The sequence below is a fragment of the Gammaproteobacteria bacterium (ex Lamellibrachia satsuma) genome (genome assembly GCA_019623805.1).
Taxonomy (GTDB): Bacteria; Pseudomonadota; Gammaproteobacteria; order Chromatiales; family Chromatiaceae; genus QGON01.
The window spans coordinates 1,647,037-2,569,782 of the sequence record CP053680.1 but is presented as its reverse complement, the minus strand read 5'-3'; the positions used below and the strand labels follow the sequence as shown (position 1 = coordinate 2,569,782).

The window sequence follows — 922,746 nt, the reverse complement described above, 5'->3', positions numbered from 1 at the left end:
GCGGGTAAAGGAACGCGGAGAAAGCGAATGCCGATCTGTAATCGATTGGATAGAGATTGAGCTGCGAGGCGACATCATCTCCCGCGAAAGCGGGCAGACTTCCGTATGGTCTTTCATTACAAGATAGTTTGGAGAACTTTTACAGGAGGGAATGCAAATGACTACGCAAGCAAGTTGCGCGGGTGCGCCCTTCGGCGAACCGATACATTGGCATGGCATTGATTGGGCCAAATGTCATCGGGAAGTCAGAAGGCTGCAAGCGCGTATTGTAAAGGCAACACAGGAAGGCCGCTGGGGCAAGGTGAAAGCCTTGCAATGGCTGCTGACCCACTCGTTTTCCGGCAAAGCACTCGCCGTGAAACGGGTGACCGAAAACAAAGGCAAGAACACTCCGGGAGTAGACAAAGCAACATGGTCTACCCCAGAGGCAAAATCTCAAGCTATGTTGTCTCTTAGCCGCCGCGACTACCAACCGCGTCCATTGCGTCGGGTGTACATACCGAAAAGCAATGGGAAGATGAGACCGCTGGGTATTCCAACGATGAAAGACAGGGCCATGCAGGCACTTTATCTGCTTGCCCTGGAACCCATCTCGGAAACGAAAGCAGATCCGAACTCATATGGGTTCCGCCCTCAACGGTGCACTGCGGATGCGATCGAGCACTGTTTCAAAGCACTTGCTCGTGGCAATTCAGCGCAGTGGATACTAGAGGGTGACATCAAAGGCTGCTTCGACAATATCAGTCATGACTGGATGCTAGCAAATATCCCACTGGATAAAGTAGTGCTCCATAAATGGCTGAAAGCTGGATATATGGAAAACCGCAAACTTTTCCCAACAGAGGCGGGAACACCGCAAGGTGGAATTATCTCGCCAACCTTGGCCAATATGACTCTAGATGGACTCCAAGCTGCGCTGGACAAAGCGTTCCCTTGGACAACCCGCCGTGGTCAGAAAGTCAAAGTAAATCTGGTGCGTTATGCAGATGACTTCATCATCACCAGTGTCTCGAAAGAGCTGCTGGAAGATGAAGTTAAACCGCTAGTCGAGGATTTTCTTACAGAACGGGGATTAACCCTTTCTGCTGAGAAAACCAAGATTACGCATATAGAGGAAGGAGTTGATTTTCTCGGGCAGAATATTCGTAAGTATGGTGGGAAGTTGTTGATCAAACCATCAACGAAGAACGTTTCGACGTTCTTAGATAAAGTCCGTGGAATTGTGAAAGGTAACAAACAGGCAAAACATATCAGTTTGATAAGACTACTCAATCCAGTAATTCGTGGTTGGGTCAACTATCATCGCCATGTCGTAGCCAAGGATACCTTTCAGCGCGTTGACCGTGAGATTTGGCGTAGTTTATGGCAATGGGCTAAACGCCGACATCCAAAGAAGAATCGTCACTGGATTAAGGATAAATACTTTAAGCATGTGGGGAATCGGACTTGGGTGTTCGCAGCAGAAACGGGTAATTTGAAGCCCAATGGGAAGCCAATATTGGTAAAGCTGGTGTATGCCGGTGAAACGCCAATTCGGCGCTACCGCAAGATCAGGGCGAAAGCCAATCCTCATGACCATCGTTGGGAGTCCTACTTCGAAGACCGTGTTGGGTCCAAGATGCAGAATAACCTCCGTGGTCGTCGAAAACTGGTAAAGCTCTGGCTCGATCAGGACGGACGATGTCCCGTTTGCCGACAACGCATCACCAAGGAATCAGGTTGGAATGTTCACCGACTGATTCAACGCGTTGACGGTGGTAAGGACAACATAACCAACTTGGTCATGCTGCATCCCAATTGTCATAAACAAGTTCACAGCCAAAAGTTGGACGTTGTGAAGCCGGTTCCCGTGAGGGGGCTATGAAAAGGCTTGAGCCGTATGAGGGGAAACTCTCACGTACGTTTCTTAGGGGAGGGAGTGGCGGTAACGCCACTTCCTTACCCGACAATCCGAAAAAGCTGCGCGTCTATCTCAAACAGAAAAAGATCCAACACCTAGTGGGAATCGATCGGCACGTTGACGGCGATGAAATCCCGGAAACCATGAAACGATACCGCACCCGCGGCACACCGGAGATGGCCATCATCGACAAGGAGGGACGTATCCGCTTCCAGCGATTCGGCAGTTTTGATCCAGCCAGCGGCGCACAACTGATCAACAAATTGCTGGCCGGGGATCCCGGGTAATCCATGATGAAACGACTTATCCCAACCCTGCTGCTCTGGCTCTTGCTCGGCAGCACGGCTTTCGCTGCAACCCACACCAGCTACACGGTCACGAGGCCTATGGAAATCGATCAACAACTTAAAGCCGCCTACGGGACCAAGGGAGAGGATTACAAACCCCGCACAGAACACTTAAACCCAGACGGCTCACCAATCTATATCAACCGCCTGATTCTGGAAGACTCCCCCTATCTGCTGCAACATGCCCACAATCCGGTGGACTGGCATGCCTGGGGGGAACAAGCCTTTGAAAAGGCAAAACGTGAGAACAAGCCGATCTTTCTCTCCATCGGCTACTCCACCTGTCACTGGTGCCATGTGATGGAGCGGGAGAGTTTCGAGAACCTCCAGCTGGCCAAAATACTGAATGAGCATTTCGTGGCCATCAAGGTGGACCGGGAGAGCCATCCCGACGTAGACGAAGTCTACATGACCGCTGTGATGCTGATGACCGGCCACGGTGGCTGGCCGATGTCGAGTTTTCTCACACCGGAGGGTAAACCCTTCTATGGCGGCACCTATTTCACACCCAACCAGTTCGGGCAGCTGCTCTCACAGATTCAGCAGGTCTGGCGCGACAAAAAGGCCAGCGTCCTCGACCAGGCGGATCGCATAGCTGAAGCAGTAGCCGCAGCCAACAACCACAAGGGCGTAGCCAAGGCACTCGACAAGACCGCAGTCGCTGATGCGCTCAAAACGATGCTCGGCAGTTTTGATGAACTGCAGGGTGGCTTCAGCGTGGCACCAAAATTCCCCCACGAACCCTGGTTATTGTTGTTGCTGCAACAGGCGGAACGCAGTAATGATTCAGCAGCACTGGAGGCTGCGGAGGTCACCCTCGATGCGATGGCCCGGGGGGGGATCTACGATCAGGTTGGGGGCGGTTTTCACCGCTACTCCACTGACAACGAATGGCTGGTGCCGCACTTCGAAAAGATGCTCTACAACCAGGCTCATCTTGCTCGCGCCTACCTGCATGCATGGCGGCTCACAGGCAAGGAGAAATACCGTCGCGTGGTCACCCAGACTCTCGATTACGTCATGCGCGAGATGACCTCACCCAACGGCGGTTTCTACTCAGCCACCGACGCCGACAGTGAGGGTGAAGAGGGGGCCTTCTTCATCTGGACACCCGCGCAGATTCGTGACGCTTTGGCGCCGGAAGATGCCAACCTGGCAATCGATCTCTATAACATAACAGACAGTGGCAACTTCGAAGGAAAGAATATCCTCCATCTGCAGTCAGACCTGGAGAGTTATGCCGAAGAAAACAAGCTGGATCCTGCCGCCCTGCTGATGCAGGTCGATCATATCAACACGGTATTACGCAAGGTACGCGAAGGCCGGGAACATCCGCTAAGGGACGACAAAGAGGTCACCGCCTGGAACGGCATGATGATCACCGCCTTTGCACAGGCCGCCGACCTTCTTGCTTCAAAGACTTACCAGGAGGCCGCAGAACAGGCGGGGGAGTTTATCTGGCAGCAAAATCGCAAAGCTGCCGGCAAACTTTGGAGGGTACACCTCGACGGAAAGTCCTCGGTTGCCGCGGCACAGGAGGATTACGCCTATCTGTCTGAAGCACTGCTTTATCTCTACGACCTGAGCGGAGATAAAAAGTTGCTGCAACGGGCACAAGAGACCGCCGATGCCATGGTCAGCCGGTTTAGCGACCAACAAAACGGCGGCTTCTTTATGAATGAAGAGGAGAGCAACTTCAGCGCAATGGGACGTCCCAAGGACAGCGGCACCGACAGCGCCATTCCATCTGGTAGTTCAGTGGCCCTTAAGTCGCTACAGATGCTCTGGGGGCGAACCGGCAAGCTGGACTATCGCACTCACGCCAACAACCTTATCGGCAGTTTCGCAGCCGCCATTGAACGGCATCCCAACGGCTACACCTACATGTTGAGCGCCATCGATGATCTACAGCATGGGGAGTTGAGTGCCCGCCGATATGCCGCACAAGGCGGTATCCGTCTCATGGGCGAGACCAGGATTCTCAAAAGTGACAAACAACTGTTAACCATCACCATCACCATTCCTGAGGGCTGGCACATCAATGCCAATCAGCCTCTGAGCACGAATTTGATCGCCACTGAGGTCAACCTGAACGACAGCACCGACCAATGGAGCATGGGCCCCGTCACCTATCCTGAACCTGCGCTACAGCAGCTGGCTTTTCAAAGTGACTCGCTTTCCGTTTATGCAGGCGTGATTACACTTCAGGCGATGCTGACACCCACATCTGACCCAGCAGCACTCAAGACAGCATCCATCGATGTGAAATTACAGGCCTGCAGCGATGAGGTCTGCCTGCCGCCGGAGACACTGCAACTCCATATTCCCACCATTCCTTCAATCTGAGTGGTGTCCCGGACTAATTAAGGGGAACTCCCCCCACGGGCTGCAACTTCGCCGCGTGGTTTCCCCTATGTCAAGGCCACACACCATTGGTTAGACTCTGACACGATTATGAACATGCAATCAGTGATTAAATTTTTCGCCCTGGCAGCCTTTCTCACACTGTCGCTGAGTCTCAGTGCACGCGACACGGAATCATACTCAGGACAGACTTGGAGCTATAGTGGTGAGACGGCCCCGGAACTATGGAGCACTCTCTCCAGCGCGTTCAGCGCATGTGGGGCTGGGAAATCGCAATCGCCAGTGGATATCCAGAACACCATAGAATCCGAGCACCTGCCACTCTCTTTTTTCTACCGCACCAGCATCCTGTCCATTCGACGATCCAACCACGGTATTTCACTGGATATGGAACCCGGTGGATTCATGAAGATGGGTGGTGAACGTATCCAGTTGCGCAGTATTGATCTGCATATACCTGGTGAACATACCTACCTGGGCAGTGCTGCGGACATGGAGATTCAACTCAACCATGTCGACAGTAACGGCAACCCTGTGATAGTCGCGATTCCGGTAAACGCGGGCAGGCGCAACAATCTGATGGTCAAGCGAATCGCCCACAACCTGCCACAGGAAAATGGTGGCCGAAGATACAATCGCCAGATCGGCATCAACGCAGTCTTTCTGCTGCCGACCAATCGAAGTCATATACTCTACAATGGATCACTGACAACACCTCCCTGTAAAGAACCTGCTCGTTGGGTCGTCTTCAAAAACCCGATTGAGATACCCGATCTGCAGCTGCGAAAATTTACGGATGCTATCGGCTACAATGCCCGTCCCGTACAACCGCTGAATGGGCGTATGATCTGGACGAGCATTCATTAGGAGAGCATCGAATTTAACCGTCACGACTCAACAGCGCCTCCAATTCTTTGTAACCCTCCAATTCCATTAACAGCCGCCCCTTCTCTTCTTTTGCTATCTTTTGCCAGTGCTTGTCTTCCAGCGCGCCTACCATTGCGTACAAAAAATTCAGACTTGGCTCGACACGGCATTCACTCCTCATTTTGAGAAACGCACCAACGGCTCCAATTTTTTCCAGATCCGTTCTTGTATAGACGCCGATTTCATTCAGGCACTGTTCTGACTTTTTCCCCAAACCTTTGAGGTCACACAATCTTTTGCCATAGTGCTGTCGGGCGCTCATAAACACCAAATCCACAGTAATTATTTCCTGGATCATGCAAGCCAACCCAGCCATTTTTTAATAGTGCTTTTGCGATAAAGAGGTTTAATAAACCTTGACCAATCAGGCTCACAGACTCATACCATAAGCGTGCAGGTTTATTACTATCAACTTTAATCCGTAACAAATAAATCTGTCACCTTTTCTCTCATAATGTGGCCCTATTCTTTTAAAATAGGACGCCAAATGCTCAGGAGTGTGAGTACGCAACCTGACAGGATCATAGTGTTTCAGATAGATTTCAACATATCGCACATACGTAAGATTACGCACGCTCTGAAATCTTATATTTTTCTAATGTTTTCTTGTAGTTACGCCAAAACAGCGTGACCTTATCGGTGTAATCAATCGCTGAAAGCTCATTCATTCCAGGCCCTCCAGGGCAAGGATTATATTTCTCTTTGAAATAACGCTAACCTATCGTCATGAAATATACAATATGACGCCACGACCTATCTCCCCAAACACTGCGACAGTGTTTACCGACATAGGCTGTGCCGCCTATTTCACTGTAGGTGAACAAAATTGCCGAGCCTTACCATGATTCATAATCACAATCTAAAAGGAAATCTTATGACCAAGGGTGTTTGGTTTTTATTACTGACAACTCAGTTTTTTGCAACTGCATTAGCAGGAGATGTTTCTAAATTCGACGTACAAGGAATTAAGTTAGGACAAACATATCGTGAAATAGAATCGAAATTGTACGAACTGTGCGGCGAGAAAGAGTCATGGAAAAATAATTCGAGAACGAGCATTGGGAGTAAATCCTGGAAAGATTTCATAAGTTGCAATAAATATGCAATTTGGCTGACACGCCATGAAAAAACACACTATGTAAGTAAAGAAATTAAATTTACAGGTGAGCCAAGTATTGAAGAAATCGAAAAGCAATTATATTCGAAATATGGAAAACCTGACGAAAAGGGATATGAATTTAGAGATAACTTCTCTAAGCCAGAAGAAAAGGAGTATATAAAAACATTTTGTTGGGGGGAATACTGCTCTGAATATCCTACATCTGAACGCGCCATGTGGAGGGGGACAACAAGCGGAGCTAAAAAAGGAATAAATCTTAATGTGAGATATTCTCATGATTCTATGAATAATATGTATAGCATTAGACTTGTGTTGCGCGATTTTGATATGGGTAGTTTAAATAGGGAGTGGATAAAAAATTACAAAAGCCAGCTTGAAGATGAACAGAAAAAGAAAACTTCAAATTTGGGTTTGTAACCAATAAAATATCATTACTTATTGAGTAGTTAAGAAATAGATGTCTTACCTTGATGGTTGCACTTTCACCTAACATTCAATTGGGGATCTCCCCCGATGTTGCACACATAGTTTGTTGAACTAAACCGCTTCGCGGTAGCTTTCCCCATCAACCTGTCCAGGTAACACCATCGACCATGCTTCCAGAAGACCACGTCGGTCTTTATGAGAGGAGCAAGACGTTGACCCCATTACGCCAACAGATGATCGATGCCATGCTGGTGCGTGGCTTTTCACCCCGAACGCATAAGAGTTACCTGGCAGCCGTGGCCGACCTGGCCAAGTACTATCACCGTCCCCCGGACCAGATCAGTCTGGAAGAAATCCAGGCCTATTTTCTCTATCTGGTGAAGGAGCGCCACCTCTCGGATGCCAGCTGTCGGCTGTACCTGAATGGTCTGCGTTTTCTCTATCTTCGCGTGCTGGACTGGCGCGACTTTGACGTGCCTATCCCCCATCCGAAGCGTGTCCAACGCATTCCGGAACTGCTAACCCATGTGGAGGTGGCCCGATTGATTGCGGCCTGTGACAATCCAAAACATCGGTTGCTGCTAATGACCTGTTACGGCTGTGGCCTGCGGGTCAGCGAGGTGGTGGCAGTAAAGATCCGGCATATCGATGGTGAACGACACTTGCTGCGGGTGGAACAGGGCAAAGGGGCGAAAGACCGGCATGTGATTTTGCCGCACGCACTGTTGACTCGACTGCGTGACTACTGGCGGCGTTACCATCCACCGAAGTGGCTGTTTCCAGGACAGTATCCCACTCAACCGCTCACCGTCTCCACCGCCCAACGCGTCTTCCTATCAGCCAAGCGGCGTGTCGGCATCCGTAAACAGGGGGGTATCCACAGCCTGCGTCACGCCTATGCCACTCATCAGCTGGCAGCTGGCTTGCCGGTACATCAGTTGCAGTACCAACTGGGTCACCGCAATATCCAATCCACCCTGCGCTACGTCCACTGGACGCCCAACTATCAGGAAGGCAAGGTCGCCACCGCCGATCTGATTGCCCGGCTGGAGGTGGACCATGGCTGAATCCGTGACCCTGCAAGGGCTATTCACTCGCTACCTGGCAGACTACACCCAGCAGCACCCCCTGGATGCCCGGCGTCGGCAAGTCTGCCACCACATCTCTGACTGCCGCACTGCCACCCTGGGCGGTCTGCAACTGCACTGTGATCACTGCGGGGATGACCCGATTCATTACTTCTCCTGCCGTGACCGGCATTGCCCCCAGTGTCAGCAACGCGCCAGTCAGCAGTGGAGCGAGAAACAGCAGCAACACCTGATAACGACAACCTACTTTCATCTGGTGTTCACCCTGCCCGAGGGCATTAATGGTTGGGTGCAGTTACATCCGGAGGTGATCTATCGGTTGCTGTTCCGCTCGGTCTGGAAGACGCTCAAGGCCTTTGGGGCGGATCCCAAACGACTGGGTGGTGAACTGGGCATGGTCGCTATCCTGCACACCTGGGGACAGAGTCTTATCCAACATGTTCACCTGCACTGCCTGGTACCCGGTGGCGTCTTGACTGGGGCCGGCGACTGGCAGGCGGCCAGGAGCAACTACCTGTTCCCCGTGCGCGCCTTGTCCCGGCGTTACCGGGGGTGCCTGGTAAGCTTGCTGCGTGAGGCCTATGTGGCAGGGGAACTGCCCAGAGTCAACGCTCCGGGTGAACCGACAATAACCCTGGACCGGTTGATGCAACAGGAGTGGGTGGTCTACAGCCGCCCGGGGTTGAGCGAACCCAAACAAGTGCTTGATTATCTGGCCCGTTATACCCACCGGACCGCCATCAGCAACCCTCGTTTGCTGTCGATGACGGACGGGGTCATCCGGTTCCGTTACAAGGACTATCGGGATCATGACCGAATGAAAGTCATGGCACTCCAGGTGGAGGAGTTTATCCGCCGGTTCCTGCTGCATGTACTGCCCAAGGGGCTGATGCGCATCCGCTATTATGGCTTTCTGGCCAACAGTTGCAGAACGCGCAAACTGTCACAGATCCGCACAGCCCTGGCGACGCCAGATGCAGCGCCCGACAAAGCGGAACAGAAGGAAGCCCCTGCTCTCTTTGATGGCTACCTCTGCTCCAAATGCCGCCAGGGCATGTTACGACCTATCGCAGAGCTGTCTCCCTTGAGATGGGAAGGAGGCTGATTGCCATTAACCGATAACCCCAACCACTTGCCGACCCACGGGAATCGCCCGCCAGTGCTTGAGGGGTGTATGCGGCATTACGAATGAAAATCGGCTAATATGGGATGAAATCGTGGATAAAGAGGCACAGGAATGGGCCAGGGACATGTCTTTGACGACCCGATCGATACGCTGTCGGTGGCGACCTCTCGCTGCCCAAACGCTATTTGCCCCGCCTCCAGCCTGTCTGCTGAAAACAATTTCCTATTAAATAAGCTTGGGCGGTCACTGCAGGGCGGCTCAGTCCAACAGGCATTTATCCACGCATGCTGCGCACAGCGGATAAATGCTTAGATGTTAGAATTCAACAACCAATAGAGAAACCATGAATAATAAATTGAAAATCTTATGCTTTATAATGTCACTTCTAGTGCCAAGCATTTCATCTGCTGACTGTTACTTTGGGTGCGATACTATTTATCGAAACTTAAGTACAGATTATGCAAAGTTAATAGAGGGGTTTAAAGGAAGCGGGTTTTCAGTAAAGCAAGACAATAGGAACAGTAAAACATTGTGCAACATAAATGATAAAAATGAATTGGAAATATTATATGTTGAGAGAAACACTGATAATGATGTGTTAATAACTACCTATAGTCAATTTTCTCCACCAAAAACGGTGGGTAGTACAAGCTGGGTACAAGTGTCTCCTGGACTCTGGAATATTATGAAAATACAGAAGACATTGAATTTCGGTGTCATGGGAATAACAAACAATCAGTCAGGCGATCAAAGATGTACAGGAGGAATGGTATCTGGTTCAAAAGGTGAATTTGGAGCTTTAGTATGTGTTTACGGAAAACACGAAAATTTGCCAGTTTCATTAACAAGAATGCGAAAAGAAATCGGTTTGAGTGTGTTTTATGCACTGACAGAAACCGCATGTGAATAATTAATTCTAACACGAAAATCCAGCGGACAGTTTAAAGCGTCATGCCTTTTGCAAAAAGACGCAAAAGACCTTCCCCTTTAAACTACGCGCTGATTTTGACGTTATATTTCGTGAAACCACATGGCAGAATATAATTACCAAATTACAACAAAAGCGCAGTATATTAATTTGCTGTTGCTAAAGGACGAGCTTTACTACTTTGATGGCATTCTTTCAGAGGTTATTTCTGATCTCGATAATTGGCTAATAAAATTACGAGCTACCAGAAGTGTTTTTTTAACACTCAATAATGTCAAGGATGCAGCTGACCGTATTCAGCTTAATGGAAACGAGAAATTTGTCGATAAAACGAGAGCACTCAGAAGAAATCTAATATTTGCAAACCACTTCCGTAACCGAGGGATCGGTCACCTAAATGATACATTGCTTCAAAGGGCTGTTCAGTGGAGCCCGCAGTTGTTTTATGAGAGCTCCAGAGGCAATGAGATTTTTCAAGTTGTAGAAGCACAAAGAACAATAATTGAATCTTGTATTAACTCATTTATCGATAAAGAAGGTGTTCAAAAGGTATTTGGAACAGAAATAGACTTAATTCTACTTTGTCAGATTAGATCTATAAGTAACTCACTGAATAATATAAAATATATGCTGTGAATTTCTTGGCAATCATCGTAAGGAAGAGCATCAAATGACAAGCACCAAGGTCATTTGAATTACCTGATACGCGCATAAGTAGAATCGATCGCATAGCGGAGCGATTCCAACGTTTCCAGTACCGCTTTGAATCCCATTTTCGAAGCAAGACGAGGTCGGTGTTTCAACCGGTCACACACTATCTCAAAGGCCTGATGCAAGCGCAGAGAAAGAACATGGAACGCATGGAAGAGGTGGTTGCAGGCGCAGATGATCAGCGTCTCCAGCATATGCTCACCGAGTCCCCGTGGGATCATCGTGCGGTGTTAGACCAAGTGGCGCTGGAAGCCGATCAATGGCTGGGTGGAACCGCGGATACCTGTCTGTTGCTCGATGAGAGTGGCCTTGCCAAGAAGGGTAAACATTCAGTGGGGGTTAAACGCCAATGGAATGGCCGCCAGGGCAAGGTGGATAACTGCCAGGTTGGTGTATTCGCAGCACTGGGTAAAGGGCACTTGTCCACGCTGATAGATGAACGTCTCTATCTACCCAAAGAGTGGGTATCGAACCCGGCTCGCTGTCGCAAGGCGGGTATCCCGGAAGTTGAACGGAAACATCAAAGCAAGTCAGAGTTGGCGCTGGAGATGGTGCGTCATCAGAGGACGCTTGGCCTGCGTTTTGCCTGGGTGGGTGCAGATGGGGGATACGGGAAGGATCCGGCTTTTCTGAGGGGTTTGGAGGCGATGGGTGAAACCTTTGTGGTGGACATCCACAAAGACCAACAGGTCTACCTGGAAGATCCACAGCCGTTCATACGATGGTAAGAGTGAATCAGGTCTTGCTGATTATCAGGCCCGTAAATGGAAATCCTGGCATCACCATATGGCCTTGGTCATGATGGCGATGTTATTCATGCTCGAAGAGCGAATTGTGCAAAAAGATGATCACCCCTTACTCAGTTGTTCAGACATCGAATCGCTATTGCGTGCCTTCCTGCCACGGCGAGATATTGAACGCGATGAAATACTACGGCAAATGACGAAACGGCATCGTAAACGACAAGCGGCTATCGACTCCCAATATCGAAAACAGCCTCCCCACACCACCTGGCATGCGGGTCCGCACCAGGCGGTTCATCAGGCATAGTGAAACTTAATCCATAGTTCTCTCACAGAGACGAGACCCTGTTTCTCCAACCACTTAAGGGTCATTCCAGATTGTGTCGCCAGCGTTCTGGCTAAACGGTAAGGGCCTTTAGAGCTTAACCAAAGACACACAGCTGTTCGTGACCTGGTGCCCAGCCGGATTAGATTGCGGATACGAGTGCGCGGTTTACGCCACTGCTTCAGATAGCACATGCGTATGCGTCGCCGTATCCATTCATCCAGCCCCGGTAAGGGCCGATAATATTCTGAAAGACCGAAGTAGTTGATCCACCCCCGGATATAGAAACGAAGTTCGCGGTAGCGACGTTGCATTGAGATTCCCCAGGAACGTTTCGTCAATCGACGAATGTTTCGCTTGAAGTCACTCAGCGCTTTGTCACTCCACCGAATCTTCTTCCCTCGGAAGGTAAAGCCAAGGAAGTGGAGGTCGTTGGTTTTCACCACCTTACTCTTCTCCTCATTGATCACCAGCTTTAGTTTGGTAGTCAGAAAACGCTTCAACCATTCCATCATACGGAATCCTGCCGATGTCGACTTTACGCTGATGACGAAGTCATCAGCATAGCGGGCAAAACGCACTCCGCGTGATTCCAGGAGTTTATCCAGATCATCCAACACCACGTTGGCCAGCAACGGTGAAAGCGGACCTCCTTGCGGAACCCCTTCTGGTGTGGGATGGAGATTGTCATCGATCACTACACCGGCACGTAGATAACGCCCAATCAATTTGAGTAGGCGTTTATCTTGGATATGCCGGGATAGCCGAGCCATGAGGATGTCGTGGTCCACTCTGTCAAAGAACTTAGAGAGATCGACATCCACGGCAACACGATACCCCTCTTCAATACAGGCCTTGATCTGTCTCACTGCACCGTGGGCGTTACGCCCAGGCCGGAAACCATGGCTGGAATCAGAGAAGGTGGGATCGATAATCGGTTGTAACACCTGGGCAATAGCCTGCTGTATCACACGGTCATTTACGCTCGGAATACCCAGCAGTCGGCTACCGCCATTTGGCTTGGGGATCTCTACGCATTTTACCGGCTGTGGGACATAGTAGCCACGTTCCAGGGCTCGACGGGTCGCGATCCAGTGTTGTCTGGCCCATTGAGGGTAATCCTCAATGGTAACCTCATCAACACCGGGAGCCCCTTTGTTCCTCCGCACCTGCTTCCATGCGGCGTGGAGGTTTTCCGGGGACAATACCCGTTCCAGTAGATTTTCGTTCAAGGCTGGTTGCTGCATCACACCGCCAGTCTGAGACTTTTCGTTTTGCACGAACTACGCCTCCGCTGAGATGAGTGAGACTCCTCCTTGGCTGATGTTCGGCCCTTCCCGATAGCTCCCTGCCTTGGGTTCATCAGTACTATGGCCTCGGCTGTCTTCTGCTCAATCACTCGGTGGATTGCCCCACAGGGCGCTATCGGTTTTCCATCTGATTCGCTCCTATCAGTCGATGGAGGCTGATAAGCCCAGGCTTGATCAACCAGTGGCCTGACTGGTGCTCTACCGATCGCATGTTGAGCAGATCTCCCCAGATAAGAGCATGAACTGTCACGGCACAACCGCGTCATTTACCTTATCCCCCGAACCACAGGGCTTTGCTGTCTTGTGCCAGCTCGCCCCAGGGAAGTAGGCCTTATATGACGTTTCTGTTCGTCGGCTCGCCGTTCTGCGCTTAGGCTTCCTCCAGACCCCACCTCGCGGTGGCGCCCTTGCCCTCGGCGGGTAGTTGGTGTCAAATGGACAAGAATGAAAGGAGTCACCCACAGAGAGGGAATCCTATGTATCTCATTTCCGATCATCGACAGTGGCTCTCCTACAGGGGACTTTCACCCCATAAGTTCATGCCCATGCTGGGCGTACACAAGTTGCTCCATCGGACAGCCAAATAAATCAATCGAGCACAAATGGCATCAACTAAAAAAGAGAGTATATGCAAATTGTTGAAAGGTATCGAAACTGGTGATCCAGAATCGGTATCAGTTGTTAATGAAGCTAAATATATTCAACATAACCCACAAACACATGAAGGAAGTGAAGGTTTAGCTACTTTATTTAAACGTTTATCTAAGACATCACCACGAGTAAACATTGTTAGAGTATTTGAAGATGGTGATTTTGTTTTTGCTCACACTGAGTATGATTTTGCTGAAAGGAATATAGGCTTTGAAATATTTCGTTTTGAAAACGGGCAGACTGTAGAGCATTGGGATAACATTCAGAAAAGAAAGGGTCCTAATGTTTCAGGTCACTCAATGGTTGATGGCGTTAACGAAGTAAAAGATCTCTCTAAAACAGAAGGGAATCGAAAGGTCATTCAATCCTTTGTCGAAGATATACTGATTAAAAGGGATATGACTAAATTTTATAATTATATTCATCGAGAAAACTACACTGAGCACAATCCAGATATAGGCGATAATTTGATAGAATTACAAAGTATTCTGTCTGGTGGTAAAAGTAATAATAATGACTTTATTTCTAGTCAGTATAAAAAATGTCATCGATTCTTAGCAGAAGGAAATTTCGTTCTCTCCGTATGTGAAGGGCACTCCAATAAACTTCATTCATCCTTCTTTGATCTTTATCGCCTTGAAGAAGGGAAGATTGTAGAACACTGGGATACAATAGAAGAAATTATCCCATGTAGTAAATGGAAAAATAATAACGGTAAATTCTAAATGTCTACAAGGCACCTAAGTTGGCGCCTTCATTTTTAGCACAAGTTTTCTTAAGCTAATAAAAAGCAGGGGTTTCAGTATGGAGAATACAAGCAATCATACAAATAAGTTCTTGCCTATTTGGGTATGGGTAATAGTGCTATTACAAATATTCTTAGTGCTCTTCTTTTCTGCTGGTACTGCTATGAACCCAGGGGATTTCATACCAGATGTAACTGAGTTAAATTATGTTACGCAACTATACATTACTAGAAACGTGACCGTGGCTTTAGGAATAATAGTTGCATTACTCATTAAATCTCATAAGGCGCTTTTATTAATACTCACTGTTAGGTTGCTAACAGACATATCCGATGTTATTACTGTTTATGCATTAAATGTAGAAGCAATTAAAGAAAGCGTACCAATGGTTTTAGTACTGCTAATTATTCCTGCACTCGTTGCTATTGGTTATTTATGGAAGCGAATTAACCAATAGGCATGTAATAGTGCTTACTTTGATGAAAAAACTGGCTAATCGGGTAAGGGAGGGTCTCTAACCCTCCCTCCCCACACCACCTGGCATGCGGGTCCGCACCAGGCGGTTCATCAAGCATAGTGAAACTTGATCCACAGTTCTCTCACTGAGACGAGCCCCTGTTTCTCCAACCACTTAAGGGTCATTCCAGACTGTGTCGCCAGCGTTCTGGCTAAACGGTAAGGGCCGATAATATTCTGAAAGACCGAAGTAGTTGATCCACCCCCGGATATAGAAACGAAGTTCGCGGTAGCGACGTTGCATTGAGATTCCCCAGGAACGTTTCGTCAATCGACGAATGTTTCGCTTGAAGTCACTCAGCGCTTTGTCACTCCACCGAATCTTCTTCCCTCGGAAGGTAAAGCCAAGGAAGTGGAGGTCGTTGGTTTTCACCACCTTACTCTTCTCCTCATTGATCACCAGCTTTAGTTTGGTAGTCAGAAAACGCTTCAACCATTCCATCATACGGAATCCTGCCGATATCGACTTTACGCTGATGACGAAGTCATCAGCATAGCGGGCAAAACGCACTCCGCGTGATTCCAGGAGTTTATCCAGATCATCCAACACCACGTTGGCCAGCAACGGTGAAAGCGGACCTCCTTGCGGAACCCCTTCTGGTGTGGGATGGAGATTGTCATCGATCACTACACCGGCACGTAGATAACGCCCAATCAATTTGAGTAGACGTTTATCTTGGATATGCCGGGATAGCCGAGCCATGAGGATGTCGTGGTCCACTCTGTCAAAGAACTTAGAGAGATCGACATCCACGGCAATACGATACCCCTCTTCAATACAGGCCTTGATCTGTCTCACTGCACCGTGGGCGTTACGCCCAGGCCGGAAACCATGGCTGGAATCAGAGAAGGTGGGATCGATAATCGATTGTAACACCTGGGCAATAGCCTGCTGTATCACACGGTCATTTACGCTCGGAATACCCAGCAGTCGGCTACCGCCATTTGGCTTGGGGATCTCTACGCGTTTTACCGGCTGTGGGACATAGTAGCCACGTTCCAGGGCTCGACGGGTCGCGATCCAGTGTTGTCTGGCCCATTGAGGGTAATCCTCAATGGTAACCTCATCAACACCGGGAGCCCCTTTGTTCCTCCGCACCTGCTTCCATGCGGCGTGGAGGTTTTCCGGGGACAATACCCGTTCCAGTAGATTTTCGTTCAAGGCTGGTTGCTGCATCACACCGCCAGTCTGAGACTTTTCGTTTTGCACGAACTACGCCTCCGCTGAGATGAGTGAGACTCCTCCTTGGCTGATGTTCGGCCCTTCCCGATAGCCCCCTGCCTTGGGTTCATCAGTACTATGGCCTCGGCTGTCTTGTGCCAGCTCGCCCCAGGGAAGTAGGCCTTATATGACGTTTCTGGTCGTCGGCTCGCCGTTTTGTGCTTAGGGTTATTGCTCGCTACAGCCGCTTTCTCCTACGGCTCATGGTCTCCGCTTCGCTCCGGCTCCTCCAGACCCCACCTCGCGGTGGCGCCCTTGCCCTCGGCAGGTAGTTGGTGTCAAATGGGCAGGAATGAAAGGAGTCACCCACAGAGAGGGAATCCTATGTATCTCATTTCCGATCATCGACAGTGGCTCTCCTACAGGGGACTTTCACCCCATAAGTTCATGCCCATGCTGGGCATACACAAGCACGTAATCGCCGACGCATATTTCATTCACGATGCTCACTACATATGCGCGGGTTACGCGTGGCGTTGGGCAGAACAAAACGAGGGAGCGTTGACGCTCGTTGGAAAATGAAAAAGATCGAATACTGCAAGCCGATCTACACGTATGAAATCGATGCCGGACAGCACGCAAGCAACATCGCGTACATTCAATGGATGGAAGTCGCTCGTCTCAAGTTGTTGGAGGAAGTCGGCTTACCGATCCATGAGATCAAGGAGAAAGGATTTGTACCGGCCCTAGTTCGAACGGAAATCAACTACAAAAAGCCGTTGATTATTGGAGATAAGGTTAGGGTTGTACTGTGGTTGTCCGAGTTGAGAAGCGTATCCGCGAATATGTGCTTCGAGTTCTACAACCAGCACAATGAACTGGTGGCAACGGGTGAGCAGGCCGGGCTGTTTATTGGCTTAGAAAAGCAGCGGCCGCACAAGCTGTCGGAACAAGATCGAAAGCGTTTTGAACCGTACGTGGGTGAGGCATCAGAGTGAGTGAGCATTCCAAGAGTGGGTAGTGTCGCGGTTCCATTTATTCGGATAAGTACCTCGTACTATTTCGCATCGAAGTATGCCCAACAAGGCGGTCAAGCCGTTCGCCACGCTCACTCGGACGCTCAGCACTGCTTACCTAGGCGGAGGAACTGCTGACCAAGTCCTGGCAGCTCGGAGAAATCGAAAAAGTTGAATGATGCTCCGATGCCTTCGAAGAGCTAATCGGGTAGCCGGAGGTTTCTAACCCCCAGCCCCCCACAACACCTTGCATACGGCTCCGCACCAGGCGTTTCACTTGGAATGGTGCGATTTCTGGGGAGACTGAATTAAGTATACTGCACCCAGAATTACAATGAGTATCAAAGAAAATTCACACGGTCAGTCAAAAGCGATGTTAGGAGCATGGATACAAATCAATTCAAGAAAAACATCGAAACAACATTTAATGATGTTTCGAGCAGATATGATGAAAACAAGTTCTTTTCAATTTCTGCATGTAGAATGGCTGAATTAGTACCGTTTTTTGACAATATGAATATCCTTGATGTTTCTACTGGAACAGGAGCTGTCGCTATTGAGGTGGCAAGAAAATATCGGCATGCAAATGTAGAGGGAATTGATTTATCGTTAGGAATGCTTAAGCAGGCTAAGAATAAGGCTCAAGAAGAAGGAATTGAAAACATCATCTTCAAACAGTGTGACGTAGATAATATTTCTTATGGTGATGAGGTATTTGATGTCGTTACTTGCGGCTATGCACTATTCTTTTACCCAGATATGGAAGCAGCATATTCGGCAATTTGCAGAACAATAAAACCTGGTGGAATATTTGTATTTTCTTCGTTTACAAAAGAGGCTTTCAATCCATATGCGGAACTCTTTCTAACGCGGCTCGAGATGAATTATAAAATAGAGGCTCCATCACGACTTAGAGAAAGACTCAAGACAAAACAGCAAATAGAAGAGTTGGCAGCAGTAAGCGATCATAAAAGCGTCAAGGTAGAAAATCATCCGATTCGCTATTCCATCACTATAAGCGAATGGTGGTCATTGCTTAACAATGCAGGCTACAAATCACTACTTGATCAATTGAGTCATGAACAATTGATAGAATTCAAACAAGAACATCTTGCTGAAATTGAGGCAATTTCTGTAGAGGGTGTCATAGAGCTTAATACAGATACACTGTTTGGAGTTGTGCATGTGTAGTAAGCTGTAGTAATTCAGACTTGATCTGACAGCTACCGATATTTCAGGAGTTATAACTGAATCTGGTGTTTGACTGATTTGAAAAAAGGCGGCGTATCTGGTTGATTTGTAGTTGCGACACGACAAACAACCTGAGGAGATACGCCACCATGAAGAAGAATACCGTTGTTGGCCTGGCAGGTCGAGATACGATTGCTGACCCGCTGACAGAGATGCTCAAGGCAGGGGCACGACAGTTGATCCAGCAGGCAGTCGAGGTTGAACTGCAAGAGATGCTTGAAGACTACTCAGGACGACGCACAGAGGATGGCAGGGCCGGTGTCGTGCGCAACGGCTACCTGCCTGAGCGAGAACTGCAGACAGGCATGGGGCCTGTAACAGTCCGGATACCCAAGGTTCGCGCCAAGACGGGCAAGCCGCTGACCTTCCGCTCTTCACTGGTACCTCCCTATGTGCGGAAAACGAAGTCACTGGAGGCAGCGATTCCCTGGTTGTATCTGAAAGGAGTATCCAGTGGTGAGATGGGAGAGGCCCTGAAGGTTCTGGTGGGGCCAGAAGCACAGGGGCTGTCAGCGAGCACTGTGTCACGGTTGAAGCAAGTCTGGGCTCAGGAGTATCGGGCCTGGTGCGATGAGCGGTTGGATAAGGATGCTTGGGTGTATGTCTGGGCAGATGGCGTTTACAGTGGATTAAGATCGGAACAGACCAAGCTGTGTTCGCTGGTGGTGATCGGCGTGAATGAGCGCGGCGAGAAGCGTTTCCTGGCGATTGAGGACGGTGTACGCGAATCAACACAGAGCTGGCGTGAAGTATTGCTGAAATTGAAATCACGGGGAATGAATGTGCCGGAGTTAGCGATTGGTGATGGTGCCATGGGGTTTTGGGCGGCACTCGAAGAGGTCTACAGTGAGACACGCCAACAACGCTGCTGGATGCACAAGACCATGAACGTGCTAAATTGTCTGCCAAAATCAGCTCAGGCGAAGGCAAAACAGGCACTGCATGCGATTTGGCAGGCGGAGACCAAAGCAGATGCCGAGAAAGCCTTTGATCTGTTCCTCAAGACCTATGAGCCAAAATATCCGAAGGCCGCAATCTGTTTGCAAAAAGATCGCGATGAACTGATGGCATTCTATGATTTCCCTGCACAGCACTGGCAGAGCATACGGACCAGCAATCCGATTGAATCAACGTTCGGCACGATCCGTCACCGGACCAAGCGTTCAAAGGGTTGCCTGTCTCGGGACGGCATGCTGCATATGATGTTCAAACTTGGACAGTGTGCCGAGAAGAGATGGAGGCGCCTACGTGGTTTCGATTACCTGGCGAAGGTGATAACCGGAATAAAATTTAAAGATGGTGTCGAAGTGACAGAAATCGGCCAGGCTGCCGCTTGATTCAGGTTGGCAAACACCACTTTTGACAATAACTCATATTTCAGAAGGTGTGTGTCAGGTCAAGTTCTGTTCACGAACTTTTCCTTCCAGATCATTTTTCCATCAAGAAGTGTTTAAGCCTTTGTAGTCACGCAATCTTTTATCATAGTGCTGACCGGCGCTCATAAACACCAAATCCCCAATAGTTTTTACCAGGATCAAGCGGGCCGGCCCAGCCACTTTTTAATAGTGCTTTTGCAATAGAGCGATTTAATAAACCATGACCAATCAGGATCACAGACCCATGCTTTTCTGCAATCGCTTCAAGCCTGCTTGCACCGGACAATGCCCTCAACCGGGCCTCCCGGAGTGATTCAGTATTTGCTGAGTACCCCAAAAACCATAACACTCGAAAAAATACAGCCCATATTTCGGGTTGCAGCTTTGGACTTGGCCAATTGGCAGAGGGCAGTTCCATCTCTCTGAAGATCGGCTCTGCAAAACCCACTTCATCGACCCCCAACATTTCTGCTGACTCAATGGAACGCGGCAGGTCGCTGCAAACAACAGCATTGCAGCCAACGGCTATTTCAACAGCTTTATCGGATGGCCTTTGTGATCTTTTCAACCCGGCAGAATTGTATAATTTGATCCAGTGACGGAGTTCACTCGCCCTCAAGCGACCCAAATCGGGAACGTCGGGTTTGCCGTGTCTCAACAGAACGATCCGCATTCACTAAAATCCTCAATCGGCCACGTCACTCATCAAGATAAAACGTAACTGTTCAGCAATCGTGGTGCGCACGGCGCACCCTACGTTTTCAATCAGCCACGTCGTTCGGCAAGAGAGAATATCCATTACCAAACATTTTAAGGCTCAGTTGGTCTGATCAGGCCAACAACTGATCCAATACGTCGATCACTCGTGCTGCCGGCATCTCTTGAAGGCAGGCGCTAAAACTCGCCTTGTGCCGGTCGCACCCCTCTTCGCGACAGGGCACACAATCCTGCTCATAGTGCGGCTGCAGCAATAGGACGTTGCCCTGCCGCTGGCATTCACTTGAGGCCATGGAGAATGGCGGTTTCTCCGAATCATAATCCTTGGGCCAGGGCCCCCACTTCACCGGATTACTTGGGCCATAGAGGGCCAGGGTGGGAATACCATTGGCAGCGGCCAGGTGGGTCATGGCGGTATCCGGACCGATAAAGCAACGGGCGCGGGAGAGCAACATGGAGAGTTCACCGAAACCGAAGCGAGCCGAAACATCAATCACCTTATCAGGATAGCCTGCAGCCAGCTCCCTGCAGAATGCCCGTTCCTCCGCCTCCGGTCCTCCGGTGATGACTATGCGCAGACCGCGTTGTGCGAGCGCATCCACCACGCTCTCCCAGCCTGCCTTTGTCCAGCGTTTGTAGTGCCACATGGGAAAGGGGTGGATAACGGCAAAAGGTTGGAGAGCCGGATCAAACCCCAGGGCTTCACCGAGCCGGGATTCGTCAACCGCCGCCCTTGGCGGCACCACTCTCCTCAGCGGTTCGATGCCGAGCACCCGAGCCAGCATCAGGTTCTGTTCCACCGTATGCGTGTAGACGTTGTCGAGCAGAACCCAACCCCGGTTGGTCCAGCGTTTCCAGGTGTTTTGTGACCGCAGGTCCGGTACCAGGCCAACCCGTTGCGGCGCCGCCAACAGCCCGTAGATATTGGGGCGGTCACCGGCCAAGGTGGAGACGGCGAGATCGTAGCGCCGGAAGATACGCCGCAGCAGTTGCCAATACTGTCCCCGATCCGGGTGCTCCTCAATCTCGATCATTTCGTCGAGATCCGGATTACCTTCCAGCATGTTCCCCTTGCGGGCATAGACCAACACATCGATGGTGGTTTCCGGCCAGGCACGACGCAGGCTACGCAGCAGAGGTGTGGCGAGCAGTACGTCACCGATCTGGCGGGTGGCGATAAGCAGCACCCGGCGGGGTACCCTGCGCTTGGCGGCGGGCAACAGCTGGCAGTACGGCAGTTCAACCATCTATTTGCTCCCCCTCATCCAGGTACTGGCTGACGCCTCGTTCCGCCACCGGAACACGCCGCCCGGCCAAGGCGTCTTCAAGCCGTTTCACGTTTTCGGGCTCCATGTCTCTGGAGTGTTCCCGGTGCCACAGGTGCAATACAGGTACAGCATAGTGACCATCCTTGCGTTGACAGCCCCTGGCCATCAGACGCACCACCAGATCCGCGTCTTCATGCCCCCAACCCTGATAGCTCTCATCGAATCCGTTGACCCGCAAAAAATCATCCTTCCAGATCCCCAGATTACAGGAGCGGGCTCCCTGCCATTTCCCGGCACGGCGTTTGCGCCAGAACGCATCCCCTACGCGCAGCAGGGGGAGAAGCCGGTTGACCTCGCCCCGGAATCGGGCACCCAACCAGTCGGACAGCCTCCAGCCAGCAGGTTCGGCTTTCCCATCAAGCACGCGGGTACTCAATGCCTGATTCATCAACACGCGATTACCCGCCAGGAACCAGCCAGATTCCGCCAACATCCAGTGGCGCGCGATGAAGTCGGGAAAGGCCAGACAATCCCCGTCCAGGAACAGAAGATAGTTTCCGCTTGCCCGCGCCGCCGCCCGGTTTCGAGCGGCAGCTGCACGAAAGCCGTTATCGGCCTGCCACACATGGTGTACAGGGAACGGCGCCAGACTCTGCCAGCTGCGCACTACATCTGCCGTCTCCGGCCCCGAACCGTCGTCGGCCACGATAACCTCCAGGGGCGGGACCTCCTGACGTGCCAGGGAAGCAAGCACATGTTCCAGCGCCTTCGGCCACTGGTAGGTGACGACTATGACGCTCACCGCTGGCGTCATGGAGGACTCACTCACCATCCGGAGTGCCGTGCGACTCATCGGCCCGGCGCTGCTGCAGGTAGTACAGCTTCACGTATTTGTAGTAGACCCCTTCCGCATTGGAGACTGCGAGCAGAAAACCCTCCCGCCCGTCGAGAAAACCGGCTTTGAAAAGCCAGGTACGGAGGAAGGCCCAACAGCCTCGCAGAACTGCCCGGCCAACGCTCCCCTTCCTGCCTTGTGCCAGCAGTCTCTCTGCCCCCGCAGTGGAGTAACGGTTGACCTTGTCCAGCACCTGCTCCAGCGAGTCGAAACTCTGATGTTGCAGGGGAAAACGCAAGCGCCCTGCCGTCCCCCTGAACAGCAGGCGTTCATGCACCAGGTCATTGCTGAACTCCGCGCTGCCCCGGCGAAACAGTCGCGCCACATAGTCGGGCCACCAGCCACTGTGTCGCATCTCCCGGCCACAGTAGGAGGAGAGCCGGGGCATCTCATAGACACTCTCTCCGCCTTTACCAAGGATCACCGTTTCAATCTCGGCACGCAACGATTCGCTGACCCGTTCATCGGCATCCAGAGAGAGCACCCAGTCGCTGGTGGCATAAGCCAGGACGCGATTTTTCTGCACACCGAAACCCTGCCAGTCGCTATCGACATATACCCTGTCGGTATACTCTCGGCAGATCTCAAGGGTCCCATCAGCACTGCCGGAATCAAGCACCACGATCTCATCCGCCCAGCTAACCGACTCCAGGCAGGGCCGGATTCGAGCCGCCTCGTCACGCACGATGATGACCACGCTCAATTTGTTCACTTCCGTATTCTCTTTCCAGATTGGACAAATCCAGTAGACAAGGGCCCCGTCGACATCCCGAAGTGGAGAAACAGCAGCATCAATTTTGCCGTCATATCGAGGTTTATTTCCTGACCAAGCGGTAGTGTTTCTTACTCAGTTCCATATTGAACCAGCCTTCCAGTTTCATCGCCAGACGGTGTTTACGCTCCTTGCGCGTGGGTTGGTGGCTGGGATCGGGGGCAAAGTGCTTCTCCGCCTCCGCAGCCAGCCAGGGTTGAACCACCGCAGGATGGCTGCCCTCAAAAGGCCTGACCGCCTGAGGATCAATGGAATAGGTCTCGAACTTCGGCGGCTCATGCCCCCAATAGCGGCTCACCTGCTGGATCTTCTCCCGCATGCGCGCCGCACTGCGGACATGTCCATAGTGGTAGATCGGTGTACCGGCCATGGCCGCCTTTGGATAACGCCCCTGCTTGTTCTTATCCATAACCACGAAGAAGAGACCGTCCGGGGAGTAGTTGCGAATCGTGTTGCGGATGATGCGCGGAGCCCGACGGTACCAACCGGGACTGATCGCCACCCAGTCGGGGCTGCCGTAAAAGTGGTGATAATCGAAGACCAGGGCCTCTACCTCCGAGTCGTCCAAATGGCGCTCCATGGTTGCGCGGATAGTTTCCAGATCCTGCTCATGCAGCACCTCGTCACCCTCCAGGTAGAAAGCCCAGTCGCCGCTGCAGTTGAACTGGGCGATCATCTTTTGCTGCGCGTAGACATAACCCCGGTCCTGCATGGCCTCATTCCAACGGGTATCGATGATACGGATTTTGTCGCTACCGATAGCCTCGATACGCTCTCGGGTACCATCGCTGCTTTCACCCAGTGCGATGACAAACTCATCGCAGATCGGCAATACCGAACGAATGCTCTCCTCGAACGGATATCCCAGAAGGACCCCGTTGCGCAAAAAGGTAAACCCGCTAATCTTCATAATGACTCCTGCTGCTGGTCTCCATCTGAGCATCCTCTGACATCAACTGCGCAAGACGGGAAAAGACCGTCTCGGGCGCCAACGAATCAAAACAGACCGGATCTCCCCCAGCCGCCTCAGCATAAACACATGTCCGTTTCAAACAGGGGGCGCAATCGAAATCGACTTCAAGATTTACCTGGGATTCTCCAACTACGCCCGTGAGTGAAGGTCGGGTGGGGCCGTAGAGAATGACAGCGGGAACACCAAGTGCGCCAGTCAGATGCGCCAGACCGGTATCCACTGCGGCGACACCACGCGCACCGGCAATCACACCGGCAAGCCCTGCAAGATCGAGTTTTGGCAGCAGTTCTGCATTGCCCATATCTTCAGAGAGCCGCTCTGCCCGTTGCCTTTCCACATCACTCCCCCAAGGCAGAAAGACCTTCAACCCGGCAATACCGGCAAGTCGGATCAGCGACCTCCAATCCTGCTCCGGATAGTGTTTGCTCTGCCAGGTCGTTCCATGCAGAAGCAGCAGATAGGGTTCATCCGTCAGCTGCTGTTGAAAACGCCCGCCGTCGATGCCGTAATCCGGATCAGACCCCGGCATGGGATAACCCAGCGCATGGGCGAACAGCTGGCGCACCCGGGTAATCGCATGTAATCCCTTGGGGATATAGAGCGGATGGGAGTAAGCTAGCGCCGCCAGTGGTTCCCGGGCCGAACTCTGATCCAGGCCAAACCTTGGGCCGTGAGTTTTTACCGAAATGAAGGCGCTCTTCAGCAGGCCCTGTGCATCGATCACCGCATCGTAACGCCGCGCCCTGACTGCCGATTTGAAGGCTCGCCACTCTCCGCTGCGCCAGGTCTTCACCACCGATCGACGCCAGCGGCGCATGGCCACGGACATCACTTTGTCCACCGCCGGATGCCATGCAGGAATTTCGGCAAAGGCCTCCTCCACCACCCAATCGAAGCGGATATCCGACAGTGCGGCCGCCGCATCCGTCAATGCAGGCAGTGTATGGACCACGTCTCCCAGAGAGGAGGTTTTGATTACCAGCACCCTCATTGGGGCAACCCGTCCAGCGCCTTGGAGACCATCTCCACCGGCATCTTCTGCAGACAATCAAGATGCCCCAGGGGACACTCCCGTTTGAAACAGGGGCTGCAGTCGAGTCCCAGACGAACGATCTGTGAGCGCCTGTTCAACGGCGGGGTAAAACCAGGATCAGTGGAACCATAGACCGCCACCAGCCGCCGGTTGAGCGCAGCGGCAACATGCATCAGGCCGGAGTCATTACTCACTACCGCATCAGCCAGTGAAAGCAGATCCACCGCCTGTGCAAGACGGGTGCGGCCACTCAGGTCGACACAGCGACCCTCCGCCACCCGGTTGACCGCTTCACACACCGGCCGGTCTTTTTCGGAACCGAACAGCCAGACATCCCAACCTGACTCGATCCGCTGCCTTGCCAGCTCACCATAATTACCCTCGGGCCAGCGCTTTGAGGGGCCGAACTCCGCCCCTGGGCAGAGTGCCAGCAGCGGGCGTGTGCCCTTCTGTAGACCGAGATCCAACATCGCCTGCCGGGCGTCCGCCTCCAGAACCTCCAGCGCCGGGGGAGGTATCTCCGGCAGAGCGGATTCATCTGCGGGAAAGGCCAGCGCAACAAACCGCTGCACGGTCATGGTCAGATGCTGCTTGTCGAGTTTGCGAAAATCATTCAGCAGACCGTAGCGCATCTCTCCCAACCAGCCGGTACGTTGCGGGATACGGGCAAAAAACGGCACCAGCGCGGATTTAAGTGAATTGGGCAACAGGATCGCCTGTCCATAGCGCCCACGCAAGACACGACCCAGGCGCCAGCGATCCATCAACCCCAGGCGTCCATGCCCGACGGGCATGTCGATCGCTTCATCGACCTCGGGCATACGCGAAAGCAGTGGACGGCTCCAGGCGGACGCAAGCACGTCGATCGCAACAGATGGGGAGCGCTGTTTCAGCGCCTTGAACAGGCTCTGCGCCATAACCATGTCGCCGGCCCAGGACGGGCCGACCACAAGTAAGCGGGCAGAGGGGGAGTGGGCTGAACCCAACGGAAACGCGGCGGGATCAGTCAGTCAATTGATAGTGCGCGCCACAATAGGGACAGACCGCACTACCGGTTTTTTCGATGGGCAGGAATACCTTTGGGTGCATGCTTGCAACAGCATCACTGGTACGGGGGCAGCTCAACGGCAGATCGTTGCGCGATACCTTGATCACTTCCTGTCCATAGGACTGGGTACTTGCTTGTGTCATGGGCTTACTCTCCTGCGGCCACCCTCGCGGGTCATTATAGATTGAGCGGAATTATACCAGTGACAGCCACTCCGGGTTCTGTTCCCGGCGGCCATGTACCTGGTCGAAATACATCGTCTGCAACTTCTCGGTAATCGGTCCGCGACTGCCGCTGCCGATGGCCCGGTTATCCACCTCCCGAATCGGCGTGACCTCCGCAGCCGTGCCGGTAAAGAAGGCCTCGTCGGCAATATAGACTTCATCGCGGGTAATACGCTTTTCGACCACCGGAATATCCAGCTCCTGCGCCAGACTCATCACCGTGCGACGGGTGATGCCATCCAGGGCGGAGGTCAGGTCCGGCGTGTAGATCACCCCGTCACGGACGATGAAGATGTTCTCGCCGCTTCCCTCCATGACAAAACCGTTGGCATCCAACAGCAATGCCTCATCGTAGCCGTCATGCAGCGCCTCCTGCAGTGCCATCATGGAGTTCATATAGTTGCCGTTGGCCTTGGCGCGGCACATGGTGGCGTTGACATGGTGACGGGTGAAGGAGCTGACGCGAATACGGATGCCCTTGTTGATGCCGTCATCCCCCAGATAGGCGCCCCACTCCCAGGCCGCCGCCATGACGTGAACCTTGAGATTGTCGGCGCGCAGCCCCATACCCTCGCAACCGTAAAAGCACATGGGCCGGAGGTAGGCAGAATCCAGATTGTTTTCACGCACCACTGCCCGCTGGGCCGCGTTGAGAGTGTCACGATCAAAGGGCATCGGCATGCCGAGGATATGGGCGGAGTTGAACAGCCGGTCGGTATGATCCTGCAAGCGGAATATCGACGTCCCCTGTTCGGCATGATAGGCGCGCACCCCTTCGAATACCCCCATCCCGTAGTGGAGGGTATGGGTGAGCACATGGATCTTGGCTTCGCGCCAGGGCACCATCTCGCCATCCAGCCAGATGACTCCGTCGTGATCCGCCATTGTCGACATCATTGTTCGTCTCTCAATTCAATTTAGTTTATTGGGGGCGGAGCGTCATGGTGCGCGCAGCGCACCCTACCTCTATTGGTTCCAGACCCCGCCGCCATCAATGCATTTGACTCAGCCCTGCATCAGGGAAAACCAGGTCTCCTTCACCAGCGCACGTTCACCCAGCAGCTCATCATCGGCAATCAGGGCGGGCTGATCCATCAATGCATTGCGGTGGTATCTGGCACGAAACATCCGGTAGGCCTCCGCCAGCTTTTCGGCAGCACCGCCCCCCAGCAAACCCAGCCGGGAGAGGCTCCCCAGCAGACGGACATTGTCCGTCCAGGCCAGCAGGTCCGGGTAGTCGCGCACCCATCGCAGGACCGCGTATTGAACCATAAATTCGATGTCGACGATACCGCCGACCCCCTGCTTCAGGTCGAAGCGACCCTTGCCACTTTTATCCAGATTATCCCGCATCTTCTCGCGCATCTTTACCACTTCGGCACGCAAAACCTCCATATCTTGCACCTGGTTGAGGATATCCCTTCGCACCGCCTCGAAACGCGCTTTCACCTTAACGTCCCCTGCAACCACCCGCGCCCGGATCAATGCCTGATGCTCCCAGACCCAGGCGCTCTCTTGCTGATAGGCCTCAAAGGTATTCATGGAGCTGACCATCATGCCGGAGTTACCATTCGGCCGCAGCCGCATATCCACCTCGTAGAGGATACCCAACGGTGTCAGGGTGGTGAAGAGTGAAATGATGCGCTGAGCCAGGCGGGCGAAGAAAAGATCCACCGAGATGGGACTCTCGCCGTCGGTCATGGCATGCGTATCATCGATGCCGTGCAGAAAGACCATATCCAGATCCGAGCCGTAACCCAGCTCGATGCCCCCCAGCTTGCCGTAACCCACCACGGCAAAACCAGTCTCATCGGCCTCCAGCCCCGCCGGGCGACCATACCGCTGCACCGTATAGTGCCAGGCCAGCTCGATCACCTTTGCCACCACGGTCTCGGCAATGGCACTCAGGTAGTCGCTGACCACCATCAGCGGAATACGGCCGGTGATATCCGCAGCCGCCACCCGCAGCTTATTACTCTGGGCAAACTGGCGCAGACGATCCATCTGCTGCTCCAAATCGTCCTCGTCCAACCCTCCTAGCAAGGTGTTGAGTTCGGTCATCAACTCCTGCTGTTTCAAAGGCGAGTAGAGACGGCGGGGATCGAGCAGTTCATCCAACAGGATGGGATGACGGGTCAGCAGCTTGGCGATCCAGGGACTGATTCCACTGAGATGCACCAGCTGGGAGAGCACGATAGGACTCTCGACCAGCAGGGCGATGTAGGCGGTCCGCCGCACGATCGATTCCAACAGGCCGAGCACAGGCTCCAGCGCCACGTCGGATTGATCGATACTTCCCACCGCTTCGAGCAGCAGCGGCATCAAACGATCGATGCGCTCCAACCCCCTGGCGCCCATGCTTCTGCAACCATGACAACCGCGAAACAGGGCGATCCTCTCCAGCGCCTTGCTTCCGTCCTCGAAACCGGCCTCCTCCAGCGCCGCGACAGCATCGGCCTCATCCAGCGTATCTTTCCAGACCCCAATCAACAGCTGCGCATCTTCGTCGCCATCCGTCTGAGGGGCGGCAAACACCATGTCGAAATGGCCCTGCACCCGCTGACGATGGCTGGAGAGTTCTGTCTCAAACGCTGCCCAGTCCGCAAAATTCATCGCCCGGGCCAAACGCAATCTGCCGGCATCATCTGTCGGCAGGAGATGGCTTTGTCGATCAGCCCAGGCCTGGATGCGATTCTCCACCAAACGCAGGAATTCATAGGCTTCCGCCAATTCACCCACCACATATTCGGGCAGATGGTCCCGCTCTGCCAGCAATTGCAGCACCGGCAGGATGGGGCGGATCTGTAGATCCACATCCCGGCCACCACGGATCAGCTGGAAGGCCTGGCCAATGAATTCGATCTCCCGGATACCCCCCTGACCGAGTTTGACATTGGCGTCCATCCCTTTCTTATGCAGTTCCCGGCTGATCAGTATCTTCATCTCGCGCAGGGATTCGATGACTCCGAAGTCCAGATAGCGCCGGTAGACGAAAGGACGCAACATCGCAATCAACCGCTCACCAGCCACAAGGTCACCTGCCACCACCCGTGCCTTGATCATGGCGTAACGCTCCCACTCCCGCGCCTGGGACTCGTAGTAACCCTCCAGGGCATCGAAACTCATGGCAAGGGGGCCGGCACTGCCGAAGGGGCGCAAACGGGTATCGACCCGAAAAACAAAACCATCCGCGTTGACGTTATCAAGCGCCTGTACCAGACGCTGGCAGAGACGGATAAAGAACTGCTCGTTGGTCTGGAAGCGGCCGCCATCGGTCTGCCCCATCTCCGGATAGCAGAAGATCAGGTCGATATCGGATGAGAGATTGAGTTCCCGCGCCCCCAGTTTGCCCATGCCGAGAACCACCAGCGGTTGAGCCTCGCCCGCTTCGTTGCGCGGCGTCCCCATCTCGGTGCAGGTCCATTCATAGAGCAGCGAGAGGGTAAGATCGATGGCGGCATCGGCAAGGGCCGACAGGTCTTCCAATGTCTCTGCAAGTGGCGCCCAGCCAGCGATATCGCGCCAGATGATGCGTACCATCTGAACACGGCGAAATAACCGCAGGCACTTGTGCAGGGTGGGTTCATCAGAAACATCCCGCAAGGCTTCACTGAGCTTGCCGGCCATCTCGCCATCGGCAAAACTGCGTGTCAGATCACCTTCGGTGTAGAGCGAGGACAGCAGATTCTCATCCCGCAAGCAGCTCTGTAAAACGTACTGGCTCGCCTCCCAGACCGACTTCAACGCGGCGAGAAACTCGGCATCCGCCGCAATCTCAGCCCCCTTCCCGCCAACCTGTTCCAGCCACCTCTGCCAGTCGGACTCGACCTGCTGCTGTAGTATTTCCGGGGAAGGCGCATCCATCGTAGACTCCTGGCTTTTCGATCACGGTCGCTATTGTAACGCCGCCGGGCACAAAGGCGAGAAGAGAGAAGGGTTAAGGAAGCGCAGAATGGATGTCATTTCGAGCATAGCGAGAAATCTCAGGCTACGTAGCTCATTGACATTGTGGTGGTTTGAGATCTCTCCCTGCGGTCGAGATGACAATAGTCGGCTTAATTCAGTAGTTCCTTAAGGAGACACTATAACGCCATGCCCCGACAGCCAGGCACGGTCCAACTCCCAGTGTACGCGTTTGATCTCAGGATCGGCAACGACCAGATCCCGCGCCCTGGTCTGCACCTTGGCCAGATTTTTCTGAGCCTTCTGAAATTCAGCACTGGCGGGGTTTTTTCCCGCCACCCGAGGAAAGAGGATACCCAGCACCCGCGCCACCGGCACCTCCGTGGATCTTGGTGAGCTCATCACCGCAATGCCATTGCTGATGCGCAACACACGAAAGGCATAAGGAAACGCTGTAATCTCCGCTTCTGCCTCCAGCAGATCATTCAGGTCGGAAGCCTTGGGATCCTCGTAAAGAAAAAGCACCAGTAACCCCAGCACAAAGATACCAAGACCTATCGCATAGTTTCTGGTTCCACGATCCATAATCAACGCCCTAATAGAAAACAGTGGCGATCAAGGCTACCAATCCGATGGGAACAGTGCCTTGCGAATTTTCAACGGCAATGCCTTACGCTCTATGCAGGATTCACCCCACCGATGTGTCCAGGAAGATCACTCCAGACCCATGACAAGGTCTAAGAAGAGTTGACTTCGCAGAACCCGGACCTGGTTGGCCATCAATAACCAACTGCGATATAGGCTGGTATGTTCAGTCCCAGAGCGCCAGGATCGTGGCCATCGCGCGGGTGAATTCGTCGAAGGAGTGGGGTTTTACAATGTAGTCGTCGACATCGTATTCGAACGCGGCGGCCCGGTCTTTCGGCTCATTGGACGACGTCAGAACGATGATGTGAAGTTCTTTGAGTTCGGGATCGCTACGCAGCTCACGTAAAAACTCAATGCCGCTCATCTTCGGAAGATTGAGATCCAGAAGGATAAGCGCCGGCGGTGGCGATATCTTTTCGAACCCGTCCTCTCCTCGTAGCATGCTGAGTGCTTCCAGGCCGGTTCGGGCGATATGCAGAGGGTTGCTGACTTTGTTCTTCTTCAGGGCACGCTGGACAGTCATGATATCGACCCTGTCGTCCTCGATCAGCAATATTGTCTCGTCTCTGTTCAACATAACTCGCTATTCCCGGTCTGATACCTTGTTTTCATTTCCGGCCCCACTACTCAGAAGAACGGTTCTTCGGCCAGGTGAAGTAGAAACACGCGCCCTCTCCGACAGCAGACTCCAATCTTATTGTGCCACCATGCTCTTCCACAATCTTCTTGACCAACGCCAAGCCGATACCGGTGCTGCTTTCGAAGTCACTCGACTCCAGAATCTGAAACATCATAAAAACTTTGTTGTGATATTCCGGCGCTATTCCCTTGCCGTCGTCGCACACGGAGAATTGATAGACATCTCCATAACTTTCACCCTTTAGCCGGATCTTTCCCTTATCTCCGCCATGGTGTTTCAGACTGTTACTGATCAGGTTGGAGAACACCTGGCCGAGCTGGAGCCGGTCAACGTACATGCTCGGCATTTCACCCTTGATCTTAATCGTGAACCCTTTGGGAGGGGAGAGTGAATCGATAATCTCGTCGACCAGCTCCCGGGTATCGACCTGATTCTCTGAGTCAGCTGTCTTCCCAACCCGGGAATACTCCAACAGTCCTTCGATCAGATCATGCATCCGCCGTACGCGGTCGCGGAGCAGGGCGAGCTGTTCCCTCGATGCATCATCCAGTTTGTCTGCAAGATCCTCCTGGATCCACTGAGCGAGGTTGCTCACCGCCCGCAAGGGGGCCTTAAGGTCATGAGATGTCACATAGGCGAACTGTTCGAGATACTGAGCCCTTCGTTCCGCCTCGGCCGTACGGTAGGCGACACGATGCTCCAGCGTCTCGTTCAGGTGCTGCAGTTCCTGCTCGGCGGATTTACGATCAACCACTTCCCGGTTCAGGGCCTGTACAGCCTCCCACAACTGTGACGTTCTCTCTTCGACCTCCAGTCGCACCTGCCTGGCCCGCCCCACCAGGGTTGTCACGTAGGTGATAAGCAGGACGGTAAAAGCGATACCTCCGAAAAGGATGATCCAGCTCCTCCAGGTTTCGGCCTGGAATTTTTCGGCGGCAGGATTGCACACCACCTCCCACTGTTGGGTCCCGACCGAGATCCTTTGACTGTAGGTTATATCAGAAGTATCGACCTCGGTGTCGGGCGCCCGGCCCTCTCTCATCCGGGAGAGATGGGTATAGATCAGTTGCCCATCCCCTGTCGAGGGTCCCTGGTAGAAGTGAAGATCAACCCCTCCAGACCGAAGACTCTCCAGAGCCCGCTCGACAATATCGCCGATACTGAAAATGCCGATCGCAAATCCTCTGACCCCAGGGGATGTCAGAGCCGGATCATCTTCCTGTTTTTCATTCTTGAAAAAGACAGGAACAGCAACCATGACGCCTGTCTTCTCACCGGTTTCGTCCATGAGAGGGACACCGGGAGAGACCTGGAGTGATCGGGTGATTTCCGCCTCCCCCAACAGGGTTGAAACGATCGGATTGGCGCCCACGTTGAAGCCCAATGCCTCTTTGTTGCTCTGGTAGGGCTGGATGTAGAGGACAGGATAGTATATGGGCCGATCGCGGCTCTCGATCAGCTTGCCTGAAAGGTCATCCTCCGTGATCCGGAAGGGGGGGAAACTTTGCTGAGCCTCCTTGATGAAGGCGGACCGGTTCTCGGCGAGCACCACGGGCACCCACTCCAGGGCCTTGATGCCTGCCTGGCGTTTCAGGGGCGGGCCCACGAATTTACGGAACTCCCGGCGGTCCACGACCTCCGACGCCTCAAAAAAGCTGGCGATATCCTGGACTATCCCGAGGGAGTGCTTGAGCTCCCTCTGGACTACCAATATACGATCCTGGGCTGCCTCGCGGAATGCGATTTCAACCTGGCTTCTCTCCCAGCCCAAGGATTGTATAAATGCGGCAAGCGTCAGCAACACGCCTATCATCGCAACCAGCGCAACGGGAAAGTAGCCCCACCAGATCGACTTTGCTACCTGCGTCTTCTCCAGAGACGGCCAGCTGGCCAACCTTGCGAGGACTCTCTCGGTCACGCGCCGTTTCATCTCAGGATTTGGCCGGAAAGTGGCGGGCGATTGTATTGCTGATGTGCATCAGGATCTCATCCATTGCCTCTTCGATTTCGCCGTTGATGATCAACGGGGTCTTATCCTTCTCCGATTCCAAAACCAGATAGGATTGCAGTGTCCATATCTGGTCGAGTTGTTTCAGGTAACGGGATGAGGCACGCTCGGGTTGCTCCCGCTCCCGGTGCTTAAGGCGTTTCGCAAGCGTCTTTTTGTGAGGAACAACCAGCATCAGGGGAATGACGATGGCCTGGTCCCGGGCGATGTCCAGTTCGAGTTTCGAAGGCAACACATAGACGCCATCGACGATCAGGTCGTGGCTCTCCTTGGCTGCCCGGTAAATCGTCGCTTCCAGTCCATGCTTGACTATCTTGAACTGGGAGAGAAAACCCCGGATCACCTCTATGTGGCCAGGTTCAGACGCTGGTTCGCTGTCTGTCGCCAACCCCCGCCAGGCCTCAAAACTTGAAAAGGAGAGGGTGGGGATCTCTGCTGGTGGAAGATAACAGCGAACGATCTCCCGCATCATATCGGTAGATTGGGTTCTGACAATATTCAACTGATAGGCCAGTTCCGTTGTCAGTGTGCTCTTTCCCGTGCCTGTTATGCCGCCAACCAGGACGATCAAAGGAAGACCACTATCCTTGAACCGTCGCCAGGAGAGAAACCGGTCAGCGGCCGCTTGGGAACAATGCGTCGCCAGTCGCTCATACACAATTTTCCTGAGGACGACATGATCGATAACCGTCTCTTCTCCCTTCTTCAGGGACTCGTGTACCTGCTTCGCAGTCTCCAGCGCGTCTACACGATCGATGGCACAGGCCTGCAGTGAACGAGAGAGTATGCCTGCTGAAAAAGGGACCTCATCAGTAGCGGTCTGAACCACAATCTGCAGTTCCCGGGATGACCCCAGATCGTAAGATTTCGCCAGCGATGATCCAAAGCGTTTCCGTACTTCAGCAGAGACCCGCTCTCTGAGTGTATCGGTTGTGATTTTTTCCTTATTCTCAATCTTGCTGCGAATAGACTGGGCAATCAGGTAGGCATCCTGAAATGAAAGACCGGCGCGCACAAGGGACTCCACCAGCACCCCCCGCAGGAAGGGAATACTCTCGCCGCTGGCACTCTCGATAATGAATAGTTTACTCACCTGCTCCTGCCGTCAAAAAGAACCGAGGCCCGGTCTGGGCCGATCCAGCCTTTCCAGGGGGATCGAGATAGCGCCGTCACGCACAAACCCCGACGGTTTACCGAGTTCGTCGTAACAGACACACTGATCCCCTTCAAACATGAAATCGCCGATATAGCGATGGGTGATCTTGCGCTTGAGGTTCTTTGCGTAGGGTAACCCGAGAAAGTGGCTGACAAATCCCCTGATCACGCCGGCGTGGACCACGACCAGGATAGTCTCATCCTGGTGCTTGGCGGTTAGTGACTCGAAAAAATCAACGCTGCGTGCCTGCATCTGCCTGAAACTCTCGCCGAGAGGATAGACGAAATCAGGGTTCTTCTTGTGCTGGGGAAAGTTTTTTTCCACCCAAGACTTGCTTTTGCGGTACAACGTACCGTAGTTAATCTCGTTCAGCGCCAGTGTATCGTGGATCAGAGGTATACCCCGCTTCCGCGCGTAGAACATCCCCGTCTGACGGGCCCGTTCCAGATAGCTGGTATAGACGGCAGAGAACTGGATGTTGCGTTCGTTCAGAATCGCATCCACATAGGTCAGATCTGCTTCCCAACCTTTGACCGGCGGCGCATCGCACCAACCCATAATCAGGCCTGACGCATTGATGAGAGTCTTATAGTGTCTGACGACGATGGCGCGCATGATTTTGTGTGAATCCGTTTCAGAGACAATGCTCTGATGTGATCATACCCCGCACGTTTCGCAAGACTCAACCTGTAGAGCACCTTTGCGAATGGCGGGATTGAATCGACAAGCGGGTTAGACCTTTAATCTCGTCCACGAAAATCCTCGCGGAGTTTCCATGGCATTTGTATTCTCTACCGGAAATGAAAACTATCGCTATATTGGGTTTTTCCCGAACTATGGCTTCGGCCAATAGCGATACCTGATTAAGACCTTCAGTGCGGGAATAATGGCAACAAGATACAATGGAATCGCCACCACTATGACCCACCTTGTTGTCTCACTGTTTGTCATATCCAGAAATTCATCGAGCGCCACACCCACGAACAAAAGGCCGATCGGAAAGTACATGATATAGACCCCGGAAAGCAGAGACGGAGTAAACGATTTCTTGCTTAGCCGGGTTGTGACCCAGATGGTGAATGCCAGCATAAAACCCACGCCTAATCCAACAATAGCTATCTCCTTGCCCTGGACATCCAGGACGAGAAACAGAGGCTGGAGTCCCCACACAAAGAGTCCCAAAACAAGCGCCACAATCACTCGACGTGCATCAAGATACTTGCCCAATAATGCCAAACCCACCACATACAAGGAAGCAACAGCCATGACCAAAATGATATCATTATTGTCATTACCGACTATCGAAAGATGGCCCGTCACGTACATCACCAGAAAGAGGACTAGCTGAGGGCAGATTACGGCGGTGAAATAGAGCAGTAGCACTGCCTGATTGGCCAGGATGGTGGTGGCCTTGACTGGCATCCTCGACTGTCGGATGGCCCAGATAGCAGGCAGAATGGTGAACGCGGTAATTATGCCGAGGATGCCAAAAACCCCACTATCGGCAGCCTTGTCCAACAGGTCTCCAATATCCTCTCCCCTCGTTACAAGATATGCAGCCCCAAATACGATTCCCAACATCAGGATTCCATAGAGCAAAAACAGCAAAAGGAATGAGTGCAACCCTGCAGACCATACCAGGGGTTTGCGGATCCGCAGATAACGGTCGACGCGCCCAATGAGCCGGGGGTAGGGTAAGCGAAGACGGGGCAACCCAAAGCGTCTCTCGCTCATTCCCAGCCGCCGATTTCGAATACTCAAAGGAAGCACCAACAAGGTGAGCATCCCGGCGACGAAGAAGCTGAGAAAAATATAAAAAGGAATAGACGCAAGAGTCCGTTCAAAATAGTCACCGCTTCCCGCTCTGAACGCCTTTGCTGCATAAATGCTCTTTAACACATCGCCCAGAGGCAGAGGAGGCGCCTCATCATCGTAGTACCCAACCTGCAGCAGACAGCCTCTATCGTAGCCACAAACTTTGACTCCGTAAGAGAAGCGAAACGCTTCGTCGATTCCGTAGCGCCTGAGGACACTGCGAATCTCCTGTTCGTTGCTCTGGACCACCTCTCTATCAAGCTCAGGATGACAGCACCAGAATCCGTACCGCTCATGAAAAGCGTACTCCTGGGCAAACTCTCCATCGGGAGTCACATCGGCGATCCGCTGCACCACAGGCAGCGCGAAGGAGAGCGGATTGAGCTGTATCATAAAAAAGCAGGCCATATAGAGGACTGCGGTCAACAGCGTCTTACGCCAACCAAACTCCCCCAGAGGTGAACGAAACTGCTGAAACACCCACAGGGCCAGGACCAGCCAGCCCATGATCTGAAACCAGCCCATCAGGCTTTCAAACTCCATGATGGTAGGCACTGATGTGCGGCTGACGGGATAGAGCCATCCCAGCACATAGAGCACCAGATTGGCCAGGATCAGGGAGAACCAAACGAAGTAGTGCACCCGGGTACGCCAGATAAGCGGGCGGTGCAACAGCAGCCGACGGTCCAGACTGCGCAGGAAAGAGGGGATCACCAGTCGAAGCAATGGCTGCAACAGGCGATTTAGGCCTTTGCGCCGTGGCTTGGGGCTGATGTCGTTCTGTGCCGCGGCCATGACCTGCTAATGGAACAATTGTTTGATGGAACGGCTGATATCGCGGAAATACTCCACTTCCACTCCCTCGCTCAGCAAGAGCTGCAACAGCTCGCGATGGGTTACCTCCAGCGGTACGGTAATGACGTAGGCGACACCACTGTGCTGGATCTGATGCAGATTCAAGCTGCGCAGGTAGCCGCGCAGTTCCTGCTCTTCACAGTCCGTGCCCAGTTCGTAGGTATTGAAGCGCCGTTGCTCCCCCATCTGTTCGACCAGTCCATTGAATTTCACCCGCCCCCGTTCCAGGAACAGGATGCGGTCGGCAATGGCCTCGACCTCGTGCAGGTGTTGGGAGGAGATCAGCACAGACATCGGGTATCGCAGCCCGTCGGCCAGGTTGCGCAGGTCCTTGAGCACCACCTGTTGGGCCTTGAAATCGAGATTGGCCAGCGGCTCATCGATGATCAGCAGTCTGGGCCGCCACACCAAGGCACGGGCAAGGGCGAAACGCAATTTAAAACCACCGGAGAGTTCGGACCAGCACTTCTCCAGATGCTCCCCCAGTCCCAGGCGTTCGACGATGAAACCCACCTCACGCAGGTTGTCTTCACCGAGAATCCCGTGGATGGCCGCCTCGTACTGGAGATTTTCCTCCAGGGTGCCATATACCTTGGGGAGTTCCTGAGGCACGTAGGCAATTTCCTCCTTGACCTTGACCCAGTCGATGCCTTTTTTCGTGTTACTCTCCTGCTTCAACAGCGGGAAGGCCATACTGCCCTGGTCGTGGAGCAGGTCCCCGGCGACCAGACGAAACAGGGTAGTCTTGCCGTTGCCGTTCTCCCCCACCACCCCGGTGATCTCGCCAAGCCGAAGCTTCAGCTCGATACCCCGCAGCCGGAACCCGGACTTGGGGTAGGCCTTACCCAGGTTCTCGCTGCCAAACACCACGTCCCGCTGCGGAGCCATATCCTGGTATCGCTGCTCGGCCTGCTCGATGGCCCGGTCCAGCGACTCGGCTCCGGTACCATTCCTGAAGTCCTCGACGATGTCGCCGACAAGGTCCAGCATCTCGTCGAGCACCCGCCTACGCTGCTCGTCGCCGGGGGCCTTGGTGTAATTCAGTCGGAGGATCAGCGCAGAGTGGCGCAACCTGCTATCGAGCGCGTATGTGTTAGCGAATCCCATCAGTAAGGTACTGCCCTCCTTCGGGTCCGCCTCAATACCCAAGCAGAGTTCCGCGGCGACCTGCTCAATCTCCTGGTTCATATCGTTATTACTCATGCGATGACGCCGTCCATGAGTGCAAGCGCCTGATAGAGCAGCTTGTTGCGGCGCTGTTCGATCTCGTCGAAGGCGGTCGTCCCACGCCGCTCAGCCTTGTTCAGCCGGTTATAGCTGGCACTAATAACAATCACTTCATTGAGGTCGTCCGCGTTGTCGCGGGAGAAGTCGCGCACGAAGTCCATCAGCCGCTTGATCGCCTCGCTGATGTTGTCGTCGGCGAACAACAGTTGGATCTGCTGGTGCCGTTGCGATAGGTCGTTTGTCGAAGCCATGTCCAGGATGCGTAACTCAGTGTTCCTGTTCTGTGTCTGTCAGATCCGGTATGCGCAACTGAAGGTGCGGGTCCACCGGCGGGATGCCCCGACTGGTGATCTTTCCCGTCCTCTGTTTTGGCATAACGGATTGGAACATATCAAACGCTCTCTTCCCCTTGCTCTCTGGCTTTGATGGCGGTGAGAAGCCGTGGCAGGTTTTCAGCCCACATCGGCTCCCGGAGATCGAGAACCAGCGAGTTACGCAGCCGGTCAAGAACCTTTCCAAGATTGTTCCTGAGCTCGAACAGTCGGGTTTTTTGCCGGTTAAGGTCACTGGTGTCGAGGTGCTTCTCGATGTAGACAGGAAAAAGGGCGTCGATCTCACCAATCTTGGCGTCGATCTGCTCAGTGGCGGTCACCCGGAAGCCGATATCCAGAAAGGCCTCATCAAGATAGCCTGCGATGAGCTTATGCCCCCCATTCAATGCCTCGCCGTAGAGACTGAGGACACTCTCCATACCGACCCAAGGAGAGAGCAGGCTATTGCCGGAGACGATGGACAACACCACATCGCTTTCTGCCACCACCCGAAGGATAAAGGCCTCGACATCCTCTCCCGGCCGGATGTTCTTGCTGTCGATACACACCGGGATACCCTCGGACTCCAGCGCGGCGCTGATCCTGCCTGCCACACCCAAGTCCGCGTGACTGTAGGAGATGAACACCGTGGGGACGGATGCCAAAGTCCGGTGCGCAGCCAAACCGGCCGGAGGTAATGGCTCGGACTGCTCCCCGGCGAACCATTCACCAAGCAGGTCGAGCAACGCATAGCGCACCCGGTTACGGGTTTGCTCCTCCCTGGAAGCATCGATCAAACCCCGCCGCCGCTCCTTAGTCACCTTGGCGAGCGCCGCCTGGTGCTGGATCAGCTCCTGCTCGACCTCAGCATCCGAGCCAGCCAACGCGCCCCGAAACTCACTCAATGCCGCCTCGACCTTGTCGGCCGCGATCAGTTTCTCGATTTGTTGGTGGGCGTCTTCCAATTTTGTAATCCTTTAAGGCGATATACACCTCTGCCATATAGCTCAGTCAGGAAGATTGTTTTCCCGAGTATAGGCAGCGAGCAGTAGCTGTACAAGGCAACAGTCACTTCCCTTAAACGGGACAGCGCATTCAAAACCCAAAAAAAGACCCAAGCAGTGATCCCTTTGAAAACACTCAAAAAAAAGAGGTATAACGCTGGCCTGACGGTCTATATCCCCATGAGATCGATCAACTCCTGGCTGGTGATAACGTGGCAGTAGATCATGTTGAGAATCTCCAACTCATGCCTGTGGAGTTCATCCGTCCCAGCTGCGCAACAGTCCTCAACCAGAATCACATTGAAGCTCTCATCCGCCAGACTGCGCACTGTTGAAGAGATACACTGATCGGTAAAGATCCCGGTAAGCACTACATTTCTGATCCCCATGTTTTGAAGTACCAGACGCAGGTTTGTCCCGGTAAGCGCACTGTCAGTGGTTTTGGTGACGACAATCTCTCCTTCATGTGGTGCCAGCTCGGGAACAATCTGGGAGTCGTCCCTACCCTTCGGCATCATCAGGTAGTTCCAGCCCGGTTTTTTCTGGCTTAGGGAACGGTCTCGCCCATCCTCCAGCAGACAGGCGATACGGGCATGGAGCACGTCTATTCCATGTTGCCGAAAACAGTTTTGCAGATTGGCTGTCGCTGGGATAACGATCTCATGCATACGCTTGAAGAAGGGCGCCCAGCGACGTTTCTCCTTCGGGTTATCCGACGGTGTCAGGTAGGCATTCTGAACATCGATACTCAGCAGTGCGGTTTCGGCTGCGGGAAGAGACAAATCCGGCGGCTCCGGCGCGCCATCGTAGTAGAAGGAACGGTAGGCGGTTTTCCAGTTCATTGGCATCTCCTACGGCCTGACCCTAGCATCAATTGTGCTTAATCAAGGCAGGCAACATCGATTACTGCAAGATAACAGGTCTTATCTTTAATGCTCAATAAAAACGATGGACGCAGCAATAACCGCCGATAGCGCTCAGATGGGCCGCAATACCGGTTCTCAGACTCTGCCCGCTCAAAGCCATGTGCCGGGAGGCTGGCCTATCTGGGTCGGCATTTTTTCGGAGATGACAGAGTTTGCGATGATGTTCGTCATCTACTTCATCGCCAAGTCGCACTATCCGGAACTGTTCAATGAAGGTCCCACAAAACTCAATACGCTGGCGGGCGTACTCAACACACTGGTTCTACTCACCAGCAGCTATTGTGTCGCCAAATCGATGCAGGCCATCAGGCGGGACGACACAACCGCCTGTGTGCGCTGGCTGTGGCTAGCGATCATCGCCGGCGCCGCCTATCTGCTGATAAAGACCTGGGAGTACCACTGGAACGAAACCATGGGTATCTCGAAAGATACCAACACCTTCTTCACCGTCTACTACTACACCACCTTCAACCATATGCTGCATGTCGGCTGGGGCAGCGCCGCGGTGTTATGGGCAATTTTCGGTGTGAAACGTGGCAGTTTCACAGCGCAGAGTCATGGGGGTCTGGAGGCGGTCGCCGTCTACTGGCATATGATCGATCTTGCCTGGATCGTCATCTTTCCACTGCTCTACGTCTTGCGCTAGGAGGGCTGTTCATGTTCGCCAACAAAAGCATCGACTTCATCTGGACACAGCTCATGCTACTGACGCTGCTCAGTGCCTTTATCGCGGAAACCGCCGATACGGGGCTGGCGGTTATTATCATCGTCGCAGTAACCATCGGCTACAAAGGACGCATGATCGTTGATCACTTCATGGAGCTCATCAACGCCAACCGCTATATCCGCATTTCCATGCGACTCTATTTCTATGTCATTCCGCTGATGATTGTGCTGGCCTATCTGTTTCCAGAGGCTATTGTTCGCATGACGACATTGCAGTAAGGAAGCGGAATGACTCGGTTATTGTCATTTCGACCGTAGGGAGAAATCTCATACCCCCGATAGCGAGTAAGCACTCCGCTGCTTGAGATCTCTCCCTACGGTCGAGATGACAGGTTTCTCTATTCGTTCAGAGGGTTCTTAAACGCCCCCGGTGTGGACCACTTCATAGTAGAGCTTTTCCAGCTCATGTTTGTGAATGGTCTCCTCCCGCGCCAGAAAAATAAACAGGTCGTGGATAACGCCGGATTCGGTGCTCTCTGCCAGGGCCGTATACTGATCCATCGCCGCCTGTTCTCTGCCTAACGCATATTGCAGCACTGTCTGATCATCCGGATTTTCACCGAGATCCGGCAGTTGGATGCAATCTGAAAAACGGCTGTCACTCACCGGCACGGCAACCGCACGCTCTATCTCATTCTCGATCGAAGGGTTTGCCGCCAGTTCATTGAACAAGTCAAAATGCCCCTGCTCCTCTGCCGCCAGCTCCTCCACCAGATAACGAATGCGCTTGCTCACATTGGGGATCAGCGCGGTATAAAAATCCCGGGCGGTGCGTTCGAACTCAGTCGCCACTTCAAGGATCTCTTTGAGACTCTTTTTCGACTGCAGACGATCGTAATCGCTTTGATGGCCCTCCCCTTCATGACTCATGATCTGTCTCCTGTTGGCCAAGAACAGCCTCTATGCTGGCCGCCACCCGATGGCCATCAGCCACCGCATGTACCACATCCGGACCGTTCACACAGTCACCTGCGGCCCAAAGCCAGGTCTCCGAGGTTCGGCCTGCCTCATCAACCTGGAGCCGGCCACGATTCCACTCAAGCCGCTCGGTCAATTCATCACCCAGCAGACTGACATCCGACATCTGGCCGATCGCCTCGATCACCATCTCCCCTTCGTGAAGCTGCTCGTCGCTTTCATCGTAGGATGGCGCAAAGCGGTGTTGTTCATCGAAGATTGATAATACCTTCCAGGTTCGCAGACCGATCAGCCTGCCCTTTTCATCGATTTCACAGGCCTGGGGACCGCGGCTGTCGAGAATCTCTACCCCCTCTTCGATCGACTCCTTTATCTCCACCGGGTCGGCGAGAAAATGATCCCGGTCCTCCAGCGCAGTCAGGGTAATTCTGCTCTCTCCATACTGCTGCCGTTGCAGCCGCACCAGGCTGCGGGCAATATCCATCGCGACATTACCGCCGCCGATCACCACCACTGAGCGGGGCACATCAAAAGCCTCATCCGCTGCAATCCTGCGCAACAGATCCACCGCCTTGGTAACCTGCCCATGTTCCGAACCGGGAATGCGGGTGGAGCGGCCGAGTTGCATGCCGAGCGCCAACAACACAGCATCATTATCCTGTTGCAGTTGTGACAACTCGATATCAACACCGATACGGGTGTTGTATTCGATGGTAACGCCCATCGCGGTAATGACGTCCACATCCTGGTCGAGTTTGTCGAAAGGCAGCCGGTACTCGGGAATACCATAGCGCGTCATGCCACCCGCCTCTGCCTGAGCCTCGTAGACGGTTACCTGATGTCCAAGTTTCACCAGATCGAAAGCTGCGGTAAGACCGGCGGGCCCAGCGCCAATGATGGCAATCTGCTTCCCGCTCAGGTAGTCCACCTTCTCCTGTGCCGCAATCGCCTTCACCGTTTCGTGATCGACAGAATCCATGGCAAACCGTTTGAGCCAGCGAATCGCTACAGGGTCACCGCGCCGACCTATCGAACAGGCCGTCTCGCAACGGTGGGTACAGATCCGTCCACAGACATGGGAGAAGGGATTGGTGCGATAGATCTGCCGCACCGCCTCCTCCATATCCTGCTGCCAGATGGCGCGAATATACTCAGGCGCATGCATGTGCGTCGGGCAGGCATCGTGGCACATGCCGCACTGCACACAACGGGAGGCCTCCGCCACCGCCTGCTCAAGGCTATATCCATCGACGATCTCATCGAAGTTATCACTGCGTTGATCCGCACTGCGCTCCTCCATCTCACCCCGATCCAAGTCAAGCAGATCGGAGTCGGCAACCTTGCGCCAGCCATAACCGTAGAATTTTTTATGGATTCCATTGGGATCGGGCAGAATAAAGTAGCTGTCGATCTCCTCCTGGGTGCAGGTATGCACATACTCTCTGGAGAGAGAGATGGAACCGGCGGGGCAGATGTCGACACAGAGGGCGCACCAGCAGCAGCGGCCATAGTCGATGGCTGGACGCTGGTTGCGCACCCCCTTGTCCGGATCAGAGGGTAGACCCGGGATTTCGATCATGCTGATGGCGGCGTTATCGCAGACCTTCTGACAGGAACTGCAACCTATGCAGAGTTCCCAGTCGTTGAGATGAAAACCGCGGTAACTGAGAGAGGCAAGACGCGGCTCCAGTGGTTCGGTGACCGCCTTGCGGGCGAAGAACTGCAGGCTCTTCAGCGGATTGAGAATACTGCCCTTCTCTTTGTAGTCGATGTCGCTCATCAGCGATCCACCTCCGGCGGACAGGCATCGAGTGAAAACATGATCTGCGCCACGTCCTCCAATCGCGCGCCCACCGCCAGTTGCTCCAGCACCTGCACGGCGTGCATCGATGACGGCCCACGCACATGTACCCGATGGGGCTTGTCGCCACCATCGGAGACCACGTAGTAACCCAACTCGCCTTTTGATGACTCGACCCGGGTATAGGTCTCGCCCGCAGGAACATTCCATGCCAGGGGATTGGGAATCTGAGTGCGAACAGGGCCGCCAACCGAAGGCAGTTTTTCCACCACCTGACGCACAATATGGATGCTCTGTTTCAACTCCTGACGCCGCACCAGGGTGCGCGCCCAGGCATCTCCCGGCGCCTCCGTTGGGATATCGAAATCTATCTGATCGTAGACAAGGTAGGGATCGTCGCGGCGCACATCGAAGGCCAGTCCGGTGGCGCGCAGATTCGGCCCGGTGACCCCCCACTCCAGTGCCTGCTGCTGATTCATCGGGCCGGTATCCCTGGCTCGGTCGACAAAGACCTGGTTGGTAAAGAAGAGGTTGTCGTAGTCAGGCAGGCGGGACTCGATATAGTCCATGGTGCGACTCACCCGGTCGAGGAACCCTGCCGGCATATCCCGACGCACCCCACCCGGGATATTGTAGATGTGGTAGACGCGCCCACCGGTCCACTCCTCGAAAAGGTCGAGTACCTGATCCCGGTCGGCCACCCCCCAATACATGGTGGTGTACATGCCGGTAGTCGCCGCGTGGCCACCGAAGGTGAACAGGTGTGCGGCGATACGCGACAGTTCAAGCTGCAACACCCGCAACCACTGCGCGCGCTCCGGCACCTCCATGTCAGTCAATGCCTCCACCGCCATGGAGTAACAGACCTCCATCGGTACGGGATCCGGGACACAGATGCGGGGCACCAGGGCAATATTCTGAATCCACAACCGCCCCTCCATCAGCTTTTCAAAACCGCGATGCAGGTAACCCCCATCGGCACGGGCGGCGACAACCACATCACCGTGCAGTTTTACCTTCAGGGCATAGTTGCCCTCGATGCCCGGATGGTTGGGTCCGAAGTTGAGTTCATACTCATTGCTTGGCGGATGACTTATCGCCTGATAGTTTTCCGGCCTCATGGTTTTTTCTGCCTCGCCTCTTCAGGCGTTTTGACGATCCCGCCCCCCTGCTCGGTGATCTCTTTCAACCAATCCGGCTGATAGTCTTTCCACTCGAAGGTCTCGTTCACCCAAGCCTCGGCATCGAACTCCTTGCGCATCGGCGGCGGGCCGTTCCACTCGGTAAGGATAAATTTGCTCATGTCCGGACTGCCTTCGAAGTAGACGCCAAACATCTCGTGGATGTCCCGTTCGAAGAAGGCGGCAGGTTGGTAGAGATCGAACACCGACACGTAGACGCCAGGTTCCCGTGCGATACGGATATGCGCCGAAACCAGTGACTGTGACTCGTAGGACCAGAGCTGATAGACCAGTTCGAACTGACCGTCATCGATCCAGTCGACGCAGGTAATGGCGGAAAGGTGCACATATCCGGCCCGTCCCCGCAGCAGTTCCAACAGGGTCGGCAGGGAGTCGGCAGCTATATCGATCCGCACGCGCCGGGAGTCCTTACGGCGAATCTCGACCCCTTCTATCTCCTGCAGCAGATTATCCAGCCAGGGGGTGACCTTTTTACTCATGAGACTCCCCCTTCTTCTCTAGAGAACCACCGATCTGAAAGAAGGTCTGCTGCGGCTCAAGCGGTTTCTGGCATTGTTGTAGCAGGCGGGTGTGTTCACCCTCTGTTCCCGGTTCGGCAAGATCGTAATGAGACGCTTCGCCGATCACATCGGCAGGGGTTTGCCAATCATCACCAAAGAGGTGCTGCTGATTGCCCAGATACCAATCGTAACGCCGATAGTAGTCTTTCCAGCCATCCGCCTCACCGCTGCGGATTCGATCCATCAGCTTACGCATTCCCTCCAACACCGCCTCCGGGCGCGGCATACAGCCCGCAATATAGAGATCCACCGGGAGGTACTGATCGAGCTGTTTGGCGGTGGCGTAACTCTGCCAGTACATGCCCCCATTGACGGTACAGGAGCAGATACCGATGACATATTTTGGCGAACCCATCTGCTCGTAGGTCAAAATCACCCGCTTCAGGGTCTTGATGGAGACATACCCGGTAATCAGCAGGATATCTGCCTGCCTCGGCGTCACCATCGGCTGGATACCCAACCGCTCCATATCGAAGCGGGATGTCATGGCAGGGGGCAGTTCGATGGCGCCACAACCGGTGCAGTAGTGCAGCATGAACATGGAGCGGGAACGACAGAAGCGCACCAGTTCATCGAACACCCTGGCGAGGGGATTCGTGCGACTCTGGTCTACCGGCGCTTCGATTGGATTATCTATCTCTTTCATACTTTTCATCCGAGCAACAACCCTAATGCGATTTTTTGTCGCGTTCGATGCGGTTCGTATCACTCACCACATCCTACGAGTTATGCACTTCTCCAAAACGGGTCTGGTATCTCCTGCTGTGGGCGTATGCGGCCATGGATGGCCGCATCGAGCTTACAGGGATGTATTCATAGCGTCCCACAGCAGGAGATACCAGACCCACACACGGGTTAACCGGGCGTTTATTTTCAATGCATCACAAACGCCAGTCCAAGCAAGCCGATCATCACCGGCCACTTCCACATCAGACGGATCATCTGTTCCGTCTTGTAACGGGGAAACAGAAACGCCACCGTCATGGGAATGGCCACCACCGCAAAAACCTTGATCAGGAAGAAGAGCCAATTCTCTCCGCCGCCGAGAAACAGCGACACATACAACACACCAGCGGTATAGAGCTGAAAGCACTGCATCACAAAAAGACCGCCCAGGTATTTACCGCTCATCTCCACCATTGGACCAGTGGCGATCTCCGCCGGGGCGATATAGATCTCAAAAGGCTGCTTGCCTAACATGCCCTGCAGGGCAAACAGTCCGGCTATAGCCAGCAGCGGCATCGCTATCGCCCCCCATCCCGCAACCCCACCTGCCTGTTGTATCGCAATGATGTCGACCAGATTGGTGGTGCCGAAATACCAGGCCACGCCGAAAACCACGATGACAAACGGCACATCGTAGGCAAGCATCGCCGTCAACGCCCGGGCAATACCGATGGAGCCGTTGGGATTGGCACACTGGCCCACGCCGAGCGCCAGACCCAGCGAGGGGATCATCATCACGTAGACCAGGGTCACCAGGCCGCCTTTGTCAGCGATGCCGTCCATGCCCGGCACCGGCAGCAGGGTCTCCGCCGCCACATATCCACCCACGGCCATGACAATACCGATATCGTGCATCCAGCCATGGGAGATCTGGGTCTTTTTGCCGTAGAGTTTTACGATGTCATAGAGCGGCTGCATCATAGGTGGACCAACCCGACGTTGCAGTTTGGCGCCAATCCTGCGCAGCATCAGCACCATAAAGAGACCGACAACAAAGGCTACCAACGGCATCAAAACCAGTTCCATCAGCAGGGTTTGAATACTCATCACAGCAATACCCAGGTCAGTGTTGCAACGACAGTGACCAGCAGATAGATGGAGGGATGCCGCGCGCCGTAAAGCCGTTGCATAAGACTCGCGGCGATTCCCAGCAGGGATCCCAGGGTCGACTCAAGCCAGACGAAACTCCCCCGATACCAGGGTCTTATCAGGTGCATCAGGCCAGCATAGAAATTGTCGCTGTAGTGGTAGCGGGTTTCGGCCGTCAGAAAGTGTCCACCCGCATAGTTGTCCAGTTGATGGACCTGCCGGGTGCGACCGCCGGAGTAGAAGAGCAGCGCACCAATACCGAAACCGGCAAACAACACCCCCACCACCCAGAGCATATCCAGGGAACCACTTGCCAGCTCGACACCGCCAAGCGTGTTCTCAACCACCGGCAGGCCGACAGCCGACTGCACCAGCGCCACCCAATCCAAAACCAGGCCCGGTGCCACGCCGGTCGCGAAGATCAGCAACATGAGAATAATCATCGGTGCCACCATGCTCCAGGGCGCCTCGCGCACTTCAACATGTTCCACCCGCAACTGTCCCAGAAACGTGTTATGAATCAGCTTGTAGACCGACAGGATAGTGCCCAGGGTGCCGATTATCGCCCCCAGGAAGAGCAGAGGCTCGCCTTCAATCATCAATGAGCGATAGACGAACCACTTGGAGACAAAGCCATTCATCGGCGGTAACCCGGCCAGCCCGATAATGCCCACCAACATGGCAAAAAAGGAGATCGGCATGCGGGTGATCAATCCACCAAGCTTGTTCAGGTCAGCAGTCCCCGTACGAAACATCACGGCAAATACCGCGAAAAAGAGCACGGCCTGATTGGTCGCATAGTTGAAGACGTGCAGCAACCCGCCGGCACTACCCAGGGCATCCCCCAACACCACCCCAAGCAGCATGTAGCCGCCCTGGCCGATGCCGTGCCAGGCAAGCAGGTAGCGGGCATCGGTCTGGCGCAGCGCGGTATAGGTCGGCAGGATAATGGTCAGCACTGCAATCCAGGCCCAGAGGTCGCGCATATCAAGAAAGGTGAAGGGGATCGTCAACTCACTCAACCGTGCCAAACCGATCAACTGCACCAGCACCAGGATGATGGCGTAGAGCCCCATGCGGGCAGAGATGGCGCCGAAGAAGGCAGCCCCCGGTCCCGGCGTCTCGGCATACGCCGCCGCCTGCCAAAGATGGAGCGGCAACAGTCCCATCTTGACCGCAAAACCTGAGCCAAACAGCGCCACCAGTAGCCAGACCTGTGCTTGGGATAATTGCGGCATCACATCGATGATCTGTGCGTACTGCAGGCCACCAGCATGGGACCAGAGCAGAACGATTCCCGCCAGGATCGCCATTGCGCCACTCATGGCGTAGGTGATGTAGCGCATAGCTGCCTGAATCGCGCGGCCACCCGCCACGGTCATCAAAAGAAAACTGGCCCAACTGACCAACTCCCAGCCGATGAATAGCGCCAGCAGATCACCGCTACCCAACAGGATCAGCATGGAAAAGACATTCGCTGCCAAGGCAACATGCAACAGCCAGAGATTGCCGCCACGCCGGCGAAAACGCTCTCCCCACTTACCGCTGGCGTACCAGCTGCTGAGAAGGCCTGCGCCCAGAGTGATAACTGCAAAAAACCAGGATAGGGCGTCGAAACGCCAACTCATCTGCAAGCCGAACAGCTCAACCTGCAACGAGAAAGTCACAATCGCGCCATCGGCGATCCGATCCGCCATCTTCGCCAGAAACAGCAACTGCCCACCGTAAAACACAGTGGCAACCTTGCCCGCGTAACTGAAGCGTCCCAATACCAGCATCAGCACCAGAGTCAGGCCGGAGAAGAGCAGCAGTTCATCCAATGGCGTCACAGCAAACCCCTCAGTGGATGGCCGAAACAGAAAAGACTGTGTCGAAATAGAGCACCGGGTCAGCCGCCTGTATCGCCACCTCTTCAAGCCAAGCCCCAAGCGGCCCCATAAACAGCATGCCCGCAATCAGCAATGCGGAGAGCAGAAAAGTCGTACCGAGATTCAACCAGCCGTGATCGCTGGTGACCGCCACACTATTATCCCCGGCCGGTTGGAACAGGTTCATCACCACCCGGAACAGATAGTTGGCTTCGATCACAATCGACAGCAACACCACCCCGAGGGCAACCTGGTAGATCACTGACTGCTGTGCCGCAAGACCGGTAAAGAGGAGAAACTTTGCCCAGAAGCCGGGCAGCGGAGGCATCCCCACCAGAGAGAGCGCAAGCAACACAAACATCCCGCCGGCAACGGGAGAGGCGAGTCCGGCTCCCCGCAAACCCGCCAGCGAGCCCCGCCAGCGCTCGGCCAGCAGGAACAGCGCGGGCTTGACCAGCAGGTGGTGCAGCGAGAGTGCCAGACCTGCAAACAGACCGGTTTCACCGGGAATGGAGAAGGCAATAAAGATGACCCCCAACTGTCCGATGGACGAGAAGGCCAGCATGCGATTCATATCCTTCGCCCGCCAGGCAGCCAATTCGCCACTGATCGTTCCCAACAGTCCCAGTATCAGCATCAGCTGCAACGCAGATTCCTGTTGAAACAGCAGCACCAGCAGGCGCACGATCACCAACACCGCCAGCTTGGAGACCAGTCCCGCCAATAATCCAGACACCCGGCTCGAAGCGGCAGCGTAGACCTCCGGCACCCAGCTGTTGACCGGAAAGAGTTCACCCTTCACCCCGACACCCAACAGAATCAAGGCAAAGGCAGACATTCCCAGGGGGGTATTCAGGGTCTCCGGAGCCAACTGGGAGAGTTGCGCCAGATTCAGGGTACCGCTCTGAAGATAGACAATTGCGATGCCGCAAAGCGCCAGTACGCTGCCCAGGCCACTGAGGATCAGGTAGCGCAGACTGGCGGCAAATGATGCGCCACTGCGGGTGGCCGCCGCCAGACCAAAGGAGGCAACCGAGATCAGCTCATAGAAGACATAGATATTGAACAGATCGCCGGAGAGCGCCAGACCGCAGGCGGATGCTGCGAGCAGCAGCGTCAAGGCGTATTGGCGCGGTTCCGTTTCATTCCGCCAGGGCCACAACAGCAGGCTCGTCACCAGCGTCAGAAAAGTGAACAGCAGGCTCAGCTGGTCCACATAGAAATTGATCCCCAGCGGTGGTTGAAAACCACCCAGCGCAACGGAGTAAGGCTTGCCCTCCATTCCCAGCCAAATCTGCAGGGTCAGCAGGATGGCATAGGCAAGGGTGAGCGGCCCCAGCAGCCGCCCAAGCAACGGAGAGACCCGCGACAAAGCCGGAACGACGAATGCTGCAAGCAGGGGCAACACCACGGTCAGCACAATCGTGTTCATCTGCCGTCACCCTCAGCCGCAGGCAGAGGCCGCCCGCCCACCGGTTCTTCCAGACTCAGCGGCAGCGGCGTTCCCGCCTCTCCTGCCAGATCGGCACTCATGCGCCGTTGCAGCTCCCTGATATCCAGGGTTTTATAGGCTCCGTAGGCGCGTAGCGTCAGACTCAACGCCAGTGCCTGTACGCCGACACCGATCACGATCGAGGTAAGCACCATCGCCTGAGGCACAGGATCAACCATGGTTGGCGTTGCACCACCGCCGCTAATAATCGGCGCAATGGCCTCCCAACGAAAACCGGAGAGCACCAGCAGAAGATTGGCGCCCGCCTCGGCAATCACCAACGCCAGGATGATGCGAAACAGATGGTGCGACAGCACAATGCCGGCAATCCCGATCACCACCAGACCGATGGCCCCGGCATACAGCACCGTTCCTATCTCGATCGGCATCATGGCTCATCAACCTCTACATCCGCGAGACGGGCCATCAATCCGGCCAGTTCCGCCCCCACCTTGAGACCCACCGCCAGATAGAGCAGCGGCAGGGTTCCGGCAGAGACCAGTTCACCCAATACGCCGTTATCCAGCAGTGGCTGGAGAAACTCGCCGCCCTGCAGCAGGGCTGCCAAACCCGTCAGGATAAAGACCGCTCCGGCCCCACCCTCCACAATGCTGAGTCCGGCATGATTGACCGGGGTCTCAGGACGCGCCAGAAGCGGCAGAAAAAATGCGGCCGCGAGTATTACGCCTCCCTGGAAACCACCACCAGGGGTAAGATGACCGTGCAGGATGATATAGAAACCCACCACCAACATCAGTGGGAAGAGCAGCGCGACACCACTGCGCAGTATAAAACCGCCGGGGGGATCGCGGCGTACATCGGTCCTGCGCCTGCCTAACACCAGACCCGCCGCAACCGAGGCGGCAAACAGTATCGATATCTCCCCCAGGGTATCGATGCCGCGATAGCCGAGCACCACCGCAGTCACGATGTTGGCCGCACCCACCCGGTCCGGCGCATCCGTCAGAATACCCTGCCCGACGATCATGGGTGCCTGGGCAAAATCAAACTGATTGAAGATGACCAACAGCAGAAAGGCCAGTCCGCCGACAAAGACCAGGGCTGCCAGATTACGCATCTTTCACTCGCCCCAGTCCAAGGCGACGCAAGGCCAGCGCCAGGATCACACTACTGAGACCTGCGCCAACTGCAGCCTCCGTCATCGCCACATCCGGCGCCCTCAACAATACGAACAGCACCGAGAGCAGCAGCGAGACCAGGGATGCAGCAGCCACCGCCGCAATATGATTACGCACCAGCAGCACTGTCACCGCTGCGACCAACATCATGATGACAATCAACGCAGCCACCCAGATCATGCCGACTTATCCTCTTGAGGGGCTTTCAGGGCCTGTGGATCCGAAGCGGCTCGCTGCCAGGACTGAATCCCTGCCAAGTGGATGGCACGGGCGATTGAGGACGAACCCACTGGATTGGTGAAAAGGATAAAACCGGCGATGACCAGCAGCTTGGCCCACCATTCAGGGTAGAGCAATCCTATTCCCAGAATGAATGATAGCGCGCCCAGTGTAACTGCCTTGGTACCTGCCTGGATGCGGTTATAGGTGTCCGGCATGCGCAGCAATCCCAACGCACTCAACAAGGCAAACGCCGCACCAATCAGAAGAAACAGATCCGCCAGCAATCTCATTGACGGCCTCCCTCAATTGTTCTTGCCAGCGCAACCACACCGACGAAGGCAAGAATGCCGTAGATCAGCGCCACATAGAGATAGAGGGCACTGCCGAACCAGGCCGCAAGACCAGTCAGACCGGCGGTGATGATTACGGAAATCGTATCGGCACTGACAATGCGGTCAGGCGCTGTGGGGCCGAGAACCAGACGCAACAGACCCAGCAGAACAGCAACACCAAGCATTGCTGCAACGATCAGTTCCAGTGAATTGAGTGTCATCGCAGAAAACCACCCAGGTGACGTTCAAATCCTGCCGCAATCTCTCGTGTCGCTGCCTCGAGATCAACACCGGGAGAGGCATCCACCCAATGGACCAGGATACGATTGCCTTTAACATCGACAGAGAGCGTACCGGGTGTCAGGGTGATGCTGTTGGCCAGCATCAGGCGGCCCAGGGTTGAGCGCAATCCGGTCTCTACCGCCACCATGCTGGGATTGATCGGCAGGGAGGGGGAGAGGATTCGGCGCGCCATATCCAGGTTGGCACGTATCAACGCAACAAAAAAATAGCCGAGATAGCGCAGCAGATGAAGCGGTGCATCGATACGCAGTTTCACCCCGCCGAAAATCAGCAGATGGGGCGCAGACACCAGCGTCACGACAAGAGAGACCAGGCCGCCTAATATCAGCTCATGTCGTGAAAGCTCACCCACCAGCAACAACCAGAGCAGATAGACCGTGGCAAATATGAACAGATAGTGCGGCAGAGTGAGAGGGGGTTCCCTGGAAATGTTATCCATTATCTATCTTTGCTGTAACTAAGCCCGACGACCGTGTACAAGAAACATAATAGCAGGTATAGATGAACACAAGATGACACAGATCAGCCGCAACACCTGAAACCTGCCCCGCCAGTTGCTCGATTATATCGGCGAACAGATTGAATACCTGCGCCACCCACCAGTCACTGCTCAATGCTTGTATAGCGACCTCCAGGAGAGATAATTTAGTTAGCGCAAAAAAAAGCCCCGCGCCTCACGGCGCAGGGCATTTCCAGCTCTATTGAGCAGGGAGGTTGGAGAGGCTTACATCATGCCGCCCATACCGCCCATACCACCCATACCGCCCATACCACCCATGTCGGGAGCAGGTGCAGCAGCATCCTGAGGCTCTTCGGCTACCATGCACTCGGTGGTGATCATGAGACCGGCCACGGAAGCGGCGTTCTGCAGTGCGGCACGGGTCACTTTGGTGGGATCCAGGATACCCATCTCGACGACGTCGCCGTACTCATCGGTCCCGGCATTGAAACCGAAGTTGCCTTCACCCTCTCGCACCCTGTTCAGTACAACAGAGGGCTCGCCACCGGCATTGGCCACGATCTGACGCAGCGGCTCCTCCATGGAACGGCGGCCGATGGTAATGCCGACATCCTGATCGTGGTTGGCCCCAGACAGATCGCCGAGCGCCTGCAAAGCGCGAACCAGGGCGACGCCGCCGCCGGGGACTATACCCTCTTCCACGGCAGCGCGAGTCGCATGCAGGGCATCTTCGACGCGGGCCTTCTTCTCTTTCATCTCGACTTCGGTGGCTGCACCAACCTTGATCACGGCCACACCGCCTGCCAGCTTGGCAACACGTTCCTGCAGCTTTTCACGATCATAATCAGAGGAGGTATCTTCAATCTGGGCGCGGACCTGCTCGACCCGGGCCTTGATGTCACTCTCGGACCCAGCCCCGTCGATGACAGTGGTCTCTTCCTTGGTGATAAGGATCTTCTTGGCGGAACCCAATTCCTCCAGACCGGCCTTCTCCAGGGAGAGACCAACCTCTTCAGAGATCACGGTGGCGCCGGTCAGGATGGCTATATCCTGCAGCATGGCCTTGCGGCGATCACCGAAGCCAGGCGCCTTAACTGCTGCAACCTTGACGATACCACGCAGATTGTTGACCACCAGAGTCGCCAGCGCCTCGCCTTCCACATCTTCAGCGATGATCAGCAGGGGTTTGCCGGACTTGGCAACCGCTTCCAATGCAGGCAGCAGATCACGGATATTTGAGATCTTTTTGTCGTGCAACAGGATGAAGGGCTCTTCCAGTTCAGCCGACATGTTCTGCTGATTGTTCACGAAGTAGGGGGAGAGGTAACCGCGATCAAACTGCATACCTTCGACCACATCCAGCTCGTTATCCAGGGCGGTGCCCTCTTCCACGGTGATAACGCCTTCCTTGCCGACCTTCTGCATCGCCTCGGCAATGATATCGCCGATATTGGTATCGGAATTGGCGGAGATGGTGCCGACCTGGGCGATCTCCTTGTCGTCGGAACAGGGGCGTGAGATCTCTTTCAACGCTACAACAGCCGCCGTCACGGACTTATCGATACCACGCTTCAGATCCATCGGATTCATACCGGCAGCAACGGCCTTCAGGCCTTCGCGCACCATGGCCTGAGCCAGCACGGTTGCAGTGGTGGTGCCGTCGCCGGCCACATCTGAGGTCTGGGAAGAGACCTCTTTCACCATCTGTGCACCCATATTCTCGAACTTGTCGGTAAGTTCGATCTCTTTGGCCACGGAGACGCCGTCCTTGGTGACGGTGGGAGCGCCGAAGGACTTCTCCAACACCACGTTGCGGCCTTTGGGACCCAGGGTGGTTTTAACAGCGTTGGCCAGGATGTTGACGCCGTTCATCATGCGCGAACGAGCGTCATCACCAAACTTAACTTCTTTTGCAGACATGTTTCTCTGTTCCTAAAAGTAGATATATTTCTAAGTAGCGATCGGTTCCGGCAGCTGGTGCGGATTAACCCTCGATCACACCCATGATGTCTTCTTCGCGCATGACGAGAACCTCGTCACCACCGATCTTGACCTCAGTGCCGGAGTACTTTCCGAACAACACCCTGTCACCAACCTTGACTTCAAGGGGGTACGCCTTGCCTTTTTTGTCGACCTTGCCTTTGCCAACTGCCAGTACCTCACCCTGCATGGGCTTCTCGGCAGCTGAGTCGGGGAGCACGATGCCACCGGGGCTGGTGCGTTCTTCTTCCATACGGCGGACGATCAGACGATCGTGCAGCGGACGAATATTCATCTACTGAATTCTCCTGAATTGGGGTGCAAAATGATTAATCTTCAATTTTCGGGATATGCTTTATTAGCACTCACCCGAACTGAGTGCTAATAATAGGGGCAAAAAACAGAGAGTCAAGGGGAGGCGCACAGGCCTCTAGTGTTTGAGAGCAACATAGGTTGGGTTACGATGCGTGCAAAGCTTCGCGGCAAAACGAAAGTTTGGAGTCATTCGCATCTAACTCAACCTACAAAAAAGGCACATATTCAGGGTCAAGCTGAATAGTTACGATACCTTTACATCCTTAATGGGGTTCCCATCACCCATTTTGATCCTGAAATCCAGCGTCAAAGCAGAAATATCTTATGCTGTAGATTTCCATCGTGAGGAGGATCCATGCCATTATCCCTACATAGAACCGGGTAGCGATATGTCTAAAAGAGAGAAAAAACCTTTTCGCTGGGGCAGATATCTACTGCTTGCCGTCCTCATCCTGACGCTGGCCGTGGTTTTTTTCGCCTATCGCGCCAGCGAGAACCAACCCCTGGTTATTGAGTCACAGCAACTGAATACAGATGCCGCCGTGAGGGTCAAAAAACTGGCTCAGGAGATACGGCATAAGATTCAGTCAGACGACGAAATTGCCAGCATCACTATCACCCAAAAGGATATAAACGGGCTGATCGCCCTGGCTACCCGTGGTATAGGCCGCCTGCACGGTCACGCCAACATCACCCCTTGGGAGGCCCAAGGCTCCTTCTCACTTTTCATACCGGAAAACCCGTTTGGGGACTATCTCAATCTGCAGATCGGGGTTGCTCCATCGGAATATGGCCTGCGCCTCTCACAAGTCAGCGTCGGCAATCTGAAGATTCCAGGCGGTATCGCCATGGGATTCGTGGAAAGCGCGCTCAACCAGTTTATGGGTGAAGCGCTGGGCAGCCGTTTTATCGAGGCAGTGCAGAGCGTGAAGACCGAAGGGGATAAGATCTCGGTCACTTTCAAACCCATTCCCGATATCAAGGCACGCCTGAAAACTGCCGCGCACCGGGTAGCGGAGGTGAGGGATAACCTGAAATTATTGGGCGATCCCAAGCGGGTAAGGGCTTACTACAGCAGACTCTGTGAACTGGATCGGCTCTATAGCCACGACCTAAAAATTTCCGCCATTCAGTACATCGCCCCCACTTTCGAGTTGGTGCATAAACGCACCCAACTCGGCATGTCGGCGCGAAAAGAGAACCGTGCAGCATTACTTGCGATTGGCATCTTTCTCGGCAGCAGCCGTTTTGAACCGCTGATCGGCGACATCCGATCGGTCACAAAGGAGAGTTGCCGCGATGAACCACCGAACGTGGTGTTGGGTGGGCGTCATGACCTGGTGCGGCATGTCTTCGTCAGCTCAACATTGAAGTTAATCACCGACAGCGGCATGAGCTTTGCACTAGGGGAGTACAAGGAGATTCTCGATGCCGACAACCTCGGCAGCGGATTCAGTTTCAGCGACCTGGCCGCCGACCAAGTCGGAATCAAACTCACCGACCAACTCCTCACCTCAAAAGAGAGCGCCCGCCACGCACAGTCTGTGCTGTCGAAAGCGACCGATGAACAGGCCTTCTTTCCGTCGATCGAGGGCCTTCAGGACGGAATCCCTCACACCCGTTTCGAAGCCGAATATGGCAGTCTCGACGACCCGCGCTACCACGCTATGCTTGAGATGATCGGCAAACGAATCGAGGCGCTGCCAGTCTATTCGAAACCGCTTTGATGTATTGATATTACAGACTGCGATCAGCGACGTTCTGGATCATCGTCTTCCCGACGGCATTCACCTTCGATGATCCGGTGAGCCTGCTCTCTATTTTCGGTTTTCGTAGTGGAAACCGGGCGCATGATACCGGCCCCTTTCAGTCCTGCAGTGAGCAGCCAGCGTCTGAGTGGCGGCACCAGAAAGAGGAAACCCACGGCATCGGTGATAAAACCCGGCAACAGCAGCAGAATCCCACACACCAGCAGTACCGCCCCCTCCATCATCTCCAGTGCCGGCACCTCATTGTGGTTCATTGCCTGCTGCACCTTGCCTAAAGTCGAGAATCCCTGCGCACGGACCATCCAACCCCCAAGCAGGGCGGTAAATACCGTCAGAAAGATCGTCGAAAAGGCGCCGATCTGCGAACCCACCTGAATCAGGAAGTAGAGTTCAACCAGAGGAATTCCGACAAACAGCAGGAGGAAAAGAAAGAGAGGATTCATGCCTGCTCCCCCGCTTTGCGTCTGGCGCGCTTAGCCTTGATCACGCGTACGGTATCCCCGATCATGCCACCCACCGAACCCCAGAAAGCACCCAACAGGGCGCTTAAAAAAAGCGGCTTTTCAGCTAGCTGGGCAAGCAGCGGGTAAGACCAGGACGCTGCAACTGACGGCAGACTGAGTCCCACCATCAAAGCCCCAAGAAACCCTGCCAACAACCCATGCAGAATTCCGGCCTCCTCTGCGTTGCGGGCAGTAACCAGCCCCACTGCTATCCAGAGCGAGGTGGCTGTAAGGATCTGCGGCCCTGTCGCAGTTTGGGCACCAACGAGGATACCCAGCAGAATCAGGCTGAAGGTGAGAACGACGAGCAGCAGAACGCCAAATAGAATTGCACTATATTTCATCCAGCGCAGCTTACCCTTAGGTGGCTATCGGATTCAACGCTGCAATAGAAGCCCTGATTAATTGTCATTGTCGAACTTAGTGAAAAATTTCATACCTCAAAACAGTTTTGGACTCTGTAGTTCGAGATCTCTCCTTACGGTCGAGATGACAATAACCCAATTAATCAGCGCTTCCATAAAGAGCCTCTGAATGCACATCTGGAGACTGATCCTCTAATGGAGTATCTTTCCCCAATGCCGACGAAACTGCTTCTGGTCCACTGCACCGTCCCCGACCACCAGACTGGTGTCCGGCTTGCCCAATCCCTGGTTTCCCAAGGTCTGGCAGCCTGCGTCAACATCACAGCACCTGTCACATCGGTCTACCGATGGGAGGACAAGCTGGAATCGGCGAATGAACACCTGCTGTTGATCAAGACCACAAAACAACATTATGACGCACTGGAAGCACAAATCCGGGCACAACATCCCTATGAACTTCCAGAGATCATTGCAGTCCCTGTAGAACAGGGCCTCAATGGTTACCTCGACTGGGTGGAAAAATGCACAACAACAAATTCCTGATTTCACTGTCTCTTTTATTTGCGAGCCTGGCACTTCTGCTGACCAATGCCAATGCAAATGAGGAGCCGCCGCCACCGGATCAGGTTTTCCCGATCCAGGTAACAACCGACGGCCCGGACCATCTGCTGGTGAAGTGGAACATCGCAGACGGTTACTACCTGTATCGGGACAAGATTCGCTTTGAAACCGACGCCGTCGGCATCGAACTCGATGAGCCGGAACTGCCTACGGCAAAACTCAAACACGACGAGTTCTTCGGCGACCTCCACGTCTATCGCGGCCCCGTCACTGTTCGCTTACCCATCAAACGCGGCCAGGGTTCTCCGGACACGCTCAATCTGCAAGCCCGCTCCCAGGGCTGCGCCGACCAGGGCATCTGCTACCCGCCACACCTCCAGGAGGTCCAGCTCAAGCTTGAACCGATGTTGATTGCCGGCGACCCCCTGACCACCAGCGCCAACCGCACTTCAAGTCTGATCGACAACAGCACCCCACTCTTTGCCAACGATGAAGGAGAGCTGCTCGCACCGGAAAAGGCCTATAAACTGGTGGTAACGGTGGAGGACGGCACTCATCTGCGCCTGCTATGGAGCATCGCCGACGGCACCTACCTCTATTACGACAAGATCAAGCTGCAACTGACCGACAATGACAATGTGGTGCTGGGAAGTTACACCCTGCCGGAACCGGAGATCAAAAAAGACACCATTACTCCAGAGGGCAAGATCGGCGATGTGCCGGTCTACCACGATGGCATCGACCTCTCCCTGCCGCTGATTCGCGGCAGTAGTACCGCCGAAAGCGTCACCCTTGAGGTTGCTTACCAGGGCTGTGCCGAAATCGGGGTCTGTTATCCGCCAATACGCAAAACTTTCGATCTCGCGCTGCCGACCCTCGCCTCAACCGCAGTAGCCACCCCGGTGCAGGCGGCAAGCATGTCGCCCCCAACCACCACAGCTGAGAACCAGCCGGTTTCTGAACTGGACGAGATAGCTGCCACCCTTGAGGGCAGCAGCACACTGGTGGTGGTCGGGGTCTTCTTCATGCTGGGGCTGGGACTCGCCTTTACTCCCTGCATCTTTCCCATGATCCCGATCCTCTCCGGCATCATCGCCGGACAGGGTAAGCACATCACCACCCGCAAGGCGCTCACCCTATCAGTGGTCTATGTGCTGGCCATGGCGCTCACCTATACTGCGGCCGGAGTGCTGGCCGGACTGTTTGGAGAAAATCTGCAGGCCGCTTTCCAGAATCCCTGGATCCTCAGCATCTTCGCTCTGGTCTTCGTCCTGCTCGCCCTCTCCATGTTCGGTTTCTATGAACTGCAGCTGCCCAGCAGCCTGCAGAGCAAACTCACCGACGTCAGCAACAAACAGCAGGGGGGCTCCCTCACCGGCGTCGCCATCATGGGTTTTCTCTCAGCCCTGATCGTCGGTCCCTGTGTTGCGCCGCCCCTGGCGGGTGCATTGATCTATATCGGTCAAACCGGCGACGCCGTACTCGGTGGCCTGGCCCTGTTCGCCCTGAGCCTCGGCATGGGCGCACCACTGATCGCCATCGGCGCCTCTGCAGGCAAGCTGCTGCCAAGAGCCGGAAGCTGGATGGATGCGGTCAAGGCGGTCTTTGGCGTCGCCATGTTGGGTGTCGCCATCATCATGCTGGAACGCATCATTCCAGCGGACATCGCCATGTTCCTCTGGGGCATGCTGCTGGTCGTCTCCGCCATCTACATGGGCGCCCTGCGTCACCTGGAGATCGAGGCGGGTGGCTGGCAAAAACTCTGGAAAGGGCTCGGCGTGGTCTTTTTGATCTACGGCGCACTGATGCTGGTCGGCGCCGCCGCCGGTGGCAAGGATACCCTGCAGCCACTACGCAACCTGGGCTTTGGCAGCAGCGGCGGGCAGGCAGCCCACGAACTGACCTTCAAACGCATCAAGAACCTGGACGATCTGCAACGGGAGGTCAGCGTCGCCAGCACCGCGGGCAAATCAGTGATGCTCGATTTCTACGCCGACTGGTGCATCTCATGCAAGGAGATGGAGAAGTACACCTTCTCCGACCCTGAGGTAATATCTGCGCTGAAGGATACCGTCCTGCTGCAGGCAGATGTCACCGCCAATGACGAACAGGACAAAGCGTTGCTGCAGGGACATTTCGGCCTGCCGGGACCACCGGCCATTTTCTTCTACGGCAGTGACGGCAGGGAACGCAAGGCCTATCGGGTCGTCGGCTATCAAGAGGCTGAGGTGTTTGCCGCCCACGTCAGGAATGCCGTCCGGTGATTAAAAGGGTCCTGCAGATCCTCCTGATCGGATCCCTGCTTGCTGGTGTCTGGTTCGCTGGTCACGTGATAAATTCAAAGCACAGCCATGCAGACAGGACCAGTACATCTTCACCGATTGCCAGTTTACCGGCATACAGACTGGTTGATCTGGCAGGCAAGGCCCACCACACCAGTCAATGGTCCGATAAGGTGGTGATTCTCAACTTTTGGGCTTCATGGTGCCCGCCCTGTCAAGCTGAGATGCCGGCCCTCTCCGATCTTCAGGATGAGTGGGGCCATCACGGCCTGCAGATACTGGGCATCGCCATCGACAAAGTGGATGACGCTAAGACATTTAGCGTTTCACACCCGGTCAGCTATCCGCTCTTCAGAGGCGGTATGACAGAGGCCAAACTCTCCAGGCGCATGGGCAACCGACTACTTGAACTCCCATTCACTGCCGCCTTCAGGCGTGATGGTCAACTCATCTTTGTCCAGGCAGGCGCAATTTCGGCCGCAAGCCTGCGCAAGCATATCGAGCCCCTACTCTAGTGAGACTGTCGGATTTAACACTGTTTGGCTGCAAATCCCTGGATGGCGATCAACTCAGCTTATCGAACTCGTTAAATAGGTCCACTATTCGCCTCGTTCGATAAACTGATTTGATTCGCCCCCAGTGATTTTCGCTTCAAACGGATAAACCCGACAGTCTCCTAGATCATTGGGACAGCCCCGCAAAAAATGTCAGCAGGAGAGAGAATTGCTCAAGTCTGCCACCTCAAATTGTAACGATCATGGCGAATTCTGCATTGAAACTGGACAAAACCCCCAGGATCTTGCAAAATCGGCTCGTCATTCACGGAACCATCCCGAACCACCGACTAGCGCGGTGGGCCATAGCTTCGGCGAGGTTCTTAAATCTCCGCCTTCCAGCCCCGGATTTTCAATACCATGGCGACCATTCTGGTACTCAACGGCCCCAACCTGAACCTGCTGGGTACTCGTGAGCCGGAGCACTATGGACGCGACACCCTCGATGATATCCGTACTCGACTGGAACAGCAGGCGGAAAGCGCCGGACACCGGCTGAACTTTCACCAAAGCAATGCAGAACATGAACTGGTGGATTGGATTCACGAGGCTTACAAGGAAGGGACCGAGTTCATCCTTATCAACCCAGCCGCGTTTACACACACCAGCATCGCCCTGCGGGACGCCTTTGCGGGCACCAGGATCCCTTTCATCGAAGTACATCTCTCGAACGTACATGCCAGGGAACCGTTCCGCACCCACTCCTACCTTTCAGATATTGCTGTCGGCACCATCGCCGGACTCGGCGCCCAGGGATATGAACTTGCCCTGCAGGCCGCCATCCACCGCTTAGACCACAGCGACAACTGACGAGATCGACAACCATGGATATCCGCAAAGTAAAGAAACTGATCGAACTGCTCGAAGAGTCCGATATCGCAGAAATTGAGATTCATGAGGGAGAGGAGTCGGTTCGCATCAGCCGCCAGAGCTCCTTTCCCGCAGCATTTGCACCTATGCCCGCCGCACAGCCGGCGGTTGCCGCAACACCAGCCCCTGCAGCAGCCCCGCCAGCTGAAGAAGCACCGGAAGAGATTCAGGGCCACGCCGTGAAGTCTCCCATGGTCGGCACTTTCTATCGCTCCCCCTCACCAGGCAGCAAATCCTTCGTGGAGGAGGGCCAGCAGGTGGCAGTCGGTGACACCCTCTGCATCATCGAGGCGATGAAGATCCTCAACCAGATAGAGTGTGACAAGGCCGGTACGGTCAAAAAGATCCTCGTTGAGAACGGCCAGCCGGTCGAATACAACGAACCCCTGTTCATCATAGACTGAGCGCAGCCATGATAGACAAGATCGTTATCGCCAATCGCGGCGAGATAGCACTGCGTATCCTGCGCGCCTGTAAAGAGCTGGACATCAAAACTGTTGCCGTGCACTCAGAGGCAGACCGGGATCTGAAACACGTCCTGCTGGCCGACGAGTCAGTCTGCATCGGTCCGGCGCCTTCGGCTGAGAGTTACCTCAACATCCCGGCACTGATCAGTGCCGCCGAGGTCACCGACTCCATGGCGATTCACCCCGGTTACGGTTTTCTCTCCGAGAATGCCGACTTCGCCGAGCGGGTGGAGAACTCCGGCTTCATCTTCATCGGCCCCACCGCCGACACCATCCGCATCATGGGAGACAAGGTGGCCGCCATCGCGGCGATGAAGAAGGCAGGGGTACCAACCGTACCCGGTTCCGACGGCCCGCTGGATGGCGATGCCGCCCGCACCAAACGACTGGCCAAAGAGATCGGCTACCCGGTGATCATCAAAGCCTCAGGTGGCGGTGGTGGGCGTGGCATGCGGGTGGTTCACTCCGAAGCAAGCCTGCTCAACTCGGTGGCCATGACCAAGGCAGAAGCTGTGGCGGCCTTCGGCAACGGCACGCTCTACATGGAGAAGTTCCTGGAAAACCCCCGTCATGTGGAGTTCCAGGTGCTGGCAGACACTCACGGCAACGCAGTGCATCTGGGGGAGCGCGACTGCTCCATGCAACGCCGCCATCAGAAGGTGGTTGAAGAGGCTCCCGCCCCCGGCATCACCCCTGAACAGCGCGCAGAAGTGGGGGGGCGCTGCGCCGAGGCCTGCCGCCAGATCGGTTATCGCGGTGCCGGCACCTTCGAGTTCCTTTTCGAGGACGGTGAGTTCTATTTCATCGAGATGAACACCCGCGTACAGGTTGAGCACCCGGTCACCGAAATGGTCACCGGTATCGACATCCTGCGGGAACAGATCAAGATCGCAGCCGGTGAACCCCTCAGTTTTACCCAGGATGACGTCACCATCAGAGGGCATGCAGTAGAGTGTCGGCTCAACGCGGAAGATCCGGTCAACTTCATGCCGAGTCCAGGCACCATCACCCAACTGCATATCCCCGGCGGCATGGGCGTACGTTTTGAAAGCCACATCTATAACGGTTACCGGGTGCCGCCCCACTACGATTCGATGATCGGCAAATTGATCACTCACGGTGATACCCGTGACTCGGCTATCGCCCGCATGCGCATTGCCCTGAGCGAGATGGTAATCGGCGGCATCAAGTGCAACATACCGTTACAGCAGGAGATCATGAAGGACGCCGCATTCCAGGCCGGTGGCGCCAACATCCACTACCTGGAAAAGAAGCTTGGGCTTTAAGGTGACAGGTGACAGGTGACAGGTGACAGGTGACAGGTGACAGCGGAATTATTTTGGGAGCATTTTTCGTGTCAAGAAGAAATTATCATATTTTTCATTACGCCACACGGGGAGAGGAACTCAAAACGATCCTGATACCTGTAACCTGGCACCTGTAACCTAAATACCCCTCATGTCCTCCTGGCTCCAACTCTCCATCGAAACCGACGCATCCAAAGCGCCTCTGCTGGAAATTCTCTTCGAGGCGCTTGGCGCACTCTCTGTTACCCTGGGTGACGCAGGTGATCAGCCGCTGCTGGAACCCAAACCCGGCGAAGAAAAATTGTGGAAAAACACCCGGGTCACTGCACTTTTCGAGGAAACTCATGATACCGATCAGCTGCGCGCTGAAATCAATCGAACGCTAAAGGAAGAGATCACCCGTAATCTACAGGTGGAACGATTGGAGGACAGGGCCTGGGAACGGGTCTGGCTCGATCAGTTTCGGCCGATGAAATTCGGTCACAGGCTCTGGGTATGCCCCGATGGACAACTGCCGGACGCCCCCGAAGCTGCCGTGGTGGAACTGGACCCTGGGCTTGCCTTCGGCACCGGCACCCACCCCACTACAGCGCTCTGCCTGGCCTGGCTTGATGGACAAGACCTCAAGGGCAAAACCATCATCGACTACGGCTGCGGCTCCGGCATCCTTGCCATTGCCGCCCTTCGTCTGGGGGCTGCGGCTGCCATCGCAATAGATTACGATCCGCAGGCACTGCAGGCGACAAAAGATAACGCACAAAAAAACAGCGTCGCAGACAGATTATCGATCCACCTGCCTGAAGATACCCCAGAGACACAGGCGGATCTGCTCATCGCCAACATCCTGGCCGGACCTCTTGTTGAACTCGCCCCTCAACTCGGCACATTGATGAAACCAAACACACCTTTTGCCCTCTCCGGCATTCTGCAGGAGCAGGCCGCAATGGTGAGCCAAGCCTACGCATCATTCGCAACGATGGACTCCCCTCAACAGAAAGAGGAGTGGATACTGCTTAGTTCTACTTTGTCAGATTCCATCACCCGGCAACCGACTGTTCCAGCGTCTGTTTTCGATATTGGGAGTCGATAGCCGCTTGTCGTTTACGATGCCGTTTCGTCATTTGCCGTAGTATTTCATCGCGTTCAATATCTCGCCGTGGCAGGAAGGCACGCAATAGCGATTCGATGTCTGAACAACTGAGTAAGGGGTGATCATCTTTTTGCACAATTCGCTCTTCGAGCATGAATAACATCGCCATCATGACCAAGGCCATATGGTGATGCCAGGATTTCCATTTACGGGCCTGATAATCAGCAAGACCTGATTCACTCTTACCATCCTGGAACGAACGCTCAACCCAGAACCGCTGCGCCTGCATCTTTGCAAGACAATGGGATGGCGTTTCTTCCGGTGCATTCGACAAGGTGTATTTAATCGTCTCCGGTGAATTGACCTCTCGTCGTACAATCAGGTGCCATTGATGTGCCTGGGCTTCTTTTCCATCCCAAAGCCAAACCCGATGATGCAGGATCTCGACGCGCAGTTTGCCCTTGCTGCTATCCCGTAATACCACTTGCTGCCACTCGCTGTCCCGTTGCTCATTGAGCCACTGGTCAACGCGCAGACGGGCTGCCTGGGCTTGCAGACGACTTCGACGACGACCGCGCGTTGTCGTGCTCTCCGGTATGAACGGCTGTGGATCTTCCAGGTAGACCTGTTGGTCTTTGTGGATGTCCACCACAAAGGTTTCACCCATCGCCTCCAAACCCCTCAGAAAAGCCGGATCCTTCCCGTATCCCCCATCTGCACCCACCCAGGCAAAACGCAGGCCAAGCGTCCTCTGATGACGCACCATCTCCAGCGCCAACTCTGACTTGCTTTGATGTTTCCGTTCAACTTCCGGGATACCCGCCTTGCGACAGCGAGCCGGGTTCGATACCCACTCTTTGGGTAGATAGAGACGTTCATCTATCAGCGTGGACAAGTGCCCTTTACCCAGTGCTGCGAATACACCAACCTGGCAGTTATCCACCTTGCCCTGGCGGCCATTCCATTGGCGTTTAACCCCCACTGAATGTTTACCCTTCTTGGCAAGGCCACTCTCATCGAGCAACAGACAGGTATCCGCGGTTCCACCCAGCCATTGATCGGCTTCCAGCGCCACTTGGTCTAACACCGCACGATGATCCCACGGGGACTCGGTGAGCATATGCTGGAGACGCTGATCATCTGCGCCTGCAACCACCTCTTCCATGCGTTCCATGTTCTTTCTCTGCGCTTGCATCAGGCCTTTGAGATAGTGTGTGACCGGTTGAAACACCGACCTCGTCTTGCTTCGAAAATGGGATTCAAAGCGGTACTGGAAACGTTGGAATCGCTCCGCTATGCGATCGATTCTACTTATGCGCGTATCAGGTAATTCAAATGACCTTGGTGCTTGTCATTTGATGCTCTTCCTTACGATGATTGCCAAGAAATTCACAGCATATATTTTATATTATTCAGTGAGTTACTTATAGATCTAATCTGACAAAGTAGAATTAGGGGTAGAAAAACTATTGCCTGAAACGCCGCTTGGGGCTAACGTTGTTCATATCTGAGTCCATTGACTGCCGTAATCCATGTATACCCAATGCCCCCATTGCCAGACACTGTTCCGCATCAGCGCCGCACAGTTGACCGTTGCCGCCGGCATGGCCCGTTGCTGCCAGTGCAAATCAGTCTTCAATGCGGAAGAAAATTTGCGGGAGCTGCCCTCCACCGCTGAAGAACCCACCTCTACAGAGACCAAAGAAACCACTTTGGCTGAAAGCAGCCAGGCTCCACCACTCACCGAAACAGAGATCGAAGAACAGAACGACGGACTAGCGGTCGAACCCGACTACTATGCATCGGGCGGTGAGTCGCAAATGATCGATCTGCTCGAAGGCGAACTGCCATCCGAGCACTTTCTGATCCCCGAGAAAAAAGATACGCCTCTCGTCGACAATGTCGAACATAAAAACAATTTTGTGCTGGAGGATATCGCTGACGAACCACTGGATGAGCTCGAGTCCGTGCTCATCTCTGAAACCGATGAGCTATCGATCACAAACGATTTGGATGAAATAACGGCAACGGAACAACAAACAGCCGCCAACTACCCAGAGGTGCAGTTTATCGAACCCCCCAAGCCCTTTTCAGGCATGCTCTGGGGGTCAGGTGCCATTGGACTTCTTCTGATCCTGGGACTGCAATTGATCTGGCAGTTCCGCAGCGAGGCCATTCACTACGAAAGTGGCAGGCAACTTCTCTCGGTGATGTGCCAGGCACTCAACTGTACACCACCGCAACGCCGTGACCTCTCCCGAATAGAGATAGAACATCGGGATCTGCGCCTCCACCCCGAGCATCCTCAGGCACTGTCATTACAGCTCAACATGACAAACAATGCCTCTTTCAAACAGCCCTATCCCCAACTTCAACTCAGTCTTTTCAATGACGCCGGAAAGCTACTTGCAACCCGTCTCTTCGAACCATCGGAATACCTGCCCGCCGGGATCTCCGCCAATTCACCCATGCCGCGCTTTCGCCTCATCGAGGTCATGATGGAGTTGGTTGATCCAGGTGAAGACGTCACCGGTTTCAAGTTCGATTTCCTATAGCGATCCTCAGCCATAATCCCAGGTGCGGTGGGGCGCTGCTGCTACGAACCGGGCTACCCACCCGATAGCATATCCAGAATTGTCAGCAGTTCTTTCCTTTTCACCTCCAACGAACCGAGTCGCTCCCGCAGGATCGCTTCGCTCTTGTGCATCATCTCGGCGTCCCGATCGAGGCGTTTCGTGTCGTCCTGCAGTTGACGGAACTTCTGCTCGAGATCGGCCAGTTTCTTTCGATCAGCCGTACCTTTTCTGCGCGCCAATTCCACCCGCGCCTGATAGGACGCTATGTCTTTCTCCAGGTTGCCGATGTCCTTGCGCAACTCGGCGATCTCGGCCTCCGTCGCCGTCAGGAGCGCCACATTCGTCTGTTTCTGACTCTCCTGCTGCTCGACCTGCAGCTTGGATTGACCGAGACGGGTTTTCTGATTGTCGATATACTTTTCGTGTCCGCCACCCGCGCCGGCTATCGCCGATACTATATTGTCCTCCCGGGGGTCGGTTGTTGCGCAACCGGCAAGGAACACGACAACGAATCCGACCGGCAATAACAACCTGGCGCTCTTACCATTGGGTATCGCCATCCTTATGCAATCACACATATGGACCTCCTCGTCCTAAAACAGGTAATTCAACCATAGGTCCCGATAACATCCCGTTGGTCGGCGATTTCGGCAACCATAGCCTCGAGATCGGAGACATGACTGTTGAGTGTATCGACTTCTGCCTGAAGATCCCGGATTCTCCCGGCATCGGCCTTGGGAGCAGGAACGGCACGCATCTCCTTCAACACTTCATTCTGGGTCTCAGCCTCCTTGCGGGCTAAGGCGAGCTCCTTCTCGGCGATTTCGGCATTCGCCTTGGTTCGCGCATGGCTCTCCTTCGCCTTCTTCTTCGCAGCGCTGGAACGCGTCTTCTGGCTCTTCAAACCTTTGATGATCCCCTTGTTGCGCACGATTTCCTTCTCGACCTCGTCGTTGAACTTCGCAAGGGATTCGTTGTTTTTCTCGCTCTGTTCAATCTGTGCATCGTAGAAATCGGCCTTATTCGCATACTCATCGCGACGCTGATTGAGCAACTCACCGGCAGCACAACCGACCAAGGTTCCTATACCAACTTTCAGCAACGGATTGCCGTCGCCGAGAAAGTCAAATTTATCCAAGAGTGCGGCTGTGACCCCTCCAGCGGCGCAACCCTGAAGCGTAGTCCGCGACAGGGTCGGCTCGCCACTCTCCGCGTTTCCGTCATTCCCACCATCGAAAGCGCCCTTCGCTGAATCGAACATATCGCCAGCACCTTTTGTGAGGTCGTCAAAGGACCAAGCTGCGGTCACCGCCGTCGGCCCCAAAAGGGAGGACGTCGCAATCAAGACTGCCATGGTTTTCGATATACCGCCCGTGAGCCGCGTCTTTTGTATCGTCATCTCTCAACTCCTTCTTCATTTTTGTTGGATAGCAATTATTTTGCACCGAAGCCGGTGCGTATGTCATCCTGCCAGCGATCCAGATCGACAGTCCCATTGAGGACATCCCCGACGTGGCGCGTCGATAGCTCGAGACCAAGCACAACGTAGCGCGTGTTCCGTGCTTTCGCCATGACGGCAAGGCGTTCCCCTGCAAAGTCGCGATAGCTGGCCAGCGTCTGGACCTGGTCGGAATAGGCCTTGAACAACGCGCTGTACTGTTCCTGTAAATAGGAGAGGCGACGTTCAAGCCGCCCGGCACTGGCCAGTGACTCTTTCGATTTCCTGATAAGCTTGAGGGAGCGCTTAGTCCTCCCCAACTCTGACAAGGTCCGGCCAACTTCGGCGGCAGCCTTGACCGTATTCTCCGTCAGTTGCTTAACGAGGTCCTCGGTCGTGCGGACCAGCTGGACACGCGCTTCAACCACCTGCGCGTTGATCCTCCGAACATCCTCCGCCAGACTGGGATTGCGGCGGACGAGATCTGGCAGAAGCGCCTCGATGCGGCGCAGTGGTTCATCAGCACCAAGCAGGCTCGCCTGGGTGCTGCGGCCCGATGCACTCTGCATTTTCGCCAGCGAACCACGCCATGTCTCGTACTCCCTTTCGATCTGATCGAAAACCACTCGGTCCGGGATGTTAGGACTGCCGATGGCAAGGCGGATCCCGACGCGCGGGCTGCGCGTTTCGACCAATCGATCCCCATCGGCCCGCCAAACCGGAATTTCCCGGCGCATGGACAACCGCAAGTCTTTCGCAGTGTCGGTGAAGTTACCGCCACGTCCGACCCGGGAGCCGGACTTTCCTCCGGCCAGTTCCGTCACGAAACGGTCATCGGACAACTCCTCGACATTGCCGAACAGGTCGTAGAAACCGTTGATCGCCCATTGTCGGCCGATGAGCGTGGTTTCCGAATGGATCCGCCGCCCTGACGAAATACGCCCGAATTCCGTGGTTTTTTCCAGGGGAAACGGCAACCTGTCGGAATACTGATCATCGTTGTTCCGGGCCGCGTATTCCCATTCGATCTCGGTCGGCAATCGAAAGAAACCCGGCATCGAGCCAAATTTCGGCATCGCAGCCCGGCAGACGGCATCGTCATAACACCAGGCGGTATAGGCTTCGATAAACGCCTGGTAGTCCCGCAACGGAATGCCGGAGACCGGCTTTGCGAGTAACCGTTCGCGATCGAACGGATCAATCCCCTGCTTCTGAAGGGCGGTATATTCTTCGAGTCCGCCGCTGGACCGCACGAGATAGGCGATCCCGACCGCGATATCCCCTTGACCGAGGACTGCGGCAAACTGAGCGGTCGTCACCTCATATTTACCGAGGACGATGCGCCAGGTTCCGTCTTCTGCCTTGAACGACCCGGCGACAGTGACCCCTTGCTGAGCTTCGAAAATCGGTGCCTCGGGATGGCCCAGGACGATGTTGCGATCGGCAGCCCCCCAATAATTCTTGCCAGGCACCGCCACCGTTCGAAATACCATCGACAGTCCACCCGGCATCGGCATGACCAGATCCCCCGCAGGATCGGGACAGGGATTGTCGAGGGCATTCGGCGTGGCCCCTTCGGCCAACTGGCCGTGGCAGCGATACTGCGCGATAGCCCCGGACATATCCAGCGCCCAACCGAAGCAGAGACCAAGACACAATAACAGTACGCGCCACACGGTCGGCGGTTGCAAGGACGTCACTTTGGCAGAGGTCTTCATTCGGGTCACTCCTGACGCATCGCATCGGCGGGATCGATTCGGGTCGCGCGCAAGGCCGCAAAGAATGACGAGGTGAAGGAGAGCCCCAGCGCAATCAGGCAGGCGTAGACGTGTGCGTCCAACGTGATCCGGCAGATATCCCCCTTTAATCCGAGTTGTTCAGCCTGGAACGTATTGATCAGTGCCGCGATGATATGAGCCGAAAGGGCCGCGGCGGCGACGGCAATCAGGGCCATGATCAAGGCCTGGTAAACAGGAAAAACGAAAATATCGCCTCTGCTGATACCGAGAATGCGGAGATGACCGAGGCTGGCCTGCTTGCGCTCGACCGCTGCATAGAGACTGGTCAAGAGCACCACCGAAGCACCTGCGCCACCAATGATCGCGATGATCAGAAAAAGGCGCATCAGCCCCTGATCGAGGAGCAGGATCCGCTCGATCGTACCGACCTGGGCCACCATATCAATCCCAAGCCCTTGCATATGACGCACGAGTGCCGGCACTTGATCGATGGTCTCGGTATAGAGACGAAAGCCCCGGAAACTGGTTCGTTCGACCCGCAGCCGATCTGTCAGAGAATCATACCGCACCCGTTGCTTCTGGCCGCGCCGCAGCATGCCGCCGAGTGCCGCCGAAAGCTCGACGAATTGCACCGACGGATTTTCCGACAGACCCGCAATCACTGCCGGCACCCTGACCGGATCCCCGTCGGTCGCCGCTATCAGCGTGATCGTCTCTCCAACCCGGTATCCGAGGCCGGCCGGAACCTGGATCCGGTTTATCTCAGCGACAGGCGACTCAAACAGGTGACGTAGATTGTCGGAGGTTCGGACAGGCAGCGCCGGGCTCATCTCCCCACCGGAACCTTCGATCGTAACCACCAGATGGTCGACATAGGGAAACACGTCGTAATTCTGCCCGCGAAGAACGCTGATCACCCGGCGCAACACCTCCGGACCCGCCAGGCGTTCGATCGCCGACAACCGGAACACCGATTGCTCTTCGGGAAAAGTCATGCCGAGACGTTTCTCGAAACCATCCGGTTCCCCGGGTTCGCCGATAAAAAAGCCTGTCAAGGTTTGCAGGCGGCTTTGCACGGTGGCTTTCAGCGGCCGCTCGGACAGGATATAGAGCCCGTCGAAGCCGGGAGCGACGTCGGGTGGCGACCCCGGCCAGTCCCGCTCCGACACCGCATATCCCTCGCGGTAGGTTTCGATGTCACGCACTAAAGCGAAGGGGAGGTAGATCCTGGGCAGCGGATCGGCCCTTGCCGGCAAAACGCCTTTCACCCACGCCTCGACGGTCTCGACCTCGCGGGCACTGGCGCGCTGACGCCCGATTTCCAGCGTCAATCGGTCATCCAGCTTCACCTTCAGTTGCACCGCTGCCTCGGCCGACAAAACCGCTCCCCCCGCAGCCGGGACCTGCGCGTCGTAAGAAGTCAGCAGCGGATCGCCGGGGGCGGTCGGCAGCATATCCAGTATGGTCTCGCTCTCCACCCTTGGGCGCGCTTCCGAACTTGCTGCGTCGCTGGCAGAAACAATGATCGAACTCGCTCCACGGGTGATTCCCTCCATGACGAAATCAACGTCGGATCGCGCCCTTAGGGCAGCGAAGAAGGTTTCGTCGTAGGGTCGTGTCTCGGCCGGGCGCACCTCGCGGAAGACGGGATCACCGACCAAGTCCTGGCGCAACGATTCCACGATTCCTGTCCGCAACCCGTCCAGGATGAGTAGCGGTGCGCCGATTGCCGCGAGCGACCCGATCAGACAGAAAGTCAATAATGTCTCGGCCCGGAGATCGGCAATCGCCAATCTCAGGATCTCCATCCTGGAAACAGGTGAAGTAGACCCGGTCACTGCACGAAGTCTCCTGCCGTCACATCGCTGATATAACGAATAGTGCCGGCGTGATCGGGTGTCGAGACACGATTGAAACGCACCACCATATCAGCGAGGCCCGACACCAGTTGCTCGTCATGGGTCACCATCACGATCGCGGTCCCTTGAGCTTGCGCCAGTTCACGAAAATGCTCGACCACATGCCGGGCCCGTTCCCGGTCAAGGGCGGCCGTCGGCTCATCGGCCAACACCATCGCAGGACCATGAGACAAGGCACGCAGGATCGCCACCCGTTGACGCTCGCCGCCGGAAAGCGTTGACGGCATCTTCTCTTCGTACCCCCCAAGGCCTAAGCGCTCAAGGGCTGCGGAGATCGTCCGGCCCTCGGGTTTCCGCCCAAGCAGGCGCAGCGGCAGCCCGATATTGTGGGACACATCCAGGAACGGGATCAGGCCCCCGGTTTGCAAAACGTAGCCGATAGAGCGTCGACGCAAGGCGGCCAGCGGATCGTCGTTACCCTGCCGCCAGGTTTCGACGATATCGACAGTGTCGACACCCTCTCCATCCGGCGAGAACAGGAACGTCCCGCCCGCGCTGGGCCTTAGGACGAGGCCCAACAGATCCAGGAGCGTACTCTTGCCCGAACCGCTCGCTCCGACCAGGGCCACGAAGCGGCCACGTTCGATACGCAGTTCTGGGACGACCAGCTCGAAGGTCCGCTCGCCGCCTCCCCGGTACCGTTTTACATCGCGAAGCCTGACGATGTCCGAAGTCATGGCCCCGTAATCACGGCAGTAATGTCAAGGGCAGGGCAGTCACCTTCTGAAGGTCATCTCCGCCTTCGTCCAGTTTGATCCAACGTCCGGAGTTATTGAAAATGTCCTGGTAACTCTTCAACTTGGATTTTAAACGCGCTTCGAACAGGTGTTTGTCCGTCTCCGACATTTCAGCCAATGCCCTGGGCTTCAAGCCGAGAACCTCGCTTCGATAGGGAAGAGCCGACACCCATTTAGGCAGAAAACCCTGTTCGCCGAGCGTGGCATCCGCAGTGACATCCTGCCCGAGCGCGGTTTGTGCCGACACAGATTGCAGCGCGGTGTAGAAATCCATCCGGGCTTGTTTCGCGGTGACCATCGCATCGTAGATGGTTTGTGTCTGCCGGATGATGTTGTCCATGATCTGCCGGGATACGAGGACGCGGATTTCAAGGCGTTGCGTGAACGAATCCTGAAGATCGAAGTCATGAACCCAAGCCATGAAATCCTTGCCGGGAGCACCATCGGACCCAAGATATTCGATCACAGCGGCCCGGAAGACATTCTCAATCACCGCAACGCCGGCCTCGGCTGAGTCCTTGTCGACGCCTTTGGGAACCTCGCTGCGGGGCAGCGTCTGGCCATCCTTGGCGAACCCCTTGGCGCCTCTGTTGTTGCCGGTGGCAACGAGTTTACCCAGCTCCTCGACGACTTTTGCAATGCTGTCGAACTGAAAGGAAAGCTCCCCTATCCGGGTGACCTCGATCTCGTGGGAGCCTAGCTTCCCGTCAGCCTCGCTTGACTGGTTGCGGCCCAGGATGGAGAACTGCTCGATTCCCACCGGCCAATCGGCAGCGGCTACACCGTCCTTGAGGTAGTAGGTCGATATCAGCGTGTTCGACTGGTTGGCAATTTGCCGAAGGTGTTCGGGCGTCATGCCTGTGGAACTCTTCGCAGAATCGGCTTCATGGCCGCTCGCGTCACCGATCAACACGACCACCCGGCGCACATTGCCGTCCTCGTTGGACTCGGTCGACCAAGGGCTTTGCAAGGCCAGCCGTACGCCCGCAAAAACATCCTCGCGCCATTCGTCGCTCGTCACATCGGCCGCCAGCGGTTGGCCTCCGTTTTTCAGCAAGTCGCGCAGCCCGCCCGCATCGACCAGTTCCGGGGTAAAGTTCTTGGTCGTCCACTTCAAACCAGGGCTTATCTCCACACTGTCCCGGAACCCGATCAGACCGAACTTGGCGAAGTCGCCGGGACTGCCATTCTCGATCCTACTCGCCAATTTGCCCGCTGCTTCGGCAACCTGATCGATATAAGGTTGCATACTGCCGGTCATATCGATCACAAACTTGATATCGACCCGCAGGTCCTTGATGTCGCGACCATCCCGGCGAAGAGGTTCTTTCAAGACCTCGGAATCTTCAAGGGTCCCTTCACCCGGCTCTGCGCGGCTGCCCGGCACAGCGTTCATGATACGAAGATAGTGGGAATCCTCATAGCGGGGTTCCGCCTCCCATTCCAGGATGGGCATGAGGTAGAACCTATCATCGATATCGATGAACTCAGGGGGCTCCGTGGCGATCACGCCGGCTGGTTTCTTCGACGCCGACAGAGTGTCGTAGAGCGCTTTGGCCCGGCCCACGCGGTCATTCGCCCGCACCACTCCTTCCTTGAGAGCCTCCCTGGTTTCGAATTGCAGGACCGGCATGCGGCGATCGGTCCCCGTGCCCGGATGCAGGAAGGCAACAAGCAGCGCCTGACGCCATTCCATAACGTCGGCCGCTTTCATCCAGCCGATCGGGGTTGTCGCAGTGTAGCCGACCCGATACCATCCCTTCGGCGCGACCGGATCGGAGAAATCGAGATCCTTGCGCTCAAAGACAAACGCCGGCTGGAAGGCCGCGACGGCGTCGGAGCGGATCGTCCCCTTCTCGTCCGCATCAGCATAAAGAGGCGTTGCGGTTCGCGTGATGATTCTCAGCGGCTGAGCCGTCTGATCGACGATGCAGGGCGTGCGTCCACCCGCGCAGGTAATGCCGGACGGCACGAAAGTCGGATCGTCGCCGGCCATGCGCTTCTGGCTCTCAGCCGCGTCACCACCGGTTTCGGGTTTCCGTTGCACATCCGTATCTCCAGGCGCCGCTTCCGCCCCGTCTTGTCCGGAGTTGGCGGTACCGCCAAGCGGGGGGACAGGCTCCTTCGGCGGGAGCTGCTCAGGTGCCGAGGCGCCGTTCTCCGGGGCTGTTTCGCTCGGTAGCGCCGGCTCCTTCAAAGTTTCCCCTGATTGCGGGGTCGACGGTGCAGTCTGCGCGCCCGCGTGGTCCTCCTTTTCCGCAGCAAGACTCGTCCCGCCAACGAAAAACACCAGGACGGCCGCGACGGCAACGGACCTCAGCCAGGCCACGCCCTTCCCCTCTGCTTTCGATATCCTTCGCATTGTATCTCCCCGATTTGAAATAATTTTGTAACGCGCATAAACCTCTAACCCCCTGATTCCAAACACCTGAATCATCCTGCCCCGACCAGCGGGTTTCACGGGACGAGGGAAAGAGTCATCTTTCGATCTTTGCGGCAAAGGACGACCGGAACCTCGAGCCGCCGGCCGTTCAAGCTCTTGTCCAGGGTCAGAAGATCGTTGATTCCTTTACTGTCCACGGCCGTGACGATATCCCCAACCTGAAGCCGGTTCTTCCCGACCGCCTTCTTTTCGTCGACGTAGGCGACCGAGACGCCCCTGCATGTATCACCTCCGTCGAAGCGTTTCGGTTGCTCGGTGAAGACTGCATGAAAGTGGTGGGCGAACTGGAGGTACTGTTTCGTCTTCCCTTTCGGTTTCAACTCGTGCCTGGCTGAAAACGAGAGGTATGCACGGTGGGGAGCGCCATCGCGCATGAAGACCAGCGGATAACGGTTGTCGACCTCGACCATAGACACGAAATTCACAATATCATGGAGCTTATCGATGCGCTCTTCCCCGGCTCCCGTGATGATATCGCCTTTTCGGATTCCCGCATTGAAGAACGGCGAGCCGGGCTTGATCTCCATGACTAAAACACCACTGTCGACGGACACCTTCAACTCTTTAAGCAGTATTTTGCGAACAGATTTATCAGCCATCAACTTGGCGAGGGAGGCGCCTTTCTCCAACCCATGGTAGGCCCGGCGCAGACGCCCGTTCTCGATCAAACGCTCAATCACCCGGACCACGATATCGGAGGGCACCGCAAAACCGATGCCATCGATAGTGCGTTTCCCTTTTTTCGCGAGCTCCAGTGTGTTGATCCCAACAATGCGACCAGCCGTATCCAGCAGCGGTCCCCCGCTGTTTCCCCCGTTGATTGCCGCGTCCGTTTGAATGAACGCCTCGACTCCGCCTTTTCCCAGGCTTCTCTGGGTCGCACTGACGATTCCCATGGAGTACGAGAAATCGAGTCCGACGGGTGAGCCGGCCGCGAACACCACATCGCCCGTCCTGACGGTCGAGGAATCGACGAAATTCAGCGCCTGCGCGGGGGACTCATTGAGTTGCACGACGGCGATATCCGTCATCTTGTCGGCACCGACCAGGTGTGCCGGAACCTCGCGTCCGTCGGATAGAAGCACGGTCAGCTTTTCGGCGCCTTCGACCACGTGGTGGTTGGTGACCGCCAGACGGCGCTTTGCATCGAAGAATGCCCCGGAGCCAAGACTCGTCGCTTCTAGACGATACTCTTTCTTCTTTGTCTTTTTATCTTTGTGTTCAACCTTCTGCCAATTGTTGATACGGACAATGGCGCCAACCGTTGCGTCCACAAGATCGGCATAGCTGTGAATTCCGCGACGCTTGTCGAACGGCGCGCGAAACTGCCCCGGTTTCGGTGCTTCGACGGTCAAGGCTCCCCAGGATGACATGCTCGGGAGAGTCCCGGCCATCAGTACCAAGAGACACAACAACGCTTTTACCGGATGCCGGGAGATGCGGACATTAACCATGAAGAACCTGCAAAAAGTTAAGTTACTGAATTGTTAGTTTTTCTATAGACACTATTTGGCAATCCCATTCGTGATGAAATGTACTGCATTTAATTCGTGCTTCTGTATATCAGCCATCACTGGTCCTCTTCGATTTTTCGTAACCGGCTTTTGCCAAATCCGGCGTGAATTTCCTAACCATTTTTGGTTTTCATAGGACCAATAAAATTAACTACGGTCTCGTGATTATTCAGCGAAACGCCTTGCCAGCTGCGCGTGATGTGGCAGAACAAGCGATGTTCGATCTTGTTCCACTTGACTGGTTTGGGGGGGATTGCAGCGCGACTCGATGAGTAATTTATGCTCCTTGCGCGCCCGCTGACGAAGCGCTTCATCCATTTCAATTGAGGGAAGAATGCTTCCCAGGTGTGTATTACATGACGCGGTTCAGAGTATGAATTTAACCCCTACATGTCAACCCGCTGCGGACAAAGAGCAGAGCTATCGCGCTAATAAACTACCGGGCATCCGTATAGTGTTAACAGGCCTGGTAAATTATGACGCAGAAAATCGATCACAGCCAACTTTGTTGCATTTTTACCACTGTAGCAATAATCAAAAAAATGAGCATGAACCTTTGATTCACCCTGAAAATGGCGTTATTATCTATCGCCTTTCCCCTCGATTTTCGGACTCGATCTCGTCGTCGATATGCGCATCGGACCCTACAGGCTGGAAAACAATCTCCTGTTGGCGCCGATGGCCGGAGTGACTGATCGACCCTTCCGCCAGCTTTGCCGGCGGCATGGCGCAGGGCTTGCTGTTTCCGAGATGGTTTCAGCCGACTCATCGCTCTGGGGCAGTCGTAAAACGCTGCGGCGACTCGATCACGAGGGGGAGACCGGCCCCATTGCGGTGCAGATCCTCGGATCTGACCCACAAACGATGGCAAAGGCGGCGCGGGCAAACGTCGCCAATGGCGCCCAGATCATCGATATCAACATGGGTTGCCCGGCAAAAAAGGTTTGTAAGGCGTCGGCGGGTTCGGCTCTGCTTCAGGATGAGGCCCTGGTCGATGACATACTGCAGGCAACGGTTGCTGCCGTCGAGGTGCCGGTAACGCTGAAGATCCGCACCGGATGGGATCAGCAGAACCGAAACGGGGTGCGCATTGCTCAGATCGCTGAAGCGGCGGGCATACAGGCGCTGGCGGTCCATGGCCGTACCAGGGCCTGCAAATTTTCGGGTGATGCGGAATATGAAACCATCCGCGCCATCAAAGAGTCAGTCACCATCCCGGTGATTGCGAATGGGGATATTAGAACACCGGAGAAAGCACATAAAGTGCTTGAGGCAACCGGTGCTGACGGAATCATGATCGGCCGGGCGGCTCAGGGAAGACCCTGGATCTTTCGCGAGATCGATCACTATTTGAAGACCGGCGAAAAGCTGGCCGAGCCCTCCCCCTCTTGGGTGAAGGCGTTACTGTTGGAACATCTGCAGACACTCTATGATTTCTATGGGGAACATCAGGGTGTTCGCATTGCCCGCAAGCATATTGCGTGGTACAGCAAAGCCCAAAGAGGCGGCGCGGAGTTCAGAAAAACGATAAATGACTCGGAATCAGCGGATGAGCAAATGCAGCTTATCCACGGTTTTTTCGATAGTAAGACAAGCACGGGGAGCTTGGCGGCATGAATATGGAAGCAGGTATGTTCCGGAGTGACGGTGATTCCACACTGACAGTCACGCACAGCAAAAAAAGCGAGCCTCTGCGTCAATGTGTGCAGGATGCGATGCAACGCTATTTCAGCCATCTTGACGGGCACGGCACAAGCAACCTCTACCGCATGGTAATGAATGAAGTCGAGGCGCCTCTGTTGGAGAGCGTCATGGAATATGCCGGTGGCAACCAGACCCGCGCAGCCGCTATTCTCGGTATCAGCCGCAGCACGTTACGCAAAAAACTCTCGCTCTACGACCTGGATTGAACCTGCTGTCGAAATCCGTCCCTAGACTATTTCACCACGGACGCTTTCGGCACTATATATTGTGCTCTAGCAAACATAACATCTCATTAATCCCTCCAAACAAACGGATAGACCTATCATGTCTTCGATTACCCGCGCCCTGATCAGCGTTTCCGATAAGACCGGCATCGTGGAGTTCGCCCGCAGCCTGGCCGAAAAAAACGTTGAAATCCTCTCCACCGGCGGCACTGCCAAGCTGCTTACCGACAACAATGTCCCAGTCATCGAGGTCTCCGAATACACCGGTTTCCCGGAGATGATGGATGGACGGGTCAAGACCCTGCACCCCAAGATTCACGGCGGCATTCTCGGCCGGCGGGGCACCGACGACCTGGTAATGAAAGAGAACGGTATCGGCAATATCGATCTGATCGTGGTCAACCTCTACCCCTTTGAGCAGACCGTGGCCAATCCCGACTGCGATCTGCCGACCGCAATCGAGAATATCGACATCGGTGGCCCCACCATGCTTCGTGCCGCAGCCAAGAACCACAAGGACGTCACCGTGGTGGTGGATGCCGCAGACTATGCGCGGGTTCTGGAGGAGATGGACGGCAACGACGGCGATATCTCCGCGGCCACCCGCTTTGATCTGGCGGTAAAAACCTTCGAACACACCGCCCGGTACGACGCGGCCATCGCCAACTATCTGGGCGCCCGCACCGGCGAAGAGGTGGCAGACTTTCCCCGCACCTTCTCCATGCAGTTCAAGCAGGTGCAGACCATGCGTTACGGCGAGAATCCGCACCAAAAGGCGGCCTTTTTCGTTGAACACAAGGTCGACGAGGCGTGTATCGCCACCGCCAAACAGATCCAGGGCAAGGAGCTCTCCTACAACAATATCGGTGATACCGATGCGGCCCTGGAGTGCGTAAAGAACTTTGACGAGGGCCCTGCCTGCGTCATCGTCAAGCACGCCAACCCCTGCGGCGTGGCCTTCGGCGACAATCTGCTCGAAGCCTATGATCGCGCCTACAGTACCGATCCGGAATCCGCCTTCGGCGGCATCATCGCCTTCAACGGTGAACTGGACGGCGAGACTGCCCAAGCCATCGTCGACCGGCAGTTCGTCGAGGTGATCATCGCGCCCAAACTCTCCGCCGCAGCCATCGAAGCGGTCAGCAGCAAGAAGAATGTGCGCCTGCTGGAGTGCGGTGAGTGGAATGTCGAAGCAATGCACCGCACCGAGTTCAAGCGCGTCAACGGCGGTCTTCTGGTACAGGATGCCGACCTGCAACTCACCAACGAGATCAAGGTCGTCACCGAACGCCAGCCCACCGATGAAGAGATGCGCGACCTGCTCTTTACCTGGCGCGTCGCCAAGTTCGTCAAGTCCAACGCCATCGTCTACGGCAGGGACGGTATGACCATCGGTGTCGGCGCCGGCCAGATGAGCCGCATCAACTCCGCCCGCATCGCCGGCATCAAAGCGGAACATGCAGGCCTGGAAGTGAAGGGTTCCGTGATGGCATCAGACGCCTTCTTCCCCTTCCGAGACGGCATCGACAGCGCAGCAGAGGCAGGTATCGCCGCAGTGATCCAACCCGGTGGCTCCATGCGCGATGACGAGGCGATCGCTGCCGCGAACGAACACGGCATGGCCATGGTCTTTACCGGCATGCGCCACTTCCGTCACTGATCGACTTTACCACGAAGGACATTAAGGATAGATGCCTTGGGTCTGATAGATTGTTTTCTTGTCATCTCGACCGTAGGGAGAGATCTCCATCCGCAGCGATAATAATAAGCTACGAGGTCGAGATTTCTCGCTACACTCGAAATGACAATGGCTCTGAGCTGCTTAATGCCTTTCGTGCCCTTCGTGGTTAAACATTGATTTCATGAAACAAATCCACCCCACCGCCATCATCGAGGATGGCGCAGAACTGCATAAATCGGTCACTGTCGGTCCCTTCTCCATCATCGAATCCGATGTAAAAATCGGCGAGGGCTGTGTCATCGACAGCAGTGTGCGTATCTTTCGCGGCACAAGTCTGGGCAGAAACAACCGGGTCGGTAGCGGCGCCATGCTGGGCTGCGAACCCCAGGATCTCACCTTCGATCCCGCCAACAGCAAGCCACTCGTCATTGGAGAAAACAATCACATCAAGGAGGGGGTGAACATCAGCCGCGGAGTGAAAACCGAAGAGGGAACCCTCATCGGCAACGGCAACTACTTCATGTGCGGATTCCATGCGGGACACGACTGCCGCTTCGGCAACAACAATATCTTCGGCCCCAACAGCACCATCGCAGGTCATGTCGGCATCGGTGACAAGGTATTCGTCTCCGGCCTGGTGGGGATCCACCAGTTCACCTTCATCGGGGACCATGCCATGCTCGGCGGCTGCTCAAAGGTTGTAAAGGATGTACCGCCCTACGCCACCTGCGACGGTAATCCAGCGCGACTGGTCGGTCTCAACGCAACCGGCCTAAAACGCAGTGGTTTCGACCCCAAGACACGGGCGGCAATCAAACAGGCCTACAAAACGCTGTTTCTCTCCGGCCTGAATATCTCACAAGCAGTGGAACAGCTTAAGGGAGAGGAATTAATTGAAGAGGTGGAAAAACTCGTCCGCTTCATTGAAAAAAGCGACCGGGGTGTGACCGGTCATAAATAGTGTCCATCCAGAAACACCGTCTTAAAGACCCATCCCCGCCGCTAGCGAACGGGGATAGGCATTCACTGCGACAGATAGTCGCCGGAACTCAGTCAATCAATAGGTCAGAAGTTTCGGCAGATCCTTGGCCTGGCCGACCCAGTCTTCGACCTTGCTCAGCGCCGGTGGCTGCTTGGTCAATCCCTCTTTGTCATTGGTCTCGACGATTTTCGCGTGCAGATTGTCCGGGCGGCGAGTCGCGAGTTCCTTCACCGTATCAACACCCGCCTTTTCGAGCAGATCACTGTAGACGCCGGAGACACCTTTAACGCGCGCCAGATCCGCACGATTTGCCAACTCCAGGATATCCCGGGTATCGCAGCCACAATGGGCCGCCAACTCTTTTCGTTGCGCAGGGGCAGCGGCCGCAGCAAGCAATGCCTCATTGCCCCCGATTCCCTTCTCTTTCAGCTTGGCGACCATTTCTGCCGTACTGCCCTGTAGATCTTTTACTGATGTCACCATGGCGCATCCTCCGGATAATTTGTTTTCAAATTTATTTAAACAACTCAACAGACCACGGGAAACACGATAAGCGCTTGCCTGAAGCCTGTTAGTCTTCTGATTAGATCGCGTAACTAATGACCGGGAAATAGCTGTTGACAATATTTAACAATTAAAACGATAACCACAGCCCAGGATTCACCCTTGCATCTTGCGGGTGAAAATTTACAATTCGATTCATCGGCATATTTATAAGCTATATCCCCCACCCCAACAGGATCACAGACATATCAGCATGAACATTCTTATTATCGGCTCCGGCGGCCGCGAACATGCGCTGGCCTGGAAAGCAGCCCAATCTCCGCTGGCAGAACGCATCTTCGTTGCCCCCGGCAACGCAGGCACTGCGCTGGAGCCCAAACTGGAGAATATTCCACTTGGGGTTAATGCCATTGATGAGTTGATCGCATTCGCACAAGAGAATGATATCGGACTCACCATCGTGGGCCCCGAGGCTCCGCTGGTGATCGGAGTGGTGGATGCCTTTACCGCAGCCGGACTCAACTGTTTCGGTCCAACTCGGGGTGCAGCCCAACTTGAGGGTTCCAAGACCTTCACCAAGGTCTTCCTCGCCCGTCACAATATTCCCACCGGAGAGTACCAAACCTTCACCGAGGTGGAACCGGCTCTCGCCTATGTTGCAGAGAAAGGCGCACCGATCGTAGTCAAGGCCGATGGCCTGGCCGCCGGCAAGGGGGTGATCGTAGCCATGACTGAAGCGGAAGCCAAAGCCGCCGTGTCCGACATGCTCGCCGGCAACGCTTTCGGCGAGGCGGGTCATCGGGTAGTGATCGAAGAGTTCCTGGAGGGTGAAGAGGCCAGCTTCATCGTCATGGCGGATGGGGAACACATCCTGCCGATGGCCACCAGCCAGGATCACAAACGCGTTGGGGATGGCGATACCGGTCTGAATACCGGCGGCATGGGGGCTTACTCTCCCGCCCCGGTTGTCGACGAACGGATTTATCAACGCATCATGGACGAGGTAATCAAACCCACCGTGTCCGGCATGGCGAAGGAAGGCCTGCCCTACACCGGTTTTCTCTACGCCGGCCTGATGATCGCAGCTGACGGCACACCAAAGGTGATCGAGTACAATTGTCGTTTCGGAGACCCTGAAACCCAGCCCATCATGATGCGCATGCAGTCGGATCTGGTTGCCCACTGCCTTGCCGCCATCGAGGGCAGACTGGACACCGAAACCACCGCCTGGGATCCCCGCGTCTCACTGGGGGTGGTACTGGCCGCCGGCGGTTATCCCGGGAGTTATACCGGCGGTGATGCCATATCCGGCCTGCCTGAAACAGAGACCGAAGGTGAAAAGGTCTTCCACGCAGGAACAGCCGAAAACGCGGGCCAGGTGGTTACCGCAGGCGGACGGGTGCTCTGCGCCACTGCACTTGGGGATACGGCCGCGCAGGCCCAGCGGAAAGCCTACGAATTGGCCAGACGCATCCACTGGGACAGGCTCTACTACCGCACCGACATCGGTTATCGCGCCGTGGCTCGTGAAGAAGCCTGACAACAAACAGAGACTGCTGCCAGCGGCCACTCTGCCGCTGACACAACTCTTTCGTTTCACCTTGGCGGTCACCCTGGTGATCATCACTCATCTGGCCACCACGACGCTGGATTACCCGGTGGTATCTGACCTTAACGACAAATGGGAACATTTCACCGCCTTTCTGGTGCTTGCCTTTCTTACCGACTTCGCTTTTCCCAACACCACCTGGAACTGGAAAAAATTCCTGCCCCTGCTGAGTTACGGCCTGGCCATTGAGATTATTCAGTACTTCCTGCCCCATCGGCTATTCTCCCTTTGGGATCTGGGTGCGGACGCCCTGGGCCTGGTCTGCTATCCACTGCTCCTGCCGATACTGAAACAGATACCCCTGCTGGCGCCACGCTGGCATACTGGGTGATAGCTTCCGCCGGAGAACGATAAAGGTATCCGCCATGAGCGACGGAAAAAAAAGCGCTTTCAAATACGACTATCTCGGCTCCGACCCCAAGGCGATCCAACGTTCGGTCTCAAATCATCTCGTCTACACCATTGGCAAGGATCCTTTCACCGCCACCGATCACGACTGGATGATGGCCTTCAGCCATGTGGTCCGGGACCGACTCATCGAGCGTTGGATGGAGACCCAGCGCAACTACTACCGTCACGATGCCAAACGGATCTACTATCTTTCGATGGAGTTCCTCATCGGTCGCAGCCTGGTCAACAGCCTGCTCAATATGGACATCCATGACGAGTGCAGCAAGGCACTGCATAAACTCGGCGTCGAACTGGAGAAGTTGCGCAGCCTGGAACACGACGCCGCCCTCGGCAATGGCGGACTGGGACGGCTGGCCGCCTGTTTTCTGGACTCCATGGCGACGCTCAACATTCCCGGTTACGGCTACGGGATCCGTTTCGAGTACGGCATGTTCCGGCAGAAACTGGAGGATGGGCGTCAGGTAGAGCTACCGGAAAACTGGCTTGCCCACGGAAATCCCTGGGAGTTCCCCCGCCCCGAAGTCTCCTACAGGATCCGCTTTGGCGGTCGTGTCATGGAATACCTTGGCCCGGACGGCCGCCGTCATTTTGACTGGATCGACGGGGATGTAGTCGTCGCCCAGGCATACGACACCCCAATCCCCGGCTACCACAACGACACCGTCAATAATCTGCGTCTCTGGAGCGCCAAGGCCTACGAGGATTTTGACCTGGCCTGTTTTAACATGGGGGAGTACACCCATGCGGTGGAGGAGAAGACCCAATCTGAAAACATCTCCAAGGTACTCTATCCGGACGACAGCAGCACCAGAAACCAGGCACTGCGTCTGAAGCAGCAGTATTTCTTCGTCAGCGCCTCCCTGAAGGATATCCTGCGCCGCTTCTCCATCGATCACGATGACCTGCAGGAGCTGCCGGATAAGGTCGCCATCCAACTCAACGACACCCACCCGTCCATCGCCATCCCCGAACTGATGCGCATCCTGCTCGACAAGGAGAAGTTGCAGTGGCAGTTGGCCTGGAACATCACCACCCAGGTCTTCTCCTATACCAACCACACCTTGTTGCCGGAAGCACTGGAGACCTGGCCGATACAGCTGTTCGAAAAACTGCTGCCGCGGCATCTGCAGATCATCTACGAAATCAACCGGCGCTTTCTGCTGATGGTGGGAAATCTGCATCCTGATGACCGCGAGATCCAACGACGCCTCTCCATCTTCGACGAAAAGGGGGAACGGCGCATACGCATGGCACATCTGGCGGTTATCGGCAGCCACAAGGTCAATGGCGTTTCGGCACTGCACTCCGAGCTGCTGCGAAGCGGAACCTGTAAAGACTTTCACGAATTCTATCCCGACAAACTCATCAATATCACCAACGGCATCACCCCCCGCCGCTGGCTGCTGCTTTCCAATCGGCCGCTCTCAAAATTGATCTGCGATGCGATCGGCCATGACTGGGTGCGGGATCTGGACAGACTCGAGGATCTCGTTCCGCTGGCGGACGACACGGCATTTCAGGAACGTTTTCGTGCCGCCAAACAGGCCAATAAAACGCGGCTTGCCGGGCTGGTGAAGCACTATCTCAATCAGGGGATCGATCCCCATACGCTGTTTGACGTGCAGGTGAAACGCATCCACGAATACAAACGCCAACTGCTCAATGTGATGCGGGTGATCACCCTCTATAATCGGCTGCTGGACGATCCGCATGCCGACTTCGTGCCGCGGACCGTCATCTTCGGCGGCAAGGCGGCGCCCGGTTATTTCATGGCAAAACTGATTATCCGCCTGATCAACGATGTTGCGGACGTCATCGATAACGATCCTGCGGTCAATGATCGGCTGAAGGTGGTGTTCATCCCAAACTACGATGTCACCACCGCCTCCGACATAATCCCGGCTGCGGAACTCTCCCAGCAGATATCCACAGCAGGCATGGAGGCCTCTGGCACAGGTAATATGAAGCTGGCCCTGAATGGTGCACTGACCATCGGCACCATGGATGGCGCCAATGTGGAGATTCGCGAGAAGGTCGGCGATGAGAATATCTTCATCTTTGGCATGACTACCGATGGCATCGAAAAGCTAAAGCGGAAAGGCTATCATCCCCGCCACTACTATGAGACCAACCCGGAGCTGAAACGGGTGGTGGATATGATCGGCAACGGCTTCTTTTCACCGACAAATCCAAACCGCTACAAAGTCATCTCGGAGACCCTGCTCAACAGCGACCCGTTCCTGGTGTTGGCCGATTTTCAGGACTATATCGAAACCAGTGACAATGCGGATACCTGCTATCGCACCCCGGAGATATGGAACCGCATGGCGGTGATGAACACCGCTATGATGGGACACTTCTCCAGTGACAGGACAATCAAAGAGTATGCCGAAAAAATATGGGGGGTCGAACCGGTGTCCCGTTGAACCTCTGACTAATTGAGTTACTGTCATCCCGACTGCAGGGAGAGATCTCGTGACCGTAACGCATTGATAGCACAGTGGCTTGAGATCTCTCCCACCTGTCAAGACGAGAATGACGCAACCGATCCTGGAAAGAGATGGATAAGGCAAAAGAGAGCATCGGCCTGGCCCTTGGCAGCGGCTCTTCACGAGGCTGGGCACATATCGGCATCATCAAGGAGCTGGCAAAAAACGGCATCGAGCCTGACATCATCTGTGGCTGCTCCATCGGTTCTATTGTCGGAGCATCCCATGCCGCCGGCAATCTGGAGGCACTCGAAACCTGGGTCAGGTCGCTCTCCAAGCGAACGGTCACCCGCTTCTTTGAGCTTAATCTCTCTCTCAACGGCTTTGTCAATGCCGAGCGGTTCCACGCTTTTCTCGACGAGTGCGTCTGCGATGAAGCGGTTCAGATCGAACAGCTACCCAAGACCTTCGCCTCTGTCTCCACCGATCTTAAGAGCGGGCGCGAAGTCTGGTTCACTGAAGGTCTCGCCCTCGATGCAGTCCGTGCATCGATTTCACTGCCGGGTCTGTTCCCGCCGGTGCGGCATCAGGGCAGCTGGCTGGTGGATGGAGGCCTGGTGAATCCTGTACCTGTCTCTATCTGCCGCGCCCTCGGCGCAGATATCGTGATTGCAGTCAATCTGAACGGCGACATCCTGGGCAAGCATCAGAGACAAAAAACCAGTGTGGAGCCACCAGAGGATGAAGGCCTGCTCGACAGTGTCTCCCGCAGTATCCGCGCCTACTCGGACACCCTCTTTCCCAGCAAAGACCCGGCGCCCAGTCTGTTTGACGCCATTGCCGGCTCCATCAATATCACTCAGGATCGAATCACCCGCAGCCGCATGGCCGGCGACCCGCCGGACATCATGCTCTCACCCAGGTTGTCCCACATCGAACTGTTGGAATTTCACCGGGGAAAAGAGGCGATCAAGGAGGGTAAAAACTGTGTAAAACGCATGCTCCCAGAGATTGAGTACAGGCTGAAGGGATAGGGACGTATCGATTTTCGTTCATCCTGGGAAACAGCACTCACTTTGCCGGTGCATTGATAATCTGACAGATCTCCCCGCCCAATCCCAGGACAAAAAGCTCGCCGTCGTGTGCCTCTGCAAAGCTGCTGATGTTCAAATCAGTCTTGAATAACTCCGAACCCACATAACCCGTTTCAGCGCTGGCTGAAAGTTGCCAGATCCTGCCGGAACCGTAATCGGCATAGAGATACTGTCCCTGCAGTCCCGTTATCTTCCGGCCCCGATAGACATACCCCCCGGTAACCGCAATCCCCTCGTTTCGGCCATACGCCTCTACCGGCATCTCCAAATCTTGTGTCCGGCAACCCGTAGCAGGTTCAAAGCAATGAGCCCCTTCCATTCTGTTCCAGCCATAGTTGCCGCCCTTGACCAGCAGGTTGATCTCCTCGTAACGGTTCTGTCCCACATCCCCAACCCACAGGTCACCGTTCTCCCGGTCGAAACTCCAGCGCCAGGGGTTGCGCAGACCCCAGGCAAAGATCTCTTCCCGGCCGCCACTTGCCGCAAAGGGGTTGTCCGTTGGAATAGTGTAACGCCCTGAACTGCCGTCACCCACATCGATCCGCAGCATTGCACCCAGCAGTGTCCCGACATTCTGACCATGGCCATGCGGGTCGCCACCTGCCCCACCATCACCCAGGCCGAAATAGAGATAACCATCCGGCCCAAAGGCAATCTGCCCACCATTGTGATTGCTGTAGGATTGTGAAACCGAGAGCAGAATTCGCTCAGACACGGGATCGACCATTCCTGCGCCAGATTTCAACTGAAAGCGGGAGATGCGGGAAACCAGCCCCTTCCGCTTGTCCCTGCCGGTATAGGAGAGGTAGAGATAACCATTGCGGGAATAATCGGGGTGAAAGGCCATACCCAACAGCCCCCGTTCATCCCCGCCATTTCTGCCGCCAGCCACCCGCTCACTGATATCGACAAACTCTGTCACACGATTGGCCCGGGAACTGTTTTCAAAGCGGACAACCTGTCCAGGCTGTTGCACCAGATACCAGCTGGAATCGTCACCGGGCGCCATCAACATGGCCACGGGGCGGTTCAGCTCAGGAAGAGAGGGGAAGGGTGCAGCAAGCCGCATACCCTTGGTTTCATTGGCGGCACAAACAGGTTTGCCACCGAACAGCGAGGCAAAACCCTGTACATCCGACAGTGCATCGCCACACCACAAGAGTACGGCCAGAAGAGAGAAAAACCTGTGCAGATTCATAATCGATTCGGCTTGGAACCCTGCAAGTGCAGAGTCAGTTCATTATAACCCGCCAGGGGAGCAACAGAATGCGTGAAGCCCACTCCCGCACGGACAGTCCAGCGGGTAATCAGATAATCCTGCGGATCAGCTTTGCCAGCCCCTCCAGCTCAGGATAGTCAGGTGCCACTTCAAGAATATAGTTGAGTGTGCGCGGAATATCCTGCAGATAGCCGGGTTTGCCGTCACGAATATTGAGACGTGCAAAGATCCCGCTGGCCTTCAGATGACGCTGCACTCCCATCAGGTCAAACCAGCGCAGGAATTGATCCTCATGCTCACTGCGCAAAACGCCTGACTGCACCGCCAGCTCATAGTAACCCATCACCCAAGCCTCGATGCGGGCCTTGGGCCAATGGATATAACAGTCCCGCAGCAGGGAAACCAGATCGTAGGTCACTGGCCCAACCACTGCGTCCTGAAAATCGATAATGCCTGGGTTCGACTGATCCGTCACCATCAGATTGCGGGAGTGGTAATCACGGTGTACACAGACTTGTGGCTGATCCAGCGCATTGCCGGCCAGGAAGTCAAAGGTGGCATCCAGCATGGACTGATCATCGTCGGTGAGGCTAAGACCGTGATGCCGCTCCAACAACCATTTACGAAACAGTTCCATCTCCTGCAGCAGCAGCGTTCGGTCATAGTCCGGAAGCCCCTCGACGGGGCCACAGGCCTGAATCACCACCAACGCCCCTAAGGCGTCGCCATAGAGTCGATCCACATTCGTCTCATCAAGCCGATCAAGATAGAGGGTCTTTCCCAAATCACTTAACAGCAGATAACCCTCCGCCTGATTGCGGGCAAAAATATGAGGCACCTTGAGCCCAATCGACTCAAGGGCCTCTGCCATCCGGATAAACGGTTTGGTATCCTCTTTCTCCGGTGGGGCATCCATAGCAATATAGCTCTTGTCACCGGTTTCGATACGAAAGTAGCGGCGAAAACTGGCATCACCAGAGGCTGGCGCGAAGGTGTAATTGTCGATTTCCGGCAAGGAAGAGAGCCAGTTTTTCAATTGTTCGATTCGTTGAGGCATTTTTTAGACACAGTGGTTGAGTGGTGGGACAGGCTGAAAAAGCGCAAAGTCCGCAGAGTATATTTTGATTTGGAAGGAAGGTGTAGGCCCGATCAAGCGCAGCGGATCAGGCGCGCTGGTATTGACATGACCCATGAGGCTGCCGGTTCCGCTACGCTTGAACCGGTCTACTCAGATCTGGTCAAGATAGTTGTCAGAGATCCTCAGGTGCCATCTCGATCTCAAATCGCTCCAACCCTTCAAGCACAAGCTCAAAAGTGGTATCGATATTGGCAGCGATATCCCCTTCCAACACACTCAGGCCATCAAGAATCTCCCTCGCCTCGGAAAAGCCCTGCTCGATTGCATCACGGATGATTTGCATGAACTCATCCAATGCCGCCTGAGGATCCTCATTTGCATGAGTGTCAAGAAAGACAGGGAGGAAACCGGTGGCAAAACCGACGATACGTTCCGCCGTGGCCTCCGGCGAAAAATCGATACCGGAGTCTGCAGCCTGTTGAACCGCATTTTCCCCCAATTCAGGAAGCAGCAATTCGTTGAGCTTTTCGATAGCAGAACGAAACAAGAGCGCCTGCGGCTGGCCCGCAGTGTCAGACTTGAACTCAGCCGACGCGGAGACGATCTGCGCGTTCAGCTGCATACGCTGCGCCTGGACGTTCAGCGACTGTGGCTGGTGTGAATCTGAGATCTTCACACCAGAGGAAGTGATGGGTGTCGTCATGGTACGAACCTCCACTCAAGGCTGTTACCTTTCAATTGAAGCTTAGCTCAAGTGGAGGAATACTGGTGATGGCAGGAATAAATCGCCCAATAAAATACTGCACAGAATGCATGGCAAGTGTGCGCTGATCTCTATAAAGCACACAGGACAGGCGAAATAGGAGTGGACTTGGTCCCTGTAGAAGCACTGCCGTGGGGCACATTTCTTACAGGCATCACCTAATCTTTGATCATCTCCTAGCACCTAAATCAAAACGCGAGATCTGATCGCAGTGCTATCAGTGAGAGAGCAGTCGAATATAACTGACCAGTGCCTCGACATTACTCTGACTGAGGATACCGCGCCAAGCCGGCATAAACCTCCCTTTTCCATCAAGGATGCTACTGACCAGTTCTATATTATCGAGAGGGTTGGTCACGTTGGGATTTGTATGATCCATCGGCATAATTCCCATGAGTTTCGTCATGATGCCATCACCATCACCCTCCACGCCGTGACAAACCTGGCAATACTCCTGATAGAGTTGCTGGCCCACCTTGGGATCTCCCATCAGATCATGCTTAGTGGTGCCCAGAAAGCGAAGGTATGCGATCAATGACTTGACCTGAGGCTCGCTGAATACATCCTTCCATTCCGGCATGGCATCACTAAGCAGATTGTGACGATCCCTGCCCGTTATGGTCTGCCGACCTTCCCCTGTAATAATCTTCATGAGGATGGTATCGCTCCTTGAGCGTACCGTTGTGGTCAGATCCGCCGGACTGATCTTCATCGCCTTTGCGAGAGGACCATCACCCTTGCCACCCGTCCCATGACACAACTGGCAGTAAGATACATAGAGTCCTCTCCCCTCATAAGCTGGGGGGGGGCTGGCTGACACTTCAGGGATGCACACTGCAAGGAGAGACAATAGCGCCACGGAATGGATGATGTTTTTCATGGATTCTCTTCAGCTTTGGAGCCAATGGTATATGATCTTGCCGTATTTTATACAGATCTCTAAGTGCATGCCTTATTCATTAGTATTCTGCAGCATTCTTAACTTGAATCCAGTCAGAAAAGTTTCTGCAAAACACAAAGTGCACAGCGATCATAGAGAATCAGATATTGTAAAATACATTAAGGCTTCTTGAATTAACAAACGCTAATCAGATGCTGCTTGAGTCGTTCAATATCGCTTTCCACATCTGGATCTTTCATGACATCGTAACAGGAAAAAGAAGGTAAGATTTCTGCGCCACAAAATTTATATGCGGCGGTATTACCAATAAATATATCGTCAACAGTTTTGCCTTCAAATAGATTTTGCCCTTTATTGCCAAAGGCTTGTGAAGGTGCATTCCATGTTAACGAAAGCATGTATTGTTTACCTTGCATTTTTCCGCCAGTTCCATACTGCTTATTAGGGTCTTTGCGCGTCCTTCCGTCGTCAACTACCAAGCTTTGCTGAACAAGGGCTGTGGTAAATACTTCATCGATATATTTTTTGTAAATCCATGGAGTACCGAACCAATAAACAGGAGATTGAGTGATGATAATATCAGCCCAAATATGCTTTTCCACTTCTTCGTTAATATCATAGCCTTTTTCAATATAAGTCAGCTTTACCGCACAGCCTTTTTGCTCCATTTCTTCTTTTATTACACCAACCATGGTTTTGTTCAGTTTGCCTTCAGCAAATCCTTCATAAAACTGATGCGCGTTGATTAGTAATACTTTTTTCATATAGACCTCATTTAGATTTTTCCTTAATGCTTAGACCGAGGAACCACTAAACAACTAAGCTTCGCGCCGGAAAGCTTAACCGGTTTCGACAATAAACACTCAGAAAGATTGTGACTGCAAAAGTGCATCACGTATTTGCATATAGGCAATCAAGAACTCAAAGAGCATTCTCCAAAACAACTCCATGAACAGAAAAAAAGTCATGGCTAACAGAACCAATTTCACTTGTTGCTTTTTATTTAACAAGCCCCAGATTTCTTCTTTTCCTTTGTTGTACGCATCATCAATAAACTTATATTTTTTTATTATCCAAATTGAAAAGAACCATATTCCGACAGGTAATATAACCGCTCCAATATAATAAAACGCAATAAGCGCCGTTGTACTGATAAAGCTTTTAAAGGTAAGGAAATCCATTAGGCTTGAGTACCAGTATTTCTCATGTTTACGCTAACACCATGCACAGGACAGAATAAACAGGGCGGCAATGAGCGCATGGGTTATAAGGCACGCTTGAGCTACACGTTAAATTATTCTTTCTTTGGCAATAATTCATATCCTGACAACTGCCTGTGGACTAAAATCATGCTCATGATTACTCCAAAACCAAATACAAAAAGACCCGTGTGGATTTGCACGCTGGCAAAAGCCCCAAGTTTTACAGTAGCTGCCATGACAGAAATTACAAATACATCTGCCATTGACCATTTTCCAATAATTGAAAGACGCTTTACTATTAACAATTTTTCCTTGATTGTAGGGATTTTGTTTTTTACAAGCTTATGAGTAAGGCTTAATTTGTAAACAGGAGTGACAATACTAAATAGCGTTATTATTAAAAACAGGAATAACTCACCTTCTCTAAATAAATACATGACTCCTGATAATAGGGAGAAGGTATCATTCAATATATAGAATTTCTGAAAAGAGAACATCGGCAAGATCATCCCAGCGATCAGAGAAACACAAGATACGGCCCATAATAGATAATCCGTTGGTACAATTTTATTGTTCATAATTAACCATTTACTAAACCACGGTCATAACCGAGGGCTTGAAATCTCTTTTGAACCTTAATCATCATCTCCGGAGCTCTTTGGTCATAGGTTTTAGCATCCTTCTCTTCGCTCAAATCAGAACAAGGCCGCAAAATCAATATATGAGCTAAAACACCTTTCCAATTCATAACACTTGCTTCTTCTCATACTTGAATTGGTTTGTACTCTAAACGAATATAGTCTCAAAGCTACCATCGCAATAGGAACAACGGCTAACGACGAAGACTTTTATCTCCTATCATGAATTTATGCAGGAGTTGAATTTTCACGACTGGCATCACTGCGAACCAACCTGGTGAATCCGCAACGCAGATCATCCGCGATCAGATAGAAACAGGGCAGCGCCAACAGGATGAGAACGGTGGCAAAGAGCAATCCGAACCCAAGACTGACTGCCATCGGTGAAAGAAAAGCAGTCTGCCCGGTTGCGAAGAAGATCAACGGCGAGATACCTAAAAAGGTAGTGATACTGGTGAGTAGGATCGGACGAATACGTACACGGCCCGCTTCCACCATTGCCGCTTTACGCTCCATGCCTTCCCGACGCATGCGTTTGGTAAAGTCGACCAGGATAAGGGAATCATTGACTACGATACCGGTCAGTGCCAGAAAGCCGATCAGGGAGAGGAACTGCAGATGGTAGTCGAACAGTAGATGTCCCACCACGACACCGATTAAACCAAACGGAATGGCGAACATCACCACCAGTGGATCGAGCAGTGATTTGAACAAGGCGGCAAGGATAACGAAGATAATCGCCAGGGCAATTATGGTCGCCCGTTTCATACCGGCAATCGACTCTTCAGTCTTCTTTTTTTCACCGAGAAAAAGCAACTCATAACCCTGCGGTAGGTCATCAAACGTCTGCTTTACTTTTTCGATCACATCATTCGGTGTGGTGATATCCGAATCAACCTCCGCTGTGATGGTAGCAAGCCGCTGCAGATCCCGCCGATTGATGCTGTTGAAGCCCCGCGCCTCCTGCACATGGGCGACATCCCCAAGATAGACTGTCTGACCATCCTCCAGGGTAATCGGCAGTCGTTCCAAAGCACCGGCATCGTGACGCAGTCGGTCAGGAAAGATCAGCCGCACCGGGATACGTTTATCCTGCCAACTGACATGCACCACTTCAAGACCCAGGAAACCGGTGCGCACCACGTCCGACAGTTGCATCTGGGTCAGACCAAGCTGACGCCCCCTTTCGTTAAGTTCATAGCGATACTCCAGCTTGCCGGGATCCATATCCTGACGCACGTCCGACGTACCCGGCAGGCGCTGCACGAACCCCCGTACCCTTTCCGCCTGTAAACGCAGTTGGTCCACAGAATCGCCAATAACGCCGATCTCGATATCCGCCCCCGCCGGTCCACCCTGGGGCCGCAGGATCGACAGCCGCTGGATCCCGGAGATGGGCGCCAACTGTTCCCTCAGTGCCTCTATCACCAGATCTGAACTGCGGTCACGGCTCCCTTCCCGGGCAAATTTGAGGCTTACAACCGGGGAGATCCAACGCTCGATAAACCCCTGGGGCCGCTGTTTCTTGAGATCGACGATCAACTGAATATAGCGACTGCCAAATCGCACCCGATGGAAATCGATGAACGTCACCCCGACATTTGTCAGCAGTGTGTCGAGCTCCTCCTCTTCCAGGGAACCGATAATCTCCTGTTCGATCTTTTTCGCCAGACGGGCACTCTCATCGATACTATAGGTGCTGGGCGTCTCGATATTGATAAAGAACTGCCCCACATCGACATGCCCGAAGAGCAGGAAGGGGACGCGGGTGGCGGCAAAAGTTAGGGTGATGAGCAGTACACCGACAGAGAGCATCGCCACGGGATAACGGTAATCGAGACTCCAGCGCAAAAGACGGGTGTAGTTCCGGTTCAGCGCCGTCCAGTCAATACGCCCCTGGCGCCGCTGCCGCGGCACCGTCAGCATCTCCTTGGCATGGGAGGGCAGTACGCCGAATGCCTCCAGTAACGAACCGGAAAGGGAAGCGCTCACCACCACCGGGATCACCGCGATAAACGTCCCCATGGTGCCGCCGATGGCGAACATCGGCATAAAGGCGGCAATGGTAGTGGCAGTCGAGGCCACCACCGGCCAGAAGACCTCTTTGGTGCCGATAAGGGCAGCACCTGCCGGATCCTCCCCCATCTCCAGGTGGCGGTAGATATTCTCATTGACGATGATTGCATCATCCACGATCAGACCCAGGGCGATGAGAAAGGCGAACAGCGAGACCATGTTGATGCTGTAATCCAGCATATAGAGGATGACCACCGCCACCAGGAAGGAGACCGGGATACCCAGCGCAGTGATGAAGGCGACACGGAAGTTGAGCATCAGATAGAGTGCCAGCAGCACAAGAGCCAAACCCACCATGCCTGAGGACTTCACCGTCTCCAGACGGGTTTTCACATAGACCGAGAGGTCACTGAAGAGTCCCAGCTCGACCCCTGCCGGGAGGGTGAGCTGACGCTCATCCACATAGGCCCGCACCTGTTTTGCCACCGTGATGGTGGATGCCTGACTGGTTTTGTTGATGGTGAGATTGACCGACGGCTTGCCGTTGAACCGCCCCAGGGTCTGCGCCTCCTCCAGGCGCAACTGCACCTCCGCCAGATCACCGAGCCGCAGGCGACCACCCGCAGCGTTGCTGCGCAGTACGATCGCCGCCATTTGCACAGGATCGGGCGGCACCCCCATACCCCGCAGGCGGATATCGCCCCCTGTCGACTTCAGAGTGCCACCGGGCAGATCCCGCAGATTTTCCCGTAACGCCTTACCCACCTGCTTCAGGGAGACTCCACGGGCCGCCAGCACCTGGGGATCGGCCACTACCCAGATCTCCCACTCCCGGTCACCGGCCACCCCCACCGACGCCACCCCCGGCAGCTTGATCATCTCATCCTTCAGATTCTCGGCAATCCTGTAGAGACGTCCCCTTGCGATATCGCCGTAAAGACTCACCGAGATGACCGGAAAGCGAGTCTCCAGACGGGAGAGCTCAGGCTCCTCCGCCTCGTCCGGCAGGTCATCCACCTGGTCCAGAGCAGTGTCGACCTTGCGCAGAAAGTCATCCACATCGGCACCACTCTTGAGTTCGATAAGGATGCTCGACGATCCTTCATTACTGGTGGAACTGATGACATCGATATCCGCCAGCCCATCCAGCTCCTGTTCGATCGGCAGGGTGATCTGTCGTTCAATCTCTTCCGGTGACGCCCCTTCAAAAGTGGTGCGGATATTTACCTTGTCCTGCTCCACCGTGGGAAACATCTCCTGGGGCATGGCATACCAGGAGAGCACTCCGGCCAGCAGAATGATCGCCAACAGCAGGTTGACGATCAGTGGGTTGCGAATGGAAAACTCGATCACCGACCGGACTCCACTATCTCGGCCGTTACCTTGATCCCGTCACTCAGCACCTCGACATCCCGTGCCACCAGCAGTTCCCCCTCAGCCAGGCCGGAGAGGATCACCTGCTGACCGTTGTAGCGAATGCCCGGCACCACCGCATGCCGCTGCAGCCGCCCTGCATCGACCACGAAGACATAGACCTGTCCCTCTTCGCGCAGCAGTGCCGCCGGCGGTACGACCAGTGCGCCGCTTCGGGGTTCCAGAGGCAGCAGCACCTCTCCCAGCATGCCTGGCAGCAGACCATCTGCGGGGAGACGGATCTGCAACGGGTGAGTATGTGTCTTGGCATCAGGATCCGGCTGCAGCGCAGTCAGTTCGCCCTCCTGCGCGGCACCGTCAAGCTTTACGATCAGCTTCTGACCAAGCGTCAGGGCTGCCGCCACGTCGCCACTCACCTCGACATAGAGTTCGAGGAATTCACCCTGAATCAGCTCCACCACACGGGTACTGGTCTGCAGATAGTCGCCCACCTCCGCCTCGACCTGGTTGACCAGGCCATCGAAAGGCGCGGACAACCGGGTTCGTTGCAGATTACGTTGCGCCCGCTTCAGGGCCGCCTCCTCCCGAACCAGCTTAGCCTGGCTGCTCTCGATGCTGAAGGCCAGCCGCGCCTCGTCACTCGACAGTTTGAGCAGTTGCTGGCGGGCGCTGTCGCGGGTGGAGGCGGAGGAGAGAGAACCCTCTCCCAGTTTTACCAGGCGCCGATACTCCTGCTCCGCCAGCTTGCGGTTCTCCTTGGCCAACTCCAGCAGGGATCTGTCACGCCGGATAGCCGCACGGGTCTCTGTGAGGCGGGCTTCGTTCTCGGTTACCGCATCCCGGTAGTCCGCATCGTCCAGCCGCAGCAGCAACTGACCGTGTTTTACCTTCTGCCCCGGCTCGACCAGCCGCTCCACCAGATCCCCTTTCACCTCGAATCTCAGAGATGCCACACGCCAGGGACGCAGCAGGCCGGTCTGCCGCACCAGGGGGTTGATATCCCGGGCCACCGCCTGCACCACCTCCACCCGTGTAACCTGAGGCTTTTTCATAACCACTTCCGGCTGTGGGCGGGTACGCCACAGTGTCATCACCACAAAAACAGTCAGCAGCAGTATCAAAAAGGTCAGCAAAGTACGGTGCAGAGAAGATGCCACAATGGTTTCCAGCAAGCAGAGGAATTGAAGATTAGACGATTCTATGCGATTTTATGCCGCGCGACAGCTCAGTCACCAACCAGAAGGCCTCACAACCCCAAAAACAACATGAATCGACTGAGTCTCCGACACCTTCTCATCTGGCCGGTTCCCCTCCTGCTGGTTGCCGCCCCGGCCCTGGCAGCCGACAATGACGTCCAGGACCTGCGTATCGACCGGGGATTGAACTGGGAATACTGCGATCCTGCCACCAGCCACGAACGCCCTGTCCTGCCACTGGATGCGGGCCAACCCGGCAGCACCCAAGTGGAAGCGGATGCAGCGGTGTTGGATCAGATCAACAACCACACCCATTTTTTCGGCGGCGTGCAGGTCAGACAGGACGAACACTATCTTGAGGCCGATCACGCCTATTATCAGCGGGACACCCGACAGATCGACCTCGACGACAACATTTATATCGAGAAACCGGGACTCAGGGTCAGCGGCAAAGCGGGGCAGGTGGAGCTGGACAAGAACAGGGGTTGGCTCACGGAAACGGAGTTCCGCCTGCCGGAACGTAACGCCAGAGGCAGTGCCAGCCGGGTGGACATAGCGTCGAAGACACTCTCCCATTACGATGATGTCTTCTACACCACCTGCCGCCCTGGCGCCAACGACTGGAATATCGAGGCCGAGACTCTCGATATCAATATGGACGAAGGCTGGGGCGTGGCGCGCAATGCCAAGCTGCGATTCGGCGGCGTCCCGGTCTTCTATACCCCCTACTTCAGCTTCCCGGTGGACGACCGGCGCAAATCGGGCTTCCTGCTGCCCTCTATAGGTTCATCCAGCCGCGGCGGCAGTGAGTTCTCCATCCCCTACTATCTGAACCTGGCGCCGGATTACGATGCAACCATCACCCCCCGCCTGATGAGCAAACGGGGTCTGATGCTGGGGGGAGAGTTCCGCTTTCTCAGCGAAAACCAGAAAGGCATATTCGCCGGTGAGATCCTGCCCAACGATGGAGACGCCGACATCGACCGCCCCTCCACCCGCGGCGCGTTCAATATCCGCCACGACAGTTGGCTGGCCCCGGGGCTGACCACCACCATCGACGCAGGTTATGTGAGCGACAAAGAGTATCTGACCGACTTCGGCAAGGGGCTCGCCATCACCAGCAGCCGGCATATCGAACAGCGGGGCGATATCAACTACACCATCGGCGACTGGTCGCTGTTGGGCCGCCTGCAGGATTTCCAGACCGTCGACAAGGATATCGCCCGCATCGACTATCCCTACAGTCGACTGCCGCAGCTACTGGCCGGCTATTTTCATAGTCTGGACGAGATGGGACTCGATCTGTCGCTGGAGGCTGAATATGTCTATTTCGACCACGTCGAACAGGTACGGGGACACCGGGTCGCCATCTCGCCCTACCTGAGTCTGCCACTGCGGCGCTCATGGGGCCATCTGACGCCCAGAGTTGGTCTCAACTACGCAAATTATCAGCTCAGTAATACGGACGCGGGGGATAATTCCGCCCCAAGCCGGATGGTGCCGACCCTAAGCCTGGACAGCGGCCTGATCCTGGAACGGGACAGCAACTGGTTCGGCAGTGCCGCCACCCACACGCTGGAGCCACGTCTCCACTACCTCTACGCCCCTTACGAGGATCAAAGCGACACCCCGAATTTCGACTCATCGGAGCTCGACTTCACCTTCTCCAGCCTGTTCCGGGACAACCGGTTCAGTGGCCGTGACCGCATCGGCGATGCCAATCAGATCACATTGGCACTCACCTCACGTTTGCTGGAGAGCGACAGCGGCCGGGAACGATTCCGCGCCAGTCTTGGTCAGATACTCTATTTCGAAGATCGCAAGGTGCAACTCAGCGACACCGACGTTACCGCAACATCGACCTCGTCCGTCGTGGCGGAACTCTCCTCCCGGCTGGACTCCAACTGGAGCAGTTCCGCCACCCTGCGTTGGGATCCGCATCTGGAAGGCGGGCGCATGGACAAAGGCAAGTTCGCACTGCGCTACAATACGCCTGCCGGGCAACTGCTCAATTTTGATTACAACTACACCCGCGAGAGCATTGAAGATATCAACGTCTCAGCCTATTGGCCCATCAGCCATAAATACACCCTGCTTGGTGTCTGGAAACATTCGATGCTGTTTGAACGGGACATGAACCAGATCCTGGGAATGGAGTATTCCGGACACTGTTGCTGGAAGCTGCGGGCACTGTTACAACGTTTTGTCACAGATGCCGATGCGGAAGCGGACACCAGTTTCATGATACAACTGGAACTCACTGGACTGGGCGCACTGGGTGACAACATTCAGGACACCCTGGAAGAATCCATTTATGGTTATCAATCGGGAAATTAGATTTCATGCAGTCATCCCTTAGACCCCTGCAACTACTGGCCATCCTGTTGTTGCTCTTAAGCACACTGCCACTCAGCGCCGCCGTCGAGGCACTCGACCAAATCGTGGCCGTGGTGAACGAAGACATTATCGCCCGCAGCGAACTCGACAGCAGCACTCACGAACTCGCTACCCAACTGCTGGAGAAAGGCACTGGCCTGCCGGCGCGGAATATCCTGGAGCGGCAGGTGTTGGAGCGCATGATAAGCAAGCGTCTGCAGATGCAGGCAGCAAAGCAACTCGGCGTCAGCGTTGATGACGCCACCCTGTCGAAAACCATTTCCAACATCGCCAAACGCAACAACATCACCCTGGGTGAACTCAGAGAGACCCTTGAGTCGGACGGCATCAATTTCACCCTTTTCCGCGAGAAACTGCGCCGAGACATCATCATCAACCGGCTGAAGCAGAAGGAGGTGATCAATCGTATCGTGGTCACCGACCAGGACATCCGCAACTTTCTGGCCCGCGAAGCCGGGGGAAACCGACAACGCTCCGCCCTGCTTCTGCAGCATATCCTTATTGCCACCCCGGAAGGCGCTGCACCGGAAGATGTCCAGGCGGCAAAAAAACGGTCGGAAGATCTGGTCGTTCAGCTGCGGGAAGGTGCCGACTTCGGCGAGGCGGCTGTGCGGGAATCCGATGGACGTCAGGCACTGGAAGGCGGTGACCTGGGCTGGATCGAAGCGGCCCGTGTTCCCTCCATCTTCACTCAGGTGGTGGATAATATGGAGTCGGGGGATATCAGTGATCCGATACGCAACGCCTCCGGTTTTCACATCGTCAAACTGGTGGAAACAAAAGGTGCCAAACGCCATCTGATCACCCAGACACACGCCCGCCACATCCTGGTCAATACCAATGAAATCGTCTCGGATTCCGAGGCGCGCCACAGCCTTGAGACCCTGCGAACCCGCCTGGAGAACGCGGAAGACTTCAGTACGCTGGCACGCTCTCATTCCGATGACAAGGCATCCGCCATCAAGGGCGGCGACCTGGGATGGACCAGCCCCGGTGACATGGTGCCGCAATTTGAACAGCAGATGGACACCCTGGAACCCGGCGGGATCAGCCACCCTTTTCAGACTCAATTCGGCTGGCACATAGTGCAGGTGTTGGAGCGTCGCGAACACGACAACACCGAAAAGGTGGTGCGCACCAACGCACGCAAGGCGATCCGCAAGCAAAAGGCGGAAGAGGCCACCGACCTCTGGTTACGCCGCCTTCGCGACGAGGCCTACGTAGAGATACATCTGGAGCAGGAACCGGGTTGACGGCGTTACGCATCGCCCTGACCCCCGGCGAACCCGCCGGGGTCGGGCCGGATCTATGCGTAATGTTGGCCCAGGGGCCGCTGGCTGCCCCGGTTGTCGTCATCGCCGATCCTGGACTGCTGGAGCGCCGCGCCGAACAACTGGAGCTGCCACTGACGCTGATCCCCTTTGATGCCGCAGAAGCCGAACCAGGCAGTCTCCGGATCCTGCCGGTTCCACTCGCTGCCGAAGCGCAGTGCGGCAGACTCAATCCCGCCAACGCCGATTATGTTCTCGACACCCTGCGCCAGGCAACCGAAGGGTGCCTGAACGGCAACTTCGATGCACTGGTCACCGGCCCGGTGCATAAAGGCATCATCAATGATGCCGGACACACATTCACCGGACATACTGAATTTCTCGCTGAACTCACCCAGGCACACCCGGTGATGATGCTTGCAACCAAAGGTCTGCGGGTAGCTCTCGTCACCACCCACCTGCCACTGAGCGAGGTCAGCCAACAGATCACTCCCCAACGGCTCGAGCGGGTCATCCGTATTCTGGATTACGACCTGCGCCGGCACTTTGACCTGACAGATCCCCGGATACAGGTCTGCGGCCTCAACCCCCATGCCGGGGAGGGCGGCCACCTTGGACGGGAGGAGATAGAGATCATCGAGCCGACCCTTGAGCGGCTGCGGCAGGGAGGCATAAACCTTACCGGACCGCTGCCCGCCGACACCCTCTTCACACCCAAGTATCTGCAACAGGCAGACGCCGTGCTCGCCATGTATCACGACCAGGGCCTGCCGGTGCTCAAACACCTGGGCTTCGGCAGGGCGGTCAACGTCACACTTGGCCTGCCCATCATCCGCACCTCCGTGGATCACGGCACTGCTCTCGATCTGGCGGGGAGCGGTCAGGCAGGTATCGGCAGCCTGCATGCGGCTGTTGCCATGGCCGGGAAGATGGTTGAGGCAAAACGCAGGGTGTAGGAGCCGTGCCCCAACTAATTAACTGTCATTTCGACCGTAGGGAGAAATCTCCTACTACGTAGTTCGTTGATTGCAAACCGGACTGGGATCTCTCCCTGCGGTCGAGATGACAAGACCTACTTCATTTGCGGATAACAATCACCGGCAAAACCAGAAACACAGCGTCTGCAAACAGGAGGATCACCCCGGCTGCAGAATCTTCGCCTTCACCTGCATCGCCACTTCCAGCGCCTTTTGGCCGACTTCCCCATCCACCAGCGGCGCTTCGTCACTGTTGATGCAATCGATAAAGGCCTGCAGCTCGGTGTCGAGCGGTTTCACCGGCTCCACCTGCAGACGCTCAGAGACAATCTCAGGCCACTCCTCGCCAGGCTGTGGTCGTGGATAGGCGGTATCGATGGTCTGCGCGATGAAGTCGAGAGATTCGTAACGGTTCTCCTCGAACACCCGGATACGGCGCGTCGTCTTATCTGAAACCCGACTGGCTATGATATTTGCGACGGTGCCGTTGGCAAACTCAAGCCGGGCGTTGGCTATATCCACATGGGATGTCAGTACCGGGGTGCCGACTGCTGCAATGGAGGTGATCTCCGATCCCACCAGCGAGAGGATGATGTCGATATCGTGAATCATCAGATCGGAGACCACATCGACATCGGTTGCACGAGCAACGAACTCACCCATGCGGTGGGCCTCGATGAAACGGGGCGTCTTGATCCGCTCCGCAAGCTTCATGACGCCTGCATTGAAACGCTCCAGATGGCCGATCTGCAGCACTGATCCAGAGGCCTTTGCCAAGGCCACAATTTTTTCTCCCGCCTCGACAGTAGATGCTATCGGCTTCTCCAACAACATGTGGATGCCTTTTTCAAGGAAGGGACGGGCAACGTCCAGGTGCAGGGAGGTGGGAACCACGATGCTGACCGCATCGACCTTATCCAGCAGCTCGTGAAAATCGGTATAGGCGGCACATCCGGCCTCTTGCGCCACCCGATCAGCCGTCTCCTGATCGGTATCCACCACGCCAACCAGTTCCACGTCACTCATTCTGGAGTAGATGAGGGCATGAAAACGCCCAAGATAACCCACCCCTACTACGCCAACACGTCTCTTTTCCGCCATCGTCTGTAACCCTGTTTTCCAAACAGGCGGCAATCTACCACATCAGAGAGAAAACTTGTCAGAAAACGGGGCTATCCCCGATTCAGGTTAAACCCGGACGCCACCGGTGCAGCCGTGATCTCCGGCGTATCCGCCGCACGCATCTGCACGGCGATGCTCGAAGTGACTCCGAGCAGGACCAACATGACCAGCACGAAGAAGAAATCGGGTTTTCGATGAGGATGTTGTATTTGCATGACGAAATTCCTGAAACACCATTTGCCTTGACCGAAGCATGGTTCAGTCTGTAGACAGCCGCTTTGAAATCGGTCACATTCACCATAGAACGGCGACAGTCTTTGTTTAAAGTGTGAAGTAAAAACAGTCGGTTATGGTTCCAGTTCACACTCCTGGAAGTCACAAGGGGTCTACTATTTCTCTTCACCCTTCTCTTCAGCGGCCTCGACGGCGCCAGCTGCGGTGAGCATCTTCACCATCTCCCCATGCCCCCCCCTGCCGGCAAGACTCAAAGCCGTATTTCCGCCCTGGTCCTTGGCATTCACATCCGATCCCGCCTGGATCAGCAGGGTAACCACCTTCGGGTGGTTGAAGGAGGCCGCCTGCATCAGTGCAGTGGCTCCCTTGGCGTCAACGAGATCGACATCCGCCCCCGCGCTCACGAGTGCACGGACACTGTGCAGGTTCCCGTTGAAAGCTGCCAACAGCAGGGCTGGCCGACCAGCTGCATTTTTGCTGTTGGCATCTGCGCCCTGCGCCAGCAGGTCACGCAGCGTCTCCACCCGGCCACTCATCGCGGCTGCCACCAGCTCTTGTGCCTGATCTACCGCAAAAACCGGGGACACCAGCAGAAAGAACAGGACAAAAAAAGTCGTTTTGCACATCACAAACACCCTGTAATCCATTTATAATAGGTAATCGGCCAGACGCCAATAATCTTGATTCCACTACTGTACACTGGCTGAATTACCCGCCTTTGTGCCCCAAATGAAACCAGCAGAATTGATGACTCAAAAGAATCCACACCAGATTGGCATCCAGGTTGAGACAGAGTATGTCGAGTCCCAATCCACCCCCAGGACAAACCGTTACGTCTTCTCCTACACTATTACCATCCGCAACGATGGTACCGAGACGGCACGTCTGCTGAACCGGCACTGGGTCATCAGCGATGCCAACGGCAAGGTGCAGGAGGTACGCGGTGAGGGAGTGGTTGGCGAACAGCCCCGTCTCGGCCCCGGCGAGTCTTTCCGCTACACCAGCGGCACCATACTCGACACTCCGGCAGGCAGTATGCAGGGCAGCTACGACATGGTGGATAGTCAGGGCAACCACTTCGATGCGACCATCCCCCCATTTTCTCTGGCCAGGCCTGGCAGTCTGCACTAGGAACCGCTTATGAGAACATCTTTCCAACACGAACCATTGGTGTTGGGAGCAGGCATTCTGCTGATCCTTTTCCTCAGCGGTCTTGATCCCGTTGCAGACCGTCTGACCTGGCTGCTGGAAACAGTGCCGGTAATGATCGGGCTGGTGCTGCTGACGATTACCTGGCAACGTTTTCCCCTCACGCCCCTGCTCTATCGTCTGCTTGCTCTGCACGCCGTCATTCTCATGATCGGTGGTTACTACACCTACGCAGAGGTTCCGCTTTTCAACACGCTGCGCGACAGCCTCGATCTCTCCCGCAACCACTATGATCGCATCGGCCACTTTGCACAGGGTTTTATTCCTGCCATCCTGGCCAGAGAGATCCTGCTGCGCCGCTCGTCGTTACAAGCAGGCCGTTGGCTCGCCTTCATAGTGATCAGTATCTGCCTCGCCTTCAGTGCATTCTATGAACTGATCGAATGGTGGGTGGCGTTGGCAAGCGGTGAGGCGGCGGAAGCCTTCCTCGGCACCCAGGGCGATCCCTGGGATACCCAGACAGATATGTTTCTGGCACTGATCGGCGCTATCATGGCGCTGCTGCTGTTGCAGCGGGTCCACGACCGGTCGCTGGCAAATCTGCTCAGCGTTAACAGGCAGTAGAATGGAGGTATCCTAATTGGCCACCTACGCCATTGGCGACATACAGGGTTGTTACGATGAACTGCAGCGCCTGCTGGAGTTCATCGAATTCAATCCATCCAAGGACAAACTCTGGCTGGCGGGAGACATCGTCAATCGCGGCCCAAAATCCCTGGAGGTGATGCGGTTCGTCAAATCCCTCGGCAAACGGGCCATCACAGTGCTGGGCAACCACGACCTGCACCTGCTGGCACTCTCCCAGGGTAATCGACGTCACTCCAAACACGGCACCCTCGACAAGATTCTGCAGGCTCCCGACAGCGATGAACTGCTTCACTGGCTGCGGCACCGGCCGGTGATGCACCATAGCCGCAAGCAGAACTTCAGCATGGTCCACGCCGGTCTGCCACCACAGTGGGACATCCCCACGGCCCTGGCCCTGGCCAGAGAGTTGGAAGCAGTAATACAGGGTCCTGGTTTCCGCAGATTCTGCCGGCAGATGTACGGCAATGAACCAGACCTCTGGTCCAATAAGCTGACCGGCATGGCGCGGCACCGTTTCATCACCAACAGCTTCACCCGTTTGCGCTTCTGCACCCCCGGCGGCAGACTCGCCCTGCAGGAGAAGGGTTCTCCCGATTCCCAGCATGGCAAGCTTTTGCCCTGGTATGAGCTGCCGAAGCGGGCAAGCCGAAACGACCGCATCCTTTTTGGCCACTGGTCGACACTGGGCTACCATGAGGCGCACCAGATCTGGTCTCTGGACACCGGCTGCCTCTGGGGTGGAGCACTGACCGCACTGCGCCTGCGCAAAAAGAAAAAGCCCAAACCTATCCACCTGCCATGCCCAGGCGCACTAAAACCCGGCAAAAACTGAGCAGTGCCGCAATGGCTGCCTATCCATGACACCCTGTTTGAAACACCTCGGGAGAAACCACCATGAAAGCCCACGAAATCGACTACAAAATCATCGGCCACGACATGCAGCTGGTGGAGATTGAACTCGACCCCGAAGAGACAGTCATTGCAGAGGCCGGCTCCATGACCTACATGGAGCAGCAGATCAGCTTCGAAACCAAGATGGGGGACGGCTCTGATCCGGATCAGGGCATCTTCGGCAAGATGTTCAGTGCGGGCAAGCGCATGATTACCGGCGAGTCCGTCTTTACCACCCATTTCACCAACAGCGGCAGCTCAGGCAAACAGCGCGTCGCTTTTTCAGCACCCTATCCCGGCACCGTCATGCCGCTTGATCTGTCCCAACTTGGGGGACGTATTATCTGTCAAAAAGATGCTTTTCTCTGCGCCGCATTGGGCACAAAACTGGGGATCGCCTTCAACAAGAAACTGGGCACCGGACTGTTCGGCGGCGAAGGTTTCATCCTGCAGAAACTGGAGGGAGACGGCCTTGCCTTCATCCAGGCCGGCGGCACGGTTGTGGAAAAGCAGCTCAACGGCGAAACCCTGCGTATCGACACCGGTTGCCTGGTAGGCTTCACTGATGGCATTGACTACAGCATTGAGATGTCCGGTGGACTCAAGTCGATGGTCTTTGGCGGGGAAGGGATATTTCTTGCCACCCTCACCGGCACCGGCACTGTCTGGATCCAAAGCCTGCCATTCTCCCGCATGGCAGACCGGATCCTGGAACACGCCCCACAAGGTGGCGGCAAGAACCAGGGTGAGGATTGATTAATTCATATCACCCTCCACGTCCGTATGCACCAAGGTAATATAGAGGAGACAGCTTCTCACCCGTAATCCCATCTTGCATTCAATCAATGACTCCATGACCCGAACCGGTGATCCGACCAGCATGGGAAAGGGGGGATCAGGACAGGTCCCATATGATGAGCTTGACCCATATCTCAGGCACAACAACCCGGCATTCTGTCGCACATATAGAGCCCATCCTGAGAAGCTCGCTTGAGGCTTTAAGGAATCTGCTACGATTACACAGGTACGGGAATTGCGATAATACCCTTAAAGGGTCTAACGCTGTTGTCGCTATAGTCAATAGGCGACACAGAGCAATAAAAGGCATCGTTAGTCCAGATGAAATCAGATAGCATGAATTCCAGCAACAACGCAATCCGACACCTTCCATTGAATACGGCGCCACTCAAGGCCCTGCTGCAAACGTGGCGCGCTGAATATCCACATTCAGGCATACTCGCCCTATTGCCGGAGAGCGAAAAAGATAATCTGCACCTACTCCAGAGCTGTTGCGGTGATCGGGGCATTCCCCTCGCAGGCGCTATTTTTCCTGCCCTGTTGATCGGTGACGAATTTCTCCAGGAGGGGGTATTACTGTTTCGCTTCGATGAGTGGGTACCCAGTTTTCTGATCCCCGAGATCAATGACGGCCAATCCCCGCCAGAGGAAAAAATCTCCCAAGCGCTCATTCCGACAATCGAGGATGAAGGTCCCGACACGACCAAACCGTCGCTATATATGATATTCGACGGTTTACTGCCGAATATCGCCAGCATTCTCGACGGACTCTACCTACAGCTATCTGATCGGGTGAGTTATGCCGGCGTCAACGCGGGAAGTGAGACTTTCCAACCCATGCCCTGCCTGTTCGACGAAAGCCGCGTTGTCGGCAACGGTGTTCTGTGTCTGCTTATTCCGGCTCACAATGCAACCGTGCTCGAACACGGTTACACGGCTCCCAAGCATGCCATGAGTGCAACCTCCACCAATGGAAACCAGATTCTCAGCATCGACTGGCGTCCGGCATTCGAAGTTTATCAGGAGATCATCAAGCAGGAGTACGGGATTGCCTTGACCCAAGAGAACTTCTATCACTATGCGGTGCATTTTCCCTTCGGCATCCCCCGAGCCAACGAGGATCTGGTAGTACGGATTCCGGTGGCCCTGAATGAAGACGGCTCCCTGTTCTGCGTCGGCGAAGTGCCGGAGAACGCCATGCTGGTTCTGTTGCGGGCGCCAGAAGCCGGTGAAGGAGACTGCATCAACCATCTTGCAGCCGGCCTGCAGTCAAACAACGGCTCCATGCGGGGCCGCAGTATACTGACCTTCTACTGTGCCGGTCGCCGTATGCACTTGGGCGAAAAATCGCTCCAGGAACTCACGAATCTCCTGAAGGAGACAGGTGCAGCACATCTTGCAGGCGCACTTTCCCTGGGCGAAATCGGCAGCACCGGCGAGTGGGACTATCCAATGTTCCATAACGCCACCCTGGTCTGTACCCCCTGGGGAACGAACTGATGGAGCGAGAGTACATCCTCTCGATCCTCTACGATCTAACCCTGACAATCGGGGGAGAGACTCAGCTTGGCACCCTGTTCAGGAAGGTCTTGCAACGCCTGCTCTACCACACCGCATTTCCAGCCGGCCTGGTATTGACTGACAACAAAACCGAGGGCGCAACCACATACGCTCGTATCGCCACAGTTATTGGCGACCACCTGCTGGAACAACGAAGGGGACAGATACTCGAACTGACCGCGACTCTGACCAGCAATTCAATCGAACTGCTCAACGTTGCAGCCTTGCCTGCCGACCTGAACATCAATGAAAAATACCACTACTGCCTGAAGCTCCCGATCGATGACACCAGTCTTATCCTGCTACTATCTTCACACAAGCCCACCAGCAAGCTGCCACTGACCCAGATCTTCAAGCCTGTACTGGCCAACCTCTCCAAGTCCATTCTGTTGTGTCGCAACAGTGAACAGCTCACCCACACCCTGGAGTCCGATCGCGATCAGGCGCGGTCAGACCTGGCCGTCGCGCTGGAAAGATCCGAACACGAGCGAACTCTCCTGCAGGCCAGTGAGCAACGCTTCGAATTGGCTATGCGTGCCGCCAACGATGGCCTGTGGGACTGGAATCTACAGACCAATGCGGTTTATTACTCACCGCGATGGAAATCCATGCTCGGGTACGAAGATCACGAACTGGATAATGCGTTCAGTACCTGGGAACAGTTGGTTAATGCGGATGATAAAAAAAAGACCCAGGGCCTGATCGAGGATTGTATTGCAGGTAAATCCGATGGCTTTGTAACCGAGTTCCGTATGCGTCACAAAGAGGGCCATTGGGTATTTATCCTCTCTCAGGCAGTCATGGTACGTGATGACAGAGGCCAGCCGGTACGCATGGCCGGCACCCATGTGGATATCTCCGAACGCAAGGCGGCTGAACGCGCCATAATGGAGAAGGAGAAGGCTGAAGCTACAGCACAGGCCAGGAGCCAGTTCCTGGCCAACATGAGCCACGAGATCCGCACGCCGCTGAATGGGGTGTTGGGTCTGGCGAAGATGGGGGAACGCGAAAACTCGCTGCAACAGTCACATGAACTCTTTCAGCGGATTGGCACTTCCGGGCAGCACCTGTTGAATGTAGTCAACGACATTCTCGATTTCTCCAAGATCGACGCGGGAAAGTTGGTGGTGGAAAATCAGCCCTTCATGCTGACGACCTCGGTGAACAATACAGCGAATATTATTAGAGGCCAGGCGGAAGAGAAACACCTGCTGTTTCATATGGACGTGGCAGATAATTTGCCGCCCTGGGTAAAAGGTGATGCATTGCGACTGGAACAAATCCTGGTCAATATGCTCTCAAATGCAGTGAAGTTCACGGAACAGGGTGAGGTCAATCTGCAAGTACTGGCACAGGAAAACAACTTGCTGTTCCGGGTAAGCGATACCGGTATAGGCATGTCGGAAAACCAATTGGCTCAGTTATTTAAACCCTTTGAACAGGCGGACAGCTCCACCACCCGCCGTTTTGGCGGAACCGGGCTGGGACTGGCCATCAGCATCAATCTGGCGAAGATTATGGGCGGAGATATACAGGCGACCAGCCGGGTGGGCGAAGGAAGTGAATTTATCCTGACCATGCCTTTAGTTCCAGCAGACCAGGTAGACGAGTCAAATGCACCTGTCACGCCAAACACCGGGGGTCGCCTGCAGGGAGTACGCCTTTTAGCGGCGGAGGATGTCGACATCAACCGCCTTATTTTGGAAGACATGCTGATGGAAGAGGGCGCCAAGGTGATCTTTGCCGAGAATGGCCAGCAAGCCCTGGAACAGTTGCAAGAACAAGGGGTGTCCAGCTTCGATCTGGTGTTGATGGATGTACAGATGCCTGTAATGGATGGTTACGAGGCGACTCGCCGGATCCAGGAGATGGCCTCTGGGCTGCCGGTGATTGGACTAACAGCCCATGCCCTTGAAAAGGAACGGGAGAGGTGTTTTGCCGCCGGCATGGCGGATCATGTAACCAAGCCAATCGATCCGGAGCGCCTCATAGCTACAATACAGCGCCATATTACGAGGCTCTCATACGCCCCTTAAGTGCTTGAGTGTGGGGATGACAATTTTGAGAATGGTCCAGCAGCATCTTCCTGAGCAGGCTATAGCTATTTTTCACGTTCGAGGGTAATAAAACTATAGGCGAAGCGGTTTTTTTCGTCAGCGGAATAATCCTCCCTCCCGACTTCCCGCCATTCTGACAGATCAAATTCTGGAAACCAGGCATCACCCTCCACCTGCGTATGCACCAAGGTGAGATAGAGCCGGTCCGCCCGCGGCAACATCTGAGCATAAAAGGCGCCGCCGCCGACAATCATAATCTCCCGTGCATCCCCCGCAGCTGCGACGGCCTCATCGATGGAGTGAACCACCAGGGCACCCTCCGCCCGATAGTTCCGATTGCCGGTGACCACGATATGTTGCCGCTTCGGCAGCAGTCCCGGCAGGGACTCCCAGGTCTTGCGCCCCATCACGATGGGCTTGCCCAGTGTGAGCCGCTTGAAGTGCTGTAGATCTGCGGAGAGATGCCAGGGCAGCTGGTTATTGCGCCCGATCACCCGGTTCTCCGCCATCGCCCAGATCAGGGAGATGGTAGGGCCATCTCCACTCATATCGCAACCTGCGCCTTGATGTGCGGGTGCGGATCGTACTCGACCAGCTCGAAGTCTTCGAAGCGAAACCCGAATATATCCTTCACCACCGGGTTGATGCGCATGCGGGGAAGATTGCGCGGCTCGCGGCTCAACTGCAGGTCCGTCTGCTCAAGATGGTTGGAGTAGAGATGGGCATCGCCGAAAGTATGCACAAAATCCCCCGGCTGCAGCTCTGTCACCTGGGCCATCATCATGGTCAGCAGGGCATAGGAGGCAATATTAAACGGCACGCCGAGAAAGATGTCCGCACTGCGCTGGTAGAGCTGGCAGGAGAGCCTGCCATCCGCCACGTAGAACTGGAACAGGCAGTGGCAGGGGGGCAATGCCATCTCGTCCACATCCGCCGGGTTCCAGGCGGTCACCATGAGGCGGCGGGAGTCCGGATTTCTGCGAATCTGCTCCACCAGTTGGCTGATCTGGTCGATACTGCGCCCACCCGGTGCAGGCCATGAACGCCACTGGTAGCCATAAACAGGACCCAGGTCGCCATTCCCGTCCGCCCATTCATCCCAGATGCGCACCCCATTCTCTTTCAGATAGCGGATATTGGTATCGCCCTGCAAAAACCAGAGCAGTTCGTGAATGATGGAGCGCAAATGCAGTTTTTTTGTCGTCAGCGCGGGAAAACCCTCCGACAGATCGAAGCGCATCTGATAACCGAAGACACTCTGTGTCCCGGTGCCGGTTCGGTCCCCTTTGAACGCGCCGGTATCCCGCACATGCCGCATCAGGTCAAGATACTGTTTCATGACGCCCCTCATCCATTGCTGATCTGTTTCTATAAGCCAGGATCAGCAGCAGAATACCGAACAGAATCATCGGAAGGCTCAGCAACTGCCCCATCGTCACCCAGTCGAATGCCAGGTAGCCGAGATGGGCATCAGGCATACGCACGAACTCCACCCCAAAGCGGAAGACACCGTAACAGAGAAGGAAGAGCCCCGAAACCGCCATACGCGGTCTGCCTCGGGCGGAAAAAAGCCATAACACCAGAAAGAGCACCACCCCTTCCAGCAGCACCTCATAGAGTTGATTCGGGTGCACCGGCAGTGAGTGGATGCCATCAACGGCAACCCCGGCCCGACTGCAGAGATCACCCGCCTCTACGCAGGGCACCTGCATGCCCCAAGGCAAGCGGGTCACTCCCCCCCAAAGCTCACCGTTGATAAAGTTACCCACACGTCCTGCACCAAGACCAATCGGTATCAGCGGGGCAATAAAGTCCGTGGCCTCAAAAAAGGTTCGCCCATACTTGCGGCCAAAGAGCCACATGGCCATCAACACCCCTAACAGACCGCCATGAAAAGACATTCCCCCTTCCCAAACTTTTAACAGGGTCACAGGATCTTCAATAAAACGGGGGAAACCGTAGAAAAGTGTGTACCCGAGCCTACCGCCCAGCACCACGCCTACTACTATATAGAAAACCAGGTCATCGATTTGCGTGGCCGTCCAGCCGCTACCCGGTTTTTTTGCGCGCACGCGGCCAAGCCACCAGCCGCACCAGAATCCAACCAGGTACATCACACCGTACCAGTGAATTTTGAGCGGTCCCAGTGCAATCAGAACAGGATCGATATCAGGATATGTCAACATTTGTGGATATAACCTCAGGAATAGAATTCATGAACTTTGCCGGAACTAATCGATTTAGCTATCGTCTACCCATAATGATGGTAAAATTATGTGACGTGGTTCCCATTTTTCAGGTTTTCTGGAATGAGATTCACAAAAAATGTGACGGCTTTTCGCAAAGTGTCAAGATTTTGATTCCCCGGCCGTTAAGTAAGTCAGACGATGCAGTACTCCACTTCATCCGAGACCAGGAAGGGATATGACTTACGCACATGCACAACACTTTGAGACTTATATACCAAGAAATATGGAAACACTAGGTTCAAGATTAAGAAGAAAGCGCCGTGAGCGCGGCTGGACCCAGGAAGAACTCGCCTTACGGGCAGGCACTAACCAAGCCGTGATCCAAAAGATTGAAAACGGCAAGAGCCTGCGGCCACGCAAGATCGACGAAATTGCTCAGGTACTGGACGTCAATCCAGCCTGGCTGATGTTCGGCGAGAAATCAGGCCCATCGCTCGACGACGATGCCGTAGAAATCGCAAAAGCCTGGCAGCGGCTTCCTGAACCCATCCGCACGCGGATCAAGCGTAACATTTTTGAGCAGGCGCTGCTCCACTCGTCCAAGAAATAGGGCTAGGTTATCGGGGCGCTTGTGCGCCCCGGCCCGTATTCAAAAGACCGGCAGCACTCTCAGAAAGTAACTCTTCAGGTAGGCTGTCTCCGGAATCGCCGGATGGATGGGGTGGTCCATTCCTTGCTGGCCGCTTTCCAGCAACTGCAAGCTGCGTTCCAGGTGGCGCGCACCCTGCTGTATTCTGCTCAACAGCTTTTCTCCTGACATATGATGCGAGCAGGAGGAGCTGACGAGTACGCCATCCCGCTCCAACACCTGCATGCCAGCCTGATTGAGGCGCCGGTAAGCCAGTTCACCCTCTTTCTGATCCTTGCGACGCTTGATGAATGCGGGCGGATCCAGCAGCACAACATCGAAACGCTCCCTTGCCTGTCGCAGGGCCTTCAACACAGCGAACGCCTCCCCCTGATGGACCTGAATCCGGTCTGCCACGCCATTGCGTTCAGCATTTTGCCCAACCTGCTCCAGTGCAGGCGCCGACAAATCGACACAATGCACTTCCCTGGCGCCATTCCTGGCTGCAGCAACCCCCCAGCTTCCTGTATAGCTACAGACGTCGAGCACCCTTTTGCCGGAAATATATTTAAGCATCCGGCGGCGATTCTCCCGCTGATCGTAAAACCAGCCGGTTTTTTGCCCTTTTTTCAAAGAGATCTGAAACTCTGTGCCGTTCTCCTCCAGAGTCAGCCATTCAGGCACGTCGCCAACCACTGTTTCGATAGTACTTTCCAGACCTTCCACTCCCCTGGTCGAGGTGTCGTTGCGTAACAGCACACCTGCCGGTCTCAGTACTTTCTCCACGGAAGCGACGATCTCGCTCTTGATACGCTCCATACCCGCAGTGGTGATCTGGATCACAACCTGATCGCCATATCTATCCACGATCAGGCCGGGCAGGCCGTCACTCTCACCAAAAACGAGCCGATAGAAGGGAGTGGAGTAGAGCCGTTCACGCAGTCCCAATGCAACTTTCAGACGATGCACCAATAACGACTGGCTCAATGGATGCTCGCGGTCGCGGCTGACGAGCCTTGCACAAATAAGTGAGTGAGCATTTACATACCCGGTGCCCAACCATTTCCCCCGGTGACTGATAATCTCCACCGGCTGGCCCGGCTCAAAATCAGTTAAAGGCGTTGCACTGATATCGACCTCATTGCTGAACACCCAGCAGTGACCAGAGTGCAGGCGGCGCTCACGGTCCTTCTTCAATTTCAGCGGGGCTGGTTTCATGGAATATCTCTTGATGATTGGCCACTTGAGGGGTCAGAGTCAAACCGCATAAAAGTGGGTGGTTAAAACGACCAGTTCAGGCGGTTTGACTCCGACCCCTGAAATAAACAGTAGGCCGGTTCAAGCATAGCGGAACCGGCAATCGCCTGTGCTGTAATGCCCGATCCGCTACGCTTGACCGGGCTTACGCTTACGTTTTAAGTTTCCAGCGCGCCTCGGCTTCATCATCGCTATGACGGGCATCCACCCAGCGACTGCCTTCCGGCGTTGACTCTTTTTTCCAGAATGGGGCACGGGTCTTGAGGAAGTCGATGATGAACTCACAGGCTTGAAACGCCTCTCCCCGATGCGTACTGGCCACAGCCACCAGCACGATAGGATCTGTGGGTTTCATCTCTCCAACCCGATGAACCACCCGACTGCCCAGCAGATCCCAGCGCTGATTCGCCTCATCGACAATCGTTTGCAGCGACTTCTCCGTCATACCCGGATAGTGTTCCAGGGTCATGGTGGAGACCGTTTCGCCTTCGTTGATATCGCGCATCAGGCCGATAAAGCTCACAACACCGCCGATAGCCGGGTTCCCGGCTCGCAGGATGTCGACCTCGATGTTGGGGTCGAAGGGTTCGGACTGGATTCGGATTTCGTTCATGGGCAACATTGACTCAATAGTTCAAAAAACTGTCATTTCGACCATAGGGAGAAATCTCGAGCTACGTAGCACACTGGTTGCAAACCCAACAGGGATCTCTCCCTGCGGTCGAGATGACAACTCCATGAAGAACCATTTCTCATCCTCCGGTCACGGGAGGAAAGAAGGCGACTTCATCACCATCCTGGACTGGCGTATCGGTACCCGTCATCTCCTGATTGAGCGCCATCATCACCGTTTGATCGGCTGCAAAAACATCGGCCCAGATACCGCCCCGCTCTCGAAGGCGCATCAAAACCGCCTCCAGGTCCGCAAGGCCCTCTGCCTCCATCTCCAGGGACGCTTCATCGAGCCGCTCCCGCAAACTGGCGAAAAAGAGCACCTTGATCATGACATCAGCTCATGAAAAGAGAGAAACTGCACCGGATCACCTTTTTTCAACAACTCCAGCTCCGGGATGATCGCCAGCCCGTTGGCCCATGCCACCGAGCTCAAAACCCCTGATGAACGGCTTGGATAGAGCGTGACCACCGCTTCGCCGGATTCGTTGAGTTCCATCCGTGCGCGGGCATATTCACGACGCTTGTCAGGCTTGTTCCAGTCGAAACCCGCCTTGGCGGTCATAGGCATGGGGATTGCACCGTCCATCACGCCCTGGGAGCGCAGGATATAGGGACGCGCAAACACATTGAAGGTCACAAACAGGGAGACCGGGTTGCCGGGTGTTCCGATGAAGGGCGTCTCGCCTATATGTCCAAATGCCAGCGGTTTGCCGGGACGTATCGCGATCTTCCACAGGTCCAACGACCCGAGTTTCTCCACGGCAGGTTTGACGTGATCCTCTTCACCGACGGAGACACCACCTGAGGCGACCACCAGGTCGGCTTGTTCTGCAGCGCGTGCCAAGGCATCACAGGTTGCCTCGAAGGTATCCTCGATGATGCCAAGTTGAATCACCTCGCAGCCCAGCGCCGCCAGCATGCCACCCAGGGTATACTGGTTGGAGTTGTAGATCTGACCGGGACCCAACTCTCTGCCGGGCATCACAAGTTCATCACCGCTGGAGAAGACCGCAACCTTGAGCCGACGAAAGACGGTCAGATCTGCCACTCCGACTGCGGCCGCAAGACCCAGATGCTGTGGACCCAGACGAGTACCGGCGGAGAGGATCTCCTCTCCCTCTTTGATGTCCTCTCCGGCAAGACGAATGTTGGCGCCTGCATTGGGAGCATCGTTGACGACAACGTCATCGCCATCCTGCTCGCAAACCTCTTGAATCACCACCGCATCGGCACCTGACGGCACCGGTGCGCCGGTAAAGATACGCGCCGCAGTACCCCGTTGCAGCGGCTCCCCGGTAGCCCCCGCCGGGATGCGCTGGGAGACCGGCAGGCGGGTGGAGTCATCCTGCAGATCAGCAGTATTAACCGCATACCCGTCCATCGCACTATTATCCCAGGGCGGTACCGTCACCAGACTGGCCACAGGTTCAGCCAACACCCGCCCCAAGGCATCCTCTGTTGCAACCTGTTCCGTTTCCGTCACGGAATGAACACGCGCCAGCAGGAAGTCGAGTGCCTCTTCGATGGGTTTCAGCGCAGGTCCGCTGTGGTGGGATCCGCAGTCACATCCACTCATGGTTCAAACTCCTTACACTTCAAGAAGACGGGGGAACATCTGGGCAAAATTACAGGGCCGCGTACGATGATCGAGTTGCGCCAGCAGGATCTTGTCCCAACCTGTACGACAGGCCCCGGTAGAGCCCGGCAGACAGAAGACCAGGCTACCGTTGGCAAGCCCGGAAATGGCCCTGGACTGAATAGCAGACGCGCCGATCTCCTCCAGAGAGATGGTGCGAAAGAGTTCACCAAACCCCTCGATCGCCTTGTCGAAGAGGGGCATCAGCGCCTCCGGGGTGCTGTCGCGGCCGGTGATGCCGGTACCGCCGGTGCTGATGACGATATGCACATCGGGGTCGGCGATCCAACGCGAGACGATGGCCCGCATCTGATAGACATCATCGGGCACGATGACTTTCTCAACCACATTGTGTCCCGCCTCGACGGCGCGATCCCGCAGGGTATCCCCCGATTTGTCGGTCTCTTCGGTGCGCGAATCCGAGACGGTCAACACCGCAATATTCAGGGGCACGAACCCGGTATCTTCAAAATGTCCACTCATGCTTTATCGGTTTCCTGTTACTGGAATGTGTAGCCGAACGCCTGCTTGAAACGCGCAGCAAACTCTTCGCGGGTAAAGATATGATTCTGGGTACCTGCCTGCTCGATCTTATAGGCCCCCATCAGCGCCGCGATCCGCGCGGTGGTCTCCCAGTCCATCCCGTTCATCAGACCATACAGCAGTCCGGCACGGTAGGCGTCACCACAGCCGGTGGGGTCATTGACCGCACTGACCGGGGCGACCGGGATATCGATACGCTGCTTCTTCGTATAGATGGATGAACCCTCGCCACCCCGGGTGACGATCAGCGCTTCCACCATCTCAGCAAGTTGCTCCGGTGTCTTGCCGGTACGCTCCTGCATCAACTGCAATTCATAGTCGTTGAAGGCGAGCCAGGTGGCCTGCTCGGCAAACCCAAGCAGATTATTGCCATCGAACATAGGCATACCTTGACCCGGATCAAAGATGAACGGTACATCCGCGTCGGCAAACTGTTCGGCGTGATCGATCATACCCTGGCGACCATCCGGAGAGACCATGCCGATGGTGCAGCCCTCGGCCTCAGTGACATCTATCTCATGGGCGTTGTTCATCGCTCCGGGATGGAATGCGGTGATCTGATTGTCATCCTTGTCTGTGGTGATATACGCCTGAGCGGTATAGGCATTCTCGATCACCTTGAGATGCTCACGGCTGATGCCGCACTCATCCATCCACTCTGCATAGGGACCGAAATCCTCACCCACGGTACCCGCCGGTTTTCCGTCTCCACCCAGCATCTTCAGATTGTAGGCGATATTCCCGGCACAACCGCCGAACTCACGGCGCATGTCAGGCACCAGAAAGGAGACATTCAGGATATGCACCTGCTCAGGCAGGATGTGATTTTTGAATTGATCATGGAAGACCATGATGGTGTCGTAGGCGAAAGAGCCACAGATCAGTGCAGACATAGGGTATTCCTGATTTTTGTTAGCCGAACGGGGGGCGTTTGAATAGAAGGCGCTAGTTTATGCGGCGGGGTTGTCAGGGGCAAGGTTGAGAAGGTGACAGGTCACAGGTCACAGGTAACGGGTAATTGGCGGCACGGCCACCTGTAACCTGTAACCTTCAATCATCCCGCCATGCCAAATCCAGATCCCGCGCAGCCCGCACATCATCAAGCCGTCTCACCGGCAGATCATGGGGGGCAGACTTCACCTTCTCAGGATCGTTCTGCGCCTCCTGCAGTATGGCTGTCATAATATCCACGAAGCGATCCAGCTCATCCTGCGCCTCGGTCTCGGTCGGTTCGATCAACAGACACTCAGGCACCAGCAGGGGAAAGTAGGTGGTGGGCGCATGCACACCGAAATCGAGCAGCCGTTTGGCAAAGTCCATGGTATTGACACCCAGCTCCCTGGCCTGCCGCTTCAGGGTTAGGATAAACTCATGGCTGGCTCGCCGCTGTGGATAAGCGGCATCGAAACCAACGTCGGTAAGACGTTTCAGCAGATAGTTGGCGTTGAGGGTGGAGAACTCCGCCACCCGATGCATACCGTCACGGCCTAACAAACGCGCATAGATATAGGCCCGCAGCAACACGCCTGCATTGCCGGCGAAGGCAGATAGCCGTCCAATACTCTCCGGCCGGTTATCTTCGGTCAGCCAGACATAATCCGCGCCATCCTGCGCCACCATCGGTACCGGCAAATAAGGTGCCAGCCGCTCGCTTACCCCCACCGGACCGGCACCTGGGCCACCGCCGCCGTGTGGCGTGGAGAAGGTCTTGTGCAGGTTCATGTGGATGACATCGAATCCCATATCACCAGGACGCACCTTACCGAGGATGGCATTGAGGTTGGCACCATCATAATAGAGCAGCCCGCCAGCCTCATGGACCAAACCGGCGATCTCTTTGATTCGACGTTCGAACACGCCCACGGTGGAGGGATTGGTGAGCATAATGCCTGCGGTCTGCGGTCCCAAAACACCTTTCAGTGCCTCGACATCGATATCACCGTCCGCACCGGTGGGGATCTCCCGCACCTTGTAACCGCACATCACCGCCGAGGCGGGATTGGTGCCGTGGGCCGCGTCCGGCGCCAGAATCTCGTTGCGGGCGTCATCGCCCCTGGCATCGTGATAGGCGCGGATCATCGCCACCCCGGCGAACTCTCCCTGGGCGCCTGCTGCGGGAGAGAGTGAAACCGCAGACATACCGGTCGCCTCTTTGAGCATCTCCTGCAGATCGTACATGCAACCCATGAAACCCTGGCTGTGGGTCTCCGGTGCCAAAGGGTGGCGCGCAAGGAAACCGGGCAGCGAGGCAAGGCTGTTGCTGGCCCGTGGGTTGTACTTCATGGTGCAGGAGCCCAGCGGGTAGAAGTGGGTGTCGATGGAGAAGTTCTTCTGCGAAAGCTGGGTGTAGTGACGCACCACCTGCATCTCGGAGACCTCGGGCATCAGCGCTGACTGGCGGCGGCGAAATTGCTGCGGGAGCCCCTCCATGTCATCCTGTTGCAGCGGTGCCTGGGCAGTTGCACGACGGCCCGTGCGGCTCTTTTCAAAGATCAACATAGTTGTATCACCAATCAGGTTTCAGCTGGCAGGGGGTCTGGATACGTGCGTTGATCACCCGCTCCAGCTTGCTGCGATACTGCTCGATATCCTCATCGCTGCGCATCTCGGTGGCGCACACCAGAACAGCATTGCCGAGCTCGGGATAGTCGGCACTCAAATCGTAACCGCCCAATACGTTGTGGGCCGCCAGGGAACGTAGCGCATCCTTCGTCTCCAGCGGCAGGCGCAGCACACGTTCATGGAAAACCGCTCCCTTAAATACCGGACCGACGCCAGGCAGCGCACTCAAGACTTTGACCAGCTTCGAAGTGTTGGCATGGCAGGCAGCCGCAACCCGCTCCAGGCCTTCCGCACCCAACAGCGACATATGGATGGTCGCCGCGGTGACCATCAGACCCTGATTGGTGCAGATATTGGAGGTCGCCTTGGAGCGGCGGATATGCTGCTCGCGGGCCTGCAGGGTCAGGGTGTAACCCGTCTTGCCGTCGAGGTCGACCGTGCGGCCAATGATGCGTCCCGGCATCTGGCGCACCAGCTTCTGGGTGCAGGTAAGAAAGCCGAAATAGGGACCACCCGACGCCAGGGGCGCTCCCAGGGGTTGTCCTTCACCGCAGCAGATATCCGCTCCCTTTCCCCCCCACTCGCCCGGCGGCTGCAACACCGCCAAAGCCACCGGGTTGGCCACCGCGATTGCCAGCATCCTGTTGGCGTGCGCCCAGTCGGTCAGCTCATCCACCGACTCCAGCACCCCGAAGAAGTTGCACTGGGGAATGACCAAGGCCGCAAAATCCTCACCGGCGTACTGCTCAAGTACCAATGAATCTGTCTGCCCGCTTTCCATATCGAAGGGCAGTTCCACCAACGTTATGCCCTGATTGCGCACGATGGAATGAACAACGCGCCGATAGGCGGGATGCAGTGAGCGGGGTATCAGGATGCGCTTCGACTTGGACTTGCGGTTCGCCCGCACTGCCATCAACACCGCTTCTGCCAGGGCGGAGGCCCCGTCGTAGAGGGAAGTATTGGAGACATCCATGACGGTGAGTGCCGTCATCATCGACTGGAACTCATAGAGCAGTTGCAGGGTGCCTTGACTCGCCTCCGCCTGATAGGGGGTGTAGGCAGTGTAGAACTCCCCCCGGGTGGCAAGCTGCCAGACCGCAGCCGGGATATGGTGGTCGTAGGCACCGGCACCGATAAAACAGAGCGGCTGCCCATCCTGGCGAGCGCGGGCGTTCATCAGACGCCCGACCTCCATCTCCGACATCCCCTGCGGGATCTTCTCCAGCTCGCCACAACGCAAGACTGGCGGAATTTCGTCGAAAAGGGCATCGATATCCGGCGCACCAATGGTCGCCAGCATAGCCTGAATATCAGCTTCGGTATGAGGGATGAACGGCATGGATCAGGACCTGTCTTTAAGTTTCTTCGGCAACCGTGGCATCATAACCCGCCGCATCGAGCAGACCATCCAGGTCCGCCGCGTCAGAAATCTTCACCTTAAAGATCCAACCTTCACCGAAGGCGTCGTCATTGATCGTCTCTGGGGCATCATCCAGTGCTTCGTTCACCGCGATGATCTCACCACTGACCGGACTATAGATATCGGAGGCTGCCTTCACCGACTCCACCACCGCGCACTCAGACCCAGCCTCGACGTTGTCGCCCACCTCGGGCATATCCACGAAGACCAAGTCTCCCAGCAACTCCTGGGCATGGTCGGTAATGCCGATGGTGACGGTGCCGTCACCCTCGTTCTTCACCCACTCGTGGGACTTCGCATAGCGCAGTTCGCTTGGTGTATCACTCATCTCTACTTCCCCGTTCAGTTTTGGAATGTCGTACCGGATTGGAATTCTATAACGAAATGCAGGCTTTGCCATTACGCACGAATGGCGCTTTCACCACTTGCGCCGCCACTCGCTTGCCACGGATCTCCACATCACAGGTTTCGCCGATCCCGGCACTCACCCTGGCAAAGGCGATGGATCGTCCGAGGGTCGGCGCAAAACCGCCGGAGGTGATCTCGCCGATTTCTGTATCTCCGGAGAAGATCTTCAGATGGTTACGCAGTACGCCCCGGCCAGTGAGCAGCAGGCCTACAAAACGACGTTTCTCTTTATCCTCGCGCTGGGCCTCCAGCACATCACGCCCGATAAAACCGCGCTCAGCAGGCTCCCAGGCCACGGTCCAGCCCAACCCGGACTCCAGCGGCGAGACGTTCTCGTCCATGTCGGAGCCGTAGAGATTCATCCCCGCCTCGAGTCGCAGAGTATCCCTCGCACCCAAGCCGCAGGGGGCGACGCCTGCATCCGCCAAGGCCTTCCAGAAACCGGCCGCTGCGTTCTCCGGCAGCATAATCTCGAAACCATCCTCGCCGGTATAACCGGTGCGGGCGATAAACCAGCCATCACTGGGGGCTGCATTGAAGGGCTTGAGTGCCGCGACGTTTTCGCGCATCTCCTCAGGAAACAGGGGCAGTGCCTTCTCCCGCGCATTCGGCCCCTGTACAGCAATCATCGCCAAATCGCGCCGTGGCTTTATCTGCAGATCGAAGTCCTCAGCCTGCTTACTCAACCAGGCCAGGTCCTTCTCCGTGGTGCCGGCATTGACCACCATCCGATACCAGTCGTCCCGCAGAAAGTAGACGATCAGGTCATCGACCACGCCGCCTTGCTCGTTCAACATGCAGGAGTAGAGCGCCTTGCCGGAATCCTTGAGCCGCTCGACATCGTTGGCAAGCAAACGCCGCAGATAGGGACGTGCGTCCGGCCCCTCCAGATCGACCACGGTCATGTGGGAGACATCGAACATGCCGGCATCCCGGCGCACCTGATGGTGCTCCTCTTTCTGTGAACCATAGTGCAGCGGCATCTCCCAGCCACCAAAAGGGACTAGGCGGGCGCCCATCGACTTGTGAGCCCCATGGAGGCAGGTCTGTTTGTCCATCGCGATCTCCAGATCATAAACGCAAAAGGGCGGCGCTGAACTGCTGTTCTGCGCCGCCCCTCTGTCCAAAACCTGAGAGTTTGCAGCCACTGGCCGCTGCCCCGTCGGTGGGTCTAATGACCGCTCTCCAGAGTCGACCCTAGTCCCCGCGGTCCTTTTGCCTGAGCGATTCCGGGCGGATTGCGCCTTCGGCGTCGGTGAAACCGATCTCTCCCACGGGGGTTGGTCGAGGGTTGAACTATACCGTCCTGCCTGATGAATTGCCAACCGCCAGCTCCACTGCACTCGAACCAACCGGTCTTTGTTGAGTCATCGCCTCCCCATATTTCAGCCACCGGCGCAAAAGCTGATAAATATCAGAAAATCACTCCATTTAGCAGTTTTTTACCCCGATTTACGAAAAACGCTCAAGAAACAGGACACGCCTCCGATAGCCCTCTTAAGTAGCCGGTGAGACCAGCAGGGATATCTATAGTCATACCGGATAAAGCGCGTCTTTATTCGAGGAAATCACGAAATGAAATTTATAGCCAACCTGAAACTCTCCCACAAACTGGCACTCATGGTGCTGGTCCCGCTGATTGTGATGATCGGATTTGCATCCACCCAATCGATCTCTGCCTTCTCGTTGCGCCAGACCACTGTCCAGCTGCAAACCATGAGCGAACTGAGTGTCAATATCAGCAACCTGGTGCATGAATTGCAGAAAGAGCGCGGCATGACCGCCGGCTTCATCGGTAGCGGAGGCAAAAAATTTGGCGACACCATCAAAGGTCAGCGCCAGGAGACGAACAATAAACTCGAAGTACTGAAACACTTCCTTTCCGGGTTCGACAGTTCCGCACTGGGAGCGCAGTTCCAGGACAACCTGGGAAAAACACTGGAGCGCCTGGGTCAGCTTGAGAATAAACGCAACGCGGTCGACGCTTTTACCCTCAAACTCGGTGACGCCCTGGGCTACTACACCGGCAACAATGCGGCATTGCTCGGACTGATCACCACACTGTCCACCCTCAGCCCCGAAGAGGAGCTGGCTATCATGACCGCAGCCTATGCAAACTACCTGCAGGGCAAGGAGCGGGCCGGCATAGAACGTGCGGTCCTCGCCAATGTATTCGGTAAAGGCCAGTTTAGCGGTGGCCTGTTCAATAAATTCATGTCTCTGATCACCGTACAGAACACCTACCGGGACGTCTTTCTCTCCCTCGCAAAAGAGGAGAACAGAGCGCTCTATGAGAACACCCTGCAGGGTGAATTCATCGATGAGACCGAGCGGATGCGCAAAACCGCCATCGATAACGCCTCGTCCGGCAGCTTTGGAATCGATGCGCTCTACTGGTTCAAGATGCAGACAGGCAAGATCAACCTTCTGAAAAAGGTAGAAGACCAGCTCGCGGTGGGATTGGGTATAAAAGCCGATGAACTCAAGGCCGGTGCAACCACGGAGTTGGCGATCTCTCTGCTGGCCGCACTACTGGGGCTTGTGGTATCCACTGGTCTTGGGATCTATGTCGGACGCGGCGTCCGGGAACAGTTGGGCGGAGAACCCGGCCATATCGAAGAGATCGCCAAGCGCATCGCGAACGGCAGCCTCGACATGAAACTGCCGTCTGCAGGGGCAACCGGCATATACGCCGCCATGATCACCATGCAACAGCGGCTGTCGGAAGTCATCGAAAGAGACATTCAGTCTATCGTCGACTCTGCACGCGCCGGCGATCTGAGCAGAAGGGTTCCACTGGAGGGCAAGCAGGGGTTTTATGAAAAACTCAGTTCCGGTGTCAACGACCTGGTGGAAGTCAGTGAGAATGTTATCGACGACACCCAGCGGGTATTTGGCGCGCTCTCCCGGGGGGATCTGAATGAACGTATCGAACGGGAATACAAAGGCTCTTTCGACCAGCTGAAACAGGATGCCAATGCAACCATCCTCAAGATCCAGGAGGTGATAGAGGGAGACATACAGTCACTCGTGGATGCGGCCCGCTCCGGTGACCTGAATCAGCGTATCCAGTTCGACAACAAGCAGGGTTTCTTTGCGACATTGAGTGGAGGCATCAACGAACTGATCGATTCCGTGGAAAATGTTTTCAGTGATATTGCCCAATCCATGCACGACATGGCCAAAGGTGACCTGACCAAACCGATCACGAGAAACTATCAGGGTACTTTCGATGACCTGAAGCAGGACATCAACAAAACCATGGCCAATCTGGAGCAGATAATTACCCAGTTACGTGAATCGGGCGAGGTGATCACCACCGCCTCGGGCGAGATCTCCTCCGGCAACAACAACCTCTCATCCCGTACCGAACAGCAAGCCAGTTCACTGGAGGAGACAGCCTCCAGCATGGAAGAGCTGACCAGCACGGTAAGGAACAATGCCGACAACGCACAACAGGCCAATCAACTGGCCGCCAACGCACGTCGTACCGCAGAGACAGGCGGTGAAGTGGTGAGACAGGCGGTTGAGGCCATGGACGCCATCAACCAATCAAGCAGCAAGATCGCTGAGATCATCGGCGTCATCGATGAGATCGCCTTTCAGACCAATCTGCTGGCCCTCAACGCCTCCGTCGAGGCAGCCAGAGCCGGTGAACAGGGGCGGGGTTTTGCTGTTGTTGCCACAGAGGTTCGCAACCTGGCTGGCCGGAGCGCAACGGCAGCCAAAGAGATCAAAGAGCTGATCCGGGACAGCGGAGAGAAGGTAAAAGTGGGCGCAGAACTGGTCGACCAGTCCGGTGAAAACCTGGATGAGATCGTCAATGGCGTAAAAAAGGTCGGGGACATTGTCTCCGAGATCGCCGCCGCAAGTCAGGAGCAGTCTGCCGGTATCGACCAGGTCAACATGGCGGTAACCAGCATGGACGAGGTGACCCAGCAGAATGCCGCACTTGCGGAAGAGACCTCCGCCGCAGCCGCCTCGATGAGCGAAAAAGCGCAGGAGATGGATCAGCTGATGGGTTTTTTCACAGTCTCCAGATAAACGGAGTTACCGGTTTATTAACTCGGGTTTATGGGTTCAAACCATCCTGAAAAGATGAAGTGTAGTAATGGTGCGCACAGCGCACCCTACGTTCTGCAACCAGTGTGAATCAGATTGCAGGATCTACATTCCCAAGCCCGTCATACTGTGCTTCCCTCACATTTCTTCTCAGTAGTTTTTCCGTAGACTGCCGCTAATTGATTAGATACCCAGCTGCATTTGGAGGTCTTAATGTACAAACGTATCGCGCTTTCCGGTCTCTCTTTTTCCCTTATACTCCTGCTGCTCGCAGGGTGTGGCGGCGGTGACACAGGCACCACAACCGCCAGCCGATTGGATCTTGGCATTACCGACGCGCCGGTAGATGGCGCCGACGCGGTGTGGGTCGAATTCAGCGAGATTGTCATTCAACCTGCCGACGGTGCACGCATCAACATTCTGATGGAGGATGTGGACGGCAACCCCACCCCCAAAAGCATCAACCTGCTCGACCTGCAGGGTGGGGTACGGGATATGCTGTTGGACGGTTATGAGCTTCCCGCAGGCCAATACAGCTGGATCCGTCTCATGGTCAACGCTGAAGCCGACGGTGTACTTGATTCCTATATCGAACTTCCCGGCCCATTGCAGTATGAACTCCAGGTACCCAGTGGATCTCAGACAGGGCTTAAGATAAACACCGGCTTCGAGATTTTAGAGGGTGATACCAACGATCACACCATCGATTTCGACCTGCGCAAATCAGTGCATCAGCCCAATGGGCAGGTGGGGCCTTTGGGACCGGTCTATTTCCTTCGCCCCACCCTACGCCTGGTGAAAACAGCTACCACCGGCACCATTTCAGGCACTGTCGATCCCGTCGTCTTTGCGGATGAGGCCTGTAACGGCAACACAGTGGGTTACGCTGTGTATGTCTTTAGCGGCGCCGGTGAAAACCCCGTTGATGTCAACGTCAACGATCAGACAATAAACAACCCGGTTACCACCGCTGCCATCTCCGACGACGGCAACTTCACCTACACTGCCGCCTACCTGAACGGGGGGACATACACGGTGGCTGCAACCTGTGCGGCTGACCAGGACGACCCGGAACTGGACAATCAACCGGGCAATCAGCAGGCCAATCTCGAGGTTACCTTTGTCGGCACTGCTGACGTCAACGTCACCGCAGGCGCTGAGACACTGCATCCTATTCCCTGATTCATGCGGATCGACTGCTGCAGGTCGGGTTAGATGCGCGTTGCTTCGAACCTGGATTTTACCACCAGACTTTGCGCGCATCGTAACCCGACAAATTGTCGTCGGGTTACATCGCGCACAGAATGTAATACCGGATTGAAGCTTTGTACCGCTGCGCGATTAACCCGACCTACGTTCTGTTGATCTGTCCCAATCGCGCTGTGCCAGCTTTGGCAACTCCCCCACCATCCCCATCGCCCGCCGCACTACGAGCTGTTTGAGCGGACCTGAGTTATCCACCAGACTCAACCCCAGGTTGCGAGCCAACTTGAGGGGCGATACTTCGTTGCTGAAGAAACGTTTGAAAAAATCCATGGCGCCGAGCATGCCCATGTTCGCCCCTTTACGCGCCCGCTCATAACGTCGCAGGGTAGCCAGCGAGCCGATTTGACGTCCAGCCTGCCTGGCCTCAATCAACACCTCCGCCAATTGTGCCGCATCGAGAAAGCCGAGATTCACACCCTGTCCAGCCAGAGGATGGATAGCGTGTGCGGCATCCCCCACCAGGGCCAGCCCTTCACGAATATAGGTCTCCGCATGCCCCAGGCGCAGGGGGAATGCCGCTCTTGGCCCCACCTCAAGCACATCACCCAGCATTCTCTCACTTGCCTGGGTCAGCTCCCGGCAGAAGTCCGCGTCGTCCAGCGCCATCAACTCCCTTGCCAGCAGGGGTGAGGTCGACCAGACGATGGAGCAACGGCCGTCATCGATGGGCAGAAACGCCAGAGGGCCGGTGGGCATGAAACGCTGCCAGGCGGTGTTCTGATGATGCAAGACGGGGCGCACGGTGGCGACAATGGCGTGCTGATCATAGTCCCAGCCACGGGTGCCGATCGCCGCCATCCTGCGGATCAGGGACTCCCGCCCGTCCGCGCCCACAACCAATTTTACCTGCAGAGAGGTGCCGTCCTTCAGTCTCACTGAAGGCCTCGGTCCCATTTCGAGGTCAGCCACTTCAGCCGGACAGAGCCGGGTGACATTGTCATAGGTTGCCAGCCGTTCCCAGAGCGCCCGCTGGGTGACCCTGTTCTCCACGATATGGCCGAGATTGGACTCCCCGACGTCGTGACAGCTGAAGTGGATGCTGCCGTTGCCCCCCGCGTCCCAGACATGCATGTCGGTATAGGGGGAGACGCGTTTTTCGCACATGCGATCCCAGGCGCCCAGGTTTTCCAGCACCTGCTGGGAGGCTCGCGTAAGGGCGGAGACCCGCAGATCAACCTCATCATCCGGCCAGTCGGTTTGCGGCTCACGCAACTCCAGCACGCAGACATCGAAACCGGCATCGGCCATGGCGCAACCAAGGGCGCTGCCCACCATGCCACCACCCACGACAATCAGATCAAAGCTGTCTCGTTGTTCAGACAAGGGGTATACCTCGCGCCAGTCGCGGCAGCCGCCCGTTTAACCCCATGAACTGACGCGCCACCAGATGTTTCAACCCTGGGGCGCTATCCAGCCCAAGCAGCGCGACATTGCGCGCCAGACGTAACGGGGTCAGAGGATTGGCAAACAGGCGGGCCAGAGTATCGGTAATCATAGCCACCGCATTCTGATCCCGCCGCCGCCAGTCGACATAACGCTGCAACAGATCCATGCCGCCGGGATCACCCTGCTCTGCGGACACGTCAGCCAGAAGATCGGCAAGGACAGCAACGTCGCGAATCCCAAGATTGAAACCCTGGCCGGTAACCGGGTGCACCGTATGCGCGGCATTGCCGATCAATGCTATACGGGGACGCACATGCTCATTGGCCTGTCGCAGCTTCAGAGGATAGGCAAAGCGTTTGCCACACTTTGTCAGATGTCCCAGACGATAACCAAAGCGAGCCTGCAAACGTTCCAGGAAAGCGGTTTCGTCCAGCGCCATCAGCTCAGTGACCTGATCATCTTTTGCCGTCCACACCAGAGAGCTACGCCCTTCAGTCATAGGCAACATCGCCAGGGGGCCGGTATCGGTAAACCGTTCATAGGCGACACCCTGGTGAGGCCGTTCGGTGGTAATATTGGCAATGATGGCAGTCTGGCCATAGGCCTGCTCTTTGGATGAAATCGCCAGGCGACCTCTTACCGCTGAATCGCCGCCATCCGCTGCGACCAACAGCGCTGTCCTCACGCGCCTCACCTCGCCTGCCTCCTCCAGATTCACCTCTACGAAATCATCAGAAACGGAAAAGCTTTTCAGACTCGCAGGACAGAGCAGATCGACATCAGGCTCCCGTTCCAGATCCTTGAGCAGGGCCTGTCCCAAAGCGCGGGCAGTGGCGACATAACCCAGCGCCTCCACAGCCTCACCGCGATTGTTGAGCCGGGCAAAACCGAAGTGGCCACGATCAGAGATATGGATATCGGAAATCGGTTCCGCCTCACCGGAGAGACCTTCCCAGACCCCCATACCCTGAAGTATCAATCGGGTCCCCCAGGAGAGGGCGATTACCCGGTCGTCATAGCTCGGCTGGAGATCGGAGTTGAAGGGCCAGGCCTCTACCACACCGATCTTCAACCCCAGCCCATTAATGGAACGGGCAAGACTGGCGCCCACCATTCCGCCACCGATAATAAGAATATCGTAGTCGTCAGCCATTCAAGATGCCATCAGGGTTTCGAGTTCGGCCACCGTCTTGGGCGTATCCTTTGTCAGCAGATCACAACCGTCCTTCGTCACCAACACATCGTCTTCAATCCTGATGCCGATGTTCCACCACTTCTTCGCCACGCCTTTGGTGCCGGATGGGATATACAATCCCGGCTCGATAGTCAGGACCATACCCGGTTCGAGCAGCCGCCAGGCTCCATCGACCTTGTAATCCCCCACATCGTGCACATCCATACCGATCCAGTGACCGGTGCGGTGCGGATAGAATTTCTTGTACTTCTCTTCACGGATCAGCTTGGGTACTGAACCTTTAAGAATGCCCAGCTTGGCCAGGCCCCGGGTCATGGTGCGCACTGCAGCCATGTGGGGATCGTTCCAGTGGTTACCCGGCTTCACCTTGGCGATGGCTGCCTCCTGCGCTGCTAACACCAGTTCATAGAGTTGCCGTTGGGGTTCTGTAAAAACGCCATTCACCGGATAGGTGCGGGTGATGTCGGAGGCGTAACACTCCAGCTCACAACCAGCGTCGATCAACAGCATGTCGCCGTCGCTCAATCGGTCCCGGTTATCGATATAGTGCAATACACAGGCGTTGCCACCGCTGCCAACGATAGGCGTATATGCCTGTTCACGTGTGCCGAGACGGCCACACTCGGCAAGGAACTCCGCCTCCAGCTGATACTCCCAGGCACCCGCACGACAACTCTTCATCACCCGTTTGTGCGCCTTGGCGGATATCTTCGCCGCCTGCCGCATCACCTTGATCTCGGAACGGCTTTTATAGAGCCGCATCTCATGCAGATAGTGATCGAGGGCGATGATCTCCATCGGCCCCTGGCCACCACTGCGGGATTCGCTTCGAATCTGATTGATCCACTCCAGCAGGCGCTTGTCCAGATCCGGACTGCAACCCATGGCATAAAAAACACGGTCGGTCTGCTCCAGCATGCGCGGCAGGATGTCATCGAGATCGCCGATAGGGAAAGAGTCGTCTGCATCGTAATTGTCGCAGGCGCCCTCCTGGCCGGCCCGCGGACCATCCCACTGTTCCATCTTGGGATCACGTTCGCGATTGAAGAGGATATACTCAGCCTGCTTTCTACCGGGAATCAGAACCGCAACTGCTTCCGGTTCAGGAAAACCGGTGAGATAGAAAAAATCACTGTCGGGACGGTAATGGTAGTGCACATCACGGTTGCGCACCTGTAGCGGTGAGGTCGGCAGGATTGCGATACTGCCCGGACCCATGATGCGCATTAATTCACGACGACGCCGCTTGAACTCACTCGCTATCATTACCCTTCTCCCGCTTGCCGGTCAGTGCCTCCCGGATCAGTAACACCGCCACCCGCAGAAACTCCTCCAGCTCGACATAGGCCAGTTCAGCCTCCTCACCCGGTTCAATATCTTCATGGTCGAGGCGGGTAAATTCAGTGAGATCCCGAATCGCTTCTCCTGCCTCATCTTTCAACTGGGCTTCAGTGATACCCGCCAGCCCCAATCCATAGAGATAGCCCTGACACCATTCACTCAATGCCTTGGCGCGCACCTCGATCTCCAGTTCGTCATCCGGCAGAAACGGTGTGAAATTCAGCTCTTCCCCTTCGATGTAACCCTGGGTCGACTGATAGAGCTGGCCCAGCAACTGCCTGGCTTCAACCACCAGAAGATCATCATCCGAGCGATCTTTGAACAGTTCGACAAACCAAGCGGCATGGGCATCAGAATGACCGGCACAGAGTATGCCGCTGATCACCCCATGAATCTCACTCGCGCCAACATCCAGGCCGATGGATTGCAGAACCTGATCAAAGCGTTCGAATTGGGGCATTGCCGGAGTATCGTTCATGCAGATTTTCTTTACTTAACCTAATATTGAAGAAGAATCATAACATGAGCTGTAAAGATTGACCGTTCCCTGAGCGCCCTCTATATTGGGCAGCATGATCGAAGATGAGATGAAAGAGAGCACAGAACTCGACCTCAGAAAGCTTGAGCTTCAGATTGAAGAACTCATCCGGGCCTGCGCCTATCTGAAAGATGAGAATAAATCCCTGCGCGCCCGCCAGGATAGCCTGGTGGCGGAACGCGCCTCTCTGATCGAGAAGACTGAACTCGCCCGCACTCGAGTCGAGGCGATGATCACCCGCCTGAAGTCCATGGAAGCCCCCCAGTGAGTGAGACACAGATCCCCGTCACCGTCCTGATTTTGGATAAGGAGTATCGCGTCACCTGCGAGCCAGTGGAACGTGAGTCTCTGATCGACACCGCACGCTTTCTCGATGACAAGATGCGAGACATCCGTAAAGCGGGACGGGTCATCGGCACCGAACGCATCGCTGTCATGGCCGCGCTCAATATTGCCCACGAACTACTGGAGCAGCGCAACAGCAAATCCAGCGATGTGCAGAATATCTCCCGCCGCATTCAAAATTTGCAGGAGAAGATAGAGATCGCGCTGAATTCAAGCAACCAACTGGAACTTTGACCCATTTAGGTTTAGCCTATAGGTAGATGACCCCTGCCGTGTTCGTTAGTGACCCGGGTATTTTCTTGAGCCTAATTAGTGCCCTGGGAACAAAATGCCGATGCCGGTGTGCATGTCCGCCTCGTAGCGGGAAGCCTGAAGCATCCCTGCTGTTCCCACTTGAACCTACCGGTTCAAGAACAATGGTTTGCGACGGCACATGTGGGGGTTGTCTCTTTCAAATCACTCCCCTGCTCCGATGAACACGAAAGCGCTGCGCCACCTGGCCCGCACCCGACGGCGCCAATTGAGCAATCAGACACGCAAAGCCCACAGCCTGCAGCTGAATCGCCTGGCTTCTGCATATACAGCATTCAGACACAGCCACCGCATCGCTTTCTATTTTGCTGCTGACGGAGAGATGGACCCAGCTCCTCTGGTGAAGCACGCACGCCATTCCGGTAAGCGTTGCTTCTTCCCCGTCCTGCGCAACCGCCCATCGAGCTCCCTTTGGTTCGCGGAACATAAAATAGAAGGCCGACTGAAAAACAATCGATTCGGAATCCCCGAACCAGCATCACACCATAAACATATTTCCATGCCCTGGGGGCTTGACCTGATCTTCGTTCCACTGGTTGCTTTTGACACCCAAGGTAACCGGCTTGGAATGGGGGGCGGCTTCTATGACCGCACACTCGCATTCAGAAAAAATCGTCATCACTGGCCCGGACCAAAACTGGTTGGACTTGCCCATGAGTGTCAAAGGGTCGATGGCCTTCAAGCGAAACCGTGGGACATACAGCTGGATGCGATCATTACCGAGCAGAAAGTTTATTCGTTTCGATAGCAAGAATATTTTCACTGAATGCACACTAAGTACAATCAACTATGCTAAATCATCCAACAAAACAATAAGACCTGCTTTAAGCACTCGACTTCATAAACATCATATCCAACTCACTCTTGTCTTCAGTGCTAAGTCACAAACAACATTCACCACCACTTATAACAGTCATCTTTAATTAACGCTAAAGCGTGTGATTTCACTCTCATCCTCAACTTAAACTCAAGCAACAGACTGTATTAAATAAGAAAAAACGTATTTATTCTGGATTTTTTTTCAAGCTGACTTATACTCAGTGCATCATATGGGGTAGATGTCTCTGGAGGACACATTATGGCGAAGAAAAAAACCGCCAAAAAGAAGACCGCTGTAAAGCGGAAAGTTTCCACCACCAAAAGAGTAGCAGCCAAGAAAAAAGCATCTACCAGGAAAAAGTCGGTAGCCAAAAAGAGCGCCTCAAAGAAAAAGGCAGTCACTAAGAAGAAGGTTGCTGCCAAAAAGAAGACAGTGAAAAAGAGAACCGCCAAGAAAAAGGTTGCTGCCAAAAAGAAGACGGTGAAGAAGCGAGCCGCCAAGAAAAAAGTTGCTGCCAAAAAGAAGACGGTGAAAAAGCGAGCCGCCAAGAAAAAGGTTGCAGCCAAAAAGAAAACGGTGAAAAAGCGAGCCGCTAAGAAAAAGGTTGCAGCCAAAAAGAAAACGGTGAAAAAGCGAGCCGCCAAGAAAAAGGTTGCAGCCAAAAAGAAAACGGTGAAAAAGCGAGCCGCCAAGAAAAAGGTTGCAGCCAAAAAGAAGACAGTGAAAAAGAGAGCAGCTCGGCCGCGCAAGGTCACACCGCGCAAAAAAACCACCAATAAATAGGGTCGATCTGATCACCACCTAAAAAAACGCCCCATGATTCATGGGGCGTTTTTTACATCCCTGCAAAAAAACGCGTCAATCAACACCCGCAAATAGTTGATATGCTGGATTATCACTCTCTTCCCAAAAAGTGTAACCCAGGTCTTTCAGCATTTTCCTGAAATCACCTTTTTCACCCGATGGAATCTGTATACCCATTAGTACACGTCCATAGGCTGAACCGTGATTTCGATAGTGAAACAAACTTATGTTCCAGCGTTTGCCAAGGTTGGCAAGAAAATAGAGTAAGGCACCAGGGCGCTCAGGAAATTCAAACCGCACCAGCATCTCGTTTTCAACACCCTTGGCATGTCCACCCACCATGTAGCGGATGTGTAGTTTTGCAGTTTCATTGTCGGTCATGTCGACAATGGGATAGGATTTCTTCTCAAACCTGGCAACCAACTCCTCCCTCTCCCGATCCCCGTCGCTCAATTCCACACCGACGAATATCTGTGCGGTTCGGTCACTGGCATAACGATAGTTGAACTCAGTGATACTGCGTTTGCCTATTACTTTGCAAAACCGATGAAAGCTTCCCGGCTGCTCAGGAATCTGCACCGCAAAAAGCGCCTCTCTGCGTTCGCCGAATTCCGCTCGCTCGGCAACATGGCGCAGACGATCAAAATTGATGTTGGCACCGCTCTCTATGGCGATCAGGTCAGTCCCTTTGATGCCTTCGCGCTTCACATATTTTTTCAACCCCGCAACCGACAGCGCACCAGCAGGCTCAGCTATAGTTCTCGTGTCGTCAAAAACGTCCTTTATCGCAGCACATATCTCATCTGCATTGACCAAAATCACCTCATCCACAAGCTTGCGGGCCACACGAAAACTCTCTTTTCCTATCTGCCTGACCGCCACGCCATCCGCAAATATTCCCACCTGCTTAAGTTTGACCCTGCGCCCAGCCTCCATCGCCCGATAAAGTGTCGGCGCATCATCCGGCTCAACTCCGATAATCTTCACCTCGGGCCGTACATATTTGACATAGGATGCAATCCCGGCAATCAACCCCCCACCGCCCACCGGAACAAAGATTGCCATCGGCGGCTCCGGATGCTGCCGCAACAACTCCATCCCGATCGTGCCCTGACCCGCAATCACCTCCGGATCATCAAAGGGGTGAATGTAGGTCAATCCCTTCTCCTCCGCTAACTTCTGGGAGTGGGCATAGGCTTCATCATAGGAATCCCCGGCCAATACGATTTTTGCTCCAAGGTTACGTACTGACTGCACTTTGATGGGCGGCGTCGTACGCGGCATGACAATAAGCGCCTGAATTTTCAGCTTGCGGGCCGACAGAGCAACACCCTGGGCATGATTTCCAGCCGATGCAGCAATGATCCCTTTCCCCCTCGCCTCCGGCGAAAGGCTCTGGATCTTGTTATAGGCGCCTCTCAATTTGAATGAGAAGACCGGCTGCAGATCCTCCCGCTTCAAAAAGACCCGGTTCTCCATCCTCGCAGAGAGCAGCGGAGCAAGATCCAGAGGCGTCTCATGTGCCACATCGTAGACCCGCGCACGGAGGATTTTTTCTATATATCGTTGAGGCATTATTCTATTCCAGTGTGAGATTGCCGCACCTGACATGTAACTGTTCAGCACAACTCAATGTAGCTCGGGTTAGTCGCACGTTCGCACAGGGTCCAAATACGGCACTGCAGATTGCGCGCGAAGTTTGGCAACAAAATGATAGTTTGCAGCAATGCGCATCTAACCCAACCTACAAAAAAGCACATTTTCAGGACCAAGCTGAATAGTTACCCTGACATCAATGAGGTGCATCGGTATGATAACCCCCAAAATCCGATAAACGTTAGATAATATCGACAAAGCAGTCAGCCGGGCTTCCAATCCGAATCCCACAACTTGCAGTCGTTAGTTAAGGAGTTAGCGCATGAATGCAGACGACATGAAAAAAATGGCCGCAGAGGCCGCATTGGAGTATGTCGATGGCGGCATCGTCGGGGTAGGTACCGGTTCAACAGTCAACCATTTCATCGACTACCTTGCCACCATCAAGCATAAAATTGATGGCGCAGTTTCAAGCTCCGAAGTTTCGACCGAGCGCATGAAGGGACACGGCATTCCGGTAATGGATCTTAACGCTGCAGGAGAACTCGATATCTATGTGGATGGCGCAGATGAATCCGATCACAATCTGGCCCTCATCAAGGGCGGTGGTGGCGCGTTGACCCGCGAGAAGATCGTCGCGGGCGCCAGCAGAAAGTTTGTCTGCATCGCAGACGGTAGCAAACTTGTGGACATACTGGGCAAGTTCCCCCTGCCGGTGGAGGTCATCCCCATGGCCCGCAGTCATGTGGCCCGCCAACTGGTCAAGCTTGGCGGCACCCCGGTCTGGCGCGAAGATTTCACCACCGACAACGGAAATGTCATCCTGGATGTTCACAATCTGGAGATCATGAAACCCATCGAGATGGAGAACCGCATCAACGCCATCGCCGGCGTAGTCACCACCGGTCTCTTTGCCATGCGCGGTGCAGACGTATTGATCCTTGGCACCGGGGACGGCGTCAAGACAGTGCTGCCCAAATAAGAGGGCCGAGGTTGATAGGGCCAAGGGCCGAGGATCGGAATCTTGATCCTCGGCCCTTTTTTCTTGGGGCAAAAAAAACGGGGCCCGAAGGCCCCGTCTTCAACCACTCACTAAGTAAGACTTAGAAGTTGTGGTTCAGCTGCAGAGAAAGAACGCTGCTGTCGGTGCTGGGTGCACCAGCTGCGTCGTCTACGTCACGAGCATTGTAGAGAACCTGTGCATCGGTACGCTTGCTGAAGCTGAACTGGTAGCCGATAGCATAAGTATCGAAGTCGGTACCTGCAGTGTTGTCGAAGTCAGCAGAACCGTACATGCCCTTGATGCGGTGCATGCCCATGTCGTACGCGCCAGACAGCTGGTAGGTCTTCTTGTCCTCATTGGCGCTACCACCGATGTCGGAACGCGTCTCGTAAACACCAGTCACGCTGATGTTGTTCCAACCCAAAACGCCGCCGCCGATGCGGAACTGAGTCTCGTTCTCAGCAGGTGCGCCGAAGTTATCTTCATCAAGCTGCTCGTAAGCGATGGCACCGTAGAAGGGGCCATTGCTGTACATACCAGCGATGGAGTAAGCATCCTGGAAGTCTTCGGTAGCCAGAGTCTGTACGACTGCACCGGCAACGGTGAAACCAGAGAAAGAGGGAGAGATGTATGCGATGGCGCCGTCAACGCGACGATCCATGAACAGGTTGGTGTGGTTGCCGCCCTGATCGTAGTCAGCTGCGGTATCTGCGAACAGATCCAGCTTGCCGGTGGACATCTTCAGAGGGGTGTCGTGACGACCGGCAACAGCGGTACCGAAACCACCAGCCAGACCAACGAAAGCGTTACGGCCGCTCCAGTTGAATGCAGAACCTGCAGCCATGCCGAACTCCATCTGGTAGATGGCCTTCAGACCGTTGCCCAGATCTTCGGAACCCTTGATGCCGAGACGGGAAGCCTGGTCCTGCATGCCCCATGCATCGATATCAGAATCGTGAGTCCACTTGTCAGAAGCAACACGAACCTTACCGTAGATGGTGGAATCAGCCATGGCAACCGCGGGGGCAACCAGAGCAGCAGCAATTGCGAAAGAAAGGATTTTCTTCATTTTTAAAAAACTCCAAGATGAGTTAGGAATAAATTCTGTACGTTCGCTGACAATATTAGATAAGCCCGCTCTGTATTGCAAGTCTTTTTTGTAAAAAAATCACATGTGGTAATTTTGTTGTAAAATAAACACATCACACCTAAGACAAGCAATTAAAATCCAATGATTCCGTGAGTTACCATCATTTCCTCGAATTCCCAATATAATTTATCCAACAACATCTTTCCGGCATCATGCTCACTTTTTCCTCAGGCACGCTAAAAACAAGCCTTGTGACCTAAATTGCAAATGGGAAAAATAGGGCCGAGGATCGCCACCTTGGCCCTTGGCCCTTGGCCCTTGGCCCTTGGCCCTTGGCCCTTGGCCCTTGGCCCTAAAATAAAAAAACCCGCCAAAGCGGGTTTATTTTATTGGCTGGGGATAGAGGACTCGAACCTCTACAAACGGAGTCAGAGTCCGTTGTCCTGCCATTAGACGAATCCCCAGTAAACTGGCGTTCCGGCGATATGCCTGAACAGAGTCGGATCAGCGCTTGGAGAACTGAGGACGCTTGCGCGCCTTGTGCAGACCGACTTTCTTACGCTCGACCTCACGGGCATCACGCGTCAGGAATCCGGCTTTGCGCAGACCAACATGAAGCGACTCGTCGAATAGATCAAGTGCACGCGCTATGCCATGACGAATGGCGCCCGCCTGGCCAGTAGTGCCACCGCCTTTTACGGTGACCATGATATCAACCTTGTCGAGTGTTGCGGTGACGTCCAGAGGTTGACGCACGACCATACGCGCTGTTTCACGACCAAAATATTCGTCCAGGGGACGACTATTGACAACGATGCTGCCGCTGCCGGAGGTCAGGAAGACCCGGGCTGCTGAACTTTTGCGGCGGCCGGTGCTGTAATGAATATCTGCCATCGGTTTTACCTGATGAAAATGGTGATCAGATGTCCAGCGGCTGTGGCTGCTGGGCCTGATGAGTGTGTTCGGGACCTACAAAGACGCGCAGCTTCTTGAACATGGCGCGGCCCAGAGGATTCTTAGGCATCATGCCCTTGACGGCATGCTGAATCACCCGCTCCGGCGCCTTGTCCAGCAGCTTTTCCAGGCTGATCGACTTAAGGTTGCCTATATAACCGGTGTGATGGTGATATATCTTGCCCGACATCTTGTTGCCGGTCACATGGATCTTCTCCGCGTTGATTACAACGACGTAATCCCCGGTGTCCACATGAGGGGTATATTCAGGCTTATGCTTACCGCGCAGGCGGCGAGCAATTTCAGTGGAGAGGCGACCGAGCGTCTTGTCGGTTGCGTCCACGAGGTACCAGGTGCGGCGTACCTCAGCCGGTTTTGCACTAACGGTTGTCATACCGAGTCGCTCCAATGGAGAACTATTATCGTCCGAAAAAGACGGCGAATAGTACCGGATGATCAGACAGGAAACAAGACCTCATTCGCCGCCGGCAAAAAAAAAGCGCAGCGGAGGACGTTGCGCTTAAATATAGCCACCATTTTAGGAGGATGGAGGAGTACTGACACTTGCCATCAGCAGGTAATCAGTATGTTAGAATTATCTGATATTATTATCGACATGTCAAGCTCAGCGAGCAACCTGGCCAACATCTCTTTGGACTTTCCCCTCCGGGTCTGAAAAAATTGCGCCCTTTCCCGACAACACAATAAACCTTATAAGAAAAGAGATGCTGATCGACTCACTTGCCATTCTCGTTGGACTTGCCATCCTGGTTTGGGGTGCCGATCGCTTTGTCATCGGCGCCGCCGCTCTGGCCAGCAACCTGGGTGTGTCTGCGATGCTGATCGGACTCACCATTGTCGGCTTCGGCACATCCGCACCGGAGATTCTGGTCTCGGTCGTCTCATCGCTCGATGGCAATCCCGGCCTCGCAATCGGTAACGCACTGGGTTCGAATATCGCCAACATCGGCCTGATCCTTGGCACTACCGCGCTTATCGTGCCTCTTACCGTCCACTCCAGCGTATTAAAGAGGGAGTACCCCCTGCTGCTGGGCGTGACCGGCCTCAGCCTGCTGCTCATGCTGGACGGAGATCTGAGCCGACTCGACGGTCTCATCCTGATTGTCGTCCTGATCGCCGTGCTCGGTTGGATGATCCGCATCGCAAAAACCGGCTCTCCAACCGACCCGATAGCCGACGAGTTCGATGCCGAAATCCCTCACGACATGCCCACCCGTCGCGCGATCTTCTGGCTGGTACTCGGGCTTATCTGCCTGCTGGTAAGTTCGCGCATGCTGGTCTGGGGGGCAGTCAATATCGCCACCACTTTCGGCATCAGCGATCTGGTGATCGGCCTGACCATCGTCGCCCTGGGCACCAGTCTGCCCGAGCTGGCGGCAAGCATTGCCAGCGCCCTCAAGGGGGAGGAGGACCTTGCCATCGGCAACATCATCGGTTCCAACCTCTATAATCTGTTGGCGGTCCTGAGCCTGCCGGGACTGATTGCGCCGGGAGTCTTTTCCGAAGCCGCACTCTACCGGGACCAACCCATGATGATCGGACTGACCCTTGCGCTCTTTGCCATGGGCTATGGTTTTGGGAAACTAAAGGGGCAGATCAACCGCATTGAAGGCTTTTTGCTGCTGCTCGCTTTTATCGGCTATCAGACACTGCTGTTTTTTACGTTAAGCTAGCGCATGGACACAGAGGTTCGCTGAAGACCGGTTCGAACTCGCGTAACCGACAAATACAGCCTGCTGTCTGATCCGCTACGCTTGATCATGCCTGCGAACGGCTGTTTTTCACGTTAAATCAAGAGAGATCAATGAGACAAGGCAAACCGATCACCCTGGAAGAGGCCGGCAGACTCCGGAGCCTGGGACTTGCAGTGATCGAAACCGAGGCTGCCGCCATCTCATCGCTGGCTGCACGCATCGACGACGATTTCGCCCGCGCCTGCAGCTATATGATCGAGTGTCCCGGCCGCATAGTGGTAATCGGCATGGGAAAATCAGGGCACATCGGCAGCAAGATCGCCGCTACCCTCGCCAGCACCGGCAGCCCCGCTTTTTTCGTCCATCCAGGTGAAGCCAGCCATGGCGATCTCGGCATGATCACCAGCGGCGATGTGGTGCTTGCACTCTCGAATTCAGGGGAGACCGGCGAACTGCTGACCATCCTGCCATTGATAAAGCGCCTCGGTGTGCCGCTCATCAGCATGACCGGCAACCCGAAATCCACACTGGCATGCGAAGCGGAAGTCAGCATCGATGTCAGCGTGGAGAAGGAAGCCTGTCCGTTGGGTCTCGCCCCCACCTCCAGTACAACCGCTGCACTGGTAATGGGTGACGCCATGGCGATCGCCCTGCTTGAGACGCGGGGTTTTACCGCCGAGGACTTCGCCCTCTCCCATCCTGGTGGCAGTCTAGGACGGCGTCTGCTGCTGCATATCGGTGATATCATGCACACCGGGGATGCGATTCCAAAGGTCTCCACCGATGCCAGCCTAAACGCAGCACTGATCGAGATGTCTTCCAAAAGCCTCGGCATGACTGCAGTCGTCGACGGGCAAGGAGATTTGGCAGGAATCTATACCGATGGGGATCTGCGCCGCACCCTCGACCACAGAGTGAACATTCACGAAGCGGGCGTGTCGGAGGTGATGACCGTGAACTGTAAAACGGTGGTGCCGGAGATGCTCGCTGCCGAAGCCCTGCAGTTGATGGAAGAGAACAAGATCAGCGGCCTGCTGGTGGTAAACGGACGAGGTGAACTGGTCGGCGCATTCAACATGCACGACCTGCTGCGCGCAGGCGTTATGTAGAACAGGGCCTAGGTTAATAGGGCCGAGGGCCTAGGAAGGGATAAGAGGTACAACTTACCCTTGGTCCTTGGCCCTTGGCCCTTGGCCCTATTAACCTCGGCCCTAACAAACCGGAGAGAGAAAGTGCAGGACATCCAGGAAAAGGCTCGCAACATCAAGCTGGTCATATTCGATGTCGACGGTGTACTCACCGACGGCAGTCTGTTCCTCGGCGATGACGGGCAGGAGTACAAGGCGTTCAACTCCCAGGATGGCCACGGCATGAAGATGCTGCAGGCCAGCGGTGTAGAGATCGGCATCATCACCGGCCGCTCCTCGGAAGTGGTGCGCATCCGCATGGATAGCCTGGGGATCAAACACGTCCACCAGGGCAAGCTGGATAAACTACCCACCTATCTCCAGTTGCGGGATCGGCTCGGCCTGAGAGACGAAGAGGTCGCCTATGTGGGGGACGACGTGGTCGATCTGCCCATCATGCGCCGCGTCGGTCTCGCCATTGCGGTCAATGACGCACACCCCTTCGTGCTCCAGCATGCCCACTGGCAAACCCCGCATGCGGGGGGTCGCAGCGCCGGACGGGATGTCTGCGAACTACTGATGGACGCCCAGGGCAATCTTCAGTCTGCGCTGGAAAGCTACCTTTAAGCCGTTACACTGGTGAATCGTCATACGCTCTCCATCGTCCTGTTCACTGCCGCCATCGCAGGATTGAGTTGGTGGCTGGCCGAGATAACAGAACCGAAACAGCAGCGCCAGCAGGTCGCGGGACACCACCCCGACTACTACGCCGAAGATCTCACGATCACCACCTATAGTGAGACAGGCAGCCCAAAACACCGTCTGGTAACGGAGCACCTGGTCCACTTCATGGACGATGACAGCGCAGAATTGGAACATCCGCATCTGTGGATGTTCGATCCAGTCACCCCGCCTTGGAAGCTGCGCGCTGAGCAGGCTCGTATCACCAACAATGGCGAAGACATCTTCCTTCCCGGCAAGGTATCCATTGACCGGGAGGGGCAGGGGAAAAACCGCCCCTATCACATCATCACCTTCGACCTGAAGGTGCAACCCAAACTCTCCTACGCCGAAACCGATGGCGCATTCCGTCTCGATAGTCGCCAGGACTGGGTCACCTCCATCGGCATGCGGGGCTGGTTCAAAGAACCCGCCAGAATCAAACTACTATCCGAGGTACGAAGCCGTTATGAAACCCAATAACCGGCTCTTGAGTCTGCTGCTCGTTCTCTCCCTGTCCATGCCGGCCATCAGCCTCGCACTCAGTACAGATAAAGATCAGCCGATGTATCTGGAGGCAGACAGCGTGGACATCGATGACGCCAAAGGCGTCAGCATCTACGAGGGCAACGTGGTCATCACCCAAGGCAGCACCAAACTGTGGGCCGACAAAATATGGGTCTATCGTGTTGACGGCGAAACAGAAAAGGTCTTCGCCATCGGCAAGCCGGTACGCTTTCAGCAGCGCATGGACGACAGCGACGAGACGGCTCGCGGACAGGCGCTACGGACCGAATACTATGCCAGGAAGGATGAGATCTACCTGATCGGGGAGGCGCTGCTGGAACAGGGCAAGGATCAGTTTCGCAGCGACCGCATCACCTACCTGCGCGGAAAATCCCAGGTCAAGGCAGGCGCCAGCGCCGAAGGCAAAAAGCGGGTCCGTGTGGTCATAGAACCCAAAAAAGATAAACCATGACCCAGTTGCTCGCCACCAACCTGGAGAAGCAGTACCGCGGCCGCAAGGTGGTTGACCGGATTTCCCTGGAGGTCGACAAGGGCGAGGTGGTCGGACTGCTCGGTCCCAACGGGGCAGGCAAGACCACCAGTTTTTACATGATCGTGGGTCTGATCCCGGCGGACGACGGTAGCGTCATGGTAGACGGACGTGAGGTCACCGACCTGCCGATGCACAGCCGCGCCCGGCTCGGTATCGGCTATCTTGCCCAAGAGCCTTCGATCTTTCGGCGGCTCTCTGTGGAAAACAACATCCTGGCCATCCTGGAGACCCGCAAATCGTTGAAAAAAGCGGGACGCCAGGAGATCTGCGACAGACTGCTCGATGAGTTCGGTATCGCCCATCTGCGGGATAATATGGCCATGAGCCTCTCCGGCGGCGAACGACGGAGACTTGAGATCGCCCGGGCACTCTCCATCGAACCCCGTTTCGTGCTACTGGACGAGCCCTTCGCCGGGGTTGATCCCATCGCGGTGCTGGAGATCAAAAAGATCATTCTGCATCTGAAAGAGCGTGGCATTGGCGTACTGATCACCGACCATAATGTGCGGGAGACCCTCGACATCTGTGATCGCGCCTACATCATAAACGCAGGCAGTGTGCTGGCAGAGGGGACGCCCCAGGATCTCCTGGCAAACCCTGAAGTTCGCTCTGTCTACCTGGGAGAGCATTTTTCCATGTAATGAAGAGAGGAATTTTTCCACAAAATTCAAGCGGTTACTCGTCTCGATTCAGATATCACGCCAGCTGCCGACAAGTTCAATAACGATTTCATGATCCAGAACAACTGAAAGCTGCGATAAAGTTTTCCGCACCTTCTGTTTTTGGCTAGAATGAAATCAGGAAATACATACAAATAACGTACCAGGTTTTATGGACCTAATCACCTGCAGATGAAGCAAACCCTTCAGCTCCGACTCGGACAGCACCTCACAATGACACCACAGCTGCAACAGGCTATCCGCCTGTTACAGCTGTCCACGCTCGACCTCTCCCAGGAGGTACAGGAGGCCCTGGAGACAAATCCGCTTCTGGAGACGGAAGAGGAGTTTGAGCGATTCAGCCAGAATAGTGACGAAACGGCGCAGAAACCTGAAAAACAGGAATCCACCGCCGAACAGCTCAATGACACAAACAACGAACGCGAGGTTCAGACAGAATCCCCGGAGATGCCGGAAGAACTGCCCGTGGACAGCGAATGGACCGATGTCTACGATAGCTATACGCCACCCTCCAACAACAGCTCTGCCGAGAGTATGGACAGCGATTTCCTGGCTCAGCGAGGGCAGGCACAAACTCTGCAGGACCATCTGCTCTGGCAGTTGAACCTCACCCCTTTCTGTCCTACCGATCGCGTCATCGCCACCATGATCATCGATGGCATCAATGAAGACGGCTATCTCGCCACCAGCCCCGAAGAGATCCTCGATGCGCTGGAGGACGAGGAGATGACTCTGGAGGATGTGGAAGCGGTGCTCCATCGAATTCAGGCATTCGATCCACCCGGGGTGGCCGCGCAGGACCCCCGTGAGTGCCTGCTGATTCAGCTGCGGCAGCTGCCAGAAGATACGCCATACCGGCAGCCGACCATCCGCCTCTGCGAGGACTTCTTCAAACTGCTCGCCGCTCAGGACCAGGCTCAGATCAAACGCCGCATGAAGGTTACGGACGACGAGCTCAGCAGCATGACCCAACTGATTCGTACCCTGCACCCCCATCCCGGCAGCCAGATCGCCGAGTCGGAACCTCAATATGTCATTCCCGACGTCTTTGTCACCCGGCACAACGGTACCTGGCGTGTGGCACTAAACCCGGAAGCTGCCCCCCGCCTGCGGGTCAATACAGACTATGCCAAGCTGATCCGCCGCGCCGACTCGGGTAAAGACAACACCTTCCTGAAAAATCACCTGCAGGAGGCCCGCTGGTTCATCAAGAGCCTGCTGAGCCGCAACGACACGATCCTGCGGGTTGCCTCCAGAATCGTCGAGGTCCAACAGGGCTACTTCGAACACGGCGCCGAGGCGATGAAACCCCTGGTGCTGCGAGATATCGCCGAAGCGCTGGAGATGCATGAGTCGACCATTTCACGGGTCACCACGCAGAAATATATGCACACACCCCGTGGCACCCTGGAGTTTAAATACTTCTTCTCCAGCCATGTCAGCACCAGCGCCGGCGGCGAGTGCTCAGCCACTGCAATCCGCGCTTTGATCAAAAAACTGATTGCCGCCGAAAAGCAGACAAAGCCGCTCAGCGACAATAAAATCGCCACTATACTGTCAGAACAGGGCATCAATGTTGCCCGCAGGACAGTGGCAAAATACCGCGAGTCGATGACGATTCCGCCATCGAACGAGCGTAAACGCCTGGTATGAATACAGGCAGAATGATGGAAAATCCCATCGGAAACAGGAGTTAACTATGCAAATTAGCCTGACCGGTCATCACATCGATATTACTGACTCTCTGAAAGACTACGTCGACATCAAACTAGAAAAACTGGAACGTCACTTCGACAACGTCACCAATGTGCATGTCATCCTCAGTGTGGAGAAACTGCGTCAGAAGGCGGAGGCGACACTGCACATCAACGGCGCGCATGTTTTCGCGGACTCCGTGCAGGAGGATATGTATGCAGCCATCGATTCCTTGATCGACAAACTCGACCGCCAGGTAATCAAACACAAGGAGAAACAGAAAAATCATCGTGGCAGTGGCGTGGATCTCAAATACGCTACCGAAGAATAGACGCGAAGCGAGGTCTGCATGTTTCCCGACGGCTTTATTGTTGAGGAACGCATCGGTTGTCAGATCGAAGCCAGCAGCAAGAAGCGAGTGCTGGAGGAACTCGGCCAACGTCTGGCCGGTGAGATTCCAGCGCTGACTCAGGACATGGTCTTCGACAGCCTGCTGCAGCGTGAGCGTCTGGGCAGTACCGGGCTGGGCCGGGGCATCGCCCTGCCCCACGCCCGCATGCCACAGGTAAGAAACGCGATCGGCGCTTTCATCCAGCTCCAGGGGGGAGTCGATTTCGACGCTGTGGATGGGCAGCCGGTCGACCTGGCCTTTGCCATGCTGGTGCCGGAAGAGGCGACTGAAGTGCACCTGCAGCTTCTGGCCAAATTGGCTGCCATGTTCAGCGACGCCGGTTTCTGTGACAAACTACGGAAAACTGAAACGGCAGAGGATATTTTCGAACTCATCCGTCTGCGGGATGGTGCCAGCACCGGTCAATGAACCCACCCGTCACCCTTTATGATCTGATCAGCCAGTACGGTACAGAGCTGGCGCTCAGCTGGTTCCGCGGCCGGCAGTCTGTTGATCGCCATATTCACCCGGTGGATGCGCAGGATGATACCCAGCCCCCGGTGGGTCCGATGAACATGATCCGGCCCAATCGGATACAGGTCATAGGCCCACAGGAGCAGCGGCACCTGCAGTCGCTTGACGAGGCCCACCACCGAAAAAGCCTCAAACGACTATTCGACGCCAATCCAGCAGCCATCATCTTTTCCAACGGCTGTACTCCCAGCAAAGATTGCTTCCAACTCGCCACAAAAAACGGCATCCCCCTCCTGATCACGCCGACGGAAGACCATGAGATCATCACTCGGTTGCAGCACCTGCTCAATCAACGCAAATCCGAAACCACTCTGGTACATGGTGTTTTCCTGGAAGTACTGGGCAAAGGTGTCCTGCTGAGCGGCGATGCAGCGGCAGGTAAAAGTGAGCTGGCCCTGGCACTGATCTCCAGGGGACATCGTCTGGTAGCCGACGATGCCACCGAGATCACCCGCATCGACAACAAAACGCTAAGCGGCAGCTGCCCTCCGGTATTGAAGGATTTTCTGGAGGTCCGGGGCCTCGGCATCCTCAATATCCGCGTCATGTTCGGAAACTGCGCCGTCAAACCCCGAAAGAACCTGCATCTGATCATTGATCTGCAGTGTCTCGACGACGATGAGGTAGCGGAGATGGACAGACTCCAGGGCAACCATTCATTGAAAAATCTGCTCGGCGTCGACATCCACCAGACAATGCTGCCGGTGGCGGCAGGGCGCAATCTGGCGATTTTGGTGGAAACCGCGGTCAGACAACACCTGCTACGTATCGATGGTTACAATGCGGCTGAGGATTTTGCCCAGCGGCAACGCCGTTTCATCGACCAGCAGCAGGATTAACCCAAATTTCAGTGCAAAATATCTGCTGCGGGATAGGCTTTTAATTTGTAATATGTCACTCCAGTTTTTTATCTGGCGACAGATTGCGCTACCCTACCCATATTGCAGCCTCCAAAATAATACCAACGTGCAGTAAACCATGACAGCTGGCACCAAACTTCTCATCCTTACCGGACTCTCGGGTTCAGGAAAATCCATCGCCTTGCACACCCTGGAAGACCTGGGTTACTACTGCATCGACAACCTGCCGGTCTGCCTCTTTGAGGCTTTCTCCAAGCATCTGATCGAAGCACCGGAAGCGGCATTTCAATCCTCCGCAGTCGGTATCGACGCCCGCAGCCAACCCGATAAACTGGGCAGACTGCCCAAGATGGTCGCCAAGATGCGTGAGCAAGGCATCAACTGCGAGATGATATTTCTCGAGGCGCAGAGCGACACCCTGATCAAACGCTTCAGTGAGACACGCCGGAAACACCCGCTCTCCACTGCGGACATCTCCCTGGATGAGGCCATCAAGCGTGAACGGGTTCTGCTCGAGCCCCTGATCAGCAACGCCGACCTCTGTATAGACACCACCCACACCAATCTACATGAACTGCGGGACCTGATTCGTGGCCGGGTGAGCGGAGACAAACAGCAGGTGTCACTGCTGGTTGAGTCCTTCGGCTTCAAACATGGCGTGCCTCGTGATATCGACTTCGTCTTCGACGTGCGTTGCCTGCCCAACCCGCATTGGCAAGCAGAGCTGAGGCCCTTCACAGGTCTCGACGGACCGGTAGCACAATTTCTGGAAAACAGCGAAGACACCAGGCAGATGCGAGATGACCTGATCCGTTTTCTGGAGGAGTGGATACCCCGTTTCGAGGCGGACGGGCGCAGCTATCTCACCATCGCCATCGGCTGCACCGGCGGTCAGCATCGATCGGTTTTCATTACCGACCAACTCTTTCGCCATTTCAAATCCCAGGGCCACAAGATACTGAGCCGTCACCGGGAGCTGTCATGAGTATCGGCCTGCTGATCATCACCCATAACCAGGTCGGACACACCCTGCTGCAGACAGCCGTCAACATGATGGGCGTCTGTCCACTCTCCACCGAGGCACTGGCGGTCACCACCGACTGCGATCCGGATGAATTGCGCACCACGACCCAGAAGCTGATCGCCCAGCTGGATCAGGGAGATGGTGTACTGGTACTCACCGACATGTACGGCTCCACCCCGAGTAATATCGCTTACGATCTGCTGGATGAGGGACGAATCAACGTGGTGGCAGGCATCAATCTTCCGATGCTGGTACGGGTACTGAACTATGCACCGCTCGACCTGAAAGAGCTCACCAGCAAGGCGATCAGTGGCGGCAAGGACGGCATTGTCTGTTGCCGCATACCGGAAACGGCATAGATCCTGAATAGACATCACCATTCAGCTCGACTGTGAAGCTGGGCTTGTTACTGTTGCAGGCGTAGGCCCGATCAGGCGTAGCGGATCGGGCGATCCAGGCTTGATAGAACACAAATAACGTTGCCGGTTCCGCTACGCTTGAACCGGCCTACTTCAGTATTTTCGATAACTCACTGGCCATGATCCTTAAAGAAGTCACCATCATCAACAAGCTGGGCCTGCACGCCAGGGCAGCCGCCAAACTGGTAAAATGCGCCAGCCGCTACGGCAGCGAAGTCCACCTGAAACGCAACGGTCAGCAGGTCAATGGAAAAAGTATCATGGGCGTCATGATGCTGGCGGCGAGCCAGGGTTCTACACTGAGCTTAACCATCTCAGGAGATGATGAGAACGAAGCATTTGATGCCATCGAGGCGCTGATAAACAACCGCTTTGGAGAGGATGAGTGACCCTCTCCTGCCACGGGATCGGCATCGCAGCCTCTCGGGAGGTGGCCATCGGCCAGGCCTTCCTACTGCAGCAAAGTTTTCTGGAGGTCGTTCCCCGCACCATCCCGGCTTCCGAGGTCGAAAATGAGACAGCCCGCTTCAATCATGCACTGGCGCATGCCAAAGAGGAGCTGCAGCGAGTCCATCAACACATCCCGTCCGACACTGCCCAAGACATAAGCTCCTTCATCGAAACACACCTCCTGATGATGGAGGATTCGGCAATCAGCAAGGCGCCGATCGCACTGATCCAGCAAAAATACTTTGCCGCCGAGTGGGCGCTACAGGTGCGCCGGGACGAACTGGTGCGGGTCTTCGATGAGATGGATGACCCCTACCTGCGCACGCGCAAGGACGATGTGGACCACGTCGTGGGGCAGATTCAGCGAGCCCTGCAGGGCGCCGGCCATCCAGACAAGCAAAGTCTGCGGGGGCGAATCATCGTCTCCCGGGATCTTACACCTTCCGACATCATCATGCTGAAACACCAAGGCGTCGCTGCCTTCGTCACCGAATACGGCGGACCACTCTCCCATACGGCCATTCTGGCCCGCAGTTTGGGTATTCCCGCCATACTGGGCATACGCCACGCCAGTCAACTGCTTCAACAGGATGAGATGTTGGTGGTGGACGGTAGCCAGGGCATTGTCTTAGCCGATCCTACCGGTCCCATTCTGCAACATTTCCATCAACGCATCAGCCAGCGGGAAGCGCGTGAAGCAGAGTTAAGACGTGGCATCGACCTTCCGGCGGTCACCCTCGACGGCACACAGATCAGTCTGCTGGCAAATATTGAACTGCCTGACGACATCGTCACCACGCTTGAAAATCGGGCAGATGGGGTCGGGCTTTTCCGTACAGAATTTCTCTACATGAACCGCACCGCTCCGCCGGAAGAGGAGGAGCAGCTCGATGCTTATCTCGACGCAGTGAGAGGACTTCAGGGCAGACTTCTCACTATTCGCACCTTTGATCTGGGAGCAGACAAGACTCTGGAATGCAACGGCATCGGCTACCTGCCCGCAGCAAACCCGGCCCTGGGTCTGCGTGCGGTCAGACTCTGCCTGAAAGAGCCGGGACTCTTCCTGCCCCAGCTGCGGGCCATCCTGCGTGCTTCCGCCGAAGGACCCGTGCGCCTCATGATCCCTATGCTCTCAAGTCTTGCTGAGGTGAATGAAGTTCTAACAATCATCGAACAGACAAAACAGACCCTGCAAAAGGAGGAGCTGGCCTTCGACCCGGAGATACCGGTCGGCGGCATGATCGAAATCCCGGCCGCAGCTATCTCTGCCCAGGCATTCGCCCGCAAACTGGACTTCCTCTCTATAGGCACCAACGATCTGATTCAATACACGCTTGCCGTCGACCGCATGGACGAGGAGGTCAACTACCTGTTCGACCCACTACACCCTGCTGTACTGCAACTGATTGCCCTCACTATCAGCGCTGCCAAGCAAAACAATATCCCGGTCAGCATGTGCGGCGAAATGGCTGGCGACCCGCTTTTTACCCGGCTGCTGTTGGGTATGGGGCTGACTGAGCTGAGCATGCAGCCCGGCGCCCTGCTTGAGAGCCGTGAGGTGGTGCGCAACAGTCATCTGCCGGAACTCTCAAAGCGCGCTGCCAGTTTCATAGAGCGTCTGGATCACGAGGCACCACTGACGCTATTCGAAGAACTGTTTAGCTAGGAGACTGTGGTGATGCTTGGCATGGTGGGGTAGGGCTTCGCTAAATGTGACGAGCGTAGGGTGCGCCATGCGCACCATGATTGCTATTGTCCCGCAATCATCATGTGGTCGATCAGCCAGGAACCGGTCTGTACGCTGGTACGGGTCTCCACATCACAACCAATATCCTGGAGTCCCAGCATCATCTCCTTCAAGTTGCCGGCGATAGTGATCTCCTCCACCGGATATTGGATCTCTCCACCCTCCACCCAAAAACCGGCGGCGCCACGGGAGTAGTCACCGGTTACCGTGTTGACACCCTTTCCCATCAGCTCGGTCACCAGCAAACCACGGCCCATATTATTCAGCAGCCCCTGACGATCCAGACTTCCGCTGCTAGTGCGCAGATTACGTACACCGCCGGCATTGCCTGTGCTCTGCATGCCCATCTTTCGAGCAGCATAACTATCCAGCAGATAACTGCGCAGGATACCGTCGCTGACAAAATCCTGCTCACGGGTCGCCACACCTTCACTGTCGAAAGCGGCGCTGCCCAAGCCGCGGGGCAGATAAGGCATCTCATGAATTCTGACGAATTCCGGAAAGACCCGCTGATCCAGATGGTCCAGCAGAAAGCTGGCTTTGCGATAGAGCGCCGACCCACGGATCGCACCCAGGAAACTGCGCAGCAAACCAACCGCCACATCGGCCTGGAACAGTACCGGCGCCTCACCGGTGGCGATCCGACGCGCACCCAGACGGGAGACCGTTCGCTCTGCCGCAATCCGGCCCACCGTCTCCGGTGTTTCCAGGTCTACATGACGGCGCGACTGACTGTACCAGTAGTCCCGCTGCATGCTGTCACCATCCTGTCCCACCACGGCACAGCTCATGCTGTGGCGGGAGGAGGGGTAGCCGCTGATGAAGCCGTGGCTGTTGCCATAGACATGCAGCCCTGCATGGCTGTCGACGCTGGCTCCCTCGGAATTGACGATGCGCGAATCCTGATCACGTGCCACCGCTTCACAGGTCTGAGCCAATTCGATGGCTTCATCGACACTCTGATTCCAGGGGTGATAGAGGTCAAGATCCGGCAGGTCAGTTGCCATAAGACCCGCGTCAGCCAGACCAGAGCAATCATCTTCCGATGTATAGCGGGCGAAATTACAGGCCGCCCGCACCGTCTCCCGCACCGCCTCGGGACTCAGGTCTGAGGTGTTGGCGGAGCCCTTGCGCTGCCCAAAATAGACCGTCACGCCAAGACCACTGTCCCTGGTGTGCTCGATGGTTTCCGGCTCACCCATACGCACGTTCAGGCTGAGTCCGGCGTCACTGCTCACCCCAGCCTCTGCCGCGCTGGCACCCTGAGCTTTCGCCTCCTGCAATATGTCGGCAACCAGCTGTTGCAGCCGCGCCTTGCGCTCTTTTATATCGTTCATAATCTCGCTTAGACCCCGGTGCCGCCGACGGTCAGTTCATCGATACGCAGGGTCGGTTGCCCAACGCCCACCGGCACACTCTGTCCCTCCTTGCCGCAGACGCCAACTCCTTGGTCTAGCGCCAGGTCGTTGCCCACCATACTGATCTGCATCATGGCTTCAGGGCCGTTGCCTATCAGTGTCGCCCCCTTTACCGGCGTAGTGACCTTGCCGTTCTCTATCAGGTAGGCCTCGCTGGCGGAGAAGACAAAGCGGCCGGAGGTGATATCCACCTGACCACCACCAAAATTGACGGCATATATCCCCTTGTCCACTGAGGCGATGATCTCTTGCGGGTCGTAGCTGCCGGGCAACATGTAGGTGTTGGTCATCCGCGGCAACGGCAGATGGGCATAGGATTCACGCCGCCCGTTGCCGGTGGACTCGACGCCCATCAAACGTGCGTTGTGTTTGTCCTGCAGGTACCCCTTGAGCACGCCATCCTCGATCAGCACCGTGTTCTGGCTCTCGGTCCCCTCATCATCGACACTGAGTGAGCCGCGGCGACCCGGCAGGGTGCCGTCATCAACCACCGTGCAGCAGGAAGATGCCACCTTCTCACTGATACGTCCGCTGAAAGCAGAAGTGCCCTTGCGATTAAAGTCCCCTTCGAGTCCATGCCCAACCGCCTCGTGCAGCAGAACACCGGGCCAGCCGGGGCCCAGCACCACCGGCATGGTACCTGCCGGTGCATCCACAGCCTCCAGGTTGACGAGTGCCTGGCGCACCGCCTCACGGGCAAAACCCAGCGCCCGCTCCTCATCGAGCAGAAACTGAAAACTGTCTCTGGCACCGCCTCCGCTGCTGCCTTGTTCCCGCCGCTCACCCTGTTCGACGATGACATGGACGTTCAGCCGCACCAGAGGCCTTACATCCGCACTCAGGGTGCCGTCTGTTGCCGCGACCATCATTACATCATGGGTGCCCACCAGACTGACCATAACCTGCTTCACTCGGCTATCCTGTTTTCGCGCCTCCGCATCCACCCGCCGCAGCAGTTCCACCTTTTCCGACTCAGTGAGACTGATCAACGGGTTGATCGGCTGGTAGAGTTGGCGGACCGGTGTCAACCCCACCACTTTCACCGTTCCGGCACCACCACTGCGCGTGATGGCGCGGGCTGCACGGGCGGCATCGATCAGGGAGGTGAGATGTAACTCATCCGAATAGGCAAATCCGGTCTTCTCCCCGCTGATGGCGCGAATTCCGGCACCCTGTTCAATGCTGTGAGAACCCTCCTTGATGATGCCGTCTTCCAGCACCCAGGACTCCAGCCGACTGGACTGGAAATAGATATCTGCGGCGTCGATACCACCTCCCAGGAGTTCTCCCAACATCCGGTCCAGATCGGACTCTCCCAAACCGGTTGGATCCAGCAGGGTTTCATGGGCTATTTGTATCAGATCGGACATAGCGACTCGGCCAATCCCGCAAGATTCAGGCTTGGCAATAGGATGAGTGAAAATTGGATAGTCAGTACCTCAAGTTTCGAAGTTCAAGCCATCCTGCAAAGATGAAGGGGAGACATATTGTAGGGTGTGTCGTGCGCACCATGATTGCTTGTTCCGGTGCGCACGGCACACCCTACGTTCGCCACTTTCAAGATTGTGTTGATGGCGTATCTGGCGATCAATCGAGTTTTATCCGACGATGGTCGATGGTGGGAAAAGTGCGGCGAATGGTTCGTTGGTACTCCCGGTCCAACTCGCAGCTGACAAAACCGGTTCCCCTGGGTACCTGTACCAGGACACTTCCCCAAGGGTCGACGATCATACTGTGACCGTGGGTTTCGCGTCCATTGACGTGATAGCCACCCTGGGCTGCCGCCACCACGAAGGCCAGATTTTCAATAGCGCGGGCGCGTACCAGTGTCTCCCAGTGCGCCTTGCCGGTAATTGCAGTGAAAGCAGAGGGCACCACAAAGACCTCCGCTCCCATGTCGAGCATCTTGCGGAAAAGTTCGGGAAAGCGGAGATCGTAGCAGACAGCCACACCGAGACGCCCGAAAGGGCTGTCGATCACCACCGCCTGCTCACCCGGCTCAATGGTATTGGACTCAACGTAACGTTCATCCGCTTCCACCAGATGCACATCGAACAGGTGAATCTTGTCGTAACGGGCCGCCTGTTCACCCTGATCATCATAGACCAGTGCAGCCGACTTCACCTTCGCGCCATCAACCGCCCGCATGGGGATGGTGCCCCCAACGAGCCAGACACCATAGCGACGCGACATCTGGGATATGAAGTTCTGCAGGGGTCCGTCGCCCACATCTTCGCACAGCGTACACATATCCGGGTCGCGCTCGCCCATGAAGGCGAAATTCTCCGGTAGCACGACCAATTCGGCGCCACTTTCGGCCGCCTCGCTGATATGCCGCTCCGCCTCTAACAGATTGGCACTGACGTTAGGACTGGTTGCCATCTGAATGGCAGCGACTTTTGTCTTCTCTTCCGACATCTTTTCCCTTTAACTGCAAACGAGCAGCGCACCTGCCTACCCTTGAAAAATGAGGTGCAGAATAGCATCAATAACAGTATTTGAGCTAGCCCAGACCCTTGGCTACTGCTCGAACAGCTCCAACCCCTCTTTTGGCGCGGCGCCCTCTTCCACTGATCCATCCGCAGCCAATTTGCGTGGAATCCGCTGCATTGTGGGGTTGTCCCAACCGCCCGACACCTTGTACTCGACCTGGGCGATGCGATCCATCTCACTGCCAAACAGTTGCTGCGCAAACACAAGCGCCACTCCGACCGTTGGGTTGATCGCCAATGCGCCCACCAGCGGCAGACTGGCAGAGAGCCTGGGAATCACTTTTACCGTCTGCTCGTAGTCCTGAGCCCTGAGGCCTGTACGTCCGTGCATCTCGATTGTTGCCTCCGGCCCCTTTAGCATGAAATTATCGGTATAGGCGTTGCCATCCCGCAGAGTGAAGGTGCCGGTGATACTGTCAAAATAGAGCCCTTTGCTGAAAACCCCGCTAAAATCAGACGAGAGACGTTTGCTCAGCGTATTGAGGCTGAAGAGAGAGATCACCTTTCCGACACCAAGCCCCACATCCGGCACCGCGCCTTCCCCAATCTGCAGGGAGAGATATCCATTCAACCGGTCCAAAGAGAAATTCATGGGGCTCTCCGGCCAGTTCAGATCGATCTCTGCATCCACAGCGGCCTTCTGCACGGCGGTTTTGAACCCAAGATCACGCAATACCTCCCCCAGGCTCTTCAGATGGCCCCGCAATTCCAGCGCCGTGCTGTCCTCAGACCCTATGCGGTACCAGTAGCCACTGCCTTCGAGACTGAGTGCATCACCGTTCAAGGATAGCTGGCTGATCCTGACGCCACGGGGCACATGATCCCAATGCAATAGCGCTGTCCCCAAGGGCTGGCCATTGACCTCCAACGACTCGATGGAGAGCTCCAGAGGCGGCAGATTGCGGGGGTCGATATCCAACCCTTTTGCGCTAGCTGTCGCCGCAGAGTGGGTAGCCTCCATCTCCAGCACCACACGATCGAACTCCCCTCGCAACGGCAGATTCTTCCCAGCTTGCGGGATCAGGAGCGCACCCTTGACCGTGTCGGAATCGATGGTCAAGCGCCAACCGCCAAAAAGTGGGGTTGCCGTTATCCTGGCATTCGGACAGACATTTCCCGCCAGCTGCATCTGTTCAACCGTGAGGTCCAGTGACTTGAGATGCGGATCCTCTCCCGTTCCCTCAAACCCCAGACTCTCCGCCCAACGCATCCAGGCATCCGCATCCAGCGCATCCAACGTGCCACGCAACCTGAAGCCCTCATATTGGGGAAGTGCAAGTGCGCCGCCACCCAACAGAAGATCACCCCGTTCAAAACCCCGGCTCGATTGCTGCAACAATGCGCTGAACAGCCCGGCATAGGCCAGATACACCGCTTGCCGGTCGTCCTGGAGAAAATCGATCTTCAACTCGAAGTCGCGGGCGACATCGGCAGTTTTTCCCAGCGGGGAGGGAAGCGGAATCGACACACCCTGCAGATCCGATGTCACCCGTAGTCGCAGTGGCGCCTCGGCGCCTGCGTCATGGGCGACATCGAGTTGCATGGTACCTTTGAGTGCCCCATCAAACATCCCCAAACCCAGGCCGGGATAACGGCGATCAAGGTCTTCAACAGAGGCCGCACCAGCCACGGTGATGGATGTCTCCGTGGCACCGCCCTGTCCGCCGGTCGCCAAGTCAATTTTCACCGGCTCGCCCAGCAGGGTTGCAGTGAGCGCTTTGGCCCGGATACTCCGATGATCAAAATCCAGTTGTCCCTGCAATCCTTCGAGGGCGACATCCCATGAGGGAATCTGCAGCCTGGCATCCTGCCAGCCGACATGGCCATCGAGACGGAAGGGATCTTTGTCCAGCAGGGGCACATTGAAATCGATCACAACATCACTCTCGCCCTGCCCCTCCATGAGCGAAACAAAGCGCCCAAACTGCGCCCGCAACGGCGTCTCGCCAAGGATACGCAGCGCATCGCTGAAATCTCCGCGCATCTCTCCTTTGATCTCTACCGGGGAGGCACCGGAGAGATTGCGGATCTTTGCTTGCGCACGTTTGACACGGCTCTCCAGCAACAGGCCGTCGAATACAGTGATATCCAGGCTGTTGTTGATAAAGTGGACCTCCGCCACTCCCTCCTCTATCCGGGGCCAGTCCGGCATATAGTCCAGCACCATATCCTCGACACCGAACACCACCTCAAAACGTCCGTCCTGCTGCTCGAACGGGAATTGTTCCACGGGTCCATAAAGAAGAAATGAACCGGCTGTTACATGTCCGGAAACCAGCGACCTATCGAGCCAATCCACCAGGGGAGCCGGCATCACGCCAACGGGAAGGTAGCGGCTCTTGTGGGCACCGTCGCCCTCCCAGAAATCGGTCTGGATATCGGTGACTGGAGTTGAGCCATCCACCGGCACGCGTAGATCCAGACGGCTCAGGGTACTTACATGGGAGTTTGAGACGTACAAGTCTTGTGTACTCAGCCGCACCTCCTGACCTGGAGTCCACCGCCAGTCAAAATATCCTTGAAGGTGGTCGGCGCTCAAGGGGTCACGAAACAGCACGGGGAATTCGGCGGTAAATGCATCCGAATCCAGCACTAACGAACCACCATCCTGGTCGCCATTGAAGTCGATCCTGAGCCCTTCCAGGCCTGGAATCGCCTGCCAGGGGCGGTTCTCAAATCGTGTCAGCCGCCCACTGACCCGCCAGCGAGGCTCCGCTTCCGGCGGCAACTCCAGCGCCAGTCGAAAATTGGTCAGATGCCCCTTGGGTGCGAGCGTCAAAATCGCCTTTCCCTCGTCGCTCTCGGCAAAAGGGGTCAAGGCGAATAACTGAACCAGCCTCTGCAACGACAGGTAATCGGCGCCTATACCCAGTTGAGCCGGGCCATCTGCTGCACTGATCCATTCAACACTGACACGTCCCGGCGGCCAAAGCTGATTCTTATCCAGCAGCACCAGCTGATGCAGGTCGAGACGCCCCCCCCCTTCACGCCAGGACCAGTCGAAACGGGTACTGAGGTTTTCGATGCTCAGTTCTCTGGCTGTCTTTTCATCCCTAAGCTGCAGATTCTGCAGACTCAGCCCACCCTGCAGTCGCGCCAATCGCCCCTTGCCAAGATCGACCCATAGTTCCAAGTCGAGCAATCCTGAGTCCAGTTTGGAGGGGCTGGGCAGGCGACTGGACAATAGATGCTGCAGCACCAATCCATCGGCTTTCAGGTAGATCTGACCAAACCAGTCGGGTTTATCCCCGGCCCGCTCCTGCAGATCTGCCTGCAGCCTAAAACGCCCCGAGTCGGTACCATCTATGCTCGCATTCGCGGTTATCTGGTGATGGTTGCCGTCATTCTGCAGCGTGACATCCACGTTGAGCAGTCGCAACGGTGGCCCTTTGTCGCCCTCATCCCGCCAATAGATTTCACTATCGACCAATCGCAGACGACTGCGGCGAAGGAAGAGTGAGGCGATGGAGGAGCCTCCCTCCTGGTGCTGGGTCTCAAATCCCTCCAGAGAGACCGAACCATCCTGGCGGTGTAGAAGCAACAGCTGCGTCCCATGCAGCTCTCCCGCCCCCAACCGCAGGGCGCCATCCCAGAGGCTATGAATAATTTCGATATCGACATGTGCCTTGCGGAGATGAAGTTTGACACCCCCCGTCTCGGGATCCTTCAAGGTTACATCGTGCAATACAAGCGCCAGGTGTGCCCCGTGCAGATCAGCATTCAGGCGCCCGATATGGATCGGCATTCCCGCCGTCTCGCTGATAAGCTCCGCGATGGTCTCCCGGTATTCATCCAGGTCCATCATGGGCATCAGCAGCCGCACCGCAGTTATCAACACTGCGATAATGATGATCGCTCTGTTGGTCAGGCGGTGCAGTCTTGCAGCCAGCGATTTGGTGAGGTGCCACATAAAAAATAGTGCTTCGCGTTATGCTTGGGCGTCAGATCAGCACCACGTCATAGTACTCTTGGCTATAGAGCGACTCCGCCTGCAGGCGGATGGGGCGTTTGATGAACTGTTCGAGTTCGGCGAGATTCGTGGCTTCCTCGTCCAGCAGACGGTCGATCACCTCCTGTGAGGCGAGTACCAACAGCGACTCGACATCGAACTGACGGGCTTCGCGCAAAATCTCCCGGAAAATCTCGTAGCAGATGGTCTCGGCAGTCTTCAATGACCCCCGGCCACCACAACAGGGACAGGTTTCACAGAGTATATGCTCCAGGGACTCACGTATTCTTTTGCGGGTCATCTCCACCAGCCCCAGAGAAGAGACTTCGGATATATGGGTTCGCGCATGATCCTTGGCCAGGCACTTCTCCAGCGCACGCAACACTTGGCGCCGATGCTCCACAACGCTCATATCGATAAAATCGATAATAATGATACCGCCCAGATTACGCAGTTTCAGATGACGGCAGATCGCCTGTGCGGCTTCCAGGTTGGTCTTGAAGATGGTCTCGTCCAGATTGCGATGTCCGACAAAAGCCCCGGTATTCACGTCGATGGTGGTCATCGCCTCGGTCTGATCGATCACCAGGTGGCCGCCGGACTTGAGCTGAACCTTACGCTCAAGGGATTTCTGAATCTCATCCTCCACGCCATACAGATCAAAAATCGGACGCTCACCGGGATAGTATTCGATACATTTCTTGATCTCAGGGATATAACGCTGGGCAAACTCGATAGCGCGCTGGTGGGTGGAACGGGAGTCGACCCGCACCTTCTCCACATCCGGTCCCACCAGATCTCTCAAGGCACGCAACGCCAACGGCAGATCTTCGTGTACCAATTCAATCTTGCCGGCGCCCTTACTGCGCTCCAGAATCGATTCCCACAGGCGTGCCAGAAAATGCATATCGGTCTTCATCGGTTCATTCGGCACCCCTTCCGCTGCTGTCCGGGCGATATAACCGCCACCGATGTCAGACTGCTCCAGAAAGCCGCCCAGCAGATCCCGCAGGCGCTGACGCTCATCCTCATCCTCGATCTTCTGCGAGATGCCCACATTGCCAAGCCCTGGCATGAAAACGAGATAGCGCGAAGGAATGGATATGTTGGTCGTCAGACGCGCGCCCTTGGTCCCCAGCGGGTCTTTGAACACCTGCACGGTAACCATCTGTCCCTCACGCAGGAGTTCACTGATATTGTCGTTGCGCTCCTCACCATTCGGGCTGGGGGAACCGATATCCGAGGCGTGAAGAAAGGCGGCCCGTCCCAGCCCCACATCCACAAAAGCTGCCTGCATGCCAGGCAGCACCCGGCAGACCTTGCCCCGATAGATATTCCCCACTAGGCCTCGATTGCCGCTCCGTTCGATGACAATCTCCTGTACGACACCGTTTTCAACCACTGCGACCCGTGTCTCGGGCGGGGTGACATTAATCAGGATCTCTTCACTCATGGATTCTTTTGTTCTCTGTCATTTATGTCGTGGTGCCAACAACTCGATACCGGCATCCTGCAGCAAACCCGCCGTCTCATACAAAGGTAGCCCCATCACTCCGGAATAGCTGCCGTGCAGTTCGCAAACAAACATGGCGCCCAATCCCTGAATGCCGTAACCACCCGCCTTATCCCGAGGCTCACCACTGGCCCAATAAGCTGTCGCCTCCTGCGGTGCAATCTGCCGGAAAACGACTTCGCTCCGGCTCAATCTGGCATCTTTGCGATTCCCGGCCAGTGCCACGCCGGTATAGACATGATGGGTGCGCCCGGAGAGCAGTGCCATCATCTCCAATGAATCCTGCCGATCCCGTGGTTTACCCAAAATCCGCTCATCCACCACGACCGCAGTATCTGCGGCGAGCACCGGCAGCGGACAACCTTCCGCCAACCGAGTACGGCCCGCCTGCGCCTTCTCAACGGCCAGACGCAATACATACGCCTCAGGACTCTCCTGATCACGGGGCGTCTCATCCACTTCGATATCCACTACTGAATAAGAGACCCCAATCTGCGCCAGCAGTTCAGCGCGGCGGGGTGAGCGGGAAGCGAGAAAGACCATCGGTTCCGACATTTTATCAGGCCCGATGATAGGGATGGTTGCGCAGCAGGCTCCAGGCCCGGTAGATCTGCTCCGCCACAACCACCCGCACCAGCGGGTGCGGCATGGTCAGGGGTGAAAGCGACCAGCGCCCTTCTGCGCACGCCAGGCAATCAGGCGCCAGCCCCTCGGGACCACCCACCAGCAGCGCCATATCCCGACCATTGCCCATCCAGGCACCCAGCTTTTGGGACAGTTTCTCTGTGCTCCAACAATTGCCCTGCACATCAAGCGCAATCACATGACAACCCTTCGGAATCGCCTTCATCATCCGCTCACCCTCATCACGCAAGGTGCGCTGTATGTCCGCATTTTTCCCGCGATGACCTGGAGTTATCTCCACCAGTTTCAGCCCACACTCCGCCGGCATGCGCCGCGCATACTCCTCGTACCCTTCGACCACCCAGCGTGGCATACGGTTTCCGACAGAGATGAGGTGGATTTTCATGGCGGATCATTCTACGCCATTGCACCGGGGGAGAAAGAGAAAGGCAGGAATTTTCATCCTTTTTCCGCTACGCACTTCCACAGCAATCATGGTGCGCAGCAAAAAAAACGGCCTGCAATCTTCCGACTGCAGGCCGTTTTCAGCCAGGTCAGCGCCAAAAAGTCAGTCAGCCGGAAGCGCCGGAGGGCGCCCTATAGCCAGATAACTCAATCCCGCCTGAGTGACGATCTCCGGCTCGAACAGGTTGCGGCCATCGAAGATGACAGGGCTCTTCAGCATCGATTTGACGGTATCGAAGTCGGGACTGCGGAACTGGGTCCACTCCGTCATGATCACCAGGGCATCGGCACCTTCGAGCGCGCCCATGGCGTCCTCAGCATAGACAAGGTCGTCGCGCTCACCGTAGATGCGCTGCGACTCTTCGACTGCCACCGGATCGAATGCCTGCACTCTCGCACCGGCATCCCAGAGCAGTTCCATCATCACCCGGCTGGAAGCTGCACGCATATCGTCGGTATTGGGCTTGAACGCCAACCCCCAAACCGCAAAGGTTTTGCCCTTGAGGTTCCCGTCGAAGTAGCTGTTGACCTTGTCGAACACCACGCGTTTCTGGGCATGGTTAGTCGCCTCAACCGCATTCAGAATGCGCGGTGTGTAACCAACGCTGAGCGCGGTCTTCTCCAACGCTTGAACATCCTTGGGAAAGCAGGAGCCGCCATAACCACAACCGGGGTAGATGAACTGGTAACCGATACGCGGATCGGAACCTATGCCCACCCGCACATGCTCGATATCCGCACCCAGGGCATCAGCGATGTTGGAGAGTTCATTCATAAAACTGATCTTGGTGGCCAAGAGTGAATTTGCCGCATACTTGGTCAACTCCGCAGAGCGGATATCCATCACCATCACCCGTTCGTGGTTGCGATTGAAAGGTGCGTAGAGCGCACGCAGCAATTCTCCGGTACGGGGATTGTCGGTACCCACCACGATACGGTCGGGACGCATGAAGTCATCGATCGCCGCCCCCTCCTTGAGAAATTCCGGATTGGAGACCACGTCGAACTCGATCTCCACACCCCGCCCGGCCTGCACCTCGCGCACGGCGGCCGCCACCTTGTCACCGGTCCCCACGGGAACGGTGGATTTATCGATGATGACCCGGTACTCGGTCATGTGCTCGGCGATGCTGCGCGCAACGGCGGTGACGTACTGCAGATCGGCGGAACCATCCTCGTCCGGCGGCGTACCGACGGCGATGAACTGGAACAGACCGTGTTCGACGCCCACTTTCGGATCCAGTGTAAATGTGAGGCGGCCCGCCTCCCGGTTGCGCTGCACCATGGCCTCGAGCCCAGGCTCATAGATCGGGATACCGCCACTATTGAGCAGATCGATCTTGGCGGGATCCACATCCACGCACACGACATCGTTACCCACCTCAGCCAGACAGGCTCCGGTCACCAGACCGACATATCCACTCCCAAAGATCGTGACTTTCATCTACCTTAAGACTCCATTTATCCATTTGTTCGGCACCGGCAACCCCGCAGGGAGCCATGCCTGTCATTTTGCTTACTGCCAGATATCGGTCGGCATGCTACCAAACTTGAACCAAATGTTGCACCGACAAGCACCAAATTCCCACATTTTCACTGAATATTGTTACTTTGATCATTTCCGGGCCGCTGCCAAAAGCCCCGAAAAAGCCTTTTCTGCAAGACAAACTTGAATTTAACCCCTTGATATAACAAAATTTCGCATTGGCCCTATAATCAAGACCTGCTCACAATTCAATGACAATACTCGCTCTGGGACTCAACCATAAGACCGCTCCGGTGGAGATCCGGGAGCGGCTCACCTTCGGGCCAGACATCATCGTCGGCGCCCTGCGCAACCTGAGCGAGCATCCTGCGGTGGACGAAGCGGTGATCCTTTCGACCTGTAACCGCACCGAACTCTACTGCACCATCGACGACGATGCCCAGGCCTCCGTAGCAGACTGGATCAGCGATTTTCACGGTCTGGAGCAGGGACGGGTCAGCCCCTACCTCTACAGCCACCTCGGCGATGCAGCAGTACAACATCTGTTGCGGGTCTCCTGCGGACTCGACTCCCTGGTACTCGGCGAACCGCAAATCCTGGGACAGGTAAAATCCGCCTTCCAGACCGCAAACGCAACCGGCACCACCCGCAAACTGCTCTGCCGTTTGTTTCAGCACGCCTTCTCCGTCGCCAAACAGATCCGCACCGACACTGCCATCGGCAACAGCCCGGTCTCGGTCGCCTTCGCAGCCGTCAGTCTGGCAAAACAGATATTCAGCGATCTTTCGGAGCAGACAGCCCTGCTCATCGGCGCCGGCGAAACCATTGAGCTTGCCGCCCGGCACCTGCACCAGAACGGCATCGGCCACATGATCGTCGCCAACCGAACCGTGGAGAAAGCGCACAATCTGGCGGCCCAGTTCGAAGGTTATGCCATCGCACTGACAGAACTCAGCGGACATCTTGCTGAGGCGGACATCGTTATCTCATCAACTGCCAGCCCCCTGCCGGTGCTGGGCAAAGGCACCGTGGAGAGTGCGCTCAAGGAGCGCAAGCACAGACCCATCTTCATGGTGGACATCGCGGTACCCCGTGATATCGAGCCAGAAGTATCGGATCTGAGCGACATCTACCTCTACACGGTCGATGACCTGGATGAGGTCATTCAGGAGAATATGCGTTCCCGCCAGGAAGCAGCAGAGCAGGCGGAAGAGATCATTGAACGCTACGTAGACGAATTTATCGGCTGGCTGCGTTCCCTCGACGCGGTTGAGCTGATCCAGGACTACCGCAATCAAGGGGAACTGCTGCGGGACGAAGTGCTGAAGAAGGCACTGCAGCAGCTCAACAAGGGCAAATCTCCGGAAGAGACACTGCAGTTCCTGGCCAGAACGCTCACCAACAAACTGCTCCACACCCCCAGCTCCCAGTTACGCCAAGCCGGTTTCGACGGCCAGACTGAGCTGCTTGAGGCCGCCAATACCCTGTTTCAGCTGAAACAACTCGACAGCACATCATGAAACCTTCACTGCGCGGCAAGCTGGATCAGATCGCCGAACGTTTTGAAGAGATCACCGCCCTACTGGCCGAACCGGATACTCAAGGCAACCAGAATCTATTCCGAGATCTGAGCCGGGAGTACGCCCAATTGGAGCCGGTAGTCGAAACCTATCGCAGCTACACAACAGCAGAAGAGGATATTGAAGTCGCCCGGGAGATGTTGAACGATCCCGAGATGGCGGAACTGGCCAAGGAGGAGCTGGAGGGTGCTGAGCAGGCCCGCAATTCACTGGAACCCGAATTGCAGCTGCTGCTGATACCTGCGGATCCAAATGACGGCCGCAATGTCTTTCTGGAGATCCGCGCCGGCACCGGCGGTGCCGAGGCGGCACTGTTTGCGGGCGACCTGCACCGCATGTATCTTCGCTACGCCGAGACACAGCGCTGGCAGGTGGAGACCATCAGCGAGAGTCCCGGCGAACACGGTGGCTTCAAGGAGATCATCTGCCGCATCAGCGGCAATGCAGTCTACTCCCGGCTGAAGTTTGAATCCGGCGCACACCGGGTGCAACGGGTGCCTGAAACCGAATCCCAGGGGCGGGTCCACACCTCCGCCTGCACCGTGGCCATCCTGCCGGAGGCGGAGGCAGTCGACGAAGTGGAGATCAACAGCGGCGATCTGCGCATCGACACCTACCGCGCCTCGGGTGCCGGGGGCCAGCACGTCAACAAGACGGATTCGGCGGTGCGTCTCACCCATCTTCCCACAGGCATAGTAGTCGAGTGCCAGGATGAACGCTCACAGCACAAAAACAAGGCCCGAGCCATGTCTCTGCTGTCGGCAAAACTGCTCTCCCAGATCCAGGATGTCGCCGCCAGCGAGCAGGCCAGCGCCCGCAAGCTGCAGGTCGGCAGCGGGGATCGCTCCGAGCGTATCCGCACCTACAATTTTCCCCAGAACCGGCTTACCGATCACCGTATCAACCTGACCCTCTACAAACTGGACGAGGTGATGACCGGGACGCTCGACCAGGTGGTGGATCCGTTACTGCGCGAACATCAAGCCGAGGCGCTGGCGGCGATGGGTGAATAGGCTGTAGGAGCGGGGCCTCGCCGGATTAACCTACCTGCGGAGTCATCGCGGCGAGGCGCCGTTCCTACCCCGTTCAAAGCTATTCCAATGCAGAAAAACATCAAACAGACCCTGGAGGAAGCGGCATCTATCCTGGGGGCGCAACCTGACGGTTCATCCCAACTGGAAGCGGCAGTACTGCTCTGCCATCTGCTCCAAAAACCCTGCAGCCATCTCTACGCCTGGCCTGAAAAAATGCTCGACATCGCCCTGTATCAGGCCTATCAGGCACTGCTTCAAAGGCGCCGCAAGGGTGAACCCATCGCCTATATCACCGGACGGCGGGAGTTCTGGTCCCTGGAGCTGGAGGTCACACCGGACACACTGATCCCCCGTCCCGACACAGAACTGCTGGTTGAGCAGGCGCTGGCCCATTTGCCGCAGGAGAATCATTGCCGCATTGCCGATCTGGGCACCGGCAGCGGTGCCATCGCCCTGGCAATCGCCAGCGAACGCCCTGACTGCGAGATCCACGCCACTGACCGCTCATCCGCAGCCCTTACCGTTGCCCGGAAAAATGGTGACAAGCTGGGGTTCAATAACGTGCACTTCCACTTGGGCAGTTGGTTTGAAGCACTGCCTGGCCACGGCCGCTTCAGACTCATCCTGAGCAATCCGCCCTATATCCCCAGTGATGACCCTCACCTCGCCCAAGGAGATCTCTCCAGCGAGCCCAGAGAGGCGCTGGCCGCAGGCCATGACGGGCTGGATGATATCCGCGAAATCACCACTGCAGCCCACAACCATCTGTTACCCGGTGGCTGGCTGTTGCTGGAACACGGTTTTGACCAGGCAGCAGCCGTGCAGGCGCTTTTGCTGGAGGCCGGACTGACAGGGGTTCAATCCCATCGCGACCTGGCCGGACATGAAAGGATCACTGAGGGCCGTATGCCACATGAAATAACCTCTGCCTGAAAAACCCGAATTTATCGCAGAACAGACAATTCCATGGGTTCTGCCACTTGAAAATTCCCCTACATTAGCTAGGATTGTCGACTATGGATATTGATGGTCACGAATTCATCAAACATCGAAGTATTCACTTCGTTGAGTTTCACCCGGATCCGAATCAGGCTCAGACCGCTGCGCTGCTGCTTGCCGATGTGGAAGGCGTAATGCGGGTCGATCCCATCGACGCTCATCATCTGCAGGTGACTTATCACATCATGGATATCACCCTGGAGCAGATCGAGGTGGGCCTGACCAGTATGGGACTGCACATCGACAACCGCCTGCTGTACCGGCTGATACGCGCGCTGCACTACTACACCGAAGAGAACCAGCGCGCCGTTCGGGGTTGCACCAAGGGCAATCCCAACTGCACCCGCAACATCTTCGCCAAACGCTATCAGAGCATCGACCATCATTGCCGGGATCACCGCCCCGAGCACTGGCGCAAATATCTCTAATTTATTATGGTTGCCTGTCAGACCTGACGGGATTCCAACTCCAATGAACGACGAACAACTGCTGCGCTACAGCCGCCAGATCATGCTGCCCTCCATCGGCATCGAGGGACAGCAACGGCTACTCGATGCCAGCGTACTGCTCATCGGTCTTGGTGGACTGGGCGCGCCGGTGGCGATGTATCTTGCAGCCGCCGGGATCGGACGGCTGACACTTGTCGATTTCGACCAGGTCGACCTGAGCAACCTGCAACGCCAGATCATCCACACCACCGACCGTATCGGCACACCAAAGGTTGAATCTGCAAAGCAGGCGCTTGCCGCACTCAATCCCGAGATCGAAATCGAGTGCATCGGACATCAGCTTGAAGGGGATGAGCTCTCCGCACAGATCCAGCGGGCAGACCTCGTGGTCGACGCCTGCGACAACTTCGCTACCCGCTTCGCCATCAATGCCGCCTGCCACGAGAACAGCACCCCCCTGGTATCCGGCGCGGCAATCCGCATGGAGGGACAGGTCAGCGTCTTTCCCGGTAAACCCGGCAGCCCCTGCTACCGCTGCCTCTACCCCGAAAACGGCCAGGTGGAGGACACCTGCACCGCCAACGGCGTGCTCGCGCCGGTGGTCGGCATCATCGGCAGCATCCAGGCCACGGAGGCCATCAAGTGCCTTACCGGCGCCGGATCGACACTCGAGGGACAACTGTTGATTCTGGATGCGCTGCACATGCAGTGGCGCAGTCTCAAGCTCAAGGCAGACCCGCACTGCCCGGTTTGCAGCTAGTGCTACTTCAATGTGATGATTGCGGGTTCAACCAGGAGGTAGAGTGCGCTGTGCGCACCATGATTTGCGTGAATAGCGTGATTACGGCTTGTTTTGGTGCGCATGGCGCACCCTGCACATCCTAAATGAAGGACGACTAGTGCCTTCGTTGCTTCAATGCAGGATCACCCCGCTCCTGCTCTCCTCGCTCTGTTTCCTGATCCTGCTGCTGCCTGATAGCTGGCAACAGGTGCTGCGTTACGAAAATGCAGCCATCGGAAACGGGCAACTCTGGCGTCTGATCACTGCCCACCTGGTACACCTGGGCTGGCCCCATCTGCTACTCAATCTATTGGCCTTCTGGCTCATCCTGGAACTTTTCTTCCTACCGGACATCCGGCTGAGATTGCTGCTGCTCACCCTGGGAACCTCGCTGGGACTTCTGCTCTTCAGCCCGGATGTAGGCTGGTATGCCGGTTTCTCCGGCGCCCTGCACGGCCTGCTGGCACTGGCGCTGCTGGACAGGGCGCTGACATCTCCCCAGTCTTCCGTGATCATGTTGGTTCTACTGGCGGGTAAGCTCTTGTGGGAACAACACCAGGGACCGCTACCGGGCAGTGTCTCCCTGACCCAGGGCAGCGTGATCGTCGACGCACACCTTTACGGCGCCATCTCCGGGGCAGTAATATGGGGGCTGGAGAGAGTGGCTCTCCGATTTAGAAATGAGGATCCTGAGTGAAACCTATTGCACTCTTGTCAATTTTGCTGTTTGGACTTTTTGGCTGTCAGGAGATAGATGTTTCCCAGATGTCACCGGAAGAACGAGAAGCGGTCACTTCCCTCGCCTGGCTGAAAAATGCCGATGCGACAAAAGACGCGGATACGGCGATCAAACGGGGAGACCACCGACTGATCGCGATGGCGACCCGCAGTCCGACCCTGCCGGGTGTGCCGGTGGAGTCCTCATCAAAGGCGAAATCGGTATGCGGCATTCGCTATCTTGAGGGATCCACCGATGCGGTCGTCAGTGATCTGCATCTGAAGCTGCTGCAAGAGGCTCAGAAGTATGCCGAGCAGTATAACCACGTCATGCTGAAGCGCTGCCTGGACCGTTCCAAATAGTCAGCAAACAGCGGCTTCCCGTGTACCAGGTCAGGCGTTGCATCTTCTTCGTAGCGTGTAACCTATACCGCCCAAACCGAGCAGTAGCGGCAGCCAGAGTGCCGCTCCGCCACCCCCCCCATCCGGAATAGTCACATTGCCACCGGCATCCACGAAGATGGTGCCGTGTTCAAGGGCGGTACCGTCTGTGGCCTTGCAGGCCGTTCCGGCGGCAGTGGTGCCTGTAACGCCGATATCCGCATCCGAGAGGCTGAAAAAGATATTGTTGCTGCAGGCCACCCGCACCCGGCCTCTGGCAACCAGACTGTTGGGCAGGATTGGCGACGCCGAACCGGTATTGGGAAATGTCCCAAGATTCAAAACCGCATCGTCATTGTGGTCGCAATAGGTTGAACCATCGGCACTGAATGAGAGAAGCGAGATTTCAACCTGAGGACAGCTGCCCCCGGTACCGCCCACTGCCCAGTTGATAGTCTGGGCGAATCCGCCTGGATAGTTGCCCGCGATATTCAGCACGCCACCATTTACATCAAAAGGGCCGGTACCCCCATCCACAGTCACCACCAGATCGGCCTCATCCACACCGGAGTTGCCGTCTCGGGCGGTAAGCCGAAATCTCATGGTTCTGCTCACCGTCGGCAGGATTTCGCCGATCTCCCCTGGAGCCCACGTCAACTGGTAACTGAGCCGGGGGAAGTTTCGGACCGGTGTATCTTTCGGCAGATAGGAGCGGAACAACGGGGAGCCTGGATCCATCTGGTCCCACTGATAGGAGAGGGTGTCCAGTTCTGGGTCAAGAGCAGAGCCGGTCAGGGCAAAAGGCGTACTTTTTGGAATAGTGAAAGCCGCCCCGGCATTTGCTGTGGGAGCCGTATTGCCGCTGGATGCGAGTGTCCCGCAACTGCTACCACCACCCAGAGTGGAAAAAGCCACCATCTGTCCAATACTCACCCCATGAAAGGTGGCATCCGAGTTGAGTTGCAGATTTTCCGGATTGCAGATACCCGCATAACTCATGATGGTAGAGCCACTGCCAGGCTCTACCGCCGTCACAGGTATCCTGTTTCCGGCACAAGCACCCGCGGTACCGTCGAAGGTATGATCTGCACCGAACTGGTGACCGATTTCATGGGAGACAAAATCGATATAGAAGGCGTCACCGATAGGCGCAGAACCACCAGTCACCCCACCACCTTTTAAATCGCTGTCACAGACACTATCCAAAAAAGCGACACCGCCACCGATCCAAGTACTGAACACATGCCCGATATCGTAGTTTGCACTACCGATAACGTTATCAAGATTAGTTCTATTCGGAGTTAGAAAATCTGAGAGGTCATTATTCGGATCGGGGTAGGGATCGGAAGCACCATCCGTGTAGATAATCCGGTCATTTCCGGCAACCAGTATGAACTGCACCGCGATATCCCGCCCATAGATCTGATTGACCCGGTTGATGGCGGTCACCATGGCAGAGAGCGCACTGATCTTGGTGCCACCGTGAAACTGGGTGTATTCGCCGGTGGCCGCCAGGGCCAGCCGATAATTACGACGCTGTCCACTGGTGCGTTGGGCTGTATCCCCATCGCTGCGCAAGGCCGTCTGCTGATCCCCGTCCACGGCGCAGGCAAATCCGCTTTCAGCCCCCATGCCGCGCTGCGCCAGGACGTAGTCACCTTTGTAGTAGGCGCGGTAACCGCCACTCCCATCCGGATCGATAAAGACAGTACCGGCGGTAGAGGTGATCATGCCGTGAAACCCCTGTGGGGTCATATCCAGCCGACCGCTGGCACCGGGATCATCGACACCATGAACCTGGTAGGTGGTTATCTCCGGATAGCGCGCTGCCAGTTCCGGCGCCAATATCGGTGAGAGTTCGAGTCGAAAGCGCTGCATCGTGCCGTTGGGCATGGGCAAGCTGAGTTCCGAGCCCTGACTGCTGGTAAACTCCAGAGGGGCAGCCGCCAGCGCCTGCCGCAAGGCGCCATCATCCGCTTGCAGGGATCGATAGTAGAGTGGTTCCGCAGTCATCCCGCGGGCAGCGGTATCCCCAGCCGGGACATCACTCCAGATGGCAGCCGATCCACTGCAGGGCAAACCAAAAAGTGCAACGACAAATAATAAAGGGGATATTCCAGCACGCATGCAACCCGTCTCCGGTTAGTTAATCCTTTTGAACATGATTCCCCACAGCCTGCTGCGAGGAGTATGCAGGAGCGGCGGGGCACCGCTCCTGCAATATCAGGGAAGCTCTGATTAATTGCGTTACTGTCATCTCGACCTCAGGGAGAGATCTCAACCTACAAAGCGCATAGCCAGGTTTCGAGGTATAAGATTTCTCACTGCGTTCGAATGACAATTATTCAGAGCTTCCTTATGTTTATTCTCGCTCTTAGCCCCTGAACCTTTCCTGAACAATCAGGCCTTGAGTTTTTTCAGCAGAAGCTCGTTGACCTGTTCAGGATTGGCCTTGCCTCTGGTCGCTTTCATGACCTGGCCGACAAAGAAACCCAACAGTTTCTCCTTGCCCGCGCGGAACTGTTCAACCTGCTTTGGATTGTTGGCAATGATGTCGTCGATAATCGGCTCCATCGCCCCTGTATCGGTAATCTGCTTGAGACCTTTAGCCTCGATCACCGTATCCGCGTCACCCTCGCCGTTCCAGATCGCCTCGAAGACCTGCTTTGCGATCTTGCCTGAGATGGTCTTGTCGGCGATGCGTTTCAGCAACCCACCCATCTGCTCAGGACTCACCGGGGAGTCGGCGAGATTCAGCCCCGCCTTGTTCAATGCACCACCCAGTTCCATGGTGACCCAGTTGGCAGCCATCTTGGTTTCGCCACCCGCCTCGACCACCACTTCGAAATAGTCCGCCAAGGGACGGCTGGCAGTCAGTGCCTTCGCCTCTTTTTCGCCCAGTGCATAGGTCTGAATAAAACGCTGCAGCTTGGCGGCAGGCAGTTCCGGCATCCCATCCCGGATCTGCTCCAGCAGCGACTCATCGATCTCCACCGGCAGCAGATCAGGATCGGGGAAGTAACGGTAGTCGTTCGCCTCCTCCTTGCTGCGCATGGAGCGGGTCTCATCCCTGTCGGCATCGTAGAGACGGGTCTCCTGCACGATCCTGCCGCCACCTTCAACCACGTCGATTTGGCGCTCCAACTCATAGTTGAGGGCGCGTTCCAGAAAACGGAAGGAGTTGATGTTCTTCAGCTCTGTACGGGTACCGAACGCTTCCTGACCATAGGGACGAATGGAGAGGTTCGCGTCCACCCGGAAAGAACCCTCCTGCATATTGCCGTCGCAGATGCCGAGATAGACTACCAGTTGGTGAATCTTGCGGGCATAGGCTACCGCCTCCTTGATGGAGCGCATATCCGGCTCGGAGACGATCTCCAGCAGCGGCGTACCGGCCCGGTTGAGGTCGATCCCGCTCAAACCGTGAAAGTCCTCATGCAGAGACTTGCCTGCATCCTCCTCCAGATGCGCACGGGTGATGCCGATCACTTTCGACTCGCCGTTTTCCAGCTCGATGGTCAATTCGCCCCTGCCCACAATAGGCAATTCAAACTGACTGATCTGATAACCCTTTGGCAAATCAGGATAGAAGTAGTTTTTTCGCGCAAACACTGAACGCTTACCTATTTCTGCGCCAACTGCGACACCGAATTTGAGGGCGCAGTTTACCGCCTCCCGGTTCAACACCGGCAACACGCCGGGGAAGGCCAGATCCACATTGCAGGCCTGGGTGTTGGGCGCTGCACCATAGGCCGTGGAGGCCCCGGAGAAGATCTTCGATTTGGTGGCCAATTGGGTATGAACTTCCAACCCGATGACGGTTTCCCACTGCATGGTCTTTACTCTTTAAATTTCAAAAACTGTAGGATGCGGTGAAGAATGAACCGCATCATTCACTACCGATGCGGTTCGCAAGCTCACCACATCCTGCATGTTCACCACTTGGAAAATTCAATAACCTTCCGGCGCCAACTTGTGCCAGTCCGTTGCCTGCTGGAGTTTATGGGCGACGTTCAGCAGCTTCGCCTCAGCAAAATAGTTGCCGATGAGCTGCAATCCGACCGGCATGCCCTCCACCGGTCCCACCGGCACCGACATGCCGGGCAGCCCTGCCAGATTGGCCGCAATGGTATAGATATCGTTGAGGTACATGGTCACCGGATCACCCGCCTTCTCCCCCAGGCCAAAGGCGGTACTGGGTGTGGAGGGTCCCAAAATCACATCGACCTGCTCGAAGGCAGCCTTGAAATCATCGGAGATCAGGTGACGGATCTTCTGCGCCTTCAGATAGTAGGCGTCGTAATACCCGGCCGAAAGGGCATAGGTTCCGATCATGATGCGCCGCTTTACCTCTTCACCAAACCCCTCGCCTCTGGAACGTTTATAGAGGTCCTCCAGATCCTTGGGGTCTTCGCAGCGATAGCCATATCGTACGCCGTCAAAACGGGAGAGATTGGAAGAGCACTCGGCAGGCGCGACCACGTAGTAGGTGGGCACCGCCAGATGCGTGTTGGGCAGGCTGATCTCCACCACCTCGGCGCCCAGTTTGCGGTACTCCTCGATGGCAGCCTCAACAGATGCCGCCACCCCGGCATCCAGACCTTCGCCGAAATACTCCTTCGGCAGGCCAATCTTCAACCCCTGCAGAGAGTCGTTCAGACCAGCGGAAAAATCGGGTAGTGGTTCCTCCGCACTGGTGGAATCTCTCGGATCGAAACCGGCCATGGCCTGCAGCATCAGCGCCGCATCCTCGGCGCTACGGGTCATCGGACCGCCCTGGTCGAGACTCGACGCAAAGGCGATCATGCCGTAACGGGAGACCCGGCCGTAGGTGGGTTTCAGTCCGGTAATGCCACAGAGCGCAGCGGGCTGGCGGATGGAACCACCGGTATCGGTGCCGGTTGCCGCGACCGCCAGACGCGCCGCGACGAGAGCAGCCGAACCACCGGATGAGCCGCCGGGCACACGCTCCCGGTCCCAGGGATTGCGCACCGGGCCGTAGAAACTGGTCTCATTGGAGGAGCCCATGGCGAACTCATCCATATTGGCCTTGCCGAGCATCACCACCCCGGCGGCATTGAGCCGCTCCACAACAGTAGCGTCGTAGGGCGAGATGAAACTGTCGAGCATGCGGGAGCCGCAACTGGTTTTCACACCCTGGGTGCAGAAAATATCCTTCTGCGCGATAGGAATGCCTGCGAGAGGTCCGGCATTGCCCGCACTGATCCGCTGATCAGCCGCTTCCGCAGCCTGAAGGGCGACATCCGGGGTTACCGTGATATAGCAGTTCAAGCCCTCATCCAGCGAATCGATGCGCGCCAGGAAATGACGAGTCAGTTCCACACTGGAAAATTCACCGGCACGCAGGCCCGCGCCCAGTTCCGCGATAGTTTTGTTATGCATAGTCAGTCAGTTATTCCTGCAAAGTCGAACTCATCCACTACTCGATCACCTTGGGCACCAGGTAGAGATCACTCTCAACCTTGGGCGCAATGGCCTGGAAGTCTTCCCGGCGGTTCACTTCAGTCACCTCGTCCACCCGCAGACGCTGAGCCATATGCAGCGGGTGGGCCATCGGTGTGACATCATCGGTTTCGACGTCATCCATCTGTGCAACCAAACCCAGAATATTGGAGAGGTCTGTGGCATAACCTTCGATCCGGTCCTCGTCCACCGCCATTCTGGCAAGGTGGGCAATTTTCTCTATGTCAGAGCGATCCAACGACATCCGTCTGATTCCTGTGGTGAAAAACGTGCAAAAAGTTACCACATTTAGGCGTTTCGATATACGGCGAAAAACGAAAACCACTCTGAAAATCCTCCCAGTAAGGCACCATTTGCCACTCGACTGCGTGAAACGGCGTTTTCTATTCCAGGCAATTTATTTGACGATTTAAAATATTGGGATATAATTCCCACTTATGGAGTCTGTCAGAGCTGACACTCAAGACAGGCAAGCAGACGCCCCCCGCATCAATCACAAGGAAACAGTCGATATGAAAAAATTACAACAAATAGCCATATCCACACTGCTGGTGCTGCTGATCAGCGCCTGTGGGGGCGGAGGAGATGACGCGACATTCGGAGGCTCTTCCGCAACACGCAGCGACGAAACCGTCCTTGGCCGGGTGACCGGCTTTGGCAGTGTATATGTCGATGGGGTCGAGTACGAAACAGACAACACTCAAATTACCATCAATGGCGTTCCTGCCGATGAGAGCGCATTGAAACTCGGCATGGTGGTGCTGCTGAAAGGCAACTCCGACGGTAGCCATGGAGAGGCCTTCAATATAGATTTCTCCGATGAGATTCACGGCTTTGTCGACGAGAATCTGACCGGCACCGGCGGCGCACTTCAGGTCATGGGGCAGACCGTTTACAGCGACCCTCTCACCGTTTTTGAGTCAGCTGTTGCCGGCATCACCACCATTGCAGCCATCCCCCAAGGCGCCATTGTCGAGATCAGTGGTTATCGCGATGCGGATGGCGCACTGTTCGCCACCCGCATTGAGCTGAAAAAACTCGCCTTGGATCCAGGGGATGAGGTCAGCGTAAAAGGCCGGATCGAGACCCTGGATGAAAACGCAAAACGACTCACCCTGGGAACTATGGGGGTCGACTACAGCCAGGCGGAGGTCAAGGACGTACTGATTGTCGGCAGGTTTTATGAGATCAGCAGCCGTCAGGGCACATCACCCATCAACGGTGACCTGATCGCTGACGAGATCGAAGCGGCGGAAGACGCAGCGGAACAGATCGATAGTGACACAGATGAACAGATCAAACTGGAAGGCAGAATCGACACACTCCTCACGGATGACCTGTTTACTCTCAATGGCCTGGAGATTCTGGTCAATCCGGAAACCGAATTTGAAGATGGCGATCAGCAGCAGCTTACTGAGAATGCACTGATAAAAGTCAGGGGACATCTCAACGAGCAGGGGCAGGTCAGCGCAGATGAGATCGAGTTTCGCTCCGAGACATACACTGAAATCGAAGGCATAGTAAGCCAGGTCGACAGCAATAACAGCACCTTGACCATCGGCAATAGTTTGGTCCACTACTCCAGTGAAACACTGGTAATAGACGAGTGGAACGAGGATCGCAGTTTCAACCTGCAGCAGATCAGGGTCGGCGATGAACTGGAGATAGACGTCACACAGGATGCTTCAGGTAATCTGTTTGCAGTCAAACTGGTCAGAAAATCAGGGACTGAGAGTGAGACCGATGATGAGGATCATGCTGAAGGCAGCGGGGACGAAGGCGCAGAGGGAGATGATACTGACGAAGAGGGCTCCTCTGAGAACGAAGATGACGACGGAAACACCGGCGTCCCAGGTATCACCGACACCCACCGTGTTCTCGCCTTCAACGATCTCGGCATGCACTGTGCTGACCTTGACTACACCACCTTCGTAGTCCTGCCGCCTTTCAATGTAATCCGCAGCCAGGTCATCGAGCGCGGCGCCACCCCCCGCATCCTCAGCAGCGCGGAAGTCGACGTCGCCTACAAGGCGCAGATGGATGCAGCAGGCTCGATCAACACCACCAGCCAGAACCTGCCGGGATCCGTGCAGAAAACCAACTTCTGGGACATCAACCCGGCTAGCGGCAACACCTACGTCTTCGATCTGTTCGGAGGCAACCCCCCGGCTGATGTTGGACTCCTGGGCCAGAGCATGCCCGGCGTCAACGCACCCTATGCCGCCAATGAGGATCAACCCTTCGGGCACTACGACGCAGACTTCGCCTGGTTCTCCGCGGACGGCGTTCCGATCCTGCCGGTGGATGACGCCGGACAGACCAATTCCTATCCGCTGATGCAGGTTACCGCCAGTGACAAGGCCAGTGGCCAGGCTCTCGCCAGTCTGGACGTCGTTTTGCCGGTCGCCTCCGAGGCGGACTGCCAGAACTGTCATGCCCTGGGGGAGATAGGCGCCGACAGCAACCGTCGCCCAGATGTCGATTTCATCTTCCCTGATGATATCAACGACCCCAACGATGTACTGCAGGCGGCAAAGGCCAATATCCTGCGTCTCCACGACAACAAGCACGGCACCAATATCGATAATCAGCGCCCGGTGCTCTGCGCCGGTTGCCACTATTCGGCAGCGCTGGACCTGGCTGGAAACGGCGGGCCTGTCGGCAAGCAGGTGGGCCATGCCATGATGTCCCAGGTGATGCACGGCCACCATGGTGAGCTGCGGGATCCCGCCACAGATGAGCTTATCTTCCCGGAAAACGGCACTCTGGAAGAGACCTGCTACCAGTGCCATCCCGGCAAGGTTACCAAGTGCCTGCGCGGCGCCATGGGCGGTGCCGGCATCACCTGCCAGAACTGCCACGGCGGTATGCTTGCAGTGGGCGGTGTACACGACCTTCCAGCCGGCGGCGGTCTCGACGGGGCCAATGACGGCACCACTCCGCGCCAGCCCTGGATCGACGAGCCACGCTGCGAATCCTGCCACACCGGTGATTCCAATGATCACTTGGGCGGCACCATTCGCCTCAGTCAGGCCTGGGAATCAGGGGATCCATCGGCAACTCCCCGCCGGGCAGAGAACAAGCGTTTTGCGGAAAACCCGGCCAAGCTCTATCGCAACAGCCTGGGACATGGCGGTGTTGCCTGCGAAGGCTGCCACGGCTCCACTCACGCCATCTGGCCCAATGCAGCGCAGGGATCCAACGACAATGTAGCCGCCGTACAGCTGCAGGGGCATGCCGGAACCATTAGTGAATGCAGTAGTTGCCATACCACCCTGGGTCTCACCCTGGATGGCCCCCACGGCATGCACAACGTCAACAACCCTGCCTGGACTGAGGGGCATGAGTCCTTCTACCAGCAGAATCCAGGGAGTTGCCGCGCATGCCACGGCCAGAACCTGGAAGGCACCGCACTCTCCCGTACCGCAGCGGACCGCGACCTTCAAACCGACGATAACGGCCCGATCCACCTCGTCAAGGGCACTGAGGTCAGTTGTGCGCTGTGCCATGAGAGGCCCTGATGCAGGATTTAATTAATGAGTATTACTTGACCTGGGCAAAAATGGGATTATAATCCCAACAAGGCCGTCTCCAAGCCAACCTTACAGAGGCTGGCCTGGACCTGAGCACTAACGAGATCAGCTACCAATGTGGATTTAATCAGTTCGATGTCCAACGAGATCCAGAAAACACTCACCGCCGCCATCCTGAAACTCCTGCGGCCACTGGTGCGCCTGCTGTTACGTAACGGCATGAGCTACGGTGACTTTGCAGATCTCAGCAGATGGGTATTTATGGATGTGGCGGAAAAAGAGTTCACTCTCCCGGGGCGCAAGCAGTCAGTATCGCGCATCTCGGTTATTACCGGCCTCACCCGCAAGGATGTAAGCCGCCTGCAGAAGATAGAGAGACCTGACGACTCCGCCATTGCCCAGCAGTACAACCGGGCAGCGAGGGTAATCGCCGGCTGGCTGCGGGACAGCCGCTTCCACACTTCGGAAGGCACCCCGGCTGAACTCTCTTTCGATTCCGGGGTCAACAGCTTCACTGCGCTGGCGAAAGAGCACAGCGGTGACATCCCGCCCAGGGCCATCCTCGATGAACTGCTCAGGGTGGGAACGGTCGAGCAGGATAGTAACGGCAACATCCATCTCCTGATGGAGGCCTTTGTTCCCCGCACCGGGGAAAAGGACAAGCTGCATATATTGGGCACCGACATCTACCTGCTGCTATCCACCATCGACCACAATCTGCGGCTGGGCGATTCCGATCCCCGCTACCAACGCAAGGTGGCCTATGACAACCTGCCAGAGGAGGCGCTACCCCGTTTCCGGGAAATGAGCGCAGAGAAGGCCCAGGCCCTGCTGATCGAGCTTGACCGCCATCTCTCTGCCCAGGACCGCGACCTTAACCCTGAGGTAAAAGGCAATGGTCGCAAACAGGCCGGTATCGGCATCTACTACTTCGAGCAGGACATGGCTACAGATGACTGACATGAAAATATTTCCGATCCTTTTTACCACCCTCATTCTTTCCGGCTGCGGCGGCGGCGAGACCCAGACCGCTGATGGCGGCATTGGCGGCACCGGCGTTGCCTGGGGTCGCGTCACGGGTTTTGGTTCCATCTATCTGAACGACATCAAATACGAAACCACAACCACAAGTTACCAGTTCGAGGAGCCGACACGGGTCGATCAGTCGGACCTTAAGGTCGGCATGGTGGTGCGGATCACCGGAAACAACGACGGCGTCACCGGCGAAGCGGAGACGGTGGAGTACACCGATCTGCTGGAAGGCACCGTCAGCGGCAATGACATTGCAGGCAGCAGCAGCCTGACTGTGATGGGTCAGACGGTGATCGTCGATCTTGACACCATCTATGACGACGGTGGCACCGGCATCCTGCTCGCCGACCTGGCTATCGATGCCGTCATCGAGGTCAGCGGCTTCTCCGATGGCCTTGGGGTCATCTATGCCACCCGCATCGAGGTGAAGTCCGCCGCCTGGAACGGCACAGATCAACTCGAAGTCAAAGGCATCGTACAGAATCTGACCGCCACCACATTTGAGCTTGGTAGCCTCACTGTCGATTTTGCCGTTATTCCAGCACTTCTGCCCGACGGCATACCCCAGGAAGGCAAGTACGTCGAAGCCAAAGGCGACAGCTTCAATGGCGCCACCTTCGAAGCGGACGAGGTTGAGACTGAAGGCGACGGCGATCTGGAGTGGGCCGAAGATGGCGAAGAGCTGGAGATCGAGGGGATCGTCACCACCGATTTCGATGGTGTCACGAATCAGTTCACCCTCAATGGCCAGACGGTTCAGATAACCGCATCCACTGAGTTCGAAGACGGAAACAGCGGCGATATCCTGGCCGGAACACCTCTGGAAGTTGAAGGAACAATGGAAGGTACGGTGCTGATGGCCAGTGAAATCGAATTTGGCACCGATAGTGCCGATAAACTGGAGATTGAAGATATCGTCGCCAGCGTGGATCCGGGCGCAAGCAGTTTCATGGTCCAGGGCGGGCAAACATTCGTAACGACCACTTCGACGATCTTCATCGACGAATTGAACAACGACCAATTCTTCAGCCTGGCCAGCCTGAATCCCGGCGAGAATGTCGATGTTACCTATGTCGATAATGGCGGTGTCCTGACAGCCACCAAGGTGGAACGGGAGTAAGTAGGAGCGGCGCCCCGCGGCGATTGCTCCGTTAGCGGGTAAATCGCGGCGGGGCACCGCCGCTCCTACACACCGTCAGGTTGCGACCAGCTGATCTATTCAGCCACAAGGATCAGCTTGAGCAGGTCGATGGAACTCAACTCGTAACATTCCCACAACTGCTCGAAGGCCTCCGCCTCTCCGGCATCCACGCCTATCTGCTTGCTGACTTCGGCGAGGCTATTGCGGCCAAGCCCGGCGCCCGAATACTTCGCCTCGATCGCTGCCTGGGCGAGATCCGACACGGGAGCCGCTTCCCCCACCAGACTGAAACTTCCGATCAACACTTCCCAAAGCTTCAGGATAGGTGCGCCGATGAAATCAAACTAATAATCGCCCCAATAGCACTGGATTTTACAAATAGTGCTGACGCATTACCCGCCCATGGCAACCCTGTGAGCATCCGTTTATGATGAGCACTGCCGAAACTACATCCCAGAAACCCGCAAGTGTGGTGACGGCAACCAGGTCGCCTACCTGGCGCTGGCTCTATGGGCGGGATGCTGATTACAACCAGATCATCAACTGCCGCTTCATTGGCGCTCACGATCCCAATGGCAGCTCCAAAACAGGCCTTTTCTTCGAGCAGGCGGACCACAACCACATTGTTAACAATCTGTTTGACGGCACCACCCAGGACAACCTTTCACTGGTGAAGTCGGACAGCAACCTGGTGCAGGGCAATCGCTTCCGCAACGGCAAACACACCCTCTGGAGCATCAAGTACGGCAACAAGAACATCATCAGGGGCAACGACCTCTCCCCATTGAAGTGACAGGGTGAATTTGACGCAATGTTTTCAGGTCTTCAGGATACCAGCCCCAGCATTCTGATCGTCGATGACGCGCCGGACAACCTGAACCTGTTGCAACGCCTGTTGGCTGACGAAGCCTACGAGATCCGAGTGGCGCCGAATGGGGAATTTGCACTGCGTGCCATGGAGGCCAGCCCCCCCGACCTGATCCTTCTCGATATCCATATGCCGGAACTGGATGGTTTTGAGGTGTGTAAACGTCTCAAGTCAAACGACCTCACAAGGGATATCCCTATCATTTTTCTTACTGCACTGAGTGATCCCGAGGACGAGGGCCGGGGGTTAAAACTCGGGGCGGTGGACTATATCACCAAGCCTTTCCAGGCTGAGATCATCAAGGCGCGCTTGCGTACTCATCTGAAATACGTACATCAACGCAATCTGCTGGAACAACTTGCAAAGCTCGATCCTTTAACCGAGATCCCCAATCGGCGGTTCTTAAACGAACAGCTTGAGAAAGAGTGGAGCCGTTCCCTGCGTATTGGTTCCCGGCCCCTTTCCGTCGCCATTCTGGACGTGGATTTTTTTAAAAAATACAACGACAGCATGGGGCATCCTATGGGGGATAAAGCACTGATCGCGATCGCCAGGACGATGACGCGAATACTCAGTCGTCCTGCCGATCTGGCGGCACGTTTTGGTGGCGAAGAGTTTTTCATCCTGCTCCCCGATACGGATCAAGCAGGCGCAGAGATGATCGCAGAACATATCCGCAAAGAGGTGGACGCACTCGCGCTTACTTATCCGATAGCCTCGGTCACACACCATCTTTCGGTGAGCATCGGGGGCACAACAGCTTTGCCCTCATCTGGAATTGTGTGCGACGAGCTAATTGAACGGGCCGACGCCAATCTCTATGAGGCCAAGAACTCTGGACGTAACCGAGTCGTATGGTCGGATTTTATAGGTGGCAAGGATGTATGAGATGACAATTATGCAGCGACTGAAAAAAATCATTCTTTCCTTATTCATGGTGGTTTTCACCGGCGCGGCTCCAGCGCAAGAGAGTAGCCCCGTCTATATAGGGCTGGATGGGGAATTCAGCCTGCTCAACAGCACCTCTGCCCAGGCGATCGAGCGGGGAATCCGTGTCGCACTTGATGAGATCAACGAAGCGGACGGCGTGCTGAACGGCCGACCGATGAAACTGCTGATCCGTGACAACCGCTCTGTCCCGGCCCGAGGGCGGGAGAATATACGGAGATTTGCCGAAGTTGAGGATCTGGTCGCCATAATGGGTGGGCGCTTCAGCCCCGTCCTTCTTGATGAACTCGACCTGGTTCACGAGTTGGGGATTGTATTACTGGACGCCTGGGGTTCAGCTGACGGCATTACCGAGCATGAATACCGCCCAAGCTATACCTTTCGCCTCTCTCTACGTGACCGGTACGCCATGCCAACCATGTTGCAGCATGCACTGGAGAAAGGGGCCGAACAGGTCGGGATCATAGTGCCGAATACCGGTTGGGGGCGAAGCAATGCCAAGGCAGCCCTGCGTTATCAGGAGCATGAGTCAGCGCCGAAGATCCTGAAACCAGTCTGGTACAACTGGGGTGAAAAAGACATGTTACGCCACTATCGCCTACTGCTGGAGGCGGGGGCGGATGTAGTCATTCTGGTGGCAAACGATATTGAGGGATCCCGACTGGTCCATCAACTGGCTGCGCTGGATGGCCACGAGATTCTTCCGATTATCAGTCACTGGGGGGTGACCGGCGGCAAAATGGTGGAAAAGAGTGGCGCAATGCTGCACAGACTCGATTTTTCCGTGGTTCAGACCTTCAGCCTGTTTACCGCTGATCCCCAGATCCGTGATCGGGTAATGAGCCGGGCCAAGCGGCTGTTGGCCATCCAGAGGATCGAAGATATAGAATCGCCCGTGGGTTTTGGGCACGCCTATGACCTGACGCACATCCTGGCCCGCGCTGTTGATATTGCCGGTACCACAAACCGGGCCAAGGTGCGGGAAGCCCTTGAACAGGTACACGGCTACCAGGGTCTGACCGGTTCCTACCCACGCCCTTTCACGCCAGAAAGACATGATGCTCTTAAGCAGGAACAGGTATTCATGGCCCGCTACCGTGAAGACGGTGTCATCGTGCCACTCTCCCCGGTGCATGAATAGACCGTCATGAAGCAGGGAATCTTCTCCACCATTCACTGGACCCTGTCGCAAAAGATTGCAGTGGGTGCTGGGGTGATGGCGTTGGTCACCGTCATCATTCTGGGTGGGATATCCTATCTGGCCATGCGGCAACAGATGATCGAAACCTTGCAGGCCGAGATCAAAGAGAGTGCCAAGGATATCTCTCAGCGTCTGGATGATAAATTGGCTGCAATGAACAGCACCCTGTCGTCGTTGTCGGAAAATACCCTGGTCGGAAATGCACTCGTGGATAACGTTGGCCGGGAGATCTATCTGCGCAGTTTTCTAGCCAATTTTCGCCAGATCAACGATATTCCCGTCACTGTTGTGGTGACCGACTTTCGTGGAATACCCTTTTCCCAAAACAATGAGACCGCACTTGTTGTGTCCAAAGAGTGGCTGGCAGCGGTCGTCGAATCGGGTGAGAAGCGTACTGCCATCGTGGGCGCTCATGAGTCCTGCTATTTCGTATTGGCCGCTCCCGTCATCTTTGCCAACACCGGCCGGCCGGAAGGGGTGCTGGTCATCCAGTTCACCGGCAAAGAGTTGTTTGGAGCACCGGACTTTCAGCCATCTTCCTACTCCCGCTACCTTGAAGATGCTTTAACCATTGGCTTCACCAATACGATCGATAAGCAGCGAAAGACAAAGACTCTTGGAAACGCCAGCCCCAATTTTATTACCGCGACTGCGGCGATTGGCAGATCGGGCATATTTGCACCGGCCGAGATGGAAATCAAAGTCTATTCGAACCCGGTAAATATTCCCGAGCGCATCGACCGTTTATTGTGGATCTATCTGATAACCGGACTGGTTACCCTGTTTATCCTGATCCTGGCCAGCCGTGCACTGGCTCACTCACTGACCCGGCGACTGCGGCTGCTGGAAAAGGCTACTGGGGAGATCTCTTTCGACACAGCCCGTCATAACCGTCTGCCGATGGATGGCTACGATGAGGTGTCACATCTGAGTAGGACTTTCAATTCAATGATCGAGCGCCTGGAGAGCGCCTACGTGGCACAGCGCGAGACGGGGGAGCATCTGAAGAAGGCTCTCACGTCCACGGAACAGGCCAAGCTGGCGGCAGAGGCTGCGAGCCAGGCAAAGACTGAGTTTCTTGCCAACATGAGCCATGAGTTGCGCACGCCTCTCAATGCCATCCTCGGTTTTTCCCAGGTGCTGGAAAAGAAGTGTCGACAATGCCCATCACAACAGGAAAACCTGGGTATTGTCCTTCGCAGCAGCGAACATCTGCTGACCTTGATCAACGACGTGCTGGACATGTCTCAGATCGAGGCCGGAAAGATAACGGTCGAGAACGAAGTCATCAATCTCCATGAGTTGCTGGAAGATGTGATCATGTTGATTCGGCCAAAGCTGGAAGAGAAGGGGCTCTGGTTACAACTCGAACAGGATCCGGAATTTGAACGCTATGTTCAGACCGATCCAGGCAAACTGCGCCAGATCCTGCTCAACCTGCTTGGTAATGCGGCAAAATATACCGATGAGGGGGGCATCATCTTTCGTGCCCGCTCCCATGAAATTGGACCTGATACGGTTCACCTGGAGTTTGAGATCGAGGATACAGGCAGAGGGATCGCGGAGCAGGAGCAGGCGCGGATCTTCGAAAAATTCACCCAGATCAAGCGTAATCGGGGACATAAAGAGGGTATTGGACTGGGGCTATCGATCTCCAAGAGCTACGCTGAACTCCTCGGTGGTGAAATAGATCTACGAAGTGAGTTGGGTAAAGGGTCTATTTTTACCCTGTCACTTTCTGTTTCGCGGGGTGAAATCGATACGGTAGCGAAACGCACCGACTACAGCAATGTTATCGGGCTGGAGCCGGGCCAAACGGAATTTCGAGTATTGATCGTCGAGGACAAGAAAATGAATCGTCTTCTTCTGCGCAGCATTCTGGAGCGTGTCGGCTTTCAGGTACGGGAGGCGGTCGACGGTGAGCAGGGGCTGAAAGAGTTTTTCGAATGGCTGCCCCAGTTGGTGCTGATGGACATCCGCATGCCCCTTATGAACGGTTATGAAGCCACCCGCAGCATCAAGGCGACTCCAGCCGGAGAGGCGTGTAAAGTGATAGCTGTCAGCGCAAGCGTTTTCAGGGAGGGAAAAGAGAGGTTATTCGCCGCTGGCTGTGATGATTTTCTGAGCAAACCTTTTTGGGAATCCGATATCCTTGCCCTGTTGGAAAAGCATTTAGGGGTGCGTTACCTCTATGAGGGGGCGGCTTCGAAAAAACAGGTTGTACCGCGAAAACTAGAACCGTCGGACCTCACCATGCTTTCCGGCGAATGGCGCAGACGCTTTCATGCCGCCATCGAGCAGGGACAGATGAAGGAGATGGAGTCGCTGCTGGAAGAGATAGCCCCCCATCACAAGGCGTTGTCGGAGCAGTTGCACCATCTGGTCTCAAGATATGCATTCGAACGTCTTCTAGCACTGACATCAGGAGATGGTTGAACCGCGTGCTAAACAGAATCCTCCCAGCAGCATCGATAGTGTGCTGCGCGGGAACGAAATGGGGTCAATTTTCTAACGCCTGATTGCATGAATTTCTGTGCCTATCAGACGGAATGCACAGAGCACAATTTGTTATCCCACTGAGGTATTTTTTGGCAGAAAAACCCTCAGGATCGTCCCTCCCTCCGCCGCATTCTCGGCCCGGATATCGCCGCCATGACCATTGACAATCTCCCTGCAGATGGCCAAACCAAGGCCGGTACCCCCTGCGTTGGTCTTGGTCTTGCTGCTCTGTACAAACTTGTCGAACACCGATTCAAGTTCCGTCTCAGGTATGCCGATTCCTTCGTCCCTGATGGTCAACTCGAAAGCAGGCACACTCCCCCCCTCTTCCCGGCTCAACACTGCCTGGTCGGTAAGGCTTACGAATATTCTGCCGCCTTCCGGAGTAAATTTGATGGCATTGGAGAGTAGATTGGTGACCACCTGGTGAATGAGGGCTGGGTCCATATTCCCAATACAGGGATCGCAGGGCAAGTCCGCCTCCAGCATAAGCCCTTGTTCCATCAACTGGGCCTCCAGCTCATGGATACAGCCCAGCACAATTTCCAGCAGGTTCCTCCGCCCCATTTCGAACAAGACCCTGCCCGCCTCCATCTTCGACAGATCCAACAGATCGTTCAACAGATTCAGAAGGCGATTGCCGCTGACGTTGATCCGATCGAAAAACAGCGCCAGTTTGTCCCGGGGGGCGGCATCCCATTTTTTCAGACCCAGGCTCGAGAAACTGAGTATGGCATGCATTGGGGTTCGCAGTTCGTGAGACATGTTGGCGAGAAACTCAGATTTTGCCTGGTTTGCCGCTTCAGCCGACTCTTTGGCCAATCGTAGATCACGCGTCTGCTCATCAACCTGCAACTGCAGGGTATCCCGGTGTTGCCGAAGTTTGTGCTCGGCTCTTTGCCGCAGCCGCACCTCAGACACCAACTGCACCTCCTTATCCAATTGGGCATCCCAAAGCCTGGCCAATGCATCTGCTGATTCGTTCAGATTATGGAGTTCATCCGCTGCAAATCTGTCCAGATGATAGTGATGCCGCTCAACCTCATCGTAGAGGTGGACCAGACTGTGATTGATGCCCTGGATCGGCCTGACCACGAGAAAATGGACCAGTAGGAAAGCGCTCATGCCAACCACGACCACCGACAGCAGCACGATCCAGCTAAGCTTCTCCACATGGCGTTCTATCTCTTCTATCAGAAGATCCGTTCGCCACTCCAGGTGGACGCTGCCAAACACCTCTCCCTCCAGCATGACATCCTCTTCCCAGCTCAGGAGGTCATCTTCCGCCACCTCAACCTGGCGCCGCCAAGAGGCCATCTCCTCCTCTGGATTGCGGATCGAGATCCAGATGATCCCTGGATTACTCAACCCTGTCTCGCGGACTATGGTCTCCAACTGGGGTATGTCTTCGGAAATAACAGCCTCTAGCGAACCCGCAGCCACCGTCGATACCGTACGTGCACCCTGCTCTTTCAGCACACCAATCAAGTAGGGCGTTTCAAAATATCGGATCATTTCCCGGGAACCGAAACCCAACAGGATGATGACCGCTGAAATGACCACCACCATCTGCCACACCAGGGGCCAACGGTAAGCCCCGGCGGTTTTCATCAACGGTAGATTCTGTACTGGCCCCGTCATAATGAACAACTATTGAAAAAATTCCGGATTCCGCAAAATAGCAGTTAGGGCATAGTCGTAATCCCCATCACTTCCGGGTTTGAAACCGGCACGTTTCATGGTTTTCAGCGCCTGTTTATCATCAAGGGAGAGGAGGCATGTCTGAAGGGCCAACCGCACATTTTCCGGCATACCCGCCCGCGCCAGCCAGGGCTTTTCCATATTGGGGAAGGTAGAGAGCACCCGATATTTCACCCCCTTCTTTTCCATTTTTCGCAAGGTTCCCTCCTTGAAAGCCCCCGCGTCAAATCCACCATTAGCCACCATGGCTGCCACCTTGTCGTGCCTTCCCAGATATTCGTAGCCGGCCAGATCCCTGGCTCGAATACCATTCTGTTGGAGATAGAGCTGGGAAAAGTAACGTCCCGTGGTGGAGTTGGGATTACCGAAGGCAAAACGTTTTCCCTTCAGGTCTGCCAGATGCCGGATGCCGCTGCCTTCCAAGGAGCAGATCACACCACTGAATGCTTTTATCTTGCGATTTTTTTCGTTTGCCAGGATGGAAATCCCCGGCTCCCGCTGTTTAGCCAACACGTATGAAGCGGGTCCAAAGCGGGCAAAGTCGACCTCTCCATCAACCAGCCTGTCGATCCCCTCGTCATAGGACTTGGAAACCTTCATCCGAATAGTGACTGGTTCCCCCAGCTCACCACTTAGCTTCTGTTCCAGGGAATTCAGCACCGGCCGGAACTGGCGCACCATATCGGTGGCCTTGTCCGAAGTGTAGATGCCAAACTTCAACTCGATATCAGCCAGGACTGCCGCCGAATTCAACCACAAAAAGGCGCTGATGATACCGAGCACAATCCTGATCATGCGCCTCATTTTCCCACTTCCACGATATAGAACCCTTTCAGTTGCAGCCGAAAATCAGCCGAACTTCCAACTAATCATGTTAGCGGACAAACTGACATAATCTTGAACATCCCTTTTGCCGTCTCCCCTCACCCCAAATCCATAGCAGGAGCCATGTAGTGTGGCATCGGAGACATTGCTGGCAGTGGACGAGACCTAGATAGTTTCAATACGCCGCCGGTAAAAGATCGAGTAGTAGCGCACACTGCCCGGTGCATGAGAGATCCAGCCCGAGAGCGCAATAATCATCAGCAGTAGCGGCATAGACAGATCTGGCCACAGGGTGATGGCATAGAGCAATAGCAGTTTGAGCATGATCACATGCCCGCGCAACTGCAGCAGCCAGATACCGTTGGCGTAGAAAAATAACAGCGACAACAACAGACCGCTAGCCAGACAAAGATCGAGATAGATACGCCAGGTTTCGTCCGCCGCCGCATAAAGATAACCGCCTCCCACACCGGCGATACCGATCAGGTGGAGTGTGCGCAGACCGATATTGATCCAACGGTGTCCTGGAAGATAACGTGACTGAGGGGGAAATAGAATCTGCTTGAGACGGGACATCGAATATTACCAGTTGATTTTAGCGTCACTCTTCACCATTCCGGCAAAATAGACAAGCCTGGTTGCAGTCCGGCTATTTTCGAAACTGCGCGATCCACGCAAACAGCTCGGAGAGTTTGAGAGACTATCTAGTGCCCGTCCGGAAACGCTGTTTTCACCACGAAGCGCACGAAGAAAATTCATGGCTAATCAATTTTTTACCTTCGTGTCCTTTATGGTTAGATGTGGGTTTCCGGATGGACACTATCCAGGGCCAGTACCTCATCACGAGGTTTCCAGTGGCAGGACGACCTCGACCCTGACCCCCCCCAGTTCAGGAGAACGCCTGAAAAGAATTGTGCCTTCGTAGAGCTTGACGATATCCCTGGCGATCGAGACGCCCAGACCATGGCCCTCTACCGTCTCATCAAGGCGTACGCCACGACGAGTCAGACCGGCAAACTCCTGTTCCGTTAAACCCGGGCCATCATCCTCGATGACCATGTGCACACCTCCATCCAGTGTCATTCTGCAGACCACCCTGGACTCTGCCCACTTGCAGGCATTGTCCAGCAGGTTTCCCAGCAGCTCGAACATATCCTCCCGATCACCGAACACGGGTATATCATCATCGGCCTGCAGTTGGATATCGAGCGCCCGGTCCTGATGAATCAGTTGCAGAGTCTTCGCCAGATCCGCCAGTTCCAGATGGGGATTGAAGTGCTGTCCCGATACCCCTTTTCCAGCCAGGCGCGCGCGTTTCAGCTCCCGTTCCATTAAGCTTCGGATACGCTCGATCTGCGCCCAGGCCTGGTCATTTTGCGGCGTTTGTTCACGGCCTTCGCTCACATCGAAATACCGCGTCAGCAGGTTGAGCGGCCCCTTCAGCGCATGGGCAAGATTGCCGACCGCATTGCGCGAACGCTCCATGCGCTGAGTCAACAGTGACAACAGATGGTTGAACTCCTGCACCAGAGGCAGTATCTCCAACGGCACATTTTCAGAGAGCTTTACTGTCTTGCCCTGCTCCAGACTACGGACGTCATCACGTACCGCTTCGAGAGAGTGGAAAGAGCGCCGCACCACCAGACGCTGCACCAGTAACAGCAGCAACAGCCCGACAAATGCCAACAGGGCAAAACCCAGTTTGAATCGGTCACGCCGCGCCTGTATCGGAGACATATCCTCCGCCACCGCCAGGGTGATATCGATGCCGTACTTATGGAATCCCTTGACCAGGATCAGCAGTTTCTGCCCCGCAGGCCCCACTTTGTAAAGACGCGCTGCATCGCCGGGAGATAGGGTGGGAATATCCAGAACATGGTCCCACAGAGAGCGGGATGTAAAGACATTCCCCTCACCTAAACGGACAATATAGTAGTGTCCGGAGAGCGGTTGGCTATAGACCTGATTCAAACGCCGCCAGCGCAGCTTTGTCCTGTCTGAATCCAGCACCAGCGCCGCCAACAGACTCTCTGCATCGTGCTCAAGGCGGGAGGCGACAAAATCTTCCGTGAGTCCGCGCACAGACTGATTGCCCACGACCCACAAAGCCCCGATCAACAGGACGAGACTGAGTCCCAGACCTATCTGCAGCCTGCGTTCCAGAGAGTTCATCCATCAACCGCCTTGAAGATGTAACCCTGGCCACGCCGGGTGACTATCCGCTCCCGGCCCAGTTTATCGCGCAAGCGCCGCACATAGACCTCGATCAGGTTACTGTCACGGTCGAAGTCCTGCTCATAAACATGTTCGGTAAGACGTGTCTTGGAAAGAATCTTTCCCGGATTGAGCATGAAATATCGCAGCAACCTGAACTCCGTACCCGTCAGATCCAACGCCTCTCCACCGGGCAGCGTTACACGCTGACGCTCCTCATCCAGTTCCAGCCCTGCACACTGCAACGATTCACCGGCCATGTCGTGACTGCGCCTCAAAAGCGCGAGAATTCGCACGATCAGCTCTTCCACATGAAATGGCTTGCCCAGATAGTCATCCGCACCGGCTTTAAAACCATCCACCCGTTCGTGCCATGCGTCCCTTGCGGTGAGGACGATCACAGGCACCCGGTTGTCATTGCGCCGCCAGTTGGAGAGCACCTCCAGGCCTGGACGCTGGGGAAGGCCAAGGTCCAATACCACCAGATCGTAGGGCACTTCGTTGCCCATGAACTCCGCATCCACGCCATTATCGGCAATGTCCACGGCAAAACCTCGATGCTCCAGGTCGGGTTTCAGAGACTCCACCAGCAACCCATCATCCTCGACCAGCAACAGACGCACGGCTCAATCCTCCTGTTCAGACTGAATGAGCTGCCCACTCACTGCGTCGACCTTGAGTTCCCAGACGACGCCCTTCTCATCCAACATCTCGATCTCGTAGATATAGCGGTCATCCTCATGCTCGAACTCAACTTCCAGAACCCGTCCGGAATAGTGCCTCCGCACAGTTTGCAGAATCGTCTCCAGCGGCTGTATCTGCCCCCCCTGGACAAGGCGACGGGCCTCCCGGTAGTCATCATCGGCACCGGCCCCGCTCACCAGCAGAGCGAGACAAACAGCAACAACCAGGGCCCGTCTACTCAACATGGTGCAATCTCTCAGTCATCCCAGTGCCCGTAACCGGGTATTTTTATCTCATGCTCATTGTATGAACCCTGCATCGCCCGGGCATGGCAGGTGTCGCAGTTACTGAAGGAGCGGACCTGTGGATTTTCCTGCACCAGTTTTTGCGGCAGTTCATTATGCTCGTGACGAAAGAAGCGTGTCTCAGTAATCCGCAACGAAAAATCTCTATCTCCCTGCGAACCCATAATTCTGTTGGGCAACCCGGCATGCACTCGTCCTGCAGCATTATCGAGGAGATATTTCCGAATGAACATCGCATCCTCGTTCGGCAGCTCAGCACTCTCACCAAAATGGTCGGCCAGTCCGGACATAATGCCCTCCCAGGGTTGGGCGGGCAACAGGCCCGGTTGATAGGGGAAGTGGCAACTCCCGCACTCCTCCACATATCGCTTTGATGCCTTTGAAGGCACACCCGACCTGGCTTCATTGGACCAGCGGGAAAAGTAGCCCTCGTCATCATCACCCATTACCTGCCCACAGCCACCCACCGCAACAGCAGCCAAGACTATGGCACTCAACTTGTAAAAATTTTTCATCGTTTTTCCTCACTCAATATTCGAGTACTAATGGTTCGATAAATAGAACGTAGGGTGCGCTGTGCGCACCAAAATACGCTCCATCTTCAGGTACTATTGACCCGATAAATAGACGAGCAGATCGCCCTTCTCCTGTGATGAGCACTCACGGCCCATCGTCCACTTGCAGTTTCTTGTGAACCACTTTTCCACTTTGCGCTGATCGGTGAACCGTTTTGGATTAACCGATGGCGCCAGCGGCTCGATCACCTTGCCGGTGCGAATATGTTTGCCCGGCAGTTTCAGGTTATTGCCATGGCAATCCACACAGGAGCGTTGCTGGCCACTTTGCCGGTGTTGCAAAATCTTATTCCACAACGCCTCACCCACCTCAAGATTGAAATCCTCAGCGCCTTGAGACTTGTAAAGCGCCTTTAGCGTCTCCACCGAATCAGCCTTTACGGCGGGCACCATCAAGAGGGCCAGTGAAGCGATCACTGCTATCGAAAAACCCTTCATCTCTCCAGCCTCCCACCGTGCAGTCCGGCATTGCCGGTTTTCCACTCTTCGATGGTGTCATCTTCCACCCGCTTCCAGCCGGTCACCATCGCACGCACAAGGTTTTCATTGTGAATAAGCGTACCGACCATTACTCCCGCAACATGCACTACCACCAACAACAGGGTGAAATTGGCGAAGAACTCGTGGACCTCCTCCAGCATCTTCCAACCAAACTGACCTACTCCTGAAAACCAGGTCGCCATCGGTCCTGCGCCTTCGACACCATAGGCACCCAAGCCGGTTATTACGGTTATCATGAGGCTCAACAACAGGGCAATGATCATTGCCCCACCTGCTGGGTTGTGTCCAATATGACGCTTTGCCTTCAGTAAGGACATCTCCTTGAGATAGGTCTTAACCTCTGCCGCAGGCCTGACAAAGTCACTAAAACGCGCAAAACGCGGACCGATAAATCCCCAAGCCAAACGAAACAGGAGCAAAACTCCAATCAGATACCCAGCCCAGGAATGGACCATCATCCAATCGTCTTCAGTTGAATATGCGATCACAAAGGCTGCCACCAGGCTCCAGTGAAACAACCGTATCAGCGGATCCCAAACTTTTATTTTTTTCTGTTCATTCATCTCCAAACCTCAGCTATTCTCATCTTGTAGGGTGATCCTAGATCAGCAAAATGAAATCAAACTGAATCTGAGCAACAAAATTCAGACAAAAAAAACACGGGCACAGGGCCCGTGTTATTCAGTAACTCCGCATGTACGGGGTCAGTGCATGCTCCCGCCCCCCTCCTAATGCATAACCCTATCCCGCTCCATCACCAGGCGGTTAGGGCTTCAGTTGAATCTGTTACCCATGACGATATCGTCTTACCGGCTACGGCGACCTTTGCGGGAGTCCCGTCCACGTTCCATGGGAGAATCGAGGATCATATCCACATCATCCTGCTCCATAATTTGGGATTCATAGGCCATGCCCAGGCTCTCTATCTGCCGTACGAATGCCCGCAGGTGGTTACGGGAACCCCGCATGAGATTTTCATAGACTTGGATCAAATCCGGGTGGGTCGACTCAGCGATAGCCCTCTGCAGATCGAGGATATCGATCTCCTCAATCTTGGCCCCAACAATGAGGGCGGCAATGAGTGACTCAGCCCCTTCGGCAGTCAAAGCTGTATAGAGCGCTGCGAGCTCAGGATTGACAAAAGCCCCCACAGAATCGTCTAAAACGGGATCGAGTAACGCATATCGGTTCAGCAGAACAGCCAGACTATCCATATGCTGCTGTTCCGCCGTTGAAATATTGATAAAGACCGGTTGCGACCACTGCTTCGAAAGCGTCCGGTAGACATCTCTGGCGAGCTTCTCCTCCTCCCGCATAAACAACAGACTGGCTGCTTCCGCATCACTCAGCTGTTCAATCACTTGAATCTGGGCATCATTTCCAACCTGAGACTGCGCCTTCCAGCCTGCCTGAATGGGCGCTGAAACGAGCAAGGAAACAATAGCGGCGGTAAGTATGGACTGTTTGGTATTCATGATTGGCACCTGCAAGTTGGCCACGTGGTCCAGAGACCTGGAGCGTTACGTCAGCATTAGTTTATGCCGATAAACTGAAATAAACCTGAATAAGAGTCGCTAATACGTCTATGCAATGCGTACTGGATCACATAAATAACAGTTAATTGAAAAAGGTGATTAGTTGCACAGGAAATGGGCGAACGTAGGGTGCGCTGTGCTCACCATGATTACTTGAGCTTGTAAAAAGCAGGTTTACCGGATTGAATTGAGTCCATCGCATTCATTCATAAATTCCTCCAGCGCCTCCTCGTCGATCATCAGTTCCTTAATGGAGTTATCCCGACAGGCCATGCTCTCCTCGGATTGTTCTGTCTCCAGCCCCAAATACCGGGTAAAGGTGATATATGAAGCGAGTTTAAGGGCACTGCATAATCCCTCTTGTTCCGTCGTCAGGCCGATCCCTTCAGTTACGGTATGATGAAAGTAGATGGCAGAACATACATTTTCCGGCAACTTCCAGTGTTTGGCCAGTAAAAAACTGATCGCAGCATGAGATGCTCCAAACCTCTCCCTCTCCAGATTCGGCAGAGAGATCACATGCAACCGGTTTTCTTCATAGAACGATTTATATTCAGGAAACCGCTGCATCAGGAATATGCTGCCCGCCTCGTGGAAAAGTCCAGCCATATAGGCTTCTGCGGGGTTTATGGTGTCAAAGTGGCCCGCGATCACGCTGGTGTTGGTTCCAATCGAGTGAGAGACTTCGGAGAGATATTCAAACTCTAACATACTTGATTCCAGGGCGTTGCGCAGCGCCACACGGATAATCGTGTCCTTCAGTTGTTTCAGGCCCATGAGTCGAATTGCATGCTCAATCGACATTATCTCGGCCCTGAGATTGAATGCAGGTGAGTTGATTGTCTTCAGTATATTGGAGGCCAATCCAATATCTTTGCGGATCAATTCAGCCACTTTATCGTCGTCCGGCCATAGACGGCTCAGTTCGTCGCTGATCTCCAACAACAGGTTGGGTGGTGTGGGTATTGAAAGTCCTTTTATTATTTTGCGAGCTTTGCGTAGCTCTTCAGTGTCGATAATTGGGGGCATGTGTGTAACTTCTCCACAATTTCATGTTTACAATTCAAAGTCCCGGCATATAGGAGGCTGGAAGCACTCTAACGTACGCCCTATATCATTTTCGGCTCGCTGCCTGATATCTTTAGACACTTCAAGGTTTTGATATAAAAGCACAGCGGAACCCATGCCTGTATTTAGGGGAGTGTTAGAGTGCGCTGGAGAGCAATAGGACTGGAATTAGGATTTGTGTTCCGCTACAGATTAGGGAGAAGCAGACGTGCCTTCAGACTCTAAGACTGTTGCAGGATGATATTCAATGGTCACTCAGGAATGGTTAAAGAAGTCATTCAGCCCGGCAATGAGAGGGTCAAGTTCAGTGGCTACCTTTTTCAATATATCAGAAATCCCATCGTCTGAATTATATTCACGACAAGCCATTTCCAGCTCCTGAGCTGCATCCCTGAGTGTGGTTGCGCCAATATTTGCTGCAGAACCTTTTAAGCTATGAGCTGCTCGGATAGCCCCATTCGGATCATCGCTCTGCTGTTCCATGAGGAAATCATTGAGGAAGTCATGCTGGCTATCACGAAACAGGGTCAGTAGCTTTATGTAGAACTCGGGCCTGTCTCTTGCAATTTCCAGACCTTTATCTATTTCAATACCTATAAGCTTATGAAAGGGATAGTTTTTCTCATACTCTTTTTTCTCAGAAGAAATTTTCATTTTTTGTAGTTTATTGGGAGATATCCATTTTGTCAGAACAGTGAATAACTCATTCACATCCAGCGGCTTGCCTATGTGGTCATCCATCCCTGCAGCCTTCGCCTTGGCTCTGTCACTTTCCATGATGTTGGCAGTCATGGCGATGATGGGAAGTTCTTTGAATTTAACCTGATTACGGATTATTCGAGTAGCAGTATAGCCGTCCATAACCGGCATCTGTATATCCATTAATATGCCATCGAAATGCTCCTTCTGTAAAATTTCAACGGCCTCTTTGCCATTCCAGACCGAGGTGATAATAAAACCCCTGTCACTGAGCAACTCTTTTGCTAACTCCTGATTGATCTCATTGTCCTCTACCAATAAAACCCTGGCGCCGGAAAAGTCACCGATCTGTTTGTTCTTTGTATCCAGATATATTTCCTTTTGTTGCTCAGGGTCACCGGCTCCCAGTTGCACTGTAAAGTGAAAATCTGAGCCTTTATCGGGTTGACTCACCACCCAGATCTTACCTCCCATCAATTCAGTCAACCTTTTACTGATAGTCAATCCAAGCCCCGTACCTCCGTATCGGCGACTGGTTGAACTGTCAGCCTGGTTAAAGGATTGAAACAATTTTTTCTGATGCTCCGGCGTAATACCGATACCGGTGTCACTGACACAAAAATGCAGTGTAAGTTGCCTGTCCTTTTGGTTCTCCAGTTTTGCACTAATGGATATACGTCCCTGTTGAGTAAACTTAACAGCGTTGTTACCCAAATTAATCAAAATTTGCCCAAGCCGTAACGGATCTCCAATGAGTTCATCCGGGATATCATCTGCGACCTCTATGATTAACTCCAGGTTCTGTTCGACTTCATCGATCCCGACAAGATTTGAAACATTATCCAGCACAGATTGTAATTGAAAATTTACTTTTTCTATTTCCAGCTTCCCAGCTTCTATCTTGGAGATATTGAGAACATCGTTGATGATGCCAAGCAGCAATTCGGCTGAGTAGTGTACTTTTCTAATGAAGTTATGCTGTTTTGGATTAAGATCAGTTCCCAGTGCCAGTTTTGACATGCCGATTATGGCATTCATCGGCGTGCGAATTTCGTGGCTCATATTGGCAAGGAAGTCACTCTTTGCCTGTGCAGAAGCTTCGGCGGCCTCTTTCGCTTCAGCCATAGCCAGTTCAGCCTGTTTTCGCTCGGTGGTATCACGAATGATGCCTACAAACATTTGCTTGCTTCCCACCAATAGCTCGCTGACCGATAGCTCCATTGGAAAGGTATCGCCGTCTTGCCGCAGACCTTGTACCTCAACTCTAGTTCTTATAACCCCTGACTCTCTCCCGGGGAGATAACGGGCCAGGTAGCTGTCATGTTTTGAGCGCGTAGGCTCGGGCATCAGCATATTGATGTTATTGCCGATAACCTCAGGTGCATCGTAACCAAATAAAATCTCTGCAGAAGGACTGAAAGTCTCTACAATGCCCTTACTGTCAATCACAATGATGCCGTCAGCGGCACTGTCGATGATGGCTCGCGTGCGTTCTTCACTCTGTTTTAGTTCACTGGTTCGTTGTTCCACCCGTTGTTCCAGCTGAGTTTGGGCATTTTGCAGTGAACGATTCGCCTTCTCAGCCTCCTCTTTAGCATTTTTCAACTCGCGCGTACGTTCTTCTACGCGATTTTCCAGCTCCCGGTTTTTCTTTTTAATATCGTTGATCAAGTCATTGAAATGGTACGCCAATGCGCCCACCTCATCTTTGGTTTTTATCTTTAGAGGTTCTTCATTTTGCTGTTCTGGAGCCTCATTGGTAAACAGAAACAGTCGATGCAGTGGTTCAAGCAGCTGTTGAGAAAAGCGCCAACCAAACAGTGCGATAAGAAAAAATAACAGCGCAAACAGCAGCTCGAATTCGTGTAAAAGCTCATCCTGTACCTTATCCAGCTGTCGCGCAGGAATGGTGAACAGAATTGAGCCCTCCTGAATCGGGTCCATCAATTTTAGTCTGCGCGCATAGGTGAAATAGGAGACATCATTAAACAGCAGCTTACCGATAGAATCAGGACGCTGGAGCATGGATTGATAATCGGTCCACTGCATGGGAATAGTCTTTAATCGTCTGCCTTCACGATTAAATGTTGAAGCCATAATGGCTCTGCGCCTGACCATGGTCAGACCAACATCCGCATCTTCGCTAAGATTATTTATGAGAGGATCATTGATCGCATAACCGACCAGAATAACAGCCTTGAGATGACCTTTATCGACGTCTGATAATAATCGACCTGAAGAATAGATTATAAAGTTATCCAGCTCCTGCAGGATGGAGGTACTGACATTCCCATCAAGAATGGCCTCACGCACTATAAGATGAGACATACGGGATTTACCAAACTGTAACGGGTCTTCCGAATGGTAGATAACCCGCCCGTGAGGATCCAGCAATACGGCAATATCGGCACTGGTTTCATTTACCAGTTTATTCATCTCAGCTGTGATAGAGATAGAGTCCTGCGCATCGATGGCAGCATGCAGGTCTGGGTGCAGTAAAAAGTGATTGGCGCCATTTAGACCCATTTGACCGATTTGAGTAAATGAATTTTCAGCCATGTTACCGGCAGTCTGGAACTGGCGGATCAGCAACTCACGAAAGTCCTGCTCTGCAACGTATCGGGCACCCAAAAGACCCACCAGTAAACCGAAGAAGAGTACTGTTGAGAACAGAACGACAATACGAAAATCGAGCCGCCGGTAAAATGGGACGTTTATCATGTGCTCATGGGTTGCTTATTTTACTTTGCCATAATAATCATCATAGGCATTAATGGCCCAGTCCAGTGTTCTGTCTGAATGACATCCTGCGTTCTGGCAGGAGTTGGGCATTTTGATCCCTTTTGATGATGCTGGTTTGACGACTTTAAAAGCATGGCTGCGTAAGCTGAAGAAGCCACCGGTTTTTACCATACGAGGCATATGGCAACTGGGGCAGCCAACCTGTTCGGAAGGACAGGGGAAATGACGCTCTTCACTTTGTGCCATTTGCATTACATGACAATTACCACATACCGTAGCCCCGTCTCCAAAGCCGGGCTGTTTTTTATCGTGTCCATGCGGCTCATGGCAGGAAACACAGGTAACACCAAAGCGGGCACTGATCAGGTCAGGTTTTTCGCCCTCACTGGCATGGCGATAATCTGTGGAATGGCATTGCAGGCACTCTTTTGTCAGGGGGCCACGCTTACTCTCTTCATGTTGGTGACTTTCCAGTAATTTCGTCAGGGCTTTGGAATGTTTGGATTTATTCCAGTCGCTGAATTCCTGATGACGGTTTTTCGAAAGTCCGTTACCCCACCAGTTTTTGCCCTTTTTATCGTTTTTGGGCGTCGATGGATCAAAAGTCGTTTTACTCAAGTCATCACCGGGAGTGAAACCGGTAGGGAAGTTGAACTGGGTGCCCTTGATGACATCACCACTGGCAGTAGTGCCTCGATTATGGCATTGACCGCAGACGGATGCAGATACAGAGCGGATAATATCCCCTGCCTCCTCGTCCTCATTTTCAGAACTCTCTTCCTCATGACAGATATTGCAGGGCTTTGTGTGTTCAGTGGTTTCATGCTGGACATGGCGGCTTCCGGGGCCATGACAGGCTTCACAGCCAATGCCGAATTCTGCAAATTCAAGGGTGTTCGGGTCAAAACCCGTGGTGTGACAGCCATTGCATTTATATGACATCGGCGTTTCATGCCAGTCATTGACTTTGTAAGGAACCCAGCGATTCTGCATGACATACCACTTGGCTGGAAACGGGTAATATTCACCGTCAATCATACGAGCGTAAACCTGCTCCCATTTGCTGCCGAGAACAAACTCAATATCCTCTTTTTTAAAGGTGACGGCAGGATCCCCACTTTCAAAGTCACCTAATATCTTGGCATCGGGAGAACTGACGGGAAGAAACATATAGGGGTGGAGCGTATTGTCACGCCATGAACTGTATTCACTGCTGTGGCACTCCTGACATTTTTCAGAAGTGACATAGCGCATCTCTTCTGAAACCTCGTAGTGCATATAAGCAAAGGCAGAAATCAAAACCAGCAGCACCAGTAGTGTTAATTGGAGAACTATTTTTTTGTTAACTTGAAACATAATTAAAGTATAGTAATTTGGTCTCTCAATGCGCAGCAGACTTAGCCCTGCCGTTCCCTACATATACCTGAAACGGGTGCATTCGAACCGATCAGTTTCGATATTCCCCTTTTTGCGAGCGGACATCTGCACCGATAAATGTGCCGCCGAAGCTGTTGGCAGGGTAACTGACCAGCCGGGGCTTCTCCTATCCCTCATCCAACATCGCCAGACCCTCCATGATCTCTTCAAAACTGGCACGAAATGCGGCCGTTTGAGCCACAGCCGTCTCCGGGTCATTCGCAGTGCAAGCCGCTTCTATGGCCGCAGCCTGTTCAGAAAGCCGTTTGGCACCAACATTTCCGCAAGTACCCTTGAGCCGGTGAGCCAGCAGCCTGGTCTCCTCAAACTCCCCCTGCTCCAGCAATGACGCCATCTTGTCCGCACTGGCACTGTGCTGCTGCTGGAACATCAGGAGCACCTTTTTATAGGAGGACCATCTGCCACGCAATCTCTGCAAGCCGTCGGCCAAATCGATCCCAGGCAGAGAGTCTGGCGGTGCTTCCTCCGCAGGCTTGGTTGCCTGTTTAGGTCCTGCCTTTTGTTCGAGTGTTGAATGCGCATCTGATAGCGTTGCTGGTTTCGGCCGCTTCATCTGTCGCAGTATCGCGGCAACCAGGTCATCGGCATCGAAGGGTTTGGTCACATGCTCCACCATGCCGGCGGCAAGACAGTGCTGCCGTTCCTCCCCCAGCGCGTGGGCAGTAAGCCCGATCACCGGTAGTGCTGAGGTGAGCTTATGGATGCGGCGAGTCGCCTCGTAACCGTCCATCAGGGGCATTTGCACATCCATCAATACGATATCAAAGGCGGTGACTCCCATCTCCTTCAGGCGCTCCAACGCCTGATAGCCATTTTCGGCGAAAACCACATGGGCACCTTCGTATTCGAGGGTATCCTTGAGGATGAGCCTGTTCATCTCCACATCTTCAGCCGCCAGCAAATGAATACCCTTGAGACGGTCGCCTGTTATCCCAGGATTCTGGATCTCACGTTCGGTATCGGGAGCCGCCTCCACCAATGGAATGCAAAGGGTGAAGGTACTGCCCTTGTTCGGCTCACTTTTTACGCTGATATGCCCATCCATCAGGTTAGCCAGATTATGGCTGATGGCAAGTCCAAGACCTGTGCCGCCAAAACGTCGCGTGGTGGATGTGTCACCCTGGTCGAAGGGCGTAAACAGGCGCGATATCTGTTCGCTGTTCATACCTATGCCTGTGTCAATCACGTTGAAACAGGTCTGCTCACCCTGGCGGCCAACCTGCAACTGCACCTCACCCTCCTCGGTGAATTTGACAGCATTGCTCAATAGGTTCAGCAGTACCTGGCGCAATCGCAATGAATCGCCCGCCACCCAGACTGGCAGAACAGGATCAATATGGAGAAAGAGGGTCAGCCCCTTCTCCCCGGCCTGATCGGCCACCAGACTGACAGCATCCTCCACGGTTGCAATCAGCTGGAAGGGTTGGATCTCCACGTTGACCTTACCGGACTCCAGCTTGGAGAGATCGAGGATGTCGTTGAGGATGCCAAGCAGGTGCTGCCCCGAGTTGAGGATATGATGAAATCTCTCCGAGTTCTCTGACTCCTTACTATCACGCTGCCCCATTCTGGCCAATCCCAGTACGGCATTCAGTGGGGTGCGGATCTCGTGGCTCATGTTGGCGAGAAACTCCGATTTCGCCCCTGCAGCCGCTTCAGCCCTCTCTTTCGCATCAGTCATCGCCTGTTCGGCAGCCTTGTGCTCGGTGATGTCCTGCACGGCACCATGGGCGGTAATGGGCTGTCCTTGCGCGTCGTAGACCATTTCGGCACGTTCCCGCACCCACTTGACTTTGCCATCCACGAGAATGCGATGCTCGATGTCGTAGGGGGCGCCTTTCAAGGCATCATGCCAGGCGGTCATAGTGCGATCACTATCATCCGGATGCACAAAACCGACAAAATCCGTCAGGCTCACCTGTGTGCCGACGGGAACCCCGAAGATGTGATAGGTCTCGCTGGACCAGGTCAGTTGACTGTCGGCCATATCCACGTGCCAGCTTCCCACATGGGCAATTGTCTCGGCGCGTGCCAGACTGGCTGAGCGCTCGGCCACCAGATCTTCCAGGTGCAGGCGGTGGTTCTCCAACTCCTGCTCCGCTCGCTTACGCTCTGTGATGTCTTCCGAGATTCCGAGTAGATATTTTGCTTCACCATTTTTACCTCGAATGACAGTCTTGCGGGTGTGCAGAATCCGTGCCCCGTGGGGTGTTTCAATGGGCTCTTCGGATATATCCAGCTGCTTCCCGGATTCCAACACCTCCCGGTCTTTTTCGGTGAAGAAATCGGCTTGTTCCTGTGGAAAAAAGTCGTAGTCATTCTTGCCGATAAGATCCTTGCGAGGCATCCCAATCATTGTTTCACCTGCCTGATTGAAACGGACAAACCGAAGTTCTTTCGCATCCTTGACAAAAAGCATGTTGGGAATGTTTTCAATGATTGTGTCGAGTTCCCGTTCGCGATCCTGAAGCGAGTGCTCTATTTTTTTGCGCTCGGTAACATCAATCAGCGTGCTTTGCATGCCAGTGACCTCACCGTCTGAATCAAACACTGGCCTGGAGTTGTTTAGTACAGTAATGATGCTCCCGTCTTTACGGACCAGTCTATGCTCGAAATTGACAATCCTTCCCCCGGCAAGGAGGTGCTCCTGAGCTGGCTGAACCGCACCCTGATCGGCATCAACTTCTGGAATACTCATGTTAAGCAGTTCGTTTCTGGAATACCCCAACAGTTCAACACCTGCCTCGTTTGTGTCGATGAAGTTTTTGTCCCTGTCAAAAACATATATTGCAGCTACAGATTCGTTGAATATCCCACGATAGTTACTCTCATTTTTTTCCAACTGCTCATTCAGTTCACGATAGCGCGCCTGGCTCTTCAGCAGATCCGTTTCAGCCTGTTTGCGCTCGGTTATATCTATACCCAAGGGTACCAGCCAAGCTACCTTACCCTGTGAATCGGTAACAGGTTGTAAGGAGAACTCGGCGATGCGTATTCCCCACTGTGTTTTGTAGGTTGTCTCAAATTGAATTGATTCTCCTTTTACCGCACGTTGCACCGCCTCGCGCATCTTCTCCTGGAGTTTTTCGCCATGGGAAAATACAGGGGCGTCCCACATGGGGCGGCCCAGAATCTCTTCGGGGCGTGTATTGTTCAGCTCCATGACCACATCGTTGGCTATCAACACAATGCCCTGATTATCTACCATGCCAATAAGCAGGGCTGGATTATTGAGCATGGCGCTCAACTTGGCCTCACTATCCTGTAACGCCGCAGTGCGTTCAGCCACGGCATCCGCCATGCTGTTGAAATCGCGAGCGAGCTGGGACAGCTCTTTCGGGCCGGACTCGGGTGCTCTCTCCGAGTAATTTCCTACCGCAAGGGCCTGGCTAGTCTGCATCAGCCGCCTAAGCCGGGTGTTGATACGCCTCTCGAATAAAATCAGCAGGATCAGGGCAATCCCCAACCCTCCCGCCTGTAAAAGCAACTGATCCCTCTGAATATTGGCATGCGTCTCCCTGATTGACGAGATATCCAGACCAAAATGCAGTGCACCGATCCTATTCCCTCCCAACAGGATTGGCTGAACCGCATGCACAATGGGTGCGTCGGGTAGCGGCCCGGATTCATCCCAAGCGGGGGACAAGGGGTCTGGCGTATCACGCGTCTGCAGCAGGACGCTATTTTTCTCGTCCAACAGGGCAAGATAGACGATTCCCTCTCCATCGCCCGTAACCAGCTCTTTCAGGTAAGCGCGCAGGGTCTGCATGCCCTCAGGCGTGGTATGCGGAACAACGACCAGGTTCAGCAACTTAGAGGTCTTCCACAGCTCATCACGCAGATGTTCCACGGCCTCCGACTCCATTGCGCGCCGAATACTGACAGTCTCCAGCGTGACCAGGGTCAATAGCACCAGGGCGACACCGGCAATCATCTGGTAGCGCAGAGATGTGGAACGGAAAAGAGACAAAGCTTAATACCTCAGAAGATGAAATCCAGACTCAGGGTGAACAGCCAATCGCTATCCGGATTGGCATAATCGTAGTCCGGTGCGTGATTGTAATAGAGGCCCCAGCTGTTTTTATCCGGCTGGATCCAGTCGGCCTGGAACTTGAGTGTTGTCTGTTCGGTGATTTCCCGTGACAGACCCAGCGCCAGGCTGTTTGCATCATAGCGGCTAGAGGCCAATAGCACGTCTACCTGCGGCTGCAGGAATCCTGCGCGACTGTCACTGTCCGGGCCGCGGGTCCAGCGCCGGGCGAGGGTTGAATAGGGCATCCAGGGGCCGAACCGTCTGCCCAGGGTGACATAAGCGCCATACTGATCGCGGAAGAAACCTTCGATGGAGCGGTAACCGAATTCAGCCATGGCCAGCCAGTCGTTCCGCTCATGGCTCATACCGAGACCAAACATATGTGTTGCGGCCTGGTCGATAGCCAGATCATCGGCCAATTGCGCGCCGTCCGGAAACACCAGGGTACTCAGCGCACCGAGAAGCGCCTCGATATCAGCGCTTGCAAAGCTTGTTTTACTATAGCCATAGCCGAGTTTTATCTGCGTATTGCGATCCTGCAGCGTCAGGTTCAGGAAAGCGCCATCCGCCTCGATGGGAGAGATTTCACTGCTGTTGGATGCCGCCACATCAAAGGCGATTCGGGTGATACCCCCGTGCCACTCTGTCTGCCAGCGGCCGAAGCTGCCCTCGTTTATGATCTCCAATCCATCCTGGGAAAAGGCCGGCACCAGACCATAGACCTCCAGCGGGGGTCGCACCCAAGGCATTGCGTAGCGCACCTGGCGGTTTTCGGCATGCAGGAAGGCGTTGGTGGGCATGCGTCCGAGTCGCAGAGTCAAAGCATCTGTAGCTCGCCATCGCAGCTGGGCCAAAGTGACATCTGGCTTGAAGTTGCGCTCCACGTTGCGGTCGGCAACGATTTGCAGACCGAAATCGAGCGATTCGCTCAAACCCAGATCAAGTTGCACGCCCAACGTGGAGTCGATTCCGGCATCACAATGCCTGGTTCGGCCTGGTCCCTCAGGCTGATCATTGATGACATAGTCGGCCTTATCGCTGCTGAAGCAGGAGAGACTTGCCGTACCGAAACCGCCTAAATAGGTTTCAATCGCAATACCGGAACGACTCAAGGTCAGCAGGATTGTAATGAGTGATAACCTGATCCATACCAATCGTCTGTTCATTCCTGCTCTTCCTGTTCCGTGGACAGCAATACCCTACCGTGAGCAGGCAGCTGGTCGATTGCAACATAGGTAACGGCGCCCGGTTTATCATTGAGCACCTGTGTTACGTCCGTTTTTGAGATACGAGCGGGGGGGCGGCCACGACCGGTAAATACCTGCTTGGCCCAGTGAGCACGGACACTGGCAGCCGACAGGCCGGTGACCTCACGATAAAAGCGCTCACGCAGCGACTGTTCACTCCGATCAATGGGGATCAGCCTGGAGTTGGTGGATCCCAGGCCCAGAAAGAGGTTGGCCGCTTCCTCCCGGGTCAATGTGGTTACTTCCGCATCCTGCTGCGCTACAACCAGAACCCCTTCTGCGGCAGCAACAGAAACAGATAGGAAGAAAAGAGCCAGCGTTCTGGATAAGCTTATCCAAAAAAGTCGCGCGCAGGGGGCAAAAAGCAGGTGGATTCTGCTCATTTTACTAGTCTAACTATTGATGCGCAGCCATGACTTTGCATGGCTATCTTTCCCTTCTTGAACTGATAGATTAATTTCATTTTTTACGGTTTCATCCGACAGAATTCCAACCAAATTTCAACCTGTGCGTCACAGTGTTTATAAAGATTGCCATTGTGATGCGAGCGCTTTTATACAGCAGTCACCTTGACTTGTTCGGCAAGTGCAGCCAACACATTTTCCAGGGCCGCTGCCAGTTCGTTGGCAACGGGATCTGTCGCAGTGCCGCCCTGTTTCGCATTGGTCTCGACCTGGGTAGCCAGTTGATACAATCTGTTTGCTTCCAGGTTGCCTGCGACACCTTTCAGGCCATGGGCGAGAAAACTCAATTGCATGCTGTCGTGAGCATGCATCGCCTGGCGCAGTTTTTCCGGTGTTTCCTTACAGCTGTTGAGCGCGGTTTGCGCCAGTTTCGTGATGAAGCCTTCTCGCCCGCGATAGCGTTTACGCAGCGCCTCCCAATCGACCGGGGGATTCTCATCCTGGTATATGGGTTGGTCAGAGAGATTCTCACTCAACGACGGATACCCCGCTGCGGTATGAGAAAGCAAATCTGAAACACTGCTTGAAACATGCTGCAGGATGGCATTGACTAATTCATCTGCATCTATGGGTTTCGCCACATGATCGACCATCCCGCATGCCATGCAGCGGGCCTTTTCTTCAGCCAGCGCATGTGCGGTCAATCCGATTACGGGTAATTTCGCTGACAATTCGCGTATCCGCTGCGTTGCCTCATAGCCGCCCATGACCGGCATCTGAATATCCATCAGCACAACATCAAAGGCATTTTCCCCCTGTTCCTGCAGCAGATCCAGCGCCTGCTGTCCGTGTTCTGCAAATACGACCTGGGCACCTTCCTGGTCGAACAGGTCGGCCAGTATCAGCCGATTGACCTCGATATCCTCTGCGGCCAGCAGGCGTATTCCCTTCAGACGTTGACCAGTTGCTGGCACTGCCTGCGCTGCAGCATCGGGTACAGCTGTGGCAGGTTCCAGAGGGAGATTCAGAATAAATTCACTGCCACTGCCCAAACGGCTTTTTACCTGGATATCACCCCCCATCATCCTGGCAAGATTGATACTGATCGACAGGCCCAGGCCGGTTCCACCAAAACGCCGGGTAGTGGAACTGTCTGCCTGCTCAAAGGGCTGGAACAACTGGGCCAGCTGGCTTTCTGCCATCCCGACCCCAGTGTCGCTCACCCGAAACAACAGGGTTTGATTCTGCGCCTCGACAATCAGTCTAATCTCACCCTGCTGCGTGAACTTCACGGCATTGGAGAGCAGATTGAGCAGGACCTGCTCCAACCGCAACGCATCGCTTTTCACCCATAATGGTAATCCATCGGCAAAATCGAGATGAAACGACAACCCCTTCTCCTGCATCTGGCTCTTTACCAAGCCGGCCGCTCTATCCACTGAGGCAATCAGTTTTAAGGGGCGTTTTTCAATCACCAGCTTGCCGGCCTCTATCTTGGAGAAATCGAGAATGTCGTTGACTACCTGCAAAAGGTGCCGGCCAGAGAGAGTGATCCGTGCAAATATCTCCTGTGCTTTCTCAGTGGTAACTCCCCGCTCACCCATCTTCGCCAGACCCAGCACCCCATTCAACGGGGTGCGAATCTCGTGACTCATGTTTGCCACGAAATCACTGCGAACCTTTGCCAGGCGTTGTGCCTCGGCCAGCGCCGCCTGAGTGGCGTGCTCCGCCAGCTTGAGACTGCTGATGTCCTGCACTGTACCTAGCGCAGAGATCGCCTTCCCCTGATCATTAAAGTGGATCTCTGCCCGTTCCCGCACCCATTTTTCTTTGCCGTCCGCAATAATACGGTGTTCGATATCGTAGGGGGCACCCAGCTGCGCGGCGTCCCATGCATCCAGTACCCGGTCGGTATCCTCAAGATGAAGGGCGGCCACAAAATTCCCCAGACTGACCGGAGAATCCACTTCCATGCCAAAGACCCGGTAGGTTTCCTTTGACCAGTTCAGCTGGTCGTTAAGGATATCCAGATGCCAGCTGCCCAGGTGTGCAATGGTCTGCGCCTGCGCAAGGTTTGCCTCACTCTCGCGCAGGTCATTTTCCATTCGCTTGCGTTGTGAAATGTCTTCCACTGAAGACCAGATGTATTGCCTGCCATGTTGCTCGATCAGCTGGCCACTGAGGCGTACCGGAACGCGTTTTCCACTCTTGTGCAGGTACTCCTTTTCATAGGGACCGTAGCGTCCGCTCTCCTGCAATGTCTGAAGTTGCAAGGCTTCCTCTTGCTCAAAATCATGCGGGGTGATATCCCAATACGAAAGCGTTTTGGCCTCGTTTTCGTCATAGCCGATGATTCTCAGGTAGGCAGGGTTGACGTCCACAAGTCTGCCATCCATGTCGCACAGGACCAGGCCAATGGGCGAGGTTTCAAATAGCGTGCGGTTATAGGCAGTAATCTCTTCCAGCTCGGCGGTACGCTCATTCACCAGATGCTCAAGTTTGTCTTTATGCAGGGCAAGTGCCTGCTGGGTTTTGCGTATATCGGTAATGTCGTAACCCTGTGATACCACATGAGTGACCTTGCCATCTGCCTCTTGCAGCACGGTGTTGCGCCAGTGGAACAGGCGGCGCGAACCATCCTTCATCAGCCATTCGTTTTCGTAGTTGCCGACAATGTTGCCGGCGGTAAGATTATTGAAGACACCTTCAACGTCCTCACGGATCTCATCGGGAATCAGGCTTTCCCAGATAGGCTGATTCTGCATCTCCCCAAAGGAATAACCTGTTATCTCTTCTGCGGCATGATTGAAACGAACGATTCTTCCATCCCTGTCCATTACAACGATTATCGAACCGGCCGCTTCCACCACCGCATCGACAAAATCTCTTTCGGCGCGCAGGCCTTCTTCGCTGGCACGTAGTGCCTTCTCATTGGCATGGTGTTCGATTGCAATACCTGCCAGATGTGCGAGCTGGGTGATGAGCTCGATCTCAGAGGCTTGTGGTACCCTCGGCTCATGGTAGTAGAGGGCAAAAGTGCCCAATATTTTACCCTGACGATCACGAATGGGCTCTGACCAACAGGCTGCCAGATTGGCCCGTGCTGCCAGTTCGGCATAGGGCTGCCAATAGGGATGCTGCTGGATATCCTCAACAATCACCTGGCGGTTTTCGTATGCGGCAGTCCCGCAGGAGCCGACACCACTGCCAATTTTGGTGCCATGAATTGCCTCATTGTAGAAATCCGGCAGACTGGGGGCGGCGCCATTGAGCAGGTGCTGTCCTGATTTGTCCAGCAGAAGGACAGAGCACAGAGCACCCGGCATTTCAGACTCAACCAGTTGTACCAGTGTCTCCAGCACCTGTTTCAGTGGCTCGTCCTGCGCCATCTTTTCCAGGATCTGCAGACGCAACCGCTCGCGCTGTTCGAGTTGCTTGCGCTCACTGATATTCCGGTCGGTACCACGATAGCCCTTGAATTCTCCGTCGGGTCCGAAAATCGGGGTGCCACTGGTCTCAAGCACTACACGGCGACCATCGCGATGAAGGTTGACGTTTTCGATGGCATTGAACGGGAGGTGGGCCTCTGCAATTTTACTGAACAGTTCGCTAACGCGTTCTGCCTCTTCGGCTGGCATCAGCTCAAACGGGGTGCGGCCGAGGATCTCTTCCGGCTCATAACCGAGGAAGTCTATGACCCTGGGGCTGACGTAGGTATAGCGGGCCAGTTCATCCACTTCCCAGATCCAGTCATGGGTATTTTCTACCAGATCCCGGTAGCGTGCCTGGCTCTCTGCCAAGGACAATTCGGCCTGTTTACGTTCGGTAATGTCCGTGGATATCCCGCATAGACCCTGAGTGTTACCTGCTGCGTCATAGAGAGGAAACTTGATCGAGAGGTAATCATGGTTACCATCATCGTGCGGTGCCTGTTCATCAAGTTCCAGAAGTTCCCCTGTCTCAAGTACCTTATTATCAACAGCCCTGAAAGCGTCGGCAGTTTCTTTGGGGAAGATTTCGTAATCGGTCTTGCCGGAGATTTCCTCGAGGGATATTTGAAACAGCTCTTCAAAGCGTCTGTTGATCAGCTGGTATTTTCCATCGCTATCTTTCAGATAGATAACCGAAGAGGTGTTATCCAGTATTGATTGCAGGCGTTCTTCGCTGACTTGTACCTTGTCCAGCAGCTTCCTGTTTCGGTCGTTTTCAAGCGAGACGTGATCCACCAGAGGGCGTACCAGGCGCAGGGTCAGGAAGATACCGATCAACACCAGAATAGATACGGAGAAACCGACATAGGCCGCGTGTGTTCGCGCAGGCGCATAAAAATCATTCGCCTGATTAATAAACAGCAAGACCCAGGATGAATTGCCGATCTTCTGGTGAACGATGATGCTGCCCCCGCGTGCAGTCTCAACGACATGCAAGCCTTCTGCGGTTCCAGCCAGAGCTTCATGTACTTCACTATCAAGAAAGCCTCTGATATCTGATTTTTCGACCTCGCCGGAAGCGAAATAATATTCCACACCCGCAGAACCAAGCGTACCAATCTGTACACTGCCACGACTTTGCTGGCGCCGGGTAAATTCCTGGATGGCATCGCTGATACGATGCGTATCGAATGCCACCAGATCTATCCCGACTTTGTTGCCTTTTGGATTGATGATGGGCGCACTGACAACCAGCCGCTGGCGGCCGTCGACTAGCCCAGGCATCCCGAGATGGATGGAGTCAGCGCGAAAATCCATCGGCCTGAGTGATTTCGGGATGGCCTCTCCAACCTCTATCAGCAACCGGCCATCGTTACCCAGACGACTGATGCCAACCATATCCGGCGCCAGACGCAGTGCATCCGCAAGCTTGGAACGGGAAAAGGCATTCAGTGCATCCAGTCCGATCAGACCATTTTGATATTTTTCCAATTCCTGACGGATGCGGCTGCGGCTGGTGATCTGTGCGGCAAGATTTTTGAGGCGGGTGATCTCTGATTTGATGGCTGTCTTCTGCAGCGCCACTTCGAACAGTATTGCAGTTTCCAGCTGTTCCGCCTGAGACTGGTAGAGCAGCAGTGTGGAAACCGTACCAATCAGGATGCTGGTGATCAGCATGCCCAGCACCACGCGCAGCTGCAACTGCTTGAGCCGCTTGCCAGCCAGCAGCCGATCTATGGGTGGAGTGGATGGGTTTTTTTCGGACAACTGCCTATTGTTCCTTTGCGCGCGGGTGCCAGCTATGGGTTATCAAATACGCCGTAGCTACCCATTATTAATGTCCGTGTTGATATGCACTGCCTCAGTAGTGAGGGATAAAATTCGGTCTGAATATCCTGCTTACAGATCACCTCTAGTCATCCTCGCAGCGTGAGAGGGTACGGCATTGTCTGCCAGCAAAAACCTGTGATCTGCTGCGAAATTGGTGCGATAACAGGCTGATAAAGTGGATATACATGGGTTGGGTATCGGCATTGGTTGGTGGAACTTTAATGCCTTGGGGAATTCACACATCAGCCACTACGACGTTGCGGCCAAAGCAATCATGGTGCGCATAGCGCACCCTACCAGATGAATTCAACATCGCCCTTCATCTTTTCAGGATGGCTTGAACTCCGAAACTTGAGGTACCCATTACCTTGAAAAAAGGGGAGACCATCCAGGACGATGGAGCTTTACTCGATATATGCCATTTTGGACTGGCAAATCGTTGGGAGAAGAAAACCTGACTGAAACTGATGAAAAAACCTGCAAGCCAAGTGCAAACATAGCCGGGTAGAGTACCCCGCCTGACAGGAGGCGATCACACAGCAAAAAGCGGACAGATAAATGCTTTATCTGCTCAAATCACTACTTTTTCTGCTTTTTCACCTCATTTTCAGCCTGTTTTGCATAAAACTCTGTACCGCAATAGTTCAGGATGTAATCGTCTGCTTCCGGCACTCCCATCTCCGAAAGGGGAATCTCACGCATGCAGATATCCTGGCTCAGTTTCTCTACTTTTGTTGGTTTAGGCATTGTCATAACAACCTCCCGCAAATGATTTTCGGCATGCACCAACCTAATACCCCAGTTTTTTACTTGGGATTTATATTAAGTATAGACCGTTTCCAGCAACTGCAACTTTTGCATCCCAAGTGAATTTTGCGACCCGGTTTTCTTGCTCAATACCCGTACCATTGATAGATTACCCGTTTTTACGGTTTCTTCTGGTCATTCGGATCAGGGTCAGGCATCCTGCCACCCTGTCGCCTCCGATAGCCCGATTTCTCATAACCCACTGCCATACGAAGAATATTTATGCTGTTCCGACGCATACGTGGAATGTTTTCCAACGATCTCTCCATCGACCTGGGTACCGCCAATACTCTGATCTACGCTCGCGGCCAGGGTATCGTGCTCAATGAACCCTCCGTTGTGGCCATCCGACAGGACCGCGGTCCCGGAGGGGCAAAATCCGTAGTTGCTGTCGGTGAGGACGCGAAAAAGATGCTGGGGCGCACACCGTCCAACATCACCGCCATTCGCCCTATGAAAGAGGGTGTGATCGCCGACTTTACCGTCACAGAGAAGATGCTGCAGTACTTCATTCACAAGGTGCATGAAACCCGCATCATCCGGCCCAGCCCACGGGTGCTGGTCTGTGTGCCCTGCGGTTCAACTCAAGTGGAACGGCGAGCCATCAAGGAGTCGGCAGCGGGAGCGGGAGCGCGCGAGGTCTATCTCATTGAAGAACCCATGTCCGCAGCTATCGGCGCTGGCCTGCCGGTGGATGAAGCGCGCGGCTCCATGGTGCTGGATATCGGTGGCGGCACCTCAGAGGTGGCCGTCATCTCTCTCAACGGCATCGTCTACGCCAACTCGGTGAGGGTCGGCGGCGACCGTTTCGACGAGGCGATCGTCAGCTATGTGCGGCGCAACTACGGCACCCTCATCGGCGATGCCACCTCCGAGAGGATCAAGATTGAGATCGGCTCTGCCTATCCCGGCAACGATGTGAAAGAGATTGAGGTCAAGGGACGCAATCTGGCTGAGGGCATTCCCCGCAGCTTCACCCTCAACAGCAACGAGATACTCGAAGCACTGCAGGAACCCCTTGCCGGTATTGTCGGCGCCGTTCGCACTGCCCTGGAACAGACCCCTCCCGAGTTGGGCGCAGACGTGGCGGAACGGGGCATAGTGCTTACCGGCGGCGGAGCACTGTTGAAGGATATCGATCGGTTGCTGCAGGAGGAGACCGGCCTGCCGGTGATAGTCGCGGAAGATCCGCTGACCTGCGTCGCACGTGGCGGTGGACGCGCCCTTGAGCTGATCGATGAACGTGGCGGAGACGTCTTCTCCGTCGAATAGACCGTTTCCCGCCGCCCGGCGGGAAGCCAGTCAGTCTCTATCATCCGCAGGAGCGGCGACCCGCCCGCAATCCTCGGCATGATCGCGCCGGGACCCCGCTCCTGCGCGCTGACTGAGTATTGATACTAATCTGGAAAAGGGTTTACCGGCAATCAAACCGATATTCACACAGGGACCATCGATCACCTCCCGCCTGTTCGGCGCGGCGATCCTCTCCATTGTCCTGATGGTACTGGACCATCGACAGAACCATTTGGAGACCCTGCGCTCGGCGCTCGCGGTCGCCCTCTATCCGATACAGTATCTCGCCACCCTTCCAGCCTCCCTGGTGGAAGAGATGGGTGATGCCTTCTCAACCAGGGGGCAGATCCAGACGGATCGGGAGCGCCTCTCCCGGGAGAACCTGGAGCTACGTGGCAGACTATTGAAATTCGAGGCCCTGGAGGCGGAAAACATGCGCCTGCGTGGGCTGCTCGACTCCACCTTCAAGATCGGCGAACGGGTGTTGATTGCCGAGTTGGTTGCAGTGGAGCAGAACCCATTCAGCCAGCAGGTGATCATCGACAAAGGCGACACCTCCGGCACCTTCAACGGCCAGCCGGTGGTGGACGCCAATGCTGTGGTTGGCCAGGTCATCCATACCGATCCCATCACCTCCACTGTGCTGTTGATCACCGATGCCCGGCACGCCCTGCCGGTACAGGTCAATCGCAACGGCTTGCGCACCATCGCCCTGGGCACCGGGCTGATCAACGAACTCGAACTGCCCCATCTACCGAACAATGCCGATATCCGGCCAGGAGACCTGCTGGTCACCTCCGGATTGGGCGGACGCTTTCCACCGGGTTATCCGGTCGCTGAAATCACCGATGTCCATCACGAACCGGGACAACATTTCGCCACGGTCTCTGCCCGCCCAACCGCCCATCTGGATCGTATCCGGGAGGTGCTGCTGGTCTGGACACTGAATCCCGATGACCTGTTGCAGGAAGCCGCAACGAGTCCCGAATCCTCTGCTGATCCTGATGAGGCAAGGCAATGATCGCCCAGCAGCCGAGACGAAGTTATATCGTCTACCTCACCCTCGCCGCCGGTTTTGTCCTTACGGTGATCCCCCTGCCTGAGTGGGCAATCAATTACCGTCCTCAGTGGGTCACGCTGATCCTGATCTACTGGTGCATGGCACTGCCGGAACGTTTCGGCGTGGGTGTCGGCTGGCTCACCGGCATTCTCCTCGACGTCCTCACCGGCACCCTGCTGGGGCAGCACGCCCTTGGACTCGCGCTGGTCGCCTATCTGACCCTCAAACTTCACCGTCGGGTGCGGGTGCTGCCTCTGCGCCAGCAGATATTCACAATCTTTGTGCTGCTGCTGGTGGAGCGGCTTCTGGCGATCTGGGCCACAGGAGCCGCGGGTTATCCAGCGCCCACTCTCTGGTACTGGGCGACGCCGGTGGTGGGCATGTTGCTCTGGCCCTGGATCTACATCGTCCTGCGCGACATCCGCCGCCGTTTCCGCATCCGCTGACCCTGCCCGTGCCCCAGTTATCGATAAAAAACCACCTCTTCGAAAGCCAGTTTTTCATGGGGCGGATCATTGTGGCTGCGATAATCGTCACACTGACACTGTTGTTGTTGCTCACCAGGATGCTCTATCTGCAGGTGTTGAACCATGAGCATTTCACCACACTCTCCCTGGATAACCGGGTCAAACTGGAACCTCGTCCACCTACCCGAGGATTGATCTACGACAGCCATGGCACCATCCTGGCACAGAATCTGCCTGCCTACAGTCTCGATATCACCCCAGAGAAGACCCCGGACATCGAAGCCACGATCCAGGCACTGTCGGAGATCATTCCCATCAACGAGGATGACCGGAAACGCTTCAAGCGACTGCGTCAGCAACGGCGGCGTTTCGACAGCATTCCCATCCGGGTGCGCCTGAGTGATGAGGAGGTGGCACGATTTGCGGTGAATCAGCACAGATTTCCGGGGGTCGTTGTGCATGCCAAACTGCTACGAGACTACCCGCTGCAAGAGCAGACCGCGCATGTATTGGGTTATGTGGGCCGCATCAACAAGCAGGAACTGCAGCAGATTGATGCCTCGAACTACAGCGGCACCACCCACATCGGAAAAAACGGTGTGGAGAAGACCTATGAAAACCAGTTACACGGCAGCGTCGGCCTGCAGCAGGTGGAGGTCAATGCCAAAGGGCGGGTACTTCGGGTACTGGAAAATCAGCCACCCAAGCCCGGTGAAAACCTGCACCTGTTTCTCGATATGGATCTGCAGGCGGCGGCTATGGAGGCCCTGAAAGACTACAACGGCGCGGTGGCCGCTATCGACACCCGCACCGGCGGGGTGCTGGCGCTGGTCAGCAAGCCCGGCTACGACCCCAATCTCTTCGTCGAGGGCATCAGCAGCAGGGCCTACAAGACGCTGCGTGACTCGCTGGACAAGCCCCTTTTCAACCGGGCGATCCGCGGCCAATATCCTCCAGGCTCAACGGTAAAACCCTTCATTGGTCTGGCCGGTCTGGAGAAAGGCGTCGTCAGTTTCAATCAGCAGACCTATTGCCCCGGCTTCTACCAGCTACCCGGGCACGATCATAAGTACCGGGATTGGAAAAAAACCGGCCACGGCCAGATGGCGATGGAGGATGCCATTATCCAGTCCTGCGACGTCTACTATTATGAACTTGCCAGAACTCTCGGCATCGACCGCCTGCACGATTTTCTCACCACATTCGGTTTTGGCAGCAGAAGTGGCATCGACCTGACAGGTGAAAGGTCCGGACTGTTGCCCAGCCGCGAATGGAAACGCAAAGCCCGACGGGAACCCTGGTACCCTGGCGAGACGCTGATCACCGGCATCGGGCAAGGTTACTTTCTCACCACCCCGCTGCAACTTGCCGCCGCCACCGTAAGTCTGGCCAACCGCGGCCAACGCATCCGTCCGCGGATGGTCGAGAGCATCGATCTTCCGGACGGCAGCCGCGAAACGACCCGGATGGAGAGCACCCAACTCTCACAGGTGGATCCGGAACATTGGGAGCAAGTCATCCAAGCTATGCAGCAGGTGATCGAGGGTCAACGCGGCACCGCCCGGCGCATTCGCTCGGATCACTACGGCATCGCAGGCAAGACCGGTACCGCACAAGTCTTCACCGTCAAGCAGGATGAAGAGTACGATGAAGAGACAGTGGAGAAACGCAAACGTGACCATGCCCTCTTCATCGCCTTCGCGCCGGTGGAAGAGCCCAGAATTGCGGTAGCGGTGATCGTCGAAAACGGCGGCCACGGCGGCTCTGTGGCCGCCCCTATCGCCCGCAAGGTAATGGATCGCTACCTGCTCAAGGAGGCCAGACCGTGACCGGCATATCCTTTACCCAGGAGTCGCAACCCGCCCGGCCTACAGGCCTGCTGGCCTGGCTTCACCTGGATCTGCCACTGCTTACCGGCCTGATGCTGCTCAGTGGAGTGGGGCTACTCATCCTCTACAGCGCGGGGGATCAGGAGTTGGCATTGATCCAACGCCAACTGGTCCGCCTGGGCATCGCTTTTGGTGTCATGATCATTTTGGCCCAGATACACATCACCCACCTGCGTCGCTGGTCGCCCTGGCTCTATATCGCAGGGGTACTGATGCTGGTGGCGGTCATCTTCTTCGGCCAGACCGGCAAGGGGGCTCAACGCTGGCTCGATCTCGGCTTCTTCCGCTTTCAACCCTCAGAGATGATGAAGCTGGCCCTGCCCATGATGATCGCCTGGTATCTGGCGGAGAAACGCCTGCCGCCGAAACGGCGGCGCCTGCTGGCCGCCGCTATCATGACCCTGATCCCGGTCCTGCTGATAGCCAAGCAGCCCGACTTGGGCACGGCCCTGCTGGTAGCCAGCGCGGGAGTCTTCATCCTCTTCCTCGCCGGCATCGGCTGGCAGCTGATCAGCATGTTTGCCGTCTCCATGGCGGCGCTGGGGCCGGTAATCTGGTTTTTCATGCACGAGTATCAGAAACGACGGGTGCTTACCTTCCTCAACCCGGAGAACGATCCACTAGGCGCGGGTTACCATATTATCCAGTCGAAGATAGCCATAGGCTCCGGCGGACTGACAGGCAAGGGCTGGCTCAACGGCACCCAGTCCCACCTGGAGTTCCTGCCCGAACGCCACACAGATTTCGTCTTCGCCGTCATCTCCGAAGAGTTCGGACTGATCGGCGTAGCCGCCCTGCTGGCCCTCTATTTTTTCATCATCCTGCGGGGACTCTATATCGCCACCCAGGCTCAGGACACCTTTAGCCGATTGTTGGGCGGCGCATTGACTCTGGTCTTTTTCGTCTATCTTTTCGTCAACATCGGCATGGTATCCGGCGTTCTTCCTGTGGTGGGTGTGCCGCTGCCACTGATCAGCTATGGAGGGACTTCACTGGTGACCATTCTCGCCGGGTTCGGTATCCTCATGTCCATCCACACTCATCGCAAACTTTTGCCGACCTGACACATGAAACAGACACTCAGAATACTCTGTACCAGCCTGCTGATTACTCTCGCCGTCTCCAGCGCCCAAGGCGCCGACAGCATCCCTCGCGGAACGTTTAAGGCGTTTGCTGCCGAGATGGCTGAGAAACACGGTTTTTCCGCTGAGAAACTGGAGGATCTGCTCGGCGGAACCCGCTTTCGGGAAGACATTATCAAGGCGATCACCCGTCCGGCGGAATCGAAGGAGTGGCGCGACTATCGTCCCATCTTTCTAAAAAAAGGCCGCATCGATGGCGGGGTGAAATTCTGGAAAGAACACCAAGCACTGCTTGAACGGGCAGAAAAGATCTATGGGGTACCGCCGGAGATCATGGTTGCCATCATTGGTGTGGAGACCCGTTACGGCGCGCACACCGGCCGTTACCGGGTAATTGACTCCCTCACCACCCTCGCCTTCGGTTATCCCAAGCGTGCCAAGTTCTTTCGCAGTGAACTGGTGGAGTTTCTTCTGCTCAGCCGGGAGGAGGATATCGATCCGGCAACCGCCAAGGGCTCCTACGCAGGCGCAATGGGTAAACCCCAGTTCATCTCCAGCAGCTATCGGAATTACGCAGTGGACTTCGACGGGGACGGCAAGCGCGATCTGCACAATAGCGATGCCGACGTGATCGGCAGTGTGGCCAACTATTTCAAACGCCACGGCTGGCGGCGGGGCGAGATGGTCACCCAGCAGGCCAGGAGCGAGGAGCACCATGAGAAATATGTTCAGGCGGGGATGAAACCCAGCATAGCGGTCTCTGAACTGATGGCATCCGGCCTGCGGCCAGACGGTTTGATGCTGCCTGAACCGGAGGCGCTGGCGAGCCTGATCCTGCTAAAAGGCAAACACGGGGACGAATATTGGTTCGGGCTGCATAACTTTTACGTCATTACCCGCTACAATCACAGCAATCTCTATGCAATGGCAGTCTACCAGCTCAGTCAGGAGATCAAGGCGGCCCGTCAGGCTGCCATGGGCGCACCCCCGCCAGCAACTTAGACGACAGGATGGGTATTGAATCATGAGGCGCACTCAGCACACGACCATCAACCTCGCTGGCCTCAGCCTGCTCGCGGCGCTGGGCGGCTGCTCCATCGGCCCCTCCATTATCGAGCAGGATATCGTCGACAGCGGCCCGTCGGCTGCCCCGCCGGTGGATATCGACAGCATTCCCGACGCGGTGCCGAAATTCGAAAGCCGCAGCCGCTACGGCAACCCCAGCTCCTATGTAGTACGCGGCAAGCGTTACTACACCAAGCAGAGCAGCAAGAACTATCAGGAACGGGGCATCGCCTCCTGGTACGGCAAAAAATTCCATGGCCGGCTCACCAGCAGCGGCGAAACCTATAATATGTACGGCATGACCGCAGCCCACAAAACCCTGCCGCTGCCAACCTATGCCCGTGTCACCAATCTGCGTAACAACCGCAGTGTCGTGCTCAAAATCAACGACCGGGGTCCTTTTCACGACAACCGGCTGATCGATCTCTCCTACACCGTAGCCCACAAGCTCGGCATCATTGGCAGTGGCACCGGTCTGGTGGAGGTGCGTGCGCTCACGCCGGGCGAACCGGAAACTTCACCGGCGTCACCGGTCGAATCCGTAGCATCAGAGGCAACTCGTCTCTATCTCCAGGTCGGGGCCTTCGGCAGCCGGGATAATGCCAACCGGCTGCAGTCCCGACTGCAAAACGATCTCGACACCAATGTACGGGTGCTGGAGGGCAGAAGCGCCGATCAACTGGTCTACCGGGTTCAGGTTGGCCCGATTTCCGGCGTGGATGGCGCCGACAGCCTGAGCAGACGTCTCGACGGGCTGGGCATCAGGGACACCCATGTGGTGATCCAGTAGATACATCCACCCGCATTGGTTTGCGTCCTGTTCCGCAGTCTATAAAATAGCGGATCAATTTATTGGCCAAATTTTCCATAGGGGTCGGAGTCAAATTTGATTGAAGCAACAAGGTTTCACCGCCGCAATACCCATCAAATTTGACTCCGACCCCTCCCAATTCACAAACCCGGAAACCCCATGTCTGCGAAGTTTTCAAGACTCTCCCTGTTCTATATCCTGATCCTCTGCTGGCTCATCCCGGCCAATGCCGCACTTGCCAAGCAGCCGATCCCAACACCGCCGAAGCTCACTGCCAGCGGCTATCTGCTGATCGACTTTGACTCCGGCAAAATATTGGCGAACAAAAACGCAGGGCAACGACTCGAACCCGCCAGTCTGACCAAGATCATGACAGCCTATGCTGTTTTCCGCGAACTCAAGGAGGGCAATATCCGCCTGGACGAGGAAGTATTGATCAGCGAAAAGGCCTGGCGCACCGGCGGTTCAAAGATGTTCATTGAAGTGGGCAAGCGAGTCAGTCTAGAGGACTTGATCATGGGCATGATCATCCAGTCCGGCAACGATGCCTGCGTGTCGCTGGCGGAACACATCGCCGGCAGTGAATCCACCTTTGCTGAAGTAATGAACAATCACGCCCAGCGCCTGGGCATGCTCGACAGCCATTTTGTCAATAGCACGGGCCTGCCGGACGATGATCACTACACAACCCCCGAGGACATCGCCAAGGTTGCCATTGCCACGATCAGGGAGTTTCCGGAATACTATGAGTGGTATGGAGAGAAATCCTTTCTCTTCAATAAGATCAAGCAGCACAATCGCAACAAACTGCTGTGGCGGGACAAGAGTGTGGACGGCATGAAAACCGGCTACACGAAAGCCGCCGGTTATTGTCTTGTTGCATCGGCCAAACGCGAAGAGATGCGCCTGGTCTCGGTGGTAATGGGTACCAACAGCATAAAAATCCGGGCCAGTGAAAGTCAGTCCCTGCTCAACTACGGCTTTCGCTTCTATGAGACACATAAACTTTATGGCACGGGGGATGTGCTCAACCGGGTACGCATCTGGAAAGGCGATCGCGAATCATTGCCCTTGGGACTGGGCAGCGACCTGAAAGTCACTATTCCCCGCAAGCAGTACAAAAACCTGAGCGCCCGTATGGAGGTGAATCCGAAGATTATGGCGCCGATCCACAAGGGGGCGGAACTTGGGCGGGTCAGCATCACGTTGGATAACGAAGAGGTTGCCAATGTTCCATTGATTGCACTTGACGAAATCCCGGAGGGCAGTCTCTGGCAGCAAGCCAAAGACAGCGCCCTGTTATGGCTGGAATGATGAATAACGAACAAGAGACAGAGACGCTGCTGGAGTTCCCCTGTGATTTTTCCATCAAGACTATGGGCCGGGCAGAACCCGGCTTCGACCTGCTGGTGGTTGAGATGATCAGGAACCACGTCCCCAACCTCCATGAGGGTGCGGTCAAATCACGTTCCAGCAAGGGGGGAAAGTGGGTTTCAGTCACCGTCACCATACAGGCCAGCAGCAAGGATCAACTGGATGCCATCTATCTCGACCTCAGCGCCCATGAAAAGGTCGTGATGGCGCTCTAACCTGTGAGCAAATCCCTCCTGATCCGCCAACTTGGCCTGCAGCCCTACGAAACCACCTGGCAGGCCATGAAGGACTACACCGACAGCCGGGATGCAAAAAGCCGCGATGAACTCTGGTTACTGCAACACCCGCCGGTATTCACCCTCGGCCAGGCCGGCAAACCGGAGCACCTGCTTCGCCCCGGCACCATCCCCATCATCAAAAGCGACCGTGGAGGGCAGGTTACCTATCACGCCCCCGGTCAGTTGATCGCCTACCTGATGCTCGATCTGCGGCGCGCCAAGATCGGGGTACGTGCCTTGGTATCACTGCTGGAACAGGGCGTTATCGATCTGCTGGCCACCCAGGGGATAGATGCTGCCGCCCGCTCAGATGCCCCCGGTGTCTACGTCGATGACAGCAAGATCGCCGCCCTTGGCCTGAGGGTAAGGCACGGCTGCAGCTTTCATGGGCTCAGTCTCAACGTGGATATGGATCTGGAGCCGTTCAGCCGCATCAACCCCTGCGGCCACCCCGGCCTGACGGTAACTCAACTGGCAGACTTGAACGGGACCACCGACATCCCCACCCTTGGCCGGGATTTGGCGAAACATCTGGCGTCAGGTTTAGGTTACACTGCGGATTTTTACGAACCAACACAATCCTGATGAGAGACCAGAAAGGGTACCAGCCCCCCTCCCGCTCTAAACCCGACAGCCACCAACGCGGCGAGGCAAAGCTCGCCCGCATTCCCGTCAAGGTGGAATCGCGGGACGAACTGCTGCGCAAACCGAAATGGATCCGCGCCAAAGCGCCGCTGGGCCGACAAGTCAGCAGGATCCGCCGTATCCTGCGGGAACGGGGCCTGAGCTCGGTCTGCGAGGAGGCGGCCTGCCCCAACCTGGGGGAGTGCTTCGAACACGGTACAGCCACCTTCATGATCATGGGGGACATCTGCACCCGGCGCTGTCCCTTTTGCGATGTGGCCCACGGCAAACCTCAGCCGTTGAACACCGATGAACCGGACCAACTGGCAGAGGCGATCGAAGCCATGGCCCTGAAGTATGTGGTCATCACCTCAGTGGACCGGGACGACCTGCGTGATGGCGGTGCAGGACACTACCGCGACTGCATAAAAGCGGTACGCGCGCGGATGCCTGAAACCCGTATCGAGGTGCTGGTGCCGGACTTCCGTGGGCGCATGGGAGTCGCGCTGGAGAGACTGACCCAGGTCCCGCCGGACGTCTTCAACCACAACCTGGAGACCGTTCCCCGCCTCTACCGCCAGGCCCGCCCCGGCGCCGATTACGCCGGATCCCTGAAACTGCTGCAGGCATTCAGGACTGCCTCTCCCGAGGTACCGACAAAATCCGGCATCATGCTCGGTCTGGGGGAGAAACCCGGTGAAGTGGAAGCCGTCATGCAGGATCTGCGCGACCACGGCTGCGAGATGCTGACCCTGGGACAATACCTGCAGCCCAGCCGGGACCATCTGCCGGTGGAGCGTTACGTCACCCCTGAAGAGTTCGATGAACTTCGTAAGACTGGAGAGGCCATGGGATTCACCAATGTCGCCAGCGGCCCGCTGGTGCGCTCCTCCTACCATGCGGACCTGCAAGCCGCCAACCCATTGCTGAACAGATAGCGGCACAACTATGGACGTAGTCACCACCAAGGCCATCGAACACCTGCTGCTGCCACCGGGCGGGCCGATATTACTCGGCTTTATCGGCCTGCTCTTCTGGCGCCTCGGCTGGGGCCGCAAACTGTTCGTGCTTGCCCTGCTCCTGCAGTGGCTGTTGAGTCTGCCGATCACTGCCAGCCTGCTCACAGCGGGACTGGAGAGCTATCCTGCACTGACCGACAAAGCGATCGCCAACAGCGGTGCAGAGGCGATCGTGGTACTTGGTGGCGGCCGCTATCTCGATGCGCCGGAGTATGGCGGCGACACCGCCAATCAGCGGGTACTCTTCCGCCTGCGCTACGCGGCCCGGCTCGCCCATAAAACCGGCCTGCCGGTGATCCCCAGTGGCGGCAATGCAGTCTACTCCGGCACTGCTGAAGCCAGGATTTCCGCCGAGATCCTGCGCGACGAGTTCGGCGTCACCGTGGAACATATCGAACCCCGCAGCCATACCACTTGGGAGAACGCCCGCTTCACCGCCCAGTTGCTCAAGAAGCTCGGCATCAAACGCATCCTGCTGGTGACCACGGCCTCACACATGCCCCGCTCAATGGATGCCTTTGCACGCAACGGCATCGATGCCATTGCCGCCCCCACCGGTTTCGTCTACAAACCGGACGGCAAAACCTCCTGGCTTAACGGCCTACCCAATGGCCGTGCAGTCCGGCAAACTGAAATGGCAATGCATGAGTATGTGGGCATGATCTGGTATCGGTTCAAATAGCCATTTCCCGCCATACCCCCCCTTTCACCAAAAGCACCTGCTTTTCCCTTCTCCCCTACCTGTCGGCTTTCCTTACACCCCTGCCAGCAACATAGAAAACCTAATAACGAACTGTTTTTGCTAATTAAAATGGGTAGTTAGCCCCATACCCCACCCATAAACACATTAATAAAGCACGATAGAATGAACAACAATCCTAATTCATGTCGGGCTTTCTTACACATTAATCACCCGGCCAATCCATCCCATATGGGCAGTAACCGCTGAAACAAAACCCACGCATTTTATTCCTGCTTCTTCGCGCAATAACAAACACCCTCTCATTAAGAAATTCTTCCCGGAAAAACAGGCATTTGTGACGCAGCTCACATTTTCACGCGATTGTTTTTTCCGTAACAAAAAGGCTAAACGCTCCACCAACAGGACCTTAATTACTGAATCAAAGAGAAAAAATCCTCTATGGCACGAAAATAGCGGGTTAATAAGCAGCGTAATCAAAACAACATACGGAGGACGCGCTTATGAAACGTTTACTAATTGGCATAATTGCTTTAGCGGGAATCGGCTTCAGCGGCTTGATCAATGCTACCCCCTGCAATCTTGGCGGGATCACCCCAGCTGCTGACTGCGCCAATGGCGATGGTGGTGCCGCAAGCGCCGACAAACTGAACGACGGGCTGTTTTTTGGCTTCGATGACTGGGCAGAGCTGGACAAGGTGGAGCCTGGTGACCCTGTCGATACCACCTACTGGAGTGGAGACTTCACCGGCCTGGACGGCGATTTTTCCCTGGTCGCCAACATCTGGAATGACTATGAGGATCTGATCGCTGTCCTGAAGGATGGTGCCACTGGCCCAAACAACGACAGAACCATCAAATGGTCTGCCTATCTCCTGGAGGACGGTGTGCTTAATTACGATTGGAACTACGATGGTTCATACCATGAAATTTCCAACATCATGCTCTTTGGCCGCGGCGGCGTAGGAGCACCGGAACCTGCAACGCTTGCATTGATGGGTATTGCGCTGGCAGGACTTTCATTTGCACGACGTCGAAAAGTCTGAACTGAAAAATCTGAAACAACCTGGCCCTACGAAATTTGTGGGGCCTTCTCTTTTATCTCAGAGAGATACTGAGAATTTCTTTTTCACGAATCCCTGCAATTCGCCCTCACTGCGCACTTTGTTAACTCAATTTTCGGAGTTCAACCATCCTGAAAAGATGATGTGCAGCGTTAAATTCATTTGGTAGGGTGTCACATTTAGAGAGGCCATCACCCCAATTCAAGAGGATCTGTAATGAAAATCACCGTTCCAGTCATCTTCTGGCCCACAGCAGCCGCATTCATAACAACCTTGGCAATTACCGGCTGTTCCGGTTCACAGGAGGACGTGCGTGTAACATTCTGCAAGGACCTCTCCTCTTCACTGCTCTATTCACAAGGGGATGTCATCTGGAGCGAGGGAGAGCACAAATTCAAACGACCTGAATATGCAGTGGTAAATATCCAGACTGAATCTGCAGATGGGCTGACAAAGTCAGCATGTTACTACAAATACGATGCGGTCGAAGATAACGCCATGGGACTCAGCGACCCCTTCTCATCTTATGCGACTCTACCCTACGAGGTGACCCTGAACGGAGAGACTGTGCGCCCTTCAGCGTTGAAAAATGCCATCAATGCTGTGGTAACCATGCAGAGCGATGGGGTTGTTCAAGATGTCAAAAAGCAAGCTGAAGAGACGGCCAGGCAATTGAAGAATAGTCTGAATTAAAGCATTCAGGGATTAAGTAATATCCAGCCCCATCGCTTTTGCACGCCGCTTCCAGAGCTGGCGTGCGAGTTTGCGCATATCGATATTCTTGTCCCCTTCATCGACGATCTCCATTCCAAGCAGGGTTTCTAGAATATCCTCAAGGGTGAGAACGCCCTCCATGCCACCATATTCATCCACAATCAACAGAATATGCGCACGCCGGTCGAGCAACTTATCAAAGGCATGGAGCAGCGATGTCGAATCGGGCAGTACCGGCAGTTCGCGGCAATAGTTGGCCAACCTGTTTTCGGAATTCCCCCTGGCTCGGGCCAACAACAAATCACTACGCAGGACAAAACCGCTAATATGCTCCCGATCTCTCTCATATAGGGGGATACGGGAAAATCGAACGCTGTCATGCTTCAGAAAAAAATCCTCTACGCTCATCGTTTCATCTAAAGCAAACACCACAGAGCGTGGCGTCATCACATCCGTTGCCTGCATATCCCGGAACAGAAACAGATTCTTCAGTATCAACGACTCCTTCTCTCCCAGCTGTCCCTCTTCGGCCCCAAGGTCAGCCATGACAGCGAACTCTTCACGGCTGAATCCCCGCAGGGTGGGTTCGGTGGCTATTCTTCCGGTCAACCACTCCGCCATCTTGACGAACGGGTAGAGTATGAATATCAGATATTTAAGCGCATGGGCGGTCAGCGGCGCCAATTGCCGCCAGTAATGGGCACCAAGTGTCTTGGGCACGATCTCGGAAAACACCAGAATCAACAACGTCAAAACTGCGGAGGCCACACCCACATAGGCATTGCCAAACACCACAGCCGCCTGGGCGCCCGCCCCGGCAGCGCCAATGGTATGTGCAGTTGTGTTCAGTGTCAGGATCGCCGCCAAAGGCGTGTTGATATCCTCCTTGAGTCTGCGCAGCATAGTACCGGAAGCTTTGCCCTCCTGCTCCAGCAGCGCAATATAGGGCGTGGTGACACTGAGAATCACCGCCTCTGCAACCGAACAGAAAAAGGAGAATCCCAGGGCGATAGAGATATAGATAACAAGCAGTAGCATCTCAGTAGTCTCTCCAGAAGGGCGGCTGCCCAGGTTACAGCCACCTTTAAGTCTTTATAACCTTATTTTCAATCCCGCTCATGCAGATGAGTGTCGTAACGCTCCATGAGATAACAGAGGCAATCCTGACGCACCACCGCTCTATTGGTGGTCAGCATGGAGGGCATCACCGGGGTGCGCAGTCGCAACTCCCCCTCCTCCACGACAAAGAAGCGTGCCGTCACATCCTCGCCGCGCTCATCCCGCACATCCAGAATCGGCCGGCGATCAACAAGCACCCGACCCAGACTGGTACCCCGGGGCAGCTCCCGGAAGTTCATGTGGTCGAGGTCCGGTGCAAAAAGGATATCTGCCTCCCAATCGCCAAAACTGAAACTCAGTGTCTCCGGCACCTTTACCTGAGCCACGGTATGGAAGAGATCGATATCCTGAGCGGCAACAGGATGGAGCGGAAGCTCCGACAGATGCAGACAGGCATCGAGATACTCCAGCGCATGATCCACTCCCCTGGCCTGTCCAACCTTACCGCACTCCAGCGTGACTGCGGGGCAGATCCCCGCCAGCGCCATCGACTGCACCCCTTTGGGTCGCAGGAAGTAGACCACGGTGCGGCCAAACAGATTGGCGAGATGGAGAAAACTGGCATCCAGCCGGTTGACGCACGCGTAGTGGGGATTGAGGCCCGTGTTGTTGTGCACATCGACGCTGGCAAACGGCTTGAGTCTGGCGATGGTCTCAGTCACCTGGCGCATCATAGTGTGCTCCGGCGTGCCATCTGTCTCGCTGCCGGGCCAGACCCGATTGTAGTCCGGCTGTCCCGGTAGTCGACGCAATCCCAGGGCCGCGGCGGAAACATTGCCGATAAAGAGGGAGATCGCGCGCGGTAGATCCCTGCCCCCTTCATAGCGTTTGAGCAGTCTGCGAACCGCCTCCCAACCCACCGTCTCGTTGCCGTGCATCAGCACAGAGAGGAAAAGAGGCGCCGGGCGTTTTCCCGGCAGATGAATCAGTGTCGGGCCGACAAGCACCGTTTCAAGCTGGTCCGCTGGAAGTTCAAGCAGCCCTTCTGGAATAGAGGTCAGTTCCTGCAACATCCCGACATTGTACCCGTTAAAGCCCCCATTCATGCACCGGCAGACCGCTCTCCTGCCGTTCAAGATAGGCCAGGCTCAGTGCCGCCATATCGTAACCATGGCGCGCCACCCAGGCACGTTGCCAGGCTGCCCCATTCATCTTCGTCCTGACTCTGGCCTCTATGATACCCAGCCAGTGATCAATCTCGGCCCGATCCACTCTGAGCAGCGCAAGCCCACGGCGGGCCTTGGGCAGCAACTGATGCAGAATCAGTTGATCAATAGACAATTGCTTCCGGTCAAGCCAGTGCACTTCCGCCTCCAGACCCAGACGGGCCGCCGCATAAAAATTACTGCGCGCCTGAATAAATCCCAGAAGATTCTCCAGCATCTCATCATTTTCAATCAATTCACTTATCATACCGAAGTAGAAAGCGGCATTGGCGATGGTGTCCTGCACGCTGGGTCCAGCCGGCACTACCCGGTGCTCAATACGCAGATGGGGGCCACCGGTTTTATCGAAGGCGATCAATGGGCGGTTCCAGCGCCAGATGGTGCCGTTGTGCAACCGCAGATGTGCAAGTTGCTCAACCGGCTCATCCATCAGCCGGGGCAGCAGTACCGGATAACGATCAAGGTTGGCGCTGAAGTTCTCCATCATCGACTCCCGCACATAACGGACGCCGAAGCTGACGCGCTTGGTCAGGTCTGAAGCCCCGACTGCGATCGCCTGTTCAAAAAGGGGTATGCGGGTTTCATCCCAGAGATCATAACCAAAGAGATAGGGGGAATTGGCGGTTGCCGCCACCATCGGGGCCGAGACTATCTTTGAAAGGTTATAGGCGCGGACAGCTTTGGCCGGGTCGACCTGCAGATGTATCTGAAACGAGGTAGTGGCGGACTCAAGCATGACATCGTCATGACTCAACTTCAGTCTGTCCCGACCCTCGATAGCCAATTCAACCGGCCGCCCTTCGCGTAACCTGAAGACCTGCTCATTGAGCGCCCGGTAGCGATTGAGGGGAGACATATTGGCCAGGGTCAGGTGCGACTGGCACAGACTGGGTAGAATTCCGATCATCCCAAGCCGCGTTTCAAGCGAGGCGGCAGTCTGGTTGCACACAGTCCAAAGCTGCCCCAACTCATCTGCCATGCGGGTAAAGACACTGCCTTCCAGATGGAGAGGTGTACTGTTGAGTTCCAGGTTGAAAGTGGCCAGTTCGGAGACCACCAGGGGATTATTCAAGCGCTGCAGGAGCACCTGATTCAGTGGCGCCGGTTCCGCATCGGGTCCGATCAGCCAGGCCTCCAGCTCAAAACCACCGGTCGGCGGCTCCTGGACAAAACGTCCCTCTTTGAACCAGCCCGCCAGCAGGCTTGTCTCTGCTTCCAGCCGCGCATGAAACTCAGCGAAGTCATCGGGGCCAAAGTGGCTTGATGAGATCTCCTGTCCCATATCCCTAGGGAACCTCTTGATAAGTCATGATTGTTCAGCGGTTTTCTGATTATCCAGACAAGGATTGCTCCAGCGCCGCCAACCGCTGCGGGGTACCCACATCGGACCAGCGCCCCAAAAAAGCCTCACCACTCACTTCTCCTGCCGCCATTGCGCTGCGCAACAAGGGTCCCAGAGGAAAGGCACCGGAATCACATCCGGCAAACAGTGCCGGAGCGTAGAGTCCGATACCGCTAAAGGTCAAACGCCCACTGCCGGCATCCACCAACGCATCACCCTCCAGCGAGAAATCCCCCGCCGGATGGTGCGATGGGTTCGGCACCATCACCAAGTGGGCCAGTCGGCCGGGGGGCAGAACCAGTCCCACAAAATCGATTTCGCACCAGACATCACCGTTCACCACCAGAAAAGGGGCCTCTCCCAATAAGGGTAGCGCACGAAAGATGCCTCCGCCGGTTTCCAGCGCAGGAGACTCGGGTGAGTAGTGGATTGTGACGCCCCAGCGGGAGCCGTCACCCAGTGCCACTTCGATCTGTTTTCCCAGGTGTGCGTGATTGATGACCAGTTCCCGGATACCTGCTCCCGCAAGCGCTTCGATGTGATATTCGATAAGTGGTTTGCCAGCCACCGGCAGCAACGGCTTGGGAGTGTGGTCGGTCAGGGGGCGCATACGCTCACCCCGACCGGCGGCCAGGATCATGGCTTTCATGGGGGCACCGGACTCGGATGGAGGGGTTGTCGGGAAGATGCTAGCGGAATTTTGGGGAAGGGGCTACTTGCTATTAAAGGTGACAGGTGACAGGTGACAGGTGACAGGTGACAGGTGACAGGTGACAGGTGACAGGTGACAGGTGACAGGTGACAGGTGACAGGTGACAGGTGACAGGTGACAGGTGACAGGTGACAGGTGACAGGTGACAGGTGACAGGTGACAGGTGACAGGTGACAGGTGACAGCAAAATTATGGCCGGTGTGTTTACAGCGTCAAGTCAATTCGTCAACTTTTTTCACTCCGCAGCCTAAAAGAGTGGCCCCCTCCCCTCAGGGGAGGGACGGGGAGGGGAATTGAGCAGTCCTGTAACCTGAAACCTGAAACCTGAAACCTGATACCTTTATCTACCTTTTCATCGAACTAAAAAACTCTTCATTCGTCTTGGTGGCCTTGAGCTTGTCGTAGAGAAACTCCATGGCAGCCAGCTCATCCATGGGGTGGAGGATCTTGCGCAGTATCCACATCTTCTGCAACTCGTCAGATTTCATCAGCAGCTCTTCACGGCGGGTGCCCGAGCGGTTGATATTAATCGACGGGAAGATGCGCTTCTCGGCGATGCGGCGATCCAGGTGAACCTCCATGTTGCCGGTACCCTTGAACTCTTCGTAGATCACATCATCCATGCGCGAACCGGTCTCGACCAGGGCGGTGGCGAGAATGGTCAGGGACCCTCCCTCCTCCACGTTACGCGCAGCGCCGAAGAAACGTTTCGGACGGTGCAGGGCATTGGCGTCCACACCACCGGTCAACACCTTGCCGGAAGAGGGAATCACAGTATTGTAGGCGCGGGCCAGACGGGTAATGGAGTCTAGAAGTATCACCACATCCTTCTTGTGTTCAACCAGGCGCTTGGCCTTGGCGATCACCATCTCGGCAACCTGTACGTGGCGGGTGGCCGGTTCGTCGAAGGTGGAGGAGATCACCTCGGCTCGGCTTACCGAGCGGGCCATCTCGGTCACCTCTTCAGGACGCTCATCGATGAGCAGTATGATGAGATGGCACTCTGGATGATTGTGGGCAATGGACTGGGCGATGTTTTGCAGCATCATCGTCTTACCGGCCTTGGGCGGGGAGACAATCAGGCCACGCTGCCCCTTACCGATCGGAGCACAAAGTTCGATGGTGCGGGCAGTGATATCCTCGGTACTGCCGTTACCCTGTTCGAGAGTAAACTTCTGATTGGCGAACAACGGTGTGAAGTTTTCAAACAGAATCTTGTTCTTTGCGTTCTCCGGCTTGTCGAAGTTGATCTCGGCAACCTTGAGCAGAGCAAAGTAGCGCTCACCATCCTTCGGCGGACGAATCTTACCGGAGATGGTGTCACCGGTACGCAGGCTGAAACGACGGATCTGGCTCGGGGAGACATAGATGTCATCAGGTCCGGCCAGATAGGAGCTGTCTGCGGAACGCAGAAACCCAAAACCATCCTGCAGAATCTCCAGCACCCCGTCACCATAGATATCCTCGCCCTTCTTCGCATGGGCCTTGAGGATGGCAAAGATCAGATCCTGTTTACGGGTGCGAGACATACCCTCGATTTTCATTTCTCGCGCCAGACTGGCCAGTTCAGGGACCGGCATCTTTTTGAGTTCAGTAAGATTCATAATGGTTTTTTGGGGTGTTGTTTATTCAGATAGGATAGGGGGAAAGGAAAATCGCACCCGCCTGGCAGGTGCATCAAATCGTTTGAAAACTGGAATCAGGCTTGAAAGGGCTGCATTCAGAGACGCGTTTTGATATTTATCAGAGTGTAGCAGACGCGCCGGGGACAGCCAGTTACAGATTGCTGTCGATGAAGGCAATCAGCTGGGATTTGGAAACTGCGCCCACCTTGGTTGCCTCTACCTGACCGTCCTTGAACAGCATCAGGGTGGGAATACCCCGGATGCCATAACGAGGTGGTGTATTTGGATTGTCATCGATATTCAGCTTGGCCACGGTCAGCCGATCACTGTACTCACCGGCGATATCATCAAGCACCGGCGCGATCATCTTGCAGGGACCACACCATTCGGCCCAATAGTCGATCAGTACCGGCTTGTCTGCCTGAAGCACGTCTGATTCGAATGAATCATCCGTTACATGAACAATCTGCTCACTCATTCTGGGAGTCTCTCCAATTATTTCTGCGGAAAATACACCGGCTCATGCAGAATTGCATCGGTGTCTCAAGCTATGGATCCAAACGCCGCTTGGTTCTTGTTTCGGCTGCAAATAGAGTGCTGCCCACGGCACAAAGCCCTATTTGATCGAAAAATTGTCTCTATTACAAGTCCCAAGAGCAAAAAAAATAATGTATCCTAGCCCGCCATGAGCGAAAAACACCTGACAGACACAAGATTTGACTCTTTCGATCTGGCCCCTGGAGTTCAACAGGGCATAGCGGAAGCCGGATTCACCTACTGTACTCCGATCCAGGCAGAGGCCCTGCCCATCGCCCTCACCGGGCAGGATCTTGCGGGGCAGGCCCAGACCGGCACCGGTAAAACAGCTGCCTTTCTGGTTGCGACCCTGCAGCATCTGACCATCCACCCAGCCGATGAGTCGCGTCGGGCCAATCAGCCCCGGGCATTGATGGTTGCGCCTACCCGCGAACTGGCAGTGCAGATCCATAACGATGCGGTGACCCTGACCAAACACACAAATTTCACCTCGGCGGTGGTCTTCGGCGGCACCGGTTATGAAGAGCAACGCAGGCAACTGCAAGAGGGTGTCGACATCCTCATCGGCACTCCCGGCCGGCTCATCGACTATCTCAAGCAGGGTGTTTACGATCTAAGGGCAATCCAGGTCATCGTGCTCGACGAGGCGGACCGCATGTTCGACCTCGGCTTCATCAAGGACATCCGCTTCATGCTGCGGCGCTGCCCCAAGCCGGAAAAACGTCTGGGGATGCTCTTCTCCGCCACCCTCTCCTACCGGGTGAAGGAACTGGCTTACGAGCACATGAACAACCCGCAGAACGTGGAGGTGGAACCGGAACAGGTGACTGCCGAGAATGTGCGCGAGGTCTGTTACATGACCGCCAACGAGGAGAAGATCCCGCTGCTGATCGGGCTGCTGCGCAGCCTGGAGAATGCCCGCACCATCGTCTTCATCAATACAAAGCGCACCGCCGACAAGGTCTGGGGTTTTCTTCAGGGCAACGGTATCGAGACGGCTGTACTCTCCGGCGATGTGCCACAGAGGAAACGTCTCAGCCTGTTGAAAAAGTTTCAGAACGGCGAGGTCTCGGTCCTGGTGGCCACCGATGTAGCCGCCAGGGGTCTGCACATCAGCGACGTCTCCCACGTGGTCAACTTCGACCTGCCAGAGGATGCAGAGGACTATGTCCACCGTATCGGCCGCACCGCCCGGGCCGGCGCCAGTGGCGATGCCGTCAGCTTCGCCTGCGAGACTCACGCCTTCTCCCTGCCTGACATCGAGACCTACGTAGGTCACCGCATCCCCCTGGAATCGGTCGATCAGGCTCTACTGGCGGAGATCGATCCAAAAAGCCGCATCTATCCTGAAAAGGGCAGCCGAAATCAGCGTCATCAGAAAGATGGCCGCAAGAGCCACGGTAAGGGCCATCACCACAGGGGCCGCAAAAGACCGGACGGCTCAGGCAAACCACACCACCGGCGCCGCTCCAAGCCATCTGAGGGTGGTGGAACACAGTAGCTGAAATGGACGGTAAATGCGGCCGCTGCACAAACACCAAATGCTGCACCTACATCACAGAGGCCTTGGGGGTCGCCCCCCGCGCGAAGACCGATTTTGAACATCTATTGTGGCAGGTCTCCCACCAGGGCGTAGAGATCTACAAGGATGAGGATGGCTGGTTCCTGATCTTTCAGGGGCGCTGCGAACACATCCAGCCCAATGGCGGCTGCGGCATCTACGACGAACGTCCGCAGATCTGCCGCGATTACGAAAACGACTGGTGTGAATTCGACGCTCCCGCCGAAGAGGGGTTCGAACTCTACTTCCGCAACTATGCTGAACTGCTGGGCTACTGCAAGAAACGATTCAAGACCTGGGGCAGATAGATGAAACCCTACGCGGAATCCTGCGATCAGAACAGGGAGCCCATCCTGGCCGTTATCGAACCCCTCTTCGGTGGCTGCTTAAGCGTACTGGAGATCGGCAGCGGCACCGGCCAGCACGCCGTTTTCTTTGCCCGTAAAATGCCCCACCTGACATGGCACACCAGCGACCAGGCAATCCATCACGAGGGCATCCACCTCTGGCTAGACGAAGCCGGTCTGCCCAACACCCGTCACCCTCTGCTGCTCAATGTGGGCCAGCCCGACTGGCCCTCACTGCAGGTCGACGCAGTCTTCTCCGCCAACACGGCCCACATCATGCACTGGCACGAGGTGGAGGCACTGTTCTCCGGGGTTGCTGAGCTGCTACCTGAAAATGGTCTGTTTGCACTCTACGGCCCCTTCAACTACAACGGCAGCTATTCCAGCAAAAGCAATGCCAGCTTCGACGACTGGCTCAAGGGGCGCGATCCGGAGAGCGGCATCCGGGATTTCGAGGCCCTCGACACCCTCGCACACAAAGGGGGAATGGTATTGCTCAATGACTATGAAATGCCGGCCAACAACCGGATACTCTGCTGGATAAAAAGCGGTTAGCGGCAGTATAACCCCTGTATCACTTCCGAGAAGTCATGAATCGCCGGAAAATGGCCCGCCTCCCGCAAGGGTCCTTTTGAGTCCGCCGCCACCACTGCCAACAGCCACTTGATGCCGTAGTTTTCTGCCGACTGAAGCACCGGGAAGCTATCGTCCACGAACAGGGTCCGCTCCCTGTCGAAGGGCTCCACCTTCTGCAGCTTGCCCCAGAACGCTGGATCCTCTTTCGGCAACCCCAAATCGTGAGCGCAGATGATCCGGTCAAAAAATCCCGCCAGATGGGTACGGTCCATCTTCAATGCCAGCGCCTTCTGATGGGCATTGGTCACCAGCACCCGGCGCTTACCGGCGCACATCAGTTGATCCAGGAAGTCGATCACATGGGGGTGGACGGCGATCAGATGGTCCACTTCAGCCTTCAACAGTGCGATGTCCAGCCCCAGCTCCCGGCTCCAGTGATCGACGCAGTACCACTCCAGCGTGCCCTCCATGTCTTTATAACGCCCCAGCAACTCCGCTTTTGACTCATCCAGAGAGAGTCCCCGCGCTTCGGCATAACGTTGCGGCACATACTCCATCCAGAAGTGGTTGTCGAAATGCAGATCCAGTAGGGTACCGTCCATGTCGAGCAAAACGGTATCGATTTGGTTCCAGTCGATCATCGGTGTGATGTGTCCTCAATGATTAAAATGCGGCCAGACGAGTTTTTCCGGGAGTGCCGTGCTGACATCGATTCGCCCCACGTTCAGTGATTCCGGTAAGATGGCAGCCTAAACAGACTGTCGAAGCAATATGCCGCAAAAACCAAAAATTCTGAAGCAGAAAATTGCAGCCCAATCCCGGATCTTCCGGGTCGAGGCACTCGACCTGGAGTTTTCCAACGGCGAGTTACGCAACTATGAACGACTGCTCGGCGGTAGTCGCGGCTCGGTGATGATAGTACCCATGTTGGATGACGAAACCGTACTGCTGATTCGTGAATATGCCGCCGGCAGCCACGACTACCAACTCGGCCTGCCCAAGGGCCGTATCGAGGAGGGGGAGGATCCGCTACAGGCCGCCGACCGTGAAATCCGCGAGGAGGTCGGCTACGGCGCCAATCGACTGGAACTGCTGCGTACGGTAAGCATTGCCCCGGCCTATATCCAGCACTTTACCCACATCATCCTGGCCCGGGATCTCTTCCCCGACAAACAGGAGGGTGACGAACCTGAACCCATCGAAGTCGTTCCCTGGAAACTTTCGGCCTGGCATGAACTGCTGGCACAACCCGACTTCACCGAGTCACGCTCCATTGCCGCCATCAGCCTGACACGCAAACAGTTTGGCTATTGATTTAACTCAAGTTTCGGAGTTCAAATCATCCTGAGAGATGAGGGCAATGTTTAATTCAATACATGGACATCTGGTAGGGTGCGCCGCGCGCACCGGAATAAGCAGTTACAGCAATTATGGTGCGCGCGGTGCATCCTGCGTTCTGCTTCGTCCAGAATAAATCAGAGGCCACTTAACATGTCCCTGCCTATTCCAGTCCAGACCCTGCTCGACCTTGCCAAACAAGCGGGCGATGCCATTCTGACTATCTACAATTCTGGGTTCAGCGTCACCGAAAAGACCGACCACACGCCACTCACCGAGGCAGATCTCGCCGCGCACCGGGTCATCGTCACGGCGCTCAAAGAGCTGACACCGGAGATCCCGGTACTCTCGGAGGAGTCACAGGCGATTCCTTTCGAGACCCGGCAAAAATGGTCGCGCTACTGGCTGGTCGACCCCCTTGACGGCACCAAAGAGTTCATCAAACGCAATGAGGAGTTCAGCGTCAACATTGCACTCATCGAACAACAGCGGCCGGTTGCCGGAGTGATCTATGCACCGATGCTCGACGTTGCCTACTACAGCACTGGCGACGGCAAGGCCTGGCGTATCCGGCAACAGCTATCCCCTGAAAATATTCATGTGACCCGGCAGTGCAGGCACCCGCCAATCATCGCCGGCAGTCGCTCTCACGCTGGCCCACAGTTGCAGGCATTTCTGCAACGAATCGGGGACCACAAACTGATCCCGATGGGCAGCTCCCTGAAATCCTGCCTGGTTGCAGAAGGCAGGGCCGATCTCTATGCCCGTCTCGGCCCCACCTCCGAGTGGGATACCGCCGCAGCCCAGGCAATTGTCGAGGCGGCTGGCGGACGCATCACCGATACCCACATGAGACCGCTTTTGTACAACACCAAACCTTCGCTATTGAATCCCCACTTTTTTGTCTTCGGCGATCTTTCGGAAGAATGGTCGGCCTATCTGTAGTGCGGTTAACCGCCATACGGATTAGACCAGCGCTGTACTTTTCCGCCGATACCATATAATTCAGTCAACGATAGCGACCTATCAAATAACAACTACCCGTTGCAGGCTCCGGGCTCCATCGTCGTCATAACCAGCGAAGGGCCAACATTTATGAGAACCTTCATCCAGCGCTTGCTGAGCAGCATCGTCATCCCGTTGCTCTGCCTGCAATCCACGCTCCTCTGGGCGGGCGCACAGGAGAACGATGTCTTCGAATTCGATGACTTCCCTCTTGAGGAGCCGATGGATCACCCTGACTGGTTCAAACACAGCTTTCTCGATCTGCAGGAGGATCTGCAGGAGGCCATCGAGCAGGACAAACAGGGCATCATCGTCTATTTCGGGCAACGGCGTTGCGCCTACTGCAAGATGCTGATGCAGGTTAACTTTGGCCTCTCTGACATCACCACCTATACCCGCAGCCACTTCGACATCATCCCCATCGATATCTGGGGCGTCGACGAGCTCACTGACCTCAAAGGTGTGACACTCTCTGAACGGGAATATGCGATCAGGGAGAACACCAACTTCACACCCTCCCTCATTTTCTACGGCCGGGAGGGCGATGAAGCATTGCGCCTTCGAGGGTACTACCCCCCCTACAAATTCCGCGCCGCCCTGGAATATGTTGCGGATGGCCACTACCGCAAGGAGTCTTTTCCCGACTATCTTGCAAGGGGTGACGAAGGGCAGGTTTTCGAGCCTGGGGATCTGAATGAAGAGGATTACTTCATCCCGCCGCCCCACAACCTTGATCGCACCCGATTCAAAGGCGAACGTCCATTGGTGGTCTTTTTCGAGCAGGGAGAGTGTCATGCCTGTGATGTTCTGCACGGTCAACCTCTACGGGATCCCGCCATCAACAAACTGTTCCGTAAATTCGACAACGTTCAGCTGGACATCTATTCTGAATCACCAGTCATCACTCCGGATGGACGGCAGACAACCGCAAAAGCCTGGGCACAAGACCTGGGGCTTTTCTACACCCCATCGCTGATCTTTTTCGATGAAGGGGGGAAAGAGATCATGCGGGTCGATTCCGTGGTTCGCTTCTATCGCCTGCGAAATGTCATCAACTACATCACCAGTCGGGGTTATCTCAGCCAACCCAGTTACCAGGATTGGCGTATTGAAAACCTGAGTAATTAGCGTCTGTAGGAGACCGCACACTGCCAAACCACGAATTCGCGCCGAGGCGGCGCTCCTACAGAAACCCGGAGTTTTTCTCAAGTTCCTGAGTTCATTGCGAATGTGACGAACGTAGGATGTGCTGTGCGCACCAGAACAAGCAAGCATAGCGCGTGTGGCGCACCCTACCAGATGAATTAAACGCTACCCTCCTTCTTTTCAGGATGGTTTGAACGCAGAAACATGAGTTTTATGTATTACAGAACTGCTTCAGATAATCCTCGTAGTCAGCCTGCTGACGATGCAACTTGTCGCTTTGACTCGCCTTATATCCGGCACGCAGGCGCTTTTCGACCTTTTCCAGCTTCTTCCGCTTTGCCCAGCAACGTTTCTCTTCACTGCGCTTGCGGCGGGGTTTCGTGGCTTTTGAGCGGCGTTTGGACGCCTTTTTCTGTTTTGTTCTTTGCAGCCTGAGGGCCGGTTTGGCGGGACTCAGGCCTGCACTCCGGTTCACTATGCGGGTCCGTTGCTGCTCACCCGAAACACAAGGGATCTGCTGAAACGTCACATCCCCCTCTGGCTGTTGACATCGATAGACCGTCACACCACCGCGGGAGGCAGCGAGAAGCTGTCCCACCGAACCTGCAAGAGTGAGCCCCAAGAGGACGCCAAAAACTGTTTTTCTGAATAAGTTCACTATCCAACCTCCCTGTCAGATCCACTTACTCAATCATAAAGGGAATAATATTCCCATTCAAGTTTTTCCGGGAACTGCCGATAGGCACTTAATCACTTGGGGAGAAAAACAGAAACGTCACCATGAGGAGTCTGGAACAGGAAAATCGGATGCTGCGCCAGCGACTGCTGGAACTGGGACGCGAGGCCCTGCACAACGAAAACACCTTCAAACGCTTTCACCAAAGAGAGCTGGAACTGCTCTCGGCCAACTCCCTGCCGGAACTGCTGAACAGCATGACCGATGGCCTGCAGGACTCCTTTCAGGTAAAAGCGATCCAGCTGATTATCGAAGATCAAGAGCACGATATCCGCCGCCTGCTCTATAATACGGGCATCCCGGAAGATGCCTTTCCTCTGGTTCGCTTTGTCGACCAGATCGATTCGGTCAACAGAGAGTATGCCACGCTGCAACGCCCCCGGTTAGGCCCCTTCCTCAGTCCCGACCATGATTCGCTCTTCTCTTCGAGAAGCGAGTTGCGCAGTATCGCGATATTACCGATATTCTGTCGCAACCGACTGATCGGCAGCCTAAACCTCGGCAGTACCGACAGCAAAAGGTTCACGCGCCACCATGGCAGTGATTTTCTGCACAGGCTGGCAGCGATCGGCGGCGTCTGCCTGGAAAATGCGGTAAACCGGGAGCGGTTGATCATCAGCGGCCTCACCGATGCGCTGACCGGGATGCACAACCGCCGCTATCTCGACCGGCGGCTCAAGGAGGAACTGGCCAGGGCCAACCGCTATCGCCAGCCCATGAGCTGCCTGTTTATCGACGCGGATCACTTCAAACAGGTCAACGACGGCCACGGTCACCAGGCGGGCGACACCGTATTACGGGAGTTGGCCAGCCGTATTCGTTCCCAACTGCGCGCCAGTGACGTGGCCACCCGCTACGGCGGAGAAGAGTTCACCCTGCTGCTGCCGCAAACCTCCCTCGACGAGGCCAAACTGCTGGCTGAACGCATTCGCCTGGAGATCTCAAACCACCCCATCACCCTTGATAGCGGTGAACAGATACCGCTCACCGTCTCCATCGGTATCAGTGAGGCCCTGCCAACGCTGGGCAAGGCATCACTGGAACAGGTCGGAGAACATCTGCTTGCCACTGCAGATGAAGCCGTTTATCGAGCCAAAAACAACGGCAGAAACCGGGTGGAGCACTGTCGCGAAGACGTCCGCCAACAACTGCCGGTAGATGAGGTCAGTTAGGGATAATCGGATTAATTTGTGTTCCTCCGGAAACCCATATCTAAGGAAACTCTGATCAATTGGATTATTGTCATCTCGACCGTAGGGAGAGATCTCAAACTACAGGGCACATAGCAGGTTTCGTGGTATGAGATTTCTCACTACGTTCGAGTAGTGCTACACGGATGTAGCGTTTACGAACCTAAGGATGGAAATGACAGTTGATCAGAGACTCCCTAACCGCAAAGAACGCGAAGAGCACGCTCCCTTTCTCTCCACGCAACAGGGTCTAAACTTACTTATTATGAGGTACCCTCCACTGAGTAAGCGCAACCTATGAACGTGCCCCCAAAAAACCTGGTCGAGCGTTTTTTTAACGAAATCAAAAACCGACCGCTGTTGGCCACCCTGATGGTGCTTGGCTCGCTGTTGATCGGTTTGAGCCAATTCACCACCGCCACGCAAAACCTGGTCAACCAGGCCAAAACCCTTCTGTTCACTCCCGAGTACCGGCTGGTGGCGACCGTGCCGGACGCCAACCTGCTGCTGCGCTGGAACTCACTGACTCAAAGCTGGCAGCATCCGAGGAAAGACATCTGGTTCGAGACGGAGATGAGGCTTCCTCTCTCCCTCAGAAACACAGGCGACAGGGTGGCCGGCATTGAGGGACTGAAGCTGTTGTCCCAGGGCGAGGGTCAGTCCATCACCTGGGAAGCGGTCTGGGTCGCACAGGATTTCGAGTGGGAACGCTGGGCCTCGATCGAACCCCAGATCCAGAAACAGCGGGATCGTCTGACTCCGATCATGCTCGAACCGGGCCAACCGTCACTGCTGGAAGATATCGACTTTGTGCCACTGGACTTTGCCGATGAACTAACCGCCGGTCGCTACACCGCCCAATTGCAGGCACGCGTGACCGGGACAGAAGGCTGGACCGAGCTGCTGCGTTTCTCCTTCACCATCCCGGAGGATTTTATCTTGGCTTCCGGCCGCGTCTCGCACTATCAGTACTGGCAACGTTTTACTGTAGAGGAGACAGCTGCATCGGCCCAATAGGGTGACCCCAGACAGTCAACCCACATTGAGATGCGAGTGGAGAATATACTCTCCTGTCTAATCAAATCTGAGTTTTATCCACAGCCCTTCATTCAAAGTCCAGCAAAGGAGAGATTACTTGAGGTTTCTCCTCACCCTTTGACTCATCCTTCTGCTTTTGTTCCAGGCCCAGAATCTTTTCCAATGGACTGAATACCTTTTTGATAGTCCGATCAAAACGATCCAGCTGATTAGTCAGGTCGGCCTCAACTTCTCCAGTCAAGCCACCCACTCCCTGCTTCGCTTTGGCCGCAACCTCCGTTTGACGGACAGCCGCCAGGCAGGGGTTCTCTTCACTCACACCGACATCACCGAAGGCAAGCAGTAGATAGGCAGGGTTGGCGACACCCGCAGCCACACCGGCAATAGTTTTCAATGTTCCCAGTTTTGTTGGTTTGATGGACGGGGCATGCAACCTGCCCTCCAGTTTCACCGGGTTGGTGAGTGAAACCAGAGTCAGTTCTTTTGGTCGGGGATTGAGGATCATATGGAGAGTCTCATCACGCAGATCAATCTCCCCAGCACCCGCAATAGTCAACTTCGCGGTATCGATCAACATGCTGCGGCTGTATCCAACCCCCTTGTTGAAATCGAGCCGGTCAACCAGACAGTTGAGATCAATCACCGGTTCATCTTTGAGTCCCATTTGAGGTAACAGGGTTCCCACAAAGTCTTTAAGTTTGAAGGGCAGATCCTGATTTTTTATACGCCCCTTACCACCAACCAGCACCAGGTGGCCATCCAACCCTGCCGCCACCTCACGCAGACTCCATCCCGACCCGGAAATATCCATCGCGAAATCGGCACTACCATCCACATCCTGTGTAACATCCAGCCTTTCCAACAGAACACCATAGTCAAACTCGCTGACTTTTAGTTGCAGAGCCAATTGCGGCGGTGTTGTAGCTGCATTGGCGCTTGCAGTGACATTTAAGCTACCTCCGCTATCCAGTTTTAAAACGACGGGGTTTAGGTGCAGTTCACCTGCACTGAGATCGACGGATGCATGCAGGCTACCCACTGGGGCGTTGCGATGTACCAGTTTTGGCAACTTCAGCTTCAGATTCATGTCGAAGTGAGTCAACAAAGAGAGCGGCAGCGAAAGCCCCGAAAACAGCCAATCGCTTTCCGACAAATCTTCCTGAGGTTGTGTCTCTCCCGCAAAAAATGGCTGTAGATCTGCAAGATCAATGACCTCGGCGCGTAACTCTCCCCGTATATCAGGCCTGTCGCCCTGCAATCCGATCTGCAGATCCCCGACTATCCTGCTCTTGCCGGCTTCTGCCCGGAGTTTGGAAAACACCACCCGCTCCTTCGAGGCCATCGCTTCACCTTCAAGCCGATAGGCCGGGGTTTCCGGCAGTGCCACTCCCATCAGCTTCGACAGTGTTTGCAACGAAGGGCAGTGGATCGAAAAAGACTGGGGCCCTTTGAGCTTGCCGGAGGCTCCGTCCAGATGCAGTGACAGCGCTCCTTCCGTTTTCCCCAAGGTGAGTTTTGTTGAAACCGGCAGAGAAGGTTTTCCCTGCACCAGCGTAGTCAATTCTGGGCCTGTCACCTGTAAATTGAAGGATTCACTCCGCAACCCGCCTTCGGCATTCAGCGTCACGTTTTTTCCATTCAGAGAAGCGAATTGCAAACGGCTGATTGCAAAATCCAAGGGAGTCGAACCGTCCGCCTTTCCAAAAACGATATGTCCCGCCGACGTTTCAACCCGAAGCTCCCCCTGCGCCAACAACTCTCCCAGGGTTCCACCGTTACCGGCAAAGCGCAGCTGGATCTGTTGCAGATCTCCGCCCAGGTTCTCATCCATCCCCAACCGGGAGGCGATTTTTTCAAGTGCAACGGGGCCACTGGTCAGATCAGCGGTCAGCCTCTCACCGTTTTTCATCTGCAGACCACCCCGGAGAGGCACACCGTCCAGGCGCAGCTGCAATCCCCCAATCCCGACTGTATTGCCATCAATCTTCAGATGCCCTTTGAGCTTTTGAAGTGGCAGATCCAGACCAGCGACCTGCTTGACCGAGAGCTTCAGATCCAGCGCCAACGACTCAGGCCAGGGCACCTCCAACGGCATGTCGAGCAGGCCTTTCTGAGGCGCCTTTTTCTCCCCGGCTTGCGCTTTTTGTGGTTTCGGCTTCGAGCTGATAAATGGCGCAAGATCGAGCCGTCTCGCCTGTAGACCGCCCTGAATGCGGGCGGCCACCTGATCCAGATGCAGGGTCAACGCCCCGGAGATATCACTGCCGCCAAACTTGGCGTTAATCCCTGTAAACGCCACTTGTGCCCCCTCCGCAAACACCTGGCCCTCAATTTGGAAGGCACCAGTCTTCGGCACTTTTCCCTTCAGCAACGGCAGATGCGACAACTCTTTGCCTTCAAGCCTGATAGTCAGGTTGGTGACCGTTTTGCCGCCCGGAATTATCGCCCCTGTCACCGTCAATCGATCACTGTCCGTCTGCGCCCCGGCCTCCAGTGGCCAGTTTGCCGCGTCAGCAAAAGTCTGTTGACTCTCTCCCAGAGAGAACTGCAGTCTGGTTTCACGCTGTTCGAGCAGACCGTCCAAGTCAACTTCGACCCGGCCACCTGCAACCTTCACACTGCCATCGGCAACAGTGAACTCATCGAAACCATAGAGGTTACGAAGCCAACCCTTCAAGTCGAGGAAGTGCAACCCCGACCCGGTCAAACGACTCGCACCCTGCAGGTCGGCAGAGGCGCCTTCCGGCAGGTAAGCGCCAATCAAGCGCGACAGTTCATCACTCGAGTTGGCAGTCACTTTCCATGTCACCTGCTCACCTTTCAGCTCGGCATGAAGCGCGTTCTGTTCAGTCTTCAAATCGAGACGGGTATTTGAGATACCTGCCGCAGTGATCAAACCGCTGAAACGCCCGAACAGATCTACCGAGTGATAATCAAACCCGGCGGTGGCCTGCAATTCCCCTGTTGCTGAGAGGCTGGCTTCGACGCGCTTCACCTGCACGATCTTGGGCATGGCTCCACCACTCTGGTATCCCAGCCGCAACTCCACCAGCTGCAGTTTCTCTATCACCGGCAGCTGCATTTCACTGGGAACATCGGAGGTTTCCGCCGCCTTTCCGGCGGCAAATACCCAGTTACCACCCTGTTTCTCAGCGGACTCCAGCATCAGGTCGCCACCCTGAAGCAGCAGTCGCTTGACCACCAGCTCACCATTCAACAATGGCAGCAGTGACAGTTGCAGCTCCAGCCTCTTCAGTTTCAGCAGATTAGCCCTGGATGCCCAGGCAGGATTGGCAATGAAGATATCTTCAGCCACCAGGGTGGGATGAAGGGATAGACCCAGTGCAAGTTCACCATTCAGGCTGACCTCACGCCCAAGGGTTTCACTGAGTCTGGCAGCAAGGAAGTCACGATTGGCATTCAGCCAGTAAGCGGCCGTCAGCATCAAACCCAAAACCAACAACAAAAGGATGGCCGCCACACCGACAGGCCAACGCCATACTCTTTTCATCTCAGTCATGTTTAAGACTGACACACTGCGCGGAAACATTTATATATTGTGTGATATATCTCATACGCCAATAATAGCCCTTAACCTTGCCGGATAAGGAATAGATGGCTCTCACGAGATTTTGCTTCATTTTGTTGCTCATGTTCTGCACTTCATCGCAGGCAGCAGTACAGACATTGCAACAGGAAGAGCTGCCAAACTACGCCTTCGCCCCCTTTATCGGCTCAGGAATCTATGCCACCCGGGACCGCACGGTCACGGTATTCAATATCCCCCTCTCCTGCGACCTGCGCACCATAGAGGAATATGGTTGGGGGCTGGAAGTCACCACACCAGTCACTATCGGTCTATTCAACTTTGATTTCAGAGACCTTGAGATCCCTAACCTGCAGGAGCAGCTTGGGACCCTGAGTTTCGTACCCGGCCTCCATTTCCATCTGCCGGTTTCAGAACAGTGGATTCTCACCCCGCTTGTCGACCTGGGCGTTGGCAAGGCCAGCAGTGGCAGCGACTTCGCCTGGATCTACTCCATCGGTCTGGAAAGCCGCTACAATTTTGACTGGCGCAGCTACGATCTTCTGTTTGGCAACCGCTTACGCTATGCGGGTTATCAGCTGCATGAAAGCGATATCCGGGATGACTACTACTCCTTTGAAACCGGCCTTGATGTTTTACTTCCGACCAATCTTAATCACTTTGGCTGGAAGGCCAGATTCAATGCCTATGCCATGAACCAGCTCTATTTCGGCGACCTGGATTTTGTCAATCCCCTTGGACAAACTCAAGAGGTGGATGTGTTATGGGAGGTCGGTTTCACGGTTGATCTGTCAACGAACACGGACACCGGTACATTCGAACTGCCCCGCATTGGGCTGGGTTATCGTTTTGGCGATGGCCTGGGTTTGATCCGACTGGTATTTGGCAGGATGTTCTGAATCCACACGAGGAAATATTCAATGGATGCACCACATAAAGTCTGCGACCTGGCGGAACTGGAGCCCGGACACGGTTTTCACGTCACGGTTCGCGGCAGACCCCTGGCCCTGTTCCTTGACCAGGGTCAGGTCTATGCGTTGGAGGATCGTTGCCCCCATCGGGAGGGGCAGATGTCCCGTGGGCATGTGGAAAACGGCGAGGCAATCTGCCCACTGCACCAGTGGAATTTTGATCTGAAGACCGGCGTCTCCCCCTACAATCCAAAGGACCGGATCGCCACCTATCCCGCAGAGATTCGTGACAATTCAGTCTACATTGATGCCGCTGCGGTCGATCCCCTGCCAGAGGCCAGTTTTGCGGGCTACCAGGGAGAGTGGCGACGCTGGCATCAGGACGCCCGTGGACACTACCTGATCAAGCGGCTGGCGAAAGGGCTAAAACCCGGTATTGAGGCGATGGGCGCCCCTACTCCGATGCTGCCTTCACTACCGGACTTCGACCATTTTCACCTGCGTGCAGGACAGCTCCAACGTCCCCCCAGACTCTCCGGGCAGACAGTAAACACCGCTGTTACCATCGGCCGGGGCGCCGGCAAACCACTGCACATCACACTACCGGCCTACGTCTCCCATATGTCCTTCGGCGCCCTCTCGAAGGAGGCCAAGGTCGCACTGGCTAGTGGTAGCCAACTCGCCGGCACCCTGACCTGCTCTGGTGAAGGAGGCATGCTGCCCGAAGAACGAGCGGCCGCCGCAATATATATCCTGGAAATGGCAAGCGGTTACTTCGGCTGGAATGAGCAGGCTATCGCCAAGGCAGATGCCATCGAGATCAAACTGGGACAATCCGCCAAACCCGGCCTGGGTGGTGAACTGCCTGGAGACAAAGTACAGGGGGATATCGCTGAAGTTCGGGGATTGGTGCCAGGTACCACTGCTCATTCACCAGCCCGTTTTCCCGACATCGAAAACTTGAAGCAGATGCAGCAGCGGATCAAACAGATCCGTGACCTGGATGGTGGCGACCGTCCCATCGGCATCAAATTCGCGGCTAACGAAGTGGCTGCCGACACCACATCCGCCCTCTCCCTGCTGCCGGACTTCATTACCATTGACGGTTTCGGCGGTGGCACCGGCGCTGCTCCCACCTATGTGCGCGACCAGTTCGGCATGCCACTGACAGAGGCGCTCCCTATCGCCCGTCACCTTATCGACAAGCATAACCTGGCCCATCCGCAACGGCCGGTCACCCTCATTGCCACTGGAGGCGTACGCACACCGGCTGACATCATGAAAGCCCTGGCCTTGGGTGCGGATGCCTGCGCCCTGGCCACCGCCGCCCTGTTTGCTCTCGGTTGCGAATACTATCGCGCCTGTGGCTCCTAATGAGTGTCCTGTGGGGATCACCACCCAGAAAGGGGAACTGCGTCAACGCATCGATATCGACAAGGGCGCACAGAGAATCGCCAACTTCTTTGGTGGGACTCGTGAGATGCTGCAGGACTACCTGCGCATCATGGGTTATGAGACGATCGACCAGGTCAATGCCGGGGACCTGATCCCTCTAAGCGATCAGGCCCGTAAGCAGCTGAAACCCCTTTGAGGGAAAAATGGATCCCTGTCATGTTCAAACTCAGGTTTCGGAATTCAAACCATCCTGAAAAGATGATGAGTGGCGTTTAATTCATCCGGTAGGGTGCGCCTCGCGCACCCTACGTTCACTCCAAAATCTGTGTTCAAACTATCCTCCGCCCTACTGAAACAGAGGCCAAAAGGATCAATCCGTCTCTTCGACAATATTCTCGTGACTGCCGTCACAATAGGGCGGATTGGCCGTCTGCTTACACATACAGAGCCAGGCTTCCCCTGATTTCTCCGCTCTGAACCCCAGTGGTGATATCTCCGTCCCCTGATGCGAGCCATCACAATACGGCTGATTTTTTGACCGCCCACAGGCACACCACCAGTACTCTTTACCCGCCTGCAACTCCACAGAAACCGGCTCTCTTGCTGCAACTTTTCCTTTTTCCATACACCTCACTCCCGAAAATTGATTCGTCACCTATGGCGTCATTGTAGCAACGCTCAATACAGAGAACGCGTGCCTCGTATAGGGATTAGGCACACCGTCAATATTTCCTTTGAAAAATACACGGTAATTTAGTAGGTTTGTTCACAGGGTGACATGCTTTTGATCTTAGTGATCAATTCAATAACAACATTAAAAATAATTCAAACAATCAATCAGTTACTAGCTATAACCATCGTAAATACCTTAACATCGCTTGTGGTAAAACATCATGGGAAGGCGTTCTGATCTCGAAAAGAGTGGTTTTGATGTAAAAAATGTGGCACGGTTCCAACACAGTATATTAGTTTATGATATATTACTGAATCATGAACATGCATAACCTAAAACTGAGGACACCGAACCAGATCCTGCAGCATAGAAAAGATCTGCAGCAGGTCTATTGCGGCCAGAAGCCTTTCCTCGCACCAGGTAAATCGCAACAGATCCTGGTGGACTATATGGACTATTTTGAGTCGGTACTCCTGCACCAGGCCCCCACGGCCAATATCAGCCAGATTCAGGAGATGCTGCTGGAACTCTCCTGCATTATCCGCAGCCGGAATACCCAACTGATTCCTGGAGAGTACAGTAATTTTCTGCAGCGACTGATTCGTATCTATGGAGAAGGTTTTTCTCAGAATTCCGGTGATGCATTTCTTGTTACCGCCGCTGACTACGCCGACGTCATTGAAGCAATGAGTAAAGCTTGCCCCAACTACGACTACAGTGAGGCCCTCGGCCAACTGTTGCGCTACATGAGCCAGCTGTACAAAGGACGGAAGAGTAGCTGGAAAACCGTTTACGAACATATTCTGTCAATGCCCGACTCCATTACAGCCGTGCAGATGGTGAAGACAGAGTATTTCACAGAGATCCAGCAGTGGGCCGAAGAGGGTGTCGGCAACCTGTTCCAGATCCGCAAGGATATCTATCAGCGCATCGAAGAACTGGAGCAGCAAGCCAATGCCATAGAGAAGCAGATAGACGCCGAAGGATCAATGCTGGCCACTGAAACCCCTGCCCCGAAGGTTTTCGGGCAGGCTCAGATAATCAATCTGGCAGAGAAAAGGGCGCAAAAGCGAATCGAGGCACTCAACGGGGACCTTGCTACAAATGCGCGGGATATCCTCAGCCAGGGAGAGCTGGTCGCACTGATCGAATCCAACATCCAGGAATTTGATGATAAGCTGCGGGAAGCCCGCCGCGCCTATTCCATCCGCCTGGTACATGCCGCCGAGTTAAACCTCTCTTAACCGAGACAGGCCCAAACCCAAAGGCTTGCTAATGCCCGCTTGTAGACGCAAAAGGGGAGAACCCTACAGCTCTCCAGTGGGCAGCTGTCCTGCACGTGCGACTATGGACGCCTCAATCTGATCAGCGATGGCCTGTTTTCGCTGCCGGTTTTCCTCCGACCGCGTCTCCACCCAAAGGCCGAAACGACCCTGTTTCAATCTGGAGACGTATACCTTCAGCGCACGCTGCCTGCGTTCACTCAGACTCGCCTCAGTCCTGCGGGCATCCGGCGTATTAACGACCAGATAAATACGCAGACGTTCGCTTGGGTAGTCCGGATGCTGGTACCAGTCGATATCATAACTCATGCGTCCGTATCCGGCATGGACCTGAGTCGTGGGCCATGAGGCGGTGAATTCCTCCACCGCAGCCAACAGCTGGGAGTCTATGTCTTGCCTGGAATGCTGCCTGCGCTCCGGCATTTGCGACTTCCTCGCCAAACGTTCTGCCGCCCGCGCCTGTTGCTTGCTATACGACTGCCAGGCTGCCTGCCCACCGATGGTTGCGGGCAGTAGCAATGCAGCTGCAACACAGCCCCACCCAAGGCGTCCAAGCCACCGGTTGAGTAGGTCGACAACCGTAATTTCCAACTGTTCCCCACCACCACCGCCTGCCGTTGGTACGCTTTCCCCTTTGTCTTGTGATCCGGTGAGGCGATCCCTCAGCTCCACCAGATCGCCCCAGAGATCGTCAGCGGCAGCCAGTGCGGCACGAACTGCAAAGATGACAACGCCCATACCAAGCAGGGCCAGACTGGCAAGCAGCATGCGGTTATCCAACTCCAGATCCACCTGCTGGCCCAGTGCCAGTAACCAAAACAGGTTCAGCTGGTCTCCCAAGACTTGCAAAGCCTCCCAAGCCGCCTGGTAGTTTGCCAGCACGGAATAGAGCAACAGACAAAGACTGATCAACGCCAGCCAGCCGGTATGCTTTTTACTTAGTGGTGCAAGCCACTGCCAAAGCCGGGGCACCAGCAGGCTAGCTCCCGTGATGACAACAAAAAGCGCGCACAGCCAATAGAGATCGAGTGGTGACTCAAGTGGCCACAACTGGAGCAGGACGACCAACACCAGTAACAGATAAAAAGCCCAGGCGTTCGACCACCAGGGGACGGTGCGATTTTCGAGTAGCGCTCGGATCTGTATCCCCAGGCTGCCAAAGCCGAACACATACAGAGGAGTGCTCAGCAAGATATAGGGTCTGAATTGTGACAGTTCGAAACCAGCCCGCATGCCACCTTCCAAACCCCACATAACCACAACGCCAGCCAGCAGTGCCACCAGTCCGGGGTAACCCAGATACCGACCGGCAATAAGCGCCGCCAGTGGTATGGCCTCTGCCACGCCAAACCAGCGCCAGTAGACAGGCAACTTCCAGAATCTGTGGTAATCGGGATCGACCAGGGCATTAACCAACCAGAGATTCAACTCGCGCCCAAGACCCAGAAGCAATAGCCCCAGCAGCACGGCGGCAAGGCCCGGGTTCAGAGTCTGCGGCATCGCCGCAGTCTGTGGCGGACGAAGCGTGCGTCCCAATAGCAGGTAGCCGGTGGCAGCCAGGAACTCTGCAGGCGTGTCCAGGATGAAGTCCAGCTTTAGATATTTCAGCTCAGTCAACCCCAACAAGGGCAGATCGGCCCGGATGGCACCCAGCCATACTGCGGCATCCCGCGGCAGCTGAAACCCATCCAGTAGTACGCCAAACAGGGTTACCCCGATCAGCGATCCCAGAGCCACACCCAGGGAGACGCGGGAGAGTCCCAGCGAGAATACAAACAGATAGAGTAATACCCGGAAGTGAAACACCGCCTGCAGCTTGATGTCGCCACTGTAGCGCTCTCCCCATAACCCCAGGCTCAGAGCCAGCAACCCCAGGATCAAGGGCAACACCCAAGCCGGGAGGGTACGGATTGCAAAGCGCTGCAGCGGTTCTGGTCTGCTCGGTAACCAAGCGAGAAACAGGGCAGCAAGATAGAGGTCCGGGTATGCCGGCAGACTGATAGCATCGTAGGAGATGGATAACGGCAACCCAAGACCGCCGAGCGCCACCACCGCCAACCCCATCTTGCCATACCTTTGGCCCAGCCACAGCGCCAAAGGCAGGATCAACCAGGGTGCCGACAATTTCACCATGTCCGCCAGCTGAACATGTAAGGATAGCAGCAGGATTAATGGCAACCAGGCCCAAGCCTGCAACCCGTCTCTCGCCCCGTCAGTTCCATGTTCGCTTGGCATGCTGCATCCCTCCCCCGATTGCCAGTGAAAAACCGCACCTGCCTCCCTAAGGTTAGCGCTTAAATAAACTTAGGGAACGGCCCTTGAGCGAAACGGGACCAAATTTCTAGAGCCTGCTAAAATACCCTCTGTGAGACGAAAAAGAGAAGTCGTAATGAAAAAGTTGGTTCTTACCCTAGTGATACTATTTTTCTCGGCGCCCTTGTTTGCCGATGAAGTCCAGTCAACGATAGGGAAGTTCAAAAAAGCCCCGGATACCCACACTTTCTTCAAGAACGCTTATGGTTATGCCGTTTTTCCCACCATCGGTAAAGGGGGAATCGGTATTGGTGCCGCCCATGGAAAGGGAAAGGTATTTCGTAAAGGAACCCATACCGGCAATTCCAGTATGACTCAGCTCAGTATCGGTTTTCAGCTGGGTGGGCAAGCATTCAGCCAGATAATTTTTCTACAGGACAAACGGGCCTACGATGAATTTACGGGCGGTAGTTTTGAGTTCAGCGCCCAGGCCTCCGCAGTCGCGCTTACTGCAGGAACCAATGCACAAACCAGTACTGCGGGTAATGCTGCAGGGGCAGGCGAGACCAAACAGAAAGCCAGCTATGTGGGTGGCATGGCCACGTTTACCATGGCTAAAGGCGGTCTCATGTATGAAGCTGCTATTGGCGGGCAGAAATTTAATTTCAAACCCAAATAATCATCACGGCGGCCACTGAAAGCCTCAACCAAGCACAGCAATGGATTCGCAGGAAAAGAGATTGCAGGCAGATCAAGATCTGTCTGCAAAAACACCTGCCAACGCCACTGCCGTCATCGGCTTGTGAAGGAAGAAACCCTGGGCCAGACATCCCATCTCCCGGGGCAGCAACTCCGTACAAAAGTGATTCAGCAAGCAGCGAGAAATACAAACACCATTGCCAGCAACAAAAGCAGGGTGCTTGCAAAGGTCCAGCGTTGCAAAGAATGTTCGACATTATCCAAGATTCCTTGCCAGGCACAGATCTGCCGGAGACAGCCCATTTTAGCCAGCCATGAAGAACGCAACCCGGGCAAGGTATAGAACCCTATTTTCGCTCCCCACCGCACGACAGCTCCAGGCCAACGTTCAAACCACGGGTTTGAGTCGGCTGTCTGCATCGCAGGCGTGGCAGGATATTCGCGCCTCGCCTGCAGCCACCCGATTGTGACGGCCAGAACCGCTAGCCCAAGTCCCAGAGAGACAATGTAATAAAGTGCCAAATTCCCGTACCCTTCCCATGCAGCAGGATCGGCCAGCCCAGTTCCCAGGGCGGTGACAAACAATCCTGTGGTTATGATGACAGCATAGGCGGGTAACAGCTTCAACTGCGCCCGTATCAGCCCGGCTAGAATGGCATAGAGCATGGCGGCCACGCCTATACCCTGGATGATTAATCCCAGTTTAGTCGAGGTAATTTCACCAAGGGGCAACCACCGCACCATTCCGAGCAGAGCAATGGCAACCGGAACACCGCCCAGCAGCAGGGCCACCACCGGCCGGGCAGAACGAAACGCCAGCGGTAACCAAAAGTGTAACGGCCAGATGCCTGCCTTCGCCGCAAAGCCGAAGACAACCATCGACAGATACAGACCCAGGGAAGGTGACTGTGCCATTGCGTGGTGCACTGCTTCAAAACCTAAATCCCCTGTCGTTGCAGCCGTGATCAACAGAACCTCAAATAACGCCAGATCAGCCAGGATCAGGAGACCAAGATAGGCGCGCCCAGCCCGCCGCGCCCCTGCGTTTCCTGTCGTCACCAACAGACCATAAAATCCGTAACCCATCAGCGTCGAAAAGGCAAAAAAACCGACCAACCCGGTCGCGAGAATCGTCCCCAGATTTCCCGCCATGGTCAGCAGAAAAAATGTAGCGGGGTGATTGTCCGTTGATCGACTGGTGGCTGTCCGCAGCAGGGTCGCAGCGGCCGCCCAAAGTACCACTGACATCGCTAACAATAATCGGGATGCCCCACCAACACCCAGCCCGGTGCCAAACAGCAGCCACGGCACATCAATAGAAACGACCGCCGGGAAGATCAACAGAATGGCGGCAGGCAAGATGGCCAGATGACAAGGCCAGGACAGGCGTGAGCGCAGCACTGGAAGCGCCAGCAACAGTGGTACCCCCGGTACCGACAGCAGCAGAATAACACTCAGGGTGGTATTCACGGCAAGTATTCCTGTGCCGTGATAAAACGCGCCCATTGCAGCGGGCTGAATGGTGCCGATGCCAGCAATCCCGCGGCCAGGGTCAGCAGGGCTGTCACTACCGGGGGAGCCAGTAGCAACCAGAACGTTTCACGCCGACCCCAGGTGCGCTCGGTGGGCCAGGCATCGGGAGGCGCCTTGAACCAGGCAGCGTACAGAATAGGCAGGAAATATCCCGCGTTGAGCAGGCTGCTGCCAGCCAGGACAAAAACCACCCAGCCCTGTCCGGCGTCCAGCGCCCCCAGCCCCAGGTACCACTTGCTGATAAAACCAGCCAGTGGCGGAACACCGATCATACCGAGGGCGCCGATAGTAAACGCCGCCATAGTCCAGGGCATGCGCCTCCCAACGCCGTTCATTTCGCTGATTTTGTGAATCCCTAAAGTCTCTGCGAGGTTGCCGGCGCAGAAAAACAGGGTGATTTTCATCACACCCTGGTGCACCAGATGGACCAGGGCGCCGATGGTCGCGGCCGGGCCGACGATCGCAATACCAAGGACGATATAGGAGACCTGGCTGACCGTAGAGAATGCCAGCCGGCGCTTCAGATCATCCTGGAATAGCGCCCGTAGCGAGCCGTAGATGATGGTCACTGCTGCCACTGCGGCAAGCGGCCCCGTAACGCCGAGATCTGCCGCCACCTCGACGCCGAAAACATCGTCGACCACCCGCACGATGCCAAAGGCGCCTGCTTTCACCACCGCCACTGCATGCAACAATGCGCTCACCGGGGCCGGCGCCACCATCGCTTGCGGGAGCCAACCGTGCAAGGGTACCAGTGCTGCCTTGACACCCAGTCCTGCAATCAACAATACAAAGATAACAATGAGTGCCGCCCGGTGCGTGTCGACCAACTCCGCCACAAATCCACGGTGGGTAAATTCCAGCGAACCAACCAAGCTATAGATCCACACCGTGCCTACCAGCAACAAGGCACCACCTGCGATGGTATAGGTGAGATAGGTGCGCCCGGCCTGGCGCGCCACCTCGGTTCCCCGGTGCACGATCAGCGGGTAAGTGGCCAGGGTCAGCAGTTCATAAAACAGCAGAAATGTTATCAAGTTTCCAGCCAATGCCACACCGATCGTTGCGGTCACACACAGGCTGAAGAAACCGAAAAAGCGGCTGCGATGGGGTGAGCCCTCCAGATAACCAATGGCGTAGATGGTAGTCACCAGCCAGAGCACAGTGGAAAGTGTGACGAACAGGACCGCCTCTGCATCGGCACGCAGCACCAGGTCCAGCCCAGGCAATAGGGGCAGGCGGATCTCGTAATGGTGCCCATGAGAAACACCCCAGATCATCACCCCAACCAGCACCAGCTTGAGCAACGCTCCACCCAGGTTCAAGGTGGTACGGGTTGCTACGCGCTCCTCGGGCAGAAAAAAAATCACCAGCCCGGGTAACAGGGAACTGAAGAGAATGAGCAGCGGCAACCCGGCGTCCCAGTTCATCCGGCGCTCTCCCTACCAAACGGCAAACCGATCTCCATCAGCGCCAGCGGCCAAGGCGCGCACAGACCCAACAGGATTGCCCCCAGCGCCAGCGCCAGCGCGACCAACTCCATGATAGTGGACACCGCCCTCGTTTCGTGGAGCACCCCGGCCTGGGTAAACGCATAGCCGATCACTTTAAAGATATAGGCGGCAGCCAGCAGCCCGCCAAGGATCAGGATGACCACCCACCACCATTGACCGGCGCGCAGCGCGGCATCAAGCAACAACCACTTGCCGATAAATCCGCCACTGGGCGGCAGACCTATGATGCTGATGCCTGCTAACGCAAACGCAGTCACAGTCAGGGGCAGGCGATGCGCCACTCGATCGAGATCTGCGATACGGTCATGCTCACCGAAACGCATGATGTTACCGGCCGCCATGAACATGGCCGCCTTGGCCAGAGCGTGGGATAGCAACAGATAAAGACTCCCCTTCCAGGCGGTACCGGTTTCCAGCGGAAAAGCCAGAAAAAAATAGCCCAGTTGCGCAACGGTGGAATAGGCGATCAGTAGTTTAAGCCGGGTCTGGCGCAGCGCCTGAATCCCACCCCAGAGGACAGCGGCCGCGCCGAGCAGACCCAACAGTTGTCCGAATGCCACATTGCCCAGCGGAAAGACCTCCAGCCACAGCCGCAGCAGAATATAAAATGATGCCTTCACAACCAGTGCCGACAAAAGCGCGCTCACCGGCGCCGGCGCACTGGCGTGGGCTGGCGGCAACCAGAAGTGCAGCGGAAATAGCGCAGTCTTCAGCAACAGGCCTGCACTCATCAGTCCCACGGCTGCCCACACTGTGGGCGACGGTTCCATCCGTTGCGCCAGTATCGCGATGTCGACGCTGCCAAAACTGTGATAGAGCAACGCAACGCCCAACAGGTAGAACAACGATCCCAGCAGACTGACCAGCAGGTACCGCATGGCCGAGGTTAAGGCATCCGCACCACCGGCCAATGCCACCAGCGCCACCGCCGCCAATCCCAGCAATTCCAGTGTGACGTATAGATTGAAGATGTCTGCGGACAGAAACAGGGCATTCAGCGCGGCCCACAGGAACAACCAAAGCGGCCAAAAGAGAGCGGATGATTTGCGTTCGAAATAGCCGGTGGAATAGGCGCTGATGCCCAGCCCTACCCCCGCTGTTACCATCAACATCAGCAGACTCAGACCATCAGCGTACAGATCAATACCTAATGGCGCGCCCCAGCCACCGACCGCGTAGCGTTGCGTCCCCAGCACCACCACTTGCCAGCCCAGTCCAGCCACGCAGGTGGCCACACCGATCGCGGTAACCAGGCCCAGCGGGACGCTGCGCCGCGGCCATAAAAAACAGACCAAAGCTCCGACCAGCGGCAGTAAAATGGCCATCACGCCCCAAGGCGTATTTACGACCGATGTTCCCAACAACACTATTCCAACCGCTCTTCAGGGATCCGGGCCCGACCGGTCACCGCTCGCACCCGCAGCATCAATGCAAGCGCCAGGGCTGTGGCGGAGACAGCAACCACGATGCCGGTAATCACCATGGCGTGAGGCACCGGGTCCGGTATCGCCCCCGGTGTACGCCCGCCTAAAGCCACCAGTACCAGGAACACCCCACTGCCCATCACATTGATGGCCAGGATCTTGCGCAGCAAATGCGCGCACACGATCAAGGTATACAGACCCAGGGTAAACAGCCCCACCCCGACCAGCGCATAGGGGAAAACATGATTCACCGCTGCGACCTCTCCGCTGGCCGACCACCCATGAACAGGGCAGCCAACGTAATGCCGATAGATAAGGTCGCCGCCGCTTCGATCAGCAGCATCAACGCTGCGGCAAATGGCGGAGGATATTCCAGCAGTCTCCTTCCCACCAGTATTAACACCATGCCTACCGTAACGAATGTCCCAAGGCCCGTCACCAGGGTAATGCGCAATGGCAGCCCGGATAATCTTGCGTCTGGACGCCAACCGACCAACAATAACAACACCCCCGCCGCCCCCAGCACCGCACCGGCCTGAAAGGCGCCGCCTGGCGTGCGGGCGCCCACCCACAGCAGATAGCCAGCGACCAGGATAAGTAATGGAACCAGCAGGCGTGACAACATATCCAGCACCGGCCCAGTGGATGCCTCACTCTGTTCCGGCACACGACTGAGTGACCAGACTCCAAGCAGGGCCAGCAGCAGCACACCCATTTCCAGCAAGGTGTCGTAACCACGGAAGTTAAGCAGCACGGCAGTCACCGGATTGCTCACACCGCTGGTTTCGATATTTTCCGTCACAAAGTCGCTCAAACCAGGAGTCTGCGCTGGAAGGGACAACACCGCATAGCCCAATCCCACTGCCAGAAGTGACAGGAGCGCCACAAGCAGCCAACGAAACAACGTCTGTTTTTCAACAAACCTGGTCATGAACTTCAGATTCGTCGTCTTTCTTATGGAGTTTCTTTATTTCATTCTTTGATTCGAGCCTTGCCAGTGCAGCCAGCAATAAGGCGCCGGTCAGACCCGCACCGATGGCCGCCTCGGCCAGTGCGATATCCGGCGCATCGAGCCGTACCCAAGCCAGTGCCATCAGCAGCCCAAAGGCGATGAACAGCACAATAGATCGGAACAGATCCGGACTCGCCAGTGTCCGCCAGGCCAGCCATAACAGGGCAAATCCCAGCATGGTATCGAACGCCGATTGCAACAGTGTCACTGCTTCCACAGCTTGATGCCTCTTAGACGCGCCGCTGCAGCCACCAGATGGGCAACACTGGCGCTGGCAAGCAACACCAATAACCAGATCAGCAGCAACTTGCCCACCACAGCCCAGGACTCAGCCTGCAAGGCGAGCCCGGCCACCACCAATCCCAGACCAACGTTGTCGGCCTTGGTCAATGCATGCAGGCGGGTATAGACATCAGGAAAGCGCAATAGACCGACGGTACCCGCCAAAAAGAACACCGCCCCGGAAAGCAACAGAAACATAGTGAGGTACTCAGTCACCCGCATCGCCATCTTCACGGACCGCCCAGGCGCGCCGCACGAAAGCAACGGCGGTTACCGCCGCCAGCAGTGCAAACACCAGTGCCACATCACGCAGCGGCGGGTGATCAAACGCCTGCGCCAACAGCAGCACACAGGCTACTGCAGTAGTGCCGAACAACTGCGCCGCAAGCATGCGGTCTGCCGCTGTCGGACCGCGCAGAACACGCCACAGCCCCGCCACCAGCGTCAACAGGAGGAACAGTGCCATACCCATGTATAGTGTATCCATTCGCGATCAATGCTCTAACATGACGGGCGTAATTGCAGCTGTTTGCGGTTTTGTTGCCAGACTTCTTCCACATAGGCATCAGCATCGGCCCCTTCTAACACAGCCTTCAGCTCTGGATCGACAACAGGAAGTAAGCTCTTGAATCGTTTCATATCACACCAACGCAAGTCCAAACACGCCGGCCACCTGCTTTTCCAACATGCTCAAATCCTGGGCAAAGGTACTGGTCTCGTAGAGCACATGGATACGCAGGTATTCTTCATCCAGCCCGGCACTCAAGGTGCCCGGCAACAAACTCACGGCATTCGCCATAAACACCCGCGGCAGGCCCGGCGGCAACCGCCATCGATGCTCATACATATCCGGCGAGATCGGTAGTCGGGGATGCAATGCTCGCCTGGCTACATCCGCGCCTCCGTATAGGGAGCGCCAGAAAAAGAATGGGACAAAACGAGCGATCCCGACCAAGGACCAGGAAAAAGGAGGCAGTAGCGCCACGCTGGCCAAGGTCGCAAACAGTACCACCGGCACGCCAACCAACCATGAATCCGTTGCACCATCAGTGAGTATCCACCACAGCAGGGCAAACAAAACGGCTCGAAAACACCCGGTCCGCAAATGAATCATCACCGGGTCGCGAGGCAAAAACTCTAAACGCCGTCTTTGATCATCTGTGTGCATAATCATTCCAACATGATCAATAAAGGGCTTTCATTCATTGTCCAGAAAACGACTTGCAGGATACTGACAGTATTCAGAGAAATGAATTTTTCGAAAGTACAGATGAGAGTGAAGAACCAACTTGCGGCACAGTCTATCCACGTCGAAACCCGATTTACTCCCGTTTGAGAAAATACTCAACAATCAAACCAACAGGCAATTCAGCCTCGGTGATATGAACTTCGCAGTGTCCTGTACGCTCCATTAGATAATCAAGAAAAACTAATCCGGGCAATATTTTTTCTGCTTTTGGCAGGGACGATTTCAAATTATCGTACTGAGTCGGCGAAAAGCCCTGGAGTTCTAACATTCTATCATTCAGGGCGTTTCTGGTAAGCGTTCTATTATTTCCGCCAGGCCTTTTCTCTCCGATAACAAAAGAGGTAATGGTATTCGCTGCCAGTGCGATAATTCGATCCGTATTTTCCGGTAATTCTTTGAAGTTACCGTCGAGAAACCTACTGAAATTTTCTTGTGTTTCGTCCAGCGTGGAAGCATGTTCCACAAAACTCTCATATGCGAGTTCGTAACCAACAGGAATTGAGCGTGATTGGACTTTATCGTTGTTCCACCAGGCGATCTGAATGCTCTTACTCCCGGAATCACTTACGAGCTTATTGGGCGCACCGCCAGTGGCGGCAAGATAACCCACCTCACCTTCTCTTTCACCTTCAGCGACTTCAATGGCTATGCCGATTTTACCAGCCAGATCGATAACCTGCTGGTGGTTTCTGGCGTTCCTTATGGCGCTGGTGGCAATAGCAAGAACTGTCGTCGCGCCTCTGTCCCTGCAATAGCTCACAAATTGAGAGAGTGTATCCTCTATCTGCCTGAATTTGCTCCGGCCGATAATCCCGTGATTTTCCGTAACCTCTTTTCCAATCTCCAGCTGTTCTTTCCTGATCAGTTCTGTAGTGACTCTACCATTAACTTTCTGCCCAAAGACAAATTTGAAGTTCTTGCTTCCCATGTCAATTGCACCAACCAGGATTGCTCCTTCTTTGGTTCCGGATAGTTGAGCAATGGTGCTTTCACTGGTCATGGGTGATTGGAGCAGAGTAAAAGCCAATGCAATCTAACCAGTATCTGGCTTGGCCGTTCTCTCCAGCTTAGACCAAATCTGAGGACCTGGTTTAGGTCTGGGCCTGTCCACAGCTCGCCCTTGACCGCTGAACAGGGAAGTCGAACCTCCAATGCTGGCGGCTTGATTGAGTTCATGGACATGCCCTGTCTTCTGGAGGACTCAATGATCTCTTTCTGACGTTCACTAACGTGTAGACCGCTGTAAAGCTTGGTTCTTTTATTTTCTCAGTAGTGCAGTAAAATGAAAAGTGCTGCCGACGCCTAATTCGCTCTCCACCCAAATCATGCCACCCATTATCTCGGTGAGTTTCTTGGCGAGCGACAACCCCAGACCTATACCGCCGTACTCACGAGTGCTGGTGCCGTCAATTTGGGTGAATGTCTGAAACAGGTTAGCCCTTAGCTCTGGCTTGATGCCGATGCCAGTATCATGCACTGAAAAATGCAGTAAAGCAGTAGTCACGCTCTCTTCCTCGATCTCAACGCTGATCTCAATCCTTCCACCCATCTTGGAAAATTTCGCTGCGTTATCTCCCAGGTTGAGAAGAACTTTGCCTAGACGCATTGGATCACCAACCAAGATTTCGGGAACACCAGGGGCAACGTCGATCAGCAACTCCAATCCCTTCTCCTCGGCTTTGAGAGCAATCAACTGGGATAAGTTATCCATGACATCACTGATGCGAAAACTTGTTGCCTCCACCACCAGCATACCCGACTCGATATCAGAAAAATCCAAGATGTCATTGACGATGTCAAGCAGATTATTAGTGGCACCGAGCGACTGTTCGATGTAGTTGCGCTGTTTAGGATTAAGCTCTGTTTTCAATGCCAATTGCGACATGCCCATGATGGCGTTCATCGGCGTGCGAATTTCGTGGGACATATTGACTAAAAACTGGGACTTGATTTGACTGGCAATTTCGGCTTGTTCTTTGGCTTTTCGTAGATCATAGGTACGCTCAATGATAGTCTTCTCAAGCATCTGCTGGTGCGTCTCCAGGGCCTCTTCTGCCTCAATATGCCCAATGGCTTCACCTAAGGTCTTTGCGATACCTTCGATAAGATTGCGTTCCTGTTTAAGAAAAGGGCCTTCATCAAATGCTGGAAATTTTTTGGTGTAATAAACTTCAACAGATCCTCTGCACTTGTTACCGATAACAAGGTTGCTGGACTGTTTCCAGTCAGTCAGTTCAAACGGCCTTTCAACAAACTCTCTTTCATCAAGAACAATTCTACCCTTTGTGTATTCAGGATAATGCCAGCCCGGCGGGATGACTTTGACAGCATGACAAAGAACCGCATCTAATTTATTGTATTTGCGAACAATTTCAGCAATTCCAAACATACACTTAAGCTCTTTCATTCTTTCACCCATATCATGAATGAGCTGAGCTTTTTCAACCTCCGCCTGCTTGCGTTTGGTGATGTTGTGAGACAGAGCAATAAACCTTTGAGGCGAAGAACCCTTGTCCTTCAGGCTGACTGACAGTTCGAAGCATTGCTCTCCCTCCGGGGTGACAAGTTGAATCTGTCGACCGTAAGAGTGCCCTTTTTCTTTGGCCTCCATCAGTGCCGCCATCCCTTGGGCTGCAGCATCGGCAGGCAGCATTTCAGACACCGTGCGGCCTAGAAGCAGCTCTTTGCTGGCCACCAATTCATTTGGGTTCTGTACCCATATATTGAGATACCGCCCCTCCTCATCCAACTCAAATAACAGATCAGGAATGGCAGAAAGAATAGCGTTTTGCGAAGCCAACGCCTCCTTGAGTGCCTCTGCCATACGCATGCGCTCTTCGACCTCTCTATGCAGATTCTGGCTCAACACCCGAATAGGTTCTTTGAGTGTGGAGCGAACAACAGCCTCGAAGAAGAGCCAAAAGGAGAAGAACTGAAAAATATGCCCCACCAGATTTGAGAGGCCATACACGCTCACGTAGAAGGTATAGGAGAAGCCTGAACAGATGGCCATGATGATGGAGGCCGTCATAAGGACGAGAACATGCTGGTCCAGCAACGCCCGACGCTTCCATAGATAGGCAATCGCAATGAGCAACATGGTGATGGTCAAGTATTCGCTGACGACCTTGAATAAAGTAAGACCCTGCCCATCGATAAAGGCGTCAGGGAAGTGTCCCGATGCGACCAGGGCGATGAAAACGGCCGCTGTGAAGCCATACAGGGAGATTGCCAGGTTTCGGCTGAAGGGCCTATCCAGAAAAAACGGCGCAGTGACCAATATCAGCGTCTGAAGATATCGACTCGCAATCCAGAATTGTGCGGGCGGGTTGGCTCCCAAATCGGGATAGATGGACATTCCCTTGTAGACTAAGGTGTGTGCAACGAACAGTGCAGCAACCCACAGATACCCACACCCCAGATACATCAGGTAGTAATTACGTGAATAGGAGAAGGTCTGCCATATCACCACAGAGGCAATGACGGCAACCAGGATACCTACCAATTCCACCAGGGTATGAAACAATAGATAGTTGTGGAAGCTGACAATGATCAGCAAGATGGCCAGAACAACGGGCAACATCCAACGGAGTCCCAATAGTGAACTCCAGTTCAAAGGGATTTCAGTTTCATGGGTAACTTGCATCAAATTCTCAAGGCTAGATTTTTCTGCTATCAAGGTTAGAGGTCCGTCCTGAATTGATCAATGAAGCCAGCCGTCAACCACCCTTGCACAACTCTAATAAAGCAGATTCATGTAGAGATCCCGCACGCCAGCCGAGTCGGCCTTCCTAAGATACTGGCATACGATAGAATATCGTGGCCGCACCACAAAGGAGATATACCGTTCAAGGTCGGATTTTAGTTCTCAAAAGTACGCCAAAACCCGCAAAGATCCGTTAGTGTCTACTGACTGGCCTCCAGGACGCTACTAGCCGCAAGATCTTGTGTAACCTTGACAAGGAGAGTCGCTTGCCGACACTTTGCTGACGCTCATGCAATCAGTAGTACATGGCAGGTCACATGTACAGCCAGTGGTAACAAAATATTTCATACAGGCTGTTTTCTGGCGTTTATCCATTTTGCCATCGTAATAAACATCAAATCAGGGCTGACCGGCTTGGCAATATGGTCATTCATGCCAACCGCCAAGACCTTCTCCCTGTCCCCTTTCATCGCATTGGCCGTCAACGCAATAATAGGCAAATCCTTGAATTTCTTCTGCTCTCGTATTTGGCGGGTCGCTTCATAGCCATCCATGACCGGCATCTGGCAATCCATTAGAACACCATCGAAGTCCTTCTTGGCCAGGAACTCCAGCGCTTCCTGTCCATCGAACGCCATTTCAACTGTCATCCCACTCATGGCGAGGATATCCAGCACGATTTCCCGGTTTATTTCATTGTCCTCAACCAACAGAATCCTGGCACCACGCATACGTACAATAGCCTGATCGACATCCATCTCAGTTTGATTCCCCAATGCCCTGTTTTGCGAAGACTCACTCTGTTGAGTCTTCAGGCTAACTGTGAATCTGAAGGTGCTGCCGGCGTCTTGTTCACTTTCCACCGCTATTTCACCATTCATCAACTGGACGATCTTCTTGGAAATGATTAAACCGAGGCCAGTCCCCCCATACTTACGGGTTGTCGAGCTGTCAGCCTGGCCAAAGGGTTGAAACAGTCCTTCCATCTGATCCTGGGACATGCCGATGCCAGTGTCCTCTATAGCAAACTGTAATACGACTTCATGATCACTCTCTTCTTTCAAGGCAACAATCAACGAAACACTATCGCCAGCATCGCCGAACTTCACTGCATTACTCCCCAAATTGATAAGAACCTGGCTTAGACGTAAGGGGTCACCATTCAGTGCCATAGGAACATCCCGTCCAATTCTGACCGAAAGCCGAATACTCTTTTCCTCGGCCTTGAACCGTAGCAGGCTAACAAAATTGTCGATGATATCCTTGAGATTAAAATCGACTTCTTCAAAATTTAGTTTACCTGCCTCGATCTTGGAAAAATCAAGGATGTCGTTTAGGATCCCAAGCAGGTTTTCAGCTGAGCGATGAGCCTTGCCTATATAATTTTTTTGCTTGTCGTCCAGCTCAGTTTGCAATGCGAGATGTGTCATGCCGATGATGCCATTCATCGGTGTGCGGATTTCGTGGCTCATGTTGGCCAAGAAGTCACTTTTCGAGCGATTAGCTGATTCAGCGGCCTCTTTTGCTTCAGCCAGCGTCTGCTCAGCCACCTTGCGTTCAGTGATGTCCTGAACAGTGCCTTCAGACCGAATGATCTCGCCTGAGTTGCTACGGTGATATTCGCACCTTTCCTGGACCCACCGAACATCATCATCTCCAAACCTCCGGACAATCCTGTATTCAAAGATATGAAGGACACCTTTTTTCTTAGAGTTCTCGTGCTGTTCCACTACATAATCGCGATCATCAGGATGAACAAGCCCCAGATACAGCTCATACTCCAAATCGAACGCCTCAGGATCAACACCAAAAATACGGAAAACCTCTTCCGACCAATACAGTTTGCCGGTAATTAAATCATGACTCCAGTTTCCAGTATGGGATATGCGCTGTGCCTCAGCCAATTTCTGCGCATATATGTCGGCATCCCTCTCTGCGAATTCAGCTGCCACAACGCGATCTTGCAGTTCCTGACTTAGCCGCCTGTAATTGGTAACGTCCTGACTTGTTCCGCGATAGCCTGAAAAAACACCATCCGTGAAATATGGCTTTGCCGTCACATTGAATTGAAGGGCCTGACCGAGGAAATTCTCTATCTTGCACAGAACCTTTTTGATGGGTTGTCGGGTTTCAATATTTTCAAGGAGGGCATCGATGCCAGGTTGATCGGAGTCAGGTGAAATCAACTCATAAATCTCTTTGCCGATATAGTCATTTGGATTAATACCGGTTATATCTTTCATCCGCAAAGAGATGTCAGTGAAACGCAATTGTGAATCCGTTTCCCACAACCAATCGGATGCAGTTTCCTTGAAATCGGCAAGTTTGTTTTTTGTTATATTCCAACCTTTCCGGGCAAGCCTGCTACCGGCAACTCCCCATGAGGCAAACGCCGATACAAGAATCAACAAAACGATAATGACAATGCTTTCGATATGACTCTTGAAAATTGCACTGTAGACTGATGCCAGGTTTATTTGAGAAGCGATTGTTAAATGATTATCACCGACAGTCACATTACTGAAGGTAAACAGATACTGATCACTCTCTATTTGACCATTTGAAGTCGAGACAATGTACTTAAACACCTTGAAAAATCCTGCAGGGAACGCAGCTTCTTTACCGAACATAAAACCCCATTCCGCCTCTTCTGTGGGGCCGATTAAATAGTGGCCGTTGTGGTCAAGAAGTAGTGGAAATCCAGATGATGTGGCAGGTATCATTTCGCGGATTGTCTTCAGCAGATAGTGACCGCGATAATTCATCACCAATACGCCAATCTTGCTGCCGGAAGGGGAAAACACAGGAGCAGACACTCGCAAAGTCGGTTTATAAGGTCGCTCTATTGCGCCTTTTTCCATATTTAGGTCAAATTGTGAAATGAAGTGCTGACCCTGTCCCTTGGCCACTGCCTTCTTGAAGTAGTAACGGCCAGATTTATCCTGGAGTTGCGCTTTGGAAACACTGATGGGTGCGCCGTCATTGTAATTGACGCGAACAACCTCCCTGCCATCTATATCCAGTATACGGATCTGATCGAAAACCTTTTTTTCCAGTGCGAAAACCAGGAGTTTATTTGACAGACTTATCCTGGCTTCAGGCATCTTCATTTCCAAGGCGTCGTCTAGATCCTGATCCTTGGATAGAATGCGAAGATCGCTGATCACATCCCCAAGTTCTTCTCTGAAAAACTCCGCCGCCAGTCTGACATTGCTTTTTGCGGAAGTATTCAATTCAACAATAGATACTTGTGCCTGGCTAAAGAAAACACCAAGTGCCAGCAACAAAATCACAACCACAGCAGGGAAAAATAGCTTCAGGGCTATATTTAGCTGTTCTTTTGTTGAGTCCTTCGGCATTTTTCTCACCCCCACTACTTAAACTTTCTACTATTGATTGATGGCTTTAACAGCTGCTTCGAAAAAGGTTTGAATGCCAATCGGTTCCTCTATGCAATGAGTCGCTCCAGCGACCAGTCCCGACTCCATTGCTACACGCTCCTCCCGCGCTGAAATCAGCAACACAGGGATACCTGCAAATGAACTACCCTTGATTTCACGTAATTTTTCTATAAATGGTATTGCTTCCTGGTCATCTTGTTTCCAACCATAAACAATGAGGTTAGGCTGGCGGCTTTCGAGTGACTGCATTGCATCATCTGCATGAGAATATTGCTGAATTCCCCTAACATCTGCAATTTCAAGGATGCAGGCGATGATGTTTCTAAAATTTCGGCTCTTACTGACAATCAGAATTGCGGTCTCATTCCAGTTGACGGACTTCGGAATCAAATCATCGGCGCCCAGCATTTCTAGCTGTTTTGAATCTGTTCGTAGGGTTTCAGTTATACCAAGAACCTCGGGGTTATTTTCCGCATACGGACTAAATCCCATGTCTTGTTTCAGGATGTGATTAATGAGCCAGTTTTTCAGGAAGTCCAGGAATTCGTCTTTAACGATATCTTCTTTTTTCTCGGAAAAACGGCGCGCGATATCAACAACCTGCTCGATGAGTTTTTCATGTCGCCGTTTGTGATCCTCGAATAAAGGGTATCTGCATGCCTTCATTACCCGTTCTTCGCGGGAAAAATGATAAAGGGTGTAATCAATCAACGTGTTAAGGGCACTACCAAGGGCCTTCCTATCCTCCACTACGCCGGCATGCTGATGAAGTTGATTGATCAGTTTGACAATGATTTTATGATCCTGATCGATCGAAGGATTGCCGACGCTCATAGACTCCGACCATTCGATAAAATCCACAGCCTTACCTCCATATTATTCATGGCTTATATAGCATTCTGCTCTTCCAATAAGGTGCAGGCAAGAACAAATAAGTGCCTGCTGTTATTGGAAGTGAACTGGGGAGCACTGTTTTTCGGCTCTGACTATCCGCTGCTGATACCCAGCCTACTATCGAAGTAACCCTACGCCTCGTCACATCCCTCAGACTTCAGAAATATTCCTTGCTTTGCCGCCACCACGCCTTCGACAATCACACATTGAGCTGTAGACTACAACTGTCTAAAACGTCCTGTGATCCAAGTAATCGTCAGGAGAGATCCTCCATTTAGCAGGATCCACAGCACTAACAATCGTGATCTTCTCCCCCTTTTGCCTGACTGAGAGATCTACGTCCTGGGGAGTGAGGAACTGACGTTTTATAGAGTCAAAAATGATCCTGATTTTTGGGGACAAAAGATCTTTCTTGCCCGATTCCACAACCACGGCAAGCCGTGCATCCGAGAGAGAAACCACAGAACCGATGGGATAAATCCCTACACAGTGGATGAAGTTCTGAAGCAGCTCCTGGTTGAAGTGCGAACTGCCCCAAGTAACCAGTTTTACCAGTGCGGTATTGGGGGGCATTCCTTCACGGTACACCCGGTCAGCCGTGAGGGCATCATAGACATCGACGATTGCCGCCATCTGCCCATAAATCGAAATCTCATCACCACGCTTCCCATCCAGATATCCAGTCCCGTCCAGACGTTCATGATTCTCTGTGGCAATATTCAGAATAATATCGGAAATACCAGGCACAGTCTCCAGAATCTCCTTGCTGTAGACCACATGCTTTTTCATGATGGCAAACTCCTGATCGGTCAGTTTGCCGGGTTTATTAAGGATGTTCTGTGGTGTCTTTATCTTACCAATATCATGAAGCAGTCCCCCAATTCCGATCTGCAGTAGATCCTCTTCAGGAAAGTTGAGATGCTTGGCGAAAGCGGTCAACAGGACGGACACACTGACTGAGTGTTCGAATGTGTATTTACCCATCTTCCGGATTCGGGTGAGACCGAGTAGCGCATCTTCATTCCTCATGACAGAGGAGACTATCCCCTCAACCACCGGATTGACCCGCTCCAGCTCAATCTGACGCCCCAGCCGCGCGTCTTCCATTATATCTGCGACGACCCTGGTCGCCTCCTTTTTCACCTTGGACGCATATACCAGCTCATCAGCCAGACTCTTGGTCCGGGTCGATTTCAGCTTAGTCTCTGAGTCCAACAGAACCTTTTCAGCAGACTGTTTTTTCACCTCATAAGCGGCATCATGCTTTTCTGTATCGATCCCTTTGTCAGTATCGATGTAAAGCTCACGGATTCCTGCATTTCGGATCGCACCGATCTGCATCTTGTTTCTGATTTCGAATTTGTTTACTGCAAAAGGATGTTTCATCCAGTTACAGCGAAGATCATGGACATACATCCCGATCATCAAACTGGATATATCGATTTTTTTTATCATTACGGCGCTCTACCTGATTGCATCCCAGATTCATCGTTTGAGCCACTGCTGATTGACTAAGAATCTCCCCTACAGAGATTCTCATTGCAGAGGTAACTAAACATCATGTCTTCTGACAAACCATGCTGGCAAAGGGACTGGAATTGGGCAGGAAAATAATTCACATTTAAACTGCAAGCGCCCTTTAAGGTACCGATTAAATTGATTCTAAAATAGCATTTTGGGGTAATTCTATCCCGTTGCAACGAGCTTTGGAGAATAAAATTTCTTTTACTTGTTGGTAATGACCAGCCACTTACTGTCTGTTGAACCATACTGCTCATGTCCGTTCAAGGATGACTGCTGTTAAGTCTGTAAGACTGGTGGCCAGATATTCGCCCAATATAGAAATTATGACAGAAGCCTACCTCATAAAGGATTATTGGACCGCCCAATCAGGCACGAAGATCGGTACTGGTGCATCCGGAAGTCCGTGCGCCCGCAGTACCTCGCGGGCATCTTCGGTGTCGATGAGCGCTAAAGCCCGAGCGGCCTGGAGTGAAAGGCGCTCGGAGAGGTTTGGCTGGCCGCCCCATAGCTCCGCGTACGGAAGAGATTCCGGGTCCAGCGAGTCTTCCCCCAAGGCCTTGGCGAGCAACGGAATCGCCTGCTTGGCGCGCAACCGGCCGAGCGCCTGAAAAGTATAGGCGCGCACAACATCCATATTGGCCATAGCCACGCTAAACGGAAGGAGTGTCTTGCTGAACTCCATGATGGGCTCTACGGCGCGAGGGCTGCCAATACGGCCAAGAATGTAAAGCAAGGCGGCCAAAGAATTGTCATTGTAATGAGACCGTTGACCCAAAGCGTCAATGCAAGACGGAACTCCGGCTTCGCCAAGTCGGATGAGCGCCTGTTCGGCAGAATCCGCAATTTGTGCAAAGATCTTGCGCCGCATGCTCGGTGGGCGCTGCGTCTTGTCGCCGTTGTCCCAGCCGCCCAACTGTGAGATCAAGGGTTGTGCGGCGGAAGCATCGCCGATTTCGGCGAGCGCGTCGCAGGCAGCGGCGATGATACCGGTGTTGTTGATTTCCAAAGCGCCGATGATCGGCTCGACCGCATCGACAGCACCGATCGCGCCCAAGGAGCGGATAGCCATCTCGGTTTCGACCGTATCGGGCGGCCATTCCCATGCAGGTAGCGCCGCCCCGAAGACCGCGACAAGCTTTTCGGTCAGCCTGAAGCGCACCGCATCACCAACCAGGATGCCACTGGCCACAGCCTCGGCAGCCAGGTACGGGTTGGTCTGCACGAGACCATCAACCAATTCGTCGGCATTGGGCAGTAGGCCCGCCTTCGCAATGATGACCTCATCCCACGGACCACGCGATAGGCCGACAACCCCATCGAAAGTGGCCGCCTCGACATGGGCAAGCAGGACATCGACTGGGCAGGCCTCCGCCGCAAAGTACTCCTGCATGAGCTGATGATAGAAGCGCGTACCCTGTTCGGTGTGCTCCAGTAAGCTCGCACGACATGCCACCTCCACGAGCTCAGAATCGGCGTGGGCCGTAACGACTTCTTCCGACAACTCAGTGGATAGGCCCTTTGTCAGTACCTCGCGCGCGAGTGCCGAGAGCCGGTCAACTATGTCGGCGTAGGGCACCCAGCCAGCCGTCTGGCGTCGATGCTCGCGCTCCCACAGCACCGCGACGAGCTTGCGGAACAACACACCGGGATTCGCGGGCAATGCACCTGTGGCCGACTCCCTGGACACAGCCATCAGGGCCACCAACAGGTAGGGGTTGCGGGCGAGGGTCACTAAACGCCGGGAGCCACCCGCAAAACCGCCTGTTAGAGCAAACTGCACTTCCTGCAGGCCGATGCGCTCGAGGAATTCTTCGGCGTCATTCTCCAGATAGGCGGTCGCGAAGCGACGCACACGCGCTTCGTCCATGGGTTGCACTTCGACGCACGGTAACTCAAGGTCGAGCTCAGCGCCGTAATCGCCGCTACGGCAAGTCACGACAACGCGGCAGTCTGGCTCACGCGCAAGAAAGCCCTTGAGCGCAGCTGCCTTTGTTGAACCGAAGGCCCCCATCTCGTTCAGACCATCAAGCAGCAGCAGGAGGCTGTCGACTGCATCCAGAGGATCGCTGTCGAAAGGCCAGTGAGCCCGCAGGAAATCCTCAAAAGTGCTTTCATTGGCCCAGGCTGGCAGTCGCAGCAGCAGGGGAAGCGGCGCAGAACGTTTGCTCAAGCGCTCGCGGGCCGCCTCCATCGCAACGCGACGAAGCGTGGTGGTCTTGCCAGCACCGGGCGCACCCAGCAGTATGAAGCGGCTGAAGTGATCCAGCGCCTCGGCGATGCTCTCAACATGTGCCGGCTGGACGATACCAATCGAACCGGACATATCGGGTGCGTCACCAATCAGCGCGAATTCACCCTCTAGCCCCCACGCCGCCATCACCCGAGGCGGCGGACGCACAGCCAAATGTCTTGTTGTGTCTTCTGCTTCACCTGCAAGGGCCACGAAATCGTGCACGCCCTTGATAGATTCCATCTCCGCGATCAAGTGGAGGAGGTAACTCGATACCGGGTCAAGACGCGGATCCAGTCCCTCCGTAGCCTCGATGTCATGAATTAGTTTCGCAAGGGCGGCGCTGTAACAGTTCGAGTCATTCGCACGGGTGAAGTCCACCCTCTGCGCGAGCTGAAGATCGAGCGGCGGTTGAGGCACAGGGCGAAGCAGGACCGGATAGATACGCTTCTTTCTGTCGGCAGCACGCGCCAGTTCCTTCAGGCAATAGTCCGACTCGACGTAGGCTGGGGACACGACGGCCAACATGCCGGCCGAGGCGTCGAGCGACTTCTCGATAGCGCGTCGCCAGTCCTCACCCGTGACCAGCGCGGCATCCAGACGATCCATCCACAATTGCACCCCGGCCTCCCGCAGGTCTGCGGCGAGACGAAGCGCAAAAGCATCCTCCAGATGACTGTAGCTGAGAAATAGATGGGCGTTTGGCATCGTCTCTGTATCTCACGCAACGGGGAATTGCGGGAACAAAACACTAACTTTAATTAACTCCACTGCGGATTTTGTCTACCGCCCCTGATTACACGGGCTTAGGGCGACACATAGGCGATCAGTCACACTATTGACGCGGAAACTGTCAGCCCAGATTCAGCAGCACAAAACCACCCACTCAGGTCACCAGACCGGTAACTGTGATGAATGCGCCTGCGGGTTGAGCCGACATTATGATCGCTCTGTTTCTTCCTCCGGCAACCACCATACCAGTCGATAATCCTCCGTTATTTGGACCAAAGGCCTAATAGCAATGTTAGCACTCACCTAGACATAGGGTAGTCAGATTTGAGATTCCTGGGATAGTGCACTAACTTCATTTCACTACAATGCGCTGAAGGCGCGTGCAATCTACAAAAACTAAACCCGGGGTTACAAGGAAGCGTTACATCGAGGATTGGGAGTGTCTCGCATTCCGTGAGTTTGCCGTACCCCTAATCGCCAGCCACATGGACTTCAAGCTGCTGGCTCACTTGGATTCACACACTACTGAACGGCATTACCGCCGCAAGGAGAAGGCAATAAAACCTTTATTTTGAGTTTTTTGGGGAAGCGAGCGCGTCTTTTGGAAACGCGAGAGGCGAAGAAATCTGTAACCTATTGAAAAATGGTGGCCAGGGACAGAATCGAACTGCCGACACGGGGATTTTCAGTCCCCTGCTCTACCGACTGAGCTACCTGGCCATAAATCAGAGCGCGTATTACAGCGATCTTGGGGCAGTTAGTCAAGCGGATACTGGATATTTCTCACCTTCCCCAAACAGTGCCAGTCCACTGCAGTTTCATGAGCCGGGTAGAGTGAACTCAGGCGGGTTTGCAACGCCTTCACCAAAAAAGTATTTTTCCATCTGATCTTCAAGAAATTTTCGCGCCTTCGGGTCTATGGGACTGAGTCGGTTTTCATTGATCAGCATGGTCTGAAACTTGAGCCACTCTGCCCATGCCTCTTTGGAGACGTTGTCGAAAATCCTCTGGCCCAGATCACCGGGATAGGGTGCGCGATCCAGCCCTTCGGCTTCACGATTCAGTTTGACGCAGTTTACGGTACGGCTCATGGAGACTCTCCTAGGGGGGATACTATTGGGAGAAATACCGCCGCCAGCCGGCCGATTATCCGACACTGCCAACAGTTGAATACTTCTCCAGCTCATTGATGATTCGTGAAACCGGCGCAGCCAGTCCCAGTCCAGAGGAAACCGAGGTTTTATACCAGATACGATCACCTGCATCCAAGACTGCGTTACTGGGGTTATTGGCGCACATCCGCAATGGCGTTATGTCGAGATGGAAGTGAGTGAAGGTGTGTCGCCTCAAAGGCATCTCCCGCAGTACACCTGCCTTGATCGCGAAGCGCTCCCGGCACCAGGCCGATGGTTCCCGGGATGCGGGACACTCCGGAAAACTCCAAAGTCCGCCCCAGATCCCCACCGGCGGCCTCCGCTCCAACAACACGGCACCCTCGCCATTTTGCACGACCAGCATCTGAGCCTGTTTCACCGGCAATGTTCTCTTTGGGCGGGGAGAGGGAAACGCCCGCTGAAGCCCGCTCGCATTGGCCATACATAACCGGCTCAGGGGACAGACCGCACAGTCCGGCTGTCCGCGCCGGCAAACAGTAGCACCCAGATCCATCATTGCCTGATTATAGGCCGCGACCCGCTTTTCCGGAGTATAGGTCTCCGACAGATGCCAGAGTTCCCTTGCAACCGCCGACTTGCCTGGCCAGCCCTCAACTGCAAAACAGCGAGCCAACACCCTTTTTACATTACCATCGAGGATCGGATGGGATTGACCCAACGCCAGAGAGAGGATTGCGCCGGCGGTGGAACGCCCAATCCCCGGTAGGGACTCAACCTGATCGATATCCTCGGGGAATTGGCCGGTATAACTATCCCGGATGACTGCTGCCGCCTTATGCAGGTTACGGGCGCGGGCATAGTATCCCAAACCCGACCAGTGGTGCAGTACCGCATCCTGGGAGGCATTTGCCAACTGTAGCACATCGGGAAAACTGGCTATGAAACGCTCAAAGTAGGGAATAACCGTGGCAACCTGGGTCTGCTGCAACATGATCTCGGAGACCCAGATCCGGTAAGGGTCCACGTCCCGTTGCCAGGGGAGGTCCTTGCGGCCAAATTGGTCGAACCACTCAAGAACGGCTTGGGAGAATTCACGGGCATGCATGGAGAGAACCGCAGCCTGGATGGCTCATGACGCCATCCGGGCCAATGGGATCAGAAGAGGCCTCTCAGGCCACCCGGCAACTTATCTTGCAGACCGCCGGGCAGTTTCTCCTTCAGCTTCTCATCCAGTTTCTCTTTGAGCTTGGCCTTCTGACTCTCCGCCAACACCTTGCCAAGATCGATATTCCACTGCGGATCGGCCCAGGAGCCTTGGAGATGCACCGGAATCGGCACGCCTTTGAGATCTTCCAAACCTTCACCACCCTGACCCTTGCCGGTGCCGACTATCACCGGCTTGACCGTATAGTCGAGTGACTCTGCCACGATGTTCACCTTGCCGGAACCTTCCACCCGGAGAAAGGGGGATTTGGCCAGCAGATCACGATTATCCAGCACACCATTGCGCACGACAGCACTGGCGCTCAACTCAGCGAAATCGGTCTGCTCCGGCTCATTACTCACGGCTGCCGCCTTACCCGAAAGTTTCGCTTTGGCATCCCGAATCATCTTTGCCAGATTGATCCCTTTGACAGCGCCATCACGAAAATCGAAATCCAGCTTGCCGTTGAGGGCCTTTTTGAGCTGACTGACCGTCTGACCTGCACTCGTCAGATTGGCATTGAAGCCCCCCTTACCTGCCAACCGATCCTGCCCTGACACATCCACCACCAAAGGACCGGCCTGAATACCGCTGGCACTCTGATTGATTTTGAGCTTCGGCGTCTTGCTGCGCACATCGAGATCCACCTTCCCCTTAAGGGCGCCATCGTAGAAGCGCCCCACCTTCTGGTCGACATTCAGTTTGCCGCCTTTGCTCTTCACCTTGACCTGAATCGCTTCGGCACGGATGTTGTTCGCCTTTACACTGCCCAGCCGCAGGGTGCCGTCTAGATCGAGCTTACGCAGCAGCTCCACCGGAAACAGGGGCTCCTCTTTGGCCGATTTGCCGCTGGAAGACTGACTGCCGCCTGCCTCACCCGCAGGCTTTTCAGATTTCGGCGGCAGATAACGGTCCAGGTCTATCTTGTCGATATCGAGGGTAAAGGCATAGGCCGGATTGGCAGGATCGATCTGTTCAAACTCACCTTTGATCAGGGTCTCATCCAGCGCCATCTGCAGATCCTTCAGCGCCACCCGCTTCTGATCCGCAGTAAAAGAGAGTGTCATGCCCAGCCGGTTCAATACCTTTGGATCGGCAGTCTCAGGCACCGGCAGTCCAAACTTCTCCATCCACTGTCGCAGACTGAACTCAGCCAGCTTGATCTCACCATTAAAGGCAGGCGAACTCTGGATCCCACGACCTTTAACAACGCCACTCATCTTGAGCTCCCCTGACTCCAACACAAGGTTCTTGACCTCCAGGGTTTCGGCCTTCTGCTCGACATAGAGATCAGCACGCAGTTCGGCCTCCACGCCCTCCTTGGGCAGACCCTCTCCGGTTACCTTCAACAACAACTTCAGGGTTTCTACCGCAATGCTCCCGGCTTTCGGGTCCGCATTGAGATTGCCGGACAGGTCGACCTTGCTGCGCAAGGCTGGCTGAGCGCTATCGAGCCCCAACCCCAAGGAGAATTCAACCGGCTGTCCTGGATTCATAGCCCCGGTTTTGACTTCCAGATCCTTGATTTCAAAACGATCACCGGTCGACTTGTCATCCCAGACGATGTGAGCACCACTGATTTCGATCCCACCGATGGAAACTTCACCCATTTCCTTGCCGGCGGGTTTTTTCTCCGCCACAGGCGCTTCAGCCGCGCTATCAGCCATCTCTTTCTGACCGGCTTGCGCAAGATCATCCCAGTTGGTGGCACCACTCTTGGATTTCGCCAGATTCAGCTCCAACCCCTCCACCTGCACCTTATCCACCTCAAGCGCCTGCTGCAGTATCAGCGGAACCAGGTTGACCCGCACCTGTACATGATCGAGGGCGGCAAAAGGTTGGTCACCAAAACCGGAGGCATTGCTGAGACTCAGTCCATTGAGTTCAAGACCGAGCCAGGGAAAGACCGAGAGGCCGATATCGCCGTCGATGGTCAGATCACGCCCGGTGGCTTTTTGCACTTCGGCAATGATCTCCTGTTTGTGGTCGTTGGGATCCACAACCATCGGCACAATGATCACTGCGGCAACTATGAGTACGACCAGCAATACCAGCAGCCCGAACAGTACTTTCAGGACCTTGCCCATCCGTCATCTCCTTATTTGTATTATCTTCTACGAGGTGTAGCACAATTCCAGCACAGATCGAAGCCTGCATCGACCTTTTCACCGCATTTTGGGCAGACCCATGCAGTTTCACCAACTGCCTGGGTCCGATTATTTGTGAAATTTTGTAACAGAATCTTCGCCCGCGGCAGATCTTCTTCATTCACCACCCAGAGCGCCGGAAAGACATTGGCCGCCAACTCTCCAGCGGCACCGGACAGGTAGTCTCCCAGCAGCACCGTTTCGATCCCTTGCTCAAGAAGGAAATCCTTGAGCATCTGGGCTTCGATGCGGTCAGCCGCCTCATAGAGCCTTTGCATATCGAACCACCACCGAGAAGTGATATCAGAAGCTGATCCGTACCTGGACTATTGGCGAGAGAAGTCGCTCGTTAACGCCGTCGATACCGAACTTATTATTCCAATGATAGTACTCGAAACCGGCATATATCATCTCTCCGTACCCGAAGAGCCTGCCTGCATCCAGTTTCAACTGGGGATTGAAATTGAGATCCGGCGCCACTCCGCCTTCGCTGCCGCGAATGTCAGTATAACCGTCAAATAGAAAGCCGATGGAACCAAGCTCAAACGGCATGACCCAAGCCGCGGTAAATTGCCAGGTGCTGCCGCTGAGATCGGGGTTGTCGCGGTAGTAGAGATTGGTCTCCATATGTGCAAAAGGCGGAAGGTCCCAAGTCAACCCCGGACCGATCAGATGCGCCTTGAAGCCGCCCAATCCCCGTTCGAAGGTTGTTGCGATCAACAGATCCTTGATCATTGGTGGCCTGGACTCAATCCCCAGCACTCCGAGGCTCAGACGCGGGGAGACTTCGAAGTAGTAGGAGGGGTCACCTCCCTCACGCCCTTCGGCACGGTCGTAGAAGGCGTACAGATCGCCCCAATTCCAGACGCTGGCGGACTCCAGGGTCAGGATCCGGCGACGGGAGTCTCCAACCTCGAAGCCATCACCTTGCTGTAGGGTAACAGCATTTACATTGAACAGATTATTGATCCCGGCAAACGCCGGCGTGGCGATGAATCCTGTGAGTAAAATGACGTCGAAAAGATAATCTCGGCTTTTGTGCATGGCCCCCTATACCTCATACGAAGCGCAGGCGGGTCAATCCCTCCTACAACCTACGAAACACTCAGCCGACCAGCGGCTGGGGACGATGTATGCCGTACCCCTGGCCAAAATCCACGCCTATGTCACAAAGCTTTTTCCGGATCGCCTCGTTCTCCACGAACTCAGCAATGGTTTTGATGCCCGCAACGTGTCCGATGCCGTTAATCGCCTCCACAATGGCTGCATCCATGGGATCACGGACCATGTTCTTCACAAATGTACCGTCGATTTTCAGGAAGTCGACCGGTATGGATCGCAGATAGGAGAAGGAACTCATCCCGCTGCCAAAATCATCCAGCGCAAAACGGCAGCCCGCTTTTTTGCACTCTCTAATGAACTCAATCGCACTACCGAGATTGGAGATCGCTGCCGTCTCCGTTACCTCAAAGCAGACTCTTTGGGGGTTGAGATGATGATCACGCAATTTTTTCCGGATAAAATCAAAGAAAGACTCATCACTGAGAGAGTTGCCTGACAGGTTGATGAAGGTAAGGGTGTCCCGGCCGCTACCTCGATGCTCCTGCTCCGCAAGATGGGAGAAAGCCCGTTGTACCACCCAACGATCCACCTGCGGCATCAGATTGTAGTGTTCAGCCGCGGGGATAAATGCGCCGGGTGCAATGATCTCTCCCTGCTCATCCAGCATACGCACCAGGAACTCTCGGGTCTGCATACCCCCTGCCGAGTCACTGAGGGGTTGTATAACCTGCTGGTATAGCTGGAACCGCCCAATCTCAAGGGCTTCCCGGATGCGATTCACCCACTGCATGTCACCGTATCGCCTGGCGGTTTCGATGTCGTTTTCTGAGTAGACATGGACACGGTCACGTCCCCTGTCTTTTGCTGTGTAGCAGGCGATGTCGGCCTTGCTCAACACATCCTCCACGCTGGCGCTTTCGGCGGTGATCATCGCCACCCCGATACTGACCCCGATGACAAAGGCCTGTTCGTCCCAGACAAAACGAAAACCGGCAATCGACAGACGGATGCCATCGGCGATTTGATTCGCCCGCTCCAGGGGACAGCCCTTCAACAAGACACCGAACTCATCACCACCGAGACGGGCCAAAATGTCGTTACCCCGAACATGGGACTGCAGAAGAATCGACAATTGGCGCAGCAGTTCGTCTCCAGCCATATGGCCGCAGGTATCGTTGATCAGTTTGAATTGGTCGAGATCGAGATAGAACAGCGCATGAACCAGTCCGTCCCGTTTCGCGCTCTCCAACACCTGATTGAGTTGGAGATCGAATTCATGGCGGTTGGCCAGCCCGGTCAGGACATCGTGAAATGCCAGATGGCGAATCTCCTCCTCCGCCCGTCGATGGGCACGCCGGGTATCCGCATCACGCAGTTCGCGTTCGACAGCCGGAATGAGCCGCTTGAGATTATCCTTCATCAGGTAGTCGTGGGCGCCGGCCTTCATCGCCTGCACAGCCACCTCTTCACCGATGCTACCCGAGACAATAATGATTGGGATATCGGGTTGGTGGGTCTTGGCCAGTCTCAGAGCATCAGTAGAGCTGAACTGCGGCATATTGTGGTCGGTGATCACCAGATCCCACTGATCTCTTTCCAGTGCGGCCTTGACCTCTTGCGGCGAATCGACTCGTTGAAATGAGGGTGTGTATCCACCTTTGCGAAGCTCGCGCACCAGCAGCAGGGCATCGTCTTCGGAATCCTCGATAATCAGTACCCTGATTTCGTCAGTCATCGGTCGGAGGTTAGATTCAACACCAGCCAGTAGAGTCCAAGTTGTCCGACTGCTTCCATGAACTGGGCAAAATCGACCGGTTTTCTGATATAGCTGTTGGCGCCGAGATCGTAGCTGTCCAGCAGATCTTTCTCTTCGTCGGATGCGGTCAGGATCACCACCGGCACCCGTTGGGTACGGGGATCCGCCCGCATGCGTTTCAACACATCCAACCCATTGAGCCTGGGCAGTTTGAGGTCCAGCAGAACAACCTGTGGCTGTTCACTGGTGTCACGTCCCGCATAATCTCCCGTCCCGAAGAGGTAGTCCAGCGCCTCAACGCCGTCTCGAGCCACAACCACCTCATTGGCGATGTTGTTTTTCCGCAGGGCGCGCAGGGTAAGTGCCTCGTCATCGGCATTATCCTCTACCAGAAGGATGATTTTTTCATCTGCGCTTGCCACAGTAGCACCTCTTGACGGTTACGATTATTGTCGGCAGCTCTCAGCCAAACACATTAAAATCCTATTTGCCTGGCAAATCCAACAAAAAAAGCCTCTGTCAGAGGCCCCGTTCCTAATATCCATAATAACCTTGACGTCATTCACAGAAAACCAATAACGCAAAACTCAGGAAACTATCGCCTTCAATTCGGTCACGACAAGGTGAAGAAGAACGCAGCGCCCTTACCCTCTACCCCATCGGCCCAAACCCGTCCGCCATGCCGGTGAATGATGCGCGCCACGGTGGCCAAGCCGATCCCAGTCCCTTCAAAGTCGCTCGACTTATGCAATCTTTGAAAGGCGCCGAACAGCTTGTCCGCATACTCCATATCGAAGCCGACTCCGTTATCTCGGATAAAATAGATCCTGTTCTCGCCGCCGGAGTCTCTGCCAAACTCAATCTCGGCTCGAGGTTCGCGGGCGGTGTACTTCCACGCATTGCCCAGCAGGTTGTCAAAAACCACCTGCATCAACTTGGCATCTGCCTGCGCAAACACACCTTTCTCGACCCGCAGTTCTACCGACCTTTCCGGCTCATCTTTGCTCAGCTGTCTGGCAGACTTTTCCGCCAGCTCACTAAGGTCAACCGTTTCACACTGCATATCACGCCGGGTAAGACGGGAGAGCATCAGCAGATCATCGATAAGAGCGCCCATACGCTGACTGGCCCGCCGCACGCGAAACAGATAGTCGCGCCCTGTCTCATCCAGGGATGCTTCATAATCCTCCAGCAGGGCCTGACTAAAGCCGTCGATAGAGCGTAGCGGTGCGCGCAGATCATGGGAGACAGAATAACTGAACGACTCGAGCTCTTTATTGATGATCTCCAACTCCTGTGTACGCTCTTTCACCCGCTCTTCCATCAACGTCATTAAATGCATATTTTCGATCGCAACGGAGGCTCGTTGCCCGAAGAGATTGATCAACTCCTCGTCAATCTCATCAAACGGCTCGCCCTTGCGGAAGGCGGAAAGTCCGCCGATGACCCTGCCGTCATGGGTAAGTGGCGTCAGGAGACCGGTGGTGACATCCAGGTTTTCCGCCAACTCCTGGATGACCCGCGGGTCCTGTTTCAAATCCGGCACACAGATCCCCTGACCTTTGCTGGCCACCCATCCACAGAGACCACCACCTTGAAGCGGCAGGGTCTGACCCAGCAGCATGCCGCCTTTGTTGCCTGACGCCGCATGGTAGGTAAAGGTGCTATCCGCCTCATTGATCAATGGCAGTGCGGCGAGGTCGGCAGACACCAACTCCATGATGCCGTCGCAGACACCCTCATAAAGCTGTTGATAATTTTCGGCGATGGTTCCAAGCTTGAGCATCCACCGGTCCAACCGTTCGAGACCCTGCTCACGACGGCGTCGTAATAGGGCTACCTGATAGCGTTCGGTGACATCCAGGGTGGTACCGAACATTCGCACCGGAATACCGGCATCATCAAACGTCGTGTTTCCACGCTCTTCGACTACGCGTTCAGTGCCATCCTTATGCACAATGCGATGTTCGATATAGTATGGCTCACTCTGTCCCGGCTGCATTGAACGTTTAATCTCGGCGGCAACCGCATCTCTGTCTTCTGGATGGATTGCCTGCATGAATGTTATTTTGGTTGCTTCGACCTCACCCTGCTCATATCCCAGCAGACGAAACTCTTCGTCTGACCAGATCGCACTCCCGCTAGTCAGATCCAGTTCCCAGTTGCCGAGATGAACCAGTTGCTGCGCCTCTTTCAGACGTCCTTCACTCTCCAGCAGCGAGGCCTGCTGCAATTCCAGCTGCTGTTGCATATTGATCAGTTTCCTAAGAAACAGAAAAAGGGAGATAAAGGCACTGATGAAGAGAAAAAAGAGGATATTGAGTAGCGTATTCTGAAAATTGAGATTGTTTGAGGTTTCCTGGTTCTGGTCCCGCTCCTCACCATAGCTCAGCATCATCTGGTCCCAAGCCTTCTGCTCTACCCGCGTCACCAACCGGTCGATACGGCTAGCCTTGACCAGCACCTGGGACACACCATCGCTGTCCGCACCCAGCCCAGAATGTCTGACAATTCCAACCACCTCACCAATCAGGGCCTTCAACTCATCCCGCTCAACACTGAATCCGGAATAGAACTCATTGGAGAGGAAACCCAAACTCGAATTCAGTATGTAAACCGACTTCATGAGCTGCCTTTCATCCTCCGCCTTGATCGCAGCCAGGTAATAGGCAACACCTTTATTGACCTGTTTACTAACCTTCAGGATATAACGCGAGGGGTTTTGTACGAGTTCTTCCTTAAAATCAGCCCCCTCTTCCGCGATATAAAAACGGGCGGAGAATATAGCGAGGAATGCGATCACCAGGACACCGGTGAAAATCAGAGAGAGATTCAGCGAAAACTTGGACATCCGTGCCTACTTGAGGAAAGTGATATCGGTAATCATCCAGATCCATTGCTGGATCTTTTCCATCTCATCCACATTCGAGGGATTATAAAACGGGTAGACAATTCTCACCGGCCCCTTGGATTGAAAATCAATGTGTTTACCGTTGGTTTTTGTCACCAGAAGAATCCTGTTTTCTGTCCAATCTGCTCTACTGATCGTGATCGTATAATCGTCGATCGCCACGAGCTCAAGCTTCAGAGTATCGGCTTTACCATAAGCGCGAATAAACTCATCAAGCCAGACACCACTGAAGTGGTAATCTTTCTTCTCATAGGGTTCGAGCACCTTGAGCGAAGGGGTGATGCCAAGCTTCTCTATCTCTTCTACTGAGACAAACCTTCCGCTGCCATCGATCAGATTTCCAGCAATCCTCACTCCCGCATGGTCCGCCATTGAAACGACAGGCAAGAGTCCGAGCAACAGAAAGAAAACCAGGAACCAGATAATTCTCACGTTGCCCATTATTTTCATCATTTACCACCAAGTATGCTGCATGTATCTCTTAAGGAGCCTCTGAATGAAACCGGATGAATTTCGAACGCTAAGATGGAAATTCACGATTCGCCCAGAGACTCCATATTTGTTTAGCTTAGATCCAACAGGCTTTCAAATACTTTATCGCCAAGCGGGAAATAAAAACAACTGGCGCTTAAAAATATCGCAGATAAACGTAGAAACTGCTCACCAGTATCGACATCAGCATCAATGGAAAAGCCATCAACATGAAAGGCAGGAAGCGTATCGGCTGCCCGGCACGTTCGGCAAATCCCGCCACGATAAGGTTGGCGCTTGCCCCGACCAGACTACCGTTACCGCCCAGGCAGGAGCCCAATGCGAGAGACCACCACAGAGGCATCAACTCATCGGAACCACCAAATGTTACCGCCATGTTCTCGATCAGGGGGATCATTGTGGCGACGAAGGGGATGTTGTCCACCACAGCTGATGCCACAGCTGAGACCCAGAGGATGGCGATGGCAGTGGTGGACTTGTCCCCCCCCGTGAGATCCAGCACCTGATGCGCCAGCATCTCCAGCAGGCCAGTGGTCTCCACACCATAAACCACGATAAACAGGCCGATAAAGAAGAATATGGTGGTCCACTCCACCTCGCAAAAAGCTTTATGCACCCGTTTGGACTGCTCACTGGAAGACAGCGGCAGGCTGATCAAAATCAGCAGCACTGCAGCACCGAACATGGCAATGGTAGCCGGCTGCTGGCCGATATCATGGGCCAGGATGAATCCGGCCATCACCAGAGCCAGCACGAACATCGACTGCTTGAGCAGGCGTGGATCGGTGATGGCATCCGCCTCCCGGTAGTTCATGACCTGCTGGCGGCTCTGTGGGTCAGCGACGAGTTTGCGCCCCCAGATGAGGTAGATGGGAATCAGGGTCAGGGGTAGAACAATCAGAGACAGGGGTGCGAGATTGAACAGAAAATCATTGAAGCTTAGCCCTACGGCAGAGCCGATCATAATATTGGGGGGATCGCCGATAAGAGTTGCCGTGCCGCCGATATTGGAGGCGAATATCTCGGCAAACAGATAGGGATAGGCACTGACCTTGAGCGCATCGGTGATAAGCAGGGTAACGGGGGCGATCAACAGTACGGTAGTGACATTGTCCAGCAGAGCGGAGAGTATCGCGGTAACCAGGACCAGGGTGATCAGGATGCCCCAGGGATCGGCATTGACCCGCTTGGCGGACCAGATAGCCAGATACTGAAACACCCCTGAATCCTTGGTAATTCCGACAATGATCATCATGCCGGTCAATAACCCCAGAGTGTTGAAATCCACACCCTGAAAGGCAGCTTCCTGAGTCAGTACTCCGCCAAGGATCATCAGGCAGGCCATAGTCAGAGAAACGATAGCGCGATTTAGGCGCTCGGTAAGTATCATCGCATAGGTGAATACGAATAACGCTCCAGCAAACCAGAGCGGGTCGAGCCCAAAAATAACGTCTGGCTGATGGATGTTATGCATGTGCGATCACCCGTCTGCTGAGAGGATCTTTTCGCCCACATCCCAGTAGGAAATCATGCCAAGCAGTTTATTGTTTTCAGGATCCACCACCGGGATACTAGTTCGGTTGCGGTAGAGAACCAACAGGGTCTCCACCAAGGGGGTGTCGGGTGTGACAATCTCGACATCCTGTTTCATGCAGATGGAGATCGGTTCATGCTCCATGTCTTTAAGACGCTGATGAAGATCACCCAACGACTCATAGACAAAAGAGAGACTGGTGAGCCCTTTTTCCATGACCGCGGCCTTGGGCAGAACCAGTTTCAGCAGGCAGTTGACTCCGAACACACCAAGAAAACCCCCGTCCTCTGTCACCACAGGTACCTGGCGATAGCGGTGTTGCATGATCTCCTGAACAGCAGTGCTGATAGTGTCGGTCGGTTTCAGCACAGTGGGACTTGGATCCATTAACGAAATTGCAGTCATGGGAAGCGCTTCCTAAGAGACATGTGATGGGAACTGGTATGTTGTTTTTGTCAGTACCATCATAGCTTCCAAATGAAATTATGCATGGAAAGATCAATCAACCACGGGAACATCGACACCCATTCCCCGATAAACCCAGACAGACAACGAGTATCCACTGATCCGGACAGACGAATTCACTTGAAGGGTATCAGTTTGCGGACGCTGCCTGGGAACCCAAACAGAAGCATGAAATGGAGCGGGTAGCGAGAGTCGAACTCGCCTCACTAGCTTGGGAAGCTAGGGTAATACCGATATACGATACCCGCACAGCAGAGACGATTCTAGCAAGCCAAAGTTGCTGTGTCAGCGACAGATCACCCTGCCGCAGGCCCACTCTCGTAGAGAACTTCCATTTCTTCTGCGCAGCATTCCAATACCATCGGACGCTTGACCTTCAGGGTCGGCGTCAACATGCCATTATCCACAGTCCAGGGTTCCAGCAGCAACGCCACCCGGCGAATCTTGGCGTAACCGGGAAAATCACCAAGGGCTGCCTTGATACGACTCAGTACCTCATGTTGGAGGCGACTCTCTTTCAGGCTCTCGGGGTCGGCGGCGTCCAGGCCATACTCATCCGCAAGACCGGGCCAGAGATCTGCATTCAACACCACCAGCGCACTCATGTAGGATTTGCCCTCCCCAACCACCATCACCTGCTCAATCACAGGATCGAGGGCAATCGCCAGTTCCATGTCTGCTGGAGGAATCTTCTCGCCATTGGAGAGCACCAGAATATCCTTGAGCCGACCGGTGATATAGATATGCCTATCCTCATCGATACGCACCTGATCACCGGTATGCAGCCAGCCATCCGCATCGATCATCTCAGCGGTCGCGGCATGATTATTCCAATAGCCAAGCATCATGCCCGGCGTTTTGACCAACAGTTCATCGTTTTCGCCAATCCTTGTTTGGATCCCCCGCAACGGGACGCCCACACTGCCAAGCCTGATGTCATCCAGCGGACTAACGCTGATCACCGGACTGGTCTCCGTGAGACCATAGCCCTGCACCATCGGCAGTCCGAGGCCAAGGAAGATACGGGCGATCTCGGGGGATAATGCCGCCCCTCCACTGACAGCACCGCGCAGGCGGCCACCCAATTTCTGCAAAACCTGCTCCGCTACCAACCGTCGCAGCAGCGGCATCATTAACATCGAAGGCGACCAGTGCCGACGCCCCATACGCCGCTCAAAATCCTTGAAACCAATAGTGACCGTCAGGTTGAACAGCAGACGGGCGATGGCCGGTTTTTTCTTCATCTGATCATGCAACTTGGCATAGACCCGTTCGAAGATGCGCGGCACCGCAATGATGATCGTTGGCTTGATGTTCTGCAGATCCTCCGCGAGTTGCGTAACGGAGCGGGCATAGGCCACCGAGGCACCCGCCATCATCGGCAGATAGTAACCGGCGGTCCGCTCCAGGGTATGGGAGAGCGGCAGAAAGGAGAGAAAACTGTCCTCCCGATAACAGTCCACCACAGTCAGCGAGGCGTGGGCGATGGAGAGCATGTTCATGTGGCTCAGCATCACGCCTTTGGGACGCCCAGTGGTGCCGGATGTGTAGACGATTGAGGCAAGACTGTCTGGGTCGGCATTCCGTTGGGTCAGCGGTTCGCCCTTCAGCGGCAGCCAGCTATCCGCTGTCAGGACCACATCGCCCTCTTCGCCCATCTGCACCGGCTCTTTATTCGCCTCCAGCACCACCACCCGCTGCAACTGCTGCAGATCCGCCAACGCCGGGGCCATGCGGTTCCAGCGGCCGGCGTCCTGCACCAGCAACAGCTTTACCGCTGCGTCCTCCATGATGTAGGCAATCGCTTCGGCGCGATCATCGGTATAGAGCGGTACCAGCACAAGTCCCAGAGACATGCTGGCCTGATCGAGCATCACCCACTCTGGGCAGTTGCGCAGCAGCACTGCCACCCGATCACCGGATTCGAGTTCTTCTCCGGCAAGCGCCTGACGCCAGCGCGCCACCTGATCGCCCATCTCGGCCCAGGTCAGGTCGTACCAACGCTTCTCTTTCCTGTCGTAACTGCGATAAGCGAGGGCATCCGGCGTACGCCGTACCCGCTGAAAAAACATCCCGTCAAGCGTACGCGCACGCTCAACGGGGATTAGATCTTCACTCCATTGTTCCAAAAGACCCGCTCCCCAAACCTTGAGACCAATACTTCCGTTGCGTCTCCATTTATTATGCGCCGCCGGATTGGTGTAAACTCGCCGCTTGGCTACATCCAACTAATTGATTGTCAGCGCAGAGACCTGAAGATGCAGATTTATATAAACGGCGCAGAAAAGCAAATCCCCGATAACACAGACATGGTAGGATTGATCGAACAACTTGAGCTCACAGAGCAGCGGATCGCCGTCGAGGTCAATGAGGAACTGATTCCCCGAAGCACCTTCAGCGGCCATCACCTGCACACCGGTGACAAGGTTGAGATCATCCACGCCGTAGGCGGCGGATAGAGCAGATCAACCGATATCATCCACGTCCAGTCACTCAAACTTCCGATAAAGAACATGTCTAACGAAAATACCGAAACCGACTCTTTTACTGTTGCCGGCCGCGAATTCACCTCCCGCCTACTGGTGGGTACCGGCAAATACAAAGACATGACCGAGACCCGTGCCGCCATTGATGCCAGCGGCGCCGAGATCGTCACCATCGCAGTGCGCCGTACCAACATGGGTCAGAACAGAGGCGAGCCGAATATCCTGGAGGTACTTCCGCCCAGTGAATTCACCTATCTGCCCAATACCGCCGGCTGCTTCGATGCCAAAACCGCAGTGCGCACCTGCCGCCTGGCCAGGGAACTGCTCGATGGCCACAACCTGGTGAAGCTGGAGGTTCTGGGTGATGAGAAGACGCTTTTCCCCGACGTCATTGCGACCCTGGGTGCCGCCGAAGAGCTGATCAAGGATGGCTTCGACGTCATGGTCTACACCAACGACGACCCTATAGTCGCCAAACAGTTGGAAGAACTCGGCTGCGTTGCGGTGATGCCGCTGGCCGCCCCTATCGGCTCCGGACTTGGCGTTCGCAACCGTCTGAACATCCGCACCATCGTGGAGAACGCCAATGTGCCGATCCTGGTGGACGCCGGCGTGGGCACCGCCTCCGACGCTGCGGTTGCCATGGAACTGGGTTGCGACGGTGTGCTGATGAATACCGCTATCGCCGCTGCCCAAAATCCGGTACTGATGGCCTCCGCCATGAAGAAAGGCATCCAGGCCGGGCGTGAAGCTTACCTCGCCGGACGCATGCCCGCCAAACGATTCGCCTCCGCCTCTTCGCCGATGGACGGGCTCTTTTTCTGATCTGCCACAGGGATGAAGGAAGAGTCATCGACAACCCATCGCCCGATCCGCAGCTTCGTGCTGCGCCAGGGCCGTGCCACCCCTGCCCAGAGGCGGGCCTTCGATGAACTCTGGCCCCGTTATGGACTGGAGCTTCCCGCAACAGGCCAGATCGACCCGGCCACCATTTTTGGCAACACTCACCCCCTGTTTCTTGAGATCGGCTGCGGCAACGGCGACACGCTGGCTGCACTGGCGGCTCGCCATCCGGAGCGGAACTACCTCGGCATCGAGGTGCACGGTCCCGGCGTCGGCAGCCTGATGCTGAAACTGGAAGAAAACGACAGCGACAATGCCCGGGTGCTGAGGTGCGATGCGATGGAGCTGTTGCGGCACCATCTGCCGACATCATGCCTGGACGGTCTCTACCTCTTTTTTCCCGATCCCTGGCCCAAGAAGAAACACCATAAGCGCCGCATCGTACAACCGGAGTTCACACAACTGGTGCACCGGGCGCTCAGGCCCGGCGGCTTTCTGCACATGGCCACCGACTGGGAGCACTATGCCGAACAGATGCTGCAGGTACTCAGCGAAGTCGAGGAATTTGAGAACAGCGCAGGCCGGGGAAACTTCTCCCCGCGTCCCCCGGATCGCCCCCTGACCCACTTCGAACAACGGGGCCAACGCCTTGGTCACGGTGTCTGGGATCTGATCTTCCGGCGTTGCGACTGAGCAATCCCTCATGGGCAGCCTGACCCTCAAAGCCTTCCAGACACCTCTGCTCGCTGCCTTCAATCTCGAACTGGCGGCCGGGGAGTGCATCACGCTTACCGGCCCTTCGGGTTGTGGCAAGTCGCTTCTGCTGCGAGCCATCGCAGATCTCGATGCGCAACATCAAGGGGAAGCCTTCGTCGACCAGACACCTCGCCGGTCTCTCACCGGGTCTGAATGGCGCAGACGGGTCGGACTGCTACCTGCCGAGAGCGCCTGGTGGGCTGAACGGATCAGCGACCATCTGCCGCGGCAGGATCCCTCCCTGCTGCAATCTCTCGGCCTTCCTCCCGAGAGCGAAAGCTGGAGTGTCTCCCGTCTCTCCAGTGGTGAAAAACAGCGTTTCGGCCTGACCCGGCTACTGCTCAACCACCCCAAGGTGCTGCTACTGGACGAACCCACAGCCAATCTGGATCAGACCAACAGGGAGCGGGTGGAAACGCTCATCGAGTCGTGGCGAAAAACCCAGAACAGCGCGGTGATCTGGGTCACCCACGACCCGGCGCAGCAACAGCGGGTTGCCCACCGGCATCTGCAGATTGTTCAGGGAAACCTGCAGGAGACGACATGGAACTGATCCGGCTCAGCGCCCTCGACCTTGGCCTGGCAGCCAGCCTGGTGCTGCTGTTGGCGATACTCAGCTTCCGCCTCTCTCTCGGGGTGGAACGAAAACTGCTGATCGCCGCCCTGCGCAGCATCGTGCAACTGACACTGCTGGGACTGGTATTGAAGAGCCTCTTCGCCCAGTCCCACCCTCTGTTTATTGCAGCTCTGGCACTCTTCATGCTCTTTATGGCGGGTTACGAGGTCATGGCCCGACAGGCGCGGCGCTTCAGCGGGGCCTGGGGCATGGGGGTGGGAACCCTCTCCATGTTCATCTCGTCCTTCAGCGTGACTATTCTGGCGCTCAACGTGATCATCCAGGTGGAACCCTGGTATTCGGTACAGTACCTGATACCGCTACTGGGGATGCTCTTGGGCAATACCATGTCCGGCATCGCCATCAGTCTCGATAACCTTACCCACAACGCCTGGCAACAGCGCCATCAGATAGAGGCTCGATTGATGTTGGGCCACGACTGGCACAACGCCATCGAAGAGATTCGCCGCAATGCCCTGCGCAGCGGCCTGATTCCCATCATTAATGCCATGGCCGCCGCCGGAGTGGTCAGCCTGCCTGGCATGATGACCGGCCAGATACTCGCCGGCAGCCCCCCCTTCGAAGCGGCCAAGTACCAGATCCTGATCCTGCTGTTGATCTCTGCCGGCACCGGCTTCGGCGCCACGGCGGCAGTCTGGCTCGGTTCACGGCGGCTATTTGACGAACGGCAACGGCTGCGGCTGGATCGACTAAACTCATAACATTGTCCGCTTCCCGAAGGAAGCACTGAATGACTCGGACTATTGTCATTTCGACCGCAGGGAGAAACCTCATACCTCCGACTGCGAGTAAATACTCCGTTGCTTGAGATCTCTCCCTGCGGTCGAGATGACAGGTTTCCTTATTCGTCAGAGTCACCCTAAGAAGTCTCTGTCGGAGGTTCTCTAAACAGCATGCACGAATACGTAAACCTGCTCATACTTGCGACGCTCTGGTTGCTCTATTTCCTGAGCCACTCGCTGCTTGCCTCTCTCACAGCCAAGCACTGGGTTGCGAAACGTTACCCCACTTTCATGCCCTGGTATCGCATCACTTTCAACGTGCTCGCTGTGCTGTTACTGCTGCCACCACTGGGATTGATGTGGCATTGGCACAGCTCACCTCTGTGGGAGTTCAACGCAGCCCTGACCTGGTTCACCTATGGCCTGACGCTGCTGGCGATCCTTGGTTTTCTGTGGTCGACCCGTTATTACGATAGCGGAGAGTTTATCGGCCTGCGCCAGCTGCGGCTGCGCATCCGGGAGGTTCACGACCAGGAGAATTTCCACATCTCCCCCCTGCACCGCTACGTCAGACACCCCTGGTACAGCCTGGGTCTGGTATTGATATGGAGCCGGGAAATGGACGCCGCGATGCTGGTCTCAGCGATTATGATGACGCTCTACTTCATCTACGGCTCACGTATCGAGGAGCGCAAACTGGTGGTCTATCATGGAGAGGTCTATCAGCGATACCAGTCACTGGTGCCCGGCTTGCTACCCAGACCCTGGCGCTACCTGAGCCGGGAGGCGGCAGAAGCGCTGGTGGCTGGCGCCAGGCGGCAATAAAGCGAAGTGAAGGCCGGTTCAAGCGTGCTGAACCAGCCTTCACAGGCTTTCTATTTCAAACCCGGGTGCCCGATCCGCTACGCTTGATCGGGCCTACATCTCATCAGCGAGCCGGATCCCAGAAGTTGCCTTGGGGACCATATCCAGCTCCCGGCCCCATCATACGGCCCGGACCAAATCCACGCCCAGGCATCGCCGGCATCTGAGGGTGCTGCATCATGCCGCGACCCGGTCCCATCTGCCGCATATGGCGACGATGCATTGCATGACAAGCGGCACGCTCTTCCGGTGTCATACCGTCGATCACGGCCTGCTGCCTGGCCCACTCATCATCCTGGCTCAATTCAGGTCTTGCAGGGCGATCTTTCCACGGGGGCTTCTCCGGCAGATCAAGTCCCACTTCGGCCGCACGTTCCCGCATCTCCTGATAACGCTCAAGACGATAGGCATCCCGCTCATCCGGATCCATGTTGCGGAGCGCCTTCATCCTCTCCATACGCTCTTCCATAGAGGGACGCAGATCTGCCACTCCAGGTTTTTCCATCCATGAGGGATGGTCCGGGAGCAGCACGCCTGACTCCAGAGCCCGTTTCTGCAGCGCCTCGTAGCGTTTTTCACGCGCTTTCATGCGCTCTTCCATGGATTGCATCGACCGGTGATGCTCCATCATCCCTCTGCCGGTGGGGGCTGCAACACTCTCCTCCGGCACAGGCTCAGCTGCCACAACCGGGGCAGCAACTGTCGGGTCTGCGACAACCTCTTGCTCGATAGCTGTTGCATCGGCAGCGGCATCCGGGGCGACGGTGGCATCGGCAAAAACCGTTGCACTTACGGGCAAAAGCGTCGCTATTGCGACAGTGATGAGTGTCTTTCTAAACATGAAGCTTCTCCTTCGGATGATTTTGTTATTGGGATAATCTGTGCTACCTGGAATCAATGGGGCTATCTTGAACAGCGCGGGTGTAGGTGCATTGGCTACACTACAGCAAGTGTAGCAGTCTCAGAAGAGGGTGTTTGCAAACCTCCGGGGCTATTGCACGGGTGGCTGCGTCGACTTTAATCTGGCAACCTTCTGCTGCAGTTGCTCAAGCAGACCATCCATCCCCTTCTGCTTGACCAGGTTGCGAAAGCTGGTTCTGTAGTTACTGATAAGACTGACACCATCCACAACAACATCATAGACGAACCAGTCATCCTGTTTCTGTCGCAGTTTGTAACTGACCGGTATCTCAGCGCTACTGGTAACGACAAATGTCTGTACTTGTGCCCGTTTGCCCTTCACCCGCTCCCTGCCCAAACGTGCGGTCTGGCCTGAATAGCTGTCCAGTGCGGAGAAATAGGTATTCTCCAGCAACTCCCGGAACAGTTCGACGAAACGCGCCCGTTGATTTGCGGATGCCTTTCTCCAGTTGGCCGCCAGAATAACCTGTGACATTGCCTGAAAATCGAAGGTTTCATCCACGATGGTGCTGACACGGTCCCGGCGTTCTGCGGATGTCAGACCCTTGTCGTTCAGAACCCCCACCACATCATTCATCGTATGCTGCACCATTTCGGAAGGTCCGATACTGGCACTGGCAATTGCGGGTAGAGCCCCGCTCATCAGCACTAAAAGCAGTGCGAGACGAATTAACATCTGTATAACTCCTTCTCCATCCCTGAAGTTCGCGCCTTCAACAACACCCATTCCCCCAAGTAAGCTCCCAGATTCAGAGACCTTTGTATGCAAATCCCTGTAAGGGTTTCTCTTCATTCGTAACCATCGAATCCGTGGATGTTAACATGCCCTGACCGTCCCGCCCCTCTCTGACCCGGGCCACACCAAGCAAACGGGCACCGCTGCCACCTGCATTTCGAACGAGCCGACCGCTATCAACCAACCACACGACCTCTCCACCCGGTTTGACGATCCTGTATTCGATGCGAAAATCGGCTCCACCCTGCAGCACCTTCTTGAAGGCTGCCACTACTGCTTCCCGATCATCAACATGGATTCGACCCAGGTAAGCATCAAATGTTCCATCGAAACTTCCCGGCCGAAAGCCGAATACCCGCTGCATATTGTCGTCCCATTTCAGCAGCTCTCTCCTTACATCCCACTCCCAGCCGCCAAACAGAACCGACAGCCCCAGCAGGCTGAGGTGATTTTGGGCCATCCCGCTGTCACGCTCTACCTGCGCCAATTGCAGCCTTAGTCGTTCGCGATCCTCCTTCAGCTCACCCTCAATCCGCCGCCGCCGATGGAGAGAGCGCTTCAACCCAGCAGTTCTGCGCGTCACCTTGCGATCCACCAGGCGCCTGAAACCCCAGATCCAAACACCGATCCAAAGCACCGCCAGCAGGATCAACAATATGGTCACCACTGAACTATTCTGCATCAGCGGCGGCTGATCGAGCACCTGCCAACGCTTACGGATCGCCAACTGCTCTTCGGGGGAGATGCTGTCCAGCCCTTTCTGCAGGATGTTGACAAGCATTTGATTATCCTTGCCAACCGAGAATGAAAAGTCTCTTGAACGCCCTGCTTGCGCCACCTCCATAACGCCAGGGGCAACCCCCTGTGCCAACTGGTGCCTGGCAGTCGCAGTATCACCAAGATAAGCATCAGAATCTCCCCTGGCAACACTCAACAAACCCTTGGCAACACCAGACACCTTCACCAAAGTGGTAGCTGGAAACTCCCGCATCAGCCAATCCTGCCAGACGCTCAGTTCCACTACTGCCACCCGCTTTCCAGGCAGTTCCTGCAGCGTCAGCTTAGGCATGCGCCCAGACGAATATAAAGCACCGGGCAGATTGATATAGGGACGGGTGAACAGCAGGAACTCAGCCCGTTCCGGGGTCCAGTCGTCCACGGCCGACAGGTCCAAATCCCCGGCCATCATCGCTGCATCAAGGGCCGACCTGTCTCCCAAAGGGACAAGTTTCAGTTCCAGACCCATCTTCCGGCTCACAAAGCGCAGATAGTCGGCAGCGATACCCAATGGCTGACCGTTTTTTTTGTATGAACTGATGGGCGCCATCCCATCGATCAACCCCACCCGAACCTGCACCTGCTGATCCAGCCATACCTTTTCCTGTACACTGAGCGGCACACTCCCCCCCACCGCATTTAACGACAGCAGCAACATAGCCAACAGTGTAATAAATTTAAATGGAGAGAAAACCATCCTGCAACTCTCTTTCGTCACACCTAACACCTAGACAGATCGATATTCCACGAATACTAATGATTTTCTCAATAAAAAGGGCATATTGAAACAAACTGATGAATCTATCGCCTCAATTGTAGTCGCCGCACCCAATTTCCGGTATCTTCAGCTATTTTCCACAGCACCATTGCAGGTTTGTTATGAGTACAGCGTTTGTCGCCGTTTTGATGGGTTCAGATTCCGACCTCCCGGTCATGCAGGCAACTCTGGAGGTCTTAGGCTCTCTCGGGATCCCATACGAAGTGAAGATCACCTCGGCCCATCGTACGCCCGAGGTCACCCACGACTACGTGAAAGATGCAGATGATCGAGGTTGCAATGCCTTCATTGCTGCCGCTGGACTGGCGGCCCATCTGGCCGGGGCCGTGGCAGCTGCCACCTTGAAACCGGTGATTGGCGTACCCCTCGATGCCGGACCATTGAAGGGTATGGACTCCCTGCTCTCCACCGTGCAGATGCCAGGCGGCATCCCGGTCGCAACCGTTGCAGTGGGCAAGGCTGGCGCCAAGAACGCAGCCTATCTCGCTGCCCAGATCCTCGCACTTGGCGATGAGGCGCTGGCGGTACGCATCCGTGAAGAGCGGCAGGCAAATGCCCAAGGCGTCATCGACAAGGACACCAAGCTCCAGGCCGATCTTGCCGGCTAAGCCTGTCATCCACCCCTGGCGCCTCCGGCTGGCCGTCCGGACGGTGCTTGGGGGCGGTCTTATCGCCTATCCCACCGAGTCGGTCTATGGACTGGGTTGCGACCCACTCAACCCACTGGCGGTGTTCCGCTTATTGGCGCTGAAAAAACGCTCCGCCGACAAGGGCCTGATCCTCATCTCGGACAGCTTCGAAAGACTGCGGCCCTACCTGGCTCAGATCCCGCAAACAAGACTCAAACCGGCGCTCGACAGTTGGCCCGGTCCCGTCACCTGGCTACTGCCCGCCGCCGCAGATCTGCCCGCCTGGATACGTGGAAAACATTCGACTGTGGCGGTCAGAGTCACCGACCACCCAGTTGCCGCAGCCCTTAGCCGCGCCTGCGGCAGGCCACTCATATCCACCAGCGCCAACCTCAGCTCACGTCCTCCAGCCCGCAACGCACTACAGGTACACAGCCGCTGCGGTAACACCATCGATCTGATTCTGCATGGTGAGACCGGCGACCTGAAGCGCCCAACCCCCATTCGTGATCTGTTTTCCGGCCGGACCAGCAGGAGGTAGGCAAAAAGAATTCCATTCCCTCCCGAACACCAAACTGGTCAAGAAACTGCACCATCGGCCGCTATGGGAATTTGAGTCAACAAATTACGTTATGCTGTCTGCATCGAAAAGGATCGCGACAAGGAACATGGAAAAACGGCAGGATCGCACTGCAGGTATCCCGGACAGGGCCTCTCCCTGGCGCCTCCCACTGGCGCCTGCACTGTTGCTCGCCTTCAGTCTGCTGTTTTTTCCATTCCGCCAGACTTTCGCGCTGCAACTAATCACCCATCCGAATACTGATACTGCAGAGATCAGCCGCAGCACCGCACGCGCCGTATTCAGCATGCGCCGCCAGATCTGGCCCGATGGCGCTGCAATTCGGGTCTTTGTCTTTCCCGACAAACACAAACTACACAAAGCATTCGCAAAACAGCTGCTGGGGGTATTTCCCCATCAGCTTCGCCGCGCATGGGACAGAAAAGTCTTTTCAGGGACCGGACAGGCCCCCGACACCGTCCAGTCAGAGGCGGAAATGATAGAGATGATAAAAAAGACTCCCGGCGCAATCGGTTATATTTCCGAGGACAACAGAGATGAATCGGTACAGATTCTGGAAGTGGAGTAGGCGACTCGTCCTGCTCGGCTGGCTGCTGCCGCCATTGGCGACGGCATCCTCCCTGTTTGGTGATGAAAACCTGCAGATCCACGGTTTTCTGAGCCAGGGTTACACACACACATCCGCCAACAGCTGGTTCGGTGACAGCAGCAACGGCAGCTGGGACTTTCGCGAACTCGGTCTCAACGCCTCCTATCGACTGACCCCGCAGCTGCAGATCTCCGGCCAGCTTCTTTCACTCACCGCTGGCGAGATGCAGGACGGCTCTCCGAGTCTTGACTACGGTCTGCTTGATTACAATTTCGCAAATTTCGATAACGGAAACCTTGGCCTGCGACTCGGCCGTGTCAAGACCCCTATCGGCCTATATAACGATACCCGCGATGTCGCCTTCACCCGGCCCACTAACTTCCTGCCCCAGTCGATCTATTTCGACAAGGTAAGAAATCTGGAGCTCTCCAATGACGGTTTTCAGATTTACGGCGACCTGCTGACAGATTGGGGGGATCTGCTGTTCCAGGGCGGCATGGGCAAGCCAGTGACGGATGAAAACGTGGAATACGCCTATCTTGGAAATGATTGGCAGGGCGAAATGAGTGCCGATTTCTTCTTTCTTGGACGGATCATCTACGAGCTGGAGGGTGGCCGCATCCGGCTTTCGGCCACCATTGCCGACGGGGACCTCGACTTCGAACCCGGTCCCACAGACCCCTTTACCAACGGTACTGTCGGCATACAGTTACGGGTACTCTCGTTCCAATACAATGCAGAGGCTTGGCACTTCACCACGGAATATATGCAGGAGGATGTGATAAACCAGGACTTGGGACCTATCCGACCTGATGGAAAAGGCACCGCCGAAGGCTACTATCTACAGCTGGCCCACGACCTCTTCAGTGACTGGGAGATCATCGTCCGCTATGACGTCAGCTATCTTGACCGTAACGACCGGGACGGCACCAAACAGGAGGCCGGCCCCTTCGGCATGCCTGCCCACAATATGTTTGCCAAAGATTGGGCCCTGGGATTACGTTGGGACATCACACCCGCCTTCATGGTTCGCGGTGAATATCACTGGATTGACGGTACTGCCTGGCTTTCATTAAGGGAAAACAACCCTTTCCAAACAGAACGCCATTGGCAGATGTTCAGCCTGCTCGCCTCCTATCGATTCTGATCCAGCAGATACGGGCGCATGACAAGCAAGCAGCAACGCAAACCTCATTTCATCAGTCTTAAGTGGAAGCTGTTGATTCTGCTCAGTCTCTTATTGGTCCTCATCAACGTCTCTTTAACGGCAATCGCTTATCTGAAGCAGAAGGATCAATTCGAAACACAACGCACAGAGGTCCGGGAACAACGCGCCAGGGAAGTTGACGGATTGGTGCAGGGAACCTATTCAAGGCTTCTCAGCATTGCCGGCCTGATACCCGAGCTTGACATCGATACAGAAGAGGACATGGGTCTTGCGCAGCACATAAGCGCTATTGTTCAGGAACACGGCTCCCTGCTGCAGATTGAGTGGGGAGTGGATACCATCCACTATTTTTCAAAGGCGGGTGCACCACTGTTCACCTGGGGAAGCAACATCGGCCCAACGCTGAGCCACACCCTGGTCGATCACGCCATCGAGAACGAAGAACCTGCCAGCGCACTCGCCTGCCGGCGCGAATGCCGACAGTATGTCTCCGTCCCGGTGTTGCAGGGCCACAGCATGGCCGGCGTATTGGTCGTCGGAGAACTGGTCGCAGGCACGGTGGTCAGACTGCAACGGATCACAGGTGCCGGTATTGCTGTCCTGGTCAGAGAGCAACCAGGCAAAGCAGCTTCCAAGGGCTTTCTCACTCCCTGGGAGATGAGGGTAACGGCACTCTCCGGCGCTCACGCCAGCCTGCAACGTCTGAGCAAGGCAGCAGAGCATCTGCAGTTTACCAACCTTTCCCAGAGCGAACAGCTGCTGCTGGAAGACAATACCCTCGAAATCACAGCCTTTCCGCTGGCCAATGATGAAACCGGCACGCCGGCCCACCTGCTGATCATCGAAGACATCTCCGGGCATATCCAGGCTATGGAGAGTGCCTTTCGCAACAGCATCACTGCCGGAGTCGCCGGGATTCTGCTCACCGAGCTGCTATTGCTGATGCTGTTATGGGGCCCAATGGCACGATTGCAACGAGTGTCAACCACCCTGCCGCTGCTTGCAAAGCAGGCCTACGGCCAAGCCCGTTCGTCACTGAAGTCAACCACAAATGAATCATTCTCTCACGATGAAATAGACCAGCTCGGAGAGACAACGGAAACACTTATCTTCCAACTGGAGGCCCTGCAGTCGGAGATCAACAGCCGCACCCACCACTTACTGCAGCGCACCAGTGAACTCGCACAACAGCGTGATTTCGTGCAGGGCCTGATGGATACTGCCCAAATCATTATCATCACCCAGCGCACAGACGGCCGGATAAACAGTATCAACCACTTTGCAAGTCAGTTAACCGCCTACGATCTGAAAACTCATCCGTCACTCCACTTCGACCAGCTGCTTCACCCCAAGAACCTTGATCCGGAGACCATCGTAAAGCTCTTTCAGCTGCGTAATGCCAGCCTGGACCACTACCACCACGACTGCGACATAGTTACCGCAGAGGGAGTAATCCGCACAATTTCCTGGTTCCATGCACGGCTTGATGTCGCGAGAGAGGACGATCCAGCAGTACTCTCCGCCGGCATCGATATTACCGAACGCCAACAGGCGGAGGAGAACCTGGCCTGGCTGGCCGACCATGACCCCATGACGGAACTGTTCAACCGGCGTCGTTTTCATATCGAGTTCGAAGCGATGCTGCAGGCGGCAAAGCGTTACGGCCACACCTCCGCACTGCTCTATTTCGACCTCGACCAGTTCAAGGATATCAACGATACCAGCGGCCATCAGGCAGGGGATGCCCTGCTCAGAGTGGTGGCTGAACGGCTGCATGCGGTGACCCGGGAATCCGATCTGCTGGCCCGGCTCGGCGGCGATGAGTTCGCGCTGGCCCTGCGGGAAACGAGTAAGGAAGAGGCCATCGGCGTGGCACACAAAATCCAGGAGGAACTCAGCAGAGTCGAGATGCCGGTTCGTGGCAACAGGCATAAGATCTCCGCCAGCATCGGCATCGTACTCTACCCACTTCACGGCATTACTGTGCACGATCTGATGGCCAATGCAGACCTCGCGATGTATCAGGCCAAGGATGCAGGACGTGACAGCTGGCACATCTTCTCAGTTGACGAAAACATCCGCGAGCAGATTGAAACCAAGATCCAAATCAAAGAGCAGCTCGAACAGGCACTGTTGCAAGAGAGCTTTATTCTCCACTTTCAACCGATCCAGCAGATCAGCGATGGCCGTATCTCACACTACGAGGTGCTGGTCCGCATGCAGGAGAAAGATGGCTCCCTGATCCCTCCGGGACTTTTCATTCCAATTGCTGAAACCACTGGGCTGATCCACAAGATCGACCGGCTGATTCTCAAGAAAGCCATCAAGCGGCTTGAGCAACTGCAGCAGTCACAACGCAACATCACCTTCTCCATCAACCTCTCAGGCATGGTGGTGGACGACCCCCGGCTGCTGCCCTATCTGAAGAAACAACTGGCGAAACACAAAGTCGACCCTGGCAGTCTGGTATTTGAAGTCACTGAAACCGCCGCAGTCTCCAGCATCACAGCGGCAAAACAGTTGATGGAGCAGATCAAGGCGCTCGGCTGCCGTTTTGCACTGGATGACTTCGGCGTCGGTTTCTCATCCTTCTTCTACCTGAAGCAGCTGCCGGTGGATTATGTGAAGATCGACGGCTCCTTTATCCAGCAACTCGCCTCCAATAAGGAGGACCAGATCTTCGTCAAGGCACTCTCCGAAGTTGCCAAAGGATTCGGCAAGCAGACTATCGCGGAGTTTGTCGAGGATGAAGCCACCCTGCAGCTGCTGGCGGATCTGGGAGTCGACTACGCACAAGGTTTCCATATCGGCAAACCTCTGCCGGAGCTCCTTCCGGAATAGACTTGTCTGTTCAAATTTCAGTCTTCGCAATGATGACCGGCATGGCGCGTGGCTTCTCAAAATATGACGACGTAGGGTGCGCCCAGCGCACCAGAATAAGCCCAGCCACTACCGGGAAAGAGATTTATCCGCAAATAATCACTGCCTGATCATAGCTGAACCTACGGGTAATCAAACATAAAAAAAGCCCACCCGGGGAAGGGGTGGGCCTAAACAGCGCATTTTTCAGCGCCGGAGGAGGATCGAATCCATTTGTCGTCCGTCACTTAATGTATCGACGCCCCTGCGGAATTCTTTAGATATTTTTTATCGATCATCCATTTGCCGCCAGAGCCACGCATCTATCTGTTTTTATTATATTTTTTCTGTAACAACCGCTCCATCCCGGCAGCAGGCCATCAAACATCATTCGTTTAATTCTTATTTTTTGGCTAATCGTACCTCCAAAACCCCGCAGGCCTGACCAAGCGCAGCGGATCAGGGCTACATTGTTACGCTTCCCGACTGGCCAGATAGTCGGGCAGATGCTCTTCTATCCACTCCCGTAACCAGTGGCTGGCGCGGGAACCATGAAAACGTCCCAACTCTTCCCCATGATGGAACAGGATCACCGTCGGGAATCCGCGTAGACGGTAGTGGCCTGCCAGACGCATATTGTCATCCACTTCCACCTTGGCCAGCTGCACAGCCCCATCCAGTTCTTCGATCACCCTTTCCAGCGCTGGCGCAAGGGATAGACAGGGCGAACACCACTCCGCCCAGAAATCCACCATGACAGGCAGTTCTGCAGAAGCCTGGATCACCTTCTTATCGAAGGTCGCCTCTTCCACGATAAAAATATGGGGGGATTTGTTCTGCTGTTCCATGACCGGTACTGCCTCACTGCGTATGGAAGAATCTCTCTTAACGGTGTTTTTCCGTCCTGAAAAACAGTCGCCGGGTTAAATCGATCCGAAGAATTGGTTAACTGCCCGCATGATAGGGTATCTTACAGGGTTTACCCAAGCACTCAGGAATCTATCCATGCCGAGCAACAGCAGCCGTTCGCCCTTTCCTGCCACCCGCATGCGCCGCATGCGCCGGGACGAATTCTCCCGCCGTCTGATGCGTGAAACGATCCTCACCCCCGCAGACCTGATCTATCCCGTTTTCGTGCTTGAAGGGAGCGGTGAAAGGGAAGCTGTCGAGTCCATGCCCGGCGTGGAGCGCATGAGCATCGACCTGCTGGTCGAGGAGGCGAAACAGGTGCACCGTCTCGGCGTTCCCATGATGGCGCTGTTCCCGGTCACCCCAATGTCTGTCAAGACAGAGGATGCCAGAGAGGCCTTCAACCCGGAGGGACTGGCCCAGCGGGCGGTGCGGGCACTGAAAGAGGCGGTGCCGGAACTTGGCGTCATGACCGATGTCGCCCTCGACCCTTTCACCACCCACGGTCAGGACGGTCTCATTGATGAAACCGGTTATGTATTGAACGACGAGACCAAAGTGGTTCTGGTCAAACAGGCCCTCTCCCACGCCAAAGCGGGGGCTGATGTGGTCGCCCCCTCCGATATGATGGATGGCCGCATCGGCGCCATTCGGGAGATACTCGAAAGCAACGAGCACATCCACACCCGCATCCTTGCCTACTCGGCAAAATATGCCTCCAGTTTCTATGGCCCGTTCCGGGATGCCGTCGGCTCTGCCGCCAATCTGGGAAGCGGCAACAAGTACAGCTATCAACAGGACCCCGCCAATACAGACGAGGCGCTGCACGAGGTTGCCCTCGATCTGCAGGAGGGGGCCGACATGGTGATGGTAAAACCGGGCATGCCCTATCTCGACGTGGTGCGCCGGGTGAAAGAGACCTTCAGGGTCCCGACCTACGCCTATCAGGTCAGTGGTGAATACGCCATGCTCATGGCCGCCGCGCAAAACGGCTGGCTCGACAAACAGGCGGTGGTGCTGGAATCCCTGCTCTGTTTCAAACGCGCCGGCGCCGACGGCATACTGACCTACTTCGCCAAAGAGGTGGCGCAGTGGTTGAATGAGTAATCACCCATGACCGACAGCTACGCCGTCATCGGCAACCCCATCGAACACAGCAAATCCCCGCTGATCCACACCGCTTTTGCGGAACAAACCGGGGAGTCCATCGAATACACCCGCCTTCTCGGCAACCTCGACGACTTCGAGGGTGACGTGGCACGTTTTCTCGGGGATGGTGGCCAGGGGCTCAATATTACCGTGCCGTTCAAAGAGGCGGCATGGCGTCTGGCGGATGAACTCAGCAAGCGGGCTCACACTGCAGGCGCGGTCAATACCCTGATCCGGCTCGAAAACGGCAAATTGAGGGGCGACAATACGGATGGCATAGGCCTGGTGCGCGACCTTACCATCAACCACGGTTTTCGCTTCAAGGGAAAGCGGATCCTGATACTCGGCGCCGGTGGCGCGGTCCGTGGCGTGGTGCGCCCCCTGCTCGAAGAACAGCCCAAGCGGCTCATCATCGCCAATCGTACCGCTGCCAAGGCCTACTCTTTGGCCACCGGTCTTAGCGGTTTCGGTCCGGTGGCAGGCTGTGGACTGGAGGAAATTGAAGGTATGCAGTTCGATCTGATCATCAACGGCACCGCCGCAGGTCTTGCTGGAGAGGTGCCGAAGATCCCCGAAGGCGTTCTGACAAAAGGCGGCTGGTGTTATGACATGATGTACGGGGATGGACCCACAGTATTTCAAAAATGGGCGCGTGAGCGTCATGCCGCCAGGGCACTGGATGGTCTCGGCATGCTGGTGGAGCAGGCGGCCGAATCCTTTCGCCTGTGGCGTGAGATCCTGCCTGATACCGTTCCGGTTATTCGGATGTTGCGCGGTTAAAGCGGCGCTCCCTGCGATCCCAATCCTGAGCCGGGGCATTACAATCGGCGCGCTTGATAAACTCGCGGGCGGTGAGGCGGCAGCCATCGAAGATTTTACCGTTCAGCGCCTCGATCAACGCCCTACCTTCATTGTCCGATGAGGTGAAGACGATGAAGTAGTGATAATCCTTGTCAAAGCAGTCGCGTCCCATGCGGCGCTCAAAGCGAGTATGCACTGACTGGCCGCCCAGCAGATCCTGTATCTCCAGCAACCTGGCTTCCGCCGGCAGATTCCCGATAAACACGTCCATTTCCCTTCCTTCGATTAATCGTCCGTAATTAGATAACTCAAGTTTCGGAGTTCGCGGTGATGGCTGGCATGACAAACGTAGGGTGCGCCACGCGCACCATGATTGCAGCTTATACTGGTGCGCACAACACACCCTACCAGATACTCATGTGATGAATTAAACGCCGCCACATCTTCTCGCAGGGGGCGGCGTCAACCGGTCATCTATATCCCCGCGTGTCTCTTCATCAACCGCACATAGTGTGCCGCAGAATAGTCGAGATACTCCAGCTCCTGATCACTGAGCGGACGCACCCGTCTGGCAGGCGTTCCCACCCAGAGATAGCCCCCCTCGAGGTGTTTTCCGGAGGTTACCAGTGAGCCGGCGCCCAGCATGGCGCGCGATTCCAACACGGCACCATCAAGAATAGTGCACCCCATGCCGATAAAACAACTATCGGCAATATTACAGCCGTGCAGCACCGCCTTGTGCCCCACCGTGACCCGGTCACCCAGGATCAATGGCGAGCCACCCGGCTGGTACTTGCTGTCGTGAGAGACATGCAGCACACAACCGTCCTGCACATTGCTCTCACTGCCGATGCGAATCGCATGCACATCGCCACGAATGACGGTCATGGGCCAGACTGAAGAGTGAGAACCGATGCTCACATTGCCGATCACAACGGCGGTTTCATCGATCCAGGCATCAGTGGCAACCTGTGGCATGCTAGATTCAAAGGGTCGGATATTGGACATAAGCGGAGTTGAATAATGGAAATTGTACTGTTTGTGCTTGCCGGCATGGCAATCGCCACGCTCATCTACGGAATAATGATCTACAACAATCTGGTGCGGCTCAAGCATAGCGTAACCCAGGCCTGGTCGAATATCGATGTACTGTTGAAGCAGCGCCATGACGAACTACCCAAACTGGTAGAGACCTGCAAGCAGTACATGAAGTTTGAACAGGAGACCCTGGAACGGGTGATGCTGGCCCGCTCCGCCGTTGCCAGCGCCCGCCAGCAGGGGGACATTGGGGCAGTCGGCAGCGCTGAGAGCTCGCTACGCCTCGGTCTCGGCAATCTCTTTGCCGTGGCGGAGAACTACCCCGACCTGAAAGCCAACGACAACTTTCTGCATCTCCAGTCCCGCATCACCGGCCTGGAGAACAGCATCGCCGACCGGCGGGAGTTCTACAATGAGAGCGTCAACAACAACAATGTACGCATCGAGCAGTTTCCCGACATCCTGCTGGCCAGTCGTTTCAATTTCAAGGCGGCGGAACTGCTTGAGTTTGACGAGGAGGAGACCAGGGACGTAAATGTCGGCACCCTGTTCGGCTGAACGGAATGTCCGCCGATCTGCTTGCCATGTCGACCCTGGAGTTCTCGGTCTGGGCCGGCACGCTCTCCCTGTTGAGCCTCGCTGCACTATTCTTCTCGTTCCGGAACCTGATACGCGCCCGGGTCATCGAGGACACCCCCACCTCTCGCATCCGTTCAGCCCATCAGGGTTATGTGGAACTAAACGGAAAAGCGGCGGCAATGAAAGGGGAGCCCATCATCACCCCACTCACCCACAGCCCATGCTGCTGGTTCCGTTTCAAGATCGAACGCAAGGGAGAGAAGGGGTGGCGCACCGTTCGCCAAGGTGGCAGCGAGGGACTGTTTCTGCTCAAGGATGACAGCGGCGAGTGTATCGTCAACCCAGATGGCGCCGATGTCATCCCCAGCGAAAAGAATGTCTGGTATGGCAGCAACAGTCTGCCTCAGGCCGGGCCTGCGACGGGAGGACTTGATTACAACAGTTCAACTACCCTCTTCGGACTTCAACTTAACATCCGCAGCAACAGCATGGGCAGCCACTACCGTTATACCGAGGAGACCATCTACCCTGGCGATCCGCTCTATGCCATCGGTCTGTTCAAATCCATAGGCGAAGCGAACTGGCTGGCCATGCGACAGGATATGGTGCGTGAACGCCTGCGTCAGTGGAAACAGGACCGCGCCGGATTGCTCGCACGTTTCGACCGGGACGGCAATGGCGAAATCGATTTGGATGAGTGGGAATCGGCCCGCGGCAAGGCAGAACTCGAGGTCGCCAGTGAACAGGTACAACAGGATCAACAATCCCTGCACACCCTGAGCCAGCCCGACTCCAACCGCCCCTTCCTGATCTCCTCCAGCGCAGAATTTACTCTCGTCAAACACTACCGCCGTTTTGCCTTCGGTTTCATCACGGGCTTTTTTCTCCTTGGCGGTATCAGCACCTGGATGCTGGCCACACGGTTTGCCGCATGATCCACCCGGCATGGTAGTATCCCCATCCGAGACTGTTTTGACCTGATCTTTACATCACCTTTCCAGGATCAATGGCCCCGAACCAAGCGCCAGATCTGCGGTCAAATCCGTGACAATGAACTCCAGGAAAACCATGCGTTACCGATACCTCCCACTACTGCTGCTCGCACTTCCCCTGTTGTTGAACGCGAAGGATCGTCCATTTATCGATCAACCCACCGACAGGCCCAACCTGAAGGTTGAAGAGTATGTCTGGGAGGAGGGCAAGGTCACCCTGCCGAAAGATCTGAACGAGGATCAACTGACCGAATTCCAGGTCACTGACAGCAGCGGCCGTTTCCGTTTTTTTATCGACCACAGCACCCTGCAACCCGGAGAGGACAATGCCATCCGCGTACTGCTCGCCATCCGCTCGAACCGTGGCGCTCTCAACACCTCTTACGAGGGATTCCGCTGCGGTGCCCGCGAATACAAAGTCTACGCGTACGGCAGCCACAAGGGCCTGAAGGCCCTGAAAAAACCGCTCTGGAAAAGGATTATCGTCAGCGGATCGGATAACTACCGGCATACGCTCTACAGCCATTATCTCTGCGACCTGAACAAGGGCGTTCCTCTTGAGCCGAGCAATATCATTCACTATATGAAACAGCCCACACGAGTGGAACAGACGCCTTTTTTCAACGATTAGGTGCTGTATCGACGCTTTTACCTGATCCTTGCGTTTGATCATGCCAACACCCCCCGATTTATCGGGGGGTTGGTTTTCACCGGGTCACCCCCATCTCCCCACTATCATTCGTTTTCTCAATCCCGGAGTTATCACAGATGAACAATCCCCTGCTGGAGATGGACGGCCTTCCGGTCTTTTCCCAGATCAAACCTGATCATGTGGAACCCGCCCTGGACCATCTGTTGTCCCACAACCGGGAACAGATCGAGGCACTGCTCAAGGGAGAGCAGCAGTTCACCTGGCACAATCTGGTGGAACCGATGGAGCGGCTCGACGACCGGCTCAGCCGCGCCTGGTCTCCGGTCAGCCACATGAATTCAGTGGTCAACAACGAAGCACTGCGAAGCGCCTACAACACCTGCCTGCCCAAACTGAGTGAATACGGCACCGAGATGGGGCAGAATGCCGAGCTCTTCGCCGCCTTTAAGGCTGTCGCAGAGCAACCGAACGACCTGAACCCCGTTCAGCGTAAGGTACTGGATGATGCCCTGTTGGACTTTCATCTCTCCGGTGTCGACCTCTCTGCCGATAAAAAAACCCGTTTCAAGGAGATCAGCCAGTCGCTGTCGACCCTCACCACCAAATTCGAAGAGAACCTGCTCGACGCCACCAATGAGTGGAACAAGCTGATCATCGATGAGACTGCACTTGCTGGAATGCCTGAGTCCGCCCTGGCGCTGGCACGGCAGACCGCAGAACAGCGTGACAAACAGGGTTGGCTGCTGACTCTGGAGTTCCCCTCCTATCTGCCGGTAATGACCTACGCCGACAACCGGGAACTGCGCCGCGAGGTCTACGAGGCCTTCTCCACCCGCGCCTCAGATCAGGGTCCCCATGCAGGCAGATGGGACAATAGCGAGGTAATGGAGCAGATCCTCGCACTGCGCCATGAACAGGCACAACTACTCGGTTTCGACAACTTTGCGGAACGCTCCCTGGCGCGCAAGATGGCCCGCTCCACCGACGAGGTGACGCAGTTTCTCACAGACCTGGCCCAGCGCGCCCACGCTCAGGCGGTAGAGGAGCTGAAAGCACTCCGCGCCTTTGCAGCAGAGCAGCACGGCATGACGGAACTCGAAGCCTGGGACATCGGTTACTACAGCGAAAAACTACGCCAACACCGTCACAACATCTCCCAGGAAGAGCTTAAGCCCTACTTCCCGGAGACGCGGGTGGTACCGGGTATGTTCGCCGTTGTAGAGCGCCTCTACGGCATCAATATCCAGGAGATTCAGGGCGTCGACAACTGGCACCCGGATGTCCGCTTCTTCGAGATTCGCGACGCCGGAGGAAAAGAGCGGGGGCAGTTCTACCTCGATCTCTATGCCCGCCCACACAAACGGGGCGGCGCCTGGATGGACGAGTGCGTCACCCGTTTCTTTACCGACACCGTCGACCAGCTGCCGGTCGCCTATCTCACCTGCAACTTTTCACCACCAGTTGGCGACAAACCGGCGCTCTTCACCCACGATGAGGTGGAGACCCTGTTCCACGAATTCGGCCACGGCCTGCACCATCTGCTCACCCGCATCGACTACCCGGCGGTGGCGGGCATCAACGGCGTGGCCTGGGATGCAGTGGAACTGCCTAGCCAGTTCATGGAGAACTTCTGCTGGGAAAAGGCGGCCCTTGATCTTATCTCTGGCCACTATGAGAGCGGCGAGCCGATTCCACAAGTCCTGTTTGAGCGCATGACCGGCGCCAAGAACTTTCAGTCCGCCATGATGATGGTGCGCCAGCTGGAATTTTCCCTCTTCGACTTTCGCATCCACCGGGAGTACGACCCAAAAAGGGGTGGGCGCATCTACAAGATCCTCAACGAGGTACGCAAACAGGTCTCGGTGCTGACTCCGCCAGAGTGGAACCGCTTTGCCCACGGCTTCTCCCACATATTCGCCGGTGGTTACGCAGCAGGTTACTACAGCTATAAATGGGCGGAGGTGCTGTCGGCAGACGCCTTCTCCCTCTTCGAGGAACAGGGCGTTTTCAATCCGGAAACCGGCAACGCCTTTCTGACTGGCATCCTTGAGCAGGGCGGTTCCAAGGACGCGATGGAGCTGTTTGTCGGTTTTCGTGGACGCGAGCCAAAGATCGATGCGCTGTTGCGGCACAACGGCATCACCGGTTAGTCAGGTAGGTTGGGTTAGCGATAGCTTAACCCTACGCTAGGGGCCGGAGTCAAACCGCCTCAACCTCGTCACTTTTACCACCATTGTTTGCGCGGTTTGACTCCGACCCCTTCCGCCTAAATCTGCAGCGCTTCCACCGTCCAGCCGACAGCGCCAACCTCTGCCTCTGGATGTAATCTGCGGATCTCACGCCCGATCTCCGTAACCCGCCAGCGGGGCACATCGACCATCAGGAGGATCTCCCCGTGTTTCAATGCGTTCCGGCACTCGTCCATATGGGCGTGCGGCACATGCCGAACGAAGTAGCTACCGGCCAGATAGGTGGCGGCCATAATCAGACCATTCAACAGCGCCCAACCCAGCAGACCGGCGAACAGGCTACCAACCAGTAGTATCAAAGCCAGAAAAAAGGTCAGAAGGTTCAGGTTCCATAAGACTCGTTCCAGGCGAGCCCCAAAATCCGTGCGCTGGCGTACGGATGCCTCGGGAAGTCCGGAGATATCAATACCCTCCCTGGCGACGGCATGCATGTGGCGCCTGTCGACGCCCAGCCTTTGCAGATCGGGCAGCACCTGTTCAACATGGCGCCGCTGCGGAAACATCAGATAGATTCGTCTCAACATGGCACCACCTCAACCTTCTGCAACGTAGTCGTCAGTATCGTTTCCCTGCACTATCTTGTGATCCTCAGTCTCCATCTCCATGTAGAGACGTTTGTTCTCCTCACTTTCGAAGTAGATCTCAAGACCGTCCTTGCCATCCCCCTCATAGAGGCAGGGGTGGTGTTCAGGATCAGAGACTTCGTGCAACGTGATGGGATCAGTTGTCGTACGAATATGCATGATTCTTCCCTCAGAAGTTGACTGTGTACTGGTTTTATAGAAATACCAAGCAATTTAGTCAAGTATAATGGCTCGCCAAATACTGACGCAGAAACCAAGGGTTTTCAGGCAGAGGGAATAAGATTGCTACTGCGCAAGGCGTAGGCCCGATCAAGCGCAGCGGATCGGGCAATCAGTGGTTGAAGCACAGGACCGCTGCCGGTTCGGCTGCGCTTGAACCGGCCTCCTTCAGTCACCAGGTGGTCATCTAAAGATATCGAAGAAGAGGGTATAGAACAGGCTGGCCAGAATCAGGCTGAAAAAGGTAGTCGGTATGCCGGTGCGCATCCAGACGGCAGGCGTGATGCGGGCACCGGGGATATTGGAGTGTTCAGATTCCGCCACCGCGATAATGTTCGCCGTGGCACCGATGTGGGTGCCGTTTCCACCCAGACCCACACCCAACGCCAGCGCCCACCAGAGGGGCGTGATATTGACTCCGCTGGACTCCAGCCCCAGGATGATGGGAATCATGGTGACGGTGAAGGGGATGTTATCCACCACCGCACTGAGAACGGCGGCAATCCACATCAGCATCAAACCTGCCAGCAATAGCTGGCCCGGTTCCCGCGCCATCTCGGCCAGTGAGTTGCCAAACAGGTTCAGCAGTCCCGAGGCCTCCACTCCACCGACAATCATGAAAAGCCCGGCAAAAAAGAACAGCACCGACCAGTTGACGCCGTTGAACAGTGTATCCATGTCGGGCTTCATCAGCGCCAAGGCCAGCGCCAATCCGATAAAGGCAGCGTAAGCGGGAAAAAAGTGGAAGTGGTGGTGAACGAAAAACAGTCCCACGACCAGCGCCAGAGACACAACTATTTTCTGTAATCCGGCCAAGTCCTTGATGGCGTGGGTGTCAACCAACTCCCGAACCTCTCCAGCGTCACGACGCAACTGTCTGCGGAAAAGAAAGAGCAGTAAGAGCACAGTCCCGGCCCAGACTACCACCACCGGCGGCCCCATATGGAACAGGAAATCATTGAAGCTGATATCTCCCGCGCTGCCGATCATCAGATTAGGCGGATCACCCACAAGGGTCGCCGCCCCGCCGATATTGGAGAGCATCGCCTCAGCCATCAGATAGGGCATAGGATTGAGTCTGAGCAGACGGCAGATCAATACCGTCAGGGGGGCAAATACGATGACCGTGGTGACATTATCCAGGATCATACTGATCAGGCTTACCGCAAGACTGAGGTAGACCAGCAGCAGACGCGCATCGCCCTTTGCCCAGCGGGTGATATGGACAGCCATATATTCGAAGGCGCCGGTGGGACGCAGCAGTGAGACCAGCATCATCATCGCTGCCAGCAGCAGAATGGTATTGGCGTCCACCGCCGCTATAGCCTCTTCCTGAGTATAGAAATCCATGCTCATGCCGACGCCGATCATCACCACCGCACCCAGAATTGCCGCACTGGTGCGGTGAAGTTTTTCCGAGAAGATCAGCGCGTAAGCCAGCACCAGAATCAGCGCGGAGGCCAGCATGGAATCACTGAGAGCGGTCATGCTTCAGCAGCAGCCCAGATTCAGCACCAGGCGGGCAATCCCCACCCGGGTAATAACCCCCTTGTACTCATCCCCGTCGGTCAGAAACAGATAACCGGTATTGAACTGCTCCATGATCGCCAGCGCCTTCATTACCTGCGCGCCGGGATTGAGCTGGATGGCATCATCCAGCACATAACCTTCGACAGGTAGCGGCAGAATCCTTTCCGCTTTCTCCTCAGCCATATCCATGTAGTCAAGATCATCACCCAGCAGGTGCGCGCCCTGAATATAGTCCCGCGGCACGCAAGTGAGGCGAAACGCATGCCGCAGGGAAAAACGGCCGACGATCCTGCCCTGTGCATCCACATAGGGAATGCCCGGCACATTCCGTTTTACGCACTCCGCCAGGGCGTCGCCGAAACTCATGCCGGTATGGGCCACTTCCGTCGGGATCAGGATCTCTTCCAGGTTCATGGGTCAGCTTGCTCCGGGCGCTCGTCCATCAGGGGTTTCATGGCATGCAACATATTGGCAAACAGATGTTTGTTCTGCCGCTCCTCTTTTGCCAGCAACTGCTTCATATAGGCGCGTTGGGTGGGTGCCGTAAAGCAGGCGGGGCAGCTGTCGGGGATCACGGGCAGTCCAGCCTCCAGGGCGAAGGCCCCGGTCTGACTCTCGCGGCAATAGACCAACGGGCGGATGATGCGGATATCGCCATCATTATTCTGATAGTGCGCCTTCATCGTACGTAACTGTCCGCCGTGGAAGATCGACATCATGAGACTCTCCGCCAGGTCATCGAGATGCTGAGCCAGTGCCAATACATTATAGCCCTCACGGCGACAGGTGGAGTACATGATGCCCCGCTTCATGCGGGCGCAGTAGGCACAGAATGAGTCGCCATCCAGACGGGTCCTGGCCTCTTCCATGATCGGCTGTTCTGCATAGATCCAGGATACGCCCAAGTTTTCATAATAGGCTTTCAGCGGCTCGGGATCGAAACCCTCCACCTCGGGGTCGACAGTGATGACGCCCAGCTCGAACTTAACCGGCGCATAGGTCTGCAGGTGACTCAGGATCTGCAGCAGGGAGAGGGAGTCCTTGCCGCCGGAGACGCCAAGGAGTATCCGGTCTCCCTCGCGAATCATGTCGTAATCGGCAATCGCGCGGCCGACTTTGCGCAGCAGGGATTTTGGGGGTTTGGCATAGTGTGTCATGGGGTTATTGTGACACGTGGAAAACCAAGGGTTCCAGCAGGATTGCCAGTGCCCAGGAAACCGGGACAGGAGTCAACTGGCACTAACATTAGGCAATATTATTCGTATTTCAATAATTTGCCAAATACCTAAAAACTGTAGGTCGTGTTAGCGCAGCGTAACACGACAAGAGTCGCGCACATTGCTGGGTTACGGCCAAAAAAATGGCCTAACCCAACCTACCCAAGCGGTTGATTATCAGTGCTTTTCGCGGCGGGGGCGCCGTTCCTACAGGATCTGCTGCAACGGCGGTTTCTGTAACACGGAACGAACCCCCAATACCCCGGAAGCTCCCATCAGCAACATGCCGCTAATCAGGCTGACGGGCCAGATCCAGAGGTTGCCCTGGTAGCTAAGGCCGAACAACTGGTCGGCGATAAGCGCGGCGATAAGCGTCGCACCCAGGGCAGCCAACAGACCGGCAATGGCACCCAGCACCATGAACTCCGTGACGATGGCGGTACGGATCTGCCCTTTCATTGCTCCCAAGGTGCGCAGGATCGCCGCCTCGCGGATACGCTCATCAAGGCTCGACTGGACTGCAGCCAGCAGCACCACCAGCCCCGCCAGCAAGGTGAAGAGGGAGACGAACTGCACCGACAGAATCACCCGGTCGATGATCGAGCGGACCCGTTGCATCAACGCCCCCACATCGATATCGGTAATGTTGGAAAAATGGCTGATCAGCCGAGCCAGGAACGGTTCATCGCCGGGAGGCAGGAAAAAGGCAGTGATATAACTCGCCTGGTTGACATCTAGCTGCCCCGGCGGTGCGATGACGAAAAAGTTCACCTCAAAAGAGTCCCAGGCTACCGTCCGCAAGCTGGTGACGAGCGCACTGACCGTCTGCCCGGCAATCTCGAAGGTGAGGCGATCGCCAAGCTGGATGCCCAGAGTGCGGGCGATACCCTTCTCCACCGACCAGCCACGTTCATCCGTCCGGTTCCACCAGTGACCTGAGACAAGCCGGTTGGAGGTCGGCATTCGTTCCATCCAGGAGAGATTGAACTCCCTCTGAATCAACTGTTTGGCACGGGGTTCAAAGTAGCTTTCTGCATCAACAGGGGTGCCGTTGAGGCTGTGCAGACGAGCACGGACCATCGGATAGATAACCGGGGTGGGGTGCTTTTGCCGGCGGAAGAACTTTTCCAAGGGTACCAACTGATCCGCCTGGACGTTGATCAGGAAGTGGTTAGGGGCTTCAAAGGGCAGTGTGGCGCGCCAGGCATCGAGCAGGTCGGTGCGGATCAGGATCAGCAGCAACACCACCATCATGCCGAGACCGACAGCGACCAGCTGAACGATGCTGACCTCTGGATGACGTGCAATATTGGCCAGTCCCAGCCGCCAGGGCTGGCCACCGGAGGGAGAAACACGCTGCAACATACGGGTCATCAGCCAGGCAACCAGAGTGAGCAGACTCAGGGTAGCCAACATACCGAGGCTGACCAGCAGGGTCAGCTGCCAGTCGGCGGCCTGCCAGGCCAACAATCCTGTGAGTACCACCAGTGCGGGGCCATAGATCGCCAGACGGCTGAGGCGTGGTAAGGGCATCTCCCGCCGCAACACCCGCAGGGGTGGCGTGTTACGCAGGGCCAGCAGGGGAGGCAGGGCGAAGCCGATGAGGGTGACCAGGCCGATCAACAGTCCCAGCAGCAGCGGCTGTAGCGTGGGAGGAGGCAGCTGCTGAATAAACAGACCGGCCAATAGTGCAGCAAGCAGATGCTGGACCAGGTAACCGAACAGCAGTCCGATCAGCGAGCCTCCCAGGCCGAGCAGCAGAAGCTGCCCCGTGAAGATGCGGGTGATGAGTTGGCGGCTGGCGCCCAGGCAGCGCAGCAGGGCTGCATTGTCGAGATGGCGGCGGGCGTAACGGTTCGCAGACATGGCAATCGCCACGGCCGCCAGCAGCAGACTGACCAGTGAAGCGAGGCCGAGAAAACGTTCGGCCCGCTCCAGGGCGGAGGTCAGTTCCCTGCGGCTGTCCCGAGGCCCAAGTAGACGTTGTCCGGCCTGCAGCCGGGGTTTGATCCAACCACGAAAAACCTCGAGGGCATCTGCGTCTCCCGCCAGCAACAGACGGTATTCTGCCCGGCTGCCGACAGTCAGCAGGCCAGTGGCCGGCAGATCGACCGGATTCATCATCAGGCGCGGTGCGATGCTGAACAGACTTCCGCCCCGGTCAGGCTCCTCGAAAATCAGGCCGCTGATGCGGAACCCGGACTCTCCCAGCTGTATGTCATCGCCCGGTTTCAGTCCCAGACGATCGAGCAGCTGGCGCTCCAACCAGACAGAGCCACTCTCCGGCGGGGCTTGGCGCTGTTGTTCCGAGTGCCCGGATGTTTCTGCCACCAGCAGCCGGCCCCGTAGCGGATAACCACGGGTCACAGCCTTCACCTCGGCCATCTGCAGCCGTTCACCCGCCAGGGACATGGAGCGAAAGCTGGTGGTTTCGGCCAGTTGCAGGCCCATCCCGAGAGCCGATTGCTTCCAGACTTCTGGCAGTGGACTGGAGGATTGAACCAGCAGATCGGCAGCCAACAGCTCACCGGCCTGATGGGTCATCGCCTGATGTACCCGCTCATTGAATAGTGCTACTGAGGTGAAAGCACCAACGCCGATGATCAAACCGAGCAGCAGCACCCGCAGTTCACCGGATGCAAGTTCCCGCCAGAGTGATCGCAGTATGAAGGCTAGCATCCTGATGCTTGCAGCAGACGGCCCTCTGCCAGCTCCAGCCTGCGACTGCACTGATCCGCCAGTGCGGCATCGTGGGTGACCAGAATCAGGGTGGTGTTGTGTTCACGGTTGAGTTCGAACAGCAGGTCGATCACCTTACGGCCAGTCTGCTGGTCGAGGTTGCCGGTGGGTTCATCAGCCAGCAACAGTTGCGGTGAAGCGGCAAAGGCGCGGGCAATGGCGACCCGTTGCTGCTCGCCGCCTGAGAGCTGATTGGGACGATGCAGACGCCGGGGTTGCAGGCCGACCCGCTGCAGCCACTCCTCCGCCAGTATGCGGGCATCACTGCGTCCGACCAACTCAAGGGGCACCATGACATTCTCCAGGGCGCTCAGAGAGGGCAGCAGGTGGAAAGACTGGAAAACGAAACCGAGCAGCTCCCGACGTAAACGGGCACGGCCATCCTCATCCAGACTGTTGAGATTTTGGCCATTCAGTTCGACTCGCCCCCGGCTGGGCAGGTCGAGGCCGGCGAGCAGACCCAGCAGGGTCGATTTGCCTGAACCCGAGGCACCGACCACGGCGAGGGTTTCGCTGTGTTGCAGGTCGAGGTTGACCCCCTGCAGAATATCCAGCGGGCCATCGGGACTGCTGACTTGTTTTGAGAGATCCTCTGCCCGCACAATGGGGCGGCTCTCTGCATGCTTCTGCTGACTCATGGATATGGTTTCTATGTTCCGACTGCTGCCAAGTTTACTGCTCTGTTCACTGCTGCTCCATCTTACGGCGATATTCGCAAATGACAGGCCGGTAATCCTGCTGTTGGGCGACAGCCTCAGCAGCGGTTATGGCATCGCCCTCTCGGAAAGATGGACAACCGCTTTGCAGGATCGTTTAACCGACCAGGGCTTTGAGCACCGCTTGGTCAACGCCAGCATTACTGGCGAGACCAGCCGTGGCGGCCTGAATCGACTGCCCGAACTGTTGCAACGCCATCGGCCCCGATGGGTGGTCATCGAACTGGGTGGCAATGACGGCCTGCGTGGTCTGGAATTGGCGCAGACCCGGCAGAATCTCCAGAAAGCGGTGCAGTTATCCCGTGCCGCAAAGGCCCGGGTACTGCTGATTGGTATGAAGATCCCCCCCAATCTGGGTCCGGTTTACAGCCGCAGGTTCGAGGCAATCTATACCGATATTGCCAATCAGGCGATTGTACCAAGCGTCCCCTTTCTGCTTGAAGGGGTGGCAGGAAATACCCCGTTGATGCAGACCGATGGCATCCATCCAAATGCAAAGGGGCAACCAGCTATTCTGGAGAACGTCTGGACAGTTCTGGGGCCGCTGTTGCAACTCCAGGGGTCGGAGTCAATACCTGCGACCTCAGCGAAATAAGGTATCGATGAGAAACAACGCTATGAAGGATTTGGGTCAGACACGGTCGCCGCTGACTCGGTCGAACTCTTCTGAAGACTGATCACCGGCGCCTCAAGCATCAGTGTTGCCAAAACAACATCACCCTCTTGCGCAACGGAGAGCCGAGCACCCCGGCCTGGCAACATGGATTTGACCAGTTCCAGCCCGGTACCAAAGCCGACACCAGTGGCAAAATCAAACGCCTCAGGCAGAGAGCCACGATTGCTGACCGAGAGTAACAAGCGATTCTCTTGCTGCCATTGGACCGTCACCTCAACCGGTGGCGAAATCGTCTTGTCGCAGTGTTTGACTGCATTGATCAGCAGTTCATTGATCACCAGGGCGATGGCAACCGATTTATCCTCGACCACCCGGCAATCCTGAACCGGTTCTGCAACTGAGCGGCGCTCAATCACTATACCCGCCAAAAACTCAACGGATGCCATGATACTCTCCAGCATCTCAGCAAAATCCAGTACCCGGTCCTGTTGCCTGCCCAGCAGGCCGTGAACCAACGCCACACTCTCGACCTGACTGATGGCATCGTTGAGGATATCGTGTACGTCGGGGTGTTGCTGGGAGCGCTCCCGCAACAGTCCGATAACCCCCTGCAGGTGATTTTTGATACGGTGATGAACCTCCCGCGTCACGGCATTTTGTTGCACCAGGCGCTGCTGCTCCGCACGCCGTTTCCCGGTGATATCCTGAAGCAGGGCGACGCCAGACGACTTCCCGCTCACATCATCGCGTATAAATCCTGTCGAGATCAGACACCAGATAGGTGAACCATCCTTCCGCTGAAAGCGTCTCTCGACTTGGTAGCCTGTGCTCTGCTTGCTTACCGCATGGGATATGCGCCTCTCGGCTGCTACCCGGTCATCCGGATGGATTACATCCAGAATCGCCTTCTTTAGCAGCTCCTTTTCACTGTATCCGAGCATACGGCAAAGCTCCGGATTGACCCGGGTAAACCGCCCTTCAGGAAAGTCTGCCATCGCCATGCCTGCCGCAGCGTTGCGGAACATGGAATTGAGCCGCGCCTCACTCTCACGCAGCGCCTGCTCCGCCTGCTGTTTGGCCGAGACATCCTTCATGGTAAGGACAAAACCGGACAGCTGATTGTCATCATCCCAGACGCCGAACACCCGGGCATCGTAGTATTCGGTCTGCCTCTTGCCCTCCCGGGTAATCGGGTAGTCGTAACTGCCCATACCCGGGACCAGTCTGGTACCGTGTTTGAAGATTCCCGCATCCATGCCGGAACGACTCAGAACCTCTGTCAGTTTCTGGCCATAGACGTCATCTTTACAGTGCTCCAGCAGGCAGTCCGCCAACTGGTTACAGAAGGTGATCCGGTAATCGAGGTCGGTAGAGATGACCGCGATATCGCTGGATGAGCGCAACAGATTGTCCAGCAGGTTTTTTTCACTGAGCTGCTTGCGAACCTGCTTCAGCGCCCCTGCCTGGGACGCAATCACCTCTTTGAGCAGCTCCACATATTTCCCGTGAACGCCCTTGACGACATCGTGCTCGGTGACAAGCCCCTCGAGTCTTCCCGCCTTGTCCACCACCACCAGACGGCGAATACCCAGTCTCTGCATCTGTACAGAGGCCTCATGGACGCCGACCCCCGCTTCCGCCGTATGCACAGGCGAAGTCATCACCTGCTCCAAAAGCACCGATGAAAAATCGACCCCGGCGTCCATCAGGCGTACCGCATCCCTCTCCGTGAGCATGCCCAGCGGGAAGCCATCCTCTTCCACCACGATGCAGCTGATCCGCGACGATGACATCCGTTCAAACGCCTGGTTCAGAGGCGCCTTGGTGTCAAGCGTCGCCACGCTACGGGTCATGACGTTAGAGAGTCCCGTGTACTGCAGGAAATGCTCCAACCCCATATGGCGCATGATATCCGTTTCAGTGACGATACCAGCAAGTCTGCCGCTATCATCCACCACAACCAGATGACGGATCTGGTTCTCAGCGAAGCACTCATACGCTTCGCGATAGTCCAGGGTTTGTAGAGCGGTCACCAGCCCTTTACTCATCACAGAACCAACCAGGTGACGTTGCATGTCGGCTACCGACGACGCATGCCGTACCAGATCACGTTCCGTAATGATGCCAATTGGCCGTTCGTCCTCCTTGACCACCAGGCAACTGATGCTCTTCTCCACCAGCATGTGCAGGGCAACGGCCAAGGAGGTATCTGGGCCGACTGTCACCACTGATGAGGTCAGCAGATCCGCCAGGGTCATAACCGGCTTCATTTTTTGCCTTTGCTGGATTTGTGATCCAATTCCCCATCAACAGCTGTTAACTGATGGAGTGAATCCCAGGCTTCCAGCAGTTCCGACGCCACATCACGCACCTTGCGGCGCTCCGAACGGGCACGTGAGCGAATCACCTCAAACGCCTCCTGCCGGTTGATACGCTGACGTTCCATGATCAACCCCACTGCGACATTGACCAGGTTACCGGTATCCAGCGCATGGTTCAGGCGCTCACCGACCAACTTCAGCTCTCCCAGTTCCTGGGCTCGTCCCAGCGCCGCCTCGATGGTGGGTATCATCCGTGGCACGTCGATGGGCTTCACCACATAACCGAGCGCCCCCTCCAGTACCGCTGATTCGACGATCTCCCGGTCGTCATAGGCGGATAGGAATATCACCGGAACACCGATTTTACGCATCTCCTGTGCCACCTCGACACCGGACAGACCCGGCATGCGCACATCCAGGATCGCCAAATCAGGCCAGTCATTTTGCGCCAAACCAATGGCCGCCTCCCCCGAATCGGCTTCCATCACCGCATAACCCGCGTCCCTGAGCCCTTTTCCGAAGGTTGCCAACACCACGCCGTCATCATCTGCCAACAGTAAGCGTGTCTCTTTCATTTCAAACTCATACCCATCAATTCTTCATCCAACACTCGGGAATAATCTCCCGTACAATCAACCCGACTCACAACATTTCTTTTTTTTCGCCTGGTACATGGCGCTATCGGCATGCCTTAACAAGGTTTCGCAATCGCCATGGTTTGGGTAGAGCGCATATCCGACACTCATGCCGATGGTCAGCTTCTCACCACTTTCAAGATAGAAAGGGGGAGCAATGAGGTCACTCAATTTTCTTGCGACCGTTGTCGCATCCTCCACTTCCGATATATCTTCCAGGATGACCGCAAACTCGTCACCACCAATACGGGCAACTGTATCCATCTCCCGCACCGCAAGATGAAGCCGCTTGGTCACTGATTGCAACAGCCGATCTCCGGCATGATGTCCATATTGGTCATTGATTGGTTTGAAATGGTCCAGGTCGATATAGAGTAGTGCCAATTTGGACTCTCTGCGCTTTGCCCTGGCGATGCCCGCCTCCAGCCGATCCATGAACAGTGTGCGGTTGGGCAACCCAGTCAGGTGATCATGCTCTGCAAGGTAGACCAGCTGCTGCTGCATCGACAGACGTTCGGTGATGTCGAAAAAGGTGACAGAAAGACCGACGATCTTTTCATCGTGGAAGATGGGATAACTGCGGTACTCCACCGGGAAGCTCTCTCCACCGGCACGCAGAAAGTGCCCATCGTCGAGACAAATCCCGCAACCTGAATCCAGGGGTTCGTAGATCCGTCCTCTATTATCTCCCTGACGGGAGCCTGCCCCGTTAACAGGCAGATGCAGGTTCATGCTGCTGCCAATCATCTGTGACGGATCTCTGTAACCGAGCAGATCTGCGGCAGAGGGGTTGGCAAAAGTGCAGCGTCCATCAAGGTCAAGCGCCACTATCGCCGCACCTGTGGATTCCAGTAGTCGCCTTAGCTGTACCTCGCTGTCACGCAGCGCGCTTTCCGCCCGCCGTCTCTCGGTAAAATCCCGGCTCACGATGTTGAGCAGTGGCTCCTCACCTGGCCCACTTCGCAGATAACGGATCCGCGTCCTCATCCAGCGAGGCTTGCCGTTCTTATGTATCTTGCGGCACTCAACCTCCGAATAGGGAATCTCCCGTTGAAAGATATCGGCCAGCATCCTACGCACCCGTTTCAGATCATCCCTGTGGAGCAGTCGCCAGACTGAAGATCCGATCAACTCCTCTCTGCTGTATCCCAACAGATCGACGACGGAAAGATTGATCTCTCGAATCGTCCCATCCTCTCTGACAGTGAGCAGGATATCCGGAGCATGGTCGAAAAAACCACGGCACACTGAATCGCCAGGCATAGAAGCCGAGGCCATTGTTGCAGTCTGGTTGTTGGGTTCGACCTGCTTCATTTCGTCAACAATACAACCTTCTTTAGACAGCCCCGACAGGACAGCCAACCAGAGCCCAGGGTTCACTTTTCAGCCAGGAGAAGTGGCTATATCGAACACTCAATCGTTGAGTGGAGGTGGCGGGAAGACGGCCGAAACAGTCACCGAACCGCTGCTATGCAATGGCAGCGGGCGGATCCGGAAAACGAGTCTATGCGACCCGGTCAGAATCGACCTTGCTTACTCAAACAAAGGACACGGCGATTCTCTAACACTTAGAATAAATCTAGCACATTCTGCGAAAAAATGCCCCGCATCATTTTCGTGACATTTGTCAGCATAAACCGAGTAAAATCTCACACTTATGCACGCCTCAAGCATTGAAATACCGTGACCAATGCCCCATTCTCTTTTAACCCGCTTTAATAAATCAAGGAGTTCCGTCATGGATGTATTTGTCATTGCCGCACTGGTTCTGGCCATCGCTATCGTGGTTATGGGCGCAAAGCGCGTACCACAGGGCATGGAGTACACGGTGGAGCGTTTTGGACGCTATACCAAAAGCCTGCGCCCCGGCCTCAACCTGATCGTGCCGGTCATCGACCAGATCGGCCAAAAAGTGAACATGATGGAGCAGGTGGTGGACGTACCCTCCCAGGAGGTCATCACCAAGGACAACGCCATGATCACCGCCGACGGCGTGATCTTCTTCCAGGTGCTGGATGCTGCCCAGGCCTCTTATGAGGTCAATGACCTCTACCGGGCGATTCTCAACCTGACCATGACCAACATCCGTACCGTCATGGGCTCCATGGACCTGGATGAACTGCTGTCACAGCGGGACGCGATCAATACCCGGCTGCTCAACGTGGTGGACGATGCCACCACCCCCTGGGGCCTCAAGGTGACCCGTATAGAGATCAAGGATATCTCCCCGCCCCGTGACCTCGTGGATTCGATGGCCCGGCAGATGAAGGCGGAGCGTGACAAACGTGCGGCAATTCTCGTGGCTGAGGGAGAGCGGCAGGCGGAGATTCTAAAGGCGGAAGGCGAGAAGCGGGGCGCCATTCTCAAGGCGGAGGGTGAGAAAGAGGCCGCCTTCCGTGAAGCCGAAGCGCGGGAAAGGCTGGCCCAGGCGGAGGCCAAGGCGACCGCCATGGTTTCAGAGGCCATCGCGCAAGGCGACGTCAAGGCCATCAACTATTTCGTGGCACAGAAATATACCGAAGCACTGGCCACTATCGCCTCCGCTGACAATCAGAAGGTTATTTTGATGCCGCTGGAGGCATCCAGCCTGATCGGCTCCATCGGCGGCATTGCCGAGATTGCCAAAGAGACTTTCTCCAAGAAGGATGGCTAATGGAATTTCTACCGCAGCTGGATTACTGGCACTGGTTCATCCTGGGTGTCGGCCTGATCATTCTGGAGATTTTCTCACCCGGTGTCTTTTTCATCTGGCTGGGTTTTGCCGCCGGTCTGGTGGGGCTCCTGCTACTGGCCATGCCGGAGATGGAGTGGCAATACCAGCTGCTCGCCTTCGCCGCGTTCAGCGTGATCAACATTCTCATCGCCCGCACCATCCTGCAGCGGCGGCCGATCAAGACGGACCAACCCAATCTCAATCGCCGGGGCGCACAGTACACAGGCCGGATTTTCACCCTGGACCATCCCATCATCAACGGCGAGGGCAAGATCCACGTCGACGACAGCACCTGGAAGATCCGGGGTGAGGACTGCCCTGCCGGCACTCAGGTAAAAGTCATCGGCGTTGAGGGGGTGGTGCTGTTGGTAGGGCCTGCCGACTGAAATAAGCCATCCCGACACAAGCGAACCGGATAGTAAATTGTAGGAGCGGCGCTCCTACAAAGAGTAAGGCAAAACCCAGTCGCCATCATGGCAGCAACACCAATTTACCCAGCAGGTGTCCGGCTTCGACCTGGCGATGCGCTTCTACCGCCTTCGACAGGGGCATGCGTTTCGCCACTTCGATGTGCAGACTGCCTGCGTCCACTAGCTCACCACAACGCTCCAGTATCTCTCCATGATGGGCGCGGGCCTCGGGCAGGTCACGCAACATCGGCGTCAGCATCAACGTAAAACCGATCCGCAGGTTGCGATTGCGAGCCTCCTTCCACTCCACATCCTGCCCCGGATCAAGCAGGGTCACCAGATCACCGTAGTGAGCCACCGCCGGTATAGAACCGCGAAAGATCGCTGGACCAACGGTGTCCAGCACCACGTCGGCACCCCGCCCACCGGTCAGATCATTTACTGCCTCGACGAAATCCACCTCTGGATAGAGAATGACCTCATCCGCGCCAATGGATTTAACGAACTCCGCTTTCTGGGTTGTACTCACCGTGGTCAATACCCGCGCCCCGGCCTGTTTTGCCAGCTGAATCGCCACGTGGCCCACACCACCCGCACCGGCGTGGATCAATACCGTCTGCCCGGCAGTGACGCGGGCGCGATCGAACAGCGCCTCCCAGGCAGTTATCAGCACCAGCGGCCCTGCTGCTGCTGTGGCGAAGTCGATGGAAGCGGGCTTTTTACGTGCCACGGAGGAATCAACCAGCACAAACTCCGCATAGTTTCCCTGCACGCCACCCAGACCACCACTGCAAAACCAGACCTCATCACCCGTCCTGAACTCACCGGCCTCAGCGCCTGTCTCCACCACCACACCAGCACCATCACAGCCCAATACCGCCGGTAGTCCAGCAGGCAGAAAAACACCCCGACCACGCAGCTTGGTATCGATGGGATTCACCCCCGCCGCCTCGATGCGCACCTTGAGCTGAGTCTCTGTCATCCGTTCAGGTTCCGGCAGATCCTGCAAAGAAAGCACCTCCGGCGCACCGGGTTCGTTCATCACAACCGCTTTCATGACGCCTTTTTCTCCAAGGGGGCCAACAGCGCGTAGAATATCCAGGCAAACCAGGAGACAAACAGCACCGCAAGCAGCCAGAACAACTTCTCTATACCAGAGGTTTTGTCAGAGCGCAGGATCAGCACAATAGGCAAAAACCAGACAAACAGGGCGATCAGCATGGCGCCGACTCCCATTCCCAAAATCATCTGCATCAATTCAGTTCCAATGTTCCACAGGTCGGGTTACGTCGCACTCAAAGTGTGGTGTCAAATTCAAGATGTTGTACTGTCGTGCGACTAACCCGACCCACATTCTCAATACGAAGGTACATTTTCTGTTAGTTTAACGCCTCATGACCACCCTTCAAGCCATCAAACAGCACCAATCGAACCTGCGAGCCTGTCGGCTCTGTCCCGATATGATTGGGCCAGTAGTCACCTGCCAGCCGGTCGTCTCTCCAATCATGCTGATAGGCCAGGCACCGGGCGACAGGGAAGGCCCCGCAGGAAAACCCTTTGCCTGGACCGCCGGAAAGACCTTGTTCAAATGGTTCGACGGCATTGGATTGGGTGAAACGCAGTTTCGCAGCCGGGTCTATATGGCTGCAGTCTGCCGCTGCTTTCCCGGGAAAAACCCGAAAGGCGGTGACCGGGTGCCAAGCAAGATTGAGATAGCGAACTGCAGCCGCTGGATCGAGGCGGAGATCGGACTGCTCAAACCCCGGCTGCTGATCCCCGTCGGCAAACTGGCCATGGCTCGTTTCATGAAGGTAAACAAACTGGTCGATATCGTGGGCAAAACCCATCAGATCGAAATCAATGGGCTAACCACGGACGTGATTCCCCTGCCCCACCCCTCCGGCCTCAGCACCTGGTTCCGCACCGAACCCGGCAAGACCCTGCTGCAGCAGGCCATGTCACAAATTGAGGCCCATCAAGCCTGGCAGTCGATTCTCGAGGAATAATTGAAACGGCTTATGCTACCGGCCATCTTTGGGTATCGTGTAACCTTTCAATGATCTAACTGGGAGATCGTTATGTCAGAAGTCGGCCGTTTTACTATCCACCTGGAGCAGGAAGAGGGTTACGCCTTCAAGGTCAAATTCGATCTCAAAAAAGCTGAGGACATTCTGCTGGATGAACCTCCACCACTGGGCGAACGAAACGGCCCCAACGCATCCCGCCTGCTGGCTGCGGCTACTGCCAACTGCCTCAGCGCCAGCCTGATGTTCTGCCTGGTAAAAGATGACGCTCCGGCACACAGCATCAAGGCCGAGGCTACCTGCACCATGGTGCGCAATGAGAAGAAACGCCTGCGGGTGGGCGGCATCGAGGTCAAAATCACCATCGACGACGAACTGGCAGAATCCGCAAAACTGAAACGCTGTACGGATCTGTTTGAGGATTTCTGCATCGTCACCGCCAGTATTCGTGAGGGCATCCCAGTGGGCGTCCAGGTAGTGGACAAGGAGGGTCAGCTTCTGCACCAGGCGGAGTAGGGAGTCGCTGTGAGTCAACGCAGGCCGGATCAAGCACAGCGGATCCGGCGCATCCCCCTATTCAGCCTCGATAAACGCCTCGACCACTGCGCACCAGGCGACGGCCAGATTTTGCAGATTGTAGCCACCGCCTCCCACCGCCAACAGCCTGCCGTCACAATGACGCTGTGCCAACAGACGAAGACGTGATGCGGCATGGCGATGAGCATCGCCTGAATAGTGCAGATCGGTAATGGGGTCGCCCGCCAGGCTGTCGGCACCGCACTGAAAAAGGATGAACTCGGGCTGCGCGCAATCTATGAATGACTCGGCAACCTCCCACGCCTTGAAAAACACCGTGTCATCCGCCTTCGGCGGCATCGGGATATTGAGCTTGGTCCCCTTCGCCACACCGCGTCCCGTCTCGGTCACCGAACCGGTACCGGGATAGAGATAGCGGCCATCTTCATGCAGGTCGACGAAGATGAGATCCGGGTCATCCTCGAACGCATAGAAGACCCCGTCTCCATGGTGGGCATCGATGTCCACGTAGGCCACGCGCCTTATCCCATGAACCCGGCGCAGGGTCTCGATGGCGACGCCGCAATCGTTGAAGACACAGAAACCGGCAGCACTGTCACGGCGTGCGTGATGCAGACCGGCAATGGGCACAAACGCCCGGCGGCAATTACCGGCAACGATGTCGTCCACCGCCTTGAGCACCGTGCCCACGACCCGGGCAGAGGCCTCCATCACGCCGGGAAAGGCCGGAGTATCACCTGCATCCAGCAGGCCCTGGCCATCCATCGAGGCCCGCTCCACCCGGTCGATATATTCGCTCGTATGAAATCTGGCAATCGCCTCCCGGTCAGCGAGGCGCGGCGCTTCCACATCGCAGCGCACCTCGAGCCCCCGCCGCATGAACTCGTCGAAAAAGGCATCGTGACGCGAGGGACCAAATGGGTGATCGGCACCGAAGTTGTACTCCCCCAGTTGCCCTCCTGCATAGATGGCAGTGTCTGACATTACGGAAAGCAGACGCCCGTTCCACCCAGACCACAGTAACCCCGCAGGTTTTTGGCCAGGTACTGCTGGTGGTAATCCTCGGCAAAATAGAACTCGGGGGCAGGTTGGATCTCGGTGGTGATCTCCGCACCCCCAGCGGCGGTCAGCGCAGCCTGGAACAGCGCCCGAGATTTTTCCGCCTCGGCCAACTGGGTATTGCTGTAGGTATAGATGCCGGAGCGATACTGCGTCCCTGCATCATTACCCTGTCGCATACCTTGGGTCGGGTCGTGAGACTCCCAGAAATGTTTCAATAGTGTCTCGTAACTCACCAGGTCCGGATCGAAAACCACCCGCACCACCTCATTGTGGCCGGTTTTGCCGGTGCAGACCTCGTCATAGGTCGGGTTCGGCGTGAACCCCGCTGCATAACCCACAGCGGTGGAGTAGACCCCCGGCAGCTCCCAGAAACGCCGCTCCGCTCCCCAGAAACACCCCAAACCGAACAGGGCAAATTCCATCCCATCCGGAAATGGGCCTGCCAGTGAATTGCCGTTAACAAAATGCTCCGACAACACGGGCATAGGCGTATCTCTGCCGGGCAAGGCCTCCGACGGCATCGGCATCTCTCTCTTTCTGCCCAATCCGAACATGGGTTCTCCCGAGGTCGATCTATTGAGGCTGAATGTCGATTTAATTATAGAAGACCAAACCAGCAGCCACCGCCAGCAACAACACCGTTATCCCCAGATAGAGTAGGGTTCGTTGCCCCCGCTTGCCGGCCTTGCTCTGTGCGCTGTCGGCCTCATCACTGAAACGCCGATCGATAAGTACTTCAGCAGTTTCGATCGCCGTATGGTGCGCCACTTCCTGTGAGATCCGGGTGGCCGTTTCTGTTGCCAACGCCTCCATGGAGCCCTCCGTAACCATACGGATATGTTCGATCATGTCGTTCTTTTCCGGCACCTGCCCCAAGACCTCGCTGCGGAACGCTTCAAGCTGTTGAGTTATCTGCCCGGAGACCTGCTGCCACTGTTCACGAAAATGGGTCTCTATCACCTCGGCCACAATGGAGTCGTTAACCTGTCTGACGATGCCTTCCAGCTCCCCGCTGACCTGCGTGGCGATCTCTTCACGCAGCTTGTCGACATCGATCTCCAGCGGCTGTTCTGCCAGCCGCTTCTCCACAGCAGCCTCCGCCAGCGTTCCTATGACCTCCCCGGCCGCCTGCATCGCTGCCTCCCTGGCAATCGTCCGCACCTCTTCCGCTGTAATGACAAATGCCGGAGCTGCCGGCTTGGCTCCCGCTCCAGTGGACGCCGCTGCCGGAACAGCCTCGCCTTCGACACCATCGATGAGTTTGATTATCTCCTTGAGACGCTGTGACGTCGGCGGCTTGGTAAGAATCCCCATCGCACCGTAGGATTGCGCCGCAGCAGCGTAGTCGGCCCCCTCGTTGGCGGTGCACATGAAGACCGGAACCTTAGCTAGCCGCTGATCTTTTTTGATGGCGGCTATTGTCTCCAAGCCATCCATGCCATCCATCTGATAATCGACAAATATGGCATCCGGCACCGTATCCTTGAGCAGTTCGAGGGCCTGTTCACCCGACTCGGCCATCGCCACCTCATCAAAGCCGTGCCGGCTCAGCAAACGACTGAGCACGATGCGCGCAGATTTGGAATCATCAACCAGAAAGGCTTGTCTCGCCACAATTCATTCTCCGTGTGGATAAGGAAGCGCCGTGATGCACAAATAATGGGATTCGCCTACATCAACGCAACGCCTTATAATTGTCGGTTCCGTACCAAATTCTGAGTTCCCTGAATGGCCGATCCGCACAGACAAAATAGTACCCCGGAAATCGAATCGATTCTACGCCAGCGCATCCTTATTCTGGATGGCGCCATGGGCACCATGATTCAACGCCACAAGCTCGACGAGGCCAACTACAGAGGTGAGCGTTTTGCCGACTGGCCGAGCGACCTGAAGGGAAACAACGACCTGCTGGTTCTGACCCAACCAGAGGTGATCCAGGGCATCCATGAAGAGTACATGGAAGCGGGGGCCGATATACTCGAGACCAATACTTTCGGCGCCAACCGGATCTCCATGGCCGATTACGGCATGGAGGCCCTGGCCTACGAGATGAACGTGGCTGCCGCCCGTCTGGCCCGCGCTGCGGCTGAAAAGCATACCACCGAAAACAAACCCCGCTTTGTCTCCGGGGTACTTGGCCCCACCAACCGCACTGCCTCCCTGTCACCGGACGTCAACGATCCCGGCGCGCGCAACATCACATTCGATCAGCTGGTGGAGGCCTATGCCGAGGCGGCACGAGGCCTGATCGAGGGCGGCGTCGACCTGCTGCTGATCGAGACCATCTTCGACACCCTCAACGCCAAGGCGGCTATTGTCGCCTGCGAGCAGGTCTTCGATGAGGACAGGATACGGCTGCCGATCATGATCTCCGGCACCATCACCGACGCTTCCGGCCGTACCCTATCCGGCCAGACCACCGAAGCCTTCTACAACAGCCTGCGCCACGCCAGACCGATCTCCATCGGCCTCAACTGCGCCCTCGGCCCCGAACTGATGCGCCAGTACGTGGAGGAGATGTCTCGCATCTCCGAGACATTCGTCTCCGCCCATCCCAATGCGGGCCTGCCCAACGAGTTCGGCGAATACGATCTCGACGCGGCCCACATGGCGGAGTATCTCAGCGAGTGGGCCGACGCCGGTTTTCTCAATATCATCGGCGGCTGCTGCGGCACGTCACCGTTGCACATCCGCGCAATTGCCAACGCGGTGGCCGACAAGGCCCCGCGACAACGGCCGGAGCTCCAACCCGAGTGCCGCCTATCCGGCCTGGAGCCGCTCAACATCGGCCCCGATTCACTGTTCGTCAACGTGGGCGAAAGGGCCAATGTCACCGGCTCCGCCAAGTTCAAGCGCCTGATCCTCAACGAAGAGTATGAAGAGGCGCTGGACATCTGTCGCGCCCAGGTGGAGAACGGTGCCCAAGTGGTGGACGTCAACATGGATGAGGCGATGCTCGACGGTATTGCCGCGATGCAGCGTTTTCTCAATCTCTGCGCCAGCGAGCCTGACATTTCTAAAGTGCCAGTGATGATCGACTCCTCCAAGTGGGAGATCATCGAGGCAGGGCTGAAGTGTGTGCAGGGCAAGTCCATCGTCAACTCCATCTCCATGAAAGAGGGGGTGGAAAAGTTTATACAACAGGCAAGACTCTGCCGCCGTTACGGCGCGGCGATTATCCTGATGGCTTTCGACGAGACGGGTCAGGCCGACACCCAGGCGCGAAAGGTGGAGATCTGCACCCGCGCCTATCAGATTCTGACCGAAGAGGTGGACTTTCCCGCAGAAGACATCATCTTCGACCCCAACATCTTCGCCGTCGCCACCGGCATCGATGAGCACAACAACTACGGCGTCGACTTCATAGAAGCAACCCGTGAGATAAAAGCGGCCTGCCCTCATGCGCTGATCTCCGGCGGAGTCTCCAACGTCTCCTTCTCCTTTCGTGGCAACAATCCGGTGCGCGAGGCGATCCACGCAGTCTTCCTCTACCACGCCATCCAGGCCGGCATGGACATGGGCATAGTCAACGCCGCCCAGCTGGCGGTCTATGATGATCTGCCTGCCGAGTTGCGCAACGCGGTGGCAGACGTAATTCTCAACAAAGATCCAGAGGCCGGTGACCGACTGGTGGAGATCGCTCCCAACTACGCGGGCGACGCAGTGGGTGGCAACAAGGAGGAAGACCTGGAGTGGCGTTCCTGGTCTGTCAGCAAGCGGCTTGAGCACGCGCTGGTGAAAGGCATTACCGAGTACATCGACGAGGACACCGAAGAGGCGCGCCAGGCAGTCGATAAGTCCCTGGAGGTGATCGAAGGCCCCCTGATGGACGGCATGAACGTGGTCGGCGATCTGTTCGGCGCAGGCAAGATGTTCCTGCCCCAGGTGGTGAAATCGGCCCGCGTGATGAAGAAATCGGTAGCCTACCTGGAGCCTTTCCTCGAAGCGGAAAAGGCTGAGTGCGGCATCCAGGCCCAGGGCAAGATCCTCATGGCCACGGTGAAGGGCGACGTACACGACATCGGCAAGAACATCGTCGGCGTGGTGTTGCAGTGCAACAACTACGAGGTGATCGACATCGGCGTGATGGTGCCCGCAGACACCATCCTCAAGGAGGCTCGGGAGCAGAACGTCGACATCATCGGTCTATCGGGACTGATCACTCCGTCCCTTGATGAGATGGTCCACGTCGCCAAAGAGATGAAACGACTCGGCATGGCACAACCCCTGCTGATCGGCGGCGCCACCACCTCCATCGCCCACACCGCAGTGAAGATCGAACCGGCCTGCGACCACCCGGTGGTCTACGTTCCAGACGCCAGTCGCGCCGTCGGCGTCGCCAGCAACCTGCTGTCGAATGAGCAGCGGGACGACTATTTGGCCAAAATCCGCGCCGAATACGAAGCCGTTCGCCAGCGCCGGGCCAATAAGAACGAGGCGCGCAACCTGATCCCTATCGAACAGGCCCGCGCCAATGCGACCCCAATCGACTGGTCTGCTTTTGAGCCGGTCGCACCCGCCAAATACGGTATTACAACCCTCAGCGACATCGACCTGAAGCAACTGATTCCCTACATCGACTGGACCTTCTTCTTCCACGCTTGGCAGATGAAGGGGCGCTATCCTCAGATCCTGGAGGATGCGGTCAAAGGAGAAGAGGCGCGCAAGCTGTTTTCCGACGCAGAGGCGATGCTGGCAAAGGTCGTCGAAGAGAAATGGCTGCAAGCCAACGCAGTTGTGGGGATCTTCCCCGCCAACGCCGTGGGCGATGACATAGAGATCTATTCTAACGACTCCCGTGATCAAACGATCACTAGGCTGCACAACCTTCGTAAACAGGGAAAACAGCCCGCCGGCAAGTACAATGAGTCACTGGCAGATTTTGTCGCACCCAAAGAGAGCAGCAAACTCGATGCCATCGGCGGTTTTGCCTGCACGGCCGGCATCGGCATCGACGAAAAAGTAGCCGAATTCGATGCCGATCACGACGACTACTCATCCCTGTTGCTGAAAGCACTGGCTGATCGCCTGGCCGAAGCACTGGCCGAGTGGCTGCACGAAAAGGTACGCAGGGAGTTCTGGGGTTATTCATCAGATGAGCAACTCAGCAACGCGGAGCGCATTGCAGAGAAGTACACCGGCATCCGCCCTGCAATGGGTTATCCGGCAAGCCCGGACCACTCCGAGAAGGATCTTCTCTGGACACTGTTGGATGCGGAGAAAAACACCGGCATCTGGCTCACAGAATCCAAGGCGATGGTGCCAACAGCCGCAGTCAGTGGTCTCTATTTCGCCCACCCGGAGACCCGTTACTTTGCCGTCGGCAAACTCAACAAGGACCAGGTGGCGGACTATGCCAAACGTAAAGGTATGGATCTGAACGAAGCAGAAAAGTGGCTGGCTCCCAATCTGGCCTATGAGCCGGAAGTGTAAAAAGAGGCCTTGGGGCCGCATTTCATTGCTGCGAGGCTCTGGTAGGCCAGGGTAGGCAATCTCTCTATATTTTCAGCATTGAGCCCTATCTCTGCCCCTATCTCAATTTTTTCCATTTCATGGAAAAATCTATTTTTTCTAATTTCTTATAACGTTACACATATCCTGGCATTCCAAATAAACACATTAATAAAATAAGGGTAGGGTTTTTTCCTCCCGATGGTAGTAGTTCTGCCCAAGGTCAAATCTCATAGATTTTATAAGGTTGGTTGTAGATTGCTGGCTTAAAGGAAAACTTAAGCCAGCAATCACAATATAACTAAATAAATTATGATTCTGGGGAGGAAACATGACCATAGGCATAAGCAAAATGCTTCAACGCATTTCCCTAACGAGCTTGGTACTATTAAGCGGCGTTTTCACGATACAAAAAGAAGCTTCGGCTGTTCCGGCCTTTGCACGACAAACGAGCATGCCCTGTACCGCATGCCACTTCCAACATTTTCCCGCACTCAATACGTTTGGCCGGGCTTTCCGCGCCGGCGGTTACACGATGACTGGCGGCCAAGGGCTGATTGAGGGTGACGATCTCTCCATGCCTGCAACACTCAATGCCTCAGTCATCGCAAAACTCCGTTATGTCAAAACCAACGGAAACTCAGATCAGGGAACAGACCGGGGTGAAATTCAGTGGCCTGATGAAGCCGCGCTGCTTATCGGCGGACGACTGGCAGAAAAAGCAGGATTTCTCATGGAGCTTGGCCTTGTCAGCGGCGTTGAAAATGAAACTGCCAACGCTTTCCTATCGACAAAGGTTCACTTCAATGTTGCGCAAGTAGGCAACACACAACTCAGCGCCATCCCCTTTTCCACCGACGGACTTGGCTCTGGTTATGGCTTTGAGCTTCTCAATACCGGCGCTCAACGCTCCCAGCGACCCATCGAAGATCGCAAGGGATTCAGTGCTGCCCAGGCACTTGGGCTTGCAAGCGGGGCCGCCACCGGTCTCGCTTTGGTGGCTTCCAGTAATAACTACTTTCTCAACTACTCGCCTTGGGTTCCTGGATGGGGTGGTACCGATATGGAGGTCGCACCATCCGGACTCGCCCACTACTTCAGGGCTGCCTATACGCCCTTTATCGGTAGCTGGGACACCGGTTTTGGCATTCAATATTGGACCGGCGATGCAGAAGTGGCAGATGGCCCTGTCGACAAGATCATAGCTACAGATGGTTGGGTCATCGACGGGCAGGCACAGGGCAATGTGGGCGGCATGCCGTTGGGAATCTATGCAAGTTACGGCGAGTGCTCGCATGATGCTGACCATTTTGTCGGTAATTGCAGCAATGCCAATGACGCAGATTCCTTTGCTATCCTGGGACAGCTCGGGGTGATACCCAACAAGGTTGACATCTATGCCGCCTACCGCATGCTGGACGATGGAGCGGCAACCGATTCGGAATTCAACTCGGTTACGCTCGGTGCAAACTACATGTTCGCTCAGAATGTCCGACTTGAATTCTACTACGTGACTGAAGACGGTTCCGGCGTGGATGCACGAGCCGATGGCCACGACAACAAGTTTACTCTGCAACTGTTTGCGGGTTTCTGAGGGTCAACCTCATTTGTTCAGGACAACTATCAATTGTTCGACCAGCCACCACACGTGCTAGTCGCAAATAATGTTGCAGGAGTTTGAGATGATTAAACGACATACCGCTATACTGGCATCGGCACTACTTGCCGGCGCGCTTTTCACTTCACCCGTTTTTTCCGCATCATCCAAGGCGTATGAAGGAAATAAACTGTTCAACACGACCTGTTTTCTTTGCCACGGAAAAAGCGGCAAAGGGGATGGACCACTGGCAGGAAAACTGGACACGCATGTCACGGATCTCACCAACGGCGGCCACGCCTCCCAGATGACGGATAGGGAGTTATTCCGAATTATTCAGGGAACCATGTCCCACGGAACAGTCAACAAGAGCATGCCAAGATGGGGTTTGGCAATATCCGAACCGCAGATACACTCCCTGGTTGCCTACATTCGATTTCTTCACCGGTCAAAACACCCGCTTGTCGGGGATCCGGAGCTTGGGAAGAAAGTATATGAAAAAAATTGCGCAACCTGCCATGGGAGCGGCGGCAAAGGGGATGGCGCTTTGACCAATGTCATTACAATGTCACCCGCAGACCACACTGATGGGGTTACAATGAACCAAATCAGTAACGAACAGATGCGCAAAAACATCACCATTGGAAGCACTGGAAAAGGTTTGATGCCTGGCTGGGAAGGCTTGTTATCTGATGCAGAGATTGACGGGCTCATCAGTTACATCAGGCTGCTATCCAACCATTAACATCCAACTCTAAGACACATTGGCACGTCCCGTTTACCAAGCCGGTAAGCGGGACGTTTTTTCTATTGTTCTCACAGTTCATTCAGAATGCGATTACGGATTGTTTGATACTCTTTCTCGGAAACAAGCCCTTCCTCATACAGGTCGTTCAAGCGGATAAGACGCTCTTTACTTGTCTTTGGCACAACCTGCTCTACAGCTTGCGCGGCCTGAGGCTGGGACGTCTTGACTGCCTCTGGCGGGACTTCCTTTTCCACTGAGGTTGCAACCGGCGCTGCAGCAGCGGCAGAAACAGCGCCTTTTGACTCGCCACACTTTAACCTGGCATCAACCCCACGACTGAGAACCCGCCCGCTAACGCGCTGGGAGAGTGGCTCGCATCCATCCATGTCCAATTGAATGGTTCCGTAGAGCTCTATCTTTTCCGGATCGTAGACCACCGGAAACACATCCTGCTGCTTCACATCAACCGGTGTATTCCCCATCGATTTACCCATGACATAAACCGCTGCCCCTGAAGGCTCGGAACGAACCGGTATCGTGTCAGCATTCGAAATAATCAGTGAACTACCACACCCCTGCAACAGCAGTGCCGAGAAAAGAATTGAATATTTTTTGAACATATCACTGACTCCTCGCCGTTATTCTTGTGTCCTGCATGGAATAGTCAGGGCAGGCTATCAAGCCATCACTCGCCCTCACAACCGATTTGTACCAGCTCCCGGTGGAAAAATCGACGATTGCCTCCCACCTCGCGTGATATAGATCATACCAACATCGTGTATCTTTGGGGACGATATATGGGAACCCCTTGAACCCGTTTTTTCGAACTTAACGGGGAGAATGAGAACTCTCTACCTGGCTGAGATGACGTAATCACTTTTTTTCAAAACAACTTTAGAACGCATCCACCCTGGAAGTGGTTTTCCATGACAAGAACTCTCCGGCTCACTCTCTTGTTACTGCTCGGCACCCTGCTCACCAGCCCCGCCTATTGCCTGCCATCCCTGCAGCTTTTTATCGACCTGACACCTCTCGGCACCACCCTGCGACCGCCCGCAGGCACCTATAGCGGCCCCATCGTCATTTCACGCCAGATTACCCTCGACGGTCAGGGAGAGGTCACCATCGATGGAGGCGGCAAGGGCACAGTCCTCACCGTAAAGGCCGATAACACGGTTATCCGAGGCCTGCATCTCACCAACTCAGGGGAGTCCCACAATGCCCTCGATGCGGGCCTGCAATTAAAAGCAGATAATGTGGTATTCGAAAATAATGCCCTCGACAATGTACTGTTCGGCATCAACATCCACCAGGGAAACGATAACACCATTCGAGGCAACCGAATCTCCTCCAAAGCTGTCGTGTCCAGCCTGCGCGGCGAAGGGATAAGGTTATGGTACAGCCGCAACAACCATATTGAAGAGAACGAGATTATCGGCGTGCGAGACCTTCTTCTGACCAACTCTGCTGAAAACCAAATCATCGGCAACAGACTGCAAAATAACCGCATCAGCATGGAGTTCATCTTCTCACCAAAGAATGAGATACGGGACAACCATATCAGCAACAACGACACCGGCATCGTCGCCATCTATTCTGATGAACTGGATATCCGCAACAACCGCATCGAACACATACGCAACACCGGCAGCTCAGCGATTGCCATCAAGGAGAGTTCCCAAGTCACCATAGCCAACAATGAGATCGTGCACAATGCCGTGGGACTCACGGCAAACTCACCGGTTCACCCGGAAAACATCCTCTATCTGCTCGGCAACCACTTCACCTACAACAACATCGCCATCTATTTCTATGGCGAAAAGGGGGGACACATCATTCACGATAACCACTTCGACAGTAACCTGACATCCGTTGCTGTAAGCGCCCCTATCAGCGCACGTTATAACGACTGGCGCAACAATCATTGGGATAACTATGAAGGCTTCGACCTGGACGGGAACAACATTGGAGACCTGCCGCACAATATCTATCTCTACGCCGACCGTATCTGGATGGACCGGCCAACGACGCAATTTTTCCGCAGTACACCCACTATGGAGTTCATCGATTTCATAGAACGCCTCGCTCCTTTTTCCCCACCCGCACTCATCCTCATAGATCCTGCACCAAGAACCCGCTGATATATTCGAGGGGCGATCAGGCCCTGTTGGCCTGGACCAACAACATCACTTCTCCACTATCTCCTGCGCCTTATGCTTCTATCTGCCGGCGTGACTGACACTTCATTGGATCTTTGACCCTCGACACCATTGCACACGCCATTTACAGCGTAGTAGTAAGTCGTACCGATACTGGCACCATTATCAAGATACATGCTGTAGTCAGATATATGGCCGGCTGCGGCCAATGTGAAAGGACCACCTGCCGCAAGGCTACGATAGATGTTGTAGGCATTTGCATCCACGTTGGACCATGTGAGGTAGACGTTTGTTGATTTGGCACGTGCTGCCAGGTCCGTGACCACAGGGCAGGAGCAGGCATTGCCGACACCGTCACCATTGGTATCAGCTTGGTTCGGATTGGGTGTGGTCGGGCAGTTGTCCACCAGATCAAGTACACCGTCGCTGTCCGAGTCGGCGCAATCCGGATCGGGCAGTCCTTCTTCCCGGCAATCCGGGTCGCAGATGCCGTCCGCCAGGCCGTCGCAGAAATCATCGACATCACCCGATGCACAGTCCGCCGGGCAGGTCGAATGGTTCTCGGAGGTGCCGCAGTTCCCGTCTCCGCAGATCGTCTCGTCAAAGCTCAACCCCATGAGCTGCGTGACCTCGACCTCCTCACCGCTGGGCAGTACGCAGGACGAACAGTCACCGCAAAACGTCGAATGCCTGCGCACCTTGGCCTCATAGTCCTTCTGGGCACAGTAGCTCCATTCCAGGCCGACCTCGCCAATGAGAAAATCCCAGCCATTGACAACATCCCCATCGGGCAGTTTACACATGCCGACCTCACCCTGCCGGGTGTTTACGACGAGATACTCGTAGCCGAGCGCCCGGCAATAGACAGCGGAGGGATTCAGCATCGCCCAGGCCGAAGCGAACGGCCACAGGACACCAATGGCGACCGACAGTCCCAGGAACGGAACTAACAGGTTTCGAATGTGTTTGCAGATAGTCATCATCTTCTCTCCCTTGGGTACTGGCAGTCGGCCCTACTGCCAGTCCGCGGGTGGCGCTACACTGTCGATGGACCTTGCGTTCTCCATCAGCTCTTCACTGAAGGCCTGGCCCTCAAAGGGGATATAGACGAACCCCTCCTCCTGGTAATAATCGAGGGTATTCAGAAAAGGAGTGGCGTTGATGCCGTGGCTGTTCTTGATGATCCAGCATCCCTCGGACATATCCGGATCAACGGTGCTGAAGTCGTATCGGCAGGAGTCTTCCCAGCCGATCAGGATTACGGCGTGTCCCCAGGATCTGCTTTGTGTCGGCAGCGGACCTTGGCAAAGAAGGGCAAGCTTGACGTCATTGATACTGTTCTTGACGTGATCGTGATCTGGTATATACCAGCGTCGGCTGGCTCGATCATCGATACCCGTATCCTGACAGGTCGTGGGGCAAACCCGTGGGTTGGCGCAGATAACCTCATTGGGCGGGAGTATCCACCAGCAATTGTTGGCGCATGCACCACCACCCAGCAAGCAGCTCTGGGACTGATAGGGGATGCAAGCCTCATCGACGATGCCCGAATCCTCGATGTGATTGAGCGCTTTTGTGACTCGACCGCCAAAACAGTCGCCATCATCGTATCCGCAGGGTGAGACCAGTTCCTGCTCGGACAGGTCCGGCCGCAGGTCTATCCACCACGGCGGCCATGACCAGTTGAATGCATCATTGGGATCTGACGGTGTGGTGTGATCCTTCATGTACCGGCACTCGATGGCGCCTGCAGCGGTGAAGGCCCAGCAGGAGCCGCAGTCCTCCTGATCCTTGATGGGGGTCACCCAGTCCTTGCCCTTCCAGTTCCGCCAGTCGAAACTGGCGGGCAGATCGTCTCCCTCGACGGTACAGAGATCGCAGGGCAGGCCGCAGGGACCACCGCAATCGATGCCGGCCTCGCCTTGGTTCTGCACGCCGTCACTGCATGAACTTGCGATACACTCCCCTTCGAAGCAGCTGCCGGTGCAAACCACCTCTACGCGTTTGGCCTGGCAGCCGGGCAGATCCGGGTCGGGCACCACTTCAGACAGCCGTTCCCGATCGATGCAGAAGTCAGCCTCTTCGCCCAGGTGGCCGAATGTCTCCGGACTATTACCGTCGTCGCTGTCGAGACAGAGGCACCTGCCGTTTAAACAACCGCCAGTAACACAGGGAATCCTGCTGAATTGTGCACCATCTGCATCGTACTGTTCGCCGCAGCTGACCTCCGTAAGGATATCCCCGGAGCACTGGTCGGCGAGGCCGTTGAGCTCACCTGCCACATAAGGATTATTGCCACCGTCGGTGTCGGGGCAGACACAGCTCCCGTTTACGCAGAACGGGAAGTCGTCAGGACAGCGAGCGGTTACGGTATCCATTCCGTTGGGGCCGCAGACCCGTTCGAGCACCGTCCTGTCATCCATGCATTGATCCTGCGTGGTCTGCTCGATGTAGCTTCTGTTTGGAACACAACGGATCTCTCCGCCAACAAACGTGCAATGGGTGTTGAACTCGTATGCTTCGCTTGCCTCTGTCATGACATAGCCGGCCTGAAAGGGATCCTCACCGTCGGAGTTAAGGCAACCACAACCGTTGCTGCTCACGCCGCCGTAGAGTTCACGCCAGTAATAGGTACCGCCCGGTGACTGGATATCATCCCGGCAGCTGGTGGCGGCTCCCGTTTGCGGATTGGAGAATCCGCAATAGATCACGCCGTCGGGAGAGGGGGCGCAGCCGGGGCAACAGTCGTCGCAGGCGTCTCCTACATGATCCCGATCGAGATCCTCCTGATCCGGGTTGGGCACGGTGAGGCAATTGTCACTGAGATCGTCCACCCCATCCTTGTCCTGGTCAAATTTTAACTGCCTCGGAAAATCCCGGTTTTTGACAAGATCGGGCCGAAGGTTGCCTGCCACGAGGTGGTCACCCTTCCCGCTGACCACCAATACACCGAAATCGGGCCTGGCCAAAATCGACTTTGTGGTGTAGTCACAGATAGGACCGAAACAGGTTTGCTTGAGGATGTCGTCCAGGTAGATCTCGATACGGGCAATCCTGCCCTCGGGTTCCTCCGCCTGGACCAGGAGGTGCATCCGGTCCCCCAGTATCGGGAATTCAGGGGTCTGGGTGACTTCGAGTTCCAGCATGGGACCATGCAGTGTGTAGGCTAGCGGAGCATGCCAGGTCTCATACCACTCTTTTCCTGAATATGTAAAACGGCCGTATACCTTGTCCAGAACGTCGTTGGCTTTGCTCATGTACCAGTTGTCGTACGGCGAGTCGTTGACGATGGAGAGCCAGTAAGGCCTGTCGGTGTTCAGAGTAAGCTGCGGTATCCTGGCCACATAGGCATAGATGCTGGAGCCGTATACGGTGTCGCCGGTTTCAGTACGCGTCACATGTCCGACCTGGAACTCCATTTCGGAATCGACGTTCTGTTTTGGTGTGCCCTCGTTATCCTGGTAGACCCGGATAGTGAAATTGTCCTGCTTCGGGGCAGTGGTGGGATTATAGTAGTGTCCCCACCAACTAACCTCGATGATGACGTTGTTGCCCTCGCTGAGCTGAAAGTCATCGGCATTCTCGTATCGAGAGCTGGCCAGCTGTTCACACAGAATGCCTGCCTGCCACCCGGGGCGGTATCCCTCACTGTCGAAAATGAGCTTTGACGCCAACAATCCCGTGGGGATAAACAACAGCCCCAGCGCGAAGATCACCTGTGCCTTGATTTTCATTAATCCGACTCCCTGGCATGATGGGATACCGTCCCACATCATCGACAGCGGACTGATTCTCCAGAGCTTGCTCCTATCGTTACAAGCCCCTGTATAAGGAGAATACCTTCGCGCCAGTCACTATTACCCGGCGTACTAGTTGTCTGTTTTGGATGAATAGTGGTGAATTGAACGCGCCAAGAACCCAGGGAAAGGCGCACACTTGCGTTACCCCGGTGCGAAAATGGAGATAATGTCCTACTGGTGACACTTCTGACCGGATTGTATGCCGGCACCTCAGCTCCCCAACGCAGGCGTCCCCTCCGTTCATATCCTTACGCCCTGATAATTAGTTTTTTCGTAATTAATTCTATTGCAAACCACCCAACTCTGCGGGAATCATATTCTTATTCAGACAAATTACTGACCTGAATCAATAGACCATAGATTATATGTGGTTTATTGCCTCGCTCAGTAATTTGAAGATGGTTCACCAGCGCGGTATCTTGCGTTAAATTACCAGCGCTATACTGGTATGTATCCGGCGTATCTATTCAGAACATGGTGGACACTGAGACAACCTGTAGGATGAGGTGAATACAATGAACCGCATCAGTCGCGACAGATGCGCATCGCCACGCTCAGCACATCCTACGATTCCGTGTTTTCCTCACTTTCATGGGATAGCTGAATAGTTACTATCCAGCAAGCGTTGAGGGAGTACCATGCAACAGCAGGAGCCGCCCATTCGTAAACCCTGCGTGGCCTGCAGGGAACCAATCCATCAGGACGCTGCCCTCTGTCCACACTGCGGCACCCCGCAACATCAGAGCAAATGGCACTATTTCACTCTCTCCCTGAAGTGGATCGGTGGCTTTACCGCCATCCTCTCCCTGGTGATCGTGGCCAACCAGACCCAGGAACTTCTCGGTCAGTGGCAAAACACCCAAGCAGCCGTCAGTGAACGGGTGGAGGGGGCAAAACTGCAGCGGGAGATCGGCGACTTCAACGGTGCATTTCAGCAGTTGAAGCAGGCGCTGAAACTCGATCCTTCATCCAGCGAAGCGCGCAAGTTTGAAGTTGAGCTGGCGATGGAGCAGTTGCGCATAATCATGGTGGTAGACCAACGTTTCCGCCATCTTGAACAGCCCGATCCGATCAAGGACAATCAACTCGGACTGGTGCTCTATCGCGGGGCCGTCTCCGGATCAGACAAGGAGCGAGCCACCATCATGGCCCATCTCGGTTGGCTCGACATACTCCGGCACCGCAGTGGAGTCGAAGGGCTGAATATCGACCTCCATTTCCGCAAGGCACTGGAACTGGATCCAAACAACCTCTACGCAAACGTCATGTGGGGGAGCTGGCTACCCAACCGATATAACCCGGCCAAATATACAGAGGATAAAATAGCACTCTCCCGCAAATATTTCGCCAAAGCTTTTCAGCAAAAAAAACAACGCCGCTATGTGCGGAAGCTGCAGATACTTGCCTACCAAAACCACGATCTTGAGCTTTTGCGTATCGGTCACGAGATGTCCCAATCGGGAGAATTTCCTGAACTCCAACCCTATCCCACACAGCCGTTTGTCGACCTGATATCCCAATCCGACCAGGGGCAGCATAGTTGGGATGCACTCACCCAGCAGTTTTCACTGGAGGAACTGCTCACACTCACCGCGTGGCTGCTGGCTGAATATCCCGAATTGGAGGATGAGAGCGGCGTCTATGCCAGCCAGCAACAGAAAGAGGCACTCTATTTCACCCGTGGAAAAGTGTTTGCTGACATGGGCAAACACAAACAGGCTCTGGACGCCTTTCTGAAATCCCAAAGCCTATTCATCGAACGGATCAAATTCACCAGCACCCGCTACGCGGAGAAGGAACTGCATAACCTCATCAATCCCCAACTTGAGGCACTGGCGAAGAAACTGGACATCCTCCTGAAACCCGCCCTGATCTCCTACGGGGGATATGCCAACGGCAGTGCCATGACCGCCGGCCTGGAAAATGGCGACTTGATCCTTTTCTTTGACGGAGTCCCTCTGCACTCACAATCACAACTCCCCGAAAGAAGCAGCGACCCGAAAACCGCTTCGATTGAGGCATTGCGATCAGGCAAGCTGCTGACGATCGAATTTCAGGCCAATCGCCACGGCATCAACACCCGGCAGATCCTCGTGCCTGCAGCGCTATGGGATAGGAAAACGACCGAGATGCAGGGACAGCAGTTGCACCAAACCTGGATCAACCCCCATGAGACTATTCCCCCTGACGCAGGATGAGGGTTTTGCCTTTCTGCACCAGTTCAAGATGTTTTAGAAAACTCATCCCCAACAGCACTTCATCACCTCCCATACCCGGCATGATGGTGGCACGCACATCCTGTCGGATTATGGAACCAAGCTGCACCTGATCCAGCCGCGTCAACCAGGTATTTACCCTGCCGTTTGCGGTCAAACTGATCGACTGGGCGCCACGCTTGAGAGCGAGTCGCTCCGCCAGCAAGGCGGGCACCGCGACATTGGTCGCACCAGTATCAAGCAGGAAAATCACGGGGGTACCGTTGATGGAACCGGGGGCGACATAGTGTCCGGCCCTGTTGCGCAACAGGACGATCTCTTTGGGACCGGCCTCCGTTGAGATGCTCAACAGGTCCCGGTTTGGATTGTACTGCTGCTCCAGCAGATTGGAGAAGAACATGGCCAACAAGCCAAGCAGCAGTGCCCAGGCGGCAAAGATCATCCAGCGGCCCATCTTTTCACCTGGACGCCTGGGGCCTCTGCCTGGTTGCAGTGGTGGTCTTTGTATCAACAGTTGGGCTCTCCAGCAAACGCGATGCCGGATCCGCTATGCTTGATCCGGCCTACACCGCTTCTAACTTTGAAGCCCTGCCGGGCCGCAAGTTCCTCTGGGCACAAAAAAGCCGGAGCCGTATCCGGCTCCGGCACTATTCACCCTGGTCAATCAGCCACGATAACCGGGGTTCTGGCCTCTACTCCGCTTCTGCTGCGAGAAGTGCTGCCGGTAGTAGGCGAGGGCGCTGGTGCCGTTGGCGGAGACATCAAACACCTTCCAGCCATCGTCTGCATGATAGAAACGGAAGTCTATCTTCGCCGGATAACCGCCGGAATTGAGGATACCGACGCTCACCTTCACCTCGTTTCGTCCCGCACGGCGGGGACGATAGAAGCGCACATCCTGGTCTTCGTAGTTGCTGAGGCGTTTGGTCAGCGTGCCCAACAGCATCTCTTTCACCTGCTGGCTCACAGCCTGACGCTGGCCCCCACTCATGTTGCGGTAGGCCGCTCCGGCCGCCCACTGCGCCATATAGTCAAAATCGAAATAGGGCGCGATCACTGCCTCGAGAAACGCCGTGATCTGCATGGGGTTGCGCTGTTCCTTGGTGCGCAGAAACTTCAACAACTGGGTCAAACCCTCGCGCACGATCGTATCGGGAGCGACTTCCTGCTGTTGTTGGGGTTGGGAGTGCGGATAACCATAACCCGGCATGGCGTGTGCCTGCGCTGCGGCGAAAAGCATCAATGCGCATACTGCAACCAGTCTTAACTTCATAATATCCTCCAGTGGTCAAAATAGCTTCGTCCCTCTTCGCGGCCGTTGTTTGTGCTCTTTAAGGGTGTGCAGGGAGGTTGCCTATGCCCCTGAAGAAAATCAAGCTGTATCAGCTCGTTATTCTTTTATAAATATCTGAAACTTTGAGAGGGAGTTTCTCCACATCCTTCACTACTGCGTAGTTTGCCGCGCCATACATATGGGGCAGATAGTCCTGCCCCTCTTCATCGATGGTAATGCAGAAGGCGTGGATCCCATCACGATGGGCTTCGTAGAGGGCCTGTCGCGTATCCTCAACGCCGTACTCGCCCCGATACTGATCAGGATAGTCCTCCGGTTTTCCGTCGGACAGGGTTATCAGCAGCTTGGTGCGCGCCTCAACCTCTCTCAGCAATTGGCTGAGGTGGCGGATCGCCGCCCCCATGCGAGTGTAGTCCCCCGCCTCGATACCGCTGATCCTCGCCTTTACTTCATCGTCGTAGGATTCGTCGAAGGTCTTGATCCGGTAGATTTCGCAGCGTTTTCGGCTCGAACCGGTGAAGCCATAGATGGCGTAGCGGTCCCCGAGGGTCTCCAGGGACTCCGCCATCAGCACCAACGCCTCACGCTCCGCCTCGTTGACCCAACCCTTGGTGGAACCCGACATATCCACCATGAACATGACTGCGATGTTGCGCTCATCCCTGTGCATGCGGGTAAACAGCCGGTCACTCATCTCCAGCCCGACATGAGCATCCGCCCAGGCCTCCACGAAGGCATCGATATCCACACCGTCGCCATAGACCTGGCGTTTTAGCAGCCGATCCTCGTCCCGCATTGCCTCGAAGGTCTTGCGCAGACTGCCCAGCAATCGCCGGTACTTGGTCACAACCCGGCCGGCAAATCCATCGTGGGAAGGCTTGACCGGCAACTCACGCACCACACACCAATTCTTGCGATAGTGTTTACGGCGAAAGTCCCACTCCTGATAGATGAACGCGCCTTCCTCATGGTAGGTGCCGCCCCAGACGTCTTCAGGGTCGAGCCGCTTCTCCTCATAATCCTTCAGCTCGTATTCACCGGCCCCGGCCGGGACGAGATACTCATCGGGGACATCACCAAGATCCTGCAGGATCGAGGTCATGGTGCCCTTCACATCGTCTGGAATAGGGATGGACTTGCCGTCCAGCATGAGTTCGATTTGAAACCCCTCCGGCACCGACATATCAGGCTTCTTGTCCACCTCAAATTTTCCAGGCGGGGCATCTTCATCTTCCCGCCCCTCATTCAGTTCATCCTCGATCAGCTTCAGGGCCACCCGCAGTTGTGCCTGCTCACGCTGCAGACGATTCTCCAAAACAGCCGCCACGTCTGCGAGTTTCAGGCGGCCCTGGTAACAGCTGAGCGCAGGCAATCGGCTACCGATGACTTTGCCGACCAGTCGCAGGGAATCCGCCGCCGAGGCCTCCTGACGAGTCAGCTCGGCGGTCACAGTGGACCAATCTTCCGGCACATCCGCATCCCCAAGCTTCTTCCGCAGTTCACCCATCTCCCGATACAGACCTGGCAGTTCACGGGCAATACAGGCGTCGAGGCGGACCGACTCCAGCGCATGAAAGCAGCGCAGCGCCAGTTTTGGCGTTGGATGTGCTGCGATGTATTGTTCGAGATCTATCCGAAAGGTGCCAAAACGGGCCTGCGCCCAGAGATGCGCCACTGCCGCCTTGTAGAGCTTGAAGTTGTCCTGCTTGTCCGGCAGATGGGCCATCACTGCCGGCAGAAAGATCGCTTCGCTGTCGGTATAAGTGTAGTCACCCTGCTCAACCTTCAGCTTGCGTCCGGAGAGACCCTGAACAAAGGGCAGCAACACCCCCACCTCCTCCTCGAAGACACAGCCAGAGGCCCGCTCCCGTCCCTGGCGCACGAAGAGATCGATCTCCCGAATCACCTTCAGACCGGGATAGAGACCTGAGCGGTCGTAGATATCCATGGCATGCAGCACCCAGGCCTCGATCATGTGCTCATCCATCAGACTCAAGGCACGGGTGGACTGCTCGACAAACTGAAAAGCGATCTCGACATGCGTGCTGGCAATACGCCGTGTCCAGTCGAGCACAAATGCCTGTTCGCCCGCCGACATCTGCGCGAGGGCAGCGGCGAGAACAGCGGTATTTCGGAAAGTGAATTCAACCTCGAACCAGTCGTCGAGGAGCGGGAGAATTTGGTCAGCGGTTAGTTGGGTAGGGCGTGTCATGGGAGAGTCGGGTTATTAGGTGACAGGTGACTTGTTGGCGATCCGTTTTCGGAGTCAAGAATAACCTCATCATTTTCTACTGGAGCCGAGGGAGGGGGATCTAGCAATCCTGAAACCTGTAACCTGAGACCTGTCACCTTTAAAAAAGCGAAGCGCTCAACTCATTCACCGCCGTCAACATATCCGTATCGTCGGTCAGTGCCTGAGCGATAGAGGCCCGGCAGGCGACCACCGGATCAACTCCATCATGGATCAGCTTGGCTGCGTGCACCAGCAGACGCGTCGATGCACCCTCATCCAGACCGCTGCCTTTGAGGTTGCGGGTCATATGGGCGAACTTCACCAATCGTTGAGCCATCTCCGGGACCACTTCAGCCTCGTTTTCGATGATCTTCTGCTCCAGCGCCACGTCAGGGTAATCGAACTCCAGGGCGACGAAACGCTGCCGGGTACTCTGCTTGAGATCCTTCAACACGCTCTGGTAACCGGGGTTATAGGAGATCGCGAGACAGAAGTCGGCGTTTGCCTCCAGCAATTCCCCGATCTTCTCCATCGGCAGCACCCTGCGGTCATCCGCCAGTGGGTGGATCACCACGGTGGTGTCCTTGCGCGCCTCGACCACCTCATCCAGATAGCAGATGGCACCGGCCCGCACTGCAGCGGCCAGGGGTCCGTCCACCCAGACCGTCTCACCACCTTTTACCAGGAAACGCCCCACCAGATCAGATGCAGTCAGATCATCATGACAGGAGACGGTGATCAGCGGCCGTTTGAGCCTCCACGCCATGTGCTCCATGAAGCGGGTTTTGCCGCAACCCGTGGGTCCCTTCAACAGAACAGGCAGTTGATTGCGATATGCGGCCTCGAAGACCTCTATCTCATCGCCTACCGGCTGATAGTAAGGCTCTTCATCTATAAAGTACTCTTCAGGTTTCAGGATGCGTGCTTCCAACTGGACTAACCTCTTCCACAAAATCAAAGTATGTATTGAAGTATCAATTCAGCGCATAGTGAACACTGAGTCTGGTAGGGTGCGTTGTGCGCACCATGATTGCTGTAACTGCTGACTCTGGTGCGCACGGCGCACCCTACGTTCGTCGCATATGTCGCATATAGAGAAGCCATACCCCATGCCAACCATCACCACAAACCCCGAAACTCAAGTTTACAAGAGAACTATCCAGCTTGAATCCCGGATAATCCGCGAGGCAGAACCTCACTTTTTCGATTCCATATTCCTGTAATACCCCATCTGAAGGTCAAGTATTAATTAGTGAATGCTAATAAACTATAACTGCTTTCTATCAAAGCATTGGAAAATTCGATGGGGAATTAGTGGCTTTTATATGGCGGGAAATCCCGAAGGCGGGTATCGTAGCGAGTCCAGAATCTGGGCGCAGTAACGCTGCCGCCAATCATGGAATAACCCAGCAGACAAATCAAGTATTATTGCGCTGCCGGTTATTTCGGACTTTGAAACGTCATTCCGCGACGGAGGAGATTCCATGACGGAAGTAATCGCAACCAATGAGACCATTCTGGTGGTCGGCGGCGGGATCAGCGGCATGACCGCTGCCCTTGAAGCTGCTGAAACCGGAAAAAAGGTCGTACTGGTTGAAAAGCGCCCCTATGTTGGCGGTCGCGTCACCCAGTTGTACAAATATTTCCCTAAACTCTGCCATCCCACCTGCGGTCTGGAGATCAACCAGCGCCGGGCCAAGATGAACCCCAATCTCACCATTATCACAATGGCTGAGGTCACGGACATCAAGGGTGAGGCAGGCAACTACACCGCCACGGTGAAGATCGCCCCCCGCTATATCAACGACAACTGCACCGGTTGCGGCGATTGCGGCAAGGCTGTCGAGGCCGAGTTCGACGATGAATACAACTACGGCATGGGCAAGCGCAAAGGCGCCTACCTGCCGCATCGCATGGCCATGCCCCAGCAGTACGTCATCGATCCTGCCATCATCGGCACCGACGATGCCCAGAAAGCCAAGGACGCCTGCAAAGTGAGCGCAGTCGACCTGGACATGCAGGAAGAGACCATCGAATTCAACGCCGGCGCAGTGGTCTGGGCCACCGGCTGGCAGCCTTACGATGCAAACAAGATCCAGCCCTACGGCTACGATCGTTTTGAGAACGTCATCACCAGCGTCGAGTTTGAGCGCCTGGCAGATCCTACCGGTCCTACCGGTGGCAAGATCCTGCGCCCCTCCGATGGCAAAGAGGTGAAGAACGTCGCCTTCATCCAGTGTGCCGGCTCCCGTGACAAGAACCATCTGCTGCACTGCTCGCGCATCTGCTGCATGGCGTCACTCAAACAGTGCACCTACCCGGCTGACGACGTGGACATCTCTGTCTACTACATCGACATCCGCGCCATCGACCGTTTCGAGGACTTCTATCAGAAGGTCAAGGCGCAGGAGAACGTCAGTTTCATCAAATCCAAGGTTGCCTCCATCGTCAAGGGCGAGGACGACAGTCCCGTACTGCACGGAGTGGACACCGAGGGTTACAACCGTTATGCCAACCAGCACGATCTGGTCGTACTGGCTGTCGGCATGGAGCCTAGCGTCGACAAAGAGAGCTTCCCGGTGGATATCGTCATCAACGAGGAGGGCTTCATTGAGCCTGCTTCCGAGAATGGCGGCATCTTCGCAGCGGGTTGCTCATCCGACGCACTGGACGTAAACAGGGCGGTACAACACGCCACCGGCGCTGCACTGCACGCTGTCCAGGTCATTAACCGCGTAGCTGGAACGGAGGGCTAAACAGTGGCTGAAGAAAAGAAAATGGCAGGCTTTGTCTGCACCGGCTGCGGCATCGGCGAGCGACTCGACGCTGGCCAGTTGGAAACCACCGCAACCCGCGACGGCAAGATGAACACCTGTGTCCAGCACGATATGCTGTGCAGCAAGGAAGGTGTGCAAGTGATCCGTGACGCCATCAATAATGACGGCGCCACCCATATCATGATCGCCGCATGCTCCCGTCGCGCCAAGGTTGAGGCTTTCCACTTCCCCGAAGTCGCCATGACCCGTGCCAATCTGCGCGAAGGCGTCATCTGGGTTCGCCCCGACACCGATGAGAACAAAGAAACCACCCAGGAAATGGCGGACGATTACATCCGCATGGCCTGTGCTGAAGCCAAGTTCTCCACCAAGCCGAGCAAATCCGGCGAGCAAGAGCTGGACAAGACCATCATGGTTGTCGGCGGTGGCATCACCGGCATGACCGCCGCGATGGAAGCCGCTGCTGCAGGTTATCCTGTGCAGTTGGTGGAAAAGAGCGGCGCACTGGGCGGACAGATCGCAGAATACTACAAGGTTCTGCCCACCCGCTCCCCTTATGCGGCGCCCCAGGAGAGCAGCATCGCCAAAATGGCTGCCGCTATCGAGGCCGATGACAAGATCACTGTTCACCTGAACAGCACACTCGCCCAGACTTCCGGCGCCCCCGGACGTTTCAGCGTGGATGTCGCCACCGAGTCAGGCTCCACCAGCAACTTCACCTGCGGAGCAATCGTTCAGGCTACCGGCTTCACACCATACGATGCCAACAAACTGCCTGAGTTCGGCTATGACAAGAGCGCCGACGTGGTCACCAACCACGAACTTGAAGCTCTGGCCAAGGCCGCCAACGGCGGGCCGATCAAACGTCCTTCCGATGGCAAAGAGATCACGTCTGTTGCCTTTGTTCAGAACGCAGGTCAGTGCTCCGATGAAGAGAACAAGCTGGCTTACTTCTCCGGCGTGACCGATCTGGTCTCCATCAAGCAGGCGATGTACTTCAAGGAGCTGAACGGCGACTGTGACACCACGATCCTGTTCAACAACCTGCGCACCCCTGGTGCAGCAGGCGAAGACTTCTACCGCGCCGGTCAGGAAGCGATGGTTCTCTTCTCCAAGGGCATCGTCTCTGAAGTGGTTCCCGGCGACAGCCTGACGGTCAAGTTCAAGGACATGATCCTGAACGAAGATGCCGAGATGGATTGTGATCTGGTGGTACTGGCGGTCGGCATGGAGCCCAACTCCGGTCCCGATCCCTACTACGCCACCGAAGGCGCAGGTGCACCCAAAGAGGGCGAAGAACTCACTGACGAAGAGGTGGAAGAACGGGCTGCTGCCGCTGCCACTGAAGTCAGCGTCGACTCTATCCTCAACCTCGACTACCGTCAGGGCACCGACCTGCCGCAGCTGAAGTACGGATTCAACGACTCCCACTTCATCTGCTTCCCCTACGAGACCCGTCGTACCGGCATCTACGCCGCCGGTCCCGTGCGTCGCCCCATGGATATACAGCAGGCGCGTGATGACGCAGCCGGCGCCACCATGAAGGCGATCCAGGCCGCGGAGAACGCAGGCAAGGGTATGGCTGCCCATCCCCGTGCCGGCGACCTCTCCTATCCGAGTTTCCGTAAGGAAGGCTGCACCCAGTGTAAGCGTTGTACGGTTGAGTGCCCCTTCGGCGCCATCAACGAAGACGAAAAGCGTTACCCACTGTTCAACGAAGCCCGCTGCCGACGCTGCGGTACCTGCATGGGTGCCTGCCCGGTGCGTGTTATCTCCTTCGAGAACTACAGCATCGACACCGTCGGCCAGCAGATCAAGAACGTCGAGATCCCTGAAGAGTGGGACGAGAAGCCCCGCATCCTGGTTCTGGCCTGCGAGAACGACGCCTACCCGGCGCTCGATCAGGCAGCCATGAACGGCGTTGAGATCAATCCCTGGGCACGCGTCATCCCGGTACGTTGCCTCGGTTCTGTGAGCCTCTCCTGGATCACCGACTCACTCAACAACGGCTACGACGGCATCGTTCTGATGGGTTGCCAGCGCGGAGAGGACTACCAGTGCCACTTCGTACGCGGTTCCGCCATGGCGAACGAGCGCATGAGCAAGGTTGGCGATACATTGCAGACCCTGAATCTCGAGCCTGAGCGCGTTGTGGTCCACGAGGTTGCGATCACCGATATCGAACGTGCGCCCAAGCTGATCAACGACATGGCTGAGACCGTGGAGAAGATCGGCATGAGCCCATTCAAGTTCTAAGGGAGCCTTCAATGAGCACAAATAGTCAAAAATACCGCAACAGCTTCCTGAAGGAAGTTGAGGCGAACGTCGAAGAGGGCGAATGGGTCAAGATGTGCATGCAGTGTGGTGTGTGTGCAGGCTCATGTCCTTTGGGCAAGCATTGGGATCACCCGCCGCAAGAGATCTTCATGATGATCCGTGCGGGCAAGCGTGAGGAGGTGCTGAGTTCCGACTCCATGTGGATGTGTACCTCCTGCTACAACTGTATCGCACGCTGTCCACGTGGCCTGCCGATCACCCACATTATGCATGGCCTGGCGGTCTACTCGAAACGCCTCGGCCTGATGCCTGACAATCAGCCAACCGCTGAGTTCGGCCAGATCTTCTGGGATAACCTGATGAAGAAGGGTCGCGTCAATGAGCTCAAGATGGGGCTCTCCATGTACTTCAAGGACGGCTTCTCCCAAGGCGTCAAGAACGCCATGGCCAATCAGAAGCTGGGACAGAACATGATGAAGGCAAAACGCATGAACGCCATGGAAATCATGGGTGGTCACGGCGTCAAGAGTCCTGGGGATCTTGCAAAGATCATCAAGAAGGCCCAGGAAATCGAGGATGGCAACATCCAGGACTTCAGCTGAGTGAGGACATACCCAAATGGCTAAGATAGAACTTTCATTCTACCCGGGCTGTTCCTCCCAGAAAGGAGCAACCTCATCCAACTACCTCGTCTCTGCGCAGACCATGTGTGAGGAGCTGGATATTACTCTGAACGAGATCCCCGACTGGAACTGCTGTGGCGCTTCCATCGGTTACGGCGGCGGCGGTGAGTTGCCTCGTCTGACCCTCTCTGCCCGTAACATTGCACTCTCGGAAGAGCACAATGCCGGTCAGGAGATCGTCTCTCCCTGTGCCGCCTGCTGGCTCAATACCCGCGAGGCCAAGGAGCGTCTGAACGAAGACGAAAAGATGATGCAGGACGCAAATACCGCCCTGGCTGAGGGTGGCCTGCGCTTCAAGGGCGAAGTCAATGTCCGTCACATGGTGGAAGTGCTGGTCGAAGACATCGGTTTTGACGCCATCAAGGATAAGGTTAAAAAGCCTCTTGAAGGTCTTAAGATCGCCGGTTACGTCGGCTGTCAGACCAACCGTCCCTTCGGTATCGCTGGTGAGTCTTTCGAAAACCCGCAATATCTCGACAAGATCGTCGAGGCTGTCGGCGCTGATTCGATTCCAACCTTCGAGAAGAAGGTGCAGTGCTGCGGCGGTGCCCTGGCATTTTCCGAGCCTGAAAAGTCTCAGGAGATGATCCACGGCATCATCGAGGCGGCCTATGACAACGGTGCAGACATGATCGTCACCCCCTGCCCGCTCTGCCAGGCTAACGTTGAGATCTATCAGGACCAGATCAACGAGACCTACGGTACAAAGTTCGACATGCCCGTGGTCTACTACTCCACCCTGATGAGCGTCGCCTTCGGCCGTAATGCCACAGACGCCGCACTGAACGGCCACATCATCAAGGCCAAAAAACTGGAAGAGATCGCGAGCAAGTAGCCGGTCTTCTCCAGTGCCCTTCTGTGGGGCAGATGAAAAGCCCGCTTCGGCGGGCTTTTTTTTGACTGATGCTCAAAACTCCGCACTCCATTACAAGGTTGAACGAAGCAATCATGGTGCGCACGGCGCACCCACAGATGGCTACCTCCATCTTTCAGATTACTTCAAGAAGGTAGGGGGCGCCACGCGCACCATGATTACTTGTGGGTAATCAGGAAGGGACATTTATACTCCATGCTATAGTGAACGCCACCTTCTCACAGGCGTCTCTTTATGGTCACTCCAAAGAGCCCCGCTCCCTGGGCAAAACTCATCGAACTGGCCCTTCTGTTTTCGCTTGTGGCGCTGCTCGTCACGCTTTATACCCAAGGCTACCTGGATCGCATTCTCGGCAATGTCCTGACCCTATGGTTCTTTTGTATCATTCTCGCCATCCTCTTGCTGGTTGAATCCTTCGCCTTCGCCGGGCGTGATGCCGATGACCACTTCTGGTCCTGGTTGACGACCGGGCTTGGCATGTTAGGCACGGTTCTCGGGTTTTCCATGGCGCTGGCCGGACTTGAAGTGGACGCCCTGCATGACCCGACCACCTTGTCGGCCGAGATCGGGCGATTCCTGAAAACCGTCTCATTCGCTATCGATACCACCATGATCGGTTTGTCTGCGGCCATGACGATGGAGGCAATGAACAAGGTTCGCAAGATGCTGTATGGCCAAAGAACTGCCGGATCCGACACACATGCGGTTGCCTCAGAGAGGGACTAAGCCATGACCCGCCAGCGCGAAGACAGCATGTCCATCGTTTTTCGTGACCTGCTGATGCTGCTGGCGCTCCTGATGCTTACCCTGGTGGTATTATTGATTCCGCTCATCGAAGTCAAGCAGGAGACCGTTCAGACCGAGATAGAGAAGGCAGCAGGGGATATGATCGCCGAGATCAGCTGGGCCTCTGACAGTCCTGCAGATATCGACCTGTGGACCGATGCACCAGGCGAAGAGAGGGTCGGTTACTCCATGCCCTTCGGCAAGATATTCAATCTGGTACGGGATGATCTCGGCCGCGACGTGGACTATTCCGGCCTGAACTACGAATTTTCCTTCTCCCGCGGAATCCCCGATGGCCGCTATCGCTTCTCCATCGTCTACTACACCGACAACGACCAAGGCGAAACGCCGGTGGATGTGCGCATCTCCATCCGGCACCGCCAGGGAAAGCTTATGATCCCGATATACGAGGATGTGATGACGCTGGACTACCCTGGACAGGAGAAGGGCATCGTGACCTTCACCATGGAAGATAAAAAACTGGTCCCGGAGAGCAGATCATTTGAGCCATTTGATATTTTTCACAGCACACTGAAGCAGAGCCAGACAAAGAGCAAATAGATGCTCACCGACCCGCTAACGCTGAAATATCTGCTGCTGGCTGTTTTCGCCATCTGGGGAAGCTTGGCTGTCATAGCAAGCAAGCGCAGCTTCGCCTCTTTTCTGCTGGGAGCCTGTGTGTTTCTCATTATCGCTTACATTGCGCTGGGGGCCGGTTTCTCCATCCGCCTGCCCTATCTGCACGAAAAGATGGAGGTTATCGTCTACACGGTTCACCATGACCGTGTTCATGCCCTCGCCCACCCCCTGAATCGTCCCGGCGAACCCATACATATCGTCTTCAGTATCGACCCCGACACCCGCGCTGGCGCCCGGATGCGCAAAAGCTTCTTCGATGCAGTCCGTGCCCGTGAGGGCAAGCCTCACCAAACAAAAATTGTTATCGACATGCGAGGCCACTTCACCGATCTGGGCGTCTACAAATATGAGATACCGCCAGCCATGCCACCGAAGATGCCGTAGCAGGTCGGCTCAAGCGTAGCGGAACCGGCAGTTTCCTCAGGCATCACTCTGCCACAAACAGTTTGATATCGATACGTTGGTTCTGGCTGGCAACCTGGTTCCAGACACCGACTTCCTGCACTGCATAGGGCTCAGGGTAGGGCGCCTTCGTCGCGTCAAAACCCGACGCCTCCAACTCGATGAATATATCTCCATTGATCAATGAAGGGGCATTATTCAGATAGTTGGAAAAACCGATCGTTGGAACCGCCTGCTTTTTTCCCTCGGTTTCTGCCAGATCACGGGCGAACACACAGTCTGCAAATGCCGTCTCTACGGAAGCAGGCACAAAGCGACTCTGATCGTTTCTGCTCAGACAATAATTACCATAGTTGGCCGTCAACCTAACGGTCCCGGTAAAACCTGCTGCAGCCAGATGGTCGATGATCTGGGACAGCCAGATGACCCGCTTATCACTAAACGGCCCTTCGCCATAGGGGAAACGCGAATCACGGTTAACCGCCCACTCAAGCAACGGTACCGCTTCTGTTCCAACCTGTTTACCTAAATCCTCCAAGCTGCTTTTCAGCGTCTCAATCGCTGTTTGCTGCTGCTGTATCAGCACATCCACTTGGGTGACTTTCTCTGTCAGCCTGTCACGCCCTGACTCCAGCAGCAGCAAATTTTCCGCCACATCCCTCTGTGTCCTATCGATGCTGTTATTCCAGAACCATACCGTTGCCGAGATCGCCATACAGGCGACGAACACCACCAGCAACCCCTTTGGGATACCCCGCTTTTTGGGAAGGCTCGCATCAATCGATCGCTGGGCATCATTCAGACGTTCATTCACCTCGGAAAATTGCTGCTCGATGGAACGCAAGGACCTTGACGCACTTTCATCCATGCTCTTTGAAAGCAGCTTATGCTGTTGCGCCAGCAGCAACGCCATCTGTTTGCGGCTACTCCCCTGTTTCAGCGATTGCTCCGCCTGTTCAACCAGGTCCTGAAATCGATCGATATATTCTGCGTCAGCACTGACTTCATCACTGCCATTCCCTGCCCCCACGACTGCGTGTGTATATCGCGCGACCAGTGAATCCTGACCAGGATTGAGATGAAGCACACGAATGACTTCGTCGAGGTCCTGCGTCTCCAACTCCTTCGGCAGGACCCCCAGCGCACCTAGTGCCCGCGCCTGGCCAATCGCCAACCCTCCTGCTCTGGAGGTATACATCATCACTGGGATCGCTGCCGTATTGGGATTCGACTTGATCGCTTTCAAGGCCTGAAAGCCATCCATACCAGGCATCTCATAATCCAGGAAAACTGCGTCCGGGATATGCTCGCTGAGATAGTCTATGGCGTCACCGGCTGATTCTACGGTATCGACCTCGATATCGTAGCCAGACAGGCGTTTCGCAAGCACCTCTCTGGCCGTTTGGGAGTCATCAACAATGAGCGCATGTTTGCGTGCCATATCGATTACCATCTGAATTCGACTATTCCATAAACAATAACAGTATTTATCTTCCAAGAACTATCGAATAATTCGCATCCTGAGAAGTCTCAAGATTAGAGGATCGATAAAAAATGTCCACGAATGAACTGACAAGCGTCCACTGCGAAGCCTGCAGGGCAGATGCACCCAGGGTTTCAGATGATGAACTCGCCAGTTTGATTAAAAAGATTCCGGATTGGAATATAGAGGTCAGAGACGGCATCATGCAGCTGGAAAAATCTTTTTCCTTCAATAACTTTGTTGATGCAGTCGCCTTCACGAACCGGGTCGGTGAACTGGCGGAGTCCGAAGGGCATCACCCTGCACTGCTGACAGAGTGGGGCAAAGTGACCGTGACCTGGTGGTCGCACAAAATCAAAGGGCTGCACCGCAACGATTTCATCATGTCTGCAAGGACAGACCAGATCGCAGCTTCCTAGAAACAAAAAAGCCGCACATCAGTGCGGCTTTTTTGGATTCATGGATTAATCAGGAGATCGCGTCTTTCATCTTCTCTGCTTCCCTCTGGCGATGAATCTCCGCCTCGGCCTCCTGGCGCATCTTCAGGATCTCCTCCCGCTCTTCCATGCGCTTCTCATATGCACCGTCTTTCTCCGGGATGGTTTTGTCGCCAAACAGTACCTGTTTGAGCAGACGTGCACCAAACAGCATTAAGGCAACGTCCTCTTTCTCGACAGTCTCGTAGAAAGTATCCTCAAGGTCGTAGGTAGCCCGGAAAGAGTCATTCAGTACATAGCGGCGCAGCCGATCGACATCGTAGGAACACATGAAGAAAAACTGCAGACTGGTGTCCGAAGGGCGACCGATACTGGGACCCGCCGAACGCTTTTTCAGCATCAACTGCAACCACTCACGGTTGATCTGGTCGTATTGTTCCACACCCTGCTCACGCCGGTAGGCATCGATAGAGATCTTTCGATCCTCGTTATGCCCCATACAGTGATCTTCTTTGATCATGAAGTACCGGGTTTCATCCTCAGTCGCTCCCGCCTCATGCATTGCCATATGGCCAAGCGGATAGTAACGGCAGGCGGTGGGGCGGTCAGCATAGACACTGCACCCCTCATCGGTGACAAAAAGGCAGGCACCCTCATCATCGGTGCGCAGCTTAACACCGGGTATGCCATCTTTATCCATCTCGAACGGCACCGTGTGTTTCTTCAATAACTCGGTTCCACTGATCCCCAGATTATCCTTCAGACGAAGGATGTCGTAGGGCGTCAACTGAATATCAGCACGACGGCAGCACTCGTTGAAACAGGATATGCCCTTGGAGCACTGAAACTGGATCTCAGTATCCGGATCCAGAATATTTGGCACCAGGTCACTTTTGAAAGGGATATCAAATTTTTCGCTCATTTTTCTCTCCGCTGGATCTATTCGGCAAAGGCGCCTGCCGAACACTAATCAGCCAGACTATATTGATTGACTATCGGATTATTTTAATCCGCAAATGAATAGCGATTACCCTACAATTCCAGGGCTAAAAAGCATCTTGGCAGGATTACCACCTTTCATTTGCAGACTAGCTTAAGACAAAAAAGTCCGGATGCCTTGCGACACCCGGACTTTTCACGCCATCAGGCTATCAAGTAAGACTTACTTGAACAGCTTGGACTTGTCGACCAGATCAACGTGGGCGCGCTTGAAGCAGGTCCACTCTTTGGTTTCTTTGTTGTAGACGGAGTTCACGAAGCAGTGCCAGTTCTCCTCGTCAACAAAGTTCTTGTCGGCGCGGTAGTAGAAGCCCGGGTAACGGGACTCCTGGCGGAACTGAATGTGCTTCATGTGAGCTTCAGCAGTCAGGATGCGGTGATAGTTCTCCCAAGCACGAAGCAGCTCGTGGAGATCTTTGGCGCGCATTCTCAGAGCGTCCTCTTTGAGGTCGTTCAGCTTGCCTTCGGCAACTTCCAGCATGTTGGCGTTGGTGGTGTAGTAGGTAGCAACACCGGCAACATACTCATCCATTAGCTTCTGCAGACGGAACTGCAGCATCTTGGGAGTGATGTAGTTGGGGTTAACATCGATCGCGGTGCTGTAATCCTTGAACTCAAGGAAGTTACGAACCGGACGGTAGATATCCTCAACCAGCTGTTCAACCGAAGTATCCAGCTCAGGCGTCCAATCCTTGTTGTCCATGACGAACTTGACCATGGACTTGGCGCACATGCGACCTTCAGCGTGAGAGCCGGAGGAGAACTTGTGACCAGAAGCGCCAACACCGTCAGCCGCTGTAAACAGACCGGTTACGGTGGTCATACCACGGTAGCCCCAGTTCCAGCCGGAAGGCAGATGCTCGGGAATACCTTCGCCCAGACCTTCTTCAGTCGGCGCGCCAACATCATCAGGACCAGAAACCCAGATACCGCAGCAACCGGAGTGAGAACCCAGCAGGTAGGGTTCGGTGGGCATCAGCTCAGAGTTCTTCTTCTCTGGCTCGATGTTCTCACCAGCCCAGATACCGCACTGGCCGATACACATGTCGAGGAAGTCTTCCCATGCCTCGGCTTCCAGATGCTTAACCTCACGAGGAGACAGAGTCTCACGCAGGTTGGCAAGGGCGGTAACGGTGTCCATCCAGATGGGACCGCGACCTTCCTTCATCTCTTTGAGCATCAGGTGGTTACGCAGGCAGGAAGCAGGAACTGCGGCCTGACCATAAGGAGGATAGTCGTTCAACATCTCCTTGTTGCGGGTCATGTAGGTCTCACCAAAGGCGTTGGTAGCCTGTGATTTGAACAGCAGGAACCATGCGCCAACAGGACCGTAACCGTCTTTGAAGCGGGTAGGTACGAAGCGATTTTCCATCAGGGTCAGCTCGGCACCAGCCTCAGCAGCCATGGTGTAGGTGGAACCAGCGTTCCATACGGGGTACCAGGCACGGCCCTGACCCTCACCCACAGAACGGGGACGGAAGATGTTCACACAACCACCGGCAACCAGCAGGCAGGCCTTGAACTTGTAGACTACAACCTTGTCTTCACGAACAGAGAAACCAACAGCACCGGCAACGCGGTTCTTGTCGTTCTTGTCGTTAACCAGCTTGACAACGAAGATACGCTCTTCAATGTTGTCCATGCCCAGTGCTTTCTTGGCAGCCTCAGCAACGATCCACTTGTAGGATTCGCCGTTGATCATGATCTGCCACTTACCGGAACGTACAGGCTTGCCACCGTCTTTCAGGGGGGTCATGCCTTTGGAGCCGTCGAAACGCTCGCCGTTCTCATCAGTTTTCCAAATGGGCAGGCCCCACTCTTCGAACAGATGTACGGATTCATCAACGTGACGACCCAGGTCATACGCCAGATCGTCGCGGGTGATGCCCATCAGGTCGTTGGAGACCATACGGGCGTAGTCTGCAGGATCCTGCTCAGCACCGATGTAGGTGTTGATAGCAGAGAGACCCTGCGCAACAGCACCGGAGCGATCCATAGCAGCCTTGTCGACCAACTTGATCTTGATGTCTGCACCAGCAGCCTCGACCCAGGGACCAAGCTCATAAGCGGCGCCACATGCACCCATGCCACCGCCGATGATGAGGATGTCTACCTCTTCTTCGACGACATCAGGATTACCGAATTCAGCCATTTCTAAATACCTCAGTTAATTCAAGTTCCGTAGATTCTGTCTGAATCCGACTTATTTACAGATCAGCTCGCTGGGATCGCCAGCGCGGTAGCCATTCTGCTCATTATGGTTGAAGAAGCCTACGTCGCCGATCTTCGCATAGTCAGCAGCAGGCTTATCACCATAGGGATCGATCGAACCTTCAGGCGTGGTACGGATCGGGAACTTGAAACGCTTCATGGTGCCGTTGCGGAACTTGATGGTCCACATGATGGAATCGGTACCGCGCAGAGGCTGTACAGAGCCACCCATGGGTACGATGTCGGCGTAGGGACGCGCTTCGATTGCCTGCTGAGGGCAGATCTTGATGCAGGAGTAGCACTCCCAGCACTGCTCAGGTTCCTGGTTGAAGGACTTCATGGCATGGCCGGTCTCAGAACCGTCCATATCCAGCTTCATCAGGTCATGTGGGCAGATGTACATGCAAGCGGTCTTGTCCTGGCCTTTGCAGCCATCGCACTTCTCAGTACGCACAAATGTTGGCATGGTTTTATTTCTCCTAGGTTTCACTGCAGTGATTTCTGCCGCCGCAAAATGCCACGGCTTAGAAGCACTTTTTAAGTCCAGTCTCCATCCTTATGCGGTCGAGACCTGCAATGCAGACTGGACTACTGAAGATGGTTTGATCCCCCACGTGGCCAGCCTTTTCGGGCAAAAATCACGCACACGCGGTCATCAGGGCGGTAAACAATACGGTTTTCCTCCCCGATACGCCAAACAATTTTCAATCTGGCATCATAAAATCCGCTTATTGAGCTAGCTTATTGAAATACCAACCAAAACAGTAGGATTAGTAAATGCTTATTTTCTCTGGAAAAACAGGCCGGTAAGCTGCACCAGCACAAACAACAATCCCGCAGCCACCACCATCGAAGGACCGGTCGGCGTATCCCATTGCAACGACCCCCAGAGTCCTGCAGCAACAGAAACAGCCCCGATAGCCGCCGCCAGCAGCGCCATCTGCTCTGGTCCCACAGCAAATCGCCGGGCCGCAGCAGGCGGTATGATCATCATGGAAGTAATCAGCAAAATACCCACAATCTTCATGGACACTGCAATCACCAGGGCGATCAATATCATAAACAGCAAGCGCACCTGGGTAACCGGCACACCCTCGACCCGAGCCAGCTCTTCATGCACGGTCAAAGCCAATAGTGGGCGCCAGATCAGCGACAGCACGATCAGCACCAGCAAACCGCCGCCATAGATCCAGTAGAGATCGAAAGTGGAAACCGCGAGGATATCCCCGAACAAGTAACCCATGAGATCGACACGCACCGTTTCCATAAAGGCCAGCAGCACCAGACCCAGGGAGAGTGCAGTATGCGCAAAGATACCCAGCAGGGTGTCGCTAGCCAGCTGCCGCTGCTGCTGCATCGCCACCAGCAATACCGCCAGCGTCACCGACACCAGCATTACCGACAGCTGGGTGCTGACGCCCAACAACAGCCCAAGCCCAACCCCCAACAGGGCCGTATGGGACATCGCCTCGCCGAAGTAGGCCATGCGCCGCCAGACCACAAAAGCCCCCAGTGGCCCAGCCAGACAGGCGACACCCAGCCCGGCCAGCAACGCACGCAGCAGGAATTCATCCATCGGTGTCACCTGTTTCGCAACGTGCTTCGTCCCCCGGGATCACATTGCCATGCAGATCATGTGCATGATCGTGATGGTGAGAATAGACAGCGAAGGCTGCGCCGCCGAAGAGATCCAAATAGGCAGGGTGACGCGTCACCACCTCGGGGGTACCCGAACAACAGACATGATGGTTGAGACAGAGCACACGATCCGTGGCAGCCATCACCAGATGGAGATCATGGGAGACCATCAGTATTCCACAGCCACGCTGGTCACGAATGCGGCCGATCAAGTTGTAGAGCGCGACCTGACCATTGACATCGACACCCTGCACCGGCTCATCCAGCACCAGCAGGTCCGGTTCCCGCAGCAAAGCCCGAGCCAGCAGGACACGCTGCAGCTCTCCTCCTGACACACTCTGCAGGGAATGGTCAGACACGTGATCGGCACCCACCTCTCGCAGAACCGCTGCCACCTTCCCCCTCGCATAGCGACCGGTGAGGGTCAGAAAACGGGCTACGGTGAGAGGCAGAACCTCATCAACCTGCAGCTTCTGCGGCATATAACCAATACGGAGTCCATCCGAACGACGCAGAGCACCCGCGGTTGGCGTGAGCAGACCCAGCAGCAGGCGCACCAAGGTACTCTTGCCGGAGCCATTAGGGCCGATCAGGGTAAGAATCTCACCCCGATGCAGAACCAGGCTCACATGACGCAGCACCTCACGGCTGCCAAAGGCCATGCAGACACTATCGGCCTCCAGTAACAGATCGCCCTCAGCCATCCATCATCTCCTGTGCCACTCCCGCTCCCAACTTTGGCATCAACTCAATCACTGTCCAAATTCCGCACTCTCCATAAACGAGGAGTGATAATATAGCGCCCCAGCCGGTCAATTACCTCCCTCCGCCAAACCGCAAACGATAATGACTCACGCCAGACTTTCCCTGCACTTCCTCCTTTTGCTGCTATTTTGCTGCTCTTCCTGGACCCAGGCTGCCGTGCTGGTGAGCATCAAACCGATCCATTCGCTGGTAGCGGGCATCATGCAGGGGGTAGAGGATCCACAACTGCTGCTATCCGGCGGCCAGTCACCACACCGCTACACACTTAAACCTTCTGATGCGCGAAACATCCAGCAAGCGGATCTGATCATCTGGATAGGGCCGGAAATGGAATCTTTTCTGCCAAGAATTCTGACCGCTTCAGAACGGCCCAATATCGTGCTGCTGGATCTGCTCAAGATTGAAAACAAAACAAGCCACAATCACGACCATGAAGATCATGCCGGGCGCGACCCCCATCTCTGGCTCGATCCTCTGCTGGCAAAACGGGTCGTACAGCTGATTGCGGATCGTCTCAGCCTGCTGGACCCAAAACACCACGGGTCATATGAAGAGAATGCACGGACACTACAACAGCGTCTGGACCGGCTACATCACGAGCTGGAGTCCCGCCTGGCGCCTGTGCGTCCTACCCCCTACATCGCTTTTCACGACGCCTACGGGTATCTGGAAGCGCGTTACCGGCTCAATTCAGTCGGCACGGTAATCCTCGACCCTGAACGCCTGAGTGGCGCCCGGCATATTCGCGATCTCCAGCAGAAGATCCGCCACACCGGGGTGGGCTGCATCTTCACCGAACCCCAATTTGAACCCCGGCTGGTGGAATCACTCATTGAGGACACGGCTACACGCCATGCGGAACTCGATCCATTGGGGAGTGATCTGCCAGCCGGCCCGGATGCCTATTTCCAACTGATGAGAAGGGTTGCGAACCAGTTGGTGCAGTGCCTGGCAAATAAGTAACTCAAGCAATCATGGTGCGTGCGGCACACCCTACGCTTGATCAGGCCTATGGCTCACCCAGGGTCACTCACCAAAATAGAGATTGGGTTTGATCTCCGGCGGCATCTGCAGATGAAATCCCAACTCGGAGAGGTTTGCCATTACCTTTGACACATCCTCCCGAGCCAGGACTCGGCCAGCATGCAACTCCAGCTCCATCACCAGTGCTGGCGTGCCGAAACGCTCCAGCAGTGGCGCAGGAACCAGCTCGAAGCACTCTTCCTCCCTTAGATAGAGGTACATCTGCTCGTTACGAGGGCTGCGATAGACCCAACAATTCAGCTTGCCTTCGGCCACGGTTAAGCCGGGGCAACCGGCGGCGCCGTCACGGGCTCCAGCCGCCAGATATCCCGGTTGTACTCTTCCATGGTCCTGTCGGTGGAGAAGTGACCGCTTTTCGCGGTATTCATGATGCTCATGCGCACCCACTCATCCTGATCGTGGTAGGCCAGGGCCGCCTGCTCCTGAGCATCGATATAACCACGAAAATCCGCAGCCGTCATCCAGGGATCATAGGGGCTGCGAATCGACTCGATGATAGTGTCGAAGAGTCCCAGTTCGAACTGATTGAAATAGCTGCTCTCCAACAGCTTCATCACCTCCAGAAATGCTGGATCCCTGTCGATGATGGCATTGGGGTCGTAGTGGCGCCGCTTCGCCTCCACATCGACGGTGGTAAGACCGAAGAGGAAGAAATTATCGATACCCACCTCTTCGAGGATCTCGATATTGGCGCCATCCAGGGTGCCGATGGTCACGGCGCCGTTCATCATAAATTTCATGTTGCCGGTGCCCGAGGCCTCCTTACCTGCAGTCGAAATCTGCTCCGACAGATCGGCAGCTGGCGCTATAACCTCCATCGCCGAGACCCGGTAGTTGGGCAGAAACGCAAGTTTCAGCCGATCACCCACATCCGGGTCATTGTTGACCACCCGAGCGACACTGCTGGCCAGTTTGATGATCAATTTTGCCATTTGGTAACCGGGCGCGGCTTTGCCACCGATCAACACACAGCGATTGGTCCAGTTCTCCGTATCGCCAGCCTTGATGCGATTGTAGAGGTGGATGACATGTAGAATATTGAGCAACTGACGCTTGTATTCGTGGATACGCTTGACCTGCACGTCGAACATGGCTTCGGTATTGAACTCCACATCGCAATCGGCCTTAACCATCTTGGCCAGCCGCGCCTTGTTCTCCTGCTTGATGTTGCGCCAGAGACGCCGAAAGGTGCGACTCTCGGCCTTTTCCGCCAACTGCTCCAGGTTTGGCAGGTGAGCGATCCAGCCATTACCGATGGTTTCATCGATCAGATCGCGCAGACCTGGATTACAGGCCGCCAGCCAGCGGCGGGGGGTCACACCGTTGGTCTTGTTATTGAAACGCTCAGGCCACATTTCATAGAAATCAAGAAACAGCCCCTCTTTCAACAATTGCGTATGGAGTGCGGCCACGCCATTCACCGAAAAACTTCCAACCAGCGCCAGATAGGCCATGCGCACCATCGGCTCATGACCCTCCTCGATGATCGACATACGGCGCAGACGGTCGGTATCCCCGGGCCAGTGCTGGGCCACCTGGGTAAGAAAACGGGCGTTGATCTCGTAGATGATCTCCAGAAGCCGGGGCAAAAGCTGTTCGAAGAGCCGCACCGGCCACCGCTCAAGAGCCTCCGGCAACAAAGTGTGGTTGGTATAGGCCATGGTGGACGAGACAATCGTCCAGGCCTCATCCCACAGCATCCCGTGTTCGTCCATCAACTGACGCATCAATTCGGCAACCGAGACACTGGGATGGGTGTCGTTGAGCTGGAAACAGTTCTTCTCGGCAAAGCTGGAGAGATCCTCATGGCTCTCACGCCACTCCCGCATCACGTCCTTGATGCTCGCCGAGGCGAGGAAATACTGCTGTCGCAGACGCAACTCCTTGCCATTTTCGCTCGCATCGTTGGGATAGAGCACCATGGTGATGTTTTCGGCAGAGTTCTTAGCCGCCACGGCTTCCGTGTAACCTCCGGCATTAAACTCCTCCAGGTCGAACTCATCGGTGGCCGCCGACTTCCAGAGGCGCAGGGTATTGACCGTACCATTGCGAAAACCGGGTATCGGGATGTCGTAGGGCACCGCCAGCACATCATGGGTATCGACCCAGCTGACCCGTACGTGGCCATTCGCATCCGTATGATGCTCCGTACGCCCACCGAACTGGACCCGTTGAAAATACTCGGGACGTTCCAGCTCCCAGGGGTTGCCGTCCCGCAGCCAGTGGTCCGGGTCCTCAACCTGCTGCCCGTTGGAGATATGCTGACGAAACATGCCGTATTCATAACGGAGGCCATAACCTCGCACCGGCAGCTGCAGGGTGGCACAGCTGTCGAGGAAACAGGCCGCCAAACGACCCAAACCACCGTTGCCGAGACCGGCATCCGGCTCACTCTCCCGAATATCCTCGAGTGTCAGGCCCAGGTCGTAGATTGCTGCACTGACTTCATCTGCGATCCCCAGATTGAGCATGGTATTGCTCAGAGCCCGTCCCATAAGAAACTCCAGGGAGAGATAGAAAGTACGCCTGCAGTCGGTATCCTCATAGACACGACGCGTGTTTTTCCAGCGCTCGATGAGGCGGTCGCGCATGGCAAAGGCCAGCGCCTTGTAGGGATAGTGGCTTGATGTGCAGTGATCGTCGCGCCCCAGAGTATGGGCGAAATAGCGCCTGAAATCGTCGGAGATCGATGCTTGATCCATTCCCAACGGAGGCAATTCAACCAGTTTTCTATTTTCTGGATCGCATTTATTCTTAGTAGCTTGCTGCTCGCTTCTCTTGGCAGTCATGGATCTGGCTCACCCGATTCTAATAGGGAAAAACCCCCATTATGCCGTTGTAGGGCTGTTCAATGCTAGTTAGTGTCCCCGGAAACCCACATCCAACCACAAATAGCATGAATCGCACGAAGACAAGAGATTGATTAACCGCAAGTTTTATTCATGCACTTCGTACGCTTCGTAGTGAAAACAGTGCCCCGTTATTATTGTTACCCATCAGAAAACATCATCACTCATCCCCATCGCCCCCGGCACATCGACATGACCGGTATCCGCCAAACGGATCTTCAACGAGAGATTATTTCGGGAATCGGCGTGGCTCAACGCCTCTTCCAGGGTGATATTGCCTTCCTGGTAGAGTTTGTAGAGTGACTGATCGAAGGTCTGCATGCCACGCTCATTACCCTGCTCCATCACCTCCTTGATGGCATGGATATCCCCTTTCTGGATCAATTCAGAGATATAGGTGGTCAACAGCAGAATCTCCACTGCAGGCAGCCGTTGACCATTTTTCCCTTTCACCAAGCGCTGTGAAATAACCGCCCTGAGATTGAGGGAGAGATCCATATAGAGCTGTCGCTGCGCAGTATCGGGGAAGAAATTGATAATGCGGTCCAGTGCCTGGTTGGCATTGTTGGCATGCAGCGTGGAAAGACACAGATGCCCGGTTTCAGCATAGGCAACGGCATGCTGCATGGTGTACATATCCCGAATCTCGCCAATGAGGATGACATCCGGCGCCTCACGCATGGCATTCTTCAGGGCATTTTCGTAGGAGAGGGTATCGATCCCCACCTCCCGCTGATCCACCACCGACTTTTTATGGGTGTAGAGATACTCTATGGGATCTTCGATGGTGAGTATATGACCGGTCCTGGTCTGATTTCGATGCTCTATCATCGATGCCAGCGTGGTGGACTTGCCCGATCCTGTGGAGCCCACCACCAGGATCAAACCACGGGGCTCCATGATCAGATCCTTCAAAATAGGCGGTAAATTAAGTTTTTCCACCGGCGGGATCACACCCTTGATGTAGCGAATCACCATCGCCGCATCGCCTCGCTGCTTGAAAACGTTGACGCGAAATCTCCCCAGCTTGCTGATGGAGATTGCCAGGTTACATTCGTAGGTTGCTTCAAACTCCTTGATCTGATCGTCACTCATGATTGCGTAGGCCAGCTTGCGCACCTGCCCCGGTTGAAGCGCCGACGAGCCAACCGGGCGGGTTTCACCCTCGGCCTTGAGATTGGGTGGTGCACCAGTACTGAAAAAGAGATCGGATGCATTTTTCTGCACCATCAATTTTAGATAGGGCACGATATCCATGGAGTTTTCCTCATTGCAGCGGACCATTTGGCAATTTGCCGGTGCGCCTTGATATAGTTGATCTAACCGGTTAGCGGCAGCTGCCGCCGGTAATTAAGGGCGGTAATGTTAAAAACAGAGGAATTTTGTTCTTTGTGATAAAAACTGTGAACGAAACAATCCTTTCAGGATTGATGATCTATCCGGTCAAATCACTGGCAGGTATCGAATTGAACCAGAGCGAAGTCGACCATTTTGGACTCCGGCACGACAGGCGCTGGATGGTGGTAAACGCTGCCGGAAAATTCCTGAGCCAGCGGGAACTACCGCAAATGGCCTTGATCCGGCAAACCCTAACTGCTGATGGATTGACGCTCTCCACCGACGGAAAACCCGACCTGCACCTGCCACTCACTCCCCTGGAGACAAATCGGATAGAGGTGGAGGTCTGGCACGACCACTGCCAGGCCATCCCCTGCGGCTCAAAGGCCGACACCTGGCTCAGTGATGCGCTGGGACAGCCCTGTCGACTGGTCTTTTTCCCGGACGGGGAGGAGCGCCCGGTCGATCTGGAATATGCTGAACCCCAGGACCGCACCGCCTTCTCCGATGGCTTTCCTCTGCTGTTGATATCTGAGGCATCTCTGGAAGACCTCAATGCACGCCTCGAACAGAAACTGCCGATGTCCCGCTTTCGGCCCAATCTAATCGTCCGCGGCTGCAACGCCTATGCCGAGGACAACTGGCACCGGATCCGCATCGGCGAACTCGATTGCCGGGTGGTCAAACCCTGCTCCCGCTGCACCATCACCACGGTGGATACGGAGACGGGACAACGGGGGCCGGAACCCCTAAAAACACTGGCAGGTTACCGCTGGCAGGGAAACAAGGTCTTCTTTGGCCAGAACCTGCTGCACAATGGGCCAGGATTTCTGGAAGCAGGCATGCCCGTCGAGATTCTGGATAAAACAGATGGATAGCACAGCGGTCATTCGCATCACGGAAAACTGGGTTCGTGACGTAGTGGTGGGACTCAACCTCTGCCCCTTTGCATCTGCGCCGTTACAGGCGGGGCTCATCCGCTTCAGCGTCTGCGCTGGGCAAACCCCCGAGGAGATCTACCGCGCCCTGCTGTCAGAGATGGATACGCTGGTAAACCTGCCCGAGACAGAAGTCGAGACCGGACTCTTCATCGCGCCGGAGGGGCTGGACGCCTTCGACGACTACCTGGAGCTGCTCTATTCGGCCGATGAAGCCATAGCGGAAGCAGGTCTTGGCGGTGTCCTGCAACTGGCCAGCTTCCATCCAGACTACCGCTTCGAGGAAGCAGAGGCAGACGATCCGGCCAACTATACCAATCGTTCACCCTTCCCCATGTTCCACCTGATCCGTGAAGAGCCCATGGCCCGTGCGCTAAAGCACTACCCCAGTCCTGAGCAGATCCCAAAGCGTAACGTAGAGAAGATGCGTGAACTGGGGCTGGATAAGGTGCGGGATCAGTTGCAGCACTGCCGGAAAGAATAGTCAGTCTCCGCTCATTGGAGCGTCTATTTAATTGTGGGAGCGGCGCCCCGCCGCGATTACTCCGTAGATGGATAAATCGCGGCGAGGGCACCGCTCCTACAAATACATCGCAGCTAGTTATAGATCGCCGTTACCCGCCAGCTCCAATTCTCCAGAGTGAGACGTGCGTGCACAGGATCGTCGCCCAAATCGCCAATGCGAAGCAACAGGCTGTCCGGGCCATCGAAGAAAGCGTAATCGAGCTGCTTCAGAAAACCACCTCTACGCTTGTCCGGATTGTGGGCGCGTAATTGCAATACCGCCCAGTCAAGATCGACCAGATGTTCCACCGCATTGCTGCCAAGCGTCTGGATACCGTTTTGCAGCCAGTCGACAAATTCATTGGAGACGTCCCCAACGCCACTCTCCAGGTCTTTATTCATCTTGCGCTTAATCTGCTCGCGGATGGAGCGGATATCCACCAGGCCGGCAAAGGCCTCACGATCGCTCTCCTGCATCGTCCGATCCAACTGATAGACCGTCGTATAAGGCCAGACGACGTAAGCGACAAGCAGCAGAAACAGGGAAAACAGCAGACTTTTCATATCGAGGATACCAGAAAAAAATAGTTATCAAGTGTGTCGCGACGCTCAGGATGCGAAACGGGACATCCCAGTCCCCCTTTCGCCCTCGCTTGTCACGACAGCCTATTGTGCCCCGGCCGCCCTGCGTCCGTGCCGCTTCGCCACACCATTGCTTCGCTCGGCGCTGGCTACGCAGCACTACCTCAAATGGCTAGACGGCGTGTCGGATGCGCTTGCATATGGCCTCCGCTGGCTGCAGAACTTCGTTCTTCCGCCACTCCGGCCATACGCCCGCGCCTACGCCTTCCGGGGACTACGCGCCCTCGCTTCGCTCTCCATGGCGCGCAGCGTTAGCAATCTATGGTGCGCACGGCGCACCCTACGCTCGGCAGATTCAGCCGATTTCAGACTGCGCAGTTTCGAGCGCCTCTCCTGCCTCCAGCCATGCCTCTTCGGTGTCTGATAACAACGCATCAATCGCCGCCTTCTCAGCCAGCCGTCTGCGCATCTCCTCTTTACGATCATCCTGATAGAGTCCCGTATCGGCCAGAATCTCTTCCAAATCCTGTTGTTGTTGCTGACAACGTTCCATCTCCGTTTCGAGTTTTTTCAGCCTGTTGCGCAAGGGCTTTAGCTGCCTGCGTAACTCCGCCTCCTGTCGCTTGCGGTCCCGGCGTGTTTTGGCGGTATGCTCGCCATCCGCCAACTGATTTTCACCGCCATTGGTCTGGCGTCGCTGTTCCACCAGCCAGGCCGGGTAGTCATCCAGATCACCGGCAAACTCCTCTACCCGTCCAGCATGCACCAGCCAAAGCTGATCGGTGGTGATGCGCAGCAGGTGGCGGTCATGGGAGACGATCACCATCGCCCCGGCAAATTCCTGCAGCGCCGAACCCAGGGCATGACGCATCTCCAGATCGAGATGGTTGGTCGGCTCATCGAGCAGCAGCAGATTGGGGCGCTGATAGACCAGCAATGCCAGTACCAGGCGCGCCTTCTCGCCGCCGGAAAAGGGCGCCACCTTCTCCTTGGCGCGATCTCCGCGAAAACCGAAACCGCCAACAAAATCCCGCAGACGCTGCTCAGATGCCAGGGGGTCGAGCCGTTCCAGGTGCAACAGTGGACTCGCCTCAGGATCTAGCTGTTCAATCTGGTGCTGGGCAAAATAGCCGATGCGCAAATCCTGGGCCGGATGCCTGAGCCCGGCCAGCGGCTCGAGTGATCCGGCTAGCAGTTTGATCAAGGTGGATTTACCTGCCCCATTGGGGCCCAGCAGGCCTACGCGGTCGCCCGGCTCGATCAACACGGTGGCCTTTCTGAATACCGGCGACTCATCATAACCCCCATCCACCTGCTCCAGCTGCAGCAGCGGATGCGGGTTCTTCTCCGGCTCAAGAAAGCTGAAATGGAACTGTGAATCCACATGGGCCGGCGCGATCAGTTCCATCCGCTCCAGTGCCTTCAGCCGACTCTGGGCCTGGCGGGCCTTGGTCGCTTTTGCCCGAAACCGGTCCACATAACTGCGGATATGCGCCACCTCCCGCTGCTGCTTTTCGTACTCCACCTGCTGGTTTGCCAGCCGGGCGGCCCGGGTCTGCTCAAAGGTGGCGTAGTTGCCTGTATAGAGTTCTGCCCGTTGCTGTTCAATGTGGGCGATGTGATCCGCCACCCGGTCGAGAAAATCCCGGTCATGGGAGATCAGCAGCAGGGTGCCGGGATAGCTGCGCAGCCACTCCTCCAACCAGATCACTGCATCCAGATCCAGGTGGTTGGTCGGCTCGTCCAGCAGCAGCAGATCCGAGCGGCACATCAACGCCTGCGCCAGATTGAGACGCATCCGCCATCCACCGGAGAAGCTGTTGACCGGCCGCTCCTCCTCGACAGCGGTGAAACCGAGTCCGTGCATCAACTGACCGGCGCGGCTGCGGGCGGTATATCCGCCTATCGTATGCAGCAGTTCATGCAGCCGGGCCTGGGCGCCACCATCGCCTGCTGATTCGGCCTCTGCCAATGCCTGCTCGCATTTGCGCAGCTCACTGTCTCCGTCGATGACATATTCGATGGCAGGCCGTGCCAAAGAGGGTGTCTCCTGGGCAACGTGCGCGATCTCAAGCTTGGGCGGCAGATGCAATTCACCCTCATCCGCCTGCAGTTGACCCAGGATCAGGCTGAACAGGCTCGATTTACCCGTGCCGTTACCACCCGTGATGCCGGTTTTCCATCCAGTGTGTAGCGTAAACGAAGCATTCTCAAACAACAGTTTGATACCGCGACGCAGACTCAGTTTTTCAAAGCGCAACATGGCTGCGGAGTTTACCAGTGCAGAGGAAAGCGCGCCTGGTTTTGTTGGGTTACGCTATCGCTAACCCATCCTACATTTTGCCCTCTTGCCATAAGGCTAGATCGGCGTAGTGCCAGGCAGGGTCCGGTCAAAACGCCGTAGTCCAATCGCTTCGCTCAGGTGAACCGACTGGATCTGCGCCTCACCCTCCAGATCTGCGATGGTGCGGGCCACTTTCAAAATCCTGTGGTAGGCCCGCATGGAGAGCCCCAATCGCTCCATTGCGCGCTGCAACAACTGCCGCCCCGCCTCGTCCGGCGGTGCAAAGCGATCCACATCCACTCCCTCCAGCGCCCGATTGGGTTTGCCTTGGCGCGCCTGTTGCAGCAACCGCGCCGCCGCCACTCTGCACCGCACTTGGGCACTCGATTCCGCCACAGACGACTGCGGTCGGGAGATCAGTTGAATATCCTGCCGGGGAACCTCCACATGCATATCGATGCGGTCGAGCAGAGGACCGGAGATACGCCCACGGTAACGGGCGATCTGTTCACTGGTGCAGCGACAGCGGCTGGTACCATCGCCAAGATGGCCGCAGGGGCAGGGGTTCATCGCCGCAATCAGTTGGAAATGGGCAGGATACTCCGCCTGGCGACTGGCCCGCGAGATGGTGATCTGCCCCGTCTCCATCGGCTCCCGCAGCACCTCCAGCACCCGCCGCTCAAACTCCGGCAGCTCATCCAGAAAGAGCACACCGTGATGGGCCAGGGAGATCTCCCCCGGCTTGGGATTGCCTCCGCCACCCACCAGAGCCACCGCAGATGCCGTGTGGTGAGGTGCGCGAAATGGGCGCTGCCGCCACCGGGCCACCTCCAGCGTCCGGCCTGCCACGGATCGAATGGCCGCACTCTCCAGCGCCTCGACCTCTGTCATCTCCGGCAGGATGCCAGGCAGGCGGGTCGCCAACATCGATTTGCCGGTTCCCGGAGGACCGAGATAGAGCAGCGAATGGGCGCCTGCCGCTGCGATCTCCAAGGCACGGCGAGCCTGGTGTTGTCCCTGGACATCCGCAAGGTCAGGCAGGCTGTCCACTATTGGCGTTTCATTACCGGCCTCCCAGTCCGGAATCTTCTCCCGCCCGTCCAGATGAGCGCAGACCTCCAGCAGGTGGGTTGCGGAGAGTGCCTGCCCACCCTGCACCAACGCCGCCTCAGCAATATTCTCCTGGGGCAGGATCAGGCTGCGCCCGGCATCTCTGGCGGCCAGCGCCACCGGCAACACCCCTTTTATCGGTCTTAGCGCCCCGGAAAGCGCCAATTCACCGACAAACTCGTAATTATCGAGCCCTTCCAGTCGCAACTGGCCCGAGGCTGCCAGGATCCCCAGCGCAATGGGTAAATCGAAACGCCCGCCCTCTTTGGGCAGATCAGCAGGGGCGAGATTGATAATGATACGTCGGGCCGGAAACTCGAAATGGCTGTTGAGCAGCGCCCCACGCACACGATCCTTGCTCTCCCGGACCGCCAGTTCAGGCAGGCCTACGATGGAGAGGCTGGGAAGACCGTTGGCGAGATGCACCTCGACGGTGACGAGCGGCGCCTTGATGCCCTCACGGGCGCGGCAATAGAGGATTGCGAGTGACATGGATACCTTCCCTGGCATACCGGTTTAATTAAATTAGGATGTGTGGGGTGCGCCATGCGCACCAAAACAAGCTGCAATCATGGTGCGCACGGCACACCCTACATCCTGGCGGAGCCGGCAACCACATTATCAGGCTGGCCATGCTAAAAATGCCCGATCCGCTACGCTTGATCGGGCCTACGCCCCTGGCGACTGTTTTGCCTCCAACTCCCGGATGATGGCTTCCAGCCGATCGAGTTTTTCTCTGGTACGGAGCAGCACAGCGCTCTGCACATCAAACTCCTCCCTTGTCACCAGGTCGAGTTTGGCGAGTCCGGCCTCCAGAGTCGCACGCAGGTTCTTCTCCAGATCATCCTGCAGGATCTGGATACCGCCCGGCACGCTTCCGGCAAGCCGTTCGGCCAAGTCATCAATGAGTTTCGGGTCAAGCATGAAAGCACCTTAACGGGCAGTCAGGCGCTTGTCCAGAGCCCCTTTCGCTAACATTTTAGCTACGCACCAAAACAGCGCACCAAGGTGGTGCCCTATACCGAATCTCATTTCATCCTGGTGCAAGATAGATGTTACGCATGAACAATGAATACCATAAAATCGTGCAACATACTGAAATAACTAATAAAAAAATAGATTGGCACGACTTCTGCTTTCCTATGCGTGAGATCCATAATTGCAGCTGCATCAGACACTGCACCGAATTGATTAATTTTAGAAACCTAGAGTGAGGAAACGAACATGAAGATGAATAAAATCGCCTTGGCCTGCGGTGCAGTTATGCTGAGCATGTCTGGCCTGTCCGTTGCGGACAATGAGTTCAGCATGAACATTGGCGTCACGAGTAACTATATCTGGCGCGGCGTGACTCAGACAGATGACGGCGCAGCTGTTTCCGGCGGCGTGGACTACGCTCACGGCAGCGGTTTCTACGCTGGCGCATGGGCTTCCAACGTTGACTGGAGCACAGTTGACGGTGCCGGTGCAACAACTCCCAGTCCAGTCAGTTATGAACTCGATCTCTATGGCGGTTATGCCGGTGAGATCGGCGACTTCGGCTACGACGCAGGCCTGATCTACTACACCTATGATGACACTGCAGACTCCAATTTCCTCGAACTCGGTTTGAGCGGTAGCTGGAAATTCCTCTCCGCAGGTCTGAACTACACTCTCAGCGGCCAAGCCGATGACGACACCGGCCTCTACGTCAGTGGCGACATGTACTACTACGCTGGCGTGAGTTTCGACCTGCCCCAGGATTTCAGCATCGGCGGTACTGTCGGCAAGTATGACTTCACCAACAGCAGCGATGATGACTACACCCACTACCAGGTCGACGTGAGCAAGACCGCCGGTGACTACGGTGATGTCAGCCTGAGCCTTGCGGATACAGACATGGATGGCTCCGACATTAAATTCTTTGTCTCCTGGAGTAAGTCCTTCTAATTCAGGCCTGCATCATAACCCACGGCCCGCCCACTGGCGGGCCGGACGAATTAAGGTGAAACACTCATGAAAATGATTTCCGCAATCATCAAGCCCTTCAAGCTCGATGACGTTCGAGAGGCACTCTCTGAGATCGGCATCGCCGGCATCACGGTAACCGAAGTCAAAGGTTTCGGGCGCCAGAAAGGTCACACAGAACTCTACCGCGGCGCTGAATACGTGGTGGATTTTCTGCCCAAGATCAAGATCGATATCGCCGTTGACGAGTCTGCGGTTGACCAAGTGGTCGATGCGGTCACCAAAGCCGCCAAAACAGGCAAGATCGGCGATGGCAAGATCTTTGTCATGCCCGTCGAGCAGGTGGTCCGTGTACGCACGGGCGAAACCGGCCCGGACGCACTCTAGGTCAATTGAGAGGTTAAGCAGATGGAAAATCAGATTTTCGAACTACAGTACGCCCTGGATACCTTTTACTTTCTGGTGATGGGTGCGCTGGTGATGTGGATGGCAGCAGGGTTTGCCATGCTTGAAGCGGGTCTGGTTCGGGCCAAGAATACGACCGAAATTTTGACCAAAAACGTGGCGCTTTTCGCCATCGCATGTACCGCCTACCTGGTTGTCGGTTACGACCTCATGTATGACGGCGGCCTCTTCCTGAACGCCATTGCGCTGGATGGAGCGGAGAGTGCGGATGCGTTGACCGCGACCGTGCTTAAAGAGTCAGCCGAAGCCGGTTTTGGTGGTGATTCGGTCTATTCAAATGCCTCCGATTTCTTCTTTCAGGTAGTGTTCGTGGCGACGGCTATGTCTATCGTCTCAGGCGCTGTGGCTGAACGGATGAAATTGTGGGCCTTCCTGCTCTTCGCCGTCGTGATGACCTCGGTCATCTATCCGATGGAAGGCGCATGGACCTGGGGCGGCCAGTCGGTCTTCGGCCTCTTCAGCCTGGGCGATGACTTTGGCTTCTCTGACTTTGCCGGCTCCGGCATCGTGCACCTGGCCGGTGCCTCTGCAGCCCTTGCAGGTGTGCTTTTGCTGGGCGCTCGAAAGGGCAAATACTCTGCCGATGGCCGAGTGAATCCGATCCCTGGCGCCAACATGCCGATGGCAACCCTGGGCACCTTCATCCTCTGGATGGGCTGGTTCGGTTTCAACGGTGGCTCTGTGCTCAAGCTGGGTGATGTTGCCAGCGCCAACTCTGTTGCCATGGTCTTCCTCAATACCAATGCGGCGGCTGCCGGTGGTGTGGTTGCAGCAATGCTCGTGGCACGCATGCTGTTTGGCAAGGCGGATCTCTCGATGATTCTGAATGGCGCCTTGGCTGGACTGGTTGCGATTACCGCAGAGCCCTCCACCCCGACTCCTTTGGTGGCAACACTGATTGGTGCAGTAGGTGGCGCGTTGGTGGTCTTCTCCATCATTACCCTGGACAAGCTGAAGATCGATGACCCGGTGGGTGCGATCTCCGTTCATGGTGCGGTGGGCATGTGGGGCCTGCTGGCTGTGCCGCTAACCAATGATGGCGCAACCTTTATAGGTCAGCTCGTCGGCCTGTTGACGATCTTTATCTGGGTATTCGGTGCGAGTTTTGTGGTTTGGATGATCATCAAGATCGTGATGGGTATCCGAGTCAGCGAGGAAGAGGAGTATGAAGGCGTGGATATCGGCGAGTGCGGTATGGAAGCCTATCCCGAGTTCACCGGCTCCCGCGGCTCAGGTTTGTAACGAATAATAACGATTATCTCTCTATTTCAGGGCGCCTCTGGCGCCCTTTTTTATGTCTCGAAAAAATACATTCGTGGTAATCTTGAGTATCAGGCAGATAGGGAAAGCGGCAAATGGGACATATCTCTCAGTGGACAGTCGGTTTTATTGTCGGTCTGCTGATCATCCCCTGCACCCAGGCTGGCATCTATAAATGGGTGGATGAGGCGGGGCGAACTCACTACAGCGACCGTCCCATAGCCGAAAACCGGCAGGAGATAGAGTTACGCACTTCACCCGGTAACGGCACCCCACCTCCGATCCGCAACGACAGGAAGGCGACCCGGCAGCGCATGCTCGACATCTATCGTGAAGAGCGGGCGGCACGCAAAGAGGCGAAGAAGAAAGCACAGCAGAAAAAAACCGAACGCACGGCTCGCTGCAAAGAAGCCCGTTCAAGGCTGGAGAGCTACACAACCGCCGGCAGCATTTACGATTACACCGAAGAGCATGGACGGCGCTATTTCAGCTATGAGGAGAGAGCCCGATTCATTGAGCAGTTAAAGGCTGATGTGGCGCAATGGTGCAGAAAGTAACCACCATCCGCCGCACCCCCTCGAACTGACTCAATGAATCAAGGTCTCGGTTTCGCTGACAATACGATTTCGACCACTCTCCTTGGCGTGATAGAGGGCCTGATCGGCCCGCTCAATAAGTGACTCCCGCGAATCACCCGGATGCAGACAGGAGGCACCCATCGAGACCGTAATACCGGGTAACTTCTCCTTCGTACTACGTCTGACCAACACCAACTTACTGATGGCCTCATGGAGCTTTTGCGCTACCTCCATCGCCTTATCCAGACCTGTACCCGGCAGTACCACGGTAAACTCCTCTCCGCCAAAACGCGCCGCGACATCCACGTTCCGCACGCCTTGTTGCAGGGCCATACTCACCCGCCGGATAACCTCATCCCCGATTAAATGGCCGAAATTGTCGTTAAAACGTTTAAAATGGTCGATATCCACCATCAACAGGCTGAGCGGAGCTTCCTTGCTGGCACCTCGTTCGATCATAGAGTCGAGCTGTTGCGACAGAGCGTTACGATTGTAAAGCCCGGTCAGAGAATCCCTGCTGGCCTGATCCTGCAGCTGTTTGACCTGGCTCTTGAGGTCAGAGGTATCCTTCTCAACGGATTCGAGCTGATCGCGCATCGATTGATTGGACGATATGGCCTTTTTTGTGGCTGTCAGCAAATTTCCGGCGATCTCCTTCAATCCGGCCATGTCGACATCCCCTTTCAACTCTTCTGTCTGAGCCTCAAGCACCTTGCCGAAATCAGCTGCACCTGAGCAGGCGCCGGAGACGCCCTCCAACACCTTATAGAGCAGATTGTGCAGATCGGCGATATGTTCACCCATCTTTTCATCCGACTGTCCCATAAAATGGGTATCAAAAAACTCCCTAAGGTAGTGCGCATCAAGATCCCTTCCTTTATCCAGATGCGATTCGATCTCCAGATTCAACTCCGGCTTGCGGCCGGCATCATACTCATAGGCAATCGCGTAACAAATTGGATTTGGCGAAATTCCATGTCGCTCGAGAAAATCAAGCGCTGCAGCATGATGCTGTTGCGCTTTGTCCGGCAGATCAATGTGAAAGCAGGGCATGAGTTCAGACATAGTGTTACCTAATATTTTTTTAATAGTGATGAAGGTATACGGCGAAACGCAGGCAACAGGGGGAGGGTAATATCCCGCGATCAAACATGGCATCGGCAGGGTTGTTGCTATCTTTAGCAATAAATCACAAAAATCCCATTTCGATCATACATCGCTGCTCCGCTCTCTTTGCAAAGGCCCGGCGACAAACAGGCGGCAGATCGGCTAACATCCCCTCTCTTCCCCACCACGACGACAAACCATGACATCCAGTAAACCCTTCATCCTGATCGACGGCTCCTCCTATCTGTTTCGTGCATTTCACGCACTGCCGCCGCTAGCTAATTCAAAGGGTGAACCCACCGGGGCAATCGTCGGCGTGCTCAATATGCTGCGTCGAATTATCGACGACTACAGCCCGGAATACATTGCCGTGGTCTTCGACGCCCCTGGCGGCAGTTTTCGTAACCAGCTCTACAGTGAGTACAAGGCGCACCGTCCACCGATGCCGGAAGACCTGCGTGTGCAGATCGAACCTCTGCACGACATCATCCGGGCCATGGGGCTACCGCTACTGATGATCGAAGGCGTGGAGGCGGACGATGTCATCGGCACCCTGGCGCAACAAGCCACTGACCTGGGCCTGGAGACGCTGATATCCACCGGCGACAAGGACATGGCCCAACTGGTCAACGCGCATGTCAGCCTGGTCAATACCATGTCTGAGACCTTCTCCGACCGTCAGGGCGTGATGGACAAATTTGGCGTCACACCGAAACAGATCATCGACTATCTGGCACTGGTGGGGGACAGCGCGGACAATATTCCCGGCGTGCCGAAGTGCGGTCCCAAAACCGCCGCCAAATGGCTTGCCGCCTACGGCGATCTCGACAATCTCATGGGCCACGCCGACGAGATCAAAGGCAAGATCGGCGAAAACCTGCGCAACAGCCTCGACTTCCTGCCCCTCTCGCGCACCCTCACCACCATCAAGCTGGACGTGCCGCTGGAACTTGGGCCGAAGCAGTATCTGCCGACCCCACCGGATACCGGGCGGTTGCGCGAACACTACACCCGCATGGAGTCCTCCCGGCTGCTCTCCACGCTGGAAAACCGTGACACGCCCGCGGAGGTGAAACCAGCCGTTATTGAACAGCACACCATCTTCGAGCAGCACTATGAGACCATCCTGACAAAGGCCGATTTCAACGATTGGCTAATACAACTTCAGCAAGCGGATCTTTTTGCCTTCGATACCGAAACCACCAGCCTCGACTATATGCTGGCGGAGATCGTCGGCGTCTCCTTTTCCATCGAACCGGGCCGGGCCGCTTATGTCCCGGTTGCCCATAGCTGCCCCGGCACACCACAACAGCTAGACCGTGAGTGGGTACTCACTCAGCTAAAGCCGCTGCTGGAAGACCCGACGCGAGCAAAGGTAGGTCAGAACCTGAAATATGATATGAGCGTGCTGGCCCGCTACGACATCGAACTGCGCGGCATCGCCTTCGATACCATGCTCGAATCCTACGTCTGGGACTCCACCGCCACCCGCCACGACATGGACTCGCTGGCAAAAAAGTATCTGGGGCATGAGACGATCCACTTCGAGGATATCGCCGGAAAGGGCAAGAAACAGCTGACGTTCGACCAGATTCCCCTCGAACAGGCGGCCCCCTACGCCGCAGAAGATGCAGACATCACGCTTCGATTGCATCAGAGACTCTGGCCAAAGATTGAAAGTGAGTCTTCACTAACACGCGTACTGCAGTCGATCGAAATTCCCCTGGTGCCGGTACTCTCCCGCATCGAACGCAATGGGGTTCTGATCGACAGGGAGATGCTTACGGCCCAGAGTCGGGAGCTCGCGGAAGGTATGCACAATCTTGAGCAGCAGGCCTATGAGGTCGCAGGGCGCCCCTTCAACATGGCTTCCCCCAAGCAGATAGGACAGATCTTCTTTGAAGAGCTGGAACTGCCGATCATCTCCAAGACCCCCAAAGGCGCCCCCTCAACCGCAGAATCCGTGCTTGTGGAACTTGCGGAGCAGGGCCATCAACTGCCAGCCCTGATCCTGGAGCATCGCGGCCTGTCGAAACTCAAATCGACCTACACTGACAAGCTTCCTGAGATGGTCAATCCCGTTACCGGACGGGTTCACACCTCCTACCACCAGGCAGTTGCCGCAACCGGCCGACTCTCATCCTCCGACCCCAATCTGCAGAACATCCCGGTGCGCAGCGAGGCTGGCCGCCGAATCCGCCAGGCATTCGTGCCCCAACCCGGCTGGAAGATGGTTGCCGCAGACTACTCCCAGATCGAACTGCGTATCATGGCCCACCTCTCTGGCGACGAAGGGCTGTTGCAGGCCTTTGCCGAAGGCAAGGATATCCATCGGGCCACCGCCGCCGAAGTGTTCGGCGAAACACTGGAAGCGGTGACCCCGGATCAGCGTCGTTCCGCAAAGGCGATCAACTTTGGTCTGATCTACGGAATGTCCGCCTTCGGACTGGCAAAACAGCTGGGAATAGAACGCAGTGCGGCGCAGGCGTATATCGACCTCTATTTCTCCCGCTATCCTGGCGTGCGGACGTTCATGGACCGCACCTGTGAGTCGGCCCATGAATTGGGATACGTCGAGACCCTCTTCGGACGCCGTCTCTACCTGCCGGAAATCAACGCCCGGGAACCGCGCAAGGCAGCCGCGGAGCGCACCGCAATCAATGCCCCGATGCAGGGCACAGCCGCAGATATCATCAAGCGCGCCATGCTCGACGTCGATGGCTGGATAGAGTCGCAGCACCCCCCGGTGAGACTGCTGATGCAGGTCCACGATGAACTGGTTGTGGAGGTAAAAGAGGATTACGTCGAAACCGCCAGCGTTATGCTGCGAGAGAAGATGGAGTCCGCCGCAGAACTTGCGGTTCCCCTGGTGGTTGATGTGGGAATCGGCAACAACTGGGATGAAGCCCACTAGTCGCCATGAAAGAACCCATCTGGAAACGCAGCCGACTGTTTCGCTATGGACTCTATTTCAGCCTTGGACTGCCCTTGCTCTGGTTCAGTCTCTATGAGGGCCTGGTTCTACTAGCACTGATCGGGTTTGTGGTGGAGTTTGCTTGTTTTCCTGGTAACGCACAAAAGCCCTGACTCCACACGAAGCCCTCTTCAGATCTACATGAACAGATTCACCTTGGAATTCTGCGCGATAGCCAGATAGGTGGCTGCACCAGCCCATTCGGAAATCTCGTCGATGAACTCATTTTTTGGCCAACCGAAGAGGTCAAACGTCATCTGGCAGGCAATAAGTTTGACGCCCTCTTCGATACAAACTTTTCGCAACTCGCTAATCGGTGCGACACCTTTGTCTGCCAGAGTCTTACTCATCATGGTTGTAGCCATGTTCTCGAATCCTGGGACATTGGCCATAACCAGGTTAGGTATCTTCCACTCTATTTCGCGAAACCACTCCGGTCCGTATGGCATTTTCATCGGCATAGCTGGATTGCCCAGTCCACTGAGTTGCAGATCCAATCGCTTTTTGAGTAGGCCCATGCCGTAGAAGGTAAAAAACATGGTGACATTCCAACCAAGTGCGCATGCCGTAGAAGCAATTATAAATGGGGGATAGGCCCAGTCCAGGGTCCCTTTTGTAACCATTATGCAAATAGAAGGGGGGTTATCAGATTCCCTGTCCGCCATCTTCTCTTCGAAGCGCACATCAAATAACGCATTGAATAGTTTGGTGTCTTTTTCAAGGAAGTTAGGTTTCTCATTTTGTGACTGTAATGACATAACAAAACCTCTCTTCTGCAAAGCAGATGAACCTCCTCCTCGGTAGCGAACACCGTATTGAACTCACTCTCCCATCTTGACGTGTTCTGTTTTACAGGCTACACACCATACATCAGAGACCGACTAACTCTCCATGTCCGTATTTTCCAGTCACGGCACTCAGCAAATCATGCGAATTGGCCTTTTCTGGACTATATCCCACGAGAAACAAATGAGCTGCCTCAACTGGATTGTGCACGCTTACAACACCATCGATATTTCGTAATACCTCTTCTATACCGGAACGCTCTTCTGCGCCTACATTTTTATCGACATGGATGGTGACATCAGCAAGTTGAATATCCATTATCAAACCTCCTTATCACATTTCTCACGATAGAATATCTTCATCATTCTTTCGTGATTACACAGTAATCAACTGTTAATCTAGCGACCTCTCTTCTACTATATTTATAGCAGAAAAACATGATTCACGGAGTTTGCAGAACCTGGAAACCAGAGGGTTCTGGCAATCTCCCAGGCCCTTCGAAGCCGTATGGAAAAGGAGTTTTAATTCTAGGAACAGTGCACTTAATTCAGCCTCTCTGCTAATTGAGCTCCCAGGAAATCCGACTGAATTTGCATTGTTCTGTGGCACTATTATCTCAAGAGTTCGTTACGCAATTACCTCAGGTAAGCCAAGCATTTCTTGGTACATTAATATATCCTTTTCAATACCATCATTACTCCAAGCTTTATATATCTTCACATTCTTTTTTTTATTCTTGTGGATTAGCCATATTGTGTAAACAATCTGGTCGAATGCACCTGAAGCTCTATTTAGTTCTTTTTTCCTTATTAATCCCTTATAGTTATTCATTGGCTCATTCCACTCACTATTCCCAAACAAATGCTTGTATTTACATAATACTGAATTCTTATTAATTATTAGCTTCCCCTTTATAAACATCTGATCCAAACCCAGCAGAAACAATATAAAACTGAAAATTACCCATGCCACGTCTACGTTTGATAAATTTGACAGCTGACTCTCCATAATTGCATTGATTGTTTCGACTATCGCTTCGAGTCCAAATATTAGTGAGAATATCATTAATGACCATGCAACCAACTTTGAGCCATGTATATTGTATTCAGCAAGAAGTTTCCTCTGATTACTTCCACCCTGTTGCCTGAGCGATATTGAATACCAGATCATTTATTTTCAAGCGCCCTTTGTTTATGGTCACATAACGTAATAATCAGCCGCCGATCAAGGAGACCGACTGAATTATCTAGCTTTTGAATATGTAGCCAATTCCAACAAACGGTTCAGATCGCGGCTTCGCGCGATCTGAACCTTATTCATTAGGTGCTTACTGGCCATCTGCACTAGTGGTTACCAATTTCAGAGCCAAACCCGCGAATACGGTGCCTGCAATTCGGTTCAGATAGACTTGGGCTTTCGGCGAGTTGTGCAACCATCCGCCCAAGGCACCCGCCAAAAAAGCTATTACGCAAAAAACCACCAAGGCGACGCAGATGAATATGCCACCTAAAAGAAATATCTGCGGCGCGATTGGGCCATGCCCAGGTGATGCGAACTGCGGTAAGAAAGCAAGGAAAAAAATCGATACCTTTGGATTGGTGATATTCATGATGATTCCGCGACGGTACAAAGCACCACTAGAACGCAGATTTGAGCTTGGTGCTTCGAGGATGCTGACCGATGCTTGGAATGCCTGCCAAGCCAAGTATGCCAAGTACAAGGCCCCCACTGCTTTCAGAACAGTAAATGCCACGACTGAAGTTTGGAATATTGCGGCGACACCCAGCGCCACAGCGATTGTATGAACGATTAACCCCGTACAAAGACCAAGCGTAACCAGAACACCTGATTTCTTACCATATAAAGCTGACTGAGTAAGTACGAAGATATTGTCCGGGCCTGGCGCAAGGCTTAGCAAAGCCGATGCGATGACAAACGCTACGATTGATTCGATTGGCATCATCTTTCCTCAGGATCTATATACACCTAACATCACATTTCAGCGGGATTTCTGAGAGCGCAGCGAAAAAATATTTCCGACTGAAAATGCCTTGTATGGTCAAATCCTTTCATTAATCTGATTAAATGGAGCCCGTAACTTGGGCAAACAAGTTACCGATCCAGTAGCCCGATGATGCCATGGTCTCACAGACCGTTAACAAGCGGGGGCACTTGTTATGTGATTGCTCCTTGACCAAGGTTTGTTTTGCGGCTTTAATGTGTAGCATAAGTTAATTTCATACACATTGGGTTTTGACATGCGTACAAACATTGTAATTGATGACGACCTCATGGCTAACGCCTTGAAAATGACTGGCTTAAGAACCAAACGCGAGGCTGTTGAGCTTGGCCTTAAGACTTTGATTAAACTAAAGAAACAAGAGAATATTCGCCGATTCAGAGGCAAGTTAACTTGGGAAGGAGATCTTGATGAGATGAGATCAGACGATTGATCTTTGTCGATTCTAGCGTTTGGATTGATTTTTTTAATGGTAATCTGTCTATTCAAACGAACAGACTTGATAGCCTGCTTGGCACGGAGCCAATAGGACTTGGTGATTTGGTTCTTATTGAAGTTCTGCAAGGCTTTAGACATGACCGCGATTATGAAACTGCAAAAGAATTATTAACTTCTCTTACCATTTTTGATTTAGGCGGCCAAGATATTGCTGTAAGGAGTGCAGATAACTTCCGCTTTCTACGAAAGCGCGGCGTGACCGTAAGAAAAACTATTGATGTAATGATTGCGACATATTGTATTAACAATAACCTTCCGTTACTCCATTCCGACAAGGATTTTGAGCCTTTTCACTTGCACCTAAACTTGCAGAATGCAATTTCTGACACATAACGCTTAGTTCAACGCTTCGCATCACCGGCAGCCAAAAGCGATGTGGCTGTAGCGTAGCAAAATTCCTGACGCTTTGCGCTATCCGCTGAATTTACTTTGTATGGTGATTGATACACATGATTACCGTTTATTCTTGCGTGATGCTGGATGCTTCATTTTCATATAAACACCGCCTACTTTTAGTTCATCGACCATTTGCTGGAGACGTTTTTCTTTTGTTTCTTGCCTTTTTGCTCTTTCTATCCAGCCAATGTAGTCATTTTGTTGGTATGCAGGACGCGATTCATAATCAGGTGCCACACCATTATTTTTCAATGCCTGCTTTATGTATTCTGGCATCTGGTATCTATCTCTTTTCAATTTGGTGAAATCTTGTGCCATATTTTTCCCTATTTTCATCCCTACGGCTAACGGTTGAACTCTGCTGCCGCCGAAGGAGCGACAGCGATGTAGGCGGGCAGCAGGAGTGACTTGTTATTTGTTCTATTCATACGCCCAGCATTGGCAGGTGTTTTCTACTATGATAGGTGAGAGATAAGCTAATGCAATGTTTTATCTCTTCAATAGGTATTTCATCATCCTCATGAAACACAATAGCTCTGTTGCCTTCAAACTTGAGTTTATCTTTGTAAAGTTCTTTGAATGTATCAACTAACTGAGTTTTACAATGAAAATACATTGCATATTGATTTGGCATTGATTCTTTCCAACCCATTCTGATTGTACTCCCGTTCCTCGTAATGTAACTTGGCTCTCCCCATTTCAGAGTTTCTTCCAATTTATTGACACCCTCTGTTACTGTTGCTGTGTCCAGAACCAGCTGACGAAGAAACAATAATCGTTCTCGAATGGATTGTGGATAATATTTGAATACTTTTGCAACATCAGGATTCTCAATTTTATCCATAACGGGCTCTATACCTTTCACATATAACGTTAAAATCAGCTACCAACGAAGGAGAGCGGCTGGCTATTTTTGTTATGTAGCATTTTTGTTTAAACGTTCGGTAACTTTCTTCATAACTTCTGTTGGTGCTATAACACCGGTCTTACTGAGTATGATTCCTCTTGATGTACCTTCGGCAACGATTTTGTTGTTTATGTGAAAAGAATGTAACATCTGAAATGATTTACCATCCAAATCGGCTACTTCCATTTTTACCTCATACTTTTGGAATGGCATCAATGGTTTTATGTACTTCATAGTGTGTTCAGTAATAATTGGCATCCACTTTTCTTTGATCATTGTTCTTGCAAGCCCAGTACGGATAAACATGTCCACTCTGGATAAATCACAGATTGTTAGATACCGACCATTATTCATATGCATATTGAGGTCGATATCATTTGGGAGAACTCGCAAGATCAATGAGTTTGTCGGCCTTTCTACTCGAAGCCTCGATTTGAAAAATGAAGCTATGAATAGTCTAAACAGTCGGAATATAAGGTTCATGAAAGATCTCTGAATTGTGTTGCACATAACGTCGCGTTTCAGCGGGATTTTGCGGCGCGCAGCAGAGCAAAATATCCGACTGGAAACGCCTTGTATGGTCAAATCGCTTGTTAGCCGACTTGTGCTTTGAGCTGCTGTTTTCTTTGCTCACCAATTTCATTCCAATGCTTGTCAGTCAAAGCGCCTTCAAATGAATATAGGTAGTAACAGACAGGCAATGCCTCATTCGGATGACTCTCCTTGATCAGACGATGTGCGCCAACAGCGCCAACTATCCTTAAATCATCTTCTGAAATAATCCCTACTTCCTTCAATCGACCGGCAATTTTCTTGCCGATATTTTTAAGGTTGGTAAGGTTTTTATTCCGATTCATAATCACTCTGATATTCTTCGGTTGGCTCAAAAGACTGAACAATGTCCAAATAAACCCCGTTCGGATCCTGGATACAGAAGTGTCGCTGCCCCCAGCCCTCAGACCGCAACTCGAGCGCGATATTAAGCGATTTCGATTTAGCTACTGCGAAAGCGGCATCTGCATCTTCTACTTCCAAGCTGAAAATGACGCCTTCGCTAATGTATGGTTTTTGAAATATTGGTGGTTGAGTGGGTTGATCCTGCAACATAAAACCAACCTGAACGCCTGACTTCGAAACTAGGTGAATATACCAATCACCCGAGAAGACAACATCAAAGCCAAGGTTCTCTGTGTAGAAGGATTTCGCTACATCGAGATCCTTAACGATAAATACGGGAAATGAGCTTTTTGGTTCGATCATGTGTGATACCTCCTTTTTTACGGCTAACGAGCTTGTCGAAAAACCAACATTTCACACGGCATCCTGCATGGAGTCGATTTTCGACAAGGCTTTTTCATTAATCGGTTAATTGATCCGTATTTTCAATCACTGCGTAGTTTCTGTCTAAATCCATCTCGTAACCGCCGCCATTTCCATCCACTAACCCCATGCCCATCCATAACGGTGAATCTTGAGGATGTTGTGTAGCATCATCATCAATTTCCATTGACCATCCACCTTGTGTTTGCCTCTAAGACTGAACCGCCGGATGCCGATGGCATCTGTGATATGACCAAACACCGGCTCCACGGTACCCAGCCTCTGGCTGTAGATATGGCGTCCTGCCACACTATCGATCTTGCGCTTCATGCGTTCGATGATGCCTGCCTTCTGCTCCTGTGTGATATCCAGTGTGACGTTGATCTGTCGGGGTGTGATCTGTTGGACGCTCCTTAGTTCTACTTTGTCAGATTCCATCACCCGGCAACCGACTGTTCCAGCGTCTGTTTTCGATATTGGGAGTCGATAGCCGCTTGTCGTTTACGATGCCGTTTCGTCATTTGCCGTAGTATTTCATCGCGTTCAATATCTCGCCGTGGCAGGAAGGCACGCAATAGCGATTCGATGTCTGAACAACTGAGTAAGGGGTGATCATCTTTTTGCACAATTCGCTCTTCGAGCATGAATAACATCGCCATCATGACCAAGGCCATATGGTGATGCCAGGATTTCCATTTACGGGCCTGATAATCAGCAAGACCTGATTCACTCTTACCATCCTGGAACGAACGCTCAACCCAGAACCGCTGCGCCTGCATCTTTGCAAGACAATGGGATGGCGTTTCTTCCGGTGCATTCGACAAGGTGTATTTAATCGTCTCCGGTGAATTGACCTCTCGTCGTACAATCAGGTGCCATTGATGTGCCTGGGCTTCTTTTCCATCCCAAAGCCAAACCCGATGATGCAGGATCTCGACGCGCAGTTTGCCCTTGCTGCTATCCCGTAATACCACTTGCTGCCACTCGCTGTCCCGTTGCTCATTGAGCCACTGGTCAACGCGCAGACGGGCTGCCTGGGCTTGCAGACGACTTCGACGACGACCGCGCGTTGTCGTGCTCTCCGGTATGAACGGCTGTGGATCTTCCAGGTAGACCTGTTGGTCTTTGTGGATGTCCACCACAAAGGTTTCACCCATCGCCTCCAAACCCCTCAGAAAAGCCGGATCCTTCCCGTATCCCCCATCTGCACCCACCCAGGCAAAACGCAGGCCAAGCGTCCTCTGATGACGCACCATCTCCAGCGCCAACTCTGACTTGCTTTGATGTTTCCGTTCAACTTCCGGGATACCCGCCTTGCGACAGCGAGCCGGGTTCGATACCCACTCTTTGGGTAGATAGAGACGTTCATCTATCAGCGTGGACAAGTGCCCTTTACCCAGTGCTGCGAATACACCAACCTGGCAGTTATCCACCTTGCCCTGGCGGCCATTCCATTGGCGTTTAACCCCCACTGAATGTTTACCCTTCTTGGCAAGGCCACTCTCATCGAGCAACAGACAGGTATCCGCGGTTCCACCCAGCCATTGATCGGCTTCCAGCGCCACTTGGTCTAACACCGCACGATGATCCCACGGGGACTCGGTGAGCATATGCTGGAGACGCTGATCATCTGCGCCTGCAACCACCTCTTCCATGCGTTCCATGTTCTTTCTCTGCGCTTGCATCAGGCCTTTGAGATAGTGTGTGACCGGTTGAAACACCGACCTCGTCTTGCTTCGAAAATGGGATTCAAAGCGGTACTGGAAACGTTGGAATCGCTCCGCTATGCGATCGATTCTACTTATGCGCGTATCAGGTAATTCAAATGACCTTGGTGCTTGTCATTTGATGCTCTTCCTTACGATGATTGCCAAGAAATTCACAGCATATATTTTATATTATTCAGTGAGTTACTTATAGATCTAATCTGACAAAGTAGAATTAGGCAGCGTACTTTCAGTGTGCAACCTGCGCAGTCCTTTTCATAGGCCTGGAACTGCATGAACAGATGGTGACCGATACGAGCCTGTTTCGCCTTGAGCCACATCGCGTGACCTGCCGGGCAGTGAGCAGTCTGTTGTTTGCGGTCGATACGAAAATCTGACTGAGTGAAGCGGGCCTGCACTTTGCGCCGGTTACGCTCAGGTTTTTCCTTGTGATCCTTGAAACGTGGGTCACGGGATCGAAAACCGGTGTCGGCCAGATAATCATCTATCCCTTCCGACTCCAGGTACTCCAGACTTTTTCTGTTGTGGTAACCGGAGTCCGCCGTGATCTTGGTCTCTCTGATCTTGGCTTGTGTCTTGGTATTTGTCTGGCTAAACGTATCGTGGATCGACTCAATGGCCGGTTTCAGCAGATCATGCTCCTGACCCTGCCCGAAGGCTTCAGCCTCAACGACAACCTGATATTGACTGTCTGCCGCTGCTACGCCGGTGTAGCCCTGGATCACACCATGCGAGGTTTTCATCTTGGCGCTTTCGTTATCAGTAATATTACTCTTCACCGCTTTGCCGCTGCTGCCTGTACGCTCGTTCTCCGATGCAAGAAAGGTCTTGATCTTGCGCGAGGCAGCGCGCAGCTTCTTGATCTGTGCCTGCTCTCTGGCGTGTATGTCCGGTAGCAGTTCCGCCACATCCTCTTCTCGATGCCGGTGTAACATGCGGCGAGCGGCACGATCAATCTTCTGCCGTTTCTTTTTTAACTCGGCATGGGTACCGCTCCACTCCTTGGAGGCATTGGAAGGCAGCTTGCAACCGTCTATGGCAAACATCTTCTTACCGATCAGGCCCAGGTCATCACACATCAGTACGACCTGACTGAAGAGATCGGCAATGGTGCTGAAATGGGGGCGCGTGTCTGCCGAAAGTGCCATGAAAATGATGTTCTCATGACAGAGTTTTTCAATCTGACGGCTGCTGGTAATGCCTTTGGAATAGGCCAGGATGACAATTTTCAGTAAGAGGCGGGGATCGTAAGCAGGACGACCGTTGTCATCGTTATGATAGTGGGACTCAAATGAAGAGAGATTGAGCTCCTGGTCGATCAACCAAGCGAGAGAATATTCAAAACTGCCAGCTAATATCTGACGATCAAAAGCCACAGGGATCATTTTCATCTGATCGTAGTTGTAGTCCTTGTACCTGGCTATGATCCAATTCCTTTAGCCTTTTACCGTGTCCCATATTTTACCGTTTTTTGGGTTTTTCTACAGCCTCAACGCCTACAATCACCCGACGCGAAGTGAGCGCAGCGACCGTAGCGGTCGGGTGTATTGTATTGATAGGCAATTGAAATAAGCCAGACATTATCTTTATAACAATGCGTTAAGTGTTACTGCTCATTGGGTTTAGGTATAAAAAGAACCGCACCACTGTTAAGTTTAATAGCATCGATATGACCGGAGTCTTTAGAAGACTCTGATATATAGTGCATATGAGTTCTCTTATTAGGGTGAGTATATACGCCTTCTCCTTTTGCGTCTGACCAAAAGCCAATTATCGTGTTGTCTTCATTTTTCTTGCTAAATTTAGCTTTTGAACGCTGATGCTCTTTTTTGTTATGAGGTTTACTATCTTGTTTATAGATAACATGGTATGTGATTGTTTCAGCCATTCCTTTAATTTTGAAGGGGAATGCCTTATCCAACGGCAGATTGTGCCTTACAGCGCGTTCTTTTATAAATTGTTCGATTTCATTCAGCGAATTTAATTCTTTACTAATTACAATTTCTTTCCATTCTTTAACACTCCCGTAAACCAAGAAAATTGCCTTATGCTTGAAGCTGGACACATCTTTTTGCTGTTTATCTTTGGTAAGTGTGCTTATTGATGGTTTACTATTGCTGATAGTTATTTCACCCTTTAAACCTTCAAGTGGGCCTACGGCAAATAGGTGATCTATATTTTCTAGATCTTGTAGGTCAATGGTTCCACTAAAATCTCCTTGTTTGATAATATTCATTCTATCGCCAGAGTGTTTAACCCAATAATTTGGACTGGCCTGTATATTGAAGGAGCAAGATAAAAGAAAACAAGAAAGTAACGATGGTATATATTTCATACTTATCTCTAAATGGTTAACGTTAATTCGAGGTGATATGCACCAAGCATAATGCCACTTATTCTCATAACTTGACGATTTCGGATGTACATCATTTTTTTGTTTGCCTAACTATATATAGGCGTCCTAAACGACGTGATAAAACACGTCAAAACTGATGACTAATCCGCCAGAATACTTTCAACCTATTGATTTTACTTCCCAACAGCATAATATAGATTACCTAAAGGATATAGGGAAATGCATCATGACTAAGGAAGGTAAACTCCGTCTGCTGGTTCGTGTTCGAAATATAATCCGAGTTAAACACTATAGTATTCGGACTGAGCAGGCATACGCCGAATGAATCCGTCGTTTTATCCTTTATCACGACAAACGCCACCCCGAGCAGATGGGCGCCAAAGAGATTGAAACCTTTCTGTCTCATCTTGCCGTCGACAGAAATGTTGCCACGTCGACTCATAATCAGGCGCTTAGTGCCATTCTCTTTCTCTACCAGGAGGTGCTCAAAAAGAACCTCCCTCGCTTGAAAGCGTCACTCGGGCAAAATAACCTCAAAGACTTCTGGCACTCCTTGGCACGATGAGATCCAATCGCTACTCTTACACCTTGAGGAAACTCATCTACTGATCGCACAAGAAAGGGGTTCATTTTTACAGAAGTGCAAAAAATAAACGCCTTCTCTCCATCTAGAAACGCTGGAGTTTTTCAGCATATTTCCCGATCTCGTCGGTGGACTTATTGCCTGGCAGGTTCAAAGCAAGATACGCGTTGAAATTATCATCAGCGGTGACTGGAAGCTGCCAGGTACCGGAGGTTTTTATGGCGGATTCGATTGCATCTGCCCTAAAATCATTGCCCGCCAATCGTGCAAAAACCCTGGCCGGGAAGAACCAGGTCTCACCGCCTCCCGGCGCCCCATCACTGAATACACCGACGACCGCGTTGTTATCGAGGACCTCGGCGAGCCGGTCAACGGCCTGCGCGAGCAATCGCCAGCCGGGGCGATAGTGTCCGCTCATGTTGTCGATGGCGATGATCTTGCCGTTGTTGGCCGTGATTCCCCCCGCTGCCTGGATGGACTTCTCGTCCACCAGGAAGGAGTGGAAGGATTTGTCCACCTTCGGATTGGGATCAAACAGTATCTCGTCGTGGCGCATTACGTATTTCAACGAATTCGGCATCTCGACCAGTTTTTGTTTGCGGTTTTTGGTGAGTACCCGTTCGCGACGGCTGATATATCTCACCTGTCGATTGTCGATCTCCAGGTTGATCTCCAGGGTATGGAAAGGGGTCAGGGTCGGCACGATACCTGGAAGCCCCGCTCCCGGGTAGGCGAAGCTGGGTTTGTTGGGGCGGTCTTTGATCTGGAAGAAGGCCTTTGCGATTCCCTGCTCGAAATGGATCGTTATGTTGTCGACGTCTAACACATCGGTCTTGTTGAAGCGGTTGTATCCACACTTCTCGATATAGGATTTGGTGGAAGGGGCTGCCTGCGGCGAGCGTGCCAGCGAATGCCTGAGCAGGAACACGGTGGCGAGCCAGGCCGTCGATTTTTCTTCCCTGAACTGCCGGTCCTGGTTCAGGAGCCATCGGGAATATTTCGTGTAGGCCGTACCCAACTCTTTCTCCATCAAGTTGCGGTTACGTCTCGCGAGGTCGTCGGAGCGCAACGGTTTTGACCACTGATAGGTATCCCCCTGCTTTATGAAGGCGGGTATCTTTCCCGAGGTCAATGCGACCTTGTCACAACGCGACGAGTTCTTCATGTAAAACTGATTTATTTCATTGAGGTCTTTGATGAACGGTGTCAGTACGCCCCAAGCGAATTGGGCCCAGCCGGCCTGGGTGACATGTCGCCGGGAGAACTGGTTACCTGGATTGGGATCGGGCGGATCTGCCAAGGCGTTGCTGTGGATAGCCTGGGAGAGAGGCACCAGGGCATTGGCCAGGGCGCCGATGCGCAGGCTCAACAGATCGGGCCGGAACTCGTCATGCTCCAGGAATCGAGTCAGATGACCGGAGACCGCCTGCAGGTGTTGTTTCGCTGCATTCAAGCCCGGGAGTTGCCCGGCCACACGATCCAGTACGAACCTTACGCCTTTGACATCATCGTTCATGCTCATGGCGTTTCCTCACTTCATGGAAGATCCCTGGGAACAGCGGAAACAGGGGGCGGAGAAAAAGATAATAATCCCTCCGCACCCTTAATCTTCCGCTTACCGAACACAAGCCCGCCCCAATAAGCTAATTACCATTAACTTAATAATAGCTTATCAGCTGATAGCTGCCCCCCTGCTGCAGACCGGTCGAGGCAATTGTGTTGACAGGCAATCTCCCACCAATTTCATCCACTTAATAAGCTGCAACGATATAGAATGTTACGCCATCAGTTAGAGAGAAATGGGTCTTTAGCGGTGATTGAACCGCACAATCAGAAAAGCATCTTTTTCGAAATATCCTGAAAAAAAGGCCTGAAGTTATTGCTCCAGGCCTTTTCCGTTTCGAGTGTTAGATCGAGATTACATTTGCACTGTCTATCAGGGAAATCGGTAGACCAGGCTCGCTGATCCAGTGTTTAGCTGGTATTGAGAATCATCCACCTCGTGACGTTCGAATTCGAACCGGTAGACGAAACGTTGTGGAAGTCCCACATCGTATTCCAAACCTGCACCGTAGCTGAGATCGCTACCGGAGCTTTCCTCCACCGAGATAAATCCGCTTTCATTCCACGTATTCTTCGACTTCCACCAGAGCAGGCCCAACTTGCCGAAGACAGTAATCCGGTCGGTCATCGGCCAGCTGCCAACTGCGGACAGGCCAAATCCAGAGGATTCGTTGACTCCGCTGACCTGCCCAGGCGCCCAGGAATCGCCACTCCCGTCAGAGGTGGCGGAGAATTCCGATTTGCCATAATCGCTGTAGGAGGCCTCTACCGCCACATTCGGAGTAACCTCGTACCCCACAAAAACCTTCGCACTCGCATCCGCTTTGTCTGTCGAGATAGACGAAACCGACCCGTCGTCCCAGTCGTCCGGCGCATCGTTGTTCGTCGCTCCCACACCGACACCCGCATAGACATCCTGACCCGCAGTTCCCTCAGGAAACAGCTCACGCGCGTGAGCACTCTGGGTGATGACGGCGGCTACAAGAAAAATAACCCAAACGGAAACCCCGCCAGCCTGGCGAAGGCGGCCTTGGACACTCTCTTTCATAAGATCCCCCAACAAAAATTTGTCACATGCCGACAACAGGCAACCCGGATAAACGGAAGACAACCAGAGCCCATGGACGACTAATAATAATTATCTGATGTCACGTCGATTCAGTATAGACCACATTCTTTATATGGCAATTTAAATCTTTTGAAAATTGATCGGCACACAGTTACCGGCGAATCGTCCTAAAGCCTGCCGGAAGTTTTCCAAATATAAAGCCGCATATTATGAACCCATCATGCGGACTTGCGCTTCTTCCATGTCACCTTATCTCCTCAATCGCAAACTTCTTCTCCATCACTTGAGGATAGATAAGGGCATAGCCCAACATCTGCCAGTGGGCAATCTCAGTCATGGCAGAAGGCACTACCTGCACAAAATCCTGGAAGTCCTGCGCCTGATAGCCGTAATCATGAGCGGCAAGGCCACAGATTTTGAACTCCACTCCCAGCTCTGAGTAATAGCGCATGCGCTCCACCAAGTCCTTGTATTTATCATAATTCCACTTCGCCAGCGTGACGATCTCCGCCCCATGGATGACTACCTTGAATGAGAGTTCTTCCGGTGAGTAGTCATAGGGTGCGGCCATCAGGGGATTCATTGTGGCACGTACCCAGTACAGCGCTGAGGCGAGATGTGCAGGATCGTTGTAATAGAATTCGAACAGAACCTTCTGGGCTGCGTAGGGTGTATTGACGACCTCCGCGCCATCCTCCTCATCTGCCATAAGCGGCAGAACAAACAGACATAAAAACAACATCAGGAATTTCTCCATGGCCGCCTCCGGAATGGAAATAGTTAACCACTCGATACTTTCATATTTAGCACCCTTTGCCCGAAAAACGACCCTTTCTATTGTCCGGTTTGTGCAAATGCTATGCGCTAATCTGGAAAGCACAGAGGTTTGAGATCTCTCCCTACGGTCGAGATGCCAGAGACGCTTTCACCCAGGCCTTGTTTAGCCCATCAGTTCATTGATGACTCCCAGCAGCACCGCATAACGCGCCGCCTTGCCAATCGATATGTAGACCAGCGCCGGCAGTATCCGCACACCACTCCAGCCCGCCGCCAGACAGAGTGGATCACCCACCACTGGCAGCCAGGAGAAGAGCAGGACGGGACCGCCGTACTTTGCTATCCGCGCCAGTGCCTTCTGTTGCCCGGCCTTCTTCAATCCCCGGCCTGGGAAGCGTTTCATCAGCCACCAGCCGATGAGCCAACTGCTGAGTCCTCCCAATGTATTTCCCAGGGTTGCCACTGTCCAAAATAGAAATGCCGAATCGGGAGTTTCGTACACCGCAAATAGCAGCATCGCCTCCGAACCACCGGGCAGTAGTGTGGAGGCGAGAAAACTTCCGATAAAAAGGGTGAGTGGCCCGGCTGGGTCCATCAGGCCTTGAACAGCCAGCAACGATGTGAGGTATGACGCTTGAAATCATCCGGAACGGTTTGGCGGGTGATATCTTCAGCATGCTCCGCAATCGCCGGATCAAGTTTGAACTTGCGCAGATTGTTGGAGAAGATAATCTCGCCGCCGGGATTAAGCAGTTGCACGCACCCCTCCAATAACTTGGGATGATCACGCTGCACATCCAGGACATCGCGCATCTTTTTTGAATTGGAGAAACTCGGCGGGTCGAGCATGATCATATCGAAACGCTCACGCTCTCTGGACAGATGCAGGTACTTGAAGACATCTTCGCGCACCAACTGATGCGATTTACCCCTGAAGCCGTTCAGTTGCAGATTGCGCTGACTCCAAGCCTGATAGGTATTGGAGAGGTCGACAGTGACCGAGCCCTCAGCACCACCCGCCGCTGCATAGACGGTAAAACTGCCGGTGTATGCAAACAGATTGAGGAAACGCCGCCCTGATGCACGCTCCCGCACCATGGCCCGTGTATTTCGGTGGTCAAGAAAGAGGCCGGTATCAAGATAGCTGTGCAGGTCGACCTCGAAGGCCAGTCCGCCCTCGTGCACAATTTTTGGCCTGCCCCAGATCCGGCTCTTCTCATACTGCGCTGCCCCTTTCTGCCGACGCCGGGTCTTGAACGCAAGCGCCTCGACCGGTAGTTCCAGCACCTCACAGATAACCCCCGCGATAGCCTTCTCCTGTACCTCGTCCAGATCATCTATTCCCTTGCGGGCAAACACCTGGGCATGCACCTGTCCCTCATACCAGTCGATGGCCAGGGGAAATTCTGGAATATCCCGATCGTAGATACGGTAACAGCTTACCTCCCGACGTTTGGCCCACTTGCTCCAGTGGCGAAAGTTTTTGCGCAGACGATTGGCAAAGGGGGTCAGATCTAAATGGCACTTACTTAAGCTTCTTGGGATGTCCATTTATCCTGACTTCCTCCCTCGCTGCATGCCTGGGTTTGACAAGTAGAGGAAAGGATTTCGCTCGTCGCTTGAGTGCCCTCGGTTCAATGCGTCCTGGTCGCTTCCCGACTTGCTGTTGTGCAATTAGGATGAACAAGCGGCCAAGTTTTTCATCATCGTAATTTCCAGGATCGCCCCGCCTCCAGGAAAGCCACAACTGCAAGGTGTGCTTGAAGCTGAGTTGGCGGGGTATCAGGTCGGCCAACAGAGCTGCCTGAGCCATCAAAAGTCTGATTAGGTTATAGGCCAACAGATAGATCCAGATCTCTTTTTCCGCCATAGCCGGAGTGCGACAACTCAATATCTCCATACCCAGGGTGGTCTTGATGTTACGCAGATCCAACTCGATCTGCCAGCGATCATGATAGAGTGTTTTCAGGGCTGTTTTGCTTGTTTGCTTCGAACAAAGCAGCGTTGTCACTAAAGTTTTTCCGCCGATATGCAGCTCCCGCACGTTCAGTGTGTCTGGTGCCTGGTCGTACGCTTCCCGGCTCATCCAGTCGGGCTTTTTCTTTGGCTTATGCAGTTCTATCAAGTGGTCACGCTGCCCCAGTCGCTGACCACGGCGAAAATCCGTACTACGTCTCCGTGCACCATGTTGTTCGAAAACACCATCCATGCCTTTTTCCTGCAATGCACACAACAGGAAATAGGTTGCGAAAAAGGCATCCCCTAATAGGATGTCACCCGCTTCCAGGGTATCCAGCATTGATCTAAGCAATGACTGCTCATCGCTTCCCTTTCCCCGGCAAGGTCCCATGGCTGTATCAAGTACTGCACCACTGGCAAGGCAAATGATGCTGACAAAGCGGCAAAGAGGAAAACCCAAACCAGGTTTTTGACTACGTGGCTGAGGATAGGCTTCCTGATTGTCCGTTGTATCAGGCAATGCAACGGTTGCCCCATCCACTAACCTGACAGGCCGTCCTCGCCAGTGCCAAGTCTCCGGGGTGGACTCGGTCATCATGCGTCCAGTGTAACGAGCCAATGTAGAAACCATTTCCATTGGTAGCCGTTTCCGTGCCCTGCAGTATGCACCCGTATGGGTGCTACAGGCTGAGAGTCCCCCCATCAATCGTTTGATTGCTGCATCATCTACCACGCTCTGACAAGAGCGATCGGCACTCATTGCCTGTGCCAGAAACATCGATAGCGTCTCAGTTGGGGGAAACAGGCGTTCCCGGTGGTCAGGTAGTAATGATTCCACTTTATCCAGGAATTCCGGGGCGGTCAGCAGGTTGAAGAACTCATAGGAGTCGCTGTTTGCAGCGTGGGCACTGATACGTTTTTGTTGATGTATACGGACGCGTTGGCTAGGATGCATTAAGGCTGGTTCCTGAATTGATTGGTGTGGGTTTGGCGATTTGCATCTTATCACCTGAACCAGCCTTTTTTTATTGTTATATCAATATGTTAGTTCTTAAGTAAGTGCCATTCGGGTCAGATCTGACATTAGCCGATACGTCGCGCCGCCAGGGCGAGTGATATCCAACCGACGATAAATGCAGTGCCGCCAATGGGGGTGACCATGCCCCACGGATTCACGCCTGTGAGGACGAGCAGATAGAGGTTGCCGGAGAAGAGCAGTATGCCGGTGATAAAAGACCAGCCGGAAATTGTTAGTGCCGTCGAACGTGTGTGAAGCGCCAGCAAGCCCACTGCCAACAGCGCCAGGCTGTGCACTCCCTGATAGTGGACACCCTTCTGGAAGACCAGCAGCATCTCTGGGGTGACCAGCTCTTTCAGACTGTGGGCGCCAAAGGCACCAATGACGACTGTCAGACAACCACTCACCGCGCCGATAAAAAGGAAATTGCGCGCCATCAATGCTGCTCCAACGACTTCAATTCCTCAAGGATGGCCAGCACCATCTTCTCAGTGGATTCGTCCAGCTTCCTGCAGAGCTTATCCGGATTCCTCTCGCCATTGATCAGCGGACGAATCACCGAAGCCAGTTGTGCCATGGGACCACCTGCCCTGCTCATCTGGTCCGCCATATCCGCGATCAGCTGCAGCGCCTGCACATTGCCGGTCGCAGCGGCATGGATCATGGATGCCAGTCCCGGCGCTGCCTGGGCCGGATCAGGTTTGGCGTTGGGATCGGGCAGGGTGGAGGGATCCTGCAACCCCCTCAGGATCGCTTCTGCGATGACCTGATCCTCCTCATCGAGGCCATTCAATATCTCTATATCCCGGCGACCGCCCATGATGCGCCGGATGGCCGCCACCAAGTCGGTCCACTCGTTATTTTCAGCCGCCTTCAGCAGCTGCTCAAATTCGACTTTGCGGTCCGGGTCAGTGCCGCTCTTTACCACTTCGTTGATAAAAAGGGCGTGCACGCTGAGTATCTGTTCGCGGCGATCCATAAAAATTCCTGATTTGTTTTCATCGTAAAAGCAGACGTAGGCCCGATCAAGCGTAGCGGATCGGGCACTCCTATGGAGAAAGCTCATTCAGAGAATCTGTTGCAATCTCTCTCACATCCGGGTGTTCATCCTGCTGTAATTTTCGCAGCACCGGAATAACCTCCGGGGTAGCAACCAGCCCAAGATAGTGGGCAATATCGGCGCGAATATTGGCCTTCGGGGAATCGGCCAATCGTACCAGGGCAGGCGCAGCAGAAGACAGCAACTCATTGCCCTGCAGATCTTCCATCACCACGCCGATGCCGATGCGTGCCGCCATCGGTGTGCCGCTATCTTCGAGCAGTGCCAACAGGCTGGTCAGGGATGCGGGATCACGCTCAATGACCTCCGCCACCTTGTGCGGGCGCTGGGTCTCAAGCAGATGAGTGAAATATTCACCAAAACCCTTGCCGCTGGCGGCCAGCTCGCACCAATGCGCCAGTTCAGACTGGCTGTGCAGCCCTTCCAACTCAAACGGCCCAATGCGGGTCCAGGGAACACTGCGCGTCCCCACCGCTTTAGCCGCTTCAGGGTGTTCCACGATATTGATCGCTTCCAGACGCCCCAGATGCCCCTCTTTGAGCAGACGACTCAGCGCTTCAAGGACCGCAGGGCAGTGTGCGCAGCCAGTGGCTAGCAGCAGCAGTGCATCAGGAGGTGTTTTGGACATGAGAACCCGGGGTGTGGAGCAAGTGAGCGCTGGCTCAGTAGTGTGGAGGCGGGGGCTCGTCGGTATGCCCTTCCAGTGGCGAAGGACTCAACGCCTGGAGACGCTGCCGCATATCCTCAATCTCCTGCTGCAGGCTGTCTATAATCTGTTGTTGATGCCCTACCGACTGGTTGAGCGACTGGATATTTTCCTCCTGAAACGCCAGCCGGGTCTCCAGTTCAATCAGCCGCGCATCCATCTTAGGACCTGGGGTAACGGTCATCGAGATTGGCGGGGCAGAGCACATTACGCATGATTCCGATGAGATCCAGCAACTGAGGATTGCGAATACGGTAGTAGATTCGATTCGCCTCCTTGCGGGAGACCACAATATTTTTGTTGCGCAGCTGCTCCAGATGCTGGGAGATATTGCTTTGGGATGTACCTGTCCTTTCAACGATCTCACCGACGGAGAGTTCACTCTCGCCCAGAGAGCAGAGTATCTTCCATCGCAGCGGGTGGGCCATCGCTTTCAAAGCGTTGGCGGTCAGGGCAGTATCTTCCTCGGTCACTTGCGGTTCGTTCGGCTCGCTCATAACTAACTCCTAAGCTGCATCCTCATCACGAATATATCCGGTCATATCTTTTGCGATGCAAATAATATGGCTGATCTTACCATCTTGATCTTTGACTGCGGTACGGGCAAAAAGTATCGGTACACGGCGCCCGTCCTTGGCGATGAAACGTGCTTCGATGCGGCTTATAGCCCCGGTACGAATGAGCGCCTCGAGCCAGGTACCGAAAAACGCCCCGGCCTGCTCCTCTTCCGCCTCTTCGAACACGTCGCTGATCCACAGGCTCCGCAGATCACTCTCTGTATAGTCGAGCATCCGGCAGGCGGCGGGATTGGCTGATTCGATCCCACCCTCGGGATTCAGCACCAGCAGGGCCTCGCCCATGTAGGTGATGATATTTTCCAGATGCAGTTTGGCGGCTGCCAGTTCTGCGGTGCGCTCCGCCACCTTCTGCTCCAGCACCCGGTTCATCTGGCGCTCTTTCTCGATGAGACGGAAGTAGGTACTGATCTTGTTGATCAGCTGGTTGTCGTCAATGGGCTTCAGTAAATAGTCCACGGCGCCCACCTCATAGCCTTTCTGCTGGAACTCTTCAGTCTTGAAGGCCGCAGTGAGAAAGATAATGGGAATGTCTTTGGTTTTTTTGCGAATCTTCAGCATCGATGCGGTCTGAAATCCGTCCATCTCCGGCATCTGCACATCCAGAATTATCAGATCGATACCCGGCACCTTGACCGCAATATCCAGGGCCTGCTGGCCGGAGGTTGCCTCAAAGATATCCACATCCATATGCCGCTCGACAAGGGTTCTGAGCGTAAACAGATTATGCTCATGATCATCGACAATCAGCAACTTGAACCCGGAGTAACGTTTCATCTCTCTTTATTATGGTCTGTCTGCTGGTGTGAAACTGGTCCGTTACAACGGCAGGTGCCGGGCAATCAACGCCTTCAACTCATCGGCATCGATCGGTTTTGGGATAAAGTCATCCGCACCTGCCTCTATACACCGCTCCCGGTCTAACGCCGTATTTTTTGCGGTGAGCGCGATTACGGCCAGATCTCTGAAACGGCCATCTTCGCGGATATGTCTGATCGTATCATAGCCATCCATCTCCGGCATCATGATGTCCATCAACACAATGGCAAATTCCGGGTCCTCTTCAAGGGTCTCCAACGCCTCCCGGCCATCCCCCGCTGCCGTGATCTCCAACCCCCAGCTTTCGAGCAGGGGCGTCAACGCCAGCAGATTGCGCAGGTCATCATCAACCAACAATACGCGCTTGCCATTGAAATCCGCCTCCCCGGTTGTTGCAGATTGCGGCAACACTGCATCCTCCGGCTCTGCCGACGGTTCCGGCTGATGTTCCTGCAATCCTGGTGCCTCGGGCTCTACATGCTCCAGCCGCGCCTCATCAATATCGGAGTGGTCGAACTCCAGCGGCAGGCAGAGGGTGAATACTGAACCCTCCCCCTCCTCACTCTCCAGCCTGATATTGCCGTCCATCAGATGGGCAAGTTCCCGGCTGATGCTCAGGCCCAGGCCGGTACCACCAAAACGACGGCTGGTGGAGCCATCAGCCTGCTTGAACGCCTCAAAGATCTCCCCGAGCTTGTCGCCAGGAATCCCGATGCCGCTATCCTCCACCCCAATACAGACTGGACAGGCGCTATCTTCGCCCTCATAGGCATGTATCGTCACTCCACCACTTTTGGTGAATTTGACCGCATTGGAGAGAAAATTCTTCAGTATCTGCCGTACCTTCTCATGATCTGAGACAAAGGATTCCGGGGCGTTCAGGGCGATATTTGCCGCTAAAGAGAGGGATTTTGCATCGAACTGGGGCTTCACAAGCTCCATCAACTCCTCGATCAAACGCCGCAGATCAATTCGTTCCAGGCTGAAACTGGCCTGCCCCGCCTCTATGCGCGAAAGATCGAGAATATTGTCGATCAGCGCTTTCAGATCTGCTCCTGCCTCATGGATCACCGAAACCTGTTTGCGCTGCGCTCCATGCAGCGCCTCCGGCCCCTCTGTAAGCATTTTGGAGAGCAGCAAAATGGAATTCAGCGGGGTGCGCAGCTCATGGCTGACATTAGCCAGAAACTCCGACTTATAGCGGTTCGACTCCTCCAGTTGACGGGCATGTTGCCGCTGCTCTTCCGAATGGTGAGTATGCGCCTCGGCCAGTACCGTCAACTGCTCACCCAGTTCGCTTACCTCCCTGGGTCCCCGCCAATGGAAGCGAACCGGCTCATCCTCACGCAATACCCGCCCGACGCCCTCCGTCAGGGTCTGGCCAAAACGGGAAACGGTCAAGGCGATCCACCTGGCTGATAACAGCACAAGCAGCGAGACGACAAAGACAATGGTAAGCACTCGCAGGACCAGCGTATTACGAAACTCGGAGAGCGGAGAAGGATCCACCGCCCGCCCAACCCAGAGCGGCCCCGAATCCTCTGTCATGAACAGCGGCACCCAGATAACCTGCTGACCGGCATCTCCCTTCCAGAGGGCCAGCTTGCCCGCCGTAAAGATCTCTTTCAGACCGGCAAAATCGGTGAAGGCGCGGGGCGTCTGGCCACCGGAGATCTGCTCCTCCAGATAGACACCGTCATTGTTGACCCAGAGTGTATTCAGGTACGCCCTGGCCATGCCGCCGACATCGATATTGGCAACCACTGCCCCAACCGTTTTGCCGAAACCTTGGGGGCCACTACCTTCGATCGGACTGATCATGCGCAGCGTCATGAAGCGCCTGGGGTCATCGTGTGCCGCTGCGGGGTTCAGGCTGATCAGACTTACCGCAACGGTTCCAAGCTCCTGCCGCATGCCCGCCTGTCTCATCTCCAGATTCGGCAGATCGGGCTGAGTGGCAGTGGGTTCCCACCGCTGAGTTCGAGAATTCCGCTCCAGCCAGAAATAGGGCCTTGCCTGATCGTCCAAAAAAAGGATCTGGATGATATCAAACTGGTCCCGCAGAACCTTGTTGATCCACCCGGTATAGTTCACTCGCGCCTTGTCGATGCGCGCCTCGCCTTCCACCCCGGATTCTCCCAACACGCCGCCCGGTTCTGGCAGTTTGGCCAGCAATCGCAACATTTCATGGCGACTGGCCAGGTGCTCATCAAGATCCCTGAAATCAGCCCGCAGATTCTGCAGATGCGCCTTATGGTAGAAGAGTTCCAGCCGGTCCAGGACAAATGGCAGATTGGAGACAACCATCACGGTCAGTGGAACCAGACCAAACAGGAAGAGAAACAGCAGAATCTGAGTGCGCAGTTTCATTCACACATCCTGCGCCAATCCAATGATGCCGGAGATCAGAGAGGGAGCATTCGCTGACCTGCACTGCATCAAAATCACGATCAGAGCGACTCGACCAACTGTAAAACCTGCCCGGCATGCCCCTTGGGTTTCACGTCATAGAGCGCTTCACGCACCACGCCCAATTTGTCAATGATGAACGTGGAACGCACGATTCCCATGCGTTTCTGGCCATGTGCCTCCTTCTCCTGCCAGACACCGAAGGCCTCACAAGCTTCCCCCTCGGGGTCCGCCAGCAAGCGCACCGTAAGCCCGTGCTTGTCGCGAAAAGAGGCGTGACTCCCGCAATTGTCACGACTGATGCCGAAAACCAGGGTATCCAGCCTTTCAAAATCCTCCATTAAATCGGACAGCTCCACTGCCTCGATCGTACAGCCCGTCGTGTCATCCTTGGGATAGAAATAGAGTACAAGGTTTTTCTTATCCAGATAATCACTGGAATCGACCATGTACATATCCGCATCAGGCAACTGAAAAGGGGGTGCCTTCTGACCAACTTGCAGCATAAATACTCCTTATTCTTCTCATTATGAAGCTGAAACTTAAGGAAGCCCTGTTTATTTGGGCCACTGTCATCCTGGCCATGGGGAGAGATCTCAAACTACAAGGCGCATAGCCAGGCTTCGGGGTATGAAATTTCTCACTGCATTCGAAATGACGTTTATCAGAGCTTCCTTTTAAGGTATAAAAAATCAGCGCGGATTATTTAGATGCCACTCAATATCCGTACTTTGCCAAACAGCGGCAGCGACTGATGCACTCTTTGTCTACCCATGAAGATAGTGAGCCAGCCATGGAACGTCAACTCCCCCACTTCTCCCAACCTTTCCGCATTTTGCTCATCTGTAACAGATGACCCCCCCCTCCCTCATCAAACAAGGTAGGCAAACTGTCGATTTCATTGCATAATCAGCCCTCTGAAAGGTCGCATCAACCTTTGTACTTGTATTCGACCAACTGAAAATTCATGGTTATTTCCACTTGTCGGGCAATTCTGGCCAGGGAATCACAGGCAACCAAACATGTATGACGATTTTTACAAACTGAAAGGCAAACCCTTTCAGCTGACACCCGACCACAAGTTCTTCTTCAACAGTAAGGGGCACAATCGGGCAATGGCCTACCTGCGTTACGGACTTGAGCAGGGTGAGGGGTTTATCGTGATCACCGGTGGCATAGGTACCGGCAAAACCACGCTGGTCAGAAACCTGTTTCAGGAGCTCTCCAACAAAAACGTCATGGCGGCCCAGCTGGTTACCACCCAGGTCGATCCAGACGACATGCTGCGCATGGTCTGTGCCTCTTTTGGCCTCGCCCATGAAGGCCTCAACAAAGCCACGTTATTACACAATCTCGAAGCCATCGCCCGCACCCGCCACGCCGAGGGCAAGCAGATACTGCTGGTGGTTGACGAAGCGCAGAACCTCCCTGCCCGGTCTGTAGAGGAGCTGCGCATGCTCTCCAACTTCCAGGTTGGGGAGAAAGCGCTGGTGCAGACCTTCCTGCTCGGCCAGGAGGAGTTCAAGCGCACGCTGCAGAGCCCTGGCATGGAACAGTTCCGCCAGCGCATCATCGCCTCTTACCATCTGGAGCCCTTGAGCGGCGACGAAACCGAAAAATATATCAAGCACCGTTTACAGCTCGTCGGCTGGGAAGACGATCCGGCGTTTGCCGATGAGGTATTCCAAAAAATCTACGACTTCACCGAGGGCGTGCCTCGCCGCATCAACTCCATGTGTGATCGCCTGATGCTGTACGGATGCCTGGAAGAGCTGCACGCCATGGACGAGAAAGCGGTGGACGCCGTGATCGAGGAGTTGGAGCAGGAAGTCAGCTATCAGAAGCCCGGCACCCAGGGACAACAGCAGCTCGCTTCCGTCTCACAACTGCCCTCTCGTGGCACTGGCGCACAGATGTCCACCTCAAATGCTGCGCCGGAGATGATGTCCAACGCCGATGAGTTTATCTATCGGATTCAAGAGCTGGAGAAAGAGATCAGCAGCCTGAAAAAGACCATGCGCAACGAACAGAAACTGCTGCGCAAAGCCATTTTGCTGCAGATGGACATGGATGAGTTCGACGACGTCGAATAGCAGACCTGTTTGACTCGATGGATTTGCAGTCGTAGGCCGGTTCAAGCTTGTGTAACCGGAAAAAGCCGCTCTTGATCCCAAGCCTTTGCCTGATCCGCTATGCTTGATCAGGCCTACGAGAACGCCATCCCCTGATCAATCCAGTTCAGGCCCCAGGATATGCGCCACCGGGTCAAAACCGCGCCCTTCCAGCGCCTCGGCAATATCCTCCCAGACATAGCCTGCTTTCGACTCTTCCGCCTGCGCGATGATACCCGTGGCAAACCGATAGGCTTCATTGGTATCCAGGTCGTCAGGAATCCGCACCACCCGAATGCGCTCGAATTGAGCACTGGGCAACAGCATCAGGGTTTCACTCATGTATACTCACCTTGCAGTGTTGGTTACTGCCATCAGATTGGGTTGATCCTGCATCACGTCCGGCAAGAAATTATCTTGAACAGGATTTGCGGATATCAGCTGTGATGATACCCCCCCTATCTGATTCATCAAACATAAAAACCTGCTAATCTCATACATACAATCCACCTTCCCGGCGATCAGGCCCAGACTCAAAGAATTACCTATCACTATGAAATCAAAGCCGCTTATCCTTGCACTACTTTTACTGCTCATTCTCAGTGCCTGTACTACGGACGATCCTCACCAACGGGCAAAAACCGGCGCTGCCATCGGTGCAGTAGTAGGCGCAGTTGCCGGACACCAGATGAACGATAAATCCGGGAAATTCGTCGGGGCAGCGGTTGGCGCCCTGGCAGGCGCTGCCATCGGTAACTATATGGACGATCAACAGAGAGAGTTTGAGGAGAGCCTTGCAGCGGAGCAGGAACGCCACGACGTGGAGATCGAGCGCCTGAAAGACGACACGCTGAAGCTCAGCGTCAACAATGAAGTCTCCTTCGCCTTCGATAGCGCCGACATCTCCCCAGCCTTCAAACCGACCCTGGGCAAGCTTGCCAGGCTACTGAACAAGTACAACAAGACCGTAGTGCATATCATAGGCCACACAGACAACAGGGGTTCTAATGAGTACAACGAAACCCTCTCCAGCCGACGCGCAGACCATGTCGCTTTCTATCTTGAGGACAGGGGCGTGCCTGGCGCCCGCATCCGCACCGAAGGGAGAGGCGAGTCGGAACCCCGCGCCACCAACGCAACAGAAGCCGGGCGCCAGCTGAATCGCCGGGTTGAAGTCTATGTCAAACCCATCGTAGAGGGTGATGAAGAGACGGCCTACGAATCGCCGAGATACTGACTTGTATCCGTCCAGAAACTCATAACCCAACGAACAGGTGGAAATATTGGGTTACGCTTCGCGAACCCAACCTGCACTTAAATGCGCAAAGCAAACGATAAAAATTGACCGTTTTCCCTGACTGAGAGTGACCAAAAGGAGACAGCGCCATGCCCAGCTATTTCCATATCGCCGAACTGGTTCCCCCAAGCATCTACGAAAGATTTGGAGACCAGCGATCCTGGAATTTTGTCAACCGTCGCGCCTACAAAAACCTCGTGAAGATCAGGCAGTATGTGGGCAAGCCTTTCATCATCAATAACTATCGTGACGGAGGCCAGCGTGAGTGGTCAGGATTCAGGACGCCGGAAAGCCCCTATTTCTCCCCAACCTCGCAGCATTCGATAGCCAACGCCTACGACATCATCTGTAGCGGCCTCACACCGCAGGAGCTGCAGGAAGTGGTGCAGACACACTACGCAAAATTCAATATCGGCGGAGTGGAACTCGCCCCCACATGGACTCACATCGACTGGCGTTTCAATCCGAACGGAGAACTCACGGTCTTTCATCTGACCTGACTGGCGCTCCAATAAAAAACGGGGGCTCCAGGCCCCCGTTTTCACTATCGCGTAAACCCGCAATCAGCGCGGCAAATCACTCGCCCCCATCAGGAACTCGTCTACTGCCTTCGCGCACTGGCGGCCTTCACGGATCGCCCAGACCACCAACGACTGGCCGCGGCGCATATCACCGGCGGCAAACACGCTGTCCAGGGAGGTCTTGTAGGCATCAACGCCATCGGTCTCCCCTTTGACGTTGCCGCGTCCATCACGCTCCACAGCCAACTCATCGAGCATGCCTTCATGGACCGGGTGTACAAAACCCATCGCCAGCGTCACCAGCTCGGCCTTGATTTCGAATTCAGAACCTTCGACCTCGGACATCTGCCACTGGCCGTTCTTATCCTGACTCCACTCCACCTTAACGCACTTTACGCCGGCCAGGTTGCCGTTACCATCATCGATAAACTCTTTCGACGCCACCGACCACATGCGCTCACAACCCTCCTCCTGAGAGGTGGAGGTACGCATCTTGTTGGGCCAGTCGGGCCAGGTGGTACCTTTGTCCTCTTTCTCGGGCGGCTGCGGCATCAGCTCCACCTGGGTCACCGAAAGCGCACCATGACGCACTGATGTCCCGACACAGTCGGAGCCAGTATCACCGCCACCGATCACCACGACGTGTTTACCGTCGGCGGAGATGAAATCTTCCACCTGGTCACCCTGTACCCGATGACTGTTTCTGCGCAGGAAGTCCATCGCGAACTCGACGCCTTTCAATTCGCGACCCGGAATCGGCAGATCACGCGGCTGCTCCGCCCCCCCCGCCAGCACAACCGCATCAAACACATTCATCAGCGGCCTGGCAGGCAGATCCACCCCAATATGGGTGTTGGTATGGAATTCGACACCCTCGGCGCGCATCTGCGCCATGCGGCGATCGATGATCTTCTTATCCAGCTTGAAATCGGGAATACCGTAACGCAATAGACCACCGATGCGGTTCTGCTTTTCATACAGATGCACCTCATGGCCAGCCCGCGCCAGCTGCTGCGCACATGCCATGCCGGCAGGACCGGAACCGACCACAGCCACCCGCTTGCCGCTCTTGTGCTCAGCAATCTGCGGCTTGATCCAACCCTCTTCCCAAGCCTTCTCGATAATGCTGTATTCAATATTCTTGATCGTTACCGGGACATCATCCAGATTCAGGGTGCAGGCCGCCTCGCAGGGAGCAGGGCAGACACGGCCGGTAAACTCTGGAAAGTTATTGGTACTGTGCAGCACCGAAATCGCCTCTTTCCAATCGTTCCGGTAGACCAGGTCATTCCAGTCAGGAATGATGTTGTTGACCGGGCAGCCGTTATGACAAAAGGGAATGCCGCAATCCATACAGCGCGCGCCCTGTTGACTGAGCACCTCATCGCCTGGGGCAATGGCAAACTCTTCAAAATGGGCCACGCGGTCAGCAACCGGCGCATAGGTGCGATCCTGACGGACATACTCTTTGAAACCTGTGGGCTTACCCATCTTAACGTTCCCCCTTGCTGCCGGCTTCTCTGATCTGTTGTGCCTGCATCTCTTTCAAGGCCCGGCGATACTCCACCGGCATAACCTTTACAAACTTCGGCAGAAAGTTCTCCCAGCTGTCGAGGATTTTCTTCGCCATCGCGCTGTTGGTGTAGTGCAGATGATTCTCGATCAGCTGCCGGAGACGGGTTGCATCAAAACGTGTCATATCGTGGCTGACATCAACCCTGCCCTGGGTTTCCAGATCACCACCCTGATGCTCCAGCTCTTCCAAGGCATCATCTTCCGCGGGTATCGGCTCCAACTCGACCTGCGCCATGTTGCAGCGATCCTCGAAACCGCCCTCCTCGTCGAGCACATAGGCGATACCGCCAGACATGCCTGCCGCGAAGTTGCGTCCTGTGGATCCAAGGCAGACCACGACGCCACCAGTCATATATTCACAGCCGTGGTCACCCACGCCCTCCACGACCGCGGTGGCACCGGAGTTGCGTACGCAGAAGCGCTCGCCCGCAACACCATTGAAATAACACTCGCCGGAGATCGCGCCGTAGAGCACGGTATTGCCGACGATGATGTTCTCTTCCGCCTTGCCGATCTTGGAGTGTGAAGGCGGATAGATCACCAGGCGTCCACCGGAAAGCCCCTTACCGACATAGTCGTTGCCTTCCCCGGACAGCTCAATCGTGACACCCTTGGTGACCCAGGCACCAAAGGATTGGCCTGCTGTACCTTTTACCTTGATGTAAACAGTGTCGTCCGGTAGTCCGGCAAAACCATGCTTCTCGGCTAAACGACCCGAGAGCATCGTGCCGAAGGTGCGGTTGTAGTTGTGTATATCGATCTCGATCTTCACCGCCTCGCCCCTTTCCAGGGCCGGTGCCGCCTGCCTGATCAACACATTATCGATCGCCTGATCAAGACCGTGGTCCTGAGCCTCGTTGTTGTAGACCTCATCACCATCGGCAGCAACCGGCTTGGTCAGCAATCGACTGTAATCGAGACCCCGTGCCTTCCAGTGGTCGATGGCGCTACGCATGTTGAGGCGGTCCATCTGGCCGATCATCTCCTGGAAATTGCGAAAACCGAGCCTGGCCATCAGGCGGCGAACCTCTTCCGCTACGAAGAAGAAGTAGTTCACCACATGTTCGGGTTTTCCGGTAAAGCGCTTGCGCAGCTCGGGATCCTGTGTTGCAACGCCCACGGGGCAGGTGTTGAGATGGCACTTGCGCATCATGATGCAGCCTTCGGCGATCAGGGGAGCAGTCGCAAAACCGACCTCATCGGCCCCCAGCAGCGCGGCAATCACCACGTCGCGTCCGGTACGCATACCACCATCGGCCTGCACCGCGATACGGCTGCGCAGACGGTTCAGCACCAGGGTCTGGTGGGTCTCGGCAAGACCAATCTCCCAGGGTGAACCCGCGTGTTTGATAGAGGTCAGAGGCGATGCGCCGGTGCCGCCGTCGTAACCGGAGATGGTGACGTGGTCGGCATGGGCCTTGGAGACGCCCGCGGCAACCGTACCCACACCCACCTCGGAGACCAGTTTCACGCTGATACGGGATTTCGGCTGTACGTTCTTCAGATCGTGGATCAACTGAGCCAGATCCTCGATGGAGTAGATGTCGTGGTGCGGCGGCGGCGAGATCAAACCAACACCGGGGGTTGAGTGGCGCACCCGGGCTATCTGCTGGTTAACCTTGTGGCCTGGCAACTGACCACCCTCGCCGGGTTTCGCGCCCTGGGCCATCTTGATCTGGATGTCATCGGAGTTGACCAGATACTCGGTGGTCACACCAAAACGTCCGGAGGCAACCTGCTTGATGGCAGAGCGTTCGGGATTTGGGGATCCGTCCGGCAGCGGGTCGAAGCGCTCGGACTCCTCACCACCTTCGCCGGTATTGGACTTGCCGCCGATGCGGTTCATTGCGACGGCCAGCGTCGAATGCGCCTCATAGGAGATGGAACCAAAGGACATGGCACCGGTAACAAAGCGCTTGACGATCTCCTTTGCCGGTTCCACTTCGTCCAGCGGGATCTCCTGATCGGCAAACTTGAACTCGAAGAGGCCACGCAGGGTCAGCAATGTCTCATTCTGCTCGTTGATCTGCCGGGCAAACGCTTCGTAGGTATTCCAGTCGTTACTGCGCACCGCATGCTGAATCTTGGCGATGCTGTCAGGGGACCAGTTATGCGCCTCGCCGCGGATACGGTAGGCGTAGTCGCCACCCACATCCAGATGCTTGCGATAGATCTCGGCGCCACCGTAGGCCGCCTCGTGCCAACGCTTTGCCTCTTCGGCGATCTGCGCCAGCCCGGCACCCTCGATGGTAGTACTGGTGCCGGTAAAATAGTCCGCCAGAAAACTGCTGTGCAGACCAACGGCATCGAATATCTGCGCGCCACAATAGGATTGATAGGTTGAGATGCCCATCTTCGACATCACCTTCTTCAGACCCTTGCCGATCGCCTTGATGTAACGGCTCTGGCCTTCGCTGAACGTCAACGGTTCAGGCAAATCGGGTAGCTGTGCATCGATAGTGTCGAAAGCCAGATAGGGATTGATCGCCTCTGCACCGTATCCCGCAAGGGTGGCAAAGTGGTGGACCTCCAGCGCGGCGCCGGTCTCGACCACCAGGCCCGACTCTGTGCGCAAGCCTTTGCGGATCAGATGATGGTGCACTGCGGAGGTCGCCAGCAGTGAAGGGATCGCTATGCGATCCGTATCGACCTTGCGATCGGAGAGGATCAGGATATTATAGCCCTCCCGAACCTTGGTCTCGGCCAGTTCGCAGAGTGCGGCCAGTGCCCCTTTCATCCCTTCCGCACCTTCGGTGATCCTGTAGGTCATATCCAGGGTCTTGGTGCGGAACGCACCTCCGGTATTATCCTCGATGTGCCTGATTCGTTCCAGGTCACCGTTGGTGAGGATCGGCTGCGGCACCTCCAGGCGCATGTTCTTACCCGCATCCGCCATTCCCAGCAGGTTGGGACGGGGGCCGATCAGGGAGACCAGGGACATGACGATCTCTTCGCGGATCGGGTCGATCGGCGGATTGGTCACCTGGGCAAAGTTCTGCTGAAAATAGCTGGAGAGGTGCTTCGACTTGTTGGAGAGCACGGACGGAGGCAGGTCGGTGCCCATGGAGCCAGTCGCCTCCATGCCGGTCATGACCATCGGAATCAGGAGAAACTTGATCTCTTCCTGGGTATAACCGAACGCCTGCTGACCATTCAGCAGCCTAGTCGCATCCGGCGCCATCGGCGCCACGTCGGTAGGCAGCTGATCCAGGTGAGTCTGGGTCTTGTCGAGCCAGTCCCGATAGGGCTGGGCGCCGGAGATATTGGCCTTCAGCTCAACGTCATCGATGATGCGGCCCTCTTCGGTATCGATGAGGAACATCTTACCCGGCTGCAGCCGCCATTTTTTGACGATCTTCTCTTCCGGAATATCGAGCACACCCATCTCGGACGCCATCACCACCAGATCATCATCGGTGATCAGATAGCGGGCGGGGCGCAGGCCATTGCGATCCAGGGTGGCGCCTATCTGGCGGCCATCGGTAAAGGCGACCGCAGCCGGACCGTCCCAGGGCTCCATCAGCGCGGCATGGTACTCATAGAAAGCACGGCGCTTCCGGTCCATCACTTTGTTGCCGGACCAGGCCTCTGGAATCAGCATCATCATCGCGTGGGAGAGGGAGTAGCCACCGGCCACCAGCAGCTCCAGCGCATTATCGAAACAGGCCGAATCGGACTGCCCTTCAGGAATCAACGGCCAGATCTTATCCAGATCTTCACCCAGAATCTCCGAAGCCATGGAACTCTTGCGCGCGGCCATCCAATTCACGTTGCCACGCAGGGTGTTGATCTCCCCGTTGTGAGCGATCATGCGAAACGGATGCGCCAGATCCCAGGTGGGGAAGGTGTTGGTGGAGAAACGCTGATGCACCAGCGCCAGGGCTGTGACCATTGTCTCGTCATTGAGATCGTTAAAATACTCACCCACCTGCCCCGAGAGCAGCATGCCTTTGTAGACGATGGTACGGGATGAGAAAGAGGTAAAATAGAAGGATTCGCCACCCTCCATCTCTGCTTCGCGAATCAGCTTCTCGATCTGTTTGCGGATGACGAAAAGCTTGCGCTCAAAGGCATCCTGATCGGCGCAGTTATCGCCACGACTGACGAATATCTGCCGTACGACCGGCTCGGTGGGCACAACGCTGTAACCCAGGCCACTGTTGTCCACAGGCACGTCGCGCCAACCGATTACCGACTGACCCTCGGCAGTGACCAGTTTTTCGACGGTCTCCTCGCACTCGTTCCGGCTCGCCTCGTTCTGCGGAAGAAAAAGCATACCAATGGCATAACCCCCCGCCTCGGGCAGATCAAAATCGACCTGGGCGCGGAAAAAGACATCGGGGATCTGCAGCAGGATACCTGCGCCGTCACCCGCCTTCGGATCTGCGCCGACCGCACCACGATGGGTCAGGCGATCCAGAATCTCCAGACCCTGCCGGACAATTTGATGACTTTTATTACCTTTGATGTTGGCGACAAAGCCGACACCACAGGCATCATGTTCGTTAGCGGGATCATAGAGTCCCTGCTTCGGTGGTAAAGCACCTTGGCTCATTGCAAACCTCGTTGCTGTCGGGCCCTGATAGCGGAGACTCTCCGCCAGAAGGACCTGTATGCACTAACCTGAAAAAAATCAATTGGCGGGAAAACCCTCTCGCGCACCCACCAACCCGCCCCGAAGTCGGGGCGCACAGAGCCGCGTAGGATACTTGAGATTGGCCGATCAGGCCAGTTTGTAACGATTTCACACAAAAAATACAGGGGTGTGCTGCCCCGGAAACATCGCCGAGCGACGACACAACTATTTGATTTTACAAGACTTATGAATCCAATTCACGGAAGCGATGCATTCAGTTCCTGCTGTAGCGAACCCACAGTACGCGCCCAAGCATCTCTACTCTTCAGAGAACGGGGCAGTTTTCGTTTCGCCTTCTGCGCCGCATCGCGTTCAGGATAGACACCCCAGAGCAACACATACCACGCCTTGCCCTTGCGCTTTGTCCTGATATATCCCGCCTGTTTTTCCAAGCCATGTCGCTTCACAAACCGCCGCAGCGAGGCGAGCTGCTCGACACCGATCAACTGCAATGTGTAGTGCTCAGGATTCTGTTCGAGCAACCAGTTGTTCCTGTCCAAGGGATCAGCCGGCACCTGCGGCTCAGGAACCACCTCCGGCAGCCGTGCCTTTTTCGGGAGAACTTCCGGCTCGATGGCTGGCTCCTCAATCTGCTCCCGTACGGTTTCGGTCTGAGCCACCTCAGACACCTCCTCTTCAGATTCAGAGACCGCAGCAGACTCCGCCAATGGTTTATCTGTTTCGGCAGACTGCAGCTCAGTCTGCGGCACCGGCTCTTCAGACTGCGGCGCCGCATCAATCGTCTCGCCCCCCTGTTCAATTTCCACGGGAACCTCGATTGGCGGCTCCTTGACATCTATCTCGGCGAGATATTGATCCTCGGCCGATGCAGAGTCGGCTTCCGGAATCACCTCCACTACAGGCGCCCTCTCCTGCACCGGCTCAATGGTGCGACGATCAAGGGTCAGCACCTCCTGCTGCGCCGGTATGGCCTGCTGCCTCTCCTCTACATTTGGCAGCGCTGATTTTCCTGTAACGAACAGACGATTGATCTCATCCTGAAACCACAGCACCCCGCCAACAATCAGCGCTGACGCAGCTATCAGCAACCAACGAAAGGTGGACTGGCCCGACTTCGCCCCCCCGGACCGGAGCGGTCTGGTGCTGATGGCTTCAAGGATCGACTCCCCGAGCGGCCCAATTCGTCCCTGAGTTTCACGAAGTATCCGACCGAGAAGGTCATCGTCCAGGGCAAGCGTTTCAGGCAACCCCTCGGCCTTGATCAGATAACCCATGAATGCATTGGCGGCTTCAAATCCCATTACCGGCATATCGATGATATGCAACGCATGGTGAGACATGGCCTGCAACTGGGGCGTCGCCAGGAGTAGATCAATCTGGGTGTTGGCAAAGAGGACAATACTGACCTGGGAGATTCCCTCCACCTGATGTTCAAACAGACGCAGCAGTGTAATCAGGCTGGCAGGCGGCAGCAGTTGTGCATCATCCAGGAGAACAACCGGCACACGCCCCTGCTGGTGTAGATGCTCAAAGTGATCAATCAGCAGATCCATCAGGCTTGGATGTTCATCTGCCAGCCCAAAACCACGGGCGATATGCGCAAGCATCAGCTCGGGCTGCAGTGTCGGGTCCGCATCGAAATGGCTGATCACCCAGGCGTCAGGCGCATGGAGCTGTATCTGTGCCGCCATGGCACTCTTTCCGATACCACCAGGACCACGCACCAAGGGCACGACTTCACTATTCTCGATCAGGTGGCGGATGAGATCCTGCCGCTGAGCAAGCTCCAACGTGCTGAAATAGTTATCGGAATTTGCCACTGTTCGCCCGCCCCCGCCGGCCAATCCGTGTGTCAGTTTGTCTGCTGGTCCAGGAGTCTGTCGGGTTTATCCGCTTGGAGCAAAAGCAGCCAAACAGTGTTAAACCAGACAGACTCCCAAGGATTCCTGCAACATCTCATGGTCAAAATCGTCGCTGACCACCGACTCTCCAATCCCACGCAAGAGCACCAGCCGCAGCTTTCCGTCCAATACTTTCTTGTCCACAGCCATCAGCGCCATGAACTGCTCGCTGGAGAGCGCCTTCGGCGGATCCGTCGGCAGTCCAGCCTGTTCAATAAGGCGACAGGTGCGCTCAAAATCTTTACCATCAATCCAGCCCAATCGACGCGAAAGGTCCGCTGCCATGCACATACCGGCGGCGACCGCCTCGCCATGCAGCCACTCACCGTAGCCCATGCCGGTCTCTATGGCATGGCCAAAAGTGTGTCCAAGATTCAGCAGAGCCCGCTGACCCGCCTCTTTCTCATCCGCCGCCACCACTTCCGCCTTGTCCCGGCAGGAGCGCTCTATGGCATAGGTCAGCGCTTCAGGTTCACGGGCCAGCAGGGCTTCCATATTGGCCTCCAGCCATTCGAAAAATGGGCGGTCGTTGATGAGTCCGTATTTGATCACTTCGGAGATACCCGATGCCAACTGCCTGTCATCCAGGGTATTGAGTGTCGTTATATCCGCCAGTACGGCTTTGGGCTGATAGAAGGCCCCAATCATGTTTTTGCCCAGCGGGTGGTTCACACCCGTCTTGCCACCCACCGAAGAGTCGACCTGGGAAAGCAGCGTGGTCGGCACCTGAATGAAGGGCACCCCCCGCTGGTAGGAGGCGGCGGCAAAACCGGTCATGTCACCAATCACACCTCCGCCGAGGGCAACCAGGGTGCATTTGCGGGTAAAGCGCTGTTCCAGCAGTGCGGTGTAGATCCGGCTGAGGACTTCCAGGGTCTTGAACTGCTCACCATCCGGCAGAATGACACTGGCAACCTCGAAGCCATCCAATGCCTGCAGGGCATTTTTCAGATAGAGCGGCGCGATGGTTTCATTGGTTACCACCATAACCTGCGTGCCACTGATATGAGGGCGGTAGTAATCTGCGTTGGCGTGGATACCGGCACCGATGTAGATAGGATATCCGCGTTCCCCCAGATCCACTTCAAGCCTGTTAACTACTGCGTTCAAGCTGATTCCTTCTCAATTATTGTTTGTGAGCCGTTAAGGAGCCTCTGAATAAGTCTGGGCCGTTCAGATTGTGAGATGAAATGCGCTGATTTGAGGCGGAAATCGCACGTAATAGCAGGCTATTGCGAAGATTTCCAACGAAGAAGCAGTGCATTTCAGCCGCAAGTTGTAGGTCCATGACTTGTTCAGAGGCTCCCTAATCCAACGATTCCAGTTTTTCCTGAACCTCGCGAGCCACGGATTGAGTGTTACGCTGTTCGGTAATCACCACCAGATCCGCAGTCTGTCGGTAGAGGGGGTCCCGCTGCTCCATCAAACTCTCCAGTTTGGCCAGAGGATTCTCGGTCTGCAACAACGGTCGATTGCGATCACGATAGGTCCGGTCGTACTGCTGCTCAGGCGTGCAGTAGAGATAGACCACTATGCCTCTGGAGGAGAGATTGCGCCGGTTGTCCGCATCCAGGATAGCGCCACCTCCGGTTGCCAGCACGACGCCTTCCTGCGCAGAGAGGTCGTCGATGACGGCCCGCTCCCTGTTACGAAAGCCCTCCTCACCCTCGAACTCGAAGATCGTGGGGATATCCACGCCGGTTCGACGCTGGATCTCCCGATCACTGTCCTCGAACGTCATACCCAGTGCTTCCGCCAGCTGTTTGCCAACGGTCGTCTTGCCGGCACCCATCGGTCCCACAAGAAAAAGATTCTGATTTCGTTTCATAATCAGCAGATATGCCAGATTTTACCGGCAGCGGCAAGTCATCCTTTCCAAAAAAACAAAAAGGCGCGCCAAATGGCGCGCCTTTAACCTAAACAGTGGTGACGTAATCAGCGAACCCGTAATGAATCTTTGAGAATCTTGGGCGTCACGAAGATCAGCAGCTCACCGTTCTCATCCTTCTGTTCATTTTTCCTGAACAACACACCCACGTAGGGAAGATCACCAAAGAAAGGAACCTGATCGACGTTCTTGGTCTTGGTGCGTTCAAAAACGCCACCCAGAACCACCGTTTCACCGTTATCAACCAACACGGTGGTTTCTATCTTTCGGGTTTGGAGCGGCGGCACACCCAAAACGCTATTTGAGAAGTCAGGATTATCTTTGTTGATCGCCAGATCCATCCGGATCCGGTCATCGGGCGTGATATGAGGTGTTACGTCCAACTTCAATAAAGCCTCCTTGAAGCTCACAGAAGTGGCGCCACTGGAGGTTTTCTCCTGATAGGGGATCTCGACACCCTGCTTGATGGAAGCCTTGCTCTGGTCGGAAGTGATCACCCGGGGACTGGAGATGACCTCGCCCTTGCCCTCATTCTGCATCGCGGAGATCTCCAGTTGCAGGAGGTATGAGCCCACCTTGCCCACCAGCAGGTTTAATGCCCCGGATGGCGCAGTCGCCGGTAGATTGACAATCAGCGACTCATTACCTGAACCCGCGGGATTCTCGATGCCGGTGACACCGGCACCGGGTGTGAGGTGGCCAGGCATACCGCCGGCAAACAACCCACCACTGTCACCGGAAGTCGCGTTAAACGTGGCGCCGAAACGAACACCCAGATCCTTGGCAAAGTCGTTGTTGGCAATCACAATCCTGGATTCGATCAATACCTGACGCACCGGGATATCCAGCTTCTGCAACAAACGGCGAATATCTTCCAGTTTTGCCGCTGTATCCTGCAGCAGCAGGGTATTGGTTCGCATGTCCACGGTCACATTACCACGCTCGGAAAGCAGACGATTCTCCGAGGACTTCAGCAGCGTCGCCAAGTCCTTAGCCTTGGCATAATTGACCTGTACAAATTCGGAACGCAGTGGGGCCAGCTCTTCGATCTTCTGTTGCGACTCCAACTCCAACTGCTCGCGTGCCGCGATCTCTTCCGTTGGCGCAACCATGATCACATTTTCATTGCTGCGCATGGAGAGACCTTTGGATTTCAGGATGATATCCAACGCCTGATCCCAGGGAACATTCTTCAAACGCAGTGTAATGCGGCCGCTGACCGTATCACTGGTAACCAGATTGAGTTCGGTGAAATCCGCCAGCAATTGCAGTACGGAACGCACCTCAATATCCTGAAAATTAAGTGAGAGACGCTCACCGGAGAAGACCATGCGCTCTTTCTGTTGCGCCTCTTTTTCCGCCTTGCTCAGGCCCCGTAACTCAACGGCAAAGACATTGCCTGTCTGATAGGCCATGTAATCGTATTCGCCGGTTACCGTGATCTCTATCACCACATTGTTTCCCTGTGGCCTGGTCTCGACAAGCGTCACCGGCGTTGCGAAATCCATCACGTCCAGGCTCTGGACCAGTTTTCCCGGAACCGTGGTGCCGAGGAACTCCATCACAACGCGGCTTCCCTCTTCCCGCACGTCGACCGGGATAGCGGAATCTGCGAGCGTGACAAGCACACGGCCTTCACCGGTTTCGCCACGACGAAAATCAACTCCGACGATCCCCTCACCCGCCTCTGTCTCCGTAGACACAGGGGTCTGCACCATATGTCCTGCAGTCTCTGCAACGGCCACCGGTTCGGCAGACTCCGCAGTAGCGCGGCCCCCAGCATCAAGGGTGATCACAATGTTACCGCCCTGAGCCTCAATACGGTGAGCCACTGAGCTCAACAGATTGACCACCACTCGCAGCCGGTTTCCCGCTTCCAGGATATTGACACTGTGTGCAGCGCCGATACCGATCTGCTTGCTTTTGTAAGCCAGACTACTGCTGACACCGGCAAAATCAAGGGAGATACGGGCCGGGGATTCAGTAATGAAACTGCTCGGCTCAGGCACATCGCCCGACATGGCCAGTGTGATCTGCACCCGATCTCCGGGAAGCGCCGAGAAATCAATATCCTCAAGTGAAACCCCACCCCAAACCAGCGCGGGAAGCGTCCACAACAGGAGCAAAAAGAGTACAGCGTGACCGCGTCTCTTTTGGTTAGCAGCGACTGAGGCATTCTCCCCTCTACGCCAGAATGCCATAGGCATAACGTTCATCTCGCAATTCCTCAGAACTATTCTGTCAACGCAAGCGATGCCGGGCGTTCACGATAGCCGCCCAACCCATCCTGCACAATTTCGGTCAAGCCGATCTTCTCTTCCGAAATTTGTGTTATCCGCCCGTAATTACGGCCCATGTGGTTACCACTACGCACCCTGTGAATAGTGCCCTCCCTCGTCTGCACCAAGGCCCAGGCAATCTCATTCTGCTCCAGGGTACCAACCATTCGAAGGGTATCGAGAGAGTAGGATTCAAGCTCCTCTTTGCGCCGATTGAAATCGGGAGCTATCCCGCTATCAACGACGGTTCGCTCTGCAGACGGCTGCTCCGAAGAGGGTGCAAAGGGATCGCGCCTGTCTTGATGATCGTAGAGAAAAGTCTCGATCTGGCGGATCTCTGGAATCGGCTCAATCTGCGACGGGCTTGCCGCTTTCTCTTTCGCCACAAACTTCTTCAGATCATTGATCTGTGGCTTGGCACAACCCACGACAAACAGCACCGGCAGCACACAGGCGAGCATCCAGAGCACTTTACTGATGCGACTCATTGCTCACCCTCCTCATCCAGGTAGCGATAGGTCTTGGCAGTCGCCTGCAACACCAGTCCATCGCTTTTGCCACGCTTGGATTTTTTCGGACTGATATTGATATCGTGAATGGTGACAATGCGCGGAAGTGCGGCAAGACCGCTGATAAAATCGCCAAACTCATGATACTGACCAGTGACGGTCAGCTTTATCGGCAGCTCCGCATAAAATTCTCTGGGGACTTCTCCCTGTGGTTTGAACAACTCAAATTCAAGACCGGAGGCCAAACCTGTTTGGGAAACATCAACCAGCAGCTCGGCCACTTCTGTCTTGTTGGGCAGTTGCCGAAGCATGGCGCCAAACGACTGCTTCATCTCTTCCAACTGCTTCTTATACGCATCCAGATTGGCGGCTTTTGCCTGTTTCTCCTGAAAGGTTCTGCGTAATTCAACCTCTTTCATCTCCACTCTTTCGAGTTGCTTAAACTGCTTTTCTGTATCCAGGTAGTAACCACCAACACCAACCAGCGCGCAGACAATGAGCATCAGCACAAACTTAACCGGTCCCGGCCAGACGCCGATGTTGTTAAAATCGAGTTCGTTCAGATCCTGCAGATTCACGGCGTCGCCTCCCCGCCACTCGCAAGCTGCTTCGCAGTGAGTTTGAAGTGACTCATCCCGGTACCGGTGGCCTCCTTGTTCTCGATAACATCGAGACGGGGATTACCCAGCCATTCCGAACGTTCAATGTTGCGCATATAAGCAGAAACCCGGGCGTTCGACTGAGCCCGTCCCGCTACCGACACCAACGCCCCACTTTGTTTAACGCTCGTTAAATGGACGCCATCGGGCAGCGTGGCAACAAGTTCATCGAACAGATGCACGATCTGGGGACGGCTGCTCTGCAACTGCTGAATGATATCCATGCGCGCCAACAGGCCGGCTTTGGTCTTGCCCAGATTCCTGATCTCTCTGATCTGCTGCTTGACCACATCGATCTCCTGCTGCAGATAGGCATTGCGGCGATTCTGCGCCGAGATCAGGCTCTCCATATGCATGTGCATGAAGAAGATGGCGGCGATAGTGACAATGACTCCGCCGAGAATCATAAAACCAAATTCGCGTTTGCGCTTTGTGCGTTCGGCTTCGCGCCATGGCAGAAGATTAATACGCGCCATCAGTCAAAGCTCCTCAAGGCCAGACCGCATGCAATCATCAACGCCGGTGCATCGGCACTCAGTGCCTGTGGTTTCACTTTGGATGACACCGACATATTGGCGAAGGGATTCGCCACAGACGCCGGCGTACCCAACTTCTCTTCGGTCAACTCGTCGACTCCAGGGATGGAGGAACTCCCCCCTGCCAACACGATGTGTTCAACACTGCTGAAGGCGCTGGAGGAGAAGAAAAACTGCAGGGAGCGACTGACCTGCTGGACCATCGCCTCTTTGAACGGCTCCAGCACTTCCGGCACATAATTATCCGGCAGGCCGCCCTGCCGCTTGGCCATACCTGCCTCTTCGAGAGAGAGTCCATAGCGACGCTGGATCTCCTCGGTCAGCTGACGGCCACCAAAATTCTGTTCACGGGTGTAGATGATCTTGTTGTTGTGCAAGACATTGAGGGTAGTGGTGGTGGCCCCGATATCCGCCACCGCAATGGTCTGGTCGACGCCCCGCTCCGGCAACTGGTCCACCAGCTGGGTGCAGGCGTTCTCCATCGCATAGGCCTCAACGTCGACGATTGCGGCATTCAGTCCTGCCAGCTCCATCGCCGCGACCCGGTCATCCACATTCTCGCTTCGAGAGGCTGCGAGCAGAACATCGACCAGCTCGGGGTTCTTGTCGGAAGGACCCAGCACCTCAAAGTCTATATTCACCTCTTCCAGTGGGTAGGGGATATATTGGTCCGCCTCAAGCTGGATCTGGCTCTCCATATCCTGGTCCGACAGGGCGGACGGCATGGAGATGACCTTGGTGATTACTGCAGAGCCGGAAACCGCAACCGCGACCTGTTTGGCACGGGTGCCCGAGCGATTGACCACTGCCCGGATAGCTTCCCCTACCGCATCGACATCAGCGATATTCTTTTCCACCACCGCATTCGGTGGCAGTGGCTCCACGCCATAGGCTTCCACCCGATACATCGCACCTGTGCGCCCGACATTCTTCGACAACTCAAGCAGCTTGATCGTTGTCGAACTGATGTCTATGCCTATCAGGGGCGGATTTTTTCGTCCGAAGAAAAACATGCGGTTTTCAGAACTCTCCTTTCATGCCGCAAAAAACGAGGAATCTCTTTAACTTGAGTAAGTAACTATATAGCAGTAAATGATTTTTTTGTGAAGCCATTTTTTGCAACCTGCTACAATAAACCTTCTCGTAAATTTGCTAATATAGGATCTCACACCGATTCATTCTGGTCCCTGAGGGCCAACCTTTTCTGTGAACCAGCGCATGAAGTTGTTGTCCCGACTCATAAAAATCTCTTTATTCCTGTTCATTGGGCTCTTTTTGCTCGGTTTGGGCGGCATTGGTGCCGCCTATCTCTACCTGGAACCCGACCTGCCATCCACCGATATTCTGCAGGATGTCAAACTCCAGGTTCCCTTGCACGTCTACAGTCGCGATCACAAGCTGATCGCCGAATTTGGCGAAAAACGCCGGGAGCCCCTCAAATACGACGAGATTCCCGAACGCATGATACAGGCCTTTCTCGCCGCCGAGGATGACCGATTTTTCGAACATCCCGGCGTCGACTATCAAGGCATCCTTCGTGCCGCCGGCCAACTGCTGCTTACCGGCAAACGCCGCCAGGGCGGCAGTACCATCACCATGCAGGTGGCGAGAAACTTCTTTCTCAGTAACAAAAAAACCTTCACACGCAAACTCAACGAAATCTTTCTTGCACTGAAGATCGAACGCGAACTCAGCAAAGAGGAGATACTGGAACTCTACCTCAACAAGATCTATCTCGGGCACCGTTCCTACGGTGTTGGTGCCGCCTCTTTAGTCTATTACGGCAGGCCGGTAGGAAAACTTGAGCTTTCTGAGATCGCAATGATCGCGGGCCTGCCAAAAGCCCCCTCCCGCTACAATCCTGTGACCAATCCGAGCCGCGCCCTGGTACGCCGAGATTACGTCCTGGGACGGATGCTGACGCTGGATGTTATCTCCCGCGCCGACCACGATGCCGCTAAAGCCACCCCTGTGACTGCGACCCTGCATCGGGCCATGAGTGAGGTCGAGGCGCCCTATATCGCCGAGATGGTGCGCGCAGAAGCGGTCAGGCGATTCGGCAACACCGCCTACACTGATGGCTATACCATCCATACCACCATCGACAGCCGACTGCAGGAGAGCGCCAATGCAGGCGTTCGCCAGGCACTGCATGCCTACGACAAGCGGCACGGCTACCGTGGTGCCGAGGCACATTTCGACCTGGGGGAAACCCCAGACCCAGCGCTCATGGACAAACTTCTCAGGGAGCAGAAGATTGTTCCAGATCTGCAGGGAGCCGTGGTGCTTAGCACCGATGGGCAAAACGCCGGGCTCTACCTGGGGCCTGAGCAGCAGATTACACTGACTTGGCAGGGCCTCTCCTGGGCCCGGCAGTTCAAGGACCCGGATCACCAGGGCCCTGAACCCAAAACCGCCGCCGATATTCTCCAAGCGGGAGATCTGATCAGAATCCACCGCGAAACACCAAAAGAGGGCGAACCCTACTGGCGCCTGGCGCAGATCCCCAAGGCAGCCGGAGCGCTGGTCTCGGTCGATCCTGACAACGGTGCCATTCTTGCGCTGGTCGGTGGCTACGACTTCTACCTCAGCAAGTTCAACCGCATCACCCAGGCCAAGCGTCAACCCGGCTCCGGCTTCAAGGCCTTCATCTACTCCGCCGCCCTGGAAGCCGGATACACGCCCGCCAGCCTGATCAACGACGCACCGGTGGTATTCGATGACCCGGCGCTGGAGGCATCCTGGCGTCCTGAGAACTACAGCGGCAAATTTTTCGGTCCCACCCGTCTGCGCTACGCCCTGACAAAATCCCGTAACCTGGTCTCCATTCGCCTCCTGCGGGCGATGGGCATCAAGCCAACCCTGGAGTATGTCACCCGTTTCGGTTTCGACAAGGGTAAACTGCCCCGCGATCTCTCACTGGCACTTGGCAGCGGCGCAATCGCCCCGCTACAGATGGCGGAGGGTTATTCAGTGCTGGCCAATGGTGGCTACCACATCGAGCCCTTCTTCATCGTTCGTATCGACGACGACCACCGCGAGACCATCTTTCAGGCCAACCCGCTGCAGGTTTGCGAAGAGCCGCCACCCTCCGCTGCGCCGGAAGAACCCACTGAAACAGCTGAAGTGGCTGCAGAGCCAACCGTCGAAGCGGAGATCCGCTGCGCAGAGCAAGTCATCACGCCACAAAACCACTACCTGATGAGCTCCATGATGCGCGACGTGGTCCAGCGTGGCACCGCCCGCAAGGCCCGCGCGCTCGGCCGCAAGGACATCGCGGGTAAAACCGGCACCACCAACGATCAGCGTGACGCCTGGTTCAACGGCTTCAACCGCAACCTGGTAGCCATCGCCTGGGTCGGATTCGATGATTTTCAGCCTCTTGGCAGAGGCGAAGTCGGGGGACGCGCCGCCCTGCCCGCCTGGATCCATTTCATGCGCACCGGACTGGAGGACACTGAAGAAGTGCCTCTGGAGATGCCTGAGGGCATGGTGACCATGCGCATCGACGAAAAGACCGGCAAGCCGGTGAACGCCGGTCACAAGGGTGCAATCTTTGAGGTCTTTCGCGAGAAATACGCCCCTGAGATCCCCAAGCAGGAGAACGGGGCATCCAGCCTTCCGGAAACGGAGAATCTGGATGCCCCCGCCCCGGAAGAGGATCCTTTCTAAGGCATTTTGGCCAGCCACTCCCTTGTCATCTCGAACGCAGGGAGAGATCTCAGACAGCAGAGTCCTCAATATGCCACAAAGCATGACGAACAGGGTATCAACTTGATTCTCATCGGCGCCACCAACCGCAATAGACATGAAAGCAAATAACCGGGAATCCCAGCGCCGTATCGCCTACGAAGCGGCCCGTATCCTCACCGAACTGCGTTCAGGAGATTACAACTACGCCTGCCAAAAGGCAGCCGACCGGCTTGGCCTAGGCGACAGACGCCTGATGCCCAATCGAGATGAGATCGAAAGCGCCTTGCGGGAGCAACAGCGTCTGTTTCGTGGAGAGGATCAGGCGACAGCACTGCAACATCTGCGCAGTCTCGCTATGGAAGCCATGGGCGCACTTGCCAGCTTCAAACCACTGCTGGTCGGCCCGGTTTTTGACGGCACTGCCGATCGGAACAGCCCAATCCGCCTGCACCTCTTTGCCGACACCCCGGAAGAGGTGATCTTTGCCCTCTCGGACCTGCACATCCCCTGGGATGAGAGCCAATGGAGAATGAAGTTTGGCGATGGCTCTAAGCAGACGATACCCGGTTTTCGTTTCCAGGCGGATGGAACCACCATCGAACTGGTGGTACTGCCGACCAAAGGACGCTTCAGCAAGCCTCTGGACCCCATCGACAACAGGGCAACCAAAGGGGCAACTCTGTCACAGCTGAAACAGCTCGACAGCCACGTTTCTCCCGTCTAGCCCCTTATCGCATGGAGGGCCGGAGTCAAATTTTACTTCGGCTCCGGCACGCCCCTAAACACGATCTTACGCCGCCTGCTTCTCCTCCATCGACTCGTGCATCATTACCGGCCCCAGTTCAGCAAAGGTAAAGAGACGGAATGCCCGTTCACCATTGTAGTCCAGCACCCTCAGATCATCGGTTTCGTGCAGATCATTGGCCACTACGGTGAAGTGACCACCGTAACGCGCCTTGGCCAGATCAAAAGGCACTTCATAGGCAAGAAACTTATCGATGCCTTTACTTGCGAGTTTTTCCAACATCTCAGGCTCTTCTATCGAGGTGTGAGAGGTGAGAATCATCAACGGACCGCTACCAGCCATTAACATAAAGACTTTCATGACAACCTCCTAAAAAGGTTCGACAAACCTCTCCGGTCTCGATGTAACGGCTGTGAGGAAACGAGACCGGGCAGGACATCGCTGTTATCAACGCCAACTCACTGGCTTTGGAGCAACCCCAAACCTCGGGGGTCTCCATCATCCCTACTTTAATTTTAGTTCATCTCCTGCAGGAAATTACCTTCCATGTAGGTTGGGTTAGCGCAGCGTAACCCAAAAAACACTCTGGCTGACGCCGCTCCTTGTCCGAGCATCTGTGCCAATAGCGAAACATCATATGCCCGGCAGATCACTCGATCCCGAAAGCCAGATATCCACCGCCCGCGCACACTGCCGCCCTTCGCGGATCGCCCACACCACTAAAGACTGTCCCCGGCGCACATCACCGCAGGCGAACACCCCCCTGACACTGGTCTGATAGTCCTGCTCATCCGCAGCCACGTTACCACGGTGATCGAATGCGACCCTTAAATACTCCAGCAGCCCCGCATGCACGGGATGGGCATACCCCATCGCCAGCAATACAAGTCCGGCCGACATCTGTTGCTGCTGATTTGGAAGCGGCTGCTTCGACCAACTGCCATCCGCCTGTTGAATCCACAACAGACGCTGCATCGATACACGGTTTATACCACCGCCACTCCCCTCAAAACTGCAGGTATCCCAACCCCAGATACGCTCCGCACCCTCTGCCTCTGTATCCGTTTCGCCCGCTTGCGGCACCGGTTGCGGCCAGTGCTCCAGCACATCCGCATCTTTTGAAGGGCGGTCATGGTACTGCACCTGAGTCACCACTTTCGCCCCCTGCCGAATTGCCGTACCCAGACAATCGCTGCCGGTATCTCCACCACCAATCACCACCACCGACTGGTCTCTGGCGTCAATCTCAGATGCCGGGGCTATTTCATCCCCCGCAACCCGCCGGTTCTGCTGTGAGAGAAAGTCGAGAGCATAGTGAATACCCCGCAACTCACGACCAGGAACAACCACCTCGCGAGGTTGAGCCGAACCACAAGCCAATACCATTGCATCCGACGACTGCTGCAGCTCCGGCACAGCCATCGAAACGCCAACATGGACCCCCGTGCGGAAAGAGACACCCTCGGCTTCGAGCTGTTGCAAACGACGATCCACGATCCGCTTGTCGAGCCGGAAATCGGGGATGCCGTAGCGCAACAGACCGCCGATGCGATCTGCCTTTTCAAAGACCGTCACCATGTAACCCGCACGCGCCAACTGCTGGGCACAGGCCAAGCCCGCAGGGCCTGAGCCGATGACCGACACCCGTTGATCCCGCTTATTTTCGCTGGGCTGCGGCTGCACCCAACCGGACGACCAGGCGCGCTCTGCAATCGCCAGCTCAATATTTTTTATCGTGACCGGGAATTGGGCGAGACTGAGGGTACAGGCGTTTTCACAGGGGGCGGGGCAGAGACGCCCGGTGATCTCAGGAAAGCTGTTGGTCGTATCCAACTGATCGTAGGCATGGCGCCAGTCCCGGCTCTCCACCAACGTGTTCCACTCGGGGATGATGTTATGCACCGGGCAGTAGTGGTGGCAGTAAGGTGTGCCGCAATCCATGCAACGGTTAGCCTGTCTTGCTGCCTGATTTTCAGGCATGACATCGACATATTCACCCCAGTGGCGAATACGGACCTTGGGTTGCTCTTTGGCCGCCTCCTCCCGCGGGCACCGCAGAAAACCATGGAGATCTTGCATGAATCTCTGACCAATGATGACCTAAGTAGAGTTTAGGTCATCTGGTCAGAGCCAGTTGGAAGGTCAGATTTATTGCTCGATTGTCATCTCGACCGTAAGGCGAGATCTCAAGCTACTGTGTTGGCAGCGAGTTACCAGACAGCAAAAAAACTGTGGTGCGTCCCCTATTGTTGTCTGTTGTTTTCGTATCCAAGCTATAGGTTATACTACTAAGTAGTATTTATTCTTACCACACCCCAGAGGCAACCCATGGCCACAGTCGAAAAACTCAGCATCGCCCTGACCCCAGAAATTGCCCAGGAAGTTCGTATGGCGGTCAAAAGTGGTGACTACGCTAGCAGTAGCGAAGTGATACGTTGACGTGGTCAAGGATTTTGTTACACCCAGTTAAGCCGCTTTTTTCTGCGCCATCATTTGCTGCTCAAAATCATTCGGACTCATATAATCCAGGTATGAATGCAGCCGCGTACTATTATAAAACATGGAAATATATTCCAATATGTCCTGCTGGGCTTCGTAACGTGTCTGGTAGCTTCTCCAATGCACCCGTTCCTGCTTGAGGCTGCCAAAGAAGCTTTCCACTACAGCATTATCCCAGCAGTCACCCTTCCTGCTCATACTGCCATTGATATCATGGGCTTTGAGTAACCGCCGAAAAGCCTTGCTGGCATATTGAGAACCACGATCTGAGTGGTGAATCAATCCGCCCTTCGGTCGACGTCGCCAGATCGCCATTTGCAATGCATCACAGACCAGCTTTGCCTTCATCCGGGAACTCATGCTCCAGCCGACCACTTTACGTGAATACAGGTCTATCACTACCGCCAGGTATAACCAGCCTTCCTGGGTCCATACATAAGTCACGTCCGCCGCATAGACATGATCGGGCTGGGCCACAGCAAACTCTCGCTTGAGCAGGTTGTTAAAAACCGACTGCTGGTGGTTACTGTTTGTCGTAACCTTATATTTCCTGCGCTGACGCGCCTGTACATTGGCTTCACGCATTAACTTCCTTGCCTTATTCCGACTCACCGGATAGCCCAGGACATTCAAGGCTTTTTTCATTCTGCGACTGCCATAAGTGTAGTCTGAACTCTTGGCGATATCCTCAACCCACTCCAGCATCTCCTGATGTATTCGGTCTGGCCTGTTACCCAAGCCCCTTTGATACTGGTAGTAACCATTACGACTCACACCCAAAACCTGACATTGCAAGCTGATTGGATAGGCATTCTTATGCTGGGTGATGAACGAATATTTCACTTCGTTTCTGCTGCAAAGAATACCGTTGCTTTTTTTAAGATTTCTTTCTCCATCTCAAGGCGTTTAACCTGAGCCTTGAGCTTCCTGATTTCTTCCTGTTCAGAACTCAACTTGCCATTGCCTCGAAATGCCTGCCCATCTTCTGCCTGATGTTCTTTCACCCAGCGCCCCAGCATTTGGGCATTGATGCCCAGACTGTTTGCTGCTTCCCTTCGAGTATATTCCTGCTCAAGAACCAGACTGACCGCGTCTAGCTTGAATTCCTTCGAATATTTCTTTCGTTCTTTCATTTTTCTACCTCAGTTAAGTCAATGATGCTTAACTGGGGTGTACCTGTCCATTGGACCACGTCAGTTGCTCAACGTCACTTCTAAGCTGAGTTTTTTCGGGAGTCGGAAGCATCCAGTCTTTCGGGTTGTTGTCATCATCCAGCTTTTGCAGGAGGCTCGTCAGACTGTCTATTGCATCCTCATAGTTTCCAGCACTGATCGCATTTGCTGCGGAATTAAGCTTATTGGAAAGTGCGTTTCGTCTTCCCTTCGCAGCGTTGTTGTTCTTTGCATCGATCACGCTGAGATCATACGCCAATGCGTCTGCGCTAATCATGCGTAGCCAATCTTCGGTGTACCCGCTGGTCACTCCGGGATCATTCGGAAGAGGGTCTACCGCGTCATCAACACCATCACTATCAGGGTTATTTGGGTTCGTACCCAAGCCATTGACTTCGTCCCCATCTGAGACGCCATCACCATCACTATCTGGATTCAACGGATCAGTTCCTGTAGCAGGATCAACTTCGGTACCGTCCAATAGACCGTCACCATCGGAGTCCGCATTGTTCGGATCAGTTCCTAGCAAGAGTTCCATGCCGTCTCCCAGGCCATCTCCATCAGCGTCATTAAAAGTGTTCGGATCTGGATCGGAGCCATCGGATAGACCGTCACCATCGGTATCCGGATTGAGCGGATCGGTACCCGCGCCCAACTCGTCCCCGTCATTTAGACCATCGTTATCTGAGTCCGCATTGTTAGGGTCGGTGCCGTAAATATTCGTTTCGTCATCATCTGAAATGCCATCTCCGTCTGTGTCGGTGATGATATTTGTTTGCAAAATCTGCATACCGGCGATTGTCGATGCCACACCGTAGAAGCCTCCAGGAACGGCATTTGCGGTAATGGTTATTATCCCGCTTCCATCCGATATAGCGCCACTAAGAACCCCGTAAGCTGCCATCGGGAACGGAGGTGCGCTTACAGCCCCAGCAGGCTTGACCTGTGCTATTAATCCCGGTTGCGCCGAAATTGTGAAATCCGCCCAATAAAAGCCGTCGTAGAATGCAATATCATAGGTTGAGTTTGCGGCGAGTCCGGAAATCGTAATCGTTTCCTGCAGATTAAAGGTGTAAATCCAATCAATAAGCAGAGGGTTCGGCTGTGAGCCGTTGGCAAAACTGGCCCCATGCGTCGTGGTAACTGAAATCCCGCTAGATCCCGATCCGTCTGCATAGAGCAGGTTGGTGCCACCACTGCCAGAAGGGCCGGCCGGGTTCCATAAAGTATCTGAGCCGCTGCCCAACACCCCCAATCCAGTGTAGGTGCTACCTCCAGACTGGAAGTCAATATTCACAATCGGCCCAGCGGCATATGCCGCCGAGACTCCGCCCACCATCACAGCAAGCCCCAACATGAGCCCGCAAAAGTTATTTTTTTGTTTTCATCGTTTTTCTCCTTATCGTTATCGTGACCGGTGTGCTTCTCATCGCGAGGCACACTATGAATGCTAGGCGTTCCCCACAGGCACCTCGTACTCGTTTCTCCCGTTGACTCTCTCTGGTTACGTAAAGTCAAAGCAAGTTGCAGGCCAAAGATGACATGATGGGTAATAACCTGGATAACGTTCTAATTTCGTTTGGTTTCTATCGGGAAGAGAAGCTCAGGGAGGCTGGTCGATGCGGGGGCGCAACCCACCCTATGGGGTGGATCCCACGCTATGGGGTGGTGGGTTTGCCGGAGTCTTACACCTGGCTCAGGGTTTTGGCGGGCGGTGAATACCGTGTTTTTGCATGCGTTTTCGTAGGGTACTGGGAGGGACACCCAAGGCCTTGGCGGCCCCGCTTTCCCCCTCGATCTTCCAGTGGGTCACTTCGAGCGCCCTGACGATGCAGCAGGCTTCGGACTCGGCGAGGGTCCGGGGACAGGGGGACACCTCGGGTACACCCAGCGTGTCCATCAGGCGAAGACGGGGACCTTGGGTGTTGATCACCGCCCGTTCGATCACGTTCTGCAGCTCGCGGACGTTGCCGGGCCAGGGGTAGCGTTGCAGGGCCTCCATCGCTCTGGTCGGTACGGTGTCAATGGATTTGCCCGATTTGTGGGCAAGCTTCTCGACAAAGGCGCCCACCAGCAGGGGGATGTCCTCCCGACGCTCCCTGAGTGGCGGCACGGTGATCGGAAACACCTGCAACCGGTAGTAGAGATCTTTCCGAAACCGGCCGCTGCGAACCTCTTCCTCCAGCTCTCGATTGGTCGCGGTGATGACCCGGACGTTCACCGGGATCGTCCGTGAACTGCCCAGCCGCTCGAACTCACCGTCCTGGAGCACCCGCAGCAGCTTGCTCTGGAGTTCCAGTGGCAGCTCGCCGATCTCGTCCAGAAACAGGGTTCCGCCGTCGGCCACTTCGAACCGCCCCGCCCGTTTGGCTTCGGCCCCGGTAAAAGCGCCTTTTTCGTGACCAAAGAGTTCGCTTTCGATCAGGTTCGCCGGCAAGGACGCGCAGTTCACTTTGACCAGGGGCCGGGCTTTGCGGGGACTCCACTGGTGAATGGCCCGGGCGACAAGCTCCTTGCCTACCCCGGTCTCACCGAGCAGCAGGACGGTCGTGTCGGAGGAGGCGACTTGCTCCGCCCGGAAGAGGACGGACTTGAGGACCTCACTTTGGCCGATGATCCCGTCGACGTTGTGCTCTCCCTTGACCTCTTCACGCAGATAGACGTTTTCCACCTGGAGTTGCTGCTGGAGCGTCTGGATCTCCAAAAACGCCTTCTGCAGCGACTCGTCGGCCTGCTTGCGGCTTAGTGCATTGGAAAATATCTCCCCTACCAGCCGCAATTGTTGAACCACCCCGTCGGCCCAGGGGCGCTCTGTGCGAAAGGAAGCAAAGGTGACCGCTCCGATAACGGAACCGGCCACCGCCAGCGGGATTGCCACCGCCGACTTGGGGCCGTACTTTCGTAGATACTCTTGGTCACGCGTTGCTTCGGCGGGCAGATCGTCACTTTTCGAAAACAGGATCATTTCGCCGAGGAGCATCTTCTCGGCAGCCCAGGGCAATTGGTTAGTCGCAACCCATGCCGGGGCTGGCTCGCACCCCGGGGCCGTCCACGTGTGGGTGGCGCGAAAGTGGGTTCTGCCTTCCGAGAACTCGAACAGGGCGCTTTGATCCACCTGCAAAGAGTCTGCGATGCATTTCAGCCCCTGCTCGATCTGTAGGTCCACCTCACCGGGCGGCAGATTCAGGAACCGAGTCGAGAGTTGAGAGAGCAGGGTTTCGAACCGAAGCTGCTCTTCAACTGCCGCTTCGGCCTGCTCCAGTTCTATGAGCTTCTTTCTCAAACGCTGGTTTGACGCTCTCAGCTCGACCACACACTCCATCCCCCTGAGTTCGAGCTCTTCGTTTTGCTGTCGCAGCTCCTCTTCGGCAGCATGCAATTTCTGGTGGGAGGTCAGCAAGGCCTTGAGGGTCTCGGTGGGTATCGCTTCCCCATTGCGTATTCCGGTGAAGATGAACACCGATTCCGGACGAACGTGAACACCTGATTTCTCAACGCATCACGAGTGTGGATTATTAGCTCAAGTGTTCATCATCAGTCAACAGGCCCATGCGTTTTCGCATCGACTCCCCCTTGAGCACAAGGCGATGGGCGTTATGCATTAAACGGTCGAGGATGGCATCAGCCAGCGTGTTATCGCCGATGCTGGCATACCACTGGTCGGTGGGTAGCTGACTGATCACCAATATGGAGGTAGTACCGTGACGATCATCCATAATTTCCATCAGATCGTTGCGGTGAGCCGGCTTCAACGGTTCCAGCCCCCAGTCATCGATGACCAGTAACTGGAGCTTGGCCAGCTGCTTGAGCTGTTTGTGGTAAGTGCCATCGGCCTTGGCCTGGGTCAGTTCCAGCAATAGCCGTGAGAGGCGGTAGTAGCGGACACTGTAACCATGTAAACAGGCATTGTGGCCCAGCGCACAGGCAAGGTAGGTCTTGCCGCTACCGCAGGGGCCGGTGATCAGCAGATTCTGGGCACGATTGATCCAGTCACTCTGTGCCAGTTGGGCGATCTGTGATCGAGTGATATTGCGTGGATGCTGATAGTCGATCTCCTGCACACTGGCCCTGAGCTTGAAGCGGGCCTGGCGGATGAGTCGTTCCTGTTTACGCTGGTCACGTGTCAGACTCTCCTGTTCAAGCAGCAGATCGAGTCGTTCAATAAAAGGCAGTCCCTCATAGGTGCCGACCTGTTCCAACTGGATTTGCAGGGCGTGGGCCATACCGCCGAGTTTGAGTTGACGCAGTTGCGTGAGTGTTTGTGTCGTCATTGCTGTTTTCTCTGGATTAATGGAAGTTGTGGGGGCCACGGATGTTTTCGTGGTCCTGGGGTAACTCAACCTGCAGGTCGAGCTGTTCTGGGAGTTTGTCGCGGTTGCTTTGCAGAATGGATTTGACCTGCTTGAGTCGTAGCAACCCTTCGCGGTTAGCGATGTTGCAAGCCGCGTTGAGCCGTTGGGCCGGGTAGTCCCGGCTGAGGTTGAGCAGGCCAAGGCAGACTCGGTAGGCCTGCTCAGGATGTGCCTTGGTGGTGAGCTGGGTATCCACCCAGACAAGCACCGCAGGACCCACATCTTTGGCCCAGTTCTTCAGACGTCCCGGTGTCCACTGCTGATGCTTCTGATGGCGCTTGGGCATGTGGCTTGCCTCGGTGGTTGTGCCGGGGCGATGTTTGCGTGGATGAGCAGCCACCTGGCGCTGTCGGAAGTAGAGCGTGACCAGGGTATCGCTGGCGTGCAGTTCCAGCGTCTCGCCGACATACTGATGGGGAACCGAGTAGTGGTGCTGATGATGCTGTACGTGATAGTCGATATTGACCTTTACCGACTTGATCTCGACATACCGATAGGGGTGTGCCGGCAACGGTTTCAATGCCGGTTTGTCGAGCTGTTCGAAGGCGTGTAGACGGTTACCCGGCAACTGCTTGAATGGCTTCTGATTCAGATCATCAAGCAGGGCGCGAATGCATTGATTCACCTCCGCCAGTGAGAAGAAACTATGGCGACGCAGGCGGGCCAGTATCCAACGCTCGACGATCTGAACGCCTACCTCTGCCTTGGACTTGTCTTTGGGTTTGTAGGGTCGTGCCGGCACCACAGCCACTTGGTAGTGTTCGGCCAGCTGCTGGTAACTCGCATTGAGATCCGGATCATAGCGACACGCTTTACTGACACCACTGCGAAGATTGTCCGGGATGACCATTTCACTACAGCCACCGAAGAATTCAAACATCCTTACATGACTGCCCAGCCAGTCGGGCAATGACTGTGTGAGTGTCGCCTCGGCATAGGTGTAATTGGAGGCGCCAAGTACACCGACAAATACCTGTGCATCGCGGCTCTCACCGGTGCAGGCATTGATGATCGGTACGGTCGGCCCACAGTAGTCGACAAAGTACTTCTCACCGGCTTTATGGGTCTGTCGCATAGAACGTTTTTGCTGACTACGCCAGTGACGGTAGCGGTCACAGAATTGTGAGTAGCTATAGCAACGGTTGGGGTACTGCCCTGTGTATTCCTCCCACAGCAGTTGCTTGGTCATACCTTTGCGTTTGAGCTCCTGGTGAACGACCGACCAGTCAGGCACCTGGAAGCGGGTGGATTTGCGGGTGTCGGCACCGGGGTAGAAAAGCTGAGCTAACCGAGTGTCATCCAGCTCATCGGACAGTGGCCAGGACAACTCCAACTCACCGGCTTTAACCAGTAGCTTCTGAATGGCGCCGACGCTGACCTTGGTGCTGTCTTTGATTTGCCGGATGGAGAGTCCAGCAGCGAATCGTAGTCGAAGAATATCGCGGATTTTGCGCATTGTGATCCTCTGTGCAGCCATGGTCTCTTCCCGAAAAGTGAGAGACCATAACAAAGAGATGAAAAAACAATGCGTTGGGAGGTATTCCGGAGCAACGTGAACAGTGATTCCGGGATGGTGAACACCGATTCCGGAAAATCCGTAAAAGTGTTCACGTTGAAACCAGAATCAGCGTTCATGTTCCGCCGGAATAGGTGTTCATGATGGGCCGGAATATGCACCCATTCACCCGCCGCCCACTGGGGGCTTGTCGCAGGCTTTCTACCCACTTGTGAAGCACCTTGATGTTGAGGGTTGATGAATCCGTACCCATTGTTTTTCTCACAGTGCAAAAATTCTGATTATCACATCTCAGCCCGACCCGATGTCGACATGCTATCTACATCGACAATGCAGGGGGGGGGTTCTGCACTCCCTTGCTTTCGCCCTCGGAGGAGATCCTCTCAACATCGATAGCCTGTGACCCCACTAAATTCAGGCTGAGTAGTTACTTAGCAAATCGATTAAAACGGCACAGACTAATCATTATTGTATTTATTGAGCCCTTTTTGCTTATATTTCAGCAGTATGCGCCTGCTTGAGATATAGGGTTAATACCTTAAATTATTTCACTTAGGGGTGTATTTGCAGATAGATCTAGAAGTTTTCACGGATAGATTTTTTGGTAAGGCACGAGATTATTTATTTTTGTCGTCGCGGCTTGCTGAAACGGTCGACAAACCGCGCTTACATGGTAAAGCGTACCGCAATCCATGCAGCGGTTAGCCTGTCTTGCCGCCTGATTTTCAGGCATGACATCGACATATTCACCCCAGTGGCGAATACGAACCTTGGGAAGTTCTTTGGCCGCCGCCTCCCGCGGGAGGCGGCAGAAAACCATGGAGATCTTGCATGAATCTCTGAGCGATGATGACCTAATGTAGAGTTTAGGTCATCTGGTCAGCGTCAGTTGGAAAGTCTGGTTTATCGAAAAAACTGTGGTGCGTCCTATTTTATACATTCAGACCACGCTGAAGAGCATCATCCGTGTTTCTGTAAATGGCTGTGCAGAGCCGGGTAACGTTCCTGTAACCCTGGCGCCAGCAATGGATCCTGGTCAGCTGGCAATGCCCCGCTGGCATAGTCGAAGTCATCCGAACCCAGCTGTTCGGCCAGCAACGGGAAGGCCTTCTCCTCTTCAAACGTCATGTGGCTGCGCTGATGGTCCAGGTAGTCTCGACCCAGCTTCTCCACTTCTTCAATCGAGAGACCATCCGGTTTACCCAACTGCTCAATGGCCAGCCTGAATTCACGCGTCATGTTCATAATCGCCTGGTGATGAACCAGCAATTGCTCCAGCGCCTCGCGCCCATCGTCTGTTCGCGCCAGGTTAATCTGGTAGAGGTGATCTTCAATCGGGTGATGAATGGTGTCGGAGTAGTCTCGCATGTAGTTCGCCACCTCCGTGATCAAATCGACCGAGGTCATGCCTCCCTGTTTCAGACGATCCAGTTCGGCTTCGAAAATATCCATCAATTTGAAAAAATGGACGTGGTCGCGGTAGAGCTTAAGTAGGGTTTCATGCATGACTACACCTGGTCGCAGCTTCTGTTTATCCGCAGTTTGCCCAATCACGCCCCAAAGTTCCAGTGGCAAATTTACCTAGACTTTTTATGGTTATTATCCAGCCCGTTTCTGAATAGGAGTCAGACCGCGATTTACTGACAATTGATCATAAGAAATCGCATGAGAAAGCGTGGTCTGTCCCCTATTATTCCCGTTGGAGGGATTGAGCTGGTGCGCGTGATGCATGGTATGCGAACGTAGGGTGCGCCGTGCGCACCATGATGGCTGTAACTGCTTATTCAGGTGCGCACAGCGCACCCTACCAAGTGCTCATGCAAAAAAGGGGACAGATCAAATAGTGGACAAAATCTTTCCCTTTCCCACACTATTCAAACCAGCCGAATCGAGCTTGGGGTCAGAGTAAAACTCAAAACTCCGAAGAGTATTGTTACTCTGACCCCAAACTCCTTTGAAAATCGGTTGGAAATTAGCGTGGCCACTTTTTTCTAAGATACGGATTCAGGAACAAGCCAATTATATCCCGTCCCAATGACTTGCTCCAGCACAACTGTTAGGAGAATCTTCACCAGCGCTTATGTTTATAGGAGTTTGTAGAAACTTCCCCCAATCTCTAGAATCAAATGATTCGAATATATTTAGTGACTCCAAACTATTCGCAATCGCTGTAGGTTTGTAAAGGCCAAAGTGTAGATGGCTAGGCATCTGATCCTTAGGATCCAAGTGATCATCAAGTGGTGTATTATTAGATACAGTGCCAAGGTATCTAGTAGCATCTCTATCAATGCTAGGCAATCCTCCTCCTTCTGTGTTACCTGTGTCTCTTACTTCCTCCAATTTTCCAAGTAAAACAGCATCAATCTCTAGATGCATATATCCAGTGTACCATTCACGTAGCCGTTTCCCAGACTCTAGTCGAATTGGGGTCATATGTTTTATGAGGATATATCCAAAGTCCTTATCGAAATCTACTATTATGCCCGGTGCAACTGCATACACGGCCTCACCACGATCATCGTTTGTGGCACCGTAGTTCAAATCAAGCGCGCAGCTTTCATCCAGAACATAGTCGCCAAAATAATCAAACGGGGTATGATTATCAACAGTGATTCCAGTCACATGATATTCACTTCCATATGTTGGACGCCAACCGCCGTCATTCTCTGGTAGCGGGGAAAAAACAAGCCCGTCACCGCGAGCCGTTAGAGCAAGCATTTGTGGGCTAATCTCTTTTTCTGCACTATATACTATTCCTTGTTGAATTCTGAGATAGAAATTCTGTGACCGGTCACCAGCAAACGGCGTTGAACTCCATATCCCGTCAGAAACACCGGCATTGGAAGCAGATGGAAACAGCGTAGGATTAATAGCACTTCCTTCTGAGTCAAACCAAGCTATAGACATAAGTTCAAAAATGTTTGGAATCTTCCAATCATTATGCTCGTCTTCTCTTGCTGTGTTCGATTCAGCAATTAGTGCATCTGCATCTCCGTAGGTTAGTAATGAAGGCAGGCCTTCGCAAATTCCATTTCTCCAAATAGTTCCAATCGCGCATCGCTTCCACACTCTGCCGGTGTCGAAATCTAGTATTTCTCCCTTTGTTCTGTCAAAGCATAAGCGTGTTGTATGTTCTAAGTGAGGCTGTCGACAATCCGGGGCTCCTGTCGCTCTTGGAAAAGACCCCAAGCCAATAGGCGTGTCTATGTCTTTTTCATTCGCGACGGCACGTATATGAACTTTACCGAACAGATTATGTGTTGTTAACAAGCTAGCAGAGTTGGTATTAATCACACCGCCACCAAAACTGACTGTATATATATCTGGGCCATTGCCGCCCTGTGCCGCTACTGCAATTTCACTTGTCCAGTAATGATACGTACCATCTGTATCAGGAAAGAAAGCAGAATCGATATCATTGACTGTGGATTGCAGACTCTTCAAAGAAGTCAGCTCATGCGTTGTAGGAAGTCGCCAGTTTGATTTTCCGCAGTGCTGGATTGCATTTAGATATTGTATGTACTCAGTTGTTGATCCGCACTCTATGCCGCTGCTCAAGCAATCCGCTTTTATAGAATCCATATTTGCTGCGACATATGCATCCATGTCTTGCTCATCCCAGATGTAAGCATTAGCCTTTCCACGTATTCCGCTGCTGCTTTTTACCTCCCAGATGAGATTTGTAGCGCTATCAGAAACGCAGCCCGGCGATATTGAGTCGTATTCCTTAGCTGCTTTTGCAGCAGCAGGCCCACCAGGATAGTTATCATAAGCGTCAATTCCGTGTTTTGAGTCATGACTAACGTAGTGACAACTCTCTTCTTCTGAATAACACGTCGTTACTCCAGTATCATTAATTACGCCAATGCTAGAAACATTTGGCTTTTTCAATGTAACATCTGTGAGATTAGACTCCTCTTCGGGAGTTGGACCCGAGCCAAGAATCAACCAAACACCTGCTATTAATACAAGGTAGTGATATAACCTTGGTATAACATAATCGTTCATTTTTCTATATCCTTATTTTTTATTACTGACTCAAACCAATACATAGTCAGAAGTGCAACCACACCACCGACACAAACCGCAATTATGTCCAGCCAATCGAAAGTACCGTTGGCCAAATATGATGAAATGCCGAACAGATCAGGAATCTTCTCAATGAAATTCGTTGGAATTGCTTGCCCTACTTCAAAAATGGCATTGATCAACAGCCATAGCATGATTGCGTAATACTTAGATTTAAACGCAAGTGCAGACCAAGTGAATAGTGACAACGCATAGATGTGGATGAATGAGGGAATCCAGCCATTTTCAATAAACCATGAAATTATTGAGACATACTCAGGGCCAACAGCAACATGGATACCAACTGAATTTCGCACCAGAAGATAGTATGCGAAGCCCAATATGAGGAGTGTTACCGCAAATAAATTGATCTCCTTTCTTTGACTTTCCATTTTGTCCCCTTGTTCCTGTGCAGGCGACATGCTTTCAAGACGGCGTTGTTTGCGTTGCCCAGCTCCTGAATAGGACTTAACATCGTCAAAGTGGCTGCAAAAAGAGCCCCGTCCCTTGTCCTGCGAATCCTGTGCGTTGGTTTTGCTTGGTATTGTTTACAATTCAACAGGAATTAAAGGCAACAATCAGGCCAGCATTACAAACCCTTACTACAACAATGGGTTACATACCCCAGCTTAATGTTCGGGTATTTTCTTACGTAAAAAGTGTAAATATTGTCGACATCACAGGCTGCCGCATAGGTAATAAAACTCCTGGAGCGTCGTGCTGTATTCATAATTATTGTTGAAATTTCCGAGAAAACAGCACCCTATGTCTACTCCACAGTTCTTTAGTCCATTTGCGATACTGTAAAGATTTTCGACAGGCCTAACTTTGGCGGCCAAACCAATATCTTTATAACCCGTCGATTTAATAAGCTAAACATCAAGTAAGACCCGTGTAGAAATGGCTCTCAAAAGACAGGTGTTCTGGCCGTCTTGCTACACATCCCAGGCTCACCTTCAATTGCTATCAATGATTGCACCGCCCTCTTCGCGCCGCTATCATTACTTTATCCGCATCAGATGGAGCAGGCTAATGGCGAGTCTCGTGGTGAGAAACCTGGATCAAGGCGTCGTGGACGCACTTAAACAGCGAGCCGCACGGCACGGCCGTAGCGCCGAAGCCGAACATCGCGCATTGCTCGAAGAGTTATTATTAATACAAAAGGGGAAGAGCTTTGCAGAAGCTGTCGCTACGATGCCCGACGTGGGACTGGATGAGGATTTTGAACGGGTAGAGGACGGGAACTGCAACAAGCATGTATTTAGTTGACACCAATGTCATCAGCGAGGCGCGTAAAAAAACAAAAGCCAACAGCGGAGTACAGGCGTTCTTCAGGCAGGCCACCGAAGACGAATCACGGATATTCATATCGGTTGTCACCGTCGGCGAATTGCGACGCGGCGTTGAATTAATCAGACACAGAAGCGATTCGCTGCAGGCAACTCAATTGGAGAACTGGCTTGATCTCTTGCTGAATGATTACCAGGATCACATTCTCGATATCAATCCGGATATCGCGCAACTTTGGGGTCGGCTCCGAGTACCTCATCCTGGAAAGGCACTGGACAAGCTCATTGCCGCAACCGCTCTAATCCATGATCTAACAGTCGTTACACGCAATCACAAGGATTTTAAAATAACGGGAGTTCGACTGTTGAATCCGTTCTGCTCGTAAATTAAACATCTTAATTTTCGGAGTTAGCGGTAATGGTTGGCATTGTGCGTGGCTTCCCTAAAGGTGACGAACGTAGGGTGCGCCGTGCGCACCTGATTGCTGTAACTGCTTATTCAGGTGCGCACGGCACACCCTACCAGGCGCTTATGCAGAAAAAGGTACAGATCAAATATTGGACAACATCTTTCCCTTTTCCCACACCAATTAAACCAGCCGAATAAAATAGGCGCGGCGAAGCTCCACCAGCTTCTCTTCAAATTCGCTGATATCGTCTTCGACAAGTTCCAGGATCATCTGCTTGGATTGCAGCTCTTCAATCAACCGTGCCTTCTGCGACAACATGGCTTTGAGCACTCTCTTTTTGCGCAGGCTGTCGAAGGCGATGACAGCTCGGTCTTTCTGCACCACCATTTCATCTTTCTGTACAGCAATCCGCTGCTCAAGCCCTGCCAGCTCGCACTCTGTCTTATCGATCATCTCTTTGTAATCCCGATTGATCTGAAAAAGATTGTCGACTCCCTGCTCCGTCCACTCCTGGATCTCCATAAATGCCTTTTGGTTCGACAAGGCGAGCGTATTGATGGATTCCGGCAGTAACAGCAGGTGTTCATAGACCATCATCCAGCTGCCCTTTCTGTTTCTGAAAAGCTGACTCATGTAGTAGAGCAACTGCCCCACCACCTCTCTGTAGTCGAAGGCCGGATACTCCTGGCTAATCGCTTCGATTACGTCCGCATAGTCGACAGAGGTGATAATGAAGGGGCACTTCATCTCTTCCGCCAGTCCCTTGGCGTAGATGCCGGTCAAGTGGCTGATGATATTCCGGTAGTCTTTGGCAGAGACGCCAGCCCTTCCAGAGCGGATAATCTGTGAAACTTCCAGCAGCATCTCCTGGATCTGACTGACATCGATACTCCTGCTGCCCTGCTCCGACAGCGCCGCATCGAGATAGTCGATGTAGTCATCCAGCAGTTCGCGGAGGCGATGAGGATCAGCGCCTTTCCCGTCCCGGGAACAGAGACTCATCAGCTCGACACGTAGATCCCGGATATCCGGACGCGTTTTCGCTATCGAGCGTCCATTGAGATTGTGTAACTTAGCCATGACCCTTCCAGTGCCAATAATCTGCTTTTCTTGATTAGGGTGGCGGCCACAGACGCCTAATCTGGAGGCGTGAAGAGGAAAAACATGAACTGGGTTCGTAAGTTACATCGGATGAGGGTTTGCTTCTGCCGATTTCCGCCCACACACCTGGGCGGAGCCTACAAAAAGGTCAGACGATGCTGTTTGGCGATGGCTCTAATGGTTGCCTTTTCCACCCCGGCAGCGCTGGCAAATTCCGGCCACCGACTCACGGCCTCAACAACCTCATCGACCCTCTCCGGAATGTTCGGCAGGCTGATCGACTCGCCCACTGCGAGTAGATCGGCCATGGAGAAACCATCCCGCTTGCCGTTGATCGTCATCTGGTGCTGATGGGTCCATCTGCCCGCTGGATTGTGGGCGTAGGTTACATCGAAGGCCGGGGAGAGGCGCCAGAGACCCGCTTCCCCCATAAGAAAGGCGATGTTTTTGGTGTGGTCGTCCTGATTCCGCGCCACCACGTTGAACAGCATGCGGCGAAACTGCTGCGCAGCCTCGGCTTTAGACAGCCTGAGCCGACGCATCACCGCGAAGGCCTGCTCGTAGCCATACTCCCCCGGCAGATTGAAATCGTAGTGACCCACACCGCACAGCGACTGCATATGCAGTTTTTTGCCCTGCAACCGATCGAAGCGGCGAGTAAGGAAGTGCGCCCTGCCCCCCTCTTCCAGGAGCCGACACTCGGTCATCCTGACGCCTGCAGCTTTCGCCATCAGATAGTAGGCATATTCGATGCGCCCGTAACCCTTTGGTTTGCCGAGTTCCAGATCATCGACTCCATCGAACTTCAACAGCCAGTAGTCGTAACCCGCAGGCGCCTCGACCTGCCCGGAGCGCACCTTGCCCGCCCCATTCATGGCGATTACCGCCTTCGGCCGGGCGCCACCCGCGGAGGTACCGACCCGCAAAATGTCGAGAATCCCCTCCTCCCCTTCGCGGCCAACACCATTCAGCTCCACATCCAGCAGCCCCCGCTCTGTGGTGATCTGCTGCGCCAAGATGACCAGCTCGGCAATTTCAACCGGCACCGATGTTTCCGTCTGCCGGGTGACCGGCGGCAGAAATTCCAATGCCCCCATACCGCGCCGACCTGTGTAACAGAGGCGCTCCACCGGCGAGAAACTCTTTTCATCCCGTCCATTGCGCGCCAGCCAGGTGTCGATAATCCGGTTACCGAACTTGTCCGGCAATGCATCTGCCAGCAGGCCGGGCAGACCCCTGAAGGTCTCACGATTCAGGGCGGGAAATGTGTAGATGCCATCCCCCTCTCGCGCCTCCTGCAGCCCCATGTGGACCGGCGAAAGGTCAAGCCCGAGGTTGAGAAAATCCCGGTCGAATTCAAAAACCGCATGTTCCTGCGCTTCTCGCCAGGAGACGGCCCCCACCCGGTGGCCCCAGAGCATCACCAGCGCAGTGTCGACCTTCGCTACCATTCGACTTCCTTATCATCCGGCCTGCCGCGACTGCCGGTGGCGCGCTGGCGTTTATGCCCACCCATTTCAAGCAGTTGCAGCGGGCTGATACCCGGGTCGGGAATAAAGTCACCGATACTCTCCAGCGCCCCCAACTCCCGCAGCACGGCAACAAGAGTGCTGAGCTTCGCCTTGCCAGCCTCCAGGGCCTTGATGGTGGAGAGGGAGAGCAGGGTCCGGTCTGCAAGCTGTTGTTGAGTGAGATTTTTTCTCAGCCGCAACTCGCGAAAACGTTTTCCAAGCTCGGCCAGAACAACTTTGTCGGTCAGCGAATAATAATCCATAACAGTCTTAATATAAGTTCTTATTTATAAATGATGCCGTTAATGGTCTGCTTATAAACTATAAATAGGAAATAATACGCGGAAAGTCAACCTCTTAATATAAAGATAGCTAAATAATCCATTAACAGTATATAAATTTGTTAGAAGCTTATTTCTAAACTGTTATATGATTAATTGCAGGATCGGCGCCTACACAATGCCCAGGGTTTTCATGTAGAGCCAAAGTTAGATAATCTGACTAAGTAGAACCAAGCCATTCCCTGAACCAGCCAAACTACCGGTAAAGACCATGCCAGCAACAATTCCCCCTATAAAAATAACCTTCGGCCTGCTACTTCTCCTTTTTGTCAGCGGCAATGCCGCCGCACTGGAAGTCAACATCACCAACACAGTCGACCAGTTTCAGGTGCACCACGGCGAACATGACATCTCCATCCTGCGCAACCAGGACACCGACGCTGTGATTGAATTCAACTTCGCCCGCACCTCCAGGCCCTGCCCCCCTTTCTGCGCCCAACCCATGCAGCTGGAAAAGAGTGTGGAGACCATCGGCGAGGTCGAGCTGGTGGCATTTATGCAGGGGCCGTTGGCCGATGGCTCTGGCCTGCTGATCGATGCTAGGACGGAGGAGTGGCATGAACGCGGCACCATTCCCGGCTCCATCAACATCCCTTTCAACCAACTGAATCCGGAACAGGGCGCTGACGAGCTGACCCTGGAAGAGGCCCTCGCCCGCCTGGGTGTGCGTGAAACAGAAAAAGGGCGGGATTTCTCAGCGGCAAAACAGCTCGCACTCTGGTGTAACGGCCCCTGGTGCGGTCAGTCGCCGAGCGCCATCAAGGGACTGCTGAGCGTTGGTTATCCCGCAGGCAAGATCAAATACTATCGGGGCGGCATGCAGCTTTGGCGAATCTTCGGCCTGCCTGTAGTCTCGCCGGATGGCAAATTGGTCGACGATTGATATTTATACCGCAGAACGTAGGGTGCGCTGCGCGCACCCTACCAGAAGTTACGGTGAGTGCGCCGCTCCTACAATCAACGCTCATCCAGCGGCACATACTGCCGCCGTTGATAGCCGTTATAGAGCTGCCGGGGCCGGCCGATCCGCTGTTGCGGGTCGTCCATCATCTCCAACCAGTGAGCCACCCAACCCACGGTGCGGGCAATGGAGAACATCACGGTGAACATATTGTTGGGAATGCCCAAGGCCCTGTAGATGATGCCGGAGTAGAAGTCGATGTTGGGGTAGAGTTTGCGTTCGATAAAATAGTCGTCACTGAGCGCAATCTCCTCAAGACGCATCGCCAGCTCGAACATTGGATTATTCTGATCCGCAAGGGCCTGCAGGCACTCATGACTGACCTTGCGGGTGAGGGTCGCCCGCGGATCGCGGTTTTTATAGACCCGATGACCAAAACCCATGAGGCGGAACTTGTCGTTCTTGTCCTTGGCGCGGGCGATATATTTGTCGATATTCGAGACATCGCCGATCTCCGTGAGCATATCCAGCACCGCCTCATTAGCCCCGCCGTGGGCCGGTCCCCAGAGCGATGCGATACCCGCCGCGATACAGGCAAAAGGATTGGCCTGGGAACTGCCGGCCAGACGCACCGTGGAGGTACTGGCATTCTGCTCATGATCGGCATGCAGGATAAAAAGCAGATTCAACGCCTTCACCGCCACAGGATCCGGTTCATAATCCTCACAGGGGGTGGCATACATCATGTGCAGCATGTTCTCGCAGTAGGAGAGGCTATTCCGTGGATACATGATCGGTTCACCGATACTGTGCTTGTAGCTGGCAGCAGCGATAGTGGGCATCTTGGAGATCAGCCGATGGGCGGAGACCTCCCGGTGACGCGGGTCGTTGATATCGAGGGAGTCGTGATAGAAGGCCGACAGCGACCCCACTACGCCGACCATGACCGCCATCGGATGGGCATTACTTTGAAAGCCTTTGAAAAAACCCTTCAGGCTCTCGTTGATCATCGTGTGGTGGGTGATGATTCCGTCAAACCGTTCCAACTCATCCTTATTGGGCAGTTCGCCGTTGAGCAGCAGGTAGGCCACTTCGATAAAATTGCCACTCTCCGCCAGCTGTTCGATGGGATAACCCCGGTATTCGAGTATCCCCTCTTCGCCGTCGATATAGGTAATGCCGCTGGTACAGCTGGCTGTGGACATAAAACCCGGATCGTAGGTAAAGACCCCCATCTTCCGGTAGAGACTGGTGACATCGACCGTCGGAGGGCCCTGCACTGATTCACGCACCATCAGTTTGACCGCATCACCAGCCTCATCGTTGGTAAGGGTAAAGGTCTTTTCTGCCATCTTTGAACTCCTCGGCACCAGCCTTTTCAGGCGGGACCATCGACCGTTGTTGTTAACTGGCTTTGCACAATAATACCAAAGGGGTCTCGCGGCGAATATTCAGATCCTTCGTGCAGCGCCATGTATTATTTATGGGTACTCAACTGAGCAGTGACGGATGCGCACTGCAATAAACAGAAATTTTTCACCCCTCAAAATATAGACCAGATTTTTTACCACCACCCCCCGGTTACGTTATGATTGGCCATTCAAAAATCGGATGAACAGGCTAAATTTCGCCTGGATGTGTGCAAACAGCGCAAAAAATATATAATAACCGATTGATTTAATAAGGATTGGCGACTTTGAGTCTTATGGGTCCAAAGTCGAGTTCTGATTTCCTCACAAGCTCCGCACGGACACAACGCCGCGAATATCTGCACAGCGTCCTGACAATCGATGTATTGAACAACAACTTTTCCAGAATTTATGAGTGAGACAAGCGAACAACTCGTCAACCTGACCATCAACAGCAAGCCGATCAACGCCCCGGGATCCCTTTCTGTTATCCAGGCGCTGTGGCATGCCGGTTATCCACGGGTAAAAAGTGTCGGCTGCCTTGAAGGCGTCTGCGGCTCCTGCCGGGTCATGGTGCGCCGCGCCGACAGCCACGAGCTCAAAATGGAGCTGGGTTGTCAGCTGCTGGTGGAGGAGGGGATGGAGGTCATCTTTCTGGTCTTCCCCAACCCAACCCATCACACATACCAACTGGAGGACATCAAGAACTCCTGGGAAGTGCAGGACCAGTTCCATCAGATCTTCCCGGAAGCCGACCACTGCCGGCACTGTGGCGGCTGCGACAAGTCCTGCCCCAAAGGCATAGAGATCGAGCGCGGCGTTGATCTTGCCAGCAAGGGGCGTTTCGGCGAAGCCGGGGAGCTGTTCATCGAGTGCGTGATGTGCAACTTCTGCATGACCGCCTGCCCGGAGCTCATTGCCCCCAACCATGTGGGACTCTTCTCCCGCCGCGTCACCGCCTATTTCCACATCCGCCCGTCAAACCTGATCAACCGCCTGGAAATGCTCCGCAAAGGCGATTTGCAGATCACGCAGTAACCCCCGACTGCCCGGCAATCTCAAATATAGACTGGTACCCATGACCAACGGAATCCCTTACAGCGAAGCACTCAGCAATTACACGCCAGAGCGCTTTCGCGAGCCCAGCGACGACAAAACGAAAACCCGGGATCTGCTTGAGCAGTTCCACCCCGATTATATGCCGGACTCCATGGCCACCCTCAAAGTCGGCCCCAATCTGGGGGATGACTGTCATAAACAACTGGCCGACGCCCTTCAATCGGATGCCCGTATTGAAGAGGCCGATCTGGCCGGCGCCAACACCGTGGAGACCGACATTCTGGTGGTGGGCGGCGGCGGGGCTGGATGCACCGCTGCGCTGACTGCCGCCCGCAAGGGCGCAAAGGTGATCCTGGCTACCAAGCTGCGGCTGGGTGACAGCAATACCGTGATGGCCGAAGGAGGCATCCAGACCTCAGTGGAAAAGGGGGACACCCCCCAGATGCACTATGACGACACCGTCAAGGGCGGCCATCACTACGTGGACAAACCACTGGCGGCGCAGATGGTGATGGACGGCCCGGATGTCATCCGCTGGCTGATCCAACAAGGCATGCAGTTCGACGTGGACAAGTACGGCGATCTGCTGACACGCCGTGCAGGCGGCACCTCCGCCCCCCGCGTCGTCTACTACCGGGACTACACAGGCCTGGAGATGATGCGTGTACTGCGTGAGGCGCTGACCAACGCCGGCATCGAAGTCTGGGACTACAATCCGACCGTTGAACTGCTCTCCAACGACCAGGGCCACTGCGCAGGCGCCGTTGTCTCTTCACTGAAAAACTGCTCTTACACCCTGGTAAAAGCGAAGGCAGTGATACTCGCCACCGGCGGCATCGGCCGCATGCACCTTAATGGCTTTCCCACATCGAACCACTTCGGCGCCACAGGCGACGGCTTGGTAATGGCCTATCGGATGGGGGCAAAACTCCGTGATCTCGACTCCTTCCAGTATCACCCCTCTGGTCTGGCCTATCCGCAACACCTTGCCGGAACCCTGATCACCGAAGGGGTACGCTCTGCCGGGGCCTACCTGCTGAATGGTCACGGCGACCGTTTCGTCGACGAACTCGGGCCGCGGGACCACGTCGCCGCCGCAATCCTGCGGGAGTGCGAAGAGGGCAGAGGCGTCCAGGTCAATGAAACGACCCGCGGTATCTGGCTCGACACCCCTGGCGTTGAGCTGCGCAATCCCGGCATCCTGAAGAGCCGCTTCCCCAAACTGCTGCATCTCGGCCGCAAATGCGGCACCGATCCGGCCCAGAAGCCACTGTTGATCTATCCGACGCTGCACTATCAGAACGGAGGCGTTGTGATTGACAACAACGGCTGCTCCACCGTGCGCGGGCTCTACTGCATCGGCGAAGTCTGTGGCGGTATCCATGGCAAAAACCGGCTGATGGGCAACTCCCTGCTCGACATCATCAGCTTCGGCCGCAGGGCCGGGGAGCATGCGGCCACAGAGGTTCACGGCCGCCCACATAGCAACGTCTCCACGGAGCATCTGAGCGAACTGCGCCGCCAGCTGACCCTGGCCGATATGCCGATGGAGAATCAGGGGCCGATACTGTTCCCCGACTATGCCAAGTTCGAGACCGACTCGGACTACGACGGCCTGCACAAAGCCAAATAGGATCTCATGGATAATCTCAATCAAGTACTGCTCAACGAGAGCCAACGGGTCGGCGCCGATTTTAAGGCATGGAAAGCCGTTGCCGACAGTGAAGGATTGCAGTTAGCCCTGCTCGAAGAGCCGGAAAACCTCATAGAAATAATCCGGGAAGCGGGTCTGCGTGGGCTGGGGGGCAGCGGCTTCCCAACCTATAAGAAATGGCAGTACATGGCCGCCCAAAAGGACGCCACCGAAAAATATCTGATCGTCAACGGCAACGAGGATGAACCCGGCACCTTCAAGGATCGCATCCTGCTGGAGGAGACACCGCATCAGGTGATCGAAGGGGCCTGCATCTGCGCCCTGGCCTGCGGCATCAACCGCATCATCTTCTACATCAACCCGGAACAGAAGGCGTCGCTGGAGAACATGCGCAACGCGGTTGCCCAGTGGGAGCAGTCGGAACTCTACTTCTCCCTCTCGAAGAAGACCGGGGAGCCCGTAGAGTTCGAGGTAATGGCCACCTCGGGACACTACATCGGCGGCGAAGAGACCGCCGCCATCGAATCGGTGGAGGGCAACTTCCCCTTTCCCCGGGGCAAACCGCCGTTTCCCGCGGAATCGGGCGTACACGGCCACCCCACACTCATCAACAACACCGAGACCATCGCCAATGTGGGCCACATCATCAAACATGGCGCGGCCTGGTACCAGGAGCAGGGACTCGGTGAAGCCAGCGGCACCAAGATCTACTGCCTCAGTGGCGATGTCCTCAAACCTGGTGCCTACGAACTGCCGATGGGCACACCACTTGCGGATCTGATCTTCGATTACGGCGGCGGCATGCTGGTGGGAAAACTGTTGAAGGCAGTGTTTACCGGCGGCCCTTCGAACACCATCCTGACCCCGATGGACCTGGACGTACCTCTCGACTTCGATTCAGTGGCGGCACGCCGCTCGGCGCTTGGCACCGGCGCCATGATCGTCGTCTCGGAGGGCACCGGTATCGTCAAGCGGGTCACCGAGTACGTCAACTTCTTTGCCGGCGCCTCCTGCGGTCAATGCCCGCCATGCAAGACCGGCACCTACTACATCTCCCGTCTGTTGAGCAAAATAGACACGGGGCAGGGCAGTCAGGCCGATCTGGATTCACTCTACAGTCTGTGCGAAATGTTGCCGGGCACCGGACGCTGCCATCTGCTGGACGGCGCGGTCAAGGTGGTGGAGAGCTCTCTCTACCATTTCAAGGAGGAGTATGAGGAGGCGATCATGCCTGCCACCCGCTTCGGTATGGAGAATTTTGGCGGCACCGACTGATCAAGCACAGCGGATCGGGTATTTTCGAATTACCGGGACACATGGATTGCAGGTTCCGCGGTGCTTGAACCGGCCTACTCATAACAGTCAGATCAAGAGGAAAAAGGCTACAGCCGCTGCCGTTACCAGGCTCACGGTGGTCAGCGGCGTCACCAGCATCACCCCGGTAACGAGCATGAGGTAGGCGGTCTCGACCACCAGAATCATCATCGCCAGCCCCAGTCCCCTGGATGCACTCATCCACTGGGTGATACTTGCCAGAGAGATCAACGCCAGACCGAGCAAAGCCCCACCCATCATACCGGCGAATGCATGATTCACCGGTTCATTGCTGAACATGTGGGTGATCTCTCCCGGCGCGATGATCAGGATCACACCCCAGACGCCCAGCATGATAATCGCCAATCCCAAGGCAAAATTTCTAAAAATATCCTTTGGCATGCCAACTCAAACCTTCATTAAAATTATTGATGTCACGCCAAGCCTAACAGATAAGCTGCTGCAGATAAAAATAACGGACTCAAGGACAATTGATTCCTGCGCCCAATCATTTGAATATCACCATATGCCCATCTTTTGACAGGGGCAGCGCATACAGCATAACTATTTGAATATTAAAATATTATTAATAAAACCCATGTTTCAACAGGACAAAAACATTGACCCAAACCGTTGGTTTTGAGATATTTTCCCCTTTTGAAATTGCGCGTTCCTGTCCGCTGGACTTGGGGCATCACATGTTTCCAGGCGCTGGTTCGCCTTCCATACCGGGCAGACGATAGAAACGCCGTGGTACGCCCGTCCCAAGCAGATCCTCGATCTGCCGGGACACAACCCCCAGGAAAGCTGACTGACTTGAACCGCTCGCGCCTTTCAGCAGGGCCTCCGGCCCGCGGCAACACGCAGCACAAAACAGGTGGTATATGACGCAACAGGCTGACAGCGGCGAGAGTGCCGTGCAGATTGGCGGGACAAAAACCGCCACCAAGGTAGACGAATATATTGTCGAGATCGTCTCCGACTCAGGTGAAGGCGCGCAGAAGTGCGGCCAGACCTTCGGCAATATCAGCGGCAAGATGGGCAACGGCGTCTGGACCGTTGAGATCATCCCCGCGGAGATCCAACCCCCGGCCCGCTCGCCCGCAGGCGCATCCGGCATCCGTATTCGCGTCGGCTCAAAGTACATTACGAATATGGGCAACGAGGCCGAACTTGTTGTCGCCTTCAATGAGCAGGTACTCTTCTCCCGCATCGCCAACGGCGCCTATAAAGAAGGCACCATCGTTCTGCTGGAAAACAAGTGGGAGTCCGATCCCGACGAGAAGATCCGCAATCAATACACCGCTGCGGTAAAGGAGTTTGCCGAGCACGGACTGATCGTGCACGAACTGCCGATAGAAGAGGCGTGCCTGAAGATCGTCTCCAATGCCCGCAAGGGCAAGAACATGTTCGTACTCGGCATGATCAGTTATATCTTCAGCCGCGAACCTGATCTGGGGCGTAAAGAGATTGCCAACACTTTCGCTCATAAAGGTGACAAGGTAATCCAGCCCAACATCGATCTGTTTGACTCCGGCTACGCCTTCGCTGCTGAACGTCTCGACTATCTGTGGGAAATCCCACCCTACACCACTGACACAACCAAACCGACCATCATCACCAATGGCAACCAGGCGGTTGGCCTGGGGGTCATGGCTGCGGGCATGGAGCTGATCTCCATGTACCCGATTACGCCGGCCACCTCCGCCACTCACTATGTTGCGGATGTTTTCGACAATGTTGGCGGTTTCGTCCATCAGGCGGAGGATGAGATCGCCGCGATGGGCTTTGCCCTCGGTGCCTCCTTCGCCGGCAAGACCGCCTGCACCATCACTTCGGGTCCCGGCATGGCGCTGAAGACCGAACTGATCGGTCTCGCCGTTATGGCTGAAGTACCCATGGTCATCGTCGATGTACAGCGTGGCGGCCCCTCCACCGGCCTGCCTACCAAGGTGGAGCAGGCTGACTTGCTCTCCTCCATATACGGCGAGCCGGGGGATGCCCCGAAGGTGGTCATCGCCGCCGCCACCATCGAGGAGTGTTTCCACTTCGTGATCTTGGCGCGCAAACTGGCGGAGGCCTTTCGTATTCCTGTCATTCTGCTCACCGATGCCAATCTGGCTACCGGCGTACAGCCCTTCACCCGTCCTGAACTCCAGGAGGAGTGGCTCTCCGCGCCGATCGATCAGTCCCCTTGGGATGACTCCGTACCGGCCTTCGACTGGGACGAAGGCACTGGTCTCTCCCAGCGTCCGATCCCTGGACAGCGCAATGGCGAATATGTATTGACCGGTCTCTCCCACACCGATCGCAGCAAGGTGGCCTACGACTCCGACACCAACCAGACTAGCATGGCCCACCGCAGCCGCAAACTCGCGGCCCTGCAGAAGACCCTCAAGCCACCGAAGGTTCTTGGCGATGAAGCGGGCGGCGATCTGCTCATCGTCGGCTGGGGTTCAACCATGGGCGCCATCGAAGAGTCGGTCGACATCCTGCGCGGGCAGGGCAAGAGCATCTCCGCCCTCCACCTGCGATTCCTGTCGCCGCTGGAGCCGGGACTGAAAGAGATCTTCAGCAAATTCAAGAAGGTCATGACAGTGGAGATCAACTACAGCGATGATCCAAACGGCCCGCAGATCACCGAAGAGAACCGCCGCTATGCGCAACTCGCCATGATGTTGCGTGCGCAGACCCTGATCGACATTGACTGCTGGTCTGTGGTCTACGGCCATCCGCTGCAACCCGGTATGCTGCAGGCAGAATTCAACCAGCGGCTCGATGCCCTGAACAACTGAGGAGATTAGCCAAATGTTTGGATTGAAAGCTGACTGGTCCGTCGACGTTTTTGAACGCTACTTCACCCTCGGTAACTACGCCGGCGGTGAAGCCCGCTGGTGCCCCGGTTGCGGCGACTTTGCCGTACTCAACACCGTTCACCGCGTGCTCCGCGATGCCCAGATGCCACCGGAGAAGAGTGTCGTGGTCTCTGGTATAGGCTGTTCCAGCCGCCTGCCCCACTATGTTGGCACCTACGGCCTGCACGGTCTGCACGGACGCGCCCTGCCACTTGCCAACGGCGTCAAGGCGCGCCGTCCCGACCTGGACGTCTGGGTCGGCACCGGCGACGGCGATTGCTTCTCCATCGGCGGGGGTCACTGGCTCCATGCCATGCGTTACAACATGGATATGGTCATATTGATCTTCGATAACGGCATCTACGGCCTAACCAAAAAGCAGACCTCGCCCACCACCCCCACCGGCGAACGCACCAATACCCACCCGGAAGGTTCGCTGCTGCCTGCAATGAACCCGCTCACGGTAACTCTGGGCATCACCAACGTCTCCTTCGTGGCACAGGTGCCGGATTGGAATCCTCCGCTGCTCTACGAAACGATCAAGGCCGCCCATAAACACAGGGGCACCAGCTTCGTGCGCATCATACAGCGCTGCCCCGTCTTCTCGGACAGCTTCTGCAAGCCTTATCAGGACCACCCTGAGAACATGCTGCTGCTGACCCACGAAAACGGCATCCCGGCTGCCGACAACGTGAAGAAGCTGTTCAAGGAGCAGATTGAACATGATCCTTCAGACTGGGTGGAGGCGATGAAGATCGCCCGTGACGAGTCGAAACTGCCGGTGGGACTGCTCTTTCAGGATCCAGATGCCGTAGTGTATGAGGATTTCTCCGCGAAAGGCCTCAACAAAACCAACGAAGAGAAGCTGGCTGCAATCAACACCGCTCTCGACGCCTTCGCGATCTAAGTCAGACAACGCCGGGAAAATCCTACGATGACAGCAGTACAGACAGGCGAAGCCACGCCGGCCATGCCCTCCGCCATCAAGGATGCGGAGGCCACCAAGACGATTTTGCACACCCTGCGCCATTTCCACCTTGGAAATCCCAGCGTCAGGGGTCAACTGGAGCCGCTTGGTGACGACTTTCTGCCCGCACTGATGGCCCCCTATCGGGACGCTTCCCGGCTGCGCTATGACTACCCGCTGTTTCTCTATCCCGCCGAGGGCGGCGACGAAGAGCGCCGGGGCGCCGAACTGGCAAAACCTCTGGGAGCCTTTCTGGCTGAAGCCACCGAAGCTGTCGCACCGGGGGAGGGTAGCGCCCGCATCCTGAAGGACAACCTGCCGCGTCTTGAGCAGGCTCTGCGCCTTGCTCTGCAGGAAAGCCAGACCCCCGTGCCCGCCAAGTCCCTGCTCAGCGAACTCTCCACCGGGATGGTGGAACAGCTGGGACTCGACAGTGACAGCACAGAAAAACTGCAGCGTGATCTGCACGGCCTGCTGGAATCGATCCCTGATGGTGGTCAGTTTCTGGCCTACGGACAACACCCGGCGCTGCACCTGATGATCCACGTCATCCGCAGCCAGGTGATCCCCCGTCACGCACATTTCCAGCGGGAGATCGAGAAGTATATCCGCGGGCTCAAGCTGTTGCTGGCGGTTGAAAAGGGAAAATCAGAGGAAGCCAAGGCACCGTCCGCACTGGAAGATGCTGTGGGCCACTCCTCTCACATGTTCGACGCCAACGCTCTTGCAGATGTGATGGATCACTCCCACGGCTCCATCGGCATGACGACGGTTCGCCGTGAGCGGGTGGAAGAGGCACTGAAGACGCTGGAGTCTCATCATCGGGAGTCTATTCTGGTACGGTTTGTCCATACCGACGACCTGGACGAGACACTGCTGGGTGATATCCCCGGCTTCGAGAGTGTCGTCTCCGACAACCCCTCTATTCGCGCCAAGGAGATCTTCGACGAACAGGCGGCGCGTCTTGCCAAAGTCTTTGCCGCAGCGCGTATTGCCAAACTGGAGATCGACGATCTCTATGACGAATCGATCCATGACCCCTGGTTTGAGACCTTCAACTGGGAAGCCTTCTCCCATGATGAACTGCTGTTGGTACCAGCGGTCATTGCCCTGGAGACCGCCCTGCGCGTAGCCGGCGAAGCGATGCCCGACTTCTCCCGCCTGCTCAATTCCGGTCGTCCCGTGCAGATCCTGGTACGGGTTCTGGGACACGCCAATCCCGGCCGCGACTCCGACAAAGACCCTTTCGCCCACTTCCGTACCGAACTGGGTTACCTCGGCATCAGTCATCGCCAGGCTTTCGTCTCCCAGACTTCGGCAGCAAGGCACGAGCACCTCCTGGATCAGTTCTCCACCGCACTCGACGCAACCCGCACCGGACTGCATTTAATCAACGTCGGCCTTCGCCCCACCGGACAGGATGCAGGACTCAATGGCTGGCTGGTGGCCGGCGCCGCGCTCGAAGGGCGGGTCCATCCTTTCTTTCAGATCAATCCCTCAGCCGGTGGCAGTTTTGCGGACCGGGTCGACTTCAGCGGCAACCCGCAACCGGAGATGGATTGGGCGGTTCACGAATTCTGCTACCGGGATGAAAACGGCGAGGCCGTGACCATCGAACAGGCCTTCACCTTTGCCGACTACGCACTGCTGATTCCCCGTCTGCACGGGCACTTCACCCCAGTACCTCTGATCTGCGAGACCGACTCTCTGCTGCCCGTCGCCGACTATCTGGCCATGCCTGAAGAGGAGTCGGCCCAGCACATTCCCTACATCCTGGCCCTCAACAGCAAGGGAGAGCTGCGCCAATTGGCAGTAAGCCGCACCCTAATCCAGGCCTGCCGTGACCGTCTCAATTTCTGGCACGCTCTGCAGGAGATGGCAGGCGTCCGCAGCCGTTACCTTGAAATAGGCATTGCCGAGGCCCGCGAAGAGATCAACGGCGCTGCCGAGGCGCGTATTGAGACCCTAACCGTTGAACAGGAGCAGAAGCTGGTCGAGGCACGCAGCGAAGCCGCCGGTGAGGTCATGTCCCGCCTCACCGAAGTACTGTTGGGCATGGACTTCACCAGTGGCGCACCTCGGATGCCAGCCGCACCAACGGCTGACGCAACCTCAACGCCTGCGGAAACTACTGCAGAACCATCAGCGGAAGCACCTGCGGCGCCTGCCGAAGAGGACGAAGACCTCGGCAGCGAAGAGCCCTGGATCGACAGTGTCCTCTGCACCACCTGCAACGACTGTCTGGCGATCAATCCCCAGGTATTTGTCTACAACGACGAGAACCAGGCCTACATCGCTGACGCCAGCGCCGGGACCTATGCCCAGATGGTGGAAGCGGCTGAGATCTGCCCCTCCAACTGCATTCATCCGGGGAAACCCATCAACGACTCCGAAGCGGGGTTGGATGAGTTGATTGAAAGGGCGGCGCAGTATAACTAGGTGACAGGTGACAGGTGACAGGTGACAGGTGACAGGTGACAGGTGACAGGTGACAGGTGACAGCAGGAGTGTAGTTAGTATCAATTTCAGGTCAAGGGAATGGCTAAACGATTTGAAGATCTTGAGGTATGGAAACGGTCTGCACGTCTAAGTGCTGAAATTTATGGAGCATTCATTGGATGTTCTGATTATGGATTTCGGGATCAGATAACTCGATCCGGGCTCTCGGTTCCCAGCAATGTTGCTGAAGGGTTTGAGCGTGAATCGCCCAAAGAGAGCATTAACTTTTTCTCATACGCCAGAGGCTCATGCGGCGAACTGAGAACGCAGATCTACATTGGCCGGAAAATTGGCTACATCGATAAAGCGACTGGTGGAAAATGGGTCACAGAAACCAAAGAAATTTCAGCTATGCTCACCGCGCTAATCAAAGCGAGGCGCAAATTCACCTCGAAATCACCCTAAGCAATCCTGCCACCTGCCACCTGTCACCTGCCACCTTCTTTCCCCAAGCACGAGCAGCATCCCGTGTCTGAAACTCTATCCAACTTCCTCCTCGCCCCAGCCATCATGACCGGCATCGCCCTGTTTTTCGGCGTGGTGCTGGCTGTCGCTTACAAGTTCCTCAAGGTGGATGAGGATCCCCGCATCGCCACCACTGAAGACCTGCTGCCCGGCACCAACTGCGGTGCCTGCGGAGAACCGGGCTGCCTGCCTTTTGCCGAGGCCCTGGTGGATGGCAGTGTGCAGCCGAGCGGCTGCACCGTGGCCGATGAGAACACCATCGATGCCATTGCCGATTTTCTCGGTGTCGATGCCGGTCAGGCCGACAAGCAGGTCGCCCGGCTTAAATGCGCCGGCGGCAAGTCACAGGCCTTCCAGATCGCTGAATATGACGGCTTCGAAAGCTGCAGCGCCGCCGCCACGGTCTCAGGAGGCGGCAAAGGCTGCTCCTGGGGCTGCCTCGGATTGGCTGACTGCGAGGTCTCCTGCGATTTCGATGCCATCCATATGAACGCCAACGGCCTGCCCACCGTCGAAGTCGATAAGTGCACCGCCTGCGAAGATTGCGTCGAGGCCTGCCCCAAGGACCTTTTCGAGATCATGCCTTTGAGCCAGAAGCTCTACGTCCAGTGCAATAACCCCTTGGAGGGCGAGGCGGTAACTGTGCTCTGCTCCGTGGGTTGTGATGCCTGCGGTAAATGCGCGGCTGATGCATCCCCCGGCCTGATCGAGATGCGTAACAACCTGCCGGCCATCGATCTCGACTCCGGCGCCCCCATGACCGAGATCGCCATCAAACGCTGCCCCACCAACGCTATCCAATGGCTGGAGGAGGGACAGTTTACCCGCCGGCCGTCTGAGCAAGCTGAGAGTGAAAAACGCTATGCCCAGCTCCATTGAGGTTTTCTATGTCCGCTAATATCGCAATCCGCCTCTATCGCCGACTCTTCGGCACACCGGCGGGACTTGGACCAAAGGATACGGGAATACATACCCTGCTTGACGGCAACAGCGCCATTGCAGTCACCGAGGCCTGTATCGCCGAGAACGCGGCACTCGCCAGCGCCTTTCCGGCCAATGGTGCAGACCTTGCATGGCAGTCTGAACAGACCCGCCAACAGCACAACGTCTTCGGCGAACTGCTTGGCACCCATCCGGTGGAGAGTCCCCGAGGCAGCGTCGCTGCCGCCAGCGGACTCGCAATGGCCGGACGGCGCGCCACCGCATTCCTCACCACGCCGGATCTGACCGCCGCACTGGACCTGCTCAACAGTGCCGCCACCAAACGACTGCCGCTGGTGCTGCATGCCAGCAACCGGGCACTGGGGGGCAGTGCCGGTACCTGTCACCAAGCCTTGCACCAGGTCTGCGATGCCGGTTTTTTTGTGCTGTTCGCCAGTAACGTCCAGCAAGCGGTCGACTTCACCCTGATTGCCCGGCGCGTCGCTGAAGAGACCCTGACCCCCGGGCTGGTGATTATCGATCAGGATGAAACCGCTGCTGCAATACAAAACGTCCATCTGCTTTCACCGGGTCTGATCCAACGCTACCTGGGCAGGGCCGATGAGCAGATTGAATGCGCCAGCGCCGCTGAAAAACTACTGTATGGCGAGACCCGGCGCCGCCTGCCACAACGACACAATCTTGATCGGCCGGTACTGCAGGACCCCCTGATGGACCGGCGCAGTCACGGCCTGAGCCGTGCCGCCCGCACGCCGTTCTTCAGCGGCCACATCAGTGCCGCCCTGCAGGACGCATGCGATACCTTTGCAGAGCTGACCGGCCGCAGCCAGCGGCTCATCACCACACTGAACACGGAAAAAGCCAAGCAGCTGATTCTGGTTCAGGGCGCGGCCACAGAGACCCTGCTCGCACTCTCCAGCCACCTGAAGAAACATGACAAGCAGCGGATTGGCATCGTCGGCATCCACGCCTTGCGCCCATTCCCCTCCGCGGAACTGCTGAATCTGTTGAAGGGTAAAAACTCCGTCACCGTTCTTGAGCGCGCAGAAACACCCTTGGCTGGAGACCCACCCCTGCTGCGGGAACTGCGCATGGCGTTAAGCCAGGCACTGGAAAACGGCCGCTTCGGGGAAGAGACTCATCCCGGTCTGCCGACACTGCGAGAAAGCGAACAGCCACGTCTTCGCCCGGTCATCTACGGCCTGGGCGGACTGGCGCTGAACAGCGCCGACCTCGTCACTCTCATCGGCCAGGCTGAGCCAAAAGGGCGCTATCTGGGCATCGACTTCACCCGTGCCAATGAAAAGCATCCCAAACGTCAGGTACTGCTCGACGCACTGCGCCGCGACTACCCGGAGATCAACCATCTCGGCATCTGTGCCATAACCCCCGCTCGGGACCTGCGTCCCGACGCGTCCCTGAGTTTCGCCATACAGCACCTCAGCGGAGAAGGGGATAGAGGGCTTGCCGCCGAAACCGCAACCTTTATCTACCAGCTCGTGGAAGGTGAGGCGCGCATCCGCTGCGACGAAAGCTGGAACGCCTGGGGTGACTGGCTGACCGACCGGGTGGTAATGGCCCCCGAAGGGTTGCGAGACTGCGGTAGTGAAATGCCCCTGGATCTGATCCTGCTCGACGGCCCGTTGAACCATCCGCAACTGGTCCCTGCAACCCAACTCCCCCAAGGCGGCTGCCTGCTGATGGCAGCAGAGGAAGCGGGCGCCGAATCTCCACTTTCGCCCGCACTGCGCCAGGCCATCCAGGGCCGGGGGCTCAAATGCTATCGCATGCCCTCCACCAGCGGAATGGATGAAACGACCCGTCGTGAGACCTGCCTCGGCGCACTTTGCAGCGTCCTGATTGCGGAAGAGAAATTGCCGCTGCAGCCCCGCAAGCTCATCAGTACACGCGAACAGCAACTTCAGCAGGGGATTCTGACCGAGGCCTTCCAAACAGGCATGGAACAGACCACTGCCGTCGACCTCAGCGCGGAAACAGGCACCCAAGATGAAGCTGCAGCCCCCAGGCCGACACCTATGGCCGTCCGTCATCTGGCAGGCAACAACGACAGTTACGACAGTCTGCCCCGTTTCTGGGACCAGACTGGCATACTCTATCGGGACGGCGACTTCGACAGCCTCACACCCGACCCCTATCTGGCGTCAGGTTTGGTGCCGCCGCTCTCCGCCACCTTCAAGGACCACAGCGGCAGCCGCACCCTGCTGCCGCTGTTCAACCCTCAGACCTGCACAGCCTGCGGCGACTGCTGGAGCGCATGCCCTGACGGCGCCATCGGCGTCACCGCACTCTCACCTGTCACTCTGATCAATGCCGGTATCGGCCTTGCCGGAGCCAGCGCCCTGCGCCCCCTGGCCTCCAAACTTGGTGGACGAATCAGCGCCCTCGGTCGGCAGAACGCCATACAAGGCGGTAGCGCAGCAGATCTGATCCGGGAGGCCTTCGACTGGCTGCAGGAGAAGGCGCCTCTGGCCGAAGATCGCAGGAACGCCGCAGAGAGTGGTATCAAAGATCTGGAAAAACTTTACGGCACACTGCCTCTGGCCGTCACCGAGCCTCTCTTCCAGGCCGGTGAACAGGCGAAGAAAGATGGCGGAGAGCTGCTGGCCCTGGCCATCAATCCCGACGCCTGCAAGGCCTGCGGGCTCTGCATCGCTGCATGCCAACCACAATCACTGAGCATCGCACCACAGACACCTGAACTGTTGCAGCAGAGCCACCAGATTTGGGCCGCTTGGGAAGTCACGCCTGACACTGCCTCCGAGACCATCGAGCGGGTTAGCGCCCATCCCGATGTGACGCCCATGGCGGCACAACTGCTCTCCCGCTACAGCCTGCTCTCGCTGGCCAGCGGCGACAGCGCCGAGCCCGGCTCCGGCGAGAAGATCGCGGTACGGCTGACACTGGCTACCGTCGAATATCGTCAGCAGCCTCTGCTGCACCGATTTGCCGGAGACGTCGGACAACTCAAGCAGCGGCTGAATGATGCCATCAAGGAGACCCTGGTGGACGCGCTGCCCACTGAGGATCTCGAACGTCTCGCAGGCAGACTGGCAGAGCTCGACGCCCGCCAGATCGACATCAACGAATTGACCCGGCAGCCCGAAGGCAGCCTGAAGAACAGCGGTGTCGATGCCGATCATCTGCGCCGTCTCACCACCCTGGCACAGCAGCTGTCAGAACAGCACTGGCGACTGACAGAGGGCCAACAGGGTCTCGGACGCGCCCGCTATGGACTCGCGCTGGCACCCGGCATTATGGCCGCCTGGGCGGCGTCATTTCCGCATAACCCCTTCCAGGTTCCCGTTGCGCTGGACAGCAGCGGCGAAACCGCCCAGCTCGCTGCCGGCCTGCTGGAAGGGCAGATAGAAGAGGCTCTCACCTCGATTCGGCTCGTCCGCAAGGCAAAGATCGAACTGGGGGAGGGTGGACGTAATGCCATCGACCCCGACCTGCTCAGCTGGCAGGATCTCTCCGATGAAGAGAAGGCACTCTGCCCACCGCTGCTTCTGGTGGGTAACGAGGAGACCCTTGGCGGGCGCAACTTCAGCCAGATTGCCTGGCTGCTTAATTCCGGCCTGCCGATCAAGATACTCACCCTCACAGAGCTCGACTTCGGACTCGATAACCGGGGCCTCGAAGACGCACCCCTGCAACGTCTCAGCGACCCCAAGGGCAACCTTGGACTGCTCGCCCTCTCCCAACGAAATGCCTTTGTGGCACAGACCAGCATCGCCGATCCCGCCCATCTGCAGGAGAGCGTCTCTGCGGCGCTGGCCTGCCAGGGTCCGGCGCTGCTGCGCATCCACACACCCAGCCCGGCGCGTCACGGCTTCGCCACCGACCGGACCCTGGAGCAGGCGAGATTGGCAGTACGCAGCCGGGCCTTTCCGCTATTCCAGTACGATCCCCTTGGGGAAGGCGTATTCGGCTCCCGCCTCAATCTTGCAGGCAATCCGGCGCGGGGCACCCTGCTGCACAACAGCAACGATCAGCAAGTCATCACCCTTGCTCACTGGGCACTGACCGAAGACCGCTTCGCCAGCCGCTTCCGGCCCTTGGCGGACGATGATTCCGCGCCCACCGCCCTGGAAGATTGGCTCGCCCTGGATGCGGCCAACCGCGCTAAAAAGACCCCGATTATCTCTGTACTCCGTAACGAGGAGAGTGCAGAGGTTTACCGTGTCGATCCGCAGCTGGGCCAAGTCGTGGTGGAACAACTCGATGCCTGGCGCACCCTGCAGGAACTGGCCGGGATAGTCACACCCTTCACCGCCCGTGTTGAGCAGGCTGCAGAGGTGCGTGTCGCAGCAGAACATGAGACAGAGATCAACGCCCTCCGGGCCGACTACGAGACGCAGCTCAACGCCTCTCGCAAAGGCGCGGAGGAAGAGATGACGGGACACATTCGCGAGCGGCTTATGGTGCTTGCGGGGTATAAATGAAGGTGACAGGTAGCAGGTGGCAGGTGGTGGGCTAAAGAGCCTGCAACCTGTTACCTGTCGCCTGTAGCCTGTAACCTTTTCCGAAGGAAAACAGATGAATCTACACGAATACCAAGCTAAGGCTCTCTTTTCCGAGTACGGTATCCCTGTCCCCGAGGGCAAGGCAGTCTCTGCACCGAGTGATGCACGGGCGGCGGCCCAAACGCTTGGCGGCGGGATCTGGGTGGTCAAGGCCCAGGCTCACACCGGCGGCCGTGGCAAGGCGGGCGGCGTGATACTGGCAAAGAGTCTGGATGAGGTTGAAGCCGCTGCGGAGGAGATCCTCGGCATGACCCTGGTCACCAAGCAGACCGGCCCTGAAGGTCTGCCGGTCAACCAGGTGTTGGTGGAGCAGGGCAGCAATATTGCCCGTGAACTCTACCTCGGCGCACTGTTGGACCGCGCCTGCTCCCGTATTACCTTCATGGCTTCTACAGAAGGTGGCATGAACATCGAAGAGGTTGCCGAAGCGACGCCGGAGAAGATTCTCACTACGGTGATCGACCCAGCTGCCGGCCTCCAGCCCTACCAGTGCCGCAAACTTGCCTTCGGCCTGGGACTTGAAGGCGACCAGATCAAACAGTTCGGCAAGATCATGATGGGCCTCTACCGGTTCTACATGGAGAAAGATGTCAGCCTGATCGAGATCAATCCATTGATCGTCACCAGCGAAGGCGACCTGATGGCGCTGGACGCCAAGATCAACATCGACAGCAACGCCCTCTACCGGCACCAGGATATCGTCGCCCTGCGCGATCCGAGCCAGGAGGATGAGAAGGAGGCGGCTGCCGCCAAGCACGATCTCAACTACATCACCCTCGACGGCAGCATCGGCTGCATGGTCAACGGCGCAGGTCTGGCGATGGCCACCATGGACATGGTCAAACTGCACGGTGGCGACCCGGCCAACTTCCTCGACGTGGGCGGTGGCGCCACAGCCGAGCGGGTCACAGAGGCCTTCAAGCTGATCCTCTCCGACAATAAGGTGAAGACCGTGCTGGTCAATATCTTCGGCGGCATCGTGCGTTGCGATCTGATCGCCGAGGGCGTCATCACCGCGGCTAAGAATGTCGGCGTGCAGGTGCCGGTTGTGGTGCGTTTGGAAGGCACCAATGCCGAACAGGGGCTGAAGATGTTGGAGGAGAGCGGACTCGACTTCATCACCGCTGCCGACTTCACCGAAGCTGCCAAAAAGGCTGTTGCGGCTGCTGCATAGTTTATTGGGGTCGGAGTCAAACCGCCCATCAGCGTTATTTTACATGACGACTGTTGCGCGGTTTGACTTCGACCCCGGACAATCTGGAAAATACTTATGAGCATACTCGTAGACAAGAACACCAAGGTCATCTGTCAGGGCTATACCGGCAAGCAGGGCACTTTTCACTCCGAACAGGCCATTGCCTACGGCACCAACCTGGTGGGCGGCGTGACCCCTGGTAAAGGTGGCCAGTCACATCTCGATCGTCCTGTCTTCAATACCGTTCACGATGCAGTGGCCGAGACCGGCGCTGACGCGACCATGATTTATGTACCTCCACCATTTGCCGCCGATGCAATCCTTGAGGCTGCCGACGCAGGTATCAGGGTCATCGCCTGCATCACAGAGGGCATCCCGGTATTGGATATGCTGAAGGTTAAGGAGGCATTGAAATCCACCGGCTCCCGCCTGATCGGTCCCAATTGCCCCGGCATCATCACTCCCGGTGAGTGCAAGATCGGCATTATGCCCGGCGTGATCCATCAGCCCGGCAAGGTTGGCGTTATGTCCCGCTCCGGAACCCTGACCTATGAGGCTGTTGGCCAGACCACCAACGCTGGTCTGGGTCAGAGCACCTGTGTCGGACTGGGCGGTGATCCCATCAATGGCACCAGCTTCATCGACTGTCTGGAACTGTTCGAGAAAGATGAGCAGACCGAAGGCATCATCATGGTGGGTGAAATCGGTGGTTCGGCCGAAGAGGAAGCCGCCGACTACATCAAAGCACACGTCTCCAAGCCGGTTGTCGCCTACATTGCCGGCGTCACCGCTCCCGCCGGTAAGCGTATGGGCCATGCCGGTGCCATTATCAGTGGCGGCAAAGGTACTGCCGATGCCAAGTTTGAGGCACTGGAAGGAGCGGGTGCCCATGTGGTCCGCTCTCCTGCTGAAATGGGTAAGCGTATGGCGGAATTGTTGGGTTAGATTCACTACCTGTAGGAGCAGCGTCTCGCGGCGAGACGCTGCTCCTACAGGCCAGCTATTTCCCTATTGGTCCCTGACCATGTCGACCTTTCGCTTTCAGCAGTTTTCCGTGCGCCAGGAAAGGTCGGCCATGAAGGTCTGTACCGACGCCACGCTTTTCGGTGCCATGGCGCCGGTCAAAGGGTGTGAGCGGGTCTTGGATATCGGCACCGGCACGGGATTATTGGCTTTGATGGCCGCTCAACTTGGCGCCTCCCATATCACTGGAGTTGAGCTGACTGAAGCGGCTTTTGATGATGCCCGATTCAACTTCCACAACAGCCTCTGGGACAGCCGGTTGGAAGCCGTTCACTGCTCCATCCAGCACTTCTCGGTCAACGCCCCGGACCGCTACGATCTCATCATCAGCAATCCACCCTTCTTTCATAACCACAGCAAAACTTCAGATCAACTCAAAAGGCAGGCCCGCCACACAGACCTGCTGCAATTTCCTGATCTGCTAGCCAGTGTGGATAGACTGCTCGCAGATAGCGGACACTTCTATCTGCTCCTGCCAAGCCATGCAGTAACAGGGTTTGCCAAAATGGCGCTGGAACACGACCTGCACCCCGTCAAACAGACCGATTTTCGCGGATACAGCCATAATCAGGCAAAGGTTTCCGCGCTGACTTTCTGCCATCAACAACAAGCCTGCAGGTCCAGACTATTGACCATCTATCAGTCGGATCGGATCTACTCACAGGAGAGCAGGCACTATCTTTCCCCTTTTCTGCTAAGGTTCTCCCAACAGAACTGAGTTTTCCATGTCAGACCGCATACGCTTCTTTTTGAACCTCGCTGCCGACAGCTACCTGAGCCACTACCAGGGGCATGTCAGAAATGTCTCGGTGATTGCAGAAGATGGTCGCCGGATCGAGTTTCCCGCCAACGCACTCCGGCCCTTTGTCACCAAGAGTGGTGTACAGGGCCGTTTTGAACTACTCATCGATGACAACAACCGCCTGCAACGGCTCCATCGACTCAGTCACTGATTTAATCACGGAGGTCACCTCATTGGATAACCGCATCAGCGCCCGCATCACATTCTCCTTCAAGGGTGAAACCCACACGCCATCGGCCAGTGTCGATCTCGATGAACTGATAAAGAGGGGCGACTCCCATGACACTCTCCACCCGCTGCTGGCCAGGACCAACGGCATCGACAGCTACTCCTATCTCTACGAGGTGATGGAATCCCACCCGATCGAATTCAGCAACCCCACAGGTTTTGCTGCGGACTATCTCTCCGGGACTGAGTTCGATTTCGTCGGCTTTGAAAAACGTTGGCATGAAGAGAAATACCTCTCCATCCTGGATGCCATCATTCAGCACCACTTCAAGGGAGAGGATTGTGCCCAACACCCGTCATTGAAAGCGGCCTTGCGCGAAGCCTTCCATGCAGGAAAAGCAGCAGCCAGCCGAGAGTAGTAAAGTAAAATGCTCGCCCTTGAATGCCGCCAGATCGGCTGCCCCTACTGCGGGGAAAAAATTGAGGTACAAATCGATTGCAGCCTCGACCAGCAGCAATATATCGAGGATTGCAGTGTCTGCTGTCAGCCCATCACCCTGTTGGTGGCTATCGATGGAGAGGAGATAAGCCTAAGTGCCAGGAGAGACGACGATTGCTGAGCGACAAGAATGCCCTCATCGCTCCTGCATAGCCAAATCGGTGTTTAATTTATCTGGTAGGGTGCGCTGTGCGCAGCATGATTACTTATTCTGGTGCGCACAGCGCACCCTACTTTCGGTCCTGTTCTTCCAAATAATCTCTATTAATAAATCACTGGGTGAATCTTTTGCCAAAGTTGTATCATCGATGGATCAGACCCACGCGGCGCAGCTAAAACAGTAAGGAGAGATCTTGTGAAGAATACTTTCAAACATACACTTCCCAACGAATCGGGATTTTTTGGAGAGTATGGCGGCAGCTTTATTCCCGAGCAGCTGCAGCAGATCATCGACGAGATCACCAGCGCCTATAAACGAATCACCCAGGACGATGAATTTCTGAACGAACTGGCGGACCTCTATGAACACTATGTCGGACGCCCCAGTCCGATCTTCCATGCAAAAAGCCTGTCGCCAAAATATGGGGCTGATATCTATATGAAGCGGGAGGATCTCAACCATACCGGCGCACATAAAATCAATCATTGTCTCGGAGAGGCGCTGCTCGCCAAACGGATGGGCAAAAAGAAACTGATCGCCGAGACAGGTGCGGGACAACATGGGGTGGCGCTGGCTACCGCCGCTGCACTGTTGGGACTTGAATGCGATATCTACATGGGCGAGGTCGATATCAAAAAAGAACACCCGAACGTGGTGCGCATGGAGATCCTCGGTGCCAAGGTTATTCCGGCCACCCATGGCAGAAGGACGCTGAAAGAGGCGGTGGATGCGGCCTTTGAAGGATATGTCAAAGATCCGGTCACGCAATTTTACGCCATCGGCTCAGTGGTCGGTCCCCACCCTTTTCCGATGATGGTGCGGGACTTTCAGTCCATCGTGGGTAACGAGGCAAAGATGCAGTTTCAGGAGATGACCGGCGGTAACCCCAACAACCTGGTTGCCTGCGTCGGCGGCGGCTCCAATGCGCTGGGACTGTTTGATGCCTTTCTCGATGACGAGTCTGTACGCATGTTTGGCGTAGAACCCGCCGGCCGCGACCTCAGTCAGGACGGCGAGCATGCCGCTACCCTGACCAAGGGTAAACCCGGCGTCATGCACGGTTTCAAATCCTACATGCTCCAGGACTCGGCAGGAGAACCTCAGGAGGTCTATTCAGTTGCCAGCGGACTGGATTATCCCTCCGTCGGCCCGCAACATAGCTATCTGAAAGATATCGAGCGGGTGGAGTACAAGACCATCAACGACAAAGAGGCGATCGACGCTTTTTTCGAACTCTCCCGGGTGGAAGGCATTATCCCTGCGGTGGAGTCCGCCCACGCAGTCGCCTACGCAATAAAAATGGCGCAGGAAGGAGAAAAAGGAACCATCCTGCTGAATCTTTCGGGCAGGGGAGACAAGGATATCGACTTCATCACCGAAATCTACGGCAGCGATTACGGGGTGAGCAATCTGCTGTAAGCCACACAGAGAACTGGAGTAGGCCGGTTCAAGCGTAGCGGAACCGGCAAGCTTTCGGCCAATTCGGATATTGCCCGATCCGCTACGCTTGATCAGGCCTACATCCTCAGCTGACTAAAAGAAAACCGCCTCGACCCCATCGGCATGGGCTTCATTCTTCGCCTGCCCCTGTTCATCATAACTAAAACCCAGGCGGGCGAAAGCAGGGATGCGACTCCGGTCCACCGTCGCCATCGGGTGCGCCGTACCTTCATAAGCCAGTATATTGGCCACCTGCACCAGATCCACATAGTCCACCGGCGCATCCCCCGGATTGCGCAGCAGATCATCATGCTCCGCAGCCACCGCCACCAACTGCGGGTCAAATTTCCAGAATTTCAGGATTTTGCCACCCAGTCCAGGATGTACCTTGCGCAGAACCTTATCAAGATATGCCGGATTCTCCGCCAACTCCACATGTTCTGTCGCTTTGATCAGCAGCGGGATTTTGCCCACATCGTGGGTCAATCCTGCCACTAGCGCCACATCAGGCTCGAGGCCTGGCTGCTCCTTCGCCAGTGTCGAAGCCAAGGCCCCGACCTTTACCGAGTGAGCCCAAAGCACTTCCATGCGCTTTTGAATGACGCTGATGTGGGTTGAGAAAACCTCTTTCATCGATACCGCATAGATGGCGTTTTTCACTTTCTGGAATCCGATCCGGGTCACTGCCAGTTTGATCACCTTGATGGGATCCCGCCCCCGATAGAGCGGACAGTTGGCGTAGCGAATCAGGCGAGCGGTGATAGCAGCATCCTTCTGGATCACTTTGGTCAGATCTTTCGCCGAACTATCCACATCGTTAATCACCAACAGAGCCTCGATGGAGAGAGCAGGCAGTGTCGGCAACGCCAGTCGGTTGGCGATCAAATCTTCACCCAGCTCCTTAACGAAGTCATTGATGGAGAATTTCTCAGCCGCTTCCTGCTCCAGCTCTTCTTTCGAGGGCTCCGGAACAAAGGCGGCACCATCTGACAGTGTAAAAACAGATTTGGACATTGGTGTTCAATTTCGGGGATTACAACAGTTCAAAGGCTATCGGCCAGCTTTACCAAATGTTTAGTCTTATTATGCCTGGCACAGAGCAAAATCCATCTTTTCCAAAAACTATTGATCTGGATCAAACAAAACACCACAACCACAACATATTGTGTAAAAAATATCATCCACCACAAGATGACGTATCTATAATGGAAATATCAGGAGGACCGAGATGTCCGTCAAACTCAAAAAAACACCACTATTTCTACCCATCAAGGTAGAAAAGCGGGATGGGTCACAAACAACATTCGACGCAGCCAAGATCAGGACCGCAATCCTGCAGGCAGGCCAGGCCACGGGAGAACTCGATAAGTCTGAGGCCCAGCTGCTCACCGCCCAGGTAGTTAAAGTGCTGGCCCACACGGGTTATCGACACCAGACCCCGGATATCGAGCGCATCCAGGATATCGTCGAGCAGGTGCTGATCAGCGCCAACCACCTGCAAACCGCCCGCGCCTACATCGTCTATCGCGAACAGCATAAAAAGCTGCGGCAGGACCGCCGCACCCTGGTGGATGTCTCGACTTCGGTCAATGAATATCTTGAACGGGCCGACTGGCGGGTGAGCGCCAATGCCAACCAGGGCTACTCCCTGGGCGGGCTGATTCTCAACACCTCCGGCAAGATGCTCGCCAACTACTGGCTGAGCCATGTCTATCCGCCCGAAGTGGGAGAGGCTCACCGGGTCGGCGACGTCCACATCCATGATCTGGACATGCTGGCAGGCTACTGCGCCGGCTGGTCTCTGCGCACCCTGCTGCATGAAGGACTCAACGGTGTGCCTGGAAAAGTGGAATCGGGTCCACCCAAACACATGTCCTCCGCCGTGGGACAGATCGTCAACTTCCTCGGCACACTGCAGAATGAGTGGGCCGGCGCCCAGGCCTTCAGCTCCTTCGACACCTATATGGCCCCCTATGTGCGCCAGGACGGTCTGAACTACGAGCAGGTCCGGCAGTACATCCAGGAGTTGATCTACAATCTCAATGTCCCCTCCCGGTGGGGCACCCAGACTCCCTTCACCAATCTGACCTTCGACTGGGTCTGCCCGGAGGATCTGCGCGAGCAGGTGCCGGTCATCGCCGGTGAAGAGATGAATTTCACCTACGGCGAACTGCAGCGGGAGATGGATCTCATCAATCGCGCCTATATCGAGGTGATGACTGAGGGGGATGCCAAAGGCCGGGTCTTCACCTTTCCCATCCCCACTTATAACATCACCCCCGACTTCCCCTGGGAGAGCGAAAATGCTGAGTTGTTATTCGCCATGACCGCCAAGTATGGTCTGCCCTACTTCCAGAATTTCCTCAACTCGGAACTCAAACCAAATATGGTTCGTTCCATGTGCTGCCGCCTACAGCTCGACCTGCGGGAACTGTTGAAACGCGGCAACGGTCTGTTCGGCTCTGCGGAGCAGACAGGCTCGTTGGGGGTGGTGACCATCAACTGCGCCCGCCTGGGGCATCTCTACCAAGGAGATGAAGCCGGATTGATGCAGCGGCTCGATGAACTGCTGCGCCTCGCCCGCACCAGTCTGGAGATCAAACGCAAGGTGATTCAGCGCCACATGGACGCGGGGCTCTTTCCCTATACAAAACGCTATCTCGGCACCCTGCGGAACCACTTCTCCACCATCGGAGTTAACGGCATCAATGAGATGGTTCGCAACTTCACTGCGGATGAGCAGGATATCACCGGTGAAGCCGGTGGCGCCCTTGCGATCCGCTTCCTCGACCATATCCGCGAGCGCATGGTCGAGTTCCAGAAACAGACCGGCAACATGTACAACCTGGAGGCGACGCCTGCAGAGGGCACTACCTACCGCTTCGCCAGGGAGGATCGCAAGCGTTGGCCCGAGATCCTCCAGGCCGGCACTTTGGAGAAACCTTACTACACCAACTCCTCACAACTACCTGTAGGTTTCACCGACGACCCCTTTGAGGCGCTGACACGCCAGGAGCCGCTGCAGCAAAAGTACACGGGCGGCACGGTGCTGCACCTCTATATGAACGAACGCATCAGCTCAACAGAGGCCTGCCGGCGGCTGGTGAAACGGTCACTGGAGCGTTTCCGTCTGCCCTATATCACCATCACCCCAACCTTCTCAATCTGTCCCAAACACGGATATCTTAGCGGCGAGCACGAGTTCTGCCCAAGCTGTGACGAGGAGTTGATCGCCCATAAACAACAGGAGTTACACAACCATGCAAACTGCCATTGAACTGAAAGAGGAAGAGCGTACCCGCTGCGAAGTCTGGACCCGGGTAATGGGTTACCACCGTCCCGTCTCGGCTTTCAACCCCGGTAAGCAGTCGGAACATAGCGACCGGCGCTGCTTCGAAGAGAGCCGGGCTCAACTTCACCAGGGCCAGGTTTAGCCTCTCTCCATGTCGAACCTGCAGCTGCAAGTAGGGGGTCTCACGCCAATGACCACCATCGACTTCCCCGGCGAACTGGCAGCGGTTATCTTCTGCCAGGGCTGCCCCTGGTTCTGCCGCTACTGCCACAATGGCCATCTGTTATCGCGTTCAGGTGACGACCTGATCGAATGGGCAAGCGTCATCGATTTTCTCGAACAGCGGCAGGGACTGCTGGATGCCGTGGTTTTCAGCGGAGGCGAACCCACTCTGCAACGCAACCTCAAAGCTGCAATCCAGCAGGTCAGGGCGATGGGGTTCAAAATCGGTCTGCACAGCGCCGGGGCCTACCCGGAAAGACTGGCCGAACTGCTACCCTTACTCGACTGGGTGGGGCTGGACATCAAGGCGATGCCAGGAGATTACGATACCCTGACCGGCGTCAGTGGCAGCGGAGAAAAGGCCTGGAAAAGCCTGCAACTGCTGGTTTCCAGCGGCGTGGCTTATGAGATCCGCACCACGGTTCATCCTGAATTGCTAACTCCGGCAGTCCTCAAGCAGCTCGATTCCCGACTGCAGGAGACAGGTGTCGTCAATCACCAACTGCAAAAGTGCAATACCGGTCATTGCCTCGATGCCACGCTCACCGCTTGAAACCCCGGGCAGGGGGGAATCAATCCCCAAAACTGGTACCGACGCGACGGGCGCTCTCCACCCAGGGGTGGTCCACAGGCACTAACTTCTTATTACCCGCCACCTCCTGTAACGGAACGGGAACCGCCAGTTCGCCGCGGGCCGCCACCATTACCCCGAACTGCCCCTGCTCAATCAGATCGGCACAGGCGGTACCCAGCCGGGTGGCGAGCAGACGGTCGGCAGCCGATGGGGTGCCTCCCCGCTGAAGATGGCCCAGTATGGTGACCCTGGACTCCAATCCTGTAAGCGCCTCCAGCTGCTGGGAAAGCATGACCGTGTGGTTGGCGTTGGCCGCCTGCAGCGCTTCCAACGCATTTTTCGCGCTCTTGCGCTCCTTTTTTTCGACCGCTGCCGCCTTGCGCGCCTCGGCGGCCCGGATCAAAACCGCCTGATCTTTGGGCAGCGCGCCCTCCGCCACAGCGACAATACTGAAGTTCTTTCCGCTGCGCACCCGGGTGCGAATTGCCTCGGATACATTCTCGATATCGTAGGGGATCTCCGGCAGCAGGATCACATCCGCCCCGCCCGCGATTCCGGCACCCAGCGCGAGCCAACCGGCCCGGTGTCCCATGATCTCCACCACAATGATCCGATGGTGACTGTGAGCGGTGCTGTGAAGCCGGTCGATGGCTTCAGTAGCTATGCCCAAAGCGGTATCGAAACCGAAGGTCGTATCAGTTTTGCCCACATCATTATCGATGGTTTTGGGCAGGGTGATAATATTCAGCCCCTTCTCCATCAGCTGCAGCGCGTTCTTCTGGGTCCCGCCGCCGCCAAGACAGACAAGCGCATCGAGGTGATTCGCCGCATAGTTCTCGACAATCACATCTGTCATGTCCTGCTTCTTACCCCCAAACATCATGCGGTGGGGCTTATCCCGGCTGGTGCCCAGGATGGTGCCGCCCTGAGTAAGGATGCCGGAGAGCACACCCCCGTCCAAACGTGTGGTGCGGTTATCCACCAGACCACGAAAGCCGTCCATGAAACCAATCATCTGCATGTCGTAATAACTTTGGGCCGCCTTGCCGACGCCACGGATCGCCGCATTGAGGCCGGGGCTATCGCCACCTGCGGTCAGTATCCCTATATGCTTGGTCATCTCCTCTCCAAACGGCCTCTGCCGCAGCGATTGATTCTAATGGTTAGTGGTGCCAGGAGACTGCCGGGTTTTACACTGTTTGGCTGCAAATCCCTGGATGACGATCAACTCAGCTTATCGAACTCGTTAAATAGGCCCACTATTCGCCTCGTTCGATAAGCTGAATTGATTCGCCCCCAGTGATTTTCGCATCAAACGGATAAATCCGGCAGCCTCCTAGAACGTCTACTACCCTGATTGAAAACGGGGTTAGTGTAACCTCCCTTCAGAGACGGCGCAGCAGATTCCTGGAAACTTATTTCGCTGTAATTTTGTAGGGGCAGGCAGGGACCATTTTTTGATAGACTATGCAACTTTGATGGCTATTATTTCCTCTGATTCTGAAGAATGTCTCTGCTCAACTCACTGCTGAATCTTCGCCCGACCTTCCGGCACGGAGTCCACCCTGATCCTCTCAAGGAGCAGACGGTTGACTTGCCGGTACAGCGCGTACCCTTTGTTTCCCGTTATGTAATGCCCCTGGGACAGCATATCGGCGTGCCGGCCAAGCTGGTAGTGAAAAAAGGTGATACGGTTACACGGGGTCAAATGATCGCCGAACCCGGTGCCTTCATGTCCACCGCCCTGCACAGCCCCGTCACTGGTAGAGTGGTTGGTATCGAGCCCCATCGCTATACGGACGGCTCTTTCAAACCAGCCATCGAGATCGAGGCCGACCCCTACGCCACCCAACAGTTTCAGCCTCGCCCGCCCATCGACTGGGAGTCCCTCTCCATGGACGGCTTCATCGCCGAGGTGCAGAAGGCAGGCATCGTGGGCATGGGCGGAGCCGCCTTCCCGGCCCATGTAAAGTACGCCATCCCGGAAGGACAGAAGATCAGCAATCTGCTGATCAACGGTGCCGAGTGCGAACCCTACCTGACCACCGACCACCGCCTGATGGTGGAGCGCCCCGAATCGGTGGTGCGGGGAGCAGAGATCATCCGCCGCAAACTCGGAGCGGAAAAGGCCACCATCGGGGTGGAGGACAACAAACCCGATGCCATCGAGATTCTCTCCCGCACCATCGGCAATGAGCCCATCGAAGTGGTCGGATTGCCGATGAAATACCCCCAGGGTGCCGAGAAGATGCTGATCAAGGCGACCTACGGCATCGAGATCCCTGCCGGGCAGCTGCCCCGGGATTGCGGTATTGTGGTCAACAATGTCGGCACTGCGGTAGCTGTCGCAGAATGGTTCGATTTGGGCCGCCCGCTGATGGAGCGGATCGTCACCGTCTCCGGCCCCGGCATTCACTACCCCGCAAACCTGACCGTTCCACTGGGCACTCCCATCCGAGAGGTATTGAAATTCTGTGGCGGACTGAGCGAAAACACCCGTGAGGTGATCTCCGGCGGACCCATGATGGGCGCGCCCATCGCCAGTCTGGATGTGCCGGTGCTGAAGGGTACCTCCGGCATCCTCGCCTTCACCGCAGCCGAAACCGGACGCCCCCACGAATACCCCTGTATCCACTGCGGACGCTGCCTGGAGGCTTGCCCCTATTTTCTCAACCCATCGCGTTTCGCACGCCTCGCCAAGGCCCGCTTGTTCGATGAGATGAACGCCCTGAACGTCTCCGACTGCGTGGAGTGCGGTGCCTGTACCTACGCCTGCCCCTCAGGGATACCGATCGTGCAGCATATCCGCACGGCAAAGAATAACTTAAGGCAGCAACATAAGAGGGCAAACGGCTAACAACAGGTAGGCCCGATCAAGCGCTGCGTATCGGGCATCCAGGCTTCGTCAGAACGAATCAGATTGCCGGTTCCGCTACGCTTGAACCGGCCTACGGCTAAAGGCTTTCGAATATGTGTCGGTGTTTGTTATGTGCAAGTATTATTTTATGAATTATAAAAACGACAACGTTTGGCTTATCCGGTGGCGCGGCCCCCTTTTGCTTTTCGCCTTTAACCTTTCGCCTTTTAACAAGCAATGAAGAAGAAAGATCCAAGTCTCCTGGTTCAACCTGCGCCACTACTGGTGCAGGGCATGACCACCCCCAAGGCGATGCGTGATGTCTGGTACGCACTGCTGCCCGCCACTCTGGCCGGTCTCTGGTTTTTCGGCCTCAGCGCCCTGCTGGTATTGCTCGCATCGATTATCGGCGCAGTTGCCACGGAGTGGGCGTTCACTCCGACACAGGAGCGCACCACTGCGCTGGGTGACGGTAGCGCCGCACTCACTGGCCTGCTGCTGGGACTGACTCTACCTCCAGCACTGCCGATCTGGATGGCTTTTCTCGGCGGCGTAGTGGCCATAGGTCTCGGCAAGGTGATCTGGGGCGGACTGGGTAACAACCTCTTCAATCCTGCCTTGGTGGGACGGGCCTTCCTGCTCGGCACCTTTCCCATCGCCATGACCACCTGGTATGCGGCGCAGGGCCCGGCGCACTTCTTCGATCTCTACTCAAGCACCCTGGCCGCCCCTTTCATGCAGGCGACCTGGGACAGCATGAGTGGCGCCAGCCCCCTCGGTTTGATGAAGTTTCAGCATGAGGGCACCGCCATCTCCAATCTCTTCATCGGCAACACCGCCGGTTCCCTGGGTGAAACCAGCGGCCTGCTGTTGCTGCTGGGCGGGCTCTGGCTCTGGTACCGCCGCGACCTTGACTGGCGCATCCCAGCCAGCATCTTTCTCACCGCCGGCATCTTCTCCGGCATCCTGTTTGCGGTGGATGCGGAACGCTTTCCCAGTCCTCTCTTCACCCTCTTTTCCGGCGGCATGATGCTTGGGGCGATCTACATGGCGACCGACCCGGTCACCTCACCGCTCACTCCCAGGGGCAGTTGGATCTTCGGTGCAGGCATCGGTTTTCTGGTGGTTCTGATCCGCGTCTACGGCGGCATGCCGGAGGGCATGATGTACGCTATTTTGCTGATGAATGCCGCTACGCCGCTCATCGATCGCTATACCCAACCCAGGGTGTTTGGACGGGGGGCAAACAAGGCATGACCATCGAACAGCAATCCCTGGAGCAGCAGGAGCCCAGCTCCACCAAACTGGCTCTCTCGTTGGCCTTTGCCGGCCTGATTTCCGGCATTATCATCATCAGCATCTTCGAGGCGACCCTGCCCACCATCACCGCCAACAAGGCCCGTGAGTTGAGAGAGGCGGTTTTCAAGGTGCTGCCAAACGTCACCACCATGCAAAAACTGCAGTTCGACAACGGAAAGCTGCGGGTGCGCACCGAAAAAGGGGCCGATGAGGATACGATCTATGGCGGTTATGGCAGTCAAGGCCAGTTCGTCGGCTATGCGGTGGAGGGTGTCGGTCCAGGTTTTCAGGACACCATCCGCGTGCTCTATGGCTACCTGCCGGAACAGCGCAAGATCGTCGGCATGGAGATCCTGGAGAGCCGGGAAACCCCTGGACTGGGGGATAAAATCTTCAAAGACATGGCCTTTGTCGCCAACTTTGACGATCTCTCCGTCGACCCCAAGATAAAGGCGGTGAAGAAGGGCACCAAATCCGCCCCCAATGAGATCGACTCCATCACCGGCGCCACCATCTCCGCCAAGGCGGTGGTAAGGATCATCAACGAGACCCGCGTACGCTGGGAGGATCGGCTCCCGGCCCCGGGCAATGAGCCGAAGTTGAAAGGTAAAAGGACAAAGGACGAAGGTTAAAGGAGACTCTCCTACCAACTCTGTCCCTCTTTTTGAGACATCGAATATGGCAATCAATATCAAAGACCCCTCCGCTGTACAGGAGATGATGAAAGGCCTCTGGCGGGACAATCCCGTCTTCGTGCAGGTACTCGGCATGTGTCCGATGCTTGCGGTGACCAACTCCGCCATCAATGCGCTGGCGATGGGACTCGCCACCCTGTTCGTGCTGGTGGGCTCCAGCGCGCTGGTCTCGGCCTTCAAGAACCTGATCCCGAAGCAGGTACGCATCTCCCTCTACATCGTCATCATCGCCACCTTCGTGACGGTGATCGACTACACCCTGCTGGCCCTGGTTCCCGCCATCCACAAGGAGCTGGGAGCTTTTATCCCCCTGATAGTGGCCAACTGCATGATCCTAGGCCGTCAGGAGGCGTTTGCCGCCAAGCACACGGTGGGTTTCGCAGTGATGGACGCCATCGGCATGTCCGCCGGCTTCCTCATCGCCCTCTTTGCGCTGGGCAGCGTCCGCGAGATCCTGGGCAACGGCAGCCTCTTCGGCATCGACCTGTTTGGCGCGGGGTTTGAACCCTGGGTCATCATGATCCTGCCGCCGGGCGGCTTCATCACCCTCGGTTTGATCCTGCTCTTCTTCAACTGGGTCACCGAGCGCAAAGCCCGGTTTCTGGAACAGGTTGTTGCCGCCGAACAGGCCAAGGGATAAGCACACATGGATAATCTGATCTGGATCTTCATCAGCGCCATGTTGGTCAACAACTTCGTGCTGGCCTATTTTCTTGGACTCTGCCCCTTTCTCGGCGTCTCCGGGAGACTCGAAACCTCATTCCGCCTGGGTCTGGCCACCACCTTCGTGCTGCTCATCACCGCGCTCTGTTCCTGGTTCCTCAACACCTATGTGCTGATCCACGCCCCCTACCTGCGACTGATCAGTTTCATCGTGGTCATCGCCTCCACGGTGCAGTTTATCGAGATGGCGATCAAGAAGCTCAGCCCCTCCCTGTTCAAGGCACTGGGCATCTTCCTGCCGTTGATCACCACCAACTGCGCCATTCTGGGACTCGCAATCTTCGCCACCAACCGGGGTTACGGCTTCGCCGAAGGCATGGTCTTCGCCCTCGGCGCCGGTGCCGGCTTCACCCTGGCAATGGTCCTGATGGCAGGACTGCGGGAGGAGACCGAAATCATCGACTTGCCCGTTCTGGTTCGCGGCACAGCCATGAACTTGATCATCGCCGGCATCCTCTCCATGGCGTTCATGGGGTTTGCCGGGCTGTTCAGCTCAACCTGAAGAGGGTTACCGATGCTCATCCATATACTTTCACTCCTGGGATTGATGCTGCTGTGCGGCGGCTGGGTGTTGTTTCAGGGCTGGCTGTCACGGCAGGATCCCGAATACAAGGGTTACAAGGTGGGTTGTGGGGCCTGCAAGCAGGGTAGCTGCTCCACCCAGGATGGTTGCAAACCAACCGTCCAGATTGATCTGCCATCCCCAAAGTAGGCCGGCTCAAGCGTAGCGGAACTGGCAAACCTGCGCCCGATCCGCTACGCTTGATCGGGCCTACCAGGCTACTTTGATGGCAGACGGATGCCGTACTCGTATACGCTGGCTGCCTTTATAACGCCGGATCCAGCCTCTTGTTTCAACATCCTGACCCACCAGGTCTTGCGGCTGCCAGTCCGTGAAGTGATCGAGGTCCGAGCGGTCGATACGCAACTTCACTCCGGCAATGTTCAGCCAGAGAGAACGGCGGCTCTGTTGCAACTTTTCAATCCGGCCCCGCAGCAATCGAAACCCTTCGACTGAGCGCGCCAGTCCAGCCGCATCGGCCACCAACTCATCGGCCCAAACACCCCGTCCCGCAGCACGTGCCCGGCCTTCTGCCGCACGATAACATTGCAGGTGGTCTAGATTAGGAGGAAAGACGATCTGGAAACCTGCACCATCCTGCAACAGTGCCTCAATGAGATTTTTTCCATTCTGGCTATATACGTGGGCCAGAATCCGTCGGTAGCGATCCTTTTGTTGATGCCCCTTCTCCAGACGAATCCGCTTACCGGAATCAGAGACCAGCCGCTCAAGCCGTCTCTTTGCAGCCTTGGCATGAGGTTCGTCGGGTTTATCCTCCCAACCTGTCTCCGGGGTATTGATGCCGATCAGGCGAATCCTGCGGCCATCGGACAGCAGCAGAGTATCTCCATCGAAAACCTCCGCCACTTCGAATAACTCGCCACTGCGCAGGGAAGGACAGGAAGCATAGGCAGCGCGGCTGAACAGCAGCGCCAGAAAGAGCAACAACAAAAAAGGCCCCGCACTGCGGAGCCTTTTTACTGTCATCTGCCTTGTTTGATCCACACGCTGCGCGGTCACAGACCACGAAGCGGGCAGGGCGGCGAGATTAACGGCTGTATTTCTTACGAAACTTATCGACACGACCGGCAGTATCGAGGATCTTCTGCTTGCCGGTGTAGAAAGGATGGCAGGCAGAACAGACTTCGACGTGCAGTTCGTCCTTACCCAAGGTGGAACGGGTAACGAACTCGCTACCGCAACTGCAAACGACCTTGACCTCATTGTACTTAGGATGGATATCCGCTTTCATGTCAGACCCGCTATCTAGAAACTATTAATTACCGCCATACTGGGCGGAGAAGGCGCGCAATCATATAAGAAACCGGCGCCATAGGCAAGCATTCTATTACCGCGCTGGACTTGCGATGCGGAAGAGGGGATTCAGTGCCCGCCGGATGCCCTGAAATCGATCACTTTGGCTGAGCAAGGCTCCTCCGTCGTGTCTGTCCAGGGTTTGTCTTTCAATCCACTGATTCTTGCGAGCAAACCAAACTCCCCATGAAGCTGTTCCCACATCATACGGGATATATGCAGGCAGGCGCTCAACGGGGTACGGTTGCGGCGCTCCTGATCAATACGCCACTGCAGACAACGCAGTCGCTGCCGGCGCTCCTCCGGGGCACTTTCGATGAATTCATCAATCGCCGCCAAGCGCAGGCGTTCGAAATCCTCCGGACGCTCCCTGGCCACGGCAAGCATGGAATCAAAGTCCATAGTGTCAAAATTATTCTTATTCATCCGAGTCGCACCTAAACGCCTGAGATGGTAAAAAACTACCACGGCTTCACTGCATTGTCGCAGAACCTGCTTCCCGGATTTAATGATAGCGCCGGTTACAAAAAGATAACCTTTTAAATATCATGGTGTTACTGCTCATTATTCTTGGCCGTCAGGTTTCCGGCACACCTGCCTGTCCCAGCCCTCGAAGGCCTCTCCACTGTCACTCCAGCGAGCTTCTCCGATCAGATCCAGGCGTACCTTCACCCTCTCATCCGACTCAGTAACCCCCTGTAGATACTCGGCCCCTGCTTGAGTATAGACGTCGGTTGGAAGCACCTTGCCGTGCACCTCCAACCCCATTTCATCCCGCCAAACCAACTCAAGCCAGGCCCTTTTGAGCACCGCATATTCAAACTGCTCATGCAGCAAACAAGCTATCGGCACATAGTCGTTTTTCATCCTGCCTTCCGCATCTTTTACCTTCAGATGAAAAGCTGCAACAGATCGTTGAGGTAACGCTGGCCCAGCTCAGTTGGCCTGATGCATCCTCCACCTCTCTCCAGCAAACCCCGTGATTCTGCCTTGTCGAGCGCGTGGTCCATGACCGACAAATCCAAGCCTGTACGGGCTTCAAACATCGCGATCTCAATACCTTCACACAGGCGCATCCCATTCATCATAAACTCCAGCACCCGCTCTTCCGTCGCCAACGTTTTCTCTCCCTGAGTAAACAGGCCTCCGGCACGTCCCTGCAGATAATCGCCGGGACTCCGCATCTTCCAGAAGCGGCTGATCCCGCCAGCCTTATCTGTCACCTTGGCATGGGCGCCGGCACCTATTCCCAGGTAGTCACCGAAAGACCAGTAGTTGAGGTTGTGGCGACACGCTTCTCCCTGCCGGGCATAGGCGGAGATCTCATACTGATCATACCCCCCAGCCGCCAGCTGGGCCTGTCCCTGCCGCTGTATCTCCCATATCAGATCGTCATCCGGCAGTTGCGGGGGCGCATGATGGAAACGGGTGTTGGGCTCAAGGGTCAATTGATAATAGGAGATGTGACCGGGATCGAGCTGTAGCGCCAGCTCCACGTCCCGCCTGGCTGCCTCTAGTGACTGCCCCGGCAGGCCGAACATCAGATCCAGGTTAATGCGCCTGAACCCGGCCGTCTTTGCGGACTCAACCGCCTTGGTCGCTTCGTCCGGGCCATGTATCCGCTCCAGGGCCCGCAGACTTTCAGCGTCAAAACTCTGCACACCGATGGAGAGACGGTTGACTCCAGCCGCACGAAAGCCGGTGTAATATTCAGCCTCCAGGGTTCCGGGGTTGGCCTCCAGGGTGACCTCCATGCCTTCAGGGCAATCGATTCGCTCCCGTACCCCGACCAACAACCGCTCAATCGCCGCTGTAGAGAAGAGACTGGGCGTGCCTCCACCGATAAAGATGCTCTGCAGCGGGCGATCTTTATGATTGGCTGCGTCGACACTCAGATCCGCCAGCAGCGCCTCCACATAGGCGGCTTCCTTCAGGCTTTCATCCACCGCATGGGAGTTGAAATCGCAGTAGGGGCATTTCCGCACACACCAGGGAATATGCACATAGAGGGAGAGGGGTGGGGGGATCATCTGTTGCTGAGAGTCCAAAACGTAGGGTGTGCCGTGCGCATCAGCAATCATGGTGCGCACGGCGCACCCTACGGTCGAGATGCTAATCAGCCCCGGTCGCGGGCGTCGAGATAGGCCATATCGGAGAGCGCACCCCATTCACGGGATCCCTTCAGAAAAGCGCTGTAGGAATCGTAGACCCGCTTGGTGAAATCGTCCTTGCCGGCCAGTTCCCGCACCACCTCTTCCGAGTATTTACGCAGGGTCGCTATGACGTCCTTCGGATAGCTGCGGATATCGACCTTATGTTTCTCCACCAGGGTCTTGAGTGCTGCCGGATTACGCGCGGTGTACTCCGCCAGCATATCCTGATTCACCACCTTGCAGGCGTTGAGCACGATGGACTGCAGATCCTTGGGCAGCTCATCGAAAGCCTTCTGATTGATGATCGCCTCCAGCGTGGTGCCGGGCTCATGGAAACCCGGATAGTAGTAGTACTTGGCCGCCTTGAAGAGACCGAATGCGAGGTCGTTGTAGGGATTCACCCACTCAGTGGCATCGATGGCGCCGGATTGGAGTGAGGTGAACAGCTCGCCACCAGGCAGATTGACCGGTGTGCCGCCCGCCCGCTTCAACACTTCGCCGCCCAGGCCTGGGATGCGCATCTTCAACCCTTTGAGATCATCCACGCTGTTGATCTCCTTGTTGAACCAGCCACCCATCTGCACACCGGTATTCCCAGCCGGGGCGGGGATCATGCCAAACTTTTTATAGAGTTCGCGCCACAGCTTGAGACCGCCACCGTAGTACATCCAGCCATTCATCTCCTGGGCCGTCATGCCGAAGGGCACCGTGGAGAAGAACTGCGCCGCCTCGCTCTTACCCTTCCAGTAGTAGGCCGCGCCATGACCCATCTCGGCGGTGCCGCGGGAGACTGCGTCGAATACCTCAAACGCCGGCACCAGCTCTTTTGCGCCATAGACCTTTACCTTGATGCGCCCACCGCTCATCTCGGTGATCAGTTGGGCCAGCTTGTTCGCCCCGGTGCCGAGGCCGGGAAAGTTCTTCGGCCAGGTGGTAACCATCTTCCATTTGAATTGCGCTTTTGCCTGCACCACCGGCGAAACAGCAAGGGATGCGCTTGCCACCAAAGAGCCGGCGCCCACTTTTTTTATAAATTCACGGCGTTTCATCAATTTCTCCAGGTTCTGCCCATTCGTCGGGCTGTTTCACTCAGTTTCAACAAGGCGAAAGATTCGCATAGGCGACCACCAGCCACTTGCTGCCCTCGGTTTCAAAATTGACCTGCACCCTGGCGCTACGCCCCTGACCCTCGGCATTCAGGACGACACCTTCACCAAACTTGGGGTGAATGACCCGCTGACCCAGACTGAAACCCACCGACTCATCGGTGTAGGCGCGAGCCGGTTTGCTGTAGAGGGGCTGGGTAACCTGAGGCCCGGAGCGGATCTCGCGTATCAATGACGAGGGGATCTCCCGCAGGAAGCGGGAGGGCCGGGGATAGTTCTCCTGCCCGTGCAGACGGCGACTTTCGGCATGGCTCATATAGAGCGTCTGCATGGCGCGGGTCACCCCCACATAACAGAGCCGCCGCTCCTCCTCCAGACGCTCCGGATCATCCGCCGACATACTGTGGGGAAAGAGCCCCTCTTCGACACCCACCAGGAAGACCAGGGGGAACTCCAGCCCCTTGGCGGAGTGCAGGGTCATCAGCTGCACGCAGTCCTCGAAGGGATCGCCCTGGGCCTCTCCCGCCTCCAACGCAGCGTGGGAGAGAAAGGCGGATAACTCGTCCATCTCCTCGTCTGCGTGGGCCTCGTAGCCAAACTGGCGGGTGGCGTTGACAAGTTCCTCCAGATTCTCCTTACGGTCCTGACCCTTCCCGTCCCGGCTCTTCTCGAAGTGTTCCGGCAGCCGGCTGGCGGCCAGCACCTGATCAACCTTTTCAGGCAGATCCAGGGCCGCAGTATCGATCCGCAGCTCCTCGACCAGATCAAGGAATCCCTGCAGTGAGTTGGCCGCCCGGCGGGGCATGGCGCCCCCCTTGAGCAGCTCCGCAGTCGCCACCCAGAGAGAGACGTTGAAATCCCTGGCGTGCGCCCGCACCGCATCGACGGTCTTGGGTCCGATCCCACGTGGCGGCATGTTCACCGCACGCTCAAAGGCGGCATCGTCATCCGGGTTGTTGAGCAGACGCAGATAGGCCAAGGCGTCCCTGATCTCTGCGCGCTCGAAGAAACGCAACCCACCATAGACCCGGTAGGGGATCGCCGACTGGATCAACGCCTCTTCAAAGATCCGCGACTGGGCAGAGGTACGGTAGAGAATCGCCGATTCGCTACGACTGTTACCATCGGAGATGAACTGGCGGATACGCTCGATGACAAACCGCGCCTCATCCACCTCGTTGAAGGCAGAGTAGAGGTTGATCGGATCACCCTCGCCGTCGGCGGTCCAGAGCTGCTTGCCCAGACGTGAGGGGTTGTTGCCGATCAGTGCATTGGCCGCGTTGAGGATATTGCCGGTAGAGCGGTAGTTCTGCTCCAGCTTGAACATACGGCTATTGGAGCAGTTTTGCTCAAAATTGCGGATATTCTCCACCTGCGCGCCACGCCAACCGTAGATCGACTGGTCATCATCGCCCACCACGAAGAGGTTGTCCTGACCCCTGGTCAACAGCCTCAGCCAGGCGTACTGGATTGCGTTGGTATCCTGAAACTCATCCACCAGCACATGACGGAAGCGCGCCTGGTAGTATTGCAGGATGTCGGCCCTGTCGCGCCACAACTCATGGGCGCGCAGCAGCAGCTCGGCAAAATCCACCATACCGCCACGCTCACAGGCCGCCTGGTATTCGGTGTAGATGCGGATCATCTGGTGCTGGTAGGGATCGCCGCCATCATCCAGATGCTGGGCACGCAGTCCTTCGTCCTTCTTGCCGTTGATAAACCACTGAACCTGCCGTGGCGGCCATTTGGCATCATCCAGGTCGAGGCTTTTAAGGATCCGCTTGATCATACGGAACTGGTCGTCGGAGTCGAGGATCTGGAAACTCTGGGGCAGACCCGCCTCCTTCCAGTGGGCTCGCAGCAGGCGGTGCGCCAGCCCATGAAAGGTGCCGACCCACATGCCACCGATGGGCTGACCCAACAGCTCCTCGATGCGCCCGCGCATCTCTTTGGCCGCCTTGTTGGTAAATGTCACCGCCAGCACCGACCAGGGCGTAGCCTCCTCCACCGTCAACAGCCAGGCGATACGATGCACCAGGACACGGGTCTTGCCGCTTCCGGCACCAGCGAGCACCAAAGTATTGCCAACCGAGGCGCTGACCGCGTCACGCTGTGCTTCATTCAGTGGATCGAGAATAGGGGAGACATCCATGCGCCTATCTTAATCAATTATTACCTTCGGAGCATCCGCCAAGAAACCCCATTTCACCACGAAGAACACGAAGGCACGAAGTCATCAAATTGATTGGCAATAATCCTTCTTCGTGCACTTTGCGCCCTTCGTGGTGAGTTATGGGTTTCCGAATAGAGACTAGGCTAGAATGGTCTTACCTCCTTTGAGACAAGGCATATCGGAATGGAAGTTTTGGCAGGCGACATCGGCGGCACAAACACACGTCTGGCGCTATACAGAATCGAACAGAACAGGCCGGGAGAGGCCCTGCTGGAATCCACCTATCCCAGCCGGAGTTTCGACTCGCTGGAAGCGATCCTCGACGATTTCAGCGAGCACTTCTCCTGGCGCATTCAACGGGCCTGTTTCGGTATCGCCGGCCCAGTGGTCAACCAGAGCTGTGAAACCACCAATCTCCCATGGAAGATCACCGCCCGCACCATCACCGACCGTTTCGGCTTTGATGAGACTTGGCTGATCAATGATCTTGAGGCCAACGCCTGGGGCATAGGCGCGCTCTCCCCCGATGACTTCCACCTGCTCAATCCCGGCAGAGTGGATCTGCCGGGAAACGCTTCCATCGTCTCCGCCGGTACCGGACTGGGAGAAGCAGGACTCTACTGGGACGGCAACGTCCATCGGCCCTTCTCATCAGAGGGCGGCCACACCGATTTCAGCCCCAGCAACGAACTGGAGTTCGCCCTCTGCCAAACCCTGGCGGAGAAGTATGGTCATGTCAGCTGGGAACGGTTGGTATCCGGTCCAGGACTGGAGGCCATCCACAGCTTTCTGCGTACCTACCGCCGCACTCCCACCCCCGGCTGGCTGAAACAGGAGATGAACAAACTCGGCGGCGCCCCGGCCATCTCCAATGCTGCCATGGCGAGAAAAGATCCAATCTGTGACGAGGCACTGAATCTTTTCATCCACCTCTACGGACGCGAGGCAGGCAATCACGCCCTAAAGATAATGGCGTCCGGCGGTGTCTACCTTGGCGGCGGCATCGCGCCGAGGATTCTGCAACGTCTCAAGCAACCGACCTTCCTCAAGGCCTTTTTCGACAAAGGCCGCATGCGCCATCTGATGGAGGCGATACCAGTAAAGGTAATCCTCAACGACCAGGCGGCCCTGCTGGGGGCGGCGCGCTATGCTGCAATTCAGTAATTGGAGATACCGCCTAACCCTCTGTCATTTCGAGCATAGCGAGAAACCTCTTCCTTATGGTTCTCCGTCAGCCGGAGATCTCTCCCTGCGGTCGAGATGACAAGACATCGCCTCATTCCAGTAATTGGTGACACCACCAACCCGTCGCTTTCCAACTTGTTAAACCATTGTTATCAAATCGTGATGGTTTAACGGGGATTCTTTTCTATCCTTGTATTCAAGGCACACCCGACCCTGTGTCATTTCGAACATAGCGAGAAATCTCTTCCCTATGGTTCTCCGTTAGCTGGAGATCTCTCCCTGCGGTCGAGATGACATAACCCTAATAATCAACAGACAGACGGAAAACCATGAACAGACACATATCCAGCATCGCAATGCTCACGCTACTTTTATCCCCACCGCTTCAAGCCCAGAGCACCCAATATGAGACAGCGATCCTCGCCGGAGGCTGTTTCTGGTGTGTCGAATCAGACTACGAAAAACTGGACGGAGTGGTGGATGCAATCTCCGGCTACACAGATGGGCATCTGGATATGCCGTCCTACGAAGAAGTCTCAATGGGCGACACCGGTCATATCGAGGCGGTTGAGGTGATCTATGACCCTAAGCGGGTGAGCTATGACGAAATCCTCGATTACTTCTGGCGCCATATCGACCCCACCCGCGACGATGGCCAGTTCTGTGATCGCGGCCCACAGTACCGGCCGGTTATTTTTTACCGGGGATCAGAACAAAAGGCAGCGGCATATCAGTCACTATCCAAGCTCAGACAGAACAAACCTTTTGAAGCGCCGATCAAAGTCGAACTGAAACCTGTTGCGACCTTCTATCCCGCCGAGGAGTACCACCAGGACTACTACCTCAAGAACCCTGTGCGCTATAAATATTACCGCTATGCCTGCCGGCGGGATCAGCGGGTGGAGTCACTTTGGGGAAGTCATTGACGATAATACAGCGGGCGCCATGAAGGGCGCCCGTTTGATTTTTCTCAATCCCCACCCTCCAGGCGCAGGGACTCAAGGTAGAAATCGTAGCACTTGTCCTTCAATTCCGGGTTGCCGCGCACTTTCATACCATCACGGGGATGCTGGTTAAGGTGGCCGCTGATGCCGTAGATGTCGTTGAAGCCCCATTCGATCTGTTCGCGCAGGGGGACGAAATCCTCCTGAATCACCTTGTAGATGGGGCGAACATGGAATTTCGGGTTCTTGAGAAAGTTCAACAGTAACTCGAGGTTGCAGTTACCGGCGCCACGCCCGATGCCGTTGATGGTGGCGTCCAGCAGGTTGACCCCGTCGATGATCGCCTGCTGGGTATTGGAAAAGGCCAGCTGCTGGTTGTTGTGGGCATGAAAACCCAGCTCCTTGCTCGGTGCGTATTTCTGGTACAGCTTGAGATAATAGGTCACCTGCTCGGAATAGAAGGCGCCAAAGCTATCCACCAGGTAGAGATAGTCCAGCTCAGTGGTCTGATCGACCTCCTGTAACCCCTCCACCAGTTCGGTTTCGATGGCGGCGGAGGCGGCCATGATGTTCATGGTGGTGAGATACCCCAAGTCTTTGCAGCGTTTCACCAACTCAAGGCCTGCATCTATCTGGTGCACATAGCAGGCGATGCGGACCATATCGATGGGGCTTTGATCCCTGGGCTGCAGTTTGTGGATATCCACCCGGCCCACGTCGTACATAACCGCCACCAGGGGTGGCTTTTCGCACTCGTGGGAGTCGATAACACGCCGCAGGTCGTCGTCGTCGCAGAAGTTCCAGGCACCGTATTTGTCCCGGGTGTACTCGTCGCTCTCGGTCAGTTTCTTGCCCAACTCCACGATATCGACGCCGGCATCGCAGGTCGCCCGCCATACCGCCTTCACGAAATCCAGCGAGAACTGGTAATTGTTGATCAGGCCCCCGTCCCGAATAGTGCAATCCAGGACCTTCAGCTCTTTACGAAACATCTTGCAGACTCCAGGTTGATATGGTCGTTACGCCTGCCCTGCAGCACGGCGGTGAATGGCAACTGTAAAGTATCCTCCACTTCACCGCCCAATGCCAAATCCAAACGAAGAGAGTGCTCAACAGCCTAAAGGCGGTAGAGCATTCACTGACCGAGGACGATTGAGGAAGGGGCAAGCAGCCGACTTTCGGGTTTCTACAATTCCCAAATGAGGGCTTAAGGCCAAAACCAGACCCTCAGGTTCGACCTAAACTGGAAGGAACAGTTCATACTAACAGCCGTGGTACGTCCCTTCCGCAGGGAGAAGGGATCTTCCATCTAACACTATGGCATAAGTCCTGTGTACCTACTCCACCGTCACCGACTTTGCCAAATTTCGCGGCTGATCCACATCGGTACCCTTTAGTACTGCCACATGATAGGAGAGCAGTTGCAGCGGGACGCTGTAGACGATGGGCGCAGTAGAAGGGTAGATGTCCGCCAGGGTCAAATTCTGGAAGCGATCCAGATCGATCTGAACGTCGTGATCACTGAAGAGGAAGAGCTCACCGCCTCGCGCCCGGACCTCCTGCAGATTGGAAATGACTTTTTCAAGCAACGGATCATTGGGCAGGGCGCAGACCACCGGCATTTCCGCATCAACCAGCGCCAGCGGACCATGTTTCAGTTCGCCGGCGGGATAGGCCTCCGCGTGGATATAGGAGATCTCCTTGAGTTTCAGCGCACCTTCCATGGCGATAGGATAGAAGGTACCCCGACCCAGGAAGAGGGCATGGTTCTTTTCCGAAAAGGCATTCGCCATCTCCTTTATCGCATCGCTGAGTTCCAGTACCACCTCCACCTGACGGGGCAGAGCATACAACTCGTTGACATAGACCTCCTCCTGCTCCGGGGTCATGCCGAAACGGCGTGCCAACGCCAGGGTGAGCAGGCGCAAAGCCACCAGCTGGGTGGTGAATGCCTTGGTGGAGGCGACACCAATCTCAGGACCGGCACGGGTCATCAGTGCGGCATTGGATTCCCGCACCAGGGAGCTTTCCGGCACATTGCAGACAGTGAGGCTGCCGATATAACCCATCTCTCTGGAACCGCGTAACGCGGCAAGGCTGTCCGCCGTCTCACCCGACTGCGAAATGGTGATGAAGAGGGTATCGTCCGGCACCACGACTTTGCGGTAGCGGAACTCGCTGGCTACCTCCACGCTGCAAGGGACACCGGCCTCTTCGAGCCAGTAACGTGCCACCATGCCTGCATGATATGAGGTGCCGCAGGCGATGATGTGGACACTCTTCGTCTTATCGAGCAGCGCCTTCGCTTCGTGGCCAAAACTGTCCTCGAGCAGATGTCCCTTATGAATACGGCCCTCCAAGGTCTCGGCAATCACTGAAGGCTGCTCGAAGATCTCCTTGAGCATGTAGTGGCGATAGGGACCTTTTTCTGCCGTGGAGGCGGAGAGCTCGGAGGTACGCTCCGGCCGTTCCACCGGGTTCCCTTCGTTATCGAAGATATGCACGCTTTCACGAGTTATCTCTGCAACATCACCCTCTTCGAGGAAGATAAATCGCTGGGTTACCGGCAACAGCGCAAAGACATCTGAGGCGATAAAGTGTTCGCCGACACCAATACCAATTACCAGCGGACTGCCGGCGCGGGCGACAACCATCTTGTTTGTGTCATTCGTGCTGACCACCGCCAGGCCATAGGCGCCAACCAGCCGGGTGATCGATTTCTGAACCGCTTTTAGCAGATTCTGTTCATCTTTCAGAATACTGCCCAGCAGGTGCGCGATAACCTCAGTATCTGTTTCGGAGGTGAAGCGGTAGCCCTGGCCTTCGAGTTCTTTACGCAGCAGGGCGTAATTTTCAATAATACCGTTGTGGACGATCGCCACCTGCTCCCCACTCATGTGAGGATGGGCATTTCGCTCTGCGGGCATTCCGTGGGTGGCCCAGCGGGTATGGGCAATCCCGAGATTGCCGCTGACATGGCCGCTGTCCACCATCTCCTGCAGCATTGCCACTTTTCCGACAGAGCGGATGCGCTGCATCTTTTCCGCCTGATCAAGCACCGCGATACCCGCCGAATCATAACCCCGATATTCGAGCCGGCTTAGGCCTTCCATCATAATCGGCACTACGTCCCGCTGTGCGATTCCTCCAACGATGCCACACATAACTCGTGCTCCTGCCAATTATTTTTTGGGTTGTTTGACCGGACGATGCCAGCTGTTCACTGTGATCTGCTTCGCACGGCTCAGGGTCAGGCTATTGGGTGCAGCATCCCGGGTGATGGTTGAACCAGCACCGACGGTTGCGCCGTCGCCAATGACCACCGGCGCAACCAGTTGGCTATCGGAGCCGATGAACGCGTTATCCCCGATAACGGTCTGATGTTTGTTGGCCCCATCGTAGTTGCAGGTGATGGTACCCGCACCAATGTTCACCGAATGACCAACCAGGCTATCGCCCACATAACTCAGGTGGTTGATCTTGCTGCCTCTGCCCACTGTCGATTTCTTGATCTCTACAAAATTGCCGACATTCACTTTCTCGGCAAGTTTCGTCTCCGGGCGCACCCGGGCGAAGGGACCGATGCGGGAACCTGCACCTATCTCCGCATCCTCGATGACGCAGTTGGGCAGAATCTCCACGCCTTCACCAATACGGGCGTTTTTTATTACCGCATTGGGGCCTATTTTCACGCCGTCCGCCAATTCGACCTGGCCTTCGAATATGGCATTGCAATCGATAAATACATCCTGACCGACAACCAGCTCGCCACGAATATCCACCCGGCCCGGGTCCACCAGGGAGGCGCCGGCAGCCATCAACTCATCGGCGCGCTGTCGCTGATAGTAGCGTTCCAGAAAGGCCAGCTGCGCACGGTCGTTGATGCCCATTACCTCCTCCTCGCTGGAGGGGTGTACCGACTGGACCTCTACGCCATCCTCAACCGCCAAGGCGATGATGTCCGTCAGGTAGTACTCCTGCTGGGCATTCTCGTTGTCAATACGGGCAAGCCAAACCTCGAGCCTTGCGCGGCTTACCGCCATGATGCCGGTATTGATCTCGTTGATTGCAAGTTCTGCCTCAGAGGCATCCTTCTGCTCAACGATACTGGCGATGTGATGGTCGCTATCTCGCACGATCCGCCCATAACCACTTGGATTTTCAAGCTTGACCGTCAGCAACGCTAGATCACTCTTTGCCAATCTAGCCATCAGCGCCTCAAGGGTCTTACCGCTGATCAGAGGCACATCCCCATAGAGGATGAGTACCTGATCGTCTGACTTGAGATGGGGTAAAGCTTCGATTACGGCGTGGCCCGTACCCAACTGCTCTTTCTGCTCACACCAATCGAGGCGTTGATCAGCCAGCGCCGACTTGACCTGCTCTCCACCATGCCCATAGATGACGGTGATTCTGTCGGGAGAAAAGGCCTGTGCTGTCTCAACCACATGGGATAGAAGCGGCTTGCCAGCTAATGGATGTAGTACCTTCGGAAGGTGGGATCGCATCCGGGTACCCTGACCGGCTGCGAGGATCAAAACACCGAGTTTCATGCATGCTCCATGATTGTCTGCTAGTTGGAATGTTCCATTTGTGGCCGTTCACCGAAACAAATCAATTCGGTTTCAGGATGTCCTGAAAAAGGATGTCGGCAAAAAACGCCATGACTTTAAATTCATCACAAATGAGAGCAAATTCAAAGCCCAACACTAATAAATTTTAATACGGTCTCAAAAATAAAGCGTGTCCATCTTCCAGATCTTCATCGCCTGGTACCAGGAGGTGCAAACAATCCCTTTTATTCGTCTTTCTGAGTATAACGGCAGGGGGCGCGGAGCGCACCCGTTGGCAGGGAGCAATAGTGAAATAAGTGTATCAGTTGATGGTTGGGGTCTGACCGGGAACACCAACACTCATGGCATCCTCTTTGGTTGCGTCACGCACTTCAACAATCTTGATGTTGACAGTGAGTGTCTTGCCGGCAAGTGGATGGTTACCATCAACCGTCAACTTGCCGTTTTCAATCCTGGTGACAAAAAAACTCTTGGCTTCACCTTGCTCATTCTGCATCTGAACTTCAGCGCCCAGCTTGCGGAATTCAGGGGGCACGTTTGCAATGTCATCGGTAAAAGTCAGATCCGGGTCATGATCCCCGAAACCTTGATCCGGGGAGAGGGTAAACGACACATTATCCCCAGGAGAGCGGCCCGTCACCGCAGCATCCATGCCACCGATCAGCTCAGTCTCACCACCGTGGATATAGTTGACTGGCAGATCGCTCTGCTCGAGAACATTGCCTTCCTCCTCGACAATGGAATAGGTCAGGGAGACAAATTTGCCTGTTTTGATCACTTCTTTGGACATAGCTTTAAAACCAAAAAGGGCCTCTCTTACAGAGAGGCCCTGTTAAACCGTGCAATCAGAGAACGGCTTAGCCGCGACCCTTTTTGCGAAGACTTTCGATGGTGCGAAGCTGCGCAACCGCTTCAGCCAGCTCGGACTGTGCCTTGGCATATTCAAATTCGGCAGACTTATCCACCATCGCCTCTTCAGCGCGTCGCTTGGCTGCCTGGGCTGCCACTTCATCGAGATCGGCGGCACGAGCGGCGGTATCCGCCAGAATGGTGATCACATGGGGCTGCACTTCCAGAATGCCGCCTGAGACAAAAAAGTGCTGCATCTCACCGCCACCGGTGTCGACTCGCACTTCACCCGGCTTCAGCCGGGTAACCAGCGGAGTATGACGTGGTGCAATGCCCACCTCACCCATTACCGCCGGCGCATAGACCATCTCCGCACTACCGGAATGGATCTCGCCTTCGGCGCTCACAATATCGACATGAATTGTCATTGCCATAGCTTAGCACTCCCTATAGTGGGATCAGACGTCACCGCCACGCTCGGCGGCTTCCTCAATGGAGCCAACCATGTAGAAAGCCTGCTCAGGCAGATGGTCATACTCACCCTCGACAATCGCCTTGAAACCGCCAATGGTGTCTTTCAGACCAACATACTTGCCCGGGCTACCGGTGAAGACCTCCGCCACGAAGAAGGGTTGGGAGAGGAAGCGCTGGATCTTACGAGCACGCTGTACCACCGTTTTGTCTTCCTCGGAAAGCTCATCCATACCGAGAATTGCAATGATGTCCTTCAGCTCCTTGTAGCGCTGCAGGGTACCCTGAACGGCGCGGGCGGTATCGTAATGCTCCTGACCCACAACGTTGGGATCAAGAATTCGAGAGGTGGAGTCCAATGGATCCACCGCCGGGTAGATACCCAGTTCGGCGATCTGACGGGAGAGCACCAAGGTCGCATCCAGATGCGCGAAGGTGGTTGCCGGAGAGGGATCCGTCAAGTCATCCGCAGGGACATAGACTGCCTGGAATGAGGTGATGGAACCGGTCTTGGTGGAAGTGATACGCTCCTGCAGCGTACCCATCTCTTCCGCCAGGGTCGGCTGGTAGCCCACTGCAGAAGGCATCCGGCCCAACAGAGCGGATACCTCGGTACCTGCCAGAGTATAACGGTAGATATTGTCGACAAACAACAACACGTCACGGCCTTCGTCACGGAAGTTTTCCGCGATTGTCAGACCGGTCAGGGCAACTCGCAGGCGGTTGCCCGGCGGTTCGTTCATCTGACCGTAAACCAGGGCAACCTTGTCTAGCACGCCACCTTCGGCCATCTCATGGTAGAAGTCGTTACCTTCACGAGTACGCTCACCCACACCGGCGAAAACAGAGAAACCGGAGTGCTCTACCGCGATATTGCGGATCAGTTCCATCAGGGTCACGGTCTTGCCTACCCCGGCGCCGCCGAACAGCCCGACCTTTCCACCCTTGACGATGGGCATGATCAGGTCGATAACCTTGATGCCGGTCTCGAGAACCTCTGTGGTGGCTGCCTGGTCTTCAAATGGCGGAGGATTGCGGTGGATCGGCATGCGCGTCTCGACCTTGACCTCGCCCGCGTCGTCGACCGGCTCACCCAACACATCCATGATACGCCCCAGGGTTCCCTGGCCGACCGGTACGGTGATAGGAGAGCCCGTGCTCTCGACCATCACACCCCGCCGCAAGCCATCGGTGGACCCCATCGCGATGGTACGCGCCACACCATCACCCAGCTGCTGCTGGACTTCCAGAGTGAGGTTGGCCTCTTCGATCTTGAGCGCTTCATAGACCTTTGGCATGTCACCGCTGCTGAACTGAACGTCCACCACGGCGCCGATGATTTCAACCACTTTGCCCGAACTCATTTCGGTTCCTCTTGCCGCTCCAGGCGACTCTCTAATTGTTAAAAACTAATTCTGTGGCAAGGCATGCGCGTCAGACCGCTGCAGCACCACTGACGATCTCGGAAATTTCCTGGGTAATCGCTGCCTGACGAGCCTTGTTGTAGATCAACTGCAACTCGTTGATGAGATCCCCAGCATTATCGGAGGCGGCCTTCATCGCAACCATTCGCGCAGACTGTTCGCAGGCACCATTCTCTACCACAGACTGGTAAACCAGGGACTCCACATATCTGCCAAGCAGGTTGTCCAGCACATCCTTGGAATCCGGCTCGTAGATATAGTCCCAGTGGTGCTGCAGGTCTTGATCTGCCTCGGCGCTGATTGGCACCAACTGTTCGACAGTCGGATCCTGCGTCATGGTGTTGACGAACCGATTGTAAGCCACATAGATACGATCAATTTCACCAGCGGCATAAGCATCCAGTAACACCTTCACCGTACCGATCAGATCCTCAATGTGCGGCGCATCCCCAAGGTGAGTCGCCTGCCCGGTCACATTACCGCCGAAACGCCCGAAAAAACCCAGTGCCTTGGTGCCTATGGTACAGAAATCCACCTCCACGCCAGCTTCGTTCTGAGACTGGATCTCTTTCGCCAGCCTGCGGAACAGATTACTGTTCAGACCACCACAAAGACCACGGTCGGACGAGACGATGATATAACCTACCCGTTTGACCTCACGGTCGATCATGAAGCTGTGGCGATACTCAGGATGAGCATGGGACAGGTGACTGATCACCATACGCATCTTCTCTGCGTAGGGACGGGTCGCGTCCATCCTGTTCTGGGCCTTACGCATCTTTGCGGCCGCCACCATCTCCATCGCTGAAGTAATCTTCTGCGTGTTTTTGATGCTGGCGATCTGGGTGCGTATCTCTTTTGCGCCTGCCATATCTCTAAAAACCCTATTTTGGCCCTATCGTGTGATCTTCCAATGCTCTTTGGTTACCAGGTATGGTTGGCCTTGAAATCCTTTAATGCCTCGTGCAACGCCTGCTCGATCTCGGGATTGTAGTCCGTTTTCTCGTTGATCAGGTCGACCAGTGCCTTTTGGTTGCTCTTCATATAGTCGTGCAACGCCGCTTCAAAATCCACGACCTTACTCGTCTCTATGTCGTTCAGATAACCTTCATTGGCAGAGAACAGGGTGGTTGCCATATCGGCCACACTGAGGGGAGAGTACTGACCCTGCTTCATCAGTTCGGTCACGCGCTCGCCAAGTTGCAGCTGGGCACGGGTCGCGTCATCGAGATCGGAGGCAAACTGGGAGAAGGCTGCCAGCTCACGATATTGCGCCAACGCCAGTCGCACACCACCACCCAATTTCTTGATGATCTTGGTCTGCGCAGCACCACCCACCCGCGATACGGAGAGACCGGCATTGATCGCCGGACGGATACCGGCATTGAACAGATCGGCCTCAAGGAAGATCTGGCCGTCAGTGATGGAGATAACGTTTGTCGGTACGAAAGCCGATACGTCACCTGCCTGAGTCTCGATGATCGGCAGAGCCGTCAGAGAACCCGTCTTGCCGGTAACTTTACCGTCGGTATTCTTTTCAACCTGCTCCGCGTTGATCCTGGCCGCGCGCTCCAGCAGACGGGAGTGAAGATAGAATACATCACCTGGATAGGCTTCTCGGCCCGGTGGACGACGCAGCAGCAAGGAGACCTGGCGGTAGGCCCAAGCCTGCTTGGTCAGGTCGTCATATACAATCAAGGCATCTTCGCCTTTATCGCGGAAATACTCACCCATGGAGCAACCGGCATAAGGGGCCAGGAACTGCATGGCGGCAGAGTCGGCAGCAGGGGCGGCGACGATGACGGTGTGCTCCATCGCGCCGTGCTCCTCCAGCTTACGCACAACCTGCGCGATGGTGGAATTCTTCTGGCCCACCGCGACATAGATACACTTAACGCCGGTGCCTTTCTGATTGATGATCGCATCGATCGCCAGGGCCGACTTACCGGTCTGACGGTCACCGATGATCAACTCTCGCTGGCCGCGGCCGACTGGCACCATGGCGTCGATGGCCTTGATACCTGTCTGCACCGGCTGATCAACCGATTTACGGGAGATAACACCGGGGGCTACCTTTTCGAGGGTCGCTGTTTCTGTGGTTTCCACAGCGCCCTTGCCGTCGACCGGACCGCCCAGAGCGTCAACCACTCGACCCAGCAGGCCTTCACCCACGGGTACTTCGAGTACGCGACCGGTACATTTGACCGCATCACCCTCGGAGAGATGTTTGTAGTCTCCCAATACCACGGCGCCGACCGAGTCGCGCTCCAGGTTGAGGGTCAGACCGAAAGTATTCCCCGGGAACTCCAGCATCTCGTAAGACATGGCGTCCTCGAGACCGTGGATGCGGGCGATACCGTCGGTAAGACTGATAATCGTGCCCTCGTTACGGGCCTCGGTCTTAAGATCGAATTTCTCGATCTTGCTTTTGATCAGTTCGCTGATCTCGGATGGATTGAGTTGCATGATGGCTTCTCGCTTAGATTCCCAATTCGTTCGCCAGTTGCTGCAGTTGTCCCCGGACGGATCCGTCGATAACCATGTCGCCAGCGCGGATGTGGATGCCGCCGATCAGATCGGTGTTCTTTTCGCTGGTGATGGTGACATCACGTCCGAGTTTGGCCTTCAGGGCATCGGCAATATGTTTTTGCTGGACAGAGCTGAGTGCAAAGGCCGAAGTGACATGCACCTTGAGTACTCGCTCGCGTTCAGCCTTCAGTAGTTCAAACACCTCGACGATTTCCGGCAGAACCGCAAGGCGGTCATTCTGCACCAGCAGCCTGGCCAGATTTGAACCCTCTTCGTTCAGACGTCCGCCACCGATCTCCAGCATCAATTCGGTCAACTGTTTACGATCAAACAGCGGGTCCTTGATGACTCCGGCCATGGTCGAATCCTGAACAACCGCTGCCAGCAACCCCAGCATTTCAGACCAGAGGTCGAGTTTATCGGTCTCTTCGGCACGGGCAAAAACCGCTTCCGCGTAAGGGCGGGCAATAGTGGTAGCTTCTCCTGCCATAGCGTTGCCTTAGATCTCTTTGGCCAGACCGTCGACGATATCTCTATGCGTCTCGGCGTTGATCTCTTTCTTCAGGATCTTTTCCGCACCGGCAATAGCCAGCTCGGCAACCTTCCCGCGCAGCTGTTCACGCGCACGATTGGTCTCCTGTTCGATCTCCGCCTGCGCAGCGGTAAGGATTCGCTCTCCTTCGGTACGGGCACTACCCTTCGCTTCGTCTACAATTTCAGCGCCTCGCTTCTGCGCCTGGGCAACGATCTCCGCCGCCTGGGCTTTCGCTTCGTGAAGCACGCCCTTGGCACGCTCTTTCGCAAGCTCCTGTTCATGCTGCCCACGTTCTGCTGCAGCAAGACCGTCGGCTATCCCTTTTTTACGCACTTCAAGCGCGCCCATGATCGGGGTCCAGACGAATTTCATCGTGAACCACACGAACACCATAAAAGAGAGTAGCTGACCAATAAGAGTCAGATTGATGTTCATCCCGGAATTACCTCGTATTTGACGAGATGATAGTCGGTTCGATTATCGGTCGGATCATCCGGCGACAGCGAACAGCACGTACATGGCCAGGCCCACAGCAATCATGGGTACCGCGTCGACCAGACCCATGACAATGAAGAACTGGGTACGCAGCATGGGAATCAGCTCAGGCTGACGTGCAGCACCTTCCAGAAAGCGGCCACCCAGAACGCCGATGCCTACAGCAGCACCCAAGGCACCCAGGCCCATCATCAGCGCGCCGGCAATATACAGCAGTGCATTTTCCATTTTGGTCTCCCGTTTAATGAACCAAATAGTAGTAAAAGATATTGTAAGAATCAGTGCTCGTTATGAGCCATATCCAGATATACGATTGTCAGGGTCATAAAAATGAACGCCTGCAGTGTAATAATCAGGATATGAAAAATCGCCCAACCCAACTGAAGGGCACCGCCAAACAGGCCGAGAACCAAGCCGGCATTGTACATGATGGCGATCAGGATAAAGATCATTTCGCCCGCGTACATGTTGCCGAAGAGTCGCAGGGCGAGAGAGATGGGTTTGGCGATCAGACTGACAAATTCGAGTATGAAGTTGATCGGAATGAACAGCGCGTTCACCAGGGGATTCTTTGAAGAGAATGGCTGTAGCGTCAATTCACCGACGAAGCCTCCGACACCCTTTATTTTGACGCTGTAGAAAAGAACAAGGGCGAAAACACCAATCGCCATACCGAAGGTGGCGTTGGGATCGGTGGAGGGCACCACTTTCATAAAGTGGATGCCAAGAAGACCCGATAGAGCAGGAATGACATCCACAGGCACCAGATCCATCAGATTCTGCAGGAAGATCCAGATGAAGATCGTCAATGCAAGCGGCGCCACCAGACTGTTTCTGCCGCTGAAAGAACCACGCACGCTGGTATCGATAAACTCAACTATCCATTCGGCAAAATTCACCAGACCATCGGGAACACCGGTAGTTGCACCTTTGGCCGCACGGGTAAAAAAGTAGAGAAAGGCGATGCCCAGCAGGATGGACCAAAACATGGTGTCCACGTGGATCGCCCAGAAACCCATTGCCTTGGCTTCTGCCGCATCGTGCGCAAAAGCCCAGGATCCATCCGGCGTCTTACCGAAGGTCAGGTTTGTCAGATGGTGTCTGATGTATTCGCTTGAGGTCAGGGTATCGCCGGCCATTATCTTCTTTTTAACCTGGACTTCATTTGATCAGTGTAGATTAGCACAAACAGTGGAGCCACGACCTGAACAAACAGGTAACTCCCCAGCATGGCACCGATGCTCAATGGCTTTATCCAGAAAACCACCACGCCGAACAGTATTCCTGTTAGCAGGATTTTCTGCAACTCTGAGCCGTACATTTTCGCAAGCATCCTGCCTGGCTCCTGTGCCCGGTAGGTTACAAAAATTCTGGCTGCCATAAAACCATTTGTGGCTGTGGATATTAGACCACCCAAGAGGCCGGACCAGACATATACCCACCCAAAAGCGCCGAGAATAATAGCCACGGCAATTGAGGACACGGTCTGAGTCAGAACTATGAGGCGAATCTGGTCGTTTCCGGCAAGCTGCATCCCAGTTTCCCGGCACCCCTTTAACCACGTTCACTTTAGACGGACAAGTATAAGTTTTTTTTAATATAGGGTCAAATGATGGGCGAACAAATTTAGAATGGCTATAAACCCCGCCTGTACCGGGAATGACTGGTATTTTGGCGCCACCGGACAACTCACGAAAAAAGCCAATTAACTATGATTGATGTGCATCAATGAAGGTCGATAATAGACTCGATTAAAAGTTGTTTTCTGGTACATATACAGGGGCACATTGGTAGTGCAACGTACAACATTAGGGAGAGAACTGTGAATTTCGCTGCAAAAAATCTGTCAATCCTGTTTCTGCTTGTCGTTACCGGCTGCGCATCTCCTGTCACAAGGGATCAAATAACACCAGAATTTTATTCAATTGGTGATAAGAATATATCTCTAGCAGTGATCGACAAAAGACCCTATGTTTTGACTGGCGATAAAAGCGAAAAGTTTGAAGGACTTGTGCGCGGTGCTTTTGGAATGCCCATGACCTTAGATAGACCAGAAAGGCCTAAAGAAGAACGTTTCGTAGACTTTCTGTCCAACATAATCAAGGAAGGTTTTTACGATTCAGGCATTGAGGTAAATATTATTAAAGTAGATATGGGAACGTCTGTGGACGATGCCATCGATCAAATGGCCGACCCTAGGTTTAACAAAGCGATTGTTGCGTCTGTATATGAATCGAAATGGGATGCTGGTGGTTTCAAGTTTAGATATCAATATGACTTTGATATTTGTATTGCTGATATACATGGAAAAGTAATTGATCACGAGCGTTTTTCTGGCAGCCAAGCAAACAAACCAAGTGAGAGCCATAACCTTTGGGATATGCACACGATCATATATAGGGGCAACTTGGAAACTATGTTCAAGAGTCCGGCAATTAAAAATGCCTTATTAAACTCGGGCCCATGACCTTGATGCAGGAGTTCAAATATACTGATATCGAAGCACAAGGTGCCAGGGCGAAGATGGACTACAAGCAGTACTACGACAACTTATGCCGATAGTGATCAAAGCCTCACTTGATGTGATCCAAAATCCCTTCCAACTCGTCTAGGCTGTTGTAGGCGATGACCAGCTTGCCTTTGCCTTTTGCATTCTGCTGCAGGTTGACCTTGGCACCCAGACGCTCTGAGAGATCGGTCAGCAGCCTGCGGATATCCGGGTCATCTTCGGTCTTGCTGACCACCTTCGCAGGTGCATCCTGCTCCCCCTGGATACGCCGAACCAGGCGCTCTGTTTCACGTACCGAGAGCCCGTCTGCGACAACTTTTGCCGCGGCATTGCTCTGGGCTCGGTCTTTCAGGCCAAGCAAGGCGCGAGCATGACCCATTTCAAGGCGGCCGCTCTCGATCAGGATTTTGACATCCTCGTTCAACTCCAACAGACGTAACAGGTTGGTGACCGTTGTACGGGACTTACCCACCGCCTTGGCCACAGCCTGGTGGGTCAGTTCAAATTCAAGCAGTAACCGGCTGAGGGCGTTGGCCTCTTCCAACGGATTGAGATCATCCCGTTGGATATTCTCGATCAACCCCATGGCCATGGCGGCCTGTTCGGTGACTTCTTTGATGACCACCGGGATGGTATCGAGGCCAGCCTGCTGCGCTGCACGCCAACGCCGTTCACCGGCGATCAATTCATAGCGGTTGTTTTCGATCTCCCGCACCACTACCGGCTGGATTACACCCTGTGCGGCTATGGAGTCGGCCAGTTCCCGCAGACTGTCCGGATCGAACTCCCGTCTGGGTTGATAGCGACCACGTTGAATCAGATCAACAGGCAGGTGCGCAAGATTGCCCCCCGTGCCTTTTTTACCCGCGGAGTTATCCGCTGCTGCACTCTCGTTATTGATTCCGCCGAGCAGTGCATCCAATCCTCTACCGAGGCCCCGTTTCTTCGCCGCCATCTCTCTGCGTACCGTAGCTGTTTAATATTTAATCAGGATGTCCGCTTGCGGTTCCGACGCACCACTTCACTCGCCAGAGCCAGATAGGCCGTCGCACCGCGGGAGGATCTATCATACAGTAAAACCGGTTTGCCATGACTCGGCGCTTCGGCGACCCGTACATTTCGCGGAATGATGGTGTTGAACACCTTATCCTTGAAATGGGTGATCAGCTGGGTGGATACATCAACCGCCAGGTTATTTCGGGGGTCGTGCATGGTACGCAGAATACCTTCGATCTCCAAATCACCATTGAGATGGGATTGAACCTGCTTCACCGTACCCATCAGCGCGGATAGCCCTTCCAGCGCATAGTATTCGGTCTGAATCGGTATCAATACTGCATCCGCTGCTACCAAGGCATTCAATGTCAGCATGTTCAAGGACGGTGGGCAGTCGATGATGATGAAATCATACTGGTCCTTTGTTGTCGCCAGCGCCAGGCTCAAACGCTTTTCCCGCAGGGTGGCATTCATCAATCCCACCTCCGCTGCAGTCAGATCCGCATTGGCAGGCAGAACATCAAACCCGGCCTCTGGGGTTTTCATCACAGCCTCGTGCAACTGTACGTCCCCCAACAACACATCACAGCTGGAACGCTCAAGCTGGTGCTTGTCCACACCGCACCCCATGCTCGCGTTACCCTGTGGATCGAGATCCACCATGAGAACGCGCTTCTTCAGCGTTGCCAGGGAAGCGGCCAGGTTAACGGCAGTAGTGGTTTTGCCCACGCCGCCTTTCTGATTCGCGACGGTAATGATATGTCCCATGAATTTCAGACCGGGTTGAGACTGGAGCCCGCTATGATAACGGGCAGGAGGCCGCTGCGATACCTGCTCTGTTGATGAAAGTCAGAATTTCATGGTTTTTCGCCAGCACCTGAAAAGGAAACAAGATCCTGAATAATTAAACTTTGCCCTGAAATGACCGCCTACCTCTATCAGTACAGATCGAATTTGAGGCATCAGTGTGACTTCAATGGGTAAATGGGCGGTTATCATGCTGCTCTTGTCAGCAGCCAGCGCCACACAGGCCGGCATTATCTCCCTTAACGACAGGGACACTTTTTCCAGCTGGCTGGGTAGTGTCACCACCATAGATTTCGAGGAAAATGAGCGGCGACGCTGGCGCTCCTACCGTGACCAGGCCCTTTTTGCCGATGTTGTTTTCCAGGGCAGCGGTGATCTCTATACCGTGGATCCCGACTACTACCGCAGATTCTACGACTGGGACTCCGGTGATGTGCTCTCTGACCAACACGCTGAAGGCCGCATCACCGCCTATCTGCCTCAGTCCATCTATGCCATCGGGGTGGACTTGATGACTTTCCGACCGTTCGCTTCGGACGTTCGGGTCGTTTTGTCCTCCGGGGATATCTTCGACATAGCAACCGCCAACCCTGGCAATAGAACCTTTGCCGGATTTATCTCGGATGAAGTCATCAGTTCCATTACCTTCGAATCCCTTTCCGGCCGTTTTCTGAATATCGATAACTTCGCCTACTCCACCCAAGTACCTGAACCACGAACCTATCTGTTGTTTGGGTCGGCTATTTTTGTACTCATCTTTTTTCGTCGCCGCTGGAAGCAGTTCGGTGAAGAAGATCACACAGACAAGTAGAAACGGCAAGGCGCCACTCTTACTCACTGCTCACAGCAAGATAAGAGATTATTCGATAATAATCAGGTGTCGCTCAGCATCAGTTAACGGCACTTGTAACCGTATCACTTCCTGTTTCATCCCTGCCGGAAGTCCGGCAATCTCATCTTCCGGCACCATTCCCTTCATCGCCAGCAACCGGCAACCGGGAGCTCGCAGATGACGGGTCAGTTCAACCATCCGGGGCAGGGCAGTAAAGGCCCTGGAGATCAAGGTATCGAAAGGGTGATTTGGCTGGTAGGTTTCAACCCTGGCATGTACGGGAAGAACATTCACTATTCCCAACTCAAGCACGACCTGACGAACAAAACGGATTTTTTTGTTGTTACTGTCGAGCAATACGAAGTGGGCATCTGGTAGTAGCAACGCCAAAGGGATGCCGGGAAGGCCCGGACCCGTTCCCATATCTAAAATTTCTTCGCCGTGAAGATAGGGAAGCACCGAAAGGCTGTCGAGCAAATGTCGATCCACCATCTCCAACGGATCGCGCACAGCGGTGAGATTGTAAGCCTTGTTCCACTTTATAAGCAGGCCATGGAAGCGGAGTAAGCGCTCACGTACATCTGCCGGGATCGACAGTGACATTCTTTCGAGGCCCAAATCAAGTCGTTCTCCCCATCGAGACTCCACTAAGTTCTTCGTCACTTTGCCGAAACCTGTTTCAGATGGATCATTAACATCGAAATAGCCGCAGGGGTGACCCCGGGAATGCGTCCCGCCTGACCCAGGGTGTCCGGCCGGTGGCGCTGAAACTTCTCCCTTATCTCCGCAGAGAGCCCACGTACTTTCTCAAAATCAAAATCATCGGGCAGAGACATGGATTCATTTGCCCGTTGCCGTTCAATCTCATCCCGCTGCCGATCGATATAACCGGCATATTTGGCCTGAACTTCGATCTGCCCTGCCACCTGCCAATCCGACTCACCCGGACCGATACCAGGCAGACTCATCAATCCGGCATAGCTTACTTCTGGTCGCACCAGCAGTTCCAGAGCACGCACCTCCCGTGCCAAAGGCGCACCCACCACCCGAGTTACCTCATCCTCCGAAAGATCCCTTGGTCGTATCCAGGTATCCCGCAGCCGTTGCTGCTCCCGTGCTATCGTCTCGCGCTTGTGATCAAAAGCGGCCCAGCGCTTTTCAGACACCAGACCGAGTTCGCGCCCTGTTTCGGTTAACCGCAGGTCGGCATTGTCTTCCCGCAGCAACAACCGGTACTCTGCCCGGCTGGTGAACATACGGTAGGGTTCAGCTGTACCCTGGGTAACCAGGTCATCAACCATCACGCCGAGATAGGCTTCATCCCGCCGGGGAGACCAGGCCTCCTTTTCCCTGCATAATCGCACCGCATTCAAACCTGCCAACAGACCTTGGGCCGCCGCCTCTTCATAGCCTGTGGTGCCATTGATCTGTCCGGCAAAAAAGAGCCCGGCCATATGCTGGGTCTGCAACGAAGACTTGAGGCCTCGGGGATCAAAAAAATCATACTCGATGGCATAACCCGGGCGGATGATGTGGGCCTGTGCAAATCCCTTCATAGAACGCGCAAGTTCATACTGCACATCAAAGGGCAGGCTGGTGGATATGCCATTAGGATAGACCTCGTTGGTATCCAGGCCCTCTGGTTCGATGAAGATCTGATGGGAGTTCTTATCGGCGAAGCGGACAATCTTGTCTTCTATGGAGGGACAGTATCTCGGTCCAACCCCCTCGATCACACCAGTGTACATTGGCGATCGGGACATACCGCCACGGATGATGTCATGGGTCTGTTCGTTGGTATGGGTGATGTAACAACTGACCTGTCGCGGGTGTTCCTCCCGCTGACCCAGAAAGGAGAAAACCGGTGTCGGCTCATCCCCCGGCTGCTCCTGCAGCACAGAATAATCTATGCTGCGCCCGTCGATGCGTGGCGGGGTACCGGTTTTGAGGCGTTCCACCTTAAAAGGCAACTCTCGAAGGCGGCGGGAGAGGGCATTGGACGGGGGATCGCCGGCGCGTCCCCCTTCATAGTTGGACAACCCGATATGGATGCGGCCTCCAAGGAAGGTACCCACCGTCAAAACCACTGCGCGGGCTCTGAACTTCAAACCCATTTGTGTCGTGACACCGATGACCCTATCCCCCTCAACCAACAGATCATCCACCGCCTGTTGAAAGAGATCGAGATTGGGTTGATTTTCCAGGGCAAATCTCACCGCAGCCTTATAACGAACCCGATCCGCCTGCGCCCGGGTGGCTCGCACTGCGGGACCCTTGCGGGAGTTGAGAATGCGGAACTGGATACCACCGAGGTCCGCTGCATGGGCCATGATGCCGCCCAGTGCGTCCACTTCTTTCACTAAATGGCCCTTACCGATGCCCCCAATGGCCGGGTTACAGCTCATCTGTCCAAGGGTCTCGATGTTGTGGGTCAGCAGCAAGGTTCGTGCACCCATACGCGCAGCGGCCAGCGCAGCCTCGGTGCCGGCATGGCCGCCCCCCACTACAATCACATCATAGGTGTCGGTGTAAAACATTAAACTCCGATGACTCTGTTATTTCAGTTCAATTGAAAAAGCCGGTGAATCCATCATGTGTCTTTTCACCGTACAGAGTTCCATCGCCCGGAGAATACCCTTTTGATATTTTTCGGGAAAATCCGCCGGCAGTGTGAGTCTCAAAACAATATGGGAGAAGAGTTTCTTCTTCTCATCCCGTTCACAATCCATGTGCAGCGCCATGCCGTCTGTTGATAGCTCCCGTATTTCACAAAAATTCCAGGCGAAGATGCCTGCACATGTGGCGATGGAGGCAAGAAACAGATCGAAAGGTTCCGGCGCCGACGCACTACCCCCATATTTTTCTGATTGATCTGTGTGGATGACAAAATTCCCAACCTTGGCATCGATTCGCTTTCCTCCCGGAAAGCTGACTTCTATCGTATCCATTGTTATCTCCAATTCATCTAAATTAATCTTAAAATACACCACTGCCTCTCCTTGAACTGCGGGAAATCTGTGGTTGAAATAGCGGGCCAAGGCCCCACCGCCAACACCAAGCAACAGTATCCGCTTTGATATAGGCACAAACAGTATTGGTGCCAACATTGCGTGTTGAACAGGAGAGACCAGTTGATCGGGATGATCAAGGTCGATAATCGACTGCACTGCACCATCGTCAAAATCCAGCCAGCGCAGGCGCTCTTGCTGCCACACGCTCACTGAACCTCTATTCAGCGGCTGCCTGGCAACCATAACTGGCGGCGGCGTTATCATTCAATAGGAAGAACGGTGGCTCAAGCAGTATCTATACCTGTCTGCGAAAACGATAGTAGCCAAAATCCTGAAGCTTCTCAGCCGGGGTAATATGTCTTTCATTACGCTGTTCTGTCAGCACAAATTCACTTCCCATAACCTTCTTCAGTTTTTCGGCATCGTACTGCACGATATCCAGACCACTGCACTTTGTCGGTCCGCCAATGGCAAACGCAGCGATGATCACAGTTCCATCCACTTTCAAGGAACGTCGCATGACGCCCAGATATTTCTCGCGCATTTCTGCATCGGTAAGAAAGTGGAATACCGCCCGGTCATGCCAAATATCGTACTGTTTCGGTGACTCAAATTCTGTGATATCAGACTCTATCCAGTTTACCAAAGTTGCCCTGTTACCAAGACGCACTTTGGCATATTCCATGCCCGTGGATGAGATATCCAATACCGTGAGATTGTTCAGCCCTTCCTGCAGCAGTCTGTCCACCAGTACCGAAGCACCACCACCCACATCAATGATAGCCGGTTGACCCTCAAGCCCACTATTTTCCATCATCTCAAAGGAGATGCTTGAGGCTTTTTGGTACCAACTGACATCAAATGGTGACTTTTCTCTATAGACCTTTTCCCAATGTGCCTTGCCGCTCATACCGCTTCTCACAAAAAATTTCTGCTGAAAAAATACCGTTTTACTTGCCGATACAAAAGGTGGAAAAGATGCGACCCAGCAGGTCGTCAGCAGTAAATTCCCCGGTTATCTCGTTGAGAGATTGCTGGGCGAGACGGAGGTCTTCCGCCAGCAGCTCGCCAGCGGCTGTTTCTTCCAGCATCCGCTTTCCCTGATAAAGAAGATTCATGGCGTTTGCCAGCGCATTCAAGTGACGACGACGGGCGATAAATTCTCCTTCCACACTGCCAGTGTAGCCCATGGCCTGTTTCAGATGATCCTTCAGCAGGTCAATCCCCAGCGAGGATTTGGCGGCGATGGAAATCTCAGTCAGTCCCTCATCGTCCACCAGGGCAGGGGAGGTGCCGCTCAGATCGATCTTGTTTCTGATCAGAGTTAGAGGAACCTGCTCAGGCAGGCTCTCCCGATCCAGCGTGAGGTGGTTGGGGTCATCCTTGTCATCGAAGACCCAGAGGATGCGATCTGCCTGATCGATCTCATTTCTCGCCCGCCGTATTCCTTCCTGTTCAACCGGATCGGTACTCTCGCGCATGCCTGCCGTATCGATGATGTGGATCGGCATTCCATCGATCTGTATCTGCTCCCGCAACAGGTCTCTTGTAGTGCCTGGGATCTCTGTCACTATCGCGGAATCCCTTTCTGCCAGCGCATTGAGCAGGCTCGACTTGCCTGCATTGGGACGACCGGCAATGACCAGTGTCATGCCATCACGCATCAGGCGTCCTGTATGGGCACTTTTCTGTACAGCTACGAGTTCATCGATGATTGACTGTAAGTTAGTGCTCACTTTTCCATCAGAGAGGAAGTCTATCTCCTCTTCAGGAAAGTCGATGGCCGATTCAACATAGAGCCTCAGGTTGATAAGCCCTTCAACCAGCTTGTGGATTCGCTCGGAGAAAACGCCCTGCAGGGTTCGGCTGGCCAGGCGGGCTGCAGATGTGGTCTCCGCATCTATCAGATCGGCAATCGCCTCAGCCTGGGCAAGGTCGAGTTTGCCATTGAGGAAGGCACGTTCACTGAATTCCCCTGGGCGGGCGGCACGAATGCCGGTCGCCAGCACCCGTTGCAGCATGAGATCGAGAATAAGCGGTCCACCATGCCCCTGCAGTTCGAGTACATCTTCACCGGTGAAGGAGTTGGGGGCGGGGAAATAGAGACAGATGCCTTCGTCAATGGTAGATCCATCAGCATCGGAAAAACTGCAGAAGTGCGCATGCCTGGGTTTCGGCAGTTTACCTGCCACCGCATTGGCCACATCGGCACAACGCGGACCGGAAATCCGGATGATGCCCACCCCGCCACGACCGGGCGGAGTGGCAACAGCAGCGATTGTATCTCGCGGCTGCACTTTGATTAGCCGATGCTAACTAACCCGCCTGCTCTATCTTGCGGGTGATGTAGTACTGCTGAGCAATGGAGATCAGATTGTTCACAACCCAGTAGAGCACCAGACCCGACGGGAAGAAGGCGAAGAAGATGGTAAAGACGAAGGGCAGACTCATCATGATCTTGGCCTGCATTGGATCCGGTGGTGCCGGATTGAGCTTCTGCTGCACGAACATGGAGACGCCCATGATCAGCGGCAGCACGAAGTAGGGATCTTTTGCAGACAGATTATCGATCCACAGAATAAAGGGTGCCTGGCGCATCTCAACGCTTTCCAGCAACACCCAATAGAGGGCAATAAAAACAGGGATTTGCACCAGAATCGGCAAACAACCGCCCAGGGGGTTGACCTTCTCCTTCTTGTACATCTCCATCATAGCCTGGTTCAGGCGTTGTTTGTCATCGCCGAAACGATCCTTCATGGCCTGAAGTCTCGGCGTCAGCTTGCGCATATTGGCCATCGACTTATAGCTGGTTTCCGACAGTTTATAGAAAAGCGCTTTGATAATGATGGTCAGAAGAATAATTGACCAGCCCCAATTGCCTACCCAACTGTGGATCTTTTTCAACAGCCAGAAGATCGGCTGTGCAATCACGGTCAGCCAGCCATAATCGACTGTCAGCTCCAATCCAGGTGCAACCGTCACCAGTTGGTCCTGAAGCTTCGGGCCAACGAAGAGCTGTTTATTGAAACTGTGGTTGCTGCCAGGGGCAACCGTCACGGACGGAGAGTAACTGCCAATAAGATATTTCGGTCCCGGCAGGCTGTTTGTGTAGTAGTGCTCCATCTGGGTTTTTGGTGGAATCCAGGCCCCCAGGAAATAGTGCTGGATCATGGCCAGCCAACCATCGGTGGAATCGACATTAAGCCCTTTTTCCGCCATCTCGTCGAAATCGACTTTTTCGTATTTCGCTTCAGGATTGTAGTAGACGCCACCTGTATAAGTGTAGGTGGTCAGCCGTGACTGATCCGTCGGTTCCGTACGCTGCAGTTGCGCATAATCTCTGGCTGCCCAAGGCTCCGCTGACTGGTTATCCACCTCGTGGGTAACATCTATCAGATAGCTGCCGCGGCTGAAGATAAAATGCTTGGTAACCTTGAGGCCATCACTACCAGCCCAAGTCATGACCACGTCGATTGTGTCCTGACCCTCTAACAAACGGTACTCACTCTGTTCGATCTGATATTCGGCCTCGTGTGTCGGGGCCTTGCCTTCTTCGCTTCCGATCATGCCTGACTGGGCGATGAACAGGTTCGGCATCGTAGGTGAGAAGAGTTGGAACTTTAACTCCGGTGTCTCCGGTGATACCTGATAATCGAGCAGATGTACGCTCTGCAGCGTTCCACCCAGTGTGGATATCTCCACTTTCAACAGATCGGTTTCGACCCTGACTGTCTTTCCACCTACAGCAGAGACGCCAACTGTCACGGGAACAGCCTGATTTCCACTAGCTGTGACCCCTGGTGCAACCGAGGCAGTTGGCACACCGGCCGATTCGGTTGCAGCAGGCACGACTTCAGCCGTCTGTTGCGGTGCCACAACTTGTGGTGATCCATAATCGGTCATCCATGCCTGATAAAGCAGCAGGCAGATGAAGGCAAAGGCAAACAGGAGAATCAGTCTTATATTATCCATGGGACTTCTTTTCAGTAGGTTCTGGAACCGGATCGATTCCACCTTCGTGCCAAGGGTGGCAATGAGAGACACGACGCAAGGAGAGCATCAGGCCACGAAAAAATCCATGTTTTTCGAGGGCTTCAACCGCGTAGGCAGAGCAGGTTGGGTAGAAGCGGCAGTGATTTCCCAGGAAAGGGCTTATAATAAGCTGGTATCCACGGACAAGGAAGATTAGGAAATGGCGCATCTTTCTGCCAGCCTCTTCCAGTGCCGCAATAATGAAGCCGCGTATCTGCCATTGTCCATAAGCAATTTACCACGCCGATTCAAAACCACGATATCAAGACCTGCCAACAATTCCTGATTTAACCTGAAACTTTCCCGAACCAATCGTTTCAATCGGTTACGATCCACTGCGCGGCGCGTGTTCTTTTTGGAAATTGCCAAACCCAGTCTCGCAAACTCCAAGCCATTCTCTCTCACAAGTACCAGAAAAAAATTATCTGTTGAACGTTCAGCCCGACTAAAAACCCGACGATATTCGTCGGGTTTCAATAATCTTAATCTGCGGGGAAAACTCCCCTGAACTGCCGTCAAGGACGGAATTTACGATGTCAGACAGGCGCGGCCCTTGGCACGACGTGATTTGATCACCTTGCGACCATTGCGTGTGGCCATGCGAGCACGAAAACCGTGGGTACGGACGCGTTTGAGATTACTGGGCTGAAAAGTTCTTTTCATAACTCTATACCGATATTGCCTGGGCGTTCCCGTAAAATACGGACGAAAAAAAGAGACGTACCATATACCTTACGGCCTTATTTTGTCAACAATTTTCCGGAACAAAAAATGGACACTCCAAGCCTTGAAACTGTGGATAAGTCTCTAATCGCAGAGTAGACTTGATGGCCAGAACAATTAGAAATTCCATCTCCATCTCAAACAACATAATTCTATCGGATCATCAGCAGATGGTTACGATGGCCAGCATTCGGAGACAATCAAGTTGGATCTTTGGCAACGTTGTAGCAAGCACCTCGAACAGGAGCTTTCACCTCAGCAGTTCAATACCTGGATTCGTCCGCTTCAGGTAGTAGAGGAAAACAACCGCCTCCGTCTATTGGCTCCCAACCGCTTTGTACTTGACTGGGTGCGCAACCACTATCTCGAATCCATAAATACCTATCTTGGCGCCCTCTCTCTGGATGAAACACCAATTATTTCCATTGATATCGGATCAAAGAAAAAACCTGCTGCCGTCAAACAGAGAAACAATCATCAGACCAACAGGACTGGTGTTCAGACCATTGTTCCATCAAAGGGAAGTCCGAACATTGAGAGCCATCTCAATCCTAACTTCACCTTCGAAACCTTCGTTGAAGGAAAATCCAATCAGATCGCCCGTGCCGCCTCGATGCAGATTGGCGAGAATCCAGGTAAGGCCTACAATCCTCTATTTATATACGGAGGGGTCGGACTTGGAAAAACCCACCTGATGCACGCAGTGGGTAACACGATCCTACAACATAATCCCAATGCCCGGGTCATATACCTCCACTCGGAACGTTTTGTTTCAGAAATGGTTAAGGCGCTGCAGCACAACACAATTGACCAGTTCAAACGTAAGTACCGTTCTGTCAATGCACTGCTGATAGATGATATTCAGTTTTTCGCAGGAAAGGAGCGGTCTCAGGAAGAGTTCTTCCACACTTTCAATGCACTCTTCGAATCTCAACAACAGATTATCTTATCCAGTGACCGATTTCCCAAAGAGGTTGGCGGCCTGGAGGAGCGTCTAAAATCAAGATTTGGCTGGGGGCTGACCGTCGCAATCGAACCTCCCGACCTGGAAACCCGCGTCGCTATTCTGCAGAGTAAGGCTTTGCAACTGAAAGCAGAACTTCCCAGCGAAGTTGCCTTTTTTATGGGTAAACGTATTCGCTCCAATATTCGCGAGCTTGAAGGAGCTTTGCGGCGTGTTATCGCCAATTCAACCTTTACTGGTACTAGTATCAATCTCGATTTTGCCAAAAATGCCTTGCGCGACATGATTGCTGCACAGGACAAACAGGTCACGATCGACAACATTCAAAAAACAGTTGCAGAGTATTTTCAGATACGCACTTCAGATCTACTTTCAGCAAAACGTAGTCGTTCCATCGCCAGGCCCAGACAGATCGCCATGACGCTGGCTAAAGAATTAACAAATCACAGCCTGCCCGAGATCGGAACTGCTTTCGGCGGCAGGGATCACACCACGGTCATTCATGCCAATAAAAAGATCAAGGAACTGCGGGATAGTGATGTTCGAATATCTGAGGACTACTCAAACCTGTTGAGGACATTAAGCAGTTGATGTGGATAAGATGTTGAGAAAAATGATAAAAAACAGAATGGTCATTTATCCACAAGAGATAGACAGGAAACCACAAACTTACACGACAGCTATCAACAGGCAAAAAAGCTATAAAAGCATTTAAAAACAGCGTGTTACATGACTTATCCTCATAAGTAGCACCCCCTAATAATAATAAGTAGATATATAAAATAAACTAACTATAACTACCTTGGGTAGAGAATATGAAAATAGTTACCAAACGAGAAGCGCTATTGGACCCACTACAAAGGATTGGTGGGGTTGTCGAAAGAAGACAAACACTACCAATATTGTCCAATATCCTTATTAACGCTAAATCCAGTGAGATCCAGCTAACAGCGACAGACCTGGAGGTAGAACTCAGGACGCAGGCTGTTGCTGAGTGTAGTGGAGAAGGTGACTTTACTGTCCCGGCAAGAAAAATTCTTGACATATGTAAAGCTCTACCCGAGGGAGCTGACATCATTCTTGAGGTAGATGGTGACAAGGCGAAAATACGTTCCGGGCGGAGTCGTTTCTCCCTAGGCATATTGCCGGCACAGGATTATCCAGTAATCGAGCCGACTGCAAGTAGCTCAGTGTTTACGCTTAAAGAGGCTGAACTCAAGCAGTTAATTGAGAAAACCCAATTTGCGATGGCTCAACAGGATGTTAGGTATTATCTTAACGGGATGCTACTGGAAATAAGAGATGGTGATGTTAGAACTGTTGCCACTGATGGCCATCGTCTAGCATTGAGTGAATGCAATAAATCGGTAGATACCGACTTATACGTTCAGGTCATACTACCTCGTAAAGCAGTGTTGGAATTGGGCAGATTGCTCAAAGATAGTGAAGATGAAATTAAACTTGAGCTAAGCGCCAATTATGTTCGAATTCTGATGGATGGGGCTGTTTTCACCTCAAAACTTATCGATGGTCGCTTTCCTGATTATCAGCGTGTTATGCCAAGCGGAACAAATAAAGAACTTCGCGCAGACAAGGCGCTTTTAAAACAGTCTTTATCCAGAGCATCCATCCTCTCAAATGAAAAGTACCGTGGAATCCGCTTTTCAGCCAATAACAACACGCTGCAGATCCAAGCGCATAATCCTGAGCAGGAAGAGGCCGAGGAAGAACTGGAAGTAGATTACAGTGGCGACGAAATCAAGATTGGTTTCAATGTTGGTTATTTTATAGATGTACTCTCAGCAATCAAAGAGGATGAAATTATTGTTGAACTCAAGGACTCTAACAGCAGTGCTTTGATATACGGGAAAGACAACAGTAGAAATAGATATGTTGTCATGCCCATGAGAATATAAATTAATATTTAGAGATGAGAAAAAAACCGGCAACTAAAATTATTGCCGGTTTTTTTTCGCCCGACCTTGAACATTAAAAAATTGCAAATCCAGAATCTCCGTATTATCGACTCTGTCGATCTAAGGCCAGAACCTGGGATGAACATATTCTGTGGTAATAACGGTGCTGGTAAAACGAGCTTACTTGAAGCAATATTTTTACTTGCCAGGGCAAAGAGCTTTAAGAAAACTAGAGGTAAAAATCTCATTCAGGAGGGTAAAGATAAACTCTCCGTTTACTCAGAAACTCAACATACAAACCATTCGATAGTTCGGATCGGTTTTGGTTTGGATAATAAAAAAAAGAGAATACAACTCAATGGGACAGCAGTTTCCCGTGTTTCAGAAGTCGCAACACTGCTCCCCATCGGGATAGTCACACCTATAATTCACCGCCTGATTGAAGAGGGTCCTGATAATAGAAGGCGATTCTTGAATTGGGGAGTGTTTCACGTGGAACACTCGTATGTCTCAATTATGAGGCACTATTCAACAACACTGCAGCAAAGAAACGCTTCATTGCGCGCTGGTGATTCACGCTGGAATGTTTGGGATACCCCATTAATTGATTATGGGGATCAGATTAACCAATTACGAGCAGATTATTTTAGTAGCTGGAAATCTGTGTTTCAGTCTCTTGCTGCATCGTTTCCTAATGTTCCAGTGATTAGCTTCAGTTTTTACAAAGGCTGGAATAAATTACTTTCCCTCGAAGATTCTCTTAAGGCACAAGTCAAAACGGATCTGTCAACGGGTTTTACAACCACTGGGCCTCATAGGGCTGATCTTCGAATAACAGTGAATTCTCTTCCTGCAAAGGAGATTCTTTCTCGTGGCCAACAAAAGATAGTTGCCACATTGATGGTTCTGTCTCAGCTTATAGCGCAAAAAGAACGCACAAATATCAATCCCATCCTTCTTATGGACGACTTTTCTGCCGAGCTAGATTTCAAAACCACTAATTCTTTACTCTCACTTATTGAATCCAGTGGCTTTCAAACTTTTCTCACAACAATAGACGCCAAATCAGTAGCCGGAAAATATAGTAATGAAGCAAAAATGTTTCACGTGGAACACGGAGCAGTAAAATAGTTAAAAGTCACGTAATTATCTCTGTATGTCGAGTCACGATGCTTTGTTAACGATTTTGTCGTTTTGATATCCATTCCCGTTGTATAATGAATTGCTATATACAGGGTCCGTGAAAAGGGATCTAAGAATCTGATTGACAGGTGGAAAATGTCCTACGAATCATCGAGTATTAAAGTTCTAAAAGGCTTGGATGCCGTGCGGAAGCGTCCGGGAATGTATATCGGTGATACTGATGATGGTACAGGTCTGCATCATTTGGTTTTTGAGGTGGTCGATAACTCAATTGATGAGGCTTTAGCGGGGTATTGTAATGAGATCAAGGTCCTGATCCATTCAGACCAATCTGTGACTGTTCAGGATAATGGGCGCGGTATTCCTGTAGACATGCATCCAGAGGAGAAAAGATCAGCTGCTGAAGTCATCATGACTGTACTGCATGCTGGTGGAAAGTTTGACGATAACTCATACAAGGTTTCTGGTGGGTTGCATGGTGTCGGTGTTTCCGTTGTCAATGCACTATCAGAACAGCTTAAATTGAGAATATATCGCCAAGGTAAAATATGGGAACAGGACTACTCACATGGTGTGCCTCAGGGAGAGATGAAGGCGGTAGGAGAGACGGATAAAACTGGAACCTCTGTAACCTTCATGCCAAGCGCAGAAACATTCACAAATATTGAGTTTCACTACGATATTCTTGCAAAACGCCTGAGAGAACTCTCTTTTCTCAATTCGGGTGTGCGTATTGTTCTAAAGGAAGAAGCGACAGACAAAGAGGATGTCTTTGAGTACAAGGGCGGAATACTCGCGTTTGTTGAGCACTTGAATCGGAACAAAACGCCTCTGCATCAGCAGGTATTTAGCTTCTCTGCAGAAAAGAATGATGTTGTCGTGGAGATAGCGATGCAGTGGAATGAGTCGTACCAGGAGAATATCTTCTGTTATACGAACAATATTCCACAGCGTGATGGGGGTACTCACCTGGCAGGTTTCAGAGGGGCATTAACGAGAACTCTTAATCAGTACATCGAGAACTCAGGTCTTTCCAAGAAACAGAAGGTGAGCACTGCAGGTGATGATGCCCGTGAGGGTTTGGTTGCAGTGCTTTCAGTGAAAGTACCCGATCCTAAATTCTCCTCACAGACCAAGGATAAATTGGTATCTTCCGAGGTGAAGGGAATCGTTGAAAATCTGCTATCTGAACACCTCACCGACTTTTTATTGGAAAATCCTGCCGAGGCAAAAACGATTGCAGGCAAGATGATTGATGCTGCCAGAGCAAGAGAAGCAGCAAGAAAGGCCAGAGAGATGACTCGGCGCAAAGGGGTTTTGGATATCGCTGGACTACCGGGCAAGCTGGCTGATTGCCAGGAAAAGGATCCTGCGCTGTCAGAGCTCTACCTGGTGGAGGGTGATTCAGCGGGAGGATCCGCGAAGCAGGGCAGGGATAGAAAACGCCAGGCGATTCTTCCTCTTAAAGGGAAAATTCTAAATGTGGAAAAGGCCCGGTTCGATAAGATGCTCTCATCAGTGGAAGTCGGCACTCTGATAACCGCGCTGGGCTGTGGTATTGGCCGAGAAGAGTTTAATCTTGGAAAACTACGATACCATCGAATCATCATAATGACGGATGCAGATGTTGACGGTGCCCATATAAGAACTTTGCTGCTGACTTTTTTCTATCGTCAAATGCCAGAGCTGATTGAAGAGGGTTACATCTATATTGCGCAACCCCCTCTCTATAAAGTGAAAAAAGGAAAACAGGAGCAGTACCTGAAAGATGACCAGGATTTAAACAACTATTTCCTGCAGTCTGCACTCGACAATGCTGCTCTCTATGTTACGGCAGGGGCTCCTCCGCTGGCAGGAGAGGGTCTTGAAGATTTGGCCCGCTCATTTCAGGTAGTCATAGCCGGGATTAGTCGCTTATCAAGGCGTTACGATGGGATGCTGCTGGAAAAGTTGATCTATATGCCCCAGGTCACAGCAGAAATGCGTGAAAATGAGGAGGATATGCTGGCTTGGGTAAAAGCGCTGGAGCCCAGATTGAACCTGGACCTTGGTGTTGCTGAATCCTGTAGCCTGAGACTGCTTGATGAAGATGATAGTGAAAACGGAGAAGCAGGCATCACGGTGAACCGAAAGGTTCATGGAATCGGCACTGATCGCTTTATTCCATTCAGTTTTTTCTCCACGGTGGAATATCGCAAGATCGTAGAGCTGGGACAGAAATTAACTGATTTGTTGAGTGACGACGCTTACATCAAACGAGGAGAGAAGAGCCTTCCTGTCAACAGTTTTCGTCAGGCACTCGACTGGTTGTTGGATGAGGCTAAACGGGGCCATCATGTTCAGCGCTATAAAGGCCTTGGTGAAATGAACCCAGAGCAGTTGTGGGAGACAACTATGGATGCTAGCGCAAGACGCCTTTTACAGGTCAGTATTGAGGATGCTGTTGCTGCGGATCAGATCTTCACAACCCTGATGGGTGATCAGGTAGAACCCAGAAGAGATTTCATTGAGAAGCATGCGTTATCGGTGGAAAATCTGGATGTATGATGAATTAAGGTGAAAGGCTAGAGGTCAAAGGAGGCTGTGATTGCGGAAAGGCCTGGCTTTGTCGTGGCTGCTAGGGCTAGAAAAAAGTACTTGTTTTGTATGGGTGCCCGATCGGCAACGTTTGATCGGGCCTACAAGTTTGGTACAAGATTCAGGCAAATCTTCGATTTTCCAACCTTTCACCTTTCACCTTTCACCTTTCTCTCCTGCGGCAAGGTCTCCAGCGCTCCCTCGATCCAGGCTTCTACCTTGGCGTTGATCTCGTTGGCATTGAGACCTTTGGTCACGATAAGAGGGCCTACTCTTACATCGATGGTACCAGGATGCTTGTTGATGCCTCTGCGTTTCCAGAACACCCCGGCGTTGTGTGAGACGGGCAATACAGGAAAACCGGATCTCTCTGCCAGTAGTGCACCACCAATTCCATAGCGTTTGTGAGTACCAGGTGCGACACGGGTGCCTTCGGGGAAGATGATTACCGAAAGCCCGGATTCGAGTCTTTCAGTGCCATCACGGATAAGTTGTACCACGGCCTTTCGACCTGCTTTTCGATCAAGAGCAATCGGTTGGAAGAGAAGTAATGCCCATCCAAATATAGGCACTCTGAGTAACTCCTGTTTCAGAACCCAGGCCTTGTTGAGCGGAATGACGCTGAGAAAGGCGATGGTTTCCCAGGCGGATTGGTGTTTTGAAAGAATGATGACACTCTTGTCATCAGGAATGTTATTCAGACCATCAATACGATAGTTGAGGCCACAGAGTAGCGAGAGTGCAGCCAGGTTGACTCTGCTCCAGGCGTTGCTGATGAAAAAGCGTTTTTGCAACGGGAGGAACCACCCAAAGATACTGCCAAAACCGGCAATGACAATAGTACTGAGAACAAGAAAGGCAAAAAAGAGAATAGAACGGATAAAGGTCATGGCATGTCAATCAGGTTAAAAGCGCATCAACGGCCTCAGAGAGGTTTTGGTAGATGGGAATATCTCTCAGCTCATCCGGACATGATGAGAGTGTCTTGTTACCCTTCCCGGTTCTAACCAGGATGGGATTTGCGCCTACGATAATAGCGGCCTGGAGGTCACGTAAAGAGTCACCGATGATGGGCACCTGATGCAACGGCGCCCGGGAACGCTGTGAAATCTGCTGGTAGAGACCAGGCTTGGGTTTGCGGCAGTCACAGTTGTCATCCGGTCCATGAGGACAGAAAAAAATACCATCGATATGGCCCCCATGCTTCTGTAGCAACGTCTGCATTTTGTTGTGCATCTTATTCAGGGTGTCGATGGAGAAGTAACCACGCGACACGCCTGACTGGTTGGTTGCGACGAAAACACGAAAACCGGCATGGTTGAGACGGGCGATCGCTTCAAGACTGCCGGGCAGAGGAATCCACTCGTCAGGTGATTTAATAAAATCATCTGAATCCTCGTTGATGACGCCGTCTCTGTCCAGGATAATGATTTTCATTGTGAGTGAGTACTTACTCTCAAAGAATATCAGTCGACATCACGGAATTCTGAGACCCTGATGCGGCCGTTGACCATGCGGGAATCCCGCTTGTTAAGCTTCTCCATCTTGTCCCAAAACGCCTGCTTGAGATCGAACTCCTGAGCGATGGCTGTTCCCATGACAAGAATCAGCAGATCGGCCACTTCCTCAGCAAGTGACTCCTTGCTCTTGCCTTTTGTGACACAGGAAGAGATCTCCCCCAACTCTTCAGCCATTAAAGATATGCGATAGGTCATCTCTTCGCCGCCGGTCTCCCTGAAACGGTGCTTATCGTGGAAGGATTGGACGGCGTCCAACATATCCTTGTATGAATCGGGGTTCATAATTAGTCTCGATTACTGAAGGCGTGAAAGGTCAGCGGCACTGAGAAAGAGTCCCTCAAGCCGTGAAAGCAGGGCAAGACGATTTCTCCGTAGATTTCCATCCTCCGTCATTACCATGACCTGGTCAAAAAAATCATCGACAGGATGACGCAGACTGGCGAGGATTTGCAGCCCTTCCGTATAACGGCCTTCACCAAATAGTGGAATGACCTTGGGCTGTAACTCATCGACCTTTGCCGCAAGGGCCCTCTCTGCGGTTTCCTGAAGAAGGTCGTTGGCCACCTGCACGGGGAAGGTCTCATCAGTCTTCCTGAGAATGTTGCGAATGCGTTTGTTGGCAGCGGCAAGACTTTCGGCTTCAGGCAGTTTACGGAATTCGGTGACTGCCCGGACCCGCAGATTGAAGTCTGCGGGACGGGTGGGGCGGCGGGCGAGCACCGCATCCACTGAATCGGCGGGTATGGATTGGTCTGCGTAGTACGCTTTCAGACGCTCCATCATGTATTCAAAGACCTGATCCAGGCTCTCCTCTGTATCAACCTGCTGGGCAAGACCCTCCGCTGCGGTGGAGAGTAACTGTTCAAGGTCGAGATCCATGGGGGTCTCGATGAGGATGCGGAGTACACCCAAGGCAGCGCGGCGAAGGCCGTAAGGGTCCTTTGCGCCGGTCGGTTTCTGACCAATAGCGAAGATGCCCGTCAGGGTATCGAGGCGATCAGCGATGGCAATGGCGCGACCGCAGTCGGTTTCCGGCAGGCGATCCCCTGCATGCCGGGGCATGTAGACCTCTTCCATTGCCTGAGCAACCTGGCCGTCCTCACCCGAGCGTACGGCATAGTAGCGCCCCATGGTGCCCTGCAGGCTGGCAAATTCACCTACCATTTCGGACATAAGGTCGCATTTGCAGAGCCAGGCGGCACGGAATGCGAGAGCCTTGTCGAGACCAATTTGATCGGCAATGGATTCTGCCAGCGAGGCGATACGCCCGCTCTTGTCGTGCAGCGTCCCCAGTTTTTTCTGAAACAGAATGCTTTTCAGCGACTCGATGTGATGGTCGAGAGGATTTTTCAGATCCTGCTCCCAGAAGAAAGCGGCATCGCTGAACCGGGGTCGTATGACTCGCTCATTGCCGGAACGAACCTGTTCAATATCCTTGCTGTCGATATTGCTTATAGTAATAAACCGGGGTTGGAGAGCACCTGTCTTGTCGACAACCGGAAAATATTTTTGATGATCCTGCATTGCCTGGACCAGGCATTCTGAGGGAACGTCGAGAAAGCGCGCATCGAAACTGCCAATCACAGGAATCGGCCACTCATTGAGGGCGGTGACCTCGTCCAGCAGATTGGAATCGATTGCTGCCTGGAGACCTTCGGCTTCTGCTGCCTCTCTGGCTTGCTGCTCGATTTTGGTTTTGCGCTCGGCAATGTCTGCGATGACATAACCTCTGTTTTTCAGCAGTTCTGAGTAGTTTGCAGGCGTATCGATTTCAATCGGTTCGGGATGGTGGAATCTATGGCCACGGGTTGAGCGGCCTGCGTTGCGTCCCATCACTTGGCCTGGAATGACCTCATCACCAAACAGCAGTACGACCCAATGTACCGGACGAACGAACTCTTCGCTGCGGCTGCCCCAGCGCATACGCTTGGGTATGGGAAGAGTGGCGAGAGACTTTTCCACGATCTCCGGTATCAGATCGATGGTGGAACGGCCCAATTCGATCTGCCGGTGGATCAGCCACGCGCCTTTTGGGGTGTCTTGAGTTTCCAGCTGATCGACGCTCACTCTGCAGGAGCGGGCAAAACCTTCAGCGGCCCTGGTTGGATTGCCGTCAGCATCGAATGCAGCTTTGACCGCAGGCCCTTTGCGTTCGATCTCTTTATCGGACTGGCTGGTTTGAAGAGCCTCGATGAATACTGCAAGCCTGCGAGGGGTGGCGTAGGGTCTGACTGAATTGTGTGGCAGTCCCAGCTGTTTAAGCTGTTCAACGATGCCGCGAAGAAATGCCGCGGAGAGTTTTGCCAAGGCCTTTGGGGGCAGCTCTTCTGTGCCGATCTCGATCAGCAGATCTTTGGAATCAGCCATTATTGACGACCTCCCTGTTCTCTTTCAGCATGGGGAATCCAAGGGCCTCGCGGCTCTCGTAATAGGCTTGGGCCACGGCGCGTGAGAGGGAGCGGACGCGCAGGATGTAGCGCTGCCGTTCAGTCACCGAGATGGCGTGACGTGCGTCCAGCAGGTTGAAGGTATGAGAGGCCTTGAGGACCTGTTCATAAGCGGGTAGCGGCAGACCGGTTTCGATCAGGCGCTGACTCTCTTTTTCACAGGTGTCGAACCAACCGAAGAGGGCATTCACTTCCGCGTGTTCGAAGTTGAAGGCCGACTGTTCAACCTCATTCTGGTGAAAGACGTCGCCGTAGGTTACCGGGCCGTCAGGGCTATTGGCCCAGACCAGGTCGTAGACGCTTTCGACGCCTTGCAGGTACATGGCGATGCGCTCAAGACCGTAGGTGATTTCACCGGTGACCGGGCGGCAGTCGAGGCCGCCAACTTGCTGAAAATAGGTGAACTGAGTCACCTCCATGCCGTTGAGCCAGACCTCCCAGCCGAGCCCCCAGGCGCCGAGAGTGGGGGACTCCCAGTTGTCCTCGACGAAACGAATATCATGTACCAGCAGGTCGAGACCCAGTGCCTTGAGTGATCCCAGATAGAGCTCCTGAATATCCATCGGGGAGGGTTTCAGGATGACCTGGAATTGATAGTAGTGTTGCAGGCGGTTGGGATTCTCGCCATAGCGCCCGTCGGTGGGGCGGCGTGAAGGCTGCACATAGGCGCAGCTCCAAGGCTCAGGGCCGATAGAGCGGAGGAAAGTGGCGGAGTGAAATGTGCCGGCACCCATCTCCATGTCGTAGGGTTGAAGGATTACGCAGCCCTGGTCTGCCCAGTACTGTTGCAACGCAAAGATCAGACCCTGAAAGGTCGACACATCATGATTGCTGGTGTCAGAAGCTCGGTTCACGTCCGGATTCCATAGTTTAAGGTGCAAAAATCGCGTCAGTATAACGATGCGCCAACAACTTGGCTAACTACGATGAGGTGCCGCATTTGGCGCAATTCCGTATAATCCACCGTTTTCCTTGCCTGACAATGAATCATTATATGACCGAACAGCGAAAAGCCGTGGCCCTGATCTCCGGTGGTCTCGACTCTCTCTTGGCCGCAAAGGTGATCCAGGAACAGGGCATCCACGTCGAGGGCATCAACTTCTACACCGGATTCTGTGTCGAAGGTCATACCCATGCCATCCGCAAAAAAGACCAGAAAAAGTCCAAGCGAAATAATGCCCTCTGGGTGGCGGAACAGCTTGGCATCAAGTTGCACATTGTCGATATTGTGGAGGAGTACAAGGATATCGTCTTCAATCCGAAGCACGGCTATGGCGCCAACCTGAATCCCTGTCTCGACTGCAAGATCTTTATGGTTAGCAAAGCCTTGGAGTGGATCAGAAAAATGGATTTCGATTTTATCATTACCGGCGAGGTGATCGGGCAACGCCCTATGTCCCAACGCAAGGAGACAATGCCGGTAGTGTCCGGCGAGTCGGGGGCAGAGGATCTGCTGCTACGGCCGCTCTGTGCAAAAAATCTGCCGCAAACCCTGCCGGAACGTGAGGGTTGGGTGGAGCGTGGGGGGCTTTACGATTTCAGCGGGAGAAGCCGTAAACCCCAGATGGCATTGGCGGCAAAATTCGGCTTCGAAGACTATGCCCAGCCGGCAGGAGGCTGCTGTTTTCTCACCGATGCCCAATATTCGGTCAAGCTCGCGGACCTCTGGCGCGCGCGAGGCAGCAAGCAGTACGAGATGGATGACATCATGCTGCTCAAGGTGGGACGCCATTTGCGCCCTGCACCCCACTATAAGGTGATCATTGCCAGAGAGGAGGGGGAGGGCAATTTCCTACAGGGTTACCGGAAGCAGTTTGTCAGCATCAAGACAATTAGCCACGCTGGTCCCTTGGCGTTGATAGACGGTGAACCCAGAGCAGCGGATATTGAGCTGGCCGCCCGCCTGGTTGCCCGCTACAGTCAGGGACGCGATGCTGATCTGGTGGAACTAGAAGTGATGGATCGGCAGGGCACGAGTCGCACCCTGAAGGTCGAACCGATTAAGCCACACGAAATCCCCCAGGAGTGGCACATTTGAGCAGGGTCACTCTTGATGCCCGGCGTTTGCTCTGCCCGATGCCGGTGATTCGGGTGCAGGATAAGATAGCAACGCTTGCGCCAGGCACTGTCCTGGAAGCGATTTGCACCGATCCGGGAGTGATGAATGACATCCCCGCCTGGTGCCGAATCAATGGCCATAAAGTCATTGAGACCCGCTCTGACAGGGCCGAATATATTGTTGTGATAGAAGTGGGGGAGTAGCTTATGCATCAGCATCAACACCTGCATCACGAGATGCAGGAGATGAGGTATAAAGAGACACGGTTGGCCGCCCTGGTCGGCGCTGTGGTCAACCTGGTCCTCGCTTTCGTCAAAATCCTGTTTGGCTGGCTTGGCCAGTCACAGTCTCTGTTGGCGGATGGGGTGCATTCGCTTTCGGATCTGCTGTCGGATGCGTTGGTCTGGTTCGCCGCACGGCATGCTAAAGAAGCGCCGGATGAGCAGCACCCATACGGCCACGGTCGCTTTGAGACGGCCGGTACCATGGCATTGGGAGCGCTGCTCGGGCTGGTAGGACTGGGTGTCATCTGGGATGCGGCGGAGCGGCTTTTTGCACCGGAGCAGCTGCTGACTCCGAGTTCCTTTACACTCTATGTTGCAGCATTCTCTATCCTTGCCAATGAAGGGCTCTACCACTACACCCAATATCTGGCACAACGGATCAATTCAAATCTGTTGCGGGCAAACGCATGGCACCATCGCTCTGACTCCATCTCTTCCGTGGTGGTGTTGGTCGGTATCGGGGGAACCTTGGCGGGTCTGCCCTACCTGGATGCCATTGCTGCAGTACTGGTCGGCGTGATGATCGTGCACATTGGCTGGAATCTAGGCTGGGGGGCGATGCAGGAACTGGTGGATGCGGGGCTGGATGAGGAGACAGTGGCGGAGATTCGCGGGATTATTGATTCCGTGAGCGGTGTCAATAGCATTCACATGCTGCGCACCCGCCGCATGGGGGGACACGCATCGGCGGATGTGCATGTGCAGGTTGACTCATGGTTGAGCGTTTCAGAAGGACACAGGATTGCGGAAGTGGTTCAAACGAGATTGATAAATGAGGTTGAAGAGCTGTTCGATGTGACGGTGCATATCGACCCGGAAGATGATGAAATCAACGCTCCCTGTGGCGAGCTCCCATTGCGGCAGGAAGCTGAACGTTTGCTCGATGCCACCTGCAGGGATGTTGCCTGTTATGCCCGCAGGCAACGCTTGGTGTTGCACTATCTTTCGGGTCGTATCGACGTTGATCTCTACCTGCCAGTCGATTGTTTTGAAGGTGAAAAGGAGCTGGCGCAACTGCGGCAGGCGTTTCAGAAGGTATTCAACCAGTCAGATGTGTTTGGAAAAATCCGACTCTGGTTCGGTGAATAGTTTGTGTCCATCCAGAAACAGAAAGAGAGGGGAGTAAACTGGTGCCGAAAGCTTGTGATTTAAAACGGGGCATTATCGTCGAAATCAACGGAATGCCCCATAGCGTGAAACAGGTCGAGGCCAAAAGCCCCTCTTCCCGGGGTGCGGCGACCCTCTATAAAATCCGCTTCATCAATTTGCAGACGGGTCAAAAACTGGACGAGTCGTTCAAGGGCGATGATTTTCTGAAGGATATCGACTGTCTGCGCCGGCAGGTCCAGTTCTCCTATATGGACGGGGAGATCTTCACCTTCATGGATACGGAGGACTATAGCCAGTATGGTCTGAACAGTGAAGATCTGGAGGGACAGACGGGCTTTCTGATCGAAGGCCTGGACGGCATAATTGCCCTGCTGGTGGATGGCGCCATCATCGGCATTGAACTTCCACAGTCCGTTGCCCTGACGATCTCGGAGACGACACCAGGTATCAAGGGTTCAACGGCCACAGGGCGAACCAAGCCGGCAATGCTCAACACAGGCATCGAGATACAGGTTCCGGAGTATCTGGAGAACGGTGAAGTGGTGAAGGTTAATACAACGACCGGAAAATTCATCTCCCGAGCTTAGAAGATATTGGCCGCACTATAATAGTGCCTTTGTCTTGCTGCATGCACCAAAATCGCGCGGACTTGTTGATGAGTCTCCCTGTTGCTCGATCTCAACCCCCCGTCAGCTTCAATTTACTGGATGAGCATGATACGAAAGGAAAGGTCTTCCAAACAGTGGTGCTCATCAGTCTCGTCGTATAAATTATATCTTATTAATTTTATTAGTATTTTTATACGTACAGAACCCGGTCGCCAGGGACCAGAGTCTGGGCGACGGTTTTGGCGACCCAGATGAAAAAGTCTGGATTCACCACACGAAGGCGTCTGAATTGATCAAGAGAAACAATCGTGGCATGAATAATGCTCATAAGCGTTACTCACTGTGTCTGGTATAGTCACGCCCCGACACTAAGGTTTAGCATAGCGGCGTTTAACCAGCCGTCCCGATAATAACCCTATATCCTGGAGATGAAGATGGCCTCTAAAGCTCTGAAGATGATGAAAGACAACGATGTGAAGTTTGTCGATCTGCGCTTCACCGATACCCGCGGAAAGGAACAGCACGTTACACTGCCAACCCATGAAGTTGGTGAAAGTATGTTCGCTGACGGAAAGATGTTCGACGGATCCTCCATCGCCGGTTGGAAGGGTATCAACGAGTCTGACATGATTCTGATGCCTGAAGACGCCACCGCTGTGATGGATCCCTTCTCGGACGAGAACACGCTGATCATCCGTTGCGATATCCTCGAGCCCGCCACCATGCAGGGTTACGAGCGCGATCCACGCTCCGTTGCCAAGCGTGCCGAGGCCTACTTGCAGTCCACCGGTATTGCCGACACCGCTTACTTCGGTCCTGAGCCTGAGTTCTTCGTGCTGGATGATGTTCGCTGGCGTGTCGACATGAGCGGCAGCATGGTGAAGATCGACTCAGATGAGGCTGAGTGGAACTCCGAGCGTGTCTATGAAGACGGCAACATCGGTCACCGCCCCAGTGTTAAGGGCGGTTACTTCCCCGTACCCCCTGTCGACTCCCTGCATGACCTGCGCGGGGCCATGTGCCTGGCTATGGAAGAGATGGGTGTACCTGTTGAGGTCCATCACCACGAGGTGGCAACCGCAGGACAGTGCGAAATCGGCACCCGTTACTCCACCCTGGTAGAGCGTGCTGACTGGGTTCAGATCCAGAAATACGCGACCTGGAATGTTGCCCACGCCTATGGCAAGACCGCCACTTTCATGCCCAAGCCTATTGTGGGTGACAACGGTTCCGGTATGCATGTGCACCAGTCCCTGGGTAAAGATGGCGAGAACATCTTCGCCGGTAACCAGTACGGTGGTCTGTCTGAAACCGCACTCTATTACATTGGCGGCATCATCAAACATGCCCGCGCACTGAATGCTTTCACCAACAGCTCCACCAACTCTTACAAGCGTCTGGTCCCCGGCTTCGAAGCCCCGGTGATGCTGGCTTACTCAGCCCGTAACCGCTCTGCCTCCATCCGTATCCCGTGGGATTCCAACCCCAAGGGCCGTCGCGTCGAGGTGCGTTTCCCCGATCCAACCGCCAATCCTTACCTGGCCTTCGCTGCCATGATGATGGCCGGCCTGGACGGAATTCAGAACAAGATCCACCCTGGCGATGCCATGGACAAGGATCTCTATGACCTGCCAGCCGAGGAAGCCATGGCGATCCCCACTGTCTGCCACAGCCTGGATCAGGCGCTGGAAGCACTGGATGCAGACCGTGAGTTTCTTACTGCCGGTGGCGTTTTTACCGACGATCTGATCGACGGCTTCATCGAGCTGAAGATGGAAGAGGTGACTCGCCTGCGTATGACCACCCATCCGGTGGAATTCGACCTGTACTACAGCCTCTAAGTCTGACGCCTGCGTCAGTCGGTTGAGAGAAGCGTCTCCCGGTTGCGGGAGGCGCTTTTTTTTGTGCCTAAGAAGCACAGGTAGGGTGCGCCATGCGCACCAAGATTGCTGCTTATTCTGGTGCGCACAGCGCACCCTACGTTCGGCACATTCAATAAGCCAACCGTTAGCATAAACGCTGAAACTTGAGCCCAAACACGCCTTTTGCGACATTGATCGCTTGTCCATCGCTACCGGCTTGTCTATGCTTGGTGCATGCGAATTCTGATATCAGTTCTTCTTGTGGTGCTGACACTTCCTGTGGCGGCAAAAGATGTCTATAAGTGGACCTCGCCCGACGGGGTTACCTACTATTCCGATCATTTCAGAGAAGGCGCAGAAAAGGTTTGGATACCGGGGCAGTCGGCAGCTCGTCCCAAGGCGGGCGAAACGAGTGAGCCATCTGAGGAGACGGATCTGCCGGGTGAATCGGGTTATGCTGTTTTCGAGATTGCGGAACCGGAGAATGACGCAACTATCCGCAATAACGAGGGCACAGTGGGCGTGGGGCTGAGTCTCTCTCCGGTGCTTATATCCGGCGACGCCATTCAGGTCTTTGTGGATGGCAATCGGATAGAAGGAGATATCGGCGGCGCAACCCAGTTCACACTGAATGATCTGAGCTTGGGAACCCATACACTGGAGGCACGGATTCTGGATGACACCGGGAAACTGTTGACTTCCACACCAACCATCAATTTCCATATCCGCAAGGCACCGGTTACAACACCCTGATGCTGATTTTGCCTCAGCTGTGCGCACCATAATGGTGCGGGCAGATCTGCGTTCCATTCCGTAATGTCCAAAAACAGGGAGAGCCACTCAACCTTGTTTAAGGCATATCGATCCTGGAAGCTCTGCACCCTGGCTGCAAACACCCGTGTATGCCCGGTCTGCTCGCTGTTACCTGGTGCAGGAACGAAATAGCACCCCTCTCTTTTTTATTTGGTTCGGTTATTGCTTATCATCCAGTTATGGATAAACAGCAGCAAAGAAGCACACTGGAAAGGCGGGTATTGGAGAATCTGAGCTCCTCGATTCTCCTATTCGACCAGGCTTTTATTTTGAAATACATCAATCCGGCTGGTGAGATGCTGTTTGCGGTAAGTACCAGACAGGTTATCGGCCAGCACGCGGCCGATCTGATCCACTGCCCAGGTGGGACGGTTGAATCGAACCTGAGACGGGCCAGCGAATCAGGACAGCCGTTCACTGAACGGGAAATTACCCTGCCGCTGGCTGATGGCAGGGAGATCACCGTCGATTGTACGGTGGTGCCGCTTCGGGATGACAATGGGGGGGAGGAGTTGCTCGTCGAACTGCAGCAGCTGGATCGTCAGCTGCGCATCAACAGGGAAGAGGAGTTGATCTCCCAGGGCCAGGTCTCCCGTGCCCTGGTAAGGGGTATGGCCCATGAGATAAAAAATCCTTTAGGAGGGTTGCGTGGTGCTGCGCAACTGCTGGAACGGGAGCTTCCCGATGAAGCGCTGAAAGAGTACACCCAGATCATCATCGCTGAGGCAGATCGTTTGCAGAATCTGGTGAACAGCATGCTGGGCCCCAATCGCCTGCCGCAAAAGAGAGCCTTCAGCATCCACCAGGTGCTGGAGCGAATCTGCAACTTGGTGCAGGTCGAGGCGGGAGATCGATTGAGGATTCAGAAAAATTACGATCCGAGTATTCCTGATGTCGTGGGGGATTTCGACCAGTTGATTCAGGCACTCCTGAACATCTTGCGCAACGCTGTTCGGGCGGTGGGCAATAAAGGGGTGGTCGGTCTGAAAACACGGGTGCTAAGACAGTTCACTATCGGTAACGAACGCCACCGACTGGTATTGAAAGTCGATATCTTCGACAACGGTCCCGGTATCCCCGAGTCCCTGCAAAACAGGATTTTTTTCCCAATGGTCTCCGGTAGCAGCGACGGTATGGGCGTGGGTCTTTCAATAGCGCAATCCCTGATCAATCAGCACCGTGGTTTGATTGAATTTGCCAGTCGTCCCGGCGAGACGATTTTCACCGTATTACTTCCTTTGGAATCGAGCTGATGGAAACAGAGTGCAGGGTTTGGGTAATCGATGATGACCGCTCCATCCGTTGGGTGTTGGAAAAGACGCTGCAGAAGGCGGATATGATGGTCACCAGTTTCGAAACAGGCAATGGTGTGCTCGACGCCTTGGAGGCTGAGCAGCCGGACGTCATCGTTTCCGACATACGCATGCCGGGGATCGACGGATTGGAGTTGCTGGAGAAGATCCAGGCCCGCTATCCATCGCTTCCGGTGATCATTATGACGGCACATTCAGATCTCGAAAGCGCTGTATCTGCTTATCATATGGGCGCCTTTGAGTATCTGCCGAAACCCTTCGATGTGGATGAGGCGGTCGATCAGATTCGCCGTGCCTGCCGGCAGCACCTTACGCATTCTCTAGCGGTGGATGAGGAGCAGATAGGGGGGCTTGAGATCATCGGCGAAGCACCGGCCATGCAGGAGGTATTCCGCGCCATAGGGCGGCTGGCCCGTTCGAATATCACAGTGCTCATCAATGGGGAATCGGGTACGGGTAAAGAGCTGGTAGCGCATGCCTTGCACCGCCACAGTCCTCGTGCTGAGGCGCCATTTATCGCCCTGAATATGGCGGCCATACCCAAGGACCTGATGGAGTCTGAACTGTTCGGCCATGAACGAGGCGCTTTCACTGGCGCACAGAGCCGCCGTGAAGGGCGCTTTGAACAGGCTGACGGCGGCACGCTCTTTCTGGATGAGATCGGTGACATGCCGGCGGAGCTGCAGACCCGGCTGCTGAGAGTATTGGCGGATGGCCAGTTCTACCGCGTCGGTGGTCACGAACCGGTGAAGGTCGATGTGCGGATCATCGCCGCCACGCACCAGAATTTGGAAGGGCTGGTGAAACGGGGCGAATTCAGGGAAGACCTGTTTCATCGGCTCAACGTGATAAGAATCCATATTCCCGCTATGCGGGAACGAAAGGAGGATATATCGCTCTTGATGCGCTACTTCCTTGCCAAGGCATCTGAAGAGTTGGAGGTCGAGGCGAAGATCTTGTTGCCGGAAACCACAGAATTTCTGCAACAACTCGACTGGCCAGGTAATGTCCGGCAGTTGGAAAATACCGCCCGCTGGCTTACTGTGATGGCCTCTGGACAGGAGATCCATGTCGAGGATCTGCCGCCGGAGCTGCAACAGGAAGAGTCGCGGAGTGAAATCTGTGGAGACTGGCGGCAACTGCTGCGGGCCTGGACGCGCAGCCGTCTGCAATCCGGCGCGGAAGCCCTGCTTGATGAAGCGGGCTCAGACTTTGAGACAGTGATGATAGAGACGGCGCTGGAGCATACCGCAGGGCGCCGCCAGGATGCCGCCCGCCTGCTTGGCTGGGGGCGAAATACCCTGACCCGCAAGATTAAAGAGTTGGGTCTGGATCATGAAAATTGAGCCAGTGGGGAGGACTCAAAACCTGAGTGCCCACGCTGTTTGAGAGGATAGTAGATGGAAACGACAAGCATTGATCTTCCGGGTTGTGAGATCGAATCAATCACTTTTGAGGTGGGGGTTCTCAGGGTGCGGTTCTCCCGTGCCTATATCGTCAAAACCCTGACAGGTTCGGAAGAGCGCACCCGTTGGTGGCAAGCAGGTGAGATGATATTGGAGGGTGCTGAAATGGAGGGTGAACTGCCCGCAGCGCCCTGTGTCTGCGACGGAGGAGATGTGGGTGAAAATGTCTATACCTACCGCGACATGGTGCCGCTGCCTCTGGAGAGCCGGGGTCGAGCCCACTGTGCCTTAAAGATCCGTGAAAGCGGGTTGGTGCTGAAGGCCCAGGCGGATGGGATAAAGTTGGTGATGGATGACAGGCCCCGTTATATTGAACATTTGAGGTAACAGGAGGCAGGATTAATTGATTCTCTTTCTCGACACCATCTTCTGTTTCTACGCAGTACCGTAGGTCGGCTCAAGCGTAGCGGAACCGGCAGCCTAAATCGATTTGCCAGCCTTTTGCCGTTAAAAATGTCAAGAGTATTGCAAATCCCTGGATTCAGAATGATATTTCTGTTATCTCTTTAAAGATTACGAATAATATCTATATGAGAAACGGCATTTAGGAGGAGCATCGGCCACAGAATATTCACGGCCGGTTGCTGCAAATAACGAAGAGATAACCGGTGGATGGCAACTGGAAGGCTTTGAATTGCCAACACTGGGGAGTAAAAAATTATGTCCGTCGAGCTTTACAATAAAAAAGACCACATCTGTGTTGCCTTTCGGGACTTGGTGACCGGAGATGCGGTGCAGGCCAATCAGTTCCTGATCTTTGACCACGGCCACGCCGCTTTACTCGACCCTGGTGGTGAGCTGACCTACTCCCGCCTCTTCATGGCGATCAGCGACTACATGAATGTGAAAAAGCTCGATTATGTCATCGCCTCCCACCAGGATCCCGATATCGTCGCCTCAGTAAACAAGTGGCTGGTGGGCACCGATTGCAAGGTGGTTGTCCCCTCGCTCTGGGAGCGTTTCATCCCCCATTTCACCCGCCCTGGCCGCCTGCAGGACCGGGTGGTTTCCATACCGGACCAGGGTATCAATCTCGAGCTGGGCAATATCCGGCTGAAAGCCCTGCCCGCCCACTTTCTGCATGCGGAAGGAAATTTCCAGTTTTACGATCCGATCAGCAAGATCCTCTTTTCCGGCGACCTCGGCGCTAACCTGCCGCCAGGTGATCTCGACAAACCGGTGAAAAAGCTGGCGGAAATCCTCCCCTATATGGACGGTTTCCATAAACGCTACATGAACTCCAACCGGGTTTGCCGCTACTGGGCTAATATGGTGAGCGCTCTGGAGATCGAAATGATTGTGCCCCAACATGGCAGATCATTCGTGGGTAAAAAGGCGGTCGCCGAATTTATCAATTGGGTCGCAAATCTCGAGTGTGGGATCGATCTGATGACCCAGAGTCACTACCAGGTACCGTGATCGTATAGAACAACCTCAAACCCGTTGCCCTTACCGGGCGACGGGGACTATCCGTCAGCCTTCGACCCTGCCAGCTCTCCAATCCAGAAACCCAGGTTTTTTTCCAGAAACTCATCCATGGGCATGTAGTGGGAACCGTCACAGGAGAAGGTGAGTCCGAGCATGCCATTCATGATATTCAGTGAGCTGCTGCGCAGATAGATGGTTTCGTCTGCAAACCGCAACGCCTTCAACTCATCGAGCACGGCCCGAATCTGCGCGGGTGTAACCTTGGCTTCCGCCGGGTAAGTGTGCAGAGGATAGACAAGGCTGAGATCGGGGTCGATGATCTCTTCCACGCCGTGTATCCGGTAACTGTATGGATCATCCAACAGCCAGAATGAACAGCGTCCGCTGGAGTAATGGATTTTTGTGTGGAAGATGCCGTGGGCGGTCATTAGAGCATGAACCGTGTCATGCACCGAATCGAGCTGATCATCCAGTCGGCTCTGAATCCGCTGTTGCATAAAAACTGTGCCACGCACTGCAGGATCGCCCTTGAACTGCTGCCAGCGTAACTCCGGGTTGTCCAACCTGTTGTCGGTAAGCAATTTGTCGAGGGAGAAATCAGCCGCAATGAATCCCACCAGAGCCTTATTTATGCGTACTGCCTGCAGGGCCGTAACGCATTCAGTACTGGAGTACATGCTGCGATAGACAGACGAGAGCATGATGCCTTTGAACGGCAGGTTGTTTTTCAGATAGGGGCGATTCGAAAGGTCACGTCCGCGCCAGGACCGATCGGCAACGCCAGCACTGATCAGGGACGAGACTTCGAGGCCATCGAGATCCCAAGCGTAGAGAAAGTCGCAACTGGAGATGCTGGATTGGTGATCCTGTAGCCGTTGGTCGAGATGATCAGGGTACTGCCACACCTCTGCGCAGTCTTTCGCAAGTGCTGAGAGGGGTTCACCGATTGCACCGGCAAGTGCGGCTTTTTTCTCCAGAATGTTCTGTTGGATCGATGACATGTGCACTGCGTTTGATAATTTTGGAAGTATCTTACACCGAAACAACAGAGTAAGTGTTTGATGTTTCACGTTGATGACAGTGAAAGGTTTAACGGTTTGGCACACTCAAGGGTTTAGGATTCAGATAGACTCTGATTCCCATTGATTATGGGCGAGAAAGACTGCGGGTATTTTACGCGCCGATGGAGAGGTTGGGTCAGCGATCCTGAGTGCTTTTAGACGGTTGGTTGGAGATTATTTCGCATGAGATTACAACGAAGAGTGATGCCAAACGTTGCGCCGTTTCTATTTGCACCAACTGTGTCCAGGCGAAAAGAGCCGGTGCTGCATGCTAGACAAGCGGTACTGACAGCGCTCGGTCGGGATGATTTCGCAGTCGCTGGCGCAGTGGTGGCTCGCAATGCCTATGCGTTTCGCCACCTTGACCGTGAGCATGCGCCAGGCCTGATGAGTGACTTGGAACGGGCACTGAAAAGAAGAGACATAAAGGGCATTCAGCTTACACTGCAACAGGCGGTGGCTGCAGAGCTGGTACGGTGTCTCTCGGCAGTGCAGGAGAATCTCTGCCACAGCCAAGATGCCAAACACCTGTTGATGAAGTGCAGCCGGTTATTCAGCATGTTGGAGAAGGATCTGGGAAAAAAGGCCTTGGATGAGGGGAGCTGGGCCCTGCAGGGTTGCCAGAAATCGATAGGAACAGTGGGTCTGTTTGGCGTTGGCTGCGTGGCGGTGGATCCCGAAAGGTTCTTGCGACACAAACAGATATTGATGGGGATTTTGCACTGCAAGGGCCTGATACGTTGATCTTCCGCTCCATGCCTTGATTCGGCAGTGGAGCGTTACCACGTTGATGACACCTCCCTCCGCGTTCACATTCCGTGTACAATTCGCGCAAATCTATAATGAAATGTACCAAAGGAATTTCGCGTGAGTATCCTGAAAAACGATAGACTGCTGCGTGCATTGCTGCGCGAACCGGTGGATGTGACTCCTGTGTGGATGATGCGACAGGCTGGGCGTTATCTGCCTGAATACAAGGCCACTCGTGCCCGTGCCGGCAGTTTCATGGATCTCTGCCGTAATCCCGAACTGGCCTGTGAAGTTACCCTCCAGCCCTTGGACCGCTACCCGCTGGATGCGGCGATCCTCTTCTCCGATATCCTTACTGTCCCGGATGCGATGGGCCTTGGGCTCTATTTCACGGAAGGGGAGGGTCCCAGATTTGAAAGGCCCGTGCAGGATGAGGCCGCGGTCAACGCCTTGGGTGTACCGGATATGGAGGATGACCTGGGTTACGTGATGGATGCGGTGCGCACCATTCGCCGGGAACTCGACGGCCGGGTCCCTCTGATCGGTTTCAGTGGCAGTCCTTGGACGCTTGCCACCTACATGGTGGAGGGGAGTGGCACCAAAAATTTTGCCAAGGTAAAGGGGATGATGTTCGATCGCCCCGAGCTGATGCACACCCTGCTGGGGAAAATCGCAGAATCGGTGACCGCCTATCTCAATGCCCAGATTGCAGCCGGTGCCCAAGCAGTCATGATCTTCGATACCTGGGGCGGTGCCTTGACCCCGCAGCACTACGACGCCTTCTCCCTGAAATATATGGAACAGATCATCCAGGGGCTGACCCGTGAATCCGAGGGACGCAAGGTGCCGGTGATCCTGTTCACCAAAGGCGGTGGACTTTGGTTGGAGCAGATGGCGGAAACCGGGTGTGATGCCCTGGGTGTCGACTGGACCCTCAGTCTGGCGGACGCCCGGCGCAGAGTTGGCGACAAGGTTGCACTGCAGGGCAACATGGATCCCTGCACGCTCTATGCCTCACCTGAACGCATTCGCGAAGAGGTAGGAAAGGTGCTGGCGAGTTACGGAAAAGGTTCAGGACATGTCTTCAATCTGGGACATGGTATCCACCCTGAGATAGATCCGGAGCATGCCGGTGCTTTTATTGAAGCGGTGCATGATCTGAGCAAACCTTATCACCAAGTCTGAAACTGTACAGTAGCTCAAGTGATACTGATGGGCGAAAATCGATGAAGATTACAGTACTGGGCCTGGGACTGATGGGACAGCCTATGGCCGAGCGCCTGCAACATTGCGGGCACGCTGTGGTGGCCTGGAATCGTTCCCCGGATCGCCTTGAGACAGCCAAAGAGGTCGGACTCGAGGTAGAGGCGGATCTACGCAAGGCAATTAAAGTGGCGGATGTCATTTGTCTCGCCTTGAGCGATGCCCCGGCAATCCGGGAAGTCTTGTTGCAGAGCAGTATCAGCGCGGAACTGGCGGGAAAACTGGTACTGCAGATGGGTACTGTGGCGCCTGAGGAGAGCCGTGAGATAGGCGCTGCCGTGGAGGCTGCGGGTGGCGACTACCTGGAGGCGCCGGTCCTGGGCAGCATCCCGGAAGCCCGCTCGGGTAACCTGATCGTCATGGCCGGAGGCTCTGACGAAAACTACCAGCGCGGACTGCTTCTGCTGCGTTGTTTGGGCAAACAGGTACAGCATGTCGGTTTCCTTGGACAGGGTGCGGCCATGAAGCTGGCTATGAACCAGCTTATTGCCTCATTGACCGCCGGTTTTTCACTCAGCCTGGGTCTGGTACGGTCGGAAGGGGTCGACGTGGAAGTCTTCATGGAACTGCTGCGCGAAAGCGCCCTCTATGCGCCGACCTTCGATAAAAAACTCTCCAAGATGCTGGAACACGACTACGCCAGTCCCAACTTTCCCCTCAAACACCTAATCAAGGATCTGGCCCTGTTTCAACAGGTGGCCGAGAAGACCGGTATCGACGCCGGGCTGCCGGAAGCTATGTTGCGGGTGTTTGAAAAGGGCCGCTCCAACGGTCATGCCGAGGATGACTACTCCTCCCTCTATGAGGCGATCAATCCTGAGATGGATATGGGCGTGGATCAGGGATGTTAGTACTTACACTATTTAACTGAGAAAGCTATGCAACTGCTGTTCAGTCAATTGCCGGGCCGACACGAGCGGCACCTGATGCGCAAACACGAAAATCTACTGTTTCCCAAGAGTGAGCGTTCACTAACCCCGGGGATCCTGGAAGAGGCGCAAAAACTCGATCATGAGGAGCTGGTGGCCTATATTGGCGACCTGCGCAAACTGGTGGGTGAAGCCATAGCCCTGGGACCTCATGAGCAGAGCGACGTAATACTCAGCCTTAAAGAGCGCCTGGACAAATCCTACGAAACGGCCTGTGGTCTCACCGACAATCAGTCGGACAACAAAGCGGCGATCAAAAAGTTGATCGCGGTGATCATGCAGGCGGTCTGGAAAGGCGCGGGCAATGACACGCTGGCACGCCAGGAGCTGGAGCAGGAGGAAGAGGCCCGCAAGTTGCACTACGGGGTGCTGGAGTTTCCCCTGGTTGCCGACCTCCTGTCACCGGATTCAGTGATAAAGGAGGAAGAGTTGATCGCCGTGTTGCTAAGCGAGGCACAGGATGATTTCGAAGCGGCGGTTACCCTCTTCGACCCGGTACATATTGAGACTCTCTGTGCCCAGGGCAAAGACTTGTTGCAAGCGAGGGAAGCCGAAGGTATCGAAATGCCGGATGCCCGGAGTCGTCTGAGGGAACTGGAAACCTTGCTGTCAGCGTAGGCCCGATCAGGCGCAGAAGATCGGACGTTCTCGAATTGACGGAGCACTTGGGCTACCGGTTCAGCTACGCTTGAACCAGCCTACGAAACCTCTTCCACCAAAACCGGCCTTTCATCCGCCAGCAGATCTTCCGCTGGTTTGCCGATGAAGTAACCCTGGGCGTAGTCAACGCCAAGGTTTTGGACCCTCTCAAATACAGCACGCGAGTGGACAAACTCCGCCACAGTGCTTTTGATACCGATCTCTCCGGCGACATCCACGATCGCCTTGACCAGCAGTTGGGCCTCACGGTCGCTATCGAGGTCCCTGATCAGGGAGGCATCGATCTTGAGCTGATCCACTTCCAGCTCCAGGATGTGTTTGAAAGAGGAGTAACCGGCGCCGAAATCGTCAATGGCGAGATGGCAGCCATGTGACCGGGCCTGGCTGAGGAAGGATTTCAGGGCGTCATAATCGGCCACCTCCTCGCTTTCGAGCAGTTCGATGGTCATGCGTTCACCCAGATCAGGATCGCTGCTCAGGCGGTCGAAGAGATACTCTCGAATCTCAGGATCCAGGATATCCTCCACGGCAAGATTAACCGAAAAAGCGTAGTGGCTCGATTGAAACCGGTCGAGGCACTTCTCCAGCATGATGCGGCTGAGCGCGGAGTAGATGCGGCTCTCCTTGGCGACTTGCATAAAGGCGAAGGGAGCGAGTAGCTGTCCCTTCTCATCCTGGATGCGCATCAGACATTCATAGTGTTCAATCCGTTTGCTCACATTGTTATAGAGTGGTTGAAAAAACGGTATGACGGCGTTTCGCCTCACCGCATTTTTCAGCAGACGGGTGATGCGCTGGTTTGTGGCGACCTTCTCTTCGATACCCAGTGATTCATCATATCGAACGACCTTGTTGCGTTGTTTTTTGGTTTGCTGCAGCGCCATGTTGGCCCTCTCCAACAAGGGGGGCTCACTTGCCAAACCTGCACGAAGACTGATCTGAACCTCATGTCCGTGGATGTCGAAACTGTTACGCTCGACAGAGTTGATCAGATCTTGCGCGAGTTTCAGCGGGCTCTCCTGAGTTTCAAGCGTGGAAATAAGCACGCCAAAGTCGTCGGCGCCGAATCGAAAAAGACGGCTGCCGGAGCGGGTATGCAGCAGAGTTTTCAGCTGCCTGGATAGCTGGGTAAGGATCTCGTCACCGCCCGCTGTCCCATAGAAGTCATTGATGTGTTTGAAGCCGTCAATATTGAGCATTACCAGCGTCGGATGATCGGCTGGTGTTTTCTGCGTGGCCTCGAACGCAAACCGGTTGGGTAGCTGCGTCAGTGTATCGGTGGCCGCGCTGGCCTCCAGTTTTCGATGCAGGGCGATGAGCTTTTTGTGCTCTCTGTCGGTGCCCATAAGGAGAAAGATGATAACGAAAATGGAGAGAATAAAGCCGAAACCCAGTAGGGTGGAGATGCCATTTATCTGGTCTGCTTTGTTCAGGCTCATCTCCAGGAAGAGGTGTTTTGCCTGGTGTAAGGTACCTCGGGTGTCGATCTCAAGTGCAGCCTGTAGGGTATCGCCGTAGAGGCTGAGATACTTCAGGAAGATCTTGGCATGGGAGAGGAATACCAGGTTAAAGCGGGCCTGGGCGTCATTCTCGAAATGGTACTCCTGAAGTATTTCCACACCTTGGCGCAACTCTGTAAGGAAGTCCTTGTCCAGGCTGCGAGAGGCAAGGAATACAGCAGAGGTGATGCGAGAGAGCTCATTGAAATATTGCCCGTCACTCTGCTCAAAAAGGTTGAGATAGCGGGCAGTAAGAGAGGGAATATGGGTGGTGGAGTTTTGTATCAATGAGTTGATGGTGGCAAAACGTAGAATCAACTCCTCTTTTTCTGCCAGCTTGGCTTCGTACTGCCCGAACCCGGCAAGTGTTTCAGCGAATGCCGGATCCTGCAGATAGGCGTTCTCCCGAATCTCTCCAATGCGTTTGCGGATCTTACGAAGCTGGCTGTGACTATGGTCAAAATTGTAATAGATGAAGAAAGAGGCTTTGAGCAGATGGAGATCCAACTGCTCTTCCAATCGTTCGATGTCACCTATGGTGTCATAGACTGTGGAGTGGAGCTGCAGCAGACGGCTGGTTTGGGAATCAGTGTAAAAGAATAGCGCACCGACGAAGAACGCGGCAAGGACGGCGGCATAGATATTTCCCGTGACAGTCATGGTGTATCGAGGATGGCAGGCATATCGCCAGTCAAAGTATTGAGAAAGGCCATCAACTGGGTGAGCTGATCCTCCGACAACTCAAAACCAAGATTGTGAAAGGCCATCTTTTTCAATACCTTGTTCAGGGACGTGGCACTGCCATCGTGCAGATAGGGACCCGTTAGTGCAATATTTCGCAGGCTGGGCACCTTGTAACGATTCTTGTCGAAAGGGTCGCCGGTGCGTTGATGCAGATCACCCTGATCCTTGCGCCATTCAACAGGAATGACGGCGCCCAGGTATTGATAAGAGTTGCCGCCGATATTGATACCGTTGTGGCAGGCGGCGCAGCCGATCTTTTTGAACAGCCGGTAACCGTCCAGCGCGGCTTTATCCAGTTCGAGTTCACCCCGCAGATAGCGGTCGAATTTTGCGTTGGGGGTATAGAGTGCCTTTTCGAATTCTGCAATGGCATCCGCCATATCGTCTATGTCGACGCGGGGTTTTCCGTAGATGGAATTAAACTGGCGAGGATATTCCGGGTGTTGATTGAGTCGCAGGTCCACCTCCTCCAGGGTCAGCCCCATCTCTACAGGGTTATGCAGTGGACCGGATACCTGAGAGGCCAGGTTGCTGGCACGGCCGTTCCAGAACTGGCGGAAATTGAAATAGGAGTTGAAAACTGTCGGTGAATTCATCTGCCCCGGCCGGTTGAAGATCCCTTCGGAAACGGTTCGGTAGTCCGCGCCACCGGTCTCAGGATCATGGCAAGTGGCACAAGAGACGGTCTGGTCTTTAGAAAGAATGGGATCGAAAAAGAGCTTTTTTCCTAAAGCAGCCTTCTGTTTGTCATACTCAATATGCTGTGGAATGGGTTGAATCGGTTCCATGGCAAATATCGTTGATCCAGGCAACAGGGATCCCCCGAGCAGGATGAATAATCTCCACGGGCGTCTCAGGCATTTGATGTTTGCCGGGTCATTATGTGATTTGGACATGCGTTATTTTTCCACAGCGGGTGCAGGGCTGGGTAACCTATAACAGGATTCGTTCAATACCACCGCTTTGTATTGTGCGCTGAAAGTTGTCATACCATGAGTCACCTTGCAAGCGGCGCACGGTCTCTACCACGATATATTCAACATTGAGTCCGGTCTCGTCGCTATAGCGGCTGAGTCCCTGCTGGCAGGCGGGGCAGGCAGTCAGCATTTTTACGTTGCATCCCCCCCCTTTTGGCAGCAGTGATTTGCCTTTGTGCAACTCGGCAGATTTACGAAAGCGCAGTTGGGTTGCGATATCGGGCCGACTGGTCCCCAGTGTGCCGGCTTCGCCGCAACAGCGGTCTGAAAGCAGAACCTCCTTGCCGGTCAGTGCAGAGGCTACTGCCACCGGATTGTAGGTCTTCATCGGGCTGTGGCAGGGATCGTGATATAGATAGTTTGTCGGCTGATCTCCGGATAGCTTAACCCCTTTCTCCATAAGGTATTCATGGATGTCGAGCAGGCGGCAACCGGGAAATATTTTTTCAAACTGATACTGTAACAGCTGATCCATGCAGGTGCCGCAGGAGAGAATCACCGTCTTGATATCCATGTAGTTAAGGGTGTTGGCAATTCGATGGAACAGCACCCGGTTTTCGGTGGTGATGGCCTGTCCTTTATCGGTCAGGCCAGCGGCGTTTTGCGGATAACCGCAGCAGAGGTAACCCGGTGGCAGTACCGTTTGGGTGCCGAGTTCGTAGAGCATCGCCAGAGTGGCCATGCCGATCTCACTGTAGAGACGTTCTGAGCCGCAGCCGGGAAAGTAGAAGACAGCATCGCTCTCCTCAGTGACTTTTGCGGGGTCACTTAAGATTGGGACAGTGGTCTTGTCCTCCAGATTCAAGGCGGCACGCAGGGTCTGTGTCTGCAGTTTCACCCGGATGGGGCGGCTGACAAGTTCTACCGCCAGGGTGCGGGGTGAGGGTTTGCCGGTGGAGCTGACGGGCAGCCTGTCGGGCTTGCCCAGCAGGCCAAAGTTGCCTGCAAGCCGGTGTCCGAGACTGAGCCCCTTGAAACCCCAGTCAGCCATGCCTTTGCGCATCCAGCGGATGGTGCGAGGGTCGGAAATATTGAGAAAGGTCATCGCGGCCTGGGCACCGAGATTGCGTTTTTTCTGCCCCTTATCCACCAGTATCTTACGAATCCGGGTGGTGACATCACCGAAATCGATGTTGACCGGGCAGGGTTTCTCGCACTTGTGACAGACGGTACAGTGATCCGCAATGTCGTTCATCTCGCCGAGATGCTGCAGGGAGACGCCGCGCCGGGTCTGCTCCTCGTAGAGGAAGGCCTCGATGATCAGCCCTGTGCCGAGAATCTTGTTGCGGGGCGAGTAGAGCAGGTTGGCGCGTGGGATATGGGTCATGCAGACCGGCTTGCATTTGCCGCAGCGCAGGCAGTGCTTGATCTCATCGTTGAGGGCGCCGAGTTCACTTGCCTCCAGGATAATCGCTTCCTGCTCCAGCAGGCGCAGGGATGGCGTATAGGCATTTTCCAGGTTGGCGTCTGCAGCGAGCTTGCCCCGGTTGAACCAGCCTTGGGGGTCGACCTGTTTTTTATAGGCCGCAAAGGCATCGAGTTTGTCTGTTTCGAGATACTGCAGTTTGGTAAGGCCGATGCCGTGTTCGCCGGAGATGGCGCCGCCCAGCGAGGTGGCGAGTTCCATGATGCGGTCGACGATCCGGTCGGCCTGGTGCAGCATCTCATAGTCGTCGGAGTGAACGGGGATGTTGGTGTGCACGTTTCCGTCACCGGCGTGCATGTGCAGGGCAACGAACAGGCGGGTACCACGAATGTCTTGATGGATCTCCCGCAGCGCATGGCGCAACGGCCTCATATCCTGGCCGGTAAATATCTCATCGAGACGGCTGGCGATGTCCCGACGGTAGGAGATCAGCAGGTCGCGGCGTAACAACAGGTCGATGATCCGGTCATCTTCCCGGATATGCTCCTTTTCGTCGCCGCTGAGCAGCTGGGCATGCTCTGCTGCCGGAGCATCCAGTTGTGCCAGGATCAATTCCCAGCGCCCCCGTGCCTGTTTCACTGCCTGCTGTGCAAGGTCGATCTTGTCTTGCAGGATCTTGTGGCTCTCTGCGCTCGGTTCGTTTTCGTCGGTCATCAGCCGCTGACCACAATCGCCGGTCAGACACTCAAGCACTGCATCGGCGATGCGAATCTTATTGCCGACCGACTCTTCGATATTGATCCGCTCCACACCCCGGCTGTAGTCCGCCAGCTGATCCAGGGGGATCACCACGTCCTCGTTTATCTTGAACGCATTGGTGTGGGCTGAGATGGCGGCTGTACGTGCCCGGTCCACCCAGAAACTGCGACGGGCCTCAGGACTGACGGCAATGAAGCCCTCCGCGTCCCGGGCGTTGGCAAGCCGCACCACTTGCGAGGCAGCCGCTTCCACCGCTGTTTCGTCGTCACTGGCGATGTCTGCGAGTAGTACCATCTTGGGACGTTCCCTGCGGGGTGCCTTGGTGGAGTACTTGACTGCCTTGAGGTAACGCTCGTCGAGATGCTCCAGCCCAACCAGCAGCACATCGGGCTGTTGGTCGAGATAATCCTTGATCTCGACGATGGACGGCACCGCCCGGCCGATGTCGCTGCCGAAGAATTCGAGACAGAGGGTGCGCGCCTGCACCGGCATACGGTGCAGTATGAAACGGGCGGAAGTGATCAGGCCATCGCAGCCCTCTTTCTGTACCCCCGGCAGACCGGAGAGAAACTTGTCGGTGACATCCTTGCCGAGCCCCGCCTTGCGGAACGCGGAGCCAGGTATCTCCAGGATCTCAGGATCGGCGGTGAGAGGGTTGTGATCGGCGTCGAAACGGGAGATACGGAAGCGCACCCGCGCCTGCTCGTGGATCTTGCCCAGATTGTGGTCGAGGCGCTCGACCTCCAGCCACTCCCCGTCAGGTGTGACCATGCGCCAGCTGGCCAGATTGTCGAGGGTGGTGCCCCAGAGCACCGCCTTTTTGCCGCCGGCATTCATGGCGATATTGCCGCCGATGGTGGAGGCGTCCTGGGAGGTGGGATCGACGGCGAAGGCGAGGCTGTCCGCCTCCGCCAGCTCCGAGACCCGGCGCGTGACAACTCCGGCACCGCTGGCGATGGTGGGTACCTTGCCGTTTACACCGGGCAGTGAGAGGGTCTCTATGGCGCCCAGTTGCTCAAGTTTTTCGGTATTGATCACCGCGCAGTGAGGGTCGAGGGGCACTGCACTGCCAGTGTAACCGGTGCCTCCGCCACGGGGAATGAGGGTGAGGCCTGAGTTTATGCAGGCGCGCACGACAGGGGCGACTTCCTCCTCCGTATCGGGGGTGATGACCACAAAGGGGATCTCGACGCGCCAGTCGGTGGCGTCGGTGGCGTGAGCGACCCGTGCCAGGCCGCTGAAATCGATATTGTCCTTGCGGGTCAGGCCGATCAGGTTGCGTTGGGTCCTGCGGCGCAGTTCGATTTGCTGCTCGAACAGACTGGAGAAGGTGCTGACGGCACTGCGCGCGGCCTCTAGCAGCGTAAGCGCCTGAGCATTGTCATTGGCCCGCGATTCGAACTGATCGAGCCGGTGAGTCAATGCGTTTATCAATGCCCGGCGGCGTTCCGGGTTTTGCAGCAGGTCGTCCTGCAGATAGGGGTTGCGAGTGATAACCCACATATCCCCAAGCACCTCGAACAGCATACGGGCGGAGCGACCGGTGCGGCGAGAGCCTCGCAGTGCCTCGATAATGCGCCACATCTCCTCGCCGAGAAAACGGATAACGATCTCACGGTCTGAAAAGGAGGTGTAGTTGTAGGGGATCTCGCGAATACGCTGAACTGGCTGTTCGTTCATCAGGCTGCCGATTGGGGTAAAAACAGTTCTCGAAAGCATCAATCTCTTCGAGGGAGTGGCCTATTGTAGCCCAATTCAAAAGGGGGACGCAGTGAGGGTTCTCAAGCAGATTCAGAGGTTATTCAAAGATGAAAAAGGTAGCAAGTGAAACGACCGGAAAATTTCGTTGAGGGGCAGGGAATTCTGCCCCCTGAATGGAAAATCTTTGGGGGAGGGGGAGGGTTTGCCGTACTCGATCAGGGGAAGTCGGCGTGGACTTCGTGATCCTTGAGAATGCGTTCAATGTTGCAGGCGATATTGAAGTTGCCCTCATCCGACGGATAGCTTCTTATGACGCATGCTTCGGCGGATAGCGGCGGCGTGATAGTCTTTCCCGGCATGATCTCCACTGCAAGCTGGGTGCCTGGCTCGAGTGATTGCTCAGACTCCAGCAGTATGCCGGTGCTGCTCAGATTCTTGACCACTGCAGCGGAGACATTTTTCCCTCCAACGATGCGGAAACGGGCCGGGCATTCGATGTTCATCCGCAAAAAGTCACGCTTTTCGGCATAGTCATTCATCCGCTCTACTCCTTATGTCTGTGACGACCGATTTGGGAAAATTGCAATTCGACAATTTTCCGACATTTCCGATTGAGAATAAATGTAGCAGCCTTTACAGATAACGAAAGTGCTTTTTCTGCCCGGAGAGGGTTTTTGTTCCTGGGTTTTTGTTACAGAGTCTCTTTCTGCTGACAGCGTCTTCAAGCGGAATCGCTCTGAACGGGGTAAACTTAAGACGTCTGTCCCCGAAACAGACGTAGGCCCGATCAAGCTTGCGGATCGGGCAATCAGCTAACCGTTTTGCACAGAATTTTGCAAGGGCCATGGTCATGATCAAACACTTACTGTTTTGTTTGCTGTTGTTGCCGGTTTTCTCGGTGGCATATGCGGAAACCGTCTATCGTTCGGTGGATGAGTCGGGGCAGGTGACCTATTCCGACGCGCCGGGAAAGGGTCGGTCGGATATGGTAAAGATGCCGTCCGGGCCATCCGAGGAAGCAAAGCGGGAGACCCAGGCTCGGGAGAAAGAGATCAGAGATGCCGCCAACAAGGCCGGGCGTCAACGGCAGTCAGGAGATCAGCAGCGTGCCGTCAATATCAGTGAAGCCGAACGGAATTTGCAGGCGGCGGAGGCCAGGTTGGGCGATGCTAAGATCCTGCGGGATGAGGATCGTCAATCCACGGCTGGCGGGGGTCGTCGTATCCGCCCCGAGTATTTCGAACGCATCAAGCAGGAAGAGGCAGCCGTTGAGGCGGCACGGAAAACACTGCAACAGGCACGAAACGGACGTTGATGGAGGTCTACCTTGTCGGCGGCGCCCTGCGTGACAGACTGCTCGGACTGCCGGTGGTTGAGCGGGACTATGTGGTAGTGGGTGCCACCCCGCAGATGATGCTGGAATGGGGCTTCAAACAGGTGGGCAAGGATTTCCCCGTTTTTCTCCATCCTCAGACCAGTGAAGAGTATGCGCTGGCCCGTACCCTGCGAAATCCTGTTTCAGGTAGCCGTTTTCCTGAACCTCACGCCGCCCCGGATGTCACCTTGAAAGAGGATCTGGCGCGTCGTGATCTCACCATCAATGCGATAGCCGAGAGTGAAACGGGGGAGATTTTCGACCCTTTTCAGGGGCGCCGTGATCTGCGGGCAAAGTGCTTGCGGCATGTCTCCCCGGCTTTCAGTGAAGACCCGGTCCGGGTCTTGCGGGTCGCCCGTTTCATGGCGAAATACTGTGGTCTCGGATTTCAGATCGCCCCTGAGACGTTGTCTCTGATGCGGGAGATCAGCGCGGCCGGCTCCCTTGAAACAGTGGCGCCGGAACGGGTTTGGCAGGAGTTGGAGAAAGCATTGCTGCTGCCGAATCCCAACCTTTTTATTGAAACCCTGCGGCAATGTGGTGCCCTTGCCGCGTTATTCCCTGAGCTCGATTGCCTCTGGGGTGTGCCGCAGCCGCCCAAATGGCATCCTGAGATCGATACCGGTCTGCATACGCTGATGGCCCTGGTGATGGCGGCCCGTCTGTCCGATGATCCCCTGGTGCGTTTTGCCGCGCTGACCCACGATCTGGGGAAAGGGAACACATCGGCGGAGATTCTGCCCAGCCATCACGGGCATGAAGGGCGCGGCGCGCGAATCATCCGGTTATTGTGTGAGCGGCTCAGAGTGCCGACTCACTACCGTCTTCTTGCTGAGCGTTGTGCAACCTACCATGGCCACATCCACCGCCTGGATGATTTGAGACCGGGTACAGTATTGAAGGTGCTGGAGGGACTGGACGCCTTTCGCCAGCCGGAGAACGTTGCGCGTTTTCTGCTGGTCTGCGAGGCGGATTATCGTGGACGAGGAGGGTTTGAGGAGCGGTCCTATCCCCAGGCGTCGCGTTTCAACGATCTGTTTCAGGCAGCGACACAGATTGATAAAGAGGAATTGAAGCGAATGAAACCGGGCAAGGCGGTGGGTGACGCGATCCGGGTATTGCGGCTGGAGGCGATCAAGGCTGTGATGTGACGCGTAGCCGGTAGGGTGCGCAGTGCGCACCAGAATGAGCAGATACAGCAATCATGGTGCGCGCGGCGCACCCTACGTTTTACGCAGTCCTAACCCGCCAACCGTTCAAATATCCGAAATCCCGCCAGATAGGTGCCGACTGCCGACCCCAGTGTGCTCAGGAAAAAGACCAGCAGAATGCGGGAGACCCGGTTGCGCCACCAGCCTTTGAGAGAAGTGGTATCGTTGCGCAGCGCGCCAAAATCGGCCACCGTGGGTTTGCGCAGAAAGATCTCCATGCCGGCGGTAACCATGCCTGCGCCGATGGTGGGGTTGAGAGAGGTGATCGGGGCTGCCAGAAATGCGGTGATCACCGTTATGGGGTGGGCAGCGGCCAATAGTGCGCCAAGGGCTGAGAGGCCGCCGTTGATGAGTACCCAGTCCATCACCAGCTGCCAGCCGAGTTCCGGACTGCGCATGAAGCCGATCAAAAAACCCACCATCACCAGGGCGACGATTGCCCAGGGGATCAGTTTTGGCCAGCGGCTTGGTTTGGGAATCCGTTCGAGGTTTTCGATGATCTTTTTTGGGGGATCCTGCTCTGTCTCCAAATATCCGGCGATGCCCTGCATGTGTCCTGCGCCGATGACCACCAGCAGGTTTTCATGTCCTGCCTGTTCGATCTCCTCACGTAGCCGGGCCGACATATAGCGATCCCGTTCGTCGATGAGTGGGAGGTAGAGGTCCTGCCGGTCTTCAGCAAACTCCGCGAAGGTGGTCTCCAGCATGTCGCCCTCTTTGAGACGTTCGATCTCGGCCTCATCCACCTCCTCTTTGGAGACGATAGTGGCGAGCAGCCCAGCGAAGAGGCCGAAGCGTTTCCACCAGGCCAGATTACGGGAGACCCGCTTCAGGGTGACGCCGATCTCCCGGTCGATGAGCAATAGTGGCAGGTTTGCCTCGCGGGCAATGCGGATCGCTTCACGCTGTTCTGCGCCGGGTTCTATGCCGAACTGGTCAGCCAGCCGTTGTTGATAGGCACCAAGGGCCAGGCTTGCCATCACCAGGGGTACCCGTCCCTCGCGCACGACTTTGAAGAGGTCCATCTTCGCAAGGGCGTCGGGGTTTAGCAGGGCGTTATAGCGACTGGGGCAGAGTTCCACTGCGACGGCATTGTACTCTCCGCTCTTGAGCAGCTCCGTTACCTTCTCTGCACTGGCGCGTGATACGTGCGCGGTGCCCAGCAGGGTAATCCGGCTGCCATCCAGCTCGATATCAATCTGTGGTTCCTGTTGCCCTGCAGTCATCTCTGTTTGCCAGGTGATTTCTGAAAGCGGCATCATACCAGTGATAAGGAGAATGCACAGGGTATCGCAGGGCCGTGGTTGGTGGTTTTTCGATCAAAATATGTCCAGGCGCGGATATCAATCGCCTGACGAATATGTAGTTGCTATGAGATGAATCGGGTAGTCTTATCTGACATCGCCGGAATCAGAGAGAAGCGGGGGTTGGAATGTTAAAAAGAGTGATTCAGCTGAGCTTGATATTACTGCTGGTGTTGGGCGGATGTAAGACCATGGATGAACACAAGCAGGTATCGGCGTTGGAGGATACGCTACGCCGGTATGAAGGTGCTATTCGCTGGGGCAGTGTGGACAGTGCCCAGGGTTTCCGCGCCCTAGATGCTGCAGGTGATCCACCCCCGCCGGTCAGCGCTGATCTGAGGGTTACGAGTTACGAGGTGGTTCAGGGGCCGACAATGCTCGATGAGACGACTGCGGTACAGATTGCCGATATTCAATACACTTTTGATGAGCGTCCAGTGGTCAGAACGATCGTCGATCAGCAGGTCTGGAAGTACGATGAATCGAAAAAACTCTGGCAGTTGCAGACTCCTGTGCCTCTATTTAAATAGTGTTTGACCGGAAATACCTTTTTTACCACGAAGTACACGAAGATATTTTATTGTTAATCAATCCTTTACCTTCGCGCTCTTCGTGTTCTTTGCGGTTAACTATGGATTTTCAGGCGGACACTAAGTAGCTCAAGTTGATGTGACGACCAAGGGTGCGAACCTGCGCACAATATGCGGTTAGAGTGGCTGAGTAGAGGAACACCAATGCAAGGAAATTCGCAATTATCTCCAACCTCACGCTTTCTGCTGCTGGCCGCCGCCTTTGTGGTGCTGGTAGCGGGAATGAAAGCCGCAGTTTCGCTGCTGGTGCCCTTTCTGCTGGCGCTCTTTATCTCCGTGATAGCCGCACCGCCCCTGTTTCTCCTCAAGCAGAGAGGCATTCCAACCGCACTGGCGTTGTTGATCGTGATCTTGGGCATTGTCGGCACAGGCTTGCTGTTGGGCTGGCTTGTGGGAGGTTCGCTGAACGACTTCATCAATAACCTGCCGAAATACCAGGAGCGGCTGGCGGCTCAAAGCCAAAGCTTTCTGGTCTGGATGGGTGAACAGGGTGTGGAGGTTGATGAGCGTACGCTGACTACCTATTTTGATACAGGAAAGGCCATGGCGATGGCCGGAAAAGTCCTGAGCAGTCTGGGTAATGTACTGACCGAAGCGCTTTTCATCCTTATCACGGTCATTTTTATCCTGGTCGAAGCTGCAGGATTCCGCCGCAAACTACATCTATTTATCAAAGACCCTGAAGTTGCGCTGAGCCATATCGAAAAGATTACTTCGGATATCAAGCGCTACATGTCGATCAAGACTTCAACCAGCCTGCTGACCGGCGTGATCATTGCTGTCTGGCTGCAGGTGTTGGGTGTGGATTATCCGATCCTTTGGGGAACCGTGGCTTTCCTCTTTAACTATATACCCAATATCGGCTCTATCATTGCAGCGATACCTGTGGTGTTGCTTGCCTTGATCCAGCTGGGTGTAGGGGCTGCACTCTGGGTCGCAGTTGGCTACCTGGTGGTCAACAATCTGGTTGGCAATGTGATCGAGCCCCGTTTCATGGGGCGTGGTCTGGGACTCTCCCCGCTGATCGTATTCCTCTCTCTGGTATTCTGGGGCTGGATCCTGGGTCCGGTGGGCATGTTCCTGTCGGTACCCCTGACCATGATCGTGAAGATCATTCTTAGTAGCAGCGATGAGACAAGGGTCGTTGCCGATTTCCTGGGGCCTGAACCGGAAAAATAGGGGTTGGACTTGCAAGGGGTGCTCCCAGAGCATACCCGGCAATGCCAGGCTTGTCGGAATTTTTTACAGTCCGTAATGGGTTTTTTACATTTTGAAGAGGAATATTATTTGTATTTTTAGGGCGGTTTTAAAAAACTTAATAAATACACTGGGTTAATGCTGGTTTTTCAGGAGTGTCAATAAATGTCACATGTCGGATAATTTTACAAAGAGTTGACGTTTGGTCTTCTGAGAAATTGTTTTCTATATGTAAATCATAGGCTTATATAAATTGGCACGTTGGGTGCATCTGTTTAGGCAAATTACGAATTTTCTCAACGGAGAGACACATGAACATTAAAAATATCATTACAGGCGTCATCTGCAGCACTGCGCTGATTGCCGGTTCCGCATCAGCGGCGCTCTACGAATTCAACCATGGTGAGCTGAGCACCTGGACAATCATCGATAACGATAGCGATCTGAATACCGATCCCAACGTTTGGATCTCCACCGGAGTCAACGCACAGGGCGAGTTTAACGCTTTTTGGGAAGAGGCTGCTGGCGGCGGACTGGCGATGGCTGACGAGTACTCCGTTGCCTACTTCGGTGCCGATGGCGGCAGCTTTGACCTGAGCGGTTTCGACGGTATCACGCTGAACTTTGAAAACAGCTCTGACATGACAGCGCATGGCGTTGACTTCAGCCTGTGGGTTCGCGATCAGGACGGCAACATCACTGAGAGTGCCTCCATTTCCGTAGGAAAAAATGACACCGAGTCCAACTCTTTGTCCTTCGCCAGCATTGCAGGTTTCGATGCTGCCAATATCCTGGGCATGGGTTTCAGCGTTGGTTACGACTTCAGCGATGACAATCGTATCCCCGGCCAGATCCACGGCATCGTGCCTGAGCCTGCCGCTCTCGCCCTGATGGGCCTGGGCCTGCTGGGTCTTGGTGCTACCCGTCGCCGTAAGAGCTAAGCAATAGCCACTTCGCTTCTAGCGATCTGAACAAACCCCGCTTCGGCGGGGTTTGTTTTGCCTGGAAGAAAAATTGAGGCGCGCGGTTTCGCCTCTGAGATGCAAGGACTGGAGAGAAACCAGCTTATTATCTTAGTGTTTTTTTGTTGGGAAATGCGAAACTAAAGCAAGCCTGATCAAGCCTACAGATCGCAGCACTTGGAAGGCAATGCAGAAAAGCTTTACCAAACCTCTAGATGCTGAACAGTGTCAGGACCAATAAATTTGGATGGTGGTTCGCCTGAAAGCTGCCTCTCCCGAGATAAACCCGGATGTTTATCGCTCAGCCAATGCTTCAGCGGCATAACAAAACCCTGCTTGTCACAACTGTCAATGTCGCCTTGCGCCAGCCCATTCAACGGCCGTTTCAACAGAGACGCTTTCACACCCTGTCCCAAATTTTGAATTCGGTCGGCAATCTGTTAGCAAACTCCACCAGATGGTGATCGCGAAAGTGGGCTTCTCACCTCAAGGCTGTCGACCATCGAATCACTCTCGACCTTCACCAGATACCTCCTGGTAAAAAGACTTCCTGACGGGTGGCCATTCTCAAGACCCAGAAGTCATCCAGTACCTTGGCATTGAGCGGTTTTCGATTTCCTAAGACACAATATGGCCTCTAATCCTAACTTCTGTAGCGGATCATGCCATCGTGTAGGGCAACAAATCGAGCTACTGCTCCGCTAGCATGAGCCTGTCACTTTGCTCACAGGCGAAGGAATTGTTTACTGCTAGCCGTTGGTAGAGAAGAGAATGTCGGCCAGATTGAGAGGGGGCGATTGAGGAGGGTCGGTGACCCATACGACAATTTTTCTTCCAGGCAAAACAAACCCCGCCGAAGCGGGGTTTGTTCAGATCGCTAGAAGCGAAGTGGCTATTGCTTAGCTCTTACGGCGACGGGTAGCACCAAGACCCAGCAGGCCCAGGCCCATCAGGGCGAGAGCGGCAGGCTCAGGCACGATGCCGTGGATCTGGCCGGGGATACGATTGTCATCGCTGAAGTCGTAACCAACGCTGAAACCCATGCCCAGGATATTGGCAGCATCGAAACCTGCAATGCTGGCGAAGGACAAAGAGTTGGACTCGGTGTCATTTTTTCCTACGGAAATGGAGGCACTCTCAGTGATGTTGCCGTCCTGATCGCGAACCCACAGGCTGAAGTCAACGCCATGCGCTGTCATGTCAGAGCTGTTTTCAAAGTTCAGCGTGATACCGTCGAAACCGCTCAGGTCAAAGCTGCCGCCATCGGCACCGAAGTAGGCAACGGAGTACTCGTCAGCCATCGCCAGTCCGCCGCCAGCAGCCTCTTCCCAAAAAGCGTTAAACTCGCCCTGTGCGTTGACTCCGGTGGAGATCCAAACGTTGGGATCGGTATTCAGATCGCTATCGTTATCGATGATTGTCCAGGTGCTCAGCTCACCATGGTTGAATTCGTAGAGCGCCGCTGATGCGGAACCGGCAATCAGCGCAGTGCTGCAGATGACGCCTGTAATGATGTTTTTAATGTTCATCTATAATCTCGCTTTATTTATTTTTGAGTAGTCACAAAAGGTTGCAAACGGTTAGATGCAGTTCCCGTGCCAGACTTTCTAACGCATTGTTTTCCAATAAAATTAAAGAATATTGTGAGTTTTTATTACAATTGACTGTAAAAAGACCCGACAGAACAGCACATTAACTCTATCCACCTGATGTTGCCCTATCTTATTGTTAATTAAGTGATTTATGCTGTTGATAGGCAGGCTGCTCTGGCGCAGTAACTATTTCTGTGAACCAGTTCCGTAACAGGGTGTTAAAAATTCCGACAGATAGAAAAATTCGGATCAGTTTTACTGATGCTGATGGGAATCAACTGTTAAGTAGCGCCTGAGCGCCGGCAATCTGGTCGGCGGCATTTTCCAGAATCTGGATGCTCAGTTCGGGGGTGAGATCGCCGATATCGAGTTTTTGAAATGCAGGTACCCTGTCGAGTGTCGGCAGGGTTTTCATTTCCGGGGTGCCAATGTAACTATGGAGTTGCGCCACAATCACCAGATCGGTGTAGTCAGCTTCTTCAGGGTGCTCTCTGGTCCACTCCTCCGCCTCTCGGGTAACGACAACCAGATCCTCAAGGAAACCCCATGCGGTCAGGATGTGGCATCCGATCACTCCGCGCATATCCTTCATCACCTGTTCCAGCTGCTGCCCGTTGTTGGCGATTTCGGGAAAATTCTCTGCATAACTCAGGATGGCCACTTCACCTATGTCGTGCAGAAGTCCCGCCAGCAATGCGTGTTCCGGATTGAAGCGTTGTGAAAGTTTGGCCAGTACGAAGCAGATGCCAGCCACCTGCGTACTGTGTTTCCATAGTTTACGCATCTCGTCCTGCAGCACTCTGGAGTGTGCTTTGAAGAGTTCGCGCAGGGCAAAGGTGAGAACCAGCTTGTGCGTGGTGGTGTTTCCCAGACGGATGATGGCGGCAGTACAGCTGGCGGAGGGCGACAGGCCGGCATAGAGTGCACTGTTCGCTGCGCGGATCAGTTTTGTGGTGATAACCGGATCGGACTGGATTATCCTGGCCAGGTGCTCGGCGTCGGTATCCTCGTCTTCGATGGCGCGCCCGACTTTGATGGCAACATCGGGCAGACTGGGAAGGATCAACCGGTCGTTTTGCAGATCCGCCAGCAATGCCTGGGAGAGACGGTTTTCTGTTTCGCCTTTTTCGTATTGGCCGTTGATTGAGGCGAGCTCTACACTTGCCAGGGTTTCAAGGCTGTCATTGGTCAAGCCGTCCAGGAGACGGTTGTCGATGAGAAAATATACAATAGGTGTAACTACCGTGACATCGTATTGTCTGGGAATCAGATGAGCGATCGGGTTCATCGCCTGAACTGAACCGGCTTCAATCTCAGAGGCGTGGCCATCGGCAGTTTCCAGTTTTACCCGGCCTTTTAGCAGATAGAGGCTGAAGGCGTCCCTGGACCCCATCGAAAGGAGTTTCTTGCCACGGATCTCCGTTCGCAGATGGAGCGCATGGGAGAGCAGCTTCAGCTGATCTTCACTTAGCCCCTCCAAGGGGTGGAGCTTGCCGAGAATTTCGGCTGGCGGATGTTGGCCGGTTACTGCCATGGCATCGTGTCGGCGGTTAAGCTCAGCAGCCGCACTTGGGTGCCGGTTGCTGGTGGAGTTGCAGGGTTCCGACCAGCCGGTCCACAGAGGGCAGTTCGTGCCGATTTAGATACGCCTCGATGCCGTTATTGATCTTGCTGCAGATCAGCGGATCGTAGAAGAGCGCTGTACCTATACCTATGGCGCTGGCCCCGGCGATGATGAATTCAATGGCATCTTCCGGCGTGGTGATACCGCCCTGTCCGATTATCGGGATATTGTGATCCCGGCAAACCTGATAGACCTGGTGAACCTTGAGCAGGGCAACCGGTTTGATGGCAGGGCCGGAGAGTCCACCCTGATTGTTGCCAATGACCGGTGTGCGGCTTTCGATGTCGATGGCCATGCCCATCAGGGTGTTGATCACCGAGAAGGCGTCGCTGCCGGCCTCGATGCAGCCCTTTGCGTTGCCGGCGATGTCGGTCTGATTGGGTGAGAGCTTGGTGATCAGTGGTTTGTTGGTGGCCTTGCGGCAGGCCTCCACGACCCGGGCTGACATGGCGGGATCGTTGCCGAAGGCGACGCCGCCCTCCTTTACGTTGGGGCAGGAGATGTTGATCTCCATGGCGTCTATGGGGGAGTCATCGAAGCGCCGCGTGACCTCGTGATACTCCTCCACCGAAGAGCCTGAGACATTGGCGATGAAGCGGGTTTCGCTGAAATCGAGGCTGGGCAGGATCTCATTCACCACCTTGTCCACCCCGGGATTTTGCAGGCCGATGGCGTTGAGCATACCTGCAGGCGTCTCGTAGACCCGGTGAGGCCGGTTGCCGAGGCGGGGCTCCAGGGTCGTCCCCTTGAGGCAGACTGCACCAGCGTCGCGGTTGCTAAAACCTTTGACTCGCGTGTACTCTTCGCCAAAACCGACACAGCCGGAGAGCAGCACGATTGGGGTGCTGAAGGGCATGCCGCAGAATTCTATCGCCAGGGGGGATGGGTCAGTTTGGGTCATCGTCACTTGCATCTGTTTCTAACTTGAGGTCACACGGAGCAGAATGTTCCACATTGTTCTATACGAACCGGAGATTCCACCAAATACCGGTAATATCATACGCCTCTGTGCAAATAGCGGTAGCCATTTGCACCTGATCCACCCGCTGGGTTTCGAACTCGACGACAAGCGCCTGCGCCGGGCCGGACTCGATTACCATGAATGGGCGGAGTTGCAGGAACACGCCTCGCTGCAGGCCTTCCTGCAGAAGGTTGCTCCAAGCCGTCTTTTTGCCTGTACAACCAAGGGTAGGCGTGCCTACGCCGATGTAGGGTTTGCACCGGGCGATGCCCTGCTCTTTGGGCCGGAAAGCCGAGGCCTGCCTCAGCCACTGCTGGATGAACTGGACGATTCAAACCTGTTGCGTATTCCGATGCAACCGCAAAATCGCAGTCTCAATCTCTCCAACGCCGTTGCCATTATTCTCTACGAGGCTTGGCGGCAGCAGGATTTTGTGGGTGCTGTTTAGTTATTCAGAGGATCTTGGTAGGGCGCACCCTACGCTCTAACCTTTACCGCGTTTTCAGGAGCGAACGGGCTAGTCCTCAGCCCTCTGTCGTCGATCGAGCAGGCTGTGAACCGCCTCCTTCGGCGGCAAGCCTTCATAGAGCACCTTGTAGACCTGCTCCGAGATCGGCATTTCAACGTCCATCTTGCGGGCAAGCTGGTAGACCTCGGAGGCGGTCTGTACACCCTCCACTTCCTGGCCGATCTCCTCTTTTGCCTGCGCGATTGTCAGGCCACGGGCGAGGGCAAGCCCCATGCGCCGATTGCGCGATTGGTTATCGGTGCAGGTGAGTACCAGGTCGCCGAGGCCAGCCAGTCCCATGAAGGTTTCCGTCTTGCCCCCGAGGGACTGGCCAAGCCGCATGACCTCTGCGAGACCACGGGTAATCAACGCGGCACGGGTGTTGGCGCCGAAACCGAGGCCGTCGGCAATGCCGGCGGCAATGGCCAATACATTCTTGCTGGCGCCGCCGACCTGTACGCCGGTGATGTCGTGACTGGTGTAGGCGCGAAACCAGGGTGCGTGCAGATAGGCGGCGACTCTCTCTGCGTGGGCGCTGGATTCCGAAGCGACGGTGACTGCTGTGGGCAGGCCGCGAGCGACTTCGCCGGCAAAGGTGGGGCCAGAGATGACCGCAAGTTCCGGACGTTGCAGGATGTCGGTGGCGACATCGGAGAGCAGACGCTGGGTGCCGGGCTCGAATCCCTTGGTTGCCCAGGAGACGCCGACGTCAGGCGCCAGCAGTGGTGCAATGGTCTGTACAACAGTACTAAAGGCATGGCTTGGCACAGCCACCAGCACTTCTGATACTCCGGACAGCGTCTTGTCGAGATCGGTTTCCGGTCTCAGAGATTCCGGAAATGGAATGTCGGGCAGAAACTGTTGGTTCTGGCGATCCTGCTGCAGGCGTTCGATCTCCTCGGGGATGTGTCCCCAGAGTCGCACATCGTACTGATTGTGGCTGAGCAGAATAGCCAGGGCTGTGCCCCAGGATCCAGCTCCCAGTACGGCGATGGCGATGTCAGATGGCTTAATGGGTCTGACCACTGTCGTTTTCCGCCACTTTTTTCGCCAGTTCCTGCTGGTGCTGGGCATAGAGGGCATCAAAATTGACAGGCTGCAGTATCATCTGCGGGAAACTGCCCTTGGTAACCATGTCGGAGATCGCTTCACGCACATAGGGGAAGAGCAGATTGGGGCAGTAAGAGCCGACAACCGCGCCCATCTCCTGATCCGAAAAGCCGCTGATGGAGAAGATGCCCGCTTGTTGCACTTCCGTGAGATAGGCTGTCTGCTCGCCGACCTTGGTGGTTACGGTAACATTGAGAACGACTTCATAGACGTTCTCGCTCAAGGTGTTGACCTCGGTATTCATGTTGACGTTGGTCTCGGGTTTCCACTCCTGCTGGAAGACAGACGGAGAGTTCGGAGTTTCAAAAGAGACGTCTTTCAGATAGATGCGTTGTATAGAGAGCTCTCGGTTCGGCTGCTCTTGTTTCGCTTCGGACATGGTGCTGATTCCTTCGTATTCGTGAATAAATTATTTTTTGCGCGTTACCGGCAGGTTGGCGCTTTGCCACGCCAGGATGCCGCCGCGCAGATTAAAAGCCTGTTCAAATCCCGCTTTGCGCAGTGTTTGGCACGCGCCTGCGGATTGGGCGCCGGAGCGGCAGCTGACGATGATCGGCTGGTTCTTGTGTTTTTCCAGAGAACCGAGTTGGTTGGCAAAACCGTTCATGGGAATGTTGATGGCGTTGATGATATGGCCTTTGTGGAAATCGGCGGAGGGACGAACGTCAAGCACCACAGCATCCTGATGGTTGATCATTACAGTGGCGCCGGTCGGATCAACGGCGCCCTTGTTGCCCTGCAGCAGGTTATGGACCAGTAGCCCGCCAACCGCCAACAGTGCCAGCACCAGGATCAGGTGGTTGGTGGAGAACTCGATGAGTTGTTGCAGCATTCAGGGGCCTCTAATAAACCAGAAAGAGTTTGGAAAGTGGGGAAGTGTATAACAGGAACAAGCTCCGGGGTAACCCGGAGCTGAAAAACTGCGTATGGCGAGAAGAATCAGGCGTGAGTGCAGAAGACTTCGCGCATCATGCCGATCAGCCGCAAAGTGCGAAAATCACTGACCCGGTAGTAGACCCGGTTGGCATCTTTTCGTGAGGCGAGAATGCCTTTGTCGCGCAGGATGGCAAGATGCTGCGAGATATTGCTCTGGGACGTGCCGACCTGATCGACGATCTCCTGGACGCTTATCTCCTGATCACCCAGGGTACAGAGGATCTTCAGTCGCAACGGATGGGACATGGCCTTCAGAGAGCGGGAGGCACGGTCGATGTCGTCGTCAGTGGCAAACAGGGTATCGAATTCGGCCGTCTCGGCATTCAGTACGGGTTTGTTGGGTTTACCGAATTTGTGTTCCATGGAAATAACCTTATTAATAACTAATACAATAATACGCTGTTTTAATAGGGCTTGAGAAGCCCCTGATTTGTTCGGGTTTTCCCTGATAAGCTGGTCGATGTCCGGATGGGCCATTCTGGCCTGAAAATTTGAAAAGTGTTTTAATGCAAAGGTTTATAAGCAATCTGATGGGGTAGACTTCCCGTTGCAGAGCGAAAGAGAAGTTAAGAGAGTTGTCATGACGGATAAGCCAAAACCTGTCGTCCTTCTCATATTGGACGGCTGGGGATATAGAGAAGACGAGAGTGCAAACGCAATAGTTGCGGCCAGCACACCGGTTTGGGACCGGCTGTGGAAAGAGTATCCCCATACCCTGATTCACACCTCCGGCGCCGCGGTCGGTCTGCCTGGCGGGCAGATGGGCAACTCCGAAGTGGGTCATCTGAACCTGGGAGCTGGCCGGGTGGTCTACCAGGAGTTTACCCGGGTCAGCCGCTCCATTCGCACCGGTTCCTTCTTCTCCAACCAGACTCTCACCAGCGCGGTGGACAAGGCTGTAGAGACGGACAAGGCGGTGCATATCCTCGGTCTGCTCTCGCCCGGTGGTGTGCACAGTCATGAAGAGCATATTCACGCGATGGTGAAACTGGCGGTTGAGCGGGGTGTAAAGAAGGTTTATCTGCATGCCTTCCTGGATGGGCGTGACAGGCCGCCAAAAAGCGCCGAGGCATCATTGAAGGCGATGAACGATGTCTTCGCCGAATTGGGCGCCGGCCGGACTGCCAGTATCGTGGGTCGATACTACGCGATGGACCGCGATAACCGCTGGTGCAGGACAGAGGTCGCTTATGATCTGCTGACCCAGGGAATGGCTGATTACAGCGCGACGGACGCCTGTGAAGGGTTGCTGCAAGCCTATGCACGTGGTGAAACCGATGAGTTCGTCAAACCCACTGCGATTGTGCCCGAGGGCGGATCCCCGGTGGGGATCGAAGAGGATGACGTGGTGTTCTTCCTCAACTACCGCTCAGATCGTGCGCGACAGTTGACGCGCCCGTTTATCGAGGAGGATTTTGCCGATTTTGAGCGCAAGGCCTGGGCGCCGCTTGGTGCTTTTGTCAGTCTGACGCAGTACCACAAAGGCTTCGAAATCCCCGTCGCCTTCCCACCCGAGCGGCTCAAGAACGGATTCGGCGAGTACATCGCAAAGCAGGGCATGCGCCAGTTGAGGTTGGCTGAGACGGAGAAATATGCTCATGTCACCTTCTTCTTCAATGGTGGCCGTGAAGAGCCGTTTGAAGGAGAGGACCGCATTCTGGTGCCCTCACCCAGAGTGGCGACCTATGACGAGAAGCCGGAGATGAGTGCGGAGGAGGTGACCGACCATCTGGTGGAGGCGATCAAAGGCGGCAAATATGACGTCATCATCTGTAACTTTGCCAACTCCGACATGGTGGGCCATACCGGTATTCAGGAGGCGGCGGAGCAGGCAATCGAGACCATCGATCACTGTCTTGGGCGTGTGAGGAAAGCCCTGCACAAAGCGGGCGGAGAGGTTCTGATTACGGCCGATCACGGCAATGCGGAGCAGATGGAGGATTTTGCCCACCACCAGCCCCATACCGCCCACACGCTCAATCCGGTGCCTTTGATCTATGTCGGCCGGGAGGGGACGCTGGACGAGAGTGGCGCCCTGTGCGACATCGCACCGACCCTGCTGAAACTGATGGGACTGGACCAGCCAGGTGAAATGAAGGGGCATGCGCTGATCAGATTTGAGGAAGAGGCGGAGTGATCCAGCGCGCCGGCGCCACGCTGCTGGCATTGGTGCTGTGCGCAGCGATACCTGGCGTCTCCGTAGCGGCTGAAAAAGCGCAACTGCAGCAAAAGAGTGAGGAGCTGGCCCGGGTCAAGGCCCGTATTAAGCAACTACAGACTCAGTTGCAGTCGGCGGAGGGTGAGCGCCAGGGGTATAACAGCGCACTGCGGGAGACCGAAGAGCGTATCGGCGATCTGGCCAGACGTGTCCGGGTCATCGCCGTGAGTCTCGATCGCCAGCGTCAGCGCATGGCGGAGTTGGAACAGGAGCGGGCCGATGCCCGACTGCAACTCGATTTTCACCGCCAGACGATGGAGCAGCAGATTCGGGCCGCCTACGTCATGGGAAGGCAGGAGAAGGTAAAGATCCTGTTGAATCAGCAGGATCCCGCCGTGGTCAGCCGGGTGATGGTGTATTACGATTACCTCAACGATGCGCGCCTGGCCCGCATGAACCTGATTCGCGACAGTCTGCAGCGTCTGGCCAAAATCGAGCAGGCACTCTCAGAAGAGGAGCAGCGACTGCAACAACTGCAGGCCAGGGAGGCGGCGGAGCGAGAGCAATTGGAGCGGACTCGGGTTGGCCGGGAGCGGGTGATAGCTGCGCTCAATGTGCGCCTTCGCAATAAGGGACAGGAGCTGGATCAGCTTAAGACCAATGAGAAGCAACTCTCATCTCTACTGGCGAATATTCAGGAGGCGTTGGCGGACATTCCGATGGAGCGCCTTGCGCATAAGCCGTTCGGTAAACTTAAAGGCCGCCTGCCCTGGCCCTCAAAAGGCAGATTGGCGGCCAGTTTCGGTTCTCCCAGGAAGGTTGGAAAATTACGCTGGGACGGTGTGCTGATATCTGCGCCCGAGGGGCGGGAGGTCAAGGCGGTGCACTATGGGCGCGTGGCCTTTGCTGATTGGCTGCGGGGTTTTGGACTGCTGCTGATTGTCGATCACGGTGACGGTTATATGAGCCTCTACGGTCACAACCAGAGTCTGTTTAAGGAGACGGGCGAGTGGGTAGAACCGGGAGAGGTGGTGGCGTTGGTGGGTAGCAGTGGTGGCCGCAGCACGTCAGGGGTCTACTTTGGCATTCGTCGTAATGGCGCGGCGGTGAACCCGAAGAAGTGGTGCAGGCGTACCAAAGGCAAGCGAGTCAGCGTGGTTCGCTCACACGCCGTAAACGATAGGGTGTAGGATGGGTTCGCAAGCTCACCACTTCCTACATGCTTACCACAAAGTCCAAAGTGCACTATGTTATGTGGAAGCGGTCTTAATCAGTCTGAACCGACTATTGAATTATTATCGCCAGAGGGCGATGTTTGCAGGAAAAATGGGATGAAGTTTTCGTTTCACAACTTTTTTGTACTAAGCTTCGGTGCTGTTTTCGGGATGGGGTTATCGGTGGCGGGATATGCTGCTGCTCAACCGGAAAAGGAGGCAGCCGAGTTGCCGCTGCAGGAGCTGCGCACCTTTGCCGACATCTTTGGCCGCATCAAGGCCAGCTACGTAGAGCCAGTGGAAGACAAGATACTGCTGGAGAGTGCGATACGCGGCATGCTCTCTGATCTTGATCCCCATTCAAGTTACCTCAATGAAGAGGAGTACAAAGAGCTGCGGGTCGGCACCAGTGGTGAATTCGGTGGTCTCGGCATAGAGGTGGGCATGGAGGATGGCTTCATCAAGGTTATCTCTCCCATCGACGATACCCCGGCACAGCGGGCGGGCGTGCTTGCCGGTGACCTGATTGTGCGACTGGATGATACGCCGGTGAAGGGGTTGTCCCTGAACGAGGCCGTCAACCTGATGCGCGGCAAACCCGGTAGCAGCCTTGTCCTGACAATTGCCCGGAAAGGGGCCGAAAAGCCCCTGAAGATCGCGGTGGTGCGTGCGGTCATCAAGGTGACCAGCGTCAAGAGCCGACTGCTGGATGAGCGCTTTGCTTATGTGCGCATCTCCCAGTTTCAGTCGCATACCACCGATGACATGCTGAAGGCGGTACGCAAGCTGGATGAGTCTGCCAAGGAAGGGTTGAAGGGATTGGTACTCGATCTGCGCAATAACCCCGGCGGTGTACTCAATGCGGCGGTGTCAGTAAGCGATGCTTTTCTGGAACAGGGGCTGATCGTCTATACCGAAGGCAGGGTGAGCGACTCGGCATTGCGCTTTGAGGCTGCGCCGGACGATGTGCTCAAGGGCGCACCCATCGTGGTCTTGGTCAACTCCGGATCTGCGTCGGCCTCGGAAATCGTTGCCGGTGCGCTGCAGGATCATAACCGTGCGGTAATCATGGGCAAGCAGACCTTTGGCAAGGGCTCGGTGCAGACCATTATCCCGATCAATCAACACACAGCAGTGAAAATGACCACTGCGCGATATTTTACCCCTTCAGGCCGATCCATCCAGGCGGAGGGCATCAAGCCCGACATCGAACTGGAGGATGTGGAGGTATCCGCGTCGAAAGGCAATGGTGTGAAACCGTTGAAAGAGGCGGACCTTTCCGGCCACCTGGAAAACGGCAATGGGAAAGCAACAAAACAGACAGGGGAGAATAAGGACGACAAAGAGAATAAGGGCTCTTTGGCGGCCCGGGACTACCAGCTTAGTGAAGCGCTCAACCTGTTGAAAGGGTTGACGATACTGCAAAAACGTAAGGCAGGCTGATGAGCGGTCTCCGGCAAACATGTTCACTCCTGTTGCTGGGGGTTGCCGCCATTCTCGTGCCGGGGGCTCAGGCGGATGATGCAGAGGGGATCGGGAGATCCCCCGCCTATATCGCGCTGATTATCGATGATATGGGCAACCGGCGTGAAGCCGGCGAGGCAGCACTGGCCTTGCCGGGCGCCATCACTTACTCGTTCCTGCCCCACACCCCGTTTGCCAAAGTGCAGGCCGGCATCGCCCACGCTACTGAGAGAGAGGTGATGCTTCATCTGCCGATGGAGTCGAACGAAAACTATCCGCTGGGCGCGGGTGGTCTGACGATGGATATGGAGCGTGATGCCTTTGTCCTGACACTCGCTGAGGACATAGCATCGATCCCGTATGTGGCCGGCATCAACAACCACATGGGCAGCCGAATGACCAGTGATGCGGAGACGATGCGTTGGCTGATGGCTGCGCTCAGAGATTCGGCGCTCTTTTTTGTCGACAGCCGCACCACCGACCAGACCCAGGCTGAAGCGGTGGCCAGGGAGAATCTGGTGGCCGTCACGCGGCGCAACGTCTTTCTCGACAACGAACGGGATCCGGAGGCGATCCGGATGCAGTTCCAAAACCTGATTCGTCTGGCAAAGAGAGACGGCAGTGCCGTCGGCATCGGTCATCCGCATCCGGAGACCCTGGAGATTCTGGCGGAGATGTTACCGTTGCTCGAACACGAGGGGGTACAGCTTGTGCCGGCCTCGCATCTGACAAACCAGGAGAGAAGATTATGGCACGCGTCCTCGTCCCCCTCGCCCAAGGCTGTGAAGAACTCGAAGCCGCCACCATCACCGATCTACTGACCCGTGCCGGGGTGGAAGTGGTGACGGCAGGCCTCGACGATCAACCGGTCAAGGCCTCTAAAGGCTTGACCCTCCTGCCTGACACCACCCTCGACGCCGTTGTGGATGAGTCGTTCGATATGATCGTACTGCCCGGCGGATTGCCCGGTGCAGACTATCTGGATCAGGATCCGCGTATTCACCGTCTGCTGCAGCGCCTTGCGGGGGAGGGGAGGTACACCGCGGCAATCTGCGCCGCCCCCAAGGTGTTGGCCAGTGCCGGACTGCTGGAGGGCCGTTCCGCCACCAGCTATCCCGGTGTGCTGGACGGGATGGATCTGCCGGGCGTGGATGTGAACCTGCGGCCGGTGATTGCGGACGGAAAGGTAATCACCTCCCGCGGGCCGGGTACGGCAATGGACTTCTCCCTTGCGCTGATCGAAGCACTTGAAGGCAAGGCCAAACGGGATGAGGTGGAGGCTGGCCTGGTTCGCTGATTTCACACATGGACGAGTTTCAGATCATTCACCACGGAGCGGTGACAGGCGTTACCGGTTCCTGCCACGAACTGTTTGTCGGTGCTGGAAACAGCGTACTCATCGACTGTGGCCTGTTTCAGGGGGAAGAGGCCTCCCCCGGTGGTGCCCACGCGGATCAGCTGGAGATTGACTTCGACATCCGCCAGGTGCGTGCGCTGCTGGTGACGCATTGCCACATCGACCATGTCGGGCGCATTCCCTGGCTGATCGGGGCAGGATTCGATGGGCCGATCTACTGCTCCGAACCCACCGCAGAACTGCTGCCCCTGGTGCTAGAAGATGCGTTGCGAATTGGTGTTACCCGTAACGAAGGGTTGATCCGCCGTTTCCTCAAACGCATCAAAAAGAGACTCAAACCCCTTGGATATGCTCAGTGGGTAGTGGTTCTGCCTGCCTCCACCGGGGTTTCCCTGAAGATTCGTTTCCAGCCTGCCGGACATATTCTTGGCTCCGCCTATATCGAATGTCTGGCCAAGGTTGCCGGCGAGCAAAAGAAGATCATCTTTTCAGGAGACCTGGGCGCCCCCTATGCACCTCTGCTGCCCGCCCCAAAGCCTCCCTATTCAGCCGATCTGCTGGTGCTGGAAAGCACCTATGGCGATCGTTTGCACGAGGGGCGCCGGGAGCGCCGTAATAGGCTGCAGGCGGTGGTGGAGCGCTGTTTTGAAAACCGGGGTGTGATCTTGTTTCCCGCCTTCAGCATTGGTCGTACCCAGGAGCTGCTCTATGAACTGGAAGCGACTTTCCACCAGTGTCGTGGCCGCAAGGTGGGTCGGAATATTGATTGGGATGATGTGGAGGTCATCGTTGACTCGCCGCTGGCCAGTGAATTCACCAAGGTCTACCGGCGTCTGCAACCGTTCTGGGATCGGGAGGCAAAACGCCGCCTCATGCAGGGCCGTCATCCCCTCAGTTTCGAGCAGATGACAACGATCAGAGAGCATCAGGACCATCTGGCCGCCGTCAACTATCTGAAAAAGACGGCCCGCCCGACTATCGTGCTGGCCGCCAGCGGCATGTGCAGCGGGGGACGAATCGTCAACTATCTCAAGGCGCTGATCGGTGATTCCCGTACCGATGTGGTGTTTGTAGGGTATCAGGCGGCAGGCACGCCGGGAAGAGCCATTCAGCGCTACGGGCCGGAAGGCGGTTATGTCTTTTTGGATGAGAAACGCTACACCATCAGGGCAGGTGTCTATACTCTGGACGGTTATTCGGCCCATGCCGACAGGGATTCACTGGTGCGATTTGTGAAAGGTATGCGCAGGCGACCCGCAGAGGTGCGTCTGGTGCATGGTGATGACGAGGCCAAGCGGGCGTTGAAAGAGGCGCTGCAGGTGGCGCTCCCGGAGACGAAGGTCGAGATCCCCTGAGCGGCGGCTATTTTTTCAGATAGATGATATCCGCTCCGTTGCTGCTGGACTGCCCGTTCGGTTGGGGGCCGTGCTCCGGCACCAGAGAGTGCAGTGCCTTGTCCAGTTGCAAGATGTCCATGGATTCACAGGCTTCTGTAACCGTTTTCATGGTCTCATTGAGACCGTCCCAGTCCACCTTGCGGTGGCGCGCCAGAAACACCTTTTCATGCCGGGTCTTGTCGAGCGCCTCTTTTTCGTGGAACAGCTCCTCGAACAGTTTCTCTCCCGGGCGCAGGCCAATATACTCGATTTCGATATCCTCTCCCGGCTTTTTACCGGATAGGTGGATCATCTGTTCAGCCAGATAGCTGATCTTCACCGGTTCGCCCATGTCCAACACAAAGATCTCACCGCCATCCCCAAGCACCACCGTCTGCATGATTAGCTGGCAGGCCTCAGGGATAGTCATGAAGTAACGCTCCATGCGGGGATCAGTCACCGTGACCGGCCCGCCCGCGGCAATCTGCTTGCGGAAGAGGGGAATCACGCTACCCGCTGAGCCGAGCACGTTACCGAAACGGGTGGTGATAAACCGGGTGTTGGAGTGTGCATTGAGATTTTGGCAGAAGATCTCTGCCGCGCGCTTGCTGGCGCCCATGATGTTGGCCGGGTTGACCGCCTTGTCGGTAGAGACCAGCACGAAGACGCTGCAGTTGAACTGGTCTGCCGCTTCAGCAACATTACGGGTGCCGAGCACATTATTACGCATCGCCTGACGAAGCTGGGGTTCGAGCATGGGAACGTGTTTGTAGGCGGCTGCGTGGAAGATGACATCGGGGCGGTGCCGGGTGAAAACATCATCGACATAGGGACGGTCGGTGACGTCGCCAAGGTGGCACTCCAGTTCCAGATCGGGAAAAGCCTTCTGCAGTTCCATCTCGATGGAGTAGAGATTGAATTCACTCTGCTCCAGGATCACCAGCCGAGTAGGTTTTAGCCGGGCCAGTTGACGGCAGAGTTCTGCGCCTATTGATCCGCCGCCGCCGGTGATCAACACGGTTTTGTTCGACAGGGCCCGATCGATGGCGGGCCAGTCCAGCGAGACCGGTTCGCGTCCCAGCAGATCCTCGATGGAGACCTCACGGAGGTCGTTGATCTGTACATTGCCGGACATTAGATCGTTGAGTTGCGGTACCGCCTGGAAGGGTATGTGGGCCTGTTCACAAAACTCGACCACCCGGCGCATTTGTGAGGAAGTGGCCGACGGCAGGGCGAGCATGATGATGTCGATTTCGTATTGCTCGGTTAATGCCGGGATGGCATCACAGCCACCGGCGACGGGTATGCCGTGGATGTCCCGTCCATGGTGTCGTGGGTTGTCGTCCGCAAATGCCATGGGCTGAAACGCGTCGTGGCGGTTGCGCAGAATGTCTCTGGCCAGCATCTCCCCCGCCTTTCCGGCGCCAACGATAAGTACGCGCTGACCGGAAGAGAGAGAGAGCCGGTTGTCCTTCAGCCAGCGGTAGATCATTCTTGGGCCGCTGAGCAGCAGCAGCAGCAGAAGAGTGTAGATGACGGGAACGGAGCGGGGTATCTCCTCTGCCCGTGTGATCACAAAAAGCAGGGCCATGCCGATGGCGCTGCCAACCGCAACCGCTTTGAGGATTCTGAGAAGGTCCGGCAGAGAGGCAAAACGCCAGATTCCCCGGTAGAGGCCGAAAGCGATAAATGCGCCAAGCTGTACCGGAAGAATGACCAGCAGGGCCTTTAAGCCCTCATCGAAAAATTCAACCGGCAGCACGCCAAGGTTGTACCTCAGCCAGAATGCAAGGGTCCAGGCGATGGGCACCATCAGAGTGTCGTGAATCAGAGCCGTGCCCTGGGACTGGAATCGAGCAGGAATGATGTTTTTTCGCATGTCCTTGTCTGGCGCTTCTCTTTATTGAGGAGTGATTCTATCATGGTCCATTTCGCGACCCCTACCAGGAGTGTTTGAACGAATCATGATGACTTGGCGTCAATGGCAGCAGCGGTTTGATCTGGCTGCCCGGGGCATGGCGGTGTTCGCCGCTTTTAGTGTGCCGATGCCCACCGCATGGCTCACCGTCGCGATGGGCCTGCTGCTGATTTTCTGGCTACTGGGCGGCGGCTACAGCAACAAATGGCGGGGGATGCGGGAAAATCCACTGACTCGCTGGTCGGTCCTGCTGCTGCTGGCTTTTGCTCTGGGGCTGCTCTACAGCAGTGCCGGGATGGATGAGGCGTTGGACAAATCGGGCAAGTATCTCAAACTGCTCTATATCCCCCTGTTGATTTCGCTACTCGACAGCCGCCGTTGGCAAACGCGTGCGGCCAACGCCTTTCTGCTGGCGATGCTGCTTACCCTGGTCGCCTCTTGGGGTATGTATGCTGACCTGATTCCCCAGGCTACAAAGTTGTTCCCCAACACAGTGTTCAGAGGGCGTATTGCACAGAATTTCTTTATGGCCTTCACCGCCTATCTACTGTTTGACCGGTTTATGAGGGAAAGCGGCCGATGGCGCTGGCTTTGGGGTTTGTTGCTTGGTCTGGCGCTGATCAATGTGCTGCTGCTGGTAGGTGGGCGCACCGGCCAACTGGTTCTGCTGGTGCTGATCCTGTTGGCCGCCGTGCAGTATCTGAACTGGCGCGGTCTGCTTGCTGGAGGGCTGGTTATTGTGTTGATCAGTCTGCTTTCCTACCAATTTTCAGAGAACTTCAGCAGCCGGGTTGATCTGACCTTGCAGCGTTTGGACGCGTTCAGTGACAATTCCCGTGATCACGAGCTGGTGGGTAATCGTTTGGAGATGTATGGCAACTCACTGGAGCTGATTGGCCGTCATCTGATGATCGGTACGGGCAGCGGCAGTTTTTCGGTTGAGTATGCCGAACTGGCACGGCAAAAGGGGTTAGGGTTGTTGTCCGATAATCCCCACAATGAATATCTGAATATCACCGTGCAGCTGGGGCTGGTGGGTCTGCTGCTCTTCCTGCTGCTGCTCTACAATCACTGGCGCCTCTCCGCGCAGGTTGATCCGCTCTTCCGTGGATCCTCCCAGGCTTTGGTGGTGGCGATGGCTGTAGGCTGTCTCTTCAACTCCTTCCTGATGGACAGGGGGGAAGGCAGCTTCTATGTCGTTCTGACGGCGGTCTATCTGGCTGGCTTTAGCCGCGCCCGTCTGCAGAAGATGGAAGGTTGATGCCCCGACTCTTCGTTGCAGTCTCCGCCCACGGCTATGGACACCTCTCACAGATCGCGCCGGTGATCAACGGACTGCAACGCGATCTACCCGTTCTTCAGGTTGTGATTCAGGGCGATCTGCCGGCGGAATTCATTCGCAGTAGAATTGACGGTCCCTTCGAATTGCTGGCCGAGGCCTGTGATGTGGGCATGGTGATGGAAAATCCATTGACCGCCGACTGGCAGGCCACCCATGAAGCCTATCGGTTTTTCCATCAGGATTCCGCTGAAAGGCTGATGCGGCAAAGGGCCTTACTGGAGTCGGCAGCGCCGGATCTTCTGCTCGCCGATGTGCCTTGGTTACCTCTGGTTGCGGCAAAGGAACTGGGCATCCACGCGGTGGGGCTCTGCTCGCTGACCTGGTTTGATATCCTCCATGAAGGCCCAATGACGGCTCTCCCCCTGGACGATTGCCTGCGAGATATGAAGCGGGCCTATCAGCAGGTTGATCTGTTTTTGCGGCCTGCGCCCTCGATGCCGATGGCGTGGCTGCCCAATAGCCATCCGATAGGTTCCTTGGCAATCAGGGGCAAGCCGCTTCGTGAAGAAATTATCGCGCGTCTCGGTCTGCCCAGTGAGAGTCGTATCGGCCTATTGCAGTTTGGGGGCGTGAGCGGGGTAGTCGCTGCCGACGCACTCCCTCTGCTTGAAGGGCTGGTCTGGCTGGTGCCCGAGGTTATTGAGGCGGCACGTTGTGATTTTTTTACCGTTCCCGAGGGGATAGCATTCATCGACCTGATGGCATCCTGCGACCTGATGATCACCAAGCCGGGTTACAACAGCTTTACCGAGGCGGCGGCGAATGGATTACCATTGCTTTCGGCGGCGAGAAATGAGTGGCCGGAGAGCCGCTGGCTGGTTGACTGGGTGGCTGAGCGGATTCCGTTCAGGCAATTGACGCAGGCAGAGTGGCGACCGGAACCGCTGAAATCGGCGATTGAGTCGATGCTGGCAGCGCCAAGACCAGAACCCGCTCCTGCTACCGGGGTGGAGGATGCGCTTGCCCTGTTGCGGCCCTGGTTCAACTAAGCTGAATTCTGTCATCTCGACCGCAGGGAGAGATCTCAGCCAACGGAGCACTTACTTGCAATTGAGGTATGAGATTTCTTCTTGCGGCTGAGTACGAACCTAAGAGCAGAAATGACAATCAACGGGCGCTTGCTTAAGATGGCGCCATTTTTTCGCGCCCACCCCAATAACAGGTTTTGATTGGATGAACAGAGACGATTTCCTGCCTTTTGCTCTGCCCAGCGTCAGTGAAGATGAGATCAAGGAGGTGGTGGACACCCTGCGCTCCGGCTGGTGGACCACGGGCGCTAAGACGAAGAGATTCGAGGCGGATTTTGCCGAATTTGTCGGTGCCCGCTACGCTATCGCGGTCAACTCCGCTACAGCCGGTCTGCACCTGGCCCTGGAGGCGATCGGCATAGGTACAGGCGATAAGGTGATTACCACCACCTTTACCTTTACCGCCACGGCCGAAGTGATCCGCTACCTGGGGGCTGATCCGCTGTTCGTCGATATCGATCCACAGACCCTCAATATCTCGGTGGATCAGGTGGAAGATGCCTTGAAAAACCACCCGGAGGTGAAGGCGATAATGCCGGTCCACTTTGCCGGCCAGGCCTGCGAGATGGATGAACTGCTGGCGCTGGCTGAACAGTATGGTGTCAGGCTGGTTGAGGATGCAGCCCATGCACTGCCGGCGACCTATAAAGGGCGCAGGATCGGCACCCTGGGGGATGCCACGGTCTATAGTTTCTACGTGACCAAGACCATAGCCACCGGTGAAGGCGGCATGGTGGTGACTGACGACGATGCCATCGCCGAGCGGGTGCAGGTGATGCGCCTGCACGGTATCAGCAAGGATGTCTTCGACCGTTATACCTCAGATAAACCCGCCTGGTATTACGAAGTGATTGCGCCCGGTTATAAATACAATATGACCGATATCGCCGCCTCTTTGGGATTGCATCAGCTGAGGCGGGCCGAGGCCTTCCGTCAGCGGCGAGAGCTGATGGCGCAGCGTTACGATGCTGCTTTTGCCGACCTGTCGGTGCGGTTACCGTTTGTTAAACGCCCCGATGATCTCCACGCCTGGCACCTCTATGTGCTGCGTCTGCAGATGGGGGAGCTGACCATCGACCGTGACCAGTTTATCGAACTGATGGCTGAGTGGGGCATAGGCACCAGCGTGCATTTTATCCCGCTCCATCGCCACCCCTATTGGCGCGATACTTACCAGCTTGATGCCGTCGACTTTCCCGTTGCTGAACAGGTCTTCGCTGAATGTGTCAGCCTGCCGTTATTCCCGGCCATGAGTGACGGGGACCAACAACGGGTGATCGAGGCGGCAACGGCAATTCTGCAGGATGCCTGCCGGTGATAGCCAAGCGTCTCTTCGATCTGCTACTGACTCTGCCGGGGCTGTTGTTGTTGCTGCCGTTGATGGCAGTGATCGCTCTTTGGGTGCGGCTCGATAGTCCAGGGCCGGTGCTGTTTCGCCAGCAGCGGGTGGGCCGTGGTGGTGTCTCTTTCGCACTGCTGAAATTTCGCAGCATGAGAGTCGATGCCGAGAAGCTGGGACCGAAGGTGACAGTGGGGGCCGATCCGCGCATCACCCGCAGCGGGCAGCTCCTGCGCAAGTCGAAGCTGGATGAACTGCCCCAGCTCTTCAATGTGGTGATGGGGCAGATGAGTCTGGTGGGGCCACGTCCCGAGGTGCCTGAGTATGTGGCCCACTACCCGGCAGAGATCCACGATAAGGTGCTCTCGGTACTCCCGGGTATTACCGATCTTGCGTCCATCGAGTTCCGTAATGAGAACGCCATGCTGGAGGGGGCGGACGATCCGGTTGCCACCTACCTCAACGAGATCATGCCGATCAAGCTTGACTACTATGTCTCTTACGTGGAGCAGCGCAGCTTATGGCTCGACCTGAAGATTATCTTCAGAACCTTCTGGGCGGTCGTTTCACATTGATGGATCGTTGGGGCTCCTGAGTCACTCCGGCCTCTTGTGATAATCACCCGCTGGTTGGGTACGTTTTGATTACCTCTATCACCCGCTTTTGGCTGGCCTCATCCATATCGGTATAGAAAGGCAGGCGCACCAGCCGGTCGGCCACATCCCGGGTAACCGGGCAGCCGAGGGGCGCACGTCCGTCGGCCTGTCCCATATCCGAGTCGTGCAGCGGCAGATAGTGGAAGACGGCGGAGATCTGCTGCGCCTTGAGATGCCGGATTAAGGCGCTGCGTGCTTCCAGCGACGGCATCAGCAGGTAGAACATATGGTAGGCCTGCTCGCAATGGGCGGGGATGGAGGGCATGCCGATCCGCCAGTCTGTAGCCCAGTCGGTCAGCCCTTCACGGTAGTTTTCCCAGACCTGCTTGCGGCGGGCCTGAATCGAATCGACGTGGGAGAGCTGGCCGAAGAGGAAGGCGCTCAGAATGTCGGAGATGACATAGCTCGACCCCCTGTCCACCCAAGTGTATTTATCGATCTGGCCACGGAAGAAACGCGCCCGGTTGGTGCCTTTCTCGCGGATGATCTCAGCCCGCTCGATATAGGTCGGATCGTTGATAATCAAGGCGCCACCCTCGCCGCAGGTGATGTTCTTGGTCTCATGGAAGCTCTGGGTCGCCATGTGACCGATGGTGCCCAGATGACGGCCCTTGTATTTGGCGTAGAGGCCGTGGGCGTTGTCCTCGATGACGATCAGGTTATGGGCCTTGGCGATGGCCATGATCTCATCCATCTCGCAGCCGACACCGGCGTAGTGGACCGGCACAATGGCGCGGGTGTTGTCGGTAATCAGTGCCTCCAGTTTGGTCTCGTCCATGTTCAGGGTGTCGGGACGGATGTCGGCAAACACGGGGATTGCGCCATGCATCAGGAAGGCCAGCGCGGTGGAGACGAAGGTATAGGAGGGCACGATGACCTCGTCGCCCGGCTGCAGATTGAGCAGGATCGCGGCGATCTCCAGCGCATGGGTGCAGGAGGTGGTCAGCAGCACCTTCTCGGTATCGATCAACTGCAGTTCCAGCATCGCCTGGACCCGCTTGGTGAAAGGGCCGTCTCCAGCCACCCAGCCGTTTTCAAAGGCTTCGGCGATCAGTTCGGTTTCGTTGCCGGCCCAGGCCGGGCGGTTGAAGGGAATGGGGTTATTCATAATGGTCCACTGCACTGCAGAATGGCGTGGCTGTAAGGGATACGCAGCAGGTCGGTACGGACTTCTAGATCGACCTGTTGGAAATTTTTCATTGCCAGTTGCCTATAGGCTTCGGGTTTACGAACATTCTGGCCCCGGTCCCTGGATATGACCCAATTGGCCAGCGGGTTACCGCCATCGAGGCAGCAAGGGTCGAGGGTGACGAGGCGGGTCTCGGGTTTTGCCACCGAGGCGATGCTGGCAAACAGGTCGTGGACCTCATCGTCTGAGAGGTGGTGCAGCAGCCCTTTGGCAACGACAATGTCGGGTTTGCCCAGTGCCTCGTAGTCCAGATCGGCGACATCGGCACAGACAAAATGGCCCTTCTCACCATGTTCGTTCCGGGCGGCGGTGATGTAGTCGCTGGAGAGGTCCATTCCCACATAGTTCACACCATCCGGTAGATAGTTGAGCAGATTGCCTGTGCCGCAACCGACATCCAGCAGCCGGTTGCCTGCCGTCGCCCGAATAAACTGATCAACAAAGATATGCCGGTTCTTTTTACCCAGCAGATCCTGCAGCCACTGGTAGACGCTGGCATGGGAGAGGATGGCGCGTAGTCCACTGGTTACTTGTGTCATCTTGACTGGAGTTGTTCGCTGCTTCGACTGAGATTGAGAATGATACCGCCAATCATACCGACCAGCACCTTGCTGAGATAGACCATGAAGGAGAAGAGGATGGCGGAGGAGGGATCTACGCCGAACAGTGCCAGCACACCAACCAGGGTGCCTTCCCGGACCCCAAGCCCCCCCAGAGAGATCGGCAACAGGGTGGTGATGAAGGCTATCGGCATGGCGATCAGCAGCCAGAAGAACGGGGTGTCCGGGAGCAGGTAGGAGAGAATCAGCCAGGAGAGCAGGGCATCGCTGCCCTGTGCCAGCAGACTGAGCAGAAAGGCGGCGATGGCGGCGTGCAGGGGCAGTCGAAATCTGCGGGAGGCAAAGATGATTATCAGGCTCAGCAGTGCAACCGCAACAATCAGCAGATGGATCTGATACTGGCCGAAATCGATATGGGGCAGGTCAGCGCCGCCTATCAGCAGACCGACAACAAACAGGCTTAACAGGGCACCGACCCCGAACAGCCGTTCCATGAAGATGATCAGCCCGGAGGTTTTCAGATTGATCCCTGTATGCGACATGGCGTGGTTGATGCGCATCAGGTCGCCGCCGATAGCACCGGGCATGAAGATGTTGAAAAAGGCACCGAACAGATAACCCTGGTAGGCTGTGCTCAGCGGCAGTCCTTGGACGCTTTTCTGCTTGAGTAGCAGTTGCCAACGAAACGCCAGAAACAGGTCGAGACCGAGAGTGCCGACCATGCCGATAAAGATATAGAGCAGCGCATAGAAATCGAGACTGGCCAAACGTTGCCAGTCGAGCAGGTAGAGCAGGCCGGCAAGCAGGGTGATCGAAACAGTGGCCTTGACGGATTTAGGCAGCTTAATCGGCTTCATGATGGGGTGGCTGGCAGAGTGCTTGCTGAGTTTAGTCCGTTAAGGAGGGGCAGCCCCTATAGTGAGAAGATGATCGAGTATCCAAAGATGCGGCAGTCTGGATTTGATTGTACCATTGTTCGCATCTGTCTCATGCTCTCTACAGGATGCTGAAAAACCCGGTTGTCTATGACAAAGATATCGCCCCATCTTTCTGTAGTCTCCCCCGTTTACGGTTGCGCGACGATTCTGCCTGCGCTCTGTGCCGAGCTGGCTGAAAGTCTTGCCGCCATTACCGAAGAGTATGAGATCATCTTCGTCAATGACGCTTCCCCCGATGGTGCCTGGGAGGTCATACAGCAGTTGGCGGAGGCTGACCCGCACATCCGTGGGGTCGATCTGTCGCGTAACTTTGGCCAGCACGCGGCTATACGCGCTGGCCTGGCGCTGGCCCGGGGTGACTGGGTGGTGGTGATGGATTGTGACCTGCAGGATCAGCCAGCAGAGATCTCCAAACTCTACACCAAGGCGATGGAGGGCTATGAAGTGGTTTTCGGCCGTCGGGAAAGTCGTCAGGATTCCTCAGCCAAGGTGTTATCGGCACGTCTTTATCGCAAGATTCAGGACTACTTTACCGACAGCAACAGTGACCCTGCAGTGGCGAACTTTGGTATCTACCAGCGCAAGGTGATCGAGGCCTTCAACAACATGCGGGAGCAGACCCGTACCCTGCAGCTGACCATCCGCTGGCTCGGTTTTCATGCGACCTCCATCAATATTGAACATGCGCCTCGTAGGGAGGGACGCTCCAGTTACAATTTCAGGCGCTTGCTGAGCATGGGCCTGAACATCATTGTCTCCGAGTCGAACAAACCCCTGAAGCTGTCGATCTCCTTCGGCTTTTTCATGGCCATGATCTCCCTGCTCTATGCCCTCTATCTGGTGGCCCGCTACTTTATCTTTGGAGTCACTGTGGCGGGCTGGACCAGCGTTATTGTCTCCATCTATTTTGTTGGCGGTCTGCTGTTTGCCAACCTGGGCATACTCGGGCTCTACCTAGGCAAGGTGTTTGATGAGACCAAAGCGCGTCCGATCTATGTGGTGAGGGAAGTTACCAGGGATTACAACAGGGGCTTGGTGGGCGAGTCAGATGATGGTTTCTCCTGATTCCTGCGTTGTCACGGGTTCAAACCGCATTGTCTGAGCCAACGGATTTTAATCGCCATATTGAAAATGCTCTGGTTAGTGATGTGTTAATCATCGGCTCAGGCGGGGCCGGTTGCGCGGCAGCCCATGAAGCCAGTCAGCGGATTAGCCGGGTGGTAATGTTGACCAGAGGCGGATTTCTGGAGTCGAAAACGGCTCGGGCGCAGGGCGGCATACAGGCGGCGGTGAGCGACGCGGACTCCACCTCCCGGCACTATGCAGATACCATGGCGGCCGGAGAAAATGCCAATGACCCCGAGCTGGTGCAGATCCTCACCTCCAGTGCATCCAACACCATCGACTGGCTGGAACAGCAGGGTGTCAGATTTGACCGGGAGGGGGCGGACTACCGGCTGCAGGGGGCAGGCGGCCTGAGCATGCCGAGGATTCTCTCTTGTGGTGACGCCAGCGGAAACCGCATTATGGCGCAGATGGCCGAGATGGTGAAGAAAGATGGGGTCAGAGTGGTGGAATATGCCGCAGTGCGGTCGATTCGACCCCAGAGAGGATTTTTTGAAGTCGATGTGCTGACCCTGCAGGACGGTGCAGGATACTGCCTGCGGACTGCTGCCATCATCATCGCTGCAGGTGGGGCGATTCCCAGCGAGAAGCGAGCGGGGTTGGAATTGCCCGGCGGGGCAGAGATTCCCGACGGTTTACAATTGGCTACGGCTGCCGGTGCCGAGGTGGCCAGTCCTGATCTGATGCAGTACCACCCCACCGGCATCGTGGTGCCGAAAGCGTTGCGGCGCAAACCGGTGCCCGAGGTGGTTCGAGCGGCAGGTGCGGAGCTTTTGAACAGCGAGATGAAACCCTTTGTCGATGCGCTGGCCACTCGCCGCAAGGTGTGTGATGCCATTGTCAATGAGTGTCAGCGAGGACGATGCGTGACTACAGAGGATGGTCGAAAGGGGGTCTGGCTGGATACACCGGCAATTGATCGGAAACAGGGAGCGGGGCATACAATGCGGTCGTTCCCGGCCTTCTATCGTGAGATGCTCGAGTTAGGTCACGACATTACCCGGCTGCCTGTGCTGGTCTACCCTTTAGCCCATTATAGCCTGGGCGGGATTCGTATCGATGCAAACACCCGTACGACGGTCAGCGGCTTGTTCGCTGCAGGTGAGGCCACTTGGGGAGTGCACGGCAAGGATCGTCTGATGGGCAACTCCCTACTTGATATTTTTGTCTTTGGTCGTATTGCCGGGCAGCAGGCGGCCTGTTATGCAGAGAAACATCCGGTGCCTGCCGGTTCAACAGAGAGATAGCGGATTACCAAGATGTCAGATTACTACGGAGAGGGTGGCAGACTGGCTGCCACACCCCAGGAGATATTGATCAACTCTGCCTATAAACATGATTGCGAGGATGCGGATATTCTGCTGCCGGGGCTGCACAAGGCGGATCTTGCTCACGCCATTATGCTCATCGAGCAGGGGATTATTCCCCAGGAGCCTGGTGCTGAATTGATCAGAGGATTGCAGGTCCTGGAGGCGATTTCGGTAGCGGAATTCCCCATAGACCCTGCGTACGGTGATGTTTATAACAGCAAGGATGTCGCTCTCAAAAAGGAGATTGGAGAGGTTGCTGGATGGCTGCATATTGGCCGTCCCCGCCGCGAAGCGGTAAATATCGGTTATCTGATCGCAGTCAGAGAAGGACTGTTAAAACTTGGTAGCGCCCTGATTCGCCTTGCGACTATTATGGTGGCAAAGGCAGGCCAGAATGCGGCAACGATCATTCCTGATTTTACCTACCTGCATCATGCCCAGGCGACCAGCTATGGTCATTATCTGTTGACCTTTCTCTATCCCCTGCTGCGTGACCAGCAGCGGCTGATGCAAGCCTTTGACAATATCAATCAGTCGCCGGCTGGTTCGGGTAGCGTCAATGGTTCACGGTTGCCACTGAATAGGGAAAGGCTGCGGGAGCTGCTTGGTTTTGCCGGCATCGCGACCCACACGCGGGATGCGATGTGGCAGATTGATACGCCGATAGAGACGATGAGTCTATTGTTAAGCATCATGACCAACCTCAGCCGTTTGGCGGAAGAGCTGCAGATCTGGAATACGGCGGAGTTCAGCATGGTTGATCTTCCCGACTCTCTCTGCCGGGCCAGCGTTATCATGCCGCAGAAGAAGAATCCCTATCCCCTGGCCTACATTCGCGGCGTCGCAAGCTCATTGCTGGGTAAACTGCCGAGTTTTGCCGCCTATGGAAAAATTGCCAGCGGCAACCCCGACAGCCGTATTTTTATCTATGGTGAGCTGCCTCGCAGCCTACAGAAGAGTATCGAGGCGGTCGACCTGATGTCTGCGGTTATAGAAGGTATGGAGATAAATGGCGAGACAACTCTGCAACGGGTTAAGGCCGGTTTCTCCTATGCGGCGGATGTGGCGGAGTTTATTGTCATGGAATACCGCCTCGATTACCGTACCGCACACAATGTTGTAGGCGCGGCAGTGCGCAGCATGATCGAGACGAGTCTGCCGGGCTCGGATTTGACTGCAGAGATTCTTGATAAGGCGGCTATGGCCGTCACCGGTAAAACTCTGAATATGGATGACAAGAGCCTCAGCGAGATGATCAAGCCAGAGAGTATCGTCGCTTCACGACAAACTGTCGGCGGTGCTGGAAATACACAGCTCAAGGAGATGCTCGCAGAGTGCGGAGTGCAATCCGAACAGTTCAGTGGCTGGATTGCCCACCAGGAGAAGAGCTGCAGTTTGGCAGTATTGGATGCGGCTGCGGCTGCTTTGATGGAGAGTAGCGAATGAGAGATCTGTTCAATTTGCCGAAGCGATCGGTCAAGCCCAGAAATGCCGGGATTACCATGATGTTGGACAGCGGCCTCTCCCCGCAGCAGGTGGAGAATACCCTTGATGGCTCCGTTGACTATATCGACTATGTAAAGCTGGGTTGGGGTACCTCCGTTATCACGCCTGGCCTGAAAGAGAAGTTGGCCCTCTATACCCGCTGGGGTATTCCTGTCTGCCTCGGGGGGACGCTGTTCGAGCTGGCTGTCCTGCAGAACAAAGTTGTTGAGCTGCTTGATCGTGCAGAGGCCCTTGGCATAAAGATGATCGAGGTCTCGGATGGTTCCATTGATATCGAGCATCAGGAGAAGCTGGATGCGATCAGCAGCATTGCCGAGCGTTTTATCGTGCTGTCTGAATTCGGCAGTAAGGATGACCTGACGGTTGTGGCGCCGAGGCTTTGGGTTAAGGCAATGAACGAGGAACTGGAAGCCGGGGCCTGGAAGGTGATTGCCGAGGGTCGAGAGTCGGGTACTGTGGGTCTCTACCGTCAGTCGAAGGAGATTCGCACCGGTCTTGTGGATGAACTGACCCTGGATATATCACCGGATGACATACTCTGGGAAGCACCGTTGAAAGATCAACAGGCGTGGTTTGTAGAGAAGTTTGGTGCAAATGTAAACTTGGGAAACATCTCGCCAGAGACGGTCATCGGCGTCGAAACCCTGCGCCTGGGCTTGAGGAGCGATACCATCAGCCATTTTCATGGCGTTGAAAGTTAGCGACCAATCATGTGCGGGTCGTCCGGCCAGAAGATCATTTCTTTGCCGGTATCGTCGTAGACATGGTGGTTCTCGTAGAGGGTTCTGGCCCGCTGCATCAGCGTCTCCCGGTCGGGGGCCGTGCAGATAAAATAACCGATCCGTCCGAGGGCGTTGACGATTGTCCTCTGCTCGTATCCTTCCCGATAGTAGTAGCCGTTCTCCACCAGTTCCTCGGTCGTATCGGGGTTGGGTAGTGACTGGGCTGTAATGCTGCCTGGCCGGGCGAGGATGAAGTTGACTAGGGCGTGGTGCTTCACCTTTTGCGGGTCAAAACTGTAATCCAAGGGAGCGGCCCTGCCAGTCAGTGCCAGGTCGATGAGGAGGTCGGTAATGTTGATGCCGGTGACGAGCGGGATCAGGCTGTCCTCGTGACCACCCCCTACCCGGCAGCTTCCCTCGACGAAATAGAGTTGCTCATGGCCGACGATCATCTGCACATATAGGGGGCCATGGCTGACACCGTAGGCGGCGCCCAAGTCGACCATCAATGTGCGTATCTCCCTGGTCAGCTGGGCCGCATGGTGGCTGGGAAATACGTGCTGAAAGCAGACGCCCACAGCCGGCGGGGCATTATAGGTCACCCGGTCCGTCACCGTCAGAAGGGTCGCATCTCCGTTGTGCAGCCAGGCGCAGACGGTGATCTCAGGACCGACGATGAACTCTTCGATAATGGCGTTGCCACAACGAGAGGCGTCGAGAGCGGCCTCAATCGCGCTGCTGAACCTGTCCGGTGTCTCTATGATGCTGGTGCCGCGCTGGCCCTGAGCATCAGTTGGTTTGATGACCACCGGGTAGTGAAGGTGCATGTCCTTGGCATGAATGGGCTTCTCTCGGCTGACGATCAGTGAGCGGGGACGAGGTAGTCCCGCTTGTTCCATCACTTGAGTCATTGCCTGTTTGTTGGTGCAGATGTTTGCTGCCTGAGGTGTGAGGTAGCAGGGGAGCTGCAGGGCATCTGCGGTTGACGCCATGGTATTCAATGCCTGATCGGTGCCTGAAGTGATGACCCCGGCGACTCCGAACTCGCGCCCCAGTGCGATGTTAGCATCGATATCCATCACATCGGTCATGGTTTGATAGCTGCAGAAGGCACGCCCCGGTGAATCTGTAAGATAATCCGATATTACGGTGCGGATACCTCGTTTTTCAGCTTGTTTGATTAAACGAAGCTGGTAGCGACCGGCGCCGAGGACTAGCAGTCTTTGTTCGGAATTCACAGTGTTACGGCCTTCGAAATAATTTGGGTGTGGCGACTAAAGAGTTGGTGTCTGCTAACATACATAAGGTTCAATCAATGTGGATTATGTGTCAAGCATAGTCAGTTGTCATCAGCATGCTGTTAACCGTCAGACCTGACAAGGTCCATCAGTGTAGGTCTTAACATTTAGATTAGAACTATTTATCGATAAAGGTCATGATGTTACAGGGACAGATTAATCAAAGGAAAGATTTGATACACCGGACAATATTCGCACTGATCACAGCGTCGGTCGTCTTATTTGTCAGTTACTATCTGTTTACCCCGTACTACATGACAAATGATGATATCTCCATGAGGCTGAATGCGAGTGGAAAATACTTCGCTTACAATTATGAACCCAACGAGTATCTGTTATTCATCAATTATCTTTATGGAGTAGTATTAAAGTGGCTGTACAGCCACTATCCGACAGTCCATTGGTATGATCTGCTTTTTACGACGCTTAACACGATTGCAATGATCGTGTTTATGGTTGTTAGTCAGGGTCGACATCACAGCTATCAGATCAAACTGGCGCTTTTCTTTTTCTCGCTTGCTTTTTTTCCCATACTTTTTTACCAGCCTCAATTTACAGTAACAGCCGTATTTCTCGCATCAAGTGGTCTTTTGGTACTTGCCTATCTATTGGCTTATACCTCTGGTAGCCGGAAGTGGTGTTATTTAGGATTGGTGTATTTTGTAATTTCAGTATTTATTGCAAGCCTGATAAGAATGAATTCAGCATTGTTGGTGCTTGTTTTTGGAATGCTACTGATTACTCCGATAGCTTTAAGGAGATATGCTGGAAGTGCAGATAAAAGAATATTACGCAGTGCGATTGTTTCAGTGCTGCTTCTGAGTGCAATTATATATTTTGGTGAGCGGGTAAACAAAGATTTCTATGCGAAAAGCCCTGGGCACAATGTAGCATTAAAAATAAACAAATTACGTTCAGGGATGCAGGATAATGCGCTTATCACCTTGCGTGAAGGAGAGAGAGAAAGGATTGATTCAGCCTTATCATCTGCCGCAGGTGATTATTGGAGCCTGAACGATTTCCTGATGTTTCGTAATTGGATGTTTGCAAACGAAGAGGTTTTTTCTCTAGCCAATATTGAAAAAAATAACAAAATATTTTTTCCGATAGTTTCAAAGAAGAAGAATTTGGCAAAGAGTATAAAAGAGGTCATTGCCGGGTTGTACCGATTACATGATCAATATTATAAATATGTTGTCTATTTGCTTGTGTTAGCTATGGTGTTTTCTGGCGGCCGTCTTTTCAACCACTCAATCTATTTGTTAAGTGCTTTTGCGCTGATATTTTTAATAATTTCATTTGTTATAAAGATTCCTCCATTTCGCGTATATCTTGGAATGTACATATTGATGGGAGGCATGGTATTTGTATTAAAGGACTATTATTCTGAGGAAAAAGGGGTGCAGATAAACAAGGCTGCACGAGGGCTATTCATCTTCTTTTCAATGGTGATGCTGATCTTTGGCTATGTAGGAAATCATATTAAGTCGTATAACCTGGAGCACTATATTCAGGATTATGATTTACTTGATGATCAACATGGCTATGTTTTTTTTGCAGGCTTTCCTAGCTATACGTCACTGGTATTGCCTTTTAGGAGCGAGAAGGATCTCTCTTCAATAAAGATGGTTAGCATTGGCTGGGCATCAAAGATGCCATACGTTCAGGATGCGCTTAAAGAGTACGGCATCAATAATTTCGAGTATTCAATGTGCACAAACGACGATGTTCTTATTTCAGGGTCAGCAGAAAGAATGGAGCGTTTGGTTATTTTTATGCGCGAACACTACCAAAAAGATGTAGAAATTCTTGAATATAAAAAAGGCGAAATATTTGATTTAAAGCGGTGTACGTTAAAATGAATGGAGGCAGTTATTCAAAACTATGCGAGTGTTGCTGCCAACCTATGGAAATCTTGAGATGTCCTCAACGGCGGCCAGTGTGATTGGCTATCTGGCAGGCTTAGGCTTCATCCAGGATTCATATGAAAAATCGAAGTGCCTTGAACGGATGATATAGATCTGAGTATGAGTAAAATAGGGGCAATTATCCAATCCAGTTACTTTCCATGGAAAGGATATTTTGACATGGTCCATGATGTGGATCTATTTGTTTTTATGGACGATGTGCAGTTCACTACTCGGGATTGGCGTAATCGTAACTTAATAAAAACGAAACGGGGGCCGCTGTGGTTGACTGTGCCTGTTGGTGCAAAGCGAAGTCGCCTCATTCAGGATGTCGAAATAAACCAGCGTCGCTGGCAAAAAGAGCACTATAAAAGCCTCAAGCATCACTATGGAAAAGCCCCATTCTTTCACTATGTTGAAGCCCTTATAAATGAAATATTTTTAGGGGAGGAGTGGGATAATCTATCTCAAGTGAATCAGCATGTTATCAAAATAATTGCACAACAGTATCTGGGTATTCGAACGGACTTTATAAATGCAGGCAGCTTGAATGTTACCGGAATAAAAACAGAACGTCTGATCGCAATATGCAAGGCAGCAGGAATCACTCATTATCTCTCTGGTCCTACTGCAAAAAACTATATCGAGCCTTCCTTGTTTGATGAGGCGGGAATAAAGCTGGTTTTCAAAGATTACTCTGATTACCCAGAGTACCAGCAGTTGCATCCACCGTTCAGCCATAATGTAAGCATTCTGGATCTGTTGGTTCATGCTGGCCCGGATGCGTCCCATTATATCTGGGGATTTCGTGATGCCAAAAACACTAGGTGCGGACGATGAAGAAACTCATTATTTTTGGTGCATCCTATTTCGATTTAATTAAATTAGTTGGAGCAATCAATCAAAAAGAGGCAACATGGGATCTACAGGGTTTTCTTGATGACACGCCTGAAAAGCAGGGGGCTTCCTACTTCGAAGTGCCTGTGCTGGGTGGTCGGGATATGTTGGAAAAATTGATTTCAGAAGGTTGTTTTGTATTTAATAATGTCTGCGGGCACTGGTCGAGAAGTGAGAAAATTACGGGGCTTTTACAAAATCAAGGGTGTCAATTTGCGAGCCTGATTCATCCGGATGTCGATTTGAATTATGTGCAAGTGGGTGAAAGCATTATTTTGCCTCAAGGGTGCCTGGTCGGTAGTGGCACTAAAATTGGTAACTTTGTATCGGCCAGATTGGGCGCCATTATCAGTCATGATGCTATTGTTGAAGACCATGTTTTTATCGGGCCGGGAGTAGTAATTGGTAGTGCAGTCCACTTAAAGAAAGGCGCTTTTATCGGTGCAGGCGCCACAATTATGCTGGGGCGTACTATTGGAGAAGGCGCGGTAGTGGGTGCAGGTTCAGTAGTGACAAAAGATGTCCCAGATTGTTGCACGGTTGTCGGTGTGCCGGCAGCCATTCTGAAAAAGAGGCGTACCTGAATTGAAAAAATTGATTATCAACCTGGCTCCAACAGGCATGATTCCAATAAAATCTCAAACGCCGCATGTGCCGATAGACCCGGATGAAATAGTAAGAGATGTTCTGGAATGTGTGCCTTTGGGTGTAAGTATGGTGCATTTGCACGCGCGGAACGAGGAAGGTTTGCCTACCTATAAGCATTCCTATTATGAAAAGATAATTCCTGCCATTCGTGAAAAGTATCCTGATCTGGTGATCGTTGCCACTACGAGTGGAAGAAATTTTAATGAATTTGAAAAACGATCTGAGGTACTAAATTTAACCGGTATTGCGAAACCTGATATGGGAAGTTTGACATTGAGTTCTGTTAATTTTAACAGGGAAGCCAGTGTCAACAGCCCAAATATGATTATGCGCTTGGCGGAAACCATGAAAGACAGGGGCATTAAGCCAGAAATGGAAATCTTTGACCTGGGTATGGTGAATTTCGCCCACTATTTAATCCGCAAAGAATTAATTGAGCCGCCATATTATTTCAATATTTTACTGGGAAATATAGCGGCAGCCCAAGCAAAATTACTGCATTTGGGATTGATAGTTTCCGAGCTGCCGGAGCAGTCTTTCTGGTCTGTTACCGGCATTGGAGATGCACAACTCAATATGAACGCTATCGGCGCTGTTGCAGCAGACGGCATTCGTATTGGTTTAGAGGATAACATCTGGTTCGATGAAAATCGTACCTGCTTGGCAACTAACGCGATGCTGGTAACGCGCATACGAAAAATCATTGATGCCTTGGGACGTCCGATAGCAACACCTGCCGAGGTGCGAAGTATGCTTAACCTGCCCGGCTAGTGTGCTGCATCATATGGACTGCAGCTTATTCTGCTCTTCTCTATCCCTTATAACTTTTTCAATGAATCAACTGGATATTTTATCCAGAGAAAGATGCATGGTGCCATCCTACGCTGCTCTAATGAATGCTGTCCGAACATTCTTCTGTCCGGCTTAGTAAGACAAATCTTTCCCCCAAGGGTGTGACGCTATAGGATTTAATTAAATGCGTGCGAATCTCGGGAGCGTAAACCCGTAAATTCGAACCCGTTTTCCCTCCTGCCATGAATTGTTTTCGCCTTGCGACAAAATAGTCTATGCAGTTGTTTTCTATTGCTTGCAGTACGGCCTGAGGTTCACCAGGTGCGCCGAATTCGGTGGTAAACAGGCGATAAAAGGTTGGGTTATTCAGGCCAGAAAGATAGGACATAGTCGTTGCTTCCGACATTGGGATGAGGGTTGCGGCCTTGTTCTCAGCGGTGAGTTCCATCATGCGTGTGATGTCTGCCTGTTGCCTGCTGTAGATATGCATTCCCTTCATGAGTGGATGATCCAGTTCGGTCGTTGGAAAAAAACGTACAGTCAGGCTTCCTGAGTAGATGTGAACACGGCAGAACCAGATAGCGAATAGGCTAACAGTGAAGATGCCGGCAATTGGCACCCATCTTGAAAGCCTGATACTTCCTGAATGTAAATATTTTAGGTGGATGTCAGACAGGATAATGCTCCAGACAATGTAGACTACAGCAAAGCTGGAGAGCATTCTGGAGTTCCAGACAAAGAGGTAGGTATAGGTCAGGGTTCCGATGGCAGTTACTGCAATGATAAGCCTGAGCTGGTCTTTTTCCTGGTTTGTATTCGAGAGAAAAAACTTGTATAGATGAATTAGAAAAAGAGTAAATGCGCCTACAACACCGAGTGCGTAAAACCACTGCTCTGCTTGCGGTCTGGTAAAAAGTGAAAATGGATTGAACCGTGAAATAATTCCCTGTTTTCCCATTACCTCTCTGCCATGATTTTGCCAGTAGTAGAGGTCTATATTGCTGATGAGGGCTTCCCATTTACCGACAAATATATATGCGAGTGCCATAGTGCCGAGTATGGCTACCAGAGTTGAAAGCATGAGGATCAGTTCTATGCTGAATGTAATCCAGATTTTCTTCTTGTTGCCCGTGGTCCCGCGATCAATTTTATTGGTGATGGCTTGGCTTAGGAGGGTGCCAATACCAAGTATGAGGGCGATGATGCCTGCTTGATGTCGCAGTAATAGTGCTATTCCAACCAGTAGGCCAATCAGGGCTGCGCGTTTACTGCTTGGCCGCCTAAGGTAATAGAGAAGGCTAGCCAGTACCCAGATGATTGAGGCGATAAAGATTACCTTGTACCAGGGGCCAGGAGCAAGGGTGTAGAGAATTACGGGTAGTGGTGCCCAGAGTGCAGGCAGGGCAGACTTGGAGATATAGAGCAATAGCTGTGCATTCAATAACAGTATTGATACAAGAAAAATCCGTTCTGTCAGTACGCCTTCGCCAAATAGCTGGTTAAAGCCCGCCAGCAGAAAATAACTCAATGGCGGGTAGGAGAAGAAATCTGCAATGGGCCAGGATCCCTCGGTGATTGATGAGGCTCCCATAAGTAAAAAACCTTCATCATCCAGAACAATGCCGTAATTGAAAAAGGTTAGGTAGTAGAGCAAGCCCCCAACAAATAACATGAGTTGGGGTTTCACCAGATAGAGATTGCGTAGATGCACGATTGATTGCCTATGAGTCAAACAAACATTTTCAGGAATGTTATTTTGGAGGTTGAGCTTTTTTCTTGAGAAATAGCCGGGCAAGAAAGAGGCAGAAAATGATGTTGATCAGTATGCTGACGTAATCCAATGTACGGGGCGAATTGACCTGGATGGACTCGATTTGATTTAGCCTGAAACCATATTGGTGTATGTTCGTTTCCTCCAGCGAAAACATCTCGCTAGAAAGGCATTTTATCTGTTCATTCAGGATGCTTTCCAGGGTTACATAGAAGCCTCTTGGTTTTGAAATCTCTGGTAGTGATAGATTGAGCTTACCTGCAAAGCTTGAGATGACGATTTGGTTTGAGGTTATGCTAGGGACATCTTTGATCAGGCGTTGCTTGAGTCGTCTTTGGATTTCTAAAGGAAAGCAGTTAGGGGGTAGGTGCTGATGGTACGTCACCCGTAGACGGTATGCGCCGTCTACCTGTAGATAAACCCAGGTTGACTGAAGTAAGGCCATACCAATCAGCAGTAATATCATCAGTTGTAACAGGTGGTGTTGAAGGCCTTTCATCTGAGTGCTCCCACGCGCTTCATCCAAGGCTTAGCTATCAGCGTGATGGCGAGAATTTGCAGCATGAGAGAGGGGAGAATGTCGATGAGCCCTCCCGTGTAACCACGCCAAATAGCCAGCCCAACCAAAAGTCCGATAGGAATCCCAACACGTTCTCCTGCCAGTGCCAGAAGAAAGAGAAACAGCACGGCTGAAACGATCCAAAAGAGAGGTGGAGTTGATGACCATGCGGCCCCTTCTCCAAAAAACAGGCTTGTTGTTTGACCTGCTGGGTGGCTGGGATAGATGGCATGATAGAGGTGTTCATTAAGGTTTGGCTGGTTGGATAGACGTAATTTTCTGGCAAGACCGTCCCATGCCGTTGGTGGTGAAACAGTGTCAGCAAGCTTCCTGGCCATGCTTGCATGGTAGAGTGGGGACATGATTCGCTGCAGAATCTGCCGCTCTCCCAAGCCTGTGGGCAGAAGGGGTTTTTGTGTGATGTTGGGATCAGGCGTTTGCAGAGAAGAGGTAGGCTGTCTGGCTGCAGAGGAGATGTCTGTTGTTGATTGCCCCGACAGGACATAGGCTTTTCTGGATGCCGAGTCAGTTATTACGGCAGGGATCAGAAGCAACGAAACAACAATGCCGATAATAAGTCGCTCTGTGAGAATTGGTCGGTAGCGTTTCCAGTGATTGCGTCGGTTCAGTGTGCGCCAGATGAACTCCAGTAAGTAGAATCCTATGCCGAAAATTAGTATTAAGAGTAGCGTGCCGCGAAAAAAGGCCAATGAAGCGATTACAAGCAGCAGTGTCAGCGCAAAATAGCGGCCAATCCTGGATCTATCCGTAACATACAGCTGGAGCAGTATGGGCCAGCATAGGTTTTCCAAAGACGTAAAGATTCCCTCTCGTTCGATCATGGCCAGACGCCCAAGCTGATCTTGTCCGGTGATACGGGTAAAAAAATGGGCGCAGAGAAGAGTGAGGACACCGATAATAAATAAACGGTAGAGGATGGAGCGTTCGAAGGTGTTGGGAGGTAGTGCCCAACGATTAACAGTTTGCCGCCCCTGCGGGAGGAGCAGCGTAGCGATTAGCATCAGGGCCGCCAGACAGAGTCCAGCGAGGGTTTCCCAGCCGACGGCGATAGTGTCCAGCCTGCATTGATCCAGCGGCGAGAGGGTCACCTGACAGGCCAGTGTGATATCGCCAAACCATTGCAGATCGGTCTGCCAGATGGCGATGCCAAGGGCGGCAGCCGTATAGAAAATGGCGAGAGCAAGGCCTCCGACGACGTAGATCAAATCCCCGGTCCTGTTGAGTTATTTTTTAATCCATTGTGAACGGGCGAGTATCTTGCTCTTGTCGCAACGATGGGCGTATTTTTTCGAGATCTCCATCACCTCATCCAGCAGTCCTTCGGCCAGCTTGGTGGGTTTGAGGCCAAGGTCAAGCAGACACTTGTTATCGACCACCAGTTCATTCTCGGCCGCCTCGTTGCGTGGGTTGTCGAGATTCTGCATCTCCACCCCGGTCATGTCAGCGACCAGTTTGGCCAGATCCCGGACCCGGTGGGTCTCAGTCAACTGGTTGAAAATCTGTACCGGCTGGCCCTTCTCCGGAGGGTTGTTGACCGCAAGTTCGATGCATTTCACGGTATCCTGAATGTGGATAAAGGCGCGCGTCTGGCCGCCGGTGCCGTGAATGGTCAATGGATAGTTGATGGTCGCCTGCATCAAAAAGCGATTGAGTACGGTGCCGTAGTCGCCGTCATAGTCAAAACGGTTGATCAGTCGTTCGTCCAGACGGGTCTCTTCGGTATTGGTACCCCAGACGACACCCTGATGCAGGTCGGTGATGCGGACAGCGTCATTCTTGTTGTAGAAATAGAAAACCAGCTGATCCATCGTCTTCGTCGTGTGATAGACACTGCCGGGGTCAGCCGGATGCAGAATTGTCGTTTCGAGGCGCTTCCCGTCGGGCAGCGGGATCTCTACGTCAAGATAACCTTCCGGAATCATCGCGCCATGATTTTTGTAGCCATAGACGCCCATGGTGCCGAGGTGGACGACATGAATGTCGAGTCCAGACTCGACGATTGCACAGAGCAGGTTATGCGTTGCACCCAGATTGTTATCCATCGTATAGCGTTTGTGCTTGGGGGATTTCATCGAATAAGGCGCGGCGCGCTGTTCGGCAAAATGTACAATGCAGTCTGGTTTGTACTCTTCGATCAGTCGTTCCAGCCGGTCGTATTCTACGGCAACATCCAGATCGATGAACTCAATGGTCTTGCCGCCGATCTCATTCCAGGCCGCAAGTCGGGTCGATATGGGGGCAATGGGTGTCAGGGAGTCCACCTCGAGTTCGACGTCGATCTTCCGTCGGGAGAGGTTATCTACAATCAGGACATCATGTCCCTGCTGAGACAGGTGGAGAGAGGTAGGCCAGCCGCAAAAACCGTCACCACCGAGAATCATTGTCTTCATGATGTGCGCTATCTTCCTGAAAATCCGATAATTTGTGCGGATCGGCAGCTATTTGTCGGCCGCTTGAAAAAAACGATAATGAGGTAAATTGTACAGTAGTTGGCCGTTTATTGTGTAGTTGCCCCAGGGCTATTTCTGCTGCGATGAGATGCCGGATTGATAGACGACAATCTGCTGGCCACGGAATGCTTTCCAAAGGCCGATGGAAAAACCGGTGTTTGCCAGAAAAAAACTGAATACAGCGCCAACAATAGGGATGTTGTGTTCTCTGCCTTCCAGGCGCCAGCCGATCATGCCTGCAAGGCAGAAAAGCAGTGCAACGACAGCGGCAGGGAGATAGGCATCGATTCTCAAACCCAGCCAGAGGCTTAATATCAGCAGCGCAAACAGGATTGGACCACCAAGCCACCGAAGCAGTTTATGAGACCAGAGGGTGAATGCGTATCCTGGATGACGAAAGGGGTTGAGAAGGTTTGGGCGCAACCAGGTGCCAACCCAGTTTCTCAGCGTCATGCGTACCCGAGTGTGGAACTCGCGACGGCTTTCATGCTCCATAATGTCATAGGCAATAGCTTTGTCGGCATGCTTTATCTTTGCATTCTGCAGTACTGCGTCGAGTGGAATGATGCAGTCGTCACCCACATTGAGAGGCAGATCAACAAAGTAATCTTTTCGGAAGGCCATGGCCTGTCCGCTGCAAACGGCGAGTAGACCCACTCTGCTTTCCAGCCTGCGGAGTTTGAGTTCATAGGACCAGTAGTATCCCTGACTTTGAGAGACGCCGCCGCCTACATCCTTGAACTGCAGATTGGCCGTAACACAGCCGACTTCGGGTATCAGAAAAGCCTCTCCAATATGGCGTAAATAATCCACTTCGAAGCGTGTATCGGCGTCGGTAAGGGCAACAATTCCATGTGCTATCGTGCCAATAGCCAGATTCTGAGTGCCGGATTTTCCAAGACGGCCACCAGACTGAAAGAGTCGTATGCAGGTGTGTTTCTCTGCGTATGCCTGAACAATTGGTTCAGTCCCGTCATCTGATCCATCGGAAGCGATTAGGATTTGAAGGCGGTCAGATGGATAATCCTGTGCCAGCAGATTATCAAGCCTGGCAGCGATCTTGCCCTCTTCATTGTAGACAGTCAGCAGCAAGGTAATGAAAGGTAGAGTGACCTCATCATCAGGAGACATCATACGTTTCTTTTCAGGCAGAATTGCCACAAGTGCGCCAAGTAGCCAGCCGTAACCCGCATAGACATATACCAACAGAAACAGAAACAGCCAGAAAAAAATTGCAGCAATCGTATCGAGCGGAGACATCTTCAGGGTTTCCGAATCAGCGCCAGATAGTGGGTTCGAAGAAGAGGGACACGTTCGAGCAGGCGACAGAGTGTAAACGAGAGTTTTGCTACGCGTCTTGTCAGAGGAGGCGCGAGCGTGACTGATTTTACTCTGCAGTCACCGCCGTCAAAGAGTTGCTTGATCTCCTTTTTTCCCACAGGCCAGACATCCTTGTTTTTCGGGTTGGGATAGCGAAAGTCGTACCAGAGAATAAGGCCGCCGGGTTTTAAGGTTCTCATCATTTCATTGGCAATGGCCTGTCGCAGGCCGCTATCGTTGATTGAGGTGAAAACCGTTTGTTGCACGACAATATCGAAGCTGTTGTCAGGATAAGGGATAGCGTCACCGCCACCGACAATCAGTTCTGCAGCAGGCAGGTAGGCTTTGGCTGAATCTATGAAAGCGGGCATTAGATCCAGACCTGTGAGGTTAACCTGTTGTGCGCCCCAGCGCAGCCAGTCGGCAAGACGTATGCCCCGCCCGCAGCCGACCTCGAGAATCCGGCTTTCACCTAAATCGGTACAGCCGGCAGATTGCAACATCGACAGAATATCCTCTTCCCTGTGTTGCAGCATGTAGAGTTCGCCGGGATAGAAGAGACTGTACTTGTCGAACAGCTTGTTATCGATTCGCTTTTGGTAAGTATCGAGGATGCGCTGGGTCTCTTTCCTGTTGCTTTCCATATCTGACACTCAGGCGATCCCCGTTGATTTTTTTAAATGAAAAAAACGCATTAATCGATGCCGCTGTTCAGGAAATATCCAGAGCAGTATGCCCCAAAAGAGAAAGGGCAGCGTAATGCCGCGAACCATTGCCAACAGGAGGTCCGTGCTGCCGGTCGTGGAGAGATAATGCCAGACATACGCAATTCCCGCACCTGTGAGAAAAAGCCAAATGGCCTCACGGAAGTCAGGCAGGACATCCGCTTCAGCAATACGATGGATAAAGAAAAAGACCGCGAGACTGGCGGCAAAAAAACTGATGGACAGAGTGAGAGAGGTGCTTTCCACTGTGCTATTGGTGCCTTGGATCTGCAAGGCAGCAAATAGAATGGTCAATGAGATCAGGCTGATGATGATGGGTATTTGGGGTCTGTGAAGGGCATAGAATATTCTGTAATAGACGACAAAGACGGCTTCAAAAACAATCGCGGGGGCAAAACCGCGCAGGGCGCTGGCAGTCAACGCTGAATCATCCGGGGTAAAGTTTTTTCTCTCAAGAAGCAGGCGCACAAGAATCTCGGCTTCAAAAAAGATCAGCATGCTAGCGGGGATCAAAAGCATGGCGCCCCAGAAAACGAGTTGGCGGGATAGCAGGGCGATCTTGTCCCAATCTTTATCAGCGTAGTATTTGACCATAATGGGCAATATCAGCGTACCGGCCACATGGGCTGCCAATGTCAAAGGGACTTCGTAGATGCGGAAAGCATAGGTCAGGGCCGAGACGGAGCCTGTCCCGTTGAAAGAGCCATATCCCCGTACGGCCAAGTGGGAGATCATCAGAAGACCAAGGCTGCTGCCAACCCCCAAAGACATAATGACAGGCCGCGCAAGTTTCCAGGCATGCTGAACGGGCGCTGCAGAAAGACTTACCAGGGAAGGTTTTATAGGAACCCGTCGCATAACGGTTATGCCCAACAGTGCTGCCATAAGCATGGGCCCGGTCATCACGCCAACCAGCAAAGACTTGTCTCCCAGTTGATCGGCGGTTGAAACGACAATAATGGTGAATATTACATTAATGCCCAGCCACGCAAGTCCAGGTGCGATAAAGCGATGTTCGGCATTGAGCGTGAGACTGAAAAGAAAATACAAGCTGTAAGCAGGCAGTAGCCAGACTAGCCAGCGGCCATGAAATGTTGCACTGGTAAGTTCTGCTTCCCCCAGTCCAGGGGCGAGTTTTGCAATGATCAGAGGGAAGAGTGTGCTTAGCAGCAGTGCAAGAAGGGCGGATGTAGAGATTACGACAGTCAATGCTGTGGAGAGGAGTTGACCCTGTTTTTTGAGTTGTTCGCCAAAGTGTCCAAGTGACGGGATGATGGCAGCTGTCAGGGCGGCGGTGATCAGGAGATCATTGACAGTCATGACAAATGCGTAGCTGCTGAAAAAAGCGTCAGTAACAGATCCCGCGCCAAACGATGCAGCGACAACTATTTCGCGCAGATAGCCTGCAATCGAGTTCAAGATGCTGAGTACAACCAGCACTATGGATGCTTTTTTTAAGCCTGGCATTATAGGTTTCAGTAAAAAGTGCCTGTTGCCGCCCTGCTTGGTCTAACAATCAAAGAAGAAGCGAGAAAAACGAATAGAAAAATCCGATGGATCATTTAAGAGACTCTGAATGAATCGGATATTGTCATTTCGACCGCAGGGAGAAATCTCATTCCTCGATAGTGAGTCAGTGCTCCGTTGCTTGAGATCCTCCCTGCGCTCGAGATGACGAGGTTTATTCAGAGTTTCCTTAAAAGATAGCATTCAGATGTCAGGGGTTCATTTGTATAGTTTATTCCAATTGGCCCTCTATCTCTTTTAGCGCCAGAGCGATTTTTTTCTGGTCGTCTGTCTCAAGGTAAGGATGCATTGGCAGGCTGATCACGCGTGCAGCGACTGCCTGGCTGACAGGCGTGTCTGCTGGATTGCAGTGCGTGGAGAATATCGGTTGTGCATTGAGCGGTACGGGATAGTGAATTGCCGTTGGTATTTCTGAATTAGACAGCATCGACTGGACCTTTTCCCGGTTTTTCACCTGAATCGTGTACTGTGCATAGACACTGCTATTCCCCTTCGAGATTGTCGGGGTGATGATGTTGCTGCAGTGCTCGTTGATGAGCGTTGTATATCTGTCCCCGATGGTCTGTCTAAGTTCAACCTCTTTATAGAATTGTTCCAGTTTTGCCAGCAATACTGCCGCCTGAAGGCTGTCCAATCGCCCGTTGATGCCCAGTCGTGGGTGATGATAGCGACGGTCTTGGCCGTGATCGCGGATCTCCCTGAGGGTCTTGGCCAATGCTTCATCGTTGGTGAAGAGTGCGCCGCCATCCCCGTAGCCCCCCAGGGGTTTGGAGGGGAAGAAGCTGGTGCAGCCAATGGTGGACAGGCCGCATGAGCGTTTGCCTTTATAGGTGGCGCCAAAGCTCTGTGCGCCGTCTTCGATTACCGGTAGTCCGTGGCGGTGGGCAATGTCGTTGATCGCGTCCATGTTGGCGCATTGCCCATAAAGGCTGACAGGCATGATGGCCCGGGTTTTAGGTGTGATCGCCTCCTCGATAAGATCCGGATCGATGTTGTAGGTGGCTGGATCGATATCAACAAAGACCGGGGTGGCGCCAAGCAGGGCAATGGTCTCTCCGGTTGCGATAAAGGTGAAAGGTGTGGTGATGACCTCGTCGCCAGGCAGGATATTGAGTGCCATCATTGCCATCAGCAGGGCGTCGGTGCCGCTGGAGACGCCGATACAGTGATTGACGCCGACGTAGGCGGCAAGTGCCTCCTCGAGTTCCGTCACCTCGGGCCCCATAATGTAACGGCCATGCTCGAGCACCTTCTGGATACGCCGGTTCACATCCTCTTGGATAAATCGGTACTGGGCTTTGAGATCAATAAATTGCATTGGTGTGCCTTGTTAATTAGGAGTTCAGTCGATGGATTTCAACCAGCTGCGCAGGATGACCAGGCCGCCGCCTATACCCAGGCCGCTGCCAATAAGCAGGGTTGCCGTGGCGGGAATGAGTGCGCCGCTGCCGAACACCAGCAGCAGTGAGCCGCTGAGCAGCATGGCGCTGCCTGAGATCACGGAGAGAGTACTGCGATGGTTGTGTCTCAGCACCTGCTGCATCTGCACCAGTTCATCCGATTTCCATTTGATTTCCAGGCGGCCGGCGGCGGCGTCTTCCACGATCTTGTTGATCTGTACCGGTAGGTCTGGCAGATGCTCGACGATGAGCGGCAGGTTTTCCTTCATCTTGCGCAGCAGCGCACGGTGGCCGATCTGCTCGCTCATCCAGCGTTCGAGAAAGGGCTTGGCGGTGGTCCACAGGTCGAGCTGCGGGTAGAGCATGCGCCCAAGACCTTCGATATTGAGCAGGGTTTTCTGCAGCAGCACGAGCTGGGGTTGCACCTCCATGTCGAAGCGGCGCGCGGTCTGAAACAGGCGCAGCAGGAAGTGGCCAAAAGAGATCTCGCTCAGGGGTCTCTCGAAGATCGGTTCGCAGACGGTGCGGATTGCCGCCTCGAACTCTTCGACCCGGGTGCTCTTCGGCACCCAGCCGGACTGAACGTGTAGTTCGGCAACACGCTTGTAGTCACGGTTGAAGAAGGCCAGCAGATTCTCTGCAAGGTAGCGTTTGTCGGCCTCGGTGAGGGTGCCCATGATGCCGAAATCGACAGCGATATAGCGGCCGCTGGGCTCCACGAAGATGTTGCCGGGATGCATGTCGGCATGGAAAAAGTTGTACTGGAAAACCTGGGTGAAGAAGATCTCAACTCCGCGTTCCCCCAGCAGTTTCATGCTGATGCCCTGACGTCGAAGTTCCTCCACGTTACCCACTGGTGTGCCGCTGATGCGTTCCATGACCAGTACATTCTGGCGCGCAAGATCCCAGTAGATCTCGGGCACATAGAGCGCCTTGCTGTCGAGAAAATTGCGTCTGAGCTGGGAGGCGTTGCCGGCCTCACGCATCAGGTCGAGTTCATCGAAGATGGTCTTCTCATACTCCTCGATCACCTCCACCGGCCGCAGGCGATGCCCCTCTTTCCAGTATTTCTCCGCCAGCCGGGCGATGGTGAAGAGCAGATCCACGTCGCGGCGGATGATCTTCTCGATCCCGGGGCGCAACACCTTTACCACCACTGGTGTGCCGTTTTTCAGCTGTGCGGTATGGACCTGGGCGACGGAGGCGGAGGCGAGTGGTTGTTCATCGAAGGCGTCGAGCAGTTCGTCAACGGGCTGGCCGTAGGCTTTCTCGATAATGGCCCGGGCCTGGTCTCCGGGAAACGGCGGCACACGGTCCTGCAATTTTGCCAGCTCATTGGCCAGATCGTCCGGCAGCAGGTCACGCCGGGTGGAGAGTATCTGCCCGAACTTGATGAAGATGGGGCCGAGGTCCTCCAGTGTGCGTCTGATGCGCTCCGGATAGGTGCCACGGTCGCGGCGAAGCCAGTACCAGGGTGATAGATAGATGAGGAAACGGAGCGGGCGAAAAAGGTGGGTGGCCAGCACCACCTCGTCGAGACCGTGACGCAACAGCACCAGATTGATATGTGCGAGCCGGAGTGCCTGAGAGGGGCGGATCATGAAACTGCCTTGGCGCGCAGGCGTTGCAGTCTGGCTGCCAGACGTTCCACATCATCTCGCAGGGTGTCGACGCCTGCCAGGAACGGCTCGATCTCGTAGCGGCTGGGCAGCAGACGCAGCTCCTCTTGCAGATACTCCTGCAGGTTCTGTCCGGAGGTTCGGCGCAGCTTCTTCCCCCAGCCAAACAGGCTGCGGGCGGCATTGCCGACTTCATGGGCGATGAGATCACCGGTGAGGTGGGAGAACTGCTCCTCCCAGTCGATATCGAGTGCGGAGAGGAAGTCGCCGAAACGGTGGGCCAGGGCGGAATCACCTTCGATCTCCACTGCGCCGCTGAAAAGCTGGTCGGCGCTTTTGCGGTTACCGCGCATGGCGGCCAGATCGAGGGGGGTGCCGCGCAGGGCGCAGTCCGGTTCTCCCTCGAAGTCACTCAGCAGCTGTATGCCTCCGGGTTCCGGGATCAGGTAGAGCGACAGGCCAAATCCCAGCAGATCGAGCCGGATGACCCGCCCAAACATGGGCTCCAGGCGCGCAGGTGCCTCAGGGTCGAGCCGGATAGCCTGGTTAATCAGCTGTTCAAGGGTGGCGAAGGCAGCGGCGCTAACAGTCATGTTTGATCAAAGCTTATAACCCCGATGGATCGCTACTACGCCGCCGGTTTCGTTGAAGTAGCCGCAACGCTCGAAACCGGCATGTTCCATCATCCCTTTCAGGGTCTCCTGGTCGGGGTGCATGCGAATTGACTCCGCCAGATAGCGGTAGCTATCCTCGTCGTTGGTTACCAGCTTGCCTATCTTGGGCAGTAGGGAGAAGGAGTAGAGGTCGTAGAGTTTCTCCAGCGGCTTGATGGTCGGTTTGGAGAACTCCAGCACCAACATGCGACCGCCGGGGCGGACAACTCTGAAGACGGCGTCCAGCGCCTTCTGTTTGTCGGTGACGTTGCGCAGTCCGAAAGCGATGGTAACGCAGTCGAAAGTGTTATCGGGAAATGGCAGATATTGGGCATCGACCTGGGCGTATTGCAGGTTGCCGACGCGCCCTTCGTCCAGCATGCGTTCACGGCCCTGTTCCAGCATGGCGGCATTGATGTCGGTAAAGACCACCTGTCCATCGGGTCCCACCAGGCCGCTGAAGCGGGCGGAGAGGTCGCCAGTGCCGGCTGCGAGATCAAGCACCCGCTGGCCGCGGCGTACACCGGAGATCTCTATTGTGTGGCGCTTCCACAGGCGGTGAACCCCGAACGACATCAGATCGTTCATCAGGTCATATTTGCTGGCAACCGAATCGAAGACGGCGCGCACCCGCCCCGCCTTCTCCTCGACGTTAACCTCTTCATAGCCGAAATGTGTGGTCTTGTCGTCACTCATGTTTCGTTTGCCTGCTGCGTAGGATGCGGTTCGTGCTTCACCATTTCCTGCGTGGTAGTTCACCTTAGGGAAGCTCTGATTAATTGGGTCACTGTCATCTCGATCGTAGGGAGAGATCTCAAACTACAAGGCGTATAACCAGGTTTCGGGGTATGAGATTTCTCACTGTGTTCGAAATGACAATCAATCAGAGCTTCCTTAGTTTGCCAGCTCTTTACGTTGATAACCGGCGGCTTCGAGCCGTGCCAGATAACTCTTCCAGTTGGCATTTTGGTTGGCCCCCAGTTTGTAGAGGGTCTCCCAGGAGTAGATGCCGGTGTTGTGTTCGTCGTCGAAATGGAGGCAGACGGCGTAATTTCCCACAGGATCGATATGGAGAATGTTCACCTCTTCCTTGCCGGTCTGCAATACCTCCTGACCCGGGCCGTGTCCCTGTACTTCGGCAGAAGGGGAGAATACCCGCAGGTACTCTGCCGGATAGGCAAATTTGTTGCCGTCGTCGAAGGTGATCTCGAGTACCTTGGATTGACGGTGCAGATGGATCTCGGTGGGATTGGGGTGTGACATCTCTCTTTTCTCTCTCAAACTTGATTCAAAGATGCAATTTTAAGCACTTGCCCGGCGGCAGAAACCCGGCAGCAAAGCGGGTTGGTGCTCTCTATCTAAAGAATGTACTGGCTCAGGTCCTCGTCGGCCGCAAGCTCAGCCAGGTGTTCATCAACATAGGCCGCGTCGACCGTGAAGCTCTCGCCTGTATGCTCGGTCGCTTCGAAGGAGACCGTCTCCAGCAGGCGCTCCATTACCGTGTGCAGGCGTCTTGCACCGATGTTCTCGGTGCGCTCATTGACCTGCCATGCGGTCTCGGCGATGCGTTGAATGCCATCCTGGGTAAATTCCAGCTTTACCTGCTCGGTGGCCATCAGCGCTTGGTATTGCTCGGTCAGTGAGGCGTCAGGTTCGGTGAGTATGCGGGTGAAATCTTCCGTGCTCAGCGCTCCCAGTTCCACGCGGATCGGCAGGCGTCCCTGCAGCTCCGGGATCAGGTCGGAGGGCTTGGAGAGGTGGAAGGCGCCAGAGGCGATAAAGAGGATGTGGTCGGTCTTCACCATGCCGTGCTTGGTGGAGACGGTGCATCCCTCCACCAGTGGCAGCAGGTCACGTTGCACTCCTTCACGGGAGACATCGGCGCCGCCATGGTCGGAGCGGCTTGCCACCTTGTCTAGTTCATCGAGAAAGACGATGCCCTGTTGTTCCACCATGTCGAGGGCGCGCAGTTTGAGATCCTCTTCGTTGATCCGCTTCTGCGCCTCTTCGTCCTGCAATATCTTGAAAGCGTCCTTGATGCGCAGTTTGCGCCGCCGGGTGCGCCCGGAACCCATGTTGGAGAACATGCCCTGCAGCTGATTGGTCATCTCCTCCATGCCGGGTGGAGCCATGATCTCAACCCCCATGGGCGAGGCGCTGACCTCGATCTCTATCTCCTTGTCATCCATTTCGCCGCTGCGGATCTTCTCCCGGAATCGTTCACGGGTGGCGCTGGAGACGCCGCTGTCGGAGTCGCTGTCATCACCCCAGTCACTCGACTTGGGAGCCGGCAGCAGGGCATCGAGAATGCGCTCTTCTGCGGCGTTGTGGGCGGCGTCCGCCTCTTTTTCCATCTCGGTTTCGCGTACCATTTTCACGGCGGAATCGGCAAGATCGCGAATGATGGAGTCGACTTCGCGTCCAACGTAACCAACTTCAGTGAATTTTGTCGCCTCGACCTTCATGAATGGGGCGTTTGCCAGTTTGGCCAGACGGCGGGCAATCTCAGTCTTGCCGACGCCGGTGGGGCCGATCATGAGGATATTTTTAGGGGTGATCTCGTTACGCAGATCCTCAGGCACTTGGGATCGCCGCCAGCGGTTACGCAGGGCAATGGCCACGGCCCGTTTGGCATCCGCCTGACCAATGATGTGTTTGTTGAGTTCAGCGACGATCTGCTGGGGAGTGATTTCCGACATGATAACGGTTATTGCTCGCAGTCGAGTTCTTCAAGAACGATGTTGTGGTTGGTATAGATGCAGATATCTGCCGCGATGGAGAGGCCTTTGTTGACCACCTCTGCCGCGCCTAGCTCGGTATTCTCCAGCAGGGCACGGGCAGCAGCCTGCGCAAAAGCGCCGCCGGAGCCGATCGCCATAAGACTGTTTTCCGGCTCGATTACATCGCCGGTGCCGGAGATGATCAGGGATGCCTTGGCGTCAGCGACACACAGCAGCGCTTCCAGACGCCGCAGGGAGCGTTCGGTGCGCCAGTCTTTTGCCAGCTCAACGGCCGCCCGGGTCAGGTGCCCATGATGTTTTTCCAGCTTGCCCTCGAAGCGCTCAAAGAGGGTGAATGCGTCTGCCGTGGCGCCTGCAAAACCTGCAATTACGCCACCTTTGTAGAGGCGGCGCACCTTGCGGGCGTTGCCTTTCATCACTGTGTTGCCGAGGGAGACCTGGCCGTCTCCACCGATCACCACCTTGCCGTTACGGCGCACTGAGAGGATTGTCGTGCCTTTAAACATTGTTACGGAGATCCGCACTATTACTGCAAAGGAGCGATTGTACCTGAGCGGAGGCGTTGTTAGAAATTGATGATTGAGATTGTTATTTCTTGCGGGCGCGGGGATGGGCTTTGTCATAGACTTCCGCAAGGTGCTGGAAGTCGAGATGGGTGTAGATTTGGGTGGTGCTGATGTCGGCGTGGCCGAGCAGCTCCTGTACCGCCCGCAGGTCGCCGGAGGATTCCAGCAGGTGGCTGGCGAAGGAGTGGCGCAGCAGGTGGGGGTGGACGTTTCTGGGTACCCCCTGCTCGATGGACCAGTGCCGCAGGCGCTGCTGGATGGTGGAGCGGCTGATGCGTTTGCCCCGTACACCAACAAACAGCGCGTTCTCCCCGGCCCCGGCAAGTTGGCATCGCACACTGAGCCAACGGTCGAGCGCCGCCAGCGCTTTTTGCCCGACGGGAACCCGACGGGTCTTGGCGCCCTTGCCGGTGACCTCCACCATGGCGTCGGCAATATCGATATCGCCGAGGTTGAGGCTGATCAGCTCTGCCAGACGCAGGCCGGAGGAGTAGAAGAGTTCCATGATTGTCAGATCCCGGATGGAAACGGGGTCGTCGTCCCGGATATCGAGTAGATGGTAAATCTGGTCCGCATCAAGGGTGACCGGCAGTTTGCGCCGAACCTTGGGGGCGCGGACACCCAATGCCGGATTGGCCGCGGCAACTCCTTCCCGTAACAGGTAACGAAACAGGCTGCGCAGGCTGGAGAGTTCCCGCTGCAGGCTCTTTGGGTCTAGCCCCTGGCGGTGGCGTCGGGCGATATAACTTCTGACCTGGTGTTGGTCAAGTAGTTGCCAGGCAGTGATCTTTTCTGTTTCCAGCCAATGGGTGGCTTGGTTGAGATCCCGGGCGTAGCTCTCCAGGGTGCGGGGGGAGAGGTGGCGTTCGAGACGCAGATGGCCGAGAAAACGCTCTACCCACTCCTGCGGATCGTCGGGTGGTGGCATGTGAGACATTCTGTAACCTGTCGCGATTGATGCGGTTCATACTTCACCACATCCTACACCCTGTTTTATTGCGGGCTAGATACCAGGCAGCGAGACTGCCTGCAGGGTGCGGCCAATGACTTCTCCGAGCCGCATCAGGAACTGTGTGCCCTGGTGGGCTGCGAACCGCTTGGGATCCCGGCTACCGATGGCGAGCAGACCCAGTACGCTATCATTTTTCAGTGGAATCAGCGCAGTGGAGGCGATCTCATCCCCTTCTGTGCCGAAGATGAAATTGAGCTGGGCGGGTTGCAGGGGACCGCAGACAGGTACGCTTTCGGCGAAAAACTGCTCGAAGGTAGCGATGTGTTCAGGTTTGTCGTCGAGCAGATGGTCTTCGAGGTGGTTGTTGGAGAAGAGCCTCAGTTCCACGGCGTCTGCCTTGAAGTCATCGTGCAGTTCATCTTCCAGGGCGTTCATGACTTCATCGAAAGAGGCGGCGTCGATAAGTGCCAGAGTGAGGCGATGCATACGCTCCTGCAGCGCCTCGTTCTCCCTGGCCACGTCCACCAAATCCTCCAGATGTGACTTGTAGTGATGCACCTGTTCCCGGAGGCTCTCCACCTGACGCTCGATGAGAGATATCGCAGCACCGCTTTCGTGGGGGATCAGCAGGTTATGCAACAGCGCTGGATGGCGCTCGAAGAAGTTAGGGTGATCGGTCAGGTGTCGGGCGATCTGCGCCTCCCGTTCCTCCAGGCTGGTATTGTCTGACTCTGAAGCATGTTGACTCATAGTTCGATTCTACCTTCGAAAACCGTGGCCGCCGGCCCGCTCATCAGTACCGGTTCACTCTCTTCCCGCCACTCTACCACAAGATCGCCACCGGGGAGGCCGACCCGCACCTGCGGATTCAGCAATCCCTGAATGCGTCCGGCCACCACTGCGGCACAGGCGCCGGTACCGCAGGCCAGGGTTTCGCCGGTGCCGCGCTCAAAAACCCGCAACTTGATGTGGTCCGGGTTGACGATCTCCATGAAACTGGCATTGACGCGGTTGGGGAAGCGGGCATGGTGCTCGATCAGGGGACCCAGCCTTTGAACCGGGGCCTGCGCCACTGAATCGACCTGGATTACCGCATGAGGGTTTCCCATGGAGACGGCTGCGATGGTGAGTCTCTCCCCCCCGACTTCGAGGTCGTAGGTGGCGGCCTGTCTCTCAGCTTGAAAAGGGATCTTGGCAGGAGTTAGCTGTGGCAGCCCCATGTTCACCTGCACCATTCCATCGGGCAGGTGTTTGAGCAGGATCCGCCCGGCGGCTGTGCCGACAGGGATTTCGTTCTTGGTGCTGAGCCCTTTGTCACGGACAAAGTGGGCGAAACAGCGGGCGCCATTGCCGCACTGTTCCACCTCTGATCCGTCGGGATTGAAGATGCGATAGTGGAAATCGGTCGCCGTGTCCCGGGGGGGTTCCACCAGCAGAATCTGGTCGCAGCCGATGCCGAAGCGCCGGTCGGCAACGAAGCGTAGTTGCTGCTGCGTGAATTCGACTGGCTGACTGATGGCGTCGATCACCACGAAGTCGTTGCCGAGGCCGTGCATTTTGGTGAACGCGAGTTGCATGAGAACGGGCTTATCGCTTCTTCTCGTTGTCCTGTTGTTCCATCGCCTCATCAGACGGTGGCAGATAGAGGGGGCCTTTCTGGCCGCAGGCGCTGAGCAGGTTGCCGCTGCCAAGCACGGCGATTACCAGCCACAGGAGATATCTAGGCCAACAGGTCATAGTAATGCTCAACAATTGAAGGGCAAGGAAAAGAGAGACGGAATTATAACTCAAGTTTCTGCGTTGGTGGTGATGGCTGGGATGGTGAACGTAGAATTGTAGGGTGCGCCATGCGCACCAAAACAAGCCGTATTCACGCTAATCATGGTGCGCACGGCGCACCCTGCATCCTGACTGAATCCGTGGCGAGTCAGGGAACGAGATCGAGCACACGGTTAAGGCGCTGTTCGACACGCTTTTTCAGCTGCAGCAGCTCCACCGTACGGGGCGGCTCGATCGTCTGTATCCCGGCAAGTCGCAGAGAGGTGAGATAGATAGGGTAGCGTTGGTTACCCTCTCGCAGGCCCTGTAGATGGATGGCGGTGGCAGTATAGATCTCTTCACCATACTCCAGGCGGCTGAACTCATGATCACCGCAGATCAGGGAGTGGGGACGGGCAGTGGCATCAAGGGAGTCGGTGACCAGGGAGAGTTCCATATAGTCGTCAGGCCGGGTCAGGGGTACACGGCGGGGTTCGACACTCCAGTCGCCGTTAGACGCCTGTTTCAGCTCGTAAAACCGGGGCTCTTCGAAGAGATTGATCTCACCGCCGGGCATCAGGCTGCGTAGTTGCTGCAGACTGTTGAGAAAACGTCGCTGCTGCCGCATGAGAAATCTGGGGCTGTCAGCGGGCAGGGTCTGTTGAAAGAGTGCGCCCTGCTCGTCGAGCAGATAGATATGCGTCTGCTGCCTGCCAACCTGGTAGAAGATCTGGATAAAGTCTCTTCTGCTATGTTGGAAGAGCGTCGGATAGGGGGAATTGGTAAGAATCCTCGGGTCGAACGTCAGGGGGCGGAACGTCTGTTGTGGTTGTTCCAACTCCTCCAGCAGGCTCTCGAAGGACTCCAGACTGCGCCACGCAAAGTCTTTGTCGTTCTGCTGTACCATGTAGAACTCGTGTCCCAGACGGAATGCGAAACGCCCCTCGTGGTTTTCGGACTGCTGAAAGTGGCCGATGATATGTTGAAAGAGTTCGGTGACCCGTGATGCGATCTGGCTGCCGCGAATGGAGGAGAAGCTGTAACTGGATATCCGACTGGAGGTTGTTTCGGCCTGTCCCTGCAGGTTGAGACTTTGACAAAGGGCATCGAGCAGGCCCTCTGTCCCCTCGCGGCGGGTGACCAGCAGTTCACCCCAGCTTGTCTCCACCAGCTCTTCGAGGTTGAGCACCAGGTTGTTGCGGGCGGCGCCAAAACTGAGCGGGTCATGGCGGTCGCTGGTAAGCTGTTTGCCCTCTTTCGCAAGGTGTTGCAGCGGGTCTGTGCCGAGATTGATGAAGAGTGTCAGGGAGCGCGCATACGCGGGTCGTGACAGTGTTTTCATGGAGGCAGTTGCCGGTTTTCCGCTGGGGAAAAGATTACGCAAGCTCTTGTGCAGGGCAAGCAGTTCATCTCTGCTGATGTGATCCTCTTCAGGATAGAGACTGATGATGGTGTCCTTGTCCCACACTTGGTTGATGTGGCTCCAAAGCAGAATCTCAATGAGGTTCAGGGTGATCTTTATCGGTTTGAACTCCAGAACCTCCTCTTCATCAACGGTGCCCCGGTAGAGCATCCAGGCGAGGCTGCCATCCCGTGAGCGCCGGTGGTGCAGCGAGAGGTGGGGCTCGGAGAGATCCTTGGAGATGCCGGGGTTGATGCTGTCGACCTTGCCGGGGTGATGGTCCAGCGCGGCATAGAGTTTGCGCCCTAGCAGATTGAGTTCCATGGGATCGATGCGGCTATGCTCTCCCTGAGTGCGGGCGAAGTCGGTGAGCAGCCGGTAACTGCGGGATAGCACCCCTACCAGCACGTTGCGCTCCCTGATCACCTGGTCGATCTTCCAGTCGGCGCGGGTGTCGAGTATCTGCAGCTGGGCCTGGCTCCAGCCCCACTCCCGCGTCAGCTTGAACAGCTCGGCGGCGCGCCAGTGCTGCAGGTTGCTGTCACGGCTCAGGGTTTCGCCGACCTTGAAGTAGAAGCAGCGCCGCGCCAGCTCGAGACGGTCTTCATCCTTGAGTTGGATGAGATACTCTTCAACCCGGCGGTAGAGCAGGATATAGGCGTCGAGTTTGTTGAGGTCGTCTTCTCCTGCATAGATGGCGGCCTTGGCCTGCTGCGCCAGCCATTGAGGATGGGGGAAGTCGCGGCTGTAAGCCTCCATGAGAAAAATCTTGAGGATCGACTTGTAGGGCGAGTCGATGCCTTTGTAGAGTTGCCACAACGCCGCGCCGAAGAATTCGTCCGCAGGTATCTGATCCAGACCGCCGAAGTCGAGCAGTTCCGCGTTGTTGACGAAACGGTGACTGATCAGGTTGTCGGCGTAGTTCCGATAGTCCAGTTCGCGGTCGGGGGGCACCAGCCACCAGAGTGGATAGCGTCCCGCCAGCAACACGGCGCTGCGATAGAACTCCTCCAGCAGCAAGCTGTGTTGAGTGGTGCCACTGCTCTCGCGGGAGAGGGCGGCCTTTTTGCCTGCCCTGAAACCTTCCGGATCGATAAGGAAGATGTGAAGTTCCAGATCCAGTTCGTCCGCAGCCTTTTCGATCAGTTCAGCCTTCTCCTGCAGGGTTCTGCGCTGATCGCCGGAGAGGGATGGGGTGTGGCAGAGCCAGACGTCAAAATCGCTGCCGGCTGACTGGCCGATGGTGCCGGTGCTGCCCATCAGGTAGATGCCCTCCAGCAAAAAGGTACGGTGTGCCCGTTTTTTATAGCTGAAACTGCGGCTGAGTTTGCGCGCAATGGTTAGGGCCTTCTGCGAGGGGCCATAATCGGGAATGCCGGCCGGGGATTCACTGTTGACGAAACCCGGCAGCATCGGATGGTTGATATGAAACAGCAGCGGTAGCAGAGTGATGAACTCATGCTGGCTGGGTCTGAGTTCTCCGAGGATGCGCCGCAGCCGCTCACGGTGCAGATTCATGAAGCGCCGCCGGATGGTCTTCAGATCTTTGCGGCTGATGCCCTCCTCAAAACTGATTTGCTGGGGTTCCGGCACTAACGACTCCCGGACGATGACTCCAAAGCCTCCATGGCGTGGCGAATCAGCAGATGCGGGTCGTTACCTCTTTCCCAGGTGACAACACCGATCCCAATATGGGGTGCGGTTTTGTCTCCCAGCAAGGTAAGGCTGCCATCCCGGCACTCCTGCTGGATCTGTTCCAGCAGGTTGCGGGCATCGGATTCGCTGGTTTCGGGCAGCACCAACATGAATAGATCTTCTTCGTAATGGCCAATGGTATCGGCCCATCGGAGCCGGTCACGCAGATACTGGGCGACTGCAATCACCCTGTCACTATCCAGGAGGGTGGATGGATCGTCCGGATCGCTGATGCGGACCACGGCAAGGGTTAGCGGATTGTTATAGCGGCGGCTGCGCGTTACCTGCGCCGCCAGGGCCTGCAAGGTTGCGCGTTGGTTCGCCAGTCCGGTCAAGGGGTCGGTTATGGTCAACTCCTCCACCTGTTTCTGCAGCGCCTCGCGTTCCATCTGCGCAGTCACCTGACCGCTGATATCCTGGTAGAAATGGAGTTTGAGTGGTGACTGTGCACCATCATTGATCTCCCGTACATCCCGCCGCAGCCAGCGTTCATCTGTACCGTCGACGGAGAGGTGGAGGATCTCCGTGGTTTCGAATAGTGCGTGCAGCCCTTCCGGGAGTGTTTGCTGATCCTTGCCTACCAGCTCGTTGGCGGACAGATCCAACATGGATTCAAGCGCTGGGTTGATCCAGCGGATGCGAATATTCTGGTCTACTGCCAAAACGCCTGTCGGGCAGGCCTCCAACAGCGCCTGGTTGAAACTGATTCCATCAGTCATTCTGATTCCCCACTCAATGATGGCGGCCCAATGTATTTCTCTTCGGACCGGTCTTTGTTTGTTCCTCTGATGGATGGAGAGAGGAACCCGCAAAAGCCTTAACGGCAGGGGAAGAAGAATCTTTAATCTTTATCGTATTCAGATGCCCGGCGGGCGTCGCCGTAGACTTTATCGGTGGGGTAGCGCGCTTCATTGATCCCTATCTTGCGGTAAGCAGCATCGACCAGGTTGATATCGAGGCGCTCGGCACAGCGGATCAGGTAGATCAGGATGTCGGCCATCTCCAGCGCCACCTCGTCGTGTTTCTCCGGCGGCAGATTCATGCTCTGCTCCGGCGTCAGCCACTGAAAATGCTCCACCAGTTCCGCGCACTCCGCGATCAACGCCATCGACAGGTTTTTAGGATCGTGGAACTGCTCCCAGTTGCGGGTCTGGGCGAAGATCTTGAGGCGGGTGTTCAGATTGTCGAGGGAATCTTTTGGCATGGTAGGCAAGGAGGGCAGTTAAACGAGGGTAAGAGTGCAAGATTATAGGCAAAAAGAAGCAGTCCCGGCGGAAAGGGCGGATCTTGTCCTGACTGCCGGTGCTGGAAATTAATTACAGGCTTGCCCTCTACTATTTGTAAACAAGTTAACCATATACCTAACATCTCCAATATTATATTTGCCGTCACCATTCAGATCGTAGATTGCATCAACGGATGATCGACCGAGAACTTCATTCATCAATTGACGTGCATCAGTTCGATCAACGCAGCCGTCCCCATTGACATCCCCCTCAAGGGGGAGCGCATATCCAATGGTAAACTGTGAATAATCCAAGGCTACATCATCAATAAATACCATATCAAATGTGCCGTCTGAGAGTTCCGCTCTAAGGTCCTGGTATCTCACCGCCTGAATACCTACATCGTTCTCTTCACGCACAGGAACCTGCGAGAAATCTATTGTTGCTGAGTAGGTATCATGCGCCTGAGGAACCTGGCCTATTAAATCCTCTAAAAGAATTATTGGGAATCCTGGCTGACTGAATAGAATTCCATCATTGTATGCCCCTGCCGCCGCCAGAAAGCTGAACTCGACACTGGCACTCACGATTGTAGCGTTTGCAGGCACTGTGAACTGGTGTGTAAGCCCTACAGGCCGGTTGATCCCCCCCTCGTCCAGATTAACATCCTGATCCTCAGGGGATCGTGATGATATTAGCGCCAGGGCAAGTTCAGACTGCGGCGGAATGTCAGCGGGGTCGCCAGGGTGAAAATCATCCTTGTCACCAATCAGGTAGCTGAGTTCACGCGGGGCTACAAGTCGATACACGCTCCTTCCATGAGTGAACGCATAAACATTTCCGATCTCGTTTTCCTTCAGTTTATAAACAGGTACACTCGGCATGCCCCTGTTAAGGTAGCTCCAGGACACACCACCGTCAGGGCTGGTCCATACACCTTTGTGGGTACCAAGATAGAGAAGTTCTCGGCCATAAGACGATACCAGAATCCCGTTAAGTGCCGTACTGACGATGTCATCTGTTAACGCTTGGGTAATCGCCGGAGGGGTGATGTCTTCCCAAGCTACCGTCCCGGATAGCACTCCGGTGCCTTTGATGAGCCTTTCAAAGCAGGTCACGTAAATCGTATCTGAATTGCGAGGATGAAATGCCATGTTAGAGGCGATACACCTAGGAAGAGGCGAAATGTCAATCCATGAATCGACTGACGAGCCACCAGTTGTCGTGACATATACCTTCCCTGTCGTTGTTGCGAAAGAATAGGTATTACAGGTATTGTCTGCACGTGCAAAAGCGAGCGCGTTAATGAACATTCCTATGTTTTCCTCATGCTCAATGAGTGGAGATCTGTTCCACAACCATGTGGGCCTGGTTACGTTTTCATCAAAAAAGTTATCTGTTCTCCATACTCGAGCAGTCCAGTATTCGCCAGATTTACTCAAAATTACACTCAGTACGACATTTTCATCATGCGGACAAATCTCATAACGGGACACTCTCCTCTTTCTCCCTTCGTATCTTGGATCGATCCCAGCATCAGATATTGTTGCCCCTGCATCGAATGTTCTGACTAAACGGCCATTTTGACTTGAATATGCCCAACGCTCATTCGGGTTTTGGTGGGATATCAGTGCGTCATAACCATCACCCGACAATATGTGTTTCCACCTGTCGTCAGTTTCTCTAAGTACAGTCCCGTTATCTTGGGTTCCACCAAGCAGCAAGCCCGGTTTGGTAGGATGAACCGTGCCGGAGTAAAACTGGGTAATAGAGAGGGTGTCATTGTGACTATTCCAGGTAAGCCCACGGTCTTCAGTGCTATATACCCCCCCATCGTTTCCCGCAATAAGCCGCATGCTGCTGCTGTTGTTTGTCCACTCCAAGGAATGAAAATCAGGATGGATGCCAGCACCATACCCCCCTATCCTGATCTCGGTCCCTTGATTATCTAACCATTTATAGAGATTTGCCCCGCCGACATAAAGGATATTTTCATCTTCCGGGTCTACAGAGATCACCGCGTTATAATAAATCGAGCCATAGAGCACATTGTCTGTAAATGGAAGCTTTCTCCATGTTGGTGAAACGTCCCAGGCATTCTCTGTTTTCCATACGCCTAATCCTTTTCCTGTTGTTGAATTTTGCATCAGTGTATAAACAACGTCAGGATTCGATGGAGCGATAGCCAACTCAATACGACCGACACCATCTTGTTCCGAGTCCCACGCATTGGAACCCGAAACCTCTTCCCAAGTGGCACCTGCATCTGTTGATCGATAGATCCCATTCGGTAAGTCTTCTGCCCGATCGCCTTCGTAGTTTCCAATAGCTGCATATTGAGCGGTAAAGTTGCCGGGATGCGCCTTTATATCGGTTGCTCTTCCGTCCAATACACGAACCCAATCGTGACCACCGTTAACTGACCTGTAAATTCCAGTGTCAACTAATTTCATAGGGGCACCGGCCAGCCCTGGTGATTTTCCTATTGTCGTTGCGATTAGCAGTACATTGGGGTCCGATGGGTCGACGATTATGTCGCTGGATGCCATGCGATCAAACTTATCATTGACCATTTCCCAATGAGTGCCACCATCAACAGACTTCATCAATCCCTTGCCCGCATATGCGAGCTCTGCGCCGGCAGCTTCTCCGGTGCCGGCATAGACGATTTTGGGATCACCGGGTGCAAATGCGATCGCGCCCATTGCGGATGTGATCTGATCATCGGTTCTTGGCGCCCAAGCGGCGCCCGCGTCATAGGTTTCCCATATTCCGCCGTATGCGGCTCCTATCAGCCAGTGCATTGGATCGTCAGGATCTACTGCTATGTCGGCTACTCGGCCGCTAGAGCTGACAAAGTAGTCCTTGATTGGTGTAGGACCCACATTCACCCACGATTTCCCATAGGCGAATCCTGAGTGAAGCATTAGTGCCGCGATTGCTACCAGTACAGTTCTGGCCAGAACTGCTTTACAGAAAGTGCTTCTATTCATGACCTACCCTCCATCCTGATCCAAAATGGCCCGATAGCGTCAGATGCGAGTGTCTAACGGTTATCTAACTTTCTTCCAAAATAAACCATACCCAATAGGCTTGAAGAAAAGATGAACAACGTTGATGGTTCAGGGACCGAAATCCCAGCCACCCTCAGTACAGGGTCTTGATATTCAGCAAACCAGGCATCATGAAGGAGAACATTATCGAAACGATTATTGTACCCACCTGGCTGTAATCCTTTAAAAGTTAATGTGGCAAGCGTGAGGCTTAGCTCATCTTTTTGCAGGTCAATTAAGTCGGATGGCAATAACCAGGATACTTCAAAAAATCTGATGATTCCCGTAACGGAATTATCGACATGCACCAATGTTTCAGAAGGGTCATTGGGATCTCCAAGAAACGTCCCTAATTCCCAAGATGTAAGGAGTAAACCAGGCGCGTGAAATAACACGTCCAAGTCAAAGTCACCTATTGCATTCCCTGAAGGGATACCAGAGGCGACAATGTCTAGAGAAGCAAACTCGCCAAGGGGAATTTCCTGGGAGTATGGTTCAAGAGAGAGAGTAATTGTCCTTGCTTGGAGGGAGACCAAAAACAACAAGTAAAAGAGAATAAAGCACATGACCTTTTTCATTTTCCGCTCCAAATAGTAAGCGATAGCCTCTTTCCAGCTACCTCATATTCCTGCCTGAAGGCGTTCAGAATTCTCTGTCAACACGCCTTAATAACAGCTTAGCTGATTCTAGATAAAGGATGATGATGTAGCTCAAAATTGTGTTTGTATTGGAATGACGGAAGAAATCTATCCTTGAGGGGGGCTGAGAAAGAAGGCCCCGAATATTCCGGTGGTTATGTTATCAGGGCGGAGTCGAATTGGTGGAAGGATATGCGGCACATGGTCATATTTACATGTAGCGTGATGATCCCGCCAAAGAAAAGTGTGGCGAATAGGTAGACTTTTTTGAAAAGTAAGTCGGCGATATGGATATACAGATTTTCTGCAAATGAAACGGATTTTACGGGTGGGTGAGGGTTCTAAGACATAGCTCTCTCTGAGGGTTTCCCGTCCGGTTGTTCGTCATGTTCATGCAGCGAAGGTTCGCAGGAACTTCGATCATGACCCACCTTCAGTACCACATCCCATTCCGATGCCAGCGCGGTCTGATCGGTCGTTGTGTAAACCTCCCCAGATTAGTGCCAGTCGTTGGATGCGCTCCCCGGTGGGAGGATGGGTTAGCAGCGGGGAGGGGGTGTAAAAGAGTACTGGGGCTTTTCAAGCCCAACCCGCTAGGCCAGATCGTCAACCAGGCGATAGAGGTCCGGCTCGCTGGCGGTGCTGATGCCGAAGGTGGAAATGATCAGTGCCGCGGCAAACAGTGCGAGCAGGGCACCCCGATATACTAGGCGAGCCAGGCACAGGGAGTTGCGGAGTTTGTGACGGAAGAGCCTCGCCTCATCCATGGCGATCGATCAGACTTGCAGCTGCGTTCTTGCCCGGGCGATGGCTGCCCGGACCTGGGCCGGGGCAGTGCCGCCGATGTGGTCCCGGGCAGCTACCGAACCTTCCAGGGTCAATACTTCGAAGACGTCGGCCTCGATGGTTTCGGAAAATCCCTGCAGTTCTCCCAGGCTCATGGCTGAGAGGTCCCGGCCCTCCGCCACGCCAAAAGCGACGGCGCGCCCCACCACATCGTGGGCATCCCGGAACGGCATGTCTTTGCCAACCAGGTAGTCCGCAAGGTCGGTGGCGGTGGCAAAACCCTTCATCGCCGCGTTGCGCATATTCCCCTTGCGGCAGGTAACGCCGGGCATCATCTCGGCGAAGACCTTGAGTGATCCCTGCAGGTTGTCGATGGTGTCGAACAGGGGCTCTTTGTCTTCCTGATTGTCCTTGTTGTAGGCCAGTGGCTGGCCCTTCATCAGGGTCAGCAGGCCGATCAGGTGGCCAAAGATACGTCCTGTTTTTCCGCGGATCAGTTCCGGCACGTCAGGATTTTTCTTCTGCGGCATGATGGATGAGCCGGTGCAGAAGCTGTCGGAGAGTTCGATAAATCCGAACTGGGCGGAGGACCAGATGATCAACTCCTCGGAGAAGCGCGACAGGTGCATCATCAGGATGCTGGCGTTGGCGGCGAATTCAATGGCGAAGTCGCGGTCCGAGACCGAATCCAGTGAGTTCTCGCTGGGGCGGTCGAAGCCGAGCAGTTGGGCGGTGTAGTGGCGATCGATGGGGTAGGTGGTACCGGCCAGGGCAGCGGCCCCCAGGGGCATTACGTTGAGCCGCCGGTTGCAGTCGGCGAAACGCTCCCGGTCACGTACCAGCATCTCGAACCAGGCCATCATGTGGTGGCCGAAGGTGATCGGCTGGGCGGTCTGCAGGTGGGTGAAACCGGGCAGGATGGTGTCGGCCTCCCGCTCGGCGAGGTCAAGCAGGGCCTGCTGCAGGCGTAAAATGCCGTCACGGACCACTTCGATCTCGTCGCGCAGCCAGAGGCGGATGTCGGTGGCTACCTGGTCGTTGCGGGAGCGTCCGGTGTGCAGCTTTTTACCGGCATCGCCGATGCTCTCGGTCAGAGCGGCCTCCAGGTTCATGTGGACATCCTCCTGGGCGATTGACCACTCGAAGTTTCCCTGGACGATAGACTCGCCAATCGCGTCCAGCCCGCGGATGATGTCATCCCGCTCCGTTGCAGTGAGTATGCCCTGTTTCTCCAGCATGGTGGCATGGGCAATGGAGCCCTGGATGTCATGCTGGTAGAGTCGTTGGTCAAACTCGACGGAGGCGGTGAAGGCCTCCACAAAGGCGTCGGTGGGCGCGTTCAGGCGGGCGGATGAAAGTTTCGCAGACGCGTTGTTTTCGCTCATGAAGGGCTATCCTGAAGATGAAAGCGGAAAAACGCGGATTATAGCAGGCGATCGAGAGATGCATCAGGCGGAAAAGGAACGGACGGAGATTGGCGATGGGGGCAGACAGGAGATCTTTCTGCCCGGCTTTTGCAGTATCCGTGCGGTCTTTGCCGTGGTGGTGACGACAGAGCTGTTGGCGATGGTGCTCACCCTGGCCGACGAGCGCCCGCTGGCGTTGTTCTGGCAGACTCTCAGCGTCAACTCTCTGCTGCTGCAGTGGATCGCCTTGGCCACGGCGGGGATGCTCTGTCTTTTGCGACGCCGGTTGCCGGGTCTGGGAAATCAGTGGGCCGGGCTGTTGGCCTGGGGTCTGCTGCTTTGCGCCACGGTGGTGGTTATCGAGTTGAGTCAGCTGTTTTCCGGTCAGGATCTGTCGCCGGAGCGACATCTGGAGTTGCTGGTCAAAAGTCTGGGCATCAGCGCCATCATCGGAGTGGTAGTGCTGCGTTATCTCTATCTGCAATATCTCTGGCGACAGCAGGTGGAGGCAGAGAACGACGCCCGGCTGCAGGCGCTGCAGTCCCGTATCCGTCCCCATTTCCTCTTCAACAGTATGAACACCATTGCCAGCCTTACCCGCAGTAATCCCAGGCTGGCCGAGGAACTGGTGGAGGATCTGGCTGACCTGTTCCGGGCCTCGTTGGGAGATGTGCGTCGCCTCTCTTCCCTCGGCAGAGAGCTGGAGTTGGCCCGCCAATACCTGAACGTGGAACGCCAACGACTCGGTGAACGTTTGCGCGTGGAGTGGGACCTGGAGGAGGTGCCGGAAAGTGCAATGCTGCCGTCGTTGATTCTACAGCCTCTGCTGGAGAATGCGGTCTATCACGGGATCGAACCTGCGGCCGAGGGGGGGGTGGTTCGCATCGTTGGTCGTTACCGGCGGCGACGGGTTAATCTCAGTATCCGTAATACCCTGCCGCAGTCGACGGTCACTTCCCAGCGCAAAGGCAACCGTCTGGCGTTGGAAAATGTCCGCCAACGGCTGGCCGGGCTATTTGATACAGAGGCGGGCCTGAGCGAGTCCAAGGTGGAGGGGGAGCACCAGGTGCGGCTGTTTTTCCCCCATCCCTGGAGGCTGGAGTGAGGATTCTGCTGGTGGATGACGAGGCGCTGGCCAGGGAACGACTGGCTGGGCTCATAGCCGAGTTGGGCGCGCCCTACCGGGTGGTGGGAGAGGCCGTCAATGGAGAGGATTCCCTGAAGTTTTGCGCCCAACAGGGTGTCGATCTGGTATTGATGGACATCCGCATGCCGGGCATGGACGGTCTGGAAGCCGCAGGCCGGCTTGCCGGATTTGAAACGCCTCCTGCAGTGATCTTCACCACTGCCTACGAAGAACATGCGCTGGAGGCTTTCGAACGGGAGGCGCAGGATTATCTACTGAAACCGGTGCGCCGGGAGCGCCTGCGCCAGGCGCTGGAGCGATCTTGCCGGATCACCCGGCCACAACGAGAAACGCTGGGACAGGTGGAGCGAGAGAAGATACCACAGCTAAGTGTTACCTATCGTGGCGGCGTATTGAGTCTCTCCCTCGATGAAGTGATCTACCTGCGGGCCGACAGTAAATATATTGCCGTGCGGCACGGTGCGGGAGAGGCGTTGTTGGAGGATACCCTGAAGTCTCTGGAGGATCGTTATGCCGACTGGTTGTTGCGCATCCATCGGAATGCACTGGTGGTGAGGCGGCGGCTGAAAGGGTTGGAAAGGGGGACGGATGGGAAGATGCAGGTGGTCTTGATCGGATGTGAGGAACGTCTGGAGGTGAGTCGCCGCCATCTGCCGGAGGTGCGGCGTTGGTTGAAAAGGGTGCCTGACGGATGACATTTCGTCTGTGTGCCGTTATCGCTGCACTGTTGCTGCTGACTGCCTGCAGTGTGCCCCCCAAAGAGGCGCAAAAGCCGTTGCCTGCTGTATCGCAAGCGAACACCGAAACCACTCCTGAACTGATGGAAGGGGCCGATGGAGAAACCCTCGCCGGTGGCTGCTTTGGCTGTCATGGCTTCGAGGGACGCAGTCTTGGTCCGGCTACCCCGTCGATTGCTGGGCTCTCCGAAAACTATTTCATCGAAGTGATGGAGGCCTATCGCCGGGGAGATCGCTTCGGCACTGTAATGGGCAGGATCCTGCCTGGATACACGCCGGATGAGGTACGCCGGATGGCTGGTTACTTCTCATCCAGGGAGCAGCGTCCGCCGAAGCAAAAAACCGACTGGCGGCTGGTGGACAGAGGGGCTGTATTGCATCGCCGCTATTGTGAAAAGTGTCACGGAGAGGCAGGCAGCGATCCGGAAGACGATGCCGGACGGCTTGCCGGTCAATGGAAACCCTACCTGCGCTGGACCTTGAAGGACTATCTGGTTGGCGTCAACCGTGCGGAACGGGGCATGTCGAAAAAGTTCACCCAAATGATGCAAAAACAGGGCGTCGAGAGCCTGGAAGCACTGGTCAATTACTATGCGAGACAACGCTGAACTTTATTGTAGCCAAGAAACGCAGGTTGGGCTGATCACATAATAAATTGCTTGCAGGCAAGGCAGGCTTTAGCATAGGCGCTGTATGGGCTGGATTTGGCTGCAAGCCTCTCCAGGATCAGATCTTTAGGAGGCTGTCGGGTTTAACACTGTTTGGCTGCAAATCCCTGGATGGTGATCAACTCAGCTTATCGAACTCGTTAAATAGGTCCACTATTTGCCTCGTTCGATAAACTGATTTGATTCGCCCCCAGTGATTTTATTACGGGCATCCTGCCCTTCACCCCTTCGGGGGCAGCAGAGCTGCTCAATCCGCTCCTGCGAATTAGTCGCTTCAAACGGATAAACCCGACAGTCTCCTGGAAAACAATAATACCGGCATTATTAATATCGAGGCCCCTTTAACATGCCCCAGAAAACCATCCGTATCGCCACCCGAGTCTCCCCCCTTGCCATGTGGCAGGCTGAACATGTGGCCGCAGAGCTTGGAAAAGTGCATCCCGGCATCAAGGTTGAACTGGTGGGTATGAAGACCCAGGGTGACAAGATACTGGACACCCCCCTGGCCAAGATCGGCGGTAAAGGGTTATTCGTCAAGGAGTTGGAACAGGGCATGCTGGAAGACCGGGCCGATATTGCGGTCCACTCCATGAAGGATGTACCGGTGGAGCTGCCGGAGGGACTGCATCTGCCGGTCATCATGCAGCGTGAGGACCCTCGGGACGCCTTCGTCTCCAATAACTTCAAGAGCTTCGATGAACTGCCGGAAGGCAGTTGCGTCGGCACCTCCAGTCTGCGCCGTCAGTGCCAGCTCGCCGAGTTGCGGCCGGATCTGGTGATCAAACCATTGCGGGGCAACGTCAACACCCGCCTGCGAAAACTCGACGAAGGGGAATACGATGCCATCATCCTCGCCTCGGCGGGATTGATTCGTCTCGGTTTCGATGATCGCATCACCGCCACCATCGGTCCGGAGCAGAGTCTTCCGGCGATCGGTCAAGGGGCTGTCGGGATCGAGTGCCGCAGCGACGATGAGCGGATCAACACCCTGCTTGCGCCCCTGCACCATCAGGAGACCGCCTATTGTGTTACCGCAGAAAGGGCGATGAACAATCGCCTGATGGGCGGCTGCCAGGTGCCCATTGCGGGGTACGCGATGTTGGAGAATGGGGTTCTCTGGTTGCGCGGTCTGGTGGGAGAGCCGGACGGCAGCCGTATTCTCCGGGGAGAAGTGGAGGGCACCACAGCCGAGGCGGAACAGATGGGGTTTGGGCTGGCGGAAAAATTGCTTGACTGGGGGGCTGATGAGATTCTGGCCACCCTCTATGAAGACTGACTGAATGTGAGTTGCGACCTGCGGGGCATCGGGGTGCTTGTCACCCGGCCTGAGCATCAGGCGGGGGGGCTGTGCGAACGGATAGAGGCCAGCGGCGGAATGGCGCTTCCTTTCCCGGCGATAAGGATAGAGCCGACGGAAGATGCGGGCGCCGCCGGGTTGTTGCAAGGCATGGAGGCAGGGGACACGCTGATCTTCGTCAGTCCCAATGCGGTCACCTTCGGGCTGCAGCTGCTGCATGGAGAGCGGTTACCCGATTGCATCCGGTTGGCATCGGTCGGCAAGGGAACGGCACGGGTATTGATGCAGGCAGGTTATCCGCCGGATGTGGTTCCGTCGACGCGCTTCGACAGCGAAGGGCTGCTGGCAACCTCAGAGCTGCAGCAGGTCGCTGGCAAGCGGATTGTCATTGTGCGGGGCGTGGGTGGCCGGGCTCTGCTGGGTGAGACCCTGAATCAACGGGGGGCCGAGGTGAGCTATGCCGAGGTCTATCGGCGGCAGCGGCCGGTGGTGGATGTTGCCCCCTTGCTGGCCGACTGGTCCCGGCGGGTTCAGGTGGTGACGGCCACGAGCAACGATATTCTCGCCAATCTGGCCGCACTGTTGGGAGATGCCGGTCGGCAGAGTTTGTGTTTAACCCCACTGCTGGTGATCAGTCCGCGTATGGTGGAAGAGGCGCGGCGGATGGGATTTGAACAGATAGTGCTTGCTGATGGCGCGGATGACGAGTCTATCGTCCGGCGGCTCTGTGAGTGGTGGATGGAGACCCATTAGTCTGCATCCAGAGTAAGATTCGTAGGCCTTATCAAACGCAGCGGATCAGACTAAAGGCTTGAATCTGCCTACATTTGATAGAGAAACAGAATCGAAAAGTGGCCTATGGCCGCATAACAAACGGTACCACTGAGTCATGACAGAACAGGAGAAAGCGGCAACTGAGCAGGAACGAGTCGATGAGCCCATCGAGCCGGTTGTCGGGGCCGATAGTGAAGCACAACCAACAGACTTGGGATCGCTCCCATCGTCAGGTTACATCCCGAAACTGGCTGTTGTGCTGGCAGTAGTTGCGCTGTTGGCTGTCTGCGTCGGGCTATTTACCGGTCACAACTATTGGCAGGAGATGCAGCAGTCGTTGCAGCGGATCGATGCAGATCTGACCCGGAGGGAGCAAGAGCAGTCGACCTTTTCCGCCGGTCTGGAAGAGACCCGCCGTGTCTTTGAACTGCAGCAGCAGCAGATTGAGTCCCAGCGCCAGGCACTGGCGGATCAACACCAGCAACTGCAGCAGTCTCATGATGCACTGCAGGCGCAACGCATTCAGATGGACGACTCCCTGTCGGATATGCAACGCAAGCTTGGCAGCGACCAAGGGCAGTGGCGTATCTCGGATGCGGAATATCTGATGCGGGTGGCGAACCACCGTCTCACCCTGGAGGGTGATGTGGCCACCAGTATCACCGCGCTGGAGGCAGCCGATTCACGCTTGCGCGATACTCTCGACCCTGCGTGGAACAGCGTGCGGGAAGAGGTGGCCCGCGAGATAGCTGTTTTGAAGATTGCGCCCACCGTAGATATGGCTGGCCTGAGTGCCCGTATTGGTGGGTTGATCAGGCAGGTGGATCAGCTGCCCTTGCGGGATCAGGGCGGTATACCGCCACGCCCGCCGCAGGCATCAGAGAGTATTGAGTCGCTGACAGCTGAAGGCTTCAGCCTGCGGAAGATTCTCGACGACCTCTGGGAGGGGTTTAAATCGATGATGGTGGTGCGGCATCATGATCGCCCCATTGCTGCCATGCTGCCACCCGAACAGCGCTATTTTCTCTATCAGAATCTGCAGTTGAAACTTGAAGGGGCGAAGGTGGCTTTGCTGGCGCGTGACGCGGGACTCTACCGCGACAGTCTGAAAACTGCAGCCGAATGGATCGAGGGCAATTTTGAGATGGAGGCGGGAGAGGTGCAGGCATTTCTGGCGCAACTCCAAGGTTTGGGCGGGGAGGTACTACTGCCCGATCTGCCGGATATCTCCGGTTCCCTGCGCACCCTGCATGCCCGCCGTGAGGCGCTTGAGAAACAGGGAGAGAGGCAGTGAAGTCCCTCATCGCCGGTTTTGTTGCCCTGCTGTTCGCCGCCACTTTGACCCTGTGGGTGAAAGAGGACAATGGTTATGTGCTCATCGGCTATGGACATTGGACGATAGAGGGCAGTCTGGCACTCTTCGTCCTGGCGGGAGCGCTGTTGTTTGTGCTTTTCTACCTGTTGCTGAGATCTCTCTCCCGACTCTGGGCCTTTCCTGGACAGGTGCACGATTGGCGGGGACACCGTCGGACACGCAAGGCTCAGCAGGCTCTGACTCAGGGGCTGGTGGAGCTATCCGAAGGACGCTGGGAACCGGCAGAGAAGCACTTGCTGCGTTACGCGAGCCAGTCTGAGACACCGTTGCTCAACTACCTGGCCGCAGCCAGGGCGGCGCAGTTGCAGGGCGCCCATGAGCGTCGGGACCACTACCTGAACCTGGCCCACGAAAGCATGCCTGCGGCAGATGTGGCGGTCGGTCTCACCCAGGCGGAGTTGCAGCTTGCCCATCAGCAATATGAACAGGCGCTGGCAACCCTCACGCATGTGCGCACTCTGGCGCCGAAACACGCCTATGTCCTGAAATTGCTGAAGAAGCTCTACGAAGACCTGGGTGAGTGGGACAAACTGGAGGGTCTCCTGCCCGAGTTGCGCCGCCGCAAAGTTATTTCTCAGGATGAGCAGCTTGAGTTGGAGAGCCGAGTCTACCTGGAGCGGCTGCGCAAGGCCGCCGGGGAGAGTGATCAACTCGTGCTGCTGAGAATATGGAATCACCTGCCCCGTTCGCTGCGAGGTAACCAGGCATTGGTGGAGGCCTACTGTGAACTGCAGACAGAGCGGGGTACGGGCGAACAGGCCGAAAGGATCATCACAGACTACCTGAGACACACCTGGAGTGACCGGCTTGTGACGTTGTTCGCTGCGATCGGGGGGGGCGACCCCGCTCAGCGTCTTGCGCTGGCCGAAAGCTGGTTGCCGGCGCATGCGGATGATCCTGTGTTGTTGTTGACGCTTGCCCGCCTCTGTCTTCACTGCAAACTCTGGGGTAAAGCGAGGAGTTATCTCGAAGCCAGGATCGGACTGGCGCCGTCACCTGAGGCTTACCGGGAACTCGGGGCGTTGCTGGAGCAGATGGACGAATCAGAGGCCGCGATGGATTGCTATCGCTCGGGATTATCATTATCGGCAGGTCCGGCAACGTTGCAGGATACGGTGAAAAAGTTGCCGGCCTCCGCAGGGACGAACCCTAAAGAGTCGCCAGAAATACTGTTGGGCGTGGAGAGTTCTTAGGCGGGAAGGACACTTTGCCTGCCCCGGTTATTGAAGGGAGTCCGCATGGGCAGGTTGGTTTAAGCCGTCATTTTGGCCGTAACCCAACAATATGCACCACTCGTCGTGTTGCGCTACGCTAACATGACCTACTGTTTTTGGGTTTAGGTCAGGCCATTGATAACACGAATATTGTTTCCTAAAGCCAGTGCCATTCCTCCCAGATCCGATTTGCTTCCCTATAACTTCATGATCAGAGCATACTTGTGAACAATAACGATATCTTGCGCCGTATCCGCTATATCTTCGACTTTAGCGATTCGAAAATGATTGCTCTATTTGCCTTGGCCGACTATCAGGTAACGAGGGGGCAGATCAGCGATTGGTTAAAAAAAGAGGATGATCCAGCCCACCAGAAATGCATCGATTCTCAATTGGCGATTTTTCTGAATGGTTTGATCAATGACAAACGGGGAAAAAAAGAGGGGGCACAACCTGAACCGGAGCAGCGTTTAACCAACAATATCGTTTTTAGAAAATTAAAAATCGCATTAAACTTGAAAAACGAAGATGTATTGGAGATTTTGGGTCTGACAGGGGTGCGCATAAGTAAACATGAATTAAGCGCGTTTTTTCGTAAACCAGGTCATAAACACTATCGTGATTGCAAAGACCAGGTCTTGCGTAATTTTCTAAAAGGGCTACAGCTTAAATACCGTCCTGGCGTTGAACAGGAAACCGCGTCTGTCTGGAAACCACTCAAAACGCCGAGACAGGTTTAAGCGGTTTAAAATGTAACAATCAACATGGTCCCCCCAGCATCAACACAGGACAAAATACATTGAGCCAAACAGCATTCTCAACGCTTAAGCTGCATGCCGCTCTGCTTAAAAACTTATCATCTCTTGGATATGAGGAGATGACCCCCATACAAGCACAGAGCCTGCCCCATATTCTGGCGGGAATAGATGTTATCGCCCAGGGAAAAACCGGCTCGGGAAAAACTGCAGCGTTCGGTCTTGGCCTGCTGGAAAAGCTCGATGTAAAGCGTTTTCGTGTGCAATCACTGGTGCTTTGTCCGACCCGTGAACTTGCCGATCAGGTTGCAAAAGAGATTCGGAGATTGGCTAGGGCTATCCACAATATCAAGGTCTTGACATTATGTGGCGGTATGTCGATCGGTCCTCAGATTGGCTCACTGGAACATGGTGCCCACATTATTGTGGGAACCCCCGGACGCATAGAGGATCATTTGAATAAAGGGACACTGCAGCTGAACAATGTGAATATGCTCATCCTCGATGAAGCCGATCGCATGCTTGACATGGGGTTTCAGGCAGCGCTGGATGCCATCATTGATCAGACCCCCGATCAACGTCAAACCCTGTTATTCAGTGCAACCTTTCCAGATCAAATTCAGTCTATCGCCAAGCGCATTATGGTTAAACCCGTCATGGTGCAAGTGGCTTCTATTCATGATAATGCCAGTATTCAGCAGCATTTTTTCAAGGTTGAGAATAATGAGCACCGTTTGACTGCTCTGTGCCTGCTGCTTTTGCAACATCGCCCTGAATCCGCCCTGGTATTTTGCAATACCAAACGGGAAACCCAGGAAGTGGCTAATGCGTTACTTCATTTTGGTTTTAGTGCGCTCGCCTTGCATGGTGATCTTGAACAGAGAGACCGTGATCAAACACTGGTGCGGTTTGCCAACAAAAGCGTCTCGATTCTTGTTGCTACCGATGTCGCTGCCCGTGGTCTGGATATTGATGCGCTGGATGCTGTAATTAATTACCACATAGCTCACGAGTCTGAAGGTCATGTTCACCGTATTGGTCGCACGGGTCGAGCTGGAAGCAAAGGAACTGCGTACTCTTTGTATAGTGAAAAAGAGAGTTACAAGGTCGCTTCGCTGGATGCAAATGTAGACCCGATTTTAGATAGCGAATCTTTGCCGCCGCTCAGTTTGTTGGAAGAACCGGCAATGAAACCCTTAATGGCAACGCTGCAAATTGACGGTGGAAAAAAGCAAAAAGTTCGCCCTGGGGATATCCTGGGCGCTTTAACCGGAAAAAACGGCATTTCAGGAAAACAGGTCGGAAAGATTCAAATTTTTGATAACTGGGCATATGTGGCCGTTAGTCAGGACGTTGTTCAACCGGCACTGAAAAAATTAGGTGAAGGAAAATTGAAGGGACGCTCGTTTCGGGTCAGGCTGATTCATGGCTAGTCGGCAGGGTATTGGCGGAGTGACCCAATCTCTCCTCAGGCGACCTTGATCCTTACCACATTCATCACTTCAAGCTCTATTCCGGCAACTATCTTGATTCCCGGGTAGTAGGTCAGGTTAACCTGTTGACCGGCGATGTTCTTGTATCTCCGTTTGCGTTTATAGCTGAAGGGAACCTCATGTCCCTCCACCATCAGCGTGTTGATAATCCACTCACCCTCATCCCGCTGTACATGAGAGACCACCTTGAGCATATCGGAATGAACGAGCTTTGCGTGCCGCTTGAGTAGTTTTTCCGGATCGGATTGCATGAGGTTTCTCCTCCATAGCCGGTAAAGCCGGGAACCGTTCACTATTATCCGCCCAGAAGCGCCCGAGTAACAGTGCGAAAGGCCGGGAAGTTCCGCATCGATTATTGCTTTGCCAGAAAGTGGATAGCCTGAATCTGCGCTGTTGTTGGACCTGCCCGCCGTGATATTTCCAACCGTTTCCTGAAATGTGGTTTATCCTGATATTAGGATATCTGAAGAATGGGAGGTACGCACGATGAGACCCACAGAGTCAGCAATCACAACCTCGCAGCAGTATTTCGATAAAGTCGTCCCGAAGATCACGGCGGATGGAAAGATGGACGACAAGGAACTGCTCTATTCGTTCAAGACAATCATCTGGAACCAGGCCGCTTTGGCTCGTGCGATTCGGGATGTGTACGACGTGGTGGCCCGGATTGAACAGACACTGAAACAACAGTCATCCAGAGGGCCGGTAGGGCGTTAGAGATCCTACAGTCTCCTGGGAGTTATATCTCACGAATTCAATTATGCTTGTGCGTGGGGGGTGTAGCGTGCCCCCCCGCAAGAAAAATCGTCAATCTTCCCGTTATTTAACCCCGTTACTCCTGCGTATCCGTATTAATAGATGGAATTAATCACACGGGCAGGAGAACCCTATGAAACTGAATCCATTTGCTATCGCCCTTACGGTGTCATTGTTAACGGGTTGCGGCCTGTATGAGTCGCGTTCGACCTCAGAGGTTGTCGACCCAGGACCGGGCCGCCCGGTTGTGGCTGAACAGACGGTTATGTTAGATCTATCCGCCCAACAAAAACATAAGCCAGTGGGGCTTATGAAGCGGGAGGCAGACTGGTCTGGGCAAGCCGTTGCTCCCTCTCAGGTGGCCGCTGTTTCAAGTGGAATTCGGCTGCCATCAGAACGGTTGGACCGGGAGTCTTATGCCCACATTGAGGATAATGCCGTCAAGCGTGTTCAGGAGGTTCCGGTCTCGACCTTCAGTATCGATGTGGATACTGGTAGTTATGCCAACCTGCGGCGAATACTCAAGGAGGGCAGGCTGCCGCCTAAGGATGCGGTACGGGTCGAGGAGATGATCAACTACTTCACCTACGACGATACGGTGCCGAAGGAAAAGAACCAGTCCTTCAGCATTACCACCGAACTGGGACCGAATCCCTGGAATCAGGAAACCCGGTTGTTGCGTGTCGGTCTTCGGTCATGGGTTCCCCAGGACGTTGAACGACCCTCCGCCAATCTTGTATTTCTGGTGGACGTGTCAGGTTCCATGCGCTCTCCGGACAAGTTGCCACTGCTCAAGCGCAGTCTGCGCCTGTTGACCGGACAGCTCGATGCCGATGACCGCGTTACCCTGGTGGTCTATGCAGGGGCATCTGGTGTGGTATTGGAGCCGACTGCCGGCAACCGCCGGGCAACTATCGAGCAGGCACTGGAACGTCTCCATGCGGGTGGCTCGACCAATGGTGCCTCGGGTATTCGTCTGGCCTATGGGAAGGCGCGGGAGGCTTTTATCGAAACTGGCGTGAACCGGGTCATTCTGGCTACCGATGGTGATTTCAATGTCGGTACGGTAAACCATCAGGCACTCATTGATCTGATCGAGGAAAATCGCAAGGACCGTATTGCTCTTACCACGCTGGGTTTTGGCGGTGGCAACTACAATGACCAACTGATGGAACAACTTGCCGACCACGGTAACGGCAACTACGCCTATATCGACACTCTGCTGGAGGCGCGCAAGGTGTTGGTCGAAGAGATGGGCGCCACCCTGCAGACTGTGGCGGGTGATGTGAAGATCCAGATCGAGTTCAACCCGGATCTGGTCGCGGAGTATCGGCTGATCGGATATGAGAACCGTCTTCTGGCACGGGAAGACTTCAACAACGACAAGGTGGATGCCGGTGAGATTGGTGCCGGTCATTCAGTCTCAGCGCTGTACGAGATCGCACTCGTCGGCGGTAAGGGCAACAGAATCGACCCGCTGCGATATGGCAGCGGCGAGACAAAGGGGAATGCCGACGGAGATGAGATCGCCTTTCTCAGGCTGCGCTATAAACGCCCGGGATCAGATATCAGTGAACTGATCGAACGACCTCTTCTGTCCAGTGAGATCAAACAGCGCCTTGATCAGACCAGCCACGACTACCGTTTTACCTCAGCGGTGGCTGCATTCGGGCAAGCGCTGAGAGGCGGTTCTTATCTGCAGAATTTCGGCTACGATGAGATCATTAAACTTGCCCGTGGGGCACGGGGCGAAGACAGTGGAGGCTATCGGAATGATCTGATTCGCCTGGTTGGTCTGGCTGACGACCTCTCTGTCAGTCAGACGCTAGCCATTTCCCAAAAACAATAAAGCGAAAGATGTTCGATGGATAACCCCAGCGACGAATCACTGATGCAACGTTATCGATTGGGTGAGACGGCGGCCTTCGATGCCCTCTATCAAAGGTATAGGGGGCCGCTCTATCGCTTTATTACCCGTCAGTGCAGTGATGCCGGGATTGTGGACGAGCTCTACCAGGACGTCTGGCTGCGGGTAATCAGTGCCAGGGAGCAGTGGAAAAAGGAGCTCACATTCCGGCCCTGGATATATCGTATCGCCCACAATCGTGTGGTCGATTACTGGAGGAGTCTTCGTCCCGTGGACCCCCTTGAACAACCTGATGAAGTGATTTCTCTGGAAGTCAGTGCCTGGCCGGATGCCTGGGTGATGATTCGACAGTGCGTGGAACGTCTCTACCAACTGCTTGGTGGTTTGAGCGAACCGCAGCGCAGCGCCTTTCTGCTGAAGGAGGAGGGTGGACTCAGTCTGGAACAGATTGCGAGGTGATGGATACCGGGCGCGAGACCATCAAGAGCCGCCTGCGTTATGCGCTGAAGCGACTGCGGCAGGGCCTGGAGGGATGCGATGAGTGATCAGAACGACATCCATGATGAACGCATCTCCCATCTCTACAAACAGGGTGGCTCAGAACAACCCTCCCCGGATCTGGATAGCCGGATCCGTGATGCCGCACAACAAGCGGTGAAGCGCCGCAAGCGGCCTTTTTATCTGGTTTTTTCACCCAAAGGGCATAAGTTTGGTTTGATCAGACGAGCTGATCAACTCAGCTTTATTGCAGCCGCTGCTGTGCTGATGCTCAGTTTCGGGCTGGTCATCCGACTCTTTGAGCCGGTCTCCATGCTTGAGCCTGAAGTTCCAGTGCCCATGCTGATGGAACAGGAAGAGGCCGGCCAGCCGATGGAATCTTCTTCATCTCCGGCGATGGATTTTGCCGGGCCGGCATTCTTGCCTTCCGCAGCGCCAAAAAAGAAGGCGGCTAAAAACAGCATGAAGCCAAGACGTGAGATCCAGTCAATGCAGGCAGAACGGGCAGGAAAAGAGGTTAGGACGCTGCCCAAGCTGGAGAAACACATGTCCAGGCAGGCCGTCCCGGCACAGATGCAGGATTTGGAGTGCGATGGGGTCTCACTTCCTGACAGTGATAGTAAAAAGATCTGGATTGAGCAGATGAACAGGCTGAAGGAAGATGGCGATCTTGAGGGGTATGAGTGCCTGCACCAGGCTTATCTTGAACGGTTTTGGGATATGTCGAAATAAACCTGGATCTGATCCTGTGCAGTTCTGTAGGTCGGGTTAGATGCGTACTGTGCCTAGCTTGAATTTCGCGGCCTGGCTTGCCGCGCATCGTAACCCGACGCTGTTTTATAGGATTACATCGCGCATAAATGTCGTGCCAAAGCCCGGCTTTGTGCCATTGTGCGTCTAATCCGACCTGCGACTGTTTCTCTCGCCTGGAATGGCACGGCCACTCTTTTCTTACTGCTTAAAATCGCCGTTATTTCGCTGCGGCGCCATACTCGAAAGAGTCTGAAAAGAGGTGCTCTTCACTCAGGCCGTGGGCGAGGAAGGTATCCTTGCCTGCTTTGATCATTGGCGGTGGGCCGCTCATGTAGACCTCGTGGCCGCTCAAGTCCGGATTGTCACTGATTACCTGGTCATGCACCCAGCCGTTTTTTCCTTCCCAGTCAGGATCAGGTTCAGAGAGGACTGGGGTGTAGCTGAAGTTGGCGTGTTCACGCGCCCAGGCTTCCGGCATCTCAGGCAGATAGAGATCCTGTTTGGCGCGAACCCCCCAGTAGAGGTGCATGGGGCGATCGATGCCGATCTCGAAGGCGTGTTCGATAATGCCTTTCAACGGCGCAAAGCCGGTACCGCCCCCCATGAAGATAATGGGTCGGGATGACTCCTCGCGCAGAAAGTAACTGCCCAGGGGTGCCTCCAGCCGCAGAATGGTCTTCTCCTCCATGCCGTCGAAGAGGAAATCCGTGAATGAGCCACCGGCAACATGGCGGATGTGCAGTTCGATATAGTCGTCGTTGTGGGGCGCATTGGCGATGGAGAATGCCCGCTTGCTTCCGTCTTCAAGAATGAAATTGAGATATTGCCCGGCCAGAAACTGCAGGCGCTCGCCTTCAGGAAGTTTAAGGTAGAGACGGATCACGTCATCGTTAAGATGCTCGATCTTATCCACTCGGCAGGGAAACTCGCGAATCTCGATATCCGCCGCCTCGACGATCTCTTTTGACTCCAGACGGATATCGGTGGAAGGTATCGCCTTGCAGGTCAGGCAGCTGTTTTCCGGCAACTCCTCCAGTGCGGGTGGGGTACCGTCTGCATAGCTCACGTCACCTCCGAGCAGCGTACTTTTGCACTCTCCGCAAAAACCATTGCGGCAGCCGTATGTGAGGTTGACCCCCTGTCTAACTGCTGCGTCCAGGATGCTTTCGTCAGCATCCACGCTGAATTCGTGACCGCTGGGTTCGACGTGAACTTTGAAACTCATGGGATTCCTTGGTATTGAGTAGAGCCTGAATCTACGAATCCAGGCAAGAAAACAGTGAACAAATAATTCTCGCCTATTTTAGTCAGGAATTAAACCGGGGAGTTGATTGGGTAATGCAGAGAGTCACTATTGTTGGTTGCGGAGACATTGGTCACCGGGTTGCGATGCGGCTGCCTGTGCAGGAATCGAGTGTCTCCTGTTGGGTAAGGAGCCATGCCAGTGCCCGAAAGCTTCAAGGGTTGGGATTGGCATCCGAGGAGGTTGATCTGGATGATTCTGCGATTTTCCTTCCTGTCGTTGCGGGCCATTCACTCTTCTATTTTGCCCCTCCGCCGGGTAGCGGTGTCGAAGATATGCGGGTGGCGGCCCTGATTAGGGCGATAGCTGAAACCGGGCATCCTTACCGGGTGGTCTACCTGAGCACCACAGGTGTTTATGGTGACTGTGATGGGGAATGGGTGGATGAACAGCGCCCACCCTCACCCAGGGCTGATCGGGCCTGGCGTAGACTGGATGCTGAGCGGCGCTGGCGTGAATGGAGTCTATCGAGTGGCGGCGAACTGGTGATTCTCCGGGTGGCCGGGATCTACGGTCCGGGCAAACTGCCGCTAAAGCGGTTGCAGTCAGGGGCGCCGATGGTGGCGGAAACTGACTCACCCATCACAAACCACATTCATTCCCTGGATCTGGTGGATGTCTGTCTGGCGGCAATGGCGCGGGGGCGTTCTGGTGAGGTCTACAATGTGAGTGATGGGCACCCCGGCACCATGACTGCCTACTTTAACCAGGTGGCGGACTTTCTTGGACTTGCCCGCCCCCCGGTTATCTCTCTGGCAGAGGCGAAGCGGCGGTTGTCCCCTGGCATGCTCTCCTATCTGGCAGAGTCCCGGCGGCTGAGTAATCGCAAAATGGTCGAGGAGTTGGAGGTCGGTCTGCGCTACCCAACTCTGGCAGAGGGGTTGCCTGCCTCGCTGGATGAAGAGCAGGGTGGCAATAATCAGGGCTGAAAAACAGTGTCAGGATATTTTACAGTCACTCGAATCCCGTGAGTTTACATTTGATTGCTCTAACGTATTAAAAAACAAGGACTTGAGGTTTTTGCCGTAGAAAGTCCACAAATCTGCTTTGTGGCTCCCCCCCCAATATACTGTCGGATTTTTTTACACGTTTGCTTGTCAGCCTAATGCTGAAATTTATAACAGTCTGAATAATAAAGAAAATAACTGGGTGGCATGGTGATTGCTAGTAGTTATGACAAGGCTTTTAGCCGAGGTTGGATAGACAATCTGAATTGTAGTCAAATGAAGTGACGGAAAGCATTAGGCCGCCGACCCGCCGTTTCAGATGGTTTGAATTGGAATTGTGCTTGAAAAAATAATAATCCGTCGGAGGACGGGATCTACGTAGTAAACTACAGCTATACGGTTTCCGTATAGCTTTTTTTTTGTCCGATTATTCGTTAGGAGTGGAAGCGCGATGTTAAACAAGTGGATCGCCACCGGCGTGTTGCTATTGGGGATGGTCCAATCCCAGGCATGGGCGGCTGATAGTGATGGGAAGTTTTCTGTCAGAAGCATGGGTTTGGCTACCTGCAGTCAATATGTAGAGGAGAAGGCCAAAGCCGAGGGTAAATACGCTGCGTTTTTGGGTTGGATGGAAGGGTATCTGACGGCGACCAGTCAATATGCCAAAGATACTTACGATGTCGTTCCCTGGGGCAACGCCGTCTATCTTGGCACGATGCTGGAGGTGCATTGCAAAGCTAATCCGGAGCAGCGTTTCTATGTGGCAGTAGCCAGCCTGGCCAGAGCCATGCAGAGTAACCGCATTGTCTCTCTGTCGCCGGTGGTGGAAGCCAAGAATGGCGAGCACAAGGCTTATCTTTATAAAGAGGTTTTGGAGAGGCTGCAGACTTGGCTGAAAGAGAACAAATACTACGATGGAGCCATTGATGGTGCCTACGGGAACAAGATGCGGGATGCAATCGTAAAGTTTCAGAAGACAGTGGGGCTGGATGAGACCGGCGTGCCGGATCAACTGCTGTTGCACCGAGCCTTACTGCAGAGCAAAGTGGAGAAGGCTAAATAGGTCTGCCTAGAAAGCCGTATCCAACCACAAAGAATACTAAGGAAATAGGTTGATTAACATGGATGTTAATAGGGAAATTCTGGATGACTCGGTTATTGTCATCTCGACGGTAGAGAGAGATCTCAAGCAACGGAGTACTGGCTCGCCGTTGGGGGTATGAGATTTCTCCCTGCGGCTGAAATGACAGGTTTCTCTATTAATTCAGAGCTTCCTTCGTGTTCTTTGTGGCGATATCAATATCCTAGGAGTCTGTCGGGTTTGATCCATTGAGCCAGGGATATTTTCCGGCCCACCGTGTTTTTCCCATAATCGCTGCCTCTGTAGGAATATAAGCCCTATGTAGGGCAGTGAATTATGAAAGACTGACCTATCCTTGTCGATATCTCAGCCTGCCAGCGCATGCATCCGCTTCAGGTTCCATGCCGTACATACCAGATTCCATTCACCTTGCGCTGAATCACTCCCTCGAAGGTGAAATTGCCGAAATCCCATTACTTCTTTGATAATGCCGAAGACGGTCTCAACTGTCGATTTCCGTGTGGCATACACGGCCTTGCCTTCCGGTGTACTGAGTCGATGCCTCATTCGGGTTAACATATCGGCATCTTCCGGGCAGGGCGGCACCTGTTTCAGCCGCTCTTCCAGCGGCAGGTTGTGCTGTTCGCGGCTATCGGAGAGGTAGGGGGTGATCTCCTGTGCTTCACAACGATTGACATTCTCTTCACTGAAGTAACCCGTATCCGCCAACAGACCTTGTGGTTTTCCCAGCTGCTCTTCTGCTGCCTTCAGTTGTGCAAGTGCAGGTTCTATTTCCTGTTTGTCATTGGGTTGCTGGGTAATATGGTTCTCCACGATCAGGTGGGTACCGGTATCAACTGCCGCTTGGGCGTTATAGGCCTGAACAAACCCTTCCGATGAGGGCATGATGCGTGACTCCTCATCCGTGAAATTGACTTGGTCTTTTTCCTGTGGACCTTCTTCTGGCGGCTTTGGCACTCTACCTCTGGCCTTCTTCCCTGTCTTTTCCTCTCGTTCCTTACGCCGCTTCACCTTCTCTTCGTATTCCGCCCGTTCTTTTTCAAAGCGCTCACGCGCTCTTCGTTCGATCTCTTTCTTAGCCTTGGCTATCGCAGCAAGCCGGTCCTCACGACGTTTGAGTTCCTCTGGAATATCCAGTTCCGGCTCTTCTTCTGCATCGGCCTGTTCGGCCTTTTTCAGCAACAGCTCGACTTCACGATGAAGCTGCTCTTCAAGCTTGTTGGCATACCCCCAACTCATCGCCTTGTGTTTGCTGGCATTGGCCTTGACCTTTGTCCCATCCAAACTCACATTGCCTATCTTCAAAAGACTCATCGCCTTGGCTATCACTAATATCTGGACAAAGAATCCCTTCAACTCCTTGAGAAAGCGTTTGCGAAAGGTGGCGATGGTGTCATGGTCTGGATGGCTGTCTGCCGTAATGAACCGGAAGGCCACGGAGTCGTAGGTGGCTTGCTCCAACTTTCGGCTGGAGAATACGCCGGTTGCGTAACCGTAGAACAGCAGTGAAAGCAAAATGGCTGGATGGTAGGGCGCTTTTCCTCCGCCACCGTATTGAGATTCCAGCTCTTTCAGATCCAGCTGTTCTACGATGTCCACGATAAATCGCGCCAAATGGTTCTCTGGTAGCCAGTCCTGTAATGAGGGCGGCAACAGATAGGGGGTGTCTCGATTAATCGTGCGGAATTTATCTGACATACTGACTTCGGTTCGTTATTCTTTGGCTTACAGTATTTTATCAAATGGGACTGGTTAAATCCGACAGACTCCTAGATCTTGATATTGAGCCAGTCGAACAACGCATCCCACAGAATGACATCCTGATAGACCTGTGAGGGCGCCAGCTCGAAAATGCCCAAACCCCGCTCTGCCGACTGGATGTAATTCTTGCTCTCTCTCAGATGGGTGATTACAGGCACTTTGAGGTGGCCGAGAAATTTTTCCAACTCGTGGTAGATGATTGTCTTTTCATGTACCCGGTTGGCGACGATGCCGATGCGGGTCTGGTGCCGGGAGACGCGCCCGCTACTCAGGAGCTCTTCCAGAAAGCGGCTGCAGGCCCGGATATCGATGGGCGAAGGCAGTACCGGCAGCACCAGGGTATCCACCCGCCTCAACATCTTGTTGATCGCCTTGCCATGGGTGCCGGCCGGGGCGTCCATGATCAGCAGGTCGGTTCCCTTCTTTGTCCTGATGGGTTCGCCGGTGGCATCGATCGCCTGGATGTCGGGGATGCCTTCATAGTCCTGGCGTGCCTCCAGCCAGTCCAGCGAGGATTTCTGAGGATCGAAATCGGCGAGGGCCACAATGAGTCCTTCGTCCGCATACCAGGTGGCAAGATTGGTTGCCAGTGTGGTTTTTCCGCATCCGCCCTTGGCATTCATCAGCAATATGGTGTGCATGGCGAGTTTCCTAATGGTCGTTGGACGGATTACCACTTCGAATTGTAGCTAATCCTGAGGAGGTCGGCATTCAGGGTGAGTCGATACCGAGTTCGTCCCAAATGTCGTCGACCCGCAGCTTGACCGCTTCTTTCATGAGAATGGGTGTGCCCCACTCCCGGTTTGTCTCTCCCGGCCATTTATTGGTGGCGTCGAAACCGATCTTTGAACCCAACCCTGAGACCGGTGAGGCGAAATCGAGATAGTCGATAGGCGTGTTTTCGATCAGCGTGGTGTCCCGTACTGGATCCATGCGGGTGGTCATGGCCCAGATGACGTCGTTCCAGTCGCGGGTATCGACATCATCGTCCACTACGATAACGAACTTGGTATACATGAACTGGCGCAGGAAGGACCAGATTCCCATCATCACCCGCTTGGCGTGCCCCGGATACTGCTTTTTCATGCTCACCACTGCCATGCGGTAGGAGCAGCCCTCCGGCGGCAGGTAGAAGTCGATAATCTCCGGGAACTGTTTCTGCAGGATCGGCACGAAGACCTCGTTCAGTGCCACCCCGAGAATCGCAGGTTCATCCGGTGGCCGCCCGGTATAGGTGCTGTGATAGATAGGATCCTCGCGGTGGGTAATGCGCTCGATGGTGAAGACCGGAAAGTGCTCCACCTCGTTGTAGTAACCGGTGTGATCGCCGAAAGGGCCTTCCGGCGCTATGTCATCCGGATGGATGTGGCCTTCCAGCACAAACTCTGCTGAGGCAGGTACCTGCAGGTCTGAGCCGATACACTTCACCACCTCAGTGCGGCTGCCCCGCAGCAGCCCGGCGAAGGCGTATTCTGAAAGTGTGTCTGGCACCGGCGTTACCGCAGCCAGAATGGTGGCAGGGTCTGCACCAAGTGCCACAGCAATAGGGAAGGACTCTCCCGGATGGCTCTCCTTCCACTCCCGAAAATCCAGAGCACCTCCCCGGTGGGCCAGCCAGCGCATAATGACACGATTGCGCCCGATAACCTGCATTCGGTAGATGCCCAGGTTCTGGCGTGACTTGTTGGGCCCCCGGGTCACCACCAGTCCCCAGGTGATCAGTGGGCCGGCATCCCCAGGCCAGCAGGTTTGCACTGGTAGATCGGCCAGGTCAACGCCATCGCCTTCAAGGATCTGCGCCTGGCAGGGGGCATTGCGTTGCTCCTTCGGCGCCATATCCAATACCTTCCGGAAGATCGGCAGTTTCTGCCAGGCGTCCTTCATCCCTTTTGGCGGATCGGGCTCTTTCAGAAAAGCCAGCAGTCTGCCGACCTCCCGTAGCGCCTCTACAGTTTCCTCGCCCATGCCCATGGCGACCCGTTGCGGGGTGCCGAAGAGATTGCCCAGCAGCGGATGGTCTGAACCCTTTACGTTTTCGAACAGCAGAGCAGGTCCACCAGCCCGCAGGGTACGGTCGCAGATTTCGGTGATTTCTAGGTTGGGGTCAACTTCCGTCTGAATGCGTTTCAGTTCACCCCGGGATTCAAGTTGCCGGATAAAGTCGCGCAGGTCCTGGTATTGCATGGGATATCGGTGTTTCCATTATTTTGATTGCAAACCTTACCAGAGCGGGTGGGTTGAGCGTTATTTTGTGACCAAAATTTATTTTATGGGGCATAAGAAACTTGAATTATCCTGATTTAGGTCTAATATAAGCAAAATCTAATATATCAATCGGGATAATCCCATGAAATTAAATACGCAAGTTTGGCGGCAGTGGCTTTTTGTCATGCTCAGCCTGTTCCCGCTGTTAGCATCTGCTGAATTGACCACAGTGGAGGCAGATTTCCGTGAGACTCCAAGGGAGTTTCGTCTCGATGGTGTGGTGGAAGCGATCAATCAGACTACGGTCTCCGCTCAGACTCAGGGTCAGGTGCAGGAGATACTCTTCGATGTGGATGACTATGTCGAAAATGGACAGTTACTCATCACCCTGAAAGATACCGAGCAGAAGGCGCGCCTGCAGCAGGCCGAAGCCGACCTGAAGGAGGCCCTGGCTCGATTGCAGGAGGCAAAAGATGAATATGTGCGCACCAAGGAGCTGTCAGGCAAAAAGCTGGTCTCTCAGTCGCAGCTGGATAAGGCGAATGCAAGCCTGAAGTCGGCCCGTGCCCGTCACGATGCCGCCAGTGCAGGCTTGGTACAGACCAGTGAGCAACTGGAGTACACAAAAATCCGTGCGCCCTATAGTGGCATTGTGACCCATCGCCTTATCGAGGTGGGTGAGATCGCCCAACCGGGACAGAAGCTGATGAGCGGCACCTCGCTGGATCAGCTACGGGTGTTGGTGGACGTACCACAGAGTCTTATCCCCATCATTCGCAAGACCGGCAAGGCACGGGTATTGCAGCCGGATAGTGTGTTCGTGGAAGCGACCAAGCTCACCATCTTCCCCTTTGCACACCACGGCAGCAATACTTTCAAGGTGCGGCTCGACCTGCCCGAAGGTATTCCTGACCTGTTTCCCGGGATGTTCGTGAAGACAGCATTTGTCACCGGCACCAAGCGGGAACTGGTAGTGCCGGTCGAGGCGGTGGTCTATCGCTCAGAAGTCACCGCTGTCTATGTGATGGAGGAGAGTGGGCGTGTCCGGTTCCGCCATATTCGTGCGGGTCATCGGTCGGAGGACGGCAAAATGGCGGTGATAGCCGGGCTTTCGGCGGGCGACCGGGTGGCGATCGATCCGATTGCGGCAGGTGTCCTGGTGAAGCAGCAGATGGCGGAGGCCGGTAATGAGTAAGCTGGCGATATCGGGACGCATCGCGGAGCGTTTCATGCTTACGGAGATTACTCCCTTGCTGGCCCTGGTGGGGCTGTTGCTGGGTGTTTTTGCGGTGTTTATTACGCCTCGTGAGGAGGAGCCGCAGATCAACGTCACTTTCGCAAACGTCTTCATTCCCTTTCCCGGTGCCACAGCAAAAGAGGTGGAGAGTCTGGTGGCAACGCCGGCGGAGCAGGTGTTGTCGGAGATAGACGGTGTAAAGCATGTCTACTCCACCTCCCGTCCCGGTATGGCGGTACTGACGGTGAGATTCGTGGTCGGAGAAAATCGTGAGGACGCAATCGTGCGACTCTTCAGCAAGGTCTACTCCAACCAGGACTGGTTGCCGCAAAATCTGGGAGTGGGGCTGCCGATTATCAAACCGAAGGGCATCGATGATGTGCCGATCGTTACCGCGACCCTGTGGACCGAAGATCCAGAGAAGGGAGGGTATGAGCTGGGACAGGTGGCGCACGCCATCGAGTCTGAGCTGAAACGGGTGCCAGGGACGCGGGATATCTACACCATCGGCAACCCCGACCGCGTGGTGCATGTGGAGCTGGACCCCCAGGCCCTGGCGGGTCACAACATCGACCTGAGTGACCTGCGCAATGCGCTGCAGGCGGGCAACCGGATTCGTGACAACATTACGATAACTGCACAAAATCATGAAGTGTTGGTACAGGCGGGGACCTTCCTCACCTCTGCCGAGGAGATCGACTCCCTGGTGGTCGGTGTCCAGGAGGGCAGGGCGATCTATCTGCGGGATGTGGCCAGAGTGAGCCACGAACCTGATTTGCCGAACCAGTATGTCTGGATGGGCGGTGGTGAACAGGGTGAGCTTAAGGGCGTCCCGTCCGGCGGGAAATATCCGGCGGTCACCATCGCGGTGGCGAAAAAGGCCGGCACCAATGCGGTGGATATTTCAAAGGCGGTGATCGAGCGTTTCGAACAGCTCCAGGGCACCTTCATTCCCGATGGGGTTAACGTCACCATCACCCGCAACTATGGTGAGACGGCTGAAGCAAAGGCGAACAAACTGATCACCAAGTTGGCGTTTGCAACCCTTTCGGTAATCGTACTGGTCTTTTTGGCTATCGGCTGGCGTGAGGCCTTTATCGTCGGCGCTGCTGTGGTGGTTACCCTGGCGATCACCCTGTTTGCCTCATGGGTCTGGGGATTCACCCTCAACCGGGTGTCGCTGTTCGCCCTTATCTTCTCCATCGGCATTCTTGTCGACGATGCCATAGTGGTGGTGGAGAACATTCATCGTCATCTGCAGATGGGCGCGAAAAATCTGCGGGAGGCAATCCCGAAAGCAGTGGATGAGGTGGGTGGCCCCACCATTCTGGCGACCTTTACCGTGATTGCGGCCCTGTTGCCTATGGCCTTTGTCACCGGCCTGATGGGACCCTACATGAGTCCGATCCCGATCAATGCCAGCACCGGCATGCTGATCTCCCTGTTGGTGGCCTTTATCTTCACCCCTTGGCTGACCAACCTTGTGTTGGCTAATCATGTTGAGAAGATAGCGGCCCATGCCCACGATGACCAGGCGGAGACCGGACTCAGTCGTTTCTTCGACAGGGTCATGCGTCCTTTTCTGTTGGGAGCACGGGGTAATCTGATGCGCTGGGTGTTGCTGGGCGGCATCCTGATTCTCATGGCTATCTCGGTCTCATTGGTGGTTACCCAATCAGTGGTATTGAAGATGCTGCCCTTCGACAACAAGTCAGAATTCCAGGTGATGCTCGATATGCCGGAGGGGACCAGTCTGGAGCAGACCACCCGTGTACTCGACGAGATGGGTGACTACCTCGCTGGCGTGGACGAGGTGACCGACTATCAGGTCTATTCAGGTACAGCGTCGCCGATCGGCTTCAACGCCCTGGTGCGCCAGTACTACCTGCGGGAGGGGGCTCACCTGGGCGATATCCAGGTCAACCTGGTGGACAAACATCTGCGTGAGCGTAAGAGCCACGAAATAGCACTTTCGGTGCGAGCACCGTTGCAGAAAATCGCCCGTGAGTATAACGGTAACGCCAAGATCGTCGAAGTGCCTCCCGGTCCGCCGGTGATGTCGCCGCTGGTGGCTGAGATTTATGGCCTTGACTACCAGGGACAGACGGAGGTGGCCTGGGAGACGCGCAGGGTTTTTGAAAATACCCCGGACATCATCGATGTGGATGACAGCGTCGAGTATCCATCAGTGAAGTTTGTCGTACAGGTCGATCGTGCCAAGGCGGCGCGTCTGGGTGTGGCCCAAAGCACGGTTGCTGAGGCGCTGGCCACGGTATTGGGCGGTGAAGACGTGAGCTTCCTTCACGGTGAGAACCTGAAGTATGCCGTGCCTATTCGCCTGGAATACTCGGATGCGGACAAGGCGGATCTGGAGCAGGTGCTCTCTCTGCGGGTGCGCGCACAGAGTGGCACGCTGGTGCCGCTCTCGGAGATTGTTCAGGTGGTGCCGCGTGTGCGGGAATACTCTATCCACCACAAGGATCTGATGCCGGTGGTCTATGTTACGGGTGACATGGCGGGTGAGACCGATAGCCCGCTCTATGGTCTGTTCGGGATTTCCGACCAGCTCAATGGCGACGGGGGTGTGGAGCAGTGGTTTCTCTCCCAGCCGGAAAACCCGTATGAATACAGTCTCAAGTGGGACGGCGAATGGCAGATCACCTACGAGACCTTCCGTGATATGGGTATCGCCTACTCGGTGGGTCTGTTGATGATCTATCTGCTGGTGGTGGCGCAGTTCCGTTCCTACCTGGTACCCCTGGTGATCATGGCGCCGATCCCGCTGACCATCATCGGCATCCTGCCGGGACATGCGCTGATGGGTGCCCAGTTCACTGCCACCTCCCTGATCGGCATGATAGCCCTGGCGGGTATCATCGTGCGCAACTCCATCCTGCTGGTGGATTTTATCAATCAGCAGGTGCGGGAAGGTTTGCGCTTTGAGGAGGCAGTTGTCAGTGCCGCCGCAGTGCGTGCAAAACCTATCGCTTTGACTGCGCTGGCTGCCATGGCAGGTGGTTTTTTCATCCTCGATGATCCGATATTCAGCGGTTTGGCGGTATCATTGATCTTTGGCTTGTTCGTTTCGACGGTATTGACCCTGATCGTGATTCCGGTGGTCTACTATGCCACGATGAGAAATCGCCTCGATGATATCCAGGCAGGGAGTGCTTCATGACAAGAGAGAACTGGCAGGGTCGTTGCTGGAATTGTGGACAGATCCTGAAGGCGGCAGATTTCAGCCGTGAAGCGCGTTGTCCGGATTGCAGCAGGGCGACCCATGCCTGTAAAAACTGCCGCTACTACAAACCCGGTTTGGCCAATGATTGCAGGGAACCTGTTGCCGAGCGGGTGACCGACAAAGAGCGGCCAAATTTCTGTGACTATTTTGAGCCTTGGGAAGCGGCTTATGGTGGCGTTACAGCAACTTCTGGAGATGACATGCTGAGTGCTGCGGAAGATCTTTTTAAATAGCGGGTTATCCTCGTCGGTGCCGCTCCTGCCTAGTGTCCGTCAGGAAACACTGTTTTCACCACGAAGCGCACGAAGAAAACTCATGGTTAATCGATCTTTTACCTTCGTGCTCTTCGTGTCCTTTGTGGGTAGATGTGGGTTTCCGGATGGGTGTTAAATTTGCCGGATTGATGAAAATCATCGGATGTTGAGCCTGTTTGCTGGATTATGTGGACAGAACCCAAGATGTAGGGTGTGCCGTGCGCACCATGAATAGCAGCAGGAACCCGCCCATGTGTTATGCCATCTATTTTTCCCTGATTGCCCTTTTGCTGATCTACAGCGATTCTGTGGTGGAACAGTTCGCCCTCTCCGAGAGTGCGGGCGAAGGACAGTGGGTTATGATGGCGACGGGATGGGAGTTGGTTCCGGCTATCTGGCCTCTGTTGCTCATGGCGATGGTATTTGCCAGTGCGCTGACCTTTTTTGTCGCGCGGGCCATATTCAAACCGTGATGAAACAGGCTACTTTTTGATCCGGCTCCAGGTGATGTTGAGCAGGGTGTCGATGGCGCTTTGATTATCGGGCAGGTGGATCTGGTAGGCGCTCTCCAAATTGTCCGGAGTGAGCACCTCTCCAGGTTTTCCAGCGGCAAGTGTGCATCCTTGCTGCAGAAGTTGCAGCCGCTGGCAGAAGTGGGCGGCAAGCCGTAAATCGTGCAATACCACGATCACAGCGTTGCCTTGCGAGCAGTGCACTGCAAGCATCTCCATGACATCGAGTTGATGGGCTGGATCGAGCGCGGCCACGGGTTCGTCGGCGAGCAGGATCTCAGGTTCTGATGCAAGTGCCCGGGCCAGCAGTACCCTGGCACGTTCTCCACCGGAGAGCGTGTTGAAGGGGCGGTGACGAAATGGCAGCAGATCAGCATCCGCAATGACGCCTTCGATTACTTGTTGATCCCGTTCGGAAAGTTTACCCCAGGGTTCCAGGTGGGGAATGCGGCCCAATTCGATGATGCGTTTCACCGAGAGCGGCCAGTGAACCTCGGTCTGCTGGGGCAGATAGGCGATACGTCTGGCCCGTTCAGTGTGTGGGATGTTTTCAAGGCGCTGTCCGTCAAGTTGAAGTACTCCATTATCAGTCCGGATCAGTCCGGCAAGACAACGCAGCAGGCTGCTTTTACCCGCACCGTTGGGGCCGATCAAGCCAAGCATCTCGCCCTTATCCAGCTCGATATCCACAGCCTCCAGGATTGGTTGATTTTCGAAAGCGAGAGAGAGTGCGGTTCCGCGAAGCAGGTTCATTGGCTATATCGCCTGCTTTTGATGATGAGGTAGAGAAAAAAGGGCGCCCCCACCAGTGCAGTGACGACGCCCACCTTGATCTCTGTCTGCGCGGGTAGCAGGCGTACCAGGATATCGGCCGCAAGCAGCAGGATGGCGCCCCCCAAGGCGCTGGCGGCAAGCAGTCTGCCAGGTTGATAGCCGACGAACGGACGCAGCATGTGAGGCACGACCAGGCCGATAAAACCGATGGCGCCGGTAACGGAAACCGCCGAGCCCACCGCCAGTGCCACGGCGAGAAAGATGCGCCAGCGCAGGCGGGGCAGGTCTATGCCCATGGACTGGGCTGTCTCCTCTCCCAGTGTCAGGGCATCCAGCGCCCGGCCGACACGCAACAGCAGCATCCAGCCCAGCAGGGTGCCGGGCAGCATGATCCAGAAATTATCCATGCTGCTGTTGCTCAGCGAGCCCATCATCCAAAGCACGATCTCCTGCACCGCATAGGGGCTGGGGGCGAGATTGAGCAGCAGGGAGATGAGGGCCAGGGTCAGCGAGTTGATCGCAACACCTGCGAGGATCAGAGTGAGGGTGCCGGCGTTGTGTCCCGCCAGCAGATAGACCAACAGGGTGGCGCCGAGTGATCCCAGGATGCCGCCGATGGGCAGGCTGAACTGGGAGAGTGCGGCACTGCCGAAGTAGAGCGCGATAACTGCTCCTAGGGCAGCACCGCTGGCACTGCCGATGAGTCCTGGGCTTGCCAGGGGATTGCGCAGCATGGCCTGCATGGCGGCGCCGCAAAGTCCCAGGGTGGCCCCGGCGAACAGCGCGATCAATGCCCGGGGCAGGCGCACTTCGGTCAGGATCAGTGCCAGTACGTTGCTGGTGTCGTCGAATGTCACCTGCAATGCCTGGAAAGCCGGGATCGCCTGGCTGCCGAAGAGCAGTGAGAATAGAAACAGGCTGCCCGCGATCGCACAAAGCAGTCCGAGCAGCCGGGATTGTCTTATCTCCCCCAACATTACGGTTTCATCGGAAGTGCGGCATGCAGTTCAGCCACCGCATCGGCAATCATTGGTCCGCCACAGATCCAATATTTGAAAGGGATCTCAATGATGGGGCGGTTGTGGGTGATGCGGCGCAGTGCAGGATGATGCAGTTGTCTCTGGGCCAGTGATCGGGTCTCCCCTGTGTAGGTTGAGGTGAAGATTTGATCGGGCTGCCCGAGCAGCAGACTCTCCAGATCGATGCTGCTGTAACCGCTGATGCCTAGTTTGGTGGCCAGGTTGGACCAGCCCGCCAGCGCCAGGGTCTCATTCTGCAAGGTGCCGCTACCGCTGGTATAACCCCGTGGCTGGTAGAAGAGGGCCTTGGGTCTCTGGTTGGCGGGTTGGAGGGGTATCTGCGACAGTGCTGATCGCATCTCATGGATGAGGGCCGCCCCGCGGGCAGGTTGTCCCAGCAATTCAGCCAAACGCAGGATATTGTTTTCGATACCGTTGATACTGGTGGGCATGGGAAGCTGCGCTATACGGTAGCCGAGCTTCTCAAGCAGTCCGAGCAGTCGCCTGTCGGTGAATTCAACGGTGAGGATCAGGTCGGGGTTGAGAGCCAGCAACTCCTCGGGGCGGGCGTGATTGACCGGGTATCGTTTTGCCTCCTCGGCAACAAATGAACTCTCTGGCTGCAGTGAAAGATAGCTGACCGAGGCGATCTGATCTGCATCGGCCAGCATCAACAGCAACTGGTCGGTGCAGAGGTTGATGGAAACGACTCTGGAGGGCGGCGTATCCGTCCCATGCACCCACCCTGCAACTGTCAGCAGTGAGAGGAGAAGGAGGATCGGGCGTAGCGGGGACATGGCGATAGCGTCGGTCAAAAAAGCCGGGAGCGCAATGGGAAGCCTGTATTCTGCTGTGAAGGCAAGAAAGACGCTGTTTTGTCGGATTACATCGCGCACAAAAGCAGGGAGCCGGATTCCAGTATAGTGCCAGAGCGCGTCTAATCCGACCTACATTAAGTGCAAGCCTGGATGCCCCTACTTTGGCGCATAGGCGATGGAGACAAAGAGCTCCCTGCCCAGCGAATTGTAATTTTTAACCGTTTCATACTCCTTGCCGAGCAGGTTTTTGATCTGCGCGCGTACAATCCACTCTTTGCTCAGGCGGTGGCTGGCGCGCAGGCCGACCAATGCATAACCCGCCAGATCCACCGTTTGGGCAGGCCAAGTGGAAAAATCCTGATCGGTGCGGCTGTCCTGGGCGATGAGGGACATGCCGACCCCGGTTGCGCCAAACTGACGGTCGGCATCCAGTCGCAGGGTCTTGCGTGCGCGGCGCAGCAGCACCTCATCGGTATCGCGGTCCCGTGGGTCGAGCAGGGTCAGGCTGCCGGAGAGATCCCAGTCGGCGAGGCGGGTATCAAGGCTGGTCTCCAGGCCGCGGATGCGGGCCTGCGCCACATTCTCAGGTTGCAGTAGAAAAGTGACCGGGTCGAAAACATTCTGGATCAGGTTTTCGATATCGTTCTGGAAGAGGTTGAACGACCAGCCTCCCCAGCCGTGGTTGCCTTTCAGACCCAGCTCAATGTTTTCCGACTCTTCAGGTTTCAGGTCAGGATTGCCCTGGAAGCCGAATGAGAAGGGCCAGTAGAGTTGGCTGAAGTCAGGGGCCTTGAAACCAGTGCCGAAAGCGGCAGTGGTGCGGATGCTGTCGGTGAGGTCGTAGCCGAGAGCGACATTGCCGGTGGTGTGGCTGCCGAAGGCTTCGTTATCGTCGCGGCGGGCACCCGCGGCCAGGCTGAAAGCGCCATAGGCGCCTTGGTACTGGGCGAAGGCCGCTTTGTTGTCGCGTCGGGTCTCGGCAAACTGGACGCTGCTCTCCAACTCGTCGCGCAGATAGTCGAGCCCGGCGGTGATGATTTGGTTTTCGACAAAATAGATGTCGTTCTGCCAGAAGGTTTGCAATCGTCGGGTATTGAACTCCCCGGCAGGCAGGTCGTTGGTGTAATTATCTGACTCGTCCCGGCTTTCACCGGCAGAGAGGGTCACGTCCCAGGCCTCCATCGGCATGAAAGTGAATTTGCCGTTCAGCGTCTGCTGGATGAAATCTTCACGGTAGTCCGCGGTGGGGTCAAAGCCATCGTAGGTGGTTTCACCCTGGGCGTGCATGAACTGGAGGTCAAGTTTCTGCCCGCCGGCAAAAGCATGGCTGAACGATCCGCCCAAGGAGTCGTTGCGATAGCCGTCACTATCGGGATTGTTTAGTTTGATGGCATTGATGCCGTCGGTTTTGAAGTGGCTGGCGTTCAGGTTGAAACGGGTATGCTCGCTGCCGCCTGAAAGGTTGGCGGATAGGTCGATGGTATTGTTGCTGCCGATCGCGGCGACGGCGCCGGGGTTGATGCCAGGCTCGCCCTGGCGGGTGAAAATCTGGATTACGCCGCCGATGGCATCGGCGCCATAGAGGCTGGATCTGGGGCCGCGTACAACCTCGATGCGCTCGATCTGCGCCAGGGGCAGCTTTTGCAGTGCTGGAATACTGGTGACAACCTCCCCGACCCTAACCCCGTCGATGAGCACCAGGGTCTGATTGGAACCTGTGCCCCGTAGGTAGAGGTTGGTGGTTTGGCCGTACCCGCCGGCGATGGGCAAGTCGAGGCCCGCGCTGCCTGTAAGCAGGCCAATCAGATCTTTCGCCTGGCTGCGCTCGATCTGCTGGCGGGTGAAAATCTCCACCGGGGCCAGGGTTTCATCGACGGTGCGGGCTGTGCGGGTGGCGGTGACATTGATGTCGTCGAGTTTCTGAATGCTCCCCGCCTGAGCGGCTGAGGTAATGGGGGAGCAACAGATGGCGAAGGATAGAAGAGTTTTTCTCTCCAATAGGCTAGGCATGAAAGATCTCCGTGGACTGTACCGATAAACGGGAGATGTGAGGCGGACGTCAATCCCGGGCAGAAACACCGGAAAAAGAGACTGCTTGTTTACACATCGACGATAGAAGCTTCAAACTTCTTGCGCCGACCAGCGGATTTCCGCCCCACTGAATGCCCCGTTCAGTGGTCATGCGACGCAGAAACGGCAGGTTTCCTGGCTTGTGGATCGATGCGCCTGCCCACCTTCCCGGATCTTCATCCAGTGGTATCGTCGGGAGACGCTCCTCACTTACAGTTGCGGGGACAGCCAGGGTTTTGCGATGGTTTGCTTACCCTGTTCCCTTTTAACCCTTCGCACTCTGGAGGCGAAGGGCACCGTTTCTGCGGCGTATTGTATGGATGGGCATGAGTATTTCAACTTTTGTTGCTACTCTGTGGAGATGGTGGGTGTGGATGAGTGGGCGTAGCGTGATTCTCTATCTTCATGGGCTCAACAGCGCAGGCAGTTCCGGCAAAGCGGCGGTATTCAGAGAGGGACTCTATCCGATTGTGGTGGTCAGCCCCACCTATCCCGCCCACCGGCCGGAGGCGGCGATTACAACCCTCTCAGTGGTGCTGGAGGGTATTCTGCGTCAGAAAAAGAGGGGTGAGCCGCTGCTGCTGATCGGCAGTTCCATGGGGGGGTTTTACAGCCAGTATCTGGCGAGGCAATTTCCGGTGGATCACCTGGTGATGATCAACCCGGCGTTGCGTCCCTGGGATCTGCTGCTGCAGGTTGCCGGTTGGCAATACAACGAAGCACTGGATGAGCGCTATTTACTCTCAGCAGAGGATATCGAGTCGACCCGGCAGTTTGAGGTGGAACGGGTGGATGACGGGATAGTGACTACCCTCCTGCTCGACCAGGGGGATGAGCTGATCGACTATCGAATCACCCAGTCAATCTATGCCGATATCGGCCGGGTTGAATTGTACGAGGGTGGCAGCCACACCTTCGAGCACATGGATGAGGCGGTGGAGATCGTTGCTGCAATCCATGACTCACTGCTGCGCAACGAGCAAGACGTAGGATGCCGGTGAGCTTGGTAGGGTGCGCTGTGCGCACCAGAAATAAGCAGCAATCATGGTGCGCACAGCGCACCCTACATGCTCCGAAATTTGAGTTAGGAATCAGACGGCGGATCGTACGGCTCGGCAAAGGAGCACTCCTTCTGCGGACAGACCTTTTCCGTGCCATTGCGCTTGGTGGTTTTGATGGTCAGTACCGGCCAGCCGCATTTGGGACAGGGTTCCGCCACCGGCAGGTTCCAGATCGCGTAGTCGCAGTCGGGGTAGGTGGAGCAGGAATAGAATATTTTACCGCGCCGTGATTTGCGCTTCAGCAGGTTGCCCTTGTGGCACTTGGGACAACTGACGCCGGTGTCTTCCGGTTTCTCCAACGGTTCGATATAGCGGCACTTGGGATAGCCTGAGCAGCCGATGAACTTGCCGTAGCGGCCTTTTTTAATGACCAGATCCGAGCTGCATTCGGGACACTGGCGCCCCTCCACGATCTCCGGTTCCTCACGCTCTTCAGCGTTGTCGTTGAGGTCGCGGGTGTAGTCGCAGGTAGGATAGTTGGTGCAACCGATGAATCGACCGTGGCGGCCGAGACGGATCGAGAGCTGTTCTCCACACTTCGGACACTTCTCGTCAAGAGCCTCATGGGTAACGTCGCTGCGTTTGACGTTCTCCTGGGTATGGTCGATACGCTCCTTGAAAGGCCCCCAAAATTTCTGCAGCAGCGGCACCCAGTCCTCTTCGCCTCGGGATACGGCATCGAGTTCGTCTTCAAGTTTCGCGGTGAAATCGTAGTCCACGTAGCGGGTGAAGTAGTCGGTCAGGAACTTGTTGACCACCCGGCCGACATCGGTTGGCTGGAAGCGCTTCTTCTCCAGGGTGACGTATTCGCGGTCCTGTAGTGTGGAGATGATCGAAGCATAGGTGGAGGGGCGGCCGATGCCATGCTCTTCCAGGGCCTTTACCAGGCTTGCCTCGCTGTATCTTGGCGGCGGTTCGGTAAAGTGCTGCTCCGGACGGATCGCTTTGAGTGGCAAGGTCTCACCCTCGTTGAGGGGCGGCAGCATCTTTTCGTCCCCGGCACCCTTGGCGGCGTCGTCTTTACCTTCAAGGTAGACCGCCATAAAGCCGGGTTTGGCAATGGTGGAGCCGGTGGCCCGAAAGATATTACCTTCACCACACTGCAGATCCGCCGCGACGGTGTGGATGGTTGCGTGGATCATCTGGCAGGCCACTGCCCGTTTCCAGATCAATTCATAGAGTCGTGCCTGATCTTTGCTCAGGTGGTTTTTGATCTCTTGAGGGACGCGTTCGACTGCGGTGGGGCGTATGGCCTCGTGGGCCTCCTGGGCGTTCTTTGCCTTGGTCTTGAAATGACGGGCCTCTTTGGGTAGCTGGTCATTGCCGTAGCGTTCTGCGATAAAGGTGCGGAAATCCTCCAACGCTTCATTCGCCAGATTTACCGAATCGGTACGCATATAGGTGATCAGGCCGACGGTGCCTTCCCCCACGTCGACACCCTCATAGAGTTGTTGGGCGACGCGCATGGTGCGCTGGGTAGTGAACCCGAGCTTGCGGGCCGCCTCCTGCTGCAGGGTGGAAGTGGTGAATGGCGGTGCCGGATTGCGGCGCCGTTGCTTCTTTTCGACCTTGGCAATCAGCAGGCAGTTCTTGCCAGCTGCCTGTAGAACCTGTTCTGTCTTGCTTGCATCGCCTTCGTTGGTGATGCTGAATTTATCCAGTTTCTCGCCCTGGAAATGGGTAAGCTTGGCGCTGAAGGGCTGATTGTCCTTTTCGGTATCGGCCTCGATGGTCCAGAACTCTTCCGCCTTGAAGGCCTCTATCTCCAGTTCCCGTTCCACGATCATGCGCAGGGCCGGGCTCTGTACACGACCGGCGGAGAGGCCCCGACGTATCTTTTTCCAGAGCAGTGGGGAGAGGTTGAAACCCACCAGATAATCGAGCGCGCGGCGTGCCTGCTGGGCATCGATCAGGTCGTGTGAGAGTTCCCGCGGGTTGGCGATGGCGTCGTTGACCGCCTTCTTCGTGATCTCGTTGAATACCACCCGGAGCACTGTCTTGTTCTTCAGCTTGCCCTTGGCCTTGAGCAGTTCCACAAGGTGCCAGGAGATGGCTTCACCCTCGCGGTCCGGATCGGTTGCGAGATAGAGTGTGTCGGCCTTTTTCAATGCCTTGGAAATCGCCTGAACGTGGCGCTCGTTCCTTTCGATCACCTGGTACTTCATGTCGAAGTTGTGATCGGTATCGACAGCGCCCTCCTTGGGGATCAGATCCCTGACGTGACCGTAGGAGGCGAGAACTGCAAAATCCTTTCCCAGATATTTTTCGATGGTTTTGGATTTTGCCGGTGATTCGACGATGACCAGATTCATGGGGTTATGTTGGCTTCAATAAAAAAACGCGGGACAGCAGGCGCCCCGCGTATGGATTGTTCAGTTAGGTTTAGTGCAGGTAGACAGGGGCTTCGTTGTAGACCATGTCTTCCATGCGGGCGAAGGCTGCTTCCTGGCCGGGCTGATTCATCAGGACCAGTAATACGATCCATTTCAGCTCCTCTTCCGTGATGAAAGGCGTATCCAGTGCCAGCGCCCGGTCGATGACCAGCTCCCGTGCAGTCTGGGTCAGGATGGAGTTTTGCTCCAGAAACATCAGCAGGCCACGGGAGTCTGCATCCAGGCGGGTGTGCTCCTCATCGGTGTAGATGCGCAGAGAGTGATCCCCGCAGGAGCTACCTGCCGGTGCCTGATAACTATCGGCAAGCTCGTCCAGCCAGCTGAAGGCCTTTTCCACCTCGCCGGAGGGAAAACCTGCTTGGGCAAGCTCGTCGCGCAGGTCATTATGATCTGCGGGGGGAGCCTGTTCACCATCCATGTAGTTCTCGTAGAGGTAGATCAGGATGTCGACCACGTTCTCGTTCATGCGCTCTCTCTCCCACTGTCGCGGGAATTACGATTTTTCGGTGCGGCAATAGTACCCGCCGGGTGCGGATGATACATATTCTTCCAGTTCGAGCAATAGCAGCATGGACGAAACTGCTTCTGGGGTCAAACCCGTCGTAGCGATCAGGGCATCGGCAGAGATGGGGTCATAGCCCATGGAGTCCAATAATTTACGGTAGTCTGGGTCGAGCTGAAAGCCGGGGTTCTCACTCTCAAGTGTGTGGGCCGGTGCGGGAATATCCATCGTGCCAAGCAGCGAGGATAACTCGTCAACGATGTCCTGGCCGGTCTCCACCAGCTTCGCGCCTTGGCGAATCAGGGCATGGCAGCCGCGGGCCTGAGGGTTGTGGATAGAGCCGGGGATGGCGAAAACCTCACGATCCTGCTCCACTGCGAGCCGGGCGGTGATTAGGGAGCCGCTCTGTAGGGCGGCCTCCACCACCAGGGTGCCTACAGACAGACCGCTGATAATCCGGTTGCGGCGGGGAAAGTTCTCCGGTCTGGGTGGGATCCCCGGCGGAAACTCGGAGACAAGGAGGCCGTTTTTGGCGATTTTGTGCGCCAGGTCACGGTGACTGGCCGGGTAGACGCGGTCAAGTCCCGTGCCGGTGACTGCGATAGTGGCGCCCTGTTGCAGTGCGCCCTCATGGGCAGCGCCATCGATTCCTACCGCCAGGCCGCTGGTGATCGTGATGCCTGCACCGGCAAGATAGGCAGCAAAGTTGCGTGCGTTGCTGAGACCGGCGGGAGAGGGGTTCCTGCTCCCGACAATAGCGAGTTGCGGCTGGCAGAGGTGTGCTGGATCGCCATGCACAAACAGCAGAGGTGGTGGATCCGTGATCGCGGCCAGCAGAGGGGGATAGCCAGTTTCCGTCAGAGTCAGCAGGTGGTTATCCGGCTGGCCCAGCCACTCCAGGGATAGCTGTATGCCATTGAGATTTCCGGCAAAGAGGTAGTCGATACTCTTTTGCTGCAGGCCGAGATCCTGCAGCTCGGCGCGAGTTGCAGCGAGGACTTTTTCAGGCGAGCCAAAAAAGTGTAACAGTTTGAGATAGGTGCGACAGCCGATCCCCGGTGTCTGAAGGATTAGTAGCCAGGAATCCGGGTCAGCCCGCAGGCTGCTTGCTTTGTCATCCATGACAATTTCTTTCCTCGTGGTGATTGGGCCGATATCAGCCTTCAGGTGAACGCACCCAGTCCAGCACATGAAGGGGTTGGGTGGCATGCATGATCAAGGCGAAGCTGACACGGTCGAAGATCCGAAAGACCATCAGCAAGCCGGCCTCTTCCAGGGGCAGCTTGACGGTCTTGCCGCCGCCAGCGACCACATCCCGGATCATCTCTCCACCTTGGAAGATCTTCATGACATGCCCCGGTTCCAGGCCGTCGCGACCTCCTCTGTTGAGCACGACAACATTATATGGACCAATCTGGGAGACGCCGTTGATCACTGAGATGATTCGGCCCTCCAGATTCGCCTCGGCTGCCCTGGGCTGAAAGCTGTTAAGTGGTACGCCTTTGGTGACTGGCAACAGTCGATCGCCGATCACCGATTCCATGGTTGTGGAAACCAGCTCAAGTTTGGCGGGGTCGCCGGTGCGTTGCAGATCGGCGGCGCCGATGTAAGCGGCTTCATAACCGAGCAGTTCGTCCGTCTCCGGATCCTTATAAGGTTTGCCAGGACGGATAACCTCGTATCTGAGTGGGTTTTCAGACTCGATGGAGCGGGCGTAGAATCGGATGCCGGCGCCGCCGACGATATGATCATCGAGGAAGTGGACCACATAGGGCGCCATTTCCATCTCCTCTTTCTCCATCACATAGGGGCGAGTCAGGAACTGGGCGATGGCGTCGATGGGGATCATCGGGATTGCCGTGTCCAGAGCGGTGGAGCGGATCCTGGGGGAGAGTTTGAGATGTTGGGAGCCCCGCTGCAGGCTCAGTATTGGCCTGCCATCCTTATAGGTGAGGACGATCAGGTCGCCAGGATAGATCAGATGGGGGTTGGCGATCTGGGGATTGACATACCACACGTCCGGCCACAGCCAGGGTTCGCGCAGGAAGCGGGCTGAAATATCCCACAGGGTATCGCCCTTCACCACCTCATAACTTTCCGGGTGCGCTGGGTTTAACTCCACGGCCGCAACGGTCAAGACCTGGCCGGAGATGAGAAGGCCGAGGATGACTCCCAGCAGTTTGTGGCTAAAATAAGGCATGATGATTCCTTTGGCTGAGATCCGAATCCGGTAGACTGTAAAAGGTTTTTTGTTGCCGGAAATTGCCCGCAGATTCCAATATGATCATAATGTTAGCGCAATTTCTTGCAACTGTTCTATAACTGGGTCTCGAAAAACCGCTCCAATAAGAGGTTTCGGCCGGTAAGATGGAAACTTGATAATCACACAGTGCCATGTTTATCGGCCTGTGTCTGTAAGCGACTGGATAACTTTTTACGCCGGGCATGATCCCGGCAGATTCTGGAAAACGAATGACCATTCTCGACATACTCCACTTCCCCGATCCCCGACTGCGCAACAAGGCCAAGCCCGTGCCGGAAGTGGATGACTCCGTTCGCCGCTTGGTGGATGACATGTTCGAAACCATGTATGAAGCCCCAGGAATCGGTTTGGCGGCCACCCAGGTCAATGTGGCGAAACGGGTGGTGGTGATCGACATCTCGGAAGAGAAGAATGAGCCGCTCTGTCTGATCAACCCGGAAATACTTGTGCGCGAGGGAGAAGAGAAGATGGATGAAGGCTGCCTTTCCGTGCCGGGTATCTATGAGCCGGTGACCCGTGCGGCCTGGGTGCGGTTCCGGGCACAGAGTCGCGACGGCAAAACCTTTGAGATGGAGAGTGACGACCTGTTGGCGGTTTGCGTTCAACACGAGATTGATCATCTGGATGGCAAGCTGTTTGTCGATTACCTCTCCAGTCTCAAACGCCAGCGCATCCGCAAACGGCTTGAGAAGGAGAGTCGCCAAAAGGCGGTGGATGCAGACGGCTCACATCAGGTGATCTGAACCGCTGCCCATTGGTCCAGATAATATTTATCCGCCATCATCCCGGCTGCTGAGACGCTGTTCTCAAAGTGGCCGGTTGTATGGCGATAGGAAATAACTCAGGAACAAAATGATGACAGATGCCCTGAAGATCATCTTTGCAGGCACCCCGGAGTTCGCAGCCGAGGCATTGCAGGCATTGTTGCAGACTGAGCACCAGGTAGTGGCAGTCTACACTCAGCCCGATCGGCCGGCGGGTCGCGGGCGCAAGCTGATGGCAAGCCCGGTAAAACAACTGGCCCTTGAGTATGGGATCGAGGTACGCCAGCCCAAGAGTCTCAGGAGCGAAGCGGAACAGGCCGAACTGGCTGATCTGCAAGCGGATCTGATGGTCGTGGTGGCCTACGGCCTGCTGTTACCCCAGGCAGTGCTGGATGCGCCACGACTCGGTTGTATCAACATCCACGCCTCCCTGCTGCCGCGCTGGCGTGGCGCAGCGCCGATTCAGCGCGCAATTTTGGCCGGCGACAGCGAGTCTGGGGTCACCATCATGCAGATGGAGGCGGGGCTCGATACCGGGCCCATGCTGCACATCCAACGCTGTCCGATCACGGAGAGTGATACCGGCGGAACCCTGCATGACCGGCTGGCTGGGTTGGGTGCGGAAGCGCTGCTCGTGGTGCTGCCTGGACTTGTCGACGGGAGTGTTGAGGCAGAGTCTCAGGATGACAGCCAGTCGAACTACGCAAAAAAACTCGACAAGCAGGAGGCGCGTGTCGACTGGTCGAAACCCGGAAAACAGATCGATCGACAGGTGCGGGCATTCAACCCCTGGCCGGTTGCCCAGGCAGATTTCAACGGCAAGGTGATGCGGATCTGGGAGTGTGAGTCTCTGGATGGTGATACTCAGGCTGAGCCGGGGACCATCGTCGCCAGCGGACGGGAGGGTTTCGATGTCGTCACAGGGAAGGGCCTGTTACGCATTACAAAACTTCAGATGCCGGGCAAGCGTGCCATGAGTGCCGCCGACTTTCTCAACGCACATCGGGTCGATGGCGTGGTGTTGGGCTAGTACTCCATAAATATGACTTTGCTGGAGTACTAAGAGTGGCAAAAAAACAAGATTCGCGGTCGGTCGCGGCCAGGGTTCTCAAAGATGTGCTGGGGGGACACTCCTTGTCGGAGGCAAGCGCACGTCTGCTGCCGCAACTGGAGGATGCCAAGGACCGGGGCCTGGCCCAGGAGCTTTGCTATGGGGTGATGCGTTGGCATCCTCAGCTGGAAGCGCTGACCCGGCAGTTGTTGAAGAAGCCTCTGAAACCGAAGGATTTCGATATTCAGGCACTGCTTTTCATCGGCCTCTATCAGTTGCTGTATTTGCGTGTGGCGGATCACGCTGCGGTGCATGAGAGTGCCGGTGCAGCGGAACGCTTGGGCAAGCGCTGGGCCGTAGGCCTGGTCAACGGCGTGTTGCGGGCTTTTCAACGGCAACAGGAGACGTTGCTGGCAAAGGTCGATGCCGATCCCGCAGTGCGTTACCGTATGCCGGCGTGGTTGCTGCAGCGCATTCAACAACACTGGCCGCAAAACTGGCAGGAGACCGTTGAGGCCCTCAACAGTCGGCCGCCCATGAGCCTACGGGTTAATCAGCAGCTTGGTAGCCGTGACGACTATCTGCAGAAACTTGCGGATAACGGGATTGGGGCTCAGATTATCGAAGCCACCCGCTCAGGGATTGTGCTCGATCAGCCGCTCGATGTGGGCAGTTTGCCCGGTTTCGACGATGGCCTGGTTTCGGTGCAGGATGGCGGTGCCCAATTGGCGGCGGAGCTGCTGGGTCCCAAGCCCGGAGAGATGGTGCTCGATGCCTGCGCCGCACCCGGCGGCAAGAGTGGACATCTGCTCGAATTGGCGCAAGAGTTGCGGTTGACAGCTCTCGATGTGGATGGGCGACGACTGCTGAGGGTGCAGGAGAATCTTGAGCGGCTGGGACTTTCAGCCACCCTGGCCGAAGGTGACGCTGCGGCGCCGTCCGGAGAGTGGTCAGCGCAGACCTACGACCGAATCCTGCTCGATGTGCCCTGTTCCGCCACCGGCGTCATTCGCCGCCATCCCGATATCAAGTATCTGCGCCGGGAGGAGGATATTGCGCCACTGGTGGTATTGCAGCGGTCTATCCTGACGGCTATCTGGTCACTGCTCAAGCCGGGTGGCCGTCTGCTCTATGCGACCTGTTCTATTCTGCCGGAGGAGAATGAACAGCAGGTCACCGCTTTTCTGGCTGCAGAGGAGAGCGCCAGAGAGTGCGGGATTGATGCGCCATGGGGTGAAGCCTGTGCTCCGGGACGTCAGATCAGACCGGGAGACTCCTCCATGGATGGTTTCTACTACGCCTGTCTGCAGAAGAGGGAGAAATGATCGGGGCACTCCGTCTATTGCTGTTTTGCCTCCTGCTCTCTTTGGGAACGTCAGCCTGGTCCGCCGACTTTACGGTCAAGGAGGTACAGATAGAGTTACAGGACCAGCGTTACCTGATGAGTGCCCAAATCGATTTTCAATTGAGCGAGCAGGCGCTGGAGGCACTCAGTAATGGAGTGCCGCTGACGCTGGAGGTACATCTCATCGTAGAGAAGACCTGGCACCGGTTTTGGGAGCCGCTGCCCTATGAAGGTTATCTGCGCTACCAGATCCGTTTTTTGGCGTTGACCGGACTCTACCGGGTGGTGGATCTGCAGAGTGGTGAGGAGCAGAGTTTCGTCACCCGTGATGCCGCACTGCGGGCGTTGGGAGAAATTGATGAGTTGGCGCTGGTGATGCAGGCAGAGTTGATAAATGGTGAGTCCTATCAGCTGCGGCTGCGGGCAGGGTTGGATATCGAATCCCTGCCGCTGCCGTTGCGTCCCATGGCCTATCTCGGCACAGGCTGGAAACTGACAACCGGGTGGACCCGATGGCCTCTACAACCCTGAAATCAATGCGTCTGGGCGGTCTGTCAGTGGCACTGCTGCTGCTGCTGCTGTTGGTGTCGCTGCATTTGATGAGCAGCGCGGTGCAGAATTCCGCTGAACTGAGTCGTTATTTCGTGCCTCTGCTGGTGGTCTCCATCACCGGCATGTTCATCTTGCTCGGGCTGATCTTTTACAACAGTATCCGCCTGATAAGACAATATGCACGGCAGCGGGCGGGATCCCGCCTGACCCTGCGCATGGTGGCGCTGTTCAGTTTTATCTCGCTGGGGCCTGTCGGGGTGGTCTACTACTACTCTTTCGGTTTTCTCCAGGCGGGCATCGACAGCTGGTTCGATGTGGATATCGACCGGGCGATGGAGGATGCCCGTGAGTTGGGCCAGTCCGCGTTGGGCCTGAATCAGCGGCTGCTGCTCAAATACACTGAGCAGTTGTTGAGCAGTATCGATGATCAGTCGGAGTCGGCCCTCTCCCTGGCGATTGCCGAACTGCGGCAGCAGTCAGGGGCAGTGGAGCTGGCGCTTACCGATCCGGGTGGACAGATCATCGCCTACGCCAATGTAGACCCGACCGTGCTTGCGCCGGGTGTCCCGGACAGTGAGATCCGCCAGCAGTTGCGCACGGGTAATGATTATGTGGCTTTGGAGCACGGAAAGGATGATTTGATGATTCGGGTCGCGGTGCGGGATCCGTTGAGTCGACCTTTTATCCTGCAGGGACTTTACCCGACATCAACCCGCATCAGCGGGCTTTCGGAGAAACTGGAGCTGGCCTACAACCGGTACAAGGAGTTGGGGTTTCTGCGGCAGTCGCTGAAGTGGAATTTCTCTCTGACCCTGTCGCTGGTGCTGCTGTTTGGTGTCTTGTCTGCGATCTGGGCCGCCTTCTTCACGGCGCGTCGCATGGTGGCGCCTATCGCTAATATAGCGGCGGGCACCCGGGCGGTAGCGGAAGGTGACTACGATCGTCAGCTGCCGGTGCCGCGCCGGGCTGACGAACTGGCCTTTCTGGTCGCCTCGTTTAACGCCATGACCCGACGCATCGCTCAGGCCAGGGATCAGGCGGATCGCAGTCAGCGCGAGGTGGAAGGGCAACGTGCCTACCTGGAAACTGTGCTTGGCAGCCTCTCCTCCGGTGTGTTGACCTTTGATGCCACGCGCAATCTACAGACTGCCAACCCGGCTGCGGGAAAGATCCTGGGGAGCGATCTTGGTAGCCTGATTGGGGCGCAGTTGCAGGAGTTGGCGCTGGGTTCCCCTGTGCTGCGCCAGTTTGTGGAGATCCTGCAGACACCGCTATTGAATCCAAACGAAGAGTGGAAGGGTGAGGTGACGCTCTTCGGCGGTGAGGGGAGAAAGGTTTTGATCTGCAGGAGCACACCCTTTGCGCAACCCAATGGACGTAACGGGCTCATCATCCTGTTCGATGATGTCACCGCCCTGATCCGCGCTCAGCGGGATGCGGCCTGGGGTGAAGTGGCGCGTCGTCTTGCCCATGAGATCAAGAACCCGTTGACGCCGATCCAGCTCTCGGCGGAACGCCTGCGGCACAAATATCTTCACACCATGCCGGAGCAGGATGCCAGGGTACTGGACCGTGCAACCCACACCATCGTACAGCAGGTGGAGGCGATGAAGGAGATGGTCAATGATTTCTCTGAATATGCGCGCCCCCCCCAGATGCAGGCTAAACCTTTGCAGGCCGATAGGCTGATCAGCGAGGTGGTGGATCTCTACAGGGGTATAGATAAGGAGGTCTGTCTCGATGTCTCTTTGCAGGCCGGTACCAGTCAGATTGAAGCAGATTCCCTGCGGCTGCGCCAGGTGGTGCATAATCTGGTGAAAAATGCCCAAGAGGCGGTTGCCAGCCAGGATAATGGTTGTGTATCGGTTTCCACTCAGATCATTGAACGGGCAGACCATGCCTTTTTTGAGATGCGGGTGCAGGACAACGGACCCGGTTTCAGTGAAGAGATGCTGCAACATCTGTTTGAACCCTATGTAACCTCAAAGCCAAAAGGTACCGGTTTGGGGCTGGCGATCGTAAAGAAGATTGTGGAGGAGCATGGCGGTATCATCTGGGCCGAGAACTGTTCAGACGGTGCCTGTCTGACCCTACAGCTGCCCATGCTGTGCAGTACGGAGGAAGAACAATAATGAGTGCATCCCATATTCTGGTGGTGGATGACGAGCCGGATATCCGCAATCTTGTCAAAGAGATCCTGGAGGATGAAGGCCACGAAGTGGTGGTCGCAGAGAACGGCGCGTCTGCCCGTCAGGCCTTGCGGGATCGTCGTCCCGACTTGGTACTGCTCGACATCTGGATGCCGGACGTGGACGGCATCACCCTGCTGAAAGAGTGGGGTGAGGATGAGGGCCTGCCCTGCCCGATCATCATGATGTCGGGGCATGGCACAGTGGAGACGGCTGTGGAGGCAACCCGACTTGGGGCCTATGATTTTCTGGAGAAACCCCTCTCACTGGCCAAGCTGCTGCTGACGGTGGAGCGTGCTCTGGAGGCCGAGCAGCTGAAGCAGGAGAATGTGGGGCTGCGCCGCCACTCCATGCCGGTACATGAGCCGACCGGCAAGAGCCCGATGATGCAGCGGCTGAAGGAGCAGGTGAAGCGGATTGCCCAGCACGATACCTGGGTGCTGATCACCGGTGAACCCGGCAGCGGCCGGGAGACGCTGGCCCGCTATCTCCATATGCAGAGCGTGCGCAGGGACCGTCCATTCGTCGATGTGGCGGTGACTTCCATCGCCAGCGAAAATTCTGCCAGGGAGTTGTTCGGTAGCGAGGAGGGGGGGCGTATCCACTATGGCCGCCTTGAGCAGGCTGCCGGTGGTACGCTGTTTCTGGATGAGGTGGCGGATATGGATCTGGAGGCGCAGTCCCAGCTGTTGGGCGCGCTGGATACCGGCGCCTTTCTGCGGGTGGGTGGCACCGACCCGGTGAGCATCGATGTGCGCATCATCGCCGCAACCCATAAAAACCTCGAAGAGTCGGTGCAGAGTGGGGATTTTCGGGAAGACCTGTTCTATCATCTGAACGTAGTTCCCCTGCGTGTGCCTCCCCTGCGGGAGCACCCGGAGGATGTGCCTGATCTGCTTAATTTCTACGTCGATCATTTCGTCGCACATGAAAAGCTGCCCTACCGGCGTTTCAATGTGGGTGCACAGAATTTTCTGCGTAACCACCCCTGGTACGGCAATGTACGAGAGCTTAAAAATCTGGTGCAGCGACTGCTGATTCTCGGTGCGGGAGACGAGGTCTCACAGGATGAAGTCGAGGCGGCGCTGGGAGCGCCGGAGCTCAGAAGCGGCGATGGTGGGGGCGATGTGGTCTCCTTCGATCTGCCGTTGAGGCAGGCCAGGGAGCAGTTTGAAAAGGCCTATCTGGAATACCAGTTGCAAAAACATGAAGGCAATATTTCCCGCATGGCAAAGGATGTGGGGATGGAGCGTACCCATCTCTATCGTAAGTTGCGTTCATTGGAAATTGAGATAAAGGATCGACGCTAGTCTTGAAGTCCGTAACTTCCCATAGTGTCCTTCGAGGTGAAAATGGTGTTTCTTAATGGACAGGAATCAGAATGTAGGGTGCGCATGGCGCACCCTACCAGATAAAAACATTGCAGCCCTTCATCATTTTAGGGCGGCGTGAACTCCGAAGCTTGAGCGAATAATGAAAATCATCATTCTTGGCGCCGGACAGGTGGGGCGCTCTGTTGCCAATGCCCTGGTGCATGAGGACAACGACATTACTGTGGTGGATCAGAACAACGACCTGCTGCTGGAGCTGCAGGATCGGCTGGATCTTGGGATTCTGCAGGGACATGCCGGGCAGCCGGATGTATTGCGTCGTGCCGGGGCCGAGGATGCCGATATGATCCTGGCGGTGACCAACAGTGATGAGACCAATATGGTTGCCTGCCAGGTTGCCTACACCCTGTTCCACACGCCCATGAAGATTGCCAGGGTCCGGTCGCAGGCGTATCTCGACTATCCTGAGATCTTTGCCAAAAAGTCATTTCCGGTTGATGTGCTGATCAGTCCGGAGCAGTTGGTCACAGAATATATTCTGCGCTTGGTGGAGTATCCTGGCGCCCTGCAGGTGCTCGACTTCGCGGGGGGACGTGTTCGCCTGGTAGCGGTCAAGGCTTACTATGACGGCCCTTTGGTCGGGCATAAGCTCCGTACACTCTATGACCATATTCCGAACACTGATGCCCGCGTGGCGGCGATCTACCGGGAAGGTGAGGTCATCCAGCCGATGGGCGATACGGTGATCGAGGCGGATGACGAGGTTTTTTTCATCGCCGCCACAGAAAACATTCGTGCCGTGATGAGTGAGTTGCGCAAGCAGGAGAATCGATATAAACGGCTGATCTTTGCCGGTGCCGGAAATATCGGCAGGCGGCTGGCACAGTCCCTTGAGTCGAAATACCGGGTCAAACTCATCGAATCCGACCAGGATCGGGCGCGTGAGATCGCGGAGCGTCTCGACAAGACAATCGTACTGCACGGCGATGCGGCGGACGAGGATCTGCTGCTGGAGGAGAACATTGAGAATACGGATGTTTTCTGCGCGGTCACCAACGACGATGAGGCCAATATTCTTTCGGCGATGCTGGCCAAGCGGCTCGGCGCCGGCAAGGTGATGGCGCTGATTAATCGGGCAGCTTATGTGGATCTGGTGCAGAGTGGTCCCATCGATATCGCCATCTCACCGGAACTGGCTACAATCGGCAGTCTCCTGACCCATGTGCGGCGGGGTGATGTCGTGGTAGTACACTCCCTGCGGCGGGGTGCTGCTGAGGCTATAGAGGCGGTGGCTCACGGTGATCGGGGTTCCTCCAAGGTAGTGGGGCGCACCATCGAAGAGATCAAACTGCCCAAAGGGGCCAGCATCGGCGCAGTGGTGCGGGGCGAAGAAGTGCTGATCGCTCATCATGACACCACCATCGAGAGCGGTGACCACGTGATCCTCTTTCTGGTTGATAAACGCCAAATCAGGGATGTGGAGAAGCTGTTCCAGGTTGGGGTCATTTTTCTTTAGAGAAAAGGTGAAAGGACAAAGACAGTGGTGATTTCATTACAGTCCAATGGCAGGCATCGTGTTCCGAAGCTTGCTCAAGATGGTTTTCCTTTAACCTTTAACCTTTAACCTTTAACCTTTCTTTCATGCACTTCTCCGTCGTCCAACGCATTCTCGGTGTCCTGCTCATGCTCTTTAGCCTGACCATGCTGCCGCCGATGCTGGCGTCGCTCTGGTTTGGCGATGGGGAGCTGATTGGTTTCGCCGATGGTTTTATCCTGACCTTGGGGTTGGGGCTGGCAATTTGGGCGCCGGTGCGCAGTCGGCATCAGGAGTTGCGGGTCCGGGACGGCTTCCTGGTGGTGGTGATGTTCTGGACCGTATTGGGTTTGACCGGTGCCTTGCCCTTCATGCTCTCAGAAAGTGCGGACATGACGATAACCGATGCGATTTTCGAGTCGGTCTCCGGACTTACCACTACTGGGGCAACAGTGATCATCGGGATCGATTACCTGCCTCCGTCGATCCTCTATTACCGGCAGCAACTGCAGTGGCTTGGTGGCATGGGTATCATCGTCCTGGCGGTGGCAGTGTTGCCGATGCTGGGCATTGGTGGCATGCAGCTCTATCGTGCGGAGACCCCAGGGCCGATGAAGGATAGTAAGCTGACGCCACGCATCACCGAGACGGCAAAGGCGCTCTGGTATATCTATCTTGGACTCACTGTCAGTTGTGCCCTGGCCTATTGGGGGGCGGGTATGACGCCCTTTGACGCGCTGGGTCATGCTTTTTCGACGGTGGCGATTGGCGGCTTTTCAACCCACGACGCAAGCATAGGGTATTTTGACAGTACTCTGATAGAGATGATTGCAGTCGTCTTCATGGTGCTCTCCGGGGTTAATTTTGCCCTCCACTTTCTCGTCGTCCGGCGCAGGTCGCTGAGTATCTATCTGGGGGATTCCGAATTCCGAGTCTATATCGCAACGCTTGGGTTAGTCACCCTGATGGTCGTTGTTGCGCTCTATGGCATGGGCATCTACTCCGATTGGAGTGAGGCGTTTACCCAGGGGCTGTTTCAGGCGGTCTCAATCGGCACAACCACCGGATTTACCACCACCGACTACTCTCTTTGGCCCGGGGTGATTTCGATTCTGCTGCTTTTTACCAGCTTTATTGGCGGCTGTGCCGGCTCCACTGGCGGAGGTATCAAGGTGATTCGCTTTCTGCTGCTGATCAAACAGGGGATGCGGGAGATCAATCGCCTGATCCACCCCAGTGCCCAGATCCCCATCCGGGTCGGAGACAAGACCATCCCCAGGCGGGTCGTTGAGGCGGTGTGGGGTTTTTTCGCCCTCTATGTGGCAAGTTTTACCGTCATGTACATGGCATTGGCATTCACCGGGCTGGACCTGATGACTGCCTTCTCTGCGGTGGGTGCGAGTATCAATAACCTGGGGCCGGGACTTGCTGGTGTTGGCGCCAACTATGCGAGTCTGAATGACACTGCAAAATTGATCCTCTGCTTTGCGATGCTTCTTGGTCGTTTGGAGATCTTTACTTTGCTGGTGCTGCTGACCCCTGCCTTCTGGCGCAAATAGCATGGATCAAAATCGTTTTAGGGGTTTTGGTCCTTTTTCTGCGATAGGATGCCGGTGGAATTTATTTTCAGTAAAAACAAATAGTTGAAGTTTTTTCGTGCCGATGAAGACTGTTTTTCCATCAGTTTTGAACTATCTTTGACGATATCGGTCTTATTTTACAAGTCGCGACGACTGATAGGGCTGCTTCCCTCCCTTGGCGGCCCGCCCTTCCCGGTGACCCCATCCGGGAAGATCGACCCCGGACGCCTTTCCCCTTTAGGTGCTCGGGGTCTTCTTTTTTGCCCTGTTGAATTCCTGTCACGAACTTCTTTGGGCTTATTTCGTTTCGTCCTGGTCCAGGTCAAACCAAATGTCGAGCAGGTGATGTACTTCGGTAATACCCTGGCGCTTTGGGGATGAAAAGAGCTGCACCGTAATCTCAGGGTACTCTTTCAGCGTTTCCCTGACATTCAAGAGTGCGCTGTTGGCTGCTCCCCGTTTCAACTTGTCCGCTTTCGTCAGCAGGATGTGAGTGGGAAGGCTCTGGTGGGTGTTCCATTCCAGCATCTGCCGGTCAAAATCCTTTAACGGGTGGCGCACATCCATTAACAATATCAGGCCGCGCAGAGAGTGCCGTTGTGCCAGATAGTCTGCGAGTGCTCCCTGCCACTGGCTTTTTACCGCCTCCGCTACTTTTGCGTAGCCGTATCCCGGCAGGTCGACGAGACGCCTGTTTTCATCCAGTGAAAAGAAGTTCAGCAGTTGGGTTCGCCCTGGAGTTTTGCTGGTGCGCGCCAGGCTTTTTTGCTGACATAGAGTATTGAGGGCGCTGGATTTTCCGGCATTTGAGCGGCCGGCAAATGCCACTTCGATACCTGTGTCGGTGGGGCTTTGAGAGAGCTTGGCCGCGCTGGTGAGAAACTGTGCGCGGTGGTAGAAGGGATTCATATACCTAGTGCTTTATCAATGTAATGATTCCGGCTTGTTTTGGTGCGCATGGCGCACCCTACGCATCCTGATTATATTTATTGAATGACCACTGGATCAGCTGCCCCAAAGACGCTTGATCCAGGATTTTTTGTTCAATTTAGGACTGGCGCCGGCGGCAAGAAAGAACCCGGTGTACTGCATGTCCTCTTCCATAATGTGCTTTGTGAGCCAGGTCTTGAGAAAATGCAACAATTCGAAACCGATGGCGGTTTTGCCTGACTCAACTTTTTGTATGAGCTCGACAACGTGGCCGAGCAACTCTTCATGGATCTCTTTGTGCTCTTCATAGCCAGGGTAGTTGAGAATGCGCATCAGGCTCTCTTCCACGGCAAAGTGAATACGGGTGTAGTCCGCGAGTTCTGCGAGAATGCCTTTAACAGCATCGCTGCCATGGCGCTCGTGGATTGCCTGATGCATGCGGTTTATCAGATCCACCAGAATTTTGTGCTGTTCGTCGATCTCTTCGATTCCAACACTTAGCGAATCTGACCACTCTACAAAGGCACCCATGGCGTATCTCCTCGGGTTGGCATATTGTTCAAAAGATGCAGGTAAGAAATATAAAAAACTCTCATGTTATTTTACATTATTTTGCATTTGTTAATATGATCGTAGTTACTCAGAACGCTTCCAGTGTCCCGATTTGCCGCCGGCTTTTTCCAGCAGCCGTACCTGATTGATAGTCATACCGCGATCTACAGCCTTACACATATCATAGATGGTCAATAGCGCTACCTGGGTTGCACAGAGTGCTTCCATCTCGACGCCGGTCTGACCACGGGTCTCTACCCTGCTTTGGCAGTAGACACTGTTGCCGTCTGGCTCAGGGATAAGATCGATATTGACCTTGGTCAGTGCCAGTGGGTGGCAGAGAGGTACCAGATCCGCGGTCTTTTTGGCGGCCATGATGCCGGCTACTCTGGCGATACCGAGAACATCGCCCTTCTTATGCCCTCCCTGCATGATCAGTTGGAGGGTGTCAGGCTCCATTTGGATACGACCTTCAGTGACGGCTACGCGGTGGGTAACGGTTTTATCACCCACATCGACCATATGAGCCTCTCCAATAGCATTGAAGTGGGTGAGTTCAGACATGTGTTTGTTACTCATCGTCCTCGTGTTCTATCTTCTTCGAGATCTCGCGGACCTCAAACTGCATACTTCCAAGATCGGCCATGACGTAGGTGGCTGCGGATTTTCCGACGCCACCGATAGTGCCGGGGTTTACCAGTAGTGTCTTGCCGCCCTTGATGTTGGGCAGATCTTCAAATTTGACTTTGTGGCTGTGGCCACAGCAGACCAGATCCCAGTTGCCGGTTGCAGCCATTGCGCGTGCATAATGGGGGTAGTGCACCAGAAAGATGCGTTTTCCCCCGAGTTCCACCCCGGCATCCATACCGTGATACTCAATCACGCTATCCTCATGATTGGTGAGACGCCCCAGTGTATAGAGGTCGCCGGTATTGTTGCCATGTATTACGTGTACTGGCAAACGGTGTTTATTCAGGCATTTCAGTGTGCTGGGAGCGACAACATCACCACAATGCAGGACGGCTTCGGCGCCCAGCGACTTGGCCTCGGCAACCGCAGCGTCGAGCAGGGGGATATGGTCATGGCTGTCGGATAAAATGCAGATCTTCATGGATTTTGGTTGCTTTGGAGGGGGCAGGCCATTATAGCCAGTTCGCCCCCGTTAGAAATTGGGTTTTTCAGGGGCATCCTGGAACATCTTGATGCTCGATAGAATCTCATCCTTCGCTTCATCGATTCCGTACCAGCCGTCAACGCGCACCCATTTCCCTTCGTCGAGGTCTTTGTAGTGTTCAAAGAAGTGGGAGATGCGGTTGAGTACGTCACCGGCTAAATCCCTGAAGCTTTGCACATGGCGGTAGGATTTGCAGGACTTGTCGATCGGCACAGCAAGAATCTTGGCATCATCGCCTGACTCATCCTTCATCTTTAGCACACCAACGGGGCGGCAGGAGATGACGGACCCGGGAATCAAGGGGTATGGGGTAAGCACCAGCACATCGACCGGGTCGCCGTCCGGAGAGAGAGTGTGGGGCACATAACCGTAGTTGCAGGGGTAGTGCATTGCCGTGGACATGAAACGGTCGACGAACATTGCGCCGGTTTCTTTATCCAGCTCATATTTGACAGGATCTGAATGAGCAGGAATCTCAATGATGACATTGATTTCATTGGGTACGTTGTTGCCGGAACTGACTCTGTCCAGATTCATAAATTGCTACCTTTATGGGCGCAAAAGGCCGGATAGATACCGGCCTAGTGTGTAAAGCGTATTTATTGATTGGCAGCATCGACCTGAAAGATAGATCTATTGCCATGAAATTTTGGGCTAGGTTAAGGGTATGGGCGGCGGGTGTCCAGCTTGTTGGGTATTTCCCCTTTTTATGGCATGGGAAAGTTTTTGTTGGGATGTCTGGTTGAGGGTCAGAAATAAACCCAACAAAAAAGGGGAGCCGAAGCCCCCCTTTTCAATCAAACCAAAGGTCTGAAATTACAGCAGCGGTACGATCAGCAGCGCAACGATGTTGATGATCTTGATCAACGGGTTGACTGCAGGACCGGCGGTGTCTTTGTAGGGGTCGCCTACGGTGTCACCAGTGACGGCCGCTTTATGTGCATCGGAGCCTTTGCCGCCGAAATTGCCATCCTCGATGTATTTCTTGGCGTTATCCCATGCGCCACCACCGGTGGTCATGGAGATGGCCACGAAGAGGCCGGTGACAATAGTTCCGATCAGCAAACCGCCCAATGCCTGAGCGCCGAGGGTCAGTCCAACGATCACCGGTACCGCAATCGGCAGCAGTGAAGGGATGATCATCTCCTTGATGGCGGCCTTGGTCAGCATGTCCACAGCCTTTGAATAGTCAGGCTTTTCGCTGTGATCCATGATGCCGGGCATCTCGCGGAACTGGCGGCGAACCTCGTTGACGATGCCGCCGGCTGCGCGGCCGACAGCTTCCATCGCCATGGCGCCGAACAGGAAGGGCACCAGACCGCCGATCAGTAGGCCGATCAGCACCATGTGGTTGGAGAGGTCGAAGGTGACATGAGTACCCAGGTGGGTGTCGAGGCTGTGAGTGTAGTCAGCGAACAGCACAAGGGCGGCCAGACCGGCGGAGCCGATGGCGTAACCTTTGGTCACTGCCTTGGTGGTATTGCCCACGGCATCCAGAGGATCGGTGATGTTGCGGATCTTCTCGTCCAGTTCAGCCATCTCGGCAATACCACCGGCGTTGTCGGTGATGGGGCCGTAGGCGTCCAGGGCCACGATGATGCCGGTCATGGAGAGCATGGAAGTGGCAGCGATGGCGATGCCGTAGAGGCCTGCCAGATCGTAGGCACCCCAGATGGAGGCACAGACTGCCAGCACCGGCGCAGCGGTGGACTTCATGGAGACGCCCAGACCAGCGATGACATTGGTGCCGTCACCGGTGGTGGATGCCTCGGCGATGTGTTTGACCGGAGCGAACTCGGTAGCGGTGTAGTACTCGGTGATCACTACCATCGCAGCAGTCAATACAAGCCCTATCATCGCGGCACCGAAGAGCGCCATGGTCGGATTGGTCACGCCTTCGATAACCACGTCCTTCATCATGTAGTCAGTGACGAAGTAGAAGGCCACCGCAGCGATAATACCGGATACTGCCAGCCCCTTGTAGAGGGCAATCATGATCTTGGTGTCGCCCTCTTTCGCCTGGACGAAGTAGGTGCCGATCACGGAGGCGATGATGGAAACGCCGCCAAGTACCAGTGGGTAGGTGATTGCAGCGCCACCGGAGACCAACAGACTGCCAAGCAGCATGGTGGCGACCACGGTTACCGCGTAGGTCTCGAACAGGTCAGCTGCCATGCCGGCGCAGTCGCCCACGTTGTCACCGACGTTGTCGGCGATAACCGCAGGATTGCGTGGGTCATCCTCGGGGATGCCTGCCTCAACCTTACCGACGATGTCGGCGCCCACATCCGCACCCTTGGTGAAGATGCCGCCGCCAAGACGGGCGAAGATGGAGATCAGTGAGCCGCCGAAGGCGAGGCCGACCAGTGCGTGCAGTGCGTCACCGTCGGAGACGCCCATCTGGCCGAGGATGGCATAGTAACCGGCAACACCCAGCAGACCCAGGCCGACCACCAGCATACCGGTGATGGCGCCGCCGCGGAAGGCGACCTGCAGTGCGGCGTTGATGCCGTGGTTGGCGGCCTCTGCTGTGCGCAGATTGGAACGCACCGAGATGTTCATGCCGATATAACCGGCAGCACCTGAGAAGACTGCGCCAATGGCGAAGCCGATGGCGGTGGTTGTGCCCAAGGCGGCAAAAAGGACCACGAACATGACAGCGCCGACGATGCCGATGGCAGTGTACTGGCGGTTTAGGTAGGCGGTGGCGCCTTCCTGTATGGCAGCGGCGATCTCTCTCATCCGCTCGTTGCCTTCCGGCTGTGCAATTATCCATTTGACGGAAACAAATCCATAAGCCAGTGCAGCAGCGGCACAGACCAGACTAAAAATTAGTTCGTTACTCACGTAGGAACCCTCCTCAACGTATTAATAGATCGGATAACGGTTTTTTGGTCGATATTTCTTCGGTCGCTGACTGCGCTTCCCCACGCGCAGACCTACTACTTTCTAATATTCCTAAATGCCAAATCTTTGACTCGAATCAAATCAGACGAAAATAAAGTGGGGGCGCTGAAACAGCCCCCCACGATTTTTGGCCTTAGATTTCGAATTTTTCCAACTTTTGCTGCACAGGGGCGCCCTTCATGGTGACGTACTTGGGCATGCCGTTGTCGTCATACTCGGGGTAGGCCTCGCCTTTGATCAGTGGGTAGAGGTACTCCTTGCATTTGTCTGTGATGCCGAAGCCATCCTCGGAGATGAAATCCATCGGCATCATCTTCTCGACATTGGCGACCTCGCTCAGTGGGGCTTCACCGATGCTCCACTTGTAGGGATTGGAAGACTCGCGAACAACGGTCGGCATGATGGAATTCTTGCCTTCCAGCGCCTTTTCAACAGCGGCCTGACCCAGGGCATAGGCCTGCTCGACGTCAGACTCAGAGGCCAGATGACGTGCTGCGCGTTGCAGATAATCGGCAACAGCCCAGTGAAACTTGTGGCCCAAGGCATCTTTGACCATGTTGGCGACGATCGGTGCTGCACCGCCCAACTGGGCGTGACCGAAGGAGTCGCGAGTGCCCTGTTCGGCCAGGAAAGTGCCGTCAGGGTAGTGGGCGCCTTCAGAGACGCAGATGGTGCAGTAGCCGTGCTCTTTCACCTTGGCATCGACAGCAGCGATGAATTTCTCCTTGTCGAACTCGATCTCAGGGAACAGAGTAACAACCGGAATGCCATAGTCCTCGACCAGCGCACCGGCGGCGGCGATCCAGCCTGCGTGGCGACCCATCACCTCGATCACGAAGATCTTGGTGGAGGTGGCGGCCATGGAGCGCACGTCGTAGGAGGCCTCCAGGGTGGAAACGGCGATATATTTGGCTACGGAGCCGAAACCAGGGCAGTTGTCGGTGATCGGCAGGTCGTTGTCCACGGTTTTCGGTACGTGGATGGCCTGAACCGGATAGCCCATCTTCTCGGAGAGCTGGGAGACCTTGTAGCAGGTGTCGGCGGAGTCGCCGCCGCCATTGTAGAAGAAGTAGCCGATGTTATGGGCCTTAAAGATCTCGATCAAACGCTCATATTCACGCTTGCTCTCCTCCAGGCCTTTCAGCTTGAAGCGGCAGGAACCGAAACCGCCGGAAGGGGTGGTCTTCAGTGCGGCGATATCATCAGCGGACTCCTGGGAGGTGTCGATCAGATCTTCGGTCAGTGCGCCGATGATGCCGTTGCGGCCGGCGTAGACGTTGGCGATCTTGTCGCTGTGCTTGCGGCAGGTCTCAATGACGCCACAGGCGGATGAGTTGATGACTGCGGTCACGCCGCCGGATTGGGCGTAGAAGGCATTCTTTGCTGTCATATCTGGCTAACTCCCTAATTTAATAGCGGAAAAAATGGATATTGTCTGGAACTGTTATTTCAGGTCGCCCCGCTCTTTGGCCGCATAATCGGCCTGTGTCTGCAGCAGGGAGACGATACATTCGGTCAAATCGTCATATTCATGGACGCCGGTGCCGTACTGCTGATATCCCCGGTAGAAAAATTGGCAGCGGTATTTACGGTCGCCCGTCTTGAACAGCACGAAGTTGCAGTCTTCCTCGTTCCAGTAGACGACCGGGCAGCTTGTGAGCACCCTGTCTGAGAGCATTAGGCGTATCTCAGCGTCTGCGAGCTGCAAAGGCACATCACGGTCGTAGCGCTCTTTGAGGGTGGTATCGATGATCCAGCGCTCTGAGTCGGTAATATCTGGAATTTCCGGCATGGGGGGAAGGTCTGCAGTCCGTCAATTTAATCAAGCCCAGAGTCGCCAGGCCACGGGGGTCGAAGCATAATCGATTGCCCCGGATGAGTACATAAACTTCGTTGACTTTAGGGGTATTCTGATATTAGCTTACCCAAGCTGATCAACGGCGGCCAATCCAAAACTTAGATGCAGTCATGGAATTTCCTAATTAGCTGATGGTGTAGGGCATGGGACAGCGTTTTTTTCCGCTACCAACAGTGTATGGGACATGGGTGTTTATCCAAAATTGGCTGCGGGTTGGCCACACATAAAATACCACTAACTTAAAGGGGAGTGGCGATGAGAATCGTTCTGCTTGGAGCGCCAGGATCGGGTAAGGGAACCCAGGCCAAAAAGATTGTGGGGAAATACGGGATTCCCCAGATCTCCACCGGGGATCTGCTGCGTGCCGCTGTGGCGGCGGAGTCTGAACTAGGCAGACAGGCCAAGGAGGCAATGGAGTCGGGACACCTGGTTTCCGATAATATTGTTCTTGCCATGATCCGGGAACGTCTGCAGGCCCAGGATGTGAAGGAGGGATATATTCTTGACGGGTTCCCGCGCAATCTTGAACAGTCCGAGACCCTTGATGCCATGCTCACTGAGTTGGGTCAGCCTTTGGATCTCGCGATACTCATCCATGTTGAAACCGATGCGCTGATGGAACGGCTCGTGGGGCGGCGCAATTGCGAGTCCTGCGGTCAGATGTACAACATCTACAGCAATCCCACTATCGTCGAAGGTGTGTGCGACAAGTGTGGCGGCAAGCTGCATCAGCGGGTGGATGATAACGAAGAGACCATCAGTCATCGCCTGCATGTCTATGACAACCTGACCGTGCCGCTGATCGAGCATTATGATGAGCAGGGCAAGCTACGTCGGATCGAAGGCGCAGGGGAGATCGAAGAGATCTTTGCAAACGTTTGTCAGATTCTGGATGGGGTTGCTGCATCTCCTGTAGTCGAGGCGGAAACGCTGCTGCCGGAAAAGGAAGATGAAGTGATGGAGCCGGAACAGACCGCAGTACCCGAGCTGGAGTTTGAACCTGAGGTTGTTGTTGTGGTCAAGTCTGAGCCGGTTGCAGTGATGGAGGAGGTGGTTGAGGAGAAAGTGTCTGAGAAAAGCACGGTGGCCGATGAGAAGGTTGTTACGGGGAAGAAGGTGGCGGCGAAGAAGAAAGCCTCTGCCAAGAAAAAGGTGACCTCAAAGAAGAAGGTCTCCACCAAGAAGAAGGCGACGGCGAAGAAGAAAGCCTCCGCCAAGAAGAAGGTAGCTGCCAAGAAGAAGGTAGCTGCCAAGAAGAAGGTCTCCAGCAAAAAGAAGACGACGGTGAAGAAAAAAGCCTCTGCCAAGAAAAAGGTGACCTCAAAGAAGAAGGCCTCCACCAAGAAGAAGGCGACGGCGAAGAAAAAAGCCTCCGCCAAGAAGAAGGTAGCTACCAAGAAGAAGGTCTCCAGCAAGAAGAAGGCGACGGCGAAGAAGAAAGCCTCCACCAAGAAAAAGGTGACCTCAAAGAAGAAGGTCTCCAGCAAGAAGAAGGCGACGGCGAAGAAAAAAGCCTCTGCCAAGAAAAAGGTGACTGCCAAGAAGAAGGGGTCTACCAAGAAGAAGGCGATGGCGAAGAAGAAAACCTCCGCCAGGAAAAAGGTGACCTCAAAGAAGAAGGTCTCCACCAAGAAGAAGGCATCGGCGAAGAAAAAAGCCTCAGCCAGGAAAAAGGTAGCCGCCAAGAAGAGGGTGTCCACCAAGAAGAAGGCAAGGGCGAAGAAAAAAGTCTCCGCCAGGAAAAAGGCAGTCGCTAGGAAGAAGGTGTCTACCAGGAAGAAGGCATCGGCGAAGAAGAAGGTCTCCAGCAAGAAGAAGGCGATGGCGAAGAAAAAAGTCTCCGCCAGGAAAAAAGTGGCCTCAAAGAAGAAGCTGTCTTCCAAAAAGAAGTCAACTGGGAAGAATAAAGTCTCTTCCAAGAAGAGGGTGGCTAGGAAGAAGAAAGCCTCAGCCAAGAAGAAAAAGGTTGGAAAGCGGCGGCGGTAGCCCCACTCAATCCATTGCCCGATGAGAAAGGGCTCCCTGAAATGGGGGCCCTTTTTTGTGGTGTGCCAAAAAGACTGGCCGCTCCCACAATTTTATTTATTACTCCCTCTCGTTTCGGAGGAGATATTTAATCCTTTTTTTCACCTGCCCGCCGGAATTCAGTACCGTGGCATCCAGAGCAGGGCGGGATGTGCCCGGTCTTTTTGAAATGCATCTCTTTGCCGCAGCTTGAACAGATCAGTGTGCCGGGTCCGGTGACCTCGCCGGTGTGGTATCGGGATGCCTCTTTTGCCCGTTCAGCGATCTTGTTCAGCTCCAGCTTGGTCTGATCCGCAACTCGGGAGAACATCTCGATCATTCGGTCTTCCACCTGCCGGACATCAAACTGCCACCACTCGGATAACTGTTCCCCTGTCTCAATAAGGTAGTGCGCAGCATCTTTTACATCCCGCTCAACATAACCTGCGACCTTATCCGCCTCCTCGCGGCTCAGTTCACCCAGTTCGACGACTTTCTCCTTGGCATCGTCAAAATAGTCCTTGAGACCCGGGATGGTATTCTCCTTTGCCGATTCAATGGCATCATGCACATGCTCAAGAATGTCCTCATAAGCGTCTGTAAGTCTGTCCAGTGGATTTTTGTTGTCGGGATCTGTCATGGTCTGCTCCTTACAGCGGCCTCACCGCCATTTTCTGGTTCTTCTATATAGTAATAATGGATGAAATTTACGCGTTGGCAAATGATCAGGACTAATTGAGATTGTCTTTGAGCCAGGAACGATGAATTTTTTTACCGTTTCGTGAGAAACTCTGTTATTACCCATTTACTGCAATGGTGCGCAGGCTGCACCCAAATTCGAGAGTCTTCGTGTCCACCACAATGAATGAAATCGACCGGAAACGTTTCCGTGAAAGTCTCAGACGCTCCACAGCGAACGATCAATTTATTGATCGTTTTTATGACCGCTTTGTTGGTCAATCCGATGAAGTTGCGGCTTTTTTCCATAACCGGGATATGCCGCAAATCAAGCAGAAGTTGCTGACCACCCTGGAGATGCTGGCTGACACAACAGAGGGTCAGCCGGGACTGGGTATGTACATGGAGATGCTGGGAAAGATACACCGGCGCCTGAATGTGGAACGCCGTTTTTTCGCTGGTTGGCGAAAGGCATTGGTCGAGACAGTGGCGGAATGTGATTCGGAGTTCAGTGAAGAGACTCGCCTCGCCTGGGAGCGGGCGATCGACCATGTGATTGAACGAATGCTCGACCTAACTTCCTGAAAGTCGGAGGTTAGGTTATCCTTCCGCGATTATCCGAACACATTTTCCCGAAGCCGGACCATGCAAAACACCTACGATCCCCGTCAGATAGAACAACAGGCCCAGACCTATTGGGAGGAAGAGAAGACCTTTAAGGTGGTTGAAGATCCATCTAAGGAAAAGTTTTACTGCCTCTCAATGTTTCCCTATCCCAGCGGTAAGCTGCATATGGGGCATGTGCGTAACTACACCATTGGGGACGTGATCGCCCGCTATCAGCGTATGCAGGGAAAAAATGTATTGCAGCCTATGGGTTGGGATGCTTTTGGGCTGCCGGCAGAGAACGCGGCGCGCAAGAACAAGGCTGCGCCTGCGGGCTGGACCTACGACAACATCGAATATATGAAGGGGCAGCTCAATAGCCTCGGTTTCGGTTATGACTGGGACCGGGAGCTGGCCACCTGTCGGCCCGACTACTACAAATGGGAACAGTGGTTCTTCACCGAGCTCTATAAAAAAGGGTTGGTCTACCGCAAGAACGCGGTGGTCAACTGGGATCCGGTGGATCAGACAGTGCTCGCCAACGAGCAGGTGATCGACGGCCGCGGCTGGCGCTCCGGGGCGCTGGTGGAGCGCCGCGAAATCCCCCAGTGGTTCATCAAGATTACCGATTACGCCGATGAGCTGCTTGATGAGATCGACAATCTGGAAGGCTGGCCCGACCAGGTCCGCACCATGCAGCGCAACTGGATCGGTCGCTCTTTCGGTGTGAAGATGGCGTTTGGTATCGAAGGTTCGGATGAGAGTCTGACCATCTTTACCACCCGTCCAGATACTCTCATGGGCGTTACCTATGTGGCGGTAGCTGGTGAGCACTCACTCGCACTGCAGGCTGCGGAGAGCAATACTGAAATCGCCGGGTTCGTTGATGAGTGCCGCCAGGGCGGCACCTCCGAGGCTGATCTGGAGACCATTGATAAGAAGGGCATTCCCCTGGGTATCAACGCGATCCATCCGGTGAGCGGCGAGCCTGTACCGATCTATGCCGCTAACTTCGTGCTCATGGGTTACGGGACCGGCGCAGTGATGGCAGTGCCCGGTCACGATGAGCGCGACCATGCCTTCGCCGGCAAATACGGCATCCCGATCAAACAAGTGATCCACCCGGCGGATGGCACAAATATCGACATCCAGGCCGCCGCCTATATCGAAAAGGGTGTGCTCAAGAATTCCGGCCCCTTCAACGATCTCACCTCAGAGGCGGCGTTCGACGCCGTCGCCGAGTGGCTTCAGGCGCGTAACAAGGGAGAGAAAACCAAGAACTTCCGCCTGCGCGACTGGGGTGTCTCCCGGCAGCGCTACTGGGGTACGCCGATCCCCATGATCCACTGCGACAAGTGCGGCACCGTGCCGGTCCCGATGGCGGATCTGCCGGTGGTGCTGCCGGAGGATATCGTCTACGACGAGGACACGATCAATCCGATCAAGGCAGATGGCGCATTTGCCAAATGCATCTGCCCCGAGTGTGGCGGTGCGGCTCAACGTGAGACCGATACCTTCGATACTTTCATGGAGTCGAGCTGGTACTACGCCCGCTACACCTGCCCCGGTGCCGAGACCATGCTTGATGAGCGGGCTGACTACTGGCTGCCGGTGGACCACTACGTTGGCGGTATCGAACATGCGGTGCTGCATCTGCTCTACGCCCGCTTTTTCCACAAGCTCATGCGCGATGTGGGGTTGGTGCAGAGCAGCGAGCCATTTACCCGCCTGTTGACCCAGGGCATGGTGGTGGCGGAAACCTACTACCGGGATCAGAGTGACGGCTCCATGCATTGGTACAATCCTGCTGAAGTGGCGGTGGAACAGGATGAAAAGGGTCGGCCGCTGAGCGCCAGCCTGTCCGCCGATAGTCAGCCGGTGAAAATCGGCGGTATAGAGAAGATGTCGAAGTCGAAGAACAACGGCATCGATCCCCAATCGCTGATCGACCGCTACGGTGCCGACACCGTGCGTCTCTACACCATGTTCACCTCGCCCCCGGATCAGTCACTGGAGTGGAACGATGAGGGTGTGGAGGGTGCATTTCGCTTTCTTAAGCGGCTTTGGGCGCTGGCGACAAAGGGAGCGGCAGAAAGGGGGACAGACCCCAAATCTGTCCCTCTTTCTGCATTGAAGGATACGCGGCGTGAGATCCATGAAGCGCTTAAGAAGGCACTTTTTGACTATGACAGGCAGCAGTTCAACACGGTGGTTTCAGCCTGCATGACCATTGTCAATACACTCTATAAATTGGGTGAAGAAGAGGTGGACCTCGTGGTGTTGCATGAAGGTCTGGGTATCGTCTTGCGCCTGCTGGGTCCTATTGCCCCTCACGTCAGTCACCATTTGTGGCGTGAGTTGGGTTATGGTGAAGATATTCTTGATGCAGGCTGGCCCCAACCCGACGAGAACGCGCTGAAGCAGGAGAGCATTCAGTACGTCATCCAGGTCAACGGCAAGGTGCGGGCCAAGATTCAGGTGCCGGTGGATGCAGATAAGTCGAAGGTTGAAGAGATCGCCCTCGGCAATGAGAATGTGCAGAAGTTTGTCGGTGATGCCACAGTGCGCAAGGTCATAGTCGTGCCCAAAAAATTGGTGAGCATTGTTGCCAAGTAGTGGTCGACCGGACCTACATCCATTCCCTCCCCGCGGGGGGAAGCCAAAATGTAGGTTGGGTTAGCGTAGCGTAACCCATCAACATCAGAAACATGTCGGGTTACGCTATTGCTAACCCGACCGACGGGAGCCCTGATTGGAAATGCTGAAAGGACGACACTGGCGTAGCGGCTTTTTATTGTCGATTTTGCTGATAGTTTCAGGCTGCGGGTTTCATCTGAAAGGCTATCAACAGGCCACACCCAACCTGAATGGCCTGTTTGTGGAGGATGCCGAAAACCGACAGAGTCTGGCCGGGGTTCTACAGCGGGATCTGCGGGCTTCCGGTGCACTCTTGGCTGCCAGTGCGGCGGAGGCGAAGTATCGCCTCTCACTCACCGAGATATTCAAATACCGGGTCCTCTCCGTCGATGAAAACGGCAAGGCGCTGGAGTATGAGTTGCGTTTGAAGAGTGACTTTTCCGTGGTAGACCGTGAGGGTAATACTGCGCTGCCCGAGCAGCATCTGGAACTTGTGCGTGAGTTGACCTATAGCGGTACGGACGAACTGGGTCGTCGTAACGAGGCTAAACTGGTGCGGGGTGATATGCGTACCGATATGGCGGATCAGATTGTCCGGCGCCTGCAAGCGCAGCTGGACTAGGCTTAGACGCATGCGCCTGCGCAACGACCAACTTGCCGTCAGTCTGAAAAAAAGCCTGGCGCCGCTCTATTTTCTTACCGGAGATGAGCCGTTGCAGATGGGTGAGGCCGCCGATCTGGTTCGGGCCAATGCCCGGGCGCAAGGTTACTCAGAGCGCGAGGTGCTGGATCACAGCCCTAATTTCGATTGGAACGCCCTCAGCGGTGCCGCAGACAGCCTCTCCCTATTCGGTGAACAGCGTATCCTTGATTTGCGTTTGAGCAGCGCCAAGGTGGGGGCTGAGGGTGCCAAGGCCTTAACCGCTTATGCTGCCAATCCGCCCCAGGATACGCTGTTGCTGATCACTGCGCCTAAACTGGAGCGCAGTCAGCAGAACAGTAAATGGGTGAAATCGCTGGATCAAGCCGGGGTGCTGGTGCAGATCTGGCCCGTGGAGGGCGCGCGCCTGCTACCCTGGATCGAGCAGCGTCTGCGTGGTGTCGGGTTGATCCCCGAGTCCGGTGTGGTGGAGATGCTGGCAGAGCGCATCGAAGGAAATCTGCTTGCCGCCTCCCAGGAGATTGAAAAGCTGCTGCTGCTTCAGGGGCCTGGAGTCATCAGTGCTGAGCAGTTGGCGGCGGTGGCCGACAGTGCAAGATTCGACGTTTTTGGTCTGGTGGACGCGCTGCTGAAGGGTGATACCGCGCGCGGGTTGCGCATGCTGGATGGACTGAAAGGTGAAGGAGTGGCGACACCTGTGGTGCTCTGGGCGTTGTCCCGGGAAATACGGCAACTGGCGGTCATGTCCCACGAGATTGAACAGGGCGGTTCGACAGAGCGGGTGCTGGGGGCGTACCGGATCTGGGAGAAGCGCAAGCCCCTGGTGCGTCAGGGCTTGAAGCAGCAGGCTGCCCACTGGCGGCGGCTGCTGATGCTCTGTGCAAAAGTGGATCGCACTATCAAGGGAATGGGCGATGGCGACCCCTGGCTGTTACTGCAGGATATTGCAGTGGGTATCTCCGGACGACGATTTAGATAAACGACAGAAGTAGGCCGGTTCAAGCATAGCGGAACCGGCAATCCCACGCGTTTTGCTGACCCTGGCACGCTCGATCTGCTACGCTTGATCGGGCCTGCAGTCGTAAATATTCGACATCGCCGCTATCCTGTCCGCTACCGATTTACGCAGTTCCGTGGGAGAAATTACCTCCACATCCGGTCCATACTTCAGAATATCCATGATCAGTTCCGCCGGATTGTGGTAGGGAATGCACAGCTGATAACGCCCATCCTCCAGCCAGCGGCTCTCCTGGCATGGGTGCCACTGCTCTTTTGCCACCCAGCGAGCCCGTTCGGCCGTGAAATGGAGCACGGCTGTGTTGTCGGATTGGCCGCTGAAGATGCCGTAAGCCGATTGATAGTGGTGATCAAGCTCGTCTTCGTTGATATCACGTGCTTTTTTCTCCAGCACAGCGCTCTCGATAATGGCGTCGAGGGCAAAGGTCCTCAGCCCCTTGCGCAGGTGGCACCAGGCATCCAGATACCAGTTGTCCCGATAGTGGGTGAGGCGTTGTGGGGAGACTTCCCGTACTGTGGACTGATCCAGTGAACGGCTGTAGTAGTCGAGTCGCAGTCGCTTTCTCAGGGCAATGGCAGTTGCCAGGTTGGAAAAATAATTTCCCGCAGATCTGGTGGCGGCTTGCAGGATGCGGATGCGCTTGGTTATCTGCTCCCCTCCGGCGTGTTGGCGGTTCAGCAGTTGCTCGATTTGGCGCCGAAAGGGTTGCAGGTGGCTCCCGAGCAGACCGGGTTGTACCTGTTCCAGCAACTGCTGCATGCTCAGCAGCGCATAGAGCTCCGAGGCATTGAACCAGAGTCCCGGCAGCTGATACATCTCCCCTTCGTCCTGCGCGTAACTATAGCCATTGAAGGTGCGGTCATAGATGATGGGGGCGTTGAGAAAGAGGCGCATCTCCTCGATAAGACGCTTGACCGTGGCGCGTGAGCACTCCAGTTCCTCCTCCAGCCGCCTGCGGGAAACCGGGTGGCGGGCCGCCTGTAGAATGCGGTTGAGTTCGAATATCCGGTCAAACCGGTCCATCGGTCGTTAGCATAATTTGTGGAATCTTCGGGCTTATTGTCAAGCCTCGTCAGCTTTGGAGTCGCTGGTGGGTTGATCCAGCGACCAGAGCCGTTCGAGGTGGTAGAAGTCCCGCACCTTGGGCAGCATGACGTGGACCACTACGCCATTGAGGTCGACCAGCGCCCACTCTCCATCTTCAAGCCCCTCTGAGCCCAGTGGGTTTTCGCCCGCCTGTTTGGCCTTGAAGGCGACGGTCTGTGCAATGGATTTTACGTGTCTGTCCGATGTGCCACTCGCCACTACCATGATGTCGGTAATGCTGGTTTTCCCCCTGACATCGAGTGTTACCACGTCTCTGGCCTTCATGTCTTCGAGGGTCTCAAGGACCAGATCTCTAAGCTCTTCTACCCGCATGTTGTTCCTGTAATTGATGGATTTTCGCCAATTGTAACCCAGTACCCCTACAATGTGATATTAACTCAAGTTTCGGAGCAATCACGGTGCGCATGGCACACCCTATCTAGATGAATTAAACGCCGTGCATCTCTCAACGATAGAGCTTTTCCTGTTCGATAATCTCCAATACGGCATCAGGGAGCAGGAAGCGGGGACTGTCTCCGTTGGCGACCATGGCCCGAATGTGAGTGGCTGAGATATCCAGCTGGGTAACGGTCTGGAAAAGGATGCGTCCCCCGGGTGTTGTGCGCAATTCGGCGGGGTCGGTAGCCTGTTGTGGCGCCAAAAACTGTTGCAGGAGCGGGTCGATTTTAGCCGGCTGTCCCGGCCGGGTCATGATGATGAGGTGGGCAAGCGTCGCAATGTCCAGCGGGCGATGCCAGGAGAGAAAGTCCTTAAATGCGTCGCTGCCCATGAGCAGACAGAGGGGTTCTTCTTCACCCAGCTCCTCACGCAGTGAGAGCAGCGTGTCGATGGTGTAGGAGGCGCTGTCGCGTCTCAGTTCTCGGTCATCGGTTTTGAATCCAGGGGTGCCGGAGATCGCGGCCTCGATCATCTGCAGACGCAGTTTGGCCGGGGTTTCCGGCTGGTCGCGATGTACCGCATGCCGTAGCGGGGTCAGGCGTATCTCATCCAGATTCAGGGCCAGCTTGACGTCCAGCGCAGTGCGCAGGTGGCCGAAGTGAATGGGATCGAAGGTGCCGCCGAGAATACCGATCATGGGTAAAAAAGCTTATCGGCGGATATGGCCATCGCCCAGCACGATATATTTGACCGAGGTAAGTCCTTCAAGCCCGACCGGCCCCCGTGCGTGAAACTTGTCGGTGGAGATGCCGATCTCGGCCCCGAGGCCGTATTCAAAACCGTCTGCAAAGCGGGTGGAAGCATTCACCATCACTGAGCTGGAGTCCACTTCGGCAAGAAAACGACGCGCCCGCGTGTAGTTTTCAGTGATGATGGAATCGGTGTGTTGGGAACTGTGGGTGTTGATATGGCCGATAGCTTCGTCCAGATCCTGCACCACTAGGATAGAGAGGATTGGTCCCAGATATTCGGTATCCCAGTCCTCGTCGGTGGCGTCAACCGCATTGTCGATGATCTCCAGGGTACGTGGACAGCCGCGCAACTCCACGCCCTTCTCCTGCAGCGGTGCGGCAAGCATCAGCAGTGCCTCTTCGGCGATCTCTTCAGCAACAAGCAGGGTTTCAAGGGTGTTGCAGGTACCGTAGCGCTGGGTCTTGGAATTCATGGTCACATCGAATGCCTTGCCGATGTCGGCGTGGTCGTCGATATAGACATGGCAGATGCCGTCGAGATGTTTGATCACCGGCACCCTGGCGTCATGGCTGATACGCTCGATGAGCCCCTTGCCGCCCCGGGGGATGATGACGTCGATCGACTCCGGCATGGTGATCATGCTGCCGACGGCTGCCCGGTCGGTGGTGGCCAAAACCTGTACCGCGTCGGCAGGCAGGCCTGCTTGCTCCAGGCCGCGCTGGATGCCGGCGGCAATGGCCTGGTTGGAGTGGAAGGCCTCTGAGCCGCCGCGCAGCACAGTGGCATTGCCGGACTTGAGGCAGAGGGCCGCCGCGTCTGCGGTCACATTGGGGCGGGATTCGTAGATGATGCCGACCACCCCGAGAGGCACCCGCATACGCCCGACCTGAATGCCGCTCGGGCGGTAGTTCATGTCGAAGATCTCACCGATGGGATCCGCCAGGCCGGCAATCTGCCGCAGCCCCTCGATCATGGAGTCGATACGCGCCGGGGTGAGCTCCAGGCGATCCAGCAGGGCGGCATCAAGCCCTTTGGCGGCGCCTGCCTCCAAGTCCTTTTTGTTCTCCGCCATCAAATAGTCGCGATTGATGTCGAGATCGTCGGCGATCGCATTCAGTGCGGCATTCTTTTCGCCGGTGGTCGCGGAAGCCAGACGACGGGAGGCGGTACGGGCCTTTGCGCCCAATCCGGCCATATATGCAGCGATATCGGTGATTTCAGTCATCAACTCATCTCTTTTTGAGGTAATCCAATCCTATCGGTATTGGTGCCGGGCCAAGCGACCCGTTGGTCTGGACAGGAGGAGATCCGGAAATTCTAACAGAAGTGGATAAAGTTTCCCCAAGTGCGCCAATTGTGACCCCACCCCCTGGAAAGGAGGGCGGGATTAGTTCTACTTTGTCAGATTAGATCTATAAGTAACTCACTGAATAATATAAAATATATGCTGTGAATTTCTTGGCAATCATCGTAAGGAAGAGCATCAAATGACAAGCACCAAGGTCATTTGAATTACCTGATACGCGCATAAGTAGAATCGATCGCATAGCGGAGCGATTCCAACGTTTCCAGTACCGCTTTGAATCCCATTTTCGAAGCAAGACGAGGTCGGTGTTTCAACCGGTCACACACTATCTCAAAGGCCTGATGCAAGCGCAGAGAAAGAACATGGAACGCATGGAAGAGGTGGTTGCAGGCGCAGATGATCAGCGTCTCCAGCATATGCTCACCGAGTCCCCGTGGGATCATCGTGCGGTGTTAGACCAAGTGGCGCTGGAAGCCGATCAATGGCTGGGTGGAACCGCGGATACCTGTCTGTTGCTCGATGAGAGTGGCCTTGCCAAGAAGGGTAAACATTCAGTGGGGGTTAAACGCCAATGGAATGGCCGCCAGGGCAAGGTGGATAACTGCCAGGTTGGTGTATTCGCAGCACTGGGTAAAGGGCACTTGTCCACGCTGATAGATGAACGTCTCTATCTACCCAAAGAGTGGGTATCGAACCCGGCTCGCTGTCGCAAGGCGGGTATCCCGGAAGTTGAACGGAAACATCAAAGCAAGTCAGAGTTGGCGCTGGAGATGGTGCGTCATCAGAGGACGCTTGGCCTGCGTTTTGCCTGGGTGGGTGCAGATGGGGGATACGGGAAGGATCCGGCTTTTCTGAGGGGTTTGGAGGCGATGGGTGAAACCTTTGTGGTGGACATCCACAAAGACCAACAGGTCTACCTGGAAGATCCACAGCCGTTCATACCGGAGAGCACGACAACGCGCGGTCGTCGTCGAAGTCGTCTGCAAGCCCAGGCAGCCCGTCTGCGCGTTGACCAGTGGCTCAATGAGCAACGGGACAGCGAGTGGCAGCAAGTGGTATTACGGGATAGCAGCAAGGGCAAACTGCGCGTCGAGATCCTGCATCATCGGGTTTGGCTTTGGGATGGAAAAGAAGCCCAGGCACATCAATGGCACCTGATTGTACGACGAGAGGTCAATTCACCGGAGACGATTAAATACACCTTGTCGAATGCACCGGAAGAAACGCCATCCCATTGTCTTGCAAAGATGCAGGCGCAGCGGTTCTGGGTTGAGCGTTCGTTCCAGGATGGTAAGAGTGAATCAGGTCTTGCTGATTATCAGGCCCGTAAATGGAAATCCTGGCATCACCATATGGCCTTGGTCATGATGGCGATGTTATTCATGCTCGAAGAGCGAATTGTGCAAAAAGATGATCACCCCTTACTCAGTTGTTCAGACATCGAATCGCTATTGCGTGCCTTCCTGCCACGGCGAGATATTGAACGCGATGAAATACTACGGCAAATGACGAAACGGCATCGTAAACGACAAGCGGCTATCGACTCCCAATATCGAAAACAGACGCTGGAACAGTCGGTTGCCGGGTGATGGAATCTGACAAAGTAGAATTAGCTGCCTTATTGGAAACTTCGCTGTTACTCAGACAGCAGTTTCTCGATAACGGCATTGGTTGCAGCGATTAGAAGATCGGCATCCGTGTCGGTGATTTTTTTGCCGCGCTGGGCCTCGATGGCGCTGATCAACGCATAGAGTCTGTTGACGGCTGAGACGTCATTGTCTGTGTTCATGTCATCCAGGGCCGCGATCGCGGAATCCAGTTTTGCGTCCAGGCTGCTGGTAAGACCTTCCTGGATATTGAGCGTCACAATCGCTTCGATCACATCGATGAGCATATTTGCAGGCGGAACGTCTGTGTGGAGGCTCTTTACATCCTCTTCTGATATTGCCTGGTCATAGATGCGAATGTCATCGATATTTCCACTCCAGAATCTCCGTTGATAGCCATCCGTCGAAAGGCTGTATCCAAACAACAGGCTGGTATTATTGTAGACGGTCTTTACATCATCAGCGGATTCAGACAATTCGCCGTCGACCCAGAGTTCACCATGACTGCCATCTTTAGTGATGACAACGTGATGCCATGAGTTATCTCTGAAATCCTTCGTGGAATCGATAAGGTACGTGCCGTCTGTGCCTACGGGGCCATAGCCTTCATGGGTCTTGAATCTGATCTCCCCATCTTGTCTTGTTGGGTTTATAGGCCCAAGACTCAAGTAAAAGTCGTGATAAGGAGTCGTTTTATCGATGATTTTCTGGCCATAGCTGTTACTCCAGTCTCCACCGCCGTCATTCAGGAACCAGAGACTGACCGAGTAGCTATACCAGGAGGGGAAATTCAAGTTCATCCCAATCTCGATATAGTCACCATCGCCATCGAAATAGTAGGCTCTGCCCGCATCGCCGAACCGGTCGAACGTCAATGCGGTATCTCCGTGAATCGTCCCGTCATAACCATGCATGGTTGTATCGTTTGCATTGCCGTTGAAGGGGTAATCTGCCACCAGATTAGCGGATATCCCCGCATTCGCCATGCCGGAAATCAGCAGTGCTGTAGCCAGTGCTGTAAATTTGGAGATCCTCATTGTTAACTCCTTGTCTCCGCATAGCGCGTGGATTGCACGAACTATCTTCGAGACATAGCTAATGAGTCAACGAGGGACAGTAGTTTGTTCGCCCGGGGTGCGTAAGGAGTTTTGGATAACCGGGAGGCTATCCAGCGCCCCCAGACAGCTCCGCTTCGATCTCACCCTACTCTCTCTCCCCTGACGTAACGTCGCTCTGCTCAAGCGTCTCCTGCGTGGGAGGTTTGCAATGAGCCGAATGGCATTCGCCTAATTAAATTATAGTCTGTGGATGCGCTTTTCGTAAAAGTCCTAGTGTTTTAGTGGGAATTAACTTTTATCAAAGCAGAGCAATACAGGCTCTGGTACATTGCTTCCCGTTTGATGATTGGAAAGTGTTAATTCATTAAGGAATACGCAGATGACAGCAGCAGTTGCAGTCGCAGAAAAACAGAATCGATACCCGCCCGGTGATCTGGTGATCTGGATCTTTATCCTCGCGGAGCTGCTGGTTTTCGCCGCTTTCTTTTCCGCCTATGCCTTTACGCGAATGAACAATGTTGAACTCTTCAATGAGTTTCAACAAAACCTGGACAGGCAGGCCGCGCTGATCAATACATTTGCACTGATCACCAGTTCCTATTTTGTGGTGCGTGCCGTCAGCGCAATCAGAGAAGGGAACAGCCAGCACTGCGTTCGCTGGCTGCTTGCCGCCCTGGTAATGGGCGTGGTGTTTCTGCTGGTAAAAGGGGGTGAGTATTCGCACCACTTCGGTGAGGGAATCAACCTCAGCACCAATACCTTCTACATGTTCTATATCTCCCTGACCTTTTTTCATTTTATGCATGTGATCATGGGCATGGTGATTCTGGCCGCTGTGGCGGTCAAGGCCCACAAAGGTGGCTACTCCGCCGAGGAGCACACGGGGGTGGAGACCGGCGCCTCATACTGGCATATGGTGGATCTGCTCTGGTTGATCCTCTTTCCCCTGGTTTATGTGATGCGGTGATGGCACGATGAGCAGACAAAAAAAATATGGTATTCGCCCCTGCACCTGGGTCTATCTTTTCCTCATGTTTTTCAGTTTCGTCACCTTTCTGATCGGTCAGGCAGGTCTGGGCGGACTGGAAGTGGCGTTGGCGGTGCTGTTTCTTGCCTTGATCAAAGGACAGCTGGTGGGACACTACTTCATGGGATTGGGATCAGTGCGGGGGTTTTGGCACTGGCCTGTCTTTATCTGGCTGTTTATTCCAGGTATTTTGATCGGTACGGCTTTTTACCTCTCTTACTCAACAGGTTGAACCACATTGACTGAGCTGCCATTTTACAAACCCCAGGGCAACGAGATAGCGCTTTTCGAACACGCCTACAAACACCAACTGCCGATGCTGATCAAAGGCCCGACAGGATGTGGAAAGACCCGTTTCATCAACTACATGGCGGCTAAACTGGGACGACCTGTCTATACAGTGGCCTGTCACGACGATCTTACGGCAGCAGATCTGGTAGGCCGTCACCTGATCGGTGACAGTGGCACCTTCTGGAGTGACGGACCCCTGACCCGGGCGGTGCGCGAAGGGGCGATATGTTATCTGGACGAGGTGGTAGAAGCGCGCAAGGACACCACGGTGGTGTTGCACCCGCTCACCGATGATCGGCGGATTCTGCCCATCGAGCGGACGGGTGAGACCCTGCATGCGCCGGCAGAGTTCATGTTGGTGGTCTCCTATAATCCCGGTTATCAGAACCTGCTGAAAGGCATGAAGCCGAGTACCCGGCAGCGCTTCCTGGCGGCCAGTTTCGATTTTCCGGAAGCTGAACTGGAACAGGAAGTTTTGATCGGAGAAACAGGGGCAGATGAGACGTTGGCAAAGCGCCTGGTCACCCTGGCCAATGCGCTAAGGTCACTCAAGGATCACGACCTTGAAGAGGCGGCCTCCACCCGTCTGCTGGTCTATACTGCGACCCTGATTCTGGGTGGATATAACCCGGTTGAGGCTTGTCGTGCTGCATTGGTCGAGCCCCTGACCGACGATGAAGAGACGGCAGCAGCACTGATGGAAGTTGTCGACATTACTTTTGGAATATAGGAACCGTCCAAATGAGTGACGAGAATCAGGGTAAGCCACTGGCAATCATCAGCGAAGGGCTCTATCTGCTGAATCTGCTCTTTCCCCTTTTGCCGATGATTGGGCTGGCCTGGATCAGATATCGCCATCGCAACAGTGAATTCGATCTTGTGCGGAACCACCTGCCCCAGGCTTTTATCGGAGCCTGCATCAGCAGCAGTATCTTCATTGCTGCCAATCTGTTGATCCTTGCTCTTGGTGGTTATGGCTCTATCGCCGCGCTGATTACCTTTGAGGTTTATTTTATTGCGGTCGTACCCTTGTTTCTGATTCCGGGTTTGATGGCGTTGATCAAAGCGATGTCAGGGCAGCAGTGCCGATATCCGCTGATCGGTAGTAAATATGCGCGTTGAGCGCCAGCGTCTGCGTTTCTGGTTTCAGGCGGGTTTCTTTATCCTGTTTGTGCTTGCGCCGCCGCTTGATCTGTTTCGCTTTGATCTGAACCTGAATAACTTCTTTTTTCTCGGCATGCACTGGACCCTTGGGCTGGATGCGCTGATTGCAGGAGAGATCAGTGGTATTGAAGCCGCTTTCAATATCCTGATCCGTGGGTTTGTTCCGCTGTTGCTGATCGGTGGTGGACTGATCTGGGTCGCCCGCTATTATGGTCGTCTCTACTGCGGCTGGCTCTGTCCGCACTTTTCCGTAGTCGAGGTCATCAATCGCCTGATGTTTCGTGCCAGCGGCAAACAGTCTATCTGGGAGAAGAGTCCGCAACCGGAGCAACAGCCGGATGGGGCAATCATCAAACCCGAGAAAAAATTCTGGCCGCTGACCTGGCTTGCGGCACTCGGTTTTGCCTTCCTCTGGGCGGTGGTGTTTCTGACATACCTGTTGCCACCGGCAGAAATCTATCACAATCTTTGGCACGGCTCTCTGACGTCTAACCAAGCACGATTTATTGGCGTTGGTACCCTTCTGCTGTTTGTCGAGTTCATGTTCGCGCGCCATCTGTTCTGTCGCTTTGGTTGTGCCGTCGGACTTTTTCAGAGTCTTGCCTGGATGGCCAACAATCGCGGCATGGTGGTGGGGTTTGACAGGAATCGCGCGCGCCTCTGCAGCGACTGTAACAATGCTTGTGACAACATCTGTCCGATGCGCCTGAAACCGCGCACCATCAAACGACGCATGTTTACCTGCACCGAGTGTGCTCAGTGCATCTCTGCCTGCGAGCAGGTTCAGGCGCCGCAGCGTCAGAAAACCCTGCTGCATTGGGTAGAGGATGAAGCGGCTATCCAGGTCGCGACGGGTCGCCCGGCAACTTCAGAAGCCGGTTCATCTGATAACGACCTGCAGGAAGTCTCATAAGTGGAAGAGAAAGTCGGTGAACTCTGGCATCGCTTGATTACCCGGATGGCACAGACCCGTCATCCAGAAGCAGCAGTGACGCTGAAAGAGGTCCATACCACCGTCGGTATTCTCTTTCGTGCCCTTGGGGGTGATGGTGGTCTGCAGGTCGAGGCGGCCCACGCCAGTGAGCACGGTGCGCGACGTAGTCTGCTGCACCGTATCGCTGGTGACAGCAAACGCGTGGAGCTCGCATGGCGGGATGAAAACTCCCTGCACCTGCCGGCGGTTATTGATTATTTTTCATCGACCAGTCTCAATCGTGATCTTTACATCTGGCTGGCGGCCCTGGCCGTGGGTGAGCATCAGGAGGAGGAGCCTTGGTTCAGTAAAAACCAGCGGCTGACGATTGAAGCCCTGTCTCGTTATCCTGGCTTGCGTACACGCTATCTGCGGTTGGTCGAGGCGCATCTGGAACAGCGGATTCATCCCGACAAGCGGCTCGTTGCGGAAACCGCGCAAGAGGTCGCAATCCGTCAGGCGCTGATCAAGCCCGGCAGTGTGGAGAGACTCCCGCAGGCGAAACGTCCTCCGCAGCCTGTCCCGCTCTGGTTGCACCCTTTCCCCCCAATTCCTGCGGCAGATATCGCCAAAGATGACAGTGAGCCAGGTAGTGCCGGTCGGGGCGAGATCAAGGATATGGAAGAGGAGGAGCGGCGTCAGGGTGAGCGGGCTAAAAAGCCTGAAGGAAAGGATCGTGGCCTGATCACCATTCGCATGGAGACCATCTTTACCTGGGGTGATTTCCTCAATCTGGACCGAAGTTCTGAAGAGAACGATGATCTGGAGAGTGCGGCAGATGCGGCAAAGGATATGGATGTAATGAGCGTCAGTCGTGACGCCAAGGCTTCCACCAGTAAACTGCGTTTCGATCTCGATCTTCCCGCTGCGTCTGAAGACGACCTGATATTAAATGAAGGGGTTCTGCTGCCTGAGTGGGACTATAAAAAAGGCCAGCTGTTGCCCGACCTCTGTCGCGTGCTTCCCATGGTTGCGGCAAATGCAGAGCCGATGGCGTTGCCGGACAATCTGCGAAGAACAGCGAGGAAACTGCGTGCCCAGTTTCAACAGCTCGCACCGGCACGCATCTGGTTTCGAAATCAGCAGGAGGGCAGCGAGATCGACCTGGATGCCTACCTGCGTTTCTCCACCGACCGGGAGATTGGACAGGCATCCACCAGCGACGGGCTATATAGGAGTCTGCGCGTCGGTTCCCGCGATCTTTCTTGTCTGCTGCTGGCGGATCTTTCTCTCTCTACAGACACTTGGGTAAATAACCATGCCCGTGTGATCGATGTCATTCGCGACAGTCTGTTCCTATTCGCAGAAAGCCTTGCCGCCACGGGAGATCGTTTTGCGATGTACGGATTCTCATCCCGCAAGCGTGATCCTATCCGTTTCCACCAGTTGAAGACCTTTGATGAAAACTACAGCGCCAATGTGCGTGGTCGAATCAATGCCATCAAGCCGGGTTACTATACTCGGCTTGGTGCGGCGATTCGTCAGAGCACAAAGCTTCTTGAAACACAGTCTTCGGAACGGCGGCTGTTATTGATTCTTACAGACGGAAAACCCAATGACCTGGATAAATATGAGGGTCGGTTTGGCGCTGAAGATACCCGCATGGCAGTATTGGAAGCGCGTAAAGCAGGTTTGCATCCCTTCTGTATCACCATCGACAAACAGGCGGGAGATTATCTTCCCCACCTCTTCGGTCAGGGAAATTTTGTGTTGATCCGGCAACCCTCGGACCTGCCGAAAGAGCTGCCACTGCTATACGTTCGCTTGACCTCCAATTGACTTATTCCACAAGAATGATGGCGGGGTTGGTCTGCTTGGCAGATAGGCTGCGCTTGAGGTTTTGGTATAGACTGACAGCCTCTCTTTAGCGTGCATATGGGAAGGAGATATGTCGGATCACCCGGACTCCAGAATGCTTCAGGCCCTGACGGGGCATATTCTTAGGCACAGACGAACATCCTATATTGCGATCACTGCCGCCCAGGTACTTATGCTGATCGGGCTTTGGTCAGCCTATTCGCATTTTATTCTGCTAATCTGGTTCTTCTCTATGCAGGCAGTGGCGCTGCCTCATTTCATCATTTCCCAAAGACACGCAGGCAGAGAACTCACACCAGGACAGATAGGATATATCAAGGTCGTTTTCATTGTTTACACACTCATTAGCAGTACGTTATGGGGGTCGCTTACCTGGCTGCTGACCGGCACTTGGGATATCCACGCCTTCATTGTCCTCATGCCGATGCTGGGTATCTTTGCAGGCGCCATTAATCTGGCCGCAATCTTACCCATCTACTTTTGTTTGGTGATCCCGATTCTAGTACAGTCGCTGGCTGTATTACTGTTCACCGAAGCGGCGAATCCTCTGCTGGCAGGATTATTTGCGATCTACTATGCAGGAATGATCAAGTTTGCCATCGAGCTGCACAAAATGCTGGTGCACACTTACAGTTTGCAGTTTGAACTTGAGTCGGCCAATAGCGAACTTGTTATTCAGAAACAGACTGCGGAAAAGGCAAACATCGATAAATCCAGGTTTCTTGCCGCCGCCAGCCACGATCTGCGCCAGCCACTCTATGCGATGGAGCTGTTTCTTGGTGGACTGGCGCAGGACAGGGGGAGGGATAACCGGGTCTATCTGCTTTCTCGTTTGAGGAATGCACTGGACAGCATGCAGGAGATGTTTTCGTCCCTGCTCGATATGTCACGCTTTGACGCAGGTGTGATCAGTCCGTTGAAGATAAACATATTTGCTAACCAGTTATTGCAGTCCCTTAAATATAAATTCGATGACGAGTGTATCAGGAAAGGCATTCGGTTAATCGTTCGCCCAAGTAACCACTGGATCCACAGTGATCCGATTTTAATCCAGAGGGTACTTGAAAACTATATTTCCAATGCTGTGAAATACACGGATTCCGGTGGGGTTCTGGTGGCTTGCAGGAGGCATGGGGAAGGTTTTCGATTCGAGGTATGGGATACAGGAAAAGGGATTAGGCAAGAGGAGGTGAATTCGATTTTTGACGCCTTTCATCAATTGGATAATCCGGAGCGGGATAGAAGAAAAGGAGTTGGTCTGGGGCTGTCCATTGTCGACCAGATTGCCAGCCTGCTGGAAACGCCGGTTTGTATGCGTTCACGCTACGGAAAAGGTTCCGTATTTTGCATTGATGTACCGAAGGGAGAAGCCGAACAGGAGCTATTGGCAGAACCGGATGACTATATGCCGGTTGATGATGGTGTTTTTGTGGATCTTGTGGTTTGGGTCGTGGATGACGATGTTGATATTCTGGAGGGACTTCAGTTTCAACTAGAGACTTGGGGTTGCATCACTCGAACCTTCGAGTCCCTCAAGCATGTTCAGACCGTGCTGGCAGAGCAAGATGATCCCCTCGATCTGTTGATTTGTGATTTAAGGCTGCGTGACCACATAAGCGGTATCGAGGTGATTGAGATCGTCCAGCAACACAGTAAAACAGCAGTCCCCGCGATTCTCATCACCGGTGATACCGGCCAGCGGGAGTTGCAGAAGATCAGTAAGGCCGGCGTTCCCCTGCTTCACAAACCGGTTACTGCAGAGAAGCTGCGACTGACAATGGCCAACTTGTTGAAATCAGTCAAAGATATTTCTGCTGTCGGCGATTAGTTGTGTGCGGTTTTTGGCGCCGACTTTTTCCAGTACTGTACTCACATGCATTTTTACCGTACTTAGGCTGATGTACAGTTCATCGGCAATCTCCTGATTTGTTTTCCCTTTAATAAGCTGCGCATAAACATCCTGTTGCCGTCGTGTCAGTTTGGAAGTCCTGGAGGGGGTGCTGTTGACGTCCATCAGCGCTTCCTGCGGCACATAGGGTGTTCCACCGAGGACCAGGTCGATGGCTCTCCTCATAGACTCAAAGCTGTGGGTCTTGGGGATATAGCCTGAAATACCGCATGCCAACGCGGTTTGGATGATATCTTTCTCACAATGCATGGAAACAATGATCAGGGGCGTGTCAGGATGCCGTTCACGTACTGTTTCAAGGCCTTGAAAGTCGACCATGCCCGGCATCTTGAGATCCATGAGAATCAGCCCGGCGTCAGGGTGATCCTGAAGCAGGTCGAGCATCTCAGGCAAGCTGGATGCTTCATAACAGACGGCGTCCGGTTCCAGCATGCTGCGCAAACCCTCCCGAAACAGGGAGTGATCATCAGCCAGGATAATCTTCATATTTTTCGCTCAGTTAGGAACGTCCCCAAGTCGAACTTATAGCACAAAAACCGTCCAAAGTACGTACTAAAGTCTGTATTGATTAGTACCTGCGACCAATACCTTTCAACTTATTCACTTTGTAAAATTGTGTGTAATTCCTTATCAGCCATGTATAGCAATTTAAGTCTATACGGTGAATTGGGATTAATAAATTTAAGCGTTTCCTAAAAGGTCTTTTTCTTTGATGGCGCGCGAACAATAACAAAGGGGAAAAGAGATGAATAAAAAAATCGTCTTTACACTGTCAATGGTCGCTCTGTTGTTCACTGCGTTCACGACACAGGCATCGCTTATCCGCGATGATTCGAATGGCTGGACGACAGATTCAGATACAGGACTTCAGTGGCTGCACCTGGATGAAACCGTGGGCCTCTCATGGGGTGAGGTGGAGAGCGGTGTCGGTGGCTGGTGGGGAGATAGTTGGCGCTATGCGAGCAACGATCAGATCACCGGGTTATGGGATCACGCCGATGTGACTTACCACGTATTGAACCAGTTGCACGGGCTTAACGTGGATGGCATGGAATGGTTTTTCGATAATGTCATGGATCTTACCTCAAGCGGGGCCAGCCGCTATGTACGTGGTGTTTCTGCCGACCAAGTGGTCGGTGATCCTACGCGAAGATACACCCCCTATGTCTACCACGCCATTATGAATGGCACAGGATCGTTCTACCTGACGGAAAGTGGCAGGCAGTTCAATTCAACAGATACAGCGCCTGACATGGGGCACTGGCTGGTGCGGTCAGCGAATGTCCCGGAGCCGTCAACCCTGGCGTTATTTATCCTGGGGGGACTGCTGTTTGCAGCTAGTGGCAGACGCAGTCGGCGGGGATAAACCGTCATCTGTTTATTAAGAGAGATGAAAAGCCTGCGCTTCACCTGACCATGAAAGGCAGGCTGAAAAATAAAGAACAAAAAAGAGAGATGTGAAGATGAAAAGCCAGATCCTTGGGCGCAATGGCGCCAAATTTGAACTGTCTAGCCTGCTCTTGCGGCTGATCTCATTCCGGGCAGCGAAAATACTGCCTGTCTGGCTCTTGCTAATTGCCTTTCTCTTTCCTGCTTACGTTTCGGCAGCCATCATCAGCACGGTGGCAGGGAATGGTGAAGGTGATGCGTCCTTTACTGATGTCTACAACGGTGCGCTGGCGACAGCGGTTGCCGCGAGGCAAGTGCAGGGACTCGTGACCGATGCCGATGGCAATCTCTATTACAATGCCAACACCCATGTGGTGAAGCGCGACGCCACAACCGGGTTGCTGACCCTCATTGCCGGCAACGGAACCTTCGGTTTTTCTGGTGATGGCGGACCGGCAACCAGTGCGGCATTGCAGGGTTTTGGTGTCTCAGGATTGGGCTTCGACCATACCGGCAATCTTCTTATCGCTGACTCCTTCAATCACCGTGTTCGTGTGATCGATGGCCTTGGAACAATACTGACACTATGGGGTGATCCCTCCGTCAGTGGCTTTGTTACCGATATGGAGTATGATGGAGGGGGCACCCTCTTCACCGTGGACAACACGAACAGCCAGATCTGGATTACTCCGCCAGGTGGTCCTACCTTCATCTTTGCCGGACTCTCCCCGGCCTCTCCCGGTTTCTCAGGTGATGGCGGGGATGCCACCCAGGCGCAATTGAATTCTCCTTCGGGGCTGGCGCTTGATGCGGCAGGAAATGTGTATGTTTCTGATACCAGAAACCATGTTATCCGGCGCATCGACCGCATCACCCGTGTTATTACCACCTTTGCCGGAACGCCAGGAGTCGCCGGTTACGCAGGAGATAGTCTTCCTGCAACCGGGGCGCAATTGAGTCAGCCTCGTGGCATCGACTTCGACAGCGCAGGCAATCTGTTTATAGCTGATAATGGGAACGGTCGCGTGCGCCGGGTTGATGCGGTCACCGGCATCATCGCCACAGTGGCGGGGAGTGGCGCTAAGGATCAGTATGGGAGATTCATCTCCTCCGGTGATGGCGGCGAAGCCACCAGCGCAGGCCTACGGACAGCGACCAACGTGGCGCTGGATGCCGACGATAATCTATTCATCTCCGATTACCACCGGGTGCGCAAGGTGGCCTATGCGGACACCACGCCTCCGGTCGGCACGGTATCGATCAATAATGGGGCCGATTTCAGCACCTCGAGTGTGGCGCTTGCGCTGACCTGCGATGACGGTGCGGGTTCCGGTTGCGCCAAGGTTCAGATCTCTAAGGACGGTGGCGCCTTTGGTCCGCTGCTACCCTTCGAAGATTCCATCCCTGCCCTTTTTAGCTCGGTGGAAGGTTTACACACCGTGACTGTGCGCTTCGAAGATGCTGATCGCAACCATAGCGATGCGTCCGACACCATCACTGTTGATCTCACCGATCCCGCCTTGCCGACTGTGACTGCACCTGTGAGTGGCGCAGTTTTCGACGTCAACAGCTTCACTGTGGCCGGTACTGCCGAGCCGTTCGTGACGGTGTTGATCAAGAAGGATAACAGCGCTGGTGCGTTGCTGGCGACTACCACGGCCGACGCCAGTGGCGACTGGAGCGCGGAGGTCGGGCCGTTTGCCGATGGCGGCATCGTGATTGAGGTGATCACTGTTGATCGGGCGGGCAATACTTTTAGCGTGGGCACGCGGGTGGGCACGCGGGTCGATACCACACCGCCAGAGGTACCGGTGATCACTTCGCCGGTCGATGGAACCACTACCACCGATGCTGCGCTGACCCTGCGCGGCACCTATTCGCGTACCGGTGAGATCGGGACAGTGATAAACATTACTTTGCGTGACGGCGACACGGTGGTGGGTTCCTCGACCTTCGGATCGCTCAACTGGTCATTCGCGCTCGATTCGTTGAGTGTTGGTACCCACCGATTTTCAGTCACTGCAACCGATGATGCCGGCAATGTCAGTGCCGCTTCGGATGTCGTGAACGTCACTATCGAGGGTCCTGATATCACGCAGCCAGTGGTGACTCCACCGGCCGATCTGTTGGCGCCCACTCTGAATGCCTATGGTTCCTTCCACAACCAGGCAGATATTGCTGCCTTCCTGGCCGGCGCCACAGCAGTAGACAACCTTGACGGCAACCTGCCGGTTACTCACGACATGCCCTCACAGATCCCGATGGGTGTCACCACCGTGACTTTCAGTGCTACCGATGCGGCAGGCAACACGGGCACCGCCACAGCGACCATCACCCTCACAGATCAAACGGCGCCCGTATTTATCACACCACCCATGGATCAGGCTGTGGCTGCCTCCGATGCCTCGGGCGTTTCGATCGGTGGTGTGATTGGCTATTTCAACAATGTATTCGCCAGCGACAATGTAGACAGCGGGAAGACCATTCTGAACGGCAGCATCACCCACGACGCCCCCAGTCACTTCCCGCTCGGCGTAACCACCATTACCTTTACCGCCACCGACGCGGCGGGCAACAGCACCACGGCTACGGCGGACGTCACTGTCACCTTTACCGATGTGACTCCCCCCCAGCTTGTGAATATGCATACCACACCGGTCACGGCGGAAGCCACCAGTGCCAGCGGCCGCCTCCTGACTGCCACCCTGAATCTCAGTTACATCTACGCGTGGGATGAAACCGACGGTCGGCTTCCCGTTACCCATGACGCACCGGCGATGCTGCCCATCGGCACGACGATTATTACCTTCAGTGCCACCGACGCCGGAGGCAACACCGTCACCGCAACCCGTAGCGTCACGATCACCCCAATGGGTGCCGACACCACCCCGCCGGTGGTGACTCCGCCCCAGTCGATCATCCTCGCCGCAGTAAATTCCAGTGGTACGCCACGAGCCAACGCCAGCGCCTTTTTGGACGCGGCATCCGCCATGGATGACGTGGACGGCGCGCTCGCGGTAAGCCACGACGCCCCCGACCCCCTGCCCCTGGGTATCACCACCGTTACCTTCAGTGCCACCGATAGCACAGGGAATACAGGAACAGCGACCGCAGTCGTAACGGTGACTGATCAGGCTGCGCCAGTGGTAACCCCCCCGGCAGCAGCAACTTTTGAAGCCTCTGATGCCAGCGGTACATCGGCTGCCAATGTCGCAGCCTTCCTCAATGGTGCGACTGCGGCGGACAATCTGGGTGGTGTTGTGGTGACCAACGATGCCCCTGACCCGTTGCCGCTGGGTGCTACCACCGTGACCTTCAGTGCCACGGATGCAGTGGGGAACACAGGCACTGCGTCTGCTGTGATCACAGTAAGCGATCGGACGCCGCCGGTGATCAATTCTCCTGCTTCCCTCACGCTTGACGCCGCCAATGCTGCAGGCGCGCCGGTGACGGATGCATCTGCCTTTCTGAATAGTGCAACAGCGATGGATAGCGTGAGCGGCGTCCGAGTGGTAACGCATAATGCACCAGATCCCTTGCCACTGGGTGACACCACAGTGACATTCACTGCTAGAGATGCTGCGGGTAACACAGGCACTGCTGCGGCTACGGTGACCGTCACAGACACTACCAAACCGGTGATTTCTGCCGACGTGGGTCTGGTTCTGCTTGGTAATGCAGCGCTGGGCGGTCTGAATGCAACTGCGGCGGAGATCCAAAATCTCCTTAATGGTGCAACTGCACAAGACAATGTGGATGGCGCTGTAGGTGTTACCGATAATGCACCTGCGCTCTTCCTGTTTGGCAGCACCACTTTTACCTTCACCGCAGTGGATGTAGCAGGAAATGCGACCAACCGCACAGCGACAGTCACAGTCAACGATCCTGATGCAACAGGCAATGATGCGCCAGCTGCATCCGGTACTGGGCTGACAGTCGGTCAGTCGAATGATATCGGACTCGATCCCAATGCAACCACAACGGATACTGACGGTGACGGCGTGGACGATAATCAGGAGGTCGGTGACCCGGCCAGTCCGTCTGATCAGGATGGCGACGGCGTGTTGGATGTTTTCGAAAGCGGGAACTCTGCCAGTGATGCCTCTCATGTAAATGGTCTGGCCGCAGAGACCGGTACTGTCGATCTTCAGAGCACAGGCCAGAATCTAAGCCAGGTATCGAGTAGCGCAACCGGCGAAGGTGCCCCAAGTGGTGTCGCCTTTCCGTTTGGCGTGATCAGTTATGAGACGACGGTTCCGTCGGCAGGTGCCAGCCAGACAGTGCGTCTTACCTTTAGCGAGCCGCTGCCTGATGATTTGGTGCTTTATAAAGTGGATCTGGGAGGGAATTATATAGAGATTCCCGCAGCTCAGTGGAATCAGGTTGATGCGAACAGTATAGATCTGACACTCTCTGATGGTGGTCCTTTTGATCTGGATGGTATTGCCGATGGGAAGATAGTAGACCCATTGGCACCAGGCAGTGCTCCGAAGAGTGCTGTAACCAGCAGCGGGGGTGGTGGTAGTGCTTCGCCATGGCTCATCCTGCTCTTTCTGCTGGCAATGGTGCGCCGTGTCAGAGGTTTTGGAATCCCTGCCAGACGCTAATGTAAACGCTTTACAACGCTGGCCAAATTGTAGGGGCCTGTATTACAGGCCCCTATGTCGGTTACCTTTCCCCTGAAATTCCCATACTTGTACATTGCATTCTGAATGTGCTGCCAATTAGCTACGCCCGCTTGCCTGACGTGCGCACAAGTGAAAAAGAAGCTTTATGAAACTTGAATAGATAAGCAGCTGAGTGAAGAGAATTCAGTAATTACACAGGTCAATTTCGATGATCGGCTGAGAATTTATTGAATGCAATTAGAGATGAAGTGCTTTAGTTGCATAAAAGAGATCATTTACAGTAGAGAGATTTAGCGCAATTAGTATAGAAATTGCGGTGTTGCCTAAAGTAATCGTTACTGATATCTGAAAGTGGAATGCATGGCTTTTATGGATGTCTGCCAAAATAAAGCAGGGAGAGTGTTTGTTTTCGGATGAAGTGATTGCAGCGGGGGGGGGGGTGAACGAGATGCCGCTATCGTCAGCAACGATAGCGGCAGAAGGTTTTAGTCGATCCGCTCTTTGAGAGCTTTGAGCGCAGTGAGTCTTACAATTTTGCGTGCAGGCTTTGCTGCGATCTTGATCGATTCGCCCGTTGCGGGGTTGCGGCCCATCCGCGCTTTTGTGCGAGGCTTTACGACCCGGCGCACCTTTACGCCAGTGTCTGGAACTGTGAATTCACCGGAGCCACGGCGTTGCAGATGACGGGTGAGCAGACTACTCATGGAGCCGAAAACTGCGGCCACCTCTTTGCGAGTGAGGCCGGTGTCCTCAGCAATCGCAGTGATAATCTGGGTTTTGGTCTGTTTGGTGGTGATGGCTTTCAGGCGGGGTGCTGCTACTGCCGCCGCTTTTTTAGCGACAACCTTTTTCTTCGCAGCCTTTTTGGTGGTTTTCTTTGCTACTTTCTTCTTTGCGACCATTGAAAAACTCCTGGGTGGACTGGCTATTCGAGAATAAAATAGCACATAATTATTTAGGGGATAGTAATGTATCAATGAATAGTACGGATTCAATCATGAATTGTAGCGCTATTTATTTATAAAACTTTAATTTTTTCTCGTTTTTTGTCTTTTCGCCGTTAACGCCGACCTGTTTTCATGGGAGATACGATTGTGAAATTACTTTTTAGCTTATTCATTTTATTGCTGTCAGTAACCGATGCATGGTCAAAAGATGTGGGAGGTATCACGCTCCCTGAGCAGGTAAATGTGGGTGGCAGTAGTGAAACATTGCAGCTGAATGGTGCGGGAATCAGGAAAAAGTTCTTCTTCTCCATCTATGTTGCCGCACTCTACATGCCGGAAAAGACAGGGGATGCGGAAAAAATCATCAATGCAGATGTAACCAAAAGAGTGCTGATGCATTTTGTCTATTCTGAGGTTGAAAAGGAGAAAATGCGTTCTGGATGGGACGAAGGTTTTTCTGGCAATCGAAGTGCGGATGAAATGAAGGTGTTGCGTGAGCGCCTCGATAATTTCAATGCGATGTTCGACACGCTGCACGAAGGGGATGTGGTGTTGCTCGATTACCTGCCAGGTGTCGGAACCAGAGTGACCGTTCGGGGTGAACAGAAAGGCATGATTCCCGGCGCTGATTTTAATCAGGCGCTGATGAGTGTCTGGTTGGGCGCCTCACCCGTGACCAGTAGTTTGAAATCGGCGCTTTTGGGTAATTGAAAGGCTATGTATAAGTTAGCTGTTGTGGAACCCTCCCGATAGCTTCGAGAAAACAGATATTGGGTGTTATCTCAACACGATACCGTTCAAGCATGCGACGCCAGCCAAGGTAGTTGGTGAGATATTTGGTGGCAACCCCATTGAAGCGCCGCAACCACGTCTTGAGGCGACTGTCATAGGCATTGACGTTCTGAATATGGAACGCGCCGCGAACACGAGGCCCTCGACTCGCCATGGCTTGGTGAGTTATGCCCTCAGCCTTGGCAAAGGTCGTGTAGACAGCGGCACCATCCGTACAGAGAACGGCATCAGGGTCCAGCAGCGGTTTAAGCACAGCCCTTACATGAATAGCATCCAGCTTATGTAGAATGAAATCCGCGGTTGCGCCACTTCGATCTCTGGTTACCAATACGGGGATGTGATCTGCTCCCGTCCCTCTGGTTCGACCCACGCCGCCTCGATGCCGTGCTGGGCGCGGGATCTGACGCTGTCCCTTGAAGGACTCAAGAAAGAAGGTTTCATCCGCTTCAACAATGCCATGCTCATGATGTGCCCGATGTCCGGAAGTCATTTGTAGAAAACGGTGACGCCACAAGAAAGCGGTATTGTTACTGATCCCACACAGGACTGCCGCACGGCGAACAGATAGCCCCTCAATCAGGGTTTGTGCATAACGAAACCACAGGTCACGGTGCCGCAAATGGGCCAGAGGGGTGCCTGTTAACGGATTACTGGTGTGGCCACAAGCACTGCAGCGGTACCGAGGCAGGCCATGACTTGAACCCCACGGTCGCAAACGGGTGGATTGGCAATGGGGGCAACAGTGAGGTGGGGTTGCATCGAGTAGCAGGTCAACTGCAGATGTCTCATGTCGTTGAAGATGGGCGTGGAGTCGCTGCCATTGACTGGGGGAGAGTGACTTCAATTCTCCAAGCAACCCTGTAAAGTCTTTCTTATTCATGGCATTACCTCCTAGTTGGAGTGCTCACTTATAAGAATAGAACTTCTGCAACAGTTAACTTAAACAGAGCCAATTGAAACGGCTGGATTTTGATGGTTTTGTAGTAATTTCATAGGGGGTTGGGGCCAAATTTGATTGAAGCAACAGGGCTTTCAGTGCTGTTATACCCATCGAGTTTGACTCCGGTCACAGCGTCTTAAGGTGTCTCGGTAGAGAGCCAGACGCCGCCGCGTCGTTCATCTCCTGCTCCTATGAGTCTGCCATCTGCCTCCAGCATTACCGTATGGGCGCCGCCAAAGAAGAGGTTTTTACTATCCCATTGCCGCAGCCGCGGGAATTCCGTGGCAAGACGGCTGGAGACATTCTGATCTACCCCAGGTTCCATGCTGAGCAGCCCTTCTTCAAAATGGATGCGTGGGAAAGCGACAGCCTGTTGCAGTGGCATGTCGAAATCGATCAGATTGGACAGCACTTGGAGGATTGCACTGCGAATCCGGTTTGAACCACCGGATCCCGTAACAACGATTCTCCCTTGATCAAGGAATGCCAGCGTCGGGGACATCATGGAAGCGATGCGTTCATCTTCAGGCCAGTTGTGAAATCCACAGGGATTGATGTCCTCTTCCCCTAACATATTGTTCATCATGATGCCGGTGCCGGGAATGACATAACCTGACCCCTCGCCATTGGATAGGGTCATGCTTGCCAGATTGTCCTGTCGGTCCAAAATGCTGATTTGGGTCGTGCCGCGAGTGCAGATGCCGCCTTTGTGAAGTCGTTGCCGGTACTCACGTAGAACATCTTCATTCAGCAGTTTTTCTATCTTCCTGCTTTGCGTTGTGCGCAGATGCTGTGTCAGGCAGATAGCCCGGATCAGTCTTCTCAGATGATCTGCACCGCCCGGTAAATGATTGTCCAGGGAGTGTGAATCCAATAATGCGAGAGTGAAAGCGATCAGTGTGCCGCCAAGGGCTGGTGTTGGATTGGTAAAGATGCGCGCCTGCCTGTAGCGCCGTTCAAGTGGTTTACGTTTTACAGCCTGATACTGTTTTAAGTCGTGTGGGCGTAAGTGTCCTCCGGATTCCCGGCAGGTATCGGTGAGTTGTTGACCCGCCTCTCCAAGATAGAAAAGCGCTTCCCCTTCCCGGCAAAGATGTTCGAAAAAAGCTGCCATCTCTGGTTGCTTGCGCGTCTCACCCACCTGCGCGAGCTGGTCGGTGCCGATGGCTGAGCTGTGCAACTGAAATGCGGCATTGCTGGATCGGAGAATCGGCTGCACGATTCCGGAGATCAGATGCTGGAACGGATTGATCCTGACGCCTCTGATTGCTGCATTTATGGCCGGCATTGCCAGCAGTTTGAGCGGCATGCTGCAGCGTTCCCGATGTATCGCAAACACCCCTTTGATGAATCCGGGTGTGGCGATGGAACCCATACCGATATGAAAAGTCTGGCTGGCGTTTCCGAAATCAGCCACAATGGGATGAAGATTGGTGGCGGCTTCAGGCTGCTTTCGAGAAGGTGTGTGGGCGAAAAAATCGTAGACCAACGGGTCGGCATTCACCGGGCGGGCGGTAAGGAAACCGCCGCCACCGAGCGACGCAAGCACTGGTTCCGCCACACACGCGGTAAACATGGCCGCAATGGCGGCATCAAATGCGTTGCCTCCCTCCTGCAGGATCTGTAGGGCTGCGCTGGCAGTTTCCTGATGTCCTGCGGCAACTACTCCTCCCGTTGTATTTTTTTTTCGCACGTTACTTTTAGTTCCAGGAATGAAAAGACTGTTTTTGATGGTCAGATTTCAGAACTGTGACCCGTTACGATACCTTATGCAAAGCGGATCATGCTTTGATAGGTATAGGGTTCCCCTTCTTATTCAGCTTTTCTGTATCTTGCCGCTATCAAGCATAGTAAATGCAAACAGAACAGGAACTTAACTCCTAGAGGCGAACGCATGGCGGTGGCGAAAACACAAAAAGATGATGCCCTGCTGAAAAATCTGGTCCCCCTGAATACCTTGTCGGACGAGCAACTCGGCCAGCTGCTGAGCCGGATTGTGGTTGAGAAGGCGGTGAAAGGTGAATATCTCTTTCACGAGGGTGATACGGATCATCAGAATGTCTACCTGCTATCCGGCAGCGTTGGACTGCTGTCCGGCAAACGGGAGGTTGATTCTGTCGCCAGTGGTACCCAAACGGCTCGTTTTGCCTTGGCTCATCAGCTCCCCCGTAAACATTCCGCCAGGGCGAAGAGTGTGACCACCTTCGTTCGCATCGACAGCCGAATGCTAAGCGACATGTTGGCGCGGAGTCAGAAAGCCAGTTACGAAGTCAATGATATCAAGGAGCAGAGCAGTGGGGACTGGATGACCCTGCTGTTGCAATCCACCATTTTTCAACAGATACCTCCCGCCAATCTCCAGCGCGTCATGATGCGTATGGAAGAAGTTCCAGTCACCACCGGCGATGTCATTATTCGGCAGGGGGAAGAGGGGGATTACTACTATCTGATCAGCAGTGGTCGTTGCAGTGTGGCGCGCCAGCCCGAACAGGACAGGCCACCAGTGGAATTGGCGCAACTTCGTGCCGGTGACAGTTTTGGCGAAGAGGCGCTCATCTCCGACGCCCCGCGTAGCAGTACTATTACCATGGTTACTGATGGTGTGCTGGTACGACTCAGCAAGGCGGACTTCGTTGATCTGGTAAAAAGCCCCCTCTCCAGAACACTCAAATATAAAAAGGCTAAAGCCAGAGTCAAGGACGGTGCGCTCTGGTTGGATGTACGTCCACCGGAGGAGTATGAGGCGGGGCATCTGCCCGAAAGTCTGAACATGCCCTTCTTCTCGCTACGTTTCCAGGCCTCCAGTCTGGCGAATGACAGAGAGTATGTCGTCCATGGCGCCGAAGTGGGACAGGCGGCTACCGCGGCTTATCTATTGGTGGAGAGAGGTTTTGAGGTCTACGTGCTGGATCAGGCATGGGATGTAGTGGCTCCGCTTGCCGGTATTCACGTTGCTGGGGAAAAAGTCGACAACGTCATCGACTTCAAGCGGGAAGCTGTCGAGGCGAATGGGTCTGAAAACGGTCAGCCTGATGAAGACTCCCATATGGCGGAGTTTTACGCCGAGCAGCAACGTGCCGACGAAATGCAGCAGCAGTTGGAGGATGCGAGCCAGGAGTATAAGGATGTTCTTAATCGTCGTCAGACTGAAATCAAGTTGCTGAAACAGGCGTTGGTGGTTGCGCGCCGCCGGTTGGATGAGCAGGAACAGCAGGTTCAGGAGACCAGGACGGCACATGAACAGGAGATCGGTGGTCTGCAGGAGGAGTCAGCCAGTGCAGAGCATGACCAGGTTGCGGCAGCAGAAGAGATAACCTCCCTGCGGGGAAAATTGACCCGCTTGGATGAACAGAATTCCCTGGATCAAGGTCGATTGAAAGAGGAGCTGACCGGGCTGCAGATACAGCTATCGGAAACGGAAGAGGCACTGCAGGAGACCAAGGCTGCAGCTCAGGTCCGGGTTGAAGAGAGTGTTGACAAGCAGACAACGCTAGAGCGGCAACTTCAATCCATGCAGCAGGCACTTGATCGTCTACGGGAGCAGTCGACGGACGAACAGGCCAGACTGACCCGCGAGCGCGATGAACTCTCGGGGCATCTGGAAACTTTGCAGCAGGAGCTGGATGAACTACGTGCGGGCGATCTGGCGCGGCAGAAGCAGGCAGAGGAGAAGCTTGCCGAAGTGACACAGCAGGTGTCTGCTGCTGAGGCGGCGAAACAGCAGCAGGAAAAAGAAAAACAGGCCCTGGATAGTGAGCGGAATGATTTGGCGTCCCGCTTGTCCGAGAGTCAGCGTGAGCAGGAGGCCCTGAAAAACGCGGGTGTTGAGCAGGATGAGGCCAGGCAGACAGCCCTGCAATCAATTACCGGGGAGCTGCAGCTGGTCAAGGATGAGTCGGCACGTTCCGCAGAACGTCATGCGCTGTTACTGGTGGAGATGGAAGAGGCCAGGGAGAGTCTGAAAATGGATCTTGCCGACAGGGATGCCCTGTTGGAAGAACAGACACTGACCGCAACCCAGCAGACAGTCAAAATTGAGCAGTTGGAACGCTCCCTGCAGGAGACGGAGACGAGGCAGCAGGATTTGGCTGGGGAGCAGTCTGAACTGGAAGCGCGTCTCACTGCGGAGCAGGAACGGGTTGCCGAGCTGAAATGCGCCCGGGAGGATCTAGAAGAGAGTCGAACTGAACTGCAGAAGACATTGACGAATCTGCAGCAGAGTGCAGCGGAAACTGAAGCCGGTCAACAGGCCGAGCTAGCCTCCTTGCGCGCCGGGCTGGATCAGGCGCAGGCCGAAGCGGGTGACAAACAGCGTCTGTACGAAGAAGTTACTGAGTCCTTGTCGACTGCTGAAGAAACCACGCGTTCGCTTGAGGGGCGTAAAGCAGAGCTCGAGGCCAGTGCCGCACAGCAGAAACAACTTGCAGATGAACTGCGTGAATCTTTTGAAACGGCGCAAGGCCGGGTAGAAACGCTGGAAAACGAACTGCGCGAAGTGCGTTTGGCAGGTGATGATGCCGATGCACAAAACCAGGGTGTTTTGGCAGCCCTGAAAGAAGAGCTGGAACAGACGCAGACGGAGTCTGCCCACCGGCATCAGGAAAATTTAAATGGTGAAGCGGCACGACAGCAGCTTTTCGAAAAACAGACGGAACTGAAAAACGCACTGGCAGTTTCCGAGGAACAGGCTGAAACCCTGCGCCATTCGTTCAGTGAACTGGAGACGAGAGCCACCTCTCTGGAGGAAGCGCTTTCCGTCGCCAAGCTGGCAGGAGAAGAGGCGGCAGCATCTTTTCAGGAACAGCAGGATAATCTGTTACAGACCCTGGAGCAGGTTCGCGCCAATGTCGTTGATAAACAGCATGCGCTGGAGCAGGCAGGTGAGACAAGCCAGCGTCTGATAGAGAAGAAGGCGCAGTTTAAGGCATCCTTGAAGGAAGAGCGCGGTGTGACAACAGCACTACGCGAATCTCTGGAGCAGGCGGAGGCCCGCGCCAGCGGACTTGAGCAGCAGCTGTCTGCCGCTCAATCGTCAGAGGATGAAACTGCGGCCCGGCAGCAGGAAGAGCTTACTGCTCTGCAGCAGGCGCTGGACGACGCCCACCATGAGATAAGCGGCAAACAGCAGCAGCTGGAATCGAAGGCCGAGTCGAATCAGGCCACGAGCGACAGGTTGCTCGAGCTTGAACGTGCACTGGAAACAGAGCAGGGAACAACCGGGGAAATCCGCCAGTCACTGGAAAACAGTGAGGCGCGGGCTGCAACGCTTGAAGGAGATCTCGCCACAGCGAAACTGTCTGTGGATGAGACTGCGAGCCGCTACCTTGAAGAGCGGGATAGCCTACAGAAGCACCTGGATGAGGTTCAGGGCGATCTGAATGACAAGCAGGACTTGCTGGAGGCAGAACAGCAGACTACAGCGGACCTCCAGGCAAGCCTGCAACAGTTGGAAAGCAGAGCGGCCACCTTGGAAGAGGATCTTACCACTGCGAGGGAGAGTGGTGATGAAGTGGCTGCACAGTATCGTGAAGAGCGTGATGCGCTACAGCACGCCCTTGGCGAAGTGCGGGATGAGATAGAGAACAAGCAGAAGCTGCTGGAGACGAAAGAACAGATCGTTGGTGAATTGGCCGACCGGCAGAGTGAACTTGAAGCAGCGCTTGAAGCTGAGCGACAGTCGGTGGTTGGTCTTCGGGAAGCGCAGGAGCGGATGGAAGCAAGATCCGCTTCACTGGAACAGGACCTTGCCGCGGCCAAGGCGTCCGGTGATGAAATTGCCGGACAACACAGTGAACAGCGGGATGCTTTGCAGCAATCCCTGGAGAACGCCCGCAACGAAATAGAGGATCAGCAGCAGCAGTTGGAGTCGGCTGTCGCCTCGATCGATGTATTGACTGAAGAACGGACTGCCCTGCAGAAGATGATCGAAGATGAGCGGGGGGCTGGCTCTGAGCTGGGGCAGGCATTGGAGCTTGCAGAAACCCGCATCGCCACCCTGGAGCAGGATCTGGCATCAACCAGAGAGGCGGATGATGAGACTGTGGCGCGTTATCGCGAGGAGCGGGACAAGCTGCAGCAGTCGGAGTCGGAGCTGCAGGCCCAGCTGGAGCGGGAGCAGGAATCCACAGCGACCTTGCAAAGGACGGTTGAGGAGACGCAACATCGGTCTGGAGAGATTGAAGGCGAATTGCAGGCCTTACGGGATGAGTCGGCTACTGAGGAGAGCGAGCGGCAGCGGGCGCTGAAGTTGTTACAAACCGAGAAAAAAGTGGTTGAGGAGCGGCTTGCGGCGATTGAAACGGAAAGCCAACAACAGCTGGCTTCACAAAAGGAAGCGTTGGCCCAAGCTGAAGAAACACTGGCATCTTCACGGCTGGCATGGAACGAAGAGAAGGAGCAACTCACCCAGACGCAAAATAGCGCCGAGCTGCTGACCGCAACGTTGCAGCAGCAGCTTGATGAGGCCAAAGAGGGTCTTGAGCAGGCGACAGCAGCCAGGGCTGCCGGTGAAGACAGGGATAGTGAGGTGTTGGGTCAGGCACAGAAACAGATCACAGAGCTAAAGCGGACTGTCGACGGGTTGCGTGAAGTGCAGCTGGAGATGGAGGCTCAGTTAGAAGATGATGTGGAGTCTGAGATTCAAAAGCTGCGCACAGCGCTCGAAAAGGAGGAGAAGCGGCGCAGAGATGCGGAACAGCAGGCGCAGCAGGTCGATTTCCTGCAACGGGAGCGGCAGGTTCAGGAGACGGCAGTAGAGATGCTCGAAGAGGATTTTGAGGGACTCACCAATGAAAAGATTGCCCTTGAAGAAGAGCGCGACACCCTTTCCAAACAGCTATCGGATCTGCGGGATCAATTCGCTGATTTGATGGGTGAAAATGATCAGCTGCACTCAGAACTGGTGGAAAACAAAAGCACAGCCGAAGACTCTGAGATAGCTGACACCCTGCTCGATCAAATGGAGCAGATGCGTCAACAGAAGGAGTCGGTGGAAGAGGCGCGGGATCAAGCCGAAGGACAGGCGAAGCGTCTGAAAAAAGAGGTAAATGAACTGCGCTCGGTGATGGAAGAGTATGTGGAACAGATCCAGACAGTGCAGTCCCTTGGCGCTGACGATGAGGTTGATGCGCTGCGTACGGAACTCAACATGGTGCGTAGCCGGGCGTCTGAGGATCTGGAGCAGATGCGTCAGGCATTGGATGCGGCAGAGACACAGGGTAAGCAGTCAGGGCGTGATATGAATGAGGTTGCGGCCCTGCAGGCGACACGGCAGGAGCTCGATTCGATCAAGAAGGCGTTACGTGAGAAAGAGCAGACCCTGCGTATGTCGCAGAGACAGTGCCGCACATTGGAGGACGCCATTGAAGATCGTGACGGCGAGGTGGATCGTCTGGGACGCAAGCTTGAGGTGTTGCTGAGGCAGACCGGCAGTAATTCCCGGATAGCTGATGAGTCTGAGCCGCTGAATGGCGATAATCTGCATACATCCGAATTGGAGTTCGATGACAGCGTCGGGGAGGCAGACCCCGCCTCGCTCGATGGCCAGGAGACCTCCGGTAAACGTCGCTATTCTCTGGGTGGTTTGTTCAAGAAAAAGAAAGATAGCTGATAATTCAGTCAAACCCTCATCTCAGTTAGACTCTGCCTGTTTACTGTAGATCAGCACCGGACGGTCTCTTCTCCATGCATATATTGTCGGTCGGTATTGCGACCCTGGATATCATCAACACGGTCGTCGCCTACCCCTCGGAAGATGAGGAGTTGCGTGCGCTTGAGCACAGGGTTGCACGTGGAGGCAATGCCACCAATACCCTGGTGGTCTTGAGCCAATTTGGTCATGCTTGCAGTTGGGCGGGCACTATCGCCGATGAGCCCGACAGCCGGTATATCCTGGACGACCTCACGCGCTATGGTATCGACCTCTCCCATCTTGTTCATCACGCCAGCAGCAAGGTTCCAACGTCCTATGTGGTGTTGAGCAGGGAAAACGCCTCCCGTTCCATCGTCCACTATCGCGACCTTCCTGAATACAGCGCGGCAGATTTCAATGCCGTCAATCCTGTCGAGTTTGATTGGATTCACTTCGAAGGCAGAAATCCAACCGAGACCCTGCAAATGCTGCAGCGAGTGAAGGAAGGCTTTCCACAGGTTGGCTGTTCTCTGGAAGTTGAGAAGCCGCGTGATGGCATCGACGCGTTGTTGGCGTTGCCGGATGTGCTGTTCTTTTCAAAGGTGTTTGCCGAGAGTCGTGGGCATGCTGATGCCGCTTCCCTTCTTATGGCCATGCGGGAGTGTAATCCGCGGGCGCTGCTGTTTTGCGCCTGGGGCGATGAGGGTGCCTGGATGCTTACGGCGGATGGTGGCATGCAGCATCAGCCGGCAGTACAGCCTGCAGAATTGGTGGATACGCTGGGGGCCGGTGATGTGTTCAATGCAGGTGTGATCGATGCTCTGCTAAGAGAAAACTGTTACGAGAAGGTGTTGATGCAGGCGGTTAGGCTTGCTGGAATCAAGTGCGGACAAGTAGGTTTTGACATGAAAAAAACCGGGGCATCATGATCCGGTATTCTAAGACAACGGACAGCGTGAGAGGCCAGTCAGAGAGGAGTATGAATTCCAGTGAAATTTCAGTTGTTTAAGAAACTGTGGCAAACTGAACCCTCTCTAAAATTGAACCTGATTCCTCTGCCCTGGCGTATGACTTCAGATTCAGTATGCGCCCCTTGCGGATTCTTCGGGTGAGTCTCAGGGTAATCAGGAAATACTAAACATGTTTAAAATTGTTTTATCAAATCAGACGCTCCTTAAAATTGCGTTCTCAAACAGAATAGGCAGAGCGCTTGTTCGAGGGAATCTTCTGAAACTTTCAAGCTATAGCGACAGAAGTGTAGCGGACCATATCTACACATCAATTAAACTGAACAATAGAACCTCTAAAGAGAGTAAGGCAAACAGATTTCAGGATATCGATCAACATACTGTAGATCTGCTCAAGGAGTTTGATAAACCCATTTTTCACGATGTTGGGGTGTCGAGCGGTATTACATCATTTGAACTTTATAGTCTGCTACAGGAGGAGGGTGTTAGTACCAAATTTATTGTTTCTGATAAATTCGCAAGATTCTACTATGAGAAAATGCCCCTCTATACAAAAATATACGATTCTGAAAAAAACTTCCTTAATGGGTATATTGGCCCCGTTTTCGCTGACCAGGAATCCAGCGGTAAATTCTTTATTACTCGATGGGTATTTCAGCTATTGAGCAAAAGGCCAGAGTCGAAAGAACTTGGCACCATACTTTTTTATGATCCGAACATTCTTTCCTGTATAGCTAAGAAAGAGATTTTTCATCAAAACTATGACATTTTTGCCGCACCAATGGATGAGAAATGTTCATATTTGCGCTGTATGAACCTATTGAATAAAGGTTATTTCCCGGATGAGTTAATTATAAAAGGGGTGGCCAATCTATTTCACTCAATATCGGAGGGCGGCGTATTACAGATCGGTCGTACTGTTGATGGGGTGAATTGCGTGACATTTTTCCGCAAAAAAAATCAACAGCTGGATGTGATTATGCATCTTAATGAAGGAACGGAAATACTCGACCTTATTGATTCTATCGACTTCAAAGCGCAGTAATTCAACAGGCCCTAGGAGACTGTCGGGTTTAACACTGTTTGGCTGCAAATCCCTGGATGACGATAAACTGATTTGATTCGCCCCCAGTGATTTTATTACGGGCATCCTGCCCTTCACCCCTTCGGGGGCAGCAGAGCTGCTCAATCCGCTCCTGCGGATTAGTCGCATCAAGCGGATAAACCCGACAGCCTCCTAGTGGAAGAAGGCGCTAATCTGTAGAGGGATCGGACATAAAAAAACCGGGACTCTATGTCCCGGTTTTAAACGTGGCGCAGGATCAGTCGAAATAACCTAAGAAAATCGCAGGATCCACGTCGGCCAGGTCGTGCGGCAACCGTTGTTCCTTAGTGGAAGTGGTCTGGACTTCCTGCAATCCCAGTTCCGCTGTGGGGGTATCTTCCACAGGGGGTGTCATTCGAGTTGCCGGTGCTTGAATGGCAGGCGAACACGATTCGACTAATCTACCCGTGGACATGTCATAAACTTTTTTCATGACGTACCTCCTTAAAATGTCGGAACGTTGCTTTCACTTAATGTGTCGGCGGGCCAGCTGATTTCTTTAGCCTGCGTAACTTTGTACCATATTTTTTGTTGGAAATGTGAACGCGTCGCCTTGAGGTTACATCAAGTATTTGAAGTCAGTCGCAAAATTCCCATCTATTCTTCATTATCCAGTTGGTCCAGCGGATTTATATGGGTATCTCCGGCGGGTTTGTCGAGATCGACGCCATAGTCATCCTTGCCGATGTCATAGGAACCGGCCCAATCCTCCGGCGGGGCGATGCTGCGGGCTTCCAGTGCCTCCCAGTCTTCAAAATCGTACTCTTCGATAGTACCGTCGTAGAACTGGACCTCGATGGAGCCATCTTCTGCATCGTAGGCCACGACCTCAAGGTTCTCCCCTTCGTTGGTTTTGAACCAGGCCCCCACTTTGAGTCTAGGGATGTTCATCTTCACCTCTCTCCCGGTTGTAACTTCTTACCTACTATCAATTATGGCACTGGAGATCGTTTCGGCCATTGCGCAAAGTCATTTAATCTATCCAGTTAAATGGGCTATTAAGGAGATATATGCGCAAAGTGTTCTCGTTGAATTAGAATGTCTAGATGGAAATTGATGGTAATCACTTCTCCGGTACCCTGCTCTGGTGGCTGGGATCCTTGTACGGCGTAGCGATTTTTTATGCGCTACGCATGTCGCCTTGGCGTCGCTTGACGCAGGAGGGGCAGTTGCATGTTTTTCTGGGCGCCATCGTGGTGTTGATCCTGTTGTGGCATATACGGGGGGAGATTCACCCCGGCCTCTCCTTCCACCTGTTGGGGGTGACCACGGTGACCCTGATGTTCGGCTGGTCTTTTGCGCTGATCATCGCCAGTATCGCCCTGTTGGCGGTGACGCTGAATGCCGGTTACGGCTGGGAAGGATATGTACTCAGTATCATCACTGTAGGTTTGCTGCCAATCACCCTGTCCCAGATATCCCTGGTGCTGGTGCGCTCCTGGTTTCCAAAAAACTTCTTTATCTATGTTCTGGGTAACGGTTTCATGACTGCATGGCTGGTGGCCTACATCAGTGGCTATGCGGCGGTGGGTCTACTGGTCTACAGCGGCACCTATACGCTGGAGGCGCTGCAGGTCACGATCATGCCTTTCTTCCCGCTGATGTTTTTTCCGGAGGCGATTCTCAACGGTTGGATCATTACCATTCTGGTGCTTTACTTCCCTGGATGGGTCTATTCATTCAGTGATGAACTCTACATCAAAGGCAAGTAGTTCCCGCCTCGGTGTTCGTATTAGAATGGCGTCCGATGTCTCTATTTCAGGAGTAAGGCTTTGAGTTGGTGGGGAAAACTGGTCGGTGGGGCTTTTGGCTTCATGCTTGGGGGCGCGTTGGGTGCCGTGTTGGGCGCTGCGTTGGGTCACAAGTTCGATAAGGGTCTCGAGGGAGTGCCCGGCGGTGGCGCCGAATGGGGTGCTGGAGGCCGTGAGCGGGTGCAGACCGCTTTCTTCACCGCCACATTCTCGGTGATGGGGCGCATTGCCAAGGCTGATGGCCATGTCTCACCGGACGAGATACGTCTGGCGCAGGCGGTGATGGAGCAGATGTCCCTGTCTGAGGAGATGCGCCAGACCGCAATCCGGCTTTTTAATGAAGGCAAGGCGGATGGTTTTCCTCTGGACGAAGTACTGGAGCAGTTCCGTGTCGAGTGTCATCGTCGCAGTACGCTGATCCAGATGTTCATGGAGATCCAGATCCAGGCAGCCTATGCGGATGGGCGCATGGATGCGAAGGAAGAGTCACTGCTGCTGCATATCTGTGCGCGGCTGCATATCTCTGAAGTCACCTTCCGCCAGTTGGAGAAGATGATCCGGGCGGAGCGCCATTATGCGGGAGCCGGTGAAGGACGGCGCCAGGCACCGCGGGAGCGTTTTTCCCTGGACGATGCCTACGCTATTCTCAATATCGGGGCTGATACAACGGACAAAGAGGTCAAACGGGCCTACCGGCGTCTGATGAGCCAGCACCATCCCGACAAGCTGGTTTCCAAAGGGTTACCCGAGGAGATGATGAAGATGGCCGCCGCGAAGACCGATGAGATCCGCAAGGCCTACGAGCGGGTGAAAGAGGCGCGCGGGATGAGATAAAAACAGGCAAAAGGTTACCTGATTACCCCTGAGACTCAGCCACTGAGGAGAGCTATGAGTGTAACTCTATGAAAAAAGCCATTACTTTGTGTTGCTGATTGTTGGGCAGCAGAACATACTGATTTCTCCGTCTTTTTGAATTTGAAAACCAATGTCGAATCAAACAGTTGCTGTCATTGCGCCACAATAGCTGAGTCTCAGGGGTAATCAGGAAAGGTTAAGGGAGGCCGTGCAAGCGGGAAGGCCGGACTTTGTCGTGACTGCTGGCGCTGGAAAAGAGGGAGGTAGGAACGTTAATCTTCCTAGGCCCTAGTAAGCGCTCTCTTGATTAATGGGATGGGTCCATACCATTAATCAAGTTGCCGTTTGCTGGAGATGGAAGGAGCAAAATGTCCATACTGCCCAATCTTCCGGTCTCCACCAATAAAACCCGTCAACTGGTGATATATTTTTCCAGCTGCTCGATCACGAACTGCTGGTCGGAGATGATGGCCTTTACCAGATCCCCGATAGAGACAATCCCCACCACCTGCTCCTCGTCGATGATCGGCAGATGCCTGACCCGCTTCTCGGTCATAACGGCCATGACCTCGTCGGCGGTCCGACTGAGCGTGGCGCAGACCACCTCTTGTGTCATGACTTCCCTGACCTTGGTCTCCAGCGAGGTACGTCCTTTCAAGATCACTTTGCGCGCATAGTCCCGCTCCGAAATCAGTCCTTTCAGTTTTCCTTCTTCCATTACGACCAGTGCGCCCAGCTCCTTTTCCGCCATGAGTTTCAGTGCCTCCAGCACCGTCTCCTCCGGTCCGATTGTAGAGACATCGTACCCTTTGGTATCCAGGATCTCTTTAATGGTATTCATCTGCGACTCCTCATCGATTGCGAAAATTCGGAAAACTGAACTCTTCATTGGAGCTAAACTTTATTTTTAGCCATGGTCGTCTCCTTGCTTCAGGTTCAAGTTTAGTATCCCCCAGTCGGTGGCTCAATAGCTGATCCTCAGGAAACTCTTTGTATGGTGTACAAGAGGGCAGAACACTTTAATGTGTTACGCTCTGCGCATCGCTTTATCCATAATTGGAAACTAAAGGGTTCTGACTCATTTTTCATTATGTATCAAGGGAGGGCACAGGTTGATGGGGTTGTGGTTCAGCAAGCTCGTTGGAGTATTCGGTATTACGCTGCTGTGTCTTGTTCTAACGGCAATCTGTGCGGCTGGCGCGGATACCTGGAGTAATTTAGCCGTTGCTGGATGTGAACCAAACGAGGAAGGGAATCCCTCGTTAAGGCGCGATTCCAAATTCTCGCTATTCGATGCCACTAACCTTCGGTTTTCATCCGGCTCTCTCTCGGTTTTTGTTGCAGGCGAGTCCGTCGATTCGTCGCCAATACTGGACCTCCAAGTCGTCGACCTGTCGATGGAGTCGCTGCTCTCGCACTTTTCGGGATTGATCGAGGACCTTGCCGAAGGGAAAAATCATGTAGATCAAAGGGACTATGAGTTCAGGGCACTACTCAAAGACCTGGCTTTCTCCGATACGGATGGCCGTTATATCTCTGAAAAGATGGGTGGAGACGCGGTAGTGCGTATCAACCACCATGACGATGTCTGGTTCTTTGAATTTGAGATGGAGTTGCATGCCGGGGCCGTATATTTGGATCCGATATACCTGGGGTTTGATGAATTCCCGGTCCGCCTGATGGCCACGGGCAGTTGGGATGATAGCGATCGGCGCGTTGTGTTGAAAAAGTTTGAATACATCCACCAGGATGTAGTGCGGTTTGTGGGTGATGGCAGCGCGATACTGGGAGATTGCATCCGTGCCGAGGCTTTTAATCTCGAAGCCCCTCGTTTTTCAATATCAAGAGGTTATAAGGTCTACCTGCTGCCGTTCCTGTCTGGTTTTGTATTGGAGGAGTCCGGTGCCGTTGGCAACTTATCCATGGCCGTGAATTGGAGGCGGGATAGAGGGTCCGCCATCCGAATCGATCTCGATGAGATAAGTTTCTCGGACGGTCGCGGGCAGCTTGAAATTACGGGCATGTCCGGCACTATCCACTGGGGGGATGCCGCCGCCGGCACCCCGTCAAGGTTGAAATGGGAACGACTGGCGTTGGGAGGCATGGTACTGGACGCTGGCAGTATCGAAGGCGATATCCGTGGTGACGGTTTCAGTAGCACGAAAACCGTGCGTGTTTCACTTCCCGGCGGCGAGATTCTTATACGCGATGTCAATTTGACCGGGCTGGGTTCGCCGGATTTTGGCTTGTCATTGAATATGGTGTTGAAATCAGTGGCTATAGGCCACCTTTTTCGTGATGTTATGTGGGTGCCTTCGACTGGTACTTTGTCGGCGGATTTCCTGGATGTCACCTACGAGAAAGGACAGTTGGTCGTTGATGGTGACATAAGGGCAACGATCTATGACGGATATATCGAGGCGAGCGCCTTGTCCGTCATCAATCCCTTCAGCATTTTTCCGATCGTCAATGTCGATCTTGAGGGCAATCTCTCGTTGAGCGCCCTTACAACAGAGAAACACCAATTGGGTGCGATGGAAGGTCGCATCGACATCCAGGGTCGTGGCCTGCAGTTTGAGGTTGGGAGTCTTGTAGCGGGTGAATTCGGTTTCCGATCATTGGAGCCTGATGCCGAGCCCCACCGGGTTTCGACTCGGGCACTGGAGAATCTGGCGTTCTTGTTTGGCACGGGCGGTGAGTTGGATCACTGGATGTTCAGGGTCTTTCCCATGTGGCGCTACGATCGTATCGGCATGAGTTTTAAATTGGATAACGGCCTCCTGGAACAAAGGGGCATTGAAACCCAGGGTGAAAATTTTCTGATAACCGATTCGGCTTTACCACCGACAATCAGCATGGCTTTCAACAATTCAAGGGTGGATTTCGGCCTGCTCGCCCGCCGTGTCTCGCTCAAGATGACGTCCTGGTTGACCGGTATAAATGTCGCTACACCGCATGTCTCGGATTTAACGACAAGCATCAGGGGGCGTTTCGCTGAGTATCTTTTGAAAGGATTTTGCAGCGGAGGATTGGGTTTTACACTGGATGGCGATATCGCGCTCATGGGCGAGGAAACGGGTTTTCCCAATATAAGCGCAGATCTGCCGCAACAAGTGGAATTGCATAACCGGGAAACCAGGGAACTATACACGGCCATTGCCTTTGCCAATGGTCAACCGAACTGGAAACAGGGAATCGGTGAGATCTTTTCCAAAGCGTGGAGGAATCTTGCGGGACCAGGCTGGTGGGTCGAGACAGGGCAGGGGTGGCGGCGAAATGAGGCAAAAACCGATATCGACCCATGTGATATCGCAACGAAGCGACAGCATACATCTGCCGTGATTGGAAAGGGAGGCGGTCATGGATGATGCCACGCGGTACGATTGTTTCATCAGCTACCATCGCTCAGACGCCGAGGTGATGGCCGCGGTGAGGCAGAAGTTGTCGGTTCGTGGCATTGATTCGTTTCTGGATCGCGAACACCTGGTGGCAGGAGTGCCATGGCCTGATGCATTGGAGCGTGCTTTACAGTCTGTCTCCGCTGTTGTCGTGTTTCTCGGTCCAGGTGGTATTGGAACATGGCAGAAGCGGGAAATTGGTTTTGCCTTGGATCGTCAGGCACAGGAAGAGAAGGCCGGCAGGGTCTTCCCGGTAATTCCAGTGATATTGCCAGGCGCCGACCCGAAGCCGGGATTCCTGTTCATGAATACTTGGGTGGATTTCCGGGCTGAGGGAGTCGATGCTGACGGTGTTCGTGCCTTGGTGCGTTCGATCCGGATCGAGGAAACGGACCGGATAGAAGACGACTTGGTTGAAATAGCACCATATCGTGGATTGGAAGTATTTCGTGAGGAACATGCAGCATTCTTTTGCGGCCGGGAGGTTTTCGCGGACCGGTTGCTGGATGCCGCCCTGAATCGTGACTTTGTTGCTGTTGTCGGCCCTTCCGGCAGCGGCAAGTCGTCGGTGTGCCAGGCTGGGTTGTTTCCTGCATTACGCCGTCAGCGGCCACCAATGCAGACATGGGATGTCTGTGTTTTTTCTCCGGGTGAAAAGCCGTTTCAGCGTCTGGCCGAGTCGCTGATTCCCCTTTTGGAACCGACTCTGACTGAGACAGATCGTTTGATTGAGGCGGCGAAACTGGGCGAGCATCTTGCGGTGGGAGATGTGGGCCTGGATTCGGTGGTCGGGCGAATTCTTGACAGGTCCGAGGGAACCAATCATTTGTTGATACTGGCTGATCAATTTGAGGAGATGTTCACCACCGTGCCCGGCACGGATAGAGTGCCTTTTGTTGATCTGCTTTTTGGGGCTTGTGATCGTGCGCCGGCGACCCTGGTAATTACCCTGCGGGCGGATTTTTTTGGTAATGCCTTGAGTTTGAGTCGGGAACTCAGTGACAGAATCGAGAATAGTCTCATCACCTTGGGAGCAATGCGGCGGACCGAGCTGGAACAGGCGGTGGTCGTGCCGGCACAAAGGGTCGGACTGAGTTTTGAGACAGGGCTGGTGCAACGCATTCTCGATGATATCGGTGATGAGCCCGGCCACCTGCCATTGCTGGAATTTGCTTTGACCGAGATGTGGGACCGAAAGCAGGGTCGTACGCTCACGCATGGTATCTATGACGATATCGGTGGCGTAAGCGGAGCGTTGGCTCAAAGAGCGGAAGCCGTATTCAATGGGCTTCAGCCACAATGGCAACAAGTGGCCCGCCAGGTTTTCACCCGGCTCACTCGGGTCGCCCGTCCGGAGGAAGGGAATGAGGATACGCGCAGACGAATACCTCTTGGGGAGTTCACCCCCGAGGCGAGGGATATCGTAAAACAGCTCTCGGAGGCGCGTCTGCTGGTAACAGGTAGCAGTTACCGGGACGAAGGGCTGGATCTGTCGGCACACCATGGGAGGGAGGGTCTGTCTTCTTCTGAGTTTCAGGAGACCGTGGAAGTGGCGCATGAAGCGCTGATCAGCGGTTGGTCACGTCTCAGGGGCTGGTTGTACCAGGATAGAGAATTTCTGTTGTGGCGGCAGCGATTACGCATTCATATAGTGGAGTGGGAACGTACCGGCAGAGACAGGGGGACCCTGTTGCGAGGTGAACCCCTGATGGAGGCTGAGCGCTGGTATCAGCAGCGACCGGTGGATCTTTCCGTACAGGAAGCCGAGTTCATCGGGGCCGGCTTGGAGGATCGTGATCAACAGGCTTCCCGGCGAAAAAAAGAGTTGAGATCGAAGAGGTTGCGTGGCGTCGTAATCGTTCTTACCTTGTCTGTGGCCGTGATTTTATCGGTCTTTATATTGAGTGCCAGAATGCGTATTGATGTCCGCCTGCCCGCAGCCGCGGCAGAAGATGCGGCCGAGGCAATCATAAAAGACTTAATACGTCCGCTCGATGAAGGTGACGGCCCCAGTTAGACGGTGGCCCAGACCTCTTTATTAATCCCCTTGATACTGTTCTTGTTGTTCCAGTGGTAGTAGTCGATGCCGTCGAAGCTTCCTTCTTGGGTGGTGGCGATGAGCATCTCCTTGACCGCTGGTGAGAGAGGGTGACTGCTGCGTCCTGAATGTGCGCTCCGCCTGACCGGGCTTGCATGCTTTCGCCCTTGCCTCCAGCTCCACTCCTGCCTATCCTTACCTGTCTGCTGTATCGCGGGACGAAGAAGCCCGCTTTGATTCAATTAAGCCGCCTGTCAATACCCTGTGGAGGGGAATTATGACCGATACCTTTGACCCTATTCTGCTCAACTTCATCTATGCCATCTTTGGTGGTCTGCTGACCATCTTTTTCATGTGGTTTGGTTGCAAGGTGTTCAGTCATATCGTCAATTTCAGCATTCCTGAGGAGTTGAAGAATGGCAATCTGGCGGTGGGCGTGATGATCATGGGAATCTTTATCGGGATCGGCACCGCTCTGGGGCTGGTTATCGGACTCGGCCTGAATTGATGGGCACGCGGGCTACATTGCGCTGGTTTTTGCTGCTGGTGCTGCTACCGGGACTGGCGCTTGCCGGGGTGGCCAAGCATGTCAAGCATAAGCACTGGACAGACGACTATGATCGCTACTTCCGTAAATACACCAAGCACTACTTCGGTCCCCACTTCGACTGGCATTGGTTCAAGGCGCAGGGGATTGCCGAGTCTGGGCTGAGGCCCAACGCGAGCAGTTCTGCCGGGGCTCGCGGATTGATGCAGATCCTGCCTTCAACTTATGAGGAGATTAAAGAAAAGAACCCTCATTTCACCAATATCGAGGATCCACGCTGGAATATTGCGGCGGGCATCTTTTATGATCGCATGCTCTATCGGAGGTGGAAAAAGGGGCTGCCCACAGAGCAGCGCCTCTCTTTTGCCCTGGCGAGTTACAATGCGGGATACGGCAACGTCAACAAGGCCTATCGACGCGCAAAAGGTAAACTCGGCGAGGTGAAAAGATGGAAACAAGTGGCGCCATATGCACCTAGTGAAACCCGCCACTATGTAAAGCGAATCAAGGGGTTGATGCAGACGGAATAGTCGTTTCGCCCTCTATCTCCATGCCGGCGGCCACGCGCCTGGTCCAGTTACTGACCCGCTGTAGCAGCAGTGACTCCATGCCGTGAAAAAAGTGATCCGCTCCGGCGATGCGACTCTGTCTGTAGTTCGGATGCGCGGCTTTATTGGCTGCGATACGGCGTTGCTTGGCGGTGGCGATAACACTCTCCAGATCCCGGCTGCCGTAGAGATCCAGCATCGGAATGGAGACTTTTCCAATGGCTTCCAGTACCGGATTTCCTTCTACTCGAGTTGGTGCGGGAAGGCCGATGGCGATATAGGCGCGCACTGCCTGCGGTTTTTCGCTGGCGAGAAACTCCAATCCCATGCGCGCGCCCAGACTGTGACCGATCATCACCAGATTGGTGTTCTGCTTCTGTTTGAAGAAGTCGATGGCGGCACGAATGCGAGGATAGGCCTCCGGAATCAGCGGTAGGTATTCACGGAACGGCGCATCGCTCGCCGCTACCGGCAACTGGATCGAGAGGGTTTCCCAGGCGTGTTCCGGCAGGAGGGTGCGCAGTGGTTGAATGACATCCTGCCAGTCCGGGTTGGCCCCCATGCCGTGCAGCAGGATTATCCCGCCCCGGGTCTCCTGAGCATCGGTCTCGGTGTGGATTGAGAGGAAACGGTGCCCGTCCGCTTCGAGCCAGACAGGTTCCCCGTCAAGGATGGCGTCGACGATCTGATCGGCGATGCGCTGCTCCCGCGCCAGGTCGGCAGCAAAGGCTGTCTGGCTCAGGAAAAGTAGCAGTAGTAGCAGAGATTGTCGCAGCATGGTTTAGGTTCCCAAACGATCCAGCCCTAAATTTAGACCAGATTTCCAACCTCGTCATGCAAATTGTCCGCCTTTGGGGTAAAGTGTCGCGGCAAAAAAAATTCGGGGCTGGGGGGCTGCGCCTTCCAGCCGGTGCCCGGTGCCGGTTGACGGCACTGGAGACCTAAAACTTCAGGAGAGAGAATCATGGCTCGTCAACCCGATCAGATCGCACCGTCCATCCTGTCGGCGGATTTCGCCAAGCTGGGCGAGGAAGTGGATAACGTACTGGCATCCGGTGCCGAGATCGTCCACTTCGACGTCATGGACAACCATTACGTACCCAACCTGACCATCGGTCCCCTGGTTTGCGATGCGCTGCGCAGCCACGGCGTTACCGCCGATATCGATGTACACATGATGGTCAAGCCGGTGGATCGCATCATCCCCGATTTCGCCAAGGCAGGTGCCACCTACATCACCTTTCACCCGGAGGCCTCTGAGCACATTGACCGCTCCCTGGCGCTGACCCGCGAGCATGGCTGTAAGTCCGGCCTGGTGTTCAACCCGGCCACACCGCTCTCTCATCTGGATTACGTGATGGACAAGGTCGACATGATCCTGCTGATGTCCGTTAACCCCGGTTTCGGCGGTCAGAGTTTTATCCCGGCCACCCTGGACAAGCTGCGCGCCGTGCGCAAGATGATCGACGATTCCGGTTATGACATTCGTCTGGAGATCGATGGTGGTGTAAAGGTCAATAATATCGCAGAGATAAAGGCTGCGGGTGCCGATACGTTCGTCGCCGGATCCGGCATCTTCGGCTTCCCGGGCGAAGCCGATGCCAATCGCTATGACACCATCGTCGGCGAGATGATGGCGGAACTGGCCAAGGTCTGATCCTGCCTGCTGCTGAAAAACGGGGTCTTGAGGGGCTCCGTTTTTTCTGGTCGGCCACGAACTTTGCCAATTTCCACAGGCAGAGCGTGCAAAATTTTATCGATCCTTCCGTATCCTTGGCCTTTTTGAATCACTAGGCAGGTAGCAGGTTATGAGTCTCAAACAACCCAAAATGATCCTTATCGATGTCGACGGCACCTTGGTTGACAGTGTGCCCGACCTGGCCTACTGCGTTGATGAGATGATGAAGCAGTTGGGCCGGCCTGTCTGGGGCGAGGAACGGGTGCGTGACTGGGTGGGCAACGGGGTGGAACGACTGACTCGGCGCGCACTGATCGGCCAGCTCGACGGTGAGCCTGACGAAGCGGATTTCGACAAGGCCTACCCGATATTTCTCGAACTCTATGCCGAGAACACCTCTAAGCGCTCGCTGCTCTATCCCGGTGTGCGTGAGGGCCTGGATTATTTGAAATCCGCCGGTTACCAGCTTGGCTGTGTCACCAACAAGGCAGCGCAGTTCACTATTCCACTGCTCAAGAGCCTGGGAGTGCACGACGAGTTCGATATCGTGATCTCCGGTGACACCCTGGCGAAAAAGAAACCTGATCCGATGCCGTTGCTGCATGGGGCGGAACACTTTGGTGTCGATGCCTCGGATGCGATGATGCTGGGTGACTCAGTGAGTGACGTGAAGGCAGCCCGCGCCGCTGGTTTTCAGATCGTCTGCATGAGCTACGGTTACAATCACGGGGTCGATATCCGCGAGGCCAATCCCGATGCGGTCATCGACTCCATGGCTGAGATTCAGGGTCTGCTTGAATCTGCCGCTTGAGCTGTATGGCCGTTATGGATTATCGTAGCCGTTCACTTTGAATTTGATTCAGTTGCCGAATCCATAAAAGAAGCTGATATGTACCTGCTTTCACACGACACGATCCTAAAGACCGGCACGCGATGGCGTTGGTGATTCCAACCAATCGTCCAACCGTTGTTTTGTCTGTTGTGTGGAGAGGATCATGACCCCTCAAGAATTCGATGCCCTGGCAGCCCAGGGTTTTAACCGTATACCTGTCGTTTGCGAGGTGCTTGCCGACCTCGATACCCCGCTGAGTGTCTATCTCAAGCTGGCGGACGCGCCTTACACCTATCTCTTCGAGTCTGTCCAGGGTGGCGAAAAATGGGGTCGTTACTCCATTATCGGCTTGCCGAGCCAAACCTTGGTGCGTGTCATGGGGCATCACATCGAGGTGGAGTGTGACGGCGAGATAATAGAGTCCGTCGAGGTCAGTGACCCCCTGGCGTGGATCGAACAGTTTCAGGGGCGCTACAAGGCGGCTGAACTGGAAGGGCTGCCCCGCTTCAACGGCGGCCTGGTGGGCTATTTCGGCTACGACATCATCCGTTATATCGAGCCGCGCCTGGGAGAGTGCCCCAATCCCGATCTATTGGAGGCCCCGGATATATTGTTGATGGTCTCCGACGAGGTGGTGGTATTCGACAACCTCAGCGGCCGCATGTACCTGATCGTGCACGTCGATCCATCTGTTGGTGGAACCTTGGAAAGCGCGCAACGACGTATCCGTGAATTGATCCTGGCGATGCAGCATGAGGCGCCCCGTGGGGGCTGTGAAGCTGGGCGGGAGATCAGCGAATCTGACTTCGTCTCGGGTTTTACCGAGTCAGGTTTCAAGTCGGCGGTGGATCGCGTCAAGGAGTACATCCTCGAAGGTGACTGCATGCAGGCGGTGATTTCACAGCGGCTGTCGATCCCGTTTCAGGCGCCGCCGCTCGATCTCTACCGGGCGTTGCGAGGCCTGAATCCATCGCCCTATATGTATTTCCTCAACCTTGGTGATTTCCACATTGTCGGCTCCTCGCCGGAGATTCTCACCCGGTTGGAGGATGGGGTGGTCACCGTGCGCCCGATCGCCGGCACCCGTCGCCGCGGTTATACCGAGGAGGAGGACAGGGCGCTGGAGGCCGAACTCCTGGCGGATCCCAAAGAGCTGGCCGAGCATCTGATGTTGATCGACCTGGGGCGTAACGATACTGGGCGGGTTGCCAAAATCGGCAGTGTGGAGCTGACCGACAAGATGATCGTGGAGCACTACTCCCATGTGATGCATATCGTCTCCAATGTCACCGGCGATCTGAAGGACGGCATGACGGCTATCGACGTGTTGCGGGCAACCTTCCCGGCAGGCACCGTGAGCGGAGCGCCGAAGATCCGGGCGATGGAGATCATCGACGAACTTGAGCCGGTGAAGCGGGGGGTCTACTCGGGTGCGGTGGGTTATCTGAGCTGGAACGGCAACATGGATACCGCCATCGCCATCCGTACGGCGGTAATCAAGGATAAAATGCTGCACATTCAGGCGGGTGCCGGTGTGGTGGCGGACTCCATTCCTGATTTGGAGTGGAAAGAGACCATGAACAAGGGACGAGCGGTGTTTCGAGCGGTTGCACTGGCGGAAGCTGGACTTGACCACCATGCCTGCGCGGAAGGGGAGGACTGATCATGCTGTTGATGATCGATAACTACGACTCCTTCACCTATAACCTGGTGCAGTATCTGGGTGAACTGGGTGCCGACGTGCAGGTCCATCGCAACGACGAGATCAGCATTAAAGAAATCGAGGCGCTGATGCCCGATCATATCGTCATCTCCCCCGGCCCTTGCACCCCTGCTGAAGCAGGTATCTCGGTGGAGGCGATCAAGGCCTTCGCCGGCCGCATCCCGCTGCTCGGCGTCTGTCTCGGACATCAGTCGATCGGCCAGGCTTTTGGGGGCAGGATCGTTCACGCCGGTGAGGTGATGCATGGCAAGACCTCTCCCATCCACCATGCGGACAGCGGTGTCTTTAACGGGCTGGATAATCCCTTCGAGGCGACTCGCTACCACTCTTTGGTGATCGAGCAGGCGAGTCTGCCTGACTGCCTCGAGATTACTGCCTGGACCGAAAAAGCGGGTGAGATGGATGAGATCATGGGTGTGCGCCACAAGACACTGGACGTACAGGGTGTACAGTTTCACCCTGAGTCGATACTGACTCAGCATGGTCACGATATGCTGCGAAATTTTATCGAGGGTAGATAGCCTGGGGATCTGGATCGCAGGTGGAAAAAAACCGTATCAGACCGCCGCTCCATCTGCTGATCGTCAACGCATTCGGCAGCCTTCTTTTTGGGTTGGGGCTGGCTGAATATATGGACGTTGCCAGCTTGGTGCCTGCCGCTTGGCAGTTCGAGCATTATGCGCTCGTCATGCTGTCGGCGGGAGCTGTAATGATGGTGCCTTTGACCCTGTTTTTGGTCAGGGCGGCGTTGGCGCATGTGGCTGATCTGGAGAGCAGGCGCTAAGTGATCGTGAATATCAGTAAAGGGGGAGTACCAATGGAGATGCAGAAGGCCATCAACAAAGTCCTGGTTCGTCAGGATCTCGACTCTGATGAGATGACGGGCGTCATGCGCACTATCATGACAGGTGGCGCCACTCCCGCGCAGATCGGCGGTTTTCTTATCGGTCTGCGTATGAAAGGTGAGACGGTGACGGAGATTGCCGCCGCTGCTTCGGTCATGCGTGAGCTCGCCAGCGGTGTCTCAGTAGGCGATCTGCCGAATACCGTGGATATTGTCGGTACAGGCGGAGATGCCTCCGGGACCTTCAACGTATCCACCGCCAGCATGTTCGTGGCGGCAGCAGCAGGCTGCCATGTCGCCAAGCATGGCAATCGGTCGGTCTCCAGCAAGTCGGGCAGTGCCGATGCACTTGAGGCTGCCGGTATTCGCCTGGACCTGACGCCTGAGCAGGTCGAGCAGTGTGTGCGGGAGGTGGGTGTGGGTTTTATGTTTGCTCCGGGCCACCACAGCGCGATGAAACACGCCATCGGTCCGCGCAAGGAGATGGGGGTGCGGACTGTTTTCAATGTGCTGGGGCCCCTGACCAATCCTGCCGGCGTGCCGAATCAACTGTTGGGGGTCTTCAGTGAAGAGCTGTTGCAGCCCCTGGCGGAAGTCCTTCAGAAGCTGGGCAGTCACCATGTTATGGTGGTTCACTCCCGCGACGGGCTGGACGAGATCAGCATTGGTGACGCCACCGATGTGGCAGAATTGAAAGATGGTCAGATCCGCCGCTATACCATTCAGCCGGAGGAGTTTGGCATCAGCCGCACGGCGATCAGTGAAATCACTGTGGAGGACGCGGCACAGAGTCTCGATATGATTCGTGGTGTGCTGGAAGACCGGTCGGGTCCCGCCCGGGATATTGTGCAGCTCAATGCCGGTGCGGCCATCTATACTGCGGGTTTGGCAGACACGCTGATGGACGGTATCAACAGGGCGGACCAGGCGATTGCCAGTGGCGAAGCCCGCAGCCGGTTGGATAAGCTGGTGATCCTGACCCAGAGCTTTGAGTAACCCCTGTCTATGGTAGAAACACAGGGTGCAACCTGCGCACCATTGTGGCTCCCCAAAAGGTAATCTTAATGAATATTGTTGTCGTGGACAGCGGCCGTCTGGCGGGTGAGCCGGACTTTCCGGAAGTCGACTACCCAAAATTTGGCTGGTTGCAATTTGTCGAACTTGACCCGGCCGGGTTAATTGAAGCCTGCTGGCGGGCGGATATCGTGGTCTCCGTCTCCACGCCGATCGACAAGGCGGTTTTGGATGAAGCCTTCAAGCTGCGACTGATCGTCGTTGCGGGGGAAGAGGCCGGACATATTGATTTCAAAACCGCAGGTAGTCGTGGCATCGAGGTCTGCAATGTGCCGGGGTTGAATCCTGACGACCCCGCCCAGTCACAGCAGATTTGTAATCAGGTGATAGCCAATATCGATGCCTTTCTGAAAGGCGATGTTTTGAACAGAGTGGTGCCGAATGAGGTCTGATGAAAGAAGCTCAATGAGCGATACCCCGGACATACTCAAGAAAATCGTCCTGCGCAAACAGGAAGAGATCTCAGATCATATGGTTCGCGCGCCTTTGCAGCAGCTGCAGACGATGGCAGGTGAAGCCGATTCCTGCCGGGGTTTTGCAGACGCTATTGCCGCGAGGATTGCAACGGGCCGGGCAGGCGTCATTGCCGAGATCAAACGAGCCTCGCCCAGCAAAGGGTTGTTGCGGGAGGACTTTCGTCCTGCGGAGATCGCCCGGAGTTATGCAAAGGGCGGGGCGGCCTGCCTGTCGGTTCTGACCGATATCGATTTTTTTCAGGGCAGTGACGAGTATCTGAAACAGGCCCGCTCTGCCTGTGCCCTGCCGGTCATCCGCAAAGACTTTTTTATCGATCCCTATCAGGTCTACGAGGCGCGCGCCATGGGGGCAGACTGCATCCTGTTGATCGTGGCCTGTCTGGAAGATGGGCAGATGCGGGCACTTAATGACCTGGCCCATGAGTTGGGAATGGATGTGCTGATCGAGGCACACGATGAGTCGGAACTGGAGCGGGCGCTGAAGGTTGAAAACCGGCTGATCGGCATCAACAACCGCAACCTGCGCACTTTTGAAGTGAGCCTGGATACCAGTCTGCGCATGTTGGAACGAATTCCTGATGATCGCATCCTGGTGACCGAAAGCGGGATCCACACCCGTGACGACGTGGCCCTGATGCGTTCAAACGGTGTGGATGCGTTTCTGGTGGGGGAGGCGTTTATGCGGGCCGAAAATCCTGGGGAGAAGTTGGCAGAACTGTTCTTTTAGGTGACAGGTGACAGGGCGAGTTTACAAAATTATTGTTAAATTAGGGTTTGACACGTTTCCGGGTTGACGCAAACTTTGGAAACCTGAAACCTGAAACCTGAAACCTGAAACCTGAAACCTGAAACCTGAAACCTGAAACCTGAAACCTGAAACCTGAAACCTGAAACCTGAAACCTGAAACCTGAAACCTGAAACCTGAAACCTGAAACCTGTCTTTATCTCGTCCCAAACACCACAATCGTCTTTCCCTTGACGTTGATAAGTTCCTGCTCTTCCAGGTTTTTCAGCACTCTTCCTGCCATCTCTCGTGAGCAGCCGACAATGCGTCCGATCTCCTGGCGGGTAATACGGATCTGCATGCCGTCCGGATGGGTCATGGCGTCAGGCTCTTTGCAGAGGTCCAGCAGGGTGCGGGCGATACGCCCGGTAACGTCGAGAAACGCCAGATGTCCAACTTTTGCGCTGGTCTGTACCAGCCGCTCGGAGAGCTGGGCGCCCATGGCGTAGAGAATCTCTTTGGTGTAGTCGTGCAGGTCGCCATCGAACAGCTGTTCCAAGCGTTTGTAACTGATCTCGGCAATCTGACAAGGGGTGCGGGTGCGTACCATGACGCTGCGCTTTGGAGCGGGAATAAAGAGCCCCATCTCGCCGATGAATTCACCTTTGTTGAGATAGGTGAGGATGATCTCCTTACCGTCGTCGTCTTCGATATAGACGGCAACCGAGCCTTCGATCAGGTAGTAGAGTACATCGGCAGGGTCGCCAATATGGATGATCTCGGTGTTTTTTGGATAACGCCGGCGGTGACAAAAGGAGAGGAATCGCTGAAGGTATTCCGGGTCCTGGGGTGGTGGTTGTATGATCGACATGATCTTTCTGCTCGACGTCCTGGTTAATGTTTCAATAGCTTAGTGGCAGCATAGGCGCCAAAGCAAGTTTAGCAAGTCCTGTTTGTTGTTGAAGGATAGCTGGTGTACCGTTCAATATCGATGATACGGACACTTCAATTCTCAAATGATTCATTGAATATCATATGAATGAAGTTTCGGTTCGTCGAGGTTAATAGGTGACTGAACTGTAAATTTATTGTCGAAATGTAATATTTTTTTCGGAGTTGTGATGAAGGCACGGGTTAAATGGGTGCAGGACGCCACCATGCTGGGTGAATCGGGTAGTGGTCATGCGGTAGTGATGGATGGTCCGCCGGAGCATGGTGGACGCAATCTGGGAGTGCGGCCAATGGAGATGCTGCTGCTGGGCATGGGGGGGTGTACCGAATTCGATGTCCTCAGTATCCTGCGTAAATCCCGCCAACAGGTGACCGATTGCGTGGTGGAGCTTGAGGCGGAACGTACCGAATCCGAGCCTAAGGTGTTTTCCCGCATTCATGCCCATTTTATCGTCACCGGAAAGGGGTTGAGCGAAAAGCATGTCTCCCGTGCAATCTCCCTGAGCGCCGAGAAATACTGTTCCGCCTCCATCATGCTTGGGCAGATGGCAGATATTACCCACGACTATGAGATCCGTGATGCCTGAGACTGCGAACTTCGATGCGCTCATCTCCGAATTCTACAAGGTTTGGTTCCGCTACCATCCCGTGGCGGCGATCTTCGCCGGTGTGCCTGGCTATGAGGGACTGTTGGCTGCCGATGGTGACGACGACGTCGGAGCGCTCTCCTCCTGGTTGAGCAATCTTCTACTGGGACTGGAAGAGTTGCAGTTCGAGGCGCTTGATCCGGACCGGCAACTCGATCTTCAATTGATTTTCGGGGCTGCGATGATAGAGCACCGCATGCTGCTGGAGCAGGATTGGCGTCACCGCGACCCTGCCCGTTACCTGCCGTTGCGCCCCCTGCAGGAGTTAATGGTGCGGCAACCTGCCTCCCTCTGTGAAGCGCTGCAAGGGATATTGGAACGCACCGGCAACTATCTGCGGGATGCGCGTACGCAGCTTGCGGAACTGCCGGAACTGGTCTCGACCCTCTGGTTGGCTGAGGCGCTGGAGATGTCGGAAGCAGGTCTTCCCTGGCTGCATCGGCTTCATGGCGAGCTGCCGCAGGCCCATCAATGTTGTGCAGAACAGGGGCGGCTGCAGGAGCTCGGTTCGAGTGCGGCAGAGGTGATCGAGGATTTCCGTCAGTTTCTGATCAACGACCTGGTCCCCGAGGCCGCAGGTGGTTCCGATTGTGGCTCTGAGCAGGTGGACCGGTTACTGAATCATCGGCACCAGCTGCCCCTGACAGGAGAACAGGCGCTGGCGCTGGTGCGACAGCAGCAGGCGCGTTATTTGCGCCATCTCGAAGAGTTGGGGATAGACCAGGAGTCGCTGGGCGAACAGTATGTTTCCGAAGCTGACCTCTCCGGGGATGCCAGGTGTCAGGCCTATCGCGAAGAGAGTGCCAGGTTCAAGGCCTTTGTCGAAGCGCAGGACCTGCTTGAGCTGCCGTCGCAGCCGCTGGAGTTTCGGGTTACCGATGGCTGTTTCAGCCGCCCCGACTGCGGCAGCTATCTGCGCAGCGAGAGCGGGGGGATCCTGCTGATCCCGGACGAAAAACGGCAGCTGGAGGGTGGTGAAACCCTTTCGGCTATTCGCCTGCGCTGCCTCTATGCTGGCTGGACCGGGCGTCACTACCTTGCTTGGGCCGGCGGTGTGCAGGCCCATAGTCTGGTGCGGCAGATCAACCCATCCGCCGCTTTCAAGCGTGGTTGGGCGCACTACATCAGCTGGTTGCTGGAGGCGCGAGGTTTTTTTACCCGCGAGGATATGGTGCTGCTGGCTCGCCGTCGCCTCGCGCTGGCGGAGCAGGCGTTGGTGGATCTCGAATTTCACATGGGACGTTTGGATAGCCATCAGGCACTGGAGCGGCTGCAATCCCTGCTCGATCATCCCGCCCCCGGTTTGGCCGAGTCGCGGCTGACCCATCTCTCCAGGCGGCCGACAGATGCCTTCATGGCGTTGATCGGCGTCGCAATGATCGAGCAGACAAGGGAAGTCGTACTGCGCCAGGAGCCTGAGCTGTCGCTCAAGGCGTTTCACAGTCGGTTGTTGGCGCATGGCGCCGTCAGTCTGCCGCTGGTGGTAAAGCGCGTTTTTGGGGAGGCGGTTTGGGAAGAGGTGTCAGGGGCGGTTTTGGGAAAAGGTGACAGGTGACAGGTGACAGGGCGAGTTTACAAAATTATTGTTAAATAGGGCTTGACGCGTTTCCGGGTCGACGCAAACTTTGGAAACCTGAAACCTGAAACCTGAAACCTGAAACCTGAAACCTGAAACCTGAAACCTGAAACCTGAAACCTGAAACCTGAAACCTGAAACCTGAAACCTGAAACCTGAAACCTGAAACCTGAAACCTGAAACCTGAAACCTGAAACCTGAAACCTTTATTTATAAATACCAAACCGATTTCGTCATCAGTTTTGAGGTGAATTTCATCGCCTGTTTGACGGGTTCCGGTAGTTCGGCACCGCCGGCTTCGAGGGCGACGGTGGCGTGGTGGATCTCGTCTTCTTTCATCTGTTCCAGGATGGCGCGGCTCTTTTCGTCCTGGGGCGGCAGGCGGTTCAGATGGTTGTTCAGGTGGGCTTCGACCTGATGTTCGGTCTCTGCAACGAAGCCGAGACTCCATTTGTCCCCCGCTAATCCTGCGGCAGCGCCCATAAGGAATGATCCGCCATACCAGAACGGGTTGAGCAGGCTTTTGCGATTGTCCAGTTCCAGTAACCGTTTTTCGCACCAGGCGAGGTGGTCGTTCTCCTCCTGGGCTGCGCGTTCCATGCTCTCCCGCACATGCGGCAGCTTCGCGGTCAACGCCTGCCCCTGATAGAGCGCCTGGGCACAGACCTCGCCGGTGTGGTTGATGCGCATCAGACGGGCGGTTTCGTCCTGCTCCTGGTCACTCATCTCCGACTCTGGGATGGTCTGGGCGGGGTTGCTGCGCTCGGTGACCTGGGGGCGCCCAAATAGGGTGCGCAGGACCTGGTCGATGCCGATCAGCAGATTATCAGCTGGGCTGTAGTTTCTCTGTCTCATAGGGAAAAGATAAGCCTGTCTGACTTACTGTTCAAGTCCAGTTGCCGTGTCAGCAGTTCAACGGGGTGCAGTACCTCGATATCGAGCCCGGCACGTTTGATCTGGCTGCGGAACTGCAGGGTGCAGCCGGTGCTGCTGGTGACCAGTATGTCGGCCTTTGTCTCTTTCAGCAGTGTGATCTTGTCCTCACCAAGCGACTGGGCGAGTGCTGGCTGGGTCAGTGGATAGCTGCCAGCGCCGCCGCAGCAGATGGCGTTTTCCGGCAGCAGGAAGGGGATGAGGCCGGGTATCCGCTGCAGCAGTGTCATGGGAGCGTCCTCTGATGCCGAGCATGGGCGGTGTACCGCCACCCTTGCCTTCAATGGGGTGAAAGGAAAGGTCTCCGGCCAGGGTGTATTGAGCAGAAACGCTGAAATCGTCTGCAGGCGTGGCGTGGACCGGGTTTGCTCCAGCAGCTCCTTGTGACAGGCATCGGCGAGGGTGATGAGGGTCGTGGGTTTGGGTGAGGTGAACACATCACTGTTTTGCTTGCTTAGCCGGTCGGCGGCTTGCGGGAAACCGTTGTGCCGATGCAGGGCGCCGCAGCAGACCTGTTGTCTGGGTACATTCACCGCAAAACCCATGTGTGTGAGCAGGCGGATAGTCGCATCGATCACCGGACGGTCCACCTGGCTGGATATGCAACCGATAAAGAGTTGCACACTGCCACCACCTGCCGTGACGGCAGGGGTGAGGCCAGAAGGAGGGGGTTGGTAAACCGGTATTTCCGATGCCAGATCTGCCAGCTGTCTGAGTGGCTTTGATGGCGCTTTTTTGAGCAGACGCAACACGCCGGTACGGGACAGCAGCGGCAGCAGACGGGTGGTTTGGCCGAAAAGTTTGCGTTCACTGAGCAGGTTCAGTAAAACCCGGCGCAGCGGCCTTTTGATGCCCGCTGACTGCTGCAGCATGGCGTGGGCGGCGTCTATCAGTTTGCCATAGGAGACTCCCGAGGGACAGGCAGTTTCGCAGGCGCGGCAGTTGAGGCAGCGTGCCAGATGCAGCCGTAGAGTGGGTGTCGGTGACAGTTCACCGCTGGCCAGTGCCTGCATCAGCGCGATTCGGCCCCGAGGTGAGTCCGCTTCATTCGCCAACTTGCGGTAGGTCGGGCAGTGAGGCAGACAGAGCCCACACTTGACGCAGCGGTCGGCTTCTTTCAGGAGTTGTTCAGGGGTCACGGATTGCTGAGGTATGGTAATCAGGGTTAGGGCAGGCACTATAATACCGGTTAATCGGATTGTAATCACAATGGCAGGCAGACATGGCCTACTATCGTCACCATCTTTTTTTCTGCACCAACCAGCGGGATGATGGCCGTAGCTGTTGCGCAAGGTTTGGTGCGGCAAAGATGCGGGGGTATCTGAAGGCGAAGGTCAAGGCACTGGGTCTGGCCGGGCCCGGTGGTGTTCGCATCAACACAGCGGGTTGCCTGGATCGCTGCGACAAAGGGCCGGTAATCGTGGTCTACCCGGAAGCTGTCTGGTACACCTACATCGATAGCGAGGACCTCGATGAGATTCTGCAGCGCCACCTGATCGACGGTGAGGTGGTGGAGCGGTTGAGGATCCGCTGACTGGTGCTGCTTAATAATAGAACTGGGAACGTAGGCCCGATCAAGCGTAGCGGATCGGGCATTCGGGCTAACGTGCTGCTGTACAGAAACAGAAAAAGCTCTACAGCGCCTTGATCCTGGTCGCCCCACACCGTTTGCAACGATAGCGCGTGACCAGTCGCCCCTGTTTTACGTCGAATGACTGTTCATCCACCACTTCCCATTTGTGGAAACCCTCCCGGCACAATCCTTTGCCTTTGTGCTTCTCGCTGAGTTTGGGGCGTTTGAAAGGTAGAATGTCCGCCATCTTCTGAACTCCGACTGAATCGACTTCGATTATGCCCGATAACCGTCCTGTCTTTCATATTCTCGCCGTGGGTTGGGATCATCCCGCCTGGCAAGGCAGTTTCTATCCTGATGACCTGCCGGAGGATTGGCGGCTGACCTACTATGCCAATGAGGTGCCAGGCGTGCTGATGCCGATGGTGCTCTGGTGCAAGGCGGACGAGGCGCAGGTGGAGAGTTGGATTGATGATGTAGAAGAGGGGTTTCGCTTCTATCTTGCATTGGAGGGTGGAGGCGGAGACTGTGACCCTGTCGCTGTTGCTAATCTGTTGGGGGATAATCTCGGCGGCGTTGTTGTCGATTCTGTTGTGGAGACAACACGGACAGATAATATTCCCCGGTTTACACTGGCGACGAAGGGGCAGCCGCTTTCCGAAAAGGTGTCTCCTGCCTACCGTGTGGCGGCAGAAAGCCTGGGTGATCTGCGTGTACAGCGGGCGTTGCTGGAGTCGTTGGCAGGGCAGGTGCCGGAGGGTGCCGATGTACTGCTGTTCATCGAGGGCGAGCGGATGGATATGGCGGTGTTGAAGGATCTGCGTCAGCTGGCACAACTGCTGGGTCTTGCTTGACCCCACCACAGCCCACCGACACAATGGCGGCTCTCATTCACGAAGGGATTGTATCTGGAAATGTCAGGCCACTCCGGCAGCGCTGAAACGCCGATCGTCAAAATACGCGGGCTCCATTTCGCTCATGGCAGTCGGGTGATCTTCGATGGCATCGATATCGACATCCCCCGCGGCCGGGTAACGGCGATCATGGGGCCGAGCGGTACGGGCAAAACCACGCTGCTGAAACTGATCGGTGGTCAATTGCGGCCCGATGCCGGTTCCATCGAGGTGGATGGCGTCGACGTGCACCGTCTCTCCCGGAGGGCGCTTTTCCAGCTGCGCATGCGCATGGGCATGCTATTTCAGAGTGGCGCGTTGCTCACCGATATCGATGTCTTTGAGAATGTCGCCTATCCCCTGCGGGAGCATACGGATCTGCCGGAGTCGATGATCCGCGTCCTTGTGCTGATGAAACTCGAAGCCGTGGGGCTGCGGGGCGCTCACGGTCTGATGCCGGCGGAACTCTCCGGCGGCATGGCGCGGCGGGTGGCGCTGGCACGGGCTATTGCGCTGGACCCGATGATGGTGATGTATGACGAGCCCTTCACCGGTCAGGATCCGATCTCCATGGGGGTGCTGGCAAAGCTGATCCGGCGTCTCAACGACGCGGTGCAGATCACCAGCGTCCTGGTCTCCCACGATGTGGAGGAGACGTCGGCCATCGCCGATCTGATCTATGTGATCTCAGGGGGTAAGGTGGTGGAACAGGGTACGCCGGATCAACTGTCGATATCCACATCCGATCAGGTGCGCCAGTTCATGCGGGGGTTGCCGGACGGACCCATGAGATTCCATTATGAGGCTCCGCCTCTGGTGGAGGAGCTGCTTGGATCCGGGAGGAAGCCCTGATGCTGGACGCGCTGGCCCGGTTTGGGCGCCATGGGATGGCGGCGCTGGAGCGCTTCGGACGTGCTCATCTGCTGTTCCTGCAGATTGTTGCCGGTATTACCAGCCTGCTGCCGCGACCAGGATTGCTGGTCACGCAGACCTATTCCGTCGGGGTGCGCACCCTCGTTATCGTCACCGTTTCAGGCCTGTTTGTGGGCATGGTGCTGGGTCTGCAGGGCTACTACGTGCTCTCCCAGTTCGCAGCCGAGGACAGTCTCGGGGTGATGGTTGCGGCCTCGCTGGTGCGGGAGCTGGGACCGGTGGTGACCGCGCTGCTGTTCGCCGGTCGGGCCGGTTCCGCGCTGACCGCCGAGATCGGTCTGATGAAGGCCACTGAGCAACTCTCCGGGCTGGAGATGATGGCGGTGGACCCGGTGCGCCGTATCCTCACGCCGCGCTTCGTTGCCGGTTTCATCTCCATGCCTGTGTTGGCGGCCCTGTTCAGCGCCATCGGTGCTCTGGGCGGCTATTTTGTCGGGGTGGGACTGCTGGGTGTGGATGACGGTGCCTTCTGGAGTCAGATGCAGGCCAAGATCGACTGGAATGAGGATGTGATCAACGGGGTGATCAAGAGCCTGGTTTTCGGCCTGGTCTGCACCTGGATTGCCCTGTTTCAGGGTTACGATTCGGTACCGACCTCGGAAGGTGTGAGCCGGGCCACCACCCGTACCGTGGTCCATTCGGCACTGGCGGTGCTGGTGCTCGATTTTGTTTTAACGGCGATGATGTTTGGAGAGTGAATGATGAAAATTAGACAGGTCGAGATCGCCGTCGGCGCCTTTATGGTGGCGGGGCTGATTGCGCTCTTTTTTCTGGCCATGCAGGTGAGCAATCTGAGTGCCTTCACCACGGGTGAGGGTTACGAAGTCAGTGCGCGTTTCGACAATATCGGCGGCCTGAAGGTGCGTTCGCCGGTGGCGATGGCGGGGGTTCGTCTCGGCCGGGTGGTGGAAATTCGTTATGACCAGAGCAGTTACGAAGCGTTGGTGACCATGCGTATTGAATCCCAATACGATCAAATTCCTGACGATACCTTCGCCAAGATCTATACTTCAGGTTTATTGGGTGAGCAATATATCGGACTTGACCCCGGCGGCAGCGAAGAGATGTTGGCGGACGGCGGCGAGATCAACATGACCCAGTCCGCCTTGGTGCTGGAGGAGATTGTTGGTCAGTTTCTTTTTAGCAAGGCGGAAGAGAAGGGTCTTGAATAGGATGGGATCTGTGAGCGAGGCGACCATTTTTCGTGAGGGCGCTTTCCACTTTCGGGTGGAGGGGGATTTGACCTTTTCCACTGCGCGGAGTCTGCTTGCCCAGTCGCAAGAGTTGTTTAACCCCTCTCAGGGGATCTCCATTGATCTTTCGCATACCAAGCGTACCGATAGCGCAGGTCTGGCGCTATTGCTGGAGTGGATGAAGTGTGCGCAGGATCATGGAGCGAGCCTGGAGGTCTCCGGCATGCCGCAGGCGCTGATTGCTATCGCAGGACTGTGTAATCTTGAAGATCTGCTGCTGACGGTGACCAAGACCCCTTGATGGAATGTTGCCCGACGTGGATCAGGACCCGCTCCTCCTTACCCTCTTTCTCATCTTTTCTGGCGCAGCAGTGCTCGCCACTATCGCCCTGCTGGTGCGTCAGGCGCTGTTGATCTCCTACCTCGTGCTGGGTGCGCTGCTTGGTCCCTGGGGGCTGCATCTGGTCAGTGACCCGGAAGTAGTGAAGGAGATAGCCCATATCGGCATCATCTTCCTGCTATTTCTGCTGGGCCTGGACCTGCAGCCGAAAGAGCTGTTGGGCATGGTGCGCAAGACTACCCTGGTTACCTTGCTCAGCTCCCTCGTCTTTGCCTTCATTGGGGCTGCTGTGGCCTTTGTATTCGGTTTTAATCTGATCGAATGCCTGGTGATCGGCGGCGCGGTAACCTTCTCCAGCACCATTATTGGTTTGAAGCTGCTGCCGACCACCGTACTGCACCATCAGCGTTCCGGTGAGATTATCGTCAGCATCCTGTTGCTGCAGGATCTGCTGGCGATTGCTATGCTGCTAATGTTGCAGGGTGGTAGCAGTGAGTTGAACCCTGTGCTGCATATCGTCCTGCTGTTGCTGGCATTGCCCTTGATGGTCGGTGGTGGCTGGTTGGCTGCCCGCTTTCTGCTCATACCGCTGATTCGGCGTTTTAGCAAGATCAAAGAGTATATCTTCCTGATGGCGATAGGCTGGTGCCTGGGCATGGCCGAGTTGGCGGGGGCGTTGGGACTGTCCCATGAAATAGGTGCCTTCATTGCAGGTATCTCTCTGGCGACCAGTCCGATTGCGATCTTCATTGCCGAAAGTCTGAAACCGCTCCGGGATTTTTTTCTGATTCTCTTCTTTTTCTCTCTTGGGGCCGGTTTCAATCTGGAGATGTTGCCTGCAGTGGTGTTGCCTGCGCTACTGTTGGCGGGGCTGCTGTTGTTGATCAAACCCTGGGTCTTTCGTCGTCTGCTCTATCATGCCGGCGAGGATAACGAGCGTAGTCGCGAAGTGGGCTTCCGCCTGGGGCAACTTAGTGAATTCTCCCTTCTGGTCGCGGTTCTGGCTTATGATCTGGGGGAGATCGGGGCAGAGGCTTCATACCTGATTCAGCTCAGCACCCTGTTTACTTTTCTGGTGTCGACCTATTTTATCGTGCTGCGATTTTATACACCGATGGCCATTTCAGACCGCTTGCGGCGGGATTGATGAATTTGATAGGGATGGGAAATTGAATGTGGGAGATCGTCGAACAGATCGACATCATATTAGGCCTGATCGCAGTGGCCCTGAGCCTGATATTTTGGTCCAGAAAAAAATCTGCCGACTGGCGGAACAAGAAGAACCGTGGCTATGTGGAGACAGATACCAGAAAAGGTCAGATAGGGCTTTCCGTGCCGGACTGTTTTAATGACAGATACAGATCAAGGATGGCTGTGAATGAAAGCGACATGGATAGGGTTCTGAAGTTAAGACTTGCCTCTTTCAACGGTAAGGTGATTGTGTCAGACGATGCCTATTGGGCTTGCCAGCGTCTTAATGCCTATGCCATGAAAATCGTTTTCGATTTCACCGGGACACCAATAGGGTATTGGGGTTTGGTGCCGGTGACAGAGAAGACCTACCGCAGCTTTCTCGACAATCAGATCACCCATGAAGAGATTCTGACCCGGGACGCGCTGAGCTGGAAATCAATTGATCGGGACAATGTCTATCTCTATATCATCGGTGTTGCGGTTCCGCCGAAGGGTGAAAAGCGGCATGATGAGGACCATCGAAATTCCAGTAAGGTGTTGGGTGACCTCGCGGAATTTGTTCTTTTTCTCCTGACCCGGCTGAATGTGAAGGGGATATTTGTCTACCCCAGTACGCTGGATGGACTCAGTACGCTGAAACACTTCAAGTCACTCAGCACAGGGGTAAATATTGGTGGCAATGAAAAACAGCCTCTGCATTTTGTTGAACAACAACATATCGATCTGTTAAGAAGAGAGCTTGAAAGCCTCCTGCCGAAGATCAAAAGCCTGCCCGTCTGGGATGAAGAGGATAAAAACAGTTTTCTGCAGCTGCTTGGGTCGACTCAGTCGGGATGATGGAAGCGACATTGTCCGGAGACTTTCAGGATGGAGAGGGAACTGATTTCTGAACTGAAATGCCCCGATCTCCCGTTTTGCTGTGAATTTCGTTATCATGCACGGTTTTTCCGCATAATCGAAAAATCCGGTAACCGAGTCGATGGATAAACTGATCATCAATGGTGGAGGTCCCCTGGACGGAGAAGTCCGTATCGCAGGGGCCAAGAACGCGGCGCTGCCTATTCTGGCGGCGACGCTGCTGGCCGATGGGCCGATGAGCGTCGGCAATGTACCGCATCTGCATGATATCACCACCACAATGGAGCTGCTGGGCGGCATGGGCATCACCCTGGTGGTGGATGAGAAGATGAGTATCGAGGTCGATACGAGCACCATCAAGGAGTTCTATGCGCCTTATGAGCTGGTAAAGACCATGCGCGCATCGATCCTTGTGCTGGGTCCCATGCTCAGTCGCTTTGGCCAGGCCGATGTCTCTCTGCCGGGAGGCTGCGCCATCGGGTCCCGTCCGGTAAATCTGCATATCGACGGCCTGCGAGCCATGGGTGCCGACATCGATGTCGAAGGGGGCTATATCCGTGCTCGGGCGAAACGCCTGCATGGCGCGCGTATCGTTATGGACATGGTTTCCGTAACCGGTACGGAGAACCTGATGATGGCGGCGGCGCTGGCCGACGGCACCTCGTTGATCGAGAATGCCGCGCGGGAACCGGAAGTGGTGGATCTGGCGGACTGCCTGAACAAGATGGGCGCCAAGGTGAGTGGTGCCGGCACCTCCACCATCACCATTGAGGGCGTGGAGAAGCTTATTGGCACCCACTACGATGTGCTACCGGATCGTATTGAAACCGGTACCTACCTGGTGGCGGCAGCGATGACCGGTGGACGGGTAAAGGTGCGGGACACCTGCCCCGATTTGTTGGATGCAGTGACTCAGAAATTGCGTGAAGCAGGCGCCAGCATCGAGGTTGGCAAGGACTGGATGACGCTGGATATGCAAGGCCGACGGCCCAAGGCGGTGGATGTGCATACCGCCCCCTATCCTGCGTTCCCCACCGATATGCAGGCCCAGTTCACAGCGCTGAATTCTGTGGCAGAAGGGGTGGGGACCGTCACCGAGACCGTTTTCGAGAATCGTTTCATGCACGTGCAGGAGCTGCAGCGCATGGGCGCCCGGATTCGCCTTGAAGGCAATACGGCCATCTGCACCGGGGTGGAACGCCTGACCGGTGCACCGGTGATGGCTACCGATCTGCGCGCTTCCGCCAGTCTGGTGCTGGCAGCGCTGGTGGCGGATGGCGAGACGCTGGTGGATCGCATCTACCATATTGATCGCGGTTACCAGAATATTGAAGAGAAACTCTCCGGGTTGGGTGGAAAGATTCGACGCATTCCTAGCTGACAGCGTCAGGCGAAAAACGATGAAAAACATGAAATTTGACGTACCTGTCACTATCGCGCTCTCCAAGGGACGTATCTTCAAACAGAGCCTGCCCTTGTTGGCGTATGCCGGTATTGAGCCGCTGGACGACCCTGAGACCAGCCGCAAACTGATCCTGGACACCAATCACGAAAAGGTGAAACTGGTGATTATCCGCGCCACCGACGTGCCGACCTATGTCCAGTACGGTGCGGCTGACTTGGGTGTGGCCGGCAAGGATGTCCTGCTGGAGCATGGTGGTGAGGGGCTATATGAACCCCTCGATCTGAAGATCGCCCGCTGCCGCATGATGACTGCCGGTTTCAAGGACGCAGTGGCCGACAGGCCGGGACGCCTGCGAGTCGCCACCAAATATGTGAAGAGTGCCCAGCGCTACTACGCCTCTCTGGGGCAGCAGGTGGAGATCATCAAACTCTATGGCTCCATGGAGCTTGCGCCCATCGTCGGGTTGGCGGACCTGATCGTCGACCTGGTTGAGAGCGGCAATACATTGAAGGCCAATGGCCTGGTGCCGCTGGAACATATCGCCGATATCAGTTCCCGCTTGATTATCAACAAGGCTGCCTGGAAGATGAAACACGCCACGATGACGTCGTTGAAAGAGGCGATGGCTGAGGTGGTGGAGCAGAATCAGGGGTGATTCCAATCTCCTGTATCAGGACGTAGGTCCGATCAAGCGCAACGGATCGGGCGTATCTGAAAGATATGTCGTACTGCGTTGCCGGTTCCGCTACGCTTGAACCGGCCTACTTCTTTAGTGATCCGAATAAATATGTGGGGATCAAATCCATGACCGACATTCGCATACTGAACACCGCCGATGAGGGTTTCCAGTCGCAGCTGGATGCGCTGCTGGCCTGGGAGTCGGTATCCGACAAGGCTGTGAACGACACCGTTAATAATATTATCGACGAGATTCGTGGGCGGGGTGATGCGGCGCTAGTCGATTTTACCAATCGCTTCGACCGCTGGCAGGCTGAGCGCGCGGTAGACCTGGAGATCCCGCTGGAACGGCTTGAACAGGCCTGGCAACGGATCCCGCAGTCGCAGCAGCAGGCGCTGAATGTTGCCGCAGGCCGGGTGCGCGCCTACGCCGAACATCAGAAGATGGAGTCTTGGTCCTATACCGAGGCGGACGGCACACTGTTGGGTCAGCAGGTGACTTCGCTGGATCGGGTCGGGCTCTATGTGCCCGGTGGCAAGGCGGCTTATCCCTCCTCGGTGCTGATGAACGCCATCCCCGCCAAGGTGGCCGGTGTGCCGGAGTTGATCATGGTGGTGCCGACGCCGGGTGGCGAGCTGAATGAGCTGGTGTTGGCGGCGGCCCACGTCTCCGGTGTGGACAGGGTCTTCGCCGTCGGCGGCGCCCAGGCAGTGGCTGCCCTGGCCTTCGGTACGGAGTCAGTGCCGCCGGTGGACAAGATTGTCGGCCCAGGCAACATCTATGTCGCTACCGCCAAACGGGCGGTATTCGGCCAGGTCGGCATCGATATGGTGGCCGGGCCTTCTGAAATTCTGGTGGTCTGCGACGGCAAGACCGATCCTGACTGGATCGCCATGGATCTCTTCTCCCAGGCGGAACACGATGAGGATGCACAGTCGATCCTGGTCTGCCCGGATGCCGACTATATCGCCCAAGTGGCGGCGAGTATCGACAAGCTTTTGCCCACCATGGAGCGCCGGGAGATCATCGCCACCGCACTGCGGGTGCGTGGTGCGCTGATCCAGACCCGTGATATGGATGAGGCAGTGGAGGTGGCGAATTTCATCGCACCTGAACATCTTGAGTTGTCGGTGGAGGATCCGGAAGCGATGGCAAAGCGGATACGCCATGCCGGGGCAATCTTCATGGGGCGCTATACTGCCGAGGCGATGGGTGACTACTGCGCCGGTCCCAACCATGTGCTTCCCACTTCCCGCACGGCGCGCTTCTCTTCTCCTTTGGGAGTGTATGACTTTCAGAAGCGCTCCAGCCTGATTTTTGCCTCGGCTGCAGGGGCGGATACCATGGCGGAGACCGCCTCGGTGCTGGCCCGTGGAGAAGGTCTCACGGCCCATGCGCGCTCCGCAGAGTATCGCGGGAAAACCTGATGCTATCGGTGCTCACTCGTTCGGTGATTACCTGTCCACAGTGCGGGCATCGTGCCGAAGAGGAGATGCCGACTGACGCCTGTCAGTGGTACTACGAATGTACTGGTTGCGGTGAACTGCTGCGGCCAAAGCCGGGGGATTGCTGTGTCTTCTGCTCCTATGGCAGCGTGCCCTGTCCGCCGGTTCAGCAAGAGGGCGGTTGCTGTGGAGCCGGATCCTAGAGGACCTGGGCCGGAGAAAATCCACTACTGCTGAACATCTCGACAGGGTAAGCGATGAGCGATAACGAAAAACTGAACCAGTGGGTGCGCCCCGAGATCCGTGCTCTCTCCGCCTATCATGTGCCGGACCCTGGTGACATGATCAAGCTCGATGCCATGGAGAATCCCTACACCTGGCCGGATGAGTTGCGCCGTGAATGGCTCGACTTGCTGGCGGCGGTGGATGTAAATCGATACCCCGACCCTCAGGCCACCGACCTGAAGGCGCGGTTGCGGGTCTCGATGTCGGTTCCCGAGGGCGCGGAGATCATCCTCGGCAACGGTTCCGATGAGCTGATCCAGATGCTGGCGATGAGTGTTGCGGCCCCCGGCCGGACAGTGTTGTCGGTGGATCCCGGTTTTGTCATGTACCGCATGATCGCCGCCTTCTGTGGTATGCGTTATGCGGGGGTGCCACTCAACGGGGATGACTTCAGCCTTGGTCTGGAAACCCTGCTGGCGGCTATCGAAAAAGAGCAGCCGGCGCTGATCTTTCTTGCCTATCCGAACAATCCTACAGGCAACCTGTTTGACAAAGACGCCATCCAGGATGTTATCGAGGCGGCCCCCGGTCTGGTGGTGATCGACGAAGCCTACGCACCTTTTACCGATGAGAGTTTCATGGATCGCTTGGGCGAGTTCGACAATCTTCTGGTAATGCGTACTGTCTCCAAGATGGGGTTGGCGGGTCTGCGGTTGGGACTGTTGGCGGGTCCGGCAGACTGGTTAGGAGAGGTGGAAAAGACTCGTCTGCCCTACAATATCAATGTGCTGACCCAGGTTAGTGCTGACTTTGCCTTGGCCCACCAGCCGGTGTTCGATGCGCAGACCTATGCCGTCCGTGAGGCGCGTGGGCAGCTGTTTGCCGAACTCGAAAGAGTGGTGGATGTGACCCCCTATCCATCCGACGCCAACTTCATCCTGCTACGCGTTCCGCAGGGCAGAGCGCTCTCCTTGTTTGAGGATCTGAAGGGGAAAGGCGTGTTGGTTAAGAATCTGCATGGTGCCCACCCCTTGTTGGAGGATTGCCTGCGCGTCACTGTAGGTACGCCAATGGAAAATTCGACTTTCATCTCTGCGCTTTCCGATTTACTTTGATTCACATCATTTGAGTCTTCATTGGTTCGGCGTAGTTTCCCTTGGTCGTCTAAGGGAAATTACTCCAGTCCGGATTGGACCGGCTCTATCGTCGGCAAAAAACAATAACTCCTGAAGTCCGTAGTTTGGAGGAGCCTCAAATGAAAAAATATGTCCTATCGCTTGCTCTATTGGTAAGTGTTTCTCTCTCAGTACCTGTCGAAGCGACCAACGGTTACTGGACCCACGGTTATGGGCCAAAATCAAAATCGATGGCCGGTGCCTGCGTCGCAATGGCCTTTGGTGCCATGTGCGCGGCAAGCAATCCGGCCTCCCTGGCGGTAGTCGGTAACCGCATCGAAGTTGGTGCCTCACTGTTTGCCCCCAAACGGGGTTATACCGCTGACGACAATCTCCCGCCGGGAATGGCCCCCATTGAGCCGGGCAAGGTTGAAAGTGAAAATGATCTCTTTCTTATTCCCCATTTCGCGGCCAATTATATGTTGGATGAAGTCAGCTCCATCGGTATTGCCATCGGTGGCAATGGCGGAATGAATACCGAGTATGACAGAGCGGTGTTTGCGCGTTTCAACCCGACGGGTGATCCCCAGTTTGATGCATCGAGTCCGACCGGCATCGATCTGAAGCAGATGTTTATCGGCATCACCTATTCACGCTTGCTGAATGAGCAACACTCCATCGGTATCACGCCTATTCTTTCAGTCCAGTCGTTTTCGGCTACCGGTCTGGAACCTTTTAAGCTGATGTCTGAATCGCCTGATAGCGTTACCGGTAATGGCACCGATGTCTCTTACGGCGGCGGGTTGCGAGTGGGCTGGCTGTGGCAATTCGACGAACAGCTGAAGATTGGCGCCTCCTACCAGACCAAGCTGTGGATGAGCGATTTCGACAAATACGAAGGTCTGTTTGCAGAACAGGGCAACTTTGATATTCCCGCTAATTTTGATCTGGGATTCTCCTATATATTTTTACCGGACTGGACCTTCTCCTTCGATTTTCAGCGCATCCTCTTCTCTGACGTCAACGCGATCGGCAACTCCTCGGTTGGTCCGGTTCCGCCGCTGATGGGGTCAGATGAGGGCTACGGATTCGGCTGGGATGACATGAACGTCTACAAATTTGGCCTGCAATGGCTCTACAGCCAGGATCTGACGCTCCGGGCCGGGTTCAGCCAGGCATCCAAGCCATTCGAGAACCAACAGGCGCTCTTCAACATCCTGGCGCCCGCCGTGGTTCGACAGCACTACACCGCTGGTTTTGGCTGGCGGCTGGAGAACGAGAGCGAGATCAATGTTGCCTTCATGTACGTGCCGGAAGAGAGTGTGGGCGGTACGAACCCGATGACCGGCCCCCAAACCGGTGAGATATGGATGAGTCAGTGGGAGATAGAGGTGGGTTGGGCTACCAGTTTCTAATGTCCATGGATGGTTTGGGCAATGTGGCTTTTTTCTCGGCTATGTATAAGTTAGCTGTTGCGGAGTCCTCCCTATAGCTTCGAGAAAACAGATATTGGGTGTTATCTCAATCAGCGTGTGGAGGGTGGGCGTTCCTGGGATATCACGTCGACCGTAAATTCAGCATTGCCTCTCCATCCGCTGACCTTCAATACCGATCCCGGTGGCTCGTTGGCGATAAGCTGCATCAGCTCATGAGAGTTGTGGGGCCTTACCCCGTTGACCTCGGTGATAACGTCGCCGGGACGCATATCGGCCAGGCTTCCAGGGCCATCCTCGAGTACGCCTGTGACCAGAATGCCTTCAACGGCATGCAGGCCAAACGCCTCGGCAAGCTTTTCGGTCACATCCTGTCCCTGTATGCCCAGCCAGCCACGCACCACCTGACCACTTGCGATCAGCTGGCGCATGATCCCTTCTGCCAAGTCGAAGGGGATGGCGAAACCTATGCCCTGAGAGCCGCCGCTCTTGGAGAAGATTGCAGTATTGACGCCGATCAGCTCGCCGCGGGCGTTGATCAAGGCGCCGCCTGAGTTGCCGGGGTTGATGGCCGCGTCTGTCTGGATAAAATTTTCGAAGGTATTGATGCCAAGATGGGTGCGACCGGTGGCGCTGACGATTCCCATGGTGACCGTCTGGCCGACGCCGAAGGGGTTGCCGATGGCGAGTACCACGTCACCCACCCGTTGTGTATCGGAGTTGCCGATGGGTATAGCCGGCAAGTTTGGCTCATCGTCTATCTTCAATACCGCCACATCCGACTCTTCATCGCTGCCGATCAGGCTGACGTTGACGCTGTGGCCATTGGCGAGCACGACTTTTATCTCATCGGCGCCGTCGATAACGTGATGGTTGGTCAGCAGATAGCCGTCCTTTGTTATGATGACGCCGGAGCCCAGGCTGGTATCGCGCCGCTGCCGGATCTTCTCCGGGAGAGAGTCGCCAAACAGGTGTTGCAGTATCGGATCCCTAAATCGCAATGTCTGGCGTTCAGTGGTAATCGTGGCCGTAAAGATATTGACCACGGAGGGTGCGGCAATGGAGACTGCGTCCGCATATGAGAAAGGACCCGGCTGCCTGGTTATCTGTTCTCCTGCGTCTGGTCTGTTGAGTTCCGGCTCTGGCAGCTTGTCATTGTACAACAGCCCGGGTACCAGGAAGAGAATGACGATAGCGGCTGCAATGCCGACAGTTACCGAGGTGAGCAGAAATGAGAGGAGTTTTCCGATTTGCATAGTGAGGGTAACCTAACATGCCACCAGTTCCACTGTCAGGACAGAATAATCATGATCAACATCCACTCGCTCGAAACCTACTGCAATGACTGCCTGAATGCCGACGGCTTCGATGACTACTGTCCCAATGGTTTGCAGGTGGAGGCAGTTTCGGAGGTGGAACGTTTGATGGTGGGTGTTACGGCAAGTCAGGCCCTGATCGATGCAGCTGTCGATTGGGGGGCTGATGCGTTGTTGGTGCATCATGGTTTTTTCTGGAAAGGAGAGGCTGCATCGATCAGGGGCATGAAGGGACGTCGAATCAGCGCCCTGATCAAGGGCGGGGTCAACCTGCTGGTTTATCACCTGCCGTTGGATGCGCATCCAGAATGGGGAAACAATCGACAGTTGGCGGAGCGGTTGGCCTTTCCAAGCCCAAGGGTGACTGAAGCGGGGAATGGCCTGCTATGGCGTTGCGACCTGAAGGCTCCTCTACATGCGGTAGAGTTACAGCGGCGTTTGCAGGAGGTACTGGGCCGGGCTCCGTTGCATATCGACTCAGGTGGTGGTGCAATTCAAAGCGTAGGTTGGTGTACCGGAGGCGCCCAGGGTTTCATCGAAGAGGCGGCAGATCTTAATCTCGATGCCTATATCTCAGGTGAAATATCGGAAGCCACAGTGCATGTTGCCAGAGAGCGGGGCATACACTATTTTGCTGCTGGACATCATGCCACAGAGCGTTATGGCGTACAGGCATTGGCTGAGCACCTGGCGGAAAGATTCTCACTGGATTGTCGTTTTGTCGATATCGATAATCCTGCTTAGAGACGGTTACTTTTGATCTAATGGGATAATGAGGAGAAAAACCCCTGCCAGTCTTGACCTGTTGATGAGCTTGGGGGAGAATGCGCGGTCAATTTAGGGGTTTTTAAGTATATTCTAATGTCCTGAACGGCTAGGGTCGTTGCACATGGATAGAATGTGTCGATCTGTCCAGAAAATCGGGGAGTCTGAAAGATATGAGCGCAGATGGCGTTGATTTGAAAAGGCGGCGTACTTTAACGCTAGCCACCAGTGCGGTCGGTGCGGTTGGCGCCGGATTCGTTGTGTACCCTTTCCTGGCGGCTTGGGCCCCCAGTGAAAAAGCCAAGGCAGCAGGTGCGCCGGTCGAGGCCGACATCGGCAAGCTGGAACCGGGGCAGATGATGCGCGTCAAATGGCGCGGCAAGCCGGTCTGGATCGTGCATCGCACGGAGCAGAATCTCAAGGATCTGTCCGCGCTGGATAGCATTCTCGCGGATCCCGCTTCAGACGTGCCCCAGCAGCCGACCTACTGCAAGAATCCCACCCGGGCCATCAAGGAGAAATACCTGGTGGCGGTTGGAATCTGCACCCACCTGGGTTGCTCTCCGACCTACCGTCCGGAGGTCGCTCCCGCCGACTTGGGCGCCGACTGGAAGGGCGGTTTTTTCTGCCCCTGTCACGGTTCCCGATTCGATCTTGCCGGTCGCGTCTACGCAGGCGTGCCGGCACCGACGAATCTGGAGATTCCCCCCTACCAATATCTTTCCGATACCAGGATACTGATTGGTACTGATGGAGGTGCTTCCTGATGAGCATGATGCAGAACTTCGTCGGCTGGATCGACGATCGCTTTCCGATGACCAAGGTGTGGAACGAGCACCTGGCACAATACTACGCCCCGAAGAACTTCAACTTCTGGTACTTCATGGGTTCACTGGCGATGCTGGTGCTGGTGCTGCAGATCTTCACCGGTGTCTGGCTGGCGATGAGCTACAAACCCGATGCAGAGATGGCCTTCGGTTCGGTCGAGTACATCATGCGCGACGTGGACTGGGGCTGGCTGATTCGCTACATGCACTCTACCGGCGCATCGGCATTCTTTATCGTTATCTACCTGCACATGTTCCGCGGGTTGATGTACGGTTCTCACCGGAAGCCGCGTGAGTTATTGTGGATCATCGGTGTAATCATCTATCTGGCGATGATGGCCACAGCCTTCATGGGTTATCTGCTTCCCTGGGGACAGATGTCCTACTGGGGGGCGCAGGTTATCGTCAATCTGTTTTCGGCAGTGCCGGTGATCGGGCCTGATCTGGGTGTCTGGATCCGTGGTGACTACGTCATCTCGGACGCCACCCTGAACCGCTTCTTTGCCTTGCACTTCCTGCTGCCGTTCATATTGGCCGCCCTGGTCTTCGTGCATATCGTTGCCCTGCATAAGGTGGGTTCCAACAATCCTGATGGTATCGAGATCAAAAAGGGACCCAAAGGCAACAGGTGGAGCGATACCGCGCCAGCTGATGGCATTCCCTTTCACCCCTATTACAGTGTGAAGGATATTGCCGGCATTGCGGGCTTCCTCTTTCTGTTCGCGGCAGTTGTCTTCTTCGCGCCGGAGATGGGGGGCTACTTCATCGAGCACCCCAACTTTGAGCCGGCCAATCCGCTGAAGACGCCTGACCACATTGCGCCGGTCTGGTATTTCACTCCCTTCTACGCGATTCTGCGCGCGGTGCCCTCCATTGCGGGCTCCGCCTTTCCAGGTGTTGTTGCCATGTTTGCCTCGATCCTGATCATGTTCTTCCTGCCTTGGCTGGACAAGAGCCCGGTCAAGTCGATCCGCTACAAGGGAACCCTCTACAAGGTGATTCTTGGGCTGTTCGTGGTCGATTTCATCGTCCTGGGTTACCTGGGTGTGCAGCCGACCACTGATCTGTACAAGCTGATGGCGCAGATCGGCACGTTCTACTACTTCGCGTTCTTCCTGTTGATGCCGATCTACAGCAAGATGGACAAGACCAAGCCTGTTCCTGAGAGGGTGACCGAATGAAAAAGCTGATTTCTGCATTTTTGTTGGCCCTGGTGCCTGCGCTGGGAATGGCCGCCGGTGGTGGAGCCCACCTGGACCACGCCGACGTCGACATGTCCGATCAGGCTTCGCTGCAGCGGGGTGCCAAGGTCTTCATGAACTACTGCCTGAGCTGTCACTCGGCCAAGTACCAGCGCTTCAACCGGATGGCGAAAGACCTGGGTCTGACCGAGCAGGAGGTGAAGGATAACCTGATGTTCACCACCGACAAGATCGGTGACACCATGAACATCGCAATGTCTGCCGATCAGGGCGGTGACTGGTTCGGTACCGTGCCGCCCGATCTGAGTGTGATCTCCCGGGCTCGTGGCGTGGACTGGCTCTACACCTACTTTCGCAGCTTCTATATTGATGAGTCACGCCCCTTCGGCGTAAACAACATTGTCTTTCCTGACGTCGGCATGCCTCATGTATTGTGGGAGCTGCAAGGCCCTCAGAAGGCCGTGTTCAAGACTGAGAAGGATGCTGCCGGCAATGATGTCCATGTGTTCGACCACTTCGAACAGATTACTCCGGGAACGATGAGTCCAGAAGAGTACGATGGCACTGCCCGTGACCTGACGGCTTTTCTGAGCTATGTCGGTGAGCCGATTCAGATGGAGCGCCAACGTTTGGGTAAGTGGGTACTGCTCTTTATTGCGGTATTCTTCGTGATCGCTTACATGCTCAAGAAAGAGTACTGGAAAGACGTCCATTGATACGGCGATAGCCAATATCTGAAACACAGGGCGCACAGTTGATGTATACTGTGCGCCTTTTTTCGTTCGTTATTTTTTTGTTTCCGGTTGATTCAAGTCCTGACGGGGCGGCTTCACCGGTCAAGTTTGGAGAGGTATCAATGGCGGCGGTTGCTAACAAGCGTTCAGTAATGACCCTCTATTCGGACCCGCAGAATCCCTACTGCCACAGAGTAAGGATGGTGTTGGCCGAGAAGAACATCACGTTCGAGGTAAACGACATCGATCCACTCAATATGCCTGAAGCTTTGATGGAGCTTAATCCCTATGGCACATTGCCAACCCTGGTGGACCGGGACCTAAAGCTTTATGAGTCGCGTATTATCATGGAGTATCTGGACGAGCGTTTTCCACATCCGCCCTTGCTGCCGGTGGATCCGGTCTCCAGGTCGACCTCGCGACTGCTGATGTATCGGGTCGATAACGATTGGTACAGTCAGTTGGATATCATCATGGCAGGCAAGAAGGATGCAGCAAAGGCGCGTAAGGAGTTGCGGGAGAGCCTGATTTCGACCGCGCCGGTGTTTGGCGCCAAGCCGTTCTTTATGAGCGATGACTTTACCCTGGTCGACTGCTCTATTGCCCCATTGCTTTGGCGTCTGCCGGTGTTGGGAATTGAGATTCCCCCATCCGCCAAGGGCCTGCACGAGTATGCAGCAAGATTGTTCGAGCGTGAGTCCTTCGTCCAGTGTCTCTCTGAAGCAGAGCGGGAGATGCGCGGTTAACATCGTTCAGCATTACTGCCAATGACTTCGAATAAGCCCTATATGATCCGGGCTCTCTACGATTGGCTGGTGGATAATGGAGAGACGCCCTATCTATTGGTCAATGCCGATTCTCCGCAGGTGATAGTTCCTCAGGATTTTGTGGATGAGGGGCGCATCGTGCTGAATCTGAGTCCGTCCGCAGTGGTTGGGCTTGAACTGGGAAATGAGTGGATCAGTTTCAGCGCCCGTTTCAACGGTAGCCCGGAGGATGTCCATGTGCCGCCGGCGGCAGTGCTGGGGATTTACGGCAAGGAGAGCAACCAGGGTATGTTGTTTCCCAGCGATATGGAAACTGCTGCCGAACACCCTGATGACGAGCCTGATCCGCCGGGTCCGGGTAGCCGGCCGGCTCTCAGAGTGGTGAAATAACCTAAGCAGCCTCTATTTCTAATCTGGATGACGAGCCTGTCCTGGCTAGTGCAACTCGCCACTCTCCTCGGTCTCGATATGCAGTAGCTCAAGCTGGTTGCCCAGCATTATGATGTAACCTGTCTGTCTGCCGCTCCCCTCCTGGCTGTAGTCGAACTCATAGAGTCGGCGGAATTTCAAACCTGCGCGTATCCATCTCACTCCGATTCGGCGTCGGGCGACGGTTTGATCGAGAAATTGCACACCTTGAGCATCGCAGGCGGCACGGCTGATGCGGGTGGCTTTCTCTCTGACCTTGAGACTGTCACGCCAGAACCAGATCAGCAGCATGACAACCAGTAGCAAATTGAGTGTGGACGTCGACATACCTGGGGATTATTACGATGGGCCAGATAGAGATTGTACAGGGAGATATCACCCGACTTGAAGTGGATGCCGTGGTCAATGCGGCAAACTCAACCCTGATGGGCGGTGGGGGTGTGGATGGTGCAATTCACAGGGCGGCTGGCCCCGATCTGCTTGCCGCATGTCGGCCTCTCGGCGGTTGTCCGGCAGGTGAGGCGCGTATTACGCCCGGGTTTCAATTGCCTGTAAAGTGGGTGGTCCACACAGTTGGGCCGGTCTGGCAGGGTGGCGAGAGGGGAGAGTCAGCGCTGCTGGCATCCTGCTACCGTAAATCATTTTCTGTGGCAAAGGCACATGGTGTTGCCTCGATTGCTTTTCCTGCGATCAGTACGGGTGTCTATGGCTACCCCAAGCAGCAGGCTGCCGAGATTGCCCTTGCAGCCATGAGAGAGTGGGTGGATGATTTTGAAAAGATCATCGTCTGTTGTTTCAGTGAGGCAGATGCAGATCGATACCGTGAGCTTTGCCGAGAATGTATTTAAAAGAGAGCCGTTTATGATGTCCTGGTTAGATAAGATACCACTCGAGATGATCGTATTGCCTGCGGTCTTGCTGGCGCTGGCCCCCTTCTATCCTGAACCCCATTTATGGGAAAAGCTCAAGATGCTGGTTGATGGCACGCTCTCCCGTCCCATCGATATCTTCGATCTGCTGATGCATGGTACGCCGTTACTGATTGTGGTGCTGAAGCTGATTCGAAGGACGCGGGGATCGGATGCGGCCGGTTGAGACGGCTTGAAACTTTTTAAGGTGGCCATAGTAAGCGGGTTCAAGCGTAGCGGAACCGGCACCAAATGCCCGATCCGCTGCGCTTGATCGGGCCTACAAACGACAGGCTTCGTAAGGAAGATGTGAGTTGCCATCACTGGCGAGGCATGGGCGGCTCTTTTCAACCCCCGGTCCGGACCTCCTGTCCGGCCGTTCGCCACGCTGCGTTTGTCCACTGGACAAACGGTCGTGGCTCACCCCACGAACTTTCCGCTCTGGAGGCGCTGGGCTTCCATCAGTTCCAGTTCACGGGAGCCGGAGATGACGACGTCGTGGCTCGGTACGAAGTCGAGCGTTGGATCCAGCCGCTCGTAAGGCACGGCGTTCAGGATCACTTTCATGGCATTGAGCCTGGCCTGGTGTTTGTTGATGGAGCGAATAATGGTCCAGGGTGAGTGGGTTGTATTGGTGCGTTTTAACATCTCATATTTTTGGTTTGTGAACTCGTCCCATCGATCCTGGGCCTGGACGTCGATCTCGGATAGTTTCCACTGCCGCAGAGAGTCGGTCTTGCGGCGTTCGAAACGGCGAGCTTGCTCTTCTTTGGTAACGGAAAAGTAGAGTTTCACCAGAATTGTGCCCTGACGCACCAAATCCTTCTCAAAACCGGTTACGCCGATCATAAAATTTTCGTACTCGTCAGGTGTACAGAACCCGAAGATGGGTTCAACGATGGCGCGGTTGTACCAGCTGCGGTCGAAGAGTACGACCTCACCTCCACGGGGGCATTGGGTTACATATTTCTGGAAAAACCACTGGGTCTTCTGTTCATCAGTCGGTTTTCCGAGGGCGACGATACGGTAGTGTTTCTCGTTCATGTAGCGGGCAACACGACGAATGGTGCCGCCCTTGCCAGCGGCGTCTCTTCCCTCGAACAGAATGACAAAACGCGTGCCGGTGGACTCAAGATACTGCTGCATCTTGATCAGTTCTGCCTGATAGGGCTTTAGCTGCTCTTCCCGGTTAAAGCGGCGGATGGCCTTCTTATTTCTCTTCTTTAAATTCGTGTTTTCTGATACTAGACGATCATGCTCCTGCAGTAGTTCATCCAGGCGGATAGACTGGTCATTGTAGATGATGTTTTCAGGATTCTGGCCGTCGCTCATGATCGTTGTCCTATAGTCGTCGTGTCCAAACAAGACGACTATAATATGCCTTTTCGCAGCGGCTTGCCGTACTATCGGCATCGTAGATGACCAGGGTCAAAAACGGTAGGCCGAGTCAATCTGTTCCCGGGTCAGGATACCCAAAATACGATATGCGCCACGATGTTTTTGCCGCTCCACGAAGAGTGCTTCCGCGCCGCTCTCCTGAAGTTTTTCGAGGGCTTCCTGCAGACTGGCCTGCATCGTCACGCCGGCAAGTTGATAACGCCGGGCAGGAATAGAGAGCAGGTCGATATTCTGCTCCCCGGACTCCTCCAGATACCGCGCAAGATCGAGGCCCCGCATCAGGATGGCGGGTTCATCCTCTTTGTTGATAACCAACCACTCAGTCGCCAGCTTTATAATATGGTTGGCGGAGTTGTGATCCATCTCCCTCTCACAGCGCAGGAAGTTGTTATTCATCACGCTGGCAACGCCGACACGCCGCAGTGACTGCATCACCGGGTCGGTACGATAATCGAGGCCGCTCGATTTGAGAATGGTGATAAAGAGGGACTGTTTGCGGAAGAGTTCGCTGCTGGTGAGACTGGCGACGACGATTACCAGCATACCGGGCATCACTATCTGCGGGCTGAAGGTAAGTTCGACGATGGCGGTCAGGGCGGCAAGCGGCGCCTGCAGACTGGCGCCCATCATGGCGCCCATGCCGATCAGTGCGTAGAGACCCGGGTCTGAAACCTCCCCATCGATCAGGAGCCCGGAGAGCGGTGCAAAAAAACCGCCGATGGCTGCGCCGATGAAGAGCGCCGGTCCGATCATGCCGCCAGGTATGCCCAGGCCGATACTTGCAGAGGTGGCGAGCACCTTGGCAAAAACCAGGACCAACAGCAGTTCAATAGCAAGCTCTCCAAGCAGGATATCGTTGACTGTGTCGTAGCCAATGCCCAGTACTTGGGGAACTATGACCCCCAAAAGACCGACGATAATGCCCCCCAGCAGGGTGCGTTGCCAGAATGCCAGGGGCTTGCTGTAGGTGGATGTAATCTGGATAAGCTGGTTGAAGCCAGCTGCTGCGGCACCTACAACGAGTCCGAGCAGCAGCAGAATCGGCAGCTCCTGCATCGATCCCAAGGTCAGCACCGACATATCGAAAGCGCGTTCGTCACCAAGAATGTAGATGGAGATGCTGTTGGCACTGACGGCCGCGAGGATGATGGGCATGAAGCTGGCCAGGGTGTATTCCATCATTATCACCTCCAGGGCGAAGATCACCCCGGCAAGTGGGGTGTCGAAAGAGGCGGCGATACCTGCGGCCGTGCCGCAGCCGACCAGCGTGCGGATGGTGTTGTTGGGGAGTGAGAGTTGCTGACCGAGCAGTGAGCCGCTGGCTGCGCCAAGAAAAACGTGGGGCCCCTCCCGGCCGACTGAATGCCCGCTGATGATGGCGATCGCCGCACCGACAAACTGCAGGATGAATTCGCGTAGTGTGAGGTAGCCCTGGTGGTAGGCGAGTCGTTCCATTACCCGGGCAATGCCGAGAACATAAAGACCCTGAGACCAATTGTGAAAAATGAATCCCAACAAAAGACTGCCGAAAACCGGTAACAGGAAACGCAATAATGGCGGCAGCGCCTCGTAATTTTCCGGCAGACCAGCAGGCAGCAGTCCGGCCTGGCTGCCTTCCACCGCCAATCTGAAGGCCACGATTACGCCGCCTGCCAGAAGGCCGGTGATCAGACCCAGGCCCGAGAGCTGTAACAGCGCATCCGGTCTGGAGAGGTGAATGCGAATGCGGTGCATCCAGTTTGCCAGTTGTTCGGACAGCAAGTTTTTGAGATCCCAGGCTTGAGACGGAGAGGGGGCGCGAACCGCTCTGCTCCATCTGTAGTAAAATGATACGTCCGCGAAATGAAATCGCATTTAATCAGACCTAAACCTTAACGGAGCCCGTGACTCTTGTCAGCCGAAACCATGCAACTTCACAAGCCGAATGCCTATGAAACCACTACAGAACAGGCGCTGATGGAGCGGCTCCTGCCTTTGGATAACGCCCGTATCCTGGAATTGGGATGCGGTGCTGCCTGGACTACCCGGCAGCTGGCGGCGCGCTATCCGGCATCCCGCTTTGTCGCCACGGAGGTCGATCGGGTGCAGCATGAGAAAAACCTGCAGTTGAACTTGCGAAACGTGGATTTTCGTATGGAAGGGGCGCAGGCGATCAGTGAAGCGGAAAACAGCATAGATATTGTGTGGATGCTGAAGTCGCTGCATCACGTACCTGCCGAGCTGATGCCGGCCGCGATGCGGGAGATCCACCGGGTATTGAAGCCAGGGGGGCTGGCCTACTTTTCTGAGCCGGTCTATACCGGCCCGTTCAATGCCTTGATGTCGCTCATCCACGATGAGAAAAATGTGCGTCAGATGGCCTTCAGCGCCATCGAGACCGAGGTGTCATCCGGTGCATTCGAGTTGCGGCAGGAACTCTTCTTCGAAGTGCCCGGCACCTATACCTGGGATGAGTTCGAATCGCGCTTTCTCAAAGTGACTCATACCAAGCTGGATATCGATGAGGCACGACATGAGCAGATCCGCAGTGCGTTCATGGCCCACATGAGCGCGGATGAGGCGCATTTTCTGAAGCCCCATCGGGTTGATCTGTTGATTAAGCCTATATAGTGCGCTACCAATGCGATAATTGCAGATGCGGCCAGGAGGTAGGGTGTGCTGTGCGCACCATGATTAGCGTACATACTATGATTCCGGCTTGTTTTGGTGCGCATGGCGCACCCTGCAAATCTTCAATATAGCCTGTGGTGAGTGGCAAGTTGATTGTTGTCATATCAGTTTTTGGTTAAATTATGTAATTCTTTCCTCTTGTTAGACAGGGATAAATCTGTTTAAATGAGAATCATAATTATTTAGGTGTTTTCATAGTGTCTGCGATGAGTCTGAGATCTGAATTTGTCACCGAAACCGTATCACTGGCTACCCTGCCGGTAGGCGCGCATGCCCGCATCCTTGAGGTGAAGGGAGGGCGTCAGATGACGCGGCGTCTGCTTAGCCTCGGCCTGCGTGTCGGCTCGGAGGTGGATGTGCTTCAGCACCGGGGCCGCGGGGTCGTGGTGGCAAATGGCGGCGTGCGCGTGGCCCTTGGGGGCGGCGTGGCCGAGAAGCTGCTGATGTCACCTCTGGACAACGGCACGACGTAGACACATAGATTCGAAAGGTAATCATGGGCTGTTGTGAAAACGACGAGCAGACGCCTGTCCGGTCGTCGGGCGACAAACCCCCGACGATCGCCCTGGCGGGAAATCCCAACTGTGGCAAGTCAGCACTCTTCAATGCCCTGACCGGCATCCGACAGCGAACCGGCAATTGGCCCGGTGTCACGGTGGACCGGAAAGAGGGCCATTTCGATCTTGAAGGTGACGATGTCACCGTCATCGACCTGCCCGGTATCTACTCCCTCGATGCCGCCTCCCTGGACGAGCAGGTGACCCGCGACTATCTGCTATCGCGGGATGCGGATCTGATCATCAATATCGTCGATGCAGGCAATCTGGAGCGTAATCTCTATCTCACGGTGCAGATGCTGGAGATGGGGGTGCCCCTGCTGATCGCCGTCAATATGATGGATGTGGCGCGCAAGCGCGGCATCGATATCGATTTTGCAAAGCTCAGTAGTGAAGTGGGTTGTCCCGTACTGCCCATCGTGGCGGTGACCGGTGAGGGCATCATCAAACTAAAAGGGGCGATTCAGGATCTTGCCTCCGGTTTTGCCAGCGGTGGCTTTGCTCTGGCACAGGAAGAGGTGGTGGAGCAAGCGATTACAGAGATGGAGCCGCTGCTGCAAGAGGAACCGGAGCGGGCCAAACGTCGTTGGCTGCTGCTGAAAATGCTGGAGGAGGATGCCTTTGCATTGAGCCATGCCAATGCAGTTCTCGAGACGAAAGTGAGTGAGTGGCAGCAAGCCATAGAGAATCGTGCAGGCGAAGAGGCGGATATCCACATCGCAGATGCCAGGTACGGTCATGCCCACGCCTTGGCGCAGACCGTGGTGCATGAGCGCGGCAAGGTGGGCAAAACTCTCAGTGACCGCATTGACAAAGTGGTATTGAATCGTATCTTCGGTATTCCGGTCTTTCTGGCGGTGATGTACCTGATGTTCATGTTCGCCATCAATATCGGCGGCGCCTTCATTGACTTTTTCGACGGTGTGGCCGGGGCTATCTTTGTCGACGGCTTTGGTCTGCTGCTCTCTGATATCGGCTTCCCAGACTGGGCGGTGGTGATGCTCGCCAATGGTGTGGGAGGCGGCGTTCAGGTGGTGGCAACCTTTATCCCTATCATCACCGCTCTCTATCTCTTTCTCTCGGTGGTGGAGGATACCGGCTACATGGCCCGTGCGGCCTTTGTGATGGATCGCTTCATGCGTTCCATAGGTCTGCCGGGCAAGGCGTTCGTGCCGATGATCGTGGGCTTTGGCTGCAATGTGCCGGCGGTGCTTGCAACCCGTACCCTGGAGAGTGTTCGTGAGCGCAAGCTGACGATCCTGATGAATCCTTTCATGTCCTGTGGGGCGCGACTGCCTGTTTATGCGCTCTTTGCCGCAGCATTCTTTCCCACCAATGGCCAGAACCTGGTTTTTGGGCTCTACATGATCGGTATCACGGTGGCGATTCTCACCGGAATGATCATGAAGCGGACACTGCTCTCGGGCGAAAGTACCGGTTTCATGATGGAACTTCCGCCTTACCACATGCCGACGGCAAAGGGGGTCGCCCTGCGCACCTGGGATCGGGTTCGACTCTTCATCAAGGAGGCCGGGCGGGTGATTATCCTCATGGTGTTGGCGATCAATGTGCTTAACTCCATCGGTACGGACGGCTCTTTCGGTAATGAGGATTCAGAGAAATCGGTACTCAGTGCGGCCAGTAAACTGCTGACACCCCTTTTTGCACCACTGGGTATCAAAGAGGACAACTGGCCTGCGACGGTGGGTATCTTTACCGGTATTTTGGCCAAAGAGGCGGTGGTCGGCACCCTGAACTCCATCTATACCGGGTTGGCCGCAGCAGAGAGCGGCGTGACGGAGGAGGCGCCATTCGACTTTTGGCAAGCGCTGATCGAGGCTTCAGCCACGGTACCCGAGAACCTTGTGGGGGTGAAAGATCTGGTGGGCGATCCTTTGGCTCTCAACGTAGGTGATGTCAGTTCAGCAGAGGCGGCCGCAGAGGCCCAGGCAGTCGATGTCGGTATCTTCGGCGCCATGGCAGCGCGTTTCGACGGACAGGCGGGTGCCTTCGCCTATCTGCTCTTTATCCTGCTCTATTTTCCCTGTGTTGCCACAATCGGCGCGATCAAGCGAGAGGCGGGCGGCGCTTGGGCCGCCTTTGTGGCAGCCTGGACCACTGGTGTCGCATTCATGGCGTCGAGTATCTTCTATCAGGCTGCTACCTACTCCCGACATCCGGAGAGCGCCATGGCATGGATCGTTGGGCTGTTGACCCTGTTGGTGATGGTCGTCATAGGATTGCGTTTCTGGTCACAGCGAGAGCAGCGGGAGATGCAGGGGGTGGAGATATGATTCTTGCAGATATCAAACGTTACCTGATGGCGCGTAAGCAGGCGAGCCTGGCTGATATCGCCGTGCACTTCGATGCTGACCCGGATGCGGTACGCGGTATGCTCGAACACTGGATTCGCAAGGGCCGGGTACAGAAGCACAGCGTCTATGCCTCCTGTGGTTCAAGCTGCGATAAATGCGATCCCGCGACCACCGAGGTCTACAGTTGGGGCGGGTCCGGTGAAGCTGTTCAGGTTGTGCCGGTTGAGTTCAATGCGGGTTGTCCGGGGGATTAAGGGCAAAGGTTTCAGGTTTCAGGTTTCAGGATCGTTTTGATTCCCCCTTCCCTGTTCCCTCCCCGTCGAGGAGGGAACAGGGAAGGGCTGAGTGAAAAGTATGATAATTTCTACTTGACTCGAAAAATGCTCCCGCAATAATTCACCTGTCACCTGTCACCTGTCACCTGTCACCTGTCACCTTCATCATCTCCTCAATCCTCTTCGCTTCCACCGGCTGACTGAACAGAAATCCCTGTACCTCCCGGCATCCCTCTTTTAGCAGGAAGTCGCGTTGGGCCTCGGTCTCCACCCCTTCAGCGATTACGCTGAGTTGCAGACTGTTGCCGAGTGCAATGGTGGCACGAATGATCGCCTCGTCGTTTGGGTCTTTGGTCACGTCGCGAACGAAGGACTTGTCGATCTTGAGTCTGTCCAGCGGGAAGAGCTTCAGGTTGGCGAGTGATGAGTAACCTGTCCCGAAATCGTCTATGGCGATGCTGCATCCCAGCGCGCGCAGTTTTTCCAGGCTGCTGCAGGCCTGCTCTTCTGTCTCCAACAGGGCGCTCTCGGTGATCTCCAGTTCCAGGCGTTCACCCGGCAGACCGGTAGTTTCAATAATCCGGCTCACGATATCGACCAGTCCGGGGTTGTTAAGCTGGCGCCGGGAGAGGTTCACGCTGACGGGAAAGGGCTTCAGTCCCGCCTTGTCCCACTGGGTCGCCTGAGTGGCAGCGGTTTGCAGCACCCATTCTCCGATGGGTTCGATAAGGCCGCTGACCTCTGCAATGGGGATGAAGCGGTTGGGGGAGATCATCCCCATACCGGGATGGTTCCACCGTATCAGGGCTTCGACACCGAGAAGTTCGCCGCTGATCAGATCGTATTGCGGCTGGTAGAGCAGAAAGAACTGATTGAGTTCCAGCGCCCTGCGCAGGCTGATCTCCAAATCAAAATACTCGAGGGCGGTTTCAGTCAACTTTTGGGTAAAAAAGCGGAAGGTGTTTCGACCTTGTTCCTTGGCGCTGTACATGGCGGAATCTGCCTGTTTGGTCAATTGGCTGATTTCATCGCCGTCATCGGGAAAGATGCTGATGCCTATGCTGGCGGAGATCTCCAGTTCATAGCCTTTTAGCGGGAAGGGTGCCGAAAAGGTATTCAACAGGTTTTGTGCAACCTTGGCTGCATCCTCCGGTCGATGCAGATTTTCGATGACCAGGGTGAACTCATCGCCGCCGATCCGGGCGATCATATCCTCTTCGCGGGCTGTCTGGCGCAGTCTCTCAGCAACTTGGAAGAGGAGGTCGTCGCCAACATGGTGCCCCAATGTGTCGTTGATGTTCTTGAAGCGGTCCAGATCAAGGAAGAAAACTGCGCCTTTGCGGTTGATTCGTTTCGAGCGGTGTATCGCCTGTTCCAACTGCTCGTGAAACAGCGTGCGATTCGGCAGGTGAGTCAAAGGATCGTGGGTGGCAATATATTCCAGCTCTTCCTGGGAACGCTTGAGTTCCGATATATCGCTCAGAACGAGGGCGTAGTGGGTTATTCTCTCATTGCTGTCTTTAACTGCATTGATGCTGAGCCAAAGGTGGTAGTTCTGACCATTGGCGCGGCGGCTCTGTAGCTCCCCGCGCCAACTGCCCTTGGCGTCGACGATAGACCAGATGATGCGAAGCTTTTCTTCGCTTGCGCCGCTTTGCAGAAAGCGCGGTTCTTGCCCGACAGCTTCTGCTTCCGAGCGGCCGGTAATATAGGTGAATGCACTGTTGACGAATGTAACCTGGTGACCCCGGTCGAGGATCGCCATGCCTTCGGTGACGGCCTCGAATACGGTGGATGAAAGCCGCCGACGAACCTCCGCCTGTTTCCTGTCGGTGATGTCCCTGACCAGGCTGATCACCGTTTTTTCGCCATTGAGCCGCAACATGGTCGGCGTCATGCGAGCCTCGAACCAGCGTCTGCCTGCCGGTACATCCAACTCATATTCGATGATCTGCACCTCCTGGGTATCCAGCGCTTTCTGCAGCAATGTCATGAAGGTGTATGCAATCTTTGGGGGGAAGATCTCTTTAGGATGTTTGTTGATGATCTCATTCTCGGGACGGAAGAGTTGGTCGTCCCTGGCCTCTGAGAAGATCTCATGATAGATGCCCTGCGCATCCTGCAGAAAAAGCAGATCCGGCAGTGCGTTGGCGATCGCTCCCCATCGTGCCTCGGTCGAGTCTTTGAGTCGCTTATAGAGTTCATGCATCTCGTCGGAGGAGATGGTCAGGGAGCGCTCTAGGGTATAGCGATCCTGGTCCGACTGCCCATAGGCACGGTTGATGTGCTGTAGTAATTTACGCCACTGATCCAGGGTGGGGGGGGACTCTGAAGCAGGGTTGAGGCCGATCTTTTTAAGCTGCCGGCGCAACAGGCGGTGCATTATTCATCTTCCCAGATCAGGGTCAGGGTCATGGTCTGATTGTGCAGGTCGCAGCGTCCGCTGCTTAAAGGGGAGAGTTCGCCGTAGGAGTAGAAACCGATCTGCCTGGTCTCGCCGGGCAATCCCTCCAGGGTTGCCTCTATCTCCTCTTCGGTGCGCTCACCGAGCACCAGCCTGCGTCCGACACAGCTGATGGCGATGCAGAGGACCGGGCCTCCGTGATAACGGCTGAGGTTGATCTCTTCGACAGCTGTGGCCGCGCCGTCGATCAGGCGGTCGAAATTGGCGCGCATGAGGCGGACGAAGCTGCCCTGTGGAATATCACCGGCGAAGGTGATCGATTGTTCGGTCTCGTCGACAGCCAGGATAGTGCGCACCTTGGGATCATCTGAGTTCTCCTGGTCTCGCATGGAGAGTGGAAACAACAGTCCAGTGGCCGGCAGACCGGATGCACGCTCTCCAAGATAACGCTTGTAGATATCAAGTGCGGGTTGCCCGTCCAGTTCGTAGAGTATGTTGTCGACTGAACGGGTAACCTCCCGTTCATGTCCCAGTAGATCCCATCCCCCTTTCGAGCCGTACCCGATAGAAATCTTGGAGCCGTACAGGCCCAATGCGCAGATCAGTTTGGTGCTGCGAAGCCCGTCATGCCAGACCCAGGTTCGCTCGAACCGGTCGTCGTCCCCAGCCAAGCCGCCGGTGACAGTGATGTGTTTCGGCAGTGCGCTATTGATACCTTCGATCAGCTGGCTGCCGTTGACGCCGAGGCCTTCGGATAATATCAGTATGCCCTGTAGATCGTTGTCCAACAGCTCGGATGAGATCTGATGTCCCACGCGAGATGAATCGTCGGTTTGCGCCAGCTCGGTGCAGGTAACCCTGAGGCGGGTCTCCAGAAATCGGAGTACCGCCACTACCAGACAGTCGAGGGAGAGTTCATCCCCGAATATCTCTCCGGCGGATGAGCAGCCGAGTATGACGCCTTTGGCGAAGTGCCCCTCCAGCCACGACACGGCATCTTCGATCAGCGAATAATCAGGCGCCCCGAAAAAAAGCACGAGGGTATTCGGGGAGTCTAGATTGTGGTCAGGTTCCCTGTCCCAGCCGTTGCCGGGAGTGAAACGGTAGGTTTCAAGTTCCATGGTGCAAGCCCAGATTAGACATAGATTGTTGAACAAGGGTACAGCTTTTATCGGCTCAAATCGCCGAAACATTAGGGCTTTCGTTCTTGTGCCGGATTCGTGTCGGTGATCAAGGTGTACCCGGAAAGATTATGGGCTATTTTTTTAGTTTTATCACCAGTGTGCTGATACGGTTCTCTTTGGCCAGTTTGAGTGCTCCGTTAAGCCGCTGATGGTTGTTGTAGGGGCCGCTGCGAACCCGGTGGTAGGTGTCCCGGTTATTGATGCTGACCTTTTGGATCTCCGCTTCGATGCCTATCAGGGCGAGCCTCGCCTTCATGCGGTCGGCGTCTGCATGTTTACGGAACGAGCCCATCTGCAGGATGTAGGAGACCCCCTGTATCGCAGCAGGCTTCTCGTCGGGCCGGGGCGGGGTGGCGGGTTTTGCAGGTGTCTCGCTCTCGATGATCTCATCCTCCGGGATCACCACTTCCATTTCCGGCAGGATGGAATAGAAATCAAAGCGTGGCTGAGGTGCCTCATGCTGTTCCGGTTCGATCTGCCTGGAATGTGTTGCCGTGGGTTTTGGCGGCGTAACCCCCGGGATGTGTCCCTCTGCCAGATCCTGGCCCAGCTTCAGCCATACCAGGCCCATGATAAATGCCCCGACGATGAATCCGGAAAAGAACCAGAGGCTGCAGTTGCCACTCTGTTTTTTGTTTTTGCGTTTTGGGGCGGCACGTCGCTTGTAGTCGACCATGGGTTACATGCTCTCCGGGGCGGAGACACCGAGCAGCTGCAGGCCATTGCGTAATACCTGACGGGTGGCCAGGATCAGTTTCAAACGGGCGTCACGCAGGGCAGTATCATCAATCAGGAATTTGTGTGCGTTGTAGTAGGTGTGGAAATCGTTGGCAAGGTCGCGCACATAGTGAGTGAGTTGATGTGGTTCCTCGTGGGTGGCGGCGGTTTCCACCACTTCAGGATACTTGGCCAGGGTGACCAGCAGTGCCTGTTCGTGGGTCTCGGTGAGACGCTCCAGGTTCTCCATGCCACTACTGGGCTGAACGTCGATCCCCTTGTCTGCGGCCTGGCGCAGCACGCTGCAGATACGCGCGTGGGCATACTGCACATAGTAGACCGGGTTGTCGCTGGACTGGGATTTTGCCAGATCCAGGTCGAAGTCGAGATGCTGTTCACACTTGCGCATCACGTAGAAAAAGCGTGCGGCATCGGCCCCAACCTCTTTGCGCAATTCGCGCAGGGTGACGAAGGAGCCTGAGCGGGTCGACATAGGTACCTTCTCGCCGCTCCGGAAGAGGATGGCGAACTGCACCAACAGCACGTCGAGCTTGCTGTCGTCATCGCCCAGGGCTTTCAGCGCGGCACGCACACGGGGCACATAGCCGTGATGGTCCGCGCCCCAGATATCGATAACCCGGTCGAAGCCGCGTTCCAGCTTGTCCATATGATAGGCGATGTCGGAAGCAAAATAGGTGGTCTGGCCGTTGTCACGCACTACCACCCGGTCCTTCTCGTCGCCGAAGGCGGTGGAGCGAAACCAGAGGGCGCCGCCATCTTCGTAGACGTAGTCCGACTTGCGCAGGCGCTCGACCATCTTGTTGACCTCGCCGCTCTCCATCAGGGTGCGCTCCGAGTACCACTCCTCAAAGTCGACGCCGAACAGGGAGAGGTCATCACGGATATCATCGAGAATGGTATTGAGTCCAAGCTCGAACACGAAACGGTAGCGGTTGTCGCCGAGCAGTTCCTTGGCGCGTTGGATCAGCGCATCGATGTGTTTTTCCTTGTCGCCGCCCGCTGGCTCGTCGGCAGGAATGCTGTTGAAAACCTCCTCCGTGCTGTGCCGGTAGCTGTCGCCGTGATCCCGGTGCAGGGTGGCGGCGATGTCCCATACATAGTCGCCCTTGTAGCCGTTGGCTGGGAAGGTCAGCGTCTCGTCGCACAGCTCCAGGTAACGCAGCCAGACCGAGGTGCCAAGGATATCCATCTGCCGTCCGGCATCATTGACGTAATATTCGCGATGCACCTCGTAGCCCACTGCCTCTAGCAGGTCGGCCACGGCGGAGCCGTAGGCCGCGCCACGTCCATGTCCCACGTGAAGCGGGCCGGTGGGGTTGGCGGAGACGAACTCCACCTGCACCCGTTTGCCTGTGCCTAAATTGCTGCGGCCGAATGCGGAACCCTGTTCCATGATCACAGGTATCAGCTGATGATAGGCGGCTGGTGCCAGGTAGAAGTTGATGAAGCCGGGGCCGGCGATCTCGGTGCGTTCCACCTGAGCGGAATCCGGCAGGGCGGCAACCAATTTCTCCGCCAGATCCCGGGGTTTGCATCGCGCGATCTTTGCCAACACCATCGCCACATTGGTGGCAAAGTCTCCGTGCTTGCTGTCGCGGGCACGGTCGATATTGGGAACGGGGATGGCGTCGGCGGGGAAAACGCCTTCATCGGCAAGGCGTTCAAGCGCCCTGGTGACCAGGGCCTGGATCTGAGTTTTCATCGTTTTTGTTCGATTTTGGACTACGGAAAACGACTAAGAATAACAGGATTGAGGGAATCAGTCTGCGCCGGTGCGGGCCTATGGGGTCAGGTATTATATTTAAATTGCGCGCCGGTTCCGCTGCGCTTGAACCTGCCTACATGTGCGGGGATCGCTTTGTAGGTCCGGTCAAGCGTAGCGGATCGGGCAAGGACGTTCGATTAAACTAAGGGTTTTCAAATGCCCCCCATATCCGGTGCTGTACCGTTGTATTTCAGGGCAACGCCCTGACCGGCATTCCAGCTCAACGCACGATCGAGGGTGATGGTGTGGTTGGCATAGTTGATCTCAACGATACGGGCGGTCTCGTTGCTGCCCTGTAACTGGATCTCATCGCCGGTCTCACCGGCAATCCCGAAACCGTCGTAGAAGTATCCGGCATCATCGACCACCAGGGTGGTGCCGCTGCCGCTGCCCACGGTGGCGGTGAGGAAACGTCCGGCATCGATCATCGGGCTTGTGGATTCGAGGGTAAAGTCGCGGTTGACTTCGTTCACGAATTGAGGGTCCTGTTCTATGTTGTTGACGTAGAAGTTCGGATTGTTGTGCTGCGCTTCGGCGAGTGTGATGCCGGAGCCGCCCCAGTATCCGATCACATCATCTCCCAGGTTGCCGGAGAAAAAGTTGTTGTTATCGAACTGATAACCCGACATGCCTTCACGATAGACGTGCTGGTATGGGGTGTTGGGTTCGTCGCACTCGTGGTTCTTATTGAGAATGTTGTTGACGAAGAGGTTGTCCTCGTAGTTGCCATATGACCTGTCTATTGTACTGATGCCACCACAGGCGTTATCGTGGAAGACGTTGTTGTAGACCCGGTTGTGCTTGACGTAAAGCGCCTCGGGACTGTAGTGCTGCAAGTTCAGTCCAGCGTTCATTTCATAGAAGACGTTTTGACGAATGATGCCGTTCTGCCCGGCGTACTGAATACCATTGCCGTTTGCGGGGCTGTAGTAGGACTCGCCCTTGGCAAAGATGTTGCCTTCGACCAGGTTGTATTTGGTCGCATCATGTTCAGTGAACTCGTGGTCGAAACCCACGCCGTCACAGTCGTAGATCTCACCGATCTTCTGGATCTCATTGTGGAGATAGTTGTTGCGGATTACGTTGAAGTTGCCGCACTTGATTGTCCAGAGCACATGGCTGCCACGTATGAAGGTATTGCCCTCGACCAAGTTGTAATCCGATTTGATCAAACCGAGATTGTCCTCATTTGAGTCTTCGATGGTGTTGTTGAGGATCTTGTTGTAGGTCGCCTCCTGGAAAAAGAGACCGGTTTTGGCGCTGCCGCTGGGATCCAGGGCACGCTGGAAGGTGTTGTGTTGCAGGATATTGTGATGGGCATTGACGGCATACATCCAGCGTCGGACATTGTGTACTCGCAGTCCCTGCAGAATAATATACTGGCGATTGGAGATATTGATCGCCGGCGTGAGGTCGGTACCGGTGATCGTCGCCTGCTCGGATTCGTAATTGCGATAGGTTATGTAGTTGTCGGGCGTGCCGGAGTTCTGAGGAATCAGCGCCTCATTGTAGTTACCCTCACGAATCAAAACGGTTTCACCGGCGACCGCGGCCGCGGCGGCCCCGCTTAGGTTGCGAAAGGCCGTTTCGGAACCTGTACCGCAGGCGCGGCTGCCGACATCGTAATCGTTGCAGCTTGACGCGCCGATGAGTGGGTCGACATAGAGGTTGTTACCCCCGCCCGGTTCGGGTGCGGTGACAGTGATCTGGAAGGCGTTCAGTGTTGCGCGCTCGGCACCGTCGGAGACAGAGATGCCGATATTGCTATAGCTGCCTGCCGTGCCTGTACCAGGCGTGCCGGAGAGCTGCCCGCTGGCAGTGTTGAAGCTGGCCCAGGCCGGCTTGTTAACGATACTGAAGGTCAGGTTATCGCCGTCCGGATCAGAGGCGCTGGGAGTGAAGCTGTAGGCCGAGCCTTCAGCGACACTACTGGCAGGAGACCCACTGATGACAGGTGCCTGGTTTGTTTTGCTGACGGTGATGGAAAAAACTGCCAGTGAGGCACTCTCCGCGCCGTCGGTCACGCTGATGATGATATTGCCATAGCTGCCTGCCGTGCCGGTGCCGGGCGTGCCGGATAGATTTCCAGTCGCAGTGTTGAAACTGGCCCAAGATGGCGGGTTGCTGATACTGAAGACCAGCGCATCGCCGTCCGCATCGGATGCGTTGGGTGTAAAGCTGTAGATCGAGCCTTCAGCAATATTACCGGCAGGTGATCCGGAGATCGCTGGTGCCTGGTTGGTAGTGCCGCCTCCATCGTTGATTGCCTGCAGTCCATTTTGGATGGCGTTGTCGAGGCGGGTGGCGCTGTCCGCAGGAAGTCCGTTACGGACGGTGATGACGTCACTGCCGGCAGTGAGGGCAGCAAGATCGCTGTCGATGTCGTCGAGTGTTGCTGTAGGATCGAAATTGCCTGCTGTTGCCAGCGCAAGGCGGGTCTGCTGTATCAGGTCGCCGGTGATAATCACTTGATCAGTGCCTGCCTGAGAGCCGGGCAGAATGGTCGCAATGGCGTTGTCCATGAACTGGGTGACAGCCAGTCCGTTGACTTGAAGTTGGTTGATCAAGGTCTCCAGCAGTACCGCACCGGAGATGACTTGGGCCATGTCTGCGATATGAGGTTGGCTGTTGCTGCCATCCAGTTGGCCGTCGACAAGATCATCCGACAGGTGGCCGATCAACACATCGACATCGATACCGGGATTTGTGCCTGCATCGAGGATGGCATCGCGGGTGCGGCGCAGCCACTCTCCCATCGCTTCCGATGCCTTGATGATCTGGGCGACATTGCTCTCCCTAATCTCGTTGTGCAGCAGATCGTTGACCTGCTGTGTGTCCAGGCCGAAGGCGAATCGAGTGAGGACGGTGTTCTGTGCAGTCTGCATGTTGGCAGTAGTGAGCCCGCCGGGTAATTTTTCCGCCAACGCCACGATCAGGCTGGAGTGAGGCGTCATGTTTGCCCTGGTTTCTCCATGCGCCAGGATGGTGCTGCGAAGATTGAACTCAGGTGCGCTTCCTGTGACCAGGTCGGTGCCGCCAGTTGCTTCGACTGTGAGGGGGTAATCTTCAGGCAGAACCTCAACAGAGAAGTGGTAATCTGCCAGGGAGTCGGAGCTGGTGGTAGCCAGTACCTGGCCGGCAGCATTGCGCAGTGTGACCTGAGCGTTGACTACCGGGCCGTCGCCCACGCTACCGACAAAAGTGGTTTTGGTGGCGGTTTGATCTATTCCTTCGTCGGTAGTACCGCCGCCACAGGCGGCAAGCAGGAGAACCAGTAGCGTGGTGAGGAAGGTCTTGGAAAAAGTATTGTTTAACATGACTGCACATCTTTTATAAAAAACTGGGTTGATGTCCATATTTAACGCCAGATCCGCCAGAAAATTTAGGGAGCAGCTTCCAGAAACAACGGGGGAAGCCTCCCAGTCATGCAAAATACGACCTTTTTCACATTTGGTCTGTGCGCCAGTTGGCCTTTTGCAGGGGTCATCTGGCGGCAGCCCTTAATCCTGGCCTGGTTTCATGGATTCCGTCAGATTGTCATCGTGGTGTAATAAATCCCCGCTTTAATTGGGTTCTGACTCATTTTCTGGAACCTGAGATGGTTGCCCCAAAGATATTAGCTGTTGATGACGAACCCGCAGTGCTGGAGATGCTTCGTTTCGTTCTGGAGCAGGAGGGGTTTTATGCCGTGGTGGCGGAGGATGCTACCGGTGCCATAAGACAGATACGGCATTCGCGACCGGATCTGATCCTGCTTGACTGGATGCTGCCGGGCATGAGCGGTATCGATTTGGCCTCCCGCCTGAAGTCGGATCAAAAGACCACATCGATCCCGATCATTATGCTCACCGCCAAAGGTGAGGACGATGATAAGGTCAAAGGTCTTGATAGCGGTGTCGAAGATTATGTAACCAAACCTTTCTCCGCCCGCGAGCTAATGGCGCGAACCCGATCCGTGCTGCGGCGTATCTCCCCGCAATTCAATGAGGACAAGGTTGAGTGCAGTGAACTCTGTCTCGATCCGGTAAGTCATCGTGTGTCAGTGCGGGGTAAGACCGTTGAACTGGGGCCCACGGAGTTTCGTTTGCTGCATTTCTTCATGATACATCGAGAGCGGGTCTACTCCCGCTCACAGCTGCTCGATCGGGTTTGGGGCACCAATGTTGATATTGAAGAGCGCACAGTCGATGTGCATATCCGCCGCCTGCGCAAGGCATTGGAGCCTTTTTCGTTGGAAATGATGGTGCAGACGGTGCGTGGTGTCGGTTACCGTTTTTCTCCTCAATCCTGATATGGCACTGCCCCATTTTTGGCTGTAATAATTCTGTCTTAAAAGAATCACTTATTCATCATATTTGAGAAATAATATTTTCATACCTCTTCGTCATACTGCTCCCAGTTATTTAAGTATCTATTAAATTCTTAAAGGAGTTTGCTTCGATGAAGAGACAAATCCCGGCGGCATTCGCTCTCTGCCTGGTGCTCTTCGTGGTCACGCTGGCGTTGAACATGATCGCACTGCATATCGTGCGCAAATACCGGGAACAGTATGAATAGTCCTGAACACGCAAAGACTATGGCGCGGGTCCAGAAAGGACTCGAACGGCGCTATCGAAAAGAGCGAAACTTCCGTCGATTGGGATTGGGGGCAGTGCTGCTTGGCCTGCTTTTCGTCTCTTTTCTTTTTGTCAGTATCTTTTTCAATGGCTATACGGCCTTCCAGCAGACCTTTGTCCAACAGGATGTGACGTTTGATCCGGAATATATCGCCAAGGCTGGTGAGACCGATCCGGAGGTGCTTTCTGCGGCCGATTACGGTGGGCTGGTCAAAGCGACCCTGCGCGAGATGTTTCAGGAGGTGAAAAACCGCCGCGAGAAGAAACGCCTCTACAGCATGGTCAGCACCGGTGCCGCTTTTCAGCTGCGTGAAATGGTGATGGCCGACCCGGCACTGGTCGGTACGAGCCAATCGATCTGGGTGCCCGCCGATGACGATGTGGATATGTTCATCAAGGGGCATATCGATGGCAGTGGTGATCAGGCCGACCGGCGCATCAAGGACAATCAACTTGCCTGGCTTGCCAAGCTGCAGGAGGCGGGACGGATCGAAAAACGTTTCAATACCACCTTTTCAGTGCAGGCGACTCCCGTGAGCCGGAGCTGGCCGGGATCAAGGGCGCTATGTTCGGGTCAATCTTCACTCTGCTGGTCTGCCTGGCGATCTCTTTCCCGGCGATCAGCAGCAGCGTCTCTGTATCGCGCGGGCGATCGCCGTGGGTCCGGAGGTGGTCCTGATGGACGAGCCCTGTTCAGCACTGGATCCCATCGCCACCGCCAAGGTGGAGGCGTTGATCGATGAGCTGAAGGAGAACTTCACCATCGCCATCGTGACCCACTCCATGCAGCAGGCAGCATGGGTCAGCCAGCGCACCGCCTATTTCCATCTCGGCAAGTTGATTGAGGTGGGGGATACCGATCAGATATTTACCCAGCCACGGCGCAAACTGACCGAAGACTATATTACCGGCCGGTTCGGCTGATTGGAGATCGACCTGATGCGCGTAAGATCGCCGGTTTGACGATTCATTTTTTCGACAATGACGGCAGCCCGCCCAATGCCCAGCTGCTGCACGACATCATATTCATGTCTTCGTTCGTGGACGAGATGCTGGTCACCGCCATCGACTCATTTGAAAGCCTGGACCTGGAGAAGGCTGCTCGGGTGATCCGCCAGGATGAGGAGCTGGACGATGAGTTTCGCTCCGCCCTGCGCCGTCTCTCAACCTTCCTCATGGAGGATGCGCGCAATGTCGGCCATGTGGTGGACATCGTGCTTGGCCTGCGGGCGCTGGAACGTATCGGCGGGCAGGCCAAGAATATCGCAGGCTATATGGTCTTTCTGGTGAAAGGGGTGGATGTGCGCCATGAAAACCTGGAACGTGTGATGAGGGAGATTGTCTCGGGCAAATAGGGTTATCAGGCCCTAGAACATCTCCTGAGGATCGACATCCACCGACCAGCGTACCTTGCGCCCGTTGGGCAGTTTCTCCAGCTGGGCGATCCACAGCCTGAGCCACTGCTGCAGATTGCCGCGGTCGTTGGCCTGGATCAGCAGATGAGCGCGTACTTTGCCCGCTCGTCGTTCCATGGGTGCAGGAACGGGTCCCCAGAAACTCAGCTTGTCAGCCCTGGGAATCTGTTTCCCGGCAGTTGCCGCCATCTCCAGAAAATCGTTCGGATCGGTTTTTCCTGTCGCTTCCGCACGTAGTAGCACCTGGTAGCTGAAGGGAGGAAGTTCTGCCAGGCGCCGTTCGGCTAACGCCTCTTGCGCAAAGGCCCCGTAGCCCCGGCTGATCAGGGTGTGCAGTAGTGGATGGTCCGGATGGCGGGTCTGGATCAGCACCCGCCCCGGTTTGTCGGCCCGGCCGGCGCGGCCCGCCACCTGCATGAGCAGTTGCGCCATACGTTCCGGGGCGCGGTAGTCGGTGCCGAAGAGTCCCTGGTCGATATCGATAATGCCCACCAGTGTGACGTCAGGAAAGTGGTGACCTTTGGCCAGCATCTGGGTGCCGATGAGCAGTGGAAAATGTCCGGCACGAATCCCTTTCAGCAATTGTTCCAGGCTGCCCTTGCGCCGGGTGGAGTCCCGGTCGATGCGGGCGATGGGCGTACCGGGAAAGTGCTGCTGTAGCGCGGTTTCGAGTCGCTCGGTGCCTTGTCCCAGCGGGCGCAGTTCAGGGCTGCCGCATTCCGGGCAGTGCGCCGGTTGGCGTCGTTGAAAGCCACAGTGGTGACACCAGAGCAGTTTGCCGCTGAGGTGTAGGGTCATACGCGCATCACAGCGGGGGCAGTCCGAGAGCCAGCCGCAGGCGTGGCAGGTGATGACCGGGGCAAATCCACGTCGGTTGAGAAAGAGCATCGCCTGCTCTCCGCGTTGCAGGGTTTTGCCGATGTTATTCAACAGTGCAGGGGATAGTCCGCCATCGAGCCTGACATTCCGGATATCCAGCAGGTCCATCTTCGGCAGGCTGGCCCCTCCTACCCGTTCCGGCAGTTCGATGTGCCGGTAACGTTGCAGTTCCACATTGCGCAGACTTTCGAGGGAAGGTGTTGCAGAGCCGAGCAGCACCGGACACCCTGCGCGACTGGCCCGCACCACCGCGAGATCCCGGGCGGAGTAACGAAACCCCTCCTGCTGTTTGAAGGAGATATCGTGCTCTTCGTCGACGATGATCAGTCCCAATTCCGGCATGGGAGTAAATACGGCGGAGCGGGTGCCCACCAACACCCTGGCCGTCCCATCGCGGACTGAGAGCCAGTTGCGTTCACGTTCTCCATCCGCGAGGCCCGAGTGGAGTAGTGAAACATTGCCACCGAGTCGCCGTTCGAAACGGCGAATCAGTTGCGGGGTGAGGCCGATTTCAGGCACCAGTACGAGAGCCTGCTCCCCACGCTGCAGGGCCGTCTCGATGAGCGAGAGGTAGACTTCGGTTTTGCCGCTACCGGTAACGCCTTCCAGCAGAAAGGGGGCAAAACCGCCGAAGTGGGAAACGACCTCCCCGATCACCGCATTCTGTGTCTTTGTCAGAGTGAGGCTGGCGGGTGTGACTTTGTCCAGATGATCAGCAGCTTGGGTCTCAAGCAAAACGGGTTCGATCCAGCCCTTTTGCCGCAAGGTTCGCAGTACGGCACTGCAGTCTCCGCACTGTTGTACTAGGTGGCTTGTGGCGAGTCCTTCTCTTGAGGTCGACAGGGCCTGCATGAGGCTCCGCTGTCTCGGGGCGCGCTTTAGACTGGCGGGTTCGACGGCCTGGCCCGCCTGCGTCTGCCGCCATCCTTTTTGGCCGCTGCCGGTGGGTAACGCGCACTTGCGCAGTTTGACCGGCAGGGCATGGAAAAGCACGTCCCCAAGGGGGTGTTGATAGTAGTCTGCGCTCCAGTGCAGCAGGGAGATGTCCGCTGCGCGGAGCAGGGCCTCCTGGTCGATGACCGTCTCAATCACTTTCAGACGGTCGATTGCCACTTCACTGTGGGAGGGGGTATCCCAGAGTATGCCGCAACGGCTGCCTCGGCCAAAGGGCACTTTGAGACGTATGCCGGGAGTGAGATCTGTCCCAATCTCCACTGTTGGAAGGTAATCGAACAAGGTGCGCAGGGGTCCCGGCAGGGCGACGCGGAGAATGCGGTGACTCGTCATGCCGGGACTCTAACACTAGGTGGCTGTCGGGTTTAACCGTTTACTGCGAAAATTACCGGGGATGAACCAAATCAGTTTTTTGAACGAGATGAAAAACTGAGTCTCTGCCAGAAAAATCACCGACTTAGAGGTGAACTTTAGGGGTTGCGAGGTTTTTCCACAGAACCTGTGGATAACTCTGTGGGGGAATTTCGGGTGTTTGCTTCCAGGCCTTGAAAGTAGTGGGGATTTGTTAATCTGTGCAATATTTACACTATTTTGTAAATTACAAGTAAAACAATGGCTTACATAATATTATCTGTTTCTTATTTGCAAAGTGTGTCGAGTGGGAGGAAATTTCTGTAGAGAAACAGTTAGTTGTGAATAAGCAAATCTATTTGACAGCGCGGGATGGTTATTTTGGCAGGTTGTCAACCCTTTTCTGGCTAAAGCGTTAGAAGGTATAGGGATAGGGCATCTGCGGCTTCTGGTGGCGGTTTCCACGTCCGTGCATAATCACAGTGTGAAGTGAGCGTGGGGAGGCCAGAGTGGAGACTCTGCTTTGAGGCGGGACCGAACGGAACAAAATCAGCAGGCGTTGGATGCATTTCTTGCCGGGGTCGAACGTCGGGCTTTTCTCATGGCACGGACCGCAACCGGGCAGCCAGAGGAAGCGTTGGATCTGGTGCAAGATGCCATGCTTGCCTTTGTCCGTGGCTATGGAAAACGGCCGGAAGAGGAGTGGGGGGCGCTGTTTCACCGTGTGATGCAGAATCGCATCCGCGACTGGTATCGCCGCCATAAAGTCCGCAGCCGCTGGCGGGTCTGGTTCGGCGGCGAAGCGGCGGATGATCGGCGGGAAGACCCGATCCAGATTGCACCGGACCCGGCGATGCCGGATCCAGCCCGTACACTGGAAAGCAGCGATGTGGGGGATGCCTTGATAGAGGCGGTTGAAGCCCTGCCGCTAAGGCAGCAGCAGGCATTTATTCTGCGCACCCTTGAGGGCCTTGATGTTGCGCAGACTGCGGCAGCGATGGGTTGTTCCGCAGGCAGTGTCAAGACCCATCTTTCCCGCGCCATGCAGGCGTTACGAAAAAAACTGAAAGATCATTGGCCATGAACAGAGAGCAGGACAAGGCATTTTCAGACTGGGCGAAATCCAGGCTCGATGAGCAGATGGAGACGCTCGATGGAGACACGCTCTCCCGTCTGCGGCAGATACGAGCCAATGCGGTGCAGGAGGCCCAGCTGCAGAGACGCACGCTGTGGAGTCGGGGTTTGGCCTTTGCCGGTGTGGATGGCGGGGTCAATGGCACATCTTGGGTGCCTGCTGGCGGCTTGGCGATGCTTTTGGTCGTTTCCGTGTTGTTCATGCAGTGGTCGGGTGATGGTATCTCTCCGGATATTTTGCCTGTCATGGAGATCATTGCCGCGGAGGATGAGATAGAGCTCTATGAGAACCTGGATTTCTATCGTTGGCTGGAGGCGGGTGCAACGGATGGTTCTGCATGAATTCGAAAAGGCGTATGCCGATGGCACTCATCTGCTTTGGAATCCTGACACAGAGCGCCGTGGCGGAAGAGGCGTTGTCCATGGAGATGTTGGAGTACCTGGCTGCATGGGGGGAGCAGGAAGGCGGCGAATTGGTGGATCCGGTGGAGTTGCTGGAATCATCGCCGGAGATGGAGCTGTTTATGCCGGAGGGCGCACAGCCGCCGGAGGGGGAGCGAAGATGAAGGGACGCTTTAGTCTCGTGGTGTTGTTTTGCTGCCTCTCTCTGTTGGCTGGGCCGCTGCTGGCTGAAGGTGTAGATTGGGAAGATCTGTCGCCTAAAGAGCAGAGGCTGCTGAAAGCGGTGGAGCCGAATTGGGAGGCGCTGCCGGAAGAGAAAAAGAATCTGTTGCGCAAAGGCGCTAACCGCTGGCACAAGATGACGCCTGAACAGAAGGCGAAGGCGAGGAAAAACCTGGCACGCTGGAAAATGTTGTCCGAGGGAGAGAAGCAGCAGCTGACCAACAAATATGAGTTGTTCCAAAAGCTGAGTCCGGAGCAGAAAAAAAAGCTGCGCAAACGCCGGGAGTGGTTCAAAAACCTGCCGCTGGAAAAGAAACGTAAGTTGCGGCAGCGATGGCAAAAGCTAAAACATGACCCGCAAGCGGAACAGAAGGTCAAACGCTGGCTGGATCGGCAGCCCTGATGCCCAACTGGCAGTCCATTGTTGATCATATCGGCGAGTCCATCGGTGAGCCTTTCTGTCCGGCCACCCCACGTTCCGTCGGCGGAGGATGTATCAACTCCGCAGTTAAACTCCAGGATGCCGAACGTACGGTTTTCGTGAAGTTCAATCGTGCGGCACTACTCGACATGTTCGAGGCCGAGTCGGCAGGGCTGGATGAGATGGCGGCCACCGGCACCGTTCGCATTCCACAACCCTACTGTTCCGGTGTGGTCGATGGTCAGGCCTACCTTGCCATGGAGTATCTGGAGTTGGGGTCCAGTGCTTCTGAGGGCGCTGTATTGGCCGGGCGTCAGTTGGCGGAGATGCACCGGACTGTACAGCCTGAGTTTGGCTGGTGGCGGGACAACACTATCGGTTCAACGTTTCAGTCGAACACACCAGACGAAAGCTGGCCGCTCTTCTGGCAGCGCCGGCGCCTCGGGTTCCAGCTTGAGCTTGCCGGGCGCAATGGCTACGGCGGGGCACTACAGCGCATGGGGGAACGGCTTCTGTCGGCGTGTCCTGCGTTGCTCGACCACAGTCCCAAGGCATCCCTGCTGCATGGAGATCTTTGGGGGGGGAATTTAGCCTACGATCTGCAGGGGAATCCGGTTATCTTCGATCCGGCGGTCTATTTTGGAGACCGTGAAGCGGATCTGGCGATGACTGAGCTGTTCGGTGGTTTCGGCGGTGACTTCTATGCAGCTTACCATGAGGCCTGGCCCTTGGATTCGGGTTACTCTACCCGCAAGACGCTCTACAATCTTTATCATATCCTCAATCACCTGAATCTTTTTGGTGGCGGGTACCTGGGGCAGGCAAGCGGAATGATGGAGCGACTGCTTGCCGAGTTGGGTTGAGGTTGCAGTCCGGTCGGGGTTGAAATCAAACCGCCATCCTCTATGCTCATTGCCCACCGCTCTGTCCGGTTTGACTCCGGTGCTTCTTAGCCATCCAAAACAACGCACTGTCGTATTTACGATACGGTGTGGCTTCAAATTCTATGGGAGTTAAGGTAATCCCTTATTGCATGGAGCGTATTCATTCATGTCTAATGCGGCGTAACGGTATAAATAGCCCTCGATTAGAAGTGGCTAACTCAATAATACTCAGGCGGTTTTCAGTTTGGAGGCCGTCCAACAGGAGGATGCATTAATGCAACTGCGCAAGCTTGTCGCCGCAATCGCGGTCGTTCCGGTACTTTTGTCCGCCGAGGCTTTTGCCGGCGTATCCAAGACTCTCCCCATGCCTACAGGCACACCGGATGCCAACGCCATCGCTGATCAGGTCTACTTCGTCAACCACTTCTATGCGCTGAAGAACTACGGCATCACCAAGAAGGGTAGAACGTTAACCGTGCTGGTCAACAAGTCGAAAGGCAAGAAGCCGACCACCATTGCACTGGAGCGGTATCTGAACAACGATTATGGCGATGGCGCGATTAACGCGATGGATCTGGCGATCTTCCGCTCCGGTAAGTTGAGAGGCACCGGTATGTTGATCACTGACTACACCGATGAAAACAAGAGCCAGGCCTACGCCATCTGGTTGCCTGCGCTGCGCAAGATCCGCCGTTTTGCCGAGCCGGCCCACGATGATGCCTGGGGCGGCACCGACTTCACCTTTGGTGATGTCACCCTGCGCAAGCCGAAGCATGAGAGCCACGAACTGCTGGGGACCGAAACGTTCAATGATTGCTTGGGAGCCATTGCCGATGTGAAGGTCAAGAATCTGAAAAATCCGCCGGATGCCGCTTGCGGGCATAAAGGCAAAGAGGTCTACAAGCTGAAGAGCACTACCAAGAAGCAAAACTGGTGGTACGACCATCGTGTTAGTTACGTCGATACCAAGACCTTTGCCGACTACCGTACCGAATTCTTCAAGGGTGGCGAGAAGATCAAGGTGATCGATCGCAACTGGGTCAGCCTTGGTCAGGATGACCCGCGTGCCCAGTCCTGGGCCTACTGGTACGGCAAGACTTTCGCTTCCGGCCATGAGACTTGGGCGGTGATTCCCGATGAGGTTGTGAAATTCAACCAGAATTGGAAGCAAAGTAAATGGTCGGAGAAGACGCTGCGTAAGATCAAGCGTTAATGACTGAGGCAGAAGCGCCGAAGACGGTGTTTCTGCCACAAATACAAAGACGGGCCGCCCAACAGAGGCGGCCCGCATCAAAAAATTAGTCGGCACACTATGGGGATCCTGCTGCTGGCTACCTGCAAGATTTTGGGAGGAAATATGTATAAGCGCTCCGTGTTCTATCGGTCCATGCTGGCTGCCATGCTGCTGCCTGGTGCCGCACTGGCTGAAGTCGAAGTCAGTGGTTATCTGAAAAATGAAACTGCAGTTTTTTCCAAGTCGGGTCAGCGGACCGGTCAAGCCAAGACCATGCTGGACACCGCAGAACACAATGCCGGCGACCTGTTGAAGTTTGAGAACTCCGCGCGCATCTTCTTCAATGGCGATATTGGTGAAGAGAGTTCATGGCACGGCGAGCTGAACCTGATCTATGACACCGAAGGTGTCGACGACTACAAAGGTCACGAGAACTATACCCAGAACGACTGGTTTCGGGAGCTCTATCTCGATACCACCGCATTTGGCTGGGACTTCCGTCTTGGTAAACAGCAGGTGGTTTGGGGAACAGCAGACGGTATCAAGCTGCTCGATATCATCAACCCCACCGACTATCGTGAGCTCAACCAGAACGCAATGGAAGATGCACGCATACCAATTTGGATGATCAATGCGGAAAAGAATATTGGTGAGAGCGGCAATATCCAGTTCATCGTTTCACAGGTGGAGCAGAACAAGATCCCGGGGTTGAATGCATCCGGTGATCCCGAGCAGCCATTTCTGATGAAAGGCGTTGACTCCATTTCCGGCGGCGTCAATGGTTTTCTTAATGTTACCCCGCGCCTGGCAGCGGTGGCACAGAGCTTCAACAATGCGGCACAAGCCGGCATGTTGACCGGCGGCACCCCGATTCCGAGCGGTCTGGTGGGTTTCGCCGGCTTGAGCGTGGACGGTTTTGCCAGCAACCCCGATCCGATTGGCGCTGGCGCGCCAGGTAGCATTCTGCTCAACCAGATCGCCCAGTTTGGTCTGAGCGATCCGACTGTAGCCATTGATCCCAATGGCAACTTCTGGGTTACCAATGTGACCAGTGTCACCGGATCGGCACCGTCTGATGTGAATTGGAGCGTAACTGAGGCCGCCTCCGCCTTCGAGTATATGGGCAATGCCACTTTCGCCACCTTCAACTCCTTTGCCGGGGCGGGCATGGCCGGCAGCAGCGCCGGTGCAGTCTACGAGCGCGACTATCCGGACACAGCGGATGCCAACTTTGGTACTCGTTATAAGGGCAGTACGGATGGTGGCTTAAACTTCTCCTTCAACTACTTCTATCATTATGACGCCAACCCCTTTGTGGATATGAGCTGGCGTGATGCGGTCACCAAGGAGACTTTGACTGTGCAGCGCGCCCAGTCGATGGACATCGGAGGCGGTGCAATGGCGCCCAACCCGGCAACCGATCTGACTGCGGATCAGATCCCCAACTCTTTTGCACCGGATGGTTCAAATTCGGTATCCATCCTGTTGCATAACGCTGCGGGAGAGTACTATGGTGCGATCGATCCAACCACCTTTGCAGCCAACACCAACACCCATACGGTGGAGATGGTGATGACGGAGAGGCTGAATCGTATCCACAGTCTTGGTGGTTCCCTTGACTATGCACTGGACACCGCAGCGCTTGGTTCCATCGTGTTTCGTGCTGAGGCCCTCTACAACAAGGATGAGATGCAGCCTGTGGTTGACAAGCGCCTGCTGGGTATTGGCGATCTCACCAGTTCGCTGCGCATGCAAGAGGCGGATATGTTCAAGTATGTGCTGGGCGCGGATATCACTGTAGCGACCAACATGCTGGTGAGCGCCCAGTTCATCCAGTTCTGGAACATGGACTTTATCGATGATAGTCGGACCTGTACCACGCAGGCAGGCAACAGCTACGACTGCTCTACTTACACCGGTGAAATGGCCACCATGCACATGAGCAACGGCCTATACAAGGCGCATGAGTTCAAGGAGTTCTATTCGCTCTTCTTCTCCAAGCCCTTCGGTGGTTCCCAGGAGCACCGCTGGAACAACATCGTTATGTTCGAAGAGGACGGCGGCTGGTGGAATCGTTTCGATGTGGAGTACAGCTTCACCGACGAGATCATCGGCGCCTTCGAGTGGAACAACTATTGGGGTGAAGAGAATACGACCTTCGGTCAGTTCGCCGACTCATCAAATGTACAGCTGGGACTCAAGTGGATCTTCGAATAAGTTTCCTATGAGATCTGTATTTTGATCTAAACTAAGGCAGGCAGCGGTAGACACCGCTGTCTGCCTTTTCATTTTTACCCTTCCGGTAGAGGTCTTCGCTATGAGCGATGCTGCAACCAATAACAAATCAAATAATACATTGGCCGAACGTTATGCGGCGTTTGTAGTCCGTCACCGCAAACCGCTGATGTTTCTGTTGTTGATAATGACGGTCATTACTGCATTACAGGTCAAGAATCTGGATATGCGTAACGATCCTGATACGCTGTTACCGCCCAGTAACCGCTATGTCGCCACCAACCTCTATGCGGAGCATAACTACGGCATGGGTAACCTGATGGTTGCCACGCTGCGGATCAAAGAGGGTGATGTCTACCAGGGCTGGTTCGTCAACAAGGTACAGGAGATCCATGAAATACTGGTCTCCCTGGAGACCTCCCGACCCTCCAACTTCATCGATATCGCGGCGAAGAAGATCAAGTTCATGGGCGCGGATGAAAATGGGCTCGTTTTCAAACGGCTGATTCCCACCGAAGGCATCAGCAGTGATCCTGCAACGGCAAAAGAACAGCTCGCCTTTCTTAAAGAGGGTATCGAGACCAACCCTGTAATGGGTCCGATGCTGGTGGGATTTGAAGATGCGGATGGCAATAAATGTGAATTCGAAGATCGTTATACAAAAAACTGTGTCGCCAAATCACTCTATATCATCGGTGACTACACTGATGACGTAAAAGAGATCTACCTGCCCTGGGTGCGTGAAGTACGGGCCATGATGGATGAGCATGGTGCGGATGACCGCTATGAATTGCTGGTAGCGGGTGAACCCTACTTTCTGGCCTGGATGCTTGCGGATCTTGTCAACAAATGGTGGCTCTTCGTCATCTCGTTGGCGATCGTGGTTGCGGCGCTCTGGTTTGAGTTCCGCAACTGGCGCGGGGCGCTTTTTCCGATGCTGGGCGTGGGCGCGACCATCATTTTGACCCTCGGTCTGATGGGTTTTACTGCATTCAAGCTGACGACCATGATGGTGCTGACCCCGATGCTGTTGTTGGCGATCGGAATAGGGCACTCGGTTCAGGTGACCCGCCGATTTATGCAGGAGCAGGCGAAGGGGGTTGGGTGTGAGACCGCCGCCAGAATTTCCATCTCCCACACTATCGTGCCGGCCACGCTCTCAATCGTGACCGATATGGTGGGTTTTGCCACTCTGGCAACGGTGGATATCTCATTCTACAAGGCCTACGCCTATTTCGGCATGTTCGGCATGCTTACCCTGCTGTTCACAACCACTACGTTGATTCCGTTGTTGATGGTCAGCGTTCCCTGTAATACGGCGGAAGCGAGTAGGGAAGAGGCCGAACTTGAAAGGGGGTGGGAGACCAAGGTGGGGAGTTTCATCTCTGGTCTGCTGGCAGGGCCGGGCAAATGGCTGCCGATTGGTTTTGTCGCGGTGATCATAGGTGTGTCGACCTACTATAGCGGTATTCTAAACGGCACTTCCGACGATCTGATGCCTGGTGTGGAGAAGGGTATCAACTACTCCCGGGCTGCGTTCAAGGAGCAGTCGATCACCATTCAGCAGCTGGAACGTCTGAATGAGATTATGCCCGGCGTCATCTCCGTGACCGTGCCGATTCGCGGCAAGGAGCCGGTGGCGGAATCCTGTGTCGACGAACCCTTTCCCGAAGAACTCTTCGATATCGAGGATATGGGCGAACGCCTGGTACAGTGCGACAAGTACAAGGAAAAACTTGGGTGTTGGGACCCTGATCCCTGCGGGGCACAGGGTATCTTCAACCAGGCTGATGTGCTGGCGGATATCGAGGCGATGGAAGAGTGGATGCGCGCCCATGAGTTTATCGGTTTCACCGGCTCCTACGCGCAGTACATTCGTCTCGTCAACATGCTGTTGACCGCAGAGCCGGGTACCAAGCCGGACATCAAGGACCTCTACATCCCGACCTCCGCCAAACTTCGTTCTATCGACCCGGAAGATGATCGTAGCGGTGACGATATCGTGCAGCTGTTCAATGGCTTGCTGGAGACCATGACCGACGATGGCGATATGGACTCTTTCGTCACCCGGGATTGGAACGACGGGGTGGTGATGGGGTTTGTCAACACCATGGATCCGAAAGAGACCCATAAGGTCACCATGGACATTCAGCAGTATATCGAGGAACACAAGAATGATCCCGGTTTCAGTAAGGTCAATTTTGGTCTGCGCTCGGGCCCGGTAGATGACCTGTCGAGTGATACCAATGAGCTGTCTGTTGAGGGTCCCGATTACATCAGGCCTGCGGTTGGCGGTTTCCTTGGCGCGACCGAAGCAACCCGGGAAGTGGCGGTTGCCAACTGGCTATCCGGTCCCATGCTGACGGCGGCGGCAATCTTCGTCATTGCGGCACTGATATTCCGTTCGGTGACGGTTTCGGTAATCCTGGTCGTGTTGCTGTTCATCACCCTGTATGCCCAGTACGGTCTTGGAGGCTACTTCACCAGTGTGAAGAACTGGTCCGGTAATCTCGCCTTCCATCTGCAAGTTGCTTTGAGTATCGCGATGGGACTGGGTATCGATTACGGTATCTATATGATCTCAAGGCTTCGTGAGGAGATGCAGGCCACTGCCGGGGACTGGACAAAGTCTCTGGAGAACACCCTGAACACGACCGGATCTGCGGTTATTATCTCCGTGCTGGTATTGCTGGGCTGTTTCATTCCGTTGCTGAATACCGATCTGGCAAACACCTGGGGATTGGGTGTCTACATCAGTGAGGCGCTTCTGATCGACGTGGTGACGGCGCTGTTGCTGCTACCGCTGATGGTGAAGTGGCTCAAACCGAAGTTTGTGTTTGGGGATAATTAGCCATTGAACAGATGACTCTCGATCCGCTGTAGGCTTGATTAAGCGCAGCGGATCGGGTGTTTGCGTATTGCAGACTGCAAGTGAAAGCCGGCCCGATTCAGGGCCGGCTTTTTTGTTTCCGTGTATGCGCCATCGGTTTTTTTATGAACGGCGTGGCGTCGGTCCCTTTTTGTCTGTTTTTGAAGGCCCTTTGCGCTTGTTGCGCAGGAACTGCCGTACTTTTTCGGCCAAGGGCAGATTCTTTATGGGACAGGCCTTACTGATTGGCGGTGGGGTAGGGGGGATCTTTTCCCAATTGCGCACCACCTGACCATCGGCGAGTTTGATGAGACGGCTGGCAGCATTTTTGACATCGGGGTCATGGGATGAGATCAGAAAGGTGGTGCCGAATTTATCGTTGAGCTGCTGTAGCAGGCACATCAGTCGCTGACCTGTCAGTGTATCGAGGTTTGCAGTGGGCTCGTCAGCCAGCACGATCTTTGGATTGGTTGCCAATGCCCTGGCTACGGCGACTCGCTGCTGTTGGCCGCCGGAGAGCTGGTCAGGTCTGCGGTAACCGAGATGTCCCATATCCACTTCATTCAGCCAGTGATCTGCGATCCCTTCACTCTCTTTTTTATCCATTCCCTGTAGTTGGCAGACATAGGCGATGTTCTCTCTGGCACTTAGCACCCTGATCAGGTTGTATGATTGAAAAACAAAACCGATATTATGCAGTCGAAAGAGGGTGCGCTCGGTGTGATTCATGCCGAGAATATTTTCGCCATTGACGATGACTTCGCCGTTATCGGCAGATTCAAGTGCGCCAATGACGTTCAGCAACGTGCTTTTTCCGGAGCCCGAGCGGCCGGCGAGAACAGCAAACTCTCCCCTGTCTATTGAAAGGTTGGCGCCGTTGAGCGCAGGGAAAGGCATGCTGCCGACCCAATAGCATTTATGCAGCTTCTTGACGGTGATGATAGCTGAACTGTTATCTGGCTGAATCATGGTCAGAAGGTTCGCAGGGATTGGCTGATTTCAATTTTTGTTGCCCTCCAGGCCGGATAGAGACCAGCGATCAGGGCAGCGACCAAGGTGGTGCCGAGTATCCGTGTGGCTGAATCAAGGGTCAGCAGCGGCAGTATGACAGGATCCATGTAGAAGAACTTGAAGGCATTGGCGAAGTAGGAGAGATCAATGCCGCCATCGGAAAGGTGCAAAACAAGTAGTCCACCCACCCCGTAGCCCAAGGCACCGCCGAGCAGGATCAGCATCACGGCTTCAATCAGCAGCATAAAGAATATCTGCGACTTTCGGGTGCCGATTGCGATCATTATGCCAAGCTCTTTCTGTCGCTCATGCAGGGAGATCAACATGGTATTAAGGATCTCGGTGAGTACCAGTGCCACGACAACAAGTATGATGATAAGGCCATAGGCATCGCTGAATTCCAGCCATTGGCGAACCATCGGGTCGAGATCCTGCCAGGCGAGAATTTCATAACCATCACCGCGGAGTTCCTGATTGAAGTGATGCTGAAGGCCGGCAGTGTTTTCATGGCTGCTGGCTCTTATGACGATGTCGGTGACGGATTCTCCCATCTCGAACCAGGCCTGCGCGGCATTCAGGGGTATCAGTGCCAGCGTACGGTCAATCTGAGGTGCGCCGGTCTCGAGAATACCGCGCAGAAAAAAAATCTCGGAGACCATCTCGCCGTTGGGGCGTTGCGCCATGAGCACGATCCTGTCGCCGATCTCAGCGCCTATGTTCTGGGCGACAGTTATACCAAGCAGGAGGTCGTGGGAAGTGCCGGGATTGAGCCAGCGGCCCTGTTTAAGCCCCCGGTGCATATGTGTTACCCAAGTCTCCTGTTCAGGGTCGGTGGCCATGATCTGGACGCCGGCACTGCTGCCTCCAAGAGAGACCAGCCCGGAGGTGCGAATGCGCTGTGTCCAGCCCTGGATCTCCGGGGAGTCCTGGAGCAGCAGGATTATCTTTCCGGGCGCTTTGATATGGTCATTGAGGTTCTGTGAAGACTCGAATCCGCTGGCATGTATCTGCACATGCCCGGTGAAACTGAGAATAAAGTTGTCCCTCATCTGCTCCAGCCAGCCATCATTGAGGGCACTGAGCAGGGTCAGTGTGGCGATACCGAAAATCATGGTTGCCAGTGTGATGCCGGTACGGCGCGGGTTCCGTAGCAGGTTTCGCAAGGCCAGTGAGAGATAGGCTGTCAGTGAGAGGCGCTTGGCATTAGACATTTCGCATCGCCTCAACCGGTTGCAGGCGACTGGCCTTCCAGGCTGGATAGAGACCGGCAATGATCGAGGCGATCAGGATTGCCCCCACAGTAGTGCCCAGATGGTCGAGATTGAGATGAGGATAGACCAGTGAGTCGACGTAAAACCGTGAGGTGGAACCCAACAGAATGGATAGATCGATACCGGTTGAGTGCGTCACGAGAACGATGCCGGTACCAAAGACAATTCCTAAAAGTGTACCGGCAAGACCAATAAACAAGGCTTCAAATACAAGCATTAAGCCTATTTCATACCGCTCGGTTCCAATGGCCATAAAGATGCCGAATTCACGGGTGCGTTCCAGCATCGAGAGCAGCATTGTATTGAGTTCGCCGGCTAAAACGATGAAGAGTACGACAGCGAGAAAAAGGTAGAGAAAGCCGTCGTGCAGTATGATCCACTCATTCATGACGGGAAACATGGTGCTCCATGGCATGACCTCGACATTCTCATCCGACAGCGCAAAAATCAATTCATCCGTCAGTTGTTGAATCCTCTCTTCCGGGGTGCGCAGCACTATATCAGTCACTCCGTCAGGCATATCGAGCATCTCCTGCAGGGATTTGATATTGGTCAGGGCCATGCCCCGATCCAGCCCCATCTCGCCGCTGGTGATGATGCCGACCAGTGTGAACTCTTCGGCCACAAGTGCGCCAAAACGATCATAACCAATCATCACGACAGGGTCGCCGAGACCAAGTTTGAGGTTGCGGGCGGTTGTGGCTCCGAGGATGCAGGCGTACGCATCGTCTTCCCGCAGGAAACGCCCGATGGAGATGCGTTTCTCAAGATCGGTGATGGCAGGCGCTCTGTCTGCTTCCATGCCGATCAGCATGACGCCTTCAGTGGTTTCATCGGAGGCGGCCAGGGCGAAGGCTTCGAGACGTCGGCTCCAACGCTTGACGCCAGCCTGTTCAACAGTCGTGATGATCTTGTCGGGGTTTCTAAGATGGCGGGAGAGTTCCGGTCGTTCGAAAAAACCCTCGTGATGGATCTGGATGCTGCCGATGATTGCGTCCTGAAAGTTCTGCAGCATGTTGCGGTGCAAGCCGTCATTGAAACTCCAGAGGAAGATCAATGCACTGAGTCCTACCGCGATGGCGCCAACCGTGAGCATGGTGCGGCGCAGATGTCCCAGAAGGTTGCGAAGTGCAACGGCGTAGATGACCGGTTTTATCACAGGGTCTCCGTATTGTGATTGTTTCTACTGTGTGTCCGCCTGTGTTTTCTTTTTCTTCATTGGCTCAAACAGATCAGGATTGAAGTTTGCATCGAATTTGACGGATTTGACGGTAATTGTCGTTTTTTTACCTTGTTTCTTTAGTGGTTCCATTACCAGGCGGGTGGGGATAACCCGTCCGTCCATCTCTTTGGGGGCTTCAAACAGCAGGCGGCGCCCGGGAACCTTGTCTTTGCAGATGTACCTGATTTCCAGCGGCATACCATCGCCGCGAATGCGCTGTACGAGCATATGCCAGGAGACAGTGGCATCTTCGTTAGGAAAGGATTCTATGGTGATAATTGCCTCCGGCCCCTCCCCTTCGCGCCGTGCAATCAGGTGAGTGTAGTCGCTGATCAATGAATCTGCCTCCAGAAGATCCTGATTGTTAAAGTCAGAACCCATCCAGGCGTCGTGCATCATGGCAGGAGAGATGGCGATCTGGCGCCGCAGTTTCGGCAGGTACATGGAGAGTTTATTGTCGACTTTCAGAAACACGGTCCCTCTGGTCTTGCGTGGCGAAAGAATCTCCATGCGAAAGCGGTTGTTCTCATAGTCGTCGTGACTGAGAAATTCCAGGGTGCGTTTCCAGTCGGGGCGAACTATATCCACTTGATATGTGACTTCCGTGGCCTTCGAGCGCATCAGGGATTCGCTCTTTTGCAAAAGGGCAACGGCCTCCGGGTTGCTCTCTGTGGCAGATGCAGAGTGGCATAGAATCACCAGCATCAGAAGCCCCGCGATGCGGAAGAGTAGTTTTTTCATCGATTTCCACCTTATAAGCAGCACAGCTGCCAGCCATCCCTTGATTATAAGAGATTGGTAATATAAGTCTAGTTTATTGGCCTAGGAGTCTGTCGGGTTTGATCCATTGAGCCAGGGATATTTTCCGGCCCACCGTGTTTTTCCCATAATCGCTGCCTCTGTAGGAATATAAGCCCTATGTAGGGCAGTGAATTATGAAAGACTGACCTATCCTTGTCGATATCTCAGCCTGCCAGCGCATGCATCCGCTTCAGGTTCCATGCCGTACATACCAGATTCCATTCACCTTGCGCTGAATCACTCCCTCGAAGGTGAAATTGCCGAAATCCCATTACTTCTTTGATAATGCCGAAGACGGTCTCAACTGTCGATTTCCGTGTGGCATACACGGCCTTGCCTTCCGGTGTACTGAGTCGATGCCTCATTCGGGTTAACATATCGGCATCTTCCGGGCAGGGCGGCACCTGTTTCAGCCGCTCTTCCAGCGGCAGGTTGTGCTGTTCGCGGCTATCGGAGAGGTAGGGGGTGATCTCCTGTGCTTCACAACGATTGACATTCTCTTCACTGAAGTAACCCGTATCCGCCAACAGACCTTGTGGTTTTCCCAGCTGCTCTTCTGCTGCCTTCAGTTGTGCAAGTGCAGGTTCTATTTCCTGTTTGTCATTGGGTTGCTGGGTAATATGGTTCTCCACGATCAGGTGGGTACCGGTATCAACTGCCGCTTGGGCGTTATAGGCCTGAACAAACCCTTCCGATGAGGGCATGATGCGTGACTCCTCATCCGTGAAATTGACTTGGTCTTTTTCCTGTGGACCTTCTTCTGGCGGCTTTGGCACTCTACCTCTGGCCTTCTTCCCTGTCTTTTCCTCTCGTTCCTTACGCCGCTTCACCTTCTCTTCGTATTCCGCCCGTTCTTTTTCAAAGCGCTCACGCGCTCTTCGTTCGATCTCTTTCTTAGCCTTGGCTATCGCAGCAAGCCGGTCCTCACGACGTTTGAGTTCCTCTGGAATATCCAGTTCCGGCTCTTCTTCTGCATCGGCCTGTTCGGCCTTTTTCAGCAACAGCTCGACTTCACGATGAAGCTGCTCTTCAAGCTTGTTGGCATACCCCCAACTCATCGCCTTGTGTTTGCTGGCATTGGCCTTGACCTTTGTCCCATCCAAACTCACATTGCCTATCTTCAAAAGACTCATCGCCTTGGCTATCACTAATATCTGGACAAAGAATCCCTTCAACTCCTTGAGAAAGCGTTTGCGAAAGGTGGCGATGGTGTCATGGTCTGGATGGCTGTCTGCCGTAATGAACCGGAAGGCCACGGAGTCGTAGGTGGCTTGCTCCAACTTTCGGCTGGAGAATACGCCGGTTGCGTAACCGTAGAACAGCAGTGAAAGCAAAATGGCTGGATGGTAGGGCGCTTTTCCTCCGCCACCGTATTGAGATTCCAGCTCTTTCAGATCCAGCTGTTCTACGATGTCCACGATAAATCGCGCCAAATGGTTCTCTGGTAGCCAGTCCTGTAATGAGGGCGGCAACAGATAGGGGGTGTCTCGATTAATCGTGCGGAATTTATCTGACATACTGACTTCGGTTCGTTATTCTTTGGCTTACAGTATTTTATCAAATGGGACTGGTTAAATCCGACAGACTCCTAGAGGGATTTTATCGACTGGAATGGAGCCGGTTCATCGCTTTTTGCAGTTCGCCATTCAGGATATCCGTAAGGCAGTCGGCCGCCTGGTCGAGGCTGTCGTCGATGGCATCCCTGTCAGCTTTTGAAGGCCGGCCCAGAACATAGTTGACCACTTCACGCCGATCGTTGGGGTGATCGATGCCGATGCGCAGGCGATGGAAGTCTTTGCTGCCGATGGCGCTCATGATATCCCGAAGTCCATTGTGTCCAGCGTGTCCCCCTCCCGTTTTGAGACGAATCTTGCCCGCAGGCAGGTCGAGTTCGTCGTGGGCGACCAGGATCTCCTGGGGCTGGATCTTGAAATAGTTAGCGAGACTGGAGACAGCCTGACCACTGCGATTCATGAAGGTTGTCGGTTTTAAGAGTCGGCAGTCGTGGCCGTTGACGTTGATTCGGCATGCCATGCAATGGTGCCGGGATTCGGATTTTAGCGGGGTGTTATGACGTTGAACCAGCAGGTCGACGAACCAGAAGCCAGTGTTGTGCCTGGTTCCTTCATAGTCACTGCCTGGGTTGCCGAGTCCGACGATGAGCTTGATGGGTTGAGATGACATGGGTGAGATGTTACGGGACAGGCCGTCGCCTGTCCCGTTGGTGCAATGTTTACTCAGGAGGTGGAATCTCGCCAACTGTCTCTTCAGCGCCATCTTCCTCGTCTTCGTCCTCACCAGTGTGACCGGTGTGTACCATTGCCACCAGCGAGTCTTCTCCGCCGGTGTGGGTGAGTTCAACGCCGTCAGGCAGTTGCAGGTCTGAGAGATGAACACTGTCGCCGATATCCATGTCAGCCATATCTACCTCGATGAACTCCGGCAGATCCTTGGGCAGGCAGATGATTTCCACGTCGGAGAGGCTGTGGGAGACGTTGCCGCCCATCTTCATTCCGGGCGAGGTCTCTTCGTTGAGGAAGTGCAACGGTGCGTGCATGCGGAGCTTCTCATTCATATCAACGCGCTGAAAATCGACATGTGTGATGAACGGCTTGGCCGGATGGCGCTGCAGATCCTTGATAACGACCTGTTCACTCTTTCCGTCCAGTTTCAGGTCCAGAATATGTGAGTAGAAGGCCTCATTTTCGAGGGCATGTGCAAGTTCATTGTGTACCATGGTGATCATGGACGGCTCTTTATCGGCACCATAGATGATGCCGGGAACCGCACCCTGGAGACGCAGGCGGCGGCTCGCACCTTTCCCTGCATCAGTCCGTGATTGCGCATTGATTTCAAAACTGACAGGCATGTCAATCTCCTAAATAATTAATCGATTGGGTGATTCCGGACTCTTGCGACCAGAGGCTGGAAATAACACGCCGACTGGCGGCGAGCGCGCGATTCTAACAGGAAATGGGTGAAAGGCAAAGGTGACAGGTGACAGGTCGAGTTTACAAAATTATTGTTAAATAGGGTTTGACGCGTTTCCGGGTCGACGCAAACTTCGGAAACCGGAAACCGGAAACCGGAAACCGGAAACCGGAAACCGGAAACCGGAAACCGGAAACCGGAAACCGGAAACCGGAAACCGGAAACCTCGTCAGTCAATAAACAACGAACTAACCGACTCCTCTGCGCTGATGCGGCGCATGGTCTCCGCCAGTAGTTCAGCAATGCTGACTTGGCGAATCTTTTGGCAGCCTCTGGCCGCGGGTGACAGAGGGATGGTGTTGGTAACGACCAACTCATCCAGCACTGAATTGTTGATGTTATCAACCGCGGGGCCGGAGAGTACCGGGTGGGTGCAGTAAGCCACGACCCTGGCTGCGCCATGTTCCTTCAGGGCGCTTGCCGCCTGGCAGAGGGTGCCTGCAGTGTCCACCAGGTCGTCGATCAGCACACAGCTGCGGTCCTCAACCTCGCCGATGATGTTCATTACCTTGGCCTCATTGGGACGGGGGCGGCGTTTGTCGATGATCGCGAGGTCGGCATCATCGAGCCGTTTGGCCAGGGCACGAGCCCGTACCACGCCGCCGACATCTGGAGAGACAACGATCAGGTTTGGGAGTTTCTGGCGCCAGACGTCGCCAAGCAACAGGGGCGAGGCGTAGACATTGTCGACCGGGATGTCGAAGAAACCCTGAATCTGGTCGGCATGCAGATCGATGGTTAAAACCCGGTCGGCGCCAGCGGTGGCGATCATCTTGGCGGCCAGTCGTGCGGTGATCGGCACACGGGCGGAGCGGGGGCGGCGATCCTGACGCGCATAGCCAAAATAGGGGGTGACGGCGGTGATGCGCTTGGCAGAGGAGAGGCGCACGGCATCGATCATCACCAGCAGTTCCATCAGGTTTTCATTGGTCGGCGCCGAAGTGGGCTGAACGATGAAGACATCGTGGCCGCGGACGTTTTCCTGTATTTCGGCCATGACCTCACCGTCACTGAAGCGACCAATCTGGGCCTTGCCCAAAGGGATGTTGAGATGGGAGACGATTTCGCTGGTAAGTTCCGGGTTTGAATTACCGGAAAATACGGTTATGGCAGTGACGGGCACGGAGGCATCCCCTTGGTTGACGGAAAATGGCTGGGGTACCAGGATTCGAACCTGGGAGTGACGGGATCAAAACCCGCTGCCTTACCGCTTGGCTATACCCCAATAATTCTTTATGCCACTCAACAGCTCGTTAAACGACCCGTGTCAGCAGCGGTGATCGGTTGATTCCGCGCGCCACAAAACCCACAAAGTCAGCGGGCAGGCGATTAAGAATCGCCTCTGCTGTTGATGCATCCGAAAATGCGGCAAATACACAGGCGCCGGAACCGGTCATCTGCGCCGGAGCAAACTGATCCAGCCAATCAAGTGCTGCTGCGACTTTATTATAACGTCGGCGCACCACGGATAGGCAGTCGTTTCTCCTGTCGCCCTCCAGAAAGTCGCGTATTCTGATGCGGGGGGAGTTGCGTGTCAAATCAGGTGCTGAGAATGTTTCTGCGGTGGAGACGTGGCAGTCCGGCGCAAGGACAAGGTACCAGGGCTGGGGAAGATCCAGATCAGTGAGTGTCTCACCGATGCCTTCCGCCCAGGCAGCCCGTCCGTGGATGAAGATTGGTACGTCGGCTCCCAAGGCGAGGCCAAGCTTTGCCAGCGTTGCATTGTCCAGTCCCGTCTCCCAGATTTGGTTGAGTGCTACAAGCGTGGTGGCGGCATCGGAACTGCCACCGCCCAAGCCGCCACCCATTGGCAGGCGCTTGTCGATAGAGATGGTGACGCCCTGTATGGGCTTTGTGCGCTGTTTCAGCAGGTTTGCTGCGCGTACCGTGAGGTCGGTTTCCGCAGCGACGCCAGGTAGTGGTGTGGCGAGAACGATGCGGCCATCACTGCGTGGCTGGAAGTGGAGTTCATCCTGCAGGTCGAGAAACTGAAAAACTGTCTGTATTTCGTGGTAGCCATCGGGGCGGCGCCCAACGATGCGCAACGTCAGATTCAATTTGGCGGGGGCGGGCCATGCAGTGCTTTCAGGCACGATGCTGGCTTAATTGCCGGAGAGTCGCTGTTTGGTGGGGCCGATATATCGATTCTTCGGTTCCCGCTTCATTGCTGCGTCCCAAACCGCACGGGCCTCCTGCTTTCTCCCCATCATCCAGAGAACCTCACCAAGGTGGGCGGCGATCTCGGCATCCGGTTCTTTATCGGCGGCTTGTTGCAGAAATTTCAGCGCCTGCTCCAGATTGCCGAGCCGGTACTCGACCCAGCCCATGCTGTCGAGGATGGCGACATTGCCGGGTTTCAGGTCGAGTGCTCTCTGGATATAGGCCTGGGCCTCCTGCAGGCGATCAGTCTGGTCGGCCAGGGTATAACCCAAGGCATTGAGAGAGTCGGCGTGATCCGGATTGTCTTTCAATATGCGTTTCAGGTCTGCTTCAAGGATGTCGATCCGGCCGATATCGGCACCGTTCAGGGCGCGGGCATAGCGCAAATCGATGTTGTCCGGGAATTTCTGCAGGGCAGAATCATAGATCTCCATCGCGATTTTGTATTCACCGGCATCGCGCATGAGATTGGCTTCAACGAGAAAGAGTTTGAGGGCGTTTGTGGGTGTGGATGAGCGCAATTGCTGCAATATTTCACGGGCGCCGTTCAGGTTGTCCAGAGAGACCAGAATGCCCGCCATGCGGATGCGTGCCTCAGCCCGTTCTTTGCCGTCGACCTTTTCATACCATTCGAAGGCCTTTTGAGGGTGTTTGTCGAGCTCTTCGATCTGTCCCAGATGCAGGGTGGACTGACTCCCCATTTTTCCCATCGACAGCAGGTGCTGAAAAAAGCCTCTCGCAGCTTTGAGTTCTTTGCGCTGAATGGAGAGCACTCCGAGCGCGTAGACGATATCGGCGTTATCGGGTTCCAGTTTGTAGAGTTTGCTGAACTCGTCGTGTGCATCGTCAAGCCGATGCAGATCCACCAGTGTGCGGGCGTATGTGATGCGGAGTTGAATATCTTTGGGTGATTGAAGGGCGGCCTTGGCAAGAACCTCAATGCTCTCATCCTTGCGGTCCTGTAACATCAATGAGCGACTTAGCAGTAACAGGCCTTTTGTCCAGTCCGGCCGGGTTTGAAGCGCGCGGTGAAGGTAGTCTTCAGCAACGGCATGTTCCTTGGCGTGGCTGGCGCTCAGAGCGAGGGCGTATAGTGCATCCGGATCAGACGTATCCTGAGGAATGACCAATTGCATCAGTTGCAGGGCGTTGTCTTTACTGGTGGATTTCTCAGCGATTGCGGCGGCCTGAATATAACCGGATTGGCCTGCCTGATTGGCGATCGCTGCAACCTTACTCAAATGCAAGACTGACGCCTGCCGGTTTTTAGCGCGAATATAGAGGATGGCGGCAATCTGATGGGCCTTAAGGGATTCTGGATCGATCTCAATCCAGAAGTTTACGCTCTGCAGCGCCTTATCTGTCTGATGGCTAAGCAGGGCAAGTCTCGTGGCGCGTTCAGCGGCGGCAGGCGCCCGGCTGATGTGGGCGGCATTGGAGGCGTGCTCATAGGCAGTGTCGTGCTGGCCGCGCTGGGCCGCGACTTCTGCTGCAAGGATGTCGTAGATAATGTCCGACATGCGGCCATCCAGCGGGGCTGCCGGGTTTGGTGTCGGCGTCTTTGGTGGGGTCGTGATGGCGGTTTGTGGATCTGTTGTCGGTATCCCGGTACAGCCGGTTATGATGAGAAACGAGGTGGCTGCAAAGGCAGCAAAGGTCTGATTTTTCATTTGGATCTGCTGTGGCTGTCGGTTTTTCCCTGTGGGGTAGTTAAAAGGTAATCAGGCCTGCCTGCAAGTCCGGTCGTTTGAATTGGATGAATCGAAGGGTTTTGAGAGAGCGTTGACTTGTGTCTGTGTATAATTCGCGACGCCCTGCGCCGGGTGATTTTGTTTGGTCTTTGTGTTGACTTTGTGTTTCCAAGGCGGCAGAATGCCCGGCTCGCGCTTGGAGGGGTTCCCGAGTGGCCAAAGGGATCAGACTGTAAATCTGACGGCTCAGCCTTCGGAGGTTCGAATCCTCCCCCCTCCACCAGATGTTATTGCGATGTGGGTGGAATTTGGTTTATATCGCGATGAGGCTCCTTACCCTGAAAAGGGGAGGATGAGGACCGAAAAAGGTTCGACAAATTCGTCGGGAACGAATTTGAACGGCCGCAGGCCGACCCTGGTGGGGTGGAGGGCAGGATGCCCGGAATCATCCTCCCCCCTCCACCAGATTTTGAAGTTGTAGCGGTTTTGGTGAACGAAGCGTCGCTTGGCTGCGCGGGTGTAGTTCAATGGTAGAACTTCAGCCTTCCAAGCTGAATACGTGGGTTCGATTCCCATCACCCGCTCCAATATAGTTGGGGGTCACATAACTCGGTGGTCGCCACGACGGCAGTGCCGCCGTTTAATTATGTTGTACCCCCGGCGGGACGGCAATAGAGAGTTTTGCCCAGATAGCTCAGTTGGTAGAGCACACCCTTGGTAAGGGTGAGGTCGGCAGTTCAAATCTGCTTCTGGGCTCCAGTTTGTCAAGGCGTGCGTAAGCGCGCGAATTTATCTTTGAAATAGTTAGAGAGACCTGGAGAGAAAACCAATGTCTAAGGAAAAATTCGAACGCACAAAACCGCACGTCAATGTGGGAACCATTGGTCACGTTGATCACGGCAAGACCACTTTGACGGCAGCGATCACGCTGGTGCAGGCAAAGAAGTTCGGCGGCGAGCAGAAGGCCTTCGATCAGATCGACAATGCTCCGGAAGAGCGTGAGCGTGGTATCACCATCGCCACCTCCCACGTCGAGTATGAGACTGAGAATCGTCACTACGCACACGTTGACTGCCCCGGACATGCTGACTACGTAAAGAACATGATCACCGGTGCGGCGCAGATGGACGGCGCAATCCTGGTGGTATCCGCGGCAGACGGCCCCATGCCTCAGACGCGTGAGCACATCCTGCTCTCCCGTCAGGTAGGCGTGCCCTACATCATCGTCTACATGAACAAAGCGGACATGGTGGACGACGAAGAGCTGCTGGAACTGGTTGAGATGGAGATTCGTGAGCTGCTCGACAGCTACGACTTCCCTGGCGACGACACGCCCGTAATCATCGGTTCCGCGCTGAAGGCGCTGGAAGGTGACGATTCTGATATCGGTGCCGGCTCCATTGCCAAGCTGGTTGAGGCCCTGGACACCTACATTCCTGAGCCGGTGCGTGCGGTAGACGGTGCCTTCCTGATGCCGATCGAGGATGTCTTCTCGATCTCCGGTCGCGGTACTGTGGTAACCGGTCGAGTAGAGCGCGGCGTGGTCAAGGTGGGTGAAGAGATCGAGATCGTCGGAATCAAAGAGACCGCGAAGACCACCTGTACCGGTGTCGAGATGTTCCGCAAGCTGCTGGATCAGGGCGAAGCGGGCGACAACGTGGGTGTGCTGCTGCGCGGCACCAAGCGTGAAGAGGTTGAGCGTGGACAGGTGCTGGCGCATCCGGGATCGATTACCCCGCACACTCACTTCGAGTGCGAAGTCTATGTATTGAGCAAGGACGAAGGTGGACGTCACACCCCGTTCTTTGCAAACTATCGTCCGCAGTTCTACTTTAGAACGACCGACGTGACCGGTGCTTGCGATCTGCCTGAGGGCGTAGAGATGGTAATGCCGGGGGATAACGTAAAAATGACGGTAAAACTGATTGCGCCGATTGCGATGGAAGAAGGCCTGCGATTTGCTATCCGTGAGGGTGGCCGTACCGTAGGTGCCGGCGTTGTATCCAAAGTCATCGAGTAATCGATGTATTGTTGTGCAGGGCCGGTTTGACCGGCCCTGTTGTTAAGCGTTTCTAGGCCAGTGGCTCAATTGGTAGAGCAGCGGTCTCCAAAACCGCAGGTTGGGGGTTCGAGTCCCTCCTGGCCTGCCATTTTCAATCTGGCGCATCCAGGCAATTTGAACCTATGAACGCGAAGTCACAAGTCGAAGTCTCCAGCATGGATACGGTGAAGCTGCTAGCTGCAGTTGTGCTTATCGTTGCTGCCATTCTCGGCTTTTACTATTTCGATGACTATTCCCAGTTGCTACGGGTGCTGGGATTGTTGTTTGTTATCGGTGTCGCGACTTTTGTCGCTTATCAAACAGTGGTTGGTCGTACTGTCTGGCAATTTGCGTCAGACGCCAAGATCGAAGTGCGAAAGGTGGTCTGGCCGAGTCGACAGGAGACGGTGCAGACAACTTTGATCGTCTTCGTGATGGTCTTGATTATGGGCATCGTACTCTGGCTGTTTGATATGATGTTGGGTGCGGTTTTGCGCGCGCTGACAGGATAAGAGGCGGGTTATATGTCCATGCGTTGGTATGTAGTACACGCCTATTCCGGCTTCGAGGCACGTGTGCAGGCTTCACTGGCGGAGCGCATTGAGCGTTTTGGCATGGAAGACAAGTTCGGTGAGGTTTTGGTGCCTACCGAAGAGGTCGTTGAGATGCGCGCCGGTCAACAGAGGAAGAGTGAGCGTAAGTTCTTCCCTGGTTACGTCCTGGTACAGATGGAAATGACCGACGAGACCTGGCATCTGGTAAAGGATTGTCCCAAAGTGCTGGGTTTCATCGGTGGCACCGGCGATCGTCCTGCGCCAATCACCGACAAAGAGGCTGATGCCATTCTGCAGCGTGTGCAGGAAGGCGTGGAGAAGCCGCGTCCAAAGGTTCTGTTCGAGCCCGGCGAAGTGGTGCGTGTCGTCGACGGGCCATTCAACGATTTCAGTGGCGTGGTCGAGGAAGTCGACTACGAGAAGAGTCGTCTGAAAGTTTCCGTCCTGATCTTCGGTCGTTCCACCCCGGTGGATCTGGAGTTCGGGCAGGTAGAGAAGGGATAAAAGTAAGGGCCGAGGAATCAGGGCCGAGGTCCGGGGCCCGAGGTAAGAAATCTTTCGCCTCGGCCCTATTTGTTTTAAGGGGAGTTCGGGTAACCAGTCCCAAACGTTTGCACCCACAGTGAGGTAAATCATGGCTAAGAAGATCGAGGCTTTTATCAAGCTTCAGGTTCCCGCAGGGGAAGCGAACCCGAGTCCGCCGGTTGGTCCCGCCCTGGGACAACATGGTGTGAACATCATGGAGTTCTGCAAGGCGTTCAACGCCAAGACCCAGAGCATGGAGAAGGGGATGCCCATCCCTGTGGTGATCACGGTCTATGCGGATCGTTCCTTCACCTTTATCACCAAAACACCGCCGGCATCCGTGTTGCTGAAAAAGGCAGCGGGCTTGAGCAAAGGCAGTCCCACTCCGAATACCGTCAAGGTGGGTACGGTGACCCGTGCGCAGCTTGAAGAGATAGCCACCACCAAAATGGCCGATCTGACTGCGGCGGATATGGATGCGGCAGTACGGACCATCGCCGGTAGTGCCCGTCAGATGGGTCTCGATGTAGAAGGGGTGGAGTAAGTCATGGCTAAGTTGAGCAAACGCGCGAAGGCGATTCGTGAAAAGGTTGAGGCCGGCAAGCTGTATGCTGCGGAAGAGGCTTTCGGTCTGCTGAAAGCGGTCTCTTCGGTGAAGTTTTCCGAGGCGGTTGATGTCTGCATAAACCTTGGCGTTGACCCCCGTAAGTCGGATCAGGTTGTACGTGGTTCCTCCGTATTGCCTCATGGTACCGGCAAGACTGTTCGTGTGGCGGTTTTCGCCCAAGGCGCGAACGCAGATGCGGCAACCGAAGCGGGTGCCGATATCGTGGGTTTTGAGGATCTTGCTGCCGACGTAAAAGCCGGCAAGATGGACTTCGATGTGGTTATTGCCAGCCCGGACGCAATGCGCGTTGTGGGTCAGTTGGGCCAGATCCTGGGCCCCCGTGGTCTGATGCCAAACCCGAAAGTGGGCACGGTTACGCCGAATGTGGCAGAGGCAGTGAAAAACGCCAAAGCAGGTCAGGTGCGCTATCGTACCGACAAGGCCGGAATCATCCACTGCTCCATCGGCAAGATTGATTTCGAGCCGCAGAAACTCAAAGAGAATCTGGAATTTTTGCTGGTGGACTTGGTCAAGGCCAAGCCCAGCGCAGCAAAGGGCGTCTACTTGAAGAAAATTACCGCCTCCTCGACCATGGGTCCGGGACTGGTGGTCGATCAGGCGACCCTTTCCATCTAAGTTTTGCATGACCAGGCGGTTCTGCCGCCGGGTCGATGCACAAAAGGCTTTGGGGCACCGGTTGTTGACCGGCGCCGTCAAAGACCGCAGGCGTCTCCATTCGTGGAGGCTTAATATTCGCCCGCGCAGACGGTGCACCCCGAATCAGGATTTTTTCCTGAAGACGGTGCACGTTGGGATTCGATACTGATGGTATCGAAAGTGTAAACAGGGGCGGATTTTCCGCTCCTCGTTGTCAATGAGGTGACGACTTTGGCACTCAATCTCGAGCAGAAGAAAGCCATCGTCGCCGAAGTCAGTGACGTTGCAAGCAGTGCACTTTCCGCTGTAGCCGCTGAGTACCGGGGATTGACCGTAGAGCAGATGACCGTGTTGCGCCGTGAAGCGCGCAGCAATGGCGTCTATCTTCGTGTGGTCAAGAACTCCCTGGCCAAGCGAGCAGTGGAAGGCACCGAATTTGCCTGCATGGCAGAAGGTTTTACGGGGCCTTTGGTCCTAGCCTTCTCGCAGGAAGATCCGGGTGCTGCAGCACGCGTTATTAAGGACTTTGCCAAGGGGCATGAGCAGCTCGTGGTGAGGTTGGTTTCCATCGGCGGCAAATTGCTGCAACCGACGGATATCGACACACTCGCGAAGATGCCGACTTACGACCAGGCTATCAGCATGCTGATGGCGGTCATGAAGGCTCCGGTAGAGAAGCTGGCACGCACCATGAAAGAGGTGCCTGGCAAGCTGGTCCGGACTGTGGCGGCAATCAAAGACGCCAAAGAGGCGGCTTGATTCGGTTTTTCATTTTAATCATTTACGTGCAATTTAATATTCAGGAGTTAACCAATGGCCGTATCTAAAGAAGATATCCTTGAGGCTATTGCCGCGATGTCCGTAATGGACGTTGTCGAGCTGATCGAGGCTATGGAAGAGAAGTTCGGTGTGACCGCCGCTGCCGCTGTTGCAGCTGCCCCCGCCGCTGGTGGTGGCGAAGCCGCTGCTGCAGAAGAGCAGACCGAGTTTAATGTCGTAATGACATCTTTTGGTGGCAACAAGATTGCTGTCATCAAGGCTGTTCGCAGTCTCACAGGTCTGGGTCTGAAGGAAGCGAAGGCAGCCGTTGAAGGTGTACCATCCGCCCTTAAGGAAGCTGTTTCCAAGGATGAGGCCGAAGAGGCCAAGAAGCTGCTTGAAGAGGCAGGCGCCGAAGTCGAGATCAAATAATTCTGTTCTCGACTGTTTGCAAGCAGTCATGGTCAGGGCTGGTGGCGTAACGTCACCGGCCCTTTCCCGCTTGTATGAAGTGAGGTCCATTTGGAGGGCCTCGACAGGATGTCGAATTAAACGAATTTTCGAGGTCCGGCCGGATGCCGGACTCTACAACGAACGCTTGAATCACCAAGCCTTTGACACTGAGGGACGGCAGCATGGCCTATTCTTTCACCGAGAAAAAGCGTATTCGTAAAGACTTTGGTAAGCGCCCCAGTATTCTGGATGTGCCCTTCCTGCTTGCGACACAGATCAACTCATACCGCGATTTTCTGCAGGACGGTGTGCCCGTCGCTGCGCGCAGTGATGTTGGTCTGCATGCGGCATTCAAGTCGGTACTGCCGATCACCAGTTATTCTGGTAACGCAATACTCGAATATGTGAACTATCGTCTCGGCGAGCCCGTCTTTGATGTGCGTGAGTGCCAGCTGCGGGGCACGACCTATGCAGCGCCACTGCGTGTATTGGTGCGGTTGGTTATCTATGACAAGGAGGCTCCTGCGGGCTCCAAGGTCGTCAAGGATATCCGCGAGCAGGAAGTCTACATGGGCGAACTGCCGCTCATGACCGACACCGGCACCTTTGTGATCAACGGTACCGAGCGTGTCATCGTCTCGCAGTTGCACCGTTCTCCCGGTGTCTTCTTCGATCATGACAAAGGCAAGACCCACTCTTCCGGAAAGCTGCTCTTTTCCGCACGGGTAATCCCCTATCGTGGCTCCTGGCTCGACTTCGAGTTCGATCCCAAGGACAACGTCTTTGTGCGTATCGATCGCCGCCGCAAGCTGCCGGCCACCATTCTGTTGCGAGCGCTGGGCTACGATAGCGATCAGATTCTCGAAATGTTTTTCGAGACCGATCGGTTCTCCATGACGAAGCGCACCCTGAAGGTGGATTTGGTGCCGGAGCGTCTGCGTGGCGAGGTGGTGACCTTCGATATCAAGAGCGGCGACGAGGTGATTGTTGAGGCGGGTCGCCGCATCACTGCGCGCCATATCCGCCAGTTGGAAAAAGCGGGTGTCAAAAAACTCGATGTGCCCCGCGAGTATCTCTACGGCAAAGTGCTGGCGCATAGCGTCGTGGATAAAGAGACCGGTGAACTGCTTGCTGAGGGGAATGCCGAGCTGACCGAAGAGCTGGTCGAGCTGCTTACCGAGAAAGGCGTGAAGAAATTCGCAACGCTCTTTACCAACGATCTCGATCACGGTCCCTTCCTCTCCGATACCTTGCGTATCGACGCTACGACCAATGAGCTGGAGGCGCAGGTGGAGATCTACCGCATGATGCGTCCGGGTGAGCCGCCTACCAAGGATGCGGCCCAGAACCTGTTCAATAACCTGTTTTTTACTTCCGACCGCTACGATCTTTCTGCGGTAGGTCGCATGAAATTCAATCGGCGTCTCAGACGCGAAGACGAGGTCGGTGAGGGAATTCTCTCGAAAGAGGATATTGTCGATGTCCTTAGAGAGCTGATCGATATTCGCAACGGCAACGGCATAGTTGACGACATCGACCACTTGGGCAATCGCCGTATTCGCTGTGTCGGTGAGATGGCGGAAAACCAGTTCCGCGTTGGCCTGGTGCGCGTCGAACGCGCTGTGAAGGAGCGCCTGACCCAGGCTGAGTCCGAAGGTTTGATGCCGCAAGAGCTGATCAATGCCAAACCGGTCTCTGCCGCCATCAAGGAGTTCTTTGGTTCAAGCCAGCTCTCTCAGTTCATGGATCAGAACAACCCGCTCTCCGAGATCACTCACAAGCGGCGTGTCTCTGCGCTCGGCCCGGGTGGTCTTGCCCGTGAACGTGCCGGTTTCGAGGTGCGTGACGTACATCCTACCCATTACGGTCGAGTCTGCCCCATCGAGACCCCTGAAGGGCCCAACATCGGCCTGATCAACTCGCTGGCGGTCTACTCCCGCACCAACCGTTTCGGCTTCCTTGAGACGCCTTACCGCAAGGTAACGGATGGCACGGTAACGGATCAGATCGACTACCTATCCGCAATCGAAGAGGGGCGTTATGTCATCGCCCAGGCAAGTGCCTCGACAGATGCCGATGGAAAACTGACCGATGAGCTGATCTCCTCCAGGTTTCAGAATGAGTTCACCCTCTCCTCGCCGGAGAAGGTGGAATACATCGACGTTTCGCCGAAACAGATCGTTTCAGTGGCAGCCTCCATGATCCCGTTCCTGGAGCATGATGATGCCAACCGCGCCCTGATGGGTTCCAACATGCAGCGCCAGGCCGTGCCGACCCTGCGGGCCGAGAAGCCTCTGGTGGGTACGGGCATGGAGCGCACTGTGGCGGTGGACTCCGGTGTGACCGTGGTGGCCAAGCGTGGTGGTGAAATTGAATCCGTGGATGCGGCCCGTATCGTGGTACGGGTCAACGATGATGAGACGGAAGCGGGCGAGCCGGGTGTGGATATCTACAACCTGACCAAGTACACCCGTTCCAACCAGAATACCTGTATCAATCAGCGGCCGCTGGCGAATGTGGGCGACGTTATCACGCGCGGCGACGTGCTGGCAGACGGTCCCTCCACCGACATGGGTGAGCTGGCGCTGGGCCAGAACCTGCGCATCGCCTTCATGCCATGGAACGGATATAACTTTGAGGATTCCATCCTCATCTCCGAGCGGGTGGTCGAGGAGGATCGTTTTACCTCCATTCACATCGAAGAGATGACCTGCATGGCCCGCGATACCAAGCTGGGTTCGGAGGAGATCACCGGGGATATTCCGAATGTTGGTGAGTCTGCGCTCTCCAAACTCGATGAGTCCGGTATTGTCTATATCGGTGCTGAGGTGAAAGAGGGCGACATCCTGGTGGGCAAGGTCACGCCAAAGGGCGAGACTCAGCTCACTCCGGAAGAGAAGTTGTTGCGCGCTATCTTTGGTGAGAAGGCTTCCGACGTAAAGGATACCTCTCTGCGCATTAAGTCAGGCGTTGTCGGAACGGTCATCGATGTCCAGGTCTTCACGCGCGACGGTGTTGATAAGGATGCCCGTGCGTTGCAGATCGAAGATGTCGAGATGGATCGTGTGCGCAAGGATTTGGACGACCAACTGCGCATAATGGAAGACGATACCTTCCAGCGTGTCGAGAAGATGCTGATCAGCAAGATTGCGGATGGCGGTCCAGGGGGCATCAAGGCCGGTGGCAAGATCACCAAGGCCTACCTCACCGACTTGGAGCGTGACAAGTGGTTGGAGATCCGTCTGCGCAAAGAGGAGGCTGCCACTCAACTGGAAGCCATCGCAGTTCAGATCAAACAGCAACGCGAGGCGTTCCGCGAAAAATTCGAGGAGAAGAAGCGCAAGCTGACCTCAGGTGACGACCTCGCTCCCGGTGTGCTCAAAATGGTCAAGGTCTATGTGGCAGTGAAGCGCCGCGTCCAGCCGGGTGACAAGATGGCCGGCCGCCACGGTAACAAGGGTGTTATCTCCATGATCGTGCCGGTCGAGGATATGCCATTTGATGAGCATGGCGAACCAGTGGATATCGTACTCAACCCGCTCGGCGTACCTTCACGTATGAATGTGGGACAGGTGCTGGAGACGCATCTGGGTTTTGCTGCCAAGGGTGTTGGGCGCAAAATTGGTGCGCTGTTACAGGCCAATTCGAAGGTTTCGGAACTACGGGGCTTTCTCGATAGAGTCTATAACACAAGTGGCAAGTCGGAAGATATTGACTCCCTCAACGACGACGAAGTGATCGAGCTGTGCAGGAATCTGCGCGGTGGCGTCCCCATGGCAACCCCGGTCTTTGATGGTGCCGAGGAGTCCGAGATCAAGCGCATGCTGGAGCTGGGTGGACTCTCTGATACCGGTCAGTGCTCCCTCTTTGATGGACGCACCGGGGAGAATTTCGAGCGCCCTGTGACCGTGGGTTACATGTACATGCTGAAACTGAATCACCTGGTCGACGACAAGATGCATGCCCGCTCCACTGGCCCTTACAGCCTGGTTACTCAGCAGCCGTTGGGTGGTAAGGCGCAGTTCGGTGGTCAGCGCTTCGGTGAGATGGAGGTCTGGGCGCTGGAGGCCTATGGCGCAGCCTACACCCTGCAGGAGATGCTCACCGTCAAGTCGGACGACGTCAACGGACGTACCCGTATGTACAAAAACATCGTCGATGGCGACCATCGCATGGAGGCCGGTATGCCCGAGTCCTTCAACGTGTTGGTCAAGGAGATTCGCTCTCTTGCCATCAATATCGAATTGGAACAGGAATAAAGGGGAGACAGTACCTTGAAAGATCTTCTGAACATTCTGAAGCAGCAGGGACAGTCCGAGGAATTCGATGCGATTCGCATCGGTCTGGCATCCCCCGACATGATTCGCTCCTGGTCCTACGGCGAGGTAAAGAAGCCTGAGACCATCAACTACCGTACCTTCAAGCCGGAACGGGATGGCCTCTTCTGCGCCAAGATTTTTGGCCCTACCAGTGACTACGAGTGTCTCTGCGGCAAATACAAGCGCCTCAAGCATCGTGGCGTGGTTTGCGAGAAGTGCGGCGTAGAAGTGACGCTGGCCAAGGTGCGCCGTGAGCGCATGGGCCACATCGAGCTGGCCAGCCCGGTGGCGCACATCTGGTTTCTGAAATCGCTGCCTTCCCGTATCGGCCTGTTGCTGGACATGACCCTGCGCTCCATTGAGCGGGTGCTCTATTTCGAGTCCTTCGTGGTGGTCGACCCGGGCATGACTCCCCTGGAGCGCAACCAGCTGCTCACCGATGAGCAGTACCTGGAGGCGATCGAGGAGAACGGTGACGAATTCGACGCCCGCATGGGGGCCGAAGCTGTTTACGAGCTGCTGAAAAGCATCGATATTCCGGAGGAGATCAAACGCCTGCGTGAAGATATCGAAGGCACAAACTCGGAAACCAAGATCAAGAAGTTCACCAAACGGCTGAAGCTGCTGGATTCCCTGAATAATTCCGGCAACCGTCCTGAGTGGATGGTGATGACCGTGCTGCCGGTATTGCCGCCGGAACTGCGGCCCCTGGTACCCCTGGATGGCGGTCGTTTCGCAACCTCCGATCTGAATGATCTCTACCGTCGGGTGATCAACCGCAATAACCGCCTCAAACGCCTGCTGGATCTCAACGCACCGGATATCATCGTGCGCAACGAAAAGCGCATGTTACAGGAAGCGGTGGATGCACTGCTGGACAATGGTCGTCGTGGGCGTGCCATTACCGGCACCAACCGCCGTCCGCTGAAGTCTCTGGCCGACATGATCAAAGGCAAGCAGGGCCGCTTCCGCCAGAATCTGTTGGGTAAGCGTGTCGACTACTCCGGTCGTTCCGTTATCGTTGTTGGCCCGACCCTGAAACTGCATCAGTGCGGTCTGCCGAAGAAGATGGCGCTGGAGCTGTTCAAGCCCTTCATCTTTTCCAAGCTGCAGTTGCGCGGTCTGGCAACGACGATCAAGGCGGCCAAGAAGCTGGTGGAGCGTGGTACCAGTGAAGTTTGGGATATCCTCGAAGAGGTCATCCGCGAGCATCCTGTGATGCTCAACCGCGCACCGACCCTGCATCGTCTCGGCATCCAGGCCTTTGAGCCTGTGTTGATCGAGGGTAAGGCGATCCAGCTCCATCCGTTGGTCTGTACCGCGTTCAACGCCGACTTCGATGGTGACCAGATGGCGGTGCATGTGCCGCTCTCCCTGGAAGCCCAGCTGGAAGCGCGCAGTCTGATGATGGCCACCAACAATATCCTCTCCCCGGCGAACGGTGATCCGATCATCGTGCCCTCCCAGGATGTGGTGTTGGGTCTCTACTTCATGACCCGTGACCGGGTCAACGCCAAGGGTGAAGGCATGGCCTTCTCTGACGTGGCTGAGGCGAAACGTGCCCACGAGTCCGGATTTGCGGATCTGCAGGCAAAGGTTAAGGTTCGCATCCGTGAAGTCATCAAGGGTGACGATGGCTCAATGACTGAGCAGATGCGTGTGGTGGATACTACAATAGGCCGCACCATCGTCTATGAGATCGTGCCGGATGGCCTGCCCTTCTCGCTGGTAGACCAGGCGATGGGTAAAAGGGTGATCTCCAGCCTGATCAATGCCTGTTATCGCAGGCTTGGGCTGAAGGATACGGTGGTCTTTGCCGACCAGTTGATGTATATGGGTTTTCGTTATGCCACCCGTGCTGCGGTCTCTTTCTGCTCCAACGACATGGTTGTGCCGGAAGAGAAGGGGCCGATCCTTGCCCGGGCGGAAGCCGAGGTCAAGGAGATCGAAAATCAGTATATCTCCGGTCTTGTCACCAATGGTGAGCGTTACAACAAGGTGGTGGATATCTGGTCGCACACCAACGATCAGGTTGCCAAGGCGATGATGTCGAAGCTGGGTAAGGAGGTCGTTACTGACCGCGACGGCAACGAGGTAAAACAGGACTCCTTCAACTCCGTTTATATGATGGCCGATTCCGGAGCGCGTGGTAGTGCTGCCCAGATTCGTCAGCTTGCCGGTATGCGTGGTCTGATGGCCAAGCCCGACGGCTCCATTATCGAAACGCCCATCACTGCAAACTTTCGCGAAGGTCTTGACGTACTGCAGTACTTCATCTCCACCCACGGTGCCCGCAAGGGTCTCGCGGATACGGCACTGAAGACTGCAAACTCCGGGTACCTGACCCGTCGCCTGGTGGATGTTGCCCAGGACATGGTGGTGCTGGAAGACGATTGCGGCACCGAAAACGGTCTGCTGATGCAGCCCATCATCGAAGGTGGTGATGTGGTTGAGCCGCTACGTGAACGCATCCTTGGTCGAGTGACGGCGCAGGATGTTCATAGGCCCGGCACCGATGAGGTGGTCTGCGAGGCAGGTACGCTGCTGGATGAGGATTGGGTTGACCAGTTGGAATCCGTTGGTGTCGACCTGGTGCATGTCCGCTCAGCGATTACCTGCGATGCCAAACAGGGTGTCTGCAAACGGTGTTACGGACGCGACCTGGCCCGAGGTCATGAGGTGAACGAGGGTGAGGCTGTGGGTGTTATTGCTGCGCAGTCGATCGGTGAACCCGGCACTCAGCTCACCATGCGTACCTTCCATATCGGTGGTGCGGCCTCTCGTTCCGCAGCGGTGAACAGTATTCAGGTGAAGGCGGGCGGTGTCGCTCATCTGCACAATATCAAGACCGTCAGGCACAGTGGTGGTCATCTGGTGGCCACTTCCCGTTCCGGTGAGTTGACGATAGTCGATGAAGTGGGCCGTGAGCGTGAGCGCTACAAGGTCCCATACGGCGCTACCCTGCAGGTTGAAGATGGGGTCGCGGTCGAGGGTGGCCAGGTCGTCGCCAACTGGGATCCCCACACCCACCCGGTTATTACCGAGGTGGAGGGTACCCTGGTATTCGTCGATTTCGTGGACGGCGTGACCGTGCAGAGCAAAGTGGACGAGGTGACCGGTCTCAGCTCGCTGGAGATTATCGATCCCAAGCAGCGTCCCGCTGCCGGTAAGGATATTCGTCCAATGGTGAAACTGGTGGATGCGGACGGTGGGGATCTGAATATCGCCGGTACCGACATCCCTGCTCACTACTTCCTGCCGTCGTTGGCGGTGGTCAACGTGGCGGATGGCGCCACTGTTGGTGTTGGTGACGTGGTGGCTCGTATCCCTCAGGAGTCTTCGAAGACTCGTGATATCACGGGTGGTCTGCCCCGCGTGGCTGACCTTTTCGAGGCGCGCAAGCCGAAAGATCCGGCGATTCTCGCCGAAGCGACCGGAACGGTCAGTTTTGGCAAAGACACCAAGGGCAAGCAGCGTCTGGTGATCACCGACTCTGAAGGTGAACACCATGAGGAACTGATACCCAAGTGGCGTCACGTCAATGTTTTCGAGGGCGAGCACGTCGAACGGGGTGAAATGATCTCCGATGGTGAGCTTAATTCCCACGACATCCTCAGGCTGATTGGTGTGACTGAGCTGGCAGAGTACCTGGTGAAGGAGATTCAGGATGTTTATCGTCTCCAGGGCGTGAAGATCAACGACAAGCACATCGAGGTGATCATCCGCCAGATGTTGCGTAAGGTTGAAGTCACCAATGCCGGGGACGGCAGCTTCCTTCGTGGTGAGCAGGCCGAAAAGGCGACGCTTCTTGAAGAGAATGAACGTCTGCGGGCCGAGGGCAAGCATCCGGCGCTCTATGTGCCTCTGTTGTTGGGTATTACCAAAGCCTCTCTTGCTACCGAGTCATTCATCTCTGCGGCCTCTTTCCAGGAAACCACGAGGGTACTGACGGAAGCGGCGGTTCGAGGGCTCTCCGATTCTCTGAACGGACTAAAAGAGAACGTTATCGTCGGTCGTTTGATTCCGGCAGGAACCGGTCTCTCCTACCACAATGAGCGTCGCCGCAAGCGTCAGGAAGAGCTGGCGGATGCGGACGGCAAAGTGGAACTGGTGGCGGAAGATGTCGAGCAGGCCTTCAAGGAGGCCCTGAACGCACCGGAGGGAGAGTGATCCCTAAAGTACGAAGGTGTTGAGATCGGCAGATACTCGGGCAGTTGCAGAGCGCATGGGTATTTGCCGGTTTTTATAAAGCTTTTCTTGACATCCTTATGTAGCGGGCATAGAATGCGCGCTCTTTGACACACCGGCACTTAGTTGGTCTGTCACTATCTGTTGCTCCGTACGGTCCATTACTGGGCAGGTGGAGCAAATGTATTGCCAGAGAAATCGACGCTTATCGGCGCAAGCTTTTGTCTTGTGGCATCCGGTTGGGTCTCGGCTTTTCTAAATTTTTATACGTTAGACAAACATCGCGTCTCTGGAGACGGAATAGATGGCAACGATTAACCAGCTGGTGCGTAAGCCCAGGAAGCGTAAACCTCAAAAGAGTAATGTGCCGGCGCTTGATGCCTGCCCGCAGAGGCGAGGCGTATGTACCCGTGTGTACACGACTACGCCGAAAAAGCCGAACTCGGCGCTGCGAAAGGTTGCCCGTGTCAGGCTGACAAATGGTTTTGAGGTTACCACCTATATTGGTGGTGAGGGCCATAACCTCCAGGAGCACTCGGTAATTCTGATTCGCGGTGGTCGCGTAAAGGATCTACCCGGTGTGCGTTACCACGTAGTGCGCGGCAGTCTGGACACCTCAGGTGTCGAGAGTCGACGTCAAGGTCGTTCCAAGTACGGCGCCAAGCGGCCCAAAAGCTAACAGCGCACAGGATTGAGATAGAGCTATGCCTAGAAGACGAGTAGCATCCCGCCGGGAAACCCTGCCGGATCCCAAGTTTGGAAGTGAACTGCTTGCCAAGTTCATCAATATGGTGATGGTTGACGGTAAGAAGTCCGTGGCCGAAAAGATCCTTTACGTTGCTTTGGATCAGATGTCACAGAAGCGTAGTGGTGAGCCTTTGGATATGCTTGAAACCGCGCTGGATAATGTTCGGCCGGTTGTTGAGGTTAAGTCCCGTCGTGTCGGCGGTGCAACCTATCAGGTTCCGGTTGAAGTGCGTCCGATTCGTCGTAACTCCCTGGCGATGCGCTGGTTGATCGAGGCTGCGCGCAAGCGGAGTGAGAAGTCGATGGCGCAGCGTCTGGCTGGCGAACTTCTGGATGCTTCTGAAAATAAAGGATCGGCAGTGAAGAAGCGCGATGATACTCATCGCATGGCTGAGGCGAACAAGGCTTTCTCCCACTACCGTTGGTAGGTGGCAGGTTATTCGGCTCTTTAGAAGCAGCTCTTTAAAATGGCACGCAAGACACCAATCGAGCGCTACCGGAATATCGGTATCATGGCGCACATTGATGCCGGTAAGACGACAACCACCGAACGCGTGCTCTATTACACAGGTGTTTCTCACAAGATCGGAGAGGTTCATGATGGTGCTGCCACCATGGACTGGATGGCGCAGGAGCAGGAGCGTGGTATAACCATCACATCCGCGGCGACTACCTGCTTCTGGAGCGGAATGGCGCAGCAGTTTGCTGAACACCGCTTGAATATTATTGATACACCTGGGCATGTTGATTTCACGATTGAAGTCGAACGTTCCCTGCGAGTGCTGGATGGTGCGGTGTTCGTGCTTTGTGCAGTTGGTGGTGTGGAGCCGCAGTCTGAGACTGTTTGGCGTCAGGCCAACAAGTACCACGTCCCACGGATGGCGTTCGTCAATAAGATGGATCGCATGGGGGCGGATTTCTTTCGGGTGGTCGAGCAGTTGCAGGAGCGCTTGGGCGCAAATGCAGTGCCGATCCAGGTGCCAGTAGGCGCCGAAGAGGGTTTTCAGGGAATTGTTGACCTCGTCAAGATGAAGTCAGTGGTTTGGTCGGAAGAAAACATGGGTGTTGATTTCATCTATGAGGATATCCCGGCTGATCTCGTTGATACTTGCAGCGAGTGGCGCGAGCGCATGCTTGAGGCTGCTGCGGAAGGCAGCGACGAGGCAATGGAGAAGTATCTCGAAGAGGGTGACCTCTCCGAGGAAGAGATACTGGAAGGGCTGCGAGTACGTACGCTGAGTCTTGAGATTGTTCCAGTGACCTGCGGGTCGGCCTTTAAGAATAAAGGTGTGCAGGCGGTACTGGACAAGGTTATTGAGTTGATGCCTTCGCCTGTCGATGTGCCGGCTATCACCGGTGTTTTGGGCGATGCGGATGGTAGCGAGGCTGAGCGTAAAGCGTCTGATGATGCGCCGTTTGCAGCGTTGGCATTCAAGATTGCCACCGACCCTTTTGTGGGTACGTTGACATTCTTCAGGGCCTACTCGGGTGTTTTGAAGTCCGGCGATACGATCTTTAATCCGGTAAAAGGCAAGAAGGAACGAATCGGCCGCATCTTGCAGATGCACTCCAACTCCAGGGAGGAGATCAAGGAGGTGCGTGCAGGCGATATTGCGGCGGCGGTCGGTCTCAAACAGGTCACGACGGGTGACACGCTCTGCTCGATGGGGCAGCCGATTACGCTGGAGCGCATGGAGTTCCCGGAGCCGGTTATAGCGGTTGCGGTTGAGCCGAGGACCAAGACCGATCAGGAAAGGATGGGTGTTGCTCTCTCCAAGCTGGCGCAGGAGGATCCCTCGTTTCGCGTGACGACGGACGAAGAGTCGGGGCAGACGATCATCGCCGGAATGGGCGAACTGCATCTGGATATCATCGTTGACCGGATGAAGCGGGAGTTTCATGTCGAAGCGAATGTAGGGGCGCCGCAGGTGGCCTACCGCGAGACCATCCGGGTTAAGGTCGAGCAGGAAGGAAAGTTTGTGCGTCAATCAGGTGGTCGCGGACAGTATGGTCACGTCTACCTGCGCATCGAGCCACAGGAGTCCGGTGCGGGTTACGAGTTTGTTAATGAGATTGTGGGCGGCGCAGTACCGCGTGAGTACATCCCTGCTGTGGACAAAGGTGTCCAGGAAGCGATGCAGGGTGGTGTAATTGCCGGCTATCCCATGGTGGATGTGAAGGTCACTCTGTATGACGGTTCATATCATGACGTCGACTCGAATGAGATGGCGTTCAAGGTCGCAGGGTCCATGTGTTTTAAAGAGGGCGCTTCGAAGGCCAGGCCGGTTCTGCTGGAACCGAAAATGAAGGTCGAGGTGGTTACGCCCGAAGAGTACATGGGTGATGTTATGGGTGATCTAAACAGTCGCCGTGGCATTGTGCAGGGGATGGATGATTCACCTGCAGGTAGACAGATTAAGGCTGAGGTTCCGCTATCCGAGATGTTCGGTTATGCAACAGACCTGCGTTCGGCGACGCAGGGTCGTGCCACCTACAGCATGGAATTCGCCAAGTATTCGGAAGTGCCGGCAAATATTGTCGACGCTATCAACAAGAAACAGTAATCGGGTATAGGGGTAGCTACTGTGTCCAAGGAAAAATTCGAACGCACAAAACCGCATGTCAATGTGGGAACCATTGGTCACGTTGATCACGGCAAGACCACTTTGACGGCTGCGATCACGCTGGTGCAGGCAAAGAAGTTCGGCGGCGAGCAGAAGGCCTTCGATCAGATCGACAATGCTCCGGAAGAGCGTGAGCGTGGTATCACCATCGCCACCTCCCACGTCGAGTATGAGACTGAGAATCGTCACTACGCACACGTTGACTGCCCCGGACATGCTGACTACGTAAAGAACATGATCACCGGTGCGGCGCAGATGGACGGCGCAATCCTGGTGGTATCCGCGGCAGACGGCCCCATGCCTCAGACGCGTGAGCACATCCTGCTCTCCCGTCAGGTAGGCGTGCCCTACATCATCGTCTACATGAACAAAGCGGACATGGTGGACGACGAAGAGCTGCTGGAATTGGTTGAGATGGAGATTCGTGAGCTGCTCGACAGCTACGACTTCCCTGGCGACGACACGCCCGTAATCATCGGTTCCGCGCTGAAGGCGCTGGAAGGTGACGATTCCGATATCGGTGCCGGCTCCATTGCCAAGCTGGTTGAGGCCCTGGACACCTACATTCCTGAGCCGGTGCGTGCGGTAGACGGTGCCTTCCTGATGCCGATCGAGGATGTCTTCTCGATCTCCGGTCGCGGTACTGTGGTAACCGGTCGAGTAGAGCGCGGCGTGGTCAAGGTGGGTGAAGAGATCGAGATCGTCGGAATCAAAGAGACCGCGAAGACCACCTGTACCGGTGTCGAGATGTTCCGCAAGCTGCTGGATCAGGGCGAAGCGGGCGACAACGTGGGTGTGCTGCTGCGCGGCACCAAGCGTGAAGAGGTTGAGCGTGGACAGGTGCTGGCGCATCCGGGATCGATTACCCCGCACACCCACTTCGAGTGCGAAGTCTATGTATTGAGCAAGGACGAAGGTGGACGTCACACCCCGTTCTTTGCAAACTATCGTCCGCAGTTCTACTTTAGAACGACCGACGTGACCGGTGCTTGTGATCTGCCTGAGGGCGTAGAGATGGTAATGCCGGGGGATAACGTAAAAATGACGGTAAAACTGATTGCGCCGATTGCGATGGAAGAAGGCCTGCGATTTGCTATCCGTGAGGGTGGCCGTACCGTAGGTGCCGGCGTTGTATCCAAGGTCATCGAGTAAAAGATAATGGCTAACCAGAGAATTCGTATCCGTCTGAAGGCGTTTGATCATCGACTGATTGATCAGTCTGCCAGCGAAATCGTGGAGACAGCAAAGCGCACTGGTGCGCAGGTGCTGGGACCGATTCCACTGCCGACGAAGAAAGAGCGGTTTACTGTGCTGATTTCACCGCACGTCAATAAAGATGCACGTGACCAGTACGAAATTCGCACCCATAAGCGTTTGATGGACATCGTCGATCCAACCGACAAGACGGTTGACGCATTGATGAAGCTCGATCTGGCTGCTGGCGTTGATGTCCAGATCAAGTTGAACTGAGGTTAAGAACAATGGCGATTGGAGTAGTCGGCCGGAAGGCCGGAATGACTCGGGTGTTCACCGAAGAGGGCGTGTCAGTTCCTGTGACCGTCATCGAGGTTGAGCCCAATCGGGTTGCTCAACTTAAAACGAAAGATACTGATGGTTATCGTGCTGTTCAGGTAACCACGGGTAACCGCAAGGCTTCTCGCGTGAGCAAGCCAGTGGCTGGCCATTTATCTAAGGCTGGTTTAGAAGGCGGTCGTGGTTTCTGGGAATTTTTCCTGGAAGATGGCGAAGGCGATGGCATCGAGGTCGGTTCTGAGATTAAGGCCGATATCTTTGAGGCCGGACAGCTGGTCGATGTACGTGGTCGCACTCAGGGTAAAGGTTTTCAGGGTGGCGTTAAACGACATCACTTCCATATGCAGGATGCCACGCACGGTAACTCGATTTCTCATCGTGCGCCAGGCTCCATTGGCCAATGCCAAACACCCGGTCGTGTCTTCAAAGGTAAGAAGATGGCGGGCCACATGGGTGACAAGCAGCGCTGCCAGCAGAATCTGGAAGTCGTTCGGGTCGATGGCGAGCGCAACCTGCTGTTGGTGAAGGGTTCCGTGCCCGGCTCCAAAGGTGGTGACGTTGTCATCGTGCCTGCGGTGAAGATGAAGAACAAAGGGTGAATCTGATGGATCTGAATGTAACTTCTGCTGGCGGCGACGCGCAGGCGATCCAGGTATCCGATGATGTATTCGGTGCTGCGTATAACGAGGGCCTGGTCCACCAGGTTGTCACTGCCCACATGGCAGCGGCTCGGGCTGGAACCAAGGCGCAGAAAAATCGCGCGGCAGTTCGTGGCGGCGGTGCCAAACCCTGGCGTCAGAAAGGTACGGGTCGTGCTCGAAGCGGCACCATTCGCAGCCCCATATGGCGCTCCGGTGGTGTGACGTTTGCATCCTCCCCGCGCAATTTTGCGCAGAAGGTCAACCGTAAGATGTATCGTGGTGCGATTCGCTCTATTTTGTCCGAACTGGTGCGCCAGGAGCGCTTCGTTACCGTCAATGAGTTCGCTGTTTCGGCGCCCAAGACTAAAGAGCTTGCCGGCAAACTGAAAGAGATGAATCTGAAAGATGTACTGGTTGTTGCAGAGAATCCTGATGAGAATCTCTATCTGGCTGCGCGCAACCTTTATGGTGTCGATGTTCGCGATGTGAATGAGATCGACCCGGTCAGCCTCGTCGCCTATGAAAAGGTTCTGATGACTGAAGGTGCAGTGAAAAAGATTGAGGAGCGCCTGGCATGAACAATGAACGTCTTATGAAGGTTCTGCTGAGCCCACTGGTTTCTGAGAAGAGTGCAAACGCGGCGGATGCAAATCGTCAGTTTACCTTCGAGGTTGCCACTGATGCGACCAAACGTGAAATCGCCAAGGCGGTTGAGAAGATGTTTGATGTCGAAGTCGAGCGGGTCCAGGTGGTTAATGTAAAAGGTAAGGCCAAGCGATTTGGTGCTATGCAGGGTCGCCGTTCCGATTGGAAGAAGGCCTACGTTAAGCTCAAGCCCGGCAGTGATATCGACTTCGCCGGCGGCGCCTGAGTTAATTAAACGGGATTGGAATAATGGCAATCGTTAAAACAAAACCGACCTCACCAGGTCGCCGCTTTGTTGTAAAAGTGGTCAATACGGAGCTGCATAAAGGCGCTCCCTATAGCCCGTTGCTCGCAAAGAAGAGCAAGACTGGCGGTCGTAACAATAACGGTCGCATCACTACGCGTCATCGTGGTGGTGGCCACAAGCAGCGCTATCGTATTATCGATTTCAAGCGCAATAAAGAGGGTGTTTCCGCCGTCGTTGAGCGTCTTGAGTATGATCCGAATCGTACCGCGCATATTGCTTTGATTCGCTATGTAGATGGTCAGCGTTCATATATCATCGCACCCCACGGTCTTAAGGCTGGTGACGAAGTGCGTTCCGGTGCTGATGCGCCGATTGGCTTAGGAAACTGCCTGCCGCTGCGCAACATGCCGATGGGTTCGGTGGTGCATTGTATTGAGATGAAGCCGGGCAAGGGTGCGCAGATGGCACGTTCTGCCGGTGCTTCAGTTCAGTTGATAGCCCGTGAAGGTGATTATGCGACCCTCCGTCTCCGCTCCGGTGAGATGCGAAAGGTTCCCGCTGACTGTCGGGCAGTGATGGGTGAAGTCTCCAATCCTGAACATAGTCTCCGTTCACTCGGAAAAGCCGGCGCAACGCGCTGGAGAGGTGTTCGTCCCACCGTTCGCGGTGTTGTGATGAATCCTGTGGATCACCCACATGGTGGTGGTGAGGGTCGTACATCAGGAGGCCGTCATCCGGTTTCACCCTGGGGTATGCCGACGAAGGGTTATAAAACCCGAACCAACAAGCGTACCGACAAGATGATTGTTCGTCGTCGGAACCGTAAGTAATTAAATTAGGGGTTAGTGTCGTGCCACGTTCAATTCGCAAAGGCCCGTTTGTCGATCATCACCTGGCGAAAAAGGTGGAAGAGGCAGTAGCGCAGAATAATAAGCGCCCAATCAAAACCTGGTCCCGCAGGTCCATGGTTTTGCCTGAGATGGTGGGGCTTACCATAGCAATACACAATGGTCGTCAACATGTTCCGGTCATCATTTCCGAGAACATGGTTGGACATAAACTCGGTGAGTTCGCACTGACCCGTACTTATCGGGGTCATACTGCCGATAAGGCGTCCAGGTAAGAGGAATTCATAATGCAGGCAACAGCAAAATTGCGTCATGCACGTATGTCGGCCCAGAAGGGACGTCTGGTTGCAGATCAGGTTCGAGGGCTCCCAGTCGAGCAGGCGCTGAACATTCTTGCTTTCAGCAAGAAGAAAGGTGCCGTCCTGGTGAAGAAGGTTCTCGAATCCGCTATCGCCAACGCAGAGCACAATGAAGGGGCGGATATCGACGAGCTCAAGGTTGCAGTGATTGGTGTGGACGAAGGTCCAACCATGAAACGCATCAGAGCACGGGCGAAAGGCCGTGCCTCCCGGATTCTAAAACGCACCAGTCACATTACCGTGACTGTCGCCGACAAGTAACAGGTTAGAGAGGCCGATATGGGTCAGAAAGTACATCCTACCGGAATACGTCTGGGCATCGTTAAGGACTGGACTTCCAAGTGGTACGCGGATTCAAAGCAGTTCCCTGATCTGCTGAATATGGACCTTAAGGTTCGTGCATTCCTGAAGAAACGCCTGGCGCAGTCTTCGGTCAGCAGGATCCAGGTCGATCGGCCAGCCAAGAATGCCCACATTACCGTTCACACAGCCCGTCCTGGCCTTGTGATTGGTAAGAAAGGCGAGGATATCGACAAGCTGCGCGCTGTGGTATCCGACATGATGGGAATTCCGGTGCATATCAGCATCGAAGAGATCCGCAAGCCGGAACTTGATGCCCAGTTGGTCGCCGAGGGCGTTGCACAGCAGCTGGAGCGCCGCGTCATGTTCCGTCGGGCGATGAAGCGCTCGGTTCAAAATGCCATGCGACTCGGTGCCGAAGGTATCAAGATAAACATCGGCGGTCGCCTGAATGGTGCAGAAATTGCCCGTAGTGAGTGGTACCGCGAAGGCCGTGTCCCGCTACACACATTGCGCGCGGATATCGACTATGGTTTCGCTGAGGCGAATACCACCTACGGTATCATCGGTGTCAAGGTATGGATTTTTAAGGGCGAGGTTTTTGGTGGTGGCGAACTTGCTGAAGCTGCACCAAAAACGAAACCCGGCGCGAAGAGGTCGTAATCGATGTTGCAGCCAAAACGAACTAAATTCCGTAAACAGCATAAGGGTCGAAACCGTGGCCTTGCGGTCACCGGTAGCAGCGTCTCTTTTGGTGAGTTCGGCCTGAAATCAACAGGTCGCGGGCGTATTACCGCACGCCAGATAGAGGCAGCGCGTCGAGCCATTTCCCGTCATGTAAAGCGTGGCGGAAATATGTGGATACGGGTGTTCCCTGACAAACCAATTACAAAGAAACCTTTGGAAGTTCGTCAGGGTAAAGGTAAAGGTAATGTGGAGTACTGGGTAGCGCAGATCCAGCCCGGCCGCATGCTCTATGAGATCGAAGGTATTTCAGAAGAGCTGGCTCGTGAGGCGTTTGCGTTGGCGTCAGCCAAGCTGCCGGTTCCCACTACATTCGTGAAACGGACGGTGATGTGATGAATGCGAACGAATTGCGTGAAAAGTCCTCTGAGGAGTTGAACGTTGCGCTTGAAGAATTGCAGAAAGAGCAGTTCAACCTGCGTATGCAGAAGGGCACCGGCCAGTTGGCGCGTCCCGATCGTATGAATACGGTTCGTAAGGATATTGCGCGTGTTAAAACAGTTATGAATGAACAGAAATCGGGCAGCGCATCATGAGCGAACAGGCAGCCAGTAACCGCACTCTAGTTGGCCAAGTTGTCAGCAGTGCAATGGATAAGTCCATTACCGTTTCGGTTGAGCGTCAGGTGAAACATCCGCTCTATGGAAAATACATCCGTCGTTCCACGAAAGTGCATGCGCACGATGAGAGCAACGAATGCAACCAGGGTGATATGGTGATGGTCGAACAGTGCCGACCCTTGTCAAAGACAAAGAAGTGGCGGCTGGTAAAGGTTATCGAGCGCGCGAGCTGATCGGTAGGCAAAATATTTTGCCGACAGAGATTAATACTATTTAGGGCAGAACCATGATTCAGATGCAGACAAGCCTGAATGTTGCCGATAACAGCGGCGCAAAGCGGGTTCAGTGCATAAAGGTACTGGGCGGTTCGCACCGTCGATACGCCGGAATTGGCGATATCATAAAGGTTAGCGTGAAGGATGCGATTCCTCGCGGCAAGGTTAAGAAAGGCGACGTCTACAATGCAGTTGTCGTGCGCACGAAAAAAGGTGTGCGTCGTCCTGACGGTTCCGTGATTCGATTTGATACCAATTCTGCTGTACTGCTGAATGCTCAGTTGCAGCCGATTGGTACTCGTATCTTCGGACCCGTTACCCGTGAATTACGGAGTGAGCGATTTATGAAGATCATTTCGCTTGCACCAGAGGTTTTGTGAGGCGGCAGACATGGCAAACAAGATTAAGAAGGGCGACGAGGTTATCGTCGTTGCGGGTAAAGACAAGGGCAAGCGCGGGACCGTCATTCGCATGATGGAAAACGAGCGCATCGTTGTCGAAAATATCAACATGGCGAAGAAGCACACCAAGGCAAACCCTAATAAGGGTGAGCCTGGTGGCATTCTCGATAAGGAGATGCCTTTGCATATCTCCAACGTTGCCCTGTTCAATCCCGCGAGCGGAAAAGGTGACCGTGCCGGCTTCAAGACGCTTGAAGACGGCAAAAAGGTTCGAGTGTTCAAATCCAGCGGCGAAGTCGTAGATATCTGAGGCAAGTCCGGCAATGGCAAGATTACAGCAACAGTACACTGACACTGTTGTCCAGCAGTTGATGGACAAGTTTCAGTTCCAGAGCATTATGCAGGTACCGCGCATCACCAAGATTACCCTTAATATGGGTGTTGGTGAGGCCATAGGCGATAAAAAAATCCTTGAGTTCGCAGTGAACGATATGGAGAAGATTGCCGGCCAGAAAGCGATTATCACTCATGCCCGTAAGTCCATCGCAGGTTTCAAGGTCCGTGAAGGCTGGCCGATTGGGTGTAAGGTGACTCTGCGCAAAGAGCGCATGTATGAGTTTCTTGACCGCCTGATCAATGTAGCAATTCCGCGTATTCGGGATTTCCGTGGTATGAACGGGAAATCCTTCGATGGTCGTGGAAACTACAGCATGGGCGTGGCAGAGCAGATCATGTTCCCGGAGATCGATTACGATAAAATCGATAAGCTGCGTGGGCTTGATATTACGATTACCACCACTGCACGTACCGATGAAGAGGGACGTGCGCTGCTGGAAGCCTTTAAGTTTCCCTTTAAGAACTGAGTTTCGTTATGGCAAAAAAGAGCATGATTGCACGTGAGAACAAGCGTGCCCGCACCGTAGCCAAGTATGCAGCCAGGCGTGAAGCGCTGAAGGCTGTCATAAAGAATGCTGACAGCACCTATGAAGAGGTTGAAGCAGCCGTTCTCAAGCTGCAGAAGATGCCTCGCGATGCCAGTGTTTCCCGGAAACACAACCGCTGCCGGGTCACCGGTCGTCCCCATGGATTCTATCGTAAGTTCGGTCTTAGCCGTAACAAGCTGCGGGAAGCGGCTATGCGCGGAGATGTTCCTGGACTTGTGAAAGCAAGCTGGTAGAATACGCGGCTTTCTCAGGGCATTTCTGCCAGGATTAACTATATTTGGGTATCGCGTCGCAAAGACGGACTGACCCCAGGAGCTCGAAATGAGTATGTCAGATCCCATTGCGGATTTGCTCACCCGTGTCCGTAACGGACAATCGGCAAATAAGACTTCAGTCAGACTGCCGGCATCCAAGCAGAAAATTGCAATCGCCAACCTCCTGAAAGACGAAGGTTACGTGCAGGATGTCAAAGTGGACGAGAGTGCATCCAAGCCGACAATGGTTGTGGATCTGCGCTATTTCGAAGGGCGTCCTGTTATCGACCTGATTAAACGGGTAAGTCGTCCTGGTCTGCGCATATATAAAGGTTGCGGTGATCTTCCCAAAGTGCGTAACGGTTTGGGTATCGCAATCATCTCCACCTCGAAAGGCATAATGACCGATCGTGCTGCCCGTGCTACGGGACAGGGCGGTGAAGTCATCGCTGTCGTCGCGTAAGGGGTGTAAGAAGATGTCTCGTATAGCAAAAAGTCCAATTTCCCTACCGTCTGGTGTTGAGGTCAAGCTGGATGGTCAGAGTGTCTCTGTCAAGGGCCCTAAAGGCTCGATGCAGTTACTCGTGAACGACCTGGTGGCAATCAATCAGAATGATGGAGTTGTCAACGTCACTCCCAAGCAGGAAGACAAGTCTTCCTGGGCGATGGCCGGCACGATGCGCGCGCTCATTAACAATCTTGTTACCGGTGTCACGCAAGGGTTTGAGCGTAAGCTTGAACTCGTCGGTGTTGGTTATCGTGCTCAGGCCAAGGGTAAAGTGCTCAATTTGAGTCTCGGTTTTTCCCATCCTGTGGAATATCCGGTGCCGGAGGGTATTGAAATAGCAACACCCTCACAAACTGAGATTGTTGTCTCGGGTTCAGATAAACAGCTGGTTGGTCAGGTTGCGGCTGAAGTTCGTGCGTACCGTCCGCCGGAGCCTTACAAAGGCAAAGGCGTCCGTTATTCTGACGAACATGTGGTTCGTAAAGAAGCCAAGAAGAAATAGGGTTAAACGATGGATAAGAAACAATCTCGTCTACGTCGTAGTCGTCGGACTCGCGCAAAGATTCGTGAACTGGGCGTCCATCGTCTGGCCATTCACCGTACGCCAAAGCATATCTATGCGCAGGTCATTGCGCCTACTGGCTCTGAAGTCCTGGTGAGCGCTTCCACACTGGATAAGGGTGTTCAAGGTGAACTCTCAGGTGCGAGCGGTAACGCGGCGGCTGCCTCTGTAGTTGGTAAACATATCGCTGAAAGGGCGAAAGAGGCAGGTATCGAGCAGGTTGCATTTGATCGCTCGGGTTTTCGTTATCATGGTCGCGTAAAGGCCTTGGCTGATGCGGCGCGCGAAGCCGGTCTGCAATTTTAAGGGTTCGAGGTTATGGCAAATTATAATGCAAAGCCGGAAGGCGATGATCTGCTTGAAAAGCTTATTAACGTCAACCGTGTCGCCAAGGTTGTCAAAGGCGGTCGCCAGTTCGGCTTCTCTGCTCTGACCGTGGTTGGCGACGGAGAGGGGCGTGTTGGTTTTGGTACCGGCAAGGCTCGCGAAGTGCCGATTGCCATCCAAAAGGCGATGGAAACTGCTCGCAAGAACATGGTTTCCGTCAAGATGAACGGCAACACGCTGCAGTATCCTATAGTCGGCCGACATGGCGCCGCCAAGGTCTATATGCAGCCTGCATCTGAAGGTACAGGTATCATCGCGGGTGGCGCCATGCGTGCTGTCTTCGAGGTGGTTGGTGTGCAAAATGTGTTGGCGAAATGTATCGGCACGAACAATCCGATGAATGTAGTCCGCGCGACGATCAATGGTCTGAAAGAGATGGCTGATGCTGAGTCGGCTGCAGCCAAGCGCGGCAAGACTGTCGAAGAGATTCTGGGGTAACTCATGTCTGACAAGAAAATGATGCAGGTCACTTTGGTGCGCAGCATGAACGGACGTCTGGCCAGCCACAAGGCTTGTGTGCGTGGCTTGGGATTGCGCCGTATGCACCAGACGGTCGAAGTTGAAGACACGCCTTGTACCCGCGGTATGGTGAACAAGGTTTCCTATATGGTTAAGGTCGAGGAGTCCTGAAATGCGACTTAATGGTTTACAGCCTGCCGAAGGCAGTAAGTCTGTCAAAAAACGCGTTGGACGCGGTATTGGCAGTGGTCTCGGCAAGACCTGTGGTCGCGGCCACAAGGGACAGAAATCCCGCAATGGCGGTTTCCACAAGGTTGGATTCGAAGGTGGTCAGATGCCATTGCAGCGTCGGCTTCCCAAGGTTGGATTTCGCTCCAGGATCGGCATGGTAACCGCCGAAGTGCGTCTGAGCGAGCTGGCCAAGATCGAGGGCGAATCTGTTGACCTGGAGGCGCTGAAGAAGGCCGGTGTTATCACTAAGGTGATTCGACGTGCCAAGATCGTTGCTTCCGGCTCGATCGAACGCGCCGTCACCGTGAAAGGCATTGGTGTAACCAAGGGTGCTCGTGCCGCTATCGAAGCGGCTGGCGGCAAGGTCGAGGACTAAATGGCTGGTCAAGGCGCTTCCATGATGAACTCGTTGGGCGGCATGGGCCGCCTGACGGAGTTGCGACAGCGACTGCTTTTTGTTGCTGGTGCGTTACTGGTTTTTCGTATTGGCACGTTCATTCCTGTGCCTGGCGTAAATCCTGTTGCGCTTGCTGCGCTGTTTGAGCAGGCCCAGGGTTCGATCCTGGATATGTTCAACATGTTCTCCGGTGGTGCACTTGAACGTGCGAGTCTCTTTGCGCTTGGTATCATGCCCTACATCTCTGCCTCTATTATTATGCAGCTGATGTCGGCTGTTATCCCCACGCTTGAGCAGTTGAAGAAAGAGGGTGAGGCGGGGCGTCGCAAGATTACCCAGTACACGCGCTACGGCACTGTAGTGCTGGCAACATTTCAAGCAGTTGGCATCTCAATCGCACTGCAGAGCCAGACGGTTGGTGGAGAATCCGTCGTTGCCCAGCAGGGCTTGGGCTTTATTGTTACTGCCGCCGTCTCTCTGGTCACAGGAACAATGTTTCTGATGTGGCTGGGTGAGCAGATCACGGAGCGTGGTATCGGTAATGGTATCTCCATGATCATTTTTGCCGGTATCGTCGCGGGCTTGCCTTCGGCGATAGGTGGTACGCTTGAATTGGCCCGTACCGGTGAGTTGAATGCTCTGACGATTCTTTTCCTGTTCGTTCTGGCAATCGCAGTGACGGGTTTTGTCGTCTTTGTTGAGCGTGGTCAACGCAGGATTACAGTCAACTACGCGAAACGTCAGCAGGGCCGGCGTTTGATGGCGGCGCAAAGTACGCACTTGCCACTAAAGCTCAATATGGCAGGCGTAATTCCGCCGATTTTCGCCTCCAGTATCATCTTGTTCCCGGCAACGCTCGGGCAGTGGTTTGGCAATAGTGAAGACACGCGTTGGATCCAGGATATTTTTTCCAAGCTTTCCCCTGGTGAGCCGGTATATGTGATGGCTTATGCGTCAGCGATAATTTTCTTCTGCTTCTTCTATACGGCTCTGGTTTTTAACTCCAGAGAGACAGCGGACAATCTGAAGCGATCCGGTGCCTTCATTCCTGGTATTCGTCCAGGGGAGCAGACTGCAAAATACATTGATGGCGTGATGTCGCGCTTGACCCTGGCAGGTGCGATTTATATTACGTCAGTCTGTCTGTTGCCTGAGTTTCTGATCGTTGGTTGGAATGTGCCCTTCTATTTCGGTGGTACATCTTTGTTGATTATCGTGGTGGTGGTAATGGATTTCATGGCGCAGGTACAAGCGCACTTGATGTCTCATCAATACGAAGGTTTGATGAAAAAAGCCAACCTCAAAGGTAGTGGTGGCGGTTTGGTCCGCTGACATCATTGATTACATAACTATCTGTCAGCGATTGGTGACGGTGGTTCGCAGTTTTTGTTTAAATTGGCAGGTTAGCCCCGCCAGGCATGTGCAGCTTGATTTTTCCAGCCTGCACTAATGGGATTTTGGAGACAGGTTCATGAAAGTACGTGCATCGGTAAAAAAGATCTGCCGTAATTGCAAGATCGTTCGTCGCAAAGGTGTCGTGCGGGTCATCTGCAAAGAAGGCCGCCACAAGCAGCGCCAAGGCTAAAATCATAAGGTATATTGGTATTTCTCGCTTGATTTATTTAGCGCGGATGGGTACCATTGACCGCTTACGCTCAACGAAAGTCGCTTGAGAAGTTCAGGAGAATAAAGAATGGCTCGAATCGCAGGAGTCAACATTCCAGATCGGAAGCACGCAGCTATTGCGCTGACATCGATCTATGGCATTGGTCATACTCGCGCCGCAGAGATCTGTAAAGAGGTTGGTATTGAGCCTTCCATCAAGATCCAGGAGTTGAGCGAGGATCAGGTTGATGCAATTCGTGCCATCATCGGCAAGATCACAGTAGAAGGTGATCTGCGTCGTGAGGTTTCGATGAATATCAAGCGTCTGATGGATCTAGGTTGTAATCGCGGCATCCGTCATCGTCGTGGTCTACCGCTGCGTGGTCAGCGTACCAAGACCAATGCGCGGACCCGCAAAGGTCCACGTCGTCCGATCAAGCGTTAAGATTTACGCATAAACGAGTTCGCAGGAACAGATAATGGCAAAACCAACTGGCCGTTCCAAGAAGAAGGTCAAAAAGACCGTTACTGATGGCATCGCGCATGTACATGCGTCGTTTAACAACACCATCATTACCATTACCGATCGTCAGGGCAACGCCCTGGGTTGGGCCACTGCCGGCGGTTCCGGTTTCCGTGGTTCACGCAAGAGCACTCCATTTGCTGCGCAGGTTGCAGCAGATCGTGCAGGTCAGATGGTCAAGGAATTTGGATTAAAAAATCTTGACGTCAACGTCAAAGGTCCTGGTCCTGGTCGCGAGTCTGCCGTGCGTGCTTTGAACAATGCTGGATTCAAGATTACCAGCATCTCCGACGTAACCCCTATACCGCATAACGGTTGCCGGCCTCCTAAGAAGCGCCGGGTCTGATTCTGGAGTCGTATCATGGCAAGGTACATTGGTCCCAAATGTAAATTGAGTCGCCGCGAAGGAACAGATCTGTTCCTGAAGAGCCGCGTCCGTTCCTTAGACTCCAAGTGTAACATGGAGAAGGTTCCGGGCCAGAGTGGCGACCGTCGTCGTCGTGTCTCTGACTACGGTCTGCAATTGCGCGAAAAACAGAAAGTACGTCGCATCTACGGTGTGATGGAGCGTCAGTTTCGCAACTATTATAAGGCTGCTGCGCAGCAGAAGGGTGCAACCGGTGAGAACCTGCTGCAACTTCTAGAGTGTCGTCTCGATAACGTCATCTACCGCATGGGCTTCGGCTCAACTCGCTCCGAAGCGCGTCAGCTCGTCAGCCATAAGGCGATTGAGGTTAATGGCAGGATCGTTAATGTTGCTTCCTACCAGGTAGCTGCCGACGACGAGATAACGATTCGTGAAAAGGCCAAAAAACAGGTACGCATCCAGGGTGCGCTCGCATTAGCGGAGCAGTATGGTTTTGCTGACTGGGTTGAGGTCGATCCGAAAGGGATGAAGGGAACCTTCAAACGAGTACCCGACCGTGCAGATCTGTCTGCAGAAATCAACGAACAACTCGTCGTTGAATTGTACTCCAAGTAAGGTCTGTCGAGAGGAAGATTCATGACTGAAAGCGTTACGGAGTTTCTCAAGCCGCGCATTGTGAATGTGCAGCCGATCAGCGAGACCCATGCAAAAGTGACTTTGGAGCCTTTGGAAAGAGGGTTTGGTCATACATTGGGTAATGCGCTGCGCCGGATCCTGCTCTCCTCTATGCCGGGCTCTGCGATTACTGACGTTGAGATCCAGGAGGTCCTGCACGAGTACACCACGATTGAAGGTGTGCAAGAAGATGTGCTGGATATCCTTCTGAATCTTAAGCAGGTTGCCCTGGTGATGCACACACGTGAAGAGGCTACCCTGAAACTTCAGAAAAAAGGCCCCGGACCTGTGTTGGCAAGCGACATTACGCTTGACCATGATGTTGAGGTTTCAAATCCGGATCATGTGATTGCTAACCTGACCAAGTCGGGCGAGATCAACATGACACTGCAGGTTAAGCGTGGTCGTGGCTATCAGCCCGCCGCCATCCGTCAGGGTGCCGCTGGAGATGATCGCCCTATCGGCATGTTACAGGTCGATGCCTCATTCAGTCCTGTGCGTAGTGTCGCCTATTCAGTTGAAGCTGCACGTGTAGAACAGCGTACCAATCTGGATCGTCTGGTTATCGAGCTGGAAACCAACGGTACAATCGATCCGGAAGAGGCGATTCGTCGTTCAGCAAACATCTTGCGCGACCAGCTTTCTGTGTTTGTTGACCTGCAGGCCGAAGCTGCCGAGGCGACTGCCGAACCTGAAGAGCCGGCAATCGATCCGATCCTGCTGCGTCCGGTGGATGATCTCGAACTCACCGTTCGTTCGGCAAATTGCTTGAAGGCTGAGAACATCTTCCTGATCGGCGATCTGATTCAGCGTACGGAAGTCGAGCTTCTCAAGACGCCAAATCTTGGCAAAAAATCTCTTACAGAGATCAAGGATGTCCTCGCCCGCCGCGGACTCTCTCTTGGCATGCGCCTCGAGCGTTGGCCGCCGGAAGGCATCGATGATCAGTTTGTACACTGATCAGCTAACACCGAATTCATTAACTTTTAGATTTTAGGGAAGTCGATCCATGCGTCATCGCAAATCCGGACGGCAATTGAACCGTAACAGCAGTCATCGCCAGGCGATGTTTCGCAACATGACTGTTTCATTGATCAACCAGGAGTTGATCAAAACCACTCTGCCCAAGGCAAAAGAATTGCGCCGTGTAGCCGAGCCTCTTATCACCATGTCCAAGAGTGATAGCGTTGCCAAACGCCGCCTTGCATTCGCGCGCCTGCGTGACGATGCTGCGGTAGGCAAACTGTTCACTGACCTTGGTCCGCGTTACAAGGATCGTCCAGGTGGTTATCTGCGTATCCTTAAATGTGGCTATCGTGATGGTGACAAAGCGCCGATGGCATTTGTCGAGCTTGTCGACAGGCCTGTTGAAGAAGAATCGAGCGAAAGCGAAGATTAATAAAAAAGCCGGGTTTAACCCGGCTTTTTTATTGCCTGCCGTCCCACAGTGCCTAAGCTTATTGCCACACTTACCGACTTTGGTGTGACCGGTCCCTATACCGGACAGATGCATGCCGCAATCCTGCAGCATTCAGAGCAATCCCGCATTGTCGATCTGATCTCCGACCTGCCACGGTTCACTCCTGAACTTTCAGCTTATCTCATCCCAAGATTAACGGATCACTTTCCCGTTGCAACGGTGTTTGTTTGTGTAGTCGATCCAGGAGTAGGTGGCAGTCGTCTGCCGCTCATGGTGGAGGCAGATGGAAAATGGTATGTGGGGCCGGATAATGGCCTGCTTGCGCTGGTTGTGCGCAGGGCATCCCAATGCAGAATCAGGTCGATAACCTGGCGACCAAAGGTGCTCTCCAATAGTTTCCATGGAAGAGACCTCTTTGCACCAGTGGCTGCGAAAATTGTCGATGGTGAATCAGTTCAGGGAGACTCCCTGACGAATACTCAGATAATGGGTTGCGGACTTCCGGACGACCTGCCAAAAATTATCTATATTGATGGCTTTGGTAACTTGGTTACCGGCATGCGTGCTGCTGCTGTCGACGAGGCTTCAGTTATTGTGCTGGAAAATCAGAGAATCAACGCTGGATCGATCTTTAGTGAATGCCCGCCGGGAGAGCTGTTCTGGTATGTGAATTCAATGGGATTAATTGAGATTGCGGTCAATCAAGGTAGTGCCCGGGAGCGCTTTAATGCTGGGCTTGGTGATCCGATAGCAATCACAGGCCCTAGTGGGACATGCGGTTAATTCTGTAATGATTTCTTTGCACGCCCAACAGCCGCCAGAATGTGGCTGGCAGGTTTAGTCCATTTAAAGGGTTTTGCGCTCTCCCTGTTATGAACCTTGATGAACCGCTCCAACTCAGTCTTTAGTTCTGGAACGCTGGTGAACACCCCTCGGTATAACGCACGTCGCTCAAGTTGCGAGAACCAGCCTTCCACGGCATTGAGCCATGATGAACTGGTTGGCGTAAAATGAAGGTGGATGCGCGGTCGGGAGGCCACCCATTCTCGAACAGCCTCTGTCTTGTGAGCACTCAGATTATCCATAATGATGTGCAATTCTCGGTCTGCACGCGTGCGTCTATCAAGTAGTTTCAGAAAAGATAGAAATTTTTTGCTGTTCGTTCGATCCGAAACTTTGCCAATCACTTTTCCAGTCAGTGTGTTAAATGCAGCATAAAGACTGGTGGTGCCGTGTCTTTTGTAATCATGAGTGCGACTGCCGATCCGGCTCGGATTCAATGGTAGTCCAGGTTGGGTACGATCCAATGCCTGAATCTGCGTCTTCTCATCCACGCTGAGAATAACTGCATTCTCAGGAGGATTCATATACAGACCGACAATATCAATGACTTTATCAGCGAACTCAGGATCATTACTGATCTTAAACGTTTTCAGCCGGTGTGGACGCAGATCTGCAGCCTTCCAGATCTGACGAACCTGCCAAGGTGTCACTTCTGCGTATCGAGACATTAACTCGATGCTCCAATGTGTAGATTCCTGTGGAATTCTTTTTGTGGTCAGAAATAGAACTTTGTCGACAGTCGCCTTGTCTATGACCGTAGGACGTCCGCAACGGACTCTTTCAAGTAGTCCATCAACGCCTTCGGCCTCAAATCGATTTCGCCAGCGGTGCACTGTCTTCGCTGATGTCCTTTGGGCAGTTGCAACTTCCATCGGTGTCATCCCTTCACTGAGTTGTAAAATAATCTTGGCTCTCATGATCTGGCCATGAGGAAGGGTTGTTGATCGGCACCACTCTTTTAAAATCCCAGCGGCTTTATCAGTAATCTGAAATGTCTTAGGTAAACGCATTCCATATTTTACACCGTTAACGTTTTAGTTACATTATTTTACGCATGGCCCACTAGTGTGCCTGATCAAGTGTAGCGGATCGGGCAAAAGTTGCCGGTTCGGTTGCACTTGAACCGGCCTACCGTTTTCGCTCAAGCAATGGTTTCAGATAGCGGCCGGTATGGGATGCGGCTATACTCGCCACGGATTCCGGGGTTCCGGTCGCAATAATCTCACCGCCTTTATCCCCCCCTTCCGGTCCCAAGTCGATAACCCAGTCGGCAGTCTTGATGACGTCGAGATTGTGTTCGATGACTATTACGGTGTTGCCGTGGTCACGTAGGCGGTGGAGCACTTCCAGCAGGTGTTTTACGTCATGAAAATGGAGCCCGGTTGTCGGTTCATCAAGGATGTAGAGCGTATTGCCGGTATCGCGTTTCGATAGCTCACGGGAGAGCTTGACCCGTTGTGCCTCACCGCCGGAGAGTGTGGTAGCGTTTTGTCCCAATGAGATATAAGAGAGGCCGACATCCATCAGAGTCTGCAATTTTCTCTTGAGGGACGGGACTGCGTCGAAGAACTCAAGTGCCATCTCCACAGTCATGTTCAACACTTGGTCGACAGTCTTTCCCTTGTATTTGACTTCAAGGGTCTCGCGGTTGTACCGCTTTCCTTTGCAGATATCACACTGCACATAGATATCGGGCAGAAAGTGCATCTCCACCTTGGTGACGCCATCGCCTCTGCAGGCTTCACAGCGCCCTCCTTTGACGTTGAAACTGAAGCGTCCTGGTGAATAGCCGCGCGCGCGGGATTCAGGAGTGCCGGCAAAGAGTTCACGGATCGGGGTGAAGAGGCCGGTGTAGGTGGCTGGATTAGAGCGGGGAGTGCGCCCAATAGGACTCTGGTCGATATCCACCACTTTGTCGAAGAGGTCTAGGCCAAGCACCTCGTCGTGTGGTGCCGGGGATGTGTTGGCCCCGTTTAAAACGGCAGCGCAGACAGGGTACAGGGTGTCGTTGACCAGGGTCGACTTGCCGGAGCCGGAGACCCCTGTGACACAACAAAAGGTGCCGACCGGGATGGAGAGATCGACCGACTTCAAGTTGTTACTGCGTGCTCCGGTTACCTGAAGTTGCCGCTCGGGATCGCTGGGTGTGCGTGAGTCAGGAATCGCTATCGACTTTACACCGGCAAGATATTGGCCGGTGAGTGATTCGGTGTTTTCTGTGATCTGTGCTGCCGTGCCTTCAGCAATGATTCGGCCTCCATGCACCCCGGCACCGGGTCCGATGTCTACCACGTGATCGGCCATGTGGATCGCCTCTTCGTCATGTTCAACAACGATGACGGTGTTGCCCAGATCACGCAGATAGTTGAGCGTTTTCAGCAGACGTTCATTGTCCCGCTGATGCAAGCCGATAGAGGGTTCATCCAAAACATACATGACACCCACGAGGCCTGCGCCGATCTGGCTTGCGAGACGGATGCGTTGCGCTTCCCCGCCGGAGAGCGTTTCTGCACTGCGGTCGAGGGTCAGATAGTCGAGGCCCACATTGGCCAGAAAACTGAGTCGTTGCTCTATCTCACTCACTATTTTGGAAGCGATCTTTCCTCGCTTGCCGGGAAGTTCCAGAGTAGAGAAGAAACCGAGAGCCTTGCCTATGGGTAGTGCTGTCAATCTCGGCAGATTTTGATCCAGGATAAAGATGTGACGGGCTGCTTCATTGAGACGCGTACCGCCACACTCAGGGCAGGATTGGCTTGATATATAGCGTGCAAGCTCCTCGCGCACCGCGTTGGATTCGGTCTCCCGATAGCGGCGTTCCATGTTGCGGATGATACCTTCGAAGGGGTGGGTCTTGGTGGTGGAGCGGCCCCGTTCATTGAAGTAGCTGAACTTGATGGACTCCCGCTTGCTGCCGTAGAGAATAACTCTGCGTGTCTTTTCCGGCAGCTCCTCCCAGGGTGTTTCGGGATCAAAATCGTAGTGGCGGCCCAGAGAGGTGATCATCTGGAAGTAGTAGGCGTTGCGGCGGTCCCAGCCCCGCACAGCACCGCCAGCCAGAGGGAGTTCGGGGTGGGCGACCGCCTTCTCCGGGTCAAAAAACTGCTCTACTCCCAGGCCGTCGCAGGTGGGACATGCCCCCACCGGGTTGTTGAAGGAGAAGAGACGGGGCTCCAGTTCCGGCAGGCTATAGCCGCACTGTGGGCAGGCGAAGCGGGAGGAGAAGACCAGTTCTTCGCCGCTCTCATCCATCCAGGCGATCCGGGCAAGGCCGTCGGAGAGATGGAGTGCGGTCTCAAAGGACTCTGCAAGCCGGTTTGCCAGATCGAGGCGCACTTTGAAACGATCCACTACGATTTCAATGTTGTGTTTCTTGTTGAGCTCCAGCACCGGTGGTTCATCAAGCTCAAAGATCTCGCCATCGATACGGGCGCGGATAAAACCCTGGGCATGCATCTCCTGCAGCAGCTTGTGGTGCTCCCCCTTGCGCTCGGAAATTACCGGAGCCAACAACAGCAGGCGGCTGCCTTCAGGCAGGGAAAGCGCCTGGTCCACCATCTGGCTGACCGTCTGTGCTTCGAGCACGCTATCGTGTTGCGGGCAGCGTGGGGTGCCGGCGCGGGCAAACAGCAGACGCAAATAGTCGTAGATCTCGGTAATGGTTCCGACGGTGGAGCGCGGGTTGTGAGAGGTGGTCTTCTGCTCGATGGAGATGGCCGGTGAAAGTCCCTCGATATGGTCCACATCGGGCTTTTCCATCAGCGACAGAAATTGCCGTGCGTAGGCAGAGAGTGATTCCACATAACGTCGTTGGCCCTCGGCGTAGATGGTATCGAAGGCCAGGGATGATTTACCGGAACCAGACAAACCGGTGATGACGATCAGCTTGTCACGGGGCAGATCGAGGTCGATATTCTGCAGGTTGTGGGTACGGGCCCCACGAATTCGGATTGTTTCCATCTTTTGTTTCGCGGCTCTGAGGCCCGTAAAACCGCATTTTCAGCGGTGTGCATCTATTTGGGCGAACCTGCTACTATACGCGCTCTTTTTAGTGAGTGGCAAAGTGGATCAGTTATGACAAAAGCAGGGGATGGTGCATCGGGCCTGAACCCGGTTGAGCGGCGTGCAGCCTTTTCTCTGGCAGGAATATTTTCCCTGCGCATGCTGGGTCTGTTTTTGATTCTGCCGGTTTTTGCCCTCTACGCCGAAGATTTGGCAGATGTGACCCCCTTGCTGGTTGGTGTGGCCATTGGTGTTTATGGTCTGACCCAGGCTGTGTTGCAGATTCCCTTCGGCATGCTTTCCGATCGCGTCGGTCGTAAACCTGTGATCATCGCCGGCCTGCTGATATTCGCGTTTGGCAGCGTGGTGGCTGCATCTGCCGATGATATTTGGGGCATCATTCTTGGACGCGCCCTGCAGGGTGGCGGGGCGATAGCTGCGGTTATCATGGCGCTGGCCGCTGATCTCAGCCGCGAGCAGCGGCGCCTGCGCATCATGGCGATTATCGGCATGAGCATCGGTTTCGCCTTTGCGGTATCCCTGGTGTTGGGACCCGTGCTCAACAGCTGGATCGGCGTCCCAGGTATCTTCTGGTTGACTGCCGGGCTTGCCCTGAGCGGGATTTTGGTGGTTTTGTTTGTGGTACCGACACCGGCGAAGAGCGTGTTTCATCGCGATGCAGAGGCCGTGCCGGGGCAGTTTGGCAAGGTGCTGGCGGAGCCGGAACTGTTACGCCTCGATTTTGGTATCTTTGCCCTCCATATGATTCTTACCGCGCTGTTCCTGGCCTATCCGCTGGTCCTGCGCGATCTTGGGTTGGTCAGTGAGAGTCACTGGATAGTCTATCTGCCGGTGATGTTGCTGGCCATGGGGGCGATGGTCCCCTTTATCATTGCCGCAGAGAGCAAGCAGCGGATGAAATCTGTATTCATCGGTGCCGTTGCGGCGCTGATGCTGTCCCTGTTCGGACTCTATCTTCTCAAGAGCAGTCTGATCGGCATGGCAGTGGGGCTGCTGGTCTTCTTTACCGCGTTCAACCTGCTGGAGGCGACGCTGCCATCTCTTATCGCCAAGATGGCGCCGGGTGAGCGCAAAGGCACGGCGATGGGTGTCTACTCCAGTTCCCAGTTCATCGGCGCTTTCGGTGGTGGCTTGCTGGGTGGCTGGGTGCATACTCGGTTCGGTATTGAAGGGGTCTTCCTCTTCTGTGGTGGGGTTGCCCTGCTCTGGCTATTGATCGCGCGGGGCATGAGCGACCCGAAGCAGCTCAGCAACTTCCTCCTGCCGGTCGGCAGTATGGATCTACAACAGGCCAGCCTGCTCGAAGGAAAGCTGACCGAGGTTGATGGCGTGTCTCAGGCAGTTGTCATCGTCGAGGATGGTATCGCCTATCTGAAAGTGGATTTGGCCTTATTTGATGAATCTACGCTGGATCCCTATTGTGTCTCTGAGGCATAAATCAGTTATTCTAGACCCCACCCCTGTTTTTTTGGAGCAGGGGAGTTGAACCCATCAAATTTATACAGCGCTCCACAGGCAGGGAAGCTGCAAATCTTGGAGTCTAAGGAGGAAAAATGGCAAGAGGAATCAACAAAGTAATCCTGATCGGCAATCTGGGTAAAGACCCCGAGACCCGTTACATGCCTAGTGGTGGAGCTGTTACCAATGTCACAGTGGCAACGTCCGAAAGCTGGAAAGACAAGAGTACAGGCCAGCAGCAGGAGAGAACCGAGTGGCATCGCGTGGTAGGCTTCAACCGCCTTGGTGAGATCATGGGCGAGTATCTGAAAAAGGGCTCCAAGGTCTATATCGAAGGCAGTCTGCGTACCCGTAAGTGGCAGGGGCAGGATGGTCAGGATCGCTATACCACAGAGATTGTGGCCAGCGAGATGCAGATGCTCGACAGCCGGGGTGGTGGCAGTGCCTCTTTCGATAGCGCACCTGCACCACAACGGTCGGCCCCGTCGCAGCCGCAAGCATCCGCGCCTGCAGCTGCGCCGATGCCCGATAATGATTTTGATGACGATATTCCGTTCTAAAACATAAACTGTCACAGGGCCCGCTTTTCGCGGGCTTTTGTTACTGGCGGCTTGCCCATTCGATAAAGCAGACCTGTCCGGGATGACAACCCGCCTGGGTAGGTTGGGTTAGGCTCTCTTTTGGGCCGCAACCCAACAATATGCGCTGTCCCCTTTTTGCTTGCTAAAAGGGTAACTGTATCTCTTTTGCCTTCTCCATGATTTCGATAGCCGTCTCCAGGTCAACCTGATCCGGGTTCTCTGGTGGCTGCGCTTGTAGTTGTTCATAGAGTTCAGCCTGTTCCCATGTCTGATGATTTCCATGTTCGTCCTGGACGTAAGCCGCCCATGGAATGAACTTTGTAAGGGGGAACACCCGTCCTTCCTGTGGTGAGATATCTACATTCAGCCCTGATATGAACAAGATCTTTTTATTATTGTAGGTGGGTTCCTGAAGGATGGTTCGAAAGGCCCGGTCAAACTCCACCTGGGTGTTTGCCTGTGCAGCCGTGAGTGCAGGCCATTGTGATGTAACAATATAGGGCATGACGTCGATAAGGTTTTTCTCCAGATGATCCCGTCCCTCACCATGCTGGCTGATTTCCCGTTTATAAAAGAAAAGGTCGGGATGCAGGCGGTCGCCGATCGATTCACCGTGGCTCGGTTTCCATTCATAATCTTCAAGATATTCGAGCAAAGTCGGCGAGGCGGAAAAAACCTTTGCGGTGCTTTTTGACATTTCCGGTATTGGATGACCTTGAGAGTCAACTTTTACAATTTTATCTAACTTGAGCAACAGGCCCTCGTTGCGATCTGCATGCAGCATCAGATTGTCTACAATAACTTTGTGTTTGCCGTTTTCTGGTAGAGAAAAATATTGTTGCTCGCGAACTCATACTCGCGAAGATACCAATCCAACGCCCCACAGATTTTTCCGCAGTTGGAGGTCTCACTTGTCTTTTCTGTCTGTAGTCTGCGATAGACCCCAAATTTTCCATTGCCATGATTAAATGGGAAGGAGCCGAAATGTTTTGCAATCAATATTATCGGATACCTCTGACATCTGATAGGCGCCTAAAAGACTTGAAATTAAGCCGGTGGTTCCGTACATGCTAGTACCCCAATTTAAATAATCATCAATTATCGTGAATGCCACAGTCTGTTGCAGGTGTGGTTTTTAACAACCCTGAATTGGATTGCTTACAACCAAAAGTCTGACTCCGACATTATATCGGAGATTATTGCTTCAAGACTCGCTCGCATCGCCCCGCAGTTTTCAGCGTAGTGATGCCGTTATTATTAACTTCCGCCAAAAAGCTAGGATCTATGCAAGAGCCTTGGCTGCAATCTCATACAGTAACAACGTACCCTCCTTCGCTTCGGTGTACCTGTATGGGCACCTTATCTGGTGACTAAAAAGTTCATTGGCCGGAAGATCCTTCCGGGAATTGGCTGGATCATGTAGGTGGGGGCTTTGGTGTGCAATTTCCAGCTGACGCTGAAAAATAACGTACTGGTTGAAAAAGGAGGGTCAATTACGGCTGTTTGACGATTCGATGGGTGATTATGGGGAAGGATTGCAGGCGTATGGCAATCAGCTGGCCAGCATTTACTATGGATTCCTGGAATCTGGCTTGAAGAAGATGTCGGTTTGGATTTATTGCAGGGTGGTGGAAAATAGAGGCCCTAAACGCACACAGGCGGACAAAATGTCCGCCTGTGTGGATTGGCACATGTGATGTGCCTTCGCTAACTGTCAGCGATCACCAAAGGTGATTACTTGGCAGGAGCGGCAGGTGCTACAGGAGCAGCAGGTGCAACAGGTGCGCCGTAAGGAGCGTAGCCGTAAGGAGCGCCGTAACCGTAAGGAGCGCCGTAACCGTAGTAGTCATTGTAACGGTTGTAGCCGCGGCCATAGCCAGAACCACGAGCACTTCCGCTCATACCGAAGCTGAAGTCACCAGAACCGTCGCCCCAGCCGTCACCGAAACCATTGTTGTCCCAACCACGGTTACCCCAAGGACCGCCCCACCAGGCAGAAGCAGAAGCGGAAGCAACGATCAGAGCAGCAGCTGCTGCGGCTTTAACAATCTTAGACATTTTTGTAATCCTCATGGATGTTTGTTTGAAAACCTTTTGAAAGCGGTGCTGCTGCCTTCTGGTACAAAAGAATATTAGTAATTTATTAAATAGTCAACAGTAAATAATTCTATCGAATGTGTGACTGCATAGTATTTAACTATAATCTTTATCGGCTAGCCCGGACGACCATCTATACGAGGCCTCAAAAGTACCGGCAGATAGAAGAGGATGAAGAGCAGGAAGCAGAGCACCCACAGCCCCCCTGAGAGCTGTATCCAGAGGCCGTATTGGTTCGGAGCAACATAGGGAGCGAAAACACGCAGCACAACCGCAAGGTTGATTGCAATGAAACTGAGTTCCACCAGTCTGGGTGGCTGCAATGAACGCCCCGTGTGTCCCAACGCTACCCTGGACATCATGCCAAGGGTCAATATCCCGACAGCACCGGTGGTGAGTGCATGAGTGGCAAGGTTCGCCGGGAACAGTTCCAGGCTGGCCAGCGAATTCAACAGGAAGCCCAGGGCAAACCAGGCAAGGCCGGTAAACAGCACCCAGAGAATCGGTACCTGCCAGATGCCGGGGTGGTACCAATCGATAAGGCGCCAGAGCTGTGAAAAGGCGACGGTGAGCGCCAGGATACCGAGCAGCCAGGGATTGGGGAAAAGCAGCTCGGCAAGTGTCCAGAGGATGATTGCGCCAAACGCCAGGCGCTCCCGGTTGCGATTAAATCGGGGTTGAGAGCCGGTTACGGCCTTCTCTGTGAAGAAGGGGAGCACCCGTCCGCTGACTAGAATCAACAGCAACAGCACCGTGTTAAGCATCAGGTCATTGCCCTGGGTTGCTGTCTCAAAGAGATGAAGTGACTGGGCGTGTACCAACAGATTAGCCAGAGTCATGACGCCGATCATTGGCAGAAAAACACGGTTGATCTTGTTTTGTGCCCGCATCAAGGGGCCGTAGAGCGCCACGGCAAAGAGCGGCAGAAACACGAGATCACTAATCGCAATCACGGGATTGGGCAGAATGGGGATGAAGGGCGCCAGCCGTCCAGCAAGCCAGACAAGAGCGAGTATGGCAAGGGGTTTGCCGATTAGCGTGTCGATGCCGGTCCAGTTGCGTACAGCGGTCAGCAGGAAACCTGCGATCACTGCACTGGTATAGCCGAACAGCATTTCATGACTGTGCCAGCTGATCATCCCATAGTAGCCGGGGGCCGGAATGTGGCCTGTCCAGATTCCGAGCCAAGAGCCAAGGATGAGCACGGCGCCAAGACCGGCGAGGATAAAAAATGGCCGGAATCCGAGTGCAAATGGGACGAGACTGTTGCTGTTGTCTGGTGTTGGCGGGCGTTCGCCGAGTTGAATAACTGCCATGATGCCTGTCGATTTTCAAAAGCCGAAGCATAAATGGCGCACTATAGGTTGGCATTGACGATTATCAAGCTGCCATTAATGGGGTTTCTGATATGTGTGGGTGTTCAGCTGAGAAGCGTGTAGGCACGATCAAGCGCAGCGGATCGGGCGCTATTGAATTGACAGAGCGGATGCGGTTGCCGGTTCCGCTGCGCTTGAACCAGCCTACACCTTACACCTAGTGCCCTATCAACCTGATAGAGCACTAGCTACCAAACAGCAGCGGCAACACGTCCTTGAAGCTGCAGACAAAATGGACTTTTAGCCCTTTGCGGATATGGTCGGGCACCTCTTCATAGTCGCTGCGGTTATCATCCGGCAGAATAAGCTCGCGGATGCCGGCCCGCCGGGCAGCGATCAGCTTTTCCCGGATGCCGCCAATGGGGAAGACCTGGCCGGTAAGGGTGAGTTCTCCGGTCATGGCGAGATGCCGCACTGGTTTGTCGAGGGCCAGAGAGAGCAGGGCGGATGCCATGGTGATGCCGGCGGAGGGGCCGTCTTTAGGCGTGGCGCCAGCCGGCACATGCAGATGGATGAAGGCTCTTTTAAAAAAACCGAGATCGGCGCCGAAGGCCTCTGCGTGACTGAGGATATAACCGTAGGCGATCTCAGCTGACTCCTGCATGACATCGCCTAACTGGCCGGTCAGCTTAAAGCCTCGATTGAAGGTGTGGGTACGCACAGCTTCAATATTAAGGGTGGCGCCACCCATGGCGGTCCAAGCCAGTCCGGTTACCAGGCCAGGTCCGCTCATATTGCGTTCATCACGGAAAACCGGACCACCGAGATAATCGTTCAAAACCTCGGGTGGCACATCGATGGGGGTTTCTTCTCCGCCAAGGATCTTGACCACAGATTTGCGCACGATCTTGCCGATCTGTTTCTCCAGTCGGCGCACGCCTGGATCCCGTGCATATCCTTCGATAATGGCACGAAGACTGGGGCTGTTGAGTTTTATGTCGCGGCGTTTAAGTCCTGCTTTATTGAGCTGGCGAGGAAGTAAGTACTTACGTGCAATCTGTAGTTTCTCACTGGCGATATATCCGGAAAGATGGATCATCTCCATACGGTCGAGCAGTGGCGCGGGAATCGTATCCAACTGATTGGCGGTACATATGAAAAGCACCTTGGAGAGGTCGAACCGCAGGTCGAGATAGTGGTCAAGAAAGTCTCTGTTCTGCTCCGGGTCGAGTACCTCCAGCAGCGCGGATGCGGGATCGCCGTGGTAAGAGGCGCCGATCTTGTCGATCTCATCGAGCATGATCACCGGGTTCTCAGTGCCTACTTCTTTCATTGTCTGGATGAATTTACCCGGCATGGCGCCGATGTAGGTGCGGCGATGCCCCTTGATCTCCGCCTCGTCACGGATGCCGCCGACGGAGAAGCGGAAAAACTCTCGCCCCAGTGCCTCTGCTATGGAGTGTCCGATGGAGGTTTTGCCCACGCCGGGCGGGCCCACCAGCAGAATGATGGAACCGGCAATCTGCCCTTTCATAATGCCGACGGCAAGGAATTCGAGGATGCGCTCTTTGACGTCATCCAGCCCATAGTGGTCTTTATCCAGGGCCTTGCGGGCAAATTCGAGATCGAGCTTGTCTTCTGAATCGACACCCCAGGGCAGCAGGGTGATCCAATCGAGATAGTTGCGGGTGACGGAATACTCCGGAGAGCCGGTTTCCAGCATGGCGAGTTTCTCCATCTCCTCGTCGATGCGGTTCTGTGCCTGTTCGGTCAGGGTCAGTCCGTTGAGGCGCTCGTGGAATCTCTCCAGTTCGGCGGTACGGTCATCTTTTTCGATGCCGAGTTCCTGCTGTATCGCCTTCAGCTGTTCTCGCAGAAAAAACTCACGCTGCTGGCCATCCATCTTCTCTTCGACACTTTTGCGGATCGATGCCTGTGCCTTGGCCAGTTCCAACTCCTTATGCAGCAGTTCCAGCACCTTCTCCATGCGCGGCAGAAGGTTGAGGGTTTCAAGCACGGCCTGCAACTGAACTTTGTCGGAGGTGGTCAGGCTGGCGGCAAAATCGGTCAAGTGCGAGGGATCCTCTGGTCCAAACCGGTCGAGAAACATGCGCAGCTCTTCCGCATAGAGAGGATTGAGCGGCAATAGCTCTTTGATGGTGTTGATCACCGCAATGGCATAGGCCTTGATCTCATCGGCCTGCTTGCGGCTGGGTTCGGGCAGATATTCGATTTGGGCGGTGAATGGCGGCGTGTCACCGATCATTCGCACGATGCGGAACCGTTGCAGACACTCCACAAGGACTTGCAGGCGGTCATCCGACTGCTGGACACGGTGTACCCGGCAGACAGTGCCGATTTTCATGAATTCGTTGGGTAGAGCGGTTTCTGCTGACTTGGAGTGGGTGAGCACGACACCAAGCATCTTCTGTTCGGTATCACCCACCGCTTCCATAGTGCTGATCCAGCTCTGCGACTCCATCAGCAGGGGAACGACTTGGCCGGGAAAGAAAGGACGGGCGGTGACAGGCAGCAGATGAATGACACTGGGCATGACCTCGTTTGAGCGGGTCAGAGGGTTTTCACTTGTAGCTTCGTCCTTATCCGGATGCTTTCCTTCCTCACTCATGTCCATTCGCCTTAATTTATTTTTTCTGCATTGATACGTTCCTGGAGTATCAATATATAGGGATTAGTCCAGGGCTTTGCAAGCCAGGTTTGTCAGTTCCGCAAAGGCCGCCAGCGGCAACTGTTCGGGGCGGATGGCGGGATCGATGCCTGCGCTCTGTATTATCTCCGGCGTAACGATTTTTGAGAGACTGTTGCGCAGGGTCTTGCGTCGCTGGGAGAAGGCCTGGGTCACAAGTTGTGCAAACAGAGTTTCATCATCGATTTGCACCGGAGGTTTAATATGAGGGATCAGGCGTACAAAAGCAGAGTCGACCTTTGGCGGCGGATTGAAGGCGCCAGGTCCGATGTGGAACAGCCGGGTGACCTCGCATTTCGCCTGCAGCATGATCGACAGTCTGCCGTAGATTTTTGAGCCGGGTCCGGCGGCCATGCGCTCCACCACCTCTTTCTGCAGCATGAAGTGCATGTCTTTGATGTTGTCGGCATATTGCAATAGATGAAAAAGAATTGGGGTTGAGATGTTGTAGGGCAGGTTGCCGACTACCCGTAGCGGGCGATCGGGTTGGGCCAGCGTCCCAAAATCAAACTTCAGTGCATCTGCGTTGTGGATCCTGATTTGACCAAGCGGGCCGCAACGACGTGCCAGCGGCTCGATCAGATCCCGGTCCAGCTCCACCACCTGCATTTTTCGAATGATCGGCAGAAGTTCAAGCGTTATTGCACCCTGTCCGGGGCCGATCTCAACCAGATTGTCGCCTATTTGGGGATCAATCGCGTGAACGATTCTATGGATGACAGAAGTGTCGTGAAGGAAATTCTGGCCAAACCTTTTCCTTGGGCGGTGAATCAAGGGGTTACCCATGCTTTTATCTGTAATATCAATTGCTTAAAAATGGTCAATGTGTGTATATCCACGTAAACCAAGCAGTTAGAACCATATAGGGTGCGATTTGGAGTCGCATCGGTCATTTTTCGAACGAATCTATTGCTGGTTCAATAATATCACTTGTTAGTAGTTGCTTGATCTTACAATTGAGCCTCACTATCTAAAATCAATCTACTAGTCACTAATGGATATCGAGTCATGATATTTTCTTAACGTGAAGATATATCTTGTCTAACAGCAAGGCTTGGGGATAGTAGGACTTTTCATTTGAACACCTGAGGATGGGAATATGCAGGTTGTTAAAGTCATTGAGCATATTACTAACTGGCTCGACACTTATGTGGAGAATTCAGGTACACAGGGCTTTGTTATCGGTGTTTCAGGCGGAATTGATTCCGCCGTTACTTCAGTACTTGGCGCAAGGACTGGACGTCAGCTTATTTGCGTCGAGATGCCTATCCATCAGAGTGCTAACCTGGTGGATCGCGCACAGCGTCACATTGAGTTTTTACAAACCAATTTCTCTAATATCACCTCTATTGAGGTGCCGTTGACAAATGTCTTTGATGGGCTAATCCATGTGCTACCTCCCGTGGAGGATGAGGCATTGCGTGATATGGCTTTGGTGAATGCCCGCGCTCGCCTGCGTATGACGACGCTCTACTATTTTGCAGCTTACAAACACCTCCTCGTGCTTGGTACTGGGAACAAGGTTGAAGACTTTGGAGTCGGTTTTTTTACCAAATATGGTGATGGTGGTGTCGATTTGAGCCCAATTGCTGATCTTACCAAGACCGAGGTTTATGCGCTGGGTCGAGAGCTTGGTGTAAATGACAAAATTCTCGAGGCACCGCCAACCGATGGTTTGTGGCACGATGACCGGACAGACGAGGATCAGATCGGTGCAAGTTATCCTAAACTTGAGTGGGCTATGCAGTTTAGCGGGGATGAAAACGCACTTTCTGAGCGGGAGCGTAAGGTGCTGACCATTTTTCGGAAGCTCAACAGCAGCAATAGACACAAGATGGAGCCCATTCCCGTCTGCCGGATCCCACATGCTGCGTATTCTGGCGAACGTGAACGCTGATTCTGGTGATCGTGAACACCCAACCTAACCACACATAGGGCTCGGTGTATTTTTACTTCAAGTGTTCACGATCAGTCAAGTTATGGCTTGCCGCTTCCGTAAAGATTCGCCTTTCAGCGTGATCCGGTGGGCGTTATGCATGAGCCGATCCAGAATGGCATCAGCCAACGTATTATCACCGATGGACTGATACCATTGATTCGTTGGCAACTGGCTGAGGATGGCCGTTGATGTGCTGCCATTTCGGTCATCCATTATTTCCATGAGATCATTTCGCTGTGCAGCGTTGAGCGGCTCCAGTCCCCAGTCATCAAGGATGAGCAAGTCGAGCCTGGCCAGTGTTTGCAGTGCTTTGCTGTAACTGCCATCGGCTTTTGTTTGTGCGAGTTCCAGCAGCAACCGGGATAGTCGATAGTATTTGACCCGGTAACCTTTCATGCAGGCAGCATAAGCCAGCGCACAGGCAATGTAAGTCTTTCCGCTGCCACAAGGACCGGTCAGCAGCAGATTTTGGTTTTTATTGATCCAGTCACATTGCAGTAGACTGGCCACCAGGGATTTCTTCAGCCCTCTGGGATGCTGGTAATCAACGTCTTGAGGGTTGGCTGCTATTTTGAGCTTGGCCGCTTTTAATAAACGCTGTTGCTTGCGATGCTCCCGGTCATTGAGTTCATTATCTGCCAGTATTTGCAGGCGCTCCTCGAAGGACAGGCCCTCGTAAGTGCCAGGCTGCTCCTGCTGAGTTACCAGTGCGTTGGCCATGCCACTGAGCTTGAGTTGTCGTAACTGTGTAATGGTTTGATCTAACATTATGGTTTCCTTTGGGTTTAGTGGAAGCTCTTCGGGCCACGGATGTTTTCATGTGACTGGGGTAATAAAGAGAGCTGCTCTTTTGATGCCGGCAGCAGTTGATCCTGATTGCTTTGCAGGATGGATTTGATCTGCTTTAAGCGATAAAGCTGGTGATGATTGGCAATCGCACATGCTTTATTCAGCCGGTCAGGTTCGTATTTTCTGGATAGATTCAGCAGACCCAGGCAGACACGGTATGCCTGCTGCTCATGTTGCTTTTGAGCCAGTATGCTTTTTACCCAGATGAGAACCTCATCACCCAGATCCTTGGCCCAGTTCATCAACCGTCCAGCAGACCATTGATGATGTTTCTCATGTTTTTTGGGCATGTGGTCAGGAACGGTGGTCATGCCATGGCAGTATTTTCGTACATGGCTGGTCACCCGCTTGTTGTGGAAGAAGATCTCTACCAGTTTGTCTTTGGTATGGATTTCCAACTGCTCACCAACCAGCTGATGGGGCACAGAGTACAGATGCTTTTCATACTGCACATGGTAATCCACGTTGACCTTCACCTTTTTAATATAGGTATATTCATAGGTGTGCTTCGGCAATGGAGACAGAGCAGTCTTGTCGATTGACTGGAACCATTCCTGACGTGAACCTTCCAGTTGTTTAAAAGGTTTTTTGTTAACGTCAGCCAACAAGGCAACGATACATTGGTTCAACTCGGCCAGGGAGAAGAAGGTATGGTGGCGTAAGCGAGCCAGTATCCAGCGTTCGATGATTTGCACACCCACTTCTGCCTTGGCTTTATCCTGTGGCTTTCTGGGGCGAGCCGGCATAATGGCGGTACCGTAATGTGCACCCAGTTGTTCGTAACTGGGGTTGAGGTCCGGATCGTGACGGCAGGCTTTGGTAACGCCGCTTTTTAAGTTATCCGGAACCACTAATTTTGGAACACCACCGATAAAAGCGAATGCTCTTGCATGACTGGCCAGCCAGTCTGGCAAGCCCTGTGTCCAGGTAGCTTCTGCAAAGGTGTAATTGGAGGCGCCTAGTACCGCGACAAAGATCTGGGCAAAGCGCACTTCACCGGTATCACCTTGAACAATTGGTACGGTCTGGCCTGCATAATCCACGAACAGTTTGTCACCGGCCTTATGGGTCTGGCGCATGGAGCGTTTTTGTTTTTTTAGCCACTCACTGTATAAGTGGCAATACTGCGGATAGCTGTAACTGCGGTTGGGGTATTGCTGGGCATATTCTTCCCAGAGCAGGTGCTTGGTGACATGTTTAAAATGCAGTTCCTTATAAACATCTTTCCAGTCTGGCAACTGTAACGATCCAGAGGTTCGTGTGTCTGATTCAGGATAAATGGCATTGGCTAACTGGCGATCATCCAGTTTTTCGATAGCCTCCCAGTCCAATCCCAGTTCATGAGCTTTGCAGGTGATTTTTTGCACTGCACCCAGGCTGAGGCGCAGACTGTCCCGGATTTGCCGCATGCTGAGCTGGGCAGACAACCGGAGTCTTAATATCTCTCTTAATTTACGCATTGATAGTCTCTTTGTTGGCATCGCCTTCCCCGGTCAAAACGGGCAAGGTTAGCAAGGCTTTATCAATGTGTGGAAAGGGTTTCTGGCATCGTGAACGGTGATTCTGGTGAAATGCCAAAAGCGTTCACGATCAATCAGAATGAGTGTTCACGTTCGTCCAGAATAGGTGTTCACGATGGATCAGAATCAGTGTTCATGATGGGCCAGAATATGCACACATGCTTTGCGTGAAGAATGATAGGCTACCAATGAAACGAAAGATGAATCTGCGAACAATAATGACAAATGCGATACGAAATCATCTCTCCGCCTCCTATTAAAAAGATGAGCTAAGAACTGCATATCAGGCAGGTTTTCGAGAGGCTGTTCCGATGACTAGGGTTTGATATTGAGTACAGGCGTATCAGGGAAGGCGTCGATATAGTCTATTTCAATAACGTTGCCATGAACGGAGATGACCCGGCAGCGGCTCAGGGCAATGAGATTGGGGCGAACTGGGGCACGGGTGGCAAAAACACCACGTAGCGGATTTTCTGGATTGCCACGTGGGTGAACCTGGAGGATCGAACGCAGTTCCGGGGTGTCGTTGCGATCGAACCAGTACAAAACCCAGATTGCGTCCAGTTCCTCGATACCGAGCAGGGCCGACTGGTATTGCTTATCCACTTCTATGATGGTCCTGTCGTTTGTCTTTCGTACCCAACCAATGGGTCTAACATCAAAATTTGGAGCCATCCCATTATTGGGTGTTTCCGCAGAGCTCGAAGTCACAACCAACCATAAGGCGAGAATAGTGAGGAAATGTTTCATGATAATCATGCCTGAGTGCCGAGCCTTCTTGGCCCATGAAGCGACTATGAATCAAGGATTACCCATGCTTTCATCTTTATTTCCTATTGTTTATAAAATATTTATATGGCTATACCTTAGTAAATCAAGCAGTTAGAGCCATATAGGGTGCGTTTACAACTCGCATCGATATTCGCATCGGTGCTTTTGGTGAAATCAAGCTTCCAAAACGGACATCAATGCTTGAACTCAGGCTTGAGAGCTTCTTTTCTTAGCATTTTTTTTGATCTATGGACGATTAAATTTCTTTCGTGCATTTTCAACTTATTAACCCGGCATCATAATAAGCCATATTAAGCGGCGTATTGAATACGCGGATGCTCAAAATACTTCCTAACCCTAGCCGGTTTCTTTTGCAGCATTTGCATATGACTCCTGACCTTGCTCTTTAACTGTTCCTTTGATCGGGTTGGCAGCCCACTGTGCACCCCATGCTTAAGATCACAGTTCAGATATTCATCTGGATTCATCTCAGGCGAATATGCAGGTAGATAAAAAACTTCAATCTGTTTTCCTTTGTCCTGCAGCCATTCCTTGACAACCTTGGCATGATGGACACGTAGATTGTCTAGTATAAGGAAGACTTTTCTCTTGGCTGCTTTGATCAGTCGCTTCATGAAATCGATCAGGATATCCGCATTCATGTTGCCTTCAAATATCTTGAAACGCACCTTACCCTGGTTGGTAATGGCAGAAAGCATATTGGTTGATGCTCGCTTGGCATTGAGATGGATAATGGGCGTTTTTCCCTTGGGTGCATAACCCCGTTCGTGCTGGCTATCATTGCGCATCCCAGTTTCGTCTCCCCAATAGATTTCCGCCTTCTCTGCCTTAGCCTGTGCTTTGATCTCAGGATAGGTCTCGTCCAGCCAGTGGGCAACTTTCTTGGGGTTTTGCTCATAGGCCCGCTTCAAGGGCTTCTGTGGGGTGAAGCCCCACAAAGACAGATATTTTCCTACCGTCCTAATTGCCAGTTTGATCTTGAATTCCTGAGCAATCAGTTCCTTCACGGCTTCTCTGGTCCACAGTGCATAAGCCATCTTGAGTTGATCAGGTGTCTTGTCAGAGATGAGCTTTTGGATCTGTTTTTCTTGCTCTGGCGTTAGGCATCTTCCCGCTCCCATCGGCCGGCCCTGCTTCTTTGCCTTCAGAGCCTTATCACCTTGGGTTTCATAAGTGCGGATCCAGCGGATCACAGTGCGCTCATGGACCCTTACTGATTCCCCTATCGCTTTGTAGGTCTGGCCTTGCTTGCGCATCCGTACTGCTTGTTTGCGTTTTTCTTCCTGGGCTAGTGCAGGAAGGCTTCTGGCATCTTCTTTGTTCATGACGGCAGTATATCATGATCTATTAACATGCCGGGTTAATAGCTTCTGATAATACAGCCCTTAGAATGATCATTGATAAGCCCCATTGCCTGAAGAAAGGCATACACTGTCGTAGGGCCTACAAATTTCCAACCCATCTTTTTCAGGGCTTTGGATAAGGCAACAGACTCGTCCGATGTTGAAACGGTTTGTGGTTCGGTCAGATTGTTTACGTTGGGTTCGTAGCGCCAGAAAAAGGCCGCCAAAGAATCCTCCTGTTTAACGAGTTCTTGCGCGAGCTTGGCATTGTTGATGACGGCTTCGATTTTACCTCGGTGACGTACGATACCATCATCCTTTAGCAGACGTTCGACATCATGTTCCTTAAAGTGAGCAACTTTATTGAAATCGAAATTGTGGAATGCTGCACGGAAGTTCTTACGTTTAGTGAGGATAGTGCGCTAGCTTAATCCCGACTGAAAACTTACAAGACATAGTTTTTCGAATAACCGCTGATTATTGCTTACCGGGAAGCCCCACTCGTTATCGTGATAATCGAGAAATTCAGGTGCATCACCACACCATCCGCAGCGTGATTTTCCGTCAGGGCCAACATACATGGAAATCATAGCTTTCCTCCTTGGTCATGTTCCTGATGGATTATCCTAGTGGGACATGCGGTTAATTCTGTAATGATTTCTTTGCACGCCCAACAGCCGCCAGAATGTGGCTGGCAGGTTTAGTCCATTTAAAGGGTTTTGCGCTCTCCCTGTTATGAACCTTGATGAACCGCTCCAACTCAGTCTTTAGTTCTGGAACGCTGGTGAACACCCCTCGGTATAACGCACGTCGCTCAAGTTGCGAGAACCAGCCTTCCACGGCATTGAGCCATGATGAACTGGTTGGCGTAAAATGAAGGTGGATGCGCGGTCGGGAGGCCACCCATTCTCGAACAGCCTCTGTCTTGTGAGCACTCAGATTATCCATAATGATGTGCAATTCTCGGTCTGCACGCGTGCGTCTATCAAGTAGTTTCAGAAAAGATAGAAATTTTTTGCTGTTCGTTCGATCCGAAACTTTGCCAATCACTTTTCCAGTCAGTGTGTTAAATGCAGCATAAAGACTGGTGGTGCCGTGTCTTTTGTAATCATGAGTGCGACTGCCGATCCGGCTCGGATTCAATGGTAGTCCAGGTTGGGTACGATCCAATGCCTGAATCTGCGTCTTCTCATCCACGCTGAGAATAACTGCATTCTCAGGAGGATTCATATACAGACCGACAATATCAATGACTTTATCAGCGAACTCAGGATCATTACTGATCTTAAACGTTTTCAGCCGGTGTGGACGCAGATCTGCAGCCTTCCAGGTCTGACGAACCTGCCAAGGTGTCACTTCTGCGTATCGAGACATTAACTCGATGCTCCAATGTGTAGATTCCTGTGGAATTCTTTTTGTGGTCAGAAATAGAACTTTGTCGACAGTCGCCTTGTCTATGACCGTAGGACGTCCGCAACGGACTCTTTCAAGTAGTCCATCAACGCCTTCGGCCTCAAATCGATTTCGCCAGCGGTGCACTGTCTTCGCTGATGTCCTTTGGGCAGTTGCAACTTCCATCGGTGTCATCCCTTCACTGAGTTGTAAAATAATCTTGGCTCTCATGATCTGGCCATGAGGAAGGGTTGTTGATCGGCACCACTCTTTTAAAATCCCAGCGGCTTTATCAGTAATCTGAAATGTCTTAGGTAAACGCATTCCATATTTTACACCGTTAACGTTTTAGTTACATTATTTTACGCATGGCCCACTAGGAGGTTGTCGGATTTAACACTGTTTGGCTGCAAACCTCTGGATGGTGATCAACTCAGCTTATCAAACTCGTTAAATAGGCCCACTATTCGCCTCGTTCGATAAACTGATTTGATTCGCCCCCAGTGATTTTCGCTTCAAACGGATAAACCCGACAGCCTCCTGGAAGAAAATTCAGACGTTCTCCGGTTTGGTTGGGTGAAATTTTATGAATTTCTGCTGTTATCACGTCTTCCACGACAAGGGGATCTTCTTTTACCCGTCCATCAGGAGATGCTGGTATGGGTCATAATACAACCGATCAGTCGCTCACTTCGCTCAGTGTAGTTGTTCTGCCAACTTGGCTGTCAGGAACAGCTGCGGGCTCGCCAGATTGAGCCGAGGATCTGTCCTTTGCGATCAGCAGATAAAGTGAAGGCAACACAAACAGTGTAAAGATTGTACCGATAGCCATGCCACCGACCAGCACCAGGCCGATGGAATTTCTGGCCGCTGCCCCGGCACCTGTTACCAACACCAGCGGAAAATGACCGGCGATGGTGGCCACGCTGGTCATCAGCACCGGCCGCAAGCGGATCATCGCTGCGTCATGTACCGCGTCAAGCTTGCTCACGCCTTGTTGCTGCAATTTGTTGGCGAATTCGACAATGAGGATACCGTTCTTGGCGATCAGCCCAACCAATGTGACCAGTCCAACCTCTGCATAGATGTTCATCGTCGTGGTCCAGCCATTGGTCCAGTACGGTATATTGGGGTCAGGCATTTTCAACACGGTAAAGATCAACGCTCCAAACATCGCCAGTGGCACCGAGCCAGCCAGAATCACGAATGGATCGCGGAAGGAATTGAACTGCACGGCTAGTACCAGAAAGATCATCAGCACGGCCAATGAGAAGGCGGGTAAAAATTTGTTCCCCTCCGTGCGTAGCTGGCGAGACTCACCTGTGTAGTCGAATCCATATCCGGGCGGCAGAATTTCTCTCGCAGTGTCCTCGAGTAAGGTCAGTGCATCATCCAACGTGCGCGTGCTCACACCGGAAATTTTGACTGCATTGAGTTGCTGGAAACGATTGAGCGAGCGCGCCACCACCGAGTGCTCGACATGTGCAAACGCGGACAAGGACACCATCTGTCCGTTGGGGGCAGCCACATAGATGTCACCGAGTTGTTCGCTGTTCAGGCGATCCGTGCGTTGAACCAATGGAATAACCTTGTAACTGCGACCATCCATGTTAAATCGGTTGACGAAGTTGCCCCCAGTGGCGACCGCTAAATCGGCACCCACTTGCGACAACCGCAGTCCCAGGGCGGCGAGCTTATCCCGGTCGAACACCACTGTGGCCTGTGGTTGATCGAGCTTCACATCGATGGTTGGAGGAAAGGCAAATAGCCCGCTCTGCTCCGCCTTTTTCTGGATGATTTGGGCGAATTCCAGCAGACGCTCCGTATTGGCCGTGGATGTTATGAGAAACTCAACCGGGAAGTTGCTGCCACCGGGTAGTGCCGGCGGAGTTGTCATAAACACCTGAATCCCCGGAATCATCGACACCTTGGCCTGCACCTCTGGCTGTATCTCGGTTACCGTTCGTTTGCGTTCGGCCCAGGGTTTCACCACCATGCCGCTAAAACCATCGGCACCTATTGTCGCACCCACCGACGGCGGAAACAGGAGCTGGAAGGTCAGCGCAGATTCTGGTGTGTCGAGCATGATCTTTTCGGCCGCCGCGCCATAGACCGCATTCTGGTCGGTGGTGGCGTTGGCGGCGGTGTTGATGATACCGAACAGTACACTTTGATCTTCCGTAGGCGCCAATTCACTGGGCGAGAAAGTGAACATAGGGATCGTACACAGGCTCACCACGATCCATACCAGATAAACCGCGGGTCTGGCATTTAGCGTCGCCCCGAGTGCTCGACCGTAAGCCTCGCGCAATCGATCGAAGCGGTGATTCAACCAGCCAGTCAGTCCGTGCTCCTCGTCCTGTGCGCTGCTCAAGAGTTTGGCCGCCATGGTTGGTGACAGCGTCAGTGCAACGACACCGGATATGGCAACGGCGCCGGCCAGAGTGAAGGCGAACTCACGGAACAATGCACCGGTCAGGCCGCCCTGCAGACCAATCGGAATGTACACGGCAACCAACGTCATGGTCATGGCAATAATTGGCGCGATCAGTTCCCGCGCCCCGAGCAATGCCGCCTCACGCGGAGTACGCCCTTCGCGCAGATGCCGTTCTACGTTTTCCACAACGACGATGGCGTCATCAACGACCAGACCGACAGAGAGCACGATGGCCAGCAGCGTGAGCAGGTTCAACGTGAATCCGAACAAGTACATCAGAAAAACACCACCGATCAACGAAACCGGAATCGCCATCACCGGCACCAGTACCGAGCGCACTGAGCCGAGAAACAGAAAAATCACCACGATCACGATCATCAGCGTGTCGGCGAGTGTACGTGTGACCTCCGTGATGGAGTTGCTGACATACTCGGATGCGTCATAACCAATGCTGGCATCGAGACCCGTGGGCATGTCGCGTCTAAGCTTGTCCAACTCGATCCGTACACCGTCGATCACCTCGATGATGTTGGCGTTCGGCTGTGGAAACACGCCTGCGAACACAGCGGTCTGACCTGAATATCGCACCACTGTGTCATAGTCTTCGGCACCCAGTTCAATATCGGAGATGTCCTGCAGTCGTATGATGGTGTCTTCTTTTTGATCAATGACGAGACGCCGGAAATCTTCCGCGCTATGCATATCGGTGTTTGCCGCAAGGTATGTCTGCACCAGTGCGCCTTTGGTACTGCCTATGGCGGCGAGATAGTTGTTGGCTGTCAGCGCTTCATTAACCTGAGACGGACTGATATGCAACGCAGCCATACGATCGGGTTTTAGCCAGATTCGCATGGCGAACGTGCGCGCGCCGAAGATTTCAATTCGTTGCACACTAGTAACCGCAGCCAGGCGAGGTTGTACCACGCGTGTCAGGTAGTCAGTGATCTGCTCCGGGGAAAGGATATCGGAGGAGAAGCTGAGGTAGGCTGCTGCAAACTCCGAATCGGCCGATTGCACGCTGATAGATGGTACCTCTGCCTCCATCGGCAGATCGTTGCGCACCTGATCGACCTTGGACGAGATATCGGCCAGGGCCTTGGTCGTGTCATAGTTGAGCTTGAGCCTTGCCGTGATGATCGAAATTCCCTGCAGGCTCTTTGATTCCACATAATCGATCCCTTCCGCCGCGCCGATGGCACGCTCCAGCGGCGTCGTGATAAAACCGCGGACCAGCTCCGCGCTGGCCCCAACATAGATAGTGGAAATCTGCACCGAGGCATTTTCACTGAGCGGATACTGGCGCACACTCAATGAATGCCAGGCATTGAAACCTGCAATAACGATCAGCAGATTGACCACAACGGCAAGTACAGGACGCCGGATGAAAAGATCAGTCAAGCCGTTCATGATGATGCGCCTCAGGAATCTCGAGGATTGGGCTCAAGCTTGGGTTCGGGCGCCAGTGTGTTATCGATCACCACCTTCATGCCAGTACGTAGTTTGAATACACCGCTGGTTACGACTATCTCACCGGAGGTCAGGCCATCCGTCACATCGACGAAATCGCCGTGTGCCCGCCCTAAGCGCACAAACTGTTGGCGTAACACCTGTTCGGTCTCACCCGATTGGTCATTCTTGTGCTTCTCAACTACGAACACCGAGTCACCGTAGGGCGCGTACAGCACTGCAGTGGCGGCAATCGGCAATACCTCCTGCCTGTCGGGTAGCACCACTTCTACGTTGGCGAACATGCCCGCGCGAAGCCTCCCATCAGGATTTGCCACCAGCGCGCGCACCCGGACATTGCGTGTGGCGGCATCCACTTCCGAGTTGACCGCAACGATTCGGCCCTCGAAGGTCTTTCCGGACGCTATGTCGGATGTAACTCGGACCTGCATGTTCTGACTCAGGTGCATGATCTGCTGCTGCGGGATCGAGAAGTCCACATGAATGGGGTCCAGCGTCTGCAAGGACACAATCGGATCCCCTTCTTGCAAGATCTGACCGAGATTGACCAAACGCAAACCAAGGCGGCCAGAGAAAGGGGCACGAACGGTCTTCTTGTCAATCAGCGCGCGTATAACACCGACTTGGGCAACGGTCTCTTTGACCTCGGCCTCAGCGCGATCGACAGTGTCCTCCGAGGCCAAGTCACGTTTCCCCAGTTTCCGCACACGCTTAAGATCTGCTTTGGCTAGAGAAGCGGCGGCATCGGCGGACGCAAGTTGCGCGGCCTCGCTGGACGTATCCAGTAGTAGTAGTACATCGCCCTCCTTGACCGCCGCACCGGATTTGAACAGGATCTCTGACACCCTGCCTCCGAGTTCAGCACCGATTGTCACCCCCTGCACGGCCGATACGGTGGCAGTGGTGGCTATCACCTGCTCCCACTGCTCTTCGTTTAACGTCATGGCAGTTACGGTTTCCGGCGGCAGAGCCATATTTTCTGCCGCCTCGCTCATTGCCTTGAACTGCCCAAGCTTGGCATATGAGATGGCGCCGATAATGATAGTGACGCCAATGGCTGTTAAGGTCAGTTTTTTCAGCATGAAGAATCCAGCCGATAACGTTTATAGAACTTGAAACCTGGCAATGAGAATTGTGGTAGTAGCGGTATTCTTAGGAATACGCCACTGATGATAGCTTGTAGAATAGCGCAGATTAGCCACCATAACCTTTAGCCTAGGCGAGGGCCAGCTTCAATGACCTGCCCCACTATACTTAAAAAATCGCTATCAGAAGTGGCTTCGAACAGCTTATCCTGACATGTAACTAATTGAGAAACATGGATAATCCATACCGAGTAGTGGTCTTGACAAAACCTTTTCCTTGGGCGGTGATTCAAGGGGTTACCCTACCATTATTCTGAATATTCAATGACTTATAATGCTGCATAAAGGATATATCCACTAAAAACACCCAGTTATAGGACCATATACGGTGCTATTACAACTCTCATCGATATTCGCATCGATAGAAATGATGCGGAATGATTGCCTGGTAGATGATATCAAATGGACGCGGTGGATTGGCCTGATGAACCAATCATATAAATCAGAAGAGGTTAAAATAGACCGAATCGCTTTTAGCCAATAAAACGATGGTCATGGATTAGAGGCTATATCGCATCATGATGAAATAATACGGGGCAGGCCACGATTTCAGGTGCGAACATCGACCTCCATTAATCGTTAAGCAAAAAAGCCCGCTGTAAGCCAGTCAATCAGTTAGTCACGAGGATTTTATGCACGTCTCAATCAAATCCGTTAAGGAATATCCCTGATTTATTCGCTTGTTCTTCTGGAACCAAAAGCGTCGTTACGGAAAAATGATTGAGCCGGCGATGTTGTGAGGGCGCTCGCCGTGGGTTTTCGCGACATTAGCTTTGCTGTACGGTGCGCTGGACCGGAAAAGCTCGCCGCTCTCGCCGGCATTAAGATCCCTTATCACCGTCCGGGTCTCCCAGATCAATCACTGTGAGTTCTGCGTTGATATCAACTCGGCGATGCTAATGAAACGCGGGATCCCAGAGGACAAGATTGAAGCTCTTTGGAAATGGCAGGAAAGTCTGCTTTTCGACCAGAAGGAGCGCGTCGCTCTGGAGTTTGCCGAGGCGGTTACTCACTCGGAGCGGAATGTAGATGATGAATTAATCGCTCAGGTTAAAGAGCACTTTGACGATGATACAGTGGTTGACGTGGTCAAGGATTTTGTTACACCCAGTTAAGCCGCTTTTTTCTGCGCCATCATTTGCTGCTCAAAATCATTCGGACTCATATAATCCAGGTATGAATGCAGCCGCGTACTATTATAAAACATGGAAATATATTCCAATATGTCCTGCTGGGCTTCGTAACGTGTCTGGTAGCTTCTCCAATGCACCCGTTCCTGCTTGAGGCTGCCAAAGAAGCTTTCCACTACAGCATTATCCCAGCAGTCACCCTTCCTGCTCATACTGCCATTGATATCATGGGCTTTGAGTAACCGCCGAAAAGCCTTGCTGGCATATTGAGAACCACGATCTGAGTGGTGAATCAATCCGCCCTTCGGTCGACGTCGCCAGATCGCCATTTGCAATGCATCACAGACCAGCTTTGCCTTCATCCGGGAACTCATGCTCCAGCCGACCACTTTACGTGAATACAGGTCTATCACTACCGCCAGGTATAACCAGCCTTCCTGGGTCCATACATAAGTCACGTCCGCCGCATAGACATGATCGGGCTGGGCCACAGCAAACTCTCGCTTGAGCAGGTTGTTAAAAACCGACTGCTGGTGGTTACTGTTTGTCGTAACCTTATATTTCCTGCGCTGACGCGCCTGTACATTGGCTTCACGCATTAACTTCCTTGCCTTATTCCGACTCACCGGATAGCCCAGGACATTCAAGGCTTTTTTCATTCTGCGACTGCCATAAGTGTAGTCTGAACTCTTGGCGATATCCTCAACCCACTCCAGCATCTCCTGATGTATTCGGTCTGGCCTGTTACCCAAGCCCCTTTGATACTGGTAGTAACCATTACGACTCACACCCAAAACCTGACATTGCAAGCTGATTGGATAGGCATTCTTATGCTGGGTGATGAACGAATATTTCACTTCGTTTCTGCTGCAAAGAATACCGTTGCTTTTTTTAAGATTTCTTTCTCCATCTCAAGGCGTTTAACCTGAGCCTTGAGCTTCCTGATTTCTTCCTGTTCAGAACTCAACTTGCCATTGCCTCGAAATGCCTGCCCATCTTCTGCCTGATGTTCTTTCACCCAGCGCCCCAGCATTTGGGCATTGATGCCCAGACTGTTTGCTGCTTCCCTTCGAGTATATTCCTGCTCAAGAACCAGACTGACCGCGTCTAGCTTGAATTCCTTCGAATATTTCTTTCGTTCTTTCATTTTTCTACCTCAGTTAAGTCAATGATGCTTAACTGGGGTGTACCTGTCCATTGGACCACGTCAGTTTGATGATACTTACTCCAAGAACGATCTGCGATGGTTCTTTCCAGGATCAACATAGGCACTCCGCGCGCCTTCTCACTTCTGCTGTAACAGTTGCGCTGCTGATTTTCTGGTTGGTAGTTTTCTCTCCGTCCTCTGCAGCGCAAACCGCAGAGAAGACCCCAGGCGATGTCTATCATCAGGTGCAACTGCTGACCGAGGCGGTGCGCCAGCTGCGTAGAGAAAACAACATAACTACACCTTGGCCCTATGTGGATGTGAAAGCAGTTCGGGCACCCAGGCATGTATTTCAAAAGGCGCTGGAGATCCTGGGCAAGATAAGCAGGTATCGGGCCAATATTGCCAAGACCGGGGCAATCACTGTACCCCGCTTTCCCGGGCGGGATATTACACCCAATGAGGTTTTTAGTACGGTCGTCCGCCTGCGCCAGGAATTGACCCTGCTGTTGAAGGACAAGACGCAGGAAAAGCAGGGAAAGCAGCATCTCACCAACAAGACACCAAGCCATGTCTACTCAGCACTGTCCGAGATCTCCATCGCCTTGGAAGAGACCCTTGGATTACGCAGTATCACCCCCTCTGAGGTCTATACGCGTAGCCTGCAGGTCGTTGAGCTGGCCCTGTTTCTGCGCAGGAGCCAAGGCCTGCCGATGGAAGTGGCTAAACCGCCACGTGGCCAGGGGAAGATGCCCAATCATGCGTTGAAATCTGTAAACGATCTGCAGGCCAGGATTCAGCATGCCGAGCGGAATCTCTGGATGAAACCGCTCACTCTGACGCAGCAGCCCAGACGTGTGATTGCGCCAAGTGATGTTTTTGACGCCATGGGGGTAACCATGGCGGAACTGCAGCGCATCCAGTTCCGCCTGGGGTTGGAACGGCAGTTCCCTGATCCGGAACCGCATGAAGGTAAGACTCCGGATGATGTCATACAGAACACCCGCTGGGCTGCCGTCTTGCTGCCCGAGTTCAATCTGGGCAGACCGCTGCAGCAGTATGACCGGTCGGCACTGCAAAAGAGCTCCAACCAGGTCTTTTCCGTCAGCGAGCATATCCTGGGACGACTCATGCAGTACCGTCGCCTGCGGGGTATTCAGACGCCACCGCTCAAGGCCCGGATGATTCCGGGCCTCAAGCCACAGCATGTCTATGGCAAGGCATTGGAGATCATGGAGAAAGTGGATGTGTTGCGGCAGCGTCAGAACCTGGGACCGATGGCCGTACCGCGCTACCCGTTGAGGACCATCACACCCTCTGAGGTATTTGAACTGGCCCTGCGCCTGGACAACGAACTGGCCCTTATCCATCGACAGGGGGACAGTGAAGCGAAGCTGTGGGTGACGTCTACTCAAGTGCGTGAATATGAAGACAAGCGGCCCAGCGATGTATTCCTCCTTATGCAGCGGATCTCGAATCTGCTGGACACAATTCTCGGTTTGGAAGGTTTTACCCCTAACGATGTTTATCGTGAGGTGCTGGTCACGAAACAGGATGTGCAGTTGATTGCCCGGGCCCTGGGCGAAACCATCCCGCCAGAGACCTGGAGTGCACCGGACCTCAAATCAGGCACGGAACCCCGTGCTGTACTGGATAAGGCCAAAGAGGTGGTGGATCTGATCGCGATGGCCAAACGGCGGGCCGGCATGTTCGGGGGGCGCAACATTGCCGTCCCCACCGGTGAAACGGTCACCCCTTCAGACGTGTTTAACCAGGTTCGCCTGATCGATACAGAGCTGACAGAATTCAAGGTCTTTCTTGGTATTTCGGTGATTCCCGACCGGATACAGGCTCAGAAAGGCAAGGTGCCAGCGCATGTTTTACAGGTTCTTGAAGGTATATCCGCTGCACTGAGGAGTCTTCTGCACATGGAAAGTGAGAAGGCGTGAGGTTCTTCTCACTCACCGCAAGGTTTGCACTGTTGGCCTTTGTGATCGCAGGCATCGGCATCCTCGGCATCTCAGCCTACAGCTACCGGGATGCAGGTACCCTGCTGCACCAGCAGAGTATCGAGCGCGTGGCGGGGGAGCTGCTGCGGCTCAGCGGCCGTTTTCAGGAAAACATCGACAGTATGCGCCGGGATGTGCAGCGCATAGCAACCTCCGGCCCAGTCATCGGCTACCATCGGGCGGTTGCAGGCGGTGGCTATGATGATGAGCGTAACATGACGCAGGCGCTCTGGAAACAGCGTCTGGCGATCGATTTCAAACTGTTGATGGAGCAGCGCCAGGACTATCTACAGGTTCGATATATCGGCATCGCCGACAGGGGGCGGGAGATCGTTCGCGTGGAGCGGGTGGGCGGTAACATCGCTGTCGTTCCTGATGGAGATCTCCAGCGCAAAGGCCAGCGTGATTATGTAAGGGAAACTATCCGTTTACAACCAAACCAGCAGTATCTCTCCAGGGTGGAACTGAACAAGGAGCATGACAGTATCGTCTTTCCACTGCAGCCGGTAATGCGGGTGGCTGCACCCATCCATACAAAGAACGGCACTGTTTTTGGTGTGGTGGTTATCAATGCCGATTTCAATGCCTTGGTCGATCCCTTTGATGCACCTCCAGCCAATGTCTCTTTCATCATGGCCGATCATATGGGCGACTATCTCCTTCATCCTGACAAGGATCGGCAGTTTAGCCATGCTCTGGGCGGCAGTCCCGGACTAGAGAAGGATTATTCAACATTCAAACAGATGCTGCGTTTCCACGAAGGTTATGAATTCCAGGATTTTGCGGAACATTCGGCAAGCTTAATTGAGACCCATCTCCGTTACAATCCGCTGGATCAGACACAGCAAATTATGATAGCGGCCCTTGTATCTCACGATGTGATCAATGAACTTTCGCAAGGGTTTGGGGGGCGTTTGATATTTGGCGTAGTGATAACGGTCTTTCTTATCAGTATAGGGATGGCCCTGCTGGCCTGGCGTCTGACAAGACCGATCAACCAGCTCACCATCGCGGCTGATAGAATTGCCAAAGGTGATGAGGTAAGCATTCCAGCCATTGGTCGCCGGGACGAACTGGGTCTGATGGCAAACTCCTTCCAAACCATGCTTAATCATCTGCATGCCACGCAGCGGGAACTCGAGCACCTGGCAACCCACGACGCCTTAACCGGGTTGTATAACCGCAAGGTACTGGAGAATCGAATAGAAGAGGAGCTGCAAAGAGCGGCTCGATATAACCGCGATCTTTCGGTATTCCTGCTGGATATAGATCATTTTAAGTCTATCAACGATACGTATGGCCATCTATCAGGGGATAAAGCACTTCAATGTCTGGCAGAGGTATTGGAGGATTCGATTCGAAAAACAGATTATGTGGCCCGTTATGGCGGCGAGGAATTTATCGTTGTCCTGCCGGAAACCCCACTTCAAGAAGCGATGGGGCTGGCGGAACGACTGCGGAGCAGTATTGCAGAGCATTCTGTTCCACTTGAGACGGACAAAAAAATCAAGCTGACTGTCAGCATAGGTGTTGCTGCCTTTCCGGTACATGGTCAATCCTGGCAGGATTTACTGGGAGCGGCGGACGCTGCCATGTATGCAGCGAAAAACGCCGGGCGTGATCAAATAAAAACACCTTGAATCAGTGATTTAGAGCGGGATTGTCACTCACTGCGGTCCGAGACTTAAATTCCTGCCTGTTTAGTCAGCAGTAAGCGTGAATCATAAATTCCCCACTTTTTCTAAAGTTTACATCTCGTCAGTCGATAGTTTTTTTGTGAATAAATAATTTCAAATCAAGATATTGTAAAATTTAAGGAAGAAACTAATGATTAAATCTATTCTCCGTTTCGGATTCATTACTGCCTTGTTGACCATAGGAATCCTTCCGGCAATGGCTGCCGATATAACGCTCTCCGGCTCCACCACTGTCCAGAAACGTGTGCTCGAGCCGGCGGCTGGAGCCATCCAGGCAGCGACCGGGGTCAAAGTTCGTGTACGTGGAACCTCTTCCGGTAAGGGGTTTAAAGAGATTCTTGACGGCAAGACCATGGCATCAGTTGCCTCAAGCCCGTTGGCCAGCTTACTCAGTAAATACAAAGTGGAAGACGATGGAACCTATCAGGAACACGTAATCACCCGTGATGTCATCGTGCCAATAGTCCATCCCGCGAACTCAGTATCTGAATTGACCTTTCAGCAGTTGTCAGACATCAATACCGGCAAGATAACCAACTGGAAGGATGTTGGCGGCCCGGATATGAAGATCGTTGTCATCACCTCCAGCAAGGGATCGGCCACCCGTTCTGTATTCCAGAAACTCGTGATGAAGAAACAGCCCTATCTAAAAGGGGCTCGTGAAGTCAAATCGACTCGTAAGGAAGTTGATTTGGTCTCTAAGTTCAAAGGTGGAATAGGTGCTGTCTCCCAGGGTTTTGTGGATGCCAATCCGGGTAAGGTAAATGTGGTAAAAACCGGTGAGATTTCCCGCCCCCTGTGTGTTATCACAAAAGGCAATCCGGATAATGAGCTTGGTAAGGTCATTGCTTATCTGAAAACAGACCAGGCAAAGAAGCACTTCAAGTAAGTAATTCCGGCCTGCGACTCTCTGGAAATGGAGAATATCCGTTCTCCAGTGAGTTGAGGTATCAAGGTGTAAAAAATGAAACTAATAACAAAGACATTATGGATTCCAATTGCAATCTTAGTGTTAACATTCTTTGTAATGGGTTCCATATTCTCATGGGTAATAAATACCGAAACCGAGCAGCAAACGAGTGATGCAATCACCCGTCTGTTGAACAGTGAGAAGGCAACGTTGGCTAACGGATTGATTCTTGTGACTGCCGGCCAGGCACCCTATGATGCCATTCTTGGCTTGGAAGCCGATGACAAGTCGTTGGCGGAGGACTTGGTAAAACAAGTGTCCGGCATGGGATTGGATGTAATATACGTCACTGACTTGAGCGGTAAGCAGCTGTATTCATCGGCTGACAAGGTGCCGGCTGAACTGACCAAAGAAATAAAAGACAACAGTCTTAAGCAAGGTGTTGTTAACCATCTGGCGGCTGCGAATATGATGATCGCCTATGCCCCGATTTTTGACGTAGAGACACCTGTCGGATATCTTGGATTTTCTGTCGAATTAGATGGAATGCTTTATGAAAATCTTCAGCAGATGCCCGGTCTGGAAAATGATGGAGGTGCTGTAGTTCCTTCGGTATCTGAGAGTCTCGCGAATGCAGAAATTGAGTTCAAGCAACAGTCGGCTGCATTTTTAAATAAATTTTTAGTAACTATGGTCATTACCCTGTTAGTCGCTCTTGGAGCGATCATTGCGCTGCTAGGTACCACATCGCGTAACATCATTCGCCCAATACGAGAGCTTTTGACGCTATTGAATAAGATGGCTGGCGGAGACTTTACCGTAATGGCCAACCCCAAAGGCAACGACGAAGTGGCAGAGCTTCAACGAGCTGCCAACAGCACATCTGAGCAATTGAAGGGCATGATATCGCACTTGATAAGCTCTACTCAGGAGTTGAATTCCACGGTGACTCAGATCTCCTCTGCTATAGATGCATCCAATGAAAGTATGACAACGCAGCGTATAGAAACAGAGCAGGTCGCTACCGCAATGAATCAGATGACAGCGACAATTCGGGGAATTGCACAGACGACCAGCGCCGCCGCAGAGTCCGCTACTGAGGCGGATAATGAGGCGAAGGAGGGTCAGGGCGTTGTTACAGAAACCATAGGGTCGATAGAAGGGCTTTCTCGGGAAATCGAACAGGCGACTACCGTTATTGCTCAACTGCGACAGCAAAGCACTGATATTGGTGGCGTACTGGATGTTATCCGGGGTATCGCTGAGCAGACTAACCTGCTGGCACTGAATGCAGCAATTGAAGCGGCCCGTGCGGGTGAGCAGGGTCGTGGATTTGCAGTTGTCGCAGATGAGGTGCGTACACTGGCAGGGCGCACGCAGGAGTCAACGGAAGAGATCCAGGCTATGATCGAACGCCTCCAAAATGGTGCTCAGGATGCAGTGAATGCGATGGAGCGGAGTGGTGAGCACGTGCAGCAAACCACGGTACGATCCAAGAAAGGTGGTGAATCTCTGGAGATGATTACTTCTTCCGTTGAAAAAATCCGTGACATGAGTATGCAGATCGCCACTGCTGCTGAGCAGCAAGGCGCGGTTTCTGAAAATGTAAATGAGAAGGTTGCGAACATCAATCAATTGTCTGAGCGAACGAAAGATAGCTCTGATGAAGTACAGGCAGCAAACGGAAGACTTATTTCATTGGGGGCCGAACTGCGGAAGATGACTGATCGTTTCGCGCTATAATCGCAACTGCATTTTCTGATCCGGAAGATCAATAGCTCACTTGAGCTGCTCATTGTTCACGAATGCTGCATAAACCGGCTCAGCAAGTTGTCCGCCCCTTGCTGAGCCTTCAATCGTTTTTATACTCATCCTGGTTCTCCTTGGCCCACTTTTTTGTTAGATCCAGCAGATAATGCCAATTATCTCTTATACCATAAACTTGAGTATGCTGGGATGCAGTGAAAATGATCAGACTCTTGCCAGCTTGGGCCACAGAAATCCGGTACTTTTCCTGTAGTCTTCGTATTCCACCAGGGTTCTCATAAACTTCCGTTCTTCAATCTTGGCTCGTATGATCTGTAACAAGACCGCACCCACAAAGAGATAAAGTCCAACTGGTGTTCCTGACAGAATGGCGATCCCAAAGATGTGTACGATCTCACCCAAATAGAGGGGATGTCGTATTCTGGCATATGGGCCTGTAGTTACTAGTGTGCGGACGGCGGCACGCAGACCAAAGGAGCGTTTCAGGTGGCTGATCGCCCATATGCTGAAAGCCGCCCCAAAGAAACCTGTTATGAAACCTGTCATGGTGAAATAGAAACTGAACAGTGGCGTGATGCTTCTGAAAACCTCCAGTGTTTCCGGTGAATAACCGGGCAAAAATTGCCGGACTTGTGGAAAAAATAACAGTGTGAAGCTAATGACGGGGACGAATACGGTCAATAGTGGAAACAGGTTTTCCCAAAATCCCTGGGGTTTGCTTTTGGCCTTTCCGCGCACAATAAAGCTGTAAAATGCAAGAAAATCAAAGGCCAGGGCCGTGATAAAGTAGAGGATGTAGGTTAACTCGTTAGTAAGATAATAGGTGCCATCTTGCCCCATGCTGCTAATGTTTTTCAGCACCATCCAAAGATTCGGTTTGTCAGCCAGATAGCTCCAGAGGGCAAAAGTCTTACTCCCGACGATCAGGGCAAAGAGCAGGATGGGAGCGCCATCCAATTTGATTTTTTCGTTTAACGTCATGTGTAGCCATCCTTAGTGGGGTTTCCTGATGGACCTGTCTGCATCGAGATAAGAATAAACCTTGTTTGGATTGATAACTGTCATAGTATTTTACTGTGGTATTTGTAGATACTAACAGTAAGCCTGATGGGCTGGGGGTATTTTGAATTTTGTAGCAGGCTGATGGAGTGGTGTCTATGAAATGGCAATCTGTCATCAGGTCTTTTGGATTTCTGGGCCTTCTTGTGTTTTTATCGCCTGCATTCTCTGCAGAGGGTAATGCATTCACCGAATCCGTGGTTATATTCAACACCATCTGCGCAAAATGCCATGAAGCTCAATGTAGCGGTCGATTGAGTTTCGACGAGGCCTTTGAGAAATCAACCAGTCATGTCCTGAGGCACTACGGGCAGGCATCCGGGAAGCAATGGCTGCAAAAAGAGCTGTTCGATATTCTCAACTACATGAAAGGAAAATGCGCCTATTACCCGACACAGACTCTTATACCTTCAAAGAGGGTCTGGGATAGAGCTATTTTGGAAAAATTTACGACTTTGATGGAGAGGAACTACTTCATCCCTGTCGGTCACTTTGCTCCGGGGTATTATCGTATTGAACTGGAGCTTGAGAGAGATGCAAAGGTAATCACACATCTCATATCCGGCGAGTTTGAAATGGCGCTGGAGGATTGCTTTCGATCAACTGATCGAAGGGTGAATATTCCGGTTCGCATTGAAGAGCCGGGAGACTACTATTTTCGCATGTATCCGAAAACACCCGTTAGGATTATCAGGTTTTCAATCCTTCCAAATGAAAGCAAAGTTCAACAGGATTAAAAACTCCCATGTGACTGATCCTCTTTGCGCCCAAAATGAAATTCCCAGTACGACACATAGCCACTGCATTCACGATCTCAAAGCCCATGGCATGCGGTCGTCCTTGCTCGCTGCATTCCTCTAAAGCCGGGCAGTAAAGATCCCCATGCTGCCCTTGATGGTGCACTACTTCGGTACCCTCTATACTGGACTTTATGTGGTTAATATCTTGCTGTTCTCGGTTTTGAGCGGTGTCATAATGGAGCGCTTGGAGAGAGGAACGCCTCAAGGCCTCGACGATAACGATTGATGAAAAACAAGTCCGATACAGGGCTCGCTATATAGTGATTTTGAGTGATATTTCATGAAACTTATTTTTGCTGAAAACCTGGAAAAGACCTATAGCACCGGCGAGATCGATGTTACAGCCATCACGAGTGCGGATTTCAGCATCGATTCCAGCTCCTTTGTCTCCTTTGTCGGCCCATCAGGCAGTGGTAAGAGCACGCTGCTGAATATGATCGGCTGTCTGGACCGGCCCAGCGGAGGAAAACTCAGGGTGCTCGATACGGATGTAAACACACTGGATCGAAAGCGAGGGGCAGCCTTTCGCGCCAAGCATATAGGTTTCATCTTTCAGGACTTCAATCTCATTCCGGTGCTAACCGTATCCGAGAATATTGAATACCCCCTCATCATGGTGCAAAAGTGGTCTGCCGAGAAACGCAGAAAGCGTGTGAATGAGATGTTGGAAGCTGTGGATATGACCGATCAGGCATACAAGTTGCCCTCTGAGCTTTCCGGTGGGCAAAAGCAGCGGGTGGCCATCGCGCGTGCTTTGGCCACACATGCCAAATTGATATTGGCGGATGAACCCACCGCAAATCTCGATCATGCCACCGCCTACCGCATCATCAATCTCATGAAACAGATGCGTGATGAGTTCGGCTCCACCTTTATCTTCTCAACCCACGACCCCAAGATCATGGAGGCAGCAGAGATTATCTATACCCTGGAGGATGGCGTGGTTAATCTGACGAAGGGAGAGAACCAATGATGCGGATTCTGGCTATCGCCCTGCGCAACCTGATGCGCTACCGTCGACGGACCCTGCTCACCACGCTGCTGATCACCATCGGTGTGGTAGCTGTATTGCTGTTTATTGCTGTTTCAAGCTCCTTCAAGAGCATGATGATCGGTCAAATTACCGACTCTATGTTGGGACATCTTCAAATCCATAAAAAGGGTTATGTCTCTTCAATTGATAACCTGCCTTTACATCTGAACATGCCGCCTAAGATGGTCGATAAAGTGTCTGAGGCACTTGCGGAAATCGATGAGGTAGAGGCTTGGTCACCACGAGTCAAGCTTGGCGCCATGTTCAGTAATTTTACCGAGACCACCAATATCCGCCTGAATGGTGTGGATCCTGTGAGGGAGTCACAGGTCAGTCCCGACCTGCGTAAGCGGTTTATTTCCGGCGGTGGAGATGTCCTGGTGGAAAAAGGCAGGATCCTGGTGCCTGAGCTCATCGCCAAGGGTATGAAAGTCAAGGTAGGTGACCCTGTCGTGCTGGTGGCGAATAATAAAGATGGCTCGGTGAACGGAATGAACTTCGTCGTACAGGGCCTGTTGGAAGGTATATCCGGCCCCGGCGGGCGTGACGGTTACATTCATTTGGATGATGCGCGGACACTGCTGCGCATGGATGACCACGAGGTCAGTGAGATTGCCATACGCCTCAAGGGTCTCGATCATATCGAGGCTGCCCAACGCCAATTAAAAGCATCCATTGGCATATTGAAAAATAAGAAGGGCAGACCCGCCTTCGAGATTCACCCTTGGGAGAAACTCTCTCCCTTTTCAAATATCGCCAAGATGATTGATCTGATGACGCTCTTCATAAAGATCATGCTGGTATCCATTGTGTTGATCAGCGTGATGAATGTCATGATCATGGCTGTCTACGAGCGCATTCGCGAGATCGGCACCATTGCCGCCATGGGTACGTCGCCGGGCAGTATCCGCTCGTTGTTTATTGCGGAGGGGTTTCTTCTGGGGCTGTTGGGTGCTGTGATCGGTGTCATCCTTAGTCTGGGTCTGGTAGCCGGGTTCCGATATGCCGGTATCACCTTTGATTTTGGTCGGCAAAAGGGGCTGCTGTTACAGCCGGAAATCGCACTGGGTGATGTCACCCTGGCTGCAGTAATGGTCATCATTGTCGCCATACTTGCCAGTCTGCAGCCTGCCTGGAAGGCCTCGCGTTTGGACCCCATCGATGCCTTGCGGCATGTCTGATCCTTTACCTTCAAGGAATACCCGATGAGATACGTCTTTCTATTGCTCTGGCTACTCCTGGCAGCTGTCCCGCTGCATGCCCAGGACGCCCAACAGTTGCTCCAGGAGGTGGATCGGCATCTGCAGCCAGAGTCTTATGAGATGTACCGCAAGCTGATTAATATCGAACCCGATGGCGATAAGAAGGCTTTCGTGCTCTATACCGTTAAGAAGGGTAATGACAAGATGCTTGCCCTGTTTCTCGATCCGCCCAGCGAGAAGGGACGCGCCACCTTGCGGATGGCTGATAATATGTGGCTCTATATTCCCGATGTCGGCAGGCCGCTGCGTATCACCAGCCTGCAGTCGGTGGTTGGTGGCGTGTTCAACAACTCCGATATCATGCGGCTCGACTTCAGTGCCGAATACCATGCCGAATCGGTGAAAAGCGAAGATGGAGTGTACCTGCTGGAGCTCAAGGCAAAGAGCAATAGCGTCGCCTATGACCGTCTCAAAATGTGGGTGGATAAAGAGGCTCGTGTACCGATCAGGATAGAGGCCTATGCCGCCAGTGGGTTGCTGATCAAAACCCTGCATTACAGCAAGATAAAAGATTTTGGTAACGGCATCATCCGACCTGCGATGCTGGAGACAGACAGTCCACTTCACAAAGGTTATAAATCGGTGATGTTGTTTTCAGGCGTTAAACCGCGCGATTTTTCTGATGAGGTATTCAGCCTCAGTTTTATGTCGAAGGCGGGCGAACTGCGGGAATGAGTCGATGGCTTACGGGACTGCTCCTCATTCCGCTCCTGATGCCGGTTCAGGCGGAAGAGTTTGATTTCGATATCTCCCGGTATGAGAAGAAGCCGTTCGAGTTTAGCGGGCATCTGGAGATAAAGCCGGAGCACCGGTACTTTGACCAGGATAGCACGCTCTTCCGGCTTAACTTCCCGACAGCAGATGAGCAGCCCTCCTCAGATGACCGGTATAGCGGTGTACTGGAACTGGAAGGCCTCTACCGATCCGGTGCTTCTTCTCTTAATTTCCATGCCCAGGCCGCAGCGCAGCATGATATCTATGGTGGTAGTGGTAATGCGGACGTTTTTCAGCTCTATTACCGCTATTCTACCGACACGCTGACCTTTGAACTCGGCAAGCGAGCCCTGAAATGGGGTACGGGTTACGCGTGGAACCCGGTGGGTTTCATCCAACGAGTCAAAGATCCCAGTGATCCGGAGTTGAGTCGTGAAGGTTTTGTCATTGCCTCGATAGACTATGTGAGAAGCTTTGATGCGCCTTTGAAGGCGATTGCTTTCACTCCGGTATTATTGCCTGTCACCAATCGCATCAATGAGGATTTTTCACCTGAAGAGGATATCAACCTGGCAGGCCGGTTCTACCTCCTCTATCGTGATACGGATATCGATCTTCTTTTCTTGACCGACGGAAGCCGTAGTGGGCGGATCGGGATGGATTTTTCCCGCAACCTGGCGACGAACCTTGAAATACACGGTGAACTGGCCTGGATCCATGACCAGGCAAGATTCATATTGGATGAGGGGGAAGCAATAAATATACGCAGGCAAGATAGCACGAGTTATCTGTTGGGGATACGCTATCTATCCGCCCAGGATATGACCTATATCCTTGAGTATTATCACAACGGCTCCGGCCTGAGTAAAAATGAGGCCGATCGATTTTTTAATCTGCTTGATTCAGCAGAGTCGACTGGTGAGGTTGCAGCGTTTGAAAATGCGCGAAATATTGCTGGCCAGGCAGGTTTCTTCACACCCAATTACATGCGGGACTATTTACACTTGAGAGTTTCCCAGAAAGAACCCTTCGATATCGTCTATCTCAGTGCAGATCTTACATCGATTATAAACCTTCAGGATCACAGCTACTCCCTCGTCCCGGGAGTGAATTATACGGGATTTAATAACATCGAATTACGCCTCCGTGCAGCCCTGAATCAGGGTGCTCCTCACTCTGAATTTGGAGAAAAGCTGGTTGAAAATCGCATTGAGTTACGGGTGAGATATTTTTTCTAGGACCTGTAAAAGGCAGCCATATAAAATTCAGAAATGCCAATATTCTGTAGAATCTTTGTGTTGAGTGGTCTTGCGGCTCAATTTTCACTGTCGTTGTGACGGTTTGCAGGATGAACGTAGGGTGCGCCGCGCGCACCTTAGTTTAGAGTTCTGACGTGGTCTTCTGGGCAGGGAAGATCAGCTGCGTGACACCAGTTACCTCCTCATCGACTTTCTGGGAAGCTTCCCGGCAACGGTCAGCGGATAGACCGGTCACCTGCCAGGCCAGTGGCGAAACTCTGATGAGTGCGTCATCGAGTTGTTCGCCCCGATCGGTGGCCTCAGTCATCATGGCTGCAATATGTACCAGGCTGGCGGAAAACTGGTACTGCCTGGCTTTCTCAAGCTCGAGCTGAAACTCGATGGGTCCCCATAAACTCTGGGGCAGTTTCCAGTGGCGCATCAATGCGGCACTGACTTGGGCATAGTCGACGCCCAGCAGGGCACGTTCAGCTTTATACAGGTTCTCCTGCTGCGCCTTGCCAGGCTCCATCTGGTAGATGACTAACTAGGTGTCCAATATCGTGCAACAGGCCGCACACAAACAAACGTTCGCCGTCCGATGAACTGCAAAGGGAAGCGAGTTCTCTACTGGTAATGGCGCAGACTACGCTTGTACGCCAGAATCGCTCCATATCCATCACTTCGTTGGATATGTTTGTAAAACTTTGTGCCACCGATGCAGCGAGAACCAGATCATGAACTCCCTGGGCGCCAAGCAGGTTGACTGCGCGGCTGACAGAATCGATCTGTGTGGCCAGGCCAAAATAGGCGCTATTTACGATACGGAGCAGGCGGACGGTGATTGCGGGGTCGTGGTTTATTGCCCAAGCCACGCTTTCCATAGTGTAGTTCGGATCCTCCAATACAGATTTCAGTCGAAGATAGATGTCCGGCAATGAGATAAGTTTAATGCTTTTTGAGATCTCTTCCCAAACGCTCGACATGATGGTTTCCTTCGAAAATGGCTCTTATGCTGGATCGGCAAATGGTCCAAAAACCTGAGAGTTAGTAGTGAATTTCACACTTGTGAGAGTGTGAGTGCAATCAGTTGTCCTCAATCTGCCGCTTTGCGGACCTTCATGAAAATTGAGTAAAACCAATCTTTTTTTGAACAAACCTCCCCTCTGTGCCCACATTGAAGCAATCCCAGCTTAAAAACTATCAAATTCATAAGGTTAAGAGTTCCTGTAAATTCTTATATAAAGTTTTTTTTCTTATTGCCGACAAGTCAAGACAGTAGCGTATTTGTTGCTATTGCCTCAATGAGAGTTGGGGCTGATCTTCATCAACTGCGTTCAGGTTATCGGATAACAAAAATACTAAATCTCTAAGGAAGTAGTTATGAACCGCAAAAGAACTTTTTCTATTCGAAAAACCACGATTTTTACAGTGTTGGCCTGTGCCATGGGTATAACCAGTGTCCAGGCCGCAGAGATAAAAGTGGGCATGTCCACGGCCTTGAGTGGCCCTGCACAGGCCTTGGGTCAGGGGATGAAAATGGGTGTCGAAGCCTATTTTAACCAGGTCAATCAATCTGGAATCAATGGAAATACATTGAAGCTGGTGGCGCTGGATGATGGCTATGAACCGGCCAGGGCTGCGCCCAATATGCGTAAACTGATTGATGAGGAAAATGTACTTGCCGTCATGGGCAATGTGGGAACACCTACTGCCATCGTCAGTGTACCCATTGCCAACGAGAAAAAGACCCTGCTGTTTGGTGCCTTCACCGGCGCGGGTGTACTGCGTCAAACCCCGCCTGATCGATACATCATCAATTACCGTGCGAGCTACGCTGAAGAGACAGCAGCCATGATCGATGGTCTTCTCAGCTCGGGTATCAAGCCTGAAGAGGTCGCCTTCTTCACCCAGAATGACGGCTATGGCGATGCCGGTTACAAAGGTGCCATGAAGGCCCTAAAGGCGAAGGGTGTGGCAAATCCGGAAAAGCTGGCCCATGGCCGTTATACCCGCAATACACTGAATGTGGAAGATGGCCTGGGCACCATCCTGGATGCGGAAGTCGAGCCTAAAGCTGTGATCATGGTGGGTGCCTACGGTCCTTGCGCCAAGTTCATTAAGATGGCCAAAGAGGATTTGCCGGACACCAAGTTTCTAAATGTCTCCTTTGTCGGCAGTACTGCACTGGCCAAGGCCTTGGGCGACAAGGGCGATGGTGTGATCGTGACCCAGGTGGTCCCCCATTTCGAGGTAGACCTCGCAACCGTGAAAGAGTATCAGGAAGCGCTCAAGTCCTATGATGCCACTGCCGAACCCGGCTTTGTCTCCCTCGAAGGCTATCTGGTCGCCAAGTTATTCGTGGAAGGTTTGAAGAAAGCGGGTGCATCGCCAAATCGCGAGAGCCTCATTGATGCACTGGAGTCTTTGAGCTCCCCCAATGTTGATATCGGCACCAAGGTGGGATTTAGCAAAACAGAGCATCAGGCAAGCCACAAGTTATGGCCGACCATGCTGAAACAGGGAAAGTTCGTCGCCTTTAACTGGTCTGAGATCTAAAGTTGGAAAAACGGGAGGGGGAACCCTCCCGCACAAACGTCGATGATAGTTGGAAGCATCAAGGCTAAAGAATAATGAATAAAATCAATCTTACAATCAAAGGGCTATTGATCGTTTGGGTCGCGACTGCGGTAACGGCTGTTTTGATTCAGGTCATCATCTCTCTGAATTCCTATCAGAATATCTCTGAGAATCAGCAGGCCGTTTCTAATAAGGCTTTGCCTCTCCAGGCAGCAAACCGCGAATTCAAACAGAGCATCATGGGAATTCTGGCTCGCCAAGCCGGCATCCTCAGCGCAGATTCAACCGGCAAACTCAAAGACCTGAATGCCCGGGAAGGATTGGAGCAGACATTCACCGCAGCGATGAACCGGGCGCAAGTGGTAGCGGGGAACGATGAAAGCATCAAGCAACCACTTGTGACGCTCAACGAGGCCTTCATCAATTTTCTAAGCATGGATACGGCGCTACTTGAGAAAAAGAAGGCTACTCTTCATATCGATGAGGAGCAGGCAAAGTACGCTGTGGAGATGGAAGCGGTAACAAAAAATATTCAAGAGTCATCGGAGGCCATTGCAGGAAAAATCACCTTCGAGAAAAAACGTGCAACCCGCCGGATTCGTAAGCTGCATAAGAAAATCAAGGGTATTGAGTACATAGATGATATAGATGATCCGCAGATCATCTGGCGTTTTCGCGACCAGGTTGGAGAGCATCTATTAAGTCGTACCTCCAATCTTCAGAAGGAGAGCGAGAATATCCGCACCGGCGTTGCATTGACGGCCTCGTTAGGGCAGCGAATGATGTTGGCGCAATCTCCAGATACATTGAACAGCATCAAGGATAATCAGCTTGCCCAGGTTTTTCAGTCCGTTACGAGCTCTATGGAAAAGATAAAAGCGAAAATCGCCGATAATGCTGAGCTGAAACAACCTATTGATAATTTGTACCGCGAATTCAGTTCATTGAAAGAGATGATGTACGGAGATCACTCTATTCTGAATCTTCAGAGAGAGAGCATTAAGTTATCTGATGAGATGCAAGCGCTGTTAATAGATGTGCAATCCAGCAGTGATGCTATGAATGAAGCGATTAAAGCTGTGGTCAGTGCGGTTGATCGGATTTATACAGCGGCTGAAGCAGAGGCAAAGCAGGTTTTCAACCAGAGTCAGACTATCCAGTTGAGTACTGCCGTAACGGCATTGATAGTTTTATTGTTTTTCAGTGTGATCGCTTTAAGGCGGGTAAACCGTCCTCTCGCCATGGCCACTCGGGCCATGCGCAGCTTTGCTGAAGGCGACCTGTCAAATCGCATGGCCTACCAGGGAAAAGATGAGTTTGCTGCATTGGCCAATGACTTTAATGAATTGGCGGAAAAAATCGGCGGCCTAATCGCTGATATTCACAGCTCCAGCAACAATCTGACTTCAGGCGCTGAAGGCCTCTCGGTTGTGTCAACACAAACCAATCAGGGGATGGAGAGGCAGCAGAATGAAACTGCACAAGTTGCAACGGCCATGACTGAAATGTCTGTCAGCGTGCAGGATGTTGCGAGAAATGCGGCCGAAGCCGAGCAAGTGGCACAACTCGCCAATAACGAAGCAGCTAAAGGACGCCTGGTGGTAAATGAGGCTGTGGCTGCTACATCGGATATGGCTGGTGAAGTACGGAATGTCTCTTCTGTCATCCATAAGCTGGAAGAGGAAAGTGATGCCATCGGGACAGTCGTGGATGTGATTCGTGGTATTGCCGAGCAGACAAATCTGCTTGCGCTAAATGCTGCCATCGAAGCGGCCAGGGCAGGTGAACAAGGCCGTGGGTTTGCTGTTGTTGCGGACGAGGTACGAACACTCGCAGGTCGAACCCAGGAGTCGACCCAAGAGATCCAGAAAATCATTGAAAGACTTCAGCAAGGAGCCAAGAACGCGGTTGCTGTAATGGATCAAGGTCAGGAAAAGGCCAAAGACAGCCAAGACAAAGTGGAAAATGCAGGTCGCACATTAACCGAGATCATCCAGGCTGTGGAAAAGATCAAAGAGATGAATGTGCATATTGCCACCGCTGTTGAACAACAGGGTGCAGTTGCTGAGGAGGTCAATCAGAGCGTGGTTTCCATCAGTAACCTCGCTTCTCAAACTGCTGAAGGCGCGAAACATACGGCCTCTGCCAGTCAGGAGCAGACACGATTGGCTATGGAGCTTCAAAAGATGGCATCAAAATTCTCTGTTTAAATCTGTCACTATCAGATATTTCAGTCGGTGATACATTGGCTAGTGGGCCATGCGGAAAGTAAGGAAACAGATTTCATTCATTTGTGGTGCCTGGCAAGGCGCAAGACCGCCGCTGTAGCCATTCTACAGCATGCATCTTGCAATGACGGCAGACGCCGCGAAGGGATAAAGCTGTGAACTTATTTTCCGCATGGCCTACTAGGTGGATATATCCACGTAAAACGTCACGTTAGGTTCCGTCATCGGATTGACAGCCCACGCCTTGGCCAAAGAGAAAGCGCGCTGTCTGGCCAGTGGGATGGTGGAACATGTGACAAAGCCCATCGATGTGGATATTCTGGTCGAAGCGATTCAGCAAAGCGTCAATTCAAGCGGTCCGATGCCATTCAGATAATCGGCTGGCCCACTTGATGCGGGGCTTTTTTGTCGGTGATATCCTACTGTTCCCTGTATTGAGTGGTGTCATAATGTAGCAAGTCGAGGGTGGAATTTTCACTGTTCCGACAATGGTGATTGATGAAGGACAAAGCTGTTTCAGGACTCATTGGAAATCACATTTTTGCATTGCAATCTGAATAGTTATCATGGATTTTGAATGGGTCGCCGTTGCGCTGGGAGATGTTGCCTGGATCTCACTGGCTTTTTGTCTGGGTTTTCTGGCAAGACAGATTGGGCTGCCACCGCTGGTGGGGTTTCTGGCGACAGGTTTCGTGCTCAATTACCTGGGTATCGTAAGCGGCGAGATGCTACAGAAGCTTGCGGATCTGGGTATCACCCTGCTGCTGTTCACCGTTGGCCTTAAGCTGAATCTTAAGGTCCTGATAAGACCTCAGGTCTGGTCGGTGACACTCCTGCATATCGCCCTCATTATTGTCCTCTTCGGGGCGGCAATATTTGTGCTTGCCTTGATGAGTGTGCCGCTCTTCTCCGGTCTGGATCTCAAGCTTTCGTTGATGCTTGCCTTTGCATTGAGTTTTTCCAGTACGGTATTCGTCGTCAAGGTGCTGGAGGAGAAAGGGGAGATGAAGTCCCTGCATGGCCGGATCGCTATCGGCATCCTGGTGATGCAGGATCTGGCTGCAGTCATCTTTCTGGCGGCATCCACAGGGAAGCTCCCGTCACTCTGGGCACTGTCGCTGTTTCTGCTTATCCCGCTACGACCGGTGTTGCACCATCTGTTACAGAAAACGGGACATGGTGAACTGTTAATTCTGTATGGTCTGGTGCTGGCATTGGGTGGTGCTGAACTCTTTGAGTTGGCTGGAGTGAAGGATGATTTGGGAGCGCTCATCGTGGGGGTGTTGATTTCAGCCCACCCCAAATCGGTGGAGATGGCCAAATCGATGCTGGGTTTCAAGGACCTGTTTCTGGTGGGTTTCTTTCTCTCCATCGGCATGTCAGGTCAGCTTTCGTTGGAGGCGTTGATCATAGGAGCCCTATTGGTGCCTTTTGTTTTCGTTAAATCCGCGATCTTTTTTGCGCTGATGACCCGTTTCAAACTTCGGGCGCGGACCTCCCTGCTGGCAACGCTTAACCTGACCAACTACAGTGAATTCGGCTTGATCGTTGCGGCGATTGGCGTATCGAGTGGTTGGCTGGATGGTGAGTGGCTGGTGGTTATCGCTATTGCACTCTCCCTCTCGTATGTCGTGGCGGCCCCATTAAACAGCAGGGATGACAAAATCTACAGCACATTCAGAGATTTTTTATGGAAGTTTCAGCGCAGGGAGAGGCTTCCGGATGATACGATTCTGGATACGCTCGGTGCGACCATCGCCATCTTCGGCATGGGCAGGGTAGGCAGTGGCGCTTACGAGAAGATGCGTGCACTTCATGGTGAAACTGTCGTCGGTATCGATTTTGATGCCGATTTGGTCAAGGGACACCAATCGATGGGACGCAAAGCGCTACATGGCGACCCAAGCGATGCGGACTTCTGGGATAAAATAGAGCAAGGACACAGTATCGAACTCATCATGCTGGCGCTGCCGAATCTTCAGGCTAATCTGGATGCCCTGGAGCAACTGCAGGAGATATCTTTCTCCGGACGTATTGCTGCAACGGCAAGATTTTCAGATGAGGTGGAAGTGTTGCGACAGTCTGGTGCGACCGCTGTTTTCAATATCTACACTGAAGCTGGCGCCGGCTTTGCTGAACATGTTGAGGATCTAGGTCATGCCCAATGAAACAAGGTCGCTGGAATGGTCTTTGACTGGATTTCCAGTGTTCTCCAGTAGAGTTATTTGATTTGATGAAAAAAACGACGAAAAAAGAGTTTGTCGCTCCCTGGGAAAAGGCCTTTGATCGGGTATTAACCCCTCTGGACGAGTTTATCCACCGACAGACTACCAGCGGTGTTCTGCTGATGTTGTGTGCGGTTGTGGCGCTCTATGTTGCCAACAGCCAATGGAATGAGGCCTACCATCACCTGCTGGAGCTGCCGTTTACGATTGGCATGCCGGGGTTCCAACTATCCAAGTCGCTGCATCACTGGATCAACGACGGTTTGATGGCGATGTTCTTTTTTGTGGTCGGATTGGAACTCAAACGTGAGATTCTGGTGGGGGAACTTGCCGACCCGAAACAGGCGGTGCTGCCGATAGTTGCAGCCATTGGCGGCATGCTGGTGCCGGTTTTTTTCTACATCAGTTTCAATCCGGAGGGGCACACCTTAAATGGCTGGGGTGTGCCTATGGCCACCGATATTGCTTTTGCTCTGGGCGCCTTGGCATTGCTGGGCAAGCGGGTCCCCAAGAACCTGCTGACATTTCTGGTGGCACTGGCGATTGTCGACGATCTGGGCGCCGTTTTGGTCATTGCGCTGTTCTATACAGAGACTATCAATATTCCTGCCCTGGTCATTGCCGCTGCCATGCTGGCACTGCTGGTTTCATTGAACCTCGGTGGAATACGCCGCCCTTTACCCTATATTCTGCTGGGTATTGTGCTCTGGATAGCGATGCTGAAGAGTGGCGTTCATGCAACGCTTGCAGGCATCTTTCTGGCCTTCACCATTCCCATGCGTCCAAAGTATGATCCGGAGCGTTTTCTGTCGCAGATCAATGGGATGGTTGAACAGATCAAACGGGCCTACCGGCGTGAAGAGAATATCGTCATCAATGACGAAATGCGGTCACGGGTTCGGGCCTTGGGAGAGGGTGTGCTGCTGGTGCAGGCGCCCGCTCAGATTCTGGAACGCAAGATGCACCTGCCGTCTGCCTATCTGGTAATCCCCATCTTTTCTCTGGCAAATGCAGGTATCCCAATCGACTGGTCCTCTTTGGGCAGTATCGTTGCTCACCCGGTTTCTATGGGCATAGCTGTTGGTTTGGTTCTGGGGAAATTGATTGGCATTGCAGGTTTCTCCTGGGTTGCCGTGAAACTCGGTTTGACCTCGCTGCCACACGGCTTGAACTTCAAGCACATTGTCGGTGTAGCCCTGATGGGTGGGATCGGTTTTACCATGTCGATATTCATTGCGGAACTGGGTTTTGCTCACCATGCTGAAGATCTACTGATGGCAAAAACCGGGATTCTGTTTGCCTCGGCGCTGGCTGGGGTTTCGGGTTTTCTATGGCTCTATTTTACGTATGAGAAGAGTGCCGATTAGCTTTCCATCCGTCGAGGCTCACTGAAGGTGGTTTCTAACCCAGTTAGGCAATTGTCCGCCCGGCATCGGTTTTGCAATGAAGTAACCTTGAGCGACGTCGCAGCCTAGGTCTGACAGAAGATCCCATGTCTCCTGGCTCTCTATGCCTTCGGCAACCACCTTCATACCCAGTTCGTGTCCCAGCAGGATAGTCATCTTCACGATAGCCAGCGCCTCCTTGTCGGAGGTGGCCCGCATGACAAAGGACTTGTCGATCTTCATCTCGGAAAATGGGATGCGGTGTAACTGCTGCAGAGATGAGTAACCCGTACCAAAATCATCGATTGAGAGTTTGATCTGTTTCATTCTAAGGCGGGTTAGAATGTCGAGGGATTTGATCAGCTCCTGCATGAGGGTGGTTTCAGTCACTTCAAGGGTGACCTGGTCAGGCCCCAGGCCATACTGCCCAATCTTCACGTCAATCAATTCCGGCAGATTGAGGTCTTTGAAATTACACGGCGCCATGTTGATGGCGACGCGTGTCTTCAGGCCCGCAGCCATCCACTCGCTGACTTGTTTGAATGCTTGCTGAAGCACCTCTGCGGAGAGCCTGTCCATCAATCCGGATTGTTCCGCCAACGGGATGATGATATCCGGCATAAGCAGACCGTGGGCCGGGTGGCGCCAGCGAATCAGGGCCTCCACGCCAACAAGTGAATTATCGGAAAAATTCACTTGTGGTTGAAAATGGGGTTCCAGTTCGCCATTGTCGATCGCCTGTTGCAGCTCCTGTTCAGAGGGAAACTCAAGGAATTCGATTGCATCGCGTGGTCTGTTTTTAGATGGGTAAACAATCGCGTTGAGCATATCCTCCAGTTCTCTGTAGCGGATCGGTTTGGTCAATGTACCGACGACGTGGAGACCCTGTTCTGAGGCGAGTTTTTGTGCGGAGTGGAGCACGCCGGTGTCATAGCCACTGATCAGTATGATAGAGGCAGTTGAAGAGCGCTCAGCCATAGTGCGCAGGAGTTCCACTCCATCGCGTCCAGGCATGATCAGGTCGAGTACGACCAGGTCAATGTCGTCCGAGAAGAATGCTTCGAAGCTGTCCGGGCGGTGAATGGAGATCGCTTCATAACCTAAATCCAGCGCGACATCACGCACAAACACGCCGATATCCGGTTCATCATCGATTACCAGCAATTTTCTCTTGTCAGCCATGATTTGTGTTGCCTATTGCTTTACGCAACAGCGCTTCAACCTCCTCCAGGCGAAAAGGTTTGGCGAGTGTGCCCAGTAGATTGAGTCCATGTGCCGTGGCGATCTGGCCAGCGCCTCTGAGCAGGGCCTTGTCATAACCGCTGACCATAATGATGGCGGCTTTGCACCCCTGCTCGGCCAGTGTGTTGATCAACTCAAATCCATCGGTATCCGGCATGAAAAGGTCGATCACCATCACATCATGGCGGGATTGGGTTTCTGCTTCCAGAAGTGCTTTTGCGCTGATGGATACTTCTGACTCAAAGCCGGTCATCTCGCCGACATCCGCGATCAGTGCGGCCATTTCCGGATCGTCATCAACGACAATAAGGCGTGGTTTACTCACGACTCCTCTCCATCCAGGGTCTCTCGAATGCGTTTCATCAGATCCTCTCTGCTATAGGGTTTTGTCAGGAGATTGGCGGCAACGCGCGCCTGATAATTTCTGGCGGCCGCCTTTTTGGTGAAGCCTGATGTGAACAATACCTTGAGGCCGGGGTTGAGTTCATTAGCCTGTTCCGCCAGTTCATAACCGTTCATACCACCGGGCATCACCACATCGCTGAACAGCAGCTTGATATCGTCTTTGGATTTGAGGATCGCAAGGGCTTCCGGCCCTCTGGTCGCAGTATAGATTCTGTAACCTGCCTCTTCCAGGTAGTCTCTGGCCAGATCCAGCAGGTCGTTTTCGTCGTCGACCACCAGAATTGTCTCATGGCCTTGAGAGACGAGGATTTCCTTAGTGTTTGTCTGTGGAGCCTGCTTCGCTGCTTCAATAGTACGAGGCAGATAGAGCCGGATGGTGGTGCCGACCCCGGCCTCCGAATAGGCTTTGACGTAACCGTAGGATCGCTGGGCAAATCCGTACACCATGCTCAGTCCCAGGCCGGTACCCCTATCTGGTGGTTTGGTGGTAAAGAAGGGGTCGAATATTTGCTCCATGATCTCCACCGGGATACCGCTGCCGTTATCGCTCACCGCCAATTGCAGATAGTCGCCGGGGGCAATGGTGGGATTCAGCTCGGTATATGCCGCGTCCAGCTGCCTGTTGGCGGTCTCAATAGTGAGTTTTCCTCCCTGCGGCATGGCGTCGCGGGCGTTGAGGATCAGGTTCAGCAGGGCATCCTCGAGATCGCCGGGGTCGATATGGGTTCGCCAGGGGGCGTCGGTCAGCTGCAGTTCCACCTCCACCTCCGGGGTCACCGAACGGGCAATCAAACTCTCCATGCCCCGTATCACCTGGTTGATGTCGGTGGGACGTGTCTCCTGTGACTGCTTGCGGGAAAATCCCAACAGCTGCCGGGTCAGATCGGCGGCGCGCAGGGCTGCCTTTGATGCGGAGTCCACCCGCTTGAGAGATTTGTCGTTGTCTTCAACCAGACGTTTGAGAAAGTCGAGGTTGCCGATAATGATGCCCAGCAGATTGTTGAAGTCGTGGGCGATGCCGCCGGTGAGCTGACCGATGGCGTCCATCTTCTGGGCGCGGCGCAAGACTTGTTCAGCGGCTTTCTGACCGGTCAGGTCGGTCACAAATGCCACTGCCGCCAAAGTTGCGCCTGTGTCTGTGTGTAAGGTGATAGCGTTGAAATAGACCGGGATGTTATGGCCATCACAGTGGCGTAGCTCGACCTCATAGTTGCGTCTGCTGGTTGTATCTATCCGTCCCATTTGTGTCCGGAAAATTTTCTGGTTCACTTCATCAGAGAAATCCAGGGGGGATCTTCCTGTCATTTCATCTGCCTGATAACCCAGCATCTCGCACAAGCGCTGATTCACTTCCAGAGTCTGGTGGTCAGGCCCAATCAACCAAACGCCTTCAGGCGCACCTTCAAAGATGGTGCGGTAACGCTCTTCACTGTTTTTCAGGGCCACCTCGGCCTGTTTGCGTCCTGTAATATCCCGCACAACGGCGATGAACTGTGGGCTGTCGGGTAACCTGCTGAGGCGGGCTTCGTACTGCCTGGGGCCTTGTGGCACTTCAAGACTATATTCGTATGTGGCCAGTCCTCCCTGTGTACTTACCTTAGCCAGATTATCATCAAACTGGGTGGCGATTGCGGGTGGAAGTACATCCTGCATGCGTTTGTCGAGGAAGGTCTCCGGCGGTACGTACAGGGCAGATGTTTGTTGGGCACGGTAGTCTCTTATAGTGCCGTCCCTGTCCATCAGGAAGAACAGGTCAGGCAGGGCCTGGAATACGGAATTCAATACCAGTTCGCCCTTACGCACCTTGGCTTCGGCCTGTTTGAGCTCGGTAAGGTCTACATCGATACTATACATCTCCGGTTCATTGTTTTTGTTCCGGAACATAACGTGGCTTGAAAAAACCTCTACCTGCGAACCGTCAGCCCTGCGAAGGGTCAGTTCCGAGGAAGGGATCTCTTCCTCCTCTTCCACCCAGGCATCGATGGCCGAAATTACCTGCTCACGCATTTCGTCTGGAATAATGAGGTCTTCCAACTGCTGACCGATGGCTTCATCTTCCGGATAACCATAGAGGGATTCGCTGGCTGGATTCCAGTAGATTATGCGGCGATTTTTGTCGCAGCCCTGCACGGCTATCGCATCGGTATGTTCGAACAGGCGGCTCAATCGTTCGTTGCTTTCCTGCATTTGGAACTCATCGAGCTTGCGTTTCGTAATGTCCTGGATGACTCCACTTAGCCCCAATACCTTCCCGCTTTCGTCCTGCAACTGCCTGGCCAGACAGTTGATCCAGCGGATTTCACCATCAGGACGGACAATGCGGTATTCCATGTCGTGTGCACGGCCATCCTCTACCGCGCACTGCAGGGATGAGAGCACAGGATTCCGGTCTTCCGGATGGAGCAGGCCAGTGAGAAATTCAGGGCCAACATTATCGGTGGCATCGATGCCAAAGATGCGAAAGATCTCATCCGACCAGGCAGCCTTCATTGTGCCGGCGTCGAGCGTCCAGTTTCCTATGTGGGCAAATGCCTGGGCTTCTTTCAGCAACTTCTGCTCACGGCCAAGTTGTTCCCTGCTCTCCAACAGCAAATCGTAATGAGCGTTGCGCCGTCGCTCGAAAAGGAAAAACAGAGTGCCCCCTGCCAGTCCAACCAGTACTACCACCACTCCAAGGATGTAAACCAGACGCTCAAACTGCCTGACTTGAGCAGCCATGTTCTGCTGAACGGCTGTTTCGGCCGCATCGGCGATGGTGATGACCTCCACAAAAACCTTGTCGAAGCGCTGATCCTCTCCCGATCCAGCTAGACTGCTTTGGGCTGTTTCAAGACGATTTAGTCCGACACTTTCAAAACGATCCATGTGATCCAGTGTCTTGAGGATCATGGCGCGGGGGATGGGATCATCGAGCGCCTGAAATTGCCCTTCCCGATTTTCTCCCCCCTCCAGCATTGCGTTGGCATACCAGCGTGCCTGGTTGAGATGCTGCCAAACCTGCTCCCGGTCCACCGTTGGGTCCTGTTGCACCAGCTCCTCGAACCAGAGGTGGTAGAGACTCAATTCATACTTGACCTCCATGGCAGCATCGATCAGGGGCGCGCTCTGCTTGGCGATTCTGAGCGCAATGCCTGAAGATGAGATGAGGATGGCCATGGCGGCCACCACGGCCAGGGTCACGATGACTATCACGCGTAGCGGTGAACTGCCTGTTGTCGTCATTTCTGTATGGCTCCTGCGATGCCATGGTTCGTATTACGAATGAACGGATCAATCATCAAGTGCCTCCCGCACCCGCCGGGCCAATTCAGCCTTGCCATAGGGTTTGCTTAACAGGGAAGCGGAGAAGCGTGCCTGACCATTTTGCGCCACTGCTTTTTTGGTGAAACCTGATGCAAGCAGTACCTTAAGTTTCGGATTTTTGGCGGTTGCCTGCTGGGCCAGTTCATAACCGCTCATGCCCGGCATCACCACGTCACTGAAAAGCAGATCTATCTGCCTGGATTTGTCCAGTATTTGCAGTGCTTGCCGGCCACTTCCCGCAACGACTGTTTGGTAACCGAGTGATTCCAGATGATTGCTGGCTATTTCTACCAGATCCGTCTCATCATCCACCACCAGGATGCTCTCGGTTCCTTTGGGTAATATTGCTTCGTTGTCGGCCGAGTGTGCGGAATTCTGAGGCTGGTCTCCTGAGCGGGGTAGGTAGAGATGAATGGTGGTGCCGATGCCAGGCTCGGAGTAGGCCTTGATATAGCCTTTGGAGCGTTGCACGAAACCATACACCATGCTCAAGCCCAGGCCGGTGCCTCTGCCCTCGGGTTTAGTGGTGAAGAAGGGTTCGAAGATGTGCTCCAGCGCCTTGGCGGGGATGCCGCTGCCGCTGTCACTGACAGCCAGTTGGACATAGTCACCCTTATCGACGATGGGATTTTGCCCCTCATAGATGGCATCGAGCACCCGGTTGGCGGTCTCGATGGTCAGGCTGCCACCGTTGGGCATGGCGTCCCGGGCATTGAGGACCAGGTTCAGCAGGGCGTCCTGCAAGTCGCCCTGGTCGATCTCGGTCAGCCAGAGTCCCTCCGCCAGCAGCAGTTCTACCTCTACTTCAGGGGTGACCGAGCGGGCGATCAGGCTCTCCATTCCCCAGATGACCTGGTTCAGATCTGTGGCGGTGATGTTTTTTGACTCGCGCCTTGAGAAACCGAGCAGTTGCTTGGTCAGATCTGCAGCACGCAAGGCTGCCTTGGTTGTGGTCTGCACCCGTTCACCGGCCTTTTTGTTATCCGCTACCAGCTGCTGGAGAAAGTCGAGATTGCCGAGCATGATGCCCAGCAGGTTGTTGAAGTCGTGGGCGATGCCGCCGGTGAGCTGTCCCACCGCCTCCATTTTTTGCGCCCGCTGCAGGCTCTCTTCGCTCTTCAGTCGATCGGTGATGTCGAGGAAAGTCGCCACTGCCCCCACGACTTCACCGTCTCGCCGGATCGGATAGGCGGAGAACTCCACCGGAAAACTGCTGCCATCCCGGCGCCAGAAGATGTCCTTGGCTGTGAGTGTCGCCTGACCGTCTCGCCAGGCGCCGGCGATGAGACACTCATCCAGTGAACGGGTTGTGCCGTCCGCCTTGCTATGGTGCATCATGGGGTGCATCTCTCTGCCGACCAATTCGCCGGCATGCTGATAACCCAGCATCCGAAGACAGGCCGGATTGACAATAGTGCAGCGCCCTTTTGCATCCAGGCCATAGATCGCCTCGGCGGTGGAATCGAGCAGATCCCGTACTTGCTGTTCACTCTCCCGGCGTGACGACTCGGCTGTCCGGCGCTGTTCCGCCATGTCGTTGAAGGCTGAGGCGAGGTCACACAACTCATCGTGTCCCTGAACCGGCACCCGGGCATCGTAATCACCCCTGGCCAGATCGCCCGCAACAGACTGGATCAGCGTCAGCCTGCGGGTGACCCATCTGCGCAGCAGCCAGGCGCCGAAGGCAAAGGCGAAGGCAAAGGCGAACAGGTGACCCCACATTTCAGTAATGCGTTGGGCCAACACCTCGTTCTCGATGAAATGGGCGGGTAGCTTGATACTCATCAGGCCGCGCAGATCACCCAGCTGGTAGTCATACGATGCGGCGTATGTTTCGCGGATGGTTTGTGGCGCTTCGTCACGTCCACCATGGCATTTCAGACAGTACTCCTCGGTCCAGATGGGGCTCGAGAAGTGGAAATAGGATTGCCCCTGTGAGTTCTTGAAGGGAACCAGGCGTTCTTTCTCCTTGGGGTTGGCGCGAAACCAAACCAATGCCTCCAGTTCGACTTCGTCGGCCTGATTGTCAGGGTTACGGGGGCGGTCGGAGACGTTGTTGAAGCTTAGTCCGCTGTCGCTCCAGTTCAGGAAGTCGTTGGAGATCCGGTTCATGGCGTGGGCCGGTAGAAAACCGAGGGTTTTCTTGTTCAGCGGCAGGCCGCTGTTGATGAATTGATGGTGATAGACCCGGCGGGTGGCCATCAGGACCCCTCGGATCTCCAACGCATCCTGGCGCAGGTTTGCCAGCATCTGCTCATGGGTCTGTCGGTAGCCGATGATCTCCACCAGGATAAAGGTGGCGATCAGCACCGAACCGAAAGCGAAAAGTAGTTTTGACTGAAGCTTCATTGCTTACAATATGTTGTCCTTAGTCATCTGAAAATAATAGAAGCACAGCTGGCTTTGGGCAACAGCTATCAGAATGTGGTGATGTCGTATTTTACTGATATTCCTCAACCTTCTTCCTGCTGGAAGGGGATTGGCGCTGGTGCGGCGGTTTGTGAATCAGACCATTGGATATGGGTAGATTGCCAAGGTTAAAGAGTCGTTGATATCTGCCGATAGTCTCATGCAAGAGGGGAGATTTTGGATGTCCCCATGGAAATGATGCTTTTCAAGGAGCGGGGAACGTGACTTTTTCCATTAAGCAGAAACTATTGGGGATTGTTGGGCTGTTGGTAGCGGCTTTAAGTGCCACCGGTCTCTACTGGGGATTTGTGCCGGCAATGGTCGATAATCGGCATAGTCAGGGCCTGGAGATAGCCAACCAACTTGCCGATCGTATTTTGGGAGCAGCGTCTCATCAGGCGCTTGAACGTGGACTTACCAACACCCTTATTGCGCAATTCAATCTCACGGGAAGTTTTGACTCCGCACTGATGGGCAAAGTCCGGGTGCAGCGGGAGCGAGCCGGGAAGGAGGTGCAGGTGGCCCTGGGATTGGCCGACTCGATCAGTCAGGAGGATTGGGTCAGCGGTTCATTTCTGAGGCAACTTTCAGCGTTTCGTCATGGCCGGGCTGCGGCCAATAAAGCCAGATCCGCCGTCGATGCCATGTTGTCTGGAGCCGGTGCGGGGATTGATTCCTCCCGCTGGATTGAGGTGATGACAGAGTATATCCGTTCGGGAGCCAGGTTACGGCTTGAGGCTTTTTTGGCGCAAGCGCCTGAAGAGATGGCCGTACAGATCAATCGATCGATCAAGCACTCAATCTGGTTGATTTCAGAACATGCGGGTTTGGAGCGGGCGCAGCTTGGCCGGGCCACGTCCCATCGCCAGCCTCTATCAGAGGACGAACTTGCGGCCCTTAACGCCAATCGTGCCATCGTCGATGAGCATTTCGGATTGTTGGATGAAGGCATCGAGCAGTTGCTTTATCAAATAGGGGATGTCGATCAGCAGGCCGCGGATGATGTGTCCAAGGCGCTGCAAAAGGCGAAAAGCGTTTTCCTCGGCGGGTATCAACAACTCAGAGAGCGGATATATGCACAGCGGGAGACGGGCGAGTATCCCGTCACCTCTCAAGAGTGGCTGAAGGCCTCAACCCAGGCTATAGATACCGTGCTTGATCTGAACCGGGCCGTCAGTCGCTTGGCGGCCTATGGCCTTGGGCTTGCGAAGAGTCGCTCAGAAGTTCAACTTTGGCTGACCTCGGTGCTTATGTTGCTGGGGTTGCTGCTTGCCGCGTCTGGTATAGCCGGTGTACTTTCAATTACCCGCCGGATTGAACACTTTGAAACAACCCTTGTAGATGGAATCAAGACTAAAGATCTGACTCTGCGGCTGCCTGCGGACAAGATGGATGAGTTGGGTCATATGGCCAAGGCATACAATCAGCTTTCGGCGCAGATCGAAACGCTTGTCACTCAGTCGATGAAGGCGGCTGTCTCGGTTGCAAATGCCGCCACAAAGATGGGGGATGTGGCCAAGCAGACCCTAAACGGCATTCAAATACAGCAGCTCGAAACAGGAGAGGTTACGGACAATATTGACCAGATGGTGGTCAGTATCAGGGAGGTGGCGGCGAACTCCAATCAGGCTTCCGAGTCGGCTAATCAAGCCAGGCAGCTGGCGGCGGAAGGTATGGGCGTAACCCAGGACAGTATCTCGGCCATCAATGCGCTGGCCAAGGATATTCAACAGGCTGAAGGGGTGATGCACCAGCTGGAAACCCATAATCAGGAGATCGGCGGTATCGTGGCAGTGATTCGCGGTATCGCCGAGCAGACCAACCTGTTGGCCCTGAATGCAGCGATTGAAGCGGCCAGGGCAGGTGATTCGGGACGGGGGTTCGCCGTTGTTGCGGATGAAGTGCGGAATCTTGCCCAGAGCACGCAGGAGTCCACCCAGGAGATTGAAAGTATTATTGACCGGCTCAAAGGCTCAACGGACGAGGCGGTAGTGGTTATGAAGCGGAGCAGTGAACAGGCCGTGGAGAGTGTTTCCCGGGCTGATGAAACCGGTGTGGCATTGAATGCTATCAGTGAATCGGTCAACACTATTACTGACATCAATGCCTTGATTGCAGAGTCTACGGAGGGGCAAGTCACAATCTTTTCCGGTTTGTCGCAGAATATGCAGTCCAACATTCAGCAGTTCTCCCAGCTCTCGTCCATGAGCGCGGATCAAACCCGTGACTCAAGTGTGCAGTTGGGCGATGCGGTGGGGGAGCTGCAGTTGTTTGTCAACGAGTACACGGTTAGCGGGCAGATCCACAGTAAGCTTCAGGCCTCCAAGTACACCCACCTTGCCTGGAAGACCCGCATAAGGGGTTTTCTGGACGGCACCTCCACAGTGACTCAGGATGAAGTGGTTTCCCATCTCCATTGTGACTTCGGGAAGTGGTATCACTCAGCTGATGCCAGTGAATACATGAATATCCCGGAAATGGTAGCTATTGACAGGCCACATGAAGAACTTCATCAAGCGATAACCGAGGTCGTCAAGCTCAAGGACCAGGGCAGAACAGAGGCAGCAGAGTCCCTTTTCCAGAAAATCGATCTACTCTCCAGCGAGGTCGTCTCTCTTATCGAGCAAGTGGAGCAGCATTTGGGTATTGCTGTAGCGCCTTCCAAGAGCAATCGGGAAGATGCTTTCACGAAAGCCGTGGATGATGTGTTGTTCTAACTCGGATTTCGGCGTTCAATTTACCTGGTAGGGTGCGCCATGCGCACCGGAAAAAGCAGCAATCATGGTGCGCGGGTTGCATCCTACGTTCGTCACCCCATGCGGACCAGGCAGTAGGCTGCGGGCGTGGAAGTTTGAGGCTGGTTCGTATACCATGAGAAGTTCCCTGTGCGGTTCAGTCCGCTTTGTTACCCGGAGTGAAAGTAAAGATGGCTCGCGTTACCGTTGAAGATTGTCTCGATTACGTGGATAACCGGTTTGATCTGGTCCTGCTGGCGACCAAGCGTGCCCGGCAGCTGGTCAATGGCGTGGAGCCGCTGATACCTTGGGAAAATGACAAACCGACGGTGGTGGCGCTGCGGGAGATTGCCGACGGTCTGATCACTCACCAGGACGTGGATGCCGCAAATATGGCGAAACAGGATGTTGTGGTTGATGACGGTGCTGCGTTCGATGCCTCTCCAATGGTACAGCCTGGCGCATAATTCTCCCTGTTTACGCCGCAGGCCAAATCCCCCTTGGATTTGATCTTGCATATCGGAGGGAAATCGGCACAGAATCCATCATAGGTATGATGGAGTGCTGAATGAGCAACCTGCTTAATCAAACCGGCCACCGGCAGGACGCTGATCAGGAAAAACCCCGTTTTCTGATCAGTGATCTCTGCGCCTATCTGGAAAGTTATCTCGACTCCGATCAGGTGCGCGAGGTCTATCGCGCCTATCTGTTCGGTGCCGAAGTCCACTCCGGCCAACACCGCAAAACCGGTGAGCCCTATATCTATCACCCGGTCGCCGTGGCGCGCATACTCGCTGAGATGCGTATGGACCACAACTGCCTGATGGCGGCGATTCTGCATGATGTCATTGAGGATACCCCCACCGCCAAGGAGCAGTTAGCCGATACCTTCGGTGTTGAGATTGCCGAGTTGGTGGATGGCGTCAGCAAGCTTTCCAAGATCGATTTTCAATCCCAGGCCGAGGCGCAGGCCGCCAGTCTGCGTAAGATGCTGCTGGCGATGACCAAGGATATCCGGGTCATCATGATCAAACTCGCTGACCGTCTGCACAATATGCGCACCCTGGGGGTGATGCGTCCGGAGAAGGCGCGCCGTATCGCGCGCGAAACCCTGGATACCTATGCGCCAATCGCCAACCGTTTGGGCATCAACAGCGTCCGCCTGGAGCTTGAGGATTTGGGGTTTGCCGCGTATTGGCCAATGCGCTACAGGGCGCTCAGGCAGGCGGTGAGCGAATCGCGCGGGCAGCATAAGGAGTTGGTCGCGAATGTGGAGGCTGCGCTGCTCAACCGTCTTGTGCAGGAAGGGATGGATGGGCAGGTCTACGGGCGGCAAAAACATCTCTATAGCATCTACCGCAAGATGCAGGAGAAAAACATCACCTTCTCTGATGTGGTGGATGTTTTTGCTTTTCGCATCATCGTCGACCGGCTCGATACCTGCTACCGTGTTCTTGGCGCTATACACAATCTCTACAAACCGATGCCGGGCCGCTTCAAGGATTATATTGCCATCCCCAAGGCCAATGGCTACCAGTCGTTGCACACCGTGTTGTTCGGACCGCAGGGCATTCCCATCGAGATACAGATCCGTACCGAAGAGATGGACCGGCTTTCAGAGTCTGGCATTGCTGCCCACTGGATGTATAAGTCAGGGGACTCCGGTGGCATTGTGATGAGTACCCGTGCCTCAGACTGGTTGCAGAACCTGCTTGAGATGCAGCAGGGTGTCGGTGATTCGGTGGAGTTTCTTGAGCATGTCAAGGTAGATCTATTCCCGGATGAAGTCTATGTCTTCACCCCTCGTGGCCGTATTTTGGTATTGCCGAAAGGTGCTACGGTGGTCGATTTTGCCTATACAGTCCATACGGATGTAGGTAATACCTGCGTAGCTGCGCGGGTCGACCGGCGTCTGGTTCCGCTGCGTACCCGGCTGCGCAATGGTCAGACTGTCGAGATCATCAATGCCGAAAATGCCACCCCGAGTCCTGCCTGGCTCAACTATGTGGTGACAGGCAAAGCCAGGGCCAACATCCGGGCATTTCTGAAGAATCTTCAGGGCCAGGTTGCGGTTGATCTGGGTCGGCGACTACTTGAAAGAGAGCTTAAACGGTTCCAGATCAGCCTGGATGCGCTGGGAGAAGAGAAGATACAGCAGGTGCTTGAAGAGTACCGCCTGGAGAGCCAGGATGATCTGTTGGCGGAGATCGCCCTGGGCAACCGAATGCCTTTGCTGATAGCAAGACGTTTGGCAGGGGAGGATTTGGCAACGCCGGTTGAAACGGCGGATACCCCAGGAGCGGAGTCGGCTGGAGGACTCTCCATCGAGGGCACCGAAGGCATGGTGGTCAGCTTTGCCAATTGTTGTCGGCCGATCCCCGGCGATCCTGTAATGGGGGTATTCAATCCGGGAAAGGGTATTGTTATCCACAGGCATGGGTGTCGAAACCTGGGTGAATTCAACAAACAGGGCCACAACTGGATCGAGGCACAGTGGGGATCGGATATTGAGACCGAGTTTGCCACGGAGATCCGGGTTGAGGCGGGCAATCGCCGGGGTGTGTTGGGTACGGTGGCCGCGACGATTTCGGAACAGGGATCCAATATAGAAAATGTGACTTCCCAGGAGCGGGATGGCCTCTTCTCCACGCTGGTCTTTGTCATTACAGTGAAAGACCGGGTGCATCTGGCCAAAATCATGCGCAGTCTTCGGGTTATTCCCTCCGTATTGAAGATATCGAGACAGAGTATTTAGGTAACTATCCACTCTGTCTTTGCAGGCACGTTATAGGGTTTCTGCGTACCTGGACGGGAGCAGAGGCCAATCGATCTGAATCGTTATATGTTTAGAACCTTATCCAACCTTGTCAGGAGTTGTTCCAATGAGTCGAGAGATTATTCGCACCGATCAGGCGCCCCAGGCTATCGGGACCTATTCACAGGCAGTGAAGTGCGGCACTACGGTCTACCTCTCTGGACAGATCCCGCTGGTGCCTGAAACCATGGAGATGGTGGGAGGGGATGTCGAAATGCAGATCCGCCGGGTATTTGATAATCTGCAGGCGGTGGCGCGTGCGGCAGGCGGCACACTTGCCGACGTGGCAAAATTGAATGTTTTTCTCACGGATCTCAGCCATTTTCCCGTGGTGAATCAGGTGATGGCTGAATATTTCAGTGAACCCTATCCAGCGCGCGCCGCCATTGGTGTTGCCGCCCTGCCGAAGGATGCCGCTGTGGAGATGGACGCGGTGATGGAGTTGTAACCGTTCAGCAGGGATGCCGGTTCAGCTACGCTTGAACCGGCCTACAATGGTAACTTAGCGTAGCGGAATTCGTAAAGACAAGGTGTAGGCCTGATCAAGCGTAGCGGATCGGGCAGTGATCGTTAGATATAGACAATAGCCAGTCAATTGCACAGGAGATAACACTAATGAAGATTCGTCGGTTATTTATCAAGAGCGGCATTGCCGCATTGGTTTTCTCTCTGGGTCTGTCCGCGCCAGTGAGCGCAGCAAAACGGTATGTGTTCAGCGGGGGGCCTGCAGGCGGTACATTTCAGGTGGTTGCCAATGCGGTTCAGGTCTACGGTCCGGTAAAAAACAACAAGACCTACAAGGTCAAGGCCCAGTCCTCCGCAGGTTCAGTGGAGAACCTTCGCAAGGTGAATAAAGGACGGGCGCACTTTGGCGTGGTCTATTCTGGACATGTCTACCTTGGTCGTGAAGGCCGGCTGAAGAATGACGAAAATAAGTATGAAAACGTCCTGGCACTCTCCTATCTTTATGGTGCCCCTGCCCAGTTGGTGGTGCGCAAGGGTTCCGGTATCAAAAGCATCAAGGATCTTGAGGGCAAGAAGGTGGGCGTGGGTAATGCGGGCTCAGGTGCATTCGCCAACTGCGAACTCTTTTTCAGCCATCTGGGAGTGTGGGATAAGGTCGAACGAAACGCCATGGGTTATAATGACGCCGCTTCGGCGTTTGGCAATAATCAGCTGGATGCCTTCTGGCTTTTTACCGCTTTTCCCAGTGGTGCGGTGATCATGGCGGCACAAACCAATGACATCGATCTCATTGATCTCAGAGCCGATGCGAATTCGAGCGGTTTCTTCAAACGTTATCCCTACTTTTCAGAACTCTCGGTGCCTGCGGGTACCTACAAAGGGGTGGATTACGAGACACCCTCCTTTCAGGATTCATCGCTTTGGGTAGCCAATGCCAAGGTGCCGGAAGATGTCGTGTATGACATGTTGTCAAAAGTCTATACCGATGAGGGGCTGGCACACATGCGGAGTCAGAAAAAAACCTTCAAGGAGATGAGCATCTCTACCGGCGTCAACGGTATCGTCACACCGATGCATCCGGGGGCAGAGAAGTTCTGGAAAGAGAAGGGCATGTTGTAAATGTCAGCGTGTAGGTTGGGTTACGCTGCGCTAACCCAACCTACACCGACTCATTTACGGAAGAAGTACCGATATGTTTGAAAAACTGCACAAGATTGAGCAATGGCTGTTCGATATCCTGGCTGTTTTTCTGGTGCTTTTCTACTCCTACTCTGCAGTATTGGAGCCGGCGGCCACTCAGTATCACCGTGGTATCTACATTATTATTACCTATGTCCTGGTGTTCCTGCTTTATCAATCGAAGAGCCGGATCGGAAGGGGTATCGACTATCTGTTGATCCTTCTATCCATTGCCACTATCGGCTACTGGATGTTCAATTTTGAAGCGATCAATTATCGTGCAGGTGCGGAGACGGAACTCGATAAAATAATCGCAATGGTCGGTGTGCTGCTGGGCGTCGAGTTGGCGCGCAGAGTGGTGGGCAATGTCTTCGTTATTATAGGCAGCATCATGCTCTTGTACGGGGTCTATGGCGACTATATGCCGGACCTTATCTCCCATGCCGGAGATACCTTTCCCGATCTCTGTTCCAGTATCTTCTATAAGAGCGATGGTGTCTTCGGCATCATGGCTAACGTTCTGGCCACCTATATCCTGCTGTTCGTGGTGTTCGGCGCCTTTCTGGAGAAGAGTGGCGCACAGCGTTTCTTCATCGATTTTCCCCTGGCTGCAGTGGGCCATAAACTGGGTGGACCCGCCAAGGTGTCGGTCATTGCCAGCGGTCTGTTCGGGTCCATCTCCGGCAGCGCCATCGCCAACACGGTATCCACCGGTGCCTTCACTATCCCGATGATGAAGAAGGCAGGTTTTAAACCCCATGTGGCGGGGGCGATTGAGCCGGCTGCCTCCATCGGTGGAATGTTCATGCCGCCCATCATGGGTGCGGGCGGTTTTATCATGGCCGAGATGACAGGCCTGCCCTATTCGCAGATCATGCTGGTGGCTCTGTTTCCCGCCTTGATGTACTTCTTCAGTGTCTTTGTCATGGTTCACTATGAAGCGAAAAAGTACGATATCGTGGGTGAGCGTTCCGCCGAGAGCGCGATGGAGATTCTCAAGAAGGAGTGGTTCTATATACTGCCTCTGGCAGTGATCACTGTCCTGATGCTGATGGGTTACTCTCCGGGTTATGCGGCGATTATCGGTATCGTTACCTCTATTGCCGTCAGCTGGTTCAGGAAGGAGACCCGCATCGGGCCAAAGGGGTTTGTGACGGCGGCGCGAGCCGGAGCGGAGAACAGTCTCAAGATCGGCGCCACTGTGGGTGTTATCGGTATTATCATTGGTGTGCTGACTTACAGTGGACTGGTACTTACCTTTGCCGACATAGTCATCGAGCTGGCGGATGGAAAACTGTTTCTCACCATTCTGCTGATTGCCCTGGCTTCGCTGGTGTTGGGTATGGGCGTACCGGTGACGGCGGCCTATCTGATTACTGCGGTGGTGGCGGTGCCTGCCTTGACACATCTGGGAGTGAATGAGCTTGCAGCCCATATGATCGTCTACTGGCTCTCTCAGGACTCCAACATTACACCGCCGGTCTGTATCGCCGCGTTCGCCGGTGCCACTATCGCCAAGGCCAACATGTGGAAGACAGCATTCACCGCATTCAGGTTCGCCAAGTTTCTCTATCTGGCGCCTTTTCTGTTTGGTTACGTGCCGGCATTTTCTCTGGATGGCAGTGCCATGGATATCGTCCTCGTCTTCATGCTTATCATTGTCGGTACCTACGCTTATGCCTGGTTCCTGAGTGGAATCTGGCTGCAGTACTTCAGAAAAGCCGAAGATCAATGAGTCGCCTGAATTAAGCTGCAAATCAGCTATCATTGGGCAAACAGCTCAAATAACAGATAGATATAGAGTGGATAGAGACTTACAACAACTTATCGAAGTCAACGCCAAGGGGCGGGTGTTCGTCACCTGTAGTTCCTGTGGGATTACCGATCCGTCGATAATTCAGTACTACGGTGATGTGATCAGACAGGCGATAGAGGCGGGTATAAGTGGCGATCCCTCTCCATTGGCATTCAATAAACTGCTGGATGAACAGATCGCGTGGTTGGAAGCGGAACTGGCCCGCGAGAGTGATGCCCGTGAAGAACAGGCAAATCAAGTGGTAAAGGATGGTGACTCGCCTCAAAAGAGCGTGAGGAAAGAGAGTGGCTACGTTCCTGAAGCTAAATCGATGCCAGAAAAACTTGCCGACCGCCGTGCAAATATGGACACCTTGCTCAAAAATGAGTGTGTCACGCTGAAACTGATAACGCCAGGGCAGGCCAAAAAGATGACCAGAAGGTTTCTCGGTAAGGATCCAAAGGTTGCCGAAGAGGAAGTGGTTGTGGAGTTGCGCAACACGCTCTATTCCCAGATACGCCAGTTCATTCGCAGTCACGAAGGTGGGCCTTGGTCGTCCCATAGCGCCCAGAGTGATCTGCGCATGGATATTGCTTCGACCAAAAGTGTCAGGGCAGTGGTAACCCTGACCCAGCATATTTTCAATGAGCGGGATGAGTGGTTACAGGAGAATAAAGGCGGTCTGGCCGGGCGTTTTTTCGGTGGCCGTTTCTGGACCAAACGTTGATTGCGAGACGCACTAAAATCAGTCGGGAAAAACATGGGCAAACAATACGATTCGATCAATGACAAGCTGGTGGACTTCATTATTCGGCAGCAGATCTTTTTTGTTGCTACCGCAGCGGCGGATGGACGCGTCAATCTATCACCCAAGGGGATGGACAGTCTGCGTGTGGTCAGTCCGAACCAGGTGGTTTGGCTCAATCTGACCGGCAGTGGCAACGAAACAGCAGCCCACCTGCTGGAGAGTGACCGCATGACCCTGATGTTTTGTGCCTTTGACGCTGATCCGAAGATCCTGCGGTTGTATGGTCATGCAGCGGTTCATCATGAGGGAAGTGCTGAGTGGGATGCCCATATCGGACGATTTCCCAGTCTGCCGGGGGCGCGTCAGATCGTGGTGATGGACGTGGATCTGGCGCAGACATCCTGCGGATTCGGGGTTCCCCTGTTCGAATACCAGGGTGACCGGGATACCTTGAAGGAGTGGGCGAACAACAAAGGTGAAGAGGGGATCAGGGAGTATTGGCAGAAGCGCAACAGTGTCAGTCTGGATGGGAAGCCGACGGGGATGGGGAAAAGTGACAGGTGAAAGATGACAGGTGACAGGTGACAGGGCGAGTTTAAAAAGTTATTGTTAAATAAGGGCTTGACGCATTTCTGGGCCGACGCCAACTTTGGAAACCTGAAACCTGAAACCTGAAACCTGAAACCTGAAACCTGAAACCTGAAACCTGAAACCTGAAACCTGAAACCTTTCCTTTCACTCTCCGCAAACCGTCACTGTAACCCGTCGCCGATGAGGATGGGTGCGATGCTCCCAAAGATAGATGCCCTGCCAGACCCCCAATCCCGGACGTCCATCGATAACCGGAAAGCTCATGTCCATGTTGGTCAGGATGGAGCGGATATGCGCCGACATGTCATCAGGTCCCTCATCCCTGTGATCGAATATCGGGTCGCCGTCCACCACCAGGCGCGACATGAACTTTTCCAGATCGGATCGAACATCAGGGTCTGCATTTTCGCAAAGGATCAGTGAGGCGCTGGTATGCTGAATGAATAACTGGCAGATGCCGGTTTTGATAGCGGAATGCCGGACGATCTCGTGAACCTGGCTGGATATGTCATAGGTGCTGCGTCCCCGGGTTTCGATCTGTATCGTCTCCTGTACCACCATTTTTTATTCCTCATACTATCTGGCATGCTATGGGCACGAAGTGTAACTGGAACCCACCGCGATTGAAAAAGGATCACTCACCGATAAACCTGGAATCCTGCCCCATCACCTCCCTCAAGCGGGTGGGACCGAAGGTTGCCGAAAAGCTGGCGCGTCTGCGTATCCACACTATTCAGGATCAGCTCTTCCATCTGCCTTTGCGCTATCAGGATCGTACCCGGGTTCAATCCATCGGCTCGTTACGCCATGGGGATCAAGCGGTTATCGAAGGGGAGGTGGATCTGGCCGATATCAAGTTTGGCCGTCGGCGTTCATTGCTGGTGCAGATATCGGATGGGACAGGCTCTCTTCTCCTGCGTTTCTTCTATTTCAGCAATGCCCAGAAGAGCAATCTGAGCCGGGGCGTCCGGTTGCGCTGCTTCGGCGAGGTGCGTAACGGCCCGAACAGTCTGGAGATGGTGCATCCTGAATACCAACAGATTAATGCCGAAACGCCATTGGCGGTGGATGAGTGCCTGACACCGATCTATCCGACCACTGAAGGGGTGCATCAACTCACCTTACGAAACCTCAGTGACCAGGCGTTGGCATGGCTCGAAGAGGCGCCTTCCACACTGCAGGAATTGTTGCCGGATCAACTGCTGCAGCGGTTCAGACTGCCCGATCTGGCAGCAGCAGTTCGTTATCTGCATCGACCGCCTCCGGATGCACCCCAGCATCAGTTGGCGGAGGGTATCCACCCTGCCCAACAGCGATTGACATTCGAGGAGTTGCTGGCCCACCAGATCAGTCTGCGTGAACTGCGACAGCGCCATCAAGAGACGTCGGCACCAACCCTGCCGGGGGATGGACATCTGCGTGACAGCTTATTGGATAGGCTGCCCTTCCAGCTGACAAGCGCGCAACAGCGGGTGGTGGCGGAGATAGCAGCGGATCTCGCCCGGCCTCACCCGATGCAGCGACTGGTGCAGGGGGATGTGGGTTCCGGCAAAACCATCGTCAGTGCATTGGCTGCGCTGCAGGCGGTGGAGTCAGTCTATCAGGTCGTCATGATGGCCCCCACCGAACTGCTGGCGGAGCAGCACCTGCGTAACTTTGCCGATTGGCTGACACCGCTGGGGGTGGAGATGGCCTGGCTCACCGGTCGTCTGAAGGGCAAGCAGCGGGAGCAGGCTTTGGCGCGGGTGGCAGATGGTAGCGCCAAGGTTGTGGTGGGGACCCACGCTCTCTTTCAGGGGGATGTGAGTTTCTTCGACCTGGGTTTGGTGATCATCGATGAACAGCACAGATTCGGCGTCCACCAGCGTCTGGCCCTGCGGGAGAAGGGGATAAAGCGGGGGCGCTGGCCACATCAGCTGATCATGACAGCCACCCCCATTCCCAGGACCCTGGCGATGACCGCCTACGCCGATCTCGATATCTCCATCATCGATGAGTTGCCGCCGGGCAGAAAACCGGTGACCACGGTTGCCATCCCGGACAACCGCCGCGACGAGGTGGTGGCGCGTGTTCGGGCCGCCTGCGCCGAAGGCCGTCAGGCCTATTGGGTCTGCACCCTGATCGAGGAGTCGGATGTGCTGCAGTGCCAGGCGGCGGAAGATACCGAGCGCCTGCTGGCGGAGGTACTGCCAGAACTGCAGGTGGGTCTGGTGCATGGCCGGGTGAAGCAGGAGGAGAAGGAGGCGGTCATGGCCCGCTTCAAAACAGGTGAGTTGGATCTGCTGGTGGCGACAACGGTGATCGAGGTGGGGGTGGATGTGCCTAACGCCAGTCTGATGATTGTAGAAAATCCGGAGCGACTGGGTCTGGCCCAACTGCATCAGCTGCGGGGGCGAATCGGACGGGGTAGCACGGAGAGTCACTGCGTACTGATGTATCATGCGCCCCTGTCGCAGAATGCCAGGCAGCGGTTGGCTATTCTGCGTGACTCCAATGACGGTTTTGTGATTGCCAATAAGGATCTGGAGATGCGTGGCCCCGGTGAGGTACTGGGTACCCGGCAGACCGGGGAGATGCAGTTGCGTATCGCCGACCTGGTGCGGGACCAGGACCTTCTGGACGACGTGCGGGAGGCTGCCGATCTGATGCTGGCATCTCATCCCGAAAATGCGGCGGCACTGGTGCGGCGCTGGCTGGGTGAACGGGCTGAGTATGGTAAAGTTTAATGATTTTTCAGTAGATCGGGTTAGATGCGCGTGAAATAATGTGCTTAATTCCAGCTTTGTAGCACTGCGCATTTAATCCGGCCTACTGAAAACTATGGAGTATCTGAGTTAATTGTCATTTCGAGCATAGCGAGAAATCTCAACCTACGTAGCCTATTGATCGCAAGGTGGTTTGAGATCTCTCCCTGCGGTCGAGATGACAATAATCCAGTTAATCAGAAGTTCCCTATCGTTTAGGTGAGGCATAGCTCCCACAATTTAATGTCCCGGCATGAGAAAAAGAGTGGTCACCCCCAGAGCAGTTCTCCGACAATTGTTGCTGATCACGGCGCTGAGTCTGTCATCGATTGGCGCGCAGGCTGCGGAGATCCGGGTGGCAGTCGCCTCGAATTTCAGTGGGACGATCAAGGAGATCGCTCAGCGGTTCGAGATCCAATCCGGTCACAAGGTGATCCTGAGTGTTGGTTCCACCGGCAAGCACTATGCGCAGATCCGCAACGGCGCCCCTTTTGACCTTTTTTTTGCAGCGGATACCCGTCGCCCCAAACTGCTGGATGAATCAGGTCTGATTATTTCCGGCAGCCGTTTCACCTATGCCGTCGGGCGGGTCGTATTGTGGAGTCCCAAAGCGGGTTATGTGGATAAGCAGGGGTTGGTACTTGAGCAAGGAGATTTTCGTTTCCTTGCTGTCGCAAACCCAAAGCTTGCCCCCTACGGCAGAGCGGCAAAGGAGGTGCTGCAGACCCGTGGTCTGTGGAAAAAGCTGCGCGGGCGTATGGTGCGGGGTGAGAACATCGGCCAGGCCTTCCAATTCGTGAAGAGCGGCAATGCAGAACTGGGATTCGTCGCCTACTCCCAGATAAAACAGCCGCATAGCGAGCCTTCCGGATCGCTCTGGGAGGTGCCCCAGTCGCTCTATCGGCCCATCGAACAACAAGCGGTATTGTTGCGGGACAGGCCTGCTGCCAGAGCCTTGCTGGAATTCGTCAGGGGAGATGAGGCGGTAACAATCATCAGAGGCTACGGTTATGGAACAGAGAGCGATAGCTGATGTTGGATGAGGGCGATCTCGCCGCACTCTGGATAACGCTGCGATTGGCGGGGCTGACCGTGGTGATTCTGCTGCTGCTCGGTACGCCGCTCGCCTGGTGGTTGTCCAGAACCCAGCGGCGTTTCAAAGCGGTGGTGGAGGCTGTGGTGGCGCTGCCGCTGGTGTTGCCGCCAACGGTGCTGGGATTCTATCTGCTGGTGGCTTTGGGACCCAACGGACCGGTGGGTGGTCTGATGATGACGCTGGGGGGGGAGCCACTTGCTTTCACCTTTGCCGGGCTGGTGATAGGTTCTGTTTTTTACTCACTCCCTTTTGTGGTGCAGCCCCTGCAGGGGGCGTTTGCTGCCATTGGACGCAGGCCGATGGAGGTCGCCGCTACTCTTGGCGCCTCACCCCTGGATCGGTTCTTCACGGTTGCGGTGCCGCTTGCCCGTCCCGGTTTCCTCACTGCGGTGGTACTCGGTTTTGCACATACTGTAGGCGAGTTCGGCGTGGTGTTGATGATAGGCGGAAACATCCCCGGCGAGACCCAGGTGCTCTCCATTGCGATCTACGACCATGTTGAAGCGCTGGAGTATGGTCATGCCCACTGGCTGGCCGGAGGCCTGCTGCTGCTCTCTTTCCTGTTGCTGCTGGCGGTGTATGTCCTGAATCGCCGCTTCAAGGTGGTGTGACGGTGACGATCGAGGCCCGCTTTCTGATCGAACGGGACGACTTTACCCTGGATGCTGATTTTACAGTGCCCGCTCAGGGGATCAGCGCAATTTTCGGGGCTTCTGGCTGCGGCAAGACGACCCTGTTGCGGGCCATTGCAGGCCTTGAGCTGCCGGCCAGAGGTTATCTGAAGATAGCCGGAGAGGTCTGGCAGGATGGTGAGCGTTTTTTGCCGCCCCATCAGCGGCCCCTGGGTTATGTTTTTCAGGAGGCGAGCCTTTTTCCACACCTTTCGGTGCTGGGGAATCTCAAGTATGGCTACAAAAGGCTCCCGCCGGAGGCGCGGCGGGTCGATTTCGACCAGGCGGTCACCCTGCTTGGTATCGCTCCCCTGTTGGCCCGTCGTCCCGAAGGGCTCTCCGGAGGCGAACGCCAGCGGGTGGCGATTGCCCGGGCGTTGCTCACCAGTCCCCGGCTGCTATTGATGGATGAGCCACTGGCGGCCCTTGATCGTCAGAGCAAGACAGAAATCCTGCCCTTCCTCGAACGGCTGCATGAGGAGCTGTCGATCCCGGTACTCTATGTCAGTCATGCGCCGGATGAAGTGGCCCGGCTTGCGGATCAACTGGTGCTGTTGGAACGGGGCAGGGTGAGGGCATCCGGTCCGATTGGTGAGATGTTAACCCGTGTTGACCTGCCACTTGCTCATGGTGATGAGGCAGAGGCGGTCGTCGAGGCGAGGGTTGCAGAGCATGACGAGACGTTCCATCTCACCCACCTTGAATTTCCCGGCGGCCGTTTCACCGTGGCGAGAAAAGATCTGCCCCTGGGGCAGCCGGTGCGTCTGCGTCTGCTCGCCCGGGATGTCAGTTTGAGCCTCGAACGGCACGAGGGCACCAGCATCCTGAATATCTTCCCGGCAAAGGTTGAAACCCTGGTCGGTGAAAATCCTGCCCAGTTGATGGTGCGCCTGGATGCCGGGGGCGTACCGATTCTCTCCCGTATCACCCGCAAGTCAGCAACTATTCTTGCCCTAGAACCAGGAAAATCGGTCTATGTGCAGGTCAAGACAGTTGCGCTGTTGGGCTGATTGGCGGCATGATTTGTCCCGGATTTAACGATTTGGGAAACATCGATGGGTAATTCACTGCAGGATCAGTTCCTGAAAACGGGCTTGGTGGACAAACAGCAGGCGAACAAGGCTAAAAAAAACGTCCGCAAAAAGAGTAATCAGCAACGCAACAGCAAAGAAAAGATCGTCGATGAGAACAAGCTGCGGGTGCAAGAGGCCCAAGCGAAAAAAGCAGCGCGGGATCGGGAACTCAATCGGCAGCAGAAAGCGCAGGCTGAGCAACGGGCGATTGCCGCTCAGGTTAAACAGTTGATCGAGATGAACCGTCTGCCAAGGAACAAGGCTGAGGTTCCCTACAACTTCACCGAAGAGACCAGAATCAAAAAGATCTACGTGACCGACACCCAACACGACCAGTTGAGTCGTGGGCTACTGGCAATCGTCCGGCTTGGTGAGACCTATGAACTGGTACCCGCAGTGGTGGCAGAGAAGATACGGCTCAGGGACGAGGCAAGCATAATCCTTATCAACGAGTCGCAGAAGAGCAGTGAAGAGGATGATCTCTATGCTGACTATAAGGTGCCCGACGACCTGATGTGGTAGCGGGTAGGGTGCGCTGTGCGCACCTTACAGTCGTATTTCCGAAGCTGGTGAGAAAACCGTCCAAGCTATGCGATAATCCCCCTTTTTTACAGGTCGCAGGTCTTGCAGAAACACGTTCCGGAAAAGTCAGTGTTGGAACCCAACTGGTCCAGTTGGAAGCGGTTGCGCTTTTCGTCCGTTCCGAAGGATGTGCTTGGCTGGCTGCGGGATGAAGGTTCTCTGACGCGGCGGGTGATACAGGCCTGCGCCGGTGATTTCCGGGTGCGGGTATTGCACCAGGGTTGGGGAGCGCCGCTCTACAGCGAGGGACAGGTACTCAGATTGAGGCGGGGGGAGACCACCCTGGTGCGGGAGGTCGAACTGCTTTGCGATGAAACCCCCTGGGTTTTTGCCAGAACCCTGATTCCCGCGACCAGTCTTAAGGGCCCGGCCAGACGCCTGACCCTGCTCGGAGACAAGCCGTTGGGGGCGGTGCTGTTTTCAGATCCTCAAGTGCACCGGGGGATCACTCAGGTAGCCCGGTTGCAGCCCCGCCATCCCCTGTTTGCCGCAGCTACCCCGCATCTGGCGCGCATACCGGCTGAACTCTGGGGGCGACGGACCCTGTTCTATATCGCAGGGCGTCCTTTGCTGGTGAATGAGATATTCCTGCCGGATATCCCTCAGGACGAAGGTTGATGAGCGGGCCAGAAGTCAAACTTGAGTCGCTACAATCCGGTCCGGTCTCCTGGCAGGAGCGACTGCGTCGATACGCGCTGTTGATCCGCCTCAATCGTCCCATCGGCATCCTGCTGCTGCTTTGGCCGACACTCTGGGCGCTCTGGGTGGCGGGCGATGGCCAGCCCCCCTGGCAGATCGTGCTGGTTTTTATTTGTGGCGTGGCGCTGATGCGTTCTGCCGGCTGCGCCATCAACGACTATGCCGACCGCCATATCGATGGCCGGGTGGAACGTACCCGACTAAGACCGATCGCGGCGGGACTGGTCACTCCCAAGGAGGCGCTGGGGGTATTTGTCATCCTCTGTCTGATCGCCTTTCTGCTGCTATTCTTTCTCAACTGGCAGACCAAACTGCTCTCGGTGGGAGCGGTGATTCTCGCCGCTGTCTATCCCTTCATGAAGCGCTACACCCATTTGCCCCAAGTGGTATTGGGTGCCGCCTTTGGCTGGGCGGTGCCGATGTCGTTCATGGCAGTGGGCGAGTCTCTGCCCCTGGTCGCCTGGGTGCTGTTTGCCGCCACCCTGTTGTGGGCGCTGATCTACGATACCCAATACGCCATGGTTGACCGGGATGACGATCTCAAGATCGGCGTGAAATCCACCGCGATCCTGTTTGGTCGCCACGATATTCTGATCATCGGCCTCCTGCAGCTGATAATGTTGGGGCTGATGGTCTGGGTGGGTGTATTGGTCGAACGCGGTTTGCTCTACTATCTTGGCTTGTCGGCAGGCGCCGTCCTGTTTGTCCATCAACAACTTCTTACCCGCGAGCGGGAACCCAAGGCCTGCTTCGATGCTTTTCTCAACAACAACAACTTCGGGTTGTTGGTGTTTTTGGGACTGATGCTGGATTATCTTTTTTCTGCCTGAATGTGATTATATGTAGGTCGAATTAGCGCAGCGTAACCCGACAAGCCACTGTTTATCAGGGTTTGAATCGTTCCAGGTCCTGATTGGCGATACGCCCCTGCCCCGACCGGATTTGGCCCCGTGTCTGTTGAATCAGCTGATCTCGCTCCTGCTGGGTGCCGTATTGGGGTTCCTGGTAGATATCCCGCCAGATTGAATCGTTGCTGGGTGAACCCACCTCACGTCTGATCTGCTGCACGTCGGCATTGAGTTCCCCCCGAATCAGATTGACGACGATTCTGCGTTGCAGATCGGCGGGCTGGGTATTGTTCAGCTGCGATCTGACATTGTTGATAAAACCTGTCGGGGAGCGTCCATAGGTTCGACCGCGCACATGCCGATAGTGGTGCAGGTTGATGGCATAGCCCTGGGCGGTTCGGCCCGCGGCATGGCGCTGCATATTTTGGGCGCCGGAGGAGTTAGGATTCAGATTCGTCCTGAAGCAGGGCAACGAGGCTGCGTGGGTGAACACGGTGTTCTGCGGCTGGTGGTCCGGGGTAATCCGGTCGCTCACGGCCCTGGGCATGGAGGCGTAGGTGCCGACCATGCCTTCGAGCCGGTATTTTTCCCGCACCCTGCCCCAGTTTCTCTCACCGGAGAGCAGTTGCCGCAGCAGGTTGGTCAACTGGACCTCCTGCTGCATCATCCGTTGTCTGAGTTGCTCCTTTTGTGCGGCGGTGGCGTTGTTCCGTTGCGCCTGCTGGATCTCTCTTGCCAGTGGCACGATATTGTTTTGCACATGATCGCGTGCCTGGTTCCACTTCTGCAGCTTGGTTTGCTGCCCGGTTCCTGAAAGATTGTTCCGCGCCGCCTTGTATTCGTTCAGAAACTGCATGGCAGGTCGCGGGACGCTGGCGATTAACAACTGCTGCTGGCTGCCTTGGCGCCGAAAGTAGACTGAATGGCTCGCCCCATCGGCACTGAATCTGCGCCGGAATCCAGCCCAGTTGATCACACCGGCAACTGCCGCCCGTGCACGTCCCGCCGCTGCGCGTCCCCCGGCCAGCAGTCGCCGTCCCTGCCGGGCAATCCAATCCACCACCCGGTCGATGGCACTGTCCACCCTGGCCTGGATGCGTTGGATAATCGAGCGGATACGTCCGGCAATGCCGCCGAGTCCCATCAGGCGGGCGAGGAAACTGATCACCACCGGGATGGTGCGTGCCATAGTCTGTTCGACGTAGTTGGCTGCCTGATCAAGGCGTCCGGCGGCGATGTTGCTGACCGAGTCGATCACGGAGTTCACCACCGCCATGATCTGGTTGATTCTCTCGATCAGGAACATGATGGTGTTGTAGATAGCCAGGATCGCCTGGATTACCGCCCCGGCCGGATTGAACATGGTGGCCAGGCGGGTGATGGCGGCTGTGACCACCCGGGTGATCACCCAGTTGCGGATGGCGCCCATCACGATCTCACGCAGATTGCCCTGGATGAACTCCACGATCTGCTGCCAGGCGGCCCCCGGCCCCTGTGTGACCAGGGTGCGCAGGAATCCGAAGAGGGTCTCCAGTCGTGAGACATTGGCCTCACCCAACAGTCGTACAAGCCGTGGACGAATGCGGGTGTAGGTGATGCCGAGGATCTGCAGCACCAGGGAGATGATGCCCTGCAGGTTGAAGGTCTGGGGCAGTTGCAGACCAGCACCCTCCAGTGCACCCAGCAGCCAGCCCACCAGTCCGTTGCGCAGGTGGGTCAGGATGTTGCCTGCAAATTGACGGAAGCCCCGCACCATCGCCTGGATCAGGTTGCGGATAAAGGCCACTGGATCGTTGATGATGGTCATGAAGGTGTCACGGCCGCGTTTGAGGATCGCCAGCACCCGTGCGCCACCGGCCCCCATCACCCCTTCAAAAATGAATTCCAGGATCTTCTCCGCCACAGCTGCGGCAAAGCGGATGATGCGGCGCACCGGTGCCCGGAACAGTGCGACGATGCGCTGGAATGCCGCCACCGGGTCGAGCAGGTCGGTAATGGAAAAGCTGTTCCAGGCTTGTGTGAAGAGCGCACGGATCATGGTCCAGGTCAGATTCAGCCGCGCGATCTGTACGTTGAGCCAGGCCATAGCCCGTTCGATGGCGCCGGACTGTTGCAGATTCCGGAACTTCTCCTCACCACCCGGCACGAAACTGAGGAACCCGCGGATGAAGTTGCTGGCAGTACGTGGTACCGGCTGCTGTGTGAACGGATTCCGGCCGATGATTACCGTAAACAGGTGGAATCCAGGCACGCTGCTGGCGTGACGTGAAAGCCAATCGAGCAGGGCATCCTTGATGAAGCTCAGGACTGTCGTGGCAACGTTGTGGGCAAAGCGGAATGCCCGGCTGATGAACGGTGCGAAGATATTGAGTACGCGGTTGAAGGCGGCCACCGGATTGAATACATCCTGGATCGAAAAGCTGTTCCAGGCAGTGGTAAAGAGTGCGGAGATCTCGGCGATGTTGAAATTGAGCAGGGCCAACTGCAGGTCGATCCAGGCTGCAGTGCGTTCCAGCGCACCATGCTCCCGCATCTTTTCCAGTTCCTGGGTGGCGCCGATCAGGGTCAGGAACTCGGCGATGATCTGTGCCGTGGTGGCGATCACTTGTGCATCGGTTAACGGATCGCTACCGATGATCATGGTTATCAGCCGGTAGCCGGGCAGCGCCGAGGCGAGACTGCGCAGGGTGTTGAGCAGGGCGTTTTTGATCAGCTCCACCACCTTGTCGACCAACTGTCCGGCGAAACGGCGGACGTCACTGACCAGGGGTGAGAATGTGTTGACCAGCACACGCCGGTTATAGGCAATGGGGTCGAGGCGGAGAAAATCCATTCGGTCGTAGGCTTGCCGAATCAGTCCTTCTACCCGATCTATATTGAGCCTGAGTGTCTGCAGACGGGCATTGACCCAGTTGAATGCGTCGTCGACGATGCCAAGTTCAGTCAGCTTGTCGAAGAGCCGGGTGCCTAGTACAGAGGCCAGCCCCATGAAACCTTGCAGCAGGTTTCGTGGGGTGCGGGCAACCAGTTGGCCAAGTAGCGGGTTATAGCCGATGAGGACGGTAAGCAGGGTATATCCGGGGATGTAGCGGGCGTAGCTGTTGAGCCGTCTGCCGATGAAGTCGGGCAGACGCTGGATGGAAGGTGGTGCGCGGGTGATTCTACCGCCGGAACGTGTCGCCTTTCTCTGAATGCCTGGAGTAGCCGGACGGCGTTGCACAGCACCGCCCTGCTGCACGACATGGGTCAGCTCATGGGCGAGCAGATGTTTGCCTGCGCTCGATTCCGGCGCATAACGACCCTGTCCAAAGTAGATGTGGCTACCGTGGGTGAATGCCTGGGCATTGATCTGTCCGCTCATCGAGGCGGCGCGCTGGCCGGTATGCAGGCGCACACGACTGAAGTCTGCCTGGAAGGCGGACTCCATCGGTTGGCGCAGCGTCGATGGCATCGAGTGTCCGGCACCCTTTGAGTTTTGCAGGTGCGAGCGAAAACCCGGACCTGGCTCCGGTGGGCCGCGGGCTGCCGCTGATCGATGCAGGGCACGTCTGGGCGACCGGTAACGTCGCTGGTGGTTAACTGCCACACCAGCAGACAGGTGAATTTTTGCCGGTGCCTGACGGAATCTGTGGATTGGGTCGCCGCCGAAAGTGCGGGCAGCCCGTGGAAAGGGTGGCGGCACGCCGGATCGGTAACGATAGTGTTTGGGAGTGCGGTCCACGGCCTCTTCATCTTCTTCAGGCTGTGCCTGCAACTCTTCTTCTTCGGGCTGCCGTCGGAGTGTCTGCAACGCCTCCTCTTCCTCTTCGGGCTGTCGCCGGAGTGTCTGCAACTCCTCTTCTTCTTCTTCGGGTTGTCGTTGGAGTGTCTGAAGCTCCTCTTCCTCCTCTTCGAGGGGTTGGCGCATGAGAGGTTGAAGCGCTTCTTCCTCTTCTTCGAGGGGCTGTCGCATGAGGGGCTGAAGCGTCTCTTCCTCCTCTTCGAGGGGTTGGCGCATGAGTGGCTGAAGCGCTTCTTCCTCCTCTTCGAGAGGCTGCCGCATGAGGGGCTGAAGTGCTTCTTCCTCCTCTGCTTCCGGCTGACGATTCAGCTGGCTGCCGGGAGCCTGGTCGCTATGAAAGAAGGCGGGGGTAGCCAGCCGTGCAACGACATGATCCGCCATCGCCTCTGCCTCAACTTCGTGGGGATCGTTGGGTTTGCTGACCTTGAGTTTTGCCTGCACCGGATTGGTGGAGATAAAGCTTTTTTCCGGTTTTGCACCCTGATGGTTAAAGAAGGATTGCCGACTGATTCGGTTTGATCGCTGCTGTTTGTCGGCGTGGGTCGACATGACTCAGCCCCACTCCACGTGCAGACGTTGATCCATCCAGGGCAGTTTGATGATGCTGTAGCTCCATGGCAGACGTTGCAGCAGCATATCCTGGGGCATCGGGTTGACCCTGAGCCTGGGTGGGTTCGCTTTGGGTTCCAGACGGCCTTCACGCTGCAGAAATGCCTCCCGCAAGCCGTCCGGACTGGTGGATTTCAAGGCCTTCCAGTGATCGATGGTCGCCTTAAGCAGTATGTTGCACTCACCCTTTTGTTCGTCAGTGGGCGAATTAGAAATCAGTGGTACTTCAGTGGGAATGCCGCAAAGGCATTTTTCCAGTGCCAGATCGTACTCGACGTGTTGGTTTTCTTCCCAGACAAGATACTCCAGCAGATAGACCGCCTGATGACGGGCTTGAGCGTTGACAAAGGATTTATCGACGACCAGTCCTGTGCCCTCGAACAGTGGCAGCAGGAAAGGCGACAGCAGGATGATTCCTGCGCTCTCGACATAGACTTGGGTATCGCTGGCTTTATTAGTGTCGCCACTCTCCTGGATGGTCTCATCGATGCGGTCTGTCAGTTGGATTAACGCTATTGCTTCAGACTCGTCTGGGGTTTTGGATGGTCTCCGAAGTTTGAAATCAGCGTGGGATTCAGTCCGCTTGTGACCGGCTTTGCTGCGATTTTCGGCGTTTGCTTCAGGTGCTGGCGGTTTGGGTTTGCCGGTATCACTCTGGCTGCCGGTTGCCTGCTGTAGAAGTGTGGCCAGTGACTGCTGCCAGTGAGGTGTTGTTTCTGTCGCTCGTCTACCGATTCGCCTGACGAGTGTTTCATACAGACCAAGCAGAGCCTGTCGGGAAAAGTGCCGGGCGATAATAGCCGCTGCCGTCTCCCTGTTTTCTGCACGGGAACGGCTCAGTGCAATGAGAAAAAGCAACTTCTCTGTATCGCCGCTTGTCCAGGTCGCTTTTGCTGCCAGTTTTCGGATGGATTGAGCCTCTCCTGCGGGGACCCCATGCTCGATGATCCCGGCGATCAATGCAGGCGGGATGTGCTGCATCAGCCGTTCGAGCGCGGGCGGGCTTTCATTGATCACGACTGAGAGTGTCTTGATCAAAGTGTCTGGCCTCTGCAGCAGTTGCGCCAGATGTTGAGACTCCATCCAGGGCGGCGGTTTTTCAGACCACCAGGGCAAGACACCGTGTTTCAGATAGTATTGCAGGCTTTCAAGAGAGCGCTGCTGGAGAGAGAGCCTTTCTGTTGGCTGGTCGCTCTTCTGGCCGGATCTCTCTTGTGACTGTCGATATTTTTCAAGCGCTTTTGTCAGTTTGCGGCGTATGCTCTCTGTGAGTTGGGACTCCAGCGCCTTTTCCGAGAGATGGCCGAGGTCGATCTCCAGACGGTCGATACGCCAGGCACGGTCAGTACCCGCTGTCTGTTTCTCAAAAATCTCATCGAGGATGATCGGCAGCTTGTGATTACCAAAGGTGGAGAGGCGATCCTGCAGACTCCGGGCATCCTCCTGGCGGGGAACCCGGATTTCGAAGGTCTGTTTCTGCACCTGATGTCTGGACATGGCCTGTCTTCAATCCGGCTAAAAGGCACCGGATATCTGGCCCAGTTTTCCTTTCATCATAGTATTCATCTCACTGGTACCTGTACCCTCTTGGATGGTCGAAAATTCCTCGCCGACCATCTGGCGTGCTTCAGAACCCGACAGATCGAGGGCGGCATCGCGCACACTACTCATGAACTGCTTGTCGGCAGCGGTGGGTGTGGCGTTTGTGTCATTGACACGGGAGGTTTTTGAAGCCTTTACGATCAGTTCCGCGAGACGTTGCTCCGTGTCCATGAATTTTTCCTCGTCACCGCTCACAGCGAGGCCCTTATCCATACGTTCTTCGATGGCACTTTTCTCTCTTTGCGCCCTGAGTATCTCTGCTATCACCAGAGTCTGTTCCCGATCGAAACCATATTGTCCTGCAATTCCGGGCGTCTGCCCCCACGAACCGTAATCAGGGGTTTGCGCAGCGGCGTAGAAACCACTGCCGACATTGAATCCTGTGAACTGAGATTCGATGATCTGGGTTTGGTAGGAAATCTCCATTTGAAGATCTTCCTTCGCGGTGGTTATCCGTGTATCCACCAGGTTCAGCGTGTCCTTGAGCTGAATGCCCTGGATGGTGAAGATGGGCATGTCTATCTTGTCTATCCACCAGACAGGCGGTTTGAAGACCGGCAGGTCTAATTCCGGTGCCGGCTCATCCTCGGGTTCCAGGATCGATGGATCGAAGTAGCTGTAATAGGGCAGACAGAAATCCGCCAGCACCCGACTCCCGGATGCGTCGTACACCAGCACAAACGTTCCGCCTCTGGGTACGCCGCCCTGATGCTCCAGGCCGGGGTGGTGTTTCAGAAAACGATCGAAGATCGACTCCTTGCGCACCTTCTTTTTGCGTCTTTCCCAGAGATCAAGAAGCTTTTCGAGGTTGAGAAATTTGCTTCCATCCAGCAGTGATCCTGCCGGTGTGGGCAGGATCGGCCGGGCGACCTTTTTGATGTCGGTACTCACCGCCTTGGCCTGAACAGCGCAGATGTTCACTTTTTCGTGAAACGCCGTGACCTTCGCTTTGTTGAACTCTGCATCCACCAGTTTTTTCGGCATGAAGGGGATGGCTTCGGCGACATTTAGCTGCAACTGGCCTGCTCTCTGCCGGGGCGCGGAGAAAAGTGCTTTGGGAGTGGTCGGCTCCAGTTCATCGACGCGACTGTCCTGCAAAACAGTCTGCTGCAGATCGGTGCCGAACCGACCGGCCTGTTTGAGGGTGTGGCGTATATCCGCCTTCTGCAGATTGAACAGGATATCGATGTCGGGAAAGTGAAAAGGACGAATGAATACCGGGTCGGCATCTTCCAGCTGAATGGCTTCCACCTTGAAGGCCAGATTGTGCCTGCGGGCCATGGTTTCCAACTCAGTCTGCACATCCTTGACCTTCCTGCCCTGATGACCCTCGATGCGGATGAAGTCGTAATCATCGATGGATTGGCGGTAGAACGAGTCGTGGGTGTGGTTGCTGTAGTCGTTCATGCCATAACCTGGAATCCGGTCGCTGCGTTGTTTACGGCTCAGGTCGAAGTTCCATAGCTCGTTGATTCGGGGTTGACTGTTGGTGTCGAAATAGGCGGGGATGGCACGCTCTCCCAGCGAGGCAATGGCTTTGCGGGAGGGTGAGAGGCGGATCTCGCCAGACGGTTTTTTGAAGTGGCGCAGCATGGCGTCCATGCGGCGTAGCAGAAACACGAATCGTCCCTTTTTTTCATTTTCGGCACGCAGTATTGGGGTTGCCTGGAAGCGGTAGCGATAGGCATCATCCACCTCCCCCCTTTTGTGGGCCAGGCCAAGCACCAGATGTTTGGAGAAACTGGTGGGGTCGCCCATGCAGTTATCGTCCAGTTCGAACAGCGCTTCCCTGCACTCGTGATAGGCTTCGATCAGATCCTTGAAGAAGCTGTAGACATACTGGATGCCCTGGCTGTTGGTGGTGACCTGGAAACGCGCCTGGTTCAGGCGCTGACTCCACTTGCCGCTGCTGTAGAGTTGCTGCATGGTCGAGGTGAACAGGCCACTGGCGGGGGCGTCATCAAACGCTTTGCCCAGATCGAGCTTCATCTTGTCGATGGCGGTGATGTAACGCTTGGCCAGACCGTTGTTGCCGTCGTATTGATTGATCGTGCCGATGTCGAGATCGAGGCGGGGGGCGTCCACCTCATTCATTGCCAGATACTCATCCTTTGGTGTCAGCGGGAGCTTCGACAGCAGGTCCTTAGGCGCCAGCAACAGTTTGAGGTTGGCAGTGCGGGTCGGGCCACGGTTGTCGCAGTCACTGGCGTTACAGAGATCGTTCTCCTTGATATAGGTCTCCTGATAGAGCACCAATACCAGTTGAGCGAGCTGAGCCCTTGTCAGGCTCAGTGGCTGTGCATCCGCTTCACTTCCATCCTGCAACAGTTCGATCAGTTGGCTGCCGGGCTTGAGCGGTTGAATGTCCAGAATCGGTTCAATCGGCTGGATGCCTGGTCTGAGTGGCTGAACTTCCAGGCGCGGTTGTACCAGCAGTCGACTGCCGCCTATCACGGCTTTTTTCCTGACAATCCTTCTGGTGTGGAAAGGCGGGTATTTCGCTGAATCGTCCGTGAAGATCCGATAGTGGGTAAAGCCTTGTGTCTCGGGTATCTGCAGCAGATCCCCCTCGCTGGTAACGCCGACTCCCGCTTCAAGCGCCACCCGGTTTGCCGTAGCCTGGAATGTGAGTCCACAGACAATACCCTGGCCCAGCAAACGGGCGCGGGTGAGTCGATGCTGGCCATCGAGAAAATCGACTGCCCGGTTGAGTTGGCCGGCGGTGAGTACCTGGTTGTCGGCAAAGTAGTCGAAGTCCGGCACAGGTTCATTCAGTGAGGTGAGTTCGATTTTGTCGTTCATGGCAGCTACCTGTAGCTAGTTCCCTGGTTCATTGCCCAGATGGGTCCGGTTCAGGAGGATCGGCCTTTCACCCTCATCTTCCTGGCAGTCGTGCAGTTCACCGGTCGGGTAGACGCTGTGTATCTGCTGCAGGACTGCGATTAATCTGTTCAGATGCCGGCTGCTTTTTACCTCTCCGGCGGGGTGGCGTGCCCGATAGTCGAGCCAGGCGCGGTAATGCTCTTCGAAATTGGCCATCTGTTCGGCGTCCACGAAACAGATGCGTGGCAGGATGTGGGCGGGCATCTCCATGCGAATGGTGCGTTCGACGAAATGGCGGAAGTTGATATCGTGCATGCGCGGCGCATAGGCCGGGACTAAAATCTGGACCTGGCAGGAGTAAGGGTCGATCGGTTCTCCTGCTGTCCCGCAATCGCTGTCGGGGCAGACCGAGATGAAGTTGTCCCCGACCAGGGCCGAATCAGCCGGTGTTCTGAATTTGCGTGGGCGCAACAGCAGATTTTCGACGACGTGCATTCCTTCGGCGTCGTAGACCCGGTTGATCGCCTCTCTCGTCCCGGCAAGGGCGGCGTCCCGCGACTCCGTTGTGTCGAAATACTCGATGCGCCGGGCGATGATCTCCTGTTTATCATCCACCAGATTGAAATAGTGTCTGCCGTTTTTTGCAGTCTCTGGCTGGTAGGACGCTTCGAATCGGCCGAAGTCCAGCGCGATGCGAAGCTCTCTGACAGCATCTTCCAGTGTCTTGTATTTGGTGCTGCTGCTGAGCAGGATCTTGTTGCTCAGGTTGTCCTTTATGCGGAAGCGGAAGTCGTTGTCACTATCCTGATCGATCTGTTCGTAGAGGTCGGTGTCGAGCAGGGACAGATTGCGGCGACGGATGCTGCGGAAGCCGAGCAGGCGCCCCACCCGATGCTGTATCCCGGGGATATTCGTGCAGCTGCCCCAGATCTGATCCCGGTCGGTGATGTCGAAAGCACTGCCGCGACGGCGGCTCAAGAGCGCATACTCCTGCAGGAAACGCGCCTTCTCCTGGATCAGCCGCAGGCCGTTGTTCTCCAATCGCAGACGCTGCATCTGCAGAGCGTATTCAGTAAATCGTTCACCAAAACGGGCCAGCAGATGATCGAGGAACTGGTTGCGGCGTCTGCTGTCCGGCTCCGACTGCCGGTCCAGTGCCTCCAGCAATGTCGCATAGTCTCCGTGGCTCTTGGGATCGACCAGTTCACTCACCTCGCCGACACCGGGGACTACCTGGGAAAAGTAGGTGTGGCGCAGCGCAGGGTCGGCGGAGAATAGGCTGCCGATCTGGCGTAACTGAGTGAGATAGTTGGCCAATAGCTGATCGAAGTGCAGGAGAAATCCCTGCAGTTGTCGGGCCTGACTCTGCCGGGTCTTGGTAGCGTGACTCGGTAGTCCGGTGGGCTCGACGCCGTAAGCCGGTGGCAGTTCGTGTTGGATGGAGAGATAGCTCTCTACCGCGACGGAACGGCTGTCCGGGGTCGGCAGGTCACTGGTTGTGGCCCGCTGTTGCCGGGCCTCTTGCTGTAGCTGCAGTAGTGCCTTTGCGACTTCGTCCGGATCCACCCGGTAGGGCAGCAGATCCTTGAAGAAGTGCAGCGCGCTCTGTTCGATGTCGAAAACCGGTCTGCGGTTACTCTCCAGCTCGATATTCCAGGGATCGCCGGATGGTTTGGTGGCTGCGCCCGATTGCAGGACCAGCTTACGCACCGCCGTCACGCCCGCTGTTTTGACTATTGCATCAATAAGGTCGGCGGCATTGACCTGGGTTGGCAACTCGGCCTGTTGCAGATCATCATCCAGCAGGAAACCGTGGTCGAGTTGTGGGCCGGAGTAGATCTCATCCGGTGCCAAACCCTTTTTCAGCAGCTGCTGCAGGGTGTAGCGGGGAACCGGTGGTGACAGGCGCTGCTGCATGGCGTGGATGATGCGGGCGCAGGTCAGATCGATATCGGCCTCTTCGGTCAGTTCAATGTCGGCGCAGACCCGGATAGCCTGCTCGCGGATCAGATCGATCCCTGCCAGGTCTTCGCAAAGGTTGCGGTGCTGGTGGAAGACTTTGGCGACGTCGGTGGTGACCTGTTTTGTCAGCTTCTTGGTGATGCGGTCGTGAGGCTCCACCCGCAGCCGGTAGAGGCCGTTGAGTCTGTATTCGGTCTGGTTGTGATCCTCTGGTGGCGCAATTGTCGACTGGGTGCCTTTGCTGCAGTCAACGAAGTAATTGACGCTGTTGTCCTGCTCGATCCAGACATTGCGCACCATCGGCACCTGGTCGATGATCAGTTTGCGCAGGTCGGTGGCGCTGACCGGTTCTGTGGGCAGGATCTCCAGTGCAGAGAGCAGGGTACTGTGCTGCTGCAGGGCCTGATGCCTCCGTTGCGTTTCAGCGTCTGCATCAGCCGGGACTGCCAGCAGATCGGCCATCGGCAGGCGGGTGCGGTAGCTCAGGTCTGTGATGGCGTAGCAGAGCAGTTCCAGGATGGTGAAGCCAGGGTCGTGGGCATTGTAGTCGGTCCACAAGTCGTGGCTCAGCGCCTCGATATGCTCCAGGCCTGATTGGCGCAGCTGGGCATAATCGAGTGCTTCTGCCCTGCTCGGATCGCGGCGAATGGTGAGGGACTCTTTCATGCGCTTCCCCCGCTGGCCGCATCGCGGATGGTGTGTTGGTGATGGCTGGTCAGTATCGCCTTCGGATTCTGTGAAACCACTTCATCCCGGTCGACCTCGGGAGTCTCTTCGGTGGTTAGATGGTAGAGCTTCAGCTGCTGCACATAGTCGATGGAGGGTTGGTCCATAATGAAGGCCAGCAGCATGCTTTTGTGGATGTGTCCGCCAAACGCGGGCATCCTCGTTTCGTCGCCGGTCCAGGGGGCAAGGTGCTTTTGCAGTGCTTTCTGCAGTGCCTGGCTGGCAGCGCCAAACGGGTACTCCGGTTTGAAGGCGACCGCGATGTCGAGGCGAATTTTTTCGTAGTCCGGATTAAAAACCTTGGCGCTGGCAAAGGGGCTGTTGAGTGCCGCCAGCAGTTGGTCGATTCTGCTTTCAGTGTCCTTGTCGATACGAGGCTGCAGCGGGTCGTAGGCCTTGCGCTGACGGATGTCGGGAATGACCACCAGAGAGACATGTCCCGGGCCCGGCAGGTGGGGCAGGCATTTTACCCGAAAGAGTTCGGGAAATGCCTGCAGTACGAGTCGCTCATAGTCCCAGAGCGTGACTGCCCGCTGTTTGTGGCGCAGACGTTCACTGACCCGGGTATAGAAGGTTTGGTCGCTCTCCTTCGCCTGGCCGCAGATCGAAGCATAGGGTTGGTTGGCCCCTTTGATGCCATCCAGAGGTTTTACGGGTTTGCCGATCGACTTCGGTGGCAGCGATGAAGTCAGATGCGGGGGATTTTTCTCTGCATCCAGCAGGTGTGCGGAGGCTGCCTGAGGGTGCAGATCGATCAGGTGGCAGACCGCATCGCTGTTGTCCTCTACCCTGGCTCGCAGCCAGGTTAGCCCCTCCGGCATCCAGGTGTTGGTCTGCGGGGGGCGGGCAGGAATATTGACACGCAGAATTCCGGAGGTGAGCAGGCCGTTGCTTTCGTCAAAGAGGATCTCCTCAGCGGTCAGGTCACGCCAGTGATCCGCCTCCAGCAGACTCCAGGTAACATATTCGATCTCTTTCAGTGGGTTTGCGCTGCCCTCGTCCACCTGAATCAGCAGATCCAGAAAGGCGGCGTCCGGCTGCTCCTTGAGGCCGATGAAGAGCTGTCCTTCGGGGCTTGAGTCCGGCAAAAGACGAATCTTGTCGTTTATGGAAGCGTCGAGCTGTGATTTCAGGAAGCCGTGAACCTCCCGCTGCCCGAACGGTGTGGTTTGGTAGAGCCGGATCTCGGCGCCGATATAGGCGGTGGCATTTTCATCGGTTGGATCGACCCAGCCGGTTTGTGCCTCATAGGTGAGTTGGACCGATTCCAGTTCCGGGGTATAGGGTGGGTTGGGGATGGCCATCCCGGAATCCTGCGCCATGCTTTTCGCCAGCACGATGGGGTAGTCCTGGTGCAGAAAATCCCGATCGAGGCGCAGTTTGATATAACCGGGACGGTTGACGCCCTGCAACGCTTTAATAAAGGGCGTTGCTGCTTTTCTGGCAATCAGGCTCAGTGGTAGCAGCGAGAAGCTGCTGGTCATGTTGAAACCGGCCCACGGGAGGGGGCTGAAGGAACTGCGGGTCTGAAGCGGCATGTAGAAATAGGTTAGCCCTGTCAGTGGGAAGAGCCTGGCGGGTGGCTCGTCGCTGTTGAGGGTTTGTGGCCGGGTTGCATCGGAGTTGTCGAAGAGTTTTACTTTACGTTCGATACGGCTGCTGTCTTCCCGCTCCAGGATCATCTGCGCACTGAAGTCATCATTGTTGTTGATCCGCCGTATACAGTCACTCGTGCCACAAGGCTGCCCGCTGCTGTTGAAACGGTAGGTGCTGTAGTGGTCAGACAGCCGTTTTGCCGGGACACCCTTCCAGTTGAGATTAAGGGAGAAACTTGTCACCTGCTTGTTGAGCATCTCGGGGCTGGCGACGGCAAAGGTGCTGCCGGTCTTGGGCTGTGGCCCAAAAGGCAGGAATGGCTTGCCGGTGTCGAGTCTCCCGAGATCGTTTTCTGCCACCAGTTCCCCGGCATTTTCCACCTTTGTCTGGAGTTGCATGTCGATGAGATTGTGCTCTTCGAGCCACTCCCGCAGTGACGGAGTCTCGGGGCTGACGCTTACTTTCATCAAAGGCAGCGTGGTGACGAATCCACCGTCGAGGAGTTCAGAGTCGTAGGCGGTTACCGCCTCTGTCTCTGCGTCCAACACCACCACGAACTGCAACAGCCAGTTGTCGCTGGATTCGGTGATCTCCACACTTTGCGGAGAGAAGGGTCCCAGCCAACCCTTTTCGCCACTGAATTCAATCAGCAGCGACTTGGCTGCTTCGCTGAGAGGCGGATCTTCATCGCCAAGTTCCAGCCGGAGTGAGGCGGTGATCGTCCGCTTGCCGGAACTGAGTTGTAAAAGGGGAGAGGCCAAGGCAAATCCCACTGTGGCTTTGGGTATGCCGGTGTGGCCGAAGGCTGGCCAGGTGGGTTGCTCTTTGGGCAGTGCGGCCCCCAGACCATCCAGTGAGTTGCTCTGCAGTGCAAAGTGGAGCTGGCCGGATGCCGGCTCCCGATAGAGCGAGCAGAGGTGTTCGATGGTTGTGCGGTTGATCCAGACATTACGGTCCGTGGCGTAGCGCAGATCCCCCGCTGTGAACACAGTGCCTGCAGCCACTGATACCTGATCCCGTTTGGGCCTGGCCTCGAAGAGCAGGTTGACATGGTCGGCCTGCGCCGGCTTGGGCGCAAGTTGCAACAGTTCCCGGTAGTAGTAATCGAGGTGGCTTTTACTCAGACGATTCAATTCGCCCTGGGCCTTTTCGAAGAGTTTGATGAAAGCCAGAAAGAGCGCCGCCTGAGGTGGTGCATCATGTTGCTCAGCGAAGCTGTCAGGATTTTTCAGTAGTTCGAAGAGTGGTGACCAGTTACCCTCATTCCCGAAAGGGGTGGCGAAACGGATATGCGCCGCGAGACGGCGGCCGAAGGCGATGAGCTGATCGCGGTCCCGGCCATCGATGGCCAGCTTGTGCGGAGGCAGTGCCGGGGCCTGCCGTTCCGACTGGCTGGTGCCGGAATGCTCCAGGGGATAGGGTTTCTGAAACGGGCGTTTCATCGCAGGTCAGTCCCCTCCTGTTTGTAGAAGGGATAAAACATATTTCGGCGGGCATTGGTGGCGCGGACGCGAAACTCGATCTCGATCAACACCAGCCCCTCGTTGTCGTCGGAGCCTGCGAGTGAGATGCGCTCCACATCGATGCGGGGTTCATGGTAGAGGATTGCCGTCGCGATCAGATCGGTCATAAAGGTTTTCAGTCCGGTATCGAGAGGCTCGAAGAGCATGCGATCCAGGTTGCAGCCAAAATCGGGACGCAGCAGCCGCTCGCCGGGACGTGTGGAGAGCAGGACTTCAAGGCTGCTCTCGATGTCCGCCTCGTCACTCAGCATGTGCAGGGTCTTACCGCCCTCCCCGAAGGTGGGTGGGAAGCCCCAACCCCTGCCCAGAAAATCCCTGTCGTCGTCCATTGTGTGTGTCCTATCCGATCATCACTGTTGGCGCGCCCAGCACAATGCTGCCGCCGTGGGCGGTGGAGTCTCCCTGACGTGCCGCTGGAGCGCCGCCGATAAACACCGTGGCCGAGCCTGCAGCGATGGTATCCGGCGGCCCAACGCACACTGCCATGTCTCCCACCCGTGCTGCCGGTAAACCCGCGATCATCACGGTGGGCGCCCCCGCCGGCAGGATGGGGCCGCCGACATGTGGCACGGTCCCGGTCACCAGGGGACAGACGTGCATATCGCTGACTCTTGCGGCTGGGGGCATTGGGTAACTTCGCCTCAATGTAGGTCGGGTTAGCGCAGCGTAACCCGACGGGTTTATTGATCTTGCCGGGTTACGCTGCGCTAACCCGACCTACACACTGTTTAATTGATCATGACCATGGAGCCTTGCACCTTGGCAGTGCCGCTGCTGGTCAGTTCCGCCCCGGCACTACCCTCGGCCTTCATCTCGGCGCTGGCCTTGATATTGATGTTGGTGCCCTCCAGGGTGATGTCACCGGAGGCCTTGATCTGGATATCACTGGCGGATTCGAGCAGGATGCCGTCGCTGCTGAAGGTTGTTTTGTTGTCGCTTTCATCGACGATCTCGATAACGCCGTTTTCATCATCGATGAAAATTTTGTTGCCGTTCGGTGTCTCCAGCAGGATCGACTTTTTGTCGTCGTCAAAGACCAGTTTCAATCCCTCTCGTGAGTGGTAGCCCTTGAGTTTGTTCTCCTCCTCCGCCTCTTCCGGGGGGGGCTTGGCGCTGGAGTGGAGCATGCCGAGGATCACCGGGTGCCGTGGGTCGTCGTTGAGAAATCCCACCAGTACCTCGTCATCGACTTCGGGGCGAAAAAAGGTGCCGCGGGTATCACCTGCATCCAGGGTGGCCTGACGTGCCCACACACCGGCTGCCTGGCCGTCCATGACCGGCAGTCGCACCTGAATACGGTGCTCATCGAGTGGGTCATCCGCGATTTGTGAGACCACGCCGATCTGCAGGCCGCTGACTGCGGGCGTCAGCCCTGCTGCGGGAGGGACATCCATTTTGAAGGCTTGGCTGAAGGCCTGGCTGTCGAGCCCGAACTGGAAGTCGGTGATCCAGCTGCCTTCGCTCACCCGGTGGCGTACCCCGGAGACAAATACGGGGCCGTTGAATCTTGCCCCCAATCCCTGCAGGTCGATGAGTGCCGTGGGTTTCACCTGTGCGTGTCCCTGGCAGCTTGCCCGGCCACGGATCTTGGCCAGCCGGTGGCGCAGCAGACGGGCGTCGCTGAAGGCCTGCAGTTCTTCCTGACTCACGGCGCCGCTGTGTTCGTTGTGGCGGCCCTGCTCAAGAATTCCGGCCAGTTCATCTCCGCTGAGGTTGCCGGGTTCGGTGAAACTGGCCGCTTCGCTGGTGATTTCAAGGCGTTCCTGACCGGCAGCGTCCCAGCCTGTGGCGGTGACCTCGGTGGCCTGTTCGCGGGCGTCGATCTCCGCATCGAAATCCAACAGCGTGGCGCCGTAAAGGAGCTCGGTTTCGGGGGAGCCTGTCAGCGCAGGTTTGGCCGCCGTGAGCGTTCCCGCTTCAAGCGTGCAGAGCAGGCCGTTGGCCTCCAAGCGGTTGAGCAGAAAATCCCAGTCGGTGGCCTGATACTGCACAAGATGGGGATGGGTGATGCTGGTCGTCTCGATATTGGACTCGATGTCGTGATCCCCCAGCAGCTCGGCGGCAACATCACTGTCGCTCATCTCCTCGAAATAGCGGCTGCGCCTTTCCAGGGTCATGCGGATGGCGGTATCACGGCACTCCAGGATCAGGTTGCTGCCGCCGTTGGTACGGCCGCGGATCGAATGTTTCACCACGATCCCCTGGAATACGCTTTCCTGTTCGGAACGGTAGCCGAGCTGGATCTCGATGGTCTGTCCTGGAACAAAGTGTTCCGATTCACTGAGGGCGAAGGTCTCGCTGGCCGGGTCGCCATCCGCCAGGGTGATACGCGCTGTGGGGATGCGGTTGATCTCGCTGCTGACCAGGACGGAGAGCACTTGAAATTGACGCGGCAAAACCTCACCGCCCGCCTTTACGGTAGTGGTGACCAGGTCTGATGCGCGGGGCAGTGGCAGTTGTCGTTCGCGGGGCATCGGCTATTTCTCCAACTTCGGGAAACTCAGCCGCTGGCCGGTTTGCAGTTGTCGGAAATCAACCAGGTTGTTGGCGTCGGCCACCTCCAGGTAGAGGCTGGAATCCCCGTATATTTCGTGGCAGAGGCGGGGCAGGGTGTCGCCGTCACGCACGATGCGCAGATGGGTGAGGTCGGGTGATTGGGCATTCTCCCGGGCGGCCCGCAGGTCGTCCTCCACGAAACCTTTGAACTTTGCCCTTGCCACGGCGCGGATCGGTGTGCCGTCGGGTTTGAACAGCTTGAAGGTGATCTCCATCTCACTGAGGCTGCCCTTGAAGAGCAGGGTGCCCCAGCTGAGTTTGATGTGGCGTGGCTGGTGGGTGTCACCGTCGTAGTTGAGCACCACCTCCTTGAAGTGCTCGATCGCATCCACCACGCCGTCGCCCTTCAGGTAGCGGTTGCTGAAAGACTCTGAGAGGCTGCTGGGAATGGCTCCGGTGCTGTCGAAGAGAAACTCAAAATCCATCTCTTCCGGCAGGATCTTGTTGAAACGGGGGGGAGTGGCGCTGGTGCCCGAGGCCTGCTGCTCGTCGCGCTCGATCTTGTATTTGAAAGAGTAGCTCTCCGGGTTGATCTGCACCACAAAGGTGCCGTCCGCCACCTCTTCCGAGAATTGCGGATCGCTGTAGGCGATGAGACGCATTTTTTCCAGTTGTCCCACGCTAACGCTCCTCCCGTTCCTGCAGTATCTGCATGATCCGTTCGATGCACTCGGCGATCAGTGCTTCCTTATCCTCGGGGGCCGGCCGGGTGCTGCTACTGCTGCCCTCCCGGCGCGGCGCCTCTCCACCGACCTCGGCACGAATCACCAGTTCTCTGATCTCTACCGGCATCAGTCTCTCGTAAAGTAGAGATACTGGAGGTCCAGTGTCTCGATGGTCAGTTCATTGTTCATGGCGTTGAAATCCGAGACGGACCACTTCTTCGGCCAGGCGTGGAAGATGTTCCAACTCATCACCGCCTCGTGTTTTTCGTTGAGCAGGGTGATCAGTATGTCGACCGGCTTGATCTCCAGGGTCTGCATGGTCCGGTTGCACCAGTCGATGAGATCGGAGTTACGCATCATGCCCCGTTTCAGACTCAGCGTGCCGTAGCTGGTCTTGGTGGGCAGGATGTACTCGAAGCGGTTTTCACCGCCCTCTTTGATGGTCTCCGTCTCCATGCTGACCTCCAGGCCACCGATGGTTTGGAAGCGGCTGTCATTAGTGCCGAAATCAGCACTAATGAATTCGACCTGGAAGTGGAATCCGGGATAAAAGTCGTACTCCGACATATTGGTTTGTCCCGGATTACTCGTTCTCGATCACCAGCCCTTCGTGGACAAGTTCCATGGTTTCGATCGCCACTTCGTTGCCGTCAGCCTTCAGGTCGGTGGCCGTCACCTTGGATGGCCATGCATTCTTCACCTTCCACACCACCACCGGTTCATGGTTTTCGTTGAGCAGGCTGATCACCAGATCCCGACGCTCCACGGTCTGCAACTTGGCGGTCTCTTTCCACCAGTTGAAGAACTCGTTGTCACTGGCGAAGGTGCCTCTTTTCAGGGTGATGTTGCTGTACTTTTTCAGACCCGGCATGCGGATCTTGCTGAACTCAGGACTCATGCCGTGCCGGTATTCGATCATCTCTGTCTCGACCTCAAGGCCGGAGACCTCGCTGAAACCGACGCTGGAACCGCCCCACTCGACCACGAAGTGGAATTTTGCGAGAGGATAATTTGCCATGACTGTACCTCGTATCCGTTAGCGGGCGCAGGCCGCGGGCCTGCGCATCTCTGTTTCCCTGTAAAAAATCATTTGTCAGGAGACCTGCATCTTGTGGGAGAAACGCAGGATGATGAACTCTGCGGGCCGAACCGCTGCCATGCCGATCTCAACGATCAATTTGCCTTCATTGATATCCTGCGCCGTCATGGTCTGTCCCAGTCCCACGTTGACGAAGAAGGCGTCGTCGGGCACCGCGCCGGCGAGGGCGCCATTGCGCCACTGAATCAACAGAAAGTTCTCGATCATGCCCCTGACCTTGACCCAGGTGTTCTTGTCGTTGGGCTCAAAGACGAAACGGGATGAGGCCTTCTTGACCGACTCCTCGACCATGTTGAAGAAGCGCCGTACATTGACGTAACGCCACTCGTTGCTGTTGCCGTCGAGGGTGCGGGCGCCCCAGACCAGGGTCCCCTTGCCGATGAAGGGGCGGATGATGTTGACCGATTTGCCGGCTACCGTGTCCACGTTGTAGTCGGCCTGCTCCGCATGGGTGACGACCTCGGAAACGCCCTTGACGCTGGAGAGGCTGACGTTGGCAGGGGCCTTGTGAACACCGCGGTTGGCATCAACCGCCGCATAGGCACCGGCGATAGCTGCGCTTGGGGGTAGCTCGGTTACCGCATTGGAGACCCGGCTGATCAGGTTGCGCAGTAGCGGAAAACCGTCCACCAGGGTTTCGTGATAGCTGTTTTCCAGGGCGCGGGCCTCGGCCTTGATGCCGGCAACCGCTTCATCCACCGATTTGAACACCTTACTCACCAGGCGTGCGCCGCTCTCCATGTTTTTCGCACGCTTTTTATTCGCCTCCTCATCGACAGCCGGTCCGGCAGCACCTTCCAGGTAGATGGAGGTGAGTTCAAAGGCAGGCAGATCGGCTTTGGTAAAGGCGTTGTCTCCGCCCTGCGTCCATGCGGCAGCAGTCATCCCGGCACTATGGGCTGCAAAGTAGTCTTCATGCTCGTCGACATTGCCGTCTGCGTCGGCATCCTCGCCTGTGGCGATGAATAGACCGGCGCCTCTAGTGTAGTTATTGAGCGTCTGCATCTGGTAAAAGAGGCTGTTTTAAATCAGCGTCTGTGCGTAGTCCGTAAGGAAGGTGGTGCCGTCCGGATCGAAGGGGGCACCAGGGTCGCCTGGATCTGCTGCTATGCGCTGGCTGAAATCGGTGTCGGCCTTGGCAACCTCATCCAGCATGGCGTTCACCAGGATATAGATGTAGTCGAACAGCGCCTGATAGGCATCCTGTACCGGGCCGATCGGGTTGGCTGCTGTGTCAGTGTTAAAGGTAGCGAGTGCATTACGAAAGTCGTTGTATTTTGCCTGATAGCCGGCATCCACTGATTCTGCATCGGTGGTATTGTCGGCGAGAAATTTCTTTAATCCTGCAGTGGCATCGTCGAGCAGGCGATCTGTGTCGGCAGAGGCGCGGGTCAGACGGCTGATAGCCTGCTGGGTGTCCCCGTCCTCGGTCAGATTGCTGAGGCTGACGGGATTGCCGAGTTTGAAGAGGTGCCCCGTCAACTGACGGACTTTTACCGTCTTGCTCAGGTTGGTCTTCAACCAGGGTCCGTAGGCGGCGCCATACTTGAGATTCTGCATGCCGACCTTGTTGCGGAAGTCGGCGATGCTGTCGCGTAGATCCATACTGACACCGTTCTCCTGCAGCAGATCGAGAATGGCGAAACGGTCCTTCAGGTCGCCGCTCTGTTTCAGCGCCTCCTGCTGCAGGGTGTAGAACTTGTCGTCCTTCAGTTGCACCGCATCGGGTATTACCAGAAGGGTCGGTTCATCCTCGCGGGCGACGGCGGCGAGCCCGGCGCTGAGACGATCCTTATTGATGGTGTCGTTGTAGTCGCCGACCGAGACGATGTAGCACTTGCTGCCGCCGTTGGCGAAGAAGAGCCGCATGCTGTCGTAGAGTAGAAATGTGGCTGTGAGGCTGGCGCTGGTGATGCTGTTGTTGGCGTCCAGGTTCACCTGGTCAACCGTGACATCGGGGGCACCACCGAACAGTTCCTCAAAGTCGGCCAGAGAACGGATGAGCTCGGGTATATCGTGCAGGGATTCCCCCCGCTTTTCCGCCAACTGTGTGTAGCCGATGAAGGCGGGGACAGCGGTCTCCACTTGAGCGACAGAGGGTGGGAAGAGGGATATCTCTTCTGTGTAGACGCCGGGGGTTTTGACTACGAGTGCCATGGTGGTCTCTCCCTGATGGTTAACTGGTCAAATAGATGTCCGAAAAGATTCGGCCGTCTTCGGGATGGATCGAATGGGTGTCAGTAGGATTTGGCAGATACTGACTGGTGTCGTTGCGGAGCAGGGGGATGAATCCTCTGGTCAGCGGTTGTGTCTTGCTGGTGATTAACCGGCTGGGCGTTGTGCCTGCTTCCACGGCGAGGCCATCACCGGGAGCCGCAATCAGGTCGTCACTCAGTGGTTTGGGGAACTGGTAGCGCCAGTAGGTGGCGCGGTTGATGAAGTTAACGAGGTATTCGGGTGACTGCAGAACCCCGTCGCTATCCAGTAATCGATAATCATCGGCGGTGGCTTCCAGTTCGATCAGGCCGAACAGGCGGCGGCCGGCAAGATCGTTATCCAGATAGAAGAACCGTTCACTGTTTGCCAATGGCAAGCCGTCGGCACCGAAAAGCTGCAGACGGTAGCGGCCGGATTTGAGACCGGCCAGGTCGACGGTAATTTCGTTTTGTTCGCTCTCTCCATCGTAGGTTTCCTCTAACAGCATCTGTGCGTCGAGGTCGAATACCCGAAGTTTCAGGTAGTGCAGCGGATTGTCCAGGGCAATGGAGAGGTGGTTGGGGTAAAGCGCTAGCCAATCGTTGCGGCTCACGCCTTGCAGCAGGGGGCTGTACTGGCGTAACCAGTGAGTCGGGTTGGAAAAATTGCCGCTGGGATCGTCGATTTGTGACTCGTAGACGCTGCCGTTGTGGATAACGTGATCTCCCGTGGCCACTTCGCCCGCCGGGATTGGACCACTCTCATAGATCTTATAGGGGGGGGAAGTCTGCCAGTCTTCGATGTCGAAAGTATCACCGGCTTCGATCTTGTCGGGCGCGCTGAGCCGCTGTTGCGGATCGAGTGGGTCGTCAATCAGCAGGTCACCCGGCTGGTACCGAACGGCATCACTGAAACCCTGCAACGAACGGGACAGGTGCAGGCTGTTCTGTTCGGGGTTATTGGCACTGTTTGAGAAGTGGTAGATCCCCCCCTGCAGTTTGTCGAGGGGCAGGTTGGTGATGTCGAGGAAATGGGGGTTTCTCAGTTGCAGGGAGAAACGCAGCTTGAAGCCCGGTTCCAGTCCTGCTGCGAAAACCGGCTCACCGCTGCCGGGATCCCGGCTGACCGGTGCGGCGACGAGAAAGCCGTCTCCAGTCTGGCGGTAGACCAACCGGTAACGGTTGATCAGCAGCCGACAGTCGGCGGTGGGTTGGATCTCCAGATCCTGATGGATGTCAGTCTGATCCAGGATTTTCTGTTGTGCATTCGGGGCGAGAGATTCAAAACACGCCTGGCCGCGATCAAAGTAGTAACCGTGGCGAAAGCGGACGGTGCAGAGCGGACGATATTCGATGCCTACCGTCTCACTCATGGCCCTAGTTCCGCTGTCCGTGAATGAGGTCGATGGCCGTGATCGGTTGTGCCGGTTCTCCGCTACTCTCCGCCTCCAGGCGCAGTAACCGTGCCTTGTACATCACGAATGGCACCTGCTTGCCGCCGAGACTGCCCCACAGATCGTTGATCTCCTGAAAACTGAGCGTATGTAGATCAAGTTGAACATTGAACGCCTCGGGTAGCTGTTTTTCCGGTTGATTGTGGCGATGGAAATCGAAGCCGCGATGGGACTGGAAAAAAAGCAGGATCTGGGAGAGTCGCTCCAGCGCCAGGTCGTAGTGGGTCAGGTTGGCGCTGAAGAGCAGAAACATATTGAGGTGGACGGGGCGTTCCGCAAGCTCCTTGCGGCCGTTGTGTAATTTGTGTATCGGGCCGTTCTTCATGGTCTTCTCCTCTTCGAGGTTGACCAGGCTGAGCACGACCTTGTCCTTGATAGAAGCTTCCGTGGGGAGGCTGTCCTGATTTTCCAGTTGCGCGATATTACCCAGGGTGACGGGCTTGCTGCCAACGTCGCCGAGGTGAAGATTGAGTTGGGTAACCAACAATTCCAATGCGGCTTTAATCATCTTCCCTAGACTGTCTTTGCCCTTGGACTGGGGCTATTGTTTCAGCATCAGATCCGGTGCTGATCTCCTCTCTCTTCTGTTAGAGTAGACCACGAATCTGGTGAAGTAAATGATTGTCAGGCCCCAGTGGAATTGTTGTGAATACGGTCATGAAACAGGGAAAAAACGTCACGTGGAAACAAGGCTGAAAAATCTGAGTGAGGGCCTGACTGCACTGGAGCAGTGGGTCCGCTACAGGCTTGCGGAACTGCTCGGGCAGGAGCATAAGATTGAGGTGGAAGCGGTTCAATCCCGTCTGGCCGGACTTGAACTACTGCCGGGTCAACGCCTTCCGTTCGAGGAAAGCCTGGCGCTGATCACAGTCTTGGCACCACATCTGCAATCCGATTTTTTTGACCGGATATTTGGCGAAGTGCTACCGCAAAATGGTGATTACCCTTCGCTGGGGGGGCTCCGTGGGACGCAGTTCCGGGGATTTATACCCACGGGAGAGACGTTGATGTTTCTACTGGCCGGGAGGGACCTGAAACAGCGTTTGTATCTCAAACAGCTGTTTGAAGAGAGCCACCTGTTCAGCCGGGAGGGGCTGCTCTATCTGGACCCGGCTCCGCCGGGTGAGCCGACCCTTAGCGGCCGTCTGAGTATGCCCAGTGAAATCGTCTCTCTGCTGACAAGCGGGGTGGCTGAGGGACCCAGGTTCGGTATCGACTTTCCGGCCCAGCACCTTACGACGGATCGAGAGTGGGATGAGCTGGTTTTGCGTCCGGCGACGCGGGATCAACTTGCGGAACTGTGCAACTGGTTGACCCATCGGGATCATCTGTTGAACGAGTGGGGCATGGGACGGGTCTTTCGCCCCGGATACCGGGCGCTGTTTCATGGACCGCCGGGAACCGGCAAGACCTTCACTGCGACCCTGCTTGGCAAGGTGACCGGACGGGATCTGTTTCGTATCGATCTGTCGATGGTGATCTCCAAATATATCGGTGAGACGGAAAAAAACCTGGAGAAGGTCTTCTCCCGCGCCGAGCATCGTGACTGGATCCTCTTTTTCGATGAGGCCGATGCCCTGTTCGGCAAGCGCACCGGGGTGCGGGACGCCCACGACCGTTATGCGAATCAGGAGGTCTCCTATCTGTTGCAGCGGATCGAGCAGTTTTCCGGGCTGGTGATTCTTGCTTCAAACCTGAAAAGCAATATCGACACCGCATTTATGCGGCGCTTTCAGTCGGTGGTTCATTTCCCTGCGCCGGGTCCGGAAGAGCGCTATCAGATCTGGCGGCGGCTGCTTCCGAGCCAGGTCCGGTTGGAGCATGGATTGGATATGCGGGCGTTGTGCCGGCGCTATGAGCTGACCGGTTCCAATATCGCCAATATCATGCAGTATGCATTATTGCAGACGCTCTCCCGTCAATCCGATATTCTGCAAAAAGCGGATCTGTTGGAGGCAATCGAGCGGGAGTATCAGAAGGAGGGGCGTTCTCTATAACTCACGTTTCGGAGTTTAATTCATCTGGTAGGGTGCGCTGTGCGCACCATGATTGCTGTAACTGCTTGTTCTGGCGCGCTCGGCGCACCCTACTTCCGTCACTACGGAGTCATTGTGGTGGGGGCGCCGCTCCTGCATTTGAAATATCCCATCTGTTTGCAGCGGTAGCTCGTTGAAAGGCAGCGCCCTGGGGCGCTGCCAAACAGTGCCAAGTCCTATGACATGGTCGTGAAGCCAATCGCAACCAGTGTCAGCAGCGTCAATCCAAAGAAGATCAGGATCGTGCCAATGATATTGGAGCCTCTCTGCATTCCCTTCGACGGCTTGTTCACCAGATATTTCTCCAGCTCCCCACTCGCTTCCAGACGCTCGTACTCCCGCTTATGCTCATGCATGAACTCATCAAGTGGCACAGCCCCGGTAAAAATGGAGGTGCTCATCGGGAATTTGTCCGGGCGGAAGTGGGCATTGAAGAAGTGCACCGAGAACAGGAATATGGTGGCCAACAGGGCCTCTTCCGCATGGACGATTGTCGCAATATTAAAGACAAAGCCTGGCAGTATTATTGCTGTCTTGGTCGGCAAGAAGAGCATCAGGCCACTCAAGCCGATAACGCCTGCACCCCAGAAGGGGGCCCAGTAATCAAACTTCTGCCAGTAGGACCAGCGGTCAAAGCTGGGCCGCTCTGCCTTGCCGAAGAACCAGCGGAACATCGCTTTCAGATCGTGCCAGTCCTGCCAGTTGGGTATCATCGATGTGGGTCCGAACCAGCGGAACGTCTTGCGCTCAGCGATGAAGACGTTGTAACTGGCGATGGCGACGTGCACCAGGAACACCGACAACCAAACAGTCGCCGCAGTACGGTGAATGATGGCCTCAATCTGTGGTCCGCCGAGTATGTTGATTACGAATGGCGCCCATTCGGTATGAGAGAAGAGCAGGGTGGAGCCGGTCAATACCAGTGTCATGGTGCTCATGGCGAACAGCAAGTGGATGATGCGCCAGGCAACGCTGAAACGACGGAAATAGACCGTCTCTTCTCCCGCAGGGGGGATGTATCCCTTGCCCTGCTGGCGATCACGAAACTCCCTGTAGAACCAGAGCAGGACATGGGTCCAGAAGAAGAGGAACACGCCGATAATCAGCGCCTCCATGAATTTTGCGGTTATCCAGATACCGGGATAACGCTCGAAATCATCGGCATTACCATGAGCATGGAAACCCAGGAACCCTTCAGGGGCATCCTCATGACACTGCTGGCAGGTCTCCAGGCGATTATCGATATGTATGCTGGAAGTCGGGTCATCAATCTTCTTCAGCTCGTGACCACCATGGCAATCGTAACATTTCGCGGTATTAGTATAACCCAGTCGGTTGACCTGGCCATGGTAGGAAGCGAGATAGGTCTTCAATGAATCCTCATGGCAGCTACCGCAGTTCTGAGTGATGGCCAGCTTCATTGAATCGGCTTCCGGCGATTCAATGTTGTGCGTGGTATGGCAATCCGAGCAGACAGCAGCATCGCTGTTCTTTTTCTCCGCCACTTCCTTGCCGTGGATGGATGTCAGGTAGGCCTGTTTCTGCTCCTCATGGCACTTACCGCACACATCAGGATTCTTCAGACGATGTTCAGCCCGCTGCTCACTGCCCAGGGTGCCGATGTTATGGGCATCGTGGCAGTCGTGGCAGGTGGCATTGGTT

At 54.9% G+C, this 922,746-nt stretch carries 830 protein-coding genes, 8 tRNA genes, 1 other RNA gene, 13 pseudogenes and 2 riboswitches (2 of these 854 cut by a window edge); of the genes and pseudogenes, 416 read left to right on the top strand and 436 right to left on the bottom strand.

The annotated features are described in order from the left end of the window. The 5 genes and pseudogenes from HPY30_11210 to HPY30_11190 all read left to right on the top strand — a co-directional run. Positions 1–127, top strand: a pseudogene (locus HPY30_11210) (hypothetical protein); it begins 79 nt to the left of the window's first position. Positions 128–157: 30 nt separating this feature from the next. Next, positions 158–1,864, top strand: coding sequence for a group II intron reverse transcriptase/maturase (gene ltrA / locus HPY30_11205; GenBank protein QYZ66504.1), 1,707 nt, complete (start codon positions 158–160; stop codon positions 1,862–1,864). A 179-nt stretch (positions 1,865–2,043) separates the two neighbouring features. Beyond that, positions 2,044–2,187 (top strand): 1,6-anhydro-N-acetylmuramyl-L-alanine amidase, encoded by a 144-nt coding sequence (locus HPY30_11200; protein ID QYZ68013.1) that lies wholly within the window; start codon positions 2,044–2,046, stop codon positions 2,185–2,187. 3 nt (positions 2,188–2,190) lie between these two features. Then, on the top strand, positions 2,191–4,593 hold the full coding sequence (locus HPY30_11195) for a thioredoxin domain-containing protein (GenBank protein ID QYZ66503.1): 2,403 nt from the start codon (positions 2,191–2,193) through the stop codon (positions 4,591–4,593). Between the two features lie 108 nt (positions 4,594–4,701). Then, positions 4,702–5,478: a carbonic anhydrase family protein gene (locus HPY30_11190; protein ID QYZ66502.1), complete on the top strand. Its 777-nt coding sequence runs from the start codon at positions 4,702–4,704 to the stop codon at positions 5,476–5,478. A gap of 13 nt (positions 5,479–5,491) precedes the next feature. Here the strand turns inward: HPY30_11190 and HPY30_11185 are convergent, their stop codons facing one another. After that, positions 5,492–5,800, bottom strand: a complete 309-nt coding sequence (locus HPY30_11185) for a TfoX/Sxy family protein (GenBank protein QYZ68012.1) — start codon at positions 5,798–5,800, stop codon at positions 5,492–5,494. Between the two features lie 612 nt (positions 5,801–6,412). On the opposite strand from HPY30_11185, the gene HPY30_11180 reads away from it, so the two are divergent. The 7 genes and pseudogenes from HPY30_11180 to HPY30_11150 all read left to right on the top strand — a co-directional run bounded on the left by HPY30_11180 (position 6,413) and on the right by HPY30_11150 (position 11,987). After that, entirely contained in the window at positions 6,413–7,075 is a 663-nt protein-coding gene (locus HPY30_11180) for a hypothetical protein (GenBank protein QYZ66501.1), read from the top strand. A gap of 221 nt (positions 7,076–7,296) precedes the next feature. Further along, complete coding sequence (locus HPY30_11175; GenBank protein ID QYZ68011.1) at positions 7,297–8,151, top strand: site-specific integrase; 855 nt, start codon at positions 7,297–7,299, stop codon at positions 8,149–8,151. Continuing rightward, complete coding sequence (locus HPY30_11170) at positions 8,144–9,277, top strand: IS91 family transposase (protein QYZ66500.1); 1,134 nt, start codon at positions 8,144–8,146, stop codon at positions 9,275–9,277. The genes HPY30_11175 and HPY30_11170 overlap by 8 nt, the downstream gene beginning before the upstream one ends. 364 nt (positions 9,278–9,641) lie before the next feature. Further along, positions 9,642–10,208 (top strand): hypothetical protein, encoded by a 567-nt coding sequence (locus HPY30_11165; protein ID QYZ66499.1) that lies wholly within the window; start codon positions 9,642–9,644, stop codon positions 10,206–10,208. A 120-nt stretch (positions 10,209–10,328) separates the two neighbouring features. Further along, positions 10,329–10,802: pseudogene (locus HPY30_11160) on the top strand (hypothetical protein). A 218-nt stretch (positions 10,803–11,020) separates the two neighbouring features. Then, complete coding sequence (locus tag HPY30_11155; GenBank protein ID QYZ66498.1) at positions 11,021–11,665, top strand: IS701 family transposase; 645 nt, start codon at positions 11,021–11,023, stop codon at positions 11,663–11,665. After that, positions 11,589–11,987 carry a hypothetical protein gene (locus tag HPY30_11150; protein QYZ64512.1) on the top strand — a complete coding sequence of 133 codons (399 nt, stop codon included), beginning with the start codon at positions 11,589–11,591 and terminating at the stop codon, positions 11,985–11,987. The genes HPY30_11155 and HPY30_11150 overlap by 77 nt, the downstream gene beginning before the upstream one ends. Here the strand turns inward: HPY30_11150 and ltrA (HPY30_11145) are convergent. Next, on the bottom strand, positions 11,978–13,252 hold the full coding sequence (gene ltrA / locus HPY30_11145) for a group II intron reverse transcriptase/maturase (GenBank protein ID QYZ68010.1): 1,275 nt from the start codon (positions 13,250–13,252) through the stop codon (positions 11,978–11,980). The genes HPY30_11150 and ltrA (HPY30_11145) overlap by 10 nt on opposite strands. Positions 13,253–13,917: 665 nt before the next feature. Here ltrA (HPY30_11145) and HPY30_11140 point away from each other — a divergent pair. Both HPY30_11140 and HPY30_11135 read left to right on the top strand, forming a co-directional pair. After that, positions 13,918–14,691 (top strand): SnoaL-like domain-containing protein, encoded by a 774-nt coding sequence (locus HPY30_11140; protein QYZ66497.1) that lies wholly within the window; start codon positions 13,918–13,920, stop codon positions 14,689–14,691. A 79-nt stretch (positions 14,692–14,770) separates the two neighbouring features. After that, positions 14,771–15,169: a hypothetical protein gene (locus HPY30_11135; GenBank protein QYZ66496.1), complete on the top strand. Its 399-nt coding sequence runs from the start codon at positions 14,771–14,773 to the stop codon at positions 15,167–15,169. Between the two features lie 110 nt (positions 15,170–15,279). Here the strand turns inward: HPY30_11135 and ltrA (HPY30_11130) are convergent. Beyond that, positions 15,280–16,405, bottom strand: a pseudogene (gene ltrA / locus HPY30_11130) (group II intron reverse transcriptase/maturase). A 563-nt stretch (positions 16,406–16,968) separates the two neighbouring features. Between ltrA (HPY30_11130) and HPY30_11125 the strand changes: the two are divergent. The 3 genes from HPY30_11125 to HPY30_11115 all read left to right on the top strand — a co-directional run bounded on the left by HPY30_11125 (position 16,969) and on the right by HPY30_11115 (position 19,994). Further along, positions 16,969–17,388: an acyl-CoA thioesterase gene (locus HPY30_11125; GenBank protein QYZ66495.1), complete on the top strand. Its 420-nt coding sequence runs from the start codon at positions 16,969–16,971 to the stop codon at positions 17,386–17,388. 402 nt (positions 17,389–17,790) lie between these two features. Further along, on the top strand, positions 17,791–18,597 hold the full coding sequence (locus HPY30_11120; GenBank protein ID QYZ66494.1) for a methyltransferase domain-containing protein: 807 nt from the start codon (positions 17,791–17,793) through the stop codon (positions 18,595–18,597). Positions 18,598–18,746: 149 nt separating this feature from the next. Continuing rightward, entirely contained in the window at positions 18,747–19,994 is a 1,248-nt protein-coding gene (locus HPY30_11115) for an IS256 family transposase (protein QYZ66493.1), read from the top strand. Between the two features lie 142 nt (positions 19,995–20,136). On the opposite strand, the gene HPY30_11110 is transcribed toward HPY30_11115, so the two are convergent. The 20 genes from HPY30_11110 to HPY30_11015 form a co-directional block, all read right to left on the bottom strand. Next, positions 20,137–20,706, bottom strand: coding sequence for a histidine phosphatase family protein (locus HPY30_11110; protein ID QYZ66492.1), 570 nt, complete (start codon positions 20,704–20,706; stop codon positions 20,137–20,139). A gap of 157 nt (positions 20,707–20,863) precedes the next feature. Continuing rightward, entirely contained in the window at positions 20,864–21,997 is a 1,134-nt protein-coding gene (locus HPY30_11105; protein ID QYZ66491.1) for a glycosyltransferase family 9 protein, read from the bottom strand. Next, positions 21,990–22,832, bottom strand: a complete 843-nt coding sequence (locus HPY30_11100; GenBank protein ID QYZ68009.1) for a glycosyltransferase family 2 protein — start codon at positions 22,830–22,832, stop codon at positions 21,990–21,992. The genes HPY30_11105 and HPY30_11100 overlap by 8 nt, the downstream gene beginning before the upstream one ends. A gap of 7 nt (positions 22,833–22,839) precedes the next feature. Next, positions 22,840–23,655, bottom strand: coding sequence for a glycosyltransferase family 2 protein (locus HPY30_11095; GenBank protein QYZ68008.1), 816 nt, complete (start codon positions 23,653–23,655; stop codon positions 22,840–22,842). A gap of 73 nt (positions 23,656–23,728) precedes the next feature. Then, the gene (locus HPY30_11090; GenBank protein QYZ66490.1) at positions 23,729–24,595 is read right to left on the bottom strand and encodes a glycosyltransferase; all 867 of its coding nucleotides are present in this window, start codon (positions 24,593–24,595) and stop codon (positions 23,729–23,731) included. Next, positions 24,585–25,649 carry a lipopolysaccharide heptosyltransferase I gene (gene waaC, locus HPY30_11085; GenBank protein QYZ68007.1) on the bottom strand — a complete coding sequence of 355 codons (1,065 nt, stop codon included), beginning with the start codon at positions 25,647–25,649 and terminating at the stop codon, positions 24,585–24,587. The genes HPY30_11090 and waaC overlap by 11 nt, the downstream gene beginning before the upstream one ends. Beyond that, positions 25,646–26,677: a lipopolysaccharide heptosyltransferase II gene (gene waaF, locus HPY30_11080; protein QYZ66489.1), complete on the bottom strand. Its 1,032-nt coding sequence runs from the start codon at positions 26,675–26,677 to the stop codon at positions 25,646–25,648. Before waaF ends, waaC begins: the two co-directional genes overlap by 4 nt. A gap of 16 nt (positions 26,678–26,693) precedes the next feature. Then, a complete protein-coding gene (locus HPY30_11075) occupies positions 26,694–26,882 on the bottom strand; it encodes a zinc-finger domain-containing protein (GenBank protein QYZ66488.1) in 189 nt (62 codons plus the stop codon). Positions 26,883–26,933: 51 nt separating this feature from the next. Continuing rightward, positions 26,934–27,857, bottom strand: coding sequence for a branched-chain amino acid transaminase (locus HPY30_11070; GenBank protein QYZ68006.1), 924 nt, complete (start codon positions 27,855–27,857; stop codon positions 26,934–26,936). A 111-nt stretch (positions 27,858–27,968) separates the two neighbouring features. Further along, positions 27,969–30,827, bottom strand: coding sequence for a bifunctional [glutamate--ammonia ligase]-adenylyl-L-tyrosine phosphorylase/[glutamate--ammonia-ligase] adenylyltransferase (glnE, locus tag HPY30_11065; GenBank protein QYZ66487.1), 2,859 nt, complete (start codon positions 30,825–30,827; stop codon positions 27,969–27,971). A gap of 207 nt (positions 30,828–31,034) precedes the next feature. After that, positions 31,035–31,451 (bottom strand): glutamate-ammonia-ligase adenylyltransferase, encoded by a 417-nt coding sequence (locus tag HPY30_11060; GenBank protein QYZ66486.1) that lies wholly within the window; start codon positions 31,449–31,451, stop codon positions 31,035–31,037. A 226-nt stretch (positions 31,452–31,677) separates the two neighbouring features. Continuing rightward, a complete protein-coding gene (locus tag HPY30_11055) occupies positions 31,678–32,091 on the bottom strand; it encodes a response regulator (GenBank protein ID QYZ66485.1) in 414 nt (137 codons plus the stop codon). A gap of 46 nt (positions 32,092–32,137) precedes the next feature. Then, entirely contained in the window at positions 32,138–34,072 is a 1,935-nt protein-coding gene (locus tag HPY30_11050) for a hypothetical protein (GenBank protein ID QYZ66484.1), read from the bottom strand. Positions 34,073–34,085: 13 nt separating this feature from the next. Beyond that, complete coding sequence (locus tag HPY30_11045) at positions 34,086–35,255, bottom strand: AAA family ATPase (GenBank protein ID QYZ66483.1); 1,170 nt, start codon at positions 35,253–35,255, stop codon at positions 34,086–34,088. 12 nt (positions 35,256–35,267) lie between these two features. Further along, positions 35,268–35,933, bottom strand: coding sequence for a histidine phosphatase family protein (locus HPY30_11040; GenBank protein ID QYZ66482.1), 666 nt, complete (start codon positions 35,931–35,933; stop codon positions 35,268–35,270). Positions 35,934–36,152: 219 nt separating this feature from the next. Continuing rightward, positions 36,153–37,928 (bottom strand): hypothetical protein, encoded by a 1,776-nt coding sequence (locus HPY30_11035; GenBank protein QYZ66481.1) that lies wholly within the window; start codon positions 37,926–37,928, stop codon positions 36,153–36,155. A gap of 6 nt (positions 37,929–37,934) precedes the next feature. Beyond that, entirely contained in the window at positions 37,935–39,191 is a 1,257-nt protein-coding gene (locus HPY30_11030; protein ID QYZ66480.1) for an ABC transporter ATP-binding protein, read from the bottom strand. Beyond that, on the bottom strand, positions 39,188–39,418 hold the full coding sequence (locus HPY30_11025) for a hypothetical protein (protein ID QYZ66479.1): 231 nt from the start codon (positions 39,416–39,418) through the stop codon (positions 39,188–39,190). Before HPY30_11025 ends, HPY30_11030 begins: the two co-directional genes overlap by 4 nt. Before the next feature lie 188 nt (positions 39,419–39,606). Continuing rightward, positions 39,607–40,491, bottom strand: a complete 885-nt coding sequence (locus HPY30_11020) for a toll/interleukin-1 receptor domain-containing protein (protein ID QYZ66478.1) — start codon at positions 40,489–40,491, stop codon at positions 39,607–39,609. A 209-nt stretch (positions 40,492–40,700) separates the two neighbouring features. Further along, positions 40,701–41,372, bottom strand: a complete 672-nt coding sequence (locus HPY30_11015) for a cysteine hydrolase (protein QYZ66477.1) — start codon at positions 41,370–41,372, stop codon at positions 40,701–40,703. Between the two features lie 139 nt (positions 41,373–41,511). Here HPY30_11015 and HPY30_11010 point away from each other — a divergent pair, with 139 nt between their 5' ends. After that, on the top strand, positions 41,512–42,102 hold the full coding sequence (locus tag HPY30_11010; GenBank protein QYZ68005.1) for a cytochrome c oxidase subunit 3 family protein: 591 nt from the start codon (positions 41,512–41,514) through the stop codon (positions 42,100–42,102). Positions 42,103–42,113: 11 nt separating this feature from the next. Then, a complete protein-coding gene (locus HPY30_11005) occupies positions 42,114–42,401 on the top strand; it encodes a cytochrome C oxidase subunit IV family protein (protein QYZ66476.1) in 288 nt (95 codons plus the stop codon). 138 nt (positions 42,402–42,539) lie between these two features. Here HPY30_11005 and HPY30_11000 read toward each other — a convergent pair whose 3' ends face one another. From HPY30_11000 to HPY30_10925, 16 genes are all read right to left on the bottom strand, one after another. After that, positions 42,540–43,052: a ferritin family protein gene (locus HPY30_11000; protein ID QYZ66475.1), complete on the bottom strand. Its 513-nt coding sequence runs from the start codon at positions 43,050–43,052 to the stop codon at positions 42,540–42,542. Continuing rightward, entirely contained in the window at positions 43,042–44,880 is a 1,839-nt protein-coding gene (locus tag HPY30_10995) for an FAD-dependent oxidoreductase (protein QYZ66474.1), read from the bottom strand. Before HPY30_10995 ends, HPY30_11000 begins: the two co-directional genes overlap by 11 nt. After that, positions 44,880–46,022, bottom strand: coding sequence for an NADH-quinone oxidoreductase subunit D (locus HPY30_10990; GenBank protein QYZ66473.1), 1,143 nt, complete (start codon positions 46,020–46,022; stop codon positions 44,880–44,882). Before HPY30_10990 ends, HPY30_10995 begins: the two co-directional genes overlap by 1 nt. Further along, entirely contained in the window at positions 46,019–46,582 is a 564-nt protein-coding gene (locus tag HPY30_10985) for an NADH-quinone oxidoreductase subunit C (protein QYZ66472.1), read from the bottom strand. Before HPY30_10985 ends, HPY30_10990 begins: the two co-directional genes overlap by 4 nt. After that, positions 46,575–47,309 carry an NADH-quinone oxidoreductase subunit NuoB gene (gene nuoB / locus HPY30_10980; protein QYZ66471.1) on the bottom strand — a complete coding sequence of 245 codons (735 nt, stop codon included), beginning with the start codon at positions 47,307–47,309 and terminating at the stop codon, positions 46,575–46,577. Before nuoB ends, HPY30_10985 begins: the two co-directional genes overlap by 8 nt. Before the next feature lie 227 nt (positions 47,310–47,536). Continuing rightward, the gene (locus tag HPY30_10975; protein QYZ66470.1) at positions 47,537–48,436 is read right to left on the bottom strand and encodes an NADH-quinone oxidoreductase subunit H; all 900 of its coding nucleotides are present in this window, start codon (positions 48,434–48,436) and stop codon (positions 47,537–47,539) included. Further along, positions 48,436–50,256 (bottom strand): NADH dehydrogenase subunit, encoded by a 1,821-nt coding sequence (locus HPY30_10970; GenBank protein ID QYZ68004.1) that lies wholly within the window; start codon positions 50,254–50,256, stop codon positions 48,436–48,438. The genes HPY30_10975 and HPY30_10970 overlap by 1 nt, the downstream gene beginning before the upstream one ends. A gap of 61 nt (positions 50,257–50,317) precedes the next feature. Next, on the bottom strand, positions 50,318–51,778 hold the full coding sequence (locus tag HPY30_10965) for an NADH-quinone oxidoreductase subunit J (GenBank protein QYZ66469.1): 1,461 nt from the start codon (positions 51,776–51,778) through the stop codon (positions 50,318–50,320). Then, entirely contained in the window at positions 51,775–52,230 is a 456-nt protein-coding gene (locus HPY30_10960) for a Na+/H+ antiporter subunit C (protein QYZ66468.1), read from the bottom strand. Before HPY30_10960 ends, HPY30_10965 begins: the two co-directional genes overlap by 4 nt. Then, positions 52,227–52,916: a sodium:proton antiporter gene (locus HPY30_10955; GenBank protein ID QYZ66467.1), complete on the bottom strand. Its 690-nt coding sequence runs from the start codon at positions 52,914–52,916 to the stop codon at positions 52,227–52,229. Before HPY30_10955 ends, HPY30_10960 begins: the two co-directional genes overlap by 4 nt. Further along, the gene (locus tag HPY30_10950; GenBank protein ID QYZ66466.1) at positions 52,909–53,157 is read right to left on the bottom strand and encodes a DUF4040 domain-containing protein; all 249 of its coding nucleotides are present in this window, start codon (positions 53,155–53,157) and stop codon (positions 52,909–52,911) included. The genes HPY30_10955 and HPY30_10950 overlap by 8 nt, the downstream gene beginning before the upstream one ends. Further along, positions 53,154–53,489, bottom strand: a complete 336-nt coding sequence (locus HPY30_10945; protein ID QYZ66465.1) for a Na+/H+ antiporter subunit G — start codon at positions 53,487–53,489, stop codon at positions 53,154–53,156. The genes HPY30_10950 and HPY30_10945 overlap by 4 nt, the downstream gene beginning before the upstream one ends. Continuing rightward, positions 53,486–53,752, bottom strand: coding sequence for a cation:proton antiporter (locus tag HPY30_10940; GenBank protein ID QYZ66464.1), 267 nt, complete (start codon positions 53,750–53,752; stop codon positions 53,486–53,488). Before HPY30_10940 ends, HPY30_10945 begins: the two co-directional genes overlap by 4 nt. Next, positions 53,749–54,273 carry a Na+/H+ antiporter subunit E gene (locus HPY30_10935; GenBank protein ID QYZ66463.1) on the bottom strand — a complete coding sequence of 175 codons (525 nt, stop codon included), beginning with the start codon at positions 54,271–54,273 and terminating at the stop codon, positions 53,749–53,751. Before HPY30_10935 ends, HPY30_10940 begins: the two co-directional genes overlap by 4 nt. Positions 54,274–54,558: 285 nt before the next feature. Continuing rightward, a complete protein-coding gene (gene groL, locus HPY30_10930) occupies positions 54,559–56,214 on the bottom strand; it encodes a chaperonin GroEL (protein ID QYZ66462.1) in 1,656 nt (551 codons plus the stop codon). 64 nt (positions 56,215–56,278) lie between these two features. Further along, positions 56,279–56,569: a co-chaperone GroES gene (locus tag HPY30_10925; protein QYZ66461.1), complete on the bottom strand. Its 291-nt coding sequence runs from the start codon at positions 56,567–56,569 to the stop codon at positions 56,279–56,281. 409 nt (positions 56,570–56,978) lie between these two features. Here HPY30_10925 and HPY30_10920 point away from each other — a divergent pair, with 409 nt between their 5' ends. Beyond that, the gene (locus tag HPY30_10920; protein QYZ66460.1) at positions 56,979–58,316 is read left to right on the top strand and encodes a hypothetical protein; all 1,338 of its coding nucleotides are present in this window, start codon (positions 56,979–56,981) and stop codon (positions 58,314–58,316) included. Positions 58,317–58,339: 23 nt separating this feature from the next. Here HPY30_10920 and HPY30_10915 read toward each other — a convergent pair whose 3' ends face one another. Then, positions 58,340–58,801, bottom strand: a complete 462-nt coding sequence (locus tag HPY30_10915) for an FxsA family protein (protein ID QYZ66459.1) — start codon at positions 58,799–58,801, stop codon at positions 58,340–58,342. Beyond that, entirely contained in the window at positions 58,798–59,205 is a 408-nt protein-coding gene (locus HPY30_10910; GenBank protein ID QYZ66458.1) for a glyoxalase, read from the bottom strand. The genes HPY30_10915 and HPY30_10910 overlap by 4 nt, the downstream gene beginning before the upstream one ends. Positions 59,206–59,439: 234 nt before the next feature. On the opposite strand from HPY30_10910, the gene HPY30_10905 reads away from it, so the two are divergent. The 7 genes from HPY30_10905 to prmA all read left to right on the top strand — a co-directional run bounded on the left by HPY30_10905 (position 59,440) and on the right by prmA (position 66,357). Continuing rightward, positions 59,440–59,769, top strand: coding sequence for a divalent-cation tolerance protein CutA (locus HPY30_10905; protein QYZ66457.1), 330 nt, complete (start codon positions 59,440–59,442; stop codon positions 59,767–59,769). Further along, entirely contained in the window at positions 59,748–62,051 is a 2,304-nt protein-coding gene (locus HPY30_10900; GenBank protein ID QYZ66456.1) for a protein-disulfide reductase DsbD, read from the top strand. The genes HPY30_10905 and HPY30_10900 overlap by 22 nt, the downstream gene beginning before the upstream one ends. Next, complete coding sequence (locus HPY30_10895) at positions 62,048–62,584, top strand: TlpA family protein disulfide reductase (protein ID QYZ66455.1); 537 nt, start codon at positions 62,048–62,050, stop codon at positions 62,582–62,584. The genes HPY30_10900 and HPY30_10895 overlap by 4 nt, the downstream gene beginning before the upstream one ends. Before the next feature lie 399 nt (positions 62,585–62,983). Further along, a complete protein-coding gene (gene aroQ, locus HPY30_10890; GenBank protein QYZ66454.1) occupies positions 62,984–63,433 on the top strand; it encodes a type II 3-dehydroquinate dehydratase in 450 nt (149 codons plus the stop codon). A gap of 14 nt (positions 63,434–63,447) precedes the next feature. Next, positions 63,448–63,897, top strand: coding sequence for an acetyl-CoA carboxylase biotin carboxyl carrier protein (locus HPY30_10885; protein QYZ66453.1), 450 nt, complete (start codon positions 63,448–63,450; stop codon positions 63,895–63,897). An 8-nt stretch (positions 63,898–63,905) separates the two neighbouring features. Beyond that, the gene (gene accC / locus HPY30_10880) at positions 63,906–65,246 is read left to right on the top strand and encodes an acetyl-CoA carboxylase biotin carboxylase subunit (protein ID QYZ66452.1); all 1,341 of its coding nucleotides are present in this window, start codon (positions 63,906–63,908) and stop codon (positions 65,244–65,246) included. 172 nt (positions 65,247–65,418) lie between these two features. Further along, positions 65,419–66,357, top strand: a complete 939-nt coding sequence (gene prmA, locus HPY30_10875) for a 50S ribosomal protein L11 methyltransferase (protein ID QYZ66451.1) — start codon at positions 65,419–65,421, stop codon at positions 66,355–66,357. On the opposite strand, the gene HPY30_10870 is transcribed toward prmA, so the two are convergent. Further along, complete coding sequence (locus tag HPY30_10870; GenBank protein ID QYZ66450.1) at positions 66,305–67,552, bottom strand: IS701 family transposase; 1,248 nt, start codon at positions 67,550–67,552, stop codon at positions 66,305–66,307. The two genes, prmA and HPY30_10870, sit on opposite strands and share 53 nt — an antisense overlap. Positions 67,553–67,889: 337 nt before the next feature. On the opposite strand from HPY30_10870, the gene HPY30_10865 reads away from it, so the two are divergent. After that, on the top strand, positions 67,890–68,912 hold the full coding sequence (locus tag HPY30_10865) for a DUF3426 domain-containing protein (GenBank protein QYZ68003.1): 1,023 nt from the start codon (positions 67,890–67,892) through the stop codon (positions 68,910–68,912). A gap of 53 nt (positions 68,913–68,965) precedes the next feature. Here HPY30_10865 and HPY30_10860 read toward each other — a convergent pair whose 3' ends face one another. From HPY30_10860 to HPY30_10825, 8 genes and pseudogenes are all read right to left on the bottom strand, one after another. Further along, on the bottom strand, positions 68,966–69,511 hold the full coding sequence (locus tag HPY30_10860) for a hypothetical protein (protein QYZ66449.1): 546 nt from the start codon (positions 69,509–69,511) through the stop codon (positions 68,966–68,968). A gap of 29 nt (positions 69,512–69,540) precedes the next feature. Beyond that, a complete protein-coding gene (locus HPY30_10855; protein ID QYZ66448.1) occupies positions 69,541–70,332 on the bottom strand; it encodes a hypothetical protein in 792 nt (263 codons plus the stop codon). A 35-nt stretch (positions 70,333–70,367) separates the two neighbouring features. After that, positions 70,368–72,089 (bottom strand): SUMF1/EgtB/PvdO family nonheme iron enzyme, encoded by a 1,722-nt coding sequence (locus HPY30_10850; GenBank protein ID QYZ66447.1) that lies wholly within the window; start codon positions 72,087–72,089, stop codon positions 70,368–70,370. Positions 72,090–72,094: 5 nt separating this feature from the next. Beyond that, complete coding sequence (locus HPY30_10845; protein QYZ66446.1) at positions 72,095–73,903, bottom strand: hypothetical protein; 1,809 nt, start codon at positions 73,901–73,903, stop codon at positions 72,095–72,097. A gap of 41 nt (positions 73,904–73,944) precedes the next feature. Then, on the bottom strand, positions 73,945–74,706 hold the full coding sequence (locus HPY30_10840) for an ATP-binding cassette domain-containing protein (protein QYZ66445.1): 762 nt from the start codon (positions 74,704–74,706) through the stop codon (positions 73,945–73,947). Between the two features lie 10 nt (positions 74,707–74,716). Then, on the bottom strand, positions 74,717–77,095 hold the full coding sequence (locus HPY30_10835; GenBank protein ID QYZ66444.1) for a hypothetical protein: 2,379 nt from the start codon (positions 77,093–77,095) through the stop codon (positions 74,717–74,719). A 128-nt stretch (positions 77,096–77,223) separates the two neighbouring features. Then, entirely contained in the window at positions 77,224–78,663 is a 1,440-nt protein-coding gene (locus HPY30_10830) for a PDZ domain-containing protein (GenBank protein QYZ66443.1), read from the bottom strand. Positions 78,664–78,863: 200 nt separating this feature from the next. Then, positions 78,864–78,959: pseudogene (locus tag HPY30_10825) on the bottom strand (hypothetical protein). Between the two features lie 394 nt (positions 78,960–79,353). Here HPY30_10825 and dusB point away from each other — a divergent pair. The 4 genes from dusB to lpxA all read left to right on the top strand — a co-directional run bounded on the left by dusB (position 79,354) and on the right by lpxA (position 83,293). After that, positions 79,354–80,340 carry a tRNA dihydrouridine synthase DusB gene (gene dusB / locus HPY30_10820; protein QYZ66442.1) on the top strand — a complete coding sequence of 329 codons (987 nt, stop codon included), beginning with the start codon at positions 79,354–79,356 and terminating at the stop codon, positions 80,338–80,340. After that, on the top strand, positions 80,337–80,633 hold the full coding sequence (fis, locus tag HPY30_10815; protein ID QYZ66441.1) for a DNA-binding transcriptional regulator Fis: 297 nt from the start codon (positions 80,337–80,339) through the stop codon (positions 80,631–80,633). The genes dusB and fis overlap by 4 nt, the downstream gene beginning before the upstream one ends. 118 nt (positions 80,634–80,751) lie before the next feature. Then, complete coding sequence (gene purH, locus HPY30_10810; protein ID QYZ66440.1) at positions 80,752–82,311, top strand: bifunctional phosphoribosylaminoimidazolecarboxamide formyltransferase/IMP cyclohydrolase; 1,560 nt, start codon at positions 80,752–80,754, stop codon at positions 82,309–82,311. A gap of 202 nt (positions 82,312–82,513) precedes the next feature. Further along, positions 82,514–83,293, top strand: a complete 780-nt coding sequence (gene lpxA, locus HPY30_10805) for an acyl-ACP--UDP-N-acetylglucosamine O-acyltransferase (protein ID QYZ66439.1) — start codon at positions 82,514–82,516, stop codon at positions 83,291–83,293. Between the two features lie 96 nt (positions 83,294–83,389). On the opposite strand, the gene HPY30_10800 is transcribed toward lpxA, so the two are convergent. Further along, positions 83,390–83,797: a DUF4332 domain-containing protein gene (locus tag HPY30_10800; GenBank protein QYZ66438.1), complete on the bottom strand. Its 408-nt coding sequence runs from the start codon at positions 83,795–83,797 to the stop codon at positions 83,390–83,392. 274 nt (positions 83,798–84,071) lie between these two features. Here HPY30_10800 and purD point away from each other — a divergent pair, with 274 nt between their 5' ends. From purD to rssA, 4 genes are all read left to right on the top strand, one after another. Next, a complete protein-coding gene (gene purD / locus HPY30_10795) occupies positions 84,072–85,358 on the top strand; it encodes a phosphoribosylamine--glycine ligase (protein ID QYZ66437.1) in 1,287 nt (428 codons plus the stop codon). Between the two features lie 16 nt (positions 85,359–85,374). Further along, a complete protein-coding gene (locus tag HPY30_10790; GenBank protein ID QYZ68002.1) occupies positions 85,375–85,758 on the top strand; it encodes a VanZ family protein in 384 nt (127 codons plus the stop codon). A 34-nt stretch (positions 85,759–85,792) separates the two neighbouring features. Beyond that, on the top strand, positions 85,793–88,264 hold the full coding sequence (locus HPY30_10785; GenBank protein QYZ66436.1) for a glycogen/starch/alpha-glucan phosphorylase: 2,472 nt from the start codon (positions 85,793–85,795) through the stop codon (positions 88,262–88,264). Between the two features lie 134 nt (positions 88,265–88,398). Next, positions 88,399–89,301 (top strand): patatin-like phospholipase RssA, encoded by a 903-nt coding sequence (gene rssA, locus HPY30_10780; GenBank protein QYZ66435.1) that lies wholly within the window; start codon positions 88,399–88,401, stop codon positions 89,299–89,301. 37 nt (positions 89,302–89,338) lie between these two features. On the opposite strand, the gene HPY30_10775 is transcribed toward rssA, so the two are convergent. The 10 genes from HPY30_10775 to HPY30_10730 all read right to left on the bottom strand — a co-directional run bounded on the left by HPY30_10775 (position 89,339) and on the right by HPY30_10730 (position 99,709). Further along, on the bottom strand, positions 89,339–90,559 hold the full coding sequence (locus HPY30_10775; protein QYZ66434.1) for a glucose sorbosone dehydrogenase: 1,221 nt from the start codon (positions 90,557–90,559) through the stop codon (positions 89,339–89,341). 109 nt (positions 90,560–90,668) lie between these two features. Beyond that, complete coding sequence (locus HPY30_10770; protein QYZ66433.1) at positions 90,669–91,637, bottom strand: phosphotransferase; 969 nt, start codon at positions 91,635–91,637, stop codon at positions 90,669–90,671. A 193-nt stretch (positions 91,638–91,830) separates the two neighbouring features. Next, complete coding sequence (locus HPY30_10765) at positions 91,831–92,361, bottom strand: DUF5610 domain-containing protein (GenBank protein ID QYZ66432.1); 531 nt, start codon at positions 92,359–92,361, stop codon at positions 91,831–91,833. A gap of 277 nt (positions 92,362–92,638) precedes the next feature. Beyond that, entirely contained in the window at positions 92,639–93,301 is a 663-nt protein-coding gene (locus HPY30_10760) for a c-type cytochrome (protein QYZ66431.1), read from the bottom strand. A gap of 194 nt (positions 93,302–93,495) precedes the next feature. Beyond that, positions 93,496–94,086: an NAD(P)H-dependent oxidoreductase gene (locus HPY30_10755; GenBank protein QYZ66430.1), complete on the bottom strand. Its 591-nt coding sequence runs from the start codon at positions 94,084–94,086 to the stop codon at positions 93,496–93,498. 99 nt (positions 94,087–94,185) lie between these two features. Then, complete coding sequence (locus tag HPY30_10750) at positions 94,186–94,503, bottom strand: DUF4282 domain-containing protein (protein QYZ66429.1); 318 nt, start codon at positions 94,501–94,503, stop codon at positions 94,186–94,188. A 113-nt stretch (positions 94,504–94,616) separates the two neighbouring features. Next, complete coding sequence (locus HPY30_10745) at positions 94,617–95,102, bottom strand: hypothetical protein (protein QYZ66428.1); 486 nt, start codon at positions 95,100–95,102, stop codon at positions 94,617–94,619. 2 nt (positions 95,103–95,104) lie between these two features. Beyond that, the gene (locus HPY30_10740) at positions 95,105–95,272 is read right to left on the bottom strand and encodes a hypothetical protein (GenBank protein ID QYZ66427.1); all 168 of its coding nucleotides are present in this window, start codon (positions 95,270–95,272) and stop codon (positions 95,105–95,107) included. Positions 95,273–95,390: 118 nt separating this feature from the next. After that, positions 95,391–98,531, bottom strand: a complete 3,141-nt coding sequence (locus HPY30_10735; GenBank protein ID QYZ66426.1) for an efflux RND transporter permease subunit — start codon at positions 98,529–98,531, stop codon at positions 95,391–95,393. Then, on the bottom strand, positions 98,528–99,709 hold the full coding sequence (locus tag HPY30_10730) for an efflux RND transporter periplasmic adaptor subunit (protein QYZ66425.1): 1,182 nt from the start codon (positions 99,707–99,709) through the stop codon (positions 98,528–98,530). Before HPY30_10730 ends, HPY30_10735 begins: the two co-directional genes overlap by 4 nt. Before the next feature lie 108 nt (positions 99,710–99,817). Between HPY30_10730 and lptD the strand changes: the two genes are divergently transcribed. From lptD to pdxA, 3 genes are read left to right on the top strand one after another with little or no spacing between them, the layout of a single operon-like run. Further along, positions 99,818–102,085: an LPS assembly protein LptD gene (gene lptD, locus HPY30_10725; protein QYZ66424.1), complete on the top strand. Its 2,268-nt coding sequence runs from the start codon at positions 99,818–99,820 to the stop codon at positions 102,083–102,085. A 5-nt stretch (positions 102,086–102,090) separates the two neighbouring features. Further along, a complete protein-coding gene (locus HPY30_10720; protein ID QYZ66423.1) occupies positions 102,091–103,398 on the top strand; it encodes a molecular chaperone SurA in 1,308 nt (435 codons plus the stop codon). Continuing rightward, positions 103,395–104,372, top strand: a complete 978-nt coding sequence (gene pdxA, locus HPY30_10715; GenBank protein QYZ66422.1) for a 4-hydroxythreonine-4-phosphate dehydrogenase PdxA — start codon at positions 103,395–103,397, stop codon at positions 104,370–104,372. Before HPY30_10720 ends, pdxA begins: the two co-directional genes overlap by 4 nt. Before the next feature lie 180 nt (positions 104,373–104,552). On the opposite strand, the gene HPY30_10710 is transcribed toward pdxA, so the two are convergent. From HPY30_10710 to HPY30_10700, 3 genes are all read right to left on the bottom strand, one after another. After that, on the bottom strand, positions 104,553–105,494 hold the full coding sequence (locus HPY30_10710; protein QYZ66421.1) for a Gfo/Idh/MocA family oxidoreductase: 942 nt from the start codon (positions 105,492–105,494) through the stop codon (positions 104,553–104,555). 71 nt (positions 105,495–105,565) lie between these two features. Next, a complete protein-coding gene (locus tag HPY30_10705) occupies positions 105,566–105,730 on the bottom strand; it encodes a hypothetical protein (protein QYZ66420.1) in 165 nt (54 codons plus the stop codon). Positions 105,731–105,904: 174 nt separating this feature from the next. Continuing rightward, complete coding sequence (locus HPY30_10700; GenBank protein ID QYZ68001.1) at positions 105,905–106,342, bottom strand: ankyrin repeat domain-containing protein; 438 nt, start codon at positions 106,340–106,342, stop codon at positions 105,905–105,907. Positions 106,343–106,496: 154 nt separating this feature from the next. Here HPY30_10700 and apaG point away from each other — a divergent pair, with 154 nt between their 5' ends. The 6 genes from apaG to HPY30_10670 all read left to right on the top strand — a co-directional run bounded on the left by apaG (position 106,497) and on the right by HPY30_10670 (position 112,831). Then, positions 106,497–106,880, top strand: a complete 384-nt coding sequence (apaG, locus tag HPY30_10695; GenBank protein QYZ66419.1) for a Co2+/Mg2+ efflux protein ApaG — start codon at positions 106,497–106,499, stop codon at positions 106,878–106,880. 9 nt (positions 106,881–106,889) lie between these two features. After that, positions 106,890–107,522, top strand: coding sequence for a DUF2238 domain-containing protein (locus HPY30_10690; GenBank protein QYZ66418.1), 633 nt, complete (start codon positions 106,890–106,892; stop codon positions 107,520–107,522). Positions 107,523–107,538: 16 nt separating this feature from the next. Next, complete coding sequence (locus HPY30_10685; GenBank protein ID QYZ66417.1) at positions 107,539–108,378, top strand: symmetrical bis(5'-nucleosyl)-tetraphosphatase; 840 nt, start codon at positions 107,539–107,541, stop codon at positions 108,376–108,378. Between the two features lie 62 nt (positions 108,379–108,440). Beyond that, positions 108,441–109,193, top strand: a complete 753-nt coding sequence (locus HPY30_10680) for a TIGR00266 family protein (protein ID QYZ66416.1) — start codon at positions 108,441–108,443, stop codon at positions 109,191–109,193. Positions 109,194–109,571: 378 nt separating this feature from the next. Continuing rightward, a complete protein-coding gene (locus HPY30_10675) occupies positions 109,572–110,735 on the top strand; it encodes a histidine kinase (protein ID QYZ66415.1) in 1,164 nt (387 codons plus the stop codon). Next, the gene (locus HPY30_10670; GenBank protein ID QYZ66414.1) at positions 110,735–112,831 is read left to right on the top strand and encodes a response regulator; all 2,097 of its coding nucleotides are present in this window, start codon (positions 110,735–110,737) and stop codon (positions 112,829–112,831) included. Before HPY30_10675 ends, HPY30_10670 begins: the two co-directional genes overlap by 1 nt. Positions 112,832–112,896: 65 nt before the next feature. Here HPY30_10670 and folA read toward each other — a convergent pair whose 3' ends face one another. Genes folA through HPY30_10655 form a run of 3 tightly spaced genes read right to left on the bottom strand, consistent with a single transcriptional unit; the run spans position 112,897 to position 115,038 of the window. Further along, positions 112,897–113,400: a type 3 dihydrofolate reductase gene (folA, locus tag HPY30_10665; protein QYZ66413.1), complete on the bottom strand. Its 504-nt coding sequence runs from the start codon at positions 113,398–113,400 to the stop codon at positions 112,897–112,899. Then, positions 113,397–114,191, bottom strand: coding sequence for a thymidylate synthase (locus HPY30_10660; protein ID QYZ66412.1), 795 nt, complete (start codon positions 114,189–114,191; stop codon positions 113,397–113,399). The genes folA and HPY30_10660 overlap by 4 nt, the downstream gene beginning before the upstream one ends. Beyond that, positions 114,175–115,038 (bottom strand): prolipoprotein diacylglyceryl transferase, encoded by an 864-nt coding sequence (locus tag HPY30_10655; GenBank protein ID QYZ66411.1) that lies wholly within the window; start codon positions 115,036–115,038, stop codon positions 114,175–114,177. The genes HPY30_10660 and HPY30_10655 overlap by 17 nt, the downstream gene beginning before the upstream one ends. 286 nt (positions 115,039–115,324) lie before the next feature. Here HPY30_10655 and HPY30_10650 point away from each other — a divergent pair, with 286 nt between their 5' ends. Next, the gene (locus HPY30_10650) at positions 115,325–115,651 is read left to right on the top strand and encodes a helix-turn-helix transcriptional regulator (protein QYZ68000.1); all 327 of its coding nucleotides are present in this window, start codon (positions 115,325–115,327) and stop codon (positions 115,649–115,651) included. A gap of 39 nt (positions 115,652–115,690) precedes the next feature. Here the strand turns inward: HPY30_10650 and HPY30_10645 are convergent, their stop codons facing one another. The 10 genes from HPY30_10645 to gcvT form a co-directional block, all read right to left on the bottom strand. After that, the gene (locus HPY30_10645) at positions 115,691–116,887 is read right to left on the bottom strand and encodes a class I SAM-dependent rRNA methyltransferase (protein QYZ66410.1); all 1,197 of its coding nucleotides are present in this window, start codon (positions 116,885–116,887) and stop codon (positions 115,691–115,693) included. A gap of 190 nt (positions 116,888–117,077) precedes the next feature. Further along, positions 117,078–117,539: a molybdopterin synthase catalytic subunit MoaE gene (moaE, locus tag HPY30_10640; protein ID QYZ66409.1), complete on the bottom strand. Its 462-nt coding sequence runs from the start codon at positions 117,537–117,539 to the stop codon at positions 117,078–117,080. Positions 117,540–117,678: 139 nt separating this feature from the next. Next, positions 117,679–117,930: a molybdopterin converting factor subunit 1 gene (gene moaD / locus HPY30_10635; protein ID QYZ66408.1), complete on the bottom strand. Its 252-nt coding sequence runs from the start codon at positions 117,928–117,930 to the stop codon at positions 117,679–117,681. Next, positions 117,927–119,177, bottom strand: coding sequence for a molybdopterin molybdotransferase MoeA (locus tag HPY30_10630; GenBank protein ID QYZ66407.1), 1,251 nt, complete (start codon positions 119,175–119,177; stop codon positions 117,927–117,929). Before HPY30_10630 ends, moaD begins: the two co-directional genes overlap by 4 nt. A gap of 12 nt (positions 119,178–119,189) precedes the next feature. Further along, positions 119,190–119,720 (bottom strand): molybdenum cofactor biosynthesis protein B, encoded by a 531-nt coding sequence (gene moaB, locus HPY30_10625; protein QYZ66406.1) that lies wholly within the window; start codon positions 119,718–119,720, stop codon positions 119,190–119,192. Between the two features lie 17 nt (positions 119,721–119,737). Further along, entirely contained in the window at positions 119,738–120,673 is a 936-nt protein-coding gene (locus HPY30_10620; protein QYZ66405.1) for a carbohydrate kinase family protein, read from the bottom strand. A gap of 157 nt (positions 120,674–120,830) precedes the next feature. Beyond that, positions 120,831–122,279, bottom strand: coding sequence for an aminomethyl-transferring glycine dehydrogenase subunit GcvPB (gene gcvPB / locus HPY30_10615; GenBank protein ID QYZ66404.1), 1,449 nt, complete (start codon positions 122,277–122,279; stop codon positions 120,831–120,833). Between the two features lie 7 nt (positions 122,280–122,286). After that, positions 122,287–123,684, bottom strand: a complete 1,398-nt coding sequence (gcvPA, locus tag HPY30_10610; GenBank protein QYZ66403.1) for an aminomethyl-transferring glycine dehydrogenase subunit GcvPA — start codon at positions 123,682–123,684, stop codon at positions 122,287–122,289. A 16-nt stretch (positions 123,685–123,700) separates the two neighbouring features. Continuing rightward, positions 123,701–124,093 carry a glycine cleavage system protein GcvH gene (gene gcvH, locus HPY30_10605; GenBank protein QYZ66402.1) on the bottom strand — a complete coding sequence of 131 codons (393 nt, stop codon included), beginning with the start codon at positions 124,091–124,093 and terminating at the stop codon, positions 123,701–123,703. A 46-nt stretch (positions 124,094–124,139) separates the two neighbouring features. After that, positions 124,140–125,231 (bottom strand): glycine cleavage system aminomethyltransferase GcvT, encoded by a 1,092-nt coding sequence (gcvT, locus tag HPY30_10600; GenBank protein QYZ66401.1) that lies wholly within the window; start codon positions 125,229–125,231, stop codon positions 124,140–124,142. 139 nt (positions 125,232–125,370) lie between these two features. Beyond that, positions 125,371–125,457: riboswitch (glycine riboswitch) on the bottom strand. Between the two features lie 1,050 nt (positions 125,458–126,507). On the opposite strand from gcvT, the gene HPY30_10595 reads away from it, so the two are divergent. Both HPY30_10595 and HPY30_10590 read left to right on the top strand, forming a co-directional pair. Then, on the top strand, positions 126,508–128,217 hold the full coding sequence (locus HPY30_10595; protein ID QYZ67999.1) for a methyl-accepting chemotaxis protein: 1,710 nt from the start codon (positions 126,508–126,510) through the stop codon (positions 128,215–128,217). 231 nt (positions 128,218–128,448) lie between these two features. After that, on the top strand, positions 128,449–129,417 hold the full coding sequence (locus tag HPY30_10590; GenBank protein ID QYZ66400.1) for a DUF4382 domain-containing protein: 969 nt from the start codon (positions 128,449–128,451) through the stop codon (positions 129,415–129,417). Positions 129,418–129,576: 159 nt separating this feature from the next. Here HPY30_10590 and HPY30_10585 read toward each other — a convergent pair whose 3' ends face one another. The 4 genes from HPY30_10585 to HPY30_10570 are packed head-to-tail and all read right to left on the bottom strand — an operon-like array spanning position 129,577 to position 133,901. After that, positions 129,577–130,824: a UbiH/UbiF/VisC/COQ6 family ubiquinone biosynthesis hydroxylase gene (locus HPY30_10585; GenBank protein ID QYZ66399.1), complete on the bottom strand. Its 1,248-nt coding sequence runs from the start codon at positions 130,822–130,824 to the stop codon at positions 129,577–129,579. Continuing rightward, the gene (ubiH, locus tag HPY30_10580) at positions 130,817–132,040 is read right to left on the bottom strand and encodes a 2-octaprenyl-6-methoxyphenyl hydroxylase (GenBank protein QYZ66398.1); all 1,224 of its coding nucleotides are present in this window, start codon (positions 132,038–132,040) and stop codon (positions 130,817–130,819) included. Before ubiH ends, HPY30_10585 begins: the two co-directional genes overlap by 8 nt. Continuing rightward, on the bottom strand, positions 132,041–133,348 hold the full coding sequence (locus HPY30_10575; GenBank protein QYZ66397.1) for a M24 family metallopeptidase: 1,308 nt from the start codon (positions 133,346–133,348) through the stop codon (positions 132,041–132,043). Next, positions 133,335–133,901: a UPF0149 family protein gene (locus HPY30_10570; GenBank protein QYZ66396.1), complete on the bottom strand. Its 567-nt coding sequence runs from the start codon at positions 133,899–133,901 to the stop codon at positions 133,335–133,337. The genes HPY30_10575 and HPY30_10570 overlap by 14 nt, the downstream gene beginning before the upstream one ends. A 109-nt stretch (positions 133,902–134,010) precedes the next feature. Between HPY30_10570 and HPY30_10565 the strand changes: the two genes are divergently transcribed. From HPY30_10565 to HPY30_10545, 5 genes are all read left to right on the top strand, one after another. Continuing rightward, positions 134,011–134,229, top strand: coding sequence for a TIGR02449 family protein (locus HPY30_10565; GenBank protein ID QYZ66395.1), 219 nt, complete (start codon positions 134,011–134,013; stop codon positions 134,227–134,229). Then, positions 134,226–134,540 (top strand): cell division protein ZapA, encoded by a 315-nt coding sequence (locus HPY30_10560; GenBank protein ID QYZ66394.1) that lies wholly within the window; start codon positions 134,226–134,228, stop codon positions 134,538–134,540. The genes HPY30_10565 and HPY30_10560 overlap by 4 nt, the downstream gene beginning before the upstream one ends. A gap of 27 nt (positions 134,541–134,567) precedes the next feature. Further along, positions 134,568–134,752: non-coding RNA, 6S RNA (gene ssrS, locus HPY30_10555), on the top strand. A gap of 26 nt (positions 134,753–134,778) precedes the next feature. Further along, positions 134,779–135,366, top strand: a complete 588-nt coding sequence (locus HPY30_10550; protein ID QYZ66393.1) for a 5-formyltetrahydrofolate cyclo-ligase — start codon at positions 134,779–134,781, stop codon at positions 135,364–135,366. 330 nt (positions 135,367–135,696) lie between these two features. Then, positions 135,697–136,221 carry a histidine biosynthesis protein HisIE gene (locus HPY30_10545; protein ID QYZ66392.1) on the top strand — a complete coding sequence of 175 codons (525 nt, stop codon included), beginning with the start codon at positions 135,697–135,699 and terminating at the stop codon, positions 136,219–136,221. A gap of 75 nt (positions 136,222–136,296) precedes the next feature. Here the strand turns inward: HPY30_10545 and ilvA are convergent, their stop codons facing one another. Then, positions 136,297–137,817: a threonine ammonia-lyase, biosynthetic gene (gene ilvA / locus HPY30_10540; GenBank protein ID QYZ66391.1), complete on the bottom strand. Its 1,521-nt coding sequence runs from the start codon at positions 137,815–137,817 to the stop codon at positions 136,297–136,299. A gap of 343 nt (positions 137,818–138,160) precedes the next feature. Here ilvA and rpiA point away from each other — a divergent pair, with 343 nt between their 5' ends. Next, positions 138,161–138,820 (top strand): ribose-5-phosphate isomerase RpiA, encoded by a 660-nt coding sequence (rpiA, locus tag HPY30_10535; GenBank protein QYZ66390.1) that lies wholly within the window; start codon positions 138,161–138,163, stop codon positions 138,818–138,820. Positions 138,821–138,941: 121 nt separating this feature from the next. Here the strand turns inward: rpiA and HPY30_10530 are convergent, their stop codons facing one another. The 4 genes from HPY30_10530 to rplM all read right to left on the bottom strand — a co-directional run bounded on the left by HPY30_10530 (position 138,942) and on the right by rplM (position 141,279). Beyond that, a complete protein-coding gene (locus HPY30_10530; protein QYZ66389.1) occupies positions 138,942–139,910 on the bottom strand; it encodes a porin in 969 nt (322 codons plus the stop codon). A gap of 411 nt (positions 139,911–140,321) precedes the next feature. Next, positions 140,322–140,395: transfer RNA gene (locus tag HPY30_10525), tRNA-Gln, on the bottom strand. A gap of 40 nt (positions 140,396–140,435) precedes the next feature. Continuing rightward, the gene (rpsI, locus tag HPY30_10520; protein QYZ66388.1) at positions 140,436–140,825 is read right to left on the bottom strand and encodes a 30S ribosomal protein S9; all 390 of its coding nucleotides are present in this window, start codon (positions 140,823–140,825) and stop codon (positions 140,436–140,438) included. A 25-nt stretch (positions 140,826–140,850) separates the two neighbouring features. Further along, a complete protein-coding gene (gene rplM, locus HPY30_10515) occupies positions 140,851–141,279 on the bottom strand; it encodes a 50S ribosomal protein L13 (GenBank protein ID QYZ66387.1) in 429 nt (142 codons plus the stop codon). 331 nt (positions 141,280–141,610) lie between these two features. On the opposite strand from rplM, the gene HPY30_10510 reads away from it, so the two are divergent. The 14 genes from HPY30_10510 (at position 141,611) to ptsP (ending at position 153,226) form a co-directional block, all read left to right on the top strand. After that, a complete protein-coding gene (locus tag HPY30_10510) occupies positions 141,611–142,579 on the top strand; it encodes a calcium/sodium antiporter (protein ID QYZ66386.1) in 969 nt (322 codons plus the stop codon). Between the two features lie 131 nt (positions 142,580–142,710). Further along, positions 142,711–143,709: a KpsF/GutQ family sugar-phosphate isomerase gene (locus HPY30_10505; protein ID QYZ66385.1), complete on the top strand. Its 999-nt coding sequence runs from the start codon at positions 142,711–142,713 to the stop codon at positions 143,707–143,709. Positions 143,710–143,832: 123 nt separating this feature from the next. After that, positions 143,833–144,354, top strand: a complete 522-nt coding sequence (kdsC, locus tag HPY30_10500; protein ID QYZ66384.1) for a 3-deoxy-manno-octulosonate-8-phosphatase KdsC — start codon at positions 143,833–143,835, stop codon at positions 144,352–144,354. Positions 144,355–144,366: 12 nt separating this feature from the next. Next, positions 144,367–144,930: an LPS export ABC transporter periplasmic protein LptC gene (lptC, locus tag HPY30_10495; protein QYZ66383.1), complete on the top strand. Its 564-nt coding sequence runs from the start codon at positions 144,367–144,369 to the stop codon at positions 144,928–144,930. Positions 144,931–144,937: 7 nt separating this feature from the next. After that, positions 144,938–145,426 (top strand): lipopolysaccharide transport periplasmic protein LptA, encoded by a 489-nt coding sequence (gene lptA, locus HPY30_10490; GenBank protein QYZ67998.1) that lies wholly within the window; start codon positions 144,938–144,940, stop codon positions 145,424–145,426. After that, positions 145,423–146,148 (top strand): LPS export ABC transporter ATP-binding protein, encoded by a 726-nt coding sequence (gene lptB, locus HPY30_10485; GenBank protein QYZ66382.1) that lies wholly within the window; start codon positions 145,423–145,425, stop codon positions 146,146–146,148. Before lptA ends, lptB begins: the two co-directional genes overlap by 4 nt. Before the next feature lie 210 nt (positions 146,149–146,358). Further along, complete coding sequence (locus HPY30_10480) at positions 146,359–147,840, top strand: RNA polymerase factor sigma-54 (protein ID QYZ66381.1); 1,482 nt, start codon at positions 146,359–146,361, stop codon at positions 147,838–147,840. Positions 147,841–147,886: 46 nt separating this feature from the next. Beyond that, complete coding sequence (raiA, locus tag HPY30_10475) at positions 147,887–148,213, top strand: ribosome-associated translation inhibitor RaiA (protein ID QYZ66380.1); 327 nt, start codon at positions 147,887–147,889, stop codon at positions 148,211–148,213. A gap of 18 nt (positions 148,214–148,231) precedes the next feature. After that, positions 148,232–148,702 (top strand): PTS IIA-like nitrogen regulatory protein PtsN, encoded by a 471-nt coding sequence (ptsN, locus tag HPY30_10470; GenBank protein ID QYZ66379.1) that lies wholly within the window; start codon positions 148,232–148,234, stop codon positions 148,700–148,702. After that, on the top strand, positions 148,699–149,646 hold the full coding sequence (gene hprK / locus HPY30_10465; protein QYZ66378.1) for an HPr(Ser) kinase/phosphatase: 948 nt from the start codon (positions 148,699–148,701) through the stop codon (positions 149,644–149,646). The genes ptsN and hprK overlap by 4 nt, the downstream gene beginning before the upstream one ends. Before the next feature lie 139 nt (positions 149,647–149,785). Then, positions 149,786–150,652, top strand: a complete 867-nt coding sequence (rapZ, locus tag HPY30_10460) for an RNase adapter RapZ (protein ID QYZ66377.1) — start codon at positions 149,786–149,788, stop codon at positions 150,650–150,652. Continuing rightward, positions 150,649–151,050 carry a PTS fructose transporter subunit IIA gene (locus tag HPY30_10455; protein ID QYZ66376.1) on the top strand — a complete coding sequence of 134 codons (402 nt, stop codon included), beginning with the start codon at positions 150,649–150,651 and terminating at the stop codon, positions 151,048–151,050. Before rapZ ends, HPY30_10455 begins: the two co-directional genes overlap by 4 nt. 179 nt (positions 151,051–151,229) lie before the next feature. After that, the gene (locus HPY30_10450) at positions 151,230–151,499 is read left to right on the top strand and encodes an HPr family phosphocarrier protein (GenBank protein ID QYZ66375.1); all 270 of its coding nucleotides are present in this window, start codon (positions 151,230–151,232) and stop codon (positions 151,497–151,499) included. Further along, positions 151,496–153,226, top strand: a complete 1,731-nt coding sequence (gene ptsP / locus HPY30_10445; protein QYZ66374.1) for a phosphoenolpyruvate--protein phosphotransferase — start codon at positions 151,496–151,498, stop codon at positions 153,224–153,226. The genes HPY30_10450 and ptsP overlap by 4 nt, the downstream gene beginning before the upstream one ends. Positions 153,227–153,309: 83 nt before the next feature. Here the strand turns inward: ptsP and pmbA are convergent, their stop codons facing one another. From pmbA to HPY30_10405, 8 genes are all read right to left on the bottom strand, one after another. Then, positions 153,310–154,644 (bottom strand): metalloprotease PmbA, encoded by a 1,335-nt coding sequence (pmbA, locus tag HPY30_10440; protein QYZ66373.1) that lies wholly within the window; start codon positions 154,642–154,644, stop codon positions 153,310–153,312. A gap of 8 nt (positions 154,645–154,652) precedes the next feature. Then, a complete protein-coding gene (gene tldD / locus HPY30_10435) occupies positions 154,653–156,095 on the bottom strand; it encodes a metalloprotease TldD (protein QYZ66372.1) in 1,443 nt (480 codons plus the stop codon). Between the two features lie 217 nt (positions 156,096–156,312). Continuing rightward, positions 156,313–157,143, bottom strand: a complete 831-nt coding sequence (locus tag HPY30_10430) for a carbon-nitrogen hydrolase family protein (GenBank protein QYZ66371.1) — start codon at positions 157,141–157,143, stop codon at positions 156,313–156,315. Positions 157,144–157,245: 102 nt separating this feature from the next. After that, positions 157,246–161,127: a TIGR02099 family protein gene (locus HPY30_10425; GenBank protein QYZ66370.1), complete on the bottom strand. Its 3,882-nt coding sequence runs from the start codon at positions 161,125–161,127 to the stop codon at positions 157,246–157,248. A gap of 31 nt (positions 161,128–161,158) precedes the next feature. Further along, complete coding sequence (rng, locus tag HPY30_10420) at positions 161,159–162,619, bottom strand: ribonuclease G (GenBank protein QYZ66369.1); 1,461 nt, start codon at positions 162,617–162,619, stop codon at positions 161,159–161,161. An 18-nt stretch (positions 162,620–162,637) separates the two neighbouring features. Continuing rightward, positions 162,638–163,234, bottom strand: coding sequence for a septum formation inhibitor Maf (maf, locus tag HPY30_10415; protein ID QYZ66368.1), 597 nt, complete (start codon positions 163,232–163,234; stop codon positions 162,638–162,640). Between the two features lie 4 nt (positions 163,235–163,238). Beyond that, a complete protein-coding gene (rlmH, locus tag HPY30_10410) occupies positions 163,239–163,709 on the bottom strand; it encodes a 23S rRNA (pseudouridine(1915)-N(3))-methyltransferase RlmH (GenBank protein QYZ66367.1) in 471 nt (156 codons plus the stop codon). Between the two features lie 162 nt (positions 163,710–163,871). Beyond that, entirely contained in the window at positions 163,872–165,212 is a 1,341-nt protein-coding gene (locus HPY30_10405) for a UDP-glucose/GDP-mannose dehydrogenase family protein (GenBank protein ID QYZ66366.1), read from the bottom strand. A 293-nt stretch (positions 165,213–165,505) separates the two neighbouring features. Between HPY30_10405 and HPY30_10400 the strand changes: the two genes are divergently transcribed. The 7 genes from HPY30_10400 (at position 165,506) to HPY30_10370 (ending at position 171,177) form a co-directional block, all read left to right on the top strand. Then, entirely contained in the window at positions 165,506–166,774 is a 1,269-nt protein-coding gene (locus tag HPY30_10400) for a glutamyl-tRNA reductase (protein QYZ66365.1), read from the top strand. After that, complete coding sequence (gene prfA, locus HPY30_10395; protein QYZ66364.1) at positions 166,771–167,847, top strand: peptide chain release factor 1; 1,077 nt, start codon at positions 166,771–166,773, stop codon at positions 167,845–167,847. The genes HPY30_10400 and prfA overlap by 4 nt, the downstream gene beginning before the upstream one ends. Positions 167,848–167,934: 87 nt before the next feature. Next, the gene (prmC, locus tag HPY30_10390) at positions 167,935–168,801 is read left to right on the top strand and encodes a peptide chain release factor N(5)-glutamine methyltransferase (GenBank protein ID QYZ66363.1); all 867 of its coding nucleotides are present in this window, start codon (positions 167,935–167,937) and stop codon (positions 168,799–168,801) included. 83 nt (positions 168,802–168,884) lie between these two features. Next, a complete protein-coding gene (locus HPY30_10385) occupies positions 168,885–169,295 on the top strand; it encodes a hypothetical protein (protein QYZ66362.1) in 411 nt (136 codons plus the stop codon). Between the two features lie 43 nt (positions 169,296–169,338). Then, complete coding sequence (gene moeB, locus HPY30_10380; protein ID QYZ66361.1) at positions 169,339–170,076, top strand: molybdopterin-synthase adenylyltransferase MoeB; 738 nt, start codon at positions 169,339–169,341, stop codon at positions 170,074–170,076. 139 nt (positions 170,077–170,215) lie between these two features. Continuing rightward, on the top strand, positions 170,216–170,794 hold the full coding sequence (gene rrtA, locus HPY30_10375; protein QYZ66360.1) for a rhombosortase: 579 nt from the start codon (positions 170,216–170,218) through the stop codon (positions 170,792–170,794). Continuing rightward, positions 170,791–171,177, top strand: a complete 387-nt coding sequence (locus HPY30_10370) for a glutamyl-tRNA amidotransferase (protein QYZ66359.1) — start codon at positions 170,791–170,793, stop codon at positions 171,175–171,177. The genes rrtA and HPY30_10370 overlap by 4 nt, the downstream gene beginning before the upstream one ends. A 30-nt stretch (positions 171,178–171,207) precedes the next feature. Here HPY30_10370 and HPY30_10365 read toward each other — a convergent pair whose 3' ends face one another. The 4 genes from HPY30_10365 to gatC form a co-directional block, all read right to left on the bottom strand. Continuing rightward, complete coding sequence (locus tag HPY30_10365) at positions 171,208–173,322, bottom strand: hypothetical protein (GenBank protein ID QYZ66358.1); 2,115 nt, start codon at positions 173,320–173,322, stop codon at positions 171,208–171,210. 273 nt (positions 173,323–173,595) lie between these two features. Next, a complete protein-coding gene (gatB, locus tag HPY30_10360; GenBank protein ID QYZ66357.1) occupies positions 173,596–175,029 on the bottom strand; it encodes an Asp-tRNA(Asn)/Glu-tRNA(Gln) amidotransferase subunit GatB in 1,434 nt (477 codons plus the stop codon). 117 nt (positions 175,030–175,146) lie between these two features. Beyond that, positions 175,147–176,598, bottom strand: coding sequence for an Asp-tRNA(Asn)/Glu-tRNA(Gln) amidotransferase subunit GatA (gene gatA / locus HPY30_10355; protein ID QYZ66356.1), 1,452 nt, complete (start codon positions 176,596–176,598; stop codon positions 175,147–175,149). 37 nt (positions 176,599–176,635) lie between these two features. Next, on the bottom strand, positions 176,636–176,923 hold the full coding sequence (gene gatC, locus HPY30_10350; GenBank protein ID QYZ66355.1) for an Asp-tRNA(Asn)/Glu-tRNA(Gln) amidotransferase subunit GatC: 288 nt from the start codon (positions 176,921–176,923) through the stop codon (positions 176,636–176,638). 1,792 nt (positions 176,924–178,715) lie between these two features. Here gatC and HPY30_10345 point away from each other — a divergent pair. The 3 genes from HPY30_10345 (at position 178,716) to HPY30_10335 (ending at position 182,364) form a co-directional block, all read left to right on the top strand. Then, positions 178,716–180,200: a cytochrome C gene (locus HPY30_10345; GenBank protein ID QYZ67997.1), complete on the top strand. Its 1,485-nt coding sequence runs from the start codon at positions 178,716–178,718 to the stop codon at positions 180,198–180,200. 147 nt (positions 180,201–180,347) lie between these two features. Then, positions 180,348–181,172: a hypothetical protein gene (locus HPY30_10340; GenBank protein QYZ66354.1), complete on the top strand. Its 825-nt coding sequence runs from the start codon at positions 180,348–180,350 to the stop codon at positions 181,170–181,172. Further along, entirely contained in the window at positions 181,165–182,364 is a 1,200-nt protein-coding gene (locus HPY30_10335) for a hypothetical protein (protein QYZ66353.1), read from the top strand. Before HPY30_10340 ends, HPY30_10335 begins: the two co-directional genes overlap by 8 nt. Before the next feature lie 95 nt (positions 182,365–182,459). On the opposite strand, the gene HPY30_10330 is transcribed toward HPY30_10335, so the two are convergent. Next, the gene (locus HPY30_10330) at positions 182,460–182,690 is read right to left on the bottom strand and encodes a hypothetical protein (GenBank protein QYZ66352.1); all 231 of its coding nucleotides are present in this window, start codon (positions 182,688–182,690) and stop codon (positions 182,460–182,462) included. A gap of 122 nt (positions 182,691–182,812) precedes the next feature. On the opposite strand from HPY30_10330, the gene HPY30_10325 reads away from it, so the two are divergent. The 4 genes from HPY30_10325 to HPY30_10310 are packed head-to-tail and all read left to right on the top strand — an operon-like array spanning position 182,813 to position 187,838. Then, complete coding sequence (locus HPY30_10325) at positions 182,813–183,178, top strand: right-handed parallel beta-helix repeat-containing protein (protein ID QYZ66351.1); 366 nt, start codon at positions 182,813–182,815, stop codon at positions 183,176–183,178. A gap of 18 nt (positions 183,179–183,196) precedes the next feature. Further along, on the top strand, positions 183,197–184,141 hold the full coding sequence (locus HPY30_10320; GenBank protein ID QYZ66350.1) for a diguanylate cyclase: 945 nt from the start codon (positions 183,197–183,199) through the stop codon (positions 184,139–184,141). A 46-nt stretch (positions 184,142–184,187) separates the two neighbouring features. Next, the gene (locus tag HPY30_10315; protein QYZ67996.1) at positions 184,188–185,342 is read left to right on the top strand and encodes an ABC transporter substrate-binding protein; all 1,155 of its coding nucleotides are present in this window, start codon (positions 184,188–184,190) and stop codon (positions 185,340–185,342) included. 6 nt (positions 185,343–185,348) lie between these two features. Then, a complete protein-coding gene (locus HPY30_10310; protein ID QYZ66349.1) occupies positions 185,349–187,838 on the top strand; it encodes a response regulator in 2,490 nt (829 codons plus the stop codon). Between the two features lie 132 nt (positions 187,839–187,970). Here HPY30_10310 and HPY30_10305 read toward each other — a convergent pair whose 3' ends face one another. The 18 genes from HPY30_10305 to HPY30_10220 form a co-directional block, all read right to left on the bottom strand. Next, complete coding sequence (locus HPY30_10305) at positions 187,971–189,542, bottom strand: hypothetical protein (GenBank protein ID QYZ66348.1); 1,572 nt, start codon at positions 189,540–189,542, stop codon at positions 187,971–187,973. Positions 189,543–189,551: 9 nt separating this feature from the next. Then, complete coding sequence (locus HPY30_10300; GenBank protein QYZ67995.1) at positions 189,552–190,397, bottom strand: PhnD/SsuA/transferrin family substrate-binding protein; 846 nt, start codon at positions 190,395–190,397, stop codon at positions 189,552–189,554. Positions 190,398–190,592: 195 nt separating this feature from the next. After that, positions 190,593–191,003, bottom strand: coding sequence for a hypothetical protein (locus HPY30_10295; protein QYZ66347.1), 411 nt, complete (start codon positions 191,001–191,003; stop codon positions 190,593–190,595). A 264-nt stretch (positions 191,004–191,267) separates the two neighbouring features. Then, positions 191,268–192,599 carry a sensor histidine kinase gene (locus HPY30_10290; GenBank protein QYZ66346.1) on the bottom strand — a complete coding sequence of 444 codons (1,332 nt, stop codon included), beginning with the start codon at positions 192,597–192,599 and terminating at the stop codon, positions 191,268–191,270. Further along, on the bottom strand, positions 192,596–193,264 hold the full coding sequence (locus tag HPY30_10285) for a response regulator transcription factor (protein QYZ66345.1): 669 nt from the start codon (positions 193,262–193,264) through the stop codon (positions 192,596–192,598). Before HPY30_10285 ends, HPY30_10290 begins: the two co-directional genes overlap by 4 nt. Before the next feature lie 3 nt (positions 193,265–193,267). Beyond that, positions 193,268–193,570, bottom strand: a complete 303-nt coding sequence (locus tag HPY30_10280; protein ID QYZ66344.1) for a peptidase — start codon at positions 193,568–193,570, stop codon at positions 193,268–193,270. A gap of 11 nt (positions 193,571–193,581) precedes the next feature. Then, positions 193,582–194,076: a cytochrome C gene (locus HPY30_10275; GenBank protein ID QYZ67994.1), complete on the bottom strand. Its 495-nt coding sequence runs from the start codon at positions 194,074–194,076 to the stop codon at positions 193,582–193,584. A gap of 162 nt (positions 194,077–194,238) precedes the next feature. Then, the gene (locus HPY30_10270) at positions 194,239–194,643 is read right to left on the bottom strand and encodes a DUF1924 domain-containing protein (GenBank protein QYZ66343.1); all 405 of its coding nucleotides are present in this window, start codon (positions 194,641–194,643) and stop codon (positions 194,239–194,241) included. Beyond that, positions 194,640–195,269 carry a cytochrome B gene (locus HPY30_10265; protein ID QYZ66342.1) on the bottom strand — a complete coding sequence of 210 codons (630 nt, stop codon included), beginning with the start codon at positions 195,267–195,269 and terminating at the stop codon, positions 194,640–194,642. The genes HPY30_10270 and HPY30_10265 overlap by 4 nt, the downstream gene beginning before the upstream one ends. A 243-nt stretch (positions 195,270–195,512) precedes the next feature. Continuing rightward, positions 195,513–196,181, bottom strand: a complete 669-nt coding sequence (locus tag HPY30_10260) for a DUF2202 domain-containing protein (protein QYZ66341.1) — start codon at positions 196,179–196,181, stop codon at positions 195,513–195,515. Between the two features lie 234 nt (positions 196,182–196,415). After that, complete coding sequence (locus HPY30_10255; GenBank protein QYZ66340.1) at positions 196,416–197,270, bottom strand: HDOD domain-containing protein; 855 nt, start codon at positions 197,268–197,270, stop codon at positions 196,416–196,418. Between the two features lie 294 nt (positions 197,271–197,564). Continuing rightward, a complete protein-coding gene (locus HPY30_10250; GenBank protein ID QYZ66339.1) occupies positions 197,565–200,729 on the bottom strand; it encodes a PAS domain S-box protein in 3,165 nt (1,054 codons plus the stop codon). Between the two features lie 15 nt (positions 200,730–200,744). Continuing rightward, positions 200,745–202,106 carry a cytochrome C gene (locus HPY30_10245; protein QYZ66338.1) on the bottom strand — a complete coding sequence of 454 codons (1,362 nt, stop codon included), beginning with the start codon at positions 202,104–202,106 and terminating at the stop codon, positions 200,745–200,747. Between the two features lie 187 nt (positions 202,107–202,293). Continuing rightward, positions 202,294–206,157, bottom strand: a complete 3,864-nt coding sequence (locus HPY30_10240; protein QYZ66337.1) for a PAS domain S-box protein — start codon at positions 206,155–206,157, stop codon at positions 202,294–202,296. Positions 206,158–206,168: 11 nt separating this feature from the next. Further along, positions 206,169–207,386: a hypothetical protein gene (locus tag HPY30_10235; GenBank protein ID QYZ66336.1), complete on the bottom strand. Its 1,218-nt coding sequence runs from the start codon at positions 207,384–207,386 to the stop codon at positions 206,169–206,171. Further along, complete coding sequence (locus tag HPY30_10230) at positions 207,383–207,850, bottom strand: phosphate ABC transporter substrate-binding protein (protein ID QYZ66335.1); 468 nt, start codon at positions 207,848–207,850, stop codon at positions 207,383–207,385. The genes HPY30_10235 and HPY30_10230 overlap by 4 nt, the downstream gene beginning before the upstream one ends. Positions 207,851–208,020: 170 nt before the next feature. Beyond that, positions 208,021–213,069 (bottom strand): PAS domain S-box protein, encoded by a 5,049-nt coding sequence (locus HPY30_10225; GenBank protein QYZ66334.1) that lies wholly within the window; start codon positions 213,067–213,069, stop codon positions 208,021–208,023. A gap of 642 nt (positions 213,070–213,711) precedes the next feature. Then, positions 213,712–213,885 carry a DUF3330 domain-containing protein gene (locus HPY30_10220; GenBank protein ID QYZ66333.1) on the bottom strand — a complete coding sequence of 58 codons (174 nt, stop codon included), beginning with the start codon at positions 213,883–213,885 and terminating at the stop codon, positions 213,712–213,714. Positions 213,886–214,164: 279 nt separating this feature from the next. Between HPY30_10220 and HPY30_10215 the strand changes: the two genes are divergently transcribed. The 14 genes from HPY30_10215 to HPY30_10150 all read left to right on the top strand — a co-directional run bounded on the left by HPY30_10215 (position 214,165) and on the right by HPY30_10150 (position 227,358). Continuing rightward, positions 214,165–215,211 carry a rod shape-determining protein gene (locus HPY30_10215; GenBank protein QYZ67993.1) on the top strand — a complete coding sequence of 349 codons (1,047 nt, stop codon included), beginning with the start codon at positions 214,165–214,167 and terminating at the stop codon, positions 215,209–215,211. Positions 215,212–215,362: 151 nt separating this feature from the next. After that, positions 215,363–216,253, top strand: a complete 891-nt coding sequence (gene mreC, locus HPY30_10210) for a rod shape-determining protein MreC (GenBank protein QYZ67992.1) — start codon at positions 215,363–215,365, stop codon at positions 216,251–216,253. Then, on the top strand, positions 216,250–216,738 hold the full coding sequence (gene mreD, locus HPY30_10205) for a rod shape-determining protein MreD (GenBank protein QYZ66332.1): 489 nt from the start codon (positions 216,250–216,252) through the stop codon (positions 216,736–216,738). Before mreC ends, mreD begins: the two co-directional genes overlap by 4 nt. A gap of 56 nt (positions 216,739–216,794) precedes the next feature. Next, complete coding sequence (gene mrdA / locus HPY30_10200) at positions 216,795–218,588, top strand: penicillin-binding protein 2 (GenBank protein QYZ67991.1); 1,794 nt, start codon at positions 216,795–216,797, stop codon at positions 218,586–218,588. After that, the gene (gene rodA, locus HPY30_10195) at positions 218,585–219,712 is read left to right on the top strand and encodes a rod shape-determining protein RodA (protein ID QYZ66331.1); all 1,128 of its coding nucleotides are present in this window, start codon (positions 218,585–218,587) and stop codon (positions 219,710–219,712) included. Before mrdA ends, rodA begins: the two co-directional genes overlap by 4 nt. A gap of 3 nt (positions 219,713–219,715) precedes the next feature. After that, entirely contained in the window at positions 219,716–220,732 is a 1,017-nt protein-coding gene (gene mltB / locus HPY30_10190) for a lytic murein transglycosylase B (GenBank protein QYZ66330.1), read from the top strand. Positions 220,733–220,754: 22 nt separating this feature from the next. Continuing rightward, positions 220,755–221,585 (top strand): septal ring lytic transglycosylase RlpA family protein, encoded by an 831-nt coding sequence (locus tag HPY30_10185; protein QYZ66329.1) that lies wholly within the window; start codon positions 220,755–220,757, stop codon positions 221,583–221,585. A 180-nt stretch (positions 221,586–221,765) separates the two neighbouring features. After that, a complete protein-coding gene (locus HPY30_10180; protein ID QYZ66328.1) occupies positions 221,766–222,920 on the top strand; it encodes a D-alanyl-D-alanine carboxypeptidase in 1,155 nt (384 codons plus the stop codon). Further along, positions 222,920–223,195, top strand: coding sequence for a DUF493 domain-containing protein (locus HPY30_10175; protein ID QYZ67990.1), 276 nt, complete (start codon positions 222,920–222,922; stop codon positions 223,193–223,195). Before HPY30_10180 ends, HPY30_10175 begins: the two co-directional genes overlap by 1 nt. Positions 223,196–223,198: 3 nt before the next feature. Next, positions 223,199–223,843, top strand: a complete 645-nt coding sequence (gene lipB / locus HPY30_10170) for a lipoyl(octanoyl) transferase LipB (protein QYZ66327.1) — start codon at positions 223,199–223,201, stop codon at positions 223,841–223,843. After that, a complete protein-coding gene (gene lipA / locus HPY30_10165) occupies positions 223,843–224,820 on the top strand; it encodes a lipoyl synthase (GenBank protein ID QYZ66326.1) in 978 nt (325 codons plus the stop codon). The genes lipB and lipA overlap by 1 nt, the downstream gene beginning before the upstream one ends. A 10-nt stretch (positions 224,821–224,830) precedes the next feature. After that, on the top strand, positions 224,831–225,583 hold the full coding sequence (locus tag HPY30_10160) for a YdcF family protein (protein QYZ66325.1): 753 nt from the start codon (positions 224,831–224,833) through the stop codon (positions 225,581–225,583). A 521-nt stretch (positions 225,584–226,104) separates the two neighbouring features. Beyond that, positions 226,105–226,647 (top strand): PEP-CTERM sorting domain-containing protein, encoded by a 543-nt coding sequence (locus tag HPY30_10155; protein ID QYZ66324.1) that lies wholly within the window; start codon positions 226,105–226,107, stop codon positions 226,645–226,647. Positions 226,648–226,881: 234 nt separating this feature from the next. Further along, positions 226,882–227,358: a hypothetical protein gene (locus HPY30_10150; protein QYZ66323.1), complete on the top strand. Its 477-nt coding sequence runs from the start codon at positions 226,882–226,884 to the stop codon at positions 227,356–227,358. 12 nt (positions 227,359–227,370) lie between these two features. On the opposite strand, the gene HPY30_10145 is transcribed toward HPY30_10150, so the two are convergent. The 6 genes from HPY30_10145 to trxA all read right to left on the bottom strand — a co-directional run bounded on the left by HPY30_10145 (position 227,371) and on the right by trxA (position 233,821). Beyond that, positions 227,371–228,417 (bottom strand): HlyC/CorC family transporter, encoded by a 1,047-nt coding sequence (locus HPY30_10145; GenBank protein QYZ66322.1) that lies wholly within the window; start codon positions 228,415–228,417, stop codon positions 227,371–227,373. Positions 228,418–228,485: 68 nt separating this feature from the next. Beyond that, complete coding sequence (locus tag HPY30_10140) at positions 228,486–229,511, bottom strand: peptidase M14 (GenBank protein ID QYZ66321.1); 1,026 nt, start codon at positions 229,509–229,511, stop codon at positions 228,486–228,488. A gap of 16 nt (positions 229,512–229,527) precedes the next feature. Further along, on the bottom strand, positions 229,528–230,946 hold the full coding sequence (locus HPY30_10135) for a glutamate--cysteine ligase (GenBank protein QYZ66320.1): 1,419 nt from the start codon (positions 230,944–230,946) through the stop codon (positions 229,528–229,530). 49 nt (positions 230,947–230,995) lie between these two features. Then, positions 230,996–231,655, bottom strand: coding sequence for a nucleotidyltransferase family protein (locus tag HPY30_10130; protein QYZ66319.1), 660 nt, complete (start codon positions 231,653–231,655; stop codon positions 230,996–230,998). A 407-nt stretch (positions 231,656–232,062) separates the two neighbouring features. After that, the gene (gene rho, locus HPY30_10125) at positions 232,063–233,322 is read right to left on the bottom strand and encodes a transcription termination factor Rho (protein ID QYZ66318.1); all 1,260 of its coding nucleotides are present in this window, start codon (positions 233,320–233,322) and stop codon (positions 232,063–232,065) included. A gap of 172 nt (positions 233,323–233,494) precedes the next feature. After that, complete coding sequence (gene trxA, locus HPY30_10120) at positions 233,495–233,821, bottom strand: thioredoxin TrxA (GenBank protein ID QYZ66317.1); 327 nt, start codon at positions 233,819–233,821, stop codon at positions 233,495–233,497. Positions 233,822–234,028: 207 nt separating this feature from the next. Here trxA and rhlB point away from each other — a divergent pair, with 207 nt between their 5' ends. Genes rhlB through HPY30_10105 form a run of 3 tightly spaced genes read left to right on the top strand, consistent with a single transcriptional unit; the run spans position 234,029 to position 236,343 of the window. After that, a complete protein-coding gene (gene rhlB, locus HPY30_10115; GenBank protein ID QYZ66316.1) occupies positions 234,029–235,381 on the top strand; it encodes an ATP-dependent RNA helicase RhlB in 1,353 nt (450 codons plus the stop codon). A gap of 5 nt (positions 235,382–235,386) precedes the next feature. Then, positions 235,387–235,749, top strand: a complete 363-nt coding sequence (locus HPY30_10110; protein ID QYZ66315.1) for a YkgJ family cysteine cluster protein — start codon at positions 235,387–235,389, stop codon at positions 235,747–235,749. Next, the gene (locus tag HPY30_10105) at positions 235,750–236,343 is read left to right on the top strand and encodes a DUF938 domain-containing protein (protein QYZ66314.1); all 594 of its coding nucleotides are present in this window, start codon (positions 235,750–235,752) and stop codon (positions 236,341–236,343) included. On the opposite strand, the gene yrfG is transcribed toward HPY30_10105, so the two are convergent. Beyond that, the gene (yrfG, locus tag HPY30_10100; GenBank protein ID QYZ66313.1) at positions 236,340–237,005 is read right to left on the bottom strand and encodes a GMP/IMP nucleotidase; all 666 of its coding nucleotides are present in this window, start codon (positions 237,003–237,005) and stop codon (positions 236,340–236,342) included. The two genes, HPY30_10105 and yrfG, sit on opposite strands and share 4 nt — an antisense overlap. A 130-nt stretch (positions 237,006–237,135) precedes the next feature. On the opposite strand from yrfG, the gene nudE reads away from it, so the two are divergent. The 3 genes from nudE to HPY30_10085 all read left to right on the top strand — a co-directional run bounded on the left by nudE (position 237,136) and on the right by HPY30_10085 (position 239,835). Next, positions 237,136–237,678 carry an ADP compounds hydrolase NudE gene (gene nudE / locus HPY30_10095; protein ID QYZ66312.1) on the top strand — a complete coding sequence of 181 codons (543 nt, stop codon included), beginning with the start codon at positions 237,136–237,138 and terminating at the stop codon, positions 237,676–237,678. A gap of 177 nt (positions 237,679–237,855) precedes the next feature. Beyond that, on the top strand, positions 237,856–238,647 hold the full coding sequence (gene cysQ / locus HPY30_10090; GenBank protein ID QYZ66311.1) for a 3'(2'),5'-bisphosphate nucleotidase CysQ: 792 nt from the start codon (positions 237,856–237,858) through the stop codon (positions 238,645–238,647). A 150-nt stretch (positions 238,648–238,797) separates the two neighbouring features. Continuing rightward, entirely contained in the window at positions 238,798–239,835 is a 1,038-nt protein-coding gene (locus HPY30_10085; protein QYZ66310.1) for a thioredoxin fold domain-containing protein, read from the top strand. A 229-nt stretch (positions 239,836–240,064) separates the two neighbouring features. Here HPY30_10085 and HPY30_10080 read toward each other — a convergent pair whose 3' ends face one another. Continuing rightward, positions 240,065–240,511, bottom strand: coding sequence for a thioredoxin (locus HPY30_10080; GenBank protein QYZ66309.1), 447 nt, complete (start codon positions 240,509–240,511; stop codon positions 240,065–240,067). 122 nt (positions 240,512–240,633) lie between these two features. On the opposite strand from HPY30_10080, the gene HPY30_10075 reads away from it, so the two are divergent. Together HPY30_10075 and HPY30_10070 are read left to right on the top strand one after the other, a co-directional pair. Next, positions 240,634–241,761: a sensor domain-containing diguanylate cyclase gene (locus HPY30_10075; protein ID QYZ66308.1), complete on the top strand. Its 1,128-nt coding sequence runs from the start codon at positions 240,634–240,636 to the stop codon at positions 241,759–241,761. A gap of 315 nt (positions 241,762–242,076) precedes the next feature. Next, complete coding sequence (locus HPY30_10070) at positions 242,077–242,796, top strand: hypothetical protein (protein QYZ66307.1); 720 nt, start codon at positions 242,077–242,079, stop codon at positions 242,794–242,796. A gap of 88 nt (positions 242,797–242,884) precedes the next feature. Here the strand turns inward: HPY30_10070 and HPY30_10065 are convergent, their stop codons facing one another. After that, on the bottom strand, positions 242,885–246,328 hold the full coding sequence (locus HPY30_10065; protein QYZ66306.1) for an AsmA family protein: 3,444 nt from the start codon (positions 246,326–246,328) through the stop codon (positions 242,885–242,887). A gap of 104 nt (positions 246,329–246,432) precedes the next feature. Between HPY30_10065 and HPY30_10060 the strand changes: the two genes are divergently transcribed. The 3 genes from HPY30_10060 to HPY30_10050 are packed head-to-tail and all read left to right on the top strand — an operon-like array spanning position 246,433 to position 248,866. Next, positions 246,433–247,263 carry an AsmA family protein gene (locus HPY30_10060; GenBank protein ID QYZ66305.1) on the top strand — a complete coding sequence of 277 codons (831 nt, stop codon included), beginning with the start codon at positions 246,433–246,435 and terminating at the stop codon, positions 247,261–247,263. A gap of 21 nt (positions 247,264–247,284) precedes the next feature. Continuing rightward, on the top strand, positions 247,285–248,649 hold the full coding sequence (locus HPY30_10055; protein QYZ66304.1) for a Rieske 2Fe-2S domain-containing protein: 1,365 nt from the start codon (positions 247,285–247,287) through the stop codon (positions 248,647–248,649). Positions 248,650–248,659: 10 nt separating this feature from the next. Continuing rightward, positions 248,660–248,866, top strand: a complete 207-nt coding sequence (locus tag HPY30_10050) for a hypothetical protein (GenBank protein QYZ66303.1) — start codon at positions 248,660–248,662, stop codon at positions 248,864–248,866. A 174-nt stretch (positions 248,867–249,040) separates the two neighbouring features. Here HPY30_10050 and HPY30_10045 read toward each other — a convergent pair whose 3' ends face one another. Continuing rightward, entirely contained in the window at positions 249,041–249,295 is a 255-nt protein-coding gene (locus HPY30_10045) for a CDGSH iron-sulfur domain-containing protein (GenBank protein QYZ66302.1), read from the bottom strand. A 371-nt stretch (positions 249,296–249,666) separates the two neighbouring features. On the opposite strand from HPY30_10045, the gene HPY30_10040 reads away from it, so the two are divergent. Further along, entirely contained in the window at positions 249,667–250,587 is a 921-nt protein-coding gene (locus tag HPY30_10040) for a hypothetical protein (GenBank protein ID QYZ66301.1), read from the top strand. Positions 250,588–250,650: 63 nt separating this feature from the next. Here the strand turns inward: HPY30_10040 and HPY30_10035 are convergent, their stop codons facing one another. Beyond that, positions 250,651–252,861 (bottom strand): hypothetical protein, encoded by a 2,211-nt coding sequence (locus tag HPY30_10035; GenBank protein QYZ66300.1) that lies wholly within the window; start codon positions 252,859–252,861, stop codon positions 250,651–250,653. Between the two features lie 154 nt (positions 252,862–253,015). Between HPY30_10035 and HPY30_10030 the strand changes: the two genes are divergently transcribed. Continuing rightward, positions 253,016–253,558 (top strand): lipid-binding SYLF domain-containing protein, encoded by a 543-nt coding sequence (locus HPY30_10030; protein ID QYZ66299.1) that lies wholly within the window; start codon positions 253,016–253,018, stop codon positions 253,556–253,558. A gap of 188 nt (positions 253,559–253,746) precedes the next feature. On the opposite strand, the gene HPY30_10025 is transcribed toward HPY30_10030, so the two are convergent. The 29 genes and pseudogenes from HPY30_10025 to HPY30_09885 form a co-directional block, all read right to left on the bottom strand. Further along, complete coding sequence (locus HPY30_10025; GenBank protein ID QYZ66298.1) at positions 253,747–255,048, bottom strand: formate hydrogenlyase; 1,302 nt, start codon at positions 255,046–255,048, stop codon at positions 253,747–253,749. Next, the gene (locus HPY30_10020; GenBank protein ID QYZ66297.1) at positions 255,045–256,541 is read right to left on the bottom strand and encodes a monovalent cation/H+ antiporter subunit D family protein; all 1,497 of its coding nucleotides are present in this window, start codon (positions 256,539–256,541) and stop codon (positions 255,045–255,047) included. Before HPY30_10020 ends, HPY30_10025 begins: the two co-directional genes overlap by 4 nt. Further along, entirely contained in the window at positions 256,538–257,950 is a 1,413-nt protein-coding gene (locus tag HPY30_10015; GenBank protein ID QYZ67989.1) for an oxidoreductase, read from the bottom strand. Before HPY30_10015 ends, HPY30_10020 begins: the two co-directional genes overlap by 4 nt. A gap of 41 nt (positions 257,951–257,991) precedes the next feature. Next, positions 257,992–258,300 carry a Na+/H+ antiporter subunit C gene (locus tag HPY30_10010; protein QYZ66296.1) on the bottom strand — a complete coding sequence of 103 codons (309 nt, stop codon included), beginning with the start codon at positions 258,298–258,300 and terminating at the stop codon, positions 257,992–257,994. Then, positions 258,297–259,239, bottom strand: a pseudogene (locus HPY30_10005) (DUF4040 domain-containing protein). Before HPY30_10005 ends, HPY30_10010 begins: the two are co-directional and overlap by 4 nt. Before the next feature lie 26 nt (positions 259,240–259,265). Continuing rightward, positions 259,266–259,565 carry a monovalent cation/H(+) antiporter subunit G gene (locus HPY30_10000; GenBank protein ID QYZ66295.1) on the bottom strand — a complete coding sequence of 100 codons (300 nt, stop codon included), beginning with the start codon at positions 259,563–259,565 and terminating at the stop codon, positions 259,266–259,268. Continuing rightward, positions 259,552–259,830, bottom strand: a complete 279-nt coding sequence (locus tag HPY30_09995; protein ID QYZ66294.1) for a pH regulation protein F — start codon at positions 259,828–259,830, stop codon at positions 259,552–259,554. Before HPY30_09995 ends, HPY30_10000 begins: the two co-directional genes overlap by 14 nt. 14 nt (positions 259,831–259,844) lie before the next feature. After that, a complete protein-coding gene (locus tag HPY30_09990) occupies positions 259,845–259,982 on the bottom strand; it encodes a hypothetical protein (GenBank protein ID QYZ66293.1) in 138 nt (45 codons plus the stop codon). Between the two features lies 1 nt (position 259,983). Next, the gene (locus HPY30_09985; GenBank protein QYZ66292.1) at positions 259,984–260,511 is read right to left on the bottom strand and encodes a Na+/H+ antiporter subunit E; all 528 of its coding nucleotides are present in this window, start codon (positions 260,509–260,511) and stop codon (positions 259,984–259,986) included. A 154-nt stretch (positions 260,512–260,665) separates the two neighbouring features. Next, a complete protein-coding gene (locus HPY30_09980) occupies positions 260,666–261,592 on the bottom strand; it encodes a hypothetical protein (protein QYZ66291.1) in 927 nt (308 codons plus the stop codon). 258 nt (positions 261,593–261,850) lie between these two features. Next, the gene (locus HPY30_09975; GenBank protein QYZ66290.1) at positions 261,851–264,271 is read right to left on the bottom strand and encodes a PAS domain-containing protein; all 2,421 of its coding nucleotides are present in this window, start codon (positions 264,269–264,271) and stop codon (positions 261,851–261,853) included. Positions 264,272–264,642: 371 nt separating this feature from the next. Next, entirely contained in the window at positions 264,643–267,657 is a 3,015-nt protein-coding gene (locus HPY30_09970; GenBank protein ID QYZ66289.1) for a response regulator, read from the bottom strand. Positions 267,658–267,687: 30 nt separating this feature from the next. Next, entirely contained in the window at positions 267,688–268,560 is an 873-nt protein-coding gene (locus HPY30_09965) for a bacteriohemerythrin (protein ID QYZ66288.1), read from the bottom strand. A gap of 261 nt (positions 268,561–268,821) precedes the next feature. Beyond that, a complete protein-coding gene (locus HPY30_09960) occupies positions 268,822–270,048 on the bottom strand; it encodes an HD-GYP domain-containing protein (GenBank protein ID QYZ66287.1) in 1,227 nt (408 codons plus the stop codon). Positions 270,049–270,466: 418 nt separating this feature from the next. Next, entirely contained in the window at positions 270,467–273,055 is a 2,589-nt protein-coding gene (locus HPY30_09955) for a TIR domain-containing protein (GenBank protein ID QYZ66286.1), read from the bottom strand. Between the two features lie 668 nt (positions 273,056–273,723). Further along, positions 273,724–273,799: transfer RNA gene (locus HPY30_09950), tRNA-Phe, on the bottom strand. A 98-nt stretch (positions 273,800–273,897) separates the two neighbouring features. Further along, on the bottom strand, positions 273,898–274,170 hold the full coding sequence (locus HPY30_09945; GenBank protein QYZ66285.1) for an oxidative damage protection protein: 273 nt from the start codon (positions 274,168–274,170) through the stop codon (positions 273,898–273,900). Positions 274,171–274,225: 55 nt separating this feature from the next. Beyond that, positions 274,226–275,299, bottom strand: a complete 1,074-nt coding sequence (mutY, locus tag HPY30_09940; GenBank protein ID QYZ66284.1) for an A/G-specific adenine glycosylase — start codon at positions 275,297–275,299, stop codon at positions 274,226–274,228. Positions 275,300–275,349: 50 nt separating this feature from the next. Further along, complete coding sequence (locus HPY30_09935; protein QYZ66283.1) at positions 275,350–277,485, bottom strand: AsmA family protein; 2,136 nt, start codon at positions 277,483–277,485, stop codon at positions 275,350–275,352. A 20-nt stretch (positions 277,486–277,505) separates the two neighbouring features. Continuing rightward, the gene (locus HPY30_09930) at positions 277,506–277,823 is read right to left on the bottom strand and encodes a DUF2007 domain-containing protein (protein ID QYZ66282.1); all 318 of its coding nucleotides are present in this window, start codon (positions 277,821–277,823) and stop codon (positions 277,506–277,508) included. Positions 277,824–277,848: 25 nt separating this feature from the next. Further along, positions 277,849–278,589 carry an ion channel protein Tsx gene (locus tag HPY30_09925; GenBank protein ID QYZ66281.1) on the bottom strand — a complete coding sequence of 247 codons (741 nt, stop codon included), beginning with the start codon at positions 278,587–278,589 and terminating at the stop codon, positions 277,849–277,851. 61 nt (positions 278,590–278,650) lie between these two features. Then, positions 278,651–280,342, bottom strand: coding sequence for an EAL domain-containing protein (locus HPY30_09920; protein QYZ66280.1), 1,692 nt, complete (start codon positions 280,340–280,342; stop codon positions 278,651–278,653). Next, the gene (locus tag HPY30_09915; GenBank protein QYZ66279.1) at positions 280,339–280,785 is read right to left on the bottom strand and encodes a response regulator; all 447 of its coding nucleotides are present in this window, start codon (positions 280,783–280,785) and stop codon (positions 280,339–280,341) included. The genes HPY30_09920 and HPY30_09915 overlap by 4 nt, the downstream gene beginning before the upstream one ends. A 191-nt stretch (positions 280,786–280,976) precedes the next feature. Beyond that, positions 280,977–283,214: a PAS domain-containing protein gene (locus HPY30_09910; GenBank protein QYZ66278.1), complete on the bottom strand. Its 2,238-nt coding sequence runs from the start codon at positions 283,212–283,214 to the stop codon at positions 280,977–280,979. Positions 283,215–283,220: 6 nt separating this feature from the next. Next, complete coding sequence (locus tag HPY30_09905; GenBank protein QYZ66277.1) at positions 283,221–283,715, bottom strand: hypothetical protein; 495 nt, start codon at positions 283,713–283,715, stop codon at positions 283,221–283,223. A gap of 187 nt (positions 283,716–283,902) precedes the next feature. Beyond that, positions 283,903–285,240, bottom strand: a complete 1,338-nt coding sequence (locus HPY30_09900) for an ArsB/NhaD family transporter (protein QYZ66276.1) — start codon at positions 285,238–285,240, stop codon at positions 283,903–283,905. A 6-nt stretch (positions 285,241–285,246) separates the two neighbouring features. Then, complete coding sequence (locus HPY30_09895) at positions 285,247–285,705, bottom strand: CBS domain-containing protein (protein QYZ66275.1); 459 nt, start codon at positions 285,703–285,705, stop codon at positions 285,247–285,249. Positions 285,706–285,939: 234 nt separating this feature from the next. Then, positions 285,940–286,013: transfer RNA gene (locus HPY30_09890), tRNA-Gly, on the bottom strand. 48 nt (positions 286,014–286,061) lie between these two features. Next, positions 286,062–287,894, bottom strand: coding sequence for a long-chain fatty acid--CoA ligase (locus HPY30_09885; protein ID QYZ67988.1), 1,833 nt, complete (start codon positions 287,892–287,894; stop codon positions 286,062–286,064). A 129-nt stretch (positions 287,895–288,023) separates the two neighbouring features. On the opposite strand from HPY30_09885, the gene thiS reads away from it, so the two are divergent. The 6 genes from thiS to HPY30_09855 all read left to right on the top strand — a co-directional run bounded on the left by thiS (position 288,024) and on the right by HPY30_09855 (position 292,034). Beyond that, entirely contained in the window at positions 288,024–288,224 is a 201-nt protein-coding gene (gene thiS / locus HPY30_09880) for a sulfur carrier protein ThiS (GenBank protein ID QYZ66274.1), read from the top strand. Positions 288,225–288,278: 54 nt separating this feature from the next. Further along, positions 288,279–289,076, top strand: a complete 798-nt coding sequence (locus HPY30_09875; GenBank protein ID QYZ66273.1) for a thiazole synthase — start codon at positions 288,279–288,281, stop codon at positions 289,074–289,076. 12 nt (positions 289,077–289,088) lie between these two features. Further along, positions 289,089–289,787, top strand: a complete 699-nt coding sequence (trmB, locus tag HPY30_09870) for a tRNA (guanosine(46)-N7)-methyltransferase TrmB (GenBank protein ID QYZ66272.1) — start codon at positions 289,089–289,091, stop codon at positions 289,785–289,787. A 10-nt stretch (positions 289,788–289,797) separates the two neighbouring features. Beyond that, positions 289,798–290,403, top strand: a complete 606-nt coding sequence (locus HPY30_09865; GenBank protein ID QYZ66271.1) for an ATP-binding cassette domain-containing protein — start codon at positions 289,798–289,800, stop codon at positions 290,401–290,403. Further along, entirely contained in the window at positions 290,394–291,188 is a 795-nt protein-coding gene (fetB, locus tag HPY30_09860; GenBank protein QYZ66270.1) for an iron export ABC transporter permease subunit FetB, read from the top strand. The genes HPY30_09865 and fetB overlap by 10 nt, the downstream gene beginning before the upstream one ends. 192 nt (positions 291,189–291,380) lie before the next feature. After that, complete coding sequence (locus HPY30_09855) at positions 291,381–292,034, top strand: hypothetical protein (protein ID QYZ66269.1); 654 nt, start codon at positions 291,381–291,383, stop codon at positions 292,032–292,034. Positions 292,035–292,137: 103 nt separating this feature from the next. On the opposite strand, the gene HPY30_09850 is transcribed toward HPY30_09855, so the two are convergent. The 3 genes from HPY30_09850 to HPY30_09840 form a co-directional block, all read right to left on the bottom strand. Then, positions 292,138–292,632 (bottom strand): cell division protein, encoded by a 495-nt coding sequence (locus HPY30_09850; protein ID QYZ67987.1) that lies wholly within the window; start codon positions 292,630–292,632, stop codon positions 292,138–292,140. 432 nt (positions 292,633–293,064) lie between these two features. Then, complete coding sequence (locus HPY30_09845) at positions 293,065–293,571, bottom strand: ABC transporter substrate-binding protein (GenBank protein ID QYZ67986.1); 507 nt, start codon at positions 293,569–293,571, stop codon at positions 293,065–293,067. Positions 293,572–293,743: 172 nt separating this feature from the next. Further along, the gene (locus tag HPY30_09840) at positions 293,744–295,225 is read right to left on the bottom strand and encodes a transporter substrate-binding domain-containing protein (protein QYZ66268.1); all 1,482 of its coding nucleotides are present in this window, start codon (positions 295,223–295,225) and stop codon (positions 293,744–293,746) included. Between the two features lie 161 nt (positions 295,226–295,386). On the opposite strand from HPY30_09840, the gene purE reads away from it, so the two are divergent. The 5 genes from purE to HPY30_09815 all read left to right on the top strand — a co-directional run bounded on the left by purE (position 295,387) and on the right by HPY30_09815 (position 301,092). Next, a complete protein-coding gene (gene purE, locus HPY30_09835; protein ID QYZ66267.1) occupies positions 295,387–295,893 on the top strand; it encodes a 5-(carboxyamino)imidazole ribonucleotide mutase in 507 nt (168 codons plus the stop codon). Beyond that, positions 295,838–296,455 (top strand): threonylcarbamoyl-AMP synthase, encoded by a 618-nt coding sequence (locus HPY30_09830; GenBank protein QYZ66266.1) that lies wholly within the window; start codon positions 295,838–295,840, stop codon positions 296,453–296,455. Before purE ends, HPY30_09830 begins: the two co-directional genes overlap by 56 nt. Positions 296,456–296,657: 202 nt before the next feature. After that, positions 296,658–297,062 (top strand): hypothetical protein, encoded by a 405-nt coding sequence (locus HPY30_09825; GenBank protein QYZ67985.1) that lies wholly within the window; start codon positions 296,658–296,660, stop codon positions 297,060–297,062. Further along, positions 297,031–298,230: a hypothetical protein gene (locus HPY30_09820; protein QYZ66265.1), complete on the top strand. Its 1,200-nt coding sequence runs from the start codon at positions 297,031–297,033 to the stop codon at positions 298,228–298,230. The genes HPY30_09825 and HPY30_09820 overlap by 32 nt, the downstream gene beginning before the upstream one ends. Before the next feature lie 18 nt (positions 298,231–298,248). Continuing rightward, positions 298,249–301,092, top strand: coding sequence for an EAL domain-containing protein (locus tag HPY30_09815; protein QYZ66264.1), 2,844 nt, complete (start codon positions 298,249–298,251; stop codon positions 301,090–301,092). Between the two features lie 491 nt (positions 301,093–301,583). On the opposite strand, the gene HPY30_09810 is transcribed toward HPY30_09815, so the two are convergent. Next, positions 301,584–301,958, bottom strand: coding sequence for a thioredoxin (locus tag HPY30_09810; protein ID QYZ66263.1), 375 nt, complete (start codon positions 301,956–301,958; stop codon positions 301,584–301,586). A 157-nt stretch (positions 301,959–302,115) separates the two neighbouring features. On the opposite strand from HPY30_09810, the gene hemB reads away from it, so the two are divergent. Both hemB and aroE read left to right on the top strand, forming a co-directional pair. Continuing rightward, complete coding sequence (hemB, locus tag HPY30_09805) at positions 302,116–303,126, top strand: porphobilinogen synthase (protein ID QYZ66262.1); 1,011 nt, start codon at positions 302,116–302,118, stop codon at positions 303,124–303,126. Between the two features lie 6 nt (positions 303,127–303,132). Next, positions 303,133–303,948 (top strand): shikimate dehydrogenase, encoded by an 816-nt coding sequence (gene aroE / locus HPY30_09800; GenBank protein QYZ66261.1) that lies wholly within the window; start codon positions 303,133–303,135, stop codon positions 303,946–303,948. Here the strand turns inward: aroE and HPY30_09795 are convergent. Together HPY30_09795 and HPY30_09790 are read right to left on the bottom strand one after the other, a co-directional pair. Continuing rightward, positions 303,926–304,240, bottom strand: coding sequence for an RNA-binding protein (locus HPY30_09795; protein QYZ66260.1), 315 nt, complete (start codon positions 304,238–304,240; stop codon positions 303,926–303,928). The two genes, aroE and HPY30_09795, sit on opposite strands and share 23 nt — an antisense overlap. 203 nt (positions 304,241–304,443) lie before the next feature. Continuing rightward, entirely contained in the window at positions 304,444–304,977 is a 534-nt protein-coding gene (locus HPY30_09790; GenBank protein ID QYZ66259.1) for a gamma carbonic anhydrase family protein, read from the bottom strand. Between the two features lie 15 nt (positions 304,978–304,992). Here HPY30_09790 and HPY30_09785 point away from each other — a divergent pair, with 15 nt between their 5' ends. The 4 genes from HPY30_09785 to prlC all read left to right on the top strand — a co-directional run bounded on the left by HPY30_09785 (position 304,993) and on the right by prlC (position 309,380). Beyond that, entirely contained in the window at positions 304,993–305,565 is a 573-nt protein-coding gene (locus HPY30_09785) for a LemA family protein (GenBank protein QYZ66258.1), read from the top strand. Positions 305,566–305,570: 5 nt separating this feature from the next. After that, complete coding sequence (locus HPY30_09780) at positions 305,571–306,521, top strand: hypothetical protein (GenBank protein ID QYZ66257.1); 951 nt, start codon at positions 305,571–305,573, stop codon at positions 306,519–306,521. Between the two features lie 133 nt (positions 306,522–306,654). Then, the gene (locus HPY30_09775) at positions 306,655–307,209 is read left to right on the top strand and encodes a hypothetical protein (protein ID QYZ66256.1); all 555 of its coding nucleotides are present in this window, start codon (positions 306,655–306,657) and stop codon (positions 307,207–307,209) included. Positions 307,210–307,346: 137 nt separating this feature from the next. Next, positions 307,347–309,380 carry an oligopeptidase A gene (prlC, locus tag HPY30_09770; protein ID QYZ66255.1) on the top strand — a complete coding sequence of 678 codons (2,034 nt, stop codon included), beginning with the start codon at positions 307,347–307,349 and terminating at the stop codon, positions 309,378–309,380. A 116-nt stretch (positions 309,381–309,496) separates the two neighbouring features. On the opposite strand, the gene HPY30_09765 is transcribed toward prlC, so the two are convergent. From HPY30_09765 to HPY30_09735, 7 genes are all read right to left on the bottom strand, one after another. Continuing rightward, positions 309,497–310,003, bottom strand: a complete 507-nt coding sequence (locus HPY30_09765; GenBank protein QYZ66254.1) for a hypothetical protein — start codon at positions 310,001–310,003, stop codon at positions 309,497–309,499. 9 nt (positions 310,004–310,012) lie between these two features. Next, entirely contained in the window at positions 310,013–310,222 is a 210-nt protein-coding gene (locus HPY30_09760) for a hypothetical protein (GenBank protein ID QYZ66253.1), read from the bottom strand. A 243-nt stretch (positions 310,223–310,465) separates the two neighbouring features. Further along, on the bottom strand, positions 310,466–311,770 hold the full coding sequence (locus HPY30_09755; protein ID QYZ66252.1) for an ArsB/NhaD family transporter: 1,305 nt from the start codon (positions 311,768–311,770) through the stop codon (positions 310,466–310,468). 3 nt (positions 311,771–311,773) lie between these two features. After that, positions 311,774–312,226 (bottom strand): CBS domain-containing protein, encoded by a 453-nt coding sequence (locus tag HPY30_09750; GenBank protein QYZ66251.1) that lies wholly within the window; start codon positions 312,224–312,226, stop codon positions 311,774–311,776. Continuing rightward, the gene (locus HPY30_09745) at positions 312,223–312,969 is read right to left on the bottom strand and encodes a tRNA 2-thiocytidine biosynthesis protein TtcA (GenBank protein ID QYZ66250.1); all 747 of its coding nucleotides are present in this window, start codon (positions 312,967–312,969) and stop codon (positions 312,223–312,225) included. The genes HPY30_09750 and HPY30_09745 overlap by 4 nt, the downstream gene beginning before the upstream one ends. Before the next feature lie 267 nt (positions 312,970–313,236). After that, positions 313,237–315,708 (bottom strand): FtsX-like permease family protein, encoded by a 2,472-nt coding sequence (locus HPY30_09740; protein QYZ66249.1) that lies wholly within the window; start codon positions 315,706–315,708, stop codon positions 313,237–313,239. Beyond that, a complete protein-coding gene (locus HPY30_09735; GenBank protein QYZ66248.1) occupies positions 315,702–316,406 on the bottom strand; it encodes an ATP-binding cassette domain-containing protein in 705 nt (234 codons plus the stop codon). Before HPY30_09735 ends, HPY30_09740 begins: the two co-directional genes overlap by 7 nt. Before the next feature lie 13 nt (positions 316,407–316,419). Here HPY30_09735 and HPY30_09730 point away from each other — a divergent pair, with 13 nt between their 5' ends. Next, positions 316,420–317,079 (top strand): arylesterase, encoded by a 660-nt coding sequence (locus HPY30_09730; GenBank protein QYZ66247.1) that lies wholly within the window; start codon positions 316,420–316,422, stop codon positions 317,077–317,079. A 20-nt stretch (positions 317,080–317,099) separates the two neighbouring features. Here the strand turns inward: HPY30_09730 and HPY30_09725 are convergent, their stop codons facing one another. From HPY30_09725 to HPY30_09715, 3 genes are read right to left on the bottom strand one after another with little or no spacing between them, the layout of a single operon-like run. Then, positions 317,100–319,370: a CBS domain-containing protein gene (locus tag HPY30_09725; GenBank protein ID QYZ66246.1), complete on the bottom strand. Its 2,271-nt coding sequence runs from the start codon at positions 319,368–319,370 to the stop codon at positions 317,100–317,102. Then, the gene (locus HPY30_09720; GenBank protein ID QYZ66245.1) at positions 319,367–319,996 is read right to left on the bottom strand and encodes a response regulator; all 630 of its coding nucleotides are present in this window, start codon (positions 319,994–319,996) and stop codon (positions 319,367–319,369) included. Before HPY30_09720 ends, HPY30_09725 begins: the two co-directional genes overlap by 4 nt. Positions 319,997–320,053: 57 nt before the next feature. Continuing rightward, on the bottom strand, positions 320,054–321,370 hold the full coding sequence (locus tag HPY30_09715; GenBank protein QYZ66244.1) for a diguanylate cyclase: 1,317 nt from the start codon (positions 321,368–321,370) through the stop codon (positions 320,054–320,056). Positions 321,371–321,794: 424 nt separating this feature from the next. Here HPY30_09715 and HPY30_09710 point away from each other — a divergent pair, with 424 nt between their 5' ends. Together HPY30_09710 and HPY30_09705 are read left to right on the top strand one after the other, a co-directional pair. Further along, positions 321,795–322,709 carry an SPFH/Band 7/PHB domain protein gene (locus HPY30_09710; GenBank protein QYZ66243.1) on the top strand — a complete coding sequence of 305 codons (915 nt, stop codon included), beginning with the start codon at positions 321,795–321,797 and terminating at the stop codon, positions 322,707–322,709. After that, entirely contained in the window at positions 322,709–323,155 is a 447-nt protein-coding gene (locus tag HPY30_09705; protein QYZ66242.1) for an NfeD family protein, read from the top strand. The genes HPY30_09710 and HPY30_09705 overlap by 1 nt, the downstream gene beginning before the upstream one ends. A gap of 85 nt (positions 323,156–323,240) precedes the next feature. On the opposite strand, the gene HPY30_09700 is transcribed toward HPY30_09705, so the two are convergent. Beyond that, on the bottom strand, positions 323,241–324,236 hold the full coding sequence (locus tag HPY30_09700) for a zinc-dependent alcohol dehydrogenase family protein (protein ID QYZ66241.1): 996 nt from the start codon (positions 324,234–324,236) through the stop codon (positions 323,241–323,243). Beyond that, a complete protein-coding gene (locus HPY30_09695) occupies positions 324,233–324,433 on the bottom strand; it encodes a hypothetical protein (GenBank protein ID QYZ64511.1) in 201 nt (66 codons plus the stop codon). Before HPY30_09695 ends, HPY30_09700 begins: the two co-directional genes overlap by 4 nt. Before the next feature lie 140 nt (positions 324,434–324,573). On the opposite strand from HPY30_09695, the gene HPY30_09690 reads away from it, so the two are divergent. Then, a complete protein-coding gene (locus tag HPY30_09690; protein ID QYZ66240.1) occupies positions 324,574–325,185 on the top strand; it encodes a uracil-DNA glycosylase family protein in 612 nt (203 codons plus the stop codon). A gap of 72 nt (positions 325,186–325,257) precedes the next feature. Then, positions 325,258–325,719, top strand: coding sequence for an OsmC family protein (locus tag HPY30_09685; GenBank protein ID QYZ66239.1), 462 nt, complete (start codon positions 325,258–325,260; stop codon positions 325,717–325,719). A 57-nt stretch (positions 325,720–325,776) separates the two neighbouring features. Here the strand turns inward: HPY30_09685 and HPY30_09680 are convergent, their stop codons facing one another. Genes HPY30_09680 through HPY30_09670 form a run of 3 tightly spaced genes read right to left on the bottom strand, consistent with a single transcriptional unit; the run spans position 325,777 to position 328,419 of the window. Next, positions 325,777–326,724, bottom strand: a complete 948-nt coding sequence (locus HPY30_09680) for an acetoin utilization protein AcuC (GenBank protein QYZ66238.1) — start codon at positions 326,722–326,724, stop codon at positions 325,777–325,779. Continuing rightward, a complete protein-coding gene (gene msrA / locus HPY30_09675; GenBank protein QYZ66237.1) occupies positions 326,724–327,356 on the bottom strand; it encodes a peptide-methionine (S)-S-oxide reductase MsrA in 633 nt (210 codons plus the stop codon). Before msrA (HPY30_09675) ends, HPY30_09680 begins: the two co-directional genes overlap by 1 nt. Before the next feature lie 40 nt (positions 327,357–327,396). Then, positions 327,397–328,419: a response regulator gene (locus tag HPY30_09670; protein ID QYZ67984.1), complete on the bottom strand. Its 1,023-nt coding sequence runs from the start codon at positions 328,417–328,419 to the stop codon at positions 327,397–327,399. 111 nt (positions 328,420–328,530) lie between these two features. Between HPY30_09670 and metH the strand changes: the two genes are divergently transcribed. From metH to HPY30_09655, 3 genes are all read left to right on the top strand, one after another. After that, positions 328,531–332,235 carry a methionine synthase gene (metH, locus tag HPY30_09665; protein QYZ66236.1) on the top strand — a complete coding sequence of 1,235 codons (3,705 nt, stop codon included), beginning with the start codon at positions 328,531–328,533 and terminating at the stop codon, positions 332,233–332,235. A gap of 472 nt (positions 332,236–332,707) precedes the next feature. Further along, positions 332,708–333,847 carry a hypothetical protein gene (locus tag HPY30_09660; protein QYZ66235.1) on the top strand — a complete coding sequence of 380 codons (1,140 nt, stop codon included), beginning with the start codon at positions 332,708–332,710 and terminating at the stop codon, positions 333,845–333,847. Between the two features lie 88 nt (positions 333,848–333,935). Then, positions 333,936–334,595: a c-type cytochrome gene (locus tag HPY30_09655; protein ID QYZ66234.1), complete on the top strand. Its 660-nt coding sequence runs from the start codon at positions 333,936–333,938 to the stop codon at positions 334,593–334,595. Positions 334,596–334,666: 71 nt separating this feature from the next. Here the strand turns inward: HPY30_09655 and HPY30_09650 are convergent, their stop codons facing one another. Further along, entirely contained in the window at positions 334,667–335,218 is a 552-nt protein-coding gene (locus HPY30_09650; GenBank protein ID QYZ66233.1) for a PEGA domain-containing protein, read from the bottom strand. Positions 335,219–335,524: 306 nt separating this feature from the next. On the opposite strand from HPY30_09650, the gene nosD reads away from it, so the two are divergent. After that, the gene (gene nosD, locus HPY30_09645; protein QYZ66232.1) at positions 335,525–336,739 is read left to right on the top strand and encodes a nitrous oxide reductase family maturation protein NosD; all 1,215 of its coding nucleotides are present in this window, start codon (positions 335,525–335,527) and stop codon (positions 336,737–336,739) included. Positions 336,740–336,795: 56 nt separating this feature from the next. Here nosD and HPY30_09640 read toward each other — a convergent pair whose 3' ends face one another. Next, positions 336,796–337,740 carry a DUF333 domain-containing protein gene (locus HPY30_09640; GenBank protein QYZ66231.1) on the bottom strand — a complete coding sequence of 315 codons (945 nt, stop codon included), beginning with the start codon at positions 337,738–337,740 and terminating at the stop codon, positions 336,796–336,798. A gap of 30 nt (positions 337,741–337,770) precedes the next feature. Continuing rightward, complete coding sequence (locus HPY30_09635; protein QYZ66230.1) at positions 337,771–340,491, bottom strand: hypothetical protein; 2,721 nt, start codon at positions 340,489–340,491, stop codon at positions 337,771–337,773. Positions 340,492–341,195: 704 nt separating this feature from the next. Here HPY30_09635 and HPY30_09630 point away from each other — a divergent pair. Beyond that, positions 341,196–342,755: a hypothetical protein gene (locus tag HPY30_09630; protein ID QYZ66229.1), complete on the top strand. Its 1,560-nt coding sequence runs from the start codon at positions 341,196–341,198 to the stop codon at positions 342,753–342,755. Here HPY30_09630 and HPY30_09625 read toward each other — a convergent pair. The 4 genes from HPY30_09625 to HPY30_09610 form a co-directional block, all read right to left on the bottom strand. Next, positions 342,733–343,215 carry a TIGR02281 family clan AA aspartic protease gene (locus HPY30_09625; GenBank protein QYZ67983.1) on the bottom strand — a complete coding sequence of 161 codons (483 nt, stop codon included), beginning with the start codon at positions 343,213–343,215 and terminating at the stop codon, positions 342,733–342,735. The genes HPY30_09630 and HPY30_09625 overlap by 23 nt on opposite strands. Before the next feature lie 222 nt (positions 343,216–343,437). Next, positions 343,438–344,046, bottom strand: coding sequence for an ABC transporter substrate-binding protein (locus HPY30_09620; protein ID QYZ66228.1), 609 nt, complete (start codon positions 344,044–344,046; stop codon positions 343,438–343,440). A 109-nt stretch (positions 344,047–344,155) separates the two neighbouring features. Then, positions 344,156–346,279: a VWA domain-containing protein gene (locus tag HPY30_09615; GenBank protein QYZ66227.1), complete on the bottom strand. Its 2,124-nt coding sequence runs from the start codon at positions 346,277–346,279 to the stop codon at positions 344,156–344,158. A 139-nt stretch (positions 346,280–346,418) separates the two neighbouring features. Then, positions 346,419–347,231, bottom strand: a complete 813-nt coding sequence (locus HPY30_09610; protein QYZ66226.1) for a CbbQ/NirQ/NorQ/GpvN family protein — start codon at positions 347,229–347,231, stop codon at positions 346,419–346,421. Between the two features lie 553 nt (positions 347,232–347,784). On the opposite strand from HPY30_09610, the gene HPY30_09605 reads away from it, so the two are divergent. The 7 genes from HPY30_09605 (at position 347,785) to HPY30_09575 (ending at position 354,720) form a co-directional block, all read left to right on the top strand. Continuing rightward, positions 347,785–349,056 (top strand): CoB--CoM heterodisulfide reductase iron-sulfur subunit A family protein, encoded by a 1,272-nt coding sequence (locus HPY30_09605; protein ID QYZ66225.1) that lies wholly within the window; start codon positions 347,785–347,787, stop codon positions 349,054–349,056. Positions 349,057–349,077: 21 nt separating this feature from the next. Then, positions 349,078–351,333, top strand: a complete 2,256-nt coding sequence (locus tag HPY30_09600; GenBank protein ID QYZ67982.1) for a hydrogenase iron-sulfur subunit — start codon at positions 349,078–349,080, stop codon at positions 351,331–351,333. Between the two features lie 11 nt (positions 351,334–351,344). Continuing rightward, the gene (locus HPY30_09595; protein QYZ66224.1) at positions 351,345–351,956 is read left to right on the top strand and encodes a 4Fe-4S dicluster domain-containing protein; all 612 of its coding nucleotides are present in this window, start codon (positions 351,345–351,347) and stop codon (positions 351,954–351,956) included. A 16-nt stretch (positions 351,957–351,972) separates the two neighbouring features. Further along, positions 351,973–352,872, top strand: coding sequence for a CoB--CoM heterodisulfide reductase iron-sulfur subunit B family protein (locus HPY30_09590; GenBank protein ID QYZ66223.1), 900 nt, complete (start codon positions 351,973–351,975; stop codon positions 352,870–352,872). A gap of 273 nt (positions 352,873–353,145) precedes the next feature. Then, on the top strand, positions 353,146–353,637 hold the full coding sequence (locus HPY30_09585) for a hypothetical protein (protein QYZ66222.1): 492 nt from the start codon (positions 353,146–353,148) through the stop codon (positions 353,635–353,637). A gap of 3 nt (positions 353,638–353,640) precedes the next feature. Then, positions 353,641–354,258, top strand: coding sequence for a hypothetical protein (locus tag HPY30_09580; GenBank protein QYZ66221.1), 618 nt, complete (start codon positions 353,641–353,643; stop codon positions 354,256–354,258). Beyond that, positions 354,259–354,720 carry a hypothetical protein gene (locus HPY30_09575; protein ID QYZ66220.1) on the top strand — a complete coding sequence of 154 codons (462 nt, stop codon included), beginning with the start codon at positions 354,259–354,261 and terminating at the stop codon, positions 354,718–354,720. 43 nt (positions 354,721–354,763) lie between these two features. Here HPY30_09575 and HPY30_09570 read toward each other — a convergent pair whose 3' ends face one another. Beyond that, positions 354,764–356,179 (bottom strand): response regulator, encoded by a 1,416-nt coding sequence (locus tag HPY30_09570; GenBank protein ID QYZ66219.1) that lies wholly within the window; start codon positions 356,177–356,179, stop codon positions 354,764–354,766. A gap of 113 nt (positions 356,180–356,292) precedes the next feature. Between HPY30_09570 and HPY30_09565 the strand changes: the two genes are divergently transcribed. Then, on the top strand, positions 356,293–356,640 hold the full coding sequence (locus HPY30_09565) for a 4a-hydroxytetrahydrobiopterin dehydratase (GenBank protein ID QYZ66218.1): 348 nt from the start codon (positions 356,293–356,295) through the stop codon (positions 356,638–356,640). Positions 356,641–356,689: 49 nt separating this feature from the next. Here the strand turns inward: HPY30_09565 and HPY30_09560 are convergent, their stop codons facing one another. The 5 genes from HPY30_09560 to znuC all read right to left on the bottom strand — a co-directional run bounded on the left by HPY30_09560 (position 356,690) and on the right by znuC (position 362,210). Continuing rightward, positions 356,690–357,580, bottom strand: a complete 891-nt coding sequence (locus HPY30_09560) for a YkgJ family cysteine cluster protein (protein QYZ66217.1) — start codon at positions 357,578–357,580, stop codon at positions 356,690–356,692. A 240-nt stretch (positions 357,581–357,820) separates the two neighbouring features. After that, on the bottom strand, positions 357,821–359,809 hold the full coding sequence (locus tag HPY30_09555) for an adenylyl-sulfate reductase subunit alpha (GenBank protein ID QYZ66216.1): 1,989 nt from the start codon (positions 359,807–359,809) through the stop codon (positions 357,821–357,823). A 51-nt stretch (positions 359,810–359,860) separates the two neighbouring features. After that, positions 359,861–360,334: an adenylyl-sulfate reductase subunit beta gene (gene aprB / locus HPY30_09550; protein ID QYZ66215.1), complete on the bottom strand. Its 474-nt coding sequence runs from the start codon at positions 360,332–360,334 to the stop codon at positions 359,861–359,863. A 315-nt stretch (positions 360,335–360,649) separates the two neighbouring features. Further along, entirely contained in the window at positions 360,650–361,444 is a 795-nt protein-coding gene (gene znuB, locus HPY30_09545; protein QYZ66214.1) for a zinc ABC transporter permease subunit ZnuB, read from the bottom strand. Continuing rightward, positions 361,437–362,210 (bottom strand): zinc ABC transporter ATP-binding protein ZnuC, encoded by a 774-nt coding sequence (gene znuC, locus HPY30_09540; GenBank protein QYZ66213.1) that lies wholly within the window; start codon positions 362,208–362,210, stop codon positions 361,437–361,439. The genes znuB and znuC overlap by 8 nt, the downstream gene beginning before the upstream one ends. A 142-nt stretch (positions 362,211–362,352) precedes the next feature. On the opposite strand from znuC, the gene HPY30_09535 reads away from it, so the two are divergent. Further along, on the top strand, positions 362,353–363,234 hold the full coding sequence (locus HPY30_09535) for a zinc ABC transporter solute-binding protein (GenBank protein ID QYZ66212.1): 882 nt from the start codon (positions 362,353–362,355) through the stop codon (positions 363,232–363,234). 63 nt (positions 363,235–363,297) lie between these two features. On the opposite strand, the gene HPY30_09530 is transcribed toward HPY30_09535, so the two are convergent. The 3 genes from HPY30_09530 to HPY30_09520 form a co-directional block, all read right to left on the bottom strand. Next, positions 363,298–363,570, bottom strand: a complete 273-nt coding sequence (locus HPY30_09530) for a YcgL domain-containing protein (GenBank protein QYZ66211.1) — start codon at positions 363,568–363,570, stop codon at positions 363,298–363,300. 2 nt (positions 363,571–363,572) lie between these two features. Then, positions 363,573–366,104 (bottom strand): glycogen/starch/alpha-glucan phosphorylase, encoded by a 2,532-nt coding sequence (locus HPY30_09525; GenBank protein QYZ66210.1) that lies wholly within the window; start codon positions 366,102–366,104, stop codon positions 363,573–363,575. A gap of 207 nt (positions 366,105–366,311) precedes the next feature. Further along, a complete protein-coding gene (locus tag HPY30_09520) occupies positions 366,312–367,421 on the bottom strand; it encodes a PilT/PilU family type 4a pilus ATPase (protein ID QYZ66209.1) in 1,110 nt (369 codons plus the stop codon). Positions 367,422–367,567: 146 nt separating this feature from the next. On the opposite strand from HPY30_09520, the gene HPY30_09515 reads away from it, so the two are divergent. Both HPY30_09515 and HPY30_09510 read left to right on the top strand, forming a co-directional pair. Beyond that, positions 367,568–368,380 carry an MOSC domain-containing protein gene (locus HPY30_09515; protein QYZ66208.1) on the top strand — a complete coding sequence of 271 codons (813 nt, stop codon included), beginning with the start codon at positions 367,568–367,570 and terminating at the stop codon, positions 368,378–368,380. Further along, complete coding sequence (locus tag HPY30_09510) at positions 368,373–368,924, top strand: DUF1415 domain-containing protein (protein QYZ66207.1); 552 nt, start codon at positions 368,373–368,375, stop codon at positions 368,922–368,924. Before HPY30_09515 ends, HPY30_09510 begins: the two co-directional genes overlap by 8 nt. Before the next feature lie 113 nt (positions 368,925–369,037). On the opposite strand, the gene HPY30_09505 is transcribed toward HPY30_09510, so the two are convergent. From HPY30_09505 to HPY30_09490, 4 genes are all read right to left on the bottom strand, one after another. After that, positions 369,038–369,508 carry a DUF2939 domain-containing protein gene (locus tag HPY30_09505; protein QYZ66206.1) on the bottom strand — a complete coding sequence of 157 codons (471 nt, stop codon included), beginning with the start codon at positions 369,506–369,508 and terminating at the stop codon, positions 369,038–369,040. A 373-nt stretch (positions 369,509–369,881) separates the two neighbouring features. Then, positions 369,882–371,789, bottom strand: coding sequence for an ATP-binding cassette domain-containing protein (locus HPY30_09500; protein QYZ66205.1), 1,908 nt, complete (start codon positions 371,787–371,789; stop codon positions 369,882–369,884). Between the two features lie 96 nt (positions 371,790–371,885). Then, positions 371,886–373,412, bottom strand: a complete 1,527-nt coding sequence (locus HPY30_09495) for a YifB family Mg chelatase-like AAA ATPase (protein ID QYZ66204.1) — start codon at positions 373,410–373,412, stop codon at positions 371,886–371,888. 177 nt (positions 373,413–373,589) lie between these two features. Continuing rightward, on the bottom strand, positions 373,590–373,844 hold the full coding sequence (locus tag HPY30_09490; GenBank protein ID QYZ66203.1) for an accessory factor UbiK family protein: 255 nt from the start codon (positions 373,842–373,844) through the stop codon (positions 373,590–373,592). Between the two features lie 300 nt (positions 373,845–374,144). Here HPY30_09490 and HPY30_09485 point away from each other — a divergent pair, with 300 nt between their 5' ends. From HPY30_09485 to HPY30_09470, 4 genes are all read left to right on the top strand, one after another. Beyond that, positions 374,145–374,849 (top strand): hypothetical protein, encoded by a 705-nt coding sequence (locus HPY30_09485; protein QYZ66202.1) that lies wholly within the window; start codon positions 374,145–374,147, stop codon positions 374,847–374,849. Between the two features lie 66 nt (positions 374,850–374,915). Further along, the gene (locus tag HPY30_09480) at positions 374,916–375,254 is read left to right on the top strand and encodes a P-II family nitrogen regulator (protein QYZ66201.1); all 339 of its coding nucleotides are present in this window, start codon (positions 374,916–374,918) and stop codon (positions 375,252–375,254) included. 21 nt (positions 375,255–375,275) lie between these two features. Beyond that, positions 375,276–376,574, top strand: coding sequence for an ammonium transporter (locus HPY30_09475; protein ID QYZ66200.1), 1,299 nt, complete (start codon positions 375,276–375,278; stop codon positions 376,572–376,574). Between the two features lie 113 nt (positions 376,575–376,687). Then, entirely contained in the window at positions 376,688–377,149 is a 462-nt protein-coding gene (locus tag HPY30_09470) for a DUF4124 domain-containing protein (GenBank protein ID QYZ66199.1), read from the top strand. Positions 377,150–377,179: 30 nt separating this feature from the next. On the opposite strand, the gene HPY30_09465 is transcribed toward HPY30_09470, so the two are convergent. Further along, positions 377,180–378,235 carry a GGDEF domain-containing protein gene (locus tag HPY30_09465; GenBank protein ID QYZ66198.1) on the bottom strand — a complete coding sequence of 352 codons (1,056 nt, stop codon included), beginning with the start codon at positions 378,233–378,235 and terminating at the stop codon, positions 377,180–377,182. A gap of 241 nt (positions 378,236–378,476) precedes the next feature. On the opposite strand from HPY30_09465, the gene polA reads away from it, so the two are divergent. Both polA and HPY30_09455 read left to right on the top strand, forming a co-directional pair. After that, positions 378,477–381,191 carry a DNA polymerase I gene (gene polA, locus HPY30_09460; protein ID QYZ66197.1) on the top strand — a complete coding sequence of 905 codons (2,715 nt, stop codon included), beginning with the start codon at positions 378,477–378,479 and terminating at the stop codon, positions 381,189–381,191. A 5-nt stretch (positions 381,192–381,196) separates the two neighbouring features. Then, complete coding sequence (locus HPY30_09455) at positions 381,197–381,364, top strand: hypothetical protein (GenBank protein ID QYZ66196.1); 168 nt, start codon at positions 381,197–381,199, stop codon at positions 381,362–381,364. 24 nt (positions 381,365–381,388) lie between these two features. Here the strand turns inward: HPY30_09455 and HPY30_09450 are convergent, their stop codons facing one another. From HPY30_09450 to HPY30_09435, 4 genes are all read right to left on the bottom strand, one after another. Continuing rightward, positions 381,389–382,009 carry an NADH-quinone oxidoreductase subunit F gene (locus HPY30_09450; protein QYZ66195.1) on the bottom strand — a complete coding sequence of 207 codons (621 nt, stop codon included), beginning with the start codon at positions 382,007–382,009 and terminating at the stop codon, positions 381,389–381,391. Positions 382,010–382,121: 112 nt separating this feature from the next. After that, positions 382,122–382,355: an ATP-binding protein gene (locus tag HPY30_09445; GenBank protein ID QYZ66194.1), complete on the bottom strand. Its 234-nt coding sequence runs from the start codon at positions 382,353–382,355 to the stop codon at positions 382,122–382,124. Between the two features lie 309 nt (positions 382,356–382,664). After that, positions 382,665–383,207, bottom strand: coding sequence for a hypothetical protein (locus HPY30_09440; GenBank protein ID QYZ66193.1), 543 nt, complete (start codon positions 383,205–383,207; stop codon positions 382,665–382,667). Positions 383,208–383,364: 157 nt separating this feature from the next. After that, positions 383,365–384,000 (bottom strand): LysE family translocator, encoded by a 636-nt coding sequence (locus tag HPY30_09435; protein ID QYZ66192.1) that lies wholly within the window; start codon positions 383,998–384,000, stop codon positions 383,365–383,367. 295 nt (positions 384,001–384,295) lie between these two features. Between HPY30_09435 and HPY30_09430 the strand changes: the two genes are divergently transcribed. Together HPY30_09430 and HPY30_09425 are read left to right on the top strand one after the other, a co-directional pair. After that, positions 384,296–384,490, top strand: a complete 195-nt coding sequence (locus HPY30_09430; protein QYZ66191.1) for a type II toxin-antitoxin system VapB family antitoxin — start codon at positions 384,296–384,298, stop codon at positions 384,488–384,490. Continuing rightward, positions 384,487–384,888 carry a PIN domain nuclease gene (locus HPY30_09425; protein ID QYZ66190.1) on the top strand — a complete coding sequence of 134 codons (402 nt, stop codon included), beginning with the start codon at positions 384,487–384,489 and terminating at the stop codon, positions 384,886–384,888. The genes HPY30_09430 and HPY30_09425 overlap by 4 nt, the downstream gene beginning before the upstream one ends. A gap of 120 nt (positions 384,889–385,008) precedes the next feature. Here HPY30_09425 and HPY30_09420 read toward each other — a convergent pair whose 3' ends face one another. The 9 genes and pseudogenes from HPY30_09420 to HPY30_09380 form a co-directional block, all read right to left on the bottom strand. Next, complete coding sequence (locus HPY30_09420) at positions 385,009–385,269, bottom strand: YdeI/OmpD-associated family protein (GenBank protein ID QYZ67981.1); 261 nt, start codon at positions 385,267–385,269, stop codon at positions 385,009–385,011. Between the two features lie 106 nt (positions 385,270–385,375). Then, positions 385,376–385,795: a DUF1801 domain-containing protein gene (locus tag HPY30_09415; protein ID QYZ66189.1), complete on the bottom strand. Its 420-nt coding sequence runs from the start codon at positions 385,793–385,795 to the stop codon at positions 385,376–385,378. Between the two features lie 72 nt (positions 385,796–385,867). After that, the gene (locus HPY30_09410) at positions 385,868–386,341 is read right to left on the bottom strand and encodes an acyl-CoA thioesterase (GenBank protein QYZ66188.1); all 474 of its coding nucleotides are present in this window, start codon (positions 386,339–386,341) and stop codon (positions 385,868–385,870) included. Between the two features lie 110 nt (positions 386,342–386,451). After that, on the bottom strand, positions 386,452–386,715 hold the full coding sequence (locus tag HPY30_09405) for a TfoX/Sxy family protein (protein QYZ66187.1): 264 nt from the start codon (positions 386,713–386,715) through the stop codon (positions 386,452–386,454). Beyond that, positions 386,702–387,118 (bottom strand): glyoxalase, encoded by a 417-nt coding sequence (locus HPY30_09400; GenBank protein ID QYZ66186.1) that lies wholly within the window; start codon positions 387,116–387,118, stop codon positions 386,702–386,704. The genes HPY30_09405 and HPY30_09400 overlap by 14 nt, the downstream gene beginning before the upstream one ends. A 180-nt stretch (positions 387,119–387,298) precedes the next feature. Beyond that, positions 387,299–387,595: pseudogene (locus HPY30_09395) on the bottom strand (IS1182 family transposase). A gap of 20 nt (positions 387,596–387,615) precedes the next feature. Next, complete coding sequence (locus tag HPY30_09390; protein ID QYZ66185.1) at positions 387,616–388,863, bottom strand: IS701 family transposase; 1,248 nt, start codon at positions 388,861–388,863, stop codon at positions 387,616–387,618. Positions 388,864–389,120: 257 nt separating this feature from the next. Next, positions 389,121–390,329 (bottom strand): annotated as a pseudogene (locus HPY30_09385) (transposase). A gap of 182 nt (positions 390,330–390,511) precedes the next feature. Then, positions 390,512–391,141 (bottom strand): hypothetical protein, encoded by a 630-nt coding sequence (locus HPY30_09380; protein QYZ66184.1) that lies wholly within the window; start codon positions 391,139–391,141, stop codon positions 390,512–390,514. 346 nt (positions 391,142–391,487) lie between these two features. On the opposite strand from HPY30_09380, the pseudogene HPY30_09375 reads away from it, so the two are divergent. Further along, positions 391,488–391,826: pseudogene (locus HPY30_09375) on the top strand (site-specific integrase). A 103-nt stretch (positions 391,827–391,929) separates the two neighbouring features. Here HPY30_09375 and HPY30_09370 read toward each other — a convergent pair. From HPY30_09370 to HPY30_09305, 14 genes are all read right to left on the bottom strand, one after another. Then, positions 391,930–393,366 (bottom strand): hypothetical protein, encoded by a 1,437-nt coding sequence (locus HPY30_09370; GenBank protein ID QYZ66183.1) that lies wholly within the window; start codon positions 393,364–393,366, stop codon positions 391,930–391,932. Between the two features lie 414 nt (positions 393,367–393,780). Continuing rightward, a complete protein-coding gene (locus HPY30_09365; GenBank protein QYZ66182.1) occupies positions 393,781–394,455 on the bottom strand; it encodes an outer membrane beta-barrel protein in 675 nt (224 codons plus the stop codon). Between the two features lie 265 nt (positions 394,456–394,720). After that, entirely contained in the window at positions 394,721–395,233 is a 513-nt protein-coding gene (locus tag HPY30_09360; GenBank protein QYZ66181.1) for a hypothetical protein, read from the bottom strand. A gap of 183 nt (positions 395,234–395,416) precedes the next feature. After that, on the bottom strand, positions 395,417–395,869 hold the full coding sequence (locus HPY30_09355) for a DedA family protein (GenBank protein ID QYZ66180.1): 453 nt from the start codon (positions 395,867–395,869) through the stop codon (positions 395,417–395,419). Next, positions 395,848–396,804, bottom strand: coding sequence for an oxidoreductase (locus HPY30_09350; protein QYZ66179.1), 957 nt, complete (start codon positions 396,802–396,804; stop codon positions 395,848–395,850). Before HPY30_09350 ends, HPY30_09355 begins: the two co-directional genes overlap by 22 nt. Then, complete coding sequence (locus HPY30_09345; GenBank protein ID QYZ66178.1) at positions 396,779–398,167, bottom strand: IS4 family transposase; 1,389 nt, start codon at positions 398,165–398,167, stop codon at positions 396,779–396,781. Before HPY30_09345 ends, HPY30_09350 begins: the two co-directional genes overlap by 26 nt. Positions 398,168–398,295: 128 nt before the next feature. Then, on the bottom strand, positions 398,296–398,667 hold the full coding sequence (locus tag HPY30_09340; protein QYZ66177.1) for a DUF423 domain-containing protein: 372 nt from the start codon (positions 398,665–398,667) through the stop codon (positions 398,296–398,298). After that, the gene (locus tag HPY30_09335; protein QYZ66176.1) at positions 398,667–399,209 is read right to left on the bottom strand and encodes a hypothetical protein; all 543 of its coding nucleotides are present in this window, start codon (positions 399,207–399,209) and stop codon (positions 398,667–398,669) included. The genes HPY30_09340 and HPY30_09335 overlap by 1 nt, the downstream gene beginning before the upstream one ends. 70 nt (positions 399,210–399,279) lie before the next feature. Continuing rightward, the gene (locus tag HPY30_09330) at positions 399,280–399,918 is read right to left on the bottom strand and encodes a HEAT repeat domain-containing protein (protein ID QYZ66175.1); all 639 of its coding nucleotides are present in this window, start codon (positions 399,916–399,918) and stop codon (positions 399,280–399,282) included. 34 nt (positions 399,919–399,952) lie between these two features. Continuing rightward, positions 399,953–400,156 carry a SlyX family protein gene (locus tag HPY30_09325; GenBank protein QYZ66174.1) on the bottom strand — a complete coding sequence of 68 codons (204 nt, stop codon included), beginning with the start codon at positions 400,154–400,156 and terminating at the stop codon, positions 399,953–399,955. A 1-nt stretch (position 400,157) separates the two neighbouring features. Next, the gene (locus HPY30_09320) at positions 400,158–400,493 is read right to left on the bottom strand and encodes a helix-turn-helix transcriptional regulator (GenBank protein QYZ66173.1); all 336 of its coding nucleotides are present in this window, start codon (positions 400,491–400,493) and stop codon (positions 400,158–400,160) included. A 9-nt stretch (positions 400,494–400,502) separates the two neighbouring features. Next, entirely contained in the window at positions 400,503–401,348 is an 846-nt protein-coding gene (locus tag HPY30_09315) for a response regulator (protein ID QYZ66172.1), read from the bottom strand. Between the two features lie 42 nt (positions 401,349–401,390). Next, a complete protein-coding gene (locus tag HPY30_09310; GenBank protein QYZ66171.1) occupies positions 401,391–403,760 on the bottom strand; it encodes a response regulator in 2,370 nt (789 codons plus the stop codon). Positions 403,761–403,840: 80 nt separating this feature from the next. Beyond that, on the bottom strand, positions 403,841–404,305 hold the full coding sequence (locus HPY30_09305; protein ID QYZ66170.1) for a peroxiredoxin: 465 nt from the start codon (positions 404,303–404,305) through the stop codon (positions 403,841–403,843). Between the two features lie 516 nt (positions 404,306–404,821). Here HPY30_09305 and HPY30_09300 point away from each other — a divergent pair. Further along, positions 404,822–405,892, top strand: coding sequence for an AAA family ATPase (locus HPY30_09300; protein QYZ66169.1), 1,071 nt, complete (start codon positions 404,822–404,824; stop codon positions 405,890–405,892). A gap of 135 nt (positions 405,893–406,027) precedes the next feature. Here HPY30_09300 and HPY30_09295 read toward each other — a convergent pair whose 3' ends face one another. Continuing rightward, the gene (locus HPY30_09295) at positions 406,028–406,252 is read right to left on the bottom strand and encodes a hypothetical protein (protein QYZ66168.1); all 225 of its coding nucleotides are present in this window, start codon (positions 406,250–406,252) and stop codon (positions 406,028–406,030) included. Between the two features lie 211 nt (positions 406,253–406,463). Between HPY30_09295 and HPY30_09290 the strand changes: the two genes are divergently transcribed. Together HPY30_09290 and HPY30_09285 are read left to right on the top strand one after the other, a co-directional pair. Continuing rightward, positions 406,464–407,147: an OmpA family protein gene (locus HPY30_09290; GenBank protein QYZ66167.1), complete on the top strand. Its 684-nt coding sequence runs from the start codon at positions 406,464–406,466 to the stop codon at positions 407,145–407,147. Positions 407,148–407,296: 149 nt separating this feature from the next. Further along, positions 407,297–407,707: a hypothetical protein gene (locus tag HPY30_09285; protein QYZ66166.1), complete on the top strand. Its 411-nt coding sequence runs from the start codon at positions 407,297–407,299 to the stop codon at positions 407,705–407,707. Between the two features lie 63 nt (positions 407,708–407,770). Here the strand turns inward: HPY30_09285 and HPY30_09280 are convergent, their stop codons facing one another. The 10 genes from HPY30_09280 to HPY30_09235 form a co-directional block, all read right to left on the bottom strand. Continuing rightward, positions 407,771–409,219 carry a glutamate synthase subunit beta gene (locus HPY30_09280; GenBank protein QYZ66165.1) on the bottom strand — a complete coding sequence of 483 codons (1,449 nt, stop codon included), beginning with the start codon at positions 409,217–409,219 and terminating at the stop codon, positions 407,771–407,773. A 1-nt stretch (position 409,220) separates the two neighbouring features. Continuing rightward, on the bottom strand, positions 409,221–413,858 hold the full coding sequence (gene gltB, locus HPY30_09275) for a glutamate synthase large subunit (protein QYZ66164.1): 4,638 nt from the start codon (positions 413,856–413,858) through the stop codon (positions 409,221–409,223). A 278-nt stretch (positions 413,859–414,136) separates the two neighbouring features. Beyond that, a complete protein-coding gene (locus HPY30_09270) occupies positions 414,137–415,720 on the bottom strand; it encodes an AAA family ATPase (GenBank protein QYZ66163.1) in 1,584 nt (527 codons plus the stop codon). Positions 415,721–415,819: 99 nt separating this feature from the next. Continuing rightward, positions 415,820–416,911, bottom strand: a complete 1,092-nt coding sequence (gene aroB, locus HPY30_09265; GenBank protein ID QYZ66162.1) for a 3-dehydroquinate synthase — start codon at positions 416,909–416,911, stop codon at positions 415,820–415,822. A gap of 196 nt (positions 416,912–417,107) precedes the next feature. Further along, positions 417,108–417,629: a shikimate kinase AroK gene (aroK, locus tag HPY30_09260; GenBank protein QYZ66161.1), complete on the bottom strand. Its 522-nt coding sequence runs from the start codon at positions 417,627–417,629 to the stop codon at positions 417,108–417,110. Positions 417,630–417,736: 107 nt separating this feature from the next. Continuing rightward, the gene (locus tag HPY30_09255; protein QYZ66160.1) at positions 417,737–419,905 is read right to left on the bottom strand and encodes a type IV pilus secretin PilQ family protein; all 2,169 of its coding nucleotides are present in this window, start codon (positions 419,903–419,905) and stop codon (positions 417,737–417,739) included. A gap of 17 nt (positions 419,906–419,922) precedes the next feature. Continuing rightward, positions 419,923–420,456 carry a pilus assembly protein PilP gene (locus HPY30_09250; protein ID QYZ66159.1) on the bottom strand — a complete coding sequence of 178 codons (534 nt, stop codon included), beginning with the start codon at positions 420,454–420,456 and terminating at the stop codon, positions 419,923–419,925. Beyond that, positions 420,453–421,055 (bottom strand): type 4a pilus biogenesis protein PilO, encoded by a 603-nt coding sequence (locus HPY30_09245; GenBank protein QYZ66158.1) that lies wholly within the window; start codon positions 421,053–421,055, stop codon positions 420,453–420,455. Before HPY30_09245 ends, HPY30_09250 begins: the two co-directional genes overlap by 4 nt. Next, positions 421,052–421,612: a PilN domain-containing protein gene (locus HPY30_09240; protein QYZ66157.1), complete on the bottom strand. Its 561-nt coding sequence runs from the start codon at positions 421,610–421,612 to the stop codon at positions 421,052–421,054. Before HPY30_09240 ends, HPY30_09245 begins: the two co-directional genes overlap by 4 nt. Continuing rightward, positions 421,612–422,685, bottom strand: a complete 1,074-nt coding sequence (locus HPY30_09235) for a pilus assembly protein PilM (protein ID QYZ66156.1) — start codon at positions 422,683–422,685, stop codon at positions 421,612–421,614. The genes HPY30_09240 and HPY30_09235 overlap by 1 nt, the downstream gene beginning before the upstream one ends. Before the next feature lie 205 nt (positions 422,686–422,890). Here HPY30_09235 and HPY30_09230 point away from each other — a divergent pair, with 205 nt between their 5' ends. Together HPY30_09230 and HPY30_09225 are read left to right on the top strand one after the other, a co-directional pair. After that, entirely contained in the window at positions 422,891–425,344 is a 2,454-nt protein-coding gene (locus tag HPY30_09230) for a penicillin-binding protein 1A (GenBank protein ID QYZ66155.1), read from the top strand. Positions 425,345–425,480: 136 nt separating this feature from the next. Next, the gene (locus tag HPY30_09225) at positions 425,481–426,089 is read left to right on the top strand and encodes a hypothetical protein (GenBank protein QYZ66154.1); all 609 of its coding nucleotides are present in this window, start codon (positions 425,481–425,483) and stop codon (positions 426,087–426,089) included. 66 nt (positions 426,090–426,155) lie between these two features. Here the strand turns inward: HPY30_09225 and HPY30_09220 are convergent, their stop codons facing one another. Together HPY30_09220 and HPY30_09215 are read right to left on the bottom strand one after the other, a co-directional pair. After that, positions 426,156–426,470: a hypothetical protein gene (locus tag HPY30_09220; GenBank protein ID QYZ66153.1), complete on the bottom strand. Its 315-nt coding sequence runs from the start codon at positions 426,468–426,470 to the stop codon at positions 426,156–426,158. 273 nt (positions 426,471–426,743) lie between these two features. Further along, positions 426,744–428,189, bottom strand: a complete 1,446-nt coding sequence (locus HPY30_09215; GenBank protein ID QYZ66152.1) for a glutamate synthase subunit beta — start codon at positions 428,187–428,189, stop codon at positions 426,744–426,746. A 249-nt stretch (positions 428,190–428,438) separates the two neighbouring features. Here HPY30_09215 and HPY30_09210 point away from each other — a divergent pair. Then, positions 428,439–428,546, top strand: a pseudogene (locus HPY30_09210) (type II toxin-antitoxin system ParD family antitoxin). Positions 428,547–428,576: 30 nt separating this feature from the next. Here the strand turns inward: HPY30_09210 and HPY30_09205 are convergent. The 9 genes from HPY30_09205 to HPY30_09165 form a co-directional block, all read right to left on the bottom strand. Then, a protein-coding gene (locus HPY30_09205; protein ID QYZ66151.1) for an IS3 family transposase occupies positions 428,577–429,742 on the bottom strand; the annotation gives its coding sequence in 2 pieces (ribosomal slippage) (positions 428,577–429,481 and positions 429,481–429,742; 1,167 coding nt in all). A 28-nt stretch (positions 429,743–429,770) separates the two neighbouring features. Next, positions 429,771–431,138: a hypothetical protein gene (locus tag HPY30_09200; protein QYZ66150.1), complete on the bottom strand. Its 1,368-nt coding sequence runs from the start codon at positions 431,136–431,138 to the stop codon at positions 429,771–429,773. A gap of 339 nt (positions 431,139–431,477) precedes the next feature. Next, positions 431,478–432,647, bottom strand: a complete 1,170-nt coding sequence (locus tag HPY30_09195; protein ID QYZ67980.1) for a sigma 54-interacting transcriptional regulator — start codon at positions 432,645–432,647, stop codon at positions 431,478–431,480. A gap of 649 nt (positions 432,648–433,296) precedes the next feature. Next, entirely contained in the window at positions 433,297–434,052 is a 756-nt protein-coding gene (locus HPY30_09190) for an ATP-binding protein (GenBank protein QYZ66149.1), read from the bottom strand. A 16-nt stretch (positions 434,053–434,068) separates the two neighbouring features. Next, positions 434,069–435,610: an IS21 family transposase gene (locus HPY30_09185; protein ID QYZ66148.1), complete on the bottom strand. Its 1,542-nt coding sequence runs from the start codon at positions 435,608–435,610 to the stop codon at positions 434,069–434,071. A gap of 625 nt (positions 435,611–436,235) precedes the next feature. Then, complete coding sequence (locus HPY30_09180; protein ID QYZ66147.1) at positions 436,236–436,469, bottom strand: hypothetical protein; 234 nt, start codon at positions 436,467–436,469, stop codon at positions 436,236–436,238. 140 nt (positions 436,470–436,609) lie between these two features. After that, entirely contained in the window at positions 436,610–437,155 is a 546-nt protein-coding gene (locus HPY30_09175; protein ID QYZ66146.1) for a hypothetical protein, read from the bottom strand. A gap of 513 nt (positions 437,156–437,668) precedes the next feature. Further along, entirely contained in the window at positions 437,669–439,657 is a 1,989-nt protein-coding gene (locus HPY30_09170) for a DUF1566 domain-containing protein (protein QYZ66145.1), read from the bottom strand. Further along, positions 439,654–440,109, bottom strand: coding sequence for a hypothetical protein (locus HPY30_09165; protein ID QYZ66144.1), 456 nt, complete (start codon positions 440,107–440,109; stop codon positions 439,654–439,656). Before HPY30_09165 ends, HPY30_09170 begins: the two co-directional genes overlap by 4 nt. Before the next feature lie 640 nt (positions 440,110–440,749). Between HPY30_09165 and HPY30_09160 the strand changes: the two genes are divergently transcribed. After that, a complete protein-coding gene (locus tag HPY30_09160; GenBank protein QYZ66143.1) occupies positions 440,750–440,986 on the top strand; it encodes a DNA-binding protein in 237 nt (78 codons plus the stop codon). Beyond that, entirely contained in the window at positions 440,973–441,392 is a 420-nt protein-coding gene (locus HPY30_09155) for a type II toxin-antitoxin system VapC family toxin (protein QYZ66142.1), read from the top strand. Before HPY30_09160 ends, HPY30_09155 begins: the two co-directional genes overlap by 14 nt. Before the next feature lie 204 nt (positions 441,393–441,596). Here the strand turns inward: HPY30_09155 and HPY30_09150 are convergent, their stop codons facing one another. From HPY30_09150 to HPY30_09140, 3 genes are all read right to left on the bottom strand, one after another. After that, the gene (locus HPY30_09150) at positions 441,597–442,496 is read right to left on the bottom strand and encodes a hypothetical protein (GenBank protein QYZ66141.1); all 900 of its coding nucleotides are present in this window, start codon (positions 442,494–442,496) and stop codon (positions 441,597–441,599) included. A 158-nt stretch (positions 442,497–442,654) separates the two neighbouring features. Further along, positions 442,655–443,968 (bottom strand): type II toxin-antitoxin system HipA family toxin, encoded by a 1,314-nt coding sequence (locus tag HPY30_09145; GenBank protein QYZ66140.1) that lies wholly within the window; start codon positions 443,966–443,968, stop codon positions 442,655–442,657. Then, on the bottom strand, positions 443,962–444,291 hold the full coding sequence (locus HPY30_09140; GenBank protein QYZ66139.1) for a helix-turn-helix transcriptional regulator: 330 nt from the start codon (positions 444,289–444,291) through the stop codon (positions 443,962–443,964). The genes HPY30_09145 and HPY30_09140 overlap by 7 nt, the downstream gene beginning before the upstream one ends. A 289-nt stretch (positions 444,292–444,580) precedes the next feature. Between HPY30_09140 and HPY30_09135 the strand changes: the two genes are divergently transcribed. Beyond that, positions 444,581–445,252, top strand: coding sequence for a rhodanese-like domain-containing protein (locus HPY30_09135; GenBank protein QYZ66138.1), 672 nt, complete (start codon positions 444,581–444,583; stop codon positions 445,250–445,252). 74 nt (positions 445,253–445,326) lie between these two features. On the opposite strand, the gene HPY30_09130 is transcribed toward HPY30_09135, so the two are convergent. Beyond that, entirely contained in the window at positions 445,327–446,622 is a 1,296-nt protein-coding gene (locus tag HPY30_09130; protein ID QYZ66137.1) for a citrate synthase, read from the bottom strand. Positions 446,623–447,090: 468 nt separating this feature from the next. Between HPY30_09130 and HPY30_09125 the strand changes: the two genes are divergently transcribed. The 3 genes from HPY30_09125 to HPY30_09115 are packed head-to-tail and all read left to right on the top strand — an operon-like array spanning position 447,091 to position 450,667. Then, a complete protein-coding gene (locus tag HPY30_09125) occupies positions 447,091–447,717 on the top strand; it encodes a ferredoxin (protein QYZ66136.1) in 627 nt (208 codons plus the stop codon). Between the two features lie 40 nt (positions 447,718–447,757). Then, the gene (locus HPY30_09120; GenBank protein ID QYZ66135.1) at positions 447,758–449,371 is read left to right on the top strand and encodes an FAD-binding protein; all 1,614 of its coding nucleotides are present in this window, start codon (positions 447,758–447,760) and stop codon (positions 449,369–449,371) included. A gap of 6 nt (positions 449,372–449,377) precedes the next feature. Beyond that, a complete protein-coding gene (locus HPY30_09115; GenBank protein QYZ66134.1) occupies positions 449,378–450,667 on the top strand; it encodes an NADH-quinone oxidoreductase subunit F in 1,290 nt (429 codons plus the stop codon). 87 nt (positions 450,668–450,754) lie between these two features. On the opposite strand, the gene HPY30_09110 is transcribed toward HPY30_09115, so the two are convergent. After that, positions 450,755–451,108, bottom strand: a complete 354-nt coding sequence (locus HPY30_09110; protein ID QYZ66133.1) for a hypothetical protein — start codon at positions 451,106–451,108, stop codon at positions 450,755–450,757. Between the two features lie 482 nt (positions 451,109–451,590). Here HPY30_09110 and HPY30_09105 point away from each other — a divergent pair, with 482 nt between their 5' ends. From HPY30_09105 to trpB, 13 genes are all read left to right on the top strand, one after another. Next, positions 451,591–453,501 (top strand): 2-oxoacid:acceptor oxidoreductase subunit alpha, encoded by a 1,911-nt coding sequence (locus HPY30_09105; protein ID QYZ66132.1) that lies wholly within the window; start codon positions 451,591–451,593, stop codon positions 453,499–453,501. Positions 453,502–453,514: 13 nt separating this feature from the next. After that, positions 453,515–454,468 carry a 2-oxoglutarate oxidoreductase gene (locus tag HPY30_09100; GenBank protein ID QYZ66131.1) on the top strand — a complete coding sequence of 318 codons (954 nt, stop codon included), beginning with the start codon at positions 453,515–453,517 and terminating at the stop codon, positions 454,466–454,468. A gap of 27 nt (positions 454,469–454,495) precedes the next feature. Continuing rightward, positions 454,496–456,967 carry a ferredoxin gene (locus HPY30_09095; GenBank protein QYZ66130.1) on the top strand — a complete coding sequence of 824 codons (2,472 nt, stop codon included), beginning with the start codon at positions 454,496–454,498 and terminating at the stop codon, positions 456,965–456,967. A gap of 99 nt (positions 456,968–457,066) precedes the next feature. Beyond that, positions 457,067–457,432 carry a four helix bundle protein gene (locus HPY30_09090; GenBank protein QYZ66129.1) on the top strand — a complete coding sequence of 122 codons (366 nt, stop codon included), beginning with the start codon at positions 457,067–457,069 and terminating at the stop codon, positions 457,430–457,432. Between the two features lie 105 nt (positions 457,433–457,537). Further along, positions 457,538–458,371: an RnfABCDGE type electron transport complex subunit B gene (locus HPY30_09085; protein QYZ67979.1), complete on the top strand. Its 834-nt coding sequence runs from the start codon at positions 457,538–457,540 to the stop codon at positions 458,369–458,371. An 8-nt stretch (positions 458,372–458,379) separates the two neighbouring features. Beyond that, entirely contained in the window at positions 458,380–462,897 is a 4,518-nt protein-coding gene (locus tag HPY30_09080) for a 4Fe-4S binding protein (protein QYZ66128.1), read from the top strand. 94 nt (positions 462,898–462,991) lie between these two features. Further along, entirely contained in the window at positions 462,992–464,152 is a 1,161-nt protein-coding gene (gene sucC / locus HPY30_09075) for an ADP-forming succinate--CoA ligase subunit beta (protein QYZ66127.1), read from the top strand. A gap of 96 nt (positions 464,153–464,248) precedes the next feature. Further along, the gene (gene sucD / locus HPY30_09070) at positions 464,249–465,118 is read left to right on the top strand and encodes a succinate--CoA ligase subunit alpha (GenBank protein ID QYZ66126.1); all 870 of its coding nucleotides are present in this window, start codon (positions 464,249–464,251) and stop codon (positions 465,116–465,118) included. 79 nt (positions 465,119–465,197) lie between these two features. Then, positions 465,198–465,914: a methyltransferase gene (locus tag HPY30_09065; protein QYZ66125.1), complete on the top strand. Its 717-nt coding sequence runs from the start codon at positions 465,198–465,200 to the stop codon at positions 465,912–465,914. Between the two features lie 7 nt (positions 465,915–465,921). Then, positions 465,922–466,149, top strand: a complete 228-nt coding sequence (locus HPY30_09060; protein ID QYZ66124.1) for a DUF2835 domain-containing protein — start codon at positions 465,922–465,924, stop codon at positions 466,147–466,149. Positions 466,150–466,171: 22 nt separating this feature from the next. Then, the gene (locus tag HPY30_09055) at positions 466,172–466,585 is read left to right on the top strand and encodes a hypothetical protein (protein QYZ67978.1); all 414 of its coding nucleotides are present in this window, start codon (positions 466,172–466,174) and stop codon (positions 466,583–466,585) included. A gap of 9 nt (positions 466,586–466,594) precedes the next feature. Next, positions 466,595–466,786 carry a CPXCG motif-containing cysteine-rich protein gene (locus HPY30_09050; GenBank protein QYZ66123.1) on the top strand — a complete coding sequence of 64 codons (192 nt, stop codon included), beginning with the start codon at positions 466,595–466,597 and terminating at the stop codon, positions 466,784–466,786. Between the two features lie 234 nt (positions 466,787–467,020). Further along, on the top strand, positions 467,021–468,244 hold the full coding sequence (gene trpB, locus HPY30_09045) for a tryptophan synthase subunit beta (protein ID QYZ66122.1): 1,224 nt from the start codon (positions 467,021–467,023) through the stop codon (positions 468,242–468,244). Positions 468,245–468,358: 114 nt separating this feature from the next. Here the strand turns inward: trpB and HPY30_09040 are convergent, their stop codons facing one another. Further along, positions 468,359–469,279: an HDOD domain-containing protein gene (locus HPY30_09040; protein ID QYZ66121.1), complete on the bottom strand. Its 921-nt coding sequence runs from the start codon at positions 469,277–469,279 to the stop codon at positions 468,359–468,361. A 214-nt stretch (positions 469,280–469,493) separates the two neighbouring features. Between HPY30_09040 and HPY30_09035 the strand changes: the two genes are divergently transcribed. Genes HPY30_09035 through HPY30_09025 form a run of 3 tightly spaced genes read left to right on the top strand, consistent with a single transcriptional unit; the run spans position 469,494 to position 472,332 of the window. Next, complete coding sequence (locus tag HPY30_09035) at positions 469,494–471,542, top strand: ribonucleoside triphosphate reductase (protein QYZ66120.1); 2,049 nt, start codon at positions 469,494–469,496, stop codon at positions 471,540–471,542. Next, entirely contained in the window at positions 471,526–471,699 is a 174-nt protein-coding gene (locus tag HPY30_09030) for a hypothetical protein (GenBank protein ID QYZ66119.1), read from the top strand. Before HPY30_09035 ends, HPY30_09030 begins: the two co-directional genes overlap by 17 nt. Positions 471,700–471,708: 9 nt before the next feature. Continuing rightward, positions 471,709–472,332 (top strand): anaerobic ribonucleoside-triphosphate reductase activating protein, encoded by a 624-nt coding sequence (locus tag HPY30_09025; protein ID QYZ66118.1) that lies wholly within the window; start codon positions 471,709–471,711, stop codon positions 472,330–472,332. Positions 472,333–472,351: 19 nt separating this feature from the next. Here the strand turns inward: HPY30_09025 and HPY30_09020 are convergent, their stop codons facing one another. Continuing rightward, complete coding sequence (locus tag HPY30_09020) at positions 472,352–473,473, bottom strand: 6-phosphofructokinase (protein ID QYZ66117.1); 1,122 nt, start codon at positions 473,471–473,473, stop codon at positions 472,352–472,354. Positions 473,474–473,860: 387 nt separating this feature from the next. Between HPY30_09020 and rsxC the strand changes: the two genes are divergently transcribed. The 6 genes from rsxC (at position 473,861) to HPY30_08990 (ending at position 478,639) form a co-directional block, all read left to right on the top strand. Beyond that, entirely contained in the window at positions 473,861–475,210 is a 1,350-nt protein-coding gene (gene rsxC, locus HPY30_09015; GenBank protein ID QYZ66116.1) for an electron transport complex subunit RsxC, read from the top strand. 237 nt (positions 475,211–475,447) lie between these two features. Next, positions 475,448–476,467, top strand: coding sequence for an RnfABCDGE type electron transport complex subunit D (locus HPY30_09010; protein QYZ66115.1), 1,020 nt, complete (start codon positions 475,448–475,450; stop codon positions 476,465–476,467). Beyond that, complete coding sequence (locus tag HPY30_09005; GenBank protein ID QYZ66114.1) at positions 476,464–477,141, top strand: FMN-binding protein; 678 nt, start codon at positions 476,464–476,466, stop codon at positions 477,139–477,141. The genes HPY30_09010 and HPY30_09005 overlap by 4 nt, the downstream gene beginning before the upstream one ends. Positions 477,142–477,187: 46 nt before the next feature. Then, on the top strand, positions 477,188–477,844 hold the full coding sequence (locus HPY30_09000; protein QYZ66113.1) for an electron transport complex subunit E: 657 nt from the start codon (positions 477,188–477,190) through the stop codon (positions 477,842–477,844). 6 nt (positions 477,845–477,850) lie between these two features. After that, positions 477,851–478,429: an RnfABCDGE type electron transport complex subunit A gene (locus HPY30_08995; protein ID QYZ66112.1), complete on the top strand. Its 579-nt coding sequence runs from the start codon at positions 477,851–477,853 to the stop codon at positions 478,427–478,429. Positions 478,430–478,441: 12 nt separating this feature from the next. Then, entirely contained in the window at positions 478,442–478,639 is a 198-nt protein-coding gene (locus HPY30_08990; protein QYZ66111.1) for a hypothetical protein, read from the top strand. 60 nt (positions 478,640–478,699) lie between these two features. Here HPY30_08990 and HPY30_08985 read toward each other — a convergent pair whose 3' ends face one another. The 7 genes from HPY30_08985 to uvrD form a co-directional block, all read right to left on the bottom strand. Next, positions 478,700–479,476, bottom strand: coding sequence for a thermonuclease family protein (locus tag HPY30_08985; protein ID QYZ66110.1), 777 nt, complete (start codon positions 479,474–479,476; stop codon positions 478,700–478,702). A 61-nt stretch (positions 479,477–479,537) separates the two neighbouring features. After that, complete coding sequence (gene rpmE, locus HPY30_08980) at positions 479,538–479,741, bottom strand: 50S ribosomal protein L31 (GenBank protein QYZ66109.1); 204 nt, start codon at positions 479,739–479,741, stop codon at positions 479,538–479,540. Between the two features lie 131 nt (positions 479,742–479,872). Further along, positions 479,873–480,229 (bottom strand): DUF3135 domain-containing protein, encoded by a 357-nt coding sequence (locus HPY30_08975; GenBank protein ID QYZ66108.1) that lies wholly within the window; start codon positions 480,227–480,229, stop codon positions 479,873–479,875. A gap of 138 nt (positions 480,230–480,367) precedes the next feature. Beyond that, the gene (locus tag HPY30_08970; protein QYZ66107.1) at positions 480,368–480,670 is read right to left on the bottom strand and encodes a hypothetical protein; all 303 of its coding nucleotides are present in this window, start codon (positions 480,668–480,670) and stop codon (positions 480,368–480,370) included. 23 nt (positions 480,671–480,693) lie between these two features. Beyond that, complete coding sequence (gene hemW / locus HPY30_08965; GenBank protein QYZ67977.1) at positions 480,694–481,833, bottom strand: radical SAM family heme chaperone HemW; 1,140 nt, start codon at positions 481,831–481,833, stop codon at positions 480,694–480,696. Between the two features lie 86 nt (positions 481,834–481,919). Further along, complete coding sequence (locus HPY30_08960; protein QYZ66106.1) at positions 481,920–483,005, bottom strand: TRAP transporter substrate-binding protein; 1,086 nt, start codon at positions 483,003–483,005, stop codon at positions 481,920–481,922. 46 nt (positions 483,006–483,051) lie between these two features. Then, complete coding sequence (uvrD, locus tag HPY30_08955; GenBank protein QYZ66105.1) at positions 483,052–485,214, bottom strand: DNA helicase II; 2,163 nt, start codon at positions 485,212–485,214, stop codon at positions 483,052–483,054. A 204-nt stretch (positions 485,215–485,418) separates the two neighbouring features. Here uvrD and glk point away from each other — a divergent pair, with 204 nt between their 5' ends. Together glk and msrA (HPY30_08945) are read left to right on the top strand one after the other, a co-directional pair. After that, a complete protein-coding gene (gene glk, locus HPY30_08950) occupies positions 485,419–486,399 on the top strand; it encodes a glucokinase (protein QYZ66104.1) in 981 nt (326 codons plus the stop codon). 350 nt (positions 486,400–486,749) lie between these two features. After that, entirely contained in the window at positions 486,750–487,346 is a 597-nt protein-coding gene (msrA, locus tag HPY30_08945; protein ID QYZ66103.1) for a peptide-methionine (S)-S-oxide reductase MsrA, read from the top strand. Between the two features lie 44 nt (positions 487,347–487,390). On the opposite strand, the gene HPY30_08940 is transcribed toward msrA (HPY30_08945), so the two are convergent. From HPY30_08940 to HPY30_08880, 13 genes are all read right to left on the bottom strand, one after another. Continuing rightward, on the bottom strand, positions 487,391–488,356 hold the full coding sequence (locus HPY30_08940; GenBank protein ID QYZ66102.1) for a nucleoid-structuring protein H-NS: 966 nt from the start codon (positions 488,354–488,356) through the stop codon (positions 487,391–487,393). A 345-nt stretch (positions 488,357–488,701) separates the two neighbouring features. Then, on the bottom strand, positions 488,702–490,528 hold the full coding sequence (glmS, locus tag HPY30_08935; protein ID QYZ66101.1) for a glutamine--fructose-6-phosphate transaminase (isomerizing): 1,827 nt from the start codon (positions 490,526–490,528) through the stop codon (positions 488,702–488,704). A gap of 18 nt (positions 490,529–490,546) precedes the next feature. Further along, positions 490,547–491,917: a bifunctional UDP-N-acetylglucosamine diphosphorylase/glucosamine-1-phosphate N-acetyltransferase GlmU gene (gene glmU / locus HPY30_08930; GenBank protein ID QYZ66100.1), complete on the bottom strand. Its 1,371-nt coding sequence runs from the start codon at positions 491,915–491,917 to the stop codon at positions 490,547–490,549. A 322-nt stretch (positions 491,918–492,239) separates the two neighbouring features. Continuing rightward, complete coding sequence (locus tag HPY30_08925) at positions 492,240–492,728, bottom strand: peptidylprolyl isomerase (GenBank protein ID QYZ66099.1); 489 nt, start codon at positions 492,726–492,728, stop codon at positions 492,240–492,242. A 67-nt stretch (positions 492,729–492,795) separates the two neighbouring features. After that, positions 492,796–493,221, bottom strand: coding sequence for a F0F1 ATP synthase subunit epsilon (locus tag HPY30_08920; GenBank protein ID QYZ66098.1), 426 nt, complete (start codon positions 493,219–493,221; stop codon positions 492,796–492,798). Between the two features lie 24 nt (positions 493,222–493,245). Continuing rightward, positions 493,246–494,622, bottom strand: a complete 1,377-nt coding sequence (gene atpD / locus HPY30_08915; protein QYZ66097.1) for a F0F1 ATP synthase subunit beta — start codon at positions 494,620–494,622, stop codon at positions 493,246–493,248. Between the two features lie 70 nt (positions 494,623–494,692). Further along, positions 494,693–495,553 carry a F0F1 ATP synthase subunit gamma gene (gene atpG, locus HPY30_08910; protein ID QYZ66096.1) on the bottom strand — a complete coding sequence of 287 codons (861 nt, stop codon included), beginning with the start codon at positions 495,551–495,553 and terminating at the stop codon, positions 494,693–494,695. Between the two features lie 53 nt (positions 495,554–495,606). After that, positions 495,607–497,148, bottom strand: a complete 1,542-nt coding sequence (locus HPY30_08905) for a F0F1 ATP synthase subunit alpha (protein ID QYZ66095.1) — start codon at positions 497,146–497,148, stop codon at positions 495,607–495,609. Between the two features lie 13 nt (positions 497,149–497,161). Next, positions 497,162–497,701 carry a F0F1 ATP synthase subunit delta gene (locus HPY30_08900; GenBank protein QYZ66094.1) on the bottom strand — a complete coding sequence of 180 codons (540 nt, stop codon included), beginning with the start codon at positions 497,699–497,701 and terminating at the stop codon, positions 497,162–497,164. A 9-nt stretch (positions 497,702–497,710) separates the two neighbouring features. Next, positions 497,711–498,181 carry a F0F1 ATP synthase subunit B gene (locus HPY30_08895; GenBank protein QYZ66093.1) on the bottom strand — a complete coding sequence of 157 codons (471 nt, stop codon included), beginning with the start codon at positions 498,179–498,181 and terminating at the stop codon, positions 497,711–497,713. A 54-nt stretch (positions 498,182–498,235) separates the two neighbouring features. Continuing rightward, positions 498,236–498,469, bottom strand: a complete 234-nt coding sequence (atpE, locus tag HPY30_08890) for a F0F1 ATP synthase subunit C (GenBank protein ID QYZ66092.1) — start codon at positions 498,467–498,469, stop codon at positions 498,236–498,238. 50 nt (positions 498,470–498,519) lie between these two features. Then, complete coding sequence (gene atpB / locus HPY30_08885) at positions 498,520–499,380, bottom strand: F0F1 ATP synthase subunit A (protein ID QYZ66091.1); 861 nt, start codon at positions 499,378–499,380, stop codon at positions 498,520–498,522. Next, a complete protein-coding gene (locus HPY30_08880) occupies positions 499,380–499,775 on the bottom strand; it encodes a hypothetical protein (GenBank protein QYZ66090.1) in 396 nt (131 codons plus the stop codon). The genes atpB and HPY30_08880 overlap by 1 nt, the downstream gene beginning before the upstream one ends. 288 nt (positions 499,776–500,063) lie before the next feature. On the opposite strand from HPY30_08880, the gene HPY30_08875 reads away from it, so the two are divergent. Next, complete coding sequence (locus HPY30_08875; protein ID QYZ66089.1) at positions 500,064–500,708, top strand: hypothetical protein; 645 nt, start codon at positions 500,064–500,066, stop codon at positions 500,706–500,708. A 106-nt stretch (positions 500,709–500,814) separates the two neighbouring features. Here HPY30_08875 and HPY30_08870 read toward each other — a convergent pair whose 3' ends face one another. Further along, entirely contained in the window at positions 500,815–501,705 is an 891-nt protein-coding gene (locus tag HPY30_08870; protein ID QYZ66088.1) for a ParB/RepB/Spo0J family partition protein, read from the bottom strand. Between the two features lie 32 nt (positions 501,706–501,737). Then, the gene (locus HPY30_08865) at positions 501,738–502,514 is read right to left on the bottom strand and encodes a ParA family protein (GenBank protein ID QYZ66087.1); all 777 of its coding nucleotides are present in this window, start codon (positions 502,512–502,514) and stop codon (positions 501,738–501,740) included. Positions 502,515–502,722: 208 nt separating this feature from the next. Between HPY30_08865 and HPY30_08860 the strand changes: the two genes are divergently transcribed. Further along, positions 502,723–503,364 (top strand): PEP-CTERM sorting domain-containing protein, encoded by a 642-nt coding sequence (locus HPY30_08860; protein QYZ66086.1) that lies wholly within the window; start codon positions 502,723–502,725, stop codon positions 503,362–503,364. A 48-nt stretch (positions 503,365–503,412) separates the two neighbouring features. Here HPY30_08860 and rsmG read toward each other — a convergent pair whose 3' ends face one another. From rsmG to rpmH, 9 genes are all read right to left on the bottom strand, one after another. Then, positions 503,413–503,988 carry a 16S rRNA (guanine(527)-N(7))-methyltransferase RsmG gene (gene rsmG, locus HPY30_08855; GenBank protein ID QYZ67976.1) on the bottom strand — a complete coding sequence of 192 codons (576 nt, stop codon included), beginning with the start codon at positions 503,986–503,988 and terminating at the stop codon, positions 503,413–503,415. Positions 503,989–504,044: 56 nt separating this feature from the next. After that, positions 504,045–505,922, bottom strand: a complete 1,878-nt coding sequence (gene mnmG / locus HPY30_08850) for a tRNA uridine-5-carboxymethylaminomethyl(34) synthesis enzyme MnmG (protein ID QYZ66085.1) — start codon at positions 505,920–505,922, stop codon at positions 504,045–504,047. 18 nt (positions 505,923–505,940) lie between these two features. Then, the gene (locus tag HPY30_08845; protein QYZ67975.1) at positions 505,941–506,333 is read right to left on the bottom strand and encodes an osmotically inducible protein OsmC; all 393 of its coding nucleotides are present in this window, start codon (positions 506,331–506,333) and stop codon (positions 505,941–505,943) included. Positions 506,334–506,691: 358 nt separating this feature from the next. After that, the gene (locus HPY30_08840; GenBank protein QYZ66084.1) at positions 506,692–507,306 is read right to left on the bottom strand and encodes a class I SAM-dependent methyltransferase; all 615 of its coding nucleotides are present in this window, start codon (positions 507,304–507,306) and stop codon (positions 506,692–506,694) included. 40 nt (positions 507,307–507,346) lie between these two features. Next, positions 507,347–508,693 (bottom strand): tRNA uridine-5-carboxymethylaminomethyl(34) synthesis GTPase MnmE, encoded by a 1,347-nt coding sequence (mnmE, locus tag HPY30_08835; protein ID QYZ66083.1) that lies wholly within the window; start codon positions 508,691–508,693, stop codon positions 507,347–507,349. A 19-nt stretch (positions 508,694–508,712) separates the two neighbouring features. Continuing rightward, the gene (yidC, locus tag HPY30_08830) at positions 508,713–510,368 is read right to left on the bottom strand and encodes a membrane protein insertase YidC (GenBank protein QYZ66082.1); all 1,656 of its coding nucleotides are present in this window, start codon (positions 510,366–510,368) and stop codon (positions 508,713–508,715) included. After that, entirely contained in the window at positions 510,361–510,597 is a 237-nt protein-coding gene (yidD, locus tag HPY30_08825; GenBank protein QYZ66081.1) for a membrane protein insertion efficiency factor YidD, read from the bottom strand. Before yidD ends, yidC begins: the two co-directional genes overlap by 8 nt. Beyond that, positions 510,582–510,956, bottom strand: coding sequence for a ribonuclease P protein component (gene rnpA, locus HPY30_08820; GenBank protein ID QYZ67974.1), 375 nt, complete (start codon positions 510,954–510,956; stop codon positions 510,582–510,584). Before rnpA ends, yidD begins: the two co-directional genes overlap by 16 nt. Next, positions 510,957–511,091, bottom strand: a complete 135-nt coding sequence (gene rpmH, locus HPY30_08815; GenBank protein QYZ66080.1) for a 50S ribosomal protein L34 — start codon at positions 511,089–511,091, stop codon at positions 510,957–510,959. 259 nt (positions 511,092–511,350) lie between these two features. On the opposite strand from rpmH, the gene dnaA reads away from it, so the two are divergent. From dnaA to gyrB, 4 genes are all read left to right on the top strand, one after another. Beyond that, a complete protein-coding gene (dnaA, locus tag HPY30_08810) occupies positions 511,351–512,706 on the top strand; it encodes a chromosomal replication initiator protein DnaA (protein ID QYZ67973.1) in 1,356 nt (451 codons plus the stop codon). Positions 512,707–512,930: 224 nt separating this feature from the next. Further along, positions 512,931–514,031, top strand: coding sequence for a DNA polymerase III subunit beta (gene dnaN / locus HPY30_08805; protein ID QYZ66079.1), 1,101 nt, complete (start codon positions 512,931–512,933; stop codon positions 514,029–514,031). 66 nt (positions 514,032–514,097) lie between these two features. Continuing rightward, positions 514,098–515,162: a DNA replication/repair protein RecF gene (gene recF, locus HPY30_08800; protein QYZ66078.1), complete on the top strand. Its 1,065-nt coding sequence runs from the start codon at positions 514,098–514,100 to the stop codon at positions 515,160–515,162. 147 nt (positions 515,163–515,309) lie between these two features. Further along, on the top strand, positions 515,310–517,721 hold the full coding sequence (gyrB, locus tag HPY30_08795) for a DNA topoisomerase (ATP-hydrolyzing) subunit B (GenBank protein QYZ66077.1): 2,412 nt from the start codon (positions 515,310–515,312) through the stop codon (positions 517,719–517,721). Positions 517,722–517,900: 179 nt separating this feature from the next. Here gyrB and HPY30_08790 read toward each other — a convergent pair whose 3' ends face one another. The 5 genes from HPY30_08790 to glyQ are packed head-to-tail and all read right to left on the bottom strand — an operon-like array spanning position 517,901 to position 522,572. Beyond that, positions 517,901–518,641 (bottom strand): 1-acyl-sn-glycerol-3-phosphate acyltransferase, encoded by a 741-nt coding sequence (locus HPY30_08790; protein QYZ66076.1) that lies wholly within the window; start codon positions 518,639–518,641, stop codon positions 517,901–517,903. A 10-nt stretch (positions 518,642–518,651) separates the two neighbouring features. Beyond that, complete coding sequence (gene gmhB / locus HPY30_08785; GenBank protein ID QYZ66075.1) at positions 518,652–519,188, bottom strand: D-glycero-beta-D-manno-heptose 1,7-bisphosphate 7-phosphatase; 537 nt, start codon at positions 519,186–519,188, stop codon at positions 518,652–518,654. A 29-nt stretch (positions 519,189–519,217) separates the two neighbouring features. Continuing rightward, positions 519,218–519,553 (bottom strand): nucleoside triphosphate pyrophosphohydrolase family protein, encoded by a 336-nt coding sequence (locus tag HPY30_08780; GenBank protein QYZ66074.1) that lies wholly within the window; start codon positions 519,551–519,553, stop codon positions 519,218–519,220. Between the two features lie 12 nt (positions 519,554–519,565). Next, a complete protein-coding gene (locus HPY30_08775; protein QYZ66073.1) occupies positions 519,566–521,638 on the bottom strand; it encodes a glycine--tRNA ligase subunit beta in 2,073 nt (690 codons plus the stop codon). Next, on the bottom strand, positions 521,631–522,572 hold the full coding sequence (glyQ, locus tag HPY30_08770) for a glycine--tRNA ligase subunit alpha (GenBank protein ID QYZ66072.1): 942 nt from the start codon (positions 522,570–522,572) through the stop codon (positions 521,631–521,633). The genes HPY30_08775 and glyQ overlap by 8 nt, the downstream gene beginning before the upstream one ends. 140 nt (positions 522,573–522,712) lie before the next feature. Here glyQ and HPY30_08765 point away from each other — a divergent pair, with 140 nt between their 5' ends. The 10 genes from HPY30_08765 to HPY30_08720 all read left to right on the top strand — a co-directional run bounded on the left by HPY30_08765 (position 522,713) and on the right by HPY30_08720 (position 532,652). After that, a complete protein-coding gene (locus tag HPY30_08765; GenBank protein QYZ66071.1) occupies positions 522,713–523,756 on the top strand; it encodes a tRNA (5-methylaminomethyl-2-thiouridylate)-methyltransferase in 1,044 nt (347 codons plus the stop codon). Then, complete coding sequence (locus HPY30_08760) at positions 523,753–523,980, top strand: sulfurtransferase TusA family protein (protein QYZ66070.1); 228 nt, start codon at positions 523,753–523,755, stop codon at positions 523,978–523,980. The genes HPY30_08765 and HPY30_08760 overlap by 4 nt, the downstream gene beginning before the upstream one ends. A gap of 3 nt (positions 523,981–523,983) precedes the next feature. After that, a complete protein-coding gene (locus HPY30_08755; GenBank protein ID QYZ66069.1) occupies positions 523,984–525,150 on the top strand; it encodes a cation transporter in 1,167 nt (388 codons plus the stop codon). Positions 525,151–525,191: 41 nt separating this feature from the next. Beyond that, positions 525,192–525,758 (top strand): elongation factor P-like protein YeiP, encoded by a 567-nt coding sequence (gene yeiP, locus HPY30_08750; GenBank protein QYZ66068.1) that lies wholly within the window; start codon positions 525,192–525,194, stop codon positions 525,756–525,758. Between the two features lie 455 nt (positions 525,759–526,213). After that, on the top strand, positions 526,214–527,620 hold the full coding sequence (gene glnA, locus HPY30_08745) for a glutamate--ammonia ligase (protein ID QYZ66067.1): 1,407 nt from the start codon (positions 526,214–526,216) through the stop codon (positions 527,618–527,620). Positions 527,621–527,875: 255 nt separating this feature from the next. Continuing rightward, positions 527,876–528,394, top strand: a complete 519-nt coding sequence (locus HPY30_08740; GenBank protein QYZ66066.1) for a DUF4124 domain-containing protein — start codon at positions 527,876–527,878, stop codon at positions 528,392–528,394. Positions 528,395–528,633: 239 nt separating this feature from the next. Then, positions 528,634–529,707, top strand: a complete 1,074-nt coding sequence (gene glnL / locus HPY30_08735) for a nitrogen regulation protein NR(II) (protein ID QYZ66065.1) — start codon at positions 528,634–528,636, stop codon at positions 529,705–529,707. Further along, positions 529,707–531,113: a nitrogen regulation protein NR(I) gene (gene ntrC, locus HPY30_08730; protein QYZ66064.1), complete on the top strand. Its 1,407-nt coding sequence runs from the start codon at positions 529,707–529,709 to the stop codon at positions 531,111–531,113. Before glnL ends, ntrC begins: the two co-directional genes overlap by 1 nt. Before the next feature lie 54 nt (positions 531,114–531,167). Then, complete coding sequence (locus HPY30_08725; protein ID QYZ66063.1) at positions 531,168–531,560, top strand: hypothetical protein; 393 nt, start codon at positions 531,168–531,170, stop codon at positions 531,558–531,560. Positions 531,561–531,893: 333 nt separating this feature from the next. Beyond that, positions 531,894–532,652 carry an FprA family A-type flavoprotein gene (locus HPY30_08720; protein QYZ66062.1) on the top strand — a complete coding sequence of 253 codons (759 nt, stop codon included), beginning with the start codon at positions 531,894–531,896 and terminating at the stop codon, positions 532,650–532,652. Positions 532,653–532,699: 47 nt separating this feature from the next. Here the strand turns inward: HPY30_08720 and HPY30_08715 are convergent, their stop codons facing one another. Continuing rightward, entirely contained in the window at positions 532,700–533,662 is a 963-nt protein-coding gene (locus HPY30_08715; GenBank protein ID QYZ66061.1) for a hypothetical protein, read from the bottom strand. A 243-nt stretch (positions 533,663–533,905) separates the two neighbouring features. Here HPY30_08715 and HPY30_08710 point away from each other — a divergent pair, with 243 nt between their 5' ends. The 4 genes from HPY30_08710 (at position 533,906) to HPY30_08695 (ending at position 537,282) form a co-directional block, all read left to right on the top strand. Next, positions 533,906–534,466, top strand: a complete 561-nt coding sequence (locus tag HPY30_08710) for a hypothetical protein (GenBank protein ID QYZ66060.1) — start codon at positions 533,906–533,908, stop codon at positions 534,464–534,466. 123 nt (positions 534,467–534,589) lie between these two features. Further along, the gene (hemE, locus tag HPY30_08705) at positions 534,590–535,657 is read left to right on the top strand and encodes a uroporphyrinogen decarboxylase (GenBank protein ID QYZ66059.1); all 1,068 of its coding nucleotides are present in this window, start codon (positions 534,590–534,592) and stop codon (positions 535,655–535,657) included. 41 nt (positions 535,658–535,698) lie between these two features. Next, a complete protein-coding gene (locus HPY30_08700; GenBank protein QYZ66058.1) occupies positions 535,699–536,586 on the top strand; it encodes an NAD(P)-dependent oxidoreductase in 888 nt (295 codons plus the stop codon). A gap of 75 nt (positions 536,587–536,661) precedes the next feature. Beyond that, a complete protein-coding gene (locus HPY30_08695; protein ID QYZ67972.1) occupies positions 536,662–537,282 on the top strand; it encodes a hypothetical protein in 621 nt (206 codons plus the stop codon). 80 nt (positions 537,283–537,362) lie between these two features. Here the strand turns inward: HPY30_08695 and HPY30_08690 are convergent, their stop codons facing one another. The 4 genes from HPY30_08690 to HPY30_08675 all read right to left on the bottom strand — a co-directional run bounded on the left by HPY30_08690 (position 537,363) and on the right by HPY30_08675 (position 544,909). Next, on the bottom strand, positions 537,363–539,483 hold the full coding sequence (locus HPY30_08690) for an EAL domain-containing protein (GenBank protein QYZ66057.1): 2,121 nt from the start codon (positions 539,481–539,483) through the stop codon (positions 537,363–537,365). Then, positions 539,480–540,463, bottom strand: a complete 984-nt coding sequence (locus HPY30_08685; GenBank protein QYZ66056.1) for a c-type cytochrome — start codon at positions 540,461–540,463, stop codon at positions 539,480–539,482. The genes HPY30_08690 and HPY30_08685 overlap by 4 nt, the downstream gene beginning before the upstream one ends. A 37-nt stretch (positions 540,464–540,500) precedes the next feature. Beyond that, positions 540,501–544,349, bottom strand: a complete 3,849-nt coding sequence (locus tag HPY30_08680) for a DUF3683 domain-containing protein (GenBank protein QYZ67971.1) — start codon at positions 544,347–544,349, stop codon at positions 540,501–540,503. Between the two features lie 236 nt (positions 544,350–544,585). Beyond that, complete coding sequence (locus HPY30_08675) at positions 544,586–544,909, bottom strand: PilZ domain-containing protein (GenBank protein QYZ66055.1); 324 nt, start codon at positions 544,907–544,909, stop codon at positions 544,586–544,588. A gap of 305 nt (positions 544,910–545,214) precedes the next feature. Between HPY30_08675 and HPY30_08670 the strand changes: the two genes are divergently transcribed. Together HPY30_08670 and HPY30_08665 are read left to right on the top strand one after the other, a co-directional pair. Further along, positions 545,215–545,685, top strand: coding sequence for a DUF4124 domain-containing protein (locus tag HPY30_08670; GenBank protein QYZ66054.1), 471 nt, complete (start codon positions 545,215–545,217; stop codon positions 545,683–545,685). Beyond that, on the top strand, positions 545,685–546,896 hold the full coding sequence (locus tag HPY30_08665; GenBank protein QYZ67970.1) for a multifunctional CCA addition/repair protein: 1,212 nt from the start codon (positions 545,685–545,687) through the stop codon (positions 546,894–546,896). The genes HPY30_08670 and HPY30_08665 overlap by 1 nt, the downstream gene beginning before the upstream one ends. An 89-nt stretch (positions 546,897–546,985) precedes the next feature. Here the strand turns inward: HPY30_08665 and HPY30_08660 are convergent, their stop codons facing one another. Continuing rightward, positions 546,986–548,182: a TraB/GumN family protein gene (locus HPY30_08660; GenBank protein QYZ66053.1), complete on the bottom strand. Its 1,197-nt coding sequence runs from the start codon at positions 548,180–548,182 to the stop codon at positions 546,986–546,988. A gap of 206 nt (positions 548,183–548,388) precedes the next feature. Here HPY30_08660 and HPY30_08655 point away from each other — a divergent pair, with 206 nt between their 5' ends. The 3 genes from HPY30_08655 to HPY30_08645 all read left to right on the top strand — a co-directional run bounded on the left by HPY30_08655 (position 548,389) and on the right by HPY30_08645 (position 550,988). Continuing rightward, positions 548,389–548,790 carry an asparagine synthetase gene (locus tag HPY30_08655; GenBank protein QYZ66052.1) on the top strand — a complete coding sequence of 134 codons (402 nt, stop codon included), beginning with the start codon at positions 548,389–548,391 and terminating at the stop codon, positions 548,788–548,790. Between the two features lie 204 nt (positions 548,791–548,994). Further along, on the top strand, positions 548,995–550,029 hold the full coding sequence (locus HPY30_08650) for an AI-2E family transporter (protein ID QYZ66051.1): 1,035 nt from the start codon (positions 548,995–548,997) through the stop codon (positions 550,027–550,029). Positions 550,030–550,358: 329 nt separating this feature from the next. Beyond that, on the top strand, positions 550,359–550,988 hold the full coding sequence (locus HPY30_08645) for a PEP-CTERM sorting domain-containing protein (GenBank protein ID QYZ66050.1): 630 nt from the start codon (positions 550,359–550,361) through the stop codon (positions 550,986–550,988). Between the two features lie 920 nt (positions 550,989–551,908). On the opposite strand, the gene HPY30_08640 is transcribed toward HPY30_08645, so the two are convergent. From HPY30_08640 to HPY30_08630, 3 genes are all read right to left on the bottom strand, one after another. After that, positions 551,909–552,538 (bottom strand): PEP-CTERM sorting domain-containing protein, encoded by a 630-nt coding sequence (locus HPY30_08640; GenBank protein ID QYZ66049.1) that lies wholly within the window; start codon positions 552,536–552,538, stop codon positions 551,909–551,911. Between the two features lie 337 nt (positions 552,539–552,875). Then, complete coding sequence (locus HPY30_08635) at positions 552,876–554,135, bottom strand: HDOD domain-containing protein (protein QYZ66048.1); 1,260 nt, start codon at positions 554,133–554,135, stop codon at positions 552,876–552,878. A gap of 22 nt (positions 554,136–554,157) precedes the next feature. Then, complete coding sequence (locus tag HPY30_08630) at positions 554,158–555,132, bottom strand: dihydroorotate dehydrogenase (protein ID QYZ66047.1); 975 nt, start codon at positions 555,130–555,132, stop codon at positions 554,158–554,160. Positions 555,133–555,169: 37 nt separating this feature from the next. Between HPY30_08630 and trmL the strand changes: the two genes are divergently transcribed. Then, complete coding sequence (gene trmL, locus HPY30_08625; GenBank protein QYZ66046.1) at positions 555,170–555,634, top strand: tRNA (uridine(34)/cytosine(34)/5-carboxymethylaminomethyluridine(34)-2'-O)-methyltransferase TrmL; 465 nt, start codon at positions 555,170–555,172, stop codon at positions 555,632–555,634. A gap of 69 nt (positions 555,635–555,703) precedes the next feature. Here trmL and HPY30_08620 read toward each other — a convergent pair whose 3' ends face one another. The 4 genes from HPY30_08620 to HPY30_08605 form a co-directional block, all read right to left on the bottom strand. Next, a complete protein-coding gene (locus tag HPY30_08620; protein ID QYZ66045.1) occupies positions 555,704–556,768 on the bottom strand; it encodes an NAD(P)-dependent glycerol-3-phosphate dehydrogenase in 1,065 nt (354 codons plus the stop codon). Next, a complete protein-coding gene (gene secB / locus HPY30_08615; protein QYZ66044.1) occupies positions 556,704–557,183 on the bottom strand; it encodes a protein-export chaperone SecB in 480 nt (159 codons plus the stop codon). The genes HPY30_08620 and secB overlap by 65 nt, the downstream gene beginning before the upstream one ends. 30 nt (positions 557,184–557,213) lie before the next feature. After that, on the bottom strand, positions 557,214–557,633 hold the full coding sequence (locus HPY30_08610) for a rhodanese-like domain-containing protein (GenBank protein ID QYZ67969.1): 420 nt from the start codon (positions 557,631–557,633) through the stop codon (positions 557,214–557,216). A gap of 110 nt (positions 557,634–557,743) precedes the next feature. Further along, entirely contained in the window at positions 557,744–558,067 is a 324-nt protein-coding gene (locus HPY30_08605; GenBank protein ID QYZ67968.1) for a winged helix-turn-helix transcriptional regulator, read from the bottom strand. Between the two features lie 253 nt (positions 558,068–558,320). Between HPY30_08605 and HPY30_08600 the strand changes: the two genes are divergently transcribed. The 6 genes from HPY30_08600 (at position 558,321) to HPY30_08575 (ending at position 565,288) form a co-directional block, all read left to right on the top strand. Continuing rightward, positions 558,321–559,877 (top strand): 2,3-bisphosphoglycerate-independent phosphoglycerate mutase, encoded by a 1,557-nt coding sequence (locus tag HPY30_08600; GenBank protein ID QYZ66043.1) that lies wholly within the window; start codon positions 558,321–558,323, stop codon positions 559,875–559,877. Then, positions 559,874–561,088 (top strand): peptidoglycan DD-metalloendopeptidase family protein, encoded by a 1,215-nt coding sequence (locus tag HPY30_08595; GenBank protein QYZ66042.1) that lies wholly within the window; start codon positions 559,874–559,876, stop codon positions 561,086–561,088. Before HPY30_08600 ends, HPY30_08595 begins: the two co-directional genes overlap by 4 nt. 141 nt (positions 561,089–561,229) lie before the next feature. Continuing rightward, entirely contained in the window at positions 561,230–562,555 is a 1,326-nt protein-coding gene (locus HPY30_08590) for a S41 family peptidase (protein ID QYZ66041.1), read from the top strand. Beyond that, positions 562,555–563,397 carry a divergent polysaccharide deacetylase family protein gene (locus HPY30_08585; protein ID QYZ66040.1) on the top strand — a complete coding sequence of 281 codons (843 nt, stop codon included), beginning with the start codon at positions 562,555–562,557 and terminating at the stop codon, positions 563,395–563,397. Before HPY30_08590 ends, HPY30_08585 begins: the two co-directional genes overlap by 1 nt. Further along, positions 563,325–563,873, top strand: a complete 549-nt coding sequence (locus HPY30_08580) for a DJ-1/PfpI family protein (GenBank protein QYZ66039.1) — start codon at positions 563,325–563,327, stop codon at positions 563,871–563,873. The genes HPY30_08585 and HPY30_08580 overlap by 73 nt, the downstream gene beginning before the upstream one ends. 8 nt (positions 563,874–563,881) lie before the next feature. Continuing rightward, the gene (locus HPY30_08575; protein QYZ66038.1) at positions 563,882–565,288 is read left to right on the top strand and encodes an MBL fold metallo-hydrolase; all 1,407 of its coding nucleotides are present in this window, start codon (positions 563,882–563,884) and stop codon (positions 565,286–565,288) included. A 7-nt stretch (positions 565,289–565,295) separates the two neighbouring features. On the opposite strand, the gene HPY30_08570 is transcribed toward HPY30_08575, so the two are convergent. Then, complete coding sequence (locus HPY30_08570) at positions 565,296–567,188, bottom strand: polysaccharide biosynthesis protein (protein ID QYZ66037.1); 1,893 nt, start codon at positions 567,186–567,188, stop codon at positions 565,296–565,298. Between the two features lie 85 nt (positions 567,189–567,273). On the opposite strand from HPY30_08570, the gene HPY30_08565 reads away from it, so the two are divergent. The 4 genes from HPY30_08565 (at position 567,274) to HPY30_08550 (ending at position 571,511) form a co-directional block, all read left to right on the top strand. Continuing rightward, complete coding sequence (locus tag HPY30_08565) at positions 567,274–568,488, top strand: O-antigen ligase family protein (GenBank protein ID QYZ66036.1); 1,215 nt, start codon at positions 567,274–567,276, stop codon at positions 568,486–568,488. After that, the gene (locus HPY30_08560; protein ID QYZ66035.1) at positions 568,488–569,558 is read left to right on the top strand and encodes a hypothetical protein; all 1,071 of its coding nucleotides are present in this window, start codon (positions 568,488–568,490) and stop codon (positions 569,556–569,558) included. Before HPY30_08565 ends, HPY30_08560 begins: the two co-directional genes overlap by 1 nt. A 184-nt stretch (positions 569,559–569,742) precedes the next feature. Continuing rightward, positions 569,743–570,915 (top strand): DegT/DnrJ/EryC1/StrS family aminotransferase, encoded by a 1,173-nt coding sequence (locus HPY30_08555; protein ID QYZ66034.1) that lies wholly within the window; start codon positions 569,743–569,745, stop codon positions 570,913–570,915. Next, positions 570,915–571,511 carry a sugar transferase gene (locus tag HPY30_08550; protein QYZ67967.1) on the top strand — a complete coding sequence of 199 codons (597 nt, stop codon included), beginning with the start codon at positions 570,915–570,917 and terminating at the stop codon, positions 571,509–571,511. The genes HPY30_08555 and HPY30_08550 overlap by 1 nt, the downstream gene beginning before the upstream one ends. A 43-nt stretch (positions 571,512–571,554) precedes the next feature. Here HPY30_08550 and rffA read toward each other — a convergent pair whose 3' ends face one another. From rffA to HPY30_08535, 3 genes are read right to left on the bottom strand one after another with little or no spacing between them, the layout of a single operon-like run. After that, positions 571,555–572,700: a dTDP-4-amino-4,6-dideoxygalactose transaminase gene (gene rffA / locus HPY30_08545; GenBank protein ID QYZ66033.1), complete on the bottom strand. Its 1,146-nt coding sequence runs from the start codon at positions 572,698–572,700 to the stop codon at positions 571,555–571,557. Beyond that, on the bottom strand, positions 572,697–573,320 hold the full coding sequence (locus tag HPY30_08540) for a class I SAM-dependent methyltransferase (protein ID QYZ66032.1): 624 nt from the start codon (positions 573,318–573,320) through the stop codon (positions 572,697–572,699). Before HPY30_08540 ends, rffA begins: the two co-directional genes overlap by 4 nt. Beyond that, positions 573,317–574,198: a flippase-like domain-containing protein gene (locus HPY30_08535; GenBank protein QYZ66031.1), complete on the bottom strand. Its 882-nt coding sequence runs from the start codon at positions 574,196–574,198 to the stop codon at positions 573,317–573,319. The genes HPY30_08540 and HPY30_08535 overlap by 4 nt, the downstream gene beginning before the upstream one ends. A gap of 168 nt (positions 574,199–574,366) precedes the next feature. Between HPY30_08535 and HPY30_08530 the strand changes: the two genes are divergently transcribed. The 4 genes from HPY30_08530 (at position 574,367) to HPY30_08515 (ending at position 578,921) form a co-directional block, all read left to right on the top strand. Then, positions 574,367–575,344, top strand: a complete 978-nt coding sequence (locus tag HPY30_08530; GenBank protein ID QYZ66030.1) for a glycosyltransferase family 2 protein — start codon at positions 574,367–574,369, stop codon at positions 575,342–575,344. 83 nt (positions 575,345–575,427) lie between these two features. After that, complete coding sequence (locus HPY30_08525; GenBank protein ID QYZ66029.1) at positions 575,428–576,651, top strand: FAD-dependent oxidoreductase; 1,224 nt, start codon at positions 575,428–575,430, stop codon at positions 576,649–576,651. Between the two features lie 12 nt (positions 576,652–576,663). Next, the gene (gene argH / locus HPY30_08520) at positions 576,664–578,160 is read left to right on the top strand and encodes an argininosuccinate lyase (GenBank protein QYZ66028.1); all 1,497 of its coding nucleotides are present in this window, start codon (positions 576,664–576,666) and stop codon (positions 578,158–578,160) included. Continuing rightward, positions 578,157–578,921 carry a phosphosulfolactate synthase gene (locus HPY30_08515; GenBank protein QYZ66027.1) on the top strand — a complete coding sequence of 255 codons (765 nt, stop codon included), beginning with the start codon at positions 578,157–578,159 and terminating at the stop codon, positions 578,919–578,921. The genes argH (HPY30_08520) and HPY30_08515 overlap by 4 nt, the downstream gene beginning before the upstream one ends. Here HPY30_08515 and HPY30_08510 read toward each other — a convergent pair. Further along, entirely contained in the window at positions 578,918–580,180 is a 1,263-nt protein-coding gene (locus HPY30_08510) for an ATP-grasp domain-containing protein (GenBank protein ID QYZ66026.1), read from the bottom strand. The two genes, HPY30_08515 and HPY30_08510, sit on opposite strands and share 4 nt — an antisense overlap. Positions 580,181–580,515: 335 nt before the next feature. Here HPY30_08510 and HPY30_08505 point away from each other — a divergent pair, with 335 nt between their 5' ends. The 4 genes from HPY30_08505 to HPY30_08490 all read left to right on the top strand — a co-directional run bounded on the left by HPY30_08505 (position 580,516) and on the right by HPY30_08490 (position 584,463). Beyond that, positions 580,516–582,102: a hypothetical protein gene (locus tag HPY30_08505; protein ID QYZ66025.1), complete on the top strand. Its 1,587-nt coding sequence runs from the start codon at positions 580,516–580,518 to the stop codon at positions 582,100–582,102. A gap of 165 nt (positions 582,103–582,267) precedes the next feature. Beyond that, positions 582,268–582,987, top strand: coding sequence for a WbqC family protein (locus HPY30_08500; GenBank protein QYZ66024.1), 720 nt, complete (start codon positions 582,268–582,270; stop codon positions 582,985–582,987). Then, positions 582,984–583,628 carry a NeuD/PglB/VioB family sugar acetyltransferase gene (locus HPY30_08495; protein QYZ66023.1) on the top strand — a complete coding sequence of 215 codons (645 nt, stop codon included), beginning with the start codon at positions 582,984–582,986 and terminating at the stop codon, positions 583,626–583,628. The genes HPY30_08500 and HPY30_08495 overlap by 4 nt, the downstream gene beginning before the upstream one ends. 37 nt (positions 583,629–583,665) lie before the next feature. Further along, positions 583,666–584,463, top strand: coding sequence for a 3-keto-5-aminohexanoate cleavage protein (locus HPY30_08490; protein ID QYZ67966.1), 798 nt, complete (start codon positions 583,666–583,668; stop codon positions 584,461–584,463). A 118-nt stretch (positions 584,464–584,581) separates the two neighbouring features. On the opposite strand, the gene HPY30_08485 is transcribed toward HPY30_08490, so the two are convergent. The 25 genes from HPY30_08485 to argH (HPY30_08365) all read right to left on the bottom strand — a co-directional run bounded on the left by HPY30_08485 (position 584,582) and on the right by argH (HPY30_08365) (position 612,731). Next, positions 584,582–586,195 (bottom strand): hypothetical protein, encoded by a 1,614-nt coding sequence (locus tag HPY30_08485; protein ID QYZ66022.1) that lies wholly within the window; start codon positions 586,193–586,195, stop codon positions 584,582–584,584. A 40-nt stretch (positions 586,196–586,235) separates the two neighbouring features. Then, positions 586,236–586,754 (bottom strand): hypothetical protein, encoded by a 519-nt coding sequence (locus tag HPY30_08480; protein ID QYZ66021.1) that lies wholly within the window; start codon positions 586,752–586,754, stop codon positions 586,236–586,238. After that, entirely contained in the window at positions 586,751–588,040 is a 1,290-nt protein-coding gene (locus HPY30_08475) for a hypothetical protein (protein QYZ66020.1), read from the bottom strand. The genes HPY30_08480 and HPY30_08475 overlap by 4 nt, the downstream gene beginning before the upstream one ends. An 18-nt stretch (positions 588,041–588,058) precedes the next feature. Beyond that, entirely contained in the window at positions 588,059–589,225 is a 1,167-nt protein-coding gene (locus HPY30_08470) for an NAD-dependent epimerase/dehydratase family protein (protein QYZ66019.1), read from the bottom strand. 129 nt (positions 589,226–589,354) lie between these two features. Continuing rightward, positions 589,355–590,545 (bottom strand): glycosyltransferase, encoded by a 1,191-nt coding sequence (locus HPY30_08465; protein QYZ66018.1) that lies wholly within the window; start codon positions 590,543–590,545, stop codon positions 589,355–589,357. A gap of 2 nt (positions 590,546–590,547) precedes the next feature. Further along, on the bottom strand, positions 590,548–591,249 hold the full coding sequence (locus HPY30_08460) for a class I SAM-dependent methyltransferase (protein QYZ66017.1): 702 nt from the start codon (positions 591,247–591,249) through the stop codon (positions 590,548–590,550). Positions 591,250–591,258: 9 nt separating this feature from the next. Beyond that, entirely contained in the window at positions 591,259–592,797 is a 1,539-nt protein-coding gene (locus tag HPY30_08455) for a hypothetical protein (protein QYZ66016.1), read from the bottom strand. A 271-nt stretch (positions 592,798–593,068) separates the two neighbouring features. Continuing rightward, a complete protein-coding gene (locus HPY30_08450) occupies positions 593,069–594,175 on the bottom strand; it encodes a DegT/DnrJ/EryC1/StrS family aminotransferase (GenBank protein ID QYZ66015.1) in 1,107 nt (368 codons plus the stop codon). A gap of 24 nt (positions 594,176–594,199) precedes the next feature. Continuing rightward, entirely contained in the window at positions 594,200–595,858 is a 1,659-nt protein-coding gene (gene ubiB, locus HPY30_08445) for a ubiquinone biosynthesis regulatory protein kinase UbiB (GenBank protein QYZ66014.1), read from the bottom strand. Next, the gene (locus HPY30_08440) at positions 595,855–596,469 is read right to left on the bottom strand and encodes a sterol-binding protein (GenBank protein ID QYZ66013.1); all 615 of its coding nucleotides are present in this window, start codon (positions 596,467–596,469) and stop codon (positions 595,855–595,857) included. Before HPY30_08440 ends, ubiB begins: the two co-directional genes overlap by 4 nt. Positions 596,470–596,475: 6 nt before the next feature. Further along, complete coding sequence (ubiE, locus tag HPY30_08435; protein QYZ66012.1) at positions 596,476–597,225, bottom strand: bifunctional demethylmenaquinone methyltransferase/2-methoxy-6-polyprenyl-1,4-benzoquinol methylase UbiE; 750 nt, start codon at positions 597,223–597,225, stop codon at positions 596,476–596,478. A gap of 198 nt (positions 597,226–597,423) precedes the next feature. Continuing rightward, positions 597,424–597,792, bottom strand: coding sequence for a DUF971 domain-containing protein (locus HPY30_08430; GenBank protein QYZ66011.1), 369 nt, complete (start codon positions 597,790–597,792; stop codon positions 597,424–597,426). 95 nt (positions 597,793–597,887) lie between these two features. Beyond that, positions 597,888–599,228 carry an ATP-dependent protease ATPase subunit HslU gene (hslU, locus tag HPY30_08425; protein ID QYZ66010.1) on the bottom strand — a complete coding sequence of 447 codons (1,341 nt, stop codon included), beginning with the start codon at positions 599,226–599,228 and terminating at the stop codon, positions 597,888–597,890. Between the two features lie 8 nt (positions 599,229–599,236). Beyond that, the gene (gene hslV / locus HPY30_08420; GenBank protein QYZ66009.1) at positions 599,237–599,776 is read right to left on the bottom strand and encodes an ATP-dependent protease subunit HslV; all 540 of its coding nucleotides are present in this window, start codon (positions 599,774–599,776) and stop codon (positions 599,237–599,239) included. Between the two features lie 82 nt (positions 599,777–599,858). After that, positions 599,859–600,773: a tyrosine recombinase XerC gene (gene xerC, locus HPY30_08415; protein ID QYZ66008.1), complete on the bottom strand. Its 915-nt coding sequence runs from the start codon at positions 600,771–600,773 to the stop codon at positions 599,859–599,861. Between the two features lie 66 nt (positions 600,774–600,839). Beyond that, on the bottom strand, positions 600,840–601,538 hold the full coding sequence (locus tag HPY30_08410) for a DUF484 family protein (GenBank protein ID QYZ66007.1): 699 nt from the start codon (positions 601,536–601,538) through the stop codon (positions 600,840–600,842). Next, complete coding sequence (gene dapF / locus HPY30_08405; protein ID QYZ66006.1) at positions 601,535–602,365, bottom strand: diaminopimelate epimerase; 831 nt, start codon at positions 602,363–602,365, stop codon at positions 601,535–601,537. Before dapF ends, HPY30_08410 begins: the two co-directional genes overlap by 4 nt. Positions 602,366–602,375: 10 nt before the next feature. Next, positions 602,376–602,525 (bottom strand): hypothetical protein, encoded by a 150-nt coding sequence (locus HPY30_08400; protein QYZ66005.1) that lies wholly within the window; start codon positions 602,523–602,525, stop codon positions 602,376–602,378. A 190-nt stretch (positions 602,526–602,715) separates the two neighbouring features. Next, complete coding sequence (locus tag HPY30_08395) at positions 602,716–605,541, bottom strand: class I adenylate cyclase (GenBank protein QYZ66004.1); 2,826 nt, start codon at positions 605,539–605,541, stop codon at positions 602,716–602,718. Next, a complete protein-coding gene (locus tag HPY30_08390) occupies positions 605,541–606,362 on the bottom strand; it encodes a diguanylate cyclase (GenBank protein QYZ66003.1) in 822 nt (273 codons plus the stop codon). Before HPY30_08390 ends, HPY30_08395 begins: the two co-directional genes overlap by 1 nt. A gap of 122 nt (positions 606,363–606,484) precedes the next feature. Then, the gene (locus tag HPY30_08385) at positions 606,485–606,847 is read right to left on the bottom strand and encodes a nucleotide pyrophosphohydrolase (protein ID QYZ66002.1); all 363 of its coding nucleotides are present in this window, start codon (positions 606,845–606,847) and stop codon (positions 606,485–606,487) included. A 108-nt stretch (positions 606,848–606,955) separates the two neighbouring features. Continuing rightward, positions 606,956–609,862, bottom strand: a complete 2,907-nt coding sequence (locus HPY30_08380; protein ID QYZ66001.1) for a hypothetical protein — start codon at positions 609,860–609,862, stop codon at positions 606,956–606,958. 53 nt (positions 609,863–609,915) lie between these two features. After that, positions 609,916–610,500, bottom strand: a complete 585-nt coding sequence (locus tag HPY30_08375) for a PEP-CTERM sorting domain-containing protein (GenBank protein QYZ66000.1) — start codon at positions 610,498–610,500, stop codon at positions 609,916–609,918. A 653-nt stretch (positions 610,501–611,153) separates the two neighbouring features. Beyond that, positions 611,154–611,327: a hypothetical protein gene (locus HPY30_08370; protein ID QYZ65999.1), complete on the bottom strand. Its 174-nt coding sequence runs from the start codon at positions 611,325–611,327 to the stop codon at positions 611,154–611,156. 9 nt (positions 611,328–611,336) lie between these two features. After that, on the bottom strand, positions 611,337–612,731 hold the full coding sequence (argH, locus tag HPY30_08365; protein ID QYZ65998.1) for an argininosuccinate lyase: 1,395 nt from the start codon (positions 612,729–612,731) through the stop codon (positions 611,337–611,339). Here argH (HPY30_08365) and HPY30_08360 point away from each other — a divergent pair. The 9 genes from HPY30_08360 to dbpA all read left to right on the top strand — a co-directional run bounded on the left by HPY30_08360 (position 612,730) and on the right by dbpA (position 622,152). Continuing rightward, on the top strand, positions 612,730–613,857 hold the full coding sequence (locus HPY30_08360; GenBank protein QYZ65997.1) for a histidine kinase: 1,128 nt from the start codon (positions 612,730–612,732) through the stop codon (positions 613,855–613,857). The genes argH (HPY30_08365) and HPY30_08360 overlap by 2 nt on opposite strands. Continuing rightward, a complete protein-coding gene (locus HPY30_08355) occupies positions 613,854–614,594 on the top strand; it encodes a response regulator transcription factor (protein QYZ65996.1) in 741 nt (246 codons plus the stop codon). Before HPY30_08360 ends, HPY30_08355 begins: the two co-directional genes overlap by 4 nt. Positions 614,595–614,719: 125 nt before the next feature. After that, a complete protein-coding gene (locus tag HPY30_08350; GenBank protein QYZ67965.1) occupies positions 614,720–615,244 on the top strand; it encodes a cytochrome c4 in 525 nt (174 codons plus the stop codon). A gap of 406 nt (positions 615,245–615,650) precedes the next feature. Then, a complete protein-coding gene (gene hemC / locus HPY30_08345) occupies positions 615,651–616,580 on the top strand; it encodes a hydroxymethylbilane synthase (GenBank protein QYZ65995.1) in 930 nt (309 codons plus the stop codon). Then, entirely contained in the window at positions 616,581–617,354 is a 774-nt protein-coding gene (locus HPY30_08340) for a uroporphyrinogen-III synthase (GenBank protein ID QYZ67964.1), read from the top strand. A gap of 136 nt (positions 617,355–617,490) precedes the next feature. Further along, positions 617,491–618,669, top strand: coding sequence for a HemX protein (locus tag HPY30_08335; GenBank protein QYZ65994.1), 1,179 nt, complete (start codon positions 617,491–617,493; stop codon positions 618,667–618,669). Further along, positions 618,666–619,943: a heme biosynthesis protein HemY gene (locus HPY30_08330; protein QYZ65993.1), complete on the top strand. Its 1,278-nt coding sequence runs from the start codon at positions 618,666–618,668 to the stop codon at positions 619,941–619,943. The genes HPY30_08335 and HPY30_08330 overlap by 4 nt, the downstream gene beginning before the upstream one ends. Positions 619,944–620,188: 245 nt before the next feature. Next, positions 620,189–620,704, top strand: a complete 516-nt coding sequence (locus tag HPY30_08325; protein QYZ65992.1) for a DUF1456 family protein — start codon at positions 620,189–620,191, stop codon at positions 620,702–620,704. A 59-nt stretch (positions 620,705–620,763) separates the two neighbouring features. Further along, positions 620,764–622,152 (top strand): ATP-dependent RNA helicase DbpA, encoded by a 1,389-nt coding sequence (gene dbpA / locus HPY30_08320; GenBank protein QYZ65991.1) that lies wholly within the window; start codon positions 620,764–620,766, stop codon positions 622,150–622,152. Positions 622,153–622,187: 35 nt separating this feature from the next. On the opposite strand, the gene HPY30_08315 is transcribed toward dbpA, so the two are convergent. Further along, complete coding sequence (locus HPY30_08315; GenBank protein ID QYZ65990.1) at positions 622,188–622,463, bottom strand: hypothetical protein; 276 nt, start codon at positions 622,461–622,463, stop codon at positions 622,188–622,190. A 235-nt stretch (positions 622,464–622,698) separates the two neighbouring features. Here HPY30_08315 and HPY30_08310 point away from each other — a divergent pair, with 235 nt between their 5' ends. From HPY30_08310 to HPY30_08295, 4 genes are all read left to right on the top strand, one after another. Beyond that, positions 622,699–622,929, top strand: a complete 231-nt coding sequence (locus HPY30_08310; GenBank protein ID QYZ65989.1) for a hypothetical protein — start codon at positions 622,699–622,701, stop codon at positions 622,927–622,929. A 172-nt stretch (positions 622,930–623,101) separates the two neighbouring features. Then, positions 623,102–624,817, top strand: a complete 1,716-nt coding sequence (locus HPY30_08305; GenBank protein QYZ65988.1) for a VWA domain-containing protein — start codon at positions 623,102–623,104, stop codon at positions 624,815–624,817. A gap of 15 nt (positions 624,818–624,832) precedes the next feature. Continuing rightward, positions 624,833–625,294: a sigma-70 family RNA polymerase sigma factor gene (locus HPY30_08300; protein QYZ65987.1), complete on the top strand. Its 462-nt coding sequence runs from the start codon at positions 624,833–624,835 to the stop codon at positions 625,292–625,294. 78 nt (positions 625,295–625,372) lie between these two features. Then, on the top strand, positions 625,373–626,065 hold the full coding sequence (locus HPY30_08295) for a hypothetical protein (GenBank protein QYZ65986.1): 693 nt from the start codon (positions 625,373–625,375) through the stop codon (positions 626,063–626,065). A 238-nt stretch (positions 626,066–626,303) separates the two neighbouring features. On the opposite strand, the gene HPY30_08290 is transcribed toward HPY30_08295, so the two are convergent. After that, on the bottom strand, positions 626,304–627,311 hold the full coding sequence (locus HPY30_08290; GenBank protein ID QYZ65985.1) for a CDP-6-deoxy-delta-3,4-glucoseen reductase: 1,008 nt from the start codon (positions 627,309–627,311) through the stop codon (positions 626,304–626,306). Positions 627,312–627,424: 113 nt separating this feature from the next. Between HPY30_08290 and HPY30_08285 the strand changes: the two genes are divergently transcribed. Beyond that, entirely contained in the window at positions 627,425–628,318 is an 894-nt protein-coding gene (locus HPY30_08285) for an SDR family oxidoreductase (protein QYZ65984.1), read from the top strand. 469 nt (positions 628,319–628,787) lie between these two features. Then, a complete protein-coding gene (locus HPY30_08280; GenBank protein QYZ65983.1) occupies positions 628,788–629,399 on the top strand; it encodes a peptidoglycan-binding protein in 612 nt (203 codons plus the stop codon). A gap of 384 nt (positions 629,400–629,783) precedes the next feature. Here HPY30_08280 and HPY30_08275 read toward each other — a convergent pair whose 3' ends face one another. From HPY30_08275 to ubiD, 3 genes are all read right to left on the bottom strand, one after another. After that, entirely contained in the window at positions 629,784–631,136 is a 1,353-nt protein-coding gene (locus tag HPY30_08275) for an IS1182 family transposase (protein ID QYZ65982.1), read from the bottom strand. A gap of 71 nt (positions 631,137–631,207) precedes the next feature. Then, complete coding sequence (locus HPY30_08270) at positions 631,208–631,840, bottom strand: AAA family ATPase (protein ID QYZ65981.1); 633 nt, start codon at positions 631,838–631,840, stop codon at positions 631,208–631,210. 70 nt (positions 631,841–631,910) lie between these two features. Next, positions 631,911–633,383: a 4-hydroxy-3-polyprenylbenzoate decarboxylase gene (gene ubiD, locus HPY30_08265; protein ID QYZ65980.1), complete on the bottom strand. Its 1,473-nt coding sequence runs from the start codon at positions 633,381–633,383 to the stop codon at positions 631,911–631,913. Between the two features lie 163 nt (positions 633,384–633,546). Here ubiD and HPY30_08260 point away from each other — a divergent pair, with 163 nt between their 5' ends. The 4 genes from HPY30_08260 to HPY30_08245 all read left to right on the top strand — a co-directional run bounded on the left by HPY30_08260 (position 633,547) and on the right by HPY30_08245 (position 638,609). Beyond that, positions 633,547–634,599, top strand: a complete 1,053-nt coding sequence (locus tag HPY30_08260; protein QYZ65979.1) for an efflux RND transporter periplasmic adaptor subunit — start codon at positions 633,547–633,549, stop codon at positions 634,597–634,599. Then, positions 634,592–637,819: an efflux RND transporter permease subunit gene (locus tag HPY30_08255; GenBank protein QYZ65978.1), complete on the top strand. Its 3,228-nt coding sequence runs from the start codon at positions 634,592–634,594 to the stop codon at positions 637,817–637,819. The genes HPY30_08260 and HPY30_08255 overlap by 8 nt, the downstream gene beginning before the upstream one ends. Further along, positions 637,816–638,115 carry a hypothetical protein gene (locus HPY30_08250; protein QYZ65977.1) on the top strand — a complete coding sequence of 100 codons (300 nt, stop codon included), beginning with the start codon at positions 637,816–637,818 and terminating at the stop codon, positions 638,113–638,115. Before HPY30_08255 ends, HPY30_08250 begins: the two co-directional genes overlap by 4 nt. 272 nt (positions 638,116–638,387) lie before the next feature. Continuing rightward, the gene (locus HPY30_08245) at positions 638,388–638,609 is read left to right on the top strand and encodes a hypothetical protein (GenBank protein QYZ65976.1); all 222 of its coding nucleotides are present in this window, start codon (positions 638,388–638,390) and stop codon (positions 638,607–638,609) included. 9 nt (positions 638,610–638,618) lie between these two features. Here the strand turns inward: HPY30_08245 and HPY30_08240 are convergent, their stop codons facing one another. The 4 genes from HPY30_08240 to HPY30_08225 form a co-directional block, all read right to left on the bottom strand. Then, positions 638,619–639,401, bottom strand: a complete 783-nt coding sequence (locus HPY30_08240) for an ABC transporter ATP-binding protein (protein QYZ65975.1) — start codon at positions 639,399–639,401, stop codon at positions 638,619–638,621. Further along, positions 639,398–640,399, bottom strand: a complete 1,002-nt coding sequence (locus HPY30_08235) for an iron ABC transporter permease (GenBank protein ID QYZ65974.1) — start codon at positions 640,397–640,399, stop codon at positions 639,398–639,400. Before HPY30_08235 ends, HPY30_08240 begins: the two co-directional genes overlap by 4 nt. Continuing rightward, a complete protein-coding gene (locus tag HPY30_08230; GenBank protein QYZ65973.1) occupies positions 640,399–641,337 on the bottom strand; it encodes an ABC transporter substrate-binding protein in 939 nt (312 codons plus the stop codon). The genes HPY30_08235 and HPY30_08230 overlap by 1 nt, the downstream gene beginning before the upstream one ends. A gap of 78 nt (positions 641,338–641,415) precedes the next feature. After that, on the bottom strand, positions 641,416–643,269 hold the full coding sequence (locus HPY30_08225; GenBank protein QYZ65972.1) for a TonB-dependent receptor: 1,854 nt from the start codon (positions 643,267–643,269) through the stop codon (positions 641,416–641,418). A 167-nt stretch (positions 643,270–643,436) separates the two neighbouring features. After that, a riboswitch (cobalamin riboswitch) is annotated at positions 643,437–643,645 on the bottom strand. Positions 643,646–643,718: 73 nt separating this feature from the next. Between HPY30_08225 and HPY30_08220 the strand changes: the two genes are divergently transcribed. Next, positions 643,719–644,330 (top strand): alpha/beta fold hydrolase, encoded by a 612-nt coding sequence (locus HPY30_08220; protein QYZ67963.1) that lies wholly within the window; start codon positions 643,719–643,721, stop codon positions 644,328–644,330. Between the two features lie 83 nt (positions 644,331–644,413). On the opposite strand, the gene topA is transcribed toward HPY30_08220, so the two are convergent. The 4 genes from topA to HPY30_08200 all read right to left on the bottom strand — a co-directional run bounded on the left by topA (position 644,414) and on the right by HPY30_08200 (position 649,485). Then, positions 644,414–646,702, bottom strand: a complete 2,289-nt coding sequence (gene topA, locus HPY30_08215) for a type I DNA topoisomerase (protein ID QYZ65971.1) — start codon at positions 646,700–646,702, stop codon at positions 644,414–644,416. 70 nt (positions 646,703–646,772) lie between these two features. Beyond that, complete coding sequence (locus tag HPY30_08210; protein ID QYZ65970.1) at positions 646,773–647,249, bottom strand: DUF494 domain-containing protein; 477 nt, start codon at positions 647,247–647,249, stop codon at positions 646,773–646,775. A 27-nt stretch (positions 647,250–647,276) separates the two neighbouring features. Beyond that, positions 647,277–648,407 carry a DNA-protecting protein DprA gene (gene dprA, locus HPY30_08205; protein ID QYZ65969.1) on the bottom strand — a complete coding sequence of 377 codons (1,131 nt, stop codon included), beginning with the start codon at positions 648,405–648,407 and terminating at the stop codon, positions 647,277–647,279. Between the two features lie 34 nt (positions 648,408–648,441). Then, entirely contained in the window at positions 648,442–649,485 is a 1,044-nt protein-coding gene (locus HPY30_08200; GenBank protein ID QYZ65968.1) for a LysM peptidoglycan-binding domain-containing protein, read from the bottom strand. A gap of 272 nt (positions 649,486–649,757) precedes the next feature. Between HPY30_08200 and HPY30_08195 the strand changes: the two genes are divergently transcribed. The 8 genes from HPY30_08195 (at position 649,758) to HPY30_08160 (ending at position 659,873) form a co-directional block, all read left to right on the top strand. Next, positions 649,758–650,291 (top strand): peptide deformylase, encoded by a 534-nt coding sequence (locus tag HPY30_08195; protein QYZ65967.1) that lies wholly within the window; start codon positions 649,758–649,760, stop codon positions 650,289–650,291. Positions 650,292–650,403: 112 nt separating this feature from the next. Then, positions 650,404–651,342 (top strand): methionyl-tRNA formyltransferase, encoded by a 939-nt coding sequence (gene fmt / locus HPY30_08190; protein QYZ67962.1) that lies wholly within the window; start codon positions 650,404–650,406, stop codon positions 651,340–651,342. A gap of 35 nt (positions 651,343–651,377) precedes the next feature. Beyond that, positions 651,378–652,688 carry a 16S rRNA (cytosine(967)-C(5))-methyltransferase RsmB gene (gene rsmB, locus HPY30_08185; protein ID QYZ65966.1) on the top strand — a complete coding sequence of 437 codons (1,311 nt, stop codon included), beginning with the start codon at positions 651,378–651,380 and terminating at the stop codon, positions 652,686–652,688. Next, positions 652,685–653,239 (top strand): DUF4390 domain-containing protein, encoded by a 555-nt coding sequence (locus HPY30_08180; GenBank protein QYZ65965.1) that lies wholly within the window; start codon positions 652,685–652,687, stop codon positions 653,237–653,239. The genes rsmB and HPY30_08180 overlap by 4 nt, the downstream gene beginning before the upstream one ends. Continuing rightward, on the top strand, positions 653,221–655,392 hold the full coding sequence (locus HPY30_08175) for a HAMP domain-containing protein (GenBank protein QYZ65964.1): 2,172 nt from the start codon (positions 653,221–653,223) through the stop codon (positions 655,390–655,392). Before HPY30_08180 ends, HPY30_08175 begins: the two co-directional genes overlap by 19 nt. Beyond that, positions 655,392–656,759, top strand: coding sequence for a sigma-54-dependent Fis family transcriptional regulator (locus tag HPY30_08170; GenBank protein ID QYZ65963.1), 1,368 nt, complete (start codon positions 655,392–655,394; stop codon positions 656,757–656,759). Before HPY30_08175 ends, HPY30_08170 begins: the two co-directional genes overlap by 1 nt. A 163-nt stretch (positions 656,760–656,922) precedes the next feature. Further along, positions 656,923–658,296, top strand: coding sequence for a Trk system potassium transporter TrkA (gene trkA / locus HPY30_08165; GenBank protein ID QYZ65962.1), 1,374 nt, complete (start codon positions 656,923–656,925; stop codon positions 658,294–658,296). 125 nt (positions 658,297–658,421) lie between these two features. Further along, positions 658,422–659,873, top strand: a complete 1,452-nt coding sequence (locus tag HPY30_08160) for a potassium transporter (protein QYZ65961.1) — start codon at positions 658,422–658,424, stop codon at positions 659,871–659,873. Positions 659,874–660,191: 318 nt separating this feature from the next. Here the strand turns inward: HPY30_08160 and HPY30_08155 are convergent, their stop codons facing one another. From HPY30_08155 to HPY30_08120, 8 genes are all read right to left on the bottom strand, one after another. Continuing rightward, complete coding sequence (locus tag HPY30_08155; protein QYZ65960.1) at positions 660,192–660,803, bottom strand: YihA family ribosome biogenesis GTP-binding protein; 612 nt, start codon at positions 660,801–660,803, stop codon at positions 660,192–660,194. Between the two features lie 96 nt (positions 660,804–660,899). Further along, a complete protein-coding gene (locus HPY30_08150; protein ID QYZ65959.1) occupies positions 660,900–661,355 on the bottom strand; it encodes a hemerythrin family protein in 456 nt (151 codons plus the stop codon). 105 nt (positions 661,356–661,460) lie between these two features. Next, a complete protein-coding gene (moaC, locus tag HPY30_08145) occupies positions 661,461–661,940 on the bottom strand; it encodes a cyclic pyranopterin monophosphate synthase MoaC (protein QYZ67961.1) in 480 nt (159 codons plus the stop codon). Positions 661,941–661,947: 7 nt separating this feature from the next. Further along, a complete protein-coding gene (locus HPY30_08140) occupies positions 661,948–662,487 on the bottom strand; it encodes a YfcE family phosphodiesterase (GenBank protein QYZ65958.1) in 540 nt (179 codons plus the stop codon). Between the two features lie 51 nt (positions 662,488–662,538). Then, positions 662,539–663,087, bottom strand: a complete 549-nt coding sequence (gene ppa / locus HPY30_08135; protein ID QYZ65957.1) for an inorganic diphosphatase — start codon at positions 663,085–663,087, stop codon at positions 662,539–662,541. Positions 663,088–663,366: 279 nt separating this feature from the next. Then, positions 663,367–665,397 (bottom strand): sodium-translocating pyrophosphatase, encoded by a 2,031-nt coding sequence (locus HPY30_08130; GenBank protein ID QYZ65956.1) that lies wholly within the window; start codon positions 665,395–665,397, stop codon positions 663,367–663,369. 193 nt (positions 665,398–665,590) lie between these two features. After that, positions 665,591–666,847, bottom strand: a complete 1,257-nt coding sequence (locus tag HPY30_08125; protein QYZ65955.1) for a 6-phosphofructokinase — start codon at positions 666,845–666,847, stop codon at positions 665,591–665,593. A 54-nt stretch (positions 666,848–666,901) separates the two neighbouring features. Continuing rightward, complete coding sequence (locus HPY30_08120; protein QYZ65954.1) at positions 666,902–667,249, bottom strand: hypothetical protein; 348 nt, start codon at positions 667,247–667,249, stop codon at positions 666,902–666,904. A 321-nt stretch (positions 667,250–667,570) separates the two neighbouring features. On the opposite strand from HPY30_08120, the gene HPY30_08115 reads away from it, so the two are divergent. Next, complete coding sequence (locus HPY30_08115; protein ID QYZ65953.1) at positions 667,571–669,301, top strand: adenylate kinase; 1,731 nt, start codon at positions 667,571–667,573, stop codon at positions 669,299–669,301. Between the two features lie 127 nt (positions 669,302–669,428). Here the strand turns inward: HPY30_08115 and HPY30_08110 are convergent, their stop codons facing one another. Next, entirely contained in the window at positions 669,429–669,959 is a 531-nt protein-coding gene (locus tag HPY30_08110; GenBank protein ID QYZ65952.1) for a zinc ribbon-containing protein, read from the bottom strand. A gap of 221 nt (positions 669,960–670,180) precedes the next feature. On the opposite strand from HPY30_08110, the gene HPY30_08105 reads away from it, so the two are divergent. The 4 genes from HPY30_08105 (at position 670,181) to HPY30_08090 (ending at position 674,880) form a co-directional block, all read left to right on the top strand. Continuing rightward, a complete protein-coding gene (locus HPY30_08105) occupies positions 670,181–670,582 on the top strand; it encodes a globin (GenBank protein ID QYZ67960.1) in 402 nt (133 codons plus the stop codon). 60 nt (positions 670,583–670,642) lie between these two features. After that, the gene (locus tag HPY30_08100) at positions 670,643–673,219 is read left to right on the top strand and encodes a leucine--tRNA ligase (GenBank protein QYZ65951.1); all 2,577 of its coding nucleotides are present in this window, start codon (positions 670,643–670,645) and stop codon (positions 673,217–673,219) included. Positions 673,220–673,361: 142 nt separating this feature from the next. Continuing rightward, positions 673,362–673,862 (top strand): hypothetical protein, encoded by a 501-nt coding sequence (locus HPY30_08095; protein ID QYZ65950.1) that lies wholly within the window; start codon positions 673,362–673,364, stop codon positions 673,860–673,862. 10 nt (positions 673,863–673,872) lie between these two features. After that, positions 673,873–674,880 (top strand): DNA polymerase III subunit delta, encoded by a 1,008-nt coding sequence (locus HPY30_08090; protein ID QYZ65949.1) that lies wholly within the window; start codon positions 673,873–673,875, stop codon positions 674,878–674,880. 78 nt (positions 674,881–674,958) lie between these two features. Here the strand turns inward: HPY30_08090 and HPY30_08085 are convergent, their stop codons facing one another. From HPY30_08085 to HPY30_08070, 4 genes are all read right to left on the bottom strand, one after another. Then, entirely contained in the window at positions 674,959–675,942 is a 984-nt protein-coding gene (locus tag HPY30_08085; protein ID QYZ65948.1) for a WYL domain-containing protein, read from the bottom strand. Between the two features lie 39 nt (positions 675,943–675,981). Next, positions 675,982–676,338, bottom strand: a complete 357-nt coding sequence (gene rsfS / locus HPY30_08080) for a ribosome silencing factor (protein QYZ65947.1) — start codon at positions 676,336–676,338, stop codon at positions 675,982–675,984. A gap of 133 nt (positions 676,339–676,471) precedes the next feature. Next, complete coding sequence (nadD, locus tag HPY30_08075) at positions 676,472–677,101, bottom strand: nicotinate-nucleotide adenylyltransferase (protein QYZ65946.1); 630 nt, start codon at positions 677,099–677,101, stop codon at positions 676,472–676,474. A gap of 12 nt (positions 677,102–677,113) precedes the next feature. Beyond that, the gene (locus HPY30_08070; GenBank protein ID QYZ65945.1) at positions 677,114–678,382 is read right to left on the bottom strand and encodes a glutamate-5-semialdehyde dehydrogenase; all 1,269 of its coding nucleotides are present in this window, start codon (positions 678,380–678,382) and stop codon (positions 677,114–677,116) included. Positions 678,383–678,804: 422 nt separating this feature from the next. Between HPY30_08070 and HPY30_08065 the strand changes: the two genes are divergently transcribed. Further along, on the top strand, positions 678,805–680,052 hold the full coding sequence (locus HPY30_08065; protein QYZ65944.1) for an IS701 family transposase: 1,248 nt from the start codon (positions 678,805–678,807) through the stop codon (positions 680,050–680,052). A 47-nt stretch (positions 680,053–680,099) separates the two neighbouring features. Here the strand turns inward: HPY30_08065 and HPY30_08060 are convergent, their stop codons facing one another. Next, positions 680,100–681,107 carry a hypothetical protein gene (locus HPY30_08060; GenBank protein QYZ65943.1) on the bottom strand — a complete coding sequence of 336 codons (1,008 nt, stop codon included), beginning with the start codon at positions 681,105–681,107 and terminating at the stop codon, positions 680,100–680,102. 400 nt (positions 681,108–681,507) lie between these two features. Between HPY30_08060 and HPY30_08055 the strand changes: the two genes are divergently transcribed. The 7 genes from HPY30_08055 (at position 681,508) to HPY30_08025 (ending at position 688,229) form a co-directional block, all read left to right on the top strand. Beyond that, positions 681,508–682,095 (top strand): cytochrome c oxidase subunit 3 family protein, encoded by a 588-nt coding sequence (locus HPY30_08055; protein QYZ65942.1) that lies wholly within the window; start codon positions 681,508–681,510, stop codon positions 682,093–682,095. A gap of 7 nt (positions 682,096–682,102) precedes the next feature. Continuing rightward, positions 682,103–682,387 (top strand): cytochrome C oxidase subunit IV family protein, encoded by a 285-nt coding sequence (locus tag HPY30_08050; GenBank protein QYZ65941.1) that lies wholly within the window; start codon positions 682,103–682,105, stop codon positions 682,385–682,387. A gap of 6 nt (positions 682,388–682,393) precedes the next feature. Continuing rightward, on the top strand, positions 682,394–683,176 hold the full coding sequence (locus HPY30_08045; GenBank protein QYZ65940.1) for a CbbQ/NirQ/NorQ/GpvN family protein: 783 nt from the start codon (positions 682,394–682,396) through the stop codon (positions 683,174–683,176). 11 nt (positions 683,177–683,187) lie between these two features. Then, entirely contained in the window at positions 683,188–683,568 is a 381-nt protein-coding gene (locus HPY30_08040; GenBank protein QYZ65939.1) for a hypothetical protein, read from the top strand. Beyond that, the gene (locus tag HPY30_08035) at positions 683,558–684,523 is read left to right on the top strand and encodes a 4Fe-4S binding protein (protein ID QYZ65938.1); all 966 of its coding nucleotides are present in this window, start codon (positions 683,558–683,560) and stop codon (positions 684,521–684,523) included. Before HPY30_08040 ends, HPY30_08035 begins: the two co-directional genes overlap by 11 nt. Continuing rightward, positions 684,524–686,362 carry a VWA domain-containing protein gene (locus HPY30_08030; protein ID QYZ65937.1) on the top strand — a complete coding sequence of 613 codons (1,839 nt, stop codon included), beginning with the start codon at positions 684,524–684,526 and terminating at the stop codon, positions 686,360–686,362. It begins immediately after the preceding gene. A gap of 109 nt (positions 686,363–686,471) precedes the next feature. Then, complete coding sequence (locus HPY30_08025) at positions 686,472–688,229, top strand: hybrid sensor histidine kinase/response regulator (GenBank protein ID QYZ65936.1); 1,758 nt, start codon at positions 686,472–686,474, stop codon at positions 688,227–688,229. Here HPY30_08025 and HPY30_08020 read toward each other — a convergent pair. After that, positions 688,197–688,796 (bottom strand): response regulator transcription factor, encoded by a 600-nt coding sequence (locus tag HPY30_08020; protein QYZ65935.1) that lies wholly within the window; start codon positions 688,794–688,796, stop codon positions 688,197–688,199. The two genes, HPY30_08025 and HPY30_08020, sit on opposite strands and share 33 nt — an antisense overlap. Before the next feature lie 259 nt (positions 688,797–689,055). Between HPY30_08020 and HPY30_08015 the strand changes: the two genes are divergently transcribed. Beyond that, the gene (locus HPY30_08015; GenBank protein QYZ65934.1) at positions 689,056–689,676 is read left to right on the top strand and encodes a PEP-CTERM sorting domain-containing protein; all 621 of its coding nucleotides are present in this window, start codon (positions 689,056–689,058) and stop codon (positions 689,674–689,676) included. A gap of 97 nt (positions 689,677–689,773) precedes the next feature. Continuing rightward, on the top strand, positions 689,774–694,306 hold the full coding sequence (locus HPY30_08010) for an HYR domain-containing protein (GenBank protein ID QYZ65933.1): 4,533 nt from the start codon (positions 689,774–689,776) through the stop codon (positions 694,304–694,306). Positions 694,307–694,812: 506 nt separating this feature from the next. Here the strand turns inward: HPY30_08010 and HPY30_08005 are convergent. Next, entirely contained in the window at positions 694,813–695,229 is a 417-nt protein-coding gene (locus HPY30_08005) for a DNA-binding protein (GenBank protein QYZ65932.1), read from the bottom strand. Between the two features lie 177 nt (positions 695,230–695,406). On the opposite strand from HPY30_08005, the gene HPY30_08000 reads away from it, so the two are divergent. Beyond that, a complete protein-coding gene (locus HPY30_08000; GenBank protein QYZ65931.1) occupies positions 695,407–695,985 on the top strand; it encodes a chalcone isomerase family protein in 579 nt (192 codons plus the stop codon). A 4-nt stretch (positions 695,986–695,989) separates the two neighbouring features. On the opposite strand, the gene HPY30_07995 is transcribed toward HPY30_08000, so the two are convergent. Next, positions 695,990–696,946 carry an IS1595 family transposase gene (locus tag HPY30_07995; GenBank protein QYZ65930.1) on the bottom strand — a complete coding sequence of 319 codons (957 nt, stop codon included), beginning with the start codon at positions 696,944–696,946 and terminating at the stop codon, positions 695,990–695,992. 196 nt (positions 696,947–697,142) lie between these two features. After that, entirely contained in the window at positions 697,143–698,699 is a 1,557-nt protein-coding gene (locus HPY30_07990; protein QYZ65929.1) for a gamma-glutamyltransferase, read from the bottom strand. A gap of 201 nt (positions 698,700–698,900) precedes the next feature. Between HPY30_07990 and HPY30_07985 the strand changes: the two genes are divergently transcribed. The 3 genes from HPY30_07985 (at position 698,901) to HPY30_07975 (ending at position 706,649) form a co-directional block, all read left to right on the top strand. Beyond that, positions 698,901–704,615 carry a cyclic nucleotide-binding domain-containing protein gene (locus HPY30_07985; GenBank protein QYZ65928.1) on the top strand — a complete coding sequence of 1,905 codons (5,715 nt, stop codon included), beginning with the start codon at positions 698,901–698,903 and terminating at the stop codon, positions 704,613–704,615. A 74-nt stretch (positions 704,616–704,689) separates the two neighbouring features. After that, the gene (locus tag HPY30_07980; protein QYZ65927.1) at positions 704,690–705,565 is read left to right on the top strand and encodes a ketohexokinase; all 876 of its coding nucleotides are present in this window, start codon (positions 704,690–704,692) and stop codon (positions 705,563–705,565) included. A gap of 211 nt (positions 705,566–705,776) precedes the next feature. Beyond that, a complete protein-coding gene (locus tag HPY30_07975) occupies positions 705,777–706,649 on the top strand; it encodes a hypothetical protein (protein ID QYZ65926.1) in 873 nt (290 codons plus the stop codon). 277 nt (positions 706,650–706,926) lie between these two features. On the opposite strand, the gene HPY30_07970 is transcribed toward HPY30_07975, so the two are convergent. Continuing rightward, positions 706,927–707,142 carry a hypothetical protein gene (locus tag HPY30_07970; protein ID QYZ65925.1) on the bottom strand — a complete coding sequence of 72 codons (216 nt, stop codon included), beginning with the start codon at positions 707,140–707,142 and terminating at the stop codon, positions 706,927–706,929. 164 nt (positions 707,143–707,306) lie between these two features. After that, complete coding sequence (locus tag HPY30_07965) at positions 707,307–707,600, bottom strand: hypothetical protein (protein ID QYZ65924.1); 294 nt, start codon at positions 707,598–707,600, stop codon at positions 707,307–707,309. A 155-nt stretch (positions 707,601–707,755) separates the two neighbouring features. On the opposite strand from HPY30_07965, the gene HPY30_07960 reads away from it, so the two are divergent. Then, on the top strand, positions 707,756–708,421 hold the full coding sequence (locus HPY30_07960; protein QYZ65923.1) for a molecular chaperone DnaJ: 666 nt from the start codon (positions 707,756–707,758) through the stop codon (positions 708,419–708,421). A 60-nt stretch (positions 708,422–708,481) separates the two neighbouring features. Further along, on the top strand, positions 708,482–709,294 hold the full coding sequence (djlA, locus tag HPY30_07955) for a co-chaperone DjlA (protein QYZ65922.1): 813 nt from the start codon (positions 708,482–708,484) through the stop codon (positions 709,292–709,294). A gap of 433 nt (positions 709,295–709,727) precedes the next feature. On the opposite strand, the gene HPY30_07950 is transcribed toward djlA, so the two are convergent. Beyond that, positions 709,728–710,156, bottom strand: a complete 429-nt coding sequence (locus HPY30_07950; GenBank protein ID QYZ65921.1) for a CBS domain-containing protein — start codon at positions 710,154–710,156, stop codon at positions 709,728–709,730. A 274-nt stretch (positions 710,157–710,430) separates the two neighbouring features. Between HPY30_07950 and HPY30_07945 the strand changes: the two genes are divergently transcribed. Beyond that, on the top strand, positions 710,431–712,683 hold the full coding sequence (locus tag HPY30_07945; protein ID QYZ65920.1) for a DUF1318 domain-containing protein: 2,253 nt from the start codon (positions 710,431–710,433) through the stop codon (positions 712,681–712,683). Continuing rightward, complete coding sequence (locus HPY30_07940; GenBank protein ID QYZ65919.1) at positions 712,676–714,730, top strand: toll/interleukin-1 receptor domain-containing protein; 2,055 nt, start codon at positions 712,676–712,678, stop codon at positions 714,728–714,730. The genes HPY30_07945 and HPY30_07940 overlap by 8 nt, the downstream gene beginning before the upstream one ends. Here the strand turns inward: HPY30_07940 and HPY30_07935 are convergent. Next, positions 714,727–714,993, bottom strand: coding sequence for a hypothetical protein (locus HPY30_07935; protein ID QYZ65918.1), 267 nt, complete (start codon positions 714,991–714,993; stop codon positions 714,727–714,729). The genes HPY30_07940 and HPY30_07935 overlap by 4 nt on opposite strands. A gap of 35 nt (positions 714,994–715,028) precedes the next feature. On the opposite strand from HPY30_07935, the gene HPY30_07930 reads away from it, so the two are divergent. Both HPY30_07930 and HPY30_07925 read left to right on the top strand, forming a co-directional pair. Beyond that, complete coding sequence (locus HPY30_07930) at positions 715,029–715,259, top strand: DUF350 domain-containing protein (GenBank protein ID QYZ65917.1); 231 nt, start codon at positions 715,029–715,031, stop codon at positions 715,257–715,259. After that, complete coding sequence (locus HPY30_07925; GenBank protein QYZ65916.1) at positions 715,259–715,828, top strand: transglycosylase SLT domain-containing protein; 570 nt, start codon at positions 715,259–715,261, stop codon at positions 715,826–715,828. Before HPY30_07930 ends, HPY30_07925 begins: the two co-directional genes overlap by 1 nt. Here the strand turns inward: HPY30_07925 and HPY30_07920 are convergent. Continuing rightward, complete coding sequence (locus HPY30_07920) at positions 715,803–716,624, bottom strand: alpha/beta fold hydrolase (GenBank protein QYZ65915.1); 822 nt, start codon at positions 716,622–716,624, stop codon at positions 715,803–715,805. The genes HPY30_07925 and HPY30_07920 overlap by 26 nt on opposite strands. Positions 716,625–716,810: 186 nt before the next feature. Here HPY30_07920 and rpe point away from each other — a divergent pair, with 186 nt between their 5' ends. From rpe to trpC, 8 genes are all read left to right on the top strand, one after another. Then, complete coding sequence (rpe, locus tag HPY30_07915; protein ID QYZ65914.1) at positions 716,811–717,503, top strand: ribulose-phosphate 3-epimerase; 693 nt, start codon at positions 716,811–716,813, stop codon at positions 717,501–717,503. 151 nt (positions 717,504–717,654) lie between these two features. Then, positions 717,655–718,335 (top strand): phosphoglycolate phosphatase, encoded by a 681-nt coding sequence (locus HPY30_07910; protein QYZ65913.1) that lies wholly within the window; start codon positions 717,655–717,657, stop codon positions 718,333–718,335. 184 nt (positions 718,336–718,519) lie between these two features. After that, a complete protein-coding gene (locus tag HPY30_07905) occupies positions 718,520–720,019 on the top strand; it encodes an anthranilate synthase component I (protein ID QYZ65912.1) in 1,500 nt (499 codons plus the stop codon). A gap of 2 nt (positions 720,020–720,021) precedes the next feature. Beyond that, positions 720,022–720,600: an aminodeoxychorismate/anthranilate synthase component II gene (locus HPY30_07900; GenBank protein QYZ65911.1), complete on the top strand. Its 579-nt coding sequence runs from the start codon at positions 720,022–720,024 to the stop codon at positions 720,598–720,600. A 20-nt stretch (positions 720,601–720,620) separates the two neighbouring features. Next, the gene (locus tag HPY30_07895) at positions 720,621–720,863 is read left to right on the top strand and encodes a hypothetical protein (GenBank protein QYZ65910.1); all 243 of its coding nucleotides are present in this window, start codon (positions 720,621–720,623) and stop codon (positions 720,861–720,863) included. A 33-nt stretch (positions 720,864–720,896) separates the two neighbouring features. Continuing rightward, on the top strand, positions 720,897–721,919 hold the full coding sequence (gene trpD, locus HPY30_07890) for an anthranilate phosphoribosyltransferase (GenBank protein QYZ65909.1): 1,023 nt from the start codon (positions 720,897–720,899) through the stop codon (positions 721,917–721,919). A 68-nt stretch (positions 721,920–721,987) separates the two neighbouring features. Beyond that, positions 721,988–722,389, top strand: coding sequence for a hypothetical protein (locus HPY30_07885; GenBank protein ID QYZ65908.1), 402 nt, complete (start codon positions 721,988–721,990; stop codon positions 722,387–722,389). Positions 722,390–722,402: 13 nt separating this feature from the next. Beyond that, positions 722,403–723,200, top strand: coding sequence for an indole-3-glycerol phosphate synthase TrpC (gene trpC, locus HPY30_07880; GenBank protein QYZ65907.1), 798 nt, complete (start codon positions 722,403–722,405; stop codon positions 723,198–723,200). A gap of 215 nt (positions 723,201–723,415) precedes the next feature. Here trpC and crp read toward each other — a convergent pair whose 3' ends face one another. Further along, positions 723,416–724,069, bottom strand: coding sequence for a cAMP-activated global transcriptional regulator CRP (gene crp / locus HPY30_07875; GenBank protein QYZ65906.1), 654 nt, complete (start codon positions 724,067–724,069; stop codon positions 723,416–723,418). Positions 724,070–724,319: 250 nt separating this feature from the next. Between crp and HPY30_07870 the strand changes: the two genes are divergently transcribed. Then, positions 724,320–724,736 carry an OsmC family protein gene (locus tag HPY30_07870; GenBank protein ID QYZ65905.1) on the top strand — a complete coding sequence of 139 codons (417 nt, stop codon included), beginning with the start codon at positions 724,320–724,322 and terminating at the stop codon, positions 724,734–724,736. Then, complete coding sequence (locus HPY30_07865) at positions 724,729–726,351, top strand: DUF885 family protein (GenBank protein QYZ65904.1); 1,623 nt, start codon at positions 724,729–724,731, stop codon at positions 726,349–726,351. The genes HPY30_07870 and HPY30_07865 overlap by 8 nt, the downstream gene beginning before the upstream one ends. Before the next feature lie 231 nt (positions 726,352–726,582). On the opposite strand, the gene coq7 is transcribed toward HPY30_07865, so the two are convergent. Then, positions 726,583–727,227: a 2-polyprenyl-3-methyl-6-methoxy-1,4-benzoquinone monooxygenase gene (gene coq7, locus HPY30_07860; GenBank protein QYZ65903.1), complete on the bottom strand. Its 645-nt coding sequence runs from the start codon at positions 727,225–727,227 to the stop codon at positions 726,583–726,585. Next, the gene (locus HPY30_07855; GenBank protein ID QYZ65902.1) at positions 727,224–728,483 is read right to left on the bottom strand and encodes a (Fe-S)-binding protein; all 1,260 of its coding nucleotides are present in this window, start codon (positions 728,481–728,483) and stop codon (positions 727,224–727,226) included. The genes coq7 and HPY30_07855 overlap by 4 nt, the downstream gene beginning before the upstream one ends. 44 nt (positions 728,484–728,527) lie before the next feature. Here HPY30_07855 and HPY30_07850 point away from each other — a divergent pair, with 44 nt between their 5' ends. Continuing rightward, complete coding sequence (locus HPY30_07850; GenBank protein ID QYZ65901.1) at positions 728,528–728,839, top strand: (2Fe-2S) ferredoxin domain-containing protein; 312 nt, start codon at positions 728,528–728,530, stop codon at positions 728,837–728,839. Positions 728,840–728,939: 100 nt separating this feature from the next. Here the strand turns inward: HPY30_07850 and HPY30_07845 are convergent, their stop codons facing one another. Next, positions 728,940–729,125, bottom strand: coding sequence for a hypothetical protein (locus HPY30_07845; GenBank protein ID QYZ65900.1), 186 nt, complete (start codon positions 729,123–729,125; stop codon positions 728,940–728,942). A gap of 31 nt (positions 729,126–729,156) precedes the next feature. On the opposite strand from HPY30_07845, the gene HPY30_07840 reads away from it, so the two are divergent. From HPY30_07840 to HPY30_07780, 13 genes are all read left to right on the top strand, one after another. After that, the gene (locus HPY30_07840; protein ID QYZ65899.1) at positions 729,157–729,732 is read left to right on the top strand and encodes an ABC transporter permease; all 576 of its coding nucleotides are present in this window, start codon (positions 729,157–729,159) and stop codon (positions 729,730–729,732) included. A gap of 60 nt (positions 729,733–729,792) precedes the next feature. Next, entirely contained in the window at positions 729,793–730,623 is an 831-nt protein-coding gene (locus HPY30_07835) for an ABC transporter ATP-binding protein (protein ID QYZ65898.1), read from the top strand. Further along, positions 730,623–731,402 (top strand): lipid asymmetry maintenance ABC transporter permease subunit MlaE, encoded by a 780-nt coding sequence (mlaE, locus tag HPY30_07830; protein QYZ65897.1) that lies wholly within the window; start codon positions 730,623–730,625, stop codon positions 731,400–731,402. The genes HPY30_07835 and mlaE overlap by 1 nt, the downstream gene beginning before the upstream one ends. Positions 731,403–731,405: 3 nt before the next feature. Then, complete coding sequence (mlaD, locus tag HPY30_07825; protein QYZ67959.1) at positions 731,406–731,876, top strand: outer membrane lipid asymmetry maintenance protein MlaD; 471 nt, start codon at positions 731,406–731,408, stop codon at positions 731,874–731,876. A 1-nt stretch (position 731,877) separates the two neighbouring features. Beyond that, positions 731,878–732,198: an STAS domain-containing protein gene (locus tag HPY30_07820; GenBank protein ID QYZ67958.1), complete on the top strand. Its 321-nt coding sequence runs from the start codon at positions 731,878–731,880 to the stop codon at positions 732,196–732,198. A gap of 16 nt (positions 732,199–732,214) precedes the next feature. Next, positions 732,215–733,384 (top strand): cation:proton antiporter, encoded by a 1,170-nt coding sequence (locus tag HPY30_07815; GenBank protein QYZ65896.1) that lies wholly within the window; start codon positions 732,215–732,217, stop codon positions 733,382–733,384. Between the two features lie 26 nt (positions 733,385–733,410). Next, positions 733,411–734,268: a hypothetical protein gene (locus HPY30_07810; GenBank protein QYZ65895.1), complete on the top strand. Its 858-nt coding sequence runs from the start codon at positions 733,411–733,413 to the stop codon at positions 734,266–734,268. Between the two features lie 142 nt (positions 734,269–734,410). After that, positions 734,411–735,670 (top strand): UDP-N-acetylglucosamine 1-carboxyvinyltransferase, encoded by a 1,260-nt coding sequence (murA, locus tag HPY30_07805; protein QYZ65894.1) that lies wholly within the window; start codon positions 734,411–734,413, stop codon positions 735,668–735,670. A 28-nt stretch (positions 735,671–735,698) separates the two neighbouring features. Next, positions 735,699–736,349, top strand: coding sequence for an ATP phosphoribosyltransferase (locus HPY30_07800; protein QYZ67957.1), 651 nt, complete (start codon positions 735,699–735,701; stop codon positions 736,347–736,349). A gap of 149 nt (positions 736,350–736,498) precedes the next feature. Continuing rightward, entirely contained in the window at positions 736,499–737,800 is a 1,302-nt protein-coding gene (gene hisD / locus HPY30_07795; GenBank protein ID QYZ67956.1) for a histidinol dehydrogenase, read from the top strand. Further along, positions 737,800–738,021, top strand: a complete 222-nt coding sequence (locus HPY30_07790; protein ID QYZ65893.1) for a hypothetical protein — start codon at positions 737,800–737,802, stop codon at positions 738,019–738,021. Before hisD ends, HPY30_07790 begins: the two co-directional genes overlap by 1 nt. 54 nt (positions 738,022–738,075) lie before the next feature. Further along, a complete protein-coding gene (locus HPY30_07785) occupies positions 738,076–739,158 on the top strand; it encodes a histidinol-phosphate transaminase (protein ID QYZ65892.1) in 1,083 nt (360 codons plus the stop codon). 140 nt (positions 739,159–739,298) lie between these two features. Continuing rightward, positions 739,299–740,573 carry a transporter gene (locus HPY30_07780; GenBank protein QYZ65891.1) on the top strand — a complete coding sequence of 425 codons (1,275 nt, stop codon included), beginning with the start codon at positions 739,299–739,301 and terminating at the stop codon, positions 740,571–740,573. 110 nt (positions 740,574–740,683) lie between these two features. Here HPY30_07780 and HPY30_07775 read toward each other — a convergent pair whose 3' ends face one another. After that, positions 740,684–741,847 (bottom strand): trypsin-like serine protease, encoded by a 1,164-nt coding sequence (locus HPY30_07775; protein QYZ65890.1) that lies wholly within the window; start codon positions 741,845–741,847, stop codon positions 740,684–740,686. Positions 741,848–741,892: 45 nt separating this feature from the next. On the opposite strand from HPY30_07775, the gene HPY30_07770 reads away from it, so the two are divergent. The 6 genes from HPY30_07770 (at position 741,893) to HPY30_07745 (ending at position 746,592) form a co-directional block, all read left to right on the top strand. Next, entirely contained in the window at positions 741,893–742,651 is a 759-nt protein-coding gene (locus HPY30_07770; GenBank protein ID QYZ67955.1) for a Nif3-like dinuclear metal center hexameric protein, read from the top strand. Positions 742,652–742,845: 194 nt separating this feature from the next. Beyond that, entirely contained in the window at positions 742,846–743,439 is a 594-nt protein-coding gene (petA, locus tag HPY30_07765; protein QYZ65889.1) for a ubiquinol-cytochrome c reductase iron-sulfur subunit, read from the top strand. Continuing rightward, positions 743,439–744,680 carry a cytochrome b gene (locus HPY30_07760; GenBank protein QYZ65888.1) on the top strand — a complete coding sequence of 414 codons (1,242 nt, stop codon included), beginning with the start codon at positions 743,439–743,441 and terminating at the stop codon, positions 744,678–744,680. Before petA ends, HPY30_07760 begins: the two co-directional genes overlap by 1 nt. Beyond that, positions 744,677–745,417: a cytochrome c1 gene (locus tag HPY30_07755; protein ID QYZ65887.1), complete on the top strand. Its 741-nt coding sequence runs from the start codon at positions 744,677–744,679 to the stop codon at positions 745,415–745,417. The genes HPY30_07760 and HPY30_07755 overlap by 4 nt, the downstream gene beginning before the upstream one ends. Before the next feature lie 140 nt (positions 745,418–745,557). Then, entirely contained in the window at positions 745,558–746,181 is a 624-nt protein-coding gene (locus HPY30_07750; protein ID QYZ65886.1) for a stringent starvation protein A, read from the top strand. 21 nt (positions 746,182–746,202) lie between these two features. Then, complete coding sequence (locus HPY30_07745) at positions 746,203–746,592, top strand: ClpXP protease specificity-enhancing factor (protein QYZ65885.1); 390 nt, start codon at positions 746,203–746,205, stop codon at positions 746,590–746,592. 45 nt (positions 746,593–746,637) lie between these two features. On the opposite strand, the gene HPY30_07740 is transcribed toward HPY30_07745, so the two are convergent. Next, positions 746,638–746,958 (bottom strand): DUF3301 domain-containing protein, encoded by a 321-nt coding sequence (locus HPY30_07740; protein QYZ65884.1) that lies wholly within the window; start codon positions 746,956–746,958, stop codon positions 746,638–746,640. A gap of 17 nt (positions 746,959–746,975) precedes the next feature. On the opposite strand from HPY30_07740, the gene HPY30_07735 reads away from it, so the two are divergent. Together HPY30_07735 and HPY30_07730 are read left to right on the top strand one after the other, a co-directional pair. After that, entirely contained in the window at positions 746,976–747,479 is a 504-nt protein-coding gene (locus HPY30_07735; GenBank protein QYZ65883.1) for an O-acetyl-ADP-ribose deacetylase, read from the top strand. A gap of 16 nt (positions 747,480–747,495) precedes the next feature. Then, positions 747,496–747,726, top strand: a complete 231-nt coding sequence (locus tag HPY30_07730; GenBank protein QYZ67954.1) for an RND transporter — start codon at positions 747,496–747,498, stop codon at positions 747,724–747,726. A 233-nt stretch (positions 747,727–747,959) separates the two neighbouring features. Here HPY30_07730 and ppk2 read toward each other — a convergent pair whose 3' ends face one another. Continuing rightward, entirely contained in the window at positions 747,960–748,871 is a 912-nt protein-coding gene (gene ppk2 / locus HPY30_07725; GenBank protein ID QYZ65882.1) for a polyphosphate kinase 2, read from the bottom strand. A 96-nt stretch (positions 748,872–748,967) separates the two neighbouring features. Next, positions 748,968–750,671, bottom strand: a complete 1,704-nt coding sequence (locus tag HPY30_07720) for a chloride channel protein (GenBank protein ID QYZ67953.1) — start codon at positions 750,669–750,671, stop codon at positions 748,968–748,970. A gap of 171 nt (positions 750,672–750,842) precedes the next feature. Between HPY30_07720 and HPY30_07715 the strand changes: the two genes are divergently transcribed. The 4 genes from HPY30_07715 (at position 750,843) to HPY30_07700 (ending at position 754,733) form a co-directional block, all read left to right on the top strand. After that, on the top strand, positions 750,843–751,547 hold the full coding sequence (locus HPY30_07715; protein ID QYZ67952.1) for a class I SAM-dependent methyltransferase: 705 nt from the start codon (positions 750,843–750,845) through the stop codon (positions 751,545–751,547). Positions 751,548–751,813: 266 nt separating this feature from the next. Beyond that, positions 751,814–752,080: a ferrous iron transport protein A gene (locus tag HPY30_07710; GenBank protein ID QYZ65881.1), complete on the top strand. Its 267-nt coding sequence runs from the start codon at positions 751,814–751,816 to the stop codon at positions 752,078–752,080. A gap of 23 nt (positions 752,081–752,103) precedes the next feature. Next, on the top strand, positions 752,104–754,458 hold the full coding sequence (feoB, locus tag HPY30_07705; GenBank protein QYZ65880.1) for a Fe(2+) transporter permease subunit FeoB: 2,355 nt from the start codon (positions 752,104–752,106) through the stop codon (positions 754,456–754,458). Then, complete coding sequence (locus HPY30_07700; protein QYZ65879.1) at positions 754,455–754,733, top strand: sugar metabolism transcriptional regulator; 279 nt, start codon at positions 754,455–754,457, stop codon at positions 754,731–754,733. Before feoB ends, HPY30_07700 begins: the two co-directional genes overlap by 4 nt. Before the next feature lie 163 nt (positions 754,734–754,896). Here the strand turns inward: HPY30_07700 and HPY30_07695 are convergent, their stop codons facing one another. From HPY30_07695 to HPY30_07675, 5 genes are all read right to left on the bottom strand, one after another. Next, positions 754,897–757,137, bottom strand: coding sequence for an EAL domain-containing protein (locus HPY30_07695; GenBank protein ID QYZ65878.1), 2,241 nt, complete (start codon positions 757,135–757,137; stop codon positions 754,897–754,899). After that, positions 757,137–758,279, bottom strand: a complete 1,143-nt coding sequence (locus HPY30_07690; GenBank protein ID QYZ65877.1) for a hypothetical protein — start codon at positions 758,277–758,279, stop codon at positions 757,137–757,139. The genes HPY30_07695 and HPY30_07690 overlap by 1 nt, the downstream gene beginning before the upstream one ends. 136 nt (positions 758,280–758,415) lie before the next feature. Then, a complete protein-coding gene (locus HPY30_07685; protein ID QYZ65876.1) occupies positions 758,416–759,018 on the bottom strand; it encodes a cell division protein in 603 nt (200 codons plus the stop codon). A gap of 3 nt (positions 759,019–759,021) precedes the next feature. Next, positions 759,022–760,782 (bottom strand): arginine--tRNA ligase, encoded by a 1,761-nt coding sequence (locus HPY30_07680; protein ID QYZ65875.1) that lies wholly within the window; start codon positions 760,780–760,782, stop codon positions 759,022–759,024. A 215-nt stretch (positions 760,783–760,997) separates the two neighbouring features. Beyond that, the gene (locus tag HPY30_07675; protein QYZ65874.1) at positions 760,998–764,162 is read right to left on the bottom strand and encodes a hypothetical protein; all 3,165 of its coding nucleotides are present in this window, start codon (positions 764,160–764,162) and stop codon (positions 760,998–761,000) included. A 281-nt stretch (positions 764,163–764,443) separates the two neighbouring features. Here HPY30_07675 and phoB point away from each other — a divergent pair, with 281 nt between their 5' ends. The 4 genes and pseudogenes from phoB to HPY30_07655 all read left to right on the top strand — a co-directional run bounded on the left by phoB (position 764,444) and on the right by HPY30_07655 (position 766,816). Continuing rightward, the gene (gene phoB, locus HPY30_07670) at positions 764,444–765,136 is read left to right on the top strand and encodes a phosphate regulon transcriptional regulator PhoB (protein QYZ65873.1); all 693 of its coding nucleotides are present in this window, start codon (positions 764,444–764,446) and stop codon (positions 765,134–765,136) included. Positions 765,137–765,303: 167 nt separating this feature from the next. Further along, positions 765,304–765,402, top strand: a pseudogene (locus HPY30_07665) (phosphate ABC transporter permease subunit PstC). Positions 765,403–766,082: 680 nt separating this feature from the next. Beyond that, a pseudogene (locus HPY30_07660) lies at positions 766,083–766,385 on the top strand (phosphate ABC transporter ATP-binding protein). Between the two features lie 35 nt (positions 766,386–766,420). Further along, positions 766,421–766,816, top strand: a complete 396-nt coding sequence (locus tag HPY30_07655; GenBank protein ID QYZ65872.1) for a hypothetical protein — start codon at positions 766,421–766,423, stop codon at positions 766,814–766,816. 12 nt (positions 766,817–766,828) lie between these two features. On the opposite strand, the gene HPY30_07650 is transcribed toward HPY30_07655, so the two are convergent. After that, positions 766,829–769,042 carry a primosomal protein N' gene (locus tag HPY30_07650; GenBank protein ID QYZ65871.1) on the bottom strand — a complete coding sequence of 738 codons (2,214 nt, stop codon included), beginning with the start codon at positions 769,040–769,042 and terminating at the stop codon, positions 766,829–766,831. 541 nt (positions 769,043–769,583) lie between these two features. Here HPY30_07650 and HPY30_07645 point away from each other — a divergent pair. The 8 genes from HPY30_07645 (at position 769,584) to HPY30_07610 (ending at position 778,443) form a co-directional block, all read left to right on the top strand. Further along, positions 769,584–770,144 (top strand): RNA polymerase sigma factor, encoded by a 561-nt coding sequence (locus HPY30_07645; protein QYZ65870.1) that lies wholly within the window; start codon positions 769,584–769,586, stop codon positions 770,142–770,144. Beyond that, entirely contained in the window at positions 770,141–770,536 is a 396-nt protein-coding gene (locus tag HPY30_07640) for a DUF3619 family protein (GenBank protein ID QYZ65869.1), read from the top strand. The genes HPY30_07645 and HPY30_07640 overlap by 4 nt, the downstream gene beginning before the upstream one ends. Further along, on the top strand, positions 770,533–770,760 hold the full coding sequence (locus HPY30_07635; protein QYZ65868.1) for a hypothetical protein: 228 nt from the start codon (positions 770,533–770,535) through the stop codon (positions 770,758–770,760). Before HPY30_07640 ends, HPY30_07635 begins: the two co-directional genes overlap by 4 nt. Then, on the top strand, positions 770,757–771,221 hold the full coding sequence (locus tag HPY30_07630) for a DUF3106 domain-containing protein (protein QYZ65867.1): 465 nt from the start codon (positions 770,757–770,759) through the stop codon (positions 771,219–771,221). Before HPY30_07635 ends, HPY30_07630 begins: the two co-directional genes overlap by 4 nt. Further along, positions 771,221–772,102 carry a fructosamine kinase family protein gene (locus tag HPY30_07625; GenBank protein ID QYZ65866.1) on the top strand — a complete coding sequence of 294 codons (882 nt, stop codon included), beginning with the start codon at positions 771,221–771,223 and terminating at the stop codon, positions 772,100–772,102. Before HPY30_07630 ends, HPY30_07625 begins: the two co-directional genes overlap by 1 nt. A 295-nt stretch (positions 772,103–772,397) precedes the next feature. After that, the gene (locus tag HPY30_07620; GenBank protein ID QYZ65865.1) at positions 772,398–773,336 is read left to right on the top strand and encodes an outer membrane lipoprotein-sorting protein; all 939 of its coding nucleotides are present in this window, start codon (positions 772,398–772,400) and stop codon (positions 773,334–773,336) included. 144 nt (positions 773,337–773,480) lie between these two features. Beyond that, positions 773,481–775,574, top strand: a complete 2,094-nt coding sequence (locus tag HPY30_07615) for an RNA polymerase-associated protein rapA (protein QYZ65864.1) — start codon at positions 773,481–773,483, stop codon at positions 775,572–775,574. A gap of 100 nt (positions 775,575–775,674) precedes the next feature. After that, positions 775,675–778,443 (top strand): MMPL family transporter, encoded by a 2,769-nt coding sequence (locus HPY30_07610; protein ID QYZ65863.1) that lies wholly within the window; start codon positions 775,675–775,677, stop codon positions 778,441–778,443. A gap of 141 nt (positions 778,444–778,584) precedes the next feature. Here HPY30_07610 and HPY30_07605 read toward each other — a convergent pair whose 3' ends face one another. The 11 genes from HPY30_07605 to HPY30_07555 form a co-directional block, all read right to left on the bottom strand. Next, positions 778,585–779,427: an ABC transporter ATP-binding protein gene (locus tag HPY30_07605; GenBank protein ID QYZ67951.1), complete on the bottom strand. Its 843-nt coding sequence runs from the start codon at positions 779,425–779,427 to the stop codon at positions 778,585–778,587. 5 nt (positions 779,428–779,432) lie between these two features. Next, positions 779,433–780,683, bottom strand: coding sequence for an ABC transporter permease (locus HPY30_07600; GenBank protein ID QYZ65862.1), 1,251 nt, complete (start codon positions 780,681–780,683; stop codon positions 779,433–779,435). Further along, a complete protein-coding gene (locus HPY30_07595) occupies positions 780,676–781,839 on the bottom strand; it encodes an ABC transporter permease (GenBank protein ID QYZ67950.1) in 1,164 nt (387 codons plus the stop codon). The genes HPY30_07600 and HPY30_07595 overlap by 8 nt, the downstream gene beginning before the upstream one ends. Before the next feature lie 87 nt (positions 781,840–781,926). Further along, on the bottom strand, positions 781,927–782,670 hold the full coding sequence (locus HPY30_07590) for an outer membrane lipoprotein-sorting protein (protein ID QYZ67949.1): 744 nt from the start codon (positions 782,668–782,670) through the stop codon (positions 781,927–781,929). A gap of 260 nt (positions 782,671–782,930) precedes the next feature. Beyond that, entirely contained in the window at positions 782,931–784,283 is a 1,353-nt protein-coding gene (locus tag HPY30_07585; protein QYZ65861.1) for an IS1182 family transposase, read from the bottom strand. An 82-nt stretch (positions 784,284–784,365) separates the two neighbouring features. Continuing rightward, complete coding sequence (gene pth / locus HPY30_07580; GenBank protein ID QYZ67948.1) at positions 784,366–784,950, bottom strand: aminoacyl-tRNA hydrolase; 585 nt, start codon at positions 784,948–784,950, stop codon at positions 784,366–784,368. A 49-nt stretch (positions 784,951–784,999) separates the two neighbouring features. Next, positions 785,000–785,635, bottom strand: a complete 636-nt coding sequence (locus tag HPY30_07575) for a 50S ribosomal protein L25/general stress protein Ctc (GenBank protein ID QYZ65860.1) — start codon at positions 785,633–785,635, stop codon at positions 785,000–785,002. Positions 785,636–785,926: 291 nt separating this feature from the next. Next, positions 785,927–786,880 carry a ribose-phosphate diphosphokinase gene (locus tag HPY30_07570; protein ID QYZ65859.1) on the bottom strand — a complete coding sequence of 318 codons (954 nt, stop codon included), beginning with the start codon at positions 786,878–786,880 and terminating at the stop codon, positions 785,927–785,929. A gap of 27 nt (positions 786,881–786,907) precedes the next feature. After that, a tRNA-Gln gene (locus HPY30_07565) sits at positions 786,908–786,982 on the bottom strand. A 28-nt stretch (positions 786,983–787,010) separates the two neighbouring features. Next, complete coding sequence (ispE, locus tag HPY30_07560) at positions 787,011–787,853, bottom strand: 4-(cytidine 5'-diphospho)-2-C-methyl-D-erythritol kinase (GenBank protein QYZ67947.1); 843 nt, start codon at positions 787,851–787,853, stop codon at positions 787,011–787,013. Between the two features lie 6 nt (positions 787,854–787,859). Then, entirely contained in the window at positions 787,860–789,587 is a 1,728-nt protein-coding gene (locus tag HPY30_07555; GenBank protein ID QYZ65858.1) for a tetratricopeptide repeat protein, read from the bottom strand. Between the two features lie 219 nt (positions 789,588–789,806). Here HPY30_07555 and HPY30_07550 point away from each other — a divergent pair. The 46 genes from HPY30_07550 (at position 789,807) to HPY30_07325 (ending at position 822,750) form a co-directional block, all read left to right on the top strand. Beyond that, positions 789,807–789,891: transfer RNA gene (locus tag HPY30_07550), tRNA-Tyr, on the top strand. 230 nt (positions 789,892–790,121) lie between these two features. After that, positions 790,122–790,195, top strand: a tRNA-Gly gene (locus HPY30_07545). Positions 790,196–790,291: 96 nt separating this feature from the next. Continuing rightward, positions 790,292–790,367: transfer RNA gene (locus tag HPY30_07540), tRNA-Thr, on the top strand. Between the two features lie 70 nt (positions 790,368–790,437). Beyond that, the gene (tuf, locus tag HPY30_07535; GenBank protein QYZ65857.1) at positions 790,438–791,628 is read left to right on the top strand and encodes an elongation factor Tu; all 1,191 of its coding nucleotides are present in this window, start codon (positions 790,438–790,440) and stop codon (positions 791,626–791,628) included. 54 nt (positions 791,629–791,682) lie between these two features. Beyond that, positions 791,683–791,758 (top strand) — tRNA-Trp (locus HPY30_07530). A gap of 34 nt (positions 791,759–791,792) precedes the next feature. Further along, complete coding sequence (gene secE / locus HPY30_07525; GenBank protein ID QYZ65856.1) at positions 791,793–792,161, top strand: preprotein translocase subunit SecE; 369 nt, start codon at positions 791,793–791,795, stop codon at positions 792,159–792,161. A gap of 12 nt (positions 792,162–792,173) precedes the next feature. Continuing rightward, on the top strand, positions 792,174–792,707 hold the full coding sequence (gene nusG / locus HPY30_07520; GenBank protein ID QYZ65855.1) for a transcription termination/antitermination protein NusG: 534 nt from the start codon (positions 792,174–792,176) through the stop codon (positions 792,705–792,707). A 130-nt stretch (positions 792,708–792,837) separates the two neighbouring features. Continuing rightward, positions 792,838–793,272 (top strand): 50S ribosomal protein L11, encoded by a 435-nt coding sequence (gene rplK / locus HPY30_07515; protein ID QYZ65854.1) that lies wholly within the window; start codon positions 792,838–792,840, stop codon positions 793,270–793,272. Positions 793,273–793,275: 3 nt separating this feature from the next. After that, the gene (gene rplA, locus HPY30_07510; GenBank protein ID QYZ65853.1) at positions 793,276–793,971 is read left to right on the top strand and encodes a 50S ribosomal protein L1; all 696 of its coding nucleotides are present in this window, start codon (positions 793,276–793,278) and stop codon (positions 793,969–793,971) included. Between the two features lie 252 nt (positions 793,972–794,223). Then, complete coding sequence (rplJ, locus tag HPY30_07505) at positions 794,224–794,751, top strand: 50S ribosomal protein L10 (protein QYZ65852.1); 528 nt, start codon at positions 794,224–794,226, stop codon at positions 794,749–794,751. A gap of 54 nt (positions 794,752–794,805) precedes the next feature. Continuing rightward, positions 794,806–795,183: a 50S ribosomal protein L7/L12 gene (rplL, locus tag HPY30_07500; GenBank protein QYZ65851.1), complete on the top strand. Its 378-nt coding sequence runs from the start codon at positions 794,806–794,808 to the stop codon at positions 795,181–795,183. Between the two features lie 203 nt (positions 795,184–795,386). Then, a complete protein-coding gene (gene rpoB / locus HPY30_07495) occupies positions 795,387–799,463 on the top strand; it encodes a DNA-directed RNA polymerase subunit beta (protein ID QYZ65850.1) in 4,077 nt (1,358 codons plus the stop codon). A 15-nt stretch (positions 799,464–799,478) separates the two neighbouring features. Next, positions 799,479–803,693 carry a DNA-directed RNA polymerase subunit beta' gene (gene rpoC, locus HPY30_07490; GenBank protein QYZ65849.1) on the top strand — a complete coding sequence of 1,405 codons (4,215 nt, stop codon included), beginning with the start codon at positions 799,479–799,481 and terminating at the stop codon, positions 803,691–803,693. 322 nt (positions 803,694–804,015) lie between these two features. Continuing rightward, complete coding sequence (gene rpsL, locus HPY30_07485; protein ID QYZ65848.1) at positions 804,016–804,390, top strand: 30S ribosomal protein S12; 375 nt, start codon at positions 804,016–804,018, stop codon at positions 804,388–804,390. A gap of 25 nt (positions 804,391–804,415) precedes the next feature. Further along, positions 804,416–804,886, top strand: a complete 471-nt coding sequence (gene rpsG / locus HPY30_07480) for a 30S ribosomal protein S7 (protein QYZ65847.1) — start codon at positions 804,416–804,418, stop codon at positions 804,884–804,886. 39 nt (positions 804,887–804,925) lie between these two features. Then, entirely contained in the window at positions 804,926–807,022 is a 2,097-nt protein-coding gene (gene fusA, locus HPY30_07475) for an elongation factor G (GenBank protein QYZ65846.1), read from the top strand. A gap of 21 nt (positions 807,023–807,043) precedes the next feature. Further along, a complete protein-coding gene (gene tuf / locus HPY30_07470) occupies positions 807,044–808,234 on the top strand; it encodes an elongation factor Tu (protein QYZ65845.1) in 1,191 nt (396 codons plus the stop codon). Between the two features lie 6 nt (positions 808,235–808,240). After that, positions 808,241–808,552, top strand: a complete 312-nt coding sequence (rpsJ, locus tag HPY30_07465) for a 30S ribosomal protein S10 (protein ID QYZ65844.1) — start codon at positions 808,241–808,243, stop codon at positions 808,550–808,552. An 11-nt stretch (positions 808,553–808,563) separates the two neighbouring features. Then, positions 808,564–809,214, top strand: coding sequence for a 50S ribosomal protein L3 (rplC, locus tag HPY30_07460; protein ID QYZ65843.1), 651 nt, complete (start codon positions 808,564–808,566; stop codon positions 809,212–809,214). A 5-nt stretch (positions 809,215–809,219) separates the two neighbouring features. After that, positions 809,220–809,834: a 50S ribosomal protein L4 gene (gene rplD / locus HPY30_07455; GenBank protein QYZ65842.1), complete on the top strand. Its 615-nt coding sequence runs from the start codon at positions 809,220–809,222 to the stop codon at positions 809,832–809,834. After that, positions 809,831–810,127 carry a 50S ribosomal protein L23 gene (gene rplW, locus HPY30_07450; GenBank protein ID QYZ65841.1) on the top strand — a complete coding sequence of 99 codons (297 nt, stop codon included), beginning with the start codon at positions 809,831–809,833 and terminating at the stop codon, positions 810,125–810,127. Before rplD ends, rplW begins: the two co-directional genes overlap by 4 nt. A gap of 23 nt (positions 810,128–810,150) precedes the next feature. Next, on the top strand, positions 810,151–810,978 hold the full coding sequence (gene rplB / locus HPY30_07445) for a 50S ribosomal protein L2 (protein ID QYZ65840.1): 828 nt from the start codon (positions 810,151–810,153) through the stop codon (positions 810,976–810,978). Positions 810,979–810,998: 20 nt separating this feature from the next. After that, the gene (gene rpsS, locus HPY30_07440) at positions 810,999–811,271 is read left to right on the top strand and encodes a 30S ribosomal protein S19 (GenBank protein QYZ65839.1); all 273 of its coding nucleotides are present in this window, start codon (positions 810,999–811,001) and stop codon (positions 811,269–811,271) included. A 12-nt stretch (positions 811,272–811,283) separates the two neighbouring features. Next, a complete protein-coding gene (gene rplV / locus HPY30_07435; GenBank protein QYZ65838.1) occupies positions 811,284–811,616 on the top strand; it encodes a 50S ribosomal protein L22 in 333 nt (110 codons plus the stop codon). A gap of 18 nt (positions 811,617–811,634) precedes the next feature. Beyond that, positions 811,635–812,318: a 30S ribosomal protein S3 gene (gene rpsC, locus HPY30_07430; protein ID QYZ65837.1), complete on the top strand. Its 684-nt coding sequence runs from the start codon at positions 811,635–811,637 to the stop codon at positions 812,316–812,318. A 3-nt stretch (positions 812,319–812,321) separates the two neighbouring features. After that, complete coding sequence (rplP, locus tag HPY30_07425) at positions 812,322–812,735, top strand: 50S ribosomal protein L16 (protein QYZ65836.1); 414 nt, start codon at positions 812,322–812,324, stop codon at positions 812,733–812,735. Further along, positions 812,735–812,935: a 50S ribosomal protein L29 gene (rpmC, locus tag HPY30_07420; protein ID QYZ65835.1), complete on the top strand. Its 201-nt coding sequence runs from the start codon at positions 812,735–812,737 to the stop codon at positions 812,933–812,935. Before rplP ends, rpmC begins: the two co-directional genes overlap by 1 nt. Continuing rightward, on the top strand, positions 812,932–813,192 hold the full coding sequence (gene rpsQ / locus HPY30_07415; protein ID QYZ65834.1) for a 30S ribosomal protein S17: 261 nt from the start codon (positions 812,932–812,934) through the stop codon (positions 813,190–813,192). Before rpmC ends, rpsQ begins: the two co-directional genes overlap by 4 nt. Positions 813,193–813,245: 53 nt before the next feature. Then, the gene (gene rplN, locus HPY30_07410) at positions 813,246–813,614 is read left to right on the top strand and encodes a 50S ribosomal protein L14 (GenBank protein ID QYZ65833.1); all 369 of its coding nucleotides are present in this window, start codon (positions 813,246–813,248) and stop codon (positions 813,612–813,614) included. Positions 813,615–813,624: 10 nt separating this feature from the next. After that, entirely contained in the window at positions 813,625–813,945 is a 321-nt protein-coding gene (gene rplX / locus HPY30_07405) for a 50S ribosomal protein L24 (GenBank protein QYZ65832.1), read from the top strand. Positions 813,946–813,958: 13 nt separating this feature from the next. Further along, complete coding sequence (rplE, locus tag HPY30_07400; protein ID QYZ65831.1) at positions 813,959–814,498, top strand: 50S ribosomal protein L5; 540 nt, start codon at positions 813,959–813,961, stop codon at positions 814,496–814,498. Positions 814,499–814,506: 8 nt separating this feature from the next. Next, the gene (gene rpsN, locus HPY30_07395; protein QYZ65830.1) at positions 814,507–814,812 is read left to right on the top strand and encodes a 30S ribosomal protein S14; all 306 of its coding nucleotides are present in this window, start codon (positions 814,507–814,509) and stop codon (positions 814,810–814,812) included. Positions 814,813–814,900: 88 nt separating this feature from the next. Beyond that, positions 814,901–815,296 (top strand): 30S ribosomal protein S8, encoded by a 396-nt coding sequence (gene rpsH, locus HPY30_07390; GenBank protein ID QYZ65829.1) that lies wholly within the window; start codon positions 814,901–814,903, stop codon positions 815,294–815,296. A 13-nt stretch (positions 815,297–815,309) separates the two neighbouring features. Then, positions 815,310–815,843, top strand: a complete 534-nt coding sequence (gene rplF, locus HPY30_07385; protein ID QYZ65828.1) for a 50S ribosomal protein L6 — start codon at positions 815,310–815,312, stop codon at positions 815,841–815,843. 9 nt (positions 815,844–815,852) lie between these two features. Beyond that, complete coding sequence (gene rplR / locus HPY30_07380; protein QYZ65827.1) at positions 815,853–816,209, top strand: 50S ribosomal protein L18; 357 nt, start codon at positions 815,853–815,855, stop codon at positions 816,207–816,209. Positions 816,210–816,221: 12 nt separating this feature from the next. Continuing rightward, a complete protein-coding gene (gene rpsE, locus HPY30_07375; GenBank protein ID QYZ65826.1) occupies positions 816,222–816,728 on the top strand; it encodes a 30S ribosomal protein S5 in 507 nt (168 codons plus the stop codon). 3 nt (positions 816,729–816,731) lie between these two features. Beyond that, on the top strand, positions 816,732–816,920 hold the full coding sequence (rpmD, locus tag HPY30_07370) for a 50S ribosomal protein L30 (GenBank protein QYZ65825.1): 189 nt from the start codon (positions 816,732–816,734) through the stop codon (positions 816,918–816,920). A 1-nt stretch (position 816,921) separates the two neighbouring features. Then, positions 816,922–817,356 (top strand): 50S ribosomal protein L15, encoded by a 435-nt coding sequence (rplO, locus tag HPY30_07365; GenBank protein QYZ65824.1) that lies wholly within the window; start codon positions 816,922–816,924, stop codon positions 817,354–817,356. Next, positions 817,357–818,709, top strand: coding sequence for a preprotein translocase subunit SecY (gene secY, locus HPY30_07360; GenBank protein ID QYZ65823.1), 1,353 nt, complete (start codon positions 817,357–817,359; stop codon positions 818,707–818,709). It abuts the gene before it with no gap. Positions 818,710–818,848: 139 nt separating this feature from the next. Further along, a complete protein-coding gene (gene rpmJ / locus HPY30_07355; protein ID QYZ65822.1) occupies positions 818,849–818,962 on the top strand; it encodes a 50S ribosomal protein L36 in 114 nt (37 codons plus the stop codon). A gap of 108 nt (positions 818,963–819,070) precedes the next feature. After that, positions 819,071–819,427 carry a 30S ribosomal protein S13 gene (rpsM, locus tag HPY30_07350; protein QYZ65821.1) on the top strand — a complete coding sequence of 119 codons (357 nt, stop codon included), beginning with the start codon at positions 819,071–819,073 and terminating at the stop codon, positions 819,425–819,427. A 34-nt stretch (positions 819,428–819,461) separates the two neighbouring features. After that, positions 819,462–819,851 carry a 30S ribosomal protein S11 gene (gene rpsK, locus HPY30_07345; protein ID QYZ65820.1) on the top strand — a complete coding sequence of 130 codons (390 nt, stop codon included), beginning with the start codon at positions 819,462–819,464 and terminating at the stop codon, positions 819,849–819,851. Between the two features lie 15 nt (positions 819,852–819,866). Then, positions 819,867–820,487: a 30S ribosomal protein S4 gene (rpsD, locus tag HPY30_07340; protein QYZ65819.1), complete on the top strand. Its 621-nt coding sequence runs from the start codon at positions 819,867–819,869 to the stop codon at positions 820,485–820,487. A 21-nt stretch (positions 820,488–820,508) separates the two neighbouring features. Continuing rightward, complete coding sequence (rpoA, locus tag HPY30_07335; GenBank protein QYZ65818.1) at positions 820,509–821,507, top strand: DNA-directed RNA polymerase subunit alpha; 999 nt, start codon at positions 820,509–820,511, stop codon at positions 821,505–821,507. A gap of 49 nt (positions 821,508–821,556) precedes the next feature. Further along, the gene (rplQ, locus tag HPY30_07330) at positions 821,557–821,946 is read left to right on the top strand and encodes a 50S ribosomal protein L17 (GenBank protein QYZ65817.1); all 390 of its coding nucleotides are present in this window, start codon (positions 821,557–821,559) and stop codon (positions 821,944–821,946) included. 48 nt (positions 821,947–821,994) lie between these two features. After that, positions 821,995–822,750 carry an SAM-dependent chlorinase/fluorinase gene (locus tag HPY30_07325; GenBank protein ID QYZ65816.1) on the top strand — a complete coding sequence of 252 codons (756 nt, stop codon included), beginning with the start codon at positions 821,995–821,997 and terminating at the stop codon, positions 822,748–822,750. Here HPY30_07325 and HPY30_07320 read toward each other — a convergent pair. Both HPY30_07320 and uvrA read right to left on the bottom strand, forming a co-directional pair. Beyond that, complete coding sequence (locus tag HPY30_07320; protein QYZ65815.1) at positions 822,747–823,820, bottom strand: IS630 family transposase; 1,074 nt, start codon at positions 823,818–823,820, stop codon at positions 822,747–822,749. The genes HPY30_07325 and HPY30_07320 overlap by 4 nt on opposite strands. 118 nt (positions 823,821–823,938) lie before the next feature. Then, the gene (gene uvrA, locus HPY30_07315) at positions 823,939–826,767 is read right to left on the bottom strand and encodes an excinuclease ABC subunit UvrA (GenBank protein ID QYZ65814.1); all 2,829 of its coding nucleotides are present in this window, start codon (positions 826,765–826,767) and stop codon (positions 823,939–823,941) included. Positions 826,768–826,968: 201 nt separating this feature from the next. Between uvrA and HPY30_07310 the strand changes: the two genes are divergently transcribed. Both HPY30_07310 and ssb read left to right on the top strand, forming a co-directional pair. Continuing rightward, a complete protein-coding gene (locus tag HPY30_07310; protein ID QYZ67946.1) occupies positions 826,969–828,267 on the top strand; it encodes an MFS transporter in 1,299 nt (432 codons plus the stop codon). Between the two features lie 116 nt (positions 828,268–828,383). Then, entirely contained in the window at positions 828,384–828,848 is a 465-nt protein-coding gene (gene ssb, locus HPY30_07305; GenBank protein ID QYZ65813.1) for a single-stranded DNA-binding protein, read from the top strand. A gap of 163 nt (positions 828,849–829,011) precedes the next feature. On the opposite strand, the gene HPY30_07300 is transcribed toward ssb, so the two are convergent. From HPY30_07300 to rsmA, 5 genes are all read right to left on the bottom strand, one after another. Further along, positions 829,012–829,566, bottom strand: coding sequence for a hypothetical protein (locus HPY30_07300; protein ID QYZ65812.1), 555 nt, complete (start codon positions 829,564–829,566; stop codon positions 829,012–829,014). A 1,037-nt stretch (positions 829,567–830,603) separates the two neighbouring features. Continuing rightward, complete coding sequence (locus HPY30_07295) at positions 830,604–830,927, bottom strand: sulfur globule protein CV1 (GenBank protein ID QYZ65811.1); 324 nt, start codon at positions 830,925–830,927, stop codon at positions 830,604–830,606. Between the two features lie 155 nt (positions 830,928–831,082). Next, positions 831,083–832,282, bottom strand: a complete 1,200-nt coding sequence (locus HPY30_07290) for an NnrS family protein (GenBank protein ID QYZ65810.1) — start codon at positions 832,280–832,282, stop codon at positions 831,083–831,085. A 244-nt stretch (positions 832,283–832,526) separates the two neighbouring features. Continuing rightward, complete coding sequence (lon, locus tag HPY30_07285) at positions 832,527–834,917, bottom strand: endopeptidase La (protein QYZ65809.1); 2,391 nt, start codon at positions 834,915–834,917, stop codon at positions 832,527–832,529. Positions 834,918–834,974: 57 nt separating this feature from the next. Next, positions 834,975–835,763, bottom strand: a complete 789-nt coding sequence (gene rsmA, locus HPY30_07280; protein QYZ67945.1) for a 16S rRNA (adenine(1518)-N(6)/adenine(1519)-N(6))-dimethyltransferase RsmA — start codon at positions 835,761–835,763, stop codon at positions 834,975–834,977. A gap of 325 nt (positions 835,764–836,088) precedes the next feature. On the opposite strand from rsmA, the gene nadE reads away from it, so the two are divergent. Continuing rightward, positions 836,089–836,886 (top strand): NAD(+) synthase, encoded by a 798-nt coding sequence (gene nadE / locus HPY30_07275; protein QYZ65808.1) that lies wholly within the window; start codon positions 836,089–836,091, stop codon positions 836,884–836,886. A 75-nt stretch (positions 836,887–836,961) separates the two neighbouring features. Here the strand turns inward: nadE and HPY30_07270 are convergent, their stop codons facing one another. From HPY30_07270 to HPY30_07235, 8 genes and pseudogenes are all read right to left on the bottom strand, one after another. Further along, positions 836,962–837,699, bottom strand: coding sequence for an ATP-binding protein (locus HPY30_07270; protein QYZ67944.1), 738 nt, complete (start codon positions 837,697–837,699; stop codon positions 836,962–836,964). Positions 837,700–837,713: 14 nt separating this feature from the next. Further along, positions 837,714–839,258, bottom strand: coding sequence for an IS21 family transposase (locus HPY30_07265; protein ID QYZ65807.1), 1,545 nt, complete (start codon positions 839,256–839,258; stop codon positions 837,714–837,716). A gap of 354 nt (positions 839,259–839,612) precedes the next feature. After that, the gene (gene tsaA, locus HPY30_07260; GenBank protein ID QYZ65806.1) at positions 839,613–839,972 is read right to left on the bottom strand and encodes a tRNA (N6-threonylcarbamoyladenosine(37)-N6)-methyltransferase TrmO; all 360 of its coding nucleotides are present in this window, start codon (positions 839,970–839,972) and stop codon (positions 839,613–839,615) included. Between the two features lie 407 nt (positions 839,973–840,379). Further along, on the bottom strand, positions 840,380–841,414 hold the full coding sequence (locus HPY30_07255; protein QYZ65805.1) for an IS630 family transposase: 1,035 nt from the start codon (positions 841,412–841,414) through the stop codon (positions 840,380–840,382). Positions 841,415–841,449: 35 nt separating this feature from the next. Beyond that, positions 841,450–842,022: pseudogene (locus HPY30_07250) on the bottom strand (DNA-3-methyladenine glycosylase I). Between the two features lie 52 nt (positions 842,023–842,074). Beyond that, positions 842,075–843,148: an IS630 family transposase gene (locus tag HPY30_07245; GenBank protein QYZ65804.1), complete on the bottom strand. Its 1,074-nt coding sequence runs from the start codon at positions 843,146–843,148 to the stop codon at positions 842,075–842,077. Positions 843,149–843,503: 355 nt separating this feature from the next. Further along, complete coding sequence (locus HPY30_07240; GenBank protein QYZ65803.1) at positions 843,504–846,668, bottom strand: MMPL family transporter; 3,165 nt, start codon at positions 846,666–846,668, stop codon at positions 843,504–843,506. An 11-nt stretch (positions 846,669–846,679) separates the two neighbouring features. Beyond that, positions 846,680–847,810, bottom strand: coding sequence for an efflux RND transporter periplasmic adaptor subunit (locus tag HPY30_07235; protein ID QYZ65802.1), 1,131 nt, complete (start codon positions 847,808–847,810; stop codon positions 846,680–846,682). 695 nt (positions 847,811–848,505) lie between these two features. Between HPY30_07235 and HPY30_07230 the strand changes: the two are divergent. Further along, positions 848,506–848,988, top strand: a pseudogene (locus HPY30_07230) (carboxymuconolactone decarboxylase family protein). On the opposite strand, the gene HPY30_07225 reads toward HPY30_07230, so the two are convergent. Further along, a protein-coding gene (locus tag HPY30_07225) for an IS3 family transposase (GenBank protein ID QYZ65801.1) occupies positions 848,985–850,150 on the bottom strand; the annotation gives its coding sequence in 2 pieces (ribosomal slippage) (positions 848,985–849,889 and positions 849,889–850,150; 1,167 coding nt in all). The pseudogene HPY30_07230 and the gene HPY30_07225 sit on opposite strands and share 4 nt — an antisense overlap. Positions 850,151–850,326: 176 nt before the next feature. Between HPY30_07225 and HPY30_07220 the strand changes: the two genes are divergently transcribed. The 4 genes from HPY30_07220 (at position 850,327) to HPY30_07205 (ending at position 856,509) form a co-directional block, all read left to right on the top strand. Then, positions 850,327–852,099, top strand: coding sequence for a hypothetical protein (locus tag HPY30_07220; protein ID QYZ65800.1), 1,773 nt, complete (start codon positions 850,327–850,329; stop codon positions 852,097–852,099). Then, on the top strand, positions 852,096–853,799 hold the full coding sequence (locus HPY30_07215; GenBank protein QYZ65799.1) for a diguanylate cyclase: 1,704 nt from the start codon (positions 852,096–852,098) through the stop codon (positions 853,797–853,799). Before HPY30_07220 ends, HPY30_07215 begins: the two co-directional genes overlap by 4 nt. A gap of 187 nt (positions 853,800–853,986) precedes the next feature. After that, positions 853,987–854,745, top strand: a complete 759-nt coding sequence (locus tag HPY30_07210; GenBank protein QYZ65798.1) for a solute-binding protein — start codon at positions 853,987–853,989, stop codon at positions 854,743–854,745. A 75-nt stretch (positions 854,746–854,820) separates the two neighbouring features. Then, a complete protein-coding gene (locus HPY30_07205; protein ID QYZ65797.1) occupies positions 854,821–856,509 on the top strand; it encodes a HAMP domain-containing protein in 1,689 nt (562 codons plus the stop codon). 228 nt (positions 856,510–856,737) lie between these two features. Here the strand turns inward: HPY30_07205 and HPY30_07200 are convergent, their stop codons facing one another. Continuing rightward, positions 856,738–857,514, bottom strand: a complete 777-nt coding sequence (locus HPY30_07200; GenBank protein ID QYZ65796.1) for an isoprenylcysteine carboxylmethyltransferase family protein — start codon at positions 857,512–857,514, stop codon at positions 856,738–856,740. Between the two features lie 176 nt (positions 857,515–857,690). Here HPY30_07200 and HPY30_07195 point away from each other — a divergent pair, with 176 nt between their 5' ends. The 5 genes from HPY30_07195 (at position 857,691) to HPY30_07175 (ending at position 862,639) form a co-directional block, all read left to right on the top strand. Continuing rightward, positions 857,691–858,329, top strand: a complete 639-nt coding sequence (locus HPY30_07195) for a hypothetical protein (protein QYZ65795.1) — start codon at positions 857,691–857,693, stop codon at positions 858,327–858,329. Positions 858,330–858,672: 343 nt separating this feature from the next. Next, positions 858,673–859,365 carry an ABC transporter ATP-binding protein gene (locus HPY30_07190; GenBank protein ID QYZ65794.1) on the top strand — a complete coding sequence of 231 codons (693 nt, stop codon included), beginning with the start codon at positions 858,673–858,675 and terminating at the stop codon, positions 859,363–859,365. After that, positions 859,362–860,606 carry an ABC transporter permease gene (locus tag HPY30_07185; protein QYZ65793.1) on the top strand — a complete coding sequence of 415 codons (1,245 nt, stop codon included), beginning with the start codon at positions 859,362–859,364 and terminating at the stop codon, positions 860,604–860,606. Before HPY30_07190 ends, HPY30_07185 begins: the two co-directional genes overlap by 4 nt. 24 nt (positions 860,607–860,630) lie before the next feature. Next, complete coding sequence (locus HPY30_07180) at positions 860,631–861,362, top strand: outer membrane lipoprotein-sorting protein (GenBank protein QYZ65792.1); 732 nt, start codon at positions 860,631–860,633, stop codon at positions 861,360–861,362. Continuing rightward, positions 861,359–862,639, top strand: coding sequence for a hypothetical protein (locus HPY30_07175; GenBank protein QYZ65791.1), 1,281 nt, complete (start codon positions 861,359–861,361; stop codon positions 862,637–862,639). The genes HPY30_07180 and HPY30_07175 overlap by 4 nt, the downstream gene beginning before the upstream one ends. A gap of 142 nt (positions 862,640–862,781) precedes the next feature. Here the strand turns inward: HPY30_07175 and HPY30_07170 are convergent, their stop codons facing one another. Both HPY30_07170 and HPY30_07165 read right to left on the bottom strand, forming a co-directional pair. Next, complete coding sequence (locus HPY30_07170; GenBank protein ID QYZ65790.1) at positions 862,782–863,171, bottom strand: HDOD domain-containing protein; 390 nt, start codon at positions 863,169–863,171, stop codon at positions 862,782–862,784. Next, positions 863,134–863,625 carry an HDOD domain-containing protein gene (locus HPY30_07165; GenBank protein QYZ65789.1) on the bottom strand — a complete coding sequence of 164 codons (492 nt, stop codon included), beginning with the start codon at positions 863,623–863,625 and terminating at the stop codon, positions 863,134–863,136. Before HPY30_07165 ends, HPY30_07170 begins: the two co-directional genes overlap by 38 nt. Positions 863,626–864,022: 397 nt before the next feature. Between HPY30_07165 and HPY30_07160 the strand changes: the two genes are divergently transcribed. The 4 genes from HPY30_07160 to nhaA all read left to right on the top strand — a co-directional run bounded on the left by HPY30_07160 (position 864,023) and on the right by nhaA (position 871,039). Continuing rightward, entirely contained in the window at positions 864,023–865,198 is a 1,176-nt protein-coding gene (locus tag HPY30_07160) for an ABC transporter substrate-binding protein (GenBank protein QYZ65788.1), read from the top strand. A gap of 74 nt (positions 865,199–865,272) precedes the next feature. After that, a complete protein-coding gene (locus HPY30_07155; protein ID QYZ65787.1) occupies positions 865,273–867,429 on the top strand; it encodes a methyl-accepting chemotaxis protein in 2,157 nt (718 codons plus the stop codon). Between the two features lie 584 nt (positions 867,430–868,013). Next, on the top strand, positions 868,014–869,615 hold the full coding sequence (locus tag HPY30_07150; GenBank protein QYZ65786.1) for a cation:proton antiporter: 1,602 nt from the start codon (positions 868,014–868,016) through the stop codon (positions 869,613–869,615). Between the two features lie 65 nt (positions 869,616–869,680). Continuing rightward, positions 869,681–871,039, top strand: a complete 1,359-nt coding sequence (nhaA, locus tag HPY30_07145; protein ID QYZ65785.1) for a Na+/H+ antiporter NhaA — start codon at positions 869,681–869,683, stop codon at positions 871,037–871,039. 18 nt (positions 871,040–871,057) lie between these two features. On the opposite strand, the gene HPY30_07140 is transcribed toward nhaA, so the two are convergent. The 4 genes from HPY30_07140 to HPY30_07125 are packed head-to-tail and all read right to left on the bottom strand — an operon-like array spanning position 871,058 to position 878,356. Beyond that, positions 871,058–872,239 carry an EAL domain-containing response regulator gene (locus HPY30_07140; protein QYZ65784.1) on the bottom strand — a complete coding sequence of 394 codons (1,182 nt, stop codon included), beginning with the start codon at positions 872,237–872,239 and terminating at the stop codon, positions 871,058–871,060. Beyond that, entirely contained in the window at positions 872,232–872,624 is a 393-nt protein-coding gene (locus tag HPY30_07135; protein ID QYZ65783.1) for a response regulator, read from the bottom strand. Before HPY30_07135 ends, HPY30_07140 begins: the two co-directional genes overlap by 8 nt. Further along, positions 872,621–875,926, bottom strand: coding sequence for a PAS domain S-box protein (locus HPY30_07130; protein QYZ65782.1), 3,306 nt, complete (start codon positions 875,924–875,926; stop codon positions 872,621–872,623). Before HPY30_07130 ends, HPY30_07135 begins: the two co-directional genes overlap by 4 nt. A 48-nt stretch (positions 875,927–875,974) precedes the next feature. Next, positions 875,975–878,356 (bottom strand): DUF3365 domain-containing protein, encoded by a 2,382-nt coding sequence (locus HPY30_07125; GenBank protein ID QYZ65781.1) that lies wholly within the window; start codon positions 878,354–878,356, stop codon positions 875,975–875,977. Between the two features lie 281 nt (positions 878,357–878,637). Between HPY30_07125 and HPY30_07120 the strand changes: the two genes are divergently transcribed. From HPY30_07120 to HPY30_07085, 8 genes are all read left to right on the top strand, one after another. Next, a complete protein-coding gene (locus tag HPY30_07120) occupies positions 878,638–881,133 on the top strand; it encodes a hypothetical protein (GenBank protein ID QYZ65780.1) in 2,496 nt (831 codons plus the stop codon). Positions 881,134–881,342: 209 nt separating this feature from the next. Next, positions 881,343–881,618 carry a DNA-directed RNA polymerase subunit omega gene (gene rpoZ / locus HPY30_07115; GenBank protein QYZ65779.1) on the top strand — a complete coding sequence of 92 codons (276 nt, stop codon included), beginning with the start codon at positions 881,343–881,345 and terminating at the stop codon, positions 881,616–881,618. A gap of 101 nt (positions 881,619–881,719) precedes the next feature. Further along, entirely contained in the window at positions 881,720–883,906 is a 2,187-nt protein-coding gene (gene spoT, locus HPY30_07110) for a bifunctional GTP diphosphokinase/guanosine-3',5'-bis pyrophosphate 3'-pyrophosphohydrolase (protein ID QYZ65778.1), read from the top strand. A 127-nt stretch (positions 883,907–884,033) separates the two neighbouring features. Next, positions 884,034–884,414: a RidA family protein gene (locus HPY30_07105; GenBank protein QYZ65777.1), complete on the top strand. Its 381-nt coding sequence runs from the start codon at positions 884,034–884,036 to the stop codon at positions 884,412–884,414. Between the two features lie 167 nt (positions 884,415–884,581). Further along, on the top strand, positions 884,582–885,550 hold the full coding sequence (locus tag HPY30_07100; protein QYZ65776.1) for a TAXI family TRAP transporter solute-binding subunit: 969 nt from the start codon (positions 884,582–884,584) through the stop codon (positions 885,548–885,550). 73 nt (positions 885,551–885,623) lie between these two features. Further along, on the top strand, positions 885,624–887,345 hold the full coding sequence (locus tag HPY30_07095) for a TRAP transporter fused permease subunit (protein ID QYZ65775.1): 1,722 nt from the start codon (positions 885,624–885,626) through the stop codon (positions 887,343–887,345). Between the two features lie 67 nt (positions 887,346–887,412). Beyond that, complete coding sequence (locus tag HPY30_07090) at positions 887,413–888,132, top strand: hypothetical protein (GenBank protein ID QYZ65774.1); 720 nt, start codon at positions 887,413–887,415, stop codon at positions 888,130–888,132. Positions 888,133–888,165: 33 nt separating this feature from the next. Then, positions 888,166–888,717, top strand: coding sequence for a pyridoxamine 5'-phosphate oxidase family protein (locus HPY30_07085; protein ID QYZ65773.1), 552 nt, complete (start codon positions 888,166–888,168; stop codon positions 888,715–888,717). A 171-nt stretch (positions 888,718–888,888) separates the two neighbouring features. Here the strand turns inward: HPY30_07085 and HPY30_07080 are convergent, their stop codons facing one another. After that, positions 888,889–889,305 (bottom strand): YjbQ family protein, encoded by a 417-nt coding sequence (locus HPY30_07080; GenBank protein QYZ65772.1) that lies wholly within the window; start codon positions 889,303–889,305, stop codon positions 888,889–888,891. Between the two features lie 29 nt (positions 889,306–889,334). Between HPY30_07080 and recG the strand changes: the two genes are divergently transcribed. The 7 genes from recG to ubiA all read left to right on the top strand — a co-directional run bounded on the left by recG (position 889,335) and on the right by ubiA (position 896,439). Beyond that, complete coding sequence (recG, locus tag HPY30_07075) at positions 889,335–891,470, top strand: ATP-dependent DNA helicase RecG (GenBank protein QYZ65771.1); 2,136 nt, start codon at positions 889,335–889,337, stop codon at positions 891,468–891,470. Between the two features lie 271 nt (positions 891,471–891,741). Continuing rightward, positions 891,742–892,521: a molybdate ABC transporter substrate-binding protein gene (gene modA / locus HPY30_07070; protein ID QYZ65770.1), complete on the top strand. Its 780-nt coding sequence runs from the start codon at positions 891,742–891,744 to the stop codon at positions 892,519–892,521. Then, complete coding sequence (gene modB / locus HPY30_07065) at positions 892,521–893,195, top strand: molybdate ABC transporter permease subunit (GenBank protein QYZ65769.1); 675 nt, start codon at positions 892,521–892,523, stop codon at positions 893,193–893,195. Before modA ends, modB begins: the two co-directional genes overlap by 1 nt. A gap of 2 nt (positions 893,196–893,197) precedes the next feature. After that, on the top strand, positions 893,198–894,265 hold the full coding sequence (gene modC, locus HPY30_07060; protein QYZ65768.1) for a molybdenum ABC transporter ATP-binding protein: 1,068 nt from the start codon (positions 893,198–893,200) through the stop codon (positions 894,263–894,265). Positions 894,266–894,310: 45 nt separating this feature from the next. Continuing rightward, positions 894,311–894,850 (top strand): DUF2058 domain-containing protein, encoded by a 540-nt coding sequence (locus HPY30_07055; GenBank protein QYZ65767.1) that lies wholly within the window; start codon positions 894,311–894,313, stop codon positions 894,848–894,850. 102 nt (positions 894,851–894,952) lie between these two features. Continuing rightward, complete coding sequence (locus HPY30_07050) at positions 894,953–895,528, top strand: chorismate lyase (GenBank protein ID QYZ65766.1); 576 nt, start codon at positions 894,953–894,955, stop codon at positions 895,526–895,528. After that, positions 895,528–896,439: a 4-hydroxybenzoate octaprenyltransferase gene (gene ubiA, locus HPY30_07045; GenBank protein QYZ65765.1), complete on the top strand. Its 912-nt coding sequence runs from the start codon at positions 895,528–895,530 to the stop codon at positions 896,437–896,439. The genes HPY30_07050 and ubiA overlap by 1 nt, the downstream gene beginning before the upstream one ends. 55 nt (positions 896,440–896,494) lie before the next feature. On the opposite strand, the gene HPY30_07040 is transcribed toward ubiA, so the two are convergent. From HPY30_07040 to HPY30_06965, 16 genes are all read right to left on the bottom strand, one after another. Then, positions 896,495–900,787: a DUF4157 domain-containing protein gene (locus HPY30_07040; protein QYZ65764.1), complete on the bottom strand. Its 4,293-nt coding sequence runs from the start codon at positions 900,785–900,787 to the stop codon at positions 896,495–896,497. A 3-nt stretch (positions 900,788–900,790) separates the two neighbouring features. Then, positions 900,791–902,344 (bottom strand): hypothetical protein, encoded by a 1,554-nt coding sequence (locus tag HPY30_07035; GenBank protein QYZ65763.1) that lies wholly within the window; start codon positions 902,342–902,344, stop codon positions 900,791–900,793. An 18-nt stretch (positions 902,345–902,362) separates the two neighbouring features. Next, positions 902,363–905,251 (bottom strand): hypothetical protein, encoded by a 2,889-nt coding sequence (locus HPY30_07030; GenBank protein QYZ65762.1) that lies wholly within the window; start codon positions 905,249–905,251, stop codon positions 902,363–902,365. 15 nt (positions 905,252–905,266) lie between these two features. Beyond that, positions 905,267–907,900: a hypothetical protein gene (locus HPY30_07025; GenBank protein ID QYZ65761.1), complete on the bottom strand. Its 2,634-nt coding sequence runs from the start codon at positions 907,898–907,900 to the stop codon at positions 905,267–905,269. Continuing rightward, entirely contained in the window at positions 907,897–910,998 is a 3,102-nt protein-coding gene (locus HPY30_07020) for a hypothetical protein (GenBank protein QYZ65760.1), read from the bottom strand. The genes HPY30_07025 and HPY30_07020 overlap by 4 nt, the downstream gene beginning before the upstream one ends. Continuing rightward, positions 910,995–911,408: a GPW/gp25 family protein gene (locus HPY30_07015; GenBank protein ID QYZ65759.1), complete on the bottom strand. Its 414-nt coding sequence runs from the start codon at positions 911,406–911,408 to the stop codon at positions 910,995–910,997. Before HPY30_07015 ends, HPY30_07020 begins: the two co-directional genes overlap by 4 nt. Before the next feature lie 10 nt (positions 911,409–911,418). Beyond that, a complete protein-coding gene (locus HPY30_07010; GenBank protein QYZ65758.1) occupies positions 911,419–911,706 on the bottom strand; it encodes a PAAR domain-containing protein in 288 nt (95 codons plus the stop codon). 101 nt (positions 911,707–911,807) lie between these two features. Next, positions 911,808–913,553 (bottom strand): type VI secretion system tip protein VgrG, encoded by a 1,746-nt coding sequence (gene vgrG, locus HPY30_07005; GenBank protein QYZ65757.1) that lies wholly within the window; start codon positions 913,551–913,553, stop codon positions 911,808–911,810. A gap of 3 nt (positions 913,554–913,556) precedes the next feature. Beyond that, positions 913,557–914,237, bottom strand: a complete 681-nt coding sequence (locus HPY30_07000) for a LysM peptidoglycan-binding domain-containing protein (GenBank protein QYZ67943.1) — start codon at positions 914,235–914,237, stop codon at positions 913,557–913,559. A 19-nt stretch (positions 914,238–914,256) separates the two neighbouring features. Then, positions 914,257–914,427: a hypothetical protein gene (locus HPY30_06995; GenBank protein QYZ65756.1), complete on the bottom strand. Its 171-nt coding sequence runs from the start codon at positions 914,425–914,427 to the stop codon at positions 914,257–914,259. Continuing rightward, positions 914,427–914,867, bottom strand: a complete 441-nt coding sequence (locus HPY30_06990) for a phage tail protein (GenBank protein QYZ65755.1) — start codon at positions 914,865–914,867, stop codon at positions 914,427–914,429. The genes HPY30_06995 and HPY30_06990 overlap by 1 nt, the downstream gene beginning before the upstream one ends. Before the next feature lie 16 nt (positions 914,868–914,883). After that, complete coding sequence (locus HPY30_06985; GenBank protein QYZ65754.1) at positions 914,884–915,318, bottom strand: phage tail protein; 435 nt, start codon at positions 915,316–915,318, stop codon at positions 914,884–914,886. Between the two features lie 75 nt (positions 915,319–915,393). Then, complete coding sequence (locus tag HPY30_06980) at positions 915,394–916,404, bottom strand: phage tail sheath family protein (GenBank protein ID QYZ65753.1); 1,011 nt, start codon at positions 916,402–916,404, stop codon at positions 915,394–915,396. 18 nt (positions 916,405–916,422) lie between these two features. Continuing rightward, positions 916,423–917,556: a hypothetical protein gene (locus tag HPY30_06975; protein ID QYZ65752.1), complete on the bottom strand. Its 1,134-nt coding sequence runs from the start codon at positions 917,554–917,556 to the stop codon at positions 916,423–916,425. Between the two features lie 19 nt (positions 917,557–917,575). Beyond that, complete coding sequence (locus tag HPY30_06970; protein ID QYZ65751.1) at positions 917,576–918,967, bottom strand: hypothetical protein; 1,392 nt, start codon at positions 918,965–918,967, stop codon at positions 917,576–917,578. Between the two features lie 4 nt (positions 918,968–918,971). After that, the gene (locus HPY30_06965) at positions 918,972–919,556 is read right to left on the bottom strand and encodes a DUF4255 domain-containing protein (protein QYZ65750.1); all 585 of its coding nucleotides are present in this window, start codon (positions 919,554–919,556) and stop codon (positions 918,972–918,974) included. A 172-nt stretch (positions 919,557–919,728) separates the two neighbouring features. On the opposite strand from HPY30_06965, the gene HPY30_06960 reads away from it, so the two are divergent. Further along, on the top strand, positions 919,729–921,045 hold the full coding sequence (locus HPY30_06960; protein QYZ65749.1) for an ATP-binding protein: 1,317 nt from the start codon (positions 919,729–919,731) through the stop codon (positions 921,043–921,045). Positions 921,046–921,260: 215 nt separating this feature from the next. Here the strand turns inward: HPY30_06960 and HPY30_06955 are convergent, their stop codons facing one another. Beyond that, positions 921,261–922,746 carry the 3' portion of a cytochrome C gene (locus HPY30_06955; protein QYZ65748.1) on the bottom strand. The gene runs 479 nt beyond the window's last position, so 1,486 of the gene's 1,965 nt are visible here — the last part of the coding sequence; its start codon lies off the right edge, out of view — the gene reads right to left on this strand; the stop codon is at positions 921,261–921,263.

What these genes read in the sequence shown, in the direction of transcription:
- HPY30_08300 (QYZ65987.1), top strand. Translation starts at nt 624,833, where the DNA reads ATGGATAACCCCAGCGACGAATCACTGATGCAACGTTATCGATTGGGT.
- HPY30_10660 (QYZ66412.1), bottom strand. Translation starts at nt 114,191, where the DNA reads ATGAAACAGTATCTTGACCTGATGCGGCATGTGCGGGATACCGGCGCG.
- HPY30_07585 (QYZ65861.1), bottom strand. Translation starts at nt 784,283, where the DNA reads ATGTCAGATAAATTCCGCACGATTAATCGAGACACCCCCTATCTGTTG.
- HPY30_09815 (QYZ66264.1), top strand. Translation starts at nt 298,249, where the DNA reads ATGACAAGCAAGCAGCAACGCAAACCTCATTTCATCAGTCTTAAGTGG.
- HPY30_07625 (QYZ65866.1), top strand. Translation starts at nt 771,221, where the DNA reads ATGCCCAACTGGCAGTCCATTGTTGATCATATCGGCGAGTCCATCGGT.
- HPY30_09185 (QYZ66148.1), bottom strand. Translation starts at nt 435,610, where the DNA reads ATGGCTGCACAGAGGATCACAATGCGCAAAATCCGCGATATTCTTCGA.
- HPY30_08585 (QYZ66040.1), top strand. Translation starts at nt 562,555, where the DNA reads ATGAGCGGTCTCCGGCAAACATGTTCACTCCTGTTGCTGGGGGTTGCC.
- HPY30_11180 (QYZ66501.1), top strand. Translation starts at nt 6,413, where the DNA reads ATGACCAAGGGTGTTTGGTTTTTATTACTGACAACTCAGTTTTTTGCA.
- HPY30_08440 (QYZ66013.1), bottom strand. Translation starts at nt 596,469, where the DNA reads ATGACTGTTAGCGCCGCTGCCTTCGCCACCCTTGAACAGCTGATTAAC.
- HPY30_09955 (QYZ66286.1), bottom strand. Translation starts at nt 273,055, where the DNA reads ATGCCAAACGCCCATCTATTTCTCAGCTACAGTCATCTGGAGGATGCT.
- HPY30_08305 (QYZ65988.1), top strand. Translation starts at nt 623,102, where the DNA reads ATGAAACTGAATCCATTTGCTATCGCCCTTACGGTGTCATTGTTAACG.
- HPY30_08655 (QYZ66052.1), top strand. Translation starts at nt 548,389, where the DNA reads ATGTTAAAAAGAGTGATTCAGCTGAGCTTGATATTACTGCTGGTGTTG.
- HPY30_08905 (QYZ66095.1), bottom strand. Translation starts at nt 497,148, where the DNA reads ATGCAACTCAATCCATCCGAGATCAGCGAACTGATCAAAAGCAAGATC.
- HPY30_09520 (QYZ66209.1), bottom strand. Translation starts at nt 367,421, where the DNA reads ATGGATATCGTGCCCTATCTAAAATTGATGGTGCAGAAAAATGCATCC.
- HPY30_08660 (QYZ66053.1), bottom strand. Translation starts at nt 548,182, where the DNA reads ATGACTGCAGGGCAACAGGAACCACAGATTGATATCGAGCTGGATGGC.
- HPY30_10910 (QYZ66458.1), bottom strand. Translation starts at nt 59,205, where the DNA reads ATGAAATATAGTGCAATTCTATTTGGCGTTCTGCTGCTCGTCGTTCTC.
- HPY30_07000 (QYZ67943.1), bottom strand. Translation starts at nt 914,237, where the DNA reads ATGCGTCTCATCGCCTACAGCGATCCGCAATTCTCGGAAGAGGTGGCG.
- nudE (QYZ66312.1), top strand. Translation starts at nt 237,136, where the DNA reads ATGCCGCAAAAACCAAAAATTCTGAAGCAGAAAATTGCAGCCCAATCC.
- tldD (QYZ66372.1), bottom strand. Translation starts at nt 156,095, where the DNA reads ATGTCCGATCTGATACAAATAGCCCATGAAACCCTGCTGGATCCAACC.
- rplW (QYZ65841.1), top strand. Translation starts at nt 809,831, where the DNA reads ATGAACAATGAACGTCTTATGAAGGTTCTGCTGAGCCCACTGGTTTCT.
- HPY30_07970 (QYZ65925.1), bottom strand. Translation starts at nt 707,142, where the DNA reads ATGAAAAAAGTTTATGACATGTCCACGGGTAGATTAGTCGAATCGTGT.
- HPY30_11005 (QYZ66476.1), top strand. Translation starts at nt 42,114, where the DNA reads ATGTTCGCCAACAAAAGCATCGACTTCATCTGGACACAGCTCATGCTA.
- HPY30_09115 (QYZ66134.1), top strand. Translation starts at nt 449,378, where the DNA reads ATGGATAATCTCAATCAAGTACTGCTCAACGAGAGCCAACGGGTCGGC.
- HPY30_10270 (QYZ66343.1), bottom strand. Translation starts at nt 194,643, where the DNA reads ATGAAGGGTTTTTCGATAGCAGTGATCGCTTCACTGGCCCTCTTGATG.
- thiS (QYZ66274.1), top strand. Translation starts at nt 288,024, where the DNA reads ATGCAGATTTATATAAACGGCGCAGAAAAGCAAATCCCCGATAACACA.
- HPY30_10960 (QYZ66468.1), bottom strand. Translation starts at nt 52,230, where the DNA reads ATGATGCCGATCGAGATAGGAACGGTGCTGTATGCCGGGGCCATCGGT.
- HPY30_07865 (QYZ65904.1), top strand. Translation starts at nt 724,729, where the DNA reads ATGCCTGAGACTGCGAACTTCGATGCGCTCATCTCCGAATTCTACAAG.
- HPY30_08860 (QYZ66086.1), top strand. Translation starts at nt 502,723, where the DNA reads ATGGGTAAATGGGCGGTTATCATGCTGCTCTTGTCAGCAGCCAGCGCC.
- HPY30_07555 (QYZ65858.1), bottom strand. Translation starts at nt 789,587, where the DNA reads ATGAAAAATCAGACCTTTGCTGCCTTTGCAGCCACCTCGTTTCTCATC.
- HPY30_07790 (QYZ65893.1), top strand. Translation starts at nt 737,800, where the DNA reads ATGCTATCGGTGCTCACTCGTTCGGTGATTACCTGTCCACAGTGCGGG.
- HPY30_08645 (QYZ66050.1), top strand. Translation starts at nt 550,359, where the DNA reads ATGAACATTAAAAATATCATTACAGGCGTCATCTGCAGCACTGCGCTG.
- HPY30_09410 (QYZ66188.1), bottom strand. Translation starts at nt 386,341, where the DNA reads ATGAACCTTATATTCCGACTGTTTAGACTATTCATAGCTTCATTTTTC.
- HPY30_08055 (QYZ65942.1), top strand. Translation starts at nt 681,508, where the DNA reads ATGACAGCAGCAGTTGCAGTCGCAGAAAAACAGAATCGATACCCGCCC.
- moaB (QYZ66406.1), bottom strand. Translation starts at nt 119,720, where the DNA reads ATGAGTGGACATTTTGAAGATACCGGGTTCGTGCCCCTGAATATTGCG.
- HPY30_10545 (QYZ66392.1), top strand. Translation starts at nt 135,697, where the DNA reads ATGGCGAAGAAAAAAACCGCCAAAAAGAAGACCGCTGTAAAGCGGAAA.
- HPY30_08370 (QYZ65999.1), bottom strand. Translation starts at nt 611,327, where the DNA reads ATGGATGAGGCGAGGCTCTTCCGTCACAAACTCCGCAACTCCCTGTGC.
- HPY30_09140 (QYZ66139.1), bottom strand. Translation starts at nt 444,291, where the DNA reads ATGGATTATTATTCGCTGACCGACAAAGTTGTTCTGGCCGAGCTTGGA.
- gcvPA (QYZ66403.1), bottom strand. Translation starts at nt 123,684, where the DNA reads ATGCCGTTCATCCCTCATACCGAAGCTGATATTCAGGCTATGCTGGCG.
- rssA (QYZ66435.1), top strand. Translation starts at nt 88,399, where the DNA reads ATGGATAAGGCAAAAGAGAGCATCGGCCTGGCCCTTGGCAGCGGCTCT.
- HPY30_10290 (QYZ66346.1), bottom strand. Translation starts at nt 192,599, where the DNA reads ATGAACTCTCTGGAACGCAGGCTGCAGATAGGTCTGGGACTCAGTCTC.
- rffA (QYZ66033.1), bottom strand. Translation starts at nt 572,700, where the DNA reads ATGAATAACCCCATTCCCTTCAACCGCCCGGCCTGGGCCGGCAACGAA.
- HPY30_08115 (QYZ65953.1), top strand. Translation starts at nt 667,571, where the DNA reads ATGAGAATCGTTCTGCTTGGAGCGCCAGGATCGGGTAAGGGAACCCAG.
- HPY30_07995 (QYZ65930.1), bottom strand. Translation starts at nt 696,946, where the DNA reads ATGAATAAGAAAGACTTTACAGGGTTGCTTGGAGAATTGAAGTCACTC.
- HPY30_09230 (QYZ66155.1), top strand. Translation starts at nt 422,891, where the DNA reads ATGAAGTTGTTGTCCCGACTCATAAAAATCTCTTTATTCCTGTTCATT.
- gcvT (QYZ66401.1), bottom strand. Translation starts at nt 125,231, where the DNA reads ATGGACAAACAGACCTGCCTCCATGGGGCTCACAAGTCGATGGGCGCC.
- phoB (QYZ65873.1), top strand. Translation starts at nt 764,444, where the DNA reads ATGGTTGCCCCAAAGATATTAGCTGTTGATGACGAACCCGCAGTGCTG.
- HPY30_07920 (QYZ65915.1), bottom strand. Translation starts at nt 716,624, where the DNA reads ATGCTGCGACAATCTCTGCTACTACTGCTACTTTTCCTGAGCCAGACA.
- HPY30_10720 (QYZ66423.1), top strand. Translation starts at nt 102,091, where the DNA reads ATGCAGTCATCCCTTAGACCCCTGCAACTACTGGCCATCCTGTTGTTG.
- HPY30_08250 (QYZ65977.1), top strand. Translation starts at nt 637,816, where the DNA reads ATGACAAGAGAGAACTGGCAGGGTCGTTGCTGGAATTGTGGACAGATC.
- rng (QYZ66369.1), bottom strand. Translation starts at nt 162,619, where the DNA reads ATGAGTGAAGAGATCCTGATTAATGTCACCCCGCCCGAGACACGGGTC.
- HPY30_10150 (QYZ66323.1), top strand. Translation starts at nt 226,882, where the DNA reads ATGAAAATCACCGTTCCAGTCATCTTCTGGCCCACAGCAGCCGCATTC.
- rpiA (QYZ66390.1), top strand. Translation starts at nt 138,161, where the DNA reads ATGAATGCAGACGACATGAAAAAAATGGCCGCAGAGGCCGCATTGGAG.
- HPY30_09525 (QYZ66210.1), bottom strand. Translation starts at nt 366,104, where the DNA reads ATGACTGCCAAGAGAAGCGAGCAGCAAGCTACTAAGAATAAATGCGAT.
- HPY30_08070 (QYZ65945.1), bottom strand. Translation starts at nt 678,382, where the DNA reads ATGACTGAAATCACCGATATCGCTGCATATATGGCCGGATTGGGCGCA.
- HPY30_09165 (QYZ66144.1), bottom strand. Translation starts at nt 440,109, where the DNA reads ATGGAAAGTCAAAGAAAGGAGATCAATTTATTTGCGGTAACACTCCTC.
- HPY30_10230 (QYZ66335.1), bottom strand. Translation starts at nt 207,850, where the DNA reads ATGAGCAGAATCCACCTGCTTTTTGCCCCCTGCGCGCGACTTTTTTGG.
- HPY30_08940 (QYZ66102.1), bottom strand. Translation starts at nt 488,356, where the DNA reads ATGTTTCGTAAAGAGCTGAAGGTCCTGGATTGCACTATTCGGGACGGG.
- HPY30_10965 (QYZ66469.1), bottom strand. Translation starts at nt 51,778, where the DNA reads ATGAACACGATTGTGCTGACCGTGGTGTTGCCCCTGCTTGCAGCATTC.
- HPY30_09285 (QYZ66166.1), top strand. Translation starts at nt 407,297, where the DNA reads ATGCCCAGCTATTTCCATATCGCCGAACTGGTTCCCCCAAGCATCTAC.
- HPY30_09620 (QYZ66228.1), bottom strand. Translation starts at nt 344,046, where the DNA reads ATGAAGTTAAGACTGGTTGCAGTATGCGCATTGATGCTTTTCGCCGCA.
- HPY30_09155 (QYZ66142.1), top strand. Translation starts at nt 440,973, where the DNA reads ATGTATTTAGTTGACACCAATGTCATCAGCGAGGCGCGTAAAAAAACA.
- mrdA (QYZ67991.1), top strand. Translation starts at nt 216,795, where the DNA reads ATGGGGCGGATCATTGTGGCTGCGATAATCGTCACACTGACACTGTTG.
- HPY30_10245 (QYZ66338.1), bottom strand. Translation starts at nt 202,106, where the DNA reads ATGTTTCAAGTTAACAAAAAAATAGTTCTCCAATTAACACTACTGGTG.
- HPY30_08555 (QYZ66034.1), top strand. Translation starts at nt 569,743, where the DNA reads ATGAACAGAGACGATTTCCTGCCTTTTGCTCTGCCCAGCGTCAGTGAA.
- HPY30_07185 (QYZ65793.1), top strand. Translation starts at nt 859,362, where the DNA reads ATGATGCGGATTCTGGCTATCGCCCTGCGCAACCTGATGCGCTACCGT.
- rpsK (QYZ65820.1), top strand. Translation starts at nt 819,462, where the DNA reads ATGGCAAAACCAACTGGCCGTTCCAAGAAGAAGGTCAAAAAGACCGTT.
- HPY30_09160 (QYZ66143.1), top strand. Translation starts at nt 440,750, where the DNA reads ATGGCGAGTCTCGTGGTGAGAAACCTGGATCAAGGCGTCGTGGACGCA.
- HPY30_07685 (QYZ65876.1), bottom strand. Translation starts at nt 759,018, where the DNA reads ATGGTCGACTACAAGCGACGTGCCGCCCCAAAACGCAAAAACAAAAAA.
- rplQ (QYZ65817.1), top strand. Translation starts at nt 821,557, where the DNA reads ATGCGTCATCGCAAATCCGGACGGCAATTGAACCGTAACAGCAGTCAT.
- HPY30_08015 (QYZ65934.1), top strand. Translation starts at nt 689,056, where the DNA reads ATGAATAAAAAAATCGTCTTTACACTGTCAATGGTCGCTCTGTTGTTC.
- HPY30_08090 (QYZ65949.1), top strand. Translation starts at nt 673,873, where the DNA reads ATGCGCCTGCGCAACGACCAACTTGCCGTCAGTCTGAAAAAAAGCCTG.
- HPY30_07850 (QYZ65901.1), top strand. Translation starts at nt 728,528, where the DNA reads ATGGCCTACTATCGTCACCATCTTTTTTTCTGCACCAACCAGCGGGAT.
- feoB (QYZ65880.1), top strand. Translation starts at nt 752,104, where the DNA reads ATGGGCTGTTGTGAAAACGACGAGCAGACGCCTGTCCGGTCGTCGGGC.
- rplR (QYZ65827.1), top strand. Translation starts at nt 815,853, where the DNA reads ATGGATAAGAAACAATCTCGTCTACGTCGTAGTCGTCGGACTCGCGCA.
- HPY30_09980 (QYZ66291.1), bottom strand. Translation starts at nt 261,592, where the DNA reads ATGACCAGTGAAAGCACCATTGCTCAACTATCCGGAACCAAAGAAGGA.
- HPY30_09500 (QYZ66205.1), bottom strand. Translation starts at nt 371,789, where the DNA reads ATGTTGCGCTTTGAAAAACTGAGTCTGCGTCGCGGTATCAAACTGTTG.
- HPY30_10035 (QYZ66300.1), bottom strand. Translation starts at nt 252,861, where the DNA reads ATGCCAAGCGAACATGGAACTGACGGGGCGAGAGACGGGTTGCAGGCT.
- HPY30_10650 (QYZ68000.1), top strand. Translation starts at nt 115,325, where the DNA reads ATGGAAACACTAGGTTCAAGATTAAGAAGAAAGCGCCGTGAGCGCGGC.
- HPY30_07715 (QYZ67952.1), top strand. Translation starts at nt 750,843, where the DNA reads ATGCAACTTCACAAGCCGAATGCCTATGAAACCACTACAGAACAGGCG.
- HPY30_07160 (QYZ65788.1), top strand. Translation starts at nt 864,023, where the DNA reads ATGAACCGCAAAAGAACTTTTTCTATTCGAAAAACCACGATTTTTACA.
- HPY30_08515 (QYZ66027.1), top strand. Translation starts at nt 578,157, where the DNA reads ATGAGAGATCTGTTCAATTTGCCGAAGCGATCGGTCAAGCCCAGAAAT.
- HPY30_08725 (QYZ66063.1), top strand. Translation starts at nt 531,168, where the DNA reads ATGGAAACGACAAGCATTGATCTTCCGGGTTGTGAGATCGAATCAATC.
- cysQ (QYZ66311.1), top strand. Translation starts at nt 237,856, where the DNA reads ATGTCCCTGCCTATTCCAGTCCAGACCCTGCTCGACCTTGCCAAACAA.
- rpsE (QYZ65826.1), top strand. Translation starts at nt 816,222, where the DNA reads ATGGCAAATTATAATGCAAAGCCGGAAGGCGATGATCTGCTTGAAAAG.
- HPY30_09345 (QYZ66178.1), bottom strand. Translation starts at nt 398,167, where the DNA reads ATGCATCCTAGCCAACGCGTCCGTATACATCAACAAAAACGTATCAGT.
- ssb (QYZ65813.1), top strand. Translation starts at nt 828,384, where the DNA reads ATGGCAAGAGGAATCAACAAAGTAATCCTGATCGGCAATCTGGGTAAA.
- HPY30_10300 (QYZ67995.1), bottom strand. Translation starts at nt 190,397, where the DNA reads ATGATCAGGATTGTGCTCGGTATCATCAGCGCCTTTTTGTGGTTGAAT.
- glnA (QYZ66067.1), top strand. Translation starts at nt 526,214, where the DNA reads ATGGCCTCTAAAGCTCTGAAGATGATGAAAGACAACGATGTGAAGTTT.
- HPY30_09445 (QYZ66194.1), bottom strand. Translation starts at nt 382,355, where the DNA reads ATGGATATTCAACTTGCTGATGTCACCATCCATGTCGATAAAAATGTA.
- HPY30_09925 (QYZ66281.1), bottom strand. Translation starts at nt 278,589, where the DNA reads ATGCACAAAAGCCGAGATTATCTTTTCGACGTCATTTTACTCACAGGA.
- dnaN (QYZ66079.1), top strand. Translation starts at nt 512,931, where the DNA reads ATGAAAATAGTTACCAAACGAGAAGCGCTATTGGACCCACTACAAAGG.
- HPY30_09020 (QYZ66117.1), bottom strand. Translation starts at nt 473,473, where the DNA reads ATGACCAAGCATATAGGGATACTGACCGCAGGTGGCGATAGCCCCGGC.
- rpsC (QYZ65837.1), top strand. Translation starts at nt 811,635, where the DNA reads ATGGGTCAGAAAGTACATCCTACCGGAATACGTCTGGGCATCGTTAAG.
- HPY30_08700 (QYZ66058.1), top strand. Translation starts at nt 535,699, where the DNA reads ATGAAGATTACAGTACTGGGCCTGGGACTGATGGGACAGCCTATGGCC.
- HPY30_08380 (QYZ66001.1), bottom strand. Translation starts at nt 609,862, where the DNA reads ATGAATAGAAGCACTTTCTGTAAAGCAGTTCTGGCCAGAACTGTACTG.
- HPY30_07965 (QYZ65924.1), bottom strand. Translation starts at nt 707,600, where the DNA reads ATGAACATCCCTAGACTCAAAGTGGGGGCCTGGTTCAAAACCAACGAA.
- HPY30_08390 (QYZ66003.1), bottom strand. Translation starts at nt 606,362, where the DNA reads ATGACTGATGGAATCAGTTTCAACCAGGCGCTGTTGGAGGCCTGCCCG.
- HPY30_08160 (QYZ65961.1), top strand. Translation starts at nt 658,422, where the DNA reads ATGCACTTCTCCGTCGTCCAACGCATTCTCGGTGTCCTGCTCATGCTC.
- HPY30_08590 (QYZ66041.1), top strand. Translation starts at nt 561,230, where the DNA reads ATGAAGTTTTCGTTTCACAACTTTTTTGTACTAAGCTTCGGTGCTGTT.
- HPY30_07930 (QYZ65917.1), top strand. Translation starts at nt 715,029, where the DNA reads ATGACCGATACCTTTGACCCTATTCTGCTCAACTTCATCTATGCCATC.
- HPY30_09535 (QYZ66212.1), top strand. Translation starts at nt 362,353, where the DNA reads ATGACTCACGCCAGACTTTCCCTGCACTTCCTCCTTTTGCTGCTATTT.
- HPY30_11075 (QYZ66488.1), bottom strand. Translation starts at nt 26,882, where the DNA reads ATGACACAAGCAAGTACCCAGTCCTATGGACAGGAAGTGATCAAGGTA.
- rho (QYZ66318.1), bottom strand. Translation starts at nt 233,322, where the DNA reads ATGAATCTTACTGAACTCAAAAAGATGCCGGTCCCTGAACTGGCCAGT.
- sucD (QYZ66126.1), top strand. Translation starts at nt 464,249, where the DNA reads ATGAGCATACTCGTAGACAAGAACACCAAGGTCATCTGTCAGGGCTAT.
- trmL (QYZ66046.1), top strand. Translation starts at nt 555,170, where the DNA reads ATGTTCCACATTGTTCTATACGAACCGGAGATTCCACCAAATACCGGT.
- nhaA (QYZ65785.1), top strand. Translation starts at nt 869,681, where the DNA reads ATGAAAAAAACGACGAAAAAAGAGTTTGTCGCTCCCTGGGAAAAGGCC.
- rplA (QYZ65853.1), top strand. Translation starts at nt 793,276, where the DNA reads ATGGCTAAGTTGAGCAAACGCGCGAAGGCGATTCGTGAAAAGGTTGAG.
- HPY30_09710 (QYZ66243.1), top strand. Translation starts at nt 321,795, where the DNA reads ATGGATGTATTTGTCATTGCCGCACTGGTTCTGGCCATCGCTATCGTG.
- rplD (QYZ65842.1), top strand. Translation starts at nt 809,220, where the DNA reads ATGGATCTGAATGTAACTTCTGCTGGCGGCGACGCGCAGGCGATCCAG.
- HPY30_09085 (QYZ67979.1), top strand. Translation starts at nt 457,538, where the DNA reads ATGACCGGCATCGCCCTGTTTTTCGGCGTGGTGCTGGCTGTCGCTTAC.
- rlmH (QYZ66367.1), bottom strand. Translation starts at nt 163,709, where the DNA reads ATGAAAATCCACCTCATCTCTGTCGGAAACCGTATGCCACGCTGGGTG.
- HPY30_10140 (QYZ66321.1), bottom strand. Translation starts at nt 229,511, where the DNA reads ATGTTGCAGGAACTGACCTCTATTCCAGAAGGGCTGCTTGAACTTCCA.
- HPY30_09475 (QYZ66200.1), top strand. Translation starts at nt 375,276, where the DNA reads ATGGAAAATCAGATTTTCGAACTACAGTACGCCCTGGATACCTTTTAC.
- HPY30_07310 (QYZ67946.1), top strand. Translation starts at nt 826,969, where the DNA reads ATGCTGGGTCTGTTTTTGATTCTGCCGGTTTTTGCCCTCTACGCCGAA.
- HPY30_08175 (QYZ65964.1), top strand. Translation starts at nt 653,221, where the DNA reads ATGGCCTCTACAACCCTGAAATCAATGCGTCTGGGCGGTCTGTCAGTG.
- glmU (QYZ66100.1), bottom strand. Translation starts at nt 491,917, where the DNA reads ATGAAACTCGGTGTTTTGATCCTCGCAGCCGGTCAGGGTACCCGGATG.
- HPY30_10320 (QYZ66350.1), top strand. Translation starts at nt 183,197, where the DNA reads ATGTTTTCAGGTCTTCAGGATACCAGCCCCAGCATTCTGATCGTCGAT.
- nadD (QYZ65946.1), bottom strand. Translation starts at nt 677,101, where the DNA reads ATGATCGGTATTCTCGGCGGCACCTTCGATCCCATTCACTTCGGCCAC.
- HPY30_11035 (QYZ66481.1), bottom strand. Translation starts at nt 37,928, where the DNA reads ATGGCCGCGGCACAGAACGACATCAGCCCCAAGCCACGGCGCAAAGGC.
- HPY30_08775 (QYZ66073.1), bottom strand. Translation starts at nt 521,638, where the DNA reads ATGGCTGATTCCAAAGATCTGCTGATCGAGATCGGCACAGAAGAGCTG.
- prfA (QYZ66364.1), top strand. Translation starts at nt 166,771, where the DNA reads ATGAAACCTTCACTGCGCGGCAAGCTGGATCAGATCGCCGAACGTTTT.
- HPY30_08490 (QYZ67966.1), top strand. Translation starts at nt 583,666, where the DNA reads ATGATTCCAATAAAATCTCAAACGCCGCATGTGCCGATAGACCCGGAT.
- HPY30_10755 (QYZ66430.1), bottom strand. Translation starts at nt 94,086, where the DNA reads ATGAAAAAAGTATTACTAATCAACGCGCATCAGTTTTATGAAGGATTT.
- spoT (QYZ65778.1), top strand. Translation starts at nt 881,720, where the DNA reads ATGAGCAACCTGCTTAATCAAACCGGCCACCGGCAGGACGCTGATCAG.
- HPY30_10675 (QYZ66415.1), top strand. Translation starts at nt 109,572, where the DNA reads ATGAATTCCAGCAACAACGCAATCCGACACCTTCCATTGAATACGGCG.
- HPY30_11010 (QYZ68005.1), top strand. Translation starts at nt 41,512, where the DNA reads ATGGGCCGCAATACCGGTTCTCAGACTCTGCCCGCTCAAAGCCATGTG.
- HPY30_08975 (QYZ66108.1), bottom strand. Translation starts at nt 480,229, where the DNA reads ATGAATAAGAATAATTTTGACACTATGGACTTTGATTCCATGCTTGCC.
- HPY30_10345 (QYZ67997.1), top strand. Translation starts at nt 178,716, where the DNA reads ATGGATGCAGCAGGCTCGATCAACACCACCAGCCAGAACCTGCCGGGA.
- HPY30_09690 (QYZ66240.1), top strand. Translation starts at nt 324,574, where the DNA reads ATGACCACCCTTCAAGCCATCAAACAGCACCAATCGAACCTGCGAGCC.
- HPY30_07190 (QYZ65794.1), top strand. Translation starts at nt 858,673, where the DNA reads ATGAAACTTATTTTTGCTGAAAACCTGGAAAAGACCTATAGCACCGGC.
- HPY30_07130 (QYZ65782.1), bottom strand. Translation starts at nt 875,926, where the DNA reads ATGACGACAACAGGCAGTTCACCGCTACGCGTGATAGTCATCGTGACC.
- HPY30_08755 (QYZ66069.1), top strand. Translation starts at nt 523,984, where the DNA reads ATGCATCAGCATCAACACCTGCATCACGAGATGCAGGAGATGAGGTAT.
- rpmH (QYZ66080.1), bottom strand. Translation starts at nt 511,091, where the DNA reads ATGAAAAGAACTTTTCAGCCCAGTAATCTCAAACGCGTCCGTACCCAC.
- HPY30_09820 (QYZ66265.1), top strand. Translation starts at nt 297,031, where the DNA reads ATGAATCGGTACAGATTCTGGAAGTGGAGTAGGCGACTCGTCCTGCTC.
- nadE (QYZ65808.1), top strand. Translation starts at nt 836,089, where the DNA reads ATGCAGGTTGTTAAAGTCATTGAGCATATTACTAACTGGCTCGACACT.
- HPY30_08210 (QYZ65970.1), bottom strand. Translation starts at nt 647,249, where the DNA reads ATGAACGAGAACGTGGTCGACATCCTGATCTACCTCTACGAGAACTAC.
- HPY30_07030 (QYZ65762.1), bottom strand. Translation starts at nt 905,251, where the DNA reads ATGAACGACAAAATCGAACTCACCTCACTGAATGAACCTGTGCCGGAC.
- HPY30_10340 (QYZ66354.1), top strand. Translation starts at nt 180,348, where the DNA reads ATGTCCAACGAGATCCAGAAAACACTCACCGCCGCCATCCTGAAACTC.
- ppa (QYZ65957.1), bottom strand. Translation starts at nt 663,087, where the DNA reads ATGAATCTGGACAGAGTCAGTTCCGGCAACAACGTACCCAATGAAATC.
- HPY30_10280 (QYZ66344.1), bottom strand. Translation starts at nt 193,570, where the DNA reads ATGTTGAGTAGACGGGCCCTGGTTGTTGCTGTTTGTCTCGCTCTGCTG.
- HPY30_08500 (QYZ66024.1), top strand. Translation starts at nt 582,268, where the DNA reads ATGAGTAAAATAGGGGCAATTATCCAATCCAGTTACTTTCCATGGAAA.
- HPY30_08480 (QYZ66021.1), bottom strand. Translation starts at nt 586,754, where the DNA reads ATGAAAGGCCTTCAACACCACCTGTTACAACTGATGATATTACTGCTG.
- ubiE (QYZ66012.1), bottom strand. Translation starts at nt 597,225, where the DNA reads ATGAGTGACGACAAGACCACACATTTCGGCTATGAAGAGGTTAACGTC.
- HPY30_08960 (QYZ66106.1), bottom strand. Translation starts at nt 483,005, where the DNA reads ATGAAACGCCGTGAATTTATAAAAAAAGTGGGCGCCGGCTCTTTGGTG.
- HPY30_10075 (QYZ66308.1), top strand. Translation starts at nt 240,634, where the DNA reads ATGAGGAGTCTGGAACAGGAAAATCGGATGCTGCGCCAGCGACTGCTG.
- HPY30_11190 (QYZ66502.1), top strand. Translation starts at nt 4,702, where the DNA reads ATGAACATGCAATCAGTGATTAAATTTTTCGCCCTGGCAGCCTTTCTC.
- HPY30_07985 (QYZ65928.1), top strand. Translation starts at nt 698,901, where the DNA reads ATGGCGGTGGCGAAAACACAAAAAGATGATGCCCTGCTGAAAAATCTG.
- hisD (QYZ67956.1), top strand. Translation starts at nt 736,499, where the DNA reads ATGACCGACATTCGCATACTGAACACCGCCGATGAGGGTTTCCAGTCG.
- waaC (QYZ68007.1), bottom strand. Translation starts at nt 25,649, where the DNA reads ATGAGGGTGCTGGTAATCAAAACCTCCTCTCTGGGAGACGTGGTCCAT.
- HPY30_08455 (QYZ66016.1), bottom strand. Translation starts at nt 592,797, where the DNA reads ATGCCAGGCTTAAAAAAAGCATCCATAGTGCTGGTTGTACTCAGCATC.
- glk (QYZ66104.1), top strand. Translation starts at nt 485,419, where the DNA reads ATGGAAGTTTTGGCAGGCGACATCGGCGGCACAAACACACGTCTGGCG.
- fusA (QYZ65846.1), top strand. Translation starts at nt 804,926, where the DNA reads ATGGCACGCAAGACACCAATCGAGCGCTACCGGAATATCGGTATCATG.
- HPY30_10030 (QYZ66299.1), top strand. Translation starts at nt 253,016, where the DNA reads ATGAAAAAGTTGGTTCTTACCCTAGTGATACTATTTTTCTCGGCGCCC.
- rpsD (QYZ65819.1), top strand. Translation starts at nt 819,867, where the DNA reads ATGGCAAGGTACATTGGTCCCAAATGTAAATTGAGTCGCCGCGAAGGA.
- HPY30_08465 (QYZ66018.1), bottom strand. Translation starts at nt 590,545, where the DNA reads ATGTCTCCGCTCGATACGATTGCTGCAATTTTTTTCTGGCTGTTTCTG.
- HPY30_10065 (QYZ66306.1), bottom strand. Translation starts at nt 246,328, where the DNA reads ATGAAAAGAGTATGGCGTTGGCCTGTCGGTGTGGCGGCCATCCTTTTG.
- rplE (QYZ65831.1), top strand. Translation starts at nt 813,959, where the DNA reads ATGGCAAGATTACAGCAACAGTACACTGACACTGTTGTCCAGCAGTTG.
- HPY30_08895 (QYZ66093.1), bottom strand. Translation starts at nt 498,181, where the DNA reads ATGAACATCAATCTGACTCTTATTGGTCAGCTACTCTCTTTTATGGTG.
- HPY30_09000 (QYZ66113.1), top strand. Translation starts at nt 477,188, where the DNA reads ATGGCAATCAATATCAAAGACCCCTCCGCTGTACAGGAGATGATGAAA.
- HPY30_07755 (QYZ65887.1), top strand. Translation starts at nt 744,677, where the DNA reads ATGAAAAAGCTGATTTCTGCATTTTTGTTGGCCCTGGTGCCTGCGCTG.
- HPY30_07695 (QYZ65878.1), bottom strand. Translation starts at nt 757,137, where the DNA reads ATGCACCGCCTGTTGCGCCGGCAGCTTAAAAAGATCGGCCTCAACCCT.
- rplM (QYZ66387.1), bottom strand. Translation starts at nt 141,279, where the DNA reads ATGACAACCGTTAGTGCAAAACCGGCTGAGGTACGCCGCACCTGGTAC.
- HPY30_07810 (QYZ65895.1), top strand. Translation starts at nt 733,411, where the DNA reads ATGTGGGAGATCGTCGAACAGATCGACATCATATTAGGCCTGATCGCA.
- nuoB (QYZ66471.1), bottom strand. Translation starts at nt 47,309, where the DNA reads ATGAAAGAGATAGATAATCCAATCGAAGCGCCGGTAGACCAGAGTCGC.
- HPY30_10595 (QYZ67999.1), top strand. Translation starts at nt 126,508, where the DNA reads ATGCGCAAAACCGCCATCGATAACGCCTCGTCCGGCAGCTTTGGAATC.
- HPY30_10000 (QYZ66295.1), bottom strand. Translation starts at nt 259,565, where the DNA reads ATGCGGGTGACTGAGTACCTCACTATGTTTCTGTTGCTTTCCGGGGCG.
- HPY30_11000 (QYZ66475.1), bottom strand. Translation starts at nt 43,052, where the DNA reads ATGAGTCATGAAGGGGAGGGCCATCAAAGCGATTACGATCGTCTGCAG.
- HPY30_09180 (QYZ66147.1), bottom strand. Translation starts at nt 436,469, where the DNA reads ATGGTTTTCTGCCGCCTCCCGCGGGAGGCGGCGGCCAAAGAACTTCCC.
- rsfS (QYZ65947.1), bottom strand. Translation starts at nt 676,338, where the DNA reads ATGCGGGTAGAAGAGCTTAGAGATCTGGTCCTTGAGACCCTCGAAGAC.
- HPY30_09855 (QYZ66269.1), top strand. Translation starts at nt 291,381, where the DNA reads ATGCACGAATACGTAAACCTGCTCATACTTGCGACGCTCTGGTTGCTC.
- HPY30_07200 (QYZ65796.1), bottom strand. Translation starts at nt 857,514, where the DNA reads ATGACGTTAAACGAAAAAATCAAATTGGATGGCGCTCCCATCCTGCTC.
- rplP (QYZ65836.1), top strand. Translation starts at nt 812,322, where the DNA reads ATGTTGCAGCCAAAACGAACTAAATTCCGTAAACAGCATAAGGGTCGA.
- HPY30_08695 (QYZ67972.1), top strand. Translation starts at nt 536,662, where the DNA reads ATGCGCAAACACGAAAATCTACTGTTTCCCAAGAGTGAGCGTTCACTA.
- HPY30_09910 (QYZ66278.1), bottom strand. Translation starts at nt 283,214, where the DNA reads ATGTCCAAGTTTTCGCTGAATCTCTCTCTGATTTTCACCGGTGTCCTG.
- HPY30_08005 (QYZ65932.1), bottom strand. Translation starts at nt 695,229, where the DNA reads ATGGTCGCAAAGAAGAAAGTAGCAAAGAAAACCACCAAAAAGGCTGCG.
- HPY30_08035 (QYZ65938.1), top strand. Translation starts at nt 683,558, where the DNA reads ATGCGCGTTGAGCGCCAGCGTCTGCGTTTCTGGTTTCAGGCGGGTTTC.
- HPY30_09635 (QYZ66230.1), bottom strand. Translation starts at nt 340,491, where the DNA reads ATGAAAATCAAGGCACAGGTGATCTTCGCGCTGGGGCTGTTGTTTATC.
- groL (QYZ66462.1), bottom strand. Translation starts at nt 56,214, where the DNA reads ATGTCTGCAAAAGAAGTTAAGTTTGGTGATGACGCTCGTTCGCGCATG.
- HPY30_08060 (QYZ65943.1), bottom strand. Translation starts at nt 681,107, where the DNA reads ATGAGGATCTCCAAATTTACAGCACTGGCTACAGCACTGCTGATTTCC.
- HPY30_10310 (QYZ66349.1), top strand. Translation starts at nt 185,349, where the DNA reads ATGAAGCAGGGAATCTTCTCCACCATTCACTGGACCCTGTCGCAAAAG.
- HPY30_11200 (QYZ68013.1), top strand. Translation starts at nt 2,044, where the DNA reads ATGAAACGATACCGCACCCGCGGCACACCGGAGATGGCCATCATCGAC.
- mnmG (QYZ66085.1), bottom strand. Translation starts at nt 505,922, where the DNA reads ATGTTTTACACCGACACCTATGATGTGATTGTAGTGGGGGGCGGCCAT.
- HPY30_09420 (QYZ67981.1), bottom strand. Translation starts at nt 385,269, where the DNA reads ATGGCACAAGATTTCACCAAATTGAAAAGAGATAGATACCAGATGCCA.
- HPY30_07900 (QYZ65911.1), top strand. Translation starts at nt 720,022, where the DNA reads ATGCTGTTGATGATCGATAACTACGACTCCTTCACCTATAACCTGGTG.
- HPY30_06965 (QYZ65750.1), bottom strand. Translation starts at nt 919,556, where the DNA reads ATGATTAAAGCCGCATTGGAATTGTTGGTTACCCAACTCAATCTTCAC.
- mltB (QYZ66330.1), top strand. Translation starts at nt 219,716, where the DNA reads ATGAAACAGACACTCAGAATACTCTGTACCAGCCTGCTGATTACTCTC.
- rplN (QYZ65833.1), top strand. Translation starts at nt 813,246, where the DNA reads ATGATTCAGATGCAGACAAGCCTGAATGTTGCCGATAACAGCGGCGCA.
- HPY30_11090 (QYZ66490.1), bottom strand. Translation starts at nt 24,595, where the DNA reads ATGAAGATTAGCGGGTTTACCTTTTTGCGCAACGGGGTCCTTCTGGGA.
- polA (QYZ66197.1), top strand. Translation starts at nt 378,477, where the DNA reads ATGACATCCAGTAAACCCTTCATCCTGATCGACGGCTCCTCCTATCTG.
- HPY30_08990 (QYZ66111.1), top strand. Translation starts at nt 478,442, where the DNA reads ATGCTCATCCATATACTTTCACTCCTGGGATTGATGCTGCTGTGCGGC.
- HPY30_06970 (QYZ65751.1), bottom strand. Translation starts at nt 918,967, where the DNA reads ATGAGTGAGACGGTAGGCATCGAATATCGTCCGCTCTGCACCGTCCGC.
- HPY30_08460 (QYZ66017.1), bottom strand. Translation starts at nt 591,249, where the DNA reads ATGGAAAGCAACAGGAAAGAGACCCAGCGCATCCTCGATACTTACCAA.
- HPY30_08580 (QYZ66039.1), top strand. Translation starts at nt 563,325, where the DNA reads ATGGCACGCGTCCTCGTCCCCCTCGCCCAAGGCTGTGAAGAACTCGAA.
- HPY30_07105 (QYZ65777.1), top strand. Translation starts at nt 884,034, where the DNA reads ATGAGTCGAGAGATTATTCGCACCGATCAGGCGCCCCAGGCTATCGGG.
- HPY30_09560 (QYZ66217.1), bottom strand. Translation starts at nt 357,580, where the DNA reads ATGAGCGAAAAATTTGATATCCCTTTCAAAAGTGACCTGGTGCCAAAT.
- HPY30_10510 (QYZ66386.1), top strand. Translation starts at nt 141,611, where the DNA reads ATGCTGATCGACTCACTTGCCATTCTCGTTGGACTTGCCATCCTGGTT.
- HPY30_09695 (QYZ64511.1), bottom strand. Translation starts at nt 324,433, where the DNA reads ATGCAGATGATTTTGGGAATGGGAGTCGGCGCCATGCTGATCGCCCTG.
- HPY30_09630 (QYZ66229.1), top strand. Translation starts at nt 341,196, where the DNA reads ATGCAACAGCAGGAGCCGCCCATTCGTAAACCCTGCGTGGCCTGCAGG.
- prlC (QYZ66255.1), top strand. Translation starts at nt 307,347, where the DNA reads ATGAACAATCCCCTGCTGGAGATGGACGGCCTTCCGGTCTTTTCCCAG.
- HPY30_09495 (QYZ66204.1), bottom strand. Translation starts at nt 373,412, where the DNA reads ATGTCACTCGCAATCCTCTATTGCCGCGCCCGTGAGGGCATCAAGGCG.
- HPY30_09740 (QYZ66249.1), bottom strand. Translation starts at nt 315,708, where the DNA reads ATGCTAGCCTTCATACTGCGATCACTCTGGCGGGAACTTGCATCCGGT.
- HPY30_11030 (QYZ66480.1), bottom strand. Translation starts at nt 39,191, where the DNA reads ATGAGTAATAACGATATGAACCAGGAGATTGAGCAGGTCGCCGCGGAA.
- rplK (QYZ65854.1), top strand. Translation starts at nt 792,838, where the DNA reads ATGGCTAAGAAGATCGAGGCTTTTATCAAGCTTCAGGTTCCCGCAGGG.
- HPY30_09640 (QYZ66231.1), bottom strand. Translation starts at nt 337,740, where the DNA reads ATGATGACTATCTGCAAACACATTCGAAACCTGTTAGTTCCGTTCCTG.
- HPY30_07035 (QYZ65763.1), bottom strand. Translation starts at nt 902,344, where the DNA reads ATGTCCAGACATCAGGTGCAGAAACAGACCTTCGAAATCCGGGTTCCC.
- HPY30_10785 (QYZ66436.1), top strand. Translation starts at nt 85,793, where the DNA reads ATGAGCGACGGAAAAAAAAGCGCTTTCAAATACGACTATCTCGGCTCC.
- HPY30_08040 (QYZ65939.1), top strand. Translation starts at nt 683,188, where the DNA reads ATGAGTGACGAGAATCAGGGTAAGCCACTGGCAATCATCAGCGAAGGG.
- HPY30_08670 (QYZ66054.1), top strand. Translation starts at nt 545,215, where the DNA reads ATGGTCATGATCAAACACTTACTGTTTTGTTTGCTGTTGTTGCCGGTT.
- HPY30_07885 (QYZ65908.1), top strand. Translation starts at nt 721,988, where the DNA reads ATGAATATTGTTGTCGTGGACAGCGGCCGTCTGGCGGGTGAGCCGGAC.
- HPY30_07080 (QYZ65772.1), bottom strand. Translation starts at nt 889,305, where the DNA reads ATGGTGGTACAGGAGACGATACAGATCGAAACCCGGGGACGCAGCACC.
- ltrA (QYZ68010.1), bottom strand. Translation starts at nt 13,252, where the DNA reads ATGCAGCAACCAGCCTTGAACGAAAATCTACTGGAACGGGTATTGTCC.
- HPY30_09330 (QYZ66175.1), bottom strand. Translation starts at nt 399,918, where the DNA reads ATGTCCAAAACACCTCCTGATGCACTGCTGCTGCTAGCCACTGGCTGC.
- msrA (QYZ66237.1), bottom strand. Translation starts at nt 327,356, where the DNA reads ATGTTCGGATTGGGCAGAAAGAGAGAGATGCCGATGCCGTCGGAGGCC.
- HPY30_07785 (QYZ65892.1), top strand. Translation starts at nt 738,076, where the DNA reads ATGAGCGATAACGAAAAACTGAACCAGTGGGTGCGCCCCGAGATCCGT.
- HPY30_07950 (QYZ65921.1), bottom strand. Translation starts at nt 710,156, where the DNA reads ATGAATACCATTAAAGAGATCCTGGATACCAAAGGGTACGATGTCTCT.
- HPY30_09080 (QYZ66128.1), top strand. Translation starts at nt 458,380, where the DNA reads ATGTCCGCTAATATCGCAATCCGCCTCTATCGCCGACTCTTCGGCACA.
- ubiB (QYZ66014.1), bottom strand. Translation starts at nt 595,858, where the DNA reads ATGATCCGCCCCTCTCAGGCACTCCGGCTCGCACATATCAATCTGGTG.
- HPY30_09730 (QYZ66247.1), top strand. Translation starts at nt 316,420, where the DNA reads ATGTTCCGACTGCTGCCAAGTTTACTGCTCTGTTCACTGCTGCTCCAT.
- moaD (QYZ66408.1), bottom strand. Translation starts at nt 117,930, where the DNA reads ATGATCAAGGTGCTCTTTTTCGCCAGTTTGCGGGAGCGGCTCGATGAA.
- accC (QYZ66452.1), top strand. Translation starts at nt 63,906, where the DNA reads ATGATAGACAAGATCGTTATCGCCAATCGCGGCGAGATAGCACTGCGT.
- rplF (QYZ65828.1), top strand. Translation starts at nt 815,310, where the DNA reads ATGTCTCGTATAGCAAAAAGTCCAATTTCCCTACCGTCTGGTGTTGAG.
- HPY30_10180 (QYZ66328.1), top strand. Translation starts at nt 221,766, where the DNA reads ATGTCTGCGAAGTTTTCAAGACTCTCCCTGTTCTATATCCTGATCCTC.
- HPY30_11140 (QYZ66497.1), top strand. Translation starts at nt 13,918, where the DNA reads ATGGCATCAACTAAAAAAGAGAGTATATGCAAATTGTTGAAAGGTATC.
- HPY30_09360 (QYZ66181.1), bottom strand. Translation starts at nt 395,233, where the DNA reads ATGGAGAAATTCCTGATGTTGTTTTTATGTCTGTTTGTTCTGCCGCTT.
- yrfG (QYZ66313.1), bottom strand. Translation starts at nt 237,005, where the DNA reads ATGATCGACTGGAACCAAATCGATACCGTTTTGCTCGACATGGACGGT.
- rsxC (QYZ66116.1), top strand. Translation starts at nt 473,861, where the DNA reads ATGTCTCTGCTCAACTCACTGCTGAATCTTCGCCCGACCTTCCGGCAC.
- HPY30_07180 (QYZ65792.1), top strand. Translation starts at nt 860,631, where the DNA reads ATGAGATACGTCTTTCTATTGCTCTGGCTACTCCTGGCAGCTGTCCCG.
- HPY30_11125 (QYZ66495.1), top strand. Translation starts at nt 16,969, where the DNA reads ATGAAAAAGATCGAATACTGCAAGCCGATCTACACGTATGAAATCGAT.
- HPY30_09930 (QYZ66282.1), bottom strand. Translation starts at nt 277,823, where the DNA reads ATGCAAAGGCTCTATGAGGCGGCTGACCGCATCGAAGCCCAGATGCTC.
- HPY30_10315 (QYZ67996.1), top strand. Translation starts at nt 184,188, where the DNA reads ATGGTGGTTTTCACCGGCGCGGCTCCAGCGCAAGAGAGTAGCCCCGTC.
- HPY30_10145 (QYZ66322.1), bottom strand. Translation starts at nt 228,417, where the DNA reads ATGCTACTGCTTGTTATCTATATCTCTATCGCCCTGGGATTCTCCTTT.
- HPY30_09295 (QYZ66168.1), bottom strand. Translation starts at nt 406,252, where the DNA reads ATGAGTGAAACCCTGATGCTGTTGCCCAGTGCTCAATTCGAGCGCATT.
- nosD (QYZ66232.1), top strand. Translation starts at nt 335,525, where the DNA reads ATGACAAGAACTCTCCGGCTCACTCTCTTGTTACTGCTCGGCACCCTG.
- HPY30_09380 (QYZ66184.1), bottom strand. Translation starts at nt 391,141, where the DNA reads ATGAATATTATCAAACAAGGAGATTTTAGTGGAACCATTGACCTACAA.
- HPY30_07730 (QYZ67954.1), top strand. Translation starts at nt 747,496, where the DNA reads ATGTCCTGGTTAGATAAGATACCACTCGAGATGATCGTATTGCCTGCG.
- HPY30_10295 (QYZ66347.1), bottom strand. Translation starts at nt 191,003, where the DNA reads ATGTCCCGTCTCAAGCAGATTCTATTTCCCCCTCAGTCACGTTATCTT.
- mlaE (QYZ65897.1), top strand. Translation starts at nt 730,623, where the DNA reads ATGCTGGACGCGCTGGCCCGGTTTGGGCGCCATGGGATGGCGGCGCTG.
- HPY30_07195 (QYZ65795.1), top strand. Translation starts at nt 857,691, where the DNA reads ATGAAATGGCAATCTGTCATCAGGTCTTTTGGATTTCTGGGCCTTCTT.
- HPY30_07175 (QYZ65791.1), top strand. Translation starts at nt 861,359, where the DNA reads ATGAGTCGATGGCTTACGGGACTGCTCCTCATTCCGCTCCTGATGCCG.
- HPY30_08235 (QYZ65974.1), bottom strand. Translation starts at nt 640,399, where the DNA reads ATGTTGGGGGAGATAAGACAATCCCGGCTGCTCGGACTGCTTTGTGCG.
- HPY30_07760 (QYZ65888.1), top strand. Translation starts at nt 743,439, where the DNA reads ATGAGCATGATGCAGAACTTCGTCGGCTGGATCGACGATCGCTTTCCG.
- HPY30_08720 (QYZ66062.1), top strand. Translation starts at nt 531,894, where the DNA reads ATGTCCGTCGAGCTTTACAATAAAAAAGACCACATCTGTGTTGCCTTT.
- HPY30_07600 (QYZ65862.1), bottom strand. Translation starts at nt 780,683, where the DNA reads ATGTCTAATGCCAAGCGCCTCTCACTGACAGCCTATCTCTCACTGGCC.
- HPY30_08200 (QYZ65968.1), bottom strand. Translation starts at nt 649,485, where the DNA reads ATGCCTTATTTTAGCCACAAACTGCTGGGAGTCATCCTCGGCCTTCTC.
- HPY30_08765 (QYZ66071.1), top strand. Translation starts at nt 522,713, where the DNA reads ATGACCGAACAGCGAAAAGCCGTGGCCCTGATCTCCGGTGGTCTCGAC.
- HPY30_07650 (QYZ65871.1), bottom strand. Translation starts at nt 769,042, where the DNA reads ATGACGAGTCACCGCATTCTCCGCGTCGCCCTGCCGGGACCCCTGCGC.
- uvrA (QYZ65814.1), bottom strand. Translation starts at nt 826,767, where the DNA reads ATGGAAACAATCCGAATTCGTGGGGCCCGTACCCACAACCTGCAGAAT.
- moaC (QYZ67961.1), bottom strand. Translation starts at nt 661,940, where the DNA reads ATGTCTGAACTCACCCACTTCAATGCTATTGGAGAGGCTCATATGGTC.
- HPY30_08315 (QYZ65990.1), bottom strand. Translation starts at nt 622,463, where the DNA reads ATGCAATCCGATCCGGAAAAACTACTCAAGCGGCACGCAAAGCTCGTT.
- coq7 (QYZ65903.1), bottom strand. Translation starts at nt 727,227, where the DNA reads ATGAGACAGAGAAACTACAGCCCAGCTGATAATCTGCTGATCGGCATC.
- HPY30_07575 (QYZ65860.1), bottom strand. Translation starts at nt 785,635, where the DNA reads ATGCCTGTCAGTTTTGAAATCAATGCGCAATCACGGACTGATGCAGGG.
- HPY30_09960 (QYZ66287.1), bottom strand. Translation starts at nt 270,048, where the DNA reads ATGATAAAAAAAATCGATATATCCAGTTTGATGATCGGGATGTATGTC.
- HPY30_09490 (QYZ66203.1), bottom strand. Translation starts at nt 373,844, where the DNA reads ATGCTTGACCCGAAACTCATTGATGACTTGGCCGAACGGCTTGCCGGA.
- gltB (QYZ66164.1), bottom strand. Translation starts at nt 413,858, where the DNA reads ATGAGCCAAGGTGCTTTACCACCGAAGCAGGGACTCTATGATCCCGCT.
- HPY30_08870 (QYZ66088.1), bottom strand. Translation starts at nt 501,705, where the DNA reads ATGGCGGCGAAGAAACGGGGCCTCGGTAGAGGATTGGATGCACTGCTC.
- ubiD (QYZ65980.1), bottom strand. Translation starts at nt 633,383, where the DNA reads ATGCAATACCAGGACCTGCGCGACTTTATCCGGCAACTTGAATCCCGG.
- HPY30_08050 (QYZ65941.1), top strand. Translation starts at nt 682,103, where the DNA reads ATGAGCAGACAAAAAAAATATGGTATTCGCCCCTGCACCTGGGTCTAT.
- HPY30_09455 (QYZ66196.1), top strand. Translation starts at nt 381,197, where the DNA reads ATGAAAGAACCCATCTGGAAACGCAGCCGACTGTTTCGCTATGGACTC.
- HPY30_08020 (QYZ65935.1), bottom strand. Translation starts at nt 688,796, where the DNA reads ATGAAGATTATCCTGGCTGATGATCACTCCCTGTTTCGGGAGGGTTTG.
- HPY30_07095 (QYZ65775.1), top strand. Translation starts at nt 885,624, where the DNA reads ATGTTTGAAAAACTGCACAAGATTGAGCAATGGCTGTTCGATATCCTG.
- aroQ (QYZ66454.1), top strand. Translation starts at nt 62,984, where the DNA reads ATGGCGACCATTCTGGTACTCAACGGCCCCAACCTGAACCTGCTGGGT.
- HPY30_09100 (QYZ66131.1), top strand. Translation starts at nt 453,515, where the DNA reads ATGTTTGGATTGAAAGCTGACTGGTCCGTCGACGTTTTTGAACGCTAC.
- HPY30_07295 (QYZ65811.1), bottom strand. Translation starts at nt 830,927, where the DNA reads ATGTCTAAGATTGTTAAAGCCGCAGCAGCTGCTGCTCTGATCGTTGCT.
- HPY30_08100 (QYZ65951.1), top strand. Translation starts at nt 670,643, where the DNA reads ATGCAAAACACCTACGATCCCCGTCAGATAGAACAACAGGCCCAGACC.
- HPY30_09120 (QYZ66135.1), top strand. Translation starts at nt 447,758, where the DNA reads ATGACCAACGGAATCCCTTACAGCGAAGCACTCAGCAATTACACGCCA.
- fmt (QYZ67962.1), top strand. Translation starts at nt 650,404, where the DNA reads ATGACAGATGCCCTGAAGATCATCTTTGCAGGCACCCCGGAGTTCGCA.
- HPY30_09895 (QYZ66275.1), bottom strand. Translation starts at nt 285,705, where the DNA reads ATGACTGCAATTTCGTTAATGGATCCAAGTCCCACTGTGCTGAAACCG.
- HPY30_07735 (QYZ65883.1), top strand. Translation starts at nt 746,976, where the DNA reads ATGGGCCAGATAGAGATTGTACAGGGAGATATCACCCGACTTGAAGTG.
- lptD (QYZ66424.1), top strand. Translation starts at nt 99,818, where the DNA reads ATGAATCGACTGAGTCTCCGACACCTTCTCATCTGGCCGGTTCCCCTC.
- ptsN (QYZ66379.1), top strand. Translation starts at nt 148,232, where the DNA reads ATGTTTCCCGACGGCTTTATTGTTGAGGAACGCATCGGTTGTCAGATC.
- ubiH (QYZ66398.1), bottom strand. Translation starts at nt 132,040, where the DNA reads ATGGCTGACGACTACGATATTCTTATTATCGGTGGCGGAATGGTGGGC.
- HPY30_07820 (QYZ67958.1), top strand. Translation starts at nt 731,878, where the DNA reads ATGGGATCTGTGAGCGAGGCGACCATTTTTCGTGAGGGCGCTTTCCAC.
- HPY30_10680 (QYZ66416.1), top strand. Translation starts at nt 108,441, where the DNA reads ATGAAAGCCCACGAAATCGACTACAAAATCATCGGCCACGACATGCAG.
- HPY30_07640 (QYZ65869.1), top strand. Translation starts at nt 770,141, where the DNA reads ATGAACAGAGAGCAGGACAAGGCATTTTCAGACTGGGCGAAATCCAGG.
- HPY30_07945 (QYZ65920.1), top strand. Translation starts at nt 710,431, where the DNA reads ATGGGGTTGTGGTTCAGCAAGCTCGTTGGAGTATTCGGTATTACGCTG.
- gmhB (QYZ66075.1), bottom strand. Translation starts at nt 519,188, where the DNA reads ATGAAAATCATTATCCTGGACAGAGACGGCGTCATCAACGAGGATTCA.
- HPY30_10915 (QYZ66459.1), bottom strand. Translation starts at nt 58,801, where the DNA reads ATGAATCCTCTCTTTCTTTTCCTCCTGCTGTTTGTCGGAATTCCTCTG.
- HPY30_11100 (QYZ68009.1), bottom strand. Translation starts at nt 22,832, where the DNA reads ATGACGCCAGCGGTGAGCGTCATAGTCGTCACCTACCAGTGGCCGAAG.
- HPY30_07840 (QYZ65899.1), top strand. Translation starts at nt 729,157, where the DNA reads ATGCCCGATAACCGTCCTGTCTTTCATATTCTCGCCGTGGGTTGGGAT.
- dapF (QYZ66006.1), bottom strand. Translation starts at nt 602,365, where the DNA reads ATGCAACTCGCGTTCACCAAAATGCACGGCCTCGGCAACGACTTCGTG.
- HPY30_10385 (QYZ66362.1), top strand. Translation starts at nt 168,885, where the DNA reads ATGGATATTGATGGTCACGAATTCATCAAACATCGAAGTATTCACTTC.
- HPY30_09600 (QYZ67982.1), top strand. Translation starts at nt 349,078, where the DNA reads ATGGCAGGCTTTGTCTGCACCGGCTGCGGCATCGGCGAGCGACTCGAC.
- HPY30_09735 (QYZ66248.1), bottom strand. Translation starts at nt 316,406, where the DNA reads ATGAGTCAGCAGAAGCATGCAGAGAGCCGCCCCATTGTGCGGGCAGAG.
- HPY30_08620 (QYZ66045.1), bottom strand. Translation starts at nt 556,768, where the DNA reads ATGCCCAGCACCAGCAGGAACTGGCGAAAAAAGTGGCGGAAAACGACA.
- HPY30_09485 (QYZ66202.1), top strand. Translation starts at nt 374,145, where the DNA reads ATGAAGATGAATAAAATCGCCTTGGCCTGCGGTGCAGTTATGCTGAGC.
- HPY30_09755 (QYZ66252.1), bottom strand. Translation starts at nt 311,770, where the DNA reads ATGACCGCTCTCAGTGATTCCATGCTGGCCTCCGCGCTGATTCTGGTG.
- HPY30_08505 (QYZ66025.1), top strand. Translation starts at nt 580,516, where the DNA reads ATGAGGCTGAATGCGAGTGGAAAATACTTCGCTTACAATTATGAACCC.
- HPY30_07710 (QYZ65881.1), top strand. Translation starts at nt 751,814, where the DNA reads ATGAGTCTGAGATCTGAATTTGTCACCGAAACCGTATCACTGGCTACC.
- vgrG (QYZ65757.1), bottom strand. Translation starts at nt 913,553, where the DNA reads ATGCCCCGCGAACGACAACTGCCACTGCCCCGCGCATCAGACCTGGTC.
- HPY30_11070 (QYZ68006.1), bottom strand. Translation starts at nt 27,857, where the DNA reads ATGTCGACAATGGCGGATCACGACGGAGTCATCTGGCTGGATGGCGAG.
- HPY30_09440 (QYZ66193.1), bottom strand. Translation starts at nt 383,207, where the DNA reads ATGATCTGGTATTCAATATCGCTCAGGCAACAGGGTGGAAGTAATCAG.
- HPY30_08010 (QYZ65933.1), top strand. Translation starts at nt 689,774, where the DNA reads ATGAAAAGCCAGATCCTTGGGCGCAATGGCGCCAAATTTGAACTGTCT.
- HPY30_09875 (QYZ66273.1), top strand. Translation starts at nt 288,279, where the DNA reads ATGTCTAACGAAAATACCGAAACCGACTCTTTTACTGTTGCCGGCCGC.
- HPY30_09830 (QYZ66266.1), top strand. Translation starts at nt 295,838, where the DNA reads ATGCCCAAGGCGTCATCGACAAGGACACCAAGCTCCAGGCCGATCTTG.
- HPY30_08865 (QYZ66087.1), bottom strand. Translation starts at nt 502,514, where the DNA reads ATGGGACATATCATTACCGTCGCGAATCAGAAAGGCGGCGTGGGCAAA.
- aprB (QYZ66215.1), bottom strand. Translation starts at nt 360,334, where the DNA reads ATGCCAACATTTGTGCGTACTGAGAAGTGCGATGGCTGCAAAGGCCAG.
- HPY30_07635 (QYZ65868.1), top strand. Translation starts at nt 770,533, where the DNA reads ATGAATTCGAAAAGGCGTATGCCGATGGCACTCATCTGCTTTGGAATC.
- HPY30_10760 (QYZ66431.1), bottom strand. Translation starts at nt 93,301, where the DNA reads ATGAAAAACATCATCCATTCCGTGGCGCTATTGTCTCTCCTTGCAGTG.
- HPY30_07205 (QYZ65797.1), top strand. Translation starts at nt 854,821, where the DNA reads ATGAAACTAATAACAAAGACATTATGGATTCCAATTGCAATCTTAGTG.
- HPY30_09775 (QYZ66256.1), top strand. Translation starts at nt 306,655, where the DNA reads ATGCGTTACCGATACCTCCCACTACTGCTGCTCGCACTTCCCCTGTTG.
- HPY30_10405 (QYZ66366.1), bottom strand. Translation starts at nt 165,212, where the DNA reads ATGAAAGTCACGATCTTTGGGAGTGGATATGTCGGTCTGGTGACCGGA.
- rsmG (QYZ67976.1), bottom strand. Translation starts at nt 503,988, where the DNA reads ATGTCACTGTCGATCCCGGCAGATGTACGTGAGCGCTTACTCCGCTTC.
- HPY30_09005 (QYZ66114.1), top strand. Translation starts at nt 476,464, where the DNA reads ATGACCATCGAACAGCAATCCCTGGAGCAGCAGGAGCCCAGCTCCACC.
- rplV (QYZ65838.1), top strand. Translation starts at nt 811,284, where the DNA reads ATGCAGGCAACAGCAAAATTGCGTCATGCACGTATGTCGGCCCAGAAG.
- HPY30_10260 (QYZ66341.1), bottom strand. Translation starts at nt 196,181, where the DNA reads ATGAATACCAAACAGTCCATACTTACCGCCGCTATTGTTTCCTTGCTC.
- secB (QYZ66044.1), bottom strand. Translation starts at nt 557,183, where the DNA reads ATGTCCGAAGCGAAACAAGAGCAGCCGAACCGAGAGCTCTCTATACAA.
- HPY30_07150 (QYZ65786.1), top strand. Translation starts at nt 868,014, where the DNA reads ATGGATTTTGAATGGGTCGCCGTTGCGCTGGGAGATGTTGCCTGGATC.
- HPY30_09050 (QYZ66123.1), top strand. Translation starts at nt 466,595, where the DNA reads ATGCTCGCCCTTGAATGCCGCCAGATCGGCTGCCCCTACTGCGGGGAA.
- HPY30_10430 (QYZ66371.1), bottom strand. Translation starts at nt 157,143, where the DNA reads ATGTCGGAAGAGAAGACAAAAGTCGCTGCCATTCAGATGGCAACCAGT.
- HPY30_10015 (QYZ67989.1), bottom strand. Translation starts at nt 257,950, where the DNA reads ATGGCCATTTTACTGCCGCTGGTCGGAGCTTTGGTCTGTTTTTTATGG.
- HPY30_09605 (QYZ66225.1), top strand. Translation starts at nt 347,785, where the DNA reads ATGACGGAAGTAATCGCAACCAATGAGACCATTCTGGTGGTCGGCGGC.
- HPY30_08270 (QYZ65981.1), bottom strand. Translation starts at nt 631,840, where the DNA reads ATGCACACCATATTGCTGATGAATGCCAAGGGCGGATGCGGAAAAACC.
- HPY30_10325 (QYZ66351.1), top strand. Translation starts at nt 182,813, where the DNA reads ATGATGAGCACTGCCGAAACTACATCCCAGAAACCCGCAAGTGTGGTG.
- HPY30_10335 (QYZ66353.1), top strand. Translation starts at nt 181,165, where the DNA reads ATGACTGACATGAAAATATTTCCGATCCTTTTTACCACCCTCATTCTT.
- rpmD (QYZ65825.1), top strand. Translation starts at nt 816,732, where the DNA reads ATGTCTGACAAGAAAATGATGCAGGTCACTTTGGTGCGCAGCATGAAC.
- HPY30_10060 (QYZ66305.1), top strand. Translation starts at nt 246,433, where the DNA reads ATGGCTCTCACGAGATTTTGCTTCATTTTGTTGCTCATGTTCTGCACT.
- yidC (QYZ66082.1), bottom strand. Translation starts at nt 510,368, where the DNA reads ATGGATAATATAAGACTGATTCTCCTGTTTGCCTTTGCCTTCATCTGC.
- HPY30_11115 (QYZ66493.1), top strand. Translation starts at nt 18,747, where the DNA reads ATGAAGAAGAATACCGTTGTTGGCCTGGCAGGTCGAGATACGATTGCT.
- HPY30_09555 (QYZ66216.1), bottom strand. Translation starts at nt 359,809, where the DNA reads ATGGCTGAATTCGGTAATCCTGATGTCGTCGAAGAAGAGGTAGACATC.
- HPY30_09575 (QYZ66220.1), top strand. Translation starts at nt 354,259, where the DNA reads ATGCTCACCGACCCGCTAACGCTGAAATATCTGCTGCTGGCTGTTTTC.
- HPY30_08540 (QYZ66032.1), bottom strand. Translation starts at nt 573,320, where the DNA reads ATGACACAAGTAACCAGTGGACTACGCGCCATCCTCTCCCATGCCAGC.
- HPY30_11195 (QYZ66503.1), top strand. Translation starts at nt 2,191, where the DNA reads ATGATGAAACGACTTATCCCAACCCTGCTGCTCTGGCTCTTGCTCGGC.
- HPY30_07780 (QYZ65891.1), top strand. Translation starts at nt 739,299, where the DNA reads ATGAAAAAATATGTCCTATCGCTTGCTCTATTGGTAAGTGTTTCTCTC.
- HPY30_10920 (QYZ66460.1), top strand. Translation starts at nt 56,979, where the DNA reads ATGTCTAAAAGAGAGAAAAAACCTTTTCGCTGGGGCAGATATCTACTG.
- HPY30_09170 (QYZ66145.1), bottom strand. Translation starts at nt 439,657, where the DNA reads ATGAACGATTATGTTATACCAAGGTTATATCACTACCTTGTATTAATA.
- hslV (QYZ66009.1), bottom strand. Translation starts at nt 599,776, where the DNA reads ATGTTTAAAGGCACGACAATCCTCTCAGTGCGCCGTAACGGCAAGGTG.
- HPY30_08600 (QYZ66043.1), top strand. Translation starts at nt 558,321, where the DNA reads ATGACGGATAAGCCAAAACCTGTCGTCCTTCTCATATTGGACGGCTGG.
- gcvPB (QYZ66404.1), bottom strand. Translation starts at nt 122,279, where the DNA reads ATGTTGATCTTTGAAAAGAGCCGCACGGGCCGTCGTGCAACTGCCCAG.
- HPY30_09370 (QYZ66183.1), bottom strand. Translation starts at nt 393,366, where the DNA reads ATGAGCATGAACGATGATGTCAAAGGCGTAAGGTTCGTACTGGATCGT.
- HPY30_09340 (QYZ66177.1), bottom strand. Translation starts at nt 398,667, where the DNA reads ATGGCGCGCAATTTCCTTTTTATCGGCGCGGTGAGTGGTTGTCTGACA.
- HPY30_08430 (QYZ66011.1), bottom strand. Translation starts at nt 597,792, where the DNA reads ATGTCACACCCCAATCCCACCGAGATCCATCTGCACCGTCAATCCAAG.
- glnL (QYZ66065.1), top strand. Translation starts at nt 528,634, where the DNA reads ATGGATAAACAGCAGCAAAGAAGCACACTGGAAAGGCGGGTATTGGAG.
- HPY30_08690 (QYZ66057.1), bottom strand. Translation starts at nt 539,483, where the DNA reads ATGACTGTCACGGGAAATATCTATGCCGCCGTCCTTGCCGCGTTCTTC.
- modB (QYZ65769.1), top strand. Translation starts at nt 892,521, where the DNA reads ATGTTGGATGAGGGCGATCTCGCCGCACTCTGGATAACGCTGCGATTG.
- HPY30_08880 (QYZ66090.1), bottom strand. Translation starts at nt 499,775, where the DNA reads ATGCAGCTTGCCGGAAACGACCAGATTCGCCTCATAGTTCTGACTCAG.
- trpD (QYZ65909.1), top strand. Translation starts at nt 720,897, where the DNA reads ATGGAGATGCAGAAGGCCATCAACAAAGTCCTGGTTCGTCAGGATCTC.
- HPY30_08120 (QYZ65954.1), bottom strand. Translation starts at nt 667,249, where the DNA reads ATGCCGGAAATTCCAGATATTACCGACTCAGAGCGCTGGATCATCGAT.
- rpsG (QYZ65847.1), top strand. Translation starts at nt 804,416, where the DNA reads ATGCCTAGAAGACGAGTAGCATCCCGCCGGGAAACCCTGCCGGATCCC.
- HPY30_10905 (QYZ66457.1), top strand. Translation starts at nt 59,440, where the DNA reads ATGCCGACGAAACTGCTTCTGGTCCACTGCACCGTCCCCGACCACCAG.
- rpmJ (QYZ65822.1), top strand. Translation starts at nt 818,849, where the DNA reads ATGAAAGTACGTGCATCGGTAAAAAAGATCTGCCGTAATTGCAAGATC.
- trpC (QYZ65907.1), top strand. Translation starts at nt 722,403, where the DNA reads ATGAGCGATACCCCGGACATACTCAAGAAAATCGTCCTGCGCAAACAG.
- znuB (QYZ66214.1), bottom strand. Translation starts at nt 361,444, where the DNA reads ATGGATGAATTCCTGCTGCGTGCGTTGCTGGCCGGGCTGGGTGTCGCC.
- HPY30_09905 (QYZ66277.1), bottom strand. Translation starts at nt 283,715, where the DNA reads ATGGGCAACGTGAGAATTATCTGGTTCCTGGTTTTCTTTCTGTTGCTC.
- HPY30_10455 (QYZ66376.1), top strand. Translation starts at nt 150,649, where the DNA reads ATGAGTATCGGCCTGCTGATCATCACCCATAACCAGGTCGGACACACC.
- HPY30_09390 (QYZ66185.1), bottom strand. Translation starts at nt 388,863, where the DNA reads ATGCAAGCGCAGAGAAAGAACATGGAACGCATGGAAGAGGTGGTTGCA.
- HPY30_09590 (QYZ66223.1), top strand. Translation starts at nt 351,973, where the DNA reads ATGGCTAAGATAGAACTTTCATTCTACCCGGGCTGTTCCTCCCAGAAA.
- HPY30_09585 (QYZ66222.1), top strand. Translation starts at nt 353,146, where the DNA reads ATGGTCACTCCAAAGAGCCCCGCTCCCTGGGCAAAACTCATCGAACTG.
- HPY30_10365 (QYZ66358.1), bottom strand. Translation starts at nt 173,322, where the DNA reads ATGCGTGCTGGAATATCCCCTTTATTATTTGTCGTTGCACTTTTTGGT.
- HPY30_08155 (QYZ65960.1), bottom strand. Translation starts at nt 660,803, where the DNA reads ATGAATCCCTTCTACCACCGCGCACAGTTTCTCACCAGCGCGGCCAAG.
- HPY30_10935 (QYZ66463.1), bottom strand. Translation starts at nt 54,273, where the DNA reads ATGGATAACATTTCCAGGGAACCCCCTCTCACTCTGCCGCACTATCTG.
- HPY30_07960 (QYZ65923.1), top strand. Translation starts at nt 707,756, where the DNA reads ATGGAAATTGATGGTAATCACTTCTCCGGTACCCTGCTCTGGTGGCTG.
- purD (QYZ66437.1), top strand. Translation starts at nt 84,072, where the DNA reads ATGAACATTCTTATTATCGGCTCCGGCGGCCGCGAACATGCGCTGGCC.
- rpsL (QYZ65848.1), top strand. Translation starts at nt 804,016, where the DNA reads ATGGCAACGATTAACCAGCTGGTGCGTAAGCCCAGGAAGCGTAAACCT.
- HPY30_07910 (QYZ65913.1), top strand. Translation starts at nt 717,655, where the DNA reads ATGAGTCTCAAACAACCCAAAATGATCCTTATCGATGTCGACGGCACC.
- HPY30_10800 (QYZ66438.1), bottom strand. Translation starts at nt 83,797, where the DNA reads ATGGTGACATCAGTAAAAGATCTACAGGGCAGTACGGCAGAAATGGTC.
- HPY30_09700 (QYZ66241.1), bottom strand. Translation starts at nt 324,236, where the DNA reads ATGAAAGCGGTTGTGATGAACGAACCCGGTGCGCCGGAGGTGCTTTCT.
- rpsI (QYZ66388.1), bottom strand. Translation starts at nt 140,825, where the DNA reads ATGGCAGATATTCATTACAGCACCGGCCGCCGCAAAAGTTCAGCAGCC.
- HPY30_08985 (QYZ66110.1), bottom strand. Translation starts at nt 479,476, where the DNA reads ATGACAGTAAAAAGGCTCCGCAGTGCGGGGCCTTTTTTGTTGTTGCTC.
- HPY30_07020 (QYZ65760.1), bottom strand. Translation starts at nt 910,998, where the DNA reads ATGAAACGCCCGTTTCAGAAACCCTATCCCCTGGAGCATTCCGGCACC.
- atpB (QYZ66091.1), bottom strand. Translation starts at nt 499,380, where the DNA reads ATGGCCGGCGATACCCTGACCTCAAGCGAATACATCAGACACCATCTG.
- HPY30_10070 (QYZ66307.1), top strand. Translation starts at nt 242,077, where the DNA reads ATGAACGTGCCCCCAAAAAACCTGGTCGAGCGTTTTTTTAACGAAATC.
- HPY30_10085 (QYZ66310.1), top strand. Translation starts at nt 238,798, where the DNA reads ATGAGAACCTTCATCCAGCGCTTGCTGAGCAGCATCGTCATCCCGTTG.
- gatB (QYZ66357.1), bottom strand. Translation starts at nt 175,029, where the DNA reads ATGCAGTGGGAAACCGTCATCGGGTTGGAAGTTCATACCCAATTGGCC.
- moeB (QYZ66361.1), top strand. Translation starts at nt 169,339, where the DNA reads ATGAACGACGAACAACTGCTGCGCTACAGCCGCCAGATCATGCTGCCC.
- dprA (QYZ65969.1), bottom strand. Translation starts at nt 648,407, where the DNA reads ATGGATGACAAAGCAAGCAGCCTGCGGGCTGACCCGGATTCCTGGCTA.
- HPY30_07085 (QYZ65773.1), top strand. Translation starts at nt 888,166, where the DNA reads ATGGGCAAACAATACGATTCGATCAATGACAAGCTGGTGGACTTCATT.
- HPY30_07700 (QYZ65879.1), top strand. Translation starts at nt 754,455, where the DNA reads ATGATTCTTGCAGATATCAAACGTTACCTGATGGCGCGTAAGCAGGCG.
- HPY30_06985 (QYZ65754.1), bottom strand. Translation starts at nt 915,318, where the DNA reads ATGGCAAATTATCCTCTCGCAAAATTCCACTTCGTGGTCGAGTGGGGC.
- HPY30_08495 (QYZ66023.1), top strand. Translation starts at nt 582,984, where the DNA reads ATGAAGAAACTCATTATTTTTGGTGCATCCTATTTCGATTTAATTAAA.
- HPY30_07615 (QYZ65864.1), top strand. Translation starts at nt 773,481, where the DNA reads ATGTATAAGCGCTCCGTGTTCTATCGGTCCATGCTGGCTGCCATGCTG.
- pmbA (QYZ66373.1), bottom strand. Translation starts at nt 154,644, where the DNA reads ATGAACGATATAAAAGAGCGCAAGGCGCGGCTGCAACAGCTGGTTGCC.
- rplC (QYZ65843.1), top strand. Translation starts at nt 808,564, where the DNA reads ATGGCGATTGGAGTAGTCGGCCGGAAGGCCGGAATGACTCGGGTGTTC.
- tuf (QYZ65857.1), top strand. Translation starts at nt 790,438, where the DNA reads ATGTCTAAGGAAAAATTCGAACGCACAAAACCGCACGTCAATGTGGGA.
- HPY30_08245 (QYZ65976.1), top strand. Translation starts at nt 638,388, where the DNA reads ATGTGTTATGCCATCTATTTTTCCCTGATTGCCCTTTTGCTGATCTAC.
- HPY30_09125 (QYZ66136.1), top strand. Translation starts at nt 447,091, where the DNA reads ATGAGTGAGACAAGCGAACAACTCGTCAACCTGACCATCAACAGCAAG.
- HPY30_10900 (QYZ66456.1), top strand. Translation starts at nt 59,748, where the DNA reads ATGCACAACAACAAATTCCTGATTTCACTGTCTCTTTTATTTGCGAGC.
- HPY30_09320 (QYZ66173.1), bottom strand. Translation starts at nt 400,493, where the DNA reads ATGAGCGAGCCGAACGAACCGCAAGTGACCGAGGAAGATACTGCCCTG.
- HPY30_08310 (QYZ65989.1), top strand. Translation starts at nt 622,699, where the DNA reads ATGAGACCCACAGAGTCAGCAATCACAACCTCGCAGCAGTATTTCGAT.
- HPY30_10950 (QYZ66466.1), bottom strand. Translation starts at nt 53,157, where the DNA reads ATGATCTGGGTGGCTGCGTTGATTGTCATCATGATGTTGGTCGCAGCG.
- HPY30_09580 (QYZ66221.1), top strand. Translation starts at nt 353,641, where the DNA reads ATGACCCGCCAGCGCGAAGACAGCATGTCCATCGTTTTTCGTGACCTG.
- HPY30_09175 (QYZ66146.1), bottom strand. Translation starts at nt 437,155, where the DNA reads ATGCATGAAACCCTACTTAAGCTCTACCGCGACCACGTCCATTTTTTC.
- fis (QYZ66441.1), top strand. Translation starts at nt 80,337, where the DNA reads ATGAATATGGAAGCAGGTATGTTCCGGAGTGACGGTGATTCCACACTG.
- uvrD (QYZ66105.1), bottom strand. Translation starts at nt 485,214, where the DNA reads ATGGATGTCTCCCCTATTCTCGATCCACTGAATGAAGCACAGCGTGAC.
- HPY30_10155 (QYZ66324.1), top strand. Translation starts at nt 226,105, where the DNA reads ATGAAACGTTTACTAATTGGCATAATTGCTTTAGCGGGAATCGGCTTC.
- HPY30_09255 (QYZ66160.1), bottom strand. Translation starts at nt 419,905, where the DNA reads ATGAACGTTATGCCTATGGCATTCTGGCGTAGAGGGGAGAATGCCTCA.
- HPY30_09065 (QYZ66125.1), top strand. Translation starts at nt 465,198, where the DNA reads ATGTCGACCTTTCGCTTTCAGCAGTTTTCCGTGCGCCAGGAAAGGTCG.
- HPY30_07620 (QYZ65865.1), top strand. Translation starts at nt 772,398, where the DNA reads ATGCAACTGCGCAAGCTTGTCGCCGCAATCGCGGTCGTTCCGGTACTT.
- HPY30_07155 (QYZ65787.1), top strand. Translation starts at nt 865,273, where the DNA reads ATGAATAAAATCAATCTTACAATCAAAGGGCTATTGATCGTTTGGGTC.
- nusG (QYZ65855.1), top strand. Translation starts at nt 792,174, where the DNA reads ATGTCCATGCGTTGGTATGTAGTACACGCCTATTCCGGCTTCGAGGCA.
- rplB (QYZ65840.1), top strand. Translation starts at nt 810,151, where the DNA reads ATGGCAATCGTTAAAACAAAACCGACCTCACCAGGTCGCCGCTTTGTT.
- HPY30_08570 (QYZ66037.1), bottom strand. Translation starts at nt 567,188, where the DNA reads ATGCGAAAAAACATCATTCCTGCTCGATTCCAGTCCCAGGGCACGGCT.
- hemC (QYZ65995.1), top strand. Translation starts at nt 615,651, where the DNA reads ATGCCCCAGAAAACCATCCGTATCGCCACCCGAGTCTCCCCCCTTGCC.
- HPY30_08280 (QYZ65983.1), top strand. Translation starts at nt 628,788, where the DNA reads ATGTTAAACAAGTGGATCGCCACCGGCGTGTTGCTATTGGGGATGGTC.
- rplO (QYZ65824.1), top strand. Translation starts at nt 816,922, where the DNA reads ATGCGACTTAATGGTTTACAGCCTGCCGAAGGCAGTAAGTCTGTCAAA.
- HPY30_10235 (QYZ66336.1), bottom strand. Translation starts at nt 207,386, where the DNA reads ATGAACAGACGATTGGTATGGATCAGGTTATCACTCATTACAATCCTG.
- HPY30_08275 (QYZ65982.1), bottom strand. Translation starts at nt 631,136, where the DNA reads ATGTCAGATAAATTCCGCACGATTAATCGAGACACCCCCTATCTGTTG.
- HPY30_09350 (QYZ66179.1), bottom strand. Translation starts at nt 396,804, where the DNA reads ATGGACATCCCAAGAAGCTTAAGTAAGTGCCATTTAGATCTGACCCCC.
- HPY30_08790 (QYZ66076.1), bottom strand. Translation starts at nt 518,641, where the DNA reads ATGACCTTTATCCGTTCTATTCTCTTTTTTGCCTTTCTTGTTCTCAGT.
- HPY30_09900 (QYZ66276.1), bottom strand. Translation starts at nt 285,240, where the DNA reads ATGCATAACATCCATCAGCCAGACGTTATTTTTGGGCTCGACCCGCTC.
- HPY30_07245 (QYZ65804.1), bottom strand. Translation starts at nt 843,148, where the DNA reads ATGCGTTTACCTAAGACATTTCAGATTACTGATAAAGCCGCTGGGATT.
- HPY30_09765 (QYZ66254.1), bottom strand. Translation starts at nt 310,003, where the DNA reads ATGTTGAGACGAATCTATCTGATGTTTCCGCAGCGGCGCCATGTTGAA.
- HPY30_08780 (QYZ66074.1), bottom strand. Translation starts at nt 519,553, where the DNA reads ATGAACCCCGATTCATACAAGGATATGTTGGACGCCGTCCAATCCTTC.
- HPY30_08065 (QYZ65944.1), top strand. Translation starts at nt 678,805, where the DNA reads ATGCAAGCGCAGAGAAAGAACATGGAACGCATGGAAGAGGTGGTTGCA.
- HPY30_09215 (QYZ66152.1), bottom strand. Translation starts at nt 428,189, where the DNA reads ATGCAAGATCTCCATGGTTTTCTGCGGTGCCCGCGGGAGGAGGCGGCC.
- HPY30_10995 (QYZ66474.1), bottom strand. Translation starts at nt 44,880, where the DNA reads ATGAGCGACATCGACTACAAAGAGAAGGGCAGTATTCTCAATCCGCTG.
- HPY30_10870 (QYZ66450.1), bottom strand. Translation starts at nt 67,552, where the DNA reads ATGCAAGCGCAGAGAAAGAACATGGAACGCATGGAAGAGGTGGTTGCA.
- HPY30_10045 (QYZ66302.1), bottom strand. Translation starts at nt 249,295, where the DNA reads ATGGAAAAAGGAAAAGTTGCAGCAAGAGAGCCGGTTTCTGTGGAGTTG.
- HPY30_10865 (QYZ68003.1), top strand. Translation starts at nt 67,890, where the DNA reads ATGTATACCCAATGCCCCCATTGCCAGACACTGTTCCGCATCAGCGCC.
- HPY30_09240 (QYZ66157.1), bottom strand. Translation starts at nt 421,612, where the DNA reads ATGGCGCGTATTAATCTTCTGCCATGGCGCGAAGCCGAACGCACAAAG.
- HPY30_10305 (QYZ66348.1), bottom strand. Translation starts at nt 189,542, where the DNA reads ATGACGGGGCCAGTACAGAATCTACCGTTGATGAAAACCGCCGGGGCT.
- HPY30_08995 (QYZ66112.1), top strand. Translation starts at nt 477,851, where the DNA reads ATGGATAATCTGATCTGGATCTTCATCAGCGCCATGTTGGTCAACAAC.
- HPY30_09225 (QYZ66154.1), top strand. Translation starts at nt 425,481, where the DNA reads ATGAAAGCAAATAACCGGGAATCCCAGCGCCGTATCGCCTACGAAGCG.
- rapZ (QYZ66377.1), top strand. Translation starts at nt 149,786, where the DNA reads ATGACAGCTGGCACCAAACTTCTCATCCTTACCGGACTCTCGGGTTCA.
- HPY30_10690 (QYZ66418.1), top strand. Translation starts at nt 106,890, where the DNA reads ATGAGAACATCTTTCCAACACGAACCATTGGTGTTGGGAGCAGGCATT.
- HPY30_09845 (QYZ67986.1), bottom strand. Translation starts at nt 293,571, where the DNA reads ATGAATGATGTGGTGGGGGTTCTGAACGACAAGGGTCTGACATCCGCA.
- HPY30_09280 (QYZ66165.1), bottom strand. Translation starts at nt 409,219, where the DNA reads ATGGGTAAGCCCACAGGTTTCAAAGAGTATGTCCGTCAGGATCGCACC.
- HPY30_11110 (QYZ66492.1), bottom strand. Translation starts at nt 20,706, where the DNA reads ATGCGGATCGTTCTGTTGAGACACGGCAAACCCGACGTTCCCGATTTG.
- HPY30_10775 (QYZ66434.1), bottom strand. Translation starts at nt 90,559, where the DNA reads ATGAATCTGCACAGGTTTTTCTCTCTTCTGGCCGTACTCTTGTGGTGT.
- rpsQ (QYZ65834.1), top strand. Translation starts at nt 812,932, where the DNA reads ATGAGCGAACAGGCAGCCAGTAACCGCACTCTAGTTGGCCAAGTTGTC.
- HPY30_09790 (QYZ66259.1), bottom strand. Translation starts at nt 304,977, where the DNA reads ATGTCCAATATCCGACCCTTTGAATCTAGCATGCCACAGGTTGCCACT.
- rpsM (QYZ65821.1), top strand. Translation starts at nt 819,071, where the DNA reads ATGGCTCGAATCGCAGGAGTCAACATTCCAGATCGGAAGCACGCAGCT.
- mutY (QYZ66284.1), bottom strand. Translation starts at nt 275,299, where the DNA reads ATGCATGCCCGTGAATTCTCCCAAGCCGTTCTTGAGTGGTTCGACCAA.
- HPY30_08845 (QYZ67975.1), bottom strand. Translation starts at nt 506,333, where the DNA reads ATGGATACGATAGAAGTCAGCTTTCCGGGAGGAAAGCGAATCGATGCC.
- HPY30_08335 (QYZ65994.1), top strand. Translation starts at nt 617,491, where the DNA reads ATGACAGAACAGGAGAAAGCGGCAACTGAGCAGGAACGAGTCGATGAG.
- rpsN (QYZ65830.1), top strand. Translation starts at nt 814,507, where the DNA reads ATGGCAAAAAAGAGCATGATTGCACGTGAGAACAAGCGTGCCCGCACC.
- HPY30_10705 (QYZ66420.1), bottom strand. Translation starts at nt 105,730, where the DNA reads ATGCAAATACAACATCCTCATCGAAAACCCGATTTCTTCTTCGTGCTG.
- HPY30_09570 (QYZ66219.1), bottom strand. Translation starts at nt 356,179, where the DNA reads ATGGCACGCAAACATGCGCTCATTGTTGATGACTCCCAAACGGCCAGA.
- znuC (QYZ66213.1), bottom strand. Translation starts at nt 362,210, where the DNA reads ATGGCTGAGGGCGATCTGTTACTGGAGGCCGATAGTGTCTGCATGGCC.
- HPY30_10450 (QYZ66375.1), top strand. Translation starts at nt 151,230, where the DNA reads ATGATCCTTAAAGAAGTCACCATCATCAACAAGCTGGGCCTGCACGCC.
- prmC (QYZ66363.1), top strand. Translation starts at nt 167,935, where the DNA reads ATGCAGAAAAACATCAAACAGACCCTGGAGGAAGCGGCATCTATCCTG.
- HPY30_07675 (QYZ65874.1), bottom strand. Translation starts at nt 764,162, where the DNA reads ATGTTAAACAATACTTTTTCCAAGACCTTCCTCACCACGCTACTGGTT.
- HPY30_10850 (QYZ66447.1), bottom strand. Translation starts at nt 72,089, where the DNA reads ATGAAGACCTCTGCCAAAGTGACGTCCTTGCAACCGCCGACCGTGTGG.
- rpsJ (QYZ65844.1), top strand. Translation starts at nt 808,241, where the DNA reads ATGGCTAACCAGAGAATTCGTATCCGTCTGAAGGCGTTTGATCATCGA.
- HPY30_07165 (QYZ65789.1), bottom strand. Translation starts at nt 863,625, where the DNA reads ATGTCGAGCGTTTGGGAAGAGATCTCAAAAAGCATTAAACTTATCTCA.
- HPY30_07170 (QYZ65790.1), bottom strand. Translation starts at nt 863,171, where the DNA reads ATGGAGCCTGGCAAGGCGCAGCAGGAGAACCTGTATAAAGCTGAACGT.
- HPY30_08360 (QYZ65997.1), top strand. Translation starts at nt 612,730, where the DNA reads ATGAAGGGCTATCCTGAAGATGAAAGCGGAAAAACGCGGATTATAGCA.
- HPY30_08255 (QYZ65978.1), top strand. Translation starts at nt 634,592, where the DNA reads ATGAGTAAGCTGGCGATATCGGGACGCATCGCGGAGCGTTTCATGCTT.
- ltrA (QYZ66504.1), top strand. Translation starts at nt 158, where the DNA reads ATGACTACGCAAGCAAGTTGCGCGGGTGCGCCCTTCGGCGAACCGATA.
- HPY30_07010 (QYZ65758.1), bottom strand. Translation starts at nt 911,706, where the DNA reads ATGCCCCCAGCCGCAAGAGTCAGCGATATGCACGTCTGTCCCCTGGTG.
- HPY30_08290 (QYZ65985.1), bottom strand. Translation starts at nt 627,311, where the DNA reads ATGAGTTTCAAAGTTCACGTCGAACCCAGCGGTCACGAATTCAGCGTG.
- HPY30_07610 (QYZ65863.1), top strand. Translation starts at nt 775,675, where the DNA reads ATGAGCGATGCTGCAACCAATAACAAATCAAATAATACATTGGCCGAA.
- HPY30_08150 (QYZ65959.1), bottom strand. Translation starts at nt 661,355, where the DNA reads ATGGGTGCCTTTGTAGAGTGGTCAGATTCGCTAAGTGTTGGAATCGAA.
- HPY30_09985 (QYZ66292.1), bottom strand. Translation starts at nt 260,511, where the DNA reads ATGCACACAGATGATCAAAGACGGCGTTTAGAGTTTTTGCCTCGCGAC.
- HPY30_07210 (QYZ65798.1), top strand. Translation starts at nt 853,987, where the DNA reads ATGATTAAATCTATTCTCCGTTTCGGATTCATTACTGCCTTGTTGACC.
- HPY30_10220 (QYZ66333.1), bottom strand. Translation starts at nt 213,885, where the DNA reads ATGACAATGCCTAAACCAACAAAAGTAGAGAAACTGAGCCAGGATATC.
- HPY30_09290 (QYZ66167.1), top strand. Translation starts at nt 406,464, where the DNA reads ATGAAATCAAAGCCGCTTATCCTTGCACTACTTTTACTGCTCATTCTC.
- gcvH (QYZ66402.1), bottom strand. Translation starts at nt 124,093, where the DNA reads ATGAGTGATACACCAAGCGAACTGCGCTATGCGAAGTCCCACGAGTGG.
- HPY30_10745 (QYZ66428.1), bottom strand. Translation starts at nt 95,102, where the DNA reads ATGAACAATAAAATTGTACCAACGGATTATCTATTATGGGCCGTATCT.
- HPY30_08385 (QYZ66002.1), bottom strand. Translation starts at nt 606,847, where the DNA reads ATGCCAAAAGATTCCCTCGACAATCTGAACACCCGCCTCAAGATCTTC.
- HPY30_09190 (QYZ66149.1), bottom strand. Translation starts at nt 434,052, where the DNA reads ATGACGACACAAACACTCACGCAACTGCGTCAACTCAAACTCGGCGGT.
- HPY30_09655 (QYZ66234.1), top strand. Translation starts at nt 333,936, where the DNA reads ATGATTAAACGACATACCGCTATACTGGCATCGGCACTACTTGCCGGC.
- rpoZ (QYZ65779.1), top strand. Translation starts at nt 881,343, where the DNA reads ATGGCTCGCGTTACCGTTGAAGATTGTCTCGATTACGTGGATAACCGG.
- HPY30_08665 (QYZ67970.1), top strand. Translation starts at nt 545,685, where the DNA reads ATGGAGGTCTACCTTGTCGGCGGCGCCCTGCGTGACAGACTGCTCGGA.
- ntrC (QYZ66064.1), top strand. Translation starts at nt 529,707, where the DNA reads ATGGAAACAGAGTGCAGGGTTTGGGTAATCGATGATGACCGCTCCATC.
- HPY30_10590 (QYZ66400.1), top strand. Translation starts at nt 128,449, where the DNA reads ATGTACAAACGTATCGCGCTTTCCGGTCTCTCTTTTTCCCTTATACTC.
- HPY30_09625 (QYZ67983.1), bottom strand. Translation starts at nt 343,215, where the DNA reads ATGATCTTTGCCGCCTGGGCACTGCTGCTTGGCTTGTTGGCCATGTTC.
- HPY30_11040 (QYZ66482.1), bottom strand. Translation starts at nt 35,933, where the DNA reads ATGCGCGCCATCGTCGTCAGACACTATAAGACTCTCATCAATGCGTCA.
- HPY30_11120 (QYZ66494.1), top strand. Translation starts at nt 17,791, where the DNA reads ATGGATACAAATCAATTCAAGAAAAACATCGAAACAACATTTAATGAT.
- metH (QYZ66236.1), top strand. Translation starts at nt 328,531, where the DNA reads ATGGCCGATCCGCACAGACAAAATAGTACCCCGGAAATCGAATCGATT.
- HPY30_10185 (QYZ66329.1), top strand. Translation starts at nt 220,755, where the DNA reads ATGAGGCGCACTCAGCACACGACCATCAACCTCGCTGGCCTCAGCCTG.
- HPY30_09235 (QYZ66156.1), bottom strand. Translation starts at nt 422,685, where the DNA reads ATGTTTTTCTTCGGACGAAAAAATCCGCCCCTGATAGGCATAGACATC.
- trkA (QYZ65962.1), top strand. Translation starts at nt 656,923, where the DNA reads ATGAAAATCATCATTCTTGGCGCCGGACAGGTGGGGCGCTCTGTTGCC.
- HPY30_07235 (QYZ65802.1), bottom strand. Translation starts at nt 847,810, where the DNA reads ATGCTGAAAAAACTGACCTTAACAGCCATTGGCGTCACTATCATTATC.
- rhlB (QYZ66316.1), top strand. Translation starts at nt 234,029, where the DNA reads ATGAGCGAAAAACACCTGACAGACACAAGATTTGACTCTTTCGATCTG.
- HPY30_08925 (QYZ66099.1), bottom strand. Translation starts at nt 492,728, where the DNA reads ATGTCCAAAGAAGTGATCAAAACAGGCAAATTTGTCTCCCTGACCTAT.
- HPY30_09720 (QYZ66245.1), bottom strand. Translation starts at nt 319,996, where the DNA reads ATGAAAGAGACACGCTTACTGTTGGCAGATGATGACGGCGTGGTGTTG.
- HPY30_10250 (QYZ66339.1), bottom strand. Translation starts at nt 200,729, where the DNA reads ATGATAAACGTCCCATTTTACCGGCGGCTCGATTTTCGTATTGTCGTT.
- HPY30_08970 (QYZ66107.1), bottom strand. Translation starts at nt 480,670, where the DNA reads ATGAAAAACGACTATGTGCCGATAGCTTGTTTGCTGCATGAGCAGTTT.
- HPY30_09685 (QYZ66239.1), top strand. Translation starts at nt 325,258, where the DNA reads ATGTCAGAAGTCGGCCGTTTTACTATCCACCTGGAGCAGGAAGAGGGT.
- HPY30_09480 (QYZ66201.1), top strand. Translation starts at nt 374,916, where the DNA reads ATGAAAATGATTTCCGCAATCATCAAGCCCTTCAAGCTCGATGACGTT.
- argH (QYZ66028.1), top strand. Translation starts at nt 576,664, where the DNA reads ATGTCAGATTACTACGGAGAGGGTGGCAGACTGGCTGCCACACCCCAG.
- HPY30_08920 (QYZ66098.1), bottom strand. Translation starts at nt 493,221, where the DNA reads ATGGCAATGACAATTCATGTCGATATTGTGAGCGCCGAAGGCGAGATC.
- HPY30_09680 (QYZ66238.1), bottom strand. Translation starts at nt 326,724, where the DNA reads ATGTCAGACACTGCCATCTATGCAGGAGGGCAACTGGGGGAGTACAAC.
- modA (QYZ65770.1), top strand. Translation starts at nt 891,742, where the DNA reads ATGAGAAAAAGAGTGGTCACCCCCAGAGCAGTTCTCCGACAATTGTTG.
- folA (QYZ66413.1), bottom strand. Translation starts at nt 113,400, where the DNA reads ATGAGTGGAGATGGCCCTACCATCTCCCTGATCTGGGCGATGGCGGAG.
- HPY30_07590 (QYZ67949.1), bottom strand. Translation starts at nt 782,670, where the DNA reads ATGCTGGTGATTCTATGCCACTCTGCATCTGCCACAGAGAGCAACCCG.
- HPY30_08105 (QYZ67960.1), top strand. Translation starts at nt 670,181, where the DNA reads ATGAATGAAATCGACCGGAAACGTTTCCGTGAAAGTCTCAGACGCTCC.
- HPY30_08180 (QYZ65965.1), top strand. Translation starts at nt 652,685, where the DNA reads ATGATCGGGGCACTCCGTCTATTGCTGTTTTGCCTCCTGCTCTCTTTG.
- topA (QYZ65971.1), bottom strand. Translation starts at nt 646,702, where the DNA reads ATGAATCTGGTCATCGTCGAATCACCGGCAAAATCCAAAACCATCGAA.
- atpD (QYZ66097.1), bottom strand. Translation starts at nt 494,622, where the DNA reads ATGAGTTCGGGCAAAGTGGTTGAAATCATCGGCGCCGTGGTGGACGTT.
- rplX (QYZ65832.1), top strand. Translation starts at nt 813,625, where the DNA reads ATGGCAAACAAGATTAAGAAGGGCGACGAGGTTATCGTCGTTGCGGGT.
- HPY30_10480 (QYZ66381.1), top strand. Translation starts at nt 146,359, where the DNA reads ATGAAGCAAACCCTTCAGCTCCGACTCGGACAGCACCTCACAATGACA.
- HPY30_09795 (QYZ66260.1), bottom strand. Translation starts at nt 304,240, where the DNA reads ATGGACGTGTTTATCGGGAATCTGCCGGCGGAAGCCAGGTTGCTGGAG.
- HPY30_09335 (QYZ66176.1), bottom strand. Translation starts at nt 399,209, where the DNA reads ATGGATCGCCGCGAACAGATACTCAGCGTGCACGCCCTTTTTATCAAC.
- HPY30_10655 (QYZ66411.1), bottom strand. Translation starts at nt 115,038, where the DNA reads ATGTTGACATATCCTGATATCGATCCTGTTCTGATTGCACTGGGACCG.
- HPY30_07845 (QYZ65900.1), bottom strand. Translation starts at nt 729,125, where the DNA reads ATGGCGGACATTCTACCTTTCAAACGCCCCAAACTCAGCGAGAAGCAC.
- HPY30_10990 (QYZ66473.1), bottom strand. Translation starts at nt 46,022, where the DNA reads ATGAGGCCGGAAAACTATCAGGCGATAAGTCATCCGCCAAGCAATGAG.
- HPY30_09305 (QYZ66170.1), bottom strand. Translation starts at nt 404,305, where the DNA reads ATGCTGCAAGTTGGTCAGAAGGCACCCCCTTTTCAGTTGCCTGATGCG.
- HPY30_07265 (QYZ65807.1), bottom strand. Translation starts at nt 839,258, where the DNA reads ATGCCAACAAAGAGACTATCAATGCGTAAATTAAGAGAGATATTAAGA.
- HPY30_09040 (QYZ66121.1), bottom strand. Translation starts at nt 469,279, where the DNA reads ATGTCCAAATCTGTTTTTACACTGTCAGATGGTGCCGCCTTTGTTCCG.
- HPY30_09470 (QYZ66199.1), top strand. Translation starts at nt 376,688, where the DNA reads ATGGGACATATCTCTCAGTGGACAGTCGGTTTTATTGTCGGTCTGCTG.
- HPY30_09565 (QYZ66218.1), top strand. Translation starts at nt 356,293, where the DNA reads ATGTCCACGAATGAACTGACAAGCGTCCACTGCGAAGCCTGCAGGGCA.
- HPY30_11135 (QYZ66496.1), top strand. Translation starts at nt 14,771, where the DNA reads ATGGAGAATACAAGCAATCATACAAATAAGTTCTTGCCTATTTGGGTA.
- HPY30_07720 (QYZ67953.1), bottom strand. Translation starts at nt 750,671, where the DNA reads ATGCACCGCATTCGCATTCACCTCTCCAGACCGGATGCGCTGTTACAG.
- ppk2 (QYZ65882.1), bottom strand. Translation starts at nt 748,871, where the DNA reads ATGAGCGACGGCCAGAATCCTGAAAACATCATCTACAATGACCAGTCT.
- HPY30_10740 (QYZ66427.1), bottom strand. Translation starts at nt 95,272, where the DNA reads ATGAATTGGAAAGGTGTTTTAGCTCATATATTGATTTTGCGGCCTTGT.
- HPY30_07690 (QYZ65877.1), bottom strand. Translation starts at nt 758,279, where the DNA reads ATGGAACTTGAAACCTACCGTTTCACTCCCGGCAACGGCTGGGACAGG.
- HPY30_10970 (QYZ68004.1), bottom strand. Translation starts at nt 50,256, where the DNA reads ATGCTGGTATTGGGACGCTTCAGTTACGCGGGCAAGGTTGCCACTGTG.
- HPY30_11170 (QYZ66500.1), top strand. Translation starts at nt 8,144, where the DNA reads ATGGCTGAATCCGTGACCCTGCAAGGGCTATTCACTCGCTACCTGGCA.
- HPY30_10565 (QYZ66395.1), top strand. Translation starts at nt 134,011, where the DNA reads ATGAAAGAGAGCACAGAACTCGACCTCAGAAAGCTTGAGCTTCAGATT.
- lon (QYZ65809.1), bottom strand. Translation starts at nt 834,917, where the DNA reads ATGGACATGAGTGAGGAAGGAAAGCATCCGGATAAGGACGAAGCTACA.
- rpmE (QYZ66109.1), bottom strand. Translation starts at nt 479,741, where the DNA reads ATGAAAGCGGATATCCATCCTAAGTACAATGAGGTCAAGGTCGTTTGC.
- HPY30_08025 (QYZ65936.1), top strand. Translation starts at nt 686,472, where the DNA reads ATGTCGGATCACCCGGACTCCAGAATGCTTCAGGCCCTGACGGGGCAT.
- HPY30_07255 (QYZ65805.1), bottom strand. Translation starts at nt 841,414, where the DNA reads ATGAACAAAGAAGATGCCAGAAGCCTTCCTGCACTAGCCCAGGAAGAA.
- HPY30_10530 (QYZ66389.1), bottom strand. Translation starts at nt 139,910, where the DNA reads ATGAAGAAAATCCTTTCTTTCGCAATTGCTGCTGCTCTGGTTGCCCCC.
- HPY30_08535 (QYZ66031.1), bottom strand. Translation starts at nt 574,198, where the DNA reads ATGAAGCCGATTAAGCTGCCTAAATCCGTCAAGGCCACTGTTTCGATC.
- HPY30_09785 (QYZ66258.1), top strand. Translation starts at nt 304,993, where the DNA reads ATGGAAATTGTACTGTTTGTGCTTGCCGGCATGGCAATCGCCACGCTC.
- argH (QYZ65998.1), bottom strand. Translation starts at nt 612,731, where the DNA reads ATGAGCGAAAACAACGCGTCTGCGAAACTTTCATCCGCCCGCCTGAAC.
- HPY30_08840 (QYZ66084.1), bottom strand. Translation starts at nt 507,306, where the DNA reads ATGAGCGGCAAGGCACATTGGGAAAAGGTCTATAGAGAAAAGTCACCA.
- gatC (QYZ66355.1), bottom strand. Translation starts at nt 176,923, where the DNA reads ATGTCGTTGGATCGCTCTGACATAGAGAAAATTGCCCACCTTGCCAGA.
- HPY30_09810 (QYZ66263.1), bottom strand. Translation starts at nt 301,958, where the DNA reads ATGGAACAGCAGAACAAATCCCCCCATATTTTTATCGTGGAAGAGGCG.
- HPY30_10570 (QYZ66396.1), bottom strand. Translation starts at nt 133,901, where the DNA reads ATGAACGATACTCCGGCAATGCCCCAATTCGAACGCTTTGATCAGGTT.
- HPY30_08140 (QYZ65958.1), bottom strand. Translation starts at nt 662,487, where the DNA reads ATGAAGATCTGCATTTTATCCGACAGCCATGACCATATCCCCCTGCTC.
- HPY30_08170 (QYZ65963.1), top strand. Translation starts at nt 655,392, where the DNA reads ATGAGTGCATCCCATATTCTGGTGGTGGATGACGAGCCGGATATCCGC.
- petA (QYZ65889.1), top strand. Translation starts at nt 742,846, where the DNA reads ATGAGCGCAGATGGCGTTGATTTGAAAAGGCGGCGTACTTTAACGCTA.
- HPY30_06990 (QYZ65755.1), bottom strand. Translation starts at nt 914,867, where the DNA reads ATGTCGGAGTACGACTTTTATCCCGGATTCCACTTCCAGGTCGAATTC.
- HPY30_08575 (QYZ66038.1), top strand. Translation starts at nt 563,882, where the DNA reads ATGGACGAGTTTCAGATCATTCACCACGGAGCGGTGACAGGCGTTACC.
- HPY30_09725 (QYZ66246.1), bottom strand. Translation starts at nt 319,370, where the DNA reads ATGAAGCCGGTTATGACCCTGGCGGATCTGCTGACCTCATCAGTGGTG.
- HPY30_07055 (QYZ65767.1), top strand. Translation starts at nt 894,311, where the DNA reads ATGGGTAATTCACTGCAGGATCAGTTCCTGAAAACGGGCTTGGTGGAC.
- tsaA (QYZ65806.1), bottom strand. Translation starts at nt 839,972, where the DNA reads ATGGCTCCAAATTTTGATGTTAGACCCATTGGTTGGGTACGAAAGACA.
- mreD (QYZ66332.1), top strand. Translation starts at nt 216,250, where the DNA reads ATGATCGCCCAGCAGCCGAGACGAAGTTATATCGTCTACCTCACCCTC.
- HPY30_09760 (QYZ66253.1), bottom strand. Translation starts at nt 310,222, where the DNA reads ATGCATATTCGTACGACAACTGATCCCATCACGTTGCACGAAGTCTCT.
- HPY30_07595 (QYZ67950.1), bottom strand. Translation starts at nt 781,839, where the DNA reads ATGCTCACGGTTGGCGCCATCGCGGTAGGACTCAGTGCATTGATCTTC.
- HPY30_07975 (QYZ65926.1), top strand. Translation starts at nt 705,777, where the DNA reads ATGTTTAAAATTGTTTTATCAAATCAGACGCTCCTTAAAATTGCGTTC.
- HPY30_10130 (QYZ66319.1), bottom strand. Translation starts at nt 231,655, where the DNA reads ATGAAAGCCATGATCCTGGCCGCCGGTCGGGGTGAGCGTATGCGCCCC.
- HPY30_08410 (QYZ66007.1), bottom strand. Translation starts at nt 601,538, where the DNA reads ATGAGTCAACATGCTTCAGAGTCAGACAATACCAGCCTGGAGGAACGG.
- rpmC (QYZ65835.1), top strand. Translation starts at nt 812,735, where the DNA reads ATGAATGCGAACGAATTGCGTGAAAAGTCCTCTGAGGAGTTGAACGTT.
- HPY30_10945 (QYZ66465.1), bottom strand. Translation starts at nt 53,489, where the DNA reads ATGAGATTGCTGGCGGATCTGTTTCTTCTGATTGGTGCGGCGTTTGCC.
- HPY30_09135 (QYZ66138.1), top strand. Translation starts at nt 444,581, where the DNA reads ATGCCAGCAACAATTCCCCCTATAAAAATAACCTTCGGCCTGCTACTT.
- HPY30_10765 (QYZ66432.1), bottom strand. Translation starts at nt 92,361, where the DNA reads ATGACGACACCCATCACTTCCTCTGGTGTGAAGATCTCAGATTCACAC.
- recG (QYZ65771.1), top strand. Translation starts at nt 889,335, where the DNA reads ATGGGCACGAAGTGTAACTGGAACCCACCGCGATTGAAAAAGGATCAC.
- HPY30_09200 (QYZ66150.1), bottom strand. Translation starts at nt 431,138, where the DNA reads ATGTTGGGGCTTGCTGTGATGGTGGGCGGAGTCTCGGCGGCATATGCC.
- HPY30_10020 (QYZ66297.1), bottom strand. Translation starts at nt 256,541, where the DNA reads ATGAACTGGGACGCCGGGTTGCCGCTGCTCATTCTCTTCAGTTCCCTG.
- HPY30_09430 (QYZ66191.1), top strand. Translation starts at nt 384,296, where the DNA reads ATGCGTACAAACATTGTAATTGATGACGACCTCATGGCTAACGCCTTG.
- HPY30_08295 (QYZ65986.1), top strand. Translation starts at nt 625,373, where the DNA reads ATGAGTGATCAGAACGACATCCATGATGAACGCATCTCCCATCTCTAC.
- HPY30_08285 (QYZ65984.1), top strand. Translation starts at nt 627,425, where the DNA reads ATGCAGAGAGTCACTATTGTTGGTTGCGGAGACATTGGTCACCGGGTT.
- HPY30_07745 (QYZ65885.1), top strand. Translation starts at nt 746,203, where the DNA reads ATGACTTCGAATAAGCCCTATATGATCCGGGCTCTCTACGATTGGCTG.
- HPY30_10860 (QYZ66449.1), bottom strand. Translation starts at nt 69,511, where the DNA reads ATGTGTGATTGCATAAGGATGGCGATACCCAATGGTAAGAGCGCCAGG.
- HPY30_06995 (QYZ65756.1), bottom strand. Translation starts at nt 914,427, where the DNA reads ATGCCGGTAGAGATCAGAGAACTGGTGATTCGTGCCGAGGTCGGTGGA.
- HPY30_10575 (QYZ66397.1), bottom strand. Translation starts at nt 133,348, where the DNA reads ATGATAGCGAGTGAGTTCAAGCGGCGTCGTCGTGAATTAATGCGCATC.
- HPY30_09035 (QYZ66120.1), top strand. Translation starts at nt 469,494, where the DNA reads ATGTCCGTCAAACTCAAAAAAACACCACTATTTCTACCCATCAAGGTA.
- HPY30_07750 (QYZ65886.1), top strand. Translation starts at nt 745,558, where the DNA reads ATGGCGGCGGTTGCTAACAAGCGTTCAGTAATGACCCTCTATTCGGAC.
- mlaD (QYZ67959.1), top strand. Translation starts at nt 731,406, where the DNA reads ATGAAAATTAGACAGGTCGAGATCGCCGTCGGCGCCTTTATGGTGGCG.
- HPY30_09705 (QYZ66242.1), top strand. Translation starts at nt 322,709, where the DNA reads ATGGAATTTCTACCGCAGCTGGATTACTGGCACTGGTTCATCCTGGGT.
- rpe (QYZ65914.1), top strand. Translation starts at nt 716,811, where the DNA reads ATGGCTCGTCAACCCGATCAGATCGCACCGTCCATCCTGTCGGCGGAT.
- HPY30_10940 (QYZ66464.1), bottom strand. Translation starts at nt 53,752, where the DNA reads ATGACACTCAATTCACTGGAACTGATCGTTGCAGCAATGCTTGGTGTT.
- apaG (QYZ66419.1), top strand. Translation starts at nt 106,497, where the DNA reads ATGACTCAAAAGAATCCACACCAGATTGGCATCCAGGTTGAGACAGAG.
- HPY30_11015 (QYZ66477.1), bottom strand. Translation starts at nt 41,372, where the DNA reads ATGAACTGGAAAACCGCCTACCGTTCCTTCTACTACGATGGCGCGCCG.
- moaE (QYZ66409.1), bottom strand. Translation starts at nt 117,539, where the DNA reads ATGAACGAAATCCGAATCCAGTCCGAACCCTTCGACCCCAACATCGAG.
- crp (QYZ65906.1), bottom strand. Translation starts at nt 724,069, where the DNA reads ATGTCGATCATACAACCACCACCCCAGGACCCGGAATACCTTCAGCGA.
- HPY30_10505 (QYZ66385.1), top strand. Translation starts at nt 142,711, where the DNA reads ATGAGACAAGGCAAACCGATCACCCTGGAAGAGGCCGGCAGACTCCGG.
- HPY30_07925 (QYZ65916.1), top strand. Translation starts at nt 715,259, where the DNA reads ATGGGCACGCGGGCTACATTGCGCTGGTTTTTGCTGCTGGTGCTGCTA.
- HPY30_08225 (QYZ65972.1), bottom strand. Translation starts at nt 643,269, where the DNA reads ATGCCTAGCCTATTGGAGAGAAAAACTCTTCTATCCTTCGCCATCTGT.
- yidD (QYZ66081.1), bottom strand. Translation starts at nt 510,597, where the DNA reads ATGCGCCATTTCCTAATCTTCCTTGTCCGTGGATACCAGCTTATTATA.
- HPY30_09365 (QYZ66182.1), bottom strand. Translation starts at nt 394,455, where the DNA reads ATGAAAGAGAGTGTCCAAGGCCGCCTTCGCCAGGCTGGCGGGGTTTCC.
- HPY30_10040 (QYZ66301.1), top strand. Translation starts at nt 249,667, where the DNA reads ATGCATAACCTAAAACTGAGGACACCGAACCAGATCCTGCAGCATAGA.
- HPY30_11060 (QYZ66486.1), bottom strand. Translation starts at nt 31,451, where the DNA reads ATGGATCGTGGAACCAGAAACTATGCGATAGGTCTTGGTATCTTTGTG.
- HPY30_08675 (QYZ66055.1), bottom strand. Translation starts at nt 544,909, where the DNA reads ATGAATGACTATGCCGAAAAGCGTGACTTTTTGCGGATGAACATCGAA.
- HPY30_10275 (QYZ67994.1), bottom strand. Translation starts at nt 194,076, where the DNA reads ATGGGTGATGATGACGAGGGCTACTTTTCCCGCTGGTCCAATGAAGCC.
- secE (QYZ65856.1), top strand. Translation starts at nt 791,793, where the DNA reads ATGAACGCGAAGTCACAAGTCGAAGTCTCCAGCATGGATACGGTGAAG.
- HPY30_08900 (QYZ66094.1), bottom strand. Translation starts at nt 497,701, where the DNA reads ATGGCAGGAGAAGCTACCACTATTGCCCGCCCTTACGCGGAAGCGGTT.
- HPY30_09110 (QYZ66133.1), bottom strand. Translation starts at nt 451,108, where the DNA reads ATGCCAAAGGATATTTTTAGAAATTTTGCCTTGGGATTGGCGATTATC.
- HPY30_07905 (QYZ65912.1), top strand. Translation starts at nt 718,520, where the DNA reads ATGACCCCTCAAGAATTCGATGCCCTGGCAGCCCAGGGTTTTAACCGT.
- HPY30_07940 (QYZ65919.1), top strand. Translation starts at nt 712,676, where the DNA reads ATGGATGATGCCACGCGGTACGATTGTTTCATCAGCTACCATCGCTCA.
- HPY30_09780 (QYZ66257.1), top strand. Translation starts at nt 305,571, where the DNA reads ATGTCCGCCGATCTGCTTGCCATGTCGACCCTGGAGTTCTCGGTCTGG.
- hemW (QYZ67977.1), bottom strand. Translation starts at nt 481,833, where the DNA reads ATGATCCCCCCACCCCTCTCCCTCTATGTGCATATTCCCTGGTGTGTG.
- HPY30_09030 (QYZ66119.1), top strand. Translation starts at nt 471,526, where the DNA reads ATGCAAACTGCCATTGAACTGAAAGAGGAAGAGCGTACCCGCTGCGAA.
- glnE (QYZ66487.1), bottom strand. Translation starts at nt 30,827, where the DNA reads ATGGATGCGCCTTCCCCGGAAATACTACAGCAGCAGGTCGAGTCCGAC.
- maf (QYZ66368.1), bottom strand. Translation starts at nt 163,234, where the DNA reads ATGTCGGAACCGATGGTCTTTCTCGCTTCCCGCTCACCCCGCCGCGCT.
- HPY30_07240 (QYZ65803.1), bottom strand. Translation starts at nt 846,668, where the DNA reads ATGAACGGCTTGACTGATCTTTTCATCCGGCGTCCTGTACTTGCCGTT.
- HPY30_07835 (QYZ65898.1), top strand. Translation starts at nt 729,793, where the DNA reads ATGTCAGGCCACTCCGGCAGCGCTGAAACGCCGATCGTCAAAATACGC.
- HPY30_10750 (QYZ66429.1), bottom strand. Translation starts at nt 94,503, where the DNA reads ATGGATTTCCTTACCTTTAAAAGCTTTATCAGTACAACGGCGCTTATT.
- HPY30_09920 (QYZ66280.1), bottom strand. Translation starts at nt 280,342, where the DNA reads ATGACTGACGAAATCAGGGTACTGATTATCGAGGATTCCGAAGACGAT.
- HPY30_09745 (QYZ66250.1), bottom strand. Translation starts at nt 312,969, where the DNA reads ATGACACACTATGCCAAACCCCCAAAATCCCTGCTGCGCAAAGTCGGC.
- HPY30_09865 (QYZ66271.1), top strand. Translation starts at nt 289,798, where the DNA reads ATGGGCAGCCTGACCCTCAAAGCCTTCCAGACACCTCTGCTCGCTGCC.
- HPY30_06975 (QYZ65752.1), bottom strand. Translation starts at nt 917,556, where the DNA reads ATGGCACTCGTAGTCAAAACCCCCGGCGTCTACACAGAAGAGATATCC.
- pth (QYZ67948.1), bottom strand. Translation starts at nt 784,950, where the DNA reads ATGTCATCTCAACCCATCAAGCTCATCGTCGGACTCGGCAACCCAGGC.
- HPY30_08635 (QYZ66048.1), bottom strand. Translation starts at nt 554,135, where the DNA reads ATGGCAGTAACCGGCCAACATCCGCCAGCCGAAATTCTCGGCAAGCTC.
- HPY30_11185 (QYZ68012.1), bottom strand. Translation starts at nt 5,800, where the DNA reads ATGAGCGCCCGACAGCACTATGGCAAAAGATTGTGTGACCTCAAAGGT.
- HPY30_09090 (QYZ66129.1), top strand. Translation starts at nt 457,067, where the DNA reads ATGGCTAAACGATTTGAAGATCTTGAGGTATGGAAACGGTCTGCACGT.
- HPY30_10710 (QYZ66421.1), bottom strand. Translation starts at nt 105,494, where the DNA reads ATGGCGGAAAAGAGACGTGTTGGCGTAGTAGGGGTGGGTTATCTTGGG.
- raiA (QYZ66380.1), top strand. Translation starts at nt 147,887, where the DNA reads ATGCAAATTAGCCTGACCGGTCATCACATCGATATTACTGACTCTCTG.
- HPY30_08530 (QYZ66030.1), top strand. Translation starts at nt 574,367, where the DNA reads ATGACAAAGATATCGCCCCATCTTTCTGTAGTCTCCCCCGTTTACGGT.
- HPY30_10400 (QYZ66365.1), top strand. Translation starts at nt 165,506, where the DNA reads ATGACAATACTCGCTCTGGGACTCAACCATAAGACCGCTCCGGTGGAG.
- HPY30_09715 (QYZ66244.1), bottom strand. Translation starts at nt 321,370, where the DNA reads ATGAAGCAGGTCGAACCCAACAACCAGACTGCAACAATGGCCTCGGCT.
- HPY30_10975 (QYZ66470.1), bottom strand. Translation starts at nt 48,436, where the DNA reads ATGAGTATTCAAACCCTGCTGATGGAACTGGTTTTGATGCCGTTGGTA.
- HPY30_09025 (QYZ66118.1), top strand. Translation starts at nt 471,709, where the DNA reads ATGTCGAACCTGCAGCTGCAAGTAGGGGGTCTCACGCCAATGACCACC.
- HPY30_10105 (QYZ66314.1), top strand. Translation starts at nt 235,750, where the DNA reads ATGAAACCCTACGCGGAATCCTGCGATCAGAACAGGGAGCCCATCCTG.
- HPY30_08110 (QYZ65952.1), bottom strand. Translation starts at nt 669,959, where the DNA reads ATGACAGATCCCGACAACAAAAATCCACTGGACAGACTTACAGACGCT.
- HPY30_10255 (QYZ66340.1), bottom strand. Translation starts at nt 197,270, where the DNA reads ATGCCCCCAATTATCGACACTGAAGAGCTACGCAAAGCTCGCAAAATA.
- HPY30_10840 (QYZ66445.1), bottom strand. Translation starts at nt 74,706, where the DNA reads ATGACTTCGGACATCGTCAGGCTTCGCGATGTAAAACGGTACCGGGGA.
- murA (QYZ65894.1), top strand. Translation starts at nt 734,411, where the DNA reads ATGGATAAACTGATCATCAATGGTGGAGGTCCCCTGGACGGAGAAGTC.
- HPY30_08375 (QYZ66000.1), bottom strand. Translation starts at nt 610,500, where the DNA reads ATGAAAAAGGTCATGTGCTTTATTCTCTTTTACTTGTTGTTTTTGGTC.
- HPY30_07800 (QYZ67957.1), top strand. Translation starts at nt 735,699, where the DNA reads ATGAAATTTGACGTACCTGTCACTATCGCGCTCTCCAAGGGACGTATC.
- HPY30_08740 (QYZ66066.1), top strand. Translation starts at nt 527,876, where the DNA reads ATGCGAATTCTGATATCAGTTCTTCTTGTGGTGCTGACACTTCCTGTG.
- trxA (QYZ66317.1), bottom strand. Translation starts at nt 233,821, where the DNA reads ATGAGTGAGCAGATTGTTCATGTAACGGATGATTCATTCGAATCAGAC.
- HPY30_08450 (QYZ66015.1), bottom strand. Translation starts at nt 594,175, where the DNA reads ATGCAATTTATTGATCTCAAAGCCCAGTACCGATTTATCCAAGAGGAT.
- HPY30_07015 (QYZ65759.1), bottom strand. Translation starts at nt 911,408, where the DNA reads ATGGACGACGACAGGGATTTTCTGGGCAGGGGTTGGGGCTTCCCACCC.
- HPY30_10160 (QYZ66325.1), top strand. Translation starts at nt 224,831, where the DNA reads ATGGACGTAGTCACCACCAAGGCCATCGAACACCTGCTGCTGCCACCG.
- HPY30_09010 (QYZ66115.1), top strand. Translation starts at nt 475,448, where the DNA reads ATGAAGAAGAAAGATCCAAGTCTCCTGGTTCAACCTGCGCCACTACTG.
- hemB (QYZ66262.1), top strand. Translation starts at nt 302,116, where the DNA reads ATGCCGAGCAACAGCAGCCGTTCGCCCTTTCCTGCCACCCGCATGCGC.
- HPY30_09300 (QYZ66169.1), top strand. Translation starts at nt 404,822, where the DNA reads ATGTATGACGATTTTTACAAACTGAAAGGCAAACCCTTTCAGCTGACA.
- HPY30_10885 (QYZ66453.1), top strand. Translation starts at nt 63,448, where the DNA reads ATGGATATCCGCAAAGTAAAGAAACTGATCGAACTGCTCGAAGAGTCC.
- HPY30_09310 (QYZ66171.1), bottom strand. Translation starts at nt 403,760, where the DNA reads ATGAAACTGCGCACTCAGATTCTGCTGTTTCTCTTCCTGTTTGGTCTG.
- HPY30_10645 (QYZ66410.1), bottom strand. Translation starts at nt 116,887, where the DNA reads ATGAAACCAGCCCCGCTGAAATTGAAGAAGGACCGTGAGCGCCGCCTG.
- HPY30_07300 (QYZ65812.1), bottom strand. Translation starts at nt 829,566, where the DNA reads ATGTCAAAAAGCACCGCAAAGGTTTTTTCCGCCTCGCCGACTTTGCTC.
- HPY30_09505 (QYZ66206.1), bottom strand. Translation starts at nt 369,508, where the DNA reads ATGAAAAGTCTGCTGTTTTCCCTGTTTCTGCTGCTTGTCGCTTACGTC.
- HPY30_07040 (QYZ65764.1), bottom strand. Translation starts at nt 900,787, where the DNA reads ATGTCGACCCACGCCGACAAACAGCAGCGATCAAACCGAATCAGTCGG.
- HPY30_07290 (QYZ65810.1), bottom strand. Translation starts at nt 832,282, where the DNA reads ATGGCAGTTATTCAACTCGGCGAACGCCCGCCAACACCAGACAACAGC.
- HPY30_11105 (QYZ66491.1), bottom strand. Translation starts at nt 21,997, where the DNA reads ATGGTTGAACTGCCGTACTGCCAGCTGTTGCCCGCCGCCAAGCGCAGG.
- HPY30_07740 (QYZ65884.1), bottom strand. Translation starts at nt 746,958, where the DNA reads ATGTCGACGTCCACACTCAATTTGCTACTGGTTGTCATGCTGCTGATC.
- HPY30_09415 (QYZ66189.1), bottom strand. Translation starts at nt 385,795, where the DNA reads ATGGATAAAATTGAGAATCCTGATGTTGCAAAAGTATTCAAATATTAT.
- rpoB (QYZ65850.1), top strand. Translation starts at nt 795,387, where the DNA reads ATGGCCTATTCTTTCACCGAGAAAAAGCGTATTCGTAAAGACTTTGGT.
- HPY30_10955 (QYZ66467.1), bottom strand. Translation starts at nt 52,916, where the DNA reads ATGCGTAATCTGGCAGCCCTGGTCTTTGTCGGCGGACTGGCCTTTCTG.
- HPY30_09660 (QYZ66235.1), top strand. Translation starts at nt 332,708, where the DNA reads ATGCCCTGTACCGCATGCCACTTCCAACATTTTCCCGCACTCAATACG.
- HPY30_09130 (QYZ66137.1), bottom strand. Translation starts at nt 446,622, where the DNA reads ATGGCAGAAAAGACCTTTACCCTTACCAACGATGAGGCTGGTGATGCG.
- dusB (QYZ66442.1), top strand. Translation starts at nt 79,354, where the DNA reads ATGCGCATCGGACCCTACAGGCTGGAAAACAATCTCCTGTTGGCGCCG.
- HPY30_10925 (QYZ66461.1), bottom strand. Translation starts at nt 56,569, where the DNA reads ATGAATATTCGTCCGCTGCACGATCGTCTGATCGTCCGCCGTATGGAA.
- HPY30_09060 (QYZ66124.1), top strand. Translation starts at nt 465,922, where the DNA reads ATGTCAGACCGCATACGCTTCTTTTTGAACCTCGCTGCCGACAGCTAC.
- HPY30_09315 (QYZ66172.1), bottom strand. Translation starts at nt 401,348, where the DNA reads ATGAAACGTTACTCCGGGTTCAAGTTGCTGATTGTCGATGATCATGAG.
- HPY30_07775 (QYZ65890.1), bottom strand. Translation starts at nt 741,847, where the DNA reads ATGCAAATCGGAAAACTCCTCTCATTTCTGCTCACCTCGGTAACTGTC.
- purH (QYZ66440.1), top strand. Translation starts at nt 80,752, where the DNA reads ATGTCTTCGATTACCCGCGCCCTGATCAGCGTTTCCGATAAGACCGGC.
- HPY30_10135 (QYZ66320.1), bottom strand. Translation starts at nt 230,946, where the DNA reads ATGGGACAGGAGATCTCATCAAGCCACTTTGGCCCCGATGACTTCGCT.
- HPY30_07140 (QYZ65784.1), bottom strand. Translation starts at nt 872,239, where the DNA reads ATGGCTGACAAGAGAAAATTGCTGGTAATCGATGATGAACCGGATATC.
- HPY30_08470 (QYZ66019.1), bottom strand. Translation starts at nt 589,225, where the DNA reads ATGAAGACAATGATTCTCGGTGGTGACGGTTTTTGCGGCTGGCCTACC.
- HPY30_07980 (QYZ65927.1), top strand. Translation starts at nt 704,690, where the DNA reads ATGCATATATTGTCGGTCGGTATTGCGACCCTGGATATCATCAACACG.
- rpsH (QYZ65829.1), top strand. Translation starts at nt 814,901, where the DNA reads ATGAGTATGTCAGATCCCATTGCGGATTTGCTCACCCGTGTCCGTAAC.
- secY (QYZ65823.1), top strand. Translation starts at nt 817,357, where the DNA reads ATGGCTGGTCAAGGCGCTTCCATGATGAACTCGTTGGGCGGCATGGGC.
- rpoA (QYZ65818.1), top strand. Translation starts at nt 820,509, where the DNA reads ATGACTGAAAGCGTTACGGAGTTTCTCAAGCCGCGCATTGTGAATGTG.
- HPY30_07680 (QYZ65875.1), bottom strand. Translation starts at nt 760,782, where the DNA reads ATGAAAACTCAGATCCAGGCCCTGGTCACCAGGGCGCTTGAACGCCTT.
- HPY30_10175 (QYZ67990.1), top strand. Translation starts at nt 222,920, where the DNA reads ATGAATAACGAACAAGAGACAGAGACGCTGCTGGAGTTCCCCTGTGAT.
- aroE (QYZ66261.1), top strand. Translation starts at nt 303,133, where the DNA reads ATGACCGACAGCTACGCCGTCATCGGCAACCCCATCGAACACAGCAAA.
- HPY30_10630 (QYZ66407.1), bottom strand. Translation starts at nt 119,177, where the DNA reads ATGAGTGGATGTGACTGCGGATCCCACCACAGCGGACCTGCGCTGAAA.
- xerC (QYZ66008.1), bottom strand. Translation starts at nt 600,773, where the DNA reads ATGTCTCACATGCCACCACCCGACGATCCGCAGGAGTGGGTAGAGCGT.
- HPY30_08685 (QYZ66056.1), bottom strand. Translation starts at nt 540,463, where the DNA reads ATGTCCAAATCACATAATGACCCGGCAAACATCAAATGCCTGAGACGC.
- HPY30_08710 (QYZ66060.1), top strand. Translation starts at nt 533,906, where the DNA reads ATGAGATTACAACGAAGAGTGATGCCAAACGTTGCGCCGTTTCTATTT.
- HPY30_10855 (QYZ66448.1), bottom strand. Translation starts at nt 70,332, where the DNA reads ATGACGATACAAAAGACGCGGCTCACGGGCGGTATATCGAAAACCATG.
- HPY30_09150 (QYZ66141.1), bottom strand. Translation starts at nt 442,496, where the DNA reads ATGGCTAAGTTACACAATCTCAATGGACGCTCGATAGCGAAAACGCGT.
- sucC (QYZ66127.1), top strand. Translation starts at nt 462,992, where the DNA reads ATGAATCTACACGAATACCAAGCTAAGGCTCTCTTTTCCGAGTACGGT.
- ubiA (QYZ65765.1), top strand. Translation starts at nt 895,528, where the DNA reads ATGAGCGGGCCAGAAGTCAAACTTGAGTCGCTACAATCCGGTCCGGTC.
- HPY30_08195 (QYZ65967.1), top strand. Translation starts at nt 649,758, where the DNA reads ATGACCATTCTCGACATACTCCACTTCCCCGATCCCCGACTGCGCAAC.
- HPY30_09405 (QYZ66187.1), bottom strand. Translation starts at nt 386,715, where the DNA reads ATGAATCGGAATAAAAACCTTACCAACCTTAAAAATATCGGCAAGAAA.
- HPY30_08350 (QYZ67965.1), top strand. Translation starts at nt 614,720, where the DNA reads ATGGAAGGGGCCGATGGAGAAACCCTCGCCGGTGGCTGCTTTGGCTGT.
- HPY30_10620 (QYZ66405.1), bottom strand. Translation starts at nt 120,673, where the DNA reads ATGTCTGCACTGATCTGTGGCTCTTTCGCCTACGACACCATCATGGTC.
- HPY30_10425 (QYZ66370.1), bottom strand. Translation starts at nt 161,127, where the DNA reads ATGTGGCACCTCACCAAATCGCTGGCTGCAAGACTGCACCGCCTGACC.
- HPY30_10985 (QYZ66472.1), bottom strand. Translation starts at nt 46,582, where the DNA reads ATGAGTAAAAAGGTCACCCCCTGGCTGGATAATCTGCTGCAGGAGATA.
- HPY30_11165 (QYZ66499.1), top strand. Translation starts at nt 9,642, where the DNA reads ATGAATAATAAATTGAAAATCTTATGCTTTATAATGTCACTTCTAGTG.
- purE (QYZ66267.1), top strand. Translation starts at nt 295,387, where the DNA reads ATGAGTACAGCGTTTGTCGCCGTTTTGATGGGTTCAGATTCCGACCTC.
- HPY30_07320 (QYZ65815.1), bottom strand. Translation starts at nt 823,820, where the DNA reads ATGCGTTTACCTAAGACATTTCAGATTACTGATAAAGCCGCTGGGATT.
- HPY30_08680 (QYZ67971.1), bottom strand. Translation starts at nt 544,349, where the DNA reads ATGAACGAACAGCCAGTTCAGCGTATTCGCGAGATCCCCTACAACTAC.
- HPY30_09220 (QYZ66153.1), bottom strand. Translation starts at nt 426,470, where the DNA reads ATGAAAGTCTTTATGTTAATGGCTGGTAGCGGTCCGTTGATGATTCTC.
- aroK (QYZ66161.1), bottom strand. Translation starts at nt 417,629, where the DNA reads ATGAAACGAAATCAGAATCTTTTTCTTGTGGGACCGATGGGTGCCGGC.
- HPY30_09945 (QYZ66285.1), bottom strand. Translation starts at nt 274,170, where the DNA reads ATGAGCCGTACCGTAAACTGCGTCAAACTGAATCGTGAAGCCGAAGGG.
- HPY30_09595 (QYZ66224.1), top strand. Translation starts at nt 351,345, where the DNA reads ATGAGCACAAATAGTCAAAAATACCGCAACAGCTTCCTGAAGGAAGTT.
- gyrB (QYZ66077.1), top strand. Translation starts at nt 515,310, where the DNA reads ATGTCCTACGAATCATCGAGTATTAAAGTTCTAAAAGGCTTGGATGCC.
- HPY30_09465 (QYZ66198.1), bottom strand. Translation starts at nt 378,235, where the DNA reads ATGTCTGAACTCATGCCCTGCTTTCACATTGATCTGCCGGACAAAGCG.
- lipA (QYZ66326.1), top strand. Translation starts at nt 223,843, where the DNA reads ATGAGAGACCAGAAAGGGTACCAGCCCCCCTCCCGCTCTAAACCCGAC.
- ilvA (QYZ66391.1), bottom strand. Translation starts at nt 137,817, where the DNA reads ATGCCTCAACGATATATAGAAAAAATCCTCCGTGCGCGGGTCTACGAT.
- HPY30_08085 (QYZ65948.1), bottom strand. Translation starts at nt 675,942, where the DNA reads ATGGACCGGTTTGACCGGATATTCGAACTCAACCGCATTCTACAGGCG.
- HPY30_10830 (QYZ66443.1), bottom strand. Translation starts at nt 78,663, where the DNA reads ATGGTTAATGTCCGCATCTCCCGGCATCCGGTAAAAGCGTTGTTGTGT.
- HPY30_08650 (QYZ66051.1), top strand. Translation starts at nt 548,995, where the DNA reads ATGCAAGGAAATTCGCAATTATCTCCAACCTCACGCTTTCTGCTGCTG.
- HPY30_09095 (QYZ66130.1), top strand. Translation starts at nt 454,496, where the DNA reads ATGACAGCAGTACAGACAGGCGAAGCCACGCCGGCCATGCCCTCCGCC.
- fetB (QYZ66270.1), top strand. Translation starts at nt 290,394, where the DNA reads ATGGAACTGATCCGGCTCAGCGCCCTCGACCTTGGCCTGGCAGCCAGC.
- HPY30_06980 (QYZ65753.1), bottom strand. Translation starts at nt 916,404, where the DNA reads ATGCAGACGCTCAATAACTACACTAGAGGCGCCGGTCTATTCATCGCC.
- HPY30_09400 (QYZ66186.1), bottom strand. Translation starts at nt 387,118, where the DNA reads ATGATCGAACCAAAAAGCTCATTTCCCGTATTTATCGTTAAGGATCTC.
- HPY30_09145 (QYZ66140.1), bottom strand. Translation starts at nt 443,968, where the DNA reads ATGGTAGCGAAGGTCGACACTGCGCTGGTGATGCTCTGGGGCCACCGG.
- HPY30_11055 (QYZ66485.1), bottom strand. Translation starts at nt 32,091, where the DNA reads ATGTTGAACAGAGACGAGACAATATTGCTGATCGAGGACGACAGGGTC.
- HPY30_08640 (QYZ66049.1), bottom strand. Translation starts at nt 552,538, where the DNA reads ATGAACATTAAAAACATCATTACAGGCGTCATCTGCAGCACTGCGCTG.
- HPY30_10055 (QYZ66304.1), top strand. Translation starts at nt 247,285, where the DNA reads ATGGATGCACCACATAAAGTCTGCGACCTGGCGGAACTGGAGCCCGGA.
- HPY30_09935 (QYZ66283.1), bottom strand. Translation starts at nt 277,485, where the DNA reads ATGGGCAAGGTCCTGAAAGTACTGTTCGGGCTGCTGGTATTGCTGGTC.
- HPY30_08565 (QYZ66036.1), top strand. Translation starts at nt 567,274, where the DNA reads ATGATGACTTGGCGTCAATGGCAGCAGCGGTTTGATCTGGCTGCCCGG.
- HPY30_07125 (QYZ65781.1), bottom strand. Translation starts at nt 878,356, where the DNA reads ATGAAGCTTCAGTCAAAACTACTTTTCGCTTTCGGTTCGGTGCTGATC.
- HPY30_10550 (QYZ66393.1), top strand. Translation starts at nt 134,779, where the DNA reads ATGAACACGAAAGCGCTGCGCCACCTGGCCCGCACCCGACGGCGCCAA.
- HPY30_07870 (QYZ65905.1), top strand. Translation starts at nt 724,320, where the DNA reads ATGAAGGCACGGGTTAAATGGGTGCAGGACGCCACCATGCTGGGTGAA.
- trmB (QYZ66272.1), top strand. Translation starts at nt 289,089, where the DNA reads ATGAAGGAAGAGTCATCGACAACCCATCGCCCGATCCGCAGCTTCGTG.
- HPY30_08000 (QYZ65931.1), top strand. Translation starts at nt 695,407, where the DNA reads ATGGGAGATACGATTGTGAAATTACTTTTTAGCTTATTCATTTTATTG.
- HPY30_08260 (QYZ65979.1), top strand. Translation starts at nt 633,547, where the DNA reads ATGAAATTAAATACGCAAGTTTGGCGGCAGTGGCTTTTTGTCATGCTC.
- HPY30_07630 (QYZ65867.1), top strand. Translation starts at nt 770,757, where the DNA reads ATGAAGGGACGCTTTAGTCTCGTGGTGTTGTTTTGCTGCCTCTCTCTG.
- HPY30_08560 (QYZ66035.1), top strand. Translation starts at nt 568,488, where the DNA reads ATGCCCCGACTCTTCGTTGCAGTCTCCGCCCACGGCTATGGACACCTC.
- glmS (QYZ66101.1), bottom strand. Translation starts at nt 490,528, where the DNA reads ATGTGTGGCATCGTTGGAGGAATCGCACAGCGGGACGTAGTGCCGATT.
- HPY30_09510 (QYZ66207.1), top strand. Translation starts at nt 368,373, where the DNA reads ATGGATAGCACAGCGGTCATTCGCATCACGGAAAACTGGGTTCGTGAC.
- HPY30_10110 (QYZ66315.1), top strand. Translation starts at nt 235,387, where the DNA reads ATGGACGGTAAATGCGGCCGCTGCACAAACACCAAATGCTGCACCTAC.
- HPY30_08400 (QYZ66005.1), bottom strand. Translation starts at nt 602,525, where the DNA reads ATGACCTGTTGGCCTAGATATCTCCTGTGGCTGGTAATCGCCGTGCTT.
- HPY30_09990 (QYZ66293.1), bottom strand. Translation starts at nt 259,982, where the DNA reads ATGAAACGATTCAAGAGCTTACTTCCTGTTGTCGATCCAGAGCTGAAG.
- msrA (QYZ66103.1), top strand. Translation starts at nt 486,750, where the DNA reads ATGAACAGACACATATCCAGCATCGCAATGCTCACGCTACTTTTATCC.
- HPY30_09450 (QYZ66195.1), bottom strand. Translation starts at nt 382,009, where the DNA reads ATGTCATTACAGTCACAAAATGAGAAACCTAACTTCCTTGAAAAAGAC.
- HPY30_09995 (QYZ66294.1), bottom strand. Translation starts at nt 259,830, where the DNA reads ATGGATACACTATACATGGGTATGGCACTGTTCCTCCTGTTGACGCTG.
- HPY30_09250 (QYZ66159.1), bottom strand. Translation starts at nt 420,456, where the DNA reads ATGAGTCGCATCAGTAAAGTGCTCTGGATGCTCGCCTGTGTGCTGCCG.
- HPY30_07100 (QYZ65776.1), top strand. Translation starts at nt 884,582, where the DNA reads ATGAAGATTCGTCGGTTATTTATCAAGAGCGGCATTGCCGCATTGGTT.
- hprK (QYZ66378.1), top strand. Translation starts at nt 148,699, where the DNA reads ATGAACCCACCCGTCACCCTTTATGATCTGATCAGCCAGTACGGTACA.
- HPY30_08240 (QYZ65975.1), bottom strand. Translation starts at nt 639,401, where the DNA reads ATGAACCTGCTTCGCGGAACCGCACTCTCTCTCGCTTTCGAAAATCAA.
- rplL (QYZ65851.1), top strand. Translation starts at nt 794,806, where the DNA reads ATGGCCGTATCTAAAGAAGATATCCTTGAGGCTATTGCCGCGATGTCC.
- hslU (QYZ66010.1), bottom strand. Translation starts at nt 599,228, where the DNA reads ATGTCGGAAATCACTCCCCAGCAGATCGTCGCTGAACTCAACAAACAC.
- HPY30_09435 (QYZ66192.1), bottom strand. Translation starts at nt 384,000, where the DNA reads ATGATGCCAATCGAATCAATCGTAGCGTTTGTCATCGCATCGGCTTTG.
- atpE (QYZ66092.1), bottom strand. Translation starts at nt 498,469, where the DNA reads ATGGAAAATGCACTGCTGTATATTGCCGGCGCGCTGATGATGGGCCTG.
- HPY30_09750 (QYZ66251.1), bottom strand. Translation starts at nt 312,226, where the DNA reads ATGAACCTGGAAGAGATCCTGATCCCGACGGAAGTGGCCCATACCGGC.
- HPY30_09650 (QYZ66233.1), bottom strand. Translation starts at nt 335,218, where the DNA reads ATGTTCAAAAAATATTCAATTCTTTTCTCGGCACTGCTGTTGCAGGGG.
- lptB (QYZ66382.1), top strand. Translation starts at nt 145,423, where the DNA reads ATGACCCAGTTGCTCGCCACCAACCTGGAGAAGCAGTACCGCGGCCGC.
- lpxA (QYZ66439.1), top strand. Translation starts at nt 82,514, where the DNA reads ATGAAACAAATCCACCCCACCGCCATCATCGAGGATGGCGCAGAACTG.
- HPY30_08095 (QYZ65950.1), top strand. Translation starts at nt 673,362, where the DNA reads ATGCTGAAAGGACGACACTGGCGTAGCGGCTTTTTATTGTCGATTTTG.
- HPY30_10670 (QYZ66414.1), top strand. Translation starts at nt 110,735, where the DNA reads ATGGAGCGAGAGTACATCCTCTCGATCCTCTACGATCTAACCCTGACA.
- atpG (QYZ66096.1), bottom strand. Translation starts at nt 495,553, where the DNA reads ATGGCAGGCGCAAAAGAGATACGCACCCAGATCGCCAGCATCAAAAAC.
- HPY30_09105 (QYZ66132.1), top strand. Translation starts at nt 451,591, where the DNA reads ATGACGCAACAGGCTGACAGCGGCGAGAGTGCCGTGCAGATTGGCGGG.
- HPY30_09325 (QYZ66174.1), bottom strand. Translation starts at nt 400,156, where the DNA reads ATGGATGCGCGGCTGATTGAACTGGAGACCCGGCTGGCGTTTCAGGAG.
- HPY30_10770 (QYZ66433.1), bottom strand. Translation starts at nt 91,637, where the DNA reads ATGCCTCAACGAATCGAACAATTGAAAAACTGGCTCTCTTCCTTGCCG.
- prmA (QYZ66451.1), top strand. Translation starts at nt 65,419, where the DNA reads ATGTCCTCCTGGCTCCAACTCTCCATCGAAACCGACGCATCCAAAGCG.
- HPY30_08715 (QYZ66061.1), bottom strand. Translation starts at nt 533,662, where the DNA reads ATGTCATCGATCCAACAGAACATTCTGGAGAAAAAAGCCGCACTTGCC.
- HPY30_09615 (QYZ66227.1), bottom strand. Translation starts at nt 346,279, where the DNA reads ATGACACGCCCTACCCAACTAACCGCTGACCAAATTCTCCCGCTCCTC.
- HPY30_08125 (QYZ65955.1), bottom strand. Translation starts at nt 666,847, where the DNA reads ATGACAGCAAAGAATGCCTTCTACGCCCAATCCGGCGGCGTGACCGCA.
- HPY30_09970 (QYZ66289.1), bottom strand. Translation starts at nt 267,657, where the DNA reads ATGCCGAAGGACTCAACAAAAGAACAGCTAAATATAGCCCTGAAGCTA.
- gatA (QYZ66356.1), bottom strand. Translation starts at nt 176,598, where the DNA reads ATGCATAACAAAACTATCGCGGAACTGGGCGCGGGCCTGCGTGCCGGT.
- HPY30_10265 (QYZ66342.1), bottom strand. Translation starts at nt 195,269, where the DNA reads ATGAATGAACAGAAAAAAATAAAAGTTTGGGATCCGCTGATACGGTTG.
- HPY30_07025 (QYZ65761.1), bottom strand. Translation starts at nt 907,900, where the DNA reads ATGAAAGAGTCCCTCACCATTCGCCGCGATCCGAGCAGGGCAGAAGCA.